The sequence below is a fragment of the Shimia sp. genome (genome assembly GCF_049116215.1).
GTDB lineage: Bacteria > Pseudomonadota > Alphaproteobacteria > Rhodobacterales > Rhodobacteraceae > Shimia.
This window is the reverse complement of record NZ_JAGDZB010000001.1, coordinates 57,405-966,831: the sequence shown is the minus strand read 5'-3', so window position 1 is coordinate 966,831 and position 909,427 is coordinate 57,405. Positions and strand designations below refer to the sequence as shown.

Here is a 909,427-nt window from a genome sequence, read left to right as displayed (position 1 = left end):
ATATAAAATAGCGGCGCCAAATTGGGGCTTTTGGCTCTTGGTCATCGGACTTTGACATGTCCATGCTCCGTTTTGGCTGTGGGTCGGTCCTTGTATTGGACCGGCGAAAAACAGAGGGGCGGGCGCCTGGCCCGCCCCTCTTTGGGATTTTTCGATTTGACCCTTAGGTCACGTGGTTAGACCGGTTGTAGACGTTGAACTTACCGGTTGGGGCAAACAGCCCTTTGATCCGGCCGATCTCTTCGAGTGTTTTGGCATCGAAGATCACGATCTCACCGTTTGGTTCCAGCGAGTCAGACAGGTTCCACTTGGAGACCCAAACCTCAGATCCATCTTGGTTGAATTCGAAGTGCACAGCGGCAGAGCCTTCGTCTTCGGTGATCTGGATGGTTTTCACAATCTCACCAGTCTCTTTGCTGATGACCTGCACCGATTGCTGAATTTCAGGCTCAGGGTGCTTGGTCTGGTCAGCCCAGATGTAGTCCGATTCTGGGTGGGTCCGGATAAAGAGGCCAGCCCCATCGGTTTCGGTCTCGTAGCAGACTTTCCAAGCCTGATCCGGATAGTTCTCTGGGTCGTTACCCCAAACGGTCACAGCACCAACACCAAGGTGGGTTGTACCCGCTACCGGACCACAGTTTGGGTCGATCCAGTTCGCACCTGGGCCAGGGTGTGGCAGGGCGGCGGTGTCGATCATCGCTTCCAGTTCGTGGGTTTCGGTGTCAACGACGACCATTTTGTTGGACGCGTTGGCAGCGATCTGGAAGTAACGGCCTGTTGGGTCAAAGAAGCCATCGTGCAGGAACTTCGCGGAGTTGATCTTGTCGATCCGCATGTTGTCCATGTCGGTGTAGTCAACTTGCCAGAGTTGGCCGAGTTCTTTCACCGCCACGATCCAGGTTGGCTCGTTTGGTGTGGTGTAGATCGCGGCCACACGGGCTTCTTCTACGTACTCACCATCAACGTTGGTACCACGTGTGGAAACAACTTTGACCGGCTCCATGGTTTTTGCATCTACGATAGCAAAGTGTGGAGGCCAGTAACCGCCACCAATCACGTATTTACCGTCGCCGGATACGGCCACGTCACGTGCGTCATAGGCAATTTTGACTTCGGAGACCAACATCTTGTCTGGAGTCTGCCAGAGATCGATTTTGGTCATCTTGCCGTCGCGGCCCATGGTGTACCAGAAGCGACCTGGGTTTTCAGGCTCTTCCAGAGCATGGTGCTCAGACGCTTTCAGAACGTGAACGGCGTAACCGGTTGGGATGTGGGTCAGCACCTCTTTGGTGTCGCCGTCAATCACAGCCACTTTGCCCACGTCACGTTCGATCACAACAAAGAAGTTTTCCCAGTTGCGGCCATGCAGTGGCTCGGTTGGGTAATCAGCTTCTTCGACATACACCTTGCGGGTTTGCTTCATCTGCTCAAGCGACATCTCTGGCGGCTTGGGCGGATCCATCATGATGTAGGTCGCCATGTCTTTGATTTCTTCTTCGGTCATGATGTCCGAGAAGTTGTTCATGCCGCCTTCGGTGCCCCAGGCGATGATTTTTTCCAGGCGCTCTTGGCCCAGCTTCAGCGTGCCCGTCTCGGTGACGGAACCGTCTGCGTTTTTGACTTTCAGAACAGGCTCAAGGCTCTTACCGGTTGCGCCTTTGCGCAACACGCCGTGGCAACCTGCGCATTGTTCGAAATACTTTTGCTTTGATGCTTCGAATTTCTCTTCGCTCAACGTCGGGGCTTCGGCAAGAGCTGGTACAGCAACGCTGCCGAGCATCATGGCCAGGCCAATCCCGAGCGACTTGCGGATTTTTTGGGTGGTTCCAAGTGACATGATCACTCTCCGTTTGCTTGGTGAGGCAAGCGGACAATGCGCCTATGGAGCGAGCGTCAACTTGACATTAGTCAACAGCGCTCACGAAATTGCGAGAAGAATATAGAAATCCTTTTAAAACAAATACTTGAAGAGAAAACGTCTATTTTCTCCACATATTTTTTGCACCCCAAAAAGGGGTTCGCAATATAACTCAAACTACTTATGATTGAAATTTTACCTAAAAAATCATGCCGCCAGAATACAGTTTTCAGACACTCAGGCGCATTACCCAAGCGGATTCGCCTAAATGATTCAGCGCGTCCAAGCTTGAGCTGGGTCTTCTTCGCAATAAATACGCAGATGCTCGATGTCTTCGATTTTTGCGAGGTTCTGTTTGATCTGAACGCCTTCCGATTTGAGGCGCGCAAAGGCCCGGCTGAGGCTCTCCGGTTTCATCCCCAAACGCCCTGCAATCAGGATCTTATCGTAAGGCAAGACCACCTCGCAGGGACCCTCTTCTGCGTTGCTGAGCTCACACAAAAACTCGGCCACACGCTGCGCACTGGTCCGCGCTTTCAATGCTTCGATCTGACCTACCAGGCTATGCAAATGCCGAAAAGTGGAAGCCAAAAGGGAGATCGCCGCCTCAGGGGTTTCGCGGATGCGGCGCAGGTAGTCATCCGCCTCAATCCGCATCAACTTGAGAGAGGTCACCGCTTCGGCGGACACAGGATACACATCGCCACGAAACGCAAGGGCTTCGCCAAAACTGCGGCCCTGCGTGAACACGCCCACAACCGCCTCGGTGCCGCTTGGCGCAATACGGTAAAGCTTGGCCCAGCCAGAAATCACAATGAAGATAGCCGTGGCTTTCTCGCCTTGCAGGAAGATGGTCTGGCCACGGTCATATTCAGTGATATGTGCCGTCGACAGCAGCATCTCTGCGTCATCTTCTGGCATGCTGCTAAACAGCAGCGACTGACGCGCTACGGCCTTGTATTCTGGCTGCATCTGCTGGCTCCCCTGCTCACCTGTTCTGGATACGCTGGACCTGCTCACCAATGCAAGCAGGGTAAAAATACATAAATCTTGTATTTTTATAGCGCTTTCAGGCGGCGTCGCTCAAGAGCCGGACATGCCTGCTTCGGCCTCGATCTGTTTGCGCGACTTGCGGGCGCGCTCTGTGGCCGACTTCAACTGACCGCAAGCCGCCATAATGTCCTCTCCGCGCGTCTTGCGGATCGGGGAGGCATAGCCCGCCTGATAGATGATGTTGGCAAAAGCGCGAATGCGGTTGTTGGAGCTGCGCTTATACGGCGCGCCGGGCCACTCATTGAACGGGATCAGGTTGATCTTCGCCGGGATTTTGTAGCGCTTGATATGGTCGATCAAACGGTGCGCGTCTTCGTCAGAATCGTTCACCCCGTCGAGCATCACATATTCAAAAGTGATGCGCTCTGAGTTGGAGACCTTTGGGTAATCCGCCAATGACTGCAGCAGTTCGTCAATTTTCCACCGCTTGTTGATCGGCACCAGAACATCGCGCACGTCATCTGTGGTGGCGTGGAAAGAAATCGCCAAAAGACAGCCAATTTCCTCTGCTGTGCGGGCAATTTCGGGCACGACACCGGAGGTCGACAGCGTGATCCGACGGCGGGACAGGGAAATACCTTCCGGGTCCATCGCGATCTTCATCGCATCCCGCACGTTGTCGAAGTTGTAGAGCGGCTCGCCCATGCCCATCAGCACGATGTTGGACAACAGGCGGGTTTCGTCTTTGGGCTCTCCCGGCACAGGCCATTCACCCAAATCATCCCGCGCCACCATCAGTTGCCCAATGATCTCACCTGCGGTCAGGTTGCGCACCAGCTTTTGCGTGCCGGTGTGACAGAAGGAACAAGTCAGCGTGCAGCCCACTTGCGAAGAGATACACAGCGTACCGCGGTCATCCTCGGGGATGTAGACCACCTCAACTTCATGTCCGCCCGCAATGCGCACCAGATATTTGCGCGTGCCATCCTCAGACACCTGTCGTGTCACCACATCAGGCAAAGCAATCTCAAACTTCTCGTCGAGCTCGGCACGGTAGGCTTTGGCGAGGTTGGTCATCTCATGGAAATCACGCACGCCCCACTGATAGATCCACTGCCAGATCTGGCCAACGCGCATCTTGGCTTGCTTTTCTTTGGTGCCATTCTCAATGAGCACATCGCGCATTTGCTCACGCGTCAACCCAACGAGGTTGATCTTGCCGCCCTCAGGCAGCTTGCGGGGAATGGTCATCACGTCCTGCGTGATTGGCGCGGAGGTACTCATGGCTCTGGGACTCATCTGGGAATTCAAGCGCTGCAGATACACCATTTAGGGCGATTTGCAAATGATGCCAGAAAACGCGCTTAACGCCTGAACCAACTGACAGACCGTGTCAGTTGGTGTGTGGGAGAAAACGCGTATCACAAACGGACAACACAGGAGACCATCATGTCTGTTATCGAAATCGTACGCTACCGCCTGAAATCCGAGGCAACCTCGGACCAAGCTGTCACCGCTTGGGAAAAATCCCAGAGTTTTGCCAAGGCGCAGCCGGGGTTCATCGGGCGCCGCATTGCCTCCACGGCTGAAGGGGAGTGGATCGACGAGGTGGAATGGGAAAGCCTTGAGCATGCCCATGCTGCGGCGTCCGCGTTCAATCCTGAAACTTACCCGGAGTTGATGGACCTCATGGCGGTTCTGGATCAAAGTTCCATGAGCATGACCCATTACACCATCAAAGGAAGCACCGCTTAAAATGCGCCGGACCGACCGTCTTTTTGATCTGATACAGCTGCTGCGCGACGGGCGTTTGCACAAAGCGTCCGATTTGGCGGAACAGATGGAGGTGTCGGTCCGCACCATTTATCGCGACATGGACACGCTGGTGGCCTCTGGCATTCCAGTCGAAGGCGAGCGCGGGGTGGGTTACATCCTGCGCGCGCCAGTGTTCATGCCACCCATGGCGCTCACCCAAGTCGAGCTGGAGGCGTTACACCTCGGGGCGGCGTTGGTGCGCCAAACGGCTGATACCGAGTTACAAGAAGCGGCCACACGGGTGCTGACCAAGATCGACCAATCGATGCCGGAGCCGATGTTCGGCGCAATCGATGGCTTTGGCAAAGAAATCTTTGCGGCCCCCGAAGTCGCAGCGAGCTTTGGCAACATGCCCACCATCCGACGCGCGATCCGTGAGCAACTTGTGATGCTGATCGACTACACTGCGCTGGGTGGCCGCCACAGCCGCCGCCGCATTCGCCCGTTGCAGATGGAATACTGGGGTCGCGCCTGGACCTGTACCGGTTGGTGCGAAGAACGCAGCGATTTTCGGGTGTTCCGTGTGGACCGCATCAATGACATCCTCTTGCCCGGCGACCGGTTCGAGCAGGAACCGGGCCAGACCTTGGTGGATTACTTGAAGCGGTTTGAAACGACTTAGGCGCGTTTTTTGACGTCCACTACCTGCGCCGCTTCGACCTTATCCAGTCGCCGCCGCCATTTGTCCGTTTTCTGCTTCATCGCCAGAAGCTCAGGAAACAGCTCCGCCATTTCGTCCGCGTCCAGCTGTTCGAACAGATCCACATTGCGCCCGGGATGGCGCATTTCCACGTGCATGCCGTCCACCGTCGCCACACAAGGCGTATCGCAGATAAAGAGATAAAACTCCGACGCGCCTGCGGTGTCCTCTGTGATGCCACGCCAGCCCACAAGGTCTTTGACCGGCACAAGCACTTCGCGGGCGGTAAAAGCCTCTTCGAACTCGGCGCCCTTCATCCACAGCCGCGCATCTGGCGACAGCCAGCAATCGCGCGCAGGGACCCGGCGGCCCATCGCGCCCGCAGGCACTTTCACCGGTGCGTTCTGTGCAAACAGCCGCCCCACCCAACGCACCGGCGTCAACCCGTGATCGCGGCTGACAACCTCATCGCCGGCGCGCAGCTCTTCAATGGCCACTTCGCCACGTCGCGTGGCAATTTTGGTGCCACGTGTCACGCAGCCCAACTCCAGATTGCTGATCTCCAGCGCGATTTCTGGCGCCTGTGTTTGTACGTCCTGTGCCATTGTCTGCTCTCCCATGGCTTAACTGCTGACCGGTTGATCCGATCAGCCTCCCCCATGGTGGCAATGTCAGGCAGTTAAAGGCCTTGGCAGAGGCCTTGCTCCGGGTGGCCCGAAGCGCTTACTTACAGCGTTTCTCAGCGTCTTCTACGGCAGCTGTGAAGCCGCGCAAAGAGAAGGTATCGCTGGTCTTGGTTCCACGTGAAGAACGGGCGTTAAACGTCGCATCCGCGCCGCGCTTCATCGCCGCCACCATCTTGGCGTCATCGCCAGAGGATGCAGGCCAGGCCCACTCCCCATCTGTGATCATTACAAAGGCTTGCCCATCGATGGTCACATCCACTGTTGAGCCACCCGCAAAAGGATAGCCGCCGGTGAAGCCCACCTGGCCCGCAACGCTAGAGGTTGGCACAAACGATACCAACAAAAGGATGTCACTGCGGCGCACCGCAACAACCTGTCCGCCGCGTGTGTTCACACTCTCTTTGGCGGTGCTCACCGCCCAGCATTCCCGCTTGCTGCTGTCTTTGTGTTCAAAGACGCTCCAATCGGTAATGGCGTTGACCTGATTTTCGCTTGTCGCCTGTGCCGATACCATACCGCCCCAAACCGCAGTCACGGTTACAGCCAGCGCTTTCACCAAACGTGATGTCATGCTCTTTACAGCCTCCAAGCTGTGTATTGCCTCTTATCGTCCGCCCGTTGGCTTTGCACCATTTGAAGTGGGCTGGACTTTGTTATACGCGATGCGCAGAGTTTAGCCCATGTTTGTTGCCGCGCGAAAGACCCGTTGGCACAAAATTGCCAACAATTGCGAGAGAAACCATGACCAAAGCCGTGCCAATGACCGAAATCTGGCGAGGAGACATTCTGGAGAGCCTGCATTCCGGCCATGCGGTTGTCTGTAATGTCGACGGTGACATCGTGCATGCTTGGGGCAATCCGGACGCAATTGTGCTGCCGCGCAGCTCCTCCAAAATGATTCAAGCGCTGCCTTTGGTGGAAAGCGGCGCGGCTGACGCGGCAGGTCTGACCGATCAACATCTGGCCTTGGCCTGCGCGTCGCACAACGGCTCTGCGATCCACAACGACATGGTCAACGATTGGTTGGCTGCGCAGGGTTTCACCGATGACGACCTGATCTGTGGCCCACAGGAGCCGCGTGACATTGGTATCCGCGACGATTTGATCCGCTGCAACGACCCTGTGTGCCGCGTGCATAACAACTGCTCCGGCAAACACACCGGTTTCCTGACCCTGTCCAAGCACCTGGGTGCAAGTGGCGCCTATACTGACATTGACCACCCGGTGCAAAGAGCGGTTCAGGCGGCGCATGAAGAGCTGACCCATGAGGACAGTGCAGGTTATGGGATTGACGGCTGTTCCGCCCCCAACCACGCTAGTACGCTCAAAGGCATGGCACGCGCGATGGCGTTTTACGCTGCCGCACGCGAAGGCAATGGCACCCGTGAAACTGCGGCGGCGAGGTTACGCACCGCCATGGCAAAGCACCCGGAATATGTCGCTGGCGAAGGCCGCGCTTGCACCAATCTGATGCGGGCCATGGGGCACACAGTGGCGATCAAGACCGGCGCGGAGGCTTATTTTGTCGCCATGTTGCCGGAACAGAAGCTGGGCGTGGCTCTGAAAATCATCGACGGCGCCACCCGCGCCTCCGAAAACGCCCTGGCCGCCACTCTGGTGAAACTCGGTGTGCTGGATCCAAACCATCCTGAGGCGCAAAAATACCTCGATGCGCCGATCCGCAACTGGGATGGCTTGCAAACCGGTGTGATGCGCGCCGCCTCCACGCTGAGCTAATCAAAAAGGTGGCCCACTGGCCGCCTTACATCTCCATCGCTTCGGCGACCTCCACGGTGCCCATGCCGTGCTCCAGTATCGGGCATCCTTTGGCAATCTCACAGGCGGCGTCCATGTCGGCGGCGTTGACCAGAGTGTAACCGGACACAGGATTGGCGCCACCGTCATGCGCCACACCGTGCACTGTGACCGTCTTGGACATGCCTGCAGGATTGCCGCCATCGACCAAATCCTCGCCGATGCCGTCCATCCATTTCATCCAGGCCGCCATGACCTGCTCGCCCTCTTCCGGCGTGTCCGGTCGCCCGCCACCGTGATAGATAAACATAAACTTGGGCATGGTACGTCTCCCTCCGACAAAAAAGCTGTCTTGAAAGTCCTGAAACATGCGCCGCGCCCCGAAGGATCGCGCGCATGATCAGCGTACCATATTTTGGCGGCTTGGTCTCCTCAGGCGTGGAGGCGGCGCAGGCAACTCCGCAAAAACGACGGCTTCGTCCGCCCGATAAGTGCTATTACGTTTGTTCGATCGACTTCACAGGCTTGCTGATAATTTCCCAGCACGCCTCCCGGAACGCGTCGCCACGAGGCCGATCCAGATCGCCAAATGCAAACTGCCGCACCCGCTCTCGCTCCTCAGCCAACGGATCTTCGTCCAATGCCAGCTTGACCAGATCAGCCACGTTGTCAGCATTTTGCAAACACATGTAACCGCCATCCACCGACGGATAACCCTCTAGAACCTCATCCGAAAATCCTTGCGGGTTGGTCACAATGTAAGGTTTGCCACCATGCAGATAGTCAATAATAGTCGAGGAAATATCGGAGATCAGAACGTCCGCCTTGGCATAAAGCTCAAACGGACTCTCTTCAGGTTCAGCCCATTTGATCGGTATCTTGGCCGTCCGTGCCAAATCAAAAAACTGCGTGCGAATGCTCTCCCAACTGGGGTCCTTCTGCGACACGGGATGCGGCTTGAAAATGATCTCATCCACGCCGCCATGCTCAGAAACAGTTTTCAAAATCTTGATCGACTGACTGAATGACGAAAAGTTGGAATCCTCGAAGTTGCCGGCCCATGTGGTCATATAGACAACGGTTTTGCGATTGTTTGGGGTCACATCCTGAGATTCAATTTGAGGCCGACCAACAATCTTGAAACGCTCCGGGGCAATGGCAACATTGTTGTTTGCATACCGCTCAATCGCCATCTGCCCCGCCACAAACAGCTTGTTGTAGGCTTTGGACACCGGACTAAAACTTGGAGGTTTATCACTGTCCCCATGCAACAACTGCACGTGCTGCATCGTCGTGTTTCCACGAATAACATCGATGTTGAACATGCTGTTGTTGGCATAAAAAACGGCGCGACAGGAGGCCGGAAGCAAACGTTGACTTACCGGCAATCCGGCAAATGTCACGCATTCAAACCCTTGAGACACAGGCACTTCCGACAGATGCTGTTGTTCCCGCACCACCACAAGAAATTTGTGCCTAACTGATTTGAGAGCCTCGAGCCACATCGTCACATGATAAATGTCCTGGGGACGCGGGGCTGAGAAATAGAACGCGAACCGTGCATCCGATGTTTCGCGGGCCACAAAAAGTTTGCTTAACCGCAAAGCACGGGAATCCTTTGCGGTGGAACGATCTTCCAACGCGGTCCCCGCGCGAATACCAACATAGAAAAGAAAGGTAACAACCATCGCGATTGGGGCCACTTGCATGGCCGCGGCAAGCACCAACACAAAGGCGGTCGCCCCGCCCTGCGCCATTGCCATAATTTTGGACCGGTTTTGCACAGAATAGTCGGTGCTTTTTAACGTGGACACTCGTGTGTCTTTGACCGATTTGCGATGAACCTGAATACACGCCAGCTCAATCGCAACAATCAGGCACAGTAAAACTACCAATAAAATCACAGGCTAGACTCCCGTCTGCTTGGTCTCAGACACGCTTTCAATAAGCGTCGCAAGCGAGTTATATCTTTGACGTTTAAATGTTTCAGGTGCCGGGACATGGCCGCCCTTAGTGGCGGCGTCCAACTGCGCAACTATTTCTTCCGGAGTGCCCCAAAGCTGTCGACCGTCAGTGCGCTCCGTCCAAGGCCCCAAGAGCAACATAGGCCGCTTTGACTGCGCATAGCTCCACAAATCATCCGTTCCGGTGCCAATCAGAATATCGCCGGTGGACCGCACCAGAGTTTCCGCCCCCTCCAGAACCGTCACCTGTTCAGAGGTCTCCGCTTCTGCCTTCAGAACCTTACGCAGCGCCAAATAGGCGGCATCCACTTTAATAGGCGTCTCTTCTGAGACTGGATTCGCTTGGCAAGACACCATCAAACGACGGGTTGGATCAGCTTCAACCCAACGAATGATGGAGCGAAGCACCTCGACGCAATGGTACATATCCTGCGCTGGCATAGAGCCGGGTTCCAAACACAGGGCTAGTGTCGAATACCCGTTTTTGTCTTGGGCGAGTTCCGGCAAAGGCACAGCATTTGGATCTACAACAACCACACGGGACGCCAATTCCGGATCAGAATTCCGGCGCCAAAGTGCGGCCACCTGCACATCCGGCGCAACAATGGCATCATAAACCGTCATGTTTGAGCGCAACCGTCTGCGGGTGGACAACGGCGTGTCCTGTGCCAAGAGGATATGCGCCATCTCGTTGAAACGAATGAAATGCGTGTTCTTGGCAGCATCGTTGAGATACAAAGCTGCCTTCACTGAGGGCCGTGCGAAGGTATCCAGCGTGTCAAGCGTATAGGCACGCCACAAATGATCGGGCTTGGCCGACCGGCATGCGTCCGTGGAATGTTGCTCCCGGCTCATCAGCGCGGTGACGACACCCGCCTCCTTGAGACGCGCAATCACCGGCGCCAGCTGTCGGTGCCGCGATGATTTTGCAGAGGAATAGTAGATCGCGGATGTGGGCGGGTTATCCGCACAGGCCGCAGCAATGGTTTCATCGGCAGTTTCCGCAGCCTGCTTGGCAAAGGCCAGCAAGTTCTGACCGTTGCCATAGGTTGCCATGACGGACAGAATTGGTGCCAACACAGCAATTGGAAGCCACCAGATGGCACCCTCGCCGCTGGCCATAAAACTCCATAGTACAAGCAGGGAGAGGCCTGCGGTTGCCGCACGCATGGCAAACGTAATGCGCTTAAGCACCGACATAAGACGATTGGCTTGAAAGTTGGGATTGTGCGCGCCGACGTTCTGAACCTTCTTCACGATCAGATCAATCGCCCGAACAACGCCAAACTGAATCCCAACCGATACAGCGAAAATTGCCCCCGCAGTCAAAGCATAGGCGGTGGAACCGTAAAGGATTGCGGCCGCGCCCCAAGCCACAAAGATAAAGGCAAAAAACGGTGTCTCCGGAAACGCCCCCAGTTTGGCACCGACACCCAGCCGTATGATGCGCACTGGCACCAAGGATGGTGCATGCAGCAAGACAGCAAACACCGCTATTCCAGCATCTGCCCATCTCAAACCAAACATCTGTGCCAATGTAAAAAGTCCGGCGACCAGAAGCGGCGCGGCGTATAAAGAAACTGTTTTCATTCAACTATGACTTTGTAAGGGCTGGGAAGATTGCCTCCCGTGTCGCCTATTTTGACAGATTTGTAAACGTTGCTGCATTGCAGAGATAAACAACTCGCGGCACAAGAATGCAACCTAAAGATAAGCAAATCCTGCACTTAGCAACCAAACATAATTCATCAATCCGTGAATTTTCCGTGCTGACTGGCGTGTGGGGACACCTATCCCGCAAAAATTGACAGTACGAGATTCACCTCAAAGCACATCCCATAACAGCTTCAGCGCCAACACCATCGAGGTCACAACCAACAGCGGCCGGATGAGCTTCGCGCCTTTGGCCATCGCCATTTTTGCCCCAAGCGCTGCGCCAAACATCTGCATCACGCCCATAGCAAGGCCAATAGCCCAAAGTGGCTCAGCCACCAGAATAAAGCCAGCCAAGCCACCTACATTGGAGGCGAAGTTCAGTAGCTTGGTGTGGGCAGTGGCTTTCAAAATGCCGTAGCCGCCCAGCGCCACAAAGGCGATCATGTAGAAACTGCCGGCCCCCGGCCCAAGCAAACCATCATAAGCGCCAACAAAGGGCACCGCTGTCCAAGTGAAGGCCAAAGGCGACAGACGCGCGGTTTTGTCCATGTCACCGGGATCTTTGCGAAAGGCAAAGAACAACGCGATGCCAATCAGCAAGACCGGCAGGATCAGACGAATCCAATCTGTCGGCAGTACAGACACCAGCAATGCGCCAGCCAAGGAAGCGAAAAACGCCAACCCGGCAGGCAAAACCTGTTCGCGCAGGTTCACCAAGCCGCTTTTGGCGTAGGAATACGCCGCCGTTCCGGAGCCAAACATGCCTTGGATTTTGTTGGTCGCCAGGGCGACCACCGGTGGCACACCTGCGATCATCAAGGCCGGCAGGGTGATCAGCCCGCCACCGCCGGCAATAGCGTCAACAAAACCTGCAAAAAACCCTGCCGCCAAAAGGATCAGCAGGCCTTCAATTCCAAATTCCAGCACTGTTTAGAGACCCTCAAATTCGGATTTGGCATAACCCTGAATATAGAGCAGCGCGGTCAGATCCCCGTGGTTGATGCGAATGTCGCACTCGGCCGCCACAGAAGGTTTCGCATGCAACGCCACTCCAGCGCCCGCCAATCCCAACATACCCAAATCATTGGCGCCGTCCCCAACGGCGATCACATCATCATGTGTGAGCCCAAGGCGCTCTGTGATCTCTTTCAGCGCCTGCACTTTGGCTTCGCGCCCCAAGATTGGCCGCCCAACATCGCCAGTCAGCTTACCACCTTCGGTCAACAACGTGTTTGCGCGGTTCTCATCAAAGCCCAGCTCGCGCGCCACCTTGGCCGTAAAGGCAGTAAAGCCACCGGATACCAATGCCGCATAGGCGCCTTGCGCCTTCATGGTTGCCAAAAGCGCCTTGCCTCCCGGCATAAAGGTGATGCGCTCAGCCAGCACTTTGCCAATCACACTCTCATCCAGACCTTTGAGCAAACCAACCCGTTCGGTTAGCGCCCCGTCAAAATCCAATTCTCCGTTCATCGCGCGCGCGGTGATATCTTTCACGCGTTCACCAACACCGGCCTCGTCCGCCAGCTCGTCAATGCATTCCTGCTGGATCATGGTGCTGTCCATATCCGCCAGCAGCATTTTCTTGCGCCGCCCTTCGGTAGGCAGCACCACAAGGTCCACGCCCATCTTCTGCAAGTCCGCCCAAACGTCCCATTGATTGTCCGGCATCGCGGACAAACTAAACTCCGCCGCCTCATCAGGTGCCAACCAAACGGCGTCACCGCCACCCCAAGCGTTGCGCAGGTTATCAACCAAAGCAGGATCCAAATTGGCAGAAGTTGGTAAAGTCAGAAGCGTGGCAGTAAACATCAAGGTCCTCGGTTGGTCAGCGCGTGATGAGTTGACGCTGCATAGACCACGCCAAGCCGTCTTGCGCCAGCAAAGGATTGTAACCGGTGCAATCAGATGCCAGTCTCCGCGGCCCGCGTGTTTCCTATAGTGGTCAAAACACGTCGCTTTTGATGTGCAAACTGTCGGAACCCCACATTTTCCCTGTTGTGCAGTCGCAGCATCCCTTCTATCTCGGTCCGTGGGACACCTCTCCCCAACGAGAGGCATTTATCTGTAAGGATAGCATTGATGGCTACTCAGCAACCGGCGACGCGGCCGGCCAACCCGCGTTTCTCTTCTGGCCCATGTGCCAAACCCCCCACATTTGATGTCACTAAACTGGCCGACGCCGCTCTGGGTCGCAGCCACCGCGCAGCTGTTGGCAAAGCCAAGCTGAAGGACGCCATCGAAGGCACCCGCGAAGTTCTGGGCATCCCCGCAGATTACCGCATTGGCATTGTACCAGCGTCCGACACCGGCGCGGTTGAAATGGCGCTTTGGTCCCTTCTGGGCGCGCGCAAAGTTGAAATGCTCGCATGGGAAAGCTTTGGCGCAGGCTGGGTCACCGACGTTGTGAAACAGCTGAAAATCGACGCCGAAGTGAAAACTGCCGACTACGGCCAGATCGTCGATTTGGCGACTGTCGACTCTAATAACAACGATGTTGTCTTCACATGGAACGGCACCACTTCCGGTGTGCGCGTGCCAAACGCTGACTGGATTGCGGATGACCGCGACGGTTTGACCATCTGTGACGCGACATCCGCTGCTTTCGCCATGGACCTGCCATGGGACAAGCTGGATGTGACCACCTTCTCCTGGCAGAAGGTGCTTGGCGGTGAAGCTGCGCATGGTGTGATCGTGCTTTCCCCAGCCGCTGTTGCACGTCTGGAAAGCTACACCCCGGCATGGCCCCTGCCAAAGATCTTCCGTCTGACCAAAGGCGGCAAGTTGATCGAAGGCATCTTCACCGGCGCGACCATCAACACGCCCTCCATGCTGGCTGTCGAAGACTACCTTTTCGCACTGGACTGGGCCCGCTCTGAGGGCGGCCTGAAAGGTCTGATCGCGCGTGCAGACGCCAACGCCAAAGCGGTGTTTGATTTCTGCGACGCCAATGACTGGATCGCCAATCTGGCCGAGGACGCCGCAACACGCTCCAACACCTCCGTGTGTCTGAAGTTCACCGATGACCGCATCCAAGACGGCGCGGCCTTTGCCAAGGCCGTTGCCAAACGTCTGGAAGCCGAAAACATCGCGCTGGACATCGGCGCCTATCGTGACGCGCCGGCCGGTCTGCGCATCTGGTGTGGTGGCACGGTTGAGACTGCTGATCTGCAAGCGATGCTGCCTTGGCTCGCATGGGCCTTTGAGGCCGAGATCGCAGCACAAGCGTAAGCGACTTTCGCCCGGCGACCTCGCCGGGCATTTCCCCTATTCCATTTTTGGCCAACACGGCCCCCCGATATAAAGGACGCTCAACATGGCTCCCAAAGTACTCGTCTCCGACAAACTCAGCGAAACCGCCGTTCAGATTTTCCGTGACCGCGGCATCGACGTCGACTTCATGCCCGACCTCGGCAAAGACAAAGACAAGCTGGCCGAAGTGATTGGCCAATATGACGGTCTGGCGATCCGCTCCGCCACCAAAGCCACAGCCAAACTGCTGGAAAAAGCCGACAACCTGAAAGTCATCGGCCGCGCGGGCATCGGCACCGACAATGTCGACAAAGAAGCCGCCTCCAAGAAAGGCGTGATCGTGATGAACACGCCGTTTGGCAACATGATCACCACCGCCGAGCACGCCATTGCGATGATGTTCGCCGTGGCGCGTCAGATCCCTGAGGCCAGCGAATCCACCCACGCCGGCAAATGGGAAAAGTCCAAGTTCATGGGCACCGAGCTGACCAACAAAACCCTCGGCGTGATTGGCGCAGGCAACATCGGCGGCATCGTCTGTGACCGCGCCCGTGGTCTGAAAATGAAAGTGATCGCGTATGATCCCTTCTTGTCTGAGGAAAAAGCCGACAAAATGGGTGTTGAAAAAGTCGAGCTTGAAGAGCTGCTGCCGCGCGCCGACTTCATCACCCTGCACGTGCCATTCACCGAGCAAACCGCCAACATCCTCTCCGCAGAAAACCTCGCCAAAACCAAAAAAGGCGTGCGCATCGTGAACTGTGCCCGCGGTGGTCTGGTGGACGAAGAAGCACTGGCTGACCTGCTGAAATCCGGCCACGTCGCTGGCGCAGCCTTTGACGTGTTCAAAGAAGAGCCTGCCAAGGAAAACGCCCTGTTCAACCTGCCAAACGTGGTCTGCACCCCGCACTTGGGCGCCGCAACCACCGAAGCGCAGGAAAACGTGGCGCTGCAAGTGGCCGAGCAGATGTCCAACTACCTGCTGACCGGTGCCGTGGAAAACGCGCTGAACATGCCATCCGTGACCGCCGAAGAAGCCAAGGTCATGGGGCCATGGATCAAACTGGCCGATCACCTTGGCTCTTTCTCCGGCCAGATGACCGACGAGCCAATCACTGCCATCAACATCCTCTACGACGGTGTGGTCTCCGAAATGAACCTCGCCGCACTGAACTGCGCCGTGGTTGCGGGCATCATGAAAAAGGCCAACCCGGACGTGAACATGGTCTCCGCCCCGGTTGTCGCCAAAGAGCGTGGCATTCAGATTTCCACTACAAACCAGGACAAGTCCGGAACCTTTGATGGCTATATCAAAGTGACCGTGGTGACCGACAAACGCGAGCGCTCCATTGCGGGCACCGTGTTCTCCGATGGCAAGCCTCGTTTCATCCAGATCAAAGGCATCAACATTGACGCCGAAGTGGGTGAGAACATGCTCTACACCACCAACGAAGACGTGCCGGGCATCATTGGTACGCTGGGTCAAACCCTGGGAGCAAACGGCGTGAACATCGCGAACTTCACCTTGGGCCGTGCGGATGTGGGCGGCGAAGCCATCGCGCTTTTGTATGTAGACGAACCGGTTCCGGCAGACGCCCGTGCCAAATTGGCGGAAACCGATATGTTCCGGCAGATCAAACCTCTGGTGTTTGACGTCGCCTAAGACGCAACCTCATCAAAACGTGAGGCGCCGCTCCTTTTGGGGCGGCGTTTTTCATTCGCCGATTGGTTGCACTCCTGGCAAGGGCGGTGAACAGTGTGGGCATTGATCAAAGCCAGTTACCGAGGACCCCACCATGATGACGACTCTGCTCGAAAATCCCGAAGACCAAACCCCAACAGCTGCTCGCGTTGAGCAGCTGTTTTTCCAAAGCCGCAATGTGATTGTGGCGGGTCAAATCGACGACAAACTGGCACAGCGCACCGCCACACACCTTCTTGCTTTGGCGGAAGAAAGCGACGCTCCAATCAACATGTTCATTTCTTCTCCTGGTGGCCACGTGGAAAGTGGCGACATGGTGCATGACATGATTGGCTTCATCAAACCCACCGTGCGCACCATCGGCACCGGTTGGGTGGCCAGTGCCGGCGCGCTGATCTTTGTGGGTGCCAAGCCTGAAAACCGCTATTGCCTGCCCAACACACGCTTTCTGCTGCACCAGCCCTCCGGCGGCATTGGTGGCCAGGCCACCGACATGGAAATTCAGGCGCAACAGATCCGCATCATGCGCGAGCGGTTTGACGTGCTCTTTTCAGCCGCCACAGGACAATCCAAAGAGAAAATTGCCACCGATACTGCGCGCGACTTCTGGCTGACAGCGCAAGAGGCCATCGACTACGGATTGTGCGGCAACATCATTCACTCTGCGGACGCGCTTAAATGACCACTCCGGTTTACGCCATCGGCGACATTCACGGCCATCTCGACAAGCTCGAAGAGGTTATGGAGCGGATTGTCGCCGATGGTGGACCGAATGCAGAAGTTGTGTTTCTTGGCGACCTTGTGGATCGCGGACCTGACAGCAAAGGCGTGATTGATTTTGTCCTGAATGGGCTGGAACAGGGTCGAAACTGGACCGTTTTGAACGGCAACCATGACCGTATGTTCCGCTATTTCTTGGAACCTTCCCCGCGAGTGGACATGCGCCTGCGTCCGGACCTTTATTGGCTGCATGACCGACTTGGTGGGCGCAATACTCTCACCTCTTATGGGGTGCACTTTGATGCCGAGACCCGCCTGTCAGAAATTCATGCCGCCGCACGCGCCACCGTGCCCGAAGACCACGTCACTTTTCTCACCAACTTGCCGTATTTCAAGCAACATGGGGATCTGTTATTTGTGCACGCGGGCGTCCGACCTGAGGTGGCTCTGGCGGATCAGCTAGAGGACGATTTGTGCTGGATCAGAGAAGATTTTTTGACCTATGAGCAGCCACATCCCTGGCTGGTGGTACATGGACATACACCAGTGGTGCACCCCGCACATTTTGGCAATCACGTAAACCTCGACACCGGTGCTGGCTATGGTCAGGCGGTCACTGCGGCAGTGTTTGAGGACGGGCGTGTCTGGCACCTCACCTCACAAGGGAGACAGGAACTCACACCTGAGTAATCACGCAGCCCGCTCTTTGTCCCGCGCCTGCTGCAGCAGCAGTTGGGTGTGTTCATGCTGCGGCGCATCCAACAGTTGCTGCGCCAGACCTTCTTCAACAATCTCGCCGGAGCGCAGCACAACCAGCCGGTCACAAAGGCTGCCCAACATCACAATATCCGTGCTTGAAATCACCATGCTCAATTGCAGCTCGTCCTGCAACTTTAGCAGCAGATCCAGAAGCCGCGCCTGCACCGACACATCCAATCCCTGCGCCGGGTCCTGCACCAAGACCAAGCGCGGACGCGTGACAATCGCACAAGCAATGGCCAGCAGCTGCTGCTGAAAGACGGACAGGTCTTCAAGGTCACTCTGCGCCGCCACATGGTCCAATCCGACCAGACGCAGCGCCTCTTTTGCCCGCTGTTCCTGCGCATCCGACTGAGTCACCTGGGTTTCCAACAACGCTTCTCTCAATAGAGCCGATGGTGTTTGACTCGCGTCCAGTTGAGAAACCGATTGCGGTGTCACATGCCGCATCAGCGGCCGCAGTTTGCGTTTGTCCGCTCTGGTCAGAGTGGCGATATCTTGATCCAAAAACGTGACTCGACCGGTTTCAGGCTTCGCCAAACCGAGAATGGTACGCAACACTGTTTTTTTGCCAGCGGCCCGTTTTCCAACAATGCCAACCACTTCGCCCGGCGCCACACGCAAGGATATATGATTGATTGGCCGGGTTTCCGGCTTGAACCCAAACCAGCTACTTTTGGCCGGGCGAAAGGACTGTGAGACATTTTCGACGAAGAGCAGAGCGCTGTCATCACTGTGCATACCATACCCTCTTCAATTCAAAATGACCAAACCGTTGTTACACGCGCCCAAATCTCCCAACCGGGACAGCGCCGCGCTGCAGCGTTCCTTCAAAATAGGCGGAAAGTCATTAAAGGTGTCTTGATGAAACATGTTTGATTTACAGAAATCTTCGACATGCCTCGGATTTTGACCCATGCGCCGGACATACAAAAAAACGCGCACCGAAGCGCGCGTTTTGGAATTGGCTTGTCATGACGAAAGCGCACTTTTATACACCGCGTCGGCGCCGCTGTAGCTCAGCTGGTAGAGCACGTCATTCGTAATGATGGGGTCGTAGGTTCGAGTCCTATCAGCGGCACCAGTTTCCCCGTTTTATCCAGTCCAAGCCTCCGCCCCCGGCAGGTCGTTGTACACACGCGCCAAGCGGATCAAATTGTCGGCACCTACACACTCTGTTTGCCAGGCTTTGGAACTCACGCCCAACATGCGTGGCATCAACATTGGCCACAGCTGGGTGTCTTTTGTGGTGAACTCAGACCAGAAGGTGCCTTGCACGCCGATGATGCGCTCCGCGAGATCCGCATCCGGCACCGGTTCCCAGTTGATGGTGTCGGTAAGCGAGACAAACGCAGCCCAATTTGCGCCCCAGTCGTCTTTGTCGCTGGTGTGCGCCATATCGAGGTAGATGTGCTGTGCCGGACTCATCACCACGTCATACCCGTTGCGGGCCGCTTCCAAGCCCGGCCCCTGGCCGGTCCAGCTGAACAAGATGGCGCCGTTGGCAATGCCGCCGTTAGAGCCTTTGGCAGCCTCCTCCCAAGCACAGGGGCGCTGACCATTTTCGACTGCCCTTGCGCCCAGCTTCTGCATCATCCAACCTTGCAAATCGTCAGTAGTTTCCAGACCTTCACGCTTCATCAAATCCCGCGCCAATGGGCTGCCCATCCAGGTGCCTTCCGGCAGCTCATCACAGCCCAGATGCAGGTGATGAAACGGGAACAACGCGCCCACTTCGGTCATGATGGCTTCCAGCACATCCCAGGTCCGGGATATCGCCGGGTTCACCGCATTGCCCTTATAGCCCTGCACGCTGACTTCCGCTCCATTGTCGCTAGGATCGCGCAAGTCCGGGAACACATGGGTCAACGCAATCGCATGTGCGGGCACTTCGATTTCCGGCAACACTTCGATGTTGAGCGCCTTGGCGTGGGCGATGATCGCACGTGCGGTGTCTTTGGAATAGCTGCCGCCGGCCTCGACTGCGCCTGAGAACAGCGCAGGCAAAAGATGCCCTTCGCCACACAGCGCAGTTTTCTGCCAAAGCTCCGGGAAACACTCGATCTCAAGGCGGAAAGACTCATCATCGGCAAAATGCCAATGGAACCGGTTGAATTTCAACAGCGCCATCAGGTCGAGCAGGTCCAGAATGGTCTGCGGCTCATAGTAATGACGGGCGGTGTCCAGATGCTGTCCCCGCCAGGCAAACCGCGGCGCATCTTTGATCACACCACAGGGCAATGATCCGTGTTGCAGCAAGGTCAACAAGGTGATCGCGCCGTAAAACTCGCCACCAAAGCCGCCGGCACGCAGGATCACACCATCGGTGGACACCTCCAGCTCATAGGCGTCTTCCGGCAAATCTGCATGTTCAACTGTGACCTCTGTCTCCCCAACAAAAGTCCAGCCGCGACGACCGGCCAAGGCTGCAACATTTTCAAAGGCAGGACTGTCGCAGACAAACCCGGAGGTTTCCAAAACACCGTCTGTGGCAGTCCAACTCTGTGGTTGGGGCACCAAAGCCAAACCTTCAACCGGCCCGAGATCCGGCAAAACTTGCGGACGGCAACCTGAGTCGGGGATGGGCAGCTCGATGATCTCTTTTCCGCACCGCAGATACGGCCCCAATGGTAACCAGGCGCGGTTGGCCGGCTTAAAGCCGCCAGCATATTGAATCACCAGTTCATAGGCGTCACCCGCCACCAGATTTGGCAAGGCAATTTCGGTATAGCTCCCGAGGGTTTTCATCACTGTTCCGCCTGAAACCGCCTCAAAAGGGCCCATTCCCGAGAAACAAAAAACCGGGGCCGTTAGGGCGCGCTCCGGTGTAAAAACACATGTGATGGTGTCGCCCTTGATACGGCTGTCGTAGTGCATGTCAGTCCAATCTGAGTTCGGAAACAAAGTCGTAAATGTCAGAGCGGTAGAGCCCGCGTGTCAGCTCAATGGGGCGCCCGGAGCTCAGGAAACCGGTCCGCACAATCTGCAACACCGCACTGCCTTCCGGCAGTTTCATCAGGTCCGCATCATTGGAGGACAGGTTGAGCGCCGTGACCCGCTGAATGGCGCGTGTTGGCGCGCTGTTGTCCTTGCGCAAAAGCGCATAGAGAGACGTCTCAATCTGCTCCGGGTCTCGCAAGATGTCGCGCGGAAGCGACGAATTCTCCAGCGCAATCGGCACGCCGCCAGCACTGCGCAACCGATTGATGCGCGCGACCTTTTCATGAGCAGCCAGTCCCAGGGTGAGCATTTCGTCCGGATTAGGGGAAAACAAACCCCTTGATAGAACCTCGGACGTGGCCGTCATCCCACGCGCCTGCATGGTTTCCGTAAAGGACACAAGCGAGGACAAGGACTGCTCCAAACGCGGTGAGGCTTCGGCAACAAATGAACCCGCCCCGCGGCGCTGCTCGATCAAACCCTCTTCAACAAGCTGCGCCACAGCCTTGCGTACGGTCACCCGGCTTATGTCAGCTTTCTCCGCCAAATCCCGCTCCGGCGGCAATTGATCACCAGGCTGCAAACGTCCTGTCCGGATCTCTGTTGCGATGTGCCGAGACAACTGTTGGTAGCGCGGCCCGCGGCCCGCACGATACCAGGTCTCTGGCGTAAAGATCGTGTCTTCAATGGTCATCTGGTTTCCTGACATGGTCTAAAAAACAGTACCAATCTACAAAACTTACGCAAGTGCCCATAAATAACTATCTTTCATCCTATTGAAAAACATCATAAAATTTCCCGTCAAGTCTTTTGGTATTATATTGGTAGCATTTTGGCTTTTTTGAGGTACCATATTTGTAACGCGGTGATTCGCTCACTGATTCGCCGTTCGAAACCAAGGGGGGAAATTGATGGCCGAACTATCCGCACAGGCATCACAACCAGCCGCCGACGCCCGTAGCCGCTCCATGTCTGAAGGACTCTTCGGATGGTTGCTTGTGGCTCCGGCTATGATTTTCATTGCTGTGATTGTTGCTTGGCCACTGGCCGAAACAATCCGCCTCTCCTTTATGGAGGCTGGCCTCGGTGGCGAGAAATTTGTTGGTCTGGAAAACTACGAAGACCTGGCTGACAGCCGCAAGTTCCATCAAACTGTTGTCCGCACCTTTTATTGGATGTTCCTCTCGGTGGGCATCAAACTGGTAATGGGGCTGATTGGCGCCATGCTTCTGAATGCCGCTGTTCCTGGCCGCGCCCTGTTCCGGGTTCTGGTTATGCCGCCCTGGGTCATCCCAATGGCCATTGGCTGTATCGGCTGGCTGTGGCTCTATAATGGCTACTTTGGCGTTCTGTCCGGCGTGATGATGAAACTTGGCATCACCGACGGTCCGTTTGAATTCCTCGCCTATAAATCCTCCGCCTTCTACTCTGCCGTTGTCACCGACGTCTGGGTGGGCACTCCGATGGTGACCCTATTCTTCCTGGCCGCCATGCAGGGCGTGTCCCGCGATCTGTATGAAGCTGCATGGGTAGACGGCGCTGGTCGCTGGTATCGCTTCCGCCGCATCACCATTCCGCAGATCATGCCGGTGATTGTCTCCATGGCGCTCTTGTCCGCGATCTTCACCTTCAACAGCTTCGAAATCATCTGGATTTTGACCGAAGGTGGTCCACGCAGCGCAACCACAACCCTGATCATCGACACCTACAAAGTTGCGATCGGGAACTACAAATTCGGCGAAGGTGCCGCACGGGCCGTGATCATCGTTGTCCTGCTCGCCGCATTCTCGCTCATCTACTTGTTCTTCCTGAACAAAATCAACAAACGCTACGGGGTGAAGTGATATGATGGATCGCTATTCCAAACTGCAGATGGTCGGCATTTACGCAGCCCTTGCTGTCTTCCTGACCTTCATCCTGCTGCCTTTCTTTGAGATGTTCATGGCGTCCCTGCGCCCTCTGGAGCACCTGTTCCGCAGCCCGTATCAGTTCTGGTCCGATGACTTCAGCTTCAAGGCCTATAAGGACATGTGGGTGACCGTGCCGCTGCTGGGACGTTACATCTTTAACTCGATCTTCATCGCCACCTCGGTGACCCTGATCACAATGTTCTTTGTGGTGCCTGCAGCCTACGCCTTTGCCCGCCTGCAGTTCCCATTCAAAAACACCACTCTGGGCATCTTCTTGGGCGTGAACATGTTCACCGGTGCTGTTCTGCTGATCCCGCTGTATCGCGTGTTGCGTACTTTGGGACTGCTGAACACCTACTGGGCGATGATCGTACCTGGCGTGGCTTTCCTGATCCCAACCGGTATCTGGCTGCTGCGCTCTTACCTGGAGAAAATTCCACGCGAACTGGAAGAGGCGGCTTTTGTCGACGGGGCATCCCGTATGTACACCCTGCGCCGTGTCGTTCTGCCTCTGGCCGTGCCCGGTCTGATCGTGGTGAGTGTTGCCGTCTTCATCGGCGCCTATGCGCAGCAGTTCCTGTTCGCAATCACATTCAACCAGACCCGTGAGCTGCAGCCGTTGCCTGCTGGTCTGTTCGAATTCATCGGCTATCAGTCGGTGACCTGGAACGAAATGATGGCCGCGGCCTTGGTAGGTGTCCTACCGGTCATGCTCATCTTCCTGTTCCTACAAAAATACCTCGTCGCCGGTCTTACGGCAGGCGCGGTTAAAGAATGAGTTCAATCAAGGGAGAGAAGACTATGAAACTCGTGAAACTCACATTGGGCGCAGCCCTTCTGTCTGGAGCCGCAAGCGGCGCACTGGCAGCAGACAAAGAACTGCACTTCATCATGTGTGGTGGCGAAGTCCGCGAAGCAGACCAAGCTGTTGTTGATCAGTTTGAAAAAGACCACGAAGGTGTGTCCGTGAACCTCGAAGCTGTGCCATGGGGCACATGCCAGGACAAATCTTTGACACTGGCCGCTGCGGGTGATCCACCCTCCATCGCTTACATGGGGTCCCGTACCCTGCGTCAGCTGGCCAACAACGACCTGATCGTTTCCGCCAACATCGACGCAGATGCGCCTTACCAGCCTGGTGTTCTGAACACCGTGACTATCGAAGGCACCCAGTGGGGCTACCCACACGCGTTCTCCACAAAAGCGCTCTACATCAACTGTGGTATCGTTGAAGAATCCGGCCAGGAATGTGTTGCCCCAGCAACTTGGGATGACATGTACGCAATGGCCAAAGGCGTTGTGGACAACACCGAAGTGGCAGGCGTTGGCCTCTCCGGCAAAGACTTCGACAACACCATGCACCAGTTCCTGAACTACCTGTACTCCAACGGTGGTACTGTGATCGACGGCGCAACCGGCAAAAACATGCTGGACAGTAAAGAGACCCGCGAAACGCTGGAATTCTACGGCAAGCTCGTAGACGTTGCACAGGACGGCCCAACCGCATGGGAGCGCAGCCAGCTGCGTGATCTGTTCAACGACGGCAAGATCGCCATGTATGTGACCGGTCCTTGGGGTCACGGCCAGCACAACGAAGACATCAACCAGCTGGTTGCCCCAATCCCTGCCGGTCCATCCGGTGAGAGCGGTTCCATCCTGATCACCGACTCCATCGTGGTGTTCAAAGGTTCCGGTCACGAAGATCTGGCCCACGACCTGGCACAGCGCATCACCTCCGGTGACAGCCAGTACGACCTGGACAGCAGCTGGGGTCTGACACCGATCCTGGATTACACCAAACTGGGCAAAGCTGATCCTTACTACAACGACGGCATCTGGCCGACCTTCACTGCATCGATCGCTACTGGTGGCCCAGAGCCGCTCGTAGAAGACTTCAAATCGCTGCAGTCTGTGTTCACCAACATGGTTCAGGGCATCATCCTGAAAGACGACACTGTCGACAACCTGGTGACCATCGCAGCTGAAGAGCTCGACGACGCCCTCTAAGGGTTCCTCCCTGCTCCGGGCGCGCCAAACTGCGCGGCGTGCCCGGGGTGCCTCCACTCACGAAACTTCTCAGACAAACGGACAGACCCATGGCGACGCTCAACCTGAATGCTATCAACAAGTCCTTCGGTTCGGCCAAGGTGTTGCACGACATCAGCCTGGCAATCGAGGACAAAGAATTTGTGGTCTTCGTAGGCCCCTCCGGCTGCGGCAAATCCACCTTGCTGCGCATCATTGCCGGCCTCGAAGAATCCACCTCCGGCTCCATCCATATCGGCGACGAAGATGTCAGCGACGCAGCCCCTGTGGACCGTGGTATCTCCATGGTGTTCCAGTCATACGCGCTGTATCCGCACCTGAGCGTCTATGAGAACATTGCCTTCCCATTGCGCGTGCAAAAGATGGCAAAAGCAGAAATGGACGAGCGTGTGAAGCGCGCTGCAGACATCCTGCAACTCACAGAAAAACTCGACCTGAAACCGGGCCAGCTTTCCGGTGGTCAGCGTCAGCGTGTGGCCATTGGCCGCTCGATTGTGCGCAACCCTAAGGTCTTCCTGTTTGACGAACCGCTCTCCAACCTTGACGCTGCCCTGCGTGGCGACATGCGTGTGGAACTGAGCCAACTGCACAACCAGCTCGACGCCACCATGGTCTACGTGACCCACGATCAGGTCGAAGCCATGACCATGGCCGACCGCATTGTGGTGCTGAACGGCGGTAAAGTGGAACAATTTGGCTCCCCGATGGAGTTGTATCACCACCCTGCAACCAAATTTGTGGCTGGCTTCATTGGTCAACCCAACATGAACTTTGTGCCAGCAACTGTTCTCGAAACCACTGGCGCTCTGACCGTGGAACTTGATGGCGGACACAGGATGTCCCTGCCTGTGGACACCGCCGGCGTTTCCAAAGGCGACACCGTCGAAGTTGGCATTCGCCCGGAGCACGTGTCCCTGAGCGAAGATGGCCTGGACATCACTGTTAACGTGCTTGAGCGTCTTGGTGGCGTTTCGATCACCTACGGAACAATTGGCAACGGCACCCGTTTCTGCGCGTCGCTCTCTGGTGATGCACCAATTCAGCAAGGCAAAAACATGCGTCTGACTGTGGCGCCAGAAGATTGCCACGTGTTCCAATCCAACGGCAACGTTCTGCGCCGTAAATCTGCCCCAGCATTGGTGGCGTAAGGACCTTTCATGCGCGTTGTCACAGCAGGCATAGGCCTTCGGGCCGGGCATGTGCTCTCCATCCTGAAGGAGGCCATGCCGGAGGTGGAGTTTGTCGGATTCTATGACCCACAACCCACCCATCTGGAGATGATTGGCACCGATGTGCCGCAGTTTGACACAGTAGAGACCATGTTGGCGAAAACCGCCCCGGATCTCTTCTTTGTTGGCTCGCCAAATAGCTTCCACTTGGAGCACATCAAGATCGGCCTTGCGGCTGGCGTGCGCATCTTTACCGAAAAACCCGTGGTCACCACAAAAGAGGAGACCATGGAACTGGCCGCGCTCCTCGCGGAGCATGGCACCGACAGTGTCATGGTGGGTCTGGTGTTGCGGTACTCGCAGCATATGGTCGACCTGCGCCGCGTATTGGATCAGCTCGGCCCCATCACCTCCATGGAAGCCAGCGAGCACATCGCGCCATACCACGGCGCGTTCTTCATGCGTGATTGGCGGCGCATGGTGCAGTGGTCCGGCGGCTTCATGCTCGAGAAATGCTGCCACGACATCGACATTTACAACATGGTGACAAGCTCACGTCCCTCCCAGGTCGCGAGCTTTGGCGGGCGCAAATCATTTGTTCCGGCGTTTGCGCCCGCCTCAAATACCGAAAACGAAATCATGCACCGCAAGAAAAGCGTCTGGCAAAGCATTGATGACCCGTTCCATTCGGACGGAGATATCATCGACTACCAGACCGCGATTTTGCAGTACGATAACGGCGCCTCCCTGTCGTTTCACACCAACCTGAACGTGCCGGATGAGCACCGCCGGTTCTGTGTGATGGGCGCGATGGGAATGGCCGAAGGCGATTTTGTGCGCGGCTATCTGAAAGCCACCGCCCGCGATGGATCGGTGATTGCCGATCACGACTATACCCAAATGGACAGCGCCCGGGCCTCGGCCCACTACGGCGCGGACCACATGATGGTGGATGACATCGTCGCCTTCCTGAAAGGCGAAACAGAGACTCTACCGGTTGGCGTGGTTGACGCGCTGGAAGCGGGTCTTGTCGCGATGGCGCTGGATGAGGCGCGCATCGACGGAAAAATGATCAACATGGCCCCTGTTTGGGCCGAATTCGACAAGTTTGGATTGCGAGAATGACAATGAACAGCACCGTACACGGCGCATTGATGGCCAAAGAAAGCGCAGAGGCAATTGACGTCTTTGCCAAAACCGCAACACAGGATGTTTCGCTGCCAAACTTGGACACTGTAAAGGCGATCTACACCATCGCGCGTGGCTCCTCTGACGCCGCAGCAAACATCCTGTCGTACGAATTCATGCGGGAACTTGGCGTGCCGGTGACCTCTCTACCGCCGTCGATTTTCTCCATCGGCAAGGGTGTGTCCATGGACAACTCCGCCGCGCTGGTGGTGAGCCAGTCCGGTGCGTCTGAAGATCTGGTGCGCAGTGCCAAAGGCGCCGCCTCCCGTGGGGCCAAAGTTCTGGCGCTGACCAACATCCCTGACAGCCCGGTGGAAGCCGCTGCTGATGCCACCATCGCAATTGGTGCAGGTCCGGAAAATGCCGTCCCAGCCACCAAAACCGTAGTGGGTTCTGTGGCCGCCGGCATGGCGCTTTTGGCGGGTTTAGAGTCTTCCTATGACGCCAAACCTTCCGCTGAAGCCATCGCCGCCGCGCCCTCCGCGCTGCCAGATGCTGCCGCCCTGCGTGCCGCGTTCTTGCGCGCGCGCCACTTCTATGTGATTGGCCGTGACACCGGCTTTGGTGCCGCCCACGAAGTTGCGCTGAAACTCAAGGAATGCTGCGCCCTGCACGCCGAAGCTTATTCCGCTTCTGAAGTGCTGCACGGTCCACTGCAACTGGCGACCAACCCGATGATGGTGCTGATCCTCGACACGGGCCAAGCCGACATTCAGGACAGCCTCGATCAAGCCGAAGCCCGTTTCACCGCGGTCGGCTGTGACGTGCATCGCATTCGTGTGACCGACCTGATCGATACCGAGATCAAGCCCGCCGCTGCAGCCGCTTACCTTCTTGCGCTGATCTACCCGGTCATCCTTGAAACCGCGCTCGCAATGGGCTTGAACCCGGACACTCCGGAAACTCTGGCGAAAGTGACCCAGACAACATGAGCACGACCTTGGACACCTGGGCCACATGGCGCGAAATCCACCAGCAGCCCGCCGTTTGGCGGGCCTGGGGCGACGCGCTCGACGTAGCAGGCCTGCGCAGTTGGATTGCCGCGCAGAACGCAGACGAAGTTTGGTTCTGTGGCGCAGGTACAAGCGCGTATATTGGCGACATCATCGCCGCAGCTGTGCCGGGCACCCGCTCGGTCCCTTCCACTGATCTGGTCGCCAACCCTCGGGCTTTCCTGAATGGCAACCGCCCTTTGGTGGTCAGCTTTGGCCGCTCCGGAAATTCCACCGAAAGCCTGGGCACACTGGACGCCCTGGACGCCCTGGCACCAGATGCTCCACGGCTGCACATCACCTGCAATCCGGATGGTGCTCTGGCCACCCGCACATCGCCTGGTCCGCTCAAAGTCATCAACCTGCCCGAAGTCACCCATGACGCAGGTTTTGCGATGACCAGCAGCTTCTCTACGATGCTTCTGACCGCCTTGGCCCTGTTTGACGAGCCTTGTGACGTACCGACCCGCTTCAACGCGCTGGCAGATCAGCTCGAAGATCTGTTGCCACAGTTTGGCACCCCTCGCCCCGATCGCGCGGTCTATGTCGGCTCCGGCCCGTTGGCCTTTGCCGCACGTGAAGCCGCACTAAAGGTTATGGAGCTCACCGCGGGTCAGACCCCTGCGCTCTGGGACAGTTCGCTTGGTTTCCGCCACGGTCCCAAATCCTTTGTACGTGATATGACTTCGATCACCGTGTTCAGCAGTCCACAAGCGCCTACCAACGCCTATGATACTGACCTTGTGACCGAACTGCGCGCACAGTTTCCGGACACTCGCGTGACCAACATTGGCCCCAAAGGCGACATCGTCATCGACATGCCATTTGGCACCGCTTGGGCCGCCCCCTTGTGCATCGCATCCTCGCAAATTGACGGCGTGAAGTGGGCAGCGGACCTGGATCTGAACGTGGACAACCCATTCACCGGTCAAGGCACGCTGTCACGCGTTGTGTCCGGTGTGAAACTGCACGGAGTGGACTGATGACCGTTGCAGGGATCGATCTTGGCGGCACCAAATGTGAGGTCCGCCTGTTTGATGCAGAGTGGAACGAGGTGGCCCGCCACCGCGAGCCTACGCCCAAATCCTATGAAGGACTGGTGCAAACCGTGGCCAACCAGGTGGCCTGGGCCGAAGCTGAATCCGGTGAAAAACTACCGGTTGGCATTGGCGCTGCTGGTCTGGTCAATCCGCAAACCGGCCTGGCCCTCACCGCCAATCTGCCTGCCACGGACAAACCACTGCCAACAGACATCAACGCCGCTGCCGGCCGTCACATCACCTACGTGAATGACTGTCGCGCACTGGCCTTGTCCGAAGCGGTTTTTGGCGCTGGCAAAGGTCAGAACATCGTCATGTCCCTGATCCTCGGCACCGGCATTGGCGGCGGTATTGTGGTGAATCAGTCTCTGTTACAGGGTCCAACCCTGACCGGCGGTGAGTTTGGACACACCTCTGCACCTGCGCATATTGTGTCCCGTCACAACCTACCAATCCTTCGCTGCGGCTGTGGCCGTTTGGGCTGTATCGAGACCTATGTCGCGGGCCCCGGCCTCGCCGCCCTAGCTGAAACGCTAACAGGACAGAAAGTCACGCCACCAGAGATCGCTGCCCGGCGCCATGATGACATGGCGGAGGTCTGGGATGTGTGGTGCACCCTGGCCGCAGAGATGATCCACAGCCTGACCCTAACCGCCGATCCGGATGTGATTGTATTGGGTGGTGGTCTGAGCCAGATCGACGGCGTGATCCAGGATCTCTCTGTTGCCGCACAAAAAGCCCAAATCGGGGATTTCTCCACCGCCCGCCTGACCCTGGCGCAAGGCGGTGACAGCAGCGGTGCCCGCGGTGCCGCCTATGCCGCTTGGCAGGAGGCCAACACATGACACACGCGCTGCGTTCCATCATTCAAAAAAACCGCGCCGGCACTCCGGTGGCGATTCCTTCCGTGTGCTCCGCCCATCCCGATGTGCTGCGCGCCTCGCTGGTGTTGGCCGAACGTCTGGACCGCCAGATCGTGATCGAATCCACCTCCAATCAGGTCAATCAGGACGGCGGCTACACCGGTATCACACCCGAAGGCTTCATCCGTTTTGTCCATGACATAGCCGACCGCGCCAATGTTGCCCGCGAGCGCATTATTTTTGGTGGCGACCACCTCGGCCCGCAAGCATGGCGCGCCATGCCCGCAGACGCCGCCATGGAAAAGGCCCGCGTTCTGGTGCGTGACTACGTAAAAGCCGGTTTTGGCAAGATTCATCTCGATTGCTCCGAAGGCTGCGCCGGTGAAGCTGCACAATTGAGTGACGATCAAACTGCCGAGCGCTCCGCTGATCTCGCCCGCATCTGTGCTGAGGAAAGCGACGATCTACTGTTTGTTGTGGGTACCGAAGTGCCGCCCCCCGGTGGCGCCCGGGCTGATGAAGATGGGGACATCCCACCAACCAACGCGCAAGACGCCGCCGCCACGCTCAAAGCCCACATAGACACCTTTGGCGACCTGGCTTCGTCCATTGGCGGTCTTGTGGTGCAGCCTGGCGTCGAATTTGGCCCCACAGACGTACATCACCTGCCGGTCAACCGAGATCCCGGCTTCCTGGCCGCACTCGCAGACCACCCAACTGTATGCCTGGAAGCACACTCCACCGACTATCAGCGCCCCTACACTTTTGTGCGCCTTGCAGAACTTGGCTTTGCCTTCCAAAAGGTGGGCCCAGCGCTGACCTTTGCTTATCGGCAAGCGGTCTATGCGCTGGACGCGCTGCGCCAACCGTCAGGCGTGCTACGCGTCACGATGGAAGAGTTGATGTTGAGTGATCCAAAGTACTGGCAAGGGCACTACCACGGCGACACCGAGAGCCTGCGTCGTCAGCGGCATTTTGGTCTCGCAGATCGCATCCGCTATTACTGGCCGCAACCCAAGGCGCAGTCCGCAGTGCAACAGCTCCTGTCCGATACGCCGGACACCATCAGCGAAGCGGCCGTACGCGCCGCGTTTGGCACAACCACGCTGGAACGCGCTGAACAGCTCTCCGGCTCCCACGCCCAACGTCTGATTGATGCGCAAATCGAGCTGGCTTTGGAACCCTATTTGTTTGAGGTGGCCCCATGACCGATCGTTGGATCGCCCCGGACCGTCTGTTTGACGGTCACAGCATTCAATCTGGCGCCGCCGTACGCGTCAAAGACGGTCAGGTTGCGGAAATCGGCCCGGCCCCGGCTGACGCCATCAAAATCTCCGGCCTGTTGACGCCTGGCTATGTGGATCTTCAGGTCAACGGCGGCGGTGGCGTGTTCCTGAACGAGACGCCAACACGAGACGGCATTGCCACCATCGCGGAGGCGCATAGGCGGTTTGGCACGGTGGCGCTTCTACCCACCGTGATCACCGACAGCGCCGACGTGTTGGACAACGTCGCCAATGCCGCCATCGCCGCTCAAGGCCTCCCCGGCGTGATGGGTCTGCACATCGAAGGCCCGCATATCTCCAAAGAGCGGCGCGGCACACACGACGCGGGCTTTGTACGTCCCTTTGATGATCGCACCATGGCCGTGGTGACCCATCTGCGCGACATCAATGTTCCCGTGCTGATCACGCTGGCACCCGAAGTCACGCCTCTGAATACCATCGCCAAGCTGGCGGAAACCGGTGCGGTTGTCTCGATTGGCCACACCAATGGCACCGCAGAACAGATCAACGAAGCCATCGAGGCCGGCGCCACCTGCGCCACCCATCTGTTCAACGCCATGTCACCTATGACCAGCCGCGAGCCGGGTGCAGTTGGTGCCGTGATCAACTCCCATGTCTTTTCCGGCATCATCTGTGACGGCCATCACGTGGCTGACAGCATGGTTGGCCTGGCCGTGCGCGCCCGCCCCCAGCCCGACCGCATGATCCTCGTGTCAGATTCCATGGCGACCGTGGGCGGACCAGATCACTTTGACCTCTATGGCCACCGCGTGATGCTGAATAACGGCCGTCTGATCAACAAAGAAGGCAGCCTTGCCGGGGCGCATGTGACGCAAGCCGAAGGCGTGCAGCGTTTGATCCACAAGGTAGGCCTTTCCGAGGAAACCGCCCTGCGTATGGCCATCTCCACCCCTGCTGCCTGCATCGGCTTGCCGGAAGTTGGACAGTTGGAAAATCGCCGCACTGACGACGTGCTGTTGCTCGGTGACGATCATGCGGTGACCGCCACGTTGACCGAAGCACTCGACGCCCAAAAAGCGACAAATGCCGCGGAATAGTCTCACTTTTGAGGTCTGTATCGACACCACCGCCGGCTTTACCGCCTGCGACGGTGTGGTGGATCGTATCGAACTGTGCAGCGCTCTGGATGTGGGCGGCTTGACTCCGTGCCCTGGTCTGATCGCTGCCGCACAGGACATCGCCATTCCCTCACATGTCATGATCCGGCCACGCGCCGGGGATTTTTTCTATGACGTGGCCGACCAAAAAGCCATGCGCGCCTCTATCGAAGCGGTGAAGAAAGCAGGTCTGGCAGGTGTGGTGATTGGCGCTTCCAAAGGCGATCAACTTGACCTTGCTGCCCTACGCGACCTTGTCGCTGCGGCTGAAGGGCTTGAGGTCACTTTGCACCGCGTGATTGACCTTGTAGCTGACCCTCTTGCGGCCATGGAGCAGGCGATTGATCTTGGGATTCACCGTATTCTGACGTCCGGTGGCGCGCCCCGCGCCGTAGATGGTCAGGCCACTTTGGCCGCCATGCAAACGGCCGCAAAAGGGCGGATCGAGATCATGGTGGGCAGCGGCGTATCTGTCTCTAATCTGGCAGAACTCGCGCAGAATACCGGCATCACATCGTTCCACGCCTCCTGCAGCACTGCCATTCCCGTGGCAGAGCATCTGCATCATTTCGGCTTTGCCAAAACGCAAAAAGTCACCGACCGCGACACGGTTTTGAATTTCCGTAAAACCCTGGACAGCCTCGCCGCCTGATCAGCTGCGCAGCGCCTCTGCCAACGCGTGATACGATTGCTTTGGTGTGCGCGCGAACATGTCAAAATCCACGTGGATCAAGCCAAAGCGCTTTTCATAACCCAACGCCCATTCGTAGTTGTCCATTAAGGACCACACGTAATAGCCCGCCAAAGGCACACCAGCCTCAATCGCCTCTTTGGCCGCAGACAAGTGGCTGTTGAGGTAGGATACCCGATGCGGGTCTGCGACCACGCCACCCGCAATCTCATCTGGCGCCGACATGCCATTTTCGGTCACATAGATTGGCAGGTCGCCTGTATATTCCTTGGCCATCCGCACAAGGAACTCACGCAACGCATCGGGGTAAATCTCCCACCCCATCGAGGTTTTTGGCAAGTCACCCACGCTCTGCTGATACCGCGGCCAAGGTGCATCTGCATCATCATGGACAAGCGTACGTGTGTAGTAGTTGAGACCGCTCCAATCCACCGGCGTGCTGATCACAGGGAAATCGTCTTGCCAGCCAGCAGGCAAATGCGGCTCCAGCCCCTCAAGGGCCAGTTCGGGGTACTCCCCTTTGAAAATCCCACCGAGGAAAAACCGATTGTAAATCGCGTCATAGCGCGCGGCGGCGGCGATATCTTCGGGCGCATCACTGGCCGGTGTGGTCCACTCAAAATTACAGACTGCGCCGAGGTTGTTCATACCCAGTCCGCGCATGCGTTGAATCGCGGTGCCATGCGCCAACATGATGTGGTGCATCGCCCGCGCCGTGGCGCGAATGTCCCGCAGACCCGGCGCATGGGCACCAACAAAATGGCTCAGCCAACCGACACACCAAGGCTCGTTGATCGGCGCAACAGACCACACACGGTCGCCAACTCGCCCCATCACCACTTCCGTGAAATCGCCAAACCATTGCGCTACATCGCGATTGCGCCAACCTCCCAGATCAGCCAGCGCAGAAGGCATCTCCCAATGATACAGCGTCGCCGCCGGTTTGATCCCGCGCTCCAACAGCCCGTCCACCAACCGGTCATAGAAATCGAGGCCCGCCTCGTTGACCGCACCGCGTCCCTCCGGCAGAACCCGCGCCCAGCTGGTGGAAAACCGATAGGCATCCACGCCCAGTCCGGCAATCAGATCGAGGTCTTCCTCAAGCCGGTTGTAATGATCACAGCCCAACGCGCCATTCTCGGCGCGCACCACATTGCTCGGCGTGGCGGCAAAATCATCCCAATGGGTGCGCCCAGCACCGCCAAATTGGTGGCCTTCAATCTGGTAACTCGACGTGGCCACGCCAAATTGGAACCCTTTCGGGAATTCGGACCGTTTGTGCTGCATTAGTCTCTACTTTTTCTGCTCTAAGGCCTGCCGCAAAGCTGGCGCCTGCCCAGTGGACCGCCCAACTGCCAGAACCGCTTCCAACATTTCCTGATGCACCGGCGCGCCAGGCGTTACGATCTTGTTGATCAAGGCTTGCGCCACATGGCGCCCCGCTTGTCGAACAGAAGACCGCACTGCGGTAAACGCCGGTTCATCCCCATCGTTGCTGAAGTAGCTGAGCGCGTCATCGTGGATCACCACTGAAACATCTTTGCCCATCTCCAGCCCGGCGTCAGAAATCGCACGGCGTACCCCAATGGCTGGAATAATAGAGGAAGCAACAAAGGCTGTGGGCGCATCCGCTTGCGCCAACAACTGACGCGCGGTTTCAAACCCGAAGTTCTCGGTCATTTCCTCATGGAACATCAACGCCGGGTCTACGTCGACGCCACGTGCCTCAAGCGCCGCGAGGTAGCCCGCGCCACGGCGGGTGGCAAAATCCATGTCCGCCAGACCATTCAACAGCGCGATACGCCGGTGCCCAAGGTCCAGCAAAAACTCTGTGACCCGCTGAAACGCCCGGGTGTTGTTCACATCTACCCAGCTATAGTCCGCCTCAATCTCTGTGGAGCGGCCGTGCACAACAAACGGCACACCCAGCTCTCGCAACAGGGCAATCCGACTGTCGTTCACTTTGGGACCGTGCACGATGATCCCATCCACCGCGCCACGCGACACCAGCTTGCGATAGCTCGCCTCCTCGGAGTCGTCGTCCACCACCGACAACAACAGGTCAAAACCATTGTCGGAATAGATCTCTCCCGCACCGGCGATAAAATCCGCAAAAATCGGGTTCACCATCTCGTGCTTCTTGGACACCGGCAAAACATGACCGATGGTCATCGCCTTTCCCGTCGCCAGCGTTTTGGCCCGCGTGTTCGGTGCGTAGTTATGCGCCCGCGCCGCTTCCATCACTTTTTGCCGCGTTGATTCGCGCACTTCCGGATAACCGTTGAGCGCACGACTCACCGTTGTCTGAGACAATCCCAGCAAATCCGAAAGCTCTTTTAGGTTCATTGACTTCGTTTTCATTTATCAAAGCGCTTTGATTTATGAGTCGTGCATCTTTGTTGTTTTTGCACGCGCCACGCAGCACTCCTCCCGTTTTCCCTAATAAATCATATGGATCATAGTGGCAAGCGGCCCAATTTCTTGCCCATTGCTTTTTTCAAAGCGCTTTGGTAAATTGGTTTCCAGTTCATGAAACTGGGAGGAACTCTCATGAAACCGACTCTTTACGCAGGCGTGGCCGTTCTGGCGCTGACCGCCAGCGCTGCGATGGCGGATGGCCATCTGAAATTTGCACCCGGCGAAGGCGCCTTCAGCTGGGACAGCTACAAAGCATGGGCCGAAAACGCGCCGGACCTGTCCGGCCAAACCGTGACCGTGGCCGGCCCTTGGCTGCAGCCAGAAGATGACGTCTTCCGCTCTGTTCTGGCGTATTTCACCCACGCCACAGGTGCTGAGGCGATCTACACCGGCTCCGACAGCTTCGAGCAGCAAATTGTGATCGACGCCGAAGCAGGCGCCGCCCCCAACATCGCTGTATTCCCACAGCCGGGCCTTGCCTCGGATTTGGCGGCACGTGGCCTGCTTCACCCGCTGCCAGCTTCGATGAACGCCTGGACCGTGGACAACTACGGCGCCGGCCAAAGCTGGGTTGATCTGGGCACCTATGCTGACAAAGCTGGCGCAGATCAGCACTACGGCTTCTTCTACAACGTCAACGTGAAGTCTCTCGTCTGGTACGTGCCGGAAAACTTCGAAGACGCGGGCTACGAAGTGCCTGAGTCCATGGAAGACCTGCGCGCCCTGACCGAGCAGATCGTGGCAGACGGTGAAACCCCATGGTGTGTTGGTCTGGGGTCCGGGGCGGCAACGGGTTGGCCAGCCACCGACTGGGTTGAAGACATCATGTTGCGCACTCAGCCAGCAGAGGTTTATGACGATTGGACCACCAACAAAATCGCCTTCAACGACGAGCGCGTAGTAGCCGCGATCGAAGAGTTTGGCTGGTTTGTGGGTGACGATGCCAAAGTCTCCGGCGGCGCCGGTGCCGTGGCCACCACTGACTTCCGCGACAGCCCCAAAGGCATGTTTAACTCGCCTCTGGACTGCTACATGCACCGTCAGGCGTCGTTTGTGCCAGCCTTCTTCCCAGAAGGTATTGAGTTTGGTGAAGACGTCGATTTCTTCTACTTCCCGTCTTACGACAGCAAAGACCTCGGCAACCCGGTTCTGGGTGGCGGCACCCTGATGGCGATCACCGATCCCTCTGATGCCACCTCCGCGCTGATGGAGTTCTTCCAGCTGCCAGTGGCACACGAAGTCTTCGCCGCACAATCCGGCTTCCTCACACCGCACAAAGGCGTGAACCCAGAGACCTACCTGAACGACGCCCTGCGTGGTCAGGCGGACATTCTGGTGAACGCGACCACCTTCCGCTTTGATGGTTCCGACCTGATGCCAGGCGGTGTCGGCGCAGGCTCTTTCTGGACCGGCATGGTTGACTTCACCAGCGGCAAAGACGCTGCAACAGTCGCCACCGAGATCCAGGACAGCTGGGACGCACTGAAGTAAGCCTAGCGCTTATCAAACTGCTGCCTCGCGCACTTCTGCGCGGGGTAGCCAACCAAAACTCGGGGGGGAGAGCGTCATGTCACCAGCACTGCTGGGTCTTGTGACCATCGTCATCGGAGTGGGCGGATGCCTCGGGTATTTCTACTTCTCCAATCTATTTCTGGACAAAGTTCTGTTTCCGGCAAGCGGCCCAAACGCGGGGCGCAATATCAACCGCGCCAATATGGTCCGCCCCTGGCTGTTCCTTGGCCCTGCCATTGTCGCGCTTGGCCTCTATCTCGGCTACCCTGTGTTTGAGACCTTGCGTCTTTCCCTGACCGACCGCACCCAAGACGGCGCTTTTGTAGGCCTCGCCAACTACCAACAGATGTTTGCCGAACCCAAGTTCTGGGAAGCGATGCGCAACAACATGCTTTGGCTGATTGTTGTGCCCGCCGCCTCCACCGCTTTTGGTCTGCTCGCGGCACAGCTCACCGACCGCATCAAATGGGGCGCTTTTGCCAAGTCATTGATCTTTATGCCGATGGCGATCTCATTTGTGGGTGCTTCGGTGATTTTCAAACTGGTTTATGACGCCCGCCCCGCAGGCAACGAGCAGATCGGCATCCTCAATGCCGTCTGGATGCAATTTGATGGCGGCTTTGGTTCTCTCTTGTTTCTCAAAATGCTCCCAGTTGTGATCCTTGCGGTCTTTGCCGCCCTGGTCGCCTACATTGGCTGGCTGCTGCTCCGCCCCATCCTGTCCGGCAGCGACAATATTGTAGTGAAGGCGCTTCGGGCCATTTCTGGCTTGATCAGTCTCTGGATTGCTGTCGTCGCCCTGCGCAACATCTTCGACGTACTCGGCACAGATCTTCCTTATGGACAGCCACAATCCTGGCTCACCATGCCGTTCTACAACAACTTCTTCCTGATGGTGGTGCTCATCTGGATCCAAACTGGTTTCGCCATGGTGATCCTCTCCGCCGCCCTGCGCGGCATCCCGGAAGAAACTGTGGAGGCTGCCATTGTCGATGGCGCCAATCCGTTTCAGATCTTCTTCAAGATCAAGGTGCCGCAGATTATGCCCACCATCGTGGTGGTCTGGACCACCATCACGCTGGTTGTGCTCAAGGTGTTTGACATCGTTTTTGCGATGACCAACGGCCAATGGGAAACCCAAGTTTTGGCCAACTACATGTACGACAAACTGTTCCGCGCCAATGACTGGGGCGTCGGCTCCGCCAGCGCCATCATCATCATGCTGCTCGTCTCCCCGATCCTGATTTGGAACGTGGTGCAGGCCCGCAAAGAAATGCGCTGAGGAGAGAGATCATGGACAACATCGCAGGACGCAAATCCGGTCTCTCCTGGGCGGTGAACCTCTCCGTTGTGGCGTTGGTGCTGCTCTGGCTGTTCCCCACAGTGGGCCTTCTGGTCTCCTCCTTCCGCACGGCTGATCAAATCTCCGCCTCCGGCTGGTGGAAAGCCCTGTTCCCGTCTGAACAGGTGGTACAACTGCGCACCGGCGGTGCAGAGGCTGCAACGCAAGAGGGCGACCTCTGGGTGGTCGAAGGCAATCTGCTGGAAGACTCCGAAGAAGGCCCGGCGCCGGGTGCAGAAATCACCCGTTTTGGCGTGTCCTCCAAGGCTGTGGATGCCTTTGCTGTGGGTGAAACCACCACCTTTGCCAAAGACACCAAGACCTTCACCATGGACGCCGCTGGCACCTACCGCTTCACCTCCACCAAAGAGCTGAAAAAGCGCGGTCAACGCGTGTTCATCACCGCCACTTTGCCGCCAGAATTCACCCTGGCCAATTATGATCAGGTTCTTCTGTCCGGCAACAGCAACGACAGCATGACCAAGGCGTTTCTCAACACGCTAACAGTCACTATTCCAGCCACAATCATCCCAATTGTGATTGCCGCCTTCGCTGCCTACGCCCTGGCATGGATGGAATTCCCGGGGCGTGCGCTCCTGATCGCAGCGATTGTTGGCCTTCTCGTGGTGCCTCTGCAACTGGCACTTATTCCGTTGCTCAAACTGCACCTCAACATTGGCATCGGCAAAGGTTATCTTGGCGTCTGGCTGGCCCACACCGGATTTGGTCTGCCCCTCGCGATCTACCTGCTACGCAACTACATGTCCGGCCTGCCCCGCGATATTATCGAAAACGCTAAGGTCGACGGCGCCACCGACTTTCAGATCTTCACCAAGATCATCCTGCCGCTGTCCTTCCCGGCGCTGGCTTCCTTCGCCATCTTCCAATTCCTCTGGACCTGGAACGACCTGCTGGTCGCCAAAGTGTTCCTGATCGACAGCACAGGCAACACCACTGTGATGACCAATCAGATTGTCGAATTGCTCGGCACCCGCGGCGGCAATTGGGAAATCCTCGCCACAGCAGCCTTTGTTTCCATCTCGGTACCGCTGCTCGTCTTCTTTGCAATGCAACGCTACCTGGTGCGCGGCCTTCTAGCCGGCTCCGTCAAGTAAAAACAGACACTAACATGGCCCAAACGGGCCTCACTATCGGACACAACCATGACTTATCAGGACCCGACCATGACCAATGATTCCGCACTCATCACAGACCCCGATTGGTGGCGTGGTGCGGTGATCTATCAGATCTACCCGCGCTCCTACCAAGACAGCACCGGCGACGGCATTGGCGACCTCGCAGGCATCATCCAACGCCTGCCGCACGTGGCTTCGCTTGGCGTGGACGCCATCTGGCTGTCCCCGTTTTTCACCTCGCCCATGTTGGACTTTGGCTATGACGTGTCTGACTACCGCGATGTCGACCCGATGTTTGGCACGCTCTCAGACTTCGACGAGCTGATCGCCAAGGCCCACGAGCTCGGCATCAAGATCATCATCGATCTGGTTCTGTCCCACACTTCCGACCAACACCCGTGGTTCATCGAAAGCCGTGCAGATCGCACCAACGCCAAAGCCGATTGGTTTGTCTGGGCGGACCCCAAGCTGGACGGCACACCACCCAACAACTGGCTCTCCATCTTTGGTGGCCCGGCTTGGCAGTGGGACACCTCCCGTCAGCAGTACTTCCTGCACAACTTTCTGGCCGAACAGCCAGACCTGAACTTCCACAACGCCGAAGTGCGCCAGGAACTGCTCGATGTCGCCCGCTTCTGGCTGGATCGCGGCGTGGATGGCTTCCGTCTGGACACAGTGAACTTCTACTACTGCGACGCGCAACTGCGAGACAACCCAGCCCTACCCCTGGAAGAGCGCAACGACAACATCGCGCCCGCCGTGAACCCGTACAACCATCAGGAACACCTCTACGATAAGAACCAGCCGGAAAACCTTGGCTTCCTGCAAGACCTGCGCAGCTTGCTCAACGAGTATGACGCCATCACCACCGTTGGCGAAGTGGGCGACAGCCAGCGCGGCAGCGAAATTCAGGCAACCTACACCGGCGGCGGCGACAAGCTGCATATGGCTTATGATTTTGCCCTGCTATGCCAAGCCCACCCCACCGGCACCCGCGTGGCGGAGGTCATGCAAACCGCCGAAAGCTTCGGCAGCGACAGCTGGGGCTGCTGGGCCTATTCCAACCACGACGTCGAACGCCACGGCTCCCGCTGGAACCTTTCCGACGCGGCCCAGCGCACCTACGCCGCTTTGCTGATGTCCCTGCGTGGCTCTGTCTGCATTTACCAAGGCGAAGAGCTTGGCTTGTCAGAGGCGGACGTGGCTTTTGAAGACCTGCAAGACCCCTACGGCATCCGTTTCTGGCCGAAATTCAAAGGCCGCGACGGGTGTCGCACACCAATGGTGTGGAAATCCGACAACCAAAGCGGTGGCTTCTCGGACGGCAAGCCTTGGCTGCCTGTCTCCGCCGAACACCTGCCAAAGTCGGTGGAGGCACAAGAAGATACCCCCAGCTCCATGCTGAACTTCTACCGACGCCTGATCGCCTTCCGCAAAGAGCAGCTGCCGCTTCTAAAAGGCATCTTTGAGTTGCTCCATGCTGATGACACCCACATCCGCTTTGTGCGTGAACACAACGGCCAAAGCATCCTCTGCGCCTTCAACCTCTCAGACGACGCGCAAAGCTTTGATCTACCCGCTGGTGCATGGACCATCGATCCCAAAGCGCCCTTCACCATCAGCCGCGACGGCGCGACAGTGACCCTACCCGCCTGGCAAGCTGCGTTTGCCGTCACACAAAGCGCTAATTCGGGAGACAACGGCAATGGCTGATCTCATACTCAAAGGCGTCGCAAAGTCCTACGGCCCGGTGAACGTGCTCGCCAACATCGATCTGGAGATCGAAAAAGGCGAGCTAGTGGTCTTTGTTGGCCCCTCAGGCTGTGGCAAATCCACCTTGCTGCGGATGATTGCAGGGTTGGAGCACATCACCTCCGGCACATTGGAAATTGATGGCACTGTGGTCAACGATGTACCGCCATCCGAGCGCGGCATTGCCATGGTGTTCCAATCTTACGCGCTTTATCCGCACCTCACCGTGCGCGAAAACATGTCGTTTGCGCTCAAAATTGCCAAGATGAGCACAGAAGAGATCAACGCGCGGGTCGACAAAGCCGCCAAAACGCTTCAGCTGCACAACCTGCTTGACCGCCTGCCAAAAGAGCTCTCCGGGGGCCAGCGTCAACGTGTTGCCATTGGCCGCTCCATTGTGCGCGACCCCAAGGTCTACCTCTTTGACGAGCCGCTTTCCAACCTCGACGCCGCCCTGCGTGTGGCCACCCGTATCGAGATTGCCCAGCTCAAAGAGTCCATGCCCGACAGCACCATGGTGTACGTGACCCACGACCAGGTCGAAGCCATGACATTGGCCACCCGCATCGTGGTGTTGGCCGGTGGTGGTATTGCCCAGGTTGGCACGCCGCTGGATCTCTATGAGCGTCCTGAAAATGAATTTGTTGCCCAATTCATCGGCTCTCCCGCCATGAACCTCCTCCCCGGCAAGATCACCGGCACCGGCTCGACCACCACAATCGCGTTGGATGCTGGGGGCACGGCGTCCTCCTCCGTGCCTTCCTTGCCGGAGGACATGGGGCGACAGGTCAACATCGGCGTGCGCCCCGAAGACTTGATCACTACCGATGGCGACGCTCTCTACACCGGTACTGTGAACATCACCGAGGCTTTGGGCGAAGTGACCCTGCTGTATTTTGAAGCACAAGGCAGTGCGGAACCAGTGATTGGCAAACTGCAAGGCATCCACCGAGACCTCAAAGGTAAACAGGTGTCGCTGACGGCCGATCCCTCCAAGGTGCATGTGTTTGCCGACACCCAATCGCTGCTCTATCGCGACCAACCGATCAAGCACATCGAAAAGAACGCGCATTAGCGCCAATTTTCCCGATAAACGGGAAATTGGTGTTACCCCCGCAAATATCTGGCGCGAAAAGACTTTTCGCGGCAACCTTTGATCATGGTGCACTGCAAAGGCGAATCACATGGTTTTTTTCTGGCTCCCGGGGCGGCGCCAGAAAGCAATTTTACAAAAAATTGCAGGAAAATTACCGCACATTTGCGGATTTCCGGCTCTTCGCCGCATTCATTAAGCGATGGTTTAGACTTTCCTAATACCGCCTTTAGGAGGTCATAAAACGTCTCGGATGCCGATGTTCAAAAGGATCATACTTTGCTTTGTATTCAGCCTGACCTGGCTGACCGCCTCCTGGGCGCAGGCAGAGACTCTGAATCTTGGCACCCTAAACGAAGGCATCCGCGGTCAAATGCGGATCTTTGAGCCCCTGCTCACCTATCTCGAGGACGAGCTGGAAGACTATGGCATCTCCGAGGTGCGCCTGGTGGTACATCCAAGCACACAGCTCATGGCGGAGGCCATCTCCCGCAAAGAGGTCGACATCTTCATCGACAGCCCAATGGTGGTTGCCAAAGTGGCCCAGCTCTCCGGTGGTGTGCCGTTCCTGCGCCACTGGAAAGACGGACAAGCCAGCTACTACGCTGTGATTTTCACCCATGTCGACAGCGGCATCACGTCGCTGGACGACTTGCGCGGCAAACGCATAGCGCTAGAGGACTACGATTCTTCCTCCGGTTTTATTGTCCCCGCCCATATGCTGCTCACTGCTGGGCTGCGCATCAAAAAATTACGGGCGCCAACGTCCTCTCATAACGGCGAAGAGGTTGGATACTTTTTGACCTACAATGACAAAAACACGATGTTTGCGGTGGCCGCCGGACGTGCCGACGCCGGTGCCACAAATCAAAGAAACTACCTGGACCTCATGGAAGCCCGCCCTGATGAATTCCGCGTGATTGCGATCTCGGAGAGATTTCCGCGCAGCGTGCTGATGCACCGCCCCGGACTGCCGGAAGCGCTCTTGGATGAATTGCGCTACACTCTCAAAGTCATGTCCACTTCGAAAAACGGTCAAAGCGTTCTCAAAAACTTCCAAAACAGTGCAGGATTTGATGAATTTGCTGCGGGATCAAAACGCACTTTTGCACCTATATTCGAGATCCTGCAGGACCTCGAAGACGCGGGGATAAACTAACCATGTCCGCAACTGACGACAAAACCAACACCCGCATGTTAAAAATGCGAAAATCCCTGACGTACGGTCTGGGACGTCGGATGACGTTGTACTTCGGCCTGATGATTGGGGCCTTTGTCTCAACCTTGATCTACCTGAACACCATCACTCAGCTGGAATTGGTGCACACCCGCTTCTCAGAGCGCTCGGACTCACTTGGCATTCTCATACAGGAAGTCACTCTTCCCTACCTGTTTGAAGGCCGCCCCGCAGAGCTCGACATCATCTATCAGGAGCTGATGCGCCAACCGGACATTCTGTCATTGCGCTTCATTGATCCGGAAGGGTTTCTTCTGGTCAACGGCTCTTCTGAGGGCAACGCCTTGTTCTTGGGCAGGGTCGAAGACGCGCTTGTGAACGAAGCCGTCGCCTCCGAAACAACCCATATCCGCAACTTAGAGGGACGCATTCAGGTCGCGGTCCCGGCGATCTACGGCAACGTAAACTACGGCACCATCCGCTTTGATCTGGACGGCACCGCTGCCAACCGCGAGGTCAATCTGGTGCTGCGCCGCAACCTGATGTTTGGCGTGTTCTTCACTCTCACCGGTATTTTGCTGTCGATCTGGATTTCCCGCCGCCTGACCGAACCTCTTGCCCGCCTCAACAGCGCGACCGAACGCGCCGCCAAAGGCAACCTGAACCAGTCCATTGTGATCCGGACCAATGATGAGGTCGAAAGCCTCGCCGACAGCTTCAACCTGATGCTGGGCAACCTGCGCGCTTGGGTGAAATCCTTAGAAGACACCCAAACCAAGCTGGAGATTTCCTCGGACGACCTCAATGCCAAAAACGCCGAACTGCAGGTTGTGGCCGAACAGGCCAAAACCGCCGAGAAGGCCAAATCACAGTTCCTCGCCCGCATGAGCCATGAGATCCGCACCCCTATGAACGGTGTGCTCGGCATGACCGAACTTCTGTCAGATACGGACCTCTCCAGCAATCAACTGGGCCTCGTGGATTCAATCCATACGTCTGGCACCACATTGCTCAATATCATCAACGACATTCTGGACTTCTCCAAGATTGACAGCGGGCATATGACCCTGCGGGAGGAAGCCTACCGCCCGTTGGAGTTGGTCGAGAACACGGCGCAAATGTTGTCTTATCAGGCTGGTCAAGCGGGGGTGGATCTCATCACCCGGGTTGCGCCAGATGTGCCGAAATCCCTGCTTGGCGATGAATCTCGCCTTAAGCAGGTGATCATCAATCTAGTTGGCAACGCACTGAAATTCACTGACGAAGGTTATGTGCTGATCAATGCCACGCTGAAGGACGAAAACGGCCAACCCTTTATGCAGGTGGACGTTTGTGACACTGGCTGTGGCATCCCTGAAGAAAAACTTGCCTCAGTGTTTGATCAATTCACCCAGGTCGACGGCTCCTACAGCCGCAAACATCAGGGCACCGGACTTGGCCTGGCAATTGCCAAAGGATTTGTCGAACTCATGGGCGGCCGCATTTGGGTGAAATCCACTGTCGGCACCGGCACAACCTTCACTTTCAATGTGCCTCTGTCCCAACCGGACACACCGCTGCCGTCGCAACCAACCGACAACGCGGACCTGAACCAGATGAAGGTCCTGGTGCTGCAATCCGAACCAACAGCACTGTTTGTGATGAACGAAGTGATTTCCTCCTGGAATGGTCAGGTGGATACCTACGACAGCGCCAAGGGCGCGCTGGAGGCCATTCACGAGGCACAGGAAGCCGCCGCGCCATACAACCTAATTCTGACCGAAATGGGCCTGCCGGACATGGATCGTCAGGATCTTTTCCGTGCCATCCACGCTGCCAAAGGCGACGCCCCCACCCGTGTGGTTGTATTGCGCCCGATGAACGATGCTATCCATCACACAGGAGAGGAAACCCACCTGACCACCGGCGAAGTCATCAAACCGGTGCAGGCTCCGAAACTTCTGGAAGCTCTACAAACACCCCTTGTGCGCCCGAAAACGCCACTTACCGAGCCGCCTGAGACGGTTGTGGGCACCGCAAACGGGGTGCAAAGCAAGCCGGTTGCGGCTGAACTGAAGGCGCCCGTTTCCGAAAAAACAATCCTGATTGTGGATGACAATAAGACCAACCGGAAACTGATCGAAATCTTCCTCAGCCGTCTGGGCGTCAGCCACCATTCCGCCAGTGACGGGGAAGAGGCTGTGGAAATCTACCGCGATTGCCATCCGGATTTGGTGCTGATGGATGTCTCCATGCCAGTGATGAATGGCCTGGAAGCCACCCGCGAAATCCGCCGACTGGAAGACGCAAACGGGGATTTCCAAACCCATATTATTGGTCTTACCGCCCATTCGGCCCCTGAAGACCGCGAAGCCTGCCTGGACAGCGGCATGAATGCCCACATGGCCAAACCCATCAAGCTGGCGCAACTCAAGAATGTGATCGCACAACTCTGATTGCAAAGTTGATCGCCGCTTGGCAACACTGTCCCAACGCCAAATGAGGGGACAAAACATGCCGCAAAATGTGCTGGTGATTGGGGCAGGCATCGTGGGCGCGTCCACCGCTCTGTGGCTGCGCCGCGCAGGGCATTCCGTGATCCTTCTGGACAAGAACACCCCCGGCATGGGCGCCTCCTTTGGCAATGCCTGCCTGTTGGCTAGCTGTGCCGTGGTGCCAAATGCCACACCGGGCCTCGTGACCAAAGCCCCGGGCTACCTGCTCAATCCAAATTTCCCGCTGTTTCTGAAATGGGCCAACCTGCCGCGTCTGACCCCGTGGTTTTTGAAATACCTCGGCTTTGCCAACGATACGGACGCCCGCCGGTTCACCCGCGTGCTGGCGGATCTGATTGGCGACAGCGTGGATCAACACAAGGCACTGGCCAAAGGCACCGCCGCCGAAAGCTTCATTGCCGACACAGACTATCTCTACGCTTACAAAGACCGCGCCGCCTTTGAGGCCGACAAATACACCTGGGACCTGCGCGCCAGTGTTGGATTTGTCCCCGACATCATCGAAGGCCCCGCTGTGCAGGAACTGGAACCGATCCTGGACGCGCAAACCTCCTTCCTCGCCGTGAACAAAGATCACGGCTACATCCTCAACCCCGCGGGCTACGTGCAGGCGCTGGTGGACACGTTCATTGGCATGGGCGGGCGGTTTGTGCAGGCCGAGGTGCGTGACTTTGAGCTCTCCGGCGGGCAGGTCACTGCTGTGATGACCGATCAGGGCCAGTTTGACTGCGGCCGCGCCGTGTTGTCCTCCGGCATCTGGTCTAAACCGCTGATGCGCAAGCTGGGCTTCACCGTGCCGCTGGAAACAGAACGCGGCTATCACATCACCTTCAAAGAGCCCTCCATCCGGCCCAACCACCCGATGATGATTGCCTCCGCTAAATTTGTCGCCACCCCGATGCAGCACGGATTGCGCTGTGCTGGCATCGTGGAGTTTGGCGACCTGTCGGAGAAGAAATCCAAAGCCCCGCTGACTCTATTGCGCCGCCGTGTGGCCGAAGTCTTCCCCACCATGACCGCAGACAGCGACGAAGAATGGCTTGGCTTCCGACCGTCCCTGCCAGACAGCTTGCCCATGGTGGGTGAGATAGGTCAGAGCGGCGTTTATGCTGCTTTTGGTCACCAACACGTGGGCCTCACCGGCGGGGCCAAAACCGGGCGCCTTGTGGCGGATCTGATCTCCGACGTGCCTCCCAATATCGACCTCTCGCCCGTAAGCCCAATGCGGTTCAACTGACGCCAAAAGCAAAACAGCGCCGCCCAAAGGCGACGCTGTTTGCATGTGTCTCAAACAAAAGTCTTAGGCAGACTTAAGCGCTTCCTTTGGTGCCTCTTCAGTCTCCGCAGAAGCCTCCGTGGCCTCGCCTTCCACCACATCAACCTCTTCGGCGCCCTCAGCCTCTGCCTCGGAATGATCCTCCAACGCCCCGATAATCAGCGGCAGCATCGCCGCACCGGTTTCGCTCAACCCTTCGGTCTCCGGTGGCGCGGTCCAGCTCAGCGTGTCAAAGCTGTGGCAATTGTCACAGGTTGGCGCCCACTCCGCATGAATGTTGTGGCAGGTGTCACACACCCACTGCGGGCCACGTGGCGAACTCAACGCCTTGGCCAGATAGCCTTTCACAACCGCATCATTGGCGCCTTCGCCCCGCTCAATCGCCGCCATGATGGTCAGCGAGCGTTGGGTGGCGTCACTTTCCACCAGATCGCCCAGCGCGCGCCGTGCTTCAGGGAAATCTTCAGCTGCAATATACAGCTCCGCCATCAGCATCTTGCTCTCCGCATGGCTGGCGGTGTTTTTGGTCAGGTTTTTGAACCGCTTGATCCGCGCCTCTGGGGTTTCCTCCGGCGCAATCTCGGCAAAGGCCGCCGCCAAATCCGGATGCGGCTGCGCATCCCAGGCTTTCTTGATCAAACGCGTGGCATTGCGCGGCTTGCCTTTGCCCACATAGCCCCGCGCGGCCATCACCGCCGCCGGGATCAGGTCCGGTGACAAACGGTTCGCCTCAATCGCCTGCTCCTGCGTCTCGATGCTGGCATCGTCCGCGATCAAATCCTTCGCCTCAGACAGCGCCAAAACCGCATCACGGCGGCGATGCACGTCACGCGGCAAGGTGCCATGGCGCAGCTTCGCATTCAGCGTGCCCCGCGCGCCTTTCCAGTCTTTGCTCTCGGTCTGCAGACGCAACAGCGTATCCTGCACCTCAACATGGCGCGGCTTCAAAGCAAAGGCGTTCTCCGCCAGCTTCAACGCCACCTCGGTGTTCCCGGCATCCAGCTTCTGCTTCATCAGACCACGAATGCCCACAAACCGCGTGCGCTCATCGGTCAGCAGCTTCTTGTAGGTCTCTTCCGCCTTTTTGCTGTCGCCACTCATTTCCGCCGCCTGCGCCACAATCAGGTTGGTCAACTCCGGCTTATGCAGCTTTTTCTCGGCCAGCCGCGCCTTCTCCATCGCCGTGCGCCCCTCACCAGAAGCCAGCGCGGTCACACTATCCGCCAGCGCCTGATAGCCCTTCTTTTCGCGGTTGCGGTCAAAATAGCGGCTGATCGCGGTTTCATCCCCATTCAGGAACTTCAGCGTCGCCACCAATAGGCCCAGCGCCTTGATAAACAGCCAGACCGTAGCCACCAGCGCAATCAAGCCCAACGCAGTTTGAAACGTTGTAAAGTGCGCTTCTTGTCCAGCGACGGTGATCATAATGCCACCCTCGCTCTCCATCAGATAGATCGAGCCAAAAGTCAGCCCAGCAACAATGGCAACAAACGCAATAATTTTGATCAGGGACCAGAGCATGAAACGACCCTCAGTTGGAGTTTAGGGTTTGCGCCAGATCTTCGGCGGCTTGCGTGGCGGCAGCCCGGGTCTGCGCTTGCGCCACCCACTCTGCCATCACAGTTTTTGGCCCCTCGGCCAGTGTATCCAGTTCGGCCAGCGCCGCGGTTATGTTACCAGTTTTTAACGCCGCTTCGGCCCGGCTCAGCACAGCATCCGTATCAGAGCCTTCCTGCGCCTCTACAGAACGAACATTCAACTGTTTCTTCAAAAAATTGCCCAGCTTGTTGCCGCTGCCCGCGTCCACTTTGTCTTCCCGCGCCTTTGCTAACGTCGACCGCGCCGCATCCGGATAGCTTTCGATCAGCGCCGACAGGGTGATCACACCGCTGTCCGCATGATCTTCCAGCACCGCCGCGACACTTTTGCCGGTGGAGGAGCGCAGATCAACCACCGCAGCCCGATACGGCGCGCCACTTTCCAGCGCCGCCACAATGCGCGTCACAGACGAACGGGCCAAAGCTGCTTTCGCAGATAGATCCGCTTTGTCTTTCAACTCAGAGGCCTCGGCCTTTTGCGCCGCAACCAGATCTTTGAGGTCTTTCACTTCCCGCTCATAAGCCGCAATCGCGGCTGCGCCGAGACCTTCGCTCAGCGGACGTTTCTCAATCTCAGTCAGCCGTGCTTCCAGGGCGGTCGCCGCCTCAGACACGCGTGCCATCTCCGCTGTCAGTGTCGAGTTCAACGTGCCCAGCTCGGCCGCCGCACCGCTTGCCGTGGTTTCTGCGGCATTGGCCAAATCGGCATTTGTCACCTGAGCTGCCTGAAGCGCAGCAAGCGCTTCAGCCTGAGCTTCAAGCTTGGCCGTCATCTCGCTTAGAGCCTTTTCTGTATCCGCGCCCAACCCAAGCTGATCGCCAAAATACACCGCTCCGCCAAATCCAATCACCGCCGCAATCACACCGCCAAACACCATGGGCACAAAGCCCCCTTTGCGCGCGGGCTCCTGTGCTGTCGGCGTGGGCGCAGGGGTCTCGGCCACCGGTTCCTCCACTGGAGCCTCTACGTCCACATCATCTTCCGCAGCCGCGTCATCTTTGGGCTCTTCAATCTCTACGGGAGCCTCATCAGCGTCATCGTCATCAGCAGCCTCTTTGGCCGCATCCGCAGAACTGGAGTCCGATGCGCCCTCCGGCGTCACCTCCTCAACAATTTCCGCGTCCTCGACCACATTTTCTGCGTCGGCTTGCGTATCGGTTTGATCCTGTTGATCAACCTGATCTTTGCTTGGCTTGTCCGATTTATCCGTGGTTCCCACAGGTCACCCTTTCGAATCCGTTTTTTGCAAATGCAGCACCAATCTAGGCGAGCAATCCTCGTGTCTCAATGCATCACCCTGCGTCTAACAGTCTCGCCACCGCATTTGCCATGGCTTTTGCCTCTTTTTTCTCCGCCAAAACAACTGTTTCCACAGGAAATGCCCCCAATGCGGCCTGTACGGCCTCACTCATCACAACCACATGAAGCGGGGCATAATACGGCCCTTGCTCAGCAAACTGCGCTGCCGCACGGGGCGAAAAAAGGGGAACAATCACTGGATTCTCCCGCATTAGGGCCGTTTTTGCGCGCTCTGACAGCGGATGTGCAGCTTGGCGATAAACCACCACCTCACGAGTTTGTATCCCGACTTTGGTCAAACGCCCGGCCAGATCGCCCCGCGCAACTTCCCCGCGAATATGCAACAAAGGGCCTTTGGGGGCATCGGCCAAAACCCGCGCATAAAGCGACTCCGCGTCACCATCCGCCGCGACCGCACGCCAGCCTTTGGCCCGCGCCGCCTCCGCCGTTGCTTCGCCAACGCACCAGGCAGGCAAATCATGCCCCGCAACCGCTGCAACCGCGTTGCGCGAACTGAAGAGCACTCCAGAGATATTGGTCAGGTCCACGTCGGCCTCAGTGGGCACAATCTCGACAATCGGTGAAAATGCGACCTCGGCAGTGACTCCCATATCCGCCAACAGCGCGGCAAACCCCTCTGCATCGGCCAATGGCCGGGTCAGCAAAATCAAAGGGGTCACATCTGCCATAAGGCCCACCACTGTTGTTTGAGGCGTCCTGTGGTGTTACCTGCCAACAAACCTCCGCGCAACGGCAAGGACCTGTGACACATGGACGGCCCGCTCACCATTCTTGGCATCGAAAGCAGCTGCGACGACACCGCCGCCGCCATCTTGCACCAACCCATTGTGGGTGATGCCGAGATCCTGGCTTCTGTTGTGTATGGCCAAACCGATCTGCATGCCCCGTTTGGGGGTGTGGTTCCGGAGATCGCCGCCCGCGCACACGCGGAAAAGGTCGATCTCTGCGTTGAGGAAGCACTGACGGCCGCCAACGTCTCCCTGTTGGATGTGGACGCCATCGCCGTCACCGCGGGCCCCGGCCTCATCGGCGGCGTCATTTCTGGCGTGATGTGCGCCAAAGGCCTCTCGGCCAGCCTTGGCATTCCGCTCATCGGCGTGAACCATCTTGCCGGTCACGCCCTGACCCCGCGCCTCACCGATCAGGTGGCCTTCCCCTACCTGATGCTTTTGGTCTCCGGCGGCCATTGCCAATTCCTGATCGCCCACGGCCCGGAAAACTTCTCCCGGCTCGGGGGCACCATAGATGATGCGCCGGGCGAAGCTTTCGACAAAACCGCCCGCCTGCTTGGCCTGCCCCAACCCGGCGGCCCGGCTGTGCAAGCTGAAGCCACAAAAGGCGACCCCAAACGCTTCCGTTTCCCGCGCCCGCTTCTGGATCGTCCCGGTTGCGACATGTCTTTCTCCGGCCTCAAAACCGCCCTGCTGCGCCAACGAGATTCCATCATCGCAGAGAAAGGCGGCCTGCCCGTGCAAGACCGCGCCGACATGTGCGCCGGGTTTCAAGCCGCTGTTGTTGATGTGCTCGCCGAGAAAACCCGCCGCGCGCTGGACACCTATCTGGCTGAAAATCCCTCAGAGCCTCTATTGGCCGTCGCTGGCGGCGTGGCGGCAAACACCGCCATTCGGGCCGAATTAGAGACTGTTTGCGCCGACAAAGGCGTGACTTTCTCCGCGCCTCCGCTGGCGCTTTGCACCGACAACGCCGCGATGATCGCTTATGCTGGTCTGGAGCGCCACCGCACCGGCGCGCGTGACGGCATGGACCTCTCCGCCCGACCGCGCTGGCCGCTCGATCAAACCGCCCCCGCGCTTTTGGGTAGCGGCAAAAAAGGAGCCAAAGCATGATTTCCGTTCTTGGCTCCGGGGCATTTGGCACCGCCCTGGCCGTCGCCTTTGCCCACAGCGGCACCTCCGTGACCCTCTGGGCCCGCAATGCCGACGCCGCCAAATCCATGCAGTCAACCCGCACTAACCCACGCCTGCCCGGTGTAAAGCTGCCAAAAGCAGTCTCTGTGACAGCACAATTTGACGATGCGCTCACCGATGTGGTCCTGCTGGCGGTTCCGATGCAAAAGCTGCGCGGCCTGCTGGAAGACCATCCAGAACTCTCCGGCCGCACGCTGATTGCCTGCTGCAAAGGCGTCGAGCTTGGCACCCAACTTGGACCGGTCGCCGTGATCCGCGATGTGCTGCCCAACGCCACCCCGGCGATCCTCACCGGCCCCAGCTTTGCCGCCGACATCGCCCGTGGCCTGCCGACAGCACTGACCTTGGCCATCCCGGAAGACACCACCGGAAAAGCCCTGCAACAGAGACTGATTTCACCCAATCTGCGCATTTACCGCACCACCGACACTGTCGGTGCAGAGCTTGGCGGCGCGCTCAAAAATGTCATCGCCATCGCCTGTGGCATTGCCATTGGCGCCGGGCTTGGTGACAGCGCCCGCGCCGCCCTGATGACCCGTGGCTATGCCGAAATGAAACGCATGGCACAGGCATTGGGCGCAAAACCCGACACGCTCTCGGGCCTGTCCGGTTTTGGCGACCTCACCCTGACCTGCTCATCTGAACAATCTCGCAACTACAGCTTTGGCCTCTCTCTCGGACGCGGCGATGCCTATGACCCCACCGTCACCGTCGAAGGCGCAGCCACCGCGCGCGCATCCCTCGCACGCGCCAAAGCCATGCAGGTTGACATGCCCATCACCCAAGCCGTCGTCGCCATCCTCGATGGGGGCTTGCAAATCCGCGACGCCATGGAAATGCTGCTCGCAAGACCACCCAAGGAGGAATAATTCATGCTGATCGCACTCATCGCCAAAGACAAACCCGGTGCCCTAGAGATACGCAAAGCCAACCGCGACGCCCATGTTGCCTATCTCAAAGGCTCCGGCGACACGATCATGATGGCTGGCCCTTTTCTGAATGATGCCGGCGACATGTGCGGCTCTCTCATCATCTTGAACGTCGCCGACATGGCAGAGGCTGAGACCTGGGCCGCAAACGACCCCTACAAAGCCGCCGACCTCTTCGCTTCAGTTGAGCTAAAAGCCTGGAACAAGGTGCTCGGCTGATGCGCTATTGGCTGTTCAAATCCGAACCCTCAACCTGGGGCTGGGACCAGCAGGTGGCCAAAGGCGACGCAGGCGAGGAATGGGACGGCGTGCGCAACTACCAAGCGCGCAACTTTATGCGAGAGATGGCCGTGGGCGACCGCGGCTTTTTCTACCATTCTCAGAAAGAAAAGTCCGTCGTCGGCATTGTTGAAGTCTGCGCCGAAGCCCACCAAGACAGCACCACCGATGACCACCGCTGGGTCTGCGTCGATATCAAAGCCGTCAAGCCTGTGAAAAACCCGGTGCCCCTCGACATGATCAAAGCGGATCCTCGGCTGACCGAAATGGTGCTGGTGAAAAGCTCGCGCCTGTCCGTACAGCCGGTCACGGAAGAAGAATGGGACATCATCCTCGAGCTCAGCGGTTCTCAAGGCTGAACAATTGGTGATACTCTCACCAGAGAAGTATACGGGGGGAGTTCCATGGCAATTCTATCGGTGCTGGCGGCTGCGCTGTCCTCATATGTACTGGGTGCTGTTTGGTACATGATACTCGCAGGCCGATGGACCGAAGCTGCCAAAATGACCGTCGATGAAGCGTCAAGGCCAAGCAACTCTGGAAATCCAGGCCCTTACATAACAGCTTTTGTATGCGCGGTTATGGTTGCAGGCATGATGCGACACATTTTTTCGCTGTCCGGCATCGATACAATGGGCGAGGGGCTGATCTCTGGACTTGGGGTTGGACTCTTTTTGGCTGCCCCCTGGATTGTTACTATCTACAGTTTTGCTGGCCGAGATCGCGTTTTGATGCTGATCGACGGCGGCTACGCCACACTTGGTTGCGCCACCATGGGTCTGGTGCTCACGCTGTTCTGAGCAGGCCCGCTCGGTAGAAAACACTCCAAAATCAAAAAGGCGCCACTCGTTAAAGAGCCGCGCCGACATGCCATAAGGAAGTCATGTAGGGAAATTAAAACATAGGGGGTCTGTCTCCGCTCCAGCCAGACCCCCTATGCACCCCGCGTGTATCCCATACCACCACACGCGTTCTGTAAACTTGGGTCCGGCCATCCTAGCCCGACATCACATGTGTAGCCCAATTGAACTGATCCGTTCAATTATCAAGTATCTACAATCTGAGCGGTTCCCGCAGCACTTTGGCAACCAAACGCAAAACGCGCCCGAAACCCTCAGGTCCCGGACGCGCCAAACCGCGAGTGGTGGTTTTACCCGTAGTGGGCCTCTTTGCCGAAGTGTTTGGTCAGCATGTAGTAAACAACAGCCCGATACTTGTTACGCTCAGACTTGCCGTAAGTCTCAATCACAGAGTTGATGGCATCCATAAGCTCAGGACCATCACTCATACCCAACTTCTTGATCAGGAAGTTGTTTTTCACAGTTTCCAGTTCCGCTGGCTGGGAGCCAGCCACCGTGGACGCATCATCGTTGTAAATCGCCGGACCACAGCCGATGGTCACCTTTTCCAACAGTGTCATATCTGGCTCGATGCCACATTTGTTCTTCAGATCGTCTGCATATTTCGCGATTAACTCGTCCCGTTTGCCCATCTGATATTCTCCCAATTGTCGATAAATGCGCTTGAAGTAGTGGTCTGCGCGGCGTCCTTGAGACCTTTCTTATAGTTGACGTACACGTCACTTAAGGGGAAAGACCACGCCTGTTCCCCCTTAGCACAGATCCCGCTGGTCATTTGAAGAATCGCTGCCTAGGCTGACCCTCTGCGCTTTTTCACACCACAGGAGGACGCGATGCTGCGTTGGGGTATCCTTGGAACCGGCTTCATTTCACACGCCATGCTGGGTGCGATCCGCGACAGTGAGGGCTCCTCGGTGGCAATGCTCTGTGGCCGCAATGAAACCGCGCTGTCCGACCTTTCCGCGCGATACGGCATTACGCAAACCACCACCGATCAAGCAGAGCTCTTTGCCAATCCAGAGGTGGACGTGATTTACATCGCCCTGCCCAACCACCTGCACCGCGCCGCCACCGAAGCTGCGATGACGGCAGGCAAGCCTGTGCTCTGCGAAAAATCCCTGACCACCACTATGGAGGACGCCCAAGCGCTGATCGCCTCGGTGCAGGCCGCAACCATCTTCTTTACCGAAGGCCTGATGTATCTCGCGCACCCCTTCATGCAGCAACTGGTCACCGTCCTGCGCGATCCGTCTGTGGGCGAATTGCGCTCCGTCTCCGGCTTCTACGCCGCCGACATCTGGCAGGTGGTGAACCCCGCGGGCGGCGGTACGCTCTACAACCTCGGCTGCTACCCCGCCTCACTCTTGCATCTGGTGGTGCAAACCATGTGTGGCGAAGACGCCTTTGCCTCCCGATCCCTCACCGCTTTTGGCAACATCGGCAAGGACAAAACTCTGCAAGACGCCAGCCTCTCCGTGCGCTTTGACAATGGCGTGCTTGCCAACCTGATGAGCACAGACAGCCACGGCATGGCCCATGAATTCATCATCGTGACCACCAAAGGCACGCTGCGCTTTGCCACCAACCCCTGGTTACCCGTCGCAGGGGAAAACAAAATGATCTGGCAGCCTTACGAAGGACCAGCGCGGGACATCATGGTCGAAACCAAACACGACGCGTTTTATCATCAGACAAAAATGGTCGAACGCGCGCTCGCCGCAGGCGCCAAAGAGGCGCCGCGCCCCTCTCCCCGTCTCTCAGACAGCCTAGAGATCATGCAGTTCCTGACAGACTGGGAAGCCACCGCATTAAGTCAGGACACCGCCCGATGATCGGTTACGTCTGCGTCGGCTCCAACGACATCCCCCGCGCCAAACGCTTTTACGCCGCCTTCCTGCCCGCTCTGGGCTACAGCGTGAAAGAAGGCCCCGAAGGCCTCAGCTACACCCTGCCCGTCCCCGAAGGCCAACGCCCGCTGTTGCCAGACTTCTATGTGAAACCGCCGTTTGACGCTCAAACCGCCTCCGCTGGCAACGGCGCCATGGTGGCCTTTGAAGCCACGAACCAAGCGCAGGTCCGCTCCCTACACGCCGCCGCCCTCGCTGCTGGCGGCACGGACGAAGGCCAACCCGGCTTCCGCGCCGACTATGGCCCGCACTTCTACGTCAGCTACCTGCGCGACCCGGACGGCAACAAAATCGCGATTTATTCAAGCGATCCAAATGAGGCTGGGCGGGATGGGTAACACCCTCTCGGAACTCATTTCGCTCAAAAAGGGTGAATACATACTGAGTGCTTCCAAGCCAAAAGCTCAGTCTTCTCACTCTCTAGTCACCCCTTGCATTTCAGCACTTAAACCCGATTTATCTTTGATAACTCCAGCAAAGAGCGATCTCACCAATCCACCAGCATGACAACAATTTCCTCAAAACTCATTTCCGTTGCCTTTCTAGTGTTTTTGGTGGCGCCAGTGAGCGCAAACCACATTTTCCCCGAAGTTGTTTTTTCGAAGGAGGATGACCCGTCTCAAAGGTTTTTCGAAACCTGTGACCTCTTTTCAGAGGGTACAGTTGAAATATTGAGTGCCGCGCGTGTGGCTCCAATTGATATCTACAAAAGCGGGAACGGTAACTATTTCACGCACCACCCAGCGTTTGGATGCGCAGGGCCATTTGATCTCGGAGCTAAACCAAAAATTTATGAAAGGTATCAGCCTTGGTTTGAGGAATGGGTACTGACGCTTGGTTCGAGTGTAGATGGCAGAATGTCGATAACCTTTGGAGACACAGTTTTTGTCGCCAGCACAAAAATGCCTCCCGAGTAGAAACCAAAAACGGCGCCCCTGTCCGGGACGCCGCTCTCAAATTCAGTGCCTAACCCAGCTTAATAGCGGTAGTGTTCCGGCTTGAACGGGCCTTCGGTGTTCACGCCAATATAGTCCGCCTGCTCTTTGTTGAGCTTGGACAGCTTCGCGCCCACTTTTGCGAGGTGCAGCGCCGCCACTTTCTCATCCAAATGCTTCGGCAGGATGTAGACGTCGTTCTTGTACTCCTCGCCTTTGGTGAACAGCTCGATCTGCGCCAGCACCTGGTTGGTGAAGCTTGCAGACATCACAAACGACGGGTGACCGGTGGCGTTGCCGAGGTTCAGCAAGCGGCCTTCAGACAGCAGGATCATGCGATTGCCGGATGGCATCTCGATCATGTCCACTTGCTCTTTGATGTTGGTCCACTTGTGGTTCTTCAGGTTCGCTACCTGAATCTCATTGTCGAAGTGGCCAATGTTGCCAACAATCGCCATGTCTTTCATCTCGCGCATGTGCTCGATGCGGATCACGTCTTTGTTGCCGGTGGTGGTGATGAACAGGTCAGCGGTCGCCGCCTCATCTTCCAGCGTGGTCACTTCAAAGCCGTCCATCGCCGCTTGCAGCGCACAAATCGGGTCAACTTCGGTCACCTTCACACGGGCACCTGCGCCACGCAGCGAGGCGGCAGAGCCTTTGCCCACGTCGCCATAGCCACAAACAACCGCCACTTTGCCGGCCATCATCGTGTCCGTCGCGCGGCGGATACCGTCCACGAGGCTCTCTTTACAGCCGTATTTGTTGTCAAACTTCGACTTGGTCACAGAGTCGTTCACGTTGATCGCAGGGAAAGGCAGCTCGCCCTTTTTCACCAGATCATAGAGACGGTGCACACCAGTGGTGGTCTCTTCAGACACACCCTGGATCGCGTCACGGGTCTTGGTGAACCAGCCAGGGCTCGCCGCCATGCGCTTGGCAATCTGCTTGTGAATGACTTCTTCTTCCTCAGAACTCGGCACGCCGAGGTCTTCGCCCGCTTCCGCCTTGGCACCAAGCAAGATGTACAGTGTCGCGTCGCCACCATCATCAAGGATCATGTTCGGGCCTTCCGGGAACATGAACGACTTGTCCAAGTAGTCCCAATGCTCTTCCAGCGACTGACCTTTGATCGCAAACACCGGAATGTCTGCAGCCGCAATCGCTGCTGCGGCGTGATCCTGTGTGGAGAAGATGTTGCAGCTGGCCCAGCGCACATCCGCGCCCAGTGCCACCAGCGTTTCAATCAGACAGGCGGTCTGAATGGTCATGTGCAGCGAGCCAACAATGCGCGCGCCCGTGAGTGGTTTGCTTTCGCCAAATTCCTCGCGCAGCGCCATCAGGCCCGGCATTTCGGTTTCGGCAATATCCAGTTCCTTGCGGCCAAAATCAGCCAAGGAAATATCTTTAACAGTGTAATCGGTCGCCATTGCGCCCAGCTCCTTACGGGTTTGCTTTGGCGACCAGATAACACTCAGAAGGGCTTTCTACAACGTTACCAAAAACGTTTCGATGCGCTGCAAAGGCGCTTTAACCCTCAATTCCGTCAGACGGCAGCACAGCCTCCTGCTGGAACCAGTCCGTTCCGGCGGCCAAAATGCAGGACACCCCCTGCGCATTGGTCATGATCACCGTAAATGTCCCGGTTGTCTCTGATGACCACACCTCAAGCATCGTCATCTTTGTGTCGTGGCTGCCTTGCAGCCCACCTGCGACCATGGCTTCAGCATATTTGCTCTGCAAACGCTGCACCACAAGGTCTCTGTCCGCACAGCTGGCGGCGATCGCCGGCGGTGCCGCTGCGGCCATGCCAAACAGCAAGGCTGCTCCTACTACTCTCTTAAACATAGCGCTCTCCTTTCTCGCGCAGATTGACCCATAGGAGGTCAAGTCATTGAGGTTTGGAGAGGGGGACACGCGGGAGGAAGCCGATGTAGAAACGTGCCCCCCTCGCTAGTCATGTCGGTATCGCGCTGCGCTTTTACAAAACACGCCTGATCACGTTGTTTTGTGGCAGCACGTGATCCCGACACAACATAGGCTGCGCCTCAAATATGGCCAAAATGTGGCGACGCCTCATTTTGCAGCAAAACAAGGCTCGAAAGGGTCAGCTTCCCCTGACTGTTAAGGCTTTCGAAACCAAGGTATAAGAAACCTTTATTTGTTAGGTTTTTGGTCATGAATTTCCCGCCACTTAGGGCCATGTTTCGGTCTGCTTTCTTCATCCCCGCCGTCTTGCTGATGGGCACATTGATTGTGATCACCAATGCGTTGATCACCTCCGGTGTGGCTACTGGTTGATGCCAGTGCACTCCCTGCTCGCCTGACTGTTGCGCATCGCTACTTGGCTGGCGTACACCGGTTTGACACAACCGGGAGACACCCTTTGGCACGAGCATGGCAGCGTATGTTGTCCGGTCGCAGGCTGGACCTGCTGGACCCCACCCCCGTGGACATCGAAATCGAAGACATCGCCCATGGGCTGGCTTTTGTCGCCCGCTGGAACGGCCAGACCCATGGAGATTTTGCCTATTCCGTGGCCGAACATTCCTTGCTAGTCGAAGAGCTTTACGGCCGGATGTACAAATCCGCCACGCCCCAAACCCGGCTGACCGCCCTTCTGCATGACGCGCCGGAATATGTGATTGGCGACATGATCTCCCCGGTGAAAGCCGCGGTGGGTCCGGAATATGAAACGCTCGATGACCGGTTGATGGCCGCAATTCACATCCGCTTTGGCCTGCCTGCTGAAACCCCCAAACGGCTCAAGGCACAGATCAAAAAGGCGGACAAAGTCTCCGCCTGGATGGAGGCCACACAGATTGCCGGCTTCTCCGTTGCTGAGGCCAACAAACTGTTTGGCACACCTGACCCAAAAATCATTGATGGCCTGTCCATCCGCCTGCGCCCACCTGTGGACGTACGCACCGATTACACCACCCGCGTTGAAACCCTTCTGGCCGCGCTTTAGGCTTATTTAGTCCCTGATATCGAGTATCCCATGTCCCAAATCACCGTCCAAAAAGGCAACTCCGTTGACCTGCGCCAAACCGCAGAATTGCTCAACGAAATCATCGCCATTGGCGGCTCCACAGCGATGACCAACCCCATGTCCCGCGACGACCTGGAGGGCTGGCTTATGGCGGATCAGGACTGCAGCACATGGCATGTCGCCATGACAGAAGACGGCACACTTCTGGGGTTCCAATGGGTTGGCCCTTGGGGAGATTTGCCGCCCGAAGCTTGTGGCATTGGCACTTTTGTGAAAGCAGGCCGCACTGGTCTCGGCATTGGCTCCAAGCTGTTTGAAGCTAGCGTGAATGCCGCTCGTGATTTGGGCTATACGTGGATGGACGCCGAAATCCGCGCCGACAACGAAGGCGGGTTGGCCTATTATCAAAGCCGAGGCTTTGAGACCTACAAACGCCTCACAGACATCCCACTGGACGACGGCACCTTGGTCAACAAGATCTGCAAGCGGTACGACCTCAATATCTGAGGCCGCACAGGCACTGTCGTGCAGGATATTATTTGATGGTGTAAATCGGTGACGAACTGCCTTCACGTCGACTGAAGGTCAGTGTGCCATCGTCGTTGTACACGGGTGTGCTACAAAATTCGCGACCAACCAAACGCTCCGGTGACCTGTAAACGCTGCACATTTCCTTTGCATTGGCTACATATGTCCCGACAACCGGGTTGCCGCCAATCATGCCACCAACGGTGCCATCCGCATTGACAATGATGGTCGAGCCGCTTCGGTCACCAACTCCTTGCCAATCAGGCTGTCCATCACTGTGGCTTCATCCCCAGAAGACGACATACAACCGCCCAATGCCAAAGCCAAAATTACAGGTGTTGCAAGTACTTTCATCACAATTCTATTCCATTTAGTTCAATGTCACCCACCTCAATTGTGGGCGCGTGAAATAGAGCACCAAATTTCCACCTAAGCGAGATAAATTTGGCCGTAGGCTACATCGCCGGCAACACATCCCGCCGCACCAAGGCGCGCAAAGCAAAGTTGCTGCGCATATTACGCACACCTTTCACCTTCATCAGCCGATGCTCCAGGAACGCGTCAAACGCATCCAGATCCGCTGCCACCACTCGCAACAGGAAATCCCTCGAGCCGGTCATGAGGTAACATTCCATGACCTCTTCAAACGCGCTCACCGCCCGCTCGAAGTTCGTGATCACATCAGCGCCCTGCGCCTCCAGCTCCACCGACACAAAAATTGTGACCGGCAGGCCAATTTTGCGCGGATCCACCCGCGCGCCATAGCCGGTGATGACCCCATCTGCCTGCAGCCGCTCCAGCCGCCGCGCACAGGGCGTGGCCGACAGCCCCACCTGCTCCGCCAGCTCGCCAATCTTCATGCGCCCGTCCAGCTGCAAGGCCCGCACGATTCTACGATCAATGGCATCCATAGGGAAAATCTCCAAAAGTTAACCATATTTGGGCCAGTATCTCTAAAAATCACCCTTCCGCATAGGCGTATTTGGAGAAAACCTCTGTTGATCCTGTGTCAATTTGCCGCCACTTCGCGCCTGGGACGCGGCAAACAAAAACAAGGAAACGCCCGATGCAAATCACCCGTTTGGCCACACCAACCCATGAAACCGTTTTGCGTGTACATGACGCCACTATTGGCCTCACCGGTTTTATTGCGGTGCATTCGACCAAACTGGGCCCGGCCGCCGGCGGCCTACGCATGCGTCGCTATGACAGTGAAGACGCCGCATTGACCGACGCGCTGCGCCTGTCCGAGGGCATGACCTACAAGAACGCCGCCGCTGGCCTGCCTTTGGGTGGCGGCAAAGCGGTCATTATGGGCGACGCCTCGGCCAAAACCTCCGCACAGCTGCTGACCTTTGCCCGCGCCATCAACACGCTGGAAGGAGAGTATTGGACCGCTGAAGACATGGGCATGAGCCCTGCTGACATGTCCTTACTGGCCACCGAAACCAAATTTGTTGCGGGCCTGCCAGACGGTCCACATGCTTCCGGCGACCCGTCCCCGATCACTGCGCGTGGCATCTTTGAGTCGATCAAAGTCACCGCCAAACATCAGCTAGGCAGCGCAGATCTGACTGGCCGCACCGTCGCCGTGCAGGGCCTTGGCCACGTTGGCACCTACCTGTGTGAGTTCCTGCACAAAGCTGGCGCCAAGCTGATCCTAGCCGACATCAATGCCAAACGCGTGGCCGAACTGGTCACCAAATATGACGCTCAAGCCGCTGGACCAAACGACATCCTGACCGTGAAGGCTGACATCCTTGCCCCCTGCGCAATTGGCGCCATTCTGAACGCAGACAGCATTGCCAAGCTCAAGGTCGCAGCGGTCTGTGGCGGCGCCAACAATCAGCTGGCCACAAGTGAAGACGGCGCCCGCCTGCACGCGCGCGGTATTCTCTACGCACCTGACTTTGTCGCCAACGCCGGCGGCATCATCAACGTCGCCACCGAGGTGCTCGCCATCGACAACCGGGCCGCGTATGTGGATGAGAAACTGGCCGCCGTGGAAAACACACTCGACCGCATATTCACCCGCGCCAGAACCATGGATTGCAGCCCAGCTGACGTGGCGGTGGCGATTGTCGACGAGATGCTGGCGGACAAAGCCGCCTAAATCCTCCTCAAAGAATAATCGCCCCTTCTCCTGGGAGGGGCGTTCCGGTTCTCACGAACCCACTGCCCGGCCCCTGCGGCCGGGTTTTTCGTGTGCGGTTTCCCAAGGAGCCCCGCACCCCTCACAAAAACGTGAAATTGATGAAGAAGTCCTTGCCGAAAAGATGCACCTAATAAGTGTATTTCTTTCAGCCACTCAATCTTCTTCCGGAACAAAGACTTATAAAAATAGGCGCAGAATACCACTTATGCGGTGGCACCCCGGACCATCCCGGCAAAACTTACCGACAGTTTTCTCTTTAAGACATTGTTCAGGCACCTCTGCCTAGGACCGCTTCAGGCACTTTCAGATTCGATCCAAATAATCTGGGGAAACAGATGTCACTTAGATCACAAATACTCGCAATTATGACCGTTCCGTTATTGGCCCTGCTGGCCATCGGCGGCCTTAAAACGCAGGCCCACTGGCACCGTAGCCAAAACGCAGAGGCCACGCAGTCCATAGCGCAGCACGCCACAACCCTCCTACGAGTGGTGCACACGCTCCAGGTTGAACGCGGCCTGTCTGCCGCTTTCCTTTCCGCCACCCAAACAGACACATTGCCCGACAATTTAATCGAGGCCCGCAGCGCAACTGATGCAGCTCTGTCCGCTGTCACCAAAGATACCGCCGAGCTGCGCCAGCACATTGATCCACTGGCGTCTTTGCGCCCCGGTGTGACCCGCAAATCTTTGCCATTGGGAGACATCGGCGGCGGCTACTCCGGAATGATTGCCAATATTCTTGCAAACGTGAGCAGCACGCTGCTGCATCAAAACAACGCCGAGCTGGCCCAGATCAGTGCGGCTTTGGTGAACATGACCTACGCCAAAGAAATGGCTGGCCAACAACGGGCCGCCGGTGCTGTGGGTTTTGCACAGGGCACGTTTGCGCCGCCGATCTACCAGTGGTTCGCTGAAACCAGCGCTGCGGAAACACGCCTGCTTGATATCGCCGCGCTGTCGCTGAAACACCATCTGCCGGACGTCGATGTACGCGCAGGTCTGGCGCCCACCGGCCTACCGGACATTCGCGCCAATATCCTAAGCGCGGGTGCGGGCGGCGCCGTCACGCCAATGACACCAAAAGACTGGTTTGAACGCGCCACCTCGTGGATCTCCTCGTTGCGGGACCTGGAATTGCACGTGGCCGACCACATGAACATGCTGGCCACAACAGAGGCCGCCGCCGCGCAAACGGCGCTTCGGTTCACCTTGGCGGCTGGCGCGTTGTGCACCCTGTTAAGCCTTCTGGTGGGCTTCCGACTGATCTTTGCCTTCACATCTCAATTCAAAGATCTGCAATCAGACATGGACAAATTGGCCAGAAAAGAATTCGAGTTCGAACCCGCCAACTTGAACGCACGAAATGAGGTCGGCCTCCTCAATCAATCGCTTGAGCAGACCCGCATCGCCCTTAAAGAGGCCGAAAACCGTCTCATCGCCAGCGAAGAGGCCCGCGTCAAAGATCGAGGAGCCTTTGTCGCCCACCTGGACAAAGGTCTGGAGCAGCTTGCAAACGGCGATCTGGATTGCTCAATTGATACGCCTTTCTCAGAGGAATACGAACCGCTCCGGATCAGCTTCAATCAGTCTCTAAACCACCTGAAAGAGACCATTGGTGAGGTTCTGGAAGCGGCCAATAACATGACCATTGGGGCCTCTGAAATCAGCCAGGCAGCGGACCATCTTTCTCAACGCACCGAACGACAGGCGGCGACATTGGAAGAAACGGCAGCGGCCTTGGAAGAGCTGACCAATTCCGTGCAATCCTCCGCAGACGGTGCACGCAGCGTGGAATCCACCATGGAGCAGGCCAGCGAAGAGGCCAACACCAGTGGTGTTATAGTGCAAAACGCCATTGCCGCCATGGCGGAGATTGAAAAGTCTTCGTCCAAAATCGCACAGATCATCAGTGTGATTGACGACATCGCCTTTCAGACCAACCTCTTGGCTTTGAACGCTGGGGTCGAGGCTGCGCGTGCCGGTGAACACGGGCGCGGCTTTGCAGTGGTGGCGTCTGAGGTCCGCCACTTGGCGCTAAACTCCGCGGACGCGGCCACTGAAATCAAATCTTTGATTGCGGACAGTTCAGGCCACGTTCAACACGGCGTCAATTTGGTTGGGGATGCGGGCACCGCACTCAACAACATTGTAGACCGCGTCAATCAGATCTCGAAATTGGTCAAAAGTATCGCGTCCGGATCTGTGGAACAGGCCACGGGCCTAAAAGAGATCAACACCAACGTGCACCATTTGGATGACGTCACGCAGAAGAACGCCGCCATGGTCGAGGAATCCACCGCTGCGGGCCACCTGCTGCATACAGATGCCACCAAGCTTGCGACGTTGATGGAACAGTTTAATACGGGTGATCTCACAGAGGCGCCCGCGCCTTCGGAGCTGCGCCAGGCATCCTAATTGCCACAAACAAAAAACCCGGCCTTTTTGGCCGGGTTTGTTAACATTTCGCCCACCACCGCAAAACAGTCGCGATACCGACACGATACCGATGCTGTTTTTGGGGGCGTCAGATCACATCTTAACGCGGCGAGCGCTTTGCCAGAATCCGCTGCAACGTTCGGCGGTGCATGTTCAACCGGCGTGCAGTTTCACTCACATTGCGATCACACAATTCATACACCCGTTGGATGTGCTCCCAGCGTACCCGGTCTGCACTCATCGGATTTTCCGGTGGGGGTGGCAGCTCATCCGGCCCGCTCAGAAGCGCGTTCATCACATCCGTCGCATCTGCCGGTTTACTGAGGTAATCGGTTGCCCCAATCTTCACCGCAGCCACCGCCGTGGCGATCGCGCCGTAGCCGGTCAGAACGACAACCCGGCTGTCCGCACGTTTGTCCCGAATAACTTCGACAACGTCCAATCCGTTGCCATCCCCAAGCCGCAAATCAACCACGGCATAGGCCGGTGGGCGGGCAGTGGCAATCGCTTGCCCCGCCGCAACGGACCCAGCCGTCTCCACCTCAAAACCGCGTTTTTCCATGGCCTTAGCGAGGCGCCGCAGAAACGGCTCATCGTCATCTACCAACAGAAGTGATTTGTCCGGCCCGATCTCCGACAGCGCGTTTTCCGTCATGTGCCTGTTCCCCACTGCGTCTTTGAACAAGTATTAGCGCCCCTGGCCAATTGGGTCAAACAGACCATCGGCCACTACATATTGTCTACGAAACACGCGACAGTTTCGGCCATTTTTTCAGGGCTCACATCGCGGCGGAAGTACTCCACAAAGCCATGCTCCGGGAGTGTCAAATAGGTGAAGGTCGAGTGGTCCACGAGGTAAAACTCCTCATCGCCATCTTCCGCAGGCTGCTTCTTGTAGTAGGTGCGATACGCTTGGCTCGCAGCCTTCACCTGCTCAGGAGAGCCGGTCAGACCAATCATGCGTTCATGCAAGTATCCCGAATAGTCACTCATCACTTCCGGCGTGTCGCGCTCTGGATCGATGGTGATGAACACGGGCGTCACAATCTTGCCGTCTGCTTCAAGGATATCAACAGCTTCTGCATTCCGCGTGTTGTCCAACGGGCAGACATCCGGGCAGAAAGTATAGCCAAAATAGACCAACGAAGGCTCGGTCAAAACGTCCTTGTCCGTTACCGTTTCCCCGGCGCCATTCACCAGCTCAAACGGACCACCAATCGCACTGGTGCCACCGGCAACCTGTCCCTGACGACACTGGGAAAACTGATCCCCGTCACCATTGCCACGGCTCACGTACCACATGCCGGCAAGCGCAAAGATCGCTACAAACGCGGCCACTGCCGCCACAATCCGAACCATGTCAAACCTCATCAAGTTTAGTTGCGGGATATGACGTTGAGACCTATCAAGGTTGCTCAAAGACACAAGCGGAAAGGCCTCAAAATGACGGATTTGTCAGGCGAGCTGCTCAATACAAATCGTCGCAGCAACTGGATTCGCTTGCGCACTTTCATCATGCTGCGCTGGATTGCCATCTGCGGTCAGATTGTTGCGCTGCTGGTGGCCCAATTTGGCTTTCACTTAGAGCTCTACTACGGCCTGTGTTATATGGCGGTTGGTGTCGCTATCATAGGCAATTTGGTTGCCACTTTTGTCTTTCCAGAGAACAAGCTGCTCACCGAAAGAGAGAACATGGCCATGTTGCTCTTTGATGTCTTACAACTGAGCTTTCTACTGTTTCTCACCGGCGGCCTGCACAACCCTTTTTCCTTCCTGGTTGTCGCCCCCGTCTCTATTGCCGCCTCCGTACTACCCATCCGTTCAGCGGTGTTCCTGGGATGCCTGACCGTCGCCTTGGTCAGCGTTCTTTTGGAATTTCATATTCCTCTGCGTACCGACAATTTTTTCATCCTGCGTGTGCCAGATGTCTTTCTGTTTGGAAACTGGGCGGCCATTGTGATTGCCCTGTTCTTTTCCTCTCTCTACTCCCGCCGCGTGGTGTCGGAGATGTCCTCCATGGGCGAAGCTTTGGCAGCCACGCAGATGGCTCTGGCGCGCGAACAGAAATTAACCGATCTCGGCGGCGTCGTAGCCGCGGCTGCGCACGAACTTGGCACCCCATTGGCCACCATCAAACTCACCAGCGCGGAACTTATGGAAGAGTTGGAAGACCATCCGGATTTGCATGAAGACGCCGCCCTGATCCGTCAGCAGGCCGACCGCTGCCGAGACATCCTGCGTTCAATGGGGCGTGCCGGAAAAGACGACCTGCACTTGCGGAAAGCGCCGCTGTCCACGGTTATAGAAGAGGCCGCCGAACCCCATATGGGACGTGGAAAAGAGATCATTTTTGATCATTACGACTTGTTGGACGGACCGGAAATCTTACGCCGCCCTGAGATCATCCATGGCCTGCGCAACCTAATCCAAAACGCTGTCGACTTCTCAAAAACGTCGGTTTGGGTTGAGACAGAATGCGCAACTGAGTCGGTATCCGTGCGCATTTTGGACGACGGGCCGGGGTATCCAACTCACCTAATTGGACGTATTGGCGACCCCTTTGTGCGATACCGAAAGTCAGCAAAAGACGTCAAAAAGCGGCCCGGGTATGAGGGCATGGGGTTGGGGCTATTTATAGCCAAAACACTTTTGGAGAGATCGGGGGCCGAAATCAGTTTTGCCAATGGATCCAGCATTTTAGTTGAACATGCCGAGGGAGCCGATCGCTGTGGTGCGGTTGTCGAAGTAATTTGGCCACGTGAAAAAGTGGATGCGGCCATGAACCTCTCAGCGCTTGGAACAGGTGATAATCCCTTACACAAATCTTAACCGCACGCGCGCGCAAGCTTGAAAAATATGCAATTTAGAGTAAGCTATTTAAGCAACTCAATTACGTACTCCTCGTTGTTTCAAAATAACTTTGAGGTCTACCATGTTTTTATTCAGTGCCTTGTTTTTTGTGCTTTTGGTTTTTTCAAGTCTGGCCGCGGTCGCGGTGATGTACCAATCAAGAGAAACCAAATCGCTAACAACGCAGCCTTTGATCGAACAACAAACACAGTCGCCTCAGGTGGCCCGGTTTTTGTTTCGCGCCGGTACTTTGGTTGACGCCAATTCAGCCGCGCTCAGATTATGCTCAGAGGTTCCAACCGAACGTTTCGATTGGGAAGCGCTTCGTCAAAAACTGTCCGCCAGTTTTCCCGATTTCCCCTACGCGCAAGGTGCTTCGCAAAAAAGAGATGTAACCGTTCTAAAATCCAATGATCCAAACGACGCATCAATTGTCACACTGGATCAATGGAACGATGTGGCCCGCGTCACACTGGAGCAAGACATCGCACCGGACATGGCGCGCCGCACGGCCATTTTCCAAGCCATGTTTCAAGCGCCCAATCCAATCTGGAAAATCAACACAAAGGGTATGATTGTGTGGCGCAACACGGCCTACAAATCACTTGGTGCATCGCTTGGTTTTGAAGGTGACGCTCAGCCTCTGTTTGACACAACAACCCTGTCTCCCGGTGACCCGCCTTTGCGCTTAAAACTCTCAAGTCGCGATACTTCACAATCCCATTGGTTCAATATTACGGCGGTGCACGCAGGGCCCGACATTATGTTCTACGCGACGGAAGCAGATGCTGAGGTTTCTGCACAAGATGCACGTCGCAGCTTTGTGCAAACATTCTCAAAAACCTTTGCTCAATTGTCCACGGGTCTCGCAATTTTTGACCAAAACCAAAGTCTGGTATTGTTCAATCCCGCGCTGATCGAGCTAACCGGAGTATCCGCAGATTTCCTGTCCAATCGCTGTGATCTTTTTGCCTTTTTCGACCACTTGCGGGAACACCATGTGATCCCAACTTCAAACGGCCAAACAAGCTGGCACACACAAGTTTCCCAGATCGTCGAAGAAGCACAACTTGGCGCGTATTGCGCAACATGGACGCTGCCCACCGGGGTCACCTACAAAGTGTCCGGTCGTCCCCATCCAGACGGCGCACTGGTCTTCTTGATTGAAGACATCACGTCGGAAATCACTGTCACACGTCGCTTCCGCAGCGAGCTGGAACAGGTTTACGGCGTACTGGACACGGTAGAAGGCGCTTTGGTCCTCTTTTCCCCAACCGGTCAGTTGCGCATGTGCAATCAAGCCTACCGCAACATGTGGAAAAGCGATCCGGACCGCACTTTTGCCAAATACACTTTTTATGACGCCCTCCAACACTGGCAAGTGGATTGCATGCCCTCACCTGTTTGGGCCAAATTAAAAAAACGTATTCTGTCTACGTCCGATCGCAGCGCTTGGTCCGCATCCTTGACCAAAAAAACCGGCGAGGTGTTGACGGTGGAGGTAACACCCGTAGCCGGCGGCGTCACTTTACTGACGTTTAAGGAAATCAATCTTGTCGGCATGCCACTGCCAACATCGCACTGATGTTCGATCTCGCTTGCAGGTCCTGAGCCGCGTTTTTACTGTGGCGCCATGACCGCCTTTTCTCGCACCATCTCTCTGAATTCACCGGCCGAAACCCAGGCTTTCGCAGCTCAAGTGGCGACAACACTCTCCCCCGGCGACGTGCTGTTGCTTGAAGGGTCAATTGGCGCCGGCAAAACCCATTTTGCCCGCAACCTGATCCAATCTCTGCTGCCGGTAATGGAAGACGTGCCTTCGCCAACCTTCACATTGGTCCAAGTCTATGACTGTCCAAGCTCTGAAATCTGGCATGCTGATCTTTATCGGCTGTCCGCGCCGGACGAAGTCGTCGAGCTCGGTCTAACAGACGCCTTTGAGGACGCGATTTGTCTTGTTGAGTGGCCCGACAGATTGGCAGAACTGGCGCCAGAAAACGCCCTGACACTGCGGTTTGAATTGTCTCAGCAAGAGGAGCATCGCGTGCTGACGATGTCTGCATCTTCCCCCAAATGGGCCAAGAAGCTTGAAGGCATTGCGGCATGAGTGAGCGTGAAGCCTTGATTGATGCCTTCTTGGCAAACTCCGAGTGGGCAAATGCCCAAATTTGCGATCTCGCTGGCGATGCTTCCGCTCGCCGCTACAAGCGATTAAAACTGGCCAGCGGGACAACTGCGGTGTTGATGGACGCGCCAGATGAGGACGGCAACGGTACAGACCAATTTGCGCGCATGGCGCGTTTTTTAACCAACAAGGGATTGTCCGCGCCGCAGGTCTACTTGGAGGACCACAGCCAAGGTTTGTTGCTGCTGGAGGACCTGGGCGACGATCTTTTTGCTCGTGTCATTCCCAAAGACCCAAGCTCCGAATTCCCACTCTACGCCGCGGCCGCCGACGTGCTCACTGCCCTACATAAGCACACGCCGCCTTCAGGCTTGACCCAGATGGATGCAGCAACGCTGGCAGAGATGATTAAGCCGGTGTTTTCTTGGTACGTCGCTGGTGCGGACCAACCTTGGCAACAGGTCTGGGAGAAGTTCCACCAAGTCATTTCCCCGTTCCTGACAGAACACCTCGAAGCACCGGACACGCTCGTGTTACGAGACTATCACGCCGAAAATCTATTGTGGCTGCCGGATCGAGACGGTGTGGCCAAAGTTGGTCTGTTGGACTTTCAAGACGCCCTATTGGGCCACAAAGCCTACGATCTTGTCTCGCTGCTGCAAGACGCCCGCCGCGACGTTCCCATTGAAGTCGAACACCGCACCAAGGCGCATTTTGTACAAACCTCAGGTCTGGACCCGCAGTCGTTTGATGTGGCCTACGCCCTGCTTGGCGCGCAACGCAACCTCCGGATCATCGGCGTTTTTACCCGCCTGTGCATGCACTACGGCAAACCGCACTACATCGATCTCATCCCACGAGTTTATAACCTGGCGATGCGCAATCTAAAGCATCCCATCCTCAAAGAGCCCGCCGACATTTTGAAAAAAACGATGCCAGCCCCAACCCCTGACCTGTTAGAGAAACTGAAAACCAAATGCGCCACAGTCCCGACGCCGTAATGCTCTTTGCCGCCGGTTTTGGCACGCGCATGCGCGAACTCACCCAAAAGACCCCCAAGCCGCTTTTACATGTTGGTGGCAAAACGCTTTTGGATCGCACCCTTGATCTCACCAAAGCAGTATCGCCTAAGCGCACCGTGGTAAACGCCCACTATCACTACGCCAAAGTGGTCAACCATCTGCAAGGTACAGCGGTTCAGGTTGTTGTTGAGCAGCCAGTCATTCTGGAAACTGGCGGCGGCCTGCGCAATGCTTTGCCGCTTCTTGGGGACGGCCCGGTCTTTACAAGCAATACCGACGCAGTCTGGCGCGGCCCAAACCCTTTTCAAATGCTTCTGGAAGCCTGGCAGCCCGAAAAAATGGATGCGCTTCTGCTCTGCCTGCCCAAAGACAACGCTATTGGCCATAAAGGCAAAGGGGACTTCGTGCTAAATGAGATTGGGCAAATCTCGCGCGGGCCCGGCGTCGTGTATTCAGGCATTCAGATCCTCAAAACAGATGGGCTGCACAACATCGCCGAAAGCGCGTTTTCGCTTAACCTGCTGTGGGATCAAATGCACAAAAACGGGCGCCTTTACGGGCTGACCTACCCGGGAAAATGGTGTGACGTTGGCTCCCCTGAAGGCATCACACTGGCTGAACAGTTACTGGAGGCCGCCGATGTTTGAACCAAGTGCCTCACCCCGCGTATTTGCCCTGCCACCCGGTGCTGATTTCCCACGTTATCTTGTAGAAGGCATCCGTGCGCGCTTTGCAGATCAGCGCCCCGATGCCATTGCCAAAGCCACCGTAATCGTGAACACCGCCCGCATGGCGCGCCGTGTGCACGCCCTTTTTGACGAAGGTCCGGCAACCCTCCTGCCGCGCATCCAACTGCTTGGCGAATTTGCCAATGCCGCCTCGGCACATCTTCCGGCTGCCACACCCGCCATCCGTCAACGATTTGAGCTGATCCAGCTTGTCACGCGACTGCTTGAACAACAGCCAGATCTCGCTGCGCGTGCGTCCATCTATGATCTCGCCGATAGCCTCGCTGGGTTGTTTGACGAAATGGCCGGTGAAGGCGTGCCGGTGGACGCCATCGAAAATCTGGACGTCAGCGACCAGTCCGGACACTGGGCGCGCGCGCAATCCTTCTTCGGGATCGCGCGTCATTTCTTGGAAAACCTCGACAGCGCCCCCGGCCAAGAAGCCCGCCAGCGTCGTGCAATCGAGGCAATTGTACAATCCTGGGAAGACACACCACCTCAGCATCCGATCATTCTGGCGGGGTCCACCGGCTCGCGCGGCACTATGCAACTGCTGATGCAGGCCATCGCTACCCTGCCTCAAGGCGCCGTGGTCCTGCCGGGCTATGACTTCGACATGCCTCTCTCAACCTGGGATCATCTGTCTGACGGCCTGCAAAGCGAGGATCATCCGCAATATCGCTTTCGCTCTTTGCTAAGCGACCTTGGGATGGCCCCGCAGGACGTGCAGCTCTGGCACACTTGCACCGCGCCTTCCCCGGCCCGCAACAATCTGGTGTCGCTGGCCCTGCGCCCCGCACCTGTTACAGACCAATGGCTCAGCGAAGGCCCACATCTGAGTGATCTGACCACCGCCACCAAAGATATCACTCTGATCGAGGCCACCACTCAACGCGAAGAGGCGCTCACAATCGCGGCACGGATGCGTAAGGCCGCCGACGAAGGTCTGACCTGCGCCTTGATCACGCCAGATCGGATGCTCACCCGCCAAGTGACAGCTGCACTGGATCGCTGGAATATTGTGCCAGACGACAGCGCCGGACAACCTCTGCAACTGTCCCCGCCCGGCCGGTTCCTGCGCCACACAGCGGCTCTGTTACACCAGAAATTGACCTCAGAAGCCCTCCTGACGCTGCTCAAGCATCCTTTAACTCATAGCGGTGAAAACCGCGGCGACCATCTCCGCTTCACCCGCGATCTGGAGCTATGGATGCGCCGCAATGGTGTGACCTATCCTGAGGTTGAAGCCCTTCAGGCTTGGGCCATCGCGCGCAGCGATGACATGTCCAACTGGATGACTTGGGTGGTGGCGTGCTTCTGTTCCGCTGACCACCCCGCAAAAGACATGGCCGATCTGCTGGCAGACCACCTATCCCTATCCGAGAAAATTGCCCAAGGTCCCGGTGACGGCAGCGGCGGCCTGTGGGATCAAGCCGCTGGCCGCTCGGCTTCCCGACTGGTGGCGGAAGTAAATGATCACGCACAGGTCGTCGGAAGCATCACCCCTGCGGACTATGCAGATCTCTTTGGCGCCTTACTCTCCCGTGCAGAAGTCCGCGACCGCGATGCCGGTCACCCAAACCTCCTGATCTGGGGCACTTTGGAAGCACGTGTACAAGGCGCAGATCTTGTGATCCTTGGCGGCCTCAACGAAGGCAGTTGGCCAGAAGCGCCAAGCCCGGACCCATGGCTCAACCGCAAACTCCGCCACGACGCCGGTTTGTTATTGCCGGAGCGCCGCATTGGCCTGTCCGCGCATGATTTCCAGCAAGCCATCGGCGCACCAGAGGTCTGGATCACCCGATCTGTGCGTTCAGACGAAGCCGAAACCGTCCCCTCCCGCTGGGTCAACCGTCTGATAAATTTGCTGAGCGGCTTGCCAGACCAAAACGGGCCAAAAGCGCTCGAAGACATGAAATCCCGTGGAGACACCTGGCTATCGTGTGTGCGTGCGATGGAAACCGTTCCGATGGTGCCTGCCGCGTCGCGTCCCTCGCCAACGCCACCGCCAGAGGCCCGTCCACGTCAGCTTTCGGTCACAGAGATCAAGCGCCTGATCCGCGATCCCTATGCGATCTATGCCAAACACGTTTTGCGCCTGCGCCCTCTTGATCCACTGATGCGCACGCCCGACGCGCTATTGCGCGGCATCATTGTGCATGAAATTCTGGAAACCTTGATCAAAACTTCAGTGGCCGACGACACTCCAGTGACGCGAGATCAAATACTGACCATCTCAGAGACTGTTTTGGCCCAAAACGTACCATGGGCCACCGCCCGAGCCTTGTGGCAAGCACGGATCAATCGGGTCGCAGACCACATTGTGCATGGGGAAGAAAAACGGCGCGCACATGGAAAGCCATTGGCCTTTGAAATTCCCGCCGAAGGCAGCATTCCTGAGCTGGGCTTCCGGCTCACGGCCAAAGCTGACCGGATGGATCGCACCGAAACCGGCGCGCTGATCCTCTATGACTATAAAACCGGCGCGCCTCCCTCCAAAGACGAACAAACCTATTTTGACAAGCAGCTGCTCCTAGAAGCGGCCATGGCAGAACAGGGCGGTTTCAAGGATATTGATCCCTCTGACGTGGCTGATGCCATCTACATTGGCCTTGGCACCACGCCAAAGGATCAGCCTGCCCCCCTTCTGGAGACGCCTCCCACAAAGGTTTGGGAAGAATTCATCGCGTTGATCGAGCACTATGTTGCAGACGGCAAAGGCTTCACCTCCCGCCGCGCCATGCGCACCGAGCGCGACGAAAGCGACTACGACCAACTGGCCCGCTTTGGCGAATGGGACGCCACCGATGAGCCCACACCGGAGGCGCTGTCGTGACCCAGCCAATGAACGACGCCACCCGTCGCCAGATCACTGCCGCGCGTCCAGATGCCAGCACCTGGCTCTCCGCCAACGCTGGTTCCGGCAAAACCCGCGTTCTGACCGATCGCGTGGCCCGCCTGTTGCTTGAGGGTGTTCTCCCACAGCACATCCTGTGTCTAACCTACACCAAAGCCGCCGCCAGCGAGATGCAGAACCGGCTGTTCAAACGCCTCGGCAGTTGGGCGATGAAGTCTGATACCGAACTGTCTGAGGAGCTCAGCGAGCTCGGCGTTGTAGGAAAATCCAACGCTGACGATTTGCGCAACGCCCGCACGCTGTTTGCCCGCGCCATTGAAACGCCCGGCGGATTGAAAATCCAAACCATCCACTCCTTCTGCGCCTCCATGCTGCGCCGTTTTCCACTTGAGGCGGGTGTGTCACCCCTGTTCAGCGAAATGGAAGACCGCGCTGCAGCGCTTTTGCGTGAAGAAATTGTAGAGCAGATGGCCGAAGGCGCAGACTCCGATCTGGTGCGGGATCTCGCCACACATTTCACCGGCGCCGCCCTGGAAGATCTGACCGCAGACATCTGTCGCCATGCGGACCGACTACGTCATCCCGTTTCGCCGTCGGACCTGTGCGAGTTGCTTGGATTGCCGGAAGGCTATGACCAAAATACACTGCAATCCGATGTGTTTCTTGGCAGCGAGGCAGAGCTGATAAACGCGCTCATCGACGTGCTTCAAACAGGCGGCAAAACCAATGCAACAGCGGCTGGTAAACTTAGTGCAATCACCCAATTCGATGCATCCGATTTGCCCATTTTGGAATCCGTTTTTCTGACAGGAAAAGGTGCAAAGGAACCGTTTTGTGCCAAGTTAGACTCTTTTCCGACCAAGGCACTGCGAACCAACCACGCGGAACTGATGGAACGCATAAAGCCGCTCATGCAGCGCGTCGAAGATGTGCGCACTCGCCGCCTAGCACTTCAAGCCAAAGACCGCAGCGCCGCATTGCACGCTTTCGCTGCACGCTTTCTGGAACGCTACGACACCGCCAAACAACATCGCGGCTGGCTCGACTTTGACGACCTCATTCTGCGCGCGCGCAACCTGCTAAACGAACCTGCCGTGGCCGAATGGGTGCTCTATCGACTCGACGGTGGCATTGACCACATCCTTGTGGATGAAGCCCAAGACACCAGTCCGGTGCAATGGCAAGTCATCGAACGTCTGGCGCAAGAATTCACCTCCGGCTCTGGTGCACGGGGTGATGACACTCGGACCATTTTTGTGGTGGGCGACAAAAAGCAGTCGATCTACAGCTTTCAGGGCGCGGACCCGGCAGAGTTTGATCGCATGCGCGATGAATTTGCCACGCGATTGCACGCCACAGAAACCCAACTGCAGGACTTGAGCCTCGAATATTCCTTCCGCTCGTCCCCCGCCGTTCTGAATCTCGTCGACAAGTGTTTTGAAAGCCACGCGAACGCAGGCTTCCCAACCGGCAATCGCCATATTGCGTTTAACGACGACATGCCGGGCCGCGTTGACCTGTGGCCGGTGGTCGAACCCGTCACAAAAGCGGAAAAGGACGATTGGTTTGATCCGGTCGACCGCCTCAGCGACACCCACCACACAGTTATTTTGGCAGATCGCATTGCAGCGCAAATTGCGCGAATGATCAAACAGGACACCATTGCCGCCTCGCGTGGGCCCGACGGACAGTTCAACCAGCGCAAAATTGAACCAGGTGATTTCCTCATTCTAGTGCAACGTCGCTCTGACCTGTTCCACGAAATCATCCGCGCCTGCAAACTGCACGGGTTGCCGATTGCCGGTGCGGACCGGCTCAAAGTGGGCGGCGAAATGGCTGTGCGCGACCTCGGCGCGCTGCTGTCCTTCCTCGCCACACCGGAAGACGACCTGTCTCTGGCCACCATCCTGCGGTCTCCGTTGTTTGGCTGGTCGGAGCAGGCTTTGTTTGACCTCGCACATCACCGAGCCCCCAAAACCTACCTTTGGGCCGCCTTGCGCGACCGAGGCGACGCGTTTCCAAAAACCATGGCCACCTTGGATGACCTTCGTGCCAACACCGATTTCCTACGCCCCTACGATTTGATCGAGCGCGTACTTACGCGCCACAAGGGACGTCACGCCTTCCTCTCCCGCCTGGGGGCCGAGGCCGAGGACGGCATCAACGCGCTTCTCTCTCAAGCTTTGGCTTATGAAAAGTCCTCGGTGCCAAGTCTCACCGGATTCCTGCAATGGATGCAGACCGATGATCTGGAAATCAAACGCCAGATGGACAGCGCCACCAACCGAATCCGCGTGATGACGGTGCACGGCTCCAAAGGGCTGGAAGCGCCGATTGTGATCATGCCAGACACCGGCAAACGGTTGATCAAAACCGATGCGCCCATAGTGCCCGTTGGCGACACCGCGCTTTGGAACATGGCGTCCGATAGCGCACCAGCCCCTTTGGCTTCTGCACGCGAGACAATGGCGGAGGCGCAAGCCGCCGAACGCCTGCGCTTGCTTTATGTTGCCATGACCCGTGCGGAAAAATGGCTGATTGTGGCGGCGGCCGGAGATTTAGGGAAAGACGGCAAGAGCTGGTATGACACCATCCGCGCCGCGATGGTCGCCTCCGATGCCACGTCTTATCAGTTTGGCGGCGGTGAAGGTCTGCGCCTGGATCACGGGAATTGGGCTGGTACAGTCTCTGAAATGGTAGAAGACTCCGCCTCAACAAAAGTCGAAGTGCCAACGTTCCTGAAATCTACCGCCCCGTTGCCACCGGTTCCGCCACACGCGCTCAGCCCGTCTGACCTTGGCGGCGCCAAAGCATTGGGCGGCGAGCTGGGTCTGGACCAGGAAGCCGCGATGCGACGCGGTACTTGGCTGCACCTATTGCTCGAACAATTGCCCAACCATTCGCAAGCTGACTGGTCTGAAATTGCAAGATCGCTTTTGCAGGATGATCTGGTCGAGATGCAGATCGGGCAATTTGAAGATCTACTGACTGAGGCCACAGAGACTTTAATCAAACCCGAACTCAACTGGCTGTTTGATCCATCTGCTTTGGCAGAAGTGCCCGTCACCGCCAACCTTGGCCCCAACCGCTTGCACGGAATCATCGACCGTTTAGTGGTTCAGGAGGATTATGTCTGGGCGATCGATTTTAAGACAAACGCCACGGTTCCAAGCTCTGCAACCGCAACGCCTGACGGAATTTTGCGCCAAATGGGCGCTTACACCCATGCTTTGGAACAGATTTTTGACCAACCGATCCGCACCGCAATCCTATGGACAGCAACGGCGGAGTTGATGGAACTGCCACACGATCTTGTGACAAAATCGCTTGCCGCCACACCATATCTTGACGCCCCCGCTTCGCAAACCTAGGTTCCCTCGAACCAAGACCAATCAGCACCCTCTTTCAGGAGACCTCCACATGGCAACCGTTGCTGTCACCGATGCCACCTTTGACGAAGAAGTAAAAAACGCCGACGTGCCTGTCGTCGTGGATTTCTGGGCCGAATGGTGTGGCCCTTGTAAACAAATCGGCCCAGCGCTCGAAGAGCTGTCGGCTGAAATGGACGGCAAAGTGAAAATTGCCAAAGTTGACGTGGACAGCAACCCGGGCGCAGCTGCAGCTCTGGGCGTGCGCGGCATTCCTGCGCTGTTCATCTTCAAAGACGGTCAGGTGATCTCCAACCGCGCAGGCGCAGCACCCAAAGCCGCTCTGCAAAGTTGGATCGAAGACGCCCTTTGATCCCGTCAAAATACTGATTTCGAAAGGCGCTCCATTGGGGCGCCTTTTTAGGTAACAGGCCACCCAAGCCTGGCCAAACGCGCCCGAATTTTGTCTTCCGCTTCCGGCCGGCCTGCATTGATCGACATCTGCTGTAAAAACAACCACAGATATTGGGGGTAGGGCGGTTTCATCCCCCGCACAGCTTTGAACGCTCCATCTATACCAAGACGCTCCACATTGGCAGCGATGTGGTGAAAATCGATCCCGGCGAACAGCACGCAGGGCTTTTTCAGAAAGTACCCCGCAAAGGCCACGCTGGAGTTCATCGCAACCACATAGGCACATTTGGGCAGCAACGCTTCCATGCCCCCAACCTGCAAAGACAGGCGCGCGTATTTCGCGACCATATCGTCCAAAGCATCCCGCTCTTCATCAGAGTAGGTCTCTCCGGGATGCAGCGTGACAACTATCTCCCGATCCGGTTCCTGTGCCAAAACATGTTCCACCATCTCAATCGGGCTACAGTGCTGAAAATACCGTTTCTCAATCAGCTTTCACTGCAAGGGAACATAGACAAAATCGCCTTTCTCCACTTGCTTTAAATGCGGCTCATACAAGCGCCGCCGCCAGGCCTGAAAAAACTTGCGCGCTTTCGCTTCGTTTATCTTTGACGGATCAAACCTCGTCTCGGCGACTTCCCAATGCCACCGTTCATTGGTGTGCTCAATGTGCCAAAACGGGTAATAATAGGCCTTCCGCAAAGTTACTGAGTTCCGCACAAACGGATCCCGCATGTAGAAAACAGAATACCCTCCAAGTCTTGGATCAGCCTCCTCAGGATCAACATAGCTGACCTGCATACCTGCAGAGCGAACCACATCCGCCATCTTGTTGATAAAATTATGATCCCCGGCTTCCGCGCGCTGCTTATCCGGCCACGGCAAATAGAAACGGGCCTGTGTCTCACTGCTCATGCGCCGGACGCTAAGCCCTTGCAATCACACCCGCAAGCCATACCCTTGTGCCTTTCTGGTCGCAGGCTCATATAGGGCAAAGGACAAAAGGAGCTTTTGGATGTCTGAGGATCAATTCCCCGGTTGGCACGGCACCACCATCATTGGTGTGAAAAAGGGCGGCGAAGTTGTGATTGCCGGAGACGGGCAGGTCTCCCTAGGCCAAACAGTGATCAAAGGCACGGCACGCAAAGTGCGCCGCTTGAGCCCCGGCGGCTATGACATTGTGGCGGGCTTTGCTGGTTCCACTGCTGACGCCTTCACACTTCTGGAACGCTTGGAAGCCAAGCTGGAAGCCACGCCCGGTCAACTGGCCCGCGCCTCGGTCGAGCTGGCCAAAGACTGGCGCACCGACAAATATCTGCAAAAGCTCGAAGCCATGTTGATTGTGTCGGACGGCACCGACATCTTTGTCATCACCGGGGCAGGGGACGTACTGGAGCCTGAACATGACGTAACCGCCATTGGCTCCGGTGGCAACTACGCGCTGGCCGCGGGGCGCGCCCTGATGGACACCGATCTGTCCGCCGAAGACGTGGCGCGCAAAGCCATGGGCATCGCCGGTGACATCTGCGTCTACACAAATGGCAACCTGACGGTGGAGACCATCAAACAATGACCGACATGACCTACACACGCATGGGCAACTCCGGTCTGGTGGTGTCTCGTCTAGCTCTGGGCACCATGACTTTCACCCACGGCTCCGACTGGATCCCCGGTGTCGCCAAGGTTGGCTTAAGCGATGCCCAGCGTATGGTTGACGTCGCACTGGATGGGGGCATCAACTTCTTCGACGCCGCAGATGGCTATTCCAACGGCGAAGCCGAAGACATTCTTGGCAAGACCCTCAAAGGCAAGCGCAACGACGCGGTGATCTGCACCAAACTGGGTTTCCGTCAAAGCGATCGCATCACCGACGCAGGCCTGTCACGCGGACACATCCTGTCATCCGTGGATGGCTGCTTGAAACGGCTCGACACCGACTGGGTCGATCTTCTTGTTTTGCACAAAACCGATTTCACGACTCCGCTGGAAGAAACCCTGTCGACCCTGCAAACGGTGATCGACGCAGGCAAAGTGCGCCACATCGGAGTCTCCAACTGGCCCGCGTGGAAGGTGGCACAGGCCGTGCAACTCCAGCGCGACAACAACATGAGCCAGTTTGTTGCCGGACAGTATCTGTACAACGCCGTGAGCCGCGACATCGAGATGGACATCCTGCGAATGGGCGCGGAGCTTGGAATCGGCCTCATGGCGTGGTCGCCTTTGGCGGGCGGTCTTCTGACGGGCAAATACGATCTTAACAAACTGGAGGACAGCGAAGGACGTCTGGCCGAAGGCGATTTCCTGCAAGTGTCCAGAGAACAAGCGCAGGCCGCGATCACCGCTCTGACGGCAGCCGCCGAAGCGCACAACGCCACACCGGCACAAATCGCCCAAGCGTGGATTCTGAACAAACGCCGCGACCACACGGTCATCATCGGCGCCTCCAAGCTCAGCCAGCTTGAAAGTGGCATTGCTACCGCAAATATCGTTCTAAGCGAAGGTGAAATGGCCACATTGGACGCCGCCGCTGTTCCAGGCCGTCGCTACCCCGAGTGGTTTGATGACATGATGAAAGATGAACTGTTTGCCAAAGTGCTCGCGTAACGAGAGACCCACACCTCATGATTGACAAAGATGATCTTCGCGCCGCAGTTGGCTCCGGTCTGCTCAACGAACAACAGGCCACGTCTCTTGCGGCGCTCGCCGATAGCCGGCGCGGCGCGCGAGAAGACCTATCGGTAGGGGATGAACCCTTTGAGCTGTTCAAAGGCTTCAACGAGGTTTTCATTGTGGTTGGTCTGCTGATCCTCGCCAGCGGCTGGGCTGCGGTCAACGGCATCGCCATGGCCGCCGAAGTGGTGAACTACAAAACCAAAATTGTCACCACGACAGCCATCTCCGGCACTGTGATCTGGGCCCTTGCGGAGTACTTCATCCGCCGCCGTCGCATGGTGGCCCCCGCCATTGCTTTGTCGATCCTTTGGGCAATCAACGCTGGATCCGGCATCACGGCCTATTTCGCGCAGCCCTTCATGCTCGCCCAAGAAGACTTCTCCAGCCTGCCACTGCCCCTGGCGCTCACCACCTTAGCAACACTGATCTTCTGGCTGCGCTTCCGCGTGCCTTTCGCCATGGCGCTGATTGCGCTTGGCGTCTTTGGCATCGCGCTCATGCTTGGCGCCAACCAATCCGGCACACCAACCAGCCCGCAAGACCTCTTCCTGCTTTCTGCTGGAGGACCCTTCGCCTTTATCACTCTAGGCGTGGGCATCGCTGTTTTTGCTGTTGCCATGTACTTTGACATGTCTGACCCGCACCGCGTCACTCGCCGCAGTGCACAGGGCTTCTGGTTGCACGTTGTTGCCGCACCAGCCCTAATCAACACTGTTGCTCTCACGCTTCTCGAAACAGGTGGCAACGGCGCCTACATGGCCCTCATGCTTTTCCTTCTGGGATTTGCTGCCATTGCCATCATCATCGATCGTCGCTCCTTCTTGATTGCTGCCATCGGCTACACCGTTGCCTTGGCCAGCATCGTCTTTGACGGCGAAGGCGCAGCTTTCACCATTCTCTTCCTCGGCATCTTTCTGGTGGTGCTTGGCGCCTTCTGGTCCCGCTTCCGCGCGGCCTTACTTGCGCCGCTGTCCGGCATCCTGCCGCTGCACCGCCTGCCGCCTTCCCACTGATTGGACACCGCTATGACTGATCTCACACCCCGTGAAATTGTTTCCGAACTTGACCGCTTCATCATTGGCCAGAATGACGCAAAACGCGCTGTGGCCGTGGCCCTGCGCAATCGTTGGCGTCGTAAACAGCTAGCCGACGACATCCGCGATGAAGTCTACCCCAAGAACATCCTGATGATTGGCCCCACCGGTGTGGGCAAAACCGAAATCTCCCGCCGCCTCGCCAAACTAGCCCGCGCGCCGTTCATCAAGGTTGAAGCCACCAAATTCACCGAAGTGGGTTACGTGGGCCGCGACGTGGAACAAATCATCCGTGATCTCGTCGACGCTGCTATCATCCAAACCCGCGAACACATGCGCGAAGACGTGAAGGTCAAAGCCCATGCCGCCGCCGAAGATCGCGTGATCGAGGCGATTGCCGGTCCAGACGCGCGCGAAGGCACGCGGGACATGTTCCGCAAGAAGCTCAAAGACGGCCTTCTGGACGATACAGTGATTGAGCTCGAAGTTGCTGACAGCTCCAATCCTTTGGGCGGCATGTTTGACGTGCCCAGTCAGCCCGGCGGGCAAATGGGCATGATGAACCTGGGTGATATCTTTGGCAAAGCCATGGGTGGTCGCACCACCAAGAAACGTATGACTGTTTCTGAGAGTTATGAGGTGTTGATTTCTGACGAAGCAGACAAACTGCTGGACGATGAAACCGTGAATGCCGCTGCACTGCAATCTGTGGAGCAGAATGGCATCGTGTTCTTGGACGAGATCGATAAGGTTTGCGCCCGCCAAGAAGCCCGTGGCGGTGACGTCTCCCGCGAGGGTGTGCAGCGTGACTTGCTGCCACTGATCGAAGGCACCACTGTCTCCACCAAACACGGCCCGGTAAAAACCGACCACATCCTGTTCATCGCCTCTGGCGCATTCCACATCGCGAAGCCGTCTGACCTTTTGCCGGAGCTTCAAGGCCGTCTGCCAATCCGCGTGGAACTGCGTGCTCTGACCGAAGAGGATTTTGTGCGCATCCTCACAGAAACCGACAACGCCCTGACCCGCCAATACACCGCGTTGATGGGCACCGAGGAGGTCACCGTCTCCTTCACGGATGATGGTATCGCCGCACTGGCCAAGATTGCCGCAGATGTAAATCAGTCCATCGAAAACATCGGCGCACGTCGTCTTTACACCGTGATGGAACGTGTCTTTGAGGAGCTGAGCTTCACCGCCCCTGACCGCTCCGGCGAAGAAATCACGGTTGATGCAGCCTTTGTGGAAACCAACTTGGGTGAGCTGTCCAAATCCATGGACGTCAGCCGCTACGTGCTCTGATTTCCCCCTAGCGACTTTTACCCATCCTCGGCATAGTCCCGGCAACTCTGTTTTGCCGGGATTTTTTTGTGCGCAGTCTTCTTGTCATAGTTACGTGCTTTTTTGTCTCCGCCTGCGCGGATCGGATCACCGCACCGGTTCAGCCGGAGGCCTTGACCTCTCCCAACACACGCCAGGTTTTTGTTGTCACAAACCGACAGCGAAATACGGAAGGGTACCTCGCAACCACCCGAAATTCTGAACTGACCTTTCTTGACACAACAGTCTCTATTCCGCCTGAACACACGTCAGGGGAAGCCCCCAACTTCAGCGCCCGCCCTGATCCACAGAAACACTTCGTGATCGCAAAAGAAACCCAAATTGCCACTCTCTCAAAATTGGCAACCAAGGTCTCATCCAGCCTGTCAACCAAACCGCGTCGCAACCGCGAGGTCACCGTCTTTGTGCATGGATTTTATAACACCTACCAAGACAGCTTGTTTCGCATCGCCCAGCTACAAAACGATTTTGATATGCCGGGCACTGTGGTGAACTTCGCCTGGGCCAGCGCTGGCAGCCCCCTGGGTTATGCGCATGACAGGGAAAGCGCGCTGTACTCGCGCGATGATCTGGAACGCACTCTACGTGCCCTTGCCAAGTCCAAATCTGAACGTCTTTTGCTGGTTGGCCATTCCCTAGGCACTTTTTTGATCACCGAAACGCTGCGCCAAATCGAGTTGAAAGAGCCCGGCTGGACCACGCGCAACATCGACGCGCTTGCGTTGATTTCTCCCGATATGCCGGTCGATTTGTTCCTGCGAAACTTGGAACCAATAAAAGCTCTCCCTGACTCCACAGTGATTTTGACCTCCACTGAAGACAGCGCCCTGCGGCTATCCAACCGGATCAACCGGTCTTCCGAAAGGCTCGGACAGCTCTCAAACCCCGACGTGCTAGCCGACCTTCCGGTGATTGTATTTGATGTGTCTGGCTTCGCAGACGGTAGCAACAACCACATGACATTTGCGGAAAGCCCAGCCTTGATCGCTCTGTTGCGTGACGCGCGCACCTTTGACGCATTGCTCGCCCCGGACGATCCAAATTTCCTTTTGCGACAGGCTGAAAAGGTGCGGGTCTCCAATCAGGCCATGGCCATTCAGGTTTCCGGCCCGTCAGGCGGATCATGATCTCGTACCGAAGTTTCCTCAAGCAAAATGGCCGCTACCTATTGCCCGGCGCAATGCTGATGTTTCTGTCCTGCTTTGGCCAAACCTTTTTTATTGGCACATTTGCTGCGGACATCCGAAAGGCCTTTGAACTGTCCCATAGTGAATGGGGCGCAATCTATATGGTCGGCACCGGAACCTCGGCGTTGATCATGTTGTGGGCAGGCACATTGGCGGATCGTATGCGGGTCCGCATCCTTGGCCCGATCATGCTGATCTGTCTAGCAGGGGCGTGTTTTGCAATGGCTTGGTTGTCGTGGGTCTGGGCGCTTCCTTTTGTCATTCTAGCGCTCAGGTTCACAGCCCAAGGCATGTTGCCGCACATTTCAGCGGTTGCCATGGCGCGCTGGTTTGCCGCCTCCCGTGGCCGCGCCTTGGCCTTTGCCACAATGGGTTTCATGCTGGCGGAAGCTGTGATGCCAATCACGGTTGTCTGGCTAAAAGGCAGGGTTGATTGGCACTTCATCTGGCTGATCGCAGCCGGTTTTTGTGTGCTCATGGCCCCAGTGATCTATGTTTTTCTGCGGCAAGAGCGTGAGCCGCAACACATGGCCAGTAGCATGAGTTCTCTTGGTATGGAGGGCCGTTCGTGGTCCCGCTGGGAGGCCATTCGCCACCCTGTTTTCCTATCCGCAATTCCAGCAATGATGGCCTTTCCGGCGTTTTCGACAGTGTTCTTTTTCCAGCAAACTTATTTTGCAGAGATCAAAGGCTGGTCACATCTTTCACTTGTTGCGGTGTTTCCGTTGGGAACCTTATCCTTTGCGCTGTCCACGCTGACGTTTGGCTGGCTCATTGACCGGTTTGGCGCCACCCGTTTGATGCCGTTCTACCTCCTGCCATTGGTGGCTGCTTTTGCGCTCCACGCCTGGTCGCCCTCCATTGCATGGGTTGCAGTTGGCGTTGTGCTTATGGGCATGGCCGGGGGTGGTCAGGCCACCCTGCCGGCCTCTGTCTGGTCTGAATTCTTTGGCACCACACATCTGGGCGCCATCAAAGCCACTGTAGCGGCTTTTTCCGTGCTTGGATCGGCCCTTGGTCCGGGCCTATCTGGCTGGCTCATCGACAGCGGCGTACCATACGAAACTCAGCTCACTGCCTTTGCCGTCTGTTTTGCCATCGCCAGCGCGCTGATGGTGATCCCTTTCACTCGCGCACGTCGGTCTCTAACGGCGTAGATAGACGTAATAAGCACCGGTACCGCCGTGTCGTATATGCGCCTCAGCAACCTGAAGAATACACGCTTTCAAAGGCGGCAGTGCAAACCACTGTGGCACCTGGTGTTTCAAGACACCTCGCCGGGTCGGGATGGGTCCGTCATCGCGCTTACTCTTGCCTTTGCCGGTAATGACCAGCACCAGCCGCTTACCTTCACCATGAGAGCGCATAATGAAGCCGGTCAACGCGCCATGCGCCTGATCCGCGGTCATGCCATGCAGGTCAATTTTGCCTTCCGGCTTCAACTTCCCGCGCTTCATCCGGCCAAAGGCTTTTTTGTCCATCTGAACCGGCTGCCGCGCGACCCGATCTGAAACGCTGCCCATCAAATCATGGCCAGACCGCCCAACCGGAGCTTTAGAGCCAACCTCAAAATCCGGCAGGGCAGGTGTCAAATGCGGACGAGGTTTCTTTTGTGGTTTTGGCTTAGGTTTTGGGAGCTCATGAGAACTTGCGCCAGGATGAAGGCGCTCAGCTGTATCCGCCACCTTCCGCCAGAGGGTGACTTCATCTTCACTCAATTTCCGCCGTGTCACAGAACTGACTCCGGCAACATCGCGTAAGCCCGCTGAATGGGTAGCAAGACCACCATGCGTCCCGGATCCTTAAGTGTCCCTGCCGCTTTGCCAGCCGCGTCTCCAGTGCCAAAGAAAATATCTGCCCTTTGCGCACCTTTGATGGCCGACCCAGTGTCCTGAGCGATCATCAGGCGGCGCAAAGGTCCTGCGCCGTCTTTTTCCACCCAAACCGGGGCTCCAAGCGGGGTAAACTTCGGGTCTACCGCCACAGAGCGCATCGCCGTAATCGAGCGGTTCATCGCGCCCAACGGGCCTTTATGTGCCGGCACACGGTTCACTTCCCGGAAAAACACAAAGCTGCCATTGTGCCGCAGCAGTTCAGCTCCATCCACAGGATTGCGCTTCACCCAATTCTTGATGACCTGTGCACTGACCTGATGGGCATTATACACGCCACGCCGCACCAACTCCGCACCAATCGAGCGATACTTATGGCCATTGGCCCCACCGTAGCCCACACGGATGTAAGATCCATTTGGCAGTCGAATACGACCAGACCCCTGAATTTGAAGGAAAAACAACTCAACAGAGTCATCCACCCAGGCAATTTCCAAACCTCGCCCCTGAAGCGCGCCGGTGGTTTCAATCTCGCGCCGCGAAATCCATTTTCCATCACGGGCTTCTGCTGGCAGACGATAAACAGGAAAGCGATACCGTCCGCTTGGCGTCAAAGACCCGTCCAGTTCAGGCTCGAAATACCCTGTAAACAGCGCACTCTTTTCGGCCTCTTCAATCAACACCGGGCGAAACAACAGCTCAAAAAACTTCCGTGCGTCTTCGATACCGGTGGCAGCCGCACAAAGCGTCTGCCAATCCGGCGCATCAAAATCACCGCAAGTGTTCAGAAACACTTGACGGGCGGCCTCGTGATCATCCGCAGCCCACCCGTCAAGGTCTTTAAAAGAAAGAATTTTCATATGAGTTTCGGACATAGCAGCCCCTCCGGCCATTACAACGACCGCGGCCAGCGCCGCCCGAAACACCCGGATCATTCGCCGGTGGCAACAAGCTGCCAGTTTGGATCGTCCGACCCCATCGCGCGCGCAAACGTCCAAACGTCCTTCTGGCGCTTAATCTGGCTTTCGCTGCCCTCAACAATGTCACCGCCGTTGTCACGCACAACATGTGTCAGCTCGCCAACATAGCGCACAGTGATTTCACCCTCTTTGGTATTTTCGTCAAAATGCGCCGCTTGCAGAGACATTTCGCGCACGCCGATGAACTCGCTCTCAACGGTCAAACCTTTGTCGGCACGCATTTCCACAACCTGAGCGAAGCTTTCATAGACTTCGTCGCCGAGGAAACCTTTGATTTCAGCCAGATCGCCTTTTTCAAACGCCATCAGGATCATCTCATAAGCACCGCGCGCGCCACCGAGAAAATCGCTAACGCCAAATTGCGGATCAATCGACTTCATTCTGGCCAGTGCAAGCGCGTTCACGCTGCCTTCTTCGGCGTGATCGAGAATGTCTTGATCCGGTCCACCTTCAATCACCTCAAGGTCCGGGCCCTTGCGACGTGCAGAGGTCACCCCCTCCTGACGGGGCTCTTCATATCCCTCTCGAGTCCCCAAAACATTGCGCAAGCGCAAGATCAGAAACACGGCAATACCGGCAAGAACCAGAAGTTGAATTAAGGAGGAGTTCATTTGAACCTCATGTTGGGCATGGAAACACTGTTCTCTCGCACTTATGTAAGTCACGGGCGGGGTCAAGTCCACCTCGCCAAAAGAAGCATTGGAGTAAAGCTAAGATGTGGCTCTTGTTGGCCTTTGTTGCGATCCCCATGATCGAAATTGCCCTGTTCATCAGCGTTGGCGGGGCCATCGGCCTTTGGCCGACGCTCGCCATTGTATTGCTCACCGCCATCCTTGGCACGCATTTGGTCCGATCTCAGGGGCTTGCGGCCATCGGAAACGTACAAAAATCCTTCAACGAACTGAATGACCCAACAGAGCCTCTGGCCCATGGCGCAATGATCCTCATCGCGGGTGTGTTGCTTTTGACACCAGGGTTTTTCACAGATGCCGTCGGGTTTGCCCTGCTCACGCCGGCATTTCGGAAAATCATGTTCAATTTTGCGCGCAGCCGGGTGCGCGTACAAAGTTTCACGATGGGCAGCCAGCAATCCGCGACCTTTCATTCCGGCCAGGCAAACCGCAGTCATCACCCTGCTGAGACAGACGTGATTGATGGCGAGTTTTCTGAGGTTGATCCCGCTCAGAATGGTACAAGCCAGCAACTGGACAGCGCCAAAAAACCCACGCATAAACCATCCGGTTGGACTAAACATTGAGACACCCAATTTGACCTGTTAAAGCAGGGCAAACGAATATTCTGGAGACTCCCATGGCGGAAAATGAAAACGGTGCAGCACAAGCACCGCAACTGAAAATGAACGTACTGACCCAATTTGTACGCGACATGTCGTTCGAAAACATTTTGGCTCAGAAAGGCTCCGCAGGTAACCCGCAGCCGGACGTTCAGGTTCAGGTCAACTTGGACGCCAAAAAGCGCAATGCCGATCATCAGTTTGAAGTGGCGATGAAGCTCAACATCACCGCCAAAAACAAAGAAGACGGCGCCGAGATGTTCATTCTGGAACTGGACTACGCTGGTGTGTTCCACGTGGAAGGTGTGCCAGAAGATCAACTGCACCCGTTTCTGCTGATCGAATGCCCACGTATGCTGTTCCCATTTGTGCGCCGCATCGTGTCCGATGTGACCCGCGACGGTGGCTTCCCGCCGCTGAACCTGGAAACTATCGATTTTGTGGCTCTGTACCGCTCCGAGCTGGCGCGCCGCGCGCAAGAGCAGCAAGCAGAAGGGCAGCCAGTCGCAAACTAAGCGATCCGCTGACAGCATTTGGGGCGCTGCCTTCGCGGGCAGCGCCTTTTTTATGGCCTATCCCAGTTTGGTCCAAAGGGCGTTATCGCCCATCTTTTCAACAAATTCTTTATGCGCTGTCGCTTCGTCTTCGGTTAGGCGTGAGGGCAGGGGCGTCGCCCGTTTGGTGGGCCGCCAGTCGTCCACCTGCACCGATTTGGTCTTACCGCCACCTCCAGAAGCCAAAACAAGGTCCGGTTGTCGGCCACCAATCAGCTCAAGATAGACTTCCGCTAGGATTTCGGAGTCCAAAAGCGCGCCGTGCAACGTCCGTGAGGAGTTATCGATCCCATACCGTCGGCACAAAGCGTCCAACGTGGCTGGCGAGCCAGGAAATTTGGTACGCGCCATAGCCAGCGTATCAACCGCGCGATCCATCGGGATCTCGGGCAGGTTCATCCAATTCAGTTCCGCATTCAGGAATTTCATGTCAAATTTGGCGTTGTGAATGACCAGTTTACTGTCGTTGCCAATGAAATCCAAAAACGCCTGCCCATGCGCCTCAAAGACTTTCTTGTCTTTCAGCGTCACCTCACCCGGCTGTGCATCCCGTGGCACATCCAGCAAATCCGGCCCAATCCCGTGCACGCCAAAAGCCTCTTCGGGCATATTCCTCAGCGGGTTGATATAGACGTGAAAGGTCTCACCAGTCGGCAGGTGGTTGTACAATTCCAACGCACCAATCTCGACAATTCGGTCGCCGGAGAACGGATCAAACCCGGTGGTTTCCGTATCGAGCACGATTTCACGCATTGGCCAACTGTCCCCTAATGGCGGTCACGATCTTCTCCACCTGCTGGCGCGCATGGTCAAGCGTGTCTGTGGTTACAACGTAATCTGAGCGGGCCACTTTCTCATCATTTGGCATCTGTTTGGCACAGATCTGCCCAAACTGGGCCTCACTCATCGTGCCCCGTGCCAAAACCCGATCCCGCTGCATTTCAGCTGGAATAGAGACGCATACAACCGCATCCATCGCTGCGTTGCCACCGGTTTCGAACAGCAACGGAATATCAAACACTAGAATGTCAGCCGTGGCAGAGGCAATGAAGGTGGCACGGTCCTGCGCGACCAAGGGATGCACAATCTCTTCAATCGTTTTGAGCGCCGAAGGATCGCGACCAATCACCTCTTTGAGCTTGTCACGAGACACAACGCCCGCAATCACAGCCTCCGGAAACTTTGCCTGCATCGGCGTAACCGCCGCACCGCCTACATCATAAAGCCGATGCACCGCCGCATCCGCATCCCAAAGCGCACAGCCCAGATCAACAAACATCTGCGCCGTCGTCGATTTGCCCATGCCAATCGACCCGGTCAGGCCAAGCTTAAAGCTCATCCCAAAACCACGCGCCGGGTTTCATCGTCCACCACGGGACGGCGCCCAAACCAGCGTTCAAACCCAGGCACGGCTTGGTGCAACAACATGCCCAATCCATCCACGGTCACACAGCCAATCTCATTGGCGGTTCGCAGGAAATTTGTCGTCAACGGCGTATACACCAGATCGGTCACCACCGTTTCTTTATGCAGCCCATCCATCGGCACGCGCAGTTCTGACTTCCCGGTCATTCCAAGCGATGTTGTGTTCACCAGCGTGGCGCCTGCTTCCAGAATATTGCCTGCTTGAACCCACTCAACCACCTTCACCCGCGCGCCAAAATCTTCGCGCAACTTGTCTGCGCGCACGCGCGTGCGGTTGGTTAGCAAAATCTCCGGCGCACCAGCATCGAGCAAAGACGCCACAACCGCCCGCGCGGCACCACCTGCGCCCAACACAACAGCTGGACCCGCAGAGGCATCCCATTCCCGTGCCCCCTGACGCAGGTTTTCGATGAACCCGTATCCATCTGTATTGTCGCCCAGAATGCTACCATCATTGAGAAAGATCAGCGTGTTCACCGCCCCAATCAGCGTAGCGCGATCCGTGATCTGGTCAACAAACTGCATCACCCGCTCTTTATGCGGGATCGTCACGTTACAACCTACAAAGCCCATCTTTGGCATCGCTTTCAACACATCTCCCAGAGCATCCGCCTCGACCTCAAGCGGCACATAATGTCCGGCAATGTCATATGTCTTCAACCAATGCCCATGCAGGACCGGTGATTTTGAGTGCGCAATCGGGTTCCCGATCACACCCGCCAGTGGAATGGAGGGCAATGTCATTGTGGCAGTTCTCCCCGTGTCGTCAGGAACGACAGAATTTCTACAAGCGGCATGCCAAGAACGGTAAAGTAGTCTCCGTCAATCTTGTCAAACAGGCGCACACCTTCTTCTTCTAACTTATACCCGCCAACCGAATGGCGGATGCTGTCAAAGTTGCGATCCAGATAGCCGTCAAGAAAGGCGTTGCTGAATTGCCGCATGAACAGCCGTACAACCCCCACATGACGCCAAAGCGGCTCGCCTTTCTGATAGATAACCGCTGCTGACAGCAACATGTGACGTTGACCTCTTAACAACAGCAATTGGTTGCGCGCATCTTCCACGCTGTCCGGCTTGGAAAATATTGTACCTTGGAAATCGAGCACTTGGTCACAACCCAAAACCAATGCCTCCGGCCGCTTCAAGCTCACTTTACGCGCCTTCGCCTCTGCCAACGCATCCGCCACATCGCGTGGCGTGGCTCCCTCCGCCTGCAAAGATCGCTTAATCATCTCCTCATCGACACGCGGCTTAACGGTTTCGTAACCAACATTGGCTTTAGATAGGAGCTGAGCCCGTATCTCGGAGCCTGAAGCAAGGATCAGGGGTGTGGTCATGTGGATAAATCCGTGGAGAAAGGAAGGAACTTCTTTGGAGTCCTTTCTGGAAATTTCTGTGGGATTTTGCAAGCTGGGGAAACTCACCCCCGTCTCACGGAAATCCCCCGATTTTCTGCACGGTGGACGGGGAAAACTTTGCCTGTGGGAGGAATCACCCGCATACCGGTTTCTCCACCCAGTTACCCACAGTCACACAGCTGTCATTTTTCTCTCAACATACTGAAAACGTTAAATCCTTTTAACTTTCTCACCAGATGTTGATACAGATCAGAGCAAACCATTCAGATGTGGGTAAGTCCTAGGGAAACTGGATAATCCACAGGATTGGACCTCCCTACTTATTCATCATCCTTTTCTATATATATATTTATTTATTATAGAGAGGGTCCGGCTTCGATCAGGATCAAACCATCATGAGTTACTTTCTCGTCGATATTTACCCTTACGTGCTTTCTCTGCACATCATTGCAGTGATCAGCTGGATGGCAGGTATTTTTTATCTCCCTCGTCTCTTCGTCTATCACGCAGAGCGGGCAGAGAAGGGCGATCAACTCGACGAAACCCTGAAGATTATGGAATTCAAGCTTCAGCGCTACATCATGGCACCTGCCAGCATCGTGGCCTGGATCGCAGGCCTCACACTTGTGTTTACACCTGGTGTGGTCGATTGGTCTGCAGTCTGGCCTTACACCAAAGCATTTGGTGTGATCTCCATGACAGTGTTTGATCATTGGTTGATGATTATGCGTAAGAAGTTTGGCCGAGATGAAAACAAACTCTCCGGTCGCCAGTATCGCATGATGAACGAAGTTCCGACGGTTTTGATGGTTCTGATTGTCGTCTCCGTTGTTGTGAAATTCTGAAGCGTTTGACTCAGGCGAAGAAAGTGGCGTAGAACTGCCGCCAACTGGCCCGTCCGGGCTGAGTGCCTTCCAAATACAGAGTACATGATCTGCCTTTCTCTCGGGCAGCACAGGATATTTTCATGACACAAGAAAAGCTTGCTCTTGGCACATTGAAAGCCAAAAGCCCCAAAGATCTCTTGGCGATGGCCGAAGAGCTGGAGATCGAAAACGCCTCCACCATGCGCAAAGGCGAGATGATGTTCCAAATTCTGCGCGAACGCGCAGATGACGGATGGGAAATCTCCGGCGATGGTGTGCTTGAGGTGCTTCAAGACGGATTCGGTTTCCTGCGCTCTCCAGAGGCGAACTACTTGCCGGGTCCGGACGACATCTACGTCTCCCCTGAGATGATCCGTAAGTACTCCCTGCGCACCGGTGACACCGTGAACGGGGTTATGACAGCGCCAGGTGACACAGAACGCTATTTCGCGCTCACAGGCGTGTCTCAGATCAACTTTGAGGCGCCAGAGAAAGCCAAGCACAAAATTGCGTTTGATAACCTCACACCGTTGTATCCGGATGAGCGTCTGAAGATGGAGATCGAAGATCCCACCATCAAAGATCGCTCCGCTCGGATCATCGACCTTGTCGCGCCAATTGGTAAAGGCCAGCGTTCCCTAATCGTGGCGCCGCCTCGCACGGGTAAAACGGTTCTGCTTCAAAACATCGCGCACAGCATCGAAGCCAACCACCCGGAATGTTACCTGATCGTTTTGCTGATCGATGAACGTCCTGAAGAGGTGACCGACATGCAGCGCAACGTGAAAGGTGAAGTTGTGTCTTCGACCTTTGACGAGCCTGCCACACGCCACGTTGCGGTTTCCGAAATGGTCATCGAAAAAGCCAAACGCTTGGTGGAACACAAGCGAGATGTTGTGATCCTTCTGGACTCCATCACAAGACTTGGTCGTGCCTTCAACACCGTGGTGCCTTCTTCCGGCAAAGTTTTGACTGGTGGTGTAGATGCCAACGCGCTTCAACGTCCAAAGCGTTTCTTTGGTGCGGCGCGTAACATCGAAGAAGGCGGCTCTCTGACCATCATCTCCACCGCGTTGATCGACACTGGCTCGCGCATGGACGAGGTGATCTTCGAAGAATTCAAAGGCACCGGTAACTCTGAGATCGTGCTGGATCGCAAAGTGGCCGACAAACGTGTCTTCCCAGCGATCGACATTCTCAAATCCGGCACCCGAAAAGAGGATCTGCTTATCGACAAAGGCGATTTGGCTAAGACTTATGTCCTACGCCGGATTCTCAACCCGATGGGCACCACCGACGCTGTGGAATTCCTGCTCGGCAAACTCAAGCAAACCAAAACCAATGGCGAGTTCTTTGACTCGATGAACACCTAAGGATGCTGTGATGGCCTATGTGGCTGACACAATTTTCGCTCTTGCAACGGCCCCCGGTAAAGCGGGGGTCGCTGTCGTTCGTGTGTCCGGTACACGGGTGACTGAGGCGGGCAGTGCGCTCTTTGGAGACTTGCCTGCGCCACGTTTGGCAGCCCTAAAACTACTGAAAGACAGCGAAGGCCGACGCCTAGACCAAGCTTTGGTGCTCTATTTCGAGAATGGCAGCAGCTTCACAGGAGAAGAAGTTCTAGAGCTGCACCTGCATGGCTCCACGGCTGTGGTGAATGCCGTCCTGCGCGAACTCTCAGAAATGGAAGGCTTGCGTCTGGCGGAAGCGGGCGAATTCACCCGTCGTGCTTTGGAAAACGGTTGTCTCGATTTGGCGCAGGTCGAAGGTCTTGCTGATCTCATTGATGCAGAAACCGAAGCGCAACGGCGCCAAGCTTTGCGTGTCCTTTCCGGAGACCTCGGCAATCTCGCCGGAAAATGGCGCACGGACCTGATCCGAGCCGCTGCGTTGATCGAAGCCACCATCGACTTTGCAGATGAAGATGTGCCTGTCGATGTCACACCGGAGGTCACAGAGCTTCTATCTGGCGTTCGTACTGAACTCGACAAGGAAATCGCAGGTGTTGACACCGCCGAACGTATCCGCACAGGCTTCGAAGTTGCGATCCTTGGTGCGCCCAATGTTGGCAAATCTACATTGCTGAACGCATTGGCTGGTCGCGAAGCTGCAATTACGTCGGAATACGCCGGCACCACACGCGATGTGATCGAAGTGCGTATGGAGCTGAACGGGTTACCGGTCACTTTGCTCGACACCGCAGGCCTGCGCGAAACTGACGATCATGTCGAAGGTATCGGCATCCAACGTGCGCGCGACCGGGCTGCAGCGGCCGACCTTCGCGTGTTTCTCAAGACTTGTGATGAAGAGCCGGACTTTACCCCACTTCCAAACGATGTGATCCGTGCCGCCAAGGCGGATACTCTAAGCGATCCCAAGAATGCAATTTCCGGAAAAACCGGGTTTGGCGTTTCTGAACTTGTGGCTGAGATCACCGAGAAGCTTTCGGAACAGGCGGGGCGTTCCGGTGTGGCCACCCGCGAACGGCATCGTATCGCGATGAAACGGGCATCCGAATCGCTGGATGCGGCCCGCGCCGTTCTCTCTTTGGGTCCGGATCACTATGATATTGGGGCGGAAGAATTACGCGCTGCGATTCGCGCCCTTGATTCCATCGTCGGTCATGTCGATGTAGAGAACTTGCTGGATGAGATCTTTTCGAGCTTCTGCATCGGAAAGTGATTCAAATTTGAGGAGTGTTTCACGTGAAACATTTTGACGTCATTGTTGTTGGGGGCGGGCACGCTGGCGCAGACGCAGCGGCGGCTTCCGCGCGTTTGGGCGCATCAACCGCGCTTGTGACCCTTAAGAAATCCGGCATTGGCGTTATGTCCTGTAACCCAGCCATTGGCGGCTTGGGAAAAGGCCACCTCGTGCGCGAAGTGGATGCCTTAGATGGCGTGATGGGTCGTATTGCGGATAAGGCTGGCATTCAGTTCCGCTTGCTTAACCGACGGAAAGGTCCTGCGGTTCAAGGTCCTCGCGCGCAATCAGATCGCAAAATCTATCGCACAGAGATGCTGGCCGAAATTGAAGCGACGCCAAACCTGACTGTGATCGAGGGCGAGGCCACTGACTTTCGCATGGAAGGGCAAGCGGTTCGCGGTGTCATTCTGGCAGATGGGTCAGAGATCGTTTCGCATGCCGTGGTTCTGACCACTGGGACGTTCCTGCGCGGTGTCATCCATATCGGCGACGTCTCACATTCCGGCGGCCGTATGGGCGACAACGCTTCGGTGAAGTTGGCTGAGCGTATTGACAGTTTTGCACTGCCGCTTGGCCGCCTTAAAACCGGTACCCCGCCACGTTTGAATGGCAAAACCATTAAGTGGGATCTGCTCGACAACCAACCTGGTGATGACGAGCCTGTGATGTTCTCCTTCATGAATAAGAAACCATCTGCGCGTCAAGTTGCCTGTGGTATTACGCATACAAACGCCAAAACCCACGACATCATTCGGGATAACCTGGCACGCTCCGCGATGTACGGCGGTCACATCGATGGGGTAGGGCCCCGCTATTGTCCGTCCATCGAAGACAAGATTGTGCGGTTTGCTGACAAAGATTCACATCAGGTGTTCTTGGAGCCTGAGGGATTGGATGACGACACAGTCTATCCCAACGGTATCTCCACTTCTCTGCCGGTAGATGTACAAGAATCGTACGTCCGTTCCATCTATGGGTTGGAAGACGTTGAGATTCTGCAGCCTGGATATGCCATTGAATATGATTACGTTGACCCACGTGCTTTGAATGCGGAGTTGAGTGTAAAAAACGTACCGGGTCTTTATTTGGCCGGTCAGATTAACGGCACCACTGGATATGAAGAGGCGGCAGCTCAAGGTCTGGTTGCGGGGTTAAACGCAGCGTTGTCCGCGCAAGGCAAAGATCCACACCATTTCAGTCGATCAGACAGCTATATCGGCGTTATGGTGGATGACTTGATCACCCGTGGTGTGACGGAGCCTTATCGGATGTTTACGTCGCGCGCAGAGTTTCGTTTGTCTTTGCGGGCTGACAATGCGGATCAACGATTGACTCCCATTGGTCTGGACCTCGGATTGATCGGAGAGGCCCGAAAAGCTACGTTTGGGATGAAATCTGAAAAGCTAACCACCGGAAAATCTCTTTTGGAAGAGAAGGGGTTTACGCCCAAAGAAATCAATGCCGCTGGAATCGCGGTGAATCAAGACGGAAATCGCCGCACAGCGTTTCAGGTTCTGGCGTTCCCGGAAGTGGGGTTTGACGATCTGATCCCTCTGGATGATCGATTTGGGGGTGTTGAGCCGGAAATTCAGGAGCAACTGGAGCGGGATGCTCTGTATGCAAATTATATTGAGCGGCAAAAGCGTGATGTAGAAGCAATACGGCGGGATGAAACGCAGATCATTCCGTCTGATTTTGACTTTGATGTGATCGAGGGGCTTAGCACTGAATTGAAAACAAAGCTGAACGCCGTGCGTCCCTCCAACTTGGGGCAAGCGGGCCGAATTGACGGTATGACTCCAGCAGCTTTGACGTTGCTGCTCGCCAAGTTGCGCCAAGCCAAGAAGGTGAAATCCGCGTAATGTCCTGCCCTGACCACATCAAAACCAAGTTGAATGTTTCACGTGAAACATTGACCCGCCTTGAAACGCTCGCGGATCTGCTGGTGAAGTGGAATCCGCGTATCAACCTGGTGTCCAAATCCACGCTCAATGACCTTTGGTCCCGACATATTTTGGATTCGATTCAAATTTTACGTTGTGCACCCCAAAAATCTGGCCATTGGGTGGACATCGGCAGCGGTGGTGGCTTTCCAGGCCTGGTTGTGGCGTTGATGTCTGCTGAGCCGGAAGCTCCGCAAAAGGTCACGTTGATCGAGAGTGATCAACGAAAATGCGCGTTTTTGCGCACTGTTCTGCGCGAAACCGGCGTAAAAGCTTCTGTTGTGACCGAGCGCATTGAGCGTGCCGTGCCTCAGGAAGCGGATGTTTTGTCTGCACGAGCTTTGGCGGACCTCACACTCCTGTGTGAGTATACGGAACGTCATTTGCAAACCACCGGCACCGCCGTATTTCCAAAAGGGGCACGTTGGCAAAAAGAGCTGCAATCCGCACAGAAATCGTGGTCATTTGATTACGAAGTGGTAAAAAGTATCACGGACCCAGAAGCGGTCATTCTGAAGATCGGAGAGCTCAATCGTGTCGGATCCCACACGCCCTGAAGGGCCCAAAATCATCGCAGTGGCCAACCAAAAAGGTGGCGTGGGCAAAACCACAACGACAATTAATCTCGCGGCCGCGCTTGCCGAAGAAGGGCATAAGGTGCTTTTGGTCGACCTTGACCCTCAAGGTAATGCCTCTACCGGCCTTGGTGTTGATGTTGAGGACCGCACCTACACAACATATGATCTTCTGACAGGTGATGTGGAATTGGAGGATGTGATCCAAGCCACAGAAACCTCAAACATGTCGATTGTCCCGGCAACCGTAGATCTCAGCTCGGCTGACATTGAGTTGATGTCCAATGAAAAGCGCAGTTTTCTGTTGCATGATGCGCTGCGCCAGACAGCCATGGACAAATATGACTTGGATTACATCCTCATTGACTGCCCGCCATCGCTGAACCTGTTGACTGTGAATGCGATGATTGCCGCACATTCCGTGCTCATTCCGCTGCAAAGCGAGTTCTTTGCGTTGGAAGGCCTGTCCCAACTCATGTTGACCGTGCGCGAGGTGCGCCAAACTGCAAATGCGGGGCTGCGGATCGAGGGTATTGTCCTGACAATGTTTGATGCCCGCAACAACCTATCGCAACAGGTGGAGCAGGACGCGCGTGACAACCTTGGTGATCTGGTGTTTGAGACCAAGATTCCGCGCAATGTCCGGGTGTCTGAGGCGCCCTCGTTTGCACAGGCTGTCCTGGACTACGACACAACCTCAAAAGGGGCAGAAGCCTATCGCGCTTTGGCCAAAGAACTGCTCGCCAAAAACTTCAAGATCGCCGCTTAAGGGAGGCCCAAAATGGCAGACAAGAAAAAACAGCGTGGTCTGGGCCGCGGTCTCAGTGCTCTCATGGCGGATGTGACGGATGATACAACCCGCTCAAACGTAGGCGCGGCGCCACGCCGTGCGGATCTTGTTGTGCCGATTGAGCGTATTGAGCCAAATCCGGATCAGCCACGGCGCGATTTTACACCGGAACAACTCGACGATCTTGCAAATTCCATTCGTGAGAAAGGGGTGATTCAACCTCTTATCGTGCGCAAAAAGCCAGGTGATCGATACGAGATTGTTGCGGGTGAGCGCCGTTGGCGGGCGTCACAAATGGCGCAACTGCATGAGCTGCCAGTTATCGTACGTGAGTATGACGACACCGAAGTGCTCGAAATTGCGATCATCGAAAACATCCAGCGGGCTGATCTAAACCCTGTCGAAGAGGCGATGGGTTATCGCCAGCTGATGCAGAAGTTTGGCCACACGCAGGAGAAGGTTTCAGAAGCGCTTGGCAAAAGCCGGAGCCATATCGCCAACCTGATGCGTCTTCTCAATTTGCCAGATGACGTTCAGGTCATGTTGCGTGAGGGTCATCTGTCAGCCGGTCATGCGCGTGCTCTGGTCCCTTCGGACAATGCCTCGGAATTGGCGCGCAAGGTGGTGAAGGACGGTTTGTCGGTGCGCCAGACCGAAAAACTGGCTAAGAAAACGAGCTCTCTCGTCGATCAAGTTAAAAAATCTCGACCAAAGACCCATAAGGACGCCGACACAGTCGCGCTAGAAGGTGATCTATCGGCCAATTTGGGTATGAAAGTTTCCGTTGATCACGTATCCGGCGGAGAAAATGGAAAAATTACCATTACTTATCAAACGCTTGATGAGTTGGATGAATTGTGTCGGGTTCTGTCGTCTACGAATTAGGCCGCGTCCAGATGAAAAAAAGTACCGCGCTCAAAACCACCATTTGAATGACAATCACGGTGGTTTTGACGCCAACCAGCAGCGAAATTCCAAAAACAACGGCAATGGACAGGGTTGCTGCCTTTTTTGCCGAAGGGCGGATTGCGCCGTTGCTGTTCCAGTCTTCGATCATGGGCCCGAAGGTTTTGTGCGACAGAAGCCAGTTGTGCAGCCGTTCAGAAGAGCGGGCAAAACAGAAAGCGGCGAGCAGCAGAAAAGGCACGGTTGGAAGGAGGGGGAGGACAACGCCAATCAAGGCCAGCGCAACACAGGTCAGTCCACAGATTAGCCAAAGTATGCGCATTTAGTCCACCAACAATTCTGACAAAATCGAGTTAAGCACCATCCGGCCTTGCGGCAAGACGCGCAGCCTTGATTTCTCGATTTCAATCATGCCGATGTCTCGTAGGGTGTCGACGCGTGGGCCTTCAAGTGGTTTTTCGGCCAACGCCTCATAGCGGGACAGATCAACCCCTTCACTCAATCGCAGCCCCATCAACAACAGTTCCGTGGCCTGACCTTCGTGTGACACCGCTTCCCGAAGGTTTTCTCCATTGCCGGCTTCTGCGGCTTGCAACCACTTGTTGGGGTTGCGCCAGTTCTCAATGGCGTGGCGCTGGCCGTTCAACGTCAGTCGAGCATGTGCGCCAGGACCAATTCCGGCGTAGTCGCCATAGCGCCAATAAATTTGATTGTGACGCGATTCAGAGCCTATTGCAGCGTAATTTGACACCTCATAGGGCAGCATTCCGGCTTCGGCGCAGATGTCCTGCGTGACTTCATACATGTCCGCTGCAAGATCATCCTCCGGCAGGCCACGCAGTTTGCCACGATTGTACCGGTCGCCAAAGGCTGTGCCTTGTTCAACTGTCAGTTGATAAAGCGACAGATGGTCAATCGCCATTGAAAGCGCTTCGCGCAATTCGGATTGCCAATCAACAAGGGTTTGATCTTGCCGCGCATAGATCAGATCAAAACTCACGCGATCAAAGGTTTTTCGCGCAATTTCAAACGCCTGCCTGGCTTCGTCTACGGAGTGGATACGCCCCAATCGCTGCAAATCCCGGTCATTGAGCGCTTGAATCCCCATTGAAATTCGGTTCACACCACCATCGCGATAGGCAACAAAGCGGCCCGCATCCACCGATCCTGGGTTCGCTTCTAGCGTGATTTCCATGTCATTGGATGTGGGCCAAAGCCTGCGCACACGTTCCAGAATGGCGGCAACAACCTCTGGATCCATTAAACTTGGCGTACCGCCGCCAAAGAAAATGGTGTTCAAAACGCGTGCAGAGGTCTCTGACGCAACCCGATCAAGCTCGCTCAAATAGGCTTTAAGCCAGCGGGATTGGTCGATTTCTCGGCTCACGTGGCTGTTAAAGTCGCAATAAGGGCATTTGGCCTGACAAAACGGCCAATGGATATACAGGCCAAAGCCCCCGTTTTGCCAATCCTCAGCCAAAACAGCCCGCCACAAAGGCTTGTAGCGCGCGGCCACGGTGGCTGATCTGGTTCTTTTCTTCTTTTGGCATCTCGGCGCAAGTCACGTCATAACCCTCCGGCATGAACATCGGATCATAGCCAAAGCCACCTTCGCCACGGATTGGCCAGACCAAATCACCGGGCATCACCCCTTCAAACACCTCGTCATGTCCATCTGGCCAAGCCAGTACCAACGTGCAGCGGAACTGCGCAGAGCGTGGCGCATCGGTTCCTTTGGCGGTAATTTCATCATTGGCGCGGGTCATGGCTTTCATGAAGTCCCGACCATTGCCGGTTTCCGCCCAATCCGCTGTGTACACACCTGGCGCGCCGTCCAGCGCGTCAATGGTGATGCCACTGTCATCGGATAGGGCAGGGAGGCCGGTGGCCTTGGCCGCAGCATGTGCCTTGATTCGGGCGTTGCCGACAAAAGTGTCTTCGGTTTCTTCCGGTTCCGGCAGATCCATGTCTCCCGCGCCAACCACGGACACCCCGTGCGGGGCCAAGATCTCGGTGATCTCGGCCAATTTGCCCGCGTTGTGGGTGGCGACCAACAAGCGGTCGCCCTCAAATTTACGGGTCATGCGGTGGCTGCCAGCTGTGCTTCAACCAGCTCGGACACGCCTTTTTCCGCCAGATCAAGCAGTTCATTCATCTGCGCGCGGGAATAGGTGGAGCCTTCCGCAGACATTTGTGTTTCGATCATCTGGCCATTGGCCAGCATTATGAAGTTGCCGTCCACACCGGCTTCGCTGTCTTCCGGGTAGTCCAGATCGAGCACCGGCTGACCGGCGTAAATCCCGCAAGACACTGCTGCCACAGGAGAAATCAGCGGATCCGTTGTCACGTCACCAGCTTTCATCAGTTTGTTCACTGCCAAACGCAGCGCCACCCAGCCACCGGTGATGGACGCACAGCGTGTGCCGCCATCAGCCTGGATTACGTCGCAGTCCACGGTGATCTGGCGTTCACCTAAGGCAACACGGTCCACGCCGGCGCGCAGAGACCGGCCAATCAGGCGTTGAATTTCAACAGTCCGGCCACCTTGCTTGCCAGATGTCGCCTCGCGGCGCATACGCGAAGAGGTCGAACGGGGCAGCATGCCATATTCTGCGGTCACCCAACCCAGGCCAGATCCCTTGATAAACGGTGGCACGCGCGCTTCCAAAGATGCGGTACACAAGACGTGGGTGTCGCCCATTTTGATCAAACAGGAACCTTCGGCGTGTTTGGTCACATTGGTTTCAATCGAGACTTCACGCATTTCGTTGAGCTGACGGCCGGAAGGGCGCATGGCATATATCCTTTGTTAGGTTTGGGCTGGGGATAACCGCGGGATAAGGTTGTGCGCAACCCCGATTGACCTTTGCCTGTGAGGCTATTTTATTAAGAAGACAAAGGCACGGGCGAATGACAGACAGCAGCAAAATTCTCGAAGAAATGAACGATCGCAGCCGCGAGGTGTTCCGCCGCGTGGTTGAAGGCTATCTGGAGACCGGTGATCCGGTGGGATCGCGCACTTTGACGCGCTCGCTGTCTGAAAAGGTCAGCGCTGCAACCATCCGTAATGTGATGCAGGATTTGGAGTATTTGGGACTTTTGGACAGCCCACACGTCTCCGCTGGCCGCATTCCAACGCAACAAGGCCTGCGCATGTTTGTGGATGGTTTGTTGGAAGTTGGTGATCTTGACCAAGGCGATCGTCAAAAAATTGACGCGACGCTTGGCGACACAGGTGCCGATGTGGGCAATATGTTGGATCGCGTGTCTACTGCTCTGTCGGGGGTCACACAGGGGGCTTCGCTTGTGCTGGCCCCAAAACACGAAGCCCCCATCAAACACATCGAGTTTGTCAGCCTTGGTGCCGAACGTGCCTTGGTGGTGCTGGTTTTTGCGGATGGTCATGTGGAAAACCGTCTGTTCACTCCTCCAGTTGGCCAAACACCAAGCTCCATGCGAGAAGCGGCAAATTTCCTCAATGCGGTTGCCGAAGGACGGACCCTGAGCGAGCTGGGCAATGCCGTTCAGCAAGAGATCAAAAAACGTCGTCAGGAAATCGACAGTCTGGCGGCCGACATGGTCGAAAACGGCCTCGCGCTTTGGGCAGATGAGGGTGGACAGCAAGAGCGTTTGATTGTGCGCGGCCGCTCGAATCTGCTCGGCACAGATGAGGAAGAACAGGACCTCGAACGCATCCGCACGTTGTTTGATGACCTAGAACGTAAACGAGACATTGCTGATTTTCTCGAATTGGCGGAGCAGGGCGACGGCGTGCGCATTTTTATTGGCTCCGAGAACAAACTTTTTTCACTTTCGGGTTCCTCTTTGGTGGTGTCTCCCTATATGAACGCTGATCGTAAGATCGTGGGTGCTGTCGGGGTCATCGGACCCAAGCGCCTGAACTATGGACGCATCGTGCCGATTGTGGATTACACGGCACAGCTGGTCGGAAAACTGATCACCGACCGCGGTTAGAGGTGAAAAATGGCTGAGCCGAAAGAAAACGAATTTCTGGACGACATCGCAGATGCCGAGGCCGAAGAATTTGCTCAAAGCTTGGATGAGCTGGACGACGAGGCCATCGAAATTGATGAGCTGCGCGCCGAACGTGACGAGCTGAAAGACCGCTGGATGCGCGCGTTGGCAGATGCTGAAAACGCCCGCAAACGGGGCGACAAAGCCCGCCGTGAGGCAGAGCAATATGGCGGCTCCAAGCTGGCGCGTGACATGCTGCCGGTATTTGACAACATGAAGCGCGCGGTTGAAACCATCACCGATGAGCAGAAAGAAGCCTCTGCTGCGTTGATTGAAGGCATCGAGCTGACCATGCGTGAGCTTCTGAAAACCTTCTCCAAACACGGTATTGAAGTTATTTCGCCTGAAGTGGGCGACAAATTTGATCCCAACGTACATGAGGCCATGTTTGAAGCGCCTGTTCCGGGCACCAAATCTGGCGAGATCATTCAGGTCTCTGCGCAGGGCTTCATGTTGCATGATCGCTTGTTGCGGCCTGCGCAAGTGGGCGTGAGCTCGAACCCAGGCTAAATAGGCCCACTATAACTGTTCCAAAAGCATAACTGTTCCAAGAGCTCCCGTATATCGGGAGCTTTTTTGTTTTGGGTCGGCAAAAATATCGAGATGCATCAGGGGACAAGGGCACCTGCGTCATACTGATCACCTATATTGCTTGATTAACGCTTCCTTAACTTTTACGGTTTTCCAGACTTAATTTCGGGCCGGATTTTGTGTCTAAATTGCAGACTATGGTGCGGGCGTTTGGAGAGTGATTGGGTGTGGCCAATGTCTGCAACATATTCCTTTTGGGGAGCACTCATGTTGAGTGCTTTGGCCATGACGGTTGACGCAAAAAACGCTGAACCTCAAATCCATCTCATTTGTGAAACGCCGGTCAAAGAGCTGTCCGAGGCAGATCTTAAGGTGGTATGTGAGACGCTGCGCCTTGAAATAGAACAACAATTTCCAGAACGGAGGATTGTTGCGACTGGGGAGTCAAACACCGAAAACGCGCAGGGAACAGTGGCTACTCTGGTTGTGCAAGCTTTGCAGTCAGATCAAGTCAAAGGGGAGTTGTTCTGGCAAAACCTCGAGACCAAAGAAAACTACTCAGGCCCTTCATTACAAGTTGATGGGATGGATGGCGCGCCACTTCAGCGCCTCATAGAAGGATTTGCTCGGGATGTGCTGCACGTGAGCATGCCACCCTGGGACAAGTAATTTTAAAGAGGCCGCATGACGGAGCTGACCAAGCGACTCATTAATGCGGCGAGATAGGAGATTGTAGAATGCTCATTCAGAACGCACTTATTCCGACTGTCGATGCCCCGATTTTTCACGGGGGACACGGTGATGGTCCTGGTGATGGGCCAACCCCTACTCCCGTGATTGGGGATCCAGATGGTGCAACAATTACCGAAGTCGGAGATGCGCCAGCCAACACGTCCACACCCTATACAATTTCTGTTGGTGACACGTTCACCGGCAATATCAACAACACGGATGTTGATTTCATTGCGATCACATTGACAGAAGGGCAACAAATTCAGGTTTCCGTGACCGGTGATGACCCGAGAATCTGGGTGTTGGACAGCACTGGCACCGCTTTCGAGTATAACGATGACATTGATGCGAACGGTGGAAACTACGACTCTTTTGTGACGTTTGAGGCCACCTACACAGGCACCTACTACTTCGCGGTCAATGGATATAATTCCGTGTCTTCCAGCTACAGCCTCACAGTTGATACCTTTACGCCCATCGCGGATGGGTCGGTGCAGGATATGGCGGACTATCTCACCTCTGGCTATTGGACCGATACCGGCAGGGCCGCGCGCTCGTTTGACACTTCGGAAAGCAATGTAATCACAGTCAACATCACTGCCCTGAGTGCCGAAGGTCAGAAATTGGCACGCTGGGCGTTTGACGCTTGGGAATTGGTTGCGGACATCACCTTTCAGGAGGTTGCCACAACTGCCGATATTACATTCCAGAATACGGATGCGGGGGCTTGGTCCAGTTCTTCCGTTTCGGCCGGCAAAATTCTGTCTTCTACCGTCAACGTGTCGACGGATTGGCTGGCCACATATGGCACCACCGTGAATAGTTATTCCTTCCAGACCTACATCCATGAAATCGGCCACGCCTTGGGGCTTGGCCACCAGGGAGGATACAACGGTGCCGCTGAATACGGGATCGACGAAGATTTTGGCAACGACAGCTGGCAAATGAGCATCATGTCGTATTTTGACCAGACAGACAGCCTTGGCACCAACGCTAGTTACGCCAACATCATGAGCGCCATGATGGTCGATATCGTGGCAATTCAGGACCTCTATGGCGCGGCTGGCGGAAGCAGCGCGACTGCCGGAAATACGGTGTGGGGCCCGGGTTCGCTCCTTGACGGGTATCTAGGAGATTTCTTTAACGGGCTCCTCTCCTCTGCTGGCCCAGTTGCCCTGACAATCTATGACTATAGCGGAACCGACTTGATGGATTTCAGCGCGTATACAACTGATGCGCGGATCAATATGAACGGTGGCGAATTCTCCGATGTTGGCGGTCTAATCGGAAACCTTGGAATCGCTGTTGGCACCGTGATCGAGAACGTGAATTCAGGAGCTGGGAACGATCGCATCACCGGCAACAGCGTTGGAAATGTCATCAATTCAAAGGATGGCAATGATTGGATAAACGCTGGAGACGGTGCTGACCTCGTGCGGGGCGGGAAAGGCAACGACGTTCTGCTAGGCGGCAACAACAATGACAGCTTGTATGGCGGTGCGGGTTTGGACACTTTAATTGGCGGAAATGGCAACGACTCCATGGATGGCAATTCCGGATCAGACACGATGTTTGGCGGGGCGGGAAACGATAGACTGTTTGGTGGCGGCGGAGCTGACAATATCTTTGGCGGCGGTGGACAAGATACGTTGAACGGCGGTGACGGCGATGACCTCATCAATGGCAACTCTGGCTCTGACACAGTTTATGGCGTCAATGGAAACGACAAACTGTTTGGCGGCGGCAGTGACGACCTGCTCTACGGCGGCAGCGGAAACGACACGCTGAGCGGCGATGATGGCAATGACGTTGTCTATGGCAATGCCGGGTCTGACAGGCTCAACGGTGGCACCGGCGACGACAGCTTGCTTGGCGGAGACAATGGAGACAGCCTTAGCGGCGGCAGCGGAAATGATACCTTGAACGGCGGCAATGACGCTGACCTGCTCAACGGTAACACTGGCTCAGATACGCTTCTGGGTGGTTCTGGCAACGACACACTGCTGGGTGGTGGCGGCAATGATGTGCTGGAGTTTGGTGCTGGGAATGACGTTGGTGATGGCGGTCTCGGTACTGATACTTTTGTCTTCTCAACAGGTGTCGGTTCCAGCAACACAGTGAATAACTTTAGCTCCACCGAAGGTGACATGCTGTCGTTGGATGATGCGTTGTGGGGGGGAGCTGCGCTGTCCGAGGCGGATGTTCTTAACACCTATGGCGCCGACGCGGGTGGGAACTATGTCCTGACCTTTGGCACAGATATCATCACTGTCACCGGCTGGGCTGCACAATTTGATGCCAGCATGATTGATATCATCTAAACGGTTCCTTCAAAGGGCCACGCAACCAGCGGCGTTTGGGCCGCTGGTTGCTAAGATGTCTTTTTCCTCAAAAAGAAAGTTTGCTGAGCTGTGGTGCGCGTGGTGTCTGTTGCCGCGTTGACAGACTGTTCTCGCAAGCTCATTACAAGAACACCACGGGCAGAATAAAAGAGGGTGGCACACATGAAAATAGCAATGATCGGTACAGGCTACGTCGGTTTGGTATCCGGGGTGTGCTTCTCTGACTTTGGACATGAGGTTGTCTGTGTCGATAAAGACCCGTCCAAAATTGAGATGCTCGAACGGGGCGAAGTGCCAATCTATGAGCCGGGCCTTGATGCTTTGATGGAGAAAAACGTCGAAGCCGGGCGCCTTAGCTTCACGTTGGACCTCGAGAAAGCCATGGACGGTGCACAGGCGGTGTTCATCGCTGTTGGCACTCCGACGCGGCGCGGAGATGGGCATGCTGACCTGTCCTACGTCATGGCTGCGGCAGAAGAGATTGCCCGCACCGCCAAAGATTACCTGGTGATTGTAACTAAATCCACCGTGCCGGTTGGCACCAACCGTCAGGTCAAACAAGTGGTTCGCAAGGCCAATCCGGATCTGGATTTTGATGTTGCCAGCAATCCTGAGTTTCTGCGCGAAGGTGCCGCCATCGAAGACTTTATGAAGCCCGACCGCGTTGTGATTGGGGTTCAGGGTGAGCGGGCTGGTGAGGTGATGAATGACATCTACCGACCGCTGTATTTGCGCGACTTCCCGATTGTCACCACCGATCTCGAAAGCGCGGAGATGATCAAATACGCCGCCAATGCGTTCCTCGCGACCAAGATAACGTTCATCAATGAAATTGCCGCCTTGTGTGAACGCGTCGGTGCTGACGTCAAACAAGTGTCCAAGGGCATGGGGATGGATGGACGTATTGGCAACAAGTTCCTGCACGCGGGACCGGGCTATGGCGGGTCCTGTTTTCCAAAAGACACCAAAGCTTTGGCCCGTATCGGACAGGACAATGCTGTCCCGATGCAGATCACGGAAACGGTGATTCAGGTCAACGAAGAGATCAAGCGGCGCATGGTCGACAAACTGCTCGACCTGTGTGGCGGTAGCTTTAATGGCAAAACCGTTGGTGTGCTTGGCGTAACCTTCAAACCCAACACCGACGACATGCGCGATGCGCCAAGTCTGGCGATTATTCCGGCTTTGGTAGGTGGTGGCGCCAAGGTGCGCGTGACGGATCCACAAGGACACCACGAAGGCGAAGCGCTTCTGCCTGGCGTGAGCTGGGTCGAGGACGCCTATAAGGCTGCGCAAAACGCTGATGTTTTGGTCATCCTGACGGAATGGAATGAGTTCCGCGCATTGGATCTGAAAAAAGTGGCTCGCAAAATGGCGACACCTCGGCTTGCGGATCTGCGCAACATCTATTCCGTTCGCGACGCCAAACGGGCTGGGTTTGAGGCGTATGAAAGCATTGGGCGGACAGGCTTCTCACGCATTGAAAACTGAGTGAAAGCGGCCCTCATACAGTTTGGTAAAAGGTACTCAGCATGTCTTGGAAAACCCTCTCATCCCAAAGCTTGCTCAAACGTCCCCCCTTTGTGGATGTCCAGCAGGAGCAGGTTGAGGTTCGTCCGGGCCAGATCATCAACGACTTTTACAAAGTTCAGCTGATGGATTTTGCGCTGGTCATTCCTTTTCTCGCGGACGGGCGCGTGGAGATGATCCGTCAGTACAAACATGGACCGGCCCGAGAAGTGTTGGGATTTCCTGCCGGTCATGTCGATCCGGGTGAAGATCCGGCAACCGCAGCGCAGCGCGAACTTTTGGAAGAGACCGGCCTCAAAGCCGAAAGGCTCATCCATCTGGGCTCTTTTGTCGATCATGGAAATCAGCGCGTTTGCCAGGGCCACTATTTTGTCGCCCCCGCGTGTGAGCGCGTCACTGAACCAAATCCCGGCGACCTGGAGGACTTTGCCTACGAAGCACTAAGCCCTGCTCACATCGATCAGGCGATCCTGTCAGGCGACGTGGGTGTGATGCACCATGTCGCGGCCTGGGGACTTTGGAAAATCCACTCTTAGGCCTAAACAGAGACTGTTTTTTTGTAACGATCCGTCTTTGATCACACCAGCTGTGCCGCCTCAGCGCAGTTCGCACAAACCGCTGGTGTCACACATTTGAATCACAGGAGGTCGAACCTGTGGAAAACTGTGTGGAAAAGAGTGCATTCCCCGCACACTTCCGCTATAAAGTCCCAAAGAGGCAAGGCGGCCTAGGTTCGATCAACGGATCAGGTGACAGCCCGTGACAAGAGAGCAGGTCATGAAACTATTTGCACGCCCAAGCCCCCGGCGGGCTGTGGCATCGGCAATTGTCGGTGTGGTTGTCAGTGTTTTGGCGTGTTTTGCTGTTGGTGTCGGCAAGGTCCAAGCGCAGGTGTCGCTTGATTTGCGCGACGCGGATTTGCGCAGCTTTGTGGAAATTGTGTCCGAAAACACCGGCCGCAGTTTTGTGGTGGACCCCGCTGTGCGCGGCACGGTGACCGTTCTGGCCCCCAATCAACTCACGGCAGATGAACTTTACGAAGTTTTCCTGTCTGTACTGGAACTCAACCGCCTAACCGTCATTGAGGGTGCTGGCGCGGACCGCATTGTGCAAATGAACACAGCTCGCGGCTTGTCCTCCGGCGATACGGATGGTGTGTCCTCCGGGTATGAGACCCGTGTTATTCCGGTGCGCCATGTCCCGTTGCAAGAGGTGATCGAAGTGGTGCGGCCATTGTTGCCGGCTGAGGCGGTGATCACGCCAGTTCCGGGCGCAAAACTTCTGATCCTGTCTGATCGCGGATCTAACCACGCGCGCATCACCCGCCTGATCAAACGTCTGGATCAACCCCGTCGCGCTGATCCAATCGAGATGATTCAACTGCAAAACGCACAAGCTGGCGATGTTTTGCAGGTCGTGCAATCCATGGGTATTGTGCCGGATGGTGCGTCCGTGAGTATTGACCGGCGCTCTAATGCCTTGGTTGTGTCTGGCCCAGACGAGATGCGCCAACGTGTGCGCCTTTTGGCCAGCCGCCTCGATACTCAACGGCAAAGCGTAACCAGTCGCACGATAGCTCTGAATTACGCGGATGCGGCTGCGATTGCTGATGTGGTTTTGCGCACCCTCAACGCTGGCGGCGAATCCGCGCAACAACAAGTGCGTATTGTGCCGGAACCTCAGACAAACACTCTGCTGGTGTTTGGCCCGCAAGACCGCATGTCCGAGATCACCCGCATTGTGAAATACCTCGACCGCCGTCCAACGCAGGTGTTGGTGGAGGCCGTGATCTTTGAGATGACCGTGGACGGGTTTTCCGACCTGTCCGTGCAGTTTGCAGCGGTCCTGAATGACGCTCTGGTCGGCGGTGTGCAATTTGCCCTACCGGGTCGCACAAGCCTGATCAATCTGGTTTCCGCAGTCTCCAACGGCAACGCGCCTGATCTGGGGCCAGCAGGTGTTCTGGGCGGCGGGACTTACAATGAAAGCAGCGGCAATGGCATCGCCGGCCTGATCACTGCCATCGCTTCGGTGAATTCGACCCGCCTGTTGTCCACCCCCTCGATCCTCACGCTGAACAATCAAGAAGCAGAGATTGTTGTGGCGCAAAACGTGCCTTTTGTGACCGGCAGCTACACTTCTACCGGCGACGGCGCCAACCCGGAAAACCCGTTCCAAACCATCGAGCGTCAGGACGTCGGCCTGACATTGAATGTCACGCCACAAATCAACGCTGACCGCACCGTGCGCATGGTGATCAAACAAGAGGTCTCCAACCTCACCAACTCCACCTCGACCTCCGGTGGCGAAATCACCGCCCGTCGGGCTTTGTCGACAACGGCGTTGGTGCGAGATGGCAATGTGATTATGTTGGGTGGTCTGCTGGAAGACGGCTCCGGCGCGGTAAACCAACGGGTGCCTGGCATTTCCAATCTGCCATTGGTTGGCGGCCTCTTCCGAGGCAAAAACTCCACAAAAAATCAGCGTGTGTTGTTGGTTCTTTTGCGCCCACAAGTGGTCAGCAATGACGCCGAAGCCCGTCGCATCACCAAGAACATGACCGACAAGGCCTATGCAACCAGTGCTTCCATTCAGCCGTTGGATGAGGGAGGCTATCCTCGGGCGGACCAACGCCTGTTGCCCTATGACGGGGCGGATTTGAACCAACCTTTTGACGCCGGATTCATCGATGCGTTTGCCCAAACCCGCAACTTCCCACCGCTTCCAAGCCGTTTGCGGTTCAACGGAAACTGACTTGGGCGTGCCAAAGCACTCCGAGGTGGGGAAAGGGTAGGGCGCGATGGGGACATCACACAACCGTTTGCCGTTCAAATTTGCGCAGGACCATCAAGTCCTACTGGACGGCACGCGCATATTGGCGGGCCCCGCTGCCAGCGCCCTGGGTATCAAAGAGGCGCAGCGTCGGGCTGGATTGGCAGGCGTGTCTTTTCAGCAGTTGGCGCAATCTGAATTTGAGGCCGCGCTGGCGAAATTCTACGACGGATCTGAGGCCGAACAAGATGCCGCTGCAGGCGACGAACTGAGTTTTGATCTGGAAGAGGCGGCTTTTGCATCGCGCCAACGTGACCTTTTGGATGAACCTGGCGATGCGCCGGTGATACAGCTGGTCAACCGGCTGTTGCGCAAAGCGGTTCTGTCCAACGCTTCGGATTTACACGTCGAGCCCCATGAACATGGGTTGCGCGTGCGCATGAGAGTCGATGGCTTCCTGCAGGAAGTCATGGACCGCGCCGACGTGCCTGTGAAACGCATTGTGTCGCGGCTCAAAGTCATGGCCGGTTTGGACATTTCTGAAACCCGCCTGCCACAAGACGGCCGTATCGCGCTCTCCCTTGGGGGGCGCATGATCGACACCCGCGTGTCCTCCCTGCCGGGCCACTACGGCGAACGCGTTGTGCTGCGTATCCTGGACCGCTCCGCCGGCCTGATGCCTCTGGCTGATCTGGGCTTGTCCCAAAAACAAGAGGCGCTGTTGCAACGGATGGCGTCCTTGCCCAATGGCATCATCCTCGCCACCGGCCCAACAGGTGCCGGCAAGACGACGACGCTCTATTCGCTCCTGCAACTGGCTGACCACGAAGAGCACAACATCGTCACCGTTGAAGACCCGATCGAATACGATCTGCCCGGCATCAGCCAGTCTCAGATCAACGCAGACATTGGCATGACCTTTGCCGCCGGCCTGCGCGCCACTCTGCGTCAGGACCCGGATGTCATTTTGGTGGGCGAAATTCGTGACCCTGAGACCGCCTCCACCGCCGCACAAGCCGCGTTGACCGGCCACCTTGTGTTCTCCTCTCTGCACGCCAACAGCTCCGTTGGTGCAATTGTGCGGCTGCGAGACCTGGGTGTGGACAACTTCCTGATCGCCGCCACCATGCGCGGCGTGATTGCACAACGTCTCCTGCGCCGTTTGTGCCAAAAATGCTGTACGCCACACACCCCGACAAGCGATGACACCTCCCATTTCACCCGACACGGTCTGCCAATCCCCGACATACTTTATGAGCCTGCGGGCTGTGAGGCCTGCGCCGGGACCGGACACGCCGGGCGTATGGGGATTTTTGAAATGGTAGAAATTGGCGAAACCCTGCGCGCTGCTATCGACCGTGCCGCCACAGAAACCGAGATGACCTCCCTGTCGCTCTCCGCAGGCGAAACCTTGATTGGTCAAGGATTGCTTGCGGCCTCCGCCGGGGACGTCAGCCTGTCTGAAACCCTGCGCGTTGTCGGAGACGTGGCGTGAAGGCCTACGCCTACACCGCCTACACCGACGCTGGTCGGCGCAAAACAGGCACTATTGTTGCCGAAACTGAGGCGGACGCCTCCGCCCAGCTTGCCAAACAGGACCTGTTTGTCTCCGAGATCGCCGAGACATCTACGCGTGCTACCAAGAGCACGCTGAACCTCACCCGCCGGTCCCGCTTGAATGCGGATCTGCAGTCTGTGTTCACCCGCCAAATGGCAGTGTTGCTGGGAGCGGAACTCACCGCAGAAGCCGCGCTTGAGGCCGTGCGCAGCGGCAGTCACAGCACTTTGGACACCGTCGCCGCGCAGGCCCGTGCCGCTTTGATGGAGGGCACCACGCTTTCTGACGCATTGGTGGAAACAGGCGCAGGTTTTCCGCCCTATTATCTCGCCGCGCTTAAAGCGGGCGAAGACGCGGGTGAGTTGGCCACTGTGTTTCAGGAGCTTGCTGATCATCTGGAACAACTTGGCACCGAGAAGGCCGAAATCGCCACGGCGTTGATCTACCCTGGCTTTGTCGCCGCCGTCGCGCTGCTGGTCTGCGCCATTCTGATGACCAGCGTTGCCCCCGAAATTGTCTCGATGTTCGAGTTGTCCGGCCGCCCCTTACCGCCGCTGACCCAACACGTACTGGCGGTGAGTGATTGGATACAGGCCAACAGCTATGTGATCCTGGCGGTTCTGACCGCTCTGACCATACTCGGGCTGATCACACCGCATGTCCCGGCCCTAAAGGACGCGCGCGACAATCTGCTCCTGCGCTTGCCCATCACCGGCCGCTTGATCCGTCTGTCTGCCGCTGTGCAATACATGCGCACGCTTGCGCTGGTTTTGGGGGCGCGTCACGCGGTGCTTAGCGCCGCAGACAATGCCAAAGACGTCCTGGTTGTCAGCGCGTTTCAAACCGAAGGCGCAGAGGTGGCCACCGCCGTCCGCCAAGGCGAAAGCCTATCTTCCGCTCTGTCAAAGCTGTCGTTTCTGCCCCCTGTTGCCCGCCAACTGATTTCCGCAGGTGAAGCCTCCGCACGGCTCGCCCGTATGACAGACCGTGCCGCAACCCTGGTGGAGCATCGTCTGTCCACGGAACGCAAACGCATTGCCGCCCTGTTAGAGCCGCTTTTGATGATGTTGGTGGGTGCGCTTGTGCTCACAATTGTGCTGGCTGTCTTGTTGCCGATCTTTGATCTGCAAGCGGTTGTGGCGGGGTAAGCCTAGTCCGGAAACGCCATCAGTTCCGGGTCATCGCCATCCCGGGACACCCAAAGCCCCTGTTCATTGATTATGGCTACTTCCACATTGGGCGCCAACACATCGCCAATGCGCAAAAGCCTATCTCCGGTGGGATGGCCCACGATGGCCCAAGAGTTCGCCCCGTCCCGCACCATACCTTTTAAGGTGTAACCGAGACTGGACAGCGGCGGTTTGGCTGCCTTCGGTGGTTGCGGCTCTTCTTTTGGCGTGGGCGGCGCGGCTTGCGGGGTGGGCGGCTGGCGTTCCCCAAACAAGGCTGTCCACCGGCGGGGCGGGCGTTCTGCTTGGGGAGTGGCGGCTTGCTCAACCGGCTGACTTTGCTCCGGAAGCGTTAAAAGTCCGGGTGGCGCGCGCAATTCTTCCGCCAGCCGCCAGCCTGCCCAAGCGGCGACCCCGAGGCACACCAAGGTGCACAAGCCAGCGATCAGTCGCATAAATGCCCACTCCCAACAGTCCAAACCTCTGCAAGATAGACGCAGGGTCGCGATTATGCTAAGCTATTACAAATAACAAAAAACAACAATCTTGAGCAGGTACCAACCATGTCTTTCGTTCTCCGAACCGGTCTCGCCGGTCTGGCGCTGATTGGATTGGGCAGTTGCGGCGATGAAATGGTGTCGCGCAACAGCTTTGAAAGCCAATATGCCGTCGCCAGAAACGCGCTTGAAGGCGGGCAATATGACCGCGCGCGCCGCAGCTATCAGAAGCTTCTGCAACAGTCCGGCCCCCTCGCGCCGCGTTTGCAGTTGGAATATGCCCACACTGAGCTGAGAGCGGGCAATTATGAGCAAGCCGCACAAATCGCTTCGTCTTTGGCCCGCAGCCAAAAGGGCTTGGCGCGCAGTGCCGCCTTGGCCGTGCAAGGCACCGCCCAGCATGAATTGGGGCTGAAGCAGCTGTCTGAAGGCAATACCGCCGCAGGTCAGCAAAATCTGACCGCCGCCAACAACGCCCTGCAAGAGGTGCTCAAATCCAATCCGGATCTCGATCCCCTCGGTGCCATGGCGGGACGTCAGGCCAAGATCTCTTCGCGCTTGAAACGTCTCTAACTCAGCGTGATTTGCTATTTCTGATAAGGCCGTAAATCGAGCCAGGTGGACACCACACCTGGCTCTTCGGTGTCTTCAAGGCGAAATGCCACAATCTCATACCCCCATTCCGGATGGGCGGACCGGAGCCAGGCCGCCAGCTTGAGAAAATCCACGCGGTCAAACTGGAGCTCAACCCCGTCTTCGCCATCGGCATCCAAAACGGTGACTGACCGGCGCAACTGCGCTGCGATCAATCCCTGTTCAATGCCTCCGGACCCAATAGGCGCGCCGATGGTTTGTCGCGGCGCCGCACGGGCCAGAACCGCCATCTCAGCAGACTGATCTGATACCCAGCGCTGCAGCGCAAGCGCCTCTAGCTGGGCTTGCTCGGCTGCTTGCCGCCGGTCTTGCAGGGGCAAGACAACCATAAAGGCCACAGACACCGGCACCACCAACCCGAGCAGTAGCGCGAGCAACACCCGTTCGCGTCGGGTCAAGGTTAATAGAAAGTTCAATACCCGATCGCTCATTGGCTTACTTCCCTGGGCGTCACCCGAATTTCCGTGCGCACCCCAGCTTGCCCGTCACTCACGCGGCTTTCCTCAAGCTCCGCTTCCATCGCATCGGTTTGCAACGCCGCCGTCAACCGCTCCGCACTGGCAAAATCCGGCAGACGCACAACCAGCAAAAGCCCGTCTTCTTTGGCGTAACTGACCAATTCTGGCACCGCCTTGGCCGCATCCAATACCGCGCCGACATCTGCTGTCATATCCAGCACATCCAGCTGTTCCGACACACCGGCGCGCGCCTGTCGCAGCTCTGACAAGGTACGGCTGACTTGGGACCGCACATCCAGAATAGGTCCATTTGGCACAAACTCTGCCCGCACCTGCGCTTGCGTTTGTGACGTGAGATCAGTGGTTTGCGCTTCGATGCGGTTGATCGCCACCAGCTGGCTGGCCGACCATAAGATGACCGCCAATGCCGCCGCCAAGCCGGTCCACCGCCATGGCAAAACCCGCCGAGCCAACCGAGTTCGCGCCGCCATCGGGTCTTTGCGCAAATCACAATTCAATTCGCCATGCGACAGGATTTTTGGCGTCTCCACCCCAAGTTCGGCCAAGCTCTGCACATCTGTCACAACCGGTACGTCATAGGACTGCGCCAGCATACTGAGAGTGCCCACAGGCGCTCCCTGCCACAGAATGGCTTTGGGTCTAGGCCCGGTTGCCAATTCTTTGGACATCAGAGCTTCTAAAACCTCCGGCAACGCGCTGAGGCCTTCCTCCGGTCCAAATCGCGCCATCACCAAAGCGGCGCCATCCGCCTCGGACTGGCCCAAGGTCCAAAGGCCCTTTGTGGTTGGCAAAGACAGGTAATCTGGCAGCACAGCCTGACATTCCAGATCCCGCCAGGTGGCCATCTGTGCTTGATCGCACACAAACACACGCGACCAGCCGTCATCGGCATCGCCAAGAGCGCAAGGACGCATGTCCTCCGCGGTCCCAATACCCATTCGATCTGCGAGTTGGCGTCGAGCCACCTGTTCCCGCGCCTGCCCCCGCAGCGACTTTGGCAGGTCGAGGTCGATCTGTGGCACCAAATGACCAGGTACCAAAACCACATGTCCTGACGCCAGCGTGCTGTCACCAAACCGCACAAAACGGGCAGGCTCCGTTTTTGCGGCGACAGCATTGGTTTTCTTAGCAAGGGTCAGCACTTGAGCTCCAGTCACATCCGGTGTCTGCAAAATGCAGTCCCAAAGCCCGAAGTGCAATCCTGCTGTTGTTTCATGGCCTTGTTGTGATCCGCCAATCCGCGGTCACGCCAACTGGCAGGCTCTGCCGGTGAAACATAACACTGCGCTGGGCGGAATGGGTGTCAACAGTTGTCGCAATCTCCGCGCGAAACCATTCTGAGCCCACAGACAGTTGGTCGGGCAACAATTCTGGAACGGGTGCGCCCGGATCATCGCTGTCCGGAGCAGACATGCCAACAGCCAGCAAAAATTCATCCACCGAGGCAAACGGTGTCTTCGCTCTGTCGCGTAAAATCTGGTTTTGGGCGGCTGCGGTCAGATTGGGTAAAAACGCCTTTAACACCGCCTCGGATGCCGTGTTCACGTTGAGCGGGCTGTCCCCAGGCAGGGCTGTCACCAAGTCCATAATCCGGTCGCGGTGGCGTGCCGCAAATCCGGGCACATGTGCCAATTGATCCGCCATCAGCAGGGGGCCGGGCACCGGTGCCTCTGACGGCGTTTTGCGTGCCCAGGGGGACGGGTCGGACAGCTCGTCGCTGGCAATCAATTCCCGCACTCTTTGCGCTGTCTGAAGGGGGACGCTCTGTTGATTCATCAGCCGACCAAAGGCCTCATGCGCGGCGCCAAACTCCGGATTGCTGAGCCAATTCAGGTTAAACAGACCCTGTTGATCGGTCACTTGTCCGGTCACAGTGCCCCGCATCAGGGGCATCTGCTGCACAGGCTGCCCCCAAGCCTCACCAGTGTGATCCACTGCTCCTAAATCACGTTCCAGAAGCGTTTTTGCCAAAGCCTCAAACGCGTCCAGATTGAGTTCCACCTGCGTCGCAACCAGTCCGGCTTCCAATTGCTCCCGACCGGCATCCGCACGTGCCAGCAGGAAAATGGCGACCGCCGACAGGGCAGCGACCAGCACAAGCGCATTGACAAGCACGTACCCTCTATCGGACGACCGCGCGCGCCTCATTTCAGCGCCTCCAGGATTATGATCTCGCCGTGGGCCTCCGTGACCAAAGTGATCTCAACCCCGTCGGGCAAATCGCTGGAGTAAGCGGTAGTGGCAATCGGGCCGCCATCGGCATCCAGCGCACCCGGTTCGGTGACTGCAGCGATTGGCAGGCGCAAGCCGTTGACCCAGCCAAACTCCCCCCAATAGCTGCGCAATCGTATCTCTTTGACGCCGTCCAAAATGATCACGTCTGGGCCAAGCGCCGCGGCGTTCAATGGTGTCAAAGTTGCCCACTTTCGACGCAAAAACAGACCCGAATTAGGCTGAAACCGCCATTCCACGCGGTGCAACACCGGTTGGGGCTGCATCTCTGGCCGCAGAACAGGCTGCCCCCCAATTGACAGAGAAAATCCCTGGGCTTCTTCCGTAAGTGCGGATCGGATTGGGCCGCCGTCTGGAGAGAAAAACGGCATTGGCACCGCACCGGACAAATCGGTCCGCAACAGGCTCATTGCCCGCGCCAACTCGACAGAGGCCTCGCTGCGAACAGTCATGTCGTCGCGCAGCCGCAACATGCCGGTCAGCCCCTGCGTGCCCATCACCGCCACCAGGGCAAACAAGGCAAGGGCCACCACAAGCTCAATCAAGCTGAGCCCCTGATCGCTTTTTGAAAAACCCTTTCGCGGCGCGGACCCCATCACTGCCCCCCCGCAAGATAAACAACCAATTGCGCACCTTCCCCACTGTTGGCGCGCGCCGTGACCGCAACCTGCGCTAGTCCAGCGGCGGTGACCGCCACATCTTCGTCGATCACAAACGTCAGGCCACCGATGGTCACGCTGGCTGGAAGGGATGCGGTCATACCGTAAAGCTGGCGTTCTGCCACGCGGTTTTGCGCCGCCTGCCGCGCCAGTATTCGCGGTGTTTCCCCGCCAATGGCCACACGGGATTGGTCTGCTGCGCGGATCGCGGCAATACTGCCTAATGCCAGCACAAAAATCGCGATGGCAAGTTCAACCAGCGTCAGTCCGGCGTCCTTGCGGGACTTATGCTTCGCTGTCACTCGCACGTCAGCCCCGTAAATCCATCAGATCCGCAGCGGCGCACATCCCCTCCGTCCGAAAACACAATCGAGAACGCCGTGCTCTGGCCGTTTGCCAAAAGCACCAGATCCGGTGTGTTGGCAATTGCAGAAGGACCGTTTGTGGCCGCCGTCACCCGCCCTCGCCAGGCGATGACCCGCTCGGACACCTCCCAGCCTGCATCCGTCCGTGTTGCCAGCTTCATTCCTTTTGGGCTCAACTGTATGCCGCGTGTCTGGCTGCCGGTGATGGCCAGTTGCTGCAAACTATCAAAATTGCGCTGAAACAGAGCCTGATCTGTCTCTGATCCGCCCCCTCCACGCCCCACCGACAGGCTGACTCCGGCAGCCAAAACCGCCAAAACCGCGACCGCGATCAACACTTCGATCAGGGAAAACCCCTCGGTGGATTTGCGGCTTATTGGGTGCTCCATGACCCAATATCCGCGTCCGCGCCTGTGCCGCCGGAAACCGCGTTGGCGCCATAGCTGAACACGTCAAAATCGCCATGCACACCGGGGGACAAATATTGGTAAGGCTGGCCCCAGGGATCAATTGGCAGGCGGTCCATATAGCCATTGGTGGCCCAGTTTGCCGGCGCCGGATCGCTGCTTGGCTGTGTCACAAGCGCCTCAAGACCTTGTTCCGTAGTAGGATAGCGGAAATTGTCCAGTCGATAGAGGTTCACCGCGCTGACAATGGCGGCAATATCCGCCTGCGCCCGTGCGGCGCGTGCCTGATCCGGCCGGTCAATCACCCGCGGCACAATCACCAGCGCCAATACAGACAGGATCACCACCACAACCATCAGCTCCAACAGGGAAAAACCGGCGTCTCTATGGGAGTCTTGCGCGTTTGTGGAAGGCATGGATGACATCAACTGGCTCACTTTGTTCGGCGCCATGATACCGGCAGCCGTTAAGGTTTGTCTATTCTCCCCATACGCGAGCGCTCCGGTGTCAGGCAATGGACAATGCGGGCCAAAGCGCGCAAAAGTGTGCCACTCACAATCATCCGGGCCCGTCAGTGATCGATCCAGTGTCTTTGTTTCTATTGCTCGTAGGCCCCGCAATTGGGTCTTTCCTTGGCGTGTTGTTAGATCGTTTGCCGCGCGGTGAAAACGTGGTGCGTCGCCGCTCTTTCTGCCGCACCTGCAAGACAAACCTGCGTGTGCGGGATCTTATCCCGCTGGTGAGTTTCGCTCTGAACAAAGGCCATTGTCGTCATTGTGGCACATCCATCCCGCCTTGGGCATTCTACCTTGAAATAGGCGCGCTGGGCGCGGCGATATTTGCGGTGATCGCGGCCGCCACGCCGGTGGAGGCCGTTTTCTCGGCGGTCTTCCTATGGCTTCTGTTGGGCTTGGCATTTGCGGATGCGCTCTGGATGCGGTTGCCGGACCCGTTGACTGCTACGTTGCTCTGTTGGGTGCTCGGCTGGGCTTATGTATCCCCCGTGCAAGAGCTTTCGCTTGCTGTGATGGGCGCAGCATTGGGCGCGTGCAGCTTTCTGTTGTTACGCATCGCATACCGGATGCTGCGGGGACGCGAAGGGTTGGGCCTTGGGGACGTAAAACTGATGGCGGGTCTGGGTGCTTTTGCGGGGCCGTTTGATCTGCCCCTTCTGGTTCTCGCTGCCTCGCTGTCTGGTTTGCTTTGGGCCCTCGTGTGTCTGAGATCGAAGCCGGGTCTTTCCACAAAAGCGATCCCCTTTGGCACAATGCTCTGTTTCGCTGCCGGCCTGTTGTGGTTGGCGCGCGCGTCAGCATTGCTGATCTAGGGGGTGCGGTTTAGGGTATGTCCAACACTCTTTCGCGGCAGCTCAGTTTAAGCGCCCAAAAAACAAACACTTGGAAGGCTCCATGCAGTATTCATTCCACGCCGCGACTCTCTTGTCTCTCGGTCTTGCGACCTTGGCTTCGGTCGGGCACGCCGAACAGGCAACAACCTTCAAGCCCGTGGTCGGGGCGCCGGCGCAAGACACATCTCAGTCTCCTGCGCCGCTGACGCCAATGCAGGACATCGAGGCGGCCTGGACGCAGAATGACTTTGTCTTTGTGCGCGAACAGCTGCGCCGCCATGTCGAGACCAAGGATGAGCCATTGGCGCAGTACCGCTACGGCCGCGTGCTGCTCGAAGCGATCGGCGGCCCCCGCGATCTGGAAGGCGCAGCGTTCTGGCTGGAAAAAGCGGCACGTCAAAAATACGCGGCTGCCGAAAACCTTCTGGCGCGCCTGTATTTGTCTGCCCCCAAAGACAGCGCGCTGCATCACCCGGATCGTGCCGTCAAACTGTTTGCCAGCGCCGCTGCACGCGGCGTGGCGGAGTCGCAATATTACATGGGTATCATCCACCGCGATGGCATTGCGGTGGATCCAGATGCAGAGGGTGCTTTCAACTGGTTGCTGGCGGCTGCAGAGCAAAACCACCAAGAGGCGCAACTTGCGGTGAGCCGGGCCTACGCGCGTGGCGACGGGGTTGATCAAAACGCAGACGCGGCGGTGCAATGGCTGACCCAAGCGGCTGAGAGCGGCCATGTTCAAGCGCAGTTCAACTTGGCGCGGGCTTATGATGAAGGGCGTGGTGTGCCCCAGGATCGTGCCCTTTCTTTGAAATGGCTGACCAGCGCGGCAGAAGGCGGACATCTTCTGTCGCAACGGGCACTTGGGCGCCGCTATCTCACCGGTGATGATGTGGCTGCCGCGCCGGCCCAGGCGATGACGTGGTTGTCTGCCGCCGCCAAACGCGGAGATGTGGTGTCCATGACGCTTTTGGGCGACGCCTTTGGGGGCGACTATGGCATTGCAAAAGACCCGGAAAATGCCTGGGGTTGGTACAACAAAGCCTCAAATGCCGAATACGGCCGTGCCACATATGCAGTTGCCGACATGCTGGCGCGCGGCGATGGTCGCCCCTTAGATCTCGCGGCGGCGGTCAAGTCCTACCGCATGGCCTTGGCGCAGGGATATGCGCCAGCACAGGTCGCGCTAGGTCAACTGGCGGGGCAGGGCAAACTCGACGGGTTGATTGCCCCGCACACTGCGGTTCCATGGGCCGTGTCTGCTGCCGCCGAGGGCGACACCGCGGCGCGGGATTGGTTGCAAAAACAAGCAGAGGCCGACATCCGTCCGGCACAAACCGCCTGGGCCATCTGGCTGGCGGAGCAGGAGAGCAAACCGGATGGTGCGATGCCGTTTTTGCACAATGCTGCGCAAGCGGGCGACACAGAGGCGCAGTTTCGGTTGGGACAAATGCTGACGCGCGGCGAAGGTGGTGAACAGGACTACGTTCAAGCCCACGCCTGGCTCAACATCGCGGCCACAGGCGGCCACTCGAAGGCGGCAGATTTGCGGGCGACGGTCACCACATTGATGACCTCACAGGAGGTTGCAGAGGCGCAGTCCATCGCACGTGCTTTTTTTGAAGAGGCCGCCAATCAGCTGCCAAAAGGTGTGTCGCAATGACGTGTCGCCCCCATGTGTTTACTGCCGCCTGTCTGACTGCCGTCAGCCTGCTGGCCACACCCGTTGTGTCCCAAACCGATAGTCCTCCCGCCTCACAAGCCGCGACACCAGACACACCGCAAGCGCAATACGCGCTGGGCATGATGTACCACACCGGCGACGGCGCGCTGCAAAACTTCGCCACTGCGGCGACTTGGTTTCAAGCCGCTGCGCAACAAGGCTATGCCCCGGCGCAAAACCGTCTGGGCCAGTACCTCTTTTCGGGCCATGGCGGGCACTCTGACCCGAAGGCAGGTCTGACCTGGCTCAAAGCCGCCGCAGAGAGCGGCGATGTCGACTTCCTGTTTGATTTTGCCAGCGCGCTGGAAACAGCCCCCGCACCTTTGGCGGATTCCGCCGCCGCGGCGCAAATCTATGCCAAGGCGGCAGAGCAAGGCCACTTGGAATCCACCGTGAGTCTGGGCGTCCTGTTTCAGGATGGCGTCGGTTTGCCCAAGGACCTGACGCGGGCCAGGCAACTGTATGAGGTGGCCGTCGCCCAAAACCACGCCCGCGCCCAAAACAATTTGGGCCTGCTCTATGTGCGCGGTGATGGTGTGGCGCAGGACTATGAGAAGGCGGCAACCCTGTTTTCCGCCGCGGCAGAGCAGGGCCTGAAGGTGGCCATGACCAACCTCGGCGTCATGTATGACAACGGCTACGGCGTGCCTGTGGACGCGGCCCATGCTGCCGAGCTGTATCGCCAAGCGTCCGGCGGGTCCGTTGCAGAGCGCGACCGAGCCAACACCGAACCGCTTTATGATCCGCGACTGACGCCACCTGACACCAGCGAAGACGGGATGCAGCTCATGCAGCGTGGCGCGCAGGCGGGTGATCCGATTGCCCAGTTTCAGCTGGCCTGGGTGACCCTGTCTCAGTCCGATTTGTCGCCGGATCAGAAAACCACCGCCGCCACGCTCATGACTGCCGCCGCACAGGCCGGGCTTGCGCCGGCCATGGTCAATCTGGCCTGGCTCTATGCGCGTGGTGACGGCGTGCCTCAGGACTATGTTTTGGCGCAAATGTGGGTGATCAAGGCGGCCCGGTCCGGCCATCCCGGCGATTCCGATCTGGCGCGTTTTCTCACCTCTCAAATGACAGTGGATCAAGTTGGTGAAGCCCAACAGCGTGCTTCAATCTCCAGATAATAGGGGCACAAATCGTTAACAAAATCGTGGAAATCTCAATTTGTGACGGTGCTTTTGCGGCCAGTCTCTTGAAAAAAGCCGGAAAAATTACAAAACCGTTCCTTTTCACGAGAAATTGTATTAAGATATTTCGATGGCAAGCTTGGTAAGCTTTGCCGCTTCCTCATGACCAAAGCATTGGTGTTTTAATGCGACGATTCTCTGCTGGCGCAGCAATTTTGTGTTTTTCCCTTCAGGTTGCCGTGGCGGCAACTCCGGAGCCTGTCCAACTGCATAACTCGAATGCAGTCTGGTTTGAAAACTGGATTGGGTTAAGCAATGCAACTTTGTCCGTGACCGCTCCCAACGGAGAAACGTTCGAGGTGTTTGCCGCCTCTGGAACACCTGTTTTTCAACTGTCTGGCCGGGACGTTCAAGACGGTTACTATCGGTACGAGTTACGCGCTGCGACTGAGGAGCAGAAGAAAATCATCAACGCCACCAATCAAGGCCGTGGCGATGCACAGCGTGACTCAATTGCTGTGCCTTACTATTCCACCGGCAATTTTTTGGTGGAGCGTGGGGTGATCGTAACCCCGGAAGACATCAAAGAGGAATGATCGGCGGTTGTTTGACCGGCTGGTATTAGCGAACAGGACCATAGCTATGAAACACACAAAAAAACTTCTCGCAAGCGTGGCAGCCATTGGTCTGGCTGGAAGCGCATATGCAGATCAGGTTTTTCTCGATGACCTGATTGTCGAAGGCAGCGCCTGTATTGGCATTGACTGTGCCAACGGCGAGAACTTTGGCTTTGACACCATCCGCCTGAAAGAGAACAATCTGCGGATCAAGTTTGACGATACGTCTACAAGCGCGAGCTTTCCCAGCAACGACTGGCAATTGACCGCCAATGACAGCTCCAACGGTGGCGCCAACAAATTCTCCATCGACGATACAACCAATGGACGAGTTCCATTTACTGTTGAGGCAAATACACCAACCAACGCCCTCTTTGTTGAAGACACTGGGCATGTGGGCTTCGGTACCAACAACCCTGTCGTGAACTTGCATGCGGTGGAAGGCAACACGCCAACTTTGCGTCTTGAGCAAGACGGCTCTTCTGGCTTCACGCCCTACACCTGGGATATGGCTGGCAACGAAACCAACTTCTTTATTCGGGATGTGAACGGTGGCAGCGCCCTGCCTTTCCGCATTTTCCCAGGCAACAGCAACGATGATGGTTTGGTTATTCGGAACAGCCGCGTGGGGGTTTACACGGATAACCCGCAATCTGCCCTGCATGTTCGGAAAACTGACGGCACCGCGGCATTGCTGGTAGAGGAAGCCAGCACTACTGCCGCAGCACGTACGCTAATGACCCTGAGCAACAATGGTAGCGCGAATTTCGAACTGACCGATACTTCGGTTGCCGACGCTGCAAACACTGGCCGTACGTGGAAGATGAAAAATACCGGCGGTAAGTTCCTGTTGACCACATTCCCCGGCGGGCCTGGCGAAACAGAAATGGCACTTGACCAAGACGGAAACTTGACCATCTCCGGTGATTTTTTCGCATCCAGCGGTACCCAGTTGAGTGTACCTGACTATGTGTTTGAGGATGAGTATGATCTCATGCCTCTGAGCGAAGTTCGTGCATTCATTGAGGAAAACGGCCACCTTCCGAATGTTCCATCTGCAGGAGAAATTAACTCCACTGGTCTGAACATGACCGAGATGCAGATGAACCTTCTGGAGAAAGTCGAAGAACTGACGCTGTACACATTGGAGCAGGACCAGATCATTCGTGAATTGAATGAGCGTCTGAACGACCTGGAAGGCTGATCAGACCCGCTCCAGGGCGCAATCAAAGTTTTGAAACGGGCCACTGGCCCGTTTCTTTTCGACAGGTTCAGGGCACAAAGGGTCAAATTCAGTGATCTCAAAAAGCCACCGCTTTATCTATCTGCACGTGCCAAAAACCGGCGGAAACGCGATCCAAACAGCGCTGTTGCCAATCAGTGAGGACGCGTCTTCTAGAGCGAGGCATCAAGATGGCGTGGATAGATTTGGGATCACGGGCCCACGCACGCCACGAAAGCATGCGCTTTTGTCAGAGTACAAAACCCGTCTTGGTGAGCCATTGGAGCAGTACCGGGTGGTCATTTCGGTTCGGCACCCATTCCCCCGCGCTTTATCGATGTATTTTTCACCAGGGCGCTGGTTGAAAGAGACGTCAATCGGAGAGTGGGAGCCGCAGGAACCACAATGGAATGAACATGACTTCCTCTCACTAATTCAGGATCGTAAAAAACTGCGACCCATTGTGGACTTTCTAAAACTGGGAGGCGTATCGCATACGCCCGACGTTACGCTTCGCCATGAAACACTACACGACGACTACATGACGATGTGCCGCGAGTTTCAGTTGCCGTCCAAAGTCGTGGCTTTGCCCCAGGTGAACCGGTCCTCCGTGAGCAGAAGCGTCTTAAAGCGCCTTTTGGAAAGTCAAATTCTGAGGGATGCTACCGAAAGCGCATTTGGTGAAGACATGTCCCATTTTGGATATGACACTTTTCCTGTTTTGGGGCGAAAAGCGTGGCCATTGTAAGCTTCAAACACAACTTTATCTTCCTGAAGACGGCCAAGACCGCCGGCACCAGTGTGGAGGTGGATCTCAGCCCTGTTGCGGGTTCAGACGCGGTCGTAACGCCAATTCTGCCACCTGAACCTGGGCATCATCCGAGAAACTACGCTGGCGAAGATGGAGAGCCTCAGTTTTATAACCATATGACAGCGGCCATAATGCGGGACGCTCTGGGGGCGAGCCGTTTTGACTCAATGTTCAAATTCTGCATTGAACGAGAGCCAGTTTCAAAATGCATCAGCCGGTTTCACATGCTGCGAAATTCAAAGCGTCATAATCGACGCGGGTCCTACAAACTGAGCTGGGAAGAGTTTGTGCAGAAAGGGATTTTCCCTATCGACGTCAGCAGGTACGCGATCGATGGTGATCGCGTAATTGATCGGATTTTGCGGTATGACGAACTTCCATATGCTTTGGAGAATTTGATGAGGGAATTGGATGTTCCTGATTTCAAATTGACGACAAACGCAAAGAGCACCTTTTCGCAAAATGTCCTGATCACCCAAGACGACGTCACAGACGCGCAAAAAGACATTATCTACGAAGCCTTTGCGGAGAGCATAGAGCTCTCCGGAATCGATTGGAGCAGAGCCCCCAGGACGCTTGAGCAGCTTCAGTCAAGCAATGAGTAGAGGCGCGTTACCATGAGTTTGCTCGCGTACGACCCAACAGCCCCACTTATCTTTGTTCACATACCCAAAGCTGGCGGTGTGTCCTGTCGCGCCGTATTTGACGCTTGGTTTGGTCCCAACCTTTACCCCCATTACTTTCGGCCAAAAGGTGACGGGTTACCACCGCAAAGAGATTTCTCCCGCCTTGTGAGAGAGGGCACCCCATCGGTTATCTACGGGCACTTTAACAAACACCGTGACTTTGGCGTGGAGCAGTACTACCCGGAAGCCAGCCAATTCATGACCATCCTGCGCGATCCTCTCGATATGCATATCTCGCGGTTTTTCTACGCAGGCAGAGTTGAAAAAAAAGGGCGTAAGATTTTTGACGCGCCAGACAATAAGTCCTTGGAGGACTTTGTCAAAACCGGTCACCTAAACATGCTGGAGCATTTTCCCAGGCAAGTGACAATGTCGAACTACCGTGACATTATCGAGGAGTATTTCCTCCACATTGGGTTTCTGGACCGCCTTGATGAAAGCCTAAACCATATGGCCAAAATCTTGAACAAACCGTCTGTGGACACCAAGATCCCGCATCTCAATGCGTCTGCACGAACGCAATCGGTCTCCGCTGAAATCGAGCAAGTGTTTCGAGAAAAGCATGAGCTTGAATATAGTGTTTACACCCATGCCCGAAATCTGTTTTTGCCGCGCCAACTCCAAACACAATTGAGCCCGGAATGACCACTCTGATCCAGCATCCCTACCAAAAACGTTTCTTCCTTGCCGCCTTGATGGTGGCGGTTCTGGCTTACTTTTTTTGGACCGGTTCCCGCTATCCCGCGCTGGATGAAAAGGCGTTGATGTCTGGCGCAATCCAATTGGAGGATCCTTTGGGGTTTGAGGCGCTTTTCCCGCTGACCCCGGACATGTCCACGCTGGAGCGGATCTTCTTCACCACGATCAATTGGATCAACACCAACAAAAAGGGCATGACCTTTGGTGTGTTATTTGCCGCCGCCTTCCTGACCGCCGCTGGCTATCTCAAACAGCGCAGCTTTCGGGGCGGTTTCGCCAATTCGCTCCTAGGTCTCGCCATCGGGACGCCGCTCGGGGTCTGTGTGAACTGCGCCGCCCCAATTGCGCGTGGCATGTATTCTGCCGGCATGCGCGCGGAAACCACGCTCTCCGCCATGATCGCCTCCCCGACGCTCAACATCGTTGTCCTGACCATGCTGTTTTCCTTACTGCCTTTCTACATGGCGGTAGCCAAGATTGCGCTGAGCCTGTTGGTGATCCTTGTGGCGGTGCCTCTGATCTGCCGCTTGCTGCCGCAAACAGAGATCACGCCGACCTTGCAAGAGGCCACGCCCTGGAGCGTTGACGAGCTGTCACAAGGCCAACCTGCCACCGACCCGCTGGGCACGGCCATTCTGGCCGTGGGGCAGGGCTTCCTGAAAAACCTCTGGTACATCGTGAAGATGACCGTGCCGCTGATGCTGCTCGCGGGCTTTCTTGGCGCTTTGGTGGCCGTCCTGCTGCCGCAAGAGCTGATCACCGACCTGACCTTCAGCGTGCTGGCTTTGGTCGTCATCGTGATCGTCGGCCTGTTCCTACCTGTGCCCATTGCCTTTGATGTGGTGGTGACAGGCGCATTGCTGTCGGCTGGCTTGGCCCATGGCTACGTCATGGGGCTTCTGTTCGCCTTAGGAATCTTCTCCGTCTATTCCTTTCTGATCGTGGTGCAATCCGTCGGCCCCCGCGCGGCGTGGATGCTGTCTGGCACCATTGCCGCGTTGGGCATCGTGGCTGGTTTCGGCGCGCAGGGCTATCACGAATGGCAAAGCCGCCGCGCGCTGGAGATGCTGCTGCAAAGCCACGCCCCGCAAGCCGCCCCGCCAATGTGGTCCGCCGCCGCCTCAGAGGCCCCTGCGATCACCGTCACCAGCACCCCCCTGGCCCCTGCATCCCCTGCGGCTGAGCAGCCATTTACGCGCATGGAAGCCGACACCATTGGCATCGACAAACCGCTGGAGTTTTCCTTCCGTGACATGTGGCCACCGTTCTGGGAGGGACGCAGCCTGTCGAGCGCGGATTTTGATCGTGACGGAGACCTCGACCTCGCCATCGCCTCCACCGAAGTGGGGCTCTACCTCTACGCCAACGACGGTACCGGCCGGTTTGCCCCAACACCCGCGCCATTGGGTGACCTTGCCACCGCGCCGATCTTCAACGCCGTTTTTGCCGACATAGATAACGACGGTTGGCCGGACATCTTCCTCACCACCTACCTGCAAGGCAACTACTGGTGGCGCAATGTTGAGGGCACCTTTGGCGCGGAACCCCCCAAGGCTGTGCCGAACAACCCACAGACGCCTCTGTCGCTTGCCGTGGCACTGGCGGATTTGGATGCTAACGGCACGTTGGACGTGGCGCTGGGCAATTGGGCGGCCGGCTGGTACCGCCGCATCCCCGGCGAGGAAAGCCGCAACCGGCTGATCCTCAACACCGACGGGACACTCAGTGGCGAAACCTATGCCGACATGCCCGGCCTGCCAGGCGAAACCCTGACCATCCTGTTCTCCGACTTTGACGACGACGGCGCCACCGACCTGATCGTTGGGAATGACTTCGACATCCCGGATTATTTCTATCGCGGCGATGGGGCGGGCGGCTTTGCCATGCTGACCGAGCCACAGGGCCTGATCCCACACACCACGACAACCACGATGGCGATTAAGACCGGGGATCTGGCTAATGACGGCTCCACCGACATCTACATGGCCCAAATCGCTGGACGGTCATCTGGTGTCTCTGACACGCTCAAGATGCAGCCGCTGGAGCTCTACTGTGATGGTATCCAGAACGCAGAGGCCAAGGCGCGCTGTGTGAAGAACATGGACATCAAGTCTTGGTACAAGTCCGGCAACAATTTCGACCCGACTTATGCCAAAAACTGTCAAACGCTGACAGGCCGGGATCAAGTGGAATGCAAGGCGATGCTGGTCAAAGACCTCGCCATTCAAAAACGCGACCCCTCGATTTGCGAGCTGATCCGCGCAGATCAGCCCATTCCGCGCGCTTATTGTGACTGGCATTTCCAACCCACCCGCACGCCAAGTGCCGACGAGATTGCGCTGACTCATCCGCAAATTTTGCGTTCCAATGTTTTGTTGGCCCGCAACGGCGTAGGTTGGGAAGACCAGGCTGAGGCTCGTGGTCTGGACGTGGGCGGCTGGAGCTGGGACACCAAGGTCGCCGACTTCGATCTGGACGGCTGGCAGGATGTCTACATCGTGAACGGAACATGGGTGCCCAACGAGGTGTCTCCGTCCAACCTCTTCTTCCACAACAACGGCGATGGCTCTTTTGCTGAGGCCTCCGGTCCTTTTGGGTTGGAGGATTACCTAATGACTGCCAGCGCCACGCAGATCGATTTTGACAATGACGGCGACCTGGATCTGATCACTCATCCGGTGAACGGCCCTTTGGTGGTCTTCCGCAACAACGCCCAAGGCGCGGCTTTGGTGTTTCAGTTTGAAGATCACGTCGGCAACCGCGATGGCATTGGCGCACGGGTGACGATCACCGGTGCAGATGGCGGCACGCAAATGCGTGAGGTGCAGCTCGGCGGCGGCTTCATGTCCTTTGACGCCCCGCGCGCCCACTTTGGCTTAGGAGATCAGGATGTAGCCGCCAGCGCGTCAGTTACCTGGTCTGACGGCAGCACAACCTTTCTGAACGGCCCATTTCAAGCCGGACACATCTACACGGTGACACGTCAGCCTTGATGCGGTGTTGCATCGCGCGCCCTGCTTTGGGGGGTAAATATGCACCTCCGCAAAACAGCCGCGATACTGACGCAATACCGATGTGGGTTTTGGACCACGCAACACCTGCGGTTGCTGCGTTGTGATCTTGGCAACCCGCCTCTCTGACTCTGGCGCCCATCCCCAATTGATGGAGTTGTCCCATGTCAGAGAATTCGTCGCGCCTTTCCTTGCCGTTTATCATGCCCTCACAGGCCCAAAAGCACGTCACCCACAATGAAGCTTTGCAAAAATTGGACGTGTTGGTTCAGACGGTTGTTGAGGCTTTTGACGCCACCGACCCACCAGCCGCACCAACCGACGGCGCTACCTGGGCGCTGGGTGCCGCGCCCACAGCGGATTGGTCCAACAATGCCCATAATCTGGCCACTTGGACCAATGGCGCATGGCTTTTTAACGCGCTACAACAAGGCTTTACCGCCATCGAGAACGGTGGAACGGAAGTGTTGATCTGGGATGGATCCGCTTGGAATCCCACAGAAATTTCAAAGCTGTCCAACCTCACCGGCCTGGGAGTAAATACCGGTCACGACGCCACCAACCGCTTGTCCGTGTCTTCCCCGGCAACGCTTTTGTCCCACGAAGGGGCCGGACATCAGGTCAAAATCAACAAGGCCACAGCGACAGACACTGCCAGCCTGTTGTTCCAAACAAACTGGTCCGGCCGCGTAGAGATGGGCGCCGCTGGAAATGACGACTTCGCCATTAAGGTCAGCCCGGATGGCTCATCTTGGACAACGGGGCTGAGCATAGATGCGGCAACAGGTGTGGTCTCTGCACCAACCGGTCTGGACGTGGCTGGCCTCATCTCCGGCACCGGGATCACACAAACCGCCACAGACAGCACCGCAGGCCGAATTCTCAAAACCGGAGATTTTGGCTTGGGCGAAGACGCAGGCCCGTTGGTCAGCGACTTAGATGCACATTTGGCCAGTGGAATGTATTTCTTCTATGGTGGGTCCCATGCGAATGCGGCGAGTGGGGACAACCCATTTTCCAGCTGGGCAGGCGCGGCCGGATTGCTTTGCGGTAATGGCACCTTAGGTGACGCGGACGGGTATCGTTGGCAATTTGCGATCAAGTTTTCCTCCTCATCCGCAGAGGTACAAGTGCGGAGCAAGGCGGCAACCACTGCGCCATTCACGGCGTGGATGACCTTTCACACGACTGGCAACACAACCGTCGATGCCAACGGGTTCATAAAGGAAGCCAGCCCGATTGTCCGGCTGTATGACGCGGGGATTGAAATGCCGTGCGTACCGCTTGATGCAACTTTCACTCGACTTGGGTCGGGTCAATATTGTTTGGACAGCGTGGACGCGCTCGCAACCACAGGCTGGCAGATCGAAGTCCCTCAGGATGCAAACGGAAACCGACTGGTCTTTGTCGAAACGGAGCATGACAGCACCAACCGTCGGCTGGTGATCTCCACCAGTTCGATAGTTTGGGACGGCGCATGGCGTGCCGGAGACCCTCTAGACATCCCCGCGGGGCGCTGGATCGACTTGCGTTTTCAACAGGCTGAGACCATGCCGGAGCAAACATAATCAGAGCTGGAGTGCGCCCGCCCCCAGCCACAGTTGAGCCGATTAAAACAAGTAAACCGCTCTCAAAGGAGCGGTTTACTATGAGGACGTCGAAATGTCTGCGGAGGCTACCCTTTGGCGCCTTGGCCACGGGCATAAACATCTTCGTAGCGAATGATGTCGTCTTCACCGAGGTAAGAACCGGTTTGAACCTCGATCAAAACCATGGGCACTTTTCCCGGGTTTTCCATGCGATGCACCGCACCCAGGGGAATATAAACAGATTGGTTTTCGGTCACGAGTTTGATTTCGTCATCCACCGTGACTTTGGCGGTGCCTTCGACAACAATCCAGTGTTCGGACCGGTGATGATGGCTTTGCAGGCTCAGCGCCGCGCCCGGATGTACGTGAATACGTTTCACCTGAAAACGGCTGCCGACAACCAGGCTCTCAAACCAGCCCCAGGGGCGGTAGTCACGTGGCAGAATTTCCGCCTGGGAGGCGCCATTCTCCTTCAGCGCTGCCACGGCTTTTTTGACGTCCTGAGCACGGTCTTTGTGTGCAACCAAAACCGCATCCGGCATGGCGACCGCGATGACGTCTTGCAACCCGATTCCAACAAGCTGTTGGCTGCTGTCCTCAGCTCTCAGCAGTGTGTTTTTACATTCGATCGACGTCGCAGGACCGTTGGTGACCACGCCCTCGCTGTCTGGACCACTCTCCATCCAAACAGCATCCCATCCGCCAAGGTCAGACCATGCGCCGCCAAACGGCACAACAGACAGGTTTTCGGCTTTCTCCATGACCGCATAGTCGATGGAAATGTCTTCCATTTCTGCCCATGCCTCGGGGTCAAGACGATTGAAGCTCAGGTCCGCCTCCGCCCCTTCCACAGCCTTACGGGCGCTGGCCAGCATGTCCGGTGCGTATTTTTCAAAGGCCGCGATCAGCTTGTCCGTGGCAAATAGGAAAATGCCCGCGTTCCATAGGTGTTGGCCACCGGTCAGCAGCGCTTCTGCCTTGGCCGCATCAGGTTTCTCGACAAAACTCTTAAGTGGCTGCGCAACCGGCGCAAAATCATCTTCCGGACTTTGACTAAGCTCCAGCCAGCCATAGCCGGTTTCGGCCCGATCCGGACGGATTCCAAAGGTCACCAACTGCCCGTTTGCCGCAGTTGGCGCGGCTGCCGCAACCGCGTCACGGAAGCGCTCCGCGTCCGGAATAACGTGGTCTGAAGGGGCCACCAGCATCAAAGCGCCGGGTGAGCGGGCTTCGAGCACCAATGCCGACGCCAAAATTGCTGGCGCCGTGTTCCGGCCTTCCGGTTCGATCAAAGTCGCCGCTGCGCTGATCTCTTTTGCGGCCAATTGTTCAATAACAATAAACCGAAAATCAGAGCCGGTAATCACGATGGGCGCAGCAAAGCCTTCACCGGACAAACGTTCGGCGGAGGCTTGAAACAGGCTGTCCTCACCGGTCAGCTTCGCAAATTGTTTGGGATAAGACTTGCGGCTCAGCGGCCATAGCCGCGTTCCGGAGCCGCCGCAAAGAAGAAGAGGGTGAATAATATGTGGCATGACAAATGAAATCCTAAAATCTACCGAATTATCGCCGGAAGCTGTCCTGATTGTCCAGAAACCATTTGTAGGTTTCGGCTATGCCATCTTCTAAGGTCACTCTGGCCCGCCATCCCATGTTGGCCAGACGGCTGACGTCCATCAGCTTTTTCATCGTGCCGTCGGGTTTGCTTGGATCGTTGCCAACTCTGCCCTTAAATCCAGTCACGTCTGCCACCATCAGCGCCAGATCCATAATTGACACATCGGTGCCGGTGCCCACGTTGATGTGGCTCAGCATTGGGTCTGTGTTGGCGTCGTAGGTTTCGCGATCGAGGTCCAGCACAAACAGACTTGCCTCTGCCATATCATCCACATGCAGGAATTCGCGCATCGGCTTGCCGGAGCCCCAGATTACAACCTCGTCCAAACCCTGTTGTGCCGCTTCGTGAAAGCGGCGGATCAACGCAGGCAGGACATGCGAGTTTTCAGGATGGAAGTTGTCGCCAGGACCATACAAGTTGGTTGGCATCACGGAGCGGTAGTCCACGCCATGTTGCCGATTGTAGCTCTCACACAGCTTGATTCCGGCGATCTTCGCAACCGCGTAGGGTTCATTGGTGGGCTCCAGCGTACCCGTCAGCAAAGCATCTTCTTTCATCGGCTGTGGCACAGCTTTGGGGTAGATGCAGGAGCTGCCGAGTTGCAAAAGCTTTTTGACACCTGACGCAAAAGCCTGATGGATCACGTTGCATTCGATCATCAGGTTTTCGTAAATGAAGTCAGCCGGATAGGTGTTGTTGGCGTGAATGCCCCCCACTTTGGCAGCCGCCAAGATGACAACATCCGGTTTCTCCGCCGCCATGAAGGCAGCCACGTCCGCCTGATTGGTCAAGTCCAATTCACGGTGGGTTCGCGTGATCAGCTCAAGCGCTTCTCCAGCAGCTTGACGTGCTTGCAACCGGCGCAAAATTGCTCCGCCAACCATGCCACGGTGTCCGGCTACGTAGATTTTCATTTGTATCCTCCGGGAGATGAGAGATCAGTCTTTTAGCTTCGCCTCAAGCTGGTTCAGGCGCTGGCGCAAAGTCGTAATTTCCCGTGCCTGTTTTTCAGCGATAGAAATTAGATAGGCGGTTGTTTTGGATGTTGCTGTCAGCAAGTCAGGAGAAACATCCATTGGTTTGAGAGGTTTGTTAGTCTCAAATGCGTCTTCATACGAGGCGTCTGGCATAAATGTTTCGACGATTTCTTCATTTTCCACACGATATTCTTCCCGAAGCTGCAAGGCTTTTTCGTTTGGAAGTGCATTGCGTCCAGTTTCAAAAGCCGCAGGAGGAAGGTACCTATCCAGGAACGAGTAAATGCTGCCTGTTCCTCCCCCTTCCAAGATTTTGTGCGCTTGCAAGAGAACCAAAAGGATGTGGTTGTCAAAAGTGACATTCGCAGAGCCATTTGGTTTGTTGTTTTGGGCAAAAGTATCAGGCAGGTCCAGCGCACGACAGAAGTCGGCAACAAGATCGCCCTTGTATAGAGAACTACGCGACAACGTGTTCACATAAACATTCTCAGTGCCAAAGACGGCCGCCCAAGCATTCAGTTTACGGAGGAAACCAGGGACATAGGAGCGCGTCGCACCATCCAAGTGTTCTTCAAGAGATTTGCCCTCACGTACCCCAAATTGTTTCCAGGCTGACGGCAACCAAGTCTCTTGTGACCGCACATAAGCAATCACTTTGACGTCAAACAAGGCACGGGCAGGGAGAAAATATTCCGCGTGTTCAGCAAAATTTCCCAATTGCTCGCCTGAGAAAACAGCACTCTGCGTGCCGTGTTTTTGCATGGCATCAGCAATGTTGAGCAACGCATCATGGATTTCATCAGAAGCGCCGGATGAATCAAGCATCTTCCACAGTTTGAATTGCGCAACATGGGCGGCGCGCGATTTTCCAGGATGGCTTAGGTTCTGGTCCACCACCACCATGCTGTGGTTGCGCAAGTTATCCTGCACTTGAACAAGGAAGTCTTGTAGCGTTGTGCTGCCACATTTTGGAAAGCCAATGTGGATATAGAGTTTTGGCCTCATTGGGCTCTCCAATCTCCTCTATGAAGGATGTGCAGATGAAACTATGGATTCGTCAGCGAAGATAACCAAAAAATTCTAGCTCCGCCTTCATCCGTTCCGTCATTTCGTCAATTGTTTCTGGTTTCAATTTCTTTTGATGGTCGCCCGGTACAACCTGTCTTTTGTGTTTTCTGGCATCCTCGGATGTGACCGAAAACTGTGCTTTTGGAGTGAGCCTCTCGCGTAGTTGTGGAGTCAGCGGCTGGTCAAGAAATTGGCTAATTTTGGTCAACCAACTCTCGGTTTCAAGCACCATTTCTTCATACGTCAAAAGCAAGGTTTGACCAGGTTTCTCTAAGATGTCTTTGATCACCCGCAGGCGAAAAATGTATGCATTGACCTGGCTTAACGCGTATTCGTCGATATTACTTACAGCAAGTTCTTGGCGGCGCTCCAAAAAGACTTTGAGCTTTTCCGGGTCTTTGGGCGGTTCATGGGACATCTTAAAGGAAAAGTAGGCTGACGTGATACAATCTCGTGGATCACGGACTTGCAACAAAACCTTCAGCTTCTCCAATATCGGCATCTGTGAAACATACGGACCCCGAGCAACACCGTAATAGGCTCCATCAAGTGACATATCACTCTGCGCTTTGATGAATAGATCTCGCTCGCTCAACGGAGAGGCCAAAACTTTGAAAGCAATCTGGTCCAGCTTGTAACCCTTTTCAATCATGAAATCGGTTACAAGCTGATCCATAATCGTGCTGCCAGCCTTGTGCATCGAGACTGAAATGGCACTTTTCATCGGTCAACCCTTTACGCGGCTTTGTTAACTTTCCACGCTCACCGGCACGTCCATGCCGTGCTCTTTGAGCAATGCGTGGCGTTTGGCCGCTTTGAGGTCTTCCGCAACCATTTCCGCACACATTTCTTGCGCAGTGATTTCCGGCACCCAGCCGAGCACTTTTTTGGCCTTGGCCGGGTCACCCAAGAGGGTTTCCACTTCAGCGGGGCGGAAATACCGCGGATCAATCCGCATGATTACGTCGCCAACGCTAAGTGCGGGCGCGTTGTTCCCGTCAATGCCGGTAACGGTGGCAATCTCATCAGTGCCTGCGCCAGAGAATTCCAGAGAAATTCCAAGCTCTTTAGCCGACCAGGTAATGAATTCGCGCACGGAATACTGAACTCCGGTTGCGATGACAAAATCCTCAGGCGCGTCTTGCTGCAACATCATCCACTGCATGCGGACGTAGTCTTTGGCGTGTCCCCAGTCGCGCAGGCTGTCAATGTTGCCCATATAGAGGCACGGCTCCAGTCCTTGCGCGATGTTGGCGATGCCGCGGGTGATTTTGCGGGTTACAAACGTCTCGCCGCGCCGTGGGCTTTCGTGGTTAAACAAGATGCCGTTACACGCGTACATGCCATAGGCCTCGCGGTAATTAACTGCGATCCAATAGGCGTACATCTTGGCCACAGCATACGGTGACCGGGGGTGGAATGGGGTGGTTTCGGTTTGCGGTGTTTCTTGCACCAAACCGTACAGCTCTGAAGTCGAAGCTTGGTAGAACCGGGTTGTCTTTTCCAACCCCAGAAACCGGATGGCTTCCAGCAACCGCAACGTCCCGATTGCATCTACATCTGCGGTATACTCGGGCGCCTCGAAGCTGACCGCCACGTGGCTCTGGGCACCAAGGTTGTACACCTCATCCGGATTCACTTCGCGCAAAATCCGTGTGAGGTTCGATGTGTCGGTAAGATCACCATAGTGCAACTTAAAGTGCGCGTTGTCGACGTGCGGATCCTGATAGATGTGGTCAACGCGGTCGGTATTGAACAACGATGCGCGGCGTTTGATGCCGTGAACTTCGTAGCCTTTTTCAAGCAAAAATTCGGCGAGATAGGAGCCATCTTGGCCTGTAACGCCTGTAATTAAAGCCTTTTTCATGTGAAATCCCGTGAACAGTTCTAAAGATCGTTTAAATAATATCACCGATGGCTTAGTCGCTTTCCCGGCGCGCATCAAGTGTGTTTCTCGGCCTGCCCATAGATTGAAATCCACCCAACGGCTCCACGAATGGCATTCCTCGTAGTTTGTGCAAAAACGAGCAATTGCGCTCATTTTTCGTGCAGTGGCGGTTGTTGAGCTTTCTGAGATCCTGGCGACGGTTTCGGACAAGGGATCTCTGATCCGAAGGTCAATCAGGTGAGAAACGCTTGCAAGGAAAGGCGGATGTTGCTTCCTTGACGCAGGCCATATTTTGCCTCAGCGTCGATGTGCCCAGTAGATTTGCACACATCCGCTGTTGATATTTGAGCGCGTTTGCGGCAGTCAGGGCGCATTCGATCACATCGTTTCATTTCGTGTATTTGAAAATTTTCATATGACTATTTTTTGGATTGTTTGATGACAGCGTCACAGAAGTTTGTAGGCCGGTACACGACCTACCCCGATCAGACCGGAAACCGTCAGGCAGAAGGAGGCAAGCGCCTTCTGGGAGAGGTCCGCAGCTCCAGTGCGGAAAAACCTTTGATCAGTGTGATCACGGTGTGTTGGAACTCCGCTGAGACAATCGAACAGACGATCCGCTCGATCCAGTCGCAAACCTATGACAATGTTGAGTACATCGTTGTTGACGGCAACTCGAGTGATGCGACTTTGGACATCATTCGCAAGTATGAAGACCTGATTGATTACTATGTGTCAGAACCGGACACAGGGATCTATGATGCGATGAACAAGGGCCTGGAGCTGGCACAGGGGGAGGCAATTTTGCTGCTGAACTCTGACGACTGGTATCAAGATGATGCCGTCGAAAAGCTGGTGAATGCGTGGCAGTACAGCGGCTGTGATTTTGTTGGCGCGTTGGCTTTGTACATTGGCGAAGATGGCAACAACCATGTTTTGCCAAGCATGAGCTATGATCATTCTGTGTTGCTGCGGATGCCGCTGCGCCACGAAACGATGCTCATCCCCGCCGCGCTCTACGACAGGATCGGACCATACGATCTGCGTTATCCGATCATTGCCGATTTTGACCTGACCATTCGTCTTTTCCAAGGTGGCGCGAGCTATTTTGAGTTGCGCGAGCCGCTGCTGAATTTTCGGACGACAGGCGTGTCCAACACAGCGATGGAGCAATTGCACAGCGAACACCATGATTTGCTGGTGCGCACATTCCCGTTTCTGACACTGGATGAAAGCCACTCTCTAGCGGATCACTCCAAAGCACGTCCAGAGAGTTTCATCGCCGCGGCAAATGCCCATCTCGATCAACAAGAGTTTGTGTTGGCCGTACGTGCAATGGTGAAAGATTTTGGCCGTCTCTGGGGCGGGTTTTGGGCTGAGGCGCCGATTGAGCAAATTGCCGCTGAAGCCAGCATGAAGTATCCAAAGATCAGCGTCATCATGCCGGTGTATAACGCGTCTGAAATCGTGCAAGACACTCTGGATTCTCTTTTGCTGCAAGAGGATTTGCCTGAGATTGAAGTGATCTGTGTGGATGACTGCAGCAGCGACGACACCCTGTCTATTTTACAAAAAGCCAGCACATTGGATGGGCGACTTCGGTTCCTAAAAAATAAGACGAACAAAGGACCTGCCGCGTCCCGTAACGCAGCGATCCGTAAGGCGCGTGGCCAATATGTCTTCATGTTGGACGCAGATGACCGCATTCCTATCGGAGCTTTGCGCAAGCTCTATGACGCCGCCCAAGAACACGGCAGCACAGTGGTGCGTGGCGCATTCCATGTTGAACGCACGATCCATGGACATTTAGATCAAGGCACCAAATACCCTGCAGGAATTTCAGACAGGGTGGTGGCGCACACCAATTTGAACGAGATGCCGGGGTTGCTGTCATCCACTGAAGGTCACTGGGCCGGCCTGTATGATCGCGATTTTATCGAGTCGGTTCTTTATCCCGAAGACTTTCGAATGGGTGAAGACAGCCTGTTCCTGATCAAGGCGATGACATTTGCGCCTGTTGTGACTCTGATCCCGGAACCGGTCTACGTTTACCAAGACAGCGCTGACAGCGCGATGAACAACTATACGTTCTCCAAATATATGGATGAAATTGAGTGGCGTCGCCGGGCGTGGTCATTGCTGACCGATGCAGGGCAAAAAGAGCGCGCAAACTTCTTCCTTTTTGACTGGTGGAACCCTCCCTTCTTTGCGGAATTGAGGGAGGCGCTTTCCGCTGAGGACAGCGCGCAATTTTTCAAAACGCTGCATGAGGTTTTTTGCAAAGCCGGATCCAGCGACGCGGGACTTTGCGAGAACCTTGAGTTGCGGCAAATCCTGCGCGACGCCTTTGTAGATCTCGGGTTGATCCCCGCGCCTGAGCGAGAGCTCAATATCGCGATTGTCACGACATTCGACTACGGCGGCGCTGGCATCGCCAGCCAACGCTGCATGAACATTATGCGTGAGGCCAAGCAGGGCGCCTTCACGATTTGTGCGTTCAAGCGCTCCGGTAGTCCAGACGCTCATTTGGCGCCGGTTGGCGGGCCGGCAGGGGATGCGCAACGGGCTGGCGATCTGGAAATGTTGTGGAAACACTGGACCGATGTGGGTGTCCTGGAGGAGGACGCCACACCCAAGCCACTCTCGCGAGAACTCTTTTCAAAAGTTGGCAGTATGGTTGAGGCCGCTCCGATGGGGGCTGCGCTGGCGCAAAGTGACGTCGTGCACCTTCATTGGGTTGTGGGCATGTTGGACCTGGAGCGTATGGAAGAGATCATCGGTGATCGCCCAGTCATTTGGACATTGCATGATATGAATCCGTTTACGGGAGGTTGCCACTACGCTGAAGGGTGTGAGCAATACAAAAAGGATTGCGCCAACTGTCCGCTTCTGGAGGGCGACAAGTCTCTGGCCCATGATGCCTGGCGGGCCAAACGTGATGCCTATTCGAAAATCGAGAACCTCCACATTGTGACCCCGTCCCAATGGCTCGCGGATTGCGCCAAAGAAAGCTCATTGTTTGGCGATCGTCCGGTTCATGTTTTGCCGAACTCCATTCCAATCGAACACTTCACGCCGACCAACAAACTGGTTGCACGGATGCAGCTGGGCCTCCCATTGGATGCCAAGATTGTGGCTTTTGGCGCTGATAGCCTGAACAACAAGCGGAAGGGCGGGGATATTTTGGTGGAGAGCGTGCGCTTGCTAAAGGAGCGCGGCCAGGCCGAAAATGTGCATGGGCTGTTCTTTGGTTCCGCCAGTCTGGATTTGGGGTTGCCGGTCCACAATATGGGCTATGTTTCAGACCCGGCCAGGCTCTCTCTCGTGTACGCTGCAGCTGACGTTTTTGCTTTCCCATCTCGTGAAGACAACGCGCCTCAAACCGTGCCAGAAGCGCTCCTTTCGGGCACTCCGATTGTGGCCTTTCCTGTGGGCAATGTGCCCGAGTTGGTTCACCACCTCGAAACGGGATTTATTGCGCGGTACGAAGACACGAGCCATTTTGCCGAAGGTTTGGCTTGGGCGCTTGAGGACACTACGTCCAATGACGCGTTGATACGGAGCCTGAGAGCTCGCACCGCCGCACTTGATCTTCACAACCCTGACAGCGTAAGGGATCAACATTTGCAGCTGTACCGCACAGTGGCGGGAGTGTGATGAATGCGATGTGCTATGGATTTCCTGTGTGGATGGCGCAGATGTCTGATGGTGCCTTCATCCCCCACCTGGATCAAAAATGAGATTTGTTGAAGGCCCTTCACATGTCACAAACGTCTAAAAAGAAGACCATTGTCTTGCATGTCGGTCGTCATAAGACAGGCACGACGAGTATTCAGCGTACCTGCAAGGCCAACCATTTGAACCTCAAGAAACGCGGAGTACTTTACCCCAAAACTCTGCCGGGGTGCCATTCTGCATTTCTTATTGATGCCTTCGGAGATCCAGATAAGGATCCGATTTTTGCGCGCTTGGGACGAACGCCCAAGCAAATACGTGAGCAAACAAAAGAACGGCTATCAAATATTCGGCGGGAAATTCGACATTTCGATGGGGAAAAGATTGTTTTTTCCGGCGAAAATGCGGGAACCGGTCTCACAGTTCCGCACCTTGAGAAGCTTAAAGCGACCATGCACAACCTGTGTGGGGAAGAACCCGCGTACAAGGTTTTGTATTTCACGCGTGACCCATTGGGGCGCGCTGAAAGCGGTATCCAGCAGCTGATTAAGGCCAATGGAATGACCGAAGAAGACGCACGCAGCTTTCAGCTGCAAGGCGGCGGGAAGCGCTATCAGAAAATTTACGAGACCTATGCCGAGGCGTTTGGCGACGATGCCGTGCAGTTCTATTCCTATGAGGTTGCACGGAGCCATCCGGAAGGGCTCATTTCGTATTTCATGAACACCATTGGTGTTTCGTCAGAGGGCCTGAAGGACACATCCAAGCAAACAAACACGAGCATATCCGGTGAAGTTCTAAAGTTTCTCTCTTGGCTTTACGAGGGGCCACGTTTGTCCCCCCAAGGTGGCGCTAGAATGCAATTCCGGACGCCGCGCGCTCCGATCTCCGACACCGACAGATTGGCTTTGTTTGATCTCAAAGGAGAAAAGGCCAGTTTTCTTAGCGAGGCAGACAGCCAACAGATTTGGGATTCGGTGACGGAAGATATGGCCTTCCTCAAAGCGCGTTTTGGTATTTCATACGAGCCTCCCAAAGACTGCATGCCACCCGAAGGCAATCTGTTCAGCTCCCAGTTTCTTGAAAATCTGGAAACGGTACTGCCTACGTTAAACGATGCGCTAAGAGCAGAGTTTGTACGTTTCATTGAAACCGAAACGCATCTGGCTCCAGTCACAGTAAATCCGAAGTAGGTGCCGTTTTGAAATTTCTTATTCTTGATGACACTCTGACACCTTAAAGGTGATCATCATTTCAGACACCGCTTAATCGCGAAGCCAAAGAAAGCATGACGGAATGCCTCAAGCTGCCGCCACAGAAACCGCGACTACCACACCTCCAACTTGGGTATCCCTCAAGTCCATGCCGGATGGCGCAGAGAAATTTGCTTCACATTCCGGGTTTGATGACATGCAGCAAGGCCTGGTGGAAAGCAACAACCGTGGTTTGATCCTCTACGACACGCCTGTGATCGTCGTGGCGCTTCTTTTGGAGCAGGGTGTGTCAGCCTCAGACGCGTTGGATAAATGGCGTGCGGAAGCCAGTGCAGTTTTGGACTTCCTGCGCCTTAATCGCCGGAAACTGGTGCTGGCGGAACGTCCAGGCGGCGCCGAGACGCTGCAGTCGCTGTCCGCCTTTTTCCCGAACATCACACCAAGTGTTCTGGCGTTTGACGATGCTGATGTGTGGCCCGCTGCGCGACAACTTGCTGAGGTGTTGCTGACGCTGGACCGGTCTGCGTTCGCCATTTGGTCAGAGCTTCAAGCCAGCAGCGTTGGGTACCTCACAACAGATATTGAGCCAATAACCTCTGTTGGGCAGTTGGCGGCTGAATGGCATAGTTTGAGTGTGTCCAACCGCGAATTGGCTCGAGACCAAAACGAAATTGGAACCGCGCTTCAGGCACAAGTTTTGCAACTGGAAGACAGTCTTAAAGCCACGGAGAACCTACGGCAGCAGGCGGCGCATTCGCAGGAAACACACGCAGCTCGGATTTCTGAGCTGAATACTCAACTCAATGCCGCCGCGTCTGAGCAAATTGAGTTGAACAGACGGTTTCACGCAGCTCAAGGCGAGCGGGATGCGCAGGCTGCTCAATTGGAGCGGTTGTCAGTTGAATTGAGCACAGCACAATCGCGGGCAGCGTCGTTGGACTCGCAACTCAGTGCGGAAACACAACGCGCGGACCAGAAAGAAGCCGATCTGAAGCGTTCCCGAAAGTCAGAAGAGCTTTTGGTGACGCAGGTGCGCGAGCTGGAAGGTGGCTTAAGGGCCAAGGTGGAAGAGAGCAAGCATCACATCCAGGAGCTAAAAAGCCAGTTGGATGCTATGTACGCATCAAACTCTTGGCGTATCACCGCGCCAATCCGGGCGGTTGTGATTTGGTGGCGCGGTTAAGCGCGCTCCGTTTTTGAACTCTCTTCCGATCTTGGATCAACTTGGATAGTCCAACCGCAGGCACAGCTCTTTGTAGGACGGGCTTTGCCGCGTCTGTTTTTCCAGATCATCAGGAACTGGGCGCCGGGGTCTGGCTTTGATTTTTTGGGATTTCCGGCCGCTGTCGCCGCTCATTGACACCAATTGGTACATCGACTCAGCGCCCTCCTCAAACGGCAACTGAAGCTCGGCGCAAATTTTGCGTAGGACGTTGTCCGGTGCCGCGACAAATTCTTCATACCGAAACAGCGGCACGCCTTTGTAGCGATCTAAGAACTGCATGTATCGCTGCGAATACTCTTCAATTGTGAATGGGGAGAAGTGCTTCCAGCCGTTGTTGATCAGGGATAGGTAGGATTCCAGCGGATGGCGCACAGTGACCACTGATTGGACCGGATAAACCTTCGCGACGATTTCATCCAGAGTGGGGCGCGCGCTTCCCTGGGCGTCCGTGCAAAACTGGGAGTGGGCATGATCACGCAGACAAAGATACATGCCTTGCTCTTGCAGGCTCTCATAAAGTGCCTGCAAAGCGGCAGTGAAAACCTTGATTGTGGCGTCATCGCTGAGCGGGGGCATGGCCCTACGTGCGCCATAAATCAGATCCGCCGGCGCAAAAAGCGCCCTCGAGTTGGGGCGCGTCATCAACGGGCTCAGAGGGTCAATTTCGCTTAGGACGGTGACATTGGGCATTACAGCCAGGCATTTGCTGATCAGCGTGCCCCCGGTGCAGGCAAAGTGGTGGATCGTTCTGACCGGTGCAACAGTAGGCTCGGTGCGCGTCAAATCCTCGCATTGCTCCAGCAAACTGGGCAGAGGTACAGCTGCGTCCTCTGGAGAGTCCGTGTAGTCTTTGAGCAGGTCCAACGCGACTTCCAGTGTCTCCACCAATGCGCTTTCTGACAGATCAGTCGTCATTGCGATCCCGCCTCACTTTTTTTGGTGGTCGGGTTTCTCTTGCTTGTGGAGGTCTTTGCCTTGGCTTTTGTGCTACTCTTCCGCGTTCGCGTGGTGCGCGTTTTGGGGGCAGCCGTGTCGCTCGCCTCGATTTTTAGGGTTGGTGCGACATCGCCGTTCAAAGAGAGCGTCTGCAACTGTTGCGCGGCCTGTTGCAGACGTGGAGTCAGCTTCTGAAGCAGAGTTGATTGGGTTTTTCGAACTTGCTCGGTTTCTTGGTAGCGTCCGCGCAGCTCACGGATATCAGCCTGTGCTTTTTTTTGCATACGGAGGGCAATCGCCAGGTCACTTTGCAACGAGTCGATTTTGGCTTTTGCGGCGTCCAACTCTTTGTTTTTGCTCTCCAGCGCCTTTTTGTCCCCGTCGAGTGCCACCTGTACCGATGTTTCAGTGTTGCTCTCTTTTGGGTGTGACAGCGCTTCCACCTTTTGTTCAAGCAGTTGTATCTGGTCAGAAGGCGCCACGGCTGGCTCAGAGCTTGTCGCGTCGATTTTTCTCAGCTGCTCCTCGGCTGTTTCCAGCGCGCTTTGCGTGTCCGTTAGCTTCTGTTGAAGGCTTTGTTCCCGCTGACTTGCGGCAGCCACGCCGGCCTGAACTCGTTCCAGCTCTTCGGTGCGCCGTTTGGCCGTGTCTATGAGGGAGTCAATCCGCGCAGCCAGCCCCTTGTTGTCTGTCTCCATCTGACTGGCCCGCGCCACTTCCGTTTGGAGGCGCTCTTCGCTGGCTTTTACGGTCTCTTGGACACTGGCCAGCTGCGCGGCGAGGGCTTTGGTATCATCGGTGGCCATCGTCAATAACTGGAGATTCTCCGACAGTTTTTGATTGGCCGTCGCTGCTTCCTGTTGGGCGGCAGTGGCCTCATCAGTGGTCTTTTTCAGCGCGGTCTCTAATTCTGGTAAGCGGATGCACCGTTCTTGGGCGTCCTGAAGCGCTGCCAAACGGCTGTTCCGATCCTGATGACTTTCAGCGAGAGCTTGGCGTTCTTCTGCCAACTCTTCTTCTAAGGTGGCGATGCGCTGCTTCTGGTTTTGAACGGTCAAAAGATCTTGCTGCGCTTTCTCGTCCGTTTGTAAGCTGCGTTCTTGCGCCTTTTGCAGATCGTTTTGGCACGCGGAAAGGGTGGTTTGGGTGTCAGACAAACGTGCTTTTACGTCTGCCAGCTCTTGTGCCAATGGGTTGGCTTCCAATTGAAGAACGGGCCAATCAGGATCACGGCGGTCCTGGTCCGTGACTTGGAAGAATTGATTTTGTAGCCAGCGTTCAACATCTTGGACGCCCGGGCCGCCTTCAAACATCGGCTCGGCGCTGCACCGTATGGAAATTTGGCACACTTGTTTCAGTAGCCCGGAATTTTCCATAGAGTCCAGGATATCCAATTCAGATCCGGGAAGATCTATCCTGAGCGCGATGGGTTCTGCCAAAGGCTGTGTCTGCGCCAATAGATCTTCTATGGAATGCAGCTCCAACACTGAGGTTTCGCGCGCCGACAAGCCTGGAAAAAGCTCGCGCAAAGCCGTTGAAGGCTTCCGCAAACTTCGTAGGCCGGGGAAATTGTATTCCACGAATTCAGCTTTTTGACCTGGAGCGCCAATTGCGCCGGTCAAAACCAGCACTTTCTTTTGCTCCTCAAATTCCTGCTTAAGGCTGCGCGCGCGCTCGGTTTCGGGCTCAATCAGGACCGCCTGACTTGGGCCGTCGCTCAATAGCGCCTGTAGGGTCTCCACGTCGGGTGGGCCGATAATTACAAGTGACTTTGCCGTGGTTCTGGCGAGGCTGAAGGACATGATCTAAACTCTGCCTGAATAATACGTGGATCCAATGAGATGAACTTAGCGCTTTCGCCAACACAGTTGCAATCCGGCCGTGCGGGTTGAAAGGATTTAAGGGGCATTTTTTCGATTCCAGATCCAAAATATCGCCTTAAATGGACGCATTGAGGTCCGGACGTTGCAGAGGGCCAGGCAACGACACATCATTCCAGAATGAGCCAATCGGACACAGGCCCCATTTTTCTGCGAGAAGTCGCCGTTTTGCCTAGCGACTTTGGTGACAAGACTGTTTGTTGCTGGTAAGCGAAACAGTCAGACGGACCATCTCTGCTCAGAGGAAAAAACACGCATGAAGTGCATTTTGCATATCGGAACAGAGAAAACCGGTACGACCCTCATTCAAAATTGGCTTTATGAAAATGAGCAAGCGCTCTCGTTGCAAGGCGTGGGTTTGTCAAAGGTTGCCTCGTTCCCGAACAACCGCAAACTGGTGGCCTATTTCCAGAACGATTTTGACGACTACATGCATGAAAACATGGTCTTTAATAGCCAGCAAAGAGAGGCGTTCTTTGAGGGATTTGAAGTGGCATTGCTGTCCGAAATTTTGGAGCTGTCTTACGATCATCATACCGTCTTGTTTTCCAGCGAGCACTTTCACAGCCGTTTGCAAACTGTCGAGCAGATTGAGCGCGTCAAAGAGGTGCTTGACCGCGCGTTTTCTGACGTAAAAGTCATGTGTTATTTCCGCGAGCAGTCCAAAGTGAGAACCAGCCTGTATTCTACAGGTATCAAACTGCACTCTCCCGAAAGAATTGATGTTTTCCAGAAAGATGCCGGCCCTGGGCACCATTACTACGACTACATGGAGTTCTTTTCAAAATGGGCGGAAGTTTTTGGCAAGGAAAACCTGGTTCCCAAGGTGTATGACCGAGAGACCATGGCACAAGGGGACATTCGCTACGACTTTCTGGCAACCATGTTGCCTGGCATTGATCCTACGCGATTGTCTTTTGACTCCGTTCCAGCCAACGAGTCTTTGACCGCCAAGCAGGCCGCTTGTTTTCGCGTCATTAACGCAAAATGTCCTCCTCGGTTTTCGATCTATCAAAACCCGCTCAATGCACGGCTGAAAGCACGTGTCATGACAACTGCGCCGCTTAATTCCGGAGGCGGCGTCAAAGACCCGCGGCAACCGGAGATGTACCAGGCGTTTGATGAAAGAAATCGCGCTTTTTTCAAAGAGTTTTTTGGAACGGAGGACAATCTTTTTTCCGAACCTAAAGCTGGCGCAGAGGAGATTGAGCAAGACCCTGAGGCAGGCGCGTGCACTGAGCTGCTGGACCAAATTCTCAGCATAAAAGGGTTGGTCTTTATGGCACCTGAAGAGGTGGACGCCATTCGAGACCTCGCCATGAAGCTCTATGAGGAAAAGACCTTGGATGCGCCCAGCGCGCTTTTGTTGCTGAAAGTGCTGCAGAGGGCGCGGCCGTACGGTCCGGTGATCGGAGATGCGATCACAAAAATCTACAACGAAAGTCGCTGAAGATACTCACCCTAAAGTTGTGCAATCTTTCTGCCAAAGTGATGCCCTTTGGCGCACTTAGGTGAGTTTCGTCCCGCGCGTCTCTAGAAAAGCCTCCGCTTGTGACAGAGCTTCGGCAATTGTCACATCCATATCAAGGTAGCGGTAGGTTCCCAGCCGCCCCACGAAGGTTACACCTTCTTCCGAGTCCGCTAAGGCCTCGTATTGTGACAACAGAGCTTTTTCCTGAACCAATCGAATTGGGTAATACGGAACATCCTCCGGGCCGCAGGCGCGGGAGTACTCACGGTAACACACAGTATTCTCGTGGCTTTCCCAGGGTGCAAAGTGCTTGTGTTCGGTGATCCGCGTATAGGGCACCTCCGGATCGCCGTAGTTCATTACAGCGCAACCCTGCCAGTCTCCTGTGTCAGTGAACCGTTCAAAATCCAGGGTACGATACCCAAGCCTGCCAAGCCTTTCTCCGAAGTATCCATCTAATGGACCGGACCAGAATACGTGCTCCGCGCGCTCCGCATGTGATGGTGTAAAGGGCGTGGTGAGATGCACGTCGATGTTGGCGTGATCCAGAATTCGTTCAATCAACGCCGTGTATCCATCCTTGGGGATACCTTGATATTGATGTGAAAAATAGTTGTCGTTGTAGTTAAAGCGTAGAGGCAATCTCTTGAGGATTGAGGCCGGAAGCTCCGTCGGCGCGCACCCCCACTGCTTTTCGGTATAGCCCTTAAAGAATGCCTTATACAAAGCCGGTCCCACAAAGCGTAAGGCTTGCTCTTCGAAGCTCTGTGGTTCTTGGATGCTGGTGTCAGCTTGCGTGGCCTCGATGAAACTTTGTGCCTCTACCGGGTTAAAGGTCTTGCCAAAAAACTGGTTGATCGTGTGCAGGTTGATGGGCAACGAATAGACGGCTCCGCCAACGGTCGATTTCACTTGGTTTCGGTAAGGCATAAACTCCGCGAAGCCGGTGACGTAGTCCCAGACACGCTGGTTGTCTGTGTGGAAGATATGTGGTCCGAAAGTATGCACCATAACCCCGGTTTCATCGCATCTCTCGGTGTGGCAATTGCCTGCAACATGGTGCCGTGTGTCCAGCACCGAAACTTTGTATCCCGCTTCGGCTAAGGTTCGTCCAATGACCGCCCCTGAGAAGCCCGCACCTACAACAACGATGCTCATGAAATTTCCAATCTTCCTAAAATGACTTGTGGTGCTATGTGTTCCGGAAGTGTGGAACAAGTTTGCACGAAAGAGAAGTCCAGCCGCATTACAAAAAACCTCTAATGCCTACGATGCTTTGGAGGCAACACAGGTGTTTCGCCAAACCCTGTGTGGTGTCAAATTTTTAAAAATATGGGTGGCCGACTCTTTACCCGACGGTCAGGGTAAGAAACAACATAGGTAAGTTTTACAATGCTTTGATTTATGACCTCTCCTTCTCAGACCATCTCTCAGGGACAGATTCCCGCAATATCGATCATCGTACCGGTCTTTAACGTCGAAGATCACGTGATTGCGTGCTTGCGGAGCATTGAAAAACAAAGCTGGACGGACTTTGAGGTCATTGTTGTGGATGATGGATCCACCGATGGAAGTGGACCACTGGCAGCTCAATTTTGCCAGACCGATGCGCGCTTCCATTTTATTTTCCAATCCAACAGAGGACTCTCCGGCGCGCGCAACACCGGCTTGGAATACGCCAGAGCGGAGGTCATTTCTTTTGTGGACAGTGATGACCGTATCGCACCGGACTTTCTGGAGCTGCTTTATGGTGCTTTACAAAGTACTGGCTGTGACTGGGTTGCATGCGCGGTCAAGTCTTGCCATCCGGATGGCCATATAACGTCCCACTCCGCCATTCATGGCGCGTCCGATTTTTTTGAGTCCTCTGCGCCGCGTCGGTTTTCCTTCGACAGTTGGACAGATGTTATTTGTCATTTTCCTTCCGCCTGGAACAAGCTTTATCGGCGCCGCCTGATTGAGGGTCTGACGTTTGATGAAGGCACCTGGTTTGAGGACCATAGCTTTTTTCAGCGTGCAGCGGCCCGGACGGACCACTTGGTGCACCTGCCGAGAGCGCTTTATCTGCAAACGCGTGGGCGAGAGGGGCAAATCACAACCGCAGACAGTGACCGTGTGTTTGAGCAGTTGCAGGTTCTGCGCGGACTGCGGGGCATTATGGAGCAAGGCCCCCATAGGAATGCGCGGCAAGCCTACGAACGGCTTGCCAGTCGTTTGGTGTTTGAACGTAGCTTGAGTTTGCGAAACCCAGACCGGCGTGTGCGATTTGCGAAGGAGGCGGCGCAGTTTTTTCGAAGCCAGGCTTTAACGTATGCGCCGCAGTGGGACGACGATATCGCGCTCAGCTGGGGTTTGGAAATGTCCGGCGAGCTGCCATTGACGGTTTTTATCGATTGCAGATCTGAACCACAATCAGAACTCAAAAAGACGCTGGATAGCCTGTCCCAATTGATTGGCCCCGGCATCGAAGTGATTCTGTTGGCTCGATCAGCCACAAAAGCTCAGTCTCTGGCCACAGATTATCCGGATGTGCAAATTGTCGATCTCTGCCAGCTGTCCATTGGGGTGCCATGGTCAAAAGCGCGTGGACGGTTCGTCACGATCCTGCGCTCAGGTGTAACAGTCGACTCCGCCTTATTTTTTCAACAAGTTGAGCAACTTCTGCGTCATGATGCCCAAATGGCGCTTTCGGCTTACTTGACGCCAGATGACACAGGCGAACCAGCATATTGCACCGGCTTCGCGGACGTGCGCGCTTTTGGACTGCAACCGTTAGAGAAAGGCGTTGTGACAATTGATGGTACCGCGGGACTCGCGCTTCTGCCGGAAGTATCTGCGCGCGTGTTTGATCGACGGTTCCTGATCAATCAAAAACTGACCTATACAAAGTTGGCGAGGTCGGATTGGGCGTTTCAACTCAATGCGGCTGTGCTTGCCCCACGGGTGGTCTTTAATCCTTGGGCCGGGCTTATCGTGCCGCAGCCAGAACGCGAAAAAATCCGGATCGGACCGGCGCACGACAGGCTAATTGAAGCGCTTCCGCAAACTGTGCAAAACCAGTTGCCATCAGGCTGGCAGCGGCGGTTGTTTGATCGATCTTACAAAGCCATACAGTCCGTCGAAGCGCCTAGGCGTGCGCCTAAACTTTCTGCCAGTAATCTTGGCACAATGTGGGATGCTTTTCGCCGTGGATTGCATGGCGTGTCTCCCACGGAAGCCAGTTTTGATCCGCCCTTTGACGCAACCAGCCAGAATGTTCTTGACCCTGTCGGCACGTTTGCATCTCTGCTTGGCCGCACGCGCACTCGGTCTCTTGCGCTGCAGCAAAGGGAACTCGATGTTCGGTATGACGTGCGCAGGGACCGAAGCGCGCGCAGTGCACTGTTGCTCTTTCCGGCAACAGCTTCCAGCGCCTTTACGTTTTTGGTCGATGTGTGCCAATCGCCTTTTGCCAATCTCAATGTATTCGCAGCAGATGGCGTCACTGTGCCAGTTCATTTCTCCTTCCGGCGAGAGGCAAAGTGCATTGTGTTTAACCGGCAAGACAAACACGGTTGGGGGGAAGAGCACAGTTGGCCTTACAACTTTGACCAGCCGGTTCTGAAGGCATCTCTTCAATTTCAGGACGATGTGGTTGGTCTCACAATTGATGGGGTAGAGTTCTGCAAAGTGCCGCTAGCTGCAGCGCTGCAAAAGCCGGACACTGATGGTCTTGTGTACTCCGGTATCGAATATCAAGGTAACATCAAACCGCTCGGGTTTGTGGTTGAACCGCCAGAGAAGACGGTGACGCTGGACAAAAGGCTTGTGTTGCAAGCTGCTTATGCCGCGGACGGCCATCAAATAAGAGAGCTTACCACGGACACGGTCCTCCCTGTCACGCCGTTGGACGGGATGACGCATCTTCCTGGTTTGCGAACACTTTTGCCAGCGCGCCTATGGGCGTCTGCACTGAGCCGCAATGACGCGGCATTGCGTTTTCAACTTGAAACAACTGATGGGGACACAGTTGGCGCGCCTTTGGGCTTAGGTCGGCAAGACATGATCCGGCGTCTCAAGACGCTCCTGCATCAGCGCCCCACCTTCTCGGACACAACTTTGGTTTTGGCCATCCTGGAACATGTTGCTCATGGCCGTCTTTTTCCCGAATTGTCCGACACGGAGCGAAAGGCGGTGCAGGTCTACGCGTCTTTCTTTGGCGTTGAAGGCGTTCTCAAACCTTCTGTTCTAGGCAGTGAGGATTGTCAGGACCTCAGCTCAAATAATGGGCAGCTTTCCGGAACCTCCAAACCGGATCCAATGGCGCAAGAGATCGATCTTGCCCAGATGTATCTCGCCAAAAGTTTGGAAAGCGGTCAAGCCGTGTCCCCCTTGGACACGGTGGCCAACATGCCGGTACCATTCTTTGCCGCACAGAAAGTCTATCTCTCCATGGCGGAGGTCTTTGCCCGTCATGATCAGGACTTTGAAGCCTATTTCACCTTTGTGAAAAACGCAGGTGTTCAGGCGTTCAAGGTAAATGGAGAGCATTGGCACGATTCCTGTGTGTTGCCCTTCCTGTTTATGCAGGGCGACATGGAGAGTGTTATTGTCACATTGCGGCGCCTTGCCAGAAGGGGCGGCGGCCCGGTTTCGACGGTCTCCATCGCTTGGGTATTGCGCAAATCTCTTAAGGCTGAGGCTCTGTCTGACCGGCAGCGACAACATTTCTTATTCCTTTGGGGGCATCTGCTCTCAAGGCTTGGTCGGGGCTACTGGGAGCCTGTCCAATGTCGCGAACTCTTGTTGGCAGCATTAGACTTGGCTGCCCAATTCGATGAGTTTTCAGCCAGTCAGAAAGGCAATGCGCTTTGGATTTGTCTGCGCAACTATGGTCTTTCCAGACAGTTTTGGGCGATGCTTCCCGTCGATGTGCCGTCACAAGAATTAAAAACAGCCCGTCTCCAATTCTCCCACGTTCTCAACTATAAAGACGATCCAAATTTGGCGCAGAGAGCGCTGTTGTTCTTTGACCGTAATAAATGTCCTGACGTATCGCGCTTTCGGTATGAACTCTTTGGGCCGTCCGGTGTGGCATTGAAACAGAATACGCCACCGGACTTGGCGTCATTGCAACAGGTTCACGATGACCCTGCCTTAGCGGGCCTGCGGTATTTCGCGGCTCCGGGTACGGACGAGCCAAGTGATCAGTTGTCCCAGATGGTGGCCGATCGGGTTTCAGACCTGTCCCAAGATCAGACGCCTTCTCCCCTTTTGAAACTTCAGGGCGAAGCTGGCGCGGCGATTGCCAAACTCCTTGCCGACCCGAACGAGTCGGTGGATCGGGCGCAAATTGAAAGGCTACTGGGTCTGTGTGATGCTCTTGCCAGTGCGCAGTCCAATTTCCTCGGAATTGCGTTGCAGCTTGTGCTGGTAAATTGCTTTGGCACATCCAACTCGAAAAAAGCCTATGCTGCGGAAATCGTGACCCGGATCCGCGCGCATGTGACAGATCTTGGTGCCTCGGAAAAGGAGGCTCTTGCCGCCAGCTTGCCGGTTCAGATGTCCCTGAAAAGGCTGTGGCGTGATGGGGGCAATCTTGATGTTGTTGGCGATCTTGAAGCGCTGCTTTTGGGGCAAGGTGCTTTGGCGCGCGCGCATCTGGAACCCCAGGATGCCCTACCCACCGGGTCGCCTCTCTACGATGCAATTGTCACGGTGTTTTCCTGCAAATCACATTTGAAAACCCGCATCCCGACGTTGCGAGAGGGTTGGCTTCGTCTGCTGGACGGGTTGGGGGTGCCGTATTTCGTGGTTGTCGGCGATGGTGATAACCGCCAGCGTGGCGACGTCGTGTATCTTGACGCGCCGGACACCTACGAAGGATTGCCGCAAAAAACGCTCGCCACCATTGACTGGGTCTACCGAAACACTGGTTACGCCCATATGGTGAAGGTGGATGACGACTGTTTTTTTAACGCGCCTTTGTTCTTCCAGTCTCTAACCTACCGCAAATATGACTACTACGGCCGCAAGCTCACCCGTCAGATTGGTCAATTAGATCGCCTTTGGCATCAGAAAAAATCAATTTCCGACAGAGGGCGCATGGATCTGGACAAGTCGCCAGAACCATCGACCTATGCAGATGGCGGTTCCGGGTATTCCTTGAGCCGCAGGGCGATGAAAGAAGCCTTAGTCGCGGCTGGTACGACTTTTGGTGAACAACTTCTCCAGGTCTCGTTTCTGGAAGACAAGCTGCTCGGCGATTTGCTTGCATTGCGCGGCATTTCCGTCTCCGAAGAAGGCTATACGGTGACTGTTCGCCGGAGAGCAAACCCAGACGCAATTCCAGTGCCGTCTTGGCACAATGGGTTCAACGCGAGCCGTTCGGCCCCGGTGCAGCTTGTGCACATGGACACAACCGCGGGACAGCGCGAAGCCATGGAGCGTCTCGATGCGCCAGAGCTGACTCCCAAGAAGATTTGGCCCAGCTATCAAGATCCATGCCTAGGATATCAAAGCAATGCTCTTGAGCTCGTTTCGCCAGTGTCACGCACTTTTCAGGCCAGAGAGGCGGCGGTGGCGCTTGTTGCCTGTATGCGCAACGAAATGTTTATGCTGCCCCATTTTTTGGCGCACTACCGGAAACTAGGCGTCGAGTGCTTTTTGATCGCAGACAATGCGTCGGATGACGGGACTTTAGAATGCCTGGCGGAACAGCCAGATGTCGCCGTTTTCTCAGTCGACACAGATTACAGTGAGGCGCGCTACGGTGTTGCGTGGCAACAAGCCCTACTTGCCGAGTATCGCGTCGGAAAATGGAGCCTCGTTGCGGACGCTGACGAACTGCTTGTTTGGCAGGAACAGCAGACACAAACTTTGCCGGAGTTGCTTGCTGATCCGGAATTTGAACGGGCAGAGGCTGTCCGCCTGTTTATGCTGGACATGTACCCTGCCGGCGCGTTGAAATCTGCTGATTTCACCGACAATCCATTTGACCAAGCGCGGTTCTGCGACCGGACACCGTTCTTGCAAAACACACCGTATCGGGGGCCCTTTTCGGATCAACCCACATGGACAAGCGCCCTTCGGCATCGGCTGATACCGGGATCTCGACCAGATCTTTTTGTCGCGCAGAAGCTGGCCTTGTTGCGGTACCAGCCGTGGATGCGATTGGCTGCCGGGATGCATTACATTGCCGATGCGCGTTTGGCCGCGCGGCAGCTGATACTTGCGCATTTTAAGTATAACTCCGAGTTTTGGAGCAAGGCGCAGTCTGAAGTCGCGCGTGGTCAGCACTTCAACAACGCCGAAGAGTATCGTAAATACAAAGATTTGCAGTCAAAAGGACAAGGTGTCCTTTATGATCCTGATCTTTCAACGCTCTGGACCAGAACCGCATTCGCCCAAGAAATTTTCGCACAGAGTCCACAAGCACCGTCGTAGACCACACCCCAATCTGCCGCGTTTAGCCGCTTGCGTAATGTGCAATCAGCTCGTTTATGTGGGTGTCCATGGTGGTCGGCGGGCGGGCCGAGTACCAATACGCGTCCATATCGATACGGTTGTCCAAAATGGCGGCTATGCGATCATGGAATGCGTCAATGTCCCCGGCGGTGAATGTCATCTCAGCGCAATTGCCCAATTCTTTGGCGCCGCCCATGTCGGCTGTCAGCAGCGGGATGTGGCGACTGTGCAGTTCAATGGCCACTTGTGGCAGGTTGTCGTGCCACAGCACCGGCACCACCCCAACATCAATGTCCGCCAGTAAATCGTCCAGATCGTCATGTGAATACCCATCCATATGGGTGACTTCGGCCAGATGACTGTTCAAAGCGCTGAGCCGCGCCATTGCCTCACCTTCTCCTGCTCTTGCAGCAGCGGTGAACCGCACGCGTTTGGCATGTTCTTTCGGAAGCGTTTCCAGGGCTTCCAGAAGAAACATGAACCCTTTATCGCGACGCATGTACCCTAAAAACCCCAAACTGACGGTGCCGTCTTGGCGCAGGAGGTGAGTTCTGGGTTTAGTGTTGGCAAAGGCTTCTGCTTGTTGGGTGCCAATATAGTTGGTCACGCAGATTTCCTGCCGCAACCCGTATCGCACGGCAAGTTCACGCACTGCGTCAGAGACACAGAGCACCAAATCACAGTGTTGGTTGATGGTCTCCACCATGTCCCGTCGCCGACTGGATAATTTACGCGCCTGTTCGGCTTGAGTGGGGGAGACATGCGCAACGACGCTTGTATTGCGCTTGAAAAGGGACTTAACACGCCTTAGCAGTCTAACCGCACTACGGCCATATCGCATGGCCAAGACAAAGCTGAGATGGAAACCAAGGCTGCCCGCCTCAACCCCTCGCCGCTTTAGCCTATAGGCAAGCCCATTGGCCAGTCTGATGTGATTGGCATCGTGACCGCCGGTTAAACAGAACGTGCATTTGTTGCCGCCGTCAAAATCTTCACACGTTTTTCTTTCCTGATACCATAAGTTTACCTGAGGGCAGAACGGGTAATAATTGTGCAGAGATAAAACAACTTTGGTCATTGGCCAGCGTTTCTTCAATGACAAAACAGATACTGGCAAGCCTTCGATGTTGTTGAAATGCACGACGTCGTAGGGGCCTGTCTCCTCAATGAAATCGAAAAACGCCTTCTGGGTCTCTGGATGATCCACTTGTGCAGGGTTGCCAAAACTATGGTGCGCAGGAGCCAGTACACCAGAGTTTATAATTTCATAGTGCTGGGCTCTGCGCAAACGGTTCCCGTGACGTAGTGCCTCCCACCGGGGGCGTTTGGAGGGCAAATCGTAAGAAAGCCCTGCGGTCAGAAAACTCACGTTAACGTCCTTGCGGTCCTGCAAGGCCGCCATCACGTTGCGCTGATAAATAGATACACCACCGCCTCGTTTTTCGGCATCTAAATAGTCGACCCAGTTGTAAAACAGGACTCTCATTTTGAATCTGATCTTGGAGTTTTTAATTGGTTTTCGAGGGCAGTCAGCCTGTCTGACAAAGCGGAATTGTTTTGAAAGATGCGATGTCGCAACACGGTATTCTCGTGCATCAGGAGCTGTACCAAATTCAAAAACTCGGATCTCTCGTCAGAATCTGGGCTGGGTGGACTGTCTTCCAAAAATTCCGCAACGGTGGCCGTGTGTCGGTTGGATTTTAAGGTTTCGATCCCGAGACGGGAGCGTGCAACAATTTCGGAAAAGCTTTGGCCATCATTTTTGTCTGACCGGTGCGAACTCATTTGTTTTGTTAGGTTTTCTTTCAGCCAATCTGAACGTTCGACCATCAACCCTAGATTCTGGGAAATGCGTGTCAGCTCCAAAAACTGACCTTTGAGGCGGGGATTGATCCCGGCGTTTGGCACTTTCCACCGCCCTTCATTCATTCCGTCATCCGGTATGCCAAGAACGGCAAGGAAATCTTTGAACAGGGCGTTGTCGTGGCGCAGTGCCTCGGTGTAGGTACGCACAATGACGGCCTTCTCGCCAAAAATGTCGATCCAAGGTTTCAGCGCCAGCGCGTAGTCATAGTGAATGGGCTCCATAACGTCGCAGACGGTTCTATTGAAGTCTGGCACAGACTGTTTGAGCTTGATCAATTGATTGTACCAGGATCGCAAATGCGCGTCGGGCTGCCGCAAGTACGCGATAATCTTAAAGTGAAACTCACTTTGCACAGGAGCGACGATGTTTTTGAGCAATTCTGCGGATTTCGGGTGGGCCCCCATACGCATGAACTCTTCCGAACTGATCAGCACGGACGGACATTTTCTTGTGCGAACATAGTCAAAGAAGTCTTCCCAGCGCTTTTGCGCAGGTACGTCATTTTTGAAACCGTACATCAGTTCCGAAACGCCGGTTTCACTGTAGATTGAAAAGGCGAATTGGGAGTGTTTGGCGAAATGACTAAACCGCTCGGGGTAGTCCACCCCTTTGCTCCAAAGGGTTCCAAGGTTCCCCAAGGTGTCGCGGTTTTTGTTCATAAAGACCTGCAAAGCGGTCGTGCCAGTCTTGAAGTGGCCAATGTGAATGTAGATTGTTTTGCGCATAGCTAATTCATTAAGTTGGGAAGGTCGAAAAAGAAGGAAAGTTGGGACGCATCAGTTGCAGGACCCTGGGGAATGAGGGAGCGCACTATCTGTTTGCCCGCTGCCGGTGAATGAGTTCCAAATGGGCCTCCACGGCGTCATGTACATCATCAAAGTATTGAAGCTGCCCGTCGGTAAGAACAACACCAGAATCGCAAAATCCTTTGACTTGTCCCATATCGTGACTGACCAATATCGCGCTTGATGCTTTCATGCGGTCTTGGAAAAGATCACGGCTTTTGCTTCGGAAAACCGCGTCTCCTACAGATGTGACTTCGTCCACAAGATAGGTGTCAAAGTGAATGCCCATAGATGCCCCAAAAGCCAGACGAGATTTCATCCCCGAAGAATAGCTCCGCACGGGCATGAAAAAGTGATTTCCGAGCTCGGCAAAGTCCCGCACAAACTCACAGAGTTCGTCACTGTCCACGCCATAAACACGTGCAATAAATCGGATGTTCTGCACGCCGGTCATGTTTGCGTGAAAGGATCCGGCAAAGCCGACAGGCCAGGAAATTGATCCATCACTGACAATGCGCCCGGAATCTGGCCGCAGCGTGCCCGCAATGATCTGCAATAAAGTCGACTTGCCGGCACCGTTCCTGCCCAGCAAGGCAAGCGATCGCCCGCTGGGAAGCTCCACGTTGAGATTGTTGATCACTATTTTTTTGTGACCGCGTACGCGAAAGCTTTTGACGAGATTCTCAATTCGGATCATTGATCCCGCCCGCCTTAACTACGGTCTCGGATGGAATAGTAGACCAACGTCAGGATCGCCCAGGCCAGCAGAAGACATGCCGCGATGAGCGCTGCCAAAGTGAACCGTTTTGGATACTCGCTGGACTCAGCCAGGGTTGGCGGGACAAACGTGGCCAAATATCGGCTTTGGCGCTGCGCCTTGGCCCGCGCCACGTCCACTGCGGCCAAAGTGGCCCGATAGGTTTCTTCCGAAAATTCCCGATCAACAACCAGCCCTTCAAACTCGGCGATCAAATCTGGGTAGTCTTCCTGGCCGACCCCGGTCTCAATCGATTCCGTGGCAAAAGCTTCGCGTTCGAGTTTGATGCGATCTTGTATAGCGGTAATCCGGCGGGTGGTCTGTGTGAGGCGTGGATCGGTCGAGGAGGCAGAGTCCTTGAGGAGGTCATACTCGATAAGCGCCTCCGCAAGTTGCTGTTGCAGATTGCTCATTACGCCCATGCGCCCCTGAAGATCGGACGCCGGATCGACAATGCGTGTGCGCGTCCGAAAGGCCGTGAGTGCTTCGCGTGCGTCTTTCAATCTGGCAACCGAGTTCTCCAGATCCTCGCGGGCATACCGCATCGCATCTTCGCGTGCTGTTTCGTTCAGCGCATTGATCATGGCTTGGCTGTGGTGGACGATGCTGGAGGTGATGGCGTGGGCGGTCTCCGCATCAAACGCGCGCACCTGGACATCGATCAATCCAGAAGAGCTATCCAGTGAAACGCGCACAACCCGCTCCCAAAAGCCTTCCAGATCCTCAATCGTCGCGTCCGGCCAAAGTGAGAATACAGGGTCTTCCTCCCAATATTGCGTGTAGTGCGCCTGCAGGCCGACACTGTCTTCAACCAATCGCACCATGTGCTGGCTCAGAATAAACTGGTAGAGAATTTCGCCGTCGCTGCTGGAGTTGCTGCCTGCGAGTTGCGCCAGGCCGCCCAATATCTCCTGCGCGCCAGCGCTTTCTTCCTGTCGCACGGTGAAACCGGTGACTGAGCCATATTGATCCTTGGCCACGCCCCACAGGTACCCAACCACGCCGGCGATAGGCAAAATCACCATCAAAACAAATGAGGCCACAATCACCCAATGGCGTCGGCTCATGCGCGCGGCACTTGCCGGAGGTTTTGATTGGGCCTTGGGAGCAGGATCCGGTTTTTTCGGAGCCGGAGCCGGAGCCGGAGCTGGAACGGGGAGCTGCGCTTTCTGGGTGTTTTGGCTTTGCGGCTCCGGGTTCTGAGCGGGCGGAGTCGGCGGCTTTTGCCCGTCTGATTTGCCTTGAGAGGGCTTGGGGCCATCGGCATTCACATTTGCGTTTGGCGCGGTGTCTGCAGGTTTGTTCGCCGCGTTGCGTGCAGCGGCAGGGCCTTTTGGCCTTTGTGCAGGCGCTGGTTTTGAAGCCGCAGCACCTGACCCCTTTTCAGGGGTCCTATTTCCTACAGAACTTGGAGTTTCGGGTGTGCCTGCTTCTGCGCCTGCCTTAGCGGGCTTCGGTGCCGCTTTAGGTTTTTGCTGCTTCGGTGTGTTATTGCCACCTTTAGAAACAGAGTTTTTCGCAGCTTTAGGTGCACCTTGCCCCTGGGATGCATCTGCCATTATGTGCCTTTACAAAGCATAATTGAAATCTGGCTCATATTTAGCATACTTCCTTCTCGAAACGCTAGCATTGGAAATCTTGTTTATGTCCTCCTCTGACGGCTCTCAAATCCGCCCTGCGCAGCGGCCAGTACTGACAAGGGCCCCTAGATTTGCCACGTTTCGCGCTGTCATGGCCTTGATCCTGCGTGAAATGGGTTCCCGGTACGGCCGCTCTCCCGGTGGATATTTGTGGGCTTTTCTGGAACCTCTTGGTGGCATTCTCATTCTGACAATCGGCTTTTCGTTGGTGATGCGGACACCCCCTCTGGGAACCAGCTTTCTGCTTTTTTACGCAACAGGTATGTTGCCGTTTACCCTGTATATGTCGTTGTCCAACAACATCATGCAGTCTTTCCGGTTCTCGCGATCGCTTTTGATGTACCCGGCAGTAACTTGGGTCGATGCCGTTCTAGCCCGTTTCGTTCTGAACACATTGACAGGTTTGATTGTGATGATTGTTCTGTTGGGCGGGGTTCTTACCGTCTCAGACACGCGCGTCGTTTTTGACTTTTCTGCCATCTTTGCGGCCGTATGGATGACGTGTCTTCTCGGCTTGGGAGTCGGTGTGTTAAACTGCGTGTTTTTGGGAATGTTTCCCGTCTGGGCGCAGGTTTGGAGCATCCTTACACGTCCGTTGTTTATCATGTCAGGTATCTTCTTTCTGATTGATGGGTTTCCAGAAAAAGTTCAAAAAATACTTTGGCTTAACCCAATTGCACATCCGATTGCGTCCATGCGTTCCGGGTTTTATCCAACCTATCGGGCTGAAAATGTGGATGCCACCTATGTGGCGTTATTTGGGTTGATAACGCTGTTTTTGGGCGTGGTGCTTCTGGTTCGTTATCACCGGGATATCTTGAACGGATAAGCGTCCGACTGAGGTCAGTTTCTTTCCGCCCAGCCCAGCACTTTGTCATGTGTCACCGACGTCCGCCGCAGCAAGCCGTCGACCACAGCGTGCCGCAACAGGCGCAAGAACACGCGTTGCTCACCCGTGTGATGTCGGGTTTTTAACACCCACTTGGGTAAGACCACAAACAACAGGGGCACAAAAAACCAGCCGGATGCCTCGCGATACAGCATCAGCAAATTTCGGTGGTAGTAGTAGATCTTCCAAAGCGGTCGAAACCGGCGGTCGTCATCCCCGAATGTGGAGCAGTCATGCTCAAATCGCAGATCGGGAATAAACCCAATCTGCCCGCCTGATTTGCTGAGCGTCAATGTGTAAAGTCCGTCCTCGCCGTAAACAAACAGGCGCCCGTCCGGGAAACCGATTTTGGCAACCGCGTCACGTGACACAAACAACCCCACAAAGGACGACACATCAATCTGTTTGGGCGCGCCTTGGTAATCCTCTGGTGTGATGTGAAACCCGTCACGCCCGCCGCGCCCAAGCAAGGTGCGCAGGAACACTTTGCCGTGCCAAAACGGGTTCCGGGATGGGCGGTTCATGTCACAAATCGCCCCATCCGGGTAGTAGACCGCCGCCGCCAGCGCATCCCATTGACTGACGTCTATGGCCTGAAACCTCTCGAAGGTGCCTGCAGCCGGGCGCCCATCGTCATCCATCACCACAATCCAGTCGGGATCATAGGTTTCAGTGACCAGTCGCATGCCATGCTCAAACCCGCCGGCGCCTCCCAAATTGTCGGACATATGCTCCACAATCAGCCGCGGATTACCCTGCGCCGCAAGCCAGTCTCCAGTGCCATCGGTGGAGGCATTGTTGACCACGAGCACCTTTTCCAGCGCATCAACCGGCGCGTCCAACAGGCGTGCGACGGTCTCTTGCAGTTTTTCCAGGCGGTTGTAGGTGACCACAACAGCAATCAGTCGCTTCATGTATCGGGCTTCCCGCGCTCAAAAAACTTGGTCTCTTATGGGGCAACACATCCCAATTTCACTGCCAACTGTCAAATCCCGCCGTGCTGCGCACGTGACAAGGTGACAAGGGATTGATAGCACTCGCTTATTGTTTGCAGAAGTCCTTGAGGTCGCGGGTCATGAAGGTTGAAACCACAAAATTAGACGGTGTGTTGCTGCTCACCCCGGATCGGTTTGGCGACAGTCGCGGCTTTTTTAGCGAAAGCTGGAACAAGCGCCGCATGGTCGACGCGGGCATTGATCTGGACTTTGTACAGGACAACCATTCACTCTCTTCCAAAGTCGGCACGGTGCGCGGCTTGCACTACCAAACCCCGCCCCATGCGCAGGCCAAACTTGTCCGCTGTGGGCGTGGGGCGCTTCTGGATGTGGCGGTGGACATCCGCGGCGGGTCCCCGACCTTTGGGCAATGGGTGAGCGCCGAACTCACCGACGAAAACGGCTGCCAGCTTCTGGTGCCGGTGGGCTTTGCCCATGGGTTTGTGACCCTGCAGCCGGATACGGAAATTATCTACAAGTGCACAGACTACTACGCGCCGGATTGTGACCGCGCCATTGCCCATGATGACCCTGCGCTGGGCATTGATTGGGGGGTAGACCCCGCACAGCGCACACTCAGCGACAAAGATGCCGCTGCGCCATATTTGGCTGACTTAGAGACTGTTTTCACATGGGAAGGTGTCGCATGAAGATCCTCGTAACCGGCGGCGCAGGCTTCATTGGATCGGCCGTTGTACGGCTCGCCATCGCCCGTGGTCACCAAGTGGTCAATCTGGACGCTCTGACCTACGCCGCCTGCCTCGACAACGTCGCCTCCGTGGCCGACAGCCCGAGTTACGCCTTTGAGCACGCCGACATCCGCGACGCGTCCGCTTTGGGTGCCATCTTTGACAGGCACCAACCGGATGCCGTCATGCATTTGGCCGCCGAAAGCCATGTGGACCGCTCGATTGACGGCCCCGGCGCCTTCATCGACACCAATGTGACCGGCACCTACACCTTGCTCGAGGCCACGCGCAGCTTTTGGGAAGCCCAAGGCAAACCTGCACAGTTCCGCTTCCACCACATCTCGACGGATGAGGTCTACGGCACCTTGAAAGACGAGGGTCAGTTCACTGAGGACACGCCCTATGCGCCCAATTCGCCTTATGCCGCCTCCAAAGCCAGCAGTGACCACTTGGTGCGCGCCTGGGGCGAGACTTATCAACTGCCCTTCGTGATCACCAACTGCTCCAACAATTACGGACCGTTCCATTTCCCGGAAAAACTGATCCCGGTGGTTATCCTGAACGCGCTCGCGGGCAAGGACATCCCAGTCTACGGCAAAGGCCTCAATGTACGTGATTGGCTTTATGTCGAAGATCACGCCGACGCGCTGCTTACCGTTCTGGAGCAAAGTGAAAACGGCCGGACCTACAACATTGGTGGTGAAAACGAGGCCCGCAACATTGATCTTGTGGAAAGCATTTGCGCCATTCTGGATCGCCTGCGTCCTTCTGATAGACCCTATTCCAGCCTAATCTCCTATGTGCAGGACCGCCCCGGCCATGATTACCGCTATGCTATAGACCCAACCCGTCTCCGCGAAGAGCTGGGCTGGCGTCCCTCGGTGACTTTGCAGCAGGGCTTGGAGAAAACCGTGCAATGGTATCTCGCCAACCCGGACTGGTGGCAAGCCTTGCAAGCCAGAGACGGGGTTGGCACGCGCTTAGGCACCTCTAAAGGCACATGACCCAACAGACCGGTAAGGAGTGACGATGAAGATTTTGGTGTTTGGCAAAACCGGTCAAGTCGCGCGGGAACTGCAAGCCTTGGCAGACGCAGATCTCCAAATCGAAGCATTGAGTCGGGCAGAGGCGGATCTCCTGGACCCGGCGGCCTGCGCCGCTTGGATTGCGCAGACGGATGCGGATGTTGTGGTCAACGCCGCTGCCTTTACCTCCGTCGATCAGGCCGAAACAGAGACTGATACAGCTCAAACCATCAATGCAGATGCACCGGGCGCCATGGCCAAAGCCGCCGCGGACCGTGGTCTGCCTTTCCTGCACATCTCCACCGACTACGTGTTTGACGGCACAGGGGAGACTGCCCACGCGCCTGATGATCCCACCGCGCCGATCAACACTTATGGCCGCACCAAGCTGGCTGGCGAAAGCAACGTGCGCGCCGCCGGTGGAGCCTATGTGATCCTGCGCACCAGCTGGGTGTTCTCCGCCCATAGCGCCAACTTTGTAAAAACCATGCTGCGCCTCAGTGAAACCCGCGAGGCCTTGACCATCGTGGCGGATCAGCACGGAGGTCCAACTCCCGCCGCCGATATCGCCGCCACTCTGGTGGCCATGGCGCGGGGGATACTGGACGGCAAGATGGGCGGCACCTACCACTACAGCGGCGCGCCATCCACCAGCTGGGCGGGTTTCGCGCGTGAGATCTTCCGCATTTCTGGGCGCCAAGTTGCGGTGTCAGACATCCCCAGTTCCGATTTCCCAACTCCGGCAAAACGCCCGCTTAATTCCCGTCTGGATTGCGCCACGCTTCTGTCGGATTTTGGCATTACACCTGCCGATTGGAAGGCGGGACTCACCCGCGTGATTGCACAATTGGAGCAGGGCACCTCATGACCACACGCAAAGGCATCATTCTGGCCGGTGGCACCGGCTCCCGCCTGTATCCGATTACCATCGGCATCTCCAAACAGCTGCTGCCGATCTATGACAAGCCGATGATTTACTACCCTTTGTCGGTGCTCATGCTGGCTGGCATCCGCGAAATCGCTATCATCACCACACCGCAGGATCAGGCGCAGTTTCAACGCACGTTGGGCGATGGAACCCAGTGGGGTCTCAGCCTCACATACATCGAACAGCCAAGCCCCGATGGTCTTGCTCAGGCTTATCTCTTGGCAGAGGCGTTCCTGAATGGCGCCCCAAGCGCCATGGTTCTGGGCGACAATATCTTCTTTGGCCACGGCTTGCCGGAACAGCTCGCTACCGCCGATGCGCGCACTACTGGCGGCACCGTGTTTGGCTATCGCGTGGCCGACCCGGAACGCTATGGCGTGGTTGATTTTGACGCCACCGGCGCGGCGCGGCACATCATCGAAAAACCGGCCAAACCCCCGTCGCCCTATGCGGTCACTGGCCTCTATTTTCTCGACGGCACCGCGCCAGATCGTGCCCGCACAGTAACACCATCGGAGCGTGGCGAGTTGGAAATCACCACCTTGCTGGAAACCTATCTGACCGAAGGCGCGCTTCAGGTCGAACTCATGGGGCGTGGCTATGCCTGGCTCGACACCGGCACCCACGCCAGCCTTCTGGACGCAGGCAATTTTGTCCGCACCCTGTCGGACCGGCAGGGGCAGCAGGTTGGCAGCCCCGAAGAGATTGCCTGGAGCAAAGGCTGGATCAGCGACACAGAGCTTGCCGCGCGGGCAGAGATGCTTGGTAAGTCCGGCTATGGCGCCTATCTTGCTGCACTGTTGGCGGAGAAATAGGCTCTAATTCGCCTGAACTCAGCTTTCCGCCAGGTCTTTCAACTCATAAATCAGGTTCAGCGCCTCTCGCGGGCTAAGCGTGTCCGGCGACACGTCAGCCAGCTTTTCCTGCAACGGGGACGGCCCACTTGGCGCGGCTGCCACCGGCGGCGGGGCCACAGCAAACAGCGGCAGATCATCAATCAACGCCTTCTGCGCTTTGCCCTCGCGCTCGCCTTTTTCCAACGCATCCAAAACCACACGTGCTCGCGCCACAACCGCGGCTGGCAAACCGGCCAGTTGCGCGACCTGCACACCGTAGCTGCGATCTGCTGCGCCTTGCGTGACCTCATGTAAGAAGATGACCTCACCTTCCCACTCGCGCACCGTCACGGTTGCATTTTCCACACCAGCCATTTTTCCGGCCAGCTGCGTCATCTCGTGGTAGTGCGTGGCAAACAACGCGCGGGATTTGTTCACATCATGCAGATGTTCCAGCGTGGCCCAGGCAATCGACAAGCCATCATAGGTCGCCGTCCCGCGCCCAATTTCATCCAGAATGACCAACGCTCGATCGTCGGCTTGGTTGAGAATGGCCGCGGTTTCCACCATTTCTACCATAAAGGTCGAGCGCCCACGGGCGAGATCATCACTCGCGCCAACACGACTGAACAGCTGGCTTACAAGCCCAATTTGCGCTCTGTCCGCAGGCACAAAGCTGCCCATCTGCGCCAGCAGTGCAATCAACGCATTCTGACGTAGAAAGGTCGATTTACCAGCCATGTTGGGGCCGGTCAGCATCCAGATGCTTGCGGCATCGCCACCGGACAGATCACAGTCATTGGCCACAAACGGATCACCTGACTTGCGCAGCGCGGCTTCCACAACCGGATGTCGCCCCCCTTCAATGGCAAAATCCCGGCTGTCGTTCACGTCTGGTCGCGTCCAGTTTTCATTGGCCGCAAGCTCCGCAAGTGCTGCGGCCAAATCAAATTCCGCCAATGCCTTTGAGGCCGCTGCAACTTGGCCCGCACGCTCCAAGATAGCGCCTTTTAGGCTGTCATAGAGCCGCTTTTCGATCACCAATGCGCGGTTGCCCGCGTTCAGGATTTTGGTTTCCATCTCGCTCAGTTCCACAGTGGTGAAGCGCACCTGATTGGCTGTGGTCTGACGGTGGATAAAGGTTTCATTGAGCGGCGGCGACATCATTGTGTCCGCGTGTTTTGCCGTGGTCTCGATGAAATAACCCAGCACGTTGTTGTGCTTGATCTTTAGCGCAGCAATGCCGGTGGTTTCCGAATACTGCGCCTGCATGCTGGCAATCACGCCCCGGCCCTCGTCGCGCAGCTCGCGGCTCTCGTCCAGCTCCGGATCAAATCCTGGCGCAATAAACCCACCATCGCGCGCCAACAAAGGTGGCTCTGCAATCAACGCATCCTCAAGAAGGTTGAGCAGTTCGTCGTGATCCCGCAGTGCGTTCCGTGCGGCTTTCAAATCTTCTGGCAACGCGCCGGTATAAGCGCGCTCGGACAGCTCGCCCGCCTGGCCCAGACCATTGCGCACCGCTGCCAAATCCCGTGGCCCGCCACGGTCCAGAGACAGTCGTGACAAGGCCCGATCCAGATCCGGCACCTTGCGCAACGCCTCACGCAAATCTGAGGCTTCTCCGCGATGCTCCGCCATGTAAGTCACTGAATCCAGACGGCCGCGAATACTCGCAAGCCGCAATGACGGCGAAGACAACCGCTGCTCCAAAAGCCGCGCGCCACCCGCCGTGACCGTCCGGTCGATGGTCGCCAAAAGCGATCCAGCGCGCCCGCCGGACAGGCTGGCGGTCAGTTCCAAATTGCGCCGGGTTGCGGCGTCAATCTGCATGACCCCCTGCGTCGCTTCGCGCACCGGCGGTTGCAACAGCGGCAGTTTGCCTTTCTGCGTCAGCTCCAGGTAATCCACGATGGCCCCAAGCGCCCCGGCTTCCGGTCGCGTGAATGTGCCAAAGGCTTCCAGAGAGGACGCCTTGAACAGCGCAGAAACCCGCTTTTCTGCTGAAACAGAGTCGAAACTCCCTCGCGACACGGCGGTCAATGGCACCCCCATGTCTTCGACAATGGGGTCCAATTCTGCTTCGCTGCCTTCAGCCACCAACAATTCGCTTGGCGCCAGTCGCGCCAGTTCCGGTCCTAACCGCACCGGGCTCATTGGCATCACATGCAACGCGCCGGTGGAAATATCCGCCCAGGCCAGCGCCGCCTCATCGCGCACCACTGCATAGGCGCCCAGAAAATTGTGCCGCCGCGCATCCAGCAGGCTGTCTTCGGTCAAGGTGCCCGGCGTCACCAGCCGCACCACATCCCGTTTCACCACCGCCTTATAGCCGCGCTTCTTTGCCTCCGCCGGGCTCTCCAGCTGCTCGCAGACTGCGACGCGAAAGCCTTTGCGAATAAGCGTCAGGAAATAGCCCTCGGCCGCATGATGCGGCACGCCGCACATGGGGATGTCATTGCCGTCGTGCTTGCCACGTTTGGTTAAGGCAATATCCAACGCCTCTGCCGCTGCCACCGCGTCGTCAAAAAACATCTCGTAGAAATCGCCCATACGGTAGAACAACAACGCATCCGGATACTGCGCCTTGATCTCCAGATATTGCGCCATCATCGGCGTGACGCTTGGCTTGTCGCCTTTCACTGCTCAGAACCCCCCAAGGTTTGGTTCCCTCCAGATAGCAAACCCCATCCCCTATCGAAAAGCGCAAAACGCGCGTAGGACTGGATTGGCAATAGACAAACCGTCAAAAAATTGATCACCTGATCAAAAATCAAAGCAAAGCGGACCTCATGGCGATCTACAACCTCGGCAGCATCAACGCGGATTATTTCTATCACGTGCCGCACCTCCCCGGTCCCGGCGAAACGCTGGCGGCCACGGATATGACTCGCGGGTTAGGGGGCAAAGGCGCCAATATGAGCGTGGCCGCCGCGCGGGCAGGGGCTCATACCGCCCATATCGGTGCCGTTGGGGGAGACGGCAAATGGGCGATCGATCGCATGACCGAATTTGGCGTAGACACCCGCCATATCACCACATTGACGGACACCCCCATGGGCCAAGCCCTGATTTATGTGGATGACGCCGGTGAAAACAGCATTGTGCTTCTAAACGGCGCGAACTTTCAAATCCCGGATCAAACCATCGCCAGCGCCCTGTCCGAGGCCTCACCCGGCGACACGCTTCTGATGCAAAATGAGACCCTAAGTCAGCTGGAAACCGCCAAAATGGCCCGCAGTCTCGATCTTTACATCGCCTATGCCGCCGCACCGTTTGACGCCGCTGCGGTCACCGCCGTGCTGCCTTTTCTCGACTTCCTGATCCTCAACGAGGTCGAAGCTGCCCAGCTGCATGAGGCCACCGGAAAAGCGCCAGCGTCGTTGGGTATCACGGATGTCATTATCACGCTTGGCGCCAATGGCGCGCGCTGGATCCACAATGGCACCGCGCGTGATTTCCCGGCCATGCCCGTCATCCCCGTGGACACCACCGGGGCAGGGGACACCTTCACGGGTTATGTGCTCGCCGCGCGGGATCGGGGCTTGCCGATGGAGCAATGCATCGCGCTCGCCATGCGCGCCGGCGCCTTGATGGTCACGCGTCAAGGCACCGCAGATGTGATCCCGGATCTCAAAGAAGTCGACGAGGCCCGCTTCTAAGCCCGCCTCATCTTCATTTGTCCAAAAATATCCTGGGGGAGTCGCCTTTGGCGACGGGGGCAAAGCCCCCATCCTTCAGTGGCCAACAAACGGCGCGTCTGAGCCCCAAAGCGCCTTCACCCGCGCATCCCGGCCACAGGCCTTACGATAGCGCTTATACGCCTCGCTCTGTTTTTTCGGGCCAAAACGGGTCAGCACAATCTTGGACCCTTTGTAATAATCCTGGTGATAGGCCTCGGCCTTGTAGAACTTCCCTTCACGCAGGATCGGCGTCACAATCGTCTGTCCCAATTGCGCCTGGGCTTTGGTTTTGGCGCTTTCTGCAAGACCCTGTTCCACCTTATTGGCTACAAAAATCGCGGTGCGATAGCTGTCGCCACGGTCGCAGAACTGCCCGCCGGCATCGGTTGGATCGACGGAGCGGAAGAACAAATCCAACAGCGTCTCCCGTGTCACCGTGTCGGGATCAAAGGTGATTTTCACCGCCTCATAATGGCCGGACCCGCCCTTGGTCACATCCTTGTAGCTCGGATTTTTGGTGGATCCGCCGGTGTAACCGGAGACCACGCCCCGCACACCCGGCACACTCTCAAAGTCACTTTCCACACACCAAAAGCAGCCCCCCGCCACCACCAGCGTATCGGTGCCCATCGCGTAGGCACGGTGGCCATGCGCCAAGCCTCCCAACAGGATCAAAACGGACAAAGCCACGGTCTTCAGGTTCTGAAATCTGGTCATAGCGACACTCCTTCTTGCCGCCACCCTGCGCGCAAGTTTGGTCGCGGCTCAATCCCTTGAAACCACATGTCACAGCTTGGTGAAGCAAGGTGAAGATTGGTTACAGCAGCCACTTGTTGCGACCGGGGCGATAGACCGGGGCCACCCGTCGAAACACCGTGGCCACGGTCAGTCGCTGGTCAAACCCCAAGGTGCGCCGCTTGGAATAGAGCAAATCCAACCGCGCCTTGCGGGGTACACAGCGGCTCTCATAAACTGCCTCGGTCTCTTCCGGAGTCTTGCAGTCTTCAAGAAGTTGCTCCTCGGTCCGGTGGTAAATCAAAGTCGCCAAGCCGGTCACGCCGGGCCGATCTTTGAGTACCTCACCATAAAGCGCCGGAAACCGTTCAACATAACGGCGCAGCGGCGGGCGCGGGCCAACGAAACTGATGTCGCCTTTCAAAATATTGAACAACTGCGGCAGCTCATCTAGCCGATAACGCCGCAAAAATTTGCCGGTCTTGGTGATGCGATGGGTCTTGTCGCCACCGGACACACCGCTGTCCTGTTTCACGTTTTTCATGGTGCGGAATTTGTAGAGCTTGAAGCCTTGCGTGGGCGTTTTCATGCGCTCTGACACATACAGGATTGGCCGCCCATCACGGATCAGGATCATCACCGCGACAATCATCATAACAGGCCACAGGATCAGCAGCAGGAACAGCACCCAGCCAAGGTCCATCATCCGCCGCCCAAAGGTGGTGCCGTGTCCGATCATGCCTGTGCCTTCATCAACCTGCGCCATTCCGCAATCATCTCGTGTGGCGGTACCACAAGCGTTTGCCCCGTCAAGCGCCGAAGCCGGGCCATTGACATCGACACTTCCGCCACCGCCATTTCTGGCGCTGGGCGCCATACAAACGGGCATTGTGTGGCTTCAAGCAACTCATGCATGGCAACTGGATTGGAGGTCGCGACGTTTACTATGTCGGGCATTGTGTTGGCGGACAGCAGACTGGCGACCGCGTGCCAGATCACAGTGGGCGTGGCGTAGCTTCGGATTGGACTCTGGCCAACGTCAAAAGCATCCAGTGTCACTGGGCGATCACTTTGGATCGCACCAAACAAGCTGTCCGCCCCAACAACATTTGCCAATCGCAAAACCGCTGATTTTGGCTCAGCTGATTGACCTGAATCGTCCAAAAACAGGCACTGTTCCATCTCAATCTTGGCCACACCATAGGCATTCATCGGCGCCAGAGCACTGTCTTCGGTCGCCTCTCTGGCCGGTCCATAAACCGCACTGCTGGAACAATGCAGCACCCGTGACGCGCCGCTGTCTCTGGCGATCTCAACCGCTTGTTGTGCCAGTGTGATGTTGTCGACCAAATCCCCTTTGCCCGGCACAACACCCCACAGCGCCAGAACCGCATCCGCTTTGGGTGGCGGGCCTTCTGAGTAAGCCCAATCGACACTCGTGTCGGCCTTCCGCCCGCCCCAAACAACTTGCCAGTCAGCCAGCAACTCTGGAGATGCCGCAAGGCACGTCCGTAGCAGCCGCCCAAGCTTTCCGGTGCTGCCCAACACCAACAGGGTTTTTGAGGGGGAAGACGGCACAGCGCCTAGGTCTGTCACAGAAGTCAAAAGTCAAAAGTCCAAATCAATTGCACCCCCTAAAGTGCCGCCACGACACCTGCTGTCAACCGCGTGAAACGTATCCAATATGTAAAATTCAGCTTGGAAACCCCGCGCGACACAGATAGCGTCTCGTGACTTTGCCATAGGGAGCGCTCCATGACCGATCACGTCACCACCCACCAGGCCGCCGAAGACGCCCGCAACGAAGAGATCAAGATCTGGCTCAACGGCCGCGTTGTGCCCAAGGACGAGGCGATGGTGTCGGTCTATGACAGCGGTTTTATGCTTGGTGACGGCGTGTGGGAGGGGCTGCGCCTGTATGACGGCCACTGGGCATTTTTGGATGAACATATGGACCGCCTGTTTGAGGCCGCCAAAGCCATCGATCTGGACATCGGCATGGACAAAGCGGGCGTGATTGCCGCGTTGGAGGCCACCCGCGTCGCCAACGACATGACCACAGATGCGCACGCCCGCCTGATGGTCACACGCGGCGTGAAAACCCGCCCGTTTCAGCACCCCTCGCTGAGCCAGCAGGGGCCAACATTCACCATCATCATGGAACACTCCAAACCATCAATCCCGCGTCCAATCCGGCTGGCGACCGTGCCGCACATTCGCGGCTTGCCGATGACGCAGGACCCCAAGCTGAACTCCCATTCCAAGCTCAACTGTATTCTCGCCTGCATCGCGGCGGAGAAAGCCGGCGCGGATGAGGCGCTGATGCTCGACATCAATGGCTTTGTGAACACCACCAACGCCTGCAACTTCTTCATCGTGCGCAAGGGCGCGGTTTGGACCTCCACCGGTGACTACTGCATGAACGGCATCACCCGCCAAAAGGTGATCGACGTGTGCCGTGCGGATGGCATCCCGGTCTATGAGCGCAACTATTCTCTGGTCGACACCTATGGCGCAGACGAGGCGTTTCTCACCGGCACCTTTGGCGCACAAACGCCTGTCAGTGAAATTGATGGGCGGTCCATTGGCACCGGCGAGATGGGCGAGATGACCCAGCACATTCGCAGTCTCTACAAAGACCTCGTTGTAAAAGACGCCAAGCCGTAAACCCCAAATTCGCACTGTCGCAATACAGCCGTGATATCGACGTAATACCGATAGGAGTTTGCCCCGTGAAAATTGCCATGTGGAGCGGCCCCCGCAACCTCTCAACCGCCATGATGTACGCCTTTGGCAACCGGGCCGATTGCGCTGTGGTGGACGAACCTTTCTATGCCGCATACCTCGCGATGACCGGTCTCGACCATCCTATGGCGGCGGAGATTTTGGCGTCCCAAGATCAGGACCCCAACAAGGTCGCGGCAGGCCTCGTTGCAGCCAACCCTGACGGCAAACCACACTTCTATCAGAAGCACATGACGCAACATATGATTGACGGTGTGCCTCGGGATTGGATGCGGGAGGTCAGTAACGTCTTCCTGCTGCGTCACCCCGCGCGTGTGATCGCGTCCTACGCGGCCAAACGTGAAAATCCGTCGCTTACCGACATCGGCTTTCCGCAGCAACTGGAACTGATGCAGTTGGTCTCAAGCTGGGGCCAAACGCCGATTGTGATCGACAGCCACGACATCCGCGATAATCCGCAGGAAATGCTTGAAAAACTCTGTGATGCCATTGGCTTGGGATTTGACGCGGCGATGCTGTCTTGGCCCAAAGGCGGCCATAGAGGCGACGGCGCCTGGGCGCCGCACTGGTATGGTGCGGTCTGGGATTCTACCGGATTTGCTGGCGCCGAAGGTCCGTTGCCAGAGGTGCCCGATAGTTTGCAGCCGGTCCTACAAGCGGCGCTGCCTCTCTACGAAGAGATGAAAGCGCACAAGCTCTAGTGAAAAAGGCGGGGATCATCCCCGCCTTGTTTTCTTAGGTCAGCAGCTGGCCCAGCTTCATCGCCGTGCCCATATCGCCGGAGACTTTGAGCTTGCCGAGCATCAGCGCCGTTGTGGGTTTCAGATCACCCGCCAGAAGCTTCACAAGGTTCTCCTCAGAAATCGACACGGTGCAATCGGTCTCGCGGTCGTCTTGCGTCGCGGTATTATCCGCCAGCACCACAACCCCGGCATCGCCGCAGTCAAATTTCAATGTCCCGTCAAACGTCCGGTCTTTTAACCCCTCGGCCATTTGCGCCGCGATTTGTTCCAACATGTGATCTTCCCTAAGTAACCAGTTCACCCAAGTGGTTGCAGCCAACCCTCGGTGGCGCAAGGGTTACGTGGGGCCACTTAACGAACCGTTAAAACTCCCGCCAAGCGCGACATTCAAATCCACAAAATCAACTGATCTATTGCGCATGTCCAACGCCGCCTGGTTTTGGGTCTCCAAAAAGCTCCGCTCTGCATCCAGAACCTGAAGAAAAGACGCTTGGCCGTTGCCATAAGCCTCCCGGGCCAGACGCAGAACCTCGGCCGAAGCCTCCACAGCCTTTTTGGATAGTTCCACCGCTCGTGTGTTTTCCCGCAGCGCAAAGAGCGAACTGCGCACTTCCTCCACGGCCAGCACAATTTCCTTTTCCCAGGCCGCCTGCCGTTCTGCCACCAACCCTTTGGCGGTTTCCACTTTGCCCCGCCGCACTGGCAGATCGTACCAAGGAATATCCAGATCAATCCTCAGAAAGGCCGCCAGCGGATCAAAGCCAGAGCTGCTTCCAGCCACATTGACGTTACCGGTCAACCCGAGGCTTGGGTACAGATCCGCCTCCGCCACCCCAACCAGCGCCAGCGCTTCGGCCAACTTCTTCTCAGCGTAGACCACGTCCGGCCGGTTGCGCAGCAGGTCAGCAGGCACCCCGGTTGAGACAACGCTGGTTTTGGGGCTTGGCTGCGGCGCCCGCACGTCCAGATCGTCCCGTTCTGCCAATTCCGTGCTGCCCACGAGGGCAGTAAGGCGATTGACCATGCGCACAAATAAAATCCGTGCGTCGGGCACTGTGGAGCTGGTGCGTAACACCAGCGCATTGGCCTGCGCCACATCCAATTCGGTCGCGCCGCCTTCCTCTGCCAAAGACTTGGTGGCTTTGAGGGTTTCCTCGCGGCTGGTCAGAACACGTTGCAAAATGCGGGCCAATTCCTGCGCATAGCGCATATCCAAATAGGCCGTCACCACCTCATCCACATAGAGCAGCGTCCAGACATCCAGATCGGCATAGCTGGCTTCCAGTCGCGCAAAAGCCGCCTCTTTTTCCCGCTGCAGTTTGCCAAACAGGTCCAGCTTCCACTTGGCTTCCGCCCGCACAAATCCCGAGGTTTCCGAGGCATCGCCTCCGCCGCCACTGCGCCGGACCTCACCGACCCGAGTGGTGCCGCCAATCGGAAACCCCGCCGAGGCCAGAATGCCCTGAGATTGCTGAATCCGGGCGGCAATGCGTTGAATGTCTTTGTTGTTCTCAAGCCCGTAGCCAACAATCTTGTTCAGAAGTGAGTCATTAAAGGACGTCCACCATTTCGCATCATGCTTGCGCGCCACGCCAGTGGGTTGTTTCTTTAGGAAACTCTTGGCAAGGACAGTCTCCGGTCGTGCGTAGTCCTCTCCAACGGGAGCAATAGCACAGCCCGATAGCAACCCCAGCATCATGCTGCGCCGTGTTAGATTGCCTGTGACTTTTCTCATGCTCTACCTGTGACGCTTTTTGGGGGCGCCTTATGCTTTTTGGGCTGCGGCCTCGGCGGCCGCCTCATGGGCGAGGGGTTCATCCCACTCAACTTCGGAAATCTTCAAATCCGGCGTGTCGGTTTCATAGTTTGGCGTCATAATCTGCACGCTATTTTCATTAAACACATCGGTGATGTTCTTGTGCAGTTCGCTTAACAAAAGCGGCAACGACGACCCCCGCGTGGTGAAAGCGTTGATCTGGTAGTTGGTCGCAAAATCCAAAAGCCCGGTCACCAGCACGAACGGCTCAGGTGACTTCTTTAGCCCCTTCGTGCGCCGCGCCGCTTCAATCAGCATGGCCTCCACCTTTTTCCGAGGTTCCTCATAGCCAATCCCGACAGTGGTGTGCAGCAACAGCCCCTTGCCGTCGATTTTGCTGGAGTAATTGATCACCTCAGACGACAACAGCGTCGCATTTGGAATAGAGATCAGCTCGTTTTTGACCGAGCGCAGATAGGTTTCCATCAGCCGAATTTGCATGACATCGCCGTAGTGATCGCCAACCCGAATGCGGTCACCCACATTCATCGAGCGCTTATAAAGCACAAACAGACCCGCCAAGACATTGGAAATGACCGAGTTTGAGCCAAGGGAGACCATCACACCCACCAGAATGGTCAGCCCCTGAAAAGCTGCGGAGTCCGATCCCGGAATATAGGGGAAACAGATCACCGCCGCTGTCAGGACAATGGCCCCGCGAATAAGGTTGTAGGTGGGCCAGACCCAATGATCCTCGAAAGTCTTGAGTTCGATCACACCCTGCTCAACGCTTTGAAAAAACAGATACACCCCTTTGATCATCCAGCGTGCAATGGCAGCAATGATCAGGATGGTGATCAGGTTGGGCAAATAGCTCACGAAGCCCAGCATTAGACCAATGATCGGATCGGTCACATAGCGGATCAATAGCGCTGCAATTGGCCGCGTGTTGGGAAACGAATGCAACACAAACGACAGGTAGTAATAGAATCCGGTGAACAATGTGATGTCGACCAACAGCCGGATCAAAAACTTGGCGATGTTGGACACCGCTTGGCTCTGCACAATATCGCCCGTGGCTTCCTGGAGCCCTCGGGTGCGGTGTTCGACAATGCCCGCGATAAAACGCGGCACGCGCCGGCGCAGCCAAAATAGAATGCCACAGTAAAAGGCAAACACCGCAGACCATGCCAGGGCCGTCAACGTGCTTTGCGAAAACGCTTCATCGGTTCGGTTGGCGCGGTAGGTCAGAATGGCGCCTTCAATTGCTTCGGCATGCAAAGACGCCAACACAGGCAGTTCCATTTGTTCAAAATCAGAGTCAGCTTGCGTGGTGACGCTCACCATGACCCCATCGGCAAAGATGGTCTGGCCCAACTCCCCGCGCTCAATGCCCATAACCACGGATGTGGCCTCGCTGCGTTCTGCGACTTCAATGATACGCTTTGCCACCAAAGCCGCGCGTTCTTCCGCAGGCAACGCGGTGGAGCCACGCACGGCAAACAGCACTTCTCCATCGACCTCAACAGCTTGAACAAAGACCTCGTCGTCAACTTTTGGAGGGGTGGTGTCTTCGACTTCTTCGTCTTGGGCCCAGACCAAACCGGCGCTGAGTAGAAAAATCCCGAAGACGCGAAAAATGTTTGAAAATATCCCCATTCAACTGCCTCCCCGGCGCAGTCACGTTCCTGTCAAAACGTCTTTGGGAAACGCTAGCCGCCATCCTGCACATCTCAAAGGGATTTTTCGGATTGACGGCTGGGAGACACAAAAAAGCCCGCCACATTGGGCGGGCTTTCTCGGAAATGTGTAGGCTTACTTGCCGGTGCGTTTGTTGCGCATCGCAATCAGCTTCAGACGCAGCGCTTGCAGCTGGATAAAGCCCGCCGCGTCTTTCTGATCATAGGCGCCTGCATCATCTTCAAAGGTCACGTGCTCTTCAGAATAGAGCGAGTGGTCAGACCAGCGGCCCACGGTGGTGGCGCTGCCTTTGTAGAGTTTCACGCGCACTGTGCCGGTGACATGCTCCTGGCTCTTGTCGATCGCCGCCTGCAGCATTTCACGCTCCGGGGAGTACCAGAAGCCGTTGTAGATCAGCTCTGCATACTTCGGCATCAGCTCATCTTTCAGGTGCATTTCGCCCCGGTCCATGGTGATGGACTCAATGCCACGGTGCGCCTCAAGCAACACAGTGCCACCCGGAGTTTCGTAGATGCCACGAGACTTCATGCCCACAAAGCGGCCTTCCACCAGGTCCAGACGGCCAATGCCGTGCTTACCGCCATATTCGTTCAGCTTGGTCAGGATGGTTGCCGGGCTCATCGCCTCGCCGTTGATGCTGACCGGGTCCCCTTTTTCAAAGCCGATTTCGATGAACTCCGGCTCGTTTGGCGCGTCCTCAGGATGCACGGTGCGCTGGTAGACATAATCCGGTGCCGCGATGGCTGGATCTTCCAGCACTTTGCCTTCAGACGAGGTGTGCAGCAGGTTGGCGTCCACGGAGAACGGCGCTTCGCCACGTTTGTCTTTGGCAACCGGGATCTGGTTCTGCTCGGCAAATTCCAGCAACTTGGTGCGCGAAGACAGGTCCCATTCCCGCCAAGGCGCAATCACCTTGATGTCCGGGTTCAACGCATAGGCCGCCAACTCGAAGCGCACCTGATCGTTGCCTTTGCCGGTTGCGCCGTGCGCCACCGCATCTGCACCGGTCGCTTCGGCAATCTCAACCAGACGTTTGGAGATCAGCGGACGGGCAATCGAGGTGCCCAGCAGGTACAGACCTTCATAGACCGCATTGGCGCGGAACATCGGGAAGACAAAGTCGCGCACAAACTCTTCTCGCACATCTTCGATGTAGATGTTTTCAGGCTTGATGCCCAAGAGTTCTGCCTTCGCACGCGCGGGTTCAAGCTCTTCGCCCTGACCCAAATCCGCGGTGAAGGTCACCACCTCACAGCCATATTCGGTTTGCAGCCACTTCAGGATGATCGAGGTATCCAGGCCACCGGAATAGGCCAGCACAACTTTCTTCGGAGCCGACATGTTACTTCCCTTCGTCCATATATCGCCTGCGCGATAACGGTTTTTGTGCCTATGGGCAAGACAAGCGCATTGCCGCACTTGCATTTGTTGGATGAAGTCTGCCAGATGCAGGCGAAATTGAACAAAAGCACTATCTTTAAGAGGTACTCACGTGCAGGGTTGGAAACTGTTTTTACATGCGGTGCGCATGGTTGTTGGCAACTGGCAGGATGCCATTCGAATTTTCTGGGCGCCTTGTGTTCTGGTCGGAGTACTCATTTTTGGGTTGGCCCGAAACATGTCTAACATTTTCGGAGAGAATTTCTCAGAAACTGGCACGATTGCCGGGACTCCGTCTAGCGGATCGATTGGTCTCAGTTTTCTGCTCATGTTTTTGGTGGTTTTTGTAATCGGGTGGGGCATCGTTGCGTGGCATCGCTTTGTTTTGGTCGAGGAGCACCAATCTGGGCTGATCCCGCCATTTCACTTGGGCAGAATACTCGCGTATTTCGGACGACTTTTCCTGCTCGGCTTAGCTTGCGCAATTTGCGCTATTCCTCTGATGATGATTGCCACATCCGTTGTGGGGTCCGGTTCCATTGCCGGAACACTAGCGGTTCTGTTTGTAATTTCTGTGCTGATCTCTGTTTTGATGTATCGTTGGGTTGCCATTCTGCCAGCCGCTGCGCTGGGTAAGCCATTGACCTTTGGCGAAGCCTGGAGCGCCACCAGCGGAGCCACCGGTGCAATTCTTGTTCTGATGATGACGGTTTGGGCCGTCAGTTATGGGGGGCAATATATGGTGCAAGCCATTTATGGGATTTCACCCTTGGTCGGTACCGCAGTTGACATTGTGTTCACGGCTTTGGTGGGTTTGGTGAATATCAGCCTCCTGACCACGTTTTATGGTCACTACGTCGAAGGTCGCTCGATCGGCTGATCTAGGACCTTCCCCTTGCCAAACCTTCCGGCTTCGGCCACTCAGGGCACATGAGCGAATTTCGTAAATGTGCCCGCACTGCCGAAGCCGCCATGCGCAGCGTTTTCCCCGCCACGCCTCTGCAGCTGAATGCCCACCTCTCCGCCCGCTTTGGTGCCGACATCTGGCTCAAGCGCGAAGACCTCACGCCTGTGCGGTCTTACAAGCTGCGCGGCGCGTTCAACGCCATGCGCAAGGTGCGCGCGAACACCCCCGATCAGCGGATTTTTGTCTGTGCCAGCGCCGGCAACCACGCTCAGGGTGTCGCCTATATGTGCAAACATTTTGATGTGCAGGGCGTGATCTTCATGCCGGTCACGACGCCGCAACAGAAAATTTTCAAGACTCAGGTTTTTGGCGGCGACAACGTCGAAATCCGCCTGGTCGGGGACTACTTTGACGACACGCTGGCGGCGGCGCAGACTTACTGCGCTGAGGTGGATGCCGCCTTTTTATCTCCATTTGACGATGAAGATGTGATTGAGGGGCAAGCGTCGGTCGCGGTCGAAGTTGAAGACCAACTGGGTCGTGTTCCAGACCACATCATTTTGCCCGTGGGCGGCGGCGGCTTGTCGTCTGGTGTGCACAGCTACTTTGCCAATGTGTTGACCTACACGTTGGCGGAACCCGAAGGTGGCATGAGCTTGGCCGCTGCTCTGGATGCCGGCGCGCCAACCACTCTGGCGCATGTTGACAGCTTTGTGGACGGTGCTGCTGTCGCGCGCATTGGCGACAAAACTTTTGCCCGCCTGTCCGATGTGGCGCCCGAAGACGTGGTGGCTGCCCCTGAAGATCGGATTTGCGCCACCATGCTGGAGATGCTCAACGTTGAAGGCATTGTGCTGGAACCCGCAGGCGCCTTGGCCGTGGATGCGCTCACCGATGTGGCGGATCAGATCAAAGGCAAAACCGTGGTGTGCGTGACCTCGGGCGGTAATTTTGACTTTGAACGTCTGCCAGAGGTCAAGGAACGGGCGCAACGCTATTCCGGTGTAAAAAAGTACTTCATCTTACGGATGCCACAGCGCCCGGGTGCCTTGCGAGACTTTCTCGAAACGCTGGGCCCGGAAGATGACATTGCCCGGTTTGAGTACCTCAAGAAATCCGCCCGCAACTTTGGCTCGGTTTTGATTGGGATCGAGACCCGCAAACCGGAAAACTTCGACGCGTTGTTTGAGCGCATTGAAGCCGCAGGCATGACCTACACCGATATCACCAACGATGAAACTCTGGGGCAGTTTGTGCTCTAGGGCGCGAATGCCTTTTGCTGCAGCGTTTTGGGTCGCAATGTCGCCTCAGGCTCAATTACGAGGTCGCCAAAAGCCAATTGCGTGGCCTTTGGCGTAGCTGCATCGAAAAAAAGCGCATCGAAACGCACAATACGTCGCCCAGGTCACTCCTTGGGCGAACACATCTCATTTTCTAAGGGTGCGCCGTTTCCGGCCTTGTCAGGGGGCAGCTTTTCAGGCGGCAGCGAGTTTTTGCGCAAACACGCCTTTGCTTTCCTCAAACGATGCCAAGATTGCGGGCACATCTACGGTGTCGCCTTTGCCTGCGGCAGCCGCAGCTTCGCCTGCTTGGCACAATTGCGAGAAAGTACGGAAACCAAGGTTTAACGCGCCACCCTTAAGAAAGTGCAGATCCGCTTCGAGGGTGGCAATGTCCGGAGTTTCACGCAGGCGCGCAATCACTTCCTCAACTTCATCAAGAAAGAGTTCCACCACTTCACCAAAATCTTCCGCGCCGATTTCGTCGCGCAGTTCTTCTACTCGTTCCCAGTCAATCATGGGCAGTTCCTCATCATTCACCCCTAGACAGTGACAGAAAAGTGTTAACAAATCCTACACGATAAAATTTGAACTATCTCATTTTTACTTTTGACGGCATGTTAAGTAGCAAGACCATAGTTGTGTTACGAAAGAAGTCAAAATTTGTGCAAAGGTCAGGGAAGCTTGTCGGCCAACACTGTTAAATCCGCTGAGACCAATGATGCGCCTGATGTAGGCGTGATCAAACGCGTGTTGCTGGTTGATGACAGCCGCGTGCAGCGTCGTATTCTGAGCTTGTCGCTCAAACGGGACGGTTATGATGTGATCGAGGCGGCCTCCGGTCAGGAGGCCCTTGATATCTGTAGCGAAGAGCTGCCGGATCTGATTCTGTCAGACTGGATGATGCCAGGCATGTCCGGTCTGGAGTTTTGTCGCGCCTTCCGTGAGTTGAGTTCGGAGAGCTACGGATACTTCATTCTGTTGACCTCCAAGAGTGAAAAAACTGAGGTTGCTCAAGGATTTGATGCCGGTGCGGATGATTTTCTGACCAAGCCTGTGAACGGTTACGAACTGCGTGCACGGATCTCTGCGGCGGAGCGTATCCTGCGCATGGAGCGCGAACTCACCGACAAGAACAAAGTGATCTCGGAAACGCTGGATGAGCTTCAGCGTCTTTATGACTCGCTGGACAATGACCTGCTGGCCGCCAAGAAGCTGCAGCAATCACTTGTGCCCGAACGGTTCAAAGATTTTGATCGCGGCGCGGTGTCGCTTCTGCTGCAATCCTCTGGCCATGTGGGCGGCGATTTGGTGGGGCACTATAAGATCAGCGACACGCGAATCGGTTTGTATGCCATCGATGTTTCGGGTCATGGAATCAGCTCTGCGTTGATTACCGCCCGTCTCGCGGGCTACCTTTCGGCGACTTCACCGGAACATAATGTGGCGATGCAGGTGGAAAAAGACGGCACAACGACTCACTTGCCGCCCGCCGAAGTTGTTGCGCGTCTTAACGAAATCATCCTGGACGAGATGGAAACCGAGCATTACTTCACCATGCTGCTCGCCGATGTCGATCTTGCCACAGGACACGTTATCCTTGCACAGGCTGGTCATCCTCATCCTGTGATCCAACGCGCTGATGGCTCGATTGAGCAAGAGGGCCCTGGCGGATTGCCGGTGGGTCTGATCCCAGGGGCTGAGTTCTCGCAATTCTGCATCGATCTCAACAAAGGGGACCGCCTGTTCCTGTTGTCTGATGGCGTGACCGAATGTCCGGATACGGCCAATGGCTTGCTGGGTGAGGAAGGTCTTGAGGCGTTGATGGTTGATCTGGCTGGCCACGATCTTGAAGACACGTTGCAAGCCATGGTCTGGAAACTTGACGAGTTCTCCGGTGGTAAAGGCTTCCCCGACGATGTGTCTGGCATTCTTTTGGAATACCGCGGCACCTAACCTGGGTTAGCGCAGAAACTGGGCCGTAAAATGCCGGTCTCCGGCATTGCCCAGCTGCGTGACCGCATCTTCAATACCCATCCACACCGCTTTATGCCCGGGCTCGCTTGGCGGTCCAATCCGCAGGGTTGGCGTGGCCAAGTAGATGGTGCAAAGCTTCTCGGCCCAGAGGTCATACTCCGGCATAAAGGTAAACCGGCGGAACACCCCCAACCGCCGCGGCTTGGTAATGCGATATCCGGTTTCCTCAAAAACCTCCCGCATCAACGCCACCACCGGGCTTTCCCCGGGATCAATTCCACCGCCCGGCAGCTGGAACTCCGGCGTTGGTTCAGCCTGATGGGTGAGCAGCATTTGGCCACCTTGAAGCAAAACCGCATAGGCTCCGGGGCGCATTGTGTAGCGCACATCTTTGCGCGGCGGTGTTCCAAAACGTGGTATCATGCGTGAAACCCCTTTTTCCTGCCCTTGCTGGCCCTATATAGTCGCGGTATGGCAAGGGAAGGCCGATAAGGAAACCCCATGAAAGCTGCAAGCAACATTGCCTGGGACGACACAGTGCTGCCGTTCCAGCTGGACAACTCTGATATTCGCGGGCGCGTGGCCCGCCTTGATGGCGTGCTCTCCGGCGTGCTCAAACAACATGCCTATCCGGAAACGGTGGAGGCTTTGGTGGCTGAAATGGCCCTGCTGACCGCATTGATCGGTCAGACCATTAGCCTGCGCTGGAAGCTGTCGCTGCAGGTGCAAACCAATGGCCCTGTGCGCATGATTGCGACCGATTACTACGCGCCAACTGCCGACGGCGAGCCGGCCCGTATTCGCGCCTATGCCAGCTTTGACGAGGAACGCCTGACCGACGGCACCCCGTTTGAGCAGTTGGGCAACGGCTACTTTGCGGTGCTGATCGACCAGGGCGACGGCATGAAACCCTATCAAGGCATTTCCGGTCTTGTGGGCGGGTCGTTGCAAGCTTCCGCAGAAGCCTATTTTGCGCAGTCTGAACAGCTGGCCACCCGCTTCTCGCTGAAGTTCGGCAAATCTGTTGAGCCCGGCGTGGGTGAGCATTGGCGTGCTGGCGGCATCATGCTGCAGCACATGCCTAAGGCTAGCCCGGAAGTCTCTGGCGAAGGCGGAAGCGGCGAAAGCGGCTATCTGCTTGCCAAAGATGTGGTGAACGAAGAAGACGCCGAAAACTGGAACCGCGCCAACATCTTGTTGGACACGGTGGAAGATCTGGAAATGATCGGCCCCTCCGTGCCGCCAACGGACCTTTTGGTACGTCTGTTCCACGAGGAAGCGCCGCGTGCCTATGACGCACAATCGGTCAAGTTTGGCTGTACCTGTTCCGAGGAGCGTGTGCGTCAGTCATTGTCGATCTATTCGGCGAAAGACATTGCCACGATGACCAAAGACAACGGGCGGGTGACGGCAGATTGCCAATTCTGCGGCGCGCACTATGACCTCGATCCAGCCACAGTTGGATTTGAGGCCAAAACTGCGGACGCAGATGCCAAAGGCGCCTGATCCGCTCCACTCAATCAAGGCCGCGCTGTCCCGCGACAGCGCGGCCTCTTCTGATTTTGATCTCAATCCCGATGTGATTCTGCCCAAAGGCCGCAAGCTGCGCCCAGCTGGTGTACTTGTGCCCATCGAGATCAAACAAGGCATCCCCCATGTCATCCTGACCAAACGCGCCAGCCATCTGAAACACCATCCGGGGCAAATATCCTTTCCCGGTGGCAAGCAGGATGAAGGCGATGCAGATGTGATTGCTGCTGCCCTGCGTGAAGCGCGTGAAGAGATTGGCTTGCCTTCCAACAACGTCGAAGTTCTGGGGACTTTGCCCACCCATGAAACCGTCACCAGCTTTCTCGTCACGCCGGTGTTGGGCCATGTTAGAGACGCTTTTGACGTAATCCCTGAGCCAGGTGAAGTCGAAGAGGTCTTCTCCGTGCCACTGTCCCATGTGACCGATCCTGCGGTCTTCTCGATCCAATCCCGCCGCTGGCAAGGCCAACGTCGTCACTATTTCACCGTGCCCTTTGGCCCCTACTATATCTGGGGTGCCACAGCCCGCATCTTGCGCGGTTTGGCGAAACAGGTGTCAGGCACATGAAAGTCTCCGGTGATTGGCTAACAGCCGCCCCAACACAGGCCGTTTGCGCCATGTTAGAGACGCATGGTTATCAGGCGCTGCTGGTTGGTGGTTGTGTCCGCAACGCGCTTTTGCGCGCGCCAGTAAATGACATCGATATCTCCACGGATGCCCGTCCGGAGCGTGTCTTGGAGTTTGCCAAAGACGCTGGACTCAACGCGATCCCCACCGGCATAGATCACGGCACCATCACCGTAGTGGCCGACGGCATTCCGCACGAAATCACCACCTTTCGCCATGATGTGGAAACCGATGGTCGCCGCGCGGTTGTCGCCTTTTCCGACAATGTCGAAGATGACGCCCGCCGCCGCGACTTCACCATGAACGCGCTTTATGCCACCTCCGACGGTACAGTGGTTGATCCGCTGGGGGGGCTCAAAGACCTCAAAGCCCGCCGCCTGCGTTTCATCGACAACGCCGAAGACCGCATTCGCGAAGACTACCTGCGCATCCTGCGCTACTTTCGCTTTCACGCCTATTACGGCGACCCCACCGAAGGCATGGACCCCGACGCGCTTGCCGCCATTGCCGCCAACATCGACGGCTTGTCCTCCCTTTCTCGCGAGCGAGTCGGCAGTGAAACCCTAAAACTCATGGGCGCGCCAAACCCGGCCCCGTCTGTGGCGGCCATGCGCCAGACCGGCGCGCTCACCGCCATTCTCCCGGGCACGGATGACCGCGCTTTGGCGCCTTTGGTGCATCTGGAAGAGATGGCTGCGGTGCCCATCGATCCTATCCGTCGTCTGACGGTGTTGGGCGGAGACAACATTGCCGAGGCTTTGCGGTTGTCCAAAAAGGCCGCCCGCCATCGCGACGTGTTGCGCAACGGGCTTGAGACGTCCGACACCCCCGGCGCGCTGGGTTACCTCCACGGTGCAGAGACCGCATCCTCGATTTTGTTGCTACGCGCTGCAATGTTTGAGATGCCATTGATGCCCGATGCTTTGAAGGTCGCGCAACAGGGAGCCGAGGCAACCTTCCCAATCCGTCCAGCGGACCTTATCGACCGGTTTCAAGGCGCGGCGCTGGGCAAGGCGCTCAAAGAGCTCGAATCACGTTGGATTGCATCCGACTTCGCGCTCACAAAACCCGAGCTTCTGGACATGCTGCCCTGACGCCACTGCGCTGATCCGGCGAGCGTGTTGCGTCGCTAGATCGCGCAACACCTTGCGCACGTTGTGTTTACCCGCTCCGCTGCCATATGGGCCGCACCTCCGCGAAACAGTCAAAATACCGACGCGATACCGACGTGCCAAAGGTCAGGTAAATCATAGGTTGACGCACGCGCAACACTGCGCCAGCATGCCGACAGCTCAAACATGAGAAGGAGTGCAAGATGTATCGCGGGATCTGGTTTTCATAAGCCAATCTGACTGCCGTGGCAGCCAGAGATGGCGAGTCACTTCATTTTGCACAATCCACTGTTTTTACAGGACATTCTCATGTTCAAGTTTTTCGAGACCCTTGTTGACCCTTATTGCGACTACGACGAAGTAGACACGCCCCCCACAAAGCTGTGGCCCTTTATGCGCGACTACGCGCAGCCATTCCGCAAAGTCTTTGTTTTTGCTACGATAATGTCGGTCATTGTGGCCGCTGTGGAGATCGGTCTGATCGCCTATATGGGCCGGATTGTGGACCTGTTGAGTGGGGATCCCTCCCAGGTCTGGGCAGATCACGGCACCGAGTTCATTTTGGTTATTCTCTTCGTGCTGTTCCTGCGCCCTGCGCTGCAGGCGTTTGATGTGCTGTTGCTCAACAATACTCTGCTGCCAAACTTCGGCACTTTGATCCGCTGGCGCGCTCATAAACATGTTTTGCGTCAATCAGTTGGCTGGTTTGAGAACGATTTCGCAGGCCGCATTGCCAACCGGATTATGCAAACCCCACCAGCAGCTGGCGAAGCCGTGTTTCAGGTGTTTGACGCCATAACGTTTTCAATTGCTTATGTCGTTGGTGCGGCCATCCTTTTGGCAGATGCTGACCCGCGTTTGGTGCTGCCAATGCTGGGCTGGCTGGTGCTCTACGGTTTCTTGGTGAAATGGACCGTGAAACGTGTTGGTCCCGCGTCGCAAAAGGCCTCTGATGCACGTTCCAAAGTCACCGGCCGTGTGGTCGACGCCTATACCAATATCCACTCAGTGAAGCTCTTTGCGCACAACAAGCGTGAGCTGGATTATGCCAAGGAAGCCATTGAATGCTCACGTGAAACCTTCCAGGCGGAAATGCGTATTTTCACCTTGATGGATGTGATGTTGGTGCTGCTCAACGGCGTGCTGATCGTGAGCGTTGTGGGTTGGGCCATCTGGCTCTGGATGCAAGGATTGGCCAGTGTGGGTGTGGTCGCCGCCGCCACCGCTTTGAGCCTGCGTTTGAACGCGATGACCGGTTGGATCATGTGGGCGCTGACCTCTTTCTTCCGTCAGTTGGGTGTGGTGGCCGAAGGTATGGAAACCATCGCGCAACCGATTGATTTGGTTGATTCCCAAGATGCCAAGCCGCTGGAGTTTTCCGCAGGCAAGATCGAGCTTGATGGTTTGTCACACCACTATGGCCGCGACAGCGGCGGGTTGGACAACATCAGCCTCACCATCGCGCCGGGTGAAAAGGTCGGGCTGATCGGCCGTTCTGGGGCCGGTAAGTCCACATTGGTGAAGCTTCTTTTGCGGTTCTACGACACCGAGCAGGGGCGCATTTTGATCGATGGTCAGGATATCTCCACCGTCACTCAGGACAGTCTGCGCGACAAAATAGGCATGGTGCAACAGGACAGTTCGCTGCTGCACCGATCTGTTCGGGGTAACCTGCTATACGGGTACCCGGATGCTACAGAAGAGCAGATGATCGCGGCGGCACAGAAAGCAGAGGCACATGAGTTCATTCTGGATCTCGAAGATCCGCAAGGACGCACCGGATATGACGCTCATGTTGGTGAACGCGGTGTAAAACTCTCTGGTGGTCAGCGTCAGCGTATCACTCTGGCGCGCGTGATCCTGAAAGACGCCCCGATTCTGCTGCTTGATGAGGCGACAAGCGCCTTGGACAGCGAGGTCGAAGCCGCCATTCAGCGCACGCTCTATGGCATGATGGCGGGGAAATCCGTGATCGCGATTGCGCACCGCTTGTCCACAATTGCTGAGATGGACCGCATTCTGGTTTTGGATCAGGGGCGTATTGTGGAACAGGGCAGCCATGCAGAACTCCTGGCGCAGAACGGCCTCTATGCCGGTTTCTGGGCACGTCAATCTGGTGGCTTCCTAAACGCAGACGAGGCGGCCGAGTAAAATTTGACCTTGTGCCCGTCCCCCACTAAGGGACGGGCATGAGCCAGATTGATATCCAGCGTTTGGGCCTGCACGGCGATGGAATTGCCGACGGACCGATCTATGCCCCTTTGACCCTGCCCGGTGAAACCGTGGAAGGCGAAATTGACGGAACACGCCTGACAAATATGCGGGTTGTGACCCCATCCGAGCACCGCGTGAAAGCCCCGTGCCGCCATTTTAAGTCTTGCGGAGGCTGTCAATTGCAGCACGCGTCTGATGACTTTTTGGCAGATTGGAAGGTTGAGGTTGTCCGGCAAGCGCTTGCCGCGCAGGGATTGGAAACCGATCTGCGCCCCGTCGTGACCTCGCCGCCCAAATCACGCCGCCGCGCTGTGTTTTCGGCGCGGCGCACCAAAAAGGCGGCTTTGGTGGGCTTCCATGCCCGGGCTTCCGATGTGATCGTTGAAATTCCCGATTGCCAATTGCTGCATCCGGACTTGCTGCCCGCCCGCGAGGCCTTGTTTCAGCTCTGTCAAATTGCCTCCTCTCGCAAAGGCGAAATCAGCGCGACGGTCACCTTGTCCGACGCCGGCTTGGATATGTCGGTTGTTGGTGGGAAACCTTTGGATGGCCCGCTGTTGGCCCGCCTGGCCCAGGAAGTGGAGCGTTTCAAATTGGCGCGTCTGACTTGGGATGGCGAAGTGGTGGCGACGCGGGCAGTGCCAGCACAGCGCTTTGGCGCCGCGTCTGTGGTGCCCCCACCTGGTGCCTTTCTGCAAGCAACCAAAGAAGGTGAAGCAGCGCTTTTGCACGCGGTCAAACAAGCCATCACGCAGGGTGATTCCGGTATTGATCTGTTTGCAGGGTGCGGCACATTTACTCTGCCTCTGGCTAAGACATACCGGATGCATGGCGTCGAAGGCGAAGGCGCGATGGTTGAAGCACTGGACGCTGGTTGGCGTAGGGCGCAGGGGCTTAAACACGTCACGGTCGAGGCGCGCGACTTGTTCCGAAACCCCATTGTTTCAGAAGATCTTAAGTATGATTTTGCAGTGATCGACCCGCCACGCGCCGGTGCAGAAGCGCAAGTCGCCGAACTGGCGAAGTCTAACTTGTCAGAGATCGCATACGTGTCTTGCAATCCGGTGACATTTGCCAGGGATGCAGCGGTTCTGAATCAAGCTGGGTACCACCTGGATTGGGTGCAAACAGTTGATCAATTCCGCTGGTCATCCCACGTGGAACTGGCTTCAAGATTTGTTCGGAAATAGCTGCTATCACGCAGCCGTGAGAGGCCAAAATGGCCGAATTCTGTTATGAGCCTTTCAAAAAGAGGCAGTGGTACAAAAAGGACCGATAAGATGCGTTTGTTCTCCGCTTTGGTGTTTGCGGTTTTGGCGTTTGGCTTGGCGAGCTGTTCCAGCAAATTTATGACGTACAATGGTCCGGAAGTGACACGCGTTGCTGTCTTTAAGGAGCAGCGCAAAATTTATCTCATGCACCATAACAAGGTGCTGAAATCTTACGATATGCACCTTGGTTTTCAGCCAGTTGGCCATAAGCAAGTCGAGGGTGACGGGAAGACCCCGGAAGGCGACTACTTCATTGATCGCCGCAATCCCAACAGCCAGTTTTATCTTTCGATTGGCGTGTCTTATCCAAATAATGCCGATCGCGCGCATGCCGCATCGTTGGGAGAATCACCTGGTGGTGACATCTTTATCCACGGCCGCCCGAAGAAATACCGCGACGGCAAAGATGATTGGACCGCAGGCTGCATTGCGGTCACAGATCGAGAAATGCGTGAAATCTACGCCATGGTCAACAATGGCACGGTGATATCGATTTATCCCTGAAAATCAGCCAGCTGCACCGAGTTTGAGTTGCGTGTGCCCATCACTAGCGTCCACCAAATCTTGCCGCTGTCCTCTTGGAACCAGGCAAACCCCATGTCTTGGGCTTTGGGGTCTAGGATAACCGCCCGCGTGTCATCTTGTTGCATCCAGGCCGCAAGAGTTTCGACCTCTGATTCGTAGGTTTCGCTGATGGTTTCACCCGCGAGAGCGCCGGAATACCCAACCCGTGCGACGCGATCTAACGGGGACGATCCGTCAGATCCAAAATGCCAAGGACGGTTCTGAAGAGACATGTCGCGTGAGTGTGTTGCTGCTGCCGCGTTGAGCTGGGCATTCAGTTCTACTGCTGAGGCACCTGATGCCGCGCGCAACGCGTTGATGGAGTCAAGGACTTGAAACTGCACTTTCGAAGTGCTGCTGCCGGAAATCTTGTATTGCTTTGTGCTGGACCCGCCGGCACCGCAGCTTACCAAACCAAGAGCTGCTACCAGCAAAAGAGCAATTGCGCGCATTGTGTTCCCGTCCCAAAAAAGTGATTGGCAGAGTCCTACCCGTCCCAAGTTGCCATGAAAACCCACATCGGCGTGACATTGCTCTTTTCGTGCCGGATTGATTTGCGACTGCGGCATTCCGGCCATATGATTGCCCGATCCACGTTACGAGTGTTCTGGAGGAACAAATGGCTGTTGATCGGTCTGCAAAAATTGGGCGCCGCGCATTTTTGGCGAGTGGCGCCGCATTTCTGAGTGCGCCGGCAATCGCACAAACTGAAACAGATACAACCGAGGTTGAGCGGGACCTGGACGAGATTGTGGTGCGCAACATTTCGAGCTTCCGTTCTCTGGATTGGGCGCCGTACTTTGACAATCTGAAGAACGGTGCAGTGCTTGTGGATGTTACATCACGTGCGTTGCATTACTGGTCCGAAGATGAGTCCGTCTACAAGCTGTACCCGACGTCGGTGCCACTGACCGAGGATCTTACGCGCCGCGGTCGCACCAAGGTCGTTCGCAAGGTTGACGGGCCAAGCTGGCGTCCAACACCGTCTATGAAGAAGCGCAATCCGGAATGGCCTGATTACGTCGGCCCTGGCCCTGATAACCCTTTGGGAACCCACGCGCTTTATCTGAGCTGGACCTATTATCGGATTCACGGAACGCATGACACGCGCAAAATTGGGCGCCGGTCCTCCAATGGGTGCATCGGTCTGTACAATGAACACATCTCCGAATTGTTTTCGTTGACAAAAGTGGGCACACAAGTGTTGCTAATTTGACGACATTTCGACCTTGGTAGGGGGCTATCGGCAATCTTGGGTTTGCAAAACCGACATTTTGCTGTTTAGACATTTCACGAGGTAAGTCTTGGGTGCTTGTCATCGCCCTCATTGTTATGGTGGCAAGCGAATTCTGGAGGATACTATGAAGAAACTCGTTCTCGCTGCTGCTCTGACTGCTGCTGCTTCCACCGCATTCGCGGGCTCCATGGCCGATCCGGTTGTTGAACCTGTTGTGATCGAAGAAGCTGCTGGTAGCTCTGGCAATGACGTTTGGGTTCCGCTTCTGCTGCTGGTCATCGTGGCCGCGGCTGCAGCAGCTGCCTAAGTCGCAACAAAGCGATCTGACATGCGAAAAGGCGGGGTTTTGCCCCGCCTTTTTGTTGTTCTGAGTTCCTGCTGAACATTTGTGAAACAGGGAATTGGGTTGGGTTAGGTCACCCAACCGCCTAGGTTCTCATCAATAATCTGGCACAGTGCGGTGATGTGTGCCGAGTCAGAGTTCAGGCAAGGAATGTAGAGAAAATCTTTGCCGCCAGCCTCTTCGAAGCTTTCTTTGATTTCCTCGTTGATCTCTTCCAACGTTTCGATGCAGTCGGCTGAAAATGCAGGCGCAACAACTGCAATGTTGGTTTTGTCTTCTTCCTTGGCAAGGCGCGCCACTTCTTCAACCGTATATGGGCGCAGCCAATCTTCAGGTCCAAACTGAGATTGGAAAGTTGTGCACAAGTCCGTGTCTGCCCACCCCAGACGCTCTTTCAGCAGGCGTGTGGTTTTCTGACATTGGCAGTGATAGGGATCGCCCTCTTGCAGGTATCGCTTTGGCATCCCGTGGTAAGACACAACCAACAGTTCAGGGCGCTTTTCAGCAGAGTCATAAGCGTTTTCTACAGATTTGGCCAAAGCGTCGATGTAGCTTGGATGGTCGAAATACGCAGGCACTGTGCGCGCCGCAGGCTGCCATTTTTCTTCCATGAGTGCGCGGAAGAATTGGTCGTTGGCGGTTGCAGACGTGGCCCCGGCATATTGCGGATAAAGCGGGAAAAACAGGATCCGCTCGCAGCCCGCTGCCACCATGCTACGCACTTTCGAAATGGTGGACGGGTTGCCATAGCGCATACAAAAATCCACCATGACTTGGTCGCCATATTTGGCTTCCATCGAAGTTTTGATCTTGGCCGTCTGATCTTTGGTGATCACCATTAGCGGGCTTTCACCGCGTTCCTTGTCCCAAATGGCTTCATAGGCTTCACCACTTGAGAAGGGACGCTTTGTCAGGATGATAAGTTGCAGGAGCGGCTGCCATTTCCAGGATGGGTAATCGATCACACGTTTGTCTGACAGAAATTCGTTCAGATACCGACGCATTGGCCAATAGGTGTAATCATCTGGCGTACCGAGGTTTGCCAGGAGAATGCCGGTTTTGCCACGGGCCACCTTCGGGTGGTCTTTGGGGGCGTGGGCCGGGCATGTAGCTTGGGTCATGTGCTGAAGTCCCTGTAAGAGTGTCACTTTGGCAATTTGATTTCAGACGTGCTGAGCGCGTCCGCGAGACGGGTTTTGGCTGAGCCAGGGCGCAGCGGTTTTTGCTGGGTGGCATCCGGCGCCCAACCGGTGAGAAAGATCAATTCATAGGTCGCTGGAATACGCCCTTTCTCTAGAAAAGAGTCTACGTAGATTTCGCTAGCGCGGATCAAAATGGAGCGACGGGTTGGCTTCCGTAAACGTTCTTGCAACGCGTTGCCTTCGCCCATAGCGCGCAGATCTTTCATCAATGACCAGGGGCTTTCATAGGTGACTTTTAGTGGCACCGTATCAGCGACCGGAAGAGCGAAACCGGCGCGCTGCAGGAGAGCGCCCAGGTCGCGGATTTCACCCATAGGAGCCACACGAGGGGACAGGCCACCGGTGATTTCCACTTCCGCTTGTGCTAGCGATGCCCGAAGTTCATGCAGCGTTTTACCGCCAAAAGTCACTGCAAGAAAAAAGCCATCATCTTTCAAAGCGCGTCGACATTGAATGAGTTGCCCAACCGGGTCATCAGCCCAGTGTAGGCTCAGTCCATGAATCACCAGATCATGGTGTTGCGGTTGTAGATCTAAAACATCGCTATCAGGAACCAAATTTGCGTCTGGAAGGCAAGTGTCCCAAACGTCCGGAAACCCGGTCACAATGGCGGGCGCCGTAAACTCTCTGTTAACCATGCTGAGGCGATCCTGAACTTCGGCGATGGCTGCGCTTTGCAGAAACATGCCGGTGGTTCGGTTGGCGCGCGTTCGGTTGCGGCGCAGTGCACGTGTATCAGTGAGGTGAGGGCTATTTTGCATGGTGCGGACAATAGGCGGGTGAAGATGAAGATTCAAACCGCCATACGCCTCTTGTTCCCGCCACGCTGTGTGGCTTGTGGCCACATGGTCGAAAGCGACTTTGGACTATGTGCAGATTGTTGGGGGCAAACAGCGTTCATTGGAGGTGTGGTGTGCGATTGTTGTGGCCGTCCGGTTACTGCTGAGCCAAGTGAGTTGCGCGTTGTGTGTGACGATTGCCTTGCGGATCCGCCGCCCTGGAAGCGGGGGCGCGCTGCGCTGTTGTATCGTGGGGCAGGTCGCAAATTAATCTTAGGGTTTAAACATGGGGACCGGACCGACATTGCCTGGCCGGCGGCAAAGTGGCTTTTGCAGGCTTCGCGGCCCTTGTTGCATGATGTCGATGTCATTACGCCGGTGCCTCTGCACCGCCTTCGATTTTTAAAACGGCGGTACAATCAGGCGGCTTTGCTAGCAGAAAAATTGGCAACTTTGTCGGAGATCGCCTTCTGTCCGACCCTTTTGGTGCGTGTAAAAGGCTTGGGGGGGTTAGAAGGGCTTGGTGCGGATGAACGTGCCCAAAAATTGCACGGCGCGATCGAGCCAAATCGAAAAAAGCTGCACCTTATGCAAGGTACCAAGATATTGCTTGTCGATGACGTTTTGACCAGCGGTGCAACTTTGCGCGCTGCAACGCAGGCTTGTCTCACGGCTAATGCCAAAGAAGTGTGTGTTGCCACACTGGCGTGCGTTGCAAAGGATGCCTAAATGCCGGACAACGGAACACAGGAAGACATAAGGACACGCCATGCAGCCGGTCGAGATTTATACCAGCCCACTTTGTGGTTTTTGCCACGCCGCCAAACGGCTTTTGACTCAGAAGAACGTCACGTTTGTTGAGATTGATGTTTTGCAGGATCCTGACCGCAAACCGGAAATGATCACACGGGCCAACGGTGGGCGTACCGTGCCGCAGATTTTCATTGGCGACACTCATGTTGGCGGCTGTGATGATCTTTATGCGTTGGAGCGCGCTGGCAAGCTTGATCCTTTGTTGGCGGCGTAACTGACCATGCGCGCGGCTTTGCTTCAAATGACGTCTTCGGACTTGCCTGAAGAAAATCTGGCAACGGCGAGTGCCATGCTGCGCGAAGCCAAGGCGCAAGGGGCCGAGTTTGCCTTTTTACCGGAGGTGATGAATTGCCTCTCAACCAGTCGTAACCATCAGGAAGCTGTGCTTAGGTTGGAAGCTGAGGACGCGACACTTGCAGGCCTTCAGGCTTTGTGTGCGGAACTGGGTCTTTGGCTCCTGATTGGAAGTCTCGGGCTAAAAACCGGCGACGCTGACGGACGTTTTGCGAATCGATCCTTTGTGATCTCCGCAACCGGCGACATCGTGGCGCGCTACGACAAAATCCACATGTTTGATGTGGATGTCACGCCGGAAGAGACCTATCGGGAATCAGATGGCTATCGGCCGGGCGAGCAAGCCGTTGTCGCACAAACGCCGTTTGGCAAACTAGGATTGTCGATCTGCTATGATGTGCGGTTTGGGCGTCTGCACCGTGCGCTGGCTCAGGCAGGTGCGGACATCCTAACCGTTCCCGCAGCCTTTTCGCATGTCACCGGCAAGGCGCATTGGGAAACCTTGTTGCGTGCACGCGCCATCGAAACCGGGTGTTTTGTCATCGCCCCAGCGCAAACGGGGAAGCATTCAGCGTCTAAGGGGCAATCGCGTCAAACCCATGGGCATTCCATGGTTGTGGCCCCTTGGGGCGAAGTTTTGGCAGACGCCGGTACGGAACCGGGAGTCACGCTTGTTGATCTTGATCTGACATTGGTTCAGAAGGCCCGTAGGCAAGTGCCGTCCCTACAACACGACCGAGACTTCAGCGGGCCCTAAATGAACGACAAAAGCGGATTGGCGATTACGCTGTTTGGCGAGATTCTGATGGTGGATCAGCTTGCGCGCTCCCGTTTGTCCAAAGTTCTGCCAAAAGGCATGGAACTTTCACATTTCTCTGTGTTGAATCATCTGGATCGCTCCAACGTTGAGCGCAGCCCGGCACAGTTGGCCAAGACGTTTCACCTCACCCGTGGCGCGATGACCAATACACTGCACAAGCTGGAAACCGCAGGATACGTGCATATCCGCCCGGATTGGGACGATGCGCGTCGTAAGATGGTCGCGATCAGCCCGGCAGGCCGACAGGCCCGCGATGCCGCGCTGGCCAGCATGGAGCCGATCATCAACGACATGGTCAGCCGTTTGGGGGATGATCGGGTGCGCGCAGCGCTCCCGATCTTGCGCGAGCTTCGTCTAAAGCTCGAGGAATAGGCTGTCAGGGCTTGGTGCTGGCGGTCACGTAGTTGACGCTCAGGTCTTTGTCCGAAATGGACCATTGCCAGCTGATCGGGTTGAAGACAAAACCCTTGCGATCCACTGGTGTTAAGCCGGATTTCTCAATTAAATCAAACAGCTCATCCGGGGTGATGAATTTGTGCCATTCGTGAGTCCCTTTGGGCAGCCAGCGCATGACATATTCTGCACCAACAATGGCGACCGCAAAGCTCTTTGGGTTGCGGTTGATGGTCGAGCAAATGTGCAAGCCGCCGGATTTGAGCAGCTGTTGGCAGGCCGTCATATAACTCAGTGGGTCCGCTACGTGTTCGACCACCTCCATATTGAGAGCGACATCAAATTGCTCGCCAGCCTCTGCCATGGCTTCGGCGGTTGTGTGGCGGTAGTCGATTTCCAAACCGGATTGTTCGGCGTGGATGCGCGCCACTGGCAGGTTGCCGCCTGCAGCATCTGCGCCCACAACCTTTGCACCAAGGCGGGCCATTGGTTCTGACAACAATCCACCGCCACATCCGATATCGAGCAAGCGCAACCCCTCAAAAGGTCGAGCTTCGGTCAAGTCGCGATTGAACTCCGTAGCAATCTGCGTCGTAATGTAATCAAGACGACATGGGTTGAGCATGTGCAACGGCTTAAACTTACCGTTGGGATCCCACCATTCAGCGGCCATGGCTTCGAATTTGGCCACTTCGGCAGGATCTACCGTGGTATTGGTGGCTTGCATTTTGAACTCTCCATGCTCATTTGGGCGTCGCAACCATTATAGGTAGGACATGGACAAAAACTCGGGCCAAAAGCGCGCAGTGCACTACCTTTACCCCCCGGCCGAGCCGTTTGACCAGAGGATGCTGGACGTGGGCGATGGGCACAGCATCTACGTCGAACAGTCGGGCAATCCAAGCGGTTTGCCAGTTGTTGTGGTGCATGGTGGCCCAGGTGGCGGGTCCAGCCCGGCCATGCGGCGCTATTTTGATCCCAATGTCTATCGCGTGATCCTTTTTGATCAGCGTGGTTGTGGCCATTCCCGGCCACATGCTGAGGTGGAAAACAACACCAGCTGGCATCTTGTGGCGGACATGGAACTTATTCGGGATACGCTGGAGATTGACGAATGGATCGTCTTTGGTGGCAGCTGGGGCGCAACTTTGTCACTTCTGTATGCGCAATCTCATCCCGCGCAGACAGTTTGTTTGGTTTTGCGCGGTGTGTTTCTGATGACCCAATCGGAGCTCGATTGGTTTTATGGCGGTGGTGCAGGCCATTTCTGGCCTGAACCTTGGGCGCGATTTTCTGATCTTGTGCCGGAAGAAGAGAGAGGCGACCTGATTGAGGCCTATCATCGTCGCCTATTTTGTGGGGATCGTGCGACCGAGATCAAGTTTGCGCGCGCCTGGGCGAGTTGGGAAAACGCCTTGGCCTCAGTGTATTCCAATGGCCATGGTGGCGAAGCGCCAGCCGAATATGCGCGCGCGTTTTCGAGGTTAGAGAATCACTACTTCCGCAACAGAGGTTTTCTTGAAACCGACGGACATATTCTCGCGAATATGACGGTGCTCAAAGATATTCCCGGATACATTGTACAAGGGCGATATGACATGATCTGCCCGCCAAAGGCGGCGTATGATTTGGCGACGGCCTGGGGCGACATGGCCGACTTGCGGGTTATTCGCAACGCAGGCCACGCGCTGTCGGAGCCAGGGATCAGTGCAGAACTTGTGCGCATCATGGATGATTTGGCGCGGATTTAGCAAAACGTCTGGACATTGGGGCCAGATGGCTTTCTCATCTACCCCCGATCACCCGGAGTTTGACTTTGTCACGCATTAGCAGACGTAGCCTTTTGACCACCGGTGCCGCAGCAGGTGTGCTGGCGGCGTCAGGTTTTGGCTTGGCTGCGGCCACGCCAAAATCCGGCGGCACTCTGCGGGCGGTGTTGCCCGGTGCGCGGTCAAGCGACACATGGGATACGCGATCTCACGATAGCCTCTTTATGATGGCGGCTTGCCATGGCGCGGTTTTTGATTGTCTGACTGAAATTGGGCCGGATGGCGCGTTGCGCGGCGAATTGGCGGAAAGCTGGACGGCCAGTGCCGATGCGCGAACCTGGACCTTTGATTTGCGCGAAGGTGTGCAGTTTCACAATGGTAAGGCGTTTGTGGCTCAAGATGTGCTTGAGACCTTTGCTTTGCACATTGGGCAAAACACATCACCGGTTGAACCGCTGCTGCGGGACGTTTCCGAGTTGAAGGCGCTTGGCCCACATCAGGTGCAATTCACGTTGCATGCGCCCAATGCTGACTTCCCGTACCTTTTGTCGGACTATCATCTGGTGATCTATCCGGCCGGTTACGTTGAGCTTGCGATGCAAAATGGAATTGGCACGGGACTGTACAAGGTGGAAGAGTTCTTGCCGGGGCAGGGGCTGCGTGCACGCCGTTTACAGAACCATTACAAGGGAACAAAGGCGGGTTTCTTTGAAGCACTTCACCTTCTCAGTGACACAGACCCCTCCGCGCGCTTCAATGCGCTCCTTGAAGGGGGCGTTGATGTTGCGGCGCAGATCGCGCCGGCACATGCGCATCAGATAACGGCCCAGTCTGGGATGTCTCTTCAGAACTTGAGTGGGAATCAGCACTACAGTTTTGCAGTTGGAGGCAACCTTGATCCGCAACAGGCCGCGGCAGTTCGGCGCGCAGTGAAATACGCCCTGGACCGCCCGGCCTTTGTACAAGACAGCCTGTTGGGTTTGGGCCAAGTTGGTGGAGATACGCCAATTGGGCCCGCGAACCCATATTTTTCTGATGTGACTGCAGCGCTGGTGCATGATCCAGAGCGGGCAAGATCGCTTTTGCAAGATGTTGGTGCAGATCGGTTGTCGGTTGGGGTGTCGCCGCAGTCGATGCGGGACTTTTCCCCGGTGTTGGCATCCTTTGTCGCGCAGATGGCGCACGTGGGGCTGCAAGTGGATGTCACAGACAGCTACTCGAAGGCGTCGCTGCATTTTTCGGCAGGAAGGGCCACGGAGGATTGGGCGATGTCGACATATCTGGCGCCAGGCGGGCGTTGGAACTACGCCGGCTGGCAGGATAGCAAAGCAGAGCAGCTTTTGTTTGATGCGCGATCTGAAATGGATGCGCAAAAGCGGCAAGGTCTCTATGGTGAGCTTCAACACCTGGTTCAGAAAGACGGCAGCCTTGTTGTGCCGGCGTTTGCCAATCATTTGCAAGCAACCTCAAAAGCCATTGTCACGCCCAAAACCATCGGAGCCCAATATGCGCTCGACAACGCGCGAATTGCGGAACGCTGGTGGCGGGCTTAGGCATATTTTCCAAGGGGGCTTGCAGACTCGCCTCTGTCAACGTATATCCCTCTCAACAGCGGCGCGGTCGGGTTAGCCTGAACGCTCCACCGGGAAAGATCGACGGGCCGCGGGCCCGTTTTTTTGTGCTTGGAATATGCCTATGAGTGACCTCATTGCCAAAGCGGCGATCGACCGCAAGCTGGCAGATATTGTTGCCCCAGTCGTCGAAGACATGGGGTTTGAGTTGGTGCGTTTGCGTCTCATGGGCGGAAAATCTCACACCCTGCAGATCATGGCCGAGCGCCCTGGCGGTGGCATTGAAGTGGATGAGTGCGCTCAGATTTCAAATGCGATCAGCGCGGTATTGGATGTTGAGGATCCGTTGTCGGATTCCTACACACTTGAGGTTGGCAGCCCAGGTGTGGATCGTCCGTTGACACGGCTCAAAGATTTCGACGCCTACGAAGGATATGAGGCCAAGATTGAGACCGCCGAACTGATCGACGGACGCAAACGCTTTCGTGGTGTTTTGGCCGGCATCGAAGGCGAGGACGTTTTGATCAATATCGAAGATCAGGGAGAGACCGTCACGGTGGGCCTGAACTTTGACTGGTTGGCGGATGCCAAGCTGATGTTAACCGATGACCTGATTAAGGAAATGCTGAAAGCGCGCAAAGAAGCGGGCATTCTGAACGAAGACGATTTTGACGACATTGAGACCGGCGAGCAAGCGCCCGGCGAGTCTGAGGAGTAATACCATGGCAATCACCTCTGCAAACCAGCTTGAGCTGCTGCAAACCGCCGAAGCCGTTGCTCGGGAGAAAATGATCGACCCGGGTCTCGTGGTTGAAGCGATGGAAGAATCGCTCGCCCGTGCCGCCAAAAGCCGTTACGGCGCCGAAATGGACATTCGTGTGTCTATTGACCGCAAGACCGGTAAGGCGACTTTCACGCGTGTGCGTACGGTTGTTGAAGATGATCTTCTGGAAAACTACCAGGCCGAGTTCACCGTCGAGCAGGCAAAACAATACATGGAAAACCCGGAAATCGGTCAGCAGTTCGTCGAAGAAGTGCCACCGGTTGAAATGGGCCGCATCGCCGCCCAATCCGCAAAGCAAGTGATCCTGCAGAAGGTGCGCGAAGCTGAGCGTGATCGTCAGTACGAAGATTTCAAAGACCGCGCCGGCACCATCATCAACGGTGCAGTAAAGCGTGAAGAGTTTGGCAATGTGATTGTTGATGTGGGTGGCGCCGAAGCGGTGTTGCGTCGCAACGACAAAATTGGCCGAGAGAGCTACCGGTCCGGCGATCGTGTGCGTGCCTTCATCAAAGAAGTGCGTCGTGAGCCACGTGGCCACCAGATTTTCTTGAGCCGGACCGCGCCAGAATTCATGGCTGAGCTGTTCAAGATGGAAGTGCCTGAAATCTATGATGGCATCATCGACATCAAAGCAGTGGCGCGTGACCCAGGTTCCCGCGCCAAGATCGCTGTGATCTCGCACGATGGTTCGATTGATCCAGTGGGTGCCTGTGTCGGTATGCGCGGTTCCCGCGTTCAAGCTGTGGTGAATGAGCTGCAAGGCGAAAAAATCGACATCATCCCTTGGAACGAAGATCAGCCAACCTTCTTGGTGAACGCACTGCAGCCAGCGGAAGTCTCCAAAGTTGTTTTGGACGAAGAGGCCGGCAAAATCGAAGTTGTTGTACCGGACGAGCAGTTGTCTTTGGCGATTGGTCGCCGTGGTCAGAACGTGCGTCTTGCCAGCCAGCTGACCGCGCTGGACATCGACATCATGACCGAAGCGGAAGAATCCGAGCGCCGTCAGAAAGAGTTCGAAGAGCGCACCAAGCTGTTTATGGAAACGCTGGATCTGGACGAGTTCTTTGCTCAGCTTCTGGTGTCCGAAGGCTTCACCAACCTCGAAGAGGTTGCTTATGTGGAAATCGACGAGCTGTTGGTCATCGATGGTGTTGACGAAGGCACAGCTGGCGAACTCCAAGCCCGTGCGCGTGATTTCATCGACGCGAAAAACAAAGCGGCCTTGGATGCTGCCCGTGAGCTGGGTGTTCAGGATAGCTTGGTTGCCTTTGAGGGGCTGACGCCTCAGATGATCGAGGCCTTGGCCAAAGACGGTGTGTTGAACCTCGAAGATTTTGCAACCTGCGCTGACTGGGAGCTTGCTGGTGGTTGGACCACCGATGGCGGCGAACGTATCAAAGATGACGGTGTTCTTGAGCCTTTTGGTGTGACGCTGGAAGAGGCGCAGGACATGGTCATGACCGCCCGCATCGTTTTGGGATGGGTTGATCCTGCTGAATTGGAAGCGGAAGCCGCAGAAGAAGACGAAAACACATCTGAGGAGGCTGAGGCCTGATCTCAGGCCTCAGTGGGCGTGAAATGAGTCGCGGTGGCCGTTCCGGCAAAAAGGGTGAAACGCCAGAGCGTAAGTGCATTGTCACCGGCGCTGTGGCGCCAACAGAAGGGCTACTGCGGTTCGTCGTTGGGCCGGATGCCCAGGTTGTGCCGGATGTTACAGGCAAGTTGCCCGGACGGGGTATGTGGGTGACAGCGTCGGCGGAAATTCTAGCAAAGGCTTCCAAAAAGGGTGTCTTTGCTCGTGCTGCCAAACAGCAGGTAACTGTGCCTGATGACTTGGTGGAGGAAGTGGCCCGTCAGTTGGGGCGCCGGACGGTTGAGCTGATCAGCTTGACACGCAAATCCGGCTCGGCGGTGACAGGGTACGAAAAAGTAAAGGACTGGTTAGTCAAAGACGAAGCCAAAGTCCTGCTGCAGGCCAGCGATGGTTCAGAGCGCGGCAAATCGAAACTAAGGCCTCCAAATGGAGGTCACCACATAGATTGGCTCTCATCTGCTGAATTGGGTTTGGCATTTGGGCGACAAACTGTGATACATGGAGCGCTTGCGTCTGGCGGACTCACAAAACGTGTTGTAGAGGAAGCCCTAAGATTAAAAGGCGTACGCGAAGAAACGGTGGCAGCGGCCTCCGGGAAGGACAAGACAGCCAGATGAGCGATAACGACGGTAAAAAAACCTTGGGTCTGCGCGGCGGCAACCGCCCCGGCAATGTAACGCAGAGCTTCAGCCATGGACGTAAGAAAAATGTCGTGGTGGAAACCAAGCGTAAGCGCGTTGTGGTGCCTAAGCCCGGCGCGGCCAAAACTGGTGGCGGACCTACAAGAGCTGGTGGCGACCCCTCTCGGCGTCCGTCTGGTATTTCTGATGCGGAAATGGAACGCCGCCTAAAGGCGCTTCAAGCCGCCAAAGCGCGTGAAGCCGAAGATGCTGCGAAGCGTGAGGCCGAAGAAAAAGCCCGCGCGGAAGCCCGTGAACGCCGCCGGCTGGAAGCAGAAGCCAAAGAACGTGAACAGCGTGAAGCTGAGGAGCGCGCCCGTAAAAAGGCCGAGGACGAAGAGCGTAAAAAGAAAGAAGCTGCTGATGCTGCCGCCAAGCGCGCCGCGGCGGAAGCTGCTGCTCCTGCGCCTTCTTCTGCGCCGCAAGGTCGCGGAGCGCCTACTGGCAAACCTGCGCCAGCGCAAACACCGCGCAAGGCAGACCGTGAGCGTGACCAGCGTGGTCGTGGCAAAGGCCGCGACGATGGGCGTCGTTCTGGCAAGCTGACATTGGGCCAGGCAACTGGTGGTGAGAACAACCGTCACCGGTCTATGGCAGCGATGAAGCGCAAGCAGGAACGTGCGCGTCAGAAAGCCATGGGTGGCCAGGTTGAGCGTGAAAAGGTTATTCGTGACGTTCAGCTGCCAGAAGCCATCGTGGTTTCTGAACTGGCGAACCGTATGGCGGAACGTGTCGCTGACGTTGTTAAAGCGTTGATGAACATGGGCATGATGGTGACGCAGAACCAAACGCTTGATGCGGATACTGCGGAACTCATCATTCAAGAATTTGGCCACAACGTTGTGCGTGTCTCCGATGCGGACGTCGAAGATGTGATTTCCGATGTGGAAGACGATGACGGCGCAATGCAGCCGCGTCCTCCTGTTATCACCATCATGGGTCACGTTGACCACGGTAAAACCTCTCTGCTGGATGCCATCCGGGACGCCAAGGTTGTGTCCGGCGAAGCTGGCGGAATCACACAGCACATCGGTGCGTACCAGGTGCAAACCGACGAAGATGTGACGCTGTCGTTCCTCGATACTCCAGGTCACGCGGCGTTTACGTCGATGCGATCTCGTGGTGCTCAGGTAACAGACATTGTGGTTTTGGTTGTTGCAGCAGACGACTCTGTCATGCCGCAAACTGTCGAAGCGATTGCACACGCAAAAGCCGCCGAAGTGCCAATGATCGTGGCAATCAACAAGATCGACCGTCCTGCGGCTGATCCAAACAAGGTTCGCGCAGAGCTGTTGCAACACGAAGTGATTGTGGAAGCTATGTCCGGCGAAGTGCAAGACGTGGAAGTTTCCGCGCACACTGGGCAGGGTCTGGATCAGTTGCTTGAAGCCATTGCGCTGCAGGCGGAGATTCTGGAACTCAAAGCCAATCCGGATCGTGCTGCACAGGGTGCGGTGATTGAAGCTCAACTTGATGTTGGTCGTGGTCCGGTTGCCACTGTTCTGGTTCAGAAAGGCACATTGCGTCAGGGTGATATCTTCGTTGTGGGTGAGCAGTACGGAAAGGTACGTGCGCTGATTAATGACAAAGGTGAGCGCGTCAAAGAAGCTGGCCCATCGGTGCCAGTTGAGGTGCTTGGTCTGAATGGTACACCGGAAGCGGGCGACGTTCTGAACGTCACAGAGACCGAAGCGCAAGCGCGTGAAATTGCTGAATACCGTGAGCAAGCTGCGAAAGACAAACGTGCAGCAGCTGGTGCGGCCACAACGCTTGAGCAACTGATGCAGAAGGCCAAAGAAGATGAGAATGTGGCGGAGCTGCCAATTCTCGTTAAGGCTGACGTGCAAGGTTCCGCTGAAGCGATCGTTCAGGCGATGGAAAAGATCGGCAACAACGAAGTTCGTGTGCGTGTTCTACACTCCGGTGTTGGTGCGATCACAGAAACCGATGTTGGGTTGGCCGAAGCATCCGGTGCTCCGATCATGGGCTTCAATGTTCGTGCAAACACGTCCGCTCGTAACACAGCCAACCAAAAAGGCGTGGAAATCCGTTACTATTCGGTGATCTATGACCTGGTGGATGATGTGAAAGCGGCGGCTTCTGGCCTGCTGTCTGCAGAAATTCGCGAGAACTTCATTGGCTATGCCGCGATTAAAGAAGTCTTCAAGGTGACCGGTGTTGGCAAAGTGGCTGGTTGTATTGTCACCGAAGGTGTTGCACGCCGTTCGGCGGGTGTGCGACTGCTGCGTGACAACGTGGTTATCCACGAAGGCACACTGAAGACGCTGAAGCGCTTCAAAGATGAAGTTGCGGAAGTTCAGTCTGGTCAAGAATGCGGTATGGCATTTGAGAACTATGACGATGTGCGCGCTGGCGACGTCATCGAAATCTTCGAACGAGAAGAAGTCACAAGGACGCTGGATTAATCCAGCGTCTGCGCTACAAGCCAAGAAAAAGGCCGCCTTCGAGAGAGGCGGCCTTTTTCTTTAGATTGTCTTTGCTCTTAGGAGATTGGTTTCCCAGAGTAGACCGTGTCTCCTACGCGGATCGAAACCCGCCCGTCGGGTAGGTTTTTGATCACCTGACCCTGAATAGAAACACAACTTCCAACTGTGATCGTCTTAAGCATGTCAAAAATCCCCATTTGATTGACATCGAAGAAACAGTAAATTGGTTAACATTTCGTGCACATGGCCCGTTACATAGGTTTCATGTTAGGACACAATCTTTCTCTAGGAAAGGTGTCGGTTTCTCATACTGCTACAAAATGTCGCCCAAAAGCCGATCAAATGCACATCTTGTACGCTTAGAGCCAATCCCTGAGGATCGGAATTAGCGGAATATCTGCAGGTGGCATTTCGTAATTGCGCAGATCTTTGGCCTTTGCCCATGCCAAGGTCTGGCCCTCTTGTGCAGTCGGGATACCGTTCCATTTGCGGCACGCAAAGAGTGGCATGAGCAGGTGGAAGTCGTCGTAGCTGTGCGAGGCAAAGGTCAGAGGCGCTAGGCAGCTTTCCCAGGTGTCGATGCCCAACTCCTCCTTGAGCTCACGAACCAATGCTACCTCGGGGGTCTCACCGGCTTCGATCTTCCCCCCCGGAAACTCCCACAATCCGGCCATGGATTTTCCTTCGGGTCTTTGAGCGAGCAAAATGCGTCCATCGACGTCGATAAGGGCGACAGCGGCCACTAAAACAGTTTTCACGAGCGATAATCCGCATTGATGGTGATGTAGCCGTGGGTCAAGTCACAGGTCCACATGGTGTCCTCTGCATCGCCCAAACCCAGGTCTACGTGCACAACAATGTTCTGCTGCTTCATATAGTCGGAGCCGTCTTCCTCTTTGTAGGTAGGAGACACCCACCCGTTTTCGGCCACCAAGAGGTCACCAAATCGAATGCTCAAGAGGTCGCGATCCGCGGCTGCACCTGACTTGCCTATGGCCATCACGACGCGTCCCCAGTTTGGGTCTTCGCCTGCGATCGCGGTCTTGACGAGCGGTGAATTTGCGATGGAGGAGGCGTGGATGCGTGCGTCGGCCGTAGTCTGGGCACCTGTTACTTTGACCTCGACAAACTTTGTTGCGCCCTCGCCATCTCGCACAACTTGGTGTGCCAAGTCGCGCATTACGTCGTGAAGCGCATTTTTGAACTCTACGGAGTCGCTGGATAACTCCACTTCTGAGGCGCCTGTCGCCGCCACAAGGAGTGTGTCGGACGTGGATGTGTCGCTATCCACAGTGATGGCATTGAAAGTGACTTCGTTGAGCTCGGAGACCAGTGTTTGAAGCTCTGCGCGGCTGATCTTGGCGTCGGTGAAAATATAGACCAGCATTGTTGCCATGTCAGGTGCGATCATGCCGGACCCTTTGGCAATGCCAGCGATGTTGACCGTTTTGTCCCCGACCTTAATGGACGTACACGCCCCTTTGGCAAAAGTATCCGTGGTACGAATGGCCTCTGCTGCATCTTCGATATTGTCTTCCGACAATTCGCCGCGCAAAGCTTCCAATTTGCTGGTGATCCGGCCGTGAGGAAGAGGTTCCCCAATCACACCTGTTGAGGAGGTGAATACTCGGCTCTCCGGTAAACCGGTGCACGCTGCAACAGCCTGCGTGACCGCGCGGACAGAGCTTTCACCGTTACTTCCGGTAAAGGCATTTGCATTGCCCGCATTGACCAAGATGGCCGCTCCGGAAGGGTCTTCCGAACCAATCTTCGTCTGACAATCCAGCACCGCAGCAGATCGCGTTGCAGACTTGGTAAACACGCCCGCAACGGTGCTGCCAGGCTGCAAAACAGCCAGCATAACGTCCTTGCGCCCACTGTATTTAATGCCTGCTTCTATGGCGGAGAAGGAGACACCCCCGATGACCGGAAGGTTTGGAAAGTGCTCAGGCGCAAGCGGCGAAATATGTTCGATCTTTGCCATTTACTGATCCTGCGCTGCGTTTGGGCTCAGCAACTGGATTTGTCCCAAAACGCCGGGATCGATGGCATCGGCGCCGGTTCGATCAATATCTGCTGCAGTGGCGGTGGTCGCGATGAAGGCTTCTACCGCGCGCCGCTGTGCGTCATTTTCGATCTCCGAGCGAGCATCTTCGAACGATGGTGCGAGAGATTTGCGAGCGTCATTCAGCAGAATCAGGTGCCAGCCAAATTGCGTTTGCACGGGTTGAGAGATTTCTCCCACTGCGAGCCCCATCACGGACTCCTCAAACGGTTTAACCATTTGCCCGGTGCCAAACCAACCAAGGCTGCCGCCGGATGCACCGGACGGGCCAGTGGATTTGGCCATTGCTGTTTCTGCGAAATCGGCGCCGCCGGTCAGGTCCTTGCGTATCGCGTTGGCTTCTTCTTCAGTGGCAACCAAAATGTGGCTCGCATTGTATTCGTCTTCGCCAACAAACCCTTGGTATTTGTCATCATAGGCAGCGCGCAATGCGTCGTCGCTCAACTCGTTTTGCAGAACAAAAGCTTCAAGGGCCTCTGCAGCCAACAGAGTACGGCGCTCATTGTTCAACGCAATTTCAACACGCTGGGGAATGGCTTCGCCAAGGCTTTGCGCCAGCGCAGTTTGTTGTACCAGTTGGTCCAGGATGCTACCGAACAGCACATCACTTGGAATTGACTGATATTGTTCAGGCAAACCCGCGCGAACCGAGATCATTTCGCCAAGCGTGATGACTTCTCCATTTACAGAAGCCACGACGGTGTCAAGCGATGGTGTTTCCTGGGCAACAGCAGGCAAAGCGCCACAGAAAGCAATCACGCTAGCACGCAAGAAGTTGAGGTGTTTTGACATCGTTTTGTCCTTGGCTTGTGCCGCGCGGGTTGGCGGCGTTGACACTGTTCCTGACGCCCCTTACATCGCTTTATGGTCAAGGCAAACAGGCTGTTTCCCCGTTTCTAGGAGCACAGAGCCGGGACAGCAAGAAGTAGCCACGCAACAAGCGTCAACGAAGGACAAGTTATATGCTCGGTTTCGGAAAAATCGCCAAAAAAGTTTTTGGCACGCCTAATGATCGTAAGGTCAAGGCGACGCGTCCGATCGTTGAAAAAATCAATGCGTTGGAAGCGGAGTTTGAGAAGCTGACCGACGAAGGCATCAAGGACAAAACCAAAGAGTTGTCCGATCGTGCAAAAGGTGGTGAGTCTTTGGATACGCTTTTGCCGGAAGCCTTTGCCAACTGCCGCGAGGCAGCAAAGCGCGCATTGGGATTGCGAGCTTTTGATGTGCAGTTGATGGGGGGCATCTTTCTCCATCAGGGCAATATCTCGGAGATGAAGACCGGTGAGGGTAAAACCCTTGTGGCAACTTTCCCGGCCTATCTGAATGCTCTGACACGCAAGGGCGTCCATATTGTGACCGTGAACGATTATCTGGCCAAGCGTGACGCGGAATGGATGAGCAATGTTTTTGGCGCTTTGGGTATGACCACGGGTGTTGTGTATCCGCAGCAGCCCGAGGATGAGAAGCGCGCTGCTTACGCCTGTGACGTGACTTACGCGACCAACAACGAGTTGGGCTTTGATTACCTGCGCGACAACATGAAAAGCGAGTTGGCCGACATGTCGCAGCGTAAACATCACTACGCGATTGTGGATGAGGTCGACAGCATTCTGATCGATGAAGCCCGGACTCCTCTCATTATCTCTGGGCCATCTCAGGATCGCTCGGACATGTACAATGCGATTGACAAGCTGATCCCGGAATTGCGTGATGATCACTATACGCTTGATGAAAAATCCAAGAACGTCACCTTCACTGATGATGGCAATGAATTCCTAGAAGAGCATCTTCACGCGCGCGGTCTGCTTTCGGAAGGTCAGAGTCTTTATGATCCGGAGAGCACCTCTATCGTGCACCACGTGAACCAAGGGTTGCGCGCTCATAAGCTTTTCATCAAAGACAAAGATTACATTGTTCGCGACGGACAAGTTGTTCTGATTGATGAGTTCACGGGCCGTATGATGGCTGGCCGTCGTTTGTCCGAAGGTCTACATCAGGCAATTGAGGCCAAAGAAGCCTGTGACATTCAGCCTGAAAACGTGACGCTGGCGCAGGTGACTTTCCAGAACTACTTCCGTCTTTATGACAAGCTTGGCGGTATGACCGGTACGGCCGCCACTGAGGCTGAAGAGTTCCAGGAGATCTACGGTTTGGGTGTCGTTGAGGTTCCAACCAACCGCGGTGTGGCGCGCCTGGATGAAGACGATGCCGTGTACCGAACCGCGCGTGAGAAATTTGACGCAATTGTCGATACGATCAAAGTGGCCAACGAAAAGGGCCAGCCGATCCTTGTTGGTACGACCTCAATTGAAAAATCCGAGTTCCTGTCGGGCATGCTTGAAAAAGCGGGTGTAAAGCACAGCGTATTGAACGCACGGCAGCACGAGCAGGAAGCACAGATTGTTGCGGATGCCGGTAAGTTGGGCGCCGTAACCATTGCTACAAATATGGCTGGCCGGGGGACTGATATTAAGCTTGGCGGCAACGTCGAGTTTAAAGTCTTGGAAGCCATCGCCGCTAATCCGGATGGAGACCACGAGAAAATTCGTGCGGAGATCGAGGCGGCGCATGAAGGAGATGAGCAAGCTGTCAAAGATGCTGGTGGTCTGTTTGTTCTAGCAACCGAACGCCATGAAAGCCGTCGTATCGACAACCAGCTGCGCGGTCGCTCGGGCCGTCAGGGGGATCCGGGGCGGTCGTCCTTCTTCCTGAGCTTGGAAGATGACCTGATGCGCATATTTGGTTCCGATCGTCTGGACAAGGTGCTGTCTTCGCTTGGCATGAAAGAGGGCGAAGCGATTGTGCACCCTTGGGTAAACAAATCTCTGGAGCGCGCTCAGGCCAAAGTGGAAGGCCGCAACTTTGACATTCGTAAGCAGCTCTTGAAATTTGACGACGTGATGAATGACCAACGTAAAGTGGTCTTCTCGCAGCGCCGCGAGATTATGGAAGCGGCGGATCTGTCTGAGATTGTTCAGGATATGCGCCACGAAGTGATTGGCGACTTGGTTGAACAACATTTGCCACCCAAGACTTACGCAGATCAGTGGGATACCGAAGGTCTGTACGCCGCCTCCATCGAGCATCTTGGGGTTGATGTGCCCGTAATCGAATGGGCAGCTGAAGAAGGTGTGGATGATGATAATATCCGCGAACGTCTTGAGGATGCAGCGGACGAGATGATGGCTGCTAAAGCGACCAACTTTGGTCCGGAAGCCATGCGCATGGTTGAAAAACAAATCCTGCTGCAAACCATCGACACAAAATGGCGCGAGCACCTTTTGACATTAGAACACCTACGTTCGGTGGTTGGGTTCCGTGGCTATGCACAGCGTGATCCACTGAACGAATATAAGAACGAAGCGTTCCAACTGTTTGAAAGCATGCTGGACAGTTTGCGCGAAGACGTCACAACAACACTGTCTCGGGTGCGTCCTATCTCTGAAGAAGAGCAGCATCAGCTGCAGCAGGAAATGGTGATGCGTCAGCAGGCCCTGATGGCGCAAGCACAGGCGGGTTCCGCGCCTGCGCAACCGTCTTCAGAGCCAACAGGAGAGGCGTTGGCGGGTTTTGATGAGAGCGATCCATCGACCTGGGGTAATCCTGGTAGGAATGCAGATTGTCCTTGTGGCTCTGGTAAAAAGTTCAAGCATTGTCACGGGCGCTTGGCTTAATCAGCGCCGAAACCCGACAGATAAAGATCAAAAGGGTGCCTTATGGGCGCCCTTTTTCTTTGTGAAATTGCCCCGGAAGCAGGATTCAGACACGGGAGCAATCATGCCCACCTTTAAACATGTCTATCGACGGTATGCGCTGTCCCTTACCACAATAGCGGTGGCGATGTGCATTGGTTTTGCAATGCAGACGTCCGAAGCGGCCATTTTGGTTACCGATGAGAATGCTCCGGGCCATTTTGAAGGCGCCCCTGTTCCAGTGCCACACAACCTTGTCGGCCCGCAGAGGATTGACGGTACGGCATTGCCATTGTTGCCAAACGACTACCGGCACGGAGCGGAGCTTCTTCAGGAGCCGGTGTTGATTGCTGTTGCGGACGATATTCCCGTCAGCATTTTGCCAACAGAAGAGACCGCGCCCCGTTTGGGGTGTGCGCTTGCCATGTCTGCCGAGCCTGCGGCAGGTGCGCTTATCGATTTGCGGCTCTCGGCGCCGTGCCATGCCCACGAAGTGGTTATGTTCCAGCACGCGAATTTGATATTTCACATGCTGATGCCAGATGAAGGCGTGATGACGGTTCTGATCCCTGCACTGGAAGAAGAGGCAAATGTGAGTGTGGCTTTTGCAAACGGCGATACTGCTCACACAAAAACTGTTGTGGACAGTCTTTCCTTTTACGACCGGGTGGTGATTGCTTGGGATGGCCACAAAGGTGCTGAACTTCACGCCCGCGAGTTTGGGGCGCAATACGGAGAGGCTGGTCATGTGTGGCGGGAGCAACCCCGTGATGTTGGCGCACTGGCCGGTGGCAAGGGTGGCTTTTTGATTTCGCTCGGAAATTCGGAGTTGCCAGTCTCTGGACAGGCGGAGATATATACGTTTCCTACGGGCCTCTCGACCCACGTTGGGGATGTTAAGGTTAGTGTCGAAGCTGAAGTGACCAAAACCAATTGCGGCAAACGTCTTACAGCGCAAAGCTGGTCCTTGCGGCAGGGACGAATAGAGAGTCCGCATGATCTTGAGTTACAAATGCCGGACTGCTCGGCAATTGGCGAATTTCTGGTGTTGAAAAACCTCGTCGAAGACCTGACAATCGCGCAAAATTAAGCTGGCGGTCAGGACATCATCATGATGCAGTTTCGTGCGGCGGTTTGCGCCGCACTTTTTGTTTTGGTTGGAGTGTCTTCCGGCCATGCACAGGACGTGTTTTTGAAGTCGCACGACGGCGAGGTCGAAATCTCAGGGACGTTGCTGGGGTTTGACGGGGAGTTTTATCGTGTCGAAACCATCTATGGTGAGCTGACTGTTGACGGTTCCGGTGTGTGGTGTGAGGGGCCAGGATGCCCCAATCTTATCAACTACGTAGCCGAAGTTTCGATCTCTGGATCTTCGACCATGGCGGAAGTGTTGATGCCGGCGTTGCTGGAGGCATTTGCCTTGAGCGAAGGCTATCTGGTGACTCGCGAGAGTGAGTCTGTGCACCGATTCACATACCATTTGAATGAACCGGAGACGGAGCAGAGGTTGGCGACCTTTGATTTTCATGCCAGCAATGCAGACGAGGGGTTTGCCGATCTTTTGGCCGATGAAGCGGACATTGCGATGTCTTTGCGTGAAATTCGACCAAGAGAGGCTCAGCTGGGATATGAGGCTGGCTTGGGTGACATGGGGGATGCAAACCGCAGTCGGGTCTTGGCATTGGATGGCATGGTGCCAGTGGTGTCTGCCGCGAACCCCGTTTCGTCTGTGTCTCTTAACCAGTTGGCTTATGTTTTTGCAGGAAAAATTACGAACTGGAGCGAATTGGGTGGGCCAGACGCACCGATTACGTTGCATTTGATGGCGCCGCAATCTGGCTTCGCGCAGGCTGCCGAGGATCAGTTGATGAAGCCCTCGAAGATGCCATTGGCCGAAGCGGTTGTGCGTCACGAGCGGAATTTGGCGATGGTGAGTGCGGTTGAGCGTGACCCTTTTGCGATTGGCATTGCGTCTTATGCCGAGACGGGCAATGCCAAACACCTGACGTTGACAGGCCAGTGCGGCTACTCTTTGGCGGCGTCGCGGCGCACGATCAAAACCGAGGATTATCCCCTTAACGCCCCGATGTTTCTATATTTTCCGGCGCGGAGGTTGCCAAAACTGGCGCGGGATTTTCTGAGATACACCCGGAGTCCGTCGGCTCAGATTGTCATTCGGCGAGCCGGGTTTGTGGATCAAACAGCTGAAGAGATTTCTATCAATCACCAGGGAGACCGGTTTGCCAACGCGATTGCGTCTGCTGGCAAAGAGGTGTCGCTGGAGGCGATTCAGGAGATGGTGGGCACGTTGTCGGGCATGAAACGGTTGTCGACTTCGTTCCGGTTTCAGACCGGGTCCACCAAGCTGGACGCGCAGTCGCGCTCCAATGTTCAGCAACTGGCGCGGGCGCTGGAAGCGGGGATGTATGATGCCAGAAGCCTTTATTTTGTTGGGTTTTCGGACGGTGAAGGGCCTGCAACGGGCAACCTCCAAATTGCCGAAAAGCGCGCCAAAGTGGTGAAAGAGGCTGTGCTATCTGCGGCGGAAACTGCCAACCCGGAGCGGATCGATTTGCTGGTCCATGCCTTTGGTGAGGCAATGCCGATGGCGTGTGATGATAGCGCCTGGGGGCGGCAGGTGAATCGGCGGGTCGAGGTGTGGGTCAAGTGACCGACAAAAGACCCTCGCTGCGGAAGCTGAGTTCCTGAGATTTTCCAATGATAATATGGTCATGCAGGGTCAGACACAGGGCCTGACAAGCCGAGTTTATCTGCTGAGTCATGGTGATGTCGGCCTCTGATGGCGTTGGGTCACCGGACGGGTGATTGTGTACCAAAATCAAGGCGCTGGCATTAAGCTCCAGAGCGCGTTTGGCGACTTCGCGGGGGTAAACCGGAACGTGGTTTACCGTGCCCTGGGCTTGCGCTTCATCCGCAATCAACGTGTTTTTTGTGTCAAAAAACAACACTCTAAACTGTTCCGTGTCGCGATGCGACATGGTGGTGTGGCAATAGTCTAGGAGAGCCTGCCAATCGGAGAGCACGCGGCGGTGCATGACGCGGGCGCGGGCGAGACGCTGGGCGGCGGCTTCGACCACTTTCAATTCACAGATCACCGCGTCTCCGACACCTTTAACCTCAGCCAGCCGCGCTGTCGGAGCACTCACGACGCCATTAAAATCTCCAAATATTTCAATGAGTTTGTGTGCCAGAGGCTTCACATCCTGTCGGGGGATGGCGCGGAAGAGCAGCAATTCCAGTAGCTCATAATCCAGCAAAGCTTGTGCCCCGCCTGATAAAAAACGGCTGCGCAGACGCTTGCGGTGATCGGCGACATAAGAGGGCAGTTTGCCGGAAGGCAGTGGCAAAATGGGAGCTTCGTCCGCCTCAAAAAGCGGCAGCGGCCGTTCGTCAAAGTCAGGTGCTTTAGACATGTCTTAACACTGTCCTAACAAGGTAAATCAAAGGTTAATCTCCGTCGAAAACAGCTGCTTTGGCACGTCGGTATCACGTCGGTATCGCGACTGTTTTGCGGAGGTGCCAATTTCGTTAACTTTTACAGCCACAAACGCGGTTGTGGTGTCATTGTGAACCTGAGATTGTGAAGGCAACAAAAATGAATGTTTGGCAGGATAGATGATGAAACGATTTTTGATGCCCCTACTGGCCGGTTTGATTTTGGCCGGCGCCGCGCAGGCGCAGACCATTGACCGGATCAAAGAGACCGGAACTTTGAAACTTGGCTACCGGTTGGACGCGGCACCGCTGTCGTTTCAGACCGAAGACGGCAGCCCGGCTGGCTACACGCCGATGGTCTGTGCGGAGCTGGCGCAGGGCGTCCTGACTGCCCTCCAGATTCCCAACCTTGATGTCGAGTTTGTGCCGGTGGGCATGCAGGACCAGTTTGAGAAAGTGGCCGCCGGGGAAATTGACCTGTTGTGTGGCGCGTCGTCCATCACGCTGGGCCGCCGCGCGATTGTAGATTTTTCGATCCCGACCTTTGCCGATGGCACCACGGTGATGTTGCCAGCCAATGGATCAGAAAATTTTGCCGATCTGGCTGGAAAGAAACTTGGGGTGCGCCGCGAGAGCACCACGGAGACCGCGCTGAACAACACGTTGGCCTCAACCGCAACCTTTGCCGAAGTGGTGCGGTTCAACGACCACGCCGCTGCGATGACCGCGATGGAAAACGGAGAGATCGATGCGTATTTTGGCGATCAGTCCATTCTGGCGACCTTGTGGCTCAACAGTCCGAAGCGCGACACTATCAAGGTGAGCAACAACCTGCTGACGGTGGAGAAACACGGGCTGGCGATGGCGCGCGGCGATACGGACTTCCGCCTGCTGATCGACCGGCTACTGTCGGCCATGTATGCGGTTGGCGCGATGCAGGGGATTTTCCAGCAAACGCTGCCAGGTGTGCAGCCGGGGGATATTCACATCGCGGTATTCACCATGGCGCCGATTATTGAGTAAGATCTGAAACACCAGAAACAAAAAAGAGCGCCGCAGTGGCGCTCTTTTCTTTTTTGTACGTAGTAGGTGCCGGACGCCGCCCGTTTCCTGGCAGCGCTCAGCCCTTCATGCTGTCCCAGAAGCCTTTCACGGAGCTGAAGAAGCTGCTGCTTTCCGGGTTGTTGTCGGAAGACAACTCTTCGAACTCGCGCAGAAGCTCTTTCTGGCGGCTTGTGAGGTTCACCGGGGTTTCCACCGCCAGCTCGATCATCATGTCACCAGAGCCGCCGCCACGCAGGGCAGGCATGCCTTTGGAGCGCAGGCGCATCTGACGGCCGGACTGCGAGCCCGCCGGGATCTTCACACGCGAGCGGCCACCGTCGATGGTGGGCACTTCGATGTCGCCACCCAGCGCGGCGCTGGACATGGAGACCGGCACGCGGCAGTACAGGTTTACGCCGTCGCGCTCAAAGATCTTATGCGGGCTGACCTCGATGAAGATGTAGAGGTCGCCGGAGGGGCCACCACGCATGCCAGCTTCGCCTTCGCCCGCAAGACGAATGCGGGTGCCGGTTTCCACGCCTGCCGGGATGTTCACCGACAAGGCGCGATCTTTTTCAACGCGACCCTGACCGCCACAGGCTTTACAGGGGTTCTTGATGATCTGCCCCAGACCCGAACAGGTCGGGCAGGTGCGTTCCACGGTGAAGAAGCCTTGTTGCGCGCGGACCTTGCCCATGCCGGAGCAGGTTGGGCAGGTGGCGGGTTCCGCGCCACCTTCGGCACCGGAGCCTGAGCAGCTGTCACAGCCGACGGATGTTGGCACGTTGATGGTCTTTTGCAGGCCGCTGAAGGCCTCTTCGAGCGACGCACGCAGGTTGTAGCGCAGGTCGGCACCACGAGAGGCGCGTTGGCGTCCGCCGCCGCGTTGACCGCCACCGCCACCCATGAAGTCGCCAAACAGGTCGTCAAACACGTCTGAGAAAGCAGAAGAGAAATCGCCGCCGGGATGGCCGCCGCGTTGTCCGCCGCCGCCGCCCATGCTGCCGTCAAAGGCGGCGTGGCCGTAACGGTCATAGGCCGCTTTTTTCTCAGCGTCTTTGAGGATTTCGTGGGCCTCATTGGCCTCTTTGAACTGTGCTTCGGCGTCCGGATTGTCCGCATTGCGGTCCGGATGTAGTTCTTTGGCTTTCTTGCGATAGCCTTTTTTGATTTCGTCTGCCGAGGCCCCTTTGCTGACGCCAAGCACCTCGTAGAAGTCACGTTTTGCCATGGGGGTACTCCTTTGGCCGGACTGAAAAGGGCCGATCCGGAAGTCGGACCGGCCCGATTTTCAGGTCCGTTACGCTGTGATTAGCGCTTGTTGTCGTCCAGGTCTTCGAAGTCAGCGTCAACGATGTCATCGTCGGCCGCTGGACCGGCGTCCATGTCTGGCGCTTCTTCACCGGCTTCTTCCTGAGCGTTCTTGTAGATCGCTTCACCCAGACGCATGGCTACTTCCATGACGTTTTGGATGCCGGACTTCAGCTTCTCAGCAGTCACGTCTTCGTTTTCCAGCTCGTCTTTCAGCGCGGCCACAGCCAGCTCGATGGCTTCGACAGTGGATGGGTCCACTTTGTCGCCATGCTCCGCCACCTGCTTCTCGGTGTCGTGCACGAGGCTTTCGGCCTGGTTGCGGGCTTCGATCATCTCGCGACGATCTTTGTCCGCTTCAGCGTTGTCTTCCGCGTCCTGAACCATCTTTTCGATGTCCGCGTCAGACAGGCCACCAGATGCCTGAATGGTGATCTTCTGCTCTTTGCCGGTGCCTTTGTCCGCCGCGCCCACAGACACGATGCCGTTGGCGTCGATGTCAAAGGTCACTTCGATCTGAGGCATGCCACGTGGGGCAGGCGGGATGTCTTCGAGGTTGAACTGGCCGAGGATCTTGTTGTCCGCAGCCATTTCGCGCTCACCCTGGAACACACGGATGGTCACGGCGTTCTGGTTGTCTTCGGCGGTGGAGAAGACCTGAGACTTTTTGGTCGGGATCGTGGTGTTGCGGTCGATCAGACGGGTGAACACGCCGCCGAGGGTTTCGATACCCAGGGACAGTGGGGTCACGTCCAGCAGAACCACGTCTTTCACGTCACCCTGCAGAACACCGGCCTGAATGGCGGCGCCCATGGCCACAACTTCGTCAGGGTTCACACCTTTGTGCGGCTCCTTGCCGAAGAATTTGGTCACTTCCGCGATGACTTTTGGCATGCGAGTCATACCACCCACGAGAACCACTTCGTCGATCTCGTTGGCAGACAGGCCAGCGTCTTTCAGAGCGGCGGCGCAAGGCTTCAACGACGCTTTGATCAGGTCGTTGACCAGGCTTTCCAGCTTTGCACGGGTCAGCTTGATGACCATGTGCAGCGGGGTGCCGGTGGCCGGATCCATGGAGATAAACGGCTGGTTGATCTCGGTCTGGCTGGCGGAGGACAGTTCGATTTTGGCTTTCTCAGCGGCTTCTTTCAGGCGCTGCAGAGCCATTTTGTCTTTGGTCAGATCGACGTTGTGCTCTTTTTTGAACTGCTCCGCGAGGTAGTTCACGATGCGCATGTCGAAGTCTTCACCACCGAGGAAGGTGTCACCGTTGGTGGACTTCACTTCAAACAGGCCGTCGTCGATTTCCAGGATGGTCACGTCGAAGGTACCGCCGCCGAGGTCATAGACCGCGATGGTTTGGGTGTCTTCTTTGTCCAGACCGTAGGCCAGAGCGGCTGCGGTTGGCTCGTTGATGATGCGCAGCACTTCGAGACCAGCGATTTTGCCGGCGTCTTTGGTCGCCTGGCGCTGAGCGTCGTTGAAGTAGGCAGGGACGGTGATGACCGCCTGGGTCACGTCTTCGCCGAGATAGGACTCTGCGGTTTCTTTCATCTTACCAAGAATGAAAGCGGACAGTTGCGATGGGGAGTATTTCTCACCCTTGGCTTCGACCCATGCGTCGCCGTTGCCGCCGTTGACCACGGAGAACGGCATGTTCTTCAGATCTTTGGCCAGGGCTGCGTCGTCGCGACGACGGCCGATCAGGCGTTTCACACCAAAAACGGTGTTTTCAGGGTTGGTGACAGCCTGGCGCTTGGCCGGCTGGCCGACGAGACGTTCGTCGTCGGTGAAAGCGACGATGGACGGCGTGGTGCGCGCGCCTTCGGCGTTTTCAATCACTTTTGGCTGGGAACCATCCATGATGGCTACGCAGGAGTTTGTTGTACCGAGATCGATACCAATAACTTTGCTCATATTTGATCCCTTTCACGTAAGGCGATTTTCAAGGTCGGACCCGTTGTGGCATCCAAGCCTCGATCCAGTTGCATTCCGACGGTGTGCCGGTATGCGCTTCGGAGCGTATATAGGGAGCATGAATTTGTGCTGCAAGCGTCTCGGTTGGGGGATTGTGGCGGATTCGCTACAAATTATGCTGCATTTTAGATATGAGGCGGTGAAAAGTGACCGAACCCTTAAAAATTGCCGGTTTTGAGATCTTCAAAGCGCAGTTGACTGCCAAAGAGCAGGCCGCGATGGTCGCGGATTTGCGCGCCGTGGCACAGGCGGCCCCAATGCGTCATCCGGTGACTCGCGGCGGCAAGCAGATGAGTGTGAAGATGACCAGCGCGGGGCGGTTGGGGTGGATCAGCGACAGGCGTGGCTATCGCTATGAGGCACAACATCCAGACGGAATGGATTGGCCTGCAGTCCCCGAGAGTTTGCTCAGCCTGTGGCAAAACATAACCAATTTGGCGCGTGAGCCGGATTGTTGTCTGATCAATTTCTACGGCGAGAACGCACGGATGGGGTTACATCAGGACAATGACGAGGGAGACTTCTCGTTTCCGGTGGTGTCGGTGAGCCTCGGCGATGATGGGTTGTTTCGCGTGGGCGGCGTTGAGCGCGGCGGCAAGACGCAGTCAGTCTGGCTCAATTCCGGTGATGTGGTGGTGATGGGCGGTGATGCACGGCTGGCGTATCACGGGGTGGATCGCATTCGCTTTGGCAGTTCGTCGCTGTTGCCCGGGAACGGACGGATCAACATCACACTGCGGGTGGTGGCGGATTTGGCTTAGGTCAAAGGCGCTCAGTCAATGTGTTCAGTGCATGCTGATTGAGCAACATCCTGAATAGAGTGTCGCGCTGTGATCGTGGTGCAAGAAAAGGCCAATTTGCAAGCCAAACGACCGGTCTGACATGCCGTCGTTGCATTCTGCGCGGCGGACCTGCGCCGATGAGTCTGCAAAACCCATGGCAAACAGGTCGTTTCTTCCGCTGGCCGGATTGAGAAGGCCAGCGCCGGGGATGTCGACAGTGGTTTCAGGTGTTTTGACGGTCACCCCCTGCCCCTGAGTGATCTCAGCGGACCAAAAGGGTTCAGTGCCAAAACAGGTCAACGCGTGTGCGAGGGCGTAATCAGGATTGTCTTCGTGGCGTTCAAGGTAGCGCATCGAGACCCAGCCAGCGGATTCGCCTAGATTGATGCGCCCCCAAGTGCCGGTCTCGTTGGTGGCGGTGACCTCAATGTCTTGAGCATTTGGGGCCAGCGTGCCGCGGATTTCTGCGGAGCCATTGGGCGCGGCACGGACGTTGAGCACATCATTTGCGGCCACGTCGGTGACGTCATGCAGCGCGGGCAAGGGATTGGCCAAAAGCGCGATGGGCCACAAGATGAAAATGGCCACCCAGCGGATCATCGACGCGCGCTCCACGACAGAGACGCGTGTTTGCGGGTGTAGAATTCGCCCATCAGCCCCACCATCAGCAGCACCACGCCAACGATGATCGGATACTCGATGGAGGAGTTGCGGGGGAAGTAGTTGATAAAGGCAAAGCCGCGGGCCTGATCGATGCAGTGAAACAGCGGGTTCCAGTCAAACATGGCCAGCATGAATGGCGGCAGGGTGTTGGCGACAAACATTTTGCCAGAGGCAATCATATTGGCGCGGGCGTAGATGGTGTTGGCGATGCCCACAAAGGTCGGGAACCAGGGCTTGAGGGCTAGAAAAACCGTGCCGATGGCGAGGCCCGTGAACCAGGCCACCAGCAACATGCCAAAAGTCGGTACAGGTTGATCGATTTCAAACGGCGTAAAGGCGACGTGATAGACAAACAGGATCGCGGCCAAAGACAGCACTTGAATGTAAAGCGTGCCGAGCGCGGCCGACAAAATGGCGATGATGGTGTTCATCGGCGCATGTTTCATCATCGGGGACGACGGACCTTCGGAGTTGACCACAGAGCCCATGGTTTTGGTGTGGGTCATAAACAGGAAAACGCCGGACATGATGTAGATGAGGAAGTCGCCCCGCAAGGCTGCGCCGCGCAGACCGAGCACAGAAAACATCACGTAAAACGCCATCACAAAGATCACGGTTTGCAGCATGTTCATCACAATCGACATCAACGCGTTGCCATGGCTTTTGCGCACGCTTCGGACAATGGCGTGGTAGATCAGTTCGGCGATGTTGAGCGCCGACGCGAAGGTCGTTTTAGGTGCGGATTGCTGAAACATTGCCTGTGCCGGTTGCGGAGGGCCCTTAGGATGACAGGGAAATCTTGCCGTTCTGTTACGCAGGGAGCATAAGGGGCGCGACGGAAATAAACAACAAATGCCTTTTAGGAGAAATCCATTGAATTACGACACTTTGATTCCGGTTATTCGTAAGCTGGCCATTGAGGCTGGTGCTGAGATTATGAAGATTTATCAGGCGGATGACTTTGACGTGAATGTCAAAAGCGACGACAGCCCGGTGACGGCGGCGGATGAGGCGGCAGATGCGCTGATTTCAGCTGGCTTGCGGGCTGCTTTTCCCGACGTGATGTTGGTGACGGAAGAACAGGCGGAGAGCCACACAGCGAAAGGCGAAACATTTCTGATCGTTGATCCGCTGGACGGCACCAAAGAGTTCATCCACCGTCGCGGCGATTTTACCGTGAATATCGCCTATGTGGAAAACGGCGTGCCGCAGCGTGGGGTGGTCTATGCACCGGCGCGGGAGCGGATGTTCTTCACGCAAGCCGACGGCCAAGCGGTGGAAGAGACCGGCGCGTTTGATCCGAACACTGTGGGCGACGTGAAAGCGATCAACGTGGCGGACAGCGACAACAGCGCGCTTTATGTGGTGGCGTCCAAGTCGCACCGCGATCAGGCGACAGATGACTACATCAATAAATACAACGTCAAAGATCTGAAGAGCGCGGGTTCGTCTTTGAAATTCTGTCTGGTGGCCACCGGTGAGGCGGATGTCTATCCGCGTGTGGGTCGTACTATGGAGTGGGACACAGCTGCGGGTCATGCGGTGCTTTTGGGCGCTGGCGGGGACGTTGTACGCTTTGATGACCACACGCCCTTGAAGTACGGCAAAGAGGATTTTGCCAACCCGTTCTTCATTGCTTACGCCCCGAAAGTGGAGCTGAAAGAAGCCTGATGTCTGTCTTGATCGTCATTCCGGCGCGTTATGCGTCCACACGTTATCCCGGCAAGCCGCTGGCGGAACTCAAAGGCGCAACCGGAGAGGTCAAAAGCCTGATCCGGCGCAGTTGGGAAGCGGCCTGTGCGGTGAAAGGCGTGGATCGTGTGGTTGTGGCGACGGATGATGATCGCATCAAGGTGGCAAGCGAAGCCTTTGGCGCAGCGGTGGTGATGACCTCGCCGGACTGCGCCAACGGCACCGAACGCTGCGCTGAGGCGTTTGACGTTTTGGGTGGCGGTCATGAGATTGTGGTGAACCTGCAGGGTGATGCGCCACTAACACCGGCATGGTTTGTGGAAGACCTGGTCGCGGGGCTGCGTCGGGATCCGGTGGCGGAGGTGGCAACGCCGGTGTTGCGCTGCGACGGGCGGGCGCTGAACGGCTTTTTGGAAGACCGAAAGGCCGGGCGTGTTGGCGGGACCACAGCGGTGTTTTCCAAAGATCGTCACGCGCTCTATTTTTCCAAAGAGGTGGTGCCGTTTACCGATGCCACCTTTGCCGATGAAGACGACACACCGGTGTTCCACCACGTTGGGGTTTATGCCTACCGGCCGTCTGCGCTGGGCGCCTATCCGCGTTGGGACGCCGGACCGTTGGAGCAGCTGGAAGGGCTAGAGCAGTTGCGCTTCATGGAGCAGGGACGCCAGGTGCTCTGTGTGGAAGTTGAAGCGCGCGGGCGGCAGTTCTGGGAGTTGAACAACCCCGAAGATGTACCACGCATTGAGGCGATGATGGCGCAGATGGGCACCGCATGATGCCGCCCGCCGGACAACCTACCATAAGTGTGGTGGTGGTGAGCCGGCGGCGCCCGGCGGCGCTCAAACGCGCTTTGCTGGGCATTTCACAGCTGCGCTATCCGGCGTTTGAGGTTGTGGTGGTGGCAGATGCTGCTGGATTGGCGGCGGCCAAGGACTTGCCGTTTGGCGATCAGCTCAAAACGGTGGAATACGAAACCCCCAATATTTCGGCGGCGCGTAACCGTGGCATTGCCAATGCGGCGGGCGAAGTGGTTGCGTTTATCGATGACGATGCGGTGCCGGAAACCGGTTGGTTGCACCATCTGGCGGCGCCGTTTGGCAAGCCAGAAGTGGCGGCAGCAGGCGGATATGTGCGCGGGCGCAATGGGATCAGTTTTCAGTGGCAAGCGCAGAGTGTCGATGGCACAGGCGTCGGCCTGCCGTTTGAGATCAAAGGTGATGATCCGGTGGTTCTGACCCCTAATGCGGAACGGGCGATCAAGACCGAAGGCACCAATATGGCGTTTCGGCGCGAGGTGTTGGCAGAGCTGGGTGGATTTGATCCGGCGTTTCACTACTATCTGGATGAAACCGATTTGAACCTGCGGCTGGCGGCAGCGGGGTACAAGACCGCAATTGTGCCGCGGGCCGAAGTGCATCATGGGTTTGCGGAGAACCAACAGCGCACAGCGGCCAGGGTGCCGCGGGATCTGAGCGAAATTGGCGCCAGCAAAGCGGTGTTCTTGCGCAAGCATTGTCCGGTAGGACAGCGGGATGCGGTGTGGAAATCATTCTGTCAGGGGCAGCGGCGGCGGTTGCTAAGCCATATGGTGGCGGGTCACATCATGCCGGGTGATGTGCGCCGATTGATGCGCGGTCTGCAGCAGGGCTATGCCGATGGGCTGACCCGCGTGCTGGGCCAGACGCCGGAGCTGACACGGGCGGCGGAGGGCTTTGCGCCGTTGGAGGTAAAGACTGGCCCGCAGGTGATGCTTTTTGGGCGCTATTGGCGGCGCAAGGCAATTTTGCGCGAGGCCAAGCAGGCCGTGCAGGACGGAAAATCCCCCTCTGTGTTTATCTTTTCACGTACGGGCGTGTTTCATTCGGTGCGGTTTGACCCAGTTGGGTTCTGGCTGCAACGTGGCGGGCTGTTTGGCCGGTCCGAGCGGCGGCAGTCCCTGTTTCGCATTGGCGGCTATGGCGCACGTCTAAAGCAGGAATTTCAACGGGTTGCAGCGCAGCGGCTTTTGTCAGAGACACTGCTTCCCAAACGATTGCAGACAAAACAACAAGCTCAGAAACGGAGCAGATCATGACGCAGGATCAACAACGCACCGCCTTGGTGACAGGCACCGCTGGGTTCATCGGCTTTCACACCGCAGAGCGCCTGTTGCAGGAGGGCTGGAAGGTTGTCGGGCTCGACGCGATAACCGACTATTACGATGTGACCTTAAAAGAGCGGCGTCATGCGATCTTGAAACAGAGCGGGCTGTTCACCGCTGTGGAAGATCGGCTGGAAGGTGATGGCGTGTTGATGGGGCTGTTTGCCGAGCACAAACCGGATGTGGTGATCCACCTCGCAGCGCAGGCCGGGGTGCGCTACTCGATTGATGCGCCGCGCTCCTATGTTGAGGCCAACCTTGTGGGCACGTTTGAGTTGCTGGAGGCCGCACGGGCCTATCCGCCGCAGCATATGTTGCTGGCGTCCACCAGTTCGGCTTATGGCGCCAACACCGAAATGCCGTATGCCGAGACCCATAAGACGGACAATCAGATGTCGTTTTACGCGGCCACCAAGAAGGCCAATGAGGTCATGGCGCATTCCTATGCGCACCTCTATCATCTGCCGACCACAATGTTCCGGTTCTTCACGGTTTATGGTCCATGGGGGCGGCCGGACATGGCGCTGTTCAAATTCACCAAGGCGATTTTGGAAGGCAGCCCAATCGACATCTATAACCACGGCGATATGAGCCGGGATTTTACTTATATTGATGATCTGGTGACCGGCATTGTGAACCTGATTGAGGCTGTTCCGGAAGCGGAGGAGGCACGCGATGTGGCGCGCTCCGGCGATAGCCTGAGCCCAGTTGCACCATGGCGGGTGGTCAATATTGGCAATGGCCAGCCGGTTCAGTTGATGAAGTACGTGGCCGCCATTGAGGCCGCACTGGGCCAAGAGGCCAAGAAAAACTTCATGGACATGCAGCCGGGCGATGTTCCGGCGACTTGGGCGGATGCAAGTTTACTGGAGCAATTGACCGGCACCATTCCGCAAACACCCGTGGAAGAGGGCGTTGCGAAATTTGTGGCGTGGTATCGCGAGTACTACAGCGTTTGAGGGCGCTTAGGATTCGCCTACAACGGAGAGAGCCGGAGCCTTGGGCGGTGTGAGTGCCGCAACTTCGGTTTCTTCGTTTTCCACGTAGCGTTGCAGCGTGGCGGTCAGCAGGGGGAGGTCGCGGGCCTCGATGGCACGTCGGAGATCCTGCAGCGCGCTGGCAATTTGCAGCTCGGAAAGCATTTTCTCCTGCGCCCGCATGATCTTGGGGTGTGGCGTGGTCAACATATCGCTGCCGATGAGCAGCTCTTCGTGCATTTTCTCGCCGGTTTGCAGCCCTGTGAAGCTGATGGCAATGTCGCCGCCGGGGTTGTCTTCATCGCGAATCGAATGGCCTGCGGCCTCAATCATCTTGCGGGCCATGTCATAGATCGACACAGGTTCGCCCATGTCCAACACAAACACATCGCCACCGCGAGAGAAGCTGCCGGTCAGAAGCACCAGACGCACAGCTTCGTCGATGGTCATAAAGAAACGGGTGACGTGGCGGTGGGTCACGGTCACGGGGCCGAGATCGCGGATTTGTTTTTGGAACAGAGGGATCACCGAGCCCGAAGAGCCCAGAACATTGCCAAAGCGCACCATGGAAAATTTGGTGTGCTCAGACCGTTTGGCGAGATCCTGGATGACAAGTTCCGCCATGCGCTTGGTGCTGCCCATCATGGACGACGGGCGCACAGCTTTGTCAGTGGAGACCAAGATGAAACGATCCACGCGTGCCAGACGCGCCTCTTCGGCCAGCACGCGGGTGCCAATCACGTTGTTGCGCACGCCTTCAAAGGCGTTGGCTTCGACCAGATTCACGTGTTTGTAAGCCGCGGCGTGGAACACCACCTCGATCTGATGCTTCATCAAGGTTTCGCGCATAAGCTCCGGGTGTTCGATGCTGCCCAAAACGGCGGTCATGCGAAGACCTGGGTTTTCCTGTTTCAGCTCATTTGCGACTTTGTAGAGCGCAAATTCGCTGTGATCGACCAGGACCAATTCTTTGGGTCGGCAGCGGGCAATTTGGCGACAGAGTTCGCCGCCAATGGACCCACCGGCGCCCGTCACGAGGATCCGATGGTCTCGGTAAGTGCTTTCGGTTTGAGGCAGCTCATTTTCTACTGCATCACGCCCGAGCAGGCTGTCGAGCTTGATAGGCGCTGCAGCGGTGACCTCTTCGCCGCGCAAAACGATGTCGGCAAAGGAGGGCAGGGCCAGCACTTCGCAGTCCAACCCAGACAGCCGTTTGCCAATCCGCAGCCGGACCGCTTGGTTGGCGGAGGGCATGGCGAGCACAACACGGTCAATCCGGTTGCGCCGCACGATAGAGGCGATGCGCTTTGGTGAGTGCACTTTCAGGCCCAGAATGGTGAGTTTGCAGAGGCCTGGATCATCGTCAACAAAGCCGAAGGCTTTGAACTCGTCATCGGTCTGCAGGGCGGCGGCCATTTGCTGACCGGTTTGCCCGGCGCCATAGATAAGCACCTGTTTGCGCGGCATTTGGGCGGCGTAGATCCGCTCCACGATGCGCAACATGAGAAAGCGGCTGCCAACCGAAAGAAAGGCAAACAATGCGCCAAACTCGATCATGGTTTCGACGGTGAGATACGACGGGCCAAAAACTTTGGTCACACCGTAACCAATGCCGGATACAACAACGGCAACCACCACCACTTTGGCAACTTCGTCCATGCCAAAAGTGTTTAGTTTTACTCGATTGAGGCCAAGGCCATGCAGGGCAATGGCTGCAACAGCGAGCACAATCGGTAGATACCACGCAACGGTTGTCCAAGATGTCGATTCGGAGGTGTTGGAAAAGGCCAGACAGAGCGCGAGCGCAACGGCTGACAGGTCGACGAGCAGAAGCACGCACGCCTTCTGAAAATGCGTCAGATTGGATAGGACTTTGAAAAGCATAATGTTTGCTCACAAATCGGGTCAAATAAGATCGTCTAAAAATACGTCTTGAGACTTCGCTCAAAAATGTGGGAGTTCTTCCCGGAGAGTATTTGTAGTGGGTCGTTTGGCAGTGCCGTGTTGAGGCAGGCACAGATCGTTTATATTACAGGTTTTGGAAAATTTGAATTGGTTTCTAGCGTTTTTGTTAATAACTGCCGCGCCCGGTGTCGAGCGTGCACAAAACGCAGGCGTTTTGGCCTTGCGCACAGCACAACGCGTTGCCGCCGTAACTGGCTCTTAAAGGAGTCGGACAGGACACAGTCTTGGTAAAAGTTAACCATCGGTGCTTGTTTTTGTGCGGAAACCGGTTCTAAAAGAGTGGAAAATTTTATGAGGCAAGTTATGGGGCACTTGGGTTTAAAGGCAGTTTTGGTGCTGGCCATGCTTACCATCGCTGCGTGTGCATTGCCGCGTGGCGGGCCGATTGCGTCAGAAGTTGTTGGAGAGTCCGCAACCCCGGAAGATATCCAAGTTACAGAAGTTACCCGACAGAACGTGTCCCAAATTGGCAAGTGGCCGGAAACCGGTTGGCATGGCCATTACCATTGGTTTGCGCGCACGCCAGGCCCGAAAAGCCGGCTTATTCAGACCGGGGATCTGGTCACATTGACGGTTTGGGACAATCAGGAAAACTCGTTGTTGTTGGGCCCGGCAGACCGATCTGTTCCGTTGCGGCCGGTGGAGGTCACTGAAGCGGGCACGATCTTTGTGCCTTACGTGAACGACATTATGGTGGCGGGGTTGACGCCGTATCAGGCGCGCGAAAAAATTCAGAGCCAGATGACCCCGATCGCACCTTCCGCACAGGTGCAGATCGACGTGACGCCCGGCCCTTCGAACTCTGTGGATGTTGTCACCGGCGTTGAGACACCGAGCCGGTTGCCTTTGTCAGACCGCAATGTGTCGATTTTGTCGGTGATCGCACAGTCCGGGGGGGTAAGTCCAAATATCGAGAACCCGCTGGTGCGTTTGCAACGGCAGGGAAAGTCTTATGAGATCCCACTGGACAGCCTGCTAAAAGACCCCGCCAAGAATGTGATTATGCGCGGTGGAGATCATGTGATTGTTGAGGAAGAGAAGCGGTATTTCATTGCCGTGGGCTCCACCACCAAAGAAGAACTGGTCTACTTTCATCAAGAGCATATCACAGCTATGGAGGCCGTCTCGCTTTTGGGGGGCTTGAACGATGCACGTGCAAACCCTCAGGCGCTGTTTATTTTGCGCGAGTATCCCAAGACAGCCGTCCGCCAAGACGGCACGGGACCGGGGTCTGAACATGTTATTTTTCAGTTTGATTTAACCAAAGCGGATGAGTTGTTTGGGGCGAAGAACTTTCAGGTACAGCCAGCGGATATCGTCATCGCCAGCGAGTCGGCGGTGAAGCCAGCCCAAGCGGCGATTGCCCTGGTTGGGTCGATGTTTGCCATCTCAAACACATTTAACTGATGCAGTTCGGAGTGTTGGGTATTAAAAGACCGACGCAAACATGACTCGAAAAACTTGCTTTTGTTGGTATAGAAATGAATGCGAAATCGTGTTATCGCAACAAACAATTTGAAACAGAAATTTTATCATCTAAACGATAATTTGTTGATTGGTGTCGGATGTTGTGGCGCCAATGCACAGTGACCAGAAAGAGCGACGTATGCAGCGTAAAGTTACTAAGGCCATTTTTCCTGTAGCAGGTTTGGGCACCCGTTTTCTGCCGGCGACAAAATCGGTACCCAAGGAAATCATGACATTGGTGGATCGTCCGTTGATCCAATACGCGATTGATGAGGCCCGTGAGGCGGGCATCAAGGAATTCATCTTTGTAACCTCGCGCGGTAAAGGCGCGCTGGAGGATTACTTTGATTGTGCGCCGCAATTGGAGCAAACCCTGCGCGAGAAAGGCAAGACCGAGCTGTTGGAAGCTGTGGAAGCCACCAATATGGAAAGCGGCGCTATTGCTTATATTCGCCAGCACAGGGCCATGGGGCTTGGCCATGCGGTGGCCTGTGCCAGCCGTTTGGTGGCGGATGAGCCATTTGCGGTGATCCTGCCGGATGATGTGATTGCCGGTGAAACCTCCTGTCTCAAGCAGATGGTGGATGCGTATCAGGAAACCGGTGGCTGCATGGTTGCGGCGATGGAAGTGCCGCCGGCAAAAGCCTCCTCTTATGGTGTGCTGGATGTGAAAGAAGATATGGGGTCGATGGTTTCCGTTAAAGGCATGGTGGAAAAACCTGCACCAGGGACCGAGCCGTCCAATCTGGCGGTGATTGGCCGTTATATTCTGACACCAGACATCTTCACCAACCTCAAAGGACAGGGTGAAGGCGCGGGCGGTGAGATCCAGCTGACCGACGCGATTGCCACCGAGATTGCCAAAGGTGAAAACGTGTTTGGCTATCGCTTCCAAGGGCAGCGTTACGACTGCGGCTCCAAGGCAGGCTTCCTGCAAGCGACCGTGGCCTTTGCGCTGGAGCGGGATGATTTGCGTGACGAGCTGTCCCAGTATCTTGAAGAGCTGATCGTGGCGCGTCGCGCGGCCGAATAAGACTCCCTGAAAGGACTACGATTGTGAACCACGTAATCGTCACTGGCGGCGCGGGCTATATTGGCTCGCACGCATGTAAAGCTTTGGCCAACGCAGGTTTTATTCCTGTCACTTTCGACAATCTCGTGACCGGGTGGGAAGATGCGGTGAAGTTTGGCCCGTTTGAGCAGGGAGACTTACTTGACCGGGGGCAGCTGGACGCGGTGTTTGCCAAATATGAACCGGTTGCTGTGATGCATTTTGCGGCGCTGTCCCAGGTTGGCGAAAGCATGAAGGAGCCGGGCAAATACTGGCGCAACAACGTGCAGGGCTCGCTGAATCTGATTGAGGCGACGGTGGATGCCGGCGTGCGCAACTTTGTGTTTTCCTCCACCTGTGCGACCTACGGCGACCATGACAATGTGACGCTTGATGAGAGTGTCGAACAATTGCCGATCAACGCCTATGGCGCGTCCAAACGGGCCATTGAGGACATGTTGCGTGACTTTGATGCCGCCCACGGGCTGCATTCTGTGGTCTTCCGGTACTTCAATGTGGCGGGGGCGGACCCGGAGGCCGAAGTGGGTGAGTTCCACCAACCGGAAACCCATCTGATCCCGTTGATGTTAGATGCGATTGACGGCAAGCGCGATGCACTGACGATTTTTGGCACCGATTACGACACGCCGGATGGCACCTGCATTCGCGACTATGTGCATGTCTGCGATCTGGTGGATGCGCATGTGTTGGGGCTTAAGCGTCTTGTGGATGGGCATGGTAGCCGCGTGTTCAATCTAGGCACGGGCACCGGGTTCTCTGTGCGTGAGGTGATTGACCAGTCGCGTGCGGTGACGAATCGCGAGGTGCCTTACAATGAAGGGCCGAGACGGCCTGGCGATTGCACAAAGCTGGTCTCCGGCTCGACACGGGCGGAGAAAGAGCTAGGGTGGGAGCCGAAACGCTCCAAGATGGACCTGATGATTGCCGATGCATGGAGATGGCATCAGACCGGGCATTACGACAAGTAATCCCCCCGCTCGACTTCTGGAAATGACACGCGTGCTGGCTCTTGCCGGGCGGCGGCCGTCTGGTGTGGACCGGGTGTGCCTGGCCTATCTGCGCGCGCTGTTGGCAGATGGTGTGCCGTGCTTTGGCCTGGTGCGCACCGGACTGGGCTATGTGCTGTTGGATCGGGCTGGTATGCAAGCCTGTCTGGACGCGATCGAGGGCCGGCGGCGGTGGCCGGAACCGGATCTGGTCTCCCGCATGCGGCACCGTGCAGGCAGCCCACGGCGGGTGCCGGACACGCTGGCGCGACAGGTGGCCATGGCGCGGGCGCGCCCGGGGGCGTTGGCGCGTATTTTCCGGCGGCATTTGCCCGAGGGCTGCGTTTACATCAACGTCGATCAGACCACATTCACCACCCGCGTGGCACAAGCCGTGAAGGGCATTAAGGGCGGCAAGATTACGGTGTTTTTGCATGACACCATCCCGCTGGACCACCCGCAGTATCAGACGCCGCGATCTGTTGAAAAGCTGGCGTCCATTTTGAAGCGCTGTGCCAGTTATGCGGATTTGATCCTGACCAATTCGCATGTGTCGGCCGCAGATATCGCCCGCCACATGTCGCCCTTGGGGCCTGTGCCTCCCGTTGAGGTTGCGCACCTTGGGGTGGAGGTCGATTTTTTCGAAAACGAGAACAATGACGCCGGCCCAAAGATTGAAGCGCCATATTTTTTGCATGTGGGTACAATTGAGCCGCGCAAAAACATCGGCTTCCTGTTGGATCTTTGGGAAGGGCTTGTGGAGCGGTGGCCTGCATCTGATGTCCCGCGTCTGGTGATTGCAGGACGGCGCGGTTGGGAAAGTCGAGAGGCTCTGGAGCGTCTCGAATCAATCCCGTTGAGAGACAAGTTTATGTTGGAATTTAACGATTTAGATGATGTTGAGCTGCGTGCTCTTGTTGCGGGAGCGGCTGGCTTGCTGTTCCCGAGCCATGCGGAAGGGTTTGGCTTGCCGCCGGTGGAGGCGGCGGCGATGGGCGTGCCGGTGGTGGCCAATACCCTCCCTGTTTTACGGGAAATTCTTGGGGATTATCCCATTTACGCAAGCGTTTCAGATGTTTATCTATGGGAAACAATAATCAGGTCTCTGGCGACGGCGCAGGCGGTGGCACAGGAGTCCGGATCGGGACCAGAAGCACGCTTTTCTCCCCCTACGTGGGAGGCGCATTTCAACACGGTCTTAAGGGTCACGTGATAGATCCTGTGGTCGGACCTTCAGAGAATAGGAAAGGTTGAGACAGGGGTGAGCGCGCTGCAATCATATCGGCTTCGGATCAGACGCCGGCATCGCCTTGCGCGCGCCATCCGTAAGCGGCGTGAGTTGCGTAGCATGGTGGACCGCACTGCGCAGATCAAGTCGTCGGACTTGTTGGCATTTTCCACCCTGCGCAATGAGCATGTTCGGCTGCCGTATTTCCTCGACTACTATCGCAATAAGGGTATCAACCATTTCCTGATCGTGGACAACGACAGCGATGACGGCTCGCTGGAGTATCTGATGGAACAGCCGGATGTGTCGGTGTGGCACACCCGCAAGAGCTATAAGAAGTCCAAGTTTGGCGTGGATTGGCTCAACTGGTTGCAGTTCCGCTATGGGCACAATCATTGGTGTCTGACCGTCGATCCCGATGAGTTTTTTATCTACCCGTTCTGTGACACGCGCCCGATTCGGGCGTTGACCGATTGGCTGGATGCGAGTTCGATCAAGTCGTTCAGCGCGATGTTGCTGGATATGTATCCGCGTGGACCAATCACCGAGCAGCCGTATCAGGCGGGGCAGGATCCTATGGAGATTGCCTGCTGGTTTGATGCGGGCAATTACACGATGACCAAAAATCCGCAGTACGGAAACCTTTGGATTCAAGGTGGGCCTCGGTCTCGGGTGTTTTTTCCAAATGAACCGGAATTGGCGCCCGCGTTGAACAAGATCCCGCTGGTGAAATGGAACCGGCGCTATTGTTATGCCAGCTCGACCCATATGCTGCTGCCGCGTGGTTTGAACCAAGTCTACGATGAGTGGGGTGGGGAGAAGGCGTCTGGCTTGCTGCTGCACGCAAAATTTTTGGACACGTTTACCGCCAAGGCGGAAGAGGAGTTGGAGCGCAATCAGCACTACTCTGCCAGTGTCGAATACAAGGCTTATGCCGAGCGGCTGCGCGATGCGCCGGAGCTGTGGTGCAAGTGGAGCGAGAAATACATCAACTGGCGCCAGCTTGAGATTTTGGGGCTCATGTCCAAGGGGAACTGGGCATGAGTGTGGGCATTCTCATGTTGGTGCACACCGCGTTTGACCGGGCGGAACAAGTGGCGCGACACTGGACCAAATATGGCTGTCCGGTGGTGATTCATGTGGATGCCTCGGTGAAGCCGAAGGTCCATAAGAAGTTTGTGAAAGCGTTGGAAGACGTGCCGGATGTGCGCTTTTGCAAGCGGCACAAATGTGAGTGGGGCGATTGGGGGTTGGTCGCGGCCAGCCAAGCCGCAGGGGAGACCATGCTGGCCGAGTTCCCGGAGGTGCGCCACATTTACCTCTCATCAGGATCGTGCCTGCCATTGCGCCCGGTTCAGGAGCTCAAAGACTATTTGGCGGCGCGGCCACGTACGGACTTCATCGAGAGTGCGACCACGGCGGATGTGCCCTGGACCGTGGGCGGTTTGGATGCGGAACGGTTCACGCTGCACTTCCCGTTCTCCTGGAAGAAGCACCGCTTCCTGTTTGACAAATGGGTGGATATCCAGCGCTTCTTGCGGGTGAAACGCAAGATCCCCAATGGGGTTGTGCCACATATGGGCAGCCAGTGGTGGTGCCTGACACGCCAGACGTTGTCGGCGATTTTGCAGGACCCAGACCGGGAGACCTTTGATAAGTATTTCAAACGGGTGTGGATTCCCGATGAGAGCTATTTCCAGACCCTGTCACGGTTGTACTCAAGCAATATCGAGAGCCGCTCTCTGACGCTGTCGAAATTCGATTTCCAAGGCAAACCGCATATTTTTTACGACGATCATTTGCAGCTCTTGCGGCGCTCGGATTGCTTTGTTGCCCGTAAGATCTGGCCGCGTGCCAACAAGCTTTATAACGGATTTTTGCGCAGCCCTGAGGGGGCGATCAAAATGAGCGAGCCCAATCCGGCGAAGATTGACCGGATTTTTGCCAAAGCGGTGGAGCGCCGCACCAAAGGGCGCACGGGCCTTTATATGCAGAGCCGGTTTCCCAATGAAGGTTGGGAAAACGGCATGACCTTTGGGCGATATTCCGTCTTTCAGGGGTTCACGCAGCTTTTTGAAGACTTTGAACCATGGTTGGCGCGCGCGACTGGTGCGCGGGTGCATGGGCACTTGTTTTCCCCGGAAGGTGCGGAGTTTGAAGGTGGGCAGAAAGTGATCAATGGGGCGTTGAGTGACGCGCCCAAGAATCGCGACTACAACTCGATTGCCTTTTTGGCCAGCTTGATCTGGAACACACGCGGTGAACGCCAGTGTTTCCAGGTGGGGCCGCGTGACGAAGGGGCGCCGGTGTGGTTCTTTGCCAAAGACCCCAACGCGCAGGTGTCGGTGATTAGTGGCGCTTGGGCGATCCCGTTGTTTAAGTCGAACCTGAATTTTGCGGATATTCGAAAAGAGGCCGCGCGGCTTCAGAAACTGGAAAATGACCAGTTGTTTGCGCTGCGCAGCCCCTATGCCAAGGCGCGGGTGCGCATTTGGACTTTGGCGGAGTTCATTGAAGCCCCGATGGAGCCGTTGCAGACCATTATTGACGAGATTGGCCCGGAAAAGGCACGCCGCTTGGCTGAGGCGCCGACAATGACGGATTTGACCGGTTTTGGTCAGTTCCTGCAAAACCTGAAAAACCAAGGTATGCACCCTTACCTGATGGGTGATTTCCCAGTATCTCAAGGTGAGGCGGATCAGAAGAAACCGCCACGGAAACCCTATTTGGTGCAGTAATATATTATGATCAATCCCTTTGATTACTTTGTGGTCTTTGCCGAAATGCGGACCGGGTCCAACTTTCTGGAAGCCAATATCAACGAGTTTGAGGGGCTGAGTTGTCTGGGCGAAGTGTTCAACCCCCACTTTATTGGATACCCCAACAAAGATGACAGTCTTGGGGTGACGCTTGAGCAACGCACCGATGACCCGCAGGTCATGATTGATGCGGTGAAATCGAACGAGGTGTTGTCTGGGTTTCGCTATTTCCACGATCACGAACCCCGTGTCCTCAACACGATGCTGGAGGATCCGCGCTGTGCCAAGATTGTGCTGACGCGCAACCCTTTGGACAGCTACGTGAGTTGGAAAATTGCTCAGGAAACCGGCCAGTGGAAATTGACTGATGTGCGTCGCCGACGTGACAGCACAGTCAAATTTGACGGACTTGAGTTCCGGCGCCACGTAGAGGATTTGCAGGACTTCCAGGTGTCGTTGATGCGGGCGCTGCAATTGAGCGGACAGACGGCGTTTTATGTGGCTTATGAGGATCTGCAGGACATTCAGGTGATGAATGGTCTGGCGCGCTTTCTGGGGCATGAGGAAGAGCTTGAGGGCTTGAACCAGAAGCTCAAGCGACAGAACCCAAGCCCCCTGTCGGAGAAGGTGTCCAATTTTGGCGAAGTGACGCTGGCGCTGGCTGATTTGGACAGGTTTAACCTTAACCGCACGCCGAACTTTGAACCGCGTCGCGGGGCGGCTGTGCCCAGCTATGTTGCCTGTGCGGCCGCGCCGCTGTTGTATCTGCCGATACGATCCGGACCGCAGGACGTGGTCACCCAATGGATGGCGAAGCTGGACCGTATTGAGACCGACGGGTTGATCCGGAATTTCAGCCAAAAAAGTCTGCGCCAGTGGAAAAAAGCCCATAAGGGGCACCGCAGCTTTACCGTGATCCGGCATCCGGTGGTGCGGGCGCATGCGGCCTTCTGTGAGTGCATTCTGGCAGCGGAGAGCGGCGTCTATAAGCAGATCCGCAAAACGCTGCGTCGTGTCTACAAGATGCCTTTGCCAAAAGACCCGCCAGGGGCGGGGTATACCGCAGAGGAGCACCGCGCCGGGTTTGTGGCGTTCTTAGGGTTCGTGAGGGCGAATCTCGCCGGGCAAACCAGCCTGCGGCAGGATGCACATTGGGTCAGTCAGGCCACAGCGATGCAGGGATTCGGTGACTTGGCCTTGCCGGATATGATTGTGCGCGAAGATGAGATGATGAGCTATTTGCCAGCTCTGGCGATGCAGGTGGGGCGCGTGGACGCGCCTGATCCTGAAGGTGTTGATCCGGGGCATCCGGTGGCACTTGCAGACATCTATGACGCAGAGATTGAGAAGCTCTGTGAGGATATCTACAAGCGGGACTATATCGCTTTTGGATTTGAGAGCTGGAAGTAAGTACGCGCCGTCAGCGGGGCTGCGGCGCGTTGAAAGTCTCACTTATCGGTTGGCTTAGGCGGCCTGAACCTTGTCGCTTTCCGTCAGGATCGTGAACAAGGTGGCGGCGTCCGGGTTGGCGCGCAGCTTGGCACAGATCGACGCCTCGCGCAGGTGGCGCGAGACTTTTGCCAAGGCTTTCAGGTGTTCAACCCCAGCTTCCTCCGGCGCAAACAGCGCAAAGGCGATGTCGATGGGTTGGCGGTCCACCGCGTTGAAATCAACCGGCTTTTCCAAAAGAATAAAGGCGCCTACGACGCTTTGTAATCCTTGAAAACGGGCGTGCGGCAAGGCAACCCCGTGGCCCACGCCTGTGGGGCCAAGGGTTTCGCGTTCAATCAGGGCTTCAACAACAGTCGGCGCGGTCAGCCCGTAGGCTGACTCCGCGAGGTCGCCAAATTCTTGCAACAAACGCTTTTTGCTTGAGGCGGCTGTGACAACACGTACCGCCTCAGGCTTGAGGATCGTAGAAAGGTCCATAGGGCCTGTATCTCCGGAGTGCGCTTTCTGCGCTTACTCACTTATGCTTGCGGATCGATCCAGCCAATATTGCCGTCTTCACGGCGATAGACCACATTTAATCCGTCTTTACCTTCGTTCTTGAAGACCAGCACCGGCGATCCCGCAAGTTCCATCTGCATCACGGCTTCGCCAACGCTCAGGGATGGGATCTTGGTCTCCATCTCGGCAACGATGACTGGCTGCAGCTCAGGCTCGGCTTCATGTTCTTCAGCTTCAGGCGCGAGGATATACGAGGAAGCGCCGAAAAGTTCAACCGGATCCTGACGTTCCTTGTGGTGATCTTTCAAGCGGCGCTTGTAGCGGCGCAGCTGTTTGTCCATTTTTTCCGCACAACTGTCGAAAGCGGCGTAAATTTCAGTTTCATGTGCTTTGGCCTGTGCGGTTAGCCCGGTGGACAGATGCACAGTGGCCTCGCAGACATATTCGTGCGCGTGTTTGGAGAACGTGATCGTCGCGTCGGTAGGTCGGCCCGCATATTTCTCGAGCACACTGCCCAACTCCGTTTTCACGTGAGTTTGCAGAGCATCACCAACGTCGATGTGTTTTCCGGTAATCTGATAGCGCATCCTGTCTCCTTTTCGATGACATGTCGGACCACGGGCTTGAGCTGCCCGTTATCAGTTAGGTCCGAATGCTGGAAATCGACATTGCCAACCCTTGCGTAAGACCGGGCCTTTTTGAGAAGGCCGCCATGGTCACAGCGGGGAGTCGATCAAATGTCATAAATCCATTTGAGTGGGCCAATGAGAAAGAGTCAATGATCGAGCGCAAATTAAGCGCATTTCTGCGCGGGTCAGGAGATGCGGAAGTTTTCACCCAGGTACACGCGGCGCACGTTTTCATTTTCGACAACTTCTTCTGGGGTGCCGGACATGAGCACTTTGCCGTCGTGCAGGATGTAGGCGCGATCCACGATCTCCAGAGTCTCACGCACGTTGTGGTCGGTGATCAAGACACCAATGCCACGTTTTTTCAGGTCGGCCACCAGATGGCGAATGTCGCCCACAGAAATTGGATCGACGCCGGCAAAAGGTTCGTCAAGCAAGAGGTACTTGGGGTCTGCCGCCAGACAGCGCGCAATTTCAACACGGCGGCGTTCCCCGCCGGACAAGGCCAGGGCAGGGGCGCGGCGCAGGTGTTCGATGGAGAACTCGCTGAGCAGCTCCTCAAGCCGCTCGCGGCGCTTGTGGCGGTCCTTGTGGGTGATGTCGAGGATGGCGGTGATGTTGTCCTCCACCGACAGACCCCGGAAGATCGACATTTCCTGCGGCAGATAGCCGATGCCCAGTTTGGCGCGGCGGTACATGGGCAGGGTGGTCACGTCACGCCCGTCGATGGACACGCGTCCACCTTCGGGCACCAACAGGCCTGCGACTGCGTAGAAGGTGGTGGTTTTGCCCGAGCCGTTGGGGCCAAGCAGGGCCACAACCTCGCCTCGGTTCAACTCCATCGAAAAATCGCGGATCACCACACGTTTGCGATACGCCTTGCGCAGGCTTTGCACTTGCAGCCCAGAGCTGCCTTGGGTGACGGAGAGATCGGGTTTGGCCATGATTACTGAGACTTCAGAACTGTTTTAACATTGCCGGTCATCTGCGCGGTGTTGTCGGTGAGATTGAGGCGCATCTTATCCGCAGTGATGGTGGTTTTAGACTGCACCACGGTGACGTTGCCGGTCATCTCTACGGTGCCGTCGTCGATGCTGTAGATCGCCTGGTTGGCTTCCGCTGCATCGGGGCCTTGCACCAGCAGCACATTGCCTTCGGCTACAAGGCGCGCAATAGCCTGAGTTTCCTGATTGTAATGCACATTGACCTTGTCGGCGGTCATGCGCATGTCGCCCTGGGACACGTCCACCTTGCCTTCAAACACGGCGCTGCCATCTGATTGGTTGACCGAGAGGGCCTCTGCCGTGACTTCCACAGGCAGGCCAGTGTCCTGTTGCATCTGGCCAAAGCCAACCTGAAACCCCTGTGCCATCCCAGCGACGGGAAGTACCGTCAGGAGGGAAATTGTCAAAGCACGGATCAAAATCACAGGGTCACCTCGTCTCATTTTGGGGCGTATATACCAGTCGCACACCTTTTGTGAAAAACAAATAAATTTCATTGTTTTCCCCAGAGGGGCGCAGGGCCATGCGGCCTGCCTCGAGTGTGCCCAAGGCGCTTTCTGCGGTGATGCTGCCGGCGGTTTCGGCGCGGGCGTCTTCCAGGCCAAACAACATGCTGTCGGTGGTGATGGTGTAGCCCGCAGAGGTGACCACCTCGACCTCCCCAGCCAACTCGACCTCGTTGAACGTGCTGCTCATTTCTCCGGCTTCAGCGCGCACGGTGATTTCGGTGCCCTCTGTGGTGCTGATCAAGGCGCCAACCTGATCCGCGATGATGCGAGACGGGTCGTCGATGTCCGGGTGCGCGGTGGCGGAGGTCAGCGTGATGTGGTGGCCGTCGTTGGTCTTGCCGGAGATATACGGCGCGGTGATTTGACGATCGCGCAGTCGTTTTTCAAGTTCCACCTCCGCGAAGGGGATGGCGCTTTCCAGGTCCACTTCGTGGGAAATCAGAAACAGCGTGGACAGGATGCCAAGCGCTGTGAGCGGCAAAAGCACCTTCAGCCAGGCCACCAAATTGGAATATGTGAGCCGGCGCACCACCGGTTTAGCCGAGCCCGGCGCGCAGGCAGTCGTGGATGTGCAAGAGGCCTTCGGGGGTGCCTGCGCCATTGGGGTCGATCACAAACAGACAGGTGATCTTGCGATGGTTCATGATGGCCACGGCTTCTTCGGCCAAAGCGCCCGGCGCAATGGTTTGCGGATCGGCGGTCATGACTTCCACGGCGGTGCGGTCCAGAAGGCCGTCCATATGACGGCGCAAATCCCCATCGGTGACAATGCCGAGGAGCGCGCCGGTGTCGTTGGTGACGCCAACAACGCCAAAGCCTTTTTGGCTGATTTCCAGCAGCGCGTCGCTCATCGGGGTATGCGCATTGATCAATGGCAGCGCCTCCCCAACATGCATGAGGTCGCGTACGCGGGAGAGCTGCGCCCCCAATTTGCCGCCGGGGTGGAACTCACGGAAGTTCTCCGGTGTGAACTTGCGGTGCTCCATGAGGGCCACGGCAAGGGCATCGCCAAGCGCGAGGGTCATGGTAGTGGTGGTGGTGGGCACAACGCCGGTGCCGCAAGCTTCTTCAGCCTTGGGCAGGATCAGACCCACATCGCTTTGTTTGATCAGCGTGCTGTCGGGACGGCTGGCGACACCAATCAGCGGGATCTTGAAGCGCCGTGTATAGGCCACGAGATCGGCTAGCTCCGGGGTTTCCCCAGAGTTGGACAAGACCAGCGCGACGTCGCCCTGTGCCATCATGCCGAGGTCGCCGTGGCTCGCCTCGGCGGGGTGCACAAAATGCGCCGGGGTGCCGGTGGAGGCAAGAGTGGCGGCAATTTTGCGGGCGATGTGGCCGGATTTGCCCATGCCGGAGATGATCACCCGGCCTTTGGCGGAGAGCAGCAATTCAACGGCCTCGCCAAATTCCGCGCCCAGACCCTCGCCCAAGGCGGTCAGGGCGGCGGTCTCAATCGAGATCACGCGGCGGGCGGTGTCCAGAAAGGTTTGCTTGTCGGCGTCCGTCATGGGGCGGCTCCGTTAGTGCGAAAAGATATCCTGTTCCGGCCAGCCAGCCAGATCAAGCTTGGCGCGGGTGGGCAGGAAGTCAAAGCAGGCCTGCGCCACTTCGGTGCGGCCTTCACGCGCAAGGCGTTCGTTCAGCTTCTCGCGCAGACCGTGCAGGTACAGAACGTCAGAGGCGGCGTAGTCGAGCTGCGCGTCCGTTAGGGTTTCGGCACCCCAGTCGCTCATTTGCTGCTGTTTGGACACGTCGACGCTCAGCAATTCCTGAAGCAGGTTTTTGAGACCGTGGCGATCGGTGTAGGTGCGCACCAGTTTGGAGGCAATTTTGGTGCAATAGACCGGCGCGGTGAGGGCGCCAAAGGCGTGATACATTGCAGCAATGTCAAAACGGCCAAAGTGGAAGAGTTTCAACACATTTGGGTCTTCGAGCATTTTGCACAGGTTGGGCGCCTCGGTTTGGCCTTTTGCCACCTGCACGAGGTGCGCATTGCCGTCGCCACCAGACATTTGCACCACACACAGCCGGTCACGGTGGGGGTTGAGCCCCATGGTTTCACAGTCAATCGCCACAACCGGGCCAAGGTCCAGGTCGTCAGGCAGGTCGTTTTGATAAAGGAAATTTGCCATAGGTGCCTCAATGTCTCTGATGACAAGCACTTACGGCTTTGTGTGGCGTGTTTCAATGTTTCGCGCGGGATTGTTGTTAATGTGGCATGGGGTTGCTTAGGCCGCGTGGCTTTACGGCGCAGGCGCGACATCCTAAGTATCGGCCATGGATAGCAAAGCCCCCCAAACCGTGAGTGATGACCTGCGTGCGACGCTTGAGACCGAAGCGCGCAAAGATGGGCCACGTGTGCAGCGGATTGAGATTGAAGGGCAGGTGTTCTGGATCAAACGGGTGGAGCAGCTGGAGCTGCGCTATCGTTTGCAGAAGGGCGACCCGCGTAAAGCGTTTGAGCGGGAGCGGCTTGCATATCAGGAGATGAACGCCGCAAACGCGCCAGTACCGAGGTTGGTGGCTGAGGGTGGTGACTTTCTGGTGCTGCCGGATTGTGGCCGCGATTTGCGCCACTTGCTGAACCATGAAACGGACGCGGCAAGGCGAGATCAGATGCTTTTGGACGCCAGTGTGATGTTAGCCGGTTTCCATAAATTGGGGTTTGCACATGGACGACCCAGTCCCAAAGACATGTGTCTGGTGGATGGTCAGATGCTGCTTTTGGATTTTGAGCGCTACAAACATGCCAACAACACGCCGGTAGGTCAGGCGCGGGATTTGGTGGTGTTTGCGTTTAATGTGGCGGCGCATTCGCCAAAGATGCGGGACAAATTGCCTGCGGCTATGGAGGCTTACCGTGGCGCTGCGGATCCGGCGATTTGGCCTTTGGCGCAGCGCTGGTGTCGCTGGTTGCGGTGGACCGAGTGGGTGACGAAGCCATTGCAGAAACGGCCAGAGGGGCGGGCCTTGGAGTTCAAAGCGATTCCAGTGGTGATGGATTTGTTTCTGTCCGAGGACAAGCCGCTGGTTTGAGCTGTGGCCTAGGCGTGTGGTGTGATCGCGATCAGGTGGTTGTCCCATTGCAGGGGGTGTTGTGCGGTATCACTTTGCAGGGTGCCGATGTGGCCCGTTCCGGTGGTGAAGAGAAACCCGTCCGATGTTGGCCCAATGCCACAGACATCTTTTGCCGAAAGGATCGCGCTGGGCTGGCCGGTCTCGGTGTCAAAGACATGCAAGATATTGCCGCGTGGTGAGGTGATTGCCACAAGGCTGCCGTCGTTTGAAAGGGCCACGCTGCCGGCGTAGCCTTGCAGTTGCTGCTGTGCTTTTGGTGGCGCGTTGAGGAGCTTCGCATTGGTGCCGCGTTGGTGCAGGCCAAGCAGAGGATGGGTGTCGGATTTGGGGCCTTGCCATTGCATGGCAAAAGCGACTGTACCGTCCTGGCGCACGGCGAGGTGGCGAATGGAGTTTTTGTGCAGGCTTGCCGTCAACTCGACCTGTTCCAGGACTTCTCCAGCCAAACTGATATACGTGAGATTGGGTTGCATCACCGGGATGTTGAGCTTGCTGCGGCCCATGTCAGGGTGGGTCTCGATGCCGCCGTTGGCAACAACCAAGGTCTCCCCATCTGGCATGATTTTGAGGTCATGTGGGCCAACCCCGCCGGAGGAAAACTCGCCGATGCGGGTGTAGTTTTGGGTGACGTCCCAGAGGCCGATGACGCCTTCTCCGGCTTCAAAGTCATTCTCGGACGTGAAAAGCGTGCCGCCGTCCGCGGAGAAAGTGCCGTGGCCGTAGAAGTGACGTCCTTCGGGGGCGGTGAGCGTTTTTAGGACCGCTCCATCGCGACAATCCATCACCAAGGCAAAAGTGCCAGGACGGCGGGCAAAGGCAACCGCTTCGGCGCGTTCGGGATGAGCGGCGGCGGCGTGGCCGCGGGCTGGCAAAGGGATGGTGAAGGTGATCTCACCAGTGGTGGTGAGACCTGCGAGCAGATAGGTGCCGTCAGGGGCGCGGGCGGCGGAAAGGTAGTCCGGTGTGCCAACGCTGCTCCAACCCGCGCTCGGCAGCAGGCTGGTGGCGGCGAGGCCTGCGAGCATGCGGCGGCGGGTCACCATCAGTCGCCGTCCAGCGCGTTGAAGCCTGCCGTCACGTCCAGCGCGGGGCCCAGTTCCTGCAGGATAATGTCGCGGATGTTGCCGATGTATTGCTGCAAAATTTCGACGCGCAGGCGGCCCTGGATGTCGGAGACACCGGCAAAGGCTGGGTCAGATTCAAGTTCGGTGGCTTGACCAAGCGCCAGCGAAAAGGCCGCGGTGAGGTTGTCCGCTGGGGAAGGCGTTTGCGCCGCGAGCAGGGCCGCAAGCTGTTCCAACGCATTGAGAGACACGGTGATGTTTTGCAGGCTGCGTTCCGAGCGGCGGGCCTCGGCGCGCAGGGGACGGGGTTTGTCAAATGTGCCGAGGGGACGACCCAAGCGGGCGTCTGCGTTGAATTGCAGGCCGGTGTCGAGCGCCTTGAAGAGTTCGGCCACGGCAGCAAGATCCGTGGTGTAGGGGCCGTCGTTTGACGGGGTGCGCATGAGGTCGGCGTAGCCGTTTTGCCAGTCATTTAAGATAGCATTGGCGTTGCGGTCGATGTCATTGGTGACGGCCTGGATCAGCGTGCAGCGGTAGGCTTCGCTGCCCAAGGTCTGGATGTGGTCGTCATAGAGCAGGAACTCCAGCGCAAAAAAGCCATGAGCGGCGATGGAGACTTCGGCAAAAGCGTCGGCATTCAAAGCGGCAGGGTCTTCAGAGGTGATCAGCTTGGAAAGCGCTTTGGGGGTGAAGCCTTTGGTGTCGGGCCAAAAGGCGAGGGAGAAGGCGCGTTCGTCTTCTTCGGTGGGGCCAAAGCGCAGGTGGCTGACGGCCATCCAGGCATCAAAACCTTGGTGGTAGGCAGTGCGCAGGGCGGGGGACTGGCTTGAGCAGTCTTCCACGGCGGTGTTTTTGAGCGTGCCGGTGGCCTCTGTCAGGGCGGTGAACCCGGGTAGGATATGCTGGTCGATGGCGGTGTCCACGAGCGCAGCGGGGTCTAGCGCCCACGCGGGTTGGGACAAAAGGAGTGAGGCGGTCAGAGCAAGCAGGCGCATGGTCAGAGGCTTTCGATAAATCGGATAAGGGCGGCACGGTCGGCGGGCGGCATAGAGGCCACGGTGTCGCGGGCGGATTGCGCTTCGCCACCGTGCCAGAGGAGGGCTTCGAGGATGTTGCGCGCGCGGCCGTCGTGCAGGAATTGCGTGTGGCCGGAGACTTGACCGGTGAGGCCTATGCCCCAGAGCGGTGGTGTGCGCCATTCTTGCCCTGTGGCGCGGCCTTCTGGGCGGTTGTCAGCCAGATCCGGCCCCATGTCGTGCAGTAGCATGTCGGTGTAAGGCCAGATCAGTTGGAAGCTTTGAGCAGGTTGGTCTGCGAGTCGGTGGGTTACAAAAGACGGGGTGTGGCAAGACGCGCAGCCGGTGCTGTGGAACACCTCTTTGCCGCGCAGCACCTCGGGGTCGTCCACGTTGCGGCGGGCGGGCACAGCGAGGTTGGCGCTGTAGAAGGTCACCAGATCCAGCCCGATTTCGTCTACCTCAAACACCCGCACATCGCCGTCGCCGTGGGGGCTGTTGATACAGTCGACCTGCGCTGGTGTGCAGTCGCCATGGCCGGCTTCAAACAGCGGCGTGGAGATGCCGATGTCGGCGGCGAAGGCGGCGGCGGATTGCTGACGCAGGGTGGGCGCGCCCGCCTTGAGGCCAAAACGGCCCAGCATCGGGCGTTGATATTCTACGGACCACGTGATGTTGGGGCGGCCAGAGATGCCATCGCCATCTGCGTCGTCCGGGTCGGCATTTGCGAGGATATCATCGGCGGGAATGGCGTCGAGCAGACCGAGGCCAATCATTTGCGGAGCGACGCGTGGGCTGAACATCACATCCGGGTGCAAGGGGCCGTAGCCAAGGTCTTGCAGGGCATAAAATGGGCGGCGCAGGGTTGCGACCTCGCCGCCAGAGAGGGCGACGTCAAATTCGTCAAAAGTGACTTCGATACGCGCTTCAGACGGGTGTTCAGGCAGGCTGAAATCCTGGATTTGGCTGCCGTAAGTTGGTTCGGGGCGCGTGGCGAGGAAGTCTTCGATTTGATGGATTTGGTCGCCCTGTTCGCCAGGGATGGCCAGCTTTATTGCCAACGACAGCGCGTCGTCATCAGGGCTATCGGGGGCGTGGCCGCGTCCGGCGCGTTGATGGCAGCCAAGGCAATTGCGGGCGTTGTAGAGCGGGCCAAGGCCGTCAGAGGCGAGCGTGGAGCTGGGGGAGGAGACCCAGAGTTTGTCAAACATCGCTTCACCCATGCGGAAGGTGAGGCCATCTTCCTTGCTCAGGTTGGCAGAGGGCTGTTTGAAAGCAAACGCGTCGGAACGGGCCGTGACGGTTGCTGCACCGCCTGGGCGGGATTCAAACTTTTGTGGTTCGGAGAAATCGGTGGGCGAGGCGGTGACATCTTGGATGCGCTGAGTCTCGGCGTCGGTGCGGGGTACGACGTTGAGGTGGCGGTCATCCAGTGCGTGGGCCGAAGTGCCAGCAATGAGGACGCAAAGGACCGTGGCGGAGGATAGTCGCATTGGCGGGGCCTTGAATTGAAAAAGGGGCGGCGGGATGGCCGCCCCTCAGATGTCTTACGTTGGTGACGTTGGTATTAGTGGAACACAGCGTCTGGGTTGTCGAGGCTGTCGGAGCCTTCAAACGCGAGGTTGTCCAGACCAAGTGCGGTCACAGCAGCTTCGATAGATTTGGTCTGATCCACCAGACCGTCTACGCCACCCATGACCAGCGCTTCGCCAGCTGCGTTGCCGCGCTCCAGCATTTGGTCGTAGGAGAAACCTGCCTCTGCGGCGGTTTTGATGCGGCCCAGCGACATCATGGTGGTGGAAAGCTTGGCTTGCAGCTCTGCGTCCAGATCGGCGTTCACTTCTGCCACGAGATCAGACACGGATGGGCCGGATACAAGGGAACCGTCCACACGCACATATTCGCCAAGGTAGACGTTCTGGATGCCCAGGCCGTCGTAGTAGTGGCTGTTGTGGGTGTTGTCGGAGAAGCAGTCATGCTCTTCTTCTGGATCGTTCAGAAGCAGGCCAAGGCGCATACGCTCACCAGCTTGCTCACCGTAGGACAGGGAGCCCATGCCGGTCAGGATGGCGACGATGCCAGCGTCTGCGTCACCGGTTACGGTGGCACGGGCTTCGCCGTCTGCGGACCATTGAGCGGCCATGAATTCCAGATCGGAGACCAGCAGATCGGTTGCGGCCTTCAGGTAGGCGCCGCGACGGTCACAGTTGTCACCGGTGCAAGCGTCGCCCGCTGCGAAATCTGTCCAAGGACGGTCACCCGCGCCATGGTTGTGGCCGTTCATGTCCTGGCCCCAGAGCAGGAATTCGATGGCGTGGTAACCGGTGGCAACGTTGGCTTCAACGCCGTCTACTTCGTGCAGGCTTTCGAGCAGGGCTGGGGTGATTTCCGCGGCGTCAATGGTTTCGCCGGAGATGTCGAAAGAGGCGTTGGCAATCACGTTCAGTGCGGCCATCGGGTTTTCGTCAGATGGGCCACCGTAGGCCGCGTCAACATAGTCGATCAGGCCCTCGTCCAGAGGCCAGGCGTTCACTTTGCCTTCCCAGTCATCCACAGCGGCGTTGCCAAAGCGGTAAACTTCGGTCTGCTGGTATGGCACGCGGGAGGCCAGCCATGCGCCCTGTGCGTTGTGCAGCGCTTCGGCGGATGGGTTTTCGATCAGCGCGTTTACGGCCGCTTGCAGTGTTTTGGCAGTGGTCAGGCTGTCTTCGTATTTGGCGGCGGCGATGTCAGCGTAGTTGGCAACAACATCCGCTTTGTTGGCGGCAAAAGCCGGGGCGGTCAGTGCGAGCACAGCCGCAGAAGTGGTCAAAAATAGACGTGTCATGGAATCCATTCCCTGTTAGCGAATTTGGCTCATAACTGACTAGTTTTGTCGGTTTCGTCAATCCTTATTAATTTTGTATGTTTTTGAGTGCGGCAGAATGTCCCGCACTCAAATATGCATGGAAAATTGAGGTTATTGCGCGTGAAGCAGGTGTTCGTAGCGCGCATCGGTCAAGGTTTTGAGGAAAGCGACAATGGCATCGACGCGTTGATCGTCCAGAGCGGGACCATGGGTCAGTTCTTCGAATGCCAGGGTTGCCGGGACCGCGGGCATGCGGAAGGTTTTGCCAGTTTCCGGATTGGTGCGGCGCTTCACGTCGGTGGTGTTGAACTGATTGTAAAACAGCACCACGGTGCGCAGATCTTCAAATACGCCGTTGTGCATGTAGGGCCCGGTGACCGCCACGTTGCGCAAGGTGGGGGTTTTGAATTTTCCGCGCAGAGTGGGGTTGCCGTCCATGTCAGGATGGGCGGCGAGGCCAACGTCTACTGTGCCGGGTTTCACGCCGTTGAGATCGCGCAGAGCCAGGTTTTCCGGGACGCCGATGTTGTGATGTTCGTAGTTTGTGAAGGTCTCCTGAGGATCCATCGCGTTTGTGCCGAGCTGGTGGCACAGGTTGCAGTTGGTGAACTGCTCAGAGAAGAACAGCACGCGACCGAGGTCTTCTTCGCGAGTAAGTTCCACCTCGCCACGTAGGAAACGGTCGTATTTGCTGTCAAACGGCGCAAAGATTTCGGTGCGTTCAAAGGCGGCGATGGCCTCTGTCATGGCCGTGTAGCCGGTTTGCGGGTCGCTCAACACGTCCCCTTCAAACAGGGCCGGGAAGGCTTGCGTATAGATGGGATCTTCCAGAAGGCGCGCGATGACGGCGGCTTCATCAGCCATGCCCATCTCGATGGGGTTCAACGGTGGCCCCCCGGCTTGATCTTCCAAACGGTTGGCGCGGCCATCCCAGAATTGGCCGCCAGCCCAAATGCCGTCTGCGTTTTTGTAAAACTTCGGTGTAAAGGCCGCATAGGCGGCGCTGGGCGCGTTGCGGTCCCCAAGCGACTCGCCGTCATCGCCTATGGACGCCATGCCACGCGGATCGGCAAAGCCGCGTTCTGGATCGTGGCAGGTGGCGCAGGTTTGGGTGCGGTTGGCCGACAGGTTCACGTCAAAGAACAGGCGTTCACCAAGGGCTTCCAAAGTGGTGGGGACGTCTTCCGCCAAAGCTGGCGAGGAGGCGAGCACACATGCAATAGCGAGAGAGCGATACATTGGGGTGTCTCATTTCTGACTTGTTTTGTCAGCTTTGCGCCTGTTCGCGGAATAGGTCAACGCACCGAGTTGTCGCATCCAAAAATTTCACTTTTGTGCGACGGAAGCTCGTGCCCGCGTCGTTTGACCTGAAACGACCTAAAAGTGAGAACGGATATGCCGCGGAATGTATTGCCTATTGGTTTTTTGTTGATTGCGGCTGGGCTTTGTTATGGGATCGTTTTGACGTCAGAGACGTTTTGCGTGGCGGGTCAGCCTGTTTGCTCGGGCAAAAAAGGCCTTTCAACGCTCGAGTATGTTCAGGTCGTGCATATGTTGGGAGAGTGAGATGAGACATTGGAAACCAGGATTCTACGTGGTGGCGGTCTTATGGGCGGGTGGCCCAGCATCGGCTGAATTGGCGCAGGTAAAGACCCCCGCTCCGGTGATCTATTTGGCAGAAAATCTAGACGAAGCTGATGGGCTTGGATGGTGCATTGATACGGTGGGTCGCGGGTTTGCAGAGAGCTTGCATGCACATTCCTGCAAGCCGCAGGGTGGTGACGTGCAATTCTCCTTTGACGAAGCCAGTGGCGCTTTACGGTCTGTGGCCTTTGACGGCAAGTGTGTGCAGGTGAGCCCTTCGGGGGCGACAACGGATTTTTCGTTGCTTGACTGTGATCCAGCAATCTCCGGACAGAGGTTCACTTTTGACCCCGACAGTGGAGGCATTCGACCACAGGATACGCCCGAGTCCTGTGTTGCGGTTGGCGAAGGGAGCCGCTCCGCTGGCCCGTTTATGTCGCGCGACCTGATCTTGGCAGACTGCAATGGCGTTGCAGAGAACCACCGGCGTTGGGTGATTCAACCCTAGAAACCAAAAAGCCCCCGGCATTGCGAGGGCTTTTCAAAAACATGTGCAGTCGGATCAGCGATCGCGGAATTGTGCTTCGCGCTTTTCCATAAAGGCGGCCATGCCTTCTTTCTGATCTTCGGTCGCAAACAGTGAGTGGAAGGCGCGGCGCTCAAACAGCAGGCCTTCACGCAGGGAGCTTTCAAAGCTGCGGTTCACAGCTTCTTTGGCGGTGCGGGCTGCGATCAGAGATTTCTCTGCAATCTTCTGTGCGGCGCTCATGGTTTCTTCCATCAACTTCTTGGCAGGCACAACACGGCTCACAAGACCAGACCGCTCCGCTTCTTCGGCGTTCATGAAGCGGCCGGTGAGGTTCATATCCATGGATTTGGATTTGCCCACGGCGCGGGTCAGGCGCTGGCTGCCGCCGATGCCGGCGATGACGCCGAGATTGATCTCTGGCTGGCCAAATTTCGCTGTGTCAGAGGCGATGATGAAGTCACAGGCCATCGCCAATTCACAGCCGCCACCCAAAGCGTAGCCGGACACGGCAGCGATCACAGGTTTGCGGATGTCTTGGATACGGTCGCCAAACTCTGCAAACAGGTTGGAGAGGTTTACGTCTGCGAAGCTCATCGAGGACATCTCTTTGATGTCGGCGCCTGCGGCGAAGGCTTTCTCGGAGCCCGTGATGACGATGCAGCGCACTTTGTCGTTGGCGTCGGCACTTTCCAGCGCGTTCTGAAGTTCGCCAATCAGCTGCTGGCTCAGAGCGTTCAGCGCATCTGGGCGGTTCAGCTTGATAAGGGCAACGTGGTCTTCGATGTCGACGATGATCGTCTCAAAAGCCATGAGTTATGCTTTCATTGTTCCGGTCAGGAGTGATTGATTATCATTTGAGAGAGTTGGATCAAGCTATCTTTGGCATTGCGGGCAATAGAACGACGAGCGCCCGGACTGGGTGATTCGGCCTATTTTGCTAGTGCAATCGGGGGTTTTGCAGGGTTCTCCCTCCCGTCCATAGACGTCAAAACTGTGTTGAAAATACCCCAGTTCACCGTCAGCTTGGCGAAAGTCACGTAACGAACTTCCCCCAGCCTCAATGGCCTCCTGCAGCACGTCGCGAATGATGGGCACAAGACTGTGTACGCGTTCTTGCGAAATTGCCCCAGCTTTGCGTTTTGGCGCTATCCCTGCGCGGAACAGGGCTTCGCAGACATAGATGTTGCCCAAACCTGCCAGAATGCGCTGATCGAGCAAGGCAGATTTGATTGGGGTGTTCTTACCTGCGAGTCGTTCCGCGAGATAAGATTCGTGGAAATCATTGCCTAGTGGCTCGGGGCCAAGTTTGGCAATGAGGGGGTGTGTTTCGGTGTGGTCGCTTGGCAAAAGATCCATCGCGCCAAAGCGGCGGGGATCGTTGAAGGTGACGCGCGCGCCGTTGTCCATGTCAAAGACCACGTGGTCATGTTTCTCAGCCTTCGGGTGGTTGTGGGCAAATTGGCCAAGTGGATCGCCGGAGACGGTCATGCGGCCGGACATGCCAAGGTGAATGAGCAGCGACTCGTTAGTGTCGAGATCAGCCAGGATGTATTTGGAGCGACGGCGCAGCTGTGTGACCTTTGCGCCGGTGAGGCGCTCCGCCATGCGCTCAGGGAAAGGCCAGCGCAGGTCAGGACGGTTGACTTGCGCACGTGCAATCGTGGCCCCTTCCATGGCTGGTTGCAGACCGCGGCGCACAGTTTCAACTTCGGGCAGTTCAGGCATTCTCACCTCTGGGTTCCAAGACACTCAGACCATGCGCGAGGTTGCTGGGAAGGTTCAAGCCGTGATTTGGCGCATAAAGCGGGTGCCAAATCAGCGCATTGTACCTGTTTGGACGGCCCTATATGAATGTGGCAACCAAGAGGATTTCGCATCATGGCGGACAGCAATAACACCACTCATTTTGGCTTTGAAACTGTACCGGAGGCCGAGAAGGCCGGGCGCGTTCAGGGCGTTTTTGGCTCGGTTGCCAGCAAATACGACATTATGAATGACGTGATGTCGATGGGCATTCACCGCATCTGGAAAGACGCGATGATGGATTGGCTGGCGCCCCGTCCGGGACAAAAGTTGCTAGATGTGGCCGGGGGCACAGGGGATGTGTCGTTTAAGTTCTTGAAGCGTGCTGGGATCGGTCACGCCACAGTGTGTGACTTAACGGAACCGATGTTGGTGGCGGGCCGCCAGCGGGCGGAAGCGGATCACATGGCGGAGAGCCTGGATTGGGTTGTGGGTGACGCCATGGCGCTGCCGTTTGAGGACAACACTTTTGATGTCTACACCATCAGCTTTGGTATTCGGAACGTGACGCGCCCGCAAGAAGCGTTGAATGAAGCGTTTCGGGTTTTGCGACCAGGTGGGCGTTTGATGGTGCTGGAGTTCAGCCAGATTCCCAACGACATGATGCAGAAGGTCTATGACCTTTATTCGTTCAACATCATTCCGCAGATGGGCAAGGTGATCGCCAATGATCGCGACAGCTATCAGTATTTGGTGGAGAGCATCCGTAAGTTCCCGGATCAGGATACGTTCCTGGACATGGTGAAGACCGCCGGATTTGAAAATGCCAAGTATCGCAATCTGACCATGGGCATTGCTGCGTTACATTCGGGTTGGAAGCTGTGAGGGGGCCGCACAATATTATCCGACTGATCCGCACCGGCGCCACATTAGAGCGCACCGGCGCGATGAAGGTGGTGATGGACGCGTTTGAGGCACCCACTTTGGTACGTGTGGTCTTGCGCGGGCTGGTGTGGCCGTTTCAGTGGCTGGGTTACAAGGGGGATGCAGAGGCACCGCCACTGCCACGTGCGTTGACGGCGCTGGGGCCCGCCTACATCAAGTTTGGGCAGGTGTTGTCGACCCGTCCTGATGTGGTGGGCGGCGATCTGGCGGGTGAGCTGCGCGTGTTACAGGACAAGTTGCCGCCGTTTGATTTGGTGACCGCAAAGGCCGAAGTTGAGTCTGAACTTGGTCAGCCTGTTGATGAGATATTCTCTGAGTTTTCGGAGCCGGTTGCGGCGGCGTCGATTGCGCAGGTGCATCGTGCGCGGTTGCGGGAAACCGGTGAAGAGGTTGCGGTGAAAATCCTGCGGCCTGGCATCGAGAAGGCGTTTCGCAAAGACATCGATGCGTTTTATCTGGCGGCCAATACCATCGAGATTTTGTCGCCCGGCTCGCGCCGGTTGCGACCGCGTGATGTGATTGAGCATTTTGACCGGGGTGTGACATCAGAACTGGACCTGCGTCTTGAGAGTGCAAATGCCAGTGAATATGCGGCCAATTCCGCGGATGATGCTGGCTATCAGGTACCAGCCGTTCAATGGGAACATTCTGCACGTCGGGTTATGACGTTGGGCTGGGCAGAGGGCGCGCCTATTGGTGACAACGACGCATTGGATGCGGCGGGGCACGATCGCCACGCGCTGGGCAGTCGGATTTTGGAGCTGTTCCTGAACCATGCGCTGCGCGACGGGTATTTCCATGCGGACATGCATCAGGGCAACATGAAGGTCGCCGCCAACGGCGATATCATTGTCTATGACTTTGGCATCATGGGCTACATCGACGAGTACACCCGCCGGGTTTATGCGGAAATTCTCTATGGTTTCATTCAGCGGGACTACAAACGTGTGGCCGAGGTGCATTTTGAAGCAGGCTATGTGCCGGCGGATCAGGATGTAGACGAGTTTGCCCGCGCTTTGCGCGCAGTGGGTGAGCCGATTTTTGGTATGGACGCCACGCGAATTTCGATGGGGCGGCTGTTGAATTACCTGTTCGAAGTCACTGAACGGTTTGGCATGGAGACCCGCACAGAGTTGATCCTGCTGCAGCGGACCATGGTTGTGGTGGAAGGTGTGGCGCGGTCCTTGGACCCACGTGTGAATATCTGGGATGTGGCCAAGCCGGTGGTGTCGGACTACATCAAGGAAAGTATTGGACCACGGGCGATGCTGAGTGATTTGGCCAAGACCGCGCGGGTGTTGTCGCGCTTTGGTCCACGTTTGCCTGCGATGGTCGAAGCCGCGTTGATTGCGCAGTCCGAGGATAAGGCTCAGCCGTCGCGTCCGGTGTGGCCCTGGATGATTTCCGGCATTGGGCTTGGGGTGTTTGGTACCGTGGCGACCTTGGCTTTTGGATTGGCGCTCTGGCACTAGTCTACAGGCCAGCAGACAGGAAAAAGGCGCCCAGTGGGCGCCTTTCTTTTTGAAGCAGAAGCTTCGAAATTTGTGCGATTTTAGAGCAGGCCTGCGTGCGCCATGGCGGCGTCGATCTGCGCCTTGGTGGCGTCGGTCAGACCGGTCAGCGGCAGGCGAACTTCTTCGTTGCACATGCCGAGGCGGGACATGGCGTATTTGGCGCCCACCAGACCTGGCTCCACAAAGATGGCTTCGTGCAGAGGCATCAGCTTGTCCTGATACTCCAGCGCTTTGGCGTAGTCGCCTGCCAGAGTCGCCGCTTGGAACTCGGCGCAGAGTTTTGGCGCGACATTGGCTGTCACGGAGATGCAGCCGACACCGCCGTGCGCGTTGAAACCCAGTGCCGTGGCGTCTTCGCCGGACAGCTGGATGAAGTCTGCGCCACAGGTGGCACGTTGCTGGCTTGGGCGGGCCAGATCGCCAGTGGCGTCTTTGACACCAACAATGCGTGGCAGCTTGGCCAGCTCACCCATGGTTTCCGGTGTCATGTCGACAACCGAGCGGCCCGGGATGTTGTAGATGATGATCGGCAGCGCGCAGCAGTCATGCACCGCAGTGAAATGTGCGATCAGGCCGCGTTGGGTTGGCTTGTTGTAGTACGGTGTCACCACGAGAATGCCGTCCGCGCCAACTTTCTCGGCGTGCTGCGCAAAGCGGATGGCTTCCAACGTGTTGTTGGAGCCTGCGCCTGCGATCACCGGCACGCGACCAGCCGCGGCTTTCACCACTTCGCTCACCATAGTTTCGTGCTCTTCGTGGCTCAGCGTTGGGCTTTCGCCGGTGGTGCCCACAGGCACAAAACCATCGGTGCCTTCACCAATGTGCCACTCGACGATCTTTTTGAGCGTTTCCAAATCCAGCTCGCCGTTCGTAAACGGCGTGATGAGTGCGGGGTAGGACCCTTTGAACATGGCACGCTCCTTTTTATGCGTAGCTGGGCGGAATTGCCCATGGTGGTAAACCGCGCGGACCCTAGCGGGAAGTTGCCCACTTGCCAAGATTGTGAGTTGAGGCCATCGGGTGCGCGGCGTATCTTGCGGGTTCTATCCTGTCTGGCATAGGAAAATGCAAGCCATGTTGCGTCTTTTTCTGACTCTGTTTGTGGCCTTGCTGGTCGCTGTTCCCGCAAATGCACAGTTTCGCGATGAGCTTCGCTCGGCGATGACCTCTGTCCGCGCCAAGGATTGGGATGGCGCGGCCAAGGCGGTGCGCGAGACCGACCAGGTCACACGCGATATTGTGGAGTGGCACCGGCTGCGCGCGGGCGAAGGCTCGGCGGATCAGGTTTTGGCGTTTTTGGATCGGCGCGGCGATTGGCCCGGCTTGCCTTATTTGCGTAAGCAATCGGAGGCGGCGTTTGAGGATGTCAGCGGTGAGATGGCGCTGTCGTTCTTTGTGCATGGTCCGGCGCAGACCGCCGAAGGCGCACTGGCGCAGGCCAAGGTTCTGACGCAGGCAGGTGAGGATGGTGCGGCGCAGGCCACGATTGTGGAAGCCTGGCGCACCATGGCGATGAACAGCACCACCAAGGCGGACTATCTGGCGCGCTATGGTGATTTGCTCAAGCCACACCACACAGCCCGGTTGGATGCGATGGTGTGGAAGAATTGGCCCTCCAATTCCGAGGCAATGTATGCCCATGTGCCGGAAGGTTGGGTGGCCTTGGCCAAGGCGCGACTTGGACTGCGAGCCATGGCCAAAGGTGTGGATACTTTGATCGCGGCGGTGCCGGACAGTTTGCAGAATGATCCGGGGTTAGCGCATGAGCGGTTTGTATGGCGGCATCGCAAAGACCGCAATGACAGCGCGATTGAGTTGATCCTGGCGCGCAGTAAAACGGGCACATTGGGCGAGCCAGAGGCATGGGCCCCAAGGCGCCGGTCACTGATCCGCAATCAGATGCGGGCGGGGAATTACAAGACAGCCTATGCGCTGGCGGCGACGCATAAGCTGTCCCCAGATGCGGGTTATGCCTATTCCGACTGTGAGTGGCTTGCGGGGTATTTGGCGTTGCGGTTTCTGGACCGACCGGAGGACGCCGCCGCGCATTTCCTGAATTTTGCCCAGTCGGTGGAAACGCCAATTTCCCTTGGGCGCGCGGGCTATTGGATGGGTCGCGCTTATGAGGCGATGGGTGATACGACCACCGCGCAACAGGCTTATTTGGCGGGTGGCGCGCATCAGACCAGTTTCTATGGGCTGCTGGCGGCGGAAAAGGCGGGGATCGCGCATGATCCGGCCTTGTCTGGCCAAGAGCGTTTCCCGGATTGGCAAAAGGCCAGCTGGACCACATCGAGCGTGCATAAAGCGGCGCGGGCGATGTTGGCGGCGGGCGAGTTGAGCCTGGCAGAGCGGTTCTGGGTGCATCTGAGCGAGACGCAGGATCGTAGGGGTTTGGGTCAACTAGGCCAGATGGCTCTGGACCTTGGGCAGCCGCACATCGGGGTGATGTTGGGCAAGCAGATGGTGCGCATGGGCGTGACGCTGCCGGGGCCGTATTATCCGCTGCATCCCCTAGTGGATCAGAAGCTGCCCGTGTCGGATGAGTTATCCTTGGCCATTGCGCGGCGGGAGAGTGAATTTGATCCGGTGGTGGTGAGCCATGCCGGTGCGCGTGGGTTGATGCAGTTGATGCCGGGCACGGCGCGGGATGTGTCGGCGGAGATCGGTGAGGTTTATGTGCTGGGCAACCTGACTTCGGACCCGGGTTACAATGCGCGGTTGGGCAGTGCCTATTTGGCCGGGTTGGCTGAACGGTTTGATGGCAACATCATCATGATTTCGGCGGCTTACAATGCTGGCCCGAGTCGCCCTGAGCGATGGATGGCTAGCAATGACGATCCGCGTGGCGGTTCTGTTGAGGCCATGATCGACTGGATCGAGATGATCCCGTTTAACGAAACCCGCAACTATGTGATGCGTGTGTCAGAGAGCCTGCCGGTCTATCGTGCGCGGCTGGGCAAAGACCCACATCCGGTGTCGTTTGGTCAGGAGATCACCGGCGGCACCATCAAAGTGCGCTGAGGCTTTAGCTGGACTGGCGTTCTCGCCACCACGTGAACAGCCCTGCGGCCAGGACAATTCCTGCGCCAATGGCGACGTTCAGGCGCAGGGTTTCGCCAAAAGCGGCCATGCCAAGCGCGGCGGCAAAGGGCAGTTGTAGGTAGGCAAAGGGCTGTACTGCGCTGGCCTCGGCCACCTCATAGGTGCGGATCAACAGCCAGTGACCAAAGACGCCGGTGCAGCACAGGATGGCCATCCAGAGCCAGTCACGTCCGACAATTGGTTCCCAGAAGAACAGGCCTATTGCAGTCATGACGATGCAGCCGACCACACCGGTGTAGAAAAAGCTGGTCTGGCCGGTATCCCCTCGCGCCACGTAGCGGGTCATAAGGCCGTAGACGGCAAACATCAGCGCGCCAACAAGCGGCACAATGGCGGCGGGGCTGAAAACACCGGAGCCGGGTTGCAGGATGATCAGTACGCCAATGGCACCGACGCCAATGGCAGCCCAGCGGCGCCAGCCAACCCGCTCGCCCAACACAGGGCCGGATAGCGCGGCAATGATCAGGGGGTAGCAGATGAAAATGGCGTGGCTCTCGGTGAGGCCCAGCAGAGTGAAGGCCACAACGGTCACGCAGATTTCCAGTGCCAGAAGCGCGCCTCGGCCAATTTGCAGCATCGGGAATTTCGTGTGCGCCACGGCTTTGATGCCGCCGGGTTGGCGGGAGGACAGCGCAATGACAAACAGCGCAAAGAACCAGTAGCGGATCATCACCACAAGGTAGGTGTTGTACTCGCTCGCCAAGTGGCGGGAGATGCCGTCTTGCAGTGCAAATACCAGCGTCGTGAGCGACATCAACATAATGCCGAGGCGGTTGTTGGGCTGAGTCATGCGGCTGGCTTTTCACATTGGGTCATGTGGCGTTTGCGGCCAAAACCCGGTGTGCGGGTGACGGTGAAGCCTGCGGCCTCCAGATTGCGGCGCACAAAACCTGCGGCGGTGTAGGTCGCGGCAGTGCCGCCTGCATTGGTGTGGGCGCCGACCTGCGCCATCAGCTGTGCGTCCCAGAGTTCGGGGTTCTTGGCGGGTGAAAACCCGTCGAGAAACCAAGCGTCAGCCTCAAAGTTTTGCGCTTTAAGGGTCTCACGCGCGTCGCCGATCACCACGCGGGCGTGGATGCCGTCGAGCGTGGCGAGGGTTTGGTCTTGTGCGTAGGCCGTGACTAAACGGGTGGCGTAGGCGCTTAATTCTGGAAATGCTGCCAAAGCTTTTTCCATTTCCTCGGCGCTCATCGGAAAGGCTTCAAAGGTGGTGAAAGACAGCGGCGTGGTCTGACCACTCTCCTCCCAAGCCTTCCAGACCGTCAACAAGTTGAGGCCGGTGCCAAAGCCCAGCTCGGCGAGGTGAAAGCCGGGGGCAAAGCGGGCGGGCAAGTGGTTGCCATCCAGAAACACGTGGCGTGTTTCGGCCAGCCCGTTGTCGAGGCTGAAATACGGGTCGTCAAATCGGGTGGACACCGGGATGACGTTGTCTCGCCAATCGAGATCCGCGTGCTGGTCGCTCATGTCGCATTGCCTTATGGAGGTGACGGCGCATTTGACCACAAAAAAGAGGATTGGCAATGGTGGACTTGACCGTGATGGGAGCCGGAGCTTTTGGGCTCTCGGTGGCGTGGGCCTGTGCCAAGCGGGGCGCAAAGGTTCGGGTGATTGATCCCGGTGGTGTGGGTGCAGGCAGCAGCGGCGGATTGGTTGGCGCTTTGGCGCCGCACACGCCGGAGAACTGGAACGTGAAGAAGGCATTTCAGTTTGAAAGCCTGATCATGGCGGAAGGCTGGTGGGCCGAGGTTGAGGCGACCGGTGGGGTGAGCGCGGGCTACGGGCGCACGGGGCGCATTCAGCCGGTGAAAGATGCGCGCGGATTGGAATTGGCCCGGGCGCGGGCGGAAAGCGCCAAGGAGCTCTGGCAAGGAAAGGCGCAGTGGCAGGTTGTGGCGCGAGATACCCTTGGCGATTGGGCGCCGGAAAGCCCGACAGGGTGGCTGATCCACGACACCTTGAGCGGACGCATGTTTCCACGGCGTGCCTGTGCGGCTCTGGCGGCGGCGTTGAGGTCAAAAGGGTGCGAGGTCGTCGCGGAGGGAGCGCAACAGGGAAAAGTTGTTTGGGCGACTGGGTGGCAGGGTTTGCTTGATTTATCCGAAGATATGGGCAAACCGGTGGGCAATGGCGTGAAAGGGCAGGCGGCGCTGTTGCGGCTGGATCGCTCCACCGCGCCGCAACTCTTTGCTGACGCCGTGCATGTTGTCCCTCACGCTGATGGCACTGTTGCGATTGGCTCCACCAGCGAGCGGGAATTTGACTATCCAACCAGTACGGATAGCCAATTGGATGATGTTTTGGCACGTGCCTATGCCGCGGTGCCTGCCTTGAAAGATGCGGAGGTCATTGAACGCTGGGCTGGCGTGCGTCCCCGTGCCAAAAGCCGTGCCCCAATGTTGGGTGCACACCCGACAATCGATGGCGCATACATTGCCAACGGCGGGTTCAAAATTGGCTTTGGCATGGGGCCCAAGGCCGGTGAGGTGATGGCCGATCTGGTGCTGGAAGGGCGGGACGAAATACCGGAGGCGTTCCGTCCCGAAGCTTCGCTTTAGGCTTTATTGGATGCCTGCTCTACGTCGGCCTGCAACGCATCCATCAACGTCGTCACGGAGGCCGCATAGCGCTCGCTCACAAACTGGCCGTTGTCGTCAAAAGCGTTGCCGCTGTCGGCGATTCCCACTTCTGGCGCCAGTGTGATGCGCGGGCGAAACGCCACAAGACAGCTGCGCAGCATGGTTTGCGCACGTACGCCACCGGCGCGACCCGCGGCGGCGCTCATCAAGGCGGTGGGTTTGCCGACCATGGGTTTTTCCCAATGGCGGCTGATCCAGTCGAGCGCGTTTTTCAACACGCCGGTGACCGCGCCGTTGTATTCAGGCGTTGAGATCAGCACCGCGTCGGCCTCAGCAATCTGCTGTACCAGCAGTTTCACTTCTTCGGGGATGCCGCTGTTGCTTTTGAGATCGCCGTCATAGAGCGGGATATTCAGATTGGCCTCTACATAGGTGTCTGCGCCATAGAGCCGGGCGGCTTCGCGCAGCAGTTTGCTGTTGGTGGAGTCCGCGCGCAGCGCGCCAGAAATTCCGAGCAGTGTGTGTGGCATAGGCCAATCTCCTTGTTCGCCTGTCCAATACGTAAGGAAAAAGGCGCCGCAATCAAGCGACGCCTTTCAAACACTGGTTGTGCGCCACTGCGCGGTCTTAGGCGGCAGTGGGCAGGATCACAATTTCCACCCGGCGGTTCTGCCGGCGACCTTCTTCGTCAAGGTTGGACGCAATCGGTTGATCCTCTCCGCGGCCAATGGTGTCGATCCGGCTGACAGGCACCCCATTGGTGAGCAGCACGTCGGCCACCGCATTGGCGCGACGCTCAGACAGGGTCTGGTTGTGGCTGGCCGATCCGGTGTTGTCAGTGTGCCCTAGGATCTGCACGGTGCTGTCTGGGTATTTCTCAAGGCTGGTTGCAACTTTGGCCAAATCGTCCTGCAGACCGGCGTTGACGGAATAGCTGTCGACGTCAAACAGGATGTCCTGCGGCAAGGTCAGGATCAGACGGTCGCCGGTGTTTTCGATGCGCACGTCATCATCCAGCTGGGCCCGAAGTTCGGCCTCTTGTTTGTCCAGCACATTGCCGACAATCGCACCGGCACCGGCGCCAAGCGCGGCACCAATCAAGGGGTCGCCATCGGTGACGGCGGCGATGCCAGCGCCAGCCAGCGCGCCAATGATCGCGCCGTTTTTGGTTTTGCGATACTGATCGCGGTCCTCAGCGGAGCCGGACACATAGGCTGGATCGGTGCAGGCGGTCAGGCCTAGCAGAGCAACAGCGCTCAGGGAAAGGGGGAGTGTCTTCATCTCATTGCCTCAAGTATTGATGCCGTTGATCGGCTTTTGAGGCCTGTATACTTGGTTTCTCGGTGTGCCCCAAGCAAAGAGCCGCGTGGTATCGGCAAATTGATGCCGAAGGTCAGCTCAGGCCTCGGCGCGGGCGGACTCATAAGCGAGCAGAGCGCGTTTGACTGGTAAGCCCCAGTGGTAGCCGCCCAACCCGCCAGATTTGCGCATGGCACGGTGACAGGGGATCAGCCAACTAACCGGGTTGCGACCCACGGCGGTGCCAACGGCCCGCACCGCGCGGGGATTTCCGATGCTGCGGGCGATTTCGGCATAAGTTGTGACCTCACCGGAGGGGATGCGCATGAGCGCTTCCCAGACTTTGATCTGCAGCGCGGAACCAATCATAAAGACTGGCACTTTGTCGTGATCGGCCTGCTCCGCTTGGTAGGCGGCAAGCACCCAAGGGCGCAGGAACATCGGATCTTCTACTAGGTTAGCGTTGGGCCAGCGGGAAAACAGGTCTTCCATCGTGGCCTCAGTTCCCGTTTCTGCGGCAAAGCCGATACCACAGATGCCTTTTTCCGTGCCTGCAACCAGTGAGAGACCAAAGGGGCTGTCAAACCACCCCCAATAGATGGTCAGGCCCTCGCCGCGCTTGGCGTAGTCGCCAGGGCTCATGGCTTCCCAGCGTAGAAACAGGTCGTGCAATCGGCCAGAACCGGAGAGGCCCACGGAATTGGCGGTGTCCAATGTGGTGAAGTGATCGTGCAGCAGCACTTTAGCGTGGCCCAAAGTGAGATACTGTTGAAACCGTTTGGGAGAGACGCCGGCCCACCGAGTGAAGAGCCGTTGAAAGTGCGCGGGGCTCATGCCCATGGCCTTGGAGAGGTCGTCGAGAGACATGTTTTCACCACCTTGATCGATCAGGTCAATTGCGCGGCGCATGACGTTGTAGTGATAGCCTTCGGTCATGTCATTCATGGGGTCATCTCCTGTCTTGAGAGTAACCTAGTTTGTCGAGTTTGGCGCGGCGACCCGAAAATTGCGCAAAGGGCACCTCTTGACATCACGTAAAAATGAGACATCTTTGTCTCATGTTTAAAAAATCAGAAGCCAAAATCATTGAGGCGGGGTTCTCCGTCTTCTCCGCAAATCCCACAGCCACATTGGCGGATGTCGCCAAAGAGGCGGGTGTGGGGCGTGCGACGTTGCATCGTCACTATGCCGGGCGCGAGGACCTTATGGCCGCGCTCGCGATGGTTGCGATGCAAGAATTAGATGATGCCATAGAGGCAGCCACCAAGGATGCGCCGAGTTACACAGAGGCATTGCGCCTGAGTCTGGAGGTGATCATTCCGCTGGCGGATCGGCAAATGTTCCTTGCCAATGAACCCTTAGATCATGTGCCAGAGGTGCTGGAGGCCTACACGCAACAGCTGGACGAAACCGCCGAAGCAGTTGAGGCGGCGAAAGAGGAAGGTGGGTTTGACGCAACTGTGCCAACCGCCTGGATCGTGCAGGCAATTGAAACACTGACCTATGCCGCCTGGACCGTGGTGCGGGATGGCGATGCAACGCCTGAGGAGGCCGCAGCGCTGGCATGGCGCACGTTGCAATCGGGTTTGACGGGAGGGGCAAAATGATACCGGAGCAGTTTATTGAATTGGCCACGCAGGTAGATGAGGTGTTCTTTCTCATCGGGCTGGCCATCCTTGTGATTGAGATTGCCGAAGCCTGGTTTAAAGGGTCGTTGAAAGGCAAAACTTGGCTTGAAATGTTGGCGAGTGCGTCGACACAGGTACCCTATCTGTTGCTCGAAGCGACAATGATGACGGCGCTCTATTTTGGCCTCTATGTCTTTAGCGAAACCGTGGTGAGTTGGCATTTGCCAACTACATTGCCCTGGATCCTGTTGGCGGTGTTGATTGCTGATCTGACGTATTATTGGGAGCATCGGATTGCCCATCGGGTGCGCATCCTGTGGACGCAACACGCGGTGCATCACTCCAGCCGGGACTATAACATTGTCACCGCTGTGCGCTTTGGGCCGCTGGAAAGCCTGTGGTCCTTCATTGCGCATATTCCCATGATCTTGGTTGGCTTCAGTCCGGATGTGGTTCTGGGATCGGTGATCCTTGTGCAGGCTTATCAGACATGGTTGCACACCGAGTTGATTGGCAAGCTGGGCCCGCTGGAGAAAGTGTTGAACACGCCAAGCCATCACCGGGTGCATCATGGTTGTGACAACAAGTATCTGGATAAGAACTACGGTGGCATCCTAATCATCTGGGACCGGTTGTTTGGCAGCTTTCAGGTGGAAGAAGAGCGGCCGCGATACGGGCTGACCACCGATTTTGACAGCCAGAACCCGGTCAAAGTGTGGTTCTCTGAGTTGCCAGGACTGTGGCGTGACATCAAGCGCGCCAAGACTGGACGAGAGTTGTGGGGGCGGCTGTTTGGACCGCCGGGCTGGAAACCATAAGTGCAATGATTTGTGGGGGTGGGTTGCGAAGACCCGCCCCCCTCACCTATGTAGCCCTCAACCCAAGTACAAACGCGCAACTTTGAGAATTCTTATATGAGCCTACGCGACAAAATCGGGGCGTTTATTGAGCGCCCTGCCTTTCGCAACGCCATTTTGGGCGTGATCCTTTTCAATGCCGTCATCCTTGGCATGGAGACGTCCAAACCTCTGATGGAGGCTATTGGTCCACTTCTGATCACGCTGGACGCGCTGTGTTTGGCGATTTTTGTCGGAGAGATTGTTGCCAAGCTTTATGTGCAGCGTGGCCAGTTTTTCCGAGACGGTTGGAACCTGTTTGATTTCATCATTGTCGGCGTGGCGTTGGTGCCTGCGGCCCAAGGGCTTTCAGTGCTACGGGCGTTGCGGATTCTGCGTCTGTTGCGGGTGGTGTCGGTTGCACCGTCTCTGCGCCGCGTCATCGAAGGGTTGCTCAATGCTTTGCCAGGCATGGGCTCCGTATTCCTGCTCATGGCGCTGATTTTCTATATTGGCGCGGTGATGGCAACCAAACTGTTTGGTGCGGCCTTCCCGGTTTGGTTTGGCACGCTTGGAAAATCTGGTTACTCGCTGTTTCAGATCATGACGCTGGAAAGCTGGTCCATGGGCATCGTGCGTCCGGTGATGGAGGTTTATCCCTACGCCTGGATGTTCTTTGTGCCGTTTATTCTGCTGACCACGTTTGTGGTGCTCAACCTTGTGGTGGGTTTGGTGGTGAACTCCATGCAGGACGCGCACCATGTGGAGGCCGAGGCCGAGACCGGTAACTACCGCGACGAAGTGCTGGCGCGGTTGGGGGATATTGAAAAGATGTTGAAGGAGCGGGACAGCCGCTAAGGTGGTCAGGCCCCTTTTAAAGCAAAAAGCCCCGCCTGAGTGTGTCAGGCGGGGCTTTTTGTTGGAGTTGGAGTGCGTCAGATCTTGAGATTGCGCGCCGAATCTTTGATGGCGTCGTACTGGCCAGACGGGCGGAAGCGCCACAGATAGTCGGGCATGATGGCTTCCGGCGCCAGCGGCCTGATGCCAAGTGCGGCAAAGCCCTGCGCATCGTCGCTGACCACATTGTCTTTTTTCAGCAACTTAAGTTGGTCTTTGGTGATCACGGAATTGTGGACCAAACCAAACGTCACGCTCTGAAGCAGGCCAAAGCCAAAAGCCATCAGGCCGCCAACAAAAAACGGCAAGTTGGCGATCAGCTTGTTGCGATGGATGACCTCGAGCATCTCGGTGACCCAGCCCCGCAGAGTGTCCACTTCCGGTCCGCCGAGCTCAAAGGTGCCGGTGGCCTTGCCTTTGATGCCCATGACAGCTGCTTGCGCCACGTCATCAACATAGACCGGCTGGAACTTGGTGTCGCCGCCCACCAGGGGCAGAACCGGACCCAGCCGCGACATGGAGGCGAAGCGGTTGAAGAACTGATCGTCCTGACCAAAAATCACCGATGGGCGCAGGATCATGGCGTTGGGCATGTGTTGCAGCACGCCGTCTTCGCCAAGTGCCTTGGACAGCGCATAGTCGCTGTCACTGTCCTTGTCAGCGCCGATGGCAGAGATATGCACCATGGTGTCAACGTTTTCTGCTGCGGCGATGCGGGCAATGCGTTCGGCGCCTTCGTGCTGCACAGCGTCAAACGTGTTCTTGGCACGGTCTGACAGAATGCCAACGCAGTTCACCACCGCGTCAGAGCCTTGCATCACAGCCTGAACGGAGGCGTCGTCACGAACGTTGCAGAACACTGGTTCGACTTGGCCAACAGAGCCGTAAGGCTTCACAAACATGGCTTCGTTGGGGCGGCGCACCGCGACCCGTACGAGCCAGCCTTCTTTTGCCATACGGCGGGCAATGTGACGTCCGACAAAGCCGGAGCCGCCAAAGATGGTGACAAGTTTGGACATGGGTTGCCTCCAAGGTAGACCATTTAGAGATGGATAGCGCCGACAGCGGTTCAGAACAAGTTCCAAAGCTGGGGGCGCGACAAGAAACCCCTGCAAAATTTGCCAAATTTGGGGGTGTCTCGGAGTCGGGATTGTCGGTGCGAAGACAAAAGTTGAAAAAGTCCGAGAATCGCGTTGACACCCCCCGCAGCTAGGCTTAAACGCCTGTCTCACCAACCCGTGCCCAGATGGCGGAATTGGTAGACGCGCTAGCTTCAGGTGCTAGTGTCCGTATGGACGTGGAGGTTCGAGTCCTCTTCTGGGCACCATTGGTTCTTTCCCAAAATCAGAATAGCTTCCGCAGCATCGCCGCGCTTTGTACCGTATGGCGTGTGGTTTGAGCGGGGGTGTCTTTCGGACACAAAAATGGCCCACCAAAGGCGGGCCATTGAAGAATGGATTTGAACCGATTGGGGTTAGTCCAGTGGTTTGTAGACCATCGCGTCGATCTCGACCTTGGCGTCCACCATGATCTGAGAACGCACAGTGGAGCGTGCAGGGCCGCCGTTGGGGAAGTAGCTGGCGTACACGCGGTTGAAGGTCCAGAAGTCACGCGGATCGTCGAGCCAGACGCCCACTTTGGCGATGTCTTCCAGGGTGCAATCGGCCAGTTCCAGCGCCTTGATCAGGTTTTCCATGGTGCGGCGGGTTTGGCTTTCGATGCCACCGTCTTCGATCTCGCCGTTTTCTTTCATCGCCACCTGGCCGGAGATGAAGACAAAGTCGCCGGCCCGCACCGCTGGGGCAAAGGGCAGAGGCTGTCCACCGGCACCGGTGCGGTCATCTCCGAGGCGTATGATTTTTTTGCTGCTCATATTTGTGAGTCCTTGTGTTTAGGTAAAAGAGAAAGGGGTTGGGAGCGAAGGTCACCAGACCTTGCCGCGTGCGGCAACGGGCTGTGCGCCCTGTGGGGTGTCGCCGCGGATCAGTTGGATCTCATCCATCATATTGGTCACCACGCAGGCGTGGTTGGGGATGATGCGCAGGCGGTCGCCGACAGTGAGATTGATGGTGTCAGCGGTCAGGATGCCGTGCTCTTCGGCCAGGCCGGAAATTGTGATGTCAGGGCGTCCGACAACACCACCATGCCCTTCCAGCCCAAGCAAGTCGGAGGTCAGCACTTTGGAGCCAGCATCGATGATGGCGCGGGTGTCGTTCGGTACGGAGACCACTGTGGCCAAAACCGTGAGAGCGCAATCGTCCTCGGTGCAGACGCCATGCGCGACCAGGGAGCGATCGTTGTAGATGTAAGTGCCAATTCGGTATTCGGTGGCAATGGGCACGTCATGTGTGCGCCACATGTTAGGGCTGCTGCCGATCGAGACTGTTTGCACCTGCAGGCCGGTTGCGGTGATCATGTCCACCGCGGTGGTCAGCCAATTTTGTACGGTCGCTTCTTGTCCAATCGACGGGTGTGTCATCAGACCGCCAAAGGCCAGTCCAGGTTTAGCGTCGATGTGTGCCGCAAGATCAGCCGCTTGCTCGGGAGTCATCACGCCACAGCGTGCGCCGCCGGTGTCGCATTCGACCAGCACGGTTAGGGATGTTGGGGCGCCGGTGAAGGCGTCTGAGAGACCGTTGATGGCGGCTTTGCTGTCGGCCACAACACTCAGGCGGACTTTTTCGGAGAGTGCGCGCAGGCGAGCCAATTTCTCGGACCCGAGAATGTTGTAGGTGATCAATATGTTTTCGATTCCGCCCTCGGAGATCATGGCCTCAGCTTCGCTGACCTTTTGACAGCAGATCCCAACGGCTCCAGCTTCCAGTTGGCGTTTGGCCAGCAGGGGCAGCTTGTGGGTTTTGATATGGGGCCGCAGGTGCAATTTGTGATCGTCACAATAGGCTTGGTAGCGGTCGATATTGGCCTCAGCAATGTTGAGATCAATCAGCACTGCGGGCGTGTCGATGGATGGGAAGGTCATGCCAGTTCCTCTTCATGCGGCGCCTCAACAATGGGCCACAGAGGGCGCGTCAGGCGGGTGAAAGGAGTCGTGGTTGGGTCGTTGGGGTAGGGGCCATTGACGGCTGCATACAGGATGTCTGCGGCAACCGGAGCAAAGGCGCCGTGGAAGTGGTTGGTGGATTTCACTGCCACCACCTGTTTTGCGGCAATGTCGATGCCGAGGTTGGTGAACAGGTCCGGGGAGAAGGTTTGAGAGCGGTTGGAATTGAGCGCCACGTCGATGCCGTTCACATTGATCACGGCGCAGTCACCCAACGGGACGATGGAGTCGCCGAAGCTTTGAACAGCGTCAGTGACGACTTTTTGCACGGTGACGGTGGCATCAATCGGAGCGCCCGCGTGGGCAGAGGTCTTGCCGCCAAAGCGCAGATCGAGCTCTGCGCCTTCGCCTGCGGCGTGACACAGGCGAACAGCCATCGGATCCCAGATGGTACCGAGTGCCATATTGGCGACCTGCATTTCCAATGCCGCTTGCAATAGAATGGTAGAATCGCCCGCCACACCGCCGCCTGGATTGTCCCAAACGTCTGCAATGATCACCGGGCCAGCGCTTGCCGTAGTGGCTTTAGTGAGAGCGTCTTCGACGGTGAGAAACTCGGGTTTGGTGGTGCCACGGCAAGAAAACAGCTCCATCCCCAACTCGCGGGCGAGAGCGGTTCCCGCAGGTTTGTTACCGTTGCTGATCACAATGATTTTAGCGCCAAGATCTGGGGAGTCGCCCGCCATAAAGCCGTGAATAGTGGAGATCGACAGGGCTGTGCCGTCGGCTTCTAGCGCCATCATCTTGTCCACAAAGCCGCGCATGGGGTGGCGGCTGGTGGGCAGCACGTCCATCATTCGCACATCAAACACTGAGATCTGCGGGATGATCTCGCCACCGGCGGCGCGCAGGGTCAGGTCTACACAGGCTTCGCCGGTTTCAACAAAATCCGTGTGGGGAAATTCTTTGAACACGGTGATGATATCGGCGTTACTCACACGTTTGTCGCTCAGGTGGCTGTGCGGATCAAAGGTCACGCCAATGGTGACTGCAGGTCCAACAATCTCGCGCACGGCTTCGATCAGAGTGCCTTCACAATCGACGCAGCCATCGGCAATCATTGCGCCGTGCAAGCCCAGGACAACAGCTTCCACCGGCAAGGCGGCTTTCAACTGGTCCAGCACTTCTTCGCGCAGGCGATCCCAGGTGCGGGCGTTCACAAGGCCGCCTGGTTCTGCCCAGGTGGCGGTGCCCTCGATCAGCTCCACCTCGCCCGCTTTGGCGCGTTTACGCAGGGCGGGGAAAACCGCGCTGCAAAGGGTGGGCGTTTCCGGATGCTTGCCGGGCGGGGCGTAAAAGCTCTGTGCGAAGTCGGCAAAATCAGTGCGCAACGGCGAAAAAGTGTTGGTTTCGGTGGCAACCGAAGCACAGAAAACCCGCATGTTTTGGTCCTTTGTTTAAACAAGGCGGGCAAGCATCCCGCTGAATGCTTGCCCAAGTCCCCACCCGCTTTTGGAGGATAGGGGTGGGATGGTTTTAGTCGAGGTAGCTGGCAGCGTTTGCTGCAGCAACCTCGGACTTGAACTTCGCCAGAAGCTCACCGGCGCGGTCATCCATGTTCTCCGCCACGTGGGCTTCAAACGCTGGCTGGGCAGCACCGGCCATGGCGGCACGCTGTTCCGCGGACAGAGCGGTCACTTCAATTTTGTCCATCAGGCCAGCCAGACCACGATCAGACGCTTCGATGATGCGGGACAGGCCACGGCTTGCGGCAACACAGTTTTCCGCAGCCGTGTGAATGGTGGCACGCTCGCTGTCGCTCAGACCTTCATAAAATGCACGGTTGATCATGAAAGTGTATGGCGAGAACAGGTGGTTGGTCAGGGTCATGTGCTTTTGTACTTCGGCGAAGTTGGCAAAAGAAATGATTGGCACCGGGTTCATCTGGCCGTCGATCACGCCGGTTTGCAGGCCGGAGTAAACTTCGCCCCAAGACAGGGGATAGGCCTCTGCACCCAAAGACTGCATGATCTTCTGGTGCGATGGCAGAGTCATGGTGCGGATGCGGATGCCTTCAAAGTCTTTCAGATCCGCAATCGCGTGTTTGGAGTTGGTCACCGCAAAGAAACCGCCGGTGTCCGGGAAGCCCAGAACCACAACGTCGCCCAGTTCCGCTTCGATGTCGGCGGCCAGTTCTTTGCCGAAGTCACCGTCAAACACTTCGTAAGTGGAAGCGTTGCCGTCAAAGGCAAACGGCAGGTTCAGCACGTCGATCCGTGGGTAGTAGCTGGCCAAAGCGCCGGTGGAGGTCAGGGTGGCCTGGATGATGCCGTCGCGAACCTGCTGCACGTGCTCGGCGGCGGAGCCGAGTTGGTTGGAGCCGAAGACTTCGACAGATACGGAACCGTTGGTGTCTGCGGTCACGATATTGGAGAACACGGCAGTACAGGCGTGGGCCGGGTTTTCAAACGGATCGGTTTTGTTGTCGTGACCAAATTTGATCACGCCGCCAGCAGTTGCGCTGGTCGCGGTCATTGTCGCGGCGATTGCCAGACCTTTGATAAGAGTTTTCATGGGTTCCTCCCGTTGGGTTTAGTTATTGGTGGTTATTGAGCAAAGCCGAGCATTCGGGGCAGCCAGAGTGCGGCGTCTTCCCAAAAGGCAAAGGCAAATAGGATGGCGACTTCGGCGAGCAGGAACGGGAACAATTTGATGGAGATGCGTTCCAGTTTTTCGCCGGTGACCGAGGATAAGACAAAGAGGCAGGCACCGACCGGCGGTGTCATCAGTGAGATGTTCAGAGCCAGGACAAAGATGATGCCTGCGTGGATCGGCTCGAGACCTACCTGTTCCGTGAGTGGGACCAGCACCGGGGCCAGAATGATCAGAATGGCGGTGATGTCCATGACCATGCCAACCAGTAAAAGCAGGCCGATGATGATGGCGATCACGGCGTAGCGGTTGTCAGACAGGCCCAACACGGTTTCCGCAATCAGTTGCGGAATGCGTTCAAAGCTCATCCACCAGCCCAGGATGCCCGCAAAAGCGATGATGACAAAAATCACACCGGTGATGCGCGCGGTGCGCACCAGCATGCCGTAGAAGCCTTTGATGGTCAGGGTGCGGTAGACAAACACGCCGATGAACACCGCATAGGCCACGGCAATTGAGGCCGCTTCGGTGGGGGTGACAACGCCGCCCAGAATGCCGCCGAGGATGATGACGGGCATAGCGAGAGCCGTAAGAGACGAGACAAAAGTGTCCCAGACTTCACGTGGCGTGGCGCCGCGCGCAGCTTTGGGCAGGTTTTCCCGTTTGCCGCCAATGGCGATGACGCTCATGCAAACCAGACAGATCACCAACCCGGGTAGAACACCGGCAGCAAACAGGCCTGCAATCGAGACGCCCATCAGGGAGCCATAAACAACCATCAGTCCAGAGGGCGGGATGGTGGGGCCGATGATGGAGCCAGCAGCGGTCACAGCACAGGCGTAATCGCGTTTATAACCCTCTTTGACCATCGCTGGCACCAAGGTGCGGCCAAAGGCGGCTGCGTCGGCGGTGGCAGAGCCGGTGAGGCCAGCAAAAAACACTGAGGCGAGCATGTTGGTGTGCGCCAGTCCACCGCGGAAACGGCCAACCAGCACCTGGGCCAGCTTCACCAATCGGTTGGTGATGCCAATGTCGTTCATAATTTCACCGGCAAGGATGAAAAACGGCATGGCGAGGAATGGGAAAATGTTCAGCCCGTTGAAGACTTTGCTTGGACCAATGGCGAGAAACTGTGTCCCAGCCATGTCGATCAGACCCACAACACCTGCCAGCCCAATGGCAAAGCCAATGGGCATGCCAAACAGGATGAGCAGCACAAACGTGATGGCGACAATCATGAGGTTTCCTCCTCGAGGTGATCAGAGAAGGGCGGATTGTCGATATGCGTGCCCAGGTCGCGCAAGAGAACGAGGGCAAGCTGAATGGACGATAGGATCGCTGCGACAGGGATCGCGGCATAAAACGGCGCGAGGCTGACACCAAAGATCATGGCCTGACGCGGCGCGCCGGATTGGGCGAAGGCGATGCCGTACCAGGCCACATAGAGGAACAGCGCCAGAGCAATGACGTCCATCAGGATCAGAACTGCGCGGCGGACCTGATACGGCAGAACCATGATGAACGCGGTCAGGCCAATGTGGTCGCGTCGGGCAATGCCGGAGGACACGGCCAACATCGCGGCCCAGATCATCAGATAGCGGGCCAGCACTTCGGGCCACGGCAGTTGCCAGTGAAAGAAGTAGCGGTCGATCACCCCAAGCCAGACATCTAGCACCAAGGCCAGCATCAGGGCTGCAACAATGGCCTCAACGACTGTGTTGATCTTCGCGCTGGCAGTTTCTGCCCAGTGACGCATCGGCCCCCTCCCCTGGAACGAATTATGTACTTTAGGTACGTATATTTTCGAATTCGTGAGGCAATCAAGTCAATTTTGTTACTGAAGTACAGAATTGGCGGCAAGTTGCCGTAACTAAAGGGAGATTTTCGTGTTATTTGACGTGAAAATGTATCTGAGTTACACATCGATACAAAGAAATGTGAGGATGATGTGACTGATAACGCCACCGAATCGAACCTGGACAACCTGCCTCCCAAAAAGGGACGTGCCGGAGCGGGCGATGTGATCTCCGCGCTGCATCACCATGACGGCAAGCTGGCGACGCAGGAGCAGAAAGTGGCCAATTACGTCAAAGCACACCTCGAAGATGTCAGCTCGATGAACATTGCGGAGTTGGCGAAACACTGTGAGGTCAGCACGCCCACGGTGATCCGGTTTTGTCGGACGTTGGGGTGTGATGGTTTTCGGGAATTTAAGCTGCGGTTGGCGCAGAACCTCGCGGTCAGCCGCCAATATCTCTCCGCTGATCCGTTGCCAGCGCCGGCTGCCGGGGACACGGCGGTTGATCAAATTCTCGCGGCGTTGTTTGCCGCCACAAATACGATGCGCCACCAGATTGAGCCTGATGTGATGGAGCGTGCAAAGGCCGCACTGCTGGACACGCAGCATTTGTTGTTTGCGGGGATTGGTGGCGGTTCGTCTAACGTGTCCCAAGAAGCGGCCAACCGGTTTTTCCGCCTTGGCATTCCGTCGGTGTCCACCAGCGACAGCTACATCCTGCAGATGCGGGCGGCGACGTTGAAAGCGGGTGATGTGCTTTTTTTGATTTCGGCCAGCGGTGAGGCAGATGCCATTGTTGGCGCGGCGGAAATTGCTGGTGGCTATGGCGCGACAACCATTTGTATCACCAAGCCGGGCACGCGTTTGGCAGAGGCTTGCAGCATTCCGATTGTCGTGGATTTACCCGAGGATCGGGACATCCACAAACCAACAGCTTCGCGGTACGTGCATATGATTTTGGTGGATTCGCTGGCAATGGCGGTGGCGCAGGGCATGGCATCGGAGACCACGGAAAACCTGCGCCGCATTCGGGCGTCTTTAACGGCCTATCACGGTCGAACCGGACCGCAGCCGTTGGGCGACTAGGTCGCGGATTGAAAAAGCCCCCCACCGATGGTCGGGGGCTTTTTTGCTACAGGCGTGGCATCAACCCCGCCAGAGCTGCGAAGCGCTCAAACGACTTGTTCTCAGCCTCACTCCAGCCCGCTTCGGCAATGGCGTTCAGGCGCGGATAAATCATGTGGTTGCGACGCTCTAACGTGGTGAGGTGTTCGCTCCACATGCAGCCCTGAACCCCTTTGAGGCGACCTTGAAGGGCGGCATCACCGTTGTCCGCTTCAAAGGCATAAGTTTTGTCCAGTGGCGTGAACCCCGCCCAGCTTGCACCCGGTGCGTACCAAGCATCAGACAGCGCCATATCAAGGTAATAGGCCTGACCCGGGGTGCTGACCACATCGTAGCCATCGTTGGCCAGCTCAGCGGTTTTCTCTACGGTTGTCCAGGCAAATAGCAGGCTCTTCTCTGGGTCCAGACCGCCGCCATGGGCGACCTCTTCCCAACCGCCCAGCTTGCGACCGCGGTCCGCGAGGAAATCCTGAATCTGACGCAGGAAATAAGCTTGGAGTTCGTGGGTGCCTTTGAGGCCGGTTTCGCGCATCATGGCTTGCGCTTTGGGCGACTGCATCCAGGCGTCTTCGGCCACCTCGTCCCCACCGATGTGCACAACTTCGAACGGGAAGATCTCGAGCACTTCCTCGAGCACTTTGGTGGCAAAGGTGTAGGAGCCTTCGACGGCCGGGTTGAGCGCGTTGTTGGCGTAACCTTGCACCGACCAGTAGCTTTCCGGCTCCTCAGAATCGACCATCTCCGGCAGCGCGCCAAGCACGCAGGCGCAGTGGCCTGGTACGTCAATTTCCGGCATGACTTCGACACCCAGCGTGGCGGCATGGGCCACGACCTGGCGGGCATCATCCTGGGTGTAGAAGCCACCTTGGCCCGCAACATCTGCACCAAGCTGTGGCAGGACCGGCAGGTTCATTCCAGTGAAGGCCGCGACCTCGGTGAGTTGCGGATAGGCTTTGATTTCCAGCCGCCAGCCTTCGTCATCGGTCAGGTGCCAATGGAAGCGGTTCATCTTGTGCCAGGCCATGATGTCCACGTAGCGCAGCACTTGCTCCATTGGGTAGATTTGGCGGGAGACATCCAGATGCGCGCCACGCCATTCGTGGCGGGGGGCATCGGAGATTTCGCCGGTAAACGGCACGCCACACTTGGCTGCGTCCTGATAGGCGTTGGTCAGGGTCTGGGTCAGCGTGATGAGGCCGTAGAGCAAGCCCTGATTTGTGCTGTGCTGCAAGCTCGGCTGACCATCTGTCCAAGTGATCCGGTAAGCCTCATCCCCAAGTGACGGGTCGGTTGTGATCTGGAGCTGCGGCACGTCGTCTTTTGCGGTCAGGACAAATGGCACCGGTGCCAAAGGAAAAAGGCGACGGGTGAGGTCGTCCACCTGAGACACGGCTTGAATGGTTGCCAAGTCGCGCTGAGCCACGGCGTAGTGCACGGGGGCGTTGGAGCACCAGTGGCTCACCTGAATATGGTTGGGTTGCGGCAACACTCCGCAAGACAACGCCGTGTTTTCCGTTGGCGTGGTCTCGCCAAGGGCGGCGGGCGCCTGCAATTCGCTGGCAAAGACGGGCACGAGTGTACCGTCGTCAAGCACAACACCAGCAGACTTTGGGCCCTCGTTGGAGTGTTGTGCCGGTCGCGTGAGGCTTTTCTCAGTGAAGCGCCAGGTTTCTCCGGGTTTCAGCACAAAGCCGTCTTCCGAGGCGTACTCGTGAAAGTTGGCCTGTCGCCGCAAGAGCGTCGCACCGGTGCAGCGCGAGGGACGCAGGGTGCGCACAAGGGTGGTGTAGACCAGACCGGGCTTGGTCACGGCAACATAGCTGCAATTGGTTAGGGCAAACTCCATGGCGCCGTCTTCTGCGTGCCAAAGGCTGTCGAGGTGGAAGTGCATTTCTATCGTCCTGTTGGTTGGATGACTAAGACAGTGTCAAAAGAGGTCATGCAAGAGCGTTGGCAAAGACGCCTTGTTCGGAGCCGGGGATCTCAACGGTACCGCAAGTTTGTTTGTAGAATTCAACCGGTCCGGCCTGACCAATCACACCATAGGCAAAGCCATCGGCGTGCAGGCGGTGGAGTGCGGCCAGCAGGAGCGCTTTGCCGATGCCTTTGCCGCGTGCTTCAGGCGCCACGCCGGTAGGGCCAAAAAAGCCTCGGCAGGTAACGTCGTAGCAGGCAAAGCCAAGGAGCGTTTTGCCTTCGGTTGCGATCAGCACCCGCGCGGGCCTTGCGGCCAAAGCCACCGTGCATTCATCGACCCACTTGGCGCTGAAATGTTGGGTGACAAAGGCCAGAAGCACATGGGATTCAAATGGAAGAGCTGGCCGCAAGGTGATCCCTTCGGGTAGAGGAGGCTCCGGCGGCAGACTGTAGAGTGGCACCAGAAGGTCAGGCATTTGCCAGCTCCATGTGTTCTGCGATCATGTGGCCCGTGCTGATTTCGCAAAAAGCGGTTACAGTGTTGGCACTTGTTTCCCGCACGCGTTTGGCTTCGGCGGCAAACCCGGCGTCACTCCCCGTCAGGCGCAAGGCTGGATCAGGCACGGCCGCCCGCAACAGCTTGGTGTAGCCATGCTGTGGGTTGCCAACAACTTCTGAAGTAGGGCCTTTTTCGACCACCTGCCCCCGGAACATCACGGCGGTGTCCTCAGCCAGATATTCGGCTGTGGCGATGTCGTGAGTGATGTAGAGGATTGAGAGACCGTGTTCGGATTTCAGGCGTTGCATCAAACCAAGAACCGATTTTCGGATCGATACATCCAGCATCGAGGTTGGTTCATCCGCCACAATCAACCTCGCCTTCACCGCCAAGGCGCGTGCGAAATTCACGCGCTGACGTTGACCGCCGGAAAGTTCATGTGGAAATTTGTCCGGGGTGGACACCGGATCCAGCTCCACGTCTTCCAGAATAGACCGCAGTGCGGCGTCTGGGTTGGCCTCTGGCTGATGCAAAGCCAATGCGCGCAGCAGGTGGTGGCGGATGGTGTGGGCCGGGTTAAGCGCGGAGAACGGGTCTTGGAAGACCATTTGCACCGCTTGGCGATAGCGCATTTGGTCTGCCTTGGATGTCATCGCGGCGATGTCCTGACCTTCAAACAGGATGCGGCCTGCGCTGGGGCTGTGCACCCCGACGATCATCTTGCCAACGGTGCTTTTGCCGGAGCCACTTTCGCCGACCAATGCCAGGGCGCGGCCCGGCAGGAGGTCGAGTGACACATTGCGCAGTGCGTCAACCACCGAGGCGCGGCCGAAGACTGGGCGGACGGTGAAAGTTTTGCTCAGATTGTCGAGGCTGAGGATTGGGGTGTCAGACGGCATGGGACAATCCTTCCGGGCGCTGGGCGAGGAGCGGCATCGCGTCCCATAGGCTGCGGGTGTAGTCATGTTCTGGTGCAGTCACGATTTGCGAGGCGGTGCCTATTTCGACAATCTTGCCTTCCCGCATGATGCCGATGCGGTCCGAAATCTGGGCCATCAAGGCAATGTCGTGGGTGATGAACAGCACGGAAAAGCCGAGTTCGTGCTTGAGACGCAGCACCTCTTGCAGGATTTCACGCTGCACCACCACATCGAGCGCGGTGGTGGGTTCGTCCATGATGATCAGCTTGGGTTTGAGCGTGAGGGCCAAGGCCAGCGCGACCCGCTGACGCATACCACCGGAGAGTTGGTGTGGGTGGGCGTGCATACGGTCGGCAGGGATGCCGACCATTTCTAGCATTTCTGCGGTGCGCTCTTGTGCCTGTGCCTTGGTCACCGTGCCATGGGCGCACAGCATGTCATAGAACTGCCGGAAGATGGTCATCACCGGGCTGAGCGAATTCATTGCGCTTTGAAACACCATGGAGACCTCCGACCAGCGCCACGCGCGCAGCTCTTTGTCCCCAAAGGAGAGCACGTCGTGGCCTTCAAACAGGATGTGGCCGTTGCGCACCAACGCGGGCGGTTTGTGCAGACGCATGAGGGCGTAAGCCACCGTGCTTTTGCCGCAGCCTGACTCCCCGGCGAGGCCAAGGATTTCATTGGGCTGAATCTCAAAAGAGATGTCGCGCACCGCAGTGAAAGGTTCCCCGCTGGTCAGATAGTCAATGCGCAGGTCTTTGACGGAAAGAAGGGCGCTCATTGGTTGGCCTCCTGCATGCGCTGACGGGTCAGGCGTTTCTCAATGCGCAGGGCTTTGGCGACATTGCCAAGGGTGCGCATACGCGGGTTGGCAATTTCATCGACACCAAAGTTCATCAGCGACAGACCAATACCGATCAGGACAATTGCGGCACAGGGCGCCAGCACTTCCCACCAGGCGCCCACCATAATGGCGGAGGCGGTTTGCGCGTTATAAAGCATGGTGCCCCAAGAGGTGGCGAGCGGGCTGCCTAGTCCAAGGAATTCCAGCGTAGCTTCAGTGATGATGGTGAAGATCACGGAGCCAATGAAGTTGAAACCAATGATCGACAGCAGGTTGGGCAGCATTTCCACAAGGATCATGCGCCAGTTTGGCTCCCCAATCATTGCAGACGCCTGAATGAAATCGCGGGTTTTCAGGGACATGGCCTGCGCGCGGGTGACGCGTGCGCCCCAGGCCCAGGAGGTCAGACCGATGATCAGGGCAATGGCCCAGGGACCAACTTGACCAAGGAACGCGGCCAGAACCAGCAGCAGAGGCAGTTGCGGCAGGACTAGCACGACGTTAGTCAGGAAGTTCAGGACATCATCAACCCACCCCCCAAAATAGGCAGCGGTAATGCCGATGGTGGTGCCAATGGCGGTGACTATCAGGCCGGCAATGATGCCCACCATCAGTGAAGTCCGGGTGCCCCAGATCAGCTGGCTAAACACATCACGACCCATGCGGGTGGTGCCGAGCCAATGTTCAGCTGACGGTGCCTGATGCGGGCGGCCAACGCGGGCTACAGGGTCAAACGGCGCGATGAGGGGCGCAAAGATCGCAATCGCCACGTAGATCAACACGATGGTCAGGCCGATGGCGGCTTTGCGGTTGCGCAGGAAAGTTCGGAGAAGATCAGACATCAGGCCCTCTTCAATCGGGGATCAAGGAAGACATAGGCCAGATCTACCGCGAAGTTCGCGAGCAGCATGGCAAGTGTCATGATGAGCAACTGGCCTTGGATCAGCGGGAAATCACGCCCAACAATGCCAAGGTATAGGAGGTTGCCAACGCCGGGATAGTTGAACACCACTTCGGTGATCAGCGAGCCGCCAAACAGGGCGCCGAAGCTGAGTGCGAGAGCAGTCACAGAGGGCAGGAGCGCGTTGCGGGCGGCATAGGCGTAGCGCACGCGGGCATCGCTCAATCCTTTGGCTTCGGCCATGGCAAGATAGTCTTCGCCAAGCTGGCCAATCATGTTGTTGCGCATGGTGATCAGGTAGCCCCCAATTAACACGACGCTCAGCGTCACGACCGGCAGGAAGCCGTGGTATAAAACCGAAGAAATGAACTCCCAGCTCCAGGCCGGGTCCAGACTTGGATTGAAGGCGTAGGAGGTTGGGAAGACGCGGTTTTGCACCGCAAGAAAGTAGAGGCCACACAGCGCCACAACAACCGCTGGCACGGATTGCAGGGCCAGTGCGGTTGGCGAGGCGATCACGTCCGTCAGCTGTCCGCGACGCCAGGCAGCGAGAATGCCCAAAAGCGTGCCGATAGAAAACGAAATTAAAAGGGTAGAGCCGGTGAGGAACAGGGTCCAGGGCAGGGCTTGCATCAGCACATCTGCCACCGGCATTGGGTAAAACTTGATCGACAGGCCGAAGTCCCAGGTGAAGATCGAGCCGAGGTAGGCAAAATACTGTTCATGCAGAGGGGCGTCGATAAAGCCAAAGGTTGCCATCAGCGCGTCGCGGGCCTCGGGGGCAATCATGCCGCCGGAGTTGGCCAGCATGATGTCGGCCGGGTTGCCGGGCAATAAGCGGGGGATCATGAAATTAAAGGTCGCAGCCACAAGAAAGGCCACGCCGTAGAAGCCGAGCCGCTTCAGTAGAAAACGCATCAGGTCAAACCATCTGTCGGGAGGGAGGAGTTGTACCAAAAGTGAGGCCACCCATCAGATGAGCGGCCCCAAAGGTTGGGAGATTTAGTTGGCTGGACGCAGGTTCAGCAGGTGGACCAAACGGGCCGGGTTGGTCTTGTGAACCACCGGGTTGGCCACCGGGTTGTCTGCGTTAAAGAAGCCGGTGAAACGCTTGGTGTTGTACTGATACCAGCGCGGGTTGTTGAAGACATACGCAAGCGGCATCTCTTCCCCGATGATTTCCTGTACCTCAGCCATGATTTCCATCTGCTTTTCGGTGTCGCTTGTCTGAGTGAACTTATCCAGAAGGCCACTCAACTCTTCATTGTAGTAACGCGAGGCTGCAAAGCGGGATTTGGCTTGGTTGTTTGTGTGCAGCGAGTCTAGATATTGGTTGAACGGGGTTGCACCCACACGCACCGAGTTGATGGCCATGTCGTACTCACCGGTGATGAGCTTCTCAGTCCATACTGCGGCTTCAGGTGTGGAAACATTGGCCTTGATACCCGCTGCGTTCAGGCCTTCGACGGCGATCTGACAGCTGTTGACCCAATCGGTCCAGCCATTTGGCACGATGACTTCAAGGTCGATTTGTTCGCCATCAGGGGATTCGACAAAACCGTCGCCGTCGATGTCTTTAAAGCCAGCTTCGGCCAGAAGCGCCTTGGCTGCTTCGATGTCGTATTGCGTGAAGGCACCAAACTTCTCATCCACCCCATCGTTGTTCCATGCGTGGAAGGCACGGCCCAAACCGGAGGGGTACTGGTTGATGGTCGGGTAGCCGTAACCGGCAATTTCCACCATGGCTTCGCGATCAAACGCCATGGAGACAGCGCGGCGGAAGTTCACGTCGTTGAACGCGGCTTTGTCACCGGCCTCAGGCGCTTCGAAGTTCATATAGAAGGCCACAAGCGAGCCGCCTGGCAGCCAGTAGCTGTGGTGCTCCGGGTCTTTGGCGACAAACGTGTTGTCAATGTCAGGCAGAAAGGAGCCCATCCAGTCCAATTCGCCATTGGCGGCAGCGGCCAGTGCCTGATCGTTGTTGGCGATCTGCGGGAAACGCATGCAGTCCACTTTCAGGCTGTCGGCATCCCAGTAGTTGTCGTTGCGACACTGAGTGTATTCCTGCGGGGTAAAACGGCGGATTTCGGTCAGCGGACCGGAGCCAACCGGATTTGGGTTGGTGAAAGTCACAGGATCATCAACGCCGCTCCAGACGTGCTCAGGCACAATTGGCACACGCACGATTTGGTACATCGCCTGGCTGGAAGGCGTGGCAAGATTGAAGCGTACGGTTTTGTCGTCAATTTTTTCGACGCCAGACAACATCTGGGCCATACCCACGCTGTCCAGAGCCGGATTGCCCAGTGCGAGGTCAAAGGATTTTATCACGTCGTCTGCGGTGAAGGCTTCGCCATCGGACCATTGCACGCCGTCGCGCAGGGTCACCGTGATCGAGCCGAGGTCGTCGGCGTAGTCAAATGCGGTTGCCAGACGGAAGATTGGCTTGCCGCCGTCCAATGCGTTGAAGATGATCAGCGGCTCATACATGAAATGCATGACGGAGGGGGCTGCTGTGGTCTGGTTAAATGGGTTGAAGTTTTCCACCCATGCCGTGACTTGATCCGGCAGAGCGGTCAGTACGGTTTCTTCGGCTTGAGCGGTGGTTGTCCAAAGGGCAACCGAAGCCAAAAGCCCGGCGGTAGCCTTAAATTTCATTTTGTCTCTCCCTGTGCGGGCGGGGTGTCCCGCCTCATGTTTATCCGCCGGATGCCGCACGGTTTCGAGCGGCAATGATACAAATCATGGTTGCATTTGGTCTCCTCACCAAACGCCACGGATGTCGTGCATTGAAATCCTCGCAGCGCTGGGAATGGCACCAGAAAAATCGGAAATTTCGTCAAAACCTGTGTGTAGGTATGTTTGGAGAGGATAAAAAACGTTCTCTTTCAGTGTGTTAGATATTTCTATGTGCCAAAAATTTCTTGCCATATTATAACTTCGCCCCTTGTTTCGCGTCGTGTCTGACCGCAGGATCGCGCGCAGCAAAACCAGAAAATTCGGAGTTATTGTGCCTCTACAGGGAATTCGCGCGCGCCTGCTTGTCACCTTTCTGCTTGCGTCTGTGTTGCCATTGGCACTTGGCGGGTTGGTGTTTTATCGGCTGGTCAATCAAACCATCACAACGGAAACTTTTGAAAAGGTTGCCTTTGCGCGGGATGCCAAGGCGAGTGAGATCGCGCAGTATATGACCTATGCCAGTCGGCAGGCAGAGAACCTCGCGCAATCAGCCAATGTGCGCTACTCGGTGGGGGAGTTTTACGGGTTCAGCCATGCGCTCCGACAGATGGATGGCACTCCGGAGGAAGCTGGAGCGCAGTTACGCAATATATTTGGTGTGGATAGTGCCAGTGGCAGCCGATCTGATGGTGAAACAGAAGATCGGTTGTTGCGCGAGGCCCTGGAGTACTCCAACACGCATCGACGGTTTCATGCTGACTTTCTGGACTTCCTGCGGGAGGCCGAGTTTGACAATCTCTACCTGGCAGATCGGCATGGGCAGGTTGTCTATTCCGTTCACAAGGACGCCTATTTGGGGCGGCCGCTTAATCAACGCGTGATTGGGTTGGGGCAGGCCTATTACAAAGTAACGTCTGGTGAGGCATTTGGTCCTGTGTTTCAGGACTTTGCTGTGGATGCCATCACCGGCGAACTCGCAGCTTATTTGGCTGTCCCTGTGCGGCTGCATGGAAGTCATAAGGGGGCAATGATCCTGCGCATACCTCCAAATAGTCTTGAAGGGTTGGTGACGGAGAGCGAAGCGGATCTGTCTGTCCTGTCCTCCGGTGACATTGTGATTGCCTCCAACGGAGCGCCGGTTGCCGGTGAACCGGTGCGCATGCCGAAACAAATGACAAGTTCGGAAGGTGTGGCGGTCCTGGAGGCAGGGTTGTCTGGCGGCGCGTCCCTGTCGGCGTGGCGCATTTTGGAAGAGCCGTTTCCACAATGGACAGTGGTAGCCGAAACCAGCAGGGATGCGGCGTTTCAGAACAGCGATCGGTTGCGGGAGACCCTGCTGGTGATTGGCGCGGCGGCGGCGGTTGGGTTGTCGTTTTTGTCTTTTGTCTTTTCCAGCGCCATCACGCGGCCGGTACGACGCATGTCAGAAGCGGCCAGTGCGGTTGCAACAGGCAGCCTGAACGACGCACTGCCGGAATATGACCGTCCGGTGGAGTATGCGCGCCTGTCGCGGGCAGTGAACCAAATGCGGCGTGCGTTGCGCGATCAGCTTGATCTCATTCGGGACAAAAATGATGAGCTTCAAGAGAAACTAAGGGAGATCGGTGAGAAGAATGCCGAATTGGAAGAAGCGGATCGCATGAAAGATCGGTTTTTGGCCAATACCTCCCATGAGCTGCGCACACCGTTGAACGGCATCATTGGCATTCTGGAAACGCTTGAGGGTGGCGCGATGGGGGACATGTTGCCCGCACAGGCCAGCCAGTTGCGGTTGATTACATTTAGCGCGCGGCGCTTGTCGCGCTTGGTGGATGATCTTCTGGATATTTACCGCATTCGTGAGGGGCGGATGCGCTTGGATCTGCAGCCGGTCGACGTGTCGCAAGCGATACACAGCGTTGTGCAGCTGTTGCAGCCAACCTTCCAAGTGGATCTCGCCAAATTTCACATCGATCTTCCGAAGGATTTGCCAGCAGTATACGCGGACCCAGTGCGGTTTGAGCAAATTCTGTTCAACCTCCTGTCCAATGCTGTGAAATACGGGGCCGGCAGTGATGTGGAAATTACCGCGCTGGTGGACGGTAACGATCAGTTGGTTGTGTCCATCCGTGATCACGGGCCGGGTATTGCGGAAGACAGTATGGAGCGCATTTTTCACCCGCTGGAGCAATTGACACCGGATGGGTCCGGTCAAGCCACCGGAACCGGGCTCGGCCTGACCATTGCGCGGCACCTGGCGGATTTGATGTCAGGCAGTATCGAGGTGTCCAGCACGCAGGGAGACGGGGCGGAGTTCCGTGTGCTTTTGCCAGTGACAGACCATACGCCAATTTCGTTGCCAGAAGACCTCTTGCCTGCCGAATTTGCTGCTGCCGCCGTGCCGCGCCCGGACATGGAGCAAGTGGGCACTGCTGCGCCGGAAGGGTCGCCTTTGATCCTTGCGGTGGATGACGAGCCGATCAATTTGCAGGTGTTGCAAAATCTGCTGGTGCCGCAGGGGTATCGGGTCATCACGGCACATAATGGGTCGGAGGCGTTGCGATGTGTCGCGGAGGAACGGCCGGACCTGATTGTGTTGGATGTGATGATGACCGGTTTGAGTGGTCTGGATGTGGCGCGGGATTTGCGTCGGCGGCACCGCCTGCATGAGTTGCCCATTATTTTGTTGACAGCGCGCGGCCGCACCAGTGACATGCTGGCCGGGTTTGACGCGGGCGCAAATGATTATGTGGTGAAGCCGTTTGCCAAAGACGAGTTGCTCAGTCGAATTCGCACTCTGCTGGAGGCCAGCCGGGCCCGAAGCTCGGCCGCGGAGAACCGCGAACTCAAAGAAGAGATTGAGCGCCGGATTCAGATTGAGGATGCTTTGCGCTTGTCTCAGCGGCGGATGGCGCAGTTGCTTGATACGTTGGATGACGGTCTGATTTGTGTGAATGCGCGCGGCCTGATTACCTATGCGAATGAGGCGGGTCAGACGGTTTTGGACAAGCCCGTGACCGTGAATAAGAGTCGGCTAAAAGACGTGTTGCCAGAGGATATCCTGCCAGCGTTGGAGCAAACCGAAGTTGAAGATGAGCCGATCCACATCGAGGTGATGCTGCGTGGACAGGCGCATCAGGTCAGCCTGTTTGCGATGTTGCCGGAAGCCGGAGGTGGGCGGGCCGCGCTGTTCACACCGGGACCAACCCCAAAAGCGCAGTTTGTGAGTTCTCTGCGAGATGTTGTGGACACGTCTTTGCCGTCTCTTATGTCGCAAAGCGAAGAGGACGTGGAAGGCAGTTCCGTCGGGGATGGGTATCGGGAAACCATTGTGGCGTTGATGTCGGACTCTCTGGAGATCTGGGGAGCTGCGACGGGGAAGAGCAAGATTGATTTTGCCGAGGCCAGCGGTATTTGGCGGGTGAACCTTGATAAGACCTCTTTGCAGACTCGCACGCTTGATAAGTATTTGTTGATAGAGACGTTGCCGGACAATCCTCGGTGGCGGGATGTTTTGAAGACGGTGAAATTTGTGTTGGCGCTCAAGGAACGTGAAAGGGCAGAGGGTGACACTGGCGCGCGCTTTGAGGCGCTTGAAAAGCGGCTGGAAGAGTTCCGGGCATTGATTGACCAGCGGGACTGACGTTTGAAAGCACGCATTGGCGGAGGGGGATTGCGTTTCTCTGCAAAATCTCTATACACCGCCGCCATACATGCGCGTGCAGCCCGCCTAGGCTTGATCTGATTCTCTGAAGAAGAGAGCCCGTTCGGGATGAAGCACGCATTTAACCGTACCGAACCAAAAGGTCTCAGATCATGGCAAATTCGCCCCAGGCAAAAAAACGCGCCCGTCAGAACGAGCGTCGTCTCGAAGTCAACAAAGCCCGTCGTTCCCGTATCCGTACTTTCATCCGCAAAGTGGAAGAAGCGATCGAATCCGGTGACAAAGACGCAGCAACCGCAGCTCTGCGTGCCGCTCAGCCTCAGCTGATGCGCGGTGTGACCAAAGGTGTTTACCACAAGAACACCGCAGCGCGGAAAATGTCCCGCCTGACCGCACGGGTGAAGGCGCTGGCATAAGCCGATCTTCACAACAGATACGGAAAAACGCCGCTGTTTCAGCGGCGTTTTTTTGTGCTCAGATGTAAGCGATAAAGAGTAGGGCCACCCCCAAAAAAATGCGGTAGATCACATAGGGGGTAAAGCTCACGGAGCGTAGCAGGCGCATCATGAGTGCCAGTGCCAGGAGGGCGGCAAAGAAGGAGAAGACAGCGGCGATGGCGGCGTCTTTTGCCAGATCCATGTTGGCTTCTTTGATGACATCCAGTGAAAGAAGCGCGCCGCTGGCGATGATGGTTGGGACCGACATCAGCATGGCCAGTTTTGCGGCGTCTTTGCGGGTATAGCCGAGGTGGCGGGCGCCGGTGATGGTGATACCGGAGCGTGAGGTTCCGGGGATCAGCGCGAGCGCTTGCCAAAGGCCCATTTTAATGGCGTCTTTGAGAAACCAGTCGCCCTCGGTTTTGGTTTGCGGACCGCGTTGGTCCATCCACCACAGTAAAATGCCAAACAAGATCATGGCCCAGCCAATCACGGCGACCGAGCGCATGGCGTCATTCAGGCCGGTGATTTTAAGCAGGAAGCCCGCAACGATGACGGGGATGGTTGCCACGCTCAGCAGGAAGGCGAGCCGCGCTCCCGGCGTGTCGACGCGGCCTGTGAGCATGCGGGGCAATCCTGCGAAGGCGGTCTTTGTGTCGCTCCAGAAGTAGAGGATCACTGCGCCCAGCGTGCCGACATGTGCGGCGACATCAATGGCGAGTCCCTGGTCCGGCAGAGGGGTCACTTTGGACAGTAGAATCAGGTGCCCTGAGGAGCTGACTGGCAGGAACTCGGTGAGACCCTGGAGGATCGCCACCAGAAAAATGTGAAAAAGTGCCATTTGCGGTGGGATCCCTGATTGAGCGACTCACGTATAAATGCTCAATGATTCAAGGGAAATACAGAATATAGGTCCGAATCGGACCAAGAAATGATCCATTTTTTGCAATTGTGGTGCGTGATTTGCCAAAAAACTGAAATATAGGTCAGTATAATTGACTTTTATATCCGGTGAATATTATCTAAACACTGCGAACTGGATTTAATCAGGAGGCAGCTGACGTGGCTAAGCAACCTATGCTGAAATTTGTGACTGTGGATCGCGACATGCCGGAGAAGCGTGGCGCCACTGTACGCAAGGAAGATTTCGACGAAATCTATGCGGAGTTCGCTCAGGCGAAGGCAGAAGAGCAGGCGAGTCGGTGTAGCCAGTGTGGCGTGCCGTACTGTCAGAGCCACTGCCCCCTACACAACAATATCCCCGACTGGCTGCGCCTGACCGCGACCGGCCGTCTGGAAGAAGCTTATGCTGTCAGCCAAGCCACCAACACGTTCCCGGAAATCTGTGGCCGTATCTGCCCGCAAGACCGACTGTGTGAAGGCAACTGTGTGATCGAACAATCTGGCCACGGCACCGTGACCATTGGCTCGGTTGAGAAATATATCACCGACACCGCTTGGGACAAAGGCTGGGTGAAGGCCATCACGCCCGTGCAAGAACGCAGCGAAAGCGTTGGTATCATTGGTGCCGGTCCAGGTGGCTTGGCCGCGGCGGACCGTTTGCGTCGCGCGGGTTTGCAAGTGACCATCTATGACCGCTATGACCGCGCCGGTGGATTGCTGACCTATGGCATCCCAGGATTTAAGCTGGAAAAAGATGTGGTTATGCGCCGCAACAAGCTGCTGGAAGATGGCGGTGTGACCTTCAAACTGAACTGCAACGTGGGTGAAGACATCACCTTCCAGGAGATCCGCGACGCACATGAGGCGGTGATCATTGCGACAGGCGTCTATAAGAGCCGCGACCTTGGCGGGCCGGGCGCAGGCGCAAAAGGCATCGTAAAAGCGATTGACTATTTGACCGCCTCCAACCGCGAGAACTTTGGCGACACCGTGCCAGAAATCGAGAGTGGTGAGCTTTATGCCGAAGGCAAAAAGGTTGTTGTCATTGGTGGCGGTGACACCGCGATGGACTGTGTTCGTACCGCGATCCGCCAGGGTGCAGAGAGCGTAAAATGTCTGTATCGCCGTGACAAAGCCAACATGCCGGGCTCTCAGCGTGAAACACAGAATGCCGAGGAAGAAGGCGTTGAATTTGTGTGGCTTTCCGCGCCAAAAGGCTTCACCGGCGGGGATACTGTTGAAGGCGTGATGGTGCAAAAGATGCGTCTGGGTCAGCCGGATGCATCTGGCCGTCAGAGCCCTGAAGTGATCGAAGGCGCGGATTATGTTGAGGACGCGGACCTTGTGATCAAGGCGCTGGGCTTTGAGCCGGAAGATCTGCCAACCCTATGGGATCAGCCGGAGCTGGAAGTGACCCGTTGGGGCACTGTGAAAGCGCAATTCACCACCGGCGCAACTGACCTAGAGGGTGTCTACGCGGTGGGCGACATCGTGCGTGGCGCAAGCTTGGTTGTTTGGGCGATCAAAGACGGCCGTGATTGCGCCGATGCGATCCTCGAAAAGCTGGGCGCGACCCCGGCAATTGCTGCGGAATAAGTGTTACTTGGCGCAATTCTGGCTCCTAAAGGGGACGCCGGTATTGCGTCGGTATCACGACTGTTTTGCGACTGTGCGTAATAAAGCGGCCAAATGTTAACGTGACAGAGGTGTTGACCCAATGACGACGACTGGAACCACATCGACCAAGACCGGCGCATGCCTGTGTGGCGCGGTGCGGTTTGAGTCCGAGAAAGTACCGGCGCAGGCGGGCATCTGTCATTGTGAGCAATGTCGTCGCTGGACCGGCGTCGCGTTGATGGGCGTCACGGTGCCCACCGACTCGATCACGTGGGACGGTGCGGAGCACATCGCGCGGTTTCAGAGCTCTGATTGGGCCGAGCGGGCTTGGTGCAGCAAATGTGGCACCAACCTGTTTTACCGCGTGACCGCAGACAATGACTGGTCCGGTGGCACGGAGATTCCGGTGGGGCTGTTTGACGATCCAAATGGGTTCACGCTGAAAAATGAAATCTTCATTGACCAGAAGCCCGACACGTTTGGGTTTACCGGTGAAGGCCGCAAAGAAATGACACGGGCGCAGTGCGTCGCCTTATTCAGCGATTTGGGGGCATGACATGGATGGCGTAAGCGCGTTGCCCAATCCAATAGAGTTGGTGGAGACATCCGCCGTGCGCCTGGCGGCACTGCCTGGGCGATCTGATACCGCTGTGATCCTGTTGCGATCCTTTAACCCCAAAGTGCACACCAACCCTAAAGTGTCTTATCCTCTGGCTGAATATGTTTGGGCAGACGGACAACGCCATGTGCTTGTGGTGCAAGATCTCTTGTGGGGGTGGCTGTCCGCACCGGGTGCAAAATCGCTTCTGTTGGAGGGCATCAAGGCCTACTTCGAAAGCAACAACATTTCGCGTGTGTTTGCCGTAGGGAACTCTGCCGGCGGCTCCATTCTGATGGATCTCTGCGGTGACGTGAAGATTGACGCGCTGTTGGCGATTTCGCCGCAAATAGATTTGGGACCGGCTTATCGCGCCTTTGATCGCCGGCAATCTGATTGGAGCGATTGGCTGGACGACACGGCGCAATTGCCCAATCCATGGCGTGCCTTTGAAAGCGACACCCATCTGACTGTTCTGCATGGGCTACGGGGGGCGGATGCGGCGCATGCTGCGATTTGTCCAACCACGCCCCGGCTCCAGCATTTGCTTTTTCCAGACATGGAGCATGATCTGAGGCAACGCATTGGCGGTGCCAAGCCAAGCATGCGGCAGATGGTGGACCACCTGTGCAACATGAATTTTGATGCGATGCAACGGATTGCCTTGGAAAATGGCGCTTTCCTGCGTGGACAGGCCCCTTCGATGTCGCCAAAGGCATCAGGTTGGGGCCGCCATCCCAAGGCCGGCGTCCGCGCGAGCGCGCTTCAGGAAGGGCATACGGTTGCTGAGACATAAGGGGTCCTCTGATCAGCTGCCTGTGGAGCCTCTGTTGGGTACCGAGGATCATGAGGTGGCCTACATGCGCGGCACCGGCAATCGGTTGGTGGTCACGCTTGGCGGGGTGGGCACAAAGCCCAACGAGATGCCGCCGTTTGAATTTGTGGGGACCGCGTCGCAGGGCGGTGCGAACCACGTAATCCTGGTCACAGAGCGGGCCAGAACATGGATGAACAGCCCGGATTTGCCCGAGGCGATTGTGAAGGAGATAGAGACGGTGGTGGCACGCGAAGCCATTGACGAGGTGGTTGCAATTGGCAACAGCATGGGCGGCTTTATGGCGCTTGTGTTGCCGACGCTGACCCGTGTCGACACCGTTGTGGCGCTATCTCCGCAATTCTCTATGCATCCAAAAGTGGTGCCGGAAGAGACCCGCTGGCAGAAGTGGCGCCGCCGCTTTCCGACTTATCGGTTCCGTCAGGTGCCCGCGCCGCAAGACGGCACGCGCTATGTCGTATTGCACGGCGACACGCCGGAAGAACGCATTCACTGGGCCCGCTTCCCGCAAGCGCCCAAAACCTTCAACCATTTCATCCTGCGGGGCGAGTCCCACGATCTGGTGAAAGCGTTGAAGAAACTCGACATCATGCGTCCGCTATTGGAGCGGGCCATGGACGTAAAAACGCGCCAGTTGCGCAAATTGTTGGAAGGCCATTTCACCGTGGTGCGCAGAGAAGACCTGCCACAGGCGGAGCAAACGGCACCAAGCTACCCCACACCTTTGGGACAGGAGACCGTCAATGACCAAATATGATGAAAACTGGGTCCGGGCTGAAGAAGCCAAACGTACATTCATGGCCGAGAATGGCCTTTATGAGGAAAGCGAAGAGCACTCCTCCTGTGGCGTTGGGCTTGTGGTGTCCGTGGACGGCAAGCCAAGCCGCAAGGTTGTCGAGGCCGGTATCACCGCGCTGAAGGCGATTTGGCACCGGGGTGCGGTGGATGCGGACGGTAAGACCGGCGACGGCGCGGGCATTCACGTGCAGATCCCTGTGAGCTTCTTCTATGACCAGATTGAGCGCACCGGCCATGAGCCCAACAAAGACGAGCTGATTGCGGTGGGTCAGGTGTTCCTGCCACGCACGGATCACGGCGCGCAGGAAAGCTGCCGGACAATTGTGGAAACCGAAGTCCTGAAGATGGGCTATCGTATCTATGGCTGGCGTCATGTGCCGGTGGATGTGACCTGTCTGGGTGAGAAAGCCAACGCGACCCGTCCGGAAATTGAGCAGATCCTGATCTCCAACTCCAAGGGTGTGGATGAGGACACGTTTGAGCGTGAGCTTTATGTGATCCGTCGCCGGATTGAGAAAGCGGCTTTGGCGGCCAACATCACCGAGCTTTATATTGCCTCGCTGTCCTGCCGCTCGATCATCTACAAAGGCATGATGCTGGCGGAACAGGTGGCGGTGTTCTATCCGGACCTGTTGGACGAGCGCTTTGAATCGGCGTTTGCGCTCTATCACCAGCGCTATTCCACCAACACTTTCCCGCAGTGGTGGCTGGCCCAGCCATTCCGCATGTTGGCACACAACGGTGAGATCAACACGCTGAAAGGCAACCTGAACTGGATGAAGAGCCACGAAATCCGCATGGCGTCTGCGTCGTTTGGGGATTTTGCGGAAGACATCAAACCAATCATTCCGGGTGGGGCGTCTGACTCCGCTGCGCTGGATGGTGTGTTTGAGGTGCTGGTACGTGCGGGTCGTTCCGCGCCGATGGCCAAAACCATGATGGTGCCTGAGTCGTGGTCCAAGCAGGCGGTGGAATTGCCGCAGTCCTGGCGGGACATGTATTCCTATTGCAACTCTGTGATGGAGCCATGGGATGGCCCTGCCGCGCTGGCAATGACCGACGGGCGTTGGGTGTGTGCGGGTCTGGACCGCAACGGTCTGCGCCCGATGCGGTACGTTGTGACCGGTGACGGGCTGCTGATTGCGGGTTCGGAAGCGGGCATGGTGCCGATTGATGAAGCCTCTGTGGTGGAAAAAGGCGCGCTTGGTCCGGGGCAGATGCTTGCCGTGGATATGAAAGAGGGCAAGCTCTACCACGACACTGAGATCAAAGATAAGCTGGCGGGTGCGCGTCCGTTTGGTGAGTGGGTTGGCAAAATTCGCGACCTTGGCGACGAGCTGGCCAGCGTGGAAGAAACCGCGACCTACACCGGCGAAGAGCTGCGTCAGCGTCAGATCGCGGCCGGCTATTCCATGGAAGAGGTTGAGCAGATCCTTGCGCCGATGGCTGAGGATGGCAAAGAGGCTCTGGCCTCGATGGGCGATGACACGCCAAGCGCTGTGTTGTCGAAGATGTATCGCCCGTTGAGCCACTTCTTCCGTCAGAACTTCTCTCAGGTGACCAACCCTCCGATCGACTCGCTGCGTGAATACCGCGTGATGTCGCTGAAGACGCGGTTTGGCAATCTGAAGAACGTGTTGAGCGAAGATGGCAGCCAGACCGAGATTGCGGTTCTGGAGAGCCCGTTTGTGGCAAACGCTCAGTTTGAGCGCATGCTGGAAGCGTTTGATGATACGGTTGTGACCATCGACTGTACCTATGCTGCGGGCGGTTCTGATGGCGCGTTGCAGGCTGGTTTGGAGCGCATTCGCGCCGAAGCGGAAGATGCGGTGCGCTCTGGTGCGGGCCACATTGTGCTGACCGATCAGGCACAGGGTGCGGATAAGGTAGCGATGCCGATGATCCTGGCGACCAGCGCGGTGCACAGCCATCTGACACGCAAGGGACTGCGGACCTTCTCGTCGCTCAACGTGCGCTCGGCGGAATGTATCGACCCACATTACTTTGCCGTGCTGATTGGCTCCGGTGCCACAGTGGTGAACGCCTATCTGGCGGAAGACACGCTGGCGGATCGCATTGAACGCGGTTTGGCGGATGGCACGCTGACCGAGAACATGGCGCGGTATCGTGAGGCGATTGACCAAGGTCTGCTGAAGATCATGGCGAAGATGGGGATTTCGGTGATTTCCTCCTATCGCGGTGGTCTGAACTTCGAAGCCGTGGGTCTGTCCCGTGCGATGTGTGCCGAGTACTTCCCAGGCATGACCAGCCGGATTTCCGGCATTGGTGTCAGCGGCATTCAGCACAAGGTTGAAGAAGTGCACGCCAAGGGCTTCAAGTCGGGCACCGATGTGTTGCCGATTGGTGGCTTCTACAAAGCGCGGAAGTCTGGCGAGACCCACGCTTGGGGTGCGCAGACCATGCACATGATGCAGGCGGCCTGTAACCGGGCGTCTTATGAGATGTGGAAGCAGTATTCCGCGAAGATGCAGGCCAACCCGCCGATCCATCTGCGCGACCTGCTGAACATCAAGCCGCTGGGCGAGGCGATTCCGATTGAGGAAGTGGAAAGCATCACTGCGATCCGTAAGCGTTTTGTGACACCGGGCATGTCCCTTGGGGCGCTGTCGCCTGAGGCGCATAAAACCCTGAACGTGGCGATGAACCGGATAGGCGCGAAGTCTGACTCCGGTGAGGGCGGCGAAGATCCGGCACACTTTGTGCCAGAACCTAACGGCGACAATCCGTCTGCGAAAATCAAGCAGGTTGCGTCCGGTCGTTTTGGTGTGACTGCCGAATATCTGAACCAGTGTGAAGAGTTGGAAATCAAAGTGGCACAGGGTGCGAAACCCGGTGAAGGCGGCCAGTTGCCGGGTATGAAGGTCACCGACCTGATTGCACGTCTGCGTCACTCCACCAAAGGTGTGACCCTGATTTCACCGCCGCCGCACCACGACATCTACTCGATCGAAGACCTTGCGCAGCTGATCTATGACCTGAAACAGATCAACCCGCGCTGTAAGGTGACTGTGAAGCTGGTGGCGTCTTCTGGCGTTGGCACAATTGCCGCCGGTGTGGCGAAGGCGAAAGCCGACATCATCCTGATCTCCGGCCACAATGGTGGTACCGGTGCCTCGCCTGCGACCTCGATCAAATACTGTGGTCTGCCATGGGAGATGGGTCTGACCGAGGCACACCAAGTGCTCGCGATGAACAACCTGCGTGAGCGGGTGACCCTGCGGACTGATGGTGGTCTGCGCACGGGCCGTGACATCGTGATGGCTGCGATGATGGGTGCGGAAGAGTACGGTATTGGTACCGCCGCGCTGATCGCGATGGGCTGTATCATGGTACGTCAGTGTCAGTCCAACACCTGCCCAGTGGGCGTGTGTACACAGGACGAAGACCTGCGTGCGAAGTACACGGGTTCGGCGGACAAAGTGGTGAACCTGATCACCTTCTATGCGCAGGAAGTGCGGGAAATCCTCGCCTCTATCGGTGCGAAGTCCTTGGATGAGGTGATTGGCCGTGCGGACCTGCTGGCGCAGGTGTCTCGTGGCTCTGCTCACCTTGACGATCTGGACCTGAACCCGCTGTTGATCACTGTCGATGGGGCGCATGACATCGTTTACAACCGCGACAAAGACCGCAACTACGTGCCTGACACGCTGGATGCGGAAATTGTCCGGGATGCGGCGCGCTTCCTGGAAGATGGCGAGAAGATGCAGCTGTCCTATGCGGTGCAGAACACGCACCGGACCGTGGGCACACGCACCTCGAGCCACATCGTGCGCAACTTTGGTATGCGCAACGCGCTTCAGGACGATCACCTGACCGTCAAGCTGACCGGTTCTGCGGGTCAGTCGTTGGGGGCCTTTGCAGCACCGGGTCTGAAGATCGAAGTCAGTGGCGATGCCAACGACTACGTCGGCAAAGGTCTGTCTGGTGGTACCGTTGTGGTGCGTCCGCCGATGGCGAGCCCACTGGCGGCAGCCGACAACACCATTATCGGCAACACCGTGCTGTATGGTGCCACCGACGGCTACCTGTTTGCAGCGGGTCGCGCGGGTGAGCGTTTTGCGGTGCGGAACTCCGGTGCGAAAGTTGTGATCGAGGGCTGTGGCGCCTGCGGGTGTGAATACATGACCGGCGGTCTGGCGGTGATCCTGGGTGACATCGGTGCCAACTTTGGTGCGGGTATGACCGGTGGTATGGCCTATCTTTATGATCCTGAAGGCAAGGCCGAAGGGGTGATGAACATGGAAACACTGGTGACATGTCCGGTGACCGTGCAGCACTGGGAAGATCAGCTGAAAGGCATGATCGAGCGCCATGTGGCCGAGACCGGCTCTGTGAAGGCCCGTGATATCCTGCAACACTGGGATGTTGAGAAAGCCAACTTCCTGCAGGTCTGCCCCAAAGAGATGCTGGTGCATATCCCACATCCTCTGACCAACGAAAGCACAGCGGTTCCAGCAGAATAAGGTTGGATTAGAGACACAAAAACGACCCCCGCTGGTGAAAATTGGCGGGGGTTTTTCTTTGCGCATTTGACGTGGCGCCTGCCTTCTGGAACTGTATCTTAACAGCTGTCTGATTTGGTCACGGCGGTTTTGTCTGATGAGCATTGCAGAACGTGACAGCACAGACGGTCTGCAAGGGAAGAGAGACATGAAAAGTCAAATTGCGGCACTGGCTGCCGCTGGCGTGCTGATTGCACAAGCTGCATATGCCGGGCAATGCGGCCATGTGTATTGCTGGGGTGCGGTGGCGATTGGGGAAAATGGAGCGTGGGGTTGGTCCCACAGCCATTATTCCGAGCAGAACGCGATCAACGCCTTGCAGAGCGAGTGCAAAGGCAAGTGTGACAATGTGCATACCTTCTACAACACCTGTGGGGCGATTGCGAAAGCGCCTGCTGGCAATTGGGGATTTGGGGTTGGTGCTTCGCAGGAGAGCGCGGAGTATTCGGCTTTGGCTTATTGTGCCCAATATGGCGATGGATGTTCGGTGCAGGTCTGGTCTTGCTCGCCGTAGACTTGCGTAACGCGCGGTGAGGCTCTACTCCCTTTGCCAGATAAGATGGCAGGGACATGGCCAAGAAAGCAGCCAAATCAAAGACCAAGACGCGGGCCTCCAAGAAGACGCCTGCGCCCAAAGCTGGTGTGTTCAAGCGCCAGTGGGTGCGGCTGCGCTATTGGTGGCGGCGGGTTTTGATGTGGGCGGTGTCGCTGTTCATTTTTTCGATCCTGATATTCATTGTGATCAATCCGCCGTTCACCTGGACCATGGTGGGCGAAAAACGCCGGCTTGGGCAGGTGGATTATCAATGGGTGCCAATTGAGCAAGTGGCGCCGGTGATGCGGCGCTCTGTGGTGGCGGCGGAGGACGCCAACTTTTGTCTGCACTGGGGATTTGATGTCGAGGCTATTCGCGATGCGATTGCCGAAGGGGCCGGGAGAGGCGCGAGCACAATCAGTCAGCAGACCGTGAAAAACGTCTATTTCTGGCAAGGGCGCAGTTGGCCGCGCAAAGCTTTGGAAACGCTGATGACGCCGTTGGTGGAAATGACCTGGAGTAAGCGGCGGATTTTGGAAGTCTATCTCAATGTGGCCGAGTTTGATGAAGGTGTGTTTGGCGTGGAAGCGGCGGCGCGGCATTATTTTGGTGTGGGGCCGGAGAATTTGACGGCGGTACAGGCGGCGCGTCTGGCGGCGGTGTTGCCCAACCCCAAAAAACGCTCTGCCAGTAAGCCCTCAGCGGCGCTGCGGCGGCGGGCTTCGGCCATCTTGGACGGGGCCGCCACGATACGCGGAGAGTCGCGTGCGGCGTGTTTTGCGGATTGAAATATGCGCAGGGGCAAGGCATTGAAGGACAAAGCCCAATAACATTGTGATCCTGCTGATGAACCGTCTGTTCCATGTGCCGCTGTCCCCGTTTTGCCGTAAGGTGCGCCTGATGATGGGCGAAAAGCGGCTTGAGGTGGAGTTGGTTGAAGAGCGCTATTGGGAGCAGGATCCTGATTTTCTGCGCCGCAATCCGGCCGCCAAGGTGCCGGTTCTGAAGATGGACGGCAAGATGATGGCGGACAGCAACGCCATCTGTGAATACCTCGAAGAAAAATACCCTGAGCCAGCCTTGATGCCGCGTGACCCGGATGGGCGCTATGAGGTGCGGCGTTTGGTGGCGTGGTTTGATGACAAATTCCACAATGAGGTGACCTCAAAGCTGTTGTATGAGCGGGTCAATCGCAAGCTGATGGGCACCGGTTATCCAGACAGTAAAAATGTGAAAGCTGGGGCCAAGGCGATCAAATACCATCTCGACTATATGCATTGGCTGCTTGATCACCGCCGCTGGTTGGCGGGGGATGTGATGACCATGGCGGATTTCACTGCAGCGGCGCATTTGAGCGCGCTGGATTACATCAGCGACGTGGATTGGAACCGCTCCGCTGTGGTCAAAGATTGGTATGCCACCATCAAATCCCGCCCGGCGTTCCGCGCTGTGCTGGCGGATCAGGTGCCCGGCTTCCCGCCGCCTGCGCATTATGCCGATCTGGATTTCTGATCACACACGTTGGCAAGGGGGCTGTCTGCCCCTGCGGCCTGATGGCCGCACCCCCGAGGATATTTTTGGCCAAATGAAGGAGCGGGCCTGTGTCTGCTGATTTGACAAGCCGCATGAAAGCAGAGGCGGTGGCCATGGGCTTTGATCTGGCCAAAGTGTGCCGACCGGATGCAGTGGGCCATGTGGCGGCGGGTTTGGACGGGTTTCTGGCCAAAGACTACCACGGGCAGATGCAATGGCTGGAGGCGCGCAAACATTGGCGTTCTGACCCGTCGGTGCTGTGGCCGGAGGCGCGCTCGGTGATTGTGCTTGGCGAAAGCTACACGCCGGAGCATGATCCAACGGCGGTGCATGGGGAGGCGGATCGCGCGGCTATCTCTGTTTACGCCCAGAACCGCGATTACCATGACACGGTGAAAAAGCGCCTTAAGCGTCTGGCGCGGTGGTTGATTGCCGAGACTAGCCCAGAGACCGAAGTGAAGGTGTTTGTGGATACCGCGCCGGTACCGGAGAAGCCGTTGGGACAGGCCGCGGGGCTTGGTTGGCAGGGCAAACACACCAATTTGGTGAGCCGCGATTTGGGGTCCTGGTTCTTTATTGGATCCGTGTTCACAACGCTGGAATTGGAGACTGATCCAGCAGAAATTGACCATTGCGGGTCGTGTCGCGCCTGTCTGGACGCCTGTCCAACCGATGCCTTCCCAGCGCCGCATCAGATCGATGCGCGGCGGTGTATTTCTTATTTGACCATTGAGCATCACGGGCCGGTGGATGAGGACTTGCGGGGCCTGTTGGGCAACCGGATTTATGGCTGTGACGATTGCTTGTCGGCCTGCCCCTGGAACAAATTTGCCCAGGATGCGCGGGAGATGAAGTATCACGCGCGGGATGATTTGCTGGCCCCGAAGTTGGCGGAGCTGGCTGTGTTAGAAGATGCAGAGTTTCGCACGTTTTTCTCCGGCTCACCGATCAAGCGCATTGGGCGCAATCGGTTTGTGCGCAACGTGCTCTACGCGATTGGCAACTCCGGTGATGGGGCGTTGAAAGAGGTGGCACAGGGGCTGTGCGACGATCCGGATGACACCGTGTCGGATGCGGCGCGCTGGGCGGTGCAGAGGCTGTCGTGATGCGGGACGGGGTAGTGGATCAGGTCACGCTTTGTGGGTTCAAGGAAAGCATCTACACCCAGGTGGTGATGATGGCGCTGGCGGCAAAAGGCGTGGCGTTTGAACTCAAGCGAGACAATCCCTTTGAGGCAGAAGCGAGCGGACCCCATCCGTTTGCGTGGGTGCCGGTGCTGCAACATGGCGATTTTGCGATCTATGAGACCGCCGCCATCACCCGTTATGTGGATCGGGCGTTCGAGGGGATCTCATTGGTGCCCAGCGATGCAGCGGGTTTGGCGCGCATGGATCAGGTGATCGCCATTGCCGACAATTACGCTTATTGGCCGATGGTGCGACAGGCCTATGCTCATGGGGTGGTGCGCAAGCAGGCTGGGATCGACTGGGACAAAGAGCTTGTGACGGACGGGCTGCGTGCAGCGGAGCCTGTGTTGGCGGTTCTGGATGACATGGCCAGTGAAGGTGAGGTGCTTAACGGCTTGCGGATTTCGCTTGCGGACTGTCAGTTGGCGCCCATGGTGGCGGCCTTTGCAGCGCTTCCAAAAGGTCGAAAGATGGTGAAACGCCATTGGGCGCTGTCTTGTTGGTTGGAATGGATCAGGCACAGCCGGGCGTTTCGGCAGGCGATCGGAGAGGTGTAATGAGCTACGATTTATTGATATTTGACCCTGCGGTTGCGCCTGTGTCGCGTCCCGAGTTTATGGCGTGGTATGGCGATCTGACAAAGTGGCAGGAGCCGCGAGACTATAATTCGCCGGATGGAATGACCGGGAACCTGCCGCAATTTTATGATGCAGTTCAGCAGAAGTTTCCGCCCATGAACGGACCTTATGCTTTCGACTTTGACTCGTTGGTTGAAGAAAAACGCGGGTTTTGGCAGCGGCTGTTTGGTGGTGCGCGGGCACTGAAGCCATTCGATGAGAGCCTTGTCACTGACTACAGCTGTGCGCAAAGCGGGATTTATATGTCTTTTGCCTGGTCGGTTGCCGAGCAGGCGTATGAAGAAGTTGTCCGCAGCGCTCTCGAAAACGGAGTTGGTTTCTTTGACGTGAGCGCAACCGAGGGAGTGATTGCGCATACGTCAGAGCAGTTACAAGCTTTGGTGCTTTAGGCTGGCGCGGGACGCCAGCCTTGAGGCTCAGCCGTTGCGTTTGGGCAGGACCCAATCGGGGCGGGCGAAGTGGCAGGTGTAGCCGCCAAGGTTCTTTTCCAGATAGTCCTGGTGATACTCTTCCGCCTGCCAGAAGTCGCTGACCGGTTCGACCTCGGTGACCACTTTGCCGGGCCAGAGGCCGGAGGCGTCGACGTCTTTGATGGTGTCCTCGGCCACCGCCTTTTGATCCGCATCGGTGTAGTAAATCGCGGAGCGATAGGAGGTGCCACGGTCGTTGCCCTGACGGTTGGGCGTGGTGGGATCGTGGATCTGGAAGAAGAATTCCAATAGTTTGCGATATGAGGTTTTGGCGGGATCAAAGGTGATCTCGATGGCCTCGGCGTGGGTGCCGTGGTTTTCATAAGTCGCGTTGGGCACGTCACCGCCGGTGTAGCCGACGCGGGTGCTCAGTACGCCATCCATTTTGCGGATCAGATCTTCCATGCCCCAGAAACAGCCGCCTGCCAGTACTGCACGTTCGCTCATTGGTCGATCTCCTCTACTTGATCAAGGTAAGCGCCATAGCCCTCGCCTTCCATATCGGCGCGGTGCACAAACCGCAGGGAGGCGGAGTTGATGCAGTAGCGCAGTCCGCCACGGTCTTGTGGTCCGTCGGGGAAGACGTGACCTAGGTGGCTGTCACCGTGTTTGGAGCGCACTTCGGTGCGGATCATGCCGGCGGTGGCGTCGTGGTGTTCGGTCACGTGGGCGGTCTCGATGGGCTTGGTGAAGCTGGGCCAGCCGCAGCCGCTTTCATATTTGTCAGAGCTGGCAAACAGCGGTTCACCAGAGACCACATCGACATAGATGCCGGGCTCTTTGTTGTACAAAAGCTTGCCGGAGCCGGGGCGTTCGGTGCCGTTTTCCTGAGTGACCCAGTGCTGTTCATCGGTGAGGGTGGCGATCACATCGGTGTCGCGGGTGTATTTGGTCATGCGCGTCTCCTTCGCTGATCTCAAAGTGGGGATCAGGGTTCTGCTGTCAGGCATATGGGAGGAAACGGGGGTTTGAAAAGAGGGGATCACGCCGACGTGTCGCGGTGCAACATTTGGCGTGATCCGGAAAGCTTACGCTGTGGCGGCGGTGAGGGCGGTGTCCATCAATGCTTTGATCTTGTTTTTGTTGGTGCCTGCGACGATGCGGCCAAGTTCCTGATCACCTTTGAGCACCACCAAAGTGGAGCGGCGCGGGATCTTTAACTCACGGGCCAAATCAGAGGTTTTGTGCTTGTCCCAGTCAACGTTGATGAAAGTGATGGCATCTTTGTAGACGGGGTTTTCGCGCAGCAGGGCGTCAATGGCGCGTTCTTGTGCGGCGCAAGTGGTGCACCACTCGGTTTTGAAATCCAAGAAGACGGTGTCTCCCGCTGCGAGGTGCTTTTTCACGAGACCCGGGGTGTAGTCGGTGGCGGCGCGGGCGGCCATGGGCAGGGCCAGCGTGGCGGCAGCGGAGGCCAGGAAGGTGCGACGGTGCATAAGGGAAACTCCTTTTAAAGGGCGACAGAGAGATCGAGCAGCCATGGGGGCAGGACGCCCAAGAGCCAGATTTCGATCATGTGGTGGACGTTAAAAAACAGTGCGAGGCCGGTGAGGAAGAAGACGCCGCCAAGGATGGGGCGCGATTTGGCGGCGATGGCGCGCAGGGTGGCTTGGTGTTTTCCAAGCGCCGAGCGGGCGCCGTAGCCGAGACCTAGGATCAAGGTGGAGACGCCGGCGGCAAAGGCGACCATGATAATAGTGGCGTGGGTGAGGCTTTCGCCTTGAGACGCCAGTGCGATGGCGCCGCCTAGTGTGGGCCCGATGCAGGGAGACCAGACGAGGCCGAGCAGCAGGCCGCCGAGGAATTGGCCTTGAAGGCTGGTGTGATCCACTGCGTTGAGCGTGTTGTCTGCAGTGGCGGCGACGCCTGCGGTGGCGGTGGAGAAGGCGCTGGAGAATTGCGGGACCAGTAAGACGGCGCCAAAACCCATCATCAAGACTGCGCCGGCCTTGGAGAGGGTTTCTGGCGTCAGGCCAATGGCGTGGCCAAACACGGTCACGGCCATGCCAAAGACCACAAAGCTGAGGCTCATGCCGAGCGCCAGCACAGCGGGGCCGTGACGGGAGGCTTGCAGTGCGCTGGTCAACACGATGGGCAGAACCGGCACCACGCAGGGGTTGATCAGGGTCAGCAGACCCGCGCCATATGCAAAGAGGTATTCCATGCCTCTCTTGTGCCAAGTGCTGTGCGGCGTGTCATCTCAAACAGCGGTGACGCGGGATCACTTGGCCGTGTGTGATTGTTTCGAAAGCTGCACAGCGAGGATGCCGGCGCAGATCACGGCCACACCGACGATGTCCCAGAAGCCGAGTTTTTCTCCCAGGATCATGGCGGCAATAGCGACGCCGAAGAAGGGGTTCAGGAAGTGGAACGTGGCGGCTTTGACCGCGCCGATGCGGGCGACAAGCGCAAACCAAATCCAGGTGGCAAACAGGCCGGGCGCCAAGATGGTGTAGATGAAGGCGGTCAGCATCTTGGGGTTCCAGTTGACCGTCCATGTTTCGAAAATCAGCGATGCGAAGAACAGCGTGATCGCGCCAACAAACATCTGCAATCCAACAATCATCAACATGTTGCCGCCGGAAGACGCGTTGCGCACGGCGAGGGTGGCAATCGCCAGTGCTGTGGCACCGATCACGCAGAGCAGAACGCCAAAGAGGTCGACGCCGGCGCTGATCCGACCCGCCATGATCAACAGCACCCCACCAAAGCCAACGATGAGGCCGATGGTGCCCATGGGGCTGAGCTTTTCACCTTTTGCGGCCCAGCCAAGGAGGGCGACGATCAAGGGCATAGTGGAGGCGATGATCGACGCGAGCGAGGCCTCGATCGTGGTCATTGCGGTGAAGTTCAGGCCCAAATAAAGCGCGTTTTGGCAGAGGCCAAAGATGATGGTGGCGCGCCATTGCGCCGGCGTCAGGTGCCAAGATTGGCCCAAGGCGCGGGCGATGATCACCCCGATGGTACCTGCAATGGCAAAGCGCAGAGAGGAGATCATAAGCGGGGAGGCGTCGGCGACAATGATCCGCGCGGAAGTGAAGGCAGAGGACCAGATTAGGGCAAAGAGCAGCCCCATGCCAAGTGCGCGGATGTCCATGGTGCCTGCCTCAAGTCGTTGCTTTGTGAAGATGTTCGCTGACGCGATGTAAACGCAACTTGAGTCGGGCTGCAACCGCCCTCAGCGCATGTCAGGTCTTCGCGCGACGCAAAAGGCCACGCAGGCCGCGGCGGCGGCGTTGCCGCTTTTCTGGATCAAGCGGGAAGAAAGCGTCCACCAGGATGTAGGCGATTAGGACAAAGATCAGCGCGTTGCCGATCTGAACAAGACGGTCGATCATTTTCACGTCGGCGTCTTTGCCAAAGGGAGCGATGGAGCCGCCAAACAAGATCACTGTGGTGGTCAGGGCTGTGCCGCCCATGGAAGCGTCCGGCCGGTCCGAAATGAACCAGTAGGATAGCAGGAAAGCGGCGACGGCGAAGACCAGCAATGCGGTGAGCATCAAGGGCGCGATGACAGTGAGCTCGTAACATGTGATGGCGACCAGACCGCCGATGAAGTTGGCCTTCATCATGTTTTTGGCCACAACAGGACCGGCGGCGGTGGCGGCGGAGAGTTGTTGTGACAGGATGGCGACAAACAGCAGTGTGACCAGCGCGCCGCTGCCCACTAGGTAGAAGTAGATCGCAAAGGGGATGGTGACGAGCGACATGCGCAGGACCAGCCGGTTGGGATCATAGTGCGGCGCGTCGGGTTTGGCGGCGGCAGCGACGCCTTGCGGCGTGGGTGGGAAGAAGCGAAACATCGCCACGGTCCAGAGCCACGCCAGCACAAGGTTGAGCGGAATCCAGATCACCAAGATCAGCGCGAGGTCTTGGGAGGTGAGCACCAGAGTTGGCAACATCAACGCGGCCATAAGCGCCAGCACGACGCTGAGCATGCCTGCGCCTTTGGTGGACCAATAAAAACAGGTGGCCACGGCCAGTGCGAGGGCCATGAGAAAGGCCACCGGGTAGGGCGCCAGCGCAGTAGAGAACACCCAGGACGCCACCAGAAATACCACCGCCTGCCGGAACAGCGTGCGGATGGCGATGGGTGGCATGGGGCCGGGAGCTTGCAGGAACAGCACCACAAACACGGTGCAGATTGTGGCCAGCGGCCAGCCGATCAGGATGGCGAGCGCAAAGCTGCCGGACACGCCGGTTGCCAAGCGCAGGCCACGCCGTTCTAGCGCTGGGTCAACCTCAATAGGCATAAGACAGCCAGGACACCATTTTGATATACACCCGGCCCACCAGATTCAGGAAGGCGTTGTCGTTGGTGTAGACAATCACATCCGCCTGTCCGTTCACGTTAAACCGCACGTCGTCGGTTTCGTCGCCTTCGGTGTAGCCGGGCAAGATGATGCGCAGGGCAAAACGTTGGGGGTCGCGTAGCCAGCCATTGGCACGTGGGATTTCTGTGGGTTCACCCGGCTTGCTCTTGGTGCCGTCGGAGCTGGCGGCGCTGAGGCTGACCACCTCACCTTTGAAGATTTTGCCGGGGTGCATGTCGAGCACCACATCCACCGGATCGCCTTTCTTGACGTTGCCGAGGTTGTTTTCGGTCAGATAGGCCTCGACCCAGACGTTGCTGGCGTCGATGAAGGTCATCAGGCTTTGTCCGGATTTGGCGTAGTTGCCTTCCGCGATGTCCAGATCAGACAGTACACCGCGGGCGGGGGCTTCGAGCTCGGTCCAGCTGAGTTTCAATTCTGCATCCGCCAGTTTGGCCAGTGCAGCCTGAATGCGCGGGTTGTCGGCGCCAGTGCTGCCAAGCGCTTTCTGTTCGCTTTCCAAATCGGCCTGCGCTTGCTCCAGCTCGGATTCGGCATCGGCCAGACGGCGGCGGGCTTCGTCGGCTTTGGCGACGGCGATCAGACCTTTTTCTTCCAGTTCAAACACGCGGGCGGATTGCAGGCGCTCGGTTTCCAGATCGGTTTGCGCGCGGGTGACACGGGTTTGGGCGCTGCTGACATCCGCACTGTCGGCGCCAACATCCTGCGTGGCGAGTTCCAGATCCGCTTCGGCGCTTTGCTTCTGGATTTCAAACTGGCGCGCGTCGATGCGGGCAATCACAGTACCCGCTTCAACAATTTCACCATTGTCCGCGTTTATCTCAATCACCGTGCCGGACACCTGAGGAGTGACCGGTGTGATGATGGCTTTCACTCGTGCGTTTGAAGTGAACGGCGTGATGCGATCCGCTGCGAGATACCAGGACACCACTATGAAGAGGAGGGCAAGGATGCTCCAGAATGTGCGCTTCATTTCCGGGCTTCCTCAAGTGCTTCGGCGTCAGCTTCGATCTCTTCGGTCACTTCGGCGTCCATCCAAGCGATCACCAGTTCATAGAAGACCGACAGGATCACGGGGCCAACAAAGATGCCGATCAGGCCGCCGGAGAGCACGCCGCCGATGACGCCTACGAGGATCACGAGAATCGGCGTGTTGAGACCTTTGGCGATAAAGATCGGGCGTAGGAAGTTATCCATTAACATCAGCGGAATCATGATGGCGGTGAACAGGAGTGCGGCGCCGGTGCCCATGGAACCCCAAGCCCAGATCACCAGCGGGATCACCACAATGGTGGGGCCAACCTGGATGATGCCAAGGATCAGTACCACAACGGCTAGAGGACCAGCGGCCTCAATGCCAAAGAGCATCATCACAACGCCCATCAAGCCAGCTTGTAGCGCGGCGACGCCAAGCACGCCGCGGGACACGTTGCGCACGGTGGCGGCGGCCATTTCGACAAATTCACCACCTTTGGGGGCAAAGACGCGGTTGCCAAATTTCTGCACCATGTCGCCGAGTTTAGGCCCCGGGGAGAGCATCATGCCCATGACAATCACGGACAGCGCCATGGCGAGAAGTTGGAAGCTCAGCCCAGCAACAGCGCCGCCGATGGTCGAGGCAAAGCCCAACACAACATCGCCGTAACGCTCCAGAGCGAGGGCGAGGTTGCTGTTGAACAGATTCCAGATTTCGGTGGCTTTGGGGCCGACAAGGGCGATCTCGCTTAGGCCTTCTGGCGCTGGTGGCAGGTCAAGCTTGCCAGTTTGCAGTTTGTCGCTGAGCTCATTGAAGTGGGCAAAAAAGCTGCTGACCGAGGCCCAGAGCGGGCCAATCGTCAAACCGAGACCCAACAGCGTTATGATGGTGGATGCCCAACCACGGCGCCCACCAAGTTTGGTGGAAAGCCAATCAAACAAAGGGTAAATCGCCACCGCGAGAATGATAGCCCAGACCACAATGCCAGAGAGTGGCAGGATGATGGTGAAGGCAGCGAAGGCAAACACACCGAGGAACAGAAGGCGAATGCCCAGATCAATCAAACGTCTTTCATCCATATCGAGTACTTCCCAAATTGTTCAAATTCCGCGTAGGCTGGCCTGAAATTGTGGCTTATGCGGTTGTTATGGTGGCATCTTTGCACAGCCTTAGGTGATTTGAGGACAAAAAAATGAACAACAGCAGCGAAATGATGGTGCCTGAGGGCTTCTTTCAAAAGCATCGGTGGTCAATCCTGTTGGGCCTGCTGATGCTGTTGATGCTGCTGGATGGGTTGGACGACCGCTATGGCTGGGCCAGCACGGCCGGGTTGTGGGGATTGAGCTTCTTGTTTCTTGGGGTTGTTGGCGCAACCGAGCGCAACACGTTTTTGCGGATCACCATGGCGGTGCCAGTGATGGCGTGGTTTGTACTGCTGATCATGGCGGAGTTTTTCGGCATGACGGTGAATGGTGGGTTGTACGCATTGGCAGCGCTCATGCTGTTTGGCTCGATGATCATCAGCTTTCGCCAGCTGTTTGCGCCAGTGCATTCGGAATATGAGCGGCTGTCCAGCGGGGTGTTTGGCTACCTGTTGATCGCGATGCTGTGGGGGCTGGCTTATTGGCGGATTGAAGCAGCCTATCCGGGGTCGTTCAACATGCCGGAGGATATAGCCGGGCAGAAGGCCGGGTTTGTATATTTCTCAATGATCACCATGACCACGGTGGGCTATGGCGAGATCACGCCGGCGGCGAGCCTGACGCGTATCATGACCGGGATGCAGGCGATTGTTGGCACGATGTTTGTCGCCATCTTTATTGGCCGCATTGTGGGGCGTTTAAAATGACAGGCGTCACTGGGCAGATCACCTGGGTTTACACAGAAAAACTGAAGACAGCGGCAGGGTTTTATCGCGATGTGTTGCGCCTGCCAGTGATACGTGATGCGGGCAGTGCGCTGATTTTTGAGACAGCGCCCGGTGCGCGGTTGGGGCTGTGTGAGGCCTTTGATGGGCGGGTTGTGGAACCGAAAGGCAGCATGATCACGCTATTGGTCGCTGACCGGGCGGCTGTGGATCACTGGTATGCGCGTGTGACGGTGGCTGGGGCTTCTGTGCGTGGCGCGCCGGAGGTTTTGGAGCGGTTTGGGATCTACAGTTTTTTCTGTGAAGATCCGAATGGCTATCAGGTTGAGGTGCAGTGCTTTTTGGACGAGGCGCCGCAGTAAATACGCGCCACCAAAAGCGCTTTCCTTGTTAAGGGAGTGTGGCTTTGGCGAGGCGTCACGCCGCATTCGCGCGCTGCTGACTTCCCCCTTGCCGCCAATGACGATAAAGGTGCGGTGAAACGGGAGTTGCCGCATGTCGATGAATAGCTTTGGACATCTTTTTCGCGTCACCACTTGGGGTGAGAGCCACGGGCCTGCGCTGGGCGCGACGGTGGATGGGTGCCCTCCGGGGGTGCCGGTGGATGAGAGGATGTTGCAGCATTGGCTGGACAAGCGTCGCCCCGGTCAGAACAAGAACACCACCCAGCGCAATGAGCCTGATGCAGTGAAGATTCTGTCCGGTGTGTTTGAAGGCAAGACCACCGGCACGTCGATCCAGTTGATGATCGAAAACACCGATCAGCGCAGCCGGGATTATGGCGAGATCAGCCAGACGTTTCGTCCCGGGCATGCGGACATCACCTATCACATGAAATATGGCAACCGCGATTATCGCGGCGGCGGGCGCAGCTCGGCGCGTGAGACAGCCGCACGGGTGGCGGCTGGCGGTATTGCGCGGGAGGCGATCAAGGCGATTGCGCCCAATCTTGAGATCAAAGGCTACATGACCAAGATGGGCGCAATGGAGATTGATCGCGAGAACTTCCATTGGGACGCGATTGACCGCAATGATTTCTGGATTCCGCAGGCCGCCGATGTGGCGCAGGAGTGGGAAGACTACCTGCAAAAGCTGCGCAAAGAGCATGACAGTGTGGGTGGCGTCGTTGAGGTTGTTGCGCGCAATGTGCCTGCGGGGATTGGCGCGCCGGTATATAGCAAACTTGATACCGACCTGGCGGCGGCGATGATGTCGATCAACGCCGTGAAAGGCGTGGAAATTGGTGAAGGCATGGCGGCGGCAGGGCTGAAAGGCTCGGAAAATGCCGATGAGATTTTCATGGGCAATGACGGACAGCCGGTGTTTTCGTCCAACCACGCGGGCGGCATTTTGGGCGGTATTTCCACTGGTCAGGATGTGGTGGTGCGCTTTGCGGTGAAGCCGACCAGCTCGATCCTCACGCCGCGCCAGTCGATCCGAATTGATGGTAGCCCGACGGAGGTGATCACCAAGGGGCGTCATGACCCCTGTGTGGGCATCCGCGCGGTGCCGGTGGGCGAGGCTATGATGGCCTGCGTGATCCTGGATCATCTGCTGCTGCATCGCGGTCAGGTGGGTGAGAATCAAGGCAAAATCGGCTGATGCTGGACAGCGTTGATCTGACCGACCTGAGAGAGGCTCTGCGCGCAGAAGCGGCGGAGCGCATGGCGCAGGACAGCGCACATGATCTGGCGCATTTGGATCGGGTCTGGACGACAGCACAAGCCTTGGCGGAAGCCGAAGGCGGCGCCGATTTGCGGGTGCTGCTCGGCGCGGCGTATCTGCATGACCTGGTGAACTTGCCCAAGGATTCGCCGCACCGCGCGCGGGCTAGCACCATGGCGGCGGGCGCAGCGGCGCCAATTTTGCGCAGCCATGGCTTTAGCAATCACGAGGTAGCCGCGGCGCAGCATGCGATTGCCACCCACAGTTTCTCCGCTGGTTTGAAGCCGAAGTCGCTGGAAGCGCGGATTCTGCGGGATGCGGATAGACTGGATGCGCTGGGCGCGATTGGCATTGCGCGCACCTTTGCGGTGGGCGGGGCTTTGGGCCGGGCGCTGTATGATGAGAATGATCCCTTTGCCGAACACCGGGAGTTGGATGATAGCGCCTGGGCGTTGGATCATTGGCCGGTGAAGCTGTTTCGCTTGCCGGAGGACATGCAGACCGTGGCTGGCAAGCTGACGGCCCAAAAACGGGTGGCTGAGATGCGGGCCTATGCGCAGGTTTTGGCCGGTGAGTTGGGCCGCGATCTGCCAGAAAGCTGGGCGTAACGCCGTTTAGCCTTGAGGCGTGATGCCGGGGCGGGCTTTGCCACGTTGCAGGCCCAATTGGCGCTCCCGCCAGATGATGAGAATGCCAGCGGAGATCACGATGGCGGCACCCACAAGCATCTGCGGTGTTGGGATTTCTGAGAACCAGACGTAGCCAATCACAATCGCAAACAACATCGCCACATAGTCAAACGGTGCCACCACAGAGGCGGGTGCAAACCGGTAGCACGATGTGAGCATGATCTGTGCCACGCCGCCGATCAGGCCAGCCGTGACCAGTAAACCGGCCTGTTCCCATGTCGGGATGACCCAACCAAACGGCAAGGTCAGCAGCGATAGGCAGGAGGCCGTGAGCGAGAAGTAGAACACAATTGCGGAGGTCTGATCGGTTTGCACCAGTTTGCGGATGTGGATCTGCGCCAGTGCGCGGAAGAGGGCAGAACCGAGCACCAGCATCACACCGACGGTCGCTACAGCAGAGGCTTGGTCCGCATCAAAGATGGTTAGGCGCGGCCAGAGCACCACGCAGACCCCAACCAAGCCAATGCCAACAGCCGTCAGGCGGAAGGCGCGGACCTCTTCACCCAGAAACATGGCCGCAAAAATCACGGTCATCAGGGGTGCTGCAAAGCCAATGGCAGTGACTTCGGGCAGCGGCAAGAGCCCAAGCGCGGCGAAGTTCATCGCCATCGAGGTGGTGCCAATCACCCCGCGCCAGACATGGCCCATAGCGTTGTTTACGCGCAGGCCTTGCGGCATCTCCCCGCGCTGCAGGAGCCAGATGAAGATCACAAACAAGGCAAAGAAAGACCGAAAGAACACGGCTTGGCCTGCCGGCACCTCATCAGCCGTGGCTTTGATCAGCGCGGCCATAACGGAGAAAAGCGCGATGGCGGTGATCTTGAAGGCAATGCCTTTGAGCGGCTGCATGGAGATGTCCGAAAATTGGGGTTGGCCGGACTGTGGCGCAGGGGCGCAGGAATGACAAGGCGGGCTTGATCTTTGATGTGGGAGCGGGAAAGGTCCGTGCCAAATACGGAGGGGCCGCCATGTATCAGGACAACTATTTGATTGCCGCGTTAAGTGCATCCGCCGAGGGGCGCGGGCGTGAGGTGTTTGCCGAGGTGCCGGGGCAGGATCCGGTGACCTTTGGCGGGCTGTTTGCCGGGGCGGAGCGCATTGCGGCAGCTTTGGTCACGCAGGGCGTGCAACCGGGTGACCGCGTGGCGGTGCAGGTCGAGAAGACAATTGAGGCGATCCAACTCTATCTTGGCACGGTCATGGCGGGTGGCGTGTTTTTGCCGCTCAACACGGCCTATACGAACAATGAAGTGGCCTATTTCCTTGGAGATGCCACGCCGCGTGTGGTGGTTTGTGACCCCGCTAAAGCGGAAGAGATTGCACCAATTGCCAAAGGCGCAGCGGTGCTGACGCTGGATGGCGCTGGGCATGGCAGCCTGACCGATCTGGCGGAAGGTCAAACCGGGTTTGAGCCAGTGGCACGGGGCGCGGATGATCTGGCGGCGATCCTCTATACGTCGGGCACTACGGGGCGCTCCAAGGGGGCGATGTTGAGCCATGACAACCTGCTGTCCAACTCTGAAACCCTGCGGGATTACTGGCAGTTCACCAAGGACGATGTGCTGATCCACGCCTTGCCGATCTTCCACACGCACGGGCTGTTTGTGGCGACCAATGTGGCGCTGCTGTCAGGCGCCTCGGTGGTGTTTTTGGCGAAATTTGACGCCGATGCGATTTTGGACGCGATGCCCAAGGCAACCAGCCTGATGGGCGTGCCAACCTTCTACACCCGTCTGTTGAAGGACGCGCGGCTCACTAAAGAGCAAGCGGCCAATATGCGGCTGTTTATCTCCGGCTCTGCGCCGCTTCTGGTGGACACGCACGAGCAATGGGAAGCGCGTACCGGGCATCGCATTCTGGAACGCTACGGCATGACCGAAACCAATATGAGCACGTCCAATCCCTACGATGGGGAGCGTCGGGCTGGGACGGTGGGCTTTCCGCTGCCGGGTGTCGAGGCGCGGATTCGCGCGGATGGTGCTGAAGTGGCGCAGGGTGAGATTGGCGTTCTGGAAGTGCGCGGGCGCAATGTCTTTCAGGGCTATTGGCAGATGCCGGAGAAAACCGCTGAGGAGCTATTGCCGGATGGGTGGTTCATCACGGGGGATTTGGCCAAGGAGGACGGCGATGGCTATGTGACCATCGTGGGGCGCTCGAAGGATCTGGTGATCACCGGCGGGTTCAATGTCTATCCCAAAGAAATCGAGTCGCTGATTGATGATCTGGACGGCGTGTTGGAAAGCGCGGTCATTGGCGTGCCGCATGCGGATTTTGGCGAGGCTGTGGTGGCCGTGGTGGTGCGCTCCGACCCCACTCTGACAGAGGCACAGGTAAGTGGGCCACTGGCGGAGAGGCTGGCGAAGTTCAAACAGCCCAAACAGGTAATTTTCTTGCCGGAGTTGCCGCGCAACACTATGGGCAAGGTGCAGAAGAAGGCACTGCGCGAGAGCTACGCGGAGTTGTTTTCATAAAGCAAAACGGGGGCCGATTGGCCCCCGTGTCTATTTGATATGTTGAGCAGCTTACGCGCGCACGAGCTTCTCGTAGGACTCGGCGATGTCGCGGGTGATGTCGCCCACTTCAAAGGTGTAGTCGCCAATCTGGCCCACGGGGGTCACTTCGGCGGCGGTGCCGGTCAGCCAGCATTGCTCAAAATCCGCCATCTCTTCGGGCATGATGTGGCGCTCGATCACGGTGATGCCTTTGTCCTTGAGCATGCCAATCACGGTCTGGCGGGTGATGCCATTCAGGAAGCTGTCCGGCAGCGGGGTGTGCACTTCGCCATCTTTCACAAAGAAGATGTTGGCGCCGGTCGCTTCGGCCACGTAGCCACGGTAGTCCATGAACAGCGCGTCAGAGCAGCCTTTGGCCTCTGCTTTGTGCTTGGAGATGGTGCAGATCATGTAGAGACCTGCGGCCTTGGCGTGTACCGGGATGGTTTCCGGGCTTGGGCGTTTCCATTCTGCAATGTCGAGCTTGGCGCCCTGCATTTTGGCGTCGCCGTAGTACGCGCCCCAGGCCCAAACGGCGATGGCAACACGGACAGGGTTGGCCGCAGAGGCGACCCCCATGTCATCCCCGGACCCGCGCCAGACAACAACGCGTACATAGGCGTCTTTCAGGCCGGATTTTTTCAGGGTTTCCTGCTTGGCCGCTTCCAGCTCATCGAGCGAGATTGGCATCGGCATGTCCAGCGATTCCGCGGATTTGAACAGGCGCTCGTTGTGCTCGCGGCTTTTGAAAATCTTGCCGTTATACGCGCGCTCACCTTCGAAGACCGAGCTGGCATAGTGCAGCGCATGGCTCAGGACGTGCACCTTGGCCTCGCGCCAATCCACAAATTCGCCATCCATCCAGATGACGCCGTCACGATCGTCATATGCACCAGCCATGGTCGTTCCTTTCGCTTTCCAATATGCGTTCAGTTTTTCATTTATTGCGTTGCATATGGCCGTATCGGACATAAAATTGCGCAAAACCTGCGATTCGCTACCAGTTAGCGCTTGGAGTGTCAACAAAGCTGACGTATTGTGACGATCAAACCCGTCAATTGTGATGTTGGGAGGCCAAATGAGCGATCCAATTCGGAGTGAGAACCTGCTGTATCTCACCGATGAGCAGCTCCGGCAGGGCATAGAGGCGATGTATTTTGCCTATCGGGGCTTCACGGCAGACCCGGACCGAATCCTTGAAAGCATGGCCTATGGTCGGGCGCATCATCGGGCGATCCACTTCATCAACCGCGCGCCGGGCACCACGGTGACCAACTTGCTCGATATTCTGGGGGTGACGAAACAGTCACTCAATCGTGTGTTGCGCACGTTGATTGAAGATGGGCTTGTGGAAAGTCGCGTGGGCACGTCTGATCGGCGGGAACGGAACCTGTTTCTGACCGAGGAAGGCACGGCGCTGGAACATCGCTTGTCGGACGCGCAGCGGGTGCGGATGCGCACAGCGTTTCGCGAGGCGGGACCAGAGGATGTGGCCGGGTTCCGGCGGGTGCTTGAGGCGATGATGGAAGGTGAAATGAAACGGCAATATCTGTCACTGCGCGAGTCGGGCAAATGAAAGACATCGATCCCCACCTTTTGATTGTCGATGATGACGAGCGCATTCGCGAACTTCTGCGGAAGTTTCTGATGCGCAACGGGTTTCTGGTGTCAGCGGCCCGCGATGCGGCCCATGCCCGGCGGATTTTGTCAGGGCTCGATTTTGATCTGATTGTGCTGGACGTGATGATGCCGGGCGAAGATGGCATGAGCCTGACCCGTGGCATTCGCGAGACCTCGCAAACGCCGGTTCTGCTGCTCACAGCCAAAGGCGAAACCGAGGATCGGATCGCCGGGTTGGAAGCTGGCGCGGACGATTACCTGGCCAAGCCGTTTGAGCCCAAAGAGTTGCTGTTGCGGATCAATGCCATTCTGCGGCGGATGCCGGAGGTGGATGAGGCCTCCACGGTGCCCAAGGTGCTGCATCTGGGCGGCATTCGCTATGACATTGATCGCGGCGAGATGTGGCAGGGCGAAGAGCCAGTGCGTCTGACCGCCACCGAGAGCCAGCTAATGAAGATTTTCTCCAAAACCCCGGGTGAGGCGGTGAGCCGCGGCAAGCTGGTGGAAGAACTGGGTCGCGATAAAGGTCAAGCGCAGGAGCGGGCGGTGGATGTGCAGATCACCCGTTTGCGGCGCAAGTTGGAAGAGGATCCAAAACAACCGCGTTATCTGCAGACTGTGCGTGGGGCGGGCTATATGCTGGCACCGGACTGATCTGCTAGCGGAGTTGGTTTCGCCTTCGGCGAGAGTATTTTGGGTCAGAAGAAGCGGGGGAGTGAGATGACCACAGCGTTGTTCAGTCACGCAAGTTCGTTGCAACACAAGACGCCGCCGGGCCATGCGGAGCAGGTTGCGCGGATCGAGCACATTCAGGCGGCTTTGAGCGCGGACCGGTTTGAGGCGTTGGATCGGCGCGAGGCGCCGGAGTGTTCGGACGCCGACATTCTGTTGTGCCATCCGCAAAGTCATCTTGAGGCCATCACAGCGGCGGAACCGGCAAGTGGTACGGTGGCTTTGGATGGCGACACCTATATGTCGCCGGGCTCGACGCTGGCCGCACGTCACGCAGTTGGCGGGTGTCTGGCGGCGGTGGATGCGGTGCTGGCGGGCGAGGTGGGCAACGCTTTTGTCGCTTGTCGTCCGCCGGGACACCATGCGGAGCAGAGCAAACCTATGGGGTTTTGTCTGTTTGGCACGGCCGCAATTGCCGCCAAACATGCGCTGGAGCGCCATGGGTTGAGCCGTGTGGCGGTGGTGGATTTTGATGTGCACCACGGCAATGGCACGCAGGCCTTGTTGTGGGACGAGCCGCGCAGCCTATTTATCGGCAGCCACCAGAACCCGCTGTGGCCTGGCACTGGCATGCCGAAGGAAACTGGCGCACAGGACAATGTGATGAACTTGCCTTTGCCGCCGCACAGCGACGGGCGGCTGATGCGGGCGACTTATGAAGCGCAAGTGTTTCCCGCCTTGGAGGCGTTTGAACCGGAGTTGTTGATCCTGTCAGCGGGCTTCGATGCGCACAAAGATGATCCGCTGGCGCAATTGGAATGGACCGAGGACGACTTTGCTTGGGTGACGCAGAAGCTGTGTGATGTGGCGGACCAGCACAGTCGCGGGCGCGTGGTCTCGACTTTGGAAGGTGGATATGATCTGAACGCTTTGGCAGCGTCGGTGGCGGCGCATGTCGAGGTTTTGATGGAGAGAGCCAAATGAGCGACACACCTGTGGAAGAGATGAGCTTTGAAGCGGCGATGCGCGAGCTGGAACAGGTTGTTGGCCAGTTGGAGCGTGGTGATGTTGAGTTGGAGAAATCCATTGCGTTGTATGAGCGTGGTGCGGCGTTGAAGGCCCGCTGTGAGGCGAAGCTCAAAGAGGCCGAAGAGAAGGTCGCGGCGATCACTTTGGATGGCAATGGCACCCCGGCCGGTTTGACACCGGTTGAAGGCATGTAAGCGTCCCTTAGTGATGTTTGAGACACGTCTGAAAGAAACCGCCACACAGGTGGAAGCCCATCTGCTTGAAGTCATGAAACCATTTGGCGATTTGCCGGTGGTGGAGGCCATGCGTTACGCCAGTGCGGGTGGCAAGCGGCTGCGGGCGTTTCTGGTGCTGGAAAGTGCGCGATTGCATGGGGTGGATGGCAAACAGGCGATCTGGCCCGCAACGGCAATTGAGGCGATGCACGCCTATTCGCTGGTGCATGATGATCTGCCTTGCATGGATGATGATGACATGCGCCGTGGGCTACCGACCACCCATATCAAATGGGATGAGTGCACCGCCGTGTTGGCGGGTGACGCGTTGCAGACGCTCGCGTTTGAGTGTGTGAGCCGGGATGAATGTCATGACGATCCAGCGGTGCGTGCAGAGTTGACTGTGTCGTTGGCACGAGCAGCCGGGGCGCAGGGCATGGTGTTGGGCCAAGCATTGGACATCGCGGCAGAAACTGCGCCGGTGCCTTTGACGTTGCAAGAGATCACACGGCTGCAAGCGGGCAAAACTGGCGCGTTGATCGCGTGGTCGGCCACGGCAGGCGCGGTGATGGGCAAAGCGGATATTGAACCGTTGATGCGCTACTCGCTGGACTTGGGTTTGGCGTTCCAAATTGCAGATGATATTCTGGATGTGGAAGGCGATGCCGCCAAGGTTGGCAAGGCTGTTGGCAAAGATGCTGAGGCTGGCAAAGCCACCTTTGTCTCGTTGTTAGGCCTTGAAGGTGCCAAACAGCGCGCCCGCGACCTTGTGACGGATGCATGTGACGCGCTTTCTGTTTACGGTAAGGACGCGGATACCTTGCGGGAGGCGGCGCGTTTCGTTATCTCGCGGGACAGCTAACCGGAAGGCGCGCCTATGTCAGCGAGACCCCAGACCCCATTGTTGGATCAAGTGAACTTGCCTGAAGACCTAAAACGGTTTTCGGACAGTGAGTTGACGCAGATTGCGCATGAGCTGCGCTCTGAAACGATTTCCGCGGTGAGTGAGACGGGCGGGCACCTGGGCGCAGGTTTGGGTGTGGTGGAACTGACCGTGGCGCTGCACGCGGTGTTTGACATGCCGCGCGACAAGTTGGTCTGGGATGTGGGCCACCAGTGTTATCCGCATAAGATTTTGACCGGCCGTCGGGATCGGATTCGCACTCTGCGTCAGGAAGATGGCCTGTCCGGTTTCACCAAGCGCAGTGAGAGCGTGTTTGACCCTTTTGGTGCGGCGCATAGCTCAACCTCAATTTCCGCCGCGTTGGGCTTTGCCGTGGCGCGTGACTTGGGTGGGCAATGTGACGGTGGGCTAGGCGATGCGATTGCGGTGATTGGCGATGGGTCGATCACGGCGGGCATGGCCTATGAGGCGATGAACAACGCGGGTCATCTGGGCAAGCGTATGTTTGTGATCCTGAACGACAATGACATGTCGATTGCGCCACCCGTGGGGGCGATGAGTGAATATCTCAGCCGTCTCTATGCGGGTGAGCCGTTTCAGGAGCTGAAGTCGGCCGCCAAGGGCGCGGTGAGCCTGTTGCCGGAACCGTTCCGCGAAGGCGCCAAGCGGGCCAAAGATGTGCTCAAAGGTATGACCGTGGGCGGCACGCTGTTTGAGCAGTTGGGATTCTCTTACGTGGGGCCGATTGACGGGCATGACATGGACCAACTGCTGCCGTTGCTGCGCACCTTGCGCCAGCGTGCGACCGGGCCGGTGCTGCTGCATGTGATCACCAAAAAGGGCAAGGGCTATGCCCCTGCCGAAGCTGCACGCGACAAAGGCCATGCCACGGCGAAGTTTGATGTGCCCACCGGCAAGCAGCACAAAGCGCCGTCGAATGCCCCGAGCTATACCTCGGTGTTTGGCAATGCGCTGGTGGAAGAAGCCGCTGAGGACAGCCGGATTTGTGCGGTCACGGCTGCGATGCCAGATGGCACAGGGTTGAACCTGTTTGCCGAACGCTATCCAAGCCGGTGTTTTGACGTGGCGATTGCCGAACAGCATGGCGTGACATTCTCTGCCGCTCTGGCAGCAGGGGGTATGAAGCCATTCTGTGCGATGTATTCGACGTTCTTGCAGCGTGGCTATGATCAGGTTGTGCACGATGTGGCCATCCAACGTCTGCCGGTTCGGTTTGCAATTGACCGTGCAGGCCTTGTTGGCGCCGATGGCGCGACCCATGCGGGCAGTTTTGACATCGCCTTTATGGCCAACCTGCCGGGCATGGTGGTGATGGCGGCGGCGGATGAAGCTGAGCTGAAACATATGGTGGCCACAGCGGCGGCCTATGATGACGGGCCGATTGCCTTCCGCTACCCGCGTGGCGAAGGCGTGGGTGTTGAGCTGCCGGAACGCGGTGAGGTGCTGGAGATCGGCAAAGGCCGTGTGGTGCAGGAAGGCAGTCGCGTGGCGCTGTTGTCCTTTGGCACGCGGCTGGAAGAGACCCGCAAGGCGGCGGAGGCACTGGCGGCGCGGGGCATCACCCCGACGATTGCAGATGCGCGGTTTGCCAAGCCTTTGGACCGGGACATGATCCTGGATCTGGCGGCCAAGCACGAGGCGCTGATCACCATTGAAGAAGGTGCTGTGGGCGGCTTTGGCAGCCATGTGGCGCAGCTATTGGCGGAAGAAGGCGTGTTTGATGGTGGGCTGAAGTACCGCTCTATGGTGCTGCCGGACACGTTCATTGATCAGGCCAGTCCGAAGGCGATGTATGATGTGGCAGCGATGAATGCCGAGCAGATTGAGGCCAAGGTGCTGGATGCGCTGGGTATCACAACGCTGGACAGCAAGCGGGCGTAAGGCTGCGTAAGAGTGGGGGCCAGCCCCCAAGCCCCCGGAATATTTTTGGCCAACTGAAGTCTAAGGGGCGGTTTCTCCGTCCAGCATGGATTTGAGCGCGTCTTGGTAGTTGGGGTATTTTAAGACCACGCCCAACTCCTCTTTGATGCGGTCATTGCGCACGCGTTTGCTGTCGGAATAGAAGCTGCGCGCCATGGGGCTCATCTCCGCCTCCTCAAAGGGGATTTCCGGCGGTGGGTCCATGCCGAGTAGCTCAGCGGCATAGGCGAGGATGTCTTGCGGCGGGGCCGGGCTGTCATCACAGACATTGTAGATTTGGCCCACATTCGGAGTTTTCATCGACGCTTCCAGCACTTGGGCAATGTCATCGACATGGGCGCGGGAGAAGACTTGGTTTTTTTTGATGATGCGGCGGGCGGTGCCGTTGCGCAGTTTGGCAAAAGGGCCGCGACCGGGGCCGTAGATGCCAGCGAGCCGGAAGATGTGCAGCGGCAGCTCGGGCAAGGCTTGCCATTCGGCTTCTGCCAATACGCGCATTTTGCCACGATGGCCACCGGGATCAAGCGGGGTGTCTTCGTCGACCCAGCCGCCATCCATATCGCCGTAAACCCCTGTGGTGGAGAGGTAGCCGATCCATTCGAGATTGGGCGCGGCATTCTGAAGAGCGTCTTTGCCCAGGCGCAAAACCGGATCGCCGTCTTTGTCCGGGCGGATCGAGGTCAGCACATGCGTGACATCTTTGAGCGCGGTGTCAAAACTGATCGGCCACTGCAGCGGTGTGATGCCTTGGGCGCGTAAATCGGCCTCTTGTGCCGGGTCGCGATAAGTGCCGAGAATGGTCCAGCCTTGCGGTAGAAGACGGGTGGCGAGGGCCTGGGCGGTGTAGCCGTGGCCGAGCGAAAGCAGGGTCTTGGTCATGGGGGTACTCTGCGCCTGTGGTCAGGCAGGCACAAGAGCCATGGCAGTGAATAATTGTCACAGCGGCGTGGGGGATTGGCTGATGCCTAAAGATCTGGCGCCCGGCTATTTGCCTTTCCAGACAGGGTCGCGCTTTTCAGCGAAAGCCCGCGCGCCTTCGAGTTGATCTTCGCTGTCATAAAGCACATCCACGCTGCGCAGCTGGCGTTGGGTGATGTGGTTCATCGCGTCCTGGAACTTGGCGTCTTCGGCGTCGCGCACAATTTCTTTGATGGCGGCGTAGACCAGTGGCGGACCAGATGCCAGCAAGCGGGCTTGTTCCCAGGCGCGGTCCATCAGTGTGTCAGCTGGTAGGATTTCATTCACCAGCCCCCAGCGGTGGGCTTCGTCGACGTCAAACCAGCGGCCGGTGAGTAGGAGCTCCATGGCGATGTGGTAAGGGATGCGCTTGGGCAGTTTTACCGAGGCGGCATCCGCCACGGTGCCGGAGCGGATTTCCGGCAGCGCAAAGCTGGCGTGATCTGCGGCGAGGATGATGTCGGCGGAGAGGGCCAGCTCCAAGCCACCGCCGCAGGCGATGCCATTTACGGCGGCAATCACCGGTTTGTTCATGTCGCGCAGTTCTTGCAAGCCGCCAAAACCGCCGACGCCATAGTCGCCATCCACGGCGTCTCCATCGGCGGCCGCTTTCAGGTCCCAACCGGGGCAGAAGAATTTGTCTCCCCCGCCGGTGAGGATGGCCACGCGCAGATCCGGATCGTCACGGAAATCGCGGAAGACTTCGCCCATGATGCGACTTGTGGCCAGATCAATGGCATTGGCTTTGGGGCGATCGAGTGTGACCTCGAGAATGGCGCCGTCTCGGCGGGTTTTGACCGGGCTGTCACTCATGACATGTCCTTTCGTATCAGCGCATCTGCGGCCACCGCGCGGGTGGGTGTGCAGATCAGCGGGTTGATCTCAGCCTCTTGCAAGCTGTCGAGGTTGGCAAGCACATAGGCTTGCAACGCGTCGATGGCTTGGAGAATGGCGTCGATGTTGGCAGGGCGCGCGCCGCGATAGCCGGTGAGCAGCGGGGCGATTTTGAGCGACGTCAGTGCGGCGCGGATGGATTTTGGGCTGGCCGGAACTAAGAGCGATGCGCTGTCTGACAATATTTCGGTGAGCGTGCCGCCAGCGGCGATGGTGAGAACAAAGCCATGGGCCGGGTCGTGAGTTACGCCGATAAGCAACTCAACGACGCCGTCATCGACCATTTCCTCGATCAGGAAGCTGTCGGTTGGCATGGCGTGAGCTGCGTCGGGCAGATCAGTGGCGGTCAGGTTCAGCTTCACTGCTCCGGCTTCGGTTTTATGGGCGATGCCTTGGCCTTTGAGCACCAGAGGGGGCGTCAGGGTTCCTGCGGTTTTGGTGAGAGCGTGGGCGCCGGTCACGCAGATGCTTTGTGGAATGGTGAGGCCATGGGTGGCGAGCGCAGTTTTGGCCTCATGCTCGGTGAGAACATAAGGTGTCTGGGGCCGTTCGGTCGGGGCGAGCGCCAAGGGTGTGGTCTCGGGGGCGGAGATTTGTGTGGTGGCGGCGGCGGCAGAGATAGCCTCACGCAGGCCGTGCATGGGCACCACACCGCCTTCGATCAGGGTTTGGGTCACGTCGGGTGGCAGAAGTTCAGGCAAGCTGGCGACCACGGCCATCGGGCGTTTTGTGGTTTTGTGCGCTTTGATTGCGGCGTCGGTGGCACAGTCCCAATCAGAGCGGTTTTCCGGCGGGTAATCCACCACGGAGAATGTCAGGCCAATCTCTGATGTCATCATGGCAGACCAGGCTTCGGCCATCGCATCGGCATCGCGCCAGATATAGGTGTGGTAGTCCAGCGGGTTGGCGAGTGCGACCATTGAGCCGAGGGCTTCGGCCAAATGTGTGCGTTGACTTTCAGACAGGGGCGGGAAGGCAAGGCCGCTGTTCAGTGCTGTGTCGGCCATAAGGCTGGCCTCGCCACCGGAGCAACTGATCGAGGCCAGCGTAGGTACCGCCAACGGGCCGGAAAAATGCAGCAGTTTCAGGGTTTCCAAAAACACCGGCAGGTCGTGTACGCGGGCAAAACCGAGGCGCTTGATCAGGGCATTGGCGCCTGCGTCGCTACCTGCAAGAGAGGCAGTGTGGCTGACAGTGGCGGACTGGGCCTCATCGCTGGCGCCCACTTTCAAGGCCACAACGGGGATGCCCTTGGCATAAGCTTTGGCGGCCATCGCCTCCCAGGCGCGCAGGTTGGTGAAGCCTTCGATGTGCAAGCCAAGCGCGGTGACGCGCGGGTCGTCAAGCAAAGCCGAGGCGATGTCGGCCTGGTTGAGCTGGGCCATGTTTCCGCAGGTGGCGACATAGGCAATGGGCAGGCCGCGTTGTTGGTTGGTGAGATTGATCGCGATGTTGGAGCTTTGCGTGAGGATGGCGACGCCGTTATCTTCACGTTTACAGCCGTGTTGGTCCGGCCAGATGGCGGCGCCGTCCAGCGCGTTGATCAGGCCGTAGCAGTTGGGGCCGAGGATTGGCATGTTGCCTGCGGCGGCCACCAGATCGGCTTGCAATTCACCACCGGAGGCATCTTCGGAAGCTGCTTCGGAAAAGCCGGAGGCAAAACACACGGCGCCGCCTGCGCCCTTTGCTACGAGATCTTTTACGATCTGGAGTGTTGCGTGGCGGTTGATACCGATGAAGGTTGCGTCCGGGGCTTCGGGCAAGGCGTCTATTGAGACATAGGCAGTCAGCCCCAAAACCTGGCGAGATTTGGGATGCACGGGCCAAATGTCACCTTTGAAGCCAATCTTTTGAATTTGGCGAATGACGTCGCTGCACCAGGCACCGCCGCCAACAACGGCAATGGATTTGGGGCGGATCAAGCGGGAGAGATCACGGGTCATCGCTTGGACCCCGCGACAGCAGATGTGGTGCCACTAGCGGTGTTTTTGGTCAAAAACGGTAACCCTTTGTTAACCACGGTGCGGAAAGATAAAAACGCGGTACAGGCGGGAGCGCCGATGGCCGCGTCAGGAGAAGCCCCCCGGTCAATGTCTACTCTTCGGGGGGCGGATCCATGGCTTCTTCTGACAACAAATACTCCGGGGGTGTGGGGGCTGGCCCCCACGATACAGGGCGCTGCGTTCAATTGCTGCGGTCCAGGTGCCCCAAATCGCGGTCCGGTTCGATCACATCGCGCAGGCGTTTTTTCAGCTCTTTGGCTTCCGGAAATCCACCGTCGCGTTTGCGGTTCCAAATCACCCTGTCGTCGACCGTGACCTTGTAGGTGCCGGGCACGTCGGCTGGGGCAATGGTTACCCCAGCGAGATCGTCTTTGAAGGTGGACAGCAGTTCTTGCGCCATCCAGCCCGCGCGAAGCAGCCAGTTGCAGCCCACACAATAGGTGATGGTGACGGATGGTTTCATAGGGCGGCTCTCTCGATGGTGTGTCGAGGTTGTGCCGCAGGCGCGTGCGCAACACAACGCTTTCCATCAGGCCCCCAATGGCCGCAGCAGGTCGCGGCTGATGATGTGGCGTTGGATTTCGCTGGTGCCGTCCCAAATGCGTTCGACCCGCGCGTCGCGCCAGAAGCGTTCCAGCGGGTAGTCGTCCATCAACCCCATGCCGCCGTGGATCTGGATCGCCGCGTCGGTCACGCGGGCGAGCATTTCGGTGGCGTAGAGCTTGGCGGAGGCAATTTCGCGGTTGGACGGCAACCCGCGATCAAGGCGTGCTGCGGCGGAAAGCGTCAGCAGGTCAGCGGCGTCGATCTCAGTGATCATATCGGCGATTTGAAAACCGATGCCCTGGAACCTGCCGATAGGCTGGCCAAATTGCTCACGTTGTGCCGCGTAGTCCAGTGCATAGTCAAAGGCGCGGCGAGCGCGGCCGACACAGAAAGCGGCGACTGTGATGCGGGTGGCGTAGAGCCATTCGTTCATCACTGCAAAACCGCCATCGACCTCTCCCAAAACTTGTGCGTCCGGCAGGCGGCAGTCGTCAAACTCCAGCACCATGTTTTTGTAGCCGCGATGGCTCACCGATTTGTAGCCGTCCCGCACGGTGAAGCCCGGTGTGTCGCGGTCCACAAGGAAGGTGGTGATGCGCTTTTTGGGGCCTTTTGGGGTTTGGTCTTCGCCGGTGGCGACAAAGACAATGAAGAAGTCGGCGTGTTCCGCGCCGCTGATGAAATGCTTGTTGCCGTTGATCACCCAGTCGCCACCATCGCGCACGGCGGCGCATTTCATTCCGCGCACATCGGACCCGGCGCCGGGTTCGGTCATGGCCAAAGCGTCCATGCGTTCGCCGCGCACAGCAGGCAGCAGATAGCGGTCTCTCTGCTCCCCTTCACAAGCCATGAGGATGTTTTGCGGCCGGCCAAAGAAATGCGTGAGCGCCATGGAGCCACGCCCCAACTCGCGTTCCACCAGAGTGAACTCAAGGTGGTTCAGACCCGCGCCCCCCACCTCTTCGGGGAAGTTACAGGCATAAAAACCAAGGTCGATGACTTTCTGTTTGATCTGTTCGCCCAGACCTTCGGGAATTTCACCTGTGCGCTCGACCTCATCTTCATAAGGATAAATCTCATTTTCTACGAAGCTGCGGACGGTGGAGACAATCATCTCCTGCTCTTCGGTCAGATCAAACTGCATGGCACGCTTCCTCATATGGCTGCCACCAACAGAGCGCGCTTGACCAGCTAGATCATGCGGGAATAGCGTTCCACTATGCAGATTTGGTCAAATACATCCGCTGTGCCGCAGAAAATTGGGGTTCTGCTGTTTGACGGGTTTTCCAACCATTGTTTGGCAAACACCGTGGAACCGATGCGCGCGGCCAATACGCTGTCGGGCAAAACGCTCTTTGACTGGGCGTTTTTGTCTCTGGACGGCACGGCGGTGCACAGCTCGAGTCAGTTGCCAGTGACGCCTCATGGTCGGCTCAGTGAGACCTCCGGCGACATGCTGGTGGTGATGCCGTCGTATGGGTTTAAGGACCATGCGGGGTGGCAGTCGCAGAGCGCCCTGCGGGCGGCGGCCAAGCGGTTTGGCACGGTCTGTGGCATGGACACGGGCAGTTGGTTGATGGCGGAAGCAGGCTTGCTGGAGGGGCATCGCGCCACCATTCACTGGGAAGAACTCACCGCTTTTGCGGAGCGATTTCCGGATGTCATAGCGGAGCGCGAACGGTTTGTGATTGATGGGCCGAGGGTGACCTGTTCCGGGGCCATGGCGGCGTTTGATTTGGTGATGTATCTGATCGGACGCGACTTTGGGCAGGCGTTGGCCTTGCAGGTGGCGCAGCTCTTCATGACGCGCGACAGCGCGCGGTCTCACGAAGGTGGGGCGACGCCTGCAGGGCGGGTGGTGAACCGCGCGTTGGCGGTGATGCAGGATCACTTGGAAGAGCCTTTGGCCTTACCTGAAGTGGCGCGCCGGGCAGGTGTGACACAGAAATTCCTTGCAGCGCGGATGTTGGCGGAGCTTGGGGCCACGCCGGCGGTGGTGTATCGGCGCTTGCGGCTCAATCTGGCACGCAAGCTGGTGGTGGACACGGATTTGAGCGTCGCGGAGGTGGCGCTGCGCAGCGGTTATGGTGATCCGGCGGCGATGACGCGGGCGTTTCGGGCAGAGTTTGCCACCACGCCACAGGCGCTGCGCAAGGGGTGCTAGGTGGCGTAAGTGCTGCCTTCTTCGTCCAGTATGGCCTTCAACTCAGCAAGATGGCGCACGTCTTGCTCCGGATACTGCTCCAGCTCCTGCGCCGTTTTTTCGGCAATCTCATGCGGCAGAACCCGCAGCGGGTGCCCGGTCTGCAAGGCACGAATATAGGTCTCAGCCGCACGTTCAAAATAGTAGAGCCTGTTAAAGGTATCCGCGACGCCGTCGCCAATCACCAGCACGCCATGGTTGCCCATGACCATGACTTTCTTTTTGGGATCTGTGAGCAGCGCTGCACAACGTTCGCCTTCGTCTTCAAAAGCGAGGCCACCATAGCCGTCATCCACCACAATGCGGTCATAAAACGTGGCGCAGTTCTGATCGATCGGTGGCAATGTGCTGTCCGCCAAAGACGCCAAGACGGTCGCGAATATCGAGTGCACATGCATCACACAGCGCGCGTGGGGGCAGTGGCGGTGCACGCCACCATGTAGGCCCCAGGCGGTGGGGTCAGGCGCATTTGGACCTTTCAGGGTTTCGGGATCATTCGCATCTATCTCCAGCAGGTCACTGGCTTTGATGCGGGCAAAGTGCTTCTGATTGGGGTTCATCAAAAATCGCGTGCCATCGTCATTCACCGCAAGGCTGAAGTGGTTGGCCACGCCTTCGTGCATATTGAGGCGCGCGGTCCAGCGGAAGGCCGCTGCCATATCAACACGCTCTTGCCAGTGCTTGATGTTGCGGTGCAGCTCTGTAACGGTCATGGATCTCTCTTTGTTTGGGGCAGCGGAGCATTGCGAGGGCTTGGTGGTCAAGCGTGTTTGCGACGTCGTTTTTGACCGGTCGTGGTGCCGTCTGCTTCTTCTTGCCCCAAATATCCCGGGGGGAGGGCGCACAGCGCGCGGGGGCTGGCTCCCTCTGTCCTTTCAGTCTTCTCCTAAAGCTCCTTTTGTAAAAGCTTCATATTCGGTGTGGTTGAACATGGCAGACACCCGTGGCACCGTGGGCCATGGAACAGAAGCATTTTCAATCTTGGGCAGATATGGCCCCCCGTCTTGTTGCTGTGGCCGCGGGCCGCGAGCCAGCTGATCTCATCATTCGCAAAGGCCAATGGGTCAATGTGCACACCCGCGAGGTGCTGGCGGATCACGATATTGCCGTGGCTGAAGGGCGGATCGCCTATGTTGGGCCAGACGCCAGCCATTGCGAAGGAACGCAGACGGAGGTCATTGAGGCCAACGGGCGGTTTATGATCCCGGGTCTGTGTGACGGGCATATGCATATCGAAAGCGGCATGTTGACCCCGGCGGAGTTTGCCCGCGCTGTGATGGGGCATGGCACCACGACGATGTTCACTGATCCGCATGAGATTGCCAATGTCTTGGGTCTGGAAGGCGTGCGGATGATGCACGATGAGGCACTGATGCAGCCGATCAACATCTTCACTCAGATGCCAAGTTGCGCACCGTCGGCACCAGGGCTGGAGACCACGGGGTTTGAGATTGGCCCGGATGACGTGAGCGAGGCCATGGGATGGCCCGGTATCATTGGGCTTGGGGAGATGATGAACTTCCCGGGTGTGATCAATGGCAGCCAGCAGATGTTGGCTGAGATTGCCGCGACTCAGAACGCGGGCAAGACCGTGGGGGGGCACTATGCGTCGCCGGATTTGGGAACCCCTTTCCATGCTTATGTAGCGGGCGGACCGGCAGACGATCATGAAGGCACCTGTGAGGCGGACGCCATTGCCCGCGTGCGGCAAGGTATGCGCATGATGATGCGCTTGGGCTCCGCCTGGTATGATGTGGAGACACAGATCACGGCGATCACCGAAAAAGGTCTCGATCCGCGTAACTTCATTCTGTGTACTGACGACAGCCATTCCGGCACGTTGGTGAATGACGGGCACATGAACCGAGTGGTGCGCCATGCGATTGACTGTGGATGTGACCCGTTGGTGGCGTTGCAGATGGCGACGATCAACACCGCGACGCATTTTGGTTTGGAGCGAGATTTGGGTTCTATTGCTCCGGGTCGGCGGGCAGATGTGATCCTAACGTCAGATCTCAAAACGCTGCCCATTGAGCATGTGATTGCGCGCGGCAAGACCGTGGCGCAGGACGGAAAAGTGTTGGTGGATTGCCCACATTATGACTGGCCCGCACATGCGTGGCAGACGGTGAACATGGGGCGTGCGCGGACGGCAGCGGACTTTGAAGTCAAGGCACCAGAGGGGGCCACGCAGGTCACCGCCAATGTGATTGGGGTGATTGAAAATCAAGCGCCAACCAAAGCGTTGACCGCCGAATTGTCCGTCACGGATGGCCTGGCTCAGGGCGATATAGAGAAGGATGTGGCGCAGATCGCACTGGTGGAGCGGCACCGAGCGACTGGTGAAGTAGTGAACGGGTTTGTGTCGGGCTTTGGCTACAAAGGCCGCATGGCGATGGCCTCCACCGTGGCGCATGACAGCCACCATATGATTGTGGTGGGCACAGATCGCGAGATGATGGCGATGGCGGCCAACCGGCTTGGCGAAGTTGGCGGTGGCGTCACCGTGATTAAAGACGGCGAAGAACTGGCTTTGGTGGAATTGCCGATAGCCGGATTGATGTCGGATGCGCCTGCCACTGAGGTCGCGGCCAAGGCGCAGAAGATGGTGGAGGCGATGGAGGCTTGCGGTTGCACGCTGAACAACGCTTATATGCAACACTCCCTGCTGGCCCTCGTGGTGATCCCGGAATTGCGGATTTCCGACCTGGGGCTGGTGGATGTGACAAAATTTGAAATGACCGAGGTAATCAAGGCTGCGCAATGACACCACAGAATATCCCCGTGCACTCCCCCGCAGTCCCCGCCCCGGAAGCCTTTACAGATGCCAAAGCGGCCGTGGCGCGTTTGGAAGAGCTGTATCACCTGTCGACCAGCTATCTGAGTGACCAGTTCCGTCGGGCGCTGCGCAAAGGGCCGGACGGGCACCGTATTCGTGCGTTTTATCCAGAGATCAGGATCACCACGACCAGCTTTGCCCAGATTGACAGCCGGTTGAGCTTTGGTCACGTGGCGGAACCCGGTGTGCATGCCACCACCGTCACGCGCCCTGATTTGTTCCGCCATTATCTTGAGCAGCAGATTGCGTTGCTGTTGGAAAACCACGGCGTGCCGGTTGTTGTTGGCCCGTCGTCCACGCCCATCCCCGTGCATTTTGCCGTAGCTGCGCGGACGGATATGACCGTGCCGCAAGAAGGTGCGGCGGATTTCACCCTGCGGGACATTTTTGATGTGCCGGACCTGTCGACCACCAACGATGATATTGTCAATGGCACGGCGGAGATCAACGGCGTTGCCCCTTTGGCGCCTTTCTCTGCACAACGGGTGGACTACTCGCTGGCGCGGTTGAGCCACTATACAGCCACCGATCCGGAGCATTTCCAGAACCACGTGTTGTTCACCAACTACCAGTTCTATGTGACCGAGTTTGAAGCCTATGCACGGCAGATGCTGGATGATCCGAAGTCGGGTTACACCAGCTTTGTCAGCACGGGGAACGTGGAGATTTCGGACGCGGAAACGCAGATTGCCCCGGTGGATAAGCAGCCGCAGATGCCAACCTATCACCTCAAGCGGGAAGATGGCTCTGGCATCACTTTGGTGAATATTGGGGTTGGCCCGTCCAATGCCAAAACCGCAACAGACCACATTGCGGTGCTGCGGCCTCACGCCTGGATCATGGTCGGACATTGCGCAGGTTTGCGGAATTCGCAAAGCCTTGGCGACTTTGTACTGGCGCATGCGTATCTGCGTGAAGATCACGTGCTGGATGATGACCTGCCGGTGTGGGTGCCTATTCCGGCGCTTGCCGAAGTGCAGACCTCGATGGAGAGTGCGGTGGCAGAGGTGACCAAGCTGTCCGGTTTTGAGTTAAAGCGGGTGATGCGGACCGGCACGGTGGCGACGATTGACAACCGGAACTGGGAATTGCGCGAGCACACCGGGCCGGTGCAGCGGTTGAGCCAGTCACGGGCGATTGCATTGGATATGGAGAGCGCCACCATCGCCGCAAATGGCTATCGATTCCGCGTGCCATACGGGACGTTGCTCTGTGTGAGTGATAAGCCGCTGCATGGTGAATTAAAGCTTCCCGGCATGGCCTCAGACTTCTATAAGACACAGGTCGCGCGGCATTTGTTGATTGGCATCCGCGCTATGGAAAGCCTGCGCGAAATGCCTCTGGAACGGCTACATTCGCGGAAATTGCGCTCATTTGATGAGACTGCCTTCCTCTGACCCTACGAAAATCTGTGGAAAACCCTTAAAAACACCGTTTTTTGGCACACAATTTATTGTGTTCACCCACAACATCCCGTTAAATGCCGGGCGTGAGGCCCTACTAATCGGGCAGACTAATGGAGACCTGAAATGGCAAAACCGATGACCAAGACCCAACTCGTTGCCGCTCTGGCCGAAGAAATGGGCTCTGACAAGAAATCCGCAGGCGCATCTCTGGAAGCCGTTTGCGCGCTGATCACCCGTGAAGTATCCGCTGGTGGCGCAGTGACCCTGCCAGGCGTTGGCAAAATTTACTGCCGTGAGCGTCCTGAGCGTATGGTTCGCAACCCAGCAACTGGTGAGCAGATCAAGAAAGACGCGGACAAGGTTGTGAAAATGACCATCGCCAAAGCGTTGAAAGACAGCGTGAACGGCTGATCGCACTGATCATTGTTTACGGAAAGGGTCGCTCGATTGAGCGACCCTTTTTGTTTTTTTAGAGCTGCGCGCTGGGCGTGGAGTGGGAGATGGTGATCTCTTCGTCCGACATGCCCTCTGCAATGCCGTCAAACAGCGGCGTGGAAAGGTAGCGCTCACCGGTGTCGGGCAGCATCACAAGGATGTTGGACCCGTCTGGGGCGGATTTTGCGACTTCAATGGCTGCGGCCAAAGTGGCGCCAGCCGAGATGCCCACCAAGATGCCTTCCTCAGACGCGAGGCGTTGCGACCATGTGATGCCATCCGGTCCCGGTGTTTTGATCAGCTGATCGTAGCCGTTTTTGTCCAGCGCCTCCTGCAGCACCCACGGGATGAAGTCCGGGGTCCAGCCCTGAATTGGGTGGGGTTCGAACGCAGGGTGGCTTTCGGTGGCCTGATTGGCGTCGTCCCGCGTGTTGATGTAGCCGGAGTCGACAAGCGCCGCATTGGCCGGTTCGGACAAGATGATCTTGGTGTCCGGGCTTTCGCGGCGCAGAACCCGCGACACACCAGCAACCGTTCCGCCGGTGCCGTAGCCGGTGACCCAGTAATCCAGTGAGGTGCCTGCAAAATCGTTCAGGATTTCGCGGGCGGTGGTGTTCTCGTGCATGTCGGCGTTGTCAGCGGTTTCAAACTGGCTGGCGAGGAACCAGTCGTTTTGCTCGGCCAACTCTTGTGCCTTTTTGTACATGCCAAAGCCTTTTTGCGCCTTAGGAGTCAGCACAACTTTCGCACCGAGAAACCGCATCAGCCGGCGACGTTCTACCGAGAAGGCCTCAGACATGGTGATGACCAGCGGGTAGCCTTTGGCGGCGCAGACCATGGCAAGGCCGATGCCGGTGTTGCCAGAGGTGGCTTCCACCACGGTTTGGCCGGGTTTCAGGCGGCCGTCTTTTTCCGCGGCTTCAATGATGTTGAGCGCAAGGCGGTCTTTCACGGAACCTGCTGGATTGGCGGCTTCGAATTTCACAAACATGTTTACATGTTTGGGCGCAATCCGATTGAGGCGGACAACTGGGGTGTCGCCGACTGTGTCCAGAATGCTGTCATAACGGCGGCCGCGGCCTTGGGTTTGGCGGGGCATAAGCGCCTCCTTTGCTTGTGCTTTCACACTTCAAGCTAAGTTGCGTTTTGGCAAAACGGTAGGTCCGTTAGGGTCGCAACCTCAAAAAAGGACAAGGCGCGATACAGCCCGTAAGGCGTGAGACATCGTTTTGCGGTATGCTGCTGACGGCAAACAAAAAGGCCGCAGCACGGGGCTGCGGCCAATCTTGTTCGCGATGGTGTGAAGTTACATGTTGTTCTTTTTGTACTCTTCCATCAGCGCTTTGGCTTCGTCGATCATGGCCTGACCGTCGAGGCCACGTTTGTCCATGTCGGCAATCCAAGTGGTGTAGATTGGCTGCACAACCTCAGCCCATTTGGCGGCATCTTCGGCAGACACTGTCACGATGTTGTTGCCACGGGCCACAGCCAGATCACGTGCGGGGGCGTCCATGTCCTGCATCACACCACCAGCAAAGATGGAGAATTCCACACCGGAATTCTTGTCCATCACCGCTTTCAGATCGTCTGGCATGGATTCGTAGCGATCTTTGTTCATCGCCAGCACAAAGGTCAGCGTGTAAAGCGCGTTGCCTTCAAACTCGGTGTGGTTGCCAACCAGCTCCGGCACTTTCAGTGCGGCGGTAACTTCCCATGGGATGGTGGTGCCATCAATGACACCTTTGGACAGCGCTTCTGGCACAGCTGGCACAGGCATGCCGATTGGCGAGGCGCCGGTCAGTTTCAGCAGTTCGTTGACCAAGCGCGAGCCGCCGCGAATTTTCATGCCTTTGAGGTCATCCGGGGAGGAGACCGCTGCGTTGGTGTGGAACATGCCCGGTCCATGCACCCAGGTGCCAAAGATCTTCAGGTTCTTAAACTCAGTGTCCTTCATGTGGGCGTCAAACATCTTCGCATAGGCATAAGAGCCCGCGCGTGCGTCTTCGACCATGAAGGGCAGTTCAAACACTTCGGTGGACGGGTAGCGGCCTGGGGTGTAGCCGACCACGGTCCAGACGATGTCGGCAACACCGTCGATGGCCTGGTCCATCAGCTCTGGTGGCTTACCGCCCAAGGACATGGCAGCATAGCGCTCGATCTTGATGCGGCCTTCGCTGTCTTTCTCAATGGCATCCGCCCAGACGTCCAAAATCAGCTTTGGCACATTGGCCTGCGGCGGCAGGAACTGGTGCATACGCAGGGTCACGTCTTGAGCCAGAGCGGTGGTGGCGCTGATCGCCATGGCGGCACCGGCGGCCAGTAGTTTGGAAATAGGTTTGCGCAGGGTCATGACGGTCCTCCCGATTGGTCTTTTCTCCCGATTGGGGAGAGTGTTGTTGATGCAGGGCGTCCTGCCAAGGGAAATTTGACCAGTTGGACATGTTTCTTTGTTTTGAGGGGATAATCCTGCCTAAAACTCTTGGGACAAAATGACATTTTGGCTTTGGAGCGAGTGGACAATTTGCGCCAATTCGGGGGGCTGCGTTAGGGTGATTTGGGAAAGTGAAACCGCCCTCTTGCCTCCGTGGCGAAATGGCACAATGACAACAGATGAGCCTGCCATAGGAGTGGCACGCTCCGGCCGCCGGGAGGGCAGGCCGCAGGGAGGGGCACCAGAGCGGTTGCATGAATGAATTACTGGCAGGCCTGCTGGAAGCGGGCCGACTGATCATCACTTTTGACGCGGATCTGATCGAGATTTCGCTGCGCTCGTTGCAGGTCACTCTGACCGCAGTGGCCATTGCGTCCGCGATAGGGTTGCCGCTGGGCTGTTGGCTGGCGGTGCGTCGGTTCCGCTTTCGCCGGTTTGTGATTGCCACGCTCAATGCGTTGATGGGACTGCCTCCAGTGGTGGTGGGGCTGATTGTCTATCTGTTGTTGTCACGGGCGGGGCCGTTTGGGGTGTTTGGATTGTTGTTCACACCCACAGCGATGATCATTGCGCAGGTGATTATTCTCACTCCCCTGATTGCTTCGATTGCCCATCAGGCCATTCGCGAACTATGGGCGCAGTACCATGATCTGTTGATTTCCATGAACACCACCCGCTGGCAGCGTATTGCCACCCTGTTGTGGGATGGACGTCGGGCGCTCCTGACAGCCTCATTGGCGGGATTTGGCCGAGGCATTGGTGAAGTGGGTGCAATCATGATTGTGGGCGGCAACATCGACAATGCCACGCGTGTTTTGACGACCGCAATTTCGCTGGAGACCGGAAAAGGCAACTTCTCCCTCGCCCTGGCCTTGGGCTTTGTGCTGATTGGCTTGGCGGTGGTGGTGAACCTGTTGATCCACACCTTGTCGCGGACGGAGGTGAGTGGCCGATGGTGACCTCTATTCTTCCTCTGACGGTGAAAGATGCGGTGGTGCGGCGGCGTGGCAAAACGCTGCTTGGGCCGGTGACCACCACAGTGAGTGACACTGGTCTGTCGATTGTGATGGGGCCAAATGGGGCCGGTAAGACCACGCTTCTGCGTTTGTTGCACGGCATGGAGCGGGTGTCTGGCGGTGGGTCGCTTGAGTGGCAAATCCCGGAGGAAGACGCCCGTGCGCTTCAGGCGTTTGTGTTTCAGGCGCCGATCATGATGCGGCGTACTGCGCTTGATAATGTGGCCTATCCGCTGATGACCCATAAGGTGTCCAAGAAGGATGCGCGGTCGCGCGCCGCAGAGTGGTTGGAGCGGGTTGGCTTGGCTGACAGTGCTCAGAAACAAGCCACAGTGTTGTCTGGCGGGGAGCGACAGAAGCTGGCACTGGCTCGGGCTTTGATCCGCAAACCTGAAATTTTGTTCCTTGATGAGCCCTGCGCCAATCTGGATGGCCGGGCGACGCGGGAATTTGAAACGCTGCTGATGCAGGCGTTCAAAGACGGCACACGCGTGGTGATGTCCACGCACGACATTGGTCAGGCACGGCGGCTGGCGGAGGATGTTTGGTTCATCCACCACGGTCACATTCTGGAGCAGACCCCTGCAGCGGAATTTTTTGCCTCACCCAAAACAAGTGAAGCGCGCGCATTTATTAATGGAGACATAGTCGAATGAAGTTTGGTACAACGCTTGCCGCGGTGGCCTTGGTATTGAGTGGCGCCATGGCATCGGCAGACACCATGAAAATGGCGGTCACAACCTCGTTCCACAACTCGGGCCTGTCGGATGTTTTGTTGCCGGAAATCCAGAAAGATCTGGGGCTGGAAGTGCAGCTTTTGGTTGTTGGCACTGGTCAGGCGCTGCGTTTGGGCGAAGCCGGTGACGTGGATGCAATTTTGGTGCATTCCAAGAAAGCGGAAGAAGCGTTTGTTGCGGGCGGCTACGGCACGCACCGTCGTGAGATCATGTACAATGATTTTGTGCTGATTGGTCCAAATGCCGACCCAGCCAAGATTGCTGATGCCAAAAGTGTTGTGGACGCGCTGACAGGGATTTCCGAAGCCAAAGCGGCGTTCGTGAGCCGTGGCGATGACAGCGGAACGCACAAGAAAGAGCTGTCGCTCTGGGCTGAGGCTGGTGTCGATGCGGATGCGCGTTCGGTGGATTGGTACAAGGAAGCTGGCGCTGGCATGGGCGCGTCCCTGAACACCGCGTCCGGCATGAACGGCTACATCATGAGCGACCGCGCAAGCTGGCTCAAGTTTGGCAACAAGGGCGACCTGGCGCTGCTGTATTCTGGCGATCCGGAACTGTTCAACCAGTATGCGTATATTCCGGTGAACCCGGAGAAGCACGGTCACGTGAAAACCGAACTGGCCAACAAGCTGGAAGCCTGGCTGGTGAGTGACCGCGCCAAAGAATTGATTGACGGCTACACTTTGAAAGGTGGCCGCCTGTTTATCTTCAACGCGGAACAGTAAACGTGTGGGTGCACGTCACTCGTCTGGGGTGACGTGCACTGCAAATTGCTCCAACTCGGCCTCCGCAGGGGCGATGCTGCGGAATTGCTCTTTCACACCGGCTTCGGTGAGTTCCCGGGCCACGGTCAGAAGCGTGTTGGCCTCATGCTCGGCGCAGAGATCCGCCATATGGGCAATTTCCTCTGCTGCCACAGGACGCGCAGCCTCAACCGAAGGCGCGCCGTAGACCTCCACAAAATGTTGGGCGAGCGCATCTGTCAGCGCTTCAACCTCTGCCGGCTCGATGGTGGTCACCGCGACAAAGGTCACACGGCCAAAGGTTTCCACACCCAGCCAGCCGTTGGCAAATGCTTGGCGTGCCTTGCCGGTCAGATCCGCCTCAGACCAGTTGGAAAACTCAAAGCCGCCGCTGATCGCCCATTCGCCGGTGCGGGCAGGGTTGAAGAAGACCCGCTGGTCGCTTTCATCAAAATGGATTGCACGTGCCAGAAGCATCAGCTGTCTCCTTCCAAGAGGCGGCCGAGCGGCAGCAGGCGGGTGTCTTCGCCGCTGCGCAGGAGCGCGCCAAAGTGTTCGTCTGTGCCAACAAAAGTGCCGGTTTCTTGTGTCTCGCCAAAGGCCCATTCGATCTCTTCGCCGAGGTTGTGTGCGAGACCGCGCCATTCGGTGGTGAGCGGCTTGAGGCCTTCGTCTTCCATCCGGTTGACCCAGACCAGCGTGTGCCGCACCCATGCGCCAAGCAGCTCATCGGGGCGCACGTCCAAACAGCCTTCTTCATAGAGGGCTGTTTGGTTTGGAGTGTCGCCGGGCGTGTCAGTGTTGGCTGGGATCAACGGTAAGTCCAAACCGACCACCAGCCAGTCCGGCACTTCGCCCGCCTCTTGCGTGGAGGCCGCCACGCGCATCTGGCCACAGCGCGCGCCATTGACCAAGATGCCGCCGGGCCAGTCCAGATGCACCGCCACTTCCGGTGGAGCCAATGCGCCAAGGGCGTTTTGAAAGCCGATGGCACAGCTGATCAGCACCGGCATGGCCTCGGTCAAAGGCACCTCAGGGGCAAAGACAATGGCGGCGCGCAGCTGATCCGCGGCAAGGTTGTAGACAACAAGCCCCGCGTCACATCCCATGATCGCTTGAGTCTTGGCCTTGGCAAAAGGATCCGCGCTGCCGGTCAGTGCGAGCCCTTCAAAAAGCGGCGGGAATTGCGGGGCCTCACTCATGCGTTGCCGTCCTCGATCAGCTGGCGCGCGAGGGTGCGGAAGGACTGTGCCTGTGAGCTGTCTGGTTTGGAGACCACAATGGGTGCACCTCCGTCAGCGGCCACACGGATGTCCAGCGCCAATGGGATCTCCGCAAGCAGCGGTACGCCGAGTTTTTCCGCTTCCGCAGCCACACCGCCGTGACCAAAGATGTGCTCTTCGTTGCCGCATTTGGAGCAGATGTGCGTGCTCATGTTCTCGATCATACCGACAATTGGCGTGCCGAGTTTTTCAAACATGTTGATGCCTTTACGGGCATCCAGAAGCGCGATGTCCTGTGGCGTAGAAACCACGAGCGCGCCGGTCAGTTCCGCCTTTTGCGCCAAAGTCATCTGTACGTCGCCGGTGCCCGGTGGAAGATCCACGATCAGCACATCCAGCGCGCCCCATTGGACTTGGCTCATCATTTGTTGCAACGCACCCATCAGCATTGGGCCACGCCAGACAACCGCTTCTTCTTCGCGGGTCATGAGGCCAATCGACATCATAGTGACCCCGTGGTTGCGCATTGGCAGGATGGTTTTGCCGTCGGGGCTCGACGGGCGCCCAGAAACACCCAGCATACGGGGCTGCGACGGGCCATAAACATCCGCGTCGAGCAAGCCCACGCGGCGGCCTTCAGCGGCCAGAGCGGCGGCGAGGTTGGCAGACACGGTGGATTTGCCGACGCCACCTTTGCCGGAGGCCACGGCCAGAATACGGTCGATGCCAGGGATCTTTTGCGGGCCTTGCGGCTCTGCTGGGCGGGAGCCCTTGAGGTCCGGTGGCGGCTTGGAGGCGGCATGTGCGGTCATAACGATGGAGACGCTGTCCACGCCGTCCAGCGCGTTTAGTTTGTCCTCGATTTCAACCTTCATCGGTTGCATCGCTTGCGCGCGGGCCGGGTCGATTTCCAGCACAAAGCGGACTTCGCCGCCATCCACGTTCAGTGCGCGAACCATGCCGGAGGCCACCAGATCAGATCCAGAAGCGGGATCAGTGAAGCCTTTGAGGATGTTCAGAATATCGTCGCGGTTTGCCATTTAGCCACGCCCTTTGATCTGACCGGTGACAACATGCTCCATGTCCAGGCCATCAATGGTTAGCACCATCTTGGCGGTGAACTCTTTGCCGTCGGTGGCCTCGGCCCCGGCGGAGCGCATGGCGTCCTCGATCGCTTGCTGGCTGGTGACGCCAACCTGCTTGAGGAACTTGCGCATGCTCATATTAAAATCTTCGCTCATAGGTGGATATCCTTCTGCCTAGGGCATTCTACTTGGGTCCATGTTGACGCATGCCGTGGCGCAGGCCTAGGTTTGAGTCATGGAAGTTTTTCGGTCTTTGAGTGTTGTGGCTTTGGCTGCGGTTGCCATTTGTGTCGCTGGTACCGTTTGGGCGCAAGGCAAAACCACGACGCTTTTGGTCGCGCCGGAGCTGCAAGACAGCGGTGTCATTAAATTCATGTTGCCCCGGTTCACGTTGAAACACGGCGTGCGGGTGACCATTGTGGCCGAAGGCGCCGCCGCAGGCAGCCTGATCAGCGGTGGCGATACAGCAGTTTTTTCGCGAGATGGGGCCAACTTCGGCCTGACCGTGCACCAGACGGATGACCCGCATATGGCGACATTGGCGGACTGGCTGACGGGGGACGTTGGGCAGCGCACGGTGTTGAGTTTCAAACAGGACGGGCAGCCGGTGTTTGAGGTGCCGATTGTGGCGGTTGAGGCTGAGGTTGAGGCGGAATTGGACGGCGATGCTGCGCGCGGGGCGGAACTGGCTCTGAGCGCCTGTGGCCGCTGCCATGTTGTTGGCGACGTTAACCGAATGAACGGCATTGGCTCCACGCCCAGCTTTGCGGTGCTGCGCAGTCTGGATGGCTGGATGGAACGATTCTGGGCGTTTTACGCGCTGAACCCGCATCCCTCTTTCACCATCATTCCCGACGTTACCGAACCGTTTGACGAGACCCGCCCGTCCCCGATCAGCCCCGTCACCTTGACGCTGGAGGAGCTGGAGAACATCGTGGCCTACACCGCGACCATGGCCCCGGCAAATTTGGGAGCGCCGGTTGTCCATCAGTGATCGCGGCGCTTGCTAAAGTAGTCTTCAGAGGTGCGGACTTGTGGGCGATCGTTGCCTGCAAACGGGTTGTTTTCCTGATGGAACTGCGCGTTTACGCGGCAATCGTCACACATGCGGATCATGCGGGCGGCGTCTGAGGTGGCAAACATGGCGTGTTTGCCTTCGAGCTTCTCAACAATACGCTCGATGGTGGATTTCACCCCAAATGGCGTGCCACATTCGATGCAGTCAAACGGTTCTTCTTCATGCACAATCTGCTGGGACAGTGCAGCGTCTGAAGTGTTCATCTGGGGCACCAAGGAGATGGCGTTTTCCGGGCAGACGTGGGTGCAGAGGCCACATTGCAGGCAAGCGTCTTCCTGAAAGCGCAGCTGCGGTTTGTCTGGATTGTCCCCCAAAGCGCCCGCCGGGCAGAGGGACGCGCAGGAGAGGCAGAGCGTGCAGGCGTCTTTGTCGACAAGCACCGCGCCGTAAGGGGCGTTTTCCGGCAGAGGCAGCGGTGTGTTTAGAACGCCATGCAGCGCTTTCACCGCGAGGCGGGTGACTTGGCGGCGATTGCCTAAAGGCAGTACGGGCGTAATGCCGGACAGGCCGCTGGCCGCGCCATAAAGCGCATCACAGAGTGCGGTGGGTTCTGCCGGGTCCAGAATGCGCAGGGCGTCACTGTCACCGATGAGCGCTTGCGCCAGCAGCAGCTCACTGTCGAGTGCGCCGCGGTCCGTGGTTGGCGCGGCCAACACGTCCACACCAACAAAGCCGCTGGAGAGCGCAGCCAGCATTTCGGCGTGGCCAAAGCCGCTCACGCGTTCGAGGTCCAGCGGAATCACTTTGGCGGGCAAACCACGATCATGTCGGGCGGCCAGTGCGATCAGCTCGGCACCAAATTTGCGGTCGTGCACCAAGAGGCGTGGGGTCTCGCCGCCAGCATTGCGGTAGGCTTCGGCCAAACTATTGATGCGGGCATAGAGCGCGCTAACCGGTGGGTCATCATAGGTGATGGCGCCAGATGGGCAGAGCGCGGCACAAGAACCGCAGCCGGCGCAGATGTTGGGATCAATGTCGATGTGGTCACCTGCGGGGCGGATTGCCGACGTTGGGCAGACGTCCAGACATTTGGAACACCCGGTCTGTTCCGCGCGAGAGTGGGCACAGATGCTGGGTTCCAGTGACAGGTAGAGTGGTTTCTCAAAGGTACCAACCAGATGGGAGGCCTCAAAGATGGCAGCGTGGGTGGCAGGCAGGCTCTTTGGGTCCGCCAGCAGATAGCCTTCGCGTTTTTCCGGTGCAGGGAAAAGCGGTGTCTCGCCACGCAAGTCGAGCAGGATGTCGCAGGTGGTTTTGGCGCCGTTGCGCGGCTCACCAAAGGTTGCTGCGCCGCGTTCGGATGAGTTCACTTGTTGCAGCGCGTCGATTTCAACGGTGAAATTGCCAAGCGCACCGGAGGCTTTTTTCAACTGCCCGGCGACCACGTCAAAGTCGCGATCTTCCGGCGCGTCGGTTCCGGGCGCAAGGAGAACGGTGACGCTCAAGAAGTCTTTTAGCTGACGTGCGGCAGCGAGGGCAGCTTCTTCCGGTCCCACGATCAGGCAGAGGCCCTCGGAGGTGATGTCGAAGGTTTTGGTGGCCGGGGTGGTCCGCAAACCGTCCGCCAGAAGGGCGGCAGATTTGGGTCCGGCACTGGTGCCTTCCTCTGACCAAGCCGCGCGATCGCGCAGGTCGACAAAGGTGGGTTCAGGCAGGGACAATTCGTCCGCAAGCTCGGCGAAAAAACGCTGTTCCTGGGTGCAGGTGACGCAGGTTGTTGTGGGGTCTTCGGCGGACTGCAATAGCTGTGCAGCGGTTTGCATCTCAGCTGCGCCAAGGGGGGTGTTCACTTTGGAGCATTGCACCGTGCCAACAGAGTCGAAGCCCTCTGTATTCAACGGCATACTTTTCGAACAGTTACACAAAATCAATGTCTTAGACATGATTTCCTCCCAGAAAATACCCCCAAGAGGAGGTGTAGATTTGCGTCAGAAATGCATGTTTCTGCTTCTGCGTAAAGCCCTCGGCTCCTGCCGAATCGCTGGAAATTGACCCAGCGTAAAACCAAGTGATTCTATTGGTTTTTAGGGGATGTGGACAATCTGTCCGCGCGTTGTGTTGGGTGGAGAATGGCTGGTCCAAAATGTCCAGTTTTTCACGCGAAATGCGCCTGTTTTGCGTTTTCCTTTGGCAAGGCTCAGGAAAGCGTCGAAGTTAAAGATGCCTGCAAAAAAATTTCAGACGACTGCGTGGGCATGGGAGGAAGACAAATTCATGCGCCAAGCGCCGGTATCATTGCCGTTGGGCATCGTGATCCGCAGAACGCCCTCGGCCAACCGCTGGGCGAAATTTGCGTGGCAGGCTGTTGGCGTGCTCCCTGGGGCCGCCCAGGCTGACTGGCGTGTGATGCGCGAAGAAGAAGGGGCGGTGGAATTTCATGCCGCAACCGTGCCGCTTGAATTGTGGCACACCGACACCGAAGCCTATCTGACCACCCTGACAGCCCGTGTGCCGTCGATTGGCGTGGTGATGCGCGAAGCAGAAGATGGTGATGCGGACCGGCCATATGAGGTGCTGCTGGCAACGGCTTCTGCGTATGAGTTCCAAGACTATGCCGACAGCGGCGAGGAGCTGCTGGAGTTGGTGCCAATGCCGGAGGGGCTTGTTGCCTTCCTGCGTGACTTTGTCGAAGAGCACCACGAAGAAGAGACCTTTGTAAAACGTCGCCGTGACAAGAAGCGGATTGATCTGGTCGAAGATGGGCGCGGCGATGCGCGTATTTCCCAGATTTCCGACGTGTATCGCGCACCCCGCACCGGGAGGCCAAATTGAGCCGCGGTGGAGATTTCTGGGCGCGTCGAAAGGCGGGCGTTGCAGCGGAGGCTGAAGCCGAAGTTGTGGCCGTTGAGAAGGCAGATCTGGCGCAGGCTCATGCGGAGCTTGAAGAGAAGTCGGACGCAGAGATTTTGGCGGAGCTGGATTTGCCGGACCCGGATGCGCTTGAAAAAGGCGATGACTTCTCGGTGTTTTTGGAAAAAGCCGTGCCGGAGCGCATTCGCCGTCGGGCGTTGCGGAAACTGTGGCTGAGCAATCCCGTGTTGGCCAACATCGATGAGCTTGTGGACTACGGCGAAGACTTCACCGACAGCGCGATGGCCGTGGAGGCCATTCAAACCACCTACCAGGTGGGCAAAGGCATGCTGGAACACGTAAAAGAGATGGCGCGGCAGGAAGAAGAGGCCAACGCTTTGGCGGAAGGTCGCGTCTCGCTGGAAGACTTTGAAGTGCAGGCTGACGCGGCCCTGGTTGAGAGCTCTGACGAGAGTGATGAGGCCGAGGTCGAAGAGGTTGCACCAATTGCTGTGGTGGCCGAAGCTGAGGCTCCTACTGAACCATTCCCTGATGCGGAGGCGCTCCCTGTTGCCCCTTTGCGTCGCCGTATGCGGTTTGAGTTTGCCGCATCAGAAACGACTGAAGAGAGGGTATAGCGATGAGCCAAGCCGTCACCGACACCCACGTTGCCGAAGAGGATCTGCTGCGCGCGGATCTTTACGATTTTCTGGCCGCCCTTTTGGCCAACCCGCCAAGCAAAGATCTGTTGCAACATGCCGCCGCATTGGGTGGCGATGACAGCGACCTTGGTCAGGCGATCAGCACCTTGGCCCGCGTGGCCAAAGCCACAAATGCCGCCGCTGTGGAGAGCGAGTTCAACGCGCTGTTCATCGGCCTGGGCCGCGGTGAGCTGATGCCGTTTGCCTCGTACTATCTGACCGGCTTTTTGAACGAAAAGCCGCTGGCCAGTCTGCGGGCGGATATGGCGGCGTTGCGCATCACCCGCGCGCCAAATGTGTATGAGCCGGAAGACAACATCGCCAGCTTGCTGGAGATGATGGCGGGTATGATCCGTGGTCGTTTTGGCGAGCCGGTGCCGCTGCAAAAGCAAAAAGATTTCTTCTTCACCCACATCGCCGCTTGGGCGGAGCACTTCTTTTCCGATTTGGAAGCGGCGCAAAACTCGGTGCTCTACGCGCCGGTGGGCACGGTGGGCAAAGCCTTCCTCGAGATTGAAACGCAGGCGTTCCGCATGGGGGCGGACTAAACGTCATTTGAAACCGTCGGACCCCGACCGACCCAAAACAAGGAGCTCGCCATGAGCAAGCCAGACGAAAAAGGCGCCAGTCGGCGTGATTTTCTGAAGCTCGCAACAGCAGCAGCCCCAGCAGCTGCAGCAGTTGTAGCCATGTCGCCACAGGCGGCGGAAGCACAGCCAGCTGATCTGTCTCGCACCGAGATGCAGGACACCGCGCACACCCGCGCATACCTCGATAGCACCCGGTTCTGATCGGACGTTATCACACCCGCCCCCGACCACTGGTTGCGTGACGCCCACCGGTCGGGATTTTGAGACTAACCGAGCCAGCCTCGACAAACGGGGCAGCAAGGGAGGAAAGAATGCTAAGGAAAAAGACCAACGGGGTTGCGCGACGCCCCCAGCGGACAAGTATCCTGTCTGTCGCAGCTGAAAAAGCTGTGGATCGACGCACATTTTTGCGTGGATCCGGTCTCGCCATTGGTGGACTGGCAGCGATTGGTGCCACCGGTGGCACCGTTACTCAGGCGCAGGCGCAAGACGCCGCAAATACTGCCGTTCAAACCATCAAATCCGTATGTACCCACTGTTCTGTGGGTTGTACCGTTGTGGCCGAAGTTCAAAGCGGTGTCTGGATTGGGCAAGAGCCTGGTTGGGACAGCCCGTTTAACCTCGGGGCCCACTGTGCCAAAGGCGCATCGGTGCGTGAACACGCCCACGGTGAACGCCGCCTGAAGTACCCCATGAAAAAAGAGGGTGGTGAGTGGAAGCGCATCAGCTGGGAACAGGCGATCGACGAGATCGGCGACGGCATGAACCAGATCCGCGAAGAAAGCGGCCCTGACAGTGTGTATTGGCTGGGGTCAGCCAAGCACAACAACGAACAGGCGTATCTGTTCCGCAAGTTTGCGGCCTATTGGGGCACCAACAACGTGGATCACCAGGCGCGTATCTGTCACTCCACCACGGTTGCGGGTGTAGCGAACACATGGGGCTACGGCGCCATGACCAACTCCTACAACGACATCCACAACTCCAAAGCCATCTTCATCATTGGCGGCAACCCGGCTGAAGCTCACCCGGTTTCCCTGTTGCACGTGCTGCGCGCAAAAGAGCGCAACAACGCACCGCTGATCGTGTGTGACCCACGCTTCACGCGTACGGCGGCCCACGCAGATGAATATGTGCGCTTCCGTCCCGGCACCGATGTGGCGCTGGTGTGGGGCATTCTGTGGCACATCTTCGAAAACGGTTGGGAAGACAAAGAGTTCATCCGCACCCGTGTTTGGGGCATGGATCAGATCCGTGACGAAGTGCGCAGCTGGAACCCAGAAGAAGTGGAACGCGTGACCGGGGCTCCTGGTGAGCAACTGCGCCGTGTGGCACGTCAACTGGTGAACAACCGTCCAGGCACCGTGATCTGGTGTATGGGTGGGACGCAGCACACCAACGGTAACAACAACACCCGCGCGTACTGCATTTTGCAGCTGGCCCTTGGCAACATGGGCACCGAGGGTGGTGGTACCAACATCTTCCGTGGTCACGACAACGTACAAGGCGCAACCGACCTTGGCGTGTTGAGCCACACCCTGCCAGGCTACTACGGCCTGTCCAAAGGCGCTTGGGCGCACTGGGGACGTGTGTGGGAAGAAGATGGCGAATGGCTGAATGGCCAGTTTGCCAAAACCACCGCAGCGGACGGTAAAGAAAAGTCGCTTCAGAACCTCACTGGTATTCCGGTGTCGCGCTGGATCGATGGTGTTCTGGAAGATCCTGAGAACATGGACAACCCGGACAAAGTCCGTGCCATGGTGCTTTGGGGCCACGCGCCAAACTCTCAGACCCGTGGTCGCGAGATGAAAACCGCGATGGAAAAGCTGGACATGCTGGTTGTAGTTGACCCGTATCCAACCGTTTCCGCCGTGCTTCATGACCGGACCGACGGTGTTTACCTGTTGCCAGCCTGTACGCAGTTTGAAACCCGTGGCTCTGTCACCGCTTCAAACCGCTCGCTACAGTGGCGTGATCAGGTTGTGGCTCCGCTCTTTGAGAGCAAGCCGGACCATGAGATCATGGGCATGTTCGCCAACAAGTTTGGCTGGGCAGATCGTTTCTTCCGCAACATCGAGATGGAAGATGAAAACACACCTAACATTGAAAGCGTCACACGCGAGTTCAACAAAGGTATGTGGACGATTGGTTACACCGGTCAGACGCCAGAGCGCATCAAGAAGCACATGGCGAACCAGCACACCTTTGACCGCACCACGCTGCGCGCCAACGGTGGCCCTGCAGATGGTGACTACTACGGTCTGCCATGGCCATGCTGGGGTGACGAGGAGCTGAACCACCCAGGCACACCAAACCTCTATGACATGTCCAAACGTGTCTCTGAGGGTGGTTTGACTTTCCGCGCCCGCTTTGGTGTGGAACGTGACGGTCAGAATCTCTTGGCCGAAGGTGTCGCAAGCTTGGATTCCGAGATCCAGGACGGCTATCCAGAGTTCACCATGCAGATGCTGATGGACCTTGGTTGGGACGGCGACCTGACGGACGAAGAGCGTGCCTCCATCGAGGCTGTGGCTGGTCCAAAGACCAACTGGAAAACCGACCTTTCCGGCGGTATCCAGCGGGTTGCGATCAAACACGAGTGTGCGCCGTTTGGTAACGCCAAGGCTCGTGCCGTTGTGTGGACATTCCCGGATCCGGTGCCGCTGCACCGCGAGCCGCTCTACACACCGCGTCGTGACTTGGTTGAGGACTACCCGACCTATGAGGATCGGAAGTTCTACCGTCTGCCAACCATGTATGCTTCCATCCAGAAGAACGACTTCAGCAAGGATTACCCAATCATCCTGACGTCCGGTCGACTGGTGGAATACGAAGGTGGTGGTGAAGAGACCCGCTCCAACCCATGGCTGGCTGAACTGCAGCAGGACATGTTTGTGGAGATCAACCCGCGTGATGCGAATGATCTTGGCATCCGTGACCGGTCACAGGTTTGGGTCGAAGGCCCAGAGGGCGGCAAGGTCAAAGTTATGGCCATGCTCACCAACCGGGTTGGCGCAGGCGTTGCCTTTATGCCGTTCCACTTTGGTGGTCACTTCGAAGGGAAGGATCTGCGGGACAAATACCCAGCAGGCGCCGACCCATATGTGTTGGGGGAAAGCACCAACACGGCACAAACCTATGGCTATGACAGCGTGACTCAGATGCAAGAGACCAAGACCACTCTTTGCAAAATCTGGGCAGCTTAAGGAGAGAGAGAAATGGCAAGAGCAAAGTTTCTCTGTGACGCAGAACGCTGCATCGAATGCAACGCCTGTGTAACGGCCTGTAAGAACGAGCATGAGGTGCCTTGGGGCATCAACCGGCGCCGTGTTGTCACCATCAACGACGGCAACCCGGGTGAGCGTTCGATCTCGGTGGCATGTATGCACTGTTCCGACGCGCCTTGTATGGCCGTGTGTCCGGTGGATTGCTTCTACCAGAACGAAGAAGGTGTTGTGCTGCACTCCAAAGACCTCTGCATTGGCTGTGGTTACTGCTTCTACGCGTGTCCGTTTGGCGCGCCGCAGTATCCGCAGGCAGGCAACTTTGGCAGCCGTGGCAAGATGGACAAATGTACCTTCTGTGCCGGTGGCCCGGAGGAGAACCACTCCAACGCGGAATTCTCCAAATATGGCCGCAACCGGATTGCAGAAGGCAAACTGCCTCTCTGCGCCGAGATGTGTTCCACCAAAGCGCTGCTGGCGGGTGACGGGGACGTTGTGTCCGCGATCTACCGTGAGCGCGTTGTGGCACGCGGTTTTGGTTCCGGTGCATGGGGCTGGGGTACAGCCTACGAACAGAAAGGCGGCTAAGGCCGAGCTTTCAATTGCTGGTGGCGCGAGATCTCGCGCCGCCACTACATCAGACACAACTGTCTCAAACGAGATGCGGTGGCTTTCCATGCGGGAAAGGGCCGCTATTTGACTATTCAAACATCGAGGATGTGATGCGCGCGCTTCTCTGGATTGCACTAAGTTTTATGTTGGCTTTGCCTGGTTTCGCTCAAGAGGTGCCCGATCGCGCTGCGACAGGTGGTGCCCAGACGCTGGAAGACATTATGGCCCGTCAACGTGGCGAGAAGTTGGATGACAATTTCCGGCGTGACGCAACCGGACAGGGCAACGTCGAAGCGTTGATTGGCCAGCTTGGTACCCGTGGCACAGCCTCAGATGCGGAAGTGTTCCGCGCGTTGCGTTACGGCAGCGCTGATACACGGACCGCCGCCCGCGGCCCAACCACCGGGCTGCTTATTCAAGATTCCGGCATGGCGTGGCTCGCCTTCCGTGAGGGGCCAATGCTGACATACGGTCTGTGGTTCCTTGGCGGGATGACTCTGACCATCCTTGCTTTCTACCTCTATCGCGGGAAGATCCTGATCGACGGGCCAAAGACTGGCCGCATGATCATCCGTTTTGCGGCCTTTGAGCGGTTCTGCCACTGGGTCATGGGCGTAAGCTTCATCCTACTTGGCCTGACCGGTCTTTACCTCATTGCCGGACGCAAATTCCTGATCCCATGGATGGGCCATAGCATCTATGCCGACATCGCTGAGGCGGGAAAATGGGTGCACAACAACATCTCCTGGGCCTTCATGATCAGCCTGGTGTTTGTGTTCCTCATTTGGGTCAAGCACAACATTCCGGATCGCGGCGACATCAAATGGATGGCCAAAGCCGGCGGTCTGTTCTCCAAAGGTGTGCACCCGCCCGCCAAGAAATTTAACGCTGGTCAGAAGATTGTGTTCTGGTCCGTGATCATTCTGGGCTTCTCGATTTCCCTGTCCGGTGTGGCTTTGCTGTTCCCGTTTGAAGTCTCGGTGTTTGCCAAGACCTTCCAGATCATCAACATGACCGGCCTGCCAAATCTGATTATGGGCGCGCCTCTGCCGGAAGTCCTGAGCCCCTATGAAGAGATGCAGCTGTCGCAGCTCTGGCATGGCATCGTCGCCTTTGTCTTCATCGGTATCATTATTGCACACATCTATCTGGGCAGCGTCGGTATGGAAGGTGCGCTTGAAACCATGGCCACCGGTGAGGTGGATGAACAGTGGGCCAAAGAGCACCACTCGATCTGGTATGACGAAGAGATGGCAAAGGCCAAAGACGCCGCGCCGGATCAAGCCACACCTGCGGAATGATCCATGCGGGTGTGGGCGCCACTTCTGGCACTCTTGTTGTGGCCGATGGTCACGCTGGCGGGTGAGTTTTTCACCCTGGAAGGCCACGGCGGTCCCATCAAAGGGATTGCAGTGTCGCCGGACGGTCAACGTGTTCTGACCGCCAGTTTTGACAACGCGCTTGGGCTGTGGTCCGGGCGTGTGCCGAGGTGGCTGGACGGCCATGAGGCTGCGGTCAATACGGTGGCTTTTGTTGATGACACCCGCGCAGTGTCTGGCGGAGATGATTTTGCGGTGCGGCTGTGGGACTTGGCGGACGGCACGTCGCAAGAGCTTGGCCGACACAAAGGCAAGGTTATGTCGGTGCGCGTATCCGCAGATCAGCAGATGGTCGCGTCCGCAAGTTGGGACGGAACGGTTGGACTTTGGACGCTTGATGGCGCTGCACCGCGGTTTCTTGAGGTTGGGTCCAACGTCAACGATGTGGCGTTTGGCTCGAGTGACTCCCTGCTTTTTGTCGGCGCGGCAGATGGCAAGATTCGAATCTATGATGTGGCCACAGGTGACATGCGGCAGCTGTTTATCTCTAATGGATTTGGCGTCAACAATCTGGTGCTTAATGAAGCGGCGGGGTGGCTCGCCTTTGGTGCCGTGGATGGCGTGACCAAAATTGTCGACGTGCAAACGGCAGCGTTGATCAAAGACGTGACGCTGGACCGTCGCCCGATCTTGGCAATGTCCCTGGATCGCCAAGGTCAACATCTCGCAGTTGGTGATGGTGAGGGGTTTATCCTACTGCTCAACACCAAAGACTGGACCGTTGCCAACGATTTTCGCGCCACCCATCGGGGGCCAATTTGGGCGCTAGCATTCTCTAAGAACGGCGAGAACGTGCATGCTGGCGGGCTGGATGACGCCATGTTCAGTTGGCCGATGTCGGACCAAGGTGACGCACCGCGCATGGTGTCACATGACCGCGCCTTTCTGAATGGCAATGACAGTGCCTCCAACGGCGAACGTCAGTTCCAGCGCAAATGTTCCATTTGCCACACTCTGTCCGGCGACAGCGCGCGTCGGGCTGGGCCAACCCTTAAAAACGTATTTGGTCGCCGCGCTGGCGCCGTGGCTGATTACAGCTATTCCGACACTTTACAGACTTCAGACATTGTCTGGTCCGCGCAAACCATTGATGCGCTTTTTGATTTGGGACCAGACGTGTATATTGCGGGTACAAAAATGCCAGTTCAGCGCATCGCCCGCGCCGAGGATCGTGCAGATCTCATCGAGTTTCTGCGGACTTACAGCGACATCAAGGACGACTGAGATGAAAACTTTTTTGCTAGCCTGTGTAACCGTCGCAGGGATTTCTGTTGTGGCCTATTACGGGCTGCACACCCTGGGCTTTTCGACTACTGAAGCAGGCAGCGGACCCTCCGTGCGACTGGACTAAGTAAATGAACCAACTTGAGCGACCACAATCCCACTCCCGGAGCAAAGACCGCGCGTCTTCCGAATTTGGCATGGGGCTGTCCGCAGCCTCGGTGTTGGTGGTCGATGACGAGCCGGGAATTCGCAATTTTATTGTGAAAATACTGGAGCCTGTGGTCGCCCGTGTCGAGCAGGCGGCCAATACCGAGGTTGCCAGTCGGTTTTTGGATGCAAACCACTTTGACATTGTGATCCTGGACAACGTGATGCCAGGCACCACCGGGTTGGAGTGGCTCAGCGAACAACGCAAGTTGGGGTTCTTTGCCGACACCATCCTGATCACCGCTTTTGCCGATATGGACACCGCGATTGAGGCGATGCGCGCGGGGGCCGTGGATTTTGTCCTGAAGCCCTTCCGCTCCAACCAGATTCTCAACGCCGTGGCGCGCTGTGTGGATCGGGTGAATCTGCGGCGGGAAAACTATCTACTCAAGTATGAGTTGGCTTCCGGTAACGAGCAGGTGCGCGCGCGTTTGCTGGGCAGCTCGCCAGAGATTGAGAAAATCCGCGCCACCATGGCAAGGGCAGCGCCTTTGCCAACACCGGTTTTGCTGACAGGGGACACTGGCACTGGCAAAGAGGTGGCGGCGCGGGCCATTCACCTGATGTCGCCACGTGCGGAAAAACCGTTTGTGCCCATCAATTGCGCAACCATTGCCGGTGACATGATTGAGCACGAGCTGTTTGGCCATATCCGCCAGGATGCAGGTGGGCGCACAGTGCGGCATGACGGTGTGTTTATGAATGCCAACGGCGGCACGCTCTATCTTGATGAGATCGTCGAGCTGCCGCTTCCGGTACAAGCGGCCCTGTTGCGCGTGATCGAACAGCGTAAAATCCGCCCTGTGGGGTCGTCGCGTGAGGTGCCGTTGGACTTGCGGTTCCTGTTTGCCACCAACGCAGACATGGAAGCGGCGGTGCAGGATGGTCGATTGCGCGAAGACCTGTACCATCGGATCAATGTGCTCAACATTCAGATGCCGTCTCTGCGCACGCGCAACGGCGATTTGAAAGAACTGGCGTTGATGTTCATTCAGCAGATTTCCAAGTCTCTGGGCGTGCCGCCGCTGACCTTGTCTGAGGGTGTGTTGCTCAATATGGCGCGCTATGACTGGCCCGGTAACGTGCGGGAATTGCGCAACCTTATCGAGCGGTCCTTGATTGTGGGGGAATGGGCCTCTGAATTTGCCGTGGGCGGATCCGACGAAGAGGTCGAAGCTGTGGACAGCCTGGCGGCTGTTGAACGTCGGCATATTCTGACCGTGTTGGATGCCTGTGATGGTAACCGCGCAGAGGCGGCACGACGCTTGGGCATCTCGCGCAAAACCATCGACCGCAAATGTGCGATGTGGAATGACTGAGACCTCAGAGTCTCAAAAAACGCCTCGTCAGGCGCCGCAAAAGCGCCGCGGCGCATCGGTGCGGATGCGCCTCTTGGCCATCGCGCTTTTGCCAACACTGGTGATTATGCCGCTGTTCTTCATTGTGACGGCGGTGAACTGGTCTTCGCGTTTCGACAACCTGTTGATTGCAAAGGTGAATGGTGAGCTGACCATCGCGCAGCAATACCTCAGCCAACTGCTGGAAAACAGTGATCTGCGGATGCAGGCGCTGGCGGAGAGCTCTGCGTTTGTAGATCGGGTGGTGTCCCACGATCGCAACGCGGTTCTGACCCTGCTGGACACCAAGAAGTCCGAGATGGGGCTCGACTTTCTGTACTTCATCAATGCGGATGGGGCGGTGTGGTCTTCCCCTCGATTTGCCGATGACATGGGCCTGACCAAATGGCCGGTTGTGTCGCAGGCGCTGGCCGGCACTGGCTCAGCGCAGATTGATATATTTAGTGAGTTTGATCTTGGGCAAGTCTCTGACAAGCTTGCGGAAAAGGCGCGGATCAATCTTGTGCCAACGCAGGCTGCCGTGCCCACAGATCGCTCCGAAGAAACCCGCGGTATGGTGGTGCATGCTGCCACGCCTGTAGTGGGCAGCGGGCGCAGCGGGGCGTTGGTTGGGGGCGTGTTGCTCAACCGAAATTTGACCTTCATCGATACAATCAACGATCTGGTCTACCCCATCGCCAGCCTGACAGAAGGCAGCCAGGGCACGGCAACTCTATTCCTAGAGGACGTCAGGGTGTCCACCAATGTGCGGCTGTTTCAGGACGAGCGTGCCTTGGGCACACGGGTGTCGGCGGCGGTCTATGAGGCTGTGCTGAAACGCGGTGAAGTGTGGCTGGACCGGGCCTTTGTGGTGAACGACTGGTACATCTCAGCCTATGAGCCGATCGTCGACAGCTTTGGGCAGCGTGTGGGCATGCTGTACGTCGGCTTTTTGGATCAGCCGTTTCGCGATGCGAAGTTCTCAACCATCCTGACGTTTGCCATTGCCTTTGTGGTTATCATATTGATTTCTGTGCCAATTTTCCTGCGTTGGGCGCGACAAATTTTTGCACCATTGGAGCGGATGCTGCGCACGATCGGGCGCGTTGAAGAGGGTGACCTGAATGCGCGCACGCGGGTTGAGGATGGCGGTGAAATTGGCCGTGTTGCAGCGCAGATGGACAACCTTCTGGAGCAAATTCAGGAGCGAGATCGGGAACTTACACGGCGGGTGGTGGCGCGGACGCGGGACTTGGAAGAGGCCAATCGGCGGCTTGAGGCGACGTCGAAGCAGTTGGTGGTGTCGGAGAAATTGGCGGCTGTGGGGGAGATCGCGGCCGGGATTGCGCATGAGATCAACAATCCGGTGCAGGTGATTCAGGGAAATTTGGATGTTCTGCGGGTGCAATTGGGTGACGATGCGGATCCGGTGAAAACCGAGCTGCGGCTGATTGACGAGCAGACACACTCGATTTTTCTGATTGTGAACAAGCTTTTACAGTTCACGCGGCCGGATGAATACGCCGAGGGCAGTGAAGAGCATCGCCCGGCTGATATCATCACCGACACGTTGCCGCTGGTGCAGCATTTGCTGAGCAAAGGACATATCGAGCTCTCGCTGGAGCTTGAAAGCATTAAGGCAATCTCGATCAACCGCACGGAGCTGCAACAAATCCTGATCAACCTGATGGTCAATGCGATCCACGCGATGCCGGATGGCGGGGCGTTGACCGTGGGTGCGCTGGACGCGGAGCGCGATGGCAAAGCGGGTGTGCTGGTCTTTGTGAAAGACACGGGTGTGGGTATGGCGTCGGAGTTGCTAACCCGGATTTTTGATCCGTTTTTCACAACAAAACAAGGTGAAGGCACGGGGTTGGGCCTGTCCATCACCCGAAAGCTGGTGGAGCGCTACGACGGGAAGATCGAGGCGGACAGCGTGGTGGGCCAAGGCACCGAGTTTCGGGTCTGGTTCCCTGCCACATCGACCTGAGACTCACCATAAAAGCCTCAAAAACCGGTCCAAAATTGCAACGTCGGTATTGCGTCAGTATCGCGACTGTATTGCGGAGGTGGCGGTTTTGCGGGCAAAAACCGTTAACGCAGGGGCGTGAAGGCCAAATTTTTTAGACATGAATTCAAACGCGGACATATCAGACAGCGCAGGTAAGCCGGGTATGGCCACTGCTTTGCGACAGCGGGCAGAGGTGGCTCGGTTCCTGCTGGATGCCGGGCTGGGTCTGCGCGATCCAATTGTGTTCCTCACGCTGATCTCTGGCTTGAGCCGCGCGGGCATGATCTTTGCCATCAACGAAACCGCGCGCAGTCACGCCGAGGGGCTGGGTTGGTCGGTCTGGCTTTTGCTGCTCTGTGCGGCGGGTATGGTTGTGTCGGCTTATCTGCAAAAAGTGCGTGCCTTCACGTTGATCACTCGCATCGAAGCACAGATGCGCCATAGCTTGTCTGAACTGCTGCTTCGGGCCAACATCGATTTCCTGATCTCCGGGCGGCACGGCAAGGTCTATGGCGCGATGACAGCCGAGGTGAACCAGCTGGCGCAGGCGGTGATCCATCTGGTGGAGGCGATTGGCGCGGCGATTGTGCTGTTGTTTGCCATTCCCTACCTGTTTTTTGTGAGTTGGATTGCCGGCGTTGCTGCGGTGGCGGCCATTGCGCTGGGTGGAATTGGCTTTGCGCTGATGGATGGGCCCGCGCGGGTCTGGGCCTTGAAGGCGTCCGACAGTTTTGCGGCCTATTGTGACCGGGTCAGTGACATGTTGGGCGGCTGGAAAGAGTTGCGGCTACGGGCCAGCCGGCGCGAGGCGTTGGAGGAGGAAACCCAGGACGTGATCGCGGCGCAGGTGGCCCATAAGATGCGTTCTGAGCGGCTGTTTGCGGCCAGCACCGCCGGCGGACAGGTCGCCGTGGCGTTGTTGATGTGTTTTGTGGTGGTCGTGTTGCCGCAGATGCAGGGCGGCGATGCAATTGTGATGTTTCAGGTGCTGACAATCATTTTTCTGGTGAATGGACCCACGGAGCTGGTGTTCAACACGTTGCCGGTTTTGAGCCGGGCGGAGAACAGTTTCTTTAAGATCAAAGCTGTTGAGGCGGAGTTGAGTGCGGCGCAGAGTTTGGCGCTGACGGCGGCGCCAACTCTTGTGGAGAGTTTTGAGGAAATCGCGCTGCGTGGGGTTGAGGCCAATGTTGGCGAGGCACGGGACGGCGTGGTGCCGTTTCATCTGGGGCCCATTGACCTGACCTTCCACCCCGGAGAAACGGTGTTCATCTGTGGGGGCAATGGCTCTGGCAAGACCACACTGTTGTCGCTTATCACCGGAATGCGGCATCCGGAGGCGGGAGAAATCACGCTGGATGGCGCAGTGCTATCAGGCAGCACGACCGCCAGCTATCGTGAGCTGTTTTCGGCGGTGTTTGCGCAGTACCACCTGTTTGATCATGCTTATGGGCTGACTGACTCGGAGCTTGCTGAACTGGAGACGCGGATTGCGCAGCTGGGGCTGGCGCAGCGGGTGCAGCTTTTGGGCGACAAGTTTTCCAACACGTCCCTCTCAGCCGGGCAAAGCCGCCGCTTGGCATTGGCCGTGGCCTTGGCGGAGCAGCGGCCGATTATTGTGCTGGATGAATTTGCCGCCGATCAGGACCCGGCCAACCGGGCTTTCTTTTACGACGTATTGATGCCGGAATTGTCGACATCGGGGCGGCTTGTCTTGGCGGTGACACATGATGATCACCAATTTGGGAAATGTGATCGCTTGATCAAAATGGACGCGGGGCGCATCGTGTCAGATGAGCGTATGCCGCGCCGCAACGAGGTTTGAAGGTATGAGTGAAACGCAATGGCGTCCGGCGCTGAGCACTGGTTGGGCGATGCTGGTGTCCTTGATCACAACCGGATTTGTCACCCTGTTGGTGAATGCGCAAATCTATCCCGCGCGGTGGAAATTTGCGGGGTTCTACCCGGAGAAAACCGCCGAGCGGCCGTATACCATCAGCGAGTCCATTGGGGATCCGCGCATTGGCGAGCCTTTTGCTGATTGGCTTTTGCTTGGCGCGCCGGTTTTGTTTGTTGGTGTGTGCCTGTTGACCTTGCCCACCTTGCGGGAGCTGCAATCCAGCGGCAATGGCACGCGGCGGATTGCTGTGCTCACCTGGATCGTGGTGCTGCTGCAACTGTTGGCCTGTGTTGGTCTGGTGATTCTAAGCCAATACAGGTTTCCGCATTTTCGGGATGAGCATATGGCGGGCAGCTATGTGTTCTTTTTCAGCCAAGCCTTTGTTGTGGTCTTTGGCGAGATGTTGTCCCGCAGCTACGCCGCATTGGGACCGGAGGGGCAGGTTGCAGGGCGTGTTTGGTCACCGCGGTTTGCCGGATGGCGACGGGTGTACGTCTGGGTGCCGATCCTGCTTGGTGTTGCTTACCTTTGCCTGTTCCTGGGAAAGGGCTATGCGCCAGATGCGATCCGGTTTGAGGTCTATTTGGCCTATGTCAGCACGGAGTTGTTTCTGCTGAGTTCATTTTTGTTTTACGTGATGAGTTACGCGCCGGACATGTGGTGTGCGTGGAAAGAAAGCCGGGCGCGCTACTCGTCGCTGGAGGCATCCTGAGCACGAAGCATTTGGGTGGCGCGACGGGCACGTTGCAGCGCGGTGACATGGGCAAGGATGGCAAACCCGGTGAGGCCCCAGTTGATGGCGGTGTCGCCGAGCACGCCTGCGAGCAGCAGCATGGCGCAGAGGTAGATCACACGCTCCATCCGCTCAAAAAAGTCAGGCCAGTCGGTGTTGGACACGGGCATTTCAATGGCGGTACGGGCTTTGGCGTAGGATGTGATGACAGAGCCGGAGAAACAGGCCAGCGCGAGGGGCCAGGCGTCATGCATATGGGCCAATGTGGCGAGCACGGCGAGCTCTTGGTAGCGGTCGACCATGGCGTCAAAATAGCCGCCGGCTTTGGTGGACATATTGCGGCGGCGCGCCACTGCCCCGTCCAGCGCGTCAAACACAAAGGCCACGATCAGGGTTGCGCCGTACAGTGCGGGGGATTGGTGCCAGAGGTAGGCCAGTGACACGAGGATAATCAGCATCAGACCGATGAAGGTGACCTGATTGGGCGTCAGGCGGGCTTTGACCAGAGGGGTGGCCATGGCTTCCCACAGCGGGTCGATGGTGGATTTCATCAGGCCATCAATCATGGCGGTGTCCTTCAGGTGTAGCTGCGGATCGCGAGGCGGCGGATCTTGGCGAGTTGTTCGGCGCGGGCGGCGAGTTGGGCGGTACGTGTTGGGTTGGGTGTGTAGCTGGCGGAGGTGCGGGTTTTGAGCGTGGCGGCGGCGTCGCATACACTGTTGGCCCAGCCCATCAGCGGCGCGGCCAGCGTGGCGGTGCCGAGCATCCCGGCGTGACGGGCTGAGCAGACGCGGATGTCGCGGTTGAGCGCGTCCGCCAGGGTTTGGGCAAACACCGGATCAGAGGCCACGCCGCCGACAATGGAGAGCGGCCCGGAGGTTTGGGCGCCTTTTTCGCGGGCGACTTTGGACATGGCCCAGCGGAGGTTGAGCGCAACGCCTTCGATGGCGGCGCGGCGCAGGGCATTTTTGTCGTGGTGCAGGCTGAGGCCATGGAAGGTGCCGCGCAGGGCGGAGTTGTCCACCGGTACCCGTTCGCCCGCGAGCCAGGGCAGGAAGAACGGGTCGTCATCCTGAGAGGCGCCGATGTTGGCAAAGCGGGTGTCTTTGGCGCCGTTGCCGGTGAGCTGGCAGACCCAATCAAGTGCGGAGCCGGCGTTTTCTTGGCTGGCGATCAACAGCGGGCGGTAGTTCAGACCGGAGGTGATTGTGGCGTAGGAATGTGCCACGGAGAGGCGGCGGTTGGGGAAGAACCCGGCGATCCAGGCGGAGGTGGCGACCGAGATGTGCAGCGCGCCGTCGGCGACTTCGCCAGAGCCCAACGCGGACGCCATGACGTCGGAGGTGCCACCGAGGACTTTGACGGTGGCGTCCAGACCCAGTTCGGCGGCGGCTTGGGGCGTGAGGGTGCCGACGATGCTGTCGGCTTGGGTGATGGGAGCCAGTTTGGCGCGTTCGATGCCGGTGAGGGCGCAGAGCGTGTCAGACCAACTCTCGCGGCCGGTGCGGCTGTCCATAACCCAGCTGAGATTGGCGCTTTCGGGGCTGGTGGTCATCTCGCCGGTGGCGCGGTGCACCAGCCAGTCTTTCACATCCACCATCCAGCGGGTCTTGGTATAGATCTCTGGCTCTTGCTGCATCACCCAGAGCATCTTGGCCGTGGGGTCCATGCCGTTTTTGGCGGGCGCGCCGTTGGCCAGGCGCAGCCATTTCAAAAGGCGGGGGAGGTTGTATCCGTGGATTTCTGGGAAGCCGCCGGTGAGTTTTTTGCCCAAGGGCGCTGCGCGTTTGTCGAGCCAAGTCAGACAAGGCCGCAGGGGCGTGCCGTTGGCGTCACAACAAACCAACCCACAGAGTTGTGAGGAAAACACTAGTGCTGCGGCGCGTTTAGACAGGTCCGGCACCTCTTGGCGCAGGGTGGCCAACGCATGGGCCAAAGCGCCCCACCAATCCTCTGGGGATTGTTCGGCAATGCCACCGGTTTTTAGCACCAACGGATAGCTTTCGGTCACACGGGCCAAAACAGAGAGGCTGCTGTCCACCACGCCGACCTTCACGCTGGAGGTGCCAAAGTCGGCTGATATGACCAAATCGCCCTGTGTCACGCGGCGCACCTTAAAATAACCATCGTCATAAAATAGCGCCTTTCGCAGGCAAGAACCCTGACACCGGTGTGACATGAGGTCGGCAAGTTTGGCAAGAGCCGGAAGGCTTTAGGTGGGGGCGACCAGAGCCTGTGCGTATAATTTCACGTATTCGGGGCCAACGGTGGCAACGTCAAATTCCATGGCGTGCTTTGTGGCCCATTGGGTCAATTGCGCGCGTTTGTCGGGATCATTTGCCAGTTTGATGAGCGTCTGCGCCAGCGCGGCAGCGTCTCCGGGCGGCACAGATAACTCAGAGCCCGCGCCGGTCATTACGGTGGCAAAGCCCTCGTTGGCGGCGGCGACAGGCAGGGTGCCTGCGGCCATGGATTCGATTAGCACAAGGCCAAAGCTCTCGCCATGCAGGGCGGGGGCTGCAAAGGCATCAGCAGAGGCGATCAGAGTGCGGGCCTCGGCGTCACTGGGCGGCGGTTGGAAGATGACGCGGGGCAGATTGGCGGCTTGAGCGCGCAGGGGGGATTCCTCTTCACCTTTGCCTGCGATGATCAATTCAGCGTTGGGGACGGCTGCGACGACAGTAAGCCAAGCGTCGAGCAGAACAGACACGCCTTTGCGGGCTTCCAGGCGGCCCATGTAAACCACGCGGAACGTGTCAGAAGGTTTTGAGGCGTCTCCGGCGGCCCGCCACACCGACAGGTCGATGGCTGGTGGCAATATTGCGGGCACGGGGTTGGCACCGGCGGTCTCCCATTGACGATAGGGTGCCATGGAGGGCACCACCACACGGCTGATCCGGCGGTTGAAGTAGTGCCCGACGCGGCGCAGAGCAGCGGACATTGGGTCAAAGCCCGCGTTCTCCGGCAGGGTGGCGTGAAAGGTGGCGATGCTGGGCAATTTGAGCGCGCGCCACATCTGCCACGGCAAAAGCGGGGTCCAGGGCGTGTGCATGTGGATGACCTCCGCGCGCCAGTTGCGCAGCTCTGACACGGCGGTTTTGATGTCTTGGCGGGTCGCGCGGCTGACCTCAAAGCTGGTGCCATGGATCGACCACGGGCGGGAGTTGCCGACTGTCATCAGGCCCTCTTCCCTGTGCGCCGGATTACCCGGTGGGGCGACGATGCGCACCTCATGGCCTTGGGTGCGGCACCAGGCGGCTAGGTCGCGGATGTTGCTTTGCACCCCGCCGGGACGGTCCATGGCATAGGGGGTCAGCTGCACAATCTTCATGGCAGGCTCCGTGTGGTACGGCGCGGGCGCGGCAGGTAACCGGTTTGATACAGTTGCAGGAGCGTGGCGAGGCCAAGCGCAAAGAGCGCGGGCAGGGTGGCGGCCAGCATCGGCGGCACAATGCCATGGATTCCAAGCGCCCAGAAGACTTTCACGGACACCACAGCGAGGTAGCCCACTGTTGCGAGCGCCAGCAGTTTGAACGGCGACAAGCGGCGGCCTTGGGTGCCGAGGCTGGCGAGGCTTACGCCCAAGAAGGCAAAAATGCCGGGCAGGAAGATCGCAACCTTGCGCACGGCGAGCGCGGTGGCGGCGTCTACGGCCGTGGGGGTGGTCTCGGACATATCGGTGGCGGCAATGATACGGGCGACGTCGTTGGGCAGGTAGTAGCCGTCGATGCCGTACCAGCGCAGCTTTTCAGCAGAGATATTCAGCGCGAGGTCGAGTTTGGGTTCTAACTCGGATGCCGCTTTGGCAGCGTCCCAGATGGTCACGTCTTTGAGCGTCCAGACATTTAACAAGCCGCGTGGGGTGGCGGTGTCTGCGTGTAAAACGTGGGTAAGTGCTGGCTGATCGATGCCGTCAAACAGCATCACGTTGCTGAGATAGGCCTCTGAGCCACGGGTGACAGTGGCACGCAGGGCGCGGGTGTCGGTGAGCACCCATTGCGTGCCGACATCGGTGGTGTGATAGCGGCTGCCATAGTCGCCGAGATTGGCCGCGATTTGGGCCTCTATCGCAGCGGGGCGCAGCCAGTTTTCGCCTGCCATTTGCACGCTGCCCAGCAGCAGACCAGAAATCAGCAGCGCGGACAGGCGCAGGCTCGGGCTGGCGCCCGCGGCGGCCAGCACCACATCGTCGAGACGTTGGTGGCGCAACAGGGTCACCACAAAGCCGCCCGCGACGCAGGCCATTGTCAGCAGGCGGGTCACGATGTCGGTGCTGCGGTAGCCGATGTAGGGGAAGAGCACCTGCCACAGCCGGCTGTCCGTGGCGTCGGCGCGGGCGCGCACGGTGTCGAGCCATTTGGCCAGATCAATGGTCAGGGCCACAACCAGCAGAATGAACATCATGAAGCCAATGGCGGCGAGATCGCCGCGCACCATGGCGCGCACGGCCAAGCCGGTGTGCCGTCGCCAGCTCATGTGCGGCCTCGTTGTGGCGCCATCAGCGTCTCGCCGCGCCAGAGCAGGTAGGCGAGCGGTGGGCCGATGTAGAAGGTGAGTGCAAGCAGCAGGAGCGCCGGTGTTGGGACGGTGGTGGACCACTCCGCCAAAAGAGCGCGGCTAGCCACATCGGTGGACATCATCAGCAGCGCGGCCAAGGGCAGGGCGGTGTGACGCCAGGGGCCAGCGCCGCCAGCCAATAATGCGGCTAGGGCCAGCAGCCCGGCCATCGGCACCATGAGGGCGCGGGTGACAAGGCGGGTGAGCTGGGCGGGTTGATTGGCGTTGAGGTCTAGCAGCTGCTCAGCGGCGGTGCGGGCGGTGTCGGGCGCGGGCAGGGCGTCCGCCATTTGAAAGGCAAAGCTGGCTTGGGCGGTTTTGAACCGGTTGAGCGGTTTGGGTTGACCATTTGGGTAAGGCGCTTCGAGCACGGAAAGCGATTGCAGCGTGATCGTGTGGGTGTCAGTCGGGGCCGGGTCGGTGACCTGCCAGTCCTGCGATTGCGCAACCCGCCAGTTGCCGGTCAAGTTGGGCTGAAACACAAAGAGCTGGCCGCGGGATTGGGCTGTGTCCTGTGGTGGGGTGGCGATGAAGGTTGTGTCGCGGATGGTTTGCAGGGTGGTGTGATCACGGCTGGTGTTGATGCGCGATAGCACGTGGTCTTTTTGCAGGGCGGCCAAGGCGAGGCGTTCGCCGTATTTGGCCATCGGCAGCACAAGCCCGGCGTTGAGAAAGCTGAGCATCCCGCCGAGAGTTCCGAGCAGCAGCACAAAGGCGATCACGCGACCCCAGTGGATGCCTGCGGTGGCGAGGATCACCAGCTCGCCGCGGTTGCGGGCGTCCTGCGTGGCAAAATAGGTGGCGATCAGCAGGCTGATGGCGAGGGCGAGGTCGAGAATTTCGGGTGTCTTGAAGCTGAGCAGATGCAGCACGTCGCGGGCGGTGCCGTCGTAGCGCAGGGCGTGCTCCATCAGGGTGGTGAAGCTTTCGGCGAGGAATATGGCCTCGATCACCAGAAGCAGCAGCAACAGGCGCAAGATTAAAGGCTTGCCCAACACGCGAACAATCGGCAGCCGGGGCAGGGGCAGAGCAAATTTGCGTGTGTGTGGGCGGTGTTGGCTCATGGGGGGAGTGTCTCTGCCAAGGCGGGGGCTGGCAAGTGTCTCACCACCATTGCGCGACGGTATGCAGGGCGGTGATGCCCGCGCCGGCGGCGATCCAGCTGTCAAGACTGTCCAACAGACCACCCTGGCGGGGCAGGACTTGCGGGTAGTCTTTCACGCCTGCGATGCGTTTGTGGCGGGAGGCGGCGAGGTCGCCAACCACGGCGAGAACACCGACAAGCAGCGCGGTGAGGGCGGTGTGTAGGAGCGGTAGTCCAAGAGCGGCAGCGGTGATCAGGGAGAGGGTCAGCAGGGCGAAGCCGCCGCCGAGCAGGCCTTCGACGGTCTTGTTCGGGCTGAGGGTCGGGAAGGCTTTGGTGCGGCCCCACATGGCGCCGAAGAACAGCGCGAAGCTGTCGAAGATTTCCACCATCAGATAGGTTGCGAGAAGGAGCGGGGCGAGGGCGGTGTCGATGGTGCCTGAGGCCAGCAGGCAGGCGGGCAGGATTGGGTATACCATAAGGTCAGTATCGATTTGTCCCGGGGTTCTTTCGCGTTCCTCTCGTAACAGATGGAGCGCGAACAGAAATGCCCAACCCAGAATCAGCATTTGTATTTCTGTCGGGACAAACATTGCCATAAGTGCCAAAAAACCAGATGAAGTTATTGCGAATAGGATCCTTGGTTTCGATGGGAAGCGCACAGCTTCCATCTCAAATGCAATGCGTGCAACCATTATAGGCATAGCCAGATAAAGGGCATATGGGCCAAGCCAAAACAGTGCCGTCAACACGGCAATCAGAGCAACGGCGGTGCCGAGCGTTTTGCCAAATTCCATCGCGTCTTTGCGGCGGGCGGGGATCAGCGCCAGCACGGCAATGATGCCAAACCCAAAGGCGTAGATGGCGACAATGGCGGCTGTGACGTGAGGCAGAGTCAGGGCGGTCATTTGGCCTCGTGTTTGCGGATGATCCGCCGCTGGTGCCAGCGCAGGATGGGCGAAATCAGGCTGCTGAGACCGTTCAGCAGCAGCATCTGCGGCCCCGGTGTGACCACTGGCTTGCCGGCCTCCATGCCTTTGATCAGCCGGCCGGCCACATCCACTGGCTGCCACAAACCACCACCTTCCGTGATTTCTTGCGTGGCGCTGGGCTTGGTACGTTTCTCCGCCTCAAGTTGGGGCGTGTCCGTGTCTGGCGGGTAGATCAGCGTCACCGAGATGTTGGTGTTTTCCAACTCCAGATGCAGGATTTCTGCCAATCCGCGCAGAGCAAATTTGGAGGGCGCGTAGGCGCCATAGCCGTAGATGCCAAAGAAGGCCGCACCAGAGGCGATCAGGCCAAAGCGCCCACCGCCCGCCGCGGCCATAGGGCCGCGCAGGGTCTCGATGAAGGTGAGTGTGCCAAAGTAGTTCACGTCCATGTGGCGCTGATGCTGTTCAAAACTTTGCTCGCGGAACAGTCCCGGCTCGGCAATACCTGCGCTGGCAATGGCCATTTCCGGAGCGCCCAATTTGCGGACGGCGGCTTTGAGTGTTTCCACAAAACTGTCGCGATTGGCGACATCTACTGCAAAGACCTCTACGGTCACGTCCGGTGCGGCTTCCAAAAGGGCGTCGCGGGTGGCGAGAAGTTTGGACGCATCACGGGCAAACAGCGCGAGGCTATAGCCTTTGATTGCCAACTCCCAAGCGGCGGCAAAGCCGATGCCGCTTGAGCCGCCCGTTATGAAGGCAACAGGCATCAGGCACCTTCGTTGACAAACCGCAGCACAACGTCGTGCGCGTCGGTGTCTTCGATCTGCTCCGGCGGGTGCTTGAACAGGAAGGCGGACGCCTCGGAAATGGGGCCAGCCAAGCCGCGATCACAGGCGATGCGGGCGAGACGGATGGCCACGAGCGCCTCGGCGGCGGCGTTGGGGCTGTCTTCCACATCCAGACGCACTTCGATGTTGGTGCGCGCACCGCCAAACAGGCGGCCTTCGAGCCGCACATAGGCCACTTTGCGGTCTTTCAGCCACGGCACGTAGTCAGACGGGCCGATGCGGATGTCAGTGTCGTCCAGGCGCTGCTCCATGGCGGATTGCACCGCCTCGGTCTTGCTTTCGCGTTTGTTGGTCAGGCGGGCGTTTTCACTCATGTTGAGGAAGTCGGTGTTGCCACCCACGTTGAGCTGATAGGTGCGGTCGATCTCCACGCCGCGCATTTCCGCTAGGTTGGCCAAGGTGCGGTGCAGGATGGTGGCGCCCATTTGCGCCTTAAAGTCATCGCCAAGGATCGGCACACCTGCGGCGCGGAATTTCTCGGCCCAAACCGGGTGCGAGGCGATGAACACCGGAATGCCGTTCACAACCGCCACACCTGCCGCGAGTGCGCATTCGACGTAGAACTCCACTGCTTGCTGTGAGCCAACCGGCAGGAAAATGATCATCACCTCAGCCTTAAGCTCTTTTAGTTCGGCGACAATTTGGTCTTTGGTCAGGGCAGCTTCGTCAGACAGGCGGAAGCTGCGGTCCGCTGGATTGGCCAGCATATGCGCCGCCACGCCATCCAGATCGGGGCCACGCAGCACCGGGGCGGTTTGGCCGGCCAAGTTGGTGTGGAATTGTTCGGTGCAATTGGGCGCGGCAAAGGCCGCTTCGCCTAATGTTTTGCCCACTTTTCGGCTGTCGACGTCAAATCCGGCAACCAATTCGACATCGCCGGGGGTGTAGCCGGCCAACTCCGGAAAGCTGACTCCAACCGCCTCATCCCCTAGGGCGCGGCAGTAGGACACGCCCTGGATCAGCGAGCTGGCGCAGTTGCCAACGCCAACAATGACGGTGCGGATGGGGGAGGAGGCTGGGGCGTGGGTCATTCGGTATAAGCTCCGCCGGAAACGGCAATGGTATGAGTGACATAAAGACCGGTTTGCGGGTCGTTTGTATAGAGGCGCAGACGCGTGACTTTGGGAAAGAGGCCGGATTCGTCCACGTCCAGATAGGCATAGATCAAACGGTAGTCGCGGTTGTTGATTCTGGCAAAAAACGCTGCGGTAAAAGGTGCGGTTTGGCGCAATTCCAAAGGGTGTGATTTTAGCCCGTTAAACGTCAGGCGAAGGGCATTTGGGCTGTCGGATTTGCGCAACCGCACACCAAATCCAAAGGCACGCTCATACCAGCGCAGCGGCATGACCTGCCCTTGTTCCTGAAAGCGGCGCCAATAAACAGCGACAGGTGTTTCCGTGTCCAGATTGCCCGCAGCGTCAAAATGTGCGGTGTAGACCACGGTGTTGGCATTGATGGTGCGTTGCAGAAAAAACAGCTGATGCAGATCGGCCGGATGGCGGAACTTTGGGTTCACATGTGGCAGATGTGGCGTTTCCGTGAGCGACTGAGGTGCGAGAGATGGTTTTGCTGATGCCGCAGCGGTGATCAGGTACAAGCATGCGAGAGCTAAGACGGCGCAGGCCCAGACTCCGTTGAGGCGCCGGCAAGGGCGCGGCATGGTAGTGAGGACGTTCCCGGTCATGCCGCTATTCCGCGCTCAGCCGTTGTCGGGTTGCGGTGGCGGTGGTCAGTGCGGCCGCCACGGCAGCAATCACCCGATCAATGTCAGCCTCAGAGTGGGCTGCGGAAATGAAAAAGCGGATGCGCGGCATGTCTTTGGGGATGCCAACATGCACCACTGGGGGGGCGTAGATGCCTTGTTGCATCAACGCTTCGGCGACAAAGACACAGTCATCAGGCGTTTCAAACAGGATAGGCACCACGGCCTCGCCGATGGCGGTGCCGGTGTTCAATCCAGCCTCAGCTGCCTTGCGCATGAAATATTGCGAATTGGCGCGCAGTTTGGTGACGCGTTCAGGCTCCTCATGCAGCAGTCGTAGGGCGGCGTGGGCGCTGGCGGTTGTCGCGGGGGGCAGGCCAACCGAATAGACAAACCCCGGTAAGCAGAAGCGCATCCATTCGATCACGTCGGAATTGGCGGCGACAAAACCGCCAGAGGAGGCAAAGCTTTTGGACAGGGTGCCAATGGCAATTTCGACGCGTTTGGGGTCTTCGCCAAAGTGTTCGCAGAGGCCACGTCCGGTTTCGCCCAGTACGCCGTAAGAATGGGCCTCGTCCAACAGCAGCCAGGCGTCGTAGGCGTCTTTCATGTCCAACAGCCGAGGCAGGTCGGTGATGTCACCATCCATCGAGAACAGCCCGTCGGTGCAGATCAACACGCGGCCATAGTCCGCGCGATGTTTGTGCAGCAGGCGTTCGAGATCGTCGAGATCATTGTGGGCGTAGGTTTCCATACGGGCTTTTACGCCGCGGGCTCCAACCACTATCGAGTTATGGGACAGCTCGTCCACCAGCACCAGATCGCGAGGGCCCAGAAGCAGGCCAATCACCGAGACATTGGTCAGGTAGCCGGAAATGATCGAAAGCACGCCGCCCACACCCAGAAAATCCGCCATGTCTTCTTCCAGCGCGCGGTGGGCGAGGCGTTCGCCCCCCACCAGGCGGGACGCACCCACGCCTGTGCCTTGCGTGTCTAGCGCCTCTTTGGCGGCGGCGACCGTTTTGGGGTGATGCATCAGGCCAAGGTAGTCGTAGTGCGACATCGAGAGGTAGCCGTCCGGCCATTGGTCGGACCGGGATTCCAGCGCATCGGTTGGCACGAAGTAGGGGTGCCCATTTTCGATCAAGGCACGCCCGCTGAGACGAAAGCGGCGTTCGGCAAAGGCGAGGAAGCTGGAACTAGGTGTTGTCATCTATGTCTCCGCAGCCGCAGCTGCGCCAATTGCCAAAGGGTCTGGTTCTAAAAAATGGATCCAAAGAACACGCGGACGGATATATGCTCTTGGTTTAATATGACTGTTTAGTGGCATTGGGTCCAGAACAATGCAAGAAACGATTGCCCGTCAGCCCCATGAAACAAGCCGCTATCCTGGCTTTATGCATAAATCTGCGGAGGATCACGCAGGGGCAGGGTCTAGGTGCTTGCTCCGGCAGGGATAATCATGTTGAGTTGACGTAAGACGCTCCGCCACGTGGTGGAAAATAATGAGAGCGTGGCGAGGGAACTTGGTGTGACGGCACTTCTGACGGTTAAAAACCTGAGTATTGGCTTTGGGACTGATGCGCCCGTGGTCGAGGATGTCAGCTTTTCGGTTGAGGCCGGAAAGACGCTGGCGCTGGTCGGGGAGAGTGGTTCTGGCAAGACTTTGAGTTGCCGCTCTGCGCTGCGCATTTTGCCAGCGGCGGCGCAGATGCGGTCCGGTTCGATTGTGCTGTGTGATCGCGAAGGCGGGCATCCAATTGATCTGATGGCGCTCAGCGAAAAGAAGATGCAGGACATTCGCGGCAATCGGGTTTCGATGATTTTTCAGGAGCCTATGCGCTCATTGTCGCCGCTGCACCGGATTGGCAATCAGGTGTCTGAAGCGCTGAAGCTGCACAGGGACTTCAATGCGGCTGAGCGCAAAAAGCGCGTGCTGGCGATGTTTGAGCGTGTGGGCTTTGTGGATCCGGCGCGAGTCTATGAAAGCTATCCGTTTGAGCTGTCTGGCGGAATGCGACAGCGGGCGATGATTGCCATGGCGATGGTCGGTCGGCCCGATATCTTGATCGCGGATGAGCCCACAACGGCGCTGGATGTGACCACACAGGCGCAGGTGTTGGGGTTGATCAAAGACCTGCAGGCCGAGTACGGCATGGCGGTGGTTCTGGTCACGCATGACCTTGGTGTGGTCGCCAATATGGCCGATGACGTGGTTGTGATGAACCGTGGTCGGGTGATGGAAAGTGGGCCTGCCGAGTTGATCTTGGGCGACCCTCAGCATCCTTACACCAAAGACCTGATGGCGGCGGCACCGGAAATTCCGGCCACGCCAGCCGACCGACCGGATGAAGCAGACCGCGATTACATTTTGGAAATGCGCGACGTCAATAAGACCTACATCCTGAAAGGCAGCGCGCCGTGGAAACCCAAGACGGTGGTGAACGCTGTCCGAGGTGTCGATTTTGGCGTGGAGCGTGGCAAGACGCTAGCGGTCGTGGGCGAGTCCGGATCGGGCAAAACCACCTGTGCCCGCATGGCGCTGGGCGCGGAGCGGGCGGATGCAGGGGCGTCGATCCTGTTCCGGGAGACAGCCGAGTCCGAGCCGGTGAACCTTCAGGATCTGGACGGCGATGCCCGACTGAAATTCCAGCGCAAGGCCCAAATGGTGTTTCAGGATCCTTACAGCACGCTCAATCCGCGCATGCGGGTGAAAGATGCGCTGTGCGAACCATTGGAAATTCACGGCATTGGCTCCCCAAGTGACCGGATTGATCGTGCCGTGGAAATCCTCAAATGGGTTGGGCTGAACGAAAACATGCTCACCCGCTACCCACATGCGTTTTCCGGTGGCCAACGGCAGCGTTTGTCGATTGCCCGCGCCTTGATGCTCAACCCGATCTTGCTTGTGTGTGACGAGCCGACCTCGGCGCTGGACGTGTCGGTGCAGGAGCAAGTGCTGCAGCTTTTGGAAGACATCCGTGATAGGCTGAACCTGAGCTATCTGTTCATCAGCCACGACCTCGCGGTGGTGGCACGGATTGCAGATGAGGTGGCGGTGATGCGCTCTGGTCTAGTGGTCGAACAAGGCCCACCGGAGCAGCTGTTTTACAATCCAAAGCACCCCTACACCAAAGCGCTGATCGCAGCGCAGCCAGAGCCGGACATCTCCCGGCCCATCGACCTCAAAATTGTGGCACAGGGAGCGGGATCACCGTCGTCCTGGCCCGAAGAATTCAGATTTGTCGGCGCGGATGCCCCTCCGCTGACCGAGACCGACCCCGGACATAAGGTACGTTTCCATGTTTAGAACCCCGATCCTTGCCGCGGCCTTTGCCGTCTTGGGCCTGAGCGCCGCGCAGGCGGAGTATCAGGAGAGCAGCTTCTGGCAATCCGATGTGGACGCAGGCAGCCTGCCACCGGTGGCGGAACGGGTGCCAGACGCGCCAAAGGTTGTAGATCTCAAACTGCGCAATCGCGAGCTTGGACAACAAGGTGGCACGCTGCGCACCATGGTGACCCGCTCCAAAGACGTGCGCCAGATGGTGGTCTATGGCTATGGCCGTTTGGTGGGGTTCAACGAGCGTTACGAACTGGTCGCTGATATTCTCAAGAGTTTTGAGAACGAAGACGACAAGAAGTTCACCCTGCATCTGCGTCCTGGCCATAAATGGTCTGACGGGCATCCGTTCACTTCTGAGGACTTCCGTTACTTCTGGGAAAACGTGGCCAACAACGAGTTGCTGTCCCCCTCCGGCCCGGTGGATTTCCTGCGCGTGGAAGGCGAGTTGCCGAAGGTAAGCTTCCCGGATGAGCACACAGTCATTTATGAATGGAGCAAGCCCAACCCGCAGTTTTTGCAGATGTTGGCAGAGGCCCGTCCGCCATTCATTTATCGCCCGGCGCATTATCTGAAGCCGTATCATGCGGATTTCACCGACGAAGAAGAGCTGCGCGAGCGGCTGTATGAGGCGCGGGTGCGCAGCTGGGCGGCGCTGCACAACCGTCAGGACAACATGTATAAGTTCGACAATCCGGATCTGCCCACGTTGCAGCCCTGGATGATGGCGACCAAAGACGGCAAGAGCCGGTTCCTGTTTGTGCGCAATCCCTATTATCACCGGGTCGACACCAACGGTGTGCAATTGCCCTACGTTGATGTGATCGAAATGCAGGTGGTGGCTCCGGGGCTGGTGGCGGCCAAAGCCAACGCAGGTGAGGTGGATCTTCAGGCGCGGGGACTGGACTTCAAAGATGCGGCGATCCTGAAGAAGGGCGAAGCATCCGGCGGTTACAAAACCAAGCTGTGGGGCAATGGCACGGCCAGCCAGATCGCGATTTATCCAAACCTGAACTACAATGACGAGGGCTGGCGTGAAGTGATGCGCGATGTGCGATTCCGCCGGGCGCTGTCGCTGGCGATCAACCGCAAAACCATAAACAAAGGCCTGTATTTTGGTCTGGCCAAGCCTGGTGGCATGACGGTTTTGCCTGTCAGCCCTTTCTTCAAAGAAGCAAACCGTGATGCCTGGGCGATCCGAGATGTCGAGATGGCCAATGCGATGCTCGATGAAATGGGCTTGGACAAACGTGACAAAGATGGCTTCCGCCTGCTGCCTGACGGACGGCCTGCCTGGATGGTCATTGAGACCGCAGGCGAGCGGCAGGAAGTGGAAAACGCGCTGCAGATCATCACCGACAACTGGGCCGAGATCGGCGTGAAGCTGATCATGCGTCCGCTGGAGCGTGATATCCTGCGCAACCGGGTTTATGCAGGTGAAACCATGGCCTCTACCTGGTTTGGCTGGGACAACGGCTTGCCACAGCCGTATACCTCTCCGTCGTATCTGGCGCCGTGGGATCAGGCGTTTCAGGCCTGGCCGAAGTGGGGGCAGTACCATCAGAATCACGGTGCGGTTGGGGAACCACCCGATCTGCCCGCGGCCATTGAGCTGAACGACTTGGCGCATCAGTGGACCAGGGCGTATTCCTCGGTGGATCGCGGTCTGATCTGGCAGAAAATGGTGGATATTCACGCCGACAATGTCTTTGCGATTGGCATCATAAACGGTGCCCCGCAGCCGGTGGTGGTCAGCAACAGCTTGCGCAACGTGCCAGAAAAAGCCATCTGGGCCTGGTCGCCGGGCGCACATTTCGGGGTGCACCGCCCTGATGAATTTTTCTTCGCGGAATAGGAGCGCAGAATGGCCCTGCTGCGGTTTGCAGTCTTCCGGTTTCTGACCATGCTGGCCACACTTGTTGTGGTGTCGGTGCTGGTGTTTTTGATCATCACCCTGCCGCCGGGGGACTATCTGTCCAACCAGATCAACGAGCTGCGGGCCACGGGCCAATCGGCTGGTATCGCCAAGGCGGAGTTTCTGCGGTCGGAGTATTCGCTGGATCAGCCGCTGTACAAACAGTACCTGATTTGGGCGGGTTTTATGCCGGGGCCACATGGGTTTGCCGGGCTGTTGCAGGGTGAGTTTGGCTGGTCGTTTGAGTTTGACAAACCGGTGGCTGACTTGGTGGGCGGCGCGTTGTGGATGACCGTTTTGGTCAATCTGGCGGCGGTGCTGTTCATTTACGCGGTGGCCTTGCCTTTGGGCATTCTGGCGGCGGCAAAATCCAAAACCTGGGTGGATTATACCTCCGCTTTTGTGGGTTATTTGGGCTTGGCGACGCCAAACTTCTTGCTGGCGTTGATCCTGTTTTATTACGGCAATCGCTATCTCAACCTGCCGATTGGCGGTCTTATGGATCCGCAATACGAAGGTCAGCCGATGAGCTTTGGCAAGATGAAGTCGGTGCTCATTCACCTGATCATTCCGACTTTTGTGATTGGTACCTCTGGTGCGGCGGCAATGATGCAGCGACTGCGGGCAAACCTACTGGATGAGCTGGGCAAACCCTATGTGGAGACCGCCCGCGCCAAAGGAATGAGCGAGCCGCGCATGTTGACCAAATACCCACTGCGCGTGGCGTTTAACCCGTTTGTGGCGGACATTGGCACGTTGTTGCCCTCGTTGATTTCCGGGTCGGTCCTGGTTTCGGTGGTACTCGGTTTGCAGACCATTGGGCCGCTGTTGCTGTCTGCTCTGAAGTCACAAGATCTGTTCCTGTCAGCCTTTGTGCTGATGTTTGTGGCGCTGCTGACGTTGATTGGCACTTTGGTGTCTGACCTGTTGCTGGCGCTGCTGGATCCGCGCATTCGATTTGGAGGGCGGGAGCGATGAGCATGCAACCCGATGGACGCTACGTCGATCAGGCGCCATATGACCCCGAAGCGGCCGCAGAGGCACGTAGCGCAGAGTTGGATATGTCCAATGCGCGGCTGTTGTGGCTGCGGTTTAAGGAACACAAGCTGGGTCTGATTTCCGGCGCCTTCCTGCTGTTGGCCTATTTGTCGCTGCCGTTTGCCGGATTTTTTGCGCCCTATTCGCCCAATGAGCGGTTGGAAGACTACATCTACGCGCCACCGCAGCGGATACATTTTATGCATGACGGCGCGTTTGTGGGCCCACATGTCTACCCAACCGTCGCGGAAATGGACCTGGAGACCTTCAGTTGGAAATACGTGCAGGACACAGAAACGCCCGCCATGCTGGAGTTTTTCTGTGAAGGGTCTGAGTATAAATTGGCAGGGTTGATCCCGTCCAACACCCACCTGTTCTGTGCTCCTGAAGGCGCGACGTTGTTCCTGTTTGGCGCAGATCGGCTTGGGAGGGATGTGTTTTCGCGCATCTTCTATGGTGCGCAATTGTCGCTGACGGTTGGCCTTGTCGGTATCACGGTGTCCTTTGTGATCGGCATCGTGCTGGGCTCGATTGCGGGCTACTTCGGGGGCTTCTTGGACTGGATCATCAACCGGGTGATCGAAGTGCTGCGCAGCCTGCCGGAATTGCCACTTTGGCTGGCCTTGTCCGCCGCGGTACCGTCCCATTGGGGCCCGGTGTCCGTGTTCTTCATCATTTCAATAATCTTGGGGATACTCGATTGGCCCGGTTTGGCGCGTGCGGTGCGGTCCAAATTCCTCAGCCTGCGGGAAGAAGAGTTTGTGAAAGCAGCCGAGATGATGGGCGCAAAACCAAGTCGCGTGATCAAGAAACACCTGTTGCCCAACTTCCTCAGCCACCTGATCGCCAGCGCAACGCTGTCGATTCCGGCAATGATTTTGGGCGAGACCGCGCTGTCGTTCCTTGGCCTTGGCCTGCGGGCACCAGCGGTGAGTTGGGGCGTGATGCTGAATGATGCGCAGAACCTGGCCTCGATTGAGATCTACCCGTGGACGGCAATCCCAATGCTGCCCATTGTGATTGTGGTGCTGGCGTTCAACTTCTTTGGGGATGGCTTGCGCGACGCGATGGATCCAAACCGCAGTTAAGGCTGCGGTTTGGCGCTGTTCACGACCCAGTAAGTTAGTGGCAGGCGGAGAGCACAGGGCGCTGCGCGGCGGTGCTGAGTGTCTTGCGGGTGCCTTCAAATGCCGCGCGGGCGGTATTGATCAGCGATTGCTCCGCACGGTTCCATTTGGTGGTGGTCTGCAGCGCGATCTGGCGCGGGTTTGGTTCTTCCAAACGGGGCGCCGGTTCGGCGATTTTTGTGGCCTGCGCGGCCTTCCAGGCTTTTGCGGCTTTGCGCGCCATGGCGTCGCGCTGGCGGCGCCACGCTTGGCACTCTGCAGCCTGACGCGCTGTGCGGGCACGGCGACGACGTGGCTTTGGTGCTGGCTGTGCGTCGTTCAGCGCGCGGTGGTGGGCCACAGCATCATAAGCTGCGTTGATCTCACTCATGCGCCGTGAGGCTTCCTCAGGATTGATTTTGGCCAGATCAGGATGGTAGCGCCGCGCCAGTCGGCGCCACGCCGCCCGCATCTCCATTTCCGAAGACGTCGGTGTCACCTGCAAGAGGTCGTATGCGTATGTGAGATCCTGTGCCATGGGATGAGTGTGGGCCTTTGAGCTTCATTCATCAAGTATTTGGCTAAAATTCTAAGTATCTTCTTAAGTGTACGTTTAGGAGTATGCAGCCTTTGGTTAACGGGCCCCAAAAAAGTAACAGGGCACGTGCTGGCCGCACCTGCCCTGTTGGTTGCTTAATGAAAGGCTTGGTACCCAGCGCTTATCGGTCGTCCCCGCCTTCGGGTCCACCTTCCATGGCCTCCTCATCAACAGCGGCCTGCGCGGCCCCGGCAACAGCCTCGCGTTGCTTTGGTGTGAGGTCTTCGGCGGTGTCACCCTCGGCAATGCGTACAGTGACCTCGCGGTGGGCAAATTTGATGCCTTCGCGCTCAAACAGCTCGCGGATGTCCTGATAAACACGCTTGCGCACCAACCATTGGTCACCGGGTTTGGTCATGAATTTCACCCGGATGATCATGGCGCTGTCTTGCATTTCGATCACGCCCTGAGACTTCAGAGGTTGGATAAAGTTGTGGCCAATCACTGGATCATCGAGCAGTTCAACACCGAGATTTTTGACCAGCTTGCGCACCCGCTCCACATCCGTGTCATAGGTCACGCGGAGCTTGAGCTTCATAATCACCCAGTCGCGGGAATAGTTGGTGAGATGCTGGATTTCGCCAAATGGGATGGTGTGCAGCGGCCCAAGGTGGTGGCGCAGCTGGAAGGAGCGGACGGAGATTTTCTCAACGGTGCCTTTTACGGCGCCAATGTCGATGTATTCGCCTTTGCGAAAAGCGTCATCAAATAGGAAAAACGCGCCGGAGAAGATATCCCGTACCAGAGATTGCGCGCCAAAGCCCACAGCCAAGCCAACTACACCAGCACCGGCAAACAGCGGGCTGACGTTCACGCCCATTTCCAGCAGCACAATCAGCACAATGGTGACCACAATCACCAGCAGGATGGTGTTGCGGAACAGCGGCAAGAGTGTTGCCAAGCGCGAGGCGCTGGCACCGCCGCCTTCATCGCCAAGCTCGGCCTCTTCGGTGGGTTCACCTTGTTCTTCGCGGATGCGGCGGTCGATCCAGATACGGAACGAATGGAACCCGATGTATCCGATGAACAGGATGACAATCATGTCCAGAACGCGCCCGCCAAGCATGTCTTCGTCGATGATGCCGTCCGCATCAAAGATGTAGAGTGCCGCATAAAGCCCGGCAACAAGCGCCAGTACCCCGGAAATCCGGCGCGCCAGTTCCTCAAACGTGTGCATCTGGCGATGGTCGATCAAGTTCTCGAGCTTGAAAAGCTCCTCTTCCTGCTGCTCGGTAAGATGGCCTTCCTCATCGGCTTCTTCACGCAGCGCATCCGCGGCGTCATTCACCTCTTTGACCGTGCGGTTGCGTTCAAAGTAGCGTTCGATGCCGTAGTTGATGGTGGCGTAGACCACGATCACAGCGGTGAGAATGGCGTAGGCCCCGGCAATCAACGGGATGCCCGTGTCGTTGCCCAGGATCAGATCCCAGGACATGCTGGCCCAGCCGTAGAGCACATACAAAATAAACAGCGGTGCCCAGAAGGTGCTGGCCCAGCGGGTGGCCAGCGGCACGCGGTTGGCTTCGCGACCGTTGCGCAGGGCAGACGAAATGGCACCGTAGTTGGCAAAGACCAGCGCAATGTTGCCAAGCGCAAACAGAGTGGACAGCAACAGGGTCATCACGGCGGAGACGTCATAGACCAGTCCCAGCTCACTCAACCATTCGCCAAAGATCATGGTGACAACGTCCACAATGCCCAGGCCCATGACCCAAAGGTGCAGTTTCTTTGCGTCATGTGTGGAAAACGGTGGGATGCGGTACTGCGGCAGGTAAGGCGACAGGATCATGCGCCAGATCAAGGCGATCAGGCGGGACAGGGCGTAGGCGGCAAAGATCGACGCGTTGGTAAACCGCACGGCGGTGTCGTCAGAGGTGCCAAAAATCAGCAGGCCAAGCAGCGCGGCAAATGTCATGCCGACAAACACGCCGATGACGCCGGCGATGAAGCGCACCACAAGGAAAGGCAGCTTCTGCGTGTAGCCTTCGGGGGTCTCTTTCACCAGGGGAATGACAAACCGCGCCGCGAGACGCCGCCCGTAAATCTGGCGTTCAAAAAGCACACCAAAGGCCAGCAAAGCCAGGGTGATGACCAACTGTTTTGCAAAGAACAGAATGCTGCCGTCCGGGCTTGACGCACGCAGGATAAACAGCACCTCATTGATGGCAATCGGTAGATGCTGAATGCGATCCTGCAGCACTTTGTTGAAGCCTTCGAGCTCCCACTGAAGCCGCATCACCGAGGTCATGGTGGTTTTTTCATTGACCTCCTCTGCGGCTTCACTTGCCTCGTCGGTCATTTTGGACGTGCCGTTGCCATCCAGAATGATGACGGTCATGCCGTTTTCATTGGCTTGCTGCACAAGCTGGGACATGGCGTCGTTAGTGGTGCCGGTATCGGCGTCCTGCGCGTGCAGGCCCGCGAGAGGCAAAAAGAGACATACCGAAAGAACGGCAAGCAAAAGTCGGATCATGAGGTGGTCTTTCCTGTCGTCGTTTCTTGGTCTTACAGGAACTGACACGCGCCGCAAAACAGTTAAGCAGAGAGCGTTGCGATTTAGGCGCGTCTCGCGCCTGCCTTACATCGCTTTGGGGGTGACATTCTCGGGGAAACCGGATAGCGCGAGTTGCTAGGGAATGATGCGCATTTTCACAAAGGCACGAGAGACGTGAGCCTGACAAAGACAGAAAAAATTGCCGTTTTGGGGCTGGGATATGTGGGTCTGCCGCTGGCCTTGGGGCTGGCACGTGCGGGCTTTGACGTGGTTGGGTTTGATACCAATGCCAAGCTGGTTGCGCGCCTGCTTGAGGGGCGTGACCCAAATGGGGAAGTCTCGTCCGAAACTTTGGCCAAAAGCTCTGCTCTGTTTAGCCATGACGCATCAGATTTGGCGGGGTGCACTGCGTTCATTCTGGGCGTACCAACGCCAATCACCGACGCCAAAGAACCGGACCTTGGGCCCGTGTTGGGCGCGTGCAACACCATTGCGCCATATCTGACACCTGGCGCCTTGGTGATTTTGGAAAGCACGGTCTATCCGGGCGTGACCGAAGATGTGTGCGGCCCGGCTTTGGCGGAGGCCAGCGGGCTTGAGGCCGGCAAAGACATCAAGCTGGGCTATTCGCCGGAGCGGGTGAACCCCGGTGACGCGGAACACACGCTGGAGCATGTGGTGAAGGTGGTGGCGGCGCAGGATGCTGAAACGCTGGATCGCGTGGATGCCATCTACCGTCCGGTGATCAAGGCGGGTCTGCATCGGGCCAGCTCGATCAAAACCGCCGAGGCGGCCAAGGTGATTGAGAACACCCAGCGGGATTTGAACATTGCGCTGGTGAATGAGTTCTCGCTGATTTTCTCCCGCATGGGATTGGACACGCTGGAAGTCTTGGAGGCGGCCGGCACCAAGTGGAATTTCCTGCCGTTTACGCCGGGCCTTGTTGGGGGGCACTGTATTGGTGTGGATCCTTATTACTTGACCTATCGCGCTGAACAGCTCGGCTATCGGCCAGAGGTGATTTTGGCTGGGCGCCGGATCAACGACCATATGGGACGTCATGTGGCGCAGGAGGTGATCAAAGGCCTGCTCGCCAAGGGGACCAATGCCTCCGGCGCACGGGTGCTGGTCATGGGACTGGCGTTTAAGGAAAACTGCGCGGACACCCGCAACTCACGGGTTGTCGACATTGTCGAAGAGCTCAAAAGCTACTCGGCAGAGGTGGATATCTGGGATCCCTGGGTGGATCCCGAAGTTGTCGAGGCGGAATACGGATTTGGGCTGGTCGACCAGCCCAAAAATACCACTTATGATGCCGTGGTCGTTGCCGTTGCGCATCGCCAGTTCCGCGAGTTGGACGGCGCGGCGATAAGAGCCCTCGGAAAGCCGGATGCTTTGCTTTACGATATCAAAGGGGTTTTGCCGAAGTCCGAGTCGGACTGGCGGCTATAAAAGCGAGGCGGGTGACGTGTCCGAGGCGATTTCTATGACGGGTGATCTGGCGGCCAATGCGTCGCCGCGTGTGCTGTTTTACAGCCACGACACCTATGGTCTGGGCCATCTGCGCCGATCGCGCGCGTTGGCGACCGCGATCACACAGGCCGACAGTCGGATTTCCGCGTTGATCCTGACCGGGTCTCCCGTTGCCGGTCGCTTCCCGTTTCCGGACAATGTTGACCACATTCGCCTGCCTGGTGTGACCAAAACGCCGGATGGCGACTACGAGAGCGAACGGCTGGGGCTGCACATTGATGAAACCACCGCCCTGCGGGCCGGTTTGATCAAAGCGACGGTTGAGCATTTTGATCCTGACATCGTGATTGTGGACAAGGAGCCAACCGGCTTTCGCGGCGAGCTGTTGCCTGCGTTGGAGTGGCTGAAGGCCAAGCGTAAAGCGCATTTGGTGCTTGGCCTGCGGGATGTGCTGGACGACCCCAAGGTACTGGCTGCCGAATGGGACCGCAAAGGCGCGCTGGAAGCGGCTGAGACATACTACGACGAAACATGGGTCTACGGGCTGCGCTCAATCTACGATCCGGTGGCGGGGCTCAATCTGTCGCAAAACTTCCGCTCCCGCATGAAGTTCACCGGCTATCTACACCGCGAAGCCCTCAGCGAAGGCGAGACGCCTGAGCAGCCTTATGTGCTGGTCACCCCCGGCGGTGGCGGTGACGGTGCCGGCATGGTGGATTTGGTGTTGTCTGCCTATGAGCAGGACCCAGATCTGTCGCCTCGCGCCATGCTGGTTTACGGGCCGTTCCTGAGTGGCGAGGTGCGTGCCGAATTTGAAGCCCGCGTCGCCAAACTCGATGGGCGCGTGCAGGCCGTGGGCTTTGACAGCCGCATGGAAACCTTGATGAAGGGCGCGATGGGGATTGTCTCTATGGGCGGCTACAACACCTTCTGTGAGGTGCTGTCCTTTGACAAACCGGTGGTGATTGTGCCGCGCACCCGTCCGCGTATGGAGCAACATATCCGCGCTAGCCGCGCTGAGAGCCTTGGGCTTGTGCGCATGTTGGATGAACAGCGCGACGGTTTCACACCACAGGCAATGATTGCTGCCATTCGCGCGTTGCCGGATCAGCCAAAACCAAGCCACGCCTTTGTGCCCGGTCTGCTGGACGGGTTGGACGTGGTGTCCGAACGTACTTTGGCAATGCTAGGCGTTGCCCGATCTCAAGGCGCTGCATGACTTCTGAAAGACCTAAAGTGGCGGTGGTGGTCAAAGGTTGGCCCCGCCTGTCAGAGACATTTATCGCGCAGGAAATTGTGGCCCTGGAAGAGACAGGATACGACCTGTCGATGTGGTCCCTGCGCTTCCCCACCGACAAGAAACGTCACCCGCTGCATGAGCGTTTGCAAGCGCCGGTGCATTACTTGCCGGAGTATCTGCATCAGGAGCCGTTGCGGGTTCTGAAAGGGGTGTTGTCGGGGCTGTTCAAGCCACGGTTCTGGACCGCCGTGGGGTCTTGGTTCAAAGACCTGCGCCGCGATGTGACCCGCAACCGGGTGCGCCGCTTTGGGCAGGCCTGTGTTCTGGCGCGGGAGCTGCCGGACGACATTGACCTGCTCTACGCGCATTTCATGCACACGCCGGCTTCTGTGACACGCTATGCGGCGATCATGCGCGATATGCCGTGGTCGGTGTCGGCGCATGCCAAAGACATCTGGACGTCGCCTGAGTGGGAAAAACGCGAGAAACTGCAAGACAGCACTTTTGGCGCGGAGTTTCTGGCGACTTGTACCAAAGTCGGCGCGGATCACTTAGCCGAGTTGGCAGACAGTCCAGATCGCGTGGAACTGGTCTATCACGGATTGGATCTGACCCGTTTTCCGGAGCCGCCGACTGAACGGCGTACCGGTGAAAGTGTGCGCTTCCTGTCTGTGGGGCGTTTGGTGGAGAAGAAAGGCTTTGACCGTTTGATCTCTGCTCTGGCGCTTTTGCCCAAAGATCTCGACTGGCATTGGGAACACATCGGCGGTGGTGGCGATGGCAGCCTGTTGAAGGTGCAAGCTGAAACGCTTGGCGTTGCCGATCGTATCACGTGGCGCGGGGCGTGTGACCAGCCCGAAGTGATTGAGGCGATGCGTGTGTCGGACGTGTTCGTGTTGCCAAGCCGAATTGCCGAGGACGGCGACCGCGACGGGTTGCCCAATGTGCTGATGGAAGCAGCCAGCCAAAAGCTGTGCCTGCTGTCCACGCCGGTGTCGGCCATTCCGGAGTTCATCACCGATGGCGAGCATGGCGTGTTGTCTAGTGATGCGCCCGAGGCGCTTGCGGCGGCGATGGAACGTTTGGCGCGGGATGCAGGGCTGCGGGAGCGGCTCACCGAGGCGGCATATGGTCGGCTGACGGCGCATTTCCTGATGCAGCCGGGCATTGCCCAGCTGGACGCGCGCCTGCAATCGGCTGTGCGGAAGGCCTGATCCGATGGGGCCCATTGCGTTCTATGCCCCTCTCAAATCACCGCACCATCCGGTGCCGTCTGGCGAGCGCCAGATGGCGCGCAACCTGACGCAACTGCTGACCCGCGACGGCGTCGCGCCCACGCTGGTCTCGGAGCTGCGCAGCTTTGATAAATATGGCGATGCGGCGGTGCAGGCGGAGCTGCTGGCACAGGCAGCGGCGGAAATACCGGCGCTGATTTCACAAGGACGGGCTGAGAGCTGGACCCTGTGGGCGACCTATCACAGCTACTACAAAGCGCCGGATCTGCTGGGGCCCGCCGTCAGTGCGGCACTGGGCATTCCTTATGTGTCTTTTGAGGCCACGCGGGCCAACAAGCGCTTGGGCGGGCCTTGGGATGCTTTTGAGAAAAAGGCGCAGGCCGCCTGTGATGCGGCGGATGTACTGTTTCATTTCACGGGGCGTGATGCGGTGGCGTTGCGGGATCACCTGAATGACGGGCAGCAGCTTGTGCATCTGCCGCCATTCTTGGCGCAGGAAGCGTTGCAGGAACCGGCGCAGCCAGTAGCATCGACCATTCTAGTGGCGGGCATGATGCGCAAGGGCGACAAACTGGCGTCCTATAGCATCATCGCCGAAGCTTTGGCGCATCTGACCGGGAACTGGCAGATCGAGATTGCTGGGGATGGGCCGTGTCGTGGTGAAGTTGAAGCGCTGATGGCGCCCTATGGGGATCGGGTTCGATTTCTGGGGCAACTGGACGCTGCCGAATTGGCACAGGCTTATGAGCGCGCGCGGGTGTTTCTGTGGCCCGGCGTGAACGAAGCTTTTGGCATGGTCTATCTTGAAGCGCAGGCACATGGAGTGCCGGTGGTTGCGCAGGAGCGCCCTGGAGTGCGTGACGTGGTCGCGGCAGAGGGCTTGGTGGCCGACCCATCGCCAGAGGCGCTTGCAGCGGCGCTTTTGTCGGTGTTGAATGACGATGAAACGCATCGGCAACGAGCGCAAAACGCGCGGGACTTGGTGCAATATCACCACCTGCTCCCAGCCGCCCAGCGGACCGTGTGGGAAGTGCTGAACCCATTGATGAAAGAGACATTATGATCCGATTGGCCATGCTGCGGCACGGACACACCCATTGGAACCGCGCCGGACAAATTCAGGGGCGTACGGATATTCCTTTGGACGATGAGGCGCGCGAAGGACTGGCAGAATTCAAACTGCCCACGGGCTGGGACTCCGCTGATCTGGCGGCAAGCCCGCTGCTGCGTGCGCAGGAGACTGGCGAGATTGTCACCGGGCGCAAGCCGAATGTCATAGACGCTCTGATCGAGATGGATTGGGGCGACTGGGAAGGCAAAAAGGGCGTGGACCTTAAGGCTGATCCCAACAGCGGGTTTCGCGACATTGAGCAGTGGGGTTGGAACTACCAACCACCCAACGGGGAAAGCCCGCAAATGGTCTGGGACCGTTTGGCCCCTTGGCTGTTTGGCCTGCAGTGCGATTGCATTGCGGTTTGTCACATCGGCATCATGCGGATGATTTTGGCCAAAGCTCATGGCTGGGATTTTGACGGATCAGCACCCTTTGCGGTGAAACGCAACCGGCTGTTTGTGGTGGAAATTGAGGGGGATACGGTTAAAGTCGCAGACCCTGATATTGTGCGATTGGAAAGGCGCAGCGCATGAAGGTTTTGATCGCTGTCACCCATCTTCTGGGCACCGGGCATCTGTCCCGTGCTTTGACGCTTGCCCGCGCGTTTACGCGTGACGGCCATGAAGCTGTGGTGCTTTCGGGCGGGATGCCTGCAAAGCATCTGGACAAGGACGGCGTTGCGCTTGTGCAGCTGCCGCCGTTGGCCTCGGATGGGGTGGATTTCACCAAGCTGCTTACCGACCTGGGGGTCGAGGCGGATGCCGCTTATCGCGCAAAACGTCAGATGATGATGGTGAAAGCTGTGGAAGACATGGCGCCGGATGTGGTGATCACTGAGCTCTTCCCCTTTGGCCGGCGCAGCCTGTCGGCGGAGTTTGAGGCGCTTTTGGACGCCGCAAAATCTCTGCCGCAGCCTGCCTTGGTGCTGGCCTCGGTGCGCGACATCCTTGCGCCCCCGTCGAAAGCCGCCAAAGCTGCCCGCGCCCGCGAAGTGATCAAGCAGTATTACGACGGCGTTTTGGTGCACGCTGATCCAGAGCTGACCAAGCTCGAACTGAGCTGGCCCCTGACCAGCGATGTGACGGCGATGCTGCGCTACACCGGCTACGTGGCGCCTCCCGCGCCACAGAAACACGCCGACAGTGCTGGCGCAGGTGAAATTGTTGTCAGCGCCGGTGGCGGCGCTGTTGGGCAGGCGCTGTTTGAATGCGCCATCAAAGCTGCCAAACGCAGCCCGTTGCGCTGGCGCCTGCTCGTAGGCGGCGCCAATGCTGAGGCGCGGATTGCGGAGCTCAAAACGCTGGCGGATGATCCGATGATCAAGATTGAGCCGGTACGGCCCGATTTCCGGCAGATTCTGCACCATGTGACCGCTTCGGTCAGCATGTGCGGATACAACACCGCGCTGGACGTGCTGCAAACCGGCGTGCCCGCTGTGTTTGTGCCGTTTGATGATGGTGGTGAAGTGGAACAGACTTTGCGCGCCCGCGCCCTGTCTGTGCAGTCGGGCATCGAGGTGCTGAGCGCCACGGATCTAACTCCGCAAAGCCTGATGGCAGAGATCAAACGTGTGGCCTCCAAAGACCGTCGCAGCCCCTCTGGCTTGCGTATGAATGGCGCCGCGGAAAGTGTGCGCATCGCGCAATCCATGCTGGCGGAGTTGCGCGGGTGAGGATTGACTGGACGCCGTTGCGGACGGAACTGGCGCAATGGCGCGCAGCCGGTTTGGATCTGCCGCTCTGGTGGCGGGATGACGATGCGGTTGCACCCACCGAAGCGCTGGATCAGCTTGCGTCGTTGAGTACGGCAACAGAAGTCCCAGTGCATCTGGCGATCATTCCGAAAGACGCAACGGCGGCTTTGGCGCGGGACTTGCCAGAGTGCTTTGTGCCAGTTGTGCATGGCTGGGCGCATGTCAGCCACACGCCGGAGGGTGTCAAAAACGCCGAGTTTGGGGCGGGGCGCCGAGCCAGCGCGGCGCTGCAAGATGCCTCCGAAGGCCTTGCGCGGTTGAAAAGCCTGTTTGGCAACAGGTTTGCGCCGATGTTTGTACCGCCGTGGAACCGGATTGCGCCCGATGTTGTGGCGGGGTTGGCAGAGACCGGGTTTGACGCAGTGTCGACCTATAGCCCGCGCAAAACCGCCATGGCCGTCTCTGGAGTGGCGCAGATCAACACCCATATCGATCCGATTTTCTGGCGCGGCCACAGAGGCTTGGTGAATACAGAGACATTGGTGCCTCAGGTCGTGACGCTATTGCAAGATCGGCGCGCGGGCCTCACAGACAATCAAGAACCCTTGGGATATCTCACGCACCACCTTGTGCATGACGCCGATATCTGGGAGTTTTCGCGGCAGTTTTTGCTGGAAATTTGCGAGGGGCCAGTGCGGCTCTATCGCCACGATGGAAAGGGCAACCTATGAGCCGTTTGAACAGCATGATGCGGCGCTTGGCAGCGCAGGCCGAGGGGCTGGAGTGGGGCAACACCATGGTGGACAGCCTTGAGGGGGATTTCCTCGACATGGGGCTGGGCAATGGCCGCACCTATGACCACATCCGCGAGATTGCGCCCAACCGTCGGATCTGGGTGATCGACCGTGCGCTGAACTGTCACCATTCCTGTGTACCACCTGAGGAAGACTTCCTGCAGGGCGAAGCGGAAGAGATGCTCAAAAAGATGGCGGCGGACGGCACCAAAGTGGCCATGGCGCACTATGATTTTGGCTTTGGCGACAAGGACAAGGACGTGGCCGAAGCGGCGCGCCTATCTGCGATGATCAAAGAGATCATGCTGCCCGGTGGCGTGCTGGTCTCTGGTCAGCCGCTGGTCGGATTTGAGCAGGTGCGCGGGCCAACCACTGTGGCGCCGGAGCGCTATTATTTCTACAGAACATAAAGAAGTGCCCGGTCAGTGACCGGGCGTTTTGCTCTTTGGCTTGGTGCCTTTTGGATCAGTCCAGGCCGATAATGTGCTGCTCACCACGCTGGCGGGCCAGGGTCATTTGTTTCTGACGTTCCCGGAAGCGTTCTTTGTCGCCTTCGGAATACTCATCAACACATTGGTGACAGCTCACACCCGCCTCGTACTCTGGACGCTCCTGATCTGCGGGCAGGATTGGACGGCGGCAGGCGTGGCACAACAGGTGCGGGCCTTCTTTCAGCCCGTGCCCAACCGACACACGGCCATCAAACACAAAACACTCACCATCCCAGGTGCTCTCTTCCTGTGGCACCTCTTCGAGATACTTCAGGATGCCACCTTTCAGGTGATACACATCTTCCACACCCTGACTCATCAGGAAGTTGGTGGATTTCTCACAGCGAATGCCGCCAGTGCAGAACATCGCCACACGCTTGTTGTGAAAGCGCTCTTTGTTTTCTTCCCACCACGCCGGGAACTCTCGGAAAGTGGCGGTTTCTGGATCAACAGCGCCTTGGAAGGTGCCAATCGCCACTTCGTAATCATTACGCGTGTCGATGGTGACCACATCCGGCGACTGAATAAGCTCGTTCCAGTCTTCCGGGTTCACATAGTTTCCAACATGCGCGGTTGGATCCACGTTGGGCTGGCCCAGCGTCACGATCTCTTTCTTAAGCTTTACCTTCATGCGCGGGAAAGGCTTTTCCGCCGCCGCGCTCAGCTTCCATTCAAAGTTGGCGCAGCCGGGGAGTTTTTGGATGTAGCCAATCACCGCGTCAATGCCTTGGGGCGGTCCAGCGATGGTGCCGTTGATGCCCTCGTGGGCCAACAGCAAAGTGCCGGTGATATCGTGCTTCTGACAAAACGCGAGCAGAGGCGCCCGCAGGGCCTCGTGGTTGTAAAAAGTGGTGAAATGATAGAGAGCGCAGACTGTAAACATAGCGCCCCATTACGCCTATTTTACACACGTATCAAGACAGCCACCCCTGTGGCGTTTTGTCAGAGGAATGTGCTGATCCCGCCCCAAAGCAAGCGCAGCGCGATCAGGATCAGCAACACATTGAGCACCTTGTGAAATCCGTGGTCACTCATCCGGCCCAATACATGTTTGCCGACCCAGGTGCCCGCCGCGCCACATGCGATCAAGCCGGCGATGAAGATGGCCCAGGGGGCAAAGCCAAAGCCGAGCGCCGCGAACATCGCGACTTTGAGGCCGTGCTGCACCGTCATCAGCGCGGCATGGGTGGCCACATGGGTGTGGCGGTCCAGTTGCATGGTTTTCACATAGGCGGCCACAAATGGGCCGGTGGCGCCAAAGAACATGGTCAGGAAGGAAGAAAATGCGCCTGCGCCAATCGGCCATTTGCCAATCCACGCGGGTGTCTTGCCGAGCACCACCCACAAAAGGAACAGGCCAATGCCAATTTGCACAGTTGCGGGCGGCAGGCTCACGGCGACACTGCCGCCAATGGCCACGCCGATGAGGGCACCAATGGTGAAGGCAGGCAAAGCGCTGCGCAGGATGTGGCTGCGAAACATCGTGGCGCGCACGGCGTTGGAGCCCAGCTGTACCACGCCATGTACGGGGATCAGCGCCGCTGGCGGCAGGATCACGGCGGCCACTGCGAGGAAGATCGCCCCGCCGCCAATGCCAAGCGCAGCGGTCATCAAAGAGGTGGAAAAGCTCACCGCCAATAGGAATATCGCATGGGTTTGGGACAGATCTGGCGGGAGTAGGTCAATCATGCCGCTACTATGCGGTGAAATGGCTAGGGATCAAGACCTTCACCTGATCCCCAACATCTCCCGCGCGTCGGACGGACTGGCAACCCCGCGTCCCGCGTTTGTGGCGCAGGTGGCCAGCGCTTCAATCAATTGCCCGTTGGAGCGCGTCTTTTCGCCATTGGGCAAATAAAACGTGTCCTCCACCCCGGTGCGCAACATGCCGCCAAGCTCGGCGGCCTTTTGATGGGTCTGCCAAATGTCGCTGCGCCCAATCAGGGTGGCTTGCCAGAAACTGTCTTTCAGTAGGTAGGGCATCAGAAATTCCAGCAGCGCCGGGTCCACCGGCATGCCCGACGCCACGCCCATGACAAGGTTGTATTGCGCGCGGTTGGTCATGCCGTTTTGCACATACATCGCCACCGAGCGCACAATGCCGGTGTCAAAACACTCAAACTCCGGAATTGTGTTGGTCTCTGCCATCACATCGAGATGGTCCTGAATTTTGGACGGCTGGTTTTCAAACAACATCGGCGGCCAGGCCCACTCCCCATTGCTGCGCAACTTGAGGTAATTGAGCGATCCGGCGTTGCAGGCGGCAATTTCGGGTTTCAACGCGCGAATGCACTCCAACGCGCCGGAATAATCTGGCCCAACCACGCCTGTTGTGGCGTTGATCAGGATGTCGGGGCAGGCGTCGCGGATGGCGCCAACAATCTCCGTTGCCACCTTGGGGTCCCAACTGGACAGGTGGGTTTTGCCTGCTTCCTGTTGACGGAAGTGGATGTGGATCACGGCGGCGCCCGCGTCCATCGCCTCGCGCGCGGAGGCGGCGCACTGCGCGGGCGTGACCGGCACGGGGTGCTGTGTCGGATCGGTCAGAACGCCGTTGAGCGCGCAGGTGAGGATGGCTTTGCCCATCTCAGGCCTCCTGCTTGTGGCGGCTGCCGGGGGCGGGCGGCGTTTCTGGCGGACCTGCAAAACATTGCGCGTTGGCCATCCAGGTTTGGGCAACCTCACCCGTGGCGGTGAGCGCGGTGTTGGCAAAGGCGCGGGTCTGGGTGACGACGGCGGCAAAATCTGCGGCGGGGCCGGTGATGCTGTTGTCGCCTTCTTCGCCAAACTCCCAGGTTGCCCCGGAGGGCGCGGTCAGGGCGAGTTTGGGCATGACCTCGGGCACCGGCAGGCTGTGCACTTGATGGGACCAGCCAAAGGTGTTTACGCCAAGGATGACGATGTTTTTGATGCGGTCGCTGTCCGCGCGGACCTTGCCCAGCAGATCAAACACTTCAAACCCATGTGCCCAGGTTTCCATTTGCCGCGCGGTCATAGAAGAGCGTGCCGACATCGACGGGCCGACCCAGGGCAGGCGTGCCTTGGGGTCCATGTCGCGCCAGCGGGCGGCGATGTCGCGCGCGGTCTCGATCCAAAGGTCGCGTAGGTCGACACCGCGCTCGGCTATGGTTTCATTCTCATAGCTGCGAAGCGAGCCGGTGGCCTTGAGCGAGGCCATCGCCCCGCCCATGCGCGCCATAAAGGCGGCTTCGTCGGAGGCAGAGAGATCTGCGCCGGTGTTCCAAAAATGCAGGTGCACCAACACGTCTTCGATGGTCCAGCCTTTGAACTGGGTTTCTGTTCGCAGCTCTGCATCCGATAAGCCAGACAGGGCGTCATGCAGCACTTCGGATTCGGTGAGAAAATCGTCAGCTTGGGTGAGGGTCATGTTGGGTCTTCCATGGTCAGGATCAGCGCGCCTTTGGACAGCTGTTGTCCCGCCGCAACGTGGAGCGCGGCGACAACGCCGTCGGTGGCGGCGGTCAATTGATGTTGCATTTTCATGGCTTCAAGCACGGCCAGCGTGTCACCCTTTTTGACGGTGTCCCCTGCGGCCACGTTGAGTGCCACCAACAAACCCGGCATTGGCGCGGTGAGCGCGTCGGTGGAGGCGGCGTCGGTTGTGGCCCAGGGCTGCGAGCGGGTGACATGCAGGTGGTGCCCTGCGGTTTGAAGGTAGAGACCACCCGTTCCGTCAGGAACGTGATGCGCGGTGGTACGCAAACTATCGACGCGGAGATTGTTTGAGATCGTGTGGGTCCAGCTGTCGCCAGAAACCGTGATGTGATCCGTGCCAACACCCGAAGCGGCGAGCTTGTAGAGGTCTTCGTCGAGCGAGAGATCCAGCGGAATGGGCAGGCCGCCATCGCTGGAAAACCCTGCGAGAGTGGTGTCGGAAAGCAGACTTTGCGCCTGTGCAGCCGCGCTTTCGCTGCGCAGAAAAAGCGCGGCGGCAAGTGCGATGGTTTGGGGTGTGAGGGCGGTTTGCGGTGGTCCTTTGGGGTAGGTGTCATCCAGAAATGATGTGGTGGCCGTGCCGTTTTGCACCTCGGCATGATCCAGCAGATCCCGCAGAAACGAAATGTTTGTGGTCACGCCCAATACCGCTGTGTTGTCCAGTGCTTGGGTCAGGTTGCGCAGCGCTTCATCGCGGGTGTCCCCATAGGCAATGAGCTTGGCCAGCATCGGGTCATAATGCGGGGAGACCTGGTCCCCACTGCGCACACCGGTGTCCATACGGACGATGTTATCTGTCTCAAAATTATGGATTTTTCCAATTGAAGGCAGGAAGCCATTGGCGGGGTCTTCGGCATATAGCCGGACCTCAATAGCATGTCCTGTGAGCGTGACGTCCTCTTGGGAGACGGGCAGGGGGGTGCCCTGCGCGACGGCGAATTGAAGTGCCACCAGGTCCAGGCCCGTGACCATCTCGGTGACCGGATGCTCGACCTGAAGGCGGGTGTTCATCTCAAGGAAGTAAAAATCTTCGCCATTGCCATCGAGCAGAAACTCTACCGTGCCCGCGCCGATGTATCCCACCGATTGGGCTGCCGCGATGGCGGCTTTTTCCATACGCTTGCGTAGGGATGGTGTCATGCCCGGAGCGGGGGCTTCTTCAATTACCTTTTGATGGCGGCGCTGGACCGAACAGTCTCGTTCGCCCAATGCAATCGTTTGGCCGTCGTGATCCGCAAAGACCTGAATTTCAATGTGGCGGGCGTTTTGCACGGCGCGTTCGAAGATCAGGGTGTCCTTGCCAAAGGCCGCGCTGGCTTCAGCGCGGGCCAAGGTGAGCGCCTCGGGCAGGTTGTCCAAGTCCGTGACCAGCCGCATACCTTTGCCGCCACCACCCGCTGCGGCTTTGACCATGAGAGGCACGCCGATGTCGCGTGCGCGAGCCAACAATGTCGCATCAGCTTGGTCATCGCCTTGATAGCCGGGCACGCAGGGCAAACCAGCTCGAAGCATATGCGCTTTGGCAATGGCCTTGTCGCCCATGATCTCGATGGCCTCTGGTGAAGGGCCAACGAAGATAAGGCCTGCCTCAGCAACCGCCCGGGCGAAGTTAGCGTTCTCAGAAAGGAAGCCATAACCAGGGTGGATTGCCATGGCACCAGAGGCTTTGGCGGCGGCCAAAATGGCGTCGATGTTGAGGTAGCTGTCTGCCGCCGGAGCGGGGCCGATGTGGTGCGCCTCATCTGCCATGGACACGTGCAGCGCATTTGCGTCGGCATCTGAGTACACCGCGACCGTGCGCAGACCGCGGTCGCGAGCGGTGCGGATGATGCGACAGGCGATTTCACCACGATTGGCAATCAGAAGGGTGTCAAACGTGCTCATGATCACATCCTCGCCACGCCAAAGCTGTTGGAGTTGAGATCGCGACGACGGGCCTCAGCCACTGTGCCAAGGCAGAAAGCAATCACCTTGCGGCTGTCGCGCGGATCGATCACGCCATGGTCGAGCACTTTGCCGGAGGTGAAGAACGGCGAACTCTGCGCATCAAACAGGCCTTGAATGGCGGCTTCTTGTTTGGCCATGCGGGCCTCATCCACGTCGACGCCTTTGCGGGCGGCGCCAGCGCGGGCGACCTGGCTCATGGTTTTTGCGGCTTGCGCGCCGCCCATGACGCCAGAGCGGGAGGTCGGCCAGGCAAACAGGAAATCCGGTTGGTAAGCGATGCCGCACATGCCGTAGTTGCCTGCGCCAAAGCTAGCGCCGCAGTAGAGCGTGATTTTGGGCACACGGGCGTTGGACACGGCCTGAATCATCTTCGAGCCGTGTTTGATCATCCCGGCCTGTTCATAAGCGGTGCCGACCATGTAGCCGGTGGTGTTGTTGAGAAACACAAGCGGTGTGCCAGCCTGATCGCAGGCCTGAATGAAATGTGTGGCCTTGTTGGCGCCTGCCGGATCGATGGGGCCATTGTTGGCAAGGATGCCAACAGTGTGGCCGTGGATTTGCGCCTGAATACAGAGGGTTGCGGGGCCAAAATCCGGTTTGAATTCGTCAAAGTCGGAGCCGTCGACAAGGCGGGCGATCAACTCGCGCGCGTCATAGGGCGTGGACCAGTCAGCGGGCACCACGCCTGCGATTTCATCCACGTCAAAACGCGGTTCGTCAAAGTTGCGCTCCTCTGGCTTGGCCATGTCACAGTTCCAGTCCAGCCGCGCCATGACCCGGCGGGCCAGTGCGATGGCGTGCACATCGTCTTCGGCAAGGTATTCCACCAGACCGGAGGTGGTCGCGTGCATTTCCGCGCCGCCAAGATCGGCATCTTTGGAAATCTCACCGGTTGCCGCGTTCACCAAAGCCGCCCCTGCAAGCGCCGCCATGCCGTTTTTCTTCACGCCAATCACGTAGTCGGAGAGGCCGGGCATGTAGGCGCCGCCCGCAGTGGAGGGGCCGTGCAAAACCGCAATAGTGGGCAAACCGGCCGCCGAGAGACGCGCGAGATTGCGGAACACACCGCCGCCCAAAGCCCAGTCTTCGACGCGGTAGTTCATCAGGTTGGCGCCCGCGCTTTCCACCAAATGCACAAACGGCAGCTTCTGACGCAAGGCAATCTCTTGCGCGGACAGCATGGCTTGCAACGACATTGGCGAGAGCGCACCGGCGTTGATGCCGCTGTCATCCACCAAAATCATGCAGCGCACGCCAGATACAAAGCCAATTCCCATCAGGAACGTGCTGCCCGGCAGGGACTTTTCAGGGTCATCGCTGTCTTGCAAATACCCCGCAAGGCTGTGCAGGCGCAGGAACGGTAAGCCGGGATCCAGTAGGCGGGCGAGACGCTCGCGTGGGGTGATCTGACCACGTGCCGCAAAGCGCTCTCGGCGTTGTTCGGATTTCTCCGCCGTCCGGTTTTCGAACGCACGCAGTTCCGCCACAGCGGTCAGCATGGCATCGCGGTTTTCACCAAACGCAGGCGCGTTGGGCGTGATTTGGGTCTCAAACGACATGGGGGCTCCTCCTCCTGAGCGGTCCCGAATTTTGAGACCACTGTGAGCCGGGCGCGCGGGCGCTTCAAGACAGCGTGGACGTGACGCTGCGGCTCAAGCTTGTTGTTGCGGCCGGACAGGGGTAAGATTGGCCCATGCAAACTGTTGATCTGCAAGAAGATATCAATGTTGTCGCTGGTTGTGGCCCACTCAAGGTCTGGTCGGTTGTGGTCACCATATTGGGCGACCTGTTGCAAAGTGAGGAGGCGTGGCTGTCCGGGCCTGTGCTGGATGCTTTGGTCAATCGGCTTGGGATCAATAATCAGGCGTTGCGGGTGGCGGTACATCGGTTGCGACGCGATGGTTGGATTACCTCGGAGAAACGCGGACGGCTGTCGGCCCATCAATTGACGGCCAAAGGCTGGGCCGAGACCGAAGCGGTGCGCGGGCAGATTTATGGCACGGCGGATACGGCGGAGGCGGTGTGGTTGGCGGTTGGCGGTCCGAATCTGACGGCGGCTGAGTTTCTGGAGCTTTTGCCGCCCCATGCGGTTTCTTTGTCAGCACGCAGTGCGCTGGGCGCCGGGACCGTGCGTCCGAGTGAAGACGTGTTGCTGAGTAAGTTCAAACCTGAACGTGTGCCGGATTGGGCTGTGAGCGCTTTGGCGCCCCCTGAATTGGCGGCCGAATATAGTGCGTTGTCTGCGGCGGTCGGGCTTGTGCTTGCGCATAGCACACCGGACGGCACGCTGGACCGCACCGCGTTGCGCCTGGTGATCTTGCACCACTGGCGGCGGTTGCGGCTGCGACACGGCGCGGTTCAGGATGCGGTTTTGCCATCTGATTGGCCTGGCGCGCGGGCGCAGCGGTTGGTGATGCAGGCACTCACGCGGCTGGAGCGCCCGGAGGTGGCAGAGCTTGAGCGGCAAGTGGCGCTAGGCTAGGCTTTTACGAAACGGTTTGAGGCAACAGAATTAGGGCAGGATGATCCGAGGTTTGGCGGATATTTCGGACGACGGAGCACGCAGCGCATGAGCGCTTTGGCGGCGCCAGACCTGCAGGTCGCGGCTCACGACGGACGTGGCATAGTCCGTCTGTCCGGCGCTTTGCTAACCGAGTTTCTCGCCGACATGGAAGTGCCTTTTGCACAGGCTGCGCCAACTGAGACGCACGTCGACATAGACCTCTCCGCGCTCACTGCATTTGACACAGGGGGCGCGTGGCTGGTCTCTCAACTTCGCACGCGATTGCAGGCACAGGGCGCCGAAGTGCAGATCACTGGTGCTGCGGATCATCTTGCATTGATCGAGACCGTGGCCACCGCCACACCGGAAGAGACCCCCCATGAGCTGCCGGAACACGGACGCTGGCAATGGGTGGCCGATATTGGCCGCAAGCTGGTGTCCGGATGGGGCGACGCGCTGTCACTGGTAAGTTTTCTCGGACAAACACTGGCAGGGTTGGCGGATGTGGTAGTGCGTCCGCACAAAGTCCGCTGGGCCAGTTTGGTCACGCATATGCAAGACGTCGGCTTAAACGCGGTGCCGATTGTGGCGCTGATGGGCTTTCTGATCGGCGTGGTGCTGGGCTTTCAGGGCGCAAGTCAGTTGCAGCAGTTTGGCGCAGAGGTCTTTGTGGTCGAACTGATTGGCATTTCGGTGCTACGGGAGCTTGGTATCCTGCTGACCGCGATCATCGTCGCCGGGCGCTCTGGCTCGGCTTTCACTGCCTCTGTTGGTTCGATGAAGGTGCAGCAAGAAATCGACGCCATGCAAACCTTGGGCCTTGATCCGGTGCGGGTGCTGGTGGTGCCACGGGTGCTGGCGCTGTTGATTATGTTGCCGCTTTTGGGCTTCGTTGCCAACCTGTTTGGCCTCTTTGGAGGCGCGCTGATGAGCTGGGTCAGTCTGGATGTGAACCCGGGCATGTTCCTCACCCGCCTGCATGACAACATCGCGGTCAAACACCTGCTGGTCGGCATGGTCAAAGCGCCGTTCTTTGCGCTGGTGATTGGTGTGGTGGCCTGTTGGCAAGCCTTCCAGGTGAAAGGCAGTTCCACCAGCGTGGGCCAACGCACAACTTCCAGTGTGGTGCAGGGTATCTTTCTTGTGATTGCGCTGGATGCGCTGTTCTCGATCTTTTTTGCGCAGTTGGGGGTGTGAACATGAGTGATACCCCAGAGCGTGACGCCATCATCAAGGTCCGCGGGCTGCGCAATCAGTTTGGGCCACAAGTGGTGCATGACAATCTCGATCTGGATGTCTGGCGCGGCGAAGTACTGGGCATCGTAGGCGGGTCCGGGACCGGCAAATCGGTGCTTTTGCGCACCATTGTGGGCCTGAACAAACCGGCGGCGGGCACAATTGAGGTGCTGGGCACCAATGTGCTCACCGCGCCTGAGGAGGAACGGCGCAAGGTTGAAACCCGCTGGGGCGTGGCCTTTCAGGACGGGGCGTTGTTCTCCTCGCTCACGGTTTTGCAGAACGTGATGGCACCGATGCGCGAGCATCTGAAGCTGTCGACCAACTTGATGAAGGAACTAGGTGCGCTCAAGATCGGTCTGGTGGGCCTGCCGCAGTTGGCTTGTGACAAATTGCCCAGCGAGTTGTCGGGTGGGATGCGCAAACGGGCGGCTCTCGCACGCGCCTTGGCACTCGACCCGCAGATTGTGTTTTTGGATGAGCCGACGGCGGGTCTCGATCCCGTCGGGGCGGCGGCCTATGACGACCTGATTGGCGAGTTGCAGCGCAGTCTGGGCATCACCGTCTTTATGGTCACCCATGATCTGGACAGCCTCTATGCGATTTGTGATCGCATTGCGGTGCTTGCCGAGAAGCGTGTTCTGGTAGAAGGTCCAATAGAAACAATGACGGATGTCGACCATCCGTGGGTGCAGGAGTATTTCACCGGCCCACGTGCGCGGGCCGCGCAGGTCAAAGGCACGGGCAACGGGACTGGGGGCACTTAAGGCATGGAGACACGGGCAAACTACCTCCTGATTGGGGTGTTCGCGCTGGTCGGCCTGATCGGCTCGTTCCTGTTTGTGCTCTGGCTCGCCAAGATCGATCTGGAAAAGCAATACGCCTATTACGACGTGCTGTTTGAGAACGTCGGCGGTCTCGGGATGGCGGGCAGTGTGCGCTACAACGGCCTGCCGGTGGGGCAGGTTGTGATGCTGGAGCTGGATGAGGAGAACCCCTCGCTGGTGCGGGTGCGCATCGAGGTGGGGGCTGATACGCCGGTAAAAACCGATACAATTGCCAAACTGCAGGGACAGGGCGTGACCGGCGTGAGCTTTGTGGCGCTTTCTGGTGGCACACTTGAGGCGGCGGCCTTGCCGCAATATGGCGAAATCACCACAGAAAAGAGCGCGCTGCAATCTGTGGTCGAAGGCGCGCCGCAGTTGATGGAAAAGGCGATTGGCCTTCTGGAAAACCTGCAAGGTGTGGTCAGCGAAGAAAACACCGCTGCGGTGAATGAGCTGTTGGGCAATTTGGCCAGCGCCTCAGGCCGGTTGGATCGCACTTTGGCCGAGTTCGAAGAATTGTCTGAAGATGTCGGCAGCGCGGCACGCGAAATTGCGGCTTTCACCACACGGCTGGAGGCTTTGTCGGATACCGCAGAAGTGACTTTGGTTGAGGCAACCGGTGCGCTGGGCTCGATCAAGGAAGCCGCCGAGCGTACCAAGGGCACGCTGGAAAATGCCGAGAGCGCCTTTGCTACGGCAGATGGCTTGATGAAAGAAGACCTCAAAGACTTCATCCAGCGTGGCGCAGATGCGGCAGCGGCGCTGGAGAATGTGGTGGAGGTGCTGGAGCCGTCGGCAATTTCCGCGATGCAATCGGCGCAGGCTCTGATCGACGAACGCCTGCCCGCCTTGGTGCAGCAGGTGCAGGACACGGCGGCGGTGATGGAAACCCAGATCGCGCAGGTTGGCACCGATGCATCAAGCTTGATGGCACGGTATGAGGAGGTCGGCACCAGCGTACAGGCCCGTGTCGAACAGACCCAGACCGCCATATCGGCCTTTGAAACCGCCACCAACGCGGCGACAGACACGCTCAACTCGGTGCGGGTGGCCTCGGATACGGCGACCACCGTCATGAACACGGACCTGCAACCGTTGGCGGATGAGGCCACGGCGGCGCTGACCACGGTACGCGACATCGCGACCACCAAAGTTTCGCCCTTGATTGATCAAACCAACGAAACGCTGGTGGCGATTGAAACCGGCGTGGCGGAGATTACAGATCAAGGTGCGGTGATGCTGGAAACCGCCACGGCGCGGTTGGTTGAGGCGCGAGGCACGCTCGCGAACTTCAACGAGGCTTTGGAGCTGTCGGACGAAATGCTGCGCTCGCTAGATGACACGGCGGATGCGGTGAACACGCTGGTGCGTGGCGGTGCAACGGACATGGTCGAAGATGCCCGTGAAGCCGCCGCCAGCGCGCGCAGCGCCTTGGATGCCATCCGCGTGACCGTGGACGAGCGCCTGCCAGAGGTGGTGGAAAACATCTCTGAAGCCGCGCAGGCCGCCAACACCATGATTGCCAGCATCGACACATTGGCGGTGGATGCGACCGGCCAATTGGCGACGTTGTCGCCACAGGCCAGTGACGCGTTGACGACGGCCATCGATACGTTTGAGCGCTCCAACCGTACCTTGGAGGCAATCTATCAGGCGATGGAAACCGCCGACGCCACACTGGCCACAGCGGGCGACACCTTTAGTGGGGTGAACCAGATCCTCGATGAGGATGTGGATCAGATTATGACCGACATCAGCGGCGCGGTGGCAGCTGTTTCTGGCACCGTCACAGGCGTTTCCGATGACATCAGTAAGGCGTCGGATGAGGTGCTGGCCGCCTCGCAATCCGCGTCTGATTTGCTGGGTACTGTGAATGGCATCGTGCAGCGCAATGAGCGGCAGGTGTCGGAATTCCTGCGGCTGGGTCTGCCGCAAACTGTTAAATTTGTGGAGGAATCCCGCTATCTGGTTGGCAATCTCGACCGGTTGGTGGCCCGGATCAAACGCGATCCGGCGCGGTTTCTTCTCGGCACGCAAGGATCGGAGTTTAGCCGATGACACGATGGGGATGGGCAAAGGTATTGCTGGGCGCGCTCGCGCTGTCTGGCTGCGGCGGATTGGGTACGTTGAACCGCGCGGCCTCACCGACGGATCTCTATACGCTGACGCCGAAAAGCACCTTCTCGTCGGGCTTGCCCCGTCTGAGCCATCAGATTGTGATCGAGGAACCCACGGCCCACGCTGCCGTGGACACCGACCAGATCGCGGTGCAGCCGACGCCCTATCAGTTTGAATATCTGCCCGTGGCGCGTTGGGTCGACCGCGCGCCGGTGATTGTGCAGACGCTGCTGATCGAAAGCTTTGAAAACAGCGGCAAGGTGGCTGCCGTGGGCCGCTCGTCGGTGGCGCTGCGCCCGGATTTCCTGATTGTGTCAGACCTGCGCGAGTTTCAGGCGCGCCTTCCGGCGGTGGAAACCGAAAGCAACGCGCTGGAAATCCACGTGCGCATGAACCTCAAGATTGTCGACGCCTATGACGATCACATCATTGGCTCAAAATCCTTTGAGAAAGTGATGCTGTCGCCCACGGATGAGATGTCGGATGTGGTTGTGGCCTTTGATGACGCCTTGGGCAAAACCATGCGCCGTGCGGTGGAATGGAGCGTGAAAACCATCTACAGCCATGGTCAACGCAACCCGCGCCCGGCGCTGCGCTAGCGGATCAGCAATCGGCAAATCATCGTGTTGTTGGTTTCCAGATCCGGCCCCCAGATGAACTCCGCCTGCCGGTCCCATTTGATATCGTTGTATCCGTCTTTGGGGCGCACCTGACGCTTCTTGTATTCCGTCGCCCGAGGCCAATCTGAATCGTCAAAATACTCCGCGGTCCAGCCCCGTGGCGGCTTGCTCGCCTCAAAGCCACAGGGCCCTTCGCCCACGCGCGGGTTGCGCTCCTTGGCGCAGGATTTGTTGAGCGGCGCCTGATGGATTACCTTACAACGCCAGTCTTTGTCCGACACCGTCACAATGTCTCCAGCGGCATCTTTGATCTGCAGGATCACCCCGCCATCACCCATTTGCTGGCGGTTGGTACCGATGTATTCCAACCCGGTGTCGTTCTCTTTGAAATCTTTGGCCATCAGCGCCAACATAAACGGACGCTCGGCGCGGAAGGAGAAACTCTCGGCGTTAAACGAGCGTTCCGTGGCGATGGAAATGCGGTCCTGCCCCACCAGGGACCCATTGGCATAGAGGGCAAACCAATTGTCAGCCCAGACGTCCGCCTTGAAGGTTTCTGCGGTTGCGGCGGTACTTAGAACCAGCGTGAGGGCGCCCCCGAGGACATGCTTCATGTCGACCTCCAAAACTTGCCTGCCTTAGTGGTAGCAGCTTGATGAAGCCCGCGGAAAACAAATTGCCAAAAAGGTAAAGGCGCCCCTAAGGACGCCTTCGCAATTTTGTAAGCTGTTGCTTGTGCCTACAGGCTGGCATCCAAGGCTGCCAGCAAAGCGTCGCCCATTTCAGAGGTGGACACCGGGGTGCCACCGTCGGCCTGCATCAGGTCTGCTGTGCGCACGCCGTCGGCCAGCACCTTCTCCACAGCCGCTTCCAGACGATCGGCTTCAGCACCTTCGTCAAAGGAGTAGCGTAGCGCCATCGCAAAGGAGAGCACACAGGCACATGGGTTGGCTTTGGCTTGACCCGCGATGTCAGGTGCGGAGCCGTGTACCGGTTCATACAGCGCTTTGGGGCGGCCGTTCTCCATTGGCGCACCAAGGGAGGCGGACGGCAACATGCCCAGCGAGCCGGTCAGCATCGCGGCACAGTCGGACAGGATGTCGCCAAACAGGTTGTCGGTGTAGATCACGTCAAACTGCTTTGGCGCGCGCACCAGCTGCATCGCGCCGTTGTCGGCGTACATGTGGGAGACTTCCACCTCTGGGTAGTCTTTGGCGACTTCGTTCACCACTTCACGCCACAGGATGCCGCTTTCCATCACGTTGGCTTTTTCCATGGAGCACAGACGTTTGTCGCGCTTCATCGCCAGTTCAAACGCGGCCCGTGCGCCACGCTCGATCTCGGATTCGGTGTAGCGCTGGGTGTTGATGCCCACACGCTCGTTGCCTTCTTCAAAGATGCCGCGCGGCTCGCCAAAGTAGACGCCACCGGTCAACTCGCGCACAATCATGATGTCCAGACCGGACACAATGTGGGTCTTCAGAGAGGAGAAATCCGCCAGCGCGTCAAAACACTGTGCCGGGCGCAGGTTGGCGTAAAGGTCCATCTCTTTGCGCAGGCGCAGCAGGCCACGCTCTGGCTTCACCGAAAAGTCCAGATCGTCGTATTTAGGACCACCCACAGCGCCAAGGAGAACCGCGTCTACTTCTTGGGCTTTCGCCATGGTGTCGTCGTGCAGCGGCACGCCGTGTTTGTCATAAGCTGCACCGCCAACAAGGTCTTCACTCACGTCGAATTTCAGGCCACGTTTGTCGCCAAACCAGCCAATGACGCGCTGGACTTGGGTCATGACTTCGGGGCCGATGCCGTCGCCGGCGAGGATGAGAAGCGAAGGGGTGCTCATTGCGGTACGTCCTTGATCAAATAGGTTCGCTACGGGTTACCGAGTGACGGGTGAAAGATCAAGAAACAAAGGGCTTTAATGCGCTCTCCAGCATGCTCCAGACGCGGGAAATGCGCGGGGTGTGGCGCAGGCTTTCATGGGCGGTGAGCCAGACCGGCAAATGCGGGATTGGAAAGTCGATTTTGATCTCTTCGATTCCCGGGGTTTGCCGCGCAATGTGGCTCTGGCAGAACCCCAACCCACAACCTGCACGCACCAGTTCCCAATAGGTGGTTTGATGGTCACAGCGTACCGGAAACCAATCCCGGTCGGCCGGGATGCCCATGCGCCGCATCTCGCGGATGATGTCGTCATTGGCGTCATAGCCCACGATGTCATGATGGGGCAGATCATCGGCCCCGGATGGGCGGCCTTTGCGGGCGATGTAGCTCTCGGCGGCAAACATGCCGAGCGTGATGTCACCGAGATGTTTGGTGATCATGTCGAGCTGCTCGGGGCGGTACATGCGCACGGCGACGTCGGCCTCGCGGAACAGCAGGTTCTGTGAGTGATCTGATGGCACCAGCTCAATCTGAATTTGCGGCTCCTGCTGGCGCAGATCGGCCAGAATGTTGGGCATGACATGATGCGCCATGAAGACGGACGAAGAAATGCGCACAGTACCGGCTAGGTCGGTTTCTCCACCCGCCGCGGCCAGCGAAAGGTCGGCCATGGCGGCGGCCATGCGTTGCGCGGGCAAAAGAAGGGCTTGGCCTGTGTCCGTCAATTCAAAGCCCCGCGCGTGGCGGTGGAAGACCTCAACCTTCAACGTGTCTTCGAGCGTTTTGATATGGCGGCCCAAGGTGGGTTGGGAGGCATTAAGCTGTCGTGCTGCGCCGGAAAGGGAGCCGGTTTCCGCCACGGCCAGAAAGGACTGGATCAACGACCAGTCGAGGTTTGAGAGTGCCTTTTCCATTCATTTATGAATATCACGGCTGCGAATTTCGCCAATACCTATCTGTCATCGTATGCCGCATGTTTGTTCCAAGACGCCAGACAGCAGGAGACAGATCATGGCACAGACGGTTTTGATACTTGGCGCAAACGGGCGGTTTGGACGCAACGCCGCGCAGGCTTTTGCCAAGGCGGGATGGGAGGTGCGCAGCTTTGATCGCAGCAAAGACCGGCTGCGCGAGGCGGTGCATGGGGTGCAGGTGATCGTGAACGCCTGGAACCCGCAATATTTTGACTGGGCCACACAGGTGCCAAAGCTGCACGACGAGGTGATTGCCGCTGCCAAGATGGTGGATGCCACGGTGATTGTGCCGGGCAACGTCTATGTTTACGGCAAAGACACGCCAAGCCCGTGGGGTGTGACCACCCCGCATCAAGCGACAAACCCTCTTGGCCAAATTCGACGCGAGATGGAGCGGGCCTATCGCTTTAGCGAGGTGCGCACGATCATTCTGCGGGCCGGGGATTTCATCGACACCGAAGCCTCGGGCAATTGGTTTGACATGATCATGACACCCAAGATTGGCCGGGGCGTGCTGACCTATCCGGGAAAACTCGACGTGGACCATGCTTGGGCCTATTTGCCGGACCTCTGCCGTGCCGCGGTGATGCTGGCAGAGAAGCGCGATCAACTGAACCGTTTTGAGGACGTGCCGTTTCCGGGCTACACGCAGACAGGCAACGCGTGGACGCAGGCTTTGGAGCAGGTTCTGGGGCGCACGTTGAAGGTCAAATCCATGGCGTGGTGGGCCATCCAACTGGCCTCGCCGGTGTGGAAGTTGGCGCCGCATTTGCTGGAGATGCGCTACCTGTGGAACACGCCGCATCGCCTAGACGGCGCGCGGTTTGAGGAACTGCTGCCGGAGTTTGAACCCACCGAGCTGCACAGGGCCTTAGCCACTGCGCTGCCAGAGACAGCGGTGCCTCAGAAGGCGATGTCGACCCAAACCATATGATGGCGGCTGGCCATGATGTCTTTTTGGGATAGCACCTCGTGGTCCGGGTCATCTGGCCTTGGCCAAAATACCCCAGCGTCGGTCACCTTTAGATCGGCGCTGGGCAAAACATAATCGACCCGCAAATCCCCCGGCGTCGGCTCGCGCCAATCCACAGTGGGACCCGCCTTTGACAGCGGGTCTTGTAGGCGCGGATCGTTGAGCAAGGTTTGAATGGCTTCATGCCGCCCTTCGCCTTTATGCAGGTCGAGGTTCGCCCCCCCCATCAAAACAAACGGCGGCTGCGGTGCGGGACCAAGTTTGCCGTCCATCAGATGAGACCACAGCCGAATTTCATCGGAATTGCGCAACCCGTTTTGATCCTCCGGCCCGTCAAACACCGGCGGCCCCGCGGCAAAGAGCATGAGCGTCACCGGGCCATCCGGACGCAGCACCGGCACAACCCAATGGCCATTGGACGACAACCGCTGAACGGCTTGCGCCTTTTCAGATGGGAACGGCAGGCCATCGACCTCGAGCAGGGTGGCCTCCGGCAGATCCCGCCACAGCAGCGCCGAGAAATCCACCGCCTCGCCAAAAGGCCAACGCGACAGCACCACCATGCCACCGGCCCCCCGAAACTTGCCATAGCCCTGTGCATCCGCCGGTGTGTGCAATCGCCCGTCGCCGTTCATGTCGAGCTCAGTGGGAATGCCGGTGTTAGGCGGCTGCGCAAAGACATACGGATAGTCCAACCCTCCTTTGCCAAAGTGATCGCGCAGCGCCTTTGCCCCTAGCAGATCGGCGTCATAGTCCACACCTTGCAGGAACAGGATATCTGGCGCGAGATGTGTCACCACCTGCGAGATCGCCACAACCTGCGGATCGTCCCGCGTGATGTCGCGCAGCATGAGGCCCGGGCCTTTGCGGGCCAGCTCTACATCATATGTCGCCACGCGGAGTGTCTCCGCTTGGGCCAAACTCACAAAGAACAGAAAGCCAATCAGGCAGCTGAGGACACCGGGTGTACGCCACGCGACGCGGCGTAGGCGCGACGGCGGTTCTCGTCGATCATGTTGGCGACGCGGGTCATCGCGATGCCGCGCATGATCATGCTGGCGGGAATGAATGCCCATGCGCTGATGGTCCAAATCATTGTCATCGGATCACTTAGATAGATGGGATCAATCAGGTCCGACATCATCTGAATGATCGCCGGGATTAAGAATGGCATAAGAAATCCTAACGCAATGTTAAGACGCCCATCCCGTTGCAGCCGTGGCAGCACATCGCCACCCGCTGTTGGGTCAAACAGCGGCAGGTTGATCCAGACGTTAAACGCCCCGTTGCGCGCGGGCCATTCCAGCACGCGCACAAAGAAATAAAACACTGCCAAGGTCATCAGAGAGATCAGGTAGCTGAGTCCAGACGCGGTGCGCACCTCTTTGATCAGCTCCGGCGTCGCGTTGTCCGGCAGCATGATCACCATCAACCGCACCGGCGAATAGGGGAAATCAATCGCGTCGCCCACTATGATGCCCAGCGCATGCAAAAAGGCGGTGAAGGCATTGGGTGCCACTTCGCCACGGGCAATCACCGAGAGCGCAAAGACGGTAAAAAAGATCGCCAGAAACCGCAGCCGGTTGAACGGCGGGGCGTGGCGGAATTCGATGAAAGACGGCGCGGTGCTTGCGTATTCGATGAACACCAACAGCGACGCAAAAATCGCAAACAACAGCACAATATGCACCACGTCTTCGCTCACCGATGGCAAGATGATCGCTGGCAAGGCAAACAGCAATGCCACCAGTCCCGCGCGCGTTGCCGCGCCAATGATTCTGCCTATCACAGCTCGTGTCCCTTCAAACCGGATGTCGCGTTTTGTGGCTCTTTGGCCGTGCGATCTTGTTCCAACTTGATCCCGCTCTGAAAGCGGGGTGCCTCATTTATGCCTTATTGTGACATCGGATGCTGGCAAGTCTCAAGGTTTTGTTTGGGTTTTGGTCGCGAGCGGGGGGCTCAGATCGGGACTGGTGCGCGAATGCATCAATTGAGTGTCTCAAAAAAGCGCCTTTTTTCAGGGTGATACTAAATCTGGTGGGAGTATTTGGTGCAGCCACAAGGATGTTTGAAAATGCGGCAGACCGGCAAAACTGCGCGCCACATTTATGCCTCAATTCAAACTTTGAAGAATTCCAGTTTCTGAATGTGAATTGATTTGGATCAAAGTGGCGTCAAGATGTAATCATATTCTATTTTTAGAATGTGAAAGGAAATGCCATGTCATCCCCCTCTGTCACGCGTGAAGACGCGCCTTATTCTCCCCTCCATTTTCTAGCCACCTTGGGCTCCGGCGGCCTGATGGTGACCTTCTTTATGTTCTTGATGTTCTGGGTGCCGCACCACGGACGGCCCGTGCCAATCTTTGAAGACATCACCGTCGCATTTGCCACCGGCGCCGTCCCGCTTCAGGCAGCCATCGTGGTGGCCATGGCCGGGATTGCCGGGCTGACTATTCTTTTGGTCAAGTCGTTGATCTGGAACCTGCGCAACCTGTCGGCCTTTCGTGCCTCGCCAGCCTATCAGACGCTGCGCGTGTCAAACGGCGAAACTCAGCTGATGACAATCCCGCTTGCGCTGGCGATGGTGGTGAACGGCGGTTTTATCGTGGGATTGGTGTTTGTGCCCGGTCTGTGGACCGTGGTTGAGTATCTCTTTCCCTTGGCCATGATCGCCTTTGTTCTGATTGGTGGCTACGGGCTGATGATCATGCGCGATTTCTTTGGCCGGGTGCTGATCAACGGCGGCTTTGACTGCGCCAAAAACAACAGCTTTGCCCAGGTTCTACCCGCCTTTGCCTTTGCTATGGTGGGCGTCGGCCTCGCGGCCCCGGCGGCCATGAGCGGCTCTGCTTTGGTGGCGGGCGTGTCCTTCATCCTGTCGAGCTTCTTCATTGTGGTCGCGATCCTTCTGGCCGTGGCCAATGTAATCCTCGGTCTACGGGCGATGATGGAAAACGGCGCCTCAGCCGAAAGCGCGCCAACGTTGTTGGTGATTGTGCCGCTGATCACCGTGATCACCATTGCCTGGATGCGTCAGAACCACGGCTTGCATGTGCATTTTGACGTGCATGGCGGCGCGGGTGAAACGCTTTCCATGCTGACAACCCTATTGATGGTGCAACTTGCCGTGCTGGCGCTTGGCCTGACCGTGCTGCGCCGCTTTGGCTACGTGTCCAAATTCGTCACCGGACCGGAGAAATCCGCAGGCTCCTATGCGCTGGTTTGCCCGGGCGTGGCGCTGTCGGTGATGCTGCACTTCTGGCTCAACAAAGGGCTGGTGGCGAGCGGCTTGGTCGACAAATTTTCGCTGGCCTATCTGCTGATTTCCGCTGTGGCGATTGCTTTGCAGGTGGCGATGATCTGGCTGGTGCTGAAGCTCAACGCCAAACATATGGGCGGCACAGATCGTCAGCTGGCAGTGCCTGCGGAGTGACGCGGGGCTAGATTGCGATAAGACGCCAAAGCAATGCTTTGGCGAGCGCCCGAACCGCCCCCGTCAATCCAAAGGTTTGCCTTCGGCAAAACGCGGGCGCTTGGCTTTCGTCCCTCGGCTCGGTCGCTGGCTTAGAAATCTCGTGCTGATTGATCTCACTTGCCAAGTTCAGCCACGATGAACAAAAGCAAATCGCCTGACAAATCCAACCCCAGATCGAAATAGGCTTGATCTAAGGCGTCAAAGCTCTCGAAGTCTTCCGGGTGCAGCGTTTCGGCTGTCGTCAGCAATCGGAGAACTTCCGGTCGTGAGATATTCTGCAATCCCTGACGCGCGGCAGGCGCAAAAGAACTGAAATGCTCAAAAAACGTGTCAAAGCCCCCCGCGTTGACTTCTCTCTGTAGAACCTCAACGCCAACGACCGTTTTCTCCAATTCGGTGAGGCTCCCAAGCACTTGTGTTTCGAGGAACTGTGCATACGAGGTCAGCAACGAGTCTGTCCTGTAGCTTCCCGCCAAAGCAACAACCCTGCTTGCGCTTTCTAAGCTCGGGCCGTCATACCATTTGAGTTCGGACATTGTTTGCCTCGGATTTACAATTCTAAAGACGGCTCGCCGATAGGCTAGGCAATCCTTTGGTTCGCTGGTTTGAACGTCAATAGCGGCAGGGAATTGAGCCAAAGAAAAACCCGCACAACCATTCAGATTGTGCGGGTCAATGCTACACAAAAGCTGTTGTGCTTACACCCAAGGGCGCGCGGCACCCGCTTTGGCTTCAAAGGCGTCGATGGAGGCTTCTTTCTCCATGGTCAGGCCGATGTCATCCAGGCCGTTCAGCAGGCAGTGCTTTTTGAAGGCATCCACTTCAAACTTGATGACTTCGCCATCTGATGTGGTGATCTCCTGCGCTTCCAGATCCACGGTCATGCGGGCGTTTTCACCCTTTTCCGCGTCCGCCATCAGCACATCAACCTGCTCTTGCGGCAGCACAATCGGCAACATGCCGTTCTTGAAGCTGTTGTTGAAAAAGATGTCGGCAAAGGATGTGGACACAATCACCTTGATGCCAAAATCGTCCAGCGCCCAAGGGGCGTGCTCACGAGACGAACCACAGCCAAAGTTGTCACCAGCAATCAGGATCTGCGCGCTGCGGTACTGCGGTTTGTTCAGCACAAAATCAGGGATCTCGGTGCCGTCACGGTTAAATCGCATCTCATCAAACAGGTTGGCGCCAAAGCCGGTGCGGGCGATGGATTTCAAGAACACCTTTGGGATGATCATGTCGGTGTCGATATTCACCAGCGGCATAGGCGCGGCGATACCGGAGAAGGTTTCGAATTTTTCCATAACGCTGGCTCCTTACATCAGCTCGCGAATATCAGTCAGCTTGCCGGTGAGGGCAGCGGCGGCAGCCATGGCAGGGGACACAAGGTGTGTGCGGCCCTTATAGCCCTGACGGCCTTCGAAGTTGCGGTTCGACGTTGCGGCGCAACGCTCCCCTTCGCTCAACTGATCCGGGTTCATCGCCAGACACATGGAGCAGCCAGCCAGACGCCATTCAAAGCCCGCCTCGCGGAAAATATCCGCCAGACCTTCTTCTTCGGCCTGCGCCCGTACAAGGCCAGAGCCCGGCACAATCATTGCCCGCATGCCGTCTTTGATCTTCTTGCCTTTGACCACCTCAGCCACAGCGCGGAAATCTTCGATCCGGCCGTTGGTGCAGGAACCGATGAACACGGTGTCGATCTCGATGTCGGTCAGTTTCTGACCTGGTGTCAGACCCATATACTCAATCGAACGCCGTGCGGCTTCCACCTTGCCGCCTTCGAAATCTTCCGGGTTTGGCACCACACCGGTGATTGGCAGCACATCCTCAGGTGAGGTGCCCCAGGTCACAACCGGCTGAATGTCTTCACCTTTCAGCGTCACCACCTTGTCGAAATGCGCACCTTCGTCGGTGAAGAGCGTTTTCCAGTACTCAAGTGCCTGCTCAAACGCACCCGCTTTTGGTGCATGTGGGCGGCCTTTGACGTAGGCAAAGGTGGTCTCATCCGGCGCAATCAAACCGGCGCGCGCGCCGCCTTCAATCGCCATGTTACACACGGTCATGCGGCCTTCCATCGACAGATCACGGATCGCTTCCCCGCAATATTCGATGACGTACCCAGTGCCACCACCGGTGCCGGTTTCGCCAATCACCGCCAGGGTGATGTCCTTGGCGGTCACACCCGGCTTCAACTTGCCAGTGATCTCCACCTTCATGTTTTTGGACTTCTTCTGGATCAGCGTCTGCGTGGCGAGCACGTGCTCCACCTCGGAGGTACCAATACCGTGAGCCAATGCACCAAAGGCACCGTGGGTCGCGGTGTGGCTGTCACCACAGACCACAGTCATGCCCGGCAAGGTCCAGCCCTGCTCCGGGCCAACAATGTGCACAATGCCCTGACGCACGTCAGACACCGGATAGTAGTGCACGCCAAATTCTTTTGCGTTGGTGTCCAGTGCTTGCACTTGAATGCGCGACTCTTCGGTCATCTGCGCCGGGTCATCGCGGCCTTCTGTTGTCGGCACGTTGTGGTCCGGCACAGCGATGGTTTTCTCTGGCGCGCGCACCTTGCGGCCCGCCATGCGCAGGCCTTCAAACGCCTGCGCACTGGTCACTTCATGTACGAGGTGACGGTCGATATACAAAAGGCAGGTGCCATCGTCGGCTTCATGCGCAACATGGGCATCCCAGATCTTATCATAGAGCGTTTTGGGGGACATAGGTCCTCTCCATTCTGTTTGGATAGCTGAAGTTATGGCTGACTAACGGGCACAGCTCAGCTGCGCCAAAAGCTCATAGCGCGGCGATGACGGATTTGCTCTGACCAAAGAAGCGCCAAGGCAAAAAGGCGCGGTCAGCGATGTCATAGATGCGTTTCATGCCTCTCCCCTACAGGGTCGCGCAGATTCCTTCAAGCAGAAGCACACAATCGGTGACTGCCGCGTTGCCGCAAGGCCATCGGACGTGCAAGGATGCCTCTATGGCTGAGGAGAACACCGCAGAGACACAAGGCGTTGGTGACACGCAAGAATCCGAGTTGGACCGCATCGCCGGTGCCGAACGCGAGGTCGCGTCTCAATCGCCTGCAGAGGACACAACCGAAACCACAGAAATTGCCTTGGGCATTTGGGAGCAGGTGGTGGGTTTTGGCGAAAGCCTGCTGCGCCCCTGGGCGTTTTATCAGGTGGTCATTGCGCTTGGTTTGCTGGCTTTGGCCTTTGCCTTGGCAGCCGTGATCAAGCCACGGTTCTACCATTGGCTCAAGTCGCGCGAAGGCTGGTCCAAGCTGCGCTATCGTTACGCCATGATGGTGCACCGGCGCATGGCGTTGATTGTGTTCAACCTGTTGATTTGGTTCACGGTCTGGCTGATGCAGGCGGTGACATGGCCCAGCCGCTCCTACCTATTGGTCGGGCTCGCCAACCTGGCACTGGCCTGGCTAGTGGTGGTTGTGGTGCTGCGCGTGGTGCAAAACACCACCTTGCGGGCCTTCTTGCGCTATGGCGCTTGGATCTGGGTCACGCTGGTGCTCACCGGACTGCGCGACGATGCGGTGCAGCTGATGGACAGTATGGCATTGGTGTTTGGCGAGTCCCGGCTGTCTCTTTGGATGATCGCGCAGGCACTTGTGTTGCTTGGGCTCACCTTCGCCATCACCCGCCTACTGTCGCGCCAGGCGGACGCCCGCCTGAAGCGCAGTGAGGACATCTCGCCCTCCATGCGGGTGCTGTTTGGAAAACTGTTGCAGGTGTTCCTTTACACCGCGGCCTTCTTTGTCGGGCTGCGCATCATTGGCTTTGACCTCAAAGGTCTGGCTTTCCTCACGGGTTTTATCGGCGTGGGCCTGGGCTTTGGTCTGCAAAAAGTGGTGTCCAATCTGGTCTCTGGCCTGATCATTGTGATGGATAAATCGATTAAACCGGGGGACGTGATCTCTCTGGGGGAGACCTTTGGGTGGATCAATTCGCTGGGCGCACGCTACATTTCAGTGGTCACACGCGACGGCAAAGAGTTCCTTATCCCCAATGAAGACCTGATCACCAATCAGGTGGTGAACTGGTCCCATTCCGACAGCTATGTGCGGCTCGATATCTTTTTTGGCACCGCTTATGGAGATGACCCGCATCTGGTGCGCAAAGTGGCCATTGAGGCAGCAAAATCGGTGCAGCGCGTGCTGCACTATCCCAATACACCTGTCAGTCACATCGTTGGATTTGGCGACAGCAGTGTGGATTACATCCTGCGCTTCTGGATTGAAGACCCCACCGGCGGGCTGACCAATATTCGCGGCAATGTCTATCTCGCTTTGTGGGATGCGTTCCATGAGCACGGCATTTCCCTGCCGTTCCCACAGCGTGAGGTGCGTATGTTGGAGGGTGACGGTGCGACCAGTCCAGCAGCGTCAACGCCTAGTCCAGATTGAACCAGACAACGTTGATTAAGGAATCATAAGTTTCCTGTGTGTTGAATACACCCAGGTTGCTGTGAAACAGACAAGTGGTTGGCGCGTTTTTGGCCAAATGTACGCAGCTCCCCTCATTGCGCTTAGGGGAAACCGCTAGATCGCTACTTTTGCATCCCAATTTTTCGACAAACCGCGTGGCCGCCATAACACTCACCTGAAAGGCGTCGTCGCTCCACTCCCCCAAATCATCCAGCTCAAGGACCATGTGGGTGGTGGAATTGGTGTGATTGCTTGAGATTTTTGCGACACAGCTGTCGTCGGCAAACGCGGGCAGCGCGAAAAGGGTCAAAACAAACGGAACGGCTTTCAGGCAACGCATCAAAACACCTCAGCAAATTGGCATAGAGTTAACCTTGGGCAGACTAGAATGAATGGGCGAAATCACAAGGTTTGATTGCTTTCGCGGCGAATCCCCCTTGCCTTTCGTTGAGAAAAGCGCCAACCGGTGCTATCTTGAAATTATGCTCGGCACCGGGGCTTACGGGTGCGATTTAAGGAGGACAGACTTCTGTCTCTGAACAACGACGTGGCCAATGCTACTGACTCTGGTTCGATTGTGACGTCGGACTCATCAGATGCGACAAGCGAGGCACTGCTTGCCCGTATCCTCACCTCTCTGGATGAAGACAAAGCCGAAGATGTTGTGCAGATCGATCTGCGCGGCAAAACCTCTATTGGCGATTACATGGTGATCTGCACCGGACGCTCCTCGCGTCAGGTGACCGCGATTGCCGAAAAGCTGGTCGAGCGGCTGAAAGCTGAGTTTGGACGCGGCGCCAAGGTTGAAGGCAAGGACACAGGTGATTGGGTTCTGGTCGACACCGGTGACGTGATCTTGCACATCTTCCGTCCGGAAGTGCGCGAGTTTTACCAGCTCGAAAAGATGTGGGTGCCAGGCGGCGACGCATAAGATTTCAGACGGCCTGCGATGTGTTGCGGGCCGGAGGGCATGACATGGCACTGAAAGTGCACATCTGCGCCGTTGGGCGGCTGCGGTCTGGTCCTGAACGTGACCTTCTTGACGATTACCTGACACGATTTGACCGCACCGGACGGGCCTTGGGCCTTGGTCCGGTGATGGTGCATGAGGTGGAGGATCGCAAGGGGGGCGGCATGACGGCGGAGGCCGGCCTGCTGGACGGTGTCATTCCCAAAGGCGCTGTGATCTGTGCGCTGGATGAGCGCGGCAAACTGATGAGCAGCCCTGACTTTGCCACCATGCTTTGCGGCTGGCGTGATGATGGGCGTGGTGATCTGGCCTTTGTGATTGGCGGCGCGGATGGGATTGATCCGGCCTTGCGGGCGCGGGTCGATGCCAAACTGAGCTTTGGTAAAATGGTTTGGCCACATATGTTGGCGCGGGTCATGTTAAGCGAGCAACTCTATCGGGCGGCCAGCATTTTGGCCGGCGCACCTTACCACCGCGTCTAAATTCCCCTTCATCTTTGAAAGGTTAATGCGCCGGAGGTTTGCAAATGCGCACCTCCGCAAAACAGTCGTGATACCGACGTAATACCGACGTGGATTTTGACGGGTTAACTCAGCGCGGTTCCTGCAACAGCGCGGCACGTGATTGCGAGGCAAACTCCCGTCGTCCGAGGACAACAACTGTTACCAAAACGCCCAGAAGCAGCATCACCGGCCCTAAAATCCAGGCCGCTGCGGCGAGTCCAAAGTAAATCGCTCGAATCCCTCGATTGAAGCTGCGCGACGCGGTGATGTTGATGGTGCCCGCCTTCTTCGCGCGCGACAGCGCCGTGGGGTCGCTGGCGTCGTTTGGCACAGCCGCCATCAGCACCGAGCAATAGCCGAAGAGCCTGTGAGACCACACAAATTTCAGAAATGCGTTGCCAATGAACAAAAGCACCAACACCAGTTTGAGTTCCAGAACCGAGGCTGGCTCTGCGGTCTGAGTGAGGTCTTTGGTGACTCCGGCAATTTGCTCCGTATTCCCGATCAATGCCACCAAACCACCGATCGCAATCATCGAGGACGACGCAAAAAACGCCGTGCTTTGGCGCAAGTTTCCCATGATCTGCGCATCAAAAACCCGCACCTCTCGCGTCACATAATGCACCATCCATTCCTGCCGATAAAACGCCATAAGCCGCGACACGGAGGGGCGATTTTTGGGTGGGTTTTCAATAAGGTGCGTGGTCAGCGCCCAAGCCGATAGGATGGTCAGGACAGCGATGAAATCGAGGGTGGAAAACTGGGCAAGAAGCATGTTTGGAGTCATGCCCGCACCCTAACGTGAAGCCGTGAAGCTTGCCAGTCTCGATTATTGGTTATATTAGTTTACCAATTGTAGCGGAGGTCAGCCATGGACATGCCAACCCCAAACCCCAAGGTGCTTGCCCAAAAGGCACGCATCGTTGCGCGCCTCAAAGAGGTCTTGCCCGCCGACGCGGTGATCTCCGACGAAGTCGAAGTCCGCGCCTACGAGTGTGACGCGCTGACCGCCTACCGCTGCCCACCATTGGCCGCGGTTTTGCCTGCCTCTACGGAGGAGGTCGCCGCTGTGTTGAAGATTTGCCACGCAGAGAATGTCCCTGTCGTGCCGCGCGGCGCGGGCACGTCGTTGGCTGGCGGTTCCATGCCCACGGCAGATTCGGTGATCCTGGGGGTGGCACGCATGACCGAAGTGCTTGAAACAGATTATGAAAATCGTTTCATCCGCGTGCAAACCGGTCGCACCAATTTAAGTGTTTCCGGCGCTGTGGAGGAAGAAGGGTTCTTTTATGCGCCTGATCCTTCCAGCCAATTGGCCTGTGCCATTGCAGGCAATATCGCGATGAATTCCGGCGGTGCTCATTGTCTGAAATATGGCGTAACCACCAACAATCTGATGGCCGTGACCATGGTGACCATGGAGGGCGAGGTGGTCGAGATAGGCGGCGCCTACTTGGACGCTGGCGGGTTGGATTTATTAGGCGTGATCTGCGGCAGCGAGGGACAGCTCGGCGTCGTAACCGAAGCAACCTTGCGCATTCTGCACAAACCTGAAGGCGCGCGGCCTGTTTTGATGGGCTTTGACAGCAACGAAGTGGCTGGACAGTGCGTGTCCGACATTATCAAGGCTGGAATTTTGCCTGTGGCGATTGAGTTTATGGATCGCCCCTGTATTCGCGCCACCGAAGCTTTCGCTGGCGCTGGCTATCCGGATTGCGAGGCGCTGTTAATTGTTGAGGTTGAAGGCTCGGACGAAGAAATCGATGCGCAGTTGGAGCGGATTTTGGCAATTGCGCGGACGCACAAGCCGGTTGAGCTGCGCGAAAGCACCAGCGCGGAAGAAAGTGCACGGATTTGGTTGGGGCGGAAATCAGCCTTTGGCGCTATGGGGCAGATCAACGACTACATGTGTCTGGATGGTACAATTCCGGTGAGCCAGTTGCCATATGTGCTGCGCCGGATTGGCGAGCTGAGCAAGGACTACGGCCTGGATGTTGGTAATGTGTTTCACGCAGGGGACGGGAATATGCATCCGCTGATCTTGTTTGACGCCAACAAACCGGGCGATTTGGAAAAATGTGAGGCTTTTGGCGCGGACATTCTGCGGCTTTGCGTGGAGGTCGGTGGCTGTCTGACCGGTGAACACGGGGTGGGCATCGAGAAACGTGATTTGATGGTGGATCAGTATCTGCCGGAAGATCTCGATATTCAGATGGCGGTGAAAGATGTGTTTGATCCCAAGTGGTTGCTGAACCCTGCCAAGGTGTTTCCTTTGGCGTCGAGTGAAAGACGCCGGATGGCGAACGCGTGAGAGAACAGGGAGGGGCCAGCCCCTCTTGGCAGCCTGCTGCCAATTCACCCCGGGATATTTGAAGGCCAAGCGAAGATGATGACACCAACAACAGAAGCAGACCTGGCGGAAGTGATTGCACAAACGCAAAATCCGCTGCGCATTCGAGGCGGCGGCACACGCGATATTGGTGCGCCGGTGCAGGGTGCGGCTTTGAGCACGGCTGGTCTTTCCGGGGTGTCGTTGTATGAGCCGGGGGCGCTGACAGTGGTGGCTGCGGCTGGCACGCCCCTGGCTGAGATTGAAGCAACATTGGCGGCAGAGGGGCAGCGGCTGGCGTTTGAGCCAATGGATCATCAAGGGCTTTTGGGCACCACAGGTGTCTCAACGATTGGTGGCGTGGTCGCCGGCAACATCAGCGGTCCGCGACGTATCCAAGGTGGTGCGTGTCGCGACAGTCTGTTGGGGGTGCGCTTTGTTGATGGTGCGGGGCGTGTGCTGAAGAATGGCGGACGGGTGATGAAGAATGTCACTGGTTATGATCTGGTCAAATTGATGGCAGGGAGTTGGGGCACACTTGGGGTCCTGACCGAGGTCAGCCTAAAGGTGCAGGCGGTGCCTGAGGCGGTCGGCTGCGTCTTGATCAATGGCTTGTCAGACGTGGATGCGGTGGCCGCGATGAGTGCGGCGCTTGGGTCGCCCTACGATGTAAGCGGCGCAGCACATGCGCCATCCGGTGTGGACGGGTATCCAGTGACGATGATCCGGATCGAAGGATTAGAGGCGTCTGTGGCTTACCGCGCCACAAAGTTGATGGACGCGTTGGGCAAGTTTGGTGGCGAAGTGGTTGCCGAGCGCGATGCAAAGAAGGTTGCGGCTGGTTGGGCTTGGGTACGAGATGTGGCTGTCTTACAAAATGGCGGTGGAGACGTTTGGCGGATCTCAGTGAAGCCAAGCGATGGGCCAACACTTGTGGCGCAACTTCGCGCCGCATATGCCGATATCTCAACGCTTTATGACTGGGGCGGCGGGCTGATTTGGGTACAAGTGCCGGAAGGTACAGATGTGCGCAAGATGTCGTTTGATGGGCACGCGACGTTAATTAGAGCGGCAAACACAACACGCTCGACAGTGCCTGTGTTTCAGCCAGAGCCAGCGCCCTTGGCTAATTTGTCTCGGGGCATAAGGGCGAAGTTTGATCCGCGTGGTATTTTGAACCCGGGATTGATGGGGGCGTAACATGCAGACAACATTCACCGAAGACCAACTGCAAGATCCCGGCATTCAGCGGGCGAATGAGATTTTGCGCGCCTGTGTGCACTGCGGGTTTTGCACGGCCACCTGTCCCACGTATCAAGTGCTGGGCGATGAGCTCGACAGTCCGCGTGGGCGGATTTACCAGATCAAGGATATGTTGGAAAACGAGCGGGTCCCGGATGCCAAGACGGTCAAACATATTGACCGCTGTCTGAGCTGTCTTGCTTGCATGACCACCTGTCCAAGTGGGGTGCACTACATGCATTTGGTGGATCATGCGCGGGAGTATATTGAGGACAACTACAAGCGCCCCTTGAGCGACCGCGCCTTGCGTTGGGTGCTGGCGCGGATATTGCCGTATCCGATGCGGTTTCGTTGGGCTTTGATTGGTGCCAAGCTTGGCCGTCCGTTCCGGTTTTTGATGCCGGATGCTCGTTTGCGCGCGATGTTAGATATGGCGCCAAAGTCGATCCCTCCAGTTAGTCGCAACGACGATCCGCAAAGCTTCGCACCGGTGGCCGAGAAAAAGATGCGCGTGGCGCTGATGACGGGTTGCGCGCAGAAAGCGCTAAACACGGACATCAATGATGCCACAATTCGCCTGCTGACACGGTTGGGCTGTGAGGTTGTTGTGGCCGAAGGGGCGGGCTGCTGTGGGGCGTTGACGCATCACATGGGTAAAACCAGCGAGAGCCATGCGACCGCGGCCAAAAACATCAAAGCCTGGTGTGCGGAGATGGATGGCGACGGATTGGATGCGATAGTGATCAACACGTCGGGGTGCGGCACCACCGTAAAGGACTATGGGCATATGTTCCGCGACGATGCGTTGGCTGAAGATGCGGCGCGGGTGAGTGGCATTGCGATGGACGTGTCCGAAGTGTTGATGAAGTTGGATTTGCCTGATGGTGCGGAAAAGGAAACGGTTGTGGCCTATCACGCGGCTTGTTCTTTGCAACATGGGCAGCAGATCAAGACATATCCGAAGGACTTGTTGAAAAGGGCCGGTTTCACTGTTGTGGAGCCTGCGGATAGTCATTTGTGCTGTGGATCTGCGGGCACGTACAATCTGATGCAGCCAGAGATTTCCGAGCAGCTCAAGGCACGCAAGCTGCGCACGCTGGAAGCCAAGAACCCGGACATTATTGCCGCGGGCAATATCGGGTGCATGATGCAGATTGGCTCGGGCACGGATGTGCCGATTGTGCACACTGTGGAGCTGTTGGATTGGGCCACTGGCGGGCCTCAGCCGCGCGCGCTCACCGAGCCTGGCAAACAGATTCCTGAGATTCCCATTTTGCGTTAACATCCACGCTTGTTTTTCTGATCAAGGGCGTGACAAGGTCGCGCCCTATTTCCGCCGCAGGTGGGCGGTAGAGCAGAGGAAACCTGAGCGTGGAGGCCCGGATCGTGTTGCGGCTACTGACATTTTTGAGCGTGATCTTTTGGGGAGGCATCGCAACAGCCCAAGACACCGCGTTGCAGCGCTTGGATACGGGCGAAGACAGCCGCGATTGGGGGGCTGTTGGGCGACTTGAAATCGATGGCCGCGGATTTTGCACCGGCGCGTTGGTGGCGCCGGATTTGGTGCTGACTGCGGCCCATTGCCTTTACGAGAAATCGAGCGGTGCGGCTTATGACGTGCGGCAAATTGAATTCCGTGCGGGATGGCGCAATGGCCGCGCAGAAGCTTACAGGTCGGTGCGTCGGGCCGTGGTGCACCCCAAGTATAGCTACAGCCCCGAGAGCAAGATCGAGAACGTGCAAAATGATCTGGCGTTATTGGAGCTGCATCACCCCATTCGAAACACCACCGTTGCTCCGTTTGAAACGGCCACTGGGTTGCGCAAAGGATCGCAGATTGGCGTGGTGTCCTATGCGGTTGGGCGTGAAGAAGCCCCTTCTTTTCAAGAAGTCTGTCAAGTGATGGGGCGCCAGCGCGGCGTTTACGTGTTGTCCTGCAATATTGATTTTGGCAGCAGCGGCGCGCCGGTTTTTGTTTTTGAAGATGGCAAGGTGCGGATCGCGTCTGTGGTCGCCGCAAAAGCAGAGGTGAAAGGCGCCAAGGTGGCCTTGGGCGCGGCGCTGGATCACACATTGCCGGAGTTGTTTGCAGAGCGCGGCAAATCGTCGGCGACAAGTGGCGGATTGATGTCTTTGCAACAGCGCAACAGCACCGGGGCGAAATTTGTGCGGCCGTAGAGCGGCGTTACAGTAAAAGGGATTTTGGTATGCGACTTTCTCCTTTGGTTTGGCTGATGGCGGCGTGTGTTTCAGCCATGCCGCTACATGCGGGGGAGCGCCTGCACCCATTGACTAGTCGCGGCGACTTGCTGGGCTGGGAGGCTTTGGGACGGCTTGATATGCGCGGCACGGGATTTTGTTCAGGTGCATTGATTGCTCCGAACCAGGTGTTGACTGCTGCCCATTGTGTGTTTGACAGCAAAGGCGCGCCGGTGCCGCCGGAACAGATCACTTTCCGGGCGGGCTATGTGTCCGGTAATGCCTTGGCGGAGCGGCGGGTTGATCGTGTTGTGGTAGACAGTGGTTACCGTGACGCAGGCGATGGGAAAATCAGCGGCCGGATGATTCCGCATGACGTGGCTTTGTTGCGCCTAGAGTCGCCCATTTCTACGGGAGAAGCCGACCCGTTTGCCATTCATGTTGATCCTCAGGAGGGGGAGAAAGTGTCCGTGCTGAGTTACGGTCGCAGCCGAAGCGAGCACCTTTCCTGGCAAAAGGATTGCTCCATATTGGAGCGTGGCTGGGGCATTTTGACCTTTGATTGCAACGTAACCTTTGGCTCATCAGGCGCGCCGGTGTTTGTGCGCTATGGCAACCGCGTGCGGATTTTGTCTGTCGTGTCTGCGACAGGAGACAACGGGGACGGGCAGAAGGTGGCCTTTGGCATGGAGCTTCCAGAAGTTGTCGCGCGGCTCAAACATCGGATGCGTGTGGGCGATCGCCCGGCTGTGAAAACCGCCACAGGTGTGACGCGCATTCAAGTCGGGACACGTAGCGGCGGTGGCGCAAAATTTGTGAGGCCCTGATGCGCAGGGGTTGAAACCACATTTTGCCACCATAGGTCTGTATGCGTAAGGCGCCGATGATCGGGTCTTACACATTCATCGCCTGTCCGAATGGAAGGCACTTACATATCGTTGTCGCTCAATGGAGGATAACCCATGCGCACTTTTGATCTGGCTCCGCTGTACCGGTCGACCGTTGGTTTTGATCAGTTAGCAAATATGATGGACCGCGTTCTGTCCAATGACGTCGCCCAGCCGAGCTACCCCCCGTATAACATCGAAAAAACCGCCGACGATGCCTACCGCATCTCGTTGGCAGTGGCTGGTTTTTCGGCCGATGATTTGAACATCGAAGTCAAGCAGAACGCTTTGGTGGTGACCGCCAAAAAAGGCGACGAAGCGTCGGACAAAACCTATTTGCACCGTGGGATTGCCACCCGCGCGTTTGAGCGCCGCTTCCATCTGGCGGACCATGTGCGTGTGACCGGCGCAAGCCATGAAGACGGCATGCTGCACATCAATCTGGAACGGGAAATCCCCGAGGCACTGAAGCCACGCCGGATTGAAATTTCCAGCGGTGCCACCAAAGCCGTGGAACAAGATGTGGTCGACGCCAAAGCCGTCAACTGACCTCCAATCTTAAACTGACAAACTTCCTTCCCTTGTTGTCAGGCCCATCTGGGCGACGCGCGTTCCGTTTGGAGCGCGCGTTTTTGATTGGTTGTGTTCTTAACCTGTGAAGGGCATGGTGACAAAATCACCCAAATCAACTAAGGGTTGCATGTGAATCTTGGCGCGCTGAAATCCAAAAACTACCGGACCTATGTTGTGGGCGGTGTCTTTGGACTTATTGCGATCTGGATGCAGCGGGTTACGATCGGCTGGCTGGCATGGGAAATGACCGACTCTGCCAGTTTCGTGGGCGCAATTGCTTTCATCCTATTTGCGCCGACGATCGTGTTTTCACCGATCTTTGGTGTTTGGGTGGACCGATGGCCGGTCAAACGCGCGTCGGTCATACTGCAATGCATCAACGGCAGTTTGAGCGCTGTGCTTTGGATGATTGTGGCTCTGGACTGGGCGACGCCAGTGCTATTGGCGGTGATGACGCTTTTGATCGGAATGGTGATAGCAGCCCACCACCCGGTGCGCATGGCGTTTGGGCCGCGGTTGGTCAAGCGCGAGCTGGTGGGGTCAGTTGTGACCATTGGCGCGATCAATTTCAACTTGGCACGGATGCTTGGTCCAGCCTTTGGTGGTGCTTTGATTGCCTGGGTTGGGGTTGCGCACACCCTTTTGATTCAAACCCTTTTGTTTGCGCCTTTTCTGGCCTCTTTGATGATGGTGTCGCTGCGTCCGAGGCGGGACAGCGGCAGCGCGCAGGAGCCCTTCTTTACGGCCTTGGCCTCCGGTGTGCGCCATGTCTGGCACAACACACCTGTACGAGAAGCGATGTTGATGGGCGGTGTCTTGGCCTTGGTGGCGCGGGGGGCATTGGAAGTTTTGCCACCTTTGGCGGATGGCGTGTTTGGGCGGGGTGCGGATGGTCTGGGTGTGTTGATGAGTGCAACTGGCGTCGGGGCGGTGATTGGAGGGTTTTCTCAGGCCATTTTACCTCCGCAGAAGGCTGGACGACTGCCGCTGTACGCCAGATTGGCCATTGTGTTTGGTTTGGCGTTGGTGGCCGTTCTGGGATTGTCCCCGATATGGGAAGGGGCCTTGATCGTCGCGGCGGGCATGTCATTTGTCACAACAGTGACAGCGATCTGTACCCAGACGGCGGTGCAGTTGGATTTAGAAGACGACATGCGCGGACGGGTGATGAGCCTCTGGGCGGTGGTTGCCGCTGGTGGCGCCGCCTTAGGGGCTGGCGCGATGGGGGTGTTGGCTGATTGGCTTGGCTATCAGACCGCGCTGATCTGGACCGGGAGCTTGGCGGCGGTGAGCGTCGCAGCTTACCTGTTGGTCGTGCGCTTTAAGGCTTCAGGTTGAGGCCAGGCGGACAAAAGATGTTTGAGGTTTGAAATAGTTTCGCCCAGAGTGCCGAGGTGATCTGGGGAGAAAACTATGGACTGGGACGACGCATATTCCAACGGAGCTTACATTGACGGCGCAGAAGACTATCCACCGCGCTGGGCAAATGAGGCTGCTGCTTTTCGGGAAGCGAGCGATATCGAAGTGGATGTTGCTTATGGGGACGGCGCGCGGCACAAATTTGATCTGATCCGGCCAAACGGGGACGCCAAGGGCCTGCTGGTGTTTGTACACGGTGGCTATTGGATGGCGTTTGACAAGTCTTACTGGAGCCACTTTGCGCGGGCTGCGGTTGAACACGGGTGGGCAGTTGCGCTCCCGACTTATGACCTCGCGCCAAAAGTGCGGATTTCGGATATCACCCGCCAGATTTCAGCGGCCGTGGTTAAAGCATCGGAGCTGATTGAGGGGCCAATTGTGTTGGCTGGGCATTCGGCGGGAGGGCACCTTGTGGCGCGCATGATTTGCAACGGGGTATTGCCGGAAGAAGTTGCCGCGCGGGTGTCTCGTGTTGTGCCGATTTCGCCTCTGGCCGATCTACGCCCCCTAATGAAAACCGCGATGAATGACAAGCTGCACCTGGACGCGGCGGAAGCAGATGCGGAAAGCCCGATGTGGCAGGTGCCGCGTGCCGGTGTTGATGTGACCGTGTTGGTAGGAGCTGCGGAGCGGCCTGTATTTTTGGATCAAGCCAGATGGTTGTCCGAGGCCTGGAGGTGTGACTTGGTTGTGGCGGGCGGAAAGCATCATTTTGATGTGATTGACGCCTTTGCTGACCCAGTTAGCGGTATGGCGCGGATGTTGTTTTCCTAGGAACGAAAACAGGGAAGCGTGTCGCCTTCCTTGTGGGCGGCATGCCAAACGCCCCGTGCAATGGCGCGGGCAAGGCAGGTGGCAGCGGCGTGGCCAAGCCAAAGCGTGTCGGCGATGTCGTTGTCCAATGGTTTGGCGTTTGTGCTGACGCCAAAGATCAGATCACCGTCCATCGGTGTGTGCGACGGCACAAGCGCGCGGGCCATGCCGTCATGGGCGGCGGTGGCCATTCGGGTGCATTGGGCTTGGGTTAGATCGGCGTCAGTTGCGACAATGGCGATGGTGGTGTTGTGGCTGGAGAGTTTGGTGTTGGGTAAGGCGCTGGGAGCGGAAGGCATGAGGCCTTTGCCGCCGAACTCGGTGTCCACTTCCCAAGGGGCGGCCCAAAAGTGTTTGCCATCCGGAGATGCATCGCCAAGGGCATTCACAGCAACCAAAGCGCCCACTGTGTGGCCCGATGGGAGCACCATGCTGGCTGAGCCAAGCCCGCCTTTGTGAGTTGCGAGTGTTCCACCCGTGCCTGCGCCGACAGAGCCAAGCACAAAGTCCTCAGACACGGCCTCCAAAGCTGCGGATCCTAACGCTTTGTAGGGGTTGGTGTCCCAGTTCTTGTCACCACCATTCAGCAGATCAAAAAGGATTGCGCCGGGCACAATCGGGACGGTTTGATCGCCGACCGGGAATCCCCGGCCTTGGGTGCGGAGCGCATCTGCAACACCGGATGGCGCGTCCAGACCAAAGGCAGAGCCGCCGGACAGAGTCAGTGCATCGACTTGTTGCACGGTTTTGTCGGGCGCCAAAAGATCGGTTTCACGGGTGCCAGGGGCACCTCCCATCACAGAGACGCCGCAGGTGAATGGCGCATCGCCGACCAGCACAGTGGTGCCGGTTTTGATCTGGTCATTCTGGGCGTTGCCGACACGCAAGCCGGCGACATCGGTGATCAGGTTCTTGGGTCCGGTCTGCATTGTTTGCCTCCTGTTGGGGTCACAGTAGGCGCGTGAATTTTAGGCGCAAGGTCGCGGTTGATACATCTGTGTCGGATTCTGCTTGTCCCTGTGTCAGAGGATTTGGCAGAGTGTCAGCAGCATTGGCGATGGCGTCGCCACATTCCTAGCCGGAATGCGCACCACTCTTTCCAGTCCTGAACGCCGGGACCTCTTTGATCGGAGGTCAAAATGACTGCACGTCCAGAATTCTATCGTTTCCACAATGGCGAGAAAGCGCCGTTGCAATTTGCCGAGGCTGAGTATGCCAACCGCGTGGCCGGTTTGCGCGCCATTATGGTTGAGCACGGTGTCGACGCGGCTGTGTTCACGTCCATGCACAATGTGTCTTACTACTCTGGCTTCACCTACTGCGCCTTTGGTCGACCTTATGCGGTGGTGGTGACTCCAACCGAATGTGTGACCATTTCCGCTGGCATTGACGCAGGGCAGCCTTGGCGGCGGTGTTATGGCGACAACATCACCTATACCGATTGGCAGCGCGACAACTACTGGCGGGCGATCAAATCGATCACTGGTGGCGGTGCGGTGATTGGCATTGAGGGCGATCACCTGACCCTGCTGCAGCAAGGCAAATTGGAGAGCTTCTTGGCTCCGTCCAAAGTTGTTGATCTGTATGAACCCACCATGCACCAGCGGATGCACAAGAGCGCGGCGGAGATCGAGATGATCCGAGCCGGTGCGGCGGTGGCGGATGTTGGCGGTTATGCGATCCGCGATGCCATCAAAGAAGGTGTGCGGGAGATTGACGTGGCGATGGCTGGTCGGGACGCGATGGAGTTGGAAATTGCGAAGCGGTTTCCTGACGCGGAGTATCGTGACACTTGGGTCTGGTTCCAGTCGGGTATCAACACCGATGGGGCGCACAACCCTGTGACCGCGCGCAAGTTGCAGCGGGGCGATATTCTGTCGCTCAATACCTTCCCGATGATTTCCGGATATTACACAGCCCTAGAGCGCACGCTTTTTGTCGGCGAGGTAGATGATGCCAGCCTAAAAATCTGGGAGGCCAACGTTGGCGCACATGAGTTGGGGATTTCCCTGCTGAAGCCCGGGGCGAGCTGTGCCGAAGTGACGGAGCAGATCAATGATTTCTTCGCCGAACGCGACCTGCTGCAATACCGCACATTTGGATATGGTCACAGCTTTGGCGTGTTGAGCCATTACTACGGACGTGAAGCCGGGTTGGAGTTGCGTGAAGATATTCCGACTGTCTTGGAGCCGGGCATGGTTATTTCCATGGAGCCAATGTTGACCATCGCAGATGGGCAGCCAGGCGCCGGTGGTTACCGAGAGCATGACATCCTGGTGATCAACGACGATGGCAATGAGAACATCACCGGCTACCCCTATGGGCCGGAGTTCAACGTCGTTGGCTAAGGCAATGTAAGAAGTTTTAGGTTTTGGCTGCGCGATCACGTGGCCAAAACCTCGCGAAATGCGGGCGCGCTTCAGCAAGCCCTTTCTTTTGCCGTGCACATTTGCAACACTCTGCCCAAATTGAATCTGAGATCGATGTAAATGGAAGTAACATTCCTCATATCAGTCTCAACATATTGGAAATAGGGAGTGTTTTATGGCGGATTTTGAAACCCAAGTGCGTGAGTCACAAGCGCAGGTGGCCGAAGCACAAAGCAAGATTGCCGAGTTGACCGGGCGCATTGATGCGGCGCGGGCGAAGATGAAAACCGGCGATGATGTTGCGATTGATATCGAGAACGCGACACTGGACGATGTGCATGCGCATACGGACGTGATGAACGCCAATATCGCTGAGCTGATCATGGGGCTTGATGACGTAACTGCGGCGTTTTCCAAAGACTTTGACCAGATGCGGGACAAAACTGGCTGGGAGAGCTTTGTTGGTGTCTTTAGTCGCGGAAAATCTGACTCCATGCGCGCGGAACGGATCAAGACCGCCAATATCGATGACAAGCTGCAAGACCTGATTGCCAAGTCCGACGTAATCACCAAGCTGTTGGAAAGCCAACTGGCTGTTCTGGAAGAGCAGAAGGTGAAGGTTGAAGCTAATCTGAGCGAGACGCTAGATGAGCGCGAGTTCACGGTTGGTGAGTTGGAAAGCCTGCGGGCGGAGATTTTGGGCATGGATCCCAAGATCATTGAGATCGAGAATAAGATTGCGGTGGAGCAGGACGCGGCCGCGCGGACCAAGCTGGAAACAGAGCTGGCCGACCTGAACAAGGCCTACAACGCGCTGGTGCAACAGGAGCAGGTGAAACTGTCTAAGAGCCAGACGTTGGAGCGTTATATTGAGAAAGGCAAAACCTGGGTCGACTCGCTGCAAAACCAAGCGGCGACGCAGATGGTGCTGATCAACAAGTTGCAGACAGACACCAAGCAACGCGTGGTGCTCTACGATGCGCTGACCAAATCCTTAAAGACCGCGCAGCAGCAGGACATCGCGCACCGGATCAACGAGATTGGCGTGGAGACCGACAAAGAAGCGCAGGCGTCTATGGCGGCGATTGGCACGGCGACCAATCAGAAGATGGCGGACATGATGGAAGCCCATGAGGAACACATGGTGTTCGCTCGCGATGTATTGGAGGCGAAGGCTAAGGCGGACGAACGCTTTGCCCGGCGGTTCCAGAAGATCGTCGAGAAGCACGACAAGAACCTGTATGGGGCGTGATGAAATACGCTTGGGAATTCTTCTTAGACTGGGCAATTGGGCCGAAAGTCGCTTGGCCCACTTTGTTTTTATTTACCGGGGCCTTCTGCTGGGACGTTGTGGCCGACACCGGCGAGTTTGAACGACTATTTGGCGTACCCAATTCGTTGATTGGGTTAGCGTTTGCATTTGCCTGGTGGGCGACTTGGCTTGGCTTTCAACTGGCAAAGAGGCGTGGGGCTTCTATCGGGCAGAATTCAGTATGAAAATGATGTCTGGTGTCTCAAAGGACTAGAATGAACGACACAACCAAAGACCACACCGCTCTGATGGAGACTCGCGCGTCGCGGCGGTATTTTCAGAAGTTTGAGCGTATCACTGAGCACCTCACACAGGTCGCGGCGGCGCGGGCGGCTGAGGGGGCAATTGGGCAGAACGAGGTGGAGATCCTCACGCGCTATCTGGCATCGATTGGCTACACTTTCAAAGCGCTGAGCATGAAATACCTGCTGGTAGGTCGGCAGACCGGGCAGTTCTTTGGCAGTCTGGCGATGGACGCGGTGGAAAGCGGCTTTCCTGTGTTCAACGAACTGCTGGTCATGGCCAATGACGCGCAGCAGGCCGAAAGCCATTTGCGCAATATGCCGAGCGCAGAGCAGCTAAAGGATGACATGTTGCGCGCCATCATTGGCGATCAGGAGATCCCGACCAAGTTGCAATTCGCGCTGAGTCAGCGGCTCTACTATGAGGAGTTGCTGAAGGGAGAGCTTTTTTGGGCGCAGAACCATCCGGAGGTGCGCTGGCAGGGCAACCTGTCGGAGCGGCGGCGCAAGTATTTGCTGCATTGGGCGGTCTATGACAGCCAGGTGAACCTGCCGACGATTTACCTGATGGATCTTGAGGATACCGGGCGGCGGGCTTTGCCCAAAGATGAGCGGCGCTGGCCGGAGGTGCAGGCGCATCTGATGGGCCAGGCGGTTGGGGGTCTGAAACTGGTGACCATTGCCAAGGGCTTTGATGAAAGTTTTGACGATCTGCATCCAAAGCGGCTGCGGCGCATTCACGTGGGGCCGATGTATTCGAGCGCTTACACGAAGCAGAGCGGGCCCATCCGTGAAGTTCTAGAGGCTGCGCGGGCGCCGGATGGCGAAGACTGGACGTTGGCCTGGACTACCGAAGATTTGGTGAGCGAGCGGGTGCAGGACGAACGCTCTGGCTGGTTTGGTACAGTGGAGCGTGAAGTGTTTGCACTTGATCCGTTTTCCGGACGTGGCGTGGACACCGGAGCGACCAGCATGGAGCGCGCGATCATCCTGCCGCAACGGCCCTTTCAGGCGCTTGAGGAATTGAACCCACCGGGGTTTGGCAGCGTGACAAAATATGTGGTGAGCCCGCAGGGGCGGGTGTTGAGATATTGAATTGGCCCTGCGGGCCAAGCCTGCGGCGCGAGCATTTTTTGCCAGAAGAAGTTTGAGGAACGATTTAGATGAGCCTGACAAGTGATCAGATGGAGCTGCGCGAAGAGGATATTCGCAAGCATTACGACGCGGCTGTGGGGATGCTGGATGGCTTTGATCACACGCCGCGGATCGCCAAAGGTAAGGATCCTGTGGCGCCGCCGGAGCGCTCCAGCGGGATTGGCACGAGGCGACGCTTTCGCAGCACCACGCCGGGGTTGGTGACGCGCTCAACCGCGCGGCCGGAAGGCGTGCATCTGGTGGAACGTATCGAAGGCGCGGGGGGGGAAGATCCTCTGGTGTCCCCTGTACAAGCCAACGTGCTGCATGGGCTGCGACGGGCGCTGGCGATTGCTTTGGCGGTGGGTGAGAACTTTGCCGAGGCCTCGGGCCTGGAGGATCTGAAGCGGGACAATCTGGCGGGGTCGCTGGACGCGGATAAGAAGACCGCGTTTTCGGAGCTGTTGGCGGCGGGGGCTTTGGCGGTCTCTTATGTTTTTGCCAATGCAACATCGTTTCTGTTGGCGCCTTTGCTGGGCGAGACTCAGGTTGAGGTGGGCGAAGTTGAGGAGGTGCTGACCGACAATGCGCAGCTGGCGCTGCACGGCGCGTTGTGGGAGCTGGATCAGGATATCGCTGCGCTGGTCAGCGATGAGGGCCGGCTGGTCGCCTGTATCTGTGCGTTTGCCGAACAGTTGATGGAGAAGGTGGCCTTACGGGCGCAGAACGCGCCGCAGTTGGGGGCTTTTGTCGGCGCGAGTTGGAAGGTTGAGGCCGACGATCTGACCATCAACGGGTTTACGCCAGCGAGGGCTGCCAAGGGCTCGACGCTCACCATGACCTTCAAGAAACCCAACGAAGTTGTGGGCAACCACATCGCCAAATATCAAGCGATGAAACTGGCCAAAATGCTGATGGCCTATGACTTTGAACGGCGGCTCAATCCGTTTGCGGAGCTGGGCGGATTCATCTTCACCTTCATGGGCGATGGCGCGCCGGGGACCGGGAAAACCACGCTCATTCAAATGATGGCGGGGCTGATCAACGACTATTGTCAGGTCGCGGGCTATGCTTTCCGATACCAGAACTTTGGCATCGACAATATCGACAGCTATCAGGGTAAATCGGGGCAGAATGCCAAGGCTTTTGTGCAGAATGTGCTCGACCCGCAGGTGATTGGCTTTGGCACAATTGATGACATCGACCAGATTGCAGGCAAACGTGGGGATCGGCAGAGCTCAGCCGGGCAGCAGGAGGTCACGGCGGTGTTTATGGAGGCCTTTGCAGGCGCCAACACCGTGGTGCGCGGCAACTGTACCTTTGGCATGTTTTCGAACTATCCGGAGAACGTGGACGATGCGCTGCGCCAACGGGCCGGGGCACGGTTTTTGGTGGATGGGCCGCAGACGCGGGAGGACTACATCGACATTCTCGCGCTGTTGATGGGCAAGGACCATGACATTGCGCTGGGAGATCATGAACTTTTTGAAGCGCAGGCGATTCAGAAAGCTGTGGCGGCGAGTTTTGAGAGCCACAATCAGCCGCATGAGGAAGGCCTGCTCAACGTCTTTGACAAGGTGCATGGGCAAGTGGGCGAGCTCGACACCGTTGCAAAGATGGGCACCTATCTGAAGGCCATTCAGGAGGCCGATCCGCGCTTTACTGGCCGCGCAATCAAAAACATCACCGATGCCGTGAAGGTGCGGGCGATGGACTTTGAATTGCCGGACGCTTGGATGGAAAATCCAGAGCTGTTCTTGGCCAAAGACTACGACATAAAGAAGGCCATGATAAACGAGCTGCGGGTGCCGATCACCACCGACATGGTGGTGCAGGAGATCAACCGCTATGCGGACAGCGAGTTCCGCTATGCCGACAAATCCGACGAGGTCGCGATCTCCAATATGGTGCGCGACATGCAGCGGTCCGAGGCGGCGAAGCGGCGGTATCTGGAGGGCAAAGCGTAAGTGTTTGTGATCGACAGCATCGGGTTTCTGAATACAGGACTGCCGTTGATTGTGCTCGGGGGGCTGGCTGTGCTGATCCCGCGGCTTGTGATTGATCGGGAGACACGGTCGCATGGTGACGTGTTTCGAGGGATGTTCAGGACGGTGATATTTCTGCTGAGCGTCGGCTTTTTGATGTCGTATGTGTTGACCTACACACGTGGTGTGCACGCATTGGCGCTTGGGTCCTCGCCGGAGCTTGGCACAGCCTTTTGGATGCACCTCCGGCTGTCATTGATGGCGGCAATTGTTTGGGCGCCGATTTTGGCGCTGGTCTGGTTTGGCCAAGCGCAGGGCGTAGAAGCGCGGCGCGGGCAGGACATTGCGGCGGGGGAACGGTGATGGCTCAAGGCATTTTTCAGAAATCGTCTCTTTTTTTCAAGCAAGTGTTGGAATGGGTGAAGCGCCAAACTCGATTAGTAAGAGTTGGAGCAAGGCGTGGAAATCCCTTGTTTATTGGCATTGGGAGTACCAAGCTTTTCTTGGCTGGGATCGCGGTTTTTGCCTTTTTGCCCCAGAGAACGGATGATGACTGGTCGTGGCGCATTTGGTCATTCCTAACTGCTCCGCCGAATGAAATTGGCGATACCTTGGCGGGTATCGCTGGGGCTCTAGCATTTCTTTGGATCATCGTGACGGTGATGTTGCAGAGTAAAGAACTGGCCGCGCAGCGCGAAGAGTTACGACTTACACGCTTGGAGATGCGCGGGCAAAAGGAAGCAACCAAAGCGTTAGCCAATACCAGTGCGACTCAGAATTTTGACAACTTTGTTTTTGAAATGATTACGAGTTTGAACTCGATTGTTAATAGCTTGGACATTCAAGAAAAAGGCATCGGCAAGCCGGCCATTTACTATGGGCGAGACTGCTTTGGTTTCTTCTACAGGCAAGTGAAAGAGATGCCTTTGGGCGATCGGCTTTTTTCCTATGATGAGCCGTTGGATGCGACACTAGCGCGCTATGAAGAAATGTTTAAAAGGCACAGCTCGGATTTGAGCCACTATTTTAGATACGTATACAACATGTTGCGTGTTTTACATGAGGCTCCTGAGGTCCAAGCTAAACATAGGAAGTTGGTTCGGGCCCTGTTTTCGGACGATGAACTTTTGATACTTTTTTATAATGCTCTTACCGAACGGGGTAGCAATTTTCATCCGTACCTTAAGAGCTTTGAACTTTTCGACAATTTGCCAACTAACAGACTGGTAAATCCCGACCACAAGCGGTCATTCGCTTCGAAATGCTTTGGAGAACAAGATGCATAGACTGATCCAACGCGGCTTGATGTTTGGCAACCTGATCGAGGTGGCCTCGCCGGTATTGGTGGAGCGCTATAATCGTGCACTGAAACATCTGACGGGCAAGACCACCGACCTCACCGATTTTCACATCGATGTTTCGGGCTATTCGCCGGAGATTGGCGATGAGTTGGACGATCATCTCTACCTCAACCACGGGGGCTGCAACCGGCAGTTCATCCTGCTGACCACGGACCAGAAATCCGCGCCGCTTTTGAACATCAAGTTCTCCACCAGCCGCGATATTCTGCGGCATTTCATTGAGGAAAACGAGCCGCAGCTCTTTGCCCTGACCGCGCGGGATGCGGTGGCGGGTGAGTTGGTGAATTCGGTGTTTTCCGTCAGCCAGCCCAGTAAGCTGATGGACATTCGCAAGGTCACGATTGAGGCGGACACAACCGAGGGCACGCTGCGCGATGCGGAGAAGCTGGGTGAGTTGGCGGATCGGTTCAAGCAGGAAGAAGACGGCTGGTTTGACGATGTGCTGATTGCGGACATGATCACTCTGGCCAAACGCACCGGTGATGTGACGCGCAACCCGGTGACGCTGAAGCAAATGAAGTTTGATCAGCAGGATTTCTGGACCGCACATTTTGGCGGGGTGTATTTGTTCCGCGGGTTGGCGCATCCAGCTGTGATCACGGCGGGCGACAAGGCGGAACTGGGCAAGCTGCCGATCAAGTACACTTTCGATTTCAAAGACCGAAATCAGATTGCGAAGTTTCTGGACTACAACGATCTGGCAGAGCCGATTGTGAAGGCGCGGGGCGTAGATGGCGCGGCGATTTTGCGCCAGAAGATGGATTTCATCGTTGTGGACGCGGCGCAAGAGGCTGGCGTGGACCTGACCGGAGCCACACGGAGTGACATTCGCCGTTTGGCCAGAAACCATGCGGAGCAGTTGCCGCCCGAATACCACGAGCTGCGCAAGATGGTGGATTGGGCCGAAAGTGACGGCAAATGGCCGAAGATCACCAGCGATCACCCGGCGTATTTTTACACGTTGCGCGCCACGGACACGGATCACCGTGATCTGGTGAACATGCTGTTGGCCGAGCTGGCGCCCAAGGACATCCGACAGCTGTTTATCTGTCACAAAGAGGTGTTTTATCGTCTCTATCAGGGCTGGTCGGAGACCAAGAAAAGCTTTGTGGCAGATTTTCTGGAGCGGGAGTATCAGGTCGATAAAGTGGGCGCGCGCGAAGCTCTGTTTGGCTTTGATGCGCCTTTGGAGATGCCCCGTGTGACGCGGCGGGCATCAGAGGATATGATCGCGCGGGTTGGGCCGTGGGGCGCGGTGAGGAGGTAGACTATGGGCGGATTGTGGCGATTGGGGGTTGTCGGCTTTGTTGTGCTGACGATCATTTATATCTGTCTCTCGCTTTATTCCCGCGCCAAACGGCGAGATAAGCTGGAAGCGGAATGGGACAATGAGGGTATGAGCGGCGATCGCGACGCCTTTATTGAACAGGGGCTGACGGAGTATGACGGCTCTTTGCGTCGCAAATTGATCTGGGGTGTCTATATCATCCCTGTGACGATCGTGATCGCGTTGATCTACTTTATGAATTTCCACTAGGGGGACCAAGGAATGGTCTATGTGAAATGGGGTTTCTGGACGCTGTTCTGGCTGTTTGTGGCAGCGTTTTTTCACTACACGCTGCCGCAGCACGATGTGGTGCGGGTCACCGACACCTATGAGAAGCGGATTGATTTCGGCGAGAACTCGATTTTTTGGGCCAAAGAGGACAGCGGCAATGCAACCGGCAACGTGAACCGCGATGTGTTTTTCATTCAGACCAAGTTCCCCAATGAAAAGGTGATGGTCTACCGCAATGAGGATACCTCGGCAGGCTGGCCACCTTATTTCAAGTTTGATACCTCCAATTTGCAGGCTGAGGCGGGGGACTTGAAATCGAGCTCTGCCGACCCGCAATGGGTGGCGATCAAACACTATGGCTGGCGCAATGAGTTCCTGTCGATCTATCCAAATGCGGTGGGTGTGAAGGCGGTGGACAGCCCAGATGCAACTTTCATTCCGTGGCTGAATATTTTGATCCTGACCGTGTTTTTTGCTTTTGTTTGGGCGATTTACGTGCGTTGGTGCCGCTTCCGTCAGGCGCGGATTGATCCGGTGCTTGAGGACATGGGTGACAGCTTGGAAGCGGCCGGGGACAATCTTGCAGAAAAGCGGGGGCGGATCCGCGCCTGGCTGGACACCTGGCGCGGGAAGGCACGTTAACGCATGCCGTAGTAGAGGCCGACTACGTGCTCGGCCTCTGCAAAGAACAGCCAGCGCGAGGTGGCGACACCCGCGACGTGGCTGAGGACTGCGAGGATTGCCAAGACGTGGCTGAAGGGCAGCAGCAAGCAAATGATGGGCAGCACAAAGGTGAGGGCAAAGGCGATGCGGCGCAGTTTTTGTGCGTGTTTTCGGCCAATGACGTAGATGAACTCTTTTACCAGATAGTTGGGCGCGGTGTGGGGATGCGCCATGGAGCGCACGGTGCCGCGCTCGCCGAGGCCGGTGGCTGTGCCGAGATCTGTGCCGCTGTCAGACAAGGCCGCATCGCCACGTTGCCACCAAATGAACTGGAATATCGCAGCGATCACCAGGAGCAGGATCGCCATATTCACACGACCCGAAAGCAGTGCGCCCCCAGCCAGGGAGAAGCTCAGGTAAAGTGCTGGCGTCAAAGGGGTTTTCCAGCGCGGTACAGTATCCAGTTGGGCGTAGATCATTGAGGTGGTGAAGACGGTGAACAGCGATAGGGCTGCGCCGATCAGGCCCAATGCCGTGGCATGAATTTGCAAGAAAATCAGGTCGATGGCGTAGATGCCCATAGTGAGCAGGGCAAGCACGGCGCTGACGCCTTCGCGCGACAGCCAGCTGCTGTGCCATTGGCTGAGCGCGCGCCAGGCGCGTTCGGGATGTCCGAGGTGAAAGGTTGAGGAGATCAAGCCACCCACGGAAAGCGCGTAAGCCACTGCAAAGAATATGAAAGCTGACAAGCCGGTTGGCGGCGTGGGATCAATGCCAAGCCAGAACAGGAGGCCGAAGCCAAGGCCCGAGAGCGTTGAGAAGACGATGACGGATGGGGCTGGATGCATCAGGCGGTCCCTCCGGGCAGTTTGTCGAGGGCTTTATCGAGCCAGCCAAGGAAGCCTTGGGGTTCTTCGGCGACGGGCTCCAGAAGCGGGGCCAAAAGGCTTTGGTCGTCCCAGGAATCTTTGAGGCGCGGTGGCAGATATTTGTTCACTGGTAAAGTGCCCATTTCCGGCATGAGGTCAAATCCGCCTCTGGATTCAACAAGTTGGCTGACATCAGAGTTTGGATCTGAGAGGTCGCCAAAGTGTCTGGCGCCGGCGGGGCAGGTGCGGACGCAGGAGGGGATTTGATCCTCTTCCGGCAGGTTTTCGTTGTAGATGCGGTCTACGCAGAGGGTGCATTTTTTCATCACGCCTTCTGCTTGGTCCAGCTCGCGAGCGCCGTAAGGGCAGGCCCAGGCGCAGAGGCCGCAGCCGATGCAGTGGTCTTCGTTGACCAACACAATGCCGTCCTCGACGCGCTTGTAACTCGCGCCAGTTGGACAAACGGTTACGCAGGGGGCATTTTCGCAATGCAAACAAGACTTTGGGAAGTGTACGGTTTGCGCGCTGCCCTGCTCTGGCTGGACTTCATAGCTGTGTACGCGGTTCAGGAAGGTCCCCATCGGCTCGGCGCCGTAGGGGCGCTGGTCACTCAGCGGCGCGCCGTAGTTTTCGGTGTTCCAGCCTTTGCAGGAGATCACGCAGGCGTGGCAGCCGACGCAGGTGTCCAGATCAATCACAAGGCCGAGGGTGCGGTCGGTTTTGGTAGGTAAATCGGTCATTTTGCCCCGTCGGTATTGCGTCGGTATTGCGACTGTATCGCGGAGGTGCGTATTTTGAGGCTTTGATGTCTCATTTACCCACCTTCCATTCCAAATGGTCCGGGCCTTGGGGGACCGGTGATTTGATGGGATCAAGGGCCGGTTGGCTTTCGCATTGGGCCTCGGCCTTTTCAATCTTCACACGCAAATCGAACCACGCAGCTTGGCCGGTAATCGGGTCCGAGTTGGCCCATCGCAAGCCGTCGCCTTTGGGGGGCAGCAGTTCATGGATCAGGTGGTTGAGCAGGAAACCCTTGTTGGCCTCCGGCGCATCCTCGGATAGCGCCCAGGCACCTTTGCGTTTGCCAATGGCGTTCCAGGTCCAGACGGTGTTTTCGTTGAGCGCCGCCTGATGGGCCACAGGCACGGTGATTTCGCCATGCACCGAGGTCACACGCGCCCAGTCGCCCTCAGTGAAGCCGTGTTTCTGCCAGAGCTTGGTCGGTAGGTAGAGGGGGTTCTCACCATGCAATTGGCGTAGCCAGGCGTTTTGGGTGCCCCAACTGTGATACATCGCCATTGGGCGTTGGGTGAGGGCGTGCACGTCAAACTCGTCCGGATCGGCACAGCTGTCTTCCAGCGGGGCGTACCAGATCGGCAGCGGGTCCATGACCTCCTTGAGGCGGTCGCGCATGTGATCTGGCGGTTGGATGTCGCCCTGGCCTTCGGCCGCGCGTTGGAATTTGCGCATGGGTTCTACGTAGAGCTGGAACAGGTAAGGTTGGGGGGCGTCAAACAGGCCGATTTTTACCGCCCAATCCTGATAGTCTTGGTTCCAGGGTTTCATATAGCGCGCGGCGTCTGGCACGTGTTCAATCGCAAAGCCACCGTTTTCAATGTATTTGTCGAGCTGCTCAGGGTTCACTGTACCGCGGCCAAATTGATCACCGTCGTCACCGCGGAAGCCTGCCAAAGGGCCAACGCCGGGGCGGCGTTCATGGTTCACGATGTAGTCGGCGTAGTCCTTCCACTTTTGTGTGCCGTCTTCATTGAGGAAGTGTGGCAGGCCGATGCGAGCGCCAAGTTCGATTAGCACCGATTGGAAGCCGCGCACGTCGCGATCTGGCTCAACCACAGGCCAGCGGATCGCGTCTGCCGCGCCGTCTGCTTCGCAGATTGGGCGGTCCAGAAGCGAGATGCAATCGTGGCGCTCCAGATATGTGGTGTCGGGCAGGATCAGGTCGGCATAGGCGACCATTTCGGAGCTGTAAGCATCGGAGTAGATGATGCGTGGGATGCGATAGCCGCCGTCGTCATTGCGGTCGGTCAGCATCTTGATCACGCCGGAGGTGTTCATCGAAGAGTTCCACGACATGTTGGCCATGTACATGAACAGCGTGTCGATCGGGTAGGGGTCCTGCGCGTGGGCGTTGGAAATGACCATATGCATCAGGCCGTGTACCGACATGGGGTTCTCCCATGTGAAGGCCTTGTCGATGCGACAGGCGGAGCCGTCTTCGTTGATTTGCAGGTCTTCGGGCCCACGCGGGAAGCCGAGGTGTGGGCCCGCGAGTGGCTTGCCGGGGCGGCCGTAGCCGTGGGGCGTTGGGTGCGCCTCAACTGGCTTTGGATAGGGCGGCTTAAAGCGGAAGCCGCCGGGGACTTCGACTGTGCCCAAGAGGATTTGCAACACGTGCAGGGCGCGGCAGGTCTGGAAGCCGTTGGAATGCGCAGAGATGCCGCGCATGGCGTGGAAGCTGACCGGGCGGCCCGTCATGGTTTTGTGGGTTTCGCCACGGAAGTCGGTCCACTCCTGCTCCAGCTCAAAGGCCTCGTCAAAGGCGACACGTGCCAGTTCGGCGGCAATGGTTTTGATCTTTTGGGCGGAGATGCCGGTTTTCTCGGCCACGTTTTCTGGCGCGTATTGCGGGTCGAGATACTTCTCGGCCATCAGGTGCATCACTGTACGATGGGTGACACCGGCCTGGCGGTAGGTGGCCGAGAGATCGGGGCGCACGCCTTTTTGGTCAAACGGTGTCGGTTTGCCGGTGGTGCGGTCTATGACCAGTTGTTTGCCATCCGCGTCGCGCATCAGAAGGCCGGTTTCGGCGTCCACCAGCACAGCGGCATTGGTATATTGCGCGAGGTAATGCAGGTCGATCTTGCCGGCTTTCATCAGCTCGTGGATCAACGCGAGAATGAACAGCCCGTCGGTGCCCGGGGTGATGCCAACCCATTCATCCGCCACAGCGTTGTAGCCGGAGCGCACTGGGTTCACGCCGATGACTTTCGCACCATTGGCCTTGATTTTGCCAATGCCCGCTTTGATTGGGTTGCTGTCATGGTCTTCTGCCACGCCAAAGATCATGAAGAGTTTGGTGTGATCCCAATCCGGTTGGCCAAACTCCCAGAACGCCCCGCCCATGGTGTAGATGCCCGCAGCAGCCATGTTCACCGAGCAGAAGCCGCCGTGGGCCGCGTAGTTGGGGGTGCCGAAGTGTTGTGCCCAGAAGCTTGTGAAGCTTTGGGATTGGTCACGGCCGGTGAAGAAGGCGAGTTTATGGGGGGCCGTTTCATGCAGCTCGGTGAGCCAGCCCACGGCGGTGCTCATGGCCTCTTCCCAGCTGATTTCCTCATACTCGCCGGAGCCACGTGGCCCCACACGTTTGAGGGGCTTTTTCAGGCGCGATGGCGCGTTGACCTGCATGATGCCAGCGGAGCCTTTGGCGCAGAGCACACCTTTGTTCACAGGGTGGTCGCGATTGCCTTCGATATAGGCAACCTTGCCGTCTTTCATGTGCACGTTGATGCCGCAGCGGCAGGCGCACATGTAACAGGTCGTCTGACGGATCTCGTCAGAGACTTTTGGACTGGTGTTGAGGTCGGGTTGCTGGAACGTCATCTGGCCTCCCTTGGGCGCGTTTATCCGGTGAGCAAGTAAATCCCCGCGAGAATGAAGCCTGCGATGAAGAGGGTTTCGACAAAGATGAGCGCAATGGCTGCGCCGCCGACGCCGAGCACCTGTTTGAGGTTGGTTTTCATGCCCACAGCCGCGACAGCAGTGAGCAAGAGGTAGCGGGAGGTTTCACCAAGCAGATCGGACAGGAAGGCTGGAATGAAACCAAGCGAATTGAGTGCCGCGAGGGCGAGGAAGCCGACCACAAAGCCGGGCAAGACTGGCGGGCGCTCGCCGGATGTGGGGGCTTCGGCAAAGGTGCGGATTAGCATTGAGGTGATCAGAACCACCGGGGCCAGCATAGCAACACGGATCAGCTTGACCAGTACGGCGGTGTCGCCTGCTTCCTGGCTGATGGAGAAACCGGCGCCAGCAACCTGGGCCACATCATGGATGGTGCCGCCGAGGAACACACCTGCCATTTGATCGTTGAGCCCGAAGATATCTACCAGCGGCGGGTAGGCGATCATGGCAATGGTGGACATAACCGTGACGCCCATGACGGTGAAGAGCAGCCGCTCTTCAGAGCGGGCGTCTTTGGGCAATATGGCGGCGATGGCCATAGCAGCAGAGGCGCCACAAATTGCGACCGAGCTGGCGGTGAGGGTGGAAAAGCGCCACTTGTGGCCAAACAATGGGGCGATCAGGAGACCAAAGAGAATGGTGGCAACCACGCCAAGGATGATCAACAGGAACAGCTGCCAGCCCAGCTCCATGACCATCATGGCGGAAATGCGGGCGCCGAGCAGCGCTACGCCCAGACGCAGGACTGTTTTGGCGGCAAATCCGACGCCCTCAACGGTGCGGCCTTCCTCCCCCAGGAAATTCAGCGCAATGCCAAACAGGAGCGCAAGCAGCATGGCTGGTGCGCCGTGGTGCTCGGACAAAAGCTGCGCGGTGGCGGCAACCGTGACGGCGACGGCCACGCCTGGGAAGTAACGGGCGAAATCCGCTCGTAGGCGCAGTTTGATCTGCGTAAGGAGGCCGGTTTGGGAGCTTGTTCTGTCTGCTTGGGTCACGCGCGGAAATCCTTCTTTGCAGAAGCTGTCGCAGATTGTGTGTTTAGGTCAAGGACGCGTTGGGTGCGTGCCGCAAAGTCAGCGTGATCAATCATGCGCCAATCCCTTGTCGCAGGATGCCAAGGGTGGCGAGCCCAATCAGCAGGCACAGGCAAAACGGTTTGTAATAAGGCTCCCAATTGGGGCGGAAGAGGGCTTTCCCTGCGATCACGCCAAGGGCTGAGGCGGGGGCGAGGGCCAGGCCTTGCAGGGCAGATTGGCTGGTCATGACGCCAAACAATAGATGTGTGATCAGCGAGACCATTGAGGAGACAAAGAGGTAGAGCACCAGCGAAGCGCGCATTTCGCGGGCCGGGGCGTTGGAGGCCAATACGTAGAGGGCCACCACCATGCCGCCGACGTGGGCAAGGCCGGTCACGATGCCGGCCAGGACGCCTGACCCCCAAAGACCGGGGCGAGAGGCGAGGAAAGGCAGGCGCAGTTTGGTGAGCTGGGTCGCTGCGAGGATAACAATCACGCTGAGAGCGACGAGTTTTGATGTTTCAACCGGCAAGGATAGGGTGAGCGCCAGTCCAATAGGCAGGCCGATGGCAGAGCCAATCACCAGTCCGCGCACTGTGCGGTGATTGGCCTCTTTCCAGCCGCCGCGCACCATCAGGAGCGAGGCGGTCATTTCCTGAAACCACAGGATCGGGATCAGAGCGATGGGCGGTAGGAAAATCACGCCCACAGCCATCACCACCGCCGACAGGGCAAAGCCTGAGAATCCGCGCACCATACCGGCGACAAAGCAAATCAGGGTGAGCCAGAGAAAGTGATCTGTTGGCAGAGCCAGGGCGTCGATCATGAACGCCCTTTCATTGGGGTGTAAGTGCGCATATCGGGGCCGTTATAGAGCGTCAGAGGACGGATGAGGATGTTGCTTTCCTGTTGGTCAATGCACTGGATGATCCAGCCCGGCATACGGCCAATGGCGAAGATTGGCACGTAGAGGTCCATCGGGATGCCGTGCAGCTGGTAAATCACGCCGGAATAGAAATCGACGTTCACGTTGAGGCCATGGCGGGCGTACGGCTTCATCGCCTCGACCACGCCTTGCAGGATTTCATACCATTCTGGTGCGCCCATTTCTTCACCGAGTTTTTTCACGCCGTCGCGCATGTGGCGCGCGCGGGGGTCTTCGGCGCGGTAGACGCGGTGGCCAAAGCCGGTCACGGCCTCGCGGTTTTTGCGTTTGGCTTTAACGTAGGCGGCGGCGTTGTCCGGCGTGCCGATTTCTTGCACCATTTTCATCACGTCTTCGGCTGCGCCACCGTGGGCGGGGCCTGCGAGCGTGGAGAGCGCGGTCACGATGCCGCCGTGCAGGTTGGTGTCGGTGCCGATGGTGACGCGGGCGGCAAAAGAGCTGGCGTTGGCGCCGTGCTCGGCGTGCAGGATGAAGTCGACATCGGCCAGTTTGGCGGCGTCCTCGGACGGCTTTTCACCTTTCAACATCCAGAGCCAGTTGGCGGCGTGGCTGAGGGTTTTGTCAGCTGGCACCGGGTCGCGTCCATTGCGGATGTTTTCATGCGCGGCGATGATCATTGGCACCTGAGAGGTCAGGCGTAGACCGTTGGAGAGGAAGGCTTCGGGGCCGGTTTTCTGACTGTCCGCTTCCAGCGCGGCGAGGGCGGAGACGGCGGTGCGCAACACGTCCATCGGATGGCCGTCTTTGGTGGCGCGGATGATGTCGTAGATCTGTTCCGGCAGCTCGCGGGCGGTCTTGAGATCGGCATCAAACGCAGCCAGTTCCGCTTCGGAGGGCAGTTCGCCGTGGATCAGTAGGTAGCAGACTTCTTCAAAGGTGGACTGGGTGGAGAGATCGTGGATGGAATAGCCGCGATAGGACAGCTCGCCTTTGGCGCCATCGATGTGGGAGACGCCAGAGCGCTCAAAATAAATGCCCTTGAGGCCGCGGTTGATCTTGACGTTTTCGGTCACGGATGGCTCCTGTTGCGTATACGGAGGTATACATGAAGTTTATGGATGCGCTGTCGGCCAAAGTGGCGGCGAAAAACGCGCGGGTTGTGTTCCCCGAACACAAAGAACCGCGCACAGCCGAAGCCATGCGGGCGTTGGATCGGGATGGCCTTTGCCGGCCTGTGGCGCTTGGTGATAACACGGACCGCTACATGCAGGCGCTGATCGAGACGCGCGGCATGAAAGAGCGGATCGCCCGACGTCTTGTGGAGAAGCCTCTTTATAGGGCGGCGGCGATGGTTGCGGCAGGTGAGGCGGACGCGATGACTGCTGGCGCTGAAGCGCCAACACGGCGTGTGATCGAAGCAGCATCCATGGCGATTGGCTTGGCCGATGGGGTGAGCGTGCCGTCTAGCTTCTTCTTGATGAATTTCCCAGATGGCGGGTCGTTGGTCTTTGCTGACTGTGGTTTGACAATTGATCCTGATGCCGAAGGGTTGGCGGCGATTGCCACAGCCTCGGCCCGCAGCGGAGAGGCGTTGCTGGGCGAGGCGCGGGTGGCGTTGTTGTCGTTTTCCACCGGAACCAGCGGTGCGGGCGCCAGCGTCGACAAAGTGCGCGAGGCGGCCGAGATGAGCGGTTTCACGGGGCCGGTGCAAGGTGACGCCGCGCTGATCCCCGATGTGGCCGCGCGTAAGGGCGCGGGAACCGGTGATGCAAATGTGCTGGTGTTTCCGAATTTGGATGCGGGCAACATAGCCTACAAATTGGCGGTTGCCTTGGGCGGGGCGCAGGCCTTGGGGCCAATCCTGCAAGGGTTCCGCAAACCGGTTTGCGACCTCAGTCGTGGTGCAAGCGCGCAGGATATTGTGGCCGCGACCATTGTGACGCTGGCGCTGGACTGATTTGAGGGCGGGGGTCATGCGGCCCCCTCTGGTGCCTTTTCGGCCTGATCCAATGCGTCAGATTGGGCGACCGTGACGGCAACCATGTGCAGGATATCTTCCGCGGAACATCCGCGGGACAGATCATTGGCAGGTTTTGCCAATCCTTGCAGGACCGGACCAATGGCGGTTGCGCCACCAACACGCTGTGCGATTTTATAACCCAAGTTACCGGCGTTCAGGCTGGGGAAGACAAAAACGTTGGCTGCGCCGCCAAGCGCAGACTTTTCAGCCTTTGATGCAGCAACCTCAGGCACAAAGGCGGCGTCGAACTGAAGCTCTCCGTCGATAATGAGATCAGGATCGGCGACTTTGGCCAGATGCGTTGCCGCCACAACCTTGGACACTTTGGGATGGTCAGCGCTACCAGCCGTTGAGAAAGATAACATCGCGACGCGCGGTGTTTCGCCGGTCAGCGCGCGGTATGATGCGGCAGAGGCACGAGCGATTTCGGCCATTTCATTTGCGTCAGGGTCCACAACAAGACCGCAATCCGCAAAGAGATGCGCGCCTTTTACGGTGTGGTGCTCTTTGCAGTAGAGCATAAAAAAGAACGAAGAGACCATCGCCGCATCTGGCGCTTGTCCAATGATCTGGAGCGCGGTGCGGACTGTGTCGGACGTGGTTTCGGCAGCTCCGCCGACGGTGCCGTGGGCGCGGCCGGTTTGCACCAGAAGGGCCGCATAGGTCAGGCGATGACGGACCTGCGCGGCGGCTTTATCCAGTGTCATGCCTTTGTGCGTTCGCAAAGATACCAATGTGTCGCGAAATTCGTCAATCAGAGGTGACGTGTTGGGGTCGTGGATCTCGATGTCGCCCGCAACGTCCTCTGGGGTCGTGCCCTGACTGGCGAGATGTTCTGCGATTTTTTCGGGGTCGCCCACCAAAAGGACGCGGGCGACCTTTTCTTTGCGGATCATGAGCGCAGCCTCAGCTACGCGGGGATCATCGCCCTCAGCAAGGGCGATGATTTTGTCAGAGCCGCTGGCGGCACCAAGTATCTGGCGGAGCGGCTTCAATGGGTCAGCTTCCGGTCTGTTTGACCATGTCAGCCGCGTCGATACCGGCCACGGAAACAGGCTTTTTCATCGCGTCGCGACGGAAAGGTTCACCCAGTTCCTGGTTGATCATGGCTTCGATCAAAGTGGTTTTGCCATGGTTCATCTGATCGTCGATGGCTTTGTTCAGCGCTGCGGTCAATTCGTCCATGTTGCGGGCCACAACACCTTCCAGACCACAAGCTTGGGCAATGCCAGCATAGGACACTTGGGTGTCGAGTTCAGTGCCGACGAAGTTGTCGTCAAACCACAGAGTGGAGTTCCGCTTTTCCGCACCCCACTGGTAGTTGCGGAAGACGATTTGGGTCACCGCAGGCCATTCGCCGCGACCGATGGCGGTCAGTTCGTTTACCGCGATGCCAAAGGCGCCGTCGCCGGCAAAGCCGCAGACCGGCACGTCTGGCTGGCCGATTTTGGCGCCGACGATAGCCGGCAGACCGTAGCCACAAGGGCCAAACAGGCCGGGAGCGAGGTATTTGCGGCCTTCCTCGAAAGAGGGGTAGGCGTTGCCGATAGCGCAGTTGTTGCCGATGTCGGAGCTGATGATGGCTTCGCGTGGCAGGGCGGATTGGATCGCACGCCAGGCCATGCGTGGAGACATCCAGTCTGGCTTGTCAGCGCGGGCGCGTTCGTTCCAGGTTGTGCCTGGATCGTCGTCCTCGTGGTCCATGGATGACAGTTGCTGTGCCCAGGCGGATTTGGTTTTGGAAATGCGGGCTTTGCGTTCCTCGCGGCCTGCATCACCTGCGGTGTCTGCAAGCTGCTCCAAAATGCCAGTGGCCACTTTGGCGGCGTCACCCACGATGCCCACTTCGACCTTCTTGGTCAGGCCAATGCGGTTGGGGTTGATGTCGACCTGGATGATTTTGGCATCTGCTGGCCAGTACTCCATGCCGTAGCCGGGCAGGGTCGAGAAAGGGTTCAGGCGGGTGCCAAGGGCCAGAACAACGTCAGCCTCTTTGATGAGTTCCATGCCTGCTTTGGAGCCGTTGTAGCCCAGCGGGCCTGCAAACAGCGGATGGTTGCCCGGGAAGGCGTCGTTGTGCTGATAGCCCACGCAAACCGGCGCATCGAGGCGTTCGGCAAGCGCGATGGAGGCTGGAATGCCACCTTCGGACAGCACTGTGCCTGCGCCGTTCAGGATCACTGGGTTCTTGGCGGAGGACAGTAGAGCAGCAGCGTCCGCCACGGAATTTGTTCCGCCAGAGGAGGCTTCAAATGCGATGGGCTCAGGGATCTCAATATCGACCACCTGGGTCCAGAAGTCACGTGGGATATTTAGTTGAGCCGGGCCGCAGAGGCGCTTGGCTTGGCTGATCACGCGGGTGAGAACTTCGGCCACACGAGAGGGGTCACGCACTTCTTCTTGATAGGCCACCATGTCCTCAAACAGTTTCATCTGTTCAACTTCCTGGAAACCACCCTGGCCGATGGTCTTGTTGGCGGCCTGTGGGGTCACCAGCAGCAGCGGGGTGTGGTTCCAGTAAGCGGTTTTCACGGCGGTCACAAAGTTGGTGATGCCGGGGCCGTTTTGCGCGATCATCATCGACATTTTGCCGGTGGCGCGGGTGTAGCCGTCGCTCATCATGCCAGCAGAGCCTTCGTGGGCGCAGTCCCAGAACATGATTCCCGCTTTGGGGAAGAGATCGGAGATGGGCATCATGGCGGAGCCAATGATTCCAAAGGCATGCTCGATGCCGTGGCGCTGAAGCACTTTTACAAAGGCTTCTTCGGTGGTCATTTTCATGAGGCAAACTCCATGCTGCGCCGACTCTTTCGGTAGGCGTTCCTTTTGCAAGGAAAGTACGAACTGCGGCAATCTGACGTTAGGGCCAGATGGATTGGCCGAATGTGTCCAGTTTAGCTGTGTCCAAGCGTGCGGGCGATGCGGGCCACACCTTCGGGGATACGTTCGGAAGGAATCGAGGAATAGCCAAGGCGGTAGAAGTTCTTTGGCGGTGTTTCATTGGTGAAGAACGAATGGCCCGGTTCGATGAGAACGCCCTCGGATTTGAGCTCTTCTGCCAGGATTTCGGTGTCGACGTTTGCGCCGGCCTGCATCCAAAAGGATGAGCCGCCGAAGGCGCCTTTTCCGGCAACGGTCAGGCCTGATTGATCAATGGCGTCCTGCATGACGGCGCGGCGGGCCTTGAGGGCCTCGCGGATGCGGCGGATGAGGGCGTCGTAGTGGCCCAGCGAAAGGAAATAGGCGGCGGTGCGCTGAATGTGGCCGGGGGGGTGGCGAATGACAGAGGCGCGCAGGGCGCGGGCCTCGCGAATGAAGGCTTCCGAGCCGACGAGATACCCAAGGCGCAGGCCAGGAAACAGCGATTTTGAGAAGCTTCCGACATAAATCACGCGGCCTTCTGTATCGAGCGATTTCAAGGCCGGAGAGGGCGCGTCCAAAAAGGACATTTCAAACTCGTAGTCATCTTCGACCACCAGCGCGTCAATCTCACGGGCGCGTTCCAGCAATGCGTGACGGCGGGCCATCGGCATGGTGGCCGTTGTAGGGCATTGGTGGCTAGGCGTGGTGAAGATAACGTCAGCTTCGGACCGGATCAGCGCGGGGTTAAGTCCATCGCGGTCCACGTTGATGGCGTCCACATGACAGCGGGATTGGTTCAGGATGTCGCGCAAGGCGTGGTAGCAGGGGTTTTCGATGGCGGCGGTGCGACGCTGTGTGAGCAGGATTTGCGCGGCAATCCAGAGCGCGTTTTGAGCGCCTAGTGTGATCAGGATTTCTTCGGGGCGGGCGATGATGCCGCGGCGCGGGAGCGTGTTGCGCGCAATGAATTCGACAAGTTCTGGATCATCCTGGTCGTAGTAATCAGAGGTGAGTGCAGTGAAGTCTTTTTGCCCCAAGGCCTGCAGCGCGCACAGCCGCCAATTGGCGTGGTCAAACAGGCTGGGATCGGTTTGCCCGTAAACAAAGGGATAACGGTAGTTGGCCCAATCCTTGGGTTTGTTCGGTGTGTCGCCGCCTGTGAAGCGACGCCCCAAGGCGCGGGTCCAATCGATGCGGTCTTCACGGGGTTTGGGCGGATCAAAGGATGGCGGGACCGGCGCGTTTTCACTGACATAGTAGCCGGAGCGGCCACGCGAGGTCAGGTAATCGTTGGCCAACAGTTCAGTGTAGGCGAGTGTGACCGTGATGCGAGACACGCCGAGGTGGGTGGCCAATTTGCGTGACGACGGTAGTTTTTCGCCGCGACGGAAGCGGCCGGACAGGATGCCTTCGGCGATCAATTGCTGGATTTGCGCCTGTAGCGTGCCTTGAAAGCCGGGCGCGAGGAAGAAGGTTTCGACAGATATGGCCATTGGGGGAGGCTATACTGGACTTATTGCGGCTGTAAACTGGACTTTCACAATTGGGCCATGCGCGCCAGTTTGTGCTCAAGATTTGCGCACATGGCCGGCCATTCGTGTTGGCAAATCGAATAGACGGCAGTGTCGCGCAACGTGCCGTTGGCCATGATCATGTGATTGCGCAGAACGCCGTCGAACTTCGCGCCGAGACGTTCAATTGCACGACGCGATTGTTGGTTCAGAAAGTGAGTGCGGAACTCTACGGCGATGCAGTCCAGATCCTCAAAGGCGTGGCGCAGCATCAGCAGTTTGCATTCTGTGTTCATCGGGCTGCGCTGGACCGAAGTGCGATACCAAGTTGACCCGATTTCCACCCGCCGGTTGGCTGCGTCGGCGTTCATGTAGGTGGTCATTCCCACAGCTTTGCCTGTTGGGTCGAGAATGGCAAAGGGTGTCATGCCGGGCGTGGCGTTCCGCGCATCAATGTTGGCGGGGACATCTTTTGGTGCGGGCACCATTGTGTACCACAGCGCGGAGAGATCCCCATCAGCGGAGGCTTCGGCCAAGTCGTTGGCGTGATCCTGTGACAGAGGCGTCAATGACACATGAGTGCCGGTCAATGAGATTGGGGCGGGCCACATGGATTTCCCTTTCACAAAAGCAAGCGCCACCCGCCCCGTGGGGCAAGCGGCGCGGGGTGACGGCGGGAGGACACCGTCACCTGACGTTGCAGTTTTGTTTTAGCCAAACACTTTGGTCAGCGCGTTGTCGACCGCATTGGTGATGGCGTCGATGTCATCTGCGGTGGCGATCAGTGCCGGAGAGAAAGCGATCACGTTGTTGCGGCCCGGCACCGAGCGGTTGGCCGCACCGATGATCACACCCTGTGCACCGCAATCGCCAACAATGGCGGCGATGTCGGCTTCGTCCACAGGTTCCTTGGTCTCGCGGTCTTTTACAAGCTCACAGCCAAGGAACAGTCCTTTGCCGCGCACGTCGCCGATGACCTCGTGCTTCTCCATCAGAGCTTGAAGGTTGCCCATCATGCGCTCGCCCATGGCGGTGCAATTTTCCAGCAGGCCTTCTTCTTCAATGATCGCCATGTTTTCCAGCGCTGCGGCAGGGCCGGCGGTGCAGCCGCCAAACGTGGAGATGTCGCGGAAGTGATCCAGCTTGTCAGACGGGTCAGACTTGAACATCTCGAAGACTTCTTCGGTGGTGACCATGCAGGAGATCGCTGCGTAGCCGGAGGCCACACCTTTGGCCATGGTCACGAAGTCAGGTTTGATGCCGTAGTGCTGATAGCCAAACCATTCGGTGCCGGTGCGGCCAATGCCACACACCACTTCGTCGATATGCAGCAGGATGTTGTACTGTTTGCAGATCTCCTGCACGCGGTCCCAGTAGCCTTCGGGTGGGGTGATCACACCACCGCCTGCGGTCACGGGCTCAAGGCAGAGGGCGCCGACGGTGTCTGCGCCTTCACGCAGAATCACCTCTTCGATCTGATTTGCAGCAGCGATTCCGAACTCCCGTCCAGACAGATGGCCGAGCCCCAACTCGTCTTTGCGGTACTCCATGCAATGTGGCACACGCACGAAGTCTGGCGCGAACGGGCCGTATTGCATGTTGCGTTCGTCCTGTCCCCCGGCGGACATCGCGGCCAAGGTGGAGCCGTGGTAGTCGCGGTCGCGGTAGAGAATTTTGGTTTTCTTGCCGCCGTACTTCTTATGGGCAATCTGGCGGATCAGTTTGAAAGCTTTCTCATTCGCTTCTGAGCCGGAGTTGCAGTAGTATACGCGGCTCATGCCGGGCATTTTTTCAATCAGCTTCTCAGCATAGAGCGCACCTGGCACGTTGCCTGCGGCGTTGGCGAAGTAGCACATCTTCATCAGGTTGGCGTGCACAGCATTGGCAATGCGCTCGCGGCCATAGCCGACGTTTACGGTCCAGACTGCGCCTGAGACAGCGTCGATGTACTCTTTGCCGTTTTGGTCCCACACGCGCATACCTTTGCCCTCGATGATGATGCGAGGATCGTTTGTTTCGAACGGCTTGTGCTGCACCAGATGATGCCAGACGTGGGCTTTGTCTGCGTTCACGACATGGCTGAGGTCGTTGTCTTTCAATGTGCCATCCATGGCGCGAGTCTCCCTAGTGTTTAATCTGCTTTGGGTTGTTTGCTGGGTGCGAATTGCGCCCGTAGTGGTGATTTCCAATCCATCCTCGCGACTTTTTCAAGCAGGTTTATAGGGCCAGAAGATTTGCCTGTGTAAGGCCAGTATCCTGACGGCCTGCGCCATAAAAGTGGTGGGTATGGCTTCAAAGCCCTAATTTATAACGATTTATACCAAGTGGTCAAATTTTTTTGCATGGGTAAAAACACAGGTTCGTGACGGTGAATTGCTGAAAAAAACATTGATCGGTGCCGAAATTTCCGCTCCCCTCAGGGAGGACGCGCATTGCCGGTGATCAAAAAAGAGGCTCAAGGCCCGACGACCCCGGTACGATTTTCGCGCCAGAATCGACAACGGGAGAAATAATTATGAGCTTGAAAACGACGCTGATGGGCGCGGCGGCCTCGACCGCTATGTTGCTGGGAGCGCAGGCGGCAATGGCCGATGAGATAACGGTTGCCTACTTCCTGGAATGGCCAATGCCGTTCCAATACGCCAAGCAGACCGGCATGTATGAAGAAGCCATGGGCACCAAAATCAATTGGGTGAGCTTTGACACCGGCACCGCGATGAGCGCAGCCATGGCCTCGGGAGACGTGCAGATTTCCGTGAGCCAGGGTGTGCCACCGTTTGTGGTTGCGGCCTCCGCGGGTCAGGACATCCAAATTGTGGATGTGGCTGTTAGCTATTCCGACAACGACAACTGTGTTGTGGCAGCCGGTCTGGAGATCGACAAAGACAGCGCGGGTGAGCTGGCCGGCAAGAAAGTGGCGGTGCCTTTGGGCACAGCGGCGCACTATGGTTTCCTGAGCCAAATGAACCACTTCGGTGTGGATGTGGCCTCCATGGAAGTGGTGGACATGGCGCCTGCGGAAGGTGCTGCGGCGCTGGCACAGGGATCGCTGGACATGGCCTGTGGTTGGGGTGGCGCGCTGCGTCGCATGACCGAGCATGGCAACGTGCTTTTGACCGGAGCGGAGAAAGAAGAGCTCGGCATTCTGGTGTTTGACGCCACCACAGCGCCCGCCTCATATATTGCCGAAGAAGGCGAGATGTTGGCCAAGTTCCTCGCCGTGACAGCCGAAGCCAACGCCATGTGGGCAGACAAAGACAATCAGGCGAAAATGCTGCCTGTGATTGCCAAAGATGCAGGCATGACAGAGGAAGATACAGCCTCCACACTTGCGACCTTCAAATTCCCAACCGTGGATGAGCAGCTCAGCGGCTCCTGGCTGGGTGGAACGGCGCAGGACTTCATGAAAGGTGTTGCGGGCGTGTTTGTTGGCGCGGGGTCGATCCCAAGCGCATTGGACAGCTATGACGGCGCGGTAAACACCGGCCCGCTGGATGCTGCTAAAGGCATGTAAGATCTAAAGAATGACAAAGCCTGCGCCTTTGGGTGTGGGCTTTGTTTTCAATGACTTCCCAATGAGAACAGGCGGGATAACCGCCGTGCGTCGCGGGGGCGATGCCCAACGTCAGATAGGGACCATGAGTGTAACATCAGAAAAAGACACGTCGGACCGGGGTTTATCCATCGAAAACCTGTCCATGCGCTTTGACCTGCCAAACGGCAGCCACGTGCAGGCGTTAAAGGACGTGAGCCTTGATCTCAAGCAAGGTGAATTGTTGAGCGTGCTGGGGCCTTCGGGCTGCGGCAAAACCACCTTGTTGAACATTGTGGCTGGGTTTTTGGCGCCGACGGAAGGGCGGATCGTGTTGAACGGTCACCAAGTGTTTGGGCCGGATGCTGAGCGTGGCATGGTGTTCCAACAGGGTGCTCTGTTTGAGTGGATGTCTGTGCGCGACAATGTGCGGTTTGGACCTGATATGAAGGGCATGCCCAAGTCGGAGAGCGCCGAGATTGTGGATCATCTACTCGACGTGGTGGGCTTGCAAGACTTCAAGGAAAAGATGGTTTATGAGCTGTCTGGCGGGATGCAGCAGCGTGTGGCGCTGGCGCGATGCTTGGCCAATGATCCGGACGTGATTCTGATGGATGAACCGCTGGGGGCGCTGGACGCGTTGACCCGTGAGAAGATGCAGAGCCTTGTGCTCAAGCTTTGGAAAGAAACCGGCAAGACCATCATTCTGATCACCCACTCGGTGGAAGAGGCGCTTTTACTGGGCGAACGGCTGTTGGTGATGGCGCCACGACCGGGACGTATCCACAAAGAATACCGATTGCCGTTTGCAGATATGGGCGTGGGTGCGGATTTGCGGGAGGTGAAGAAACACCCCGACTATGCGCCAACCCGCGAAGAGATCCTCAACATGATTTGGAACATGGAAGAAGAGATCATGGGCCGCACTGAGGAGAGCGCATAAGATGGGACAGATTTTTGCTGATCTTGGTGGTGAGCTGATAACGCTTTTGATCTCCGTGGTGGGCGCGCTGCCGTATGTGGCCCTTTACGTGGGGCTGATACTTTTGGCCTCTTTCCTCTATACGCAGGTCAAGCATCGCCTTACGGCGGCGCAGGATTACACGTCGCTGAAAACAGTGACATTTGGGGATGAAAGCGCGGTTATCTCCAACAAGGCGGCCTCGGTGATATCCATTGTGCTGATCTTTGTGATTTGGGGCGCCTTTACCGGATCATCGTTGTTGCCCAAATTCCTGCACGCACCTGGGCCTTTTGTCGGGGAAGCAAGCTTCACCTACACTTTGGAAGCCGAAGACGGCCAAAAGGCGGATGCGACGGTCAATGTTCTGGTGCACACAGCAGGCGAAAAACCTGAGGCGCCTGTTGTTGCGGAGAATGACGGGCTTGCCAAAGATGATGCCCTTGTGGTGCAAGCTTACCGGTCAAAACTGCTGCGCTGGGATGCCAATGATGAGGTGACCCGTAAGGGCGGTGCCAAGGTCATTGCTGTGGACGGGCAACCGATTGATCGGGATACCGATGTCGAAGTTGGCTTTGGCCGTGTGGCTTTGACCGACAAAGGCACGCTGAACTTTGAACCTTCCAAAGGCTGGCAGATGGAGAACATCTGGCTGCCCGCACCGGAAAGTGTTTGGAAACGCCTGATTTCGGTGAGCCAGGAGGGATATCAGAACGTCACATTGGCAGAGCACCTGAGCTATTCCTTGTTCCGCGTGATTGTCGGTTTTGCGTTGGGTGCGGCGGTTGGTATTCCGCTGGGGTATGCCATGGGGCTGTCCAATTGGTTCCGTGGTTGGTTTGATCCAATTGTGGAATTCATGCGCCCGGTGCCACCGTTGGCGTTGATTCCGTTGGTGATCATTTGGGCCGGGATTGGCGAACAGGGTAAAATCATCCTGCTGTTCCTTGCTGCACTGTGGATCATGGCGATTGGCGCACGCTCTGGTGTGTCCGGGGTGAACATCACCAAAGTGCACGCAGCCTATTCTTTGGGGGCAAGCAAAAAGCAGATCCTGCGTCATGTGATCATTCCGAACTCATTGCCGGAAATTTTCACCGCAGCGCGGGTTGCGATGGGGGTCTGTTGGGGCACGGTTGTGGCCGCAGAGCTTGTCGCGGCGGAAAAAGGTGTGGGTAAGATGATTGTGGCCGCATCTAAGTTTCAGGACACCGACATCGTTTTGATGGGCATTATCCTCATCGGGATCATCGGCTTTGGCATCGATATGTTGATGCGCTGGGCCGAGAAATATCTGGTGCCCTGGAAAGGCAGAGCTTGATCTCGCAGGGCGGGACAGCCGCAAAATCTAGTAAGAAATGAAATCAGGACCGGTGCAATTGCATCGGTCCTTTTTGCTATGAAGGTTGACTTTGGCAGCGGGCGCTATATGTGGAGCGGGTCGTTGCGCAGCCGCGTGAGCATGCCGCGCCGGGGTTTGTCTTATCCTAAGAGACCTGACGGACGCATCAGCGACACCTCTCGTTCCCATCACGCAGGGTTCCAACGGACAGGCTGGGCGTGCGCAAAATGATTTGCGCCGTGGCGGTGCTGCCGAACCCGATTGCGGCCCCAAACGGGGCCGATGACGTTTTGCTGCGTGGCGCCGAGGGCGTGCGTGGCGTGAAAGGACATTTTGTGTCAACATTCGAACAGCTGGGCCTGTCGTCCACACTGCTAAAGGGCTTGGACAAGGCCGGCTTTGACAAGCCAACTCCGATTCAGGAGAAAGCCATTCCTTTGGCCTTGAAGGGCCATGACATTATGGGGCTGGCCCAGACCGGCACCGGTAAATCGCTGGCCTTTGGGCTGCCAATGATGGATCGGCTTTTGGCGACGCCGGGTCGCCCTTTGCCCAAATCTGTCAAAGCGCTGGTGCTTGCGCCAACCCGTGAGTTGGTCAATCAGATCGCTGACAACCTGCGCCCGATGGTGCAGGGCACGCCGATGAAGGTCATGACCGTGGTCGGTGGACAATCCATCAACCGCCAGATTGGCATGCTGAAGCGCGGCTGTGACATTCTGGTGGCCACGCCGGGCCGGTTGATCGACCTGTTGGATCGCAAAGAGATTGATCTGTCGACCGTGGGCTATCTGGTGCTGGATGAGGCTGACCAGATGCTGGACATGGGCTTCATTCACTCCTTGCGCAAAATTGCGCCGCACTTGGGCACACCGCGTCAAACCATGCTGTTTTCGGCCACGATGCCTAAACAGATGAACGAGTTGAGCCAGAGCTATCTGACGGATCCGAAGCGCGTGGAATGTGCCCCTCCCGGTAAGACCGCGGATAAGATCACCCAGTCGGTGGAATATCACGAAAAGGGCGAGAAGCGCGTTCGATTGCGTGAAATTCTGAATGAAAACAAAGATAAGAGCACGCTGATCTTCTCGCGCACCAAACACGGTGCGGAGCGCATGATGAAGCAGCTGGTGGCCGAGGGCTTCAATGCGGCTTCGATCCACGGCAACAAAAGCCAGGGTCAGCGCGATCGGGCGATCAAGGCCTTTCGCGATGGAGACGTGACCATTTTGGTGGCTACGGATGTGGCGGCGCGGGGCATTGATATTCCGGCGATCTCGCTGGTGATCAACTTTGACCTGCCCAATGTTGCGGAAAGCTATGTGCACCGGATTGGCCGCACCGCGCGGGCCGGGCGGGATGGCCAAGCCATCTCTTTCTGTGCCTCGGATGAGCGCGACTACCTGAAAGACATTGAGAAGCTGATTGGCCGGAAGTTTGATCGGCCTGAATGGGAACCTGCCGAGTCCAGTAAGCAATATGCGCGGGACGCGCGCGCTGCTGCTGGTCAGGGTCAGAAATCCCGTGGCCGCGGTGGAGCAAACGCCGGTGGCAAGCCTGGCGGGAAGCCCGGTGGCAAGCCGGGAGGAAATGCCGGAGGCAAACCCAGTGGCGGGCGTCGTCGGCGCAACCGACCGCGCAAATCCGCCGCTTAAGTCCATAAAAAACAGCCGCAGACGAGGGTCTGCGGCTGTTTCTTTTTCAGGGTAGTGAGGGCGACGTTACGCCATGGGCACGCCGCTGATGGATTTGGTTTCGCAGAACTCTTCCAGCCCCCAAGTGCCGCCCTCGCGGCCGTTGCCAGACTGACCGTAGCCGCCAAAAGGCGAGCCGTTGATACGCGATACGCCGTTGGTTTCCACCATGCCAGAACGGACCTGACGCGCCACACGCAGGCGTTTGTCGTCGTCCTGTGTCTGGATGTAGTTGGTCAGGCCATAGACCGTGTCATTGGCCATTTGCACAGCTTGCTCTTCGCTCTCAAACGGAGAGATTGCCAACACTGGACCGAAGATTTCTTCGCGGTAGATGGTCATATCCGGGGTCACGTCGGCAAAGACGGTTGGACGCACAAAGAAGCCTTTGTTCATGCCTTCCGGACGGCCCAAGCCGCCAGAGACCAAAGTGGCGCCCTCTTTGATGCCGGTCTCAATCAGACCTTGGATCTTGTTGAACTGCAGCTCGGACACCACAGGGCCGATGTGACGGCCGGACTCTGTGGTGGCACCAACTTGGGTTGCGTCCGCTGCGGCTTTGGCTTGGTCCACAGCTTCGGCATAGCGGCTGCTTTCGACCATCATACGGGTTGGCGCGTTACAGGATTGGCCAGAGTTTTGCATGCAGTGGATCACGCCGCGCTTCACGGCTTTCTCGTCTGCGTCGGCAAAGATAATGTTGGCGCCTTTGCCGCCGAGCTCAAGGCTCACACGTTTGAGGGTGTCAGCGGCAGCCTTGGAGATGGCGATGCCTGCGCGGGTAGAGCCGGTGAAGGACACCATGTCCACATCAGGATGTGCGGAGAGCTGGGAGCCGACACCCACACCGTCACCATTGACCATGTTGAAAACGCCCGCGGGGAAGCCGGCTTCGTCCATCATTTCGGTGAAGACAATGGAGGAGAGGGGGGCGATTTCAGATGGCTTTAACACCATGGTGCAACCGACGAGCAGCGCTGGGATGGCCTTCAGGAAGACCTGATTCATCGGCCAGTTCCATGGGGTGATCATGGCGCAGACGCCAATGGGCTCTTTGCGCATGCGGTCCGCGCCCATGGCATATTCAAATTCGAAGTCTTCCAGAGCTTCGAGGAAGCCATCGAGATGCCAGACACCGGCGCCCCATTGGTTGTTTTTGGCCAGATCGGTTGGCGCCCCCATTTCCAGGCGCATGGCCTCAGCCATGTCATCACGGCGGGCCATGTAAATTTCACGCAGCTTTTTGACCTTCGCCACGCGCTCTTCCAAAGGCGTGTCTGCCCAGGCAGGGAATGCGGCGCGGGCCGCAGCCACTGCGGCGTCGGTGTCGGCCTGATCGCCGAGCGAAATCACGGCGCAGGTTTCTTCGGTGGCGGGGTCAATGACAGGCAGGTCATTGGCGGCAACGGGGTCGACCCATTGGCCGTTGATGTAGAATTGGCGTTTCTCGATCATGGTGTTCACTCCCTCTCGATCTTGGCGTCAGTCTGCGCGGCTTAACGGGGAGCCGCAAGTGGGGCGACGCGCGGTCACAAGTAATTTGATCAAATTATTTCTTCCGGTAAAGGGGTGGCGTTCAAAAAAGACAGATGTAGTCTGCGGACAGTCGTTTTGCGACAAAAACCGTTTTTACAGACCGCCCCACCCGCGAGAATTGCCTCGCATTCGTTTGGCAAGGCGGACTGTGCGACCCACAGCGAGGGAGATACCCATGGGCTTGCGAATCAATGATGTTGTGCCAAATTTCACCGCCGAGACGGATCAGGGCACGATTACTTTTCACGACTGGATCGGCGACAGCTGGGCCATTCTGTTCTCTCACCCCAAAGATTTTACACCGGTTTGCACCACTGAGTTTGGCGCCGTGGCGCAGCTTGCTGATGAGTGGCAGGCGCGCGGCACAAAGGTGATTGGTGTGTCCGTGGATGGTGTGGAAGACCACAAAGGCTGGAAGAAAGACATCGAGTCCTATGCAGGCACCGGCGCGGGTTTCCCGATCATTGCTGATGACGGTCTGGTTGTGTCCAAAGCCTTCGACATGCTGCCCGCAGAAGCCTATTTGCCGGATGGTCGTACGCCTGCGGACAGCGCAACTGTGCGTTCTGTGTTCATCATTGGGCCGGACAAGCAGCTGAAACTGTCGATGACCTATCCGATGAACGTGGGTCGCAACTTTGCCGAGGTGCTGCGCGCGTTGGATGGTTTGCAGACTGCGGCAAAAGAGAACGTCGCTACGCCTGCGAACTGGACCCCAGGTGGCGATGTGGTGATTCCGGTTGCGGTGAGCGATGCGGATGCAAAGGCGAAATACGGTGAGTTCACCACGCATTTCCCATACCTGCGCACCACCAAGCTGCCAGGTTAAGTACCCGGTACTAATAACCGGTTTGGACATTTTGAAAGCGCGCTGGGTTTCCCGGCGCGCTTTTCTTTTGGCCGGTGAGCGCGATCTGACGCTTGGTAATTTTGCCGCGCAAACTAATTCCTCCTGCGAAATTAAGCGGCTGGAAACTGTTTTGTCCGAAGAAGGGCAGGATGACCCAACGCATGCAATATCTTCCGGCGATTCTCGCTGTTGTCTTTTGCCTGACCGTGACCCCGGTTTTGGCAATTGTCAGCGCACCTGTGAAAACGGGTGGGCCGGTTTTGATTGTCGCGCGGCCGGGGACAGACCTGACAGAACTGGTTGAGGGCTCTGGCGGCTGGGTGGTGGGCGTAGCGCGTGCACCATTGGCGGTTATGGGAGTGTCAGACGACGATGGATTTGAACAGAGACTGAAACGGAACGGAGCCTGGGCCATTCTGGACGGCGAAGCGCTCTCCTGGCTGTGTGGTGATGCAAAATGATTGAAGATCTGAAATTGACTAAAGCCCGTCAAACGGGCGTGAAAGTTCTAGCTATTGTGGCGGCCGTTCTGGGGGCCACTGCGGCTACAATTGCCTTTCTGCGAAGTGGGCAGTTTGTGATGATTGGCGCTTCAGCTGGCACCTTTGCCGCATTGGCGTTCTATGCCTTCCGGCTCGGTGGAAACCTGGCAGCTCGCTTGAGTGTGACAGTGGCCGTGGTCGGACAGATTGCGCTGATCCTGGCGTCGATGGCAGGTCATGCATGGCAATTGGATGTACACATGGTGTTTTTTGCTGCGTTGGCGATGCTGACATTGATGACTTGCCCGGCGTCTTTGTTGGTGGGGGCAGGCGTAACGGCCGTTCATCACTTGGCATTGACCTTCCTCTGGCCGTCGATGGTGTATCCTTCAGTTGATTTGATGGAGAACGTGGGCCGAACTGTTCTGCACGCAATTGTTGTGATCGCGGAAACGGGCATTCTACTGACTTCAGTCATGACAACGCTGCGTCAGATGAACGAACGCAACAAAGAGCAGGCCGTGCTCTCCGAAACCATGGATGCGTTACAGCTCGAGAAGGCCGGCATAGAGGCACGTGAAAAGGCCCAGGCAGATGTTGTCACGACGTTGCACGAACGTCTAACTCGTATTGCCGATGGCAATCTGGACGCGGCAATCGATAAGCCGTTTGATAAAAGCTACGAGGCGTTGAGGAAGAGCTTTAATGACGCTGTCACGTCGCTGAGCGGCATTATTAACTCTGTGACCTCGGTTTCCAGTCAGATTGAAATTGACAGTCGCGAGCTGTCAGAGGTCTCCAATAGTGTGGCGCACAGCTCAGAGCGGCAAGCCGATGCCTTGCAGGGTGTCACAACGGCTGTGGAAGAGATTGCAGATGCGATGAACGGGGCCGTTGCAAAGGCAAAGTCCACTCAGGAACGGTTTGACAACACTCGCAGCATGACAAGCAGCGGAGCGGAGGTTGTTCGGCAAGCCGTCAGTACAATGGATGAAATTGAGGCCTCCTCTTCGCAGATTGACCACGTTGTGACTCTGATCGAAGATATCGCGTTCCAAACCAACCTTTTGGCGTTGAATGCTGGTGTCGAAGCGGCCCGAGCGGGTGAAGCTGGTGCAGGTTTTGCGATTGTTGCTTCGGAGGTGCGTGAACTGGCGCATCGCTCTGCCGAGGCCGCGCAGAATATCAACAAGCTAATTTCGGAAAGCAACGGACATGTAACCAACGGCGTAGCCTTGGTGCGGCAGGTTGGCGAGGCGCTGGAGGCGATCTTGGGGGATGTGAATCAAGTCTCAGGCAATGTGGCGGAAATCTCCGATGTGTCCTCTGAGCAAGCGCAATCGGTTGAGAAGATCCGTGGCAGCATGCAGACCATTGGCAGCGAGACTCAGGCCAATGCCGCGCGGGCGGAGGAGGCCTCTGCCGCGACATCCAGCCTTGATATGGCGGTCGACCGTTTGGTGACAGCACTGGGCGGGTTCCGCGTCGCGGCAGTGACGCCTGAGACCGGTGACGTTGAGATGTTTGATGACGATGGTGATGATGCCGCCTGGGCCGCCGCCTAAATACTGTATGTCCCGAAAAGAAAAAGCGCCGATGAGGGATCATCGGCGCTTTTTTTGTGATGGATTGGCTTATTCGCCGTAGGGCACCCAGATGTTTTTGATTTCAGTGGCGGCCTGCAGGAAGGTACGGCCTTCGCCTTCGGCGCCCATCCAGTCCCGTGTGAGACCGTTGTTGACCCAGGTTCTTTTCAGGTTGCCTGCGCTGGCGTGTTCGATCTCAGCAGAGACATCGGAGGAGGAGAACGACCACACCGCATCCACATCGAGGTGGCTGGCCAAGGGGGCAGCCAGTTCGGCGTGGGCGCCGGTGAGGATGTTGACCACACCGCCCGGAACGTCGGAGGTTTCTAGTACCTGGTAGAAGTCTGTGGCGGCCAGAGGGAAGGCTTCCGAGGCGACCAGTACGGCGCGGTTGCCCATGGCAATAGCCGGCGCCATGGCGGAGATCAGACCCAGAAGCGGGGCGTCATCCGCACAGAGCGCACCAATCACGCCCACTGGCTCCTTCATCGCAAGGGCCACGCCTCGGATCGGGACACCGTGCGCCTGGCCATCATATTTGTCGGCCCAAGCAGCGTAGGTGAAGAGGCGGCGGATTGAGGTTTCGACCTCTGCGGCGCCGGTCTTTCCGCCGGTCAGAAGGTTCACGCGGGTGGCAAACTCGTCTTTGCGGGCAGAGAGGTTTTCCGCGATGTAGTAGAGGATTTGCGCGCGCAGGTGGCCTGTGGTGCCGGACCAGCCTTTGGCGGCGTGAGCGGCCTCAACGGCGTTGCGCACATCTTTGCGGTTGGCGATCGGGGTCTGGCCGAGCAACGTTCCGTCTTTGCCATAGATGTTCTGGCTGTAACCGCCATCCGGGCGGGCTTGTTTGCCGCCGACGTAGAGTTTGGGCGTCCGGTCCAGCGGGTCACTTGGGCCTTTGTCGCCGGTGAAAGCCTCGACAGGCTTGAGCGCCTTGGGCGCGCCTTTGGGTTTGGTGTAGGCGGATAGCCCTTCCCAGCCCCCTTCGCGGCCGTAGCCGCTTTCACGCACACCGCCAAAGCCGGCGGCCGCGTCAAACAGGTTGGTGGCGTTGACCCAGACCACGCCGGCAACCAGTTTGGGCGCGATGTCCAGAGCGAGGTTCACGTTTTCGGTCCAGAGCGTGGCCGCAAGACCGTAACGGGTGTTGTTGGCCAGCGCGACGGCTTCGGAAGGCGTGCGGAAGGTGGTGGAGACCAGCACAGGCCCGAAGATCTCTTCCTGCATCAGCTTAGACGACGGCGCGAGGCCAGTGATCAGGGTTGGCGGGTAGAAACAGCCCTCGACCGGCATGTCGATGGGGGCTTGATAGGTCTCGCCGTCGGTATTGCCTGCGACCATGTCGGTGATGGTTTGCAGCTGGACTGGATCGACAACAGCACCCACGTCGATGCATTTGTCGAGCGGGTTGCCGATACGCAGTCCGTCCATGCGGGTTTTGAGCTTGCGATAGAACGTCTCTGCAATGCCTTCCTGCACCAGAAGGCGGGAGCCTGCGCAGCAGACTTGCCCCTGGTTAAACCAGATGGCGTCAACCAGACCTTCGATGGCGGAGTCGATGTCGGCGTCTTCAAAGACGATGTATGGGGATTTGCCACCCAACTCCAAAGTCAGCGACTTGCCGGAGCCAGCGGTGGCTTCGCGGATGCGCTTGCCAACGTCAGTCGAACCGGTAAAGGCGACCTTGTTGATGTCTTCGTGCGCGGTGATCATTTCGCCCACCGCGCCGTCACCGGTGACAATGTTGACCACACCTGCTGGCAGGCCTGCTTGCTGACAGATGTCGGCAAAGGCCATGGCTGTTAGGGAGGTGTATTCGGCGGGTTTCAGTACCACGGTGTTGCCCATCGCCAAAGCAGGCGCAACTTTCCACGCCAGCATCAACAGCGGGAAGTTCCATGGGATGATCTGACCGCAAACACCGAGCGCTTGGGCGTTGGGCAGTTCCGCTTCCATCAGTTGCGCCATGCCAGCGTGGTAGTAGAAGTGGCGCTGTACCAGCGGAATGTCGATGTCGCGGCTTTCCCGGATCGGTTTGCCGTTGTCGAGCGTCTCCAGAACCGCAAACAGGCGGCTGTGTTTTTGCAGCAGGCGGGCGATGGCGTAGAGGTACTTGGCACGGCCGTGGCCGCCGAGGCCATCCCATTTGACTTGGGCTTTGCGCGCGGCTTTGACGGCGGCGTTGACTTCGTCTTGAGACGCCTGAGTCAGGTCCGCAAGGGTTTCGCCGTTGGCCGGGTTCTTGGACTGAAAGTCCTTGCGTGGTGTGGTCCAGTCGCCGTCGATGAAATGGCCAAAGGCCGCGCCTTGATCGACAATCCAGGCCAGCGCATCTGCGGCGCTTTCGGGGGCGGGGCCGTAGTCCATGGTGTCAAAAATCTCTTTAACGGTCATTTGTCTTCCCCTTACGAGGTTATCTTGTGAAGCGCGGCCTGAAGGTCTTCGGCTGGCACTGTTTCGCTGTGTAAAATGCCAGCCATAACGGCCTCGGCAATTTGTGCGGTGGTTTTGTCGAGTAGATCCGGCTGCGTGTGCGCGTGTTCAAAAGCTTCTTGCAGAAAGTCAGCAAGACGGGCTTCCAGCGTGGCGCCAGACAGATGGTCGTCGCAGCGCGCGACCCAGGTCCGTTGGGACCAGACCTTCATACGTAGAAGGTACTGATCCGGCGCAGGGGCTGTGGTGTCTGGGGCGGCGCTCACGGCTCTGTCCTTACGCCATCGCGTGGCGGTAGCTGGCCGAATACTGGCCGGTGACGTGATGCTCGAGCTGGCGTTCGATGTCGCCCAAAAGGGAGGAAGCGCCAAAGCGGAACAGGTCTGGTTGCAGCCAGCGGTCGCCAAGTTCGTCTTTGATCAGTGACAGATACACCAGAGAGTCTTTGGCTTTGGAAATACCACCCGCCGGTTTGTAGCCCACGCGGAAGCCGGTGCGGTCGTAGTAGTCGCGAATGGCACGGATCATCACCAGAGACACTGGCAAAGTGGCGTTGACGCTCTCCTTACCGGTGGAGGTTTTGATGAAGTCGGCGCCGGCCATCATGCAAACAAGTGAAGCGCGGGCGACGTTGCGCAGGGTGCCCAGTTCGCCAGTGGCGAGAATGGCTTTGACGTGGGCATCGCCACAGGCTTCGCGCATCTCTTTCATCTCATCATAGAGCGCCTGCCAGTTGCCTTGCAGTACGTGGCGGCGGGTGATGACGATGTCGATTTCTTCCGCACCCGCTTTTACGCTTTCGCCAATTTCGGCGATGCGCAGGTGGTACGGCGACAGACCTGCCGGGAAGCCGGTGGACACAGCCGCCACAGGAATGCCGCTGCCTTTCAGCGAAGACACGGCGGTTTCGATCATGTCGTGGTAGACACAGACTGCGCCGGTGGTCAGGCCGGTCATGTCCAGCGCTTCCAGAATGTCGGCGCGTACCGGTTGCTTGGCTTTCGCACAGAGACGCTCCACACGGCCTTCGCTGTCATCGCCGGACAGTGTGGTCAGGTCGATCAAGGAGATTGCCTTACACAGCCATGCGGCCTGATAGTCCTTCTTGACCGAGCGGCGGCCCGGCAAGGTCTTGGCACGGCGTTCGATGGCCGAAGTGTTGGCCTGCGCGGTGCGAACCCAATCAAGGTCCAGCGCCATGCCAGGATTGCGCGGTTCCAGCGCGGTGGGCAGTTGATGCCCTTCGGCGGTAATGGTGGGCGTTTGCATCGGTCCATCCTGTTGCGGAAAACAGGGATCAAAATGCCTCAGAAATACTGGCTTTGGCAAGTCGCAGAACGACGCTTCAGCTACTTTTTTGACCATTTAGTCAACTAAAATATGAGAATAAGTCGCAATTGCGTTGACACTACTGCGAATGGTTCTCATATTCAAGTGGAGCAACAGCACAGGTGATCCATGCGATTCTCTCGTCGAGACTTTATTGTGGCAACAGCTGCGGCCAGTTTGGCCAGCGCAACTCCCGCCTTTGCGGGTGGGAAATTGCAGGTTGTGGCCACCACAGGCATGATTGCAGACACTGCGCGGCGCATTGGCGGCGATGCGGTTGAGGTGAAGGGCCTTATGGGGCCGGGTGTGGATCCACATGCCTATCGCCAGACCCGCACGGATATTGTGGCGCTGACCAAAGCCGACTTGGTGTTGTGGCATGGGCTTTATCTTGAGGCGCAGATGGAAGACTTCTTCCACAAGCTGGAAAAGCGCGGCACGGTTGTGGCTGTGACCGATACCATGCCGCGTGATGTGTTGCGTGGGCATGACGACTATGCAGACAAATTTGACCCGCATGTCTGGATGGATCCGCGCCTTTGGGTGTTTGTGACAGAGCGTGTGCGTGACGCGCTGATTGAGAAGAAACCGGAGGCCGAAGCGCAGTTTGTTGCCAATGCAGAGGTCTTCCTGGCGGAGTTGTCTGATCTAAGCGACTATGCGGAGAAATCCCTGACCACAGTGCCGGAAGAGGCCCGTATTCTGCTGACCGCGCATGATGCCTTTGGCTATTTTGGGGCCGCTTATGGCTTCTCGGTTTTGGGGGTGCAGGGCATTTCCACCGAGAGTGAGGCTGGGCTGAATCGGATCAGCAGCCTAGTGGACACATTGATTGAGCGCGACATTCAAGCGGTGTTTGTGGAGAGCTCCGTGTCTGACCGCACGGTGCGGGCGTTGGTTGAAGGCGCGTCGGCCAAAGGCCATGACGTGGCGATTGGTGGCGAGCTGTTCTCGGACGCGATGGGGCCGGATGGCACCTATGAAGGTACTTATGTAGGCATGATTGACCACAATATCACCGTGATCAGCGATGCGCTGGGCGGGGATGTGCCGGAACGCGGCATGACTGGACGCCTGTCGGCGGGATCGTAAGGAAAAGACCATGAGCCTAGAACTGGCGGCAAATATGGGCGCAGCGCCCACAGCAGAAATCCCGGTAGACAGCCCTTTGGCGATCCGGGGCATGACGGTATCTTATGGGCAGAAGCCGGTGGTGTTCTCTGTTGATATGACCGTGGCTGAAGGCTCAATGACAGCCATCATTGGGCCAAACGGCGCAGGTAAGTCGACGCTTCTCAAAGCCGCCTTGGGCATTGTGCAGCCGTTGGCTGGTCAGGCTCTGGTCTATGGCAAATCGTTGAAAGCGGCGCGGCATCGCATTGCCTATGTGCCGCAACGCGCCAGTGTGGACTGGGATTTTCCAACCCGCGTGATCGATGTGGTGCTGATGGGGCTCTATCGTGAGCTGGGTCTGCTGCGCCGCATTCGTCCGCAGCACATTGAAAAGGCACGGGCTTGCTTGGAGCGGGTGGGCATGACCGATTTTGCCGATCGTCAGATTGGCCAGCTTTCCGGTGGTCAACAGCAGCGCGTGTTCCTTGCGCGGGCACTGGCACAGGAAGCAGATTTGTATCTGCTTGATGAGCCGTTTGCCGGAGTCGATGCGGCAACGGAAAAAGCCATTATCGATGTGCTGAAGTCCTTGCGCTCTGAAGGCAAAACGGTCGTGGCCGTGCACCATGACCTGACCACCGTGCGCAGCTATTTTGATCGTGTGTTCCTGATCAACACAAGCAAGATGGCGGAAGGCACGGTGGATGAAGCATTCACGTCAGAAAACTTGAACCAAACTTACGGCGGACGATTGGCGACGGGCCAGATTGACCAGCTGGAGCTGGCGGCGGGCTAACCCATGTTTTGGAATGCGTTGACTTTGCAGCTTGGCTACAATGCCACGCTGGTGACCATTGGTGCGACCTTGCTGGGTATAGCGGCGGGTGTGACCGGAACCTTTCTCTATCTGCGCAAACGGGCGTTGGTCAGTGACGCGATCAGCCATGCCACTCTGCCGGGTGTGGGCATTGCGTTTATGCTGATGGTGCTGCTGGGCGGTGACGGGCGCGCCTTGCCAGGTTTGCTCTTTGGGGCAGCGGTGTCTTCTTGGAGCGGCTTGTTGTGTGTGAGTTGGCTCACGCGGTTTACGCGACTGTCTGAAGACGCGGCAATTGGCGCGGTGCTGTCAGTGTTCTTTGGCTTTGGCATTGTGTTGCTGACCGTGATCCAAACCATGGGCGCGGGACGTGCGGCTGGTTTGGAAGGCTTCCTTTTGGGCTCCACGGCGGGCATGTTGTTCAATGATGCGTTGGTGATTGCTGGTGGGGGCGCCTTGACGCTTTTGGCGGTGTTGATCTTACGCAGGCCAATGACTTTGTTGGCCTTTGATCCTGAATATGCGGCGTCGCGAGGTGTGAACGTCGGGCGCATGGATCTTGCCATTATGGCGCTGGCGCTGGCGGTCACGGTGATTGGCCTGAAAGTTGTCGGGCTGATCCTGATTGTCGCGATGTTGATCATTCCGCCTGTCACCGCCCGGTTTTGGACCGAGCGCACTGACCATATGGTTTTGATTTCAGGGCTTTGTGGTGGCTTGGCCGCTTGGATTGGCGCGGCGTTGTCGGCTTTTGCCCCCGCGATGCCAACCGGGCCAATCATTGTTTTGTCGAGCTTTGCGCTGTTTGTGTTGTCGCTGTTGTTGGCGCCCAATCGGGGTGTGCTGGCGGTGTATTTGCGGCACGTGCGGTTTCAACGACGGGTGCATATGCGCCAAGGTTTGTTGGCGCTGGCACAAGGGCAGCCGATTTATGAAGCCTTCACGGTACGCTTGCTGAAGCGGGCCGGATTGGCGCATGCGGATGGCGTACCTACCGAAGATGGGCGGGCGCGTGCAGCCAAGGCTTTGCGTGACGAGAAGCGCTGGGAGTTGGTACGGGCAGATCAGGCATTTGAGAGCGCAGCCGCGTTGTATGACGGATTGCGCGATATCGAGACCGTGCTGACCGGAGACCAGATTTCGGAGATAGATCAACGTATTGGCGGACCACAGGGGGTGGCATCATGAGTGGTGAGGAATTTGTCCCACTGTCCCTAACCCCCATGCTGATTGGTGTGTTGGCGGCGGTGGCCTGCGCTTTGCCGGGCAATTTCCTAGTGCTGCGCAAGCAGGCGCTGATTGGGGATGCAATTTCCCACGTGGCGTTGCCGGGCATTGTAGTGGCGTTTTTGATCACCGGCGTGGTGGCAGCCGCGCCAATGATGCTGGGCGCGGCGGGGGCGGCTTTGGTGTCTGTGGTGATGATTGAAGCCATTCGGCGGCTGGGCAATATCGAACCCGGCGCAGCAATGGGGCTGACCTTTACAACATTGTTTGCGGCCGGTGTTTTGCTTTTGGAACAAAGTGATACGTCTTCCGTCCATCTGGATGTGGAACACGCGCTGTATGGCAATTTGGAGAGCTTGATCTGGCTGGACGCGATCGGCTGGGAAAGCCTGCTTGATCCCGTTGCCTTAGCTGGATTGCCGCCGGAGTTGGGACGTGTGGTTGTCGCGTTGTTTGGCGTTTGTGCGTTTTTGTGGTTGTTTTGGCGGCCTTTGGTGTTGTCCACGTTCGACGAGAGTTTTGCGCAGGCCATGGGCATTGCGACCAACCGCTTGGGTGTGGCGTTGGTGATGGTGGCGGCTTTGGCGGCGGTGGCGGCGTTTGATGCGGTGGGGTCGATCATTGTGATCGCGATGTTCATTTGCCCGCCGGCGGCGGCGCGGTTGATGACCAACCGGTTGGAGCATCAAGTTGCCTGGAGCGTTGTTTTTGCAGTGCTTTCTGCGGCTCTTGGCTATGTCTTTGCCGGTTACGGGCCATTGTGGCTGGGCTTTGACAATGCGGTCAGCGCGGCCGGTATGATCGCGACGGTGTCGGGGATTATTCTTGCTTTGGCAGCGTGTTTTGCACCCCACCGGCATCGCAGCGGGGCGCCAGCGGCTTAGGCCGCTTGTTGGGTGTTGTCGCCGGCGAGGCGGCTCCAGGCATCATATTGTGCGAGGAAGACCTCTCCGCTGAGGTCATCGAGGAAATGGCTGCGCTTGAGGCGGTCCATGACGGGGCCTTTGACTTCGGAGAGGTGTAGGCGGATGTTGAGCTCTTTGAGGCGGCTGTTGATCGCCTCCAGGCTTTCCAGCGCGCTCATGTCAATCTCGTTGACGGCCGAGGCCATGAGCACGACGTCGGTGATGGGTTGGTCGCAAACTACGCGGTCATAGACGTAGTCTTTTAGGAAGCGTGCATTGGCGAAATATAGGCTTTCGTCAATGCGCAGCGTAACCAGATGTGATGAGGTTTTAACCTTATGACGCAGGATGTTACGGAAGTGCTGCGTGCCAGGTACGAGGCCAACTTCTGCCACGTGGGGACGACTGGTTTTGTAGAGATGCAGCGCGATGGAGAGGATTACACCGGCGCTGACACCAACCTCAACGCCAAGGCCCAAAGTGAGCGCGATGGTGGTTGCAACGGCGGCAAAATCAACGCGGGAGTAGCCCCATGCGTGGCGCAGGATCGAGAGGTCCACGAGGCTGAGCACGGCGACGATGATGGTGGCGGCGAGAGTGGCCTTGGGCAGGAAGAACAGCAGCGGGGTCAGGAAGAGCGCGGCGCCCGCGATACCGACGGCGGTGAAGGCGCCGGCGGCGGGGGTTTGTGCGCCTGCGTCGAAGTTCACAACAGAGCGAGAGAAGCCGCCGGTGACCGGGTAACCACCTGAAATTGCTGAGGCAATGTTAGAGGTGCCGAGGCCGATGAGTTCCTGGTCGGGATCGATGCGTTGGCGGCGTTTGGCGGCGAGGGTCTGGGCGACGGAAACGCTTTCGACAAAACCGATGATCGAGATCAGGAGTGCGGCCAAGAAGAGTTGGGACCACAAGTCTGGAGACAAACTGGGGGCTGAAAGTGGCGGCAGGCCGGTTGGAACGGTGCCAACAATGGCCACGCCTTTCCCTTCAAGATCAAAGGCATATGCGGAAATCGTAGTGGCGGCAACGGCGGCGACGGGGCCGGCTTTGGTGAGGACGTCCGCGAGGCGGGGACCGACGCCCAGTTTGAGCAGAAGCGGTTTGAGGCCTTTGCGGGTCCAGAACAGGAAGGCCAATGCGGCCGCACCGAGGGTAGCTGTGAAGAGGTTGGTGTCCGGCAAATGGGTCACCAGTGAGGTGAGTAATTCGGGCAAAGTGTGGCCGTGGGCTGTGACGCCGAGGATGTGTTTCAACTGGCTGGTGGCGATCAGGAGTCCGGAGGCGGTGATGAAGCCTGCGATCACCGGGTGGGACAGGAAATTTGCAAGGAATCCAAGGCGTAAGAGGCCCATGAGCGTGAGCATGACGCCGGACATGAAGGCCAGAGTGATGGCCGCGATCAGGTACTCTGTGGTGCCTTGCAAAGCGAGGTTTCCGAGGGCGGCTGCGGTCATGAGGGAGACCACGGCGACGGGGCCGACGGCGAGCACGCGGGAGGTGCCGAAGATGGCATAGGCAACCAGCGGCAGGATGGAGGCATACAGGCCCACTTCGGGTGGTAGACCGGCGAGCAGGGCGTAGGCCAAGGACTGTGGGATCAGCATGATCGTCACGATTACGGCGGCCATGAGGTCGGCGCCAAATATCTGACGGTCATAGGTTTTTGCCCAATCTAAGATCGGGAAGTAACGCTTGAGCTGCTGTGGCATAGGGGCCTCATGAGAGTCGCTGGTGCGCTCTATATATTCCAAAATTGGAATAAGAAAACCCTTACAGGAAAACTTGTCGGCAAATAACGGCGCGGCTCAAAGGTTAACGCAGCTAGCTTGGCCGGATGGCACGTCGGTATGACGTCGGTATCGCGACTGTTTTGCGGAGGTGCAAAAATTGACGTTCTCGTTAGGTTAACGGGCCTGCGGTGTAAGCGGCCCGGAGCGATAAGCCCCGAGCCGCAGAGGTTTTAGGCGGCGGCGAAACCGGTGTCCAAAGCGGAGAGGATGGTGTTCACCTCACCCTCGGAAATGGTCAGCGGTGGAGACATCAGCACATTGTGCGCGCCAAGGCGTACCATGGAGCCAGCCTGATAGGTGGCCTCGTGGATCTTCTTCATGGTGGCCATGTCCATCGGGGTTTTGGCGGCGGCGTCAGAGACCAACTCGATGCCGGTCATCAGGCCGTGGCCGCCCCGCACGTCGCCGATGATGTCGTATTTCTCAGCCAGCTTTTTCACACCTTCAAACAGCTGCGTGCCACGGGCGGCGGCGTTGGTTTTGAGATCAAGACGGGTGGTCTCTGCCAAAGTGGCGATTACGGCGGCGGAGCCAACCGGATGGGCGGAGTAGGTGTAGCCGTGGAAGATGCCCGCTTCGCCGGTTTGGTCGTTTTCAAATACGTCGGCGACTTTGTCGCCCACCATGCAAGCACCAACCGGGAAGTAGCCGGAGGTGATGCCCTTGGCGGTGGTCATCATGTCAGGCTGCACACCCCAGTGCCGCGCACCGGACCAATCGCCGGTGCGGCCAAAGCCGGTGATGACTTCGTCAGAAATCATCAGGATACCGTGACGGTCACAAATCTCGCGCATGAGCTTCATGAAGCTCGCGTCTGGCACGATCACACCACCCGCGCCTTGAATTGGCTCCATGATGAAAGCGGCGATGGTTTTGGGATCCTGGAACGCAATCTCGTCCTCAAAGGCGGCGGCGATGGTCTGCGCCAGCTGGGCCGAGTCACTTTCGTTGAACGGGTTGCGGTAGGTGTAGGGCGACGGCAGGTGGAAACAGCCGGGCAGCAGCGGTTCGTAGTTGATGCGGAAACGGTTGTTGCCGTTCACGGATGCGCCGCCAAAGTGGGTGCCGTGGTAGCCTTTCTTGAGGCTGATGAACTTGGTGCGCGTCGGCTCGCCGCGCAGACGGTGGTACTGGCGGGAGAGACGCAGGGCGGTTTCCACCGAGTCTGAGCCACCGGAGGTGAAGAACACACGGGACATGCCGTCCTCGGCGAAGAATTCGCGCACCGCATAAGAAGCCTCGATGGCCGGTGGGTTCGAGGTGCCCGCGAAAGCAGAGTAATACGGCAGATCATAAAGCTGTTTGGAGATGGCCTCTTTCACCACGTCGTTGGAGTAGCCGAGGTTCACGCACCACAAGCCGCCCACGGCGTCCACGGTAGAGTGGCCGTCGATGTCGGTGATGTTCACGCCTTCCGCACCTTTGATGATCTTGGGCGGGGTGCTGTGCGCATCGGCGGGGGCGCCCATCGGATGCCAGAGGTGGCGGGCGTTGTTTTCCGTCAGGAAGTTGTCGTCTTTCATGGCTGTGCTCCCTTGGGCGCAGGGGTGATTCCTGCGGGTCAAAAAATTTGATCAAATTATGCGGCGACCGTGGTGCCCTGTCCAGAGAAAGAGCGACACGGGGATGGCAAAAAGCGACTGCGGATCTCTGCAAACTTGGTGGTAGAATCAAACGAGAACATGCTAGATTTGGCACTATGTCTGTGGATAACCCCAATATAAGCCAAGATTTGCCGGTCATTCGGCAACTTGATGATGCCGCGATCAACCGGATTGCCGCCGGTGAGGTGGTCGAAAGGCCAGCTTCTGCAGTGAAAGAACTGGTGGAAAACGCCATTGATGCGGGAAGTCGGCGCATTGAGATTGCCTATGCTGATGGCGGTAAGACGCTGATCCGGATCACCGATGATGGCTGTGGCATCACCGAGGAACAATTGCCGCTGGCGTTGTCGCGCCATGCCACGTCCAAGATTGATGGCACGGACTTGCTCGACATCCACACATTTGGCTTTCGTGGAGAGGCCTTGCCCTCGCTGGGTGCTGTCGGACGGTTGAGCATCACCAGCCGGGTGGGCAAAGCGCCTGCGGCGCAGATTTCGGTTGAGGGTGGCGCGATGAGCGCGGTGAAACCGGCGGCGCTGTCCGGGGGCACCATCGTGGAACTGCGCGATCTGTTTTATGCCACGCCGGCGCGGTTGAAGTTTATGCGCTCTGATCGGGCGGAGGCGCAGGCGATCACCGATGTGGTCAAGCGTCTGGCGATGGCGGAGCCGTTTGTGGGCTTCACGCTGCGCGATGTGACTGGTGGCGGAGAAGGCCGTGTGACCTTCCGCGTAGAGGCGGAAAATGGCGATCTGTTTGACGCTTTGCATGGCCGGTTGGCGCGAATTTTGGGCAAGGAATTTGCCGAAAACGCGCTGAAGATTGATGCGGAGCGGGAAGGGTTGCGGCTGATTGGCTATGCGGCTTTGCCGACCTATTCGCGGGGCTCGTCGGTGGCGCAGTATCTGTTTGTGAACGGGCGTCCGGTGAAGGACAAACTGCTGGTTGGGGCGCTGCGCGGGGCGTATTTTGATTACCTGAGCCGGGATCGCCATCCGGCGGCGGCGCTGTTCATTGATTGTGATCCACATCTGGTGGATGTGAACGTGCATCCCGCCAAATCCGAGGTGCGGTTCCGCGATCCGGGATTGGCGCGGGGGCTGATTGTCTCCAGCCTGCGTCACGCGTTGGCGGAAGCCGGGCATCGGGCGTCGACCACGGTCGCCGGGGCCACGTTGCAGTTGTTCCGGCCCGAGCCAGTTGGGGCATCACTGGGGGCTTTGGGAATCACGCCAAGCGCGCCCGCACCGGGGCAGGCGCGGGTCTATCAAATGGATCGGCCAAGTCTTGGCGCACGCACGGCGGCTTATCAGGCGCAGGCGCCAATGCCGCAGGAGCCAGGCTTTTCGGATTTGACCGAGGCTTATTCTGCGCGAGTGGAAACTTTTGACACGGAGGCTCCGCAAGAGACCCCGGCCGAAGGACTGCCCTTGGGCGCAGCACGGGCGCAGGTGCATGAGAATTACATTGTGGCGCAGACCGAGACCGGCATGGTGATTGTCGATCAACACGCCGCACATGAACGTCTGGTTTATGAGAAGCTCAAACACCAGATGGCGGAAAACGGGGTTGCGGCGCAGGCCTTGTTGATCCCCGAGATTGTTGAGTTGTCCGAGGGCGACTGTGCGCGGATCATGACTGTGGCAGAACCGCTGTCTAAGCTGGGGCTGACAATTGAGGCCTTTGGCGGCGGCGCGGTGGCGGTGCGCGAGACCCCTGCGCTTTTGGGCGAGGTGAATGCACGGGCGATGGTGCTCGATATTCTCGATGAGCTCGATGACGCGGGCGAAAGCATGTTGGTGCAGGCCAAGTTGGAAGCGATCCTCAGTCGGGTGGCCTGTCACGGCTCGATCCGGTCGGGGCGGCGGATGCGTGGTGAAGAGATGAATGCGTTGCTGCGCGAGATGGAGGCAACGCCACATTCGGGGCAATGCAACCACGGGCGGCCAACCTATGTGGAATTAAAGCTGGCCGATATTGAGCGGCTGTTTGGACGGACGTGATGGAAGGTATGGACGAAGCAATGGCCAACATGGAGGCCATGGCGCTTTATTTGTTTGGGGGCGTTGGCGGGGCAATTCTGTTGCTCACCGTGTTGTTCCTGATGCTGCGCAGCGCGGGGCAGAAGCGGGCGGACCGGACCGAGATGGTGATTGCCCAGCACATGGGGCAGATGGCGCAGCGGGTGGATCAGCTGGCCACCGGGCAGGCGCATCTGGATGGCAACCTGCAGGCGCAGGCGCAATCGCAGGGGCAGATTGCCACCTTGATGGAGCAGCGGCTGGGTGAGGTGCAAGTGAACATGCATGAGAACCTCGCCAAGGTGCAGCGCAGCACCGGTGAGAACCTCGCCAGCATGCAACAGAAGATGGCGGACACAATGGCGGCGCAACAGCTGCAGATGCAGGAAAGCCTGGCCAATATGCAGCTGCGCACCGGCGGCGCGTTAAACGACATGCAGGAGAAGCTGAACCTGTCGATGACCGGCAATGCCAAGCAGACCGCGACCTCGCTCACACAGTTGCAGGAGCGGTTGGCCACCATCGACAAGGCGCAGGAGAATATCACCCGGCTCAGCGGCGATGTGCTCAGCCTGCAAGACATTTTGAGCAACAAACAGACGCGTGGGGCGTTTGGAGAAATTCAGCTCAATGACATCGTTGGCAAAGCATTGCCAAGCGACAGCTATGCACTGCAACACACGCTTTCTAACGGCAAACGCGCCGACTGTCTGATCCATTTGCCCAACCCGCCTGGACCCATTGTGATCGACAGCAAGTTCCCGCTGGAGGCTTATGAGTTGCTGCGCAATGCGGAGACCCAGGCACAGCTCAATGAGGCGGCGCGGATGCTGCGCACCTCGGTGAAGAAACACATCAAAGACATCTCCGAGAAATACATCATCGAAGGCGAGACCGCTGATGGGGCGTTGATGTTCCTGCCAAGCGAAGCGGTTTATGCGGAGTTGCACGCCAATTTCCCGGAACTGGTGCGTGAGGGCTTTGCAGCGCGGGTGTGGATTGTTTCGCCCACCACCTGCATGGCGACGCTCAACACCATGCGGGCGATTTTGAAAGACGCGCGTATGCAAGAACAGGCGGGCGCGATCCGCAAAGAACTGGGGCTGCTTTATTCTGATGTTGAGCGGCTGGGCACGCGTGTGGAGAATCTTGACCGCCACTTTGGTCAGGCGGCGAAAGACATCAGCGAAATCAAGATCAGCGCTGACAAAGCTGGGCGCCGGGCGCGGCGGCTCGACAACTTTGATTTTGAAGAGCTGGCACAGACGGCTGACGACAAAGTGGTGCCTTTGACCAAACCAGACAGCTGACGTCATTCACAGTCTGCAAATATCCCGGGGTCCGGGGCAGCGCCCCGATGCAACAGAAACAGTTTGCGCCATGTCAAAGACGTAGGGCATGCTGGAGGGGACACTGGGCCAAACCAAATTGGAGGCGCGAAAAATGCTTGAGATTTCTGCATGGAAGGTGGCGCAGGTTGTGCTGATGTCGCGGGAGTTGAACCGGGCTGAAGGCGAGCTGCGCGGCTTTATTGATCGCTTGAACGAAGATGAACAGGCCGGCCTGGTTGCGGTGATGTGGATTGGACGGGACAGCTTTATGGCGGATGACCTGGCCGAGGCGATCATGACCGCCAAAACCGAAAACACCGTGCCCACTGCGGATTACCTGCTGGGCTCGCCTCATCTGTCGGATCACTTGGAAAACGGCATGGAGGCGCTGGGCATGTCTTTGACCGACGAAGAGGATGATTTGGTCCGCGGCGGCTAAACAAATCGGCAAAAATTGGCTGGTTGGCCCGCAGGTTTTGCGAATTTATGCCAACAGATTTGGGATCCGCGCCAAGCTTTGGCGCGGGTCTTTACGTTTGGGAAGTGCCTTCTTATCTGCGCCATAGAGGGAGGGCTGTCACGCTTGCGTGCCGCCCGATCCACGATTTGATCACTGACGTCGCGCCTGTTTTTTAGGAAACATCCGCACCCTGCATTTTGCGGGCGGTGCCCTCTTGTCTTGTGTCTGAGCCTTGCAACCCATGGGGCGGCGTTGGGAGGTCTGTCGTGCAGAAGGAGGTCGCCCATGTCCAGTTTCTGGGGTCGTTTTGACGACAATCACGGCAATCAAAAACAATTTGAGCCCACCGATGATCCGGCCAAGGAAATCACCTTTGTGCCTAAGGGCGAGGATGGCGATCTGGTGCTTGAAGACAATAACAACAAGCCCGATCCCGATACGCGGGTGCTGATCGACGGCGAGGCCCATGATTTTATCTTTGAACTGACCGGAACCGTGCCTCAGGACGAGGACATTCCAGAGCAATTCTGGGGGCAGGAGATCGCGGTGATCTCGATTCAGGATTACCCCGAGCCGGGCGATGAGACCCGGATGTTTTTCTTCCCGGAAATGGATCCGAGCGAAGAGGACATGAATGAGTTTGAGGATGAGGAATTTGTGGTCAAACACCCAGACCGGCATCCGGAAGACATTCCGGTGTGTTTTCTGCCTGGCACCATGATCGCGACACCAGACGGTTCGCGCGCGGTGGAAAGCCTGCAGTCGGGTGATTTTGTCTGTGTCGCCAAAGGCAAGCCAGCCAAGGTCTTCTGGGTCGCGAAAAGCCATTTTTCCTACGCCGAGATGTTGCAGAACGCAGGGCTGCGGCCGGTGTGCATTGATGCGGATAGCCTTGCGCCGGGGGTGCCGAGCCAAGATTTGTGGGTTTCGCAACAGCACCGGATTGCGCTGCGCGGCTGGCAGGTGGAGATGTTGACCGCGTCTGAGGCCGCCTTTGCGCATGCCAAACATCTGGCGCCACAGCCGGGCATTCCCGGGCGGGAATGGCGCGACGGCGTGGACTATGTGCACCTGATGTTTGACCGTCACCACATTGTGGAGGCCAATGGGGCCGAGGCGGAGAGCCTGTTCATCGGCGATCAGGCATTGGAGAGCTTGGGCGTGGAGGCGCGGGCCGAGTTGGATCAGATTTTGGAGGCCAAGCCGTGGTTGAAGCCGCGTTTTGCGCAGACGGCCTTGCCCACCATGAAAGCGCATGAGGCGCAGACCTGGCGCAAGATGGCAGAAGGCCGTCCGGTGTTTCGCGATCTGGTGCGGGTGGCGGCTTGACTTCAGGCCGTCGGCATCAGCCAGGCAGTGAGATAGGTCTCCAGCCGTTCGCGCGGGGACACGGAGTTGTGCAGACTGCAGAACATCAGGGAAATCGCCTGCACCATAAAGGCCTGCACACCTTCCGCTTGTAGTTCGGCGGAGATGTCCTTGCGGAAGGGTTTGTCCCAGAGCCATTTGGTAACCACCTCTGCGTGGCGGCCAAAGGTCATGGCGATGGGGCCGATGTCCGCGTTGGCCGCCGCGCCGGAGTGGCGCAGAATCACATCAAAGACATAGCGCTCACAGGTCATGAACGTGATCAGCGGCATCATGGCGTTGGCCATCTCGGCGATGGATGTGGGCGCGTCCAGCGCTTCGATGCCATCCAGATGACGGTCGATTTCTGCACCAATCAGTTGGTCCATCAACGCGTCTTTGTCTTTGAAATGAGAGAAAAAAGTGCCTTTGGCGACGCCTGCGCGCAGCACCACCTCTTCTACCCGCATGGCTTCATAGCCGCTCTCTGAGATCACGGCTTGAGCCGCGTCCAGAAGCTTGGCGCGGGTTTTGAGGGTGCGTTGTTGAACTGCTTTGGCCATGGCTCGTTTTGACATGAATTGTGACCGTGGTCAAATTTGTAATTGACCGCGGTCATTTTTGTATGCGATGAAATTGACCATGGTCAATATTTGGAGAATCGCAATGACACAGAAGCGGATATTTATCCTGAACGGACACCCGGCGGCGGAGTCTCTGACGGGGTCGGTGGCAGAGAGCTACGCGGAAGCGGCGCGCAAGGCGGGGCATCAGGTGCGGATGACCAACCTGAATGATTTGCAGTTTGATCCGGATTATGGCTTTGGCGGTTATGTGAACCAGAAGCCGTTGGAACCAGAGCTGGAACAGGTGCTGCAGGACATTGAGTGGTCCGAGCATGTGGTGGTGGCGACGCCGATGTGGTGGGGCGGATTGCCGGCAAAACTCAAAGGCTTGTTTGATCGCGCGTTGCTGCCGGGGCGCACGTTTGACACCCGCAACACAACGGCCTTGGGGCTGCCTAAGCCGCTTTTGACTGGGCGCACAGGGCGGGTGCTTTTGTTCTCGGATACGCCCGGATGGTTCTTCCGCTTGATGTACCGCAACGCGATGGTGGTGCAGATCCAGCAGCAGATTTTGGAGTTTGTCGGCATCAAGCCGGTGAAGGTCACCAAGTTCGCCGGGGCGAGTCATCCCAAAGACGGAGTTGCCGACAAGTGGATCCAACAGGCGGCCAAGATCGGCGCGCAGGCGGCCTAAGAGTTGTCAGCTGTGGCGTGAGACTCTTGTGGTCAAAACGCCCGCTGCCATCAGGCAACCGCCGCCCACACGATTGAGGCTGCGCATGGCGCGCGGGTGTTGGAACAGCCCGCGTAGCCCGTCGGCGCAGAACAGCCAGAACACGGTGTTGAGCGTGGCGATCCCCACAAAGGTGGCGATCAGGATGGCAAATTGCGGCAACACCGGCTGCGACAGGGTCACAAACTGCGGCACAAAGGCGATGTAAAACGCCGGGCCTTTGGGGTTGAGGGCGCTGATCAGGAACGACTGCCAGAACAGCGGCTTGAGGGGTTTTTGATCCACCGTGTTTGAGCCAATTCCCTCAGCGGGTGCGCGCCAGAGGCTGATGCCGAGCCAGATCAGATACACTGCGCCAATGAGCTTCATCAGCGTAAAAAGCGTGGTGGAGGCCGAGAGGATCGCACCTGCGCCCATAAGGGACACAGACATGCCGACAAAGGCCCCTGCAGAAATGCCGGGAATGGTGGCGAGGCCTGAGCGTTTGCCAGAGCGCACCGCGTGATTGATGGTCAGAACAATGTTGGGTCCAGGGATCAGCACAACCAGGGCACTGGCCAATACAAAGGCAATCCAGGTTTCCGATGACATGTTGCGCTCCTCACCCTTTAAGTGTGGCGCAGGATTTCGCAGTCTGTCGGGAATGGCAAGGGATTACAAAGTGAGGTGCAGCCCTTTTACGAGGGCTGCGCCAAAGGGCTATATAATCAAGCCGTGTGATCGACGATCTGCATGTGCTGCGCCAGCGTGCCGATGTGGGTGAGCCACTCGGAAAACAGCGCTTCTTCAGATGGGGCCGCGTGCACGCCGGGGGCAATTTTGCCGTCCAGTACGGTTTCGATGGCCAAGGAGACCGGGATCGACACAAGGCGGGCCATGGCGGTGCCGCGCGCGTCGCCCCAGGCGTCCATCACATAGGTTTTGTGGAAGACCTCTGCGCCGTCTTTCTCCGCTTTGAAGCCCACGCAGAGCACAACGCGGTCCGGTTCACCTTCGTCATAGGAGTTTTCATCCCAGAACTGATCGGACATCTCTTTCAGCCGTGCGTCGCCTTCGGGACCGGAGAGCGTTTCGATTTCGCGAAAGACCTCAGACCACGCCTCGGTCCAGCCGTTGAGGCGCAGGGTGCCGCGCACAAAGGTGTCAACTTTCCAGTCCGGATCAAACTTGTAGTCTTCCATGAAAGGAATGCTGTCGCGGTTTGGGTAAACCTCGAAGGTTTCCGCCTCTGCCAGTGGCGCTTCATAGCTGCTGATCGCGTCCCAAGGGCGGTTCACGTCCAGCGGTTTTCCGTCGCGAATGGAGCGGGACGGGCTGCGCAGGGCCTTCAGCACGCCGAGCGGCGACCAGCTGAATTTGTAGCGGAACGGGTTGGCATGTTTGGGGATGCCGCCACAGTAGCTGATGAAGCTGATGGCGTTGTCCGCGTCGTAAGCGTCAGAGGCGCGATAGTCTGCCACCAAGGCATGCGCCATCAGGTGGTCGATGCCCGGGTCCAGGCCCACTTCGTTCACGCAGGCGACGCCCGCCTCTTTGGCTTTGGCATCGAGCGCTTTCATTTCTGGCGCGATGTAGGAGGAGCTGACGAAATTCGCGCCTTTCTCGATGCAAAGCTCGGCCAGTGGCACGTGCCAATCACCCGGCAGCATGGAAACAACCACGTCGCCAGATTCAAGCACAGCTCCTAGAGCCGCGATGTCGAAGGCGCGGATGTCTTGGGTCAGGTCGCCAACCGCTTCCTGCGCTTTTTCAATGGTTCGGTTCCAGACGGTGACCGCGCGGCCGCCTTCGATCAGGCGACGCAGGCCGGGAATGGCGGAAAGGCCGGTGCCACACCAGTGGATTGTCATGTTGTCTCTCCCCTCAGAGGTCTTTGGTCAAAGGTTTTTGCAGTGTGTGATGAAATCGGCCTCGGCGCGGGTCCAGACACCGTCGCTGAGGTCATCAAGTTTCATCAAAGTGTTAAGCAGCTGTGCGGCGTAGTCTTCCGAGCTTTCCACCGGCAGCATGGATGGCAGGTTGTCGATCGCCATGACGTCGAGCACAGGGGCGTCGGCCACGCGCAGGGCCGGGGCGTCCCATGTGGTGGCGCGGTCATAGACCGGCACCGGGTTGTAATCGCTGTCGGGATCGCAAGCCACGTCGCCAATGGCGGTGAGTTTGCGGTCGGCCGTCAAAGCTTCTTGCGGCACAAACACCGGCGTGCCGGGGCGGGCAAAGATGCAGTTCAGGAACAGGTCATGGTCCAGAATTTCCGGGAACGGTCCACCGGAGGCGGTTTCCGCCATGTCCCATTTGGTGACGGTGCAGCCCATGGCGTCGAGCAGATCAGCAGCGCCGGTGCCCACGCGCCCCAGCGCGCCAATCACGATGGCGGAGGGGCGGTCTTTGGAAAGGGCGTCCAGTTCCGCGCCAAGGTTGGCGAGCAGGGCGTCCTTGCCAGCATAAACGCCAACGGGACCGCAGAGCTCTCCACGTTGTTGCGCAGCCCAGGACTTTAGGGTCACGGCGGCCCCAGCGTAGCCCGCCCAGTACCCAAAGGCGGCGACGCGGCGGCCGGTTTCGTCCACCAGGTATTCGAGATCATAAAGCGTGCCGCCACCCGCTTTGAAGCGCTTGAGCAGGGCCACACCGGAGTGCTGGCCTTTAAAAGCGTGGCCAAACATGATGTGGCGGTGGGGCAGGGGCGTGCCGTCTTCTGGCAGTTCTTTGAGGCCAAAGATGATGGCGTCACGAGGGGCGTCTGGCCAGCTGTTTTCCGGGGCGATGTCGCAGCCTACGGCTTTGTAGCCGTCAATTGGAATGGCCCGAACGGAGCTCTCTTCCACGGTCACGCGGATGCCCTTGTCCATCAGTGCTTTTGCACCGTCGGGTGTCAGCCCCACCCGCTCCTCATTTTGCCGTTGCTCGGCCCGTACCCAAAGATGCGTCATCTCCGCTCCCCTCATATTCGCATTTCCATAGATCAGCCTGTTGGCACGTTGGCAAGAGAGATGCCCCTACGTCGTGAGACCGTCAGCGAGAGATCTGCCCTTGCTTCTTCTGACCCTAAATACTCCGGGGGAGGCGCCGCGCGAGGCGGCGGGGGCTGCCCCCCGGATTGCGCAGGTTTTCGACTGGCACCGAGAGGGGTGGCATGGCACAACGGGGCAAAGCAGAACAAAACGGGAGCGCGCCATGAGTTTTGGCAAAGGATGTCACCTGCATCTGATCGACGGATCGGCCTTTATTTTTCGGGCTTATCACGCGCTGCCTCCGCTGACGCGCAAGTCAGACGGGCTGCCGATTGGCGCGGTGGCTGGGTTCAGCAATATGTTGCAGCGTTACATTGAGGACAATTCTGGCCCGGATGCGCCCACCCATGTGGCGGTGATTTTTGACTATTCCGGCAAGTCCTTCCGCAACGAGATGTATGACCTATACAAAGCCAACCGGCCGCCCGCGCCGGAAGATCTGGTGCCGCAATTTCCGCTGACGCGCACGGCCACCAAGGCATTTAACATTGCCTGCAAAGAGGTTGAGGGCTTTGAGGCAGATGACATCATTGCCACCCTGGCCTGTCAGGCGCGCGACGCCGGTGGCCGTTGTACGATCATTAGTTCGGATAAAGACCTGATGCAGCTGGTCGGCGGCGGCGTGGAAATGCTCGACGCGATGAAAAACAAGCGCATTGACCGCGACGGGGTGTTTGAGAAATTTGGTGTTGGACCGGAGCGGGTTGTGGATGTGCAGGCGCTGGCCGGGGACAGCGTGGACAACGTGCCAGGCGCGCCGGGCATTGGCATCAAGACCGCGGCACTGTTGATCAACGAATATGGCGATCTGGAGAGCCTGCTGGACCGCGCAGAAGAGATTAAACAACCCAAACGTCGCCAGACATTGATTGAAAAACGTGATCAGATTGAGCTGTCCAAACGGTTGGTGCAGCTGGATTGCGAGATGGAGCTGGATTTCACGCTGGACGATCTGGAGGTGCAGGACCCTGAGCCGGAGGTGCTATTGGGCTTCCTCACGGAGATGGAGTTCCGCACGCAAATAAAACGCGCCGCCGATAAGTTGGGTGTGGAAGCGCCAAGCATTCCGGAACCGGTGGGGGCTGCCGCGGATGAGACGCCTGCACAGGAAGATGCGCCGTTTGACGCGTCCAAATACGAGTGGGTCAAAGACCGCGCTGCACTGGACCGGTGGATCGCCGCCATTATGAAACGCGGTTATGTGGCGGTGGATACCGAGACCAACTCGTTGAATGAAATGATCGCGGAACTTGCTGGGATTTGTCTGTCGGTGGAGCCGGGTGAGGCTTGTTACATCCCGGTGGGCCACAAGAAGGGCGCCAGCGACGATCTGTTTGGTGGGGACGAGCTGCAAGAGGGGCAGATGCCGCTCAATGAGGTGCTGGATGCGTTGAAGCCGGTGCTAGAAGACCCCGCCGTGCTGAAAATCTTTCAGAATGCCAAATATGACTGCAAGGTGTTTGCCAATTACAATGTCACCGTGGCGCCGATTGATGACACGATGCTGCTGTCTTATGCGCTGCACGCCGGGGAGCACAATCACGGCATGGATGCGCTGTCTGAACGCTATTTGAGCCACCAACCGGTGCCGATCAAAACGCTGATTGGCAGCGGCAAAAGCATGATCACCTTTGACAAGGTGCCTATTGAGGACGCCCTGCCTTATGCCGCCGAAGATGCGGATGTGACGCTGCGGCTGTGGAAGTTGTTCAAGCCAAAGTTGCACCGCCGTCAGGTGACCTCGGTCTATGAAACGCTGGAGCGACCCTTGGTGCCAGTGCTTGCGCAGATGGAGCGGCATGGCGTCAAAGTGGACCGCGACACGCTGAGCCGCATGTCCAATGCCTTTGCGCAGAAGATGGCGGCGCTGGAGGCTGAGATTCATGAGCTGGCCGGGGGCACGTTCAACGTGGGCTCACCCAAGCAGCTTGGCGAAATCCTGTTTGATAAGCTGGAGCTGCCGGGCGGCAAGAAGGGCAAGACCGGGGCTTACGCGACGGGTGTCGACGTGCTGGAAGACCTTGCCACCGAACATGCCCTGCCGGGGCTGGTGTTGGACTGGCGGCAGCTGAGCAAGCTGAAGTCGACCTATACCGATGCCTTGCAGACGCACATCAATGCGGACACGGGGCGGGTTCATACGTCTTATGTGCAGACCGGGGCCAATACCGGACGTTTGGCGTCGACCGATCCAAACCTGCAAAACATTCCGGTGCGCAGCGAGGAAGGGCGGCGTATTCGTGAGGCCTTTGTGGCGGAAGAAGGCAAAACACTGATTTCGCTGGATTACTCGCAGGTGGAGTTACGCATTCTGGCACATGTTGCGGAGATCGATGCGCTCAAAGCCGCATTCCGCGATGGGCATGACATTCACGCCATGACCGCGTCAGAGGTGTTTGGCGTGCCCATGGAGGAAATGACCAGCGAGGTGCGCTCGCGTGCGAAGGCGATCAACTTTGGTGTGATCTATGGCATCTCCGGCTTTGGTCTGGCGCGCAATTTGCGCATTCCACGGGGAGAGGCGCAAGACTTTATCAACCGCTACTTCGAGCGATTTCCGGGCATTCGTACCTATATGGACGACACCAAGGCGTTTGCCAAAGAGCACGGCTATGTGCAGACCTTGTTTGGCCGCAAAATCCACACACCGGAGATCAACGCCAAAGGGCCGCGCGCCAGCTTTGCCTACCGTGCGGCCATCAACGCCCCGATTCAGGGCACGGCGGCTGACATCATCCGGCGCGCGATGATCCGTATGCCGGACGCGATCAAAGACCTGCCCGCGAAAATGCTGTTGCAGGTGCACGATGAATTGATCTTTGAGGTCGAGGACGCTGCGGTGGACGAGACCATCGAAGTGGCGCGAGACGTGATGCAGCGGGCCACCGAGCCTGCGATTAAGCTGGACGTGCCGTTGATCGTTGATGCGGGACGTGGGGCCAATTGGGCGGAGGCGCATTAAGGCGCGCCATTGCCTCGCTTCATTTGACCAAAAATATCCACTGCGCTGCCCTTGCGGGTGGCGCGGCGCCCAAGACAGCTTAACTCAGCCAGCCCAAGCCTTGTTCGGTGCGCTTGGCCGGATTGTATTCGGCGCTGACGGCGCCACTGTAGCCGCTTTCGTCCAGCATCTCGAAGAACGCGGGGTAGTCGAAGTGTTTCGACTTCACCGGTTCGTTGCGGTCCGGCAGGCCGCCGATCTGGATATGGCGCACGCGGTCTTTGTGTTTGTCCCAGCAATCCAGCACATCGCCGTGGATTTTATGGGCGTGATAGGTGTCAAACTGCAGCGCCAGATTGGGGGCGTTGACCTCGTCCAGAATCTCGGCGGCGAGGTCAAAGCTATTCAGGAAATATCCCGGCATATCGACGTCGTTGATCGGCTCAATTGTGAGTTGCTGTTTCGGGGCAAAGGCGCAGGCCCATTTGAGGTTTTGTACAAAGGTGGCGCGGGCCTCATCACCAGAGGCCGCCCCGGCCATAATGTGCACGATCCGGGCGCGCAGCATGTCGGCATAGCGCAGGGTGCGGCGGAAATCGCGTTGAAAACGGTCTTCCAAACCGGGCACAGCGGCAAAGCCGCGGTCGCCACCGGTGTAGTTGGGCGGCGGGCAGTTGATCAGCTCCAGCGACAGGCCGTTGCGCAGCAAAGCCCGCTGTGTTTCCGGCGCGGGAGTTTCGTAGGGAAAGAGGATTTCCACCGCCTCAAAGCCTGCCTCGGCGGCGGCCTCGTAGCGGTCCAACTCCGGAAATTCGGCAAACAACATTGTCAGGTTGGCGGCAAATTTGGGCATGGGGCTCTCCTCTGACGAGGGTTATTCCAGCTTTGCCAGTGTGAAAACAGTCCGAAATTCCGCAAGTTTGAACGGTTTGGCGGAAGTTCGCTTTAGTCCAACGCCTCTGATGGCAGGAAGGGGAAAAACACGCCGGAAGACATCACGCCAAACATGCTTTGGCCCTTGACGTCCTGGTGGGTGCCGAGTTCCACAAGGCGATAAAACGCCTTGCGGGTGATGCGCGCTTCGAGGTTGGTGCGGACGGTCACATAGGGCGCCGGTTCATCTGTGTCTGGGTCGATATCTACGCGAATGGGAGCGTCCGGTCCGGCGGTGGTGAAGTCGCCCACTTGGGTTTCAAACGTCAGAACTTGGGTGTCACCTTCGCCGGTTACCTCAAAATCTTCGGTGATAAACGGCGCGTCCTCAACCGTGATGCCAACTTTTTCGACCGGAGTGACCAGCACGTAGTCGTCGCCATCCTTGCGCAGGATGTTGGAGAACATCTTCACCATGGCGGGGCGATTGATCGGGCTGCCTTCGTAAAACCACGTGCCGTCACGGGCGATGCGCATGTCCAGATCGCCGCAATGTGGCGGATTCCACAGGTGCACGGGCGCCGGGCCGCGCGCTTTCACGGCGGCAGTTGCGGAGGCGGCGATGGTGTCTGCGTTCACTTTCACAGGAAATTGTTCCCTCATTGCTTTTGCCATTTCATCTGAGCGCGTTACTGTCAACGTAAGCAGGTAGAGTAACGGGAGACAACGTATGGCAGACGCAGAGAACCTTGTCGCAGAGATCGAAGAGCTGGGCGGCAAATTGGCGGCGGCCAAGGCGGCGATCAGCAAACGTTTTATCGGTCAGGACCAGGTGGTTGACCTGACGCTTTCGGCCTTGCTCTGTGGAGGACATGCGCTGTTGATTGGTCTGCCGGGCTTGGGCAAAACGCGGCTTGTGGATGCGCTTTCAACTGTGATGGGGCTTAATGGCAATCGCGTGCAGTTTACGCCGGATTTGATGCCCGCTGACATTCTTGGCTCCGAGGTTCTGGAGAAAGGCAAAGGCGGAACGCGGGAGTTTCGATTCGTGCCGGGACCGATTTTCTGTCAGCTTTTGATGGCCGATGAAATCAACCGCGCCAGTCCGCGGACGCAATCCGCGTTGTTGCAGGCGATGCAGGAGAAGCAGGTGACCGTGGCCGGGGCGGATCGCCCGCTTGATGCACCGTTTCATGTGTTGGCGACGCAAAACCCAATTGAACAGGAAGGCACCTATCCGTTGCCGGAAGCGCAGCTGGACCGTTTTTTGGTGCAAATTGATGTGCCCTATCCGGATCGCGACACGGAGCGTGATATTCTCTTGGCCACGACTGGCGTCGAAGAGGAAGAGGCGCATACGGTGTTCACCGCAGAAGAGTTGATCGCGGCTCAAACGTTGTTGCGGCGGATGCCAGTGGGCGAAAGCGTGATGGAGTTGATCCTGGATCTGGTGCGGGCCTGCCGCCCGGATGATGAGACCGCCACCGAGGCGGTGCGCGAGAACGTGGCCTGGGGGCCGGGCCCACGGGCAGCGCAGGCTCTGATGATGACGGTGCGGGCACAGGCGTTACTGCACGGGCGGCTCGCGCCCAATGCGCAGGATGTGATGGATATGGCGGCGCCAGTATTGAGCCACCGGATGGCGCTGACTTTTGCGGCGCGGGCGCGGGGCGAGAACCTTGCAGGGCTGATTGCGGAAACGGTGGCGCAGTTTGACAAAGTGGGAGCCGCCGCGTGAGTGCAGCGCCCTATCTGCGCAGTCAGGCTGAAGCGGAGGCCGCCAGCCTGCCGCCGCTTTTGGCGCATGCGGAGCATTTGGCAGGCACAGTGCTGCTTGGCGAGCACGGCCGGCGACGCGCAGGCATGGGTGATGATTTCTGGCAATACCGGCCGGTGCAGCCTGGCGATAGTTTGCGCCACATTGATTGGCGGCGGTCGGCCAAATCGGACGCGCAATTTGTGCGGCAACGCGAATGGCAGGTGGCGCAATCGGTGATGATGTGGGTCGATACGGCCCCGTCAATGCTGTTTGCCAGCGACAAAGACACGCCGCAGAAAGCAGATCGCGCGCGGTTGTTGGCCTTGGCGCTGGCGATCTTGCTCATTCGCAGCGGCGAACGGGTTGGGTTGACTGGGACCGAGCTGCCGCCACGGCGGGGTGAGTTGCAGATCATGCGGTTGGCCGAAGTGTTTTTGCGCGATGACGCAGACGGCGAGATACCGGACTATGGCACGCCAGAATCGCGGGCCATGCTGCCGCATGCGCGGGCGGTGTTTATCTCTGATTTCATGGGCGACTTTGACGCAGTGCAGGTGGCACTGACCAAGGCGGCAGATCGCGGTGTTGTTGGGGCCTGTTTGCAGGTGCTGGACCCAGCAGAAGAGGATTTTCCCTACAAGGGCCGGGCGATTTTTGAAAGCATGGGTGGCAGTTTGAGCCACGACACCAAGAAAGCGGATGATCTGCGTCTGCGGTATCTGGAGCGGTTGGCGGAGCGGCAGGCGGCTTTGAAAGACCTGTGTCGTGCAACGGGGTGGCTCTATGGCTATCACAGCACGGGTCAGCCCGCGCAGGCGGCGCTGTTGTGGTTGCATCGGGCATTGGAGCGGCGCGGATGATCTTTGGCTTGCCGATAGGATTTACCGCGCCTTGGGTGCTGGCGGCGCTGATCGCGCTGCCGGTGCTGTGGTTGATTTTGCGGGCGATTCCGCCTGCGCCGATCCGGCGGCGGTTTCCCGGCGTGGTGCTGTTGCTTGGGCTGAGCGACGAGGACACGGTCACGGATCGCACGCCGTGGTGGCTGTTGTTGCTGCGGATGCTGGCGGTGGCGGCGGTGATCGTGGGGCTTGCGGGGCCGGTGCTGAACCCACAAACCCGCGAGGCGGGCAGCGGGCCGCTGTTGATCCTGATGGATGGCAGCTGGGCCTCGGCGCCAGATTGGGACGCGCGGCGTGATATGGTCACGGCGCTGCTTGATGAGGCGGCGCGGGATGGGCGCGTGGCGGCGGTGCAGCGGTTGAGCGCGCCGGAACCGCTGTTGTTTTTACAGGCGGATGCGTGGAAGTCGCGAATGGCGGGCGTTGTGCCGATGGCTTGGGCAGCAGACGAAGCAGCGATGGCTGCGTTTGCTGAGACGTTGGCGGCTGCTGACGAGTTTGACACGGTGTGGCTGTCGGACGGCGTGGCGCGAGAAGGTCGCGAGGATTTGCTGGCAGCGTTACAGGGCAAGGGCGCTGTGCGCGTGGTGCAGACCGGGCGTGGCGCGATGGCGTTGATGCCGCCAACCTATGAGGATGGCAAGCTTATGATGACGGCGCAGCGCAGTGAAGTGGCGATTGCTCAAGAGGTCACAGCGCTTGCGATTGGCACCGATCCGGGCGGCACGGAGCAGGTTTTGGCGAGCCTGCCGCTGGGGTTTGAAGAAGGCGCGCAGTCCAGTGAAAACGCGCTTGTTTTGCCAAGCGAGCTGCGCGCGCGGCTGACGCGGTTTGAGATTGCTGGTGTACGATCAGCGGGCACTGTGGCGCTCAGTGATGACAGCCTGCGGCGGCGCGAGGTGGCGCTGATTGCCGGGCGGGAAGACCGCGAGGGGCTGCAATTGTTGTCGCCGTTGCATTATTTGCGGCAGGCCTTGGTGCCGACGGCGGATGTGATTGAAGGCGCGTTGAGTGACATTTTGCCCGCAAATCCGGATGTGATTGTTTTGGCCGATGTGGCGGTTTTGTCCGAAGGCGAGACAGCGGCGATGATTGAGTGGCTGGAAAACGGCGGCTTGCTGCTGCGCTTTGCCGGGCCGCGTTTGGCGGCGAGTGAGATCAGCCGCACCGAAGAAGACCCGCTGTTGCCGGTGCGCCTGCGCGCGGGTGGCAGGAGTGTGGGCGGCGCGATGAGTTGGGGCGAGCCCAAGTCACTCGCGCCATTTGATGTGGAGAGCCCGTTTTATGGCCTGCCGGTGCCCGATGAGGTGACTGTGACGGCGCAGGTTATGGCGCAGCCGGATCCAACTTTGGCGGAGCGGGTGATTGCCAGCCTGAGCGATGGCACGCCGCTGGTGACGCGCAAGGCTGTGGGACAGGGGCAGGTGGTGCTGGTGCATGTGACCGCTAATGCGGAGTGGTCAGGGTTGCCCTTGTCGGGCCTGTTTGTGCAGATGCTGGACCGTCTGGCGGTGCTGAGCGCTGTGGGGGAAGAAGCCGAGGCGCGCTTGGCGGGCACCACTTGGCAACCGCTGAAAGTGCTCGATGGATTTGGTAGGTTGGAAGATGCGCAGACCTTGCCGGGTGTGGCCGGAGAGGCCTTGGCCGAAGGGCGTGTCGGACCAGAGCTGCGGCCTGGATTGTATCGTGATGGGGAAAAGGTTTTGGCCTTGCATGTGTTGGCGCCTGACACGGAGTTGGCGCCTGCGACGTGGCCGGTGACGGTGCCGGTGGAAGGGCTGCGCGGTGCAGTCACGACAGATTTGTCGGGTTATTTCCTTGCGGCGGCTTTGGTGATTTTGGCGCTGGATGTGCTGGCGTCCTTGTTTGTGTCCGGGCGGCTTTGGGGCGCGCGGGTGGCGGTTGTTGCCTTGGCGTTGATGCTGCCTGCCACGGATGGTTATGCACAAGAGAGCGCCGTGACTGCGGCAGCCGCGCAGGAGGTGGTTCTGGGCCATGTGCGCACGGGCAATCGCGAGGTGGACGACATCGCGCTGGCGGGGCTGCGCGGGTTGAGCAATGTGCTCTATTTCCGCACATCGGTGGAGCCTGCAGATCCGGTGACGGTGGATCTGGAGATGGACGAGTTGGCGTTTTATCCGTTTTTGTATTGGCCCATCACACCGGACCAACCAAGCCCATCGCGGGAGGCTTATGCAAAGCTCAACGCCTATCTGCGCAGTGGCGGCATGATCCTGTTTGACACGCGCGACAGTGATGTGGCGCGATTTGGGGCGAGCAGCCCAACGGGGCGGAAGTTGCAGAAACTGGCCGCTGGATTGGACATTCCGCCGCTCGATCCGCTGCCGGAAGATCATGTGCTGACGCGCACGTTTTACCTGCTGCAAGATTTTCCGGGCCGCTACATGAGCCGCGATGTCTGGGTCGAGGCAGCCCCTGCGGATGCAGAAAAGATTGAAGGCATGCCATTTCGCAATCTGAATGACGGGGTCACGCCGGTGGTGATTGGCGGCAATGACTGGGGCGCGGCCTGGGCGGTGGACACACGTGGCAACACCTTGTTCCCGGTGGGACGTGGACGGGCCGGAGAGCGGCAACGCGAGCTGGCCTATCGGTTTGGGGTGAACCTGATCATGCATGTGCTGACAGGGAATTATAAAAGCGATCAGGTGCATGTGCCTGCGTTGCTGGATCGGTTGGGCCAATGACGGGCGTGGTGTTTGATCCGATTGTGCCGCTGTGGCTGTTGGCGGTTTTGGCGGTGCTGAGTGCATTGGCCATTTCGGTGGCGCTGTGGCGAGGTTTGGCTGGATGGGCCTGGCGCGGGGCGGCGGGATTGGTGATTTTGGCGGCCTTGGCGGGGCCGGTGTTGCAGACCGAGAACCGCGCGCCGTTGAGTGACATTGTGCTGATGCTGGTGGATGGCTCCGCCAGCCAGCGGCTGAGTGACCGCGAGGCACAGACCGAAGAGGCGGCTGCGGCGCTCGCGGCGCGGCTGGCCGCGCGGGACAACACCGAAGTGCGCCGGATTGATGTACGCGACGCGGATGGTGACGGCGGCACCGAGATGATGGCGGCGCTGTCTGAAGCTTTGGCCCAGGAGCCGCGCGGGCGTATCGCAGGCATTGTTGCGCTGAGTGACGGTCAGGTGCACGACATGGACCGCGCGCCCGACCTGCCAGCGCCATTTCATTTGCTGCAATCCGGGCGTAACGGCGATTGGGATCGGCGGTTGAGCATCAAGAATGCGCCTGCCTTTGCCATCCTGGGCGAGCCAGTGACGCTGACCCTCCGGATTGAAGACACAGGCGCAGCACCCACCGATGCAGACCGTGTGGAGGTGGATATTTCCATCGACGGCGACGATCCGCAGCGGTTCTCTGTACCTTTGGATCGCGATATTGATCTGCCGGTGACGCTCTCCCACGGCGGGCGCAACGTGATCCAGTTCTCAGTGCCGATGGCCGAGGGCGAACTGACCGATCGCAACAATGCGGCGCTGGTACAGATTAACGGGGTTCGGGATCGGTTGCGCGTATTGTTGGTGTCCGGTGAGCCGCATCCGGGCGGGCGGACTTGGCGCAACCTGCTGAAGTCGGACGCCAGTGTGGATTTGGTGCATTTCACCATTTTGAGGCCTCCGGAAAAGCAAGACGGCGTGCCGGTGAGCGAGTTGTCGTTGATTGCCTTTCCGACGCGGGAGTTATTTCTGGAGAAGGTTGAAGATTTCGATCTGATCATCTTTGACCGCTATCAGCGGCGCGGGATTTTGCCGTCTCTGTATCTGGAGAACGTGGCGGATTACGTGCGCAAGGGCGGCGCCGTACTGGTTGCCGCGGGACCGGATTATGCTTCAGCAGACAGTATTTATCGCTCACCTTTGGCCGAAGTGTTGCCCGCCAGCCCAACCGCCCGGGTGATTGAAGAGGCTTATGCGCCATCTGTTTCTGATCTTGGCGCGCGCCATCCGGTGACGGCGGGCTTGCCGGATCAAGAGACTTGGGGGCGCTGGCTGCGCCAGATCGAGGTGACGCCCGACTCGGGCGATGTCTTGATGACCGGCAGCGAGGATCGACCTTTGCTGGTGCTCAACCGAGTGGAAGAGGGACGCGTGGCGCTGTTGGCCTCGGATCATGCGTGGCTTTGGGCACGGGGCTATGAAGGCGGCGGTCCGCAGTTGGAGCTGTTGCGGCGCTTGGCGCATTGGATGATGGGTGAGCCTGAGCTTGAGGAAGAGGCGCTTTCGGCAGAGCCCACAGGTCAGACGCTGCGGATTGTGCGGCGCAGTCTGGAAGAGGCTGTTGGCCCGCTGACTATCACCACGCCAAGTGGTGAGACCGTGACGCTGGAGATGCGAGAGGGCACGCCGGGGCATTTTGAGACCACCTATGAAGGGCCGGAAATGGGGCTTTATCGCCTTGCCCAAGATGACATGGAAACCGTGGTGGGGCTGGGGCCCGCGGCACCGCGGGAGTTTGAGACCACAATTGCCAGCGCGGAGGCGTTGGCTCCCTTGCTTGAAGCCACGCGAGGCGGGGCGTTGATGTTGGAGGACGGCGTGCCGGGGGTACGCAATGTGCGTGACGGGCGCCCGGCGGCGGGTCGCAATTGGATTGGCCTGACGCCGAGGGAGGCATTTGAGACGCTGGATGTGGCGCGCGCGCCATTGTTGCCGGGGTGGCTTGTGCTGCTTATGGCGTCCGGGTTCATCCTGATGGGCTGGTTGCGCGAGGGGCGAAGGTAGGCGGTCATCACTCTACGAGTGGGCTTCTCTATAAAAACCGGTTCCTTCACGGCAGCCTGCGCGGTAGAACCCCTGTAATTGAGGCCGACTTACCTATTGGAGCAAGTGATCATGGCGCCAAAGCCCGTTGTATTGTGCATTCTGGACGGCTGGGGGCTGTCTGATCAAACCGAGGCAAACGCGCCCTATCTGGCCAAAACACCGAACTTTGACGCGATGATGGCGGACGGGCCGTCTGCAACGCTGATCACCCATGGCCCGGATGTTGGCCTGCCAAGCGGGCAGATGGGCAATTCTGAAGTGGGCCATACCAACATCGGCGCAGGCCGTGTGGTGGCGATGGATCTGGGTCAGATAGATCTGGCCATTGAGGATGGATCGTTCTTTGAAAATGCTGCTCTACAGGCGTTTATTGCCAAGCTGAAAGAGACCGGCGGGACGGCGCATTTGATGGGCGTGGTCTCCGACGGTGGCGTACATGGCCATATCACTCATGTGTTGGCGGCGATGAAGGCGATTGCGGAGGCTGGCGTGCCGGTTGTGTTGCATGCGGTGACCGACGGCCGTGACGTGGCGCCGAAGTCCGCGCTGGAATACTTTGCCACTCTGCAGGCGCAGATGCCGGAAGGCGCCAAAGTTGGCACCGTGACCGGGCGCTACTATGCCATGGACCGTGACAACCGTTGGGAGCGGGTGTCTCAGGCCTTTGGCGCTTGGGTGACTGGCGAGGCGATGCATCGCGCGGCAGACGGGATTGCGGCGGTTGAAGAGGCCTATGCGCGCGATGAAAGCGACGAGTTTATCGTTGCAACCACAATTGGCGACTACGCCGGCGCGAAGGATGGCGACGGGTTTTTCTGCCTGAACTTCCGGGCTGACCGGGCACGGGAAATTTTGGCGGCGCTGGCGCAGCCGGCATTTGACGCTTTTGATGCGTCCGCACGTCCTGCGTGGGCCGCGGTTTTGGGCATGGTCAACTATTCGGATCAGCACAACAGCTACATGACTACCGCCTATCCCAAACAAGAGATCAGAAACACGCTGGGCGAATGGGTGGCCAAGCAAGGCAAGACGCAGTTCCGTTTGGCCGAAACCGAGAAATATCCGCATGTGACTTTCTTCCTTAACGGCGGCGCAGAAACACCTTCTGAGGGCGAGGACCGGTTTATGCCGCTGTCGCCGAAGGTGGCGACCTATGATCTGCAGCCGGAAATGAGCGCGGACAAGGTCACGGAGAAATTTGTGGCTGCGATTGAACATGGCTACGATCTGATTGTGACCAATTTTGCCAACCCCGACATGGTGGGGCACACTGGCAGTCTTGAGGCCGCGATGGCGGCCTGTGAGGCGGTGGATCGCGGCTTGGGCAAAGTACGCGCGGCGCTTGAGAAGGTCGGCGGGGCGATGATTGTCACTGCGGATCATGGCAATTGCGAAGTTATGGTTGATCCCGAGACCGGCGGGCCGCACACGGCGCATACCACCAATTTGGTGCCGGTGGTGCTGGTGAACGGGCCGGAAGGTGCGGGCCTGCGGGCTGGTCGTTTGGCCGATCTGGCGCCGAGCCTGTTGCAGCTAATGGGCATTGAGAAACCAGAAGAGATGACAGGGGAGAGCCTGATCGTTTGAGACAGCTGCGCAGGCATATCTTTGCGGCGTCTTTGGCGTTGATGGCGGTACCGGCTTGGGCGGAGCCTGATCCGGCCACGGCGGCGCGGGCGGCTGTGGATCAGCTTGAGGCGGCCTCTGTTGCCTTGGCGCAGGCCAAGGGTGGGCGTGATCGGGTGAAATCCCTGACCGGTGTGGTGCAAGCTTATGAGACTGGCCTGACCGCTTTGCGGGCCGGATTGCGGCGCGCGGCCATTCGCGAAGCGCAATTGTCCAAACAGCTCAAGGCGCAAGAGGCTGAGATTGCCCGACTTTTGGGGGTTTTGCAGAGTATGGGAAAAGGCCCGCCTGAAGTGATTTTGGTGCATCCGGGTGGTCCTATGGGCACAGCCCGGTCCGGGATGATTTTGGCAGATGTGACACCGGCACTCGAAAAGAGCGCGGTGGAGCTGCGGCGTGACTTGGAAGAAGTGACTATCCTGCGCAGCCTGCAAGAAGGCGCAGCTGAGACGTTGCAAGGCGGGTTGGAAGGTGCTCAGGACGCACGCACCGAGCTGTCTAAAGCCATTGCCGATCGCACCGATTTGCCCAAACGCTTTATCGAAGACCCGGTGCAGACTGCGTTGATGATTGCCTCCACGGAAACGCTCGAAGGCTTTGCCAGCGCCCTGGTGGATTTGCAGGTCGAGGGCATGCAGGAAATTGACCTGCCGGATGTGTTGGACCGCAAGGGCAGCTTGCAGCTGCCGGTGGATGCGAGCGTGCTGCGCCGGGCCGGAGAAGCCGATGCCGCAGGGATTCGCCGCCCGGGCTTGGTTTTGGCAACACGGCCCAGCGCGCTGGTGGTTGCGCCCACAGCGGCGACAATCCGGTTTCGCGGCCCGCTGCTCGACTACGGAAATGTGATGATCCTTGAGCCGCAACCCGGCGTACTCTTTGTCATGGGCGGGTTGGCGCAGGTCTATGGCGATGCGGGCGAAGTGATCCCAGAAGGCACGCCAATTGGTTTGATGGGAGGAAATGGGCTGGAAAGTGGCGCAATTCTCTCACAGTCTGGTGATGCCTCTGGCAATACGCGCTCAGAAACGCTCTATATAGAGGTCAGAGAAGGCAAAGCGCCTGTGGACCCGGAATTGTGGTTCCAAACGAATGAGGATGGATAAGTCTATGAAGAAATTCGTCGCCGCTGCTGCGGGAGGCATTGTGGCCGGATTGTTGGTCACCACACAGGTGGCCGGGCCACTGTTGGCAGAGGAGAGTGCTCGCAAGTCCAATGTCTATGAACAGCTTGACCTGTTTGGTGACATTTTTGAGCGCATCCGCATTCAATATGTGGAAGAGGTGGACGATGCTGACCTGATCGAAGCGGCCATCAACGGTATGTTGACCTCGTTGGACCCGCATTCCAGTTATCTCAGCCCGGATGACGCGGATGACATGCGAGTGCAGACCCGTGGCGAGTTTGGCGGTCTGGGCATTGAGGTGACACAGGAAGAGGGATTTGTGAAAGTTGTCTCTCCGATTGATGACACCCCTGCGGATGCGGCTGGCATGGAAGCGGGTGATTTTATCACCCATGTGGACGGCGAAAGTGTGCTGGGGCTGACCCTGGACGAAGCGGTTGAAAAGATGCGTGGTCCGGTGGGCAGCGAGATTGTGATCACCGTGGTGCGCGAAGGCGAACCTGAGCCATTTGACGTGACCATCGTGCGCGACACCATCAAGCTCACCGCTGTGCGCAGCCGCAACGTTGGCGACAGCGTCGTGCTGCGTGTCACGACCTTTAACGATCAGACCACGCCAAACCTGATCAGCGGCTTCCAAGAGCAAGTTGAAGAGCTGGGTGGCATGGAAAACGTGAACGGGATTGTTCTCGATCTGCGCAACAACCCGGGTGGCCTACTGACACAGGCGATCAAAGTCTCCGATGAGTTCCTGGAAAAGGGGGAGATTGTTTCCACCCGGGGCCGGAACCCAGAGGATGGTGAACGCTACAATGCGCAGCCGGGGGACTTGGCCGAAGGCAAACCGATTGTTGTGCTGATCAACGGTGGCTCTGCCTCCGCGTCTGAAATTGTGGCTGGTGCGCTGCAAGATCACCGTCGTGCGATTGTGGTGGGCACCAAGAGCTTTGGCAAAGGCTCGGTTCAAACCGTGATGCCGCTGCGCGGCGATGGCGCGATGCGTCTGACCACCGCGCGGTACTACACGCCATCTGGGCGCTCCATTCAGGCGCTGGGTGTGAGCCCGGACATCGTGGTGGAACAGCCGCGCCGTGTGGATGCGACACCTGAGGAAGAAGAAGACACCAACCGTCGCACCCGCTCTGAGGCGGACCTGCGTGGGAGCCTCAACAACGACAGCCTGACCGAGGACGAGATCCGCCAGATCGAAGAAGATCGTGCCAAGGCGGATGAGGCGGCCAAGCTGCGCGAAGAGGATTATCAGTTGGCTTACGCGCTGGACATCCTGACCGGCCTGTCGGCGCTGGGTCCAAAAGAGTAACCTGCGCGAGGCGTGAGATTTGCGGGCGTCCCAAGTGGGGCGCCCGTTTTGGTTTTGGGGGCGCTGCCCCGTCACAGCAGGCTGTGATTCCCCGGGATATTTGAGGCAGGAGAAACCCAGGCGCATTGCGTCAGGGGAAGCGCTTCGCTAGGACGGGGAGAGATCTGTGTTTGGAGTGCGCAAATGACCCCTGAAGAGCTGGAAAAACTGCCGTATCGCAAGAATGTGGGTGTGATGCTGGTGAACGCAGACGGTGGCGTGTTTGTGGGGCAGCGGATCGACAGCAAGGAGCCAGCCTGGCAGATGCCGCAAGGCGGGATCGACAAGGGCGAAAAGCCCCGCGCGGCGGCGTTGCGCGAACTGGAAGAAGAGACCGGTGTGTCCGCAGATCTGGTGACCATCGAGGCGGAGACTGAGGGCTGGATTGCCTATGATCTGCCGCTGGAGATTGTATCGCGTATCTGGAAAGGCAAATATCGCGGCCAGAAACAGAAGTGGTATCTGATGCGGTTTCATGGCCGGGACGATCAGGTTGATATTGCCCTGGATCACCAAGAGTTTTCTGAGTGGCGCTGGCTGCCAGCGGATCAGTTGGTGGACAATATCGTGCCGTTTAAGCGCGAGGTTTATGAACAGGTTGTGGCTGCGTTTGACGGGCACCTCTGAACGCATGTGATTGGCCCATAGTTCAGGCAATTCGCCGGATGACAAACACGAGCGGCGGCGCTAAAACGCCCCTGCTTGGCCCCGTGGCTCAACTGGATAGAGCAGCCCCCTCCTAAGGGGCAGGTTGCAGGTTCGAATCCTGCCGGGGTCACCAAATCAAATTTAATGTCATTTTCAGTTGAGTAATCGGGTGCTTTGCTAGGTATCGCGTAACTTTGCGTGGCATAAAGTGTGGCGTAAGCCAGTTCTGTGATTTGTGGGAGTAAGCGAGAGGCCAGCTTCAAACGGGCGCATGCGAAATCGTTTGCTGGTTTGTGACCTGCGCAACGTAGACATGCATTGCTTCAGGGATTGAACTTGGGGCTTTAAAATGACGACACTGACCGAAAATCTGAAAAACCGCGATCGGAAACTGGCCAAGCCTTCGAACTTAGATCAAGCTATGCAGCCGGGACTGTTGCAGTCATCGGCAACTTTGGTGACGTTCTGTGTTTTGAGGTTGCGAATATCCCGTAGATCACCATTCAAACACCACCACTTCCCGCGTGAGATTTTTCGGTGCGCTGTTCGTTGGTATCTTCGGTTTCCGCTATCCTACAAAAACGTTGTCGATCTGCTGGCCGAACGGGGCGTCGACGTTGACAGATCGACAGTCCCTCGGTGGGTTCAGAAGTTCGGCAATGAACTGTTCAAATTAACTAAGAAACACCTGCGCTGTGCTAGCGTCGACTGGCACTTAGGTGAAACCTACATCCGCGTCGGTGGTAAGTGGCACTATCTCTGGCGCGCTGTCGATGCCAACGGCCAGATGTTTGACTTCCGGCTCACAGCCCTATGAGATGAAAAAGCCAACAAGGCCTTTCTGAACAGGGCCATTGAACGCGACCGCTTGCACAGGCTCGTGCCCATTGTGGCAGAAAAAGCCTGCGCCTATCAGCGCGTGATTTAGGAAGTTATTCGTCGTCATGATCCGCACTTCGACCACATCAATTCGGCCTCGGAAGATTAACGCAACAGTTCCGTTTTCTTCGGCCACGTAGTCCAACGCTTCACTGAAAAAGTGACCGGATCAGCAGCGCTGCGTTTGCTGGGTTCTCACCGATGCGACGTACGGCGTGGGGCCACCAATCTCGACCAAAAGGCACATACAATCGCACACGTTCGCCTTTATCAGCCAGGGTCTTGGCAACGTCTTCGCGCACGCCCAGAAGCATTTCGAATTCATACTCTCCCTGAGCCCAGCCATTGCGGCGTGCGGTTTCAATTGTGAAGGTGTGCAGAATGGTGTCGTGGGTGGCAATGATTGGGTAAAACCCGCATTCCTTGGCGGTGTCGGAAAACATCAATTCGATCAAGCGCCGCGAGTTGTGCTTGATCTCGGCTTTGGACTGAAAGGCAAGTTTGGGACCGGCGGCAAAGGCGCCTTTCACCAGCCGGACCCGACTGCCGCGCCGGACCTGTTGTTCCATGTCGCCCCACGTGCGGCGCAGGTAAGCCTGAAGCGTCAAGGCCACGGGAAGCCCTTTGTCTTGAAGGCTGTTGTGGAGGGCGATGGTTGGGGTGTTCAGGCTTGCGTCCTCCATGTCCAACATGAGGCAATGAACCCCGGTGGAGGGGCCGGCAAGTTCCCTTACCTTTTGGGCAATGGTTTGCGCATGATCCTCGACAGCTTCCGGGGTGATGACGTGCCCGATCTGGGTGGGGTCCACCGAGATGTGGATGTCGAGCTGATGTGCTGCAATGGCATCGGCCACTGCGAGTTTCTGGCGCAGGGTTTCTTTCACGAGGGCCGGGTCATCGACATACTCCCCCATGAAAAACATCGACGAGCGGATACCGCTGCTTTTGAACAGGGAGACGGCTCGCGCGCATCCGGCATCGCCGTTATCACCAGCCACATATTTCCCACGTAGGAACGACGTGGCCCGGCTGTTTTGCATGAAGGATTGAACGGTGTTGGAACGGGCGAGGCCTATCATTGCGGCTTGCCAGGTGCGTCGTATCATCGGGGATGGCTTTCGGTTGCTGCGGCTGTCGCGCCATCGCCTACCGTTTTGGTCAAAATGGGTATTGGAAAAAAGTGACCTGCTAGGAATGCTGGACTACAGCGCCCGGCGTCACACCAAAATGGCGTCGGTATTGCCGGATCAGATGCGCCTGATCGTAGAAGCCGGAGATCACCGCGGCCTCGGCAGCTGGGGTCTTATCCAGAATCAGGTGATGGGCGTGTTCGACACGGGCTTTTAACACCAGGCCATGCGGGGTTAGCCCGGTTTGGCGACGGGTGGACCGGATCAGATAGGAGGGGCTTAGACCAACGGTTTCTGCCAGATCGGTCAGGCTTAGGTCATCTCCCTGCGCAACCCCGGAAGATATGCACGCGCGCAAGGTTGAGATCGCGTCGGGCTCGCGACCGGGCGGAGGCAAGTCAGCGCGGCCATAGCGGACAAAAGACTGCGCCAAGACTTCATGGACCGCCTCTTCGATCTGGAGATGCCAGTCCAGGAATTTTGGTGCGTTGAGCGTGGTTGCCAGGACAGACAGGCTTTGGGAGATGGCAAAGCCCTTGTCCTTTGGCGCAACCGTGGCAAAGCCGCGAAGGCTTTTGAGGTCTAAGACGGCGCAAACGGCAGCCTCAGACGCGTACAGCATGTTATAGCGCAGCCAGGGTGTTGCCGCGAAGCCTGTGTGCGGCTCTTCCGGGTTCATGAGGGACAGCGAGCCAGCTGGCAGGACCATGGTTTCGCCGCGGCATTGGTAGCCGCCAGCACCTTCCGCAATGGCACCAATCGCAAAACCCTCGTGCGCATGCCGCGAGAAGGTTTGGGTGCTGAAAGCGGCTTCGAACAGTTCGATCCCATGAAGCCAGCCAAGATGGTGATAGCGGTTCTTGTCCATGCCAAGGCGTATATCGGTCTGCCGCCAATCCGGAAAGCGTGCTTTGCTTTGCGGTCAATGCGCTACGCGAGGTGCATGGCCATCTTGGCAGCTTTTTGCAGCTCTAATCACGCGCCTAGAGAAGGCCTTCGGGGCACTAAAAACGCGTTGAATGGTGCCTGTGGACTGAGACCCTGACGATGGAGGCGGTTAACGGCCAATGCCGTCAGTCATTTCCCCCAGGGGCAGAGCTCCTCCACTTGTTTGCGGCCAAGGTCATTCAGAGTTTTTATGTTGTCCAAGTAGATTTTCTCGGGGTCCGAAACGTGCGCGAGGACTTTGGTCATCTGCGCCTGACGCAGGAGATGTATGGTTGGGTAGGGGGCGCGGTTGGTAAAGTGGCTAAGATCGTCTGCAGCCACGCCCTCAAATTGATAGTGTGGATGAAATGAGGCCAATTGAACGTGCTCTATCAGGTCTGCTTGCTCCAACAGCTGCTGAAACCAATCAAGCAAGGTGAGGTAATCCCCAAACTCTTCCAGACCCTGGGGAAACATCAGCAAGCTTGTGGCAACGTCGTTTTCGTTGCTCCCAAGGAGGAGCTGTAATTCATCCACAAAGAACTGCTTTAGGTCCGCATCGGTGGTGGCATCACAAATGGCATAACGGACTTGGTCTCGCGCGATGACGCTCGAGGAAAATGGGCACAGGTTCAATCCTACGACCATTTGATCAAGCCATTGACGGGTGGTTTTGACCACGTCTTGATGCGCGCTTGATAGCGTTTGTGGGGCAAGCTTAGTGATGCGACAAATCCCTTCCTGTTTGCCCCGCTTAAAGCACGTTCTGCCCGCACTTCCAATTTGTTTGCAGAAGCCAAAACCGTCAGACTTGGTGTCTGATGTCAGCGCTTAAGAGGCCACGAGGCTACGGATACGTTTCTGGTGAGCTGGCAAAGTCGGGTGAAAGTTGCCGCGTGGATCAAGTTTGTGCAGCGCTAAGGCTTTCGCGGACGCAAAAAAAGCGGGCAGGTGGCTACTTCACGCAATACTCTGCCGTGACTGCAATCACGCGTTTGTCCTCGAAGAAAATGATCTGTCTGTTTTGTTGCATGCCGGTCAGCGTTTTGGAGACGCGTGAGGCGGTGGTGATTTTGTTTTCGATAAAGACCGGTTCCCAGTCGGTGGCCTGAAGCACACAATCGCTGCGCACGCGGCCCAGTTGCAGGGCCAGCTCCGGGAAGCCGTTTTGGGTGGCGATTTTCGGGTCGGAATATTGACCGTCTACCCCCATGCAGCCGGCGAGGAGGGCGGCAGTGGCGATAAGGGCGGAGGGGATGAGTGCTTTCATGGATTGGGTGTTTCTCGGTTAGTTCGACTTTTTAAGATAGAAAATGGTGAGCATGCCGTTGGAGGAATGGCCGTCCAGAATCAGGCTGTGTTGTCCTTTGGTAAATAAGAAGCCATCTTTGACCTTACCTTTAAACGCGTAGCCTTCGGCTTCTAGGAGTGTTCGCAAGGTCTGTCCGCCAGAGGTCACTGAGCCGTAGTTCCCTAAGAGGAAAACGCAGCCCTGCTGCGAGACATTAAAACTTGTGTTTTTGCTGTTGATCCGGTCCATCGCGCTGTCGCCGCGTTTTTTTCTGAATGCGGATGATTTGCCGAAGGACGTTGCGGGGGCAAATCCCAAAGATTGCATTTTTTCAGCGGTCACGATGTTCCCGTTTTCAACGGCATCTAAGCAGAGTGGGACGAGGGGTTTGAACTCTGACATCGCAAGTGCGGAAGCGTTTTTATTGTACTCCTCCACGCGTTTGATCTGTTCTGCGCGGTACTCAGGGTCGTTGCTCATGCAACCCGCGAGAAAGGCGCAGGATGATGCGATCAAAAGAAGGTTTTTCATGGACGTGTCTTTTTGAGGGAATGGGCCCGCATGGGCCGGTAAGTGGGAAGCGCCACGCGCAGGCAGGCTCAGTTATTTGCAACAGTGTTTTCAATACCTGTGATCGTTATGGTTGAGTGATTGGTAAGCATCACCTGCAAAAGGCGTGAGATTTCAACTTAGAACTTCAATATGGCCATCAAGACACTGTTTTCGGGCTCTGACTGCTGTTTGGGGAGGCTGTGTCCGCCATTGGCTGGCCGGAGGCGAGACGTTCGCACAAAAAAGCCCCGGTGTTTCCACCGGGGCTTTCGTTTTGTCAGAGGAAAGGAGACTTTAGTCTTCTTTCTTCTCTTTTTTCTCAGGAGCGATCTCTTCGCCGGTTTCCTGATCCACAATCTTCATGGACAGGCGGACCTTGCCGCGGTCGTCAAAGCCAAGCAGTTTGACTTTCACTTCCTGGCCTTCTTTCAGAACGTCGGATGGGTGGTTCAGGCGGCGGTTCTCGATTTGAGACACGTGCACCAGACCGTCGCGCTTACCGAAGAAGTTCACGAAGGCACCGAAGTCGACGATTTTCACAACTTTACCGGTGTAGATTGCGCCCTCTTCCGGCTCTGCCACGATCGAGTGGATCATGTCGTAAGCCTTCTTGATGGCTTCGCCGTTTGGCGAGGCAATCTTGATCACACCTTCGTCGTTGATGTCGACTTTGGCGCCGGACACTTCAACGATTTCACGGATGACCTTACCGCCGGAGCCGATCACTTCACGGATCTTGTCGGTTGGGATGTTCATGGTCTCGATGCGTGGTGCGTGTACGGAGAATTCCGCGGCCCCTGTGATCGATTTATTCATCTCACCCAGGATGTGCATGCGGCCGTCTTTGGCCTGAGCCAAAGCTTTTTCCATGATTTCCGGTGTGATGCCCGCAACTTTGATGTCCATCTGCAGCGAGGTGATACCGTTTTCGGTACCCGCCACTTTGAAGTCCATGTCGCCGAGGTGGTCTTCGTCGCCCAGGATGTCAGACAGGATCGCGTAGGAGCCGTCGTCTTCCAGGATCAGGCCCATGGCCACACCCGCAACCGCGGATTTCAGAGGTACACCTGCGTCCATCATGGACAGGGAGCCACCACAGACGGACGCCATAGAGGACGAGCCGTTGGATTCGGTGATCTCAGACACGATGCGCACGGTGTATGGGAAGTCGGTTGCTGCTGGCAGAACCGCCTGCAGCGCGCGCCATGCCAACTTACCGTGACCAATTTCGCGACGGCCGGGAGGGCCCACGCGACCAGCTTCACCTACAGAGTATGGAGGGAAGTTGTAGTGCAGCAGGAAGTTGGATTTGAAGTTGCCGTGCAGCGCGTCGATGAATTGCTCATCATCGCCGGTGCCCAGTGTGGTCACAACCAGACCCTGTGTTTCACCACGGGTGAACAGGGCGGAACCGTGGGTCCGTGGCAGCAGGCCGGTTTGGCACACGATGTCACGGATCTCGTCGGTTTTACGACCGTCGATGCGGGTGCCGGTTTTGACAACGTCACCGCGCAGGATGCCGCCTTCGAGCTTCTTCAAAGCGGAGCCGAGGTTAGCATCTTCAAGCTGCTCTTCCGTCAGAGCGGCTTTGATGGCGTCACGTGCCGCGGCAACAGCGGAGGTGCGCTCTTGTTTGTCAGTGATCGCAAATGCGGCGCGCATCTGATCTTCGCCAGCTGCTTTCACAGCTTCGTAGAGGTCAGCGTAGTCAGGTGCCTGGAAGTCAAACGGCTCTTTTGCCGCGTCTTCGGCCAGGTCAATGATCAGGTCGATCACTGGCTGGATGGCGTCATGGGCAAATTTCACCGCACCCAGCATTTCTGCTTCGGACAGTTCGTAAGCCTCAGATTCAACCATCATCACCGCATCTTTGGTGCCGGCTACAACCAGGTCCAGACGTTGGTCAGGGTTCTGACGCAGGTCCTGCATGTCATCTACGGTCGGGTTCAGGATGTACTCGCCATCTTCAAAGCCAACACGTGCAGCAGCGACTGGGCCCATGAACGGCGCGCCAGAGATGGTCAGAGCTGCGGAAGCTGCGATCATGGCAACCATGTCCGGGTCGTTGACCAGATCGTGGGACAGCACGGTGCACATCACCAGAACTTCGTTTTTGAAGCCAGGGACAAACAACGGGCGGATCGGACGGTCGATCAGACGCGCAGTCAGTGTTTCTTTTTCAGTTGGGCGCGCTTCGCGCTTAAAGAAGCCACCCGGTACTTTACCGGCGGCGTAGTATTTCTCTTGGTAGTGCACAGTCAGAGGGAAAAAATCCTGACCGGGCTTTGGTGCCTTCGCAAAGGTCACTGCGGCCATCACGGAAGTTTCGCCCAGAGTGGCGATCACACAACCGTCAGCCTGACGGGCAATCTTACCCGTTTCCAGAGTGAGCGTTTCTTCGCCCCACTGCATGGATTTTTTGGTTTCTTCGAACATCATCGTATCCTAGCTGGGAGCACTCCTGGGCGTATCCCAGGTCTCCCGTTTGAAAATAGCGGCCCCATTGCCGCCGACCTCTTCTATCTTTCTTTGATGCGCCGAGGTCAGGCGCAACGTCTCAGATGGTCGGCCCATATCGGAAAACAAGGGGTTTGGAAACCAAATTCTATGTTTGCGGTGCTTCGTTTGGGACGGCGCGGGGCCCTGTGGTTTCAGCGTCATCACATGGGCAACACATTGTTTACGGCACAAAAGTGGCATTTTAGGCAAATTTGGGTGATAATGTGGCTGACAGAATCGCGGCTAGGGGGCTTGCTGCGGTGGATTTGTAATGCGCAGGTTATGCGCCAACGTGAGATATGTGCCATGAGAGCCCCGTTTACCCTGATCCTAACTATCGGCATGGCGGCGATGTTTTTTGTCGCCGGGTGTGCTGAGACCACCAGTCTGGAAAACCCGGTTGGCGCTGAAAGAGCGGGACCACAGGAGGTTGTGACCAAGAACGCCGTCGCAGAGGCCGAGCTGCAGGGCACGCGTATTCTGGCGATGGGTGACAGTATGATGGCGTGGCACACGTTTACCGGCCAGTCGATCCCGCACACCATCGAGGCGGTGCTGGGCGAGCCGGTGTATAACACCGCAATCAGTGGTGCGAAGATTACCTATAAGCTGCCAATATCCGGCGCGATGGGCATGCGGATCGAGAACCAATATCGCAAAGGCGACTGGGACTGGGTGGTGCTCAATGGTGGCGGCAATGACCTGTGGTTGGGTTGTGGCTGTGGCAAATGTGCGGGTAAACTGAACAAGATGATCTCGGAGGACGGCAAGCGCGGCGTGATTCCAATGATGGTGCAAAAATACCGTCACGCTGGGGCGCAGGTGGCTTGGGTTGGGTATTTGCGCAGCCCGGGCGCGTGGTCGCCCGTGGAAGGCTGTCGCGATACCGGCAATGAGTTGGAGCAGCGCATCAATAAGCTGGCGGCGATTGATCCGGGTGTGCACTACGTGTCCCTGGCCGACCTTGTGCCAAACGGCGATCGCAGCTTTCACACGTTTGATATGATTCACCCGTCGATCAAAGGCAGTCGCGAAATTGGCAAGCGGGTGGCTTCTGTGATCGCGGCACACGACGCCGCGCAATAAAGGCACCAGAAAATCAAGTCTTTAGCCCCATCGCTTTGCGGTGGGGTTTTGTCGTTTATGGCGTGTCAAAAAGGGCGGTTGCTTATTCCGACAAAATTTGTCAGATAAGAGCCGCCCAGCCAGAGATCCTCCAGATCAGCCCGGATTTTCAATGCATGACACTAGGTGCCAGCTGTGCCCCCAACACAGTCTGGTGTCCTTTTTGCAGCAGATGTGAGTGAAGGATACTCTGACATGGCGAAGATCTTTGCGGATTTACTGGCGCTGGATGGGATGGCTCAAACGGCCGGGTGTGGCTTGAAACTGGAACTTCGAAAAGCTTTGGAAGCCAGCCTACGCTTTCCTGCGAAAGCGGCGTCTCCGGCGCCTGTGGCCGAGGACATGACAGGTGAGATGCCGGAAAACGTGATCCGATTTGGTGAGCACGACGGGGTGTACAACCGGAGGAACGAGGCATGAGTGACATGACTAAAAGTCGGTGCATTGAAGTTCTGGAAACCGTTGGCTGCGACGACTTTGAGATCGGCCTGTTGCCGGTATTGCGTCACCTATGTGTGAGTGGGCAAAGTGCCGATCCAAAGAGTTGGGCACATGCGTTTGACATTGCCGCCGAACGCTATGGCGAAGCGATTGGCTTGCCTGCGGCCCATGGGCTTCACAAAGTTGTTCTCGCCCTGTTTGCATGTCGAGAAGGCGGTCCAGACATAAAAGATCCGCTCTGCCCGGAGGCGAAGCGAGATATCACCGATGATGAGGTGCAATTCCTGTCGATGGTGCACCATATGCGCCGCGACAATTCCGCAGCGGCGCGCTCCGCCGTGGCGTTTGTCACACGGGGCCGCATGGATCCAGTGCTGATCCGAAACGGTTTGACCTTTGCCAATCGTTTCCCATCCGGTTTGGGGCGTCGCGCCCGAGTGGTTGGTCGCCCGAAGCTCTCGGTGGTGGCCTGACCCGTTTCTTGCGCTTTGAGTAGTGGGCGCCTTCTAGGCGCAGGATTCGGGTCGCTTCGCAATCGGCTGCTTGGCTAGGTCTTCACTTGTTCCAAAACAGGAGAAGACCAAATGGAATTTGCAAATAGGACATTTATTGTGACTGGCGCGAGCAGCGGCATTGGCGCAGCCGCGGCGCTTCTTTTGGCCGCGCGTGGGGCGAATGTTGTGTTGGGGGCCCGTCGCGAAACCGAGCTTGCGCAGATTGCGGGGCAGATCGCGCAAAGCAATGGGCGTGCGGTTTGGCAAAAATCCGACGTGACCAACAAAGAGGATATGACCACGCTTGTTGCGTTGGCTGAATCTGAGTTTGGTGGATTGGACGGCGCGTTCAACAATGCTGGCCTGGTCGGCGAGATGGGGCCTTGCGAGGAGCAGACCGCTGAGAACTGGGATGAGGTGATAGCCGCCAATCTGACCAGTGCGTTTCTCTGTGCGCAAACACAAATTCCCGCGATGAAGCGCCGGGGCGGTGGGGCGATGGTCATGACGTCGTCGTTTGTTGGAGTGAGCAATGGCGGAATGGCGGGCATGTCGCCTTATGCGGCCGCCAAGGCAGGTGTGGTTGGGCTGGTTCAGAACCTGGCTGTGGAACTGGCTGGGGAAGCCATTCGGGTCAATGCAGTGTTGCCTGGTGGCACAGATACAGCCATGGCGCCACAGGATGACGAGACCCGAGACTTTATTGCCGGGCTGCATCCGATGGGGCGTATTGCCGACCCAAAAGAGGTTGCTGAAATGGCGGCGTTTTTGCTGTCAGATCGCGCCAGCTTTGTGACCGGACAGGCGCACTCGGTTGATGGGGGCGTCGCGGCACGCTTCGTCTAAAAGACCAAGGATTGCCCGTTTGACCGGGCAGTCCTACTCAAGCCTCTTTGGCGCGTGCGGTTTTGGCACCCGGTTTTTCGGTGATGCCAAAAGCCTTACGTGCAGTCACAAGACGCAGGTCTTCAGGGTCCATCCCCATCGACAACATGGTTTTGCGGTCAAAGCGCTCTTTGGCGGTGGCTTTGTCATGTGCGGTGCCAAACAGGCGGTCAATCCAGTCAAAGCCAAAACTGACCTGAAAGGTCGCGTGGTGGTCTTGGAAATGGTGCGCCAGATGTTTGCGGGTGATGTATTGGCCAAGCCGTCCCTTGGGGACATTCAGATGCGCAATGGTGTGGCAGTACTCATAGAAAGCAAAGGCTGAGACCGAACCAACAAAAAGCCCAATATAGGCAAGCGTGAGGGCTGGGATCAAACCAAGGAATGGCCACAGGATCGCAGTGTGGATAGCAACAGAGAGCAGGCCAAAGCGCACCGCGTACCAGTGATCATCCCCGGTGAAGAACTCCGGGTCGGTGGGGTATTCGTGATGGCCAATGTGGGTGCGGTAAAGCTCGTTGAACGTGCCTTGGTCTTTGGGTGGTTCACGGTGCATCAGGAAACGATGCATGCCGTATTCGACAAAGAGCTGCGCGATGTAGCCGTAGATCAACGCAACGGGAATCCACCATGACAGGTTTTGGGAAATCAGGAAGACACCTAGCAGCCAGAACGGAAACAGGCGGTGTAAGCTGCCCATACGGATCAAGACGGATAGTGTTTCTTTCATGGTGACCTCCCCTGTCGCAAGGAAGTCTGCGCTCGGATTGTGGAGCGTGTCAAATTTGACTTGGCGTCAAGGAAAAGAGCCCCGCGCCTCCAAGAAAGCGCGGGGCAGCTGGCACGCTTAGGCGCGACGCCAGCCGGGGAACGGGTCGGGCATTTCTGCGATGGCGGCGAGGGCTGCAACGGAGTCAGTGTGGAGAAGGCAGGCGTCCAGCTTCGCCTTTAGCTTTGGCCAATCAATGCCTGTGCCAATGAACACCAGCTCCTGACGGCGGTCCCCAAATGGCTCTGCCCAGTGGGCTGCCATGTAGTCTTGCGCTTGTGGATGGGTTGGGCGTCGGTCTTCCGGCACACTGGCCCACCAGGTGCCAAGCGGTGCGACAGAGGAGAGGGAGCCAGCCAATGAGAATTCCGCCACCCAATCCGGGCGTGTGGCAATCCAGAAGTGGCCTTTGGCACGGATCACGCCGGGCATGTCGCCGTTGAGGAAATCGTGGATCTTCTGGGGATCAAACGGCAGGCGTTCGCGATAGACAAAGGAGGCGATGCCGTATTCCTCGCTTTCCGGCGTGTGGTCGGCAAAGCCGTAAAGTTCCTTGGCCCACATCGGGTGCTCATGGGCTTTGTCAAAATCAAACAGGCCGGTGTTCAGCACGTCCAACGCGGGAACCTTGCTGTGGTCGGTTTCGATGATGCGGGCGTTGGCATTCAGGCTGCGGATGATCTTGCGGGCGGCGTCTGTTTTGACGGGACCGGCGTCTGTGACCTTGTTGAGGATCACCACATCAGCAAATTCCAACTGGTCGGTGAGCAGGTGCACCAGTGCCCGTTCATCGCCCTCCCCAAGTGTTTCACCACGGTCTGCCAAGAGGTCGTGGCTGCCGAAGTCATTTAGGAGATTTACGGCGTCGACCACGGTGACCATTGTGTCAAGCCGCGCCACGTCGGTGAGACTTTCTCCTTTTTCGTCGCGGAACTCAAAGGTGGCGGCCACGGGCAGGGGCTCAGAAATGCCGGTGGATTCGATCAGCAGATAATCAAAACGCCCCTCGGCGGCGAGGCGGCGCACTTCGGTTAGCAGGTCGTCGCGCAGGGTGCAGCAGATGCAGCCGTTGGACATTTCCACGAGGGTTTCTTCGGTTTGGCTCAACTCTGCACCACCTTCGCGCACAAGGTCCGCGTCGATGTTTACCTCGGACATGTCGTTCACAATCACGGCCACGCGCAAGCCATCGCGGTTGTTGAGCACTCCGTTGAGTAAAGTGGTTTTGCCGGCTCCTAAGAAGCCTGAAAGCACAGTGACAGGGAGGCGGGTGTCTTTGAGTTGGGAATCTGGCATATGCTGCTCCGTCAATAATGTTATAACATAACAATCATGCTGCGAAGACGGGTGCAAGTTGTTTGATGCACCTATACCGAATTTTGGAAGACCCAAGGTAGATCCACGCCGTGTTGAATGGCGGCGTTCCTCAGGAAAGTGATTGGCGGCCCGGTCACAATGGGTGCCCATAGAGTAAGCTAAGTTGAAGCTCGGGTTTTCAAGCGGTGTCCCACTTGAACAATTGCGTCCAATGCCGGCAACAATTCGGTTCCAAGGTCAGTCAACTCATATTCCGTGGAGGGCGGCGAAGTGGGGCGGACATGGCGTACAAGAACGCCTCGATCTTCCAGTTCGCTTAACCGCGTCGACAGAACTTTGGCAGAAATCGGTGGAATGTCCGCGCGCAGTTCGCTGAACCGTCTTGGGCCTGCGCGTAAAGACCAGATAACGTTTGGCGCCCAAGCCCCGGAGATGACGGCCATGCATTCGGTCAACATGCAGGGCTCTGGTGGGGCCTCGCTTTGATTTTTTCTCATTTTCAGTGCCATGGCAGGTAACCTGGTTTCTTTGGGGTAACGTCATAATTAGGTAACCAAGAGTAACTAGGTTGTCCATGGAAATCGTAGCTGCCATCTGAGTTCCACAAGTTGCAAAACTCAGAGGAGACTTGAAGATGAAACTCTTTTACAAACCCGGTGCTTGTTCGATGGCCAGCCATATTGCGCTTTTGGAGATTGGGCAGGCTTTTGACATTGAGGCCGTGGATACCATTGAGGGGCGCACAGCTTCTGATGAAGATTTCTTGCAAATCAATCCAAAAGGCTATGTTCCGGTTCTGGAACTTGGGGAAGGGGAAATCCTGACTGAAGGGCCGGCTATTCTGCAGTTCCTTGCAGATCGAAATCAGGCAGCCAATTTGGCGCCTAAGCCGGGTACCATGGCGCGCGCGCGCATGATGGAGATGCTCACGTTTACCTCTTCAGAGCTACACAAGGCCTTTGGCCCGTTGTTCCGAGATGCGAGCAGCCCAGAGGAAAAGGCGAAGGCGCGCCAAGCCGTCGCACAGAAATTCGACACAGTTGAAAAGGAGTTGAAGGACGGTCGATTGTATGTGACTGGCGAGCAGTTTTCCATTGCTGATGCATATCTTTTTGTCGTGGCGAATTGGGCCAACTTCACCGATATTGACCTCGCCCGTTGGCCGAAGCTGTCCGATTTTGTCGCGCGTATTGCGGATCGCCCGACAGTAAAAGCCGCGTTTCAGCGGGAGGGCTTTTGACGTGATCAAAGGCGATTTCAAAGACATCTCGACGCTGATGCAGGACTATTTTCTCGGGCTACACGAAGCCGACAGTCAAGTGTTGAGAGGCGTGTTTCACCCAAAAATGGCCTATGTCTGTGCTACAGAAGGTGATCCGCTCTATCTTGATCTCGAGCAATATATGGATCGCATCGATGCGCGTGTGGCGCCCGCAAAGCGAGGGGATGTTAGGCGTGAGGAGATCTATTCAATTGCTTTCGTCAATCCGCGTTTGGCACACGTGACTTGTCGGATGGCGCTCATGGGAAGGGACTACGTGGATCATCTGACTTTGGTTCCCCATGATGGCGCGTGGCGGGTCGTCACAAAAGTTTTTGCCTATCAGCCAAAGGAGGCCTGAAAGATGCCCTATGTGAACATCAAAGTTACACGTGAGGGAGGGCCTAATGGACGTGGCCCCAGTACGGATCAGAAAGCCCAGTTGATAGCCGGCGTGTCACAGCTTTTGCAGGACGTCCTCGACAAAGACCCAGCCACAACTTTTGTCGTGATAGATGAGGTAGCTTTGGCTGACTGGGGAATTGGCGGGCTACCGGTTGAGGACTATCGCAAGGCGGCTGGATAAGCGGTTTAAACCTTGATGCCTAAACAAAAAGACCGCGCCCCGATGGGACGCGGTCGGAAATCAAACTGTGGCGGCGTCTTAGCGACGGATGCCCAGACGCTTGATCAGGTCCTGATAGCGTGCTTCGTCTTTGCCTTTGGTGTAGTCCAGCAGCTTACGACGCAGAGCAACCATTTTCAGAAGGCCACGACGACCGTGGTTGTCCTTCTTGTGGGTTTTGAAGTGCTCGGTCAGGGTGTTGATGCGGGATGTCAGGATCGCAACCTGGACTTCCGGAGAACCGGTGTCACCTTCTTTGGTTGCGAATTCTTTCATCAGGCGGTTTTTTTCTTCAACAGTGATCGACATCGGGGTCTCCTATTCAAAAGGGTTTCGGGCACAAGCCGGGATGTCGTCCAGCAAGGTCCATAGAGATGCCTCCCAAGAGAATCCCTTGGAAGATGGGCGTATGTAGTCGCAAACGGCCCAAAAGAAAAGGGCCAAGGCGTTAACGTGCACTTTGGTGCTCTCAGAGTGGCCAAATTTCGGGCTGTGTGGCGTAGGAAATGTAAAGCGGGTGGCGTGGGTGACCCGCCTTGGTCACGCCGAGGCATTTGATGGTCTGGCCGGTGGCCTTCAAAACGTCGCGCATCTCAAAGCCGCGCGAGAGGTGGTCGCCATGGGCGCCCCATGCCGCGAGAATGTCATCTGCCCAGAGGCAGCTTTGCGCAACAACCGCGTCGTTGTCTGGTCCGGCAGGGGCCTTGTGTTGGCGCATCTTTTTGGGATCGGTTTCACGCAGTGCAAAAATGTTCACTGCGCGAAAACCGCCATATCCCAGGGCACGCGCCCGGCGTTCGCAGCGCTCAATGGTGGGGTCGTTTTGGCGCTCGGTTGCTTTGGACGGGTTCAGCATGATGAAGAGCACTTTGGCAGCATTATTGTCCCAGACACGGGTCAGTGCATAGCGGTAGGTCTCACACTCTGAATAGAGAGCGGAGCTGGTGGCGTCATCTTTTTGGAAGTGGCGTTCGATCATTCTGTCTACTTATGATTAACCAACGCAGAGTCAAACGTTTGATTTTGAAGCCTCTCCTTCTTATTCCTGAGACTTGGGATTACAGCCGTCTGGGGTTTATTCGGCTGATTGGTGAGGTGGTGAGATGCCGTTTCTATTCTTTTTAGGCCTGCTTGCGGCAGGCGCAGCTGTTGGCACGATGGTCGGTGTGACCGATGACACCGAAGCCGAGGACGACAGCACAACGTCTGACGATGAACGCGACGACAGCGCGGATGCGCAGGGTGCGAAGCCGTCGACGGAAGAGGAACCAGACGAAGAGCAGGAGCCGGTTGGCGACCCGATCTCGCAGTTCCTGTTTGGTGACGTGGATGTTGATGACCGCCTGTACGGCGTTGAGGGCGATGACACGATTGTCGGCAACGCCTGGGATGATGATTACCTCGAAGGCGGCGAAGGCGATGACGACCTGTTTGTCTCAGCCGGCAATCTGGCCAACGGCGGTGCGGGGGCTGACACGTTTTTCTTAGAGGCCGACAATGAGGTTGTGGGCCGCATAGAAGATTTTGACGCCTCGGAAGACATGCTGGTGCTGCGCAATTACGAGAGCCCGGTGGATGGGTCTTCCGGCAACTTTGTCCTGACGCAAGAGGACAATGGGCTTGCGTTGCGGGATGCGGACACCGGCGATGTGCGGATTGACCTTCCAGGGGCCTCGTTGACGGATGGCGAAAGCCTGTCGGTGGTGTTCCAAAACACAGATGGCGACGCCCATGACAGCGAGGTTCAAGCTGAGTGGAGCCGCGACTATACCATTCAGGACAAGCCTTATGTGGCGGACGCACTGCGCGGCGGTGCCGGGGGTGACACGCTGATTGGCGATGACAGCGATGACCGCATCTTTGGTGAGGCTGGTGCGGATGATCTGCAAGGTGGTGCGGGGGATGATGACATCTTTAGTGGCAGCGGCAGCGTGTTCTATGGCGCCGAGTGGAACCATGAACCGGGGCATTTAAACCGCCTTGGCGCGGGGGATACCCTGTCCGGTGGGGCCGGTGAGGATGTGCTGTGGCTCGGGTCTGGCAATGTGGCGACCGGGGGTGCAGACGCGGATACGTTTGAGGCCTTTGCAGGCGCGTATGACAGCGTGACCGAGATCACCGATTTTGCGCCGGGTGAAGACAAACTGGTCATCAGCTTTGGTCTGGATGGACCGTTTGGTGCCGGCTTCCAGAATGCGGACAACGAGTATTTCACCGTAGCCGAAGCCGCGGACGGGTTTGACAGCAACTATGACGCTGATGCGGATGAGACCACGCTGACGCTGGGCGGGCACCCACTACTGGTGCTCAACGGCGATCAGACCGGGGCAACCGTGGCGTTCAGCAATCAGGATGCGGCGGACAACTATGACCTGCCGGAAGTCTGGCTGGATGCCAATGGTGATCCGATCACAGCCGAGCAGGGCCAGGCGGCGGACATTCTGTTTAGCGGCATGACCCCGCAGGACATGTATGACGCCAATGGCAATGGCGGCATGGTCGCCTGATTAGCCCTCTGGCTTCACAAACACACGGCTGGGGTGCAATTCCCCGGCTTTGAAACGGCCAACGGCCACGGCTTCGCCGTCAAAGCTGGCCCAGCATTCTTCGCCATACTCAACGTCGGACGCCAGAACCATGCCCGGGTTGCCATTGCGCAGGCGTACGGTGCCTTCGGCGGTGGCTTTCACTTCGGGCAGGTCTTCAAGACCCTGCTCAAGCGGGCGTAGGTAGGTGTCGAGTTCTGGCTGTTTCGCCATCTCGTCAATCTGCGCGATGGTCAGTCCATCGGCTGCATCAAACGGACCGGACCAAATCCGGCGCAGCTCGCGCACATGGCCGTGACACCCCAATACTTTGCCCAAATCGCGGGCGATGGAGCGCACGTAACCACCTTTGCCGCAGGTCATTTCCAGCGTGACGTGGTCTTCGTCTTCGCGATCCGTCATCACCAGCTCTCCGACCCACAGCGGGCGGGCGGCCAGTTCAAGGTCTTCACCGTCACGCGCGAGTTTGTAGGCGCGTTCGCCGTCGACTTTCACCGCAGAGAATTTAGGCGGCACCTGCATGATGTCGCCGACAAACTGACCCAACGCCGCTTTGATCTCATCATCCGTTGGGCGTTTGTCTGACTGGGCGATCACTTCCCCTTCGGCGTCGTCGGTATTGGTGGCCTGCCCCAAGCGCACAGTGAAAGTGTAGGCTTTCAAGGCGTCGGTGATATAGGGCACGGTTTTGGTGGCTTCGCCTAGGGCCACGGCGAGCACGCCGGTGGCATCGGGATCCAACGTGCCTGCGTGGCCCGCTTTCTTGGCGTTAAACGCCCAGCGGACTTTGTTCACCACGGAGGTCGATGTGATGCCTGCAGGTTTGTCGACCACAAGCCAGCCTGAAATATCGCGACCCTTGCGTTTGCGTCCCATGCCTTTGACCTCTCATTTAGGGGTGAGGGCGGCGACCTATCGGATTGCCATCACTCTGTCAATTTAGCGGAAGAGAAAAACGGCTCAAAATAAAAAGGCCACCAGACCCACGCGATCTGATGGCCTTCCTGAACGCGGGGGTGGAGGAGCCGTCCCGCGTGTTCTTGTGCTGGTGTTAGTCGCCGTCAGCGACGCCAGCGGCGCGGAGTTTAGCCCGACGTGCCCGATAGCTTGGCAGCGCCACGAGGATCAGTGCGATCACCAGAAGGCCGAGGGTCATCGGGCGCTCCCAGATAAAGGCAATGCCATCATAAAGCTGCATGGAGCGGGAGAAGTTGTCTTCCAGCATGCCGCCCAAGATGAAGCCGATCAGCAAAGGTGCCAGCGGATAGTCGGCAAAGCGCAGAGCGGTGGCACAAACCCCGAAGCCAACCAGCAAAAGAAGCTCGGTGGCGTTGTTCTGACCGATGTAGGCCCCCATCAGGGTAAAGAACAGGATGAAGGGGATCAGATAGTTGCGCGGCACAGCCAGCACTTTGGCGATGTATGGGATCAGTGGCAGATTCAGGATCAACAACACAAGGTTGCCGATGAACATGGACATGATCACCGCCCAGAACACCTGAGGCTCGTCGATCATCAGGCGGGGGCCTGGTGTGACGTTCAGAGCAATCAGTGCGCCGAGCAAAATTGCAGTGGTCCCGGAACCAGGGATGCCCAACGTCAGCAGCGGCACAAAGGAGCCAGTGCAAGCTGCGTTGTTGGCTGTTTCCGGGGCCGCCAGGCCCTTGATAGAGCCTTTCCCAAACTGTTCTTGTTCTTCTTTCGGGGCGATGTTGCGCTCAACCGCATAGCCCAGGAAGGAGGCGATGGTGGCGCCTGCACCGGGCAGAACCCCGATGAAGAAGCCTTGGATCGACTGACGACCAATCACTGGCGCGATGGATTTTGCTTCTGAGCCGGTGATGCGCAGGTCTTTGATTTCGCCACTGTTGCTCTCGCCCATAGTACGCGGTTTCAGGACAAGAAAGAGCGCTTCAGGCAGAGCGAACATTGCCATAGCCAGAGTGATAAAGCCAAAGCCGGATTGCAGATCCATGATGCCCATGGTGAAGCGAGGCATGTTGAACAGCGCGCCTTCGCCAACGGTGGCCATCATCAGGCCCAGCAGCGTCATCATCAGCGCTTTGGCCACTTGGCCGGTGCCCGCAAAGGCGGCGATGGCGGAGAGGCCAACAACCATCAGGGCAAAGTATTCAGCAGAGTGGAACAGCAGCGCGACGGAGGACAGTGCGGGGGCAAAGATCATCAGCAGCAGCGCGCCAATGGTGCCGCCGGCAAAAGAAGCAATCGCAGCGATTGTCAGCGCCTTGCCAGCTTTGCCTTTTTTGGCCATCGGGTAGCCATCAAAGCTTGAAGCCACGGTGCCCGCGACCCCCGGCGCGTTCAGCAGGATCGAGGAAGTCGAGCCGCCAAAGATGGCGCCGTAGTACACACCTGCCAGCAAGATCAGTGCGGCAGATGGGTCGCCCATGGATATGGCCACAGGGATCATAATGGCGATGATCGACATCGGGCCAAGGCCCGGCAACATGCCGATAAAGGTACCAATCAAACAGCCACCAATGACCATCAATAGGTTTTGTAGGGAAAAGGCCGTTTGCAGGCCGATCAGAAGTCCTTCGAGCATGTCAGCCTCCAAAGTTGGCGCCAAAGGGGCGCAAGTTGATGCCCAGCGTGTGCTGAACAAGGGTCCAAAGAATGAAGATGGCCATGAGCATCACAATCGCGGTGATGTGCCATTTTCCGGCACCCATCAGGAGGGAGCCGATGATCACAAACGCTGCGGTGGAAAAGAGCACAAGGCCGCCACCAATCAGCATCAGGACAAATTGTAGTGAAACAACGGACGGTTCGCTAAACATCTCAGCCTCCCAGAAAGCCAGGCAGCGGCCGCAGGTAGATGCCGAGAACTTCTTGAACGAGGTACCAAACAGAGAATGTCGCCACGAGAGCGATGGGCACCATGAACTGGAACTTGCGCTCGCCCAGAATGAAGGAGCCAAGGATGAGGAAGCCGGAGGTCGAGAAGATAAAGCCAGCCGGACGCAGCAGCAGCGCGTAAGCCACCATGAGGCCAAGCAACAGAATGGCTTGACCCAGTTTGTATTCGGTCAGACGGCGGTAATCGATTTCCGCCTCTTTGGCTTCGCTTTTCTCAAGCCCCAGTAGAATGATAAGCGAAGCAATCATGCCAAGGATGGACAGCACTTTTGGAAATGTGCTTGGCCAAATCGGGTTGCGTTTCATGAACGGGGCAAGACTGCCATCCATCGTGAACCAGGCGGCGTAGCCATAAGCCATACAAATGCCCAGCAGTATCAGTGCGATCCAGCGATCCAGAGCCATGAAGCTCCCCTCCCTTTTAAAAGAGGGCAGAGCGGGTGTCCGCTCTGCCCAGTTGGATGATAGACGACTTTAGAGGAAGCCGAGCTTTTTCATCAGGTCGCCGATGACTTTTTCTTGGCCTTCCAGGAAGGCTTTGAAGTCGTCGCCATTGTTGTGGATGTTGACCCAGCCGTTGCGCTCGCGCACGGCTTCCCACTCTGGGGTGTCATACATTTTGGTCAGAGCTTCCTGGTACATCGCCAGCTTGTCTTCCGGCAGGCCAGGCGCACCAAAGAAACCACGCCAGTTCACAAACGAGGTGTCGATGCCCTGTTCTTTCATGGTCATGGCGTCAGGTGCTGCGGACACACGCTCATCAGCGGTCACACCGATGATTTTTACTTCGCCCGCGTTGGCCAGATCAACCGCTTCGGAGAAGCCGGTAGACAGAGCTGCGATTTCGCCGGACAGCAGCGCTGCCATGGCTTTACCGCCCGCGTCGTATGGGATGTACTTCACTCCCAGCGCGTCTTTGCCAGCGGCTTCCATCACCATGGCGGCAACCAGGTGGTCCATGCCGCCTGGAACCGAACCACCGCCGATGGCGGTTTTGGATGGGTCCGCGTCATAGGCGGCCATCAGGTCGTCCATGTTGTTGAGCGGGCTGTCTTTGTGCACAACCAGAGCGGCGTAGTCGCCAATGGTGCCAGCCACGAGGGTCAGGTCACGGAAGTTGTGTGGGAAGACACCGGTCAGGGAGCGGATCACGATTGGGGTGGAGTTCACCATCAATGTGCCGTGGTTGCTGTCGGCGTTTTCGATCAGGTAGCCGATGGCTTTGCCGCCGCCGCCGCCGGACATGTTTTCGTAAGAGGCGTTGCCTGCGATGCCCGCTTTGGTCAGCGCTTCACCGGTGCCACGTGCGGTACCATCCCAGCCACCACCGGCGCCGCCGGGGATCAGGAAGTGGATGCTGTCCACAGTTTTGTGACCATCAGCAATGGCTTGACCTGCGAATGCGAAAGCGGCCATTGCGCTGGCCATCAGAGCGCGGCGGCCCAAGTTCAATTTCATCATTTTTCTCCTCCAAATTGACAACTGTCCGAAAGACGGCTCAGTTGAGGGCAGTCAAACATCGCAACCTGTCACAAACCTGTCATGCTGTCAGAAAGGTGCTCCAATCGCATGAAATTCCTCCTCGTCGAAGACAATATCGAGCTTGCCAATGCGGTCAGTGCACGGCTGCAATTGGATGGTCATGTGATTGATCATGCTGATAAAATTGAGGATGCCATGGCATTCATGCAAACCGGTGAATATGATCTCATATTATTGGATATTATGTTGCCGGATGGGGATGGGCGAACCTTCCTGAAACACCACCGGAGCGGGAAAAACGACACGCCTGTGATTGTTCTGACGGCGCGGTCTCAGGTCAGTGACAGAATCAGCCTGCTTGATTTGGGCGCGGATGATTACATGACAAAACCGTTCGATCACGAAGAGCTTCAGGCGCGCTGTCGGGCGGTGTTACGACGCAATGCGGGGCATGCGCAGTCGGTCACGGAATTGGGGGGCGTGTCGCTTGATCCGGTGGCTGGGCGCCTGAGCATTGGGGCACGGGCCGTGACTCTGCGCAATCGCGAGTTGCGACTTTTGGAGCTGTTGATCAACGCGCCCGGTCAGATTTTTTCGAAAGCCAAATTGGCCGACCGGCTGTTTTCCTATGACGAGGATGTCTCGGAAAACGCGATTGAAGTTTATATCGGGCGACTGCGCAAACACTTGGAAACGTCTGAGTTGCGGATCACCACCCTGCGTGGGCTTGGCTATAGGCTAGACCATGAGTGATACGGTCAATGTGGCCGGCTCGCTGCGGGCGCGCTTGGCTCTGACTTTGATCGGCAGCGCGGCGGCGATTGCCGTGCTTTTGTTCTTTGTGGTGCGCACCTATGCGGCGCAAATCGCACAAAGTGGGCAGGACAACATACTAGAAGCCTCGGTTACCTCCATTCTGGATGCTGCAACCCTGCGAGACGGAGCGGTGGAAGTGGATTTTCCCTATGTCGCCTTCTCCATGTTGAGCACTGATGCGGATGACCGGGTGTTTTACGCCATTTGGCAGGAAGACAAGTTGTTGTCTGGGTATGAGCTGCTGCCTGTTGCTGACGCTCCGGATGGCAGCGAGATTGTGCATGTATCCGCGATATTTGACGGAGCTCCGGTGCGCGTTGCAACAGCCGCTCGGATTTTGGTGGGCCCAAACACCAGAACACGGGTGACCGTGTCAGTTGCGCAAACGCAGGATGCCTTGGCTGGGACGTTGAACAAGATTTCGCGCAACGTGGGTCTGATTGGTGCTGGTTTCTTTGTGCTGTCGGTGCTGGTGGCCAGTTGGGCAACCAACACCACCATTCGCCCGCTGGAGCGTTTGACCCATTCTATCACCCGCCGCGGCCCCAAAGATTTGAGCCCAGTGGCGCGGCCGGTGCCGATGGAAATGGCGCCCTTGGTGACCTCGCTGAACAGTTTCATGGCGCGACTGGATACCTCTTTGAAGCAGTCCGAAGACTTCATTGCCGAAGCTGCACATCGGGTGCGTACGCCTTTGGCGACGGTGCGCAGCCATGCCGAGGCAACACTGCAGCGGGTGGAGCGAGAGGACAACCGACAGGCGCTGCGTTCGATGGTGCGCGCGATTGACGAAAGCTCTCGCGCGGCAGGGCAGCTTTTGGATCACGCCATGATCACGTTTCGCGCGGATCACTTGGAAACCCAATCCGTGGATTTGGTGGAATTGGTCGAAGATTTGGTCACGCGATTGGCACCAGTGGCAGAGATGAAAGACATTGCGCTCACGGTCATCAGCGAGGGGGAGGTCAGTGTCCAAGCGGATTCGATTTTGTTGCAAAATGCGCTGCGCAATCTGGTGGAAAATGCCCTGAAGTACGCGCCGGAAGAAAGTGAGATCACTTTGGAAGTCGGGGGCACGCCGCGTCCTCGCGTACAGGTGCGGGATGAAGGCCCCGGGTTTCCGCCGGACCAGATGCAAGGGCTGGCGGCGCGGTTTTCGCGAGGGGACAATGCCAAAGATACCATTGGGTCTGGGCTCGGCCTCACCATTGCGCAGGACGTGGCAACGGCCCATGGCGGCGAAATGACCTTGGATAATATGCCGGAGGGCGGCGCATGCGTTACATTTTTGCTTTGATAGTCTGGCTGTGCCCGTTGGTGGCGGCAGCAGAAGAGTGGGAAGACCAAAATGCCTTTGGCCCCGCGTCAGCGGTCAAAACGCTGAGGGTCTTGTCCAGCACCGATACTTCGCTGTTTGCGCCGGTGATCGAAGACTTTCTGCAAAGCCGATCCGGGGTTGCTGTGGAGTATTTTGTGACGGGCACGGCGCAGATTGATCAGGTATTTCGTGCGGCGCCGGATGACTTTGATGTGGTGATTTCCAGTGCCATGGATCTGCAGCTGAAACTGGTGAATGACGGCTATTCGGTGCCGGTCGAAACCTTGTCGCAACCGGATTGGGCACAGTGGCGTAACAGCTTGTTTGCGTTCACCACGGAACCTGCCACCATTGTGATCAATCGGGCTGCATTTGCCCCGGACACGGTGCCGCAAACACGGCAGGAGTTGATTGCGGCCATGCGGGCGCGACCTGAAGTGTTTCGCGGCAAAGTTGGCACGTATGATGTGCGCAAGTCGGGATTGGGCTATTTGTTTGCAACCCAAGATGCCCGCGCCTCAGAGACCTTTTGGCGTTTGATGGAAGTGATGGGCGGGCTGGATGCCCGGCTGTATTGCTGTTCCGGAGCGATGATTGACGACCTGGTCTCCGGCGACCTAGTGGTGGCCTACAACGTGTTGGGCAGCTATGTGGCCGCACGCGAGGATGTGGCTGAGACTTTGGAGATTGTGCTGCCGTCCGATTTCCCGACAACCATGATGCGCACAGCGTTTGTGAGCAGCCGGACCGAAGTGGAAGCCGAGGCGGCGGCGTTTGTACGTCACTTGGTGGAGGTGCAGACAGGGCCACGAAACCCGGATGTTTTCCCACTGCCACCGCTGAGTGCTGCGGTGGACAGCGCCGGGCAGGCGGTTATTTCGCTGGGACCGGCGCTGATGACCTATCTTGATCCGCTCAAGCGCAAAAGGTTCATCAAAGAATGGAGCAGCGCAGTTATTCAGTGACCGATGCGTCGGATTCCACAACGCCAATGATTGGCCCCATCCAAAACCCACCGTCGGATCGGTCAAGTTGGGGCGCGTGTAAGCGGCTGACCTTGCCGTCAAAGTAGAGTGCATCTGGGGTTTCTAGAACATCGCGAAAGAAACGGCCAAATTCGTGAAAGGTCACCGCTTCGTTGGAGATCACAAAATGGGCTGTCTTTCCGTCCGAGCTGGTGCCCACGCCGTTGCGTAGGAAGCGAGAGCTGCTGTCTGGGAGGAAGCGTGGGTGCAACTCTCCGTCAATCACCAGCATGGGACCGGATTGGGTGGCGTCGCGGCAGCTTGGCGCTTGTTTTTGAAAATCCAAAGTCTCGTAGACTCGGATGGAGCCGTCGTTCAGGCACAGAACGCCATTTGGCAGCAGGCCAAAGTTGCCTTTGCTGCCGCCGGTCAGGAGCCGCATCTCTTCGGTGCCGTCTTCAACATAGTGCCCCACCGGACTACGGTCGGCGTGATACATGCCGGCGTTCATGCCGAAGCTGAGGGTTTTGCCGTCTTCCAGCGCGCGCTCGATATCGCGGAACTGGCCCAGAATGGCGCCGTTACCATCGCGCAGGAATAGCCGCAGATTGTCCTCTGCCGCATCCACCGTGCACACCGTAAGGCTGCGCCCTTCATGAGTTTGATCTGAACAGGTCACCGCCTGCGCCCATTGGGGCAGGGAGAGGAAGATCAAACAGAGCGCCGTTCGGATCACTTAGGGTCGCCGTCCTCTGTGTCTGATTTGGCCACGTCGGATTGCACCCGTTCATCGGACAACATGGCGCGGGTGGCGTCCATCTGATCAAATGTGGTGTCCACGCGGAAGCGCAGGTCAGGCGCGTGCTTCAATCCAGCCTTGCGGCCAATGATCTTACGCAATTCCCATTTGTGCCGGGCAAGCAATGCAACAGCGTCTTCTTTGTTCTTGCCGCCAAGGGGCAGAACAAAGCAGGTCGCAATCGACAGGTCAGGAGTGATGCGCACTTCGCCCACGGTGATTGACATGCGGGTCACGTCAGGGTCGTGTAGTTCGTCACGCACCAAGACTTCCGACAATGTGCGTCGGATGAGTTCACCCACGCGCAGTTGACGCTGGGACGGGCCGCGGCCCTCAGAGGAAGAGTTCTTTGCCATGTCTCTCACTTAGGGCTTCTGTCAGCCTTTGCCAAGCTGGATTGCATTGGGTAAGCAGGGCGCACCGCCACATGGGTGGTTTGTCAGAGTGGAGAGGACACCATGCAGGAATTGCCAGGAATCGTGATCACGGGCGCATCAGGCCGGATGGGGCAGATGCTGATCAAGACGGTGTCCGACAGTGACAAGGTGCGTCTGGTTGGGGCGGTTGAACGTGAGGGCCATGATTGGGTTGGGCGTGATGTCGGCGAGGCCATGGGCGGTGCCGCGCTTGGCGTGACAGTGACAGATCAACCGTTGGAGGCTTTTGCGAAGGCGCAGGCGGTGATTGATTTTACCGCGCCCGCGGCAACAATTGCCTTTGCCAAGCTCGCCGCTCAGGCGCGGGCGGTGCATGTGATTGGCACCACCGGCATGACCGAAGAGGACATTGCGCAGTTGGAGCCTTGCGGGCGGCACGCCGTGATTGTGCGGGCGGGCAACATGAGCCTTGGCGTGAACCTGCTGACCAAACTAACGCAGCAAGTGGCTGCGGCACTTGATGAAGATTTTGACATTGAGATCATTGAAGCCCATCACCGTCACAAAGTGGATGCGCCGTCTGGCACTGCTTTGATGTTGGGTGAAGCGGCAGCGGAAGGTCGCGGTGTCGATTTGAAAGATGTGACTGACAGTGGCCGTGACGGCATCACCGGTGCGCGCAAGCGCGGTGATATCGGATTCACCGCCATTCGGGGTGGCGACATTATCGGCGAACATGATGTGATGTTTGCCTGCGATGGGGAGCAGATCATTTTGCGCCACAAAGCCACCGACCGGAGCCTGTTTGCCAAAGGCGCGCTAAAGGCCGCGATTTGGGGGCAGGGTCAAAAGCCCGGCGAGTATGATATGTTTGACGTATTGGGGTTGTAAGAATCCCCCATGAACTCTGCGCAAAACGCGATGCGGCGTTTTGCGCATCTTGTGCGATTGGCAATCTCGCAGAGCTGTGCTCAAATTGGTTGCAGAAAAATGACCAATAAAATCAATCACTCAGTGGTTGATGTCGGGGCATGTGACAGCTCTCGCAAATGATGCATCCAGGCCAGATGCATTTTTTGTTGGCAGGTCAAAGACGTTGTGTTCTTATGCCGGCAAACAAAAACTTAAATGACCATTTAAAAAATGACAAACAGGGAGAAGACCATGACGACGTTTTTGAAAGCTGGACTGTCGGCGCTTGCGGTATCCGCAGTGGCCATGTCGGCACAGGCGGCGGAGCTTGGTGCAACCGATGAGCCTATCAAGCTGGCGCTGAATGAATGGACCGGTCAGCATGTCACCACCCATGTGGCGGGCGAAATGCTGAAGGCGGCCGGTTACGAAGTAGAATACGTGACGGCTGGCATGATGAACCAGTTTCAGGCAATTGCCGATGGCGACATTCACGCGACCTTGGAAATCTGGTCCTCCAACGTGTCCGACCAATATGCCGTGCTGAAAGATGACGGTAAACTGGAAGAGCTGTCTGATCTGGGTCTGGCGGCGCGTGAAGGTATTGCCTACCCAGCGCACGTTGAGGAGCTGTGCCCTGGCCTGCCAGCGTGGGAAGCGCTGAAAGATTGTGCGATGAACTTCGCGACTGCCGAAACCCTGCCAATGGGCCGTTTGGTTGATTACCCAGCGGATTGGGGCACACCTGGTGCAGACCGCATGACCGGTCTGGAGCTGCCATTTAAAGCTGTACCTGCGGGTTCCGAAGGCGCTCTAATCGCAGAGCTGCGTGCGTCCACCGAGAAAAAATCCCCTCTGTTGATCACATTCTGGCAACCACACTGGGCAATGTCCGCTTATGATGTGAAGTTTGTGGAGTTGCCTGCGGGTGAAGATGCCTGCTTCACAGATCCTGCATGGGGCCCAAACCCAAATGCGATCAATGACTGTGATTTTTCCGCCAGCCGTATCTTCAAAGCAGGTTGGCCTGGTCTGAAAGATAAATGGCCAGCCGCGCATGAAATCCTGGTGAACTATCAACTGGCAGTCGAAGATCAGCAGCCAATGATGGGCGCCGTCGATGTGGATGGCGAAAAGGTTGAAGAGGTTGTTGCTGCCTGGATGGGTGCCAATGAAGCCAAGTGGAAGTCGGTCGTCGACGCCGCAACCAAGTAAGACTTCATGACTGATACAAACAGCACCGCTCCGGCGATTGCCGTCGAAGACCTCTGGCAGGTCTTCGGCGAAAACGCCGCCTCAGCTCTGCGCGATGCGCGCGGGGCAGGGGACGACAAAGCCATTGCTCAGGCTCTCAAGGACAAGACGCTCATTCCCGCCGTGCGTGCGGCGAATTTTGAGGTCAAGTCCGGCGAACTCTTTGTGATTATGGGGCTTTCGGGCTCTGGCAAGTCGACGATGATCCGCTGCATATCGCGGCTGATTGAGCCAACCGCCGGGTCGGTGCGCATTGATGGTGAGGATATTCTGCAGGCCAGTGACAAGCAACTGATCGAGTTGCGCCGTCACAAGCTGGGCATGGTGTTCCAGCATTTTGGATTGTTCCCGCATATGACGGTGGCCGACAATGTGGCTTTCCCTCTGAAAATGCAGGGTGCAGGCAAGGCGGAGCGCCGTGCGCGGGCCCTGGAGGTTCTGCAGATGGTTGGTCTGGAGGGCCGCGAAGACACCTATCCGCGCAACCTGTCCGGTGGTCAGCGACAGCGGGTGGGTATCGCACGTTCGCTTGCGGTAAATCCTGATATCTGGTTCCTCGACGAGCCTTTTTCTGCGCTGGATCCATTGATCCGCCGTCAGTTGCAGGACGAATTCCTCAACATTCAGGCGACTCTGAAAAAATCCATTGTTTTCATTACGCATGATATTCAGGAGGCCCTGAAACTGGCTGATCGGATCGCGATCATGCGCGATGGAGAAATTGTGCAGATCGGCACGCCGGAAGAGATCGTGCTGCATCCGGTGGATGACTATGTCGCTGAGTTCTCCAAAGACGTGCCCAAGGGTCGACATGCTTGTGTCGAGTCAATCCTGATGGACGAGATTCCTGACAACATGCCAGACGATCCGGGCATCAAAATTGGCATGACGCTGGACACTGCGCTGACCAAATGCATGGAGCTGTATGAGCCCGTGCCGGTGCGCGACGCTGAGGGCAAAGTGATTGGCGCGGTGCATCCGCATGAGCTCGCCAACGCCTTGCAGGCAGAAGAGTCATGAGCGCGACAGAGGCCGTGTCAGTTAGCGCGGCACGTAAACTGACACTAACCAAGGGCAGCCAAGCTGCGTTGTTTGTTCTTGCCGTTGTTTTGACGTGCCGCCTGCTTGGGGCGCAATTTGAGTGGCTTGTAAAGTGGCCAGCGGCGTTGACCGTACCCATGGCTGACTGGATGACTTGGCTGGTCGGAGGTTTTCTGGATGTTTTCAAACCGATAGCGCGGGCGTTTACGTTTTTGGTCAGCTACCCGATGGAGTGGGTCGGCTGGCTTTTGAACGCCGTGCCCTGGCCGATGACCGTTGCAGTTGTGACCGCAATCGGCTGGATGATTGGTGGTATCCGGCTGGCGGCATTGGGCTTCTTTGGCCTGATGTTTGTGGTCTTCACCGGCTACTGGTCGCAAGGCATGAACACCTTGGCGCTGGTTGCGGTGTCTGTTCCACTGGCGCTGGTGATGGGCGCGGCTATTGGCATTTTGGCGTTTGAGTATCCGCGCATGAAGGGGGCGGTAAACGCCCTTTTGGACGTGATGCAAACGGTGCCAACCTTTGCCTATCTTGTGCCACTGCTTGTGCTTTTTGGCTTTGGGCCGGTGGTTGGCTTGATTGCGTCAGCGATCTATGCGGCGCCGCCAATGGCGCGCAATGTGTTGTTGGGACTGGAGCGCGTGGACACGGAAATCCGTGAAGCGGCAGTGATGTCTGGTGGCACACGGCGGCAGCAATTGTTCCTTGTGGAACTGCCTGCCGCGACGCAGCAGATCATGATTGGCGTGAACCAATGCCTGATGGCCGCGCTGTCGATGGTGATCATCGCAGCGGTGATTGGCGGATTTGATGACATTGGTTGGGAAGTTCTGCAAACCATGCGTAAGGCGTTGTTTGGACCAGCCTTTTTGGCAGGATCTGTGATTGTGGTGTTTGCCATTATCATTGATCGCATGTCCGCCGCACTTGCCGAGCCACGTCAACGGCAGAACCGCACTGTGGCGTTTGGGATTTTGGCAGTTGGTGCAGCGGTGACGATCTGGGCTGTAATCGCGGGGTGGTCGCCAACTGGCGTGGCGGCGATGGACGGGGTTGCCAAGCGCGTGGACGAAGGGGTTGGCGTGTTCACCGCGACCTACGGCACCACATTAGACAGTGTCAAAAACACCTCGATGTTTTACGGGCTTCTGCCTCTACGTATTGGTCTGGCCGAGGCGGTTTTGCCGTTCACTTGGGGCTTTGCTTGGACTGTAAAACACACCGCCATGCTCTATGGTGCAGCACTGCTTATCTCCTTGATTTTGATCTTTAAAGGCCGAGTTACTGCCGCAGTGATGGTGCTGATCATTGCCTATATTGCGGAAATTGGCGTGGCGCATTTGGCCTGGCCTGTGGTGATTTTGGGGGCTGGGGCAATTGGGTGGGTGTCCGGCGGTTGGAAGCTGGCGCGACTGGCTGTGATCTTGCTGTCTTTGATCCTGATCTCCGGTCTGTGGGAGCGGGCGCTTCTTTCGCTGTATCTCGCGGGCGCGGCAGTCTTTGCCTGTGCGGTCATTGGCGGGCTTCTGGGGCTGTGGAGTGCCATGAGCACAACCGCGTGGATGGTCCTTCGGCCGATCTGTGATTTCCTGCAAACCATCCCGTTGTTTGTGTTCCTGATCCCTGTGTTGATGTTTTTCCAGATCGGAGAATTCTCTGCGTTTATAGCTATTTGCATGTATGCGGTGGTGCCAATGATCCGCTACACACGGCATGGTTTGGTCAGCACGCCAGACGAGATCACCGAGGCGGCCACCGCCAGCGGGGCAGGCAAATGGCAGACCATGTTTGAGGTGCGCGCGCCCTTTGCCGCGCCCACCATCCTACTCGGTTTGAACCAGACCATTCTCTATGCATTTGCCATGCTGGTGATCGCTGCGTTGATTGGCACAACTGAACTGGGACAGTCGATCTTCCTGGCTCTTGGACAGTACGACGTTGGGCTTGGCATCACGGCTGGTGCCGCGATGGCGATTTTGGCACTGGTGGCGGATCGGTTGGTGCAGGGCTTTGCTGAAGAACGTCGGCAGGCGCTTGGGCTGTGAAACTTCACCGAATCGGGGTTAACACTTCGATTCGGTTGCGTTTTTTGACTTCGGTTTCGCGGCTGCGTTGCGTCGGTATCACGTCGGTGCGATCTCCCATAATTTGACCTGTAAACAAAGCGTGCGCTGTTGCGGCTAGCGTTACTAGGTAGCTTGAGTACGTGGCGCAACCTTGGGTGGATTTGCATTCTTGCGCCGAGCGCGGCACACTTGCTTTTCTGGAGCAACACTCAAGCTGCCGGTTGAGTGGATTATTAAGAATTCGGGGGGATTGTGCGTTTATGCCAGATCCTGATGCGCCCAAAGGTATGCAGTATAGAATTGCGCCGGATGTCATTCGGGTCGCGGCCGCGCGTGTGTATGGTAGTCAGACGTTTAAAGCGGCAAAACAGCAAGAGACGCTGCTGCGGTTTTTGGTGGAGGATTATCTGGCAGGACGCGCCCAGAACGGCAGTCGCGAGGCTGTGATTGCGGAGTTTTTTGCGGATCGCACGCCGGAGGAAGCGGACAAGAAATTGGCCTGGGCGATGGCGCGCTTGTCGGAGAAATTGACTCAGTATTACGCCACAGAGGGGGCTGATGATCCGATCCGAATTGCCACCAATGCGGTCCTCGGTTGTCTGGATTTTAAGATGTGGGAAGGAGAGGTGACGTCAACGGCCATTCCAGCGAACAAGTTGCCTCTGAGACTAGCCCTTCCCTTGATCGCCTTGATTGCGGCCCTGATCGTAGGCGTTGCAGCACTTTTTTGGCCAGGTGAGTTTGCGGGTGGTGTGCTGAGTTCGAAGCGATCTACGTCGCTGGAACAGCCAGTACAAGTGCCGGATTTCCCAGAGCGCTACTTGGCTTTGTCGGTCCCTGAGTTGACAGATTTGGCGCGTGAGTATCTGTACCCAACGCTCGACATGGAGCGTCAACGTGTGGCGATCGCGATCTCGCGGGAGGTGATCAGGCGGGACCCAGAAAATGGAACGGGATATGCCACAGCTGGATATAGTCTGGCGACATTGTCATTACTGTCGTCTGGAGGAGCACTATCAAGACGGCACCTAAAAGACGCGGGATGGATGCGAGACCAGGCATTGGCGCGGAGCCCTGAAGATGCGTGGGTGCTTTCGGCGGCTGCTGTTGTCGCGTTTGCTGAACAAGACTTTCAAACCTCTGTCGAGACTTCAGAGCGTGCCTATTCTTTGGGGTCGCACGATCCTCATGTTTCAGCGGCCTATGGCCTGATTGCGATTGTCACCAACCGCTATGAAAACGCCCGGGAAGCTTCAGAGAAAGACCGTATCGTCGACCTGCCATACACGGCGATCGCGCGGGAAAGGCTTTACGCCCTCGCGAGCTTTCATGTGGGCGAATATGGCGACACAATTGAAATTTTAGAGGCAGCGGAGCGTGAGGGGCGAGGTTACAACGTAACGACGGTGATGTATTTGGCTGCTGCGCATCAGGCCGCGGGCAATCACGAGCGCGCAAAAGCAATGGTTCAGCGCATTCGCGCGGAGTGGCCGACGTTTCGGCCTGAAATGATTGCAACAGTCTTTTTTCGCGATCCCAACGAGACTGAGTATCTGATGCAAAATCTGGCAGCAGCCGGGTGGTCGTTCATCGATTGAGTGGGCTCAGAAATCGACAGCGATGCCTTTTTTCTCCCAGTCGCCGTAGCGCACGGGCTCTGGTCCGTCGCGTCCGCCCAGTTCGGTGGGCATCTCGACGGCTTTGGCAGTTTTGCGGCGTTCTTCCGCCTCAGCCAAGGCGCGTTTCGCAGCTTCGGGCAGGTCGTCGCGGGATTCGGGGGCGTCCGTCATGAGAGGGTTCCTTTCAGGGCTAGCCCTTGATATACGCGCCCGTCTGCCGATCTCAAGTCCGTAAGGAAACCTGTCCCATGTCAAACTCTGGTTATTACACCCGTCGCAGCGCCGTGCGTTTGCTGGATAAGGTGATGGAAGACGGGCGGTTGCTGAATGACCTGATCCAGAGCGGCGGGTTGAGCAAACTGGAGCCGGCGGATCGCGCCCGCGCGCAACGCTTGGCGCTCGACACGCTGCGCAATTTGGAGCGCGCGGATCGGGTGTTGCAGAAACATATGAAGAAGACCCCAGACCTGCATGTGCACAATGTGCTGCGGTTGGCCACGGTGGAGCTCTGTCTTGGCGGTGCGGCCCATGGTGTGGTGAACGATGCGGTTAACATCGTTGCAAAGAACAAGCGCACCGCTGGCATGAAAGGCCTGGTCAACGCGGTTCTGCGCAAGGTGGACGAAAAAGGCCAGGCGGAATGGGACAAGTTGCGGGTGCCGCGCCTGCCCAAATGGCTGCGCAAACCGCTGGCGCAGGCGTATGGCGCAGAAACCATGCTGGACATTGAAGCGGCGCATTTTGCCGGGGCGCCGTTGGATTTGACGGTGAAAGAAGATGCCGAAGGCATTGCCGAAGCTGTGGGTGGATTTGTGCTGCCTAATGGCTCGGTTCGGATTGCTGACGCGGGGCAGGTCACCGCGCTTGCCGGCTTCAAGCAGGGCCAATGGTGGGTACAGGACGCCGCCGCGTCGATGGCGGCGCGGGTGCTGAATGCACAACCAGGTGAAACGGTGCTGGATCTTTGTTCCGCGCCGGGCGGCAAGACCATGCAGGTGGCTGCTGCGGGGGCCGTTGTCACGGCGGTGGATGACAGCGCGTCGCGCATGGAGCGGTTGGAAGAGAACCTCAAGCGGGTGCAACTCAACGCCAATGTGGTGGTGGGCGATGTGATGGCGCAGAAGGGGCAATATGATGCGATCTTGTTGGATGCGCCGTGCTCGGCCACAGGCACCATTCGCCGCCACCCGGATTTGCCGTTTGCCAAAGACGGCAGCGAATTTGGCGATCTGATTGGCTTGCAAGAAGTGTTTCTAGACCACGCAATTGGCTTGCTGAAACCTGGCGGGCGGCTGGTGTTCTGCACGTGCTCGCTGTTGCCAGATGAAGGCGAAGTGCAGGTGGAGGAGGCGGCGGAGCGCTGGGCGGATGTCACCGTGGATCGAGAGGCCGTGCTGATTGATGGTGTGGAGCCAGAGTGGATTACGGAAGAAGGTGGCCTGCGGCTGCGTCCGGATTACTGGGCGGACAAAGGCGGCATGGATGGGTTTTACGTGGCGATGCTGCGCAAAGGTAAGTGATACAGGTCAACATTTTGCCCGGCCGATAGGACGGGCTGCGCCTGCCTGCCCCATTGGCAGGCGCATTTGCGCCTACCCAGGTAGGCACTGCCCTGGTTTCTGTATCAGACCGATTCAATCGGTGACTCAGCGCTAACACCTCGCTACACTCGCGCCAAACGCCAAAGAGCGTAGAGGCAGAGTGGATGTCCAAACCAAAGACCATATCGGCGCGCTGGACACGGTTTAATCACCGTGTTGCGGCCCGGATCAGCACCCGTGCGCGGCCCGCCACCGGGTTCACAAGCATGCCGGAGCCCCGGACCATTGGGCTGTTTGCCCGCGGCAAGCAGCTGGTGGCCGGGAATTTCCTGTTTGCAGGCCATTTGGTCAGCGCACCTAAAACCTCGATGTGGGACATTGCTGTGCCGGATGAGGTGTTTGCCGAGGAGCAGCATGGCTTTGCCTGGCTCGATGATCTGGCAGCGGTGGGCGATATGCTCGCGCGGGAGCGGGCACAAGAATGGGTTTGGCGCTGGATTGATCGGTACGGGCGTGGCTCGGGGCCGGGCTGGATACCGGATTTGGCAGGGCGGCGGCTGATCCGCTGGATCAGCCATGCGATTTTCCTACTGCGGGCGCGGGATTCGGCGCAGTCTGAGGATTTTTACCGCTCGCTGGCGCAGCAGACGATTTTCCTGTCCAAACGCTGGCACAAAACCGTGCCAGGTCTGCCGCGGTTTGAGGCGCTCACCGGCCTGATCTACGCGGGGCTGGCGCTGGAAGGTATGGCACAGCATGTCGAGCCCGCGCTCAAGGCGCTGGACAAGGAATGTGAGCGGCAGGTGGACGAGGAAGGCGGGATTCCAACCCGCAACCCTGAAGAGCTTTTGGAAGTCTTCACGCTTTTGACCTGGGCGGCGACGGCGCTGAAAGATGCGGGGCGTCAGCCGTCCGCCATGCACATGCAAGCGATTGAGCGGATTGCGCCCACGTTGCGCACGTTGCGTCATTCCGATGGCGGCTTGGCGCGGTTTCACGGCGGCGGGCGCGGGATAGAAGGACGGCTGGATTCGGCGCTGGCGGAGAGTGGCAACAAGACGCGGCAGGCGGATGGTCTGGCGATGGGCTACGCGCGGCTGTCGGCGGGGCGCACCAGCGTGGTAATTGACGCCAGCCCGCCGCCAACCGGCGCAAGCTCGCTCAATGCCCACGCGTCGACAATGGCGTTTGAGCTGACCAGTGGGCGGCGGCCTTTGGTGGTGAATTGTGGCTCAGGCGCGAGTTTTGGCGAAGATTGGCGGCGGTTTGGACGGGCGACCCCGTCACACTCCACGGTCACAGTGGATGAGTTGTCCAGTGCGCGTCTTGGCGAAGAAGGCCGGGGCTGGCGCGAAGAACAACTGGTGGACGCGCCCAAAGATGTGCCGATCCAGATGAGCCAAGCGCCGGACGGGCTGCGGTTTGAAGGCGGGCATGACGGCTATATTGCGTCCCATGGGTTGACCCATGCGCGGACATTGGAGCTGACCTTTGATGGGCGTGGCATGGCGGGCGAAGACCTGATCATCGCAATGGAGGATTCGGCTAAGCGGCGGTTTGACAAGGCGATGGACGAAGGCGCGTTGCAGGGAATCCCCTTTGAAATCGCGTTTCACCTGCATCCAGAGGTCGATGCCTCGCTTGATATGGGCGGTGCGGCGGTGTCGATTGCGCTCAAAAGCGGCGAATTGTGGGTGTTCCGGCACGACGCAATTGCCAAAATGCGGCTGGATACCAGTGTTTTCCTCGAAAAAGGGCGATTAAAGCCGCGTGCGACCAAACAAATCGTTCTATCTGGCGTGGCAATGGAGTATGCGACCCGCATCCGGTGGTCGCTGAGCAAAGCGCATGAGACCAATGTGGCAATCAGGGACCTGAACCGGGACGAAATGGATTTGAACACCTGAGCCCAAGGACCCTATCCCGATGAGCGACCTCCAGCCTATTCGCCGCGCCCTGATTTCCGTGTCTGACAAGACCGGTCTGATCGACCTCGCCAAAGCCCTTTCAGACCGCGGCGTAGAGCTGCTCTCCACCGGTGGTTCCGCCAAAGCGATGCGCGATGCGGGGCTGGATGTGAAAGACGTGTCCGAGGTCACCGGTTTCCCGGAGATGATGGATGGCCGCGTGAAGACGCTGCACCCGAAGGTGCATGGCGGTCTGCTGGCGCTGCGTGACAATGACGATCACGTTGCGGCGATGGACGCGCACGGCATTGGCGGCATCGACCTGTTGGTGGTGAACCTTTACCCGTTTGAAGCAACCGTGGCGGCGGGTGCGGATTATGACACCTGCATCGAGAACATCGACATTGGTGGTCCGGCGATGATCCGGGCGGCGGCGAAAAACGCGGCCTTTGTGAACGTGATTGTCGACGTTGAGGATTACGACAAGCTGCTCGGCGATATGGATCAGCACGATGGCGCAACTTGCCCGAAGTTCCGCCGCAAGCTGTCTCAGAAAGCCTACGCGCGCACCGCAGCTTATGACGCGGCAGTGTCCACATGGATGGCAGAACAGCTGGAGCTGGAAGCGCCCAAGCGTCGCGCCTTTGCCGGTGAGTTGAAGCAGACTCTGCGTTATGGCGAAAACAGCCACCAGAAAGCGGCGTTTTACACCGATGGCTCAGGCCGCGCAGGCGTGGCGACCGCGACCCAGTTGCAGGGCAAAGAGCTCAGCTATAACAACATCAACGACACCGACGCGGCGTTTGAGTTGGTCAGCGAGTTTGACCCAGCTGTGAGCCCAGCGGTGGCGATCATCAAACACGCCAACCCTTGTGGTGTGGCCGTGGGCGCAACCTTGGTGGAAGCTTACCAGAAGGCGTTTGATTGTGACCGAACCTCGGCGTTTGGCGGCATCGTGGCGCTGAACCAGCCGTTGGATGTGGAGACCGCCAAGAAGATTGTGGAAATCTTCACCGAGGTGGTGATTGCACCGGGTGCGTCTGAAGAAGCGAAAGAAATCTTCGCTGCGAAGAAAAACCTGCGTCTTCTGCTGACCGATGGTCTGCCGGATCCTCGCGCACCGATCACAGCCTACAAGCAGGTTGCCGGTGGTGTGCTGGTGCAGGACAAAGACGTTGGTTACGTCAGCAAAGACGATCTGAAGGTGGTGACTAAGGTTGCCCCGACTGACGAACAGCTCGACGATCTGTTCTTTGCCTGGAAAGTGGCCAAGCACGTGAAGTCCAATGCCATTGTCTACGTCAAAGGTGGCGCAACCGTGGGTGTTGGTGCGGGTCAGATGAGCCGTCTGGACAGTGCCAATGTGGCGGCTTCCAAGGCACAACGCATGGCGGATGAACTGGGTATGGACGAAAGCCCGGCCAAAGGCTCTGCGGTGGCCTCAGACGCGTTTTTCCCATTTGCGGACGGTCTGTTGGAGGTGGCCGCAGCAGGTGGCACCTGTGTGATCCAGCCGGGTGGTTCCATGCGCGATGAGGAAGTGATTAAGGCGGCGGATGACGCAGGTTTGGCGATGGTTTTCACCGGCATGCGTCACTTCCGTCACTAAAAGTGACTAAAAAAGCTATCGGCCTGCGGTTGGAATTGCTCTGATCGCAGGTCGCACCCTTGTTGCGCGGCCCAAAAGTGGCGTAGCATGGGCGCTAACAATCAAGGCGCAAGATTCTGGGGATAACACGGAACGGCGCACCGAGGCAGACAGGCAGAGAAGGAGACGCGCCGTGATGCGTCTTGTGTTTTGGGCAGGCTTTTGGGCCTTCATCACCGATCAGGCGAGCAAGTTTCTTGTGCTCAACGCGCTGAATCTGCGCGAGGTGATGCATATCGAGATTTTTCCGCCTTTTTTGCAGTTCCACATGGCGTGGAACCGCGGCATCAACTTTGGCCTGTTTTCGGATAGTCCTGCAGCGGCCAAATGGGTGCTGATTGCACTGGCTTTTGTGATTTGTGGATTTGTGCTGCATTGGGTGCGCAAAGATCCGCCGGGCAAATGGGGCATGATCAGTGCCGGTTTCCTGATTGGCGGCGCTCTTGGAAACGTGGTTGACCGGCTTTTGTTTGGCGCGGTGGTTGATTTTCTCAACATGTCTTGCTGTGGGTTGAACAATCCTTACGCGTTTAACCTCGCGGATGTGTGGATTTTTGCCGGTGCCATCGGATTGGTGGTGTTTGGCGGGGGCAAGAAAACTGAGGCGTGACCTTCCTGTCAGGATGCGCTAAAGCTGTGCCCAAGTTTCGTGGAGTGGGGCATATGGGGCTTTTGCGTCTTTTGATTTTGGCAGTGGCTGCCGTGGGTTTGGCAGCGTGTTCGGGCAGTAAAACGCTGCATTCCAACGCGCCAACTGGCGATGGGCCGGATGAGTTTTCCATCATGCCCGCCAAAGAGCTGACCCAGCCAAAGGATTACGCAGCGCTGCCGCCGCCAACACCAGGTGGTGTGAACCGCACCGATCAGGATCCCCTTGGCGATGCCGTTGCGGCTCTGGGGGGCAAAGCGTCCGCACGCAGCCCTTATAACACCGGCATTCCCGCCAGCGACGGCAATCTTGTGAACTACTCGTCGCGTTTGGGACGAGAGGCGAACATTCGTGCCACGGTCTTGGCGGAAGATGAAGAGTTCCGGCGCAAGCGGGGCCGTGGTACCTGGCTGCGGATCAGCAAAAAAGGGCTCTATGAAGACGTCTACAAACGTCAGGCTTTGGACTACCGCGATGAGTGGTGGCGGTGGAAACGCGCGGGTGCCCGCACACCAGCGGCCCCGGTTCAGTAAGGTTTTGGGCATGAATGTGCCCATTCTTGCTCACAAATCCGTTTGATGCCTTGCAGCGCCCCTTCGGGGGCGTAACTATTTGTACAAGCCTGTTTTAAGGAGAATGTTTTATGTTGCGACGCTTAGTCTGTGCGCTGGCGCTTGGGGCGATGACTGCGCTGCCCGCGCAAGCGGAGGATCAGGTCACCGATTTTATGCTGGAGAACGGCATGCAGGTGGTGGTGGTGGAAGACCACCGTGCGCCGGTGGTGATGCATATGGTCTGGTACAAGGCGGGGTCCGCCGATGAGAAACCCGGCGTGTCCGGCGTGGCGCATTTTCTGGAGCATCTGCTGTTTAAGGCCACGGACACATTGGAGTCTGGCGAGTTCTCCGCAACCGTGGCAGCCAATGGCGGGCGGGACAATGCCTTCACCAGCTATGACGTGACCGCGTACCACCAGCGCGTGGCGGCGGATCGGCTGGAGCTGATGATGACAATGGAGAGCGACCGGATGGTGAATATCCGGCTTGGGGAGGAGGAGATCCTGACCGAGCGCGATGTCATCATCGAGGAGCGCAATCAGCGGGTGGAGAACAACCCCGGGGCGCTGTTCCGGGAGCAGTTGAACGCATCGCAATACCTCAATCACCGCTATGGCATCCCAATCATTGGCTGGCGGCACGAGATGGAAGCGCTGGGGCTTGAGGACGCGCTGGAATACTATGGGACGTACTACGCGCCCAACAATGCCATCCTAATCGTGGCGGGTGATGTGGATCCTGAAGAGGTCAAGGCACTGGCGGAGCAATATTATGGTGTGATCCCGGCCAATCCGGACCTGCCAGAGCGCGCACGGCCGAGTGAGCCACCGCAGACCAGCGCGCGGCGGATGGAGTTTTACGATGCGCGCGTGGCGCAGCCTTATGTGACGCGGTCCTACCTTGCTCCAGAGCGCAACCCAGGTGACCAGCGGGGCGCGGCGGCGCTGACCCTTCTGGCGGAGCTATTGGGCGGCGGGCAGACCTCTGTGCTGAGCCAGAAGCTGCAATTTGAGGACAAGAACTCGATCTATGCCACTGCTTGGTATCGAGGCACTTCGCTGGATGCGACGACGTTCAACCTGCTGACCGTGCCTGCGCCGGGGATTGAGATGCAGGAGGCCGAAGATGCTATGGACGCGGTTGTGGCCGAATTCATGGAAACCGGTGTGGTTGAAGCGCATTTGGAGAGGATCAAGATGCAGCTGCGCGCCAGCCAGATTTATGAGCGCGACAACGTGGACAGTGTTGCCAACCGCTATGGCCGGGGGCTGACCTCAGGGCTGACTATTGCCGACATTCAGGCATGGCCGGAGATTTTGCAGTCGATCACGTCCGAGGAAATCATGGCGGCGGCAGAGATGATCTTTGATCGCAAGAAGTCGGTGACCGGCTGGCTGTTGACAGAAGAGGAGGCGGCGCAATGATCCGTGCTTTCATCACATGTGTGACGCTGTTTGTGGCTGTGCCTGCCTGGGCGGAGATCAATATCAAGGAAGTCACGTCACCCGGCGGCATCAATGCTTGGCTGGTCGAAGAGCCTTCCATTCCTTTTGTGGCGTTGGAAATTCGATTCAAAGGCGGCACCTCGCTGGACGCTGAAGGTGCGCGTGGGGCCACAAACCTGATGGTGGGGCTCTTGGAAGAGGGCACTGGTGACATGGACGCGCAGGGTTTTGCCAAGGCGAGCGAAGAGCTGGCGGCGCAGTTTGGCTATGACAGCCATGCTGATGCGGTGTCGATTTCTGCGCGTGTGCTGACCGAGAACCGAGATGAGGCACTGGCTTTGCTTCGCAAGTCGCTGGTGGCGCCCAGCTTCCCGCAGGATGCGCTGGACCGTGTGCGCGAGCAGGTGTTGTCTGGCCTGCGTTCCGATCTGAAAGACCCGGACAAGATTGCCGGAGCGCGCATGGCGGAGATCATCTATGGTGATCATCCGTACGGCAGCGCAGGGGAAGGCACAATTGAGAGCGTGACCCACCTGACGCGTGAAGACATGATTGCCGCGCACAGAGGCGCGATGGCGAAAGACCGGCTGTTTGTGGGCGTGGTGGGTGACATCACCGCCGAGGAACTTGGCCCGCTGTTGGACACCCTGCTGGGGGATCTGCCAGAGACCGGCGCGCCGATGCCGGGGGATGCCGTGGTGGATATCATGGGCGGCGTCGATGTGGTGGATTTTGACACGCCGCAATCCGTGGCAGCCTTTGCCCAGAACGGTATCGATCGCGACGACGAGGACTTCTTTGCCGCCTATGTGCTCAACACCATCTTGGGCGGCGGCGGCTTTGAAAGCCGTCTGATGGAGGAGGTGCGGGTGAAGCGTGGTCTGTCCTATGGCGTCTACAGCTACATCGTGCTGCGTGATCTGGCGAATGTCTACATGGGCAGCGTGTCCTCCGCGAATGACCGCGTGGCGCAGGCGATTGAGGTCATTCAGGATGAGTGGGCTTTGATGGCGGCCGAAGGCCCGACAGAGGATGAGGTGGAGAAAGCCAAGGCGCTGCTCACTGGGGCCTATCCGCTGCGGTTTGACGGCAATGGGTCGATTGCGACGATCATGGTGGCCATGCAGATGGACAACATGCCCATCGACTACATCGCCACTCGTAACGACAAGGTTGATGCGGTCACGGTGGAGGATGTGAAACGCGTGGCCGGAGAGCTGCTGACGCCGGAGAAGCTGCAGTTTGTGGTGGTGGGCAAGCCTGAGGGGCTGTGAGGGCTACCGCTGATTAGAAAGTGAGGCGCGGGAGGTGAGAGCCTTCCGCGTTTTTTTTGGTGGGCTGACTTCACTCTGCAATTGCGACGCGGGACTGGTAAGTTTCCCGCCATTCCCAATAGCCGATTTGTTCCCACTCTTCAGCTTCGCCAAAATTCATTTTTTGTCGATTAAGTTTTGGTCCGACTGTGGCGATTAGGAGCGCTTCAAGGTTCCCTATCGTAGTGGATGTATCGTCTGTTACGTCTTGAGTTGGCTTCTCCAATGACAGGACGCCAGTTTCATCTACGGTTGTGCTGACGGGATTAAAACCAAACCACGAAAAGCGATCCCACTTATTTGCTAGGTGGTCATTTTGGTGGTCGCGAAGGCGGGCTCCGAGGCGTTCGCCTTTGGCTAAGCCAACATACGCGGGTCCATAGTCATCAAATAGAATATATATGCCTTGTTGAAAGCGAAAATCAGCGACTTTGAGACCTGGGCGGTTTTTACCAACTCGGCCCAGAAGGCGGAATTCTCTTTTGTTACCTTGTCCAGGAGACCATTCAATTTCTTCGGCACTCCAAAAGAGCCCATAACTAGTTACACGCATTGTATTTCAATTCTTTGTTTGTTTCTAATACTTTAGTATTGTGTTGGAGTGATGAAATCAACCCAAGGTATTGTGATTTTACGGCTAGTCGCGGAAGAAGGCGTTGAGGAATGAACCGCTATGACCTGTCGAACAAATCCCCTCTACTGAGCGCCGTGATTGAGCTTGCTGGAGTACGCGATTGATGACCTCAGAAAAAAGAAGTGCTATTGTGATTTTGAGGGGACTGGAAGTTTCCAGAAGCAACCTAGCAACCCTAATTTCACTCCCCCAACAACCGCCGGATCCGGCCTTCCCAGTCATCCTGCGCGCGACCTGATTTGCCCATGGCTTGAAAGCCAAAATAGAGGTGCAGAATCATCTCGGCCAAGTCGGCGCGGTGGTCTGCGGACAGGCCAACATCCCGCACCTCCAGCACGCCGAGAATGCCTTCTTTTAGGCGGTCTGCCATCTCCTGTGTTTTTTGCGCAACCTTCGGGTTGTCAGGGGCAACCTCTACCATGGCGTTGCAGATGAAGCAGCCCATGTCGGCTTTGCCCGACGGGGTGAACAGCGGCATCAGGCAGGTGGTGGCCAAAGCCGCGTCGCAGGCTTTGAGCATTGCCAACGTGGTGGAGACCACCTCGGTATCGTAGCGCAGCAATGTCTGGAAATAGACCGTCTCTTTGTCAGCGAAGGCTTTGTAAAAACTGCCACGGGTGAGGCCCATGGCCCGCAAAAGATCGGGCAGGTTGGTGGCTTTGTAGCCTTGCCGCCAAAAGATCGCCATCGCGCCGCCGATGGCTGTGCTGGTGTCAAACTCTCTGGGTCTCGCCATGGTTTTGTCCTCACGCAATGCTCACGCTCAGTTGATTTGTACCATTTGGTTCCGAATTGTAAACAGGCAATAGGAACTGATTGGTTCCGAATTCAGACCATTCAACAAAGGGACCTCCCCCAATGAACGTTTTTAAATCTCTGATCACTGGTGCCGCGTTCTCCGTGGCTGTGGCCACCTCCGCTTTTGCCGCTGGCGTTGAACTCAACGCGTCTTCCACTGGTCTTGCGATGCAGGGCTATGACCCGGTGGCCTATTTCACCGATGGTGCGCCAACCAAAGGCGACTACCGGATCACGTCGAGCCACAACGACGCCAACTACTGGTTCTCAAGCGAAGAGCACAAAGCGGCGTTTGAGGCTGACCCGGAGGCTTATCTGCCGCAGTACGGCGGCTACTGTGCCTTTGGCGCGGCGATGGGCTTCAAGTTTGATGGCGACCCGGAGCACTGGAAGATTGTTGACGGCGAGCTGTTCCTGAACCTGTCCAAAGACGTGCAGGCGCGTTGGGTCGAAGACATCCCGGGCTTTATCGAAAAAGCCGACACCAACTGGACCGACATCGCAGACAAAGATCCGGCCAGCCTGCAATAAGGCACCCTGCCACCACTCCTTTGGCCGTTGGCCCTCACCGCGCAATCGGTGGGGGCTTATGCCTGTGAGGCGCAGCGATTGACGTGGGGGATGGCTTTGTCTAAGAGGCAGATAACCGTTGGGGTGTTCTGCATGGCAGGGCTGAGAATCGCTTAGGCGTAAACCCATCGAACCTGATCCGGGCAATACCGGCGGAGGGAACGGTGTCAAAGTAGATGACGTTTTTGCCGCGCGGAATCCCGTTTTTGAAACTGGGAGACGTCACTTATGGCCGATATCGCTTTGACAATTGCAGGCTCCGACAGCGGCGGCGGTGCGGGTATTCAGGCAGATTTGAAGGCGTTTTCAGCGCTGGGCACCTTTGGCACCAGTGTGGTCACGGCGGTGACGGCGCAGAACACGCAGTTCGTTACGGCGGTGCATCCCATCCCGCTGGACGTAGTGCGGGCGCAGATCGACGCGGTGCTGTCGGACATGAACGTGGGTGCAATCAAGATTGGCATGCTGGCGACGCCGGAGATCATACACACGGTGGCCGACGCGATTGCCGACTTCACCGGTCCGGTGGTGCTCGACACGGTGATGGTGGCGAAATCCGGTGACAGCCTGTTGGCGGAGGACGCCGTGATGACCCTGCGGGATGTGCTCGTGCCGCGCGCGACGGTGATCACCCCCAACCTGCCCGAGTCGGCGGCGCTTCTGAAAGAGGAGTTTGCCACGAACGAAGAGCAGGTTGTGGCACAGGGGCAGGCGTTGTGTGCGGTGGGCGCACAGGCGGTGCTAATGAAGGGTGGCCATGCGGATGGGGACATCTGCCATGACTACCTGATGACCTATGAAGGTATGCAACTGGAGCTGACCGCGCCGCGCAAGCAGACCAAAAACACCCATGGCACCGGCTGTACGCTGTCGTCGTCGATTGCCGCCGGGCTGGCCAAGGGCTTGCCGATGACGGAGGCGGTGACGGAGGCGCATGAGTACCTACAGGGTGCAATTGCGGCGGCCGATGATCTGAACGTTGGCAAAGGCCATGGGCCGTTGCACCACTTCCACCGGGTTTGGAAAGCGTGACAACCTATTCTGTCATAGGCGCTGGCGTGGCTGGTCTGGCCGTGGCCACCGAGCTTGTCGAGCGTGGGGCCGAGGTGCAGGTGTTTGATCCCGCTGGCCCGCCCGGCCCGCATGGGTGTAGCTGGTGGGCGGGCGGCATGTTGGCGCCGTGGTGTGAGTATGAAAACGCCGAAGAACCTGTGCTGCGGCATGGGCAGGACGCGATTGGTTGGTGGTCGGCGCACACCACGGTGACCAAGGCGGGCACGCTGGTGGTTGCCAACAAGCGCGACCTGCCAGACATGCGCCGGTTTGCACGGCGTACCGAAGGCTTTGCCGAGGTTGGTCGCGAGAAAGTGGCCGCGTTAGAGCCTGATTTGCACGGCTTTGGGCAAGGGCTGTTCTTTGAGGACGAAGCCCATCTTGATCCGCGCAAGGCCTTGCAAGACCTGTATCGCGGTTTGGCGGAAAAGGGCGTGAAGTTTCACAAAAAGATCGCGCCGACCAACCTTGAGAACGCGATTGATTGTCGGGGTCTGTCGGCGCGGGAGTACCTCTATGACCTGCGCGGCGTGAAAGGTGAAATGCTGATCATTCGCGCGCCGGATGTGGAGATCACCCGGCCCGTGCGCCTGCTGCACCCGCGTATCCCGCTTTACATCGTCCCACGTGGCGAGGGCGTCTACATGCTGGGTGCGACCTCGATTGAGAGCGAAGACAGCAGCCGGATCACCGCACGCTCGATGCTGGAACTCTTGAGCGCGGCTTTTGCGTTAAATCCAGCCTTTGGCGAAGCGGAAGTGCTGGAAATCGGCGTCGATCTGCGCCCGGCCTTCCCGGACAACCTGCCGCGCATTCGCCGCCTTGGGCGGACAATTTACGCCAACGGGTTGTACCGTCATGGCTATTTGCTGGCCCCTGCGCTGGCCAAAGGGGTGGCCGATCTGGCGCTTCATAACATTCATTCGGAGATGGTCGATGAAGATCGTGCTTAACGGAGAGGCCCGCGAGGTGGCGGCCACGGATTTGGCTGGGCTTTTGGCTGAGTGTGGCTTTTCGGGGCGCGTGGCGACCTCGCTCAACGAAGAGTTTGTGCCTGCCGGTTTGCGCACGGCGCAGACATTGGCGGATGGCGACCGCGTCGAAGTGGTTGCTCCGATGCAGGGGGGCTGAGCGATGGGCAAGACGTTTTATGGTGTTGAGCTGCCAAACCCGTTGATGCTGGGCACGGCGCAATATCCAAGCCCGGCGATTTTGGAAGAGTCGTTTCGGGCCTCCGGCGCAGGAGTGGCAACCGTGTCTTTGCGCCGTGAAGGTGCCGGTGGCGCGGGGCAGACTTTCTGGCAAATGATCGCGGATCTGGACGTGCTGGTGCTGCCCAACACCGCAGGCTGTCACACGGTGAAAGAGGCGGTGACCACCGCGCATATGGCGCGGGAGGTGTTTGACACCAAGTGGATCAAACTGGAGCTGATTGGCCACACCGACAGTTTGCAGCCGGATGTCTTCCAACTGGTTGAGGCAGCGCGAATTCTGTCCGAGGACGGCTTTGAGGTGTTCCCCTACACCACCGAAGACTTGATCGTGGGGGAGCGTCTGCTCGAGGCGGGTTGTGAGGTGCTGATGCCCTGGGGCGCGCCAATTGGCTCTGGTCGGGGCCTCAACAACACCTATGCGCTGCGGGCGATGCGGGCGGAGTTCCCGGAGGTGCCGTTGGTAGTGGATGCAGGCATTGGCTTGCCAAGCCATGCAGCGGCGGCGATGGAATTGGGCTTTGATGCGGTGTTGCTGAACACGGCGGTGGCCAAAGCCGGTGATCCGGTGATGATGGCCAAAGCGATGATGGGGGCTGTTGAAGCAGGGCAATTGGCCTGCGAGGCGGACCCGATTGAGGCGCGCGACATGGCGGAAGCCTCCACACCGGTAATTGGAAAGGCGTTCCTGTCATGAGCCTGCATAAGTTTTATCCGATCTTTGACGATGTGAGCTGGCTCAAGCGTATGTTGCCGCTTGGCATCAAGCTGGTGCAGTTGCGCATCAAGGATGCCTCTGATGATCACGTGCGCACGCAGATCACTGAGGCTCAGGCGCTGTGTCGTCAACATGACTGTGTGCTGGTGATCAACGATTACTGGCAGGCGACGATTGATCTGGGCTGTGAGTGGCTTCACTTGGGCCAAGAAGATCTGGATGACGCTGATCTGAAAGCCATCCGCGCCGCTGGAATCAAATTGGGCGTATCCACCCATGATGATGACGAGTTGGAGCGGGTGCTGGCGATGATGCCGGACTATGTCGCTCTGGGGCCGGTCTATCCAACCATTCTGAAAAAGATGAAATGGCACCAACAAGGCCTGCCGCGTGTGACCGAATGGAAAGCGCGTGTGGGAGAGGTGCCGCTGGTGGGCATCGGCGGCATGTCGGTGGAGCGTGCGGCGGGCGTGTTTGAGGCGGGGGCAGACATCGTCTCTGCGGTCACCGACATCACGCTGAACGATGGTCCTGAGGGCCGTGTGCGCCAGTGGCTGGAGGTCTGCAAGTGAGCCGCTACGCGCGCCAGATGATCCTGCCGGAAGTGGGCGCGGATGGGCAGGTGGCGCTGACCACGGCCCATGTGCTGGTCATTGGCGCGGGTGGTCTGGCGGCGAGTGTGTTGCCGTTGCTGGCGGGCGCAGGTGTTGGACGCATCACGATTGTCGATGGCGACACGGTGGAACTATCCAACCTGCATAGGCAGACGATGTTTACCGAAGGTGACCAAGGCCAAGCGAAGGCGAAAGTGGCCGCCATGCGATGCAAAGCGATCAACAGTGAGATTACGCTTGAGGCTGTGGAGACCAAGTTGACCCCCGCCAATGCCCCTGCGCTGCTCGACGGCGTGACTTTGGTGATGGACTGCGCCGACAGTTATGCGGTGAGCTACACGCTGAGCGACCTGTGTTTCGCGCAAAACATCCCGCTGATCACCGGCTCTGCCCTGGCGCTGTCCGGTTATGCCGCAGGAGTCTGTGGCGGCGCGCCGTCCTTGCGGACGTTGTTCCCGGAGGCGCCAGAAAGCGGTGCAAGCTGCGCGACGGCGGGCGTGATGGGGCCGGTGGTGGCCCTGATCGGCGCGATGCAAGCACAGATGGCGCTGGCGACCTTGATGGGGCATCAACCCAGCCCGCTGGGGCAGATGGTGCAGTTTGACGCCAAAACCATGCGCAGCGCGCCGTTTCGCTTTGATGCTGCGCCGGAGCCGGACACCGCCTTTGAGTTTGTCGCGCCGGAGATGCTCACCGCTGCCGACACCATAGTCGAGCTACGTGGCACGGAGGAAGCGCCGGAGCCTGCGCATCCAGACGCGATCCGCCTTCTGCCGGAGCAGTTGAAAGAAAACTTGCCAATCGCCGAGGGGCGGCTGGCCTTGTGCTGTGCAACCGGACTGCGGTCCTGGCGTGCGGCGGAAACCACCCAAGAGATTTGGCCCGGCGAGATTGTTCTTGTCGCGGCTTCCGCTTCTTAGAACGAGAGGAAACGTAATGAAGCACCTTATCGCAGCTGTGGCCCTGATGGCCGCAACTCCGGCCATGGCGGCTGACAAGATGACCCTTCTGCTGGATTGGTTCATCAACCCCGATCACGGCCCGATCATTGTGGCTCAGGAAAATGGCTATTTTGAAGAAGTAGGCTTGGAAGTAGAAATTGTGGCCCCGGCCGACCCCTCCATGCCGCCACGTCTTGTGGCTGCGGGTCAGGCAGAGCTGGCGGTGTCTTACCAGCCACAACTGCACCTGCAGATCCACGAAGGTCTGCCGCTGAAGCGTGTTGGCACGCTGGTGGCCACCCCGCTGAACTGTCTGTTGGTTCTGGAAGATGGCCCGATCAAAACTCCGGCTGACCTGAAAGGCAAGAAAGTTGGCTTCTCTGTGGCTGGCGTGGAAGAGGCCGTGCTGGGCGCGGTGCTGGGTAAATATGGCGTCTCCACCGATGACATCGAACTGGTCAATGTGAACTTCTCCCTGTCGCCATCTCTGATGTCTGGGCAGGTGGACGCCGTGATCGGCGCTTACCGGAACTTTGAGTTGAACCAGATGGACATCGAAGGTCACCCAGGCACCTGTTTCTACATCGAGGAAGAGGGTGTGCCGTCCTATGACGAGCTGATCTATGTCGCCAATCCAGAGACCATGGATGCCGACCAGATCGCGCGTTTCATGGCGGCGACTGAGAAAGCTACTCAGTACATCGTGAACAACCCCGCCAAGAGCTGGGAAATCTTCTCCGGCACCTCTGTGGAGCTGCAGGACGAGCTGAACAAACGCGCTTGGGTCGACACACTGCCACGGTTTGCGCTGCGTCCCGCGGGTTATGATGCCGGTCGTTATGTGCGCTTTGAGCAGTTCCTGCACGACAGCGGCATGATCCCGTCGATCAACCCGGTTGAGGCGATCACTCTTGATGTGACCGCGCCGGCGATGAGCCAATAATGAGCGCTCAAACCTACGGCCGTGCTTATACGCTGATGCGTGAGGCGGCAGGCGAGGCATGGGGGGACTACACCCGCCATGCCTTCGTCGAAGGGCTGCGCGATGGCTCGTTACCGCGTGAGGCGTTTCTGCACTACTTGCGCCAAGACTATGTGTTTCTGATCCACTTCTCCCGCGCCTGGGCGCTGGCGGTGGTGAAGTCAGAAACCCATGCCGAAATGCTCGGTGCGGTCGCAACAGTGAACGCGCTGGTGGCGGAAGAAATGCAGCTGCACGTGGGTATCTGCGAGGCTGCAGGCATTCCACAGGACGAGCTGTTTGCCACGCCGGAGCGGGCCGAGAACCTTGCCTACACACGCTATGTATTGGAGGCCGGGTATTCTGGTGATCTGCTTGATTTGCTGGCGGCACTTGCGCCTTGCGTGATGGGCTATGGTGAGATTGGCGCGCGGTTGGGGGCGGAAAAAACCTCCGACACCTATGCCGACTGGATCAACACCTATGCCGGTGAGGGCTATCAGGGCGACTGTGCCGCCGTGGGCCAATTGCTGGATGGCGCGCTGGAACGGCGTTTGGGCAAGGATTTTGAGACCAGCCCGCGCTTTGCCGCGCTGTGTGACAAGTTCCGCAAAGCCACTGAGCTGGAAGTGAACTTCTGGCAGATGGGGATGACCCCATGACTTTGGCGCCCGGCATCACCTTAGAGGGGCAGGCCTCGATTGAGGGGCGGCAGCTGTTTGCGCCGCTGTCGCTGTCCTTGGATGCCGGGCGCTGGACCTGCCTGTTGGGGGGCTCCGGCGTCGGCAAAACCACGGTTTTGCGGTTGATGGCGGATCTGCCAACAGGCGCGGATTTTGACGGAGAAATCCTGGCCACCGACAAAACGCCGGTGGCGGAGCGCATTGCCTATATGGCGCAGGATGACCTGTTGTTGCCCTGGGCGACGGTGGAGAAAAACATTGCCTTAGGTGCCCGGCTGCGGGGTCAAAAGGCGGATGCGGCGCGGATGGAGCGCTTGTTGGACCGGTGCGGCCTGCAAGACCATCGAGGCAAGAAACCCAGTGAACTGTCCGGCGGGCAACGACAGCGGGTGGCGCTGGCGCGAACGTTGATGGAAGACAAACCCATCATTTTGCTGGATGAGCCGTTTTCGGCGCTGGATGAGAAAACCCGGGCCGCGATGCAGGATCTGGCTGCGGACCTGCTCACCAATCGCACTGTTTTGGTGGTGACGCATGATCCGGGAGAAGCGGCTCGCTTGGGCCACGCTATTTACGTGATGACCGCCGCCGGGCTCACTTCGGTTGCCCCGCCTGCGGCACCTGTGCCTCGGCCGGTCGATGCAACGGACACCATAACATGCCGCTCTGATCTGTTGCGCCTGCTGATGGAGACAACGACATGAAGCTGTGGCCTCCCATTGCTGCGACCGTATTTGCTCTGTGTGTGTGGCAAGCCATTGTCTCCCTGACCGGGGTGCAGAAGTTCATCCTGCCCAGCCCGGCGCTGGTAGCGGAGACGTGGTGGTTCAATCGCTGGGTGATTGCCGAGCACACGTTGATCACATTGAATGAAATTCTGATCGGGCTGGTCATCGGGATTTCGCTGGGTGTTGTCACCGCGTTGACGCTGGCCTCGTCCAAAACGGCGCGCACGTTGCTGGCTCCGATGTTGGTGTTCACGCAGGCCCTGCCGGTGTTTGCCCTGGCACCTATTCTGACGCTGTGGCTGGGCTATGGGATTTGGTCCAAAGCGGCCATGGCGGTTCTCATCACCTATTTTCCGGTCACGTCAGCTTTCTTTGACGGGTTGATGCGCACACCACCGGGCTATCTTGATCTGGCCAAAACCATGCAGGCCAGCCCGCAGCGTGTTTTGTGGCACATTCGGGTGCCGGCGGCTTTGCCCAATCTGGGGGCAGGCGTGCGTCTGGCCGCGGTTTACGCCCCTATCGGGGCGGTGATCGGCGAGTGGGTTGGATCCTCCAAAGGGCTGGGGTATTTGATGCTACTGGCCAACGGTCGGGCCAAGACCGATTTGATGTTTGCTGCCATGTTGACCCTGGGGGTGCTGTCGGTGCTGCTCTACGTTTTGATGGCCAATCTGACCCGACGATTGGGCGATCGGGAGACTTGAGCGGGTTGCGGACGCGGTAAAACCCAAAGCGGTTTGGTGTGTTTTTAGGAAAATGCGCAACAAAACCAATAAAACTCGACAGAAACGCTTCGGAACGCGCCGACCTTAAGACTACATTAACTCCCTGCTGGCACAGATTTCAGGTGGATTTATTTGAGTTTGTAGACTGACCGCTGAATGTCGAAATTACGCATCACACGACAATATCTCCGTTGGCGGAGCGGCATCGCGCTAAGCATTGTGCTTGCGGCAGCGATTACGGCGATGTGGGTGGCATTCATTGGCCGTGATACGGTGGCGACGCGCAATCAGAACACCGCCTCTATGGACACGCTGCTGTTGTCGCTGTCGGAGATGTCGATGGCGTTTCAGGAATTGCGCATGTCGCCGGCGTCGCAACGCGGCAAAAATTCCAAAGCGCATGTGCGCCGGGCGTCGCATGCGGCAGAGGAAGCCGCGCAGCGCATCTCACTGGAACGCACGTTGAAGACCTTCTCACCTGAGGGGCAAAGCATTTTGCGGCGGGACGCAATGAACCCGCTGCTGGAGTTGGAAGACGTTTTGTTTTTGGCGGACGTGGCGGTGGATCCGCGCCAAAACATGACGGATGTGGCCCGTGCCGCCGGCATGGCTGGCGATTTGGCCATGCGGCTGTTGCCGATCTTTAACCGCATCAAACAGGCCGAGCTGGCTGCCGCACAAGAGGCGGCTGACACGCAGGTGACCTACGGGATTTTTGCTCTGGTAATCACCTTGCTGGGTGTTGGGCTTGCGGCGCGGTTTGTGCATCTGCCGATGGAGCGCTACGTGATCCGGGCGCAAAATGAGATTGAGCGCAATCAGCGCAAGGCTGAGGCGGCGTCAGAGGCCAAATCCATGTTCTTGGCCACCATGAGTCACGAAATTCGCACGCCACTCAATGGCGTTCTGGGGCTGGCAGATGTGTTGAAGGAAACACAACTGGGTTCAGACCAGAAACGCATGGTCACAATGATCCAAAGCAGCGGTCAGGCGCTGTTGCAATTGATCAACGATGTGTTGGATCTGGCCAAAATCGAGGCCGGTAAAATTGACCTCAAGTATGAAGGCTTTGATGTTCAGGCCCTGTGCCAGGAAACGGCTGAGCTGTTTTCCGGTCAGGCGGCGCAAAAGGGTGTGACGCTTACAGTACACACCGCGCCCTCGGAGGCCGGGTGGTTTGTGCACAGCGCGCCACAGGCGCTGCGGCAGGTGTTGGCCAATCTTGTTGGCAATGCGGTGAAGTTTACCGAGCAAGGGGTCATTGAGCTGCACTTGGAAGATGTGCCGCCTTCCCATGGCGAGGAGCGGCGTTTGCGAATTGCCGTGACGGATGACGGCATTGGCATTGCGCCCGGTGCGTTGGAACGCATTTTTGGACAATTCGAACAAGCAGACTCCAGCACCACCACCCAATTTGGTGGCACGGGTTTGGGTCTGTCGATTGTGCAGCGCATGAGCGAGGCGCTGGGCGGGCACGTGCGCGTGGAGAGCACCTTGGGTGAAGGCTCCGAGTTTATTCTAGAACTGCCAGTGGGCATCGCCCAGCGGGAGGTGGTCGTAACGCCGGAGCGAGACGTTGTGCATTTTGGCAAACGCGTGCTGGTGGCGGATGACAATCGGGTCAACCAGGTTGTGGCCCGCAAAATCCTCGAAACTCTCGGGTGTGAGGTTAGTTTTGCCGCCAATGGGCTCGAAGCGGTGGATCGGGCGGCCAATTGGAATCCCGATCTGATTTTGATGGATGTGCGCATGCCGATGATGGATGGCTTACAAGCCACCCGCGCCATCCGAGCCGACACGCGCCACATGGCGGCATCGGTGCCCATTGTAGGGCTATCTGCCAACGCTCTTGCGGAACATCGTGAAGAGGCGGCGGAGGCAGGAATGTCGGGCTATGTGGAAAAGCCGGTGACACGGCTGGCCCTCAAGACGGAGCTTTTGCGGCACTGGCCAGCGACGGCACAGCAACAGGAGAATGGCACATGGGCTTAACGCGGAGTGCACGTGTCGCTGCGGCGGCTTTGGGACTGGCGGCGTCGCCACTGAAAGCCGGTGAAGACGCTATTTGGTTCTATGCGTGGAACAACACGATTCCACAGGCAGTGGTGCAAAGTTTTGGCGAGCGCCATGGCATCAATGCTGTAGTTGATACGTTTATGGTGGCCGACGAAGTGGAAGCCCGGTTGGCTGCGGGCGGGACCGGGTACGACTTGGCTGTGGTGCCGGTTGAGATCATGCCGCGGTTGGTGAGCATCGATGCACTGCAGCCTTTTGATGCGCAAGAGCGGGCGCGGTTGCACGGCAGCCATCCTGAGCTGATGGAGAAACTGTCCGAAGCGGTGCCGATGGCCGAACAATATGCGGTGCCGTTTTTGTGGGGCACCACTGGCTTGATGGTGGACATCGATGATGTGCTGGAGCGGGTGCCTGAGAGCGCGTTGCACACATGGGATCTGGTGTTTGACCCCAAATATGCGTCTCAGCTTGCGGACTGCGGTATCACCATTGCCGACGCTGTGCAGGAGGTGGTTGCCATTGCGCTGAACTATCTCGGTCGCAACCCCAATTCGATGGCAGAGGACGATCTGGATGCGGCGTTTGATCTGTTGGCGGGAATTATGCCGTATGTGAACAGCGTTGATGGCAGCCAGCAGGAACAAATTTTGCAAAATGAGGCTTGTGTGGCGCTGACCTGGAGCAGCGACGCCTTGGCGCCACAGTCGCAATTGGGGCGCGATGAGGTGCGGTATTTTGTGCCCGAAGAAGGCACCGTTTTATGGGCGGATGTCTTGGTATTGCCGAATGATACCGGTCACTTGGAGCACAGCCACAAGCTGTTGCGTTACATGAATGAACCAGAAGTACTGGCTAAGGTTTCGCAATTTTCACTGGCGTTGACCGATATCCCGGTATCACACGCCGCGTTGCAGGACATTGATCGAGAGATTTTGGAGCAGGTGGCGCCCAAAGATCGTCGGGATAAGCTGTTTATGCTCACCCCGCGCACCGGATCGGAAAAGCGCATTCTGGACCGGCGTTGGCGCCGGATGCAGCTGGGCCTGTAAGGCGTTGGATCAGTAGGACACCGGTCCGTCCGCCTTATTCAACATCACGCCCAGGATGGGTTTCACCTCTGACAGGATTTGCTCGACCTTGGTGATGTCTTCGGCGGTGGATATGCCGCCGCCCGCGACCACCAGCACGGCATCGACATTGGGCAAGAAGCCCAGCACGTCGTCAAATTCCAGCGCCGGTGGCATGTCAAACAGCATCAGATCGGGGCAGAGCGCCTCTTCCAGTTCTTCAAGCACCTCGGCAGCGATGTCGTTTTGAAAGAGTTCCGCCGAGTTTTCGCTGGAGCTGTCGTTTAAGGCCACGGCGAGGTTGGGCTGCACCCGTTGCAGGAAATTCTCGGGCGCGATCACACCGCTGAGGTAATCGGCCATGCTGTCTTTGGCGGAGAGACCCAGGGTCTCGGCTAGGCTTGGGGAGCGCAGGTCCATATCCAGCAACACAGTGCGCACGGAGTCGAGCCGTGAAAAGGCCATGGCCAAGTTGGTGGTGACAAAGCTGCTGCCACATCCACGGGTCGGCGCGGTCACGGCGACGCGGCTCCAGCCATGCTCGTTGAGCGCCTGCAACAGACGGGTGCGCAGCATGTCAAAGGCCGCATGGGCCGGATGGCTGCGGGTGGCGCTGACGATGAAGTTTTTCTCTAGATCCGCGTCCTTGAGCGCAGCCACGGTCAAGCCTTCCCAGAACACATCTGGGTCATGCACGACAGGCAGCCGCGCCTCCTCATACGATGCGTCACTTGATGGCTCGGCAACCTCCTCTTCGGGGAGGTCGGTCTCGTGGGTCTGATCTGTGCTCATGGCGCGTGAATCCGCTCTGTTTGAGGCAAAACTATCAGGGCAATGCGGACAAAAGAAAGGCACCATTGCGGAGATAGGGGGACAGGGCCTCTTAGAAGTCACGCCCCAGCGTCAAGGCCCGCGTGATTTCTCGGATTACATCGGCGCGGGCAGGGTGGTCCGCGTCGGCGTAAAAGGCGTGTGCCGCGTTGGGAAGAACAGTGGCCTTGTCTGGCACCGAGTCGAGCCAATCCTCTGACGGTCGTCCCGGATCAGTTTCTCCAAAAAACACCTGTGTTGGCACCCCAATAGCGCTTTCATCGCGCAAGCGTGTAGAGGAGACGCAGATCAGACCGGCGAGTGAAGCACCGGCTTGAACGGCTTTCCACAGCGCGGTGCCACCGGCGCTGTAACCGAGGCCAATGAGGTGCGGCTGATCTGCCAAGCGGTCGTTCAACGCGGCAATCGCACGCGCCATACCGTTCTCTTTGAACAGGTGATGGTGCAAGGCTTCGCCGCTAAGCGCGGGTTGGCCGCAGAGACCGGCCAATGACAGCCGCGCTGTCACGGGCAGGCCGCGACTGAAACACAACTCTGCTTCCGGCGCACCGTGGATGTCTGTGACAACGATAAGCGACATGTCAGAAGCCAAGCAGGTTGGCCTCATCAATGGCTTTGGTCAGGAACACATCGCGGCGCCGCTCCGGCTCCCAGCCGAGCACCTTTTTGGGCAGGCTGTTGTCAAACGGCGAGAAATGCGCGCGGCTTTTCCAGTCAGCCAAGGACGGGTTGGACAACCCGCCACGACGCAACACCTGTTTCTTCAGGACATATTTCACAGAGGCAGAGGCGTAAAACGCGGTTAGGTTGCCCGGCTTCACTTTGATCCGCGCGCCCAGACGGGCGTGGATCGCGTCAAAATAGTCGGTCGCAGAGAACATCGGTTCCCCCACCAAATTGAAGATCTGCCCCAAAGCATCGTCATTTTCCGCCATCAGGATCAGCCCTTCGGCGATATCCTCATTAAGCACAAACGGCAGGATATGCTTGCCCTTGCCCCAGATGCGCACCGCGCCTGCGCCGTGCCAGCGGCCAATGCCCCAATGCTGCAACGGCCCGCCTTTGCCCAGCACAATGCCGGGGCGGGCAATTACTAGCGGCAGGTCGCATTTTCGGTGCATCTCCAGCAGCCGCGCCTCACATTCCGCCTTGGATCTCGCGTAGATATTCCGGTCGCTCATGTCGTCGCCAAAGCCCAGGCTTTCGCGGATGGTCACGTTGGGATCTGACATGTCGTAGCTGGCGATGGTGCCGGTGTAGATAAACCGTTTCACGCCCGCGGCTTGTGCTGCCTGAGCGATGGTTTCCGTCACCGCCACGTCGTTTTTCAGCGCCGCCTCCCAGGTGGCGTCCATGGATTTGCCGAGGTGGTAGACAATCTCGATGCCCTCCATGGCTTCGACGAGTTGATCCGGGTCGCGCAGGTTGGCGCCAAATAGCTCGACATGGTCGGCGACGTCATCAAACGGCCCGGAGGTGCCGCGCGACAGCACGCGGACATCGCGGCCTTTGGCGACCCAGGCGCGGGTCAGGTCACGGCCAATGAAGCCGGTGCCGCCGATCACCAGAACAGACGGCTTCGGCTTGGCGCGGCTTGCGGGTTTCGGTTTCTTCGCAGGCTTCGGCATCAGCGCGATGGCATCGTCAATCGCTTGCATCACCAATGTGGCGTTGTCGCCATGGAAACGTGCATCCAAGTCGCGGCCCGAGCGGATGGCGCTGTAAAATGCCGCGGTCAGCCCGGCAAAAGACAGGCCGTAAGGCGACTTGCGGTTCAGAGACACCAACTGCCGCGCGCCATTCACCACACCTTCGCGCAGGTGCTGACCGGCAAGGCCCATCTGGCGCAGGAATGGGTTCGCGACGATGTCCGCGGCGTTTTCCGCATCCACGGTTAGAACGTCGTGGGCGTAGTCATAGCGCGCTGTAGCGGTGGAGCCGTGCAGGATCACCGAGCGGTCGTCCATGGTTTCCACCAGCGACAGGTTGAGCGTGATCGACACATCTCCAGCTGAGGCCAGAATGCGCCAGCCCTGCGGACGCGTGGTGTCGCCGGGGATTTCTACTGGTTTGGACAGGCTGAGATGCTCGATGGTAAGCGGGCCAAACAGGTCCACGGCAAAGGCAAACAAGTGCGGCCCCAGCTCCAGCAGCATATTTTTCGGTTCCCGCAGCAGCCATAGCCCATAGGGCCCGGAGCGCAGCGGCATCATCGGGAAGTTCCAGTTGATCTCCGCGCTGGCAACGCGGCCTATCTCGCCCGCTTCAAGCCGGGTTTTGAGACGCTGGTAGCCCGGCGTGCCCATGAAATTGTGCCCGGCGGCAAAGACACGGCCTGCGTCAGAAGCGATCTGCTGGATTTCGGCGGTTTCGGCACCGGAGAGCGCCACCGGTTTTTCCACCAGCACGTGATGGCCTGCGGCCAGGCAGGTTTCGGCCAGCGCCCGGTGGGTGCCCGGCGGCGTAACGATGTGGATGGCATCGGCCACTTTGGCGGAGAGCAGCTTGTCCAGATTGGTATAAGCCGCGATGCCATAGGTCTGCGCGAGCGCATCGGCGGCGGCGCGGGATTGGTCACAGACCGCGACCAGCTCCACACCTGGTGTGGCCAGAATGGCGGCGGCGTGCCAGTCAGCGATGTAACCTGCCCCCAAAAGGGCGGCGCGGATCGGGCGGTCGTCGGACAATGTGTTCATGCTCATTTATACTCGATGATGCGCATGGCGCGGCCACGGATGCGGCGCCAATGAAACAGGATCATGCCCATCACATTGGGCAGTTTGGACAGGGTCAGAAGGCGCGCGTGGCGCCAGGCTTCCCAATAGGGTAACCCCTCGCGGACAAGGCCGTTTTTGGTGCGGATGTAATTCGTGACATAGATCGCGAGTACCAACAGGAACAGCAACGCGCTGTCCATCAGGCCCCAGAGCGCCAGCAAGGGCAGGAGCAGGCCGTAAATCACGCCGCGCAGTTGTTCCTTGCGGAAATACGGCGGGTGCATCCAGCCCACCTGGGCAAAGCCATGGCCGGTGCGCACCGCGCGCTGCCACCATTGCCCAAAGCGCAGCATTGCGGCGTCATGGCGGGTCATTTCCTGCGGCAGGCGGCGCAGTTTCCAACCGGCTTTGGCAAGGCGCACGCAGAATTCGTCGTCCTCGGCGGCAATCACCGTGGCGTCAAACCCACCAGCCTCCACGAAGGCTTTGGACCGCACCATCATGTCACCACCACAGGCAACAATCTCGCCTGCCGGGCGGTGCCATTCAAAATCACACAGCGCGTTGTAGACACTGCGCTCGGGATAGAGCTCCGCCCGCCAGCCGGTGATCAGGCCCAGGCTATCATCCTCACGCAAGGCCTTTTCGCCTGCTGCGATCCAGCCGTCGACCACAATGCAATCGCCATCCACAAACTGCACAAACTCCGGCAGGTCACCGGTTTGCGCCAGCGCGTCAAATCCAGCTTGGCGCGCGCGGGCGGCGGTGAAAGGCAGGCTGTTGTCCAGCTCGACGACCAGCGCGCCAACCTTGCGCGCCTCGGCGACGGAATTGTCCCAGCTGCCGCTGTCGACATAGACCATCTCCACGCCCTGCGCTTGCAAAGAGGCGAGGCAGGCGATCAGGCGTTTGCCCTCGTTGCGCCCAATGATGACGGCGGTGGTGCTCATGTTTGGCCCCCGTCCAGCAGTTCACCCAGACGTGCGGCTTCCTTTTTGATGTCAAAAGCCTTTTCCACCATGGCGCGCCCTGCGATGCCCATCGCCGTGGCGCGGGCCGGGTTGGCGAGGATTTTGCCAATGGCATCGGCCAGTGCATGTGGGTTGCCGGGCGGCACCAACAGGCCGGAGGCGCCATCGGTCACCAACTCTGGAATGCCCGCAATATGCGTGGTTACAACCGGGCGCCGCGCCGCCATGGCTTCCATCAGTACCACAGGCACGCCTTCGGCAAAGCTGGGCAGGACAAAGAGGTCAGAGGCGGCCAGCGCCTCGGCCACTTCGGATTGCGATTTGTAGCCGACAAAAGACACGTTGTCTGACAGACCTGCCGCCTCGGTCTGATGCTCCAGCGCCTTACGGCCCGGCCCATCGCCAATCACGGTGAGGTAGATCTTTGGGAACTCGGCTTTCAGCGGTTCCAGCGCGCGTAGCAGGATCGGCAGGCCTTTCACAGGCGCCAGACGGCCAACAAACAGCAGATTGGTCTCCACCGGGTCTTCGCTTGCATCATACCGCGCGGGTTCCACGCCGCAGTGGATGATGTGCAGCTTGGACCAATGTTTCGGATCGCTAAACGCCATCGCCTGCGAACGGCAGAAATGGCTGATACAGGCGACAAATTTGGCTCGTTTGATTTTCTCGTCCAGCCGCCAGTGATCCGGCGCAAAGAAGATGTCCGGCCCGTGCAGGGTGAAGCTGAAGGGGATGCCCGACAGCTCGCTCATCAGCATGGCAACAGTGCAGGAGGACTTGGCAATGTGGTTGTGCAGGTGCCACACGCCTTTCTTGCGCAGATGCGCGGCCAATACGGCGGCTTCGGCAAAATAAAACAGCTGAAAGATCAGGTTGCGGAAACCGGGCGGCGCGGTTTTGACTGCCAAAACCAGCGCTTTGAAAAACCGCACAGGGTTGCGTACCAACGCGCCAAAAACGGCGCTCAGTAGGGTCACTGGCGATTTTGCAGCAGCAAGAATGTAAAAGGTGGCTTTGGCCTCGGCCTTTTGCTCTTCGCCGACGAGATGTTCCACACCGGTGCGGCGCACGGAGCAGGTTTCCACCGGCTGGCCTAGGGCGCGCAAGGCTGCGACCTCGCGCTGGATAAAGGTATCGGTGGCGCGGGGGTATTCGCCGGTCAGATAGGCGATGGGGGTCTTTTTAGTGTCGCTCACGGCGGAGGGGCCTGCTGCTCTTGCTGCTCAATCGCGGCCTGCATCGCAGCCGCAAACGGCAGCATTGTGACAGGGCCAAGGCGATTGTGCATCATGGTGTTTGAATAGTGAACGGGGCGGTGGCGGGCTTCCAGCACGGCGCGGCGCAGAAGGCCGGGCAGGGAGGGGCTGTTTGGTGTCAGAAATGCCGCGAGACGCCAGAGGATCAGGGGCGTTGGCCAGACCCGTTTGGGCCAACCACAGGCGCGAAACGCGGTCAGGAAGGCTGCGCGGCTGGGGCGATCGTCGTCCAGCACGTTGAGCGTGCCGACACCGGTGTTTTCATGGGCCGCTTTAAGCAGCGCTTCGGCGGCCAAGTCGACGCGGCACAGAGGCACTTCGCCGCCGCCGTCGATTTTCAGCAAAGTGCTGCCGACCGCTGGCCCGATGTGGGCGTTGAACAGGTGATCCGGCCCCCAGACGGCCCCAAGACGCAGGATTGATAGCGCATAGCCATAAAGCGAAGCGCCGTCACGAAAGAGGGTTTCCTGTGTGAGCTTGGCCTGCGAATAGGCATCCCGCCCGTCGGTGTTCACCCGTGTGACTTCGTCCACCGTCCGGCCTTTGGGCACGCCACTCACGTCATAGACCGAGAGCGATCCCGCCAGTGCTACATGGGGCACCTGCGCGCTGATCACCGCGTCGATCACCGCCACTGAAGCTGCCACCGTGTCACGTTCCTGATCGCCGGACAGTGTCGCTGCACAGTGGATCAAGGTTTGGATGCCGGTCAAAGCCTGCGCCAGTTCGTCTCCCGTTGCGGTCAGGTCCATCGCAAAGATTTCAACGGTGTCATCTGCCTGCCATGCGGCGGGCACCTTCGCCATATCGCGCACAAACAGACGCAATGCGGAGCCCTCGGCGCGGGCGCGCTCCACGCAGTGGCGCCCGATAAAGCCTGTGGCTCCGGTTATGGCTAGGGTGGCCCCGCTCATGTGGCCCAAGGCATGGGCGCCATTGGCTCACAGCGCGTGGTCATGTCTTGTGCGCAGCCATCCGCCCCGGAATTTTGAATGGCCAGCGTGACCTCATTGAGGTGCAGGGCAAAATCTGGTGAGAGGCGGCACGGACGGCCCTCGGCCAAGGCGTCGAGCATTTCGGTAGGGCCAAGGGCAAAGTTCATCGCCGCCGCGCCCCAGCGCTCCACCTTGGGGTGGGTGTCGCCTTTGATCTTTTGCCGCGTGCCAATCGGATGCTCGACCAATCGACGGCGCAGTGTGAAGCGGCGGTGGAATTTGACCGGTGCGTCATTGTCCCAGGCCTGCTTCACTTGAAGCACGCCATTGTCGCCAAACACGCGGATTTTGTGATCGTGGCTCGCCACAATCGAGCAGGTCAGTCGCGCGGTGATGCCGTTTTCAAAGAACAGCGTGGCGGTGGAAAAGTCTGGCGTGCCGGTGATCTCCTTGCCCGGCAGGCATTCGGCAGAGGCTGCCACCACGCGACGTACCGAGCCAAACATGCCAATCAGCCAGGTCAGGTAGTAGCCGGCATGTTCCAGGGTGCAGCCGACGGCAAACTCGTCCTCAGCAGGCCAATGCGCGCCGCTTTCGCTTGTCCAATCGGCATATGGCGCCTGCGGGATAAAGCCGTCATCCAGCTCGGCGTAAATCAGGCGCACAGGGCCAGCCACGTCATCACGAATGGCTTTGCCCAAGGTCTGCGCCGCTTCGCCTAGCACCGAACAAGGCGCGGAGGACAGCAGTAGGCCTTTTTGTGCAGCCAGCTCATGCAGCGCGATGGCATCGGCCATTTCTGTGGCCAAAGGTTTCTCGGAATAGACGTGATGCCCCGACTCCAGACAAGCGCGCGAGACATCGTAATGCGCACTGGGGTTGGTCAGGTTTAGCACCAGCGAGCCTTGCGGCAGGTTGGCCAGAAATCGTTCCAAACTGTCCGCAGTGTGCAGGTTCCAGTGATCGGCAAAGGCTTTTAAGCGATTGGGATCATGGTCGTACACCTGCGTCACCGCGATGTCGGGATGGGCAGCAAAGGACCGCATGTAGAGGTCGGCGACAAAGCCGCATCCGATGATCGACACACTGCGGGTTTGGGCGGCAGTCATGGGTGGGAATCCTTTTGAACCAATACGGCATGACTATAGGTATTTTGGCGTGAAATACCACCGAGGCCGATGGTTGGGATGGGGGAATTGTGGCGCTTTTGAACCACTTGAGGGAAATAACTTTGTGGTTTCTGACGTCGGGTGAGGGAGTTGGTAAGGTCTTGCTAAATGAAAGCCAAAGGACACTCTGTGCAGTTTTCCACCATCAAAGGACCGGTGACAGTCAATGTTGCGGACCACGCCACTTTGGAGCGCGCGGTGCGAGCACGGTTTGCGGCTCATGAGGGCTTCGCGCTGGCGACCATCAACCTCGATCATCTGGTGAAATTGGCCAAGGACGAAGGCTTTGCCATCGCCTATTTGGCGCAGGATTTTGTGGTGGCGGACGGCAATCCCATTGTGTGGTTGTCCCGCAAGGCCGGGAAACCGGTGGACCTGCTGCCGGGCGCGGATTTGGTGGTGCCATTGGCGCGGTGGGCGGCCGAGGAAGGCACGCCGGTGGCGTTGATTGGCAGCACCGATGAGGCTTTGGCTGCGGCGGCAGAGGCGTTGAAAACACAAGCTCCGGGCTTGGAAGTCGCGGCTTGTTTCGCTCCGCCCATGGGGTTTGATCCGGAAAGCGCGGCGGCAGAGGCTGTGTTGAAACAGGCAGCGGAGGTGGGCGCGCGGATGGCGTTTCTGGCGCTGGGCGCGCCCAAGCAGGAGCGGCTGGCCGCGCGCGGGCGGCAGGTGGTGCCGCAGATGGGCTTTGCCAGCATTGGGGCGGGATTGGATTTCCTCGCAGGCACGCAAAACCGTGCTCCCGAATGGGTCCGCAAATTGGCGCTGGAGTGGCTTTGGCGCGCGCTGAGCAATCCGGCGCGACTGGCCGGGCGCTATCTGCGCTGTATCGGGATTTTGCCGCGCTTGATGAAAGAGGCGCGCGCGCAGAGGGACTAAGTCGGGATCAGCCGAGGCTTGCGGCTTTTTAATCGCACCGCGTCTTTCAATCGCCCCTTTAGGCCGCGCGACGGCAAGATTTCCCGATCCATCTCAAACACCGCGCCATTCAGTGACGGATCCTCCCAAAGTGCCAGCCCCGCGCCCCATTTGGCCGCGACAGCCGGATCAAGCCCTTCGGCCAAACCCATCTCTGTGTTGAGCATGCCCGGCATCCATGTGCTGATCACAATCTTGGGCAAACGATCCCCCAGATCGGCCACCAAGGCGCGGGAGAAGGTTGTCACCGCGCCTTTGGACACAGAGTAGGCCGCGCTGCAGGGCAGGGGATGCATATCCGCAAAGCTCGACACATTGAGGATACGGCCGCGCCCTGCCTCGCACATGTCCTTGAGGGCCTCCGAGGTGCAGGCCACCGTGCCACCAAGGTTGATCGCCACAGTCTGCATAAAGCTTTCCGGGGTTTCGTCCAGCATGTCGCGGTGCGGGTAGACGCCAGCGTTGTTGATCAAGATCGAGACCGGCGCGATGGTCCGGATGTTGTCAAAGGCGGCGCGCACTTGGGCGGCGTCGGAGACGTCGGCCACCACGGGGGTGAAGCTGTCACCCGCCAAAGCCGCCGTCTCGCGCAGCGCGTCTGCACGGCGTCCCAAGCCCGCGACAAGCAGGTCTTGTCCGCAAAGCTCAATCGCCAAGGCTCGCCCCAATCCGGAGCCCGCGCCGGTGATGACCACCAGTTGCTTAGCCATTTTGGGTCTCCTTCAGGTTCGCAGTGACTACCTCGCCCACCCGTAAGGCGTTGGCGGCGATGGTCAGCGACGGGTTCACGCCCATGGAGGTGGGCATAAAGCTTGCATCCGCCACCCAGAGATTTGCTGTGCCATGTACTTTGCAAGTGCGATCCAGCACCGAGGTTTTGGGATCGTCGCCAAACCGCAATGTACCGCAGGGATGGCCAAAGTTGAGTTCCGGCCCCGCGCCAGTAAAGGCCATGCGAATGCCCTTGAGGCGTTGCTTGAGGGCTTTGCGGAAGGCCTTGCGCCGGTTCTGCAGCTCCGGCGCCATGTCGTAGTTGACCGCCAGGCGGTGCGGATCATCGGGATCATGAAACACACGGTTGTCCGCATAAGGCAGATCTTCGAGAATGCCGACAAAGATTTTGGCGCTGCCAAAGAGTTTCATAGCAATGGCGGCGGGCAGGCGGGTGAACTGGCGCAGCCAGCGCAGCTTGCGCAGCGGCGAGCGGTCAAACGCCATGTTGAGGTAATGCACAATCTCACCGTAACGCGCCTCCACACCCAAAGCCTGCACCAAGCCAAAGCGTTGACCGTCTTGATGATACAGGTCGCGAAAGGCGAGGGATTTGGAGGCCCCTGCGCTGTGTTTTCCCTTGGGCGGCCACAGGGCAAACATCTCGTTCAAGTGGAACATCAGGTTGCGACCCAGAAGGTCATTTCCATTGCCCAAATTGCCTGATGCCATCAGCAAGCGCGGAGAATGTAGCGCCCCTGCGGCCAGCACATAACTGCGTGCCGTGAGCGTAACCTCTTTGTTTTTTTGCGTCACATTGAGGCCCGTCACCGTGCCGTCTTTGGACAGAATTTCCTGTACTTCGCACAAGTCCAAAAGAGCTGCATTGCCTGTTTCCAAAGCTGGCTCTACGCCAGCCGAGCGCCCATCCATCTTGCAATTATTGGGACATTTGCGGCCGAGATAGGCCTCAAAGCCGTCGTCCTCCCGAACAGCCATATGGCCCTGGTACGGGTTTAACCCGACCTCCTGCATTGCACTCATAAGCGCTTCGTCGGCCGCGCTCATCACTGTTGGTGGGAAGAGATTGCCGTCCGGCTGCAACGGATCCGGCGTGCCGCGCACATGGAAGAGTGTTTCTGCGCGATCAAAGTAGGGCGCCATCTCCGCATAGCTGACCGGCCAGCCGCCGGTGGGATGCGGGCGCGTATCGCTGTGGTCCAAATCATGCGGCGCGGGGCGCTCCAATGTGGCGGCGTAAAACACTGAACTACCGCCCACCCCCGCCCCCAAAGGTGCGTTGAAGGTGGTGGTGACCCCGTTCACTGTCGCTTCCAGAGGTTCGGGCCAATAGCCACGCACCAGCCGCGCCTCGCGATCCCAGGTATTGGGGTTGAGCTCCTGCTCTTCCGCCCGCACGCCAGTTGGCCCACGTTCGACAAACAGCACCGACAGTCCTTGTTCCGCAAGGTAGCGCCCAATGGTGCCGCCGCCCATGCCGGTGCCAATCACAATCACGTCCCAGGACTGTGAGGCGGCGTCCTCAAGGGTACTCATTGAGCAGACCGTGCCATCGCCGGATAAAACACCGCCCGCATGCGCTGCGCGGCGGCATTGGTGACGTGGTTGTTGTCAAAATACTGGCCAACGTCGCCTTGCACTGCGTCACACAGGAATTGGTCGCAAAACCACGGCCAGCTGTCCAAAATGGTTGCGCCGCTTTTGGCCAGCGCCGCCGCCGCGCCGCGTTCGCGGGTTTGGGCGTCGGTCACGGTGATTTGTCCGATACGCCGTGCGAGCTGCTCTGACAGGTGTCCAAGCGCCAACGCGCGGGCGACTTTCGGGGCGTTGTAATTCTGGATTTCTGGTGGCTGGCGCAGAATAAAGACGGTGCGATCCAGGTCGCCAATATCCGCCACCGTAGCGGCCAGAGCCTGCCCCAACAGCGCGTCTTGAGTCATGTTGCCAAAGACGTCACTGCTCAGTCGGATGGTGTTGTGGGCGTCACTGCCGCTGCCTCTGCCTGATGCGTAATAGGCCCAGCGGCCGACCAGAATGACGTCTTGAAGCTGTCGCATGTCGCGCAGAGCCTTGCGGATCTGTGCATTGGCATCGGAGCAGGCCGTATCCTGCGCCGGGGTGGCCGCGCTTTCACGTTTTGCCAGATCAAAGGCCGGGGCACAGCCCGCACGCCAGATCACCAAGGCGCTGCGGTCGGCCTCACGCGCCGCCTGTTTGAGGCCTTCGTAATAGGCCCGCACATGGCTGTCGCCCCAGATGATCAGGCTGGGTGAGCTTTGCTTAGGGCCAATCGGGCAAATCTCGATGCCGTTGAACGGCCCTTCGTCGGGTACGTAACAATCAGAGAAATCCTGCAAGAAATCGCCCGTGGCCGCGATATGCACCTGCGCCTGCGGGCCAAAGCGTTTGGGCATGCCGTCAGCTTTGAACACCATAAACGACAGGCCAACCACACTGACCGAGGCCAACGCGGCGGTGAACAACAGACCCCAGGTTGGCAGGTTCTTGGCTTGGCGTACGGGTTGTTCCACGAGGCGCCAGGACAGTACGGCCAGCACAAAGGAAATCGCAATCCAAAGCGCCACTTCGCCGGGGCCGCGATACTGGCCCTGCAGGTATTTGGTGAAGGTGAAGACCGGCCAATGCCAGAGGTAGAGCGAATAGGAGATCAGCCCAATCAGCACTGGAATGCGCATCGACAGCCCACGGTTGACCCAGTTGTCATCCTGTCCATTGCCAATCAGCAACACGGTGCCGAGCACTGGGAAGATCACCTGCCAGCCGGGGAAACCTTCACCGGGCACCACCAGCACAACCGACACCAGCACCAGCGCAAGCCCAGCCCAGCTCAGCGCCTGATGCCGTCGCCACAGATCGGGCCGTTCGATGTTCAAGACGGCCAATCCGACGCCCGCCAAAAGCTCCCAGGCGCGGAACGGAAACAAGAAGAAGGCCGCCGGATGAGACAGCGGCGTGGTCGCCAGATTGCCGACAAATGACAGGCCAAACACCGCGCCCAAAGCCCAGAGCATCACGGTTTTGTTGCGCGCAAACAGCAAAAACAGCAGCGGCAGGAAAATGTAGAACTGTTCCTCAACCGACAGAGACCAGGTGTGCAGCATGATCTTGTCTTCGGCGGCCCCGTCAAAATAGCCGGATTGCCGGAAGAACAGCACGTTGGAGAGATAGACCGTGGCTGCAATCACGCCTTTGGCGGTTTCGCGGAAGTCATTGGGCAATAGGATCAGCGCGCCAATGATGAGCACCACAAAGGCCATGACAAAATAGGCGGGCGCCAGCCGTTTGATACGGCGGACATAAAATTGCCCCAAGGCCAACCGGCCGGTCTCCTGCTGTTCGCGCCACAGAATGCCGCCAATCAAGAAGCCGGAGATCACAAAAAAGATGTCGACTCCTATGAAGCCGCCGCCAAATCCCGGCACGCCAAAATGGTAAAACACCACCGCCAGCACCGCGATGGCGCGCAGCCCGTCGATCTCCGCACGATGGCCTTTGGCGGCTTTTTGATCAGCGGCAAGTTTGGGCGCGGAGGTTTCTACCTCAGGCGACTCTTGGGTGCTCATGCGCGGGCGCATCCTTGGGTTGCTTTGTGCTTTTCTCCAAAAAACATAACTCCCCCCTCGGCTGCAAGCGCCACCGCAACGCAGAGTTAAGTTGCTTTAACACAGAGGTTTTGCGACAACGCTTTGAAACCGCCCGCTTTTGCGGGTGTTTGGCGCGGAGGTTGCCACGGTGCAGACTGACCAAAATGTGTCCGCCACAGAGCCGGATTGGACGCGGGAAGTGCCGCGCGGTTTCTGGGACCCCGGTCCCAAACTGTTGCGCGCGCTGCGCCGCTATCAGGCAGCCAAGGCGCGGGGCGGGCTGATTGGCACGCTGGCATCCAAACGCTGGGTGCTGTCACATCGTTTTTGGTCGGTGATCACTCAGTCAGAATTGCACCTGAATATGCAGATTGCGGGCGGGCTGCGTCTGCCGCATCCCACCGGCATCATTGTGCATCCCAATGCCACCATTGGACCAAACTGCCAGTTGATGCATCAGGTGACCTTGTCAGGCGCGGTGGTTTTGGAAGGCCATGTGGACATCGGTGCGGGGGCCAAGGTGATTGGCCCGTTGACCATTGGCGCGGATGCCGAGGTCGGCGCAAACGCAGTGGTCACGGGTGACGTGCCCGCCGGGGCCGTGGTTGGCGGCGTGCCTGCGAAGATTTTGAAAATGAAGCCGGGATACGGCGACTAGGTTACAGGATGGTGCGGCGCTTTGGCGGTGCTGGTTGGTCTGTTGCCATCTCTGGCTGGTCATCATCATCGTCACGTCTGCTCATCGGGCTGCGCCGGAAAGCGGATTCAGCCCCGCGACGCATTTGCGCCAACCGTTCGGCGTGGCCAAACAGCGTGCCCGCGATCAGCCAGGTGGTGGGCGTGAGCGTGGCATTGGGCAGCATGTCGATCATGTTGAAGCCCAACATCAAGGCCAGCGGTCCAAGATAGGGGGACAGCCCGCGATCATCGCGGTGTTCCATATGGTGCTCATCCAGAAGCGTAAAAGAGGCGTCTTTCTTGAAGCTGTCCCTTTCGGCAATTTTGATCCGACCCAACTCGCGGTTTACAAGGAAAATCGGCAGGGCCATCAGGCCAAACTGCGCGATGTATCCGGCCCAGCCCCAGACGCCGAGCACAATGATCCAATAGCCGTCAGTGACCGAGGTGATCAGACCTGTGGTTTGATTGTGGATGTGATTGCGCCCCCAGATGCCCCAGCCAAACAATGGTTTCTGCATCGCGCGCTCCAGCAGCACGTCTTCATTCTCGATCCGGAAACTCAGCGAATGCGCCCGCTCGGCACTCACTTTTTCCGCCTGTGCGATGATCGCATCGCTGGGCACCAATCCCGCGGTTTTGAGCACCGGGTAGGTCAGCATCATTACGGCCAAGATCGCGGCAACTTTCACTTGGGTGCGGGTATTGAGAAACACAATCAACAGGCCCGCCGCCCCGGCATAAACCAATGTCGCCAGGGTTTTGCAGAGCACCAGAACGGCTGCTAGATAGAAAGCTGCGATCAGGTATTTCGCGCGGGTGCGGCTGGTGTCGGCTTTCCACAGCGTCAGCGCGGCAAGCAGCGAGGTCAGCACAAAATAGGCCAGCCAGATGCCATGGTAGAGAAACACCATCGGGCGATAACCGCTGCCACGAATGGTCTGGCTGAACAGGTGTTGATAGTAGCCGTAGACCCAATTGTTGAGCTGCGGGCTGAGGCGGACCTCCATCAAGATGGGCAGGGAGTAAGCCAATCCGGCAATCATTAGGGCCAGCAGCAGATCACGCTGGTCTTCGCGGGTGCGCAGCAGGGCGCGGGCCATCAGGAAGCCAATGATGCCAATGGATTGGTTGATCGGCTGGGCAATCGCGTCTTGAAAATAGAGGCCGCGCACGTAGTTCTCAGTGAAGACCAGTGGCTCTCCGTTGGTGAATACGGTGAGCACCGGGCTGAAAATCATGATCCCCAAAAGCCAGCGGGCCAAAATGCTGTCCGGCAACAGTTTGGGCCGTTGCGGCAGCACAAAAAACACCACAATCAGGATCGCCAAGTTGGGCAGGCTGCCTTTGTCCAGCGCCGGCATCAGCGGGAAGTCAAATTCCGCTGGCGGTGGGGGCAGCAGCAAGTAAGCCCCGAGCAGGGACCAGATCAACGCACGCCCCGGCGACAGGCTGACAAACAGCCGCCAAATGACCACCGGCCAAAGCATCAGCATCAACGTGGCGAGCAAGTTGGGCATTGGCGTCAGGTCTTCCTTTGTCAGCGGCGTGGTCGGGGCCACACAAACGCAAAACGCGCGCCATGACCATAGCGCGCGTGTCTCAAACTGTCAGGGTGTGGTGTTCAAACGCCGGTGCCGGCCATCACTACGGCCACGGTGCGCCAGACAACCGAGACATCGGTGCGCAGGCTCAGGGCGCGGTCATAATGGCTGTCGTGAATGGCACGCTCGGCAAAGGAACATTCGTTGCGCTCGGAAATCTGCCAAAACCCGGTGATGCCCGGACGCATACGGTAGTAGGCGGTGCCCGGATAAAGCGCGGTCTGCTCCGGCATCATCGGGCGCGGGCCAACCACGGACATGTCGCCCATCAGCACGTTCAGGAACTGTGGCAGCTCGTCCAGCGAGGTTTTGCGGATGAGGCGGCCAATCGGTGTGATGCGCGGATCATGCGCCAGCTTTTGTTTTTCGTTCCACTCTAGCCTGGCCGCTGGATTGGCGCGCAGATAGGCCTCCAGCTTGCGGTCGGCATTGGGCACCATGGAGCGCAGCTTCAACATGGAGAAACGCTTGCCGTTTTTGCCAACACGTTCCTGACGGTAGAACGGTGACGCGCCATCCATCGAGATGAACAGGGCGAGCAGCAGCACAACCAGCGCGACGGGCGTAGCAATGGTCAGGACAAACAGGATGTCGAACGCCCGTTTGAACACGCTGCGGTAAACACTGTAGTGTTCCGGAGCGACTTCAAAGCCTTGCTCAAAATCTTCACGCGAAAAAATCGCCATCGGTCCATCCCCGTAACCCGTTAAAGGGCATCTCAGAACGCATAAATCAGCTGTTCGCGGGCTTGCATAAAAGCCGCGTGCCGTATCGATCTCACCTAGTTTGAATAAGCACCCCGGCAGCAGGGGCTGATCGCATAGGTAATTGCGAATTTGTCCTTTTGATGCTCCTTCATCAGAAGCGCCCACCCAGTGCCTACATTAGTCACAAATTTACAGAAATCCACCGTAACTTTCGGGTAGCTTATCGTAACTCTTTGAAAATAAAGGATATGACGCATTCGACTTTCGATATTTTTTGCAAACTTGGTTAAAATTTGTGGCAAGCCTGCCATTTTGTGGTTCGTGTATGGAAACGGTTATGTAGGTCGCTTTTTGATTGTTTCGCAGGGCGAAAAACTGACTTGGCGTCACCCAACCAAAACTTGGCGGCGATTCGCCGAAATCCAGCGCAAATGGGGTGAAATGTGGCGCAATTGTGGCTGCTATTTGCCCAATTTCAGGATCATTGCCGCCAATCCACCGGACACTGCCAGCAGACCAAACACCTTCGTGAGGCGTCCCAGCTTGCGCCGCCGTCGCTGACGTGGGGTTTCCAGAACCGGGATGGCTGCCACCGCCCGCAGGCGCAGCTGGCGTTCCAACTGACCGCGTGTCCAAATCACCGGGCTGCGCATCTCCAGCACAAACACCAGGCTCAGTGCCACCATCACAGACAGCACACCGCCCATAGCAAGTATGCGTTTGCGCGACGGCGCAATTGGCCAATCCGGCGGCAGCGCCTTTTCCAGCACAGTAAAGCTGTCCGAATGTTGGCTGGCCTCAAGCATCTGCTGCATCTCGGCTTCGGCTTTGCCAGCTGTGATCGCCTGATACTGTTCTTCCAGCTTGGTCAGCTGACGTTCCAAACGGTTATGCTGCTGTTCAATGCGGGGCGTATCCTTGAGCGCGGTTTCGATTTCCGCGATCTCAATAAGATAGAGTTCCCCTTCTTCTTGCAGGCGGCGCAGGCGCTGGGCACGCACGGAATTGCCGCTGCTGGATATGCCGACGTTCTCCAAAAGCTGGCGCTGCACTTCCAACTCGATCTGCTGCAAGTCCGTGAGCCGCGTGCGCAGCGCTTCGACACCGCCGGGCAGCAACACCGCGTTTTCCCGTTTATAGTCGGCGATCTGTTGTTCCAGATTGGTGATCGCGGCGCCAATGCGGCGCTCTTCACTGTCAAAAAAGGACAGGGTTTCGCTCACCTGTTCAGTGCGGCGTTTCTCTTCCTGTTCCAGCACATTGTTTACCAGCTCATTGGCGACATTGGCCGCCAAAACCGGATCGGTCATGCGCACGGAGACCAACAGCGCGGAGGGGCTGATGTCCTGACGCCAGCGGAAATCCGGGTTGGTGATATGCACCACACCCGCAGCACGGCGCAGCAGTTCCACCTTCTGCAACTCACTCAGCGGCGCGTCATTGTAGAGGCCAAACTTGTCGACGATGGTCAGCAGATTGTCCCGCGCCATTACGCGCTGTTCCACAATTTGTAGCTTTTGCAGAATGTCAGCATTTAACGCACCGGGGGAGGTTGCGCCGGTTTTGATCGAGGGCTGCTCGATCTGGATGGTGGCATAGGTCTCATATTCGCGCGGCAGACCCAGCACGTAGGCCAGCGAGATCAACCCGCCGATGACAATGATGCTTGCCCACAGGAAGAACCTCCTGCGCAGCATGCTCAGCACCTCGCCAAATGATTGGAACTTGTCCATGCCCGTCCTCAAAATCGTTCTGGCGCGACTCAGATTCGCGCTCTTGAAGACAATTTATGACAAGCGAATGTGGTTATCCCGTGGCGCAAACCGGAAAATCTGCGTTTTCCATGCCAGCTTGCGCGCCCAACGTGACCATCGCCAACACATGCCCGCCACCGGAGCCACACTGACCAGACAGCACGGTGCCTTCCGGAACCTCGCCGACGGTTTGCATAAACCGTGCGGTGAAGCCTGTGCCGCGCACATTGAGCGTGATCTGAATGGCGTCAAAGCCAAACAGCGTTTGGGTCAGGGGGTATTGCGCCTTATAGACGGCCTCCTTGGCGCAAAACAGACGCCGCGCCATCAGCGCCCGGCGTGTGGCAGGCACCTCCATCAACCAGGCGCGTTCCTGCGGCAGGCAGATCTCGGCGGTCAGATCGTCATGTAACGGCGCATCCGGTTCCACATCGACACCCAGCGCGCGGAAGTGGCCGTCTGCTCCGACAATGGCCACACAGCTGGTGGCGTCATGGGTGATGGAACCGGTCAGACCATTGGGCCACTGCGGCGCGCGATCCGGACGTGTGGGGACCGCCTGTTCCGGCACCCCCAAAGACTGCATTGCCAACCGCGCGGCTTGACGGCCAGCGGCAAACTCGCGCCGCCGCTTGGGCACAGCGCGGGCAATGGCCGGGGCTTCCTGTGGCCAGACCACAGCCACGCCACGCGCGGGATCTGTCACAGCCACCGCGACCTGGGGCGGGGCAATGCGCTCCGCCAGAGATTTTAGGGCCACAAGATGCTGGTTTGGCGACAGGGTCACGTGCGAGTCCTCCGGCGCGCACGCATGGCACGGCGTTTGCTCATGGTCTCGGACCGGCTTTGCGCCTGTTCTGCGGCCTCTTCGGTGGCCTTGGCTTCCGGTGCGTCGGCGGGTTTGGGATTGCCCGTCAGCTCCTGCACGCGGCCTGCCAAAGCGTTGAGCGTTGGGAAGCGGAACACATCGGTGATTGACAGCTTCGCCGCGCCGGACCGTGCCCGGATTTCCCGGTGGGCCTGTACAGCCAGCAGGCTATGCCCGCCCAGATCAAAGAAGTTGTCTGTGGCGACCACTTCGCGCACGCCCAGCACCTCGGCCCACACATCCGCGACCAGTTTGGCAATATCGCCACCCGCTGCCGCAGGCGTCGTCGGTGCCGCAGCCTCCACTCTGGGCGTGGTGATTTTGCGGGTTTCTTCGGGCCGTGGCAGCGCCTTGCGGTCGACCTTTTTGTTCGGCGTGAGCGGGAAGTCTTTCAGCGTCACATAGTGCTGCGGCCGCATGAAACTTGGCAGGTGCTCCCGCAACTTCGTGCGAATGTCCGCCTCTGTAGGCACATCGCCGCGCAGATAGGCCACCAGCCGCACGTCGCCCTCCGTGTCTTCACGCGCCATGACCACCGCTTGCGCCACCCCGGGCACCTCTTCCAGCCGGGTTTCAATTTCACCCAGCTCAATGCGATAGCCGCGCAGCTTCACCTGATGATCCACACGTCCAAGGAAGTCGAGTTTGCCATCCGCGCGCCAGCGTACGAGATCGCCGGTCTTGTATAACCGGCCTTCACCAAACGGGTTGGCCACAAACCGCTCCGCCGTCAGTTCTTCGCGCCGCCAATAGCCACGGGTCACCCCTGCGCCGCCGACCAGCAACTCGCCAGCCACGCCCACCGGCACCGGCGCGCCGCTTTCGTCGACCACATAAACTTGGGTGTTGGCAATCGGATCACCGATGTTGGCGACGCCCTCGCTGGCATCCGCCATCGACGTGGTTGACCAGATGGTGGTTTCGGTTGGGCCATACATATTCTGAACCTTGGCACCGCTGGCCGCGTTCAGATCGGCCACCAGACTGCCCGAGAGCGCCTCGCCGCCCACCATCATTTGCTGCACGCCCGACAGCGCAAACCGCGCCTCTTCGTTGTCGGTCAGCAGCCGCGCCATCGACGGGGTGCACTGCATATGGCTGACCTCATGCCGGATCATCTGCGCCGCTATCGACACATCCTCTGGGTCCAACTCGCCGCCCTCATTGGCGCGCTTGAGCACCTCGGCCAGCGGCTTCAGCCCCTCCAAAACAGTCGCGCTGTCGATGCCATAATCGATCAGACAGGCAATCTCGGTCACACCAATACGCTTGACCTGCTCCACCCGATCCAAAGCATCTTCCACCGTGCCAAACAGCCCGCTGTCCTCAAAATACCGCAGGAAGGCAAAGTCGAGGATTTCTTCCAACTCGTCCCCGCTCAGAATGCCGAGGTCCAGCTCAAAGGCGTTGTTCACACCGTCGGGTTTCTTGAACGCCGGGAAAGCCCAGGCGTAGCTTTTGATCAAGCCAGCCGCCGCGCGCAGGTAATCCTTCATTGGTTCGCGGGCAATCTCGCGGGCTTTTTCCCGGTCTTCGGCCAGGAAGCTGTGCAGCATCAACGTGACGGTGAAGTCATCCGGGTTGTGTCCCGCCTCGCGCAGCGCATCATGATACAGCGCGATCTTTGCGCCCACTTCTTCCACACTCTGGCCCAGTAGGTGGGTCAGCACGTTACAGCCATTGCGCCCCGCGTCTTTCCAGGTCTCCGGATTGCCCGCCGTGGTCACCCACAAGGGCAGCTCTTTGGAAACCGGACGCGGTTGCGTGAGCACGGCATGCATGGAGCCGTCTTTCTTGGCAAATTCGACCTCTTCACCACGCCAGAGTTTCCGTAGGTCGTCCATCTGCTCAAACATCACATCGCGATTGCGCGGCGGGGTGTTTTCGGGCCGCAGCACGAAATCATCTGGCTGCCAGCCACTGGCAATCGCAAGGCCAGCGCGCCCGTTGGTGAGATTGTCGATCACTGCCCATTCTTCCGCGATGCGCGCGGTGTGGTGCAGCGGCGAGACGCAGGACCCGGCGCGCACGCCAATCTTTTTGGTCACAGCTGCGACGGCCGCACCGGTCACCGACGGGTTGGGGTAGGGGCCGCCAAAGGCGTGGAAATGCCGCTCCGGCGTCCAGACCGCGCAGAACCCATGGGCGTCGGCAAACTTCGCGCCTTCCAGCAACAACTCGTATTTCTTGGAGCCCTGACCATCGTCATTGCCCCAGTAATAGATCGAGAAATCCATGCCACCCGCCGTGGCCGGCAGGCGTCCACCTGAAATCTGCGTGGTGGTTTCATCGCCTGACAGCACCAGCTTGAGACCACGCGACAGGGTCCAGAACAGTTCTAGCACCGAAATGTCAAAGGACAGCGAGGTGACCGCCATCCAGCTGTCGCCTGCCTCATAGGGTATGCACGCGTCCATTCCAGCAAAGAAGTTGGCGACATTGCCGTGCTCGACCATCACGCCTTTGGGGGTGCCGGTGGAGCCGGAGGTGTAGATCAGATAGGCGAGGTCGTCGCCGGATACGATGGCCTCTGGATCGTCCGCCGAGGCCGTCGACAGGCGCGCGTCGGTGTCCATCTCCAGCACCTGCGCGCTGTGGTCAGGCAAGTCGCGGGTGAGCGCCGCTTGGGTCACAATCACACCTGCGCCACTGTCGCTGATGTAATGTGCCAAACGGTCGGCAGGATAGGCCGGGTCCATCGGCACATAAGCCCCTCCGGCTTTCAGGATCGCCAGAGCGGCCACCACCAGATCGGGCGAGCGACGCAGGCAGAGACCTACCAGCGCCCCACGGGTCACACCCATGTCGCGCAATACATGCGCGGCGCGGTTGGCGCGGGCGTTCAGATCTGCGTAACTCAGCACCTCATGCTCAAACACCAGAGCCGGAGCATCCGGCGTCTTGGCAACCTGCGCCTCAAACTGTGCCGCCATGGTGAAGTCCGGGTCAAACGGCGCCTCGGTGGCGTTCCAGGTGGTCAACACCTCGGCGCGCTCTGCCTCTGGCAGCACATCCAGATCCGCCACATTGGCCGCTGTGCCAATCTGCGCACAGATCAACTCCAACCGCGCCGCCAAACGGGCGGCGTGTTCTGGAGACAGCCGCGCCGCATCAAAGTGCAGCACCGCGCCGGTTGCGCCAATCGCCACGGTCATCGCCGCGCCCTCAATAGGTCCGGCCAAACCGCCGGTTGTGATTGCCAAGTCGGGCATGGTTGGCGCAGATAGGGCAGGGTCGCGCGCGATCAGGTCACTGGCAAAGCTGCCTTTGGCATCAGCTTGTGCCACGCGCTCGGCCATCGCCGTGTTGGCCTCGGCCACCGTGTCATGCAGCAGTTCCGCGCCCACACGCAGCGGCACCCATGGGGAAATCAGCCCGGCGGCTTGCGGATGCGCCGCGCCGCGATAGGCCACATCACAGACCTCCGGAAGGCCTGACCGCAGCGCCCAAATGGCGACCGCGGTCAGGATACTCTTGGAGGGAGTCTCGGAAATCTCAAGCGGCAGTTGCCGCAAATCGGCCAGATCACCTGCGCCACGGATCAGCGGAAGCGTGGCTGGAACAAACTCCGCCAAACGCGCGCGCCAGAAGGGCTCGGCTTTGGCAATGGGGGTCATGGTGGCGGTCAGCGCCTCGCTGGCGGCCTTGTCCAGCAGCGGCAGGCGCTCGCCTGCGCGGATCACATGGTTGGCGGTCTCTTCCTGACCGGTTACATCGGACAAGCCACTCAGCACAACCGCGCCACGTCCACAGGCCACGGTCACGCTCGCCTCACCCACGGCCAGCACTGCGCCCGGTTCCCCCCGGCCTGCGCTTTCGGCCACTTCGGCAGAGGTCACCAACAACACCCGTCCGGCGGCGACCATCTTGGGGGCAAACAGCGGGTTGAAGTAGTCCCCATGATCCAGCGCGCGCACCAGCGCCACCACATCCTGCGCATCACGGCGGAAATCAATCCGACCGGCGGCCTCGGGCCGTTTGGCGCGGCCAAAATAGCTGCGCTGGCTCATGTCCTGCGCCCGCACATTGGCGAGGTCTTCGCCTAACGCGCGCATCACATCCGGGAAACTTTCGATGGCGGCGGCATAGCATTTGGTGTTCAGCGTCAGGGCGGTGTCGGCCTGCCCAATGTCAAACATGCGCTGGGCGACAATCTCACCGGTGTCCGCGCCCACTTCCATCTTGTGCCAGGTGATACCGTGGCGCGGCTCCTGCGCCATGCGCGCCCAGACCGGCGCATTCAAACCGGCGTAGCGCGGCAACGGCCCGTCATGAAAGTTCACCGCGCCTTTGGCGGGCAGCTTCAGCACCGTGTCTGACAACATGTCCAAGTTGGCGACACTCAACAGCCAGTCAAACCGCTCCCCCAGCAGTTCAGCCGCAATGTCGCTGTCGGATGATATCACCCGCAGCCCAGCTTCGGTGGCCCAGTCGCGGATCTCTGGCGCGCGCGTGACCACAGCGGTCAGCGTGTTGCCAGTGTCGAGCCACAACGTGGCGCATTGGATCAGCAGGCTTTCGTTGCCAATCATCACGGCAGACATCGGGGCGGTGTTGGTAAAACTATCAAGGCTCATGAGGAGGCCTCCTTGCGAACAGTCAAAGTGGGGATTTTGGACGGTTCGCGCTGCGTCCGGACGAAAAGAGATTTTATGTAGTGGGTGATCAGATCGCGTAGGAAATGATCCGGATCCCGCTTAGGTTTGCCGCCAATCACAAGGCGCAGTTTCCACAGACAACTGCCAAGGACATGTGCCGACGTGGCGGCAAAGGCGGTCGCACCACCATGGTTTTTACGGAAGTAGTGCAGGCGGCTGTCAAACCAGTATTGCGGCATGCGTTGCCAGGTTTTCATGCCGGTAGACACCGACCCGATATGGGTCACGGAGCTCGAGCGCACATAATCCGTATGCCATCCCGCGCGCTGCGCACGCAGGCAAAGGTCGGTTTCTTCAAAGTAGAGAAAGAACGTCTCGTCAAAGAGGCCAATCTGTTCCAGCACTTCGCGCCGCATCATCATGGACGCCCCCGCCAGCCAATCCACTCGCGTTGTTTCCGCCGGGATGGGCAGGGGAACGATATGTGAGTGCAACGTACGGCTGATCAGGCCGACCCGCGCCGCGCCTTCCAGCTCGCTGCCAATCGAATGGAAGCGAAAGGCGGTCAGGTGCGGTTCGTTATCTTCGCCATGAATATAGCTGCCCGCAAAGCCGCAAGTGGGCATCTGCGCCATATGGTCCAACAACGCCGTGATGCTGCCCGCGTCGGGGAAGGCGTCGGAATTCAGGATGTAGACAAAGTCATAATCCCGCCGCGCCAAGCCATGGCGGATGCCAAAGTTGTTGCCCGCGCCAAAACCGCCATTGCGGCCCGACTGCACCACCTCCACGCGGCCTTCAGCCCACTCCGCCTCAGCAATGTCCGCCGTCATGGCCTCAAGCGAGCCATCGCCGCTGTCGTTGTCGACAATCACAATCTGCCCGTCGATGCCCGCCATCTCCCGCGCCGCCGCCGCGGCCGCTTTCAGCGTCATCTCCGGCGTGCGCCAGTTCAGGATCACGGTCAAAAGGGAAGGCGCACTCATTCTGCCGCCCTCCGCGCCACGCGTTTGGGCAGGTCTTTCTCCGCCGCCGCAATCACCTTTTTCATACGGGTTGCTAGCACCCGCACATTGGGCTCCAACACCATACTGTCATGATCGCCCGGGACCTCAAACACCTGCACATCCGGCACCCAACGTTGCCAGTCGTTGTCGTGGAATACATAGGCGCGGTCACCGTCCACCAGACGCCCGTCACCCATGTCCCATTTGCCCACCAACGGTGGACGGAACAGCACCAGATTTCCGGCCCAAGCGTGCATCGGATACTGCGCCACAGCCCTTAGGAAAGCCGCTTCGATCTCGGCGTCATGGAACTGCTGCCCCTGCGCCTCACCTTCGGTTTCCTCACTCGGGCGACGTTTTTCGATTTCCCAGGCAATGCGGTTTTTGGCCCAGATCAGTGGATAAGCTGCGCCTTTGGACTTCAGCTCCTGCATCTGGATGCGCATCCGGTCCTGTCGCGACAACGGGCGGCGCACCGGCAGAGGCGTGTCGAGCATCGCCACCAGCGCGACCTCGTCGCCCATCGCTTCCAATTGACGTGCAATCTCATAAGCGGTGATACCGCCCCCAGAGAAACCACCCAACAGGTAAGGGCCCTCTGGCTGCACCTGTTTCATCTCCGTGATGTAGTCGGTGGCCGCCTCGACCAGATCATCATGCGGCGCCGCATCGCCAAACAGACCTCGCGCTTGCAGGCCATAAAACTGCCGGTCCGCGCCAATCAGATGTGCCAGATGGCGCAGGTTCAACACATTGCCAAACATGCCCGCGACCAGAAAGAACGGCGTGCGATGCCCGCCTTCGCCCCGATGCATCGGCACCAAATGCGTGAAGCGGCTTTGCGGCCGCGCCTCTGCCTCCACAGGGGCCTCCCCAGTTGCGTCGCCCCCCAAGGCCGTGTCACCGACCCGCTCCGCAATCATCGCGGCGCAGGTTTCAATGGTGGGCGCCTCAAACAGCACCGAAATCGGGAACTCAATTGCCCAGGCCTTTTTGACCATGGCAAACAGACGCACAGCGATCAGGCTGTGCCCGCCAAGGTCAAAGAAACTGTCGCGGATGCCAACCTGCTCCACGCCCAACAGATCTTGCCAAAATCCTGCCAAGGTGCGCTGAATATCGGTTTCCGGCGCGACATAATCGGTTTCCAACTCAGGCCGCTCAAAGCTCTGGCTTGGCCCGTTGTCCTCATCCGCGCCCGCCTCGGCCTGTGCAATCAGGGCTGCCAAATCAAGCGAGGAGATCACCACCTGCGAACGGCTCCCGCGCAGCGCGGCTTCAAACAGATCGGCGCCCATTTCCGGCGGAATGCCTTGGGACAGATTGTGCGCCAGTCGCTCTTCGGCGGCGGACAGCGGTGCTTGCGCCTGCGCGTCTTCGTCAAAGGTGACTTCTGCCTTGCTCAACGGTTGCGCCTTGGCAAAGCCCGCAGCGGTTTCCACTTGCCGTAACGACAGGCCTTTGACCTCAATGCTCACCGCGCCATTGGCATCAGATAGCACCACGTCAAACCGGGCGGAGCCGGCATCGCTGCTGCCTTCCACCAAAGTTACGTGGCTCATCACTTCGGCAGGCAACTCCCTGTGGCGCAGCAGCCGATCATAGCCCACTGGCACCCACAAGTGCCCCTGTGCATAGCCAGGGATCAGGTCCATGGCCCAGCCGGTGGCGATGTCCAGCAGGCCAGGGTGCAGTTGCAACCCGTCGCCGTCAAATTGCGCATCCAGGCTCAACCGCGCGAGGCCTTGTTGCGCCCCAAGCGCAGTTTCGCGCAGCACTTTCCAACGCGGGCCAAAGCGCATGTGCGCCTCTTGTGGGGCGCTCAAGGCGGCGCCAAACCCGTTTTGCTGCACCGGACAGTTCGCCTTGAGCGCCTCCAGATCCAGCGCCGCCGGAGCACCGGACCGCACCGGCGCCAGCCGTGCTTCGGCGTGGGTTTGCCAGCCGGGGCGGCCATCAAAGCTCACCGCTGTTTGCACCTCAATCCGATAGCCTTCATCCGAGCGGATCAAGCGTAGGCGCATTTCTGTGCCGTTGTCATTCGCGCGCATCGGGCGCAGGAACAGCAGGTCATGGATCGCGAAGGGCGCGGTTTCGCCCTGCGCTTTCAAGGCTTCATAGGCGAGCGCAATGTATCCGGTGCCGGGCATGACCGCGTCGCCATCCAGCGTGCGGTGTTCCTCCAAGATCCAGTCTTTGGCAGACAGGCTCGCCGCGAAAATCCGGTTGCCCTGCGCGTCAAATCCGGCGCCTTGCAGCAGCGGGTTGTCAATCGCTTCGGTCGGCACATCAGCCACATGACTCTGCCGTGCCGCAACCGCTTCGGCGGCCATACCAACCTCGGCCCAAAGACCCCAGTTGATCGCCCGCACGCGGGTTTTGTCGTTTTGACGCGATTGGGCGTAAGCGTTCTGATAGGCGTTGGCGGCGACATAGTCGATTTGCCCCGCAGGTGCGGTGGCTGTGGAAGACGACGCAAACAACACCAGCCAATCAAGGCTGCCATCCGGGAACAGTTGCTCCAACACCTGCGTGCCGTGCAGTTTGGGTGCCAGCACATCGTCGATGCCTGCCGAGGTTTTTGCCAGCAGCGGTCCATCATCGATCACACCTGCGGCGTGGATCGCGCCGTTGACGGTGCCAAAAGCCGCGCGCGCGGCCTCTATGGCCTCTGCCATTTCATCCACGTTACACACGTCCGCCGCCAGCGGCAACACTCTGCCACCGAGGCTTTCCAGCCGCTCCACCGCGCGGATGCGCTGTGCCACACGATCATGCGGAGCATGGCCGCGCAGGTAATCGGCCCAGCTGTCACGCGCAGGCAAGCCATCGCGCGCCAAAAGCACCACATTGGCCTTGGCGTCTTTGATCATACGCTCCGCCAGCGTCAGGCCAATGCCGCCAAAGCCACCGGTGATCAGGTAGGTGCCGCCGTCTTTGAAAACCGGAAACTCCGTGCCATCCATCGCCACTTTGCGATAGCCGCGCTCAAACCGTTTTTCACCCCGCCAGGCCGCGATCTGCCCCCGAGGGGCGGCCAGGATGTCTTCGAGCAGTTTGTCCACTAGCCCATCGCGCGCCTTTTTCGCAGGCGGCTCCACATCCAGCAGGGCGCAAGTCACGCCGGGCAATTCGCGGCCAATCACCTGCACCGCGCCTAACACGGTGGATTTCTCCGGATAGGGTAGCGCCTCTTTGCGCACCTGCACCGCGCCGGAACTCACGGCGGTGATGTGCAAAGGTGTGGGTAGGTTTTCATCACTCACCGCTTGCGCGAGGAAAAACAGGCTCATCAGCCCTTGTTCCTGATTGCGGTGGAAGAAACTCGATCCGGGACGATGGCTTTCGTCCTCGGTCAGCAGCCACATATGCACAATGCGATCCGGCACGCGGCCTTTGCTCATCAAACTGTGGATCAGCGCGTCATAGCCGTCGCGCCCGCGTTCGGGGGCCAGTGCGTAGCTGTCCGGCCCGGTCTCGGCAAAGGCGTCGCCGGTGGTCACGGTGACCACATCTTGGCCCGCGTCGCGCAGACGCTTGGCCAGCGCCGCGCCGGTGCCGCCTTGATCGACAAAGATCAGCCAGCTGTGCTTTTCGGCGTCGCTTAACTCGCTTTCAACATCAATCTCACATTCGGCGAGGCGAGGCGTCCAGACCGGTGCATAGCTCCAATCGGCCGTGTCCTCGAGCCGCATCAGCAACTCGTCTTGCGCCTCAATCTGACCCTGACCCGGCTCAATGAAATAGCGGCTGCGTTGGAAGGCATAAGACGGCAGCACCACCTTCTGGCGCGGCACGTCGCCCCAATATTGGCCAAAGTCCACGTCCACGCCACAGGCCCAAAGCTGGCCCAACACGGTGAGGAAATAAGCATCATCGCCAATGTCATCTTCAGGGTGGCGCAGCGAAGACAGCACCTTGTTCGCCTTCACTTGCCCATGCATTTTCACAAGCGATGACAGCGCCTTGCCCGGGCCCACTTCGAGATACACCCGCCCGCTTTCCTGCGCGAGGGTGGTGATGTCGTCGGCAAAGAACACGGTGTTGCGCAGGTGGCCCACCCAATAGTCGGGATCGGTCGCTTCGCTGTCGAGCAACGTGGCGCCCGTGCGGTTGGAAATGATCGGCAGGCTCGGCGCGTGAAGCTGAATTGTGCGGAGATAGTCTCCGAACCGCCCCAAAATCGGCTCCAACATCCGCGAATGTGCAGCGATGTTGATTGGTACGCGCTGCGTCTCAATCTCCTGATCCGCCAGTTGGGTCGCCAATGCATCCAGTGCCGCATCCGGCCCGGACACCACGGTCAGCGCGGGGGCATTCACCGAGGCAATATCAATCTCTTCGCTCAGGTGCGTTTCCACTTCGGCCAGTGGCAGCGGAATCGACAACATCCCGCCCGCAGGCACCGTGTCAAACAGCTGCCCACGCAGCTGCACCAACCCGAGACAATCCTCAAAGGACATCACTCCGGCCAGACAGGCGGCGGTGTTTTCCCCCATGGAATGGCCCACCAGCGCGGCAGGTGTCACGCCCCAGCTCATCCAAAGCTGCGCCAGCGCGTATTCCACCATCATGATCAGCGGCAGTTGCAGGCTGGGTTGTTTCAGCCTTTCCTCAGCGTCGTCCAACGCCTCCCCTTCGGCCAGCCAAAGCGCGCGCAACTCCTCGCCTCCTTTGCCCGCCAGATGGGCAAAACCGCGCTCCATCCACTCTTCAAACACCGGCTCGGTCTCAAACAGATCGCGGCCCATGCCGACATACTGCGCCCCGCCGCCGGGGAACATGAAGACAACTTCCGGCGCCTCGGCCTCAGCCGTGTGGGTACACACCCGCCGAAGGTTGCCGCTCTCCAAATACTCCGCAGCCTGCTCGTGGCTGTCTGCCACAACTACACGCCGTTTCTCAAACGCCCGCCGCCCGTTCAGCAACGTATGCGCCACATCGGCCAGCGGCTGCTCCGGATTGGCTCGAAGATGCGCCGCAAGATTGGCCGCATTGGCATCCAGCGCCTTGGTCGAGCGGCCAGACACCGCAATCAGTTGAAACGGCCAGTCGCTCTCTTGGCTCTCCGCCCGCACCGCCGCTTCTTCCACAACCACATGCGCGTTGGTGCCGCCCACGCCCAGGCTGTTCACGCCGGCACGACGCGGCCCCTTGTGGCTCTCCCAACCGCGCAAACTGGCGTTCACCGCAAACGGGCTGCTCTCAAAATCAATTGCCGGATTGGGCTTCTCAAATCCAAGGCTTGGCGGCATCTCTTTGTGGTGCAGCGCCAAAGATGTCTTGATCAGGCTGGCCGCGCCAGCCGCCGTGTCCAAATGGCCAATGTTGGTTTTCACCGAGCCAATGCGACAGAAGCCGGTCTCTTCGGTGGTCTCACGGAATGCCTCGGTCAAAGCCGCGACCTCAATTGGGTCACCCAAATAGGTTCCGGTCCCATGGCACTCGATGTAATCCACCGTGTCCGCAGGCACATCGGCAATCGCCAGCGCATCCGCCACCGCCGCCGCCTGTCCGCCCACAGAAGGCGCGAGATAGCCTGCCTTATCCGAGCCGTCATTGTTGACCGCAGAGCCTTTGATCACCGCCCAGATGTGATCGCCCTCGGCAATCGCATCTTCCAGCCGTCGCAACACCACAACCCCAGCGCCAGAGCCAAACACAGTCCCCTGCGCGCGGTGGTCAAAGGCATGGCACTCGCCGTCCGGAGACAGGATCTCACCATCCTCAAACACATAACCCCGCCCATGGGGCAGCTCGAGGGTCACACCACCAGCCAGCGCCATGTCACATTCGCCATTCAGGATCGACTGCGCCGCATAATGCACCGCCACCAGCGACGTGGAGCAGGCGGTCTGCAACCCAAGGCTTGGCCCATTCAAATCCAGAATGTGGCTCAACCGCGTGGTCATGAAGTCCTTGTCGTTGCCCGTATGGCGCAACAAGAACATGCCGGTGCTGTCCACCAGATCGCGGTTGGAGCAGATGTTGAAATAGAAATAGCTGCCCATGCCGCAGCCGCCAAACACCCCAATTGGCCCGCCAAAGTTCTCCGGCATGTGGCCCGCGTTCTCCAAGGCCTCCCAACTCACCTCCAGAAACTGGCGGTGCTGCGGGTCCATGATCGCGGCCTCTTTCGGGGACAGCCCAAAAAACTCCGCGTCAAAATCGGCAAACCCATCCACCGTCGCGGCAGCAGGCACATAGTTGCGATGCGCCATCTTGGCTCGGCTCTCGCCATTGGCCAGCAATTCTTCGTCTGAAAGCTTGCGGATCGAACGAATACCATTGCGCAGGTTGTGCCAATACTGATCAATCCCACCCGCGCCGGGCAAGTGGGCCGCCATGCCCACAATTGCAATATCCGTCTCAGCGACCGGTTTGTCCGTCGGGCTTGTCACCACATCCACCTGCTATTCTTTTACGCCTTCATCGGCCCCCTTTTGAAGCGAGGACTCTTACACTTGGCTTAAAGATAGAATCCCATCGGTCCAGTAGGAAGGTGAAATCAGGGCAAATTGAGGGCAGAAAGCTTAACAATCGCGCTCTGATGTAGCCAAAGGGCGAGGCCACCTATGCCAATGCCAATGGCCCAAAACACTGCATCATGGCGCCCGTCCCAGGCGTCATGCGCCCGCGCCAGCCACACTACCGCCGGATAGGCCAGAACCATCGCCAACCCCTGTCCCAGCAACGCGCCGGTGAGGCCATATTGGCTTGCCCCGATCATCAGGCCAGCCATCATCAAGACGGCCCGTGTGGCGGCCAGCATAAAGAACCCGCGGCTGTCACCCGCGGCCAAAGCGGCCTGATCGTAAGTCAGGGCAATTAGCTGCGGGATTTGCATCACCGCCAGAAGCACCACCACGCCACCGGCCAGCGCATAGCGAGGGTCATAGAGCGCGGCGACCAGCCAGACGCCGATCAGGGAAAACAGCGTCAAAATCCCCATCAACCCACCGCTCAAAAGCATGCGTATCTTGTGCAATTTAGCGCGGTTTTCAGCGCTCTCGCTTGGGGGCTTCTCGCGGTAAATCGGGATCATGATCCGTCGCATCAACATCCCGCCCAGCAGCAGCGGGAAGGACGCCAGGAAGTAACCGATGTTATAAACCCCAAGCGCGCCAAGGCTGAGGTGCTTGCCCAGCACAATTTTGTCGCCTTGGGACAGCAGGAAGCCGGCGGCGGTGGAGAGGAAAATCCACTTGCCAAAGTGAATCAATTCTCCGGCGGCGGGCTTGTCCCAGCGCGGCGTGTTGATCGCGCCAGGAAGGAAAATATAATAGAAAATCAACTGCATGACCGTGGTGGTCACCGCATTCGCGACCAAGGCCCAAACCGAGCCGGTGGTCCAGGCAATGGCCACACCGACCACCAATCCAATCACCTGCGCAGACAGGTCGATCATTGTAATCCGGCCCAGCGCAAGGTGCCGGTTGGCGCTGTCCTTTTTGGTGGGGAACAGCCCCATGATCAACAGGGTCAGGCCGACCACCGGCAGGATCTCCGCCAGCTCCGGTGCGTCATAAAACGCCGCCGCTGGTACAGCCAAAGCCCATGTCAGGATCAGTAGGAAGACCCCGCGCAACACCTGGATCGACCAGGCGGTGTCAAGGAAGGCGCGATCTTCGCCGCGTTTGCTTTGCAGTATCGACTGGGTCACGCCCATATCCGACAGGTTGGACAGCCCCTGCAGGAAAACCCACACAAGGCTCATCAGGCCAAAAGCCTCCGGGAAGAGCAGCCGTGTGAGGATAAGGTTGGAGGCCAGTCGCAGCGCTTGTGACCCGCCATAGCCCAAGATGGTCCAGCCGCCACTGCGAATGGCGCGGGCGGCAAGTGAGTTGCCCTGCGTGAGGTTCCTGAGGCGGCTCATCTGCCGCGTTCCCAAGAACCAGAGTTTTGCGGCACACGCTTCACCACAATCGAGACCGCCGCATAAACTGCGAATCCCAACGGGTCGCGCACCATCATGGTTAGTTTTCTGCCTAAACTGAGCGTGAATTTATCGTCGTTTTTGAGCAGCTCCGGAAACCGTGCCTTTATTTCGTCTACTCCGGCGTTCTGACGCCGCCGCACTTTTACCAAAGCGGCGAAACCCTCGACCAGCGGCCAGTCATAGCCCGCTGCGGTGCCGATGCGCTCTTCTGGCGAAAAGTTCAGGCGCACAAAAGTGTCATCCGAAATGATACCGGGAAACTCCTGCCAACGCGCGCGACCGGCAGCGTTCACCGCAAACAATCCTGCGCCGGGAACACCGTGGGTGATGAAAGGCACTTTGCTGTAAGTGCGCGCATAGGCCCGCGTGGCCCATGTTTTGGCGTGTGAGAGCCGCAAATTGCCGCTGGCATATCGGGGGGCATCCGTGTTCAGCGCCTCGGCGATCTGTCCCATTAGGGCGGGGTCAACCAGAACATCAGCATCCAGATAAGCCCGGTTGCCAAAGCTGGCGGATGCGTCGGCGGCGTTGAGCGCGCCCATTTTGCCCAAAGCGGGCAGGTCCAGAACTGTGAGGGTCCAGCCTTTGTCCTCTGCTTGCGTGCGGAAGCCTTCGGCAATCTGCGCCGTGTCGTCATCACAGCCATTGGCCGCCACCACAATCTGTGCCACCTCCGGCCCGTCAGAGGCCAAAACCGCCTCCAAACAAGGGCCGATATGGGCGGCCTCATTGTTGGCCGGAATGAGAATGCTCAGCACGGAAATGGCTCGCCTCTGACGTCACGTTTGGCGCAACCTATCAGATCGGCGCAGGTCGGGGCAGGGGGATTTCCCCTTTCACATCAACCCTGTGTCACAAAAGCCCGCTCAGCGGCAGCACCAGCGCAGGGGCGTCTTCAAAGGCCACGGCCTCTATCTCGGTTAGCAGATAGCTGCGCCCGTCCGCCACTGCCTGCACCTGCGCGCCCTCGCGGCTGAATTCATACTCGCTCTGTGTCCCCGGCAAAATCGCCCGATCCGTGCCTGGCCCGCCATGCAGCAGATCCCCTGGTCCCCGCGCCACCAGCACATCATTGCCGCCCATGCCCAACAGCACATCGCGCTTGCCGGTGCCTTCCAACCGGTTGGTGTCGTCATCACCCAGGTAAATTCCGCCGTGCAGGAAAGTATCCTCGGCACGGTCTTCGCTCCAATGTGGTCCCGTGAGGTTATAATCCATCAGCACATCATGTCGGGGCGTTTTGTCGCCCAAATACCGCAGATGTCCCCAACTGCCCCATTTGCTCGGCTTGCCCACATCGGTAAACGCATTGAAGCTCTGCCCGCCCAAACTGCGCCAGCTTGCCAGCAGCTCTTCATACATCGCGCCCATCTCGGCGCTGGTGCTGAATTCTGTAAAAAACGCCGTCAGCGCCGCGTCATTGGCCTCAACACCCACGCCCACCGCATGGTTACCGCCTTCATACATCACCAGTTTCAGACCGTTCTTGCGCGCCACATTCCGATGATACGGCAGCAGCTTCCCGGTCAGCTCTTTCAACTCACCCTCGCGCAACCAGTCCGCCGCCTGCGCCGCCACGCCGTCATGCGCGTGGTCGTCCACAAAAGCCGTCAGCGCCGCCCTTTGCAGCCCCTCTGACGCGCCTGCAGTCTCAGCCTTCTTACGCGCGTCCTCCAGCCAGCCCCGAAGCGCCTGCGCACCCTCGTTTTCCAGCCCAAGCGTGACGCCAAAATAGCCAGTCACGCCATAGGCCTCAAACAAACTCACCGGCGCCGGATTGCCCTCCGCTTGCCACAGTGGTGCCTGCAAAAGCCCCTCTTCAAAACCCGGCCAGCCTGTGTGCGTGGCAATCACCCGTGTCAGCCGTCTCTCGGCCGCGTCGCCATAAACCTCGCCCCAAATGCGCGCCATCTCCGCCGCGCGCATCCCGGCAAACTGCATCTGCACGTCTTGGCCTTTGCCCCAACGCGCTTCGCCCTCTTTCAAGGCCCATTGCGCCTGCTCAAAGCCCCAGTTCCACATCTCATTGGAATATTCTACATGGGCGTTGAGCGCCGCATCCAGATGGTCGTGAACATAGCTGGCAAAGGCGGTCAGATAGCCCTCACCCGCCAGATGCGGCATGGTGAACCACGGGTCCGCGCCAATCTCATTGGCCAGCCGCACCATCAGTTCCACCGGCACCCCGCGCCAGCCATATGTGAAGTCGCTCTGCAAAGGCCGGCCGTCCCAGCCGGACTGGGTGGAGCCATTGGTCTTCATCCAATCCATAAACCGCACCATGCGCAGGTCGTCGACCACGTTGAGCCAGGCCGGATTAAACACCGCGCCAGCCTCCGCGAGCACTATGTAAGACTGCGCCATCACCTGAATGTCGCGCACATAATCGCCGGTCATATCCGGGTCCGGCTGGCGGATCTTGATCCCCACCGGCCCTTCGCCCGGCGTGAAGTCAAACCAGATTTCGCCCGGCGCTTTGGAGGTCACCCGCGCGCGACCAGTAAGCTCGATTTCCCCCGTGCCTTGCCACGTCACCCGATACCGCCCCGCTAAGCCGCTGGCCTCCTCGGGCAAGTCCGTCAGGATCAGCGCCTCGACCGACTCGATGTCCTCCGGCACGCCCCAGACCCAGCCTTCCGCGTCCAGCAAGCCACGCGCATCCAGCTCTTCAAAGCTCACCCCGCCCCATTGGCTGGGCAGATGCCCGACCCAAGGTCGCGCGGTTTTCATCACGTTGATAAACGGCTGCTGCGTTGACCAATCGCTGATCCCGCTCAGCCCCATGGCCAGCGCCGGATCGGCCAGCCCAAGCCCGGCTAGCTGCGGCGCATCTCCGTCTGGCGTGCGAAAGGGCACACCGGACGGCACCTCCCGGGCCGCCGCTTGCTGCAAAGGTTTCAACACCAGCCGGTGGATTTCATCACGCACGGCTTCCCAATAGGTGCGCACATCCGCATGGATGCTCTCCGGAATATCCAGCACCAAAGGCAGCTCCGCCTCATAGAGGCTCACATAAGTGATCGCGGCGGCCAGGAAATAGGTGGTCGGTGTGCCATGGGGCGCATCGTCGGTGTAAAACACCTCCGCGTCCAACCCATCCAGAACGCCGCCTTCAATCAGTTCCGCCAAAGTGCTGGCCACCGGGATCAGGTCAATCTCCGCATCCGGTCGGGCGTCGCGCAGCGCGTCGACGTAGTCCTCAAACCACTCATGGTAGTCGCCGCTGTTGAACCGCTGATACTTGCGCATCTGCCGCGCGCTGGGCGGGAAGTTTTTGACCTGACTGCCCATATCGGCCCAGCCTTCGTAGATCGCAATACGCACAGGCCCCACGGCACTCTGCATGTTGTCGATCACCTCCAGCGTGGTCGATAGGGGTGAGGCATTGTCCGGGTTGTCGCCATGGAAGGCCTTGTCGGCGGCCTGATACTGAATGAAGTTCGCCGGGGTGACCACAATGGTGTCCCAGTCCACATCGGCAAAATTGCGATAGTCGCGCGTCCAGCCTCGGGTCACATCTTTGAACCGCCATCCGGCGCTGGGTGTCTCGCTCTTGGCAAAATCGCGCAGAAAGCCCCATTGCCCGTCCAGCTTTAACGTCGTGCCAGCCGCCACTGCCATCTGACTTAGCCAATGTGGCACGGCGGTTTCATCGGTGTCGGTCAGGTGATGCACCAGACTGTTGCCAAACACATAAACCGTCTGCGGGGCAGGGGGCTCTGTGGTTTGGGCTGCGTCCTGAGCGGCGGCGATCTGCGCCGTTAGCAAAAGGGGGACCGCCGCAAAAGCTGCCCCAAGTCTCTGTTTCAAGGTCTTTGTGAACACGTGTCGCGTCCTCCTGGCCTGTGGTTGGGTCCAATATGGGCGATTTAAGGGGCTGTTCAAAGGGGATTGCTCGGGAATAGGGACCTAGGGTTAAGGTTGAACGAACTACGTAGTCTTACCACCTTGTCCGCAGTTGCGGCAAAAAGGCACTCTAGGATGTAGATTGGGCAGTTTCGGAGGCATCCATGATCGGCACAGCATCACCGCAGGATCGGGGGTTTGATACCAACCGTTTGGCGCAGCTGTCGGGCTGGATGGATCAACTTGTCACCGATCGCAAATACGCCGGTTGCGGCGCTTTGATCGCGCGCGATGGCGACGTGGTGTTTGACCACGCCACGGGTTTGCGCAGCATCGCCTCCGGCGCGCCGTTTGAGCGTGATACGGTGGCGCGGATTTATTCGATGACCAAACCGGTCACCACGGTCGCGCTGATGATGTTGGTGGAGCGCGGCCTTGTGCATCTGGATGCGCCAGTGTCCAATTTCATTCCCGCGTTCAAAGACTGTCACGCGTTGGTGCCCGGAGCATCGACGATGGATCAGGTGGAACCCTGCGCCACGCCCACTTTGCATCAGTTGGCGACCCACACCAGCGGTCTGAGCTACCCGTTTAACCCCGGTCTGTTGGCCAAACAGATGGACGCGCAGGACCTGATGTTCAAAGCCAACCAAGGCGCGCTGGCCGAAATGGCAGATCAGGTGGCGGCCCTGCCTTTGGCATTTCAGCCTGGCACCCGCTGGGAGTATTCCGTCAGCATCGACATTCTGGGCCGTGTGATCGAAGTCATCACCGGGCAGCGTCTCGCCGAGTTCCTGAAAAGTGAAGTTCTCGACCCGCTGGGCATGTCGGAAACTGGGTTCTCGGTCATTCCGGGCACTGAGGACCGCTTTGCCGATCTTTATACCCCGCTTGAGGGCGACGCTATGGCGCTCAATCAGGCGAAGATCGGCGCGGATACTCTGCGCTTGGTGGACACAACCGACGGCTCGCCCTTCCTGAATTCCTCTATGCATTCCGGCGGTGGGGGGCTTGTGGGGACCATGGACGACTACCTACGCTTTGCCGAAATGCTGCGCCGGGGCGGCGCGCTGGGTGATGTGCGTCTGCTATCCCCGCGCACCGTGCGCTTCATGACCTCCAATCACCTGCCCGGGGACATTGCTTCCATGGGGCCGATGAGTTTTGCTGAACAGCCGATGGATGGCATGGGCTTTGGTCTCGGCGGCGCGGTCGTGCTGGACCCGGCCCGCGCCCGTTGTGCCGGCAGTGTTGGTGACTTCAGCTGGGGCGGTATGGCCTCCACCTTCTTCTGGATCGATCCGGTGGAGAAGTTGTCAGTGGTGTTCTTCACACAGCTCTCGCCGTCGAGTTCTTATCCCACCCGGCCACAGCTCAAAGCATTGGTGCATGCGGCTCTGACAGACTAAAGGTTAACAGCGCGAGTGTGCAAAAATACGCACCTCCGCAAAACAGCCGTGATACCGACGCAATACCGACGTGGATTTTGGTCAGTTAACGGGCGCTTCTCAGAACCACCCGCGCCACCAGATTGAGCGTCAAAAACAGCACCGCCGCCGCACATACAATCGATGGTCCGGCAGGTGTGTCCATCTGGTAAGACAGGCCCAATCCACCCACTGCGGCCAGCGCCCCAATGCCTGCTGCCCCAAAGGCCATCGCCTCCGGAGAACGCGCCACTGCGCGCGCCGCGGCTGCTGGAATGATCAGCATCGCCACAATCAACAATGCGCCGACAACCTTGATTGCCACAGCCACCACAATGGCGAGGCCAAGGGTCATAAGTTGTTGTTCTCGCTTGGGATTGATCCCGCTGGCATAGGCCAGTCCGCGGTTCACAGTGGCGGTCAAAAGCGCCTGCCAGCGCCAAATCATCAACCCGAAGACCAAGACGGCTCCAGACCAGATCACCACCAAATCACTTTTGCTGACCGCCAGAATATCGCCAAACAAATAGGAATTCAGATCCAGCCGCACGCCTTGTAAAAACGACACGGCAACAAGACCAAACGCCAAGGCCGAATGCGCCAAAACGCCTAAAATGGTATCGACGCCATAGCCCCGTTCAGACAGGTTGGACACGGTCACAGCCATCGCCAAAGCCACCCCCAATGCGCCCAGGAAAATGGACACCCCAAACCCCAATGACAACGCCACCCCCAGGATCGCGGCATGCGCCGTGGCGTCGCCAAAATAGGCCATGCGGCGCCACACCACAAAGCAGCCCAGAGGGGCTGCCGCCAAGGCCACGCCGACGCCGGCAAACAGCGCGCGGATCAGGAAGTCGTCAAACATATCAATGGGATCCGTGGTCGTGCCCGCAATCATGCGCGTCGTCATGATCGTGGTGATGGTGGTGGTCATGTTCGTGGCGATAAAGCGCGAGCGCACCATGAGTGCCGGTGCCAAACAGCGCGCGATATTCCGGGGCTGAGGCGACAATTTCCGGCGTGCCGTGACAACAGACATGACCATTGAGACAGACCACACGGTCCGATGCACTCATCACCACATGCAATTCGTGGCTGACCATCAGCACAGCCGCACCGGTGTCTTGGCGCACTTGCTCGATTTGGGTGTAGAGATCGGCAGAGCCGGGTTGGTCCAAGCCGGTGGTCGGCTCATCCAGAATGAGCAGATCCGGCTTGTCCATCAGCGCCCGCGCCAAAAGCACGCGCTGAAACTGCCCACCAGACAGACCGGCCATCGGGCGATCCTGCAGTCCGTCCGCGCCAACTTGCTGCAATGCTTCTTGGATATGGGACGCACTGCGTCGTTTGGGCAAAGACAAAAACCGCGCCGCCGTAAGCGGCATGGTAGCATCAATCGCCAGCTTCTGAGGCACATAGCCAACGCGCATACCGGCCGCTTTTAGGATGGTGCCGCTGTCCGGTGTCATCGCGCCAATGATACAGCGCAGCAGTGTCGATTTTCCGCTGCCATTGGGGCCAACAATGGTGACAATCTCACCCTTATCGATGGTCAGTGCGACATTTTCCAATGCCTGGTGCGTGCCGTGTTTGACTGACAGGCCGTTGATGGTGACCAGCCTCATGCGGCGCTCTCCGTGCCTTGGCATGTCGGGCACATGCCCTCTGCCTCAACAATGGTGGTCTCGATCTTAAACCCAATTTTGTCCGCCACTTCGCCCAGCGTGGATTGCAAAGGCGCGGCGGTTTCCGCCACTGTTTCACAGCCGCGACAAATCAAGAAAACAGGCGTGTGAGAATCTCCAGGGTGGGCGCAGGCAATATAGGCGTTGAGCTTTTGGATCTTGTGGGCAAAGCCGTTAGCAACAAGGAAATCCAGCGCGCGGTAGACAACAGGCGGTTGCGAGGCGAATCCTTCGTCCGACAACAAGCCGAGGATATCATAGGCCCCCATGGCGCGGTGCTCTTGCAGCAGGATTTCCAGCACCCGCCGCCGCCCTTTGGTGAGACGCAAGCCCTGCGCAGCACAGGCGTCTTCGGCAGCCTTCATACCGCCGCCCATGCAGGCTGAATGATCGTGCTGTCCAAAGCCCACGGTTTGCATGATGTCGCTCCACTCCCAAAAGGATGCCTTGATATAGTATAACATTTCGCATAGAGCCAGCGCAAATCTTCAAATCAGAGGACACCCTCATGCGAATCACCTGCGCGGCCATAGCGACCTCTCTTGTAGCACTTTCTGCACAGGCGGACGTGCCAAAGGTCGTGACAGATATCGCGCCGATTCAAGCGCTTGTTGCAAAAGTTATGGACGGTGTGGGCAGCTCAAAGCAGCTTCTGCCGGCCAATGTGTCGCCGCATGACTACGCCATGCGCCCGTCAGAGGCACGCGCCTTGCAAAACGCCGATCTGGTGGTTTGGGTTGGTGCTGAGTTGACCCCGATGCTGGAGGATTCCTTAGCGTCGTTGGCGTCCGGAGCTGAGACGCTGGAGCTGTTGCACTTGAACGGCACCCGCGAGCTCGAATTCCGCGAAAGTGAGGCCTTCCTGGAGATGTCATTAGGCGGCAAAGACCATCATGATCACGGTGATGACCATCACGACGAGCATACTGACCATGATGACCACGAAGAGCATGACGACCATGCCCAAAAGGATCATGAAGATCACGCGGATCATGATGCGCATGAAGGTGAAGATCATGCGGATCACAATGACAGCCACGACGACCATCACGAAGGTGAGGGAGAGCACGGCTCCCATGATGGCCACAGCCACGAAGGGGTCGACCCGCACGCGTGGCTCGACCCTGAAAATGCGCGTTTCTGGGCAAATGCAATTGCGTTGAAACTGTCAGAAATCGACCCGGACAACGCGGCTGCGTATCGAGCCAATGCCGCGGATTTGGACGCGGAACTGGCTGCGCTAACAGCGTCCATCTCGGAACAACTGGCGCCGCTGCAAGGCAAAGGCTTTGTGGTGTTCCATGATGCTTATCAGTATTTCGAAACCCGCTTTGATCTGGCCGCCTCCGGGGCTTTCCTCAATGGCGACGGGGCGTCCCCAAGTGCTGCGCGTCTAAAGGGCATCCAGGATGTTTTGACCGACAACAACATCACCTGCGTCTTCACCGAGCCGCAGTTCAACGATGATATCGTGACCGCAATCAGCGATGGGTTGGATCTGCATTCCGAAGAGTTGGACCCAACTGGTGCCAAGCAGGAAACGCCAGATTATGTGGACCTGATTCAGACGTTGGCCAACCAGTTTGAGGCCTGCCTGTCCCACTAAAACATCAGGTCCAGTGCAACTCTGCGGGGCGGATCTCAAATGAGATGTGATGCGCCCCGCCTTCCAACCCGTCCACGGTGTGGTTGGCCAATGCGCGCCAATAGGGCTGGATGGTGACCGCGTCGTCTTGCAGGATTTTCTCGCCCTGTGCGACCAAAGCGCGGCGTTTCTCTATATCCAGCGTGCCAAGAGCCTCATCCAGAAGCGCATCAAATTCCGGATTGTCATAGCCAAACTCGTTCCACGCTTCGCCACTGCGATAAGCCAGGGCCCAGATTTGCACCCCAAGTGGACGGTGGTTCCAATCGGTTGCGCTGAATGGAAATGTGTTCCAGTTTTCCCAATAGATATTGCCCGGAACAACCCGCGTTTTGGCTTTGAAGCCGGCATCACGCAGTTGCGCCACCACCGCGTCCGTGGTGTTTTTCCGCCAGGCGTCGTCGATGGTGTGTATTTCCATCTCAAAATTTTCGGCGCCAACCTCTTTTAGCAGTGCTTTTGCGCCCGCCGGATCATGGTCGGAGTGGCCGATGTCAGAATACTCCGGATGCGCTGGTCCGATGTGGTGGTTTTGTGCCACTTCGCCACGGCCATCGTTGCCGAGTTCCAGTAAGATCGAGTTGTCGACCGCTTTCATGACCGCCTGCCGCACCCGCAAGTCTGCATAAGGCTTCATGCCGCCCACGTCGGCCATCTGGTTGGGGCGCACGACAACGGTGGCCATGGAGATCACATCATGTTTGGTCCAGCCGTCAAAACTGGCAATCAGGTCAGCGTACTCCCCATCCACCGAATACGTCATGTCAATCATCCCGTCTCGCGCGGCACGGGCCCAGGCCGCCGGGTCGGTGCCAAAATCGAGAAACTCGATCCGGTCCATCCAAGCGGCGTTTTTGGCGTTCCACCAACTGTGCGACGGGTTGCGCACAAGGATACCACGCTCCCCTGGTATCAGCGTTTCCGGAAGGTAAGGCCCCGTTCCTACAGGGTTTTCCAACATTGTTTTCGCGTCAAAATTTTCGGGCACTATTGCGGCGGGGTAATCCGCCATGCCGGGGATCAGGGAAATGTCAGGTTTGGGTAGATTGAGCCGCACCGTATACGCATCCAGCACCTCAATCGCGCCGTCGATCGCTTGATTGGTGTCTGCATCAATCAGCGTTGCAAAGCGCCCGGCCATGGAATTGCCGGCCGTGTCCCTGTCACACCACCCCCGAATATTGCTGGCCACGTCTTCTGCGGTGAAGGCGGTGCCGTTGTTCCAAGTCACGTCCTTGCGCACAAAGAGCGTGTAGGTTTTGGCGTCGTCAGAAATTTCCCAACTTTCCAAAAGCGCAGGCTTGAACGTGCCGTCACTTTCGTAGGAGATCAGTGTTTCCAGCCACCCACGTGTAAAGTTCGCGATCTGCGGCCAGTCAAACAGGCGCGGGTCTTTGAGCGCGCGCACCTCTTGCTGAATGCGCACTGTGCCGCCGTGTTTTGGCGCTGTTTGAGCAGCAGCTGGATTGGACAATCCCAACATTCCATAGGCCGTGGCGGTGCTGGCCCCAAACGCGCTGGCCAGAGCCAAAAACTCCCGCCGGTCCACGGTGCCTTGTCGCACTGAATTTGCGTGGTGGTGCAGGCTGGCGGGCAATGGGCGTCCGGTGCGTTTGGTAAAGGTCATGGCGTCCTCTTTGGCGGTCTGAGATCGCAGGGGGCTCAGGTCATTCTTCACTGGCTTCAGCGCGGGGGCAAGACATAAGCCTGTGATCTGACAGGTGTTTCCGGCAAGACTCATCCTAAGATGTTTTTCCTAAGATCGGTTTAGCCCTGCCTACGCGCTGTGGTATGCACAGTTCAAACAAAGTTTGAGGCCAGTTCGTTGCGCATACTCAGCGTCACATCGGTGCGAAATGAAGCGCCCTACCTTTCGGAGTGGCTTGCCCATCACCGTGCTGCCGGGGTGACGGATTTTTTGATCTATTCCAACGATTGTGACGATGGCACCGATCAAATGTTATCCTTGCTCGCGAAGGCCGGCGAGGTGGTGCATGTGCCGCATGTGCCGGAGCCGGATAAGAGCATTCAATGGCAAGCCCTGCGGCAAGCCTGGAAACATCCTCTGCGTAAAACGGCTGATTGGATCATGGTCACCGATGTCGACGAGTTTGTGAACATCCACGTGCCGGGCCTTCGGCTCACGGATTTGATCGCCAAAGTCCCAGCCAAGACTGACGCGATCGTTCTGCCATGGCGGCTCTTTGGCAACAATGACCGCGTCGCCATAGAGGATGCGCCGGTAACCGAACAGTTTACACGCTGTATTCCGGCGGATGCGCAGTATCCTGTGGCGGCCAGCCTGTTCAAAACCCTGTTCCGCGCCAAAGGGCCGTTTAATCAACTGGGGGTGCATCGCCCCAAACAAAAAGATCCTGAGAAAGCGGGGTTGCCCAATATCGTTGATGGCTCCGGTGATCCAACACATCCGTTTTTGGCCCAAAACCCACAGCGTCTGTCGCTCTACGACATGGGAGTGGCGCGCGATCTGGTGGAACTGAATCATTACGCGGTGCGCTCTGCGGCGGCTTTTGCGGTGAAGCGCGACAGGGGACTGCCCAATCGCGCCACCAAAAAAATCGATCTCGCCTATTGGGTGGAACGCAATTTCAACACCGAGGTAAACACCTCTATCGCCAAAATGCGTCTCGCAACAGAACGAGAGCTGCAGCGATTGCGGGCTATCAAGGGCGTTACTGAGGCGCACGCATTGGGCGTGCAATGGCATCAAGAGCGGTTTGAGGCCCTGGTCCAGCAACCGGAAGTACAGGAGTTGATGTCGCAAGTCTTATGTGCTGGCAGCAGTCAGGTGCCGTCTCGCGATTTGCAGCGTGAGCTGGTTAAGTGGTATCAACAGGCCAACTATAAGAATTCCTGACACAATCGTGCGGGCAGGCAGCGCAAAACAAGGGCCAGAGTATGGGCAAAGCGGCGTTTCACTATCGTGAACTGACTCCAACAGATGTGTCTGGGGGCATGGTGTTAAGCTGTGTGGCGTTAGGGTCGTCTAATACGTTTGAAAGCCTCGCCTTTTTTAAGACCGGTCTTGGCAAAGATGACGTAAAAGCAGGCCTTGGCACTGAGATCCTGGATCAACGGAGCGTGAGTGATGGGCTCATTTTGAAGTTGGCCCATTCAGAGGATGCGCCTGTCCTTCTGGTGAATGATGAGGCGCAATCCCTCCCTGTGCAACCGCAAGAATTGGACGTGTTTGCGACGCTTAACGTGATGTTGGCAGTGCGCAATGGGGAGACTGCGCGATCCACTCTGGATTGGTTGGCCTACCACGCGCAGGACCACAATTTGCAAGGGGTGGTGATCCTGGATCGGGCCAGGCCGGGGACAAATACGACCTATTTGGTTGAGCTCGAAGCAGGGATTGCGTCGATCAAAGGCCTGAAACAGGTCATGGTGCTGCGTGTTGATGCGCCGCTTGGAGCGCCGGATCTGCCGGCAGAAGCCCATCCCTTCAATGCGCCTGACGCGCCAGGCAAAGATCGGATGGACATCCCGCCGCCTTCGCCGTGGGACTCACCATTGGCGGAGTTACAACTGATCGAAATGATCCGCTACCGCTGGCTCAACACTGCGCGCGCTGTGGCCTTGCTCGATATCTCCGATCTGGTCACGCACACCAAAGGCAAAGCCACCAAAGGCCGGACCATTTTTGACATGGCGGTAGAGTCATCAGCAGGTGTGGTGATGCTGGTGGGGCAGCATTGCTACCCGTGGCGGGTGCGCAATGATGACGAGGTCAGCCATGGCGATCATATCTGCGTTCAGTTTGATGCCACCAAAATGCGCCGGCGCTGGGTCGTGGCGCCGCAGAAAACCGGCCCCGATGTGGTGTGGCGGCTGGTCCGTGTGGTGGCGGCCCGGCCTGAGCCGGACGAATGGGTGAAATTCTACCGCTGTATGGGCTTGCGCCACCCCACCGACTCGGCCGGCCAAATTGTGCCCAAAACCTCGCTCATTGAAGAGACCGATTTGATCAAGCTCTCCAAGAAGAAGTTTGATCACAAGCCGATCCGCATGCCGGAAATTGCCGTCCCAAAGGTGAACCCGGTGGACAACGATGTGGCGATCATCACCTGCATGAAAAACGAAGGTCCGTTTATTCTCGAATGGCTGGCTTACCATCGCGCCATTGGTGTGAAAGACGTGCTGGTCTACACCAATGACTGCAACGACGGAACGGATACCTTTTTGGATTTGCTGCAAGAAAAGGGCTTTGTGCAGCACCGAGACAATCCGTTCAAAGGCACCAATTTGAAGCCGCAACACGCCGCGTTGCAGGCCGGTGAGAAAGAAGAAATCATCCTAAATGCCGATTGGGTGATTTCCATGGATGTGGACGAGTTCATCAATGTAAAGGTCGGGGACGGCACGCTGCCGGCGCTATTTGAGGCGGTGGGCGACGCCAATTTGATTTCCTGCACCTGGCGGCTGTTTGGCAATTCGGATGTGCATGAATACGCGGACGAACCTTTGATGGCGCAATTCACCCGCTGTGCTCGTGAAATGACCCGCAAACCGCACCAAGCTTGGGGGTTTAAGACACTCTATCGCAACATCGGCCTGTTCAAAAAGTTGGGCGTGCACCGGCCCAAAGGCCTCAATCCGCAGCTTTGGTCGCATATCAATTGGGTGAATGGATCTGGGCAGAACCTGCCAAAAGACATGTTCCGCAACGCGTGGCGCTCCACAACGGACACCATCGGCTACGACCTCGTGCAGCTCAACCACTACGCCGTGCGCTCAGCTGAGAGCTTTTTGGTGAAGCGGGACCGGGGTCGCGTGAACCACGTCGATCGTGATCAGGGCATGGCCTATTGGTTCCGGATGAACAACAATACCGAGGAAGAGACGTCGATCCAGCGCATGATCCCGGCGATGCAGGCGGAGATGGATCGGCTGTTGTCGGACCCCGAGATTGCAGAGGCGCATGCGTTTTCGGTGGATCGCCACCGCGCCAAAATCGATGCGCTGAAAGAAACGTCCAACTACAGCAAGTTCTATGACGATCTGACCAGCGCACGACAAGAGCGGCTGGCACGCTTGCATCCGCATTTTGGCGCCAACGTCTTCCTTGCCGGCCCCGAAGTCATCCCCGATTGGGTGGTGGAACGCGACTTGCCGGAAGATTTCTTCTTCACCGTCGAGAAGCAAGACACAGCCCACTAACACAAATTGTCGTGGAATTTCCGAAGACAGCCCAAGGGTTTCCGCGTAAACTGTTTCCAAAGTAAGAACAAAGGTTGAGGTAAAATGGCCAAACTTCCCGAAATCGCGTCCCTGTGGATTGGCGGGCAGCTTTCCTGGTTGGAGCAGCTCTGTCTGAAATCCTTTGCGGATGCGGGCCATCACACCACGCTTTACAGCTACGAAGAGATTCCCAACGTGCCCGAAGGGGTACATGCGGCCGATGCGGCGGAGATTTTTCCGGGCGAGCCAATGCATCGCCATGCGCGCACCGGCAGCCCGGCGATTCACGCCGACCTGTGGCGTCTGAATATGCTCAAAAAGACTGACAAGATTTGGGTCGATGCGGATGTCTATTGCTATCGTCCCTTCAACTACACCCGCAAATCGGTGTTTGGCTGGGAAAAAGACGGTCTGGTCTGCAACGCCGTGTTGGGTCTGCCCAAAACCTCCAAAGCGCTCGATGCTATGTTGACGTTTTTTGAGGATGAATACGCCATTGGTCCGTGGTTGAAGCCCTGGCAACAGAAAGAACTGCAGGCCGAGAAAGACGCTGGTCGCCCGGTGCATATGACCGAACAGAACTGGGGCTTTACAGGCCCGGCGGCGGTGACCTATTTCTTGCAGCAGTCCGGAGAGATCAAATACGCGGAGCCTGAGGCGGCGTTTTATCCGGTGTCTTTCAAAGACCGGAACAAGATGATCCGGAGCCGGTTTGACATCGAGAAAGACTGGCTGACGGAGGACACCAAAGGGGTGCATTTCTGGGCGCGACGCATGAAGCCGCGCTTAGAAGAGAAAGAGAACAACCGCCCACGGCGTGGATCGTTTATGCATAAAGTGATGCAGAAACATGATATTGATCCGGATGCCGCATTGATTGCACCCAAGAAGAAAACCGCCAAAGCAGAGATCGCCGATCCGGAGTTTCAGGCCAAGGTGGCAATTGAATCCCTGAAAGGCGAGGCCTCGGTTGAAAAGCTGTCCCGCGATTTTTTGGTGGAAACCGGTCAAATCAAACAATGGCGCGCTCAGCTGATAGAGGGCGCGCCCAGCCTTTTTCGGGAGGGCTGAGCGTGGCGGACGGTGATACAAAATCCGACGCGCCCAGCCAAACCGATTGGCAAAGCAATCTGAAAGAGATCGGCGCGGAGCGCGGTTTTTTTGAGGAGCTGGGCGAAGAGCATTCTGCGCTCTATGTCAAGCAGGGCAAAACCCTGATTGTGACCTTCGAAAACCTCGACCACGTCTATGAAGACAGCGCCGAGCGCATGCCGTGGGGCCACCACTTTGTCACCTCCCGTGGCTGGTCGATGCTGGGCATGATGGCGCACGGCTGGTCGTGGTATCGCGACGAGGCGGTGTTTGATTTCTTTGACCGGTTGCGCGCCGAAGGTTTCTTTGAGCAGTTTGACAAAGTGGTGTTCTATGGCGCGTCCATGGGCGCTTATGCAGCCTCCGTGTTTTCTGCCGCTGCGCCTGGTGCCACGGTTATTTGCATTTCACCACAGGCGACGCTGGATCGCGAGATTGCCAGTTGGGAAACCCGCTACCGCAAGGCCTGGCACCGGGACTTCAGTGGACGCTATGCCTATGCGCCGGACATGATTGCTGACGCGGGCGCGGTGAATATCTTCTACGATCCGCGTATGGGGCTGGATGCCATGCACGCCGCCCTGTTTCGCGGCGACAACGTGCGCAAATACCGCTGCCGCTATATGGGGCACCGGATTGCGTCGTTGTGGATCATGTTGGGCTTGCTGAAGCCGGTCATTGAAAGCTGTGTCGCGGGCGATATGACCACGTCCAAGTTCTACAGCATGATGCGGGCACGACGCGAAGTTGGCCGGTATCAGAAAGAGATGTTGCGTACTGTCCTTGCGGATGGGCGCCCCTGGTTGATCGCCAACTACTGTTCTGCTGTGCTGTCGCGACGCGGCGGGCCCAACTTCCGCAAGGCCCTGCGCGCCGCCCGCGCCAAACTGGACGGCTAAGACAGGCTACACGTCACGCAGCGTGTCACCAAAGCTGATGGTTGGGGCAAGGGTGATTTGCCCGTCTTTTTCAACATCATTTACGCGGGCGGTGATGATTTCTGCCGCCTTGGTGCCAATTTCGCGACGACAGGCGTCCATGGTGGCCAGCTGGCGTGGCAAGCCTTGCAGCAATTCCACACCGTTGAAGCCCGCCAGACCAATCTGTCCCGGCACGTCGATACCTTTCTCCAAAAGGTAGAGCAGACCACCAGCACCAATCATGTCGTTGCTGTAGTAGATGAAATCCACATCCGGGCTGCGGTCCAACACCGCTTCGGTCATCTCGCGACCTTTGGCCAAGGCGGACCCGCCGGAATAAAACTCCCGATCCACCACTTCGACGCCGGATTTGGCCAACACCTCGGTGAAGCCTTCAAACCGTTTGCGGGCGCGGTGATCGAGTGGCATTTTTGTGCCGAGGAAGGCAATTTTCTTATAACCCGCTTTGAGGATTTCGGCGGCCATTTCACGGCCCGCGCGCCGGTGCGAAATCCCCACCATGGCGTCTACGGGATCGCCGTCGGTGTCCATGATCTCGACCACGGGAATGCCGCTGGCTTGTAGCATAGCCCGCGAGGCTTCCGTGTGCTCCAACCCGGCAATGATCACACCTGAAGGCCGCCAGGACAGCATCTCATAAAGAACTTTTTCTTCTTTTTCAGGGAGATAATCGGTCACGCCGACCACCGGCTGCAACTCGGTATCTTCCAGCACCTGACTGATGCCGCCCAGCACCTCGGGGAACACCATGTTGGAGAGGGACGGGATGATCACCGCCACCAGGTTTACCCGCTGGCTGGCCAGTGCCCCGGCAATCTTGTTTGGCACATATCCGAGTTCCTTGGCCGCCGTCAGCACCTTATCGCGCGTGGCTGCAGACACGTCTCCGCGGTTGCGTAAAACGCGGCTGACCGTCATCTCGGACACCCCCGAAGCTTCTGAAACGTCACGAAGGGTCAAGGAACGGTTTTTCTGAGTCACTGATATTCTTCCCGATAAGACTATCGGAACGTTACCGCGATCAGTTGCGCCTATTCAAGCATTGGCTGCTTGCGCAAATGCGCACAGTTAACATGGCCAGCTATATGTCTGCCGAAATTGCAAAGCTTTCCACCGGCTCTTTTACGTTGTGCAAGGACACCGGGCCAAGCGGTTTGCTGTCTGGCGCATGTTGTGCCACGCGGCCGGAGGCCACGATGCGATGGCCCACGGTTTTCCCGTAGTCACCAAGCCGGGCCGCGATATTGGCCGGACGTCCTATGACGGTGAAATCCAATCGCTCCTGAGAGCCAACATTGCCGTAGGTAACCTGACCATAACAAATGCCAATGGAGCATTCGCAACATCGGTTTGGGTCTTCCTCGCGCAACTCGGCCAGCCTGGCGACAATTTCTCGCGCGGCCTGCAGGGCTTCTGCGCCGGCGTCCGTGCCGTCATCGGTGTCGGGAAAGACCGCCAAGACCGCGTCGCCGATAAACTTTAGAACCTCGCCGCCATGGGCATGCACAATCGAAGAGGCGGTATCAAAGAAGGTGTTGAGCAGGTCGATGTAATCTTTGCGCCCCAGCTCTTCTTCCAACCGTGTGGAGCCACGAAGGTCACAGAACATGATCGCCGCATCGATGTCATCTCCATCGCCACGACGGATTTTACCGCCCAAAACCCGCGCGCCGGTGCGTCGGCCAACGTAAGTCTCCAGCAGAGACTGTGCGTTTTCCTTTTGGGTAAACACCTCAAAGAACCGGCTGATCACGGTGGAAACCTCAAAAATCAGGCCGAGGTTCGCGGTGGTAAACCCCTCAGGGTGATCGCTGGTCAGCGTGAGCACATTGATCTGCCCGTCGCTGAAAAACAGTGGCATGGCCACGTAGTCGGTTGCACCGTCTTCTTTGAGCTCTTCCATCACCGGAAACTGCATTTCGGATTTGGTGCAGGTCAATTTTTGGCGCACGCCCCCCAGGCCTTTGGACACATAGCTCAAGGGGCTGTTTTGAAAGGCGGGGTGGTCATACAGCTCATAAGACGGCGCAAAGGTGGTGATCTCTTCCTCGTCGCGCTTCCAGATGTAGTTCTTCCCAGCGATCAGAGGATGCAGCGACCAGATCATCGCGCTCATGCGAGCCACGGCAATCCCGTGCTCGACCATCTTCTTTCCCAAGGCACCAATGAAATCTTCGGGTGTGGTCTCAAACGCCGCCCCGCGCATCAGCCAGTCGACCAAAGGGCCGGTGATGTTGCCATCGGCCACCGGATCTAACTCCACGCCGCCCAGATCATAATCCACCTGCGCGCCCGGCATAAAGCCAATGTGGCCGTTGATGTCACGGCTCTCCGGCATGGCGTCGTCGTAACACCAGACGCCGTTGTAGATGGTTTCGCCGTTGAGTTTCAGGTCATGATAGCGCGCCGTGCCTTTGAACGGGCAGAAGGTCTGCAGCTCGGTCTCCTCAGACAGCGGTGCCAGAATGTCCTCTCTGGGGATGTAGATCTGCGGGGGCAGCCGGGTCTCATACATTACCTTCGCATTTGTGCTTTCGGCCAGAACCTGCCCGTTTCGCTTTACGCGAACAGTGGAGGCGATGGGTTTGATCTCAATCCCGTAGCCTGCATTGGCGCCAAAACGTGAACCTTCCATGCCCTGATCCTTCCCTGATCGTCACCCCTGTCACGCAGTCTCCCCTATGTGGGGTGTGAACAAAAGGCAAACAAGAGGCGGCGGGGCTTCTCACTCATTTGTGTGGCCAGCGCCTAAAGCACTTCTATCACATCTTTATCGATTGAAAGCACATAGCCTTTGCGGGCGATGTTTTTGACCAACAGTTGGCTCACCATCTGATTGCCCAGCGAGTCCCGCAGGCGTTTGATGCGCGTGGCGCCAGCCGCTTCTTCGCAATCGGTGGAGGGTTTGCCAGAGATCACGCTTTCCAGTTCCACACCGGACAGCACATCGTCATCCATACGCGCCTCCGCCAGAACCGAGAGTGTCTCCATGGCCGCATCGGTCAGTTTGAAACCCATCTCATTGAGGTACACGGTCTTCTCTTCGCGGCTGACAATCAATGACGTCACCTGAATACCCGCGCGCTCAATCTGCGCCATGCGGCGGTTCATGGTGATCAGACCAACAAGAAACACCAGCGCGGCAATCATCATGCCGGTGGCAAACACCAGCAGCACCAGGATCACCATGCGATAGCTGGCCAAAGTGTCGGCAAAGGCGGTGCCGGATTGCGCGAGGATTTCCAGAAGTTTGATTTCTGCCTGACCGGTCAGGTCGTCATTGGCCAGAAACAGGGCCTCGACGCGCGCATTAAAGGCATTGGCATCCGGCAAGGTCAGCAGCAACAGCGCCGCACAGGCCAAAAGGATCAGGACAATTGCCCCAATCCCCAGTGTCACGATCCGCCCACCGCTGCGCCGCGTTTCAATAACGGAGGTAGAATTGTCCTGCACTGTCTTCCTTTCCGGAGAGCTCTGAAGCGTCAAACACCGAGAGTACGTTTAACAAGGTCCAACCGTCTTTCCCAATTCGGGCGGCAACTTCTTGCTTTGCGGATCCGGCATCACAGCCGTTTTTGAGATCGATCACACCGTAATGCAGGCGCAACGGGGCGTCTTTCTTGGCTTTGTAATCGGCGTAGCAGTCGGCGGCGAGTGCAGCACCTGGGGCTGCGAGGGCCGCAACAAGAGCGCCAATACAGAGGCTATATGTCATGAGCTGTTTCATGAGCCGACTTTGGCGCAAATCGTGTCTGTTATTCAATAACCAAGTTGGTTTGCGGGTCTGATATCTCATATCAAGGTGCTGATATTGTGAGATTTTTGGAGTTGAGGCGAAAACGGATGGGCAAACCGGCGCACAGCCCGGGCAACATTCTAAAAACAGGATATCGCCATGACTTCCAAATCGTTTATCGCCTCTGTATTGAGCATCGCCATCATACTGACCGGCGCGACGGCACCGCGCGCCAACGCCATGGATGAGGACGCCATCGCCGCGCTGCTGTTTGGTGTGACAGCTTTGGCCGTGATTGGTGCAGCTGTGGCAGATCATAAGAAGTCCGACCCTGCACCTGTGGTGTCCAAGCCGGTGACAAAGCCGAAACCCAAAAAGAGTCACAAACCCAAGAAGAAGCACAAAGCCTGGCTGCCAAGTCACTGTGCCAAGCGGTTTGAAGCCAAGAATGGTCGCATCATTCAGGGCTACGGTCAGCGCTGCCTGTTCCGCGCGCAATACCCGGCCTATCGCCTGCCGGAGAAATGCTACTTCAAACGCAAAGGCGTGAATGGCCGCATCGCTGGCTATAAAAGCCAATGCCTGAGCAACAACGGCTACAAAGTGGTTTGGCGCTAATCTGATCCCCGGCATCGAGCGGTGTGCAAGCCGACAGTAAGATCGGCAACTGGCCGGGCAGACGAGGGGCTGCCCGGCTTTTTTCTTGCGCATAGGCCTCTGAGGTGGTTCTCAAGGTGGCATGACAAAAGAGAAAACAGCCCCCGATTTTTCACTAGAGACTGCAGCCTTTTCCCGTGGTTTTTCGCGTGTGGCCGGCGTGGACGAAGTGGGGCGTGGCCCTTTGGCCGGCCCGGTGACCGCCGCAGCGGTGGTGCTGGATCCCAACAACATCCCAGATGGCCTCAACGACTCCAAAAAACTGACTGCGAAACGCCGTGAAGCGCTGACAGAAGAAATCCTGAAAGTGGCTGATGTCTGCATTGCGCATTGCACGGTCGAAGAAATTGATGAGCACAACATCCTGCGCGCCAGCCACATCGCCATGGAGCGGGCCGTCGCCGGGCTGTCTGCGGCGCCCGATCACCTGCTGATTGATGGCAATTTAATCCCGTCTGGATTGCAAATTTCACCTGAAGCAATCGTGAAAGGGGATGCACGCTCTCTCTCGATTTCCGCCGCATCTATTGTCGCCAAAACGGCGCGCGACAGCATCATGATGGATTTGGCGCAACAGTTCCCTGGTTACGGATGGGAAACAAACGCCGGATACCCGTCCAAAAAGCACAGAGAGGCATTGGTGCAACTGGGCGTGACCCCACATCATAGGCGTTCGTTTAAGCCTGTGCACAATATCTTGTATCAAGCGAAAAACTAACTCGCTGATTCAAAAAAAGAAATTGACGCCGAATCGTGTTTGACTCAAACTTATCCACATAACGAGCGCACTAAAAAAACCGCGCCGTAATGAGGCAGAGAATGAAAACGATGACCAAAGCGAAGGGCGCATCCGCGCTCCCGATCAATAGTATATTGTCCGGCGACTGTATCGAAGTGATGAACAGTCTGCCTGAAAACTCCATCGACCTGATCTTCGCAGACCCGCCCTATAACCTTCAGTTAAAAGGCGATCTGCACCGTCCGGATAATTCCAAAGTGGACGCGGTTGATGATGAGTGGGACCAGTTTTCGAGTTTCGCCGCGTATGACAAGTTCACACGCGAATGGCTGAAGGCGGCGCGCCGTCTTCTCAAACCCAACGGGGCGATCTGGGTGATCGGTTCCTACCACAACGTGTTCCGCATGGGCGCGGAATTGCAGAACCAGGGCTTCTGGATTCTGAACGATGTGGTCTGGCGCAAGTCCAACCCAATGCCAAATTTCCGTGGCAAACGCTTCACAAACGCGCATGAAACCATGATTTGGGCTTCCAAATCCGAAGGCGCCAAATACACCTTCAACTACGAAGCGCTCAAATCGCTCAACGAAGGCATTCAGATGCGCTCTGACTGGGTGCTGCCAATTTGCACCGGCCACGAGCGTCTGAAAGACGACAATGGTGACAAGGCGCATCCAACGCAGAAACCGGAAAGCCTGTTGCATCGCGTGCTGGTTGGCTCGACCAACCCAGGTGACGTGATCCTCGATCCGTTCTTTGGCACCGGCACCACCGGCGCCGTCGCCAAAATGCTGGGCCGTGAGTACATCGGCATCGAGCGTGAAGCGGCCTATCGTAAAGTGGCCGAAAAACGCCTCAAGCGCGTGCGCAAGTTTGACCGCGAAGCGCTGACCGTGACCGCCTCCAAACGCGCCGAACCACGGGTGCCGTTTGGCCAACTGGTCGAGCGTGGCATGTTGCGTCCGGGCGAAGAGCTGTATTCCTTGAATGGCCGTCACAAAGCCAAAGTCCGTGCGGACGGCACGCTGATTGGTGACGACATCAAAGGCTCCATCCACCAGGTCGGTGCGCATCTGGAAGGTGCGCCTAGCTGTAACGGCTGGACCTACTGGTCTTACAAACACGAAGGCAAGAAGGTGCCAATTGACCTTCTGCGTCAGCAAATTCGTGCAGAAATGGCGGCGCGTCCCAACTAAATCACTTTGCGGTATTCCAAGACCCGGGTCACTTGTCGCTATTGTCCAAAAGACAGCACTGCACACAGGCGATCCGGACCAACCGCAAAGTGCCATGGGGCACGCCAACTACTATACCACAGATAACTATACCGCCGGATGCCTGTAGCCGAACTGACTACGCAGGTATCCAGACTTCCCCGCCGCAACCCGGCGGGGTTTTTTTGTCGCGGTAGGGGTGTAAGCTTGCGCACAACACCTATCTCAGCCCGAGAGAACGGAGAGCCAGTATATGGTCGAGCAGACGCAAACCAAATCGACCGCCTATCTGGATCGGTTTGAAGAGGGCGAAGAACGCAGCGACAGCTATACGGAAGCTGTGTTGGAGCGCCACAAACGTGAAGGACTGGATCTGGCGGTGAAAGCCCGCTGGGTGGCGATGTCGATCATTGGTGTGTTTCTTCTGTTCACCGTGCATTGGCCGGAAGTGTTCTACTACGAGCTCATTCTGTTTTTGCTCTGCGTCAACGGCTGGCTCATTCGCCGCGCGGGCCGGGTTGGTCGCTCCAAAATGGAGCTGTTCCTGATATTTGTGGATCTTCTGCTGATGGTTGTTGGCATCATCGGTCCTAACCCCATTGGGCTGGATGACTGGCCGCAGGCGATGCAATACCGCTTTGGCAACTTCCAGTATCTGTTCCTGATCCTCGCCATGGGCACTTTGGCCTATTCGTGGCGCACTGTGATTGCCATCGGTACCTGGACAGCCTCGATGTGGACGGTTGCCCTGGGCCTCTCAATTTGGCTGACAGATCCCCTGCCAGACATGAGTGAAGCGATCCGTGTGGCGCTGCCAGGATGGCCTGACCTCGCGTTTCTAATCGACCCAAACAGTTTCAACATTCGCCTGCGCATACAGGAAGTTGTGGTCTTCCTTTTGGTGGCGATCACTTTGGGTCTCTCCATGCGGCGGTTTAATGGCTTGTTGCGGTCCAACGCAGCCTTGGAGCGGGAACGGACAAACCTGTCTCGGTATTTCTCGCCCAACGTTGTCGAAGAGCTGAGCCAAAACGACGAACCTCTTAAGCAAATTCGCTCGCATGATATTGCCGTTCTGTTTGTGGACATCGTTGGCTTCACGGAGTTTGCAGCCACCCGTAAACCGGAAGAGGTGATTGAGACTTTGCGTGACTTCCACGGGCTCATGGAACGGGCTGTGTTTGCACATGAAGGCACGCTGGATAAGTATCTGGGCGATGGCCTCATGGCGACATTTGGCACACCCAACCCGTCAGACCATGATGCGCAAAATGCACTGCGCTGTGTGCGGCAGATGATGGCGGATGTGGACGTTTGGAATGACGCGCGCATTGCCAAAGGCCAGCCGCCGCTGCGGGTTGGGTTTGGCGCGCATTACGGCCCGGCTGTTTTGGCCGACATCGGCGCCAACCGCTTGGAATTTGCGGTTGTGGGCAACACCGTGAATGTTGCCTCCCGTCTGGAAAGCATGACCCGAGGTCTTAATGCCCGCCTTGTGATCAGCGACGGCATGCGTAACGAAGTCCTCAAGGAAGGGGGCGACGAGTGTCTCGAGGGGCTGCAAAAATTCACCGATCAAGACATTCGTGGTGTGGCGGAAAAACTGACGGTCTGGGCCTTTGAGCGGCCTGACGATCACGGGGTTTGACCGTCAGCGCGGCAGTGGGTTCTTGGCTTTGTTATAGGGCTGCCAATTGGTGATTTCGGGATAATACATGTCCCGCCATTTGCGTACGCGCGGGTTCATCACCTGTTTCCAGACCGGCGGGATCATCGCGGCAATGGTCATGATCGGGTAGCCAAAGGGCAGCTGCGGCGCCTCTTCATCCGTGTAGTTCTGCAACAGCGGGAAACGGCGGTCCGGCTTGTAATGGTGGTCTGAGTGGCGCTGCAAATTGATCAACAACCAGTTGGAGGCCTTGTGGGCTGCATTCCAGCTGTGATGTGGTTTCACATGCTCATATTTGCCTTCGCCCAAATGTTTGCGGGTCAGCCCGTAGTGCTCGACGTAGTTCACCAGCTCCAGCTGCCAGATGGCGATCCATGCCTGCCAGATAAACAGCGCCACACCTAGCCAACCGCCGATAAGGAGCGCCAGCAACAGCATCCCCCCTTGCAGCGCCCAGTAACGGAAAAACGGGTTGGACAGGTCAGTCCATGGCAAGTCTTTGCGGGCCAGCATGTCTTTTTCGGCTTTGAAAGAGGACTTTAGTGATCCGATCAGAACACGGGGAAAAAACCGGTGGAAGCCTTCGTTATATCGTGCCGTCACAGGGTCGCGTGGTGTGCCTACGTAGCGGTGATGCACCAAGAGGTGTTCGCTGCGGAAATGTGAATACAGCACCATCGACAGCAGAATATCCCCCAACCAGCGTTCGGCTTTGGGTTTCTGGTGCATCAGCTCGTGGCTGTAGTTGATGCCAATGGTGCCGCTGATTACCCCCACACCAAAGAACACGCCAATCAAGGCGCCGGTGCTCAGGTGATCTGCCCGGGTGGCGTAGAAAATCAGCCCAAAGATGGTGACAAACTGCAGGGCTGGCCAGATGAGCGTGACCATCCGGTACCATTTTAGTTGCTCATCCGTGGTGTCCAGATCGGCGTTCTCAAGGTTTAGTCCAGTCACTGCGTCCAATGCTGCAAACAGATACCACGTGGTGAACGGCACCAGCAGCACCCACCAGCTGCCCAACCCGGCGGTGATCCAGACCAACGGGATCAGAAACAGGGAACACCAGAACGGCAAGGCGTTGGCAAACTTGGCAACCTGAGAAGAGGCAATCATAACCACAGTCCTTTGAACTTGTTGCGCAAACTATGCGGCGAACTGTGGCTCAGTGCAATGAGATCAAGTGCCGCGATAGAGGTCAAACGCCTTGCGCATGGCGGTTGGGAGATTGCCCGAGTCATAGTCTTCATCGAGCACAAACGCGCCAACAGAGGGCTTGCGGTCCATCGGCACCAATGCTGTTTTTACGGTAAGACGCAGATGAAAATGCGTGAATGTGTGCTTTGCTTCCGTATTCAGCGTTTTCCACTCGGCCTTGATCGGGGCGTCATGTTTGGGCGCGTGTCCTTCGGTCCAATCTGATCCGGGCCACCCCAACATGCCGCCCAACAACCCGCTGTCTGGACGCGTTTCCAACAGATACGCGCCGTCCACACGTTTTGCGATGTAGACCACGCCGTGGCGGATGGGTTTGGGTTTTTTTGGGGTCTTCTTTGGCAGTTCAGCGGCTGTGCCCGCCGCCTGTGCCTTACATGCGGAGCGCCAGGGGCACAGTCCGCAGGCCGGATTGCGTGGCGTGCAAATGGTTGCGCCAAGATCCATCACGGCTTGCGCATAATCTCCCGGCCGCACTTGCGGGGTCATTGCCGCCGCTTTCTCGGTCAGTTCAGGCTTGGCGGCCGGCAGAGGTGTGTGGATATCAAACACCCGCGCCATAACCCGCTCCACATTGCCGTCCACGACGGTTGCAGGCTGGTCAAACGCAATTGAGGCCACCGCCCCTGCGGTATACGGGCCAACCCCTGGCAAGGTCAGAAGTGCCTCAACTGTGTCGGGAAACACGCCGTTATGTTCCGCCACAACATGGCGCGCACATTTCAGCAGGTTGCGGGCTCGGGCGTAATATCCAAGCCCGGCCCACTCCGCCATGACGTCCGAATCTTCTGCTGCCGCCAGGTCGCTTACAGTTGGCCAACGAGCTGTGAATCGCTCAAAGTAATCTTTGACGGCGGCCACCGTGGTTTGTTGCAGCATAATCTCTGACATCCACACCCGATACGGGTCTGGTCGCACGCCGCGCGCGCGCTCTTTTGGCCCAACACGCCACGGCATTTTGCGGGCATTGTGGTCATAGAACGTCAACAGGTCGGCGCTGTCTGGCCAATCACGCAAGTTTTATCCTCACTGGGTTGGGTTTCACTGGCGCCCTCGCGCCGAGCCACTAAAATAGCGACCGACCAAAGGATGCAAGACCAACATGCGCCGCGCCACCACCAAAGGGTTCTCCCGCACGTCTTCGCTGCTGCGAGAGCGGATCCGCAAAGCCAGCGAAAGCCGGGGTTTTGCCGAGTCGCGGGTGTTGACGCACTGGGCTGACATTGTTGGCGCTGAGACAGCGAGCATCTGTCAGCCGGTGGATGTGAAATACAGCCGCCAAGGGTTTGGCGCGACGCTGACCGTGCTGACCACCGGCGCACAAGCACCGATGCTGGAAATGCAAAAAGAAACCCTGCGCACCCGCATCAATTCGGCCTATGGCTACAACGCCATCACCCATATGCGTATTACCCAAACCGCGCCCACCGGCTTTGCTGAAGGTCAGGCACAGTTTGGTGCGGCGCCCAAAGTCGAGAAACCCAAACCCGATGCCGCGACCTGTGCGGAGGCGGCTGAAGTGGCCGCGCCTGTGGGCGATGATGATCTGCGGCAAGCTCTTGAGCGGCTTGCCCAAAACGTAATCTCAAAGAACAAAAATGCCAAGAAAGGTGTCTGAATGAACCGTTTTATCCCTGCGATTGCTGCTGTGGCTGTTGCTGCTGCGGGTGGTGCGTACTGGCTGTCCAACACACAGTCCACCAGAACCACGGCCTTTGACTTGCCGGAAGTCAGCAACATTCAGACGGTGTCGTCTGAAGGCGCGGCAAACGAGCATGGCATCGTGGAAATGGTCATGGGCTCTGAAGACGCCCCAATCACCATCGTGGAGTATGCGTCTTTCACTTGCCCACACTGTGCCAGCTTCCATGTCAACGTGCTGGAGCCGCTGAAGGCGGACTATGTCGACACTGGCAAAGTGAAGTTTGTTTTCCGTGACGTGTATTTTGATCGCTATGGCCTTTGGGCCTCCATGGTGGCGCGCTGTGGTGGTCAGGAGAAATTCTTCGGCATGACCGACATCCTGATGAAGACACAGAAAGACTGGACCCGTGCCGGTGATCCTGTGGCGATTTCTGACAGCCTGCGCAAAACCGGCCGACTGGCAGGTCTGGAAGACGATCAGCTACAAGCCTGCTTGCAAGACGAAGACAAAGCCAAAGCACTTGTGGCCTGGTTTCAGGAAAACGCCGCCGCAGATGATGTGAACTCTACGCCAACCCTGCTGATTGACGGTGAGAAACACTCCAACATGAGCTACAATGATCTGAAAGAGATCCTCGACGGTAAGCTCGGCGGTTAAGCTAAAACACCGACCGGGCAGCTTAGTCCTGCCCGGTCACCCCGATGCGCGTCAGAAGCGCATCAATTGGTCCCCAATCCTGCAACTCCAACCGTACTGGCAAGGTCAGCACCTGGAGGCGCACTTCCAATGGCAGGCGCACGGCGTCCTTCTCGGTTGTGACCAGCTGCGCGCCCATCTTTTGCGATTCCGCATAAAGACGGGCCAGCATCGCTGGCGGCAAGGATTGGTGATCTGCCAAAGCTTCGGTGTGCACCAAGGTGGCGCCCAGCCCGCGCAGGGTTTCAAAAAACTTCTCCGGATGACCAATGCCAGCAAAGGCAAAAAACGGTGTCTCGGTCCAGTCCATACCGGTTTGCAGGGGCTTCAATGCGCCTTTGGCATGGGGCAGGGACACCTCTGTGGCCCAGGTCTCCGCAAATCGCGATTGTGCCACCTCATTGCCAATCGACAACACAATATCACCGCGCGCCATGCCTGCGGCCACTGGCTCGCGCAAAGGACCTGCCGGAATACAGCGCCCGTTGCCAAAGCCGCGATGTGCATCCACGACAATGATCGAGGCATCCTTATGGACGGAAGGGTTCTGAAACCCGTCGTCGAGCAAAATCACATCTGCGCCAGCGGCTTCAGCTGCCTGCACACCCTCGGCGCGGTCTTTGGCAACCCAGGTTGGCGCAAAGGCGGCCAGCAGAAGCGGCTCATCTCCGGTTTCTTCCGCCTTGTGTGTGCGCTCATTGACCTGCACCGGGCCATCCAGACTGCCGCCATAGCCGCGTGAGACCACATGCGGCACCTTGCCCATGCCAATCAATCTTTGTGCCAGCGCGATGGTGGTGGGGGTTTTACCAGTGCCACCGGCATTGATGTTGCCGACGCAGATCACAGGCACCGCGGCTTTATAACTGTCGCCTTTGTTGACGCGGGACCTGGTGGCCATTGCATATAGTCCCCCTAAAGGGGCCAAGAGCCGGGCCTGCCAGCCGGGTCGCTTCGGGCTGTTGGACCAAAACAGAGGTTCCTTCATGCCGGTTCCTCCTGCACATCCATTAACGTATGGGCGTGTTCCAGCACTTTGTCAGAAACTGCCGCGCTGTCAGACACAACCTGCCATCCCGCATGTGCCATGGCGGCGACCTGATCCGGGGCGGACAGGAACATCAGCGCGGCGGTCAAACTGTCAGCGTCTTTTACAATCCGGGCTGCGCTGACATTGGCCAGACGTGTGTAGCTGCCCAGATAGCGCCGCACCGATGGGCCATATAAAATAGCACTGCCCAAAGCTGCAGGTTCTAAGGGGTCGCGCCCGCCTGCTCCGGCAATCAAGGAACTGCCAACAAAGCTGATGGGGGCAATGCGATACCACAGGCCCAACTCATCCGGCGTTTCAGCAAATAAGACTTGGGTGTTGTTGTCCGGAAAGTCACCGTTGTCCCAATCGGCCACCCGCCAACCTTCTTGGTCAATGGTCTCACGCATGGCCCGCGCCGTGCTTGGGCTGTCTGGCACAACAACCAGTAACATCCGGAATGACAGCCGCAAAACCGCACGATAGGCATTGAGCACGGCCTCAAGCTCTTCCGGTTGCAACCGTGCCGCCAGCCAAACGGGACGTCCGGCCAAACAGCTGCGCAACTCCTCAAGGTCACTGTCGCGCACGGGCAGAGCTGGGGCCTCCTCCATCAACGTCCCGCTGACCTCGACTTTGGAACTATCTCCCAGCAGTTTTCGCAGCCGTATTGCGGTGGCGCGGTCCTGCGCAAAAACGGTGTTGAAGCAGGCCAAGGTGCCACGAATGGGCTCTGGCCCCCAACGCCGCTTCTGGTCCAGCTTGGGGCGATGCACTTCGAGCATCATCGACGGAATATCCCGTGTGCGCACCGCATCAATCAAAGCGGGACGGATGCTGGATCCCAGCCAGATCATGATCTCTGGCTGCCAATGCGCCAGAAACACCGCAATGTCCGCGGGGCTTTCCGAAGGGCAGGGTTGCCAGATCACGCCGTTTGGCAAGGTCTGGGTCAGAGGCACATTGTTTGGGGTGGTCAAAAGAACATGGGCGTTGTCACGCTGTGCCGCCAGCCGCAATCCAAGTTTGGCCAAGGTCCGCGCGCGCGTCGGATCGGTGCTGTGGAGCCAGATGACCGCACCTTTAGGGCGCGGGCAGTCGATGTCTGCCAGCCGCGGAGGCTGACGGCGCGCAAACGCTAGATACGCCGCAAGGCCAAGCGAGCGCGCCATCCGGAGATCTTATCCGAGTTCTTCGGTGGAGGAGGCCGCTGCCTGCTCATCCCGCAGACGGTGCAGATGCGCAATGAAGTAACGCATATGGGCGTTGTCCACGGTCTTCTGCGCTTCGGCCTTCCACGCGTTATAGGCGCTGTCGTAATCCGGGAAGATGCCAACAACGTGGATGTCATCCACGTCTTTGAAGGCTGTTTTGGTTGGGTCGATCAGTTCGCCACCAAAGACGAGGTGCAGACGTTGTGCCATGTGGGCCACTCCTGTGAGGTGCTGAATTGGCCGCAACCTACGGCGCTTGGCCCCAAGCCTCAAGGGGAGGATCACGCAGCAGGACGCAAGTTTGGCTGGATTTGCCTTAACTTCCTCATGTCGCATGGTCTTGGGGTGTGTTTTTTGCAACTGCGCGCGGCATGAAGCCTTTTTTGATCCTGCAATTGCGCCCGGAAACCGTTGCCTCTGATGCGGAGTTCCAAGCGTTCCTTGAGAAAGGTCGCCTGACAGCTGACGAGGTACACCGCGTGTCGCTGGATCAGGAAACCTTGTCCACAGACATCACCCTGAACAGCTACTCCGGTGTGATCGTTGGCGGCGGTCCGGGCTGTGTCAGCGATTGCCCAACCTCACGCAACTCGCTTGAGGCGAAGATGGAAGCGCAGGTCATGTCGCTCATGCCGCAAATCACCAGTGAGGACATCCCGTTTCTGGGCTGTTGCCTTGGCATTGGCGTGTTGGGTCATCATTTGGCGCAGGCCGTGTCCAAAGACCGCTATGGGGAAGAGGCTGGACTTGCCCGCTGTAACCTCACAGCGGACGGGCAAAACGATCCGATGCTGGAAGATGTGCCGCAGGAGTTTGACGCTTTTGTGGGTCACAAAGAAGCTCTGCAACATCTGCCAGAAGGCTGCACCCATCTGGTGCAATCACCGTTTTGTCCGTTTCAAATGATCCGCTACCGACAAAACGTCTATGCCACGCAGTTTCACCCGGAAGCGGATGGGGCGGAGTTTGCCAACCGACTCAACATGTATCGGGACAAAGGCTACTTTCCACCGGAAGAAGTCGATCGCTTGATGGCGCTTTGCCGCGCGGCCGATGCCTCTGCGCCGCCAAAGATCGTCGCTAATTTTGTGGCCCGTTATCGCGCCGCGTGAGCTGGTGCCAGGGCAGCACAAATCTGATCTTTGAGCGCCTGTGGCGCCGCAATCACCCCGGCCAGACGAGGGTCAGGGTTATTGAACCGCAGCGGCGCTCCGTGGCGGTCTGCCGTTGCGGCTCCTGCTTCGCGAATAATCAGATCGCCCGCTGCCACATCCCATTCCCATGTCGGGCGCAACGTGACCATGGCGTCAAATCGCCCTTCGGCCACCAGCGCGGTCCGATAGGCCAGTGAGGGGCGATACCCGCGATCAAACGCCGGTGGTTTGCCTTGCCAATGGGCGGCGTCCATCACCGGACGGGCGACCAGCACTTTGGCCCCAGTCATGTCGGACCGCGCACCTGAGGTAATCGGCGCACCATTCAAAAACGCGCCCTGACCCTGTGCCGCGCTGTAAAGCTTATCCCGGCGTGGCAAGAACACCACCGCTGCCGTGACAACACCACGCTCCGCAATAGCCAACGCATGCGCCCAAGTGTCGGAGCCTTCGATAAAGCTGCGAGTGCCATCAATGGGATCAATGATGAAGGTTTTCTCCGCGTGGATGCGATCCCCTTCATCCAAGGACTCCTCGCTCAGCCAGCCATAGTCCGGCCGTTCTGCGCGCAGCGTATCTTCCAGCATCTCATTGACCGCAAGGTCGGCTTCGGTAACCGGCCCTGCACCCTCGGGTTTGTGCCAAGCTTTGGCATCTGGCCCATTGTAGCGTGTGGCGATGTCACCCGCCTGTTGCGCCGCTGCAATCAGCAGATCAAGATCAGTTTCCGGCAAGAGTCATCCCCGGAATGAGCAGCGAGGGTACGACGCGCGACAAATACGTGCGGGCATCATTGGCGGGCACAATCGACCTCATCATGTCATGCAGGTTGCCTGCGATGGTGCATTCATTCACCGGATAGGCAATCTCGCCATTCTCCACCCAGAACCCAGCCGCGCCACGGGAGTAGTCGCCTGTGGTCGGGCTGATGGTGGAGCCAATCATTGAGGTGACCAAAAGCCCGGTGCCCATGTCTTTGAGCAAATCATCGCGGCTTTGGTCCCCTTGAGTCAGTGAAACATTCCAACTGCTTGGGGAGGGCGGCGAAGAAATCCCGCGCGCCGCGTTGCCGGTCGATGCCATACCCAGTTTGCGGGCGGTGGCCAAATCCAAAGTCCAGCCGGTCAACACGCCATTATCGATAATCGCGCGGCGCATGGTTGGCAGACCTTCCGCGTCAAACGGCCGCGACCCGGACACACGGGCCCGCTTTGGGTCTTCGATCAGCGACAAACCTTCCGGCAACACCTGTTGACCCAGCTTGTCCCGCAACCAAGACGAGCCCCGCGCCACCATGCCGCCATTGCACGCGGCCAGCACATGACCAATCAGCGACGAAGAAATGCGCTCGTCAAACAGCACGGGGAAGCTACCGGTTTGTGGCTTGCGGGCGTTCAGCCGCTCCACTGCACGTTGCCCAGCGGAGGTGCCAATCTCGGCTGCGTCGCGCAGGTCATTTTGGAAAATCCGGGAGTCGCCATCATAGTCACGCTCCATCGCGTCACCTTCGCCAGCAATCGCGGTGGCGTAGATGCCGCGGCTGCTGCGGGCATAGCCGGCGGCAAACCCGTTGGTGGCGGCCAAGAATACTTCGCTGCTGCTGTAGCCGCCGGTGGCCGATTGCACTTGGCTCACGCCATCTACCGCTTTGGCAGCTGCTTCGGCGGTCATTGCGTCTTCCTGCAGGCTGGCGGCGACAGGTTCATCGGTTGGATCGCAGAGTTCCAGCGCCGCAATGTCCAAATCCTGCGCCAGCTGGTCTGCTTTCGCCAACCCCACATAAGGGTCCTCGGGCGCTTCCTTGGCCATCGCCACAGCACGTTCTGCCATCACCGCGATGCTTTCCGCGCGGGTGTCTGAGATCGAGACATTGGCCTGCCGCTGCCCAAGCAAGACCCGCAAACCAAGGTCGACACCTTCTGACCGTTCCGCCTGTTCCAGCTTACCTTCACGCACATCAATCGACACTGAGGTGCCGCGCATCGCCATCGCATCTGCCGCCTCTGCGCCAGCCGCTTTGGCGGCGTCCAACATGATCTCTGCAAGCTGCTCAAGAGTCTGCGCCATAAAATGCCTCGTGTTTGGTTTCGTGACAGGTAGTCGGCCCACGCCAAAGGCGCAAGCCTGCTGACAAGTTAGCGCCGCTGCAACACCTGGAAGGCGGCGGAGGCCAACCAGCCCGCCGCAATCGCAATTGCCAATGACATCAAGCCGTAAAGCAGCGGTTGATTGCGCGACATGTCAAACAGCCAGCGCTCCAGTCCGACCTTGTTCACGTTGATCACGGTCTCATAGTTGGAGATCACTTTGCCGCCGCGCGTCAGGAAAATCCGCGTGGGGTAATCCCCTTCGGTCAGGTTGGCGGGCATTTTGATCGAGGTGCGAAACAGGGTCTGCTCATCCACCGACACCGTGTTTTCCAGCACCTGATAAGCGCCCTCATCGGTGCGAATGCGGATCACCGCCTCGCTAAAGCTCTGCGCATCTTCGATGCCCATAGGGGCGCCAACAGACCGGATCGCACGCGGGATCGACACACTGTGGCGCTGATCCTCGACGTTGGACATCACCTGATTGAACGGGGCCGAAGTGGCCACCGCGTAAAAACTTGGCGCATGGTCAATCTCGACCGCGTCGGCATTCACCCAAATGCCAAATTTCCGTTCTTTGCGACGCACAGTCAGCGGGCCACTGGGGCCGGACACGGCAATCACCACTTCCAGCGGCGGGTCTTGCAAGATCGGGCTCTCGCGCTTCACCGCGCCAAACAGCAGGATTTCAGAGCCGTCAAAATCAGCGGTGATCGCCACCTGATCCTGACTCAATCCCAATACAACCTCTTCGGCGACAACCGGCGTCGCAACTACGAGCAATAGAGACAGCAACAAACGCTTCATGTTTAATGCCCCCCTGCCGCGCCGATGGAGAATAACTCGCTTGGCTCGAGCAACAGGTCCAACGCCAGTTTGGCACAAACCAAAATCACCAAAAGCGCTAGCAAAATACGCAGTTGCTCCGCCTTGAGGTAAGTGCCCAACCGCGTGCCGATTTGCGCACCAATCACGCCGCCAACCAGCAAGAGAACTGCCAGAGCAATGTCCACCGTGTAGTTGGTTGTTGCGTGCAGCAATGTGGTGAAACCGGTCACAAAGATGATCTGAAACAGCGAAGTGCCCACGACCACTTTGGTTGGCATGCCCAGCAGATAGATCATCGCAGGCACCATGATAAACCCGCCGCCAACACCCATGATGGCCGCCAAAATGCCAACCAACACGCCAACAATCAGCGGGGGAATGACCGAGATATACAGACCCGAAACACGAAACCGCATTTTTAGCGGTAAACCGTGAATCCAGTTGTGCTTCTTGCGTTTCGGCGGACCAGCGTTCTTGCGGGATTTTCGGATCGCATTCAGGCTCTCGACAAACATGAGCGAGCCGATCACGCCCAAGAAAACCACGTAGCACAGCCGCACAAGCAGGTCGACTTGACCTTGGGATTTCAAATAGTTGAAGACCACAACCCCGAGCGCAGCACCAACCAATCCCCCTGATAAGAGCACCGTGCCCATTTTGAGATCAACGGTTTTGCGCCTGAAATGCGCCAGAACGCCACTAAAAGACGAGGCCACAATCTGATTGGCTTCGGTGGCGACAGCCACCGCTGGCGGGATACCGATGAAAAACAACAGCGGCGTCATCAAAAAACCACCGCCAACCCCAAACATGCCCGACAATATACCAACCATGCCGCCCAAACCGAGCAGCAAAAAGGCATTTACGGAGACTTCGGCGATGGGGAGGTAGATCTGCATATTTTTTGATAGCGCCAGTGGGGGCGCAAAAGCAACCTGTCTGGACAGCTAAATCACTGACAGGCCAGATCAATGCCCGCAAACTGGACTTATTCAGGTTTGGGTTGTGGACAAAGGCAAGCATCAAAAGAAAACCCCGCCAACATTGCTGCGGGCGGGGTTTTGCGTGTTTTTGTGAGCTTGCCTTAGCGCTCTTTGATATACGGCTCGGCGCTGGCTTTTGGCGGGATCGCTTTGCCCACAAAACCAGCCAGGATCACCACTGTCAGGATGTAGGGTAGCGCGCCCAACAGCTGAACCTGAACCTTGAGGCCAGAGACGTTCTCGATGATGTCAGGACGCAGTTCCAAGGCTTGGAACAGGCCAAACAGCAAGCAGGCCCAAAGTGCATAAACCGGACGCCATTTCGCAAAGATCAATGCTGCCAGCGCGATGAACCCACGCCCAGCAGTCATGTCTTTCACAAAGCCCGCTTGCAGAGCGGAGGATAGGTAAGCACCTGCAACACCGCAGAGCACACCGCAGATCAGCACCGCTGCATAGCGCAGCCAAACAACCGAAACACCGGCCGTGTCCACCGCTGCGGGGTTTTCTCCCACCGCGCGCAGGCGCAGACCAAATCGGGTGCGGAACAACAGCCACCAGGTTGCCGGCACGGTCAGCAGTGCCAGATAGACCAATGACGAATGCCCGGAGATCAGCTCCGAATAGAACTGTTGCAACGGACCCGCCTCAGCAATCAACTGGCTTAAAGGCCGGTCAGCGGCCGCCGCATCTTTAGGGCCAATGGCAAACGGCAGTTCAATTGGGTTGAATCGCGCATCGCCCTCCAGCGGCGGCGTGCGGCCCCCTTGACGGAACCAGCTTTGCGCCACCAGAACGGTCATGCCCGCCGCAAGGAAGTTGATCGCCACACCGGAGATTAACTGGTTGCCGCGGAACGTCACCGACGCCAACCCGTGGATCACCGCCAGCGCCACGGAGGCGCCCACACCGGCAAGCAAGCCAACCCAGGCATTGCCTGAGTAGAAGGCCACAGCGGCGGAGAAAAACGCCGCTGCCAGCATTTTGCCCTCAAGGCCAATGTCGACCACGCCAGAGCGTTCCGAATACAGGCCTGCCAAACAGGCCAGCAGAAGCGGGGTTGCCAGACGCACAGAGGTGTCCAGCACCTGAAGAAGTGTCAGAAAGTCCATCAGGCGTTCCTCCGGCGCATCGCAATGAAGAGTTTTTCAAGCGGCTCGCGCACCATATTGTCCAGCGCCCCGGTGAACAGGATCACCAGCGCCTGAATAACCACGATCAGCTCGCGAGGGATGCTGGTCCACAGCGCCAGCTCTGCGCCGCCCTGATAGAGGAAGCCAAACAGGATTGCCGCCAGCAACACGCCAAACGGGTGGTTGCGCCCCATCAGCGCCACGGCGATGCCGATAAAGCCCGCCCCTTCGGTGCTGTTGAGGATCAGACGTTCGCTCTCGCCCATGGTGGTGTTGACCGACATCATGCCCGCCAACGCACCGGAGATCAGCATGGCAATCACGGTGATGCGCACCGGGCTGATGCCTGCGTACAAAGCGCCGGATTCCGAATGCCCAAAGGCGCGAATTTGATACCCAAGCTTGGTGCGCCACATCAGCAGCCAAACAAAGACGCATGCCAGCAACGCAAGGAAGAAGGTCACGTTGGCCGGTGCGCCTCGGAACAGCTTGCTGCCCTCGGTGGAGAACATGTCCTGGAACGTTGGCAGGTGCACCGCTTCTGGGAATTTGGCGGAGGCTGGATCCATCGCGCCCACCGGACGCAGCAGTTCCACCAACACGTAGTTCAGGATCGCGGCTGCGATGAAGTTGAACATGATGGTGGTGATCACGATATGGCTGCCGCGTTTGGCTTGCAGATATGCCGGGATCAAAGCCCAAAGCGCGCCAAACAAAGCTGCGCCTACGGAGGCGCCAAGGATCGCGAGCGACCAATGTGGCCAAGGCACGTAGAGACAGCACAGCGCCACGCCCAAGCCGCCCAGCATCGCCTGACCTTCGCCGCCGATGTTGAAAAGGCGTGCGTGGAACGCCACGGACACCGCCAAACCTGTGAAGATAAAGTTGGTGGCGTAATAAAGCGTGTAGCCCCAGCCAGCCGACCGCATCAGAGCGCCATCGACCATCAGTTTCAGCGCTTCAATCGGATTTTCGCCAATCGCCAAAATCACGAGGGCTGAGAAAAACGCCGCCAGAAACAGCGAAATCAAGGGGATCAGGACGATGTCGGCCCATTTAGGCATCTTATCCATCGGCGGGAACCTCCTGTGTGGAGTTGTCATTGCCGCCGTTGCCATTGGCCACAGCGGAGGTGTCGGTGATCCCGGCCATCAACAGGCCCAGCTCTTTTTCGTTGGTGTGAGCGGCGTCGCGTTCGCCGGTGATATGGCCGTCAAACATCACAACCACCCGGTCCGCCAAAGACAGGATTTCTTCCAATTCCACGGACACAAGCAGGATCGCCTTGCCCTGATCGCGCAGGTTCACAACTTGCTGGTGGATGAATTCAATCGCGCCAATATCCACGCCGCGTGTCGGTTGCCCGATCAGCAGCAGGTCCGGGTTGCGTTCGATTTCACGTGCCAGAACAATCTTCTGCTGGTTGCCGCCAGAGAAGTTTTTCGCTGCCAGCTTGGGATCCGGAGGACGCACATCAAAGCGCTGCATCTTGGCCTCAGCCTCGGTGTAGATGCCTTTGTTGTCCATCAGCAGGCCGTTTTGGATTTCCGGCGAATGGTGATAGCCAAACACGGTGTTTTCCCATGCGGCAAACTCCATGATCAGACCTTCACGTTGCCGGTCTTCAGGCACGTGGCTGATGCCAGCTGCGCGGCGCGCTTGCCCATCAGCCCCATGACCACTCAGCGGAATTTCTGCGCCATTCATGGTGATGGTACCAGTGCCATCGGCAAAGCCGCCCAGCACTTCGAGCAGTTCGGACTGGCCGTTGCCAGCCACGCCCGCAATGCCCACAATCTCACCCGCGCGCACGGTCAGGTCGATGCCTTTCACACGCTCCACGCCAGCGTCATCGACAACCCGGAGACCTTTGATGTCCAGCACAGTCGCGCCTGGCTCCGCAGGCTTTTTGTCCACGCGCAGCAGAACTTTGCGACCCACCATCAGCTCCGCCAGATGTTCCGGCGAGGTCTCTGCGGTTTTCACCGTTGCGGTCATCTCACCACGGCGCATCACCGACACGGTGTCGGTATATTCCATGATCTCCCGCAGCTTGTGCGTGATCAGGATGATGGTTTTGCCCTCTTCACGCAGACGATCCAAAATGCGGAACAGTTGATCCGCTTCTGCTGGGGTCAAGACGCCGGTCGGTTCGTCCAGAATGAGGATTTCCGCTTTGCGATACAGTGCCTTGAGGATTTCCACGCGCTGCTGGTGGCCTACAGAGAGGTTCTCGATCACCTCATCCGGGTTCACGTTCAGCCCGTATTCCTCGGCCAGATGTTTCAGCTCCTTGCGGGCATTGCCCAGCGAGCTGTTCAGCATCGCGCCGTGTTCGGCGCCCAGAATGATGTTCTCCAGCACGGTGAAATTCTCCACCAGTTTGAAGTGCTGAAACACCATGCCAATGCCCGCGCGGATCGCGGCTTGGCTGTCCGGGATCAGGGTTTTGTCACCCTTGATAAAGATCTCCCCGGCATCGGCTTTGTAAAAGCCGTAGAGGATCGACATCAGCGTGGACTTGCCCGCGCCGTTTTCGCCGATGATGCCGTGAATGGTGCCCGGTTGCACCGAAATCGAAATGTCCTTGTTTGCCTGGACAGGGCCAAAGGCTTTGGAAATGCCTTTGAGTTCAATGGCAGGCGCCGTCATTCAGGCTCTCCCAGTCCTGCGAAGCCGATCATGCGCGTGGCGCGCCCGTCAGCATCATGTTCCACATAGTATTGGCCCAGCTGTTCCTTGCCGTCAGCCATGCGAAAAGCCACCGTCAGTCGGTAGTGGCCTTTGGTCTCGCTGGTGTTCACCACAGCCGCCGTCGCGCCGGGCGCGTATTGCGAAAACATGCCCACATATCCGTTGAGCGCATCCAAGTCAGAGATTGGTGCTTCGGATCGTGGATCACTGTAGGTGAAGTCTACTGCCAGCGCCCCTTTGAGGGCTTCTAAGCGTTTTGCGGCGTCGGTTTCCCCCCACGCGACAAAGAATGCGTCTAACGCATCTACCATCTTCGTGTCCCCCTCTAAGGTTTGAGGGCCGCACCGCAATGGTACGGCCCCCATAAAGAGCTCCGGGTTTGATCCCGGAATCTGCTTATTCTACTGGGCAGGTGTTGTCGCTCATGTAGTCGTGTACAGCCAGCTCGCCGGACGCGATTTTTTCTTTCGCACCGTCAACCGACGCCTTCATGTCTGCGGACACGAGGGCAGCGTTGTGCTCGTCCATGGCGTAGTCGATGCCGCCGTTGGCCACACCCATCACGTTGAAGCCGGTTTCCAGATCAACGCCCGCCTTCATGGCTTCGTAAACAGCGTTGTCTACGCGCTTCATCATGGAGGTCAGAACTTTGCCGGAGTGCAGGTGGTTCTGGTTGCTGTCCACACCCACAGACAGGATGCCTTCATCCGCTGCGGTCTGCAGAACACCAACGCCAGTGCCGCCAGCCGCTGCGTATACAACGTCCGCGCCCTGTGCGATCTGCGCTTTGGTCAGCTCAGAGCCTTTTACCGGGTCGTTCCATGCGGCAGGGGTGGTGCCGGTCATGTTCTGGATCACGGTGGCCTCTGGGTTCACAGCTTTCACGCCCTGAACGTAGCCACAGGCAAACTTACGGATCAGCGGGATGTCCATGCCGCCGATGAAGCCCACGGTGCCGGACTTGGAAGCCTGCGCGGCCATCATGCCAACCAGGTAGGAGCCTTCGTGCTCGTTGAACACAACGGAGCGTACGTTTGGCTGATCCACAACCATGTCGATGATCGCGAATTTGGTGTCAGGGTAATCTGGTGCCACTTCGCTCAGCACGTTGCCGAAGGCAAAGCCGGTCATCACGATTGGGTTTGCACCCGCTTCAGCAAAACGACGCAGAGCCTGCTCACGCTGAGCTTCGGACTGCAGTTCGATTTCGCGGAATGTGCCGCCGGTTTCATCCGCCCATCGGGTCGCGCCGCCAAAGGCTGCTTCGTTGAAGGATTTGTCAAATTTGCCGCCGAGGTCAAAGATCAGCGCTGGCTCTGCCAGGGCTGCACCTGCGGAAAGAGCTGCTGCCGCGGCTGCGCCGAGGAATTTGTGCATGAGGCTCATAAATGTCTCCCATATATTGAGCGGGTCGGTCGTTGTTTTGGCGAGCTGCCGTCCCGTCTATTGTTTAGATCCCGCCGGATCATCGTGTTACTAAGGCGATTGAGACCGTTAGCGTCAACGGTTTTTTGACCGTTTGGGCAAAAATGACCAATCTCGAATCACACCTACAGCTACCTTAACGCCTTTTTCATAAGGCTGGCAGTGATTTGCTCTCCGTCCGGTCTGCTGTAGTAGCTAGGCCGCTCACCGCAGATTTCGTAGCCCGCCCGTGTATAGAGCGCAAGCGCAGCTGCGTTGTCCTGCGCGACCTCCAAAATGGCCCAACACGCTCCGCGTGTTTTTGATTCGGTTTCAAATTGGTCCAGCAAAATAAGGCCCAAACCTTGGCCCTGATGATCTGGCGTCACTGCGATGGTCAACAGCTCCGCTTCATCCGCGATCACCCGCCCCAAAGCGAACCCAACGTCACCCGAGATGGCAAAGGTTAAAGGAGAGGCCAACATGTCTGAAATTTCAGCAGCACTCCAAGCTCGGCTGTGGGGGAAAGCGGCCGCATAAATCGCCGCCATCGCCTCTGGCGTCATGGCAGGATCACCGGTGCCGGGTCTTTGGGCGGGGCCGCGTCCGCTGGTTTGATGTAGAGCGGGGCAGGTCGGGCAGGGTTGTCTTGGTACCGTTGCGCCGCCAATCGCGCGATCTGTTCCACGAGGCTTGTGGCTTCCGGTGTCACAAGAGGCGTTCCTTGCGCGATCTGCGCCAGCTCGTCTTCAGAGGCCAAATAAGGTGTGCCCTCTTTCGGGAACAAATACCCTTGGCCACGGGGGGCGCTAACCATGGCCACACCGTCGCCACTCAATCCGGATTCAATCGCGTCAAAGCTGTTCACGCCGACGGCTGGAATGCTCAGCCCTAGCGCCAATCCACGTGCCGCGGACACCGAAATCCGAATGCCGGTAAAATTGCCCGGCCCGACGCCGACGCCAATTGTATCGAGATCGGCAAAGGTCTTGCCGCCTTCTGCCAGAACTTCTTCCAGCAGCGGCATCAGCCGTTCGGCTTGTCCGCGCTTCATTTCTTCAACCTTGCGCGCGACGATCTCATCTCCGCACAGCAAAGCGGCCGCGACATGCGCGGCCGATGTGTCAAAACTCAGAACCAGAGGGTTGGTCATGCCCGTGGCTTACACCGCTACTGGGCGCACTTCGGTCACTTCCGGGATGTAGTGACGCAGCAGGTTCTCGATGCCCATTTTCAGGGTTAGCGTGGAGGACGGGCAACCCGCGCAGGCGCCTTGCATGTGCAGGTAGACAACGCCGCGATCAAACCCGTGGAAGGTGATGTCGCCACCATCCTGTGCCACAGCTGGACGCACGCGGGTGTCCAGAAGCTCTTTGATCTGGCCAACAATCTCACCATCTTCACCGGTGTGCTCTGCGTGACCCGAAGGTGCCGCCGCATCACCCGCCAAAACCGGCTGGCCGGACTGGAAGTGCTCCATGATCGCGCCAAGAATGGAGGGTTTGATGTGATCCCACTCAATACCATCTGCCTTGGTTACGGTGACAAAATCATTGCCAAAGAAAACGCCAGCCACACCGTTCACCGCAAAAATGCGGGTCGCCAAAGGAGAGGCCGCCGCGCCGTCCGCTGTTGGGAAATCGGCGGTGCCCATTTCCAGCACGGTCTGACCGGGCAGGAATTTCAACGTGGCGGGGTTTGGCGTGGATTCTGTTTGAATGAACATTGGCAGACCTTTCCTATCGGGAATTGATATGCGCCTGCGATGGGCATTAGTCAAGGTTTAGATTCATTCTAAACTGAGGTTTGGTCGCGGAGACTCTTAAGTCACAGCTTCCAGCTGTTCCTTAGTCAGATCTCCTGGCACCACGGTGATTGGAACCGGCAAACTGCCGGAGCTGCGCGAGAGCTGTGAGACCAGTGGTCCCGGCCCCTTACGGTCATTTCCCGCCCCCAGCACCAGAACGCCAATTTCCGCGTCTTCCTTGATCTCTGCGAGGATTTCGTTGACCGCCTCACCTTCGCGGATCTTGAGTTCAGGATCGACGCCCTGACGGTCGCGCATCCACTTGGCAAACACCTCGTAATGCACCTCGATCCGCTCCCGCGTTTCTTCGCGCATCAAATCGCTGACGCCAATCCAGTGGTTGAACTCTTCCGGCGGGATGATCGACAGGATTTTCACGCCGCCACCAGTGCGCGCGGCCCGCATCGCTGCAAACCGCATCGCATTCAGACACTCCCGGCTGTCATCCAGCACCACGAGAAACTTGCGCATATTGCCCCTCCGTTTCCGCGATCATGCCGCCTAGCGCCTTGGGGCGCAATGTTTCTTTCTGCCGCGTTACGCAGTGGTCGCGGCCCAGTCCCAATACAACTCACGCACACGGCGGGTGACCGGACCAATCTGATACTGATGATCTTCAAAAGCCTTCACCGGCGTGACTTTGCTCATGTTGCCGGACAAGAAGATCTCATCCGCCTCCTCAAAGTCGCCATAACCCAAAATGGTTTCATGTACCGTCACGCCATCTGCGCGCAGGTTTTCGATGTGTCGCGCGCGGGTGATGCCCGCCAAGAAGGTGCCATTTGGAATCGGGGTGAACACCTCGCCGTCGCGCACCATAAATACATTGGAGGTGGCAGTTTCGGCCACATTGCCCATCGCATCACAGGTCAGCGTGTTGTTGAACCCTTTCAGACGTGCTTCCCGCAACATCCGCGCGTTGTTGGGATAGAGGCAGCCTGCCTTGGCGTTCACAACTGCACTTTCCAAAACCGGACGGCGGAATTGCGTTTTGCAGAGGGACACCGCAGCATCCGGTGCCGCCATTGGAATTTCCTCAAGACACACAGCAAACCCTGTGGTGTCGGCGCTGGGTACAATCGCCGTCGCATCGCCATCCAGTCCCCAATACATCGGGCGGATATACACAGCCGCGCCGGGCGCGTAGGCTTTCAAACCTTCCTGCACGATGGCCACCATGTCTTCGGTGGAGATTGTGGGCGTCAACATCAGCGCCTCAGCGGAACGGTTGGTGCGTGCGCAGTGTTTGTCCAGATCGGGTGTTAAACCGTTCACCAGTCGCGCGCCGTCAAATACGGTGGAGCCCAGCCATGCGCCGTGATCCGCAGCGCGGATGATGGACAAATCGCCGTCATGCCAAGTGCCGTTGTAATAGGTGCGGATGTTTGTGCCGGTCGCCATGACGCAGGTCCTTTTGCTGATTTGAAGGCGAGACTAGGCCGCGCTTGCCGCAACGTCCAGTGGGGGAATGAGGCATTGAACGCGACGTCTTGCCGCCAACAAAAAAGGCCGCGGGAAAGTCCCACGGCCTTGAATATTTTTGGTGGCGAAGCGCTTACTTCAAGCGCTGCCCGTTGGCCAGAACCTGGCCCTTGTCGTTGACTTCGATCTTGGAGACCAGCGTGTCGTCGCCGTCACCTGGCTGGGTGAACATGCCCATCATCATGCGGGCACCCATCGCCTGTTCCTCTGGCAGCAGACCCATGGAGATCAGCTTGTCCATCAGCCCGTTGATACCGGCAATTTTGACGTCCAGGCTGCCTTCAGGACGTGGGAAACCGTCAAAGCTTTCCATGTCGGTGTTGTCAAAGGTGAAGCTGCCCGCACCTTCCACCGCTGCGCCAGCAAGGTTCAGCTGGATGTCGTTGATGTTCAGGGAGTTCAGCTCGCCAGGGATTTCCGGGCTGTCGTCATCCAAGGTCAGGATGTCGATTGCCACAGTTGCAAGACCACTCACGTCCACCAGCAAGTTGGCTGGGTCACGCGGCAGCACCTGACCGGGGTCAAACATGCCCCACAGCATTTCAGATACGCTCAGATCCAGCATTTTTACGGTGAGGCCAAATTCCTGTTGCTCGTCAGAAGCGGCCAAAGGCACGGCAAAGCCATAGCCCATTTCGCCAAAACTGACGTCAATTGGCAGCGGGAATTCAGGGCTGGCCACATTCAACGCAACATTGGTGACGGTGCCGTCGTAGGCCATGCCTTCGCTGTCCATATCAACCCCAACGACGGCCGGGCCGCTGGTGTAGGCCAGAGAGCCTGGAGTGCCGTCTTCCATGAAGTTTACATTCATGGTGGAGGATTGCAGCGAGTAGCTGCCTTCAATCGCAAATCCGTCCGCAAAAAATGCGGCTACGTCTTCGCCATAGTCGCCGGTTGGCACGCTGGCCGTACCGTCAACTTCCAGACCTGCGCCGGTTACGGACACGTCAAAGTTCTCACCGGAGTCTGGATCAACGCCTTTGGCGATCAAGGACACATTGCCGATGCTGCCTTTTTGGACGCTACTGATCACATCGCCAAACGTGGTCTGGGACCGTCCCGCAAAATCCGCAAAAGTCAGCGCAATGTCCATGTCCGGCACGGTTTCACCGTCCACAACAATGCTGTCGACCACTAGGTCCAGTTTGCTTGCGGCATAGTCGTAAATCATGGCTTCTGCTGTGCCGGACACGATGTTTTTCATGTCGGCGGACGACATGGTCAGCGCAATTTCAACCGTCTCTGTGTCATCCAGAAGCTTCACGAGGATCGGCGCGTTTTCTGGCACAACAACCCGCACGGTGCCGTCGCCGACATTCTCAAATGCGATGCTGCCCAAGTCGATCGCCACGGTGGCATCTTCTTCCGGAATGTCCATCGACATCGCCAGACCATTCACGGTTAGAACATCGCCCTCGGTGCTTTCGCTGGCCGAAAGCTCGTAGCCAAAACCAGTCATCGAGTCACGCCAGTTGGTCCAAACCTCGTCTGCGGTAACGTCTGCCCAAGCGGCTTGGGCGCAAAAAACCGTGGCCAAAGCCGTGGTTGTGAAAATGCGGGGTGCTGAAATCTGCATCAACTTATCTACCTTTTCAAAGCCTTCCCCTTAAGACTGGGTCTTCGATGGGGCAGGGTCAAGGGTCAAACCAGCGGGTTTTTTCGCTTAGGGTGGACGCCTCGCCATGTTCGCCTTACTTCAAGGGAAATCAAACATTCCAACAGGTTGCTTTCTGACGCGCGTCGGCAAAAAACAGCCTTCGGGCGGCAAATCCGGCCTATCGCGCAAAGTGAGACAGACATGATTGAGTTGACCAAAGACAACAGCGGCCTGTGGCTGGTGACCATCAACCGCCCTGAGAAAGCCAATTCTCTGACCGAAACCATGCTCACGGAGCTTGCCGAAATTGCTGAGTCCGCCCAAGAGGCCCGCGCGCTGATCCTCACCGGCACCGGCAAGGTTTTCTCCGCTGGCGCTGACCTGGACGAGGCCCGTGCAGGCCTGGCCACGAGCGCGGTTTGGGAGCGGTTGTCCGGCGCCGTTGCGGCGCTGCCCGGTCTGACCATCGCAGCCCTAAACGGCACTTTGGCGGGCGGTGCGAACGGCATGGCGTTGGCCTGTGACATCCGCATCGCCGCGCCACATGCCAAGTTTTTCTATCCGGTGATGAAGCTTGGATACTTGCCGCAACCTTCCGATCCGGCCCGCCTTGCCGCTTTGGTTGGGCCAGCCCGCGCCAAGCTTATGTTGATGGGAGGACAGAAACTCACAGCAGAGGAAGCGCGCACCTACGGTCTGATCGAACGTATCGTGCCCGCAGAGGATGTTGTCACTGTGGCGCAAGAGATCGCGGCGGACACGCTTGCGGCCAAACCGGAGATCGCTTCGGGTATTAAGCGGATGTGTCTGTGATACCCAAAACCCCTGATATATCAATTTGGTCACATTTCTAGACCAATTATCCTGCGCGCTTGACCCAACGGCACAGCTGTCGCAAACCGCACCCGCCGGTGCCATTGGCATGTGTCATCCACACCGGCAGATGTATTTACGGTGTGAGGGTCTCATGTGCGAAGATCACTTGATCGCGCAGCTGCGCAAAATTGTTGGCAAGCGTCACGTATTGACCGGCGCACGCCGCACGCAGCGTTTCCGCAAAGGCTTCCGCTCCGGTGAAGGCGACGCGCTCGCTGTGGTGCAGCCGGCGACGCTTCTGGAGCAATGGAAAGTGCTGCAAGCCTGTGTGGCGGCCGACAAAATTGTCATCATGCAGGCCGCCAACACCGGCCTGACCGAAGGCTCTACCCCCAAGGGCACCTATGACCGTGAGGTTGTGTTGATCAACACCCGCCGCATGGATGACATCCAACTCATCAAAGACGGCAAACAGGTAATTTCCTTCCCCGGCTCGACATTGTTCAAGCTGGAAAAGCTGCTCGCACCCATTGGCCGTCAACCACACTCGGTGATTGGTTCCTCCTGCATCGGCGCCTCTGTGGTGGGCGGTGTCTGCAACAACTCCGGCGGCGCGCTTGTGGAACGTGGTCCCAGCTACACGGAGCTCTCCGTCTTTGCGCAGATCACCGAGGCGGGCGAGCTGCAATTGGTCAACCATCTCGGCATTGACCTCGGCGCCTCGCCAGAGGAGATCCTGACCAATTTGCAATCCGGCGCTTTCACGCCAGAAGACATTCATGATGACAACCGCCGCGCCTCCGACACGGATTATGCCCGCCGCGTTCGGGATGTCGACGCCGACAGCCCGGCGCGGTTCAATGCCGACAAGTCCCGCCTCTACGAGGCCGCAGGCTGTGCAGGTAAACTTGCCGTCTTTGCCGTGCGCCTGGACACATATGCCAGGAACGATGCGGAAAAGACGTTTTATGTCGCGGCCTCCGACACAGCGGCATTGGGCACCCTGCGCCGTCGCATTCTGAAGGATTTCAAAACCCTGCCGGTCAGCGCCGAGTACCTGCATGAGGACGTGTTTGACCTCTCCGACGTCTACGGCAAAGACACCATGGTGATGATCGACAAACTGGGCACCGACCGTCTGCCCACCTTCTTTGCCCTCAAAGGCGCGGTCGACGCCCGCTTACAAAACGTGCCGGGTCTGACCCATTTCACCGACAAGTTCATGCAGTTTGCCGCCCGCCTCTGGCCAAATGTGGTGCCCAAACGCATGCGCGCCTTCCGCAAGGCGTATTCACACCATCTGATCCTGAAAATGCGGGACGGCGGCATCGACGAGGCGCGTGTGCTCCTGACTGAAATGACCACCAATGGCGCGCTTGATTTCTTTGAATGTGACGACCGCGAAGCCAAAATGGCCGGTCTCCTGCGTTTTGCCGCCGCAGGCGCCGCCGTGCGCTACATGAATGTGCACAGTGCAGAGGTCGAGGACATCATCGCACTCGACATCGCCCTGCGCCGCAATGATGAAGATTGGTTTGAAACCCTGCCCAAGAAGATCACCGATCAACTGGTCAGCAAGCTCTACTACGGGCACTTTATGTGCCATGTGCTGCATCAGGACTATATTGTGAAAAAGGGATGTGACCCCAAGGCGCTCAAATTGGCAATGCTGGAGATCCTCGATCAACGCGGTGCGGAATATCCGGCTGAACACAACGTTGGCCACCTTTATGCGGCGAAGCCAGACCTCGCGGCCTTCTACAAATCTGTCGACCCGACCAACAGCTTGAACCCCGGCATTGGAAAAATGTCACGCAAGAAGCATTACCAATAAGGCGCGCCATAGGGTTTTGCACAGCTTGGCCATGCGAGAATGCGCAAACACACAGCATTTTCCCCGCGTTTTTGATTGAGTTACCAAAGCCCGCAAGGCAAGAGGTTATCCCAACCCTCAAAGTCAGTAAGCGGACGCATTATGGACGGCACAGCCTTTCTCAACTCAGCTCTCGAACAAGTCGACCGCCTGTGGGGCATTGGTCAAGGCTGGCTATTGAGCCCCGCCGCCTGGTCGCAATTTGGCCTGCTGCTGGTGGCCTACCTTGCCGCGCTTTATGCCAGCCGTAAGCTGCACCCGCTGCTGGATCGCTGGCTCACGCCGCCAGAGGGGCAGGACAGCTACATTGCCCGTGCCCGCCGCTTTGTGTCGATGTTCCTACCGCTGCTGTTGCCGCTTCTGGCTTATGTCTTTATCGGCATTGGCGAAAACGTGACTCGCTCGTTGTTCGGCTCTGGCGCAGTCATTGCTTTTGGTAAACGGGTGTTCCTGTTCCTCGCCGTGCGCATTCTGGTCAAGGAAATCATCGCTGATCCTGTGATGAAGGTGCTCGGCCGCTACCTGCTTGTGCCTATTGCAGGCCTTTACGCGCTGGGCATTTTGGATGAGGTCATGGCCTATCTGGACGCCACAGTCGTTCCACTGGGCAACCTCTCCTTCTCGGTACTGTTTGCCATCCGCTTTGTTGTGGTGGCGAGCGCGATCTTCTGGCTTGGCCGCTGGTCCAACGAGCAATCCAGTCAGTTCATCAAGAAACAGGACGAGATGCGCCCGGCCATGCGCGAGCTCATCGCCAAAACCCTAGAAATCGGCATCTTTGGTGTCGCCTTCCTGCTGGTGATGAACATCATGGGCATCAACCTCACCTCCCTCGCGGTGCTCACTGGTGTGATTGGTGTGGGCCTTGGTTTTGGCCTGCAAAAGATTGCCTCCAACTTCATTTCCGGTGTGATCCTGTTGCTCGAAGGCCAGGCCACTGTGGGCGACTATGTCGAACTGGACGGCGGCGAGGCTGGCACCATCATCAAAATGACCGCTCGCGCCACCATTCTGGAAACCTACGATGGCCGCTGGATTGTGGTGCCCAATGAGGATTTCATCACCACCCGCGTGGTGAACTACTCTGACAGCGGCTCTGCAAACCGCTACGAGGCACCGTTTTCCGTCAGCTACGATACCGACATCAACAAAGTGCCGGACATCATCGAAGCGGCTGTAGCCAAACACCCGGGCGTGCTCAACGACCCGTTCCCACCTGATTGCGAGCTGCGCGGCTTTGGCGACAACGGTGTGGATTTTGCCGTCGAGTTCTGGGTCGAAGGCATCGATGATGGGCGCAACAAATTTACCTCTGACGTGCTTTTCCTGATCTGGAACGCGCTCAAGGACGAAGGCATCACCATCCCGTATCCACAGCGTGTGGTGGAGCTCAAAACGCCTCTGCCAACCACGTGAGTGATGCGCTGATCATAGGTGCTGGCCCCGCCGGTCTCATGGCCGCCGATGTAATCTCCGCGGCGGGCCATTCCGTTGTGGTGGCCGAGGCCAAACCTTCGGTCGCGCGCAAGCTGCTGATGGCAGGCAAATCCGGCCTCAACCTGACCAAAGATGAGCCGTTTGAGACCTTCCTGAGCCACTATCACGAGGCCGCCCCCGCCTTGCGTCCAATGCTGGAGGCCTTTGGCCCCAAGGAGGTCGCCGCCTGGGCCGAAGACCTGGGGCAGGAGATGTTCACGGGGTCATCTGGGCGTGTCTTTCCCAAAGTCATGAAAGCGTCACCGCTTCTTCGGGCCTGGCTCTCACGGTTATCAGACCAGGGCGTAGAGATCCGCACCCGCTGGCGCTGGACGGGCGGCAACTTCCGTTTCGACGCACCGACCGGCCAACAAGAGATCAGCCCCAAGGTCTGTGTCTTGGCCTGTGGCGGTGCCAGCTGGGCGCGCCTTGGCTCCGATGGCGCTTGGGCTGACTGGCTGAACGCACCGCTCGCCCCCTTCAAACCCGCCAACATGGGCTTTGAAGTAGATTGGTCTCCCCACATGGCCCGTCACTTCGGCACGCCGATCAAAAATGTGACACTAACCGCCGGCGATACCTCCCTGCGCGCAGAGTTTGTCATCTCCGAACGAGGCCTCGAAGGTGGCGGCATCTACGCGGTCTCCCGCCCTATGCGCGAAGGCGCGGCGCTCCAACTCGACCTGCTGCCAGACATGAGCTTGGAAGACATCCGCACCCGCCTGTCCCGCCCCAAAGGCAAAATGAGCCGCGCCAACTTCCTGCGCAAAGCCCTCAGGCTCTCGCAGGAAAAACAGGCCTTGCTGATGGAGTTTGGCCAGCCGCTCCCTGGTGATCTGGCGCCACTTATCAAAGCCCTGCCAATCACCCACACGGGCCCACGTCCCATGGATGAAGCGATCAGCACCGCAGGCGGCCTGCGTTTCGACGCACTGGACAACACCCTCATGCTCAAAGACCACCCAGGCACCTTTGCGGCAGGTGAAATGCTGGATTGGGAGGCCCCCACCGGCGGTTACCTCCTCACCGCCTGCCTTGCCACAGGGCGTTGGGCAGGTGCGAGCGCGTGCGATTGGCTTGCGCAGCGCCCTTAACATTCACTGACAACAAATATCCCGGGGTGAATTGGCCGCAGGCCAAGAGGGGCTGGCCCCTTATTTTTTCTTTGGCAGCAGCCGCTGAAACGCCTCACGTCCGCGCGTGACCTTGATGTAGCCAAGCAGATCTTCATTGTCGGTTGGAAAGCCCTCAAACTTTGCCCAAGTCGCGCAATGGGTCAGAATGATATCCGGCACGGTCATCTCTTCCCCCATCAGATAGGTCCCCTGCCGACGGCGCAGCACGTTCTTCAAGCCCCGGCTGTACTCCCACATCAGGGTCTCTTTTACGGCAGGCACTTTGCGCTCTTCGGGCAGGATGAAGTTGTGGCGGCTTGCGGTCCACAATCCAGCTTCCACTTCATCCAGGATCTGTTGTGTGAAACTGTCCTGATGCGCCCGCTCAATGGTGCCAGCCGGGTAGGTCAGCGCGCCATGTTTGTCCGCCAGATAGGTCAGGATCGCGGTGCTGTCGATGATCGCCGCGTCGCCGTCTTTCAGGATCGGAATTTTGCCAGAAGGGTTGAGCGCACTCACCACCTCGGAATGCGGCTTTTCCGGCGACAGTGTGTAAGGCTGGCCCAGTTCTTCCAACATCCACACCACGCGAAACGCGCGGCTGGTCGGGCTTCCGATCACTTCATACATGGCATCCTCCCTGCTCATAGAGGGGAGACTGCCTGTCGAGCACTTCTGAAACAAGCGTCTCCTGCCGTCGTGACGCCTCGTCGCGTTTTACCGCCCGCGCTGGCCCAGCATCGCCAACCGTAAGAAAAGCCGCTCCACCAGCGCCATCTCCGGCGCGCGTTGCCCGGCAGACCGCAACTGCAAGTCGGTGTCGGTCAGGCCGGTCAGAGCCTGTTCCAGCTTCGGCGCGCCCCAGCTTGAGGCCTGCCGCACCATACGGTCTCGACGTGGGCCAAAAATCGGCGGCCGCATCCGGGCAATGCCCGCTGCCGCCCCGCCGGGATCCGCCGCCGCGCCATACAGCGCCCGGAAATGCCGCGTGGCCGAGATGATCAGCAAAACAGGGTTCACCCCCTGCGCTTCAAGCTTGCGCAATACGGGGCCAATCTCCCGCGCGCGGCCTTCCGCGACGATGTTCAGAATATCATCCAACGCGGCCTCGGTGGACACGGGCGCACAGGCCGCCACATCCTCAGAGGTCACCGGCAGGTCGTCTTTGAACTTATAAAGCGCCAACTTTTCACAGGTCTGCCGGAAATCGCCGGGGTCCAACTCGCGCGCCAGATTGAACAGGTCGGTCATCGCCTCATGCTCAACATTGCTTAGGCCCGCAGCCTTCAGATCAGCTTCGATCTCTTCTCGGCTGGGCGGATCGTTGTAAATCCCCACGGCATAGGCATTGCGATGGGTCTCAAACGCCTTGCGCATCTTGGAGCTGGCTTTGAGCTGCCCGGCTGTCACAACGATCTGCGCATCGCCCGCGGCCCAATCTTCCAGCGCACTCAGAATCGCCGGCGCCCCGGCGTCGGTGGCGCCTTCGACAAACACCACGCGCGATCCGGGGAAGAAGCTCACCTCTTTGATGGCATCCAGCACGGCGGCCTTGTCTTTGCGCAAATCCGCCCCGGGAATGCGCGTCAGCCGCATTTCCTCTTCGCCTTGTGGGCCAATCAAAGCGGCAATCACCTCTTGGCGCTTCAGCGCCACACGCATCGCATCCGGCCCGTAAATCAACAGGCCCGTGCGATCTGCTTCGGGGTTTCCAAAATATCGGTTGGCGTCACGCGCAGAAAGCTTCATGCCGCCTCAGACACCGCATAGGCCTGCAGATCGACCACAATCCGATCCGCCAGAATCACCATCAACCGCTCATAGGCGTCGTCTTTTGCGGCCAATTCGGACACGGTGCTGCCGCTGGCGGAATAGCTGGTGAAGCTTGCCACTTTGCCAGTGGTGCGCACCTCTTTGTCGTCCATCCCACGCAGGGCATAGGTGACGGAGCCGGTCACATCATAGCGGTTGGTCACTTGTGCGGAGGTCCGGCCGACGCCACGCTCATCCAGATGCAGCGCCAAGGACAAGCCAAATTGCGGCGCGCCTACCGGCTGCCCCAAACGGTTCTCCAACTCGCGCACCAACAGGTAACTCTCGCTGGCCTTGGGCTCATCCACCAACACATTGTTGAGCAGCATCGAGGCCGCCCCGTCTGTGCCGTAGACAGGCTCAAATCCACAGCCGCTGAGGGAGGCTCCCCCCAATGCGGCTGCAGACAACAAAAAGAAACGGCGGTTAAACGACGACATTCACAATCCGACCGGGGACAACAATCATCTTCTTGGGCTGGGCCCCATCCAGCGCACGCTGCACAGCTTCATGCGCCAGCGCCAGCTTTTCAACCTCTTCTTTTGGCATGTCTTTGGCCACGGTGATTTCACCACGCCGTTTGCCGTTGATCTGGATCGGCAAGGTCACGTTGGCCTCGACCAGCATCGCCTCATCGGCCACGGGCCAGGCTGCGTTTACAACCATGCCTTCGCCGCCCTGATGCGCCCAGATGTCTTCCGCGAGGTGCGGCGTCATTGGTGACATCAGCTGTGCCAATGTCATGATCGCTTCGCGTTTGGCAGCTTTGCCCGCCTTGGATTTGGCGATGGTGCTGGTGAAGGCGTACAGTTTCGCGATGGACGCGTTGAAGCCAAAGCTCTCCACACCCAGCGTCACATCGCGGATCGCCTTATGCGTTTCACGCAGCAGCTCGTCGTCACCCTGACCTTTGGCGCCGTCATCCATCTCGCCAATCTTGTCACAGAGGTTCCAAACACGGGTCAAGTGTTTGTAAGCCGCTTCCGCACCGGAGGCGGTCCATTCCACATCGCGCTCGGGCGGGCTATCAGACAGCACAAACCAGCGCGCGGTGTCGGCGCCAAAGGCGGTGATGATGTCGACGGGGTCCACCACGTTGTTTTTGGACTTGGACATCTTGGCAGAGGGAATGACCTCTACCTTTTCGCCGGTCTCTTTCACAAAGGTGCCACCGTCCCGTTCTTCCACTTCTGCAGGGTAGTGATAGATCGCGCGGCCGTTTTCATCGGTGCGCTCCGCGTTCTTGTAAATCGCATGAGTCACCATGCCCTGCGTGAACAGCGCGTCAAACGGCTCTTTTGCGCTTTCTGGCAGGTGGCCACAGATGTGCATCGCTCGCGCAAAGAAACGCGAATAGAGCAGGTGCAGAATCGCATGCTCAATGCCGCCGATATACTGATCGACGTTCATCCAATACGCCGCATCTTCGGCCACGGTTGGTGTGTCTGCCTTAGGTGCAGTGAAGCGAGCAAAGTACCAGGAACTGTCCACAAAGGTGTCCATGGTGTCGGTTTCCCGCTTCGCAGGCGCACCACAGTTCGGGCAGGAACAATCGCGCCAGCTTGGGTGACGGTCGAGCGGGTTGCCCGGTACAGAGAAATCAATTGCCTTGCCGTCCTCATCGTAAGGCAGCGCAATTGGCAGGTTCTCTTTCTTCTCCGGCACCACGCCGCAGTCTTCACAATGCACCACCGGAATCGGGCAGCCCCAATAACGCTGGCGGCTCAGACCCCAGTCGCGCAGGCGGAAGTTGGTCACGCCTTTGCCCCAACCTGCCTTCTCGGCAAAATCGATGGTCACATCGATGGCTTCCTGACCGGTGGCCTCATCCAGACCGGCAAAATGGTTTTGCCACTTCACCTTCTCTTCTTTGCCCGGCACAAACGCGGTGTTTTCCACCGGTGTCTCGTCGCCAATGGCAAAGAAAGTGTCCACAACCGGCAGGTCATACTTGCGGCAGAAGTCCAGATCGCGCTGGTCATGCGCCGGGCAGGCAAAAATCGCGCCGGTGCCGTAGTCCATCAAAATGAAGTTCGCGATCCAAACCGGCAGCTCCCACTCCGGGTTCAGCGGGTGTTTGACGCGAAGGCCAGTGTCATAGCCCAGTTTTTCACCGGTCTCGATGGCCTCTTCCGTGGTGCCACCTTTGCGGCACTCCGCCACAAACGCCGCGACCTCAGGATTTGCTGCTTCTAATTCTTTGGCAATTGGGTGATCTGGCGAAATACCCACAAAAGACGCGCCCATCAACGTGTCGGGGCGAGTCGTATAGACTGTAATGTCTTCGCCGCCATCGGTGCGCTCAAAGCCAAACTCTAAGCCGCGCGACTTGCCGATCCAGTTCTCCTGCATCAGCCGCACTTTCGCAGGCCAGTTGTCCAACCCGTCCAGTGCGGTCAGCAATTCGTCGGAGTAATCAGAAATCTTGAAGAACCACTGCGTCAGCTCGCGCCGTTCCACCAGCGCACCAGAGCGCCAACCGCGGCCGTTTTCGACCTGCTCATTTGCAAGCACGGTCATGTCGACCGGGTCCCAGTTCACCACCGCGTTCTTACGATAGACGAGACCTTTCTCAAGGAAATCAAGGAACAACGCCTGCTGCTGCCCGTAGTAATCCTCGTCACAGGTGGCAAACATGCGCGACCAATCCAGTGACAGGCCCAGCGGCTTCATCTGCTCAACCATTGTGTCGATGTTGGAGTAGGTCCAATCCTTCGGGTGACCACCCGACGCCATCGCCGCGTTTTCCGCTGGCATGCCAAAGGCGTCAAAGCCCATCGGGTGCAGCACATTGTGTCCGGTGGAGATTTTGTAGCGCGCAATCACGTCGCCCATGGTGTAATTGCGCACGTGGCCCATGTGCAGCTTGCCGGACGGGTAGGGGAACATCTCCAGCACGTAATACTTGGGCTTGCTCTCATCTCGAACGGCCTTGAAGGTCTCGGTCTTGGCCCAGGCGTCCTGCCAGCGGGCTTCAATCTCTGCGGGGCTATAGCGCGACATGCGGTGGCACCTTTTCATCTATTCGTGTCAGCCACCTCAAAAGCGTGGCGCGGGTTGCGCAAGGTGATAGGCCGCCCGCGCGCCTTGGTCCAGTCACAAGCGCCGCAATTTGACCTATCACGTGGCTTACCATGGCCTATTTTCGCGCTATACACCTCTAACAAGACTATTTGAGACAGGTTGTTGGCGTGAAAATCCTCTTCATTCACCAGAATTTCCCCGGACAGTTCAAACATCTGGCCCCCGAATTGGTTGCGCGCGGCCATGACGTGCGCTCAATCACCCTGCGAGCCAAGCAACGCGGCACCTGGCAGGGGGTGGAGCTCTACCCCTATCAAATCAAACGCAAACCGGCGCAGGGCTTGCATCCGTGGATGGTGGATTTCGAAACCAAAGTCCTACGCGCCGAAGCTTGTTACGCCGCCGCGCGCAATCTGCGGGATCAGGAAGGCTACACGCCGGATGTGATTGTCGCCCATCCGGGCTGGGGCGAGTCGATGTTCTTGCGCGATCTCTGGCCGACCGCGCGGATCGGTCTTTATTGCGAGCTTTATTACGCGCTCAAAGACACCGACACGCATTTTGATCCGGAGTTTCCCAAGCGCAGCGCCGACACTGATTCCATTCGCCTGCGTCTCAAAAATCTCAACAACATGATGCATCACCAGTCTGCTGACTTGGGCATCAGCCCGACTCAGTTTCAGGCCGACACCTTTCCGCCGGAATACAAAGACATCATCAGCGTGATTCACGACGGTATCGACACCGAGGTGGTGAAACCGAATCCTGATGCCTCCCTGACCTTGGAAGATGGCACAGTTCTGTCTCGTGAGGATGAGGTCATCACCTTTGTGAATCGCAACCTGGAGCCGTACCGAGGCTATCACATCTTTATGCGCGCGCTGCCGGAGCTGCTCAAACAGCGGCCCAATGCCCGTGTTCTCATCGTGGGCGGTGATGATGTGAGCTATGGCGCGGCCCCGCCCAAGGGCCAAACCTGGAAGCAAATCTATATTGATGAAGTGCGTGGTCAAATCCCGACCCCCAATTGGGAACGGGTACATTTCCTTGGCAAAGTGCCCTACGATCAATTCCTCTCCATGCTGCAAATCAGCAAAGCACACGTCTATTTGACCTATCCCTTTGTGCTGAGCTGGTCCTTGATGGAAGCCATGGCCATCGGCGCGCCGATTGTGGCGAGCGACACCGCACCTGTGACCGAAGTCATCACCCATGGGGAAACCGGCCGCCTGTTCCCTTTCTTTGAAGGCGAACGCATGGTCAAAGAAATCTGCACTGTCCTCGATGATCCAGACATGTGCGCGGACATGGCAAACGCTTCCCGCGCCTATGCGGTGGAAAACTATGACCTACAAAGTTGCTGCTTGCCCAAGCAGCTGGAGTGGATTCAGAAGCTGCACGACATGCCCCCCGGCGCCCTGCGCAGCTGACTCAAAAAAGCCGCAGTCCCAAGACTGCGGCTTTTCGTAATTTGTGTACGTCAGATCAAATCTTGCGATCGGCAATCCGGATTTGCCGTGCCCGCGTGAGAATCGCATCTTCCACCGCGCGCGCTGTGCTTTCTGGCACCGCGCGTCCGCCGCTGGATTGCAGCGCCACATTCAAAGAGCGCGCATCCAGAGACGAATCGCGGATGTAAATGGTCGCGCGGTAAGACCGTCCACCGCCGGGCGGGGTGCCATAGCCAGTGGAAATCACACCGCTAAAGGGATCCACTGTCTGAATCGGCAAGAAGTCCAGAACTTCCATCGAGGCCGCCCAGAGGTATTTGTTCACCCGAACGGTCTCATCTGAATTGTCCGGACCAAAGATGTCCCAGATGGTTTCACGCTCCTGGCTGTATTCGGTGGTGCGGCCGTCTCCCAAGAGACCTGTCGGGTTTTTGTCCCTATTGCCACATGCACTGACACTCAGCACAGCAACAAGCGCGGCCAGAAGGGCGGGGCGACGGTATAGTTCCATAAAACTGCCTCAAGACGTGGTTTGTACCCGTCCTAGCCAACCGTCACGCGTTGGGCAAGAGTCTTACGCCTTATATAGGGGAGACCACATGGCGCAGTGAAATCACCCAAGCCTGCGTATTGGTTAATGTATCGGCGGTTTTTTGCTTGGGAAAACCAACTGTGGCATGTCTGCACCACGTCTGGTCATCTTCTCTTAAAGCTTCGCGCCGTGCTTGCCAAAACACCCCCAAAAGAGCGAGAGACTACGGCATACCCAATCAGGGATTCTCCGGGTTGGGCGCATGAATTGGAAATCCGAGGGAAAAAATCATGAAAAAGATTCTCTTCGCATCGACTGCACTCGTTGCTACCGCTGGCGTTGCAGCCGCTGAACTGACCTGGTCCGGCTCCGGCCGTTTGGGTGTTGTGTACACCGAAGGCGCGTCCCAAGAGACCGTTCTGGATCACCGCTTCCGTCTGACCGTAAACGGCGTGACCGAAACTGACGGTGGCGTTAAGTTCGAAGGCCGTATTCGTTGGCAGGCTGACGATGGCATCTCTGGCGGCAACGTAAACGGCGCCGGCGCAACCGGCGGCGCAGGCGGCGCAGGCTTCGCAGTATCCACCGGCGGTCTCCGTGTTGACGTTGGTCACGTTTCCGACGTGTTCGACTCCGGCGACGTTGTGTCTTGGGGTGGTAACGGCGTTGGCTACACTGGTTTCCTGGACCAGGCAGCGAACTTCACTGGCTTTGACAAAAAAGGCTTCGGCAACGGCGCGGCTGCTTCGCAGACCATCAAAGCTCTGTACACCATCTCTGACTTCACTGTGAACGCATCCTACACTCTGAATGACACCACCATCGCAGGTGCTGACGAGTCTTGGCAGATCGGTGCTGGCTACAACTTCGGTGCACACCGCGTTGGTGCCATGTACGGCGACGACAAAGCGTCCGGCAAGCAGTGGGCAATCGGTGCTGACGGTTCCTTCGGTGACTTCTCCTACGCCGCTCTGGTTGGTGACAACGACACTGTGAACAAAACCATGTACGGTCTGTCCGGTGCATACGCTGTATCCGCAGCTGGCTCCATCACTGGCTACGTTTCCGGTGGCGGTCTGGCAGCTAACGACACCTCCTATGGTATCGGCTACTCCCACTCCCTGGGTGGCGGTGTGTCTCTGGCAACCGGCGTTGCCAAAGCACCAGGTGGCAACACCATCGCAGACGCTGGTGTGACCTTCAGCTTCTAATAGCTGAAAGACACCAAGTCTTTTGGGGCGGGCTCGCAAGAGCCTGCCCCTTTCTTTTTGTGCAAAACCATGATTGTTGCAGGGCAGTACCAACAAGAGGCCTGTCCATGTCGCTCTCCGAAATTCAAAGCCGCATTGCCAAAGCTGAAGCCGCCGCCGGGCGTGCCTCTGGCGACACAAAACTGATCGCCGTTAGCAAGCGGCAACCCGATGATGTGGTGGAGGCGGTCCTGACACAGGGCCACCGCCTATTTGGCGAAAATCAGGTGCAGGAAGCGGCTGGCAAATGGCCTACCTTCCGCGAGACCTACCCGGATGCGAAAGTTCACTTGCTAGGTCCCCTGCAAACCAACAAAGCCCGTCAGGCTCTAGGCCTGTTTGATGCCATTCATTCGCTTGACCGTCCAAAACTGGCCAACACGCTGGCCCGCATTGCGCAGGAAGAGGGCAAATGTCCCGACCTCTTCATTCAGGTCAACACAGGCGAAGAAGAACAGAAATCCGGCGTGCTTTTGGCGGATGTCGATGGTTTTGTCACCGAATGCCGTGCACTGGATTTGCCAGTTGTCGGATTGATGTGCATCCCACCAGCAAACGAAGAACCTTCGTTGCACTTTGCATTGCTTGCCAAACTGGCGGCGCGCAACGGACTCACTGGCCTGTCCATGGGGATGAGCGGCGACTATGAACGTGCCGTTGCCTTGGGAGCCACTCACGTGCGTGTTGGCTCTGCGATTTTTGGCGCGCGCGACACCTAAACCTTTGCGCTCGCTTGCACGCAGGGACGCCTCCGGCGGGGATATTTAAGGCAAGAAGAAGCCTAAGGCACGATGATCCGCGTGCCGGGGCGGGCATGACGGGCGATCCAGTGCATATGCGGGCGGGCGAAGGCGATGCATCCCTCGGTCGGATAGCCCGGCCGCCGCCATTGATGCAGAAAAATTGCCGACCCGCGACCAGGCTGCGCCAGCGGCCAATTCCAATCGGTGAGCAGGATCACATCATACAGCGGATCCGCCCGTCGCAGTTTTTCATGGCTCGGACCATATGGCGCGCGCACCAGCTGATTGTAATCCGGATCCTCGCTGGCATCCGACCACAGATCATCTTTGCCAATGGCCGTCGCCCAAGGCGCAGGCATCGCCACCCGGTCCGCGCGATAGAGCAGGCCGGTAATCTGATGCACGTCCACTGGTGTTGCGCCATCGCCCTCACGTTTGTCCTGCCGGATACCCCCTTTGCCAATGCTGCATGGGAAATGCCGTCCCCTAAAGCGCACCCCGCGTGGAGTCAGAACCAGATCATTGGGCGTCACAGCATGTGTCCCGACTTCTGCGCTTTGGTGGCCAAATAGGCCTGATTGTGGGCGTTCTCGCCCACCTTCAGCGCCACCCGCTCTGTCACGGCCACGCCGGCTTTTTCCATCATCGCAATCTTGCGGGGGTTGTTGGTCAGCAGCCGCACGGAGGAAAATCCCATCTCTTGAAGGATCTTTGCCCCAATCCGGAAATCGCGCTCGTCGTCTTCAAAGCCCAAACGGTGGTTGGCTTCAACCGTGTCAAACCCCTGATCTTGCAGCGAATACGCCCGCATTTTGTTGGCCAGGCCAATGCCGCGCCCTTCTTGGTTGAGGTACAGCAACACACCGCTGCCTTCCGCGCCCATAAAGCCCAGGGCGGCGTGTAACTGCGGCCCGCAATCACATTTCAGACTGCCCAGCACATCGCCGGTAAAACAGGCCGAATGCAATCGCGCCAAAACCGGTGCCTCGCGATCCGGACGGCCAATTTCAATGGCATAATGCTCCGCCCCGCCGTCCTCTGGCCGAAAAATGTGCAGCCGGCCTGCTTCCGCAGCTGACATCGGTAAACGTGCATGCACCACCGGATGCAGAGGGCTGGTCGCGGCCAGATGAGGCGCCGCCAGCGAAGACGGGATCACTGTCAGCCCATGCTCAAGTGCAAAGCTGCCGGCTTCAAACAGCTCCAACGTCAATGCGGCGGGCAGCAACTGCGCTGACTTAACCAGCTTCACCGCCGCGCGATGCAAATCCGCATTTCCCGTGCGCGCTGTGGCCAAAGGCCCTTTCATCGGCGTGTTCAAATCATCTTCCGGGCTGACAATGCCTTTGATCCACCGCAGATCAGCCTCTGCAGGCAGCGCCACCCTGGCGAGATCACCATCATAAGCCCGCGCCTTCAGTGTCTCTGCGCGTCGCGCGGTCAGGGTAAGGTCGGGCGTGGCCCCAAGGGCCCGCACATCCGCCAACCGCTCCGCGGTCAGTGTTTCTGCAGCCAGCACCAACAAAGGCGCGCCGTCACCCGTGAGCACAATTGGCACACCCATGCGCAGATCCGCCCGCGCACGGGCCAGTCGCTCAATAATGTCGGGGGCAAAACTCATTGGAACCTCTGTCTTCAGCCAACCCCATGTAGCCTCTTCTGCAGCAATATGAAACATTTGGTGGTGTTGAAACACGAGGGCGTGAGCAGATTGCAGCAATTCTTGTTCTGATCGTGAACTCACCTCACATGGCTACCAAGCAACGCATAACGGAGAGACGCACATGGCACAGTTGAAAAAGATCCTGCTGGTAGATGACGACGAAGATCTGCGCGAGGCGCTTTCTGAGCAGCTTGTGATGACCGAGGATTTCGACGTGTTTGAGGCTGGCAACGGTGCCGAGGCCATGGGCCGCGTGAAAGAAGGTCTTTATGACATCATCATCCTCGATGTGGGCTTGCCGGACACAGATGGGCGCGAGCTTTGCCGCCTGATGCGCAAGCAGGGCGTGAAAAGCCCAATCCTGATGCTGACCGGCCATGACAGCGACGCGGATACGATTCTGGGGCTTGATTCGGGCGCCAACGACTATGTGACCAAGCCTTTTAAGTTTCCCGTCCTGCTTGCGCGGATTCGCGCGCAACTACGCCAGCACGAGCAGTCTGAAGACGCGGTTTTCCAGCTTGGGCCATATACATTCAAGCCCTCCATGAAGCTGTTGATCCGCGAAGATGAGAGCAAGGTTCGGCTGACCGAAAAAGAGACAAACATCCTGAAGTTTCTCTATCGTGCCACCGAAGGTGTTGTGGCACGGGATGTGTTGCTCCACGAGGTCTGGGGGTACAACGCCGGTGTCACCACCCACACGCTGGAGACTCACATCTATCGCCTGCGTCAGAAGATCGAGCCTGATCCCTCCAACGCCCGCCTGTTGATCACCGAGAGCGGTGGCTACCGCCTGGTGGCATAATCTTGCCGATTTCTCCGTGCCGCCCTTTGGAAACGGCGCGGAGATACTAAATATGTTACGTTGATGTGGATCAAAGAAATATTTGTGACACATCTTTTACAAAGACCTAAGAGTTCCCGCGCATGTCCGGGTTATGACATGAACCTCCCTGTTGGACTGGCCCGGGCTTCGGCTCGGGCCCTTTTTTGTGTTGAGGGGGGGACCTGAGGACCTATCCGCAGGAGAAGTTGAAACGCGACAACGCGCCATCGGCGGCTGGGCCAAGATAGCTCACGCTTACCCAGCGGTCCGCAACATCTAAGCGTAAGGTCTGTCCTGCGATTTTATTAGCCCCGTTCTGCTCACCATCCTTGGACAGTGTCAGATACACATGTCCAGATATGTTGGAGCGGGTCAGGGCGAAGCTGAAACGGCTGTCACACAGCGTCACGCCACCTTCAAACGGCAGGATGAAATCCGCCTGCGCACTGACACCCAAATTTCTCAACTCCCGAGTTTTTACGTCAGCGAGTTTGGGGGCGAACTGATCCGCTTGGTGGGCAAATTGAGAAACGGAGGGTTTCAACGCCTCCAACTCGTTCAAAATGGCCTGCGCGGTGTCTTCAAATGCGGCGGTGTCGGCGGGATCCAGTTTATTCAGATAGGCTTCAATTGTAGTGGTGCGAGCATTAATTTCTTCGCGCAATTCCTGCGCTTCGATCTGATATGAATCTGGCCAAATTTTATCGCGCACGAGGTCCAACCCCAGTGTGGCGCCCCAGCCCAACACAAAAAATGCCAGGCTGGTGGTCAGCGACAGCCAGGGGTTCTCTTGTGTTAGGTTGCGGATTTTCGACAGGAAGTGCGTCAGCTTTGCCAAGCGGGGGGGCTTTGGTTTTTGAGGAGGCCTCTGTGGCGTGATATCATGCGGTGTATCGGGCACGGAATTCACCTTTTAAAAAACTTATTTTACTCGTGGCGGGTTTCAAATGGGCATTGTTTATGTCAGCCAATCAGTGTTTTGATGTGAGGCTGACTGGGGATCGACAAGAATCCTGTCGCCCTAAAACCGTGTAACAAGAGGATGACATATGTCTTTCACCCTTGCCACCTGGAACATCAACTCGGTGCGCCTGCGCGAGCCAATTGTGCTCAAGCTCATGCAAGAGGAGGCGCCGGACGTGTTGTGCCTGCAGGAATGCAAAAGCCCGGTGGACAAAATCCCAACCGAGGCATTCGCTGAACTGGGTTACACCCACATGGTGGCGCGGGGCCAAAAGGGTTACAACGGCGTGGCGATCTTCTCCAAAATTCCAATGGTCGAAGCGGGCAGCGAAGACTTCGCGGATCTCGGTCATGCCCGCCATATCGCGGGCACGCTGGAAAACGGTGTCACGGTGCACAACTTCTATGTCCCCGCCGGTGGCGACGTGCCGGACCGCGAAAAGAACGAGAAATTTGGCCAAAAGCTCGATTACCTAGCCGAAATGCGGGATTGGTTCCGCAAAGAGCAGGTCAAAAAATCAATCCTCGTGGGCGATCTCAACATTGCGCCGCGCGAAGATGACGTTTGGGACCACAAGAAACTTCTGAAAGTGGTCAGCCACACGCCGATCGAAGTCGAGAAGCTGGCCGAAACCCAGGAGGCTGGCGGCTGGGTCGACATCACCCGTCAGGACATCCCTGAGGGCAATCTCTACAGCTGGTGGTCCTATCGCGCCCGCGATTGGGATGCGGCGGACAAAGGCCGCCGCCTAGATCATGTCTGGGCCACCGGTGACATCTCCAACGCCGGCCATTCCAGCCGTGTGTTGCGCGACGCTCGTGGCTGGGAAAAGCCGTCGGATCACGCGCCGGTGTTTGCAACTTTTGATCTGTAAGACAGATTACCGCGCCCACGCCGCGTAGTCGGGGTGGGCGTCTTTCATGTCTTGGTAGAGCCAGACCATCCGGTCCACAAACCACAGTTTGCCACCAATCATCAGGCTCAGGCCAAACAGCGTCATACCAAGATCAATCTGCCAAAGCCCCCAGACCCAAGGCACCATGCCAACGCCGGAAACCACGCCAAGCGCTATGGCCCACCGTGTATGATGGGACGGAATTGGAAGCACTTTGCGGTTGAGAAACACCCGCTCGCCAAAGGTGCCATGGGCGGCCCAGCTGTTGGTGGTGCTTGGCAGGGCAAAAGCGCGCGGGTTCCACCAGGTCCACATAATCACCAGACCAGTGGGCAGCAGCGCCCCCCAGCCAAGCCAGACCCGCGAAAACACCGCCAGCGTCATCAACGGCAAAATCGACATACGCGAATACACACTGAGCGGGTTTGAATGCCGCGCCCATGCGGCCTCATCCATGGCCATCATGCGCTCTGAAAGGGCAAATATGTCCCATTTTGCTGCCATGTCTGGCCAACTCCTCTCTTGGTTTCTGTCCCGCTCCCCTCCATATAGGGGGCAAGTTCCAGACGGAGAACAATGATGATGGATATTCTTGGCGGAGGCGCCCCAGCTGCGCCCGCAACAGGCGATTTGATCAAAGACGTGCCAGAGGCCACCTTTATGGCGGAGGTTGTGGATGCCTCCATGACCGTGCCGGTGATTGTGGATTTCTGGGCGCCTTGGTGTGGCCCGTGCAAAACCCTCGGCCCTGCGCTTGAGGCGGCCGTGACAGCCGCTGGCGGTGCTGTGAAAATGGCCAAGATCAACGTCGACGAAAATCAGGGCATTGCCGGCCAAATGCGCGTGCAGTCGATCCCAACGGTTTATGCCTTCTGGCAAGGCCAGCCGGTGGATGGCTTCCAAGGCGCATTGCCAGGCAGTGAAATTGACGCCTTTGTGGCCCGCGTGATTGAAGCTGCTGGCGGCGAAGTGCCGGATGGTGGCCTGGCGGATGCCTTGGTGGCGGCTGAAGAAATGCTGACCGAAGGCGACGCGGAATCCGCTGCGGAGACTTTTGCAGCGATTGCTGAGCAAGATCCTGAAAATGCCGAAGCCTTTGCCGGTCTGGCGCGCTCCTATCTGGCTTTGGAACAGGTGGATGAAGCCGAATCGGTGATCAACGGCGTGCCAGAGGCCATTTCTGCGGCAGCGGAAATTGAAGCTGTACGCGCACAAATTGAACTGGCCCGCCAGGCGGAGAATGCCGGTCCCGTGGCCGAGCTGCGCGCCGCTGTGGACGCCGATCCGGACAACCATCAGGCGCGCCTGGACCTGGCGCAGGCACTACATGGCGCGGACCAGGTCGAGGACGCCGTGAATGAGCTTCTGGAACTGTTCCGCCGGGATCGTGAATGGAACGACGGTGCGGCCAAAGCGCAGCTCTTCACCATCTTTGAGGCGCTTAAGCCTAATGATCCGGTGGTTCTGAACGGCCGTCGCAAGCTCAGCTCGATGATCTTTGTCTGATCCGCTTTGCGGATTGGGCAATCCAGAGTAGGCTTTTGGCATGATCAAAGCCGCTGACTTACCGGACACATTGTCTGTGTTTCCCTTGCCCGGGGCGCTGTTGTTGCCCCGGTCTCGCTTGCCGCTGCATATCTTTGAGCCACGCTATCTGGCGATGCTGGATGATGCGCTGAAAACCAGCGAGCGGCTGATTGGCATGGTGCAACCCAACGAGGTGCCGGGCCGCGATGCCAAGGGATTGCACACCATTGGTTGTGTTGGCCGCATCACGCAGTTTTCCGAAACCGGCGACAATCGATATTTGATCACGTTAACCGGGGTGTCCCGATTCCGGGTTCAGCAAGAGGTGGAGGGTTTCACACCCTATCGTCGGTGTCAGGTCAGTTGGGACGGCTTTGCCCATGACCTTGGCCCCACCGAACAGGACGCGGGCTTTCAACGCCCGGCTTTTATGGATCTGCTGAAGCGATTTTTTGAGCACCTTGACCTGTCAACGGATTGGGAAACGCTCAAAGACGCAGACGACGAATTGTTGATCAATTCGCTGTCGATGTTGTTGGAGTTTACGGCGGAAGACAAACAGGCCTTGCTGGAGGCGCCGTCTTTGTCCACACGTCGGGAAACCCTTGTCACGCTATTGGAATTTGCGCTGCGTGGCGGCGCTGGAGAGGACTTTATGCAATGAATGCCCACACCACACCCGGACCAAATTTTGACCGTCGCATGTTGGAGTCACTGATCTGCCCACAGACACGCACCCGTTTGGAGTATGATGCGGCGCGTCAGGAGCTGGTATCCAAAGCCGCCAATCTGGCGTTTCCGATCCGCGAAGGCATTCCGGTGATGCTGATCGACGAAGCCCGCGTGCTGGAGTGATTGTGGCGGGGGAGGGGGCTAGCCCCCTCTTGGCTGCGCCAAGTCACCCCCAGAGTATTTTAAGAATGAGAAAGCGCTTTAGCGCATCAGCTTGGGCAGCTCGCCATTGAGCCCCGCCGCCTCACGCATAAAGGTCCGGCGCAAACCGGGCATCGCGCCGACCAACCCCATACCCACATCGCGCGCGGCGCGCAGCAGCGGATTGTTGTTGGAAAACAGTTTGTTGGTCAAGTCGGTGGCCGCCACCAATGTGGCCGTGTCAAACCGTCGCCATTCCTGATAGCGCGCCAGCACCAGCTCAGAGGCAACGTCTTCGCCCCGTTGCTGTGCCTCGGTCAGGATCTGTGCCAGCGCCGCCACATCGCGCAGACCCGCATTGAGGCCTTGCCCCGCAATCGGGTGCATCCCGTGGGCCGCATCGCCCACCAGTGCCACACGTTCGGCAATGAAGTCGTTGGCCACCGACAGGCTCAAAGGGTAGGTGAAGCGGTTGCCGGTGAGTTCGATCTCGCCCAGGAAATCGCCAAAGCGCGGGCGCAGCACCGCCATGTAGTCTTCGTCGGGCAGCGCATGGATCGCTGTGGCGTTCTCATCGGTTTCGGACCAGACAATCGAGCACATATTGCCCGGCAGCGGCAGGATCGCCAAGGGGCCCGGCGGCATGAAAAACTGATGTGCCACGCCATTGTGCGGCAGTTCGTGCTTGATGGCGCAGACTAAAGCCGTTTGTCCATAGCCCCATCCGGTGCGTTTGATGCCCGCACGTTTGCCCACCCCGGTTTGCCGACCGTCACAGCCAACCAGCAGTTTGGCACGGTGTTTGCGGCCGTCGCTGAACGTAGCGGTCACGCCGGCGACATCCATGGTTTGATCGGTAACAGAGGTGCCCGAGATCAAGGTGATGCGTGGCTCGGCCTCCATCGCCTCCAAAAAGGCGCGGTACAGGAACCGGTCTTCGAGCATAAATCCCATCGGGCCTTCTTCGATCTCGGTGTGATCAAAATGCAAGAAAAACGGTGCCGGCCCTTCGCCCGCGCGGCCATCGGACACTTTGATGTCGCACATCGGCTCGGACTGGTCCGCCACCTTGTCCCACACGCCAATCGCCGCCAGCAGTCGTTTGGAGGCCAATGCCAGCGCATAGCCGCGCCCGTCAAAGTTGCTGCCTGCCCGTGCGGGCGCAGGACGCGCGTCCACCACGGTCACGTCAAAGCCGGCCTGCGCCAGCGCCAAAGCCAAGGCGGGGCCGTTGAGACCGCCGCCGGCAATCAGGATATCGCTATCAAATGTCATGACGCCAATATGGGCGTCGCTTCGGGATTGTCCATGCGCGATTGCGCCGCTACCGTCGCCTTCAAAGAGAAAGTGGAGAGCAGAATGTTGGATTGGCTGGAGAAAAGCGCGGCAGACCTGGGGCGGGGTATTGAGAGCGGCGCAATTGACCCTGTGGCGCTGACCCAAGCCTTTCTGGGCGCGATTGATGGCCATGACGCGCGGGATCGGATTTATGCGAAGGTGACAGCCGAACGTGCCTTGGCCGAAGCCGAAGCCGCCGCTGAACGGGCCCGCGCAGGCCAACGTCTGTCGCCGTTGGATGGTGTGCCGGTCAGCTGGAAAGACCTGTTTGACACAGCTGGCATCGCCACGGAGGCCGGCTCGGCTTTGCTCAAAGACCGCGTGCCGACACGTGACGCCGAAGTGCTGCGCAACGCCACTGCTGCGGGCCTGATCTGTCTGGGCAAAACCCATATGAGCGAACTGGCGTTTTCCGGCATTGGCCTCAACCCGATCACCGCCACACCGCCCTGCGTGAACGATCCCGGTGCGGTGCCTGGCGGGTCTTCTTCCGGTGCGGCGGCCTCTGTGGCTTTTGGGCTGGCGGCGGCGGGCATTGGCTCTGACACCGGCGGCTCCGTGCGTATTCCAGCCGCCTGGAACGATTTGGTGGGTCTCAAAACCACCGCAGGCCGCGTGTCCTGCGAAGGCACCGTGCCGCTCTGTCGCAAGTTTGACACTGTCGGCCCGCTGACCCGCACGGTGGAAGATGCGGCGCTGCTCTTGGGCATTCTGGAAGGCAAACCTGCGCCGGATCTGCGCGGCGCCACGCTGAAAGGCACCCGTATGGCGGTGCTCGAAACCGTGGCGCTGGATAAGGTGCGCGAAGCCCCTCTGGCAGGGTTCGAACGCACGCTGCATCGCCTGCGCGAAGCGGGTGCGGAGCTGGAGTTCCTCAAGGCTGAGGAGATTGCGGAGGCCATGGCCTTGTCCGGTCCGCTCTATACCGCCGAAGCCTATGGCGAATGGCAGGCGGTGATCGAGGCCGCGCCGGATAAGATGTTTACCCCGATTTTGGAACGCTTCCGGGCCGGTGCGACCTTCAGCGGGCCGGACTATGTCGCCGCCTGGCACAAACTCGATGCGCATCGCGCCACCTGGAACGCGCGCATTGCCGGCTATGACGCCGTGCTGTTGCCGACCGCGCCGATTTTACCGCCCAACATCGAGCGGCTGATGCACGATCAAGACTACTACGTGACCGAAAACCTGCTTGCTTTGCGCAACACCCGTATTGGCAACCTGATGGGTTCTGCGGCCATCACCTTGCCAACCGGCGTGCCAAGCTGTGGCCTGATGATGCTGGGACAGGGTGGGGCAGAGGAGCGTCTTCTGCGTTTGGCAGCGGCAGCAGAACCCCTGTTTGGCATCCCGTAAAAGGGGCCAGCCCCTCACTTGCGCCTTGCGCAAGAACACCCCGGGGTATTTAGGGACTGTGAAACCTGAGGCGGCACATCGCTTTGGTGATGGAGAGCGATATGCGCAAGTTTGAGATTTTTGTTGTCACCGCGCCGGGGTTGGAAAAGCCTCTGGCGGCAGAGATCACCGAAGCTGGGTTCAAAAAGCCCAAGATGATGCCGGGTGGCGTGCGCTTTCGTGGCAATTGGCAGGACGTCTGGCGTGCCAACCTGTGTCTGCGTGGCGCGGTGCGGGTGCTGGCGCGGATCGGCAATTTCCAATGTATGCATCTTAATCTGCTGGAGCGCCAAATTGGTGAGATGTCCTGGACGCCTTACCTGCGGTCTGATGTGCCGGTGAAGGTTGAGGTGGTGACGCAAAAGTCCAAGATCTACCACGCCGGCGCAGCCAAGGAGCGCATTGAGAAAGGTCTGGTCGCCGCCGTGGGCGTGCCGATTTCCAATGAAGCTGACGTGGTGCTCAAGGTGCGTATCGACAACAACATGCTGACCTTCTCGCTCGATACGTCGGGCGAAAGCCTGCACAAACGTGGCCATAAACCTGCTGTGGCCAAAGCGCCGATGCGGGAAAACATGGCAGCGCTGTTCCTGCGCCAGATGGGCTATGACGGCAGCCAGTCGGTCTATGACCCGATGTGTGGCTCCGGTACCTTTGTGATTGAAGCGGCGGAAATGGCCTCTGGCCTCCTGCCGGGGCGCTCCCGTAGGTTTGCCTTTGAGCAGCTGGCCAGTTTTGATGGCGAAGCCTTTGCCGCACTGAAAACAGAGAACACACAAGTGCCACAGGGACAGTTTTTCGGCTCCGACAAAGATGCGGGTGCCATCCGGATGTCACTTGAGAATGCGGACCGCGCTGGCGTGGCGGATATCTGCAGCTTTGAACAAAAAAGCGCAGGTGAGATCACGCCTCCGGACGGCCCGCCCGGCATTGTGATTGTGAACCCGCCGTATGGCGCGCGCCTTGGTGACAAAAAGGGGTTGTTCGCTTTGCACGCCAGCTTGGGCAAAGCCCTCTCTGCACAGTTCTCCGGTTGGAAGGTTGGCATAATTACCACGGACGCCGGCCTGGCCAAAGCCACCAACTTGCCGCTTGAGACCCGATTTGCCACGGTGGCGCATGGTGGTTTGAAAGTGTGCCTCTATACCTGTGAGGTGCCGTAGCACAGAGGGTGTGTCATGAGTGACGGGGTGTTTGATGCTGAGGTGGCCGCAACATATGACGCGGATCATGGCGGAACGGACCCTGCGTTGGTGGCCGCGACGGTCGACGTTTTGGCCGATCTCGCACGTGGCGGTGCTGCGCTGGAATTTGCCATTGGCACCGGCCGCATTGCGCTGCCTCTGGCCGCCAACGGCATCAAAGTCGCAGGCAATGAACTCTCCGCTGCCATGGTCGACGAGTTGCGCAAGAAACCCGGCGGCGCAGATATCCCAGTTGTCATCGGTGACATGTGCGAGGCCCGTTCTGAGGGCACCTTCTCCCTGGTCTTTCTGGTGTTCAACACCATCGACAATCTGACGACACAAGACGCCCAAGTTGCCTGTTTTCAAAACGCCGCTGCGCATCTTGCGCCGGGTGGGCGGTTTGTGGTCGAGACACAGCTGCCGCCGCTGCAGCGCTTGCCGTTTGGGGAAACCCGCCTGCCGTTTGCCCATGACCCGGACCACTGGGGCGTCGATGAGTTTGACGTCACCACACAGGCCTACAGCTCGCATCACCTCTGGATGAAAGACGGTCAAGCGCAGCACCTCGCCGTGCCGTTCCGCTACGCCTGGCCTTCCGAAATGGACCTCATGGCGCGGCTTGCAGGCATGACCTTGGAGCATCGTTGGTCCGGTTGGGACCGCGCGTCCTTTTCCAAAGACAGCACCAAACATGTGTCAGTCTGGCGCAAGCTGTGAGTTTGCCGCCCATAAAGCTGTGGGGCCTGTCTTGCTCTTTGGAAACGCTCGCCGGCGGCCATCGCAACCAAGTCTGGCGCACCCGTGGTTTGCCGCAGGACGTGGTGTTCAAATCCACCACCCGCAGTGAACCTGCGCTCGATTGGCTGACCCCGGTTCAGGAGGTCGCGCGGCGCTGTGGGTTTGTGGTGCCGCACATGATGCGCAGCACAAATGGTTGGTTGTCTGAGGCAGGCTGGACCTGTGAAACACTTGTTGAGGGCGGGATTGTCCCACGAGATGGTCTCGCTGAAGTAGCCGCTTTGCTGGCCAGCTTTCATGCGCGAACTCAAGGTTGGGAACAGCGTCCCGGATTTTTGTCCTCAATAGCGTTGCTCTCACAAGATCGGGGTGGCGATGTCGATTTTGCGCAGATGCCGCGGGATGTGGTTGCGCTGTGTCGCGCGGCGTGGCGGGCGGTGGCTGACCGCGTGACCTGCGTTGTGCATGGCGACCTTGCTCCTGGCAATGTGTTGCGGCTAGCTGATGGCCGCTTCGCGCTGCTGGATTGGGATGAATGCCGTGTGGATTTGCCGCTGTTTGACATTGCGCCACATGCGCCCAAGTCTGAGGCCGAGACACGGGCGCATCTCGCGTGGGAGGTGGCCTGTAGCTGGCGGCACGAGCCGGATTACGCCCGCGATATGGCTGAACGGCTGCGCAACACATAGGGCGTTGCGTTAACCCAATTCCGCTTCAAAGCGCACCTCTGCAAAACAGTCGTGATACCGACAAAATACCGACGTGGTTTTGAGGCCAAGTTTAATCCGTTAACGCCTGGTTCGGCTCCCCCGGCGTCAGGATATGCCTGAGCAGCGCCATCGGGTGTTTGCGCAGGGTCAGCCGCATTGCCACATAGTCTTCAACCACTTGTTCACCCATCGACATCTCCGGCAGCATCGCCGCAGGTTCCAGAATGCCTTCGCCGTCCATATCCCCTGCAAACAAAGGCAATGGCTTGTCCGCTGTGATCGCCTTGGCCTCCCATAGCGCGTCCCGCCGCTTGAGCCCCAAGGAGGCAAAGGCATCCGCCTCCGCCAGCCGGGTCAACACATGCGGATCAATGCCCGCGCGGCGCCAGACATCTTCCACAGTTTGATAGCCATTGCCCCGCGCCGCCGTGATCCAGCTCGCGTCCTCCTCGCGCAGCCGCCGCACCTGTCGGAACCCCAGCCGCAGCGCCAGTCCGCCACGTCCATCCGGCTCCATGACATTGTCCCAAAAGCTCTCATTGATATCGACGGGACGGACCTCAACCCCATGCTCGCGCGCGTCCCTAACGATTTGAGCAGGTGCGTAAAATCCCATCGGCTGGCTGTTTAAGAGCGCACAGGCAAAGATGCCGGGGTGGTGGCACTTGATCCAGGCCGAGGCATAGACCAAGAGTGCAAAAGAGGCCGCGTGGCTCTCTGGAAATCCATAAGATCCAAAGCCCTCAATTTGGGAAAAACAGCGTGCGGCGAAGTCCTCATCGTAGCCGTTTTTCTTCATCCCCCGCATGAATCGATCCCGGAACTCACTGACATTGCCGTGCTTCTTGAAGGTCGCCAAAGACCGCCGGAGCCGGTCCGCTTCCTCCGGTGTGAACCCCGCACCAATGATGGCAATCTGCATTGCCTGTTCCTGAAACAGCGGCACGCCCAGCGTCTTGCCCAGCACCTCGCCCAAAGCGTCAGAGGGGAAGGTCACACTCTCCTCGCCATTGCGACGCCGGATGTAGGGGTGCACCATATCGCCTTGAATCGGCCCCGGTCGAATGATCGCCACTTCGATCACCAGATCATAAAAGTTGCGCGGTTTCATGCGTGGCAGAAAGTTCATCTGCGCCCGACTTTCGACCTGAAACACCCCGATGCTGTCGGCTTTGCACAGCATATCATAGACCGCTGAATCTTCAGGCGGAATCGTCGACAAAGCGAGGTCCATCCCATGGTGACGCCTGAGCATATCAAAGCCTTTGCGGATACAGGTCAGCATGCCAAGGCTCAGCACATCGACCTTCAAAATCCCAAGGCTTTCAATATCATCCTTGTCCCAGCAAATGACGGTGCGGTCTTCCATGCTGGCGTTCTCAATCGGCACCAATTCATCCAGCCGCCCTTCGGTCATGATGAAGCCACCGACGTGTTGAGACAGGTGGCGCGGGAAGCCGATGATTTCCTGCACCAGCGCCATGGTCTGCGCCAGACGCCGGTCCTTGGGATCAAGGCCAATCTCGCGCATCCGCGCATCCTGCACCGCATCGGTGGAGAAGAACCCCCAAAGCTGGGAGGACAGGGCCGAGATGGTATCTTCGGTGAGTCCCATGGCCCGCCCAACCTCCCGGATCGCGCGTTTGCCGCGGTAGTGCACCACGGTGGCACAGAGCCCCGCGCGGTGGCGCCCGTAGCGTTCGTAGATGTGTTGGATCACTTCTTCCCGGCGTTCATGTTCAAAGTCGACATCAATATCAGGCGGCTCATCGCGCGCTTCACTGACAAAACGCTCAAACACCATGGTGCCAATTTCCGGGGACACAGAGGTCACGCCCAGACAAAAACAAACCACTGAATTTGCGGCACTTCCCCGCCCTTGGCAGAGGATGTCTCGGGAGCGGGCAAAATGCACGACGTCACGCACGGTCAGGAAATAGGGCTCGTATTTGAGCTTGCCGATCAGGGCAAGCTCGTGTTCCAACATGCCGCGCACTTTCTCGGGCGCACCATGGGGATAGCGCCAGCGCAGCCCTTCATAGGTCAGCCGATGCAGCCGGTCTGTGGGCGTTTCCCCCTGTGCCACCTCGCTGGGATATTCATAGCGCAGCTCATCCAGCGAAAAGGTGCAGCGCTGCATCAGCCAGTCTGTGCGCTCCAATGCTGCCTCATGTCCCGCAAACAGGCGGCGCATTTCCTCCGCACTGCGCAACCGTCGCTCGCCATTGGTCTGCGCTTCCGCGCCGAGGCTGTCCACGCGACAACCCTGCCGGACGGCGGTCACCACATCGGCCAAGCGCCGCCGCCCGCCGTGATGCATCACCGGCAGCGTGGTGGCCACCAGCGGCAGGCCCAGCTGTGCAGCGTGTTGGGCGCGGGTGGCAAAGCGGGTGGCATCTTCGCCGTCATATCCCGGGGCCAGCGCCAGTTGCAGTCGCCCAGCAAAGCGGCGCGTCAGCTGTGGCACAAGTGTGGCCCAGCCACACGCGCCGCGCGGCTGGCGGTGCGTGTGTGGATAGGGGTGCAGGATCAACTGCAACCCCGCGCCAAATTCCAGAAGATCGCCCAGATGCAGGATACAGCTGCCTTTCTCCGCGCGCAGGCGTCCTTTGGACAGCAGGCGGCACAGGCTCGCCCAGCCCTGGCGGTTTTCCGGCAGCGCGGTGATGGGTGGCGCGTCACTGAACTCCAGCCGGGCGGCAGGCATCAGGCGTGGGGTGGCATAGATCGGCGCGCTGGGTGGGGGCGCAATGCGCTCGGGGCAGGGGGCCCCAATTAGCCCTGTTGCATGATCGAAGTTGCGCCGTTCGCGCACTTTACGGGCAATTTCACGTGCTTCGGTATGACTGCGCACAATGCCGGCCACGCTGTTCACATCGGCAATGGCAATGGCGTTTAATCCGGCCATGGCAGCACGCCGCATATACTCCTCCGGATGGGATGCTCCGGTGAGAAATGTGAAATTCGACGTGATGCAAAGCTCGGCAACCATGAGAATCGTTATTATATTCATGTTTTGTTCTTTTGTGGAGTCTGGGAAAAGCACCTGCATGCGTGAAAAAATGTTTTGAAATTTCACGAAACTGGTGCAGCGTGAAATTCGAGGGGAAAATTTCACAACCGGGATTCGCGCCACATGCTTCATAACGTGCCACAAAATGTGCAAACGCTAGGCGCCGACCTGCGCGCTCTGCGCAAGGCGCGCAGCCTGACACTGACCGATATGGCAGAGGCGCTGGACCGTTCCGTGGGCTGGCTCAGTCAAGTGGAGCGCGACAAATCCGAACCCACCATTTCCGACCTGCGCCAGATCGCCAAAGTGCTGGATGTGCCGATGTCGATGTTGTTTGGCCAATCCGCCGCTCCAGCACATGAACAGGGCTATGTGGTGCGTGCGGGGGCCCGCCGCGCGATGGGCGGGAGTGAGGAAGGTTTGGTCGAAGAGCTGCTTTCTCCGGATCTGACCGACGACTTTGAAATGGTGCACTCCACCTTTGCGCCGCGTTCCAAAATGCAAGATGCTGCCACGCGCCCGACACAGGAAGTTGGCTATGTCATCTCTGGCCGGTTAGAGCTGCGCATAGGGGAACAGAGTTTCTCTGTTGGGCCAGGCGACAGCTTCCGCATTCGTGGGGAGGAGTACCACTGGGCCAATCCTCATGACGAAGCTTGCGTGGCGATCTGGGTGATCGCGCCACCTGTGTACTAAGGACGATACAATGCTGAAGGGATCTTGCCTCTGTGGCGACATCACATTCGAGACCGAAGCGGAACCGCAAGGCGCTTCCATGTGCCATTGCAGCCAATGCCGCAAACAATCCGGCGGAATCTGGTCTTCGGCCGCAGTTGCTGACACCGATCTGACCATCACCGGAGATGTGCTCTGGTATGAGGCCAGCGAAAGCGCCAAGCGCGGCAGCTGCCCGCGCTGTGGCTCTTTCCTGTTCTGGAAAGCCCATGATGAGGACACCACCAGCTTTGCGCTGGGGGCAGTGGACGGCCCAACCGGCTTGGAACTGACCAAGCACATCTTTGTTGCGCACAAAGGTGATTACTACACCATCGCTGACAACGTGCCGCAGAGAGACTGACCATGTTGGAAACCTTTGCAAATATGGACAGCGTCACACTCTGGGCCTTCATGGCTGCGTCGCTGGTGATGTATCTCACCCCCGGCGCGGATATGATGTTCACCATCGCCAGCGGCATTTCCGGCGGCCCAAAGGCGGGATTGGCCGCCACGGTTGGGGTCACGCTTGGGCTTGTGGTGCACATCACTTTGGCCGCTGCCGGGCTGGCCGTATTGATTGCGGCGTCCCCGACGGCACTGCTTGCCATCCGTTACGCAGGCGCGGCCTATCTGGTTGTATTGGCATATCAATCTTGGACCGCCAAACAGGTTGAGGATGACGTTGAAGGGCGCTCCAGTGTCTTGCGCGCGGTGCGCCGTGGATTTTTGACCAACATCCTGAATCCGAAGATCATTCTTTTCATCCTCGCCTTCCTGCCGCAGTTCACCACGCCTGCCGCAGGTCCAATCTGGCAGCAGATTGTGATCCTTGGTGTGATGTTTGCCTCTGGTGGGTTTGTGGTGGTGTCGATGATCGGTCTGTCGGCTGGTCTTGTGGGCGCAAAGCTCAAGCAAGCCACGGGTATTCTGAACAAAATTGCAGCCGTCATCTTTGGCGGCTTGGCAGCAAAACTAGTCTTTGACTGAGGGAGATGGTCATGTCTGATTTTCCAAGCAAGGCCCGTGTGGTCATCATTGGTGGCGGTGTTGTTGGCACCTCAAGCCTCTATCATCTGGCCAAGAAAGGCTGGACCGATTGTGTCTTGCTGGAAAAGAACGAACTGACCGCTGGCTCCACCTGGCACGCCGCGGGCAATGTGCCGACCTTTTCCAACAGCTGGGCGATCATGAACATGCAGCGCTACTCCACCGAGCTTTACGCCCGGCTTGGGGAAGAGGTGGATTACCCAATGGGGTATCACCAATCGGGCTCTATCCGGCTGGCGCACACCAAAGAACGGGTGCAGGAATTTGAGCGGGCCATGTCCATGGCCAAGTACCAAGGCATTCCAATGGAGATGTGGACACCGAAAGAAGCCAGGGAACGTTATCCTTTCTTGGAAACCCATGATCTCGAAGGCGTGCTCTATGATCCTACTGACGGTGACATAGACCCGGCACAGCTGACGCAAGCATTGGCCAAAGGTGCGCGGGACATGGGCCAGAAAATCCTGCGCTTCTGTCCGGCGACTGGCGTGACGCAACAAGAAGATAAAAGCTGGATCGTGCATACGCAAAAAGGCGATATTGCCTGTGACTATGTGGTCAACGCTGCTGGATACTACGCGCAGCGTGTTGGCGAGTGGTTTAAACCCTATGGTGGGCGCTCTGTACCGATGATGGTGATGAGCCACCAGTATCTGTTGACAGAAGAAATACCAGAGGTGGAGGCGTGGTCCAAAGCCAATGGCGGGAAAAAGCTGCCGCTGCTGCGCGACGTGGACGTGTCCTATTACCTGCGTCAGGAAAAACACGGCTACAACCTCGGCCCCTATGAGCCAAACTGTAAGGCCCATTGGGACACCGATGCCGACCCAATGCCGGACGACTTCTCTTTCCAGCTCTGGTCCGATGACCTTGACCGGATTGAAGACATCGTCACCGATGCCATGGAGCGGGTGCCGCTGATGCAGACCTCCGGCGTGAGCCGAGTGATTAACGGCCCAATTCCCTATGCGCCTGATGGCCTCCCGCTAATTGGTCCAATGCCGGGTGTGGAAAATGCCTTTGAAAACTGCGTGTTCACTTTCGGTATTGCCCAAGGTGGCGGCGCGGGCAAAGTGCTTGCTGAATGGATCGTGGATGGCCACACCGAGTGGGACATGTGGGCCGTCGATCCACGCCGCTACACCGACTACACCGATCATGATTACTGCGTGAAGAAAGGCATGGAAGTTTACGGAAACGAATACGCCATGCACTTCCCGCATCACGAATGGCCCGCCGCCCGGGACAAGAAGCTCTCCCCCGTCCATGACCGGGTTGTCGCATCTGGCGGTGTTATGGGGGCCTATAACGGATGGGAGCGAGCGAACTGGTTTGCCAAAGATGGCGATGACACGTCGCTCGCTGCCACCCACACCTGGGGCCGGACCGGTCCTTGGGAACAACGAGTAAAAGAAGAATGTGAGGCGGTACGCGACCACTGCGGCGTGCTCGATTTGCCGGGGTTCTCCCGCTTCATGGTCACAGGCGAAGGTGCTGCAGAAACCCTGCGCGGTTTGGTCACTGGCGGCTTGCCCAAAGTGGGCCGCATGAACCTCGTCTACATCTCCGACGACCGGGGCCGCATTCTGACAGAAATGTCCTGCATTCGCATGGGAGACGATGCATTCCTGATGATCACGGCGGCAACGGCACAGTGGCATGACCGCGATATCTTGGTGCGTGCGATGCCCGCAAGCGTGACGGTCGAAGACGTCACCACAACCCGTGACACGCTGATAGTGACGGGGCCAAAGTCACGCGACATCCTCGCGGCACTGACGGATGCGGATCTTCAAAGCGGCTGGCTCACCCACCAAAGCGCCACTGTTGCAGGGCAACCCGCCTATCTGATCCGCGTGTCCTTTGCTGGAGAGCTGGGCTGGGAGGTGCATGCACTGAACGAGCATATGCCCGCAATCTACGACGCAATCCGCGACGCTGGTGCAACACCCTTCGGAATGTATGCGCTGAACTCTTTGCGTCTGGAGAAAGGCTATCGTGCGTGGAAGGGTGACCTGTCCACTGATTACTCGCTACTTGAAGGTGGACTGGAGCGGTTTGTGAAGCTGGACAAACCACAGGACTTCCCGGGCAAGGCCGCGATCCAGAACGAGAAACAACTAGGCGCGCAAAAGTCCTTTGTCACTTTGAAGGTCGACGCCGGCGACGCAGACGCGCCCTACATGTCCTGTATCTACCACGGGGATCAGATCGTTGGCGAAACCACGTCCGGCGGCTGGGGCTATCGCGTGAACGCCTCCATCGCGCTGGGCATGGTGGAGGCCGAGCTGGCCAAGCCGGGCACCGAGCTTACGGTGGAAATTTACGGTCAGAAATGCCGCGCGGTGGTGCAGGAAGATCAACCCATGTGGGACCCAGAAAACGAAAGGTTGCGGGCATGACACCGGCTCGTTGCACGTCGCGGGGAGAAGACCCTGCGAAACTCTTCAAAAGGACGTAGCTTATGGTTGATCTCCCGAACAAAGCCCGTGTGGTCATCATCGGTGGCGGTGTGATTGGCTGCTCAGTGGCCTATCACCTCGCCAAACTGGGCTGGAAAGATGTCGTTCTGCTGGAGCGCAAACAGCTCACCTCTGGCACGACCTGGCACGCTGCTGGCTTGATCGCGCAATTGCGCGCAACGGCCAACATGACCAAGCTCGCGAAATATTCGCAGGAGCTCTACGGCAATCTCGAAGCCGAGACCGGTGTCGCCACAGGCTTCAAACGTTGCGGGTCCATAACCGTTGCCCTGAGCGAAGAGCGCAAGGAAGAAATCTACCGCCAGGCCGCCATGGCCCGCGCCTTTGGCGTGGAGGTGGAGGAAATTTCCCCGGCAGAAGTCAAAGCCCGCTACGAACATCTCAACATTGAAGACGTCACCGCTGGTGTGTACCTGCCACTCGACGGGCAAGGCGATCCCGCCAACATTGCGCTGGCGCTGGCCAAAGGTGCGCGCCAGATGGGGGCGACGGTTAAGGAACGCGTGAAAGTTACCAATATCGCCAAGTCGGGCCGCAAGGTGACAGGCGTGGATTGGGTGTCTGACGACGGCGAAGAACAGGGCCATATCGCCTGCGATATGATCGTGAATTGCGCGGGCATGTGGGGCCACGAGGTTGGTCGCATGGCAGGCGTGAATGTGCCGCTGCACGCCTGTGAGCATTTCTATATCGTCACTGAAAACATACCGCAGCTCACCCAGATGCCGGTGCTGCGCGTGCCGGATGAATGTGCCTACTACAAGGAAGATGCGGGCAAAATCCTTCTGGGTGCGTTTGAACCCAATGCCAAACCTTGGGGCATGAAAGGCATTCCGGATACCTTTGAATTTGACCAGCTGCCGGAAGATTTCGACCACTTTGAGCCCATTCTCGAAGCGGCGGTGAACCGTATGCCGATGCTGGCAGAGGCGGGCATTCACACCTTCTTTAATGGCCCGGAAAGCTTCACCCCGGATGACGCCTATCACCTTGGTTTGGCGCCAGAGATGGACAACGTCTGGGTGGCCGCCGGTTTCAACTCGATCGGCATCCAATCTGCGGGCGGCGCCGGTATGGCGTTGGCGCAGTGGATGACGGACGGAGAGAAACCATTTGACCTAGGCGATGTGGACATCTCCCGCATGCAGCCGTTCCAAGGCAACAAGACCTACCTGTTTGAACGCTCCAAAGAAACTTTGGGACTGCTTTACGCCGACCATTATCCGTATCGCCAAAAGGCCACCGCACGCGGTGTGCGCCGCACGCCGTTCCACCATCATCTGAAAGAACAGGGTGCGGTTTTTGGAGAACTCGCCGGCTGGGAAAGGGCCAACTGGTTTGCAAAAGAAGGCCAGGAACGCGCATACCAATACACGTGGAAACGCCAGAACTGGTTTGAGAACTCCGCCGCCGAGCACGGCGCCATTCGTGAAAATGTCGGCATGTACGACATGTCTTCCTTTGGCAAAATCCGGGTCGAAGGCCCTGATGCCGAAGCCTTCATGAACTACGTGGGTGGTGGCGACTACTCGGTGCCCAACGGCAAAATTGTCTACACCCAGTTCCTCAACCGTCGCGGCGGGATTGAGGCCGACGTGACCGTGACCCGCCTGACCGAAACCTCCTATCTGGTGGTGACCCCGGCGGCGATGCGTCTCGCGGACCAAACCTGGATGGAACGTCACAAAGGCACCTTCAACGTGGTGATCACCGATGTCACCTCTGGCGAAGGTGTGCTGGCAATCATGGGGCCAAATTCCCGCAAACTGCTGGAAAAAGTCTCCCCTGCTGATTTCTCCAACGCGACCAACCCCTTTGGCACCGCACAGGACATCGAGCTGGGTATGGGCCTCGCCCGCGCACACCGCGTGACCTATGTTGGCGAACTAGGTTGGGAGATCTACGTGTCTTCCGACATGGCAGGCCACGCCTTTGAGACCCTCTGGGAGGCGGGACAAAACATGGGGCTAAAGCTCTGTGGCATGCATATGATGGACAGCTGCCGCATCGAAAAAGGCTTCCGCCACTTCGGCCACGACATCACCTGCGAAGATCACGTGGTGGACGCGGGTCTTGGCTTTGCGGTGAAAACTGACAAGCCGGATTTCATTGGCCGCGAGGCGGTGATTGCGCGCAAAGAAAGTGGCCCGCAAAACCGGCTTGTGCAGTTCAAACTGACCGATCCGGAGCCACTTCTGTTCCACAATGAGCCAATTATCAGAGACGGCGAATACGTCGGTTATCTCAGCTCCGGCAACTATGGCCACACATTGGGGGCAGCTATGGGGCTGGGTTACGTGCCCTGTGCCGGTGAAAAAGCCGCTGAGGTTCTGGCCTCAACCTATGAAATTGACGTCATGGGCACAAAGGTGCGCGCCGAAGCCTCGCTGAAGCCGATGTATGATCCAAAGTCGGAACGGGTGAAGGTCTGACCTTAACAGGTGAACCATCAAGGAACGTGATGGTTCACCGCACAAATACCGAATTTCTTTCCGTCCGGCACATGGCTAACAAGAAGCGTTGCGAACGGGGAGGTCATCATGGCAGTGCGCAGTGAACAGCCGGACAATGTCGACACGCCGCAGGGGCTTGCCTATGCGATGACGGCTTACCTCCTTTGGGGGTTTTTGCCGCTTTACATGAAACTTGTCGCCCATATGCCTGCTCTTGAAGTTGTGGCGCACCGGGTGATCTGGTCCGTGCCAATCGCAGGGCTGGTGCTGATTGTCCTGCGCCGCACGTCAGATCTTGTCGCGGCTCTTCGCAATCCTCGCACGCTGGCGATGGCCTGTATCACGGCAGCGTTGATCACGGTGAATTGGGGGGTATATGTGTGGTCCATCGCCAATGACCGCGCGCTTGACGCGGCGTTGGGCTACTATATCAATCCACTGTTCAGTATTGCCCTGGCCTCGATGTTGTTGGGCGAAAAACTGACGCGGTTGCAATGGGTTGCCGTCGCCTTGGCCGCTGCAGCTGTAGGTGTGCTTTGGGTTGATGCCGGGACACTGCCTTGGGCAGCGCTGGCGCTCACCGTGTCCTGGGGCTTTTACGCCTTTTTCAAGAAGTCCCTACCGGTTGGCCCCAATCAGGGTTTCTTGCTGGAAGTGATCATTCTCACCATTCCGGCCGTTGGGTATTTGCTGTGGTTGACGTCGCAGGGGCAGGGGCACTTTGCCGGCACCACCCGGGACACAGTCCTTCTGATGGGCTGCGGCGTGGTCACAGCGGTGCCGCTGTTGTTCTACGCCAATGGGGCGAAACTCATGCGGCTCTCCACAATTGGAATCATGCAATACATCGCACCGACTATGATCTTTCTCATGGCGGTTCTGGTGTTCAACGAACCCTTTGGCAAAGCGCGTATGATTGCCTTCCCAATGATCTGGGCCGCACTTGTGGTGTACTCGATCCCAATGATCCGCGACTTGCGTAACGCCCGCCGGTGATCAGCCTTTGAAATGTCTGCGAATGTGGGCGGCAATCAACTGCCCCCACAACGTGTAGGCTGCCTCCGAAGGATGGTAGCCGTCTTCCGCCAGAAACCGGGACTCAAACGGCACATCTATAGGCAGGTGTGTCATTGCCGAGTGGCCGTCGCAGACATCCGCAAGGGCGCTGTCCAATCGCTGTGCCTGTTGCCCGATCACCCAACGCAATGGTTGTGGCAACTCAGGATAGGCGCCCATAGGCGGCAATCCCGAGGCAACAATCAGCTTTGCGCCAAACCTCTTTGTCAAAACTTTTGCCAGTTGCCGCTGTTGTTTTTGCCAAAGTCCACGTCGGTTTCCACGTGTCACATCATTGACGCCAAGGGCGGACACAACCACATCAAACGGTGTGGTTTCCACAGCCGCCAATCGCTTCAGTATCACCCCTGTTGTGGCGCTGGTTTCGCCAATCAATCGCCATCTCACGGCAAAATCAGGGGAGAGCGCCGCGACCAACTGGCCTGACAAAGCCGCTTCTTGCGTGCCTGCGCCAACACCTGCAGCAGAGCTGTCTCCAAGGATCAAAAGCCGCAGAGATGTGCCGGATCCGGCACAGCCTTCCCGTGCACCATGCGGCTCTGTCAAGATTTTGGCCCGCCGTCGCACGCCCATCGCCTGAGCGACAAGCAGGGGGGCCAGGGGGAGGCGAACAACCTGATCCAGTGCAACGCGCATCTTGGTTTAACTCATCGCATCTTTGAATTTGAGGAAACGGGCGTCGGTCATGACTCGTTTGTTCATGGCTTCGCGCAAGGCGCCAATGGTTTTGTACGGCCGCATGACCACTTCAAAATGCTGGATATTGCCCGACTCGTTCAGCGTGATTAGGTCCACGCCCACGCAATCCAGCTCCCCAACCTTGCACTGAAACTCCAGTGCCCAGTCGTTGCCATCCCCCATCACGCGGCGATAACGGAACTCGCTGAAAACCTGGCCAACATGCCCAAGAACCGCCGCCACAGCATCCCGCCCGGTCCAGGTCGCCCAATAGGTCGGCGGCTGAAACGTGGCATCCTCGGCCAGCAGGCCTTTGATGTCCTCCTCGTTGCCTTTGGCAACAACCTCCTGCATGCGCACGATTGTTGGATGCATGATTGGCCCTTCCCTCAATTCCCGTTTTAGACAGCCTGCCGATCCCTGCGTGTAACTCAAGGTTGACGTTGGGTTGCCGTGCCCGCGCCAAAGCCCTATGTCGGGCGCCATGACCGAGATCACGCCCTATGACCCGCCGATGGCCCCTCTTGTTGTCCTGCATGAGGACAGCGACATTGTTGTTGTCGACAAACCCGCAGGCCTGTTGTCCGTGCCGGGACGGGGCGAGCATCTCGCCGATTGCCTACTGACCCGGGTTCAGGTGGCCTTCCCGACGGCGCTTCTGGTGCACCGATTGGATCGGGACACTTCAGGCGTGATGGTCTTTGCGCTGACGCCACATGCGCAACGGTATCTGTCCAAACAGTTTGAAGAGCGCAAAACCAAGAAAACCTACGTGGCCCGCGTCTGGGGGCAAGTGGCGGAGAAAACCGGCACTGTGGATCTGCCGCTGATTGTGGATTGGCCAAATCGCCCACTACAGATGGTGGACCATGAAAACGGCAAACCCGCACACACCGATTGGCGGGTGCTTAAGGTCAAAGACAGCGAAACCCGCGTGCGGCTGACACCCAAAACTGGGCGCAGCCACCAATTGCGCGTGCACATGCTTGCGCTGGGGCATGTGATCTTGGGTGACCCGCTTTATGCCAAAGATGATGCGCGGGCATTTGACCGCCTGATGCTGCATTCTGAGGAGCTGCGGATCAGCCACCCGGAGAGCGGCAAAGGCATGTCGTTCCGCGCCAAGGCACCGTTTTAAGCAGCGTTCTTGAAGGCGTTGGCTAGGATGGCTGTCATCTGATCGGCATCTTCTTGGGTAAAGGCGTCTGGCTGATCACTGTCGATGTCAAACACACCCAACAGATCTCCCGCGCCATTCCAAACAGGCAACACCAGCTCGGACCGGGTTGAAGATGCACAGGCGATATGTCCCGGAAACGCATCCACATCCGGCACCAGTTGCACCTCGCCAGTCCGTGCCGCTGCGCCACAGACGCCGCGTGAAAACGGGATCACCAAACAGCCATGCCCGCCCTGGTAGGGACCAATTTTGAGCAGTTCCGGTGCCACTACGCGGTAAAACCCGGTCCAATCAAACCGCTCATCGGCGTGATGCACTTCGCAGGTCACGGTCGCCATCAACGCGACGGAGTCAGTCTCACCCTCGGTCAAGGATGCAATGGTTTTGGACAGGGTGTCGTAATTGATGGGCATGTCAGAACCTCAAAAGAAAACCGCGCGCCTAGAACCCTAAGCGCGCGATCAAAAGTGTTGTGCTTAAACGCCCGCGTCGACGATGGCTTTGGCCAGAACCGGTACGGTCTGGGCGTTTAGGCCAGCGATGTTCATGCGGCTGTCGCCCACCATGTAAATCGCGTTGTCGACACGAATTTTCTCCACCAGGTCCGGCGTGGTGCCAAGGCGTGAGAACATGCCCCGGTGCTGCGCCAGGAAGCCAAACCGGTCTGAGTTACTCAGACGTTTGAGTTCTGCCGCCAACTGCTCACGCAACGCCAACATGCCCAGACGGGTCTCTTCCAGCTCTGCCATCCAGTCCGCTTTCAGCTCTGGATCGGTGAGGATCGTGGTCACGACCCGCGCACCGTGATCTGGCGGGAAGGAGAAGTTCTGACGGTTCAGGTGGTTCAGGTTGCCCTGCGTCACAGCTGTGTTCTCTGCCTTTTCGCTCATTGCGATCAGCAGACCGGTACGCTCACGGTAGATGCCGAAGTTCTTGGAGCAAGACGCCGCAATCAACAGTTCAGGCACAGACTTCGCCACCAAACGCGTGGCCTCCGCGTCTTCTTCCAGACCATCGCCAAAGCCCTGGTAGGCAATGTCGATCATCGGCGTACAGCCTTTGTCATTGATCAGATCGATCACGTTCTGCCACTGCGGCAGAGTCAGGTTGGCACCGGTTGGGTTGTGGCAGCAGCCGTGCAACAACACAACGTCTTCGCTGGTCACATCAGCCAGATCTTCCATCATGCCGTCAAAGTTTACGGCACGGGTCTCGTCGTCAAAATAGCGATACTTCACCATCTCGATGCCCAGGTAGCCCAGAATGCTGATGTGGTTTGGCCAAGTCGGATCAGACACAAACACACGTGCTTTGGGGTTGGCCATTTTGATCAATTCAAACGCCTGACGGATTGCGCCGGTGCCACCAGGGGTCGCCACAGCGGCCAAACGATCGCGCTCAACTGCCCCCGCCAGCAGCATGTCGATCATTGCATCGGCATAGGCTGGATCACCCGCCAGACCGGTGTAGGCCTTGGACGTCTGTTCTTCGACGATCTTACGCTCAGCAGCCTTAACGGCACGCATCACCGGGGTCACCCCGTCGGCGTTTTTGTACACACCTACGCCCAGGTCTACCTTGGTGGGACGTGGGTCGTCGCGGTACATGGCCATCAGGCCGAGAATTTTGTCTTTGGGCTGCTCTTTAAGGTTGGTGAGCATCACGCTTCTCCGGTTGCTACGGGCAGGGTGGGGAAAGCCCCCCATTCGGCCCATGATCCATCATATAGGGAATGGTCGGTCTTGCCGAACCGCTCCATCGCAAGGCACAGGATCGCGGCGGTGACACCGGATCCACAGCTGGTGATGGCGGGTTTGGACAAATCAATATTGGCGGCTTCAAACACTGCGCGCAGCTCCTCAGGGGACTTCATCACTCCGTCCTGCATGAGTGTTGCGTAGTGCACGTTTTTGCTGCCCGGAATGTGACCGGCGCGCAGACCGGCGCGCGGCTCCGGCTCAGAGCCTGCAAAACGTGATGGCCCACGGGCGTCGATGATTTCGTGATCGGCCAGTTTGGCGGCGTGAGAGACCTGAGTCACGTCCCGCACCATGTGGTTTTGGCGGCGCACGGTCATGTGGCGGTCACGGATCACAGGCGGAAGGTCATCCGTCGGGCGTCCTTCGGCTATCCACTTCGGCAGGCCACCGTCCAGCACGGCCACGTCTTTTTGCCCCATCAGCTTGAACAGCCACCACACGCGGGCAGCGGAAAAAATTCCCGAGCCGTCGTAGACCACAATCTGATGCCCGTCGCCCACGCCCATGGCGCGCAGTCGGGACATGAATTTTTCAACCGGAGGCACCATATGTGGCAGGTCGCTGCGGCCATCGGAAACATCGTCGATGTCAAAGAAACGCGCGCCGGGAATATGCACTTCGGCAAATTCTTCGCGGCCGTTGCGCCCCATGTCCGGCAAAAACCAGGAAGCATCCAAAATGCGCAAATCCGGGTCTTTGAGATGAGCGGCCAGCCACTCCGTCGAAACAAGCGTTTTGGGATCGTCAGACATGTTATCCCTCTTCTGTCACGTCTGTGTCATTGCCTACAACTGGCGTGCTCTATAGGCAAGAGCGGCCTCGCAACACACGACAAAGTAATGAGGCCCCCTGCGCAATTTTCTTGAACTGGCTGGCTGTATTGTTCGTACTGAGGGGAAGCGAAGAGGGAAATCTCAATGCAAGATGTGGTGGTGATTTTGGGCAGCGGTCCCAACGCAACCGAGGCGCAAAGCTGGTCTCGCGACATGTTTGACCATTTGGTGGTGCTCAACAACGCGTGGCGAGTGCGCGACGACTGGAGCCACTTCATTCATCCAGAAGATTTCCCCGAAGAACGCCATCCGCCCTCTCAGGCTTCTGCGCAGATCGAAGTGACCTACCAAGACTATGTTCCGCAAAACAACACTTTTGGCGGCGTGCTTTTTGCCGGTGGGACCATGGCGTTTACTGCGGCCTATTGGGCATTGGCGGCGTTTAAGCCCAAAGTGCTGGCCTTTATTGGATGTGACATGGTCTACCCCACGGTGGGCCACACACATTTCTATGGCACTGGCGTGGCGGATCCCCTGCGCGAAGATGTGTCGCTGCAGAGTTTGGAGGCCAAGGCCGCGCGATTGGGGCTGATCGCGGCCGCGCAGGGCTGCACCTGCGTCAACCTTTCCCGCTTGGAAAGTGTGCTGCCTTACGAGCGGTTTCATGCGTCTCAGCTGCGTGATCTGTCTGCACCGGTGGTGCGGCCCGTGTTTGCAGTCAATAGAATTCAAAGTGCCGAGGCCGCACTGGGGTATGACGCGCCAAGCGGTCGATATTGGGAAATATTGGATCAGATCGACCCAGAAAAAATCACGCAGATTGATCAGATGTGGCTGCAAGCCTACACAGAGTCTTAGTCGCCGTGTCGCAGAAGCCGTTGCTTCTGGCGGCCCCAGTCACGCTTGGCGTCGGTGGCACGTTTGTCGTGATTTTTCTTACCTTTGCCGATGCCAACCTTCATTTTCACAAAACCCTTGTGATTGAAGTACATCACAATCGGGACAATTGTCATGCCCTTGCGCTGGGTGGCATTCCACAAGTTGGACAGTTGTTTTTTGCTGACCAGAAGTTTGCGTTTGCGGCGTTCCATATGTGGGAACATCGCCCGTTCATACGGCGCGATGTAGGAGTTCACCAACCACAGTTCGCCGTCCTCAACCGCTGCATAGCTTTCCGCGATGTTGCCGGATTTCTCTCGCAGAGCTTTGACCTCAGACCCGGACAAAACAATGCCCACCTCGATGTCGTCTTCGATGGCATAGTCAAACCGTGCCCGCCGGTTTTCGGCGATCACTTTGTAATTCGGGTCAGAGTTCTTTTGCTTCTTGGCCATAATGAACGTGGAATAGCCTGCCCGCGCGACAGTGTCCATGGCTGCGAAACGGGAGGGTGGCGCAGAGGACACAAGCCCAAAATTGGGCGGCATTTTAGTGGACGCACCAAAGACCTTTGGGTAACTTGGAAAAAAACGGGACGCAATGATCCCGATATTGAGGCAGTACGAATATGACTTTCCCCGAGCGGTTTTCGAACCTACCGGCTTATGCGTTTCCGCGTCTGCGGGCGCTGCTTGACCATTTGGAGCCCGGCGGCCCAGTGGTGCATATGACCATTGGCGAGCCCAAACATGCGTTCCCAGCGTGGGTGACGGATGAAATTGTGGCCCACGCGGAAGGCTTCAACCGTTATCCCCCCAACGATGGCACACCTGAATTGCAATCCGCCATAGCAGGCTGGATTGACCGCCGCTATGGCGTGAAAGTGGATGCCGCGACCCAGGTCATGGCGCTCAACGGCACCCGCGAAGGGCTGTACAACGCCGCTATGGCGCTGTGCCCGGAGCAAAAAAACGGCCAACAGCCGCTGATCCTGACGCCAAACCCGTTCTACCAGGTCTATGCCGTGGCCGCGCAATCGGTTGGTGCGGAGGCGCGCTTTGTGCCCGCCACCGAGGCCAGTGGCCATTTGCCGGATATTGCTTCGCTGTCTGAAGCAGACCTCGATCGGGTTGCGATTGCTTATGTGTGTTCTCCGGCCAACCCGCAGGGCGCTGTGGCGGATCGTGACTATTGGAAAGTGCTGATCGACTTGGCTGAGAAGCACGACTTCCAGATTTTCGCGGATGAGTGCTATTCCGAGATCTACCGCGATACGCCGCCTCCCGGTGCGCTCGAAGTCGCCAAAGAGGTTGGCGCTGATCCAGAGCGCGTGTTGATTTTTCATTCGCTGAGCAAACGCAGCAATCTGCCTGGCCTGCGCTCCGGATTTGTCGCCGGTGGCCCAGAAAGCCTGCGCCGCATCAAACAACTGCGTGCCTATTCCGGCGCTCCGCTGCCGTTGCCTCTGCAAAAGGCGGCTGAGAAGGTCTGGAATGACGAAGACCACGTAATTGAAAACCGTCGCCTTTATGCGGAAAAATTTGATCTGGCGGATAAAATTTTCGCTGGTGTGCCGGGCTACAAAAGCCCCGAAGCAGGCTTCTTTCTCTGGATGCCTGTGGAAGACGGTGAGGCGGCCGCGATCGAGGCGTGGACAGAGACAGGCATTCGAGTGCTGCCCGGGGCCTATCTGAGCCGCGATGTAAACGGGGTGAACCCCGGTAAGACATATATCAGGGTTGCTCTTATAGCGCCCCAAAACGAAGTGGCAGACGCGCTGACCAAGCTGCGCAACTGCCTCTACGGATAAGAAGAGACGAGGTGGATCATGGCATATCAAGCGCGCGGACGCGGACCCTTGTTGGATAGTGCAACCCAGGCCGCTGTGGAAAAACGCGGCAAAGAGCTGATCGGCATTGCATTGATTGTAGTGGCGGTTTTGTTGGCGGCTACAATTCTCTCCTATTCGCCAACAGATCCAAGCTGGATCTCTGTGACCGACGCCCCGGTGGAAAACCTGCTGGGACGTTTGGGCGCGTCTATCGCGGCACCACTGTTTATCATCGTCGGCTGGGGCAGCTTTGGCCTGCCGCTGATTCTTGGTGTTTGGGGCGTGCGATTTGCTTTCCACTTTGGCGAGGAACGGGCGCAGAGCCGCATTATCTTCGCGCCCATTATGTTGGCCTTGGCGGCAATCTACGCCTCCACACTGGCCCCCGGTGCCGAGTGGATCCATGCCTTTGGCCTTGGTGGCTTGTTTGGCGACACGGTTATGGGCGCGCTGCTGACCATCCTGCCAATTGGCGCGCAATCTGGTGTGAAATTGATGTCCATGCTGGCTGGCGTCGTGTTTGTGCTCTCCAGCGCGTTTGTACTTGGCTTCACCCGTATCGAACTGGGTAACATTGCCCGTCGCTTCATGATTGGGCTGGTGCTGACATATGACGGCATCATGCGCCTGTTGGGCCGCAGCGCCTCTGGCGCGGTCCAGGCGGCCAAAACCGCGCAAGCCCGTCGCGTCGAGCGTCGCGAAGAGGCTCAAGCGCACTATGAGGCGGAACAGGCCGCGTGGGAAGAAACAGTGGTCGAGGATGTGGCCGAGCCGTATGTGCCAGTGGAAGAAGAGCGTCCAAAGCCACGTTTGCGCATGCCAGCGCTGATCAAGCGCGCAGGGCCTGCGCCGGACCCCATGCCGGAGCCGGAACTGGTTGAAAATGTCTTCTCTGATGATTGGGATGTGAAGCCTGAGGAAGAGCGTATCAGCGCCAAGATCGCGGATGTGATGCGTACCCGGGCCCGTGCAGGTGCTCCAGTTGCGCCTCCTGAATTGCATCGTGACAAGCCGCTGACCAAGGGACGCGGCCGTGGTCCCGATCCTTTGGTGTTGGAGGATGACACCCCAGAGCATCACGTGGCGTTGCAGGCGGAGCCGCCTTTGACAGCCACACCAACACCGACCCGTGCTGAGCCACCGCTCTCTGCACCTGTCACGGCAGCTGTTGCGGCTCACATGTCTGCACCACAGGTGATGGACCCTGCGCCGGCAGATGAAGCCACACAATATGAGGCGGCTCCAATTGCTGAGCCGTTACCTCCGCAGCCACGCATGGCGCCCATTCCCACAGCGGAACCTAAGAAAGTAGTGCAACCGCGGGTTATCAAATCCGTGCAACCTTCCACACGGGCCAAAGAGGAGGCGCAGCCTTCGCTGGCGTTTGAGGAAAGCCAGTCCGAATATGAACTTCCACCGCTGGGTCTCTTGGAAAGCCCAATGGAAATTCAGCGCCATCACCTCTCTGACGATGCGTTGGAAGAAAACGCCCGCATGCTGGAATCCGTTCTGGATGACTATGGCGTGAAAGGTGAGATCGTCTCCGTCCGCCCAGGTCCGGTTGTGACCATGTACGAGCTTGAGCCCGCGCCGGGCCTTAAGGCCAGCCGCGTGATTGGTTTGGCTGATGACATCGCCCGCTCCATGTCGGCGTTGTCTGCGCGTGTGTCTACCGTGCCGGGGCGCTCGGTGATTGGCATCGAATTGCCAAACGAAAACCGCGAAAAGGTGGTGCTGCGTGAAATCCTCGCGGCCCGCGACTTTGGCGACAGCAACATGAAGCTGCCGCTGGCGCTGGGCAAAGACATTGGCGGCGATCCTGTGGTGGCCAACCTGTCTAAAATGCCGCACTTGTTGATTGCAGGGACCACCGGCTCCGGTAAATCTGTGGCGATCAACACCATGATCCTGTCGCTGCTCTACCGCCTGACGCCGGATGAGTGCCGCATGATCATGATCGACCCCAAAATGCTGGAATTGTCGGTCTATGACGGCATCCCACACCTGCTTTCCCCTGTTGTGACCGACCCGAAAAAGGCGGTTGTGGCGCTGAAGTGGGTCGTTGGCGAAATGGAAGAGCGCTATCGCAAGATGTCCAAAATGGGCGTGCGCAATATTGACGGTTACAACAGCCGCGTGGCGGATGCGCTGGCCAAAGGCGAAACCTTCTCACGCACAGTTCAAACTGGCTTTGATGACGACACGGGTGAACCGGTGTTTGAGACCGAAGAGATTGTGCCCGAGAAAATGCCTTACATCGTCGTGATCGTCGATGAGATGGCCGACTTGATGATGGTGGCAGGTAAAGAAATCGAAGCCTGCATCCAGCGTTTGGCGCAGATGGCGCGTGCCTCGGGTATCCATCTGATCATGGCCACGCAGCGCCCGTCCGTGGATGTGATCACCGGTACGATCAAAGCCAACTTCCCAACCCGGATCTCTTTCCAGGTGACGTCGAAAATCGACAGCCGGACGATCCTGGGTGAAATGGGTGCGGAGCAGCTCCTGGGCATGGGCGACATGCTTTACATGGCGGGTGGCGCCAAGATCACGCGTTGCCACGGCCCGTTTGTGAGCGACGAAGAGGTTGAGGAAATTGTGAACCACCTCAAGAGCTTCGGCCCGCCAAGCTATATTGGCGGCGTGATTGATGGCCCGGCTGACGACAAAGCGGACAATATCGACGCGGTTCTAGGCCTGAACACAGGTGTCAACACCAACGGCGAAGATGCGCTTTATGACTCCGCTGTGGCCATTGTCATTCAGGACCGTAAGTGCTCGACCTCTTACATCCAGCGCAAGCTGGCCATTGGCTACAACAAGGCTGCGCGTCTTGTGGAACAAATGGAAGACGAGGGGCTCGTCAGCCCGGCCAACCATGTTGGCAAACGCGAAATTCTGGTGCCTGAGCAGTGATGCCCAGGCCCAATCACATTTTTTTGTAACGCGTATCAGGGTAAGCGGGCAAAGCGCCCCTATATTGGACCTATGACCAAACTCAAAATCTTTGCCACCGCCGCCATTATGTCTTTGGCCACCGCAGTTCCCGCTATGGCGGAAAAGCTGTCGCTCAATCAGATCAGCGCCTATTTCAACACGCTGAAAACCGCGAAGTCCGACTTTATGCAAATCTCGGATGATGGCTCGGTGCAGACCGGTACGCTGTTTATTCAGCGCCCCGGAAAGATGCGGTTTGAATATGATCCGCCCCAAAAAGCTCTGGTGCTTGCGTCCAACAATGCTGTGGCGATTTTTGACAACCGCGCCAAAGGTGAACCTGAGACCTACCCTTTGAAGCGCACGCCATTGTCGATCATTCTGGCGCGCAAAGTGAACTTACAGTCCGCCAATGCCGTGGTGGGGCACACATTTGATGGCAAACATACCATTGTCACCGCGCAAGACCCCCAAAATCCGGACATCGGGCGCATTCAGATGAAATTTTCGGCATCTCCGGTCACGCTTGATGAGTGGGTGATTCAGGACGCACATGGTGGCCGCACAACCATTCGTTTGGGCGACACCGAAACAGGCATGTCTTATCCACGTGCTTTGTTTGATATCGACACAGAACGCAGCAAACGCCGCCGATAAGGCACTTGCTTAGGCAATGATGTCCGGTGTCAGCCGGTCTTCAATCCGCGAAATGATGTCTTTGAGGCGCAGCTTCTGCTTCTTTAGGCGCTGAATCGTCAGCTGATCCCCCGTGCCACGATGCACCAAAGCATTGATCGCTTCGTCCAGATCGCGGTGCTCTTGCTTGAAGACCTCCAGCTCGACACGCAAAACGTCGTCGGTTTTCATTGAAAGGTCAGTGGTGGCATTCATGTCTGGGTCCTTAGCCTAAACGGACTCCTAAGATAGGGCTTTCCTGACCCGCTGAAAAGAAGGCGATTGGTCCATTTTTTGATTACCTGTTTAGCATTCCGCGTCGCGACACTTGCAGCACAGGACATGCTGTCCCATATTCATAGAGCGCGAGGTTGCCAGAAAGGGATCTCGGCGCAGTCTGTCGCTTTGCACAAGGACGGGTCAATGACCAAACTTTCTTTGGGGTCACATCCCCACATGCTGGGCTTTGAACAGCTCGAACGCCTCCTCGAACGGACCGCCAAATCCGCTGAGGGCTATCCCCCGTTTAATATCGAACAGACGGCTGATTATGCCTATCGCATCACGCTGGCTGTGGCAGGTTTTCGTGAGGAAGATCTGAGCATCACCGTGGAAGACCGCCAATTGGTTGTTCGTGGCCGATCCTCTGAGGATGCAAGTGAACGGGTGTTTTTGCACCGGGGCATTGCCTCTCGGCAGTTCCAGCGCAGCTTTGTGCTCGCCGACGGTGTCGAAGTTGGCGAAGCCTCGATGGAAAACGGCCTGTTGCACATCGACCTATCGCACGCGCGGCCAGAGACCGTTGTTCAAACCATTCAAATCAACAAAGGATAGACTCATGCACAATGATGAAACACAGAACGAAGTTGCTGAAGATCGCACCGTTTATGTGCGTGAGGTTATGGTCTCTGATCTTCCTGAAGAGATGCAGGAAGAGGCAGACGGTGCTGAAACCTTGTTTGCCGTGCACGCCACCGATGGCGAGCGGTTGGCGCTGGTGAAAGAACGCGGATTGGCCTTTGACTTGGCCCGCCAAAACAACTTCTGGCCAGTGACCGTGCACTAGGAACGCTGAGACACTCCAATTCGGAAGAAGGCGCCATCTGGCGCCTTCGTTATTTCAAAGGCACTTCAACGGTCTCTTCTCCCCAACCATCTTGGTTGCATTTAGCTCGCACATAGATCGTGGTGATCTCAGGTGGAATCCAAACGTGGGACAGGCTGCGCGTGAACGGCTGTTCGTTCACATGCGGATGCGCCAGAATACGGGTGCCCATAACCTGGCCATCCTCGGTTTCTATACGCCAGCCATCCGCATAGTGGTCCCAGCCTGTGTCCGGATGTTCAAGGGTGACATCAAAGCGCCAGCCTGCATCGCTTTGCGTGGCTTTTACATCGGTGACCTGAGCCGGATCGGCCAACGCCGTCTGGGCGGCAACAACTATCAGTAAAACAAAATATCGCATGTCGTGAGGGTAGCAGCCCGCATTCAGCCTGTCGCGTCTCCATTCGGCAAAAAGAAACCCGGGCCGCTACGGCCCGGGTCAAATTATTGTGTCTCTTGGGGGTGTTTAGCCTTTGGAGAACTCTGGGTAGGCTTCCATGCCCAGCTCCGCCATGTCCAGACCGTTGATCTCGGTCTCTTCGTCAACCCGCAGACCCATGGTGGCTTTCAGGATGAACCAGACGATGCCGGAGACGATCACAGTGAACAGGCCGACCACAACGATGGCGTAGAGCTGGGTGCCGAGGGACGCGTCACCGTTTGTGAAGACAACCGCAATTGTGCCCCAGATACCGGCGATCAGGTGTACTGGGATGGCACCAACCACGTCGTCGATTTTCAGCTTGTCCAGGAATGGAACCGCGAAGACCACAATCACACCGCCAACTGCACCAATCAGAGTGGCTGCACCCAGGGATGGGGTCAGCGGCTCTGCGGTGATGGACACGAGGCCCGCCAGTGCGCCGTTCAGAACCATAGTTAAGTCAGGCTTTTTGTACAGGATCTGGGTGAGGATCAGAGCCGCGATGGCGCCGCCTGCTGCCGCAGTGTTGGTATTGGCAAAGATGCGGGATACGTCTGCCACGTCACCCACGGTGCCCATCGCCAGCTGGGAGCCGCCATTGAAGCCGAACCAGCCGAGCCACAGGATGAATGTACCCAGAGTGGCGAGGGTCAGGTTGGAACCTGGGATTGGCACGGTACGACCTTCTTTGTTGTACTTGCCGATACGTGGGCCGAGGATGATGGCACCGGTCAGAGCAGCCCAGCCACCCACAGAGTGCACAACGGTCGAACCAGCGAAGTCCAGGAAGCCAGCTGCATCCAAGAAACCACCGCCCCATTTCCACGAAGCCTGCAGTGGATAGATCACGGCAGTCAGAACGATCGTGAAGATCAGGAACGGCCACAGCTTGATACGCTCCGCCAGAGTACCGGACACGATGGACGCGGTGGTGGCACAGAACATCAGCTGGAAGAAGAAGTCGGAACCGGTGGAGGCGTAGGAATAGTCATCCGCCGCATCAGAGGTCACACCTACCGCTTCAAGAACGCCGGGGCCCCAGACGCCGGACAGGATGCCATCCACAGACCATGTGCCCAGCGGGTACATCAGGTTGTAGCCGATCAGGTAGTAGAAGATCGCGGCCAGCGAGAACAAAGAGATGTTCTTGATCAGTTGCATGGTCACGTTTTTGGAGCGTACGAGACCCGCTTCCAGCATGGCGAAACCCGCCGCCATCCAGAACACGAGGAAGCCACCCACAAGGAACAGCAGTGAGTTGAGAATGAAGACAGTGTCGGTGGAGGCATTTACGCCTGGCACCGGACCTTCTTCGGCCAGGCCAAGGCTCGGCAGCGCGATCAGCGCGGCGGGCAGGGCCAGTTTTGCGAGGGTATTCATCAGTGTATTCCTTCCTTGCGGCGCCTTAGATGGCGTCTGCATCCGTTTCGCCGGTGCGCACGCGAATGGCTTGCTGCACGTCCAGTACGAAGATTTTGCCGTCACCGATCTTGCCGGTCTGAGCGGTGTTGGTGATGGTTTCGACCACCTGGTCGGCCATGTTGGCGGCAACCACGAGTTCGAGCTTGACCTTGGGCACAAAGTTCACCGCGTATTCGGCACCGCGGTAGATTTCTGTGTGGCCGGATTGCGAGCCGAAGCCCTTAATTTCAGTGACCATCATGCCGCGCACGCCGATCTCGGTCAGCGCCTCGCGGACCTCCTCCAGCTTGAACGGTTTGATCGTTGCGATAATCAGTTTCACCTTGTTCCCCTTTTGGCGGTAGCGGGGAGTGCCCCGCGAATTTTGCACCTGCAGAAAAGCGCAGCAGCTCCCAAAAAACGAAGGTCTGAGGCTGGTTTTTGGGCAAAAATTTAGTTTGATAGCTGAAAAAATAAGCAAGACAGGTGGTTTGCTGGAAAAATAGGCGGTGAAAGAACGGCTTTGCCCCATTCGGTGGGTCTACATCGGCGGTCACACACGCTAAAATGCGTAAAACAACATCCCGGGCAGTGGGCAGAGCATGAGTGATTCAAGACGTCGGAAACCACCTTTGGTGGCGGACAAGCGCTACACGCGCAAAGCCAGCAAGCCTGCGCGCAAGCCGACCAAATCCAAAGCCAAGCCTGCCCCCAAGCGTCCTCTACGTCGTAAATCCGCGCCCAAGCGCCCCCGCAAACAGTCACGCAATCCAATTGTCCGGTTCTTCAGCAATATCATCCGCTGGATCCTGCGTCTGATCTGGACCATTGTCTGGCGCACCTCCGTTGTCGTTGGCATTATGGTTGGTCTTGCTGTGACTTACGTCTACGCAACCCTGCCTGAGGTGGACGAACTGTTGGACGGCCGCGCGCGTGGGTCGGTCACCTTGCTGGATCGTGAGGACAAGGTCTTTGCTTGGCGCGGGGATCAGTTTGGCGGTGTGGTCACGGCTGATACCGTGTCCAAACACCTCAAAAACGCGGTCATCGCCACCGAGGACAAACGCTTCTACCGTCACTTCGGCGTCAGCCCGCGCGGGGTTGCGAGCGCCGTGCGCATCAACCTCAGCGAAGGTCGAGGACCATTGTCCGGTCACGGCGGCTCCACCTTAACGCAGCAGACAGCAAAACTCCTGTGTCTCGGCGTGGAATATGACGCCAGCGCCTGGGAGAGCGAAGCGGACTACGTGCGCGACTGCCGTCGTGGCTCTCTCGGCCGTAAGGTCAAAGAAGCTGTCTACGCCATGGCGATGGAGGTCAAATACACCAAGGATGAAATCCTCTCGGTTTACCTCAACCGCGCCTATATGGGCGGCGGCGCTTATGGCGCCGAGGCCGCGTCTCAGCGTTATTTTGGTAAGCCTGCTGCAAACCTGACGCCAGCTGAAGGCGCCATGATTGCCGGTCTTTTGACCGCGCCGTCCTCCCTGGCGCCCACAGCCAACTTGAAACGGTCTCAGGATCGCGCAGCCACAATCCTGCGGTTGATGAACGAGCAAGGCTATCTGTCCGACAAAGACACCAAATACTATCAGACCAAGCCTGCAACCTTGTCTGCTGCGGCCAAAGCCAATGCCGGTGGATATTTTGCCGATTGGGTGATGTCCTCCGGCCCGGAATTCTTCACCCGCAACACCACAGAAGACGTGATCCTAAAAACCACCATGGATCCACGTATCCAGAAGGCTGCGGAAGATGGCTTGAGATGGGTGTTTGAAAACAAGGTGCGCGAAGGCTCCAAAGCGCAGGCGGCCATTGTGGTCATGTCTGCTGACGGCGCCGTGCGTGCCATGGTCGGAGGTCGTCAGACCAAAGTGTCCGGTGCTTTCAACCGTGCCACGCAGGCCAAACGCCAAACCGGCAGCGCCTTTAAACCCTTTGTCTATGCCACTGCGCTGGAACGCGGCGGACATTATGATGACAAGGTGTTGGACGAACCGTACTGCCTCAACATCGCTGGGTCCGGCCAATGGTGCCCCAAAAATTACACTGGCAAACACTACGGCAATGTCTCCCTGACGTTTGCCCTCATGAATTCTTTGAATATCCCGGCTGTAAAGGTCTCTGAGAAGGCTGGCCGTGAAAACGTACGTACCGTTGCCAGCATGTTTGGCATCGAAAATGATCTTGCCGCTGGCCCAGCTTTGGCCCTCGGCGCCTCTGAGAGCAGCCTGTTGGAAATGACGGGCGCCTATGCGGGCATTCTCAATGGCGGCTCCTCGGTGACGCCATACGGTTTGGTTGAACTGCGCCTCTTAGGGGAGGACAATGCGCTCATGGGCACCGGTGGCGGCATTGGCGAGCGCGTGATCTCTGACGCGGCCGCACGTGAGCTGATCTGGATGATGGAGAAAGTGGTCAGCGAAGGCACTGGCGGGCGCGCCAAGATGGACGGCTGGCAGGTGGCGGGCAAAACCGGCACCACACAGGCGGCGCGCGATGCCTGGTTCATTGGCTTTACCAATGAATATGTCGCTGGTGTTTGGATGGGCTATGACGACAACACCCCGCTGACCGGCGTAACAGGTGGCGGGTTGCCAGCTGAAATCTGGCGCGAAGCCATGGTACGTGTTCATGAAGGTATGGCGCCCACACCACTGCCTGCGTTCACGCCCAAGCCGCAAAATGCCCCAAAACAGCCCGCGCGACCGCGCAAAAATCAGGGGATTGATGGGGTTGTGAACGGTATCCTGCGCGACATCTTTGGCGGCCGGAATTGATCCGGCCTGCCGAATTGTGCCGGTGAGTCGGCTTAGCCGGCTTTTTTCAGGTCTTGAATCAGCCCGTTGATGTCGCCTTTGCGGCGATCCAGCATTGCACCAATTTCGGCCTTCTCAGACAGGCGCAAGCTGATGCCCTCGATGATCAGGTCAAAGAATTTATCCTTGCCGGATTTGTCGGACACCAGAAAGGCCACTTTGAAGGGTTTCTGGCCGCGCAGGGTCACTTTGGCGTTGACCTCATAGAAGCTTTTCACTTGCCGTCCACCGGTCACTTCAACCTTGCCGCCAACAAACTCATTGAAACGCTTGCCGTATTTGCGGGAGATATAGCCCTGAAACGCCTTGGTGTAGCTGTTCAGCTGGCTTTTGCTCAAGCCGCGCGCATCGGGACCAAGTGCGGAGCGCGCAATGATGCTCACGTCGCCGTATTTCACAAAGATCTTCTCAAAATCCTTGATCATCCGGTCCAGCGATTTGCCGGATGAAATCACTTTGTTGATGTCGGCAACTGCTTTGTCGATCAGCGCTTTGGCTTCCGCATCGTTCAAAGCGAAGACGGTGGAGGGCAAAGCTGCCACTGCGCCAGCAGCAGCAGATAGGGTGACGAAATTGCGTCGTGTGAGCTTAGAAATCAGCATAGGGATCCTCGTACGGGTCGAACTCTGGATCGACATAGGTCTCTTCGCCCTGCGTTCCAAGGCGGAAGCGGCGGTTTTGTAGGTAAAGAATGCGGGCCTGGGCATAACTATCCGCGCTGTCGTACAGAATCGAATCCACCGTAGCGTCATAGTCGTACCGCTCCCCCATCTTGTTTACGACGTACGCCACGCCGCCGATGTACCGGGGGGCGTCTCCGGTTATGACAAAGAAGGGATCAAGGAACACGTCTACCGCGAAGCCATATGTGTCTCGCGTAGTGGAAGGGCCAAAGAACGGCATTTCCGTGTAGGCTCCTTCGCCTACGCCCCAGGTGTGCAGTGTTTCGCCAAAATCGGTGTCATGGCGCTCCATGCCCGCCGCCGTGGCAGGATCAAACAGGCCGCCCACCCCAAAGGTGGAGTTCAACACAAACCGGAAAAGGGAGGACGCGGCTTGCGGCACGTTGCCTTGGAGCGTGTTGTTAATCACATCATTGGGCAGGGAAAGGTTGTCCGCAAAGTTGGAGACACCTGTGCGCACGGGGCGGGGAATAATCGTGCCATAGCCGTTAGAGGCGGGCGAGAGCAGGATCGTATCCACCTTTTTATTGAAGGTGTGAATGCGGCGGTTGGCGGCCTCATTCGGATCGTGTATCCCGCTCGGAGGGACATCTGTCTTGGCACATGCCGTGAGAGTTGTGCTGACGCAGAAGGTCAGTACAATGGAGCGCAATATTTTCATAGAAACCAGTTTCAAAAGGCGACCACACGTTTTTCATTTCGCGACAACTCTCCTCCATTTAGTTTAATCGATTACTTACCCCAATGTCATAGTGATGTTCGTCACATGTTGTGGCAGTTTGGGAACATAAACCTGAGGTTCAATCAGGTAGAATACACCGGGCTTTCCTTCCAAACAGAGGCGCTTGGGATACAGGGACCGTTTGATGACCACACAAGCCAAAGAACGCGGATTGCAGGAACTCCGCTCCGTCCGGGCACAAAGCCGCGGTCTTTACTGGACCGTTGCGGTGTTCAGTTTCTTCGTGAACCTGCTGATGCTGACCGGACCGCTTTATATGCTGCAGGTCTATGACCGGGTGCTCGGAAGTGGCTCTCGCGAAACACTTTTTGCGCTGTCGTTGCTGGTCGTGTTTCTCTATGGCCTCATGGGATTGATTGATTTTGCGCGTGGCCGGATTATGGCACGTGTCGGAGCCCGGTTTCAGGACGCGTTGGATCAACGTGTCTTTGATGCCTCTCTGCGTCGTTCCTCCGTCGGCAAATCCACGGGCTCGGAAACCGCGCTTCAGGATTTGGAATCGGTGCAGCGGCTGTTGACCTCACCGGTCCTGACTTCGGTTTTTGACATGCCATGGGCGCCGCTGTTCTTCTTTGGCATCGCTCTGTTCCATCCTTGGCTGGGCCTACTGGCGATTGTAGGTGGTGGCGCCCTGATTCTCGCAGCGATCTTCAATCAATTTGCCACACGTCGCCACAACGAGCGCATGCTGGCCGCAACTCACAATGCCAACCGCATGTCAGCACAGATGCAGTCCGAGGCTGAGTTGGTATCTGCGCTGGGCATGCGCCAAGCCGCCTTTGAGCGTTGGAAAACCGTGCGGCGTATGTCGCTGCAAGAGACCATGAACACCGCAGATGTCGGCGGTGGCTTCACCACCTCCATCAAAACCTTCCGCCTGTTTTTGCAATCCGCCATGCTTGGGCTCGGTGCGTATCTTGTGCTGGAGGGCGAGATCACGCCGGGCGCCATGATTGCAGGCTCTATCTTGTTGGGCCGTGCGTTGGCGCCCATCGAACTGGCGGTGAACCAATGGGCCGTTGTGCAACGGGCTCGCAAAGGCTGGAACAGCCTGGCAGAGCTTCTGGGCACGGTGTCGCCGGTGCCGCCGCGCACCGAATTGCCGGCACCTGTCGCCAAACTTCAATTGCAGCAGGTTACAATCGTGCCACCAGGTGAGTCACAAGCCACATTGCGGATGATGGCTTTTGACGTGAACCCCGGCGAAGCCATTGGCGTGATTGGTTCGTCCGGTGCCGGTAAATCGACTTTGGCCAAGGCCATAACAGGCGTCTGGCGTCCCGCAGGTGGCAAAATCCGTCTCGATGGTGCCTCACTGGAGCAATACGATCCCGCCGCCCTGGGCCGCTACATTGGCTATTTGCCACAGCGTGTCGAATTGTTTGATGGGACAATTGCCGAAAACATCGCCCGTCTTGAAAAAGATGCACCGGCTGACAAAATCATCGCGGCCGCACAAAAGGCAGACGCGCATGAAATGATCCTGAAGCTGCCGGATGGGTATGAAACCCAAGTGTCCGCGCACGGTGGTCGCCTGTCGGGTGGTCAGTTACAGCGCATTGGTCTGGCCCGTGCCATGTACTCCGATCCCGTGATTCTGGTGCTGGACGAACCAAACTCCAACCTCGACAACGAAGGATCCATGGCGCTCAACACCGCGATCCGCAGCATGAAGCAAGCGGGCAAAAGCGTGTTGATCATGGCGCACCGTCCAGCTGCGATCCAGGAATGTGACAAGCTGCTTGTGATTGAGCAGGGACAAAAACGCAGTTTTGGTCCCAAAGACGAAGTGCTCAAGGAAGTGCTGCGTAACCACAACGAGGTGCGCAATTCTATCGGGCCGGGAGGTGTGCAATGAGCGCGGAGAAAACATGGAGCGCTCGAAAGCCGCTTTGGATTGGCGGGCTGGCGTTGGCCACTCTGGTCATTGGCTTTGGTGCCTGGGCGGTTGGCACAGAGATCGCCGGCGCGATTGTGACCTCCGGACGTGTGGAGGTGGATCGCAACCGTCAGATTGTGCAACACATCGACGGCGGGGTGGTGACCGAGATCAAGGTGGAAGAAGGTGACCGGGTTGAGCCGGGCCAAATCCTGATGCAGCTTGATGAAGCCGAATTATCCTTGGAGCTCACCGTGGCCGAAGGTCAGCTCTGGGAGTTGATGGCACGGCGCGGCCGGCTCGAGGCGGAACGGGACGAGGTGCAGGAGATCATCTTTGATCCTGCTTTGGTGGCGATCGCGGAAAATTCGCAAGAGGCCGCAGGCCTGATGAGCGGTCAAAGCCGTTTGTTTGCTGCGCGTGCTGACACGCTCAACAAAAATCTCGACCAGCTGGCCAAACGCAAGGCGCAGATCCAAAGCCAGATCGTTGGCATTGACGCGCAAAACATCGCGCTCACACAACAATTGGACCTGATCAAAGCGGAATTGGCGGATCAACAGGCGCTGCTCGACAAAGGCCTGGCACAAGCCACCCGGGTTCTGGCCCTGCGTCGGGAAGAGGCCAACCTGGCTGGCCGCGTGGGCGAGTTGCAGGCCAGCCGGGCGCAGGCAGAAGGGCGCGTTACTGAAATTGAAATCGAGGCGCTGGCACTCGCCAGCACCCGTCGGGAAGAAGCCATCACCACCCTGCGGGACCTCCGCTATCGTGAACTTGAGCTGTCAGAGCGCCGCCGCCATCTGATGTCCAAAATTGAAAGCCTGGACATCCGCGCACCTGTTGCGGGGTTGGTCTACGGCTTGCAGGTTTTTGCCTCTCAATCGGTTATCCAACCTGCTGAACCGCTGTTGTATATCGTCCCACAAGACCGTCCCTTGATCGCTGCCGTGCAAGTGCCAACCATCCATGTGGATCAGGTGTATCCCGGCCAAACCGTTACCCTGAAGTTCTCTGCTTTTGATCAACGCACGACGCCTGATCTTGAGGGCAGTGTGGTCCATGTCTCAGCAGACGCCTTTCAGGACGAACAAACCGGTGGCTCTTTCTACAAGGCGGAAATCGAGTTGTTGGAAGGTGAGGTGGAAAAACTGCCTGCCGAAGCATCCCTTGTACCGGGCATGCCTGTGGATGCTTTCTTCCGGACCCGTGACCGCACTCCGTGGGAATATCTGACCAAGCCTTTGACCGATTATTTTGTGCGGGCCTTTCGTGAAAGCTGACCTGCATTTCCCGCTTTTCAAATGCGATTTTGCGGACTAGCGTCGCCGCAAACATCGCATATGGAGAGCACGTGATGAGCGCGATTGAAGCACGCCTGAAAGAACTGGGAATTACTCTGCCGGACATGGCCGCTCCGGCGGCCAACTACGTCCCCTATGTGGTTGTGGGCGACATGGTCTATGTCTCCGGCCAAATCTCGATGACCGAAGCAGGTTTCACCACCGGTAAAGTCGGCGCGGACCTGACCACCGAAGAAGGTGTGGCTGCAGCACAAACCTGTGCCGTCGGCCTTCTTGCGGCACTGAAAGCTGCCTGTGGTGGCGACATCGATCGCCTTGTTCAAGTGGTCAAGCTTGTGGGCTTTGTGAACTCCACACCAGAGTTCACCGATCAGCCAAAAGTCATCAACGGCGCGTCCGACTTCATGGTTGAGGTGCTGGGTGACAAAGGGCGTCATGCCCGTTCCGCGGTTTCTGCTGGTTCGCTGCCATTTGGCGTGGCAGTGGAAATCGAAGGCATCTTCCAGATCTCCTAAATGCTCGACAAACGGTTCTTGGATGCGCCCATTGCGCATCGGGCCTTGCATGATGTCAACGATGGCCGCCCGGAAAACAGCCGGGCGGCGATTGAGGCCGCTATTGCGCAGGGCTTTGGCATTGAAATTGACCTGCAACTGTCGTTAGACGGGGTGGCCATGGCATTCCATGACTACCAATTGCAACGTTTGGCGAAAGCCAAGGGCGCCGTGCGTCAGCACACTGCTGCGGCGCTGGGCGCGATTTCGTTGATTGGCGGGGAGGAAGGCATCCCAACCTTTGCCGAAGTGTTGGACCTGGTGGCTGGCCGCGTGCCGCTGCTGATCGAATTCAAAGATCAAGACGGCATCATGGGCCCCAACGTCGGTGATCTGGAAGCGTCAGCGACACAAGCTGTGCAAGGCTATGACGGACCACTGGCTTTTATGGCCTTCAACCCCCACAGCGTCGCTGTCCTGCGAGATCTTGCGCCTGAGGTACCGCGCGGATTGACCACTGATCCGTTCCATGCTGACGGATGGCCCCTGTTGCCCGAAACGGTTCGGACGCGTCTGAAGTCCATTCCGGATTATGACGCGGTTGGTGCCTGCTTTATCAGTCACAGCGTGGACGATCTGCAATCGCCTGAGGTCGCGAGGATCAAAGCGCAGGGTGCCTCAGTCCTCTGCTGGACCGTCACGTCCGGGGAACAGGAGCAAGAGGCGCGCAGTATTGTCGATAACGTCACTTTTGAGGGCTATGTGCCAAAGGGCGGCTAGAATTGGCTGCCTTAAAAGTGATTTGTCTCGCGCCCTACAGCGTAGCAGGTACACTACCATCAAGGAGGCGCGCATGGACGGGGATCCCATCGAAATCACATTGCATCAGTCGCTGGAGACTGTGTCTGCGGCCGATTGGGATGCCTGCGCCGATCCTTCTCCCAGGGGTACCGGTCGCGCAGAAAACCCTTTTGTCACCCACCGCTTTTTACGCGCACTTGAAGAGAGTGGCAGTGTTGGCTCTGGCACCGGCTGGCTGCCTCGCCACCTGACTGCTAAGGCAGGGGGCGAGGTTATCGCCGTGGCGCCGATGTACATCAAACAACACAGTCAGGGTGAATACGTCTTTGACCACAACTGGGCCCACGCCTACGAACAGGCCGGCGGGCGTTACTACCCGAAACTGCAAACCGCTGTACCGTTTTCCCCGGTCACAGGTCGCCGCCTGTTAACCCGTCCGGGCTGGGAGGCCACCGGTCAATCGGCTCTGGTGCAAGGCATGGTGCAGGTGGGAACCGACAATGGGTTGAGCGGTGCGCACATCACCTTTTGCACCGAAAAAGAGGCGCAGAACGGTCAGGAGATGGGCCTGCTCCATCGTACAGGGCAACAGTTTCACTGGCTCAACGATAGCTATGATAACTTTGACGCCTTCCTCGCGGCGCTCTCCTCCCGCAAACGCAAAAACATCCGCAAAGAACGCGCCCAAGCCCAAGCCTTTGGCGGCACCATCACCTGCCTGACCGGCGAGGACATCAAACCGCACCATTGGGACGCTCTGTGGCGGTTCTATCAAGACACCGGCGCGCGCAAATGGGGCACGCCCTATCTGACCCGCGCGTTCTTTGACAACCTCCACCAGACCATGCGCGACGACACGCTTCTGATCTTTGCCGAGCGCGACGGTGTGCCCGTTGCGGGCGCCATGAACATGATCGGAAGTGATACTTTGTTTGGCCGCTACTGGGGCTGTGTTGAGCATCATCCGGCATTGCACTTCGAACTGTGCTATTATCAGGCGATGGACTGGGCAATAACGCAGGGGCTGGGCTCGGTGGAGGCGGGCGCACAGGGAGAGCACAAACTGGCACGTGGTTATCTGCCGGTGACAACCCACTCACTGCACTGGATCCAAGACCCGGGCTTTCGCGACGCCATTGACCGCTATTTGCAGGAGGAGCGGAAGGCGGTTAGCCAAGACGTCGAAGTGCTCACCAGCTACGGCCCGTTCAAACGCGGCAATGAGGAGGACCACGAATGACCGAAAAACTCAGTCAGGCCGCGCGCGATGCGGTGATGGAGCCGCTTTTGCAAAGTGGCTGGGCTTATTGTGAAGACCGCGATGCGATCCGCAAATCCTTTGTGTTTGAGAATTTTGTGGAAGCCTTTGGCTGGATGACTAAGGCCGCCATCTGGGCCGAGAAATGGAACCATCATCCGGAATGGTCCAACGTCTACAAAACTGTCGAGGTGACCCTAATCACCCATGACGTGGGGGGACTGTCTGCTTTGGACGCCAAATTGGCACGCAAAATGGATGTGTTGTTTGGCGAGGCCTAAGGAAAAGGCCTGACACGCTCGCGCAGCACGTCAGGCCTCATTCTATATGCTTACAGTACTGCAACCATGGTCTCACCCGCGCTGATCTCGCAGGTGCCTGGCGCCTCTTCGACGTTCAGGATCTTGAACTCACCGTCTTCGATCATCGCCGCATAACGCTTGGAGCGGTTCACAAACCCAATTGCAGGTACGCTGAAGTCCAATCCCATGGCCGTGGTCAGGTCTCCAGTCGGGTCCGCCAGCAAAGTCACGCCTGCATCCGCCGCCTTGTTGGCCTTGTCCCAGGCGTCCATCACAAACGGATCGTTCACAGACACGCAGATCACCTCATCCACGCCTTTGTCCTTTAGCGCATCAACATTGCGCATAAAGCTGGGCAAATGTGCGCTGCTGCAGGTGGACGTAAATGCGCCCGGCAGGCCAAACAAAACCACCTTGCGCCCCTTGGTCAGGCTTTCCACCGACACCGGTTCTGGCCCTTCACCGCCAACTTTCATCAGCGTGCCTTCGGGGATTTTGTCTCCGATCGAAATACTCATAGTGATACTCTCATTGCGTTTCCCTGAACCTGCGATATAGGCTCGCCAACGGCTAAGACAATGGGTTTGAGGGAGAGTGACGTGACGCACGTTGTTGTGATCGGAGCAGGGCAGGCGGGCGCGGCCTGCGTGGCCAAATTGCGCGCCAAAGGCTTTGAGGGTGAGATCACCCTGATCGGTGCCGAAACCGCGCCGCCATACCAACGCCCACCGCTTTCCAAAAAGTACCTGCTGGGGGAAATGGACCTCGAACGTCTCTACCTGCGGCCAGAGAGCTATTACGCGGATCAAAACATCACCCTTCGCCTCGGCACGACCGTGAAGTCCATCGACACCGAGGCACAAACAATTTCCCTGCCCAGCGAAACCCTCTCTTATGACCACCTCGTTCTGACCACTGGCGCGTCTCCCATTCGCCTGCCCGCCACTATCGGTGGCGATCTCGAAGGTGTCTACACGGTGCGCAACCTCGCCGACGTGGACGCCATGGCGCCCGAGTTTGTTCAAGACCGCCACGTGCTGATCGTCGGAGGGGGCTACATCGGTCTCGAAGCCGCCGCCGTGGCTGCTGCCAAAGGTTTGAAAGTCACGCTGGTGGAAATGTCTGATCGCATCCTTCAGCGGGTCGCCGCCAAGGAAACCAGCGATTATTTCCGCGCGCTGCACAGCGCGCATGGCGTTGAGATCCTCGAAGGTACCGCTCTAGAAGGTTTCGCTGGCGAGGGCCGCGTGACCACTGCCAAGCTCTCCGGAGACCGTGAGCTGGCTGTGGACTTTGTGATTGTTGGCGTTGGCATCCGCCCCGACACCGCGCTGGCCGAGACTGCAGGCCTCTCGCTCGACAATGGCATCGCCACTGACGACCAAGGCCGTACCAGCGCGCCCAACGTCTGGTCCGCAGGCGACTGTGCCTCTTTCCCCTACAAAGGTACCCGCATCCGGCTTGAAAGTGTGCCCAACGCCATCGATCAGGCTGAAGTGGTCGCCGAAAACATCTTGGGCGCGAAGAAAACCTACGTCGCCAAGCCTTGGTTCTGGTCCGATCAATATGACGTCAAGCTGCAAATCGCGGGTCTGAACACCGGCTTTGACACCATCGTCACCCGTGACAGCGGCGCAGGGGCCACCTCCTTCTGGTACTACCAAGGCGACACGCTTCTGGCCGTGGACGCCATGAACGCCCCGCGCGACTACATGGTGGGCAAGCGCCTGATCGAAGGCGGGAAATCCCCGTCGCGCGACATGGTGGCGGATATGAACACCGACATCAAAGACCTGATGCGTCTCTAAGGAGTTCCCATGCGGATCATTGGCGGAGAATGGCGCGGCATCGCGCTTGCGGCAGTTGGCAAAGGTGATCAGGGCAAACACCTGCGCCCCACAACAGATCGCGTGCGCGAAAGTCTGTTCAACGTGCTGCAGGGCGGCAAATTGGGCGATCCTATCTCCGAGGCTCGTGTGCTGGACCTGTTTGCCGGCACCGGCGCGTTGGGCCTGGAGGCCGTGTCACGTGGCGCCACGTCCGTGACATTTGTCGATGACGGTCGTGTTGCGGGCAATCTCATCCGCGACAACATCCGCAAAACCTGTGGCACCCAACGCGCGAAACTGATCAAAGCTGACGCCACCCGCCTGGCGCAGAACCCGGATGCGCCCTATGACCTCATCTTTCTTGATCCACCGTATGGCAAATCCATGGGTCAGAAAGCTCTGGCCATAGCCGTGCAAAACGGCTGGATCAGCGACGATGCTTTGATTGTTTGGGAAGAAAATACCCCCCAAGTGCCGCCCGAAGGTTTCGCGCAGGTGGATCAGCGCAAATACGGCGAGACGTGGATGACTTTTGTGGAAGTTTCGTCCTCAAATTGAAGATTTGAAACGGCCTGCAGTGTTGAGTGACAGGGCGCAAAAATGCCTTAGAGCGAATGCGTCGACTCGACGGAGTAAATGCGTTCTCACCCTCAAATTCGGCCTTAAATCGGAATTTTAGGACATCTATTCCGTCTTAATTTTTCTGTACCCTTGTCGCGCTGCTCAGACGTCGCTTTCGATTTAGCTAGCCAAAACAACGCTCTGAGGTGCGTGTGTTCACAATGAAAGCAAGCCCCAATTAAAATTGTTGACAGAAATTCGACCCGCGTAAATAGTTCGTCTAGTTACCGAACTAAAGGAAAGCCGCGTGTCTTTTTCAGGAAATGTCTCCCGACAACTGTCGATGAGCACCATTGTACAAGCGATCACCAGCTACGCACCGATCTCTCGGGCGTCGATTGCAAAGATGACCGGCTTGTCAAAGCAAACGGTCTCCGAAATCATGGCGCAGCTGGAAGACGACGGGTTGGTGCAAACCGTCGGACAGACCGAAGGACATGTCGGGCGGCGGGCTGTGGTCTATGAAATCAATCCGCGTGTTGCTTTGGTTGCGGCGGTTGATCTTGGTGGGACCAAAGTGCGCGTCGCCGTCTGCAATCTGGTTGGCGAAGTTGTTGCTGAAACAGTGGCTCCCACAATCAAAGACGGGGGCGTGGCGGTGACCGCACAAATTGCCGATCTGATCCGAGAGCTGGCCACCGAAAATGAGATTGAACCAAGCGCGATCCGCACCGTTGTTGTTGGCGTCCCCGGTGTGCCGCAGCCAGATGGCACCATTGCCTTTGCGCCGAATGTGCCGGGTGTTGATGAAATCGACTTTGCAGGCACGCTGTCAGAGGTGGTCGGTGTTGAGGTGATTGTCGAAAACGATGTGAACCTGGCCGCACTCGGCGAGCATTGGATGACCAAACGTGGCGACAGCGATGATTTGGTCTTTGTGTCGATCGGCACCGGTATTGGCGCAGGTTTGGTGATTGGCGGTAATCTGGTGCGTGGCGCCACAGGGGCAGCCGGTGAGGTTGGCTATCTGCCGTTTGGCGCGGACCCGTTTGATCCGGAAAGCTTGCGTGTTGGCGCTCTGGAACGTGTTTCCGCAACCCAGGCTTTGATCGCACACTATCAAGAGCTCACCGGCACCACCGTGAGCGTGCCACAGATTTTTGATGCCGCTCTGGCTGGTGAAGAGTCAGCGCAAGCGTGTTTGCAACGCGCGGCAAAAAACATCGCTTTGGCAATAGGGGCCATCGCCGCCGTGCTGGATCCGTCTTGTGTTGTGATTGGCGGCTCCATTGGGGCGCGCAAAGAATTGACCGCATTGATTGAACCTGCACTGCGTCAGTGTTTCCCCGGTGCGATCCCGATTGAAAACACCCTTCTAGGCAACCACGCCGCGTTGGCTGGGGCCACCTCCATCGCCCTGTCACGCTTGCATGTGGCCCTGTTCACCGGGGGCCTCAAAGGTGCGGAAATTCAAGTGCCGCCACCGGCCTTGCAGACCTTCCAGGAGGTTGGCTTATGAGCGATCCGCTGGTGCAAAAACTCCGGGATTGTCAGGACCGTGATGCAGATATCGCGCTGCTGCAGTCCGCCTTGCGGCATGAAAGTGTGACCGGCAACGAGGCCAATTTTGTTTCGTTCCTACAAACGCAGATGGCCAGTTTGGAATTAGCCCCGCGATCCGGGGACTTTTTGCCAGGGCGTCCCAATATTTGGGGGCTGCGCAAAGGCGCGCGGCCAGAGCCAGGGCGCACTCTTATGTTCACCGGGCATACGGACACGGTTCATGTGCGTGGCTGGGCGGATCACTGGGAAGACGATCCGCGCAACGACCCCTTTGGCGGCGCCATTGTAAACGGGCATGTGTGGGGCCGAGGCGCCTGCGATCTGAAAGGTGGCATTTGCGCCTCCTTGGGCGCCCTGCGTCTGCTGGATCGCGCTGGCATCACCCTGGCCAATGACCTCAGCTTTGCGTTCATTGGCGACGAGGAAAGCGGCGAGGTCGGCACCGGCGTCAGTGCCGGCGCCAAAGATCTCACTCAGCGCATCTTATCCGGAACCGTTCCGAAGCCTGACTTCGCCGTCTATGTCGAGCCCACCAAGCTGGATGTTTACACTGCGCAAATCGGCTTCTTCATCGCGGATGTAAAAATCACCGGCAAATCCGCCTATTTTGGCACACCAGATGAGGGCGTCGATGCGCTCAAAGCCACGCATAAAATCCTGTCCGCCGTCTGGGAACACAGTGCAGAGCTGCGTCAACAGCCGCATCATGATTTGGTTGGCCCGTCTGATGTGCTCGTGACCCATCTGTCTGGCGGCGGCTATATCGCTGTACCCGGCGAGTGCAGTTTCTCCGTGATCCGCAAACTGCGCCCCGGCGAAGACTTGTCCGACGCGGTGGCTGCGTTTGAAAACGTGGTGCGCGGGGCCGACATTGACCCATATATCGAAATTTCTTTCGACTATCCTGCGGGACGCGACCACCCGAAAGGCGGCTCTCCGGTTGAGATCGACCGCAATCACCCCGCCGCCGCCATGTTGCAATCTAGTCTCAAAGACACAGGTGCCACCGGCGGAGGCATCGGCGGCGCCCCTTATTGGTCAGAGACCCCTTTCTGGGTCAATCAACTCGACTGTCCAACCGTATATTGCGCGCCCGGCAACATCGCCGTGGCCCATACATTTGAGGAACGCATCTGCATAGACGCCTACCTCGATGCCGTGAGGGCTTACGCCCTCTTCATGATCCGCTTCTGTGGCGTGATCGAAACCTAGTTATGTTTTTTGTGGGAGGAAAACATGAAATACTTCAACATCGTAGCGGCTGCGTGCCTGTCGGTGGCTTCGGCTGCCGGCGCGGAAACCATTGGTCCAAACGGCGAGGCGGCCACCGCCTCGACCGCTGTTCAGGTCAGTGACAATCACATCGCCGCGCTCAAGTCCGGCAACCACAGCGCCGCGCTTTTGTGGCATGATCAATCCGATTTTGTGAACGCCGTAACGGCGGGTGCCAGCGACGAATTTGAACGCCTTGGCATCAAAGTTGTCGCCACCGCCTCTGCCGGTTTTGACGCCGCCAAACAGCGCAGCGATATCGAAACCGCCATGGCCAAAGAGCCCAGCATCATCTTGTCCCTGCCATTGGACCCAGTGACCTCCGCAGCGGCCTTTGAAGAAGCCAAAGAAAACGGCGTGGCGCTCAGCTTCCTGTCCAACGTGCCATCAGGCTATTCCCATCCGGCAGATTACGCCGCCATCGTGACTGACGATCTGTTCCAGATGGGCAAACAGGCCGCAGACGCACTGGCCGCCTCCATGGGCGGGTCCGGCACCGTCGGCTGGATTTATCACGATGCGGACTACTACGTGACCAACCAGCGTGACAACGCGTTCAAAACCACCATCGAAGCCGATTATCCGAACATCGAGATTGTGGCAGAGCAAGGCATCAGCGACCCGGCACGCGCCGAGGAAATTGCCAACGCCATGCTGCTGCGCAACCCGGATCTGGGCGGCATCTTTGTCACTTGGGCAGGCCCTGCCGAAGGTGTTTTGGCCGCACTGCGCGCCAATGGCAACGACAGCACCAAAATTGTGACTTTGGACCTGTCCGAGCCGATCGCGCTGGACATGGTCAAAGGCGGCAACGTGGTCGCGATTGTGGCGGATGAAGCTTATGAGCTTGGCCGTGCTATGGCCGCCTCTGCCGCGCTCGATCTTCTGGGCGAAGAGGTGCCTGCCTTCGTTGTGGCCCCGGCCATCACCGTGACGGCGGACAACGTGCAAGATGGTTGGCAGAAGTCCCTGCGCGTCGACGCACCGGCCAGCCTGAGCAAGTAATCTCCTCTCTGCCGCCGGACCCCATGTGATCCCGTATCACACTAGTCTGGCGGCAGGTCTCGCCTATCTCGTGGCCCCTGCGCGTTTACGCGTGAATCGGCCTCCCTGACGTTCTCCTCCGGCGCACACAACGACCCTGCTTTGCTGCGGGATGTCGCTCCTGACGCGTCCGGTGTGGCAGCTCTTCTATCTGAAAGATCGATATGACTCGCGTCTCTTCTCGACTGCAAGGATTGGATTTCCAACAAGCGGTTGTCTACTTTGGCTTCCTGGCCATCTTCCTGTTTTTTGCAGTGACTCTCTATGACGATGGGTTCCTGACCCAACGCAATTTGACCAACATCGTGCTGCAAACCGCGCCTGCCACCATCATGGCTGTGGGCTTGGTCTTTGCGCTCTCCGCTGGCGAAATTGACCTCAGTTTCGGCTCTATTGTGGCGGTTTCCGCGCTCTCCTGCGCTGTGGCCTTGCAAAGCTTCCCCATGCCGGTTGGTGTGTTGGTCGGCTTGGGCGTCGGCGTTGCAATTGGCGCCTTCAACGGCGTCTTGGTGGCTTATCTCAAACTGCCCTCGTTCCTTGTTACCCTGGCCACCATGGGACTGTTTGCAGGCATTGCCCGCTCCATGACAAACCTGCGTTCCGTGCCGGTCATGAACGACACGTTCACCGGCCTGTTTGGTTCCGGCAAGCTGTTCTCGGTGCCCTCTTTGGTGATCTGGACCATTCTCGGTGTTGGCGTCGGGCATCTCATCTACCGCCACACCCGCTTTGGTGCGCATGTGCTGGCAACAGGGGATAACCCGCGCGCCGCGCAGGTGTCCGGCATCAAAGTTGCCCGTGTGCGACTATATGTTTTGATGATCTGCGGCGGCTGTGCCGGTCTGGCTGGTCTGCTCTATGCCGGTCGCCTTCAGGCCGCAAAATATACCCTTGGCGAAAGTGATCTGATGACCGTGATCGCTGCCGTGATTGTGGGCGGCACTGCACTCAATGGCGGCAAGGGCTCCGTTGTGGGCGCGCTTCTTGGATCGCTCCTGATGGGCATGCTCAACAACGGGTTGATCCTGATGAACCTCAAAGTCTCCGACCAGATGATTGTGCGTGGCCTGATCATCCTGATCGCCGTTGCCGTCTCGCTCCGCGACACGTCGCGCTAAGAAAGGACACCTCATGTTCCTGAAAACACTGATTGACCGAAACCCGCGCTTCATCGAGGCCGCTATGGCCTTGCATCAAGCCGGTGAGATCCCGCCCAACTCCTATGTGATCGATCTCGACCAAGTCGAAACCAACGCACGGCTGTTTTCTGACGAAGCCGCCAAATACGGCCTCAAGACCTTTGCCATGACCAAGCAGGTCAGCCGTCACTCCGGCTTCTGCGCCGCCGTGATGCGTGGTGGTATTGATCGCTCAGTCGCGGTCGACATGGACTGCGCTATTGCCTGTCACCGCGCCGGTCTGCGCACCGGCCACCTGGGCCATCTGGTGCAGGTGCCTCAACGGGACGCAGGCTATGCCGCCGCATATCTGAAGCCCGACTACTGGACCGTCTTCACCATGGACAAAGCCCGCGAGGCCGCCAAAGCAGCGGCAGAGGCAGGTCGCGTGCAAAACATCCTCGCACGGATCCAGACCGGAGGCGACAACTTCTATCGCGGCCACGAAGGCGGCTTTGCTGCCGAAGACATTGTGAAAATTGCCGATCAGATCGACGCGCTCGACGGCGCGCGCTTTGCCGGTATCACCACCTTCCCGGCCTTGCTTTTTGATCTCGACAGCAATTCGGTGAAACCCACCCAAAACCTCGCCACGCTAAGCAAAGCGCTCAAAGAACTGGCGGACGCAGGCCGCAGCGACATCGAAGTCAACGCTCCGGGCACCAACTCTATGGCGCTCTTGCCCGCTTTGGCTGAGGCCGGCGCCACACAGGTGGAACCCGGCAACGCGCTGCATGGCACCACGCCTCTGCATGCTGTCCGGGATCTGCCCGAAGGCCCCGCCGTGCTGTATCTCAGCGAAGTGTCTCACCAACACAAAGACGAAGCCTACTGCTTTGGTGGTGGCCTCTACATTGACCCGGTGTTCCCGGACTACGACGTGCATGCGTTGGTTTCGGATAGTCCGACTTCTGCTCTGGAAGCTCTCTATCAAGTCGACATCCCGGAGTACAAAGCCATCGACTACTACGGCATGATCAACACCAAAGACCGTCCCGTGCCCAACACCGGCGACACCGTCGTGTTTGGTTTCCGAGGCCAAAGTTTTGTCACCCGCGCCAATGCCGTCGGGGTCTCCGGCGTCGCGTCTGGCTCGCCCAAAGCCACCAGCATCGAAAACATCTTCGGCCAGCCCGTCGACCGCCACGAGGGGTATTCCGCATGAGTAACCAGGAAGTACTTTCCCTCACCAACATCCACAAGGCCTTTGGCGGCGTGGTGGCCATCGAAGACTTCTCCCTGAACCTGAAAGCGGGTGAGGTGGTTGCGCTGGTGGGCGACAACGGGGCAGGTAAGTCGACCCTGATCAAGATCATCTCGGGTGTTTACACGCCCACATCTGGTGAAATCCTTCTGGATGGCGAAGCCGCGGACATCCGCGACGCTTCTGCGGCCCGCGCCAATGGCATCGAGGTGGTCTATCAGGATCTTGCGCTGGCGGATCAACAACCGGTCTACATGAACATGTTCTTGGGGCGTGAGCTGACCAAAGGTCCGTTAAACCTGCTGGACAAGGCCCGCATGCGCCAGGAAACGCAGGAACTTGTGGATGAGCTTGACGTGCGCATCCCCTCGGCCAGCTCCACCATCAGCGACCTTTCCGGCGGTCAACGCCAAGGCATCGCCATTGCCCGCGCCACCCATTGGGCCAGCAAACTGGTGCTTTTGGATGAACCCACAGCGGCGCTTGGTGTGGCGGAAACTGCGCGGGTGGAGGCGTTGATCGAACAGCTCAAGGCCAAAGACCTCGCCATTCTCATAATCAGCCACAGTCTGGATCAGGTGTTCCGCCTGTCTGACCGCATCTGCGTGTTGCGGCGCGGCAAGCAAATTGGCGTGCGCGACACCAAATCCACCGACAAAAATGAGATTGTCTCAATGATCACGGGCGTCGCGTAAAGCGGCAAAACCACCACTCATTTCCCAAACCAGGGCGCTCCCGTGCCCTGGCACCTGTCCTCGGCCCTTTTCGGGCTGAGGACTTTGTTTTTGGGGCGGAAAGTTATTTCCAGGTTGGGTGGTACAGGCCCGCTTTGGACAGGGTGAAAATATCCACACCATCTGCGGTCACACCCACGGAATGCTCAAACTGCGCCGACAGGGATTTGTCGCGTGTCACCGCGGTCCAGTCATCCGCCAACACTTTGGTTTCCGGACGGCCCATGTTCAGCATCGGCTCGATGGTGAAGAACATGCCTTCTTCCAGCACTGGCCCGCTGCCGGCGCGGCCATAGTGCAGCACGTTGGGCGGTGAGTGAAATACCCGACCCAAGCCGTGGCCACAGAAATCGCGCACAACCGACATGCGCTGGCGTTCCGCATAAGTCTGGATCGCGTTGCCGATGTCGCCAAAAGTGTTGCCCGGCTTCACCGCCTCAATGCCCAGCATTAGCGCATCATGAGTCACCTGAATGAGCTTCTTGGCAAACCCCTTGGGCTTGCCCGCCACATACATCCGGCTGGTGTCGCCGTACCAGCCGTCGACCACGACGGTCACATCGATGTTCAGAATATCCCCATCCCGCAGCTTGTCGTCATCGCGCATCGGGTCTTCTTTGCGCGCGCTTGTCTCTTTGTTCCACTTCGGGATCGGGCTGCCAGGGATGCCGTGACACACTACGTGGTTCACGCTGATACAGCTCGCATGTTCGTAGCCGCGATAGCCAATGGTCGCGGAGGTTGCGCCTGCCGCATCAACCTGCGCCTCGATCAGCCTGTCCAGCTCCGCAGTGGTCTGGCCTGGAAACACGTGCTCTGCAATGTCGTCCAGAATCTGCGACGCCAAGGCCCCAGCCTTGTGCATGCCGGCATGATCCTCTGGCGAATAGAGGTCGATGCTGTCGCGTGTTTTGCGGCGTTTGCCGATCATGTGGAGTGCTCCGTCACGTATGGTTTGCGGCTATGTAGGCGCAATTTCTTAAAACTTCTAGGGCTTAGGCACGCCACCTTCTGTCACGCACCGTCAAAGGAAAAGGGCAGGGGGCGACCAATTGTGATCTCCGTTGGGGAAATGTCACAGCCATAAGCCAGCACTTTGACGCCAGCTGCCCGCGCCCGCTGAAAAGTCTCGGCATAGGTCGGGTCAATATCCGGTGCCAATGTGACCCGCGCTGCATCGGTGCGCTGCACCAGATAGAGCATCATCGCGTCATGACCTTCGGCGATCATCGCCATCAGCTCTTCGAGGTGCTTCGCGCCCCGCGCCGTCACACTGTCAGGAAACTCCGAAACGCCCGCTTCGCGGCTCAACGTCACCGACTTCACTTCCAGATAGAGGTCCTTGCGGCCTTCGCCAGACAGCAGGAAATCAATCCGGCTGTTGCTGCCGTATTTCACCTCCGGCCGTACAGTTTCGTAGTCCGCCAACTCCGGGATTTCATGCGCCAACAACGCGGCTTTCAAAGCGCGGTTGGGCACCGAGGTATCGACCCCAGTGAAATGCCCGTTCTCGTGCTCCACCAACCGCCAGCCGTATTTCAGCTTCTTCTTGGGATCATCGTTGGGTTCCAGCCAGATTTTGATGCCTTCATCCTTCAGCCCCATCATCGAGCCGGGGTTGGCACAATGCGCGGTCACCTCGCGCCCATCTTCTAGGCGAACATCAGCGAGAAACCGTTTGTAGCGGCGAAGTAGCACGGCGGGAACGAGAGGGGTTTGAAAGCGCATGTCACAGGCCTATACCTGCGGTGAGTGACTGACAAGGACATGAGACCATGGCAAACCCAACCGCAGCCATGCTGGTGATTGGCGACGAAATTCTTTCTGGCCGCACCCGCGATGCCAACATGCATTTCTTGGCTGGGGAATTGACCAAACATGGCATTGACCTGACCGAGGCGCGTGTGGTCTCTGATAACGCTCCGGCGATTGTCGCGGCGGTGAAGCAGCTGTCTGAGGCCTATGAACACGTCTTCACCTCGGGTGGCATTGGTCCGACGCATGACGACATCACTGCAGACTGCATTGCCGAGGCCTTTGGCAAACATATCGACGTCCGCGCCGACGCCGCCGCGCTGTTGCAGGCGCACTATGATAACGCAGGCCAAGAGTTCAACGACGCCCGCAAGCGCATGGCCCGTATCCCTGACGATGCCACGCTGATCGACAACCCCGTCTCTGTTGCGCCGGGCTTCCGCCTGGAAAATGTCTACGTCATGGCAGGCGTGCCGTCTGTGTTCCAAGCCATGGTGGCCAGTGTTCTGCCAACCCTAACCGGCGGAGCACCGCTGCTGAGCCAAACCTTGCGGATTGAGCGTGGCGAAGGCGACATCGCGGGCCCATTGGCAGATCTCGCAACCGAGTTCTCCGACCTCTCCATCGGTTCTTACCCCTATCAGCGCAACGGGGCTTACGGCTCCAACATCGTCATTCGTGGCACCGACGGTGCGCGGATTGATGCGGCGATCACCAAACTCTCCGGCCTCTTCGCATGACCTCTAAGATCACGGCGCAAACCCTCTATGATGTGATAGACGGCACCTGGCCTGCCGCCGCGACCCATAGTTGCGGATGTTTCACCCTGCGCGACGGTCAGGGCGGTGGCAAACGGGTCTCTGCCGCCACGCTAAACGGCGACCTTGTGCTGGACGACATCGCCGCGGCTGAGACCGGCATGCGCGGCCTCAACCAACAACCGCTCTTTCAAATCCGCGAAGGTGACATGGTGCTGGACGCAGCGCTCGACGCGCGCGGCTATGAGATAGTTGACCCGGTGACCATGTACGTCATCCCGGCGAAGGAGCTCGCAACCGAACGCCCGCCGCGCACCGCCGCCATCCCGGCATGGGAGCCGCTTCAGATCATGAAAGAAATCTGGGCCGAAGGGGGCATGGATCTTGCGCGCCTGAAAGTCATGGACCGCGCACCCATGCCCAAAACCGGCTTTGTGTCCCGCTGGCAGGACAAGCCCGCAGGCGCATCGTTCCTTGGCCTGCACAACGGCATCGGCATGGTGCACGCGCTGGAAATCTTGCCATTTCAACGCCGTCAAGGCGTCGCCCGCTTTCTCATGCAGCGCGCCGCTTTCTGGACGCTGGAGAACGGGGGCACGCACCTGTCGGTCATTTGTGTCACATCGAACGCAGCGGCAAATCGGCTGTACTCTTCCCTCGGTATGACCGTTGTGGGAGAGTACCACTACCGGTGCAAACCCACCGCTTAAGGGAGGCCAACGTGGCAGATACAACCAAACCAACCGCGCTTAACATTCCAATGATGGACCCGCTTCCGCCGGAGACACAGCGCTACTTTGAGATCTGCCAGGAAAAACTTGGTATGGTGCCCAATGTGCTCAAGGCCTACGCCATCCACGCCGACAAGTTGAACGCTTTCACCGCGCTCTACAACGACCTCATGCTCGGCGACAGCGGCCTCTCCAAATTGGAGCGCGAGATGATCGCGGTGGTGGTCAGCGCGATCAACAAATGTTTCTACTGCCTCGTCGCCCATGGCGCTGCCGTGCGCCAACTCTCCGGTGATCCGGCGCTGGGCGAGATGATGGTGATGAACTGGCGCGTGGCCGATCTCGATGCCCGCCAATACGCTATGCTGGCCTTCGCCGAGAAGATGACCATTGCCTCGGCGACCATCGAAGAGAGTGACCGACAAGGCCTGCGTGATGTCGGCTTCACCGATCAAGACATCTGGGACATCGCCAATGTGGCTGGCTTTTACAACATGTCCAACCGCGTCGCCTCCGCTACCGCCATGCAGCCCAACGCAGAGTACCACGCACTCGCGCGATGAAAACCGGCACGCTCATAACCTGGCTCCTGCTGTGCCCAGCTGCCAGCTGGGCCTTTGAGCCGCGTTTTGAAACGCCAGGGCAGCTTTTGGGGGAGGGCATTCAGCCGCAAAGCGTGTTGTCCCTCGCCCTTGCGCCCGCCACCGATGGCACCGTGCCGACCATTCCCGTGGCAGGTACGTTGCGCAAGCGCAGCTGGCGCTTTTCCAGCGGGTTCCCGGGCACCGGCAGCGTCAACGCCGACCTCGCCGCCCAGCTGCTGGATGACGGATACGACCTGATCCTGTCCTGTGACGCCGCAGGCTGTGGCGGGTTCGACTTCCGCTTTGGCATCGATGTACTCTTGCCGCCGCAGATGTTTGTCGACCTGTCTGACTATTTCTACCTCTCTGCCCGCCGCGAAACAGATGCTGGCCCCGAAGCTGTCGCCGCCTTGGTGAGCCGCACCGCCCAAGCCGGTATGGTGCAGATCTACGACATCCGGCCAGACAGCGTACCGGCCCCAGAACCCACCGAAGCCAGCGCGCCGCCTGACCCGCCCAAACAGGATGAGCAGCCGCAGCCCACCGCCGCGCCGGAGGTGACCACCCCTGTAACCCCACCTGAAACCGCCACCGACATCGCCAAAACTTTGGACCAATCCGGCCATGTGGTGCTCAGCGATCTGTCCTTTGAGACCGGCGCCTCCAGATTGGCTGACACCGAGTTCGCAACGCTCGCTGCCTTGGCAGAGTACCTCAAAGCCGATCCCAACCGCCGCATCGCCCTTGTGGGGCACACCGACAGCAAAGGCTCTCTGGCGGCCAACACCAGCCTCTCGCAAAAACGCGCTGCCGCCGTGCGCACCCGGCTGATCAACACTCACGGCGTGCCCAAAGCGCAGGTCGAAGCCCAGGGCGCCGGCTACCTCGCCCCCATTGCCACCAACCTCACCGAGGCCGGTCGCACCCTGAATCGTCGGGTTGAGGCCGTGCTCCTGTCCGGCGGCTAGTGGCTGACGCCGAGTCGCCCGCCCACAAGACCATTGCACCCGATTCGCCGCTGCAATAGGCTGATCCCATGGCCATCTGCATCCTGTACAAACCTGCCAAACGCACCCGTCCCCGCTTCTACCGCGTGGAAATCGCCATGAACCTGTTTGAAGAGGTTTCCGTCCTGCGCGAATGGGGCGTCGCCGGCGGCAAAGGCCGCAGCATGGTGCGTATCTTCAGCAACCTGCGTGACGCGTCTTTGGCGGCAGATCAGTACCGCGACGGTGCCCAAAAACGCGGGTATGCGCGGGGGTAGAGGCCCGTCTGCAATGCGGGACGTCGCGAACACCACACCATAGTCAGATTATGGGACGCCCGAACCGAGGTGAGACGCGATGCGCCCTCCCCATGGCGGAGATGAAGGATGCCTTTGCGGGCAAATTTGCAGTCGGCCGCTGTTACCTAAAAGGTCGAGTTGCCGTGCCCTTCCACAATACTCTGCAAATCGAAAGCTGCAGCTATTACGAGCTGTTCATTATCCTTGTTCAACTATAGGTTCAGGGCAAACAACTGGTCTGAAGAAAGAAAAACCGGATGTCGAATGATGCGTTTCAAGCTCGGATAAAACGGCTGCAATCGAAAACGCAAGAAATACCTAGCCCAAAGAAACCTTCCAACGACTTAGGCTGTTTCAGTTGGGGTGGTGCACTAAAGGGGTTTGTCTTGTCGCTTGTGATCGGTTTTGCTTTTGCAAACTTGCAAGCCATCAGTGATATGGCTCCGCAATCGATAAAAGACGGACCTGCGCCTGGGATACTCGGGGTGCCGATTGCTGTGGTTTCCGTTCTCTGGGTCATCATTACGCCGATTTGGTTCTTTCGCACAGTTATGAAAGGAGCTGCGTCGGGGTGGGCGGTGCCCCCGAAAGGCTTCCCTGTGGGGCTATTTGCGGGGATGGCTCTGACATTCTTGGCGATTCAATACGTTTCTTAGCCACTCTTTGATTTGGGAATACGAAGCACGGTCTGCAACGTCAAAAAGTTCACTAACCAAAACATGACATCGCATTCGCGATACAAAGGGGGGGCTAGAGATTTCGGGCGCAGCAGATATTGCTGACGTGAAGACCAGCGTTAAAGAGGCCTCAAACCTGCCGTCCGCTGCCACCGCAATCAAAACCCAACAAAAAAGACCGCCCCACCGGACGGCCTTCCAAGTCTCTCAAATCCCAAGCAGCCCTCACGCCACCTTGTCTTTGAAATCCTCATGGATGAACTTGCAATCGCAGTACGGACATTCCACCCAACCGTGTTCGTTGGGGATTTGCAGGTACACACGTGGGTGACCACCCTCACCGCCGTCACAAGACACACGGTAGCTGTCCACAATCTTGGTTTCTGGGGCTTCAATTGTCATCTGCGATGTCCTTCATAGCTTCGGAGGCCTCGCTCCGATGGCGGTGTTTTGTGTCGGCTGTGGTTGAGCTTCACATCCGCATTGGTTAGGGCGAATAATAGGCATTGCGCAGCGGGGAGCAAGAGTGGCCATGACCAACAACGCGATTGAAATCCGAGGGTTGCAAAAGACCTACAAGGGCGGCCGCGGCGCGCCGGCCAAACAGGCCCTCAAAGGTGTCGATCTGACCGTGCCCGCGGGCAAGATTTTTGGCCTGCTTGGCCCCAATGGCGCGGGCAAATCCACCATGATCAACATCATGGCCGGTTTGGTGACCAAATCGGCTGGCACGGTGGAAATCTGGGGGTTTGATCAGGACGAAAACCCGCGCCAATCCCGCGCGGCCATTGGCGTAATGCCACAAGAGCTGAACCTTGACCCGTTTTTTACGCCCCGCGCCGCGCTGGAGGTGCAAGCTGGCCTCTATGGCGTGCCCAAACATCAGCGCCAAAGCGACGAAATCCTGCGCATGGTGGGCCTGTCCGACAAAGCCGAGTCCTACGCCCGCACGCTTTCTGGTGGGATGCGTCGCCGTCTGCTGCTTGGCAAAGCGCTTGTGCATCACCCGCAGGTGCTGGTGCTGGATGAGCCCACCGCAGGCGTGGATATCGAACTGCGTCAGATGCTGTGGTCCAACATTCGCCGCCTGAATGAGGAACGCGGCCTGACTGTGATCCTGACCACCCATTACCTCGAAGAGGCGGAGGAGATGTGTGATGAGATCGCCATCATCAACCACGGCGAAGTGGTTGCGCGCGACAGCACCTCAAACCTGCTGGGGCAGGTGGACAGTAAATGTATGGTGATTGATCCGGTTGCGCCGGTGAAGACATTGCCATCCGCGCCCGGCATCGACGTCACCCGTCGCGGCGACGGCCGGATTGCCCTGACCTATCAGGCGCGCGACACCTCTGCCGAAGATGTGCTTGGCGCGGTCCGCGCAGCAGGCATTGCCATTGCCGATGTGAAAACCGAGCAGGCGGATTTGGAAGACGTCTTCCTGCAGCTGACCAAATCGGCCTAAGGCAAACGGGCAGGGCGGTCTTGTGCCGCCCCGTCCCTAGATTTCTTCCACCGCCATCACGCCGTCGACAGACTTCAGCGCGCTTTTGATCTGCGGGTTCACCGGGAAGCCAGCCCCCGCATCAATCTCCACCTCGCCGGGCAGTTCCATGTTGGTCAGGCAGAACCAGATCGGCCCTTTGGGCATGTTCTTCATGGTCTCTTTTGCGCCCTCAAGGATATTGGCCACCGGCCCGACCGCGCTGGCGTCATCCAAGTAGATCTTCAGCCCCGAGTTGCCTGCATCCGCAACAATGGTCTCCACCGGCGTCATGCTCTGCGCCAGCAGCTTCAGCTGATCACTCTCCATCTCCGCCTTCACGGTCACCACCACCTTGGAGCCGGTCTCCAGATGCTCGCGGCATTTCTCCAACGTGTCAGAGAAGATCGTGACCTCATACGCCCCCGTTGGGTCGCTGAGTTGCGCAAAAGCAAAACGGTTGCCCCGCGCCGACTTCCGCTCCTGCCGCCCGGACACCCGCCCGGCCAGCTTGGCAATACACGGCCCACCCCGCGCCTTGTCGGTCAGCTCATCCAGCGTCATCACGTTCTTACGTTTGAGCGGTGCCATGAAGTCTTCAAGTGGGTGACCCGACAGGAAGAAGCCAATCGCCTTCGCTTCCTCATCCAGCCGCTCCGCCTGCAACCAATCCCCTGCCGGTGATAGCCGCGGCTCCGGCAAGTCATCCCCGGCTTCGCCAAACAGCGACACCTGATTGGAGCTCTTCTGCTCATGGATTGCTGCGGAGTAGTTCACCAGCCCATCCAGGCTCTCCATCACCCGCCGCCGGTTTCCGTCCAGCTGATCAAATGCCCCGGACCGCGCCAGCATTTCCAAAGGCCGCTTGCCAACCTTTTTCAGATCCACCCGCCGTGCCATATCAAACAGCGTCGCAAACGGCTTGTCCACGCCATCCACCTTGCGCCCATCCGTCACCAGCCTCATCGCTTCCAGGCCAACGTTCTTCAACGCCCCCAGCGCATAGACCAGCGCGCCATCGACCACTTTAAATGTCGCATCCGAGCGGTTCACGCAGGGTGGCACATAGGGCAACTTCAGTGCCTTTTTCACCTCTTCGAAGTACACCGCCAGCTTGTCTGTCAGGTGAATATCGCAGTTCATCACACCGGCCATGAACTCCACAGGATGGTTCGCCTTCAGCCACGCGGTCTGGTAACTCACCACCGCATAGGCTGCCGCGTGCGATTTGTTAAAGCCGTAGTTCGCAAACTTCTCCAGAAGGTCAAACACCTCGCTGGCTTTCTTCGCTGGCACCCCGTTTTCTGCCGCGCCTTTTTCAAACTTCGGACGCTCAGCGTCCATCGCCTCTTTGATCTTCTTACCCATCGCCCGGCGCAACAGGTCCGCGCCGCCAAGCGAGTAACCCGCCATGACCTGCGCAATCTGCATCACCTGTTCCTGATACACGATGATGCCCTGGGTCTCTTCCAGAATGTGGTCGATCAACGGGTGCACAGACTCGATTTCCTTGAGCCCGTTCTTGACCTCACAATAGGTCGGAATGTTCTCCATTGGACCCGGACGATAGAGCGCCACAAGCGCAACAATATCCTCGATACAGTTGGGCTTCATACGCTTCAGCGCGTCCATCATGCCGGTGGATTCCACCTGGAACACCGCCACAGTTTTGGCCGCTGAATACAGCTTATAGGTTGGCTCATCATCCAGTGGAATGGCGTTGATCTGGTTCTCCGCCCCTTCTGCTGGCTCATACAGCTGGGTGCCATCCGCCGCGACATGCAATGGGCGGTCTGAGCTGTGGATCTGCTCAATCGCGTTCTGAATGACGGTCAGGGTTTTCAGGCCCAAGAAGTCAAACTTCACCAGCCCCGCCTGTTCCACCCATTTCATGTTGAACTGGGTTGCGGGCATGTCGGAACGTGGATCCTGATAGAGCGGCACCAACGCGTCCAGTGGCCGGTCGCCAATCACAACCCCCGCCGCGTGGGTCGATGCGTTCCGCAACAATCCCTCAACTTGCTGGCCGTAGGTCAGTAGCCGGTCCACGACCTCTTCGTTCTTGGCTTCCTCACGCAATCGCGGTTCTTCTTTCAAAGAATCCGCAATCGACATCGGCTTCACGCCTTCCACAGGGATCAGCTTTGAAAGTCGGTCCACTTGGCCATATGGCATCTGCAACACCCGGCCGATGTCACGCACGGCAGCTTTGGACAGGAGCGCGCCAAAGGTGATGATCTGCCCCACCTTATCGCGGCCGTATTTTTGCTGCACAAATTTGATCACCTCTTCCCGGCGATCCATGCAAAAGTCGATGTCAAAGTCAGGCATCGACACCCGTTCCGGGTTGAGGAAGCGCTCAAATAGCAGGGAATAGCGCAGCGGATCCAAGTCGGTGATGGTCAGCGCATAAGCCACCAGCGAGCCCGCCCCGGACCCCCGTCCCGGTCCCACCGGAATGCCATTGTCTTTGCCCCATTGGATAAAGTCGGCAACGATAAGGAAGTAGCCAGGGAACCCCATGCCCTCAATGATGCCGAGCTCAAAATCCAACCGCTCCTGATATTCTTCCACTGAGCAGGCGTGCGGGATCACGGCAAGACGCGCCTGCAGACCCTCGTTGGCAATCCGGCGCAGTTCGGCCACCTCGTCATCGGCAAACTTCGGCAGGATGGGATCGCGCAAATAGGTGGCAAAGGCGCAGCGCTTGGCAATCTCAACCGTGTTCTCAATCGCCTCCGGCAGATCCGCAAACAGCGTGATCATCTCTTCTTGCGATTTGAAGTAATGTTGCGGTGTCAGGCGGCGCCGCCCGTCCTGCTGATCGACATAGGCGCCCTCGGAAATACAGATCAGCGCATCATGCGCCTCATACATATCCGTGGTTGGGAAGTAGACGTCATTGGTCGCCACCACTGGCAGATCCATGGCATAAGCCATTTCAATAAACCCACGCTCGGTGCGCCGTTCCGCTTCGGGCAAGCCGTTTTCGCCAGGGTGGCGTTGCAATTCCACATACAGCCGGTCACCAAAAATCTCTTTAAGGCGTGTCATCATCGCTTGCGCAGCGTCGTGCTGCCCGTCCCGCATCATCCGCCCCATCGGCCCGTCCGGCCCGCCGGTCAAACAGATCAATCCGGCGGAGCGCTCCGCCAGCTCGTCCAGCGTCACCTGTGGCACCTGCCCGCCGTTGTCCACATAAAGACAAGACGACAGTTTCATCAGGTTCTCATAACCTTCTTCACGCTGCGACAGCAGCACAATTGGGGCCGGTTTTGGCGGGAGTGTACGGCCGGATGGGTCGTCATGCGGCATCTGCATGTCAACTTGACAGCCAACAATCGGCTGAATGCCCGCGCCTTGAGCGGTCACGGAAAATTCCAACGCCGCAAACAAGCTGTTGGTGTCGGTGATCGCCACCGCTGGCATGCCCATATCGGCACACATGCCGGGCAGCTTTTTACAGCGCACCGCCCCTTCAAGCAGAGAGTATTCGGTGTGGGTGCGGAGGTGGATGAATCGAGGCGCGTTTGTCATCTCGACAAGCTATCTCAGCCGCTATGGGGAGGGAACTGCTCTCGGCTTCATTTGGCCAAAAATATCCCGGGGTGGGCACATCGCAGATGTGGCAGGGGCAGCGCCCCTCATGTGACTTCGCGCCCGCCACAATGCGTCAATAATGCGGTGGTCGTTCGTCGCCCATCACAACCCCGCCGCCGCCGTCTTTCTCACGGCCGGCTTCCCGTTCCATCAACATCTGGACACGCCGGGTCAAAAGCGCAATTTCGGTGTCCTGGCGGGCGACAACGTCACTCAACTCATCGACGGTGCGTGTCAGGTGGGCGATTTTTTCTTCAAGCTGTTCCATAGGGGCGGCATAGGCTGTTGCAGCTGGGTGGGTCAAGCGACGCGGCGTTTTTCTTGCCTGTTTCCGCTCTGCGGAGAGAGTGGAGGCGGAGGTACCCTATGACAGTTTTGGTTCAGACAAGAGGTCGGGTGCGCATCGTGAGCATCACCCGGCCAGAGGTGCGCAATGCGGTAGATCCCCAAACCGCCCATGCGTTGTTTGAGGCCTTTGTGGCGTTTGAAACGGATATGTCCGTTGACGTGGCAATCCTGACCGGCGGCCAAACGGTTTTCTGCGCCGGGTTTGACTTGAAAGCCGCTGCGGGCGATCTCGGCGACAACTGGCAAAACACCGTGGCAATCGCGGACAGCTGGCAAAACGCGCAGGCCCAGCCCATTCTGGGCCCGATGGGCCCTTCACGTCTGATGTTGTCCAAGCCCGTGATTGCCGCGGTGGAAGGCCACGCCGTGGCGGGCGGGTTAGAACTGGCCGCTTGGTGTGACATGCGTGTGACATGCGTGTGGCGTCGAGGTCTTCGGTGTTTGGGGTGTTCTGTCGGCGTTGGGGTGTGCCCCTGATTGACGGCGGCACGGTGCGCCTGCCACGCATCCTTGGCCAAGGCCGTGCAAACGATCTCATTTTGACAGGGCGTCCTGTGTCCGGAGAGGAGGCCTTTCACATCGGCTTGGTGGATCGCCTCTGTCCCGAAGGTCACGCGATGGAAGAGGCTTTGATCTTGGCTGAAAGCCTGACGCGTTTTCCGCAAGCGTGTCTACGAGCGGACTTTCTGTCTGCCCGGCCAACCGGCGCCGAACTGGCCGGTGCATTGCGTCGGGAATGGGCGTCGTTTGAGGCCTTCGCGGCCGAGGGCCAAAAAGGGGCGGCGCGCTTTGCGGCGGGCAAAGGACGAGGCGGCGGGTTTTCGGACATCTGACATGGGCCGTAACGGCTGCGCACCTTGTGGTAAGACATGGTCGGGACACAAGCACCCGCACCACCGCAAAACAGTCGAGATACCGACGTAATACCGATGTCAAAAAGGAAGGTTAGTCGGCCAAAACCGACGCAACGGCACGTGGTCCGCCAAGCTGGTTTGACGCCGCGTCGGGCGTGACAAAAGCTCTGCTTTACGTTTTGGTCAACTCAACTGAGGAGGCACCTTTGGAGGCACCTATGACCCAATATCCGCACATGCTCGCCCCGCTTGACCTGGGCTTTACCACCTTGAAAAACCGCGTCCTTATGGGCTCCATGCACACTGGTCTTGAGGAAACCAAAGACTGGAATCGTGTGGCCGAATTCTACGGCGAACGCGCCCGCGGCGGCGTGGCTTTGATTGTCACCGGCGGCATGGCCCCCTCCCGCGAAGGCGGCGTGTTTCCCGGTGCAGCCGGTCTCTTCACCGACGAAGACATTGCCAATCACAAAATCGTCACCGACCGTGTCCACGAAGGTGGTGGCAAGATTGCCATGCAGATTTTGCACGCTGGCCGCTATGCCTATGGACCGGAGTGTGTGTCTTCCTCAGCAGTCAAATCACCCATCTCACCGTTCCCACCAAAAGAATTGGACGAAGAGGGAATTGAAAAACAAATTCAAGACTTTGTCACTGCCACAGTTCGCGCCCACGAGGCCGGATACGACGGCGTAGAGATCATGGGCTCGGAAGGCTACTTCCTCAATCAGTTCATTGTCACCCACGTGAACAAACGCACGGACCGCTGGGGCGGCTCTTATGAAAACCGCATCCGCCTGCCCATCGAAGTGGTGCGCCGCTGCCGCGAGGCTGTGGGCGAGGACTTCATCATCATCTACCGCCTCTCGATGATTGATCTAGTGCCCAATGGATCCACCCATGAAGAGGTGGTGCAACTGGCGCAAGAGGTCGAAAAAGCCGGTGCCACCATCATCAACACCGGCATCGGTTGGCACGAAGCCCGCATTCCCACCATCGCCACGTCAGTCCCGCGCCGCGCCTTTGCCTGGGTGACAAAAAAGCTGATGGGCAAGGTCGGTATCCCGGTGATCACTTCCAACCGCATCAACACGCCAGACGTGGCCGAAGAGGTGCTGGCCGAAGGTTGCGCCGACATGGTTTCAATGGCACGCCCTTTTTTGGCGGACGCTGACTTTGTGAACAAAGCTGCCAACGGCAATGCAAACCAAATCGCCCCATGTATCGGCTGCAACCAAGCCTGTCTCGACCACACCTTTGGCGGCAAGCTCACGTCTTGCCTGGTGAACCCACGCGCCTGCCATGAAACCGAACTGGCCATCCCAACCGTTGAAATTGCAAAGAAAATTGCGGTTGTTGGTGCGGGGCCAGCGGGTCTTTCCGCTGCTATGACAGCAGCACAGCGCGGCCACAAGGTCACTTTGATTGATCGCGCCGACAAGCTTGGCGGTCAGCTAAATGTCGCCAAGCAAATCCCAGGTAAAGAAGAATTCTGGGGCTTGGTAGATTGGTACGAAGCCATGGTGGCGGAGCTCGACATCGAGGTGCAGCTCAACACCGAAGCCACCGCCAACACTTTGGCTGGCTTCGATGACGTCATCATCGCCACAGGCATCCTTCCCCGTGATCCCGGTATTCCGGGGCAGGATCGTCCTGAAGTGCTGTCCTACCTCGATGTGGTGCGTGACAAGAAGCCGGTTGGAGAAAAGGTTGCCGTGATTGGAGCAGGCGGCATTGGATTTGATGTCTCGGAGTTTCTTGTGCACGAAGGCGAAAGTTTGACCGAAAACCTGCCAGAGTGGATGGAAGAATGGGGTGTGTCTGACCCCGCAGAGCACCGTGGTGGCCTTGCTCCAGAGGGGCCACAACCACACGCGCCTGCACGCCAAGTGACGTTGATGCAACGCAAGGCCAAAGCACTAGGCAAAGGCTTGGGTAAGACAACTGGCTGGATCCACCGCGCTGCGTTGAAAATGAAAAACGTCGAGATGCTTGGCGGTGTGAACTACGAGAAGATCGACGACGATGGACTGCACATCTCTTTTGGAGTGACCCGTGAAAGCCCGCGTGTCTTGGATGTCGACAATGTGGTGATCTGTGCCGGTCAACTAAGCGATCGCAGCCTCGCCGATGCCTTGGAGGCTGAAGGTGTGTCGTGTCACGTGATCGGTGGTGCAGATGTTGCCGCCGAATTGGACGCCAAACGTGCGATCAATCAAGGTACCCGCCTTGCGGCATCGCTCTGAAGCAGTGTCATAGAGCATTTGAAGGGGCGCCACCGGCGCCCTTTTTGCTATCCGCAAAAAAGAAGGCCCGGACAAATTTGCCGGGCCAAGGTGCTTTCTCATAGAAAGCCAGGGGAAAATTCGAAACTCACCAATCGGTGGGGCCTTTTTCAGCAAAGGCGTGCACCAGGAAGTCGATGAAGGCGCGGACCTTCGGCTGTGTGAACCGTCCGGGCGGGTAAACCGCATAGATGCCTTGTGTCTCCACTGGCAGGTCAGGAATGGCTTCTTCCACCAAACCCTGCTCCAGCGCGTCGGCATAGAGGAAGCTTGGCAGGTAAGCGATGCCAAGGCCTGCTTGCGCGGCGTTCAGCAAGGATTGCCCATCATTCACCGACAGCCAGCCTGCCGTGCGCACCTGGCGCTTCTCACCGGATGGGGCGGTCAGCTTCCACACCGCGCCGTTGGATTGGCTCGAGTAATGCAGCAGTTTATGGTGGTTCAGATCGTCAATCTTCTCCGGGCGGCCGTATTTCTCAAAATACGCTGGAGAGGCAATCATACGTTTGGTGGTCTCGGTCAGCTTGCGGGCCCGCAGAGTGCTATCTTCCAGCTCGCCAATGCGAATGGCCATGTCAAAGCCTTCAGAAATCAACTCCACATAGCGGTTGTTCAGCACCATATTTACGGTGATGTCTGGGAACTCGCTCAAGAAATCGCCTAAAACCGGCGACAGGTGGTTCACGCCAAAATCCGTTGCCACTGAGATGCGCAGCAACCCAGACGGGGCGGATTGCATGGATGTGACCAGCGCGTCTGCTTCACCCGCGTCGTTGAGAACGCGGCGGGCACGGTCGTAGTAGGCGAGGCCAATTTCCGTTGGAGACACGCGGCGTGTCGTGCGGTTGAGCAAACGTGCGCCCAAGCGGGCCTCAAGCGAGGACACATGTTTGGAAACGGCAGATTTGGAGATGCCCATCTTGCGTGCGGCATCTGTAAATCCACCCTGATCCACCACAGTGGCGAATGCTTCCATTTCGGTCAGGCGATCCATGTTTTGATCCTCTAATGTCTTCCTTGGAGACAAGATATGCCGGTGAAATCGGGCAGGAAGAGGGCAGAGGCCGGACAATGTTGAGGTTTTGGTGGGATCGTTTTTGTCCTGGAAACGGGGAAACGAAGTGTTTCTCAGTGCCACCGGTCCGTTTTAGGAGGGGACGTTTGCGTCAAACAATGCGTCGCCAAGCCGCCGGGCGGACTCTTTTAGGAACCCGACTTGTGCGATGGAATCGGTTATGGTCATGCGCGGTGTAGGCCCATGATAGGCCAGCGCCGCAATAAACCGGCCCCGCGCGTCGTTCACGGGCACTGCAATGGCAACCATGCCTGTCATGAACTCTTCACGGTCCAGGGCAAAGCCGTCGCGCGCAATCTGCGCCAACTCGTCCAGCAGTCCCTCGCTTGTGACATGGGTGACCTCCGTCCGTGCCTTCAAGGTGAGCGCGGTAACCATCTTGGCCGATATAGAACGCGGGGGAGATGCGGAGGCGCCGGCCTATACGTCCAAGTTCGACCGGTACGCTGGGCCAACGCGCGTGACGTAAGAGATCATTGCGCAGGCCGTTGCGCAGGTGCCGCAGAAGCTGAAGGACGACATCAATTTTGCCCATGACAACGTCCGCCGTTTTGCCGAATTGCAAAAGGCCACGGTGCAAGATTTTGAGGCCGAACTCCAGCCGGGGTTTGTCACCGGCCAAAAGTCTATCCCAGTGGATGCCGCTGGCTGTTACATTCCTGGTGGCCGCTACAGCCATTTCTCCAGCGCAATCATGACAGTCACCACCGCCAAAGTCGCCGGCTGCCAGCCCATCACCGCGTGTTCTCCGCCACATCCGGAAACCGGCGTCGCGCCCGCCATCCTCTATTCGGCGCTTGTGAGTGGCGCGGATAGGATTCTTGCTATGGGGGGCGTGCAGGCCATCGCGTCCATGACCTTTGGTCTGTTTGGTCTGCCCAAGGCGCACATCCTGGTGGGGCCGGGTAACCAATATGTTGCACAGGCGAAGCGTCAGCTGTTCGGGCGGGTCGGTATTGATATGGTAGCTGGCCCGACCGATAGTTTGATTTTGGCAGATGAAACCGCTGATCCCTTTATTGTTGCGACGGATTTGGTGAGCCAAGCAGAACATGGGTACAACTCCCCGGTTTGGTTAGTCACAAACTGCCGGACTTTGGCGCGAGGCGTGCTTGCCGCAGTGCCAAACTTGATTGCAGAACTGCCGGAGTTGAACCGGAAGAACGCCGAAGCGGCATGGCGTGACTATGCTGAGATCATATTATGTAATAATCGAGACGAAATGGCCGCCACCTCAGGCGAGTATGCGCCGGAGCACCTATCGGTACAGGCCGCCGACCCAGATTGGTGGTTGTAGCGGCTGACAGTGTATGGGTCTCTTTTCTTGGGGAGGAAACCACCGTGGCTTATGGGGACAAAGCTGCTGGAACCAATCACGTTCTGCCAACTTCCCGCGCCGCGCGTTACACCGGAGGTCTCTCTGTACATAAGTACATGAGAGTTGTCACTTGGTAGCGTGCCACCCGCGATGGGTCTAAAGCCGTTGCGCAGGCCACAGCTCGAATTTCTCGATTGGAGGGGATGGAAGGACATGCGCGATCGGCGGATGCCCGATTGGCCAGGTATTTCCCCGCAGAGCGTTTTGATCTGTCTGCAGTGGCTAACGCCAGTGTAAAAGGGATCACAACAAAGGAGAAAAAAGGCGTGTGATTGGCGCGCCTATGCGGATGGCTAGAGGCTGTTCTGACAGAGGTTTGTCCAAACGGAATGATCGGGCAAAGTCGGTTTTGAACATGTCTTCGAGATCGTCTGCCGCGCGTGAGTCAAACACAACCGCCATGGTTTCGAAGTTCAGAATGAAAGATCGCGTGTCCATATTTGTGGTGCCAACAGCGGCGAGACTGTCATCCACCAAAACGGCTTTTTGATGCATGAAGCCGTCGGTGTAACGCCAGATTTGTGCGCCTGCCTCCCGGACCTCATCAAAATACGCAAATGCTGCCAACCAAACAACTTTGTGGTCGATGTTGTCGGGCACAAGGATCCGAACATCCACCCCCTTGAGTGCCGCATGCTTGATTGCAGTGAGGATATCCATGTCTGGCACAAAGTAAGGGGATGCAATCCAAACGCGTTCTTTTGCGTTGGCCAAAGCGGAGAAGAAGAACAGGGCGCCGGTTTCCTGAGTGTCACCCGGCCCGGTTGGCACGATAAGCCCTGGCATGTCTTCTTCTGCCATCCCGCTTTGCCAGTTGAGAGTGGGAAGCAGGTTCTCATCAGTGGTCCAGTGCCAGTCTTCGGCAAAGATCAATTGAAGCTGGCTCACCACTGGTCCCTTGAGGCGAACATGTGTGTCCCGCCAGGCACCGAACCTTGGGCTGCGCCCCAGATACTCGTCCCCAACATTGAGCCCGCCAGTGAAAGCTGTCGTCCCGTCAACAACGACAGTTTTACGGTGGTTGCGAAAGTTGAGCTGAAACCGGTTTTTGGGCACGCGCATTTGGGAAGGCTCGACGATCTCAACGCCCGCGTCCCGCAAGGTTTGCCGATAGTCATGACGCAATCTATGGCTGCCAACCGGATCGTAGAGCACCCGTACCGTCACACCGCGCTGGGCTGCGGCTACCAAGTGTCGTTGCAAGCCCCTACCCAGACCGTCGTCGTGAATGATATAAAATTGTACCAGGACATATGTTTCTGCCGCATCAATGGCGGCAAAGATCGCGTCAAAAGTCTCTTCTCCGTCAATGAGCAACTCCATTGCGTTGCCGCGTGTGACGGGAAGGTCAGAGATCGCCTCTAGGGCCTTTGTTGGGAATGCTGGGGTAGTTTGGGGCCGAAGGGCTTCTCGAACCTCCTTTATGCGCTCAATCACTTCTTCGCTGTCCCGCCGGCCGGTGACATAGTGGGCAAACTTGTGGTGGCCAAGAAACGCATATGCGGGCACCGAAATATAGGGTGCAGCGATCAAAAAGATTGCCCAGCCAACAGCGCCTTGAGACGTGCGTGAATGTTGAATGGCGCGCCAAGCCATGATCACGGCGGTGACTTCGAGCAGGACAAAGAAGATTGCCAGAAATGTGGCCATTTCGGTCTCCGTAGCAGGCGGGTCACTGACCAAGTTGCGTAATGTTTAAAACCCTAGCCCACGCCGAATGCTTGTGCCAACACAGATCCCGTTCACGTATTAAGGGGGAGGTTTAATGGGTTGCGGGAAGCGGGCTAGACGACCCCAATATGCGCTTAAGATGCCAAAACGCTTGCCAGCCTAAAAAAACGACTGTAAAGGGCGCTGGTTCCTTACTGGAATCTTGAGGCGGGGTGATTCCCGCCTTTTGGGTTCGATGAGGGTTTGCGGTGGTCGCGGATCCTCCTCTCAACTCCAACGCCTATACAAGGCTGACGAAATGCAAAGTCAAAACATTCGCATTCGGCTGAAGGCTTTTGATTACCGTGTCCTGGATGCCAGCACACAGGAAATCGTGAACACTGCAAAGCGCACCGGCGCGCAGGTTCGTGGCCCGATCCCACTTCCCAACAAGATTGAGAAGTTCACCGTTCTGCGTGGTCCACACGTAGACAAAAAATCCCGCGATCAGTTCGAGATCCGTACGCACAAGCGTCTTCTCGACATCGTAGATCCGACCCCGCAGACCGTAGACGCGCTGATGAAGCTCGATCTGGCGGCCGGCGTGGACGTCCAGATCTCTGTATAAGGAGAGTATCTGATGCGTTCTGGTATTATCGCGAAGAAAGTGGGCATGACCCGCTTGTTCCTGGAAGACGGCAAACAGATTCCTGTGACCGTGCTTTCCCTCGACGGCCTTCAGGTTGTTGCTCAGCGCACCGAAGAGAAAGACGGCTACACAGCTGTTCAACTCGGCGCTGGTACAGCCAAGGCCAAACGCACCTCCAAAGCCATGCGTGGCCACTTCGCAGCAGCGAAAGTGGAACCAAAGCGTAAGCTGGTTGAGTTCCGCGTTCCATCTGAAGGCCTGATCGAAGTGGGCGCGGAAATCTCCGCTGAGCACTTCCTTGAAGGTCAGAAAGTGGACGTTGCGGGCACTTCAATCGGTAAAGGTTTTGCCGGTGCCATGAAGCGCCACAACTTCGGCGGTCTGCGCGCGACACACGGTGTCTCGATCAGCCACCGTTCCCACGGCTCGACTGGTCAATGTCAGGATCCCGGCAAGGTTTTCAAAGGCAAAAAAATGGCCGGCCACATGGGTGCCGTACGTGTGACCACGCAGAACCTGGAAGTTGTCAAAACTGACGCCGACCGCGGTCTTCTGTTCATCAAAGGTGCCGTTCCTGGCTCCAAAGGTGGTTGGGTCTCCGTTAAGGACGCCGTGAAGAAGAAAGCTCCTGAAGGTCTGCCTTTCCCGGCAGCCGTAAAAGCAGCAGCAACTGAAGCTCCGGCTGAAGAAGCACCTGCGGAAGGTGGTGAAGCATGAAACTTGACGTGATCAAACTCGACGGCTCCAAAGCCGGTTCGGTTGAACTGTCCGAAGATCTGTTCGGTCAGGAGCCACGTGCGGACATCCTGCACCGTGTGGTTCGTTGGCAGCGTAACAACGCACAGGCCGGCACCCACAAGGTGAAGACACGCTCCGAGACTTCCTACTCCACCAAAAAGATCTATCGCCAAAAAGGCACCGGCGGCGCACGCCACGGTGACCGTAACGCGCCGATCTTCCGCGGTGGTGGTATCTACAAAGGTCCAGTTGTGCGTTCGCACGGCCACGACCTGCCAAAGAAGTTCCGCAAGCTGGGTCTGAAGCACGCTCTGTCCGCGAAAGCGAAAGCAGGTGAGCTGGTTGTGATCGAAGACGCCGCATCCGAGGGCAAGACTGCCGCTCTGGCCAAGCAGGTTAAGAACCTGGGCTGGAAACGTGCTCTGGTCATCGACGGCGCATCCGTGAACGAAGACTTCCTGAAAGCATCGCGCAACATCGAAGGTCTGGATATCTTGCCTACGATGGGTGCGAACGTTTATGACATCCTCAAGCGTGACACTCTGGTGATCACCAAAGCGGGGATCGAAGCACTGGAGGCTCGCCTGAAATGAGCGCTAAAGCAGAACACTACGATGTGATCCGCGCGCCGGTCATCACCGAGAAATCCACCATGGCGTCCGAGAACGGCGCAGTGGTTTTCGAAGTGGCGATCGACAGCAACAAACCACAGATCAAAGAAGCTGTTGAAGCGCTCTTTGGTGTGAAGGTCAAAGCGGTCAACACCACCATCACCAAGGGTAAAGTCAAACGTTTCCGCGGCCAGCTTGGCAAGCGTAAAGACGTGAAAAAGGCTTACGTGACCTTGGAAGAAGGCAACACAATCGACGTGTCCACCGGACTCTAAGATTTGCCTGAAAATTTGGGGCCGTCCGAGAAATCGGGCGGCCCTTTTTCTTTTTTGTTGAGATTTTTGTGCATCAGCTTACTTGTGGGGCGGTGCAGGTCATATTTGAAACCAGCAGGGTCATGCCGTGTATTCACACACAATCTCTTTTCGAGACAACGAGGCGTCGCGCACCAGTAAGCAGCGCACGTTTCTGATTTTTGGTGTCAACCGAGGGGGCACAACCGCAACTGCGGGTGCCATTCGTCGGCTGGGAGTTTTCTTAGGCGATGACATTGGTGGCAACCTGGAAGACAGGCTGTTTCGCAAGCGCTTCGGACTGGATGCCATTCGCGCGACCGTGGCGGATCGCAACGCAAACTTCGGTATTTGGGGCTGGAAGCACCCGCATCCCCACCAATACATTGATGATCTGCTCCCGGATCTTCGCAATCCACGTCTGATCCTTGTGACCCGCGATCTGACGGCCAATACGTTGGGTGTGTCGTCTTGGGACCGTGAAGAGGTTGATAAAGGCCTTGCCCTGTATTTGGCGCAGACACGCAAAAATGTTGAGTTGATCCAGCGCGCCGATTGCCCGGTCCTGTTGGTGAGCTATGAAAAGCTCCTGGTGAAGCCTGAGCTCGTACTGCGAGACATTTCTCATTTTTGCGGGCTGACACCATCGGCGTCGAAACTCGCACATGCGGCGGACTTCATTCAGCCCGGTGCTTACCAACCTGGCGAAGCTCAAGAGCTGACGCTCAAAGAAAAACTGCGCCACCGCGGCAGCCGGATTAAGCGGGCCGTTTTGCGGCGCTAGCATAGCCTCCCTAGCTGTTGACGGGATTGCAAAGACAGATCGACCTCATCAGCACCTGAGAATAATTCACCACTCGCAATGACCTGCGCCACATCTCTTCATTGGGCTGTTGGCGGCGGCTTCGCGACGTCTGTTGCAGGGAAATATGACTTTCGATGACAAACAGATGAACGCACAAACGGATTTGTTTACGGCCGTGCAAACCTACTTTGATGGGTTGTTTTATTGCGTCAAAGAGAAGCTCGACAGGGTATTCCATCCGGCAGCAAGTTTGTTTGATGTGGAGAAGGTGGAGACTTTTGCGGAACCGATTGCGTGCTTCAACGCCGACGTGGGGGCTAATGCGGCTAACTCTCCACATACTCTGGGACATCAGATGGATGCCGAGATCTTGATGGTGGATTGCTTGTCGCCAAAAAGCGCTTTGGTCAAAATCCGCTTCCGTGCGCGGCGCAATGTATATCAGGATCACCTGTCGATGCTAAAAGGCGAGAGTTGCTGGCAGATCGTGGCAAAGGTCTGGATGCTGGAGAAGGTGGTGGAGGAGATTTGAGCGGCAAGCTTGGCAAGTGTCAAATTGCTCTCCCGCAGAGTAGTAAAGGCGAGCGGTGCTTGCGTAGATGAGGCTTCTCGCCTGTTCAGCGCTTGCTTTTGATTTGTGCCGGTCAATCGAACCATGTAAAAACAAGCCCTCCTATAGACACTGTCCCCCATCCCCGCTATATCGCGCAAGTCGTGTGGCCTCAGATTCGTTCTGGGGCTGCTCACATTTGAGAGTCGGGCACCTACGGGGGCCTATAACCTTGGCACCTTAGTAGTTGGGTTTGTGTTCAAAACCAGCGAGCGGGGGCCTTCATCTACGCAGAGAGCACGCTCTTTGCATGCACACGGAAGACAGAAAGCATGGCACTTAAGTCGTATAAGCCGACGACGCCGGGCCAACGTGGGTTGGTGCTGATCGACCGTTCGGAACTTTGGAAAGGACGCCCTGTCAAAGCCCTCACTGAGGGTCTGACAAAGTCGGGCGGCCGGAACAACACCGGACGGATCACATCGCGTCGCCGCGGTGGTGGGGCAAAACGCCTCTACCGGATCGTTGATTTCAAACGCAACAAATTTGATGTCGCAGCAACCGTTGAACGGATCGAATATGACCCGAACCGGACTGCGTTCATCGCACTCGTAAAATATGAAGACGGCGAGCAGGCCTACATCCTTGCCCCACAGCGTTTGGCTGTTGGCGATCAGGTTGTGGCGTCCGCGAAAGCTGACATCAAGCCGGGCAACGCAATGCCGTTCTCTGGCATGCCAATCGGTACGATCATTCACAACATCGAGCTGAAACCAGGCAAAGGCGGCCAGATCGCCCGTGCAGCTGGTACTTACGCTCAGTTTGTTGGTCGTGACGGTGGCTACGCTCAGATTCGCCTGTCCTCTGGCGAACTGCGCCTCGTGCGTCAGGAATGCATGGCCACCGTTGGTGCTGTGTCCAACCCTGACAACTCCAACCAGAACTTCGGTAAAGCCGGCCGTATGCGCCACAAAGGCAAACGTCCGTCCGTTCGTGGTGTGGTTATGAACCCGATCGATCACCCGCACGGTGGTGGTGAAGGTCGTACCTCCGGTGGTCGTCACCCAGTGACACCATGGGGTAAGCCGACCAAAGGTGCACGTACCCGCAACAAAAACAAAGCGTCGCAAAAGCTTATTATCCGCTCGCGTCACGCCAAGAAGAAGGGACGTTAATCTATGTCTCGCTCTGTATGGAAAGGTCCTTTCGTCGATGCTTACGTGCTTAAAAAAGCCGAAGCAGTACGCGACTCCGGCCGCAATGAAGTGATCAAAATCTGGTCCCGTCGTTCCACCATCCTGCCCCAGTTCGTGGGTCTGACTTTTGGTGTGTACAACGGCAAGAAACACATCCCTGTTAACGTCACTGAAGACATGATTGGTCAGAAGTTTGGTGAATATTCGCCAACTCGCACCTATTACGGTCACGCAGCTGACAAAAAAGCGAAACGGAAGTAAGTCATGGGCAAGGTAAAGAACCCCCGCCGCGTGGCTGAAAACGAAGCAATGGCGAAAACTCGCATGCTTCGCACCAGCCCGCAGAAATTGAACCTGGTAGCCGGCATGATCCGCGGCAAGAAAGTTGAGAAGGCTCTGACCGACCTGACTTTCTCCAACAAGCGGATCGCTCAGGACGTGAAGAAATGCCTTCAGTCCGCAATTGCCAACGCTGAGAACAACCACAATCTGGACGTCGACAGCCTCGTTGTTGCCGAAGCCTATGTGGGTAAGAACCTGACGCTGAAACGTGGTCGCCCTCGCGCCCGTGGTCGTTTCGGCAAGATCATCAAGCCGTTCTCGGAACTCACTATCAAGGTGCGTCAGATTGAGGAGCAAGCCTAATGGGTAACAAAGTCAATCCAATTGGCATGCGCCTTCAGGTGAACCGCACCTGGGACAGCCGCTGGTACGCGGACACCAAAGATTTTGGCGATCTTCTTCTGGAAGATATCAAAATCCGTGAGTTCATCAAAACCGAGTGCAAACAAGCCGGTATCGCACGTGTGATCATCGAGCGCCCTCACAAGAAGTGCCGTGTGACTGTTCACACTGCGCGTCCGGGCGTGATCATCGGCAAAAAAGGCGCGGACATCGAGACCCTTCGCAAGAAGATCGCCGAGATGACCGACTCCGAGCTGCACCTCAACATCGTTGAAGTGCGTAAGCCGGAACTCGACGCAACACTGGTTGGCGAGTCCATCGCTCAGCAGCTGGAGCGCCGTGTGTCTTTCCGTCGCGCAATGAAGCGTGCCGTTCAGAACGCAATGCGTATGGGCGCCCTGGGTATCCGGGTGAACGTAGCGGGCCGTCTGGGTGGTGCCGAGATCGCACGTACCGAATGGTATCGTGAAGGTCGCGTGCCATTGCACACACTGCGTGCCGACATCGATTACGCACACGTGGAAGCCACGACCGCTTACGGGATCATTGGTATCAAAACCTGGATCTTCAAAGGCGAGATCATGGAACATGATCCACAGGCACGTGATCGTCGCGCTCAAGAAGTCCAGGATGGCCCAGCACCTCGCGGTGCAGGCGGTCGTCGCTAAGGGAGACTGATCAATGCTTCAGCCAAAGCGTACTAAATTCCGCAAGATGCACAAAGGCCGCATCAAGGGTCTGGCGAAGGGTGGTTCCACCCTGAACTTCGGCTCCTTCGGCCTGAAGGCAACCACACCGGAGCGTGTGACTGCTCGCCAGATCGAGGCAGCCCGTCGCGCAATGACCCGTCACATGAAACGTCAAGGTCGTGTTTGGATCCGTATCTTCCCAGACACTCCTGTGACCTCGAAGCCAACCGAAGTCCGTATGGGTAAAGGTAAAGGCTCCGTGGACTACTGGGCGTGTAAAGTGAAACCAGGTCGCGTGATGTTCGAAATCGACGGTGTTGACGAAGACATCGCGCGTGAGGCTCTGCGCCTTGCCGCGATGAAACTTCCGGTCAAAACCCGCGTCGTCGTTCGCGAAGACTGGTAAGGAGGTGAGGGGCTTGCCCCTCAGTCCTGACAAAATTGACCCTCCGCCGGGACACTGGCGGAGGGTTTTCTTTTGTGCGCAGTGTTGTGATGCCTGTTGAGCCACGATCATGAGATTGGTCTAGGACGCCAAACAGAGATTCCCATCTTGGAAGGTTTCTTCGGGACCGTGGCCACAAAAAAAGCCCCGCCAGAACCGGCGGGGCTTTTTGTCGTGAGTTGAGGTAAAGGGCTTAGGCCGCGTCCCACTCGTCGTCGAGGTCGTCCTCAGCGGTGCGGGCGGCGGCTTCGCCTTTGAGCGTGAAGCCATCCACTGCACGGACCAGGTTCTCGGCTTCGCCACGCAGGACCTGACCAGAGGCAGCGGTCTCTTCGAGCATAGCGGCGCTCTTCTGGCTGTCGCTGTCGAGGTTTTCGACGGCCGCACTGACCTCTTTCAAGCCGGTGGATTGGTCCACAGCATTCTCCGCAATTTCACGGACCTTGCCCACAACTTGCTCAACCGCTTGCATAATCTCACCAAGCGAGTTGCCGGTTTCGTCCATGAGGTCCACACCGTTGGCAACTTCTGTTTGCGAGCTGGAAATCAACGTGTTGATTTCATGGGCCGCCTCAGAAGACCGTTGTGCAAGGGCCCGCACTTCGGAGGCCACAACCGCGAAGCCTCGGCCCGCGTCGCCAGCGCGTGCTGCTTCCACGCCGGCGTTCAGGGCCAGCAAGTTGGTTTGGAAGGCCACATCTTCGATCAGGCCGCTGATCTGAGAAATCGCATCGGAGCTTTCTTTGATCTTTTGAATCGCGGCCACTGTTTGATCGGCCACTTCCCGGGTCGACTCCGCCTTCTTCTGGGCGTTGTTGACGTGTGTGCGGGCTTCTTGTGCGCTTTGGGCCGTATGGTTGACGGTTTGCGCAACGGTCTGCAGAGAAGAAGAGGTTTCTTCCAGAGAGGCTGCGGAGATTTCTCCACGACGGGACGCGTCATCCACAGAAGAGGAGATCTCTTGAGAGGTGTGGTTCAAAACCTGGCTGGAGGCGGACAGCTGGCGTACCATGCCATCTAGGCTGTCTGTCAGGTGGGTAATGGTGTCCGAAATGTCCTTGAACACCCCTTTCTGACCTTGCGGCATTTCATGGGTCAGGTCGCCGGTCGCGAGGGTTTCGAGGGCCTCTTGAACGTCGCCCAGACCTTTCTGTGCCACCTCACCAATGGTATTCACCCCTTGACCAAGGTCTTTGAACACGCCTTCTGAACCCGCTGTGTCGATCCGGCGAGAGAAGTCCCCCTCACCACAGGCCTCAATCACTTTGGTGATTTCACGGGTCATGTGGACTTTGGTTTCCTCTTGTTTGCGGAAATCACCGACCGCCTCGGAAATGGCTGACAACTCGCGAATACCGGATTTGGGCATTTCTTTGGAGAAGTCTTCACTCATCATGTCCTTAAGCACTGCATCAATACGCTTGAGCGGACGAGAGATGCCACGTGCTAAGAAGAGGGCAAAGATTGCAAACAGTCCAGCGCCAATGATCGCGGCCCATTGGGAGCTTGCCTGGGCTTTTTGGCTGACCAGTTCGGATTGCGCCAATACGTCTTCAAGTGCAGCGGTAGTGTCACCAAGGATCGCGTCCATAAAGGGCGAGGCGTTGGAGTAGTTTGCCGAAACGTTCTTACGTTCCTCACGCTCCTTGAGAGTTTCGGTCACCAAGGAATCAAAAGCAACTCGGTAGGCCTCCATGACCGGGAGAATGGCTTCGCGTTGTTCGGCGCTGTCATAAAAGAAGACAGGGAACCCTTCAAATTCTGCAAGGCGTGCGTTTACTTCATCTTGCCACTTTGGATCGCCGGAGATGATGAAGTCTTTCTCGTGCAGGCGCATTGTCAGCACGTTGACCTTCAGCACTGGTATGGCAACGTCTTTAAGACTTTCGTTGACGGTGTTGGCAGCTTCTCCGAGTTGCGCGCGCAGGCCTTGACCTTCATTCAAACCGAGACGCTTGTTGCCGTTCACAACAGCTGCAAAGCTGGCCTCATAGGCATCTGTGAACTCGATCAATCGCGGTAAGTTTTTGGCCGTAGCTTCCAATGTGTTCACCGAAGGCAACACTTCTTCCAAAGTGGTGAGGTGTACGCGCAGTCGCTCCATGGTCGCGGCATGGCGGCCCACATATTTTTCGTCTAATCGGAGCAAGAAGTCTTTTTCGTTCCGTCGCGCCATCAGAAATTCAATCTTCAGGTTTTCAACGGCGATGGTGGCTTCCTCGATGAGTGCGACACGTTTTTGCATGTCATCGCGCATTTTATGAGAGTATAGCGATATCCCGGCCAAACCGCCCATGACGCCAATGGCCATAACGATGATTGAGACGATCGCGAATGATACTGTAATCTTACGTTTCATGGTTTTCCTGCTCCTGGACAGGCGGATTGCGAGTGTGACAATGAGATGTAGCAAGCAGGTGTTAATAGAGTGTGGCCTTAAAAATCGGGGGTTTAGCCCAAAAAATAGGCGATTCTTTTTGCCAATGTTTCAAGGGGATTAAGCGAAGGTTTCTACCGAAGCGTGTCTCGAGGAAAAAAACTAGCTACGACAAGGAACTGATATGTCGACCATCGAATCTCTCTTTGTGACCCGCTTGTACCGGGCGCGTTTGTCTGAATTTGGCGCGCCTGTGGATGCAGGGGAGCTGGAGACATCCTGTTTTTCGATTGCCGGAGATGATGAGGCGGGGCAGGAGTGGTGTGAGGCGAATGCCTACCCGGGTTATACGTCTTATGCCTCTTTGACGGATCTGCCGTGGCGGTTCCCGATTTTCGCGGATGTGGTCGCGTCTCTGGATCAGCATGTGGCGGCTTTTGCCAAAGATTTGGAATTCGACCTCGATGGTAAGTCTTTGAAACTAGAAGACTTGTGGATCAATATCCTTCCAGAAGGGGGCATGCATGCAAGTCATATCCATCCGCATTCGGTGATCAGCGGAACCACCTATGTGTCGATGCCAGACGGCGCGAGTGCCTTGAAGCTGGAGGATCCGCGCTCGGGGCGGATGATGGCCTCGCCAGTGAGAACCAAAGATGCGCGGCGGGATTTGCAACCGTTTATCTATATGAAGCCAGAGGTTGGCGACGTGCTGTTGTGGGAGAGCTGGCTGCGCCATGAGGTGCCAATGAACATGTCCGAAGACGAACGGGTGAGCGTCAGTTTCAACTATATTTGGGAATAGGTGTTGCGCCGTTAACCTGCCAAAAAGCCACGTCGGTATTGTGTCGGTATCACGGCTGTATCACGGAGGTGCGGGATTTTTCGGGTCTCCAAATGTAAAGCCGGCGCACGCAGCCGTTGCCATTTACCCAGTTGCCTTGCCCAGGCGCTGAGGTGTGAAAAGGCGGTTGCGTGCAGGTTTTGCGGTGGGAGTTTCAAGCAGCGGCGGCGAAAACTTCCTTTAGGGCGTCGTATTTCTCCGGTTTGCAAGGGCGGAATTGGCGAGGCTTTCTTCATGACATGGAAAGGGAGGGACCTATGTCTGAAGAAACCGACTATGAAGTTGGCCAAGACAATGTGCAATTTCTTGGATTGGATATACACAATCCGGTTTTTGCGATCTCAGGCCTGACAATCGTTGCCTTTGTGTTTTTCTCATTGGTGTTTCAGGAACAAGCGGCCGAGTTTTTCGGTTGGCTCCGACCTGCGCTGACGAGCAATTTTGACTGGGTCTTTATGATCGCCTGCAACCTGTTTGTGGTGTTTTCGCTGTTTCTGGTGATTTCGCCCTATGGCAAGATCCGCTTGGGCGGCGAAGATGCGAAGCCAGACTACAGCTATGCCGGATGGATCGCGATGTTGTTTGCCGCGGGCATGGGCATTGGCCTTGTGTTCTGGGGCGTGGCGGAACCAATCTCGCACTATGGATCGTCGCTGGGTGGCACTGCCGTTGGAGAAAACGGGTTACGGACGGATTGGGCACCTTTGGGAGCTGCAGAAGGTGATGTGGCTGGTGCGCGTGATCTGGCCATGGCGGCCACGATTTTCCACTGGGGACTGCACCCTTGGGCCATCTACGCAGTTGTTGCTTTGGCTTTGGCCTTCTTTAGCTTCAATCGCGGTCTGCCACTGACCATGCGCAGTGTGTTCTACCCGCTACTAGGGGAACGTACTTGGGGGCCTGCAGGTCACATCATCGATATCCTCGCTGTGTTTGCCACGATCTTTGGACTCGCGACATCTCTCGGTTTGGGAGCAAGTCAGGCTCTGGCCGGTTTGAACTATCTGTTTGGCGTGCCGGTCAGTGATGGCATGAAAGTTTTGCTGATCGTTTTGATCACCGGGTTTGCTTTGGTGTCTGTTGTGGCGGGGCTTGAGAAAGGTGTGAAGCGTCTGTCTGAAGCCAACATGATCCTTGCAGCGGCGCTACTTGTGCTTGTCCTTCTGGTTGGTCCAACCATTGCCATCATCGCGGCGTTCTTTAACGGGATGACGGACTATGTTGCTAATCTTCCGGCACTCTCAAACTGGGTGGGACGTGAGGACACCAATTTCATGCAAGGCTGGACAGCCTTCTATTGGGCGTGGTGGATCAGCTGGTCGCCTTTTGTCGGCATGTTTATTGCGCGGATTTCACGTGGGCGCACCATTCGGGAATTCATCATATGTGTTCTGATCATCCCAACGGTGGTTGGCGCGCTTTGGATGAGTGTCTTTGGTGGCGCAGCGTTGGAGCAGGTGACCGGCGGTACGGCACAGGCGCTTCAGGACGCCGCGCTTGAGCTAAAAATGTTCAAGATGTTCGAAGGCTTTCCGATGACCGGGTTGTTGTCCTTCATTGGCATCATTCTGGTGGTGGTCTTCTTTGTGACCAGCTCGGACTCCGGCTCCTTGGTAATTGATACGATCACGGCTGGCGGCAAGACCGATGCACCTACGGCGCAGCGGGTGTTCTGGTGTGTGTTGGAGGGGGCCATTGCCATTGTACTCCTGCTCGGCGGCGGGCTAGGCGCGTTGCAAGCAGCGGCGATCGCGACAGGCTTCCCTTTTGCGATTGTGCTGATGTTGATGTGTGTCTCTGTCATGATTGGTCTGGTTCGAGAGCGCAAACGCACGCAGTAAGCTTGAGATCAATAAGGACTGCAAAAGCCGCCCCTTTGGGCGGCTTTTGTTTTTCACATCGAGAACTTTGCGGGTGTCCCAAATTCAAATGCGACCTTCCCAAATTCCAATGCTGCGTCCCAATGTCGGCCCCATATCCCTTTCATCGAAGGAACACAGAAAACCCCAACTGAAAGGAACTACCCCCATGTTCACCAAATTTGCTTCTGCCGCCGTTGTTGTTGCTCTTACCGCGCCTTTGGCTTTTGCCTACCCTGTGACCTCGGCTCCTGGCCCAACCGAGCCAGTAATGACCGAGAGCTATGAGTTGGCTGGCACGGTTGGCATGGACCGCCGACAGGATCGTCGCGGCGATCGGCAGGACTGCCGTCAAGGTGAAGGAATTGTGGGTGCCGACAAGCGGGACTGCAAACAGGACAACCGTAACGGCTAAGCCATTCTGCACCATTTAAGATGCAAGAGCCTCGACCCAACAGGGTGGAGGCTTTTTGCCGTCAAAGGGACTTCTAAATAGGAGGGGCGCTCTGGTGCAGGCGAACCGCTGAAATGTATCCGCTGCGGACTAATTGAGGTTGTTAGACACAAACTGAGGAATGTCCCAAGTTCTAATGCTTTCTTCCCAAATTCTAACGCTGCTACGTGAGATGCACCCCATATCCCTTTCATCAAAGGAACACAGAAAACCTCAAATGAAAGGAACCACCCCCATGTTCACCAAATTTGCTTCCGCCGCCGTTGTTGTTGCTCTCACTGCGCCTTTGGCTTTTGCCTACCCTGTGACCTCGGCTCCTGGCCCGAGCGAGCCGGTGATGACCGAGAGCTATGAGGTGGCGGGCACGGTTGGGATGGACAATCGGGAAGATCGCCGCGACACGCGTCAGGACTGCCGGCAGGGCGAAGGTGTTGTTGGTAACGACAAGCGGGATTGTAAACAGGACAGCCGCAACGGCTGATCTCTTTCCTTCAAACCATGTAAGAGCCTCGCCCCACCCGGGCGGGGCTTTTGTTATTGGGGCTTCCCCAAGAAGACGCACACGCTAGAGTAGCTGAATGAAGCAAGTGCGCAGTGTGAGATTTGGCTACGTCAGTGAGACGTTACAGCGCAAGCTGGGCGTACAGGCGGGTGAGCGGTTGCTGCGCAAGGTTGGGCGCTATCCCGGGGCCAAGCAACTGGTCACGGTGAAGCAGGAGGCGGCCTTGATCCGGGCGGCGTGTTTGGAGACGCAAGATCCCACGCTGGGCGCGCAGGTGGGCATTGGCTATCGCGATGCGCCGACGCTGTCTGCTTATTTGGCGGCCAGTTCGAAGACCCTGCGGGCGGCTGTGGAAAATGCCGCTAAGTTTTACCGTCTGGCAGACCCGACAACGCGGATTGAGCTGCGCCAGATCGCGGACGGCGAGGCATTGGAGGTTGTGTCGTTGGAGGCTGATTTGCAGGCCAACGCGCGGTTTAAGGAGTTTCTGGTGTTTGGCGTGTTGGCGCGCATTCAGAGCATCACGCGGCGGAACACGCGGCCGACGCGGGTGGTGTTCAAACATGCGGCGCTTGGCGACGTGCGGGCGTATGAGCGGATTGCGGGCTGTCCGGTGCAGTTTGGCGGCGGGTTTAATGGGCTGCGGTTTGCGCATGGCGTGCCGGATGTGCCGCTGGAGACACATGACCCGGATTTGGTGACCCATCTGACGCGGTTGGCGGAGGCGCAGCTGCGTGATCTGGATGCGGATGAAGGGCGCCTATGGGACAAGGTGGAGCGTATGTTGGTGCAGGCGTTGCCGGAACGGTTTTTGACGGCGGACGAGGTGGCAGCGCAGTTGGGCATTACGCGCCGTACGTTGACACGGCGGCTTGGTGCAGAAGGGGGCAGCTATCGCGACCTGTGCAATGGCCTGCGATTTCGTTTGGCCAAAGCACATCTGCGGGATGGGCGGTCAGTTACGGAGACTACGTTTTTGCTGGCCTATAAAGATCAGGCCAGCTTTTCGACTGCGTTTAAGGGCTGGAATGGTGAAGCGCCCAGTGCCTTTGTGGCTGGACTGGACGCCTCTCAGAGCACTTAGCGCTCAGCGGTGACCAGTTTCACGGCCAAGGCGATGAAGACCACGCCTGCGAGGCGGTTGAGCCAGATTTGCGCAGTGGGGGAGTTTTTCAGCCAGTCACCCAGCCAACCTGCCGCCAGTGCGACGGAGCCGAACACCAGCAGTGTGGCGATGATCATCAGGAAGCCGAGTTGATAGAACTGCAGCACCAGCGGGCCGTTGGCCGGATCGACAAACTGCGGCAGGAAGGCGAGGAAGAAGATTGTGACCTTGGGGTTGGCGATGTTCATGATCAGGCCGCGGGTGTATTGCTTGGCTGACGTCTCTGGCGCAGGGGCGTCCCCGTCCAGATTGGATTTGGCAGCGGTGAAGGACTTATACGCCAAATACGCCAGATAGGCCGCGCCAATGTATTTCAACGCGGCGAAGGCGACTTGCGAGGTCTGAAAAATCACAGCGACGCCAAGTGCGACGGCGGTAGTGTGGAAGATCAGCCCACTGGCAAGGCCCAGTGTCACGGTGAGACCTGCAACGCGGCCATGCAGTGCCGATTGGGTCAGCACAAAGATATTGTCCGGCCCAGGGACCAGCGCCAAGGCAATGGCCGCGCCCATAAACAGGATCGCTACGTCGACAGGTATCATAGTCACTCCTCCCAGAGTGTGCGCTTTGGCAGTAAGGCTGAGCGCGGTGGTTGGGTAGGTGTAGGGGAGTTGGGGGTAGGAGGGAAGTGCGGGATTGGCTACGCCATTCCTGTTGGTTTAGAGCTTGCCGCGTGTGAAGTGAAAAAAGTCAGGAACAACGAATGCAGGGCTTTCAAATAGCGTGTGGTGTCACACTGGCTATGTTTGCACAAGCGGCCTATGCCTTGGATCGTCCTTCTGTAGCTGTTCGGTTATTTGAGGACGTCTGTTTGCCGATTGTTTCTGGCGTTCTCCCAGCTGCAGTATCTTCAACGGATGGTCAAAAGCAGTTCTCTGATGGTGACCATACATCCACAAGATGGTTTTGGTCCCATCTCCCATCAGGTTTTTCTGTCGAAGTGCTCGATTATCTGGATGGGCGTTTGCGCTGTGAGATAACGGACAAGTCCAACGAAATGTCAAAATCGGAACGCGAGACGTTCGAAAAGCAGGTGTCCGAGTGGATGGCTAATAAAATGCCAATGCTTGCGCATGAGACACCGGAGCCACTTGAGAGTTTTGAGTATTTTGAAACGTGGATGGACCCGCGCTTTGGTAAGAACGACCAGCGCAGGTGGGGGGCGCTTCATTGGCGGTTTAATGGGGAGTTTGGTCATACGACATCGCTGATCTTAGCGTACACTCGAGAGCGACCAACATCGTAGCCTCACCTTTCCCTTGCCATCCCTGCGACTCCCCCGTATAGAGCGCCATCTCATGGATTCCGTGTATGCGGGATTCGTGTGTTTTGTATTTGTCCATCAGGCAAAAGGGTCACCCCGCACATACTCGGGCGCCCTCTGATGTATGAGAAAGGAAAAGGCGATGAACGCCAACGAACTGCGTGAAAAAACGCCGGATCAGCTCCGTGAGGAACTGGCCAATCTTAAGAAAGAATCGTTCAACCTTCGTTTCCAAGCGGCCACCGGCCAACTGGAAAACGCGGCCAAGATCCGTGAAGCGCGTCGCAACGCTGCACGTGTGAAGACCATTCTGAACGAAAAAGCCAAAGCGGCAGCAGAGTAAGAGGAGCCTTAAAGATGCCCAAACGTATCCTGACTGGCACCGTTACTTCGGACGCCAACGCACAAACAGTAACCGTGTCCGTAGAGCGTCGCTTTACTCACCCGGTTCTGAAGAAAACCATCCGTAAGTCCAAAAAGTACCGGGCTCACGATGAACAGAACGCTTTCAAGGTCGGCGATCAAGTACGCATCATCGAATGCGCGCCGAAATCGAAAACGAAACGCTGGGAAGTTCTGGAAGCCTAAGAGTCTCGTAAGAGACTCCTGGCGACTAGACTTAACAGTCAGTCGAAACCCTGGGGGATACACCACGCATCGGTGCCCCATAGGTCGGGAGAAACCACATGATCCAGATGCAAACCAACCTGGATGTTGCTGACAACTCCGGCGCTCGCCGAGTTCAGTGCATCAAGGTTCTGGGTGGTTCCAAGCGTAAATACGCATCCGTAGGCGACATCATTGTTGTCTCGGTTAAGGAAGCCATTCCACGCGGTCGCGTTAAAAAAGGTGATGTCCGTAAGGCCGTCGTCGTGCGCACCGCTAAAGAAGTCCGTCGTGAAGATGGCACTGCAATCCGCTTTGACCGGAACGCAGCTGTAATCCTGAACAACTCCAATGAGCCAGTGGGTACACGTATCTTTGGCCCAGTTGTTCGTGAGCTTCGCGCAAAAGGCATGATGAAAATCGTCTCGCTCGCGCCGGAGGTGCTGTAAGATGGCTGCTAAGCTGAAAAAAGGCGACAAAGTCGTCGTTCTGGCCGGTAAGGACAAGGGCAAAGAGGGCACAATCACCTCTGTAAACCCATCCGCTGGTAAAGCCGTTGTGGAAGGCATCAACATCGCCATCCGCCACACCAAGCAAAGCCAAACCGCACAGGGCGGTCGCATCCCTCAGGCGATGCCGATCGAGCTGTCCAACCTGGCATTCCTGGACAAAAACGGCAAAGCAACCCGCGTTGGCTTCCGCATGGAAGGCGACAAAAAGGTTCGCTTCGCAAAGACCACAGGGGACGTGATTGATGCTTGATAATGCAGATTACACACCACGTCTGAAGTCGCTCTATGCGGATTCCATCCGCGCCGCTCTGAAAGAAGAGTTCGGTTACAAGAACGACATGCAGATCCCTAAGCTGGAAAAGATCGTGCTGAACATCGGCTGTGGCCGTGCAGCCGTGAAAGACAGCAAGAAAGCCAAGTCGGCACAGGCTGATCTGACCGCGATTGCGGGCCAGAAGGCGCTGACCACCGTGGCCAAGAACTCCATTGCTGGCTTCCGCGTTCGCGAAGGCATGCCAATGGGCGCCAAGGTGACTCTGCGTGGCGACCGTATGTACGAATTCCTCGATCGTCTGATCACCGTTGCGATGCCCCGCATCCGCGACTTCCGTGGTGTGAAGCCGAGCTTTGACGGCCGTGGCAACTTCGCCACCGGTTTGAAAGAGCACATCGTGTTCCCAGAAATCGACTTTGATAAAGTGGATGAGAACTGGGGCATGGATATCGTCATCGCCACCGATGCTGAAACCGACGCCGAAGCGCAGAGCCTGTTGAAGCATTTCAACATGCCCTTCACCGCGTAAGGCTGAGAGGATTACGACATGGCTAAAAAAGCAATGATCGAACGCGAAAAGAAGCGGGAACGTCTGGTAGCAAAATATGCTGCTAAGCGCGCCGAGCTGAAAGAAATCGCAGCCGATGAGTCCAAGCCAATGGAAGAGCGTTTCAAAGCGCGTCTGAAACTGGCGAAACTGCCGCGCAACAGCTCGGCAACCCGTCTTCACAACCGGTGCCAGCTCACCGGCCGTCCTCACGCTTACTACCGTAAGCTGAAGGTCAGCCGTATTGCGCTGCGCGAGCTGGGTTCTGCTGGTCAGATCCCTGGCATGGTCAAATCTAGCTGGTAAGGAGAGAGAATTATGAACGATCCTATCGGTGATATGCTGACCCGTATCCGTAACGGCCAAATGCGTGGCAAGTCCGTGGTATCTACCCCGGCGTCCAAGCTGCGTGGTTGGGTTCTGGATGTTCTGGCCGATGAAGGCTACATCCGCGGTTACGAAGCGTCTGAAGAGAACGGCCACGCGGCCTTCGAAATCAGCCTGAAGTACTACGAAGGCACTCCTGTTATTCGCGAACTGAAGCGGGTCTCCAAGCCTGGTCGTCGCGTGTACATGGGCGCTGAAGACATCCCAACCGTCCGTCAGGGCCTGGGTGTGTCGATTGTCTCCACCTCTAAAGGTGTGATGTCGGATGCAAGTGCACGCTCCAACAAAGTTGGCGGCGAAGTACTCTGCACGGTCTTCTAAGGAGAGCTTGATGTCTCGTATTGGTAAAAAACCGGTCGAGCTGCCCAGCGGCGTTAGCGCTTCTGTCTCCGGCCAGACCATCGAAATCAAAGGCCCGAAGGACACTCAGTCCTTCACCGCTACTGACGACGTAAACCTTGCAGTTGAAGAGAACAAAGTTGTTGTTACTCCTCGCGGCAAGTCCAAGCGCGCCCGTCAGCAGTGGGGCATGTCCCGCACCATCGTTGCCAACATGGTGACCGGTGTGACTGCAGGCTTCAAAAAAGAACTCGAGATCAACGGTGTTGGTTATCGTGCGCAGATGCAGGGTACCACCCTGAAGCTGTCGCTCGGTCTCTCTCACGAAGTGAACTTCGACGTGCCAGCGGGTATCACCGTGACCACACCGAAGAACACTCAGATCATCGTGGAAGGTACTGACAGCCAACTGGTTGGCCAAGTTGCGGCAAACATCCGCGAATGGCGTAAACCAGAGCCTTATAAAGGCAAGGGTATCAAGTACGTGGACGAATATATCTTCCGTAAGGAAGGTAAGAAGAAGTAAGGACCAGTTAGATGGCAAACAGCAAACGGGATCTGTTCCTCAAGCGCCGCCTGCGCGTCCGGAACAAACTTCGCAAGGTCAATGGCGATCGCAAGATGCGCCTGTCCGTGCACCGCAGCAACAAGAACATCAGCGTTCAGCTGATCGACGATCGCAACGGTGTCACAGTGGCGTCCGCTTCCACTTTGGAAAAAGACTTGGGCCTGATCGGCAAAAACAACGTCGAAGCAGCCACCAAAGTGGGTGCGGCGATTGCCGAACGTGCGAACAAAGCAGGCGTGACCGAAGCATACTTCGATCGCGGCGGCTTCCTCTTCCACGGCAAAGTGAAGGCTCTGGCCGAAGCTGCGCGTGAAGGTGGCTTGAAAGTCTAAGACTTGTGGGGGACGTTCGCGTCCCCCCGATGATCCGGGAGGTCGGGCTTCGGTTCGGCTTCACTGGGATTGAGTATATCAGGCGCCAAGCGCCAGTAGATAAAGGAATGCCAAATGGCAGAACGTGAAAACCGCCGGGGCCGTGGTCGCAACCGCGAAGAAGAAACCCCGGAATTCGCTGATCGTCTCGTTGCGATCAACCGTGTTTCCAAGACCACCAAAGGTGGTAAGAACTTTGGCTTCGCAGCTCTGGTTGTTGTTGGTGACCAAAAAGGCCGTGTAGGCTTCGGTAAAGGTAAAGCGAAAGAGGTCCCTGAGGCCATCCGCAAAGCTACCGAGCAAGCCAAGCGTCAGATGATCCGCGTGCCTCTGCGCGAAGGTCGTACCCTGCACCACGACATGGAAGGCCGTCACGGCGCCGGTAAAGTGGTTATGCGCACCGCGCCAGAAGGTACCGGGATCATCGCCGGTGGTCCAATGCGTGCCGTTTTCGAAATGCTCGGCGTCAAAGACGTTGTTTCGAAATCCATCGGTTCGCAGAACCCCTACAACATGATCCGCGCCACCATCGACGGGCTGAAGAAAGAAGCCAGCCCACGTCAGGTTGCGGCTCGCCGTGGCAAGAAAGTTGCTGACATCCTGCGCAAGGATGAAGCACCTGCCGAAGCTGCAGAGTAAGGAGTAACGACCAATGGCAAAAACCATCGTTGTAAAGCAGGTCGGTTCGCCGATCCGTCGCCCACAAGACCAGCGTGCCACGCTGATCGGTCTGGGTCTGAACAAAATGAACCGGACCCGTGAGCTGGAGGACACTCCTTCGGTACGCGGCATGATTCGCAAGGTTTCCCACATGGTGGAGATCATCGAAGAGCGCGACTAAGCCTTTTTGATCGACAAAATTAAAAACGCCCCCGGATTTTCCGGGGGCGTTTTTGTTTGCATTGTCGAGAGTTTGTTAAGGCTTTGTTGATGAAGGGCTGCGGCGGGAACCGCACCGGCCTAAATCTAGGGGCGGATCGCCCATAGGACCCCAAATATATCATTCCAAAATCGAATGATTAACATCGATTTCATCGATATTCGCAAAGTGCATATCTGGGATGCTTTCTTGTGCCTACCGCGCCGCAAAATTGAGCACTAAATGGAGCGCATGAACAGATAATGCGCGTCAAGCCGAAGTGGCGCATCGGCACTTGAAGGACTTAACTCATGCAACATGCTCCAACTCTGCACATCGAAGCCGTAGACATCGTAGGCCGTTTCACTCGTTTGGTTGAGAACTGGCTACTGACACGCAAGCGCGACGCGTCTTTTGCCAAAACCGTCAAAGAGCTGAACAAGCTCACCAACCGTGAACTGGCAGACATTGGCCTGAACCGCGGCGACATCGAAGATGTTGCGCGCAAAGGCGCTCTGGCCCTGTAAATCACAGGTCAACCAGACACTCCCCTAGAAGGCCTCGGAGATCGCTCCGGGGCTTTTTTGCGTTTGGCGGGATCTCCAAATGATTTGTCCTGGATGCATAGGAGTTAGTCACTTGCCCACGTTGAAAGGGCCGGGGCTGAGACCTTTATCTGTAGGGTTACACAGACCCACAAATGACTGACACACAACAGCGCTATCCGAAGGTGGATTGGCGCCCCAAGGAGGACTTGTCTGATGGCCTATTTGAACACACCACCCTCGCGCAGCATTGGTATGGGCGCTCGCATCTATGATGCCTGGTCCACCTACCGCGGTGAGCAGCGACAAAACGCCCTGTACCGCGAGACAACCCGCCAGCTTGGTGGGTTGAGCGACCGGCAGCTCGACGACATTGGCGTGTCCCGTCATGACATTGAACAGCTGGCGAGAGGCCAAACCATTATGCGGTGAGAGACGTCACAATTCAAAATGCGAAGCCTCGGTGCAAGCCGAGGCTTTTTTGTTTCTGAGAGGTAAAGAGCCATGACAAAGATGCATATCGGGCAGATCAATCTGGCAATTGTTGGCGCTAACGGGAAGACCTATGTTGAAGGCACCAGAAGGTAAAACAGAAAAACGCCGGAAAATGCGTTTCGGCACAGATAGATAAGGAGCCACCGAGATGGCATTTGTTCAAACCGCCCAGTCCGCCCGCACCGACCTTTTTGCAACCCTGCGCGCGTCGATTGAAGATTTCAAAGCAGCCCGTGAGCTGCGCCAGAAATATAACACCACCGTTCGGGAATTGGCCCGCATGAGTGACCGTGAATTAAACGACATTGGTGTGGATCGCTACGACATCCACAGCATTGCAACCCAGCATGTTTATGGCTGAGTGAACTCTCAAGATGAATGAAACGCCCCTGCCTGATCCGCAGGGGCGTTTTTGTTTGTCAGGAGGGCTGTGGGACGGCCGTGGTGTGGCCGGTCACGTGATCCTCAAGGCCTTGCAGGTTGCCGTCGAGCACCTTGCGCATCATGGGTTTCATCAGCGCTTGGCCCATGAGCCAGCCCAGCGGGCCAAACTTGGTGGCAAAGTAGATGCTCCAGGTGACGTGGGTTTTGCCGCTGCCGTTGGGGGCGAGGCGGATGTCGGCGTGCATCTCTTTCAATGGCATCTTGCCCAGGTCCACTAAAGCCACGCGATAGCCGCGGCCCTCGGTCCAGGTGGTGACCTCTTCGGCAACGGAATTGCCATCCGGGAAGTGACAGCGGCGTTTGGCGCCGAGGCCATTGGACTGCTCGCTCAGCGCGTCCACTTTGGTGATGCCGGGCGCAAAGGCGTCGATGTTCATATAGTCGCTCAATGTGGCCCAGACGGCTTCTGGGGCGGCGTTCAGGGTTTTGCTGCGCTGAAACTGGATCATGTGTCTTTCCTTAGAACAATAGCTGCGTTGATCCTTGTCTAAGGTTGCCCTGCTGACAGCGTTATGTCAGCAGTGTGTCAGCAGGGGTGAAAAATGCGTCGCACGGAACGGCTTTTCCAGATTATTCAAGTATTGCGGGCGGCTCGCGCACCGGTGACGGGGCGGGAGCTGGCTGACGAATTGGAAGTCTCCCTGCGCACGCTCTACCGCGACATGGCAGAGTTGATTGCGCAGCGGGTGCCCATCACTGGCGAGGCCGGAATGGGCTATGTGCTGGATGAGGGCTATGACATGCCACCGCTGATGCTGACACCGGATGAGTTGGAAGCGGCCGTTTTGGGCGCCGGCATGGTGGCGGCACAGGCGGACCCGTCGCTGGCGTTGGCGGCGCGGGACCTGGTGGCGAAGCTGACCGAGGTGATCCCCGAGGAGTTGCGCCCGGTGGTGCTGGACGCCGGTTCGCGGGCGATTATCACGCGCGGGCCAAAGGATGAGCAGTTTGACGGGGCACGGTTGCGCGTGGCCATTCGGGAGCGCTCCAAGCTTCGGATTGCCTATCGGGATCGCGATGACAGTGAGAGCAGCCGGGTGATTTGGCCGCTGTTGATCGCCTATCTGGATGGCGAGCGCTACATTGTGGCTTGGTGTGAAACGCGGCAGGACTACCGTCACTTTCGCACGGATCGGATTGTGTCGCTGGATGTGCTGAATGAGGGATATCCGGGGCGACGAGCGGCGTTGATCACGGCGTGGGAAGAGGTGATGGTCAAGCGCAAGGGGACGGTCTGACCAGTTTGCTCTACGGCTATCGATCCCCGCGGACTCTGCCCACTATCCCCAAATTTTCAGGCAAAATGACCGCTCAGCTTTGTTATGTCTTTGTGTAGGGCGCGCCGCCCGAACAAGACCTTCATAAGGAGCGCTTCTGGTGCTGGATCTCACTTCTTTTCGCCGCGACTTGCACAGCCACCCGGAGACCGGATTTGATCTGGAACGCACGCCGCGCTTGATTGCCGAGGTTTTGGAAGGCGCGGGACTTGAGGTTGTGCGGGGCATTGGGCAGTGCGGTGTTGTGGCCACCCTGCGGCGTGGCCCGGATGAAACAGCAATTGGATTGCGTGCCGATATGGACGCGCTGCCCATTCAGGAGGCCAACGGTTTCTCTTACCGGTCAAAGCAGGATGGGCTTTTCCATGGATGTGGGCATGACGGGCACAGCACAATGTTGCTCGGAGCAGCGCTCAAATTGGCGGCGGATCCAACACTCCAGCGGACCGTGCATTTTATCTTTCAGCCAGATGAGGAAAACGGCAACGGCGCTGCAGCGATGATTGCTGACGGATTGTTTGAGCGGTTCCCCATGGCGGCGATTTATGGGCTGCACAATATGCCGGGCATGGCGCTTGGGCATTTTGCCACGCAATCCGGTCCGTTTTGTGCGTTTGAAGACAATTTTGAGATTACAATTGGGGGGCAGGGCGGACATGCTTCAATGCCGGAGAAAGGGGTGGACCCAATTGTAGCTGGCTCAGCCATCGTGATGCAGTTGCAGACCATCATCTCGCGCAATGTGCCGCCGCGCGAGCATGCGGTTGTTTCCGTTACAGAGTTTGTGACTGATGGGGCCCGCAATATTCTGCCCAGCAATGTGACGTTGCGCGGCGATTGCCGGGGGTTTTCGCAGGAGGTTTCCCAAACCATTGAGAGCCGCATGCGCGCCATCGTGGAAGGGGTTTGTACTGCTCAGGGTGCAAAGGGGAAGGTGTCTTATTCAACCTCTTTTCAGCCCTTGGTGAATGACGGGCGCGCCACAGACACTATTGCTGCGGGGGCGCGTTGCGTTGGGACGGTTGATACAACTTACGGACGCGTTGGGTTTTCCGAGGACTTCGCGGAGTTTTTGGCCCACAGACCCGGGGCCTTCATTTTGATGGGCAATGGGTTGGACGGGTGCAACGCGATGCCGCTGCACAATCCGTCGTATGATTTTAATGATGATGCCATTGCGTATGGCGTCGGGTTTTGGACTCGGCTCGCACATCAAAACCTGTAGGATTGAAGATCGGCGTGCGGGCCATCTTCCACATTGCAAACCCACGTCTGAGGGTCTATACGCCCCCGGTGGCGCTTTGCGTCATGAGAATCAAAATCAAGAAAAGCCGTGTTTGGCCCGAAGACGCTTCGTGGGTCAGTTCCGGCAAGGAGAAGCGAAATGAAACTGCACGAACTGAGCGACAATCCTGGCGCAACCAAAAAACGCATGCGCGTTGGCCGTGGCCCTGGCTCCGGCAAAGGTAAAATGGGTGGCCGTGGTATCAAAGGTCAAAAGTCCCGTTCGGGTGTGGCGATCAACGGCTACGAAGGTGGCCAAATGCCATTGTACCAGCGTCTGCCAAAGCGTGGCTTCAACAAGCCAAACCGGAAGGCATTTGCTGTGATCAACCTGGGCCTGATCCAGAAATTTGTTGATGAGAAAAAGCTGGACGCCTCTGCTGCGATCACCGAAGACGCGCTGATCGCGTCCGGTCTGGTACGTCGCAAAAAAGATGGCATCCGTGTTCTGGCAAAAGGCGAAGTTTCCGCCAAGCTGAACATCGAAGTGACTGGCGCTTCCAAAGCTGCTGTTGAAGCAGTTGAAAAAGCGGGTGGCTCTCTGACAGTCAAATCCGCGCCAGCGGCTGAATAAGAGGTTGTGAGCGGGCGGATGTCCGCTTACATATCCTTCCAAGTTTTCCTAACGCCGCCAAACCGGAAAACGGTTCTGGCGGCGTTTTTAGTCTAAGAGAGATCCTAAATGGTATCTGCAGCAGAGCAAATGGCGGCCAACACCAGCTGGTCCGCACTTGGAAAAGCCACCGATCTGCGCAATCGCATCCTGTTCACATTGGGTTTGTTGATTGTGTATCGCCTTGGCACATGGATTCCGGTTCCGGGCATCGACGGTGTTGCCCTCCGTGAGTTTATGGAAGAGGCCGGCGCAGGCATTGGCGGCATCCTGTCCATGTTCACCGGCGGCGCGCTGGGACGGATGGGCATCTTTGCTCTGGGCATCATGCCTTATATCTCTGCGAGCATTATTGTTCAGCTTTTGGGCTCCATGGTTCCAGCTCTGGAACAGCTCAAGAAAGAAGGCGAACAAGGCCGCAAGAAGATGAACCAATACACCCGCTACGGCACGGTGGCATTGGCAACGCTTCAGGCCTATGGCCTGGCGGTCAGCCTGGAGGCCGGTGAGCTGGTCACCGATCCGGGCCTGTTCTTCCGCTTCAGCTGTCTTGTGACGCTGGTGGGCGGCACCATGTTCCTGATGTGGCTGGGTGAGCAGATCACCGCACGCGGCATCGGCAACGGTATCTCCCTGATCATCTTTGTGGGCATTGTGGCCGAGCTTCCTGCGGCGCTGGCACAGTTCTTTGTGTCCGGTCGCACCGGTGCGATCAGCGAAGCGGTGATTATTGCGGTGATTGTCATGGTGATTGCCACCATCGCCTTTGTGGTCTTCATGGAGCGGGCGCTGCGTAAGATCCACATCCAGTACCCGCGTCGCCAAGTTGGCATGAAGGTCTATGACGGCGGTTCCTCTCACCTGCCGGTGAAAGTGAACCCAGCCGGTGTGATCCCGGCGATCTTCGCCAGCTCCCTGCTGTTGCTGCCAACCACCATCGCGACCTTCTCCGGTAGTCAAACCGGCCCAATCATGTCGACTCTGCTGGCCTACTTTGGCCCAGGACAGCCGCTGTACCTGCTGTTCTTCGTGTCCATGATTGTGTTCTTTGCCTACTTCTACACCTTCAACGTCAGCTTCAAACCTGACGATGTGGCCGACAACCTTAAGAACCAGAACGGCTTTGTTCCAGGCATCCGCCCGGGCAAGCGCACCGCAGAATACCTTGAGTATGTGGTCAACCGTATCCTGGTTCTGGGTTCTGCATATCTTGCGGCAGTTTGTCTCCTTCCAGAGATCCTGCGTGGACAGTTTGCGATCCCGTTCTACTTTGGCGGCACCTCGGTTCTGATTGTGGTCTCCGTGACCATGGACACCATCCAGCAAGTTCAGAACCATCTGCTGGCGCACCAGTACGAAGGGCTTATTGAAAAGTCCCAGCTGTCTGGTAAAGGCCGGAACAAACGCAAACGCAAAGGACCTGCTCGTCGATGAATATTATTCTGCTTGGCCCGCCCGGTGCCGGTAAAGGAACCCAGGCTGGCCGTCTCGTAGAGAAGCGCGACATGATCCAGCTTTCTACGGGCGACATGCTGCGCGCCGCAAAAACCTCCGGTACGGAGATGGGCAAGAAGGTTGCTGAGGTTATGGACCGCGGCGAGCTTGTCACCGACGAGATTGTGATTGGTCTGATCCGAGAGCAGTTGGAAGGTGACAAGAAGGGCGGCTTCATCTTTGACGGCTTCCCGCGCACCCTGGCGCAAGCAGATGCATTGGCAGACTTGTTGGCGGACTGTGGCGAAAAGCTCGACGCCGTGATTGAGATGCAGGTGAACGATGAGGTTCTGGTGGAACGCATCGTGGGCCGTGCCAAAGAAGCCGTCGCCAACGGTGGCGAGGCCCGAGCGGATGACAATGCGGAAAGCCTGAAAGTGCGTCTGATGGCGTACTACAAGCAGACCGCGCCGCTGATCGGGTATTACCATGCCAAAGGCAACCTGACCTCGATTGACGGACTGGCGTCGATGGATGAGGTTGAGGCTTCTGTGGCGAAGGTGTTGGGTTGACCTGAAACACACCTTCTGGATGTATTGAGCGGAGCGCCTTCCGGGGGCTCCGTTTTTGTTTTTGTTGGGGAGTTATGGTCATTTTATGACGGATGTCAGGACTTTTGCTAAATTTGGACAGGTGGCGGGATCTAAGGTGCACGGACAAAGGGTGCATCGCGATCTACCGCCCAGATATCGCACCATCGGTATACGATATTTCCGTCAACAAACCGTTGCGAGCTGATCTCGTGCCTAAATTGATGGCGTTTGCACCCGCGATTCCGCGTGATGCAATAGAAGCGCTTTTTGGCTTGTGCAACGGTATCGTCGTGGGGCGTACCAAGTTTGCCCTATTTGGGGTTTTGGATGAAATTGGAGGGGGCGACCATGCGCACATTTCCTTCGACTTCAATATACTGAACTTCTATGAGCGTCCGGCAGTCTTAGGGGATGAACTGCTTATTCTTGCGGATAGCAGAGCAAAGAGCGCGGTGACCGGGGAGAGTCTATAGTTTTGCCACTACATCGACAGGGAGGGCAGCGTTTCGGTCGCATCCTACGACGACCTCCTGTCACCAGAACGTAGGTATGGCAATGTAACTGAGTGGCTTTATCGTAAGTTTGAGGCTTCTGCCTCCGCTTTGGAAGTGGCGAGGACTGAAGCATGATCACCGAAGCTGAAGCGCTTGAGATTGCCTACTTATTCCTTCGAGAACTGGAAGACGAGGTGGGGTTTGAGCTCGCGTTTAAGGGAGAAATCCTGAAAACTCAGACCGGTTTTGCTTTCTTCTATGATGGAAAGCGCATGATTGAAGAAATGGACCCGCGGTTTGCCTTGGCTGGGAATGTTCCCATTTTGGTTCGTCACGATGGATCGGTAGCGTTTTCGGTTGTAGACTAAGAGCTTAAAAGGACACTGTTAATGACACCAGCCGATCACATTTCTTCCGAACCTCACCTTCTGATCGGTGGAACCAAATCCAATGCCAGGCTTCGTGAAGTTATTAATCATCTAGAGCTGGGGCAGGATACAGTAGGGGAGATTTGGGCGAATGATTATGAAAACGGTATTTCCTTTGAATTTGAGGGTTCGTCTCTGCGGGATCTAAGGCTCAGAACAGTTTTCATTTTTGTTTCGGACGACGCTGCTGTGGAAGCGACATTGAACCAAGACTTCCGTCCCTTCGCGGGGCGTTTGCCTTACGACTTGATGCGCGAAATGGGACAGCTTGAGGTGGAAGCGATAATGGGTGAACCTGTTTCTTGGAGAAAGGAAATTGCTGATAGCCCTGTCGGTTTCCTTGGGGCAGCAATGAAATTTGAGCTTTCGAATTCCGCTGCAATTTCAGTTGAATTCAAAAATGATCGCATACACCGATTGGTGGTGATGGATTGATTAACGTGTGTGCGCGTCTTCTGTCATTCCTACATACTTGACACCCCCCTCAATCCCCCCTAAATCACCCCATCTCTTAACGGAGAATCAATTCTTTGCGCGTGGGTCGCCCCCATGGTGCAAGACCACCTGATCAGCTGAGGCCCGATCGCTTGCTAGCGTCGGGCTTACGTTGTGAAAAAAGGTTCCGGAGCTACGGAACCGCAACGAAAAGGAAAGTGACACGTGGCACGTATTGCCGGCGTAAACATCCCGACCCACAAACGGGTCCCGATCGCCCTGACTTATATCACTGGTATTGGCCCAGCATCTGCAAAAGAAATCTGCGAAAGCGTGAAGATCGACGAAACCCGTCGCATCAACGAGCTGTCTGACGCAGAAGTTCTGGCCATCCGTGAGCACATCGATGCGACTTACACCGTTGAAGGTGACCTGCGTCGTGAAGTGCAGATGAACATCAAGCGTCTGATGGACCTTGGCTGCTACCGTGGCCTGCGCCACCGTCGCAACCTGCCGGTTCGCGGTCAGCGTACCCACACCAACGCTCGCACACGCAAAGGCCCTGCAAAGGCCATTGCTGGCAAGAAGAAATAAGGGGGTCCTGATCGATGGCACGCGAAAAGACTCGTACGAAGAAAAAAGAGCGTAAGAATATCGCCACTGGCGTTGCGCACGTGAACTCTTCGTTCAACAACACAAAAATCCTGATCTCTGACGTTCAGGGCAATGCAATTTCTTGGTCCTCCGCCGGCACCATGGGTTTCAAGGGCTCCCGTAAGTCCACCCCATATGCTGCTCAGATGGCTGCGGAAGATGCAGGCAAAAAAGCTCAGGACCACGGTGTGAAAACGCTGGAAGTGGAAGTTCAGGGTCCGGGTTCCGGCCGTGAATCTGCACTGCGCGCTCTGGCTGCAATTGGCTTCAACATCACATCTATCCGTGACGTGACACCAATCGCCCACAACGGCTGCCGCCCTCCAAAGCGCCGCCGCGTCTAAGCGACATTTCTACTACCTGGGGCCGCGTGATCCGCACGGCCCCAGTTCGTCATTTTGAAACCTCGGGCGTCTGGTTCTTTTGGACATGGGAACGAGACAAGTATGGAGGGACGCATGATCCACAAGAATTGGGCAGAATTGATCAAGCCTACACAGCTTGAAGTGAAGCCGGGCAATGACCCAGCGCGTCAGGCAACGGTTGTTGCTGAGCCGCTGGAGCGTGGCTTTGGTCTTACTTTGGGCAACGCGCTGCGTCGTGTACTGATGAGCTCGCTGCAAGGCGCCGCCATCACTAGCGTACAGATCGACAACGTATTGCACGAGTTCTCCAGCGTTGCTGGTGTGCGCGAAGACGTGACCGACATCATCCTGAACCTGAAGGGTGTGTCCCTGCGCATGGAAGTGGAAGGCCCTAAGCGTCTTTCGATCAATGCCAAAGGTCCAGGTGCCGTAACTGCCGGTGACATCTCCGACAGCGCCGGCATCGAAGTTTTGAACAAAGATCACGTGATCTGCCACCTTGACGATGGCGCCGACCTTTATGTCGAGCTGACCGTCAACACTGGCAAAGGCTACGTGTCTGCGGACAAGAACAAGCCTGAAGATGCACCTATTGGTCTTATTCCAATCGATGCGATCTACTCTCCGGTGAAGCGCGTGTCTTACGACGTGCAGCCAACCCGTGAAGGTCAGGTTCTGGACTATGACAAGCTGACCATGAAAATCGACACTGATGGTTCTATCACGCCGGAAGACGCCGTGGCTTATGCTGCGCGTATCCTGCAGGACCAGCTGTCGATCTTTGTGAACTTCGATGAGCCGGAAGCGGCAGGTCGTCAGGAAGAAGACGATGGTCTCGAGTTCAACCCACTTCTGCTGAAGAAAGTGGACGAGCTGGAACTGTCTGTGCGTTCTGCAAACTGCCTGAAAAACGACAACATCGTTTACATCGGCGATCTGATCCAGAAGACCGAAGCAGAGATGCTGCGCACGCCGAACTTCGGCCGCAAGTCTTTGAACGAGATCAAAGAAGTGCTGTCCGGCATGGGTCTGCACCTCGGCATGGACGTCGAGGACTGGCCACCAGACAACATCGAAGATCTGGCCAAGAAGTTCGAAGACAACTTTTAAGTCTTGATGATTTTGAGCGGGTCGCATAGTGACCCGCTCATTCAATGCCCGGACCTGCCGGGGACGATCAGGGCACATGCCCCAAGGAGAGTGGCTGACACGCATCGGCTGCCAGACAAAGCAAAAACGCACTTAGGAGAAATACAATGCGTCACGCACGTGGTTACCGCCGCCTGAACCGTACTCATGAGCACCGTAAAGCCCTGTTTTCCAACATGGCCGGCTCGCTGATCGAGCACGAACAAATCAAAACCACCCTGCCAAAGGCCAAAGAACTGCGCCCGATCATCGAAAAGATGATCACGCTGGCCAAACGTGGTGATCTGCACGCGCGCCGTCAGGCCGCTGCACGTCTGAAAGAAGACCAGTACGTTTCCAAACTGTTTGACGTTCTGGGCCCACGCTACAAAGACCGTCAGGGTGGCTACGTCCGCATCATGAAAGCCGGTTTCCGTTATGGCGACATGGCACCGATGGCGATCATCGAATTTGTGGATCGCGACGTCGATGCAAAAGGCGCAGCCGACAAGGCTCGCGTGGCAGCTGAAGAAGCCGCCGAAGAATAAATCTCCATCTGGATCAACCAGATGCCTGGACCCCTGCCAGAATGGCGGGGGTCTTTTTGTTTGTGGTGTCGCCTGAGACATCCGGTCACCTGTTGACTGGTCTGCATCGCTCCTACCTGTTGAGGGAACTCAATAAGGTTTCGCGAACATGACCTTCTCCCAAACTCCCGTTTTCTTTTGCCACGGCGTACCTGGTGGGCCAGATGATGCCAGGCTGTTGCAAACCGGCGAACTGCCAGTCACCGCGCCAAACCTGTTTGATTTTTCCGCCGGGGGCCCGTTGCAGCATTTGGTTTCACAGTATGACGCTGCCTGTGCCAAAGCAGAGGGGGGACAGATGCATGTGGTTGGGTTTTCCATAGGCGCGATGGCAGCGTTGCGCTTGGCGGCCGCTCGACCGGCAGCTGTGGCCTGTGTGACCGTGATTTCTCCCGCTGCGCCCTTACAGCTAGGAAACTTCCTGCCGGAGATGGCCGGCGCACCAGTGTTTAAGCTGGCAATGCAGCGCCCTGGAGTGTTGCGTTTGTTGACGGCCCTGCAGGGGGGACTGGCGCGCTTTGCGCCGGGTATGTTGGTCAATCAGTTGTTTGCGAAATGTGGACCTCAAGAACAGTTCTTGTTGTCGGATGCGCATTTTAGGGATGCCCTGATTTCCGGGATGCGCAGCAGTTTCATAGACCATCGCCAAGGGTATCTAGCGTATCTGTCAGCTTATGTGGCGGATTGGTCGCGGGAATTGAGCCAAGTTCGGGCACCGGTGCAGATCTGGCACGGCGATGCGGACACGTGGTCACCATTGGCGATGTCGGCCGCGATCAAAGAGTTGGTGCCAGCAGGCTGCGACTTGCAGGTTGTTCCGGGTGGCGAACATTACTCAACCATAAAGGCTGCGCGGTTGGGCTAGCACTCACCGGGATTGCACGTCATTGTCCTTCCAAGTGATAGGGGGACATGATGGGTTTTGACGTGGTTGTGGTGGGCGCCGGGCTTTGGGGCAGCGCCTGTGCGCGGTATCTGGCTGAGATGGGCGCGAAGGTTGCGCTGGTGGGGCCTGCGGAGCCGGACCATGCAGCGTCGCACGATGGCGTGTTTGCCAGTCACTACGATCAAGCGCGGATTACGCGGCGGTTGGCGAGTCACGCGGATTGGTCTCGGGCGGCTGCGGCTTCCATGGACCGGTATGCTGACATTGAGGCACAAGGTGGCGTGCCGTTTTTCCATCAGGTTGGGGCGTTGATGGCTGGGCCGGAGCAAGGCGCGGGCAGTGACTATATTCTCAATACAAAAACTGTGGCTGAGGATTTGGGTACAGACCATGATGGCCTGCGTGGCGCAGCCTTGCGGGCGCGGTTTCCGTATTTTGAATTTCCTGATGGCATCCTTGGCCTGTTTGAGGCTGCTGGCGGTTGGATCAATCCGCGCGCCCACGCGACGGCGGAGATCACTGCGGCGCATGCCAATGGTGTGACGTTGGTGCGCGACGAGGTTGTCGACGTTCAGGAACGTTCGGATGGGGTGATCGTGCGCTGCGCTGGTGGCAAAGTGCTACAGGCAGAGCGAGTGGCTGCGGCCTGCGGCGCGTTTTCCAAGGCTTCCGGCTTGTTGCCAGAACCTGTACCGATCAAGGTTTATGCGCGCACGATTGCTTTTGTGGAGATTGACGACGCCGAAGCAGAGCGACTTAAGGACATGCCGTCGGTGGTGTACTTTTTTCCATTTGGTGCAGGGGATTGCTACATCCTGCCGCCAGTGCGCTATCCGGATGGCAAAACCTATCTGAAAATCGGCGGTGACCCGGAAGACGTGGAACTGACCTCCGTGGCGGAAATGAAAGAGTGGTTCCGCGGCGGTGGGGATCCGAAGGCGGGCAGCTTTATGGCGGATCAGTTGTTCCAGTTGATGCCGGGTTTGGCGTCTCAAGGCGTGACGTTTGGCAGCTGTGCCACCAGCTTTACACCGCGTGGCAACCCTTTGATTTATGGTCAAACCGAGCGGGTGTTTGCTTTGACCGGTGGCAATGGCGCTGGTGCAAAATGTGCCGATGAGATCGGGAGACTGGGGGCGCTCAGGGTGCTGGGCAAGTCTTTGCCAGAAAAGACCTATCAGACAGATTTTCTGCCTTAGTTAAGGGCTGACTCGCCTTGCATTGCTCCTGGCTGCTGCGCATATGCGATGCACTGAACAATTGAGGATGACGCATGATCCGCGCTGTATTGATTTCCCTCACGCTGGGCCTGGCTTCCACGGTGTCGGCAGAGACCAAGGTACCGCAATCGCAAGCCGAAATTTCGATGGGCTTTGCGCCTTTGGTAAAAGAGGCGGCACCTGCGGTGGTGAACATCTTTGCCAAGCAGATTGTGCAGGCGCGGCAGACGCCGTTTACCGGTGATCCGTTTTTTGACCAGCTGTTTCGCGGGTTTGGCACACCACAGCCACGTGTGGAGAACTCGCTGGGCTCAGGCGTTATCTTGTCTGAAGATGGTATTGTGGTGTCCAACTATCATGTTGTGGGCATGTCGACCGACATTCGCGTGCAGCTGAATGACCGCAGTGAGTACACCGCCGAAGTGCTTCTGGCGGATGAAGAGAGCGATCTGGCCATTCTGAAGCTGAAGAATGCCGAAGGGCTGCCGTTTTTGCAGTTCCGCGACAGCGACAATGTCGATGTGGGGGAGTTGGTGATGGCAATTGGCAACCCGTTTGGGGTTGGGCAGACCGTAACCAGCGGGATTGTCAGTGGATTGGCACGGTCGGGCGTGGCGACGGGCAATGCGCGCGGCTATTTCATTCAGACCGATGCTGCGATCAATCCGGGCAACTCCGGTGGGGCGTTGATTGACATCAACGGCGATCTGATTGGCATCAACACCTCGATCCTGACACGTTCCGGTGGCTCCAATGGGATTGGCTTTGCCATTCCGGCCAATCTGGTGGCGCAGTTTGTGGATCAGGCGCGCGCGGGCTTTGATGATTTTCAGCGTCCTTGGGCGGGCATGTTTGGCCAACCGGTCGATGCGGATATGGCGGAGGGTCTGGGGCTCGACCGTGCGGGTGGCATTGTGGTGTCCGAATTGCATGACATGAGCCCATTCCTGGCGGCAGGTGTTGAGGCAGGCGACGTGATCGTGGCGCTCGACGGGCAGCCGGTGAATACGCCAGCTGAGATGATTTTCCGCATGTCCGTGGCCGGTCTTGGCAGTGATGTTGCGGTTGAGACTTTACGGGATGGAGATGTGGTAACGCGCTCCGTGAAAATGGATGTGGCGCCGGATGTGCCGAGCCGCGATACCATTGAGACCGGGCGCAAGTCGGCGATCCCCGGAATGGTGATCTCCAACATCAATCCGGCGGTGTTGGGTGAATATGGCCTGCCATTGAGCCTAGAAGGTGTGATGGTGGAAAATCCCGGTGAGATTGGTGCCCGTTTGGGTATTGGGCCGGGCGATGTGTTGCGCGTGATCGACGGAACAGAGATCCTCACCACAAAAGACGCGGACAAGGCTTTGCGGGACGCGCGCAAGCGGCTTACGTTGGAGGTCCAGCGCGGCACCCAGCGGGTGGTGATGCGTTTTAGACTTTAAGGACTTTTGGGCGCACGATGGCCGATCTTTTTGACACCACACCGGCGGATATTCCTGTCGCGGAACCGAAGGGGGAAGCACCGCGACCGCTGGCAGATCGGCTGCGGCCCAAATCCCTGTCCGAGGTGATTGGGCAGGAGCAAGTATTGGGGGCGGAGGCGCCTTTGGGCGTGATGTTGTCGTCGGGATCGCTGTCGTCGCTGATCTTCTGGGGGCCGCCTGGTGTGGGTAAGACCACCATTGCGCGGCTGCTGGCGGATGAATCCGAGCTGCATTTTGTGCAGATCAGCGCGATTTTTACTGGTGTGCCCGAGCTGCGCAAAGTGTTTGAGGCCGCCAAGGTGCGGCGGGCGAATGGCAAAGGTACGTTGTTGTTTGTGGACGAGATCCACCGCTTCAACAAAGCGCAGCAGGATGGGTTTTTGCCCTACATGGAGGACGGCACAATCCTTCTGGTGGGGGCGACAACGGAAAACCCGTCGTTTGAGCTCAACGCTGCGGTCTTGTCCCGCTCACAGGTCTTGGTGCTGGAGCGGTTGGCGCTGGGGGATCTAGAGCGCTTGGCGCAGCGCGCGGAGAAAGAGCTGGAAAAGCCCTTGCCCTTGGATGGGCCGGCGCGAGAAGCGCTGTTGGAAATGGCAGATGGCGATGGGCGGGCATTGCTCAACCTGATTGAGCAGGTCATGGCCTGGAAAGTGGATGGCAAGCTCGACACTGATGCGCTCTCCACACGGTTGATGCGGCGGGCGGCGAAATACGACAAGTCCGGCGATGAGCATTACAACCTGATTTCGGCGTTGCACAAATCGGTGCGCGGATCTGATCCAGAGGCGGCGCTCTATTGGTATGCGCGCATGCTGGAAGGCGGCGAAGACCCGCGGTTTCTGGCGCGGCGGCTGACACGGATGGCCTGTGAGGACATTGCATTGGCCGATCCGCAGGCACAGAGCGTGTGCCTCAGCGCTTGGGAAACCTATGAGCGTTTGGGAAGTCCCGAAGGCGAGTTGGCATTGGCGCAGGCAGTGATCTATTTGGCGCTCGCGCCAAAGACCAACGCGGGCTATGCAGCCTATAAGGCGGCGCGGGCTTTGGCGAAGAAAACCGGCTCCGAACCGCCCCCCAAACATATTCTGAATGCGCCAACCTCGTTGATGGCGGACCAAGGATACGGCGATGGCTATCAGTATGATCATGATGCCGAGGATGGGTTTTCCGGGCAGAATTATTTCCCGGAAGGCATCAAACGGCCGGTGATCTATACGCCGGTGGAGCGTGGGTACGAGCGCGAGTTGAAGCGGCGCATGGAGTATTTCGCCAAGCTGCGCACTAAGCGAAACGGGTAGGGGGGCAAACCCCGTCGCCAAATTGGCGATTCCCTCGCGGTATTTGGGGAAGAAGAAAGCGGTTTCTTGACATTGTGGGGCAAAGCGCAGAGAGACGCGTGATGGTTTTAAACGTGGCATATGTGGCTTTGGGTGGCGCGGTGGGCGCGGCGTTGCGCTTTCTGCTGGGCATCGGTGTGGTGCGGCTGGTGGGGCAGGGCTTCGTCAGTGGTTTTCCCGTGGCGATCATCACAGTGAATGTGATTGGCTCGTTTCTGATGGGAGCTTTTGTTGTGCTGGCGGCACAGCGTGGGCTGACCCATTTGTCGCCATTGGTGATGACAGGCCTGCTTGGTGGGTTTACGACGTTTTCGGCGTTTTCGCTGGAGACCGTAACCCTGATGGAGCGTGGGGCTTATGGCGCTGCAGCGTTTTATGTGGCCGTTTCGGTGGTTGGCGCGGTGGGCGCGCTGATGCTGGGCATGGCCGTGACAAAAGGATTACTGGCATGAGCCGGGTACAGACAGTGACTGTTGCGGACGGTGAAGGTGATCAGCGGCTGGATCGTTGGTTTAAGCGCAAGTTTCCCCATGTGGCGCAGGGACAGATCGAGAAGATGTGTCGTAAAGGTGAGATCCGCGTTGAGGGTGGCCGTGTGAAAGCCAACACCCGTGTGGAAGAGGGGCAGAGCATTCGCGTGCCGCCTTTGCCGGAGCCACATGAAGTCGCACAGCGCGAACAGTCTCGCGCCGCAGCCAAGGTCAGCAAGGCCGATGCCAAGTTGATGCTGGACAGCGTGATCTACAAAGATGAAGAGATCATTGCGATCAACAAACCGGCGGGCTTGCCCACGCAGGGGGGCAGCAAGCAGACCCGGCATGTCGACGGGCTGTCGGTGGCGTTGCAGTTTGACATGGAAGAGAAGCCACGTCTGGTGCATCGGTTGGACAAAGACACCTCTGGGGTTTTGTTGCTGGCGCGGACACGTGCGGCGGCCAAAGCGCTGACCGAGGCGATGCGGCACAAACAGACGCGCAAGATTTATTGGGCTGTGGTGGCCGGTGTGCCTACGCCGTATCTCGGCGAGATCAAGTATGGTCTGGTAAAAGCTGGCGGTCACGGGGCGCGGGGCGAAGGCGAGAAAATGATTGCGGTGCATCCTCGGGAAGTCGACAGCACGCCGGGTGCCAAGCGCGCGATTACGCAATATGCGACGCTGTACCGGGTGGCCGGACGGGCCTCCTGGGTGGCGATGGAGCCAATCACCGGCCGGACGCACCAGCTGCGCGCGCATATGGCGGAGATTGGGCATCCGATCATCGGCGACGGTAAATACGGTGGCTCCGGTCAGGAAAACCTTGGTGATGGCTGGGGCGCAAAGCTGGGTGGGATGATTTCCAACAAGCTGCATCTGCATGCACGGTCGATGACCTTTATGCACCCAACCAAAGGCAAACCGATCACCGTGACAGCGGAGCTGCCTGAGCATATGGCCCATACATGGGAGAGTTTTGGTTGGTCCGAAGATCTGGCAGCAGACGATCCATTTGAAAGCTTGCGCTAGAGTTTTGTAATCTCACATTAGATTTGGCGCGTAAGTGAAGTCGTGGCATGCTGAGGCATTCCGCGACTTTTTTACTTTTGCACGTCATTTTGAAAGGAGATTCCCATGCCCGCTGTGTCGTTTTCCCATATTGGCATCACCGTGCCTGATCTGGATCGGGCGATCGAATTCTATACCAAAGCGTTCGATCTCTACCTGTTGATGCCACCAAGTGAAGTGCTGCAGGACAGCAGCGCGATTGGTGAGATGTGTGACGATGTCTTTGGCCCCGGGTGGGGACGGTTTCGGATTGCGCATTTGTCTACCGGTGACGGGGTTGGGATTGAGCTGTTTGAGTTCCCCAAGACCGACGATAGCAAGCCGCCGTTTGACTATTGGAAACCTGGGATTTTCCACTTTTGCCTGCAAGACAGCGATCTTGAGGAACGTGTGAAGCGCATTGAAGCGCTGGGCGGGAAACAGCGAATGCAGCAGGTGCGCTACTACTATCCGGATCAGAAACCTTATCGCATGGTCTATTGCGAAGATCCGTTTGGAAATCTAGTGGAACTCTACAGTCATTCTTATGAGCTGACCTATTCCTCAGGCGCCTACGCCGACGATGCTTGACCTCTGAGCGCGTCCGTGGTGAAGCAAACGCCAACGAACGTGTGGGGGGCTTATGCAGCTCAAACTGGTGATTTTTGACGTGGATGGCACGTTGGTGGACAGTCAGGGGCTGATCATTGAGGCGATGAACCTTGCCTTTGAAGGGGAAGGACTTGCGGCGCCTAGCCGTGCGGACACCTTGTCAATTGTTGGGCTGTCGCTGGATGTGGCGATGTTCAAGCTGCTACCAGAGGCGGATGCGAAGCTGCGGGAGCGCTTGGTTGAGGGCTATAAACACGGCTACATGTTGCGGCGCGCTGAGACGGGTGTGGCACAGTCTTCACCGTTTTTTGCTGGTGCACGGGATGTGTTGCAGCGATTGCACGCCTACGATGACGTGCTGTTGGGCGTCGCAACAGGGAAATCTCGGCGCGGGCTGGATAAGCTGATCGAGGGTCATGGGCTGGAAGGTCTGTTTGTGACCACGCAGGTGGCGGATGATCACCCGTCTAAGCCACATCCGTCAATGATCGCCACAGCGTTGGCCGAAACCGGCGTTGAAGCGCGGGATGCGGTGATGATTGGCGATACAAGTTACGACATGGACATGGCAGCGGCGGCTGGCGTGGCCGGCATTGGGGTTGGTTGGGGTTATCACGAGACCTCTGCCCTCAGTGCGGCGCGCCATGTTGTTGAGAATTTTGCAGCGCTGGAAGGCGCTTTGGCACAGGTTTTGGAGATTTCATCATGAGCGGATGGGCCAAAAAACGGTTTTGGAAAGAGACAGCCTATGAAGCCTCGGACGGTGGGTTCAAAGTGCTGTTGGATGGACGTGGTGTCAAAACACCAGCGAAGGCATCTTTGGTGGTGCCAACGAAAGCCATGGCAAAAGCCGTGGTGGCCGAGTGGGATGCCCAAGAGGGGGAGATTGACCCAACCGGCATGCCGGTCACACGCTCCGTGAATGCGGCGATTGACAAAGTTGCGGTGCAACACGCGGAGGTGGCCGACATGTTGGCAGAGTATGGCGGCAGTGATTTGCTCTGCTATCGGGCCACCACTCCCGAAGAATTGATTGCCCGTCAGGCTGAGGCGTGGGATCCGCTTTTGGACTGGGCTGCGGAGACATTTGATGCCCGGCTAAAACCGGTGGCCGGGGTGATGTTTGAGGCTCAGGACGCAGATGCGTTGAGCAAGTTAAGCGCGAAGACACATGACTTTGACAACTTCGAGTTGGCTGCCTTTCATGATCTGGTTGGCATCTCCGGTTCCCTGATCATCGGATTCGCCGCGACCCGCGATTTGCACCCGATTGAAACCCTGTGGAACCTGTCCCGAATCGACGAGCAATGGCAGGAAGATCAATGGGGGCGCGACGACGAAGCAGCGGAAGAGGCGGAGAAGAAAAAGCAAGCCTTTTTCCATGCTTACAGCTTCTTTAATCTGAGTAAGAGCTGAGCGCTTTGCATGTAAAACAAGGGGGAGAGGCTGTTAACGCAAGCATTGATAGTATTGCGTGATGGACCTCTTGACGTTTGGCGATGAATGCGACCAAACTGAACCTCGATGTGAGGGGGGTGTAATCTCTGAACATCTACTTTCGGTCTAACATGGCCAAAAACCACCCGGGATAGGGTGGACAACAGGAAGAGGTAAAAATGAAAAAATCCGTAGTTTTCGGTGCACTGACAGTTGCTGGTCTCGCGGCCGGCGCAGCTGCTGCTGGCACGCTTGACGATGTTAAAGCGCGCGGCAAGCTGAACTGTGGTGTGACCACTGGTCTGGTTGGCTTTGCCGCACCAGACGCAAACGGCGAATGGATGGGTTTCGACGTTGGCGTTTGCCGTGCAGTTGCAGCCGCCGTACTGGGCGACCCGAAAGCGGTTGAGTTTGTTCCGACCACCGGTAAGACCCGCTTCACTGCGCTGGCTTCCGGCGAGATCGACATGCTGGCACGTAACACCACATGGACATTCTCCCGTGACGTAGACCTGAAGTTCACCTTTGTTGGCGTGAACTACTATGATGGTCAGGGCTTCATGGTTCCAAAAGAACTGGGTGTGTCCTCCGCGAAAGAACTGGACGGCGCAACCGTTTGTATTCAGACCGGTACAACCACCGAGCTGAACCTGGCGGACTTCTTCCGTTCCAACAACATCAGCTATGAGCCGGTGCCAATCGAAACCAATGCTGAAGCACAGCAGCAGTACCTTGCCGGTGCCTGCGACGTGTATACAACAGACGCATCTGGTCTGGCCGCGACACGTGCAACCTTTGAAGATCCATCTGCGCACGTTCTGCTGCCAGAAATCATCTCCAAAGAGCCACTCGGCCCACTGGTTCGTCACGGTGATGACGCTTGGGGTGACGTGGTTCGCTGGTCCCTGAACGCTCTGATCACAGCAGAAGAGCTGGGTGTGACTTCCGCAAACATCGGTGAGATGGCTGCAGGCACAAACAACCCAGAGATCAACCGTCTGCTCGGCACAGAAGGCAACCTGGGCGAGATGCTCGGCCTGAGCGCTGACTGGGGTAAGAACGCTGTAATGGCCGGCGGCAACTACGGTGAGCTGTTTGAAGGTAACATCGGTGAATCCACTCCGATCGGTCTGGCCCGTGGCCTGAACGCTCAGTGGACCGATGGTGGCCTGATCTACTCCCCACCTTTCCGCTAAACACATCACGGAAAGGGCGCGGAACACTCCGCGCCCTTTTCGCTTTTACGACCCACAACAATAATCGGCCACGGCGCAACGACGCCATTGTTTAACCGGCCGACGAACGGGGAAGATCCTATATGACCACTCTGACCGACCCTCCCAAGGAGTCGTTCCGGCTGTCTATGCTGATCAACGACACGCGCTATCGCTCGTTGACGTTCCAAGCAATTGCAGCCGTCGCTCTGGCGCTGGCGATTTGGTATCTGGGCAACAACCTTATCCAGAACCTTCGGGCCGCCGGCCTAAATATTTCGTTGAACTTTATGTCCGACCCTGCCGGATATGACATCAACCAACGACTGATCGAATATGACAGCCAATCATCTCACGCGCGGGCTGCGCTTGTTGGGATTTTGAACACGCTTCTGGTGGCGGTCCTGGCTTGTATCACCGCAACAATTTTCGGCGTCGTCGCCGGCGTATTGCGCCTCTCCAACAACTGGCTCGTGTCCAAGGTGATGGCGTTTTATGTGGAAATTTTCCGCAACATTCCTGTGCTGATCTGGATCCTGATCATCTACACGATCATGACAGCCGTGATGCCGGGACCTCGGGAGTTCCGTGGCGATAACGCGACCTCCAGCATGGTGCTGGATCTTTTTGCCTTCACCAACCGCGGAATCTATGTCCCGATGCCGTTCTTTGAGAATGGCCTGTTTAGCAATGCCACGTTGAACTGGGTGCTGGTGCTGTTAGTGGCTTGTGGTTCCTGGTACGCAACCCGGACTGTGAACCAACGCGCTGCGAACATTCAGGCGAACACCGGTGTGCGTCCAAAGACACTTTGGATCAATCTTGCGATCTGGCTGGTACCGTTCATCGCGCTGATGTTCATCATGGGGCTGACCTGGGAAGTGCCGGCGCTGAAAGGCTTCAATTTCAAAGGTGGCATCAAGATTGGTGGTCCGCTGATCGCGCTGTGGTTCGCGTTGTCGATCTACACCGGTGCCTTCATCGCAGAAAACGTTCGAGCGGGTATTCAGGCTGTGTCCAAGGGACAGACCGAGGCCGCTGCAGCGTTGGGTCTGCGTGCGAACCGCGTGATGAATCTCGTGATCTTGCCACAGGCGCTGCGCGTGATCATTCCACCATTGATCTCAAACTATCTGAACATCACCAAGAACACCTCTTTGGCCATTCTGGTCGGCTACGCGGATATCACCGCAACTTTGGGGGGCATCACGCTGAACCAAACCGGCCGCGCGATTGAATGTGTGCTTTTGATGATGCTGTTCTATCTCTCGGCATCGCTGCTGATTTCGATGGTGATGAACATCTACAACTCTTCTGTAAAACTTAAGGGGCGCTGAGGTATGTCTGACTCTCAAAATAACTCTGTCGCTTTTGTTGCCACAGAAGTGATCCCACAAAGCCCGCCGCCCGCGCGCGAAACGGGTGTGGTCAAATGGCTGCGCGAAAACCTGTTCTCCAGCGTGACCAACGGTGTTCTGACTGTTGTGGCGCTGTACTTGATTTTTCAGGTGCTGGCCTCGATTTTGCCTTGGATCTTCAACGGTATCTGGACGACCAACTCTTTGGCCGAATGTCGCGAGATTCTGCAGGGTAAAACAGGTGCGTGTTTCTCGGTTCTGACCGAGCGTTGGCATCAGCTGATTTATGGGTTCAAGTATCCACAAGAGGCGTACTGGCGCCCGAACCTGGCCTTTGTGCTGATGCTGGTGGCAATTGCACCGGTTCTGTTCTTTGATCTGCCGCGCAAGATGTTGGTGATTACGGCTTTGTATCCGTTCATCGCATTCTGGCTGATCTGGGGTGGCACCGTTCTCGCACCGCTGGTTGCCCTGGTGGGCTTCGTTGTGGCCGCTGTGTTCTTTCAGGTGTTTGGTCGCAGCAGCTTTGCTCTGGGTTTCTTCGGAGCCATTGTGAGTGCGTTGATCGTCTGGGCTCTGGGCGGTTTCCTGATCCCTGAGGGCGCGTCTGACAATGCGTTGCTAACTGCCGTGCCTTCCCGTGATCTGGGTGGCTTCATGCTGAACCTGATGCTGGGTGTGACCTGTGTGTCGTTGTCTATTCCACTGGGCATTGCGCTTGCGTTGGGCCGTCAGTCTGACATGCCGCTGATCAAGGGCATCTGCGTGGTCTTCATCGAATTTATCCGCGGCGTGCCGCTGATCACGCTGCTGTTTGTGGCGTCGGTGATGCTGGCGTATTTCTTCCCGCCGGAAAGCACAGTTGACCTGTTCCTGCGTGTGGTGATCATGATCACCATGTTCTCCGCAGCCTATATTGCTGAGGTGATCCGTGGGGGCCTGGCCGCGTTGCCCAAAGGTCAATATGAAGCCGCTGACAGCCTTGGCTTGGACTATCCACAAGCGATGCGTCTGATCATTCTGCCACAAGCGTTGAAGATTTCGATTCCAGGTATCGTGAATGTGGCCGTGGGCCTTTTCAAAGACACCACGCTGGTGTCGGTGATCTCGATGTTTGATCTGGTGGGTATGGTCCGTGGCCCGATCCTCGCCTCCACTGAGTGGAACGGCGTGTATTGGGAGCTCTTCGGGTTTGCCGCGCTTCTGTTCTTTGTCGTCTGCTACGGCATCTCTCAATATTCCCAGTGGCTTGAGCGCAAGCTGCACAAAGGCCACTAAGAAGGGGTTCACAATATGTCTGAACTTATGTCTGATCGCGAAATCGACCGCTCCAAGATGCATGTGGGCAGCGAAGTCGCTATTCAAATCTCCAACATGAACAAATGGTACGGGTCTTTCCACGTGCTGCGTGACATCAACCTGACCGTCAACGAAGGTGAGCGGATTGTGATTGCGGGGCCTTCGGGGTCCGGCAAGTCGACCTTGATCCGCTGTATCAACCGTCTGGAAGAGCACCAGTCGGGCGACATCATCGTGGATGGCACCGAGTTGTCCAACGATCTCAAGAACATCGATAAGATCCGCTCCGAGGTTGGCATGTGCTTCCAGCACTTCAACCTGTTCCCGCATCTGACGATCCTTGAGAACTGTACGCTGGCGCCGATCTGGGTGCGTAAAACACCCAAGAAAGAAGCCGAAGAGATCGCGATGCACTTCCTTGAGAAGGTGAAGATCCCGGATCAGGCGCTGAAGTATCCTGGTCAGCTTTCCGGTGGTCAGCAACAGCGTGTGGCGATTGCCCGTTCGCTCTGCATGAAGCCACGCATCATGCTGTTTGACGAGCCAACCTCGGCGCTTGACCCAGAGATGATCAAAGAGGTGCTCGACACCATGATCGAACTGGCGGAAGAGGGCATGACCATGTTGTGCGTGACCCACGAGATGGGCTTTGCCCGTCAGGTGGCAAACCGTGTGATCTTTATGGACCAGGGCCAGATCGTGGAGCAGAATGAGCCGGAAGAGTTCTTCAACAACCCGAAGAGCGAACGGACCCAGCTGTTCCTGAGCCAGATTCTGGGTCACTGATCCCAAACACAGATCAAAAAGAAGGCCGGGCATCTGCCCGGCCTTTTGCGTTTAGCTATGGCTTTCAAACACTTCCGTGCGACCGTCCGGGTGGATCAGCAGGGTGTCATAAGGCTCTACCTCGCCGCCCATTTCCATGCCGGGCGAGCCCATTGGCATGCCGGGAACCGTGATGCCGCGTGCCGAGGGGCGCTCGGTCAATAGGCGGCGGATGTCGGATGCGGGCACGTGGCCTTCTATCAGATAGCCGTCAATTAATCCGGTGTGGCAGGAGGAGGTTTCGTCCGTCAAGCCCAAGCGGGCTTTGATGTCCCAGAGCTCTTCGTCCGGGATGGCGTGGCTCTCGACCGTGAAACCTTCCGCGCGGAGATGCTCTTCCCAGGCGCCACAGCAGCCACAAGTGGGGGATTTTACAACTTTTATGGTGGGGGTGTTCGCCAGAGCAGGCAGAGTGACTATGGGTAGGCTGGCGGTCGCCAGAAGGAAGGCGCGGCGGTGCATGAGAGGTTCCTTGAATGCTGTTGTTGGACAGATATGCAGCAGAGAGCTGTGCTACAATGCGCTGGATCAAGTGGCGTCTGATTGCGTGGCGATGACCTCGCGGGGGATCGCAAAATCTAGAATGGTGCCTTGGGAGAATTGAACCTCAGCCCACTTGGCCGCATCAAAGCGGATCACGGTGGTGGCGCAGGTTGGGTAGTCGAAGAAGCGTGGGTGGGTGGCCGGTTGTTTTGCAAGCATTTCAGCGAAGTAGGCGATTCCAGGATTGTGGCCCAGCAACAGGATGGAATTGGCCTCTGCGGTTTGTAGAACACGCAGCATGACGTCCGCGTTGGCGTGATACAGAGCATCCTCGTAGCGGGTTTTCACAGCAGTGATGCCAAGTTGGGCATAGGTCTCGCGGGTGCGTTCCGCAGTGGAACTGAGCAGTTCGTCGGGGAGGTAGTCGTTGTCTCTGAGCCACTTGCCCATCGCGGTGGCGGAGGTGCGGCCGCGTGCGTTGAGGGGGCGGGCGTGGTCCGGTTGCATGAAGTCGTCCCAGCTTGATTTGGCGTGGCGCATCAGGATCAGGGTGCGGCTCATGGATGAAAGGACCTCATATGCAATGCGGACTGAGCGTCGGTGCGCCCGGCTTTGGCTGAGTGTGGACAGGCGCGGCGGGCAATGCAACCGCGGGACATGCATTCGGAGCCATCTTCTGTGTCCAAGAAGGCGTGGCAGGCCGTGACGTTGTAGCCGGTTCCTGCACTGAGTGCGTCAACCGGACAGGCAGAGGTGCAAGGGCCGTCACAGGTGAGGCAGGGCGAGGGGGTATCCTGCTGATGTAAAGGGATTTCTCTTGGCAGGATGAGAGCGCCGCGTAGTGAGATCATTAGGCCAACTTCGGGGTGCACCATCATGCCCACAGGGCTTTGAAAGAACGGACCACTGTCCAATGCCCAACGGATGAACGGCGGGTAGGGCGGGCCGTCGGAGGGGAATTGGCATGTGCCGCTGAAGGTTTTGGCAAGGTCACCGACCACCCGTTTGGACCAACGGTCTACAGGGTGTTTTGAGCCATCTAGGTATTCCCGCGACGCGCTAAACGCGGCCCAGAAAGCGGGGCCGGTGCCTAAGAGCACGATGGTATTGCCGTCTTCATGCAGCGCGCCCATGGTGAGCAGGCCCGCGTTTGCGGCGGCGGTTTGAATGGCTTCCAGCGTCATTTGGCGCGGAACGGGAGGCGCAGACTCCAGTAAATCTTGGTGGGCCGGGTGTCCTGCCACTCTAGTCCGATGGTCATCTTATCATGTCCTGCACGGGGTTGCGCGATATAGGTTCCCAGCGCACGGTCCCAGATCGACAAGGCAAAGCCATAGTTGCTGTCGTGCTCGTCCCGATGCACCGAATGATGCACACGATGCATGTCCGGCGTGACCAAAACAAGCCGGATCAGATGGTCGATTTTGGCGGGCAGGCGGATGTTTGCGTGGTTGAACAGCGCGGTGCCGTTTAGCAGGATTTCAAACACCAGCACAGCAATGGCGGCGGGGCCAAGCAGGTAGATCAGGGTGATTTTCAGGCCCATCGACAGGGCAATTTCCACTGGGTGAAAGCGGATGGCCGTGGTGATATCAAAGTCAGGATCAGCGTGGTGCACACGATGCAGCCGCCACAGAAGTGGGATCTTGTGGGTGATAAGGTGTTGCAACCAAATGGCAAAATCTAGGATCAGAATTGCCAGGACGAACTCGATCGCGATGGGGAGACCGAGGATGTTGAACAGACCCCAGCCGTTGGATTGGGCGTCGGAGGCTGCGCCCACGGCCAGCAATGGCAAGGCGATGGCCAGTGCACGTAGAGTGAGCGTATTGAGGATAGACAGCCCCCAGTTGGTCAGCCATCGGCTGGATTTTGACCAGTTGAGTCGGCGGCGCGGGGCCAAAGTTTCGATTCCGGCAAGCACGACGAAGAGTCCGAAAAAAACGCCGAGACGGATCAGGAGTTCGTGTTGCATTGAGAGGACATCCTTGCTGATGGCCTCTCAATGTATTTGTTTTTCAGAATATGAAAAGGCGTTAGTCCGCCCGGATCAACGACCCTGCACCATGTTCGGTGAAGAGTTCTAACAGGCAGGCATTGGGCGCGCGGCCGTCCAGAATGACCACAGCGCGGACGCCGTTTTCAATGGCGGCGAGCGCGGTTTCTGTCTTGGGAATCATCCCACCCGCAATCACGCCCTCTTCGGTAAGGTCTCGGATTTGTTGGGCTTTTAGCTCGGTCAGAACCTCGCCTTCACCGTTCTTCACACCGGGCACATCGGTCAGCAGGAGGAGGCGGTCCGCCTCAAGCGCGCCAGCAATGGCTCCGGCGGCGGTGTCGCCGTTGATGTTGAAGGTTTCGCCATTTCGACCAGCACCAAGCGGAGCAATTACCGGGATGGTGTCGTTGGCAAAGAGTTCATGCAGAATCGCCGGGTTCATGTCCGCAGGGGTGCCGACAAATCCGAGGTCAGGGTTGGTTTGATCGCAGACAATCAGGTTGGCATCTTTGCCGGACAAGCCAACCGCCTTGCCACCCTGACGGTTGATGGCTTGAACAATGCGTTTGTTGACCACACCGGACAAAACCATCTCCACCACTTCGACAGTGGCAGCGTCGGTGACACGTTTGCCGTTCACAAAATCCGATTTGATTTCAAGACGTTCCAGCATCGCGTTGATCATCGGACCGCCGCCATGCACAATCACCGGATTGATGCCCACCTGGCGCATCAGCACCACGTCACGGGCAAAATCATCCATGGCTTCGTCCGAGCCCATGGCATGTCCGCCAAGCTTAATAACCACGGTCGCACCGGTGTAGCGCTGCAGATATGGCAGGGCTTGGGACAAGGTGCGGGCGGTGGCGATCCAATCGCGATTCATTTCTTGTGTCTTCATCTTGCTGGCCTCTTTGTCAGAGCGTGTTAACCGCTCTTAAGAGGAGTGCCAAGGCGTAGTGGAGGAATGAAGCGCCGATTTGGTAAAAAAGATCAAAATTAACCCGATTTGGAATGTCGGTATTGCGTCAGTATCACGGCTGTTTCGCGGAGGTGGGGCTGTTTGTTAACAGCGATGTGTTAACGGGCGTGCACAGAGGACGCGGCGGTGGGCACAAAATGCGGGGTGAGTTCTTTGATCACCAGATCGGTGACGCCGTCCTCAAACAGGTCTTGAAAGGCGTGCAAGGCATCGCTGTTGAGGAAGAGTTGCCAGTCGCGGCGGCTCTCCCAGCGGTGAAAGAGGATGAACTGGCCGGGATCGTCGGTGCCGGTGTGGATGTCAAAGCGCAGGCAGTTTTGTTCGTTGAGCACCCTTCGCGCAAGTTGCAACAAGCCCTCCCGCACGCGGGTGCGGTTGGGAGAGCCGAGGTAAAAGGACGCCATAATGGTGACGGTCATCTGAAAGCCTTTGCCGATTCCTTGCAGTCAGCGGTAATGGGCTAAGCCTGCGCCGCAAAAGTTTACTTAACAATGAAAGAATATGGCACTCCGGCCTGAAAGCGGCGGGAAAGTGAGGCACGGTCGTTTTGAGGTGCTTAACTCGCCAGAGCCAGACAGGTTGTGCGACGTGGCCGCAGGGGGGCTTGTTTGGCAACGGTCAGCTCCGACAGCATACCAAACACAGTTGTTTGAAACTCAAAATGGGCGTCTGAGTTGAGGTAAGCTTGCCACGCGGTGGCATTTTCCCATTTTTGCCGGATGTGAAACTCAGACGGGGAGTCCTCGAGAGTTGTGGCGGCGTAGCTGATGCAGCCGTGCAGATTACAGGCGCGCGCGGCGAGCGTTTTTAAGGCGCTGGCGACGTGATCAGCGTCACGCTCATCTGTTGAGAAGGAGACCACCACTGTCTCTCTCATTGCTTCACTCCATACCAATTACAAACGGTTTCACCCCGAAACACATTCGATAGCAGGGATATAAAATTCGTATACAAATGGTAAAGACACAGAGTGCCTTAGATTTTAGGCAATCTGTCTGTAGTTTTGGGAAAGCTTTTAGCGGCCAAAGGGTTACTTGCGCGGCGTGTGCAATTTGCGCAACGCCCATTTGAGATCGCCTTGGAGGGTTTTGAAATTGCGCGCGTCGGTTTCGTTTTTTCGGCCGATCAAAACGTAGTCCCAGCCGGGTTTTCCAAAGGCCGGGAGAATCGCGCGGGCCACTTCGCGCATCCGGCGTTTGGCGCGGTTGCGGGCGACGGCATTGCCAACTTTTTTGGAACAGGTGAAGCCCACGCGCACAAGCGATGGATCAACTGTCTCGTCGTCGCGGCGTTTGCGGGCCTGGATCATCATCGCCTTGGTGCCCTGTTTGCGGGCACGGGAGGCGGCGAGAAACTCACTGCGTTTTTTCAGGACGGGCAGCGCGCCGTCTGTTTTGCCGTCCAGACAAACGGAAACCGCCGGAGACGATGTCCCGTTGGTGGCTGTGCCATCCGTGGGGGTCTCCGGCGGTGTCATTCCGTCAAACGGTCGGTGAGCTTATGCGCTCAGCGACTTACGACCGCGTGCGCGGCGTGCGTTCAGGATCTTGCGGCCAGCTTTGGTGGCCATGCGCGCACGGAAACCGTGGCGGCGTTTACGAACCAGGTTCGAAGGTTGGTAGGTGCGTTTCATCGCTCCGTCTCCGTCATGTTGTTTCAGCGGGCCCCGGCGCGAGATTCGCGAAGCCTATCTATTCGAAGACCGGTCTTTAGACCTGCCTGCCGAATAAGTCAAACGTCAGATGCTGGATTCTTGGTAAAAAGGCAAGGGCTGGCACGGAAAGAATGCGATTGAGGCGTGGCTTCCTTTTATAAGGGGGATTTTTACCTGGTTTGAGGCCTTCAAAAAGGGGGGCGCCTGAAACAATCGACGGCTTTTTGAGTGCCTTACAAGCTGCAATATTACAGGTCTCTTATCCCATTGTTACGGTTAACCAAGAATCGCTCACGAAACAGCGGGGTGCGATCAAGCGCCCGTGAGGTCTCTGTTGTTTTGCCGGTCTGTCAGCCATGTTGAAAAGAGACCAAGAAACGGATCAAAGATGTCTGACGTGACCGAAACACCTCAAGAAACCAAATCCAAATGGGCGCGTATGGTGCCATTGGCTGCGCTTGTTGCGGGCGCTGTGCTCGGCGCTTATGCGCTGGGAGATTATTTGAGTTTTGAAGCGCTGCGCGACAATCGCGAGGTGCTGATTGCCTATCGTGATGCGCATTACGCGTTGGCAGTTGTGGTGTTCATGGCGATTTACGTGGTGATCGCTGGGTTTTCGTTGCCAGGTGCCACCATTGCAACGCTGACCGGCGGTTTTTTGTTTGGCACGTTTCCAGGCGTGTTGTTCAACGTCGGGGCGGCGACGATTGGCGCAACGGTGGTGTTCCTGGCTGCCCGCTGGGGGCTTGGTGACCGGTTGGCCGCCAAGATGGATGCGGGTGAGGGCAAGATTAAAGCCATCAAAGACGGGATTGATGAGAACCAGTGGTCGATGCTGTTCATCATCCGTCTTGTGCCTTTGGTGCCGTTCTTTGTGGCCAATCTGATCCCGGCGTTGGTGGGCGTGTCGCTGTGGCGGTACGTGGTGTCCACCTTTATTGGCATCATTCCCGGTGGGTTGGTCTATACTTCCGTTGGCGCAGGGTTAGGCGAAGTGTTTGCCCGTGGCGAGACGCCAGACTTGGGCATAATCTTTGAGCCACATGTTTTGTTGCCGATCCTTGGCCTGGCGGCGCTGGCGTTCCTGCCGGTTGTGCTCAAACTCATTCGCGGCAAAGAGGCGCTGTAAATCATGGAACAGATCAAGACGGATGTGCTGGTCATCGGGGCTGGCTCTGGTGGGTTGTCTGTGGCGGCTGGAGCAAGTCAGATGGGTGCCAGCGTCGTGCTGCTGGAAGGCCATAAAATGGGTGGCGATTGCCTGAACTTTGGTTGCGTGCCCAGCAAAGCGTTGTTGGCGAGCGCTAAGATGGCGCATCAGCAAACCAAGGGCCAAGCGTTTGGCGTGTCCGATCAGGTGCCGCAGGTGGATTATGCCGCGGCCAAGGCGCATGTGGCGGATGTGATATCGCAGATCGAACCGATGGACAGTGTGGAGCGGTTTGAAGGCTTTGGCGTGCGGGTGATCCAAGAATACGGACATTTCATCAGCCCAAATGTGGTGCAGGCTGGGGATTATCAGATCACGGCACGGCGTGTGGTGATTGCCACAGGGTCCAGTCCGCTGGTGCCGCCGATACCCGGGTTGGATCAGGTGGAGTACCTGACCAATGAGACGTTGTTTGAGCTGACAGAGACGCCGGAGCATCTGTTGATCATTGGCGGCGGTCCCATTGGGATGGAGATGGCGCAGGCGCATGTGCGGCTGGGCATCAAGGTCACGGTGATCGAAGGCGCCAAGGCGTTGGGGCGGGACGACCCGGAGATGGCCGCGATTGTTCTAGAGCGGCTGCGCGGGGAAGGCGTGGAGATTGCCGAAGACGCCATGGCAAAGGCGGTGACGCAGAAAGATGGTGTGATCACCGTTGAGGCGCAGGATGGACGCAGCTTTAGTGGTTCGCAGCTTTTGGTGGCAGTGGGGCGCAAGGCCAATATGGAAAGGCTCAATCTGGAGGCGGCTGGGATTGAAACCCACAAGACCGGGATTTCGGTGGATGCCTCGCTGAAGACCAGCAACAAGAAGGTCTATGCGATTGGCGACGTTGCAGGTGGGGCGCAGTTCACCCATGTGGCGGGCTATCAGGCTGGGGTGATCATCCGCTCGATGTTGTTTGGCCTGCCAGCCAAGGCGCGCACGGATCACATTCCTTATGCGACCTATACCGATCCAGAGTTGGCGCAAGTCGGGCTGACGGAACTGGAGGCGCAGATCAAATACGGCGACAAGCTGACCGTGACGCGGTTTGAGAGCCATCACAACGACCGGCTGATTGCCGAGCGCAATGCCTATGGGCTGATCAAGGCTATGGTGGTTAAGGGGCGTCCCGTGGGGGTGTCGATTGTCGGGCCGCAGGCGGGAGAACTTGTGAATCTGTGGTCGCTGGTGATTGCCAACAAATTAAAGATGAGCGCGGTGGCGGGCATGGTTTCACCGTACCCAACGGTGGGCGAAATCAACAAGCGGGTTGCAGGGGCCTATTTCTCTCCCCAACTGTTTGATAATCCTAAGGTGAAACGGGTGGTTGGCTTGGTGCAACGCTGGCTGCCGTAACCAGAACGGTCGCGAACTATGCTTAACACGCTCTCAGGTCGGTTCCTGATCCTGACGGTCATCTTTGTGATGCTCGCGGAAATCCTGATCTTTGTGCCGTCGATTGCACGGTATCGGGAGGATTACCTGCTGTTGCGGCTGGAGCGGGCGCAGATTGCGTCGCTGGCGCTTTTGGCTGATGACATGATCGACATGGATCTGGAAGAAGAGCTGCTCAAAAATGCCGGTGTCTATAATGTGGTGCTGCGGCGGGACGAGATGCGGCAGCTGATCCTGAGTTCGCCGATTCCCGAGCCGATTAGCGCGACCTATGACATGCGCAGTGCCACGGCGGGTGTGCTGATCAAAGATGCGATGATGCAACTGTTGGAGACCAAGAACCGCGTGGTGCGGGTGATTGGTGCACCAGTGCAGGACGCCGGGCTGCTGATCGAGGTGACGATGGACACCGAAGGGCTGCGCATGTCGATGATTGATTATGGCGTGCGCATTTTGGCGCTGTCGGCGGTGATCTCTGTGGTCACAGCGTTTTTGCTATTTCTCGCAGTGCGGGCCATTCTTGTCCGCCCAATCAAAGGCGTGGTTGGCTATATGCAGACCTATGCGGCGGCCCCGGAAGATGCGCGCAGTTTGATTAAGCCTCAAGCCGGAGTGACGGAGTTGCGCGAAGCGGAAGAGGCGTTGTTGGCGTTGCAGACCGAATTGACGGCGTCGCTCAAGCAGCGGGAACGGTTGGCACAACTCGGAGGCGCGGTGGCCAAGGTGAGCCATGATCTGCGCAATATCCTGACCTCGGCGCAGCTGTTCACCGACCGCATTGAAAGCAGTGAAGACCCGCTGGTGCGGCGGCTGGCGCCCAAACTGGTGAACTCGATCACCCGTGCGGTGCACCTATGTGAGAGCACGTTGGCCTTTGGCAAGGCGGAGGAGCCTGCGCCAACCCTGACGCGGTTTGCGTTGAGCGAGATGGTGGCGGATGTGATTGCCTCTGAGCGGCTGGCGGTAGGCGAGTTTGATCTCAGCTTTGGTGAGGATATTCCGGCAGGCATGATGGTGCGTGCCGATCCGGAGCAGATGTATCGTGTGGTGAGCAATCTGGTGCGCAATGCCCGACAGGCGATAGTGGCGAGCGGGCAGCCCGGGGAAATTGCGGTGAGCGCCTCCGAAAATGACGACTCATGGTTGGTGACGGTGACAGACACCGGGCCGGGGCTGCCCCCCAAGGCGCAAGAGCACCTGTTTCAGCCGTTCCAGGGGGGGATTCGCAAAGGCGGGTCCGGTTTGGGGCTGGCGATTTCGCAAGAATTGGTGCGCGGACACGGCGGAATGCTGACTCTTTCAGAGACCGGCGCGGCCGGAACCACCTTTGAAATATGCCTCCCAAAAGGTGAAGTTGCAGTAATCTGATTTTTCTTTGATTTTGCTCTTGCGCCCCCTGATTGTTCACATTAAACCGCCCCACATAACGCGCTCTGGTAGCTCAGCTGGATAGAGTACCTGACTACGAATCAGGGGGTCGGGGGTTCGAATCCTCCCCAGAGCGCCACTTTCCTACTTGCGGAACAGTGACATATCCAACACATCAAACTTGATGTTTCTGCCTTATTTTACAGGTGATTTGGCCTGTGGAAACCTTGGTTGATGACGGTCAGAGCAAGTCCACTTCGGGAATCATCTGTTTCAGGCGCTCGCTTGCAAAATCCAGAAAAGCGCGGACTTTGGGGGCGACCAGTTTGCTTTGTGGGTAGACCAAATGCACGGCCTCTGGCGGGGGCATGTAGCTGAACAGAATCGGTACAAGCTCGCTGCGTTTGAGGTGCTCCGCGACCATATAGGAGAGCGCCATGGTGATGCCTTCGCCTGCGGTGGCGGCGGCGAGGGCGGTGGTGGCGTCGTTGACCTCAAAGCGTGGCGCCAGCCGCAAGTGGCCGCGGGTGTTGCCGGATTTATAGTGCCAGTCGTGGCCGGGCATGATGCCGGTGAAGCCAATCATGGCGTGCAGTTTCAGGTCCGCCGGTTCATTGGGCGTGCCGCGCCGGGCGAGGTATTCCGGGCTGGCAACAAACAGACGGCGCACGTCGCCGAGACGTTTGGCCATCAGGTTGGAATCCGGCAGGTTGCCGATGCGGATGGCGACGTCGATGCCTTCCTCCACAAGATTGGTGACCCGGTCCACGGCGATCAGGGACACGGACATGCGCGGGTGGGCCTCCAGAAAGGCCCGCACCACAGGGCCTGCGATCAGGCGGCTGAAGGTCATGGAGCAGGATACGGTCAGATGGCCCTGGGCGATGCCCATCTGCCCCACGGCCTGTTTTTCCGCGTCGTCAATTTCCGAGAGCAGGCGGCGGGTGGCCTCCAGAAAGCTGCTACCCGCATCGGTCAGGGAGAGTTGGCGGGTGGAGCGGGTCAGAAGTTGCACGCCCAGCCGCGCCTCCAGCGCGTTCATGGTGCGGGTCACGGCGGGCGGGGACATGCGCAACTTGTTGGCAGCCTGCACAAAGCTCCCGGTGTCATTGATGGCCGCGAAGACCTCCATCTGTAAGATGCGATCCATTTATTCCACTTTCTGCAATAGTGACTTTCAAGATCAGCGTATTCTTCCAAAATAGCAAGGGCGCTATCTGTCCTCTTGTCGCAAGCGACACCGCCACAACTTGGCGCAGCGTTCATAACGAGGGACACAGATATGAAACGGAATGATCTTAAACAGAGTTTGCTTACCGGCTTGGTCACGCTTGGCCTGGGGGCGCAGCTGACGTCTTTGCCAACATTGGCGCAGGCAGGACAGCCACCGCAGGCCGAGGCTGCGGTCATCTACAACACGGTCACCATCGAGGGGCAGGAGATTTTCTACCGCGAGGCCGGTCAGGCAGACGCACCGGTTGTGCTTTTGCTGCATGGGTTTCCAACCTCTTCCCAGCAGTATCGCAACCTGATCCCCGAGTTGGCGGAAGACTATCGTGTGATTGCGCCGGACTATCCGGGATTTGGCGCCAGTGCGATGCCGGATCGGGCAGCGTTTGAGTACAGCTTTGCCACCTATGCTGCGCTGATGGACGGGTTCACCGATGCCTTGGCGTTGGACAGTTATAGTCTCTACGTCATGGATTACGGCGCGCCGGTAGGCTACCGGCTGGCGTTGAAAGAACCGGAGGCGGTTGAGTCGCTGATCATTCAGAATGGCAATGCCTATGAGGAGGGTTTGCTGGAGTTCTGGGACGTGTTCGGCAGCTATTGGGCGGACGGTGGTGCCGAGACGCGTGAACCGTTGCGGGACTTTCTGAATGTGGCGGCCACGGAATGGCAGTACACCCATGGGGTGCCCGAGAGCCATGCGCATCGTGTGAGCCCGGACGCCTGGATGCTGGATCAGGCCTATCTGGACCGGCCTGGCAATCAGGAGATCCAACTGGATCTGTTTTACGACTACCGCACCAACGTCGATCTATATCCGGAGTTTCAGGCCTATTTCCGTGCGCATCAGCCGCCGACGCTGATTGTCTGGGGTAAAAATGACCACATCTTCCCGGCGGAAGGGGCGGCGCCCTATTTGCGCGACCTGCCGGAGGCCGAGTTGCACATGATTGATGCGGGGCATTTCATTCTGGAATCGCACGGGCCGGAAGTGGCCGGGCTGATCCGCGAGTTTCTGGATCGAGAAATCAAAGACTAACCCAACGCGGCGCGGGGGAGCCTCTCGCGTCGTACTTTCCTTCCTCCCACAAAAGGACTGATACAATGACACCCCGCCCCCATTGCCGCCGTTTTCTCACAAACCGGAGAAAGTCTCGCTGGCCTACACTCCGGACGATCATTCTGGTCTGTCCGATCTCGGCTTGTAATCGGTCACTGTCAGAGAAAGGTCCAAGATATGGGACATAAGTTTGCAGAGATTGCCTTCACCGACGCGGTGAAGTTGCAACAAGAGGAGGCTGGGACGCGAGCATCCTATGCGCGGATGGAGGCGCGGGAGGACTACAACAATCGGCTAGGCCCGCATGAGGCGCAGTTTATTGCGGCGCGGGACAGTTTTTATATGGCGACGGTAAGTGAGACAGGCTGGCCGTATATGCAGCATCGCGGCGGGCCGGTGGGCTTTCTGAAGGTTTTGGATGAGCAACGGCTGGCGTTTGCCGAATACCGGGGCAACCGGCAATACGTGAGCCTTGGCAATCTCAGTCAAAACGACCGTGTGTCCCTGTTTTTTATGGATTACCCCAATCAAACGCGGCTGAAGCTGTTGGGGCGGGTGCGGGTGATTGCGCCGGAGGAAGAGGGGCTTTTGGCGCAGCTGTCGCCCGGAGAGGGTTATCGCGCACGGGTGGAGCGTGGGTTTGAGATCACGGTAGACGGGTTCGACTGGAACTGTCCGCAGCACATAACACCACGTTATTCTCGTGCCGAAGTGGAAGGTGAGTTTCTGCGGCTTCAGAACCGGATTCGCGAACTGGAAGAACAACTGGCAGGATCTTAAAGTTTGCGATGTGGGGACGGTGGCGAGAGCCACCGGCCCTTAGTGTTATGCGCGTTTCACTTCTTTGGCGGAGGCCACATAGGGCTGCAGGCTTTCGATAAAGGCGTCAACAAAGTCCAGCACCACGGGGGAGGTTGGGCCTGAGGCGGGTTGCAGGATCGAGAGGCGGTGGAACAGCTGGGGTTTAAACGGGCGGATCACGATGCCGGTGGCGCGGTAGGCTTCGGCATCCAGTGCGCTGACCACAGAAGCGCCCATGCCTTGGGCCACCATGGTGCAGGCGGTGGTGAATTGGCGCACTTCGATCAGGCTGTTGAGTTCCACGCCGTCTTCGGAGAAGGCGCGGGAAAGGTGTTGGTAAAACCGGCTGTCGCGGCGGGTGTGGATCAGGCGCTCTTGGGCAAGGTCGCGCGGGGTGATGTGGTCCTGATCCGCAAGCGGGTGACCCGCTGGCAGGATGCAGGAAGATTTGATGTGCAGATCTTGACTGCGGGTGGCGGGGTGGCCGAGGAAACCATCGGTGATGCCACAATCATATTGCTCGCCTATGATCCATTCCAGAATGCGCTCCGGGCGGTCCGGTTCTAAGGTCACGGTGACGTTTGGGCGCTCTTTGAGGAAGTTGACCAAGACGCCGGGCAGGTGGCTGGTGGCGAAGCCAGGCAGGCAGGCGATTCGGACGTGGCCGCCGGTGCGCTCAATTAGGTCGCGGCGCAGATCGTCGAGGTGATCCAGCCCGTCCAGAATGCGCTGTACCTCGGCCAGAAGATAACGCGAGTCACTGGTGGGTTCGAGCACGCCCCGGTGGCGGGTAAAAAGTTCAATACCGGCCGATTGGGAGAAATCAGAGAGCAAACGGCTTACTGCTGGCTGTGAAACTCCCATGCGTTTGGCGGCTTTGGTCATATTGCCGGTTTCGGCTACGGCGCGGAAGGCTTCGAGCTGTCTTAGTTGAAATTTCAATGGCTTATCTCGCATTCGCCGCGATGCGGCATGTTTACTCTTTGGTTAAAACATAACACGATGTTATGAGATTTGTTATAAATTCTTCACTTGCATTATGATCTAAACTTTTAAATGATCCCGCCAGCACAGCAGATGGAGGAATTTCCTGTGACCCAATTTAAGACAGTTTTGTTTGGTGCTTTGGCCGCTGGCATGACCGCTGGCATGGCTTCCGCACAAACCGAGATCAACTGGTGGCACGCCATGGGCGGCACCAACGGCGAGCGCGTGGACAAGATTGCGGCGGATTTCAACGCCAGCCAGTCCGAATACAAAATCGTGCCGTCCTACAAAGGCAACTACACTGAAACCATGACCGCTGCTGTGGCGGCGTTCCGCGCCAAAGAGCACCCGCATCTGGTGCAAGTGTTTGAAGTGGGCACCGCAACCATGATGGCCGCCAAAGGCGCGATCTATCCGGTTGAGCAGATGATGAAAGACGCCGGCGAGAGCTTTGACAAAGGCGACTATCTGCCAGCGGTTATTTCTTACTATCAGACGCCTGAAGGCGAGCTGCTGTCGATGCCGTTCAACAGCTCCACGCCGGTTCTGTGGTACAACGCGGACGCACTGAAAGCTGCCGGTGTTGATGCGCCAAAGACCTGGGATGACGTGAAATCCGTTTCCCAAGCGCTGGTCGACAATGGCATGGATTGTGGCGTCAGCTTTGGCTGGCAGTCCTGGGTGATGCTGGAGAACTACTCCTCCTGGCACAACATGGAAATGGGCACCAAAGAAAACGGCTTTGCCGGTTTCGACACCGAGTTCACTTTTAGCCAGAACGACAAGCTGGCCGCGCGTCTGGACGACGTGGCAGCGATGTCTGAAGGCAACCTGTTCAAATATGGCGGTCGTCGCGGTGACTCCCTGCCGATGTTCACCAACGGTGAGTGCGGCATGTGGATGAACTCTTCCGCATACTACGGCTCGATCAAATCTCAGGCCGAGTTTGAATTTGGTCAGACCATGCTGCCGCTGGACACTGCAGCTGCGGATGCGCCACAGAACTCCATCATTGGTGGTGCAACCCTGTGGGCGCTGGCCGGCCACGAATCTGAGGAATACAAGGGTCTGGCTCAGTTCATGACCTACCTGTCCTCGCCAGAAGTGCAGGCGTGGTGGCACCAGGAAACTGGTTATGTGCCAATCACCACGGCGGCTTGGGAATTGTCCAAGGACCAGGGTTTCTATGACAGCAACCCAGGGACCGACACAGCGATCAAACAGCTGAGCCTGAACACGCCAACCGCCAACTCCCGCGGCATCCGCTTTGGTAACTTCGTGCAGGTACGCGACGTGATCAACGAAGAGATGGAAGCACTGTGGGCCGGTGACAAATCCGCTCAGGAAGCACTGGACGCCGCCGCCGAGCGTGGCAACGCCCTGCTGCGCAAGTTTGAGCGTTCCGCCAAATAAGTGAACCTCTCCTGCGCCCGGCGGACCACATGTGTTTGCCGGGCGTGTTTCTGTCTAAACGACACCACCCTGACTTGAGGGCCGCATGCTCAAACGCGTCCACTTTCCCACATCTGTCTTGCCCTACCTATTGGTGGCGCCGCAGATTATCATCACGCTGATCTTCTTTATCTGGCCCGCGAGCCAGGCGGTGTATCAGTCTTTCCTGATCGAAGACGCCTTTGGGCTGTCCACCGAGTTTGTGTGGTTTGAAAACTTCCAGATCCTGTTTCAGGACTCGCAGTATCTTGAGACCTTCTGGCGCACGATTATCTTCTCCGCGGCCGTGGCGGTGCTGTCGATGGGCTCTGCGCTGATCCTCGCCGCTTTTGCTGACCGTGTGGTGCGGGGCGCCACAACCTATCGCACGCTGATGATCTGGCCCTATGCGGTGGCACCGGTTCTGGCCGGTGCGCTTTGGGTGTTTATGTTCAATCCAACCTTGGGCATTTTCCCCTATATCCTTGAATTTGTCGGCATCGACTGGAACCATTACCTGAACGGCTCCCAAGCGATGATGCTGGTGATTTTCGCCGCGGCTTGGAAGCAGATTGCTTATAACTTCCTGTTCTACCTTGCGGCGATGCAGTCGATCCCGCGCTCTCTGATTGAGGCAGCCGCGATTGATGGGGCAGGGCCGGTGCGCCGGTTCTGGGACCACATCTTCCCGCTGATCTCGCCCACCACGTTCTTCCTGTTGGTGATCAACGCGGTTTACGCCTTCTTTGACACCTTTGGCATCATCCACGCGGTGACCCAGGGTGGCCCTGCCAACAGCACCACGATCCTTGTCTACAAGGTGTTTAACGACGGCTTTGTGGGCCTCGACCTTGGCGGGTCGGCAGCGCAGTCGGTGATCCTGATGATCCTCGTGATCGCAATGACGGTGGTTCAGTTCCGCTATGTCGAAAGAAAGGTGGAATACTGATGGTTGAAAATCGTCGTATCCTTGGGATTATTTCCCACCTCGTGCTGATCCTTGGCGTGATTATGGTGGCTTTGCCGATTTGGATCACCTTTGTCGCCAGCACCCATGACGCGGTGCGCATGACGCAGGCGCCGATCCCGATGCTGCCGGGCACGCATTTCTTTGAGAACTTCAAGCAAACGCTGTTTGGCGCTGGGCTGTCCGGCTCGGAGGGCGCGCCGGTGTGGCGGATGCTTTTGAACTCGATGGCGATGGCGTTGATGATTGCCTTTGGCAAGATTGCGATTTCGCTGCTCTCGGCCTTTGCGATTGTCTACTTCAAGTTCCCGTTCCGCATGGGGTTCTTCTGGATGATCTTCATCACGCTGATGTTGCCGGTGGAAGTGCGGATTTTGCCAACCTTTGAGGTGGTCGCCAATCTGGGCATGCTCAACAGCTATTGGGGCCTATCGATCCCGCTGATCGCCTCGGCTACGGCCACATTTATGTTCCGGCAGGTGTTTTTGACCATTCCAGATGAGATGCTGGAAAGTGCGCGCATTGATGGGGCGGGGCCGCTGCGGTTCTTCTGGGACATATTGATCCCGCTCAGCCGGACCAATATTGCCGCGCTGTTTGTGATCCTCTTCATCTACGGCTGGAACCAGTATCTCTGGCCGCTGTTGATCACCACTGACACCGACATGACCACCATTGTGATGAGCATCAAGCAGATGCTGGAAGCGGCTGAGCAATCGCCGCAGTGGAACATCATCATGATGACCGCGCTTCTGGCGATGATCCCGCCGGTGTTTGTGGTTGTTGGCATGCAAAGGCTCTTTGTGCAGGGCCTCACTGAAACTGATAAATAACGGGGATCCTGAGAATGGCATCCATTACACTCAAAGACCTTGTCAAAACCTATGGCGATGTCGAAGTCCTGCACCATGTCGAAGGCGAGATTCAGGATGGCGAACTGATTGTCATCGTGGGGCCGTCGGGTTGTGGTAAGTCCACGTTGTTGCGCATGGTCGCCGGTCTGGAGACCGTGACGTCTGGAGAGATCAGCATCGGCGACAAGGTGGTCAACAAGCTGGAGCCAGCCGATCGCGACATTGCGATGGTGTTCCAGAACTACGCGCTTTACCCGCATATGTCGGTGCGCGAGAACATGGCCTATGGCTTGAAAATCCGCAAAATCTCCAAGGATGAAATAGATCGCCGCGTGCAAGAGGCGGCGGAGATTTTGGAGATTGGCCAGTACCTTGACCGTAAGCCGCGCCAGCTGTCCGGGGGACAGCGTCAGCGTGTGGCCATGGGGCGCGCGATTGTACGCAACCCGCAGGTGTTCCTGTTTGATGAACCGCTGTCCAACCTCGATGCCAAGCTGCGGGTGCAGATGCGTCTTGAAATCCGCAAGTTACAGCAACGCTTGGGCGTGACCTCGATCTATGTGACCCACGATCAGGTGGAGGCCATGACGCTGGGCGATCGGTTGATGGTGTTGAATGGTGGTTATGTGGAGCAATTTGGCACGCCGATTGAGCTTTATGACCGTCCGGCGACGGTGTTTGTCGCTGGGTTCATTGGCAGCCCGTCGATGAACTTCCTGCCCGCAACGGCGCAGGATGGCACCGTGGCGCTGGGCAACGGGGCAGTGCTTGCCGGTGGGGCACAGGCCAGCGGTCAGATCACGCTGGGCGTGCGGCCGGAGCATCTGGTTCAGGATGACGCGGGCGCCATCCGCATCACTGTGCAAATGGTTGAGCAATTGGGCGCCAATACGCTGGTGCATGGGGTTCTTGAAGGCTCAGAGACCGAGTTTGTGGCCAGTGTGCCCGGGCATGTGACTGCGGATGCCGGCATGATGATGAGCTTCTCGGCGGCAGCTGAGGATCTGCATATTTTTGACGCGACTTCAGGCAAGCGGATCGAGGCATGACGCAGTTTCCTCAGTTAAATGGTTTTTGTGGTGCGCCCGGATTGGTTCGATTGATTGGACATCGGGGCGCGCGCGGTGTGATGCCCGAGAACACACTTGAGGGGTTTGAGTTCACCGTGCGGTCAGGCGTGGTCGCGCTGGAATTTGATGTGGTGCTGACACAGGATCAAGTACCTGTGGTGACGCATAATCATCATCTGTTAAACGCGGCTACACGAGGCGTGGACGGTAAATGGCTGGTCGGGGCCGAACTAAAAGTGTCCGAACTGCCGCTGGCCAAATTGCAGACCTTTGATGTGGGCGGCTTGGACGGTCGGACCGTGTATGGGCAGCGTTTTCCGGATCAAGTGTTTATGTCCGGCCTCCGGGTGCCAACGCTGGGGGAGTTGCTGGATATGGGGCTCACGCCACAGGGGGCGGAGATGCTGTTCCTGTTGGAAATGAAGTCTGACCCGGCGTTTGCAGGGGACACTGCCGCGGCGGAGGCTTTGGTTTCTGAAGCGGTGAAAGCGGTACGGGCGCGGGGGCTGGAACAGCGCACGGTCTTGCACAGCTTTGACTGGAACCTGCTTGAGGTGTGTGGCTGTATTGCGCCAGACATGCCGCGGTCCTTCTTGACCAAATTGCCAGAGAATGCCGGCGAGCTTGGCGAGGATTCTTCCCGATCTGTTGCGCCTGATTTTGCAAGTTTGGGCATGCCGGTGCCGCAAGCTGTGGCCGAAGCCGGTGGCCAGATGTGGTGCCCCTTTTATGCGGATGTGACGCCGGACTCGGTGGCGCTGGCCCATGAGCTGGGTCTTTTGGTATCAACCTGGACCGTGAACGAGGTGGATGACATGCACCGCGTGATTGATGCCGGTGTGGACGGGATTGTCACGGATTACCCAGGGCGGGCGCAACGGGTGTTGCTCGAGCGCGGACTGGTCTGGAGTGAAGACGTGGCTCAGATGGTGGCCGAGTAACCCGCCATCACCGCCAAACGCGGGCCGGTCTTGGCGCGCGAGATGCCGGTTTGTGACCGCACGTGATCTCGCAAAGCGGGCATTTATGTTGGATAATGCCCACTTAGAACGGGCAGGCGGCTTTGCGGGAGGGGACAATGCCATGTCCCAACGCAGACCCGACCCAATCAGAAGAAGTGGACGAAGACACAAATTATGCTCCTATTCCTGATTAACATTGCAGGTGCTGCGGCGCTTTTGATTTGGGCGGTGCGGTTGGTGCGCACCGGAATGGAGCGGGCCTTTGCAGTGCAACTCAGGTTGTGGTTGCGGCGGTCCTCAAAAAACCGAGGACTGGCAGCGAGCGCGGGGCTTGTGGTGTCTATGTTACTGCAAAGCTCAACCGCGGTGGCGATGTTGGTGTCCAACTTTGCCGCCAATGGCGCAGTAGCGGTCCCGGTTGGGTTGGCGATCATTCTTGGCGCAGATGTCGGCTCAGCGCTGGTGGCGCAGGTGCTTCTGGTGCGCCAGACCTGGTTGATCCCCTTATTGCTAGTGATTGGCACCGGGTTGTTTTTGCGTGGGCAGCAGCGACGGGTGCGGCAGACGGGACGGATCCTGATAGGCTTGGCGCTGATCTTTGTGTCGCTGGATATGCTGCGGGCGGCGACGGCGCCGGTGATGGAAAGCGAGGCGGCGCTACGGATGCTGTCTTATCTGGGGGCAGACCTGTTTGCGGCCTTTGTGATTGGAGCGGTGTTCGCCTGGATGGTGCATTCCAGCGTAGCGGCTGTTTTGTTGTTTGTGACCCTGGTGGCGCAGGGCGCGTTGCCAACGGAAGCCGCGATGGCGATGGTTTTGGGGGCCAATCTTGGTGGTGCGATGATTGCCTATGTGCTGACATTGGCGGCGGAGCCAGAGGCGCGGCGGATTGTGGTGGCCAACCTGGTGCTGCGCGGCGGTGGTGCGGTTCTGGTGCTGCTGGGATTGCGGTTTGTCGAAGTGGATCTGTCGTGGTTAGGCAGCAGTGCCGCGGCGCAAACCATCAACCTGCATCTGGTGTTCAACGCGGTGCTCTGTGTGCTGGCGCTGCCATTTGTAGACCTGTTCTCCAAACTTGTGGGACGGTTTGTAGCTACGCCGGTGGCAGACGAGGCTGCAATTGCCTCGGCCCTCGACCCCGGTGCTTTGGACACGCCGTCGCGGGCGTTAGCCAATGCGTCTCGTGAAATGATGCGCATGGGTGAACGGGTGGAAACCATGTTGATTGCCGGGCAACGGCTGTTTGACACGTGGAATGATGCCAGTGCCGAGGCGATCCGGGCCAATGATGCAGCTGTGCGCAAAACCCATCAGGAGATCAAGCTCTACCTCGCAGAGTTGAACCAGCATGAGTTGGACAAAGCGACCGTAAAAGGCGCGATGGAGTTGTCGTTGTTGGCGTCCAACCTTGAGGCAGCGTCAGATGTGCTGGCGCGCAATCTGGTGGAACTGGCGCGGCGGATGGACTTGGAAGGGTTGAATTTTTCAAGCGCGGGGCGGCAGGAGATTTGTGATTTCCACGATCGGGTTTTGGCCAATGTGCAGCTGGCGTTGAGCGTGATGATGGCGGGGCAGCCTGATGACGCCCGTGAGCTGGTGGCGCAGAAGGAAAAGGTGCGCGGCGTGGAGCAGAAGCTTCAGCGCAAGCATTTGAAACGCCTGCATGAGGGGCTGTCTGAAAGCATCGAAACCAGCAACATCCATCAGGAAACGCTGCGGGTGCTGAAACAGGTGAACACGTCTTTTGCCATGGTGGGTTACCCGATTTTGGCAGAGACCGGTGATTTGCTGTCGAGCCGCCTGTCGCCTGCGGAAAGTTAAGCATCACAGGGCTGGACAGCGGCCGTCCTGTTTTCTAAGCAGGGGTATGGAATTTTGGTTTTTCAAAGCGAAGAGCATTAGCAGCCCGGTCTGATTGGTCGGGCCGGGATCATGTGTCGTTTTCCAATTCCATTTTGACAGGGGAGGTCCCATGTCTATGCCTTCTTCGAACTTTCACCTTGTGTGCGGCTATGCCGCTTCGGGAAAATCCACGTTAGCAAAACAGCTGGTGCAGGCGCATGGCGCGGTTGTGTTGTCTGAAGATCAGTTGCTCTCTGCCCTCTATGCGGACGAGTTGCAGGGGCTGGCTGATTACCTGCGCTGCACCAGGCGATTACGCGCGGCGATTGGACCACATGTGGTGGCCTTGTTACAGGCTGGTCAAGCCGTGGTGATGGATTTTGCCGCCAATACGGTGGAAGCGCGGCGGTGGTTGATCGGGCTTGCGCAGCAGGCGGAAGTGCAAGCCACGTTGCATCATCTGACCGTGCCAAAGCAGGTGTGTTGGCAGCGCGCCTTGGCGCGAAACCAAGCAGGTCACCATGAGTTTCAACTGTCTCAAGACCAATTTGAGCAATTGGCCTCACGTTTTGAGCCCCCGGATGCGACGGAAGGTTTTGCTTTGGTGTGGCACCAAACTGAATCGCTGTGAGGGTTGGGGCGCAGCGTCACAGCGTTTCTGAAAGTGTTGCGAGAAGAAAAACGCTGGTCCATAGTCCGCGCGACAGCGCCTAGAATGGGCGAAGTGAGAGTCGCAATTGTGTTTTTTTGGCTGCGTTTTGAGAGGGTTCAAGGCACCTGTAGCCTGCGTGTTTGTAACAAGCAGGGTGAGTCGCCAAGGAAGCGCCAACAAGAAAAAGACTAAAAAAGGAGAGGTTAGGGACAGATGGTCTCCGGTCGCACAGCGGTCAGATTGGTTTTAATTTCGGTATTGCCCAGGTGGGGCGCTTTAAAATCAAGGCGTTCCCTGCGGCGGTGCACTCCGCGCTTTCATGACTTAGATGAAAATGCGGCGCGTCAGCGAATGTTAACCATTTGGAGGCTTTACTTCCCCGCGAAAGCGGAGCCGTAGCCTGAACATCCACATGAAAGACACTTCCACCGTATTCAGCCCGATTGCGAGGCCTTCGGCACAGGAGTCCGATCTGCGCACGCGGCGTAAGCTGTTGCTGTCTTACGCGGATGAGCGGGTCAACCGGCTGTCAGTGCGGTTGGTGCTTTACACTTTGGGCTGTTCGATTGGCTATTACGCAGTGGATCTTGTGCCTGCGTTGCTGAGCTACATCATTCTGCTGACAGGGGATGCGGTGGACTGTCTGGTTCTGCGGACGATCGTGCGGCGTGAGGCTCTGGTTGGCAGCCTGAAGCGAGGGCAGCGTTGGGCCACAATCACCAGTGCGTTACAAGGCATCAGCGTTGTGGCCGGGGTATCCGTCTACTATTTTAAACTGGGGAATGACGCCAATATTCTGTTTGTGATTGGGGCGTTGGGTTTGGGGGCCGTGAATGCGGCCATTGTCCTTCCAAAGAACCCGCAAGCGGCAATTACTCGGTTGATCTTCTACATATTGGCGCCGTTTTTATACGTCGGGCTACAGGCACTTTGGGCAAACAGCTGGACGCCGTTTGTTATGATGGATGTGGCGGGCACCATGTTGGTGTTTTGTATGTTGTATATGTTTTTGGCGTTCACCAAATCGGGGTTGAACAATTTCCGGATCACGCAGGATCTGGAACGACAAAAAGCCGAGATGAAGGCGATGTATGCGCGGATGGACCGCCATCAGACCGAATTACAGCAACTGTCTCTGGTGGCGCGTCATGCCAATGACAGCGTGATCATCACAGACCGGGAACGGCGGATTGTGTGGGTCAACGATGCGTTCACGCGTGTGACCGGATTTTCCTTCGCAGAAGCAAAAGGCAATATCATTGCCGACTTGCTGACGGGTACGGATCAGGCGCTGAAAGCGATCAATACAATTGATCTGGCGGTGGAGGCGGCGCAGCCGTTTCGCGGCGAGGTGCAGAATGTCACCCGAGACGGACGCCGGATTTGGTTGGACGTGAACCTGTTTCCAATTGCGGATGCCGAGGGTGAGCCTGAGTTTTTTGTGTCCATTGAGCGGGATGTGACGGAGTCGCGCAAGCTGGCGGAGCAAATGGGCAAAGCGCGGCAAGCGGCGGAAGAGGGCGCGCGGGCCAAAGCGGAGTTTCTGGCCAATATGAGCCACGAAATTCGAACGCCGCTGACCGGTGTGATTGGCATGGCGGATTTGCTGTCAGAAACCGATCTGGACGCGGATCAGGGACGGTATACGGACACCATTCGTGGGTCGTCTCAGGCGCTGATGGCGATCATCAATGATATTTTGGACCTGTCCAAACTGGACGCAGGCCGGATGGAGCTGCATCCGGTCAGTTTTGCACCGCGGGCCTGTGTTCAGGAGACATTGGATCTGTTGACGCCGGCGGCGCGCAGCAAGGGGCTGGAACTGCGCTGCCAGGTGGACGACGCGGCACCGGAATTCATCAAGGCCGACGACGGGCGTTTGCGGCAGGTGGTGACAAATATTGTTGGGAACGCGATTAAATTCACCGAAGAGGGCGGCGTGTATCTGAAGCTGAGCCATGAGGTGGATGAGGCAGGCAAACGGCTGATCTGTGAGGTGGCAGACACGGGGATTGGTATCTCTGAGGAGAACCAAGCGCATATTTTTGACCACTTCACTCAGGCGGAAGCATCGACCACCCGTAAGTTTGGTGGGACGGGGCTTGGGCTGTCGATTTCCAAACATATTCTGGACGTGATGGGCGGGGCGATTTCCGTCACATCCGTTGAAGGGGAAGGCGCGACATTCCGTATGGTGTTTCCTTATGAGGAGGCTGAGGCCTCTCTGGAGGCCCCGGGACGGTCCCGTGCCGAGACACCCACAGCCTTGGTCCCTGGCCTGCGGGTGCTCGTGGCGGAAGACAACAAGACCAATCGCTTCCTTTTGAAGAAATACATGGCGGAGCAACCCATTGAATTGGCCTTTGCCAAAGACGGGGTTGAGGCTGTGGAACAGGTGCAGAGCTTTAAGCCGGATCTGGTGTTTATGGACATGTCCATGCCGCGCAAGAGCGGGATTGAGGCCACGCAAGACATTCGCGGCCTGAACATTGTGCAGCCGTCCATTGTGGCGCTGACCGCACATGCCTTTGATGAAGAGATGCAAGCCTGCCTGGATGCGGGTATGGATGACTTCCTGACCAAACCCATTCGCAAGGCGGCATTGCTTGAGTGGATGGTGCGTTTTCAGGTGCAACTTCTGGATGAGGCGGCTGCTGAAGAGGTGGTCCCTCCGATTGAAGGGGCTGCGTGACGGCCTTGAGAGTCTTATAAATAAGGCTTTCAACCTCAGGTATGCAACATCAAAAACCTTCCAAAAATTGAATTTGTTTTGCCAAAAACCGCTCCGAATTTCTTGCAGGTGATTTAACGCGCAGCTCTTAGATCGAGAATCAAACAAGATTCTGGAGCCCGGTTATGGCCACAACTTTTGATGTTTTTTACCTCGGCGTCTTTGCGGACCTCGATCCAGTCGAGGGCAACTATTCTGCCGAAAATGCCGAGAGCTTGGTTGGCTCCACTATTGGAGCGGCCGAAGCTCCGTTGTCTGGAAACCTGGTCACGATGAACCAGTACAACTCGGACTATGGGGAATATTACATCAATAACGCTGAGGGTAATGACCAATTTCAGATTGATGGCGGCGCGGCGCTGACCTTTGACAGCTTGGTCGAGTACAGCGCAACCATCACGTACACAGATGGCACCACGGCAAATATCACAGCTGTGGTTTTCCAGTCCACAGACGGGCAAACTTTCCTTGCGCCAGAATACGAAGACAATGCCGATCAGGATGCACTTGAGGCCAAAGCGATTCAGTCGCTAACTCTGAACAGCGTCGTCACTGACGGGGACGACATGTACAGCAGCCGTATGGATGGTGACTATGTCGTCGAAGATGGCGTTGTTGACGGCACAGAGACCGGAGAAGACGTGTCTGTAGGTTATACAGACTCTGACGGCGATCAGGTCACCGATGGTGCCGACAGTATCAGTGCCGCAGGTGGAGATGACACGATCTACGCTGGTGACGGGGACGACACGATTGATGCTGGCACCGGCAATGACGCTGTTTGGGCCGAAGAGGGCCATGATTCCGTGCTTGGGGGCGATGGTCTCGACACACTGTATGGGATGTCTGGAGATGACACGATCAGCGCAGGCGATGGGCAAGACGTTGTCTACGGTGGCTTAGGCGCAGACGCCATTGAAGGCGGGGCTGGTGCTGACTTTCTCTCCGGTGGCGGTGACAATGACACGATTTTCGGGGACGCCGACAACGATCCCGGTGAAGACTGGCAAATACACTCAAGCTGGAACGCCTACTACCTTGGCACGGCAGGGGACATGGATGGGGATGAGAGCGCTGGTTACACTAATAACGCGGCGAGCATTCTTGGCAGCTATGGCGCGGCCGACGATCCTTTGTCGGGTCATATAGTGCGCGTGGACATCAACGACCTCGATGGGGATGGCGGCGTAGATGAAAATGACGAGATCGCCGACGGCGCCACCTCAGAGATGTCAATTGATGGCGCGCAGCAGGTTATGGATTCCAATGCCAGCTATAACGCGACAGTGACGTTTGAGGATGGCTCAACAGGTTCGTTTACCGCTGTTGTATTTCAAACCGTTGACGGCAAGTTTTTCCTCGCGCCTGAGTACACCAACAACGCCGACATGGAGCTTTTGTCGAGCAAGCCAATTCAGTCGATATCGCTGGACAGTGTCTATTCCGACAACAACTACCTGATGGCGGAGCGGTGGGACTCGATCGCGGCTGACGATGGAGGCGATGACACCATCTACGCTGGCGAGGGTGACGACGTCGCGTACGGTGAAGTGGGCAACGACACGATTTTTGGTGAAGCCGGGAACGACACCCTGGACGGTGGTGTTGGCGACGACAAGCTGCTGGGTGGGACCGGAGACGATGTGTTTGTGGTCAGCGGCGGCAATGACACAATTGCCGACTTCAACACAGGCAACTCCGGTGCGCTGCGCGATGGCGATGGCAGCAACAATGATTTTGTCGATCTGAGCGGTCACTATGACCACATGGATGAGCTGCGCGCTGACTTGTCTGATGACGGTGTGCTCAACCAGTCCAACACGCTGGATGCCAAGGGCAATGCTGTGGACTATTCAGATAACACGCAATTTGGCGATGGCAGTCTGAGTTTTTCTCAAGGGGTGCAGCTGACGGCGGACAACACCGGTGTGGTGTGTTTCACCACCGGCACCATGATCCTGACGCCGCAGGGCGAGCGGCCAATCGAGAGCCTGAAGCCGGGCGACATGGTCACGACGATGGACAATGGGCCGCAGCCAATTGTGTGGATTGGCAGCACGTCCCTGTCGGGTCTTCAGTTGCGGGCGCAGCCGAAGTTGCGGCCGGTGCATATCAACGCCGGTGTGCTGGGCGTGGATCGCCCGTTGTTGGTGTCGCCGCAGCATGGTGTGGTTTTGCCGGGCAGTGACATTCTGGTGCGGGCGACCCATTTGCATCGCTTTGTCAGTGGCACACGGGTGGCGCTGGGCAAACAGGAAGTGACCTACTTCCACATGATGTTTGAGCGCCATCAGATTGTGTTTTCCAACGGCAGTCCCAGCGAGAGCCTTTATCCGGGACCGATGGCGTTGCAGGCGATGAATGCGGAGGCGCAGGCGGAGATTGATGCGCTGTTCCCGGGCGTGTTGGGCATGTCCGTGCGGGACAAGGTGGCGCAGCTATACGGCGACACGGCCCGAGAGGTGCTGCGCAGGCCCGGTCAGGATGTGGCGTGAGATGATGCGGATGCAAAACGGGCGGCCTTGGGACAAGGCCGCCCGTTATTGGTTGTACGGTGCTAATAGCCACTACAGCTGAATGAAATCATCGTTGCCAATAAGATCGTACCAGATATCCTCAAAGGTCAGAACCTGGCCATTGTCAAAGCGGACTTCGACGGTGAAGTAGCCAAGTCTCCAAATCGTGGCATAGCTGCCATCGCCATCAAGGTCGCGGAAGCCATCCGCCTCGACCTTGTCGATGCCGTTTTCGAAATCAGTGATGGTGTCGTTGCCATCGCCCACGTTGAAATGGAACACATCGGCGCCGGACCCACCGTAAAGCTCGTCGTTGCTTGAACCACCGTCGATGAAATCATTGCCGCTGTCGCCGCGAAGGGTGTCGTTGCCGCTGCCGCCAAACAGGCGGTCGTTACCGCTGCCGCCGTATAGGTTGTCGCCTGACGTGCCGCCATACAGTGTATCGTTTCCGGAGCCGCCATAAAGTCGGTCGTTGCCGCTGCCACCGTCGAGTCGGTCGTTTCCAGAGCCGCCGTCGAGTTTGTCGCTCCCGCCGCGGCCATAGAGCCTGTCGTTGCCGCCATAGCTTTTTAACGTGTTGGACCCGTCGGTGCCGTACATTGTGTCCGCCCCGGTGCGTGACCCAGAGGCGCCTTCGAAGTTGCGGATTGTGTCGTTTTCGCCCCAGGAGCCGGAGACGGTGTTGGCCCGCAGATCGATGGTAATGCCATTTTTGCTGTCGATGTAGCTGATGTAATCCGTCCCGGAGCCACCATCGAAGCTTTCTTTGCCGCCGCCGACTTTCACATAGTCATTGCCGGAGCCAAGATCGACAGTGTCGTTGCCTTTGCCTGCGTAGACTTTGTCGTTGCCGCCGCCGGAATTAATAACGTCATTGCCGCCGTAGGTTTTGATCTTATTGGCGCCGGAGTTGCCGAGGATGGTGTCATGCCCGGTTTTGGAGCCGGAGACGTTTTCAAAGCCGCTGATCACGTCGTTGTTGGCCCAGGAGCCGGACACCTCATTGGTCGACAGGTTCACGGTCACACCGTTGGCGCTGTCGTAGTAGCTGAGATAGTCGATGCCGTTGCCGCCGTGGAACTCTTCTTTGCCGCCGCCCGCTTTGACATAATCGTTGCCGTCACCGAGGTAGACTTTGTCCGAGCCTTTGCCGGCGTAGACTTTGTCATTGCCGCCGTAGGTCTTGATGGTGTTGGCGCCAGAGGTGCCGTAAATGCGGTCATCACCGGTGCGGGAGCCAGACACGCTTTCAAAGCCGCTGATGGTGTCGTTGGCGGCCCAGGAGCCGGACACCTCATTGGTGGCGAGGTTGATCGTCACCCCGTTTTTACTGTCGTAGTAGCTGATGTAGTCTTTGCCTGCGCCGCCGTGGAATTCTTCGCGGCCGCCGCCCACGCGGACGTAGTCATTGCCATCCCCAAGATGCACCACGTCGTTGCCTTTGCGGGCGTAGACCTTGTCGTTGCCGCCGGCGGCATGAATGACATCGGCCTGGCTGGTGCCGTTAATGGTTTGGTTGGTGTCGTCGCCGAAGATTTCACCCGCGGCGGTCACCATCGCGGTATAAGAGCCGAGGTGGGTCAGATTCAACTCGTCTTCACCATATCCCCACCGATGTTCCACTGACACGTAGTAAGTTGCGGTCTCGGAGATGGTGAGTTCAATCCTGTTCAATGAGGAGGCGCTGGTGCGGGCAATGACATTGCCGTCTGCGTCCAGAATCGACAGGGGGATGTAATCCAGGCCGTCACCGTCGCCAGGCGTCACATCGATTGAGTATGTCTCGCCGGCGGTCAGGGTCACGGCAAACATGTCGACATCGTAGCGATAGTCGATGCTGCCGGAGAACTCGGTGCCCACTTCGGCGGCGGTTGCCTCGGCAATTGTCCCACCAAAGTCGTCAAAGATCTCATTCACTGTGAAGGTGTAATCGACCGACTCGTTGATTGACCAAGAGAAGTGTTCCGCGCGGATATAATAGGTGTCTGTGACATCAGCCAGCAGGGGAATGTTTGCCCCTTCTGTCTCATACCACTCTTCTCGGGTATAGGTATCGGTGTCCGCATTGTAGCTGTAACGGTACAGGTCGATCTGGAATGTATAGTAGTTCAGGATCGTGTGGCCGGAATCATCCGTATAGTCAAAGCTGAACTCATAGATCTTGCCGGCCTCCAAAGTGACGGCAAACATATCGTAATCACGTGGTTCAAACGGGCCGGCGTAAGTAAACGTGCTGGTGATTGTTTCACCGACATCAATTGCCTGCGCTGTCGCCGGGGTGTGGCCAATGTCAGGAGCGGGCGCGTTCAGGGGGGCGGCCGGAGTATTTTCAAGAGTCATGGGGAGCCTGGATCAGTTGCGTTCTTTAAAAGTGTTTTTTGCGCGCCGTTCTAGCGGGTATTTGGACGACGGAGAGTCTCTGCCGTATCAATCACCCGCAAGATGATCACTGAAGCCGTCGGTTGCAAGGTTAATAGGTGATTAACGGAGCGGCAAAAAGGAAAAGTGTGGCGAAATATCGCGCATTGAGGTCTTGAAAACGGGGGGACCTGTTGTGAGCTCTTTGTTTTTGCGCGGGCCAGGGAGACGCTGCGCTGAAAGGCACTTTTTGCAGGCGCAGAAGAGCCTTGCCGCTTGCGGCCCTCAATAGGCGATTCTGTGAAGTATGTCGGACTGCCGGATATAGAAATTGGCGAATAGGGTTGACGTATAGGGTTTGTCCATACATCCATGGGGCGCATTGTGCTCGCTTGCTGATACGGGCAACCCATTTTTTTAGTATACGGCGATTGACGTTAAGATGAAGATTTGCAGTGATCCCAAGATTATTGAAAAGCTACTCTCGTTTTATGAGAGCGACCTACAAGAGGCCTTAAAAAGAGACCTGTCCGCTTTGGCTGTGCAGGAAATCCCAGCCAAAAAGAGCGCGGCTGCCAGTCTTCTGAATATGTATCTCTTTGGACCAGAAGTTGCTTATGTCTGGGGGCGGTGTGCTTGCCTTTTCTCAGTTGGATATTTACCGGCCCTATATCGCCCATTCTCGTCGTAAAAGTGTTATTATTTGCAAGGGTTTAAAGGGTAGGCAGATCAGCAAGTTTGCTCTCAAAGGGGTGCCGGTTTTCCATTTCGAAGACGGCTTTACACCCCATCAGTATATGGCGGCCTGTGAGCATTTGCACACCGCAATTTACGCAACAAACAAGGTTGATAACGTCAAATACCTGCGTGAAAATCCCCGGATGGTTCACATTCCTGGCTTGCACGGAGATTCGGATAAGCCGTCCTCTGTCACGCGATTGAGCTCGATGTATGATTATGTGCTGGCGGCGGATGCCAACGCCACCAATCGGGTGTTGAATTTCAAACTTCAAATTCAAGCAGACCGGATTCTGGTTGTTGGTGGGTCGCCAATTGAAGGCGTTGAGACGATAAAAGAGCGCCGTTCGATCAATAACATTCTCTACGCGCCAACCTGGGAAGGGTATCAAAACCTCGGCAATTTCAGTTCGCTGAAATCCGTGGCGCCGTTGATGCAAGACTATAGTGCAACAGGAAACGTTTTGCGCCTTCGCCCGCACCCCGGCACCGGAGCGCATGACAAGCAATACAAAATTATTGCAAAAGAGTTGAAGCAGGTTGCCAAGACCAAAGGGAAGGTTGCGGATTTCAACTGGTCGGATGTGCTGATCGCCGACGTTTCCGGTGTGATCTCCGAATATGTCTACTCCCGCAAGCCTGTTGTGGTGCCAGTGGATTTGGAAGACCCCAAAATTCTGGAATACGTCAATAAGACCAGCATTCCGGACTATTGTTATCTTTGGGATTTCCGTGGCGTGCCTTTGGCTGAATTTCTGGACAGTATTTCGGCGGATCCTTTGTGGGAGAAGCGGATGGAAAAGCGTGAGAACGCGTATTTCGGTGCCGAAACGCAAGCAGATGTGTCCAACCTTTTTTGAGCAGAAGCTCGATCTGTGTGAGTCGATCTGGAAAAATCGACTGATGCAAAAAGGGTATCAGCCTTGGATGGGGCGGGCGGACGCAGACCGAATTCGGTTGCCTGAGGACGGCGCGTTGGCGGAACTGGTGAAATCGGTGATGGCGGGCGAAACAATGCTGGAGCTGCGCGAGCGGCGACTTGTGCGCAAGGGCGGTATTCGCAAGCGCTCCGCGGCAGCTTTGACCCGTTTGGGCAAACGTGTCTCGAAGGTGCTGAGCTAAGCCCGAGCGGACTCAGTGCGGAAGTGTGCGGGCTACGGCTCTGGCGATGTGATCGCAAAACTGGTGCTGTGCGGTGTTGCGCAGAATTGCTTGGGCACTGCCTTCTTTCGGCCCTAGCCGCCGCCTGTCCGCCTATTGGATTGGGGGCACAGGCTGAGGTGTGACCGGGCGCGCGATAGATACAGAGAGGTGGAGGCGAGTACCGGAATCGAACCGGTGTACACGGATTTGCAATCCGCCGTCGCAATTGAAAACAAAGGGAATATTTGTAAACTGCACCCAGTTTACCCAAGTGTAAATCAATGGCTTACGTGGAAATTGTAAACCGATCTTGAGTGTTCCTACTCAATTTTCGGGGTGAAGATCGGATGACCTCCATTCACAAATCGAAACCGTTTCACTTGTGCTCGCGCATCGAAAGGTATTGTTTATTTGAAACAATGGATTGAGCTTTCTGCATCAAATGGTAAACCGGCATCACAAATTTTTGGCCAGATGCATTTCGATTGATCTTGAGGTAAACCCTCGGGAATCGAAAGTGTTCGCCATTGCGGCTGTTCGGGAGGATGGCACCACTGTTCTGAATTCTCGAAGCGCGTTGTCTGAGAGGCATCTCGACCAGCTTGAAAGAGCCCTTCCTGATTTTGGACATCCAATAGGACACAACTTCCTCCAACATGACATGGAACATCTGATAGCCGCCCGTTCTCGGTTGTCAGGAATTATGCAGGCGCCGATTGATACACTCTGGCTAAATCCGCTCGCATTCCCTCGAAATCCATACCACCATCTGGTCAAACACTATCATGACGGTCGGCTTGCGACCGGTCATTTCAACGATCCTGAGTTGGACGCCAAACTCGTCTTCGAGGTGTTCGCCAATCAGCTCGATGCATTTCAGGACCTCTCCGACAGCGACCCTGATTCGTTAGTTGCATACCATTTTTTGACAACGAGAATGGAACGGGCAGCAGGTTTTGATTCTGTTTTTAGATATTTACGGGACGCTGATCTTCCCTCACAGAACAGTGCTTTTGGCGCTATAAGGAGGATGTTGGCCGGACGGGCTTGCGAGAAACGCGTCGAGCAGACCTTGGGCAGGCTTGCCAGCCCGCAGAACGGTTGGCCCATGGCCTACGCCTTGTCATGGATCACCGTGGCCGGAGGAGACTCGGTAATGCCGCCTTGGGTTAGGGCGCAATTTCGAGAAGCCTCTCTCATTGTGCGTCATCTGAGGGATACTTCTTGCAAAGACCCGAGTTGCACTTGGTGTGCGGAGCAGAACGATCCAGTGCAGGCGCTCGGCAAATGGTTCGGGTTCCAGAGTTTCCGCCCCCAACCCGTTGATCCTGATGGACGCCCCTTGCAGGAGCGCATTGTTGACGAGGCAATGTCTGGCAATAGCCTGTTGGGAATACTGCCAACAGGAACAGGAAAATCTCTGTGCTATCAGGTTCCGGCGCTATCTCGCTTTGACAAGATCGGTGCTCTGACGGTGGTCATCTCGCCACTTGTGGCCTTGATGGCGGATCAGGTGCAAGGCATGGAACGGTCCGGAATTTCTTGTTCAGTGACCATCAATGGAATGATGTCCATGCCAGAAAGGCAGGATGCCCTCGATCAAGTCCGAATGGGCGACGCGGGTATCCTCATCATCTCACCCGAACAGTTAAGGAGTACCTCCATAAGGTCCGTTTTGGCGCAGCGAGAAGTTGGGCTTTGGGCGATCGACGAAGCGCACTGCGTTTCGAAGTGGGGGCATGATTTTAGACCGGACTACAGGTATCTGGGGCGCTTTATTAAGGAATTCTCCGGTGACCAGCCGCCTGCACCAATTATCTGTTTGACGGCGACGGCCAAGCCCGAAGTGGTCGAAGATATCTTAGAGCATTTTCGGTCCCGGGCAGGCGTAGAACTCATACCACTTGATGGCGGTGCAGCCAGGTCGAACCTAACATTCGAAGTTCGACCAACTACCAAAAACAGCAAAATGTCCGATGTGTTGGATGCGATTGAGAAATTGCTGCCTTCCGCCGGTCGGTCTGGCGCCGTTGTTTATTGCGCCACTCGCAGTGAGACCGAGCGTGTCGCCGAATTCCTTAAATCACAGGGTTTGGACGCTGAACATTTTCATGCTGGGTTAAGCTCTGACGACAAACAGGATGTTCAAGAGCGCTTCAGGGTCGGAGACCTTCGAGTTATCGCTGCGACCAATGCCTTTGGGATGGGGATCGACAAGCCGGACATTCGATTGGTTGTCCATTCCGACATCCCTGGATCTTTGGAAAACTACCTTCAGGAAGCAGGGCGCGCTGGCCGAGATCGGGAGGATGCAAATTGTGTTTTGTTGTTTGCGGCCGATGATGTCGAACGTCAATTCCGTCTTTCGGCCAACTCACGTCTCGCCAGACATGAGATTGGTGCCATCCTGAAGGCTTTGCGAAGGATTGATGAGCGCACCCAGAAGACGGGAAAGATAGTTGCGACTGCCGGCGAAATTGTCCGATCCGAAAGAGACTTGGAATTCGAGAGAGACAGTGCGACGGACGATACTCGGGTCAAGACTGCTGTGTCATGGCTTGAAGAGGCGAGGCTTGTCACTCGGGAAGAAAACCGGGTGCAGATTTTCCCTTCTTCTTTGCAGATTCATACTCTGGACGAGGCTAAGAGCAGGCTTCTAAAGGCAGACATTACTGCTAAGCACCGGAATGAGTTGTTTGCTATTATAAAGCACTTGATTTCAGCTCCTGCGGATGAGGGGGTCTCAACAGACGAGCTTTGTGGTGTTAGCGGACTGTCTCCGGGCGCCCTGACCAAGGCGATGGCAAATCTCGAAACGCTTGGAATTGCTCGCAATGACATTGCTATGACAGTGTTTGTTCATGTTGGCGTGGCGCATTCTTCTTCAGCGCGTTTGACACAGGCTTCAAATCTCGAGACTGATCTTATCGGGTTAATGCAGGAGATGGCTCCGGACGCAGATGATAAAGCGCCTACGCCTCTGAACCTTGCGGAAGCTTGTCAGAATCTCAGGGATACGGGTGGCCACGATGTCCGCCCCGACATTATTGACAAGCTGGTGCGCGGCATTTCCCGAGATGGCCGGGGGCATGATGGTGGTCGCGGTAATGTCAGATTGCGCAAAGTTAGCCGCAATACATTGTTGGTTACTTTAGAGCGCTCTTGGAGAACGATTTCCCAGACAGCTGAGTTGCGGTGGCGTGCCGCAAGTGTGCTTCTGAGTTATCTAACTGGACGAATAGAAAAGGGCGTTCGGGGAAAAGATCTACAGGTAGAGACAACGGTTGGGGACCTACTTGCGCAACTCTCACATGACATGGAGCTAAAATCCAGCGGCGTCCGTGACATTACTAAGCTTTTGGAGCGATCGCTCCTATGGTTGCACGAGCAGGGCGTCCTAACCTTGGGCAAAGGTTTAACCGTCTTCCGGCCTGCGATGACAGTATTCTTGAACTCTGATGGAGGGCAATTCACTCAGTCTGACTTCCTTCCCTTGGAAGAGCACTACGAAGAGCAGACCCTGCAAACGCACGTTATGGCGACTTATGCTGAGACGGGTCTGGAAACGATGGTAGATGCAGAGCGTCTGTCAGAAGACTACTTCCTTCTGAACAAGGACCAGTTCATGAAGCGCTGGATGCCCGGTATGGCACGCGAAGTTAGACGGCAGACTACCAGCAAGTCATGGAAGGCGATTGTCGACGATCTGGGAAATAAGGTTCAGCAGGATATCGTGACCGACGACCGCGATCGCACTAACGTGTTGGTCCTGGCTGGACCTGGGTCGGGCAAGACAAGGGTATTGGTCCATCGCATTGCCTACCTGCTTCGGATGAAACGCGAAGATCCGCGAGGTATTTTGGTGCTGGTCTACAATCGCCACGCCGCTGCGGAAATTCGTTTCAGATTACGTGCCTTGGTTGGGGATGACGCCGCCGGAGTTACCATCTCGACCTGCCACGCTCTGGCAATGAAGCTTGTGGGAGCCAGTTTCGCAGGGGTGCAAGCCGATACAAGTGATTTTGACAATGTCATTATGGAGGCTGTGCGCCAGCTCAATGCGGAAGGCTTGTCGAAGTCTGAGGCAGAAGCGCAACGTGAGGCCCTGATTCAGGGCTATCGTTGGATTCTCGTGGACGAGTATCAGGACGTGGGACCCGAAGAATACGCGCTGATCTCCGCAGTGGCCGGCCGCTCTCTTGAGGATGTCGATCTGAAGTTGAGCCTTTTCGCTGTCGGTGATGATGACCAGAACATCTATGCCTTCAATGGTGCATCGATCGAATACATCCGCAGATTTGAGGCAGATTACAAGGCCAAGCCTTCCTTCCTCGTCGACAACTACCGTTCAACACACAACATTATCCAAACCGCCAATCAGGTTATCTGCGGTGCTGCAGATCGTATGAAGATTGACCAAGAAATCCAAATCAATTCAGCGCGCGCGATCCTCCCTCCCGGCGGAAGATTGGAAAGTGTTGATACCGTTGCTCAGGGGCGTGTACAGCTACTCGATGTTCCACATGGCGACCTTCCACAAGCTATCGCGGCGGTCGATGAACTTATTCGACTTTCTCGACTTGATCCAGAATGGAACTGGGCGCGAACGGCAGTAATTTCCCGCAATTGGAAAGAATTGGGAGCTGTTCGAACTTATGCCGAGAAGAGGGGGCTTAAAGTCGAGATGGCCAACGAAAATCTCCCAAACATTTGGAGGCTGCGTGAAACCCAAAAGTTTGTAGAGGGCTTGCGCCTGAGGCATAGGGAGTTGCTTGGTATTCATGACATCGTTGGCGTGCTGAATAACCAGTCCCGCAACAAATGGGTGGACCTTCTGGCTGAAGGCATTGCGGACTTGGCACGTGAACTTAAGACCAAGGCCATGCCCGCGCCTGACGTAATTGAGTGGATCGCAGAATGGTCAAGAGACACGCGAGGCGAACAGAGAGGGCTTTTGCTCCTCACCGCGCACCGTGCCAAAGGGCTTGAATTTGATCATGTGGTGATCCTGAACGGCAGCTGGGATCGCCCTTCAAAGAATGAAGATCGTGATGCTCCAAGGCGCCTTTTCTATGTGGCGATGACTCGTGCGCAACAAAGCCTGACAGTGCTGACCAGCGGAGAGCATTCTCTCTTGAAATCTGGGGCGCACTCCGTTTTGTGTAGGCAGGTCGTTCCTGATCTCGGCGAAAGCATTCCTGTGGGCATGATTTATCAATTGCCACACTTGGACGTTGTAGATCTCTCATTTGCCGGAAGGCAAAAAAAGGGCCACGCGGTCCACTTGGCAGTGAGAGATGCCTCAGTAGGCGATGATGTTTCTTTGAGGCTCAGGGAACCATATTGGGAACTTGTGGATTCCAAGGGGCGAATTCTTGGGCGAATGGCCAAAGCCTGGCGCCCCCCTGAAGGTCACATGCTTTCTTCTGGACAAGTTGGGGCTATCATCAATTGGCGGAAGGCAGACAATGGTGAGGAATACATCCAATACCTTAAACGCGACAGTTGGGAAACTGTGCTTCCGGAGTTGGTTTTTCAGCCGGAGCCAGGGCGGGACGAACTAAAAAAGCCTAAAGTTGCGACCGCAACTACTTCCTTAAATCCAGTCAATGATGAAGGGCTTTTTGTTGACGAGTATGGCCAAGACAGTCAAGCCGACGGCGAAGATGTGACAGCTTTAGTAACCGCTGGGAGGTATGGTTTAGATGAGCTCAATGTGCTCATGAAAGCCGCGGTTTCTCAATCAAAAACATGGGCGGAACTGACAGATATTTTAAAAACAAACATGTTAAAACTCGCCCCTAAGGGAGGAGGTCTCGTGATTGAAAACGCAGTTACCGGTGAGGAAATCTGCAAACTGTCAACTACGAATTTTCGGTATATTGAACTGATCCGCCGCTTTGGTGAGGGCTTCCCAGAACATCCGCAAGCGTGGCTCGTGGAGCGTGCGTTGAACAAAGACTACGTTGCCAAAGGTCGAAGGGAATCCAATCGGAGTAAGGCGAAAAAAGTGTCATCGACGGATAAAGATGACTTCGGTTTAATTGAAGAATGACATCGACGGCTATTGTTAAAATTTGCGACGCTTTCGGCCAAGTGCCGGTCTTCACCCAACCGATAATTGCGGTGATACATCTGGCCCAAATCACTCGTTAAAGCATCGTCCACTTCTCAGTGATTACCATGAGCCAAGAACACTCTCTTATCAAATGCCGCTATTTGGACCCATAAGCGCTTACTTCAGACACCTGTTAGTCGAACAAAATCCTCCTGTGCGGCATAGCGAGACGTGCAGGTTTCGATGTAAATCCTATCGGATTCTCGCATTTTCGCAGATTTTTCGAGAGCTTTGGCATAGGATGAGTATGTCTGTTGGAAGACCAAAACAACTGCTTCGTCAATACCGGAGCGTCGAGCGCACTCCATCCAAAGAGAGCCTGCATTTATCAAAAGAGCGAACGCTTCCAACTCATAGTCTTTGTGTTCACGCATGAGGAATTCTGGCGCACTCCATTGTTTCAAGTATTCGGACAAAATCCGGCCTGTCAGTCGCACCCATCCACCCGGTTGTTTTGCTTTGTTAGTCAATGGCGGTATGGGGTATCTCTCGCTGGCAGAACTTTTTGCTGCAGCGCCGAGCGTGGCCATTATGAATGCGCGGAGGACCAGAGCTTGGCCGATCGGTAAATTTCCTGGTTCAAGCAGTTCAAAGAGGCCAACGAGAGCATCTCCTGTTTTCGCCAGGCGCTCTTCGATTTTTATCGAGTTTTGTCGTTCTGAAGTCGATATAATTGGCTTGTCCTGAGGCTTTTGCTCGATCCCATCATTTGTTAAATTTTTTTCTTCTTCGGGGGGGTGACCTTTAGCCTCTTCAAGGTCTGCATCAGAAACATGCAGGTCTATTTGTGCAATGCGTTCTTCTGAAGTTCCTTGGTCCTCCTGAGCGCGAACAATTTCCAATGTTCGGTTCATGGAGCGGCGGATTTCGTCGAGTGTCCCGATTTCTCGAAGGGCTTTTTCCTCATCGTTTTCACGCATCAACCTATCGATTTCTTCTTTTGTGAGATGCGTTTCTATTTCCCCGTCATCTGAAACAGGTGACGAACCGCCAGTAGGGCCAAGTCGCTTGGCAGAGAGATCGACCGGCCTGCGCAAGCCACCCATTCTTTCTAAAAGCTCAAGGACTTCATCTGAAACCCTACCCGACCTCTCCAATTCACGAAGAATGGTCAGATCACGATTGGATGCTGATGGTCGAGAGGCATGGTCAAGATCGGCAAGAGAAATGATAGGAACGAGACAAGATCTTTCTCCGCTTTCGTTGACGACGGCAGCGTATCGAGGAGCAGATGTCATTTCTGCAGGTAATGTTACTCTGGTTCTAATTCCGTCGAGACAATCAAATGTCGCAAGTTTTACCTCAACGCGATCAAAAACGTCTATGGATGTCGCCCTTACTCTTGGCGCGGCCACGAAAGCCATTTGACCTCCGCTGATTTCAAAGGCTCCAGGATAGAATGACGTCAAATCTTCTTTATCCTGGGTCCGATTAGGCTTTGGTTTCAGGTCGGAGTATCGCAATGTTTTTTGTAGGACCTGTTCGAGCCCGAGCAACTCTATTGCCTCACCGAACGGCACTGTTCTTGCAATTGCGGCTTCCGAATTTCCGCCGCGGGAACCTTTTCCGAATAGCCCTGGAATGCTTGCATTCATACTTCCGGATAGGACGTAGTCGTGGTTACGACCTTCAGCGACAATTACTTTCGCGTGCATTGGCCTACGCTCTCGATGGACACCAAGCGGCTCGGGGGAACACAGCTCTACCGAACCAAATGAGTTGAGGCTTTCCCGATCAAATTCTTGAAACCTGAGATCCGGAACGATCTTTAGCTCTGGATTACCTAATTTCTCATAGATCTCTTTGACACCTGCGAGGTCTCGGTCCCAAAAAGGGGACATAACGATAAGGTTAGAGATTTCATCTTCACCGATGAAGTCAACAAACTTGTCCCCTACGCCACTGTCATCTGTGTCAGTAAGAAACCCGATACGCTCGCCACTTTGAAGGGTTAGGGTGTTTTGAGCGCTTACAGACTTTAGCCAGGGAGATTGCGCTCGCGCTCTCTGCAATGATTGCATCATTGCACGGTCCGATGGATCAACCTGGGCTTCAAAATACTTCAGAGCCGCTGCGACCAGAGGCGATGCCTCCAAATCGTCACCGCCGAATTTCAAATCCGATAAAGTTTCGAGATTCCCTGCAAGCCCAGATGTGGTCAGATTCCCTGACCCAACCATCAAACGTCCACTTTTTTGGCCTAATTGGATCGTGATCTTTGGATGGAATGCGCCGGGAACCTCCTTTTGGGCCAAATGATAGTCAAGACCAGCCAGCTTAGGCGCGCCCATTTCTGATATGGATTGTCGTGCCATTCGCCCGTCCACGAGAACAGAAATGTTTCTGCATTTACCGCGTCTGAGGTTCAGCAAAACGACGTTTTCAAAAACCATCGGGTCAAAAGAGAAGCTGGTCAGAAACGCACTATGGTAGCCAGAGGCTCGAAAACTACGATCATGCCGCATAAGAAATTTCCTCTTCACCAGCGGCGGTTAACCCGTTTATGTCAATGAGGCCAACTTCTTGCAGAAACCTTGTTGCGATGGCGGTGCGGGGCCCGCTGGCCCCGGTGACACCAGCTCTTCGGTCGGAGAGCCGCCCGTCCTCGAACTCGAGCACGTATGTAAAGTTTCCTTGAGTGTGCATTTTTCGAGTGGCGATCCAGAGATGTTGGCGGATCACCTTCTCCAGAATGAACTGTGCCAGCACCTGTTTAGCACCGTCATTTTTTCTTTCCTTTAGGAAGCAAAGGCAGGCAACCGGCGTCAAAAATCGATCGGATTCAGGATAGACTTGAGCAAGTTCGTCAATTCGTTCGGACCATCTCCTGTAAAGGCGCGCCATGAGGGGAAGAATGTCATCAGCCGGTCCGCGTGCTTCAATTGCAGAATGACTTAGGTCGGCGGAGGTTTTTTCCGAGTTGGTATTATTCAAAGTCAGGAAGAAATCCTGAAGGCAAAGGTTATCAGGAACATTCTCGACCAGCCTGGCCAAAACATCTTGAGGCCTGAGGTTTTCACCTGCATCAGAGATGGCGCGAACGGACAAGAAGAGAATTGCCTCCATGCAAACCCTAAGGCTGTCGCCGACCTGATAGTATTGCCAGGCCAGCCGACATTCACGGTGTGGATGATCATCACCTACATCGCTATCAAACCAAAGCCATCTGAGATCGTCTTGCGTAGGAACCTTACCTAAGTTTTTTGCGGCGATCATGATCTCCTTCATCGTTTCGGCACGCGTATCACCACCTTCAGAGGAGCGCCCCATTAACAAATCTCTCAAGAAAGACCTCTCACGACACACACTCGGAAGGAAAGACAAGCGCATGATCGCCATGTTCAGCAGGTCGTTTTTGCTTGCGATACCTTTCTCAGCAAAATGCTTAAAAAGATGAAGGCTTTCTTCCGTTATTGTTTCTCGATAGGCGTCGGCAAGCTCCCGGCCCAACGGCGTTGGAGCAATCAGACTATAGCCTTCAAGACGCGACATCAGGCCAATTTCGATCAACTGTGATCCATAGGCAGCGCTATAAGCCAGAACATCGAGGTATCGCTTACCTTCACCTTTGGGAGTTTCCAAAGAAGTTGCGACCCTGAAGTCAATCATGTTGTCGTTGTCAGAGATCTGACTCGCAGCCCACTCAGAACCTGCAATACCTGAAGTTGTCTCAACACCTTCCAGATTGTTTTGGGCATAGACTGTGATAAGTGCAATCAGAGCTTCGCCCCTGCGCAAGTGTTCTTCAAATTTGCTTGCAGAACTGGATGCGCCATTCTTTGTGTATTCGTCTATCCACCAACTAAAAAATGAATAGTAGCGATATCGCACGGTTACTGACGTCAGGCCCGGTAAAAGCTGGCCATAACAGTTCTCGATTGGTGTAAGCATACCCAGAGGATCAAGGCCACCAAGTTTGCCCACTTTGGTCCATTGCGCAAAATCAGAACAATCGTCTTTCATAAAAACCTCGCAATCTGCTTTGCATTACCTGCTTCTAATTTTTTTGCGTCAGGCACTTTGTAGCAAGTGGCCTGCCCAAACTGAAAAATTCAAAAACACCTGAGTGTTGATTTGATACATCAATACCTCAAGTTAAAAGTGTTTGGCGACGGCTCGGTCTGGAGAACTGACCTTCGCACCATAGACGCTATTGGAGCCAACCCGCGAGTCAGCCAAAAGTTCCGCGCTGCGCATGCTTTAAGACAAACAACATGTTAGATCAGCCAAGCTAAGTCACCCTAAAGGCCATGCGATTGCTGTGCACCTTTAGCCGCAAACAGCTTCCTGAAGAGAGTTGTAGAGTTCCAACTCATCGCCATGGAGCAATTCATATTTTGTAGAGACCCTGATGAATCTTGTAACGTAAGCACATCTGAAATCTTGACTTGGCGGCAACCAGTCATCAGGCCCCTTTGCGCCTTTGTTTTGGTTTAGTGATGACTCGATTACAAAAAGATTGCTCTTGTCGTTGAAGAATTCTGCTTTTTGCTTTGGGCTCCAGTCCTGAGCGCCGCGGTCCCATGCCCATTTTATTGGCACCAGGTGATCTATATCCAATAGAGAAGGGTCAAAATAGTCTTTTCCAGAGTAGGCGTCGCGCCATTTACCACGCACAACATAACAGTTGTCGTTTGAAAGCTGAACTGTGGAGACACTTTGGTCGCGCAGGACCTCATGGCGTGTGTTTAAGCAGTCATTGTTTTGATCTACCCAATCGCCAAACTGGCTCCGATCATAAGAAGCATTTTGGGCTTCCGTCTGGATTTCTTCCAGAAGGTTTCGCGTGTCTGGCGTCGCGCTAAGGACGACTCGACGAGAGGATCTGCGATCCTCTTGCCCGTCTTCCCCCAGAACAAGACGTGCCGAAGAATACCCGACAGCAATCAGATGCGTCCTTGCCCATGAGAGAAGCTCTTGGTCCTCGACAAGTGAAAGACACTTTCTCAGGACAGACTGAGAGCGGAGTTGGCTCAAATTCAGGTTTTGGAGATATGCTTCGCGGGCGGAGGATTTACTACTCCACTCCGAGGATGCGTGACCCTCGATTTTCACTTCAGCAATGTTAACGCCAGAACCCTTAAGGGTGGAGAGCCATGGCTCGCAGGCTGTGACCAGAAATTCATTGAGACGTGGTTTGATAGTAGCCTTGCCGCGGTCGAATAAAAGCTCATCCGGAAGCGTGATTGCCCCATCGTCATCAATGCGTCCGCCAAGGTCCGCCACAACCGCTCCAAGTTCTTCACGCAAAGCATTAACTAAGGCGGCAGACTGAAGCTCTGCATCAGCTATTTTACCGGAAATACCAGCAAGCGTTTGACCAGCAGATTCAAGTTTCTGAATGGCATCCGCAGTCTCAATCACATCTTGAAGTGTTCGGCCTGACGCATCTAACTGTTGAAGAATTTTTGCAGCTTCGATCAGTTCGTTCAGTGGGATATCGGTTTGCTTGATTGCATCAGCGACTGCTTCCGAAGCAACGAGGTCTTTTAGACTTTTGCCGTCTTTTATCAGCTGCTCAAGAGCAGCCATCTCACTCAATACCTCCTTGGCACCTTCTGCCTCAACCATTGCAGCCAAATCACGCTGAACGTCTGCAGGCAATTCTTGCGCGGCATCCATAAGGCGCAAGAGTTCGGACTTGTCGATGAAGCGCCATTTTTCTTTGGGGTTTTCTGCAGAGGCGGGCGTCGTGAAATCTACCCCTTTCTCACTCAGTGCGATGAACGCCTCTATTGAGCCATCCATTGAGGAATTGAGGAAAACGTTTTGTTCCCTTAGCGAAAGCTGACGAAACTCTTTGACTGCCGGAGTGTTCTTTTTGTTTTCCTCCCCTTGCCAGAATGCCAGCAGAAGCAGGAGGGCGAAGGCAATTAACAGGAAGGCTTCAGCAGCAGTTAAGCCCATAATGGCACCGCGTCGATAATTTTTATCGTTTACGTGGGTGTCAGACATCTAACTCACTTCGATTTGTTTGGGATTGCTGTCTGGCCGGGCATGATGCGAGCATCAAAGGCAGGTGATTTTGTGCCTGAAAGGTTCTCGGGAAGTGGGGTCTGTCGGAAAACAACGGACTCTTTGCTGGCCTTGGTGAGGCCGTCTTCAAGTTTTGAGATAGAAGGGAGAAGTTTGTCGTTTATTTCTCCAGAAGTTAGTCTGGTGGCCTTGGACAATTCTTCCAGATTTGTGCGGTAGAGGCTCGCGGCTTCACTCACCTCATTAGCTTTTCCCATCTGATCAGAGCGGAGAAAATCCATATCAGAAATGAAGGACTTGAAGCTGGCAAGAAGTTCTTTCTGCCTTTCTTCTAAGCTTGCGAGGAGGTCATCTTGTGCGGAAATAACCGAGCTTCTTTTTTGCTGAACAACCTCGAAAGCGTCTGCTTCCTGCTCTTCGATACGGATGCGAAGATTTGCCAAATCAGTGACGAGGCTTTCGAGAGTTTCACTGACATCCGCAGCGTGTTTTTCGATCTTTTCAGTGACAGTAGAAATGCTGTTCTGCGCCAGTGTAGAAAACTCTCGTTCGGTTTTAGTAGCGATGTCTTTGAGCATTTTTTCGAAGCCAGCATCCAGTCGGTCAAAGGAGTTCGTGACCCTTTTGGAGAGTAGGTTTGCGGCTTCATCCAGAGATGCATGGTAATCTTCGACGAACTTTTCAGTGGATATTCTTAGGCGCTCATCGCGCTCTGCAGCCATTTGAACGGACTCAGTTGAAAAGGATTTCAGCTGGGAAAGCGCACCTGCCATGTCTTTTCTGAAGCGGGCAAGGGCACTGTTTAGATCAGAACGAACAGCTCTATCCTTTGCTACAAAATCTGGCCTCATCTGCAGCATCAAAACTCGTAAGAACACGCCGACGATTGTGGATGAAAGCGCAACACCAAAGCCGGAAATGACTTCAGGAATGGCAACCGGAGAGCCTCCACTTTCCGAACTTGCCAATTGGTAGAGAGTGAACGAAAGGCTTGCCAACGTGAATAGAAAGCCTAAGTAGTAGCAGTTATCGCCTATAGATTCTGGGTCGATGTGAAAGCGGCCATTGGCCCAAGTTGCCACAGCGTAACCAAAGAGAATAATTGCTGCATAAAGAGCGGTGAAAAGAGGGTGGACGCCGAGAACTTTAAGGGCGATTCCTCCAAAAACACCAAGAAAGAAAGCCATCACAAATGCGACGCGATCGCCGGCTTCTCTTGGAGCAACGCCGTGCATACGGGATCTACTTTTCGCCATCAGAGATCTCCCAAAGAGCGCGAGGTTGGCGGGCGAGCGCCTTGTCGATCAAAATAGCGGACCCAGAAATCCTCGGCGAACTGTCTCTTAGGAATCTTGGGGCCAGATCTCGGAATGAGGTAAATCTCAATATCGACAGCAGAGAGATTACCGGCAAGTCTGTGACTTCCGACATTTTCAGAAAAGAAATCCCAACCTTGTCTTCGATAAAAACTCAAGGTGTCGCTGTGCTGGAGCATGTCGGACACGACAATGAGTTTCTTGCTACCTGATACGCGCGTAAATTCAGGGGTTTCAGCAATAAGAGACTGCATCGCCTCCATGATGGGCGATTGGTTTTCTTTCTCACCAGTTAACATTGCCGCCAGCGTTTCATTGACCGGGTTTAGGAATTCTTCCTGGTATCGCTCAGCGATAAGACCCGGATTTTCATAGAGACTGTTTGCATACTCACCGGTTGCCGGTTTGCATTTTGCGAAGCGTGCTCCCCAGCGGCTCTCGTCCTCGCTGACGACACCCAAGGTAATCATCGTGTCCCTCTGGGTATTGTGCAACTCATCAGCGAGGATCGTTTTGAGACGTGCTTGCTGCGTTGCATTCAGGGGGTCAGTTAAGTCCAGCAAGATGGCCGTTGTGTTGATGGCCCCAGTTTGCCTACACAGCGTTGCGTCATTGATTTTGGAGGACTTAGTTACCTGTATAGCAACATAAGAGGCGGCAGATACAACAGCGACACAGGCAATGATTATGAGTATCCACACGAAGTTGGATGTTCCCCTGGATCGGCGGCGTGATCGCCGAGAGCGACTTCTTCTACGAGCCATCACTCACCCCCTCCCGGAGATTTACGCTTCTCAATGTAGGTGCCTTCAAGTTCGTCAATCTCGTAGTGGGAATTCACAGCTTTTTTGAAGACTTGGAAAATTTCAGAAATGGATGTGTCCACGAGACCAGCTACCTCCTTAGTCTGCTGTTCCGCATTTGCACGCCTTTCGAGATCCTCATCAGGAACTTCAAATGGCTCAAAGCTATATTCCTTGTTGAAATATTCCGGAGCATCTTCCTCACGAGCCGCTTTGTTTGCATCTCGATAGGTGGCGAGCAGAAAATTTGCCGCAATGTTGCACTGTTCCAGGAAAGGCGTGAGGTTAGAGTGAAGCGCTCTTTGCCCATAAAGAGCGTCTATTGAGTCATTGATGTTGCGATGAACTTCGTCATTGGCCGCGCGAAGCCCGTTCACTGCATTATCACGATGCTCTGCAAGATCTTCGATCGAGTCCTCCAAATCGTCGATGTAGTCGTTTCGCGCATTGACGACGTCGTCGTTAACGCGTGCATATCCGGGGTAGGGATCAGAAAAATAACAGCCCTTCAGAAAAGATATGACCGAAATAATCATTCCCAAGAGAAGGAGAATGTAGGATTCCATCGTGTGCAGAAGGATCGGATGACTTTGGATGGTCTCGATGGCGACGATACCAGCTTGGCGCCAATCACCTATGTTTTCAACGGCATCACGAAAGTGCGCGACACCGAAATTGTATACAAGAGCGAAGGCAATCCACAGCAATACGGAGATCAGGCCAAACAATTTTTTGACTATGTTTCTGAACCCGCGGCAGTTCAGATAACGAGCGAAAATTCCAAGGAGGGTGCACACAGAAACATTCACAAGAGAGACAAGAAAAGCAGCGAAAGCACCTCCCAGAAATCCCAAAGTATTTTTTTGAGCAAACAAATACATGTTGAAAACGGACTCGGCGAGAACCATCATGAAGCCAATGGCGAATAGGGCATAGAGGCTGCCCGTTTCTTGCGCCGGTCTGACCAGGCCGTTTTCTCGTCTGAATTCTTTTCGCCAAGCGAAGGACTCTTGAACTGCTTCGCGCGCAGTCACCATACGAGATTTCCACTTGGTAACTTCTTCGTTGAACTTTGCTTTGGAATCGTTTGCCTCGGTTTCTACGAGGCTTTTGGCGGATACGGCGCGGTTGAGGCGCTCCGCGTATACCCGCCTGTTTGTTTCAAAGTTCTCAAGCCCGCGTCGCCTAAGGTCATCCACTCTTGCGACCAGTTTGATTTCAATGTGGTCCAGTGACTGAGAAGTCTTTTCAGGTTGATTGTTCTTTCCTCGTTTTGTGCCTTCTTCTTCAACATTTAAGTCTTTAAGAAGTCTGTCTTTATCAATCTCTGGAAAGACGGCTGACGATTGGATGAATTCGTCAGATCGAAACACATCCGCAATTGCTTTAAACAATGTCGCACCCATTAGTTAAATTCGTTCGCCCAAAGTGCCCCCCGTTAACTTGTAAAATACCGCTTCGGGAAGGTCTATGGCATTTAGCTCCAATTTTCGCCTGAAAGTTGTCAAAAGCAATCCTCTTTGGCAGGACCTACTGTAAGTGAGACACCTATTAGCCCGAATGTTGACACTTTGATCTGCGATTAACGCAACAGAAACCACTGTGAGTCAAAGTCGGAGTGAGTAACACGTCTGGCTTGATAGGACGATCAGGCGTTCACAGTAAGTTTCTGGGAGTGGAACATTGCGAAGGACTGGGATCAGAATGCTTTTCAGAAGATTGGCAGAGCAAGTTGGTTTGCACCGATGTCCAACGGTTTTCATTTCGTTGGCGGCGACGGCTTCTTTGTTGGGGTGTGCGACGCCCAAGATCTTTGAAATGAGCCTGCCTCTGGGCTTTGGAGTTTTGTTTCTCAGTTTGTTTTTGGGACTTTGCGCCGCAAAATTCTATGAGGCGCATCTTTGGTTGCTCGACGAAGGATAAGCTTTCCGACCAAAAGAAACGACGATTTCCATCAGTGCCGTTTGCAACCCACCACATTTGGCGGAGATCTCAACGTCGCGTGCCTAAAAAGGCCACATCCTCTTCAACTCGTTCACAAACCTACCCAAAATTTCCTAAATCCTTTACACCCGATCAATTCCGAGAAGCTACTCGAACTTCCTCAACGATAGCCGTCAGTAGCGGCCTCTGGGGTGCCGGAGTTGTCGCAGCCAAAAGCTTCCTCGCCGCATCATTCAACTCCCCTTCATTGATCTCAGCCTGCTGAAAGGCTTCAAGATTGTCGAGCTGCCTGGCACGCTCTTGGTTCACCTTGATCAGCTTGGACGCGGTCGCCAGAGCCTCTGAGGCTGCCTTGACCGCATCAATGGCCACTTGCTCGACGGCTCCGATCCGTTTGACCGCCATGTGCTTCACAAATTTCGCAAACGCAACGATGCGATCTCGGGCTGGTTGGACTTTCGTTCTGATCTCTGAGCGCTCCTTTTGGCTCTGTGGAGCGTTGGACCCAAATACCAATCCGTCCGGTCTTTCTTTGGTTTTATCTGCCTCCTGATAAACAAGCTTTTCGTCGAGAACGGCCTGCGTGCCAAATTCAAAACTTTCCTGCTCTTTGACCGCCTGTGCTTCGATAGACCGACACTTGAGATCGGCTTTCTTTGCATCTTCCAGAAGTTCGCGCGCCCATTGCGCCTTGGTCGTGGGAGACGCCTTGGCCCCTCGCTCCGCTCGCGCAATACCCAAATGCTCCACGGCCGCCGCATAGCTGTCCACGACCTTTTCGTATGACCCTCGCCCATCCCCAAACAGGTGGTGCTTGTGATGGCTGACAATCCGTTTTTCCGACTTCTTGCGTGCCGCTGCCACTCGTGCTCGGAACGCGTCCTCAGTCTCGGCTTCGCGCTTCGGCTTGATCCGCTTTAAACGCTTTTGATACGCCGCGTCGTCTTCCTCATGCTTTCTTTTCCGGGCCTTCGTCACTCGTCGCTGATAAGCCTCTTCGGTCTCGGCTCTGCGCCGGTTCTTCGGCAGTGTTGGCGCCTTCTTTACCGTTGGAACGATCAAAGCATGCGCATGTATCGTGCGCTCATCTGCGTGAAGATGCGCGGCGACGCAATCAGAGCCAAATGTATCCTTCAGCCATTTTTTTGTCGCTTGTCTCCAAGCCTCCAAACGATCGGGATCATACTTCCCAAATCCCGCAGGATCTTCTCTGTTAAAGCTTGGCCGAAAGAACTCCGGACTTGCACCAATCACAAGGCAAGTTGCCGGCTTCACATTGCGCGCATCGCAACCCGCACCGAGCGCATGAATGTATGTTGAGACTGCTTTCGGAAACGGGACATCGCCTCCAATGAGCCATTCATTCGCTTTGGTCTGATCAGGGAACACATGATCAAGTTTCCCGCCCGTTCGAGTGCAGTGTTTCCACAGTGCAATGAGATCTGAGCGCGTCGCTCGTTTTATGTCCAAGACTGTGACCGGGTTCTTCGCGTCCGACATGGTTCCCTCCTCGATGACAAGGAGGAAGTCCGGCCCGATCACGGGCCTTGCTTTGGAAATTTTTGCTTATGCAAAATTTGGCTGATAAACCGACTCAAAATTTTTGACCCGGCCCGCGCAATCTGTGCGCACCAGTTTTCCCTTATGGAAAATGAAAAGGAATTTGTGCGAGATCGCCGGAGCGCCCCCATCTTTAGAGAGTGGCTTGAGCAGTCCGTCATCCAAAATCTCGACACGAGAATTTTCGATGGCTCACTATGGAAAACTCTGGCGTCCGGGTGCGCGTCGCGCCGTCCTCCACAAGAGTTTTCCACGGCCGATGGCCTGTTCGCCCTGTCGGGGGATCCTGCCGGAGGCCGCTCCGCGAGACCTCTGGCGCACCTCCGGCGGGGATTTTGGAGCCTCTCCTTCTCCAAAATGAAAGGGCAGCTGCAAATGCACCTGCCCCATGCAAACCGATTGCTTTGCCCGACGATCGCGTCGGATCTATCAGTTCATCAAAGCACTTCGACCAGTCATTTCCAAATCTGAAGACGATTTCAGTTCGTGGATCTCCGCAGAAAGCTGTTCCACTTGCTTCTCCAACTCTGCGACCCGATCCGCTTGCTTTTCACACAGGTCGTCAAGATATTCGACTTGCTCCTGTTTTGCGCGATCGCGCTTTTCCAGCTCTGCCATTTGTTGCTCTTGAACAAGGTTTTGAGCCGAACACTGCAATTGCATCTCGTTTGAATGCGTTTGCAGCTGCGCCAACAAGAGTCCCTTGATGCCTTCCCGTGTGCTCTCCAACACCTGCAACATATGCTCTTCAAGTTTTGTCGAAAGGTTTGGCTGTTCTTCAGCTTCTGCGTGCTCAAGCTCTTCCAGGTGAGCGTCCCAGACTTTAGCCACGATGGACAAACGTCCGCGGCATTCAAGCTTCTTATGGATTTGGCTCGCAGATACTGCGAACGGATCATCGCCGCCCAGCTCCATGCCTGCTGCGATGATTTCTGCTTCTGTGTGAATACGAGGTCTCATGATGGCGTCCTTCTAACCAGTTATAAGAAGGACGTGCTGTCGTTGCGGATCAAACAAAGCGGTTTGAAGCAAAAATCTTTGCCACAATCAAACCGCGATGACCTCCACGAATAAGCCATCAAAAACAGCGTGAAGTAGCTAATTGGCCAAAGTCGTCCGAAGAAACCGCGTGTCGTATGTAAGTAGGTCAGTAAGTAAGTTTGTAGGTATGTAAGTAAGTATGTTTGTTTGTAAGTCAGCAGCACAAACAAACGTTCGATCAGCTTGGTATTGCTGGAAGACGATCGACGGCTCTGAGCCAGCCTCTGCAACATCGATTTGGCCCAATTTCTTTGTGATTTCCGCTCGGGACTCAGTTCCCGACTATGGAAAATTCAAGCCAATCTCACCCCGCCAAAACACACGCATTCGCACACCTTCGACCGGAAGCCTATTGTTCCCTTTTGCATCCGCAAGATGGCTTCGGATTGCCGTCAATACTGGTCAAAAGCCACGACGGCAACACATCAGGTAAGACCGTTGAATTAGATCATCTGGTTGCGATGCTGCCGGTCTATCAAGACGCAACGAGCTACCTGTCCTTGAACCGCTTCCATGGCAGCAGAGGAAACAACAAAGTCGCTGCTTTGAACGCGCTCTATGTGGATCTCGACTTCTATAACATTGAAAAACTGAGGCGGATGAACTGTTCAGAGGTGCGCGCGGCTTTCCTGAGCCATCTCTCCCGCAAATCGGTTCCTGCACCCAACCTGTTTCTGAACAGCGGGCGTGGTCTTTCTGCAATTTGGTTGATCGACAGCCTCCCTCCCGGGGGCCGTTCCAGATGGAAGGCTGCGATGCAGGCTCTACTCAGGCTCTGCGCCCCCTTTGGAGCAGACAAATGCTGTTCGGATGAAGCGCGGGTCTTCCGCTTGCCAGGTTCCCTCAATGAAAAGTCAAATACGGAAGTCGCGGCACTGTTGGGCTCTTCTGAACGCTTTTGCTTCGATGCGCTAAGCGATGCGATATTCCGATCTGTTGGCCGACCTACGCGAGAGGAATTCAATTGCCGAAGACTGGGGAAGACAGGCAATCAAACCTCCAATCCAAATGGGAGAGAAATGCCTGTCGGACTATCGCCTGCGGCGCGGTTTGCCCTGATCCTGAGCGATCTGGAAGCGATTAGAGGTCACTTCGGTGACCGTATCCCTGAAGGCATGCGCAACACCTGGCTACACCTCTATGCGACCTGCCTGACCCATTTGCATGACGTGGTCGATATCGAAGGACAGATTGCAGAGACTGCGCGCCAGGCAACGCCAGATCTACCGCATCAAGAGGTCGCAGCTATACAAACGCAGGCGCAAGCCAAGACACTGCATCCGGACAAGCGGTATTACTTCAGAGGCAGCACAATCGCAGCGATGCTGGGAGTTTCTGACGATCTGGCGCGTGACCTTGGTCTCAAGCAGGTTATGTCAGAGAAATTGAGGACCGCCGGCAGAAGCAAGCAACGAACAGCCAATCGTCGTTCCAAAGGCGTTGTTGCGCGCGAAGACTATCTGGCCGCGAACTCCTCAAGCCAGGAGAAGCCATGGGAAGCGTTGGGGATTAGCCGCGCAACCTACTATCGGCGAAAGAAGCAGAACAAACTCCCAAGGCACTCAAAAAGCGTGAGACAGGTGTGTCTTCGACTACAGGGGCACCACGGGGATCAGGGCACTGATCCCAATTTTGGGGAGGGTAGGAATATCGCGCTTTGTCTGTCTGGCACCCCTCTATGCGAGGGCGCCAGACAGACAAAAGCCTGATCCACAAAGGAAATCATATGCAAGCAAGACGGCAGGCGCGTGCGTGAACCACGTGACCTCGACCAGCTGACCAGACGGTCTCTTGAGCCGGCGCGCGGTGCGCCAGGCATCTGCAATGGGAGAACAATATGTTCGACATTATCAATAGTTCACACGCTGATCTGCAGACCTTCTTGTGGGACAATTTTGAGGGGCTGCAAAATGCATCTCTGTTGCTTGGAGGCCGACCAGCCCTCAGTGCGACCAAGAGCCTGATCGCTGACATCTGCTCCAAACCAGAGCTGACCCGCCGCGACCAAATCGGACTGGTTCGTCTGCACGAACTCCTAACCTTGGAATACGTGCATGATTTTGACCGCCCAGAGTCCGCCTACTTCGCCGTTATCGATCCAGCCGAGCCATACATTGAAGAAATCTGTCTGCTGGCGGATCAACTCGCCGACCGTATGACGGCTGTGGCTCAGGCCTCTGGCATGGAAATGGAAGCTCAGGAGGTGCCCTATGCAGTCTGAGGACAAGAACCCGGAACTTTTGCTGTGCGTCACATGCGCCGCCAATCTTGAGAAGTTTCTCACCAACAAAATTGCCTCGTGCCAGGAGACGGCCGAGGGCGCTTGTGCAGCTCTCGGGATTTTGTGGCGCGTCGCTGACTTGGAGATCTCCCAAAAAACGCGGGAGATGCTGGAAACCCTTGCGACGAATTCGGAGGAAGAATTTGAGCTTCAGCCGAACACTGAGGATCGATTTATCGAAATGGGAGCGGCAATCATTAAGGCGCTCAACCAGTTCGAAAACAAGCTCGGCGAGCGCGCATTGGCCGGACACGTTGAGGTCGCAGATTTTGATGATCTTGAACAACGGCAACTCATCCAACTCGCGGCGCAGTGGCGCGCCTGCTGGGCGTTGATTTTTGACTGGCAGGAATGGGACCGAGTGAAAGAAAAACTCGGCACCGTCACAAACTAATTGCCACTCGGAGCGCTGGTTTGAATCGAAATTAATTCAACCAAATCAGCGCTCTATAAAAAAGTCAAAAAAATCTCATGGCGAGATTTTTTTTGGACTCACGTTCTTCTTAGAAAGAAAAACGGAACGACAAAGAGGTCGGCAATGAGTTCAGCACTTCACCAAGGAAACGAGCAGATTTTGGCATCAATTAGCTTCGTATCAAGCCGCGAACTTGCGATCGCGGTCGGTTACTCGGGCGTGTGCGAGGGATTTCGGAAATGGTGCAACGAGTATGGGATCACACCAGTGCCAGGTCGCCGATCCCATTTTGATCCAAAGCTGGTCCGCCTTCGATTAGATCAAATGCAGGGCCTTCAGGAACCACAAGTTAACAACATTGTGCCCTCCGATGAACCGCAGAGCCTGGTAGAGCAAAGGAGAGCTCGTCGTGCCGCACGTTAAATTGGTTGGAATTCACCGTCCAAAGAAGAAACTCGCAAACGGAGAAGTTCGGACATATCACTATGTTTTCCGAGGCGGCCCCCAGTTCTGGAACAGTGCTTCCGGGATCAAAGTCGGCTCGCCTGAGTATCTCGACGCCTATATTTCAAAATCGAAGGCATGCCAAACAAAGGGATCTGGTGCGCCGGAAGGCAGGGGGGGCACATCTTCGGTTATCCGGCGCTACAAGAACTCGATCCACTTCCAGAACCTCGCTCCACGAACCAAGAAAGATTACATTAAGTTTTTGAACTCATTTGATGAGGAGTTTGGACCTGACCCGATCAAACTCTTTGAAGAAAAAGAGTCCTTGTCCGAGATCCGCGGTTGGAAAGATCAATGGTCGCATTCGCCACGCCAATACGACTACGCCACCAGTGTCGTAACGAGATTGCTTAACTGGGCTAAATCAGAAGATGCGTCGATCACAACGCATTTTCACGTGGATATCGCGCGCCTCTACAAATCCAAGCGAGCACATTTGGTTTGGTTGCCAGAAGAAATTCATGCCCTAAAGAGCGTCGCCAACGACCGCGAAGCGCGAATTGTTATTGCCGCCTCCGAGGGCGGGCTCACCCCACAGGATATTGGTCTTTTGAAGCGCGAACACGTTCAAAAGACACCTAAGGGCCGTCGCCTGTTTTTCAAAAGGACTAAGACGGGCAACCCAGTAGCAATACCTGTGACCCCTGCGCTGGCAGAACTAATTGATACAACGCCCAGCCGCCAAGAGTATCTCGTCGTTTCTTTGGAAGGCCACAGATTGCAGCCGGAGCGAGCATCCAACATAGTGCGTGACCTTCGAAGCCGCGTAAATGAGCAGGCGAAAGGCGACCCGAGCAAGTTCTCTATTCGGGACGAACTTCACCTTTACGATATGCGTGGAACGGCTGCCACAGAGCTTTTGCGTGCAGGATGCTCACTGGAAGAAATTGCTGTCACCATGGGGTGGGGGCTTAGACATGCGTCCAACATCATCGAAAAGTATGTGGCGTTGGTGCCAGAAAAATCTGACGAGGTTCTCTTAAAGCTTGCGGCAGCAAGAAAGGCGTCTGGGATCGCTGGCTGATATTGCGCCCATTTAATGAAAGCTCGCTTGGAAGCTTGTGGCGGTCAGGTCGACATGAGCATTCAGGGGAGGTCTCAGTTCAAAGGCTCGTGGTTTCCGCGAGAAATTCCAAAGCCTAAATAGGGTCCAGCCGTCTCGATTAGCTTCGGCGACCGCCAGTTCATTCCTGGAGATGTGAAATGGGGTCCGTTCCCAGCCGTTGGTCGTTTTAACCTCGATCAGACGATTGTTTCCTTGCGGCGTAAAACTCAGGATATCATATCCTGCGCCATCGCCATCTTCGTGGCTGACCCAGCGCACCTTTTTGGCGAGGTCGTGCCTGCCAGCGCCGGAAAGAATGGCTCGTTCATGGCGCAGAACGCGTTCTTCACCAGCTTTGCCAAGCGATCTGTTTCTCTCATCCCGTCCAGCCACATCAAATTTTCGAGCCATGGCCTGCATTTGCTGCAATTCATTTGGAGGAGGCGTGTTTTGCATTGTTGGTGGTGTGCCTACCCAGATGGCATCAGAGGAGTCTGATGCTCCTATAGGAGGGGTAGGTTTTGCGGCAATCCATCCTCCGCTCTGATTTAGATGGCGAGCGACGGCGTCTACCAGGGACATTTGAAAGTTGAAGGCGGGTTTATACCCAGTGATCCAGGCTTCACCCAGGCCCTTGAGCACTGCGGAGATGTTTTGGTGCTTAAATTCAATTGATCCTTTGGATCGACCAATTAATGCCTGCAAAGTCCGATTGTGCGCCGCCTTGTTGTATCTATTGCCCGCCAACTCATCGGAAAGCATGGAAAAATAGTCTGCCACAATGGCGTTGTTTTCTTTGTCTGACCATTCTTCTCCATCCATAGCGAGACGGTATGCCAACTGAAAGAGGTTGTCACGCACATGAAGATTTGCGGACTGGTGTGTAAACTAACCTGTAAACTACGCTCTTCGAAGGAGCGAAATCAGCCATAAGTTATTGAAAAGATTTGGAGGCGAGTACCGGAATCGAACCGGTGTACACGGATTTGCAATCCGCTGCGTCACCACTCCGCCAACTCGCCATCCGTGGTGCTCTGAAGCGATGCTCCAGAGTGGGCGCATAAATGGTATGAATCTTGGGAAGGTGCAAGCCCCTTTTTGACGACATTTTGTGAAGCTGCGCATCGGTTACGTATCGGCTGGCATGTAGCTTCTGCGGGGCAGGGGCTTGATAAGGCGCGCAGAGTTGTCACATTTGGGGAAAAGACAAGCGCTTACCGTTGCTGAGAACGCGCGGTTGTGGCAAGAGAACGCAACACGAGTCTGAGCACATGAGAAATCGATGACCGACTATGCCACCCTCCGCACCACTATGGTTGACACGCAGATCCGCCCGTCAGACGTGACCAAGTTTACTGTCATTGAGGCGATGTTGAACGTGCCGCGCGAGGCCTTTGTGCCCAACAGCCAACGCGACGCGGCGTATGTGGACACCTGTGTCTCGCTGGAAAAGGGGCGCGTGGTTCTGGATGCGCGCACTCTGGCCAAGATGCTGGATGCGCTGGATATTCAAAATGATGAGCTGGTGCTCGATGTTGGCGCCGGCCTTGGCTATTCCTCAGCCGTCATTGCGCGCATGGCGGAAGCTGTGATTGCGGTGGAAGATGACGAAGCAAGAGCTTCTGAGGCGCAAGCCGCCCTGACCGAACAGGGCGCGGACAATGCCGTGGTGCATCAGGGCGCGTTGGTGGCTGGCGCTGCTGAACATGGTCCATATGATGTGATCCTGTTGCAGGGGGGCGTTGAGACGCTGCCAGACGGGCTTTTGGCGCAACTCAAAGAGGGTGGCCGAATTGCTGCTCTGTTTGTGGAAGGCGCTTTGGGGGTTGTGCGCATCGGCTATAAACTTGATGGTGACATCAACTGGACCTTTGCTTTTAACGCAGGGGCGCCCGTGATGCCTGGTTTTGAAAAAGACCGTGCATTTCAATTATAAGGCCGACAACAAGCAGGCCACGATACGCAGGAGGCAGCAGCCATGTTCCAGAAGGTACAAAATGCAGTCCGGCGCGGTGCGCTGGCATTGACCGTTTCAGTGGTGTCTATGAGCGCGGCGCAAGGCCAGACGCTCTCAGACGCTTTGGCAACCGCGTATGAGCACAGCGGTTTGCTCGAACAAAATCGGGCGCTGTTGCGCGCTGCTGACGAAGATGTTGCGATCACGCAAGCCTTATTGCGCCCGATCATCAACTGGTTTGGCAACGTCAACTACGACTATGGCCGGAACGGTGCGGGGTCGGTAACCTCCTCCGTTGGTTGGACGCCTTATGCCAATATTGGTGTTTCGGCGGATCTCCTGCTGTTTGACAACGGCAACTCCAAGCTGGCGGTTGAGGCTGCAAAGGAATCCGTTTTGGCAACCCGCCAGGCGCTGGTGTCTGTGGAGCAATCAGTGCTGTTTAACGCCGTGCAGGCGTTTATGGATGTTGTGGCCGACGATGAGCTGGTCAAGCTGCGTCAAAACAACCTGCGTCTGCTTGAGCGAGAATTGCAGGCGGCACAGGATCGGTTTGAAGTGGGCGAAGTGACCCGGACCGACGTGGCTCTGGCCGAAGCCCGACTGGCTGGTGCCCGGGCGCAATTGGCTGCGGCACGTGGCGATTTGGACGCCAGTAAAGAATTTTATGCAGCGGCCGTTGGCGAACGTCCGGGCAATCTTGTGACGCCACGCAGCCTGCCAAAAGCGGCCGGCTCGCTGGATCAGGCGAAAACCGTCGCAGTACGGTCACACCCGCAGATGTTGCAGGCGCAGTACCAGATTTCGGCGTCTGAAATCAATGTGGAGCGGGCGCGGGCGGCGATGGGGCCAACGGTGACCCTGAAGACCAACATCGGTGCGCGGCGCGATTTTGATTCCTCGGCCTTCTCTGACTCCGCCCGTGTGGGTGTCGAGCTGGGCGGGCCAATCTACCAAGGTGGCCGCCTGTCAGCGCTGCTGCGTCAGTCGATGGCACGTCGGGATGCGGAACGCGCGAACTTGCATGTGGTGCGCCACAACATTCGCCAGAACGCCGGTACAGCCTGGGCGCGTTTGATAGCGGCCGGTGCACAAATTCAAGCCAGCGCGCGGCAAGTGGAGGCATCGCGGATTGCCTTTGAGGGTGTGCGTGAAGAAGCCAAATTGGGCGCGCGGACCACATTGGATGTTCTGACCGCTGAGCAAGATTTGCTGGACGCGGAAGCCGATCGCATTGATGCGCAGGCGGTGCAGATTGTGGCGGCTTACGCTGTTCTTTCGTCCATGGGGTTGTTGACGGTGGATCACCTCAACCTGCGGGTGGAGCGGTACGATCCGGAAGCCTATTTTAACATGGTGAAAAACGCCCCGGCGCTGCGGTCCGAACAAGGTAAAAAATTAGACCGTGTGCTTAAAGCAATTGGGAAAGAATAACATTTTTCCTATCTGTTGTGTGGCTTAGCGGCAGAGGCTACACTCTTGTTGAGGTAAGAGTGGTGAATTTCTATGTCCGATCCAGTGACCAACACGGAAATCGAAGATGTTTTGACGTCCATTCGGCGGCTTGTGTCGGAGAATCGGCCATTGCCGGATGCGGAAAAAGACGAGGCACCGGCACGTCCGGTCGCCTTTGATACGTCTTCGGCTCACAACGCAATTGAGGAAGAAGAATCTCCTGTGTCGGAGGCGCCGTTGGCCTTGGTGCTGACTCCTGCGCTGCGGGTTGGGGATGCGCCTGAAGCTGAGGCTGATGAAGGCGCGTTGGAGTTGCCGGAAGCCAGCGACGAGACCGGTGCTTTGGACGGTGTCGAGAATGATCCGATTGACACTGTCGAGATTTCCGAGGAGCAGGTTGAGCCTGAAGCCATGGATGTTTCTGAAGTGGATCAAGACGAAGTTTCTTTTGAAGCTAAAGGGGATACGCCAGACGTTATTGAAGCCGCGCAGGATGATGTGATGGTGGAGGTGGCCTCTGAGGATGACGCGACTGCGTCTGAAGATGAGGCGCCTTTGGCTTTTGAAGCGGTGAGCGTTTCCGCGCCGGAAGAGGCGATGGATGAAGAGCAGCCGTTTGATTTCAAGCAGGTGTTGGAAGCTCGGATCCATCAGTTTCGGGATGCAACCGCCACCGATGAGGTCACCTATGAGGCCGATGTGGATGCGACGCCCGATATGGCAGATGCGGTGATGGATGAGTTACGCACAATTATGCCAGATGAGATAGCAAACGCCGGTGAAGTCGTCGATGCGGAGGCGCTGTCTGATGCCATGGAAGACGCGGCGGAAATTGACGAAGCAATGCTGCGTGAAATGGTGGCCGACATTGTGCGCCAGGAGCTGCAGGGCGCGTTGGGGGAGCGGATCACCCGCAATGTGCGCAAGCTGGTAAGGCGCGAAATTCACCGCGCATTGGCAGCGCATGACCTCGGATAGGTTAACGCGGCCGCGCTCAAACAGAGTTTAAGACAACAAAAAACGCGCCCAATTGGGCGCGCTTTTTGTTAGGCAACTTGCAGACTAGACTTAGGCGGCTTCGGCCTGCGCAGCGGCATTGCGGCGCTCGCTCTCTTCGCGCGACAGCGCAACAGAGGTACGGACACCTTTGCCAACAAATTCCATCAGGCCTTCGACCACACGTTCATTGGGGTCAATCCCTGCGCAGGACAGCACTTCGCGACCGTCACGGGACCGCGCCCAACGGGCGATCTGTTCCGGACCGTTGCCGTATTTCTTGTCATCTGCAATGGCATCATCCAAGGCCGCGAGCACCACAGCTGCGAACAACTTGCGGGCACGGTTGCCTTGTTCATTGTTGTATGCCGCTGCATCAACGAAATCGGTCATCGAGTCGTCCTTGTGTTATTGCTCTTGTATTTCCGGCGTGGCGCTCCTTATGACGTATCCAAGCCGATTCGGATAGTCCGCAGATGCATAGCTTCTATGCGGAATTTGCATAGCATTCTGTGGATTTTTCCCGCGACAGGCTGTCTTGCCAGCTGCCGACTGGGCAGATATAGGAGGCTAAACTCTCCGATCAACCTTTTTTGCTTAGGTTTTCTTAATATGCCCAAGATCAACGGTAACGAAATTCGCCCCGGAAACGTGCTGGAGCACAATGGTGGTCTTTGGGCCGCGGTGAAAGTGGACCACGTAAAGCCCGGTAAAGGCGGCGCATTTGCGCAGGTCGAAATGAAAAATCTGCGCAATGGGTCCAAGCTCAACGAACGCTTCCGCTCCGCGGACAAAGTTGAGCGTGTGCGCCTGGAGCAGAAAGACCAGCAGTTCCTCTATGAGGACGATGGTATGTTGATCTTCATGGACACCGAGACCTATGAGCAGAACCAAATCTCTGCGGAATTGCTGGGCGACCGCCGTCCTTTCTTGCAGGATGGAATGACCATCGTGGCAGAATTTCACGAATCTGAAGCGCTGAACGCCAAGTTGCCACAGAAAGTGATCTGCAAAGTTGTTGAGACAGAGCCGGTGGTGAAAGGCCAAACAGCGGCCAACTCGTTCAAGCCGGCGATCCTGGACAATGGTGTAAAAGTCATGGTGCCACCGTTTGTGGGCCAGGATGAGAGCATCGTCGTGAACACCGAGACCATGGAATATTCCGAACGCGCATAAGTTGCGTCCGGACATATATCCCCGCGCAACCTGCCGGGGGCCAGATTGAAAAACCTCCGGTGAAACCACTGGAGGTTTTTTTTATGATCAGATTTTTGAGAGCGGACGAGGTTGAGAAGCTGTTGCCGCTGTCAGCGCAGGTGAACGCGTTACATGAACAGGCGCATCCAGAGCAATACCGCGGTGATGCCTCGCCGGAGGAGGTGATGGGGTTTTTCACGCAGAGGCTGGAAGAAGGCGCGCAGGTGTTTGTTGCCGAGACGCCTGATGGTGCGGTGACCGGATTCTTGCTGGCAGTGCCTGTGGTGCGGGGGGCGTCGCCGTTTCTGCATCCGGCCCGTCATGTGGAACTGGATCAAATATGTGTCGATGAGGTTTGCCGAGGGCAGGAAATTGGCAAGGCGTTGATCGCCGCTCTGGAGGCGTGGATGCACGAGAACGACTTCCATGAATGGAAGTCGATGGTGCATGGCTTCAACACCCATTCCCAAAACCTCATGCGTGGGCAGGGCGCGGAGGTACTGGGGCTGCGCTATCGCAAAGCTCTTGGCTGATCAGGTTGGGTAGCTGATTTTGGCGTCGCCGGCGGTCATGTCTGCGCTTGCGCGGTCATAGCGTAGGTATGCCAGAGCTTTGTCGCCAGCGCGGCTGAGCAAGGTGCCGACGGCTTTGTCGTTAGCCTGAATTGGCGTGCCAAAAGCCGCGTCACCGTCGATACCAACAAGGGCAAGGCCTTTGCGCAACTCGGTCTTGTGCTTCATGCGGGCGGTGACTTCTTGACCGACGTAACAGCCTTTTTTGAAATCAACGCCGTTGAGGCGCTCAAAACCCATTTCGAGAATGAAGCTGTTTTGGTCCAGTTCCAAACCCGCGTTGGGCACTTGGTTTGTGACGTAGAGCGCGGTCCAGTCAACAGAGTCGTCTATTTGTGTAGAGCCGCGATAAGCCCGCCAGCCAAGATTTGGCGTGCGTGGATCAGGGGCACCGTCCTCCGGCGCATCACCAAGACCACGGTGCACCTGTAGGTTGGTCTTCTCGATGGTGACGTCGGCGCGCAGTTTATACATGGTCAAGCGTTGCAGAAGGGCGGGGGCCTGTTCGGCGTCAGCATCCAATAGGACCGCATCGTCATCGCGCTTCAGAAAGAAGTCGGCGAGATATTTGCCTTGCGGTGTCAGGATGGCCGCGTAGAGCAACCCATCGGTAAGATGGGTCATGTCATTGGTGATGAGACCTTGCAAAAAGCTCTCTGTGTCATCGCCGGTGAGGCGAAAAATGCTGCGATCTGAGGTGGACATGTCGCTGCTCCTGTTCTTGCGCTTCTCTGTCATATAGAAGCAATGTCGCCGTGCAACAGGGCTGGAGTAAGAAATGCGTGCACCCGTGAGTGTCATCATCCCGACACTGAATGAAGAGGCCGGGTTGCCGACCTGTTTAGGCGCGTTGTTCGAAGGTGTCTCGGCGGGCGTGATCCGGGAGTTGATCGTCGCCGATGGTGGTTCCGAGGATGCCACGTTGCAGATTGCCGAGGAGGCTGGGGCTGAGGTTGTGCCTTGTGCGCCGTCTCGTGGTGGGCAGATGCGGGCAGGGGCTGCGAAAGCGCAGGGTGAGTGGCTGCTGTTTGTGCATGCCGATACGGTTTTGCCGGAAGGTTGGAATGCATCAGTTGAGGCACATTTGGCGCAGAACGAACGTGCCGGATACTTTGGCTTGTCGTTTGACAAAGGCCAGCTTGCTGGCATGTTTGTGGCGGGCTGGGCCAACCTGCGAAGTCGGTTTTTTGGATTGCCGTATGGCGATCAGGCGCTTTTGATTTCACGAGGTCTCTATGAGGATCTGGGTGGTTTCCCCAATATTCCGTTGATGGAGGACGTGGCGATGGCGCAGGCGCTTGGCCGCGCGCGGTTACAGCGGCTTCCCGGGCAGGTTACCACCAGTCCGCGCAAGTACCAGGCCCAGGGTTGGTTGCGCCGAGGTGGGCGCAACCTTTGGACGTTAGCCCGATATCTGTGCGGCGTGTCCCCGGATAAACTGGCGGCGGCGTACCGGCGCCAGTAAATGGCTTATTCGCGTCCGGCCAGACGACCAAACAGACGGGCGACCAGCGACCGCTTGGGTTGGGGAAGAGCGGCGTTGAGGCCTTCAGCCGGTTTCAAGGCCCGGGCTTCTGCAGTCTCACCTTTGGTTTTGAATTGCAGCTCGTAGAGGTCCGCGTAGATGCCGCCTTTCGCTAGCAGCTCTTCGTGGGTGCCTTCATCCACAACCTGTCCTTTGTCCATGACCAGGATTTTGTCGGCATCCCGCACCGTTGAGAGCCGGTGGGCAATCACCAAAGTTGTGCGCCCGGTGGACAGCTTGTCCAATGCCGCTTGCACAACGGTTTCAGACCGTGTGTCCAGTGCGGAGGTGGCTTCGTCCAGCAGCAGGATCGGGGTGTCACGCAACAGGGCGCGGGCAATCACGACGCGTTGTCGTTGACCACCAGACAAATTGGTGCCGCGCGGGCCGACTTGGGTGTCCAGACCATCCGCCAGTTTGGGCAGGAAATCCGAGACATGGGCGGCCTTGAGCACCTCCTGCAAGCGGTCTTCGCTGACATTGGATTGATCCAGCAGGATGTTTTCCCGGATCGTGTCATCAAAGAGCATGGCCTCTTGTGACACCACGGAAAACAATCCGCGCAAGTCGGGCAGACTCATGTCGAGATTGCTCACATCGTTGATGAGGGTGGTGCCGGTTTGTGGATCCACCAAGCGGGTGAGGACGTTAAATATCGTTGATTTGCCTGCGCCAGATGCGCCTACAATCGCGGTTGTTTTGCCGGGCTCAGCCACAAAACTGGCGCCATCGAGCACCGTGACGTCGCCATAAGAGAGGTTGACCTTGTCCATCGTGATGCCCGGGATGCCCTGCGGCGCTGCAACAGAATTGGGGGGCGACTTGATGGTGGGTTCGGCCTCAATGAGTTCCTTGAGGCGTTCGATTGCAGCGGCGGCTACCTGCCAACGGCCAGAGAGGCCAGCGAGGCGGCGCAGCGGCTCGAACATCATGCCCAAAGAGGTAAAGAAGCTCATGAATTGGCCAATGGATTTCTCACCGGATACAATCTCGCCACCGCCGTAAATCAGCACACAGAAAAAGCCGAGACCGGCTGTAAAATCCACCATCGCCGCGATGGAGGATGTGCCTGCCGTTGCCCGCACCTCTGCGCGCACCAGTTTCCTTGTTAAGAAACCAAACTTGGTTGTTTGGTATTTTTCCAGAAGGTTAAGCTTGGTTGGAATGATGCCGTGAAACGTCTCGTCTAGCTGCGTGGCGATCTTTGCACCAAGATCGCGGGCTTCGCGGGCGCGGCGGCGGACGAAACGTTGTGCCACCAGAGAGGGGAGGATCAACAGAGGCGTGCCGACGCAAGCGACAATGGTCCAACGCCAATCTACGCTGAGCGCCACGCCCAACAAGGCAATCAGCGAAATAAAGTCGCGGCCTGCGCCGGTGATAAATGAACTCCACACGCCGTTGATCGCGCCAACATCGGATTGGGTGCGCTGAATCAGGTACCCAGGTGGGTGGGTTTGGTGGAAGGCATTGTCCTGCAGCATCATGCGGCCCAACAGGTCTATGCGCAGGTCTGCAGAGGTGCGTTGGGCGGCGGTGGTCATCATGACCTTATGGCCAATACTGGTGACGCCGCGGGTGAAAAAGATGCCCGCGAAAACCAAACCAACGGCCCAGAGCGCGGTTTCACTGCCGGCTGAGAAGGCGGTGTCAAACATCGGTTCCATCATCCAGGCGATGAGGCCAAGCGTGGAGCCTTCGATGGCCATAAGAACGGATGAGAAAATCAGCAGCCACTTGTGACGGTGGAGATACTTCCGCCAGAGCCAGGACAGCAAATAGCCATTGTCTTTGGTGGGTTGGACGTCTGTTTCAGTCACGATTGCAGCCTTTTCCGACCTTGTATTTGTAATTGACCTTTACAGGTCACGGAGCCGCAAAACCAGAGCCAAAACAGGGGGCTTCAGGGGGCGGCAGGCAATTGACGTTGCGCAAAAGCCAGCTAGGGTGCCCAGAAGATCAACGGAGGCGGCAAACATGAAACTCACTCAGGGGCAAACCTATCTGGCGATTCCGGGACCATCGGTGATGCCGGACGCGGTGTTGCGGGCGATGCATCGCGCGGCGCCAAACATCTATGAAGGTGAGTTGATTGACATGACACACGGGCTGTTGCCGGATCTGAAAAAGATCGCCGGCACTCAGCATGATGTGGCCATCTATATCGGCAATGGACACGCCGTTTGGGAAGCCTCGCTGGCCAATGTGGTTGCGGAAGGCGACCGCGTTTTGGTGCCTGCTACGGGGGCCTTTGGGCATGGCTGGCGCGAGGTTGCGACCGGATTGGGTGCTGAATGTCAGGTGCTTGATTTTGGGCGCCGTGCCCCTTTGGATCCTGTAAAAGTGTCGGAGGCTCTGGCGGCGGACAAAACGCACAGTATCAAAGCAGTTTTGGCTGTGCATGTGGATACCTCCACCTCGGTGCGCAATGACGTCGCCGCTTTGCGCGCGGAAATTGATGCAACCGGCCACCCTGCTTTGTTGATGGTGGATTGCATTGCGTCGCTTGGCTGTGACCGGTTTGAAATGGATGCCTGGGGTGTCGACGTGATGATCGCGGCCAGCCAAAAAGGGTTGATGGTACCGCCGGGCATGGCGTTTGTATTCTTCAATGACAAGGCCGCTGCGCGACGGGCCGAGATGCCCCGCGTGAGCCGCTATTGGGATTGGGTGCCTCGGGCCAACCCCGACGCGTACTATCAGTTGTTTTGTGGCACTGCGCCGACGCATCACCTTTATGGGCTGCGGGTTGCGCTGGATATGATCCTTGAGGAAGGTCTGGAACAGGTCTGGCAGCGCCATGAGGTTTTGGCAAAAGCGATTTGGGCGGCTTGTGACGCGTGGAGCGTTGGTGGCCCCTTGGAGTTGAACATTGCAGCGGCGGCGGAACGTAGCCGCGCGGTGACGTCTTTGCGGATTGGCAAAGAGCATGGCACACGGTTGCGGCGTTGGTGTCAGGATCAGGCTGGTGTGACGCTGGGCATTGGGTTGGGTATGGCCACAGAGGATGATCCGCACAGTGACGGTTTTTTTCGTTTTGGCCATATGGGGCATGTAAATGCGCAGATGATTATGGGATTGTTGGCAACCGTGCAGACAGGCTTGATTGCTCTGGACATTCCGCACGGTCCCGGTGCCATTGAGGCGGCGGCGCGGGTGATTGCAGACGTCTAAGCCTGGCTATTAAGATGGGAGCGCAGGCGGTCGATGCCTGCGTTCATAATCACGGCCAAGACGATCACCGCGGGAAATCCCCAAAGCAGAAACACCAGTACAAAAACCCAAAGCAGGTTCACAAACCCCATGATCATGCAGGTGGTGGTGAAATCTTCAACAGGTTGGACAGGGCGCGACATAACAGGCTCTCCATAGACGCAGGATAGCTCTGATTCGTGTCACAAGACGGAAAAAATTTCGTGAATGGCGCGCGAGTTCTGCGCCGTGCTCTAAGAAAGTTCCGCGAGAACCTCGCCAAGTGCTGTGTCCAGAAGGTTGATTTCATACTCTGGGGCGCAGCTGATGCGGATGCAGCGATTTTGCGGGGCTACAAAGGGCATGCGGGCAAAGATGCCCCGTGCCACCAAACCGTCGAGAACCGCTTTGGCGTAAGCTCCGTCTTTGCCGCAGTCGATGGCCACAAAGTTGGTGGCGGAGGGGAGCGCTTTGAGCCCGTGTTTGGCGGCCACCGCTGCAATGTACTGACGCGAGGCTTCGATCTTGGCGCAGGTTTCTGACAGCCACGATGCGTCTTCGAGCGCTGCCAGTGCGCCAGCTTGCGCGGCGCGGTTCATGCCAAAGTGATTGCGGATTTTCTCAAAGGCCCGGATGTTTTGCGTCTCGCCCATAGCGTAGCCCACGCGGGCACCGGCCATGCCGTAAGCTTTTGAAAAGGTGCGCATACGGATCACGCGAGGATCGGTGATGTCGATCTCAGGGGCTGTGCCGTCCGGTGCGAGTTCGACGTAGGCCTCATCCAGCAAAAGCAGACAGCCGTCCGGGATATTGTCCAGTTGGGCGACGATGTCTGCGCCCGAACACCAGCTGCCCATCGGGTTGTCTGGGTTGGCGAAGTAGACCAGTTTGGCGTCGACCTCCGCGGCTTTGTTCAAGAGCGCGGCCAGGTCTTCAGCGTCATCGCGGTAAGGCACTTTGTGCAGTGTGCCGCCAAAGCCCGCGACGTGGTAATTGAAGGTGGGGTAGGCACCTTCAGACGTGACCACTGCGTCCCCTTCTCCAATCAACAGGCGTACGAGGTAACCGAGCAAGCCGTCGATGCCTTCGCCCACAACCAGGTTTTCCGGCGCAATACCGTGATGTGCGGCCAAAGAGTGGCGCAGATCGTAGCTTTCGGGATCGCCGTACATCCAGATGTCACCCGCGACCTTTTGCATGGCTTCAATCGCTTTGGACGAGGGGCCAAAGATGTTTTCGTTGGCACCGATGCGGGCGGCAAAGGGGTGGCCCGTGGTGCGTTCTTGCGCTTCGGGGCCGACAAAAGGAACGGTGGCGGGCAGGCTTTCAGCCAGTTTGGTATAGCGAGGTCCGGTCATGCGCGGAAAGTGACGCAAGGACGGGGGCGGCACAAGAGGAAATGCCCTCACGTCAAGGTGGATTTTCAGCAGGTGCACGCAGAGTGTAGTGTCAACAAAACCCATCTGTGAGGAGGCTTCAATGGCCCGTGTATCGGTAGAGATCAAAGACCACATCGCCCACGTGCGGCTGACCCGCGGCGACAAGATGAACGCGCTGGATCAGGCGATGTTTGACGGTATCATCGCGGCTGGTGAGGGCCTGATGGACAATGACGATGTGCGGGTTGTGGTGCTGTCCGGTGAGGGAAAGTCATTTTGCGCCGGCCTCGACGTGATGAGCTTTGCCGCTTTGGCAGGGCAAGACCCGGTGGCGCGCATTATGCCGCGCACCCATGGTAATGCCAATGACGCGCAGCAGGTGGCCATGGTGTGGCGTAAGCTGAAGGTGCCGGTGATCGCGGCGTTGCAGGGCGTGGCTTTTGGCGGCGGCTGTCAACTGGCGCTGGGCGCGGACATTCGCTTTGCTGCGCCGGGCACCAAGATGGCGATCATGGAGATGAAATGGGGGCTAATCCCAGACATGGGCGGCATGACCCTGTTGCCGCATTTGGTGCGCTCGGATGTGTTGCGGCGTCTGACCTATACGGCGGCGCCGGTTGAGGCGGAGCAAGCTTTGGCCTGGGGGTTGATCACCGAGGTCGTGGAAGATCCACTCGCGGCGGCGATGTCGTTGGCGGAAGAGATTGCTGGTAAGAGCCCTTCGGCTGTGAAAGCGGCCAAGGCTCTGATTGGATACGCGGAAGAACACATGGATGATGTGGACGCGGTGCTGTTGGAAGAGAGCCGGGCGCAGGCGGAATTGATTGGCAAACCGCATCAGATGGAAGTGATCGCGGCGAACATCCAGAAGCGCAAGCCGGTGTTTAAGTAAGTTTGGCGTGGCGGGCAGCCGCCACACGCACGCACAAGTGGGGGCCAGCCCCCCACCCCCGGGATATTTTGGGCCAAATGAAGCGCGGGATTATTTGAGGAACTTGCGGTAGGCCTCGCGTTCGACGTTGTAGTCGAGTTCCAGCTTGGCAATTTGTGCCATCAGGCGCTTTTTCTCATCTGGATCCGTGGCTTGCTGCCAGTCAAGTTTGGCCGCCTCAAGCTGTTCTTTGAGTTTGAACTCACGTGGCAAAACGCCTGCGCGCGCCATGATGGAGTGGCCCACGGCGGTGGCCGGGTCTTCGACGTCGTGGCGTTTGGGGAGGGGTTTGCCTGCGCCGTCAAGGTCAGTTAGCTGGCCTTCGGCTTCGGCCTTTTTGATCTGACGTTCTATGAGGTTTCGAAAGGAGCGCATCATGCCCCCAATATGGGCATGATGCATTTGTTTGCAAGGCGCTTAGTCGAGCTCTGCGAGCTTGGCGAGGGCCGACTTGATTTTGGCTTCTTCTTCTTCGCGCAGGGCCAGGTTTTCGCGGGCTTCAGCCACCACTTCTTCCGGTGCTGATGCTGCGAATTTTGGGTTTTTCAACCGGCCACGTAGGCCGCCAAGCTCCTTGGCGAGCTTGCTCAGGTTTTTCTCCTGACGGGCCTTTTCAGCAGCCACATCAATGATGTCGGCAAGCGGCAGCGCAAAGGAGGCGCCGGGCGCCCCGATAGAGATGCAGCCTTTTGGCAGATCGTTTGCCTTTGTCAGGCTTTCGATGCGGGCTTTGTTCATAATCAGCGCACCGTTGCGGTCCCAGTAAGTTTGGGCGGCATCGTCCATTTCGGTGACCAGCATCGGTACAATGGACCCTGAGGGCACGTTGAGCTGCGCGCGGGCAGAACGGACATTGCCAATCACCGCGATGACCCAGTTCATTTCGGCCTCGGCCTCAGCGTCAACCAAATCGGCGGCTGTGTAGCTGGGCCATTGGGCGTGGGCCAGCATCTTGCTGGCTTCGCCGGTCTTAACGCCGCGATCTTCGGTGATGTTCCACAGCTCTTCGGTGACAAAGGGCATGATCGGGTGCATCAAGATCAACGCTTGGTCGATGACCCAGGCAAACGTCGCGCGGGTCTCTTCTTTGGCTGCGTCGTTGTCGCCTTGGAACACCGGTTTGGTGAACTCCAGGTAGCGGTCGCAGAAGGTGTTCCAGAAGGTGGAATACAGCGCATTGGCGGCATCGTTGAAGCGGAAGCTTTCAAAGCCGGCATCCACCTCTTCGCGCAGCTTGGCGATCTCACCAATGATCCAACGGTTCAGCGGAAGCGTCGCCTTGGGAGGCTCAGCATCACGCGTGACGTTAAAGGCATCAATCTGGCTGTCGCCATACGAGCAGGCCTGCCAGATTTTGGTGACAAAGTTGCGGTAACCTTCGATGCGCTTCATGTCGAGTTTCAGCACACCACCGAGCGAGGCCATGGCGGCATTGGTGAAACGCAGCGCGTCGGTGCCGTATTGATCAATGATCTCCAGAGGGTCCACCACATTGCCGGTGGATTTGGACATCTTCTTGCCCTTGGCGTCGCGTACGAGGCCGTGCAGATAAACCGTGTCAAACGGGATCTGATCCACGACGGCGAGCTGCATCATCATCATCCGGGCTACCCAGAAGAACAGGATGTCTTGGCCGGTGATCAGCGTGGAGGTTGGGAAGTACTTTTCCAGTTCCGGTGTCTGATCCGGCCAGCCAAGAGTGCCGATGGGCCAGAGGCCAGAGGAGAACCAGGTGTCGAGCACGTCGGGGTCACGCCAAACCGGATACACCAGCTTGAGCGGATCCTGATCCACCACATATTGCGCGAGGCTTTCGGCCAATATGTGAATGGCTTCGTGCTTGTCAGCCACTTCAACCACTGTGGCGTGGTTCAGAGGTGCCGGGATGTTGGCGTTGTCATCGAGGAACTGGTCTACCACGCCCTCAAAGTTTGCGGCGCAGTGGGTGACATTGCCCCGGTGCAGCATGCCGCCATCGCCAAGCAAACGGCCCATTTCGACAAGATCCAACGCGCCGTTGTTTTCGTAATCTTTGAAATCATCGGCAGAAAGATCGAGGCCATACCACACAGGGATCTGGTGACCCCACCAGAGCTGGCGGGAGATACACCAAGGTTCAATGTTTTCCAGCCAGTGGAAATAGACCTTTTCACCGCTTTCCGGCAGGATTTTCACGTCGCCATTGCGTACGGCATCCAGTGCTGGCCCAACAATTTTGTCGGTTTCTACAAACCACTGATCGGTCAGCATTGGCTCGATAACCACTTTGGAGCGGTCACCAAACGGCTGCATGATGGGTTTGTTTTCGACCACCGGGATATCGCGGAAGGCTTCGTGGCCTTCGTCATCGACGTAGTGTTCGGTTGTCATCACCGCGAGGCCTTCGGAGGTGATTTGCTCCACCACCAGCTTGCGCGCTTCAAAGCGGTCCAGACCGCGCAGGTCATCCGGGACCAGGTTCACGCCGTCAGCTTCGTTCGTGGTCAGAGTGCGCTCACCCTTGGCTACAGCCATGGCGATGGTGGCTGCGGCATCGTAGCTGTCACCGTCCGCGCGCATCGCGCCTTTGGTGTCCATCAGGCGGTACATTGGGATGCCGCCGCGCTTAGCAACTTGGTAGTCGTTGAAGTCATGCGCACCGGTGATTTTCACCGCACCGGAGCCGAAGTCTTTGTCCGGGTATTCGTCGGTGATAATCGGGATCAGGCGGCGGTGCTCTTTCGGGCCCACCGGGATTTCGCAGAGTTTGCCTACGATGGGCGCGTAACGTTCATCAGAGGGGTGCACAGCCACGGCGCCGTCGCCTAGCATGGTTTCCGGGCGGGTGGTCGCGATGGAGATGTAGTCGCGCTCTTCTTCGAGGATGACGTTGCCGTCTTCGTCTTTCTCGACATAGGTGTAGGTTGCGCCACCCGCCAGCGGGTATTTGAAGTGCCACATGTGGCCGGCAACTTCGATGTTTTCCACTTCCAGGTCGGAAATTGCGGTTTCAAAATGCGGATCCCAGTTCACGAGGCGTTTGCCGCGGTAGATGAGACCTTTGTTGTACATTTCAACAAAGACTTTCAGCACCGCGTCGTGGAAGTTGCCGCCAGCCACGTCGTCTGGCGCGCCGGGGGCGCCGGACATGGTGAAAGCTTCGCGGGAGAAATCACAGGAGGCACCAAGGCGCTTGAGTTGGTTGATGATGGTGCCGCCGCTTTCGGCTTTCCAGTCCCAAACTTTCTCAAGGAACTTCTCGCGGCCCAATTCGGCACGGGAGGGCTGTTGGGTTTCGGCCAGCTTGCGCTCTACGACCATTTGGGTGGCGATGCCCGCGTGGTCGGTGCCTGGCTGCCAGAGGGTGTCAAAGCCCTGCATGCGTTTCCAGCGGATCAGGATGTCTTGCAACGTGTTGTTAAACGCGTGGCCCATGTGCAGAACGCCGGTGACGTTGGGTGGTGGGATCATGATGCAGTATGTGGAGGCATCTGGTTTTGCGTTTGCACCTGCGGTGAAGCAGCCAGCTTTTTCCCATGCGTCAAACAGCCGGCCTTCGGCCTCGGCTGCGTTGAAGGTTTTTTCCATCGCCATTGGTGTGATCCCTTGTGTCGGTTCGCGCCCGTTATCAATCGGAGTTGTCTCTATCGAATGAGAGAACAAAGGGGAAGCGGGAAGAGATTGTTTAGCAAGGTGGAGAAAACCTGAATTTTTTCACTCAAGTTGAAAAAATTCAAAAAAGATCTGGTTTGTTAAGGTTCTGTTAACACTTGGCGCGGCATAAGCAGGGTGTGGCGCAGGACGCCTCCACGCTAGAAAGCGATGAGATGTACATCCTGCGTGCCAGAATGGCACGCAAATCATCTCCCCCCAAAGTTTCTCAAAACAGGACTGTTTCTTGAGTGAGATACACGTGGTCATCCGCGTGGGCGGTCCAGCTTGGTGGACAGGTGGATCAGGCTTTCCGAACTTTTCACACCCTTGGCCTCGCCAATGTTGTCCAGGGTGTCGTCCAGCTCCGAGGTGCTGTCCGCAGCCAGTTGCACAATCAGATCAAACCGGCCGGAGCAGGTGTTTACACTTTCCACGGCTGGCAGAGATTTGAGACGATCCAGTACAATAGGGCCGCTGCGCAATTCGATCGAAAGCAGCGCCGTGGCACGTAGCCTTGGGCGGGCAGTATCGCCGAGACGCAGCGTGTAGCCGGCGATGGCGCGGGAGGTTTCCAAGCGGTCGATGCGGGCCTGTACGGTTGTGCGGGCCAAGCCCAGTTTTCGGGCCAATGTGGCTACTGGTGCGCGGGCATTTTCGCTGAGCAGGGCCAGAAGTTGGGTGTCAATTTCGTCAAGTTGCATGGTAATGTCGTCTTTATGCCGAGTCTTACCTGCATTTTTACCAGAGTGCCGCGTGGAATCGACAGGGAAATCCCTCAAGCTGGTAAAAAAACAGGAGTGAGGTAGGAAATGCGCAATGATCCGGCCCTTTGGCCGTCCCCTTCTTGGCATCTGACGAAGTTTTCGCCGGACGCGCCGGTTTTGTATTTTGCACCTGAGGTGCTGCAAGCCACGGCGCGGCGGTTTATTGACGGCTTTGCCGGGCTGGTGACCTATGCGGTGAAGGCCAATGACCATGAGGCGGTGCTGACCAATTTGGTGAATGCCGGGCTGACGGCCTTTGATGTGGCGTCGCCGTTGGAGATGGCGCGGGTGCGGCGTGTGGCGCCGGATGCGGTGCTGCATTATCACAACCCGGTGCGGTCGGTGGCGGAGATCACCGAGGCGGTTGGGCATGGCATTGCTAGCTGGTCGGTGGATTGTCCGCGCGAATTGCAGAAGTTGGCGGATGTGCCGCGCGCAGGAACGGAGATCGCGGTGCGGCTGCGGTTGCCGGTGGCCGGTGCGGCTTATGATTTTGGCGAGAAGTTTGGCGCGGACCCGGATCAGGCGGTGGCTTTGCTGCAGCAGGCGCGGGACATGGGGTTTGAGACCTCTTTGACCTTCCATCCGGGTACGCAGTGTGCCGAACCGCAAGCCTGGGCGGTGTATATTGTCGAGGCGGCAGATGTGGCGCGGCGAGCTGGCGTGACGTTGAAGCGGCTGAATGTTGGTGGCGGATTTGCGGCGCATCGCAGTGGTTCTGCGCCGGATTTGGAGGCGATTTTTGATCGGATCGCGGCGGAGACGGTACGGGCGTTTGGCGAGGAGGCTCCTGCGCTGGTCTGTGAACCGGGGCGTGCGATGGTGGCCGAGGCGTTTACATTGGCGGTGCGGGTGAAGACCGTGCGCGAGACAGTCGTTTTTTTGAATGACGGGATTTACGGCGCGTTGACGGAGCTGCGCGACATAGGTGTGCCGGATCGGATTTCTGTGCTGCGGCCTGATGGGGCCGTTGTGGATGGGGACATGGCGCGCAAGGTGGTCTATGGGCCGACCTGTGACAGTCTAGATCGGTTGCCAGATCCGGTGGCGTTGCCCGCGCAGATTGGTGAAGGCGATTTTGTAATGATCAAGGCCATGGGGGCCTATTCGTCATCGCTGTCCACCGGCTTCAACGGCTACGGTTTGCAGGAAATGGTGACTGTCGCCACGTTGTAAGGCGCAACAGGCTCTGGACACCCCTGACTTGCGCTATAGAGTTGCTCCTCGGAGCGACGCGCAGGGGAGCCAGCAGCCATGGATAAGTTTGGGAAAAGCCAGCCGGTCAAACGGCTTGAAGACACGCGGTTTTTGACCGGCAAAGGCCAATATGTGGACGACATTGCGCCCAAGAATGCGCTGCATGCCTATTTTTTGCGCTCCCCGGTTGCGCATGGGGTTGTGACCGAGCTGGATATCGCGGACGCGCGTGAGGCGGACGGCGTGGCCTGCGTTTTGACGCAAGCGGACCTGTTGGCGGCGGGGCTTGAGGCTAATTTGCCAGGCACGCAGGTGGACAACCGCGATGGCAGCAAAGGGGCCAAACCGGAACGTCCGTTGCTGGCGGCGGAGCGGGTGCGCTACGTCGGGGAGCCGATTGCTGTGATTGTGGCAGAGAGCATGGATCAGGCGCGGGACGCGGCCGAGATGATCATGTTCGACTATGATGATCTAGACGCGCATTTGGCCTTGGCGCGGGGCGGTGAGCAACTGCACGACGAAGCGCCGGAGAACCTTGCGTTTGATTGGGGGCTTGGCGATGAGGCGGCGACCGACGCGGCCTTTGAGGCAGCAGCGCATGTGGTGAGCTTGGAGGTTGGTGACAACCGGGTGATTGTAAACGCGATGGAACCGCGTGGCGCCTATGCCGAATGGGATGGCAGCCGGCTGCATGTTGCCAGCAATGGTCAGGGGGTCTGGGGCACCAAAGGGCAAGTCGCGCGTGTTCTGAAGATGAATGAAGACGACGTGCGTGTGACCAACCCTGACACCGGTGGCGGCTTTGGCATGAAGGCGATGATCTATCAGGAGCCGCTGATTGTGGCTTATGTCGCCAAGATGCTGGACAAGCCGGTACGGTGGATTGCGGATCGCACCGAGTCGATGTTGTCAGACAACGCGGGGCGCGATCTGGTGTCGCTGGCGGAACTGGCGTTTGACGAGAACCTGAAGGCCACGGCCTATCGCGTGAAGTCTGTCGCCAATATGGGGGCGTATAACTCGCAGTTTGCCCAGGCGATCCAGACACAGCTTTTCAGCCGCGTATTGATGGGCGTGTATGACGTGCAGACCACCTGGCTGCAGGTGGATGGGATTTACACAAACACCACGCCGGTGGATGCCTATCGCGGGGCCGGGCGACCGGAGGCGATTTATGTGTTGGAGCGCCTGATGGATCGCGCGGCGCGGGAGCTAGGCGTGAGTGGCTATGAGCTGCGGCGGCGGAACTTCATCCCAACCGAGGCGTTTCCGTATAAGTCGGCGACGGATGAAACCTATGACGTCGGTGACTTTGACCGGGTGTTGAGCCGGGTGGAAGAGTTTGGCGACGTGTCGGGGTTTGCTGCGCGCGAGGCGGAGAGCGTGAAGGCTGGCAAGCTGCGCGGCGCTGGGCTGTGTTACTACATCGAGAGTATTCTGGGCGACCCAAGTGAAAGCGCGCGGGTGGAGTTCAATGACGATGGCACCGTTTCGATTTATGTGGGCACGCAGTCCAACGGGCAGGGGCACGAGACGGTTTATGCGCAGTTCCTAAGCGACCAAACAGGCATTCCTACCGAGATGATCGAAGTGGTGCAGGGCGATAGTGACCGCATCAAGCAGGGTGGCGGCACCGGTGGATCGCGCTCTGTGACGGTGCAAAACACCGCAACTTTGGCAACCGTGGAAACGATGATTAAAGCCTTTACGCCGTATATTGCAGATAAGATGGGCGTGGATGCCGCGGATGTGAGCTTTGATGATGAGCAATTCCGGGCAGAAGGCTCTAACTTACATCCTACCTTCCTTGAAGCCGCCGAAATGGCGCGCGCAGACGGACGCGTGGATTTGATGGTGCATGAAGAACGCACCACTTTGCCAGCGCGCAGTTTCCCAAATGGGGCACACCTGGCGGAGGTTGAAGTGGACCCGGAGACCGGACAGGTTTCGTTGGAGAAATACACTGTGGTGGATGATTTTGGCAATCTGATCAACCCGATGCTCGCTGAGGGGCAGGTGCATGGTGGCGTGGCGCAGGGCATTGGCCAGGCGTTGATGGAACATGTTGTGTTTGATGACGACGGCCAGCTTTTGACCGCGACCTTCATGGACTACGCCATGCCACGTGCCAGCGATGTGCCGATGATTGGCTTCGCCACCGAGGCAGTGCCTTCCACGGCGAATATCATGGGCATGAAAGGGTGTGGCGAAGCGGGTACCGTGGGGGCGATGGCGGCTGCTTCCAACGCGGTGCAGGATGCGCTGTGGGACGCAGGTGTGCGCCAAGCGGACATGCCGTTCACGCCACATCGCGTGTGGCAGATGCTGAATGAGGCCAAACATACGGCTGGCTAGACGCATATCAGAGTGGCTGACGGGCAAGTTCACCAGCAGCCATACCCCGGCAGCGCCACGCCGGGGAGCGGTCACGCATGTGATTATTTTGGATGGCACCATGTCCTCGCTTGCCCCGGGGCAGGAGACCAATGCCGGGCAGACCTATCTGTTGCTGCGAGAGATAGGTGCGGAGGTGTCCGTCTACTATGAAGCCGGCGTGCAATGGCGGTCTTGGCGGCAGACCTTGGACGTGATGATGGGGCGCGGCATCAATCGGCAGATCCGGCGGGCCTACGGGTATTTGGCAAGCCGGTACCGGCCTGGAGATAAGATCATCCTGATGGGCTATTCGCGCGGTGCTTTTGCGGTGCGCTCATTGGCAGGGGTGATTGATCGCGTAGGGCTGTTGCGCGCGGAATGTGCGACGGAGCGCAACATTCGCACAGCCTATCGGCATTATGAGCTGACGCCGGACACTGCTGCGGCAAAAGAGTTTGCGGCGGCACATTGTTATGAACACACAGAGATCGAGATGATTGGTGTCTGGGACACGGTGAAAGCGCTGGGCGCGCGGGTGCCGGTGTTGTGGCGTATCACCGAACGGCGTCATGCGTTTCACAACCAGCAGCTATCGCCCGTGGTGCGACATGGGTTTCATGCACTGGCCTTAGATGAAACACGACAGGTGTTTGAGCCGGAGCTGTGGCGCTGTCCCGATGATTGGGACGGACGTGTGGAGCAGGTCTGGTTCCGCGGCGCACATAGCGATGTGGGTGGGCAACTGGTGGGGTTTGACGCGGCGCGGCCGCTGGCCAATGTGTCCCTTGTGTGGATGTTGGAGCGTTTGGCGATTTGTGGCGTTGACCTACCGGAAGGGTGGCGCGACTGGTTTGAGACCGATCCGGATGCGCCGATGGTGGGGACCTGGCGGGCGCTGGGCAAGTATTTCCTGTTTCGAGCGCCAAGAGTTGTTTGTGCGGATCGCTCGGAGAGCATTCACCCCTCCGCCGTGCCCTATGTAACAGCCGGCGATATCAAAGGGCAGGTTTTGCAGCAGACCTAACGGGCTCAGTCGCGCCAGTCGACAAATTCGTCCAATTCCGCGCGGTCAGTGCGGAAGGTGTTGATTGCGGCGGAGTCGTCTGGATAGCCAAAAGAGATGGCGGCGAGGACGTTGCGGTCTTCTGGAATGTCAAAGTGGGCGCGGATGGTATCTGAAAAAAGGGACAAGGCGGCTTGTGGGACTGTGCCGATGCCCTGCGATTTGGCGGAGAGGCAGAAGGCGGTGATGAAGCCACCGCAGTCAAGCACGCCGTAGGGACCAAGCTCCTTGGGACAGGTGATCACGGCGACATGCGGCGCGCCAAAAAGTGTGTAGTTTTCGCGCATTTGACGGACACGGCCTTCGCGGTCACCTTTGCCAATACCTACAGCGTCATAGAGTTGGAACCCGCAGGTACGGCGGCGTTTGAGGTGCGCGCCGGAGTAGGTGTCTGGGAAAGGGTAGTCAGGTGCGGGCGCACCGTTGTCAAAAGCGGTGGACATCGCCTCGCGGAAAATTTCGGTTTCAGCGCTGGAGGTAACAATCGCCTTCCATGGTTGCGCATTGCACCAGGAAGGGGCACGGCCAGCATCCAGCAAAATTTGTTCAATCACCTTCCGTGGAACGGCATCAGACTTGAAAGCCCGGCAAGAGTGGCGGGCGTGCAAAAGCTCTTGCAATGCAGCGTGGTGAGACATCGCGGTTTTCCCCAAGTCTTATTGGTTTTGGGCGATGATATATCCAATCGCGCCCGCTGCAAGTGCGGCGAGGAGCACGGCAAAGGCGATTTTCCATTTCGAATAGGGACGCTCGCCCTGCACGCGGCCGGTTTGTCCATTCACAACAAAGCGATAAGACGTGCCGCGATACTTATAAGCGGCCATCCAAACGGGCAGCAGGATGTGTTTGAACGTCACGTCGTTCACAGCGGTGGAGATGTTGTGGATGCGCTGGCGGTCGCCGCCAATGTCAAAGGTCACGTCACGGCGGATCACCCGGTCCATATGATCGCGGGCTTCTTCGTAACCCTCTTCAAGTTCAATGGAGTAGCCTTCAGCTTGAAAGCCGGCGAGGAATTCCGGCGTGTACGGCTCAAGCGCGGAGAGGTCCCACGGCTGTAGGTTGTCGGTGTATTTTTTTGGCAGGGCTTTGGAGCCCAACACAAGGATATCGTCAAACCAGCGCGCGACGCGGCCAGAGGCCGGGGACCAGCGAATTTTTTGCACCTGTCGCTGTTCGGGTTTGCCATCCACCATGACGGTTTCAGTGACATAGTAGATCGTGCCGCGTTCGCCCATGTAGGACGATTTGGTGTCGGCATCATAGGTCCAATAGGGGACATAGATGCCATCCATTTTGCGGCCCTTCTTGGCGTACTCTTGCAGGCCATTGGGAGCAAACCAGAGTTTGCCCAGCCAGTCATTCATGGACTGGTGCGCGACTTTTTCTGCGATTTGGAAAGGCAGGACAGCCCGCGGTTTGATCAGACGATGTGTGCCGGTGTCGACCACAACAGGCGTGGCGCAGAACGGGCATTCAGTGGCGTGGACGTCGCCCTCAAACACCACATGCGCCGCGCAATTCGGGCAGGAGGTTGTACGGGCTTCGACCATTTCGGCGGCTGGAAGCTGTTCCGCAAGCGCCGCCTTGAAATCCAACTCAGCGATGGCGGCCTGACGATCACCTTGCTCGGTGGCTTCCTCATGACCGCAGTGATCGCAGATCAACTTGCCTTCGTTAGGAGCAAAGCGGTAGTCGGCGCCGCATTGGGCGCAGGGGAAACGGGTTGTCTCTTTGGGCGCAGGGGGCGGGGTGGCTGACATGAAATCTGCTTGCTCTGAAATGGCTTGGGAAGAAAAAGGTGAAGCCCCGGCTAGAAAGCCAGGGCTGAGGGTTACGCTCCGGGTGGTGGGGGCGGCAGGATGGTGAAGAGCTGCGCCAGCTCAGCCACGTCTTCGGCGTGTTTCCACCCGTCTTGGCCAGCGGTCCAGACATGGGTCTCGCGGGTAATCTCCCCGGCGGTGGCCATGCGGCCAAGCGCAGCTTTGGAGAACGGACCTTTGGTTTGGCCGTTTTCCGCAATGTGCCATACGTGCTCGACCGGCGGCGGGGGCGGTGGCGCAGCAGCGGCCTGTGGGGCAGGCGCGGCTTGCGGTGCTTGGGCGGCAGGTTGCGCGCCCCATGGGCCGGTTTGCGCCATCTGTTGGGCCATCGCCATGCCCATGCCCATCCCCATGCCAGCGCCCATGCCGGAATTTGGCGTTTGCGCGGCGGCGGTCATGGCTTCGGCGGCGGAGAACTGGGTGTACTTGCCCAGATCGCCGACAATGCCCATCGAGGTGCGCTTGTCCATGGCGGCCTCAACTGCGGGCGGCAGGGAGATGTTTTCGATGTAGAGCTCCGGGATCGCGAGGCCGTATTCGGCGATGGTACCGGAGATTTCGGCGGCGACCAGCTTGCCGAGGTCAGCGGTATTGGCGGCCATGTCGAGCACGGGAATGCCAGAGCCGGCCACAACCCGGGAGAACTCCTGCACGATGATATTGCGGATCTGGAAGGAGATCTCATCCATGGTGAACTCGCCGTCCGTCCCAACGATCTCCGCTAGAAAACGGGCCGGATCGACCACTCGAGCTGAGTAGGTGCCGTAGGCGCGAAGACGCACGGGGCCGAATTCCGGGTCGCGTACCATGATCGGGTTTTTGGTGCCCCATTTCAGATCGGCAAACCGGGTGGTGTTGACGTAGTAGATTTCGGATTTGAACGGGCTTTTGAAGCCGTGGTCCCAGTGCTGCAGCGTGGTCATCACCGGCATGTTGTTGGTTTCCAACATGTAGAGGCCCGGGGTGAAGACATCGGCCAGTTGGCCTTCGTGTACAAACACCGCCGCCTGACCTTCGCGCACGGTCAGCTTGGCGCCGTATTTGATTTCATGGCCTTCGCGCTCAAAGCGGAACACGAGCGTGTCGCGGGTGTCGTCGACCCAATGGATGACGTCGATAAATTCGCCGGTGAGGAAATCAAAAATACCCATGAAGTGGTCCTTTCAAAAGGCTGGTCGCGGGCGCGCTCAGAAGTTCTGTGCGGTTTGCTCGCGGGCCAGAATGTAAACAATGGGGCGGGCCTCGTCCACGCTCATACCGATACTGAGCCGGTTGTCATAGAGCATGGAGAGCAGTTTTTCGTCATGCGTGGTGAGCAGCGCAAACTCTTCGTCATCGTTGAAGATTGAGGGGCGGGCTTCGGGGCTGTCGTTGGCCAAACCAAGGCCCTGAGCGATCTCTTCGTGGAGGCAGGATTTGCGCAGCAGATCAGGGTGTTCTGCGCGTACCAGAGCAACTGCAGACGTGTAGGCGTTGGGATCGGTATCCGAGGCCAAGGCCACCACAAAACAATAGATATTGCGTGGTGGGTTGGCGAACAATGCGCGGGTTTTGGGGGAGGCGTTTGGCAACAGACTGTCCAGGCGGGCGTTCACCGTGTCCCGATCGTCGGCTCCCATTACCAGCACGTTGAAGTTGGGTTTGCTTGTGGTTTGGCGGATCGCGTGGCCGGTGGTGTTGGCCAAACGCGGCACATAGGCGGCAACCGTCGCGCGGTCTGTGGCGCGTTGGCTTTCTGGCACCGAGGGGCCAAATTCAACGTTCACTTTGACAGGGCCGCTCCAGCGACGCAGTTGACCTGCTTGACCTGAGGAGCGCTCCAACCCGCCACCGCTGTTGTATTCATCATAAAAAGCGATGCGCTCAAAGTTGCGCGCCAGGATATCCGGTGTAAACGGCGTGTCCGGGCCGCCGCCATCGGTGCGCAACAGGCCACGTGTCAGAAGATCAGCCTGAACTTTGCTATAATAAGACCGCAAAGCCGCGCTGGCTTCGGACGGAGGTGCTGGCACAGGGGCGACAACCGGCGGCGAGGTGGTGCCGCTGGTGTCCATGCAGGCCGCCAATGTGGTCAGCAGCCCGAGCCCTATGCCCGCAAATCGCTTCAAGTGGTCGGTACTGCGGTGGCGGTTGTGTCGCCTAGACCGTCCTTGCGCGCTTTTGCCGAAGCCAATGTGTCACGCAATTCGGCTTCCATCTTTTTCATATCGTCTTCGGCGGCGGCGCGTTTGGCTTTGCCTTCGTCGGCGATTTGCAGCGACTCGTTGATGGTGGCGATCAGCTCTGCGTTGGCGGTTTTCACGGCCTCGATGTCAAACACGCCGCGTTCCATCTCTGTGCGCACCGCGCGGTTGGTTTCGCGCAGGTTTTTGGCGTTTGCGGTCAGCAGCTCGTTGGTGAGGTCGTTGGCGTCACGCACGGCCGCGGCAGCTTCGGCGGAACGTTGGATGGTGACGGCCTGCGCCAGTTGGGTTTCCCACAGCGGTACGGTGTTGACCAAGGTGGAGTTGATCTTGGTGACCAGAGATTTGTCGTTTTCCTGCACCAGGCGGATGGACGGCAAGGATTGCATGGTGACCTGGCGGGTCAGTTTCAGGTCGTGTACGCGGCGTTCCAGGTCGTCCCTTGCGGCGCGCAGGTCGCGCAGTTCTTGTGCCTTCATGACCTGAGCATTTTCATCCGCAGCGGAAACCTCGGCTTCTTTGGTAGGGATGTCGTTGGCATCCAGGTCGGCAATCTTGGCCTCGCCCGCGGCGATGTAAAGCGCCAGTTCGTCATAGAAGGCGAGGGTTTTTTCGTAAAGCACATCCAGTGACTTGATGTCTTTGAGCAGTTTGTGCTCGTGACCAAGCAGATCGTCGGTGACGCGATCGATCTGATCCTGAACTTCTTCAAAACGGGCTGTGAACTTGGCAAAAGGCGCGGCCTTGCCAAATAGTTTTTCCCAGAAGCTGCGTTCGCGGCGGACGTCCAGTTCAGAAACCGAGAATCCACGGATGGTGGTGACGATGTCGCGGAGGCTGTCGCCCGCCGGGCCAACGTCTTTGTTGCGCACATCTTGCAGCATGGCTTGGGAAATGGTTTGCAGTTCCGCCTGAGCGCCGGAGCCAAAGGACACAATCGAGTTGGTGTTGGTCATGTCCAATTCAGCCATGCGTTTGGTGATTTCCGCAGACACCGGTGCATCTGCTTCGGCCAATGGCACGATGGCGTTGGCTTCAATTGGTTCCGGCAGCGCAACGGTGGCTTCAGTGATTTCAGCCAACGCGGCTTCGGCTTTTTGTTTTACGATCTCAGACATTTAAATCCACCCTTCCCGGTAGGTCACATGTGTTATCAGCTGTCGCGGCGCAGGCCTTCGCGCTCCAGGCGCTCGCGCAGTACGTCAATTTCGATGGTTAGGTCGCCACGGTCCTCCAGCAGGAGTTTCTGCGTTCGGGCGGCAAAATTTTCTTCCAGGTCATCCAGCAGCGCGAGGTAGTCGGCACGGGCCTGTGCGTCCTGTGTCCGGTTGTAGATGTCGGCGAACTTCACGGTCGCGTCTTTCGCTCCCAGCAAATAGACGCTGAGGTAACGGCGCGCTGCGGTCAGGTCGCGGGGATCTTCTTCTACAGTGCGAAACAGATCTCGTGCGGTGGATTGGAATGCAGCCACACGGCGCTCCACAGTGCGATCTCCGACGCGAGCAACCGCGTCGCTCATGGCGCGCAGGTGGTCTTCGGCTTCTTCCACAGCGCGGGCGACGCGGTCGGTTTGGTGACGGTTGGTGCCTTCCATGCCTTTGTCCGACATTGGATCGAGGCCAAAGGCAAAGCTGTGCAACAGTCCGCCAACAACCGCAAAGATGCCCGCCTCGATGGGGCCATGGCCTGCGAAACCCGCGATCGCGAGGCCGAGGCCAGTTAAGAGAGAGCCAAGCAGTTTGCGCGGCAGTGCCGGACGGCGGGCCACTTTCCGAGCGTCATAGGCTTCGTGCGCAAACATGCCCTCACGGGTCATCCAAGCCGCCAAGAGCAGAACACCAAGCGCAGCCAAATATTGTGCCATGCCGATGGGGTCTGACGTGAAAGCTTTCCAGATCAGGGGCAGCGGCGCGATGAACAGCAGGTTGACGCGCCCGCCAGCGCGGCTGCGTTTGGCGTTGCGAAAGCCATCGTCGCCGTTCACACCCTGCGCGCCGCTGGGACTATATTTGCCACCAAATTTCTGAGCCATCACGCGCCTCCTGTGAAAGAGACGTAGAAGATCAACAGAACCAACAGGCCAAAGGCCAGCTTCTGTAAACCGGTTGATGACATACCCACTCCACCCTGTGCTAAGTTATGGAGAAATCTAAGAACTCTGCCGCGATAAGGCTAGGGGGAAGTTTTGGTAAAGCGGCGCATTGCCGAGGCAATTGCACCGCTTGCCAGACTATTTGCGGCGTCGGGTGGGTTTGCGGCGTGTTTCTTCAGGCACCGCGCCTTCGAGCCCCAATTGGTCACGCACAACACGACGGCGCAGCTCTTCGACTTCGCCTGGCTTGAGTTGGCCAAGTTGGAACGGACCGTAAGACACCCGGATCAGGCGGTTTACGGTGAGGTTTATGGCCTCCATGGCGCGGCGGATTTCTCGGTTTTTGCCCTCGCGCAGGCCAATTGTCACCCAAGCGTTGGCGCCTTGCTGGCGATCCAAAGTGATCTCCATTGGTTGGAAGTGTTCGCCGTCGACTTCAATGCCTTTGCGCAGTGGGGCAAAGGTGTCTTCCGTTGGTCGGCCATTGATTCGCACACGGTATTTGCGCAGCCAGCCAGTGCTGGGCAGTTCCAGTTTGCGTTTTAGGCCACCGTCGTTGGTGAGTAGGAGTAGGCCCTCGGAGTTGAGGTCCAAACGTCCAACAGTCATGACGCGGGGCAGGTTTTCTGGCAGGTGATCGAAGATCGTATCGCGGCCCTTTTCATCGCGGTTGGTGGTCACAAGGCCGGAGGGTTTATGATAGAGCCAGATGCGTTCCGGATCTGGCTCGCCCACTGGCTTTCCGTCAACCGTGATGCGGTCTTTGGTGGTCACGTTAAGCGCGGGGCTGTCGAGTTTTTGGCCATTTACCGACACGCGTCCGGCCTCAATCATGCGTTCGGCGTCACGACGCGACGCCACCCCCGCACGAGCCAGCACCTTGGCGATGCGGTCGCCTTCGCGCTTGGGGGCGTCAGATACCGGTTTGGCTGGCGCCTTGCGCGGCTTGGACGGGCGCGTTTTGGCAGCGCTTGGTTTCGCGGTTGGGCGACGGGAGGAGGGGGGCTTTTGAGACATGTCCCCATGTACCTGTGAAACGGGGATTGCGAAAGGGGGCTTGGCAAGGCAAGTCTGCTGTATGACGTTCACTTCTCATATGGATCTGGCGCTTGAAGAAGCGCGCGCCGCGGCGGAGCGCGATGAGGTTCCTGTTGGCGCGGTGATTGTTGGACGGGATGGTGCGGTTCTGGCTTCTGCGGGCAACCGGACACGGGAGGACTGCGATCCAACGGGGCACGCGGAGATTTTGGCGATGCGGGCAGCCTGTGCCAAGATTGGCCGTGAGAGGCTGGTGGGATGTGATTTGTATGTGACGCTTGAGCCCTGTCCGATGTGTGCCAGCGCGATCAGTCAGGCGCGGATTGCACGGGTGTACTACGGTGCGTCTGATCCGAAGTCGGGCGGCGTGGCGCAGGGGCCGCGCGTGTTTGCCCATCCGCAAAGCCACCATGTGCCAGAGGTCTATGATGGCCTTGCAGCAGGAGAGTGTGAAGCGTTGCTCAAGGTGTTTTTTGCAAAGCGCCGGTGAGGTCTTAGAGCTCGATTGCTGCCATTACCTCAGGTTCGATCACGTCCACATCTGGAAGTGCCTCAATAAGCGCGTCGGCCGATTGTTCCAGCATCGGGAACGTCTTGTAATGACAGGGAATGACGGTTTTGAAGTTGAAGAATTTGTTGGCGGCGTAGGCGGCGCGGCGCATGTCCATGGTGAAGTATCCGCCGCAAGACATAAGGCCGATGTCTGGGTTGTGAAGGTCGTTGAAGATTTCCATGTCTGCCATCACATCTGTGTCTCCGCTGACATAGATGGTTTTGCCTTCGCCAGAGATCATAAGGCCGGCTTCGGTTCCGACGTATTGCCGCTGTTCGTTGTGGACCAAAGAGGATGAGTGGATCGCATTGACCAGTGTGACGGCGATATTGCCCAGGTGAATGGTGCCGCCTTTGCCAAACCCAATCCCTGTGAGGCCATGGGATTTTTCCATCCACTCGGCCAGTTCATAGACAGCCGCTACCGGTGCGCCGGTTTCAGCGGCGATGGCGGGGATGTCTTCGATGTGGTCCGAGTGGCCGTGCGTCATGAGGATTGCTGTGGTTCCTTGGATGGCGCGTTCACGATCTGCATCTGGAAAGGTAGGGTTGTTTGTGAGCCAAGGGTCGATCAGCAACACTTGGCCTCCGATTTCGATGCGAAACCCGGAATGGCCGAGCCAGATAATCTTCATAATCAATCTCCTATTGCAATGGACGTGACCCTAACGAGACGGTCAGGTTTGGTAAATGCACCAGATGTTCCAACCTTTTGGCGGGCGGCGGAAGCCTGTTGGGCTGGAAACCACGTCGCGTGGCTTGCACCATATTCCCGTGCGCGCTAAAGGCTGAAGGCACGTCCGCAACGAGAGAGTCTTGCCCCATGTCGATTGACGAAAGCACCGCCGCCAAAGTGGCCAAACTGGCCCGCATCAAGGTTGAAGAAGAGGCCCTGCCTGCGCTGGCTCAGGAATTCAATGCCGTGCTGGGTTTCATTGAGCAACTGAACGAGGTTGACGTTGAAGGCGTGGAGCCAATGGTGTCCGTAACCCCGATGCGCCTGAAGCGTCGTGAGGATGTGGTGAACGATGGGGATCAGCAGGAGAAAATCCTGAGCAACGCGCCGGATGCGCGTGAAGGCTTTTTTGCTGTTCCCAAAGTGGTGGAGTGATCCGGCCTACCTGCCGTTGATCCCCTGACAATAGATTTTGCCCCACATAGAGAGGCGCCGATATGACCGATCTGACCAAACTCACACTGGCTGAAGCCCGCGACAAGCTGCGCGCCGGTGATGTGACTTCCGTTGAACTGACTGAGACCTTTTTGAAGGCGATTGATGACGCGGACGCGCTCAACGCATTTGTGCACAAGACGCCGGAGATCGCGCTGGAGCGTGCGAAAGCGGCGGATGCGCGGATTGCGCAAGGCGATGCGCCGGACATGTGTGGCTTGCCGATTGGCATTAAGGACCTGTTCTGCACCAAAGGTGTGGCGTCCCAAGCGGCCAGCGGCATTCTGGAAGGCTTTACGCCAGAGTATGAATCCACTGTTTCGCAAAAGCTGGTGGACACGGGTGCGGTGATGCTTGGCAAGCTTAACATGGATGAGTTTGCGATGGGTTCGTCCAACGAGACCTCCGTTTATGGCAACGCCATCAACCCGTGGCGGCGCGGCAATGACGAAGCGGCACTGACCCCTGGTGGATCGTCTGGTGGCTCGGCTGCGGCTGTGGCGGCGGACCTGTGTTTGGCGGCGACCGGCACCGACACTGGCGGCTCGATCCGTCAGCCTGCAGCCTTTACCGGCATCACTGGCATCAAGCCAACCTATGGCCGGTGCTCCCGCTGGGGCGTGGTGGCCTTTGCCTCCTCGCTGGATCAAGCAGGCCCGATGACCAAAGACGTGCGCGACGCAGCGATCATGCTGGAAGCGATGTGCGGACACGATGAAAAAGACAGCACCAGTGTCGATCTGCCGGTGCCAAACTTTGAAGCCATGCTAACTGGCGACATTCGTGGCAAGAAGATTGGTATTCCAAAAGAGTACCGTATGGATGGCATGCCAGCGGAGATCGAAAAGCTCTGGGCCGATGGCACCGAGATGCTAAAAGCCGCAGGTGCGGAGATTGTTGACATCTCCCTGCCGCACACCAAGTATGCTCTGCCAGCCTACTATGTGATTGCGCCAGCAGAGGCTTCTTCGAACCTCGCGCGCTATGACGGTGTACGCTATGGCCACCGCGCCACTCTGGCAGCAGGTGACGGCATCACTGAAATGTATGAAAAGACCCGCGCCGAAGGCTTTGGCCATGAGGTGCAGCGCCGTGTGATGGTTGGTACCTATGTGCTGTCCGCTGGTTTCTATGACGCTTACTACAACCGTGCGCGTCGGGTTCGGACGCTGATCAAGCAGGACTTCGAGAACGTCTTTGCGCAAGGTGTTGATGCAATCCTGACACCGGCGACGCCGTCTGCGGCCTTTGGTCTGGGTGAAATGACCGACGCCGATCCGATCCAAATGTATCTGAACGACGTGTTCACCGTGACAGTGAACCTTGCTGGCCTGCCCGGAATTTCGGTGCCAACAGGCGTAGACAGCCAGGGTCTGCCTTTGGGTCTGCAGCTGATTGGCCGTCCTTGGGAAGAGGGTGATCTGCTGAACACCGCCTATGCATTGGAGCAAGCAGCAGGTTTTGTGGCCAAACCGGGCAAATGGTGGTAAGGCTGCTGCAAAACTAAGAGCAGTTAAGGCAGAACATGAAACGTAGCATTGGGGCCATTTGTGCGCTGGTCGCGCTGAGCGCGTGCCAGCCCGCCGTACCAGACAGCGCCGCGGGCGTGTTTTTCGACGAAAAAACCGGAGAGCATCGGCGGACAGCATTGCCGCCAGCCAATGCGGTGTCTCAGGAGACGATCCCGGACGCACCGCAGATCGCGACAATCGAGCCGGCGCCTTTGGTTGCCACCGTGCCCCCGGCGCAATCCGTTGCGGCGACGCCTTTGGTGACCACCACAACGGCACAACCGCAATCCGCAGCTGCGGCGGCGAGCACTGTGCCTTCGGCAAGCGCGGCTGCGTCAGCAACCAATGATGCGGCCAGCATTGCCAGCGAGACCACAGCCGCGTTGGTGGCTGCATCGGCCAATTCTGGCGAGCAACCACTTCACGCCAGCCCAAGCAACCCGGCGCCGCAGGTGTTCTCCAACCCGGGCATTTCGGATGAGAATGACTTTGCTGCTGTCGATGGGCGTCGCTCCATCGAAGCTGATGCGGCGCGGCGGGCGCAGAATAAAGCCAACTACACAGTGATCCAGCCGACCGCCGTGCCGGTGCGCACGGGTGACGCAGGGCCAAACATTGTGGCTTATGCGCTTGAGACCAAACACCCACGCGGGACCAAGATGTACAACCGTTTGAAAATTGGTGGCGCGTCACGCTACGACAAAGCCTGTGCCAAGTTTGCCAGCGACGAAGCGGCGCAGCGGGCGTTTCTGGAAAAGGGGGGGCCTAAGAAAGACCGCCTTGGCGTTGATCCGGATGGTGACGGCTATGCCTGCAAATGGGACCCCAGCCCGTTCCGTGTGGCGGCCGGCAACTAATCTATGCCCTCAAAATTGGACATTTTACATCAGCCCTCGCCAAACTTTGGCGAGCGGCGAGATGGCCAGCGGCCAGAGCTGATTGTGATCCACTACACGGCCATGGATAGCGCCCAGGCGGCGATTGACTGGCTGTGCAATCCGGAAGCGGAAGTCTCGGCGCACTATGTGATTGCACCAGATGGGCAGGTCACGCAACTGGTGGCAGAAGAGCTACGGGCTTGGCACGCGGGTGTTGGCAGCTGGCAAGGCCAAGGCGATGTGAATTCCCGAAGTATTGGTATCGAGCTGTCCAACAAAGGCGACCACCCGTTTGCGGCGGCGCAGATGGATGCGCTTGAGGTGCTGCTGGCGGGTATCATGCAGCGTTGGGGTATTGGCGCGGAGGGCGTGATTGGCCATTCCGATATGTCTCCAGGCCGCAAAATTGATCCAGGTCCGAAATTTGACTGGCTGCTTTTGGCGCGTCAGGGATTGGCTGTCTGGCCCGACCAAGTGGCTGAGCAGGCGGATTGGGAAAGCTGTGCCGCGGAATTTGGCTATGATCTGGAAAATCCGAACTGTTTGGACGCGTTTCGGGCGCGGTTTCGGCCTTGGGCTGAAGGACCATCCGACGCCGAAGACGCGCGGATTGCAGCACGATTGGCGCAGTTGTCACGCAGAGATTGACCCGGTTGCGCCAAGCGCCTATTGCGATAGCGCGCAGAGAGCTGGATGGCCGTGGGGGCGTAAGCCCGCGAGGAAAGTCCGGACTCCACAAAGCAACGGTGCCGGGTAACGCCCGGCCGGGGAAACCCGAGGGAAAGCGCCACAGAAAACAGACCGCTCTCGCTTGCGAGAGTAAGGGTGAAACGGTGGGGTAAGAGCCCACCGCGCGGCTGGCAACAGCGGCGGCACGGCAAGCCCCACCGGGAGCAATGCCAAATAGGGACCGCGTGTGCGCAAGTACAGGAGCGCTTTGCTCCGAGCAGGTCCGGGTTGGCAGCTTGAGGTGTCTGGTAACAGGCACCCTAGATGAATGGTCATTGAACCGGCTTCGGCTGGGGAACAGAATCCGGCTTATAGGCTCTCTGCGCGTCAGCTTCCCATTTTGCACAAGACAAACAGAGGCTTGCCGCCATAGGGTGTTGGTAAAACATATGAGGCTGCCATGAGTATTGTCGAAGAAATTGCCCTGCGCCAAAGCATCCGCTTGGGATTGCTTGTGGTGGGGCTGTTGGCGGCGGTGATTTATGCGATGGCCTTCTGTCACCGCCCACCCAGCGTTTGGAAAACGGTGATAAAGTCCATCCCAATGCCCGCCTTTGCTGCAGCCGTAGCCGTGAGCTTTGGATCTTGGGCGGTTGTGGTGGCGCTCCTGTTGTCTGCGCTAGGGGATCTGGCGCTGTCGCGGGATGGCGAGAGAGCGTTTCTGGTCGGTTTGGTTTCCTTTGCGGCGGCACATGTGGCCTATGTGGCCTATTTCTGGGACATCGGGGCTGGGCCGTTGGCGGCGCCGGTCTTGTTGGCAGTTTTGTTGGCTCTTGCTTTGTCGACTGAGCGTTGGTTAAGCCCTTTTACCGGCGATCTGCGTTGGCCAGTGAGAGCCTATGTAGTGATTATTTGTGCCATGGGGGCAACGGCGTTTGGGCTGGCGGATCGTTCGCTGGCGGTGGCTGGCGCTGTGGCCTTTATGGCGTCTGACACGCTGTTGGCGATCCAGTTGTTTCGCATGAAACCGGATGCGGCCCTGCAACGCATGGTGTCGATTGCGCTATGGGTGCTTTATGCGGGCGGACAGTTTCTGATTGTGGCGGGTGTGGGTTGGGCGACCCCGCTCTTTTAAATCCTGTAAAATCAGACTAACTGGAAGCAAGCAGTTCCGGAGACCACCATGGCGTTTTTCTCAAAGCTCAAAGACAAGCTGTTCAAATCGTCGTCCAAGTTGGACGAGGGGCTTGAGGCGATTGTCGAAGATGGTGGCGAAGAGACCGAAGCGGTTGCGGTTGAGAACCCTCCCGTAGAGCAGCCTTCGGCTGTGGCGATTGAGGTGGAAGCGGCGCCTGTCGTGGAAGAGAAAGCGCCTGTTGAGGCGCTCAAGTCCGGCATCCTTTCGCGCCTGACCGGGCAAAGCCAAAGCGGTCCAGTTGTGAAGCGTGTGCTGGACGACGACATGCTGGAGCAGCTGGAAGAACTGCTGATTGCCTCGGATATGGGCGTGGACACCGCCCTGCGCGTGACGGCGAATATCGCAGAAGGCCGTTTGGGACGGCGGGTCTCTACGCAAGAGATCAAAGATATTCTCGCAACCGAAGTGGCACGGATCATGGAAACCGTGGCGCGCCCTATGCCGCTCTATCCGTCCAAGCCGCAGGTTGTGCTGGTTGTGGGTGTGAATGGCTCTGGTAAGACCACCACCATTGGCAAGCTGGCAAGCCAGTTCCGTGCGGCTGGGAAGTCTGTGGTGATTGCGGCTGGGGATACTTTCCGGGCAGCGGCGGTGGAGCAGCTGCAGGTGTGGGGCGAACGTGCGGGTGTGCCGGTTTTGACGGCGCCGGAGGGTTCGGACCCTGCGAGCTTGGCTTATGATGCGATGACCAAGGCGGAAGCCGAAGGTGCGGACCTGTTGATGATCGACACGGCTGGGCGTTTGCAGAATCGTCAGGACCTGATGGAAGAGCTTGCCAAGATTGTGCGGGTGATCCGCAAGAAAGACCCGGATGCGCCGCACAACACTTTGTTGGTGTTGGATGCTACGACCGGGCAGAATGCGGTTAGCCAGGTGGAGACCTTCCAAAAACTGGCAGATGTGTCTGGTCTGGTGATGACCAAGCTCGACGGCACGGCCAAAGGCGGTATTCTTGTGAGTCTCGCAGATAAATTTGGCCTGCCGATCCACGCGATTGGTGTGGGCGAGCAGATTGATGATCTGCAACCGTTTGATCCCGAAGAGTTTGCTGCGGCCTTGATCGGCTTGGAGCAAAAGTGAGCTTGAACCGCTCTCTTGAGGCCATAACATGAGCGCCTGGCTGGTGTCTTTGGAGGGCACAGCCTCAGGACAGCAACTGGCTTTGACCTTGGCCTTGCTCGCCGCGTTCCTACATGCGGTGTTTGGCGCGCTTCAAAAAGGACGGCATGATCCCTGGCTAACGCGCGGCGCGATCGATTTCAGCTACGCGGCCATGGCGGCGCCGTTTGCATTGTTTGTGGTGCAGTGGCCCGAGCCGCATATGTGGCTTATTTTCCTGGGCGCCTTTGTCATTCACACAGGATACAAGCTCTTGCAAAGCTGGGCCTACACCAAAGGCGCGTTTACCGTGGTCTATCCGGTGGTGCGCGGCGTGGGGCCGTTTTTCACGGTCATTGGCGCCTATCTGATTTTTGGCGAAACCTTCAGTGGGCTGCAGTGGTTTGGGGTGGCGGTATTGATGGCGGGTATTCTTGGACTGGCCGTCTACAACATGGTGTTCATGACCGACGGGCGTGACACCTTGGTGGCGGCGATGGTCATCGCCGTGTTCACCGGATTTTTTGTCGCGCTATACACCACCTATGATGCTTACGGCATTCGTGCGACGGCGGATCCGTTCACGTTTCTGGCTTGGTTTTTCCTGATTGATGGTCTGGTGTTTCCGGTGTTGGCGGCGATGAGGTATCGCGCCATGGTCACCCCGCCCAGCCTTGGCCCGTTGATGATACGTGGATTTATAGGCGGGTTGGTGGCCTTTGCCAGTTTTGGCTCAGTGATGTTGGCTACCCGGTTGGACAACGTCGGTGAAGCGGCGGTGTTGCGAGAGACCTCGCCGGTGTTTGCCGCGCTGATTGGCTGGCTGGTGCTAAAAGAGACGGTTGGCCCACGCAGGATTGCCTTGATGGCATTGATTGCGCTGGGCGCTGTGATAGTGGAAGTGGGCAGGCAATAGGAATGCGACATGGCTGAGAATACTTCTGAGAACAAGATCAACCCGATGCTCAAGATGGGGTTGGAGCTGGGACCTATTGTGGTGTTCTTTGTCGCCTATCTGCGGCTGCGGGACCAAACCATTGAGATCGGAGGCACGGCCTATGATGGGTTCATTGTTGCCACAGCGGGCTTTATTCCTTTGCTGATCCTGACCACAGGCATCCTTTGGAAACTGACCGGCAAGCTCTCAAAGATGCAGGTGGCCACTTTGGTACTGGTGATCCTGTTTGGCGGGCTGTCGGTGTGGCTCAATGACGAGCGGTTCTTCAAGATGAAGCCAACCATGATCTACCTGCTGTTTGGTGGGGCATTGGGAGTCGGCTTGCTGCGCGGACAGAGCTATCTGAAGTTTGTGATGGAAGAGATGATGCCCCTGAAAGAAGAGGGTTGGATGCTTTTGACCAAACGGCTGACGGCGTTTTTTATCGGGCTGGCGGTGCTGAACGAGGTGATCTGGCGCACTCAGAGCACGGACACATGGGTTTACTTCAAGACCTTTGGCCTAACCGCAGCAGTGTTCATTTTCTTCATGACACAGGGCAAGATTTTCCAGGATTACGCGCTGGAAGAAGAGGCCGACAAGGGCTGAAGGGCGCCGTTTTTTGCGTGATGGCTGGGTGTGTTCTCGGACTACGTTCCAAATAAGTCGGCCTGGACCCAGGTGTCGGATCGGTCTGCGCGCAGATCGGTATGCAAAGTCCGCCCGCGCCGCAGGGCAGGGCGCTCCCACAAGGCTTTGAGCCAGCGGGCCATGTGAGGTTTGTCCTCCAGCGTTTGCTCTTGCCCCTCCCACAAAGAAGCCCAGCCCCAGGCGGAAATGTCCGCAATGGAGTAGAAATCGCCTGCCAGGTACTCGTTCTCGGCCAATCGGCGATCCAGCACGCCGTAGAGGCGGGCGGTTTCGTCGCGGTACCGGGCTTTGGCGTAGGCGATGTCTTCAGGCGCGTATTTCAGGAAGTGATGGGTTTGTCCGGCCATGGGACCAAGCCCGCCCATTTGCCACATCAGCCATTCTTCCACGGCAACTTGGTCCCTTTCTGTCGTACCCAGAAACTGGCCGGTTTTGCGCGCGAGGTAGAGCAGGATCGCGCCGCTTTCAAAGACTGAGATGGGCTGACCGTCTGGCCCGTTTGGATCAACAATTGCGGGCATGCGGTTGTTGGGGGCGATCTTCAGGAAGTCCGGCGAAAACTGATCGCCCTTGCCGATATTGATCAGATGCGTGCTGTAGGGCAGCGCCATTTCTTCAAGAGCGATGGAAATCTTCCAGCCGTTGGGCGTGGGCCAGTAGTATAGATCAAGTGGCTGTTGCATGGGCGGTCCTCAGGTTGGAGACGCCATGATGCCGGTTTCAGGCCGTGCTGCAAGAGGTCACGTTTGAGCTTGGGCGCACCGAGGCCAAATATGTGCGCGGTGTGAGTTGCGCCTGTAGCGTCTGAAGCGGCAATGATGCCGGATTGCGCAACAGATCCGAATAAAACGCCATAGCGCCGCGGCGCAGGTAAGGGGACCAGTGGCAGAGCCAATGGGCCGGTGGGTCAATGGTGTGCCCAAGGGCTGCAAGCCGCTTGAGGCCCGGTTTGTCCTCTAACCTGATGGTCAGCGCGTTTGGCGCATCAAAGCCCCGGCCGATCGAGCGGTCATGCGCGCGGCTTCGGCCCAAAAGCTGCTCAAAAAGGATGTCATAGAAGGCGTTTTCGCCGCTGACCACGTTGAAGAGCTCGGCGCCCTGTCCGGCGTCGGTGCGTAGAGCCATGGCGGCAGATGGGCGAAAAACCGCGCCGTTCAGAAGGATGATACGACCAATATCGCCGAATGAGAGGCGGTGCAGAGCTTGAAGCGCAACATAGGCGCCCATTGAGTGGGCCACCAAGTTCACCGGGCGGTTCGGGGCTTGAACGCGGAGCTGTTGCACCAGTGTGGCCAGAGCATGCGAGGCTCGGATCGCAGAGCGTAGAGCCTGTTTCAGGGAGCCACGTGCATTCCATCCAAAGGCAACTCCAACACCGCTGTTTGGCGTTGGGGAAAGGTAGCCAAGGTGTTTGGGCCAGCTCACGACCTTTGCACTGGCGGCATCCAATGGGGCAAAAATGTGGGCGTGTGGGCATCGACCAGGCACATAGGGGTGGAACTTGTATCCATGCAGCATGACAGTGATTGGGCCGTCGGTGTCCAGAGTTCGATTGAGCAGTGGCAATAGCGGTGCATCGGTGCCGTGCAACACGGGTTTGCGGCCTTCTGCGTTGATCCGAATGAGTGCCATCTGTGCTGTCCCTTTCACCTACTCTCAGTGTTGCGCGAAAATGTGCAGATTGCGTAAAGCAGGCGTTACAGGAAGGTGAACGGGCCCGTGTGCCTTGACGTTTGCGGCGTTGCGGCGTAATTCGCCTGTGTGGCGATTTGTTACCGGATTGCGGGCCACGTTAAAGATGCCGCTAAAGAGGTCAGGACGAAGGAGCCCCTTCCGCTTGGCCGGAACGGGGCTTTTTATTTGGGTCGGTCTGAGGGACCCGGGAGAGATGACATGAGCGATTGGAACAAACGCACAAAGCTGGTGCATGGCGGGACACGGCGCAGCCAGTACAACGAAGTGAGCGAGGCGATTTTCCTCACGCAGGGCTTTGTGTATGAGAGCGCGGAGCAGGCCGAGGCCCGCTTTGTCGAGATTGGCGAAGACGAATTTATCTACGCGCGCTACGGCAACCCCACTGTTGCGATGTTTGAAGAGCGGATTGCGGCGCTGGAAGGTGCTGAGGATGCTTTTGCCACAGCCAGTGGCATGGCAGCCGTCAGCGGCGCGTTGACCTCGATGCTCAAAGCTGGCGACCACGTGGTTTCCGCCAAGGCGTTGTTTGGTTCCTGTATCTATGTGTTGCAGGACATTTTGGGCCGCTATGGCGTGGAAGTGACCTTTGTCGACGGCACGGATCTGGCGGCCTGGAAGGCCGCGATGCGCCCGGACACCAAAGCGGTGTTTTTTGAAAGTATGTCCAACCCGACGCTTGAGGTGATCAACATCACCGCCGTGGCGCAGATTGCCCATGAGGTTGGTGCGACGGTTCTGGTGGACAATGTGTTTTCCACTCCAGTGTTCAGCAACGCGATCGAGCAGGGTGCTGATGTGGTGATTTACTCAGCCACCAAACATATTGATGGTCAGGGCCGGGCGCTGGGCGGCGTTGTGCTCGGCACCAAAGACTTCATCAGGGGAACGCTTGAGCCCTACATGAAGCACACTGGAGGCAGCATGAGCCCGTTCAATGCTTGGGTGATGCTGAAAGGGCTCGAGACCATTGATCTGCGTGTGCGGGCCCAGGCGGAGAGCGCGCTGGCGATTGCGTCGGCTTTGGAGGGCCATCCGGCCTTGGAGCGCACAATCTACCCTGGGTTGAAGAGCCATGCACAGGCGGCCTTGGTGAAAAAGCAGCTTGACGGCAAGGGCGGCACCGTGCTGTCGGTGGACATCAAGGGCGGGCGCGAAGCGGCGTTCAAATTCTTGAATGCGCTGGAGATTGCGGTGATTTCCAACAATCTGGGCGACGCAAAATCGATTGCAACCCATCCGGCGACCACCACCCACCAGCGTCTCGAAGATGAAGTAAAGGTGGATCTGGGAATCACGCCGGGATTGGTGCGTTTCTCCGTAGGTTTGGAAGACACCGATGATCTAATTGCTGATATCAAGCAGGCGGTTAAGGCATCACAAACCTAAGTTCTTGGAGTTGGCGATATAGCTCAACACGGCGCGCGACGGGAAAGTCGGGCGCTTTTTGTGTCTGATGTGACGGATGTGAACCAAGGTGTCGTTTTTTGCGTATGAGTTAGTGAAATTGGCATTTTGCCGACGTACGCACTAAGTTAATCAGGCGACAGCAGGGAAAAGGCGCTTGGCCATGAATGTTCAAAACTCCAAGACCCAAACTCAATTGACACGGGAAGACGCGGAAGAAGCGCTCGCGCGATTGCGGACTTGGGCTCAAGACGCGTCAGTGACGGAGATTGCGGAGCTGGACCCGGCGGTGGCACGTTTGTTGCCGGATCAACCGCTTGCCAACTACCCCGAGCTGTCGCGCCAGTACCCTGAGAGTTTTGACGTTACGCCCGAATATCGGGCGACCCTGCCGGATCTACAAAATGGTCCTGAAAGCTTGATCAAAGGTGAGAAGCAGCAAATCCAGCATGTCGGGATTTCCAACTTCCGCCTGCCAATCCGATTTCATACGCGCGACAATGGTGACATCAGCCTTGAGACCAGCGTCACTGGCACTGTCAGTCTTGAGGCGGATAAAAAGGGCATCAACATGTCCCGAATCATGCGGTCGTTTTACAAACACGCAGAGAAGACCTTCAGCTTCAGTGTGATGGAGGCGGCTCTGGCGGACTACATCACCGATCTGGAGAGCTTTGATGCGCGGCTGCAGATGCGGTTTTCTTATCCGATGAAGATCAAGTCGCTGCGGTCTGGTCTGGAAGGCTATCAGTATTACGACATTGCGCTGGAGAAGGTGCAGCACGGCGAGACCATGCATAAGATCATGCATTTGGACTATGTGTACTCCTCAACCTGTCCCTGTTCTTTGGAGTTGAGTGAGCATGCGCGGATGTCACGCGGGCAGTTGGCCACGCCTCATTCGCAGCGGTCGGTGGCGCGAATTTCGGTGGAGATTGTGGACCGCCCGCGGGTTTGGTTTGAAGACCTGATTGATCTGGCGCGGGCCGCGGTGCCAACCGAAACACAGGTGATGGTGAAGCGCGAAGATGAGCAGGCGTTTGCAGAATTGAACGCGGCCAATCCAATCTTTGTGGAAGATGCGGCGCGCCTGTTCTGCGAGAAGCTCAAAGCCGATCCGCGCATCGGAGATTTCCGGGTGATTGCCAGCCATCAGGAAAGCCTACACAGCCACGACGCTGTGTCAGTTCTGACGGATGGACCGCTGTTTGCGTCCGAAAGCATTGATCCAAAACTGTTCACCACGCTGTTTCACGTTGGGTAACGTGGCGGCGCAGTTGCACCGGCGTGTGCCGTTTACGCACTAAAACAGCACGTTAGCTGATGCGGTCTGTCTCTTGCATGAGGGAACGCGCTTGACAGCGGCTGGCGCAACCGCCAACCCTGCGGCCATGCTGGACTTACGACCCGTTGGATATGTGATCGGCCTTTTGGTGGCGATATTGGGCGTGGCCATGTTTGTGCCCATGATTGTGGACCTATTGGATGGCACGACACATTGGGAAGCCTTCTTTGTCAGTGCCGTTGTGACGTGTCTTTCTGGAGGGATGGTGGCGTTGTCGTGTCACAACGGACGCGGTGATGGGCTGTCGTTGCAGCAAACCTTTTTGCTGACCACGGGGGTATGGCTGGCTCTGCCAATGTTTGGTGCGCTGCCCTTCATGCTGGGCGCCACAGAAGCCCGCATTGTGGATGCGTTTTTCGAAGCGATGAGTGGTTTGACCACCACGGGGTCAACGGTGTTTTCGGGGCTTGATGAGCTGCCACGTGGGATGCTGTTGTGGCGTGGATTGCTGCAATGGCTGGGCGGCATCGGTATCATTGTTGTGGCGATGGTGTTTTTGCCCGAGCTGCGTGTTGGTGGGATGCAGATTTTCCGCAGCGAAGGCTTCGACACTTTTGGGAAAATCTTACCGCGTGCCACGGAGATCAGTAGCCGAATTTCGGTGATTTACATCACTCTGACGGTGGCCTGTGCGCTAGCATATGTGATCACGGGAATGAGCGCCTTTGATGCAGTGGTGCATGCTATGACCACCATCGCGACCGGTGGTTTCGCCAATTATGATTCCTCATTTGGCGCCTTTTCTGTCGGTACCGAATATGTTGGGGTCATCTTTATGCTTCTCGCCGCGCTCCCCTTTGTGCGTTTCGTGCAAATGACCGCAGGTAGCGCCAAGCCTCTTCTGCAGGACTCGCAGATCCGGGCGTTTTTTATGACCGTGGCTGTGATTGTGATCATGCTCACCAGCTGGCAAGTATTGAGCAACGGGATTGGCAGTGAGGCTGGGTTTCGCAAGGTGCTGTTCAACACCACCTCAATTGTTACGGGAACAGGCTACGCCAGTGCGGATTACATGCAGTGGGGCGGGTTTCCCGTCTCTGTGCTGTTCTTTGCGGGGTTGATCGGTGGCTGCGCGGGGTCAACGGCCTGTTCCATCAAGGTCTTTCGCTATCAATTGCTGTTTGCCACGATCAAAACCCAAATCCTCAAAATTCAGCATCCTAGTGGTGTGTTTACGCCAAGCTTCCAAGGGCGCAAGATTGACGACGATGTGCTGAACTCTGTGATGAGCTTCTTTGTGTTCTTCACCGTGACGCTTGGCGGACTCGCTGTTCTGCTGGGTATGACAGGGCTTGATTTCACCACCGCTCTGTCAGGATCGGCGGCGGCTCTAGCCAATATTGGCCCAGGATTGGGCGACATCATTGGCCCTGCAGGCAACTTTGCGACACTGAATGATGCTGCCAAATGGCTTTTGGCGGCGGGCATGTTGATTGGCCGGCTGGAGCTATTGGCGGTCTACGTACTCTTTACGGTTCAATTCTGGAGGGCCTGATGGTGGCACTGGATCAGGAGATGCGTCCTTTGGGGGCGCAGATTTCGCACATGCTGAAAGCACGTGGTGTGGATGTCATTTTTGGCATTCCTGGCGTGCATAATGTGGAAATGTATCGTGGCATTGAAGAAGCCGGGATCACGCATGTTCTGGCGCGTCACGAACAAGGCGCTGGTTTTATGGCGGATGGCTATGCGCGGGCCTGTGGCAAGCCTGGAGTGGCCTATGTGATCACGGGGCCTGGGGTCTGCAACATCTTAACGCCCTTGGGACAGGCCTATTCCGATAGCGTGTCGGTGCTGACCCTGGCGAGCTGCCTGGATGAGCATGTTGGCCATCGTGGGCAGCTGCATCAGATGCGTGATCAGCGCGGCGCGGCGTCGTCAGTGTGTGATTGGGCTGAAGAAGCACGCACTGCACGAGCGGCTTATGATCTGATTGATCGCGCTTTTGTAGAATTCAAGCACAAGCGGCAGAGATCAAAGTACCTTCAGGTTCCTATTGGTTTGTTGGGCAGCTTGGCTGAACAGGGTCCAGAGAAGGCCGCAGGGGACCATGCAAGCAGTGGTGGACAGCAAGTGCCGGTGTCCTTGGGCGGGCTTGATCAGATGTTGGCGGACGCGCAAAAGCCGATGTTTGTGTTTGGCGGCGGCCTTGTACAGAACGGTGCTCCTGCCGATCTGACCCCAATTGAAATTCCGGTACGTGACCTGGTGCGGCGCAGCGGGGCTGCGGCGTTTATGACTTATGCGGGGTGTGGCCTTCTGAGTGCGGAAGAGCCGTTGAGTTTTGGCACCTATCTTGGAAGGGCAGAAAGCAAACGCATTATTGGTGAAGCCGATTTGGTGGTTGTGGTTGGATCTGAACTGTCGGAGTGCGACCTGTGGCGGGATGAGTTGGGCCACAAAGGCACCTTGGTGCGAGTCGATATTGATGCGGAGGTTTTGGCTGATCGCCATCGCGCGGAAATCACGTTCCATAGCGATGCACGTGCTTTTGTGGAGGCCTTATTGGCTGCGTTGCCTGCGGAAACTGCGGAGCCGCGGTGGAACACGGACGATGTCGCAGGTGCGAAGAAACGCTTCCGTGCGGAAACCGATGCGGAACGCCCTGGTATTGCTGAGATTTGTGACGTTCTGTCAGAGGTCATGCCGGACGACGCGATGATCTATTCCGATATGACGCAGTTTGCCTACGTGGCCAAAGAGGTGTGGGACATGGAACGCCCCGGTTTTTGGCATCATCCCAGCGGGTTTGGCACTTTGGGTTATGCGTTGCCGGCCTCGATTGGCGGGGCGATGGCCCGTCCGGGGAAGCCGACAGTGTGCATCGCGGGGGACTACGGTTTCCAATACACCGTGCAGGAACTCGGCGCGGCAGTGGAGATGAAACTGCCCATCCCGATTTTGCTGTGGGACAACCACAAGCTCAAGGAAATCGAAGATAGCATGGTGTCCAGTCAGATCGCGCCGAATGCGGTGGTCGCCATGAACCCAGATTTCTGCAAGCTGGCGGAAAGCTATGGCTGCTTGGCAACGGACCCGAAGACGGCTGCGGAGTTGGAGGCGGCGTTGACGCAGGCTTTTGACGCGGATCGGCCAACCTTGATCCGGATGACGGCGGCGCTGTCGACATCCTGAAATACGTGATCTTGAAATGTAGAGGGCGGCTCCCAAAAGAGCCGCCCTTTGTTTTTTTGTGGTGGTGGGAGTTGCTTACCAGCAGCTCACCAGAACCGTCATGTCACTGGCCTGTTTGGTCAGGTCTTCCGGAGCCATGGAAGCGCCGTTGGAGGATAAGGCGGCTTGGATTCCTTCTTGCGCCAGAAGTGTGCGGATGGCGTCGCTGTTTACGGCGAAGTTTACTTCTCCCGGCAGCTGTTGTGCGGATTGTGCGTCGCGAGGCAGCAGCATACCAAACACGGAACCACCAGCGTCAAAGACAGGGCCGCCCCAGTCGCCAGGCTGGACGTTCAGCGCCAGACGGGTGAGTTCCTGCTCACCGCGCAGGCCCTTTACATCCGCCAATTGGCCGAAGGTCAGTGTTGGCGCACCAAGGGCACCTTCGTAGGAATACCCTGCAACGGCCACTTCGGACTGAATGCGTGGGGCGCCTTCCCGCAGTGTGGCGACGTCAATTGGTGCCAGCGAGGACGTCGGGCTTAGGATCGCGATACCAAGCGCTTCGTCGATCACAGAAACCTGCGCGTCGTAGTCTTCTTCAATGGTGACTTTGGTGCAGTTCTGCACGGCTTCGGCGGTGGTCACCACGTGGCCCTTGCGGTCAATGAAGAAGCCGGAACGGGACTGTTTGGGCTTGCGCACTTGCAGGCCGGAGATCAGATCGATGTTTTGCGCGGTGTCATCCCCGGCGGCGGGGTCCAAAACGCCGCCAATCCGGGTGAAGCTGGCCTGCATTTCGCCAAGAATACGGGCGCGGCGTTCTTCGTCGTTGGCAGGCCACACCAGTGTGAAGCCCTTGATCTGACCCTCTTTCAGGGTGACTTCAGTGTGGCTGACAACATCGGTGTTTTGACCTGTCAAAACAAAGCTGGACTTCTTGCGCTCACGTGGTCCGTCCAGCGGGACAATCTCAAGCGTTTGCATGATGTCATAGAGACCAAACAGGGTGTTCTGGTCGCCTTCCTGGCTGATCAACAGAACTTCCGCCGGGATGTCGCCGGAGGCCTGATACCGCACGAAGGGATACTCGGAAGCGGCTTTTGCTACCGCGCCCATTGGCACAACCATCTCGATACCTGCGTCCAGATCGCTCACCAATTGTAGGTTCATGCCTTCAAGAACCGCAAAGAATTGCTGGCGCAGTGTGTCGCGTTGCAGTGTTGTCATCACACCAGTGACGTCAAAACCGTTGTCTGCCTGCCAGTTGGACATGGAGGCGCGGGTGCCACGGCCAAAGGAGCCGTCGATTGCGGAGTTGTAGTAACCGGCCCATTTCAACCATTCTTGCAAGGTTTTCTTTTCGTCACGGGATAGAGCAGCTTCACTCGCGCGGGCTTCGCGGACGGTTTCGTCAGGTTGCTGCGGAACAACCGGCGCGACCTCTGGTTCAGTCGGTGTTTCCACGATCACAACCTGCGTGTCCTGCTGCGCGGGTTGGGCTGGCTGCTGACCGGACAGCGCGGCTTGTGGGTTGGCCAATTGGTTGGCGCCCACTGGCCAGAACTGGCTGCGGTATTCACGTGCTGTTGCCAGATAGGCATCCACGGGAATCACACCCTCCGACCGGTAAACGCGCAACACATTTTCCGCATCTTCCCGGCGGTAGGGCCCTACAGCGATGGCGTACCAGCCGCCACCTAGGGTAAAGCCGTTTACATCGTCCATACGCTGGGCGTAGGCGCGGATGTTTTCGCTGGCTTGGGTCAAGCTGGGTTGGGCTTCGAGCTGTACCCAAACGATGTCATCTGAGGATTGAGCAGTGGCGGAGGTGACACTGAAAAGCAGTGCCACAAAAAGCGACAGAATAGTGCGCAGCATGTTGGTGGTGGTCCCTGAAACGCGTGACAATTGTTAATTAGAGGCTCTTTTATCAGGTTCGGCGCGGCTTGCACTCATAATTTGGTGAGCTTGAGCCGTGGCGTGATGTTGACCCCGTGCAAGCTTGCGCATAAGCAAGACCCGCGTTTGGAAAGGGCTTTCACCATGGCACATAGCGACAGCAAACCGCGGAGCTTCCAGGAGATCATTTTGCGGCTCCAGAATTACTGGGCCGAAAAAGGCTGTGCAGTGTTGCAGCCCTATGACATGGAAGTGGGTGCTGGTACGTTCCACCCGGCGACAACATTGCGGTCCTTGGGCGGCAAGTCCTGGGCGGCGGCCTATGTGCAACCGTCACGTCGCCCGACCGATGGGCGGTATGGTGAGAACCCGAACCGCTTGCAGCACTACTATCAGTATCAGGTACTGATCAAGCCAAGCCCGCCCAACCTACAGGAGCTGTACCTCGGCTCGCTGGCGGCGATTGGCATCGACATGGAGATGCATGACATCCGCTTTGTTGAGGATGATTGGGAAAGCCCAACGCTTGGCGCTTGGGGCCTTGGCTGGGAAGTCTGGTGTGACGGTATGGAAGTCAGCCAGTTTACTTATTTCCAGCAGGTTGGTGGCCACGACTGCCACCCGGTGTCCGGCGAGCTGACCTACGGTCTGGAGCGCTTGGCGATGTATGTGCTGGGCGTCGATCACGTAATGGACATGCCGTACAACGATCCGCAGACCGAAATTGCGCTGACCTATGGCGATGTGTTCAAGCAGACCGAGCAGGAATACAGTCGTTGGAACTTTGACGTGGCCAACACCGATGTGCTGTTGAAGCAGTTTGAAGAGGCGGAAGCGGAGTGCGAGAAAATCCTCGCGCAGGAGCATGTTGATCCAAAGACCGGCAAGCGTATTATCATGGCCCATCCCGCGTATGATCAGTGCATCAAGGCGTCTCACCTGTTTAACCTGCTGGACGCGCGTGGTGTGATTTCCGTGACTGAACGTCAGGCCTATATCGGACGCGTGCGGGCACTGGCGAAACAGTGCGCGGATGCGTTTGTGCAGACAGAGGCGGGTGGCTACGCGGCGTGAGCCTCTTAAGCCAACCCCGGCAGCAAGACTTTCGCGCCGTCGGCTACCATGCCGACGGCGATTGCTATCAGGACCATGCCCATCAAGCGGGTCATGATGGTGCGGGCCGTATTGCTGAGATAGCGGCCGATGTTGCCAGCAAAATAAAACACCACTGCGATCATCAACAGAACCAGCACAACGCACCCGGCGTAGATGCCCCAGTCGGAGGGCTGTTGCACCTGCTGGGCATAGAGGATGAGTGTGGTGATCGTGCCCGGGCCCACCAGCATGGGGAAGGTCATAGGGTAAAACGCAATGTTGTCAGCATCGGAGTCGTGCATGACTTCGCGCTCTCGTTCGGTGCCATGGTGCGCCGTGCTGCGCCGGCCGTTGAGCATGACAAAGCCAATTTGCACCAGCACCATGCCACCTGCCACGCGAAAGGCATCCACGGAGACGCCAAAGAATTCAAGGATTGCGGTGCCCGAGATCGCGATGATCACACAGGACACGGCGGTATAGGTGAGGATCTTGGTGGCGGCGCGGCGCTGTTCGGCTTGATGCAGATCTTCGGTCAGGCCAAGGAACACCGGCAGGTTGATGAAGGGGTTCATAACGGCAAACAAAGCGCCAAACATGGCGATGGCGAAGCTTTCGGACATTTCCACCCCTTTGAAGGCCTGAAGAAATCACTTAAATCAGCGCCAACTGTGCCGTGGTCTTGTGCAACGTGCAATAGAAACAACACCCGTTGGGGGAAGGTAAGAGCATGACTGGAAAACTGCTTGGAGGGCTGATTGTGCTGACAGCGTTGATTGGCGGCGTCGCCATGTATTGGTTGCAGATCTACGGCTACTACGACGCGGTGCCTGCGTCGGATATGCAGGATGATGTGCAATTGACCCTGCTGGTTGACGGGCAGGTCGAGCCCATTTTGTACGAAAATTTTGAAGCCATCGACAGCGAGAGCTCCCCCATTCGCTATCGTGCGTGTTTCACCACCTCGATGAGTGCAGCGCTTTTGACCGAAACTTACGAGATGTTGGAGAAGGCAGAACCGCGCAATGCGCCCAAGTGGTTTGACTGCTTTGACGCCAGTGAAATTGGCAAGTCGCTCGAAAACGGTGAGGCGCTCGCGTTTTTGGGTGAGAAGGACGTGCTGTATGGCATTGATCGCATTGTTGCGATCTTGCCGGACGGGCGTGGGTTTGCCTGGAACGAAATCAATGCCTGCGGCGAGATTGCTTTTGACGGCAAGCGTTTGCCCGCGCATTGTCCTCCACGACCAATGGAGTGAGTAGATGGATCAGGTGTTTGTTGTCCCGGAAATGATCACGGCCACCTTGGGGTTTGCTGTGTTCCTGTTGGGCGCGCGCCTGACCCGCAAAGTCGCCTTTTTGCGGGAGTTCAATATCCCTGAACCGGTCACAGGTGGCTTGATCGCGGCGGCGGTTTTTGCGCTGTTCTCGGTTGTTTCTGGCGTGGGTTTGAGCTTTGAAACGGGCGCTCGAGACTACTTTTTGGTGCTGTTCTTTGCTGGCATCGGTTTGAACGCACGTTTTTCCGACCTGTTGTCGGGAGGCGGAATCCTGATTCTGCTGTTGGTTCTGACCCTGGGCACCATCATTGTGCAGAGCGTCATTGGCATTGCCGGAGCCACCATGTTTGGCCTGCCTGCGCAGTCTGGTGTGTTGCTGGGGTCCGCCTCCTTGATCGGCGGGCATGGGACCGCCATTGCCTGGGCGCCCAATGTGGCCGCAGCCACAGGCTTGAACAGTGCTGCGGAGCTGGGCGTGGCGATGGCGACACTCGGGTTGATTGCGGCCTCTCTTGTAGGCGGGCCGATTGCCAAGTTTTTGGTAGGCCGCCACGGACTAACCTCCACGCACCAAGGGGACGGCGACGTTGTTGGTGTGTCATTTGAGGAGGAACACGAGACCTCGGAAATTTGTCACGTGTCTTTGATGCGGGTGATGCTGAGCCTGCATATCGCTATTATTCTGGGCTACGTCTTACATGGCGTTCTCAAAGAAGCAGGCCTGATGTTGCCACTGTTTGTGCCCTGCCTGATTATGGGCATTGTGCTTGGCAACTTGCGCCTACTAATCGCCCCCAAAGCGGCCCCTGTGGCGCGCACCCCTACTTTGGCGGTGATCTCGGAATTTGCATTGGGGGTGTTTCTTGCGATCTCTTTGATGACGCTGGATTTCTCCACGCTGAGCGGGGCCGGCCTTGCGATTATGGCAACTGTCGGCGCACAGACAGTCATCACCGTTGTTTTGGTCATTCTGGTGTTGTTCCCAATCCTGGGTCGTAACTATGATGCCGCCGTGCTCGCGTCCGGCTTTGCCGGGTTTTCGCTTGGCGCAACACCTACGGCCATTGCCAATATGACCGCTGTGACCAAACGATACGGCCCTGCGCCAATTGCTTTTGTCGTTTTGCCCTTGGTTTCAGCCTTTTTTGTCGATATCGCGAACGCGATTGTCATCCAATCCATCGTGAACTTCTAAGGACCCGTCATGCCTGATCTGCTGATCGAACTTTTCTCCGAAGAAATTCCCGCGCGTATGCAGGCGCGGGCTGCTGATGATCTTAAGAAAAAGATCACGGATGGTTTGGTTGAGGCCGGTTTGACCTACGCCCATGCGCGTGCCTTATCTACGCCCCGCCGTTTGACCCTGGCGATTGAAGATCTGTTGGCGGAAAGCCCAACGATTAAGGAAGTGCGCAAAGGTCCAAAAGTGGGCGCGCCGGACAAAGCGATTGAGGGTTTCTTGCGTGGCGCAGGTGTGTCCCGCGACAATCTGGAAGAGCGCGACACGCCAAAAGGTGCGGTGTACTTCGCCTCCATCACCAAACCAGGGCGTGCGGCGGCGGAGATTGTGGCCGAAGTTCTTGAAGACACCATTCGCAATTTCCCTTGGCCCAAGTCTATGCGCTGGGGCACGGGGTCTTTGCGCTGGGTGCGTCCGCTGCACTCCATCCTTTGCATTCTGAGCGCTGAAGATGGCCACACTGTTGTGCCAGTTGATATTGACGGCATCAAATCTGGCGACACCACCGAGGGTCATCGCTTTATGGGCAGTGGCCGTTTCACCGTGCACGGGTTTGAGGACTATGAGGTCAAGCTGAAGCGCGACCGGGTGATCCTGAACGCCGAAGAGCGCGCCGAAACCATCTGGAACGACGCCACCAATATGGCGTTTGCCCAAGGTCTGGAGCTGGTTGAAGACAAAGGTCTTCTGGCGGAGGTCGCAGGGCTTGTGGAATGGCCGGTTGTGCTGATGGGCGACATTGCAGAGGATTTCCTTGGCCTGCCGCCAGAGGTGCTGCAAACCTCGATGAAGGAGCACCAGAAGTTTTTCTCGGTGAAGAACCCGAAGACCGGTCGCATTGAAAAGTTCGTGACCGTGGCCAACCGCGAGACCAAAGACAACGGCGAGACCATTCTGGCCGGAAACCAAAAGGTGCTGTTTGCGCGGTTGTCGGACGCGAAGTTCTTCTGGGAAAACGACATTCGCGTGGCCTCCGCTGGGGCGGATGCGTGGCTTGAGAGCCTGAACAATGTGACTTTCCACAACAAACTGGGCAGTCAGGGTGATCGGATCGCGCGTATTGCTGCGTTGGCGAGTGAGGTCGCGCCAGTGACCGGTGCGTCCTTTGGCGAGGCCGACAAGGCCGCGCGGTGGGCCAAAGCGGACCTGAGCTCGGAGATGGTCTATGAATTCCCGGAACTGCAGGGCCTGATGGGGCGATATTACGGCGAAGCGGCAGGGCATTCCGCAGCGGTTGCGGTAGCGGCAGAAGAGCACTACTCGCCGCTTGGTCCGTCTGATGATGTGCCGACGGCGCCGGTATCGGTGGCAGTTGCCATGGCGGATAAACTCGACACGCTGACCGGATTCTGGGCGATTGACGAGAAGCCAACCGGCTCCAAAGACCCGTTTGCCCTGCGTCGTGCGGCATTGGGAGTGATCCGCTTGGTTCTTGAAAACAACCTGCGTCTGTCACTGGATGCGCATTTTGATCGTCAGCTTTTGCGTCACAAGGCGCATGAAACGCAGGACGACAAGCTGGCGGCAGCATTGGCCAAAGATCTGGAGCATGAGATCGCGGAGCATGGTGTGCTGGGCGCCGTTGTGCACACGGTCAAAGCGACCATTGATGGCGAGTTGCCAAAGCACATCGAGGCACTGCGTGAGAGCTTGCCTGACACCTCGGCAGATCTGCTGTCCTTCTTCCATGACCGCCTGAAGGTTTATCTGCGCGATCAAGGTGTGCGCCATGACGTGATCGACGCCTGTATTGCGATGCCGGGCAATGATGATCTTGCATTGCTGGTGGCGCGTGCACGGGCGCTGCAAGACTTTGTTGCCACCGAAGATGGCGAAAATCTGCTGCAAGGCTTCAAGCGGGCCAACAACATTCTGAGCCAGGCCGAAGAGAAAGACGGTGTGGAATACTCCTTTGGCGCGGATGTGAAATTTGCCGAGGACGACAGCGAAAAAGCACTGTTCGCGGCGCTGGATGCGGCGGAAGGGGCGATTGCGTCGGCCATCAAGGCGGAAGACTTTGCCTCTGCGATGGGGACCATGGCGACGTTGCGTGCGCCAATTGATGCGTTCTTTGAGGCCGTGCAGGTGAACAGCGACAACGACATCGTGCGCCGCAATCGCCTGAACTTGTTGTCCCGTATCCGTGTGATCTGTCTGCAGGCAGCGGACCTGTCTCGCGTCGAAGGCTAACCCTCAAAATCGTCGCAGCGGAACAGCAAAGGCTTGTTTCGCTGCGACGCCGGTCTATGCTGCGTTGCACAACAAATAGGTGCCGCAGTGCAGCAGAACGACCCAAACATCACCTTGATCACCCCCGACGCGCCAATGAGCCCCGCCACACATGGTGGGCGAGCCAAATGTTTGCAGCGTCTGGTACGGTTGGACCTGCCGGTGCCGGCAACTGTGGCGCTGTCGTTTGAGGCGGTTCATGGGCTGGCTGCAGGAGAGTTGCCAGATATGGCGCGGATGCTGGCGCCGTTTGGGGACGATCAGCTGTTGTGTGTGCGGCCGAGCTCCGAAGATCCTGATTGGGGTGGTCCCGGTGCCATTCTGAATATCGGGATGAACGATGCGCTGTTGGGCACCCTCAGTGAGAGCATTGGATCGGAGGCGGCCACCAAGCTCTACCTGAAGTTCATTCAGTCCTACTCCACACATGTGGCGCGGCTTGATCCCGATATTTTTGACGATCTGGACAGTGATGATGCGGATGCGGTGTCCGATTTTCTGGCGGCGTATGAGGATGAGGCCGAGGAGCCGTTTCCACAAGCGCTTGAAACCCAATTGATTGGTGTTTTGCGCTCTATGGCGCGGGCCTGGGAAGGCACTACTGCAAGGTTGCTGCGCCAAGCCAAAGGGGCACCGGCGGATGCAGGGCTTGGGCTGGTCATTCAGGCGATGGCGCTTGGGGTTGGCAAAGGCGAAAGTGGCAGTGGCGTCTTGCAGCTTGTGAACAGCGACACGGGCCTGCCGCAGATCACTGGCCGATATTTGAGCCAGTCACAGGGACGGGACGCGTTGCAATCCGGAGCGGCTGCGCTGTTTTTGCAGCAGGACGAACGCGGTCCTTCGTTGGAGGAAAAAGCACCGCAGGCGTTTGATCAATTGATCGAGTTTTCAATTCTGATGCGAAAGCGTCTGCGCGAGGAAATGCAAATCGAGTTCACACTTGAAAACGGGCAGCTTCGCATTCTGGACGGCGTCCGCGTGCAACGCAGTGCGCGTGCTGCGGTCCGCATTGCCGTGTCTTTGGCGGAGGACAAAATCATTCCGCGTGAAGAGGCGGTGATGCGGGTGGAGCCGCGCGCGCTCAACGAGTTGTTGCACCGTCAGGTGGACCCGGAAGCAGAACGGGACGTGTTGGGCACCGGCATTGCGGCCAGTCCCGGAGCAGCCACAGGGAAGATTGTTTTCACGGCGGCGGAAGCGCAGGCAAGCGCGGCCCGTGGCGAAGCTTGTGTGCTGGTGCGGCGCGAAACCAATCCGGAAGACATTCGCGGGATGCACGCTGCGAGCGCCGCTTTGACAGAGCGCGGCGGCATGACCAGCCATGCGGCGGTGATCGGCCGTGGTCTTGGTTTGCCATGTGTTGTTGGCGCGACATCTATGCGCTTTCAAACCCGCAAGAAACGGATTGTCGCGACAGATGGGCGGGTGTTCCAAGAGGGTGATGTGATCACTGTGGACGGCACGAACGGGCAGATTTTGGCGGGTCATCCTAAGATGCTGGAAGCGGCTTTGGATGATTCCTTTCAGACCCTGATGGAATGGGCGGACGAAAGCCGCGATATCGGAGTGCGCGCCAACGCGGACACGCCTGCCGACGCAAAGACCGCGCTGACTTTCCAGGCCGAAGGCATTGGCCTGTGTCGTACAGAACATATGTTTTTTGAGGCAGATCAGCTGATCGCGATGCGGGAAGTCATTTTTGCCAATGGGCCGGAAGACCGCAGCGTGGCGTTGCAGGCTTTGCTGCCGATGCAGCGCGACATGTTTGTTGAGTTGTTTGAGTTGATGGACGGACGACCGTTGTGCATTCGCCTGTTTGACCCGCCGCTTCACGAATTTCTGCCAACAGATCGCGCGGGATTGCGTGACTTGGCGGAGGCGTTGAACTTGCCGTTGTCGGATGTGACACGGCGGGTTGAAGCTCTTGTGGAGTATAACCCAATGCTGGGCATGCGCGGTGTCCGGCTTGGGATTACGGTTCCTGAAATTCTCGACATGCAGGCGCGCGCTATTTTTGAAGCGACACTGGATTCTTGTGGCGACAATGACCCGGTTGTTCCAGAAATCATGATCCCTCTGGTGTCGGCAAAACGCGAAGTCGAACTGGTTAAAACCCGCATTGAAGCCATTGCGGCCGCTGTGAAGACTGAGCGGGGGCGCGATTTTGACTATCGCCTTGGGGTTATGGTGGAAACGCCTCGTGCGGCACTGAGGGCGGAAGACATCGCGCCGCACTGCGAGTTTTTCAGCTTTGGCACAAACGATCTCACGCAGATGACCTATGGATTATCTCGTGATGATGCGGGCCGTTTTATGAGCCCTTATGTGCAGCAAGGCGTTTTCCCTGAGGATCCGTTCCACACGCTGGATCAAGAAGGGGTTGGCGAGTTGCTGCGACTGGGCGCCGAGCGCGGGCGGCGTGCGCAGCCGAACTTAACGCTGTCTGTGTGTGGCGAACATGGGGGTTCTCCCGAATCGATTGCCTTCTGTCGCGAGATTGGTTTGGACTATGTGTCGTGCTCGCCATTCCGGGTGCCCGTTGCCCGGCTTGCGGCCGCGCAATTGGCAATTTCAGATAAGTTGCAATAAAATAAGAGAAAATTTTCCATAGAATTGCTGAGTTTCCGTCACACCTTTGGTGCGGCATTGTGCATTAGTGGACCATTTACGTTTTTTCCTTTAAGACACGCCTCGTTAATAGCTGCCAGGGGTGTATTGCCCCGCTAAGAGGTTCCGATGCGCCAACTGATTGTTAGTGTTATTGCATTTGCTTTGTCTGCCGGTATGGGAGTCGCAGAAGCGACACCTTCCAATGTCAAAAACAAAGAAAAGCCCCGCCAGTTGGTGCTGTTTGATGGCAAGTCGCTCCGTGATATTTTTGGCAAAAAGCAACCAAAACCAACTGAGATCAGCTACAGCCGCTCCTTTATTGACAGCCAACCGAAGGTGGCGGAAGAGAACCGTACCGCGGAGTGGCAGTGTCTTTCCGAAGCGCTGTATTTTGAAGCCCGTGGCGAAAGCGTGAAGGGGCAGTTTGCGGTGGCAGAGGTCATCATGAACCGGTCCAACCACGCCTCTTTTCCGGACAGCGTCTGTGGCGTGATCAATCAGGGCACTGCGAGTGGTCGCAAATATCAGTGTCAGTTTACCTATAACTGTGACGGTATCAGCAACAAAATCCGTGAGCACGGGGCGTATGAACGTGTCGGCAAAGTGGCGCAGCTGCTTTTGGGCGGCGCGCCAAAACAGCTTACGGATGGCGCGACGCACTACCACACCAAAGCGGTGAACCCACGTTGGGCGCGCACTTTCCCGCGCACCACGACAATTGGCGTGCATCATTTCTACCGGATGCCGACACGTCTTTCCCAAAACTAAGCCAATGTGGAAAATCGGGCGTTTCAGCGGCGTATTGCGCCGCTTTCCGCTATGGCTTGCTTGGGGCGGGCCTGCTAAAGCCTGCGAATATCCTGTCTAAGGGACAGACAACTGCGCGGAACTGACCCATGAGCAACGAAATTCGACTGGCCTTTGCCCACCCTTCGGAACGCGCGGAGGCGACGTCCGGATCTGATCCGCTGGATCGGATCTCTTTGCGGGATCATATTGTCGAAGTTGAGATTGGGGCGTTTCAGGCGGAGCGGGGTGCCACGCAGCGCGTGTGTTTTAATGTTGTCGTTGAAGTGCTTCCAACCAACGCGGCGGTGGCTGGGGATGATGTGGACCGCATTTTATCCTATGACAAAGTTACTGAAGCCATCGCTTTTGAGTTGTCGGCAGAACGCTTGAACCTTCTGGAAACCTTGGCCGCCCGCGTGGCGGATCGGGTGTTGCTGGAGCCGCAGGCGCAGCGGGTTTTTGTACGGATTGAGAAGCTGGACCGAGGCCCGGGGGCATTGGGCGTCGAGATTGTGCGTTCGCGCAAGGCGCATCTGGCACCGGTGGAAACGCTGGCCGAAGAGGAGCCGCCAAAGCCGCGGGTGGTCTATTTGAGCAATGAGGCGCGGACTTCTGAAAACCTGTCGGGTTGGATCGATCAACTGGAAGAAGCCGAGGCTCCGTTGATTTTTTGTGTGGGCGCGCCGGACGTAACGGCGCCGCAGACTGGCCAAGAATTGACGCAGAGGCGTGTGGACCTGCTGGCGATTGAACAAAATGCCTGGATGCTGGCGGCGCGAGACAAGCGGTGTGTTGTTGTGGATACGCGGACAGAGCTGGATTGGGCGATGAAGAATGGCCAAATTTGCGTGTGGGCGCCTTCCAAGATTGTACTAGACGCGGTGGAAGGACCGGATGCTCCGCCCAGCGATCCTATGGGGCTTGCGGGGTGGTTCGCGGCTGAGATGCAGTCGGAAGCGTTCTGGGTCATTGGGGATGTTGATGCGACCATAGCGAAAGCATCAATGCGGCACGTTGCAATCTCCCAGAAAGCCCTCTGAACTCTTGATTTTTACGCCGGGTTTGCGCAAGCAGCCGATATGAAACTATATTATCGTCCCATTGCTCAAACCGATGCCGCACGTCCCCAAGGTGCCAGAACATTGGCCGGCGGCTGGTGTTGGTTTACCCATGTTGAAGTGTTGCAACGTGGTCATGCTGCTCATGTAAGCTGGGCGACAGATGTTCCAGATGACGTGCTGACACGGCTTTGTGCAGCGCGTACCCCAATCTGCGGTTTGGATATGGGCGTAGCCCATCTTATGGGGATTTTGAACGTGACGCCGGACAGCTTTTCAGACGGCGGGCAATTCGACGGTGTTGCACCCGCTTTGCGACAGGCAGAGGCTATGGCGGCGGCGGGTGCTGGCTTGATCGATATTGGTGGAGAAAGCACACGGCCGGGTGCGGATTTTGTGCCGATTGAGGATGAGATTGCACGGACCGCGCTTGCCATTCGCGAGATTTCTGGCAGGCTGGATGTGCCGGTCAGTATCGATACACGTAAGTCTGAGGTAGCGCGTCAGGCTTTGTCGGCAGGAGCGTCACTGATAAATGACGTGTCCGGGTTTACCTATGATCCGCAGTTGGCGGATGTTGCCAGAGCGGCAAACGCGCCAGTGTGCGTGATGCATGCGCAAGGCGACCCGGCGACGATGCAGCAAAATCCAACCTATGACGATGTTTTGCTTGATGTTTATGACTTCCTTGAAACACAAGTTGAGCGCCTATCTGACATGGGTATTGCACGTGAGCAGATCGTTGTGGATCCGGGTATTGGCTTTGGCAAAACCCTTACACATAACCTTGCTTTGCTGGCGCGACTGAGCCTGTTTCATGGCTTGGGTTGTCCCGTTCTTTTGGGGGCCTCGCGGAAAAAGTTTATCGGCACCATCGGCAAGGCTTCGCTTGCGCAAAAGCGGATACCGGGCTCGGTGGCGGTTGCGCTTGAAGGTGTGGCGCAAGGCGCGCAAATTGTGCGCGTACATGACGTGGCGGAGACCCGTCAGGCTTTGAATCTGTGGCAGGCAGTGACGACAGGAGACTACAATGACGCGTAAATTTTTTGGAACCGACGGGGTTCGCGGCACTGCCAATACCTATCCAATGACCGCTGAAATGGCGTTGCGGATCGGGGCGGCTGTTGGGCGGTATTTTCGAAATGACGGCACCAACCAGCACCGGGTGGTGATTGGCAAAGATACGCGGCTATCAGGTTATATGTTTGAGAACGCGCTTACCGCAGGTTTGACGTCCACTGGCATGAATGTGTTTTTGCTTGGTCCTGTACCAACGCCCGCGGTTGGTTTGCTCACAACCTCAATGCGAGCCGATCTTGGTGTGATGATTTCCGCCAGCCACAATCCCGCAGATGACAATGGGATCAAGTTCTTTGGACCGGACGGGTTCAAGCTGTCCGACGAAGTTGAGCTGGAACTGGAGAAGCTGATTGAAAGCGGCGTCGAGCTTGCTCAAGCGCAAAACATTGGCCGCGCACAACGGATTGATGATGGGCGGTTCCGCTATATTGAACGTGTAAAAAGCTCTCTCCCGCGGGACTTGCCTTTGCGTGGTGTGAAGGTGGTGATCGATTGCGCCAACGGCGCGGCCTACCGTGCGGCACCGGAGGCCCTGTGGGAGCTGGGTGCGGAAGTGATCACAGTTGGTGTCACGCCAAACGGCTACAACATCAACGAGAATTGCGGGTCTACTAGCCCGCGCACCGCGCAGGAGACCGTTGTCGCTCATGGCGCTGATGTCGGGATCTGTCTAGATGGCGACGCCGATCGGGTGATGATCATCGACGAGAAGGGCAAAGTGGCCGACGGTGATCAGATCATGGGGCTTCTGGCCAGCCAATGGGCGGAGCAAGGTCGGTTGAAAGGTGGCGCACTTGTAGCGACCGTGATGTCCAATCTCGGTTTGGAGCGTTTCTTGGAAGGCAAAGGCTTGCGGTTGGAGCGCACGGCGGTTGGGGACCGTTATGTCGTGGAAGCCATGCGCAAAGGTGGTTTCAATTTGGGTGGCGAGCAATCTGGGCACATCGTGATGACGGATTACGCCACCACAGGCGATGGTCTGATGGCTGGCCTGCAGTTTCTCGCTGCGATGGTGGAAAGCGGTAAAAAGGCGTCTGAGTTGGCGCAGGTGTTTGAAACCGTGCCTCAGATGCTCAAGAACGTGCGCTATAGCGCCGGGCAGTCACCGTTGGACGCTGACACAGTTAAGGCAGCGATTTTGGATGCGGAAGCGGCGTTGGTTGGGCAAGGGCGTCTGTTGATCCGTAAATCCGGTACAGAGCCACTTGTGCGCGTGATGGCTGAGTGTGAGGATGCGCAGCTATTGGAGCGCACCGTCGACAGTGTCGTCGATGCTGTTCAGGCCGCCGTCGCCTGAACAGTCATACGGTTTTTGAGCCAAATAGGCGCTGCAAGGCCCCGAGCTGGCTCAATGCTACACCAGATAGAATCAGAAGCGTAGCCCACACCATAGAGCCGGGCAGCGGCTCTCCCATCAGCGTCACCCCAAACACAACCGACCAGAGCGGCACCTGATAATTGGTGAGGCTCATGAACACGGGGCCAGCGCTGCGGATCACCACGATGCGCAACAGCGTGGCTCCGGCTGTGGGCACAAGGCCAAGCAATGCAACCAGCGCTAGCCCCTCCAGTGGGGGCGTCGGTGGCAAGCCATGTTGAATGAACGCCAATGGGATGACCATACAGCTGCCAAAAATCAGGGTTGCAGCAGCTAGGCCGACGGGGTCGAGTGGAGGGAGTTTGCGCAGCACGATTGAGGAAACGCCGTAACAACTTGCGGCCGCGAGGCAGGCAATCTGCCCTGCGGTTTCCAATGGGCTGCCGCTGGAGGCAAAGGCCGCAGGTCCAATCAGGACAAGCACGCCCGCAAAGCCGATGAAGAAGCCAAAGTTGCGGCGCAGGGTCATGCGTTCGCCAGGAACAAGGATATGTGCAAGCGGCAGTACAATCAAGGCGACAGCGGCCATTGAGACACCGGTGAAGGCAGAGGTGACGTATTGTTGCGCCCAAGCCAGCAACATGAAGGGCACAGCGGCACTGAATACCGAGACAAACCCCAACCTTGTCCAGTCCGTTTCTTGAGTTGTGAACATACGCCCGCCACGCATCTGCCAAATCGCGACGGTAATCACCGCTGCAAAACCAATCCGTCCGGCGGCAACCCAAAAAGGTGGCAGGTGGCCAAGCGCGAGTTTCTGCACCATGAAAGTCCCCCCCCAGATCAGCCCAAGCAGAGCGACCATTATCCAACTTTTGAGGGTGATCTCAGGAGTAGAAGTCATGTGTTGCCTGCAAAAAGCGACAGGGCGAGAAATGTAAAAAGAGCAGCGTGCCCAAAGGTGATGAGAATGCCTGCGAATTTCCAGCCCAAGGGGGTGGGAGCGCCAGGGCGAGACCGCGCAACGGCAATTGTCAGGGCAAACTGATACAGAGCCAACAATGCAGCCAAGGTACCTGGAATGGCTTCATTGATTGGCAATACCAAAAGGAGTGCCATGAGAGGTTGATGGAACAAGGCAGTCCCGTAGTTGCCGACCCAAAAAGTTTCGCCAGAGGGGCGTTCTCCACGCAACACCGCCCGCAACCACGTGGGGGTAAACAGAGTCTTTTTTCCGTTTGTGTCGTTGGTCATGCGAAGGTCCCCTAAATCAACGGATGGACCATGCTTCGTGGCGACGAAAAGGTCAAATAGGTGATTGGAAAGTGATGGCTCTAACCAAAAAAAGGGGAGCCAAAGCTCCCCTTTTCCCAACGTTGAACCGCTTAGTTCTTTGCTTTGTCGACCATTTTACCGGCAGAGATCCAAGGCATCATGCCGCGCAGTTTCTCACCGGTGGCTTCGATCTGGTGCTCGTCGTTGGCACGGCGGGACGCTTTGATGGTTGGCTGACCAACAGCATTTTCCAGCATGAAGTCACGTACAAATTTGCCGGACTGGATGTCAGACAGAACGTCTTTCATACGCGCTTTGGTCTCGTCGTAGTTCAGGATGCGTGGGCCGGTGACGTACTGGCCATATTCTGCAGTGTTGGAGATGGAGTAATCCATGTTTGCGATGCCGCCTTCATAGATCAGATCCACGATCAGCTTCACTTCGTGCAGGCACTCAAAGTACGCCATTTCAGGGGCATAGCCGGCTTCCACCAGAGTTTCAAAACCACAGCGGATCAGCTCTACCAGGCCGCCGCAGAGAACAGCTTGCTCGCCGAACAGGTCGGTTTCACACTCCTCGCGGAAGTTGGTTTCGATGATGCCGGAGCGGCCGCCACCGATGGCGGAACAGTAGGACAGGCCGATTTCCAGCGCTTTGCCGGTTGCGTCGGTGTCAACAGCTACCAAGCAAGGTACGCCGCCGCCTTTAGTGTATTCACCGCGCACGGTGTGACCTGGGCCTTTTGGCGCCATCATGATCACGTCCACGCCTTCTTTTGGCTCGATCAGGCCGAAGTGCACGTTCAGGCCGTGGGCAAACGCGATGGCGGCGCCTGGCTTGATATTGTCGTGTACGTATTTCTTGTAGGTTTCTGCCTGAAGTTCGTCGGGCATGGTGAACATGATCACGTCACACCAAGCAGCCGCTTCGGCGATGCCCATAACTTTCAGGCCTTCGCCTTCGGCTTTCTTTGCAGATGGGGAGCCTTCGCGCAGAGCAACCACAACGTTTTTCGCGCCGGAGTCGCGCAGGTTCAGCGCGTGGGCGTGACCTTGGGACCCGTAGCCCAGGATGGCAACGTTCAGGTCTTTGATCAGGTTAATGTCGCAATCGCGATCGTAATAAACGCGCATGATGGGCGCTCCTCTGTTTGTGTCTGGGGGCAGAATACGGTTTTTGTGGTGGTGAGCGACCATGTTTCGCTGGAATTTTTGCGGAAAATAGGTGTAATCATTCCCCCAGAAGTGATAATTGGTGAAATTCATGCTTGATGACCTTGATCGGCGGATACTGCGCTACATGCAGGCGGACCCGACTCAGTCTGTGCCTGATTTGGCGGATCGCTTGTCTTTGACGACCGCTCGCCTGACGCGGCGGATTGAGAAGCTAAAGGACGCCGGGGTATTGCGTGGCCAGCGGGCTGTGATCGATTGGCAGGCACTTGGTTATACGGTGGAAGTCTCGTTGCGGGTGACGTTGGATAAGACGCAATCGCGGGCGTTTGATGAGTTTATCGAAGCGGCGCGGGACATTCCGGAAGTCACGGAAATACAAACGTTTCTCGGGCGTGTGGATGTGCGACTGTCGGTGATTGCCAAAGACATGGGGCATTATCAGGAAGTGTATCGCAGCCGTATTCTGACGTTGCCGCATATTGCGGACATTGAATCTCTCATGCATGTGGCGCGGATTAAATCTGATGAAAGCCTGCCGATATGATCGAGTTGGATGAGATTGATCGTATTCTTCTCAAGGCGTTAGCAGAAGATGCCACCCAGAACGCTGGCGCTTTGGGGCGGCGGTTTGGCTTGTCGCAGCCGGCAACCTGGCGGCGGATCAAGCGGTTGCAGGACAGTGGTGCGATTGCGGGGCGGAAGCTGGACCTGGATTATGAGAAGCTCGGCTTTGGGGTGACAGTGTTCTTGGGCGTGAAGCTGGCCACCAAAGGGCGGGTGAGTTTGGACGATTTTGAGCGGGCGGTTTCGGCCATTCCAGAGGTGCAGACCGTGGAGCATGTACTGGGATTGTATGACTACCGACTCCGGGTCACGGCCCGCGATATATCTGATTTTGAACGGGTTTTGCGGCGGCGGGTGATGACTTTGCCGGGTGTCGGAAATGTGGAGGCTAATGTTTTGTTGAGCGAAGAGCGGCGGCCGGGGCCGCTGTAAACGCTTGATTGAAATGACGAAGGGTCTTGAAGGCTTTGGGTGATTGGTTGGCGCGCCACTTTGGGCTACACCTTATGTAACATGATAAGGAGTTTCCCCATGGCACATGATATCGATCCCGGTGGGCTGAGCGAGTTTTCCGTGGTTTTCACGGACCGATCTTTGAACCATATGTCCAAGACTTTTCAGCAGGTTATGCGGGACATCTCCGACCTGTTGAAGCAGGTCTATAACGCTGATGCGGTGGCCTTGGTGCCCGGTGGCGGAACCTATGGAATGGAAGCTGTGGCGCGGCAGTTTGCGGCGGGGCAGAAAACATTGGTGGTGCGCAACGGGTGGTTCTCTTACCGCTGGAGCCAGATTTTTGAAGCTGGCGGCTTTGCGGCGGAGAGCACGGTGATGAAGGCGCGGCAGACTGGAAACGGGGCCACTGCGCCGTTTGCACCAGCACCGATCGCAGACGTGGTTGCGGAAATTCATAAGCAAAAACCGCAGGTTGTCTTTGCGCCTCATGTGGAAACCAGCGCCGGTGTGATCTTGCCAGATGACTACATCAAGGCCATGGCTGACGCCGCACATGAGGTTGGCGCTCTAATGGTTCTCGATTGCATCGCGTCGGGTTGTGTTTGGATCGACATGAAAGCGTTGGGTGTAGATGTGTTGTGCTCTGCACCGCAGAAAGGTTGGAGCGCGTCACCGTCCGCTGGGCTGGTGATGATGTCGGATAAGGCCTTGGCGCGGTTGGAAAATACCCAGTCTGACAGCTTTGCGCTCGATCTGAAAAAGTGGCGTGACATCATGGTGGCTTATGAGAATGGCGGCCATGCCTACCACGCGACCATGCCAACAGATTCGCTGCGGGCGTTCCGCGACACCATGTTGGAAACCAAAGAATATGGCTTTGATAAGCTGCGTTTGGCGCAGTGGGCTTTGGGCGACGGTGTGCGTAACTTGCTGAAAGACAAAGGCATTCAATCGGTTGCGGCGGATGGCTTTGGCGCGCCGGGGGTGGTGGTGAGCTACACCGGCGATCCAGGTGTTCAGAACGGCAGCAAGTTTGCTGCTGAGGGTATGCAGATTGCGGCCGGTGTACCGCTGGCCTGTGATGAGCCTGAGGGCTTCATGACCTTCCGGCTGGGGCTGTTTGGATTGGATAAATTGTACGACGTGGACGCGACAATAAATCGTTTACGAAATGTGCTCGATACGGTGCTTTAGCACGTCGGTATCGCGTCGGTATTACGACTGTTTTGCGGAGGTGGCGTTTTTGGCGCTGCCTCCGTTTGATTTTGGTGTTTGCTTTGCAGAAATGGCTGCGCGTTGGTCAACGTGTTGTCAGTCGGCGCATAGTGATGTTGCTGTTTGAGGGCAGTCCGTAGCGAAGAGTGAGGGCAATTACCCCAAGGCTGATCACCAGCCAGAGTCCGCCCCAAAACAGTGTCGAGCCGCCAACCTGTTCCGCCAGAATACGTGCATCAGAGCGCAGGTGGGCGCGGCGGATGGTGTCGTCAAAAATGTCCAGAGGTGCGTAGATCATGCTGCTGATGCCGATGGTACGCAGGATCATATCGTTGATGTCCATGCTGAGGAAGCGGCTGGCCAGTAGCATCGCCGCGCCGGTGGCAAATGTGAAGCCAAGCGCAAAGAGATCGCGCACATAGAAAGCCGCCACCGATAGGGTGATGACGCCGAACACCGCCAAGATGGTCCGGTCCCAATGGGTGCGCAGTGCCAGAACAAAGAGCGCGGCGCCGATCAGGAGTGAGCCGAGGTATCCGGCCGAGGTGATCCAGAACGGGCTGCCGCCGCGAGCGGTGACCAGACCGCCTTCGTTGGGGCTTACTGACAGGCTGAGGACTTCGCCTCCGGTGGCTATTGCGGCGACTGCATGCGAGAGCTCATGTAGGAACACCGTGAGAATGCGCAGCGGCAATAGCACATCGGTGTTCCACAAGAGCGTGATTAGCAGCGTCAGGGTCAGAAGCTGCCAATGATTGCTGAGGAAGGTACTTAGCGACCGCATCGGTCAGCGCACGCCCAGCCCCATTTGCATCAGTGTTTTGCGCACAGGCGCCAGCGAATAGAGCGCGTTCAGGCCAAGGGCGCGGGCGTTGCGCAGCGGTTGCGCTTCGGCCATGGAGGCGCGGTTGAGCATGTCGATGCCTTTCACGCGCAGTTTGACCTCGGCGAAGCGTTTGCGGTGGTAACGCTCCAGCATACGCTCGCTGCCGAGATCGGCGGGGTCGGCTTTGGCCAGTTCAAGCAGGACGCGCATGTCTCCCAAACTCATGTTCAGACCCTGCGCGCCGATGGGGGGCACGACGTGGGCGGCTTCAGCGACCAGCGCGAGGCGCTGGCTGTAGAGCCGGTCGGCGGATTGCGAGATGATCGGCCAGATGGTGCGGTTGGACGCCAGCGTGAGCGGGCCAAAGAGAGCGCAACTGCGCTCTGTCATTTCCGCCTCAAACTCGGCCTTTTCCATAGCAAAGAGTTCTTGCGCGCGTGGACCGCGTTCCATCCAAACCAGAGCGGACGAGGGCATGCCGTTGTGATCTGGCAATGGCACCAAAGTGAAAGGCCCGCCGGAGCGGTGGATTTCGGTGGAGACGTTGGCATGCGGGATCGGGTGGGTCACCGCCAGCGCCAGCGCTTTTTGCCCATAGCGTGTGGTCTTGGTGCCGATGCCCGCAGCCTCGCGCATGGGCGAGTTGCGGCCATCGGCGGCGATCACCAGACGGGCACGGGTTTGACTGCCATCGGACAGGCCAACGCGGGCTTCATGTGTGCGGGTGAACAGCGTGGTGGTGCCACAGCCCATGCGCAGATCGACATTGGGCAGCTCTTCCAGTCGCGCGATCATTTCGCGGCGCAAGAGCCAGTTTGGCAGGTTCCAGCCAAAGGGCTGTTCAGAGATGTCGGAGGCATCGAAGTCTTTCACGATGCGCGGCTCGGCCACTTCGCCACCGGCGTCGACAATGCGCATGATTTGCAGCGGGGCGGCGTGGGCGTCGAGGCGTTGCCAAAGGCCCGCCTCTTCCAGCAACGTGCGGGCCGGTTGCAAGAAGGCTGTTGTGCGCATGTCGGCACCTTTGGCGTCCCGCTCTGTGATGGCGGGCGCAGGGTCGACGCATTGCACGGTAAATCCGGCAGCGCCAAAGGCGGCAGCGGCAGTCAAACCGGCGATGCCGCCGCCGGAAATCAGGATGTCCACTTGGGTTGTCTCAGTCATGGCAAAGGCCTCCTGCGCGGCACCTTACGCCTGGCTCAAACCAGTTCCAAGGGGATGAAATGTCACCCGCGTGAAATCAGGATCAGAGCGAGGTAAACCACGGGAACCAAAGCCACAGCCGGGATGTAGAGACCAGGCACGCCAAACATCACAATCGAGGTGCCCCAGAGGGCGACAAGCAGGGCGATGCCGGCCCAAACCCAGGTGGCCGGGTCCAGTTTGGTTTTGGTTGTTGGGGCGGAAACGTCAGAGGCAGAGGCGAGGCTCATAAGGGCAGTCCTTTACAGGGCCCGCGCCGGGGAGGGTGCGGGGAACAGGGAGGATAACGCTAAAAGATAGCACTGTGGGACACGACACTGCCGCGCTCCCCCGATCTCTCAGACCTGTCAGAAAGGCTCTCCTGCCGCATGCTTTAGATATTCATCTGGGTTGCATGTTTAAACTGGCACCTTGTCGCACTGCGACCACATGCCCGACCCGACCTTTAGCGTAGTTTTGACAGAAAAGCGGTGAGATCGTCGGTGTGGAAGTGGATGTGATCATGATCCAGCGGATCTGGCGCGACGTGCACGGTGCGCATGCCCATGTCGTGGGGGGCTTGCAGGTTGCGGGCGTCGTCTTCGAACATGGCGGCGGTTTTGGTGTCCACGCCGTCTTTCTCAAAGATGGTTTCAAAGGCGGCGCGTTCCGGTTTGGGCAGGAAATTGGCGTGCTCGACCCCGTAGATGGCGTCAAACAGACCGTCCAAGCCGCGAGAGGCCAGCACGCGTTCGGCATAGGGCGCGGTGCCGTTGGTGTAGACAATGCGGCGGCCGGGCAGCTCTTTGATGTATTGCGCCAGCAGGTGGTCGGCCTGCATGTGATCCAGTGAGATGTCGTGCACATCAATCAGGTAGGGCGCCGGGTCAACATCGTGTTCGCGCATCAGGCCGGTGAGGGTCGTGCCGTAGCGCGCCCAATAGTCTTGCCGCAGTTGGTTGGCCTTGGGGCGGTCGACGCCCAGAGCGGTCATCACATAGTTGGTCATCCGCACCTCGATCTGATCAAACAGACGGGCTTCGGGCGGGTAGAGGGTGTTGTCGAGATCAAACACCCAGGTGGAGACATGCGAGAAAGACTGCTTTGGCATAGGTGGGTGATACGCGGGGCGGTGGTCTGGCGCAACGGGGAAACAGATTCTCCATTGTGCCGTCGGGGTTGCATCAATTGGCGCAGCGCGTAGTCTGGCCTGCAAGACAATAAAGGACCGCGCCACATGTCGCAGACGACACGCCCAAACAAAGATGCCTATACGCTGATCTTGGAAGCGATTGATGTGGGGGTGTACAAGCCGGGGGATCGGCTGGTGGAGAGCGATCTGGCGGAGCGGTTTGGCATGTCGCGCACCCCGATCCGCGAAGCTTTGCAGCGGCTGGAGACGCAATCCTTGTTGGCGCGGGACGGGCGCAGCTTGATTGTGAACTCGCTGGATCACAACCAGATGGCGGAGCTCTATGTGGTGCGCGGGGAGCTTGAGGGTTTGGCCGCGCGATTGGCGGCGCATCATGCAACCACTGAAGAGGTGCAGGTGTTGCAGGATATGGTCAATGAAGATCAGCAACGGGTGGATGATCCGTCGGCTTTGGCGCGCTCTAACCGGCGGTTTCATAAGCAGATCCATCTGGCGAGCCACAACCGTTATCTGGTGCAGCAGTTGGATTTAGTGCATCGCTCGATGGCGTTGATGGCGACCACTTCAATTGCAGTGGAAGGGCGCGGTGAGGACACGTTGGTGGAGCATCAGGCGATTGTCGATGCGATCACGGCACGCGATGGCGATGCGGCGGACGCGGCCTTGCGGGCGCATATCTCGACGGCCTTTGTGACCCGTCTGAAGCAGGAAAACTCTGACTGATCAGCCGGTTTCGCTGGCGTGACAGGTGCCGTGGTCGACGGCCTCGGCGGTTTTGCCGTGGCTGGTTTTGTCCCAGTAGAATGGGGCGAGGACCATTTCGATCAGACCTTTGTATGCCGCCAGGGTGGCCAGTGGAAAATATAGCAGCATAGATAGGATCCACGGGTAGAGGCGGGGACGGTTGCTTTTTTGCACGGCTGTGATCCAGATTGCGCCGTTGGTGGTGCCGGACAGCAATAGGGTTGTTGCGAGGATCAATAGCGTTTCCCGCTGTAGGATGTCAGTCAGGGGATGTGGCAGGCCAAAGGCCGCGCCCCATAGAAGCCATAGAAAGGGCGCCAGGAGAAACTGGCTGATCGTGCAGAGAAACAGCACTTGAAACCCCAAAAATTGGCGCGACCCGAGCTCGTGCCACAATCGCAGCGGGCTGCGCATATGGACAATGTAGGTGGCCATGTAGCCTTTGAGCCAGCGGGATCGCTGCCGGATCCAGGGAATAACATGACAGTTGGCCTCCTCTTTGGTGACGGTGGGAATGAGCACCGTGCAATATCCGCGTCGAGCAAGGCGTATACCAAGATCGGCGTCTTCGGTGACGTTGTGGCTGTCCCAGCCGCCAACTTCCTCGATGACACTGCGGCGCAAAAACAGTGTGGTGCCGCCCAGAGGGATTGGAAGCCGCAGGCGCTTTAACGCGGGCAGCACCAGTCGAAACCAAGCGGCATACTCAATGGCAAAGCAGCGAGAGAGCCAGTTGGTGTAAGGGTTGTAATAGTCCAGAACGCCTTGCAGGCAGGCAACGTCTGAGGCGGCATGGGCAAAATGATACGCCACTTGCTCCAATTGGTCCGGGGCGGGGGCGTCTTCGGCGTCCCAGATGCCAATGATCTCCCCCCGGCAAAATGGCAGAGCGTAGTTGAGCGCGCGCGGTTTGGTGGTGATGCCGGAGCCGGTGGGCACCTCGACAACGCGCATCCAGCGCGGCAGACGGGTTTGGGCGACGGTGGCTTGGGTGAGCTGGTCTTTCTCTTCGAGGACCAACACCACGTCGAGCAAGGCGCGTGGATAGGTCAGCCGCGTGAGACGGCGGATCAGGGCGGTGGCGATTTCGGTTTCTCGATACAGTGGCACCATCATGGAGATGCGTGGCAGGCGGGCGCGACGACCGTTGCGGGTTAGGTGGGCAGGCAGGGTAAATGGCGCGGCGGCGGACCAGCGTAAGGTTGGGGCCGGCAGTGTCCCCCCTTTGGGCCAGAGGTGAAAGCAGAGGGCCGCGATGCGCATGCTGGTGGCGGCGATCAGGGTGACAATGGTCCACCAGGTAAGCAAGTGCAGCGCCAGGTTGGGGACGGGCACGGCAGCAACCACGAGCAGGAGCAACAGGCAAACAAACAGGCAATGACGCAGGACAGCACCGTGGGCAAAGCGGCGGCAACTCTCAGTTTCCGGCACAGACGACTCGGCGGCTTCGGTCAGGGCGCGGCGGTGATGCAGAGCGATATGCGCTTGCAGCTGTTTGGCATCGGTGAGCGCAAAAAGTGCCTCGCGCAGATGGGCGGGCAGGACCGCGCGCAGGTCATCGAGATGATCGGCGCGGCCGGTGACCAAAATAACGGTGTCGCCAATTTTGACCCAAGGCAGCACGTTGTGTTTGAGACAGAAGGCGGGCGGCAACAGGTCCGCCGCAGAGGCCGAGGGCGGCGTGCGGGTAAGATCGACCTGACGCAGGTCTTCGGATTGGGCTTTGAAGCTGTGAAAAGCTGCATTTGTGACCCAGCCCTGGGCGGTCAGGATTTCGGTTAGGGTGGCATTCCAGGAAGACTGACAGCGCAAGGCGAAGAACAGCTGCCACGGGGTGACCAAACCTGCCTCGATCAAGGCGCGGGCCAAAGGCAGCCGCGCCGCGTCCTGCGGTTGATGTCGTTGAAGAGACTGCTGAAGAGGCGTGGTGGCCATACCGCACACCTAACTCGCTAAAATACACCGTTTTAGCCTGTGCGTGTATGGTTAATGCAAAGTTAACGTATGGCGGGCACGCCGCCATACGTCTGGATTTCCATACCTGAGGATCAGGCGCGCGCTGCCATGGCTGCGGCGAAGTTCTCAAACAGGTAGAAGCTGTCCTGTGGGCCGGGGGAGGCCTCCGGGTGGTGCTGTACGGAGAACACCGGCTTGTCTGCGAGGCGGATGCCGCAGTTGGAGCCGTCAAACAGGGAGACGTGGGATTCCACCACACCTTCGGGCAGGGTTTGAGCGTCGACCGCAAAGCCGTGGTTCATCGAGGTGATTTCCACTTTGCCGGTGTCATGGTCTTTCACAGGGTGGTTTGCACCATGGTGACCGTGGTTCATTTTCACGGTCTTTGCCCCCAGCGCGAGCGCCAGCATCTGGTGACCAAGGCAGATGCCAAACACCGGAATGTCAGCTTTCAGAACCTCTTGGATCATCGGCACAGCATATTCGCCTGTTGCCGCAGGGTCGCCTGGGCCATTGGAGAGGAACACACCATCCGGGCCATGCGCGAGCACTTCTTCGGCGGTGGCGGTGGCTGGCAGGACGGTGACGTCACAACCCACAGAGGCCAAGCAACGCAGGATGTTGCGCTTGGCGCCAAAGTCGACGGCCACAACTTTGTGCTTGGGATCGGTCAACTTAGGGTAGCCATCCGGCCATGCCCACCGCATCTCGTTCCAGTGGTAGCTTTGCGCACAAGTGACTTCTTTGGCCAGGTCCAGACCTTCCAGACCGGAGAAGGCGCGGGCTTTGGCGACCAGCGCCTCAGTGTCAAATTCGCCATCCGGGTTGTGGGCCAGTGCCACGTGCGGCGAACCTTGCTGACGGATGGCGCGGGTCAGGCGACGGGTGTCGACACCGCCAATGGCGATGCGGCCACGGGAAGCCAACCAGTCAGACAGGGTGTTCACGGAGCGCCAGCTCGAAGGTGTCGTTGGATCCCACTTCACCACCATGCCAGCGGCAACGGGATCCGCGGTTTCGTCATCTTCCGGTGTGACACCGGTGTTGCCGATGTGCGGGAAGGTGAAGGTCACAACCTGACCGGCATAAGACGGGTCGGTCATGATTTCCTGATAACCGGTCATGGCGGTGTTAAAGCAGAGTTCCGCAACTGTTTCGCCGGTGGCGCCAAAGCCACGTCCGTAAAACAGAGTGCCATCAGCAAGAGCGAGGCAGGCGGTCGGGTGATCGGGGGTCGAGGCGGTCATGGGCGAGTCTCCGGCTGGCAAATTGGCCGATGCATATGTCGGCGGGCGACGGGCGTCAAGCAGATGTGCATTCTCAGTGACCCCTTATTTTAAAGGGCTTCTTCAAAAAATGCGATGGTTGCGAGTCGCGGGGCGTTTATATAAGGTCTCATGCTTATGTTTGACAGCAATTGGCAAGAAGAATGGCACTCAGAGAAGACATCAACAGCGCGCTGAAACAGGCGATGCGTGACCGCGCGGCGGACCGGCTCTCCACTTTGCGCCTGATCATGGCTGCGATCAAGGATCGGGACATTGCGGCGCGGGGCGAAGGCGAAGAAGGCAGCAGCGGCGTGTCGGATGCAGATATCCTGTCGATTCTCGCCAAGATGGTGAAACAACGTCAGGAAAGTGCGCGTACCTATGAAGAAGGTGGGCGATTGGATTTGGCAGAACGGGAACTGTCTGAGATCACCATCATCGAGGAATTCCTGCCCAAGCAGCTGAGCGATGACGAGATTGTCGAGGCGGTGAAAGCGGCGGTGGCTGAGGTGGGCGCAGAGTCCATTCGCGACATGGGCAAGGTCATGGGCGCGTTGAAGGCGAAATACACCGGCCAGATGGATTTTGGCAAAGTCGGCCCGATGGTGAAAGACCAGCTCGCCAACGGCTAAGATGATCGCTTGAGATTTGAAACGGCCTCGCCTTATTGGGCGGGGCCGTTTTTATTTGGACTCAGTCCACCACGCCCGCACCGGTGAAGCCACATTCGTCCATGGCTTTCACATAAGCGGCGGTGAAACCGTCGAGGAAAAAACTGGAAAACACATGGCCGCCAACAACTGCGTCGAGTTGGTGGTTTTTGCGCATGGCGCGCAGCACCCATTGACTGTCGGGATGGTCAAAGCGGAAAAAGGCGTGTGCAAAGCCGTCTTCGTCAAAATACCCGCTGACCACAGCGTCCATGCTGTCTTCATCATCAAACCGGATGTAAACAGGTTGCCCCTCCTGCATCACGGTTGGGTAGCCGCGAATGGCGTGCTCGCTGATCGAGACGCCCGGGAAAAAGTCTGGTGGACCGCCGTCGCCGTTGCTGATTTCGATGCTCAGGGAAGGCTCGCCATCCCCACCGGTGAGCGCGGTGCAGGTGCGGCGCAGGTCTTCGCCGGTGTCGATGGTTTCGGCAAACACGCGCCAGGAGCCGTATTCCCAATAGCCGCTGTCCACTGGCGTTGGCGCGGGCGCGTTGTTGGTGGGCGCTTGCGATGGGGCGGTGGTGTTGGCGGTGAAGGCCAAAAGGCCAACGGCAAAAAGCTTCATAAAATGTGTCCCTGTTCTGTCTGGCGGCAGGGTTTCAGAAAAACCCTGACAAACCTTTGACGAGAATAGAGCTTTGGAGTGTTTTGCCTAGGATTGATTTTAGGGGCGTGGCCATAGCATTGGGAACCAGTCTTCGCGCAGCTTTTGGCCTTTGGTCATGTCGTGTCCTGGGAAAGGCGGCGAGGTGGGGCCGGGGCGCTCGACGTAACGCGCGTCGTCGCCAAGCAGGCGCAGGGAAAAGGCGCGGCGGCGTTGAGTGGCGATGTTGCCCCGCGCGCCATGCAGGATGTGGTAGTTGAAGGCCACGGCGTCGCCGGGTTCCATCTCCCATTCCAGCACGCGCATGCCTTCGGCATCTGGATCGGGGATCGGCATGTATGTGTCTTCGTCTGGGAAAAAGCTCTCCTCGCTGACCCAGCGGGTGGGCAGGACCGGCTTTTTCCATTTGTGACTGCCCGCCACCATACGCAGAGTGGCGTCTTTCACCGGATCAAGCGGCGACCAGAAGCTGATGGTTTGCTGGCCCTCGACAAAATAATACGGCCCGTCGGTGTGCCAGGGGGTGGCCATCGAGGTGCCGGGTTCTTTCACCAGCACATGGTCGTGGAACATCTGGACTGTGTTAGATTGCATCAGTTGCGCGGCGACTTCGGCGGCGTCGGAGGTTTCGATGACCTGCTGAAATTCCGGGATGCGCTGCCAGTTGCAGTAGTCGTCAAAGAAACGGCCGGTTTGGCCTGTTTTTTCGTTGTTAGACGCATAAGGACCGGGCTCTGCCAGGTTGCGTTCCACTCCTTTGCGCAGTGTCTCGACGTGATCTGCAAACAGCCCGCGGATCAGGACAACGCCGTCCTGCTGATAGGTGTCGATGTCCTTGGCTGTGAGCGTGACCATGATGTTGCCTCCCCAAAAGTGCGACGCTCACGGTGGGGTGGGACAAGAAAACCGTCAAGTGGTTTTAGACTTGGGTGGCGTGCAGACGCAGCGACTTAGCGATTTCGAGCAGGCGCGGGCCAAGGTCATTCTCCATGCGGTCTTTGGTCAGGAAGGGGGCAGGGCCACCCAGGTTTAGGGCCATGTCTGGTGCGGCGTCGCTTGCCATTGGAAAGGGCACGGCGAGGGAATGCACGCCTTCGTGCCAATCGCCGTAGTTCACATAGAACCCTTTTTCCGCGATCTGTGCCGCAGCGGCGTGAATGCCGTCGAGAATGGCAGGCCAGCGCTCCGGACCATGGTGGTCCGCCAAGGCTTCGAGGATTTCGGCGCGTTCCTCGGGTTTGCAGCCTGCGATATAGGCGCGGCCCATGGCGGAGCGGGCCAGCGAAATGCGGGAGCCAACGCCGAGTTGCAGCGACATCATGCCGTGGTCTGCACGGGCGCAGGCGAGGTAAGTCACGGTGTGATCGTCACGCGCGCCAAGAGCCACTTGCACGCCGTCACCAGCGTAATCGGCGAGGCGCTGCATGTGGTCTTTTGCAGCGTCGCGGATGGGTAAGGAGCCCAAGCAGGCAAAGCCAAGGCTCAGAGCGGGCACACCAATGCGGTAGCGGCCGGTTTGCTCATCATAAAGCAGGTAGCCGGTTTGCAGGAGCGTGTAGGTCAGGCGCGAAATGGTCGAGTTCGGCAGACCGGTGCGCTCGGCAATGTCGCGGTTGGACAGACCCGCGCGGTCGCGGGGACGAAAGCAGCGCAGCACATCCAAGCCGCGCGACAGGGCGGTGACAAACTGGCGGTCTGTTTCGGGAGATGGGGTGTCGCTGGTGGTGGGCGTGCGTTTTCTCATCGTTGAAGCTCACGGCAGTATAATTGAGGGCTGCGCCTGCCTGGGTGGGCGCAGAAAGCGCCTGCCGAGGGACAGGCAGGCGCAGCCCGGCGGTGCCGGGCAGGGGAAGGCAAGTGGAGGCTCATTGGTAGGCGCCTATTTCCGCATGGTGGAATTTTCTATCGCTCATGAGAGTTCTTTCCACAAGACCTTGCCGACGCCGGATTTTGGCAACGCGTCGATGAATTCCACGATGGTGGGGCATTTGTAGGCGCTCATCTGAGTCTTGCACCATGCGATGATAGCGTCTTCCGTGAGTGTGTCGCGGGCCTCGGTTTGGGGCACGACAAAGGCTTTCACACATTCGCCGCGGCGGTCGTCTTTGGCGCCGACCACGCAGCATTCGGCAATGTCTGGATGATGCAGCATCAGCATTTCGATTTCAGCGGGCCAGACTTTGAAGCCTGCGGCGTTGACCATGCGTTTGACGCGGTCGACCATGAAGAAGTAGCCGTCTGCGTCGCGGTAGCCGATGTCGCCGGAGCGGAAGAACGGCACGCCGTCAATCTCCACAAAGGCTTCGGCAGTGGCGTCTCGGCGTTGCCAGTAGCCGGTGAAGTTCTGCGGGGCATGCATGACAATCTCACCGACTTCACCGTGGGGCAGTTCGGTGTCGCCGCCGATTTCCATCACGCGGCTGTCGACCTCATAAATGGGCTGGCCAAGGCATTGGCGTTTGGGCGCGTCCATGGGATTGATGTGAGTGGCGGCCATGGTTTCGGACAGGCCGTAGCCTTCGATGTAGTCCAGACCGGTCATGTCTTTAAGCCGCTTGGCTATGGCGTCTGGCATGGCCGCGCCGCCGCCGCCGATCATCTCCAAGGTGGAGAGGTCGTAGCTATCAAAATCCGGGTCGTTCACCAGATCAATCGCCATGGTGGCAATCGAGCGCCAGCGGGAGATTTTGTAGCGTTGGATCAGGCCAGCGGCCAGTTTGGAAGACCAGCGCGGCAGGATCACGTTGCGCCCGCCGGTCAGGATTGGTGCGCACATGCCGCCGACCATGCCGGTGACGTGGAAGAAGGGCAGCGCGGCGAGATGCACGGTGTCTTCATGTGGCGGGTTCCAGATCACGCTGGCGTAGAGGGAGGCCAGAAAGGTGCGATGTGTGTGCATACAGCCTTTGGGTTGGCCGGTGGTGCCTGAGCTGTAGGGAATGACGGCGAGGTCATCGCTTGTGGCGTCGCGGGGGGCGGGCACATGGCCTGCGTCTAGAGCCGATTGGAAGCCGGTGATGCCGAGGGCTTCGGCGTCCTGCTCAGACATGGCCTGTGCCAGGTTGGGCGGGATCAGGTCAAAATCGGCTTGTCCCATGTCGGTCATGCGGGTGCCGATCAGCGTGGCTAGGTCGCCGCGCTTGAGGGCGGGTAATATGTGCTCGGACAGCTCCAGCGCGCAGACGGCGATTTTGGCACCGGTGTCCGCGACGAGATAGTCGATCTCGGCCTGCTTGTTCATCGGGTTCACTGGCACCACAGCGCCGCCAGCGCGCAGGATGGCGAAGAAGCTGATGATGTATTGTGGGCAATTCTGGGTGTAGAGCAGCACGCGGTCGCCTTTGGAAAGACCGATATGTTGCAGATAGCCAGCCAGTGCGTCTACGCGGCTGGCGATGTCACGGTAAGTGTAGTCAGCGCCGTTGTAAGTCACGGCGATGCTATCACCCCATTTGACCACGGCTTCATCCATGCTGACATCAATCGGCTGATCTGGCCTGTCAAAGGTCCAGTCTTTGCCAGTGGGCCAGAAATCCGGAATGCGGGCGTTTGGGTGGGGCATGGTGCCGTCCTTTGATCTTGCATGTCCGCGCGGGGCGTACGCCAGCCTAGCGTGGCATTGCGGGATTTCAGCGGGAAATCTTGCGCAAGTGTCGTCGCGTCGTTTTTTGCAGGAAGGCCGCGAAACAGATGTTCGCGTGGCGGAAGCCGCCGTAGACTGGGGCCAACATGTAGATGCGAGGGAGGCTCACGATGGGCGAGAAAAAGGTCACCGTGGAATTTGTGGAAGATGTGGCGCTGATCTGCATTGATAACCCGCCGGTGAACGCCAGCGGCGTGGCTGTGCGGCAGGGGATTGTCGATGCGCTTGAAGAGATCAAGGCGGCGGGATCGGCCAAAGCGATTGGTCTCTACTGCGCGGGGCGTACGTTCATTGCCGGAGCGGACATCACCGAATTTGGCAAGCCGCCTCTGCAGCCGGGCTTGCCGGAGGTCTGCAACATCCTTGAGGACAACGAGACGCCGATTGTGGCGGTGATCCATGGCACGGCGCTGGGCGGTGGTCTGGAAACTGCTATGGGCTGTCACGCGCGGGTGGCTGTTCCAACCGCGAAAGTAGGGTTGCCCGAAGTGCTACTTGGTATTCTGCCGGGTGCCGGTGGCACGCAGCGGGCACCACGTTTGGCGGGGATTGCCAATGCGTTGGACCTAATCTTGTCGGGGCGGCATGTGCCTGCGAAAGACGCGTTGGCAATGGGGCTTGTGGACCGCATCGACGAAGGGGAACCGCGCGACGTGGCTTTGGCGGCGGCGAAGGATGTCGTTGCTGGGACGTTGGCAACGCGCCGGACCGGTGAGTTGAGCACAACGCCGGATGATGCGGCGATTGAGGTCACTATGGCAGCGGTTCAAAAGAAGCATCCGCATCTGATTTCGCCGCAGAAATGTGTGGAGTGTGTCGCAGCGTCGACCGGGGATTTCCAAGAGGGGCTGGCGTTTGAGCGGGCGCGGTTTATGGAGTGTTTGCCCTCGCCACAGTCCAAAGGTTTGATCCATGCGTTCTTTGGCGAGCGGGCGGTGGCCAACATCCCGGAGAAGAAAGCGCGGCCACGTGACATTGCCAGCGTGGGGGTGATTGGCGGCGGGACCATGGGCTCCGGCATTTCGACTTCGGCTTTGATGACGGGGCTGCCCGTAACGCTGATTGAAGTGTCGCAGGAAGGTCTGGATCGTGGCGTTGCGACAATCACCGGCAATCTGGATGGCGCGGTGAAGCGCGGGAAAATGAGCCAAGAAATGCGGGATGCGGCACTGGCGAACCTGACAGCGTCGACCGAGACGGAGAGCCTTGCGGACGTCGATCTGGTGATCGAGGCGGTGTTTGAGAAGATGGAGATCAAGAAGGAGATCTTCACCAAGCTGGATGCCATCTGCAAAGAGGGCGCGGTGCTGGCGTCCAACACGTCTTACCTCGACGTGGATGAGATCGCGGCCACGACCAAACGGCCGCAGGATGTGTTGGGACTGCACTTCTTCTCCCCGGCGCACATCATGAAACTGCTTGAGGTGGTTGTGGGCGAGAAGACCGCGCCAGAGGTTGTTGCCACCGGTTTTGCGCTGGCGAAGAAGATGCGTAAGGTGGCTGTGCGTGCTGGCGTCTGTGATGGGTTCATCGGCAACCGCATTCTCGGCCACTACCTGAAAACCGCGAGCTATCTGGTGCTCGACGGCGCGCATCCCGATCAGGTGGACAAGGCGCTGGAAGGCTTTGGCTTTGCCATGGGGCCGCATCGTGTGGGCGATCTGGCCGGGCTGGATATTGGCTATATGACCCGCAAACGGCTGGCGGCAACCCGGCCTGCGGAGGAGCGCTATGGCGGCGCCATTGCCGACCGACTGAGCGAAAATGGCTGGAACGGGCGCAAGACCGCCAAAGGCTACTTTGTCTATGAGGGGCGAGAGACGCTGGAGAACCCGGACCTGAACGCCATCATCGACGAAGAGCGCGCCAAGGCGGGTGTCACGCCGCGTGACTTCAGCGACGCGGAGATTGTCGACCGCTACATGACCGCGATGATTTCAGAGGCCGCGCGGGTGGTTGAAGATGGCATCGCGCTGCGGCCTGTGGATGTCGATGTGGTGTTCTTGTCTGGTTACGGGTTCCCGCGTTTCCGCGGTGGGCCTTTGCATTATGCCGACACCATTGGCGCGGAAGAACTGGTGAAGCGGATTGAGGCTTATGCCCAAGAAGATGCGCATTATTGGCAAGTGCCTGCACTGCTTCGGAAAATGGCCGAGGATGGCAGCAGCTTTGCGGATTTGAACAAGGGGAAGTGATGCTATGGACCTGAGTTATTCCAAAGAAGACTTGGCGTTTCGCGATGAGGTGCGGGCATTTCTGGCGGAGCATTTGCCAGAGGAGATTTCCAGCGCGGTGCGGGCAGGCGGCGAGCTGACCAAGGCGATGATGGAAGCATGGCACGCCATTCTGAACACGCGCGGTTGGCTGGCGACGATCTGGCCAAAAGAGTTTGGTGGGCCGGGATGGTCACCCGTTCAGAAGCATATTTTTGAAGAAGAATGCTGTCGCGCCTATGCGCCACGTATTGTGCCCTTTGGCCTCAATATGCTGGGGCCGGTGCTGATCAAGTTTGGCTCCGAGGAACAGCAGAGCCATTACTTGCCGCGCATTCTGGACGGCACCGATTGGTGGTGTCAGGGGTACTCGGAACCGGGGGCAGGGTCGGACTTGGCCTCGCTCAAAACCAAGGCCGAGCGAGATGGTGACGAATGGGTCATCAACGGTCAGAAGACCTGGACCACCTTGGGGCAGCACGCCGATTGGATTTTCTGCCTGTGTCGAACCGATCCGGACGCCAAGAAGCAGGAAGGCATCAGCTTCATTCTTGTGGATATGGCGACGCCGGGCATTGAGGTGCGCCCGATCAAGCTGATCGAAGGCGGACATGAGGTAAACGAGGTGTTCTTCACTGATGTGCGGGTGCCGATTGGCAACCTTGTGGGGGAAGAGAACAAAGGCTGGACCATTGCCAAGTTCCTGCTGACCCATGAGCGCACGGGGATTGCCGGGGTGGGCTTCTCGATGCAAGCCTTGGAAGAGGTGAAGGCGATAGCGCGCAGCACAATGCGCGGGGGCAAGCCTTTGATCGAAAACCCGTTGTTTGCGGCGCGGATTGCGCAGGCGGAGATTGACCTTGAGGCGATGAAGATCACCAACCTGCGGATGCTGTTCAAGGCGCAGGAACAAGGCGCGCCTGGGCCGGAGACCTCTCTCTTGAAGATCAAAGGCACGGTGATCAATCAGGAACTCAAAGATCTTGCACGGCGGGCGCTTGGCCCAGCTGCTGCACCGTTCCCGGGGCATGTCACCGAGGGCAACCTGATGTTTGGCCCAGCTGATACCGAGCACAATGCGGCGCGGTATTTCAACAACCGCAAAACCTCGATCTTCGGTGGGTCCAACGAGATCCAACGCAACATCGTGACCAAAACCATGCTGGAGCTTTGAGATGGACTTTAATCTGACCGAAGATCGCCAGATGTTGGCGGACACGTTGGGGCGTTTCCTGGGCGAGCAATACCCGGTCGAGCACCGCATAAAGGTGGCTTATGATGCGCCGTTTCATGATCCTGCTCTGTGGGACCAACTTGTGGAGCTTGGTGTACTCTATGCTCTGGCGCCTGAGGACGCTGGCGGCATGGGCGGCAGCGGGTTTGACATTTCCGTTGTGTTTGAAGCGCTTGGCAAGGCGTTGTGCCCGGAGCCTGTACTGGGAGCGCTGATGGCTTCTCGATTGCTGGCAGCTGCGGGTGCGGATCAGGAGGCGTTGCTGACCGGAGCGACAAAATATGCCGTAGGCATCACAGAGATCGACGCGCCATATGAGTTGGACCAGATCGCCACCGTGGCCACGGCCAAGGGGGATGGGTTCACCCTGTCAGGGCGCAAGTCCACCGTCTATGGTGGGCAGGTGGCGGATGTGGTGCTGGTTGCAGCCAAACATGGCGACGGGTTGGGGGTCTTTGCGGTGAACGCAAGCGACGCCAATGTGACCGGCTACGGCATGATGGACGGCGGCGGCGCGGCAGAGGCGCTGCTGGATGACACGTCTGCGACGTTGGTCTTGGCGGACGCCGAGTCAGCTCTGCAAGATGCTGTAAACGCAGGCATTGTTGCCTTGTGTGCGGAGGCTGTGGGCGCGATGGAGGTGACCCATGCGACCACCGTGGACTACCTCAAGCAGCGCAAGCAGTTTGGCATTCCGATTGGCAAGTTTCAGGTGCTGCAACATCGCGCGGTGGACATGTTGACGGAAATTGAACAGGCGCGCTCGATCACGATCAAAGCGGCGGCGGAGCTTGGGGGCGATGATGCGTCCAAATATGCGTCCATGGCCAAAAACATGATTGGTCGTGCGGCGCGTCTGGTAGCGGAGGAGAGCATTCAGTTGCACGGCGGGATCGCCATGACCTGGGAATATGCGGTGAGCCACTATGCCAAACGGTTGATCATGCTCGATGCGCAGTTGGGCGACACGGATTATCACTTGAGCAAAGTTATTAAGGGCTATGCGGCGTAGGCTGTTGGTTGTTGATTGAGAAAACGCCCTGCAATGTCGGGGCGTTTTCTACTTTAGGCTCCGGCGCGACGGCGTTTGCCTGCGGTGAGCTTGCGGCCGTCACGAATGTTGAGGCCCAGCAAGGTCAGGTTGGCGGCTCCGGCGAGTAATTCGAAGGCTTGCACAACATAGAATGCAGTATCAAAACTGCCTGCCTGTGCCTTGGTTGCGAGGAACAGCGCGGCGGGGATCAGGATTAGGATTCCGTTTGCAGCCACAATCGGCATGCGTTTGGATTTTGCGCCCAATACGCCTGCCTTGCGGCCTTTTGCGAGTTTTGCACCGGTGACACCGGCAAGTACCATTGCGGGGATCAGGATGGAGAAGCCGTAGGGAATCGCGGTTTTCACAGCTGTAATCGCGGTGTGATCCAGAAAAACTTCGGAAAATAGCGTGGAAATCCAGAAGGTTGCAACGGTTGCAGTGGCCAGGGCGGCAGCGGCTTTGTGAATCGTGGATAGCATGGGAATCTCCATTTACATAGCTTGCTATATTGTATTGTATAGTTTGCTATATAATGCAAGGCTATTGGTATGGATTTTCGAACTGAAACCTCATTGGGCTATGTGGTGAACCATTTCGCTCGGCTTATGGCGCGTGACTTGGAAGCACGAATTAAGCCGCATGGAATCGCGCTGGGCGCGTTTCCAGCCTTGCTACATTTGTGGGAAAAAGACGGGCTGACCCAAAAGGAGCTGGTCGCCAAGTTGGGCATTGAGCAGCCGACTTTGGCGGCGACTTTGACCCGTATGGAGCGGGACGGGCTGGTCACCCGTCAACGCGACGCAGGGGACGGTCGCGTGCAGCGGATACGGTTGACTGAAAAGGCTCGCGCATTGCGAGAGGTGGCCTATGCCGAGGCAACGACGGTGAATGCGCGGGCGGTGGCTGATCTCACGGGAGCAGAGCAACAGCAGCTTTTAGAACTGATGAGGCGTGTGATCTCCACGTTGGAGACCACACCAGAGAGTGGTTAACCCAAGACTCCAGGCCAGTTAGCGAGACCCTTTTTGATGTTGCCGGGAATGTCCTGCCGCCAAAGCTCCTGCGCGCGCAGGTTGGCGTTGAGATAGAGCACGTCGTCGTAGATGGTCCAGGCTTCTGGGATGGTCGGTGCGAGGTAGCCTTTGGAGGCGGCGTAGGCGCAGTAGCCACCAAAACGAGGCGCGTAAGTCTCTGGATTGGCTTGGAACTTCGCCGCGTTTTGGGCGGAGGCAAAGCGCCAGGTCGCGCCGTTCCAGTCGACAAGGTTTGCTGCAGATCCCTCGACCGGTTTCTGCTCGCTGAAATAGGCCACTGGATCATAACCGTTGATCGCGATCGGATTTTGAAACACCTCCGGTTCGCGGGCCAAGGCGCGCTGTGGTGTGAGCGCGTAGGCAAGTGGGGCGGTGGCAAAAAGGCCAAGGGCGGCGCGGCGTGTGAGCATGATTGTTCCTCCTATGTTGGAGGCAATATAGCCGTGCAAATTTGGCTTTGGACCCCAGGTCACCAAGAGGTGAACTCTGTGTCAGAATGGAAGGGCGGCCACACTGGGCCGCCTATTGTTGTTCTAGTGCAAGAAGTTAGAGAACCTCAAAGAGGCCCGCAGCACCCATGCCGCCGCCGACGCACATGGTGCAGACGACATATTTGGCACCGCGACGTTTGCCTTCGATGAGGGCGTGGCCAACCATCCGCGCGCCGGACATGCCGTAGGGGTGGCCGATGGAAATAGCGCCGCCGTTGACGTTTAAGATCTCGTTTGGGATGCCCAACACGCGGGCGGAGTGCAGCACCTGACAGGCGAAGGCTTCGTTGAGCTCCCAGAGGCCGATGTCGTCGATTTTTAAGCCGTAAGCTTTGAGCAATTTGGGCACTGCGTAGATCGGGCCAATGCCCATTTCGTCCGGTTCCAGCCCGGCTGCCATCACGCCTACGTAACGCCCCAGCGGCTCAAGGCCTTGTTTTTCGGCCATTTTGGCTTCCATGATCACCGAGGCGGAGGCGCCGTCTGACAGTTGGCTGGCGTTGCCAGCGGTGATGTGTTGGCCTTGTTTGACCTGCTGCCCGTCTTTGAACACGGGGTTTAAGCCTTGCAGGTTTTCGAGCGTGGTGGAGGGGCGGTTGCCCTCGTCTTTTTCAAGCGTCACCTCTTGAAAGGTCACCTCTTTGGTCTCTTTGTCCATCACGCCCATGGTGGAGGTCAGCGGCACAATCTCGTCGTCAAACTTGCCAGCTGCCTGCGCTGCGGCGGTGCGATTTTGGGATTGCAGGGCATAGGCGTCTTGGTCCTCGCGGGTCACGCCGTAGCGGGCCGCGACGATCTCGGCAGTTTCCAGCATGGACATGTAGAGCGCCGGTTTGTGTTCCTTGATCCACGGGTCGACACGGCGATCCATGCGCATTTTGTCGTTTTGCACCAGAGAGATGGACTCCACGCCGCCACCAATCGCCACGTCCATGCCGTCGTGTACGATTTGCTTGGCAGCTGTGGCGATGGCCATCATGCCGGAGGCGCATTGGCGGTCCAAGGACATACCCGCAACGGTTACAGGTAGGCCTGCGCGGATCACCGCTTGACGGGCGATGTTGCCGCCGGTGGCGCCTTGCTGAAGCGCGGCGCCGATGATGCAATCTTCTACCTCATGGCCATCCAAACCGGCACGGCTAACCGCGTGAGAGACCGCGTGGCCAATCAATTCCTGGGCTTGGGTGTTATTGAAAGCGCCGCGGTAGGCCTTGCCAATCGGCGTGCGGGCGGTGGAGACAATGAGGGCGTCGCGCATGTCTAAAAGTCCTGATTTTTCACGTCGGTATTGCGTCTGTATCGCGGCTGTATTGCGGAGGTGCGAGTTGCGGCCTTAACTGGCCTGTGCGTAGGTTTCGACACCTTGCTCAAAGCGCAGGTTTTTCCATTGCGCGACCAGCGCCGGTTTGTCTTCGCCTTTGATTTCGACAGTCACGTTCCACTGCATTTCGATCACGCCGGGCTGCGGCTCAGAATATTTGGCCAGAGTGAAGCGGCCACGGATTTCGGCGTCTGCTCTGACGGGGGCGACAAAGCGCACGCGGTCAAAGCCGTAGTTGATGCCGGTGCTTTCCGCTTCGGTGCGCGGCACGGCATTGGCGATCATCTGGCTGAGCAGCGAGAGGGTTAGAAAACCGGGGGCAACGGTGCCGCCATAGGGTGTGTCTTTGGCCGCATCAGGATCTGTGTGAATACTCTGTGCTTCGCCGGTGGCCAGGGCAAAGGCGTCGATCATAGCCTGATCAATTTTGACCCATTTGGAGAGGCCAAATTCACAGCCCACACCGTCTTCGAGTTTGAGGATTCTAGAAATCATACCTTCGGCCTCCCAACCGTTGTCCGCACATCGACACATTCCCCCATGCGGAAAGAACTTCCGCTCTTGCTCTAAGAGACGGGATTCGGGGCGTTCTGTCAATATGCGGAAAGTTATTCCGCATAGCGGAATTATTGACTTTGCGCAGCAGATTGGGCCCTCGAAGAGAGGGGCCACGGGATCGATGTTTAGATGGTTCGGTGGTTAGGTGCGTTTGCGCCGACCGCGCATCAAATGGACAAAGAGTAATGCGCCGGCAGGCCAGATGACCCAAAAGAAGCCGCTCCAGGAAAAGAGGTTGATCAAAACCAATGCTCCGACAACGATGGCACCGCGCACAAAGGGGAGGCTCCGGCGTTCTGTGACCCAGAGCGGCGCAGCTTGCAGAAGCCAAACTGTCAGCAAGATTAGGCCGGGCCAATGTGCCCAAATCCCACGGTCAGAAACAATATCAATCAAACACAGCCCAGCGAAAATCAGGCCAAATTGTTTTGCGCGGCGCGTGAGCCGCTCCTGAAGATCGTCGTCTACTGGCGTGTTCAAAACGGTTTCAGGCCGCTTTTTGTTCAGCACCTCGTCAAACTCATCGTCCGGCCAGTCGCTGGCCTTGGGTTTGGCGGAGGGCTGTGTCGGGCCGTTGTGCGCTTTGGCGCGGTTTGGCCGCTCCGGCTCTGGGACGTGCATTTTGGGTTCGGCCTGTGCCAAGTTGGAGACACAATACACCTGCACACCTTCGGAAAAGTTCTTGGGGCGGCGTTCGCCGATGTAGTCAAAGCCGACTGAAAGCTTGCTGCGCACCTGATCATAGACCTGTTGTGACAGCAGAATGCCACCGGGCTCCGCCATGCTTTGCAGACGTGCGGCGAGGTTGACGCCTTCGCCAAGCAGATCTTCGCCATCCACCATCACATCCCCCAAGTGAATGCCGATGCGGAAATTCAGCGCGGTCTCGGGATCGTGTTGCAGGTCTCCGAGTTCGCGTTGTACCTCAATTGCACATTGCACAGCCTCAACCACGGAGGGGAACTCGGCGATCAGGCCGTCGCCTGCCGTGTTCGCGACACGGCCATGATGGCGGGAGATGAATTTCTTAAACACAGCGCGCGCTGCCTTGAGAGACCGGAGGCCTTCCTCCTCATTCAATTCCATCACTCGGCTGTAGCCAGCGGCATCCGCAGCAAGAATGGTTGTGAGCTTCCGTTGAATGTCGGAGGGCATAGCAAAACTCTCATGTTAAAGCGATTAACTTTGTGCGTGGTTATATGGGGCGCGGCCAAAATGGATCAAGCCCCATATGCACAGGAATGCCCAGTATTTTTGGGGCCAGATTGCGATAGGCTGTCGTTTTGATACGCGTACGACCTTGGTGTGCTTGCAGCTGTTTGTGCAACTGCCTAGGTTGGCGACAGCGAGCCACAGGAGGAGAGCCAAAATGCATATGAGTGATCAACGCGAAATTGCGGCCCCAGTGGCTGAGGTCTGGGCGGCTTTGTTGAGTGCAGATAGCCTGCTTCACTGTGTGCCCGGCGCTAAAGAAGTGACCGGCAATGCTGACGACGGCTTTGAGGCCACGGTGGTGCAGAAGGTCGGCCCGGTGAAGGCAACCTTCAAAGGCCAGGTTGCCTTGTCCAATCTGGTGGAAGGGGAGAGCCTGACCTTGACCGGTGAAGGCAAGGGCGGCGCGGCGGGCTTTGCCAAAGGCGGCGCGGATGTGACATTGGCGGCCAGCGAGACCGGCACGCTGTTGAGTTATGAGGTGGACGCCAAGGTGGGCGGCAAGCTGGCGCAATTGGGCAGCCGGTTGATTGACGGGTTTGCCAAGAAGATGGCGGATCAGTTTTTCACCAACTTGCAGACCTCACTGGAAGGACCTGCGGAAGAGGCTGCGGACGCGGATGCCGACGAGGCGCCGAAAAAGAGCCTGTTGAAGCGCATGACCGGCGGCTGATGCGGCGTCTGCATCGGATGTTTCTCTAACAGATTGCGCCACCGGGCTTGTAGAGCCGTGCGGTGGTGCACATATTCCTCTGAAAATTTGTGCACTTGGCGCGGATCATCCAACTGATAGGGTGGCGCGTTCAAAAGGTGCAGACCGGAAGAGGGAGCCGGCGGTGATTGTAGACATAAAAAATTTGCGCAAAACCTACAAAGGTGGGTTTGAGGCGCTCAAAGGTGTGACCTTGGGCATCAAAGAGGGCGAAATTCTCGCACTTCTGGGCCCAAACGGCGCGGGAAAAACCACGCTTATTTCCACCATTTGCGGGATCACCAACCCGAGCTCCGGCTCGGTGACAGTTGGTGGCCACGATGTGGTGACGGATTACCGCGCGGCGCGTTCGATGATTGGGTTGGTGCCTCAGGAGATCAACCTGGAGCCGTTCAACAAGGTGATTGACGTGGTCACCTACTCGCGCGGCCTGTTTGGCAAAAAGGCCAACCCGGCGAAGATTGAAGAGATCCTGAAGCAGTTGTCTCTGTGGGACAAAAAAGATGCGCGGGTGATGGAGCTGTCTGGCGGCATGAAACGCCGTGTGTTGATTGCCAAGGCGCTCAGCCACGAGCCACGTGTGTTGTTCCTGGATGAACCGACCGCGGGCGTGGATGTGGAGCTGCGCAAAGACATGTGGGATGTGGTGGCCAAGTTAAAAGAGCAGGGTGTGACCATCATTCTGACCACCCACTACATCGAGGAGGCCGAGGCGATTGCTGACCGCGTTGGCGTAATCAACGGCGGCGAGTTGCTGTTGGTTGAAGAAAAGGCTGCGTTGATGCAGCGCTTGGGGCAGAAAACGCTACAAGTGGACCTGCAAGCGCCGGTGGAGAGTGTGCCGGAGAGTCTGGCGAGCTACGACCTTGAGCTGGCAGAGGACGGCCATGCGCTGCGCTATCACTACGACACCACAGGTGAGAGCACGGGCATTACGCGGCTTCTGGGCGATATCAGCGCGGCAGGGCTGCAGCTGAAAGATTTGCAGACGGAACAGTCGAGCCTTGAAGACATCTTTGTTGGTCTGGTGAAGGAGGACGCGGCATGAACTATACGGCAGTATGGGCAATCTACTCCTCGGAAATGGTGCGGTTTTTCCGAACCATCGCCCAGAGTTTCATTTCGCCGGTGATTTCCACATCGCTGTATTTTGTGGTGTTTGGTGCCGCCATTGGCAGCCGGATCGACCAGGTGGAAGGCGTAAGCTATGGCGCGTTTATTGTGCCGGGGCTGATCATGTTGTCGGTGATGACACAGGCGCTGTCCAATGCCTCGTTTGGCATCTACTTCCCCAAGTTCATTGGCACAGTGTATGAACTTCTGAGCGCGCCAATCAGCTTCTTTGAGATTGTGTTGGGCTTTGTGGGGGCGGCGGCCACCAAGGCGCTGTTCATTGGCGTGGTGATCCTTGTCACGGCGTCGCTGTTTGTCGATGTGCCGATCACCCACCCTTGGGCGATGGTGCTGTTTTTGGTGCTGACCTGTGTCAGCTTTTCACTGTTTGGCTTCATCATTGGGGTCTGGGCGGGCAACTTTGAGCAATTGCAGCTGATCCCGCTGTTGGTGGTGACGCCATTGGTGTTCCTGGGCGGGTCTTTTTACTCGATCTCGATGTTGCCGGCGATCTGGCAGAAAATCACCTTGTTTAACCCGGTGGTTTACCTGATTTCGGGCTTCCGCTGGTCGTTCTTTGGCACGGCGGATGTGCCTGTGGGCCTGAGCCTCTTGGCGATCTTTGGTTTCACGTCGCTGTGCATGGGGATCATCTGGTGGATCTTCAAGACCGGTTGGCGCATTCGGGCGTGAGCTTTGGATGTGACGCGGGGTGACTCGCGTCACATCAGGATTTTTGATCACAAACATCGCTTTCCTGAGGGGCTTGCCTTGTGAAACGACCATGCGCGTTCTAAATGCCATGGGATGAAACGCTTAAACCCCTTTGCCAAAAAAGCGCCCACAGTGGCAGTTGTGCGTCTGCAGGGCATGATTGCCGCAGGTGGACGTGGACAATTGAACGACGCCACACTGACGCCGTTGCTGGAAAAAGCCTTTGCCAAAGGCAAGCCTGCGGCCGTGGCATTGGAGATCAACTCTCCTGGCGGCAGCCCGGTGCAAAGCGCCCTAATTGGCAGCCGCATCCGCCGCTTGGCGGAAGAAAAAGACGTTCCTGTGATTGCTTTTGTTGAGGATGTGGCCGCGTCTGGCGGTTACTGGCTCGCAGCGGCGGCGGATGAGATTTACGCAGACGAAAGCTCGGTTGTCGGCTCCATTGGGGTGATTTCCGCCGGATTTGGCGCCAATGTGTTCTTGTCGCGTCAAGGTATCGAGCGGCGGGTTTATACCGCAGGCGAAAGCAAATCGATGCTCGACCCGTTCAAGCCGGAACAGCCTGAAGACGTCGCACGGCTCAAGCGGATGTTGGAACAAATTCACCAAAATTTCATCGCCCATGTGCAAACACGTCGGGACGGAAAACTTGCGGACAATGATGACCTGTTCACCGGAGAAATTTGGATCGGGTCGCAGGCCAAAGAGGTTGGTCTGATTGACGAGATTGGCCATTTGGTGCCGGTGCTCAAAGCGCGCTTTGGGGACAAGGTGAAGCTGCGCCGCTATGGCGTGAAACGGTCTATGTGGCAGCGTTTTGGGGCCTCACTCGCCCAGGATGCAGTTGCGGGCATTGAGGAGCGGGCGCAATTTGCGCGGTTTGGGCTCTGACGTGCTGGTAAAGATTGTCTCTCTGTTTCTGGTTGGCATGGCGGTGCTCGCGATGTTTGGAAAACTTCGGTTTCCGGGACAGAAACAGCTGCAATCCAAGAAATGCGCCAAATGCGGACGCTTTAAAATTGGCAAGGGCCCATGCCCCTGTCGGAAGGACATGGGGTAAAGTATGGAATGGTTGCTGGTATCGCTGGGATTGGTGATCCTGCTTCTGGCGGGGGACGCGCTGGTTCGTGGCGCGGTGAACCTGTCGTTGCGGATTGGTATTCCGGCTTTGATCGTCTCATTGACGATTGTGGCCTTTGGTACCTCGGCACCTGAACTTCTGATTTCTTTGCAAGCGGCGCTGAAAAACGCGCCGGGCATTGCGATTGGTAACGTGGTGGGCTCCAACATCGCCAACATCCTGCTTGTTTTGGGGATCCCGGCCATTTTGGCGCCGATCCACACCAGCCACTGCAACTCCAAACGCAACTTCATCATGATGATTGCAGCCACTGTACTGTTTATCGCGTTGGCGGCGGACGGGTTCTTCCGCTTTGGCAATGGTGTTGTCCTGCTGGGCGCGTTGGCACTGGTTTTGGGAAGCGCGTTTTATCAGGCGCGGTGCCACAAAAGGGCCGAAGCGGCCGTGGAGATGGACGAGGAAGAGGTCGAGGGTGCGGACCCGGATATGCCGTGGTGGCGCATCATCGTCTTCCTTTTGTTGGGTCTGATCGGTCTGCCGCTGGGCGCAGATCTGATGGTGGACAACGCCGAGATTATTGCGCGCCGCTACGGTGTGAGCGACACGGTGATTGGCCTGACACTGATTGCGCTGGGTACCTCGCTGCCAGAGTTGGCCACCACTGTGATGGCGGCGTTGCGCCGTCAGGCGGATGTGGCGCTGGGCAACGTGATTGGCTCCAACATGTTCAACTTGTTGGCCATCATCGGCATCACGTCGATTGTGCACCCTATTCGCGTCGATCCGGATTTCTTCGACTTCGATTTCTGGGTGATGCTGGGCGCGTCGCTGATGTTGATCCCCTTTGTCTTCTTGAAGAAAGACATCACACGCATTTGGGGTGTTATTCTCACCGCGCTCTATCTAGCTTACATTTTGATTACCCTGACCTGAGTTAAGCGGAGGCTGATATGGCGCGGGCATTGGTGACTGGCGCGGGACAGCGGCTTGGGCAGGCGATGGCAATAGCACTGGCTGAGCGTGGCTACGATGTGGCGGTGCATTATGCGACGTCTGACGACGGCGCTGCAGATAGCCTGCGCGCGATAGAGGCTCAGGGGCAAAAAGGCGTGGCACTGCAGGCGGATCTGTTGGACGAGGCGCAGACCAGCGCTTTGTTTGCGCAGAGTGTGGCGGCGTTGGGTGGGCCCATCACCTGTTTGATCAACAATGCGTCGATCTTTGAGGATGACACGCTGCAGTCTTCAACCAGAGAGAGTTGGGACCGACATATGGAGAGCAATTTGCGCGCGCCGTATGTGTTGACGCAGGCTATGGCGCAGCAAGGGCTTAAGGCAGAGGTAGACGCGGCAGGAGAGCCGGTGGCGGCAGGGCTGGTGGTGAACATGTTGGATCAACGTATTCGCAACCTGACACCGGAGTTTTCGACCTACACTTTGGCAAAGATGGGGCTTTGGGCGCTGACCCAAACCGCAGCACAGGGGTTGGCTCCGGATATTCGCGTGAACGGCATTGCGCCGGGACCCACGTTGCGGGGGGCGCATCAGAGCGTTGCGGAGTTTGCCAATGAGCGCCACGGAACGGTGCTTCAGCGGGGCGTTGGTCCGCAGGATATTGTCGCGGCTTTGGGCTATCTGTTGGAGGCACAGGCTGTCACAGGGCAGGCAATTTGTGTGGATGGCGGGCAACATTTGACGTGGTAACATGCCGGGAGAGGCTTTGCCGCATGGTTGGCTGATTGCGGTAACAATGCGCGAAATTTTGGACCAAATACGCATTTCAAAGATAAGTTTTGCACCGGTCACAGTCCCGTTACATAAATTTTACTTTTTCTTAATGATTTCAACTATTTGCCGTGGTCGTAAAAAAGTTTCCTTTAAAATCAATAGGTTGATTTTGCGCCTAATTTTTAAGCAGTGCGTCGAAAGCAGCCAAAAACAAGGGAAATCCTCGGAAGCCGGAAAGATATCTTCAGACTTATCCACAGCTTCGGTGGATTTGTTTATGCTTGCTTCTGTCCCGTCAAGATTGCAGCCAGAGCAAAAGAATCATATTTGAGATCTCATGACCTCTGACAGCCACGACAGTCCTGACGGCCCGACGGGACACGAATGTATACATAGCTATCTGAAGACCCTGGATGGTTCGCCCGGCGTTTATCGCATGCTCGATGCGCAGGCGCGGATTCTCTACGTTGGTAAAGCGCGTAATTTGCGGGCGCGGGTGTCCAACTATGCGCGGCCCTCGGGGCACTCGGGGCGGATTGCGCGGATGATTTCCGAAACCGCGTCGATGATGTTTCTGACCACCAAGACGGAAACCGAGGCGCTGCTGCTGGAACAGAACCTGATCAAGCAGCTGAAGCCAAAATACAACGTGCTGCTGCGCGATGACAAAAGTTTCCCCAATATTCTGGTCAGCCGGGCACATGGCTTTCCGCAGATCAAGAAACATCGTGGGGCCAAGAAGGAAAAAGGCAATTACTACGGACCGTTTGCCAATGCCGGGGCGGTCACCCGCACGTTGAGTCAGCTGCAGAAAGTGTTCTTGTTGCGCAATTGTTCGGATGCGCAGTTTGAGAGCCGGACGCGGCCGTGTTTGCTGTTTCAGATCAAGCGTTGCTCTGGCCCTTGTGTTGGGCGGATTTCGGAAAGTGATTATGCCGACAGCGTACGTGATGCGGAGCGGTTCTTGTCTGGGCGCTCAACGCAGATACAGGAGACCTTGGCGAAGCAGATGCAGGCGGCCTCTGACGCAATGGAGTTTGAGAAGGCGGCCACATTGCGGGATCGCATTCGGGCGCTGACGTCTGTGCAAACAACGCAAGGCATCAACCCGCGAGGGGTGGCCGAAGCGGACGTGATCGCACTGCATCTGGAGAAGGGGCAGGCCTGTGTGCAGGTGTTCTTCATCCGGGCCAATCAGAACTGGGGCAACCGCGATTTCTATCCGCGGGTGGGTGCGGATGTTGAGGCGGCCGAGGTGCTGGAGGCCTTCATTGGCCAGTTTTATGATGGCAAGGAGCCGCCTCGGCAATTGATCCTGTCACATGCGATTGAGAACGCAGAACTGATGGCGGAAGCGCTGGGGTCCAAGGCTGGGCGTAAGGTCGAGATCACCGTACCCCAGCGCGGCGAGAAGGCGGAGCTTGTAGAAGGCGCTGCTAGGAACGCGCGGGAAAGTCTGGCGCGCAAGATGAGCGAGACGGCAACGCAGGCGAAGTTGTTGCAAGGCGTGGCCGAGGCGTTTGATCTGGACGGGCCGCCGCAGCGGATTGAGGTTTACGACAACAGCCACATTCAGGGCACCAACGCGGTGGGCGGCATGATTGTAGCCGGGCCGGAAGGCTTCATGAAAAGCAGCTACCGCAAGTTCAACATCAAGGGGGATGACCTGACGCCAGGGGATGACTTTGGCATGATGAAAGAGGTGTTGAACCGGCGGTTTAAGCGGTTGCTGAAGGAAGATCCGGATCGGGACAAAGGTATGTGGCCGGACCTGTTGTTGATTGATGGTGGTGCGGGGCAAGTAAGCGCTGTGCGTGAAATCATGGAAGAATACGGCGTGGAAGACGTCCCGATGGTAGGGGTCGCCAAGGGTGTTGATCGTGACCACGGCAAAGAGGAATTCCACCGCGTTGGCAAAAGCGTGATGGCGCTGCGTCGGAATGACCCGGTGCTGTATTTTGTGCAACGGCTGCGCGATGAAGCGCATAGGTTTGCGATTGGTACACACCGTGCGAAACGCGCCAAAGCTGTGGGCGCAACGCCATTGGATGACGTACCAGGCGTGGGCGCGACGCGTAAGCGGGCTTTGTTGGCGCATTTTGGCAGCGCAAAAGCCGTAAGCCGGGCCAATCTGGCGGATTTGAAAGCCGTGGATGGCGTCTCTGACAAGCTGGCGGAGACAATTTACGACTTTTTCCACGAAGGAAGTTAAACCCTACGGGCGGTGGGTGTTGCTTAAGCAGGTATCTTTCCACGCAGCACGAGGTTTTCGACAATCTGTTCGACAAAACCCAGCATGCCATCTGGACCTGAGGCGCGGTCCTTGAGATGGATCGACAAGTCAGGGCGACGGGTGGCGATCAGGCCAATCAGGTCGCCGCGCGTGTCGTCATCCATGCTCGCGCCCATAATCACGCAGCAAATGCGCGGTTCGGTGTCCAACTGACGAATGACCTCGCCGTGATCATGGGCGCCGAGCCATTGAATGGGCAGGTGATCAAGTTGACGTGGGACAGCGCCAATCACATTGGGCAGTTTCCCCACAAGCAATACAACAGGTTGCATAAGAGTATCTCCTTTGACGATGTGCGCCCGAGGGTCTTGCCCGCTTTGCCTCGGCTGAGTGTAGCACAGATTTGTGGGCAGCGGGCCATGGTGGCGGCACCGCGTCACAAACGCGCTTCCCCTGAGAGGGGAGACAGGCTAAGTCAGGGACATGACCTGGACCATTCCCAACATCCTCTCTGTGATGCGCCTGTTTGCAGCCCCGATGGTTGCTGTGATGTTTCTTTATTTTGAAAGGCCTTACGCGGATTGGTTTGCGCTGATGCTGTTTTTGGTGGCTGCGGTGACCGATTGGTTTGACGGCTATCTGGCGCGGCTGTGGAAGCAGGAAACCAAGCTGGGCGCGATGATGGACCCGATTGCCGATAAGGCGATGGTGGTGATCGCGCTGATGGTGATTGTGGGCTATAGCTCCATGTCGCCCTGGCTGGTGCTGCCTGCAACCGTGATCCTGTTCCGTGAAGTGTTTGTGTCAGGCTTGCGCGAGTTCCTTGGGGACACCGCCGGAACACTCAAAGTGACCAAGTTGGCGAAATGGAAAACGGCGACGCAAATGGTTGCGATTGCGTTCCTTTTTGGCCAAGGCGTGTTTGAGCATTACCTGGGCATGTCGGCCTGGGGCATGGATTTAGCACTGTTTGATCAGATCATGGCAGGTGAAGTCGAGGACCTGCAGGGGCTCCGTTGGAAGCACACCGGTATGGTGTGGAGCGGCTGGGTAGGACTTTTGTTGCTGTGGATTGCCGCCGCTCTAACGGCTATCACTGGATTGGACTACTTTAACAAAGCCAAGCCGCATCTAAAGGATTGATCGCAATGGATGTTCTCTATTTTGCTTGGGTGCGGGAGCGCATTGGTATCCCGAAAGAAAAGGTCGAGACCAACGCCACAACCGTGATGCAGTTGGTGGAAGAACTGAAGACACGCGAAGAGCGGTATGAGGTGGCCTTTTCGGATTTGAGCGCCTTGCGTGTGGCGGTGGATCAGGAACTGACCGACTTTGACGCATCGCTGGACGGTGTGCGTGAAGTGGCGTTTTTCCCCCCAATGACAGGCGGTTAAGAGGGTTCCCATGCGCGTCGTTGTTCAGGAAGAGCCGTTTGATTTTGGCCGCGAGGCGCAGGATTTTGCGACCGGGCACAGCAATATGGGCGCGATTGTCACCTTCACCGGTGTGGTGCGCGATGCCGACAAGGGCGGCATGGATCGGATGGTGATTGAGCACTATCCCGGCATGACCCAAAAGGCGCTCGAGAAGATCGCGGCGGAGGCTGTAAGTCGTTGGGATCTTGGCGATGTGTTGGTCATTCACCGCCATGGCGAGCTGCGTCAGGGTGATATGATCATGATGGTGGCGACCGCGTCGCGGCATCGGGTGAATGCCTTTGAAGCGGCAGAATATCTCATGGATTACCTGAAGTCCCGCGCGCCGTTCTGGAAGAAAGAATACACCGCAGATGGGGCCGAGTGGGTCGCGGCAAAAGACGAAGATGAGGACGCGCTGAGCCGCTGGTGATGCCGGTGCGTTAACCGGCGGATTTGGCCCGTTTGGGACGTCGGTATTCTGTCGGTATCGCGACTGTTTTGCGGACGTGAGTGTTTTTGCGACCGCGCGGCAGAAGAGCGTAAACCAACCGCGCGGTGCACCATCGCTTTAGGCAACAGCTTTTGAGGTGAGAACCGCTTCTCGCGCTTTGACGATGGCGGCAGCAAGCCGGTCGATGTTCGCGTCTGTTGTGGCCCAGTTGGAGACGCTCAAGCGGAAGCCGCTTTGACCCTGCCACGCGGCAGCACCAAACCAAGCCTCGCCGGAGGCCTGCACCGCCGCTGTGATGGCGGCGCAGAGCTCTGGGCTGTCGGGCAAGGTTACAAACACCTGATTGAAATGCACCTGATGCGGGACGGTAAAGCCTTCATTGCGCAGAGCTTCTGCAAGGCGGGTGGCTTTGCTGTGAAAGCCCAGGATCATGTCGTTGAGGCCTTCGCGGCCAAGCGAGAGCAGGGCGGCGTAGGTTTCGGCACCGCGGGCGGCGCGGCTGAACTCTGGCGTCAGGTCGGCAGGCGAGGGATCGGTGGGCGGCAGGTAGGCGGCGCCGATGGCCATGGAAGCGCGCATCTCTTCAGGTTGGCGGCAGAGGGCTAGGCCAGAGTCATACGGCGCGTTGAGGGTTTTGTGGGCGTCCACCACCCAGCTGTCGGCTTTCTCAAGACCCGTGAGCGCGTCGGAGAGTGCAGGCACGGCGCGCGCCCAGAGGCCAAAGGCGCCGTCGACATGCAGCCACGCGCCAGCGGTCTGGCAGGCGTCAGCGATTTCCCCAATCGGATCAAAGGCGCCGGTGCAGACGTTGCCCGCCTGCGCCAGCACAATGCAGGAGGCATCAAGCTTGGGCAGTTTATCGGCACACATGCGGCCCTGATCGTCAGTTGGGACGCGTTCGATATTGTCGGAGCCAAGGCCAATCAGGCGCAGGGACTTGAGCACGGTGGCGTGGATTTCGGCACTGGCGATCACGCGCAGGGCAGGGGCGCCGAGCAGACCCTTGCCGCGTGGGTGGCCGAGGCGGGCCAGCAAGGTGTCACGTGCGGTGGCCAGCAGGGTCATGTTGGCCATGGTCGCGCCGGTGGTGAAGGCGCCTTCGGTCTGGGCTGGCAGCTTGAGCAGGTCGATGATCCAGCGCACGGCGGTTTGTTCCATCTGCATCACCGAAGGGCCGGTGTCCGCGTTGGCGCATTGGTCCCAGGCGGAGAGCAAAGCGCGGGCACCGGAGGCGGCGGGCAGAGCGCCGCCGATGACGTAGCCGAAGTAGCGGCCCGCGGCGGTGGCGACGGTGCCGGGGCTGCCAGCATCCTGCATCAGAGCGAGCACGTCGTTGGGGCTGTGGCCGTGTTGGGGGAGCGCGATGTCGAGTGCGGGGAGTTGGGCTGTGTCTGCGTTCGCTTGGCGGTCGGAGAGTGCTTGCAGGTAGTCTGCGCCAAGTTTTGCGCCTTGGGCGAAGGCTTGGGCTTGGCGGGTGAGTGGATCTGAGGGTATGGTCATATCGAGATCAGTCTATATAGGGAATCATCTATATTGATAATTGACGATATGACCCAAGAGTCAACCGAGTCGGTGACGGCGCAGGCAAAAGTCTTTGCCGCGTTGTCCAGTCCGGTGCGCTTGCAGATCATGCTTTGGTTGCTCGACCCGCGCCCGCATTTCGCGCCGCAGGTGGATGGGGATTTGGTGGAAGACGGCGTTTGCGTGGGGCGGATTGTCGAGAAGCTGGACCTGTCGCAGCCTACAGTAAGCGCGCATATGAAGAAGTTGAGCGCCGCCGGATTGGTGCGCGGCAAGAAGATCAACAACTGGATTTTCTATAAGCCGCAGCGGGAGGTGTTGGCGGACGCGGGCGTGGTGTTGGGGAGTTAGGCTTGCTACCGCACCGGGTGCCAGAGACGATCCCAGCGCCATTGGGACAGATCCCGATAGCTCTCGCCTGAGGACGAAAATGCGACACGGAACAGCTTGTGCGTGACATTGGACACCGGCACAAAACCAAAACCGCGCGCGGCAAGGGGCGCGCGGCTGTCGGTGGCATTGTCGCGATTGTCTCCCAACATAAACACATGGCCCTCTGGCACGGTGTAGACGCCAGTATTATCCGCCCGGTTTTGCACGATGTTGAGGATCTGATGGCGGTGGCCATTGGGCAAAATCTCCTCGAACAGCTCCTTTGAGCAGGTGCCGCCTATTCCGACTGGGCCGTTGGCACAGCGGGGAAGGATTTGTGACGGGCCTTGTGGTTGAAACAGTTCGTCAAAGCTGCCCAGTGCGGTTTGCTGTGCCGGCGTGTCGTTGATGTGCAGGATGCCATCTTTCATTTGAATGCGGTCGCCTGAAACGCCAACTACGCGGGCGACAAATTCGTAGCCGGTGACCGGGTGGGCAAACACAACGACGTCACCTGCGGCCACGGTGGCACCATCCATCTGACGGGCAATGGCAAAGTCGCCCACCAACAAGGTGGGTTTCATGCTGCCTGAGGGGATGGTGTAGGGCGCCCAGAAGGCGCGGGACAGACCCAGGGCAACCAACAATAACAAAATGGTTTGGCCCAAGCGGTGGGTCCAATGTGCCGGCCAGGCGTGGTCGGGTTGAGCCTTGGGGTGGAGACAGCCAAATACAATGAACGCGATGAGGCCAAGGATTGGGATGGCGACCAACAGGCTCCAATAGCCGGGCGCACCAAAGCTGTGCACCCGGCGCACAAGGAGTGGCCAGAGTAGAAATTGGACCGTCGTTAGACTGGTCAACGCCATCCAAGATGGCAGCGCGCCGCTGTCTAAAGCAAAGAGCGCGGCGATCTGGCAGGACACGGCCAAAAGCAACCCAATCCAATAGGGTTTGCGGTTGAGCGTGCCGCTCCAGTCAAACGGGGAATAGCGCATCTGTGTCCAACTTAAAGTCTAGAAAACCTTGCGTCGGACTGTGGGCTGCGTGGGTTTATCGCGCAATCTAAAAGTGAAATCAGTTGGCGGCGCAGGCGTTACGCCCCGCCCAGATGCTCCACGTGGTTGCGCAGCTCTTCGGCTTCTTGGCGGGCGTCGCGCAGGCCGTCCATGGCAGCGCGCAGCTCGGCTTCGGTCTGGGTGAGCTGATTGGTCAGCTCGGCCTCACGCTGTTGCAGGTAGGTGATCGCCTGATCGCGGGTCTCTTCGGCTTCGTGCAGCTCCTGAGACATGCGCTCCAGCTGGTCGACGTCAGATTGCGCAACGCGGGTGAAGCGGTGCACCAGCCAATTGGCAAACCAGCCCATACAGAAGGCCACAAACAGAATGACGGCGGTGGTCAGGATGAACTCAATTCTGGTCATTTGTCTCGTCCTCTGCGCCGTCTTCTGGTGCGGCGTTGTCTGTCGATGTGTCGTCTGTGGCGGCATCTGCGCCTGTGTCCGCTGTGGCGTCTGCCTCGGTGGCAGGGGCGTCGGGGGCTGTATCTTCGGTGGCCGTGTCCTCAGAAGCGGTTGCCTCGTCGGCGGTCTCGGTTGCGGCTTCTGATGTTGCCGCGCCGGTGTCCTCTGACGTGGCTTCGGGGGTGTCTGCCTCGGTCGTCTCGGCTTCGCCTTCGCTTGGCGCCGCGTCGGCTTCGGTGGCCTCAGCATCTGCGGCTTCGGCGCCTTCTTCTGCAGCAGAGTCGGCTTGTTCTTCTTCTGGCACGATGCGGACAAATTCGATGCGGCGGTTGGCTTCGCGGCCTTCGGCGGTGTCGTTGTCGGCAATAGGCTGGCTTTCGCCATAGCCAAGCGCGAGGAAGCCTTTGGTCAGCACGCGGCGCTCTTGCAGCGCGGTCAATACAGCGAGGGCGCGGGTTTGCGACAGGGCCTGGTTCATGCTTTCGCGGCCTTGGCTGTCGGTGTGACCCTGGATTTCGATTTGCAGATCGGGACAGGCGTTGAGCTCTTCGGCCAGCTTGTCGATGATCGCAGCGGCGCTGGCGTCCAGCGTGCCGCTGCCGGGTTCAAAGGCAATTTTGGTCTGGTCCTGAAGCGCTGTGATGTTGGCCATACATTCTTCGACGGTGGGTAGACCCGCCAGCGGATTGAGTGCTTCGACATAGGTGACGTTGATGGCGAAGTGGTCGGTCTGGCTCAACTTGTCGGCAAGGAGCTGTGCAATGCGGGCGTTGGTTTCGGTGTTGCCGGTGTTGCCGGTGATGGAAACGGCCTCCGGGGTCACGATCAGAGAGCCGTTGTTGAGCATGGTGAGCGCATCCAGACCAGCCATCACGCGGAAGGGCCAGGTGGGGGGCAGGGTCTCGTCCAGGCGGGTCGCCATATGCACGGTTTCCGTGCCAAAGCGGGCGCGAGCGTAGCTGTCGGTGGTGTCGCGCGCAATGTCGTTGGGCAGGCGGCCACGCAGCTGCACCAGACCTTCGGGGCTGAGTGTGGCGGTGAACTCCTGCGCTTCGGCGCCGTTGTCGTCATCTTCGGGTGTTGGCGGAAGCGTTGCCAAGAGGGCAAAGGCCTCTGGCAGGGTGCCTTCGAGTTCGCCAACCACACGGTCAAACAGCGCCTGATCGGTGCCCATTTGTGCGGTCAGTGTCACGTCGGCATCCGAAAAGGTCAGCGTGCCGCCGCCCAGTTCGTTGAGGCCGCGAATGGCGGTAGACACCGCGTCCCCCCACTTTGTGGAAGGAACGCCAAGACCAATCACACATTCCACATTGTCCGTCAGACCTGCGGCGCGGGCTGCGGTCAGGATTTTGGCGCGGGCTTTGTCGGTGTCGGCTGAGCAGGCGTCAAAGCGGGCGATCTCGCCGTCTTTAACCAGACGCAGCGTGAAGGGCGTGATCACCGGGCGTGGGGCGGAGATGTCGAGGTTCACTTCGACGCCATTTGGGGCGCGGCGGGCCAGTTCAATCTCCAGCTCGGCGCGCTGCTCCGGGCTGTCGGCCATGGCGGTCACGTCGACGCGCCCGGCCTGAACCGAGATTTTGGACCGTGGCAGGTCTTTGAGCGCGGAGACTGCAAAGCGGGAGGCGGCGGACCACCCTGCCGGGGCGGCGTAGTCGGCAGTTTCCAGGAGATCGGCAACTTCGCCGCTGTTGGAGATGTCTTGCAGTTCGCGCAGCAAACGGTCACGGGCGGCGCTTTCCGGGATCAGGCCGATCAGGGAGATACCTGCATCATTGCGCAAGATTTCCACGGAGAACCGAGGTGGGGCGATGGCGGCTGTGGCCGGCACTTCCATGTTGTCGATCACACGTGCGGCGTCGACAATGCGGCCTGCCGCAGAGATGGCTTTGAAGCGGTCAGCCTCAGAAGGGGCCACGCCAGCGAGGAAGATCTGCAACCCTTCGGCGTGCACTTCGGCCCAGTCCATGCCGGACTTGGACAGCTCATGCTCTACCGTGGTTTTAGAGGTGTCTTCGATCAGGTCGGCAGACAGGCTCGCGGCAACAAGGCTGAGAAGCCCCGCAGTGGCGAAGGTAACAAACAGGATGAGGAGGGAAGAAAGTCGCATTCAGAAAGTGTGGTCCGTCCAGTGGTGCATGGTTGATACGGGGTTCTGCCACGGCTTGCAATCACAGGAAAAATGCGACGGCGAAAAACAGCAGAGGGATAAGGCCGGTGTCGCGGTTGGCGCGGAACAGGCGCAGCAGCACAGCGGTGTCGTCGGTGTCCAGCTGGCGCAGCTGCCATTGCATGTGCCAGCCCATGGCCAGCGGACCCAGCAGGGCGACGGCCATTGCGGCAGGGCTGCTCTCGATGGTGACCATCAAAACGGCAAATCCAAACAGCATGATGGTGAGGGTCAGAAAGCCCTGCAGCCATTGTGGGGTGTTTTTGCCAAACAGCCGAGCGGTGGATTTCACGCCAATTAGGGCGTCGTCTTCGGTGTCTTGATGGGCATAGATGGTGTCGTAAAACAAAGTCCAGGAGATGCCGGCGACGTAGAGAAGGACCGCTGGCCACGCGAGGCTGCCAGTGTGGGCGGTCCAGGCCAGCAGGGCGCCCCAGTTGAAGGCAAGGCCCAGAAAGACCTGCGGCCACCAGGTAAAGCGTTTGGCGAAGGGGTAGATCGCCACGGGGACCAGAGAGGCGATGCCGAGTAGGATGGCATTGACGTTGAACGTCAGCAGGATGGCGGCGGAGATCAGGGTCTGGATGCCCATCCAGACAGCGGCCTGTTTGGTGGTGACTTGGCCTGACGGGATCGGACGCGAGCGGGTGCGGGCGACCTTGGCGTCAATGTCGCGGTCGGTGATGTCGTTCCATGTGCAGCCGGCGCCGCGCATCAGGAAGGCGCCAATGGCGCAGCCACCAGCGATCCAGAGATCGTGCAGTGTGGCCTGACCGTCGCTGAGGATTGCCAGTGCGAGGCTCATCCAGCAGGGCAGCAGCAGGAGCCATGTGCCTATGGGACGGTCGGCACGGGACAAGCGCAGGTAGGGACGGGACCAGGCCGGTGCGAGGTGGTCGACCCAATTGCCTTTCACAGCGTCAGAAACTTGACCCTTGGGGTCTTCCTTTGCGGGCGTGTCGGCCATATGTCGGTTCCCATGAAACAGGCAAAAGTCAGACTGTATGTAGAGCAGGGCTTAGGGGAAGGGCAAACCATTCCTCTGACCAAAGAGCAGGCGCATTACCTTTTTGGCGTGATGCGGATGGCGGTGGGTGATCCGGTGTTGCTGTTTAACGGGCGGGATGGCGAATGGCGCTGTGTCGTGACTGTGGCGAATAAACGCAACGGGGAGTTGGAGTGTGAAGCGCAGACCAAGCCCTTGAAGATGCCACCGGACCTGTGGCTGTGCTTTGCGCCGATCAAGAAGGCGCGCACGGATTTTATTGTTGAGAAGGCGGCCGAAATGGGCGCGGCACGGATTGTGCCGGTGAACACGGACTTCACCAACAGCGAGCGCATCCGGCAGGACCGGTTGCAGGCCCATGCGGTGGAAGCGGCGGAGCAATGTGGCGGGACCTATGTGCCGGAGGTCAGCGATCTGGTGAAGCTGGATCGGTTGCTGGCGGAGTGGCCTGAGGGGCGTCATCTGATGTTCTGTGATGAGGCCGAGGTGGGCAGTGCCAAGCGGCTCGCGGCGTCGACCGGCGGACCATGGGCGATTTTGATTGGGCCGGAAGGTGGGTTTTCTGAAGCGGAGCGCGACCGGTTGAAGGCCTTGCCGTTTGCGCATGTGGTGAGCCTTGGGCCGCGGATTTTGCGGGCGGATACGGCCGCTGTGGCTGCGATGACCCTTTGGCAACAGAGCCTTGGGGACTGGCAGTGAGCTGGCGCGCGGTCAAGGAAGCGGACCTTGCGTGGATTGAGCCGTTTCTGCGAGAGCATGTGCAGAGCTCGATGTTCTTTTTGAGTAATCTCAATGAATACGGGCTGCAAGGTTCTGCCGACCGAGCGATGCGCATTTGGGCGTTGCACGGGGATCGCAAAGGGCTGTTTGCGCTGTCCAATGGCGGCATGATCTTGATGCAGGCGCCGGATGCCACAAAAGAAGATTGGCTGGCGACGCATGCCTTTTGGGCGGATCGGGAGCTGATTGGGTGTTTGGGAGACGGCGCGCAAGTGGCGGCGTTTTTTGAGGCGACAGGCATGGGCGACCGGCCGATGTCACTGAATGAAGACGAGCCGGGTTATCGGCTGGAGCTGGCGCAGCTCACGATGCCGGAGTGTAACGGCTTCAGCATGGTTCCGCTTGGCGAAGAGCACCGGGCGTTGGCGGTGGAGTGGCGCACGGCCTATCATGGCGAGGTTCTGGGCACGCCGACACATAAATGTGCCGAGGCGGCCGCGCAGGATATTGCCCGCTGTATTGAGCGAGACACGCACCGCATTTTGTTGAGGGATGGCGAGCCGGTTGCCAAAACCGGGTTTAACGCCACCTTGCCGGACACGGTGCAGATTGGCGGGGTCTATACGCCGCCGGAGTTGCGTGGGCAGGGGCTGGCACGCCGCGCAGTGGCATTACATTTGCAGGAAGCACGGGAAAAAGGTGCGACGCGGGCCATTCTGTTTGCGGCCAATGAGGCGGCGGTGCGGGCGTATGAATCCATTGGGTTTGAACGCAACGGGACGTTTTCTTTGATGATGTTTATGGCGGACGAGGAAGTGGAAGCATGAGTAAATTGACGTTTACAGCGATAAATCAAGGGTAGCGGCTGACCGCGGGCGGAAGCGAAGCGCCCGCCCATGGGGGCGGTCGGGCGCTGCCCGGACTGGCGTCCAGGCAAGACACGAAAGGGCAAAAGCATGACATTCATTCGACCTGAGGCCCGCGCGGCGGTGGCGCAGTGGCGGGAAGCCTTGGTGGGCGGCGCAGTGTTGCTGCTAGGACTGTGGTGGGCCAGTGGTTTTGGTGTGATGAAATGGCTCGGCATTGGCCTGGTTGCGGTTGGCGCGGTGCTGATCGTGAGCGGTCTGCAACGTGGTCGGTTTCGGATTGGCAAAGGTGGTCCGGGCGTGGTGCAGGTGGACGAGGGCGAAGTGGCGTATTTTGGTCCGCTCAACGGCGGCAGCGTCGCCATTCGCAGCTTGAGCCGATTGGTGCTGGACGGGCGCAGCAAGCCTGCGGTCTGGGCACTGTACCAACCGGGGCAGGCGCCGTTGCATATACCGGTGAATGCGGAAGGCTCCGATGCGTTGTTTGATGCCTTTGCGTCGCTGGATGGCATCCGCACGGAACACATGCTGGCCAAGCTCAAGGCCACGCCGGATCAACCGGTCGTGATCTGGGCAAAATCAGACCCTCGGTTGCATTGACACTGCACAAAATTACGATCACGACTACTAGTCCCAAGCGAGTTTGCAGGAGCGGAGCAAGCCTATGTCTATCCCACAGTCCGGCGGCGGGCCGATCGAACATCACGATCAGCTGGCTGAATACCTCAGCGATGGCTGTAAACCCAAAGAAGACTGGCGTATTGGCACCGAGCACGAGAAGTTCGGCTATTGCAAAGACACGCTGAAGCCGCTGCCGTATGAGGGCGAACGCTCCATTTTGGCGGTGCTGGAAGGGCTGCGCGATGGCCACGGCTGGGCGCCTGTGGAAGAAGGTGGCAAGCTGATTGGGCTGGAAAAAGACGGCGCCAATGTGAGCCTTGAGCCAGGTGGGCAGCTGGAGCTGTCCGGTGCACCGTTGGAAACCATCCACCAGACCTGTGACGAGGTGAACCAACACCTGACCGATGTGAAAGACATCGCGGACAAGATTGGTGTGGGTTTCATCGGGTTGGGGGCTGCGCCGATCTGGAAGCACGAAGATATGCCTTTGATGCCCAAAGGCCGCTACAAGCTGATGGATAGCTATATGGGCACGGTGGGCACCATGGGCACAACGATGATGCGCCGCACCTGCACGGTGCAGGTGAACCTGGATTTTTCCAGTGAGCCGGACATGGTGCAAAAGCTACGTGTGGCGCTGGCGTTGCAGCCGGTGGCCAATGCGCTGTTTGCCAATTCACCGTTTCTGGATGGCAAGCCTAACGGTGTGAAATCC

General features: G+C 57.6%; 853 protein-coding genes, 5 tRNA genes, 1 other RNA gene, 3 pseudogenes and 2 riboswitches (2 of these 864 only partly in view). Of the genes and pseudogenes, 499 read left to right on the top strand and 363 right to left on the bottom strand.

What is annotated here, in order from left to right; all coding sequences use genetic code 11:
• The 4 genes from JXR15_RS04565 to rlmN all read right to left on the bottom strand — a co-directional run.
• On the bottom strand, positions 1-58 hold the beginning of the coding sequence (locus JXR15_RS04565) for a NapC/NirT family cytochrome c (RefSeq protein WP_422052045.1). Its footprint begins 1,763 nt before the window's first position; the window shows 58 of its 1,821 coding nt (coding positions 1-58); it begins with the start codon at positions 56-58; its stop codon lies beyond the left edge, outside the window.
• Between the two features lie 105 nt (positions 59-163).
• Positions 164-1,837, bottom strand: a complete 1,674-nt coding sequence (locus tag JXR15_RS04560) for a cytochrome D1 domain-containing protein (protein WP_422052044.1) — start codon at positions 1,835-1,837, stop codon at positions 164-166.
• A 294-nt stretch (positions 1,838-2,131) separates the two neighbouring features.
• A complete protein-coding gene (locus tag JXR15_RS04555; RefSeq protein WP_422052043.1) occupies positions 2,132-2,830 on the bottom strand; it encodes a Crp/Fnr family transcriptional regulator in 699 nt (232 codons plus the stop codon).
• Positions 2,831-2,941: 111 nt separating this feature from the next.
• A complete protein-coding gene (rlmN, locus tag JXR15_RS04550; protein WP_422052042.1) occupies positions 2,942-4,135 on the bottom strand; it encodes a 23S rRNA (adenine(2503)-C(2))-methyltransferase RlmN in 1,194 nt (397 codons plus the stop codon).
• Between the two features lie 165 nt (positions 4,136-4,300).
• Here rlmN and JXR15_RS04545 point away from each other — a divergent pair, with 165 nt between their 5' ends.
• Both JXR15_RS04545 and JXR15_RS04540 read left to right on the top strand, forming a co-directional pair.
• Positions 4,301-4,606: an antibiotic biosynthesis monooxygenase family protein gene (locus JXR15_RS04545; protein WP_422052041.1), complete on the top strand. Its 306-nt coding sequence runs from the start codon at positions 4,301-4,303 to the stop codon at positions 4,604-4,606.
• A 1-nt stretch (position 4,607) separates the two neighbouring features.
• Complete coding sequence (locus JXR15_RS04540; protein ID WP_422052040.1) at positions 4,608-5,288, top strand: helix-turn-helix transcriptional regulator; 681 nt, start codon at positions 4,608-4,610, stop codon at positions 5,286-5,288.
• On the opposite strand, the gene JXR15_RS04535 is transcribed toward JXR15_RS04540, so the two are convergent.
• Together JXR15_RS04535 and JXR15_RS04530 are read right to left on the bottom strand one after the other, a co-directional pair.
• On the bottom strand, positions 5,285-5,911 hold the full coding sequence (locus JXR15_RS04535; protein ID WP_422052039.1) for a Hint domain-containing protein: 627 nt from the start codon (positions 5,909-5,911) through the stop codon (positions 5,285-5,287). The two genes, JXR15_RS04540 and JXR15_RS04535, sit on opposite strands and share 4 nt — an antisense overlap.
• Positions 5,912-6,029: 118 nt before the next feature.
• Positions 6,030-6,563: an invasion associated locus B family protein gene (locus JXR15_RS04530; protein ID WP_422052038.1), complete on the bottom strand. Its 534-nt coding sequence runs from the start codon at positions 6,561-6,563 to the stop codon at positions 6,030-6,032.
• Positions 6,564-6,733: 170 nt separating this feature from the next.
• On the opposite strand from JXR15_RS04530, the gene JXR15_RS04525 reads away from it, so the two are divergent.
• Positions 6,734-7,729, top strand: coding sequence for an asparaginase (locus JXR15_RS04525; RefSeq protein ID WP_422052037.1), 996 nt, complete (start codon positions 6,734-6,736; stop codon positions 7,727-7,729).
• A gap of 25 nt (positions 7,730-7,754) precedes the next feature.
• On the opposite strand, the gene JXR15_RS04520 is transcribed toward JXR15_RS04525, so the two are convergent.
• The 5 genes from JXR15_RS04520 to serB form a co-directional block, all read right to left on the bottom strand.
• On the bottom strand, positions 7,755-8,069 hold the full coding sequence (locus JXR15_RS04520) for a YciI family protein (protein WP_422052036.1): 315 nt from the start codon (positions 8,067-8,069) through the stop codon (positions 7,755-7,757).
• A 175-nt stretch (positions 8,070-8,244) separates the two neighbouring features.
• Positions 8,245-9,651, bottom strand: coding sequence for a CDP-glycerol glycerophosphotransferase family protein (locus JXR15_RS04515; RefSeq protein ID WP_422052035.1), 1,407 nt, complete (start codon positions 9,649-9,651; stop codon positions 8,245-8,247).
• Positions 9,652-9,654: 3 nt separating this feature from the next.
• Entirely contained in the window at positions 9,655-11,301 is a 1,647-nt protein-coding gene (locus JXR15_RS04510; RefSeq protein WP_422052034.1) for a hypothetical protein, read from the bottom strand.
• A gap of 234 nt (positions 11,302-11,535) precedes the next feature.
• Complete coding sequence (locus JXR15_RS04505) at positions 11,536-12,294, bottom strand: TSUP family transporter (protein ID WP_422052033.1); 759 nt, start codon at positions 12,292-12,294, stop codon at positions 11,536-11,538.
• Positions 12,295-12,297: 3 nt separating this feature from the next.
• Positions 12,298-13,176, bottom strand: coding sequence for a phosphoserine phosphatase SerB (gene serB / locus JXR15_RS04500; RefSeq protein WP_422052032.1), 879 nt, complete (start codon positions 13,174-13,176; stop codon positions 12,298-12,300).
• A 270-nt stretch (positions 13,177-13,446) separates the two neighbouring features.
• On the opposite strand from serB, the gene JXR15_RS04495 reads away from it, so the two are divergent.
• From JXR15_RS04495 to JXR15_RS04480, 4 genes are all read left to right on the top strand, one after another.
• Entirely contained in the window at positions 13,447-14,595 is a 1,149-nt protein-coding gene (locus JXR15_RS04495; RefSeq protein ID WP_422052031.1) for a phosphoserine transaminase, read from the top strand.
• 85 nt (positions 14,596-14,680) lie between these two features.
• The gene (gene serA, locus JXR15_RS04490) at positions 14,681-16,276 is read left to right on the top strand and encodes a phosphoglycerate dehydrogenase (RefSeq protein ID WP_422052030.1); all 1,596 of its coding nucleotides are present in this window, start codon (positions 14,681-14,683) and stop codon (positions 16,274-16,276) included.
• Between the two features lie 133 nt (positions 16,277-16,409).
• Positions 16,410-16,997: an ATP-dependent Clp protease proteolytic subunit gene (locus JXR15_RS04485; RefSeq protein ID WP_422052029.1), complete on the top strand. Its 588-nt coding sequence runs from the start codon at positions 16,410-16,412 to the stop codon at positions 16,995-16,997.
• A complete protein-coding gene (locus JXR15_RS04480) occupies positions 16,994-17,725 on the top strand; it encodes a metallophosphoesterase family protein (RefSeq protein WP_422052028.1) in 732 nt (243 codons plus the stop codon). The genes JXR15_RS04485 and JXR15_RS04480 overlap by 4 nt, the downstream gene beginning before the upstream one ends.
• Here JXR15_RS04480 and JXR15_RS04475 read toward each other — a convergent pair whose 3' ends face one another.
• On the bottom strand, positions 17,726-18,535 hold the full coding sequence (locus tag JXR15_RS04475) for an ATP-binding cassette domain-containing protein (protein WP_422052027.1): 810 nt from the start codon (positions 18,533-18,535) through the stop codon (positions 17,726-17,728). It lies immediately after the preceding gene.
• A 267-nt stretch (positions 18,536-18,802) separates the two neighbouring features.
• Between JXR15_RS04475 and JXR15_RS04470 the strand changes: the two genes are divergently transcribed.
• Positions 18,803-18,878 (top strand) — tRNA-Thr (locus tag JXR15_RS04470).
• An 11-nt stretch (positions 18,879-18,889) separates the two neighbouring features.
• Here JXR15_RS04470 and JXR15_RS04465 read toward each other — a convergent pair.
• Positions 18,890-20,542 (bottom strand): beta-N-acetylhexosaminidase, encoded by a 1,653-nt coding sequence (locus JXR15_RS04465; RefSeq protein WP_422052026.1) that lies wholly within the window; start codon positions 20,540-20,542, stop codon positions 18,890-18,892.
• Between the two features lie 130 nt (positions 20,543-20,672).
• Positions 20,673-21,428, bottom strand: coding sequence for a GntR family transcriptional regulator (locus JXR15_RS04460; protein WP_422052025.1), 756 nt, complete (start codon positions 21,426-21,428; stop codon positions 20,673-20,675).
• Positions 21,429-21,645: 217 nt separating this feature from the next.
• On the opposite strand from JXR15_RS04460, the gene JXR15_RS04455 reads away from it, so the two are divergent.
• The 11 genes from JXR15_RS04455 to JXR15_RS04405 all read left to right on the top strand — a co-directional run bounded on the left by JXR15_RS04455 (position 21,646) and on the right by JXR15_RS04405 (position 32,998).
• The gene (locus tag JXR15_RS04455; protein WP_299421606.1) at positions 21,646-22,578 is read left to right on the top strand and encodes a carbohydrate ABC transporter permease; all 933 of its coding nucleotides are present in this window, start codon (positions 21,646-21,648) and stop codon (positions 22,576-22,578) included.
• A 1-nt stretch (position 22,579) separates the two neighbouring features.
• Positions 22,580-23,422 carry a carbohydrate ABC transporter permease gene (locus tag JXR15_RS04450; protein WP_422052023.1) on the top strand — a complete coding sequence of 281 codons (843 nt, stop codon included), beginning with the start codon at positions 22,580-22,582 and terminating at the stop codon, positions 23,420-23,422.
• Positions 23,423-23,445: 23 nt separating this feature from the next.
• The gene (locus JXR15_RS04445; RefSeq protein ID WP_422052021.1) at positions 23,446-24,651 is read left to right on the top strand and encodes an ABC transporter substrate-binding protein; all 1,206 of its coding nucleotides are present in this window, start codon (positions 23,446-23,448) and stop codon (positions 24,649-24,651) included.
• An 89-nt stretch (positions 24,652-24,740) separates the two neighbouring features.
• Positions 24,741-25,838, top strand: a complete 1,098-nt coding sequence (locus JXR15_RS04440) for an ABC transporter ATP-binding protein (protein WP_422052020.1) — start codon at positions 24,741-24,743, stop codon at positions 25,836-25,838.
• 9 nt (positions 25,839-25,847) lie between these two features.
• On the top strand, positions 25,848-26,984 hold the full coding sequence (locus tag JXR15_RS04435; RefSeq protein ID WP_422052019.1) for a Gfo/Idh/MocA family protein: 1,137 nt from the start codon (positions 25,848-25,850) through the stop codon (positions 26,982-26,984).
• Positions 26,981-27,979 (top strand): SIS domain-containing protein, encoded by a 999-nt coding sequence (locus tag JXR15_RS04430; RefSeq protein ID WP_422052018.1) that lies wholly within the window; start codon positions 26,981-26,983, stop codon positions 27,977-27,979. The genes JXR15_RS04435 and JXR15_RS04430 overlap by 4 nt, the downstream gene beginning before the upstream one ends.
• Positions 27,976-29,022 carry an SIS domain-containing protein gene (locus tag JXR15_RS04425; RefSeq protein WP_422052016.1) on the top strand — a complete coding sequence of 349 codons (1,047 nt, stop codon included), beginning with the start codon at positions 27,976-27,978 and terminating at the stop codon, positions 29,020-29,022. Before JXR15_RS04430 ends, JXR15_RS04425 begins: the two co-directional genes overlap by 4 nt.
• Positions 29,022-29,924, top strand: a complete 903-nt coding sequence (locus JXR15_RS04420) for an ROK family protein (protein ID WP_422052015.1) — start codon at positions 29,022-29,024, stop codon at positions 29,922-29,924. The genes JXR15_RS04425 and JXR15_RS04420 overlap by 1 nt, the downstream gene beginning before the upstream one ends.
• Entirely contained in the window at positions 29,921-31,150 is a 1,230-nt protein-coding gene (locus tag JXR15_RS04415) for a class II D-tagatose-bisphosphate aldolase non-catalytic subunit (RefSeq protein WP_422052014.1), read from the top strand. Before JXR15_RS04420 ends, JXR15_RS04415 begins: the two co-directional genes overlap by 4 nt.
• The gene (nagA, locus tag JXR15_RS04410) at positions 31,147-32,286 is read left to right on the top strand and encodes an N-acetylglucosamine-6-phosphate deacetylase (protein WP_422052013.1); all 1,140 of its coding nucleotides are present in this window, start codon (positions 31,147-31,149) and stop codon (positions 32,284-32,286) included. Before JXR15_RS04415 ends, nagA begins: the two co-directional genes overlap by 4 nt.
• Positions 32,273-32,998 (top strand): copper homeostasis protein CutC, encoded by a 726-nt coding sequence (locus JXR15_RS04405; RefSeq protein ID WP_422052012.1) that lies wholly within the window; start codon positions 32,273-32,275, stop codon positions 32,996-32,998. The genes nagA and JXR15_RS04405 overlap by 14 nt, the downstream gene beginning before the upstream one ends.
• On the opposite strand, the gene JXR15_RS04400 is transcribed toward JXR15_RS04405, so the two are convergent.
• Both JXR15_RS04400 and JXR15_RS04395 read right to left on the bottom strand, forming a co-directional pair.
• Positions 32,999-34,324, bottom strand: coding sequence for a GH1 family beta-glucosidase (locus JXR15_RS04400; RefSeq protein WP_422052011.1), 1,326 nt, complete (start codon positions 34,322-34,324; stop codon positions 32,999-33,001).
• A gap of 6 nt (positions 34,325-34,330) precedes the next feature.
• Positions 34,331-35,383, bottom strand: a complete 1,053-nt coding sequence (locus JXR15_RS04395; protein WP_422052248.1) for a substrate-binding domain-containing protein — start codon at positions 35,381-35,383, stop codon at positions 34,331-34,333.
• Between the two features lie 204 nt (positions 35,384-35,587).
• Here JXR15_RS04395 and JXR15_RS04390 point away from each other — a divergent pair, with 204 nt between their 5' ends.
• From JXR15_RS04390 to JXR15_RS04355, 8 genes are all read left to right on the top strand, one after another.
• Positions 35,588-36,946, top strand: a complete 1,359-nt coding sequence (locus JXR15_RS04390; RefSeq protein ID WP_422052010.1) for an ABC transporter substrate-binding protein — start codon at positions 35,588-35,590, stop codon at positions 36,944-36,946.
• A gap of 76 nt (positions 36,947-37,022) precedes the next feature.
• Entirely contained in the window at positions 37,023-38,249 is a 1,227-nt protein-coding gene (locus tag JXR15_RS04385) for a carbohydrate ABC transporter permease (RefSeq protein ID WP_422052009.1), read from the top strand.
• Between the two features lie 11 nt (positions 38,250-38,260).
• Positions 38,261-39,424 (top strand): carbohydrate ABC transporter permease, encoded by a 1,164-nt coding sequence (locus tag JXR15_RS04380; RefSeq protein WP_422052008.1) that lies wholly within the window; start codon positions 38,261-38,263, stop codon positions 39,422-39,424.
• A gap of 69 nt (positions 39,425-39,493) precedes the next feature.
• Positions 39,494-41,158, top strand: coding sequence for an alpha-glucosidase family protein (locus JXR15_RS04375; RefSeq protein ID WP_422052007.1), 1,665 nt, complete (start codon positions 39,494-39,496; stop codon positions 41,156-41,158).
• Positions 41,151-42,272: an ABC transporter ATP-binding protein gene (locus tag JXR15_RS04370; protein ID WP_422052006.1), complete on the top strand. Its 1,122-nt coding sequence runs from the start codon at positions 41,151-41,153 to the stop codon at positions 42,270-42,272. The genes JXR15_RS04375 and JXR15_RS04370 overlap by 8 nt, the downstream gene beginning before the upstream one ends.
• 271 nt (positions 42,273-42,543) lie before the next feature.
• Positions 42,544-43,449: a phosphate/phosphite/phosphonate ABC transporter substrate-binding protein gene (locus JXR15_RS04365; RefSeq protein ID WP_422052005.1), complete on the top strand. Its 906-nt coding sequence runs from the start codon at positions 42,544-42,546 to the stop codon at positions 43,447-43,449.
• A 2-nt stretch (positions 43,450-43,451) separates the two neighbouring features.
• Complete coding sequence (locus JXR15_RS04360; protein WP_422052004.1) at positions 43,452-45,902, top strand: response regulator; 2,451 nt, start codon at positions 43,452-43,454, stop codon at positions 45,900-45,902.
• A 58-nt stretch (positions 45,903-45,960) separates the two neighbouring features.
• Positions 45,961-47,199 carry an NAD(P)/FAD-dependent oxidoreductase gene (locus JXR15_RS04355; RefSeq protein WP_422052003.1) on the top strand — a complete coding sequence of 413 codons (1,239 nt, stop codon included), beginning with the start codon at positions 45,961-45,963 and terminating at the stop codon, positions 47,197-47,199.
• A gap of 63 nt (positions 47,200-47,262) precedes the next feature.
• Here JXR15_RS04355 and JXR15_RS04350 read toward each other — a convergent pair whose 3' ends face one another.
• From JXR15_RS04350 to JXR15_RS04340, 3 genes are all read right to left on the bottom strand, one after another.
• Positions 47,263-48,759: a heme biosynthesis protein HemY gene (locus JXR15_RS04350; RefSeq protein ID WP_422052002.1), complete on the bottom strand. Its 1,497-nt coding sequence runs from the start codon at positions 48,757-48,759 to the stop codon at positions 47,263-47,265.
• A gap of 10 nt (positions 48,760-48,769) precedes the next feature.
• Positions 48,770-50,056 carry a COG4223 family protein gene (locus tag JXR15_RS04345; RefSeq protein WP_422052001.1) on the bottom strand — a complete coding sequence of 429 codons (1,287 nt, stop codon included), beginning with the start codon at positions 50,054-50,056 and terminating at the stop codon, positions 48,770-48,772.
• A gap of 73 nt (positions 50,057-50,129) precedes the next feature.
• Positions 50,130-50,825, bottom strand: coding sequence for a uroporphyrinogen-III synthase (locus JXR15_RS04340; protein ID WP_422052000.1), 696 nt, complete (start codon positions 50,823-50,825; stop codon positions 50,130-50,132).
• 81 nt (positions 50,826-50,906) lie between these two features.
• On the opposite strand from JXR15_RS04340, the gene tsaD reads away from it, so the two are divergent.
• From tsaD to JXR15_RS04315, 5 genes are read left to right on the top strand one after another with little or no spacing between them, the layout of a single operon-like run.
• Positions 50,907-52,004 carry a tRNA (adenosine(37)-N6)-threonylcarbamoyltransferase complex transferase subunit TsaD gene (gene tsaD / locus JXR15_RS04335; protein WP_422051999.1) on the top strand — a complete coding sequence of 366 codons (1,098 nt, stop codon included), beginning with the start codon at positions 50,907-50,909 and terminating at the stop codon, positions 52,002-52,004.
• Positions 52,001-52,954 (top strand): NAD(P)H-dependent glycerol-3-phosphate dehydrogenase, encoded by a 954-nt coding sequence (locus tag JXR15_RS04330; protein ID WP_422051998.1) that lies wholly within the window; start codon positions 52,001-52,003, stop codon positions 52,952-52,954. Before tsaD ends, JXR15_RS04330 begins: the two co-directional genes overlap by 4 nt.
• Positions 52,955-52,957: 3 nt before the next feature.
• Positions 52,958-53,233 carry a YciI family protein gene (locus JXR15_RS04325; RefSeq protein WP_422051997.1) on the top strand — a complete coding sequence of 92 codons (276 nt, stop codon included), beginning with the start codon at positions 52,958-52,960 and terminating at the stop codon, positions 53,231-53,233.
• Positions 53,233-53,652 (top strand): EVE domain-containing protein, encoded by a 420-nt coding sequence (locus tag JXR15_RS04320; RefSeq protein WP_422051996.1) that lies wholly within the window; start codon positions 53,233-53,235, stop codon positions 53,650-53,652. Before JXR15_RS04325 ends, JXR15_RS04320 begins: the two co-directional genes overlap by 1 nt.
• A gap of 45 nt (positions 53,653-53,697) precedes the next feature.
• Complete coding sequence (locus tag JXR15_RS04315) at positions 53,698-54,093, top strand: DUF1761 domain-containing protein (protein ID WP_422051995.1); 396 nt, start codon at positions 53,698-53,700, stop codon at positions 54,091-54,093.
• Between the two features lie 350 nt (positions 54,094-54,443).
• Here the strand turns inward: JXR15_RS04315 and JXR15_RS04310 are convergent, their stop codons facing one another.
• Positions 54,444-54,785 carry a DUF2853 family protein gene (locus tag JXR15_RS04310; protein WP_422051994.1) on the bottom strand — a complete coding sequence of 114 codons (342 nt, stop codon included), beginning with the start codon at positions 54,783-54,785 and terminating at the stop codon, positions 54,444-54,446.
• Between the two features lie 201 nt (positions 54,786-54,986).
• Between JXR15_RS04310 and JXR15_RS04305 the strand changes: the two genes are divergently transcribed.
• From JXR15_RS04305 to JXR15_RS04295, 3 genes are all read left to right on the top strand, one after another.
• On the top strand, positions 54,987-55,985 hold the full coding sequence (locus tag JXR15_RS04305) for a Gfo/Idh/MocA family protein (protein ID WP_422051993.1): 999 nt from the start codon (positions 54,987-54,989) through the stop codon (positions 55,983-55,985).
• Positions 55,982-56,398 (top strand): VOC family protein, encoded by a 417-nt coding sequence (locus tag JXR15_RS04300; RefSeq protein ID WP_422051992.1) that lies wholly within the window; start codon positions 55,982-55,984, stop codon positions 56,396-56,398. The genes JXR15_RS04305 and JXR15_RS04300 overlap by 4 nt, the downstream gene beginning before the upstream one ends.
• 165 nt (positions 56,399-56,563) lie before the next feature.
• A complete protein-coding gene (locus JXR15_RS04295; RefSeq protein ID WP_422051991.1) occupies positions 56,564-56,977 on the top strand; it encodes a hypothetical protein in 414 nt (137 codons plus the stop codon).
• A gap of 59 nt (positions 56,978-57,036) precedes the next feature.
• Here the strand turns inward: JXR15_RS04295 and ahcY are convergent, their stop codons facing one another.
• Together ahcY and JXR15_RS04285 are read right to left on the bottom strand one after the other, a co-directional pair.
• On the bottom strand, positions 57,037-58,422 hold the full coding sequence (gene ahcY, locus JXR15_RS04290) for an adenosylhomocysteinase (protein WP_422051990.1): 1,386 nt from the start codon (positions 58,420-58,422) through the stop codon (positions 57,037-57,039).
• A gap of 100 nt (positions 58,423-58,522) precedes the next feature.
• Entirely contained in the window at positions 58,523-58,840 is a 318-nt protein-coding gene (locus JXR15_RS04285) for a hypothetical protein (protein WP_422051989.1), read from the bottom strand.
• Positions 58,841-59,399: 559 nt separating this feature from the next.
• Here JXR15_RS04285 and JXR15_RS04280 point away from each other — a divergent pair.
• Entirely contained in the window at positions 59,400-59,963 is a 564-nt protein-coding gene (locus JXR15_RS04280) for a hypothetical protein (RefSeq protein WP_422052247.1), read from the top strand.
• 30 nt (positions 59,964-59,993) lie between these two features.
• Entirely contained in the window at positions 59,994-60,491 is a 498-nt protein-coding gene (locus tag JXR15_RS04275) for a GNAT family N-acetyltransferase (RefSeq protein WP_422051988.1), read from the top strand.
• Between the two features lie 210 nt (positions 60,492-60,701).
• Here JXR15_RS04275 and JXR15_RS04270 read toward each other — a convergent pair whose 3' ends face one another.
• Positions 60,702-60,866 (bottom strand): hypothetical protein, encoded by a 165-nt coding sequence (locus JXR15_RS04270; protein WP_422051987.1) that lies wholly within the window; start codon positions 60,864-60,866, stop codon positions 60,702-60,704.
• A 101-nt stretch (positions 60,867-60,967) separates the two neighbouring features.
• Entirely contained in the window at positions 60,968-61,423 is a 456-nt protein-coding gene (locus JXR15_RS04265; protein WP_422051986.1) for an Lrp/AsnC family transcriptional regulator, read from the bottom strand.
• A gap of 155 nt (positions 61,424-61,578) precedes the next feature.
• Here JXR15_RS04265 and JXR15_RS04260 point away from each other — a divergent pair, with 155 nt between their 5' ends.
• Complete coding sequence (locus tag JXR15_RS04260) at positions 61,579-62,625, top strand: Glu/Leu/Phe/Val family dehydrogenase (protein WP_422051985.1); 1,047 nt, start codon at positions 61,579-61,581, stop codon at positions 62,623-62,625.
• Between the two features lie 377 nt (positions 62,626-63,002).
• Positions 63,003-65,084: a methyl-accepting chemotaxis protein gene (locus JXR15_RS04255; RefSeq protein WP_422051984.1), complete on the top strand. Its 2,082-nt coding sequence runs from the start codon at positions 63,003-63,005 to the stop codon at positions 65,082-65,084.
• Between the two features lie 121 nt (positions 65,085-65,205).
• Here the strand turns inward: JXR15_RS04255 and JXR15_RS04250 are convergent, their stop codons facing one another.
• Both JXR15_RS04250 and JXR15_RS04245 read right to left on the bottom strand, forming a co-directional pair.
• Positions 65,206-65,760 carry an ActR/PrrA/RegA family redox response regulator transcription factor gene (locus JXR15_RS04250; protein ID WP_422051983.1) on the bottom strand — a complete coding sequence of 185 codons (555 nt, stop codon included), beginning with the start codon at positions 65,758-65,760 and terminating at the stop codon, positions 65,206-65,208.
• A 74-nt stretch (positions 65,761-65,834) separates the two neighbouring features.
• A complete protein-coding gene (locus JXR15_RS04245; protein ID WP_422051982.1) occupies positions 65,835-66,464 on the bottom strand; it encodes an SCO family protein in 630 nt (209 codons plus the stop codon).
• 84 nt (positions 66,465-66,548) lie between these two features.
• Between JXR15_RS04245 and regB the strand changes: the two genes are divergently transcribed.
• The 8 genes from regB (at position 66,549) to trxA (ending at position 78,428) form a co-directional block, all read left to right on the top strand.
• Positions 66,549-67,934 (top strand): sensor histidine kinase RegB, encoded by a 1,386-nt coding sequence (regB, locus tag JXR15_RS04240; RefSeq protein ID WP_422051981.1) that lies wholly within the window; start codon positions 66,549-66,551, stop codon positions 67,932-67,934.
• 103 nt (positions 67,935-68,037) lie between these two features.
• Positions 68,038-69,540 (top strand): PAS-domain containing protein, encoded by a 1,503-nt coding sequence (locus JXR15_RS04235; RefSeq protein ID WP_422051980.1) that lies wholly within the window; start codon positions 68,038-68,040, stop codon positions 69,538-69,540.
• Between the two features lie 48 nt (positions 69,541-69,588).
• Positions 69,589-70,062: a tRNA (adenosine(37)-N6)-threonylcarbamoyltransferase complex ATPase subunit type 1 TsaE gene (gene tsaE, locus JXR15_RS04230; RefSeq protein WP_422051979.1), complete on the top strand. Its 474-nt coding sequence runs from the start codon at positions 69,589-69,591 to the stop codon at positions 70,060-70,062.
• On the top strand, positions 70,059-71,081 hold the full coding sequence (locus tag JXR15_RS04225; protein ID WP_422051978.1) for an aminoglycoside phosphotransferase family protein: 1,023 nt from the start codon (positions 70,059-70,061) through the stop codon (positions 71,079-71,081). Before tsaE ends, JXR15_RS04225 begins: the two co-directional genes overlap by 4 nt.
• A complete protein-coding gene (locus JXR15_RS04220; protein ID WP_422051977.1) occupies positions 71,057-71,749 on the top strand; it encodes a nucleotidyltransferase family protein in 693 nt (230 codons plus the stop codon). Before JXR15_RS04225 ends, JXR15_RS04220 begins: the two co-directional genes overlap by 25 nt.
• On the top strand, positions 71,742-74,666 hold the full coding sequence (addB, locus tag JXR15_RS04215; RefSeq protein ID WP_422051976.1) for a double-strand break repair protein AddB: 2,925 nt from the start codon (positions 71,742-71,744) through the stop codon (positions 74,664-74,666). Before JXR15_RS04220 ends, addB begins: the two co-directional genes overlap by 8 nt.
• A gap of 8 nt (positions 74,667-74,674) precedes the next feature.
• Complete coding sequence (addA, locus tag JXR15_RS04210) at positions 74,675-78,058, top strand: double-strand break repair helicase AddA (RefSeq protein ID WP_422052246.1); 3,384 nt, start codon at positions 74,675-74,677, stop codon at positions 78,056-78,058.
• A gap of 49 nt (positions 78,059-78,107) precedes the next feature.
• On the top strand, positions 78,108-78,428 hold the full coding sequence (trxA, locus tag JXR15_RS04205) for a thioredoxin (RefSeq protein WP_299421728.1): 321 nt from the start codon (positions 78,108-78,110) through the stop codon (positions 78,426-78,428).
• A gap of 47 nt (positions 78,429-78,475) precedes the next feature.
• Here trxA and JXR15_RS04200 read toward each other — a convergent pair whose 3' ends face one another.
• Positions 78,476-78,919, bottom strand: coding sequence for a hypothetical protein (locus JXR15_RS04200; RefSeq protein ID WP_422051975.1), 444 nt, complete (start codon positions 78,917-78,919; stop codon positions 78,476-78,478).
• Between the two features lie 45 nt (positions 78,920-78,964).
• Positions 78,965-79,384 (bottom strand): hypothetical protein, encoded by a 420-nt coding sequence (locus tag JXR15_RS04195; RefSeq protein ID WP_422051974.1) that lies wholly within the window; start codon positions 79,382-79,384, stop codon positions 78,965-78,967.
• A 100-nt stretch (positions 79,385-79,484) separates the two neighbouring features.
• Here JXR15_RS04195 and hslV point away from each other — a divergent pair, with 100 nt between their 5' ends.
• From hslV to JXR15_RS04165, 6 genes are all read left to right on the top strand, one after another.
• The gene (gene hslV, locus JXR15_RS04190; RefSeq protein ID WP_422051973.1) at positions 79,485-80,042 is read left to right on the top strand and encodes an ATP-dependent protease subunit HslV; all 558 of its coding nucleotides are present in this window, start codon (positions 79,485-79,487) and stop codon (positions 80,040-80,042) included.
• Positions 80,039-81,073 carry an aldo/keto reductase gene (locus JXR15_RS04185; RefSeq protein WP_422051972.1) on the top strand — a complete coding sequence of 345 codons (1,035 nt, stop codon included), beginning with the start codon at positions 80,039-80,041 and terminating at the stop codon, positions 81,071-81,073. The genes hslV and JXR15_RS04185 overlap by 4 nt, the downstream gene beginning before the upstream one ends.
• Before the next feature lie 17 nt (positions 81,074-81,090).
• Positions 81,091-82,155 (top strand): hypothetical protein, encoded by a 1,065-nt coding sequence (locus JXR15_RS04180; RefSeq protein ID WP_422051971.1) that lies wholly within the window; start codon positions 81,091-81,093, stop codon positions 82,153-82,155.
• A gap of 12 nt (positions 82,156-82,167) precedes the next feature.
• Positions 82,168-83,478, top strand: a complete 1,311-nt coding sequence (hslU, locus tag JXR15_RS04175) for an ATP-dependent protease ATPase subunit HslU (RefSeq protein ID WP_422051970.1) — start codon at positions 82,168-82,170, stop codon at positions 83,476-83,478.
• Positions 83,479-83,546: 68 nt separating this feature from the next.
• Positions 83,547-84,644: an alpha/beta hydrolase gene (locus JXR15_RS04170; RefSeq protein ID WP_422051969.1), complete on the top strand. Its 1,098-nt coding sequence runs from the start codon at positions 83,547-83,549 to the stop codon at positions 84,642-84,644.
• Positions 84,641-85,861: an MFS transporter gene (locus tag JXR15_RS04165; RefSeq protein ID WP_422051968.1), complete on the top strand. Its 1,221-nt coding sequence runs from the start codon at positions 84,641-84,643 to the stop codon at positions 85,859-85,861. Before JXR15_RS04170 ends, JXR15_RS04165 begins: the two co-directional genes overlap by 4 nt.
• On the opposite strand, the gene JXR15_RS04160 is transcribed toward JXR15_RS04165, so the two are convergent.
• From JXR15_RS04160 to JXR15_RS04150, 3 genes are all read right to left on the bottom strand, one after another.
• Complete coding sequence (locus JXR15_RS04160; protein WP_422051967.1) at positions 85,850-86,296, bottom strand: Smr/MutS family protein; 447 nt, start codon at positions 86,294-86,296, stop codon at positions 85,850-85,852. The genes JXR15_RS04165 and JXR15_RS04160 overlap by 12 nt on opposite strands.
• A 137-nt stretch (positions 86,297-86,433) precedes the next feature.
• Complete coding sequence (locus JXR15_RS04155; RefSeq protein ID WP_422051966.1) at positions 86,434-87,471, bottom strand: murein transglycosylase A; 1,038 nt, start codon at positions 87,469-87,471, stop codon at positions 86,434-86,436.
• Positions 87,468-88,127, bottom strand: coding sequence for a Tim44/TimA family putative adaptor protein (locus JXR15_RS04150; protein ID WP_422051965.1), 660 nt, complete (start codon positions 88,125-88,127; stop codon positions 87,468-87,470). Before JXR15_RS04150 ends, JXR15_RS04155 begins: the two co-directional genes overlap by 4 nt.
• 104 nt (positions 88,128-88,231) lie before the next feature.
• Here JXR15_RS04150 and JXR15_RS04145 point away from each other — a divergent pair, with 104 nt between their 5' ends.
• Together JXR15_RS04145 and secB are read left to right on the top strand one after the other, a co-directional pair.
• Complete coding sequence (locus JXR15_RS04145) at positions 88,232-88,774, top strand: FxsA family protein (RefSeq protein ID WP_422051964.1); 543 nt, start codon at positions 88,232-88,234, stop codon at positions 88,772-88,774.
• A 53-nt stretch (positions 88,775-88,827) separates the two neighbouring features.
• The gene (gene secB, locus JXR15_RS04140; RefSeq protein WP_422051963.1) at positions 88,828-89,325 is read left to right on the top strand and encodes a protein-export chaperone SecB; all 498 of its coding nucleotides are present in this window, start codon (positions 88,828-88,830) and stop codon (positions 89,323-89,325) included.
• 57 nt (positions 89,326-89,382) lie between these two features.
• Here the strand turns inward: secB and dnaQ are convergent, their stop codons facing one another.
• From dnaQ to JXR15_RS04120, 4 genes are read right to left on the bottom strand one after another with little or no spacing between them, the layout of a single operon-like run.
• On the bottom strand, positions 89,383-90,117 hold the full coding sequence (gene dnaQ / locus JXR15_RS04135; protein ID WP_422051962.1) for a DNA polymerase III subunit epsilon: 735 nt from the start codon (positions 90,115-90,117) through the stop codon (positions 89,383-89,385).
• Positions 90,110-90,703, bottom strand: a complete 594-nt coding sequence (gene coaE, locus JXR15_RS04130; protein WP_422051961.1) for a dephospho-CoA kinase — start codon at positions 90,701-90,703, stop codon at positions 90,110-90,112. The genes dnaQ and coaE overlap by 8 nt, the downstream gene beginning before the upstream one ends.
• The gene (locus tag JXR15_RS04125; RefSeq protein WP_422051960.1) at positions 90,700-91,533 is read right to left on the bottom strand and encodes a shikimate dehydrogenase; all 834 of its coding nucleotides are present in this window, start codon (positions 91,531-91,533) and stop codon (positions 90,700-90,702) included. The genes coaE and JXR15_RS04125 overlap by 4 nt, the downstream gene beginning before the upstream one ends.
• Positions 91,530-92,129, bottom strand: a complete 600-nt coding sequence (locus tag JXR15_RS04120; protein WP_422051959.1) for a Maf family protein — start codon at positions 92,127-92,129, stop codon at positions 91,530-91,532. Before JXR15_RS04120 ends, JXR15_RS04125 begins: the two co-directional genes overlap by 4 nt.
• Positions 92,130-92,545: 416 nt before the next feature.
• Between JXR15_RS04120 and JXR15_RS04115 the strand changes: the two genes are divergently transcribed.
• From JXR15_RS04115 to JXR15_RS04085, 7 genes are all read left to right on the top strand, one after another.
• On the top strand, positions 92,546-92,995 hold the full coding sequence (locus tag JXR15_RS04115) for a CopD family protein (RefSeq protein WP_422051958.1): 450 nt from the start codon (positions 92,546-92,548) through the stop codon (positions 92,993-92,995).
• 122 nt (positions 92,996-93,117) lie between these two features.
• Entirely contained in the window at positions 93,118-94,389 is a 1,272-nt protein-coding gene (gene rho, locus JXR15_RS04110) for a transcription termination factor Rho (protein ID WP_299421773.1), read from the top strand.
• A gap of 10 nt (positions 94,390-94,399) precedes the next feature.
• Positions 94,400-95,698: a tRNA uridine-5-carboxymethylaminomethyl(34) synthesis GTPase MnmE gene (gene mnmE / locus JXR15_RS04105; protein WP_422051957.1), complete on the top strand. Its 1,299-nt coding sequence runs from the start codon at positions 94,400-94,402 to the stop codon at positions 95,696-95,698.
• A gap of 23 nt (positions 95,699-95,721) precedes the next feature.
• Complete coding sequence (gene mnmG, locus JXR15_RS04100; RefSeq protein WP_422051956.1) at positions 95,722-97,584, top strand: tRNA uridine-5-carboxymethylaminomethyl(34) synthesis enzyme MnmG; 1,863 nt, start codon at positions 95,722-95,724, stop codon at positions 97,582-97,584.
• Positions 97,584-98,222: a 16S rRNA (guanine(527)-N(7))-methyltransferase RsmG gene (gene rsmG / locus JXR15_RS04095; RefSeq protein ID WP_422051955.1), complete on the top strand. Its 639-nt coding sequence runs from the start codon at positions 97,584-97,586 to the stop codon at positions 98,220-98,222. The genes mnmG and rsmG overlap by 1 nt, the downstream gene beginning before the upstream one ends.
• Positions 98,200-99,009: a ParA family protein gene (locus JXR15_RS04090; RefSeq protein WP_422051954.1), complete on the top strand. Its 810-nt coding sequence runs from the start codon at positions 98,200-98,202 to the stop codon at positions 99,007-99,009. The genes rsmG and JXR15_RS04090 overlap by 23 nt, the downstream gene beginning before the upstream one ends.
• A gap of 12 nt (positions 99,010-99,021) precedes the next feature.
• On the top strand, positions 99,022-99,915 hold the full coding sequence (locus tag JXR15_RS04085; protein WP_422051953.1) for a ParB/RepB/Spo0J family partition protein: 894 nt from the start codon (positions 99,022-99,024) through the stop codon (positions 99,913-99,915).
• Here JXR15_RS04085 and JXR15_RS04080 read toward each other — a convergent pair.
• Genes JXR15_RS04080 through rph form a run of 4 tightly spaced genes read right to left on the bottom strand, consistent with a single transcriptional unit; the run spans position 99,905 to position 102,730 of the window.
• Entirely contained in the window at positions 99,905-100,258 is a 354-nt protein-coding gene (locus JXR15_RS04080) for a YbaN family protein (protein ID WP_422051952.1), read from the bottom strand. The genes JXR15_RS04085 and JXR15_RS04080 overlap by 11 nt on opposite strands.
• Positions 100,259-101,416 carry a radical SAM family heme chaperone HemW gene (hemW, locus tag JXR15_RS04075; RefSeq protein ID WP_422051951.1) on the bottom strand — a complete coding sequence of 386 codons (1,158 nt, stop codon included), beginning with the start codon at positions 101,414-101,416 and terminating at the stop codon, positions 100,259-100,261.
• Positions 101,409-102,020, bottom strand: a complete 612-nt coding sequence (gene rdgB, locus JXR15_RS04070; RefSeq protein ID WP_422051950.1) for an RdgB/HAM1 family non-canonical purine NTP pyrophosphatase — start codon at positions 102,018-102,020, stop codon at positions 101,409-101,411. Before rdgB ends, hemW begins: the two co-directional genes overlap by 8 nt.
• Positions 102,017-102,730, bottom strand: coding sequence for a ribonuclease PH (gene rph / locus JXR15_RS04065; protein WP_422051949.1), 714 nt, complete (start codon positions 102,728-102,730; stop codon positions 102,017-102,019). The genes rdgB and rph overlap by 4 nt, the downstream gene beginning before the upstream one ends.
• Before the next feature lie 116 nt (positions 102,731-102,846).
• On the opposite strand from rph, the gene hrcA reads away from it, so the two are divergent.
• The 9 genes from hrcA (at position 102,847) to JXR15_RS04020 (ending at position 114,584) form a co-directional block, all read left to right on the top strand.
• The gene (hrcA, locus tag JXR15_RS04060) at positions 102,847-103,911 is read left to right on the top strand and encodes a heat-inducible transcriptional repressor HrcA (RefSeq protein ID WP_422051948.1); all 1,065 of its coding nucleotides are present in this window, start codon (positions 102,847-102,849) and stop codon (positions 103,909-103,911) included.
• A 9-nt stretch (positions 103,912-103,920) separates the two neighbouring features.
• Entirely contained in the window at positions 103,921-104,481 is a 561-nt protein-coding gene (locus JXR15_RS04055) for a nucleotide exchange factor GrpE (protein WP_422051947.1), read from the top strand.
• A 255-nt stretch (positions 104,482-104,736) separates the two neighbouring features.
• Entirely contained in the window at positions 104,737-105,171 is a 435-nt protein-coding gene (locus tag JXR15_RS04050) for a hypothetical protein (RefSeq protein WP_422051946.1), read from the top strand.
• Between the two features lie 68 nt (positions 105,172-105,239).
• Positions 105,240-107,555, top strand: a complete 2,316-nt coding sequence (locus JXR15_RS04045; protein ID WP_422051945.1) for a M10 family metallopeptidase C-terminal domain-containing protein — start codon at positions 105,240-105,242, stop codon at positions 107,553-107,555.
• Positions 107,556-107,738: 183 nt separating this feature from the next.
• Positions 107,739-109,067, top strand: coding sequence for a UDP-glucose dehydrogenase family protein (locus JXR15_RS04040; protein WP_422051944.1), 1,329 nt, complete (start codon positions 107,739-107,741; stop codon positions 109,065-109,067).
• Between the two features lie 41 nt (positions 109,068-109,108).
• On the top strand, positions 109,109-109,642 hold the full coding sequence (locus JXR15_RS04035) for an NUDIX hydrolase (protein ID WP_422051943.1): 534 nt from the start codon (positions 109,109-109,111) through the stop codon (positions 109,640-109,642).
• 241 nt (positions 109,643-109,883) lie between these two features.
• Positions 109,884-111,860, top strand: a complete 1,977-nt coding sequence (locus JXR15_RS04030) for a secretin N-terminal domain-containing protein (protein WP_422051942.1) — start codon at positions 109,884-109,886, stop codon at positions 111,858-111,860.
• Positions 111,861-111,906: 46 nt separating this feature from the next.
• On the top strand, positions 111,907-113,373 hold the full coding sequence (locus tag JXR15_RS04025) for a GspE/PulE family protein (RefSeq protein WP_422051941.1): 1,467 nt from the start codon (positions 111,907-111,909) through the stop codon (positions 113,371-113,373).
• Complete coding sequence (locus tag JXR15_RS04020; protein ID WP_422051940.1) at positions 113,370-114,584, top strand: type II secretion system F family protein; 1,215 nt, start codon at positions 113,370-113,372, stop codon at positions 114,582-114,584. The genes JXR15_RS04025 and JXR15_RS04020 overlap by 4 nt, the downstream gene beginning before the upstream one ends.
• Before the next feature lie 2 nt (positions 114,585-114,586).
• On the opposite strand, the gene JXR15_RS04015 is transcribed toward JXR15_RS04020, so the two are convergent.
• A complete protein-coding gene (locus tag JXR15_RS04015; RefSeq protein ID WP_422051939.1) occupies positions 114,587-115,060 on the bottom strand; it encodes a type II secretion system protein N in 474 nt (157 codons plus the stop codon).
• A 108-nt stretch (positions 115,061-115,168) separates the two neighbouring features.
• On the opposite strand from JXR15_RS04015, the gene JXR15_RS04010 reads away from it, so the two are divergent.
• A complete protein-coding gene (locus JXR15_RS04010; RefSeq protein WP_422051938.1) occupies positions 115,169-115,675 on the top strand; it encodes a tetratricopeptide repeat protein in 507 nt (168 codons plus the stop codon).
• Between the two features lie 14 nt (positions 115,676-115,689).
• Here the strand turns inward: JXR15_RS04010 and gspM are convergent, their stop codons facing one another.
• The 7 genes from gspM to gspG all read right to left on the bottom strand — a co-directional run bounded on the left by gspM (position 115,690) and on the right by gspG (position 120,314).
• Positions 115,690-116,187, bottom strand: coding sequence for a type II secretion system protein GspM (gene gspM / locus JXR15_RS04005; RefSeq protein ID WP_422051937.1), 498 nt, complete (start codon positions 116,185-116,187; stop codon positions 115,690-115,692).
• Complete coding sequence (gene gspL / locus JXR15_RS04000) at positions 116,184-117,377, bottom strand: type II secretion system protein GspL (RefSeq protein ID WP_422051936.1); 1,194 nt, start codon at positions 117,375-117,377, stop codon at positions 116,184-116,186. The genes gspM and gspL overlap by 4 nt, the downstream gene beginning before the upstream one ends.
• Before the next feature lie 70 nt (positions 117,378-117,447).
• Positions 117,448-118,350, bottom strand: a complete 903-nt coding sequence (gene gspK / locus JXR15_RS03995) for a type II secretion system minor pseudopilin GspK (protein WP_422051935.1) — start codon at positions 118,348-118,350, stop codon at positions 117,448-117,450.
• A gap of 29 nt (positions 118,351-118,379) precedes the next feature.
• Positions 118,380-119,063 (bottom strand): type II secretion system protein GspJ, encoded by a 684-nt coding sequence (locus JXR15_RS03990; protein ID WP_422051934.1) that lies wholly within the window; start codon positions 119,061-119,063, stop codon positions 118,380-118,382.
• Positions 119,063-119,428, bottom strand: a complete 366-nt coding sequence (locus JXR15_RS03985; RefSeq protein ID WP_422051933.1) for a prepilin-type N-terminal cleavage/methylation domain-containing protein — start codon at positions 119,426-119,428, stop codon at positions 119,063-119,065. Before JXR15_RS03985 ends, JXR15_RS03990 begins: the two co-directional genes overlap by 1 nt.
• Entirely contained in the window at positions 119,425-119,880 is a 456-nt protein-coding gene (locus JXR15_RS03980) for a prepilin-type N-terminal cleavage/methylation domain-containing protein (protein WP_422051932.1), read from the bottom strand. Before JXR15_RS03980 ends, JXR15_RS03985 begins: the two co-directional genes overlap by 4 nt.
• A complete protein-coding gene (gene gspG / locus JXR15_RS03975; protein WP_422051931.1) occupies positions 119,865-120,314 on the bottom strand; it encodes a type II secretion system major pseudopilin GspG in 450 nt (149 codons plus the stop codon). The genes JXR15_RS03980 and gspG overlap by 16 nt, the downstream gene beginning before the upstream one ends.
• A 158-nt stretch (positions 120,315-120,472) precedes the next feature.
• On the opposite strand from gspG, the gene JXR15_RS03970 reads away from it, so the two are divergent.
• The 10 genes from JXR15_RS03970 (at position 120,473) to JXR15_RS03925 (ending at position 132,713) form a co-directional block, all read left to right on the top strand.
• Complete coding sequence (locus JXR15_RS03970; RefSeq protein ID WP_422051930.1) at positions 120,473-121,225, top strand: prepilin peptidase; 753 nt, start codon at positions 120,473-120,475, stop codon at positions 121,223-121,225.
• 82 nt (positions 121,226-121,307) lie between these two features.
• Positions 121,308-122,909 (top strand): SEL1-like repeat protein, encoded by a 1,602-nt coding sequence (locus JXR15_RS03965; protein WP_422051929.1) that lies wholly within the window; start codon positions 121,308-121,310, stop codon positions 122,907-122,909.
• Complete coding sequence (locus tag JXR15_RS03960) at positions 122,906-124,096, top strand: SEL1-like repeat protein (RefSeq protein ID WP_422051928.1); 1,191 nt, start codon at positions 122,906-122,908, stop codon at positions 124,094-124,096. The genes JXR15_RS03965 and JXR15_RS03960 overlap by 4 nt, the downstream gene beginning before the upstream one ends.
• 152 nt (positions 124,097-124,248) lie before the next feature.
• Positions 124,249-124,695: a hypothetical protein gene (locus JXR15_RS03955; RefSeq protein WP_422051927.1), complete on the top strand. Its 447-nt coding sequence runs from the start codon at positions 124,249-124,251 to the stop codon at positions 124,693-124,695.
• 46 nt (positions 124,696-124,741) lie between these two features.
• Complete coding sequence (locus JXR15_RS03950) at positions 124,742-125,920, top strand: hypothetical protein (RefSeq protein ID WP_422051926.1); 1,179 nt, start codon at positions 124,742-124,744, stop codon at positions 125,918-125,920.
• Positions 125,921-126,011: 91 nt separating this feature from the next.
• Entirely contained in the window at positions 126,012-126,686 is a 675-nt protein-coding gene (locus JXR15_RS03945) for a sulfotransferase family 2 domain-containing protein (RefSeq protein ID WP_422051925.1), read from the top strand.
• Complete coding sequence (locus tag JXR15_RS03940) at positions 126,674-127,354, top strand: hypothetical protein (RefSeq protein ID WP_422051924.1); 681 nt, start codon at positions 126,674-126,676, stop codon at positions 127,352-127,354. Before JXR15_RS03945 ends, JXR15_RS03940 begins: the two co-directional genes overlap by 13 nt.
• A gap of 12 nt (positions 127,355-127,366) precedes the next feature.
• Positions 127,367-128,080, top strand: a complete 714-nt coding sequence (locus JXR15_RS03935) for a hypothetical protein (protein WP_422051923.1) — start codon at positions 127,367-127,369, stop codon at positions 128,078-128,080.
• Positions 128,077-131,127, top strand: coding sequence for an FG-GAP-like repeat-containing protein (locus tag JXR15_RS03930; RefSeq protein WP_422051922.1), 3,051 nt, complete (start codon positions 128,077-128,079; stop codon positions 131,125-131,127). The genes JXR15_RS03935 and JXR15_RS03930 overlap by 4 nt, the downstream gene beginning before the upstream one ends.
• Positions 131,128-131,309: 182 nt before the next feature.
• Positions 131,310-132,713: a DUF2793 domain-containing protein gene (locus JXR15_RS03925; RefSeq protein ID WP_422051921.1), complete on the top strand. Its 1,404-nt coding sequence runs from the start codon at positions 131,310-131,312 to the stop codon at positions 132,711-132,713.
• Positions 132,714-132,820: 107 nt separating this feature from the next.
• Here JXR15_RS03925 and JXR15_RS03920 read toward each other — a convergent pair whose 3' ends face one another.
• The 5 genes from JXR15_RS03920 to gmd are packed head-to-tail and all read right to left on the bottom strand — an operon-like array spanning position 132,821 to position 138,264.
• Entirely contained in the window at positions 132,821-134,269 is a 1,449-nt protein-coding gene (locus tag JXR15_RS03920; protein WP_422051920.1) for a mannose-1-phosphate guanylyltransferase/mannose-6-phosphate isomerase, read from the bottom strand.
• 28 nt (positions 134,270-134,297) lie between these two features.
• On the bottom strand, positions 134,298-135,266 hold the full coding sequence (gene fcl, locus JXR15_RS03915; protein WP_422051919.1) for a GDP-L-fucose synthase: 969 nt from the start codon (positions 135,264-135,266) through the stop codon (positions 134,298-134,300).
• 24 nt (positions 135,267-135,290) lie between these two features.
• On the bottom strand, positions 135,291-136,334 hold the full coding sequence (locus JXR15_RS03910; protein ID WP_422051918.1) for a hypothetical protein: 1,044 nt from the start codon (positions 136,332-136,334) through the stop codon (positions 135,291-135,293).
• Positions 136,335-136,386: 52 nt separating this feature from the next.
• Entirely contained in the window at positions 136,387-137,121 is a 735-nt protein-coding gene (locus JXR15_RS03905; protein ID WP_422051917.1) for a sulfotransferase domain-containing protein, read from the bottom strand.
• A gap of 24 nt (positions 137,122-137,145) precedes the next feature.
• Positions 137,146-138,264, bottom strand: coding sequence for a GDP-mannose 4,6-dehydratase (gmd, locus tag JXR15_RS03900; protein WP_422051916.1), 1,119 nt, complete (start codon positions 138,262-138,264; stop codon positions 137,146-137,148).
• Positions 138,265-138,723: 459 nt separating this feature from the next.
• On the opposite strand from gmd, the gene JXR15_RS03895 reads away from it, so the two are divergent.
• From JXR15_RS03895 to JXR15_RS03885, 3 genes are all read left to right on the top strand, one after another.
• Positions 138,724-141,942: a glycosyltransferase gene (locus tag JXR15_RS03895; RefSeq protein WP_422051915.1), complete on the top strand. Its 3,219-nt coding sequence runs from the start codon at positions 138,724-138,726 to the stop codon at positions 141,940-141,942.
• Positions 141,943-142,046: 104 nt separating this feature from the next.
• Complete coding sequence (locus JXR15_RS03890) at positions 142,047-143,153, top strand: hypothetical protein (RefSeq protein WP_422051914.1); 1,107 nt, start codon at positions 142,047-142,049, stop codon at positions 143,151-143,153.
• A gap of 103 nt (positions 143,154-143,256) precedes the next feature.
• Complete coding sequence (locus tag JXR15_RS03885; protein ID WP_422051913.1) at positions 143,257-144,357, top strand: hypothetical protein; 1,101 nt, start codon at positions 143,257-143,259, stop codon at positions 144,355-144,357.
• 36 nt (positions 144,358-144,393) lie between these two features.
• Here the strand turns inward: JXR15_RS03885 and JXR15_RS03880 are convergent, their stop codons facing one another.
• A complete protein-coding gene (locus tag JXR15_RS03880; RefSeq protein WP_422051912.1) occupies positions 144,394-145,314 on the bottom strand; it encodes a sulfotransferase in 921 nt (306 codons plus the stop codon).
• A complete protein-coding gene (locus tag JXR15_RS03875) occupies positions 145,311-147,137 on the bottom strand; it encodes a hypothetical protein (RefSeq protein WP_422051911.1) in 1,827 nt (608 codons plus the stop codon). Before JXR15_RS03875 ends, JXR15_RS03880 begins: the two co-directional genes overlap by 4 nt.
• Before the next feature lie 262 nt (positions 147,138-147,399).
• On the opposite strand from JXR15_RS03875, the gene JXR15_RS03870 reads away from it, so the two are divergent.
• Positions 147,400-148,665, top strand: a complete 1,266-nt coding sequence (locus JXR15_RS03870) for a hypothetical protein (protein WP_422051910.1) — start codon at positions 147,400-147,402, stop codon at positions 148,663-148,665.
• 57 nt (positions 148,666-148,722) lie between these two features.
• Here JXR15_RS03870 and glf read toward each other — a convergent pair whose 3' ends face one another.
• A complete protein-coding gene (gene glf / locus JXR15_RS03865) occupies positions 148,723-149,844 on the bottom strand; it encodes a UDP-galactopyranose mutase (RefSeq protein WP_422051909.1) in 1,122 nt (373 codons plus the stop codon).
• 246 nt (positions 149,845-150,090) lie between these two features.
• On the opposite strand from glf, the gene JXR15_RS03860 reads away from it, so the two are divergent.
• The gene (locus JXR15_RS03860) at positions 150,091-156,111 is read left to right on the top strand and encodes a glycosyltransferase (RefSeq protein WP_422051908.1); all 6,021 of its coding nucleotides are present in this window, start codon (positions 150,091-150,093) and stop codon (positions 156,109-156,111) included.
• A gap of 22 nt (positions 156,112-156,133) precedes the next feature.
• Here JXR15_RS03860 and JXR15_RS03855 read toward each other — a convergent pair whose 3' ends face one another.
• The 4 genes from JXR15_RS03855 to JXR15_RS03840 form a co-directional block, all read right to left on the bottom strand.
• Positions 156,134-157,618, bottom strand: a complete 1,485-nt coding sequence (locus JXR15_RS03855; RefSeq protein ID WP_422051907.1) for a glycosyltransferase — start codon at positions 157,616-157,618, stop codon at positions 156,134-156,136.
• Positions 157,615-158,658: a hypothetical protein gene (locus JXR15_RS03850; RefSeq protein ID WP_422051906.1), complete on the bottom strand. Its 1,044-nt coding sequence runs from the start codon at positions 158,656-158,658 to the stop codon at positions 157,615-157,617. Before JXR15_RS03850 ends, JXR15_RS03855 begins: the two co-directional genes overlap by 4 nt.
• 151 nt (positions 158,659-158,809) lie before the next feature.
• Positions 158,810-159,481 (bottom strand): ABC transporter ATP-binding protein, encoded by a 672-nt coding sequence (locus tag JXR15_RS03845; RefSeq protein WP_422051905.1) that lies wholly within the window; start codon positions 159,479-159,481, stop codon positions 158,810-158,812.
• A 14-nt stretch (positions 159,482-159,495) separates the two neighbouring features.
• Complete coding sequence (locus JXR15_RS03840; protein WP_422051904.1) at positions 159,496-160,608, bottom strand: sugar transporter; 1,113 nt, start codon at positions 160,606-160,608, stop codon at positions 159,496-159,498.
• 664 nt (positions 160,609-161,272) lie between these two features.
• Between JXR15_RS03840 and JXR15_RS03835 the strand changes: the two genes are divergently transcribed.
• Entirely contained in the window at positions 161,273-162,010 is a 738-nt protein-coding gene (locus JXR15_RS03835; RefSeq protein ID WP_422051903.1) for an ABC transporter permease, read from the top strand.
• A 14-nt stretch (positions 162,011-162,024) separates the two neighbouring features.
• Here JXR15_RS03835 and JXR15_RS03830 read toward each other — a convergent pair whose 3' ends face one another.
• Positions 162,025-162,984, bottom strand: a complete 960-nt coding sequence (locus JXR15_RS03830) for a glycosyltransferase (RefSeq protein ID WP_422051902.1) — start codon at positions 162,982-162,984, stop codon at positions 162,025-162,027.
• A 161-nt stretch (positions 162,985-163,145) separates the two neighbouring features.
• On the opposite strand from JXR15_RS03830, the gene rfbC reads away from it, so the two are divergent.
• The 4 genes from rfbC to rfbA are packed head-to-tail and all read left to right on the top strand — an operon-like array spanning position 163,146 to position 166,522.
• Positions 163,146-163,715 carry a dTDP-4-dehydrorhamnose 3,5-epimerase gene (rfbC, locus tag JXR15_RS03825; protein ID WP_422051901.1) on the top strand — a complete coding sequence of 190 codons (570 nt, stop codon included), beginning with the start codon at positions 163,146-163,148 and terminating at the stop codon, positions 163,713-163,715.
• A complete protein-coding gene (gene rfbB / locus JXR15_RS03820; protein ID WP_422051900.1) occupies positions 163,712-164,758 on the top strand; it encodes a dTDP-glucose 4,6-dehydratase in 1,047 nt (348 codons plus the stop codon). Before rfbC ends, rfbB begins: the two co-directional genes overlap by 4 nt.
• 25 nt (positions 164,759-164,783) lie before the next feature.
• Complete coding sequence (gene rfbD, locus JXR15_RS03815) at positions 164,784-165,647, top strand: dTDP-4-dehydrorhamnose reductase (RefSeq protein ID WP_422051899.1); 864 nt, start codon at positions 164,784-164,786, stop codon at positions 165,645-165,647.
• A complete protein-coding gene (gene rfbA / locus JXR15_RS03810; protein ID WP_422051898.1) occupies positions 165,644-166,522 on the top strand; it encodes a glucose-1-phosphate thymidylyltransferase RfbA in 879 nt (292 codons plus the stop codon). Before rfbD ends, rfbA begins: the two co-directional genes overlap by 4 nt.
• Positions 166,523-166,540: 18 nt before the next feature.
• On the opposite strand, the gene mutS is transcribed toward rfbA, so the two are convergent.
• Positions 166,541-169,156, bottom strand: a complete 2,616-nt coding sequence (gene mutS / locus JXR15_RS03805) for a DNA mismatch repair protein MutS (protein ID WP_422052245.1) — start codon at positions 169,154-169,156, stop codon at positions 166,541-166,543.
• Between the two features lie 179 nt (positions 169,157-169,335).
• Between mutS and JXR15_RS03800 the strand changes: the two genes are divergently transcribed.
• Positions 169,336-170,205 (top strand): ribokinase, encoded by an 870-nt coding sequence (locus tag JXR15_RS03800; protein WP_422051897.1) that lies wholly within the window; start codon positions 169,336-169,338, stop codon positions 170,203-170,205.
• A gap of 75 nt (positions 170,206-170,280) precedes the next feature.
• Here JXR15_RS03800 and msrA (JXR15_RS03795) read toward each other — a convergent pair whose 3' ends face one another.
• The 3 genes from msrA (JXR15_RS03795) to JXR15_RS03785 all read right to left on the bottom strand — a co-directional run bounded on the left by msrA (JXR15_RS03795) (position 170,281) and on the right by JXR15_RS03785 (position 172,557).
• Entirely contained in the window at positions 170,281-170,943 is a 663-nt protein-coding gene (msrA, locus tag JXR15_RS03795; RefSeq protein WP_422051896.1) for a peptide-methionine (S)-S-oxide reductase MsrA, read from the bottom strand.
• A gap of 100 nt (positions 170,944-171,043) precedes the next feature.
• The gene (locus tag JXR15_RS03790; protein ID WP_422051895.1) at positions 171,044-171,727 is read right to left on the bottom strand and encodes a sugar transferase; all 684 of its coding nucleotides are present in this window, start codon (positions 171,725-171,727) and stop codon (positions 171,044-171,046) included.
• A complete protein-coding gene (locus JXR15_RS03785; protein ID WP_422052244.1) occupies positions 171,697-172,557 on the bottom strand; it encodes an NAD-dependent epimerase/dehydratase family protein in 861 nt (286 codons plus the stop codon). The genes JXR15_RS03790 and JXR15_RS03785 overlap by 31 nt, the downstream gene beginning before the upstream one ends.
• Before the next feature lie 159 nt (positions 172,558-172,716).
• On the opposite strand from JXR15_RS03785, the gene JXR15_RS03780 reads away from it, so the two are divergent.
• Together JXR15_RS03780 and JXR15_RS03775 are read left to right on the top strand one after the other, a co-directional pair.
• Complete coding sequence (locus JXR15_RS03780) at positions 172,717-173,628, top strand: D-amino acid aminotransferase (RefSeq protein ID WP_422051894.1); 912 nt, start codon at positions 172,717-172,719, stop codon at positions 173,626-173,628.
• A 65-nt stretch (positions 173,629-173,693) separates the two neighbouring features.
• Entirely contained in the window at positions 173,694-174,407 is a 714-nt protein-coding gene (locus tag JXR15_RS03775) for an HAD family hydrolase (protein ID WP_422051893.1), read from the top strand.
• A 34-nt stretch (positions 174,408-174,441) separates the two neighbouring features.
• Here JXR15_RS03775 and JXR15_RS03770 read toward each other — a convergent pair whose 3' ends face one another.
• From JXR15_RS03770 to JXR15_RS03755, 4 genes are all read right to left on the bottom strand, one after another.
• Positions 174,442-174,723, bottom strand: coding sequence for an SCP2 sterol-binding domain-containing protein (locus JXR15_RS03770; protein WP_422051892.1), 282 nt, complete (start codon positions 174,721-174,723; stop codon positions 174,442-174,444).
• Between the two features lie 63 nt (positions 174,724-174,786).
• Positions 174,787-176,184 (bottom strand): efflux transporter outer membrane subunit, encoded by a 1,398-nt coding sequence (locus JXR15_RS03765; protein WP_422051891.1) that lies wholly within the window; start codon positions 176,182-176,184, stop codon positions 174,787-174,789.
• A gap of 30 nt (positions 176,185-176,214) precedes the next feature.
• A complete protein-coding gene (locus JXR15_RS03760; RefSeq protein ID WP_422051890.1) occupies positions 176,215-177,864 on the bottom strand; it encodes a mechanosensitive ion channel family protein in 1,650 nt (549 codons plus the stop codon).
• A 156-nt stretch (positions 177,865-178,020) separates the two neighbouring features.
• Positions 178,021-179,247: an argininosuccinate synthase gene (locus JXR15_RS03755; protein WP_422051889.1), complete on the bottom strand. Its 1,227-nt coding sequence runs from the start codon at positions 179,245-179,247 to the stop codon at positions 178,021-178,023.
• Positions 179,248-179,788: 541 nt separating this feature from the next.
• Here JXR15_RS03755 and JXR15_RS03750 point away from each other — a divergent pair.
• Both JXR15_RS03750 and ilvA read left to right on the top strand, forming a co-directional pair.
• Positions 179,789-180,166, top strand: a complete 378-nt coding sequence (locus JXR15_RS03750; protein WP_422051888.1) for a hypothetical protein — start codon at positions 179,789-179,791, stop codon at positions 180,164-180,166.
• 50 nt (positions 180,167-180,216) lie between these two features.
• Complete coding sequence (ilvA, locus tag JXR15_RS03745; RefSeq protein WP_422051887.1) at positions 180,217-181,455, top strand: threonine ammonia-lyase IlvA; 1,239 nt, start codon at positions 180,217-180,219, stop codon at positions 181,453-181,455.
• Positions 181,456-181,668: 213 nt separating this feature from the next.
• On the opposite strand, the gene JXR15_RS03740 is transcribed toward ilvA, so the two are convergent.
• Complete coding sequence (locus JXR15_RS03740) at positions 181,669-181,992, bottom strand: Hpt domain-containing protein (protein WP_422051886.1); 324 nt, start codon at positions 181,990-181,992, stop codon at positions 181,669-181,671.
• Positions 181,993-182,157: 165 nt separating this feature from the next.
• Between JXR15_RS03740 and JXR15_RS03735 the strand changes: the two genes are divergently transcribed.
• Complete coding sequence (locus JXR15_RS03735) at positions 182,158-183,429, top strand: PP2C family protein-serine/threonine phosphatase (RefSeq protein WP_422051885.1); 1,272 nt, start codon at positions 182,158-182,160, stop codon at positions 183,427-183,429.
• A 6-nt stretch (positions 183,430-183,435) separates the two neighbouring features.
• Here the strand turns inward: JXR15_RS03735 and JXR15_RS03730 are convergent, their stop codons facing one another.
• Positions 183,436-183,873, bottom strand: coding sequence for an NUDIX hydrolase (locus JXR15_RS03730; RefSeq protein ID WP_422051884.1), 438 nt, complete (start codon positions 183,871-183,873; stop codon positions 183,436-183,438).
• A 78-nt stretch (positions 183,874-183,951) separates the two neighbouring features.
• Between JXR15_RS03730 and JXR15_RS03725 the strand changes: the two genes are divergently transcribed.
• From JXR15_RS03725 to JXR15_RS03700, 6 genes are all read left to right on the top strand, one after another.
• On the top strand, positions 183,952-184,956 hold the full coding sequence (locus JXR15_RS03725; RefSeq protein ID WP_422051883.1) for an Hsp33 family molecular chaperone HslO: 1,005 nt from the start codon (positions 183,952-183,954) through the stop codon (positions 184,954-184,956).
• Positions 184,940-185,548, top strand: coding sequence for a CoA pyrophosphatase (locus tag JXR15_RS03720; RefSeq protein ID WP_422051882.1), 609 nt, complete (start codon positions 184,940-184,942; stop codon positions 185,546-185,548). The genes JXR15_RS03725 and JXR15_RS03720 overlap by 17 nt, the downstream gene beginning before the upstream one ends.
• Positions 185,545-186,702 carry a CCA tRNA nucleotidyltransferase gene (locus JXR15_RS03715; protein WP_422051881.1) on the top strand — a complete coding sequence of 386 codons (1,158 nt, stop codon included), beginning with the start codon at positions 185,545-185,547 and terminating at the stop codon, positions 186,700-186,702. The genes JXR15_RS03720 and JXR15_RS03715 overlap by 4 nt, the downstream gene beginning before the upstream one ends.
• Positions 186,703-187,029: 327 nt before the next feature.
• On the top strand, positions 187,030-188,871 hold the full coding sequence (locus tag JXR15_RS03710; RefSeq protein ID WP_422051880.1) for an ABC transporter ATP-binding protein: 1,842 nt from the start codon (positions 187,030-187,032) through the stop codon (positions 188,869-188,871).
• Positions 188,872-188,909: 38 nt separating this feature from the next.
• A complete protein-coding gene (locus tag JXR15_RS03705) occupies positions 188,910-190,124 on the top strand; it encodes a class I SAM-dependent RNA methyltransferase (RefSeq protein ID WP_422051879.1) in 1,215 nt (404 codons plus the stop codon).
• A gap of 90 nt (positions 190,125-190,214) precedes the next feature.
• Complete coding sequence (locus JXR15_RS03700) at positions 190,215-190,709, top strand: L,D-transpeptidase family protein (protein WP_422051878.1); 495 nt, start codon at positions 190,215-190,217, stop codon at positions 190,707-190,709.
• On the opposite strand, the gene JXR15_RS03695 is transcribed toward JXR15_RS03700, so the two are convergent.
• Positions 190,700-191,221 (bottom strand): CAP domain-containing protein, encoded by a 522-nt coding sequence (locus JXR15_RS03695; protein WP_422051877.1) that lies wholly within the window; start codon positions 191,219-191,221, stop codon positions 190,700-190,702. The genes JXR15_RS03700 and JXR15_RS03695 overlap by 10 nt on opposite strands.
• Before the next feature lie 167 nt (positions 191,222-191,388).
• Here JXR15_RS03695 and JXR15_RS03690 point away from each other — a divergent pair, with 167 nt between their 5' ends.
• Positions 191,389-191,985, top strand: a complete 597-nt coding sequence (locus JXR15_RS03690) for a L,D-transpeptidase (RefSeq protein WP_422051876.1) — start codon at positions 191,389-191,391, stop codon at positions 191,983-191,985.
• A gap of 145 nt (positions 191,986-192,130) precedes the next feature.
• Positions 192,131-192,313, top strand: a complete 183-nt coding sequence (locus JXR15_RS03685) for a hypothetical protein (protein ID WP_168591137.1) — start codon at positions 192,131-192,133, stop codon at positions 192,311-192,313.
• Between the two features lie 104 nt (positions 192,314-192,417).
• Here JXR15_RS03685 and hemH read toward each other — a convergent pair whose 3' ends face one another.
• On the bottom strand, positions 192,418-193,470 hold the full coding sequence (hemH, locus tag JXR15_RS03680) for a ferrochelatase (protein ID WP_422051875.1): 1,053 nt from the start codon (positions 193,468-193,470) through the stop codon (positions 192,418-192,420).
• Between the two features lie 23 nt (positions 193,471-193,493).
• Positions 193,494-194,312: an SAM-dependent methyltransferase gene (locus JXR15_RS03675; protein ID WP_422051874.1), complete on the bottom strand. Its 819-nt coding sequence runs from the start codon at positions 194,310-194,312 to the stop codon at positions 193,494-193,496.
• Between the two features lie 24 nt (positions 194,313-194,336).
• On the opposite strand from JXR15_RS03675, the pseudogene JXR15_RS03670 reads away from it, so the two are divergent.
• The 5 genes and pseudogenes from JXR15_RS03670 to JXR15_RS03650 all read left to right on the top strand — a co-directional run.
• Positions 194,337-194,522, top strand: a pseudogene (locus tag JXR15_RS03670) (double zinc ribbon domain-containing protein); the annotation flags it as partial.
• Between the two features lie 159 nt (positions 194,523-194,681).
• Positions 194,682-195,059, top strand: a complete 378-nt coding sequence (locus tag JXR15_RS03665) for a ComF family protein (protein WP_422052243.1) — start codon at positions 194,682-194,684, stop codon at positions 195,057-195,059.
• Between the two features lie 40 nt (positions 195,060-195,099).
• On the top strand, positions 195,100-195,357 hold the full coding sequence (grxC, locus tag JXR15_RS03660; protein ID WP_422051873.1) for a glutaredoxin 3: 258 nt from the start codon (positions 195,100-195,102) through the stop codon (positions 195,355-195,357).
• A gap of 6 nt (positions 195,358-195,363) precedes the next feature.
• Positions 195,364-196,194: a carbon-nitrogen hydrolase family protein gene (locus JXR15_RS03655; RefSeq protein ID WP_422051872.1), complete on the top strand. Its 831-nt coding sequence runs from the start codon at positions 195,364-195,366 to the stop codon at positions 196,192-196,194.
• Positions 196,195-196,629, top strand: coding sequence for a MarR family winged helix-turn-helix transcriptional regulator (locus tag JXR15_RS03650; RefSeq protein ID WP_283424381.1), 435 nt, complete (start codon positions 196,195-196,197; stop codon positions 196,627-196,629). It abuts the gene before it with no gap.
• Positions 196,630-196,633: 4 nt separating this feature from the next.
• Here JXR15_RS03650 and ubiG read toward each other — a convergent pair whose 3' ends face one another.
• Positions 196,634-197,377 carry a bifunctional 2-polyprenyl-6-hydroxyphenol methylase/3-demethylubiquinol 3-O-methyltransferase UbiG gene (gene ubiG, locus JXR15_RS03645; protein WP_422051871.1) on the bottom strand — a complete coding sequence of 248 codons (744 nt, stop codon included), beginning with the start codon at positions 197,375-197,377 and terminating at the stop codon, positions 196,634-196,636.
• Between the two features lie 49 nt (positions 197,378-197,426).
• On the opposite strand from ubiG, the gene pip reads away from it, so the two are divergent.
• The 6 genes from pip to infB all read left to right on the top strand — a co-directional run bounded on the left by pip (position 197,427) and on the right by infB (position 205,474).
• The gene (gene pip, locus JXR15_RS03640) at positions 197,427-198,401 is read left to right on the top strand and encodes a prolyl aminopeptidase (RefSeq protein ID WP_422051870.1); all 975 of its coding nucleotides are present in this window, start codon (positions 197,427-197,429) and stop codon (positions 198,399-198,401) included.
• Positions 198,402-198,466: 65 nt separating this feature from the next.
• Positions 198,467-199,972, top strand: coding sequence for an ABC transporter substrate-binding protein (locus JXR15_RS03635; RefSeq protein WP_422051869.1), 1,506 nt, complete (start codon positions 198,467-198,469; stop codon positions 199,970-199,972).
• Positions 199,973-200,114: 142 nt separating this feature from the next.
• Positions 200,115-200,708, top strand: a complete 594-nt coding sequence (rimP, locus tag JXR15_RS03630) for a ribosome maturation factor RimP (RefSeq protein WP_422051868.1) — start codon at positions 200,115-200,117, stop codon at positions 200,706-200,708.
• Between the two features lie 4 nt (positions 200,709-200,712).
• Entirely contained in the window at positions 200,713-202,329 is a 1,617-nt protein-coding gene (gene nusA, locus JXR15_RS03625; RefSeq protein ID WP_422051867.1) for a transcription termination factor NusA, read from the top strand.
• A gap of 23 nt (positions 202,330-202,352) precedes the next feature.
• Complete coding sequence (locus tag JXR15_RS03620) at positions 202,353-202,985, top strand: RNA-binding protein (RefSeq protein WP_422051866.1); 633 nt, start codon at positions 202,353-202,355, stop codon at positions 202,983-202,985.
• Entirely contained in the window at positions 202,982-205,474 is a 2,493-nt protein-coding gene (gene infB, locus JXR15_RS03615) for a translation initiation factor IF-2 (RefSeq protein ID WP_422051865.1), read from the top strand. Before JXR15_RS03620 ends, infB begins: the two co-directional genes overlap by 4 nt.
• A 380-nt stretch (positions 205,475-205,854) precedes the next feature.
• On the opposite strand, the gene mutT is transcribed toward infB, so the two are convergent.
• From mutT to JXR15_RS03600, 3 genes are read right to left on the bottom strand one after another with little or no spacing between them, the layout of a single operon-like run.
• Positions 205,855-206,253 carry an 8-oxo-dGTP diphosphatase MutT gene (gene mutT, locus JXR15_RS03610; protein WP_422051864.1) on the bottom strand — a complete coding sequence of 133 codons (399 nt, stop codon included), beginning with the start codon at positions 206,251-206,253 and terminating at the stop codon, positions 205,855-205,857.
• Positions 206,250-207,479 (bottom strand): bifunctional glutamate N-acetyltransferase/amino-acid acetyltransferase ArgJ, encoded by a 1,230-nt coding sequence (argJ, locus tag JXR15_RS03605; protein WP_422051863.1) that lies wholly within the window; start codon positions 207,477-207,479, stop codon positions 206,250-206,252. The genes mutT and argJ overlap by 4 nt, the downstream gene beginning before the upstream one ends.
• A complete protein-coding gene (locus JXR15_RS03600) occupies positions 207,480-208,352 on the bottom strand; it encodes a foldase protein PrsA (protein WP_422051862.1) in 873 nt (290 codons plus the stop codon).
• A gap of 170 nt (positions 208,353-208,522) precedes the next feature.
• On the opposite strand from JXR15_RS03600, the gene secA reads away from it, so the two are divergent.
• The 3 genes from secA to JXR15_RS03585 are packed head-to-tail and all read left to right on the top strand — an operon-like array spanning position 208,523 to position 213,923.
• Positions 208,523-211,234, top strand: coding sequence for a preprotein translocase subunit SecA (secA, locus tag JXR15_RS03595; protein ID WP_422051861.1), 2,712 nt, complete (start codon positions 208,523-208,525; stop codon positions 211,232-211,234).
• Positions 211,134-212,342 (top strand): translocase, encoded by a 1,209-nt coding sequence (locus JXR15_RS03590; RefSeq protein ID WP_422051860.1) that lies wholly within the window; start codon positions 211,134-211,136, stop codon positions 212,340-212,342. The genes secA and JXR15_RS03590 overlap by 101 nt, the downstream gene beginning before the upstream one ends.
• A 21-nt stretch (positions 212,343-212,363) precedes the next feature.
• A complete protein-coding gene (locus JXR15_RS03585) occupies positions 212,364-213,923 on the top strand; it encodes a substrate-binding domain-containing protein (RefSeq protein WP_422051859.1) in 1,560 nt (519 codons plus the stop codon).
• Here the strand turns inward: JXR15_RS03585 and radC are convergent.
• Entirely contained in the window at positions 213,916-214,686 is a 771-nt protein-coding gene (gene radC, locus JXR15_RS03580) for a RadC family protein (protein WP_422051858.1), read from the bottom strand. The two genes, JXR15_RS03585 and radC, sit on opposite strands and share 8 nt — an antisense overlap.
• Before the next feature lie 205 nt (positions 214,687-214,891).
• Between radC and JXR15_RS03575 the strand changes: the two genes are divergently transcribed.
• A complete protein-coding gene (locus JXR15_RS03575; protein WP_422051857.1) occupies positions 214,892-215,731 on the top strand; it encodes an amino acid ABC transporter substrate-binding protein in 840 nt (279 codons plus the stop codon).
• 97 nt (positions 215,732-215,828) lie between these two features.
• Here the strand turns inward: JXR15_RS03575 and dnaJ are convergent, their stop codons facing one another.
• Positions 215,829-216,983: a molecular chaperone DnaJ gene (dnaJ, locus tag JXR15_RS03570; protein ID WP_422051856.1), complete on the bottom strand. Its 1,155-nt coding sequence runs from the start codon at positions 216,981-216,983 to the stop codon at positions 215,829-215,831.
• 80 nt (positions 216,984-217,063) lie between these two features.
• Entirely contained in the window at positions 217,064-218,980 is a 1,917-nt protein-coding gene (dnaK, locus tag JXR15_RS03565; RefSeq protein WP_422051855.1) for a molecular chaperone DnaK, read from the bottom strand.
• Positions 218,981-219,186: 206 nt separating this feature from the next.
• Here dnaK and JXR15_RS03560 point away from each other — a divergent pair, with 206 nt between their 5' ends.
• Complete coding sequence (locus JXR15_RS03560) at positions 219,187-219,801, top strand: alpha-ketoglutarate-dependent dioxygenase AlkB family protein (protein ID WP_422051854.1); 615 nt, start codon at positions 219,187-219,189, stop codon at positions 219,799-219,801.
• 24 nt (positions 219,802-219,825) lie between these two features.
• Here JXR15_RS03560 and JXR15_RS03555 read toward each other — a convergent pair whose 3' ends face one another.
• Entirely contained in the window at positions 219,826-220,422 is a 597-nt protein-coding gene (locus JXR15_RS03555) for an SH3 domain-containing protein (RefSeq protein WP_422051853.1), read from the bottom strand.
• A complete protein-coding gene (locus JXR15_RS03550; protein WP_422051852.1) occupies positions 220,419-221,240 on the bottom strand; it encodes an ABC transporter permease in 822 nt (273 codons plus the stop codon). The genes JXR15_RS03555 and JXR15_RS03550 overlap by 4 nt, the downstream gene beginning before the upstream one ends.
• A 118-nt stretch (positions 221,241-221,358) precedes the next feature.
• Here JXR15_RS03550 and cysQ point away from each other — a divergent pair, with 118 nt between their 5' ends.
• From cysQ to JXR15_RS03530, 4 genes are read left to right on the top strand one after another with little or no spacing between them, the layout of a single operon-like run.
• Positions 221,359-222,156: a 3'(2'),5'-bisphosphate nucleotidase CysQ gene (cysQ, locus tag JXR15_RS03545; protein ID WP_422051851.1), complete on the top strand. Its 798-nt coding sequence runs from the start codon at positions 221,359-221,361 to the stop codon at positions 222,154-222,156.
• A complete protein-coding gene (locus tag JXR15_RS03540) occupies positions 222,156-222,956 on the top strand; it encodes a 3-deoxy-manno-octulosonate cytidylyltransferase (protein WP_422051850.1) in 801 nt (266 codons plus the stop codon). The genes cysQ and JXR15_RS03540 overlap by 1 nt, the downstream gene beginning before the upstream one ends.
• Positions 222,953-224,254, top strand: coding sequence for a glycosyltransferase family 2 protein (locus tag JXR15_RS03535; protein WP_422051849.1), 1,302 nt, complete (start codon positions 222,953-222,955; stop codon positions 224,252-224,254). The genes JXR15_RS03540 and JXR15_RS03535 overlap by 4 nt, the downstream gene beginning before the upstream one ends.
• Complete coding sequence (locus JXR15_RS03530; protein ID WP_422051848.1) at positions 224,251-225,279, top strand: SDR family NAD(P)-dependent oxidoreductase; 1,029 nt, start codon at positions 224,251-224,253, stop codon at positions 225,277-225,279. Before JXR15_RS03535 ends, JXR15_RS03530 begins: the two co-directional genes overlap by 4 nt.
• Positions 225,280-225,285: 6 nt before the next feature.
• Here JXR15_RS03530 and JXR15_RS03525 read toward each other — a convergent pair whose 3' ends face one another.
• Positions 225,286-227,133 carry a polysaccharide biosynthesis protein gene (locus tag JXR15_RS03525; protein ID WP_422051847.1) on the bottom strand — a complete coding sequence of 616 codons (1,848 nt, stop codon included), beginning with the start codon at positions 227,131-227,133 and terminating at the stop codon, positions 225,286-225,288.
• Positions 227,134-227,604: 471 nt separating this feature from the next.
• Here JXR15_RS03525 and JXR15_RS03520 point away from each other — a divergent pair, with 471 nt between their 5' ends.
• The 7 genes from JXR15_RS03520 to JXR15_RS03490 all read left to right on the top strand — a co-directional run bounded on the left by JXR15_RS03520 (position 227,605) and on the right by JXR15_RS03490 (position 236,184).
• Positions 227,605-228,669 (top strand): polysaccharide biosynthesis/export family protein, encoded by a 1,065-nt coding sequence (locus tag JXR15_RS03520; RefSeq protein WP_422051846.1) that lies wholly within the window; start codon positions 227,605-227,607, stop codon positions 228,667-228,669.
• A gap of 199 nt (positions 228,670-228,868) precedes the next feature.
• On the top strand, positions 228,869-229,762 hold the full coding sequence (gene galU / locus JXR15_RS03515; protein WP_422051845.1) for a UTP--glucose-1-phosphate uridylyltransferase GalU: 894 nt from the start codon (positions 228,869-228,871) through the stop codon (positions 229,760-229,762).
• A gap of 23 nt (positions 229,763-229,785) precedes the next feature.
• Positions 229,786-230,769, top strand: a complete 984-nt coding sequence (galE, locus tag JXR15_RS03510) for a UDP-glucose 4-epimerase GalE (protein ID WP_422051844.1) — start codon at positions 229,786-229,788, stop codon at positions 230,767-230,769.
• A 22-nt stretch (positions 230,770-230,791) separates the two neighbouring features.
• On the top strand, positions 230,792-232,000 hold the full coding sequence (locus JXR15_RS03505; protein ID WP_422051843.1) for a glycosyltransferase family 4 protein: 1,209 nt from the start codon (positions 230,792-230,794) through the stop codon (positions 231,998-232,000).
• 48 nt (positions 232,001-232,048) lie between these two features.
• Positions 232,049-233,059, top strand: coding sequence for a glycosyltransferase family 2 protein (locus tag JXR15_RS03500; protein WP_299422566.1), 1,011 nt, complete (start codon positions 232,049-232,051; stop codon positions 233,057-233,059).
• Positions 233,056-234,753: a beta-1,6-N-acetylglucosaminyltransferase gene (locus tag JXR15_RS03495; RefSeq protein WP_422051842.1), complete on the top strand. Its 1,698-nt coding sequence runs from the start codon at positions 233,056-233,058 to the stop codon at positions 234,751-234,753. Before JXR15_RS03500 ends, JXR15_RS03495 begins: the two co-directional genes overlap by 4 nt.
• Positions 234,754-234,759: 6 nt before the next feature.
• Complete coding sequence (locus JXR15_RS03490) at positions 234,760-236,184, top strand: nodulation protein NodH (RefSeq protein ID WP_422051841.1); 1,425 nt, start codon at positions 234,760-234,762, stop codon at positions 236,182-236,184.
• Positions 236,185-236,238: 54 nt separating this feature from the next.
• On the opposite strand, the gene JXR15_RS03485 is transcribed toward JXR15_RS03490, so the two are convergent.
• The 7 genes from JXR15_RS03485 to JXR15_RS03455 all read right to left on the bottom strand — a co-directional run bounded on the left by JXR15_RS03485 (position 236,239) and on the right by JXR15_RS03455 (position 241,001).
• Positions 236,239-236,703, bottom strand: coding sequence for a PTS sugar transporter subunit IIA (locus tag JXR15_RS03485; RefSeq protein WP_422051840.1), 465 nt, complete (start codon positions 236,701-236,703; stop codon positions 236,239-236,241).
• A 41-nt stretch (positions 236,704-236,744) separates the two neighbouring features.
• The gene (gene hpf, locus JXR15_RS03480; RefSeq protein ID WP_299422577.1) at positions 236,745-237,311 is read right to left on the bottom strand and encodes a ribosome hibernation-promoting factor, HPF/YfiA family; all 567 of its coding nucleotides are present in this window, start codon (positions 237,309-237,311) and stop codon (positions 236,745-236,747) included.
• A 227-nt stretch (positions 237,312-237,538) separates the two neighbouring features.
• Positions 237,539-238,297: an LPS export ABC transporter ATP-binding protein gene (gene lptB / locus JXR15_RS03475; RefSeq protein WP_422051839.1), complete on the bottom strand. Its 759-nt coding sequence runs from the start codon at positions 238,295-238,297 to the stop codon at positions 237,539-237,541.
• A 2-nt stretch (positions 238,298-238,299) separates the two neighbouring features.
• Entirely contained in the window at positions 238,300-238,764 is a 465-nt protein-coding gene (gene lptA, locus JXR15_RS03470; protein WP_422051838.1) for a lipopolysaccharide transport periplasmic protein LptA, read from the bottom strand.
• A 22-nt stretch (positions 238,765-238,786) separates the two neighbouring features.
• Complete coding sequence (gene lptC / locus JXR15_RS03465; protein ID WP_422051837.1) at positions 238,787-239,395, bottom strand: LPS export ABC transporter periplasmic protein LptC; 609 nt, start codon at positions 239,393-239,395, stop codon at positions 238,787-238,789.
• Between the two features lie 7 nt (positions 239,396-239,402).
• Entirely contained in the window at positions 239,403-240,377 is a 975-nt protein-coding gene (locus JXR15_RS03460; protein ID WP_422051836.1) for a KpsF/GutQ family sugar-phosphate isomerase, read from the bottom strand.
• A 12-nt stretch (positions 240,378-240,389) separates the two neighbouring features.
• Positions 240,390-241,001, bottom strand: a complete 612-nt coding sequence (locus JXR15_RS03455; protein ID WP_422051835.1) for a ribonuclease D — start codon at positions 240,999-241,001, stop codon at positions 240,390-240,392.
• Positions 241,002-241,146: 145 nt separating this feature from the next.
• Here JXR15_RS03455 and JXR15_RS03450 point away from each other — a divergent pair, with 145 nt between their 5' ends.
• On the top strand, positions 241,147-241,905 hold the full coding sequence (locus JXR15_RS03450) for a hypothetical protein (protein WP_422051834.1): 759 nt from the start codon (positions 241,147-241,149) through the stop codon (positions 241,903-241,905).
• Between the two features lie 8 nt (positions 241,906-241,913).
• On the opposite strand, the gene JXR15_RS03445 is transcribed toward JXR15_RS03450, so the two are convergent.
• The 5 genes from JXR15_RS03445 to JXR15_RS03425 all read right to left on the bottom strand — a co-directional run bounded on the left by JXR15_RS03445 (position 241,914) and on the right by JXR15_RS03425 (position 248,114).
• Positions 241,914-242,990: a DUF1513 domain-containing protein gene (locus JXR15_RS03445; RefSeq protein WP_422051833.1), complete on the bottom strand. Its 1,077-nt coding sequence runs from the start codon at positions 242,988-242,990 to the stop codon at positions 241,914-241,916.
• Positions 242,990-244,006, bottom strand: coding sequence for an imelysin family protein (locus tag JXR15_RS03440; protein WP_422051832.1), 1,017 nt, complete (start codon positions 244,004-244,006; stop codon positions 242,990-242,992). Before JXR15_RS03440 ends, JXR15_RS03445 begins: the two co-directional genes overlap by 1 nt.
• A gap of 2 nt (positions 244,007-244,008) precedes the next feature.
• Positions 244,009-245,520 (bottom strand): di-heme oxidoredictase family protein, encoded by a 1,512-nt coding sequence (locus JXR15_RS03435; RefSeq protein ID WP_422051831.1) that lies wholly within the window; start codon positions 245,518-245,520, stop codon positions 244,009-244,011.
• 74 nt (positions 245,521-245,594) lie between these two features.
• The gene (locus JXR15_RS03430; protein ID WP_422051830.1) at positions 245,595-246,854 is read right to left on the bottom strand and encodes an imelysin family protein; all 1,260 of its coding nucleotides are present in this window, start codon (positions 246,852-246,854) and stop codon (positions 245,595-245,597) included.
• A gap of 132 nt (positions 246,855-246,986) precedes the next feature.
• Positions 246,987-248,114 carry a cytochrome-c peroxidase gene (locus JXR15_RS03425; protein WP_422051829.1) on the bottom strand — a complete coding sequence of 376 codons (1,128 nt, stop codon included), beginning with the start codon at positions 248,112-248,114 and terminating at the stop codon, positions 246,987-246,989.
• 328 nt (positions 248,115-248,442) lie between these two features.
• Here JXR15_RS03425 and JXR15_RS03420 point away from each other — a divergent pair, with 328 nt between their 5' ends.
• Positions 248,443-248,967: a ricin-type beta-trefoil lectin domain protein gene (locus JXR15_RS03420; protein ID WP_422051828.1), complete on the top strand. Its 525-nt coding sequence runs from the start codon at positions 248,443-248,445 to the stop codon at positions 248,965-248,967.
• 54 nt (positions 248,968-249,021) lie between these two features.
• Here the strand turns inward: JXR15_RS03420 and JXR15_RS03415 are convergent, their stop codons facing one another.
• Both JXR15_RS03415 and mutM read right to left on the bottom strand, forming a co-directional pair.
• Positions 249,022-249,798, bottom strand: a complete 777-nt coding sequence (locus JXR15_RS03415) for an enoyl-CoA hydratase (protein WP_422051827.1) — start codon at positions 249,796-249,798, stop codon at positions 249,022-249,024.
• 63 nt (positions 249,799-249,861) lie between these two features.
• Entirely contained in the window at positions 249,862-250,713 is an 852-nt protein-coding gene (gene mutM / locus JXR15_RS03410) for a bifunctional DNA-formamidopyrimidine glycosylase/DNA-(apurinic or apyrimidinic site) lyase (RefSeq protein ID WP_422051826.1), read from the bottom strand.
• A gap of 150 nt (positions 250,714-250,863) precedes the next feature.
• On the opposite strand from mutM, the gene ubiE reads away from it, so the two are divergent.
• Together ubiE and ubiB are read left to right on the top strand one after the other, a co-directional pair.
• Positions 250,864-251,616, top strand: a complete 753-nt coding sequence (gene ubiE, locus JXR15_RS03405; protein WP_422052242.1) for a bifunctional demethylmenaquinone methyltransferase/2-methoxy-6-polyprenyl-1,4-benzoquinol methylase UbiE — start codon at positions 250,864-250,866, stop codon at positions 251,614-251,616.
• Positions 251,613-253,148: a 2-polyprenylphenol 6-hydroxylase gene (gene ubiB, locus JXR15_RS03400; RefSeq protein ID WP_422051825.1), complete on the top strand. Its 1,536-nt coding sequence runs from the start codon at positions 251,613-251,615 to the stop codon at positions 253,146-253,148. The genes ubiE and ubiB overlap by 4 nt, the downstream gene beginning before the upstream one ends.
• A gap of 80 nt (positions 253,149-253,228) precedes the next feature.
• Here ubiB and dapA read toward each other — a convergent pair whose 3' ends face one another.
• Positions 253,229-254,101, bottom strand: a complete 873-nt coding sequence (dapA, locus tag JXR15_RS03395; RefSeq protein ID WP_422051824.1) for a 4-hydroxy-tetrahydrodipicolinate synthase — start codon at positions 254,099-254,101, stop codon at positions 253,229-253,231.
• A gap of 163 nt (positions 254,102-254,264) precedes the next feature.
• Between dapA and JXR15_RS03390 the strand changes: the two genes are divergently transcribed.
• A complete protein-coding gene (locus JXR15_RS03390; RefSeq protein ID WP_422051823.1) occupies positions 254,265-256,214 on the top strand; it encodes a transglycosylase SLT domain-containing protein in 1,950 nt (649 codons plus the stop codon).
• A gap of 4 nt (positions 256,215-256,218) precedes the next feature.
• Here the strand turns inward: JXR15_RS03390 and JXR15_RS03385 are convergent, their stop codons facing one another.
• Together JXR15_RS03385 and mnmD are read right to left on the bottom strand one after the other, a co-directional pair.
• On the bottom strand, positions 256,219-257,085 hold the full coding sequence (locus JXR15_RS03385; RefSeq protein ID WP_422051822.1) for a DMT family transporter: 867 nt from the start codon (positions 257,083-257,085) through the stop codon (positions 256,219-256,221).
• A complete protein-coding gene (gene mnmD / locus JXR15_RS03380; RefSeq protein WP_422051821.1) occupies positions 257,082-257,759 on the bottom strand; it encodes a tRNA (5-methylaminomethyl-2-thiouridine)(34)-methyltransferase MnmD in 678 nt (225 codons plus the stop codon). The genes JXR15_RS03385 and mnmD overlap by 4 nt, the downstream gene beginning before the upstream one ends.
• A 56-nt stretch (positions 257,760-257,815) precedes the next feature.
• Between mnmD and JXR15_RS03375 the strand changes: the two genes are divergently transcribed.
• Positions 257,816-258,850, top strand: a complete 1,035-nt coding sequence (locus tag JXR15_RS03375) for an NAD(P)/FAD-dependent oxidoreductase (protein ID WP_422051820.1) — start codon at positions 257,816-257,818, stop codon at positions 258,848-258,850.
• On the opposite strand, the gene JXR15_RS03370 is transcribed toward JXR15_RS03375, so the two are convergent.
• The 3 genes from JXR15_RS03370 to JXR15_RS03360 all read right to left on the bottom strand — a co-directional run bounded on the left by JXR15_RS03370 (position 258,847) and on the right by JXR15_RS03360 (position 261,115).
• The gene (locus JXR15_RS03370) at positions 258,847-259,401 is read right to left on the bottom strand and encodes an NADPH-dependent FMN reductase (protein WP_422051819.1); all 555 of its coding nucleotides are present in this window, start codon (positions 259,399-259,401) and stop codon (positions 258,847-258,849) included. The genes JXR15_RS03375 and JXR15_RS03370 overlap by 4 nt on opposite strands.
• Before the next feature lie 97 nt (positions 259,402-259,498).
• Positions 259,499-260,152 (bottom strand): OmpA family protein, encoded by a 654-nt coding sequence (locus tag JXR15_RS03365; RefSeq protein WP_422051818.1) that lies wholly within the window; start codon positions 260,150-260,152, stop codon positions 259,499-259,501.
• Positions 260,153-260,269: 117 nt separating this feature from the next.
• Positions 260,270-261,115 carry a methylated-DNA--[protein]-cysteine S-methyltransferase gene (locus JXR15_RS03360; RefSeq protein WP_422051817.1) on the bottom strand — a complete coding sequence of 282 codons (846 nt, stop codon included), beginning with the start codon at positions 261,113-261,115 and terminating at the stop codon, positions 260,270-260,272.
• Positions 261,116-261,228: 113 nt separating this feature from the next.
• Between JXR15_RS03360 and JXR15_RS03355 the strand changes: the two genes are divergently transcribed.
• The 3 genes from JXR15_RS03355 to JXR15_RS03345 all read left to right on the top strand — a co-directional run bounded on the left by JXR15_RS03355 (position 261,229) and on the right by JXR15_RS03345 (position 263,492).
• Complete coding sequence (locus JXR15_RS03355; protein WP_422051816.1) at positions 261,229-261,777, top strand: TetR/AcrR family transcriptional regulator; 549 nt, start codon at positions 261,229-261,231, stop codon at positions 261,775-261,777.
• On the top strand, positions 261,774-262,616 hold the full coding sequence (locus JXR15_RS03350; RefSeq protein WP_422051815.1) for a sterol desaturase family protein: 843 nt from the start codon (positions 261,774-261,776) through the stop codon (positions 262,614-262,616). Before JXR15_RS03355 ends, JXR15_RS03350 begins: the two co-directional genes overlap by 4 nt.
• 96 nt (positions 262,617-262,712) lie before the next feature.
• Positions 262,713-263,492 (top strand): ion transporter, encoded by a 780-nt coding sequence (locus JXR15_RS03345; protein WP_422051814.1) that lies wholly within the window; start codon positions 262,713-262,715, stop codon positions 263,490-263,492.
• 77 nt (positions 263,493-263,569) lie between these two features.
• On the opposite strand, the gene JXR15_RS03340 is transcribed toward JXR15_RS03345, so the two are convergent.
• Positions 263,570-264,550 (bottom strand): complex I NDUFA9 subunit family protein, encoded by a 981-nt coding sequence (locus JXR15_RS03340; RefSeq protein ID WP_422051813.1) that lies wholly within the window; start codon positions 264,548-264,550, stop codon positions 263,570-263,572.
• 221 nt (positions 264,551-264,771) lie between these two features.
• Between JXR15_RS03340 and JXR15_RS03335 the strand changes: the two genes are divergently transcribed.
• A tRNA-Leu gene (locus tag JXR15_RS03335) sits at positions 264,772-264,858 on the top strand.
• Positions 264,859-265,005: 147 nt separating this feature from the next.
• Here JXR15_RS03335 and JXR15_RS03330 read toward each other — a convergent pair.
• From JXR15_RS03330 to JXR15_RS03305, 6 genes are all read right to left on the bottom strand, one after another.
• Positions 265,006-265,404, bottom strand: a complete 399-nt coding sequence (locus tag JXR15_RS03330; RefSeq protein ID WP_422051812.1) for a RidA family protein — start codon at positions 265,402-265,404, stop codon at positions 265,006-265,008.
• Between the two features lie 51 nt (positions 265,405-265,455).
• Positions 265,456-266,511, bottom strand: a complete 1,056-nt coding sequence (locus JXR15_RS03325; protein ID WP_422051811.1) for a D-TA family PLP-dependent enzyme — start codon at positions 266,509-266,511, stop codon at positions 265,456-265,458.
• Positions 266,508-267,974 carry a M81 family metallopeptidase gene (locus JXR15_RS03320; RefSeq protein ID WP_422051810.1) on the bottom strand — a complete coding sequence of 489 codons (1,467 nt, stop codon included), beginning with the start codon at positions 267,972-267,974 and terminating at the stop codon, positions 266,508-266,510. The genes JXR15_RS03325 and JXR15_RS03320 overlap by 4 nt, the downstream gene beginning before the upstream one ends.
• Positions 267,975-268,068: 94 nt before the next feature.
• Positions 268,069-269,106: a DctP family TRAP transporter solute-binding subunit gene (locus JXR15_RS03315; RefSeq protein WP_422051809.1), complete on the bottom strand. Its 1,038-nt coding sequence runs from the start codon at positions 269,104-269,106 to the stop codon at positions 268,069-268,071.
• Positions 269,107-269,138: 32 nt separating this feature from the next.
• Complete coding sequence (locus JXR15_RS03310) at positions 269,139-270,422, bottom strand: TRAP transporter large permease (protein WP_422051808.1); 1,284 nt, start codon at positions 270,420-270,422, stop codon at positions 269,139-269,141.
• Complete coding sequence (locus JXR15_RS03305) at positions 270,419-270,940, bottom strand: TRAP transporter small permease (RefSeq protein WP_422051807.1); 522 nt, start codon at positions 270,938-270,940, stop codon at positions 270,419-270,421. Before JXR15_RS03305 ends, JXR15_RS03310 begins: the two co-directional genes overlap by 4 nt.
• A 192-nt stretch (positions 270,941-271,132) precedes the next feature.
• Here JXR15_RS03305 and JXR15_RS03300 point away from each other — a divergent pair, with 192 nt between their 5' ends.
• Positions 271,133-272,068 (top strand): MurR/RpiR family transcriptional regulator, encoded by a 936-nt coding sequence (locus JXR15_RS03300; RefSeq protein WP_422051806.1) that lies wholly within the window; start codon positions 271,133-271,135, stop codon positions 272,066-272,068.
• 46 nt (positions 272,069-272,114) lie between these two features.
• Here the strand turns inward: JXR15_RS03300 and JXR15_RS03295 are convergent, their stop codons facing one another.
• From JXR15_RS03295 to JXR15_RS03265, 7 genes are all read right to left on the bottom strand, one after another.
• Positions 272,115-273,998 (bottom strand): beta-N-acetylhexosaminidase, encoded by a 1,884-nt coding sequence (locus tag JXR15_RS03295; RefSeq protein WP_422051805.1) that lies wholly within the window; start codon positions 273,996-273,998, stop codon positions 272,115-272,117.
• Between the two features lie 46 nt (positions 273,999-274,044).
• Positions 274,045-274,500 (bottom strand): GNAT family N-acetyltransferase, encoded by a 456-nt coding sequence (locus tag JXR15_RS03290; protein WP_422051804.1) that lies wholly within the window; start codon positions 274,498-274,500, stop codon positions 274,045-274,047.
• Positions 274,493-275,422 (bottom strand): ABC transporter ATP-binding protein, encoded by a 930-nt coding sequence (locus JXR15_RS03285; RefSeq protein ID WP_422051803.1) that lies wholly within the window; start codon positions 275,420-275,422, stop codon positions 274,493-274,495. The genes JXR15_RS03290 and JXR15_RS03285 overlap by 8 nt, the downstream gene beginning before the upstream one ends.
• Positions 275,412-276,224: an ABC transporter ATP-binding protein gene (locus tag JXR15_RS03280; protein ID WP_422051802.1), complete on the bottom strand. Its 813-nt coding sequence runs from the start codon at positions 276,222-276,224 to the stop codon at positions 275,412-275,414. Before JXR15_RS03280 ends, JXR15_RS03285 begins: the two co-directional genes overlap by 11 nt.
• Positions 276,221-277,129, bottom strand: coding sequence for an ABC transporter permease (locus JXR15_RS03275; protein ID WP_422051801.1), 909 nt, complete (start codon positions 277,127-277,129; stop codon positions 276,221-276,223). Before JXR15_RS03275 ends, JXR15_RS03280 begins: the two co-directional genes overlap by 4 nt.
• Positions 277,129-278,106: an ABC transporter permease gene (locus JXR15_RS03270; protein ID WP_422051800.1), complete on the bottom strand. Its 978-nt coding sequence runs from the start codon at positions 278,104-278,106 to the stop codon at positions 277,129-277,131. The genes JXR15_RS03275 and JXR15_RS03270 overlap by 1 nt, the downstream gene beginning before the upstream one ends.
• Positions 278,107-278,190: 84 nt before the next feature.
• Positions 278,191-279,846: an ABC transporter substrate-binding protein gene (locus tag JXR15_RS03265; protein WP_422051799.1), complete on the bottom strand. Its 1,656-nt coding sequence runs from the start codon at positions 279,844-279,846 to the stop codon at positions 278,191-278,193.
• A gap of 352 nt (positions 279,847-280,198) precedes the next feature.
• On the opposite strand from JXR15_RS03265, the gene JXR15_RS03260 reads away from it, so the two are divergent.
• Complete coding sequence (locus JXR15_RS03260; protein ID WP_422051798.1) at positions 280,199-283,489, top strand: response regulator; 3,291 nt, start codon at positions 280,199-280,201, stop codon at positions 283,487-283,489.
• 173 nt (positions 283,490-283,662) lie between these two features.
• Positions 283,663-283,926, top strand: a complete 264-nt coding sequence (gene rpsT / locus JXR15_RS03255; RefSeq protein ID WP_299422696.1) for a 30S ribosomal protein S20 — start codon at positions 283,663-283,665, stop codon at positions 283,924-283,926.
• A 58-nt stretch (positions 283,927-283,984) separates the two neighbouring features.
• Here the strand turns inward: rpsT and JXR15_RS03250 are convergent, their stop codons facing one another.
• On the bottom strand, positions 283,985-284,788 hold the full coding sequence (locus tag JXR15_RS03250; RefSeq protein WP_422051797.1) for an undecaprenyl-diphosphate phosphatase: 804 nt from the start codon (positions 284,786-284,788) through the stop codon (positions 283,985-283,987).
• Positions 284,789-285,009: 221 nt separating this feature from the next.
• Here JXR15_RS03250 and JXR15_RS03245 point away from each other — a divergent pair, with 221 nt between their 5' ends.
• From JXR15_RS03245 to JXR15_RS03195, 11 genes are all read left to right on the top strand, one after another.
• The gene (locus JXR15_RS03245; RefSeq protein ID WP_299422701.1) at positions 285,010-286,446 is read left to right on the top strand and encodes an NAD(P)-dependent oxidoreductase; all 1,437 of its coding nucleotides are present in this window, start codon (positions 285,010-285,012) and stop codon (positions 286,444-286,446) included.
• Positions 286,447-286,567: 121 nt separating this feature from the next.
• The gene (locus JXR15_RS03240; protein WP_422051796.1) at positions 286,568-287,023 is read left to right on the top strand and encodes a GFA family protein; all 456 of its coding nucleotides are present in this window, start codon (positions 286,568-286,570) and stop codon (positions 287,021-287,023) included.
• A gap of 1 nt (position 287,024) precedes the next feature.
• A complete protein-coding gene (locus JXR15_RS03235; protein WP_422051795.1) occupies positions 287,025-287,861 on the top strand; it encodes a hypothetical protein in 837 nt (278 codons plus the stop codon).
• 34 nt (positions 287,862-287,895) lie between these two features.
• Positions 287,896-288,657, top strand: coding sequence for an alpha/beta hydrolase (locus JXR15_RS03230; protein WP_422051794.1), 762 nt, complete (start codon positions 287,896-287,898; stop codon positions 288,655-288,657).
• Complete coding sequence (gene gltB, locus JXR15_RS03225; protein WP_422051793.1) at positions 288,644-293,182, top strand: glutamate synthase large subunit; 4,539 nt, start codon at positions 288,644-288,646, stop codon at positions 293,180-293,182. Before JXR15_RS03230 ends, gltB begins: the two co-directional genes overlap by 14 nt.
• Positions 293,183-293,369: 187 nt before the next feature.
• Positions 293,370-293,735, top strand: a complete 366-nt coding sequence (locus JXR15_RS03220) for a DUF4189 domain-containing protein (protein WP_422051792.1) — start codon at positions 293,370-293,372, stop codon at positions 293,733-293,735.
• 56 nt (positions 293,736-293,791) lie between these two features.
• The gene (gene mtgA, locus JXR15_RS03215; RefSeq protein WP_422051791.1) at positions 293,792-294,544 is read left to right on the top strand and encodes a monofunctional biosynthetic peptidoglycan transglycosylase; all 753 of its coding nucleotides are present in this window, start codon (positions 293,792-293,794) and stop codon (positions 294,542-294,544) included.
• Positions 294,545-294,602: 58 nt separating this feature from the next.
• Complete coding sequence (locus tag JXR15_RS03210; RefSeq protein WP_422051790.1) at positions 294,603-295,268, top strand: glutathione S-transferase family protein; 666 nt, start codon at positions 294,603-294,605, stop codon at positions 295,266-295,268.
• Positions 295,269-295,381: 113 nt separating this feature from the next.
• A complete protein-coding gene (gene queG, locus JXR15_RS03205) occupies positions 295,382-296,395 on the top strand; it encodes a tRNA epoxyqueuosine(34) reductase QueG (RefSeq protein ID WP_422052241.1) in 1,014 nt (337 codons plus the stop codon).
• Positions 296,395-297,033: a glutathione S-transferase family protein gene (locus JXR15_RS03200; protein WP_422051789.1), complete on the top strand. Its 639-nt coding sequence runs from the start codon at positions 296,395-296,397 to the stop codon at positions 297,031-297,033. Before queG ends, JXR15_RS03200 begins: the two co-directional genes overlap by 1 nt.
• On the top strand, positions 297,033-297,503 hold the full coding sequence (locus JXR15_RS03195; protein ID WP_422051788.1) for a hypothetical protein: 471 nt from the start codon (positions 297,033-297,035) through the stop codon (positions 297,501-297,503). Before JXR15_RS03200 ends, JXR15_RS03195 begins: the two co-directional genes overlap by 1 nt.
• A 27-nt stretch (positions 297,504-297,530) precedes the next feature.
• On the opposite strand, the gene msrA (JXR15_RS03190) is transcribed toward JXR15_RS03195, so the two are convergent.
• From msrA (JXR15_RS03190) to JXR15_RS03155, 8 genes are all read right to left on the bottom strand, one after another.
• A complete protein-coding gene (gene msrA / locus JXR15_RS03190; RefSeq protein ID WP_422051787.1) occupies positions 297,531-298,031 on the bottom strand; it encodes a peptide-methionine (S)-S-oxide reductase MsrA in 501 nt (166 codons plus the stop codon).
• Positions 298,028-298,480, bottom strand: coding sequence for a peptide-methionine (R)-S-oxide reductase MsrB (gene msrB / locus JXR15_RS03185; protein WP_422051786.1), 453 nt, complete (start codon positions 298,478-298,480; stop codon positions 298,028-298,030). Before msrB ends, msrA (JXR15_RS03190) begins: the two co-directional genes overlap by 4 nt.
• 132 nt (positions 298,481-298,612) lie before the next feature.
• Positions 298,613-299,020 carry a thioredoxin family protein gene (locus JXR15_RS03180; RefSeq protein WP_422051785.1) on the bottom strand — a complete coding sequence of 136 codons (408 nt, stop codon included), beginning with the start codon at positions 299,018-299,020 and terminating at the stop codon, positions 298,613-298,615.
• 14 nt (positions 299,021-299,034) lie between these two features.
• Positions 299,035-299,748 carry a cytochrome c biogenesis CcdA family protein gene (locus tag JXR15_RS03175; RefSeq protein WP_422051784.1) on the bottom strand — a complete coding sequence of 238 codons (714 nt, stop codon included), beginning with the start codon at positions 299,746-299,748 and terminating at the stop codon, positions 299,035-299,037.
• 57 nt (positions 299,749-299,805) lie between these two features.
• Positions 299,806-300,681, bottom strand: a complete 876-nt coding sequence (locus JXR15_RS03170) for a DMT family transporter (protein WP_422051783.1) — start codon at positions 300,679-300,681, stop codon at positions 299,806-299,808.
• A 91-nt stretch (positions 300,682-300,772) separates the two neighbouring features.
• Positions 300,773-301,837: a DUF2955 domain-containing protein gene (locus JXR15_RS03165; RefSeq protein WP_422051782.1), complete on the bottom strand. Its 1,065-nt coding sequence runs from the start codon at positions 301,835-301,837 to the stop codon at positions 300,773-300,775.
• Positions 301,827-302,891: an HlyD family secretion protein gene (locus JXR15_RS03160; RefSeq protein WP_422051781.1), complete on the bottom strand. Its 1,065-nt coding sequence runs from the start codon at positions 302,889-302,891 to the stop codon at positions 301,827-301,829. Before JXR15_RS03160 ends, JXR15_RS03165 begins: the two co-directional genes overlap by 11 nt.
• On the bottom strand, positions 302,888-303,973 hold the full coding sequence (locus tag JXR15_RS03155; protein WP_422051780.1) for an AI-2E family transporter: 1,086 nt from the start codon (positions 303,971-303,973) through the stop codon (positions 302,888-302,890). The genes JXR15_RS03160 and JXR15_RS03155 overlap by 4 nt, the downstream gene beginning before the upstream one ends.
• 113 nt (positions 303,974-304,086) lie before the next feature.
• On the opposite strand from JXR15_RS03155, the gene JXR15_RS03150 reads away from it, so the two are divergent.
• From JXR15_RS03150 to JXR15_RS03135, 4 genes are all read left to right on the top strand, one after another.
• Positions 304,087-304,743 carry a potassium channel family protein gene (locus JXR15_RS03150; RefSeq protein WP_422051779.1) on the top strand — a complete coding sequence of 219 codons (657 nt, stop codon included), beginning with the start codon at positions 304,087-304,089 and terminating at the stop codon, positions 304,741-304,743.
• A complete protein-coding gene (locus JXR15_RS03145; RefSeq protein ID WP_422051778.1) occupies positions 304,740-305,123 on the top strand; it encodes a VOC family protein in 384 nt (127 codons plus the stop codon). The genes JXR15_RS03150 and JXR15_RS03145 overlap by 4 nt, the downstream gene beginning before the upstream one ends.
• 133 nt (positions 305,124-305,256) lie before the next feature.
• Complete coding sequence (aroC, locus tag JXR15_RS03140) at positions 305,257-306,363, top strand: chorismate synthase (protein ID WP_422051777.1); 1,107 nt, start codon at positions 305,257-305,259, stop codon at positions 306,361-306,363.
• Complete coding sequence (locus JXR15_RS03135) at positions 306,363-307,034, top strand: HD domain-containing protein (RefSeq protein WP_422051776.1); 672 nt, start codon at positions 306,363-306,365, stop codon at positions 307,032-307,034. The genes aroC and JXR15_RS03135 overlap by 1 nt, the downstream gene beginning before the upstream one ends.
• A gap of 6 nt (positions 307,035-307,040) precedes the next feature.
• Here JXR15_RS03135 and JXR15_RS03130 read toward each other — a convergent pair whose 3' ends face one another.
• Complete coding sequence (locus tag JXR15_RS03130) at positions 307,041-307,964, bottom strand: DMT family transporter (protein ID WP_422051775.1); 924 nt, start codon at positions 307,962-307,964, stop codon at positions 307,041-307,043.
• 119 nt (positions 307,965-308,083) lie between these two features.
• Between JXR15_RS03130 and JXR15_RS03125 the strand changes: the two genes are divergently transcribed.
• On the top strand, positions 308,084-309,586 hold the full coding sequence (locus tag JXR15_RS03125; RefSeq protein WP_422051774.1) for a malonate--CoA ligase: 1,503 nt from the start codon (positions 308,084-308,086) through the stop codon (positions 309,584-309,586).
• Between the two features lie 51 nt (positions 309,587-309,637).
• Here JXR15_RS03125 and JXR15_RS03120 read toward each other — a convergent pair whose 3' ends face one another.
• Positions 309,638-310,507 (bottom strand): branched-chain amino acid aminotransferase, encoded by an 870-nt coding sequence (locus tag JXR15_RS03120; RefSeq protein WP_299422762.1) that lies wholly within the window; start codon positions 310,505-310,507, stop codon positions 309,638-309,640.
• A gap of 178 nt (positions 310,508-310,685) precedes the next feature.
• Here JXR15_RS03120 and JXR15_RS03115 point away from each other — a divergent pair, with 178 nt between their 5' ends.
• From JXR15_RS03115 to dxs, 6 genes are all read left to right on the top strand, one after another.
• Complete coding sequence (locus JXR15_RS03115; protein ID WP_294116707.1) at positions 310,686-311,183, top strand: MarR family winged helix-turn-helix transcriptional regulator; 498 nt, start codon at positions 310,686-310,688, stop codon at positions 311,181-311,183.
• The gene (locus tag JXR15_RS03110; protein ID WP_422051773.1) at positions 311,180-311,881 is read left to right on the top strand and encodes a response regulator; all 702 of its coding nucleotides are present in this window, start codon (positions 311,180-311,182) and stop codon (positions 311,879-311,881) included. Before JXR15_RS03115 ends, JXR15_RS03110 begins: the two co-directional genes overlap by 4 nt.
• A 66-nt stretch (positions 311,882-311,947) precedes the next feature.
• Positions 311,948-312,883: a histone deacetylase family protein gene (locus JXR15_RS03105; RefSeq protein ID WP_422051772.1), complete on the top strand. Its 936-nt coding sequence runs from the start codon at positions 311,948-311,950 to the stop codon at positions 312,881-312,883.
• Positions 312,880-313,122: an exodeoxyribonuclease VII small subunit gene (locus JXR15_RS03100; protein WP_294229248.1), complete on the top strand. Its 243-nt coding sequence runs from the start codon at positions 312,880-312,882 to the stop codon at positions 313,120-313,122. The genes JXR15_RS03105 and JXR15_RS03100 overlap by 4 nt, the downstream gene beginning before the upstream one ends.
• Before the next feature lie 13 nt (positions 313,123-313,135).
• Positions 313,136-314,005 (top strand): polyprenyl synthetase family protein, encoded by an 870-nt coding sequence (locus JXR15_RS03095; protein ID WP_422051771.1) that lies wholly within the window; start codon positions 313,136-313,138, stop codon positions 314,003-314,005.
• Between the two features lie 15 nt (positions 314,006-314,020).
• Complete coding sequence (gene dxs / locus JXR15_RS03090; protein WP_422051770.1) at positions 314,021-315,949, top strand: 1-deoxy-D-xylulose-5-phosphate synthase; 1,929 nt, start codon at positions 314,021-314,023, stop codon at positions 315,947-315,949.
• 60 nt (positions 315,950-316,009) lie between these two features.
• On the opposite strand, the gene JXR15_RS03085 is transcribed toward dxs, so the two are convergent.
• The 5 genes from JXR15_RS03085 to JXR15_RS03065 all read right to left on the bottom strand — a co-directional run bounded on the left by JXR15_RS03085 (position 316,010) and on the right by JXR15_RS03065 (position 321,532).
• Positions 316,010-316,867, bottom strand: coding sequence for an SDR family oxidoreductase (locus JXR15_RS03085; RefSeq protein ID WP_422051769.1), 858 nt, complete (start codon positions 316,865-316,867; stop codon positions 316,010-316,012).
• Positions 316,868-316,972: 105 nt separating this feature from the next.
• Positions 316,973-317,758, bottom strand: coding sequence for a carnitinyl-CoA dehydratase (locus tag JXR15_RS03080; protein WP_422051768.1), 786 nt, complete (start codon positions 317,756-317,758; stop codon positions 316,973-316,975).
• On the bottom strand, positions 317,755-319,782 hold the full coding sequence (locus JXR15_RS03075; RefSeq protein ID WP_422051767.1) for an acetate--CoA ligase family protein: 2,028 nt from the start codon (positions 319,780-319,782) through the stop codon (positions 317,755-317,757). The genes JXR15_RS03080 and JXR15_RS03075 overlap by 4 nt, the downstream gene beginning before the upstream one ends.
• 241 nt (positions 319,783-320,023) lie before the next feature.
• Entirely contained in the window at positions 320,024-320,305 is a 282-nt protein-coding gene (locus JXR15_RS03070) for a SelT/SelW/SelH family protein (protein WP_422051766.1), read from the bottom strand.
• Between the two features lie 66 nt (positions 320,306-320,371).
• Positions 320,372-321,532: an acyl-CoA dehydrogenase family protein gene (locus JXR15_RS03065; RefSeq protein ID WP_422051765.1), complete on the bottom strand. Its 1,161-nt coding sequence runs from the start codon at positions 321,530-321,532 to the stop codon at positions 320,372-320,374.
• 75 nt (positions 321,533-321,607) lie between these two features.
• Between JXR15_RS03065 and JXR15_RS03060 the strand changes: the two genes are divergently transcribed.
• Positions 321,608-322,552 (top strand): GlxA family transcriptional regulator, encoded by a 945-nt coding sequence (locus JXR15_RS03060; protein ID WP_422051764.1) that lies wholly within the window; start codon positions 321,608-321,610, stop codon positions 322,550-322,552.
• Here JXR15_RS03060 and JXR15_RS03055 read toward each other — a convergent pair.
• Entirely contained in the window at positions 322,549-323,304 is a 756-nt protein-coding gene (locus JXR15_RS03055; protein WP_422051763.1) for a class II aldolase and adducin N-terminal domain-containing protein, read from the bottom strand. The two genes, JXR15_RS03060 and JXR15_RS03055, sit on opposite strands and share 4 nt — an antisense overlap.
• A 245-nt stretch (positions 323,305-323,549) precedes the next feature.
• Here JXR15_RS03055 and ade point away from each other — a divergent pair, with 245 nt between their 5' ends.
• From ade to JXR15_RS03040, 3 genes are all read left to right on the top strand, one after another.
• Entirely contained in the window at positions 323,550-325,358 is a 1,809-nt protein-coding gene (gene ade, locus JXR15_RS03050; protein WP_422051762.1) for an adenine deaminase, read from the top strand.
• A complete protein-coding gene (locus JXR15_RS03045; RefSeq protein ID WP_422051761.1) occupies positions 325,355-326,827 on the top strand; it encodes an AMP nucleosidase in 1,473 nt (490 codons plus the stop codon). Before ade ends, JXR15_RS03045 begins: the two co-directional genes overlap by 4 nt.
• 132 nt (positions 326,828-326,959) lie before the next feature.
• Positions 326,960-327,247 carry an HU family DNA-binding protein gene (locus JXR15_RS03040; RefSeq protein ID WP_164644014.1) on the top strand — a complete coding sequence of 96 codons (288 nt, stop codon included), beginning with the start codon at positions 326,960-326,962 and terminating at the stop codon, positions 327,245-327,247.
• Between the two features lie 58 nt (positions 327,248-327,305).
• Here JXR15_RS03040 and cysK read toward each other — a convergent pair whose 3' ends face one another.
• Together cysK and JXR15_RS03030 are read right to left on the bottom strand one after the other, a co-directional pair.
• Positions 327,306-328,370, bottom strand: a complete 1,065-nt coding sequence (gene cysK / locus JXR15_RS03035; protein WP_422051760.1) for a cysteine synthase A — start codon at positions 328,368-328,370, stop codon at positions 327,306-327,308.
• A gap of 207 nt (positions 328,371-328,577) precedes the next feature.
• Entirely contained in the window at positions 328,578-329,621 is a 1,044-nt protein-coding gene (locus JXR15_RS03030; protein WP_422051759.1) for a TRAP transporter substrate-binding protein, read from the bottom strand.
• Between the two features lie 335 nt (positions 329,622-329,956).
• On the opposite strand from JXR15_RS03030, the gene JXR15_RS03025 reads away from it, so the two are divergent.
• From JXR15_RS03025 to JXR15_RS03015, 3 genes are read left to right on the top strand one after another with little or no spacing between them, the layout of a single operon-like run.
• Positions 329,957-330,661 carry an ABC transporter permease gene (locus tag JXR15_RS03025; RefSeq protein ID WP_422051758.1) on the top strand — a complete coding sequence of 235 codons (705 nt, stop codon included), beginning with the start codon at positions 329,957-329,959 and terminating at the stop codon, positions 330,659-330,661.
• A complete protein-coding gene (locus tag JXR15_RS03020; protein ID WP_422051757.1) occupies positions 330,655-331,374 on the top strand; it encodes an ATP-binding cassette domain-containing protein in 720 nt (239 codons plus the stop codon). Before JXR15_RS03025 ends, JXR15_RS03020 begins: the two co-directional genes overlap by 7 nt.
• Positions 331,371-332,180 carry a substrate-binding domain-containing protein gene (locus tag JXR15_RS03015; RefSeq protein WP_422051756.1) on the top strand — a complete coding sequence of 270 codons (810 nt, stop codon included), beginning with the start codon at positions 331,371-331,373 and terminating at the stop codon, positions 332,178-332,180. The genes JXR15_RS03020 and JXR15_RS03015 overlap by 4 nt, the downstream gene beginning before the upstream one ends.
• 15 nt (positions 332,181-332,195) lie before the next feature.
• Here the strand turns inward: JXR15_RS03015 and JXR15_RS03010 are convergent, their stop codons facing one another.
• From JXR15_RS03010 to JXR15_RS02995, 4 genes are read right to left on the bottom strand one after another with little or no spacing between them, the layout of a single operon-like run.
• On the bottom strand, positions 332,196-332,675 hold the full coding sequence (locus JXR15_RS03010; RefSeq protein ID WP_422051755.1) for a DUF6505 family protein: 480 nt from the start codon (positions 332,673-332,675) through the stop codon (positions 332,196-332,198).
• Complete coding sequence (locus tag JXR15_RS03005; protein ID WP_422051754.1) at positions 332,675-333,400, bottom strand: DUF4444 domain-containing protein; 726 nt, start codon at positions 333,398-333,400, stop codon at positions 332,675-332,677. Before JXR15_RS03005 ends, JXR15_RS03010 begins: the two co-directional genes overlap by 1 nt.
• On the bottom strand, positions 333,397-334,461 hold the full coding sequence (locus JXR15_RS03000) for an Mrp/NBP35 family ATP-binding protein (protein WP_422051753.1): 1,065 nt from the start codon (positions 334,459-334,461) through the stop codon (positions 333,397-333,399). Before JXR15_RS03000 ends, JXR15_RS03005 begins: the two co-directional genes overlap by 4 nt.
• Entirely contained in the window at positions 334,462-334,662 is a 201-nt protein-coding gene (locus JXR15_RS02995) for a DUF6494 family protein (protein ID WP_295176848.1), read from the bottom strand.
• A 79-nt stretch (positions 334,663-334,741) separates the two neighbouring features.
• Between JXR15_RS02995 and JXR15_RS02990 the strand changes: the two genes are divergently transcribed.
• Positions 334,742-335,500: a hypothetical protein gene (locus tag JXR15_RS02990; protein ID WP_422051752.1), complete on the top strand. Its 759-nt coding sequence runs from the start codon at positions 334,742-334,744 to the stop codon at positions 335,498-335,500.
• On the opposite strand, the gene JXR15_RS02985 is transcribed toward JXR15_RS02990, so the two are convergent.
• Entirely contained in the window at positions 335,494-337,467 is a 1,974-nt protein-coding gene (locus JXR15_RS02985; protein WP_422051751.1) for a 4Fe-4S binding protein, read from the bottom strand. The genes JXR15_RS02990 and JXR15_RS02985 overlap by 7 nt on opposite strands.
• A 331-nt stretch (positions 337,468-337,798) precedes the next feature.
• On the opposite strand from JXR15_RS02985, the gene JXR15_RS02980 reads away from it, so the two are divergent.
• The 13 genes from JXR15_RS02980 to JXR15_RS02920 all read left to right on the top strand — a co-directional run bounded on the left by JXR15_RS02980 (position 337,799) and on the right by JXR15_RS02920 (position 352,271).
• Positions 337,799-338,356 carry a DUF3305 domain-containing protein gene (locus tag JXR15_RS02980; RefSeq protein ID WP_422051750.1) on the top strand — a complete coding sequence of 186 codons (558 nt, stop codon included), beginning with the start codon at positions 337,799-337,801 and terminating at the stop codon, positions 338,354-338,356.
• A complete protein-coding gene (locus tag JXR15_RS02975) occupies positions 338,353-339,012 on the top strand; it encodes a DUF3306 domain-containing protein (RefSeq protein WP_422051749.1) in 660 nt (219 codons plus the stop codon). The genes JXR15_RS02980 and JXR15_RS02975 overlap by 4 nt, the downstream gene beginning before the upstream one ends.
• Before the next feature lie 2 nt (positions 339,013-339,014).
• The gene (locus tag JXR15_RS02970) at positions 339,015-339,623 is read left to right on the top strand and encodes a TorD/DmsD family molecular chaperone (protein ID WP_422051748.1); all 609 of its coding nucleotides are present in this window, start codon (positions 339,015-339,017) and stop codon (positions 339,621-339,623) included.
• A 51-nt stretch (positions 339,624-339,674) separates the two neighbouring features.
• Positions 339,675-339,866: a ubiquinol-cytochrome c reductase iron-sulfur subunit N-terminal domain-containing protein gene (locus tag JXR15_RS02965; RefSeq protein ID WP_422051747.1), complete on the top strand. Its 192-nt coding sequence runs from the start codon at positions 339,675-339,677 to the stop codon at positions 339,864-339,866.
• 110 nt (positions 339,867-339,976) lie between these two features.
• Entirely contained in the window at positions 339,977-342,871 is a 2,895-nt protein-coding gene (locus JXR15_RS02960) for a formate dehydrogenase subunit alpha (protein WP_422051746.1), read from the top strand.
• Between the two features lie 12 nt (positions 342,872-342,883).
• Complete coding sequence (gene fdh3B, locus JXR15_RS02955; protein WP_164644049.1) at positions 342,884-343,477, top strand: formate dehydrogenase FDH3 subunit beta; 594 nt, start codon at positions 342,884-342,886, stop codon at positions 343,475-343,477.
• Between the two features lie 134 nt (positions 343,478-343,611).
• Complete coding sequence (locus tag JXR15_RS02950; protein ID WP_422051745.1) at positions 343,612-344,802, top strand: formate dehydrogenase subunit gamma; 1,191 nt, start codon at positions 343,612-343,614, stop codon at positions 344,800-344,802.
• A 3-nt stretch (positions 344,803-344,805) separates the two neighbouring features.
• Positions 344,806-346,104, top strand: a complete 1,299-nt coding sequence (locus tag JXR15_RS02945) for a c-type cytochrome (protein ID WP_422051744.1) — start codon at positions 344,806-344,808, stop codon at positions 346,102-346,104.
• Between the two features lies 1 nt (position 346,105).
• Positions 346,106-346,231, top strand: a complete 126-nt coding sequence (locus tag JXR15_RS02940; RefSeq protein ID WP_422051743.1) for a hypothetical protein — start codon at positions 346,106-346,108, stop codon at positions 346,229-346,231.
• Between the two features lie 4 nt (positions 346,232-346,235).
• A complete protein-coding gene (locus JXR15_RS02935; protein ID WP_422051742.1) occupies positions 346,236-347,630 on the top strand; it encodes a sigma-54-dependent transcriptional regulator in 1,395 nt (464 codons plus the stop codon).
• Entirely contained in the window at positions 347,623-349,638 is a 2,016-nt protein-coding gene (locus tag JXR15_RS02930; protein ID WP_422051741.1) for a sensor histidine kinase, read from the top strand. Before JXR15_RS02935 ends, JXR15_RS02930 begins: the two co-directional genes overlap by 8 nt.
• A gap of 184 nt (positions 349,639-349,822) precedes the next feature.
• Positions 349,823-351,484 (top strand): cyclic peptide export ABC transporter, encoded by a 1,662-nt coding sequence (locus tag JXR15_RS02925; RefSeq protein WP_422051740.1) that lies wholly within the window; start codon positions 349,823-349,825, stop codon positions 351,482-351,484.
• A gap of 4 nt (positions 351,485-351,488) precedes the next feature.
• Positions 351,489-352,271, top strand: coding sequence for a hypothetical protein (locus JXR15_RS02920; protein ID WP_422051739.1), 783 nt, complete (start codon positions 351,489-351,491; stop codon positions 352,269-352,271).
• Here the strand turns inward: JXR15_RS02920 and JXR15_RS02915 are convergent.
• The 10 genes from JXR15_RS02915 to JXR15_RS02870 form a co-directional block, all read right to left on the bottom strand.
• Positions 352,247-352,858: a CDP-alcohol phosphatidyltransferase family protein gene (locus JXR15_RS02915; protein ID WP_422051738.1), complete on the bottom strand. Its 612-nt coding sequence runs from the start codon at positions 352,856-352,858 to the stop codon at positions 352,247-352,249. The two genes, JXR15_RS02920 and JXR15_RS02915, sit on opposite strands and share 25 nt — an antisense overlap.
• Before the next feature lie 11 nt (positions 352,859-352,869).
• Positions 352,870-354,396: a xylulokinase gene (locus tag JXR15_RS02910; RefSeq protein ID WP_422051737.1), complete on the bottom strand. Its 1,527-nt coding sequence runs from the start codon at positions 354,394-354,396 to the stop codon at positions 352,870-352,872.
• A gap of 108 nt (positions 354,397-354,504) precedes the next feature.
• Complete coding sequence (locus JXR15_RS02905) at positions 354,505-355,623, bottom strand: glycosyltransferase family 4 protein (protein WP_422051736.1); 1,119 nt, start codon at positions 355,621-355,623, stop codon at positions 354,505-354,507.
• Positions 355,620-356,768 (bottom strand): LptF/LptG family permease, encoded by a 1,149-nt coding sequence (locus JXR15_RS02900; protein WP_422051735.1) that lies wholly within the window; start codon positions 356,766-356,768, stop codon positions 355,620-355,622. The genes JXR15_RS02905 and JXR15_RS02900 overlap by 4 nt, the downstream gene beginning before the upstream one ends.
• On the bottom strand, positions 356,765-357,913 hold the full coding sequence (locus JXR15_RS02895; protein ID WP_422051734.1) for an LptF/LptG family permease: 1,149 nt from the start codon (positions 357,911-357,913) through the stop codon (positions 356,765-356,767). The genes JXR15_RS02900 and JXR15_RS02895 overlap by 4 nt, the downstream gene beginning before the upstream one ends.
• A 40-nt stretch (positions 357,914-357,953) precedes the next feature.
• Positions 357,954-358,841, bottom strand: coding sequence for a phosphatidate cytidylyltransferase (locus JXR15_RS02890; RefSeq protein WP_422051733.1), 888 nt, complete (start codon positions 358,839-358,841; stop codon positions 357,954-357,956).
• The gene (locus JXR15_RS02885) at positions 358,838-359,635 is read right to left on the bottom strand and encodes an SDR family oxidoreductase (protein ID WP_422051732.1); all 798 of its coding nucleotides are present in this window, start codon (positions 359,633-359,635) and stop codon (positions 358,838-358,840) included. Before JXR15_RS02885 ends, JXR15_RS02890 begins: the two co-directional genes overlap by 4 nt.
• Positions 359,635-360,747 carry an inositol-3-phosphate synthase gene (locus JXR15_RS02880; RefSeq protein ID WP_422051731.1) on the bottom strand — a complete coding sequence of 371 codons (1,113 nt, stop codon included), beginning with the start codon at positions 360,745-360,747 and terminating at the stop codon, positions 359,635-359,637. Before JXR15_RS02880 ends, JXR15_RS02885 begins: the two co-directional genes overlap by 1 nt.
• Positions 360,744-361,313 carry a DUF4833 domain-containing protein gene (locus tag JXR15_RS02875; RefSeq protein WP_422051730.1) on the bottom strand — a complete coding sequence of 190 codons (570 nt, stop codon included), beginning with the start codon at positions 361,311-361,313 and terminating at the stop codon, positions 360,744-360,746. Before JXR15_RS02875 ends, JXR15_RS02880 begins: the two co-directional genes overlap by 4 nt.
• A 91-nt stretch (positions 361,314-361,404) precedes the next feature.
• Positions 361,405-362,631: an aminotransferase class I/II-fold pyridoxal phosphate-dependent enzyme gene (locus tag JXR15_RS02870; RefSeq protein ID WP_422051729.1), complete on the bottom strand. Its 1,227-nt coding sequence runs from the start codon at positions 362,629-362,631 to the stop codon at positions 361,405-361,407.
• 318 nt (positions 362,632-362,949) lie between these two features.
• Here JXR15_RS02870 and JXR15_RS02865 point away from each other — a divergent pair, with 318 nt between their 5' ends.
• From JXR15_RS02865 to JXR15_RS02850, 4 genes are read left to right on the top strand one after another with little or no spacing between them, the layout of a single operon-like run.
• Positions 362,950-364,728 carry a dipeptide ABC transporter ATP-binding protein gene (locus JXR15_RS02865; RefSeq protein WP_422051728.1) on the top strand — a complete coding sequence of 593 codons (1,779 nt, stop codon included), beginning with the start codon at positions 362,950-362,952 and terminating at the stop codon, positions 364,726-364,728.
• Positions 364,721-366,613 carry an ABC transporter substrate-binding protein gene (locus JXR15_RS02860; protein WP_422051727.1) on the top strand — a complete coding sequence of 631 codons (1,893 nt, stop codon included), beginning with the start codon at positions 364,721-364,723 and terminating at the stop codon, positions 366,611-366,613. The genes JXR15_RS02865 and JXR15_RS02860 overlap by 8 nt, the downstream gene beginning before the upstream one ends.
• A 9-nt stretch (positions 366,614-366,622) precedes the next feature.
• On the top strand, positions 366,623-367,651 hold the full coding sequence (locus JXR15_RS02855) for an ABC transporter permease (protein ID WP_422051726.1): 1,029 nt from the start codon (positions 366,623-366,625) through the stop codon (positions 367,649-367,651).
• Entirely contained in the window at positions 367,648-368,799 is a 1,152-nt protein-coding gene (locus tag JXR15_RS02850) for an ABC transporter permease (protein WP_422051725.1), read from the top strand. The genes JXR15_RS02855 and JXR15_RS02850 overlap by 4 nt, the downstream gene beginning before the upstream one ends.
• Positions 368,800-368,833: 34 nt before the next feature.
• Here JXR15_RS02850 and JXR15_RS02845 read toward each other — a convergent pair whose 3' ends face one another.
• A complete protein-coding gene (locus tag JXR15_RS02845) occupies positions 368,834-369,355 on the bottom strand; it encodes a J domain-containing protein (RefSeq protein ID WP_422051724.1) in 522 nt (173 codons plus the stop codon).
• A 181-nt stretch (positions 369,356-369,536) separates the two neighbouring features.
• Entirely contained in the window at positions 369,537-371,888 is a 2,352-nt protein-coding gene (locus tag JXR15_RS02840) for a mechanosensitive ion channel family protein (RefSeq protein ID WP_422051723.1), read from the bottom strand.
• A 201-nt stretch (positions 371,889-372,089) separates the two neighbouring features.
• Here JXR15_RS02840 and JXR15_RS02835 point away from each other — a divergent pair, with 201 nt between their 5' ends.
• The 8 genes from JXR15_RS02835 to JXR15_RS02800 are packed head-to-tail and all read left to right on the top strand — an operon-like array spanning position 372,090 to position 379,868.
• Positions 372,090-373,361 (top strand): nucleotide sugar dehydrogenase, encoded by a 1,272-nt coding sequence (locus JXR15_RS02835; protein ID WP_422052240.1) that lies wholly within the window; start codon positions 372,090-372,092, stop codon positions 373,359-373,361.
• Between the two features lie 34 nt (positions 373,362-373,395).
• Positions 373,396-374,601 carry a glycosyltransferase family protein gene (locus JXR15_RS02830; RefSeq protein ID WP_422051722.1) on the top strand — a complete coding sequence of 402 codons (1,206 nt, stop codon included), beginning with the start codon at positions 373,396-373,398 and terminating at the stop codon, positions 374,599-374,601.
• Positions 374,598-375,836 (top strand): glycosyltransferase family 4 protein, encoded by a 1,239-nt coding sequence (locus JXR15_RS02825; RefSeq protein WP_422051721.1) that lies wholly within the window; start codon positions 374,598-374,600, stop codon positions 375,834-375,836. Before JXR15_RS02830 ends, JXR15_RS02825 begins: the two co-directional genes overlap by 4 nt.
• A 4-nt stretch (positions 375,837-375,840) precedes the next feature.
• The gene (locus tag JXR15_RS02820) at positions 375,841-376,920 is read left to right on the top strand and encodes a glycosyltransferase family 4 protein (protein ID WP_422051720.1); all 1,080 of its coding nucleotides are present in this window, start codon (positions 375,841-375,843) and stop codon (positions 376,918-376,920) included.
• Positions 376,917-377,504 carry a histidine phosphatase family protein gene (locus tag JXR15_RS02815; RefSeq protein WP_422051719.1) on the top strand — a complete coding sequence of 196 codons (588 nt, stop codon included), beginning with the start codon at positions 376,917-376,919 and terminating at the stop codon, positions 377,502-377,504. The genes JXR15_RS02820 and JXR15_RS02815 overlap by 4 nt, the downstream gene beginning before the upstream one ends.
• Positions 377,501-378,643 carry a glycosyltransferase family protein gene (locus JXR15_RS02810; protein WP_422051718.1) on the top strand — a complete coding sequence of 381 codons (1,143 nt, stop codon included), beginning with the start codon at positions 377,501-377,503 and terminating at the stop codon, positions 378,641-378,643. Before JXR15_RS02815 ends, JXR15_RS02810 begins: the two co-directional genes overlap by 4 nt.
• Positions 378,640-379,395 (top strand): polysaccharide deacetylase family protein, encoded by a 756-nt coding sequence (locus JXR15_RS02805; RefSeq protein ID WP_422051717.1) that lies wholly within the window; start codon positions 378,640-378,642, stop codon positions 379,393-379,395. Before JXR15_RS02810 ends, JXR15_RS02805 begins: the two co-directional genes overlap by 4 nt.
• Entirely contained in the window at positions 379,392-379,868 is a 477-nt protein-coding gene (locus JXR15_RS02800) for a class I SAM-dependent methyltransferase (protein WP_422051716.1), read from the top strand. Before JXR15_RS02805 ends, JXR15_RS02800 begins: the two co-directional genes overlap by 4 nt.
• 55 nt (positions 379,869-379,923) lie before the next feature.
• Here the strand turns inward: JXR15_RS02800 and JXR15_RS02795 are convergent, their stop codons facing one another.
• Genes JXR15_RS02795 through JXR15_RS02770 form a run of 6 tightly spaced genes read right to left on the bottom strand, consistent with a single transcriptional unit; the run spans position 379,924 to position 386,911 of the window.
• Complete coding sequence (locus JXR15_RS02795; protein ID WP_422051715.1) at positions 379,924-380,832, bottom strand: rhodanese-related sulfurtransferase; 909 nt, start codon at positions 380,830-380,832, stop codon at positions 379,924-379,926.
• Between the two features lie 59 nt (positions 380,833-380,891).
• Positions 380,892-381,638 carry a sulfite exporter TauE/SafE family protein gene (locus tag JXR15_RS02790; RefSeq protein WP_422051714.1) on the bottom strand — a complete coding sequence of 249 codons (747 nt, stop codon included), beginning with the start codon at positions 381,636-381,638 and terminating at the stop codon, positions 380,892-380,894.
• 39 nt (positions 381,639-381,677) lie between these two features.
• On the bottom strand, positions 381,678-382,535 hold the full coding sequence (locus tag JXR15_RS02785) for a 3-keto-5-aminohexanoate cleavage protein (protein WP_422051713.1): 858 nt from the start codon (positions 382,533-382,535) through the stop codon (positions 381,678-381,680).
• 1 nt (position 382,536) lies between these two features.
• The gene (locus JXR15_RS02780) at positions 382,537-383,337 is read right to left on the bottom strand and encodes a TIGR03084 family metal-binding protein (RefSeq protein ID WP_422051712.1); all 801 of its coding nucleotides are present in this window, start codon (positions 383,335-383,337) and stop codon (positions 382,537-382,539) included.
• The gene (locus JXR15_RS02775; protein ID WP_422051711.1) at positions 383,334-385,289 is read right to left on the bottom strand and encodes an acetyl-CoA carboxylase biotin carboxylase subunit; all 1,956 of its coding nucleotides are present in this window, start codon (positions 385,287-385,289) and stop codon (positions 383,334-383,336) included. The genes JXR15_RS02780 and JXR15_RS02775 overlap by 4 nt, the downstream gene beginning before the upstream one ends.
• 2 nt (positions 385,290-385,291) lie before the next feature.
• On the bottom strand, positions 385,292-386,911 hold the full coding sequence (locus JXR15_RS02770) for an acyl-CoA carboxylase subunit beta (RefSeq protein ID WP_422051710.1): 1,620 nt from the start codon (positions 386,909-386,911) through the stop codon (positions 385,292-385,294).
• Positions 386,912-387,045: 134 nt separating this feature from the next.
• Between JXR15_RS02770 and JXR15_RS02765 the strand changes: the two genes are divergently transcribed.
• From JXR15_RS02765 to JXR15_RS02745, 5 genes are all read left to right on the top strand, one after another.
• Positions 387,046-387,834: a PaaX family transcriptional regulator C-terminal domain-containing protein gene (locus JXR15_RS02765; protein WP_422051709.1), complete on the top strand. Its 789-nt coding sequence runs from the start codon at positions 387,046-387,048 to the stop codon at positions 387,832-387,834.
• An 87-nt stretch (positions 387,835-387,921) separates the two neighbouring features.
• Positions 387,922-389,052, top strand: a complete 1,131-nt coding sequence (locus JXR15_RS02760) for an ABC transporter permease (protein WP_422051708.1) — start codon at positions 387,922-387,924, stop codon at positions 389,050-389,052.
• Between the two features lie 2 nt (positions 389,053-389,054).
• Positions 389,055-389,858 (top strand): ABC transporter ATP-binding protein, encoded by an 804-nt coding sequence (locus JXR15_RS02755; RefSeq protein WP_422051707.1) that lies wholly within the window; start codon positions 389,055-389,057, stop codon positions 389,856-389,858.
• A gap of 3 nt (positions 389,859-389,861) precedes the next feature.
• Entirely contained in the window at positions 389,862-391,976 is a 2,115-nt protein-coding gene (locus JXR15_RS02750) for an MlaD family protein (protein ID WP_422051706.1), read from the top strand.
• Entirely contained in the window at positions 391,973-392,635 is a 663-nt protein-coding gene (locus JXR15_RS02745; protein ID WP_422051705.1) for an ABC-type transport auxiliary lipoprotein family protein, read from the top strand. The genes JXR15_RS02750 and JXR15_RS02745 overlap by 4 nt, the downstream gene beginning before the upstream one ends.
• Here JXR15_RS02745 and JXR15_RS02740 read toward each other — a convergent pair.
• From JXR15_RS02740 to JXR15_RS02730, 3 genes are all read right to left on the bottom strand, one after another.
• Positions 392,632-393,270: a PEBP family protein gene (locus tag JXR15_RS02740; RefSeq protein WP_422051704.1), complete on the bottom strand. Its 639-nt coding sequence runs from the start codon at positions 393,268-393,270 to the stop codon at positions 392,632-392,634. The two genes, JXR15_RS02745 and JXR15_RS02740, sit on opposite strands and share 4 nt — an antisense overlap.
• Before the next feature lie 125 nt (positions 393,271-393,395).
• Positions 393,396-394,499 carry a 3-isopropylmalate dehydrogenase gene (gene leuB / locus JXR15_RS02735; RefSeq protein ID WP_422051703.1) on the bottom strand — a complete coding sequence of 368 codons (1,104 nt, stop codon included), beginning with the start codon at positions 394,497-394,499 and terminating at the stop codon, positions 393,396-393,398.
• Between the two features lie 58 nt (positions 394,500-394,557).
• A complete protein-coding gene (locus JXR15_RS02730; protein ID WP_422051702.1) occupies positions 394,558-395,454 on the bottom strand; it encodes a LysR family transcriptional regulator in 897 nt (298 codons plus the stop codon).
• Positions 395,455-395,551: 97 nt separating this feature from the next.
• Between JXR15_RS02730 and JXR15_RS02725 the strand changes: the two genes are divergently transcribed.
• Positions 395,552-396,448, top strand: a complete 897-nt coding sequence (locus tag JXR15_RS02725; RefSeq protein ID WP_422051701.1) for an epimerase — start codon at positions 395,552-395,554, stop codon at positions 396,446-396,448.
• Here the strand turns inward: JXR15_RS02725 and JXR15_RS02720 are convergent.
• Positions 396,418-397,383 (bottom strand): endonuclease/exonuclease/phosphatase family protein, encoded by a 966-nt coding sequence (locus JXR15_RS02720; RefSeq protein ID WP_422051700.1) that lies wholly within the window; start codon positions 397,381-397,383, stop codon positions 396,418-396,420. The two genes, JXR15_RS02725 and JXR15_RS02720, sit on opposite strands and share 31 nt — an antisense overlap.
• A 47-nt stretch (positions 397,384-397,430) precedes the next feature.
• Positions 397,431-398,276, bottom strand: coding sequence for a hypothetical protein (locus JXR15_RS02715; protein WP_422051699.1), 846 nt, complete (start codon positions 398,274-398,276; stop codon positions 397,431-397,433).
• A gap of 431 nt (positions 398,277-398,707) precedes the next feature.
• Between JXR15_RS02715 and JXR15_RS02710 the strand changes: the two genes are divergently transcribed.
• A complete protein-coding gene (locus tag JXR15_RS02710; RefSeq protein WP_422051698.1) occupies positions 398,708-399,922 on the top strand; it encodes a TsoY family (seleno)protein in 1,215 nt (404 codons plus the stop codon).
• 155 nt (positions 399,923-400,077) lie between these two features.
• On the opposite strand, the gene JXR15_RS02705 is transcribed toward JXR15_RS02710, so the two are convergent.
• The 3 genes from JXR15_RS02705 to leuC all read right to left on the bottom strand — a co-directional run bounded on the left by JXR15_RS02705 (position 400,078) and on the right by leuC (position 402,687).
• Positions 400,078-400,500: a DMP19 family protein gene (locus tag JXR15_RS02705; protein WP_422051697.1), complete on the bottom strand. Its 423-nt coding sequence runs from the start codon at positions 400,498-400,500 to the stop codon at positions 400,078-400,080.
• A gap of 162 nt (positions 400,501-400,662) precedes the next feature.
• Positions 400,663-401,268, bottom strand: coding sequence for a 3-isopropylmalate dehydratase small subunit (gene leuD, locus JXR15_RS02700; RefSeq protein ID WP_422051696.1), 606 nt, complete (start codon positions 401,266-401,268; stop codon positions 400,663-400,665).
• A gap of 12 nt (positions 401,269-401,280) precedes the next feature.
• Entirely contained in the window at positions 401,281-402,687 is a 1,407-nt protein-coding gene (gene leuC, locus JXR15_RS02695; RefSeq protein ID WP_422051695.1) for a 3-isopropylmalate dehydratase large subunit, read from the bottom strand.
• Positions 402,688-402,947: 260 nt separating this feature from the next.
• Between leuC and JXR15_RS02690 the strand changes: the two genes are divergently transcribed.
• From JXR15_RS02690 to rlmH, 3 genes are all read left to right on the top strand, one after another.
• Positions 402,948-404,390 (top strand): mechanosensitive ion channel family protein, encoded by a 1,443-nt coding sequence (locus JXR15_RS02690; protein WP_422051694.1) that lies wholly within the window; start codon positions 402,948-402,950, stop codon positions 404,388-404,390.
• Positions 404,391-404,958: 568 nt separating this feature from the next.
• Positions 404,959-405,342 carry a ribosome silencing factor gene (gene rsfS / locus JXR15_RS02685; RefSeq protein ID WP_422052239.1) on the top strand — a complete coding sequence of 128 codons (384 nt, stop codon included), beginning with the start codon at positions 404,959-404,961 and terminating at the stop codon, positions 405,340-405,342.
• A 50-nt stretch (positions 405,343-405,392) separates the two neighbouring features.
• Positions 405,393-405,863, top strand: a complete 471-nt coding sequence (gene rlmH, locus JXR15_RS02680) for a 23S rRNA (pseudouridine(1915)-N(3))-methyltransferase RlmH (protein WP_422052238.1) — start codon at positions 405,393-405,395, stop codon at positions 405,861-405,863.
• A 109-nt stretch (positions 405,864-405,972) separates the two neighbouring features.
• Here the strand turns inward: rlmH and JXR15_RS02675 are convergent, their stop codons facing one another.
• Positions 405,973-406,671, bottom strand: coding sequence for a DUF599 domain-containing protein (locus tag JXR15_RS02675; RefSeq protein ID WP_422051693.1), 699 nt, complete (start codon positions 406,669-406,671; stop codon positions 405,973-405,975).
• 84 nt (positions 406,672-406,755) lie between these two features.
• On the opposite strand from JXR15_RS02675, the gene JXR15_RS02670 reads away from it, so the two are divergent.
• The 8 genes from JXR15_RS02670 to JXR15_RS02635 all read left to right on the top strand — a co-directional run bounded on the left by JXR15_RS02670 (position 406,756) and on the right by JXR15_RS02635 (position 415,307).
• Positions 406,756-408,195: an FAD-linked oxidase C-terminal domain-containing protein gene (locus JXR15_RS02670; RefSeq protein ID WP_422051692.1), complete on the top strand. Its 1,440-nt coding sequence runs from the start codon at positions 406,756-406,758 to the stop codon at positions 408,193-408,195.
• A 78-nt stretch (positions 408,196-408,273) separates the two neighbouring features.
• Complete coding sequence (locus JXR15_RS02665) at positions 408,274-409,413, top strand: FAD-binding protein (protein WP_422051691.1); 1,140 nt, start codon at positions 408,274-408,276, stop codon at positions 409,411-409,413.
• Between the two features lies 1 nt (position 409,414).
• Positions 409,415-410,737, top strand: a complete 1,323-nt coding sequence (glcF, locus tag JXR15_RS02660; protein WP_422051690.1) for a glycolate oxidase subunit GlcF — start codon at positions 409,415-409,417, stop codon at positions 410,735-410,737.
• 104 nt (positions 410,738-410,841) lie between these two features.
• A complete protein-coding gene (locus JXR15_RS02655; RefSeq protein ID WP_422052237.1) occupies positions 410,842-411,633 on the top strand; it encodes a trypsin-like serine peptidase in 792 nt (263 codons plus the stop codon).
• A 29-nt stretch (positions 411,634-411,662) separates the two neighbouring features.
• Positions 411,663-412,481, top strand: a complete 819-nt coding sequence (locus JXR15_RS02650) for a trypsin-like serine peptidase (protein ID WP_422051689.1) — start codon at positions 411,663-411,665, stop codon at positions 412,479-412,481.
• 135 nt (positions 412,482-412,616) lie between these two features.
• Positions 412,617-413,090 (top strand): Hsp20 family protein, encoded by a 474-nt coding sequence (locus JXR15_RS02645; protein WP_422051688.1) that lies wholly within the window; start codon positions 412,617-412,619, stop codon positions 413,088-413,090.
• Between the two features lie 153 nt (positions 413,091-413,243).
• A complete protein-coding gene (locus tag JXR15_RS02640) occupies positions 413,244-414,452 on the top strand; it encodes an MFS transporter (protein ID WP_422051687.1) in 1,209 nt (402 codons plus the stop codon).
• A gap of 75 nt (positions 414,453-414,527) precedes the next feature.
• The gene (locus tag JXR15_RS02635) at positions 414,528-415,307 is read left to right on the top strand and encodes an alpha/beta hydrolase (RefSeq protein WP_422051686.1); all 780 of its coding nucleotides are present in this window, start codon (positions 414,528-414,530) and stop codon (positions 415,305-415,307) included.
• Here the strand turns inward: JXR15_RS02635 and JXR15_RS02630 are convergent.
• Positions 415,304-416,275, bottom strand: coding sequence for a P1 family peptidase (locus JXR15_RS02630; RefSeq protein WP_422051685.1), 972 nt, complete (start codon positions 416,273-416,275; stop codon positions 415,304-415,306). The two genes, JXR15_RS02635 and JXR15_RS02630, sit on opposite strands and share 4 nt — an antisense overlap.
• A gap of 210 nt (positions 416,276-416,485) precedes the next feature.
• Here JXR15_RS02630 and JXR15_RS02625 point away from each other — a divergent pair, with 210 nt between their 5' ends.
• From JXR15_RS02625 to JXR15_RS02585, 9 genes are all read left to right on the top strand, one after another.
• Entirely contained in the window at positions 416,486-417,694 is a 1,209-nt protein-coding gene (locus JXR15_RS02625) for an aminopeptidase P family protein (RefSeq protein ID WP_422051684.1), read from the top strand.
• A 196-nt stretch (positions 417,695-417,890) separates the two neighbouring features.
• Positions 417,891-418,967: a hypothetical protein gene (locus tag JXR15_RS02620; protein ID WP_422051683.1), complete on the top strand. Its 1,077-nt coding sequence runs from the start codon at positions 417,891-417,893 to the stop codon at positions 418,965-418,967.
• 275 nt (positions 418,968-419,242) lie between these two features.
• Positions 419,243-420,364: a hypothetical protein gene (locus JXR15_RS02615; RefSeq protein ID WP_422051682.1), complete on the top strand. Its 1,122-nt coding sequence runs from the start codon at positions 419,243-419,245 to the stop codon at positions 420,362-420,364.
• Positions 420,365-420,432: 68 nt separating this feature from the next.
• Positions 420,433-422,370, top strand: a complete 1,938-nt coding sequence (locus JXR15_RS02610; protein WP_422051681.1) for an ATP-binding protein — start codon at positions 420,433-420,435, stop codon at positions 422,368-422,370.
• Positions 422,371-422,751 carry a hypothetical protein gene (locus JXR15_RS02605; protein WP_422051680.1) on the top strand — a complete coding sequence of 127 codons (381 nt, stop codon included), beginning with the start codon at positions 422,371-422,373 and terminating at the stop codon, positions 422,749-422,751.
• The gene (locus JXR15_RS02600; protein ID WP_422051679.1) at positions 422,751-423,674 is read left to right on the top strand and encodes a putative phage abortive infection protein; all 924 of its coding nucleotides are present in this window, start codon (positions 422,751-422,753) and stop codon (positions 423,672-423,674) included. The genes JXR15_RS02605 and JXR15_RS02600 overlap by 1 nt, the downstream gene beginning before the upstream one ends.
• Entirely contained in the window at positions 423,667-425,016 is a 1,350-nt protein-coding gene (locus tag JXR15_RS02595) for a DUF6638 family protein (protein WP_422051678.1), read from the top strand. Before JXR15_RS02600 ends, JXR15_RS02595 begins: the two co-directional genes overlap by 8 nt.
• 3 nt (positions 425,017-425,019) lie before the next feature.
• A complete protein-coding gene (locus JXR15_RS02590) occupies positions 425,020-425,286 on the top strand; it encodes a hypothetical protein (RefSeq protein ID WP_422051677.1) in 267 nt (88 codons plus the stop codon).
• Positions 425,287-425,298: 12 nt separating this feature from the next.
• A complete protein-coding gene (locus JXR15_RS02585) occupies positions 425,299-425,949 on the top strand; it encodes a DUF1523 family protein (protein WP_422051676.1) in 651 nt (216 codons plus the stop codon).
• Here the strand turns inward: JXR15_RS02585 and JXR15_RS02580 are convergent.
• From JXR15_RS02580 to JXR15_RS02555, 6 genes are all read right to left on the bottom strand, one after another.
• A complete protein-coding gene (locus JXR15_RS02580; RefSeq protein WP_422051675.1) occupies positions 425,946-426,818 on the bottom strand; it encodes a dimethyl sulfoxide reductase anchor subunit family protein in 873 nt (290 codons plus the stop codon). The two genes, JXR15_RS02585 and JXR15_RS02580, sit on opposite strands and share 4 nt — an antisense overlap.
• Positions 426,818-427,579: a 4Fe-4S dicluster domain-containing protein gene (locus tag JXR15_RS02575; protein WP_422051674.1), complete on the bottom strand. Its 762-nt coding sequence runs from the start codon at positions 427,577-427,579 to the stop codon at positions 426,818-426,820. The genes JXR15_RS02580 and JXR15_RS02575 overlap by 1 nt, the downstream gene beginning before the upstream one ends.
• A gap of 70 nt (positions 427,580-427,649) precedes the next feature.
• Positions 427,650-430,460, bottom strand: coding sequence for a molybdopterin oxidoreductase family protein (locus tag JXR15_RS02570; RefSeq protein WP_422051673.1), 2,811 nt, complete (start codon positions 430,458-430,460; stop codon positions 427,650-427,652).
• 20 nt (positions 430,461-430,480) lie between these two features.
• Positions 430,481-431,485, bottom strand: coding sequence for a YeiH family protein (locus JXR15_RS02565; RefSeq protein ID WP_422052236.1), 1,005 nt, complete (start codon positions 431,483-431,485; stop codon positions 430,481-430,483).
• Between the two features lie 139 nt (positions 431,486-431,624).
• Positions 431,625-432,380, bottom strand: a complete 756-nt coding sequence (locus JXR15_RS02560) for a sulfite exporter TauE/SafE family protein (RefSeq protein ID WP_422051672.1) — start codon at positions 432,378-432,380, stop codon at positions 431,625-431,627.
• A complete protein-coding gene (locus JXR15_RS02555; protein ID WP_422051671.1) occupies positions 432,377-433,513 on the bottom strand; it encodes a citrate/2-methylcitrate synthase in 1,137 nt (378 codons plus the stop codon). Before JXR15_RS02555 ends, JXR15_RS02560 begins: the two co-directional genes overlap by 4 nt.
• A 32-nt stretch (positions 433,514-433,545) precedes the next feature.
• Here JXR15_RS02555 and JXR15_RS02550 point away from each other — a divergent pair, with 32 nt between their 5' ends.
• Positions 433,546-434,397, top strand: coding sequence for a phosphate acyltransferase (locus JXR15_RS02550; protein ID WP_422051670.1), 852 nt, complete (start codon positions 433,546-433,548; stop codon positions 434,395-434,397).
• A gap of 14 nt (positions 434,398-434,411) precedes the next feature.
• Here JXR15_RS02550 and pta read toward each other — a convergent pair whose 3' ends face one another.
• The 5 genes from pta to JXR15_RS02525 all read right to left on the bottom strand — a co-directional run bounded on the left by pta (position 434,412) and on the right by JXR15_RS02525 (position 440,944).
• Positions 434,412-435,455, bottom strand: coding sequence for a phosphate acetyltransferase (gene pta / locus JXR15_RS02545; RefSeq protein WP_422051669.1), 1,044 nt, complete (start codon positions 435,453-435,455; stop codon positions 434,412-434,414).
• 4 nt (positions 435,456-435,459) lie between these two features.
• Positions 435,460-437,241 (bottom strand): sulfoacetaldehyde acetyltransferase, encoded by a 1,782-nt coding sequence (gene xsc / locus JXR15_RS02540; protein WP_422051668.1) that lies wholly within the window; start codon positions 437,239-437,241, stop codon positions 435,460-435,462.
• A gap of 113 nt (positions 437,242-437,354) precedes the next feature.
• Positions 437,355-438,815: a PLP-dependent aminotransferase family protein gene (locus JXR15_RS02535; protein ID WP_422051667.1), complete on the bottom strand. Its 1,461-nt coding sequence runs from the start codon at positions 438,813-438,815 to the stop codon at positions 437,355-437,357.
• 44 nt (positions 438,816-438,859) lie between these two features.
• On the bottom strand, positions 438,860-439,444 hold the full coding sequence (locus JXR15_RS02530) for a GNAT family N-acetyltransferase (protein ID WP_422051666.1): 585 nt from the start codon (positions 439,442-439,444) through the stop codon (positions 438,860-438,862).
• A 99-nt stretch (positions 439,445-439,543) separates the two neighbouring features.
• Positions 439,544-440,944 (bottom strand): aspartate aminotransferase family protein, encoded by a 1,401-nt coding sequence (locus JXR15_RS02525; protein ID WP_422051665.1) that lies wholly within the window; start codon positions 440,942-440,944, stop codon positions 439,544-439,546.
• A gap of 404 nt (positions 440,945-441,348) precedes the next feature.
• On the opposite strand from JXR15_RS02525, the gene JXR15_RS02520 reads away from it, so the two are divergent.
• From JXR15_RS02520 to JXR15_RS02505, 4 genes are all read left to right on the top strand, one after another.
• Positions 441,349-442,347 (top strand): ABC transporter substrate-binding protein, encoded by a 999-nt coding sequence (locus JXR15_RS02520; RefSeq protein ID WP_422051664.1) that lies wholly within the window; start codon positions 441,349-441,351, stop codon positions 442,345-442,347.
• A 124-nt stretch (positions 442,348-442,471) separates the two neighbouring features.
• Positions 442,472-443,308 (top strand): ABC transporter ATP-binding protein, encoded by an 837-nt coding sequence (locus JXR15_RS02515; protein WP_422051663.1) that lies wholly within the window; start codon positions 442,472-442,474, stop codon positions 443,306-443,308.
• 1 nt (position 443,309) lies between these two features.
• Positions 443,310-444,647 (top strand): ABC transporter permease, encoded by a 1,338-nt coding sequence (locus JXR15_RS02510; protein ID WP_422051662.1) that lies wholly within the window; start codon positions 443,310-443,312, stop codon positions 444,645-444,647.
• 356 nt (positions 444,648-445,003) lie between these two features.
• A complete protein-coding gene (locus JXR15_RS02505) occupies positions 445,004-446,323 on the top strand; it encodes a DEAD/DEAH box helicase (RefSeq protein ID WP_422052235.1) in 1,320 nt (439 codons plus the stop codon).
• Between the two features lie 66 nt (positions 446,324-446,389).
• Here JXR15_RS02505 and JXR15_RS02500 read toward each other — a convergent pair whose 3' ends face one another.
• Entirely contained in the window at positions 446,390-447,817 is a 1,428-nt protein-coding gene (locus JXR15_RS02500) for an aldehyde dehydrogenase family protein (RefSeq protein ID WP_422051661.1), read from the bottom strand.
• A gap of 256 nt (positions 447,818-448,073) precedes the next feature.
• Here JXR15_RS02500 and JXR15_RS02495 point away from each other — a divergent pair, with 256 nt between their 5' ends.
• Entirely contained in the window at positions 448,074-448,727 is a 654-nt protein-coding gene (locus JXR15_RS02495) for a peroxiredoxin (RefSeq protein WP_422051660.1), read from the top strand.
• Positions 448,728-448,737: 10 nt separating this feature from the next.
• Here the strand turns inward: JXR15_RS02495 and JXR15_RS02490 are convergent, their stop codons facing one another.
• A complete protein-coding gene (locus tag JXR15_RS02490; protein WP_422051659.1) occupies positions 448,738-448,911 on the bottom strand; it encodes a hypothetical protein in 174 nt (57 codons plus the stop codon).
• On the opposite strand from JXR15_RS02490, the gene JXR15_RS02485 reads away from it, so the two are divergent.
• Entirely contained in the window at positions 448,910-449,209 is a 300-nt protein-coding gene (locus JXR15_RS02485) for a hypothetical protein (protein ID WP_422051658.1), read from the top strand. The two genes, JXR15_RS02490 and JXR15_RS02485, sit on opposite strands and share 2 nt — an antisense overlap.
• A complete protein-coding gene (locus JXR15_RS02480; protein ID WP_422051657.1) occupies positions 449,206-450,795 on the top strand; it encodes a methyl-accepting chemotaxis protein in 1,590 nt (529 codons plus the stop codon). The genes JXR15_RS02485 and JXR15_RS02480 overlap by 4 nt, the downstream gene beginning before the upstream one ends.
• Positions 450,796-450,864: 69 nt before the next feature.
• Here JXR15_RS02480 and JXR15_RS02475 read toward each other — a convergent pair whose 3' ends face one another.
• From JXR15_RS02475 to deoC, 3 genes are read right to left on the bottom strand one after another with little or no spacing between them, the layout of a single operon-like run.
• Entirely contained in the window at positions 450,865-453,210 is a 2,346-nt protein-coding gene (locus JXR15_RS02475) for an aldehyde dehydrogenase family protein (RefSeq protein ID WP_422051656.1), read from the bottom strand.
• A gap of 11 nt (positions 453,211-453,221) precedes the next feature.
• A complete protein-coding gene (locus JXR15_RS02470) occupies positions 453,222-453,515 on the bottom strand; it encodes a hypothetical protein (protein ID WP_422051655.1) in 294 nt (97 codons plus the stop codon).
• Between the two features lie 10 nt (positions 453,516-453,525).
• The gene (gene deoC, locus JXR15_RS02465; protein WP_422051654.1) at positions 453,526-454,518 is read right to left on the bottom strand and encodes a deoxyribose-phosphate aldolase; all 993 of its coding nucleotides are present in this window, start codon (positions 454,516-454,518) and stop codon (positions 453,526-453,528) included.
• 189 nt (positions 454,519-454,707) lie between these two features.
• Between deoC and JXR15_RS02460 the strand changes: the two genes are divergently transcribed.
• Genes JXR15_RS02460 through JXR15_RS02445 form a run of 4 tightly spaced genes read left to right on the top strand, consistent with a single transcriptional unit; the run spans position 454,708 to position 458,619 of the window.
• Positions 454,708-455,670, top strand: a complete 963-nt coding sequence (locus tag JXR15_RS02460; RefSeq protein WP_422051653.1) for a metal ABC transporter solute-binding protein, Zn/Mn family — start codon at positions 454,708-454,710, stop codon at positions 455,668-455,670.
• Between the two features lie 10 nt (positions 455,671-455,680).
• Positions 455,681-456,487 (top strand): metal ABC transporter ATP-binding protein, encoded by an 807-nt coding sequence (locus JXR15_RS02455; protein WP_422051652.1) that lies wholly within the window; start codon positions 455,681-455,683, stop codon positions 456,485-456,487.
• A 3-nt stretch (positions 456,488-456,490) separates the two neighbouring features.
• Entirely contained in the window at positions 456,491-457,696 is a 1,206-nt protein-coding gene (locus JXR15_RS02450) for a metal ABC transporter permease (RefSeq protein WP_422051651.1), read from the top strand.
• Positions 457,693-458,619 carry a metal ABC transporter permease gene (locus tag JXR15_RS02445; protein WP_422051650.1) on the top strand — a complete coding sequence of 309 codons (927 nt, stop codon included), beginning with the start codon at positions 457,693-457,695 and terminating at the stop codon, positions 458,617-458,619. Before JXR15_RS02450 ends, JXR15_RS02445 begins: the two co-directional genes overlap by 4 nt.
• Here the strand turns inward: JXR15_RS02445 and JXR15_RS02440 are convergent.
• Positions 458,616-460,349 carry a SulP family inorganic anion transporter gene (locus JXR15_RS02440; protein ID WP_422051649.1) on the bottom strand — a complete coding sequence of 578 codons (1,734 nt, stop codon included), beginning with the start codon at positions 460,347-460,349 and terminating at the stop codon, positions 458,616-458,618. The two genes, JXR15_RS02445 and JXR15_RS02440, sit on opposite strands and share 4 nt — an antisense overlap.
• Positions 460,350-460,600: 251 nt before the next feature.
• Positions 460,601-461,953: an aminotransferase class III-fold pyridoxal phosphate-dependent enzyme gene (locus JXR15_RS02435; RefSeq protein ID WP_422051648.1), complete on the bottom strand. Its 1,353-nt coding sequence runs from the start codon at positions 461,951-461,953 to the stop codon at positions 460,601-460,603.
• Positions 461,954-462,129: 176 nt separating this feature from the next.
• Here JXR15_RS02435 and mutL point away from each other — a divergent pair, with 176 nt between their 5' ends.
• From mutL to JXR15_RS02415, 4 genes are all read left to right on the top strand, one after another.
• Positions 462,130-464,037 carry a DNA mismatch repair endonuclease MutL gene (gene mutL, locus JXR15_RS02430; protein ID WP_422051647.1) on the top strand — a complete coding sequence of 636 codons (1,908 nt, stop codon included), beginning with the start codon at positions 462,130-462,132 and terminating at the stop codon, positions 464,035-464,037.
• Positions 464,037-465,365: a DNA recombination protein RmuC gene (locus JXR15_RS02425; protein WP_422051646.1), complete on the top strand. Its 1,329-nt coding sequence runs from the start codon at positions 464,037-464,039 to the stop codon at positions 465,363-465,365. Before mutL ends, JXR15_RS02425 begins: the two co-directional genes overlap by 1 nt.
• Before the next feature lie 133 nt (positions 465,366-465,498).
• Positions 465,499-465,825 carry a DUF3775 domain-containing protein gene (locus tag JXR15_RS02420; RefSeq protein WP_422051645.1) on the top strand — a complete coding sequence of 109 codons (327 nt, stop codon included), beginning with the start codon at positions 465,499-465,501 and terminating at the stop codon, positions 465,823-465,825.
• 306 nt (positions 465,826-466,131) lie between these two features.
• Positions 466,132-467,175, top strand: coding sequence for a Hint domain-containing protein (locus JXR15_RS02415; RefSeq protein ID WP_422051644.1), 1,044 nt, complete (start codon positions 466,132-466,134; stop codon positions 467,173-467,175).
• Positions 467,176-467,177: 2 nt separating this feature from the next.
• Here the strand turns inward: JXR15_RS02415 and JXR15_RS02410 are convergent, their stop codons facing one another.
• Positions 467,178-467,771 carry a TetR/AcrR family transcriptional regulator gene (locus tag JXR15_RS02410; protein ID WP_422051643.1) on the bottom strand — a complete coding sequence of 198 codons (594 nt, stop codon included), beginning with the start codon at positions 467,769-467,771 and terminating at the stop codon, positions 467,178-467,180.
• Positions 467,772-467,859: 88 nt separating this feature from the next.
• Between JXR15_RS02410 and JXR15_RS02405 the strand changes: the two genes are divergently transcribed.
• Complete coding sequence (locus tag JXR15_RS02405) at positions 467,860-468,453, top strand: NAD(P)H-dependent oxidoreductase (protein WP_422051642.1); 594 nt, start codon at positions 467,860-467,862, stop codon at positions 468,451-468,453.
• A gap of 6 nt (positions 468,454-468,459) precedes the next feature.
• On the opposite strand, the gene JXR15_RS02400 is transcribed toward JXR15_RS02405, so the two are convergent.
• The 3 genes from JXR15_RS02400 to JXR15_RS02390 form a co-directional block, all read right to left on the bottom strand.
• Positions 468,460-469,083: a LysE family translocator gene (locus tag JXR15_RS02400; RefSeq protein ID WP_422051641.1), complete on the bottom strand. Its 624-nt coding sequence runs from the start codon at positions 469,081-469,083 to the stop codon at positions 468,460-468,462.
• A 116-nt stretch (positions 469,084-469,199) separates the two neighbouring features.
• Positions 469,200-470,342 (bottom strand): saccharopine dehydrogenase family protein, encoded by a 1,143-nt coding sequence (locus tag JXR15_RS02395; protein ID WP_422051640.1) that lies wholly within the window; start codon positions 470,340-470,342, stop codon positions 469,200-469,202.
• 27 nt (positions 470,343-470,369) lie between these two features.
• Positions 470,370-471,425: a saccharopine dehydrogenase gene (locus JXR15_RS02390; protein ID WP_422051639.1), complete on the bottom strand. Its 1,056-nt coding sequence runs from the start codon at positions 471,423-471,425 to the stop codon at positions 470,370-470,372.
• Between the two features lie 244 nt (positions 471,426-471,669).
• Between JXR15_RS02390 and polA the strand changes: the two genes are divergently transcribed.
• On the top strand, positions 471,670-474,468 hold the full coding sequence (gene polA / locus JXR15_RS02385) for a DNA polymerase I (RefSeq protein ID WP_422051638.1): 2,799 nt from the start codon (positions 471,670-471,672) through the stop codon (positions 474,466-474,468).
• 79 nt (positions 474,469-474,547) lie between these two features.
• Here the strand turns inward: polA and JXR15_RS02380 are convergent, their stop codons facing one another.
• Both JXR15_RS02380 and JXR15_RS02375 read right to left on the bottom strand, forming a co-directional pair.
• Positions 474,548-475,300: a hydroxypyruvate isomerase family protein gene (locus JXR15_RS02380; RefSeq protein ID WP_422051637.1), complete on the bottom strand. Its 753-nt coding sequence runs from the start codon at positions 475,298-475,300 to the stop codon at positions 474,548-474,550.
• Positions 475,301-475,392: 92 nt separating this feature from the next.
• Positions 475,393-475,983, bottom strand: coding sequence for a DUF1285 domain-containing protein (locus tag JXR15_RS02375; protein WP_422051636.1), 591 nt, complete (start codon positions 475,981-475,983; stop codon positions 475,393-475,395).
• A gap of 67 nt (positions 475,984-476,050) precedes the next feature.
• Between JXR15_RS02375 and JXR15_RS02370 the strand changes: the two genes are divergently transcribed.
• From JXR15_RS02370 to JXR15_RS02325, 10 genes and pseudogenes are all read left to right on the top strand, one after another.
• The gene (locus tag JXR15_RS02370; protein ID WP_422051635.1) at positions 476,051-477,058 is read left to right on the top strand and encodes an AAA family ATPase; all 1,008 of its coding nucleotides are present in this window, start codon (positions 476,051-476,053) and stop codon (positions 477,056-477,058) included.
• A complete protein-coding gene (locus JXR15_RS02365; RefSeq protein WP_422051634.1) occupies positions 477,055-477,939 on the top strand; it encodes a DUF58 domain-containing protein in 885 nt (294 codons plus the stop codon). The genes JXR15_RS02370 and JXR15_RS02365 overlap by 4 nt, the downstream gene beginning before the upstream one ends.
• Complete coding sequence (locus JXR15_RS02360; protein ID WP_422051633.1) at positions 477,936-480,686, top strand: DUF4159 domain-containing protein; 2,751 nt, start codon at positions 477,936-477,938, stop codon at positions 480,684-480,686. The genes JXR15_RS02365 and JXR15_RS02360 overlap by 4 nt, the downstream gene beginning before the upstream one ends.
• Positions 480,683-482,722, top strand: a complete 2,040-nt coding sequence (locus tag JXR15_RS02355; protein WP_422051632.1) for a DUF7408 domain-containing protein — start codon at positions 480,683-480,685, stop codon at positions 482,720-482,722. Before JXR15_RS02360 ends, JXR15_RS02355 begins: the two co-directional genes overlap by 4 nt.
• A gap of 108 nt (positions 482,723-482,830) precedes the next feature.
• Complete coding sequence (gene gpmI / locus JXR15_RS02350) at positions 482,831-484,351, top strand: 2,3-bisphosphoglycerate-independent phosphoglycerate mutase (RefSeq protein ID WP_422052234.1); 1,521 nt, start codon at positions 482,831-482,833, stop codon at positions 484,349-484,351.
• Between the two features lie 5 nt (positions 484,352-484,356).
• Positions 484,357-485,493 (top strand): murein hydrolase activator EnvC family protein, encoded by a 1,137-nt coding sequence (locus JXR15_RS02345; protein ID WP_422052233.1) that lies wholly within the window; start codon positions 484,357-484,359, stop codon positions 485,491-485,493.
• A 4-nt stretch (positions 485,494-485,497) separates the two neighbouring features.
• Positions 485,498-486,835, top strand: coding sequence for a S41 family peptidase (locus tag JXR15_RS02340; protein WP_422051631.1), 1,338 nt, complete (start codon positions 485,498-485,500; stop codon positions 486,833-486,835).
• Positions 486,836-487,018: 183 nt separating this feature from the next.
• Complete coding sequence (locus JXR15_RS02335) at positions 487,019-487,501, top strand: RNA pyrophosphohydrolase (protein WP_422051630.1); 483 nt, start codon at positions 487,019-487,021, stop codon at positions 487,499-487,501.
• Positions 487,502-487,578: 77 nt separating this feature from the next.
• Positions 487,579-487,655, top strand: a tRNA-Arg gene (locus JXR15_RS02330).
• Positions 487,656-488,006: 351 nt separating this feature from the next.
• Positions 488,007-488,447, top strand: a pseudogene (locus JXR15_RS02325) (IS6 family transposase); the annotation flags it as partial.
• A gap of 103 nt (positions 488,448-488,550) precedes the next feature.
• On the opposite strand, the gene JXR15_RS02320 reads toward JXR15_RS02325, so the two are convergent.
• The 6 genes from JXR15_RS02320 to pnp all read right to left on the bottom strand — a co-directional run bounded on the left by JXR15_RS02320 (position 488,551) and on the right by pnp (position 494,737).
• Positions 488,551-489,507: a proline dehydrogenase family protein gene (locus tag JXR15_RS02320; RefSeq protein ID WP_422051629.1), complete on the bottom strand. Its 957-nt coding sequence runs from the start codon at positions 489,505-489,507 to the stop codon at positions 488,551-488,553.
• Between the two features lie 82 nt (positions 489,508-489,589).
• Positions 489,590-490,399, bottom strand: a complete 810-nt coding sequence (locus JXR15_RS02315; RefSeq protein ID WP_422051628.1) for an AraC family transcriptional regulator — start codon at positions 490,397-490,399, stop codon at positions 489,590-489,592.
• A 209-nt stretch (positions 490,400-490,608) separates the two neighbouring features.
• Complete coding sequence (locus JXR15_RS02310; protein ID WP_422051627.1) at positions 490,609-491,139, bottom strand: DUF1415 domain-containing protein; 531 nt, start codon at positions 491,137-491,139, stop codon at positions 490,609-490,611.
• Between the two features lie 274 nt (positions 491,140-491,413).
• Complete coding sequence (locus tag JXR15_RS02305) at positions 491,414-491,728, bottom strand: hypothetical protein (RefSeq protein ID WP_422051626.1); 315 nt, start codon at positions 491,726-491,728, stop codon at positions 491,414-491,416.
• An 18-nt stretch (positions 491,729-491,746) separates the two neighbouring features.
• Positions 491,747-492,280 (bottom strand): hypothetical protein, encoded by a 534-nt coding sequence (locus JXR15_RS02300; RefSeq protein ID WP_422051625.1) that lies wholly within the window; start codon positions 492,278-492,280, stop codon positions 491,747-491,749.
• Positions 492,281-492,595: 315 nt separating this feature from the next.
• The gene (pnp, locus tag JXR15_RS02295) at positions 492,596-494,737 is read right to left on the bottom strand and encodes a polyribonucleotide nucleotidyltransferase (RefSeq protein ID WP_422051624.1); all 2,142 of its coding nucleotides are present in this window, start codon (positions 494,735-494,737) and stop codon (positions 492,596-492,598) included.
• A gap of 369 nt (positions 494,738-495,106) precedes the next feature.
• Here pnp and JXR15_RS02290 point away from each other — a divergent pair, with 369 nt between their 5' ends.
• The 4 genes from JXR15_RS02290 (at position 495,107) to JXR15_RS02275 (ending at position 497,706) form a co-directional block, all read left to right on the top strand.
• Positions 495,107-495,886, top strand: a complete 780-nt coding sequence (locus JXR15_RS02290) for an SGNH/GDSL hydrolase family protein (protein WP_422051623.1) — start codon at positions 495,107-495,109, stop codon at positions 495,884-495,886.
• Between the two features lie 234 nt (positions 495,887-496,120).
• A complete protein-coding gene (locus JXR15_RS02285) occupies positions 496,121-496,345 on the top strand; it encodes a hypothetical protein (protein ID WP_422051622.1) in 225 nt (74 codons plus the stop codon).
• Positions 496,342-496,839, top strand: coding sequence for a hypothetical protein (locus JXR15_RS02280; RefSeq protein WP_422051621.1), 498 nt, complete (start codon positions 496,342-496,344; stop codon positions 496,837-496,839). The genes JXR15_RS02285 and JXR15_RS02280 overlap by 4 nt, the downstream gene beginning before the upstream one ends.
• Before the next feature lie 111 nt (positions 496,840-496,950).
• Entirely contained in the window at positions 496,951-497,706 is a 756-nt protein-coding gene (locus JXR15_RS02275; RefSeq protein WP_422051620.1) for an SDR family oxidoreductase, read from the top strand.
• Positions 497,707-497,743: 37 nt separating this feature from the next.
• Here JXR15_RS02275 and JXR15_RS02270 read toward each other — a convergent pair whose 3' ends face one another.
• The 3 genes from JXR15_RS02270 to JXR15_RS02260 form a co-directional block, all read right to left on the bottom strand.
• Positions 497,744-498,475 (bottom strand): sterol desaturase family protein, encoded by a 732-nt coding sequence (locus JXR15_RS02270; protein WP_422051619.1) that lies wholly within the window; start codon positions 498,473-498,475, stop codon positions 497,744-497,746.
• 117 nt (positions 498,476-498,592) lie between these two features.
• Complete coding sequence (locus tag JXR15_RS02265; protein ID WP_422051618.1) at positions 498,593-499,810, bottom strand: GTP-binding protein; 1,218 nt, start codon at positions 499,808-499,810, stop codon at positions 498,593-498,595.
• Between the two features lie 179 nt (positions 499,811-499,989).
• Positions 499,990-500,274 carry a winged helix-turn-helix transcriptional regulator gene (locus tag JXR15_RS02260; RefSeq protein WP_422052232.1) on the bottom strand — a complete coding sequence of 95 codons (285 nt, stop codon included), beginning with the start codon at positions 500,272-500,274 and terminating at the stop codon, positions 499,990-499,992.
• A 191-nt stretch (positions 500,275-500,465) separates the two neighbouring features.
• Here JXR15_RS02260 and gstA point away from each other — a divergent pair, with 191 nt between their 5' ends.
• Genes gstA through JXR15_RS02245 form a run of 3 tightly spaced genes read left to right on the top strand, consistent with a single transcriptional unit; the run spans position 500,466 to position 501,678 of the window.
• Positions 500,466-501,071, top strand: a complete 606-nt coding sequence (gene gstA, locus JXR15_RS02255; protein WP_422051617.1) for a glutathione transferase GstA — start codon at positions 500,466-500,468, stop codon at positions 501,069-501,071.
• Between the two features lies 1 nt (position 501,072).
• Positions 501,073-501,453 carry a nuclear transport factor 2 family protein gene (locus tag JXR15_RS02250; protein ID WP_422051616.1) on the top strand — a complete coding sequence of 127 codons (381 nt, stop codon included), beginning with the start codon at positions 501,073-501,075 and terminating at the stop codon, positions 501,451-501,453.
• Between the two features lie 3 nt (positions 501,454-501,456).
• Complete coding sequence (locus JXR15_RS02245; protein ID WP_422051615.1) at positions 501,457-501,678, top strand: tautomerase family protein; 222 nt, start codon at positions 501,457-501,459, stop codon at positions 501,676-501,678.
• Positions 501,679-501,756: 78 nt separating this feature from the next.
• Here the strand turns inward: JXR15_RS02245 and rpsO are convergent, their stop codons facing one another.
• Positions 501,757-502,026: a 30S ribosomal protein S15 gene (rpsO, locus tag JXR15_RS02240; RefSeq protein WP_164644262.1), complete on the bottom strand. Its 270-nt coding sequence runs from the start codon at positions 502,024-502,026 to the stop codon at positions 501,757-501,759.
• A 160-nt stretch (positions 502,027-502,186) separates the two neighbouring features.
• The gene (locus tag JXR15_RS02235) at positions 502,187-502,696 is read right to left on the bottom strand and encodes a DUF1643 domain-containing protein (protein WP_422051614.1); all 510 of its coding nucleotides are present in this window, start codon (positions 502,694-502,696) and stop codon (positions 502,187-502,189) included.
• A gap of 124 nt (positions 502,697-502,820) precedes the next feature.
• On the opposite strand from JXR15_RS02235, the gene JXR15_RS02230 reads away from it, so the two are divergent.
• A complete protein-coding gene (locus JXR15_RS02230; RefSeq protein WP_422051613.1) occupies positions 502,821-504,224 on the top strand; it encodes a calcium-binding protein in 1,404 nt (467 codons plus the stop codon).
• Here the strand turns inward: JXR15_RS02230 and truB are convergent, their stop codons facing one another.
• The 5 genes from truB to JXR15_RS02205 form a co-directional block, all read right to left on the bottom strand.
• Positions 504,225-505,139 carry a tRNA pseudouridine(55) synthase TruB gene (truB, locus tag JXR15_RS02225; protein WP_422051612.1) on the bottom strand — a complete coding sequence of 305 codons (915 nt, stop codon included), beginning with the start codon at positions 505,137-505,139 and terminating at the stop codon, positions 504,225-504,227.
• Positions 505,140-505,314: 175 nt separating this feature from the next.
• Positions 505,315-506,829: a tripartite tricarboxylate transporter permease gene (locus JXR15_RS02220; RefSeq protein WP_422051611.1), complete on the bottom strand. Its 1,515-nt coding sequence runs from the start codon at positions 506,827-506,829 to the stop codon at positions 505,315-505,317.
• A 1-nt stretch (position 506,830) separates the two neighbouring features.
• Positions 506,831-507,064, bottom strand: a complete 234-nt coding sequence (locus tag JXR15_RS02215) for a hypothetical protein (RefSeq protein ID WP_422051610.1) — start codon at positions 507,062-507,064, stop codon at positions 506,831-506,833.
• Between the two features lies 1 nt (position 507,065).
• Positions 507,066-507,548 (bottom strand): tripartite tricarboxylate transporter TctB family protein, encoded by a 483-nt coding sequence (locus tag JXR15_RS02210; protein WP_422051609.1) that lies wholly within the window; start codon positions 507,546-507,548, stop codon positions 507,066-507,068.
• A gap of 69 nt (positions 507,549-507,617) precedes the next feature.
• Positions 507,618-508,601: a tripartite tricarboxylate transporter substrate binding protein gene (locus JXR15_RS02205; RefSeq protein ID WP_422052231.1), complete on the bottom strand. Its 984-nt coding sequence runs from the start codon at positions 508,599-508,601 to the stop codon at positions 507,618-507,620.
• A 111-nt stretch (positions 508,602-508,712) separates the two neighbouring features.
• Here JXR15_RS02205 and JXR15_RS02200 point away from each other — a divergent pair, with 111 nt between their 5' ends.
• From JXR15_RS02200 to JXR15_RS02190, 3 genes are read left to right on the top strand one after another with little or no spacing between them, the layout of a single operon-like run.
• Entirely contained in the window at positions 508,713-509,378 is a 666-nt protein-coding gene (locus JXR15_RS02200; protein ID WP_422051608.1) for a response regulator transcription factor, read from the top strand.
• Complete coding sequence (locus tag JXR15_RS02195) at positions 509,371-510,738, top strand: sensor histidine kinase N-terminal domain-containing protein (protein WP_422051607.1); 1,368 nt, start codon at positions 509,371-509,373, stop codon at positions 510,736-510,738. Before JXR15_RS02200 ends, JXR15_RS02195 begins: the two co-directional genes overlap by 8 nt.
• Positions 510,717-511,724, top strand: coding sequence for an ABC transporter substrate-binding protein (locus JXR15_RS02190; protein ID WP_422051606.1), 1,008 nt, complete (start codon positions 510,717-510,719; stop codon positions 511,722-511,724). The genes JXR15_RS02195 and JXR15_RS02190 overlap by 22 nt, the downstream gene beginning before the upstream one ends.
• Here JXR15_RS02190 and JXR15_RS02185 read toward each other — a convergent pair.
• On the bottom strand, positions 511,714-512,460 hold the full coding sequence (locus JXR15_RS02185) for a phosphodiester glycosidase family protein (protein ID WP_422051605.1): 747 nt from the start codon (positions 512,458-512,460) through the stop codon (positions 511,714-511,716). The genes JXR15_RS02190 and JXR15_RS02185 overlap by 11 nt on opposite strands.
• Positions 512,457-512,879, bottom strand: coding sequence for a 30S ribosome-binding factor RbfA (gene rbfA, locus JXR15_RS02180; protein ID WP_422051604.1), 423 nt, complete (start codon positions 512,877-512,879; stop codon positions 512,457-512,459). The genes JXR15_RS02185 and rbfA overlap by 4 nt, the downstream gene beginning before the upstream one ends.
• A gap of 102 nt (positions 512,880-512,981) precedes the next feature.
• On the opposite strand from rbfA, the gene dapB reads away from it, so the two are divergent.
• The 5 genes from dapB to JXR15_RS02155 all read left to right on the top strand — a co-directional run bounded on the left by dapB (position 512,982) and on the right by JXR15_RS02155 (position 519,774).
• On the top strand, positions 512,982-513,791 hold the full coding sequence (dapB, locus tag JXR15_RS02175) for a 4-hydroxy-tetrahydrodipicolinate reductase (protein WP_422051603.1): 810 nt from the start codon (positions 512,982-512,984) through the stop codon (positions 513,789-513,791).
• 273 nt (positions 513,792-514,064) lie between these two features.
• Positions 514,065-515,027, top strand: coding sequence for an ABC transporter substrate-binding protein (locus JXR15_RS02170; RefSeq protein ID WP_422051602.1), 963 nt, complete (start codon positions 514,065-514,067; stop codon positions 515,025-515,027).
• 6 nt (positions 515,028-515,033) lie between these two features.
• Complete coding sequence (locus JXR15_RS02165) at positions 515,034-516,086, top strand: quaternary amine ABC transporter ATP-binding protein (protein ID WP_422051601.1); 1,053 nt, start codon at positions 515,034-515,036, stop codon at positions 516,084-516,086.
• The gene (locus JXR15_RS02160) at positions 516,083-518,155 is read left to right on the top strand and encodes an ABC transporter permease subunit (protein ID WP_422051600.1); all 2,073 of its coding nucleotides are present in this window, start codon (positions 516,083-516,085) and stop codon (positions 518,153-518,155) included. The genes JXR15_RS02165 and JXR15_RS02160 overlap by 4 nt, the downstream gene beginning before the upstream one ends.
• Before the next feature lie 281 nt (positions 518,156-518,436).
• A complete protein-coding gene (locus JXR15_RS02155; protein ID WP_422051599.1) occupies positions 518,437-519,774 on the top strand; it encodes a tetratricopeptide repeat protein in 1,338 nt (445 codons plus the stop codon).
• A gap of 6 nt (positions 519,775-519,780) precedes the next feature.
• On the opposite strand, the gene JXR15_RS02150 is transcribed toward JXR15_RS02155, so the two are convergent.
• On the bottom strand, positions 519,781-519,966 hold the full coding sequence (locus JXR15_RS02150; RefSeq protein ID WP_422051598.1) for a DUF1674 domain-containing protein: 186 nt from the start codon (positions 519,964-519,966) through the stop codon (positions 519,781-519,783).
• Positions 519,967-520,043: 77 nt separating this feature from the next.
• Between JXR15_RS02150 and JXR15_RS02145 the strand changes: the two genes are divergently transcribed.
• The 7 genes from JXR15_RS02145 to JXR15_RS02115 all read left to right on the top strand — a co-directional run bounded on the left by JXR15_RS02145 (position 520,044) and on the right by JXR15_RS02115 (position 528,816).
• Positions 520,044-521,315, top strand: a complete 1,272-nt coding sequence (locus JXR15_RS02145) for an RsmB/NOP family class I SAM-dependent RNA methyltransferase (RefSeq protein ID WP_422051597.1) — start codon at positions 520,044-520,046, stop codon at positions 521,313-521,315.
• 185 nt (positions 521,316-521,500) lie between these two features.
• Complete coding sequence (locus JXR15_RS02140; protein WP_422051596.1) at positions 521,501-523,243, top strand: heparinase II/III family protein; 1,743 nt, start codon at positions 521,501-521,503, stop codon at positions 523,241-523,243.
• 19 nt (positions 523,244-523,262) lie between these two features.
• Positions 523,263-524,852, top strand: a complete 1,590-nt coding sequence (gene purH / locus JXR15_RS02135) for a bifunctional phosphoribosylaminoimidazolecarboxamide formyltransferase/IMP cyclohydrolase (protein WP_422051595.1) — start codon at positions 523,263-523,265, stop codon at positions 524,850-524,852.
• Positions 524,853-525,027: 175 nt separating this feature from the next.
• Positions 525,028-525,501: a signal peptidase II gene (gene lspA, locus JXR15_RS02130; protein ID WP_422051594.1), complete on the top strand. Its 474-nt coding sequence runs from the start codon at positions 525,028-525,030 to the stop codon at positions 525,499-525,501.
• Positions 525,502-525,527: 26 nt separating this feature from the next.
• Positions 525,528-526,073: a DUF3035 domain-containing protein gene (locus tag JXR15_RS02125; protein WP_422051593.1), complete on the top strand. Its 546-nt coding sequence runs from the start codon at positions 525,528-525,530 to the stop codon at positions 526,071-526,073.
• A gap of 110 nt (positions 526,074-526,183) precedes the next feature.
• A complete protein-coding gene (locus JXR15_RS02120) occupies positions 526,184-527,521 on the top strand; it encodes a M16 family metallopeptidase (protein ID WP_422051592.1) in 1,338 nt (445 codons plus the stop codon).
• Positions 527,518-528,816: a M16 family metallopeptidase gene (locus tag JXR15_RS02115; RefSeq protein ID WP_422051591.1), complete on the top strand. Its 1,299-nt coding sequence runs from the start codon at positions 527,518-527,520 to the stop codon at positions 528,814-528,816. Before JXR15_RS02120 ends, JXR15_RS02115 begins: the two co-directional genes overlap by 4 nt.
• A gap of 70 nt (positions 528,817-528,886) precedes the next feature.
• Here JXR15_RS02115 and JXR15_RS02110 read toward each other — a convergent pair whose 3' ends face one another.
• Both JXR15_RS02110 and JXR15_RS02105 read right to left on the bottom strand, forming a co-directional pair.
• The gene (locus JXR15_RS02110) at positions 528,887-529,408 is read right to left on the bottom strand and encodes a GIY-YIG nuclease family protein (protein WP_422051590.1); all 522 of its coding nucleotides are present in this window, start codon (positions 529,406-529,408) and stop codon (positions 528,887-528,889) included.
• Positions 529,409-529,670: 262 nt separating this feature from the next.
• Positions 529,671-530,225 carry a TetR/AcrR family transcriptional regulator gene (locus tag JXR15_RS02105; protein ID WP_422051589.1) on the bottom strand — a complete coding sequence of 185 codons (555 nt, stop codon included), beginning with the start codon at positions 530,223-530,225 and terminating at the stop codon, positions 529,671-529,673.
• 122 nt (positions 530,226-530,347) lie between these two features.
• Here JXR15_RS02105 and JXR15_RS02100 point away from each other — a divergent pair, with 122 nt between their 5' ends.
• The 13 genes from JXR15_RS02100 (at position 530,348) to JXR15_RS02040 (ending at position 541,559) form a co-directional block, all read left to right on the top strand.
• Entirely contained in the window at positions 530,348-530,818 is a 471-nt protein-coding gene (locus JXR15_RS02100) for a YHS domain-containing (seleno)protein (RefSeq protein WP_422051588.1), read from the top strand.
• Between the two features lie 109 nt (positions 530,819-530,927).
• Positions 530,928-531,035, top strand: a riboswitch (TPP riboswitch).
• A 50-nt stretch (positions 531,036-531,085) separates the two neighbouring features.
• Complete coding sequence (gene thiD, locus JXR15_RS02095) at positions 531,086-531,889, top strand: bifunctional hydroxymethylpyrimidine kinase/phosphomethylpyrimidine kinase (protein ID WP_422051587.1); 804 nt, start codon at positions 531,086-531,088, stop codon at positions 531,887-531,889.
• Positions 531,886-532,863, top strand: coding sequence for an FAD-dependent oxidoreductase (locus JXR15_RS02090; RefSeq protein ID WP_422051586.1), 978 nt, complete (start codon positions 531,886-531,888; stop codon positions 532,861-532,863). The genes thiD and JXR15_RS02090 overlap by 4 nt, the downstream gene beginning before the upstream one ends.
• Entirely contained in the window at positions 532,847-533,041 is a 195-nt protein-coding gene (gene thiS, locus JXR15_RS02085) for a sulfur carrier protein ThiS (RefSeq protein ID WP_422051585.1), read from the top strand. The genes JXR15_RS02090 and thiS overlap by 17 nt, the downstream gene beginning before the upstream one ends.
• 3 nt (positions 533,042-533,044) lie before the next feature.
• The gene (locus JXR15_RS02080) at positions 533,045-533,818 is read left to right on the top strand and encodes a thiazole synthase (RefSeq protein ID WP_422051584.1); all 774 of its coding nucleotides are present in this window, start codon (positions 533,045-533,047) and stop codon (positions 533,816-533,818) included.
• Positions 533,815-534,411 carry a thiamine phosphate synthase gene (locus JXR15_RS02075; protein ID WP_422051583.1) on the top strand — a complete coding sequence of 199 codons (597 nt, stop codon included), beginning with the start codon at positions 533,815-533,817 and terminating at the stop codon, positions 534,409-534,411. Before JXR15_RS02080 ends, JXR15_RS02075 begins: the two co-directional genes overlap by 4 nt.
• On the top strand, positions 534,408-535,373 hold the full coding sequence (locus tag JXR15_RS02070) for a HesA/MoeB/ThiF family protein (RefSeq protein WP_422051582.1): 966 nt from the start codon (positions 534,408-534,410) through the stop codon (positions 535,371-535,373). The genes JXR15_RS02075 and JXR15_RS02070 overlap by 4 nt, the downstream gene beginning before the upstream one ends.
• 16 nt (positions 535,374-535,389) lie before the next feature.
• Positions 535,390-536,337, top strand: a complete 948-nt coding sequence (locus JXR15_RS02065; protein WP_422051581.1) for an ABC transporter substrate-binding protein — start codon at positions 535,390-535,392, stop codon at positions 536,335-536,337.
• Complete coding sequence (tenA, locus tag JXR15_RS02060; RefSeq protein ID WP_422051580.1) at positions 536,337-537,017, top strand: thiaminase II; 681 nt, start codon at positions 536,337-536,339, stop codon at positions 537,015-537,017. The genes JXR15_RS02065 and tenA overlap by 1 nt, the downstream gene beginning before the upstream one ends.
• Positions 537,014-537,742, top strand: coding sequence for an ABC transporter ATP-binding protein (locus JXR15_RS02055; RefSeq protein ID WP_422051579.1), 729 nt, complete (start codon positions 537,014-537,016; stop codon positions 537,740-537,742). The genes tenA and JXR15_RS02055 overlap by 4 nt, the downstream gene beginning before the upstream one ends.
• The gene (locus JXR15_RS02050; protein ID WP_422051578.1) at positions 537,739-538,473 is read left to right on the top strand and encodes an ABC transporter permease; all 735 of its coding nucleotides are present in this window, start codon (positions 537,739-537,741) and stop codon (positions 538,471-538,473) included. Before JXR15_RS02055 ends, JXR15_RS02050 begins: the two co-directional genes overlap by 4 nt.
• A 177-nt stretch (positions 538,474-538,650) precedes the next feature.
• On the top strand, positions 538,651-540,486 hold the full coding sequence (locus JXR15_RS02045) for an ATP-binding protein (RefSeq protein WP_422051577.1): 1,836 nt from the start codon (positions 538,651-538,653) through the stop codon (positions 540,484-540,486).
• Positions 540,477-541,559 (top strand): extracellular solute-binding protein, encoded by a 1,083-nt coding sequence (locus JXR15_RS02040; RefSeq protein ID WP_422051576.1) that lies wholly within the window; start codon positions 540,477-540,479, stop codon positions 541,557-541,559. Before JXR15_RS02045 ends, JXR15_RS02040 begins: the two co-directional genes overlap by 10 nt.
• A 9-nt stretch (positions 541,560-541,568) precedes the next feature.
• Here the strand turns inward: JXR15_RS02040 and JXR15_RS02035 are convergent, their stop codons facing one another.
• The 7 genes from JXR15_RS02035 to JXR15_RS02005 form a co-directional block, all read right to left on the bottom strand.
• Positions 541,569-542,369 carry a CpsD/CapB family tyrosine-protein kinase gene (locus tag JXR15_RS02035; RefSeq protein ID WP_422051575.1) on the bottom strand — a complete coding sequence of 267 codons (801 nt, stop codon included), beginning with the start codon at positions 542,367-542,369 and terminating at the stop codon, positions 541,569-541,571.
• Positions 542,370-542,460: 91 nt separating this feature from the next.
• Complete coding sequence (locus tag JXR15_RS02030) at positions 542,461-542,988, bottom strand: hypothetical protein (RefSeq protein WP_422051574.1); 528 nt, start codon at positions 542,986-542,988, stop codon at positions 542,461-542,463.
• Position 542,989: 1 nt separating this feature from the next.
• Positions 542,990-545,110, bottom strand: coding sequence for an NAD-dependent epimerase/dehydratase family protein (locus JXR15_RS02025; RefSeq protein WP_422051573.1), 2,121 nt, complete (start codon positions 545,108-545,110; stop codon positions 542,990-542,992).
• Positions 545,107-546,075, bottom strand: a complete 969-nt coding sequence (locus tag JXR15_RS02020) for a glycosyltransferase (RefSeq protein ID WP_422051572.1) — start codon at positions 546,073-546,075, stop codon at positions 545,107-545,109. The genes JXR15_RS02025 and JXR15_RS02020 overlap by 4 nt, the downstream gene beginning before the upstream one ends.
• Entirely contained in the window at positions 546,072-547,295 is a 1,224-nt protein-coding gene (locus JXR15_RS02015; protein WP_422051571.1) for a glycosyltransferase family 4 protein, read from the bottom strand. The genes JXR15_RS02020 and JXR15_RS02015 overlap by 4 nt, the downstream gene beginning before the upstream one ends.
• A complete protein-coding gene (locus JXR15_RS02010) occupies positions 547,292-548,269 on the bottom strand; it encodes an NAD-dependent epimerase/dehydratase family protein (protein WP_422051570.1) in 978 nt (325 codons plus the stop codon). The genes JXR15_RS02015 and JXR15_RS02010 overlap by 4 nt, the downstream gene beginning before the upstream one ends.
• On the bottom strand, positions 548,266-549,399 hold the full coding sequence (locus JXR15_RS02005; RefSeq protein WP_422051569.1) for a Gfo/Idh/MocA family protein: 1,134 nt from the start codon (positions 549,397-549,399) through the stop codon (positions 548,266-548,268). The genes JXR15_RS02010 and JXR15_RS02005 overlap by 4 nt, the downstream gene beginning before the upstream one ends.
• 168 nt (positions 549,400-549,567) lie before the next feature.
• Between JXR15_RS02005 and JXR15_RS02000 the strand changes: the two genes are divergently transcribed.
• Entirely contained in the window at positions 549,568-550,338 is a 771-nt protein-coding gene (locus tag JXR15_RS02000) for a WecB/TagA/CpsF family glycosyltransferase (protein WP_422051568.1), read from the top strand.
• On the opposite strand, the gene JXR15_RS01995 is transcribed toward JXR15_RS02000, so the two are convergent.
• Genes JXR15_RS01995 through JXR15_RS01985 form a run of 3 tightly spaced genes read right to left on the bottom strand, consistent with a single transcriptional unit; the run spans position 550,335 to position 554,693 of the window.
• On the bottom strand, positions 550,335-551,087 hold the full coding sequence (locus tag JXR15_RS01995) for an SDR family oxidoreductase (protein WP_422051567.1): 753 nt from the start codon (positions 551,085-551,087) through the stop codon (positions 550,335-550,337). The two genes, JXR15_RS02000 and JXR15_RS01995, sit on opposite strands and share 4 nt — an antisense overlap.
• Positions 551,080-552,645 (bottom strand): GMC oxidoreductase, encoded by a 1,566-nt coding sequence (locus tag JXR15_RS01990; protein WP_422051566.1) that lies wholly within the window; start codon positions 552,643-552,645, stop codon positions 551,080-551,082. Before JXR15_RS01990 ends, JXR15_RS01995 begins: the two co-directional genes overlap by 8 nt.
• Positions 552,642-554,693: an acyltransferase family protein gene (locus JXR15_RS01985; protein ID WP_422051565.1), complete on the bottom strand. Its 2,052-nt coding sequence runs from the start codon at positions 554,691-554,693 to the stop codon at positions 552,642-552,644. Before JXR15_RS01985 ends, JXR15_RS01990 begins: the two co-directional genes overlap by 4 nt.
• A 169-nt stretch (positions 554,694-554,862) precedes the next feature.
• Between JXR15_RS01985 and JXR15_RS01980 the strand changes: the two genes are divergently transcribed.
• Positions 554,863-555,372 (top strand): serine acetyltransferase, encoded by a 510-nt coding sequence (locus JXR15_RS01980; RefSeq protein WP_422051564.1) that lies wholly within the window; start codon positions 554,863-554,865, stop codon positions 555,370-555,372.
• A gap of 1 nt (position 555,373) precedes the next feature.
• Here the strand turns inward: JXR15_RS01980 and JXR15_RS01975 are convergent, their stop codons facing one another.
• The 10 genes from JXR15_RS01975 to JXR15_RS01930 all read right to left on the bottom strand — a co-directional run bounded on the left by JXR15_RS01975 (position 555,374) and on the right by JXR15_RS01930 (position 577,694).
• The gene (locus tag JXR15_RS01975; RefSeq protein WP_422051563.1) at positions 555,374-556,912 is read right to left on the bottom strand and encodes a hypothetical protein; all 1,539 of its coding nucleotides are present in this window, start codon (positions 556,910-556,912) and stop codon (positions 555,374-555,376) included.
• 104 nt (positions 556,913-557,016) lie between these two features.
• Positions 557,017-557,682: a sugar transferase gene (locus JXR15_RS01970; protein ID WP_422051562.1), complete on the bottom strand. Its 666-nt coding sequence runs from the start codon at positions 557,680-557,682 to the stop codon at positions 557,017-557,019.
• A gap of 482 nt (positions 557,683-558,164) precedes the next feature.
• The gene (locus JXR15_RS01965) at positions 558,165-559,436 is read right to left on the bottom strand and encodes a GumC family protein (protein ID WP_422051561.1); all 1,272 of its coding nucleotides are present in this window, start codon (positions 559,434-559,436) and stop codon (positions 558,165-558,167) included.
• Positions 559,437-559,509: 73 nt separating this feature from the next.
• Positions 559,510-560,244, bottom strand: a complete 735-nt coding sequence (locus tag JXR15_RS01960; protein WP_422051560.1) for a 4'-phosphopantetheinyl transferase family protein — start codon at positions 560,242-560,244, stop codon at positions 559,510-559,512.
• Complete coding sequence (locus JXR15_RS01955) at positions 560,241-564,902, bottom strand: MupA/Atu3671 family FMN-dependent luciferase-like monooxygenase (RefSeq protein ID WP_422051559.1); 4,662 nt, start codon at positions 564,900-564,902, stop codon at positions 560,241-560,243. Before JXR15_RS01955 ends, JXR15_RS01960 begins: the two co-directional genes overlap by 4 nt.
• The gene (locus tag JXR15_RS01950) at positions 564,899-565,909 is read right to left on the bottom strand and encodes a glycosyltransferase family 2 protein (RefSeq protein WP_422051558.1); all 1,011 of its coding nucleotides are present in this window, start codon (positions 565,907-565,909) and stop codon (positions 564,899-564,901) included. Before JXR15_RS01950 ends, JXR15_RS01955 begins: the two co-directional genes overlap by 4 nt.
• Positions 565,906-572,340 (bottom strand): type I polyketide synthase, encoded by a 6,435-nt coding sequence (locus JXR15_RS01945; RefSeq protein WP_422051557.1) that lies wholly within the window; start codon positions 572,338-572,340, stop codon positions 565,906-565,908. The genes JXR15_RS01950 and JXR15_RS01945 overlap by 4 nt, the downstream gene beginning before the upstream one ends.
• A 98-nt stretch (positions 572,341-572,438) precedes the next feature.
• On the bottom strand, positions 572,439-573,806 hold the full coding sequence (locus JXR15_RS01940) for an oligosaccharide flippase family protein (protein ID WP_422051556.1): 1,368 nt from the start codon (positions 573,804-573,806) through the stop codon (positions 572,439-572,441).
• On the bottom strand, positions 573,803-574,627 hold the full coding sequence (locus tag JXR15_RS01935; protein ID WP_422051555.1) for a glycosyltransferase family 2 protein: 825 nt from the start codon (positions 574,625-574,627) through the stop codon (positions 573,803-573,805). The genes JXR15_RS01940 and JXR15_RS01935 overlap by 4 nt, the downstream gene beginning before the upstream one ends.
• 94 nt (positions 574,628-574,721) lie before the next feature.
• Positions 574,722-577,694: a calcium-binding protein gene (locus JXR15_RS01930; RefSeq protein ID WP_422051554.1), complete on the bottom strand. Its 2,973-nt coding sequence runs from the start codon at positions 577,692-577,694 to the stop codon at positions 574,722-574,724.
• Positions 577,695-577,879: 185 nt separating this feature from the next.
• Here JXR15_RS01930 and JXR15_RS01925 point away from each other — a divergent pair, with 185 nt between their 5' ends.
• The gene (locus JXR15_RS01925; protein ID WP_422051553.1) at positions 577,880-579,124 is read left to right on the top strand and encodes a serine hydrolase domain-containing protein; all 1,245 of its coding nucleotides are present in this window, start codon (positions 577,880-577,882) and stop codon (positions 579,122-579,124) included.
• 85 nt (positions 579,125-579,209) lie between these two features.
• Here the strand turns inward: JXR15_RS01925 and JXR15_RS01920 are convergent, their stop codons facing one another.
• Genes JXR15_RS01920 through JXR15_RS01910 form a run of 3 tightly spaced genes read right to left on the bottom strand, consistent with a single transcriptional unit; the run spans position 579,210 to position 581,249 of the window.
• Positions 579,210-580,010: a metal ABC transporter permease gene (locus tag JXR15_RS01920; RefSeq protein ID WP_422052230.1), complete on the bottom strand. Its 801-nt coding sequence runs from the start codon at positions 580,008-580,010 to the stop codon at positions 579,210-579,212.
• 1 nt (position 580,011) lies between these two features.
• Entirely contained in the window at positions 580,012-580,770 is a 759-nt protein-coding gene (locus JXR15_RS01915) for a metal ABC transporter ATP-binding protein (protein WP_422051552.1), read from the bottom strand.
• Entirely contained in the window at positions 580,767-581,249 is a 483-nt protein-coding gene (locus tag JXR15_RS01910; RefSeq protein WP_422051551.1) for a transcriptional repressor, read from the bottom strand. Before JXR15_RS01910 ends, JXR15_RS01915 begins: the two co-directional genes overlap by 4 nt.
• A gap of 89 nt (positions 581,250-581,338) precedes the next feature.
• Between JXR15_RS01910 and JXR15_RS01905 the strand changes: the two genes are divergently transcribed.
• On the top strand, positions 581,339-582,436 hold the full coding sequence (locus JXR15_RS01905) for a zinc ABC transporter substrate-binding protein (RefSeq protein WP_422051550.1): 1,098 nt from the start codon (positions 581,339-581,341) through the stop codon (positions 582,434-582,436).
• A gap of 4 nt (positions 582,437-582,440) precedes the next feature.
• On the opposite strand, the gene JXR15_RS01900 is transcribed toward JXR15_RS01905, so the two are convergent.
• Complete coding sequence (locus tag JXR15_RS01900; RefSeq protein WP_422051549.1) at positions 582,441-584,102, bottom strand: ABC transporter substrate-binding protein; 1,662 nt, start codon at positions 584,100-584,102, stop codon at positions 582,441-582,443.
• 198 nt (positions 584,103-584,300) lie between these two features.
• Here JXR15_RS01900 and JXR15_RS01895 point away from each other — a divergent pair, with 198 nt between their 5' ends.
• From JXR15_RS01895 to JXR15_RS01880, 4 genes are all read left to right on the top strand, one after another.
• A complete protein-coding gene (locus tag JXR15_RS01895; RefSeq protein WP_422051548.1) occupies positions 584,301-585,353 on the top strand; it encodes a glycosyltransferase family 2 protein in 1,053 nt (350 codons plus the stop codon).
• Between the two features lie 41 nt (positions 585,354-585,394).
• Complete coding sequence (locus tag JXR15_RS01890; RefSeq protein WP_422051547.1) at positions 585,395-587,659, top strand: glycosyltransferase family 2 protein; 2,265 nt, start codon at positions 585,395-585,397, stop codon at positions 587,657-587,659.
• Positions 587,660-587,743: 84 nt separating this feature from the next.
• Positions 587,744-588,751 (top strand): hypothetical protein, encoded by a 1,008-nt coding sequence (locus tag JXR15_RS01885; RefSeq protein WP_422051546.1) that lies wholly within the window; start codon positions 587,744-587,746, stop codon positions 588,749-588,751.
• A gap of 2 nt (positions 588,752-588,753) precedes the next feature.
• Positions 588,754-589,671, top strand: a complete 918-nt coding sequence (locus JXR15_RS01880; RefSeq protein WP_422051545.1) for a phosphoadenosine phosphosulfate reductase — start codon at positions 588,754-588,756, stop codon at positions 589,669-589,671.
• Between the two features lie 6 nt (positions 589,672-589,677).
• On the opposite strand, the gene JXR15_RS01875 is transcribed toward JXR15_RS01880, so the two are convergent.
• The 4 genes from JXR15_RS01875 to JXR15_RS01860 all read right to left on the bottom strand — a co-directional run bounded on the left by JXR15_RS01875 (position 589,678) and on the right by JXR15_RS01860 (position 593,428).
• Positions 589,678-590,694, bottom strand: coding sequence for a LacI family DNA-binding transcriptional regulator (locus tag JXR15_RS01875; RefSeq protein WP_422051544.1), 1,017 nt, complete (start codon positions 590,692-590,694; stop codon positions 589,678-589,680).
• 100 nt (positions 590,695-590,794) lie between these two features.
• Entirely contained in the window at positions 590,795-592,348 is a 1,554-nt protein-coding gene (locus tag JXR15_RS01870; RefSeq protein WP_422051543.1) for a DUF427 domain-containing protein, read from the bottom strand.
• A gap of 113 nt (positions 592,349-592,461) precedes the next feature.
• The gene (locus JXR15_RS01865) at positions 592,462-593,166 is read right to left on the bottom strand and encodes a winged helix-turn-helix domain-containing protein (protein ID WP_422051542.1); all 705 of its coding nucleotides are present in this window, start codon (positions 593,164-593,166) and stop codon (positions 592,462-592,464) included.
• On the bottom strand, positions 593,138-593,428 hold the full coding sequence (locus tag JXR15_RS01860) for a hypothetical protein (RefSeq protein ID WP_422051541.1): 291 nt from the start codon (positions 593,426-593,428) through the stop codon (positions 593,138-593,140). The genes JXR15_RS01865 and JXR15_RS01860 overlap by 29 nt, the downstream gene beginning before the upstream one ends.
• A gap of 180 nt (positions 593,429-593,608) precedes the next feature.
• Here JXR15_RS01860 and JXR15_RS01855 point away from each other — a divergent pair, with 180 nt between their 5' ends.
• The 4 genes from JXR15_RS01855 (at position 593,609) to JXR15_RS01840 (ending at position 597,707) form a co-directional block, all read left to right on the top strand.
• The gene (locus tag JXR15_RS01855; protein WP_422051540.1) at positions 593,609-594,067 is read left to right on the top strand and encodes a hypothetical protein; all 459 of its coding nucleotides are present in this window, start codon (positions 593,609-593,611) and stop codon (positions 594,065-594,067) included.
• Between the two features lie 121 nt (positions 594,068-594,188).
• Positions 594,189-594,824: a ribonuclease HII gene (locus JXR15_RS01850; RefSeq protein ID WP_422051539.1), complete on the top strand. Its 636-nt coding sequence runs from the start codon at positions 594,189-594,191 to the stop codon at positions 594,822-594,824.
• Positions 594,825-594,925: 101 nt separating this feature from the next.
• A complete protein-coding gene (locus JXR15_RS01845; RefSeq protein ID WP_164644329.1) occupies positions 594,926-596,041 on the top strand; it encodes a site-specific DNA-methyltransferase in 1,116 nt (371 codons plus the stop codon).
• Positions 596,042-596,312: 271 nt separating this feature from the next.
• Positions 596,313-597,707 (top strand): adenylate/guanylate cyclase domain-containing protein, encoded by a 1,395-nt coding sequence (locus JXR15_RS01840; RefSeq protein ID WP_422051538.1) that lies wholly within the window; start codon positions 596,313-596,315, stop codon positions 597,705-597,707.
• Between the two features lie 3 nt (positions 597,708-597,710).
• Here the strand turns inward: JXR15_RS01840 and JXR15_RS01835 are convergent, their stop codons facing one another.
• Together JXR15_RS01835 and mutY are read right to left on the bottom strand one after the other, a co-directional pair.
• Complete coding sequence (locus JXR15_RS01835) at positions 597,711-598,844, bottom strand: alkane 1-monooxygenase (RefSeq protein ID WP_422051537.1); 1,134 nt, start codon at positions 598,842-598,844, stop codon at positions 597,711-597,713.
• A gap of 63 nt (positions 598,845-598,907) precedes the next feature.
• On the bottom strand, positions 598,908-599,960 hold the full coding sequence (gene mutY, locus JXR15_RS01830; RefSeq protein WP_422051536.1) for an A/G-specific adenine glycosylase: 1,053 nt from the start codon (positions 599,958-599,960) through the stop codon (positions 598,908-598,910).
• An 85-nt stretch (positions 599,961-600,045) separates the two neighbouring features.
• Here mutY and JXR15_RS01825 point away from each other — a divergent pair, with 85 nt between their 5' ends.
• Both JXR15_RS01825 and JXR15_RS01820 read left to right on the top strand, forming a co-directional pair.
• A complete protein-coding gene (locus JXR15_RS01825; RefSeq protein WP_422051535.1) occupies positions 600,046-600,561 on the top strand; it encodes a DUF721 domain-containing protein in 516 nt (171 codons plus the stop codon).
• Positions 600,562-601,245 carry a DsbA family protein gene (locus JXR15_RS01820; RefSeq protein WP_422051534.1) on the top strand — a complete coding sequence of 228 codons (684 nt, stop codon included), beginning with the start codon at positions 600,562-600,564 and terminating at the stop codon, positions 601,243-601,245.
• Between the two features lie 22 nt (positions 601,246-601,267).
• On the opposite strand, the gene lpxK is transcribed toward JXR15_RS01820, so the two are convergent.
• From lpxK to JXR15_RS01805, 3 genes are read right to left on the bottom strand one after another with little or no spacing between them, the layout of a single operon-like run.
• A complete protein-coding gene (lpxK, locus tag JXR15_RS01815; protein WP_422051533.1) occupies positions 601,268-602,272 on the bottom strand; it encodes a tetraacyldisaccharide 4'-kinase in 1,005 nt (334 codons plus the stop codon).
• A complete protein-coding gene (locus JXR15_RS01810; protein WP_422051532.1) occupies positions 602,269-603,486 on the bottom strand; it encodes a 3-deoxy-D-manno-octulosonic acid transferase in 1,218 nt (405 codons plus the stop codon). Before JXR15_RS01810 ends, lpxK begins: the two co-directional genes overlap by 4 nt.
• Positions 603,487-603,495: 9 nt before the next feature.
• Positions 603,496-603,738, bottom strand: a complete 243-nt coding sequence (locus tag JXR15_RS01805) for a DUF4170 domain-containing protein (protein ID WP_164644337.1) — start codon at positions 603,736-603,738, stop codon at positions 603,496-603,498.
• Positions 603,739-603,899: 161 nt separating this feature from the next.
• Here JXR15_RS01805 and JXR15_RS01800 point away from each other — a divergent pair, with 161 nt between their 5' ends.
• Positions 603,900-604,640: a glutamine amidotransferase gene (locus JXR15_RS01800; protein ID WP_422051531.1), complete on the top strand. Its 741-nt coding sequence runs from the start codon at positions 603,900-603,902 to the stop codon at positions 604,638-604,640.
• On the opposite strand, the gene JXR15_RS01795 is transcribed toward JXR15_RS01800, so the two are convergent.
• The 15 genes from JXR15_RS01795 to JXR15_RS01725 form a co-directional block, all read right to left on the bottom strand.
• Positions 604,625-605,416: a 3'(2'),5'-bisphosphate nucleotidase CysQ gene (locus JXR15_RS01795; protein ID WP_422051530.1), complete on the bottom strand. Its 792-nt coding sequence runs from the start codon at positions 605,414-605,416 to the stop codon at positions 604,625-604,627. The genes JXR15_RS01800 and JXR15_RS01795 overlap by 16 nt on opposite strands.
• On the bottom strand, positions 605,403-606,749 hold the full coding sequence (locus JXR15_RS01790) for a TldD/PmbA family protein (RefSeq protein ID WP_422051529.1): 1,347 nt from the start codon (positions 606,747-606,749) through the stop codon (positions 605,403-605,405). The genes JXR15_RS01795 and JXR15_RS01790 overlap by 14 nt, the downstream gene beginning before the upstream one ends.
• A 68-nt stretch (positions 606,750-606,817) precedes the next feature.
• A complete protein-coding gene (locus tag JXR15_RS01785; protein ID WP_422051528.1) occupies positions 606,818-607,579 on the bottom strand; it encodes a TIGR02186 family protein in 762 nt (253 codons plus the stop codon).
• A 2-nt stretch (positions 607,580-607,581) separates the two neighbouring features.
• A complete protein-coding gene (locus tag JXR15_RS01780; RefSeq protein WP_422051527.1) occupies positions 607,582-608,499 on the bottom strand; it encodes a sulfite exporter TauE/SafE family protein in 918 nt (305 codons plus the stop codon).
• A gap of 185 nt (positions 608,500-608,684) precedes the next feature.
• Complete coding sequence (locus JXR15_RS01775) at positions 608,685-609,695, bottom strand: ABC transporter permease (protein ID WP_422051526.1); 1,011 nt, start codon at positions 609,693-609,695, stop codon at positions 608,685-608,687.
• Positions 609,695-610,789 carry an ABC transporter permease gene (locus JXR15_RS01770; protein ID WP_422051525.1) on the bottom strand — a complete coding sequence of 365 codons (1,095 nt, stop codon included), beginning with the start codon at positions 610,787-610,789 and terminating at the stop codon, positions 609,695-609,697. Before JXR15_RS01770 ends, JXR15_RS01775 begins: the two co-directional genes overlap by 1 nt.
• Entirely contained in the window at positions 610,782-612,368 is a 1,587-nt protein-coding gene (locus JXR15_RS01765) for an ABC transporter ATP-binding protein (protein ID WP_422051524.1), read from the bottom strand. Before JXR15_RS01765 ends, JXR15_RS01770 begins: the two co-directional genes overlap by 8 nt.
• Positions 612,365-612,721 (bottom strand): molecular chaperone GroEL, encoded by a 357-nt coding sequence (locus tag JXR15_RS01760; protein WP_422051523.1) that lies wholly within the window; start codon positions 612,719-612,721, stop codon positions 612,365-612,367. The genes JXR15_RS01765 and JXR15_RS01760 overlap by 4 nt, the downstream gene beginning before the upstream one ends.
• Before the next feature lie 85 nt (positions 612,722-612,806).
• Positions 612,807-613,796: a BMP family lipoprotein gene (locus JXR15_RS01755; protein WP_422051522.1), complete on the bottom strand. Its 990-nt coding sequence runs from the start codon at positions 613,794-613,796 to the stop codon at positions 612,807-612,809.
• 170 nt (positions 613,797-613,966) lie between these two features.
• The gene (locus JXR15_RS01750; RefSeq protein WP_422051521.1) at positions 613,967-614,380 is read right to left on the bottom strand and encodes a GNAT family N-acetyltransferase; all 414 of its coding nucleotides are present in this window, start codon (positions 614,378-614,380) and stop codon (positions 613,967-613,969) included.
• Positions 614,377-614,967 carry a tRNA (adenosine(37)-N6)-threonylcarbamoyltransferase complex dimerization subunit type 1 TsaB gene (gene tsaB / locus JXR15_RS01745; protein ID WP_422051520.1) on the bottom strand — a complete coding sequence of 197 codons (591 nt, stop codon included), beginning with the start codon at positions 614,965-614,967 and terminating at the stop codon, positions 614,377-614,379. The genes JXR15_RS01750 and tsaB overlap by 4 nt, the downstream gene beginning before the upstream one ends.
• Before the next feature lie 9 nt (positions 614,968-614,976).
• Positions 614,977-615,540 (bottom strand): NifU family protein, encoded by a 564-nt coding sequence (locus JXR15_RS01740; RefSeq protein ID WP_422051519.1) that lies wholly within the window; start codon positions 615,538-615,540, stop codon positions 614,977-614,979.
• Between the two features lie 96 nt (positions 615,541-615,636).
• Positions 615,637-616,092, bottom strand: coding sequence for a universal stress protein (locus JXR15_RS01735; RefSeq protein ID WP_299423575.1), 456 nt, complete (start codon positions 616,090-616,092; stop codon positions 615,637-615,639).
• Between the two features lie 66 nt (positions 616,093-616,158).
• A complete protein-coding gene (locus tag JXR15_RS01730; protein ID WP_422051518.1) occupies positions 616,159-617,022 on the bottom strand; it encodes a branched-chain amino acid aminotransferase in 864 nt (287 codons plus the stop codon).
• Positions 617,023-617,176: 154 nt separating this feature from the next.
• Positions 617,177-618,682: a DUF2125 domain-containing protein gene (locus JXR15_RS01725; RefSeq protein ID WP_422051517.1), complete on the bottom strand. Its 1,506-nt coding sequence runs from the start codon at positions 618,680-618,682 to the stop codon at positions 617,177-617,179.
• A 222-nt stretch (positions 618,683-618,904) separates the two neighbouring features.
• On the opposite strand from JXR15_RS01725, the gene JXR15_RS01720 reads away from it, so the two are divergent.
• From JXR15_RS01720 to JXR15_RS01705, 4 genes are all read left to right on the top strand, one after another.
• Positions 618,905-619,516, top strand: a complete 612-nt coding sequence (locus JXR15_RS01720) for an enoyl-CoA hydratase/isomerase family protein (RefSeq protein WP_422051516.1) — start codon at positions 618,905-618,907, stop codon at positions 619,514-619,516.
• A 154-nt stretch (positions 619,517-619,670) separates the two neighbouring features.
• On the top strand, positions 619,671-621,353 hold the full coding sequence (gene dld / locus JXR15_RS01715) for a D-lactate dehydrogenase (protein WP_422051515.1): 1,683 nt from the start codon (positions 619,671-619,673) through the stop codon (positions 621,351-621,353).
• Positions 621,354-621,494: 141 nt separating this feature from the next.
• Positions 621,495-622,808 carry a mechanosensitive ion channel family protein gene (locus tag JXR15_RS01710; protein ID WP_422051514.1) on the top strand — a complete coding sequence of 438 codons (1,314 nt, stop codon included), beginning with the start codon at positions 621,495-621,497 and terminating at the stop codon, positions 622,806-622,808.
• Positions 622,805-623,962: a TIGR03862 family flavoprotein gene (locus tag JXR15_RS01705; protein WP_422051513.1), complete on the top strand. Its 1,158-nt coding sequence runs from the start codon at positions 622,805-622,807 to the stop codon at positions 623,960-623,962. Before JXR15_RS01710 ends, JXR15_RS01705 begins: the two co-directional genes overlap by 4 nt.
• Before the next feature lie 60 nt (positions 623,963-624,022).
• Here JXR15_RS01705 and JXR15_RS01700 read toward each other — a convergent pair whose 3' ends face one another.
• From JXR15_RS01700 to leuS, 4 genes are all read right to left on the bottom strand, one after another.
• Positions 624,023-624,613: a glutathione S-transferase family protein gene (locus JXR15_RS01700; RefSeq protein WP_422051512.1), complete on the bottom strand. Its 591-nt coding sequence runs from the start codon at positions 624,611-624,613 to the stop codon at positions 624,023-624,025.
• 87 nt (positions 624,614-624,700) lie between these two features.
• A complete protein-coding gene (holA, locus tag JXR15_RS01695; RefSeq protein ID WP_422051511.1) occupies positions 624,701-625,732 on the bottom strand; it encodes a DNA polymerase III subunit delta in 1,032 nt (343 codons plus the stop codon).
• On the bottom strand, positions 625,729-626,235 hold the full coding sequence (lptE, locus tag JXR15_RS01690; protein ID WP_422051510.1) for an LPS assembly lipoprotein LptE: 507 nt from the start codon (positions 626,233-626,235) through the stop codon (positions 625,729-625,731). The genes holA and lptE overlap by 4 nt, the downstream gene beginning before the upstream one ends.
• Positions 626,222-628,798, bottom strand: a complete 2,577-nt coding sequence (gene leuS, locus JXR15_RS01685) for a leucine--tRNA ligase (protein WP_422051509.1) — start codon at positions 628,796-628,798, stop codon at positions 626,222-626,224. Before leuS ends, lptE begins: the two co-directional genes overlap by 14 nt.
• Before the next feature lie 188 nt (positions 628,799-628,986).
• On the opposite strand from leuS, the gene JXR15_RS01680 reads away from it, so the two are divergent.
• Positions 628,987-630,249: a glycosyltransferase family 4 protein gene (locus JXR15_RS01680; protein WP_422051508.1), complete on the top strand. Its 1,263-nt coding sequence runs from the start codon at positions 628,987-628,989 to the stop codon at positions 630,247-630,249.
• A 55-nt stretch (positions 630,250-630,304) separates the two neighbouring features.
• On the opposite strand, the gene JXR15_RS01675 is transcribed toward JXR15_RS01680, so the two are convergent.
• A complete protein-coding gene (locus JXR15_RS01675) occupies positions 630,305-630,781 on the bottom strand; it encodes a DUF3576 domain-containing protein (RefSeq protein WP_422051507.1) in 477 nt (158 codons plus the stop codon).
• A gap of 311 nt (positions 630,782-631,092) precedes the next feature.
• Here JXR15_RS01675 and JXR15_RS01670 point away from each other — a divergent pair, with 311 nt between their 5' ends.
• Together JXR15_RS01670 and JXR15_RS01665 are read left to right on the top strand one after the other, a co-directional pair.
• Positions 631,093-632,013, top strand: a complete 921-nt coding sequence (locus tag JXR15_RS01670; protein WP_422051506.1) for a porin — start codon at positions 631,093-631,095, stop codon at positions 632,011-632,013.
• A gap of 107 nt (positions 632,014-632,120) precedes the next feature.
• Positions 632,121-632,771, top strand: coding sequence for a YggS family pyridoxal phosphate-dependent enzyme (locus JXR15_RS01665; protein WP_422051505.1), 651 nt, complete (start codon positions 632,121-632,123; stop codon positions 632,769-632,771).
• A gap of 62 nt (positions 632,772-632,833) precedes the next feature.
• On the opposite strand, the gene JXR15_RS01660 is transcribed toward JXR15_RS01665, so the two are convergent.
• Both JXR15_RS01660 and ribA read right to left on the bottom strand, forming a co-directional pair.
• Positions 632,834-633,328, bottom strand: coding sequence for a L,D-transpeptidase family protein (locus tag JXR15_RS01660; protein WP_422051504.1), 495 nt, complete (start codon positions 633,326-633,328; stop codon positions 632,834-632,836).
• Positions 633,325-634,416 carry a GTP cyclohydrolase II gene (gene ribA / locus JXR15_RS01655; protein ID WP_422051503.1) on the bottom strand — a complete coding sequence of 364 codons (1,092 nt, stop codon included), beginning with the start codon at positions 634,414-634,416 and terminating at the stop codon, positions 633,325-633,327. The genes JXR15_RS01660 and ribA overlap by 4 nt, the downstream gene beginning before the upstream one ends.
• Positions 634,417-634,579: 163 nt before the next feature.
• Between ribA and JXR15_RS01650 the strand changes: the two genes are divergently transcribed.
• The gene (locus JXR15_RS01650; RefSeq protein ID WP_294116027.1) at positions 634,580-635,266 is read left to right on the top strand and encodes a response regulator transcription factor; all 687 of its coding nucleotides are present in this window, start codon (positions 634,580-634,582) and stop codon (positions 635,264-635,266) included.
• A gap of 211 nt (positions 635,267-635,477) precedes the next feature.
• Here JXR15_RS01650 and JXR15_RS01645 read toward each other — a convergent pair whose 3' ends face one another.
• A complete protein-coding gene (locus tag JXR15_RS01645; RefSeq protein ID WP_422051502.1) occupies positions 635,478-636,125 on the bottom strand; it encodes a hypothetical protein in 648 nt (215 codons plus the stop codon).
• Positions 636,126-636,336: 211 nt separating this feature from the next.
• On the opposite strand from JXR15_RS01645, the gene xth reads away from it, so the two are divergent.
• Positions 636,337-637,125, top strand: coding sequence for an exodeoxyribonuclease III (xth, locus tag JXR15_RS01640; RefSeq protein ID WP_422051501.1), 789 nt, complete (start codon positions 636,337-636,339; stop codon positions 637,123-637,125).
• Between the two features lie 6 nt (positions 637,126-637,131).
• On the opposite strand, the gene JXR15_RS01635 is transcribed toward xth, so the two are convergent.
• A complete protein-coding gene (locus JXR15_RS01635; RefSeq protein ID WP_422051500.1) occupies positions 637,132-637,650 on the bottom strand; it encodes a DUF6653 family protein in 519 nt (172 codons plus the stop codon).
• Positions 637,651-637,725: 75 nt separating this feature from the next.
• Between JXR15_RS01635 and JXR15_RS01630 the strand changes: the two genes are divergently transcribed.
• Genes JXR15_RS01630 through JXR15_RS01620 form a run of 3 tightly spaced genes read left to right on the top strand, consistent with a single transcriptional unit; the run spans position 637,726 to position 639,528 of the window.
• Entirely contained in the window at positions 637,726-638,652 is a 927-nt protein-coding gene (locus JXR15_RS01630) for a tetratricopeptide repeat protein (protein ID WP_422051499.1), read from the top strand.
• Positions 638,653-638,692: 40 nt separating this feature from the next.
• Positions 638,693-639,337: an LON peptidase substrate-binding domain-containing protein gene (locus tag JXR15_RS01625; RefSeq protein ID WP_422051498.1), complete on the top strand. Its 645-nt coding sequence runs from the start codon at positions 638,693-638,695 to the stop codon at positions 639,335-639,337.
• Entirely contained in the window at positions 639,334-639,528 is a 195-nt protein-coding gene (locus tag JXR15_RS01620) for a Trm112 family protein (protein ID WP_422051497.1), read from the top strand. The genes JXR15_RS01625 and JXR15_RS01620 overlap by 4 nt, the downstream gene beginning before the upstream one ends.
• 78 nt (positions 639,529-639,606) lie before the next feature.
• Here the strand turns inward: JXR15_RS01620 and JXR15_RS01615 are convergent, their stop codons facing one another.
• Positions 639,607-640,821 (bottom strand): FAD-dependent oxidoreductase, encoded by a 1,215-nt coding sequence (locus tag JXR15_RS01615; protein WP_422051496.1) that lies wholly within the window; start codon positions 640,819-640,821, stop codon positions 639,607-639,609.
• 84 nt (positions 640,822-640,905) lie between these two features.
• Here JXR15_RS01615 and JXR15_RS01610 point away from each other — a divergent pair, with 84 nt between their 5' ends.
• The 4 genes from JXR15_RS01610 to JXR15_RS01595 all read left to right on the top strand — a co-directional run bounded on the left by JXR15_RS01610 (position 640,906) and on the right by JXR15_RS01595 (position 644,893).
• Positions 640,906-642,240: an amidase gene (locus JXR15_RS01610; protein WP_422051495.1), complete on the top strand. Its 1,335-nt coding sequence runs from the start codon at positions 640,906-640,908 to the stop codon at positions 642,238-642,240.
• A gap of 101 nt (positions 642,241-642,341) precedes the next feature.
• Complete coding sequence (locus JXR15_RS01605; protein WP_422051494.1) at positions 642,342-643,442, top strand: THUMP domain-containing class I SAM-dependent RNA methyltransferase; 1,101 nt, start codon at positions 642,342-642,344, stop codon at positions 643,440-643,442.
• Between the two features lie 15 nt (positions 643,443-643,457).
• On the top strand, positions 643,458-644,183 hold the full coding sequence (locus JXR15_RS01600) for a class I SAM-dependent DNA methyltransferase (protein ID WP_422051493.1): 726 nt from the start codon (positions 643,458-643,460) through the stop codon (positions 644,181-644,183).
• On the top strand, positions 644,180-644,893 hold the full coding sequence (locus tag JXR15_RS01595; protein WP_422051492.1) for a phosphotransferase: 714 nt from the start codon (positions 644,180-644,182) through the stop codon (positions 644,891-644,893). The genes JXR15_RS01600 and JXR15_RS01595 overlap by 4 nt, the downstream gene beginning before the upstream one ends.
• Positions 644,894-644,984: 91 nt before the next feature.
• Here the strand turns inward: JXR15_RS01595 and JXR15_RS01590 are convergent, their stop codons facing one another.
• On the bottom strand, positions 644,985-647,906 hold the full coding sequence (locus JXR15_RS01590; RefSeq protein ID WP_422052229.1) for an error-prone DNA polymerase: 2,922 nt from the start codon (positions 647,904-647,906) through the stop codon (positions 644,985-644,987).
• A gap of 144 nt (positions 647,907-648,050) precedes the next feature.
• Between JXR15_RS01590 and JXR15_RS01585 the strand changes: the two genes are divergently transcribed.
• The 6 genes from JXR15_RS01585 (at position 648,051) to rarD (ending at position 655,623) form a co-directional block, all read left to right on the top strand.
• The gene (locus JXR15_RS01585) at positions 648,051-648,623 is read left to right on the top strand and encodes a helix-turn-helix domain-containing protein (RefSeq protein WP_422051491.1); all 573 of its coding nucleotides are present in this window, start codon (positions 648,051-648,053) and stop codon (positions 648,621-648,623) included.
• Between the two features lie 10 nt (positions 648,624-648,633).
• On the top strand, positions 648,634-649,005 hold the full coding sequence (locus JXR15_RS01580; protein ID WP_422051490.1) for a GFA family protein: 372 nt from the start codon (positions 648,634-648,636) through the stop codon (positions 649,003-649,005).
• Positions 649,006-649,007: 2 nt separating this feature from the next.
• Positions 649,008-649,631 carry a LysE family translocator gene (locus tag JXR15_RS01575; protein WP_422051489.1) on the top strand — a complete coding sequence of 208 codons (624 nt, stop codon included), beginning with the start codon at positions 649,008-649,010 and terminating at the stop codon, positions 649,629-649,631.
• A gap of 11 nt (positions 649,632-649,642) precedes the next feature.
• A complete protein-coding gene (locus tag JXR15_RS01570; RefSeq protein ID WP_422051488.1) occupies positions 649,643-652,093 on the top strand; it encodes a GcvT family protein in 2,451 nt (816 codons plus the stop codon).
• 62 nt (positions 652,094-652,155) lie between these two features.
• Positions 652,156-654,606, top strand: a complete 2,451-nt coding sequence (locus JXR15_RS01565; protein WP_422051487.1) for a GcvT family protein — start codon at positions 652,156-652,158, stop codon at positions 654,604-654,606.
• A gap of 108 nt (positions 654,607-654,714) precedes the next feature.
• Positions 654,715-655,623 carry an EamA family transporter RarD gene (rarD, locus tag JXR15_RS01560; protein WP_422051486.1) on the top strand — a complete coding sequence of 303 codons (909 nt, stop codon included), beginning with the start codon at positions 654,715-654,717 and terminating at the stop codon, positions 655,621-655,623.
• On the opposite strand, the gene JXR15_RS01555 is transcribed toward rarD, so the two are convergent.
• Both JXR15_RS01555 and JXR15_RS01550 read right to left on the bottom strand, forming a co-directional pair.
• Entirely contained in the window at positions 655,624-656,340 is a 717-nt protein-coding gene (locus JXR15_RS01555) for an SGNH/GDSL hydrolase family protein (RefSeq protein WP_422051485.1), read from the bottom strand.
• A gap of 6 nt (positions 656,341-656,346) precedes the next feature.
• A complete protein-coding gene (locus tag JXR15_RS01550; RefSeq protein WP_422051484.1) occupies positions 656,347-656,757 on the bottom strand; it encodes a nuclear transport factor 2 family protein in 411 nt (136 codons plus the stop codon).
• Positions 656,758-656,866: 109 nt separating this feature from the next.
• On the opposite strand from JXR15_RS01550, the gene JXR15_RS01545 reads away from it, so the two are divergent.
• A complete protein-coding gene (locus tag JXR15_RS01545; protein WP_422051483.1) occupies positions 656,867-657,520 on the top strand; it encodes an RluA family pseudouridine synthase in 654 nt (217 codons plus the stop codon).
• Here the strand turns inward: JXR15_RS01545 and JXR15_RS01540 are convergent.
• The 3 genes from JXR15_RS01540 to sseA form a co-directional block, all read right to left on the bottom strand.
• Positions 657,517-657,975, bottom strand: a complete 459-nt coding sequence (locus JXR15_RS01540) for a GAF domain-containing protein (RefSeq protein WP_422051482.1) — start codon at positions 657,973-657,975, stop codon at positions 657,517-657,519. The two genes, JXR15_RS01545 and JXR15_RS01540, sit on opposite strands and share 4 nt — an antisense overlap.
• A gap of 63 nt (positions 657,976-658,038) precedes the next feature.
• Positions 658,039-659,223: an aromatic amino acid transaminase gene (locus JXR15_RS01535; RefSeq protein WP_422051481.1), complete on the bottom strand. Its 1,185-nt coding sequence runs from the start codon at positions 659,221-659,223 to the stop codon at positions 658,039-658,041.
• The gene (gene sseA / locus JXR15_RS01530; RefSeq protein ID WP_422051480.1) at positions 659,223-660,074 is read right to left on the bottom strand and encodes a 3-mercaptopyruvate sulfurtransferase; all 852 of its coding nucleotides are present in this window, start codon (positions 660,072-660,074) and stop codon (positions 659,223-659,225) included. The genes JXR15_RS01535 and sseA overlap by 1 nt, the downstream gene beginning before the upstream one ends.
• A gap of 165 nt (positions 660,075-660,239) precedes the next feature.
• On the opposite strand from sseA, the gene JXR15_RS01525 reads away from it, so the two are divergent.
• Complete coding sequence (locus JXR15_RS01525) at positions 660,240-660,953, top strand: hypothetical protein (protein ID WP_422051479.1); 714 nt, start codon at positions 660,240-660,242, stop codon at positions 660,951-660,953.
• On the opposite strand, the gene smpB is transcribed toward JXR15_RS01525, so the two are convergent.
• On the bottom strand, positions 660,950-661,429 hold the full coding sequence (gene smpB, locus JXR15_RS01520) for an SsrA-binding protein SmpB (RefSeq protein WP_422052228.1): 480 nt from the start codon (positions 661,427-661,429) through the stop codon (positions 660,950-660,952). The two genes, JXR15_RS01525 and smpB, sit on opposite strands and share 4 nt — an antisense overlap.
• A gap of 173 nt (positions 661,430-661,602) precedes the next feature.
• Here smpB and JXR15_RS01515 point away from each other — a divergent pair, with 173 nt between their 5' ends.
• The 3 genes from JXR15_RS01515 (at position 661,603) to JXR15_RS01505 (ending at position 666,399) form a co-directional block, all read left to right on the top strand.
• Positions 661,603-662,784, top strand: coding sequence for an aminotransferase class I/II-fold pyridoxal phosphate-dependent enzyme (locus JXR15_RS01515; protein WP_422051478.1), 1,182 nt, complete (start codon positions 661,603-661,605; stop codon positions 662,782-662,784).
• Between the two features lie 18 nt (positions 662,785-662,802).
• On the top strand, positions 662,803-665,721 hold the full coding sequence (locus JXR15_RS01510) for a DNA translocase FtsK 4TM domain-containing protein (protein WP_422051477.1): 2,919 nt from the start codon (positions 662,803-662,805) through the stop codon (positions 665,719-665,721).
• Between the two features lie 72 nt (positions 665,722-665,793).
• Positions 665,794-666,399, top strand: a complete 606-nt coding sequence (locus JXR15_RS01505; protein ID WP_422051476.1) for a LolA family protein — start codon at positions 665,794-665,796, stop codon at positions 666,397-666,399.
• A 9-nt stretch (positions 666,400-666,408) separates the two neighbouring features.
• Here the strand turns inward: JXR15_RS01505 and JXR15_RS01500 are convergent, their stop codons facing one another.
• Positions 666,409-666,633 carry a YdcH family protein gene (locus tag JXR15_RS01500; protein WP_422051475.1) on the bottom strand — a complete coding sequence of 75 codons (225 nt, stop codon included), beginning with the start codon at positions 666,631-666,633 and terminating at the stop codon, positions 666,409-666,411.
• A 207-nt stretch (positions 666,634-666,840) separates the two neighbouring features.
• Between JXR15_RS01500 and JXR15_RS01495 the strand changes: the two genes are divergently transcribed.
• Positions 666,841-667,251, top strand: a complete 411-nt coding sequence (locus JXR15_RS01495) for an Hsp20 family protein (RefSeq protein ID WP_422051474.1) — start codon at positions 666,841-666,843, stop codon at positions 667,249-667,251.
• 4 nt (positions 667,252-667,255) lie between these two features.
• On the top strand, positions 667,256-667,483 hold the full coding sequence (locus JXR15_RS01490; protein ID WP_422051473.1) for a DUF1150 family protein: 228 nt from the start codon (positions 667,256-667,258) through the stop codon (positions 667,481-667,483).
• A gap of 49 nt (positions 667,484-667,532) precedes the next feature.
• Here the strand turns inward: JXR15_RS01490 and JXR15_RS01485 are convergent, their stop codons facing one another.
• The 3 genes from JXR15_RS01485 to JXR15_RS01475 form a co-directional block, all read right to left on the bottom strand.
• Positions 667,533-667,883 carry a hypothetical protein gene (locus JXR15_RS01485; RefSeq protein WP_422051472.1) on the bottom strand — a complete coding sequence of 117 codons (351 nt, stop codon included), beginning with the start codon at positions 667,881-667,883 and terminating at the stop codon, positions 667,533-667,535.
• A gap of 105 nt (positions 667,884-667,988) precedes the next feature.
• On the bottom strand, positions 667,989-669,326 hold the full coding sequence (locus tag JXR15_RS01480) for an ammonium transporter (protein ID WP_422051471.1): 1,338 nt from the start codon (positions 669,324-669,326) through the stop codon (positions 667,989-667,991).
• A 25-nt stretch (positions 669,327-669,351) separates the two neighbouring features.
• Complete coding sequence (locus JXR15_RS01475) at positions 669,352-669,690, bottom strand: P-II family nitrogen regulator (protein ID WP_164644704.1); 339 nt, start codon at positions 669,688-669,690, stop codon at positions 669,352-669,354.
• A gap of 259 nt (positions 669,691-669,949) precedes the next feature.
• Here JXR15_RS01475 and JXR15_RS01470 point away from each other — a divergent pair, with 259 nt between their 5' ends.
• Positions 669,950-672,127 (top strand): transglycosylase domain-containing protein, encoded by a 2,178-nt coding sequence (locus JXR15_RS01470; protein WP_422051470.1) that lies wholly within the window; start codon positions 669,950-669,952, stop codon positions 672,125-672,127.
• A 32-nt stretch (positions 672,128-672,159) separates the two neighbouring features.
• Here the strand turns inward: JXR15_RS01470 and JXR15_RS01465 are convergent, their stop codons facing one another.
• The gene (locus tag JXR15_RS01465) at positions 672,160-672,768 is read right to left on the bottom strand and encodes an MlaC/ttg2D family ABC transporter substrate-binding protein (protein ID WP_422051469.1); all 609 of its coding nucleotides are present in this window, start codon (positions 672,766-672,768) and stop codon (positions 672,160-672,162) included.
• Entirely contained in the window at positions 672,755-673,510 is a 756-nt protein-coding gene (locus JXR15_RS01460) for an MlaA family lipoprotein (protein WP_422051468.1), read from the bottom strand. Before JXR15_RS01460 ends, JXR15_RS01465 begins: the two co-directional genes overlap by 14 nt.
• 205 nt (positions 673,511-673,715) lie before the next feature.
• On the opposite strand from JXR15_RS01460, the gene JXR15_RS01455 reads away from it, so the two are divergent.
• From JXR15_RS01455 to JXR15_RS01430, 6 genes are all read left to right on the top strand, one after another.
• Positions 673,716-675,449, top strand: coding sequence for a type I secretion system permease/ATPase (locus JXR15_RS01455; RefSeq protein WP_422051467.1), 1,734 nt, complete (start codon positions 673,716-673,718; stop codon positions 675,447-675,449).
• Positions 675,446-676,750 (top strand): HlyD family type I secretion periplasmic adaptor subunit, encoded by a 1,305-nt coding sequence (locus JXR15_RS01450; RefSeq protein ID WP_422051466.1) that lies wholly within the window; start codon positions 675,446-675,448, stop codon positions 676,748-676,750. The genes JXR15_RS01455 and JXR15_RS01450 overlap by 4 nt, the downstream gene beginning before the upstream one ends.
• A 74-nt stretch (positions 676,751-676,824) precedes the next feature.
• Entirely contained in the window at positions 676,825-677,286 is a 462-nt protein-coding gene (locus tag JXR15_RS01445; protein ID WP_422051465.1) for a RidA family protein, read from the top strand.
• Positions 677,287-678,045: a glycerophosphodiester phosphodiesterase family protein gene (locus tag JXR15_RS01440; protein WP_422051464.1), complete on the top strand. Its 759-nt coding sequence runs from the start codon at positions 677,287-677,289 to the stop codon at positions 678,043-678,045. It abuts the gene before it with no gap.
• A gap of 73 nt (positions 678,046-678,118) precedes the next feature.
• Entirely contained in the window at positions 678,119-679,306 is a 1,188-nt protein-coding gene (locus tag JXR15_RS01435) for a GNAT family N-acetyltransferase (protein ID WP_422051463.1), read from the top strand.
• Positions 679,303-679,605 carry a 4a-hydroxytetrahydrobiopterin dehydratase gene (locus tag JXR15_RS01430; protein ID WP_422051462.1) on the top strand — a complete coding sequence of 101 codons (303 nt, stop codon included), beginning with the start codon at positions 679,303-679,305 and terminating at the stop codon, positions 679,603-679,605. Before JXR15_RS01435 ends, JXR15_RS01430 begins: the two co-directional genes overlap by 4 nt.
• A gap of 50 nt (positions 679,606-679,655) precedes the next feature.
• On the opposite strand, the gene JXR15_RS01425 is transcribed toward JXR15_RS01430, so the two are convergent.
• Complete coding sequence (locus JXR15_RS01425; protein WP_422051461.1) at positions 679,656-680,144, bottom strand: peroxiredoxin; 489 nt, start codon at positions 680,142-680,144, stop codon at positions 679,656-679,658.
• 81 nt (positions 680,145-680,225) lie between these two features.
• Between JXR15_RS01425 and JXR15_RS01420 the strand changes: the two genes are divergently transcribed.
• The 8 genes from JXR15_RS01420 to JXR15_RS01385 all read left to right on the top strand — a co-directional run bounded on the left by JXR15_RS01420 (position 680,226) and on the right by JXR15_RS01385 (position 688,972).
• A complete protein-coding gene (locus JXR15_RS01420; protein ID WP_422051460.1) occupies positions 680,226-681,434 on the top strand; it encodes an NAD(P)/FAD-dependent oxidoreductase in 1,209 nt (402 codons plus the stop codon).
• Positions 681,435-681,443: 9 nt separating this feature from the next.
• Entirely contained in the window at positions 681,444-682,013 is a 570-nt protein-coding gene (gene rsmD / locus JXR15_RS01415) for a 16S rRNA (guanine(966)-N(2))-methyltransferase RsmD (protein WP_422051459.1), read from the top strand.
• A 310-nt stretch (positions 682,014-682,323) separates the two neighbouring features.
• Positions 682,324-683,535 (top strand): ROK family protein, encoded by a 1,212-nt coding sequence (locus JXR15_RS01410; RefSeq protein ID WP_422051458.1) that lies wholly within the window; start codon positions 682,324-682,326, stop codon positions 683,533-683,535.
• The gene (locus JXR15_RS01405; protein ID WP_422051457.1) at positions 683,532-684,791 is read left to right on the top strand and encodes a M20 family metallopeptidase; all 1,260 of its coding nucleotides are present in this window, start codon (positions 683,532-683,534) and stop codon (positions 684,789-684,791) included. The genes JXR15_RS01410 and JXR15_RS01405 overlap by 4 nt, the downstream gene beginning before the upstream one ends.
• Before the next feature lie 24 nt (positions 684,792-684,815).
• On the top strand, positions 684,816-685,856 hold the full coding sequence (locus JXR15_RS01400) for a substrate-binding domain-containing protein (protein ID WP_422051456.1): 1,041 nt from the start codon (positions 684,816-684,818) through the stop codon (positions 685,854-685,856).
• A gap of 203 nt (positions 685,857-686,059) precedes the next feature.
• The gene (locus tag JXR15_RS01395; protein ID WP_422051455.1) at positions 686,060-687,013 is read left to right on the top strand and encodes an ABC transporter permease; all 954 of its coding nucleotides are present in this window, start codon (positions 686,060-686,062) and stop codon (positions 687,011-687,013) included.
• A gap of 13 nt (positions 687,014-687,026) precedes the next feature.
• Complete coding sequence (locus tag JXR15_RS01390; RefSeq protein ID WP_422051454.1) at positions 687,027-688,238, top strand: alanine racemase; 1,212 nt, start codon at positions 687,027-687,029, stop codon at positions 688,236-688,238.
• Complete coding sequence (locus JXR15_RS01385; protein ID WP_422051453.1) at positions 688,235-688,972, top strand: ATP-binding cassette domain-containing protein; 738 nt, start codon at positions 688,235-688,237, stop codon at positions 688,970-688,972. Before JXR15_RS01390 ends, JXR15_RS01385 begins: the two co-directional genes overlap by 4 nt.
• A 103-nt stretch (positions 688,973-689,075) precedes the next feature.
• On the opposite strand, the gene map is transcribed toward JXR15_RS01385, so the two are convergent.
• Both map and sfsA read right to left on the bottom strand, forming a co-directional pair.
• Positions 689,076-689,942: a type I methionyl aminopeptidase gene (map, locus tag JXR15_RS01380; protein ID WP_422051452.1), complete on the bottom strand. Its 867-nt coding sequence runs from the start codon at positions 689,940-689,942 to the stop codon at positions 689,076-689,078.
• 83 nt (positions 689,943-690,025) lie between these two features.
• On the bottom strand, positions 690,026-690,739 hold the full coding sequence (gene sfsA, locus JXR15_RS01375) for a DNA/RNA nuclease SfsA (protein ID WP_422051451.1): 714 nt from the start codon (positions 690,737-690,739) through the stop codon (positions 690,026-690,028).
• Positions 690,740-690,786: 47 nt separating this feature from the next.
• Between sfsA and JXR15_RS01370 the strand changes: the two genes are divergently transcribed.
• From JXR15_RS01370 to JXR15_RS01345, 6 genes are all read left to right on the top strand, one after another.
• Positions 690,787-691,506 (top strand): competence/damage-inducible protein A, encoded by a 720-nt coding sequence (locus JXR15_RS01370; protein WP_422051450.1) that lies wholly within the window; start codon positions 690,787-690,789, stop codon positions 691,504-691,506.
• The gene (locus JXR15_RS01365) at positions 691,503-692,234 is read left to right on the top strand and encodes a GNAT family N-acetyltransferase (RefSeq protein ID WP_422051449.1); all 732 of its coding nucleotides are present in this window, start codon (positions 691,503-691,505) and stop codon (positions 692,232-692,234) included. Before JXR15_RS01370 ends, JXR15_RS01365 begins: the two co-directional genes overlap by 4 nt.
• A gap of 11 nt (positions 692,235-692,245) precedes the next feature.
• The gene (locus JXR15_RS01360; RefSeq protein ID WP_422051448.1) at positions 692,246-692,818 is read left to right on the top strand and encodes a peroxidase-related enzyme; all 573 of its coding nucleotides are present in this window, start codon (positions 692,246-692,248) and stop codon (positions 692,816-692,818) included.
• The gene (locus JXR15_RS01355) at positions 692,815-693,807 is read left to right on the top strand and encodes an OmpA family protein (RefSeq protein WP_422051447.1); all 993 of its coding nucleotides are present in this window, start codon (positions 692,815-692,817) and stop codon (positions 693,805-693,807) included. Before JXR15_RS01360 ends, JXR15_RS01355 begins: the two co-directional genes overlap by 4 nt.
• 68 nt (positions 693,808-693,875) lie before the next feature.
• Positions 693,876-694,103: a WGR domain-containing protein gene (locus JXR15_RS01350; protein WP_164644418.1), complete on the top strand. Its 228-nt coding sequence runs from the start codon at positions 693,876-693,878 to the stop codon at positions 694,101-694,103.
• A 278-nt stretch (positions 694,104-694,381) separates the two neighbouring features.
• Entirely contained in the window at positions 694,382-694,780 is a 399-nt protein-coding gene (locus JXR15_RS01345) for a hypothetical protein (RefSeq protein ID WP_422051446.1), read from the top strand.
• A 246-nt stretch (positions 694,781-695,026) separates the two neighbouring features.
• Here JXR15_RS01345 and JXR15_RS01340 read toward each other — a convergent pair whose 3' ends face one another.
• Positions 695,027-695,203, bottom strand: coding sequence for a zinc-finger domain-containing protein (locus JXR15_RS01340; RefSeq protein ID WP_164644421.1), 177 nt, complete (start codon positions 695,201-695,203; stop codon positions 695,027-695,029).
• Positions 695,204-695,333: 130 nt separating this feature from the next.
• On the opposite strand from JXR15_RS01340, the gene JXR15_RS01335 reads away from it, so the two are divergent.
• Entirely contained in the window at positions 695,334-696,266 is a 933-nt protein-coding gene (locus tag JXR15_RS01335) for an ABC transporter ATP-binding protein (protein WP_422051445.1), read from the top strand.
• A gap of 36 nt (positions 696,267-696,302) precedes the next feature.
• On the opposite strand, the gene dnaE is transcribed toward JXR15_RS01335, so the two are convergent.
• Complete coding sequence (dnaE, locus tag JXR15_RS01330) at positions 696,303-699,821, bottom strand: DNA polymerase III subunit alpha (RefSeq protein ID WP_422051444.1); 3,519 nt, start codon at positions 699,819-699,821, stop codon at positions 696,303-696,305.
• A gap of 136 nt (positions 699,822-699,957) precedes the next feature.
• Positions 699,958-700,152 (bottom strand): SlyX family protein, encoded by a 195-nt coding sequence (locus JXR15_RS01325; protein ID WP_299423783.1) that lies wholly within the window; start codon positions 700,150-700,152, stop codon positions 699,958-699,960.
• A gap of 98 nt (positions 700,153-700,250) precedes the next feature.
• On the opposite strand from JXR15_RS01325, the gene JXR15_RS01320 reads away from it, so the two are divergent.
• From JXR15_RS01320 to JXR15_RS01310, 3 genes are all read left to right on the top strand, one after another.
• On the top strand, positions 700,251-700,709 hold the full coding sequence (locus tag JXR15_RS01320) for an enoyl-CoA hydratase-related protein (protein ID WP_422051443.1): 459 nt from the start codon (positions 700,251-700,253) through the stop codon (positions 700,707-700,709).
• A complete protein-coding gene (locus JXR15_RS01315) occupies positions 700,700-701,065 on the top strand; it encodes an enoyl-CoA hydratase-related protein (protein WP_422051442.1) in 366 nt (121 codons plus the stop codon). Before JXR15_RS01320 ends, JXR15_RS01315 begins: the two co-directional genes overlap by 10 nt.
• A gap of 239 nt (positions 701,066-701,304) precedes the next feature.
• The gene (locus JXR15_RS01310) at positions 701,305-703,332 is read left to right on the top strand and encodes an FAD-dependent oxidoreductase (RefSeq protein ID WP_422051441.1); all 2,028 of its coding nucleotides are present in this window, start codon (positions 701,305-701,307) and stop codon (positions 703,330-703,332) included.
• A 127-nt stretch (positions 703,333-703,459) separates the two neighbouring features.
• Here the strand turns inward: JXR15_RS01310 and JXR15_RS01305 are convergent, their stop codons facing one another.
• Positions 703,460-704,365: a LysR family transcriptional regulator gene (locus JXR15_RS01305; RefSeq protein ID WP_299423790.1), complete on the bottom strand. Its 906-nt coding sequence runs from the start codon at positions 704,363-704,365 to the stop codon at positions 703,460-703,462.
• Between the two features lie 153 nt (positions 704,366-704,518).
• The gene (locus JXR15_RS01300; protein WP_422051440.1) at positions 704,519-704,824 is read right to left on the bottom strand and encodes an IclR family transcriptional regulator domain-containing protein; all 306 of its coding nucleotides are present in this window, start codon (positions 704,822-704,824) and stop codon (positions 704,519-704,521) included.
• Here JXR15_RS01300 and hisD point away from each other — a divergent pair.
• Positions 704,823-706,096: pseudogene (hisD, locus tag JXR15_RS01295) on the top strand (histidinol dehydrogenase); the annotation flags it as partial. The gene JXR15_RS01300 and the pseudogene hisD sit on opposite strands and share 2 nt — an antisense overlap.
• Here the strand turns inward: hisD and cls are convergent.
• Positions 706,068-707,474 carry a cardiolipin synthase gene (gene cls, locus JXR15_RS01290; RefSeq protein ID WP_422051439.1) on the bottom strand — a complete coding sequence of 469 codons (1,407 nt, stop codon included), beginning with the start codon at positions 707,472-707,474 and terminating at the stop codon, positions 706,068-706,070. The pseudogene hisD and the gene cls overlap by 29 nt on opposite strands.
• A 319-nt stretch (positions 707,475-707,793) precedes the next feature.
• On the opposite strand from cls, the gene rpsJ reads away from it, so the two are divergent.
• The 11 genes from rpsJ to rplP all read left to right on the top strand — a co-directional run bounded on the left by rpsJ (position 707,794) and on the right by rplP (position 714,095).
• Entirely contained in the window at positions 707,794-708,102 is a 309-nt protein-coding gene (gene rpsJ, locus JXR15_RS01285) for a 30S ribosomal protein S10 (RefSeq protein ID WP_044028221.1), read from the top strand.
• Between the two features lie 12 nt (positions 708,103-708,114).
• Positions 708,115-708,840, top strand: coding sequence for a 50S ribosomal protein L3 (rplC, locus tag JXR15_RS01280; RefSeq protein WP_422051438.1), 726 nt, complete (start codon positions 708,115-708,117; stop codon positions 708,838-708,840).
• Positions 708,837-709,454: a 50S ribosomal protein L4 gene (rplD, locus tag JXR15_RS01275; RefSeq protein WP_299423801.1), complete on the top strand. Its 618-nt coding sequence runs from the start codon at positions 708,837-708,839 to the stop codon at positions 709,452-709,454. The genes rplC and rplD overlap by 4 nt, the downstream gene beginning before the upstream one ends.
• Complete coding sequence (locus tag JXR15_RS01270; protein ID WP_164644437.1) at positions 709,451-709,747, top strand: 50S ribosomal protein L23; 297 nt, start codon at positions 709,451-709,453, stop codon at positions 709,745-709,747. Before rplD ends, JXR15_RS01270 begins: the two co-directional genes overlap by 4 nt.
• Before the next feature lie 127 nt (positions 709,748-709,874).
• Positions 709,875-710,549, top strand: a complete 675-nt coding sequence (locus JXR15_RS01265) for a sulfotransferase (RefSeq protein WP_422051437.1) — start codon at positions 709,875-709,877, stop codon at positions 710,547-710,549.
• Between the two features lie 145 nt (positions 710,550-710,694).
• A complete protein-coding gene (locus JXR15_RS01260; RefSeq protein WP_422051436.1) occupies positions 710,695-711,102 on the top strand; it encodes a nuclear transport factor 2 family protein in 408 nt (135 codons plus the stop codon).
• 350 nt (positions 711,103-711,452) lie between these two features.
• A complete protein-coding gene (gene rplB / locus JXR15_RS01255) occupies positions 711,453-712,295 on the top strand; it encodes a 50S ribosomal protein L2 (protein ID WP_299423809.1) in 843 nt (280 codons plus the stop codon).
• Between the two features lie 3 nt (positions 712,296-712,298).
• A complete protein-coding gene (gene rpsS, locus JXR15_RS01250; protein WP_422051435.1) occupies positions 712,299-712,577 on the top strand; it encodes a 30S ribosomal protein S19 in 279 nt (92 codons plus the stop codon).
• A gap of 3 nt (positions 712,578-712,580) precedes the next feature.
• Positions 712,581-712,961, top strand: coding sequence for a 50S ribosomal protein L22 (rplV, locus tag JXR15_RS01245; RefSeq protein WP_164644442.1), 381 nt, complete (start codon positions 712,581-712,583; stop codon positions 712,959-712,961).
• Entirely contained in the window at positions 712,961-713,668 is a 708-nt protein-coding gene (gene rpsC / locus JXR15_RS01240; RefSeq protein WP_283425766.1) for a 30S ribosomal protein S3, read from the top strand. The genes rplV and rpsC overlap by 1 nt, the downstream gene beginning before the upstream one ends.
• A 13-nt stretch (positions 713,669-713,681) precedes the next feature.
• On the top strand, positions 713,682-714,095 hold the full coding sequence (gene rplP, locus JXR15_RS01235) for a 50S ribosomal protein L16 (protein ID WP_164644444.1): 414 nt from the start codon (positions 713,682-713,684) through the stop codon (positions 714,093-714,095).
• Between the two features lie 232 nt (positions 714,096-714,327).
• On the opposite strand, the gene JXR15_RS01230 is transcribed toward rplP, so the two are convergent.
• Positions 714,328-716,493, bottom strand: a complete 2,166-nt coding sequence (locus tag JXR15_RS01230; protein ID WP_422051434.1) for a methyl-accepting chemotaxis protein — start codon at positions 716,491-716,493, stop codon at positions 714,328-714,330.
• A gap of 202 nt (positions 716,494-716,695) precedes the next feature.
• On the opposite strand from JXR15_RS01230, the gene JXR15_RS01225 reads away from it, so the two are divergent.
• From JXR15_RS01225 to JXR15_RS01205, 5 genes are all read left to right on the top strand, one after another.
• Positions 716,696-717,316: a 2OG-Fe(II) oxygenase family protein gene (locus JXR15_RS01225; RefSeq protein WP_422051433.1), complete on the top strand. Its 621-nt coding sequence runs from the start codon at positions 716,696-716,698 to the stop codon at positions 717,314-717,316.
• 296 nt (positions 717,317-717,612) lie between these two features.
• A complete protein-coding gene (locus JXR15_RS01220; protein WP_422051432.1) occupies positions 717,613-719,196 on the top strand; it encodes a BCCT family transporter in 1,584 nt (527 codons plus the stop codon).
• Between the two features lie 187 nt (positions 719,197-719,383).
• Entirely contained in the window at positions 719,384-719,629 is a 246-nt protein-coding gene (locus JXR15_RS01215) for a hypothetical protein (protein WP_422051431.1), read from the top strand.
• A gap of 274 nt (positions 719,630-719,903) precedes the next feature.
• The gene (locus tag JXR15_RS01210) at positions 719,904-720,149 is read left to right on the top strand and encodes a hypothetical protein (protein ID WP_422051430.1); all 246 of its coding nucleotides are present in this window, start codon (positions 719,904-719,906) and stop codon (positions 720,147-720,149) included.
• A gap of 97 nt (positions 720,150-720,246) precedes the next feature.
• On the top strand, positions 720,247-721,254 hold the full coding sequence (locus JXR15_RS01205; RefSeq protein ID WP_422051429.1) for an AraC family transcriptional regulator ligand-binding domain-containing protein: 1,008 nt from the start codon (positions 720,247-720,249) through the stop codon (positions 721,252-721,254).
• Here JXR15_RS01205 and JXR15_RS01200 read toward each other — a convergent pair.
• Positions 721,251-721,877: a LysE family translocator gene (locus JXR15_RS01200; RefSeq protein WP_422051428.1), complete on the bottom strand. Its 627-nt coding sequence runs from the start codon at positions 721,875-721,877 to the stop codon at positions 721,251-721,253. The two genes, JXR15_RS01205 and JXR15_RS01200, sit on opposite strands and share 4 nt — an antisense overlap.
• A gap of 161 nt (positions 721,878-722,038) precedes the next feature.
• Between JXR15_RS01200 and JXR15_RS01195 the strand changes: the two genes are divergently transcribed.
• The 15 genes from JXR15_RS01195 to JXR15_RS01125 all read left to right on the top strand — a co-directional run bounded on the left by JXR15_RS01195 (position 722,039) and on the right by JXR15_RS01125 (position 728,463).
• Entirely contained in the window at positions 722,039-722,581 is a 543-nt protein-coding gene (locus tag JXR15_RS01195; RefSeq protein WP_422051427.1) for a hypothetical protein, read from the top strand.
• Positions 722,582-722,741: 160 nt separating this feature from the next.
• Positions 722,742-722,942, top strand: a complete 201-nt coding sequence (rpmC, locus tag JXR15_RS01190; protein ID WP_422051426.1) for a 50S ribosomal protein L29 — start codon at positions 722,742-722,744, stop codon at positions 722,940-722,942.
• A 14-nt stretch (positions 722,943-722,956) separates the two neighbouring features.
• On the top strand, positions 722,957-723,187 hold the full coding sequence (gene rpsQ, locus JXR15_RS01185) for a 30S ribosomal protein S17 (RefSeq protein WP_073253018.1): 231 nt from the start codon (positions 722,957-722,959) through the stop codon (positions 723,185-723,187).
• Positions 723,188-723,285: 98 nt separating this feature from the next.
• The gene (rplN, locus tag JXR15_RS01180) at positions 723,286-723,654 is read left to right on the top strand and encodes a 50S ribosomal protein L14 (RefSeq protein ID WP_294116156.1); all 369 of its coding nucleotides are present in this window, start codon (positions 723,286-723,288) and stop codon (positions 723,652-723,654) included.
• 1 nt (position 723,655) lies between these two features.
• Positions 723,656-723,967, top strand: coding sequence for a 50S ribosomal protein L24 (gene rplX / locus JXR15_RS01175; protein ID WP_164644455.1), 312 nt, complete (start codon positions 723,656-723,658; stop codon positions 723,965-723,967).
• Entirely contained in the window at positions 723,960-724,520 is a 561-nt protein-coding gene (gene rplE, locus JXR15_RS01170) for a 50S ribosomal protein L5 (protein WP_299423842.1), read from the top strand. Before rplX ends, rplE begins: the two co-directional genes overlap by 8 nt.
• A gap of 18 nt (positions 724,521-724,538) precedes the next feature.
• Complete coding sequence (gene rpsN / locus JXR15_RS01165) at positions 724,539-724,844, top strand: 30S ribosomal protein S14 (RefSeq protein WP_093325866.1); 306 nt, start codon at positions 724,539-724,541, stop codon at positions 724,842-724,844.
• Positions 724,845-724,856: 12 nt separating this feature from the next.
• Entirely contained in the window at positions 724,857-725,246 is a 390-nt protein-coding gene (gene rpsH, locus JXR15_RS01160; protein ID WP_299423851.1) for a 30S ribosomal protein S8, read from the top strand.
• A gap of 10 nt (positions 725,247-725,256) precedes the next feature.
• Positions 725,257-725,790 carry a 50S ribosomal protein L6 gene (rplF, locus tag JXR15_RS01155; RefSeq protein ID WP_422051425.1) on the top strand — a complete coding sequence of 178 codons (534 nt, stop codon included), beginning with the start codon at positions 725,257-725,259 and terminating at the stop codon, positions 725,788-725,790.
• Between the two features lie 11 nt (positions 725,791-725,801).
• Positions 725,802-726,164, top strand: coding sequence for a 50S ribosomal protein L18 (rplR, locus tag JXR15_RS01150; protein ID WP_299423856.1), 363 nt, complete (start codon positions 725,802-725,804; stop codon positions 726,162-726,164).
• A 114-nt stretch (positions 726,165-726,278) separates the two neighbouring features.
• Entirely contained in the window at positions 726,279-726,842 is a 564-nt protein-coding gene (gene rpsE / locus JXR15_RS01145) for a 30S ribosomal protein S5 (RefSeq protein ID WP_093325872.1), read from the top strand.
• Positions 726,843-726,855: 13 nt separating this feature from the next.
• Positions 726,856-727,044 (top strand): 50S ribosomal protein L30, encoded by a 189-nt coding sequence (gene rpmD / locus JXR15_RS01140; RefSeq protein WP_209064855.1) that lies wholly within the window; start codon positions 726,856-726,858, stop codon positions 727,042-727,044.
• Positions 727,045-727,373: 329 nt separating this feature from the next.
• Positions 727,374-727,589 carry a DUF1127 domain-containing protein gene (locus tag JXR15_RS01135; RefSeq protein ID WP_299423865.1) on the top strand — a complete coding sequence of 72 codons (216 nt, stop codon included), beginning with the start codon at positions 727,374-727,376 and terminating at the stop codon, positions 727,587-727,589.
• A 234-nt stretch (positions 727,590-727,823) separates the two neighbouring features.
• Positions 727,824-728,039, top strand: coding sequence for a DUF1127 domain-containing protein (locus tag JXR15_RS01130; RefSeq protein ID WP_422051424.1), 216 nt, complete (start codon positions 727,824-727,826; stop codon positions 728,037-728,039).
• Positions 728,040-728,250: 211 nt separating this feature from the next.
• Positions 728,251-728,463, top strand: a complete 213-nt coding sequence (locus JXR15_RS01125) for a DUF1127 domain-containing protein (protein WP_422051423.1) — start codon at positions 728,251-728,253, stop codon at positions 728,461-728,463.
• A 58-nt stretch (positions 728,464-728,521) separates the two neighbouring features.
• On the opposite strand, the gene JXR15_RS01120 is transcribed toward JXR15_RS01125, so the two are convergent.
• On the bottom strand, positions 728,522-728,995 hold the full coding sequence (locus JXR15_RS01120) for an SRPBCC family protein (protein WP_422051422.1): 474 nt from the start codon (positions 728,993-728,995) through the stop codon (positions 728,522-728,524).
• A 93-nt stretch (positions 728,996-729,088) separates the two neighbouring features.
• On the opposite strand from JXR15_RS01120, the gene JXR15_RS01115 reads away from it, so the two are divergent.
• The 25 genes from JXR15_RS01115 to JXR15_RS00995 all read left to right on the top strand — a co-directional run bounded on the left by JXR15_RS01115 (position 729,089) and on the right by JXR15_RS00995 (position 750,990).
• The gene (locus JXR15_RS01115) at positions 729,089-729,784 is read left to right on the top strand and encodes a helix-turn-helix transcriptional regulator (protein WP_422051421.1); all 696 of its coding nucleotides are present in this window, start codon (positions 729,089-729,091) and stop codon (positions 729,782-729,784) included.
• A 139-nt stretch (positions 729,785-729,923) separates the two neighbouring features.
• Positions 729,924-731,048 carry an amidohydrolase gene (locus JXR15_RS01110; protein ID WP_422051420.1) on the top strand — a complete coding sequence of 375 codons (1,125 nt, stop codon included), beginning with the start codon at positions 729,924-729,926 and terminating at the stop codon, positions 731,046-731,048.
• 159 nt (positions 731,049-731,207) lie between these two features.
• Positions 731,208-731,681: a 50S ribosomal protein L15 gene (rplO, locus tag JXR15_RS01105; RefSeq protein WP_299423879.1), complete on the top strand. Its 474-nt coding sequence runs from the start codon at positions 731,208-731,210 to the stop codon at positions 731,679-731,681.
• 108 nt (positions 731,682-731,789) lie between these two features.
• Positions 731,790-733,154: a preprotein translocase subunit SecY gene (secY, locus tag JXR15_RS01100; protein ID WP_422051419.1), complete on the top strand. Its 1,365-nt coding sequence runs from the start codon at positions 731,790-731,792 to the stop codon at positions 733,152-733,154.
• Positions 733,151-733,726 (top strand): adenylate kinase, encoded by a 576-nt coding sequence (locus JXR15_RS01095; RefSeq protein WP_422051418.1) that lies wholly within the window; start codon positions 733,151-733,153, stop codon positions 733,724-733,726. Before secY ends, JXR15_RS01095 begins: the two co-directional genes overlap by 4 nt.
• 230 nt (positions 733,727-733,956) lie before the next feature.
• Complete coding sequence (locus JXR15_RS01090; protein ID WP_422051417.1) at positions 733,957-734,220, top strand: hypothetical protein; 264 nt, start codon at positions 733,957-733,959, stop codon at positions 734,218-734,220.
• Positions 734,221-734,372: 152 nt separating this feature from the next.
• Positions 734,373-734,609, top strand: coding sequence for a hypothetical protein (locus JXR15_RS01085; RefSeq protein ID WP_422051416.1), 237 nt, complete (start codon positions 734,373-734,375; stop codon positions 734,607-734,609).
• A gap of 21 nt (positions 734,610-734,630) precedes the next feature.
• Positions 734,631-735,104, top strand: coding sequence for a hypothetical protein (locus JXR15_RS01080; RefSeq protein WP_422051415.1), 474 nt, complete (start codon positions 734,631-734,633; stop codon positions 735,102-735,104).
• 225 nt (positions 735,105-735,329) lie between these two features.
• The gene (gene rpsM / locus JXR15_RS01075) at positions 735,330-735,698 is read left to right on the top strand and encodes a 30S ribosomal protein S13 (RefSeq protein ID WP_164644472.1); all 369 of its coding nucleotides are present in this window, start codon (positions 735,330-735,332) and stop codon (positions 735,696-735,698) included.
• 14 nt (positions 735,699-735,712) lie between these two features.
• A complete protein-coding gene (rpsK, locus tag JXR15_RS01070; RefSeq protein WP_299423892.1) occupies positions 735,713-736,102 on the top strand; it encodes a 30S ribosomal protein S11 in 390 nt (129 codons plus the stop codon).
• 114 nt (positions 736,103-736,216) lie between these two features.
• A complete protein-coding gene (locus JXR15_RS01065; protein ID WP_283425793.1) occupies positions 736,217-737,233 on the top strand; it encodes a DNA-directed RNA polymerase subunit alpha in 1,017 nt (338 codons plus the stop codon).
• A 146-nt stretch (positions 737,234-737,379) separates the two neighbouring features.
• Positions 737,380-737,799 (top strand): 50S ribosomal protein L17, encoded by a 420-nt coding sequence (gene rplQ / locus JXR15_RS01060; RefSeq protein ID WP_299423894.1) that lies wholly within the window; start codon positions 737,380-737,382, stop codon positions 737,797-737,799.
• A gap of 148 nt (positions 737,800-737,947) precedes the next feature.
• Positions 737,948-738,703 carry an alpha/beta hydrolase gene (locus tag JXR15_RS01055; RefSeq protein ID WP_422051414.1) on the top strand — a complete coding sequence of 252 codons (756 nt, stop codon included), beginning with the start codon at positions 737,948-737,950 and terminating at the stop codon, positions 738,701-738,703.
• A 50-nt stretch (positions 738,704-738,753) separates the two neighbouring features.
• Complete coding sequence (locus JXR15_RS01050; RefSeq protein ID WP_422051413.1) at positions 738,754-739,923, top strand: NAD(P)/FAD-dependent oxidoreductase; 1,170 nt, start codon at positions 738,754-738,756, stop codon at positions 739,921-739,923.
• 74 nt (positions 739,924-739,997) lie between these two features.
• Positions 739,998-741,380: a trypsin-like peptidase domain-containing protein gene (locus tag JXR15_RS01045; RefSeq protein WP_422051412.1), complete on the top strand. Its 1,383-nt coding sequence runs from the start codon at positions 739,998-740,000 to the stop codon at positions 741,378-741,380.
• Positions 741,381-741,397: 17 nt separating this feature from the next.
• On the top strand, positions 741,398-742,723 hold the full coding sequence (locus JXR15_RS01040) for a replication-associated recombination protein A (RefSeq protein WP_422051411.1): 1,326 nt from the start codon (positions 741,398-741,400) through the stop codon (positions 742,721-742,723).
• A 101-nt stretch (positions 742,724-742,824) separates the two neighbouring features.
• Complete coding sequence (locus JXR15_RS01035; RefSeq protein WP_422052227.1) at positions 742,825-743,214, top strand: fluoride efflux transporter FluC; 390 nt, start codon at positions 742,825-742,827, stop codon at positions 743,212-743,214.
• Positions 743,211-744,266, top strand: a complete 1,056-nt coding sequence (locus tag JXR15_RS01030) for an RluA family pseudouridine synthase (protein ID WP_422051410.1) — start codon at positions 743,211-743,213, stop codon at positions 744,264-744,266. Before JXR15_RS01035 ends, JXR15_RS01030 begins: the two co-directional genes overlap by 4 nt.
• A gap of 105 nt (positions 744,267-744,371) precedes the next feature.
• Positions 744,372-744,875: a lactoylglutathione lyase family protein gene (locus JXR15_RS01025; protein ID WP_422051409.1), complete on the top strand. Its 504-nt coding sequence runs from the start codon at positions 744,372-744,374 to the stop codon at positions 744,873-744,875.
• 52 nt (positions 744,876-744,927) lie between these two features.
• The gene (locus JXR15_RS01020; protein ID WP_422051408.1) at positions 744,928-745,605 is read left to right on the top strand and encodes an HAD-IA family hydrolase; all 678 of its coding nucleotides are present in this window, start codon (positions 744,928-744,930) and stop codon (positions 745,603-745,605) included.
• Positions 745,602-746,312, top strand: a complete 711-nt coding sequence (locus JXR15_RS01015; RefSeq protein WP_422051407.1) for an ATP12 family chaperone protein — start codon at positions 745,602-745,604, stop codon at positions 746,310-746,312. The genes JXR15_RS01020 and JXR15_RS01015 overlap by 4 nt, the downstream gene beginning before the upstream one ends.
• A gap of 200 nt (positions 746,313-746,512) precedes the next feature.
• Positions 746,513-747,529, top strand: a complete 1,017-nt coding sequence (locus tag JXR15_RS01010; protein ID WP_299423915.1) for an amino acid ABC transporter substrate-binding protein — start codon at positions 746,513-746,515, stop codon at positions 747,527-747,529.
• A gap of 122 nt (positions 747,530-747,651) precedes the next feature.
• Positions 747,652-748,884 carry an amino acid ABC transporter permease gene (locus JXR15_RS01005; RefSeq protein ID WP_422051406.1) on the top strand — a complete coding sequence of 411 codons (1,233 nt, stop codon included), beginning with the start codon at positions 747,652-747,654 and terminating at the stop codon, positions 748,882-748,884.
• A 3-nt stretch (positions 748,885-748,887) separates the two neighbouring features.
• Positions 748,888-750,183 carry an amino acid ABC transporter permease gene (locus JXR15_RS01000; protein WP_422051405.1) on the top strand — a complete coding sequence of 432 codons (1,296 nt, stop codon included), beginning with the start codon at positions 748,888-748,890 and terminating at the stop codon, positions 750,181-750,183.
• Positions 750,184-750,198: 15 nt separating this feature from the next.
• Positions 750,199-750,990 (top strand): amino acid ABC transporter ATP-binding protein, encoded by a 792-nt coding sequence (locus tag JXR15_RS00995; protein ID WP_294116215.1) that lies wholly within the window; start codon positions 750,199-750,201, stop codon positions 750,988-750,990.
• A gap of 51 nt (positions 750,991-751,041) precedes the next feature.
• Here JXR15_RS00995 and JXR15_RS00990 read toward each other — a convergent pair whose 3' ends face one another.
• The 9 genes from JXR15_RS00990 to rpmH form a co-directional block, all read right to left on the bottom strand.
• Positions 751,042-751,491: a DUF411 domain-containing protein gene (locus JXR15_RS00990; protein WP_422051404.1), complete on the bottom strand. Its 450-nt coding sequence runs from the start codon at positions 751,489-751,491 to the stop codon at positions 751,042-751,044.
• A gap of 66 nt (positions 751,492-751,557) precedes the next feature.
• Positions 751,558-752,073 (bottom strand): SixA phosphatase family protein, encoded by a 516-nt coding sequence (locus tag JXR15_RS00985; RefSeq protein WP_422051403.1) that lies wholly within the window; start codon positions 752,071-752,073, stop codon positions 751,558-751,560.
• Complete coding sequence (locus tag JXR15_RS00980) at positions 752,070-752,696, bottom strand: ferredoxin (RefSeq protein WP_422051402.1); 627 nt, start codon at positions 752,694-752,696, stop codon at positions 752,070-752,072. The genes JXR15_RS00985 and JXR15_RS00980 overlap by 4 nt, the downstream gene beginning before the upstream one ends.
• Positions 752,693-753,487 (bottom strand): sterol desaturase family protein, encoded by a 795-nt coding sequence (locus JXR15_RS00975; RefSeq protein ID WP_422051401.1) that lies wholly within the window; start codon positions 753,485-753,487, stop codon positions 752,693-752,695. The genes JXR15_RS00980 and JXR15_RS00975 overlap by 4 nt, the downstream gene beginning before the upstream one ends.
• Positions 753,488-753,548: 61 nt before the next feature.
• Entirely contained in the window at positions 753,549-754,412 is an 864-nt protein-coding gene (gene argB, locus JXR15_RS00970) for an acetylglutamate kinase (protein WP_422051400.1), read from the bottom strand.
• A 179-nt stretch (positions 754,413-754,591) separates the two neighbouring features.
• Positions 754,592-754,912: a putative quinol monooxygenase gene (locus JXR15_RS00965; protein ID WP_422051399.1), complete on the bottom strand. Its 321-nt coding sequence runs from the start codon at positions 754,910-754,912 to the stop codon at positions 754,592-754,594.
• 137 nt (positions 754,913-755,049) lie between these two features.
• Positions 755,050-755,370: a putative quinol monooxygenase gene (locus tag JXR15_RS00960; protein ID WP_422051398.1), complete on the bottom strand. Its 321-nt coding sequence runs from the start codon at positions 755,368-755,370 to the stop codon at positions 755,050-755,052.
• 153 nt (positions 755,371-755,523) lie between these two features.
• On the bottom strand, positions 755,524-755,970 hold the full coding sequence (gene rnpA / locus JXR15_RS00955) for a ribonuclease P protein component (RefSeq protein WP_422051397.1): 447 nt from the start codon (positions 755,968-755,970) through the stop codon (positions 755,524-755,526).
• Positions 755,971-755,991: 21 nt separating this feature from the next.
• On the bottom strand, positions 755,992-756,126 hold the full coding sequence (gene rpmH, locus JXR15_RS00950) for a 50S ribosomal protein L34 (protein WP_005980833.1): 135 nt from the start codon (positions 756,124-756,126) through the stop codon (positions 755,992-755,994).
• Between the two features lie 409 nt (positions 756,127-756,535).
• On the opposite strand from rpmH, the gene JXR15_RS00945 reads away from it, so the two are divergent.
• From JXR15_RS00945 to JXR15_RS00930, 4 genes are all read left to right on the top strand, one after another.
• Entirely contained in the window at positions 756,536-757,276 is a 741-nt protein-coding gene (locus tag JXR15_RS00945; RefSeq protein ID WP_422051396.1) for a TVP38/TMEM64 family protein, read from the top strand.
• Between the two features lie 3 nt (positions 757,277-757,279).
• Positions 757,280-758,698, top strand: a complete 1,419-nt coding sequence (locus tag JXR15_RS00940) for a dihydrolipoyl dehydrogenase family protein (RefSeq protein ID WP_422051395.1) — start codon at positions 757,280-757,282, stop codon at positions 758,696-758,698.
• A gap of 18 nt (positions 758,699-758,716) precedes the next feature.
• Entirely contained in the window at positions 758,717-760,105 is a 1,389-nt protein-coding gene (locus JXR15_RS00935) for a sensor histidine kinase (protein WP_422051394.1), read from the top strand.
• 62 nt (positions 760,106-760,167) lie between these two features.
• Positions 760,168-760,244: transfer RNA gene (locus JXR15_RS00930), tRNA-Arg, on the top strand.
• Positions 760,245-760,346: 102 nt separating this feature from the next.
• On the opposite strand, the gene JXR15_RS00925 is transcribed toward JXR15_RS00930, so the two are convergent.
• Positions 760,347-761,255, bottom strand: coding sequence for a LysR family transcriptional regulator (locus JXR15_RS00925; RefSeq protein WP_422051393.1), 909 nt, complete (start codon positions 761,253-761,255; stop codon positions 760,347-760,349).
• A 132-nt stretch (positions 761,256-761,387) separates the two neighbouring features.
• Here JXR15_RS00925 and JXR15_RS00920 point away from each other — a divergent pair, with 132 nt between their 5' ends.
• The gene (locus JXR15_RS00920; RefSeq protein WP_422051392.1) at positions 761,388-762,374 is read left to right on the top strand and encodes an alpha/beta fold hydrolase; all 987 of its coding nucleotides are present in this window, start codon (positions 761,388-761,390) and stop codon (positions 762,372-762,374) included.
• A 198-nt stretch (positions 762,375-762,572) separates the two neighbouring features.
• Positions 762,573-763,175, top strand: coding sequence for a pyridoxamine 5'-phosphate oxidase family protein (locus JXR15_RS00915; protein WP_422051391.1), 603 nt, complete (start codon positions 762,573-762,575; stop codon positions 763,173-763,175).
• A gap of 45 nt (positions 763,176-763,220) precedes the next feature.
• Here the strand turns inward: JXR15_RS00915 and JXR15_RS00910 are convergent, their stop codons facing one another.
• Complete coding sequence (locus tag JXR15_RS00910; protein ID WP_422051390.1) at positions 763,221-764,138, bottom strand: LysR substrate-binding domain-containing protein; 918 nt, start codon at positions 764,136-764,138, stop codon at positions 763,221-763,223.
• A gap of 135 nt (positions 764,139-764,273) precedes the next feature.
• Here JXR15_RS00910 and ugpB point away from each other — a divergent pair, with 135 nt between their 5' ends.
• From ugpB to JXR15_RS00865, 9 genes are all read left to right on the top strand, one after another.
• Complete coding sequence (gene ugpB / locus JXR15_RS00905; RefSeq protein ID WP_422052226.1) at positions 764,274-765,596, top strand: sn-glycerol-3-phosphate ABC transporter substrate-binding protein UgpB; 1,323 nt, start codon at positions 764,274-764,276, stop codon at positions 765,594-765,596.
• Positions 765,597-765,681: 85 nt separating this feature from the next.
• Complete coding sequence (ugpA, locus tag JXR15_RS00900) at positions 765,682-766,563, top strand: sn-glycerol-3-phosphate ABC transporter permease UgpA (RefSeq protein WP_422051389.1); 882 nt, start codon at positions 765,682-765,684, stop codon at positions 766,561-766,563.
• Complete coding sequence (gene ugpE / locus JXR15_RS00895) at positions 766,563-767,414, top strand: sn-glycerol-3-phosphate ABC transporter permease UgpE (RefSeq protein ID WP_422051388.1); 852 nt, start codon at positions 766,563-766,565, stop codon at positions 767,412-767,414. Before ugpA ends, ugpE begins: the two co-directional genes overlap by 1 nt.
• A 14-nt stretch (positions 767,415-767,428) precedes the next feature.
• Positions 767,429-768,484, top strand: coding sequence for a sn-glycerol-3-phosphate import ATP-binding protein UgpC (locus JXR15_RS00890; RefSeq protein WP_422051387.1), 1,056 nt, complete (start codon positions 767,429-767,431; stop codon positions 768,482-768,484).
• The gene (locus tag JXR15_RS00885; RefSeq protein WP_422051386.1) at positions 768,481-769,446 is read left to right on the top strand and encodes a glycerophosphodiester phosphodiesterase family protein; all 966 of its coding nucleotides are present in this window, start codon (positions 768,481-768,483) and stop codon (positions 769,444-769,446) included. The genes JXR15_RS00890 and JXR15_RS00885 overlap by 4 nt, the downstream gene beginning before the upstream one ends.
• A 195-nt stretch (positions 769,447-769,641) precedes the next feature.
• A complete protein-coding gene (locus JXR15_RS00880) occupies positions 769,642-771,288 on the top strand; it encodes a Na/Pi cotransporter family protein (RefSeq protein ID WP_422051385.1) in 1,647 nt (548 codons plus the stop codon).
• A gap of 151 nt (positions 771,289-771,439) precedes the next feature.
• Positions 771,440-771,940 carry an AAA family ATPase gene (locus JXR15_RS00875; protein WP_422051384.1) on the top strand — a complete coding sequence of 167 codons (501 nt, stop codon included), beginning with the start codon at positions 771,440-771,442 and terminating at the stop codon, positions 771,938-771,940.
• 433 nt (positions 771,941-772,373) lie between these two features.
• Entirely contained in the window at positions 772,374-774,653 is a 2,280-nt protein-coding gene (locus JXR15_RS00870) for an ATP-binding protein (protein WP_422051383.1), read from the top strand.
• Between the two features lie 164 nt (positions 774,654-774,817).
• Positions 774,818-777,187: a Hint domain-containing protein gene (locus JXR15_RS00865; RefSeq protein ID WP_422051382.1), complete on the top strand. Its 2,370-nt coding sequence runs from the start codon at positions 774,818-774,820 to the stop codon at positions 777,185-777,187.
• 72 nt (positions 777,188-777,259) lie between these two features.
• On the opposite strand, the gene JXR15_RS00860 is transcribed toward JXR15_RS00865, so the two are convergent.
• A complete protein-coding gene (locus tag JXR15_RS00860) occupies positions 777,260-779,551 on the bottom strand; it encodes a calcium-binding protein (RefSeq protein WP_422051381.1) in 2,292 nt (763 codons plus the stop codon).
• 899 nt (positions 779,552-780,450) lie between these two features.
• Between JXR15_RS00860 and JXR15_RS00855 the strand changes: the two genes are divergently transcribed.
• From JXR15_RS00855 to JXR15_RS00845, 3 genes are all read left to right on the top strand, one after another.
• The gene (locus JXR15_RS00855) at positions 780,451-781,167 is read left to right on the top strand and encodes a CDP-glycerol glycerophosphotransferase family protein (protein ID WP_422051380.1); all 717 of its coding nucleotides are present in this window, start codon (positions 780,451-780,453) and stop codon (positions 781,165-781,167) included.
• Positions 781,148-781,429: a hypothetical protein gene (locus tag JXR15_RS00850; protein ID WP_422051379.1), complete on the top strand. Its 282-nt coding sequence runs from the start codon at positions 781,148-781,150 to the stop codon at positions 781,427-781,429. Before JXR15_RS00855 ends, JXR15_RS00850 begins: the two co-directional genes overlap by 20 nt.
• 463 nt (positions 781,430-781,892) lie before the next feature.
• A complete protein-coding gene (locus JXR15_RS00845; RefSeq protein WP_422052225.1) occupies positions 781,893-787,505 on the top strand; it encodes a RecQ family ATP-dependent DNA helicase in 5,613 nt (1,870 codons plus the stop codon).
• 185 nt (positions 787,506-787,690) lie between these two features.
• On the opposite strand, the gene JXR15_RS00840 is transcribed toward JXR15_RS00845, so the two are convergent.
• The 8 genes from JXR15_RS00840 to JXR15_RS00805 form a co-directional block, all read right to left on the bottom strand.
• On the bottom strand, positions 787,691-790,033 hold the full coding sequence (locus JXR15_RS00840; protein ID WP_422051378.1) for a hypothetical protein: 2,343 nt from the start codon (positions 790,031-790,033) through the stop codon (positions 787,691-787,693).
• Positions 790,023-791,531 (bottom strand): hypothetical protein, encoded by a 1,509-nt coding sequence (locus tag JXR15_RS00835; RefSeq protein ID WP_422051377.1) that lies wholly within the window; start codon positions 791,529-791,531, stop codon positions 790,023-790,025. Before JXR15_RS00835 ends, JXR15_RS00840 begins: the two co-directional genes overlap by 11 nt.
• Positions 791,532-791,837: 306 nt before the next feature.
• Positions 791,838-793,523, bottom strand: coding sequence for a GmrSD restriction endonuclease domain-containing protein (locus JXR15_RS00830; RefSeq protein ID WP_422051376.1), 1,686 nt, complete (start codon positions 793,521-793,523; stop codon positions 791,838-791,840).
• Positions 793,524-793,528: 5 nt separating this feature from the next.
• Positions 793,529-794,800 (bottom strand): hypothetical protein, encoded by a 1,272-nt coding sequence (locus JXR15_RS00825; protein WP_422051375.1) that lies wholly within the window; start codon positions 794,798-794,800, stop codon positions 793,529-793,531.
• Positions 794,800-795,561: a hypothetical protein gene (locus JXR15_RS00820; protein ID WP_422051374.1), complete on the bottom strand. Its 762-nt coding sequence runs from the start codon at positions 795,559-795,561 to the stop codon at positions 794,800-794,802. Before JXR15_RS00820 ends, JXR15_RS00825 begins: the two co-directional genes overlap by 1 nt.
• Before the next feature lie 62 nt (positions 795,562-795,623).
• The gene (locus tag JXR15_RS00815; RefSeq protein WP_422051373.1) at positions 795,624-797,069 is read right to left on the bottom strand and encodes a phage holin family protein; all 1,446 of its coding nucleotides are present in this window, start codon (positions 797,067-797,069) and stop codon (positions 795,624-795,626) included.
• Between the two features lie 670 nt (positions 797,070-797,739).
• Positions 797,740-799,107 (bottom strand): plasmid recombination protein, encoded by a 1,368-nt coding sequence (locus JXR15_RS00810; RefSeq protein WP_422051372.1) that lies wholly within the window; start codon positions 799,105-799,107, stop codon positions 797,740-797,742.
• A 489-nt stretch (positions 799,108-799,596) separates the two neighbouring features.
• Positions 799,597-800,127 (bottom strand): hypothetical protein, encoded by a 531-nt coding sequence (locus tag JXR15_RS00805; protein WP_422051370.1) that lies wholly within the window; start codon positions 800,125-800,127, stop codon positions 799,597-799,599.
• A 365-nt stretch (positions 800,128-800,492) separates the two neighbouring features.
• Here JXR15_RS00805 and JXR15_RS00800 point away from each other — a divergent pair, with 365 nt between their 5' ends.
• The 4 genes from JXR15_RS00800 to JXR15_RS00785 all read left to right on the top strand — a co-directional run bounded on the left by JXR15_RS00800 (position 800,493) and on the right by JXR15_RS00785 (position 804,435).
• Positions 800,493-801,917: a hypothetical protein gene (locus JXR15_RS00800; RefSeq protein WP_422051369.1), complete on the top strand. Its 1,425-nt coding sequence runs from the start codon at positions 800,493-800,495 to the stop codon at positions 801,915-801,917.
• Between the two features lie 128 nt (positions 801,918-802,045).
• Positions 802,046-802,429, top strand: coding sequence for a hypothetical protein (locus JXR15_RS00795; RefSeq protein ID WP_422051367.1), 384 nt, complete (start codon positions 802,046-802,048; stop codon positions 802,427-802,429).
• Positions 802,419-802,883, top strand: coding sequence for a hypothetical protein (locus JXR15_RS00790; RefSeq protein WP_422051366.1), 465 nt, complete (start codon positions 802,419-802,421; stop codon positions 802,881-802,883). Before JXR15_RS00795 ends, JXR15_RS00790 begins: the two co-directional genes overlap by 11 nt.
• A 430-nt stretch (positions 802,884-803,313) precedes the next feature.
• The gene (locus tag JXR15_RS00785) at positions 803,314-804,435 is read left to right on the top strand and encodes a tyrosine-type recombinase/integrase (RefSeq protein WP_422051365.1); all 1,122 of its coding nucleotides are present in this window, start codon (positions 803,314-803,316) and stop codon (positions 804,433-804,435) included.
• Positions 804,436-804,447: 12 nt separating this feature from the next.
• On the opposite strand, the gene JXR15_RS00780 is transcribed toward JXR15_RS00785, so the two are convergent.
• A complete protein-coding gene (locus JXR15_RS00780; RefSeq protein WP_422052224.1) occupies positions 804,448-805,278 on the bottom strand; it encodes a DUF3883 domain-containing protein in 831 nt (276 codons plus the stop codon).
• Between the two features lie 126 nt (positions 805,279-805,404).
• Positions 805,405-805,478, bottom strand: a tRNA-Cys gene (locus JXR15_RS00775).
• 260 nt (positions 805,479-805,738) lie between these two features.
• Between JXR15_RS00775 and JXR15_RS00770 the strand changes: the two genes are divergently transcribed.
• The 3 genes from JXR15_RS00770 (at position 805,739) to JXR15_RS00760 (ending at position 808,846) form a co-directional block, all read left to right on the top strand.
• Positions 805,739-806,392, top strand: coding sequence for a protein-L-isoaspartate O-methyltransferase family protein (locus tag JXR15_RS00770; RefSeq protein WP_422051364.1), 654 nt, complete (start codon positions 805,739-805,741; stop codon positions 806,390-806,392).
• A 42-nt stretch (positions 806,393-806,434) separates the two neighbouring features.
• Positions 806,435-807,847 carry a TolC family outer membrane protein gene (locus tag JXR15_RS00765; protein ID WP_422051363.1) on the top strand — a complete coding sequence of 471 codons (1,413 nt, stop codon included), beginning with the start codon at positions 806,435-806,437 and terminating at the stop codon, positions 807,845-807,847.
• 72 nt (positions 807,848-807,919) lie between these two features.
• Positions 807,920-808,846 (top strand): hypothetical protein, encoded by a 927-nt coding sequence (locus JXR15_RS00760; RefSeq protein WP_422051362.1) that lies wholly within the window; start codon positions 807,920-807,922, stop codon positions 808,844-808,846.
• A 90-nt stretch (positions 808,847-808,936) separates the two neighbouring features.
• Here JXR15_RS00760 and JXR15_RS00755 read toward each other — a convergent pair whose 3' ends face one another.
• The gene (locus tag JXR15_RS00755) at positions 808,937-809,257 is read right to left on the bottom strand and encodes a DUF6280 family protein (RefSeq protein WP_209065235.1); all 321 of its coding nucleotides are present in this window, start codon (positions 809,255-809,257) and stop codon (positions 808,937-808,939) included.
• 219 nt (positions 809,258-809,476) lie between these two features.
• Between JXR15_RS00755 and efp the strand changes: the two genes are divergently transcribed.
• Both efp and JXR15_RS00745 read left to right on the top strand, forming a co-directional pair.
• Positions 809,477-810,040: an elongation factor P gene (gene efp, locus JXR15_RS00750; protein WP_299424133.1), complete on the top strand. Its 564-nt coding sequence runs from the start codon at positions 809,477-809,479 to the stop codon at positions 810,038-810,040.
• 83 nt (positions 810,041-810,123) lie between these two features.
• Positions 810,124-810,594, top strand: coding sequence for a GNAT family N-acetyltransferase (locus JXR15_RS00745; RefSeq protein WP_422051361.1), 471 nt, complete (start codon positions 810,124-810,126; stop codon positions 810,592-810,594).
• Here JXR15_RS00745 and JXR15_RS00740 read toward each other — a convergent pair whose 3' ends face one another.
• Positions 810,595-811,338, bottom strand: a complete 744-nt coding sequence (locus JXR15_RS00740) for a YgfZ/GcvT domain-containing protein (RefSeq protein WP_422051360.1) — start codon at positions 811,336-811,338, stop codon at positions 810,595-810,597. It abuts the gene before it with no gap.
• A 73-nt stretch (positions 811,339-811,411) separates the two neighbouring features.
• Here JXR15_RS00740 and JXR15_RS00735 point away from each other — a divergent pair, with 73 nt between their 5' ends.
• A complete protein-coding gene (locus JXR15_RS00735; RefSeq protein WP_422051359.1) occupies positions 811,412-812,098 on the top strand; it encodes a TIGR04283 family arsenosugar biosynthesis glycosyltransferase in 687 nt (228 codons plus the stop codon).
• Positions 812,099-812,103: 5 nt separating this feature from the next.
• Here JXR15_RS00735 and JXR15_RS00730 read toward each other — a convergent pair whose 3' ends face one another.
• Positions 812,104-813,978, bottom strand: a complete 1,875-nt coding sequence (locus tag JXR15_RS00730; protein ID WP_422051358.1) for an ABC transporter ATP-binding protein — start codon at positions 813,976-813,978, stop codon at positions 812,104-812,106.
• A 157-nt stretch (positions 813,979-814,135) separates the two neighbouring features.
• Here JXR15_RS00730 and JXR15_RS00725 point away from each other — a divergent pair, with 157 nt between their 5' ends.
• Positions 814,136-815,332 carry a pyridoxal-phosphate-dependent aminotransferase family protein gene (locus JXR15_RS00725; protein ID WP_422051357.1) on the top strand — a complete coding sequence of 399 codons (1,197 nt, stop codon included), beginning with the start codon at positions 814,136-814,138 and terminating at the stop codon, positions 815,330-815,332.
• Here JXR15_RS00725 and JXR15_RS00720 read toward each other — a convergent pair.
• Together JXR15_RS00720 and JXR15_RS00715 are read right to left on the bottom strand one after the other, a co-directional pair.
• The gene (locus JXR15_RS00720; protein ID WP_422051356.1) at positions 815,329-815,514 is read right to left on the bottom strand and encodes a hypothetical protein; all 186 of its coding nucleotides are present in this window, start codon (positions 815,512-815,514) and stop codon (positions 815,329-815,331) included. The genes JXR15_RS00725 and JXR15_RS00720 overlap by 4 nt on opposite strands.
• Before the next feature lie 90 nt (positions 815,515-815,604).
• A complete protein-coding gene (locus JXR15_RS00715) occupies positions 815,605-816,708 on the bottom strand; it encodes a pyridoxal phosphate-dependent aminotransferase (protein ID WP_422051355.1) in 1,104 nt (367 codons plus the stop codon).
• A 121-nt stretch (positions 816,709-816,829) separates the two neighbouring features.
• Here JXR15_RS00715 and JXR15_RS00710 point away from each other — a divergent pair, with 121 nt between their 5' ends.
• The gene (locus JXR15_RS00710) at positions 816,830-817,621 is read left to right on the top strand and encodes a crotonase/enoyl-CoA hydratase family protein (RefSeq protein ID WP_422051354.1); all 792 of its coding nucleotides are present in this window, start codon (positions 816,830-816,832) and stop codon (positions 817,619-817,621) included.
• Between the two features lie 90 nt (positions 817,622-817,711).
• Here JXR15_RS00710 and JXR15_RS00705 read toward each other — a convergent pair whose 3' ends face one another.
• The 3 genes from JXR15_RS00705 to JXR15_RS00695 all read right to left on the bottom strand — a co-directional run bounded on the left by JXR15_RS00705 (position 817,712) and on the right by JXR15_RS00695 (position 821,994).
• Entirely contained in the window at positions 817,712-818,035 is a 324-nt protein-coding gene (locus JXR15_RS00705; RefSeq protein ID WP_422051353.1) for a DUF1992 domain-containing protein, read from the bottom strand.
• 42 nt (positions 818,036-818,077) lie between these two features.
• The gene (locus JXR15_RS00700) at positions 818,078-821,233 is read right to left on the bottom strand and encodes a valine--tRNA ligase (protein WP_422051352.1); all 3,156 of its coding nucleotides are present in this window, start codon (positions 821,231-821,233) and stop codon (positions 818,078-818,080) included.
• A gap of 323 nt (positions 821,234-821,556) precedes the next feature.
• The gene (locus JXR15_RS00695) at positions 821,557-821,994 is read right to left on the bottom strand and encodes an Lrp/AsnC family transcriptional regulator (RefSeq protein ID WP_422051350.1); all 438 of its coding nucleotides are present in this window, start codon (positions 821,992-821,994) and stop codon (positions 821,557-821,559) included.
• Between the two features lie 108 nt (positions 821,995-822,102).
• Between JXR15_RS00695 and JXR15_RS00690 the strand changes: the two genes are divergently transcribed.
• The 3 genes from JXR15_RS00690 (at position 822,103) to JXR15_RS00680 (ending at position 826,654) form a co-directional block, all read left to right on the top strand.
• On the top strand, positions 822,103-823,233 hold the full coding sequence (locus JXR15_RS00690) for a type III PLP-dependent enzyme (RefSeq protein WP_422051349.1): 1,131 nt from the start codon (positions 822,103-822,105) through the stop codon (positions 823,231-823,233).
• Between the two features lie 78 nt (positions 823,234-823,311).
• Positions 823,312-825,609, top strand: coding sequence for a xanthine dehydrogenase family protein molybdopterin-binding subunit (locus JXR15_RS00685; RefSeq protein WP_422051348.1), 2,298 nt, complete (start codon positions 823,312-823,314; stop codon positions 825,607-825,609).
• Positions 825,584-826,654 (top strand): DUF2235 domain-containing protein, encoded by a 1,071-nt coding sequence (locus JXR15_RS00680; RefSeq protein ID WP_422051347.1) that lies wholly within the window; start codon positions 825,584-825,586, stop codon positions 826,652-826,654. The genes JXR15_RS00685 and JXR15_RS00680 overlap by 26 nt, the downstream gene beginning before the upstream one ends.
• Positions 826,655-826,659: 5 nt before the next feature.
• Here the strand turns inward: JXR15_RS00680 and JXR15_RS00675 are convergent, their stop codons facing one another.
• From JXR15_RS00675 to JXR15_RS00645, 7 genes are all read right to left on the bottom strand, one after another.
• The gene (locus JXR15_RS00675) at positions 826,660-827,331 is read right to left on the bottom strand and encodes a nitroreductase (RefSeq protein ID WP_422051346.1); all 672 of its coding nucleotides are present in this window, start codon (positions 827,329-827,331) and stop codon (positions 826,660-826,662) included.
• 18 nt (positions 827,332-827,349) lie between these two features.
• Positions 827,350-828,456: a TFIIB-type zinc finger domain-containing protein gene (locus tag JXR15_RS00670; protein WP_422051345.1), complete on the bottom strand. Its 1,107-nt coding sequence runs from the start codon at positions 828,454-828,456 to the stop codon at positions 827,350-827,352.
• A gap of 71 nt (positions 828,457-828,527) precedes the next feature.
• A complete protein-coding gene (locus tag JXR15_RS00665; RefSeq protein ID WP_422051343.1) occupies positions 828,528-829,667 on the bottom strand; it encodes an SPFH domain-containing protein in 1,140 nt (379 codons plus the stop codon).
• 36 nt (positions 829,668-829,703) lie between these two features.
• Complete coding sequence (locus JXR15_RS00660; protein ID WP_422052223.1) at positions 829,704-830,570, bottom strand: DUF2927 domain-containing protein; 867 nt, start codon at positions 830,568-830,570, stop codon at positions 829,704-829,706.
• 50 nt (positions 830,571-830,620) lie between these two features.
• Complete coding sequence (locus tag JXR15_RS00655; protein WP_422051342.1) at positions 830,621-831,817, bottom strand: toxic anion resistance protein; 1,197 nt, start codon at positions 831,815-831,817, stop codon at positions 830,621-830,623.
• Between the two features lie 35 nt (positions 831,818-831,852).
• A complete protein-coding gene (locus JXR15_RS00650; RefSeq protein ID WP_422051341.1) occupies positions 831,853-832,731 on the bottom strand; it encodes a 5-bromo-4-chloroindolyl phosphate hydrolysis family protein in 879 nt (292 codons plus the stop codon).
• A 198-nt stretch (positions 832,732-832,929) separates the two neighbouring features.
• The gene (locus JXR15_RS00645) at positions 832,930-833,808 is read right to left on the bottom strand and encodes a pseudouridine synthase (RefSeq protein ID WP_422051340.1); all 879 of its coding nucleotides are present in this window, start codon (positions 833,806-833,808) and stop codon (positions 832,930-832,932) included.
• 61 nt (positions 833,809-833,869) lie between these two features.
• On the opposite strand from JXR15_RS00645, the gene JXR15_RS00640 reads away from it, so the two are divergent.
• Entirely contained in the window at positions 833,870-834,319 is a 450-nt protein-coding gene (locus JXR15_RS00640) for a nucleoside deaminase (RefSeq protein ID WP_422051339.1), read from the top strand.
• A gap of 4 nt (positions 834,320-834,323) precedes the next feature.
• Here JXR15_RS00640 and JXR15_RS00635 read toward each other — a convergent pair whose 3' ends face one another.
• Positions 834,324-835,016: a metal-dependent hydrolase gene (locus JXR15_RS00635; protein ID WP_422051338.1), complete on the bottom strand. Its 693-nt coding sequence runs from the start codon at positions 835,014-835,016 to the stop codon at positions 834,324-834,326.
• A gap of 188 nt (positions 835,017-835,204) precedes the next feature.
• Here JXR15_RS00635 and gatC point away from each other — a divergent pair, with 188 nt between their 5' ends.
• The 9 genes from gatC (at position 835,205) to JXR15_RS00590 (ending at position 842,452) form a co-directional block, all read left to right on the top strand.
• Positions 835,205-835,492 (top strand): Asp-tRNA(Asn)/Glu-tRNA(Gln) amidotransferase subunit GatC, encoded by a 288-nt coding sequence (gatC, locus tag JXR15_RS00630; RefSeq protein WP_422051337.1) that lies wholly within the window; start codon positions 835,205-835,207, stop codon positions 835,490-835,492.
• Positions 835,493-835,554: 62 nt separating this feature from the next.
• Positions 835,555-837,042 (top strand): Asp-tRNA(Asn)/Glu-tRNA(Gln) amidotransferase subunit GatA, encoded by a 1,488-nt coding sequence (gene gatA / locus JXR15_RS00625; protein ID WP_422051336.1) that lies wholly within the window; start codon positions 835,555-835,557, stop codon positions 837,040-837,042.
• Positions 837,043-837,077: 35 nt separating this feature from the next.
• Positions 837,078-837,920, top strand: a complete 843-nt coding sequence (locus JXR15_RS00620) for a hypothetical protein (protein WP_422051335.1) — start codon at positions 837,078-837,080, stop codon at positions 837,918-837,920.
• 3 nt (positions 837,921-837,923) lie between these two features.
• Entirely contained in the window at positions 837,924-838,589 is a 666-nt protein-coding gene (locus JXR15_RS00615) for an N-acetylmuramoyl-L-alanine amidase (protein WP_422051334.1), read from the top strand.
• Between the two features lie 33 nt (positions 838,590-838,622).
• Positions 838,623-838,998, top strand: an RNA gene (gene rnpB / locus JXR15_RS00610) — RNase P RNA component class A.
• 72 nt (positions 838,999-839,070) lie between these two features.
• Positions 839,071-839,745 (top strand): lysoplasmalogenase, encoded by a 675-nt coding sequence (locus tag JXR15_RS00605; protein ID WP_422051333.1) that lies wholly within the window; start codon positions 839,071-839,073, stop codon positions 839,743-839,745.
• A 48-nt stretch (positions 839,746-839,793) separates the two neighbouring features.
• Entirely contained in the window at positions 839,794-840,888 is a 1,095-nt protein-coding gene (gene ftsY, locus JXR15_RS00600) for a signal recognition particle-docking protein FtsY (RefSeq protein WP_422051332.1), read from the top strand.
• A gap of 28 nt (positions 840,889-840,916) precedes the next feature.
• Positions 840,917-841,822, top strand: coding sequence for a DMT family transporter (locus JXR15_RS00595; protein ID WP_422051331.1), 906 nt, complete (start codon positions 840,917-840,919; stop codon positions 841,820-841,822).
• A gap of 9 nt (positions 841,823-841,831) precedes the next feature.
• On the top strand, positions 841,832-842,452 hold the full coding sequence (locus JXR15_RS00590; protein WP_422051330.1) for an inner membrane-spanning protein YciB: 621 nt from the start codon (positions 841,832-841,834) through the stop codon (positions 842,450-842,452).
• Between the two features lie 41 nt (positions 842,453-842,493).
• Here the strand turns inward: JXR15_RS00590 and JXR15_RS00585 are convergent, their stop codons facing one another.
• Positions 842,494-843,177, bottom strand: coding sequence for a glutathione S-transferase N-terminal domain-containing protein (locus JXR15_RS00585; RefSeq protein ID WP_422051328.1), 684 nt, complete (start codon positions 843,175-843,177; stop codon positions 842,494-842,496).
• A 37-nt stretch (positions 843,178-843,214) separates the two neighbouring features.
• Positions 843,215-844,126: an alpha/beta fold hydrolase gene (locus JXR15_RS00580; protein WP_422051327.1), complete on the bottom strand. Its 912-nt coding sequence runs from the start codon at positions 844,124-844,126 to the stop codon at positions 843,215-843,217.
• Positions 844,127-844,245: 119 nt separating this feature from the next.
• Positions 844,246-844,323: riboswitch (SAM riboswitch) on the top strand.
• Between the two features lie 64 nt (positions 844,324-844,387).
• On the opposite strand from JXR15_RS00580, the gene metZ reads away from it, so the two are divergent.
• The 4 genes from metZ (at position 844,388) to JXR15_RS00560 (ending at position 850,073) form a co-directional block, all read left to right on the top strand.
• On the top strand, positions 844,388-845,575 hold the full coding sequence (metZ, locus tag JXR15_RS00575; protein ID WP_422051326.1) for an O-succinylhomoserine sulfhydrylase: 1,188 nt from the start codon (positions 844,388-844,390) through the stop codon (positions 845,573-845,575).
• Between the two features lie 181 nt (positions 845,576-845,756).
• Positions 845,757-846,857, top strand: coding sequence for a GTP cyclohydrolase FolE2 (gene folE2, locus JXR15_RS00570; RefSeq protein WP_422051325.1), 1,101 nt, complete (start codon positions 845,757-845,759; stop codon positions 846,855-846,857).
• Positions 846,858-846,984: 127 nt separating this feature from the next.
• Positions 846,985-848,433 carry a TrkH family potassium uptake protein gene (locus JXR15_RS00565; protein ID WP_422052222.1) on the top strand — a complete coding sequence of 483 codons (1,449 nt, stop codon included), beginning with the start codon at positions 846,985-846,987 and terminating at the stop codon, positions 848,431-848,433.
• Entirely contained in the window at positions 848,433-850,073 is a 1,641-nt protein-coding gene (locus JXR15_RS00560) for a thiamine pyrophosphate-binding protein (RefSeq protein ID WP_422051324.1), read from the top strand. The genes JXR15_RS00565 and JXR15_RS00560 overlap by 1 nt, the downstream gene beginning before the upstream one ends.
• Positions 850,074-850,148: 75 nt before the next feature.
• Here JXR15_RS00560 and JXR15_RS00555 read toward each other — a convergent pair whose 3' ends face one another.
• Entirely contained in the window at positions 850,149-851,933 is a 1,785-nt protein-coding gene (locus JXR15_RS00555) for a trypsin-like peptidase domain-containing protein (RefSeq protein WP_422051323.1), read from the bottom strand.
• Positions 851,934-852,098: 165 nt separating this feature from the next.
• Between JXR15_RS00555 and JXR15_RS00550 the strand changes: the two genes are divergently transcribed.
• Positions 852,099-853,028, top strand: coding sequence for a glycine--tRNA ligase subunit alpha (locus tag JXR15_RS00550; RefSeq protein WP_422051322.1), 930 nt, complete (start codon positions 852,099-852,101; stop codon positions 853,026-853,028).
• A gap of 5 nt (positions 853,029-853,033) precedes the next feature.
• Here JXR15_RS00550 and JXR15_RS00545 read toward each other — a convergent pair whose 3' ends face one another.
• Positions 853,034-853,672 carry a MarC family protein gene (locus tag JXR15_RS00545; RefSeq protein ID WP_422051321.1) on the bottom strand — a complete coding sequence of 213 codons (639 nt, stop codon included), beginning with the start codon at positions 853,670-853,672 and terminating at the stop codon, positions 853,034-853,036.
• Between the two features lie 107 nt (positions 853,673-853,779).
• Between JXR15_RS00545 and JXR15_RS00540 the strand changes: the two genes are divergently transcribed.
• The 8 genes from JXR15_RS00540 (at position 853,780) to glmM (ending at position 864,631) form a co-directional block, all read left to right on the top strand.
• Complete coding sequence (locus JXR15_RS00540; RefSeq protein ID WP_422051320.1) at positions 853,780-854,307, top strand: DUF6446 family protein; 528 nt, start codon at positions 853,780-853,782, stop codon at positions 854,305-854,307.
• A gap of 4 nt (positions 854,308-854,311) precedes the next feature.
• Positions 854,312-855,523 carry a sodium/glutamate symporter gene (gene gltS / locus JXR15_RS00535; protein ID WP_422051319.1) on the top strand — a complete coding sequence of 404 codons (1,212 nt, stop codon included), beginning with the start codon at positions 854,312-854,314 and terminating at the stop codon, positions 855,521-855,523.
• Positions 855,524-855,532: 9 nt separating this feature from the next.
• The gene (glyS, locus tag JXR15_RS00530) at positions 855,533-857,758 is read left to right on the top strand and encodes a glycine--tRNA ligase subunit beta (protein WP_422051318.1); all 2,226 of its coding nucleotides are present in this window, start codon (positions 855,533-855,535) and stop codon (positions 857,756-857,758) included.
• A gap of 135 nt (positions 857,759-857,893) precedes the next feature.
• On the top strand, positions 857,894-860,386 hold the full coding sequence (locus JXR15_RS00525) for a putative PEP-binding protein (RefSeq protein WP_422052221.1): 2,493 nt from the start codon (positions 857,894-857,896) through the stop codon (positions 860,384-860,386).
• A gap of 147 nt (positions 860,387-860,533) precedes the next feature.
• A complete protein-coding gene (locus JXR15_RS00520) occupies positions 860,534-861,175 on the top strand; it encodes a cell wall hydrolase (protein ID WP_422051317.1) in 642 nt (213 codons plus the stop codon).
• Positions 861,176-861,303: 128 nt separating this feature from the next.
• Positions 861,304-862,236, top strand: a complete 933-nt coding sequence (locus JXR15_RS00515) for a dihydroneopterin aldolase (RefSeq protein WP_422051316.1) — start codon at positions 861,304-861,306, stop codon at positions 862,234-862,236.
• Positions 862,237-862,275: 39 nt separating this feature from the next.
• The gene (gene folP, locus JXR15_RS00510) at positions 862,276-863,295 is read left to right on the top strand and encodes a dihydropteroate synthase (protein ID WP_422051315.1); all 1,020 of its coding nucleotides are present in this window, start codon (positions 862,276-862,278) and stop codon (positions 863,293-863,295) included.
• Positions 863,285-864,631, top strand: coding sequence for a phosphoglucosamine mutase (gene glmM / locus JXR15_RS00505; protein ID WP_422051314.1), 1,347 nt, complete (start codon positions 863,285-863,287; stop codon positions 864,629-864,631). The genes folP and glmM overlap by 11 nt, the downstream gene beginning before the upstream one ends.
• A gap of 4 nt (positions 864,632-864,635) precedes the next feature.
• On the opposite strand, the gene JXR15_RS00500 is transcribed toward glmM, so the two are convergent.
• The 3 genes from JXR15_RS00500 to ilvC all read right to left on the bottom strand — a co-directional run bounded on the left by JXR15_RS00500 (position 864,636) and on the right by ilvC (position 867,060).
• Positions 864,636-865,517, bottom strand: coding sequence for a DMT family transporter (locus JXR15_RS00500; protein WP_422052220.1), 882 nt, complete (start codon positions 865,515-865,517; stop codon positions 864,636-864,638).
• 35 nt (positions 865,518-865,552) lie between these two features.
• Positions 865,553-865,906, bottom strand: a complete 354-nt coding sequence (locus tag JXR15_RS00495) for a hypothetical protein (RefSeq protein WP_422051313.1) — start codon at positions 865,904-865,906, stop codon at positions 865,553-865,555.
• A 131-nt stretch (positions 865,907-866,037) separates the two neighbouring features.
• Entirely contained in the window at positions 866,038-867,060 is a 1,023-nt protein-coding gene (gene ilvC / locus JXR15_RS00490) for a ketol-acid reductoisomerase (protein WP_422051312.1), read from the bottom strand.
• A 130-nt stretch (positions 867,061-867,190) separates the two neighbouring features.
• Between ilvC and JXR15_RS00485 the strand changes: the two genes are divergently transcribed.
• The 3 genes from JXR15_RS00485 (at position 867,191) to JXR15_RS00475 (ending at position 869,316) form a co-directional block, all read left to right on the top strand.
• A complete protein-coding gene (locus tag JXR15_RS00485) occupies positions 867,191-867,646 on the top strand; it encodes an Lrp/AsnC family transcriptional regulator (RefSeq protein ID WP_422051311.1) in 456 nt (151 codons plus the stop codon).
• Positions 867,643-868,098 carry an Lrp/AsnC family transcriptional regulator gene (locus tag JXR15_RS00480; protein WP_422051310.1) on the top strand — a complete coding sequence of 152 codons (456 nt, stop codon included), beginning with the start codon at positions 867,643-867,645 and terminating at the stop codon, positions 868,096-868,098. Before JXR15_RS00485 ends, JXR15_RS00480 begins: the two co-directional genes overlap by 4 nt.
• Positions 868,099-868,197: 99 nt before the next feature.
• A complete protein-coding gene (locus tag JXR15_RS00475) occupies positions 868,198-869,316 on the top strand; it encodes an aminotransferase class V-fold PLP-dependent enzyme (protein ID WP_422051309.1) in 1,119 nt (372 codons plus the stop codon).
• 106 nt (positions 869,317-869,422) lie between these two features.
• Here the strand turns inward: JXR15_RS00475 and JXR15_RS00470 are convergent, their stop codons facing one another.
• The 4 genes from JXR15_RS00470 to JXR15_RS00455 form a co-directional block, all read right to left on the bottom strand.
• Positions 869,423-870,121: a M50 family metallopeptidase gene (locus tag JXR15_RS00470; protein WP_422051308.1), complete on the bottom strand. Its 699-nt coding sequence runs from the start codon at positions 870,119-870,121 to the stop codon at positions 869,423-869,425.
• 3 nt (positions 870,122-870,124) lie between these two features.
• Positions 870,125-871,327 (bottom strand): UbiH/UbiF family hydroxylase, encoded by a 1,203-nt coding sequence (locus tag JXR15_RS00465; protein WP_422051307.1) that lies wholly within the window; start codon positions 871,325-871,327, stop codon positions 870,125-870,127.
• Between the two features lie 62 nt (positions 871,328-871,389).
• Entirely contained in the window at positions 871,390-871,596 is a 207-nt protein-coding gene (locus tag JXR15_RS00460) for a hypothetical protein (RefSeq protein WP_422051306.1), read from the bottom strand.
• Positions 871,597-871,811: 215 nt separating this feature from the next.
• Positions 871,812-872,456, bottom strand: a complete 645-nt coding sequence (locus JXR15_RS00455) for a pyrimidine 5'-nucleotidase (RefSeq protein WP_422051305.1) — start codon at positions 872,454-872,456, stop codon at positions 871,812-871,814.
• A 126-nt stretch (positions 872,457-872,582) separates the two neighbouring features.
• Here JXR15_RS00455 and JXR15_RS00450 point away from each other — a divergent pair, with 126 nt between their 5' ends.
• Positions 872,583-873,221, top strand: coding sequence for a GntR family transcriptional regulator (locus JXR15_RS00450; protein ID WP_422051304.1), 639 nt, complete (start codon positions 872,583-872,585; stop codon positions 873,219-873,221).
• On the opposite strand, the gene JXR15_RS00445 is transcribed toward JXR15_RS00450, so the two are convergent.
• Both JXR15_RS00445 and carA read right to left on the bottom strand, forming a co-directional pair.
• Positions 873,222-875,177 carry a glycosyltransferase family 2 protein gene (locus JXR15_RS00445; protein ID WP_422051303.1) on the bottom strand — a complete coding sequence of 652 codons (1,956 nt, stop codon included), beginning with the start codon at positions 875,175-875,177 and terminating at the stop codon, positions 873,222-873,224. It lies immediately after the preceding gene.
• 113 nt (positions 875,178-875,290) lie between these two features.
• Complete coding sequence (carA, locus tag JXR15_RS00440) at positions 875,291-876,445, bottom strand: glutamine-hydrolyzing carbamoyl-phosphate synthase small subunit (protein WP_422051302.1); 1,155 nt, start codon at positions 876,443-876,445, stop codon at positions 875,291-875,293.
• Positions 876,446-876,627: 182 nt separating this feature from the next.
• Between carA and JXR15_RS00435 the strand changes: the two genes are divergently transcribed.
• Positions 876,628-877,098, top strand: coding sequence for a GatB/YqeY domain-containing protein (locus JXR15_RS00435; RefSeq protein WP_299424230.1), 471 nt, complete (start codon positions 876,628-876,630; stop codon positions 877,096-877,098).
• A 61-nt stretch (positions 877,099-877,159) separates the two neighbouring features.
• Here JXR15_RS00435 and JXR15_RS00430 read toward each other — a convergent pair whose 3' ends face one another.
• The 4 genes from JXR15_RS00430 to JXR15_RS00415 form a co-directional block, all read right to left on the bottom strand.
• Positions 877,160-877,744, bottom strand: coding sequence for a hypothetical protein (locus tag JXR15_RS00430; protein WP_422051301.1), 585 nt, complete (start codon positions 877,742-877,744; stop codon positions 877,160-877,162).
• Between the two features lie 99 nt (positions 877,745-877,843).
• Positions 877,844-878,638, bottom strand: a complete 795-nt coding sequence (locus tag JXR15_RS00425; RefSeq protein WP_422051300.1) for a phytanoyl-CoA dioxygenase family protein — start codon at positions 878,636-878,638, stop codon at positions 877,844-877,846.
• 64 nt (positions 878,639-878,702) lie between these two features.
• Positions 878,703-879,527 carry an IclR family transcriptional regulator gene (locus tag JXR15_RS00420; protein ID WP_422051299.1) on the bottom strand — a complete coding sequence of 275 codons (825 nt, stop codon included), beginning with the start codon at positions 879,525-879,527 and terminating at the stop codon, positions 878,703-878,705.
• A 165-nt stretch (positions 879,528-879,692) separates the two neighbouring features.
• Entirely contained in the window at positions 879,693-881,345 is a 1,653-nt protein-coding gene (locus tag JXR15_RS00415) for a long-chain-fatty-acid--CoA ligase (RefSeq protein ID WP_422051298.1), read from the bottom strand.
• A gap of 191 nt (positions 881,346-881,536) precedes the next feature.
• Between JXR15_RS00415 and JXR15_RS00410 the strand changes: the two genes are divergently transcribed.
• From JXR15_RS00410 to JXR15_RS00400, 3 genes are read left to right on the top strand one after another with little or no spacing between them, the layout of a single operon-like run.
• On the top strand, positions 881,537-883,621 hold the full coding sequence (locus JXR15_RS00410) for a 3-hydroxyacyl-CoA dehydrogenase NAD-binding domain-containing protein (RefSeq protein ID WP_422051297.1): 2,085 nt from the start codon (positions 881,537-881,539) through the stop codon (positions 883,619-883,621).
• A 4-nt stretch (positions 883,622-883,625) separates the two neighbouring features.
• Positions 883,626-884,813: an acyl-CoA dehydrogenase family protein gene (locus tag JXR15_RS00405; RefSeq protein WP_422051296.1), complete on the top strand. Its 1,188-nt coding sequence runs from the start codon at positions 883,626-883,628 to the stop codon at positions 884,811-884,813.
• A 1-nt stretch (position 884,814) separates the two neighbouring features.
• A complete protein-coding gene (locus JXR15_RS00400) occupies positions 884,815-885,885 on the top strand; it encodes an acyl-CoA dehydrogenase family protein (RefSeq protein ID WP_422051295.1) in 1,071 nt (356 codons plus the stop codon).
• Between the two features lie 53 nt (positions 885,886-885,938).
• On the opposite strand, the gene JXR15_RS00395 is transcribed toward JXR15_RS00400, so the two are convergent.
• Positions 885,939-886,388 (bottom strand): hypothetical protein, encoded by a 450-nt coding sequence (locus JXR15_RS00395; RefSeq protein WP_422051294.1) that lies wholly within the window; start codon positions 886,386-886,388, stop codon positions 885,939-885,941.
• 69 nt (positions 886,389-886,457) lie between these two features.
• On the opposite strand from JXR15_RS00395, the gene JXR15_RS00390 reads away from it, so the two are divergent.
• On the top strand, positions 886,458-886,901 hold the full coding sequence (locus JXR15_RS00390; RefSeq protein WP_422051293.1) for a MarR family winged helix-turn-helix transcriptional regulator: 444 nt from the start codon (positions 886,458-886,460) through the stop codon (positions 886,899-886,901).
• Here JXR15_RS00390 and JXR15_RS00385 read toward each other — a convergent pair.
• From JXR15_RS00385 to JXR15_RS00370, 4 genes are all read right to left on the bottom strand, one after another.
• Positions 886,898-887,353, bottom strand: coding sequence for a YHS domain-containing (seleno)protein (locus JXR15_RS00385; protein WP_422051292.1), 456 nt, complete (start codon positions 887,351-887,353; stop codon positions 886,898-886,900). The two genes, JXR15_RS00390 and JXR15_RS00385, sit on opposite strands and share 4 nt — an antisense overlap.
• Before the next feature lie 136 nt (positions 887,354-887,489).
• On the bottom strand, positions 887,490-888,692 hold the full coding sequence (locus tag JXR15_RS00380; protein WP_422051291.1) for an acetyl-CoA C-acyltransferase: 1,203 nt from the start codon (positions 888,690-888,692) through the stop codon (positions 887,490-887,492).
• A gap of 75 nt (positions 888,693-888,767) precedes the next feature.
• The gene (locus tag JXR15_RS00375) at positions 888,768-889,250 is read right to left on the bottom strand and encodes a MaoC family dehydratase (RefSeq protein ID WP_422051290.1); all 483 of its coding nucleotides are present in this window, start codon (positions 889,248-889,250) and stop codon (positions 888,768-888,770) included.
• A 204-nt stretch (positions 889,251-889,454) separates the two neighbouring features.
• Positions 889,455-890,468 carry an adenylate/guanylate cyclase domain-containing protein gene (locus tag JXR15_RS00370; RefSeq protein WP_422051289.1) on the bottom strand — a complete coding sequence of 338 codons (1,014 nt, stop codon included), beginning with the start codon at positions 890,466-890,468 and terminating at the stop codon, positions 889,455-889,457.
• Between the two features lie 214 nt (positions 890,469-890,682).
• Between JXR15_RS00370 and JXR15_RS00365 the strand changes: the two genes are divergently transcribed.
• The 8 genes from JXR15_RS00365 to uvrC all read left to right on the top strand — a co-directional run bounded on the left by JXR15_RS00365 (position 890,683) and on the right by uvrC (position 898,084).
• The gene (locus tag JXR15_RS00365) at positions 890,683-891,198 is read left to right on the top strand and encodes a CoxG family protein (protein ID WP_422051288.1); all 516 of its coding nucleotides are present in this window, start codon (positions 890,683-890,685) and stop codon (positions 891,196-891,198) included.
• 163 nt (positions 891,199-891,361) lie between these two features.
• Entirely contained in the window at positions 891,362-892,285 is a 924-nt protein-coding gene (locus tag JXR15_RS00360; RefSeq protein WP_422051287.1) for an ABC transporter ATP-binding protein, read from the top strand.
• Positions 892,282-893,043 (top strand): ABC transporter permease, encoded by a 762-nt coding sequence (locus JXR15_RS00355; protein ID WP_422051286.1) that lies wholly within the window; start codon positions 892,282-892,284, stop codon positions 893,041-893,043. The genes JXR15_RS00360 and JXR15_RS00355 overlap by 4 nt, the downstream gene beginning before the upstream one ends.
• A gap of 114 nt (positions 893,044-893,157) precedes the next feature.
• On the top strand, positions 893,158-893,955 hold the full coding sequence (locus JXR15_RS00350; RefSeq protein WP_422051285.1) for a S49 family peptidase: 798 nt from the start codon (positions 893,158-893,160) through the stop codon (positions 893,953-893,955).
• A 172-nt stretch (positions 893,956-894,127) separates the two neighbouring features.
• Positions 894,128-895,078 carry a calcium/sodium antiporter gene (locus JXR15_RS00345; RefSeq protein WP_422051284.1) on the top strand — a complete coding sequence of 317 codons (951 nt, stop codon included), beginning with the start codon at positions 894,128-894,130 and terminating at the stop codon, positions 895,076-895,078.
• 17 nt (positions 895,079-895,095) lie between these two features.
• Positions 895,096-895,848 carry an SDR family oxidoreductase gene (locus JXR15_RS00340; protein WP_422051283.1) on the top strand — a complete coding sequence of 251 codons (753 nt, stop codon included), beginning with the start codon at positions 895,096-895,098 and terminating at the stop codon, positions 895,846-895,848.
• 1 nt (position 895,849) lies between these two features.
• Positions 895,850-896,203 carry a hypothetical protein gene (locus JXR15_RS00335; RefSeq protein ID WP_422051282.1) on the top strand — a complete coding sequence of 118 codons (354 nt, stop codon included), beginning with the start codon at positions 895,850-895,852 and terminating at the stop codon, positions 896,201-896,203.
• A 6-nt stretch (positions 896,204-896,209) separates the two neighbouring features.
• On the top strand, positions 896,210-898,084 hold the full coding sequence (uvrC, locus tag JXR15_RS00330) for an excinuclease ABC subunit UvrC (RefSeq protein WP_422051281.1): 1,875 nt from the start codon (positions 896,210-896,212) through the stop codon (positions 898,082-898,084).
• A 23-nt stretch (positions 898,085-898,107) separates the two neighbouring features.
• Here uvrC and JXR15_RS00325 read toward each other — a convergent pair whose 3' ends face one another.
• Positions 898,108-898,437: a hypothetical protein gene (locus tag JXR15_RS00325; protein ID WP_422051280.1), complete on the bottom strand. Its 330-nt coding sequence runs from the start codon at positions 898,435-898,437 to the stop codon at positions 898,108-898,110.
• A gap of 151 nt (positions 898,438-898,588) precedes the next feature.
• Here JXR15_RS00325 and pgsA point away from each other — a divergent pair, with 151 nt between their 5' ends.
• The 3 genes from pgsA to JXR15_RS00310 are packed head-to-tail and all read left to right on the top strand — an operon-like array spanning position 898,589 to position 899,953.
• Positions 898,589-899,248: a CDP-diacylglycerol--glycerol-3-phosphate 3-phosphatidyltransferase gene (gene pgsA / locus JXR15_RS00320; RefSeq protein WP_422051279.1), complete on the top strand. Its 660-nt coding sequence runs from the start codon at positions 898,589-898,591 to the stop codon at positions 899,246-899,248.
• 5 nt (positions 899,249-899,253) lie between these two features.
• Positions 899,254-899,499, top strand: coding sequence for a molybdopterin converting factor subunit 1 (gene moaD, locus JXR15_RS00315; protein ID WP_412553610.1), 246 nt, complete (start codon positions 899,254-899,256; stop codon positions 899,497-899,499).
• A gap of 10 nt (positions 899,500-899,509) precedes the next feature.
• Positions 899,510-899,953 (top strand): molybdenum cofactor biosynthesis protein MoaE, encoded by a 444-nt coding sequence (locus JXR15_RS00310; protein WP_422051278.1) that lies wholly within the window; start codon positions 899,510-899,512, stop codon positions 899,951-899,953.
• A 138-nt stretch (positions 899,954-900,091) separates the two neighbouring features.
• On the opposite strand, the gene JXR15_RS00305 is transcribed toward JXR15_RS00310, so the two are convergent.
• Complete coding sequence (locus JXR15_RS00305) at positions 900,092-901,474, bottom strand: pyridoxal phosphate-dependent decarboxylase family protein (protein ID WP_422051277.1); 1,383 nt, start codon at positions 901,472-901,474, stop codon at positions 900,092-900,094.
• A gap of 48 nt (positions 901,475-901,522) precedes the next feature.
• Between JXR15_RS00305 and JXR15_RS00300 the strand changes: the two genes are divergently transcribed.
• Positions 901,523-901,846 (top strand): ArsR/SmtB family transcription factor, encoded by a 324-nt coding sequence (locus JXR15_RS00300; protein ID WP_422051276.1) that lies wholly within the window; start codon positions 901,523-901,525, stop codon positions 901,844-901,846.
• Positions 901,847-901,851: 5 nt separating this feature from the next.
• Here JXR15_RS00300 and lepB read toward each other — a convergent pair whose 3' ends face one another.
• From lepB to ubiA, 4 genes are all read right to left on the bottom strand, one after another.
• Positions 901,852-902,865, bottom strand: coding sequence for a signal peptidase I (lepB, locus tag JXR15_RS00295; RefSeq protein ID WP_422051275.1), 1,014 nt, complete (start codon positions 902,863-902,865; stop codon positions 901,852-901,854).
• Positions 902,866-902,963: 98 nt separating this feature from the next.
• Positions 902,964-903,290 (bottom strand): hypothetical protein, encoded by a 327-nt coding sequence (locus tag JXR15_RS00290; protein WP_164644634.1) that lies wholly within the window; start codon positions 903,288-903,290, stop codon positions 902,964-902,966.
• Positions 903,277-905,439, bottom strand: a complete 2,163-nt coding sequence (locus JXR15_RS00285) for an OmpA family protein (RefSeq protein WP_422051274.1) — start codon at positions 905,437-905,439, stop codon at positions 903,277-903,279. The genes JXR15_RS00290 and JXR15_RS00285 overlap by 14 nt, the downstream gene beginning before the upstream one ends.
• 61 nt (positions 905,440-905,500) lie before the next feature.
• Entirely contained in the window at positions 905,501-906,466 is a 966-nt protein-coding gene (gene ubiA, locus JXR15_RS00280) for a 4-hydroxybenzoate octaprenyltransferase (RefSeq protein ID WP_422051273.1), read from the bottom strand.
• Positions 906,467-906,478: 12 nt separating this feature from the next.
• Here ubiA and JXR15_RS00275 point away from each other — a divergent pair, with 12 nt between their 5' ends.
• The 4 genes from JXR15_RS00275 to JXR15_RS00260 all read left to right on the top strand — a co-directional run.
• Positions 906,479-907,204 (top strand): 16S rRNA (uracil(1498)-N(3))-methyltransferase, encoded by a 726-nt coding sequence (locus JXR15_RS00275; protein WP_422051272.1) that lies wholly within the window; start codon positions 906,479-906,481, stop codon positions 907,202-907,204.
• Positions 907,201-908,052: a GNAT family N-acetyltransferase gene (locus JXR15_RS00270; RefSeq protein ID WP_422051271.1), complete on the top strand. Its 852-nt coding sequence runs from the start codon at positions 907,201-907,203 to the stop codon at positions 908,050-908,052. The genes JXR15_RS00275 and JXR15_RS00270 overlap by 4 nt, the downstream gene beginning before the upstream one ends.
• Before the next feature lie 129 nt (positions 908,053-908,181).
• Positions 908,182-908,691, top strand: coding sequence for a hypothetical protein (locus JXR15_RS00265; RefSeq protein WP_422051270.1), 510 nt, complete (start codon positions 908,182-908,184; stop codon positions 908,689-908,691).
• A 64-nt stretch (positions 908,692-908,755) separates the two neighbouring features.
• Positions 908,756-909,427, top strand: partial view of a glutamate--cysteine ligase gene (locus JXR15_RS00260; protein ID WP_422051268.1) — the 5' portion only. It continues 699 nt past the right edge of the window; 672 of the gene's 1,371 nt are visible here — the first part of the coding sequence; the start codon lies at positions 908,756-908,758; its stop codon lies beyond the right edge, outside the window.

What these genes read in the sequence shown, in the direction of transcription:
- JXR15_RS04560 (WP_422052044.1), bottom strand. Translation starts at nt 1,837, where the DNA reads ATGTCACTTGGAACCACCCAAAAAATCCGCAAGTCGCTCGGGATTGGC.
- JXR15_RS04555 (WP_422052043.1), bottom strand. Translation starts at nt 2,830, where the DNA reads ATGCAGCCAGAATACAAGGCCGTAGCGCGTCAGTCGCTGCTGTTTAGC.
- rlmN (WP_422052042.1), bottom strand. Translation starts at nt 4,135, where the DNA reads ATGAGTACCTCCGCGCCAATCACGCAGGACGTGATGACCATTCCCCGC.
- JXR15_RS04545 (WP_422052041.1), top strand. Translation starts at nt 4,301, where the DNA reads ATGTCTGTTATCGAAATCGTACGCTACCGCCTGAAATCCGAGGCAACC.
- JXR15_RS04540 (WP_422052040.1), top strand. Translation starts at nt 4,608, where the DNA reads ATGCGCCGGACCGACCGTCTTTTTGATCTGATACAGCTGCTGCGCGAC.
- JXR15_RS04535 (WP_422052039.1), bottom strand. Translation starts at nt 5,911, where the DNA reads ATGGCACAGGACGTACAAACACAGGCGCCAGAAATCGCGCTGGAGATC.
- JXR15_RS04530 (WP_422052038.1), bottom strand. Translation starts at nt 6,563, where the DNA reads ATGACATCACGTTTGGTGAAAGCGCTGGCTGTAACCGTGACTGCGGTT.
- JXR15_RS04525 (WP_422052037.1), top strand. Translation starts at nt 6,734, where the DNA reads ATGACCAAAGCCGTGCCAATGACCGAAATCTGGCGAGGAGACATTCTG.
- JXR15_RS04520 (WP_422052036.1), bottom strand. Translation starts at nt 8,069, where the DNA reads ATGCCCAAGTTTATGTTTATCTATCACGGTGGCGGGCGACCGGACACG.
- JXR15_RS04510 (WP_422052034.1), bottom strand. Translation starts at nt 11,301, where the DNA reads ATGAAAACAGTTTCTTTATACGCCGCGCCGCTTCTGGTCGCCGGACTT.
- serB (WP_422052032.1), bottom strand. Translation starts at nt 13,176, where the DNA reads ATGTTTACTGCCACGCTTCTGACTTTACCAACTTCTGCCAATTTGGAT.
- JXR15_RS04495 (WP_422052031.1), top strand. Translation starts at nt 13,447, where the DNA reads ATGGCTACTCAGCAACCGGCGACGCGGCCGGCCAACCCGCGTTTCTCT.
- serA (WP_422052030.1), top strand. Translation starts at nt 14,681, where the DNA reads ATGGCTCCCAAAGTACTCGTCTCCGACAAACTCAGCGAAACCGCCGTT.
- JXR15_RS04485 (WP_422052029.1), top strand. Translation starts at nt 16,410, where the DNA reads ATGATGACGACTCTGCTCGAAAATCCCGAAGACCAAACCCCAACAGCT.
- JXR15_RS04480 (WP_422052028.1), top strand. Translation starts at nt 16,994, where the DNA reads ATGACCACTCCGGTTTACGCCATCGGCGACATTCACGGCCATCTCGAC.
- JXR15_RS04475 (WP_422052027.1), bottom strand. Translation starts at nt 18,535, where the DNA reads ATGCACAGTGATGACAGCGCTCTGCTCTTCGTCGAAAATGTCTCACAG.
- JXR15_RS04465 (WP_422052026.1), bottom strand. Translation starts at nt 20,542, where the DNA reads ATGAAAACCCTCGGGAGCTATACCGAAATTGCCTTGCCAAATCTGGTG.
- JXR15_RS04460 (WP_422052025.1), bottom strand. Translation starts at nt 21,428, where the DNA reads ATGACCATTGAAGACACGATCTTTACGCCAGAGACCTGGTATCGTGCG.
- JXR15_RS04455 (WP_299421606.1), top strand. Translation starts at nt 21,646, where the DNA reads ATGGCCGAACTATCCGCACAGGCATCACAACCAGCCGCCGACGCCCGT.
- JXR15_RS04450 (WP_422052023.1), top strand. Translation starts at nt 22,580, where the DNA reads ATGATGGATCGCTATTCCAAACTGCAGATGGTCGGCATTTACGCAGCC.
- JXR15_RS04445 (WP_422052021.1), top strand. Translation starts at nt 23,446, where the DNA reads ATGAAACTCGTGAAACTCACATTGGGCGCAGCCCTTCTGTCTGGAGCC.
- JXR15_RS04440 (WP_422052020.1), top strand. Translation starts at nt 24,741, where the DNA reads ATGGCGACGCTCAACCTGAATGCTATCAACAAGTCCTTCGGTTCGGCC.
- JXR15_RS04435 (WP_422052019.1), top strand. Translation starts at nt 25,848, where the DNA reads ATGCGCGTTGTCACAGCAGGCATAGGCCTTCGGGCCGGGCATGTGCTC.
- JXR15_RS04430 (WP_422052018.1), top strand. Translation starts at nt 26,981, where the DNA reads ATGACAATGAACAGCACCGTACACGGCGCATTGATGGCCAAAGAAAGC.
- JXR15_RS04425 (WP_422052016.1), top strand. Translation starts at nt 27,976, where the DNA reads ATGAGCACGACCTTGGACACCTGGGCCACATGGCGCGAAATCCACCAG.
- JXR15_RS04420 (WP_422052015.1), top strand. Translation starts at nt 29,022, where the DNA reads ATGACCGTTGCAGGGATCGATCTTGGCGGCACCAAATGTGAGGTCCGC.
- JXR15_RS04415 (WP_422052014.1), top strand. Translation starts at nt 29,921, where the DNA reads ATGACACACGCGCTGCGTTCCATCATTCAAAAAAACCGCGCCGGCACT.
- nagA (WP_422052013.1), top strand. Translation starts at nt 31,147, where the DNA reads ATGACCGATCGTTGGATCGCCCCGGACCGTCTGTTTGACGGTCACAGC.
- JXR15_RS04405 (WP_422052012.1), top strand. Translation starts at nt 32,273, where the DNA reads ATGCCGCGGAATAGTCTCACTTTTGAGGTCTGTATCGACACCACCGCC.
- JXR15_RS04400 (WP_422052011.1), bottom strand. Translation starts at nt 34,324, where the DNA reads ATGCAGCACAAACGGTCCGAATTCCCGAAAGGGTTCCAATTTGGCGTG.
- JXR15_RS04395 (WP_422052248.1), bottom strand. Translation starts at nt 35,383, where the DNA reads ATGAACCTAAAAGAGCTTTCGGATTTGCTGGGATTGTCTCAGACAACG.
- JXR15_RS04390 (WP_422052010.1), top strand. Translation starts at nt 35,588, where the DNA reads ATGAAACCGACTCTTTACGCAGGCGTGGCCGTTCTGGCGCTGACCGCC.
- JXR15_RS04385 (WP_422052009.1), top strand. Translation starts at nt 37,023, where the DNA reads ATGTCACCAGCACTGCTGGGTCTTGTGACCATCGTCATCGGAGTGGGC.
- JXR15_RS04380 (WP_422052008.1), top strand. Translation starts at nt 38,261, where the DNA reads ATGGACAACATCGCAGGACGCAAATCCGGTCTCTCCTGGGCGGTGAAC.
- JXR15_RS04375 (WP_422052007.1), top strand. Translation starts at nt 39,494, where the DNA reads ATGACCAATGATTCCGCACTCATCACAGACCCCGATTGGTGGCGTGGT.
- JXR15_RS04370 (WP_422052006.1), top strand. Translation starts at nt 41,151, where the DNA reads ATGGCTGATCTCATACTCAAAGGCGTCGCAAAGTCCTACGGCCCGGTG.
- JXR15_RS04365 (WP_422052005.1), top strand. Translation starts at nt 42,544, where the DNA reads ATGCCGATGTTCAAAAGGATCATACTTTGCTTTGTATTCAGCCTGACC.
- JXR15_RS04360 (WP_422052004.1), top strand. Translation starts at nt 43,452, where the DNA reads ATGTCCGCAACTGACGACAAAACCAACACCCGCATGTTAAAAATGCGA.
- JXR15_RS04355 (WP_422052003.1), top strand. Translation starts at nt 45,961, where the DNA reads ATGCCGCAAAATGTGCTGGTGATTGGGGCAGGCATCGTGGGCGCGTCC.
- JXR15_RS04350 (WP_422052002.1), bottom strand. Translation starts at nt 48,759, where the DNA reads ATGCTCTGGTCCCTGATCAAAATTATTGCGTTTGTTGCCATTGTTGCT.
- JXR15_RS04340 (WP_422052000.1), bottom strand. Translation starts at nt 50,825, where the DNA reads ATGGCAGATGTGACCCCTTTGATTTTGCTGACCCGGCCATTGGCCGAT.
- tsaD (WP_422051999.1), top strand. Translation starts at nt 50,907, where the DNA reads ATGGACGGCCCGCTCACCATTCTTGGCATCGAAAGCAGCTGCGACGAC.
- JXR15_RS04330 (WP_422051998.1), top strand. Translation starts at nt 52,001, where the DNA reads ATGATTTCCGTTCTTGGCTCCGGGGCATTTGGCACCGCCCTGGCCGTC.
- JXR15_RS04325 (WP_422051997.1), top strand. Translation starts at nt 52,958, where the DNA reads ATGCTGATCGCACTCATCGCCAAAGACAAACCCGGTGCCCTAGAGATA.
- JXR15_RS04320 (WP_422051996.1), top strand. Translation starts at nt 53,233, where the DNA reads ATGCGCTATTGGCTGTTCAAATCCGAACCCTCAACCTGGGGCTGGGAC.
- JXR15_RS04315 (WP_422051995.1), top strand. Translation starts at nt 53,698, where the DNA reads ATGGCAATTCTATCGGTGCTGGCGGCTGCGCTGTCCTCATATGTACTG.
- JXR15_RS04310 (WP_422051994.1), bottom strand. Translation starts at nt 54,785, where the DNA reads ATGGGCAAACGGGACGAGTTAATCGCGAAATATGCAGACGATCTGAAG.
- JXR15_RS04305 (WP_422051993.1), top strand. Translation starts at nt 54,987, where the DNA reads ATGCTGCGTTGGGGTATCCTTGGAACCGGCTTCATTTCACACGCCATG.
- JXR15_RS04300 (WP_422051992.1), top strand. Translation starts at nt 55,982, where the DNA reads ATGATCGGTTACGTCTGCGTCGGCTCCAACGACATCCCCCGCGCCAAA.
- JXR15_RS04295 (WP_422051991.1), top strand. Translation starts at nt 56,564, where the DNA reads ATGACAACAATTTCCTCAAAACTCATTTCCGTTGCCTTTCTAGTGTTT.
- ahcY (WP_422051990.1), bottom strand. Translation starts at nt 58,422, where the DNA reads ATGGCGACCGATTACACTGTTAAAGATATTTCCTTGGCTGATTTTGGC.
- JXR15_RS04285 (WP_422051989.1), bottom strand. Translation starts at nt 58,840, where the DNA reads ATGTTTAAGAGAGTAGTAGGAGCAGCCTTGCTGTTTGGCATGGCCGCA.
- JXR15_RS04280 (WP_422052247.1), top strand. Translation starts at nt 59,400, where the DNA reads ATGTTGTCCGGTCGCAGGCTGGACCTGCTGGACCCCACCCCCGTGGAC.
- JXR15_RS04275 (WP_422051988.1), top strand. Translation starts at nt 59,994, where the DNA reads ATGTCCCAAATCACCGTCCAAAAAGGCAACTCCGTTGACCTGCGCCAA.
- JXR15_RS04270 (WP_422051987.1), bottom strand. Translation starts at nt 60,866, where the DNA reads ATGAAAGTACTTGCAACACCTGTAATTTTGGCTTTGGCATTGGGCGGT.
- JXR15_RS04265 (WP_422051986.1), bottom strand. Translation starts at nt 61,423, where the DNA reads ATGGATGCCATTGATCGTAGAATCGTGCGGGCCTTGCAGCTGGACGGG.
- JXR15_RS04260 (WP_422051985.1), top strand. Translation starts at nt 61,579, where the DNA reads ATGCAAATCACCCGTTTGGCCACACCAACCCATGAAACCGTTTTGCGT.
- JXR15_RS04255 (WP_422051984.1), top strand. Translation starts at nt 63,003, where the DNA reads ATGTCACTTAGATCACAAATACTCGCAATTATGACCGTTCCGTTATTG.
- JXR15_RS04250 (WP_422051983.1), bottom strand. Translation starts at nt 65,760, where the DNA reads ATGACGGAAAACGCGCTGTCGGAGATCGGGCCGGACAAATCACTTCTG.
- JXR15_RS04245 (WP_422051982.1), bottom strand. Translation starts at nt 66,464, where the DNA reads ATGGTTCGGATTGTGGCGGCAGTGGCCGCGTTTGTAGCGATCTTTGCG.
- regB (WP_422051981.1), top strand. Translation starts at nt 66,549, where the DNA reads ATGACGGATTTGTCAGGCGAGCTGCTCAATACAAATCGTCGCAGCAAC.
- JXR15_RS04235 (WP_422051980.1), top strand. Translation starts at nt 68,038, where the DNA reads ATGTTTTTATTCAGTGCCTTGTTTTTTGTGCTTTTGGTTTTTTCAAGT.
- tsaE (WP_422051979.1), top strand. Translation starts at nt 69,589, where the DNA reads ATGACCGCCTTTTCTCGCACCATCTCTCTGAATTCACCGGCCGAAACC.
- JXR15_RS04225 (WP_422051978.1), top strand. Translation starts at nt 70,059, where the DNA reads ATGAGTGAGCGTGAAGCCTTGATTGATGCCTTCTTGGCAAACTCCGAG.
- JXR15_RS04220 (WP_422051977.1), top strand. Translation starts at nt 71,057, where the DNA reads ATGCGCCACAGTCCCGACGCCGTAATGCTCTTTGCCGCCGGTTTTGGC.
- addB (WP_422051976.1), top strand. Translation starts at nt 71,742, where the DNA reads ATGTTTGAACCAAGTGCCTCACCCCGCGTATTTGCCCTGCCACCCGGT.
- addA (WP_422052246.1), top strand. Translation starts at nt 74,675, where the DNA reads ATGAACGACGCCACCCGTCGCCAGATCACTGCCGCGCGTCCAGATGCC.
- trxA (WP_299421728.1), top strand. Translation starts at nt 78,108, where the DNA reads ATGGCAACCGTTGCTGTCACCGATGCCACCTTTGACGAAGAAGTAAAA.
- JXR15_RS04200 (WP_422051975.1), bottom strand. Translation starts at nt 78,919, where the DNA reads ATGGTGGAACATGTTTTGGCACAGGAACCGGATCGGGAGATAGTTGTC.
- JXR15_RS04195 (WP_422051974.1), bottom strand. Translation starts at nt 79,384, where the DNA reads ATGAGCAGTGAGACACAGGCCCGTTTCTATTTGCCGTGGCCGGATAAG.
- hslV (WP_422051973.1), top strand. Translation starts at nt 79,485, where the DNA reads ATGTCTGAGGATCAATTCCCCGGTTGGCACGGCACCACCATCATTGGT.
- JXR15_RS04185 (WP_422051972.1), top strand. Translation starts at nt 80,039, where the DNA reads ATGACCGACATGACCTACACACGCATGGGCAACTCCGGTCTGGTGGTG.
- JXR15_RS04180 (WP_422051971.1), top strand. Translation starts at nt 81,091, where the DNA reads ATGATTGACAAAGATGATCTTCGCGCCGCAGTTGGCTCCGGTCTGCTC.
- hslU (WP_422051970.1), top strand. Translation starts at nt 82,168, where the DNA reads ATGACTGATCTCACACCCCGTGAAATTGTTTCCGAACTTGACCGCTTC.
- JXR15_RS04165 (WP_422051968.1), top strand. Translation starts at nt 84,641, where the DNA reads ATGATCTCGTACCGAAGTTTCCTCAAGCAAAATGGCCGCTACCTATTG.
- JXR15_RS04155 (WP_422051966.1), bottom strand. Translation starts at nt 87,471, where the DNA reads ATGATCCGGGTGTTTCGGGCGGCGCTGGCCGCGGTCGTTGTAATGGCC.
- JXR15_RS04150 (WP_422051965.1), bottom strand. Translation starts at nt 88,127, where the DNA reads ATGAACTCCTCCTTAATTCAACTTCTGGTTCTTGCCGGTATTGCCGTG.
- JXR15_RS04145 (WP_422051964.1), top strand. Translation starts at nt 88,232, where the DNA reads ATGTGGCTCTTGTTGGCCTTTGTTGCGATCCCCATGATCGAAATTGCC.
- secB (WP_422051963.1), top strand. Translation starts at nt 88,828, where the DNA reads ATGGCGGAAAATGAAAACGGTGCAGCACAAGCACCGCAACTGAAAATG.
- dnaQ (WP_422051962.1), bottom strand. Translation starts at nt 90,117, where the DNA reads ATGCGTGAAATCGTGCTCGATACGGAAACCACCGGGTTTGATCCGTTC.
- coaE (WP_422051961.1), bottom strand. Translation starts at nt 90,703, where the DNA reads ATGAGCTTTAAGCTTGGCCTGACCGGGTCGATTGGCATGGGCAAATCG.
- JXR15_RS04125 (WP_422051960.1), bottom strand. Translation starts at nt 91,533, where the DNA reads ATGACATTGCCCTCCATTCCACTGGCGGGTGTGATCGGGAACCCGATT.
- JXR15_RS04120 (WP_422051959.1), bottom strand. Translation starts at nt 92,129, where the DNA reads ATGACCACACCCCTGATCCTTGCTTCAGGCTCCGAGATACGGGCTCAG.
- JXR15_RS04115 (WP_422051958.1), top strand. Translation starts at nt 92,546, where the DNA reads ATGAGTTACTTTCTCGTCGATATTTACCCTTACGTGCTTTCTCTGCAC.
- rho (WP_299421773.1), top strand. Translation starts at nt 93,118, where the DNA reads ATGACACAAGAAAAGCTTGCTCTTGGCACATTGAAAGCCAAAAGCCCC.
- mnmE (WP_422051957.1), top strand. Translation starts at nt 94,400, where the DNA reads ATGGCCTATGTGGCTGACACAATTTTCGCTCTTGCAACGGCCCCCGGT.
- rsmG (WP_422051955.1), top strand. Translation starts at nt 97,584, where the DNA reads ATGTCCTGCCCTGACCACATCAAAACCAAGTTGAATGTTTCACGTGAA.
- JXR15_RS04085 (WP_422051953.1), top strand. Translation starts at nt 99,022, where the DNA reads ATGGCAGACAAGAAAAAACAGCGTGGTCTGGGCCGCGGTCTCAGTGCT.
- JXR15_RS04080 (WP_422051952.1), bottom strand. Translation starts at nt 100,258, where the DNA reads ATGCGCATACTTTGGCTAATCTGTGGACTGACCTGTGTTGCGCTGGCC.
- rdgB (WP_422051950.1), bottom strand. Translation starts at nt 102,020, where the DNA reads ATGACCCGTAAATTTGAGGGCGACCGCTTGTTGGTCGCCACCCACAAC.
- rph (WP_422051949.1), bottom strand. Translation starts at nt 102,730, where the DNA reads ATGCGCCCTTCCGGCCGTCAGCTCAACGAAATGCGTGAAGTCTCGATT.
- hrcA (WP_422051948.1), top strand. Translation starts at nt 102,847, where the DNA reads ATGACAGACAGCAGCAAAATTCTCGAAGAAATGAACGATCGCAGCCGC.
- JXR15_RS04055 (WP_422051947.1), top strand. Translation starts at nt 103,921, where the DNA reads ATGGCTGAGCCGAAAGAAAACGAATTTCTGGACGACATCGCAGATGCC.
- JXR15_RS04050 (WP_422051946.1), top strand. Translation starts at nt 104,737, where the DNA reads ATGTCTGCAACATATTCCTTTTGGGGAGCACTCATGTTGAGTGCTTTG.
- JXR15_RS04045 (WP_422051945.1), top strand. Translation starts at nt 105,240, where the DNA reads ATGCTCATTCAGAACGCACTTATTCCGACTGTCGATGCCCCGATTTTT.
- JXR15_RS04040 (WP_422051944.1), top strand. Translation starts at nt 107,739, where the DNA reads ATGAAAATAGCAATGATCGGTACAGGCTACGTCGGTTTGGTATCCGGG.
- JXR15_RS04035 (WP_422051943.1), top strand. Translation starts at nt 109,109, where the DNA reads ATGTCTTGGAAAACCCTCTCATCCCAAAGCTTGCTCAAACGTCCCCCC.
- JXR15_RS04030 (WP_422051942.1), top strand. Translation starts at nt 109,884, where the DNA reads ATGAAACTATTTGCACGCCCAAGCCCCCGGCGGGCTGTGGCATCGGCA.
- JXR15_RS04025 (WP_422051941.1), top strand. Translation starts at nt 111,907, where the DNA reads ATGGGGACATCACACAACCGTTTGCCGTTCAAATTTGCGCAGGACCAT.
- JXR15_RS04015 (WP_422051939.1), bottom strand. Translation starts at nt 115,060, where the DNA reads ATGCGACTGATCGCTGGCTTGTGCACCTTGGTGTGCCTCGGGGTCGCC.
- JXR15_RS04010 (WP_422051938.1), top strand. Translation starts at nt 115,169, where the DNA reads ATGTCTTTCGTTCTCCGAACCGGTCTCGCCGGTCTGGCGCTGATTGGA.
- gspM (WP_422051937.1), bottom strand. Translation starts at nt 116,187, where the DNA reads ATGAGCGATCGGGTATTGAACTTTCTATTAACCTTGACCCGACGCGAA.
- JXR15_RS03990 (WP_422051934.1), bottom strand. Translation starts at nt 119,063, where the DNA reads ATGGGGTCCGCGCCGCGAAAGGGTTTTTCAAAAAGCGATCAGGGGCTC.
- JXR15_RS03980 (WP_422051932.1), bottom strand. Translation starts at nt 119,880, where the DNA reads ATGGAGCACCCAATAAGCCGCAAATCCACCGAGGGGTTTTCCCTGATC.
- gspG (WP_422051931.1), bottom strand. Translation starts at nt 120,314, where the DNA reads ATGCCTTCCACAAACGCGCAAGACTCCCATAGAGACGCCGGTTTTTCC.
- JXR15_RS03965 (WP_422051929.1), top strand. Translation starts at nt 121,308, where the DNA reads ATGCAGTATTCATTCCACGCCGCGACTCTCTTGTCTCTCGGTCTTGCG.
- JXR15_RS03960 (WP_422051928.1), top strand. Translation starts at nt 122,906, where the DNA reads ATGACGTGTCGCCCCCATGTGTTTACTGCCGCCTGTCTGACTGCCGTC.
- JXR15_RS03950 (WP_422051926.1), top strand. Translation starts at nt 124,742, where the DNA reads ATGAAACACACAAAAAAACTTCTCGCAAGCGTGGCAGCCATTGGTCTG.
- JXR15_RS03935 (WP_422051923.1), top strand. Translation starts at nt 127,367, where the DNA reads ATGAGTTTGCTCGCGTACGACCCAACAGCCCCACTTATCTTTGTTCAC.
- JXR15_RS03930 (WP_422051922.1), top strand. Translation starts at nt 128,077, where the DNA reads ATGACCACTCTGATCCAGCATCCCTACCAAAAACGTTTCTTCCTTGCC.
- JXR15_RS03925 (WP_422051921.1), top strand. Translation starts at nt 131,310, where the DNA reads ATGTCAGAGAATTCGTCGCGCCTTTCCTTGCCGTTTATCATGCCCTCA.
- JXR15_RS03920 (WP_422051920.1), bottom strand. Translation starts at nt 134,269, where the DNA reads ATGCCACATATTATTCACCCTCTTCTTCTTTGCGGCGGCTCCGGAACG.
- fcl (WP_422051919.1), bottom strand. Translation starts at nt 135,266, where the DNA reads ATGAAAATCTACGTAGCCGGACACCGTGGCATGGTTGGCGGAGCAATT.
- JXR15_RS03910 (WP_422051918.1), bottom strand. Translation starts at nt 136,334, where the DNA reads ATGAGGCCAAAACTCTATATCCACATTGGCTTTCCAAAATGTGGCAGC.
- JXR15_RS03905 (WP_422051917.1), bottom strand. Translation starts at nt 137,121, where the DNA reads ATGAAAAGTGCCATTTCAGTCTCGATGCACAAGGCTGGCAGCACGATT.
- gmd (WP_422051916.1), bottom strand. Translation starts at nt 138,264, where the DNA reads ATGAAAAAGGCTTTAATTACAGGCGTTACAGGCCAAGATGGCTCCTAT.
- JXR15_RS03895 (WP_422051915.1), top strand. Translation starts at nt 138,724, where the DNA reads ATGACAGCGTCACAGAAGTTTGTAGGCCGGTACACGACCTACCCCGAT.
- JXR15_RS03890 (WP_422051914.1), top strand. Translation starts at nt 142,047, where the DNA reads ATGTCACAAACGTCTAAAAAGAAGACCATTGTCTTGCATGTCGGTCGT.
- JXR15_RS03885 (WP_422051913.1), top strand. Translation starts at nt 143,257, where the DNA reads ATGCCTCAAGCTGCCGCCACAGAAACCGCGACTACCACACCTCCAACT.
- JXR15_RS03880 (WP_422051912.1), bottom strand. Translation starts at nt 145,314, where the DNA reads ATGACGACTGATCTGTCAGAAAGCGCATTGGTGGAGACACTGGAAGTC.
- JXR15_RS03875 (WP_422051911.1), bottom strand. Translation starts at nt 147,137, where the DNA reads ATGTCCTTCAGCCTCGCCAGAACCACGGCAAAGTCACTTGTAATTATC.
- glf (WP_422051909.1), bottom strand. Translation starts at nt 149,844, where the DNA reads ATGAGCATCGTTGTTGTAGGTGCGGGCTTCTCAGGGGCGGTCATTGGA.
- JXR15_RS03860 (WP_422051908.1), top strand. Translation starts at nt 150,091, where the DNA reads ATGACCTCTCCTTCTCAGACCATCTCTCAGGGACAGATTCCCGCAATA.
- JXR15_RS03855 (WP_422051907.1), bottom strand. Translation starts at nt 157,618, where the DNA reads ATGAGAGTCCTGTTTTACAACTGGGTCGACTATTTAGATGCCGAAAAA.
- JXR15_RS03850 (WP_422051906.1), bottom strand. Translation starts at nt 158,658, where the DNA reads ATGAACAAAAACCGCGACACCTTGGGGAACCTTGGAACCCTTTGGAGC.
- JXR15_RS03845 (WP_422051905.1), bottom strand. Translation starts at nt 159,481, where the DNA reads ATGATCCGAATTGAGAATCTCGTCAAAAGCTTTCGCGTACGCGGTCAC.
- JXR15_RS03840 (WP_422051904.1), bottom strand. Translation starts at nt 160,608, where the DNA reads ATGAGCCGACGCCATTGGGTGATTGTGGCCTCATTTGTTTTGATGGTG.
- JXR15_RS03835 (WP_422051903.1), top strand. Translation starts at nt 161,273, where the DNA reads ATGGCCTTGATCCTGCGTGAAATGGGTTCCCGGTACGGCCGCTCTCCC.
- JXR15_RS03830 (WP_422051902.1), bottom strand. Translation starts at nt 162,984, where the DNA reads ATGAAGCGACTGATTGCTGTTGTGGTCACCTACAACCGCCTGGAAAAA.
- rfbC (WP_422051901.1), top strand. Translation starts at nt 163,146, where the DNA reads ATGAAGGTTGAAACCACAAAATTAGACGGTGTGTTGCTGCTCACCCCG.
- rfbB (WP_422051900.1), top strand. Translation starts at nt 163,712, where the DNA reads ATGAAGATCCTCGTAACCGGCGGCGCAGGCTTCATTGGATCGGCCGTT.
- rfbD (WP_422051899.1), top strand. Translation starts at nt 164,784, where the DNA reads ATGAAGATTTTGGTGTTTGGCAAAACCGGTCAAGTCGCGCGGGAACTG.
- rfbA (WP_422051898.1), top strand. Translation starts at nt 165,644, where the DNA reads ATGACCACACGCAAAGGCATCATTCTGGCCGGTGGCACCGGCTCCCGC.
- mutS (WP_422052245.1), bottom strand. Translation starts at nt 169,156, where the DNA reads ATGATGGCGCAATATCTGGAGATCAAGGCGCAGTATCCGGATGCGTTG.
- JXR15_RS03800 (WP_422051897.1), top strand. Translation starts at nt 169,336, where the DNA reads ATGGCGATCTACAACCTCGGCAGCATCAACGCGGATTATTTCTATCAC.
- msrA (WP_422051896.1), bottom strand. Translation starts at nt 170,943, where the DNA reads ATGACCAGATTTCAGAACCTGAAGACCGTGGCTTTGTCCGTTTTGATC.
- JXR15_RS03790 (WP_422051895.1), bottom strand. Translation starts at nt 171,727, where the DNA reads ATGGCGCAGGTTGATGAAGGCACAGGCATGATCGGACACGGCACCACC.
- JXR15_RS03780 (WP_422051894.1), top strand. Translation starts at nt 172,717, where the DNA reads ATGACCGATCACGTCACCACCCACCAGGCCGCCGAAGACGCCCGCAAC.
- JXR15_RS03770 (WP_422051892.1), bottom strand. Translation starts at nt 174,723, where the DNA reads ATGTTGGAACAAATCGCGGCGCAAATGGCCGAGGGGTTAAAAGACCGG.
- JXR15_RS03765 (WP_422051891.1), bottom strand. Translation starts at nt 176,184, where the DNA reads ATGAGAAAAGTCACAGGCAATCTAACACGGCGCAGCATGATGCTGGGG.
- JXR15_RS03760 (WP_422051890.1), bottom strand. Translation starts at nt 177,864, where the DNA reads ATGGGGATATTTTCAAACATTTTTCGCGTCTTCGGGATTTTTCTACTC.
- JXR15_RS03755 (WP_422051889.1), bottom strand. Translation starts at nt 179,247, where the DNA reads ATGTCGGCTCCGAAGAAAGTTGTGCTGGCCTATTCCGGTGGCCTGGAT.
- JXR15_RS03750 (WP_422051888.1), top strand. Translation starts at nt 179,789, where the DNA reads ATGATGATTGCCACATCCGTTGTGGGGTCCGGTTCCATTGCCGGAACA.
- ilvA (WP_422051887.1), top strand. Translation starts at nt 180,217, where the DNA reads ATGAGCGAATTTCGTAAATGTGCCCGCACTGCCGAAGCCGCCATGCGC.
- JXR15_RS03740 (WP_422051886.1), bottom strand. Translation starts at nt 181,992, where the DNA reads ATGATTGACTGGGAACGAGTAGAAGAACTGCGCGACGAAATCGGCGCG.
- JXR15_RS03730 (WP_422051884.1), bottom strand. Translation starts at nt 183,873, where the DNA reads ATGATACCACGTTTTGGAACACCGCCGCGCAAAGATGTGCGCTACACA.
- JXR15_RS03725 (WP_422051883.1), top strand. Translation starts at nt 183,952, where the DNA reads ATGAAAGCTGCAAGCAACATTGCCTGGGACGACACAGTGCTGCCGTTC.
- JXR15_RS03720 (WP_422051882.1), top strand. Translation starts at nt 184,940, where the DNA reads ATGCCAAAGGCGCCTGATCCGCTCCACTCAATCAAGGCCGCGCTGTCC.
- JXR15_RS03715 (WP_422051881.1), top strand. Translation starts at nt 185,545, where the DNA reads ATGAAAGTCTCCGGTGATTGGCTAACAGCCGCCCCAACACAGGCCGTT.
- JXR15_RS03710 (WP_422051880.1), top strand. Translation starts at nt 187,030, where the DNA reads ATGTTCAAGTTTTTCGAGACCCTTGTTGACCCTTATTGCGACTACGAC.
- JXR15_RS03705 (WP_422051879.1), top strand. Translation starts at nt 188,910, where the DNA reads ATGAGCCAGATTGATATCCAGCGTTTGGGCCTGCACGGCGATGGAATT.
- JXR15_RS03700 (WP_422051878.1), top strand. Translation starts at nt 190,215, where the DNA reads ATGCGTTTGTTCTCCGCTTTGGTGTTTGCGGTTTTGGCGTTTGGCTTG.
- JXR15_RS03695 (WP_422051877.1), bottom strand. Translation starts at nt 191,221, where the DNA reads ATGCGCGCAATTGCTCTTTTGCTGGTAGCAGCTCTTGGTTTGGTAAGC.
- JXR15_RS03690 (WP_422051876.1), top strand. Translation starts at nt 191,389, where the DNA reads ATGGCTGTTGATCGGTCTGCAAAAATTGGGCGCCGCGCATTTTTGGCG.
- JXR15_RS03685 (WP_168591137.1), top strand. Translation starts at nt 192,131, where the DNA reads ATGAAGAAACTCGTTCTCGCTGCTGCTCTGACTGCTGCTGCTTCCACC.
- hemH (WP_422051875.1), bottom strand. Translation starts at nt 193,470, where the DNA reads ATGACCCAAGCTACATGCCCGGCCCACGCCCCCAAAGACCACCCGAAG.
- JXR15_RS03675 (WP_422051874.1), bottom strand. Translation starts at nt 194,312, where the DNA reads ATGCAAAATAGCCCTCACCTCACTGATACACGTGCACTGCGCCGCAAC.
- grxC (WP_422051873.1), top strand. Translation starts at nt 195,100, where the DNA reads ATGCAGCCGGTCGAGATTTATACCAGCCCACTTTGTGGTTTTTGCCAC.
- JXR15_RS03655 (WP_422051872.1), top strand. Translation starts at nt 195,364, where the DNA reads ATGCGCGCGGCTTTGCTTCAAATGACGTCTTCGGACTTGCCTGAAGAA.
- JXR15_RS03650 (WP_283424381.1), top strand. Translation starts at nt 196,195, where the DNA reads ATGAACGACAAAAGCGGATTGGCGATTACGCTGTTTGGCGAGATTCTG.
- ubiG (WP_422051871.1), bottom strand. Translation starts at nt 197,377, where the DNA reads ATGCAAGCCACCAATACCACGGTAGATCCTGCCGAAGTGGCCAAATTC.
- pip (WP_422051870.1), top strand. Translation starts at nt 197,427, where the DNA reads ATGGACAAAAACTCGGGCCAAAAGCGCGCAGTGCACTACCTTTACCCC.
- rimP (WP_422051868.1), top strand. Translation starts at nt 200,115, where the DNA reads ATGAGTGACCTCATTGCCAAAGCGGCGATCGACCGCAAGCTGGCAGAT.
- nusA (WP_422051867.1), top strand. Translation starts at nt 200,713, where the DNA reads ATGGCAATCACCTCTGCAAACCAGCTTGAGCTGCTGCAAACCGCCGAA.
- JXR15_RS03620 (WP_422051866.1), top strand. Translation starts at nt 202,353, where the DNA reads ATGAGTCGCGGTGGCCGTTCCGGCAAAAAGGGTGAAACGCCAGAGCGT.
- infB (WP_422051865.1), top strand. Translation starts at nt 202,982, where the DNA reads ATGAGCGATAACGACGGTAAAAAAACCTTGGGTCTGCGCGGCGGCAAC.
- argJ (WP_422051863.1), bottom strand. Translation starts at nt 207,479, where the DNA reads ATGGCAAAGATCGAACATATTTCGCCGCTTGCGCCTGAGCACTTTCCA.
- JXR15_RS03600 (WP_422051862.1), bottom strand. Translation starts at nt 208,352, where the DNA reads ATGTCAAAACACCTCAACTTCTTGCGTGCTAGCGTGATTGCTTTCTGT.
- secA (WP_422051861.1), top strand. Translation starts at nt 208,523, where the DNA reads ATGCTCGGTTTCGGAAAAATCGCCAAAAAAGTTTTTGGCACGCCTAAT.
- JXR15_RS03590 (WP_422051860.1), top strand. Translation starts at nt 211,134, where the DNA reads ATGAGAGCGATCCATCGACCTGGGGTAATCCTGGTAGGAATGCAGATT.
- JXR15_RS03585 (WP_422051859.1), top strand. Translation starts at nt 212,364, where the DNA reads ATGATGCAGTTTCGTGCGGCGGTTTGCGCCGCACTTTTTGTTTTGGTT.
- radC (WP_422051858.1), bottom strand. Translation starts at nt 214,686, where the DNA reads ATGTCTAAAGCACCTGACTTTGACGAACGGCCGCTGCCGCTTTTTGAG.
- JXR15_RS03575 (WP_422051857.1), top strand. Translation starts at nt 214,892, where the DNA reads ATGAAACGATTTTTGATGCCCCTACTGGCCGGTTTGATTTTGGCCGGC.
- dnaJ (WP_422051856.1), bottom strand. Translation starts at nt 216,983, where the DNA reads ATGGCAAAACGTGACTTCTACGAGGTGCTTGGCGTCAGCAAAGGGGCC.
- dnaK (WP_422051855.1), bottom strand. Translation starts at nt 218,980, where the DNA reads ATGAGCAAAGTTATTGGTATCGATCTCGGTACAACAAACTCCTGCGTA.
- JXR15_RS03555 (WP_422051853.1), bottom strand. Translation starts at nt 220,422, where the DNA reads ATGATCCGCTGGGTGGCCATTTTCATCTTGTGGCCCATCGCGCTTTTG.
- JXR15_RS03550 (WP_422051852.1), bottom strand. Translation starts at nt 221,240, where the DNA reads ATGTTTCAGCAATCCGCACCTAAAACGACCTTCGCGTCGGCGCTCAAC.
- JXR15_RS03540 (WP_422051850.1), top strand. Translation starts at nt 222,156, where the DNA reads ATGTCTGTCTTGATCGTCATTCCGGCGCGTTATGCGTCCACACGTTAT.
- JXR15_RS03535 (WP_422051849.1), top strand. Translation starts at nt 222,953, where the DNA reads ATGATGCCGCCCGCCGGACAACCTACCATAAGTGTGGTGGTGGTGAGC.
- JXR15_RS03530 (WP_422051848.1), top strand. Translation starts at nt 224,251, where the DNA reads ATGACGCAGGATCAACAACGCACCGCCTTGGTGACAGGCACCGCTGGG.
- JXR15_RS03520 (WP_422051846.1), top strand. Translation starts at nt 227,605, where the DNA reads ATGCTTACCATCGCTGCGTGTGCATTGCCGCGTGGCGGGCCGATTGCG.
- galU (WP_422051845.1), top strand. Translation starts at nt 228,869, where the DNA reads ATGCAGCGTAAAGTTACTAAGGCCATTTTTCCTGTAGCAGGTTTGGGC.
- JXR15_RS03505 (WP_422051843.1), top strand. Translation starts at nt 230,792, where the DNA reads ATGACACGCGTGCTGGCTCTTGCCGGGCGGCGGCCGTCTGGTGTGGAC.
- JXR15_RS03495 (WP_422051842.1), top strand. Translation starts at nt 233,056, where the DNA reads ATGAGTGTGGGCATTCTCATGTTGGTGCACACCGCGTTTGACCGGGCG.
- JXR15_RS03490 (WP_422051841.1), top strand. Translation starts at nt 234,760, where the DNA reads ATGATCAATCCCTTTGATTACTTTGTGGTCTTTGCCGAAATGCGGACC.
- JXR15_RS03485 (WP_422051840.1), bottom strand. Translation starts at nt 236,703, where the DNA reads ATGGACCTTTCTACGATCCTCAAGCCTGAGGCGGTACGTGTTGTCACA.
- hpf (WP_299422577.1), bottom strand. Translation starts at nt 237,311, where the DNA reads ATGCGCTATCAGATTACCGGAAAACACATCGACGTTGGTGATGCTCTG.
- lptB (WP_422051839.1), bottom strand. Translation starts at nt 238,297, where the DNA reads ATGGCCAAACCCGATCTCTCCGTCACCCAAGGCAGCTCTGGGCTGCAA.
- JXR15_RS03460 (WP_422051836.1), bottom strand. Translation starts at nt 240,377, where the DNA reads ATGACGGACGCCGACAAGCAAACCTTTCTGGACACCGCCCGCCGCGTG.
- JXR15_RS03455 (WP_422051835.1), bottom strand. Translation starts at nt 241,001, where the DNA reads ATGGCAAATTTCCTTTATCAAAACGACCTGCCTGACGACCTGGACCTT.
- JXR15_RS03450 (WP_422051834.1), top strand. Translation starts at nt 241,147, where the DNA reads ATGGATAGCAAAGCCCCCCAAACCGTGAGTGATGACCTGCGTGCGACG.
- JXR15_RS03445 (WP_422051833.1), bottom strand. Translation starts at nt 242,990, where the DNA reads ATGGTGACCCGCCGCCGCATGCTCGCAGGCCTCGCCGCCACCAGCCTG.
- JXR15_RS03440 (WP_422051832.1), bottom strand. Translation starts at nt 244,006, where the DNA reads ATGCGCCTGCTTGCTCTGACCGCCTCACTCCTTTTGTCCCAACCCGCG.
- JXR15_RS03435 (WP_422051831.1), bottom strand. Translation starts at nt 245,520, where the DNA reads ATGCGACTATCCTCCGCCACGGTCCTTTGCGTCCTCATTGCTGGCACT.
- JXR15_RS03430 (WP_422051830.1), bottom strand. Translation starts at nt 246,854, where the DNA reads ATGACACGTCTATTTTTGACCACTTCTGCGGCTGTGCTCGCACTGACC.
- JXR15_RS03425 (WP_422051829.1), bottom strand. Translation starts at nt 248,114, where the DNA reads ATGTATCGCTCTCTCGCTATTGCATGTGTGCTCGCCTCCTCGCCAGCT.
- JXR15_RS03420 (WP_422051828.1), top strand. Translation starts at nt 248,443, where the DNA reads ATGAGACATTGGAAACCAGGATTCTACGTGGTGGCGGTCTTATGGGCG.
- JXR15_RS03415 (WP_422051827.1), bottom strand. Translation starts at nt 249,798, where the DNA reads ATGGCTTTTGAGACGATCATCGTCGACATCGAAGACCACGTTGCCCTT.
- mutM (WP_422051826.1), bottom strand. Translation starts at nt 250,713, where the DNA reads ATGCCTGAACTGCCCGAAGTTGAAACTGTGCGCCGCGGTCTGCAACCA.
- dapA (WP_422051824.1), bottom strand. Translation starts at nt 254,101, where the DNA reads ATGTTCAAAGGGTCCTACCCCGCACTCATCACGCCGTTTACGAACGGC.
- JXR15_RS03390 (WP_422051823.1), top strand. Translation starts at nt 254,265, where the DNA reads ATGTTGCGTCTTTTTCTGACTCTGTTTGTGGCCTTGCTGGTCGCTGTT.
- JXR15_RS03385 (WP_422051822.1), bottom strand. Translation starts at nt 257,085, where the DNA reads ATGACTCAGCCCAACAACCGCCTCGGCATTATGTTGATGTCGCTCACG.
- mnmD (WP_422051821.1), bottom strand. Translation starts at nt 257,759, where the DNA reads ATGAGCGACCAGCACGCGGATCTCGATTGGCGAGACAACGTCATCCCG.
- JXR15_RS03375 (WP_422051820.1), top strand. Translation starts at nt 257,816, where the DNA reads ATGGTGGACTTGACCGTGATGGGAGCCGGAGCTTTTGGGCTCTCGGTG.
- JXR15_RS03370 (WP_422051819.1), bottom strand. Translation starts at nt 259,401, where the DNA reads ATGCCACACACACTGCTCGGAATTTCTGGCGCGCTGCGCGCGGACTCC.
- JXR15_RS03365 (WP_422051818.1), bottom strand. Translation starts at nt 260,152, where the DNA reads ATGAAGACACTCCCCCTTTCCCTGAGCGCTGTTGCTCTGCTAGGCCTG.
- JXR15_RS03360 (WP_422051817.1), bottom strand. Translation starts at nt 261,115, where the DNA reads ATGAATGACATGACCGAAGGCTATCACTACAACGTCATGCGCCGCGCA.
- JXR15_RS03355 (WP_422051816.1), top strand. Translation starts at nt 261,229, where the DNA reads ATGTTTAAAAAATCAGAAGCCAAAATCATTGAGGCGGGGTTCTCCGTC.
- JXR15_RS03350 (WP_422051815.1), top strand. Translation starts at nt 261,774, where the DNA reads ATGATACCGGAGCAGTTTATTGAATTGGCCACGCAGGTAGATGAGGTG.
- JXR15_RS03345 (WP_422051814.1), top strand. Translation starts at nt 262,713, where the DNA reads ATGAGCCTACGCGACAAAATCGGGGCGTTTATTGAGCGCCCTGCCTTT.
- JXR15_RS03340 (WP_422051813.1), bottom strand. Translation starts at nt 264,550, where the DNA reads ATGTCCAAACTTGTCACCATCTTTGGCGGCTCCGGCTTTGTCGGACGT.
- JXR15_RS03330 (WP_422051812.1), bottom strand. Translation starts at nt 265,404, where the DNA reads ATGAGCAGCAAAAAAATCATACGCCTCGGAGATGACCGCACCGGTGCC.
- JXR15_RS03325 (WP_422051811.1), bottom strand. Translation starts at nt 266,511, where the DNA reads ATGACCTTCCCATCCATCGACACGCCCGCAGTGCTGATTGATCTCAAC.
- JXR15_RS03320 (WP_422051810.1), bottom strand. Translation starts at nt 267,974, where the DNA reads ATGCGGGTTTTCTGTGCTTCGGTTGCCACCGAAACCAACACTTTTTCG.
- JXR15_RS03315 (WP_422051809.1), bottom strand. Translation starts at nt 269,106, where the DNA reads ATGAAAACTCTTATCAAAGGTCTGGCAATCGCCGCGACAATGACCGCG.
- JXR15_RS03310 (WP_422051808.1), bottom strand. Translation starts at nt 270,422, where the DNA reads ATGATTGTCGCCATCACGTTTGTGCTGCTCATCCTGTTTGGCATGCCC.
- JXR15_RS03305 (WP_422051807.1), bottom strand. Translation starts at nt 270,940, where the DNA reads ATGCGTCACTGGGCAGAAACTGCCAGCGCGAAGATCAACACAGTCGTT.
- JXR15_RS03295 (WP_422051805.1), bottom strand. Translation starts at nt 273,998, where the DNA reads ATGCACTTCCACCTCGACAGCCTTTGGCACGCAGAAGACGGCGCCATG.
- JXR15_RS03290 (WP_422051804.1), bottom strand. Translation starts at nt 274,500, where the DNA reads ATGCCTGACCTTCTGGTGCCACTCTACAGTCTGCCGCCGGAGCCTCCT.
- JXR15_RS03285 (WP_422051803.1), bottom strand. Translation starts at nt 275,422, where the DNA reads ATGCCGTCTGACACCCCAATCCTCAGCCTCGACAATCTGAGCAAAACT.
- JXR15_RS03280 (WP_422051802.1), bottom strand. Translation starts at nt 276,224, where the DNA reads ATGAGCGCCCTTCTTTCCGTCAAAGACCTGCGCATTGACTATCTGACC.
- JXR15_RS03275 (WP_422051801.1), bottom strand. Translation starts at nt 277,129, where the DNA reads ATGTCTGATCTTCTCCGAACTTTCCTGCGCAACCGCAAAGCCGCCATC.
- JXR15_RS03270 (WP_422051800.1), bottom strand. Translation starts at nt 278,106, where the DNA reads ATGCGTTTTCTACTGAAGCGGCTCGGCTTCTACGGCGTGGCCTTTCTT.
- JXR15_RS03265 (WP_422051799.1), bottom strand. Translation starts at nt 279,846, where the DNA reads ATGAAATTTAAGGCTACCGCCGGGCTTTTGGCTTCGGTTGCCCTTTGG.
- rpsT (WP_299422696.1), top strand. Translation starts at nt 283,663, where the DNA reads ATGGCAAATTCGCCCCAGGCAAAAAAACGCGCCCGTCAGAACGAGCGT.
- JXR15_RS03250 (WP_422051797.1), bottom strand. Translation starts at nt 284,788, where the DNA reads ATGGCACTTTTTCACATTTTTCTGGTGGCGATCCTCCAGGGTCTCACC.
- JXR15_RS03240 (WP_422051796.1), top strand. Translation starts at nt 286,568, where the DNA reads ATGACGACGACTGGAACCACATCGACCAAGACCGGCGCATGCCTGTGT.
- JXR15_RS03235 (WP_422051795.1), top strand. Translation starts at nt 287,025, where the DNA reads ATGGATGGCGTAAGCGCGTTGCCCAATCCAATAGAGTTGGTGGAGACA.
- gltB (WP_422051793.1), top strand. Translation starts at nt 288,644, where the DNA reads ATGACCAAATATGATGAAAACTGGGTCCGGGCTGAAGAAGCCAAACGT.
- JXR15_RS03220 (WP_422051792.1), top strand. Translation starts at nt 293,370, where the DNA reads ATGAAAAGTCAAATTGCGGCACTGGCTGCCGCTGGCGTGCTGATTGCA.
- mtgA (WP_422051791.1), top strand. Translation starts at nt 293,792, where the DNA reads ATGGCCAAGAAAGCAGCCAAATCAAAGACCAAGACGCGGGCCTCCAAG.
- JXR15_RS03210 (WP_422051790.1), top strand. Translation starts at nt 294,603, where the DNA reads ATGAACCGTCTGTTCCATGTGCCGCTGTCCCCGTTTTGCCGTAAGGTG.
- queG (WP_422052241.1), top strand. Translation starts at nt 295,382, where the DNA reads ATGAAAGCAGAGGCGGTGGCCATGGGCTTTGATCTGGCCAAAGTGTGC.
- JXR15_RS03200 (WP_422051789.1), top strand. Translation starts at nt 296,395, where the DNA reads ATGCGGGACGGGGTAGTGGATCAGGTCACGCTTTGTGGGTTCAAGGAA.
- JXR15_RS03195 (WP_422051788.1), top strand. Translation starts at nt 297,033, where the DNA reads ATGAGCTACGATTTATTGATATTTGACCCTGCGGTTGCGCCTGTGTCG.
- msrA (WP_422051787.1), bottom strand. Translation starts at nt 298,031, where the DNA reads ATGAGCGAACGTGCAGTACTGGCAGGCGGCTGTTTCTGGGGCATGGAA.
- msrB (WP_422051786.1), bottom strand. Translation starts at nt 298,480, where the DNA reads ATGACCAAATACACCCGCGACACCGATGTGATCGCCACCCTCACCGAT.
- JXR15_RS03180 (WP_422051785.1), bottom strand. Translation starts at nt 299,020, where the DNA reads ATGCACCGTCGCACCTTCCTGGCCTCCGCTGCCGCCACGCTGGCCCTG.
- JXR15_RS03175 (WP_422051784.1), bottom strand. Translation starts at nt 299,748, where the DNA reads ATGGAATACCTCTTTGCATATGGCGCGGGTCTGCTGACCCTGATCAAC.
- JXR15_RS03170 (WP_422051783.1), bottom strand. Translation starts at nt 300,681, where the DNA reads ATGGACATCCGCGCACTTGGCATGGGGCTGCTCTTTGCCCTAATCTGG.
- JXR15_RS03165 (WP_422051782.1), bottom strand. Translation starts at nt 301,837, where the DNA reads ATGCCTATTGAGGTTGACCCAGCGCTAGAACGGCGTGGCCTGCGCTTG.
- JXR15_RS03160 (WP_422051781.1), bottom strand. Translation starts at nt 302,891, where the DNA reads ATGAAGCGCACATTCTGGAGCATCCTTGCCCTCCTCTTCATAGTGGTG.
- JXR15_RS03155 (WP_422051780.1), bottom strand. Translation starts at nt 303,973, where the DNA reads ATGGATGAAAGACGTTTGATTGATCTGGGCATTCGCCTTCTGTTCCTC.
- JXR15_RS03150 (WP_422051779.1), top strand. Translation starts at nt 304,087, where the DNA reads ATGAACAACAGCAGCGAAATGATGGTGCCTGAGGGCTTCTTTCAAAAG.
- JXR15_RS03145 (WP_422051778.1), top strand. Translation starts at nt 304,740, where the DNA reads ATGACAGGCGTCACTGGGCAGATCACCTGGGTTTACACAGAAAAACTG.
- aroC (WP_422051777.1), top strand. Translation starts at nt 305,257, where the DNA reads ATGTCGATGAATAGCTTTGGACATCTTTTTCGCGTCACCACTTGGGGT.
- JXR15_RS03135 (WP_422051776.1), top strand. Translation starts at nt 306,363, where the DNA reads ATGCTGGACAGCGTTGATCTGACCGACCTGAGAGAGGCTCTGCGCGCA.
- JXR15_RS03130 (WP_422051775.1), bottom strand. Translation starts at nt 307,964, where the DNA reads ATGCAGCCGCTCAAAGGCATTGCCTTCAAGATCACCGCCATCGCGCTT.
- JXR15_RS03125 (WP_422051774.1), top strand. Translation starts at nt 308,084, where the DNA reads ATGTATCAGGACAACTATTTGATTGCCGCGTTAAGTGCATCCGCCGAG.
- JXR15_RS03120 (WP_299422762.1), bottom strand. Translation starts at nt 310,507, where the DNA reads ATGGCTGGTGCATATGACGATCGTGACGGCGTCATCTGGATGGATGGC.
- JXR15_RS03115 (WP_294116707.1), top strand. Translation starts at nt 310,686, where the DNA reads ATGAGCGATCCAATTCGGAGTGAGAACCTGCTGTATCTCACCGATGAG.
- JXR15_RS03110 (WP_422051773.1), top strand. Translation starts at nt 311,180, where the DNA reads ATGAAAGACATCGATCCCCACCTTTTGATTGTCGATGATGACGAGCGC.
- JXR15_RS03105 (WP_422051772.1), top strand. Translation starts at nt 311,948, where the DNA reads ATGACCACAGCGTTGTTCAGTCACGCAAGTTCGTTGCAACACAAGACG.
- JXR15_RS03100 (WP_294229248.1), top strand. Translation starts at nt 312,880, where the DNA reads ATGAGCGACACACCTGTGGAAGAGATGAGCTTTGAAGCGGCGATGCGC.
- JXR15_RS03095 (WP_422051771.1), top strand. Translation starts at nt 313,136, where the DNA reads ATGTTTGAGACACGTCTGAAAGAAACCGCCACACAGGTGGAAGCCCAT.
- dxs (WP_422051770.1), top strand. Translation starts at nt 314,021, where the DNA reads ATGTCAGCGAGACCCCAGACCCCATTGTTGGATCAAGTGAACTTGCCT.
- JXR15_RS03085 (WP_422051769.1), bottom strand. Translation starts at nt 316,867, where the DNA reads ATGACCAAGACCCTGCTTTCGCTCGGCCACGGCTACACCGCCCAGGCC.
- JXR15_RS03080 (WP_422051768.1), bottom strand. Translation starts at nt 317,758, where the DNA reads ATGAGTGACAGCCCGGTCAAAACCCGCCGAGACGGCGCCATTCTCGAG.
- JXR15_RS03075 (WP_422051767.1), bottom strand. Translation starts at nt 319,782, where the DNA reads ATGACCCGTGATCTCTCCCGCTTGATCCGCCCCAAATCCATTGCCGTT.
- JXR15_RS03070 (WP_422051766.1), bottom strand. Translation starts at nt 320,305, where the DNA reads ATGAAACCATCCGTCACCATCACCTATTGTGTGGGCTGCAACTGGCTG.
- JXR15_RS03065 (WP_422051765.1), bottom strand. Translation starts at nt 321,532, where the DNA reads ATGCAGTTTGATCTGACCGAAGAGCAGGAGATGATTGTCTCCACCGTC.
- JXR15_RS03060 (WP_422051764.1), top strand. Translation starts at nt 321,608, where the DNA reads ATGCAGATTTGGTCAAATACATCCGCTGTGCCGCAGAAAATTGGGGTT.
- JXR15_RS03055 (WP_422051763.1), bottom strand. Translation starts at nt 323,304, where the DNA reads ATGACCGTTACAGAGCTGCACCGCAACATCAAGCACTGGCAAGAGCGT.
- ade (WP_422051762.1), top strand. Translation starts at nt 323,550, where the DNA reads ATGGAACAGAAGCATTTTCAATCTTGGGCAGATATGGCCCCCCGTCTT.
- JXR15_RS03045 (WP_422051761.1), top strand. Translation starts at nt 325,355, where the DNA reads ATGACACCACAGAATATCCCCGTGCACTCCCCCGCAGTCCCCGCCCCG.
- JXR15_RS03040 (WP_164644014.1), top strand. Translation starts at nt 326,960, where the DNA reads ATGGCAAAACCGATGACCAAGACCCAACTCGTTGCCGCTCTGGCCGAA.
- cysK (WP_422051760.1), bottom strand. Translation starts at nt 328,370, where the DNA reads ATGCCCCGCCAAACCCAAGGCCGCGGCCGCCGTTATGACAGCATTCTG.
- JXR15_RS03030 (WP_422051759.1), bottom strand. Translation starts at nt 329,621, where the DNA reads ATGACCCTGCGCAAACCTATTTCCAAACTACTGGCCGCCGGTGCCGCC.
- JXR15_RS03025 (WP_422051758.1), top strand. Translation starts at nt 329,957, where the DNA reads ATGAATGAATTACTGGCAGGCCTGCTGGAAGCGGGCCGACTGATCATC.
- JXR15_RS03020 (WP_422051757.1), top strand. Translation starts at nt 330,655, where the DNA reads ATGGTGACCTCTATTCTTCCTCTGACGGTGAAAGATGCGGTGGTGCGG.
- JXR15_RS03015 (WP_422051756.1), top strand. Translation starts at nt 331,371, where the DNA reads ATGAAGTTTGGTACAACGCTTGCCGCGGTGGCCTTGGTATTGAGTGGC.
- JXR15_RS03010 (WP_422051755.1), bottom strand. Translation starts at nt 332,675, where the DNA reads ATGCTTCTGGCACGTGCAATCCATTTTGATGAAAGCGACCAGCGGGTC.
- JXR15_RS03005 (WP_422051754.1), bottom strand. Translation starts at nt 333,400, where the DNA reads ATGAGTGAGGCCCCGCAATTCCCGCCGCTTTTTGAAGGGCTCGCACTG.
- JXR15_RS03000 (WP_422051753.1), bottom strand. Translation starts at nt 334,461, where the DNA reads ATGGCAAACCGCGACGATATTCTGAACATCCTCAAAGGCTTCACTGAT.
- JXR15_RS02995 (WP_295176848.1), bottom strand. Translation starts at nt 334,662, where the DNA reads ATGAGCGAAGATTTTAATATGAGCATGCGCAAGTTCCTCAAGCAGGTT.
- JXR15_RS02990 (WP_422051752.1), top strand. Translation starts at nt 334,742, where the DNA reads ATGGAAGTTTTTCGGTCTTTGAGTGTTGTGGCTTTGGCTGCGGTTGCC.
- JXR15_RS02985 (WP_422051751.1), bottom strand. Translation starts at nt 337,467, where the DNA reads ATGTCTAAGACATTGATTTTGTGTAACTGTTCGAAAAGTATGCCGTTG.
- JXR15_RS02980 (WP_422051750.1), top strand. Translation starts at nt 337,799, where the DNA reads ATGCGCCAAGCGCCGGTATCATTGCCGTTGGGCATCGTGATCCGCAGA.
- JXR15_RS02970 (WP_422051748.1), top strand. Translation starts at nt 339,015, where the DNA reads ATGAGCCAAGCCGTCACCGACACCCACGTTGCCGAAGAGGATCTGCTG.
- JXR15_RS02965 (WP_422051747.1), top strand. Translation starts at nt 339,675, where the DNA reads ATGAGCAAGCCAGACGAAAAAGGCGCCAGTCGGCGTGATTTTCTGAAG.
- JXR15_RS02960 (WP_422051746.1), top strand. Translation starts at nt 339,977, where the DNA reads ATGCTAAGGAAAAAGACCAACGGGGTTGCGCGACGCCCCCAGCGGACA.
- fdh3B (WP_164644049.1), top strand. Translation starts at nt 342,884, where the DNA reads ATGGCAAGAGCAAAGTTTCTCTGTGACGCAGAACGCTGCATCGAATGC.
- JXR15_RS02950 (WP_422051745.1), top strand. Translation starts at nt 343,612, where the DNA reads ATGCGCGCGCTTCTCTGGATTGCACTAAGTTTTATGTTGGCTTTGCCT.
- JXR15_RS02945 (WP_422051744.1), top strand. Translation starts at nt 344,806, where the DNA reads ATGCGGGTGTGGGCGCCACTTCTGGCACTCTTGTTGTGGCCGATGGTC.
- JXR15_RS02940 (WP_422051743.1), top strand. Translation starts at nt 346,106, where the DNA reads ATGAAAACTTTTTTGCTAGCCTGTGTAACCGTCGCAGGGATTTCTGTT.
- JXR15_RS02935 (WP_422051742.1), top strand. Translation starts at nt 346,236, where the DNA reads ATGAACCAACTTGAGCGACCACAATCCCACTCCCGGAGCAAAGACCGC.
- JXR15_RS02930 (WP_422051741.1), top strand. Translation starts at nt 347,623, where the DNA reads ATGACTGAGACCTCAGAGTCTCAAAAAACGCCTCGTCAGGCGCCGCAA.
- JXR15_RS02925 (WP_422051740.1), top strand. Translation starts at nt 349,823, where the DNA reads ATGGCCACTGCTTTGCGACAGCGGGCAGAGGTGGCTCGGTTCCTGCTG.
- JXR15_RS02920 (WP_422051739.1), top strand. Translation starts at nt 351,489, where the DNA reads ATGAGTGAAACGCAATGGCGTCCGGCGCTGAGCACTGGTTGGGCGATG.
- JXR15_RS02915 (WP_422051738.1), bottom strand. Translation starts at nt 352,858, where the DNA reads ATGATTGATGGCCTGATGAAATCCACCATCGACCCGCTGTGGGAAGCC.
- JXR15_RS02905 (WP_422051736.1), bottom strand. Translation starts at nt 355,623, where the DNA reads ATGAAGATTGTGCAGCTGACCCCCTATGCCATGGACCGTCCCGGCGGG.
- JXR15_RS02900 (WP_422051735.1), bottom strand. Translation starts at nt 356,768, where the DNA reads ATGAGCTGGCGACGGCACACCGGCTTGGCCGTGCGCGCCATGGTGCGC.
- JXR15_RS02895 (WP_422051734.1), bottom strand. Translation starts at nt 357,913, where the DNA reads ATGAGCCAACACCGCCCACACACACGCAAATTTGCTCTGCCCCTGCCC.
- JXR15_RS02890 (WP_422051733.1), bottom strand. Translation starts at nt 358,841, where the DNA reads ATGACCGCCCTGACTCTGCCTCACGTCACAGCCGCCATTGTCGCCATC.
- JXR15_RS02885 (WP_422051732.1), bottom strand. Translation starts at nt 359,635, where the DNA reads ATGCCTGTTGCCTTCATAACGGGCGGCTCAAGCGGCATCGGCTTTGCC.
- JXR15_RS02880 (WP_422051731.1), bottom strand. Translation starts at nt 360,747, where the DNA reads ATGACCCACGCCCCAGCCTCCTCCCCCATCCGCACCGTCATTGTTGGC.
- JXR15_RS02870 (WP_422051729.1), bottom strand. Translation starts at nt 362,631, where the DNA reads ATGACAACACCTAGTTCCAGCTTCCTCGCCTTTGCCGAACGCCGCTTT.
- JXR15_RS02860 (WP_422051727.1), top strand. Translation starts at nt 364,721, where the DNA reads ATGTTTAGAACCCCGATCCTTGCCGCGGCCTTTGCCGTCTTGGGCCTG.
- JXR15_RS02855 (WP_422051726.1), top strand. Translation starts at nt 366,623, where the DNA reads ATGGCCCTGCTGCGGTTTGCAGTCTTCCGGTTTCTGACCATGCTGGCC.
- JXR15_RS02850 (WP_422051725.1), top strand. Translation starts at nt 367,648, where the DNA reads ATGAGCATGCAACCCGATGGACGCTACGTCGATCAGGCGCCATATGAC.
- JXR15_RS02845 (WP_422051724.1), bottom strand. Translation starts at nt 369,355, where the DNA reads ATGGCACAGGATCTCACATACGCATACGACCTCTTGCAGGTGACACCG.
- JXR15_RS02840 (WP_422051723.1), bottom strand. Translation starts at nt 371,888, where the DNA reads ATGATCCGACTTTTGCTTGCCGTTCTTTCGGTATGTCTCTTTTTGCCT.
- JXR15_RS02830 (WP_422051722.1), top strand. Translation starts at nt 373,396, where the DNA reads ATGACGGGTGATCTGGCGGCCAATGCGTCGCCGCGTGTGCTGTTTTAC.
- JXR15_RS02825 (WP_422051721.1), top strand. Translation starts at nt 374,598, where the DNA reads ATGACTTCTGAAAGACCTAAAGTGGCGGTGGTGGTCAAAGGTTGGCCC.
- JXR15_RS02820 (WP_422051720.1), top strand. Translation starts at nt 375,841, where the DNA reads ATGGGGCCCATTGCGTTCTATGCCCCTCTCAAATCACCGCACCATCCG.
- JXR15_RS02815 (WP_422051719.1), top strand. Translation starts at nt 376,917, where the DNA reads ATGATCCGATTGGCCATGCTGCGGCACGGACACACCCATTGGAACCGC.
- JXR15_RS02810 (WP_422051718.1), top strand. Translation starts at nt 377,501, where the DNA reads ATGAAGGTTTTGATCGCTGTCACCCATCTTCTGGGCACCGGGCATCTG.
- JXR15_RS02800 (WP_422051716.1), top strand. Translation starts at nt 379,392, where the DNA reads ATGAGCCGTTTGAACAGCATGATGCGGCGCTTGGCAGCGCAGGCCGAG.
- JXR15_RS02795 (WP_422051715.1), bottom strand. Translation starts at nt 380,832, where the DNA reads ATGTTTACAGTCTGCGCTCTCTATCATTTCACCACTTTTTACAACCAC.
- JXR15_RS02790 (WP_422051714.1), bottom strand. Translation starts at nt 381,638, where the DNA reads ATGATTGACCTACTCCCGCCAGATCTGTCCCAAACCCATGCGATATTC.
- JXR15_RS02785 (WP_422051713.1), bottom strand. Translation starts at nt 382,535, where the DNA reads ATGGGCAAAGCCATCCTCACCTGCGCGCTCAACGGCGTTCTGACCGAT.
- JXR15_RS02780 (WP_422051712.1), bottom strand. Translation starts at nt 383,337, where the DNA reads ATGACCCTCACCCAAGCTGACGATTTTCTCACCGAATCCGAAGTGCTG.
- JXR15_RS02775 (WP_422051711.1), bottom strand. Translation starts at nt 385,289, where the DNA reads ATGAGCACGTTTGACACCCTTCTGATTGCCAATCGTGGTGAAATCGCC.
- JXR15_RS02770 (WP_422051710.1), bottom strand. Translation starts at nt 386,911, where the DNA reads ATGTCGTTTGAGACCCAAATCACGCCCAACGCGCCTGCGTTTGGTGAA.
- JXR15_RS02765 (WP_422051709.1), top strand. Translation starts at nt 387,046, where the DNA reads ATGCAAACTGTTGATCTGCAAGAAGATATCAATGTTGTCGCTGGTTGT.
- JXR15_RS02760 (WP_422051708.1), top strand. Translation starts at nt 387,922, where the DNA reads ATGAGCGCTTTGGCGGCGCCAGACCTGCAGGTCGCGGCTCACGACGGA.
- JXR15_RS02755 (WP_422051707.1), top strand. Translation starts at nt 389,055, where the DNA reads ATGAGTGATACCCCAGAGCGTGACGCCATCATCAAGGTCCGCGGGCTG.
- JXR15_RS02750 (WP_422051706.1), top strand. Translation starts at nt 389,862, where the DNA reads ATGGAGACACGGGCAAACTACCTCCTGATTGGGGTGTTCGCGCTGGTC.
- JXR15_RS02745 (WP_422051705.1), top strand. Translation starts at nt 391,973, where the DNA reads ATGACACGATGGGGATGGGCAAAGGTATTGCTGGGCGCGCTCGCGCTG.
- JXR15_RS02740 (WP_422051704.1), bottom strand. Translation starts at nt 393,270, where the DNA reads ATGAAGCATGTCCTCGGGGGCGCCCTCACGCTGGTTCTAAGTACCGCC.
- leuB (WP_422051703.1), bottom strand. Translation starts at nt 394,499, where the DNA reads ATGAGCACCCCTTCGCTTCTCATCCTCGCCGGCGACGGCATCGGCCCC.
- JXR15_RS02730 (WP_422051702.1), bottom strand. Translation starts at nt 395,454, where the DNA reads ATGGAAAAGGCACTCTCAAACCTCGACTGGTCGTTGATCCAGTCCTTT.
- JXR15_RS02725 (WP_422051701.1), top strand. Translation starts at nt 395,552, where the DNA reads ATGGCACAGACGGTTTTGATACTTGGCGCAAACGGGCGGTTTGGACGC.
- JXR15_RS02710 (WP_422051698.1), top strand. Translation starts at nt 398,708, where the DNA reads ATGTCATCCCCCTCTGTCACGCGTGAAGACGCGCCTTATTCTCCCCTC.
- JXR15_RS02705 (WP_422051697.1), bottom strand. Translation starts at nt 400,500, where the DNA reads ATGTCCGAACTCAAATGGTATGACGGCCCGAGCTTAGAAAGCGCAAGC.
- leuD (WP_422051696.1), bottom strand. Translation starts at nt 401,268, where the DNA reads ATGGAAAAATTCGAAACCTTCTCCGGTATCGCCGCGCCTATGCCGCTG.
- leuC (WP_422051695.1), bottom strand. Translation starts at nt 402,687, where the DNA reads ATGTCCCCCAAAACGCTCTATGATAAGATCTGGGATGCCCATGTTGCG.
- JXR15_RS02690 (WP_422051694.1), top strand. Translation starts at nt 402,948, where the DNA reads ATGGCTGAGGAGAACACCGCAGAGACACAAGGCGTTGGTGACACGCAA.
- JXR15_RS02675 (WP_422051693.1), bottom strand. Translation starts at nt 406,671, where the DNA reads ATGACTCCAAACATGCTTCTTGCCCAGTTTTCCACCCTCGATTTCATC.
- JXR15_RS02670 (WP_422051692.1), top strand. Translation starts at nt 406,756, where the DNA reads ATGGACATGCCAACCCCAAACCCCAAGGTGCTTGCCCAAAAGGCACGC.
- JXR15_RS02665 (WP_422051691.1), top strand. Translation starts at nt 408,274, where the DNA reads ATGACACCAACAACAGAAGCAGACCTGGCGGAAGTGATTGCACAAACG.
- glcF (WP_422051690.1), top strand. Translation starts at nt 409,415, where the DNA reads ATGCAGACAACATTCACCGAAGACCAACTGCAAGATCCCGGCATTCAG.
- JXR15_RS02650 (WP_422051689.1), top strand. Translation starts at nt 411,663, where the DNA reads ATGCGACTTTCTCCTTTGGTTTGGCTGATGGCGGCGTGTGTTTCAGCC.
- JXR15_RS02645 (WP_422051688.1), top strand. Translation starts at nt 412,617, where the DNA reads ATGCGCACTTTTGATCTGGCTCCGCTGTACCGGTCGACCGTTGGTTTT.
- JXR15_RS02635 (WP_422051686.1), top strand. Translation starts at nt 414,528, where the DNA reads ATGGACTGGGACGACGCATATTCCAACGGAGCTTACATTGACGGCGCA.
- JXR15_RS02630 (WP_422051685.1), bottom strand. Translation starts at nt 416,275, where the DNA reads ATGCAGACCGGACCCAAGAACCTGATCACCGATGTCGCCGGCTTGCGT.
- JXR15_RS02625 (WP_422051684.1), top strand. Translation starts at nt 416,486, where the DNA reads ATGACTGCACGTCCAGAATTCTATCGTTTCCACAATGGCGAGAAAGCG.
- JXR15_RS02620 (WP_422051683.1), top strand. Translation starts at nt 417,891, where the DNA reads ATGGCGGATTTTGAAACCCAAGTGCGTGAGTCACAAGCGCAGGTGGCC.
- JXR15_RS02615 (WP_422051682.1), top strand. Translation starts at nt 419,243, where the DNA reads ATGAACGACACAACCAAAGACCACACCGCTCTGATGGAGACTCGCGCG.
- JXR15_RS02610 (WP_422051681.1), top strand. Translation starts at nt 420,433, where the DNA reads ATGAGCCTGACAAGTGATCAGATGGAGCTGCGCGAAGAGGATATTCGC.
- JXR15_RS02600 (WP_422051679.1), top strand. Translation starts at nt 422,751, where the DNA reads ATGGCTCAAGGCATTTTTCAGAAATCGTCTCTTTTTTTCAAGCAAGTG.
- JXR15_RS02595 (WP_422051678.1), top strand. Translation starts at nt 423,667, where the DNA reads ATGCATAGACTGATCCAACGCGGCTTGATGTTTGGCAACCTGATCGAG.
- JXR15_RS02590 (WP_422051677.1), top strand. Translation starts at nt 425,020, where the DNA reads ATGGGCGGATTGTGGCGATTGGGGGTTGTCGGCTTTGTTGTGCTGACG.
- JXR15_RS02585 (WP_422051676.1), top strand. Translation starts at nt 425,299, where the DNA reads ATGGTCTATGTGAAATGGGGTTTCTGGACGCTGTTCTGGCTGTTTGTG.
- JXR15_RS02580 (WP_422051675.1), bottom strand. Translation starts at nt 426,818, where the DNA reads ATGCATCCAGCCCCATCCGTCATCGTCTTCTCAACGCTCTCGGGCCTT.
- JXR15_RS02575 (WP_422051674.1), bottom strand. Translation starts at nt 427,579, where the DNA reads ATGACCGATTTACCTACCAAAACCGACCGCACCCTCGGCCTTGTGATT.
- JXR15_RS02570 (WP_422051673.1), bottom strand. Translation starts at nt 430,460, where the DNA reads ATGACGTTCCAGCAACCCGACCTCAACACCAGTCCAAAAGTCTCTGAC.
- JXR15_RS02560 (WP_422051672.1), bottom strand. Translation starts at nt 432,380, where the DNA reads ATGATCGACGCCCTGGCTCTGCCAACAGATCACTTTCTCTGGCTCACC.
- JXR15_RS02550 (WP_422051670.1), top strand. Translation starts at nt 433,546, where the DNA reads ATGAAGTTTATGGATGCGCTGTCGGCCAAAGTGGCGGCGAAAAACGCG.
- xsc (WP_422051668.1), bottom strand. Translation starts at nt 437,241, where the DNA reads ATGAAAATGACCACCGAAGAAGCCTTTGTAAAAGTGCTTCAGCGCCAC.
- JXR15_RS02535 (WP_422051667.1), bottom strand. Translation starts at nt 438,815, where the DNA reads ATGGCCATATCTGTCGAAACCTTCTTCCTCGCGCCCGGCTTTCAAGGC.
- JXR15_RS02530 (WP_422051666.1), bottom strand. Translation starts at nt 439,444, where the DNA reads ATGTGGCCCGCCCCAATCTCATTGACCGGCACTCATGTGTCATTGACG.
- JXR15_RS02525 (WP_422051665.1), bottom strand. Translation starts at nt 440,944, where the DNA reads ATGGATGGCACATTGAAAGACAACGACCTCAGCCATGTCGTGAACGCA.
- JXR15_RS02520 (WP_422051664.1), top strand. Translation starts at nt 441,349, where the DNA reads ATGAGCTTGAAAACGACGCTGATGGGCGCGGCGGCCTCGACCGCTATG.
- JXR15_RS02515 (WP_422051663.1), top strand. Translation starts at nt 442,472, where the DNA reads ATGAGTGTAACATCAGAAAAAGACACGTCGGACCGGGGTTTATCCATC.
- JXR15_RS02510 (WP_422051662.1), top strand. Translation starts at nt 443,310, where the DNA reads ATGGGACAGATTTTTGCTGATCTTGGTGGTGAGCTGATAACGCTTTTG.
- JXR15_RS02500 (WP_422051661.1), bottom strand. Translation starts at nt 447,817, where the DNA reads ATGATCGAGAAACGCCAATTCTACATCAACGGCCAATGGGTCGACCCC.
- JXR15_RS02495 (WP_422051660.1), top strand. Translation starts at nt 448,074, where the DNA reads ATGGGCTTGCGAATCAATGATGTTGTGCCAAATTTCACCGCCGAGACG.
- JXR15_RS02485 (WP_422051658.1), top strand. Translation starts at nt 448,910, where the DNA reads ATGCAATATCTTCCGGCGATTCTCGCTGTTGTCTTTTGCCTGACCGTG.
- JXR15_RS02490 (WP_422051659.1), bottom strand. Translation starts at nt 448,911, where the DNA reads ATGCGTTGGGTCATCCTGCCCTTCTTCGGACAAAACAGTTTCCAGCCG.
- JXR15_RS02480 (WP_422051657.1), top strand. Translation starts at nt 449,206, where the DNA reads ATGATTGAAGATCTGAAATTGACTAAAGCCCGTCAAACGGGCGTGAAA.
- JXR15_RS02475 (WP_422051656.1), bottom strand. Translation starts at nt 453,210, where the DNA reads ATGACCGTTAAAGAGATTTTTGACACCATGGACTACGGCCCCGCCCCC.
- deoC (WP_422051654.1), bottom strand. Translation starts at nt 454,518, where the DNA reads ATGCAAACGCCCACCATTACCGCCGAAGGGCATCAACTGCCCACCGCG.
- JXR15_RS02460 (WP_422051653.1), top strand. Translation starts at nt 454,708, where the DNA reads ATGCGATTCTCTCGTCGAGACTTTATTGTGGCAACAGCTGCGGCCAGT.
- JXR15_RS02455 (WP_422051652.1), top strand. Translation starts at nt 455,681, where the DNA reads ATGAGCCTAGAACTGGCGGCAAATATGGGCGCAGCGCCCACAGCAGAA.
- JXR15_RS02450 (WP_422051651.1), top strand. Translation starts at nt 456,491, where the DNA reads ATGTTTTGGAATGCGTTGACTTTGCAGCTTGGCTACAATGCCACGCTG.
- JXR15_RS02445 (WP_422051650.1), top strand. Translation starts at nt 457,693, where the DNA reads ATGAGTGGTGAGGAATTTGTCCCACTGTCCCTAACCCCCATGCTGATT.
- JXR15_RS02440 (WP_422051649.1), bottom strand. Translation starts at nt 460,349, where the DNA reads ATGCCACAGCAGCTCAAGCGTTACTTCCCGATCTTAGATTGGGCAAAA.
- JXR15_RS02435 (WP_422051648.1), bottom strand. Translation starts at nt 461,953, where the DNA reads ATGAAAGACGACAACTTCCTGACGGAAAACAACGCCCGCCACCTCTGG.
- mutL (WP_422051647.1), top strand. Translation starts at nt 462,130, where the DNA reads ATGTCTGTGGATAACCCCAATATAAGCCAAGATTTGCCGGTCATTCGG.
- JXR15_RS02425 (WP_422051646.1), top strand. Translation starts at nt 464,037, where the DNA reads ATGGAAGGTATGGACGAAGCAATGGCCAACATGGAGGCCATGGCGCTT.
- JXR15_RS02420 (WP_422051645.1), top strand. Translation starts at nt 465,499, where the DNA reads ATGCTTGAGATTTCTGCATGGAAGGTGGCGCAGGTTGTGCTGATGTCG.
- JXR15_RS02415 (WP_422051644.1), top strand. Translation starts at nt 466,132, where the DNA reads ATGTCCAGTTTCTGGGGTCGTTTTGACGACAATCACGGCAATCAAAAA.
- JXR15_RS02410 (WP_422051643.1), bottom strand. Translation starts at nt 467,771, where the DNA reads ATGTCAAAACGAGCCATGGCCAAAGCAGTTCAACAACGCACCCTCAAA.
- JXR15_RS02405 (WP_422051642.1), top strand. Translation starts at nt 467,860, where the DNA reads ATGACACAGAAGCGGATATTTATCCTGAACGGACACCCGGCGGCGGAG.
- JXR15_RS02400 (WP_422051641.1), bottom strand. Translation starts at nt 469,083, where the DNA reads ATGTCATCGGAAACCTGGATTGCCTTTGTATTGGCCAGTGCCCTGGTT.
- JXR15_RS02395 (WP_422051640.1), bottom strand. Translation starts at nt 470,342, where the DNA reads ATGACAATCCACTGGTGTGGCACCGGCCTTTCCGCCATTCCCGGCCTG.
- JXR15_RS02390 (WP_422051639.1), bottom strand. Translation starts at nt 471,425, where the DNA reads ATGACGCATCTTTGGGTACGGGCCGAGCAACGGCAAAATGAGGAGCGG.
- polA (WP_422051638.1), top strand. Translation starts at nt 471,670, where the DNA reads ATGAGTTTTGGCAAAGGATGTCACCTGCATCTGATCGACGGATCGGCC.
- JXR15_RS02380 (WP_422051637.1), bottom strand. Translation starts at nt 475,300, where the DNA reads ATGCCCAAATTTGCCGCCAACCTGACAATGTTGTTTGCCGAATTTCCG.
- JXR15_RS02375 (WP_422051636.1), bottom strand. Translation starts at nt 475,983, where the DNA reads ATGAGGGAACAATTTCCTGTGAAAGTGAACGCAGACACCATCGCCGCC.
- JXR15_RS02370 (WP_422051635.1), top strand. Translation starts at nt 476,051, where the DNA reads ATGGCAGACGCAGAGAACCTTGTCGCAGAGATCGAAGAGCTGGGCGGC.
- JXR15_RS02360 (WP_422051633.1), top strand. Translation starts at nt 477,936, where the DNA reads ATGATCTTTGGCTTGCCGATAGGATTTACCGCGCCTTGGGTGCTGGCG.
- JXR15_RS02355 (WP_422051632.1), top strand. Translation starts at nt 480,683, where the DNA reads ATGACGGGCGTGGTGTTTGATCCGATTGTGCCGCTGTGGCTGTTGGCG.
- JXR15_RS02340 (WP_422051631.1), top strand. Translation starts at nt 485,498, where the DNA reads ATGAAGAAATTCGTCGCCGCTGCTGCGGGAGGCATTGTGGCCGGATTG.
- JXR15_RS02335 (WP_422051630.1), top strand. Translation starts at nt 487,019, where the DNA reads ATGACCCCTGAAGAGCTGGAAAAACTGCCGTATCGCAAGAATGTGGGT.
- JXR15_RS02320 (WP_422051629.1), bottom strand. Translation starts at nt 489,507, where the DNA reads ATGATACGACGCACCTGGCAAGCCGCAATGATAGGCCTCGCCCGTTCC.
- JXR15_RS02315 (WP_422051628.1), bottom strand. Translation starts at nt 490,399, where the DNA reads ATGGACAAGAACCGCTATCACCATCTTGGCTGGCTTCATGGGATCGAA.
- JXR15_RS02305 (WP_422051626.1), bottom strand. Translation starts at nt 491,728, where the DNA reads ATGAAAGCACTCATCCCCTCCGCCCTTATCGCCACTGCCGCCCTCCTC.
- JXR15_RS02300 (WP_422051625.1), bottom strand. Translation starts at nt 492,280, where the DNA reads ATGAAAAACCTTCTTTTGATCGCATCATCCTGCGCCTTTCTCGCGGGT.
- pnp (WP_422051624.1), bottom strand. Translation starts at nt 494,737, where the DNA reads ATGTTCGAAGAAACCAAAAAATCCATGCAGTGGGGCGAAGAAACGCTC.
- JXR15_RS02290 (WP_422051623.1), top strand. Translation starts at nt 495,107, where the DNA reads ATGAGAGCCCCGTTTACCCTGATCCTAACTATCGGCATGGCGGCGATG.
- JXR15_RS02285 (WP_422051622.1), top strand. Translation starts at nt 496,121, where the DNA reads ATGGCGAAGATCTTTGCGGATTTACTGGCGCTGGATGGGATGGCTCAA.
- JXR15_RS02280 (WP_422051621.1), top strand. Translation starts at nt 496,342, where the DNA reads ATGAGTGACATGACTAAAAGTCGGTGCATTGAAGTTCTGGAAACCGTT.
- JXR15_RS02275 (WP_422051620.1), top strand. Translation starts at nt 496,951, where the DNA reads ATGGAATTTGCAAATAGGACATTTATTGTGACTGGCGCGAGCAGCGGC.
- JXR15_RS02270 (WP_422051619.1), bottom strand. Translation starts at nt 498,475, where the DNA reads ATGAAAGAAACACTATCCGTCTTGATCCGTATGGGCAGCTTACACCGC.
- JXR15_RS02265 (WP_422051618.1), bottom strand. Translation starts at nt 499,810, where the DNA reads ATGCCAGATTCCCAACTCAAAGACACCCGCCTCCCTGTCACTGTGCTT.
- JXR15_RS02260 (WP_422052232.1), bottom strand. Translation starts at nt 500,274, where the DNA reads ATGGCCGTCATCTCCGGGGCTTGGGCGCCAAACGTTATCTGGTCTTTA.
- gstA (WP_422051617.1), top strand. Translation starts at nt 500,466, where the DNA reads ATGAAACTCTTTTACAAACCCGGTGCTTGTTCGATGGCCAGCCATATT.
- JXR15_RS02245 (WP_422051615.1), top strand. Translation starts at nt 501,457, where the DNA reads ATGCCCTATGTGAACATCAAAGTTACACGTGAGGGAGGGCCTAATGGA.
- rpsO (WP_164644262.1), bottom strand. Translation starts at nt 502,026, where the DNA reads ATGTCGATCACTGTTGAAGAAAAAAACCGCCTGATGAAAGAATTCGCA.
- JXR15_RS02235 (WP_422051614.1), bottom strand. Translation starts at nt 502,696, where the DNA reads ATGATCGAACGCCACTTCCAAAAAGATGACGCCACCAGCTCCGCTCTC.
- JXR15_RS02230 (WP_422051613.1), top strand. Translation starts at nt 502,821, where the DNA reads ATGCCGTTTCTATTCTTTTTAGGCCTGCTTGCGGCAGGCGCAGCTGTT.
- truB (WP_422051612.1), bottom strand. Translation starts at nt 505,139, where the DNA reads ATGGGACGCAAACGCAAGGGTCGCGATATTTCAGGCTGGCTTGTGGTC.
- JXR15_RS02220 (WP_422051611.1), bottom strand. Translation starts at nt 506,829, where the DNA reads ATGCTCGAAGGACTTCTGATCGGCCTGCAAACGGCCTTTTCCCTACAA.
- JXR15_RS02215 (WP_422051610.1), bottom strand. Translation starts at nt 507,064, where the DNA reads ATGTTTAGCGAACCGTCCGTTGTTTCACTACAATTTGTCCTGATGCTG.
- JXR15_RS02210 (WP_422051609.1), bottom strand. Translation starts at nt 507,548, where the DNA reads ATGGCTCTGGATCGCTGGATCGCACTGATACTGCTGGGCATTTGTATG.
- JXR15_RS02205 (WP_422052231.1), bottom strand. Translation starts at nt 508,601, where the DNA reads ATGAAATTGAACTTGGGCCGCCGCGCTCTGATGGCCAGCGCAATGGCC.
- JXR15_RS02200 (WP_422051608.1), top strand. Translation starts at nt 508,713, where the DNA reads ATGAAATTCCTCCTCGTCGAAGACAATATCGAGCTTGCCAATGCGGTC.
- JXR15_RS02195 (WP_422051607.1), top strand. Translation starts at nt 509,371, where the DNA reads ATGAGTGATACGGTCAATGTGGCCGGCTCGCTGCGGGCGCGCTTGGCT.
- JXR15_RS02190 (WP_422051606.1), top strand. Translation starts at nt 510,717, where the DNA reads ATGCGTTACATTTTTGCTTTGATAGTCTGGCTGTGCCCGTTGGTGGCG.
- rbfA (WP_422051604.1), bottom strand. Translation starts at nt 512,879, where the DNA reads ATGGCAAAGAACTCTTCCTCTGAGGGCCGCGGCCCGTCCCAGCGTCAA.
- dapB (WP_422051603.1), top strand. Translation starts at nt 512,982, where the DNA reads ATGCAGGAATTGCCAGGAATCGTGATCACGGGCGCATCAGGCCGGATG.
- JXR15_RS02170 (WP_422051602.1), top strand. Translation starts at nt 514,065, where the DNA reads ATGACGACGTTTTTGAAAGCTGGACTGTCGGCGCTTGCGGTATCCGCA.
- JXR15_RS02165 (WP_422051601.1), top strand. Translation starts at nt 515,034, where the DNA reads ATGACTGATACAAACAGCACCGCTCCGGCGATTGCCGTCGAAGACCTC.
- JXR15_RS02160 (WP_422051600.1), top strand. Translation starts at nt 516,083, where the DNA reads ATGAGCGCGACAGAGGCCGTGTCAGTTAGCGCGGCACGTAAACTGACA.
- JXR15_RS02155 (WP_422051599.1), top strand. Translation starts at nt 518,437, where the DNA reads ATGCCAGATCCTGATGCGCCCAAAGGTATGCAGTATAGAATTGCGCCG.
- JXR15_RS02150 (WP_422051598.1), bottom strand. Translation starts at nt 519,966, where the DNA reads ATGACGGACGCCCCCGAATCCCGCGACGACCTGCCCGAAGCTGCGAAA.
- JXR15_RS02145 (WP_422051597.1), top strand. Translation starts at nt 520,044, where the DNA reads ATGTCAAACTCTGGTTATTACACCCGTCGCAGCGCCGTGCGTTTGCTG.
- JXR15_RS02140 (WP_422051596.1), top strand. Translation starts at nt 521,501, where the DNA reads ATGTCCAAACCAAAGACCATATCGGCGCGCTGGACACGGTTTAATCAC.
- purH (WP_422051595.1), top strand. Translation starts at nt 523,263, where the DNA reads ATGAGCGACCTCCAGCCTATTCGCCGCGCCCTGATTTCCGTGTCTGAC.
- lspA (WP_422051594.1), top strand. Translation starts at nt 525,028, where the DNA reads ATGCGTCTTGTGTTTTGGGCAGGCTTTTGGGCCTTCATCACCGATCAG.
- JXR15_RS02120 (WP_422051592.1), top strand. Translation starts at nt 526,184, where the DNA reads ATGTTGCGACGCTTAGTCTGTGCGCTGGCGCTTGGGGCGATGACTGCG.
- JXR15_RS02115 (WP_422051591.1), top strand. Translation starts at nt 527,518, where the DNA reads ATGATCCGTGCTTTCATCACATGTGTGACGCTGTTTGTGGCTGTGCCT.
- JXR15_RS02110 (WP_422051590.1), bottom strand. Translation starts at nt 529,408, where the DNA reads ATGCGTGTAACTAGTTATGGGCTCTTTTGGAGTGCCGAAGAAATTGAA.
- JXR15_RS02105 (WP_422051589.1), bottom strand. Translation starts at nt 530,225, where the DNA reads ATGGCGAGACCCAGAGAGTTTGACACCAGCACAGCCATCGGCGGCGCG.
- JXR15_RS02100 (WP_422051588.1), top strand. Translation starts at nt 530,348, where the DNA reads ATGAACGTTTTTAAATCTCTGATCACTGGTGCCGCGTTCTCCGTGGCT.
- thiD (WP_422051587.1), top strand. Translation starts at nt 531,086, where the DNA reads ATGGCCGATATCGCTTTGACAATTGCAGGCTCCGACAGCGGCGGCGGT.
- thiS (WP_422051585.1), top strand. Translation starts at nt 532,847, where the DNA reads ATGAAGATCGTGCTTAACGGAGAGGCCCGCGAGGTGGCGGCCACGGAT.
- JXR15_RS02080 (WP_422051584.1), top strand. Translation starts at nt 533,045, where the DNA reads ATGGGCAAGACGTTTTATGGTGTTGAGCTGCCAAACCCGTTGATGCTG.
- JXR15_RS02075 (WP_422051583.1), top strand. Translation starts at nt 533,815, where the DNA reads ATGAGCCTGCATAAGTTTTATCCGATCTTTGACGATGTGAGCTGGCTC.
- JXR15_RS02065 (WP_422051581.1), top strand. Translation starts at nt 535,390, where the DNA reads ATGAAGCACCTTATCGCAGCTGTGGCCCTGATGGCCGCAACTCCGGCC.
- tenA (WP_422051580.1), top strand. Translation starts at nt 536,337, where the DNA reads ATGAGCGCTCAAACCTACGGCCGTGCTTATACGCTGATGCGTGAGGCG.
- JXR15_RS02055 (WP_422051579.1), top strand. Translation starts at nt 537,014, where the DNA reads ATGACTTTGGCGCCCGGCATCACCTTAGAGGGGCAGGCCTCGATTGAG.
- JXR15_RS02050 (WP_422051578.1), top strand. Translation starts at nt 537,739, where the DNA reads ATGAAGCTGTGGCCTCCCATTGCTGCGACCGTATTTGCTCTGTGTGTG.
- JXR15_RS02045 (WP_422051577.1), top strand. Translation starts at nt 538,651, where the DNA reads ATGTCGAAATTACGCATCACACGACAATATCTCCGTTGGCGGAGCGGC.
- JXR15_RS02040 (WP_422051576.1), top strand. Translation starts at nt 540,477, where the DNA reads ATGGGCTTAACGCGGAGTGCACGTGTCGCTGCGGCGGCTTTGGGACTG.
- JXR15_RS02035 (WP_422051575.1), bottom strand. Translation starts at nt 542,369, where the DNA reads ATGAGCACAGATCAGACCCACGAGACCGACCTCCCCGAAGAGGAGGTT.
- JXR15_RS02030 (WP_422051574.1), bottom strand. Translation starts at nt 542,988, where the DNA reads ATGTCGCTTATCGTTGTCACAGACATCCACGGTGCGCCGGAAGCAGAG.
- JXR15_RS02025 (WP_422051573.1), bottom strand. Translation starts at nt 545,110, where the DNA reads ATGAGCATGAACACATTGTCCGACGACCGCCCGATCCGCGCCGCCCTT.
- JXR15_RS02020 (WP_422051572.1), bottom strand. Translation starts at nt 546,075, where the DNA reads ATGAGCACCACCGCCGTCATCATTGGGCGCAACGAGGGCAAACGCCTG.
- JXR15_RS02010 (WP_422051570.1), bottom strand. Translation starts at nt 548,269, where the DNA reads ATGAGCGGGGCCACCCTAGCCATAACCGGAGCCACAGGCTTTATCGGG.
- JXR15_RS02005 (WP_422051569.1), bottom strand. Translation starts at nt 549,399, where the DNA reads ATGACTGCCGCCCAAACCCGCAGTGTGTCGATCATCGGATGCGGCTTT.
- JXR15_RS02000 (WP_422051568.1), top strand. Translation starts at nt 549,568, where the DNA reads ATGAAAGCCAAAGGACACTCTGTGCAGTTTTCCACCATCAAAGGACCG.
- JXR15_RS01995 (WP_422051567.1), bottom strand. Translation starts at nt 551,087, where the DNA reads ATGGCTAAGCAACTGGTGGTCATCACCGGCGCGGGCTCCGGATTGGGG.
- JXR15_RS01990 (WP_422051566.1), bottom strand. Translation starts at nt 552,645, where the DNA reads ATGAGTACCCTTGAGGACGCCGCCTCACAGTCCTGGGACGTGATTGTG.
- JXR15_RS01985 (WP_422051565.1), bottom strand. Translation starts at nt 554,693, where the DNA reads ATGAGCACCCAAGAGTCGCCTGAGGTAGAAACCTCCGCGCCCAAACTT.
- JXR15_RS01975 (WP_422051563.1), bottom strand. Translation starts at nt 556,912, where the DNA reads ATGCCCAACTTGCTCGCCACGTTGATGCTGATGCTTTGGCCGGTGGTC.
- JXR15_RS01970 (WP_422051562.1), bottom strand. Translation starts at nt 557,682, where the DNA reads ATGGCGATTTTTTCGCGTGAAGATTTTGAGCAAGGCTTTGAAGTCGCT.
- JXR15_RS01965 (WP_422051561.1), bottom strand. Translation starts at nt 559,436, where the DNA reads ATGGACAAGTTCCAATCATTTGGCGAGGTGCTGAGCATGCTGCGCAGG.
- JXR15_RS01955 (WP_422051559.1), bottom strand. Translation starts at nt 564,902, where the DNA reads ATGAGCCTTGATAGTTTTACCAACACCGCCCCGATGTCTGCCGTGATG.
- JXR15_RS01950 (WP_422051558.1), bottom strand. Translation starts at nt 565,909, where the DNA reads ATGAGTGCGCCTTCCCTTTTGACCGTGATCCTGAACTGGCGCACGCCG.
- JXR15_RS01940 (WP_422051556.1), bottom strand. Translation starts at nt 573,806, where the DNA reads ATGAGCCGCCTCAGGAACCTCACGCAGGGCAACTCACTTGCCGCCCGC.
- JXR15_RS01925 (WP_422051553.1), top strand. Translation starts at nt 577,880, where the DNA reads ATGATCGGCACAGCATCACCGCAGGATCGGGGGTTTGATACCAACCGT.
- JXR15_RS01920 (WP_422052230.1), bottom strand. Translation starts at nt 580,010, where the DNA reads ATGTTTGACGACTTCCTGATCCGCGCGCTGTTTGCCGGCGTCGGCGTG.
- JXR15_RS01915 (WP_422051552.1), bottom strand. Translation starts at nt 580,770, where the DNA reads ATGAGGCTGGTCACCATCAACGGCCTGTCAGTCAAACACGGCACGCAC.
- JXR15_RS01910 (WP_422051551.1), bottom strand. Translation starts at nt 581,249, where the DNA reads ATGCAAACCGTGGGCTTTGGACAGCACGATCATTCAGCCTGCATGGGC.
- JXR15_RS01905 (WP_422051550.1), top strand. Translation starts at nt 581,339, where the DNA reads ATGCGAATCACCTGCGCGGCCATAGCGACCTCTCTTGTAGCACTTTCT.
- JXR15_RS01900 (WP_422051549.1), bottom strand. Translation starts at nt 584,102, where the DNA reads ATGACCTTTACCAAACGCACCGGACGCCCATTGCCCGCCAGCCTGCAC.
- JXR15_RS01890 (WP_422051547.1), top strand. Translation starts at nt 585,395, where the DNA reads ATGGGCAAAGCGGCGTTTCACTATCGTGAACTGACTCCAACAGATGTG.
- JXR15_RS01885 (WP_422051546.1), top strand. Translation starts at nt 587,744, where the DNA reads ATGGCCAAACTTCCCGAAATCGCGTCCCTGTGGATTGGCGGGCAGCTT.
- JXR15_RS01870 (WP_422051543.1), bottom strand. Translation starts at nt 592,348, where the DNA reads ATGGAAGGTTCACGTTTTGGCGCCAATGCAGGCTACGGGATTGAGATC.
- JXR15_RS01860 (WP_422051541.1), bottom strand. Translation starts at nt 593,428, where the DNA reads ATGACATATAGCCTCTGTATTGGCGCTCTTGTTGCGGCCCTCGCAGCC.
- JXR15_RS01855 (WP_422051540.1), top strand. Translation starts at nt 593,609, where the DNA reads ATGACTTCCAAATCGTTTATCGCCTCTGTATTGAGCATCGCCATCATA.
- JXR15_RS01850 (WP_422051539.1), top strand. Translation starts at nt 594,189, where the DNA reads ATGACAAAAGAGAAAACAGCCCCCGATTTTTCACTAGAGACTGCAGCC.
- JXR15_RS01845 (WP_164644329.1), top strand. Translation starts at nt 594,926, where the DNA reads ATGAAAACGATGACCAAAGCGAAGGGCGCATCCGCGCTCCCGATCAAT.
- JXR15_RS01840 (WP_422051538.1), top strand. Translation starts at nt 596,313, where the DNA reads ATGGTCGAGCAGACGCAAACCAAATCGACCGCCTATCTGGATCGGTTT.
- JXR15_RS01835 (WP_422051537.1), bottom strand. Translation starts at nt 598,844, where the DNA reads ATGATTGCCTCTTCTCAGGTTGCCAAGTTTGCCAACGCCTTGCCGTTC.
- JXR15_RS01825 (WP_422051535.1), top strand. Translation starts at nt 600,046, where the DNA reads ATGCGCCGCGCCACCACCAAAGGGTTCTCCCGCACGTCTTCGCTGCTG.
- JXR15_RS01820 (WP_422051534.1), top strand. Translation starts at nt 600,562, where the DNA reads ATGAACCGTTTTATCCCTGCGATTGCTGCTGTGGCTGTTGCTGCTGCG.
- lpxK (WP_422051533.1), bottom strand. Translation starts at nt 602,272, where the DNA reads ATGAAGGAACCTCTGTTTTGGTCCAACAGCCCGAAGCGACCCGGCTGG.
- JXR15_RS01810 (WP_422051532.1), bottom strand. Translation starts at nt 603,486, where the DNA reads ATGGCGCGCTCGCTTGGCCTTGCGGCGTATCTAGCGTTTGCGCGCCGT.
- JXR15_RS01805 (WP_164644337.1), bottom strand. Translation starts at nt 603,738, where the DNA reads ATGGCACAACGTCTGCACCTCGTCTTTGGTGGCGAACTGATCGACCCA.
- JXR15_RS01800 (WP_422051531.1), top strand. Translation starts at nt 603,900, where the DNA reads ATGAAGCCTTTTTTGATCCTGCAATTGCGCCCGGAAACCGTTGCCTCT.
- JXR15_RS01790 (WP_422051529.1), bottom strand. Translation starts at nt 606,749, where the DNA reads ATGGCGCAGACTCTTGAGCAGCTTGCAGAGATCATGTTGGACGCCGCC.
- JXR15_RS01785 (WP_422051528.1), bottom strand. Translation starts at nt 607,579, where the DNA reads ATGAAGCGTTTGTTGCTGTCTCTATTGCTCGTAGTTGCGACGCCGGTT.
- JXR15_RS01780 (WP_422051527.1), bottom strand. Translation starts at nt 608,499, where the DNA reads ATGCAGATCTACCTCCCCATCGCCGAAGTCTCCGTAAATGCCTTTTTG.
- JXR15_RS01775 (WP_422051526.1), bottom strand. Translation starts at nt 609,695, where the DNA reads ATGGACTTTCTGACACTTCTTCAGGTGCTGGACACCTCTGTGCGTCTG.
- JXR15_RS01770 (WP_422051525.1), bottom strand. Translation starts at nt 610,789, where the DNA reads ATGGATAAGATGCCTAAATGGGCCGACATCGTCCTGATCCCCTTGATT.
- JXR15_RS01765 (WP_422051524.1), bottom strand. Translation starts at nt 612,368, where the DNA reads ATGACGGCGCCTGCCATTGAACTCAAAGGCATTTCCAAAGCCTTTGGC.
- JXR15_RS01760 (WP_422051523.1), bottom strand. Translation starts at nt 612,721, where the DNA reads ATGGTAGATGCGTTAGACGCATTCTTTGTCGCGTGGGGGGAAACCGAC.
- JXR15_RS01755 (WP_422051522.1), bottom strand. Translation starts at nt 613,796, where the DNA reads ATGAGCCTCATGCACAAATTCCTCGGCGCAGCCGCGGCAGCAGCTCTT.
- JXR15_RS01750 (WP_422051521.1), bottom strand. Translation starts at nt 614,380, where the DNA reads ATGACGCCAGAGGCGATGGCGGCGATTTATGCGGCCGCTTTCCCCCAC.
- tsaB (WP_422051520.1), bottom strand. Translation starts at nt 614,967, where the DNA reads ATGACCAACCCTCTGGTTCTGAGTTTTGACACATCGGCCGCGCATGTC.
- JXR15_RS01740 (WP_422051519.1), bottom strand. Translation starts at nt 615,540, where the DNA reads ATGTTCATTCAAACAGAATCCACGCCAAACCCCGCCACGTTGAAATTC.
- JXR15_RS01735 (WP_299423575.1), bottom strand. Translation starts at nt 616,092, where the DNA reads ATGCGCAAGTTTCTCGTGGTGCTGGATGACAGCCGGGAGTGTCTGAAT.
- JXR15_RS01730 (WP_422051518.1), bottom strand. Translation starts at nt 617,022, where the DNA reads ATGGCGACCGGCACAAACATCCGCACCTATTACAACGGCACTTGGCAT.
- JXR15_RS01725 (WP_422051517.1), bottom strand. Translation starts at nt 618,682, where the DNA reads ATGCAGATTTCAGCACCCCGCATTTTCACAACCACGGCTTTGGCCACG.
- JXR15_RS01720 (WP_422051516.1), top strand. Translation starts at nt 618,905, where the DNA reads ATGATTGAGTTGACCAAAGACAACAGCGGCCTGTGGCTGGTGACCATC.
- dld (WP_422051515.1), top strand. Translation starts at nt 619,671, where the DNA reads ATGTGCGAAGATCACTTGATCGCGCAGCTGCGCAAAATTGTTGGCAAG.
- JXR15_RS01710 (WP_422051514.1), top strand. Translation starts at nt 621,495, where the DNA reads ATGGACGGCACAGCCTTTCTCAACTCAGCTCTCGAACAAGTCGACCGC.
- JXR15_RS01700 (WP_422051512.1), bottom strand. Translation starts at nt 624,613, where the DNA reads ATGTATGAAGTGATCGGAAGCCCGACCAGCCGCGCGTTTCGCGTGGTG.
- holA (WP_422051511.1), bottom strand. Translation starts at nt 625,732, where the DNA reads ATGAAGCTTTCTGCGCGTGACGCCAACCGATATTTTGGAAACCCCGAA.
- lptE (WP_422051510.1), bottom strand. Translation starts at nt 626,235, where the DNA reads ATGTCGTCGTTTAACCGCCGTTTCTTTTTGTTGTCTGCAGCCGCATTG.
- leuS (WP_422051509.1), bottom strand. Translation starts at nt 628,798, where the DNA reads ATGTCGCGCTATAGCCCCGCAGAGATTGAAGCCCGCTGGCAGGACGCC.
- JXR15_RS01675 (WP_422051507.1), bottom strand. Translation starts at nt 630,781, where the DNA reads ATGGAACTATACCGTCGCCCCGCCCTTCTGGCCGCGCTTGTTGCTGTG.
- JXR15_RS01670 (WP_422051506.1), top strand. Translation starts at nt 631,093, where the DNA reads ATGAAAAAGATTCTCTTCGCATCGACTGCACTCGTTGCTACCGCTGGC.
- JXR15_RS01665 (WP_422051505.1), top strand. Translation starts at nt 632,121, where the DNA reads ATGTCGCTCTCCGAAATTCAAAGCCGCATTGCCAAAGCTGAAGCCGCC.
- ribA (WP_422051503.1), bottom strand. Translation starts at nt 634,416, where the DNA reads ATGAGTTTTGCCCCCGACATTATTGAGCGACTGGCCCGTGCGCGGGCG.
- JXR15_RS01650 (WP_294116027.1), top strand. Translation starts at nt 634,580, where the DNA reads ATGGCACAGTTGAAAAAGATCCTGCTGGTAGATGACGACGAAGATCTG.
- xth (WP_422051501.1), top strand. Translation starts at nt 636,337, where the DNA reads ATGTCTTTCACCCTTGCCACCTGGAACATCAACTCGGTGCGCCTGCGC.
- JXR15_RS01635 (WP_422051500.1), bottom strand. Translation starts at nt 637,650, where the DNA reads ATGGCAGCAAAATGGGACATATTTGCCCTTTCAGAGCGCATGATGGCC.
- JXR15_RS01630 (WP_422051499.1), top strand. Translation starts at nt 637,726, where the DNA reads ATGATGGATATTCTTGGCGGAGGCGCCCCAGCTGCGCCCGCAACAGGC.
- JXR15_RS01625 (WP_422051498.1), top strand. Translation starts at nt 638,693, where the DNA reads ATGATCAAAGCCGCTGACTTACCGGACACATTGTCTGTGTTTCCCTTG.
- JXR15_RS01620 (WP_422051497.1), top strand. Translation starts at nt 639,334, where the DNA reads ATGAATGCCCACACCACACCCGGACCAAATTTTGACCGTCGCATGTTG.
- JXR15_RS01615 (WP_422051496.1), bottom strand. Translation starts at nt 640,821, where the DNA reads ATGACATTTGATAGCGATATCCTGATTGCCGGCGGCGGTCTCAACGGC.
- JXR15_RS01610 (WP_422051495.1), top strand. Translation starts at nt 640,906, where the DNA reads ATGTTGGATTGGCTGGAGAAAAGCGCGGCAGACCTGGGGCGGGGTATT.
- JXR15_RS01605 (WP_422051494.1), top strand. Translation starts at nt 642,342, where the DNA reads ATGCGCAAGTTTGAGATTTTTGTTGTCACCGCGCCGGGGTTGGAAAAG.
- JXR15_RS01600 (WP_422051493.1), top strand. Translation starts at nt 643,458, where the DNA reads ATGAGTGACGGGGTGTTTGATGCTGAGGTGGCCGCAACATATGACGCG.
- JXR15_RS01590 (WP_422052229.1), bottom strand. Translation starts at nt 647,906, where the DNA reads ATGGTTGCCGAGCTTTGCATCACGTCGAATTTCACATTTCTCACCGGA.
- JXR15_RS01585 (WP_422051491.1), top strand. Translation starts at nt 648,051, where the DNA reads ATGCTTCATAACGTGCCACAAAATGTGCAAACGCTAGGCGCCGACCTG.
- JXR15_RS01580 (WP_422051490.1), top strand. Translation starts at nt 648,634, where the DNA reads ATGCTGAAGGGATCTTGCCTCTGTGGCGACATCACATTCGAGACCGAA.
- JXR15_RS01575 (WP_422051489.1), top strand. Translation starts at nt 649,008, where the DNA reads ATGTTGGAAACCTTTGCAAATATGGACAGCGTCACACTCTGGGCCTTC.
- JXR15_RS01570 (WP_422051488.1), top strand. Translation starts at nt 649,643, where the DNA reads ATGTCTGATTTTCCAAGCAAGGCCCGTGTGGTCATCATTGGTGGCGGT.
- JXR15_RS01565 (WP_422051487.1), top strand. Translation starts at nt 652,156, where the DNA reads ATGGTTGATCTCCCGAACAAAGCCCGTGTGGTCATCATCGGTGGCGGT.
- rarD (WP_422051486.1), top strand. Translation starts at nt 654,715, where the DNA reads ATGGCAGTGCGCAGTGAACAGCCGGACAATGTCGACACGCCGCAGGGG.
- JXR15_RS01555 (WP_422051485.1), bottom strand. Translation starts at nt 656,340, where the DNA reads ATGCGCGTTGCACTGGATCAGGTTGTTCGCCTCCCCCTGGCCCCCCTG.
- JXR15_RS01550 (WP_422051484.1), bottom strand. Translation starts at nt 656,757, where the DNA reads ATGCATCCAACAATCGTGCGCATGCAGGAGGTTGTTGCCAAAGGCAAC.
- JXR15_RS01545 (WP_422051483.1), top strand. Translation starts at nt 656,867, where the DNA reads ATGACCGAGATCACGCCCTATGACCCGCCGATGGCCCCTCTTGTTGTC.
- JXR15_RS01540 (WP_422051482.1), bottom strand. Translation starts at nt 657,975, where the DNA reads ATGCCCATCAATTACGACACCCTGTCCAAAACCATTGCATCCTTGACC.
- JXR15_RS01535 (WP_422051481.1), bottom strand. Translation starts at nt 659,223, where the DNA reads ATGCTCACCAACCTTAAAGAGCAGCCCAAAGACAAAATTCTCGGCCTG.
- sseA (WP_422051480.1), bottom strand. Translation starts at nt 660,074, where the DNA reads ATGTCTGACGATCCCAAAACGCTTGTTTCGACGGAGTGGCTGGCCGCT.
- JXR15_RS01525 (WP_422051479.1), top strand. Translation starts at nt 660,240, where the DNA reads ATGCAAGATGTGGTGGTGATTTTGGGCAGCGGTCCCAACGCAACCGAG.
- smpB (WP_422052228.1), bottom strand. Translation starts at nt 661,429, where the DNA reads ATGGCCAAGAAGCAAAAGAACTCTGACCCGAATTACAAAGTGATCGCC.
- JXR15_RS01515 (WP_422051478.1), top strand. Translation starts at nt 661,603, where the DNA reads ATGACTTTCCCCGAGCGGTTTTCGAACCTACCGGCTTATGCGTTTCCG.
- JXR15_RS01510 (WP_422051477.1), top strand. Translation starts at nt 662,803, where the DNA reads ATGGCATATCAAGCGCGCGGACGCGGACCCTTGTTGGATAGTGCAACC.
- JXR15_RS01505 (WP_422051476.1), top strand. Translation starts at nt 665,794, where the DNA reads ATGACCAAACTCAAAATCTTTGCCACCGCCGCCATTATGTCTTTGGCC.
- JXR15_RS01500 (WP_422051475.1), bottom strand. Translation starts at nt 666,633, where the DNA reads ATGAATGCCACCACTGACCTTTCAATGAAAACCGACGACGTTTTGCGT.
- JXR15_RS01495 (WP_422051474.1), top strand. Translation starts at nt 666,841, where the DNA reads ATGACCAAACTTTCTTTGGGGTCACATCCCCACATGCTGGGCTTTGAA.
- JXR15_RS01490 (WP_422051473.1), top strand. Translation starts at nt 667,256, where the DNA reads ATGCACAATGATGAAACACAGAACGAAGTTGCTGAAGATCGCACCGTT.
- JXR15_RS01485 (WP_422051472.1), bottom strand. Translation starts at nt 667,883, where the DNA reads ATGCGATATTTTGTTTTACTGATAGTTGTTGCCGCCCAGACGGCGTTG.
- JXR15_RS01480 (WP_422051471.1), bottom strand. Translation starts at nt 669,326, where the DNA reads ATGAATACCCTCGCAAAACTGGCCCTGCCCGCCGCGCTGATCGCGCTG.
- JXR15_RS01470 (WP_422051470.1), top strand. Translation starts at nt 669,950, where the DNA reads ATGAGTGATTCAAGACGTCGGAAACCACCTTTGGTGGCGGACAAGCGC.
- JXR15_RS01465 (WP_422051469.1), bottom strand. Translation starts at nt 672,768, where the DNA reads ATGCTGATTTCTAAGCTCACACGACGCAATTTCGTCACCCTATCTGCT.
- JXR15_RS01460 (WP_422051468.1), bottom strand. Translation starts at nt 673,510, where the DNA reads ATGAAAATATTGCGCTCCATTGTACTGACCTTCTGCGTCAGCACAACT.
- JXR15_RS01455 (WP_422051467.1), top strand. Translation starts at nt 673,716, where the DNA reads ATGACCACACAAGCCAAAGAACGCGGATTGCAGGAACTCCGCTCCGTC.
- JXR15_RS01450 (WP_422051466.1), top strand. Translation starts at nt 675,446, where the DNA reads ATGAGCGCGGAGAAAACATGGAGCGCTCGAAAGCCGCTTTGGATTGGC.
- JXR15_RS01445 (WP_422051465.1), top strand. Translation starts at nt 676,825, where the DNA reads ATGAGCGCGATTGAAGCACGCCTGAAAGAACTGGGAATTACTCTGCCG.
- JXR15_RS01440 (WP_422051464.1), top strand. Translation starts at nt 677,287, where the DNA reads ATGCTCGACAAACGGTTCTTGGATGCGCCCATTGCGCATCGGGCCTTG.
- JXR15_RS01435 (WP_422051463.1), top strand. Translation starts at nt 678,119, where the DNA reads ATGGACGGGGATCCCATCGAAATCACATTGCATCAGTCGCTGGAGACT.
- JXR15_RS01430 (WP_422051462.1), top strand. Translation starts at nt 679,303, where the DNA reads ATGACCGAAAAACTCAGTCAGGCCGCGCGCGATGCGGTGATGGAGCCG.
- JXR15_RS01425 (WP_422051461.1), bottom strand. Translation starts at nt 680,144, where the DNA reads ATGAGTATTTCGATCGGAGACAAAATCCCCGAAGGCACGCTGATGAAA.
- rsmD (WP_422051459.1), top strand. Translation starts at nt 681,444, where the DNA reads ATGCGGATCATTGGCGGAGAATGGCGCGGCATCGCGCTTGCGGCAGTT.
- JXR15_RS01405 (WP_422051457.1), top strand. Translation starts at nt 683,532, where the DNA reads ATGAGCGATCCGCTGGTGCAAAAACTCCGGGATTGTCAGGACCGTGAT.
- JXR15_RS01400 (WP_422051456.1), top strand. Translation starts at nt 684,816, where the DNA reads ATGAAATACTTCAACATCGTAGCGGCTGCGTGCCTGTCGGTGGCTTCG.
- JXR15_RS01395 (WP_422051455.1), top strand. Translation starts at nt 686,060, where the DNA reads ATGACTCGCGTCTCTTCTCGACTGCAAGGATTGGATTTCCAACAAGCG.
- JXR15_RS01390 (WP_422051454.1), top strand. Translation starts at nt 687,027, where the DNA reads ATGTTCCTGAAAACACTGATTGACCGAAACCCGCGCTTCATCGAGGCC.
- JXR15_RS01385 (WP_422051453.1), top strand. Translation starts at nt 688,235, where the DNA reads ATGAGTAACCAGGAAGTACTTTCCCTCACCAACATCCACAAGGCCTTT.
- map (WP_422051452.1), bottom strand. Translation starts at nt 689,942, where the DNA reads ATGATCGGCAAACGCCGCAAAACACGCGACAGCATCGACCTCTATTCG.
- sfsA (WP_422051451.1), bottom strand. Translation starts at nt 690,739, where the DNA reads ATGCGCTTTCAAACCCCTCTCGTTCCCGCCGTGCTACTTCGCCGCTAC.
- JXR15_RS01370 (WP_422051450.1), top strand. Translation starts at nt 690,787, where the DNA reads ATGGCAAACCCAACCGCAGCCATGCTGGTGATTGGCGACGAAATTCTT.
- JXR15_RS01365 (WP_422051449.1), top strand. Translation starts at nt 691,503, where the DNA reads ATGACCTCTAAGATCACGGCGCAAACCCTCTATGATGTGATAGACGGC.
- JXR15_RS01355 (WP_422051447.1), top strand. Translation starts at nt 692,815, where the DNA reads ATGAAAACCGGCACGCTCATAACCTGGCTCCTGCTGTGCCCAGCTGCC.
- JXR15_RS01350 (WP_164644418.1), top strand. Translation starts at nt 693,876, where the DNA reads ATGGCCATCTGCATCCTGTACAAACCTGCCAAACGCACCCGTCCCCGC.
- JXR15_RS01345 (WP_422051446.1), top strand. Translation starts at nt 694,382, where the DNA reads ATGTCGAATGATGCGTTTCAAGCTCGGATAAAACGGCTGCAATCGAAA.
- JXR15_RS01340 (WP_164644421.1), bottom strand. Translation starts at nt 695,203, where the DNA reads ATGACAATTGAAGCCCCAGAAACCAAGATTGTGGACAGCTACCGTGTG.
- JXR15_RS01335 (WP_422051445.1), top strand. Translation starts at nt 695,334, where the DNA reads ATGACCAACAACGCGATTGAAATCCGAGGGTTGCAAAAGACCTACAAG.
- dnaE (WP_422051444.1), bottom strand. Translation starts at nt 699,821, where the DNA reads ATGACAAACGCGCCTCGATTCATCCACCTCCGCACCCACACCGAATAC.
- JXR15_RS01325 (WP_299423783.1), bottom strand. Translation starts at nt 700,152, where the DNA reads ATGGAACAGCTTGAAGAAAAAATCGCCCACCTGACACGCACCGTCGAT.
- JXR15_RS01320 (WP_422051443.1), top strand. Translation starts at nt 700,251, where the DNA reads ATGACAGTTTTGGTTCAGACAAGAGGTCGGGTGCGCATCGTGAGCATC.
- JXR15_RS01310 (WP_422051441.1), top strand. Translation starts at nt 701,305, where the DNA reads ATGACCCAATATCCGCACATGCTCGCCCCGCTTGACCTGGGCTTTACC.
- JXR15_RS01305 (WP_299423790.1), bottom strand. Translation starts at nt 704,365, where the DNA reads ATGGATCGCCTGACCGAAATGGAAGCATTCGCCACTGTGGTGGATCAG.
- JXR15_RS01300 (WP_422051440.1), bottom strand. Translation starts at nt 704,824, where the DNA reads ATGGTTACCGCGCTCACCTTGAAGGCACGGACGGAGGTCACCCATGTC.
- cls (WP_422051439.1), bottom strand. Translation starts at nt 707,474, where the DNA reads ATGGCCACATTTCTGGCAATCTTCTTTGTCCTGCTCGAAGTCACCGCC.
- rpsJ (WP_044028221.1), top strand. Translation starts at nt 707,794, where the DNA reads ATGCAAAGTCAAAACATTCGCATTCGGCTGAAGGCTTTTGATTACCGT.
- rplC (WP_422051438.1), top strand. Translation starts at nt 708,115, where the DNA reads ATGCGTTCTGGTATTATCGCGAAGAAAGTGGGCATGACCCGCTTGTTC.
- rplD (WP_299423801.1), top strand. Translation starts at nt 708,837, where the DNA reads ATGAAACTTGACGTGATCAAACTCGACGGCTCCAAAGCCGGTTCGGTT.
- JXR15_RS01270 (WP_164644437.1), top strand. Translation starts at nt 709,451, where the DNA reads ATGAGCGCTAAAGCAGAACACTACGATGTGATCCGCGCGCCGGTCATC.
- JXR15_RS01260 (WP_422051436.1), top strand. Translation starts at nt 710,695, where the DNA reads ATGACTTTCGATGACAAACAGATGAACGCACAAACGGATTTGTTTACG.
- rplB (WP_299423809.1), top strand. Translation starts at nt 711,453, where the DNA reads ATGGCACTTAAGTCGTATAAGCCGACGACGCCGGGCCAACGTGGGTTG.
- rpsS (WP_422051435.1), top strand. Translation starts at nt 712,299, where the DNA reads ATGTCTCGCTCTGTATGGAAAGGTCCTTTCGTCGATGCTTACGTGCTT.
- rplV (WP_164644442.1), top strand. Translation starts at nt 712,581, where the DNA reads ATGGGCAAGGTAAAGAACCCCCGCCGCGTGGCTGAAAACGAAGCAATG.
- rpsC (WP_283425766.1), top strand. Translation starts at nt 712,961, where the DNA reads ATGGGTAACAAAGTCAATCCAATTGGCATGCGCCTTCAGGTGAACCGC.
- rplP (WP_164644444.1), top strand. Translation starts at nt 713,682, where the DNA reads ATGCTTCAGCCAAAGCGTACTAAATTCCGCAAGATGCACAAAGGCCGC.
- JXR15_RS01230 (WP_422051434.1), bottom strand. Translation starts at nt 716,493, where the DNA reads ATGAAACGTAAGATTACAGTATCATTCGCGATCGTCTCAATCATCGTT.
- JXR15_RS01225 (WP_422051433.1), top strand. Translation starts at nt 716,696, where the DNA reads ATGTCGACCATCGAATCTCTCTTTGTGACCCGCTTGTACCGGGCGCGT.
- JXR15_RS01220 (WP_422051432.1), top strand. Translation starts at nt 717,613, where the DNA reads ATGTCTGAAGAAACCGACTATGAAGTTGGCCAAGACAATGTGCAATTT.
- JXR15_RS01215 (WP_422051431.1), top strand. Translation starts at nt 719,384, where the DNA reads ATGTTCACCAAATTTGCTTCTGCCGCCGTTGTTGTTGCTCTTACCGCG.
- JXR15_RS01210 (WP_422051430.1), top strand. Translation starts at nt 719,904, where the DNA reads ATGTTCACCAAATTTGCTTCCGCCGCCGTTGTTGTTGCTCTCACTGCG.
- JXR15_RS01205 (WP_422051429.1), top strand. Translation starts at nt 720,247, where the DNA reads ATGAAGCAAGTGCGCAGTGTGAGATTTGGCTACGTCAGTGAGACGTTA.
- JXR15_RS01200 (WP_422051428.1), bottom strand. Translation starts at nt 721,877, where the DNA reads ATGATACCTGTCGACGTAGCGATCCTGTTTATGGGCGCGGCCATTGCC.
- JXR15_RS01195 (WP_422051427.1), top strand. Translation starts at nt 722,039, where the DNA reads ATGCAGGGCTTTCAAATAGCGTGTGGTGTCACACTGGCTATGTTTGCA.
- rpmC (WP_422051426.1), top strand. Translation starts at nt 722,742, where the DNA reads ATGAACGCCAACGAACTGCGTGAAAAAACGCCGGATCAGCTCCGTGAG.
- rpsQ (WP_073253018.1), top strand. Translation starts at nt 722,957, where the DNA reads ATGCCCAAACGTATCCTGACTGGCACCGTTACTTCGGACGCCAACGCA.
- rplN (WP_294116156.1), top strand. Translation starts at nt 723,286, where the DNA reads ATGATCCAGATGCAAACCAACCTGGATGTTGCTGACAACTCCGGCGCT.
- rplX (WP_164644455.1), top strand. Translation starts at nt 723,656, where the DNA reads ATGGCTGCTAAGCTGAAAAAAGGCGACAAAGTCGTCGTTCTGGCCGGT.
- rplE (WP_299423842.1), top strand. Translation starts at nt 723,960, where the DNA reads ATGCTTGATAATGCAGATTACACACCACGTCTGAAGTCGCTCTATGCG.
- rpsN (WP_093325866.1), top strand. Translation starts at nt 724,539, where the DNA reads ATGGCTAAAAAAGCAATGATCGAACGCGAAAAGAAGCGGGAACGTCTG.
- rpsH (WP_299423851.1), top strand. Translation starts at nt 724,857, where the DNA reads ATGAACGATCCTATCGGTGATATGCTGACCCGTATCCGTAACGGCCAA.
- rplF (WP_422051425.1), top strand. Translation starts at nt 725,257, where the DNA reads ATGTCTCGTATTGGTAAAAAACCGGTCGAGCTGCCCAGCGGCGTTAGC.
- rplR (WP_299423856.1), top strand. Translation starts at nt 725,802, where the DNA reads ATGGCAAACAGCAAACGGGATCTGTTCCTCAAGCGCCGCCTGCGCGTC.
- rpsE (WP_093325872.1), top strand. Translation starts at nt 726,279, where the DNA reads ATGGCAGAACGTGAAAACCGCCGGGGCCGTGGTCGCAACCGCGAAGAA.
- rpmD (WP_209064855.1), top strand. Translation starts at nt 726,856, where the DNA reads ATGGCAAAAACCATCGTTGTAAAGCAGGTCGGTTCGCCGATCCGTCGC.
- JXR15_RS01135 (WP_299423865.1), top strand. Translation starts at nt 727,374, where the DNA reads ATGCAACATGCTCCAACTCTGCACATCGAAGCCGTAGACATCGTAGGC.
- JXR15_RS01130 (WP_422051424.1), top strand. Translation starts at nt 727,824, where the DNA reads ATGGCCTATTTGAACACACCACCCTCGCGCAGCATTGGTATGGGCGCT.
- JXR15_RS01125 (WP_422051423.1), top strand. Translation starts at nt 728,251, where the DNA reads ATGGCATTTGTTCAAACCGCCCAGTCCGCCCGCACCGACCTTTTTGCA.
- JXR15_RS01120 (WP_422051422.1), bottom strand. Translation starts at nt 728,995, where the DNA reads ATGATCCAGTTTCAGCGCAGCAAAACCCTGAACGCCGCCCCAGAAGCC.
- JXR15_RS01115 (WP_422051421.1), top strand. Translation starts at nt 729,089, where the DNA reads ATGCGTCGCACGGAACGGCTTTTCCAGATTATTCAAGTATTGCGGGCG.
- rplO (WP_299423879.1), top strand. Translation starts at nt 731,208, where the DNA reads ATGAAACTGCACGAACTGAGCGACAATCCTGGCGCAACCAAAAAACGC.
- secY (WP_422051419.1), top strand. Translation starts at nt 731,790, where the DNA reads ATGGTATCTGCAGCAGAGCAAATGGCGGCCAACACCAGCTGGTCCGCA.
- JXR15_RS01095 (WP_422051418.1), top strand. Translation starts at nt 733,151, where the DNA reads ATGAATATTATTCTGCTTGGCCCGCCCGGTGCCGGTAAAGGAACCCAG.
- JXR15_RS01085 (WP_422051416.1), top strand. Translation starts at nt 734,373, where the DNA reads ATGATCACCGAAGCTGAAGCGCTTGAGATTGCCTACTTATTCCTTCGA.
- JXR15_RS01080 (WP_422051415.1), top strand. Translation starts at nt 734,631, where the DNA reads ATGACACCAGCCGATCACATTTCTTCCGAACCTCACCTTCTGATCGGT.
- rpsK (WP_299423892.1), top strand. Translation starts at nt 735,713, where the DNA reads ATGGCACGCGAAAAGACTCGTACGAAGAAAAAAGAGCGTAAGAATATC.
- JXR15_RS01065 (WP_283425793.1), top strand. Translation starts at nt 736,217, where the DNA reads ATGATCCACAAGAATTGGGCAGAATTGATCAAGCCTACACAGCTTGAA.
- rplQ (WP_299423894.1), top strand. Translation starts at nt 737,380, where the DNA reads ATGCGTCACGCACGTGGTTACCGCCGCCTGAACCGTACTCATGAGCAC.
- JXR15_RS01055 (WP_422051414.1), top strand. Translation starts at nt 737,948, where the DNA reads ATGACCTTCTCCCAAACTCCCGTTTTCTTTTGCCACGGCGTACCTGGT.
- JXR15_RS01050 (WP_422051413.1), top strand. Translation starts at nt 738,754, where the DNA reads ATGGGTTTTGACGTGGTTGTGGTGGGCGCCGGGCTTTGGGGCAGCGCC.
- JXR15_RS01045 (WP_422051412.1), top strand. Translation starts at nt 739,998, where the DNA reads ATGATCCGCGCTGTATTGATTTCCCTCACGCTGGGCCTGGCTTCCACG.
- JXR15_RS01040 (WP_422051411.1), top strand. Translation starts at nt 741,398, where the DNA reads ATGGCCGATCTTTTTGACACCACACCGGCGGATATTCCTGTCGCGGAA.
- JXR15_RS01035 (WP_422052227.1), top strand. Translation starts at nt 742,825, where the DNA reads ATGGTTTTAAACGTGGCATATGTGGCTTTGGGTGGCGCGGTGGGCGCG.
- JXR15_RS01030 (WP_422051410.1), top strand. Translation starts at nt 743,211, where the DNA reads ATGAGCCGGGTACAGACAGTGACTGTTGCGGACGGTGAAGGTGATCAG.
- JXR15_RS01025 (WP_422051409.1), top strand. Translation starts at nt 744,372, where the DNA reads ATGCCCGCTGTGTCGTTTTCCCATATTGGCATCACCGTGCCTGATCTG.
- JXR15_RS01020 (WP_422051408.1), top strand. Translation starts at nt 744,928, where the DNA reads ATGCAGCTCAAACTGGTGATTTTTGACGTGGATGGCACGTTGGTGGAC.
- JXR15_RS01015 (WP_422051407.1), top strand. Translation starts at nt 745,602, where the DNA reads ATGAGCGGATGGGCCAAAAAACGGTTTTGGAAAGAGACAGCCTATGAA.
- JXR15_RS01010 (WP_299423915.1), top strand. Translation starts at nt 746,513, where the DNA reads ATGAAAAAATCCGTAGTTTTCGGTGCACTGACAGTTGCTGGTCTCGCG.
- JXR15_RS01005 (WP_422051406.1), top strand. Translation starts at nt 747,652, where the DNA reads ATGACCACTCTGACCGACCCTCCCAAGGAGTCGTTCCGGCTGTCTATG.
- JXR15_RS01000 (WP_422051405.1), top strand. Translation starts at nt 748,888, where the DNA reads ATGTCTGACTCTCAAAATAACTCTGTCGCTTTTGTTGCCACAGAAGTG.
- JXR15_RS00995 (WP_294116215.1), top strand. Translation starts at nt 750,199, where the DNA reads ATGTCTGAACTTATGTCTGATCGCGAAATCGACCGCTCCAAGATGCAT.
- JXR15_RS00990 (WP_422051404.1), bottom strand. Translation starts at nt 751,491, where the DNA reads ATGCACCGCCGCGCCTTCCTTCTGGCGACCGCCAGCCTACCCATAGTC.
- JXR15_RS00985 (WP_422051403.1), bottom strand. Translation starts at nt 752,073, where the DNA reads ATGAGCCGCACCCTGATCCTGATGCGCCACGCCAAATCAAGCTGGGAC.
- JXR15_RS00980 (WP_422051402.1), bottom strand. Translation starts at nt 752,696, where the DNA reads ATGACGCTGGAAGCCATTCAAACCGCCGCCGCAAACGCGGGCCTGCTC.
- JXR15_RS00975 (WP_422051401.1), bottom strand. Translation starts at nt 753,487, where the DNA reads ATGCAACACGAACTCCTGATCCGTCTCGGCGTTTTTTTCGGACTCTTC.
- argB (WP_422051400.1), bottom strand. Translation starts at nt 754,412, where the DNA reads ATGAAGACACAAGAAATGAATCGCGATTGGATCGCCACCGCCCGCACC.
- JXR15_RS00965 (WP_422051399.1), bottom strand. Translation starts at nt 754,912, where the DNA reads ATGACCGTCACCATTATGGCGTCCTTTTACCTCGGCTCTCCCAACCGC.
- JXR15_RS00960 (WP_422051398.1), bottom strand. Translation starts at nt 755,370, where the DNA reads ATGAGAGAGACAGTGGTGGTCTCCTTCTCAACAGATGAGCGTGACGCT.
- rnpA (WP_422051397.1), bottom strand. Translation starts at nt 755,970, where the DNA reads ATGACACCGCCGGAGACCCCCACGGATGGCACAGCCACCAACGGGACA.
- rpmH (WP_005980833.1), bottom strand. Translation starts at nt 756,126, where the DNA reads ATGAAACGCACCTACCAACCTTCGAACCTGGTTCGTAAACGCCGCCAC.
- JXR15_RS00945 (WP_422051396.1), top strand. Translation starts at nt 756,536, where the DNA reads ATGTCTGACGTGACCGAAACACCTCAAGAAACCAAATCCAAATGGGCG.
- JXR15_RS00940 (WP_422051395.1), top strand. Translation starts at nt 757,280, where the DNA reads ATGGAACAGATCAAGACGGATGTGCTGGTCATCGGGGCTGGCTCTGGT.
- JXR15_RS00935 (WP_422051394.1), top strand. Translation starts at nt 758,717, where the DNA reads ATGCTTAACACGCTCTCAGGTCGGTTCCTGATCCTGACGGTCATCTTT.
- JXR15_RS00925 (WP_422051393.1), bottom strand. Translation starts at nt 761,255, where the DNA reads ATGGATCGCATCTTACAGATGGAGGTCTTCGCGGCCATCAATGACACC.
- JXR15_RS00920 (WP_422051392.1), top strand. Translation starts at nt 761,388, where the DNA reads ATGAAACGGAATGATCTTAAACAGAGTTTGCTTACCGGCTTGGTCACG.
- JXR15_RS00915 (WP_422051391.1), top strand. Translation starts at nt 762,573, where the DNA reads ATGGGACATAAGTTTGCAGAGATTGCCTTCACCGACGCGGTGAAGTTG.
- ugpB (WP_422052226.1), top strand. Translation starts at nt 764,274, where the DNA reads ATGGAGGAATTTCCTGTGACCCAATTTAAGACAGTTTTGTTTGGTGCT.
- ugpA (WP_422051389.1), top strand. Translation starts at nt 765,682, where the DNA reads ATGCTCAAACGCGTCCACTTTCCCACATCTGTCTTGCCCTACCTATTG.
- ugpE (WP_422051388.1), top strand. Translation starts at nt 766,563, where the DNA reads ATGGTTGAAAATCGTCGTATCCTTGGGATTATTTCCCACCTCGTGCTG.
- JXR15_RS00890 (WP_422051387.1), top strand. Translation starts at nt 767,429, where the DNA reads ATGGCATCCATTACACTCAAAGACCTTGTCAAAACCTATGGCGATGTC.
- JXR15_RS00885 (WP_422051386.1), top strand. Translation starts at nt 768,481, where the DNA reads ATGACGCAGTTTCCTCAGTTAAATGGTTTTTGTGGTGCGCCCGGATTG.
- JXR15_RS00880 (WP_422051385.1), top strand. Translation starts at nt 769,642, where the DNA reads ATGCTCCTATTCCTGATTAACATTGCAGGTGCTGCGGCGCTTTTGATT.
- JXR15_RS00875 (WP_422051384.1), top strand. Translation starts at nt 771,440, where the DNA reads ATGTCTATGCCTTCTTCGAACTTTCACCTTGTGTGCGGCTATGCCGCT.
- JXR15_RS00870 (WP_422051383.1), top strand. Translation starts at nt 772,374, where the DNA reads ATGAAAGACACTTCCACCGTATTCAGCCCGATTGCGAGGCCTTCGGCA.
- JXR15_RS00865 (WP_422051382.1), top strand. Translation starts at nt 774,818, where the DNA reads ATGGCCACAACTTTTGATGTTTTTTACCTCGGCGTCTTTGCGGACCTC.
- JXR15_RS00860 (WP_422051381.1), bottom strand. Translation starts at nt 779,551, where the DNA reads ATGACTCTTGAAAATACTCCGGCCGCCCCCCTGAACGCGCCCGCTCCT.
- JXR15_RS00855 (WP_422051380.1), top strand. Translation starts at nt 780,451, where the DNA reads ATGGTTCACATTCCTGGCTTGCACGGAGATTCGGATAAGCCGTCCTCT.
- JXR15_RS00850 (WP_422051379.1), top strand. Translation starts at nt 781,148, where the DNA reads ATGTGTCCAACCTTTTTTGAGCAGAAGCTCGATCTGTGTGAGTCGATC.
- JXR15_RS00845 (WP_422052225.1), top strand. Translation starts at nt 781,893, where the DNA reads ATGGTAAACCGGCATCACAAATTTTTGGCCAGATGCATTTCGATTGAT.
- JXR15_RS00840 (WP_422051378.1), bottom strand. Translation starts at nt 790,033, where the DNA reads ATGCGGCATGATCGTAGTTTTCGAGCCTCTGGCTACCATAGTGCGTTT.
- JXR15_RS00835 (WP_422051377.1), bottom strand. Translation starts at nt 791,531, where the DNA reads ATGAAAGACGATTGTTCTGATTTTGCGCAATGGACCAAAGTGGGCAAA.
- JXR15_RS00830 (WP_422051376.1), bottom strand. Translation starts at nt 793,523, where the DNA reads ATGTCTGACACCCACGTAAACGATAAAAATTATCGACGCGGTGCCATT.
- JXR15_RS00825 (WP_422051375.1), bottom strand. Translation starts at nt 794,800, where the DNA reads ATGGCGAAAAGTAGATCCCGTATGCACGGCGTTGCTCCAAGAGAAGCC.
- JXR15_RS00815 (WP_422051373.1), bottom strand. Translation starts at nt 797,069, where the DNA reads ATGGGTGCGACATTGTTTAAAGCAATTGCGGATGTGTTTCGATCTGAC.
- JXR15_RS00810 (WP_422051372.1), bottom strand. Translation starts at nt 799,107, where the DNA reads ATGTCGGACGCGAAGAACCCGGTCACAGTCTTGGACATAAAACGAGCG.
- JXR15_RS00805 (WP_422051370.1), bottom strand. Translation starts at nt 800,127, where the DNA reads ATGAGACCTCGTATTCACACAGAAGCAGAAATCATCGCAGCAGGCATG.
- JXR15_RS00800 (WP_422051369.1), top strand. Translation starts at nt 800,493, where the DNA reads ATGGAAAATTCAAGCCAATCTCACCCCGCCAAAACACACGCATTCGCA.
- JXR15_RS00795 (WP_422051367.1), top strand. Translation starts at nt 802,046, where the DNA reads ATGTTCGACATTATCAATAGTTCACACGCTGATCTGCAGACCTTCTTG.
- JXR15_RS00790 (WP_422051366.1), top strand. Translation starts at nt 802,419, where the DNA reads ATGCAGTCTGAGGACAAGAACCCGGAACTTTTGCTGTGCGTCACATGC.
- JXR15_RS00780 (WP_422052224.1), bottom strand. Translation starts at nt 805,278, where the DNA reads ATGGATGGAGAAGAATGGTCAGACAAAGAAAACAACGCCATTGTGGCA.
- JXR15_RS00770 (WP_422051364.1), top strand. Translation starts at nt 805,739, where the DNA reads ATGACCGACTATGCCACCCTCCGCACCACTATGGTTGACACGCAGATC.
- JXR15_RS00765 (WP_422051363.1), top strand. Translation starts at nt 806,435, where the DNA reads ATGTTCCAGAAGGTACAAAATGCAGTCCGGCGCGGTGCGCTGGCATTG.
- JXR15_RS00760 (WP_422051362.1), top strand. Translation starts at nt 807,920, where the DNA reads ATGTCCGATCCAGTGACCAACACGGAAATCGAAGATGTTTTGACGTCC.
- JXR15_RS00755 (WP_209065235.1), bottom strand. Translation starts at nt 809,257, where the DNA reads ATGACCGATTTCGTTGATGCAGCGGCATACAACAATGAACAAGGCAAC.
- efp (WP_299424133.1), top strand. Translation starts at nt 809,477, where the DNA reads ATGCCCAAGATCAACGGTAACGAAATTCGCCCCGGAAACGTGCTGGAG.
- JXR15_RS00745 (WP_422051361.1), top strand. Translation starts at nt 810,124, where the DNA reads ATGATCAGATTTTTGAGAGCGGACGAGGTTGAGAAGCTGTTGCCGCTG.
- JXR15_RS00740 (WP_422051360.1), bottom strand. Translation starts at nt 811,338, where the DNA reads ATGTCCACCTCAGATCGCAGCATTTTTCGCCTCACCGGCGATGACACA.
- JXR15_RS00735 (WP_422051359.1), top strand. Translation starts at nt 811,412, where the DNA reads ATGCGTGCACCCGTGAGTGTCATCATCCCGACACTGAATGAAGAGGCC.
- JXR15_RS00725 (WP_422051357.1), top strand. Translation starts at nt 814,136, where the DNA reads ATGAAACTCACTCAGGGGCAAACCTATCTGGCGATTCCGGGACCATCG.
- JXR15_RS00720 (WP_422051356.1), bottom strand. Translation starts at nt 815,514, where the DNA reads ATGTCGCGCCCTGTCCAACCTGTTGAAGATTTCACCACCACCTGCATG.
- JXR15_RS00715 (WP_422051355.1), bottom strand. Translation starts at nt 816,708, where the DNA reads ATGACCGGACCTCGCTATACCAAACTGGCTGAAAGCCTGCCCGCCACC.
- JXR15_RS00710 (WP_422051354.1), top strand. Translation starts at nt 816,830, where the DNA reads ATGGCCCGTGTATCGGTAGAGATCAAAGACCACATCGCCCACGTGCGG.
- JXR15_RS00705 (WP_422051353.1), bottom strand. Translation starts at nt 818,035, where the DNA reads ATGCGCTCCTTTCGAAACCTCATAGAACGTCAGATCAAAAAGGCCGAA.
- JXR15_RS00700 (WP_422051352.1), bottom strand. Translation starts at nt 821,233, where the DNA reads ATGGCGATGGAAAAAACCTTCAACGCAGCCGAGGCCGAAGGCCGGCTG.
- JXR15_RS00695 (WP_422051350.1), bottom strand. Translation starts at nt 821,994, where the DNA reads ATGCAACTTGACGAAATTGACACCCAACTTCTGGCCCTGCTCAGCGAA.
- JXR15_RS00690 (WP_422051349.1), top strand. Translation starts at nt 822,103, where the DNA reads ATGCGCAATGATCCGGCCCTTTGGCCGTCCCCTTCTTGGCATCTGACG.
- JXR15_RS00685 (WP_422051348.1), top strand. Translation starts at nt 823,312, where the DNA reads ATGGATAAGTTTGGGAAAAGCCAGCCGGTCAAACGGCTTGAAGACACG.
- JXR15_RS00680 (WP_422051347.1), top strand. Translation starts at nt 825,584, where the DNA reads ATGAGGCCAAACATACGGCTGGCTAGACGCATATCAGAGTGGCTGACG.
- JXR15_RS00675 (WP_422051346.1), bottom strand. Translation starts at nt 827,331, where the DNA reads ATGTCTCACCACGCTGCATTGCAAGAGCTTTTGCACGCCCGCCACTCT.
- JXR15_RS00670 (WP_422051345.1), bottom strand. Translation starts at nt 828,456, where the DNA reads ATGTCAGCCACCCCGCCCCCTGCGCCCAAAGAGACAACCCGTTTCCCC.
- JXR15_RS00665 (WP_422051343.1), bottom strand. Translation starts at nt 829,667, where the DNA reads ATGGGTATTTTTGATTTCCTCACCGGCGAATTTATCGACGTCATCCAT.
- JXR15_RS00660 (WP_422052223.1), bottom strand. Translation starts at nt 830,570, where the DNA reads ATGGACACCAGCGGCACCACCTCGCCGCCGGTTGTCGCCCCTGTGCCA.
- JXR15_RS00655 (WP_422051342.1), bottom strand. Translation starts at nt 831,817, where the DNA reads ATGTCTGAGATCGTAAAACAAAAAGCCGAAGCCGCGTTGGCTGAAATC.
- JXR15_RS00650 (WP_422051341.1), bottom strand. Translation starts at nt 832,731, where the DNA reads ATGGCTCAGAAATTTGGTGGCAAATATAGTCCCAGCGGCGCGCAGGGT.
- JXR15_RS00645 (WP_422051340.1), bottom strand. Translation starts at nt 833,808, where the DNA reads ATGTCTCAAAAGCCCCCCTCCTCCCGTCGCCCAACCGCGAAACCAAGC.
- JXR15_RS00640 (WP_422051339.1), top strand. Translation starts at nt 833,870, where the DNA reads ATGACGTTCACTTCTCATATGGATCTGGCGCTTGAAGAAGCGCGCGCC.
- JXR15_RS00635 (WP_422051338.1), bottom strand. Translation starts at nt 835,016, where the DNA reads ATGAAGATTATCTGGCTCGGCCATTCCGGGTTTCGCATCGAAATCGGA.
- gatC (WP_422051337.1), top strand. Translation starts at nt 835,205, where the DNA reads ATGTCGATTGACGAAAGCACCGCCGCCAAAGTGGCCAAACTGGCCCGC.
- gatA (WP_422051336.1), top strand. Translation starts at nt 835,555, where the DNA reads ATGACCGATCTGACCAAACTCACACTGGCTGAAGCCCGCGACAAGCTG.
- JXR15_RS00620 (WP_422051335.1), top strand. Translation starts at nt 837,078, where the DNA reads ATGAAACGTAGCATTGGGGCCATTTGTGCGCTGGTCGCGCTGAGCGCG.
- JXR15_RS00615 (WP_422051334.1), top strand. Translation starts at nt 837,924, where the DNA reads ATGCCCTCAAAATTGGACATTTTACATCAGCCCTCGCCAAACTTTGGC.
- JXR15_RS00605 (WP_422051333.1), top strand. Translation starts at nt 839,071, where the DNA reads ATGAGTATTGTCGAAGAAATTGCCCTGCGCCAAAGCATCCGCTTGGGA.
- ftsY (WP_422051332.1), top strand. Translation starts at nt 839,794, where the DNA reads ATGGCGTTTTTCTCAAAGCTCAAAGACAAGCTGTTCAAATCGTCGTCC.
- JXR15_RS00595 (WP_422051331.1), top strand. Translation starts at nt 840,917, where the DNA reads ATGAGCGCCTGGCTGGTGTCTTTGGAGGGCACAGCCTCAGGACAGCAA.
- JXR15_RS00590 (WP_422051330.1), top strand. Translation starts at nt 841,832, where the DNA reads ATGGCTGAGAATACTTCTGAGAACAAGATCAACCCGATGCTCAAGATG.
- JXR15_RS00585 (WP_422051328.1), bottom strand. Translation starts at nt 843,177, where the DNA reads ATGCAACAGCCACTTGATCTATACTACTGGCCCACGCCCAACGGCTGG.
- JXR15_RS00580 (WP_422051327.1), bottom strand. Translation starts at nt 844,126, where the DNA reads ATGGCACTCATTCGGATCAACGCAGAAGGCCGCAAACCCGTGTTGCAC.
- metZ (WP_422051326.1), top strand. Translation starts at nt 844,388, where the DNA reads ATGAGCGATTGGAACAAACGCACAAAGCTGGTGCATGGCGGGACACGG.
- folE2 (WP_422051325.1), top strand. Translation starts at nt 845,757, where the DNA reads ATGAATGTTCAAAACTCCAAGACCCAAACTCAATTGACACGGGAAGAC.
- JXR15_RS00565 (WP_422052222.1), top strand. Translation starts at nt 846,985, where the DNA reads ATGCTGGACTTACGACCCGTTGGATATGTGATCGGCCTTTTGGTGGCG.
- JXR15_RS00560 (WP_422051324.1), top strand. Translation starts at nt 848,433, where the DNA reads ATGGTGGCACTGGATCAGGAGATGCGTCCTTTGGGGGCGCAGATTTCG.
- JXR15_RS00555 (WP_422051323.1), bottom strand. Translation starts at nt 851,933, where the DNA reads ATGCTGCGCACTATTCTGTCGCTTTTTGTGGCACTGCTTTTCAGTGTC.
- JXR15_RS00550 (WP_422051322.1), top strand. Translation starts at nt 852,099, where the DNA reads ATGGCACATAGCGACAGCAAACCGCGGAGCTTCCAGGAGATCATTTTG.
- JXR15_RS00545 (WP_422051321.1), bottom strand. Translation starts at nt 853,672, where the DNA reads ATGTCCGAAAGCTTCGCCATCGCCATGTTTGGCGCTTTGTTTGCCGTT.
- JXR15_RS00540 (WP_422051320.1), top strand. Translation starts at nt 853,780, where the DNA reads ATGACTGGAAAACTGCTTGGAGGGCTGATTGTGCTGACAGCGTTGATT.
- gltS (WP_422051319.1), top strand. Translation starts at nt 854,312, where the DNA reads ATGGATCAGGTGTTTGTTGTCCCGGAAATGATCACGGCCACCTTGGGG.
- glyS (WP_422051318.1), top strand. Translation starts at nt 855,533, where the DNA reads ATGCCTGATCTGCTGATCGAACTTTTCTCCGAAGAAATTCCCGCGCGT.
- JXR15_RS00525 (WP_422052221.1), top strand. Translation starts at nt 857,894, where the DNA reads ATGAGCCCCGCCACACATGGTGGGCGAGCCAAATGTTTGCAGCGTCTG.
- JXR15_RS00520 (WP_422051317.1), top strand. Translation starts at nt 860,534, where the DNA reads ATGCGCCAACTGATTGTTAGTGTTATTGCATTTGCTTTGTCTGCCGGT.
- JXR15_RS00515 (WP_422051316.1), top strand. Translation starts at nt 861,304, where the DNA reads ATGAGCAACGAAATTCGACTGGCCTTTGCCCACCCTTCGGAACGCGCG.
- folP (WP_422051315.1), top strand. Translation starts at nt 862,276, where the DNA reads ATGAAACTATATTATCGTCCCATTGCTCAAACCGATGCCGCACGTCCC.
- glmM (WP_422051314.1), top strand. Translation starts at nt 863,285, where the DNA reads ATGACGCGTAAATTTTTTGGAACCGACGGGGTTCGCGGCACTGCCAAT.
- JXR15_RS00500 (WP_422052220.1), bottom strand. Translation starts at nt 865,517, where the DNA reads ATGGTCGCTCTGCTTGGGCTGATCTGGGGGGGGACTTTCATGGTGCAG.
- JXR15_RS00495 (WP_422051313.1), bottom strand. Translation starts at nt 865,906, where the DNA reads ATGACCAACGACACAAACGGAAAAAAGACTCTGTTTACCCCCACGTGG.
- ilvC (WP_422051312.1), bottom strand. Translation starts at nt 867,060, where the DNA reads ATGCGCGTTTATTACGATCGCGATTGCGACATTAACCTGATCAAAGAC.
- JXR15_RS00485 (WP_422051311.1), top strand. Translation starts at nt 867,191, where the DNA reads ATGCTTGATGACCTTGATCGGCGGATACTGCGCTACATGCAGGCGGAC.
- JXR15_RS00480 (WP_422051310.1), top strand. Translation starts at nt 867,643, where the DNA reads ATGATCGAGTTGGATGAGATTGATCGTATTCTTCTCAAGGCGTTAGCA.
- JXR15_RS00475 (WP_422051309.1), top strand. Translation starts at nt 868,198, where the DNA reads ATGGCACATGATATCGATCCCGGTGGGCTGAGCGAGTTTTCCGTGGTT.
- JXR15_RS00470 (WP_422051308.1), bottom strand. Translation starts at nt 870,121, where the DNA reads ATGCGGTCGCTAAGTACCTTCCTCAGCAATCATTGGCAGCTTCTGACC.
- JXR15_RS00465 (WP_422051307.1), bottom strand. Translation starts at nt 871,327, where the DNA reads ATGACTGAGACAACCCAAGTGGACATCCTGATTTCCGGCGGCGGCATC.
- JXR15_RS00460 (WP_422051306.1), bottom strand. Translation starts at nt 871,596, where the DNA reads ATGAGCCTCGCCTCTGCCTCTGACGTTTCCGCCCCAACAACCAAAACC.
- JXR15_RS00455 (WP_422051305.1), bottom strand. Translation starts at nt 872,456, where the DNA reads ATGCCAAAGCAGTCTTTCTCGCATGTCTCCACCTGGGTGTTTGATCTC.
- JXR15_RS00450 (WP_422051304.1), top strand. Translation starts at nt 872,583, where the DNA reads ATGTCGCAGACGACACGCCCAAACAAAGATGCCTATACGCTGATCTTG.
- JXR15_RS00445 (WP_422051303.1), bottom strand. Translation starts at nt 875,177, where the DNA reads ATGGCCACCACGCCTCTTCAGCAGTCTCTTCAACGACATCAACCGCAG.
- carA (WP_422051302.1), bottom strand. Translation starts at nt 876,445, where the DNA reads ATGACCGCCTCGACCCCCGATCACCCGACCGCCTGCCTCGCTCTTGCT.
- JXR15_RS00435 (WP_299424230.1), top strand. Translation starts at nt 876,628, where the DNA reads ATGGCACTCAGAGAAGACATCAACAGCGCGCTGAAACAGGCGATGCGT.
- JXR15_RS00430 (WP_422051301.1), bottom strand. Translation starts at nt 877,744, where the DNA reads ATGAAGCTTTTTGCCGTTGGCCTTTTGGCCTTCACCGCCAACACCACC.
- JXR15_RS00425 (WP_422051300.1), bottom strand. Translation starts at nt 878,638, where the DNA reads ATGGTCACGCTCACAGCCAAGGACATCGACACCTATCAGCAGGACGGC.
- JXR15_RS00420 (WP_422051299.1), bottom strand. Translation starts at nt 879,527, where the DNA reads ATGAGAAAACGCACGCCCACCACCAGCGACACCCCATCTCCCGAAACA.
- JXR15_RS00415 (WP_422051298.1), bottom strand. Translation starts at nt 881,345, where the DNA reads ATGCCCCACCCAAACGCCCGCATTCCGGATTTCTGGCCCACTGGCAAA.
- JXR15_RS00410 (WP_422051297.1), top strand. Translation starts at nt 881,537, where the DNA reads ATGGGCGAGAAAAAGGTCACCGTGGAATTTGTGGAAGATGTGGCGCTG.
- JXR15_RS00405 (WP_422051296.1), top strand. Translation starts at nt 883,626, where the DNA reads ATGGACCTGAGTTATTCCAAAGAAGACTTGGCGTTTCGCGATGAGGTG.
- JXR15_RS00400 (WP_422051295.1), top strand. Translation starts at nt 884,815, where the DNA reads ATGGACTTTAATCTGACCGAAGATCGCCAGATGTTGGCGGACACGTTG.
- JXR15_RS00395 (WP_422051294.1), bottom strand. Translation starts at nt 886,388, where the DNA reads ATGCTATCCACGATTCACAAAGCCGCTGCCGCCCTGGCCACTGCAACC.
- JXR15_RS00390 (WP_422051293.1), top strand. Translation starts at nt 886,458, where the DNA reads ATGGATTTTCGAACTGAAACCTCATTGGGCTATGTGGTGAACCATTTC.
- JXR15_RS00385 (WP_422051292.1), bottom strand. Translation starts at nt 887,353, where the DNA reads ATGCTCACACGCCGCGCCGCCCTTGGCCTTTTTGCCACCGCCCCACTT.
- JXR15_RS00380 (WP_422051291.1), bottom strand. Translation starts at nt 888,692, where the DNA reads ATGCGCGACGCCCTCATTGTCTCCACCGCCCGCACGCCGATTGGCAAG.
- JXR15_RS00375 (WP_422051290.1), bottom strand. Translation starts at nt 889,250, where the DNA reads ATGATTTCTAGAATCCTCAAACTCGAAGACGGTGTGGGCTGTGAATTT.
- JXR15_RS00370 (WP_422051289.1), bottom strand. Translation starts at nt 890,468, where the DNA reads ATGCCCTCCGACATTCAACGGAAGCTCACAACCATTCTTGCTGCGGAT.
- JXR15_RS00365 (WP_422051288.1), top strand. Translation starts at nt 890,683, where the DNA reads ATGCATATGAGTGATCAACGCGAAATTGCGGCCCCAGTGGCTGAGGTC.
- JXR15_RS00355 (WP_422051286.1), top strand. Translation starts at nt 892,282, where the DNA reads ATGAACTATACGGCAGTATGGGCAATCTACTCCTCGGAAATGGTGCGG.
- JXR15_RS00350 (WP_422051285.1), top strand. Translation starts at nt 893,158, where the DNA reads ATGAAACGCTTAAACCCCTTTGCCAAAAAAGCGCCCACAGTGGCAGTT.
- JXR15_RS00345 (WP_422051284.1), top strand. Translation starts at nt 894,128, where the DNA reads ATGGAATGGTTGCTGGTATCGCTGGGATTGGTGATCCTGCTTCTGGCG.
- JXR15_RS00340 (WP_422051283.1), top strand. Translation starts at nt 895,096, where the DNA reads ATGGCGCGGGCATTGGTGACTGGCGCGGGACAGCGGCTTGGGCAGGCG.
- JXR15_RS00335 (WP_422051282.1), top strand. Translation starts at nt 895,850, where the DNA reads ATGCCGGGAGAGGCTTTGCCGCATGGTTGGCTGATTGCGGTAACAATG.
- uvrC (WP_422051281.1), top strand. Translation starts at nt 896,210, where the DNA reads ATGACCTCTGACAGCCACGACAGTCCTGACGGCCCGACGGGACACGAA.
- JXR15_RS00325 (WP_422051280.1), bottom strand. Translation starts at nt 898,437, where the DNA reads ATGCAACCTGTTGTATTGCTTGTGGGGAAACTGCCCAATGTGATTGGC.
- pgsA (WP_422051279.1), top strand. Translation starts at nt 898,589, where the DNA reads ATGACCTGGACCATTCCCAACATCCTCTCTGTGATGCGCCTGTTTGCA.
- moaD (WP_412553610.1), top strand. Translation starts at nt 899,254, where the DNA reads ATGGATGTTCTCTATTTTGCTTGGGTGCGGGAGCGCATTGGTATCCCG.
- JXR15_RS00310 (WP_422051278.1), top strand. Translation starts at nt 899,510, where the DNA reads ATGCGCGTCGTTGTTCAGGAAGAGCCGTTTGATTTTGGCCGCGAGGCG.
- JXR15_RS00305 (WP_422051277.1), bottom strand. Translation starts at nt 901,474, where the DNA reads ATGACCATACCCTCAGATCCACTCACCCGCCAAGCCCAAGCCTTCGCC.
- JXR15_RS00300 (WP_422051276.1), top strand. Translation starts at nt 901,523, where the DNA reads ATGACCCAAGAGTCAACCGAGTCGGTGACGGCGCAGGCAAAAGTCTTT.
- lepB (WP_422051275.1), bottom strand. Translation starts at nt 902,865, where the DNA reads ATGCGCTATTCCCCGTTTGACTGGAGCGGCACGCTCAACCGCAAACCC.
- JXR15_RS00290 (WP_164644634.1), bottom strand. Translation starts at nt 903,290, where the DNA reads ATGACCAGAATTGAGTTCATCCTGACCACCGCCGTCATTCTGTTTGTG.
- JXR15_RS00285 (WP_422051274.1), bottom strand. Translation starts at nt 905,439, where the DNA reads ATGCGACTTTCTTCCCTCCTCATCCTGTTTGTTACCTTCGCCACTGCG.
- ubiA (WP_422051273.1), bottom strand. Translation starts at nt 906,466, where the DNA reads ATGGCCGACACGCCCGCAAAGGAAGACCCCAAGGGTCAAGTTTCTGAC.
- JXR15_RS00275 (WP_422051272.1), top strand. Translation starts at nt 906,479, where the DNA reads ATGAAACAGGCAAAAGTCAGACTGTATGTAGAGCAGGGCTTAGGGGAA.
- JXR15_RS00265 (WP_422051270.1), top strand. Translation starts at nt 908,182, where the DNA reads ATGACATTCATTCGACCTGAGGCCCGCGCGGCGGTGGCGCAGTGGCGG.